The 912,679-nt window shown below is 60.9% G+C and carries 848 protein-coding genes, 10 tRNA genes, 7 pseudogenes and 1 riboswitch (2 of these 866 cut by a window edge); of the genes and pseudogenes, 381 read left to right on the forward strand and 484 right to left on the reverse strand.

The window, feature by feature from the left end; translation table 11 throughout:
* A protein-coding gene (locus ACQY1J_RS15040; protein WP_192076711.1) for a type II toxin-antitoxin system VapC family toxin crosses the window boundary here: on the forward strand, positions 1–243 show its 3' portion. Its footprint begins 147 nt before the window's first position; the window shows 243 of its 390 coding nt (coding positions 148–390); the start codon falls outside the window, past its left edge; its stop codon occupies positions 241–243.
* Here ACQY1J_RS15040 and ACQY1J_RS15045 read toward each other — a convergent pair whose 3' ends face one another.
* Together ACQY1J_RS15045 and ACQY1J_RS15050 are read right to left on the reverse strand one after the other, a co-directional pair.
* Positions 244–693, reverse strand: coding sequence for a DNA polymerase III subunit chi (locus tag ACQY1J_RS15045; RefSeq protein WP_184654871.1), 450 nt, complete (start codon positions 691–693; stop codon positions 244–246). It abuts the gene before it with no gap.
* On the reverse strand, positions 693–2,186 hold the full coding sequence (locus ACQY1J_RS15050) for a leucyl aminopeptidase (RefSeq protein ID WP_430250222.1): 1,494 nt from the start codon (positions 2,184–2,186) through the stop codon (positions 693–695). The genes ACQY1J_RS15045 and ACQY1J_RS15050 overlap by 1 nt, the downstream gene beginning before the upstream one ends.
* Before the next feature lie 277 nt (positions 2,187–2,463).
* On the opposite strand from ACQY1J_RS15050, the gene ACQY1J_RS15055 reads away from it, so the two are divergent.
* The 6 genes from ACQY1J_RS15055 to rsmA all read left to right on the forward strand — a co-directional run bounded on the left by ACQY1J_RS15055 (position 2,464) and on the right by rsmA (position 10,062).
* Entirely contained in the window at positions 2,464–3,645 is a 1,182-nt protein-coding gene (locus tag ACQY1J_RS15055) for an LptF/LptG family permease (RefSeq protein ID WP_062579873.1), read from the forward strand.
* The gene (gene lptG, locus ACQY1J_RS15060; RefSeq protein ID WP_062453330.1) at positions 3,642–4,730 is read left to right on the forward strand and encodes an LPS export ABC transporter permease LptG; all 1,089 of its coding nucleotides are present in this window, start codon (positions 3,642–3,644) and stop codon (positions 4,728–4,730) included. Before ACQY1J_RS15055 ends, lptG begins: the two co-directional genes overlap by 4 nt.
* Positions 4,730–7,063, forward strand: coding sequence for an LPS-assembly protein LptD (locus ACQY1J_RS15065; protein ID WP_430250223.1), 2,334 nt, complete (start codon positions 4,730–4,732; stop codon positions 7,061–7,063). The genes lptG and ACQY1J_RS15065 overlap by 1 nt, the downstream gene beginning before the upstream one ends.
* Before the next feature lie 132 nt (positions 7,064–7,195).
* A complete protein-coding gene (locus ACQY1J_RS15070; RefSeq protein WP_430250225.1) occupies positions 7,196–8,158 on the forward strand; it encodes a SurA N-terminal domain-containing protein in 963 nt (320 codons plus the stop codon).
* A gap of 27 nt (positions 8,159–8,185) precedes the next feature.
* Positions 8,186–9,217, forward strand: a complete 1,032-nt coding sequence (pdxA, locus tag ACQY1J_RS15075) for a 4-hydroxythreonine-4-phosphate dehydrogenase PdxA (RefSeq protein ID WP_430250226.1) — start codon at positions 8,186–8,188, stop codon at positions 9,215–9,217.
* Entirely contained in the window at positions 9,217–10,062 is an 846-nt protein-coding gene (rsmA, locus tag ACQY1J_RS15080) for a 16S rRNA (adenine(1518)-N(6)/adenine(1519)-N(6))-dimethyltransferase RsmA (RefSeq protein WP_325261200.1), read from the forward strand. The genes pdxA and rsmA overlap by 1 nt, the downstream gene beginning before the upstream one ends.
* A 79-nt stretch (positions 10,063–10,141) precedes the next feature.
* On the opposite strand, the gene gmk is transcribed toward rsmA, so the two are convergent.
* The 8 genes from gmk to ACQY1J_RS15120 all read right to left on the reverse strand — a co-directional run bounded on the left by gmk (position 10,142) and on the right by ACQY1J_RS15120 (position 18,182).
* Entirely contained in the window at positions 10,142–10,831 is a 690-nt protein-coding gene (gene gmk, locus ACQY1J_RS15085) for a guanylate kinase (RefSeq protein ID WP_062579867.1), read from the reverse strand.
* A 7-nt stretch (positions 10,832–10,838) separates the two neighbouring features.
* The gene (locus ACQY1J_RS15090; protein WP_062453335.1) at positions 10,839–11,747 is read right to left on the reverse strand and encodes a YicC/YloC family endoribonuclease; all 909 of its coding nucleotides are present in this window, start codon (positions 11,745–11,747) and stop codon (positions 10,839–10,841) included.
* A 36-nt stretch (positions 11,748–11,783) separates the two neighbouring features.
* Positions 11,784–13,022, reverse strand: a complete 1,239-nt coding sequence (gene mltG, locus ACQY1J_RS15095; protein WP_113111093.1) for an endolytic transglycosylase MltG — start codon at positions 13,020–13,022, stop codon at positions 11,784–11,786.
* Between the two features lie 135 nt (positions 13,023–13,157).
* Positions 13,158–14,420 carry a beta-ketoacyl-ACP synthase II gene (fabF, locus tag ACQY1J_RS15100; protein ID WP_174195930.1) on the reverse strand — a complete coding sequence of 421 codons (1,263 nt, stop codon included), beginning with the start codon at positions 14,418–14,420 and terminating at the stop codon, positions 13,158–13,160.
* Between the two features lie 118 nt (positions 14,421–14,538).
* A complete protein-coding gene (locus ACQY1J_RS15105) occupies positions 14,539–14,775 on the reverse strand; it encodes an acyl carrier protein (protein ID WP_006727438.1) in 237 nt (78 codons plus the stop codon).
* A gap of 283 nt (positions 14,776–15,058) precedes the next feature.
* Entirely contained in the window at positions 15,059–15,796 is a 738-nt protein-coding gene (gene fabG / locus ACQY1J_RS15110) for a 3-oxoacyl-[acyl-carrier-protein] reductase (RefSeq protein WP_062453338.1), read from the reverse strand.
* A gap of 16 nt (positions 15,797–15,812) precedes the next feature.
* Complete coding sequence (gene fabD / locus ACQY1J_RS15115; RefSeq protein WP_430250227.1) at positions 15,813–16,772, reverse strand: ACP S-malonyltransferase; 960 nt, start codon at positions 16,770–16,772, stop codon at positions 15,813–15,815.
* 108 nt (positions 16,773–16,880) lie between these two features.
* Positions 16,881–18,182: an Nramp family divalent metal transporter gene (locus ACQY1J_RS15120; protein WP_430250228.1), complete on the reverse strand. Its 1,302-nt coding sequence runs from the start codon at positions 18,180–18,182 to the stop codon at positions 16,881–16,883.
* Between the two features lie 212 nt (positions 18,183–18,394).
* Here ACQY1J_RS15120 and ACQY1J_RS15125 point away from each other — a divergent pair, with 212 nt between their 5' ends.
* Positions 18,395–19,438 (forward strand): aldo/keto reductase, encoded by a 1,044-nt coding sequence (locus ACQY1J_RS15125; RefSeq protein WP_430250229.1) that lies wholly within the window; start codon positions 18,395–18,397, stop codon positions 19,436–19,438.
* An 85-nt stretch (positions 19,439–19,523) separates the two neighbouring features.
* The gene (locus ACQY1J_RS15130) at positions 19,524–19,778 is read left to right on the forward strand and encodes a hypothetical protein (RefSeq protein ID WP_092661864.1); all 255 of its coding nucleotides are present in this window, start codon (positions 19,524–19,526) and stop codon (positions 19,776–19,778) included.
* A gap of 77 nt (positions 19,779–19,855) precedes the next feature.
* Here the strand turns inward: ACQY1J_RS15130 and ACQY1J_RS15135 are convergent, their stop codons facing one another.
* The gene (locus ACQY1J_RS15135) at positions 19,856–21,358 is read right to left on the reverse strand and encodes a Dyp-type peroxidase (RefSeq protein WP_174195927.1); all 1,503 of its coding nucleotides are present in this window, start codon (positions 21,356–21,358) and stop codon (positions 19,856–19,858) included.
* Positions 21,359–21,719: 361 nt separating this feature from the next.
* On the opposite strand from ACQY1J_RS15135, the gene rpsF reads away from it, so the two are divergent.
* The 5 genes from rpsF (at position 21,720) to ACQY1J_RS15160 (ending at position 25,968) form a co-directional block, all read left to right on the forward strand.
* Positions 21,720–22,187, forward strand: a complete 468-nt coding sequence (gene rpsF / locus ACQY1J_RS15140; RefSeq protein WP_062453344.1) for a 30S ribosomal protein S6 — start codon at positions 21,720–21,722, stop codon at positions 22,185–22,187.
* Between the two features lie 23 nt (positions 22,188–22,210).
* Complete coding sequence (gene rpsR / locus ACQY1J_RS15145) at positions 22,211–22,459, forward strand: 30S ribosomal protein S18 (protein WP_062453345.1); 249 nt, start codon at positions 22,211–22,213, stop codon at positions 22,457–22,459.
* A 163-nt stretch (positions 22,460–22,622) separates the two neighbouring features.
* Positions 22,623–23,600, forward strand: coding sequence for a DUF2232 domain-containing protein (locus ACQY1J_RS15150; protein ID WP_062579851.1), 978 nt, complete (start codon positions 22,623–22,625; stop codon positions 23,598–23,600).
* 20 nt (positions 23,601–23,620) lie between these two features.
* A complete protein-coding gene (gene rplI / locus ACQY1J_RS15155) occupies positions 23,621–24,199 on the forward strand; it encodes a 50S ribosomal protein L9 (RefSeq protein WP_062579849.1) in 579 nt (192 codons plus the stop codon).
* A gap of 266 nt (positions 24,200–24,465) precedes the next feature.
* Complete coding sequence (locus tag ACQY1J_RS15160) at positions 24,466–25,968, forward strand: replicative DNA helicase (RefSeq protein WP_062579847.1); 1,503 nt, start codon at positions 24,466–24,468, stop codon at positions 25,966–25,968.
* A 93-nt stretch (positions 25,969–26,061) separates the two neighbouring features.
* Here ACQY1J_RS15160 and ACQY1J_RS15165 read toward each other — a convergent pair whose 3' ends face one another.
* Entirely contained in the window at positions 26,062–26,436 is a 375-nt protein-coding gene (locus ACQY1J_RS15165; RefSeq protein ID WP_430250230.1) for a tudor domain-containing protein, read from the reverse strand.
* Positions 26,437–26,692: 256 nt separating this feature from the next.
* Between ACQY1J_RS15165 and alr the strand changes: the two genes are divergently transcribed.
* The 8 genes from alr to ACQY1J_RS15205 all read left to right on the forward strand — a co-directional run bounded on the left by alr (position 26,693) and on the right by ACQY1J_RS15205 (position 33,725).
* Positions 26,693–27,859, forward strand: coding sequence for an alanine racemase (gene alr / locus ACQY1J_RS15170; protein ID WP_430250231.1), 1,167 nt, complete (start codon positions 26,693–26,695; stop codon positions 27,857–27,859).
* Positions 27,860–27,936: 77 nt separating this feature from the next.
* On the forward strand, positions 27,937–28,194 hold the full coding sequence (locus ACQY1J_RS15175; RefSeq protein WP_430250232.1) for a ribbon-helix-helix domain-containing protein: 258 nt from the start codon (positions 27,937–27,939) through the stop codon (positions 28,192–28,194).
* 47 nt (positions 28,195–28,241) lie between these two features.
* Complete coding sequence (locus ACQY1J_RS15180; RefSeq protein ID WP_430251954.1) at positions 28,242–28,487, forward strand: type II toxin-antitoxin system RelE/ParE family toxin; 246 nt, start codon at positions 28,242–28,244, stop codon at positions 28,485–28,487.
* A gap of 4 nt (positions 28,488–28,491) precedes the next feature.
* Positions 28,492–29,895, forward strand: coding sequence for a DNA repair protein RadA (radA, locus tag ACQY1J_RS15185; protein WP_062453352.1), 1,404 nt, complete (start codon positions 28,492–28,494; stop codon positions 29,893–29,895).
* Positions 29,896–30,050: 155 nt separating this feature from the next.
* A complete protein-coding gene (locus ACQY1J_RS15190) occupies positions 30,051–30,638 on the forward strand; it encodes a CvpA family protein (RefSeq protein WP_062453353.1) in 588 nt (195 codons plus the stop codon).
* Positions 30,639–30,773: 135 nt separating this feature from the next.
* Positions 30,774–32,276: an amidophosphoribosyltransferase gene (gene purF / locus ACQY1J_RS15195; protein WP_062579838.1), complete on the forward strand. Its 1,503-nt coding sequence runs from the start codon at positions 30,774–30,776 to the stop codon at positions 32,274–32,276.
* Between the two features lie 84 nt (positions 32,277–32,360).
* A complete protein-coding gene (locus ACQY1J_RS15200) occupies positions 32,361–33,101 on the forward strand; it encodes an SDR family NAD(P)-dependent oxidoreductase (protein ID WP_430250233.1) in 741 nt (246 codons plus the stop codon).
* 42 nt (positions 33,102–33,143) lie between these two features.
* Positions 33,144–33,725, forward strand: coding sequence for a DedA family protein (locus tag ACQY1J_RS15205; RefSeq protein WP_062453356.1), 582 nt, complete (start codon positions 33,144–33,146; stop codon positions 33,723–33,725).
* 21 nt (positions 33,726–33,746) lie between these two features.
* Here the strand turns inward: ACQY1J_RS15205 and ACQY1J_RS15210 are convergent, their stop codons facing one another.
* Positions 33,747–33,974 (reverse strand): hypothetical protein, encoded by a 228-nt coding sequence (locus tag ACQY1J_RS15210; RefSeq protein ID WP_062453357.1) that lies wholly within the window; start codon positions 33,972–33,974, stop codon positions 33,747–33,749.
* A gap of 357 nt (positions 33,975–34,331) precedes the next feature.
* Between ACQY1J_RS15210 and cysS the strand changes: the two genes are divergently transcribed.
* The 7 genes from cysS to ACQY1J_RS15245 all read left to right on the forward strand — a co-directional run bounded on the left by cysS (position 34,332) and on the right by ACQY1J_RS15245 (position 40,499).
* The gene (gene cysS, locus ACQY1J_RS15215; RefSeq protein WP_430250234.1) at positions 34,332–35,729 is read left to right on the forward strand and encodes a cysteine--tRNA ligase; all 1,398 of its coding nucleotides are present in this window, start codon (positions 34,332–34,334) and stop codon (positions 35,727–35,729) included.
* Positions 35,730–35,868: 139 nt separating this feature from the next.
* Complete coding sequence (locus ACQY1J_RS15220; protein ID WP_092661846.1) at positions 35,869–36,378, forward strand: GFA family protein; 510 nt, start codon at positions 35,869–35,871, stop codon at positions 36,376–36,378.
* The gene (locus ACQY1J_RS15225) at positions 36,375–36,878 is read left to right on the forward strand and encodes a GFA family protein (protein ID WP_192086775.1); all 504 of its coding nucleotides are present in this window, start codon (positions 36,375–36,377) and stop codon (positions 36,876–36,878) included. The genes ACQY1J_RS15220 and ACQY1J_RS15225 overlap by 4 nt, the downstream gene beginning before the upstream one ends.
* A complete protein-coding gene (gene pip / locus ACQY1J_RS15230; RefSeq protein ID WP_092661842.1) occupies positions 36,875–37,834 on the forward strand; it encodes a prolyl aminopeptidase in 960 nt (319 codons plus the stop codon). The genes ACQY1J_RS15225 and pip overlap by 4 nt, the downstream gene beginning before the upstream one ends.
* Positions 37,835–37,992: 158 nt before the next feature.
* On the forward strand, positions 37,993–39,108 hold the full coding sequence (locus ACQY1J_RS15235) for a metallophosphoesterase (RefSeq protein WP_430250235.1): 1,116 nt from the start codon (positions 37,993–37,995) through the stop codon (positions 39,106–39,108).
* 111 nt (positions 39,109–39,219) lie between these two features.
* A complete protein-coding gene (gene rarD / locus ACQY1J_RS15240) occupies positions 39,220–40,146 on the forward strand; it encodes an EamA family transporter RarD (RefSeq protein ID WP_430250236.1) in 927 nt (308 codons plus the stop codon).
* Positions 40,147–40,169: 23 nt separating this feature from the next.
* Positions 40,170–40,499 (forward strand): DHCW motif cupin fold protein, encoded by a 330-nt coding sequence (locus tag ACQY1J_RS15245; RefSeq protein ID WP_430240759.1) that lies wholly within the window; start codon positions 40,170–40,172, stop codon positions 40,497–40,499.
* Between the two features lie 3 nt (positions 40,500–40,502).
* Here ACQY1J_RS15245 and ACQY1J_RS15250 read toward each other — a convergent pair whose 3' ends face one another.
* Together ACQY1J_RS15250 and ACQY1J_RS15255 are read right to left on the reverse strand one after the other, a co-directional pair.
* The gene (locus ACQY1J_RS15250) at positions 40,503–41,135 is read right to left on the reverse strand and encodes a LysE family translocator (RefSeq protein WP_430250237.1); all 633 of its coding nucleotides are present in this window, start codon (positions 41,133–41,135) and stop codon (positions 40,503–40,505) included.
* A gap of 41 nt (positions 41,136–41,176) precedes the next feature.
* The gene (locus ACQY1J_RS15255; RefSeq protein ID WP_430250238.1) at positions 41,177–41,794 is read right to left on the reverse strand and encodes a TIGR00730 family Rossman fold protein; all 618 of its coding nucleotides are present in this window, start codon (positions 41,792–41,794) and stop codon (positions 41,177–41,179) included.
* A 159-nt stretch (positions 41,795–41,953) separates the two neighbouring features.
* Here ACQY1J_RS15255 and ACQY1J_RS15260 point away from each other — a divergent pair, with 159 nt between their 5' ends.
* Complete coding sequence (locus ACQY1J_RS15260; RefSeq protein ID WP_430250239.1) at positions 41,954–43,855, forward strand: LysM peptidoglycan-binding domain-containing protein; 1,902 nt, start codon at positions 41,954–41,956, stop codon at positions 43,853–43,855.
* 159 nt (positions 43,856–44,014) lie between these two features.
* On the opposite strand, the gene ACQY1J_RS15265 is transcribed toward ACQY1J_RS15260, so the two are convergent.
* Positions 44,015–44,239 (reverse strand): hypothetical protein, encoded by a 225-nt coding sequence (locus tag ACQY1J_RS15265; protein WP_430250240.1) that lies wholly within the window; start codon positions 44,237–44,239, stop codon positions 44,015–44,017.
* A gap of 200 nt (positions 44,240–44,439) precedes the next feature.
* Here ACQY1J_RS15265 and ACQY1J_RS15270 point away from each other — a divergent pair, with 200 nt between their 5' ends.
* The 5 genes from ACQY1J_RS15270 to ACQY1J_RS15290 all read left to right on the forward strand — a co-directional run bounded on the left by ACQY1J_RS15270 (position 44,440) and on the right by ACQY1J_RS15290 (position 48,623).
* The gene (locus tag ACQY1J_RS15270; protein ID WP_430250241.1) at positions 44,440–46,341 is read left to right on the forward strand and encodes an ABCB family ABC transporter ATP-binding protein/permease; all 1,902 of its coding nucleotides are present in this window, start codon (positions 44,440–44,442) and stop codon (positions 46,339–46,341) included.
* A gap of 26 nt (positions 46,342–46,367) precedes the next feature.
* The gene (locus tag ACQY1J_RS15275; protein WP_156461813.1) at positions 46,368–46,508 is read left to right on the forward strand and encodes a hypothetical protein; all 141 of its coding nucleotides are present in this window, start codon (positions 46,368–46,370) and stop codon (positions 46,506–46,508) included.
* A gap of 245 nt (positions 46,509–46,753) precedes the next feature.
* Positions 46,754–47,455 (forward strand): phosphatidylserine decarboxylase, encoded by a 702-nt coding sequence (locus tag ACQY1J_RS15280; RefSeq protein WP_180215429.1) that lies wholly within the window; start codon positions 46,754–46,756, stop codon positions 47,453–47,455.
* 22 nt (positions 47,456–47,477) lie between these two features.
* Positions 47,478–48,296, forward strand: a complete 819-nt coding sequence (locus ACQY1J_RS15285) for a CDP-alcohol phosphatidyltransferase family protein (RefSeq protein WP_430250242.1) — start codon at positions 47,478–47,480, stop codon at positions 48,294–48,296.
* Positions 48,297–48,485: 189 nt separating this feature from the next.
* Positions 48,486–48,623 carry a hypothetical protein gene (locus ACQY1J_RS15290; RefSeq protein WP_165699869.1) on the forward strand — a complete coding sequence of 46 codons (138 nt, stop codon included), beginning with the start codon at positions 48,486–48,488 and terminating at the stop codon, positions 48,621–48,623.
* A 6-nt stretch (positions 48,624–48,629) separates the two neighbouring features.
* Here ACQY1J_RS15290 and ACQY1J_RS15295 read toward each other — a convergent pair whose 3' ends face one another.
* The 3 genes from ACQY1J_RS15295 to ACQY1J_RS15305 form a co-directional block, all read right to left on the reverse strand.
* Positions 48,630–49,247: a LysE/ArgO family amino acid transporter gene (locus tag ACQY1J_RS15295; protein WP_430251956.1), complete on the reverse strand. Its 618-nt coding sequence runs from the start codon at positions 49,245–49,247 to the stop codon at positions 48,630–48,632.
* 65 nt (positions 49,248–49,312) lie between these two features.
* Complete coding sequence (locus ACQY1J_RS15300) at positions 49,313–50,077, reverse strand: SOS response-associated peptidase (RefSeq protein WP_430250243.1); 765 nt, start codon at positions 50,075–50,077, stop codon at positions 49,313–49,315.
* 41 nt (positions 50,078–50,118) lie between these two features.
* Positions 50,119–50,445: a YnfA family protein gene (locus ACQY1J_RS15305; protein WP_325261256.1), complete on the reverse strand. Its 327-nt coding sequence runs from the start codon at positions 50,443–50,445 to the stop codon at positions 50,119–50,121.
* 148 nt (positions 50,446–50,593) lie between these two features.
* On the opposite strand from ACQY1J_RS15305, the gene ACQY1J_RS15310 reads away from it, so the two are divergent.
* From ACQY1J_RS15310 to ACQY1J_RS15360, 11 genes are all read left to right on the forward strand, one after another.
* The gene (locus ACQY1J_RS15310; protein WP_430250244.1) at positions 50,594–51,019 is read left to right on the forward strand and encodes an NUDIX hydrolase; all 426 of its coding nucleotides are present in this window, start codon (positions 50,594–50,596) and stop codon (positions 51,017–51,019) included.
* A gap of 8 nt (positions 51,020–51,027) precedes the next feature.
* Entirely contained in the window at positions 51,028–51,498 is a 471-nt protein-coding gene (locus ACQY1J_RS15315; RefSeq protein ID WP_430250245.1) for a TIGR02301 family protein, read from the forward strand.
* A gap of 103 nt (positions 51,499–51,601) precedes the next feature.
* Entirely contained in the window at positions 51,602–51,859 is a 258-nt protein-coding gene (locus ACQY1J_RS15320; RefSeq protein WP_062453374.1) for a hypothetical protein, read from the forward strand.
* 61 nt (positions 51,860–51,920) lie between these two features.
* A complete protein-coding gene (locus ACQY1J_RS15325) occupies positions 51,921–52,649 on the forward strand; it encodes a hypothetical protein (RefSeq protein ID WP_430250246.1) in 729 nt (242 codons plus the stop codon).
* 104 nt (positions 52,650–52,753) lie between these two features.
* Complete coding sequence (locus ACQY1J_RS15330) at positions 52,754–53,605, forward strand: YgfZ/GcvT domain-containing protein (RefSeq protein ID WP_430250247.1); 852 nt, start codon at positions 52,754–52,756, stop codon at positions 53,603–53,605.
* 14 nt (positions 53,606–53,619) lie between these two features.
* Positions 53,620–54,213, forward strand: coding sequence for a YfbR-like 5'-deoxynucleotidase (locus tag ACQY1J_RS15335; RefSeq protein ID WP_210311804.1), 594 nt, complete (start codon positions 53,620–53,622; stop codon positions 54,211–54,213).
* Complete coding sequence (locus ACQY1J_RS15340) at positions 54,210–54,755, forward strand: tyrosine phosphatase family protein (protein ID WP_062579805.1); 546 nt, start codon at positions 54,210–54,212, stop codon at positions 54,753–54,755. Before ACQY1J_RS15335 ends, ACQY1J_RS15340 begins: the two co-directional genes overlap by 4 nt.
* A 98-nt stretch (positions 54,756–54,853) precedes the next feature.
* The gene (locus tag ACQY1J_RS15345; protein ID WP_174195908.1) at positions 54,854–55,702 is read left to right on the forward strand and encodes a mechanosensitive ion channel family protein; all 849 of its coding nucleotides are present in this window, start codon (positions 54,854–54,856) and stop codon (positions 55,700–55,702) included.
* An 82-nt stretch (positions 55,703–55,784) separates the two neighbouring features.
* Positions 55,785–58,553 carry a DUF2339 domain-containing protein gene (locus ACQY1J_RS15350; RefSeq protein ID WP_430250248.1) on the forward strand — a complete coding sequence of 923 codons (2,769 nt, stop codon included), beginning with the start codon at positions 55,785–55,787 and terminating at the stop codon, positions 58,551–58,553.
* Positions 58,554–58,561: 8 nt separating this feature from the next.
* On the forward strand, positions 58,562–59,212 hold the full coding sequence (locus tag ACQY1J_RS15355; RefSeq protein WP_184654835.1) for an HD domain-containing protein: 651 nt from the start codon (positions 58,562–58,564) through the stop codon (positions 59,210–59,212).
* A 9-nt stretch (positions 59,213–59,221) separates the two neighbouring features.
* Positions 59,222–60,067: an MOSC domain-containing protein gene (locus tag ACQY1J_RS15360; RefSeq protein ID WP_430250249.1), complete on the forward strand. Its 846-nt coding sequence runs from the start codon at positions 59,222–59,224 to the stop codon at positions 60,065–60,067.
* Positions 60,068–60,130: 63 nt separating this feature from the next.
* On the opposite strand, the gene ACQY1J_RS15365 is transcribed toward ACQY1J_RS15360, so the two are convergent.
* Positions 60,131–60,382, reverse strand: a complete 252-nt coding sequence (locus ACQY1J_RS15365; protein WP_184654833.1) for a hypothetical protein — start codon at positions 60,380–60,382, stop codon at positions 60,131–60,133.
* Between the two features lie 278 nt (positions 60,383–60,660).
* Between ACQY1J_RS15365 and ACQY1J_RS15370 the strand changes: the two genes are divergently transcribed.
* Both ACQY1J_RS15370 and ACQY1J_RS15375 read left to right on the forward strand, forming a co-directional pair.
* Entirely contained in the window at positions 60,661–61,560 is a 900-nt protein-coding gene (locus ACQY1J_RS15370; protein ID WP_062579794.1) for a DMT family transporter, read from the forward strand.
* Positions 61,561–61,666: 106 nt separating this feature from the next.
* Positions 61,667–62,893 (forward strand): MFS transporter, encoded by a 1,227-nt coding sequence (locus ACQY1J_RS15375; protein WP_062579793.1) that lies wholly within the window; start codon positions 61,667–61,669, stop codon positions 62,891–62,893.
* A 4-nt stretch (positions 62,894–62,897) separates the two neighbouring features.
* Here ACQY1J_RS15375 and recO read toward each other — a convergent pair whose 3' ends face one another.
* Positions 62,898–63,656, reverse strand: a complete 759-nt coding sequence (recO, locus tag ACQY1J_RS15380) for a DNA repair protein RecO (RefSeq protein ID WP_430250250.1) — start codon at positions 63,654–63,656, stop codon at positions 62,898–62,900.
* 221 nt (positions 63,657–63,877) lie between these two features.
* Here recO and ACQY1J_RS15385 point away from each other — a divergent pair, with 221 nt between their 5' ends.
* Positions 63,878–64,270 (forward strand): hypothetical protein, encoded by a 393-nt coding sequence (locus tag ACQY1J_RS15385; RefSeq protein ID WP_062453386.1) that lies wholly within the window; start codon positions 63,878–63,880, stop codon positions 64,268–64,270.
* A gap of 10 nt (positions 64,271–64,280) precedes the next feature.
* On the opposite strand, the gene ACQY1J_RS15390 is transcribed toward ACQY1J_RS15385, so the two are convergent.
* The 10 genes from ACQY1J_RS15390 to rpoZ form a co-directional block, all read right to left on the reverse strand.
* Positions 64,281–64,796, reverse strand: coding sequence for a PAS domain-containing protein (locus ACQY1J_RS15390; protein WP_430250251.1), 516 nt, complete (start codon positions 64,794–64,796; stop codon positions 64,281–64,283).
* Between the two features lie 208 nt (positions 64,797–65,004).
* Complete coding sequence (locus ACQY1J_RS15395) at positions 65,005–65,520, reverse strand: hypothetical protein (RefSeq protein WP_062453388.1); 516 nt, start codon at positions 65,518–65,520, stop codon at positions 65,005–65,007.
* Between the two features lie 196 nt (positions 65,521–65,716).
* A complete protein-coding gene (era, locus tag ACQY1J_RS15400; RefSeq protein WP_430251958.1) occupies positions 65,717–66,712 on the reverse strand; it encodes a GTPase Era in 996 nt (331 codons plus the stop codon).
* 9 nt (positions 66,713–66,721) lie between these two features.
* Entirely contained in the window at positions 66,722–67,438 is a 717-nt protein-coding gene (rnc, locus tag ACQY1J_RS15405) for a ribonuclease III (protein ID WP_430250252.1), read from the reverse strand.
* Positions 67,438–68,193 (reverse strand): signal peptidase I, encoded by a 756-nt coding sequence (gene lepB / locus ACQY1J_RS15410; protein WP_062454754.1) that lies wholly within the window; start codon positions 68,191–68,193, stop codon positions 67,438–67,440. Before lepB ends, rnc begins: the two co-directional genes overlap by 1 nt.
* Before the next feature lie 200 nt (positions 68,194–68,393).
* Complete coding sequence (acpS, locus tag ACQY1J_RS15415) at positions 68,394–68,801, reverse strand: holo-ACP synthase (RefSeq protein ID WP_062453390.1); 408 nt, start codon at positions 68,799–68,801, stop codon at positions 68,394–68,396.
* A 15-nt stretch (positions 68,802–68,816) separates the two neighbouring features.
* Positions 68,817–69,446 carry a DUF2062 domain-containing protein gene (locus ACQY1J_RS15420; RefSeq protein ID WP_062453391.1) on the reverse strand — a complete coding sequence of 210 codons (630 nt, stop codon included), beginning with the start codon at positions 69,444–69,446 and terminating at the stop codon, positions 68,817–68,819.
* A 189-nt stretch (positions 69,447–69,635) separates the two neighbouring features.
* On the reverse strand, positions 69,636–69,788 hold the full coding sequence (locus ACQY1J_RS15425; protein WP_082471869.1) for a DUF3563 family protein: 153 nt from the start codon (positions 69,786–69,788) through the stop codon (positions 69,636–69,638).
* A gap of 158 nt (positions 69,789–69,946) precedes the next feature.
* Positions 69,947–72,208 carry a RelA/SpoT family protein gene (locus ACQY1J_RS15430; protein ID WP_430250253.1) on the reverse strand — a complete coding sequence of 754 codons (2,262 nt, stop codon included), beginning with the start codon at positions 72,206–72,208 and terminating at the stop codon, positions 69,947–69,949.
* A 136-nt stretch (positions 72,209–72,344) separates the two neighbouring features.
* Entirely contained in the window at positions 72,345–72,752 is a 408-nt protein-coding gene (rpoZ, locus tag ACQY1J_RS15435) for a DNA-directed RNA polymerase subunit omega (protein ID WP_062454756.1), read from the reverse strand.
* Positions 72,753–73,031: 279 nt separating this feature from the next.
* Here rpoZ and ACQY1J_RS15440 point away from each other — a divergent pair, with 279 nt between their 5' ends.
* On the forward strand, positions 73,032–73,610 hold the full coding sequence (locus ACQY1J_RS15440) for an NYN domain-containing protein (protein ID WP_062453393.1): 579 nt from the start codon (positions 73,032–73,034) through the stop codon (positions 73,608–73,610).
* Between the two features lie 61 nt (positions 73,611–73,671).
* On the opposite strand, the gene ACQY1J_RS15445 is transcribed toward ACQY1J_RS15440, so the two are convergent.
* From ACQY1J_RS15445 to dapA, 3 genes are all read right to left on the reverse strand, one after another.
* Positions 73,672–74,640, reverse strand: a complete 969-nt coding sequence (locus tag ACQY1J_RS15445) for a lysylphosphatidylglycerol synthase transmembrane domain-containing protein (RefSeq protein ID WP_092661804.1) — start codon at positions 74,638–74,640, stop codon at positions 73,672–73,674.
* Positions 74,641–74,755: 115 nt separating this feature from the next.
* The gene (smpB, locus tag ACQY1J_RS15450; protein WP_062453395.1) at positions 74,756–75,232 is read right to left on the reverse strand and encodes an SsrA-binding protein SmpB; all 477 of its coding nucleotides are present in this window, start codon (positions 75,230–75,232) and stop codon (positions 74,756–74,758) included.
* Positions 75,233–75,341: 109 nt separating this feature from the next.
* Entirely contained in the window at positions 75,342–76,226 is an 885-nt protein-coding gene (gene dapA / locus ACQY1J_RS15455) for a 4-hydroxy-tetrahydrodipicolinate synthase (protein ID WP_062453396.1), read from the reverse strand.
* 233 nt (positions 76,227–76,459) lie between these two features.
* Here dapA and ACQY1J_RS15460 point away from each other — a divergent pair, with 233 nt between their 5' ends.
* Positions 76,460–78,619, forward strand: coding sequence for a transglycosylase SLT domain-containing protein (locus ACQY1J_RS15460; RefSeq protein ID WP_430250254.1), 2,160 nt, complete (start codon positions 76,460–76,462; stop codon positions 78,617–78,619).
* A 90-nt stretch (positions 78,620–78,709) separates the two neighbouring features.
* Here the strand turns inward: ACQY1J_RS15460 and ACQY1J_RS15465 are convergent, their stop codons facing one another.
* The 6 genes from ACQY1J_RS15465 to ACQY1J_RS15490 all read right to left on the reverse strand — a co-directional run bounded on the left by ACQY1J_RS15465 (position 78,710) and on the right by ACQY1J_RS15490 (position 85,231).
* A complete protein-coding gene (locus ACQY1J_RS15465; RefSeq protein ID WP_184654826.1) occupies positions 78,710–79,768 on the reverse strand; it encodes a porin in 1,059 nt (352 codons plus the stop codon).
* A gap of 339 nt (positions 79,769–80,107) precedes the next feature.
* On the reverse strand, positions 80,108–81,160 hold the full coding sequence (locus ACQY1J_RS15470; RefSeq protein WP_092661800.1) for a porin: 1,053 nt from the start codon (positions 81,158–81,160) through the stop codon (positions 80,108–80,110).
* Positions 81,161–81,579: 419 nt separating this feature from the next.
* Positions 81,580–82,647 carry a porin gene (locus tag ACQY1J_RS15475; protein ID WP_184654824.1) on the reverse strand — a complete coding sequence of 356 codons (1,068 nt, stop codon included), beginning with the start codon at positions 82,645–82,647 and terminating at the stop codon, positions 81,580–81,582.
* Positions 82,648–83,006: 359 nt separating this feature from the next.
* Positions 83,007–83,097: transfer RNA gene (locus ACQY1J_RS15480), tRNA-Ser, on the reverse strand.
* Positions 83,098–83,182: 85 nt separating this feature from the next.
* Positions 83,183–83,980 (reverse strand): aldolase/citrate lyase family protein, encoded by a 798-nt coding sequence (locus tag ACQY1J_RS15485; RefSeq protein ID WP_430250255.1) that lies wholly within the window; start codon positions 83,978–83,980, stop codon positions 83,183–83,185.
* Positions 83,981–84,010: 30 nt separating this feature from the next.
* A complete protein-coding gene (locus ACQY1J_RS15490; RefSeq protein WP_062579772.1) occupies positions 84,011–85,231 on the reverse strand; it encodes an NAD(P)/FAD-dependent oxidoreductase in 1,221 nt (406 codons plus the stop codon).
* Between the two features lie 232 nt (positions 85,232–85,463).
* Here ACQY1J_RS15490 and ACQY1J_RS15495 point away from each other — a divergent pair, with 232 nt between their 5' ends.
* A complete protein-coding gene (locus tag ACQY1J_RS15495) occupies positions 85,464–85,811 on the forward strand; it encodes a hypothetical protein (protein WP_062453402.1) in 348 nt (115 codons plus the stop codon).
* Between the two features lie 121 nt (positions 85,812–85,932).
* Entirely contained in the window at positions 85,933–87,042 is a 1,110-nt protein-coding gene (locus ACQY1J_RS15500; protein WP_430250256.1) for a pyridoxal phosphate-dependent aminotransferase, read from the forward strand.
* Positions 87,043–87,232: 190 nt separating this feature from the next.
* Here the strand turns inward: ACQY1J_RS15500 and ACQY1J_RS15505 are convergent, their stop codons facing one another.
* A complete protein-coding gene (locus ACQY1J_RS15505; protein ID WP_062579770.1) occupies positions 87,233–87,499 on the reverse strand; it encodes an SEL1-like repeat protein in 267 nt (88 codons plus the stop codon).
* Between the two features lie 520 nt (positions 87,500–88,019).
* Here ACQY1J_RS15505 and ACQY1J_RS15510 point away from each other — a divergent pair.
* From ACQY1J_RS15510 to vapC, 4 genes are all read left to right on the forward strand, one after another.
* Positions 88,020–88,370, forward strand: a complete 351-nt coding sequence (locus ACQY1J_RS15510; protein ID WP_430250257.1) for a DUF2147 domain-containing protein — start codon at positions 88,020–88,022, stop codon at positions 88,368–88,370.
* A 168-nt stretch (positions 88,371–88,538) separates the two neighbouring features.
* A complete protein-coding gene (gene amn / locus ACQY1J_RS15515; protein WP_062579764.1) occupies positions 88,539–90,041 on the forward strand; it encodes an AMP nucleosidase in 1,503 nt (500 codons plus the stop codon).
* 59 nt (positions 90,042–90,100) lie between these two features.
* Complete coding sequence (locus tag ACQY1J_RS15520) at positions 90,101–90,331, forward strand: type II toxin-antitoxin system VapB family antitoxin (RefSeq protein ID WP_430250258.1); 231 nt, start codon at positions 90,101–90,103, stop codon at positions 90,329–90,331.
* Complete coding sequence (gene vapC, locus ACQY1J_RS15525) at positions 90,328–90,717, forward strand: type II toxin-antitoxin system VapC family toxin (protein WP_430250259.1); 390 nt, start codon at positions 90,328–90,330, stop codon at positions 90,715–90,717. The genes ACQY1J_RS15520 and vapC overlap by 4 nt, the downstream gene beginning before the upstream one ends.
* Here the strand turns inward: vapC and ACQY1J_RS15530 are convergent, their stop codons facing one another.
* Positions 90,718–91,692 (reverse strand): lysylphosphatidylglycerol synthase domain-containing protein, encoded by a 975-nt coding sequence (locus ACQY1J_RS15530; RefSeq protein ID WP_430250260.1) that lies wholly within the window; start codon positions 91,690–91,692, stop codon positions 90,718–90,720.
* A 155-nt stretch (positions 91,693–91,847) separates the two neighbouring features.
* Between ACQY1J_RS15530 and ACQY1J_RS15535 the strand changes: the two genes are divergently transcribed.
* On the forward strand, positions 91,848–92,873 hold the full coding sequence (locus ACQY1J_RS15535; RefSeq protein WP_062580229.1) for a glycosyltransferase family 2 protein: 1,026 nt from the start codon (positions 91,848–91,850) through the stop codon (positions 92,871–92,873).
* A gap of 150 nt (positions 92,874–93,023) precedes the next feature.
* A complete protein-coding gene (locus ACQY1J_RS15540; protein WP_430250261.1) occupies positions 93,024–94,577 on the forward strand; it encodes an ArnT family glycosyltransferase in 1,554 nt (517 codons plus the stop codon).
* Between the two features lie 2 nt (positions 94,578–94,579).
* On the opposite strand, the gene ACQY1J_RS15545 is transcribed toward ACQY1J_RS15540, so the two are convergent.
* Positions 94,580–95,947 carry an aspartate aminotransferase family protein gene (locus tag ACQY1J_RS15545; RefSeq protein WP_430250262.1) on the reverse strand — a complete coding sequence of 456 codons (1,368 nt, stop codon included), beginning with the start codon at positions 95,945–95,947 and terminating at the stop codon, positions 94,580–94,582.
* Between the two features lie 93 nt (positions 95,948–96,040).
* Between ACQY1J_RS15545 and ACQY1J_RS15550 the strand changes: the two genes are divergently transcribed.
* Positions 96,041–97,375, forward strand: a complete 1,335-nt coding sequence (locus ACQY1J_RS15550; RefSeq protein ID WP_430250263.1) for a glutamine synthetase family protein — start codon at positions 96,041–96,043, stop codon at positions 97,373–97,375.
* A 152-nt stretch (positions 97,376–97,527) separates the two neighbouring features.
* Complete coding sequence (locus ACQY1J_RS15555; protein WP_430250264.1) at positions 97,528–99,774, forward strand: mechanosensitive ion channel family protein; 2,247 nt, start codon at positions 97,528–97,530, stop codon at positions 99,772–99,774.
* A 29-nt stretch (positions 99,775–99,803) separates the two neighbouring features.
* On the opposite strand, the gene ACQY1J_RS15560 is transcribed toward ACQY1J_RS15555, so the two are convergent.
* A complete protein-coding gene (locus ACQY1J_RS15560; RefSeq protein ID WP_092661778.1) occupies positions 99,804–100,763 on the reverse strand; it encodes a diacylglycerol/lipid kinase family protein in 960 nt (319 codons plus the stop codon).
* 251 nt (positions 100,764–101,014) lie between these two features.
* On the opposite strand from ACQY1J_RS15560, the gene ACQY1J_RS15565 reads away from it, so the two are divergent.
* The 3 genes from ACQY1J_RS15565 to ACQY1J_RS15575 all read left to right on the forward strand — a co-directional run bounded on the left by ACQY1J_RS15565 (position 101,015) and on the right by ACQY1J_RS15575 (position 103,918).
* Positions 101,015–102,262, forward strand: a complete 1,248-nt coding sequence (locus ACQY1J_RS15565) for an MFS transporter (RefSeq protein ID WP_062453417.1) — start codon at positions 101,015–101,017, stop codon at positions 102,260–102,262.
* A gap of 115 nt (positions 102,263–102,377) precedes the next feature.
* Positions 102,378–103,394 carry a zinc-binding alcohol dehydrogenase family protein gene (locus ACQY1J_RS15570; RefSeq protein WP_430250265.1) on the forward strand — a complete coding sequence of 339 codons (1,017 nt, stop codon included), beginning with the start codon at positions 102,378–102,380 and terminating at the stop codon, positions 103,392–103,394.
* Between the two features lie 107 nt (positions 103,395–103,501).
* Positions 103,502–103,918, forward strand: a complete 417-nt coding sequence (locus tag ACQY1J_RS15575; RefSeq protein ID WP_062453419.1) for a DoxX family protein — start codon at positions 103,502–103,504, stop codon at positions 103,916–103,918.
* Between the two features lie 93 nt (positions 103,919–104,011).
* Here the strand turns inward: ACQY1J_RS15575 and ACQY1J_RS15580 are convergent, their stop codons facing one another.
* Entirely contained in the window at positions 104,012–104,629 is a 618-nt protein-coding gene (locus ACQY1J_RS15580) for a L,D-transpeptidase (RefSeq protein ID WP_062579746.1), read from the reverse strand.
* A 193-nt stretch (positions 104,630–104,822) separates the two neighbouring features.
* Between ACQY1J_RS15580 and ACQY1J_RS15585 the strand changes: the two genes are divergently transcribed.
* Together ACQY1J_RS15585 and ACQY1J_RS15590 are read left to right on the forward strand one after the other, a co-directional pair.
* Entirely contained in the window at positions 104,823–105,020 is a 198-nt protein-coding gene (locus ACQY1J_RS15585) for a type II toxin-antitoxin system VapB family antitoxin (RefSeq protein WP_062453421.1), read from the forward strand.
* The gene (locus tag ACQY1J_RS15590) at positions 105,017–105,385 is read left to right on the forward strand and encodes a VapC toxin family PIN domain ribonuclease (RefSeq protein WP_430250267.1); all 369 of its coding nucleotides are present in this window, start codon (positions 105,017–105,019) and stop codon (positions 105,383–105,385) included. The genes ACQY1J_RS15585 and ACQY1J_RS15590 overlap by 4 nt, the downstream gene beginning before the upstream one ends.
* A 123-nt stretch (positions 105,386–105,508) precedes the next feature.
* On the opposite strand, the gene ACQY1J_RS15595 is transcribed toward ACQY1J_RS15590, so the two are convergent.
* The gene (locus ACQY1J_RS15595; protein WP_430250268.1) at positions 105,509–107,185 is read right to left on the reverse strand and encodes a 4Fe-4S dicluster domain-containing protein; all 1,677 of its coding nucleotides are present in this window, start codon (positions 107,183–107,185) and stop codon (positions 105,509–105,511) included.
* 307 nt (positions 107,186–107,492) lie between these two features.
* On the opposite strand from ACQY1J_RS15595, the gene ACQY1J_RS15600 reads away from it, so the two are divergent.
* Positions 107,493–108,281: an SDR family oxidoreductase gene (locus tag ACQY1J_RS15600; protein ID WP_430250269.1), complete on the forward strand. Its 789-nt coding sequence runs from the start codon at positions 107,493–107,495 to the stop codon at positions 108,279–108,281.
* Between the two features lie 182 nt (positions 108,282–108,463).
* The gene (locus ACQY1J_RS15605; protein WP_430250270.1) at positions 108,464–109,177 is read left to right on the forward strand and encodes a DNA helicase; all 714 of its coding nucleotides are present in this window, start codon (positions 108,464–108,466) and stop codon (positions 109,175–109,177) included.
* A gap of 7 nt (positions 109,178–109,184) precedes the next feature.
* On the opposite strand, the gene blaOXA is transcribed toward ACQY1J_RS15605, so the two are convergent.
* On the reverse strand, positions 109,185–109,988 hold the full coding sequence (gene blaOXA / locus ACQY1J_RS15610) for a class D beta-lactamase (RefSeq protein WP_430251960.1): 804 nt from the start codon (positions 109,986–109,988) through the stop codon (positions 109,185–109,187).
* 153 nt (positions 109,989–110,141) lie between these two features.
* On the opposite strand from blaOXA, the gene ACQY1J_RS15615 reads away from it, so the two are divergent.
* From ACQY1J_RS15615 to ACQY1J_RS15635, 5 genes are all read left to right on the forward strand, one after another.
* Positions 110,142–111,143, forward strand: a complete 1,002-nt coding sequence (locus tag ACQY1J_RS15615; protein ID WP_430250271.1) for a hypothetical protein — start codon at positions 110,142–110,144, stop codon at positions 111,141–111,143.
* 165 nt (positions 111,144–111,308) lie between these two features.
* On the forward strand, positions 111,309–112,601 hold the full coding sequence (locus tag ACQY1J_RS15620; RefSeq protein WP_062453428.1) for an Hsp70 family protein: 1,293 nt from the start codon (positions 111,309–111,311) through the stop codon (positions 112,599–112,601).
* A gap of 76 nt (positions 112,602–112,677) precedes the next feature.
* Positions 112,678–113,574, forward strand: a complete 897-nt coding sequence (locus tag ACQY1J_RS15625; protein WP_430250272.1) for a uracil-DNA glycosylase — start codon at positions 112,678–112,680, stop codon at positions 113,572–113,574.
* Positions 113,575–113,745: 171 nt separating this feature from the next.
* Positions 113,746–113,937 (forward strand): hypothetical protein, encoded by a 192-nt coding sequence (locus ACQY1J_RS15630; RefSeq protein ID WP_062453430.1) that lies wholly within the window; start codon positions 113,746–113,748, stop codon positions 113,935–113,937.
* Between the two features lie 13 nt (positions 113,938–113,950).
* A complete protein-coding gene (locus ACQY1J_RS15635; RefSeq protein WP_256413693.1) occupies positions 113,951–114,085 on the forward strand; it encodes a hypothetical protein in 135 nt (44 codons plus the stop codon).
* A gap of 83 nt (positions 114,086–114,168) precedes the next feature.
* Here ACQY1J_RS15635 and ACQY1J_RS15640 read toward each other — a convergent pair whose 3' ends face one another.
* A complete protein-coding gene (locus tag ACQY1J_RS15640; protein ID WP_092662503.1) occupies positions 114,169–115,107 on the reverse strand; it encodes a DMT family transporter in 939 nt (312 codons plus the stop codon).
* Positions 115,108–115,433: 326 nt separating this feature from the next.
* On the opposite strand from ACQY1J_RS15640, the gene pepN reads away from it, so the two are divergent.
* Positions 115,434–118,082, forward strand: a complete 2,649-nt coding sequence (pepN, locus tag ACQY1J_RS15645) for an aminopeptidase N (protein ID WP_430250273.1) — start codon at positions 115,434–115,436, stop codon at positions 118,080–118,082.
* 283 nt (positions 118,083–118,365) lie between these two features.
* Positions 118,366–120,720, forward strand: a complete 2,355-nt coding sequence (locus ACQY1J_RS15650) for a PAS domain-containing sensor histidine kinase (RefSeq protein ID WP_430250274.1) — start codon at positions 118,366–118,368, stop codon at positions 120,718–120,720.
* An 18-nt stretch (positions 120,721–120,738) separates the two neighbouring features.
* Here the strand turns inward: ACQY1J_RS15650 and ACQY1J_RS15655 are convergent, their stop codons facing one another.
* The 19 genes and pseudogenes from ACQY1J_RS15655 to ACQY1J_RS15745 form a co-directional block, all read right to left on the reverse strand.
* Entirely contained in the window at positions 120,739–123,696 is a 2,958-nt protein-coding gene (locus tag ACQY1J_RS15655; protein ID WP_430250275.1) for a bifunctional [glutamine synthetase] adenylyltransferase/[glutamine synthetase]-adenylyl-L-tyrosine phosphorylase, read from the reverse strand.
* Positions 123,697–123,721: 25 nt separating this feature from the next.
* On the reverse strand, positions 123,722–125,113 hold the full coding sequence (locus ACQY1J_RS15660; protein WP_174196051.1) for a sensor histidine kinase: 1,392 nt from the start codon (positions 125,111–125,113) through the stop codon (positions 123,722–123,724).
* A 39-nt stretch (positions 125,114–125,152) separates the two neighbouring features.
* Positions 125,153–125,911, reverse strand: a complete 759-nt coding sequence (locus ACQY1J_RS15665; RefSeq protein ID WP_274604797.1) for a response regulator transcription factor — start codon at positions 125,909–125,911, stop codon at positions 125,153–125,155.
* A gap of 100 nt (positions 125,912–126,011) precedes the next feature.
* A complete protein-coding gene (locus ACQY1J_RS15670) occupies positions 126,012–127,607 on the reverse strand; it encodes a Do family serine endopeptidase (RefSeq protein WP_430250276.1) in 1,596 nt (531 codons plus the stop codon).
* Positions 127,608–127,765: 158 nt separating this feature from the next.
* Positions 127,766–128,245: a cytochrome c-type biogenesis protein gene (locus tag ACQY1J_RS15675; protein WP_192087144.1), complete on the reverse strand. Its 480-nt coding sequence runs from the start codon at positions 128,243–128,245 to the stop codon at positions 127,766–127,768.
* A gap of 137 nt (positions 128,246–128,382) precedes the next feature.
* Positions 128,383–130,377 (reverse strand): heme lyase CcmF/NrfE family subunit, encoded by a 1,995-nt coding sequence (locus ACQY1J_RS15680; RefSeq protein ID WP_430250277.1) that lies wholly within the window; start codon positions 130,375–130,377, stop codon positions 128,383–128,385.
* On the reverse strand, positions 130,374–130,925 hold the full coding sequence (ccmE, locus tag ACQY1J_RS15685; protein ID WP_062579716.1) for a cytochrome c maturation protein CcmE: 552 nt from the start codon (positions 130,923–130,925) through the stop codon (positions 130,374–130,376). Before ccmE ends, ACQY1J_RS15680 begins: the two co-directional genes overlap by 4 nt.
* Positions 130,922–132,118, reverse strand: coding sequence for a c-type cytochrome biogenesis protein CcmI (gene ccmI / locus ACQY1J_RS15690; protein WP_430250278.1), 1,197 nt, complete (start codon positions 132,116–132,118; stop codon positions 130,922–130,924). Before ccmI ends, ccmE begins: the two co-directional genes overlap by 4 nt.
* Before the next feature lie 178 nt (positions 132,119–132,296).
* A complete protein-coding gene (locus ACQY1J_RS15695) occupies positions 132,297–132,692 on the reverse strand; it encodes a hypothetical protein (protein WP_425503213.1) in 396 nt (131 codons plus the stop codon).
* A 317-nt stretch (positions 132,693–133,009) separates the two neighbouring features.
* Entirely contained in the window at positions 133,010–134,434 is a 1,425-nt protein-coding gene (locus tag ACQY1J_RS15700; protein WP_430250279.1) for a sensor histidine kinase, read from the reverse strand.
* Positions 134,424–135,095: a response regulator transcription factor gene (locus ACQY1J_RS15705; protein WP_062453438.1), complete on the reverse strand. Its 672-nt coding sequence runs from the start codon at positions 135,093–135,095 to the stop codon at positions 134,424–134,426. The genes ACQY1J_RS15700 and ACQY1J_RS15705 overlap by 11 nt, the downstream gene beginning before the upstream one ends.
* 72 nt (positions 135,096–135,167) lie before the next feature.
* Positions 135,168–135,431: a hypothetical protein gene (locus ACQY1J_RS15710; RefSeq protein ID WP_062579714.1), complete on the reverse strand. Its 264-nt coding sequence runs from the start codon at positions 135,429–135,431 to the stop codon at positions 135,168–135,170.
* Positions 135,432–135,591: 160 nt separating this feature from the next.
* Positions 135,592–135,813, reverse strand: coding sequence for a hypothetical protein (locus tag ACQY1J_RS15715; protein WP_430250280.1), 222 nt, complete (start codon positions 135,811–135,813; stop codon positions 135,592–135,594).
* Between the two features lie 64 nt (positions 135,814–135,877).
* Entirely contained in the window at positions 135,878–139,675 is a 3,798-nt protein-coding gene (locus tag ACQY1J_RS15720) for a baseplate multidomain protein megatron (RefSeq protein ID WP_430250281.1), read from the reverse strand.
* A 480-nt stretch (positions 139,676–140,155) separates the two neighbouring features.
* Positions 140,156–140,599: an NlpC/P60 family protein gene (locus ACQY1J_RS15725; RefSeq protein ID WP_092661745.1), complete on the reverse strand. Its 444-nt coding sequence runs from the start codon at positions 140,597–140,599 to the stop codon at positions 140,156–140,158.
* Entirely contained in the window at positions 140,596–141,471 is an 876-nt protein-coding gene (locus tag ACQY1J_RS15730) for a DUF2163 domain-containing protein (RefSeq protein WP_430251963.1), read from the reverse strand. The genes ACQY1J_RS15725 and ACQY1J_RS15730 overlap by 4 nt, the downstream gene beginning before the upstream one ends.
* Positions 141,468–141,716, reverse strand: a pseudogene (locus ACQY1J_RS15735) (DUF2460 domain-containing protein); the annotation flags it as partial. The pseudogene ACQY1J_RS15735 and the gene ACQY1J_RS15730, both read right to left, overlap by 4 nt.
* Before the next feature lie 49 nt (positions 141,717–141,765).
* Positions 141,766–141,927 (reverse strand): annotated as a pseudogene (locus tag ACQY1J_RS15740) (GTA-gp10 family protein); the annotation flags it as partial.
* A gap of 20 nt (positions 141,928–141,947) precedes the next feature.
* On the reverse strand, positions 141,948–142,355 hold the full coding sequence (locus tag ACQY1J_RS15745) for a phage major tail protein, TP901-1 family (protein ID WP_062453448.1): 408 nt from the start codon (positions 142,353–142,355) through the stop codon (positions 141,948–141,950).
* Between the two features lie 83 nt (positions 142,356–142,438).
* On the opposite strand from ACQY1J_RS15745, the gene ACQY1J_RS15750 reads away from it, so the two are divergent.
* Positions 142,439–143,692 (forward strand): MFS transporter, encoded by a 1,254-nt coding sequence (locus tag ACQY1J_RS15750; protein ID WP_430250282.1) that lies wholly within the window; start codon positions 142,439–142,441, stop codon positions 143,690–143,692.
* Here the strand turns inward: ACQY1J_RS15750 and ACQY1J_RS15755 are convergent.
* The 10 genes from ACQY1J_RS15755 to ACQY1J_RS15800 all read right to left on the reverse strand — a co-directional run bounded on the left by ACQY1J_RS15755 (position 143,671) and on the right by ACQY1J_RS15800 (position 150,073).
* Positions 143,671–144,072, reverse strand: a complete 402-nt coding sequence (locus tag ACQY1J_RS15755; protein WP_174195867.1) for a DUF3168 domain-containing protein — start codon at positions 144,070–144,072, stop codon at positions 143,671–143,673. The two genes, ACQY1J_RS15750 and ACQY1J_RS15755, sit on opposite strands and share 22 nt — an antisense overlap.
* Positions 144,069–144,401 carry a phage head closure protein gene (locus ACQY1J_RS15760; RefSeq protein ID WP_180215424.1) on the reverse strand — a complete coding sequence of 111 codons (333 nt, stop codon included), beginning with the start codon at positions 144,399–144,401 and terminating at the stop codon, positions 144,069–144,071. The genes ACQY1J_RS15755 and ACQY1J_RS15760 overlap by 4 nt, the downstream gene beginning before the upstream one ends.
* Complete coding sequence (locus tag ACQY1J_RS15765) at positions 144,401–144,970, reverse strand: head-tail connector protein (protein WP_113111202.1); 570 nt, start codon at positions 144,968–144,970, stop codon at positions 144,401–144,403. Before ACQY1J_RS15765 ends, ACQY1J_RS15760 begins: the two co-directional genes overlap by 1 nt.
* A gap of 119 nt (positions 144,971–145,089) precedes the next feature.
* A complete protein-coding gene (locus ACQY1J_RS15770; protein ID WP_430251965.1) occupies positions 145,090–146,376 on the reverse strand; it encodes a phage major capsid protein in 1,287 nt (428 codons plus the stop codon).
* Positions 146,377–146,395: 19 nt separating this feature from the next.
* Positions 146,396–146,989: an HK97 family phage prohead protease gene (locus tag ACQY1J_RS15775; protein WP_430250283.1), complete on the reverse strand. Its 594-nt coding sequence runs from the start codon at positions 146,987–146,989 to the stop codon at positions 146,396–146,398.
* Between the two features lie 76 nt (positions 146,990–147,065).
* Positions 147,066–147,392: a DUF6107 family protein gene (locus ACQY1J_RS15780; protein ID WP_062453454.1), complete on the reverse strand. Its 327-nt coding sequence runs from the start codon at positions 147,390–147,392 to the stop codon at positions 147,066–147,068.
* A 179-nt stretch (positions 147,393–147,571) separates the two neighbouring features.
* A complete protein-coding gene (locus ACQY1J_RS15785) occupies positions 147,572–147,880 on the reverse strand; it encodes a type II toxin-antitoxin system RelE/ParE family toxin (protein WP_113111204.1) in 309 nt (102 codons plus the stop codon).
* Positions 147,880–148,167, reverse strand: a complete 288-nt coding sequence (locus ACQY1J_RS15790; protein ID WP_184654789.1) for a CopG family ribbon-helix-helix protein — start codon at positions 148,165–148,167, stop codon at positions 147,880–147,882. The genes ACQY1J_RS15785 and ACQY1J_RS15790 overlap by 1 nt, the downstream gene beginning before the upstream one ends.
* Positions 148,168–148,227: 60 nt before the next feature.
* Positions 148,228–149,397, reverse strand: coding sequence for a phage portal protein (locus ACQY1J_RS15795; protein ID WP_430250284.1), 1,170 nt, complete (start codon positions 149,395–149,397; stop codon positions 148,228–148,230).
* Between the two features lie 46 nt (positions 149,398–149,443).
* The gene (locus ACQY1J_RS15800; protein WP_430250285.1) at positions 149,444–150,073 is read right to left on the reverse strand and encodes a hypothetical protein; all 630 of its coding nucleotides are present in this window, start codon (positions 150,071–150,073) and stop codon (positions 149,444–149,446) included.
* 97 nt (positions 150,074–150,170) lie between these two features.
* Between ACQY1J_RS15800 and ACQY1J_RS15805 the strand changes: the two genes are divergently transcribed.
* A complete protein-coding gene (locus ACQY1J_RS15805) occupies positions 150,171–150,371 on the forward strand; it encodes a hypothetical protein (protein WP_062453459.1) in 201 nt (66 codons plus the stop codon).
* Between the two features lie 109 nt (positions 150,372–150,480).
* Here the strand turns inward: ACQY1J_RS15805 and ACQY1J_RS15810 are convergent, their stop codons facing one another.
* From ACQY1J_RS15810 to ACQY1J_RS15825, 4 genes are all read right to left on the reverse strand, one after another.
* Positions 150,481–151,998, reverse strand: coding sequence for a DNA-packaging protein (locus ACQY1J_RS15810; protein ID WP_430250286.1), 1,518 nt, complete (start codon positions 151,996–151,998; stop codon positions 150,481–150,483).
* Entirely contained in the window at positions 151,907–152,545 is a 639-nt protein-coding gene (locus tag ACQY1J_RS15815) for a hypothetical protein (protein WP_430250287.1), read from the reverse strand. The genes ACQY1J_RS15810 and ACQY1J_RS15815 overlap by 92 nt, the downstream gene beginning before the upstream one ends.
* A 248-nt stretch (positions 152,546–152,793) precedes the next feature.
* Positions 152,794–154,254, reverse strand: a complete 1,461-nt coding sequence (locus tag ACQY1J_RS15820) for a protein adenylyltransferase SelO family protein (protein WP_325261373.1) — start codon at positions 154,252–154,254, stop codon at positions 152,794–152,796.
* A gap of 107 nt (positions 154,255–154,361) precedes the next feature.
* Positions 154,362–155,759 (reverse strand): MFS transporter, encoded by a 1,398-nt coding sequence (locus ACQY1J_RS15825; protein ID WP_430250288.1) that lies wholly within the window; start codon positions 155,757–155,759, stop codon positions 154,362–154,364.
* A 181-nt stretch (positions 155,760–155,940) separates the two neighbouring features.
* Here ACQY1J_RS15825 and ACQY1J_RS15830 point away from each other — a divergent pair, with 181 nt between their 5' ends.
* The gene (locus tag ACQY1J_RS15830) at positions 155,941–156,570 is read left to right on the forward strand and encodes an outer membrane protein (RefSeq protein WP_062453463.1); all 630 of its coding nucleotides are present in this window, start codon (positions 155,941–155,943) and stop codon (positions 156,568–156,570) included.
* Positions 156,571–156,838: 268 nt separating this feature from the next.
* The gene (locus ACQY1J_RS15835) at positions 156,839–158,758 is read left to right on the forward strand and encodes a diguanylate cyclase (protein ID WP_430250289.1); all 1,920 of its coding nucleotides are present in this window, start codon (positions 156,839–156,841) and stop codon (positions 158,756–158,758) included.
* 24 nt (positions 158,759–158,782) lie between these two features.
* Here the strand turns inward: ACQY1J_RS15835 and ACQY1J_RS15840 are convergent, their stop codons facing one another.
* The 9 genes from ACQY1J_RS15840 to ACQY1J_RS15880 form a co-directional block, all read right to left on the reverse strand.
* The gene (locus ACQY1J_RS15840; protein WP_430250290.1) at positions 158,783–160,009 is read right to left on the reverse strand and encodes a nickel/cobalt efflux transporter; all 1,227 of its coding nucleotides are present in this window, start codon (positions 160,007–160,009) and stop codon (positions 158,783–158,785) included.
* Positions 160,010–160,035: 26 nt separating this feature from the next.
* Positions 160,036–160,317: a metal-sensing transcriptional repressor gene (locus ACQY1J_RS15845; RefSeq protein ID WP_062453466.1), complete on the reverse strand. Its 282-nt coding sequence runs from the start codon at positions 160,315–160,317 to the stop codon at positions 160,036–160,038.
* A 113-nt stretch (positions 160,318–160,430) separates the two neighbouring features.
* Positions 160,431–160,631, reverse strand: a complete 201-nt coding sequence (locus tag ACQY1J_RS15850; RefSeq protein ID WP_062453467.1) for a hypothetical protein — start codon at positions 160,629–160,631, stop codon at positions 160,431–160,433.
* Positions 160,632–161,033: 402 nt separating this feature from the next.
* Positions 161,034–161,369 carry a hypothetical protein gene (locus ACQY1J_RS15855; RefSeq protein ID WP_062453468.1) on the reverse strand — a complete coding sequence of 112 codons (336 nt, stop codon included), beginning with the start codon at positions 161,367–161,369 and terminating at the stop codon, positions 161,034–161,036.
* 88 nt (positions 161,370–161,457) lie between these two features.
* A complete protein-coding gene (locus ACQY1J_RS15860; RefSeq protein WP_062453469.1) occupies positions 161,458–161,655 on the reverse strand; it encodes a hypothetical protein in 198 nt (65 codons plus the stop codon).
* A gap of 84 nt (positions 161,656–161,739) precedes the next feature.
* Positions 161,740–162,705: a magnesium and cobalt transport protein CorA gene (locus ACQY1J_RS15865; RefSeq protein ID WP_062453470.1), complete on the reverse strand. Its 966-nt coding sequence runs from the start codon at positions 162,703–162,705 to the stop codon at positions 161,740–161,742.
* Between the two features lie 44 nt (positions 162,706–162,749).
* On the reverse strand, positions 162,750–162,950 hold the full coding sequence (locus tag ACQY1J_RS15870) for a heavy-metal-associated domain-containing protein (RefSeq protein WP_062453471.1): 201 nt from the start codon (positions 162,948–162,950) through the stop codon (positions 162,750–162,752).
* Positions 162,951–162,965: 15 nt separating this feature from the next.
* Positions 162,966–163,376: a Cu(I)-responsive transcriptional regulator gene (gene cueR / locus ACQY1J_RS15875; RefSeq protein WP_113111210.1), complete on the reverse strand. Its 411-nt coding sequence runs from the start codon at positions 163,374–163,376 to the stop codon at positions 162,966–162,968.
* The gene (locus ACQY1J_RS15880; protein WP_430250291.1) at positions 163,373–165,847 is read right to left on the reverse strand and encodes a heavy metal translocating P-type ATPase; all 2,475 of its coding nucleotides are present in this window, start codon (positions 165,845–165,847) and stop codon (positions 163,373–163,375) included. The genes cueR and ACQY1J_RS15880 overlap by 4 nt, the downstream gene beginning before the upstream one ends.
* 135 nt (positions 165,848–165,982) lie before the next feature.
* Here ACQY1J_RS15880 and ACQY1J_RS15885 point away from each other — a divergent pair, with 135 nt between their 5' ends.
* Entirely contained in the window at positions 165,983–166,318 is a 336-nt protein-coding gene (locus ACQY1J_RS15885) for a hypothetical protein (protein ID WP_192076624.1), read from the forward strand.
* A 1-nt stretch (position 166,319) separates the two neighbouring features.
* Positions 166,320–167,126, forward strand: a complete 807-nt coding sequence (locus ACQY1J_RS15890; RefSeq protein ID WP_430250292.1) for a hypothetical protein — start codon at positions 166,320–166,322, stop codon at positions 167,124–167,126.
* 82 nt (positions 167,127–167,208) lie between these two features.
* Here ACQY1J_RS15890 and ACQY1J_RS15895 read toward each other — a convergent pair whose 3' ends face one another.
* Positions 167,209–167,676 (reverse strand): YcgN family cysteine cluster protein, encoded by a 468-nt coding sequence (locus ACQY1J_RS15895; RefSeq protein WP_092662467.1) that lies wholly within the window; start codon positions 167,674–167,676, stop codon positions 167,209–167,211.
* A 162-nt stretch (positions 167,677–167,838) separates the two neighbouring features.
* Here ACQY1J_RS15895 and ACQY1J_RS15900 point away from each other — a divergent pair.
* A pseudogene (locus tag ACQY1J_RS15900) lies at positions 167,839–170,046 on the forward strand (transglycosylase domain-containing protein); the annotation flags it as partial.
* 198 nt (positions 170,047–170,244) lie between these two features.
* Here the strand turns inward: ACQY1J_RS15900 and ACQY1J_RS15905 are convergent.
* Together ACQY1J_RS15905 and ACQY1J_RS15910 are read right to left on the reverse strand one after the other, a co-directional pair.
* Positions 170,245–170,565: a HigA family addiction module antitoxin gene (locus tag ACQY1J_RS15905; protein ID WP_184654777.1), complete on the reverse strand. Its 321-nt coding sequence runs from the start codon at positions 170,563–170,565 to the stop codon at positions 170,245–170,247.
* The gene (locus ACQY1J_RS15910) at positions 170,537–170,821 is read right to left on the reverse strand and encodes a type II toxin-antitoxin system RelE/ParE family toxin (RefSeq protein WP_113111216.1); all 285 of its coding nucleotides are present in this window, start codon (positions 170,819–170,821) and stop codon (positions 170,537–170,539) included. The genes ACQY1J_RS15905 and ACQY1J_RS15910 overlap by 29 nt, the downstream gene beginning before the upstream one ends.
* A gap of 117 nt (positions 170,822–170,938) precedes the next feature.
* On the opposite strand from ACQY1J_RS15910, the gene ACQY1J_RS15915 reads away from it, so the two are divergent.
* The gene (locus ACQY1J_RS15915; RefSeq protein WP_113111217.1) at positions 170,939–171,523 is read left to right on the forward strand and encodes a DUF1214 domain-containing protein; all 585 of its coding nucleotides are present in this window, start codon (positions 170,939–170,941) and stop codon (positions 171,521–171,523) included.
* Positions 171,520–172,101 (forward strand): DUF1254 domain-containing protein, encoded by a 582-nt coding sequence (locus tag ACQY1J_RS15920; protein ID WP_092662465.1) that lies wholly within the window; start codon positions 171,520–171,522, stop codon positions 172,099–172,101. Before ACQY1J_RS15915 ends, ACQY1J_RS15920 begins: the two co-directional genes overlap by 4 nt.
* 17 nt (positions 172,102–172,118) lie before the next feature.
* Here the strand turns inward: ACQY1J_RS15920 and ACQY1J_RS15925 are convergent, their stop codons facing one another.
* The gene (locus tag ACQY1J_RS15925; protein WP_156461810.1) at positions 172,119–172,292 is read right to left on the reverse strand and encodes a hypothetical protein; all 174 of its coding nucleotides are present in this window, start codon (positions 172,290–172,292) and stop codon (positions 172,119–172,121) included.
* Positions 172,293–172,947: 655 nt separating this feature from the next.
* On the opposite strand from ACQY1J_RS15925, the gene ACQY1J_RS15930 reads away from it, so the two are divergent.
* On the forward strand, positions 172,948–174,039 hold the full coding sequence (locus ACQY1J_RS15930) for a DUF2336 domain-containing protein (protein ID WP_200943537.1): 1,092 nt from the start codon (positions 172,948–172,950) through the stop codon (positions 174,037–174,039).
* 10 nt (positions 174,040–174,049) lie between these two features.
* Here ACQY1J_RS15930 and ACQY1J_RS15935 read toward each other — a convergent pair whose 3' ends face one another.
* Positions 174,050–174,400: a DUF1491 family protein gene (locus ACQY1J_RS15935; protein WP_430250293.1), complete on the reverse strand. Its 351-nt coding sequence runs from the start codon at positions 174,398–174,400 to the stop codon at positions 174,050–174,052.
* 146 nt (positions 174,401–174,546) lie between these two features.
* Here ACQY1J_RS15935 and ACQY1J_RS15940 point away from each other — a divergent pair, with 146 nt between their 5' ends.
* Positions 174,547–174,708: a Thivi_2564 family membrane protein gene (locus ACQY1J_RS15940; RefSeq protein ID WP_092662461.1), complete on the forward strand. Its 162-nt coding sequence runs from the start codon at positions 174,547–174,549 to the stop codon at positions 174,706–174,708.
* 31 nt (positions 174,709–174,739) lie between these two features.
* On the opposite strand, the gene ACQY1J_RS15945 is transcribed toward ACQY1J_RS15940, so the two are convergent.
* Both ACQY1J_RS15945 and ACQY1J_RS15950 read right to left on the reverse strand, forming a co-directional pair.
* Positions 174,740–175,933 (reverse strand): peptidoglycan-binding protein, encoded by a 1,194-nt coding sequence (locus ACQY1J_RS15945; protein WP_430250294.1) that lies wholly within the window; start codon positions 175,931–175,933, stop codon positions 174,740–174,742.
* Positions 175,905–177,512: a sensor histidine kinase gene (locus ACQY1J_RS15950; protein ID WP_430250295.1), complete on the reverse strand. Its 1,608-nt coding sequence runs from the start codon at positions 177,510–177,512 to the stop codon at positions 175,905–175,907. The genes ACQY1J_RS15945 and ACQY1J_RS15950 overlap by 29 nt, the downstream gene beginning before the upstream one ends.
* 456 nt (positions 177,513–177,968) lie before the next feature.
* On the opposite strand from ACQY1J_RS15950, the gene ACQY1J_RS15955 reads away from it, so the two are divergent.
* The 3 genes from ACQY1J_RS15955 to ACQY1J_RS15965 all read left to right on the forward strand — a co-directional run bounded on the left by ACQY1J_RS15955 (position 177,969) and on the right by ACQY1J_RS15965 (position 180,162).
* Positions 177,969–178,406: a DUF5330 domain-containing protein gene (locus ACQY1J_RS15955; protein WP_092661655.1), complete on the forward strand. Its 438-nt coding sequence runs from the start codon at positions 177,969–177,971 to the stop codon at positions 178,404–178,406.
* A 182-nt stretch (positions 178,407–178,588) separates the two neighbouring features.
* Positions 178,589–179,011, forward strand: coding sequence for a SufE family protein (locus ACQY1J_RS15960; RefSeq protein WP_062453480.1), 423 nt, complete (start codon positions 178,589–178,591; stop codon positions 179,009–179,011).
* 134 nt (positions 179,012–179,145) lie between these two features.
* Entirely contained in the window at positions 179,146–180,162 is a 1,017-nt protein-coding gene (locus tag ACQY1J_RS15965; protein WP_430250296.1) for an acyltransferase family protein, read from the forward strand.
* 5 nt (positions 180,163–180,167) lie between these two features.
* On the opposite strand, the gene ACQY1J_RS15970 is transcribed toward ACQY1J_RS15965, so the two are convergent.
* The 10 genes and pseudogenes from ACQY1J_RS15970 to ACQY1J_RS16015 all read right to left on the reverse strand — a co-directional run bounded on the left by ACQY1J_RS15970 (position 180,168) and on the right by ACQY1J_RS16015 (position 188,904).
* Positions 180,168–180,935: a DUF6456 domain-containing protein gene (locus tag ACQY1J_RS15970; protein ID WP_192076615.1), complete on the reverse strand. Its 768-nt coding sequence runs from the start codon at positions 180,933–180,935 to the stop codon at positions 180,168–180,170.
* A gap of 22 nt (positions 180,936–180,957) precedes the next feature.
* Positions 180,958–181,398, reverse strand: a complete 441-nt coding sequence (locus ACQY1J_RS15975) for a helix-turn-helix domain-containing protein (protein ID WP_082471862.1) — start codon at positions 181,396–181,398, stop codon at positions 180,958–180,960.
* Between the two features lie 210 nt (positions 181,399–181,608).
* Positions 181,609–182,040, reverse strand: coding sequence for a MucR family transcriptional regulator (locus ACQY1J_RS15980; protein ID WP_062453483.1), 432 nt, complete (start codon positions 182,038–182,040; stop codon positions 181,609–181,611).
* Between the two features lie 414 nt (positions 182,041–182,454).
* Entirely contained in the window at positions 182,455–182,799 is a 345-nt protein-coding gene (gene mnhG, locus ACQY1J_RS15985) for a monovalent cation/H(+) antiporter subunit G (RefSeq protein ID WP_244474029.1), read from the reverse strand.
* Positions 182,796–183,089, reverse strand: a complete 294-nt coding sequence (locus tag ACQY1J_RS15990) for a cation:proton antiporter (protein WP_425503217.1) — start codon at positions 183,087–183,089, stop codon at positions 182,796–182,798. The genes mnhG and ACQY1J_RS15990 overlap by 4 nt, the downstream gene beginning before the upstream one ends.
* Before the next feature lie 56 nt (positions 183,090–183,145).
* Positions 183,146–183,619 (reverse strand): Na+/H+ antiporter subunit E, encoded by a 474-nt coding sequence (locus tag ACQY1J_RS15995; protein WP_062453485.1) that lies wholly within the window; start codon positions 183,617–183,619, stop codon positions 183,146–183,148.
* A complete protein-coding gene (locus ACQY1J_RS16000) occupies positions 183,616–185,232 on the reverse strand; it encodes a Na+/H+ antiporter subunit D (RefSeq protein ID WP_430250297.1) in 1,617 nt (538 codons plus the stop codon). The genes ACQY1J_RS15995 and ACQY1J_RS16000 overlap by 4 nt, the downstream gene beginning before the upstream one ends.
* A 9-nt stretch (positions 185,233–185,241) precedes the next feature.
* Entirely contained in the window at positions 185,242–185,619 is a 378-nt protein-coding gene (locus ACQY1J_RS16005) for a Na+/H+ antiporter subunit C (protein WP_062453487.1), read from the reverse strand.
* Between the two features lie 134 nt (positions 185,620–185,753).
* Positions 185,754–186,161, reverse strand: a pseudogene (locus tag ACQY1J_RS16010) (Na+/H+ antiporter subunit B); the annotation flags it as partial.
* A 295-nt stretch (positions 186,162–186,456) separates the two neighbouring features.
* On the reverse strand, positions 186,457–188,904 hold the full coding sequence (locus ACQY1J_RS16015; protein ID WP_430250298.1) for a putative monovalent cation/H+ antiporter subunit A: 2,448 nt from the start codon (positions 188,902–188,904) through the stop codon (positions 186,457–186,459).
* Positions 188,905–189,077: 173 nt separating this feature from the next.
* Here ACQY1J_RS16015 and msrB point away from each other — a divergent pair, with 173 nt between their 5' ends.
* On the forward strand, positions 189,078–189,488 hold the full coding sequence (gene msrB / locus ACQY1J_RS16020; protein WP_430250299.1) for a peptide-methionine (R)-S-oxide reductase MsrB: 411 nt from the start codon (positions 189,078–189,080) through the stop codon (positions 189,486–189,488).
* A gap of 76 nt (positions 189,489–189,564) precedes the next feature.
* On the opposite strand, the gene ACQY1J_RS16025 is transcribed toward msrB, so the two are convergent.
* The 4 genes from ACQY1J_RS16025 to trhA form a co-directional block, all read right to left on the reverse strand.
* On the reverse strand, positions 189,565–190,449 hold the full coding sequence (locus ACQY1J_RS16025) for an aldose 1-epimerase family protein (RefSeq protein ID WP_430250300.1): 885 nt from the start codon (positions 190,447–190,449) through the stop codon (positions 189,565–189,567).
* Positions 190,450–190,518: 69 nt separating this feature from the next.
* The gene (locus tag ACQY1J_RS16030; protein ID WP_092661642.1) at positions 190,519–190,929 is read right to left on the reverse strand and encodes a (R)-mandelonitrile lyase; all 411 of its coding nucleotides are present in this window, start codon (positions 190,927–190,929) and stop codon (positions 190,519–190,521) included.
* A 95-nt stretch (positions 190,930–191,024) separates the two neighbouring features.
* Positions 191,025–191,525, reverse strand: a complete 501-nt coding sequence (locus ACQY1J_RS16035) for a GNAT family N-acetyltransferase (protein ID WP_062453490.1) — start codon at positions 191,523–191,525, stop codon at positions 191,025–191,027.
* Positions 191,526–191,614: 89 nt separating this feature from the next.
* Positions 191,615–192,280, reverse strand: a complete 666-nt coding sequence (trhA, locus tag ACQY1J_RS16040) for a PAQR family membrane homeostasis protein TrhA (RefSeq protein ID WP_062453491.1) — start codon at positions 192,278–192,280, stop codon at positions 191,615–191,617.
* Positions 192,281–192,600: 320 nt separating this feature from the next.
* On the opposite strand from trhA, the gene ACQY1J_RS16045 reads away from it, so the two are divergent.
* Positions 192,601–193,464 carry a VOC family protein gene (locus ACQY1J_RS16045; RefSeq protein ID WP_430250301.1) on the forward strand — a complete coding sequence of 288 codons (864 nt, stop codon included), beginning with the start codon at positions 192,601–192,603 and terminating at the stop codon, positions 193,462–193,464.
* Between the two features lie 104 nt (positions 193,465–193,568).
* Positions 193,569–194,741 carry an AI-2E family transporter gene (locus tag ACQY1J_RS16050; RefSeq protein WP_174195839.1) on the forward strand — a complete coding sequence of 391 codons (1,173 nt, stop codon included), beginning with the start codon at positions 193,569–193,571 and terminating at the stop codon, positions 194,739–194,741.
* Positions 194,742–194,764: 23 nt separating this feature from the next.
* Here ACQY1J_RS16050 and ACQY1J_RS16055 read toward each other — a convergent pair whose 3' ends face one another.
* Positions 194,765–195,172, reverse strand: a complete 408-nt coding sequence (locus ACQY1J_RS16055) for a DUF930 domain-containing protein (RefSeq protein WP_430250302.1) — start codon at positions 195,170–195,172, stop codon at positions 194,765–194,767.
* A 145-nt stretch (positions 195,173–195,317) separates the two neighbouring features.
* Between ACQY1J_RS16055 and ACQY1J_RS16060 the strand changes: the two genes are divergently transcribed.
* From ACQY1J_RS16060 to ACQY1J_RS16075, 4 genes are all read left to right on the forward strand, one after another.
* Positions 195,318–195,449, forward strand: coding sequence for a hypothetical protein (locus ACQY1J_RS16060; protein ID WP_430250303.1), 132 nt, complete (start codon positions 195,318–195,320; stop codon positions 195,447–195,449).
* A 98-nt stretch (positions 195,450–195,547) separates the two neighbouring features.
* The gene (locus tag ACQY1J_RS16065) at positions 195,548–197,638 is read left to right on the forward strand and encodes a S9 family peptidase (RefSeq protein WP_430251967.1); all 2,091 of its coding nucleotides are present in this window, start codon (positions 195,548–195,550) and stop codon (positions 197,636–197,638) included.
* A 298-nt stretch (positions 197,639–197,936) separates the two neighbouring features.
* Positions 197,937–198,212, forward strand: coding sequence for a hypothetical protein (locus tag ACQY1J_RS16070; RefSeq protein WP_062579631.1), 276 nt, complete (start codon positions 197,937–197,939; stop codon positions 198,210–198,212).
* 156 nt (positions 198,213–198,368) lie between these two features.
* Entirely contained in the window at positions 198,369–198,785 is a 417-nt protein-coding gene (locus ACQY1J_RS16075) for a MerR family transcriptional regulator (RefSeq protein ID WP_430250304.1), read from the forward strand.
* Between the two features lie 4 nt (positions 198,786–198,789).
* Here the strand turns inward: ACQY1J_RS16075 and ACQY1J_RS16080 are convergent, their stop codons facing one another.
* Together ACQY1J_RS16080 and ACQY1J_RS16085 are read right to left on the reverse strand one after the other, a co-directional pair.
* Positions 198,790–199,107, reverse strand: a complete 318-nt coding sequence (locus ACQY1J_RS16080) for a type II toxin-antitoxin system RelE/ParE family toxin (RefSeq protein ID WP_430250305.1) — start codon at positions 199,105–199,107, stop codon at positions 198,790–198,792.
* A gap of 5 nt (positions 199,108–199,112) precedes the next feature.
* Complete coding sequence (locus ACQY1J_RS16085; protein WP_184654763.1) at positions 199,113–199,400, reverse strand: type II toxin-antitoxin system ParD family antitoxin; 288 nt, start codon at positions 199,398–199,400, stop codon at positions 199,113–199,115.
* A 182-nt stretch (positions 199,401–199,582) separates the two neighbouring features.
* Here ACQY1J_RS16085 and ACQY1J_RS16090 point away from each other — a divergent pair, with 182 nt between their 5' ends.
* Positions 199,583–200,164 carry a GNAT family N-acetyltransferase gene (locus ACQY1J_RS16090; protein ID WP_082476155.1) on the forward strand — a complete coding sequence of 194 codons (582 nt, stop codon included), beginning with the start codon at positions 199,583–199,585 and terminating at the stop codon, positions 200,162–200,164.
* Positions 200,165–200,231: 67 nt separating this feature from the next.
* Here ACQY1J_RS16090 and ACQY1J_RS16095 read toward each other — a convergent pair whose 3' ends face one another.
* The 5 genes from ACQY1J_RS16095 to ACQY1J_RS16115 form a co-directional block, all read right to left on the reverse strand.
* A complete protein-coding gene (locus ACQY1J_RS16095; protein WP_113165201.1) occupies positions 200,232–200,600 on the reverse strand; it encodes a type II toxin-antitoxin system PemK/MazF family toxin in 369 nt (122 codons plus the stop codon).
* Positions 200,597–200,863, reverse strand: a complete 267-nt coding sequence (locus tag ACQY1J_RS16100) for an AbrB/MazE/SpoVT family DNA-binding domain-containing protein (protein ID WP_092661629.1) — start codon at positions 200,861–200,863, stop codon at positions 200,597–200,599. Before ACQY1J_RS16100 ends, ACQY1J_RS16095 begins: the two co-directional genes overlap by 4 nt.
* A gap of 61 nt (positions 200,864–200,924) precedes the next feature.
* Positions 200,925–201,839 carry a c-type cytochrome gene (locus ACQY1J_RS16105; RefSeq protein WP_430250306.1) on the reverse strand — a complete coding sequence of 305 codons (915 nt, stop codon included), beginning with the start codon at positions 201,837–201,839 and terminating at the stop codon, positions 200,925–200,927.
* Between the two features lie 77 nt (positions 201,840–201,916).
* On the reverse strand, positions 201,917–202,354 hold the full coding sequence (locus ACQY1J_RS16110; protein WP_062579617.1) for a c-type cytochrome: 438 nt from the start codon (positions 202,352–202,354) through the stop codon (positions 201,917–201,919).
* A 302-nt stretch (positions 202,355–202,656) separates the two neighbouring features.
* Positions 202,657–203,259, reverse strand: coding sequence for a superoxide dismutase (locus tag ACQY1J_RS16115; protein ID WP_113111233.1), 603 nt, complete (start codon positions 203,257–203,259; stop codon positions 202,657–202,659).
* A gap of 190 nt (positions 203,260–203,449) precedes the next feature.
* Here ACQY1J_RS16115 and ACQY1J_RS16120 point away from each other — a divergent pair, with 190 nt between their 5' ends.
* The 4 genes from ACQY1J_RS16120 (at position 203,450) to ACQY1J_RS16135 (ending at position 205,749) form a co-directional block, all read left to right on the forward strand.
* Positions 203,450–203,773 carry a hypothetical protein gene (locus tag ACQY1J_RS16120; RefSeq protein WP_192086857.1) on the forward strand — a complete coding sequence of 108 codons (324 nt, stop codon included), beginning with the start codon at positions 203,450–203,452 and terminating at the stop codon, positions 203,771–203,773.
* A gap of 115 nt (positions 203,774–203,888) precedes the next feature.
* Complete coding sequence (locus tag ACQY1J_RS16125) at positions 203,889–204,620, forward strand: sulfite exporter TauE/SafE family protein (RefSeq protein ID WP_430251969.1); 732 nt, start codon at positions 203,889–203,891, stop codon at positions 204,618–204,620.
* 65 nt (positions 204,621–204,685) lie between these two features.
* Positions 204,686–204,967 (forward strand): ribbon-helix-helix domain-containing protein, encoded by a 282-nt coding sequence (locus ACQY1J_RS16130; RefSeq protein ID WP_430250307.1) that lies wholly within the window; start codon positions 204,686–204,688, stop codon positions 204,965–204,967.
* Positions 204,968–205,119: 152 nt separating this feature from the next.
* Positions 205,120–205,749 (forward strand): alpha/beta hydrolase, encoded by a 630-nt coding sequence (locus tag ACQY1J_RS16135; RefSeq protein WP_348271842.1) that lies wholly within the window; start codon positions 205,120–205,122, stop codon positions 205,747–205,749.
* 55 nt (positions 205,750–205,804) lie between these two features.
* On the opposite strand, the gene ACQY1J_RS16140 is transcribed toward ACQY1J_RS16135, so the two are convergent.
* Positions 205,805–206,692, reverse strand: a complete 888-nt coding sequence (locus ACQY1J_RS16140; protein WP_062579607.1) for a branched-chain amino acid aminotransferase — start codon at positions 206,690–206,692, stop codon at positions 205,805–205,807.
* A gap of 146 nt (positions 206,693–206,838) precedes the next feature.
* Positions 206,839–207,021 (reverse strand): hypothetical protein, encoded by a 183-nt coding sequence (locus tag ACQY1J_RS16145; RefSeq protein ID WP_113111236.1) that lies wholly within the window; start codon positions 207,019–207,021, stop codon positions 206,839–206,841.
* Positions 207,022–207,232: 211 nt separating this feature from the next.
* On the opposite strand from ACQY1J_RS16145, the gene ACQY1J_RS16150 reads away from it, so the two are divergent.
* The 4 genes from ACQY1J_RS16150 (at position 207,233) to ACQY1J_RS16165 (ending at position 212,428) form a co-directional block, all read left to right on the forward strand.
* Positions 207,233–207,961: a gamma-glutamylcyclotransferase gene (locus ACQY1J_RS16150; RefSeq protein WP_430250308.1), complete on the forward strand. Its 729-nt coding sequence runs from the start codon at positions 207,233–207,235 to the stop codon at positions 207,959–207,961.
* Between the two features lie 452 nt (positions 207,962–208,413).
* Positions 208,414–209,928, forward strand: a complete 1,515-nt coding sequence (locus tag ACQY1J_RS16155) for a phospholipase D-like domain-containing protein (protein ID WP_430250309.1) — start codon at positions 208,414–208,416, stop codon at positions 209,926–209,928.
* Between the two features lie 168 nt (positions 209,929–210,096).
* Entirely contained in the window at positions 210,097–210,921 is an 825-nt protein-coding gene (locus ACQY1J_RS16160) for an aldo/keto reductase (protein ID WP_430250310.1), read from the forward strand.
* 193 nt (positions 210,922–211,114) lie between these two features.
* Positions 211,115–212,428, forward strand: a complete 1,314-nt coding sequence (locus ACQY1J_RS16165) for an alpha/beta hydrolase family protein (RefSeq protein ID WP_430250311.1) — start codon at positions 211,115–211,117, stop codon at positions 212,426–212,428.
* 68 nt (positions 212,429–212,496) lie between these two features.
* Here the strand turns inward: ACQY1J_RS16165 and ACQY1J_RS16170 are convergent, their stop codons facing one another.
* Complete coding sequence (locus ACQY1J_RS16170; RefSeq protein ID WP_430250312.1) at positions 212,497–213,513, reverse strand: magnesium transporter CorA family protein; 1,017 nt, start codon at positions 213,511–213,513, stop codon at positions 212,497–212,499.
* 272 nt (positions 213,514–213,785) lie between these two features.
* Between ACQY1J_RS16170 and ACQY1J_RS16175 the strand changes: the two genes are divergently transcribed.
* Positions 213,786–214,469, forward strand: a complete 684-nt coding sequence (locus ACQY1J_RS16175; protein WP_430250313.1) for a spermidine synthase — start codon at positions 213,786–213,788, stop codon at positions 214,467–214,469.
* 22 nt (positions 214,470–214,491) lie between these two features.
* On the opposite strand, the gene ACQY1J_RS16180 is transcribed toward ACQY1J_RS16175, so the two are convergent.
* The 3 genes from ACQY1J_RS16180 to ACQY1J_RS16190 form a co-directional block, all read right to left on the reverse strand.
* A complete protein-coding gene (locus ACQY1J_RS16180; protein WP_430250314.1) occupies positions 214,492–214,671 on the reverse strand; it encodes a hypothetical protein in 180 nt (59 codons plus the stop codon).
* Positions 214,672–214,749: 78 nt separating this feature from the next.
* Positions 214,750–215,142: a hypothetical protein gene (locus ACQY1J_RS16185; protein ID WP_062454796.1), complete on the reverse strand. Its 393-nt coding sequence runs from the start codon at positions 215,140–215,142 to the stop codon at positions 214,750–214,752.
* Between the two features lie 116 nt (positions 215,143–215,258).
* Positions 215,259–216,266 (reverse strand): YihY/virulence factor BrkB family protein, encoded by a 1,008-nt coding sequence (locus ACQY1J_RS16190; protein WP_113167473.1) that lies wholly within the window; start codon positions 216,264–216,266, stop codon positions 215,259–215,261.
* Between the two features lie 132 nt (positions 216,267–216,398).
* Here ACQY1J_RS16190 and ACQY1J_RS16195 point away from each other — a divergent pair, with 132 nt between their 5' ends.
* Positions 216,399–217,985, forward strand: a complete 1,587-nt coding sequence (locus tag ACQY1J_RS16195; protein ID WP_430250315.1) for a helicase HerA-like C-terminal domain-containing protein — start codon at positions 216,399–216,401, stop codon at positions 217,983–217,985.
* An 8-nt stretch (positions 217,986–217,993) separates the two neighbouring features.
* Positions 217,994–218,389, forward strand: coding sequence for a c-type cytochrome (locus ACQY1J_RS16200; protein ID WP_062579587.1), 396 nt, complete (start codon positions 217,994–217,996; stop codon positions 218,387–218,389).
* A 16-nt stretch (positions 218,390–218,405) separates the two neighbouring features.
* Here the strand turns inward: ACQY1J_RS16200 and ACQY1J_RS16205 are convergent, their stop codons facing one another.
* The 3 genes from ACQY1J_RS16205 to ACQY1J_RS16215 form a co-directional block, all read right to left on the reverse strand.
* On the reverse strand, positions 218,406–219,206 hold the full coding sequence (locus ACQY1J_RS16205) for a hypothetical protein (RefSeq protein ID WP_430250316.1): 801 nt from the start codon (positions 219,204–219,206) through the stop codon (positions 218,406–218,408).
* 71 nt (positions 219,207–219,277) lie between these two features.
* Positions 219,278–220,102 (reverse strand): VOC family protein, encoded by an 825-nt coding sequence (locus ACQY1J_RS16210; RefSeq protein WP_430250317.1) that lies wholly within the window; start codon positions 220,100–220,102, stop codon positions 219,278–219,280.
* 46 nt (positions 220,103–220,148) lie between these two features.
* Positions 220,149–220,901: a DUF899 domain-containing protein gene (locus tag ACQY1J_RS16215; protein ID WP_430250318.1), complete on the reverse strand. Its 753-nt coding sequence runs from the start codon at positions 220,899–220,901 to the stop codon at positions 220,149–220,151.
* A 54-nt stretch (positions 220,902–220,955) separates the two neighbouring features.
* Between ACQY1J_RS16215 and ACQY1J_RS16220 the strand changes: the two genes are divergently transcribed.
* A complete protein-coding gene (locus tag ACQY1J_RS16220; protein ID WP_430251971.1) occupies positions 220,956–221,402 on the forward strand; it encodes a MarR family winged helix-turn-helix transcriptional regulator in 447 nt (148 codons plus the stop codon).
* Between the two features lie 111 nt (positions 221,403–221,513).
* On the opposite strand, the gene ACQY1J_RS16225 is transcribed toward ACQY1J_RS16220, so the two are convergent.
* The 9 genes and pseudogenes from ACQY1J_RS16225 to ACQY1J_RS16265 all read right to left on the reverse strand — a co-directional run bounded on the left by ACQY1J_RS16225 (position 221,514) and on the right by ACQY1J_RS16265 (position 231,752).
* The gene (locus ACQY1J_RS16225) at positions 221,514–221,936 is read right to left on the reverse strand and encodes an organic hydroperoxide resistance protein (protein ID WP_062453520.1); all 423 of its coding nucleotides are present in this window, start codon (positions 221,934–221,936) and stop codon (positions 221,514–221,516) included.
* A 556-nt stretch (positions 221,937–222,492) separates the two neighbouring features.
* On the reverse strand, positions 222,493–223,302 hold the full coding sequence (locus ACQY1J_RS16230) for a hypothetical protein (RefSeq protein ID WP_192076589.1): 810 nt from the start codon (positions 223,300–223,302) through the stop codon (positions 222,493–222,495).
* A complete protein-coding gene (locus ACQY1J_RS16235) occupies positions 223,299–224,000 on the reverse strand; it encodes a hypothetical protein (RefSeq protein ID WP_430250319.1) in 702 nt (233 codons plus the stop codon). The genes ACQY1J_RS16230 and ACQY1J_RS16235 overlap by 4 nt, the downstream gene beginning before the upstream one ends.
* Positions 224,001–224,118: 118 nt before the next feature.
* Positions 224,119–224,844 (reverse strand): L,D-transpeptidase, encoded by a 726-nt coding sequence (locus ACQY1J_RS16240; protein WP_092661600.1) that lies wholly within the window; start codon positions 224,842–224,844, stop codon positions 224,119–224,121.
* 285 nt (positions 224,845–225,129) lie between these two features.
* Entirely contained in the window at positions 225,130–225,954 is an 825-nt protein-coding gene (locus ACQY1J_RS16245; protein WP_113111249.1) for a L,D-transpeptidase, read from the reverse strand.
* 82 nt (positions 225,955–226,036) lie between these two features.
* Positions 226,037–226,945 carry an alpha/beta hydrolase family protein gene (locus tag ACQY1J_RS16250; RefSeq protein WP_430250320.1) on the reverse strand — a complete coding sequence of 303 codons (909 nt, stop codon included), beginning with the start codon at positions 226,943–226,945 and terminating at the stop codon, positions 226,037–226,039.
* A gap of 87 nt (positions 226,946–227,032) precedes the next feature.
* Positions 227,033–228,670: a cisplatin damage response ATP-dependent DNA ligase gene (locus tag ACQY1J_RS16255; protein WP_430250321.1), complete on the reverse strand. Its 1,638-nt coding sequence runs from the start codon at positions 228,668–228,670 to the stop codon at positions 227,033–227,035.
* 491 nt (positions 228,671–229,161) lie between these two features.
* The gene (locus tag ACQY1J_RS16260) at positions 229,162–230,172 is read right to left on the reverse strand and encodes a ligase-associated DNA damage response exonuclease (RefSeq protein ID WP_430250322.1); all 1,011 of its coding nucleotides are present in this window, start codon (positions 230,170–230,172) and stop codon (positions 229,162–229,164) included.
* 40 nt (positions 230,173–230,212) lie between these two features.
* A pseudogene (locus ACQY1J_RS16265) lies at positions 230,213–231,752 on the reverse strand (MDR family MFS transporter).
* Positions 231,753–231,874: 122 nt separating this feature from the next.
* Here ACQY1J_RS16265 and ACQY1J_RS16270 point away from each other — a divergent pair.
* Positions 231,875–232,405 (forward strand): MarR family winged helix-turn-helix transcriptional regulator, encoded by a 531-nt coding sequence (locus tag ACQY1J_RS16270; protein ID WP_113167485.1) that lies wholly within the window; start codon positions 231,875–231,877, stop codon positions 232,403–232,405.
* 78 nt (positions 232,406–232,483) lie between these two features.
* On the forward strand, positions 232,484–233,863 hold the full coding sequence (locus ACQY1J_RS16275) for a TIGR03808 family TAT-translocated repetitive protein (RefSeq protein ID WP_430250323.1): 1,380 nt from the start codon (positions 232,484–232,486) through the stop codon (positions 233,861–233,863).
* Here the strand turns inward: ACQY1J_RS16275 and ACQY1J_RS16280 are convergent.
* The gene (locus ACQY1J_RS16280; RefSeq protein WP_430250324.1) at positions 233,860–234,183 is read right to left on the reverse strand and encodes a type II toxin-antitoxin system RelE/ParE family toxin; all 324 of its coding nucleotides are present in this window, start codon (positions 234,181–234,183) and stop codon (positions 233,860–233,862) included. The two genes, ACQY1J_RS16275 and ACQY1J_RS16280, sit on opposite strands and share 4 nt — an antisense overlap.
* Complete coding sequence (locus ACQY1J_RS16285) at positions 234,180–234,467, reverse strand: type II toxin-antitoxin system ParD family antitoxin (RefSeq protein WP_325261485.1); 288 nt, start codon at positions 234,465–234,467, stop codon at positions 234,180–234,182. Before ACQY1J_RS16285 ends, ACQY1J_RS16280 begins: the two co-directional genes overlap by 4 nt.
* 146 nt (positions 234,468–234,613) lie before the next feature.
* Between ACQY1J_RS16285 and ACQY1J_RS16290 the strand changes: the two genes are divergently transcribed.
* The gene (locus tag ACQY1J_RS16290) at positions 234,614–235,261 is read left to right on the forward strand and encodes a glutathione S-transferase family protein (protein WP_430250325.1); all 648 of its coding nucleotides are present in this window, start codon (positions 234,614–234,616) and stop codon (positions 235,259–235,261) included.
* A gap of 286 nt (positions 235,262–235,547) precedes the next feature.
* Here ACQY1J_RS16290 and ACQY1J_RS16295 read toward each other — a convergent pair whose 3' ends face one another.
* Together ACQY1J_RS16295 and ACQY1J_RS16300 are read right to left on the reverse strand one after the other, a co-directional pair.
* Positions 235,548–236,183, reverse strand: coding sequence for a glutathione S-transferase family protein (locus tag ACQY1J_RS16295; RefSeq protein WP_430250326.1), 636 nt, complete (start codon positions 236,181–236,183; stop codon positions 235,548–235,550).
* Positions 236,184–236,222: 39 nt separating this feature from the next.
* On the reverse strand, positions 236,223–237,230 hold the full coding sequence (locus ACQY1J_RS16300) for an asparaginase (protein ID WP_430250327.1): 1,008 nt from the start codon (positions 237,228–237,230) through the stop codon (positions 236,223–236,225).
* Positions 237,231–237,331: 101 nt separating this feature from the next.
* On the opposite strand from ACQY1J_RS16300, the gene ACQY1J_RS16305 reads away from it, so the two are divergent.
* Positions 237,332–238,069 carry a DUF3750 domain-containing protein gene (locus ACQY1J_RS16305; RefSeq protein ID WP_062453533.1) on the forward strand — a complete coding sequence of 246 codons (738 nt, stop codon included), beginning with the start codon at positions 237,332–237,334 and terminating at the stop codon, positions 238,067–238,069.
* A gap of 104 nt (positions 238,070–238,173) precedes the next feature.
* Here the strand turns inward: ACQY1J_RS16305 and ACQY1J_RS16310 are convergent, their stop codons facing one another.
* The 3 genes from ACQY1J_RS16310 to ACQY1J_RS16320 form a co-directional block, all read right to left on the reverse strand.
* The gene (locus tag ACQY1J_RS16310) at positions 238,174–238,320 is read right to left on the reverse strand and encodes a DUF1127 domain-containing protein (RefSeq protein WP_082471856.1); all 147 of its coding nucleotides are present in this window, start codon (positions 238,318–238,320) and stop codon (positions 238,174–238,176) included.
* A 584-nt stretch (positions 238,321–238,904) separates the two neighbouring features.
* The gene (locus tag ACQY1J_RS16315; protein WP_184654738.1) at positions 238,905–239,906 is read right to left on the reverse strand and encodes an NAD(P)H-quinone oxidoreductase; all 1,002 of its coding nucleotides are present in this window, start codon (positions 239,904–239,906) and stop codon (positions 238,905–238,907) included.
* Between the two features lie 103 nt (positions 239,907–240,009).
* Complete coding sequence (locus ACQY1J_RS16320) at positions 240,010–241,815, reverse strand: GGDEF domain-containing protein (protein ID WP_430250328.1); 1,806 nt, start codon at positions 241,813–241,815, stop codon at positions 240,010–240,012.
* Between the two features lie 358 nt (positions 241,816–242,173).
* Between ACQY1J_RS16320 and betC the strand changes: the two genes are divergently transcribed.
* Positions 242,174–243,691 carry a choline-sulfatase gene (gene betC / locus ACQY1J_RS16325; protein ID WP_430250329.1) on the forward strand — a complete coding sequence of 506 codons (1,518 nt, stop codon included), beginning with the start codon at positions 242,174–242,176 and terminating at the stop codon, positions 243,689–243,691.
* Between the two features lie 23 nt (positions 243,692–243,714).
* Entirely contained in the window at positions 243,715–245,178 is a 1,464-nt protein-coding gene (gene betB / locus ACQY1J_RS16330) for a betaine-aldehyde dehydrogenase (RefSeq protein ID WP_430250330.1), read from the forward strand.
* Positions 245,179–245,197: 19 nt separating this feature from the next.
* Here the strand turns inward: betB and ACQY1J_RS16335 are convergent, their stop codons facing one another.
* Genes ACQY1J_RS16335 through ACQY1J_RS16345 form a run of 3 tightly spaced genes read right to left on the reverse strand, consistent with a single transcriptional unit; the run spans position 245,198 to position 246,018 of the window.
* Positions 245,198–245,521 carry a hypothetical protein gene (locus tag ACQY1J_RS16335; protein ID WP_430250331.1) on the reverse strand — a complete coding sequence of 108 codons (324 nt, stop codon included), beginning with the start codon at positions 245,519–245,521 and terminating at the stop codon, positions 245,198–245,200.
* Positions 245,518–245,892, reverse strand: a complete 375-nt coding sequence (locus tag ACQY1J_RS16340; protein WP_430250332.1) for a helix-turn-helix domain-containing protein — start codon at positions 245,890–245,892, stop codon at positions 245,518–245,520. The genes ACQY1J_RS16335 and ACQY1J_RS16340 overlap by 4 nt, the downstream gene beginning before the upstream one ends.
* 6 nt (positions 245,893–245,898) lie before the next feature.
* The gene (locus ACQY1J_RS16345; RefSeq protein WP_430250333.1) at positions 245,899–246,018 is read right to left on the reverse strand and encodes a type II toxin-antitoxin system RelE family toxin; all 120 of its coding nucleotides are present in this window, start codon (positions 246,016–246,018) and stop codon (positions 245,899–245,901) included.
* A 216-nt stretch (positions 246,019–246,234) separates the two neighbouring features.
* Between ACQY1J_RS16345 and betA the strand changes: the two genes are divergently transcribed.
* Positions 246,235–247,884 (forward strand): choline dehydrogenase, encoded by a 1,650-nt coding sequence (betA, locus tag ACQY1J_RS16350; protein ID WP_430250334.1) that lies wholly within the window; start codon positions 246,235–246,237, stop codon positions 247,882–247,884.
* 12 nt (positions 247,885–247,896) lie between these two features.
* Here betA and ACQY1J_RS16355 read toward each other — a convergent pair whose 3' ends face one another.
* From ACQY1J_RS16355 to ACQY1J_RS16395, 9 genes are all read right to left on the reverse strand, one after another.
* Positions 247,897–248,196, reverse strand: a complete 300-nt coding sequence (locus tag ACQY1J_RS16355) for a type II toxin-antitoxin system RelE/ParE family toxin (protein WP_062579545.1) — start codon at positions 248,194–248,196, stop codon at positions 247,897–247,899.
* A complete protein-coding gene (locus ACQY1J_RS16360) occupies positions 248,193–248,474 on the reverse strand; it encodes a YlcI/YnfO family protein (protein ID WP_062453540.1) in 282 nt (93 codons plus the stop codon). The genes ACQY1J_RS16355 and ACQY1J_RS16360 overlap by 4 nt, the downstream gene beginning before the upstream one ends.
* Before the next feature lie 72 nt (positions 248,475–248,546).
* A complete protein-coding gene (locus tag ACQY1J_RS16365; RefSeq protein WP_430250335.1) occupies positions 248,547–249,917 on the reverse strand; it encodes a virulence factor family protein in 1,371 nt (456 codons plus the stop codon).
* Positions 249,914–251,233 (reverse strand): phosphatidylglycerol lysyltransferase domain-containing protein, encoded by a 1,320-nt coding sequence (locus ACQY1J_RS16370; RefSeq protein ID WP_430250336.1) that lies wholly within the window; start codon positions 251,231–251,233, stop codon positions 249,914–249,916. Before ACQY1J_RS16370 ends, ACQY1J_RS16365 begins: the two co-directional genes overlap by 4 nt.
* Positions 251,234–251,392: 159 nt before the next feature.
* Positions 251,393–252,442 carry a sulfate/molybdate ABC transporter ATP-binding protein gene (locus tag ACQY1J_RS16375; RefSeq protein ID WP_430250337.1) on the reverse strand — a complete coding sequence of 350 codons (1,050 nt, stop codon included), beginning with the start codon at positions 252,440–252,442 and terminating at the stop codon, positions 251,393–251,395.
* Between the two features lie 13 nt (positions 252,443–252,455).
* Complete coding sequence (gene cysW / locus ACQY1J_RS16380) at positions 252,456–253,319, reverse strand: sulfate ABC transporter permease subunit CysW (RefSeq protein ID WP_430250338.1); 864 nt, start codon at positions 253,317–253,319, stop codon at positions 252,456–252,458.
* A 197-nt stretch (positions 253,320–253,516) separates the two neighbouring features.
* Complete coding sequence (cysT, locus tag ACQY1J_RS16385; RefSeq protein ID WP_062453545.1) at positions 253,517–254,374, reverse strand: sulfate ABC transporter permease subunit CysT; 858 nt, start codon at positions 254,372–254,374, stop codon at positions 253,517–253,519.
* A 12-nt stretch (positions 254,375–254,386) separates the two neighbouring features.
* A complete protein-coding gene (locus tag ACQY1J_RS16390; protein WP_092661552.1) occupies positions 254,387–255,421 on the reverse strand; it encodes a sulfate ABC transporter substrate-binding protein in 1,035 nt (344 codons plus the stop codon).
* A gap of 300 nt (positions 255,422–255,721) precedes the next feature.
* The gene (locus ACQY1J_RS16395; protein ID WP_062579533.1) at positions 255,722–256,207 is read right to left on the reverse strand and encodes an RrF2 family transcriptional regulator; all 486 of its coding nucleotides are present in this window, start codon (positions 256,205–256,207) and stop codon (positions 255,722–255,724) included.
* Between the two features lie 358 nt (positions 256,208–256,565).
* Between ACQY1J_RS16395 and ACQY1J_RS16400 the strand changes: the two genes are divergently transcribed.
* The 5 genes from ACQY1J_RS16400 (at position 256,566) to ACQY1J_RS16420 (ending at position 263,350) form a co-directional block, all read left to right on the forward strand.
* Positions 256,566–257,372, forward strand: a complete 807-nt coding sequence (locus ACQY1J_RS16400) for a phosphoadenylyl-sulfate reductase (protein ID WP_430250339.1) — start codon at positions 256,566–256,568, stop codon at positions 257,370–257,372.
* A 69-nt stretch (positions 257,373–257,441) separates the two neighbouring features.
* Complete coding sequence (gene cysD / locus ACQY1J_RS16405; protein ID WP_113109652.1) at positions 257,442–258,395, forward strand: sulfate adenylyltransferase subunit CysD; 954 nt, start codon at positions 257,442–257,444, stop codon at positions 258,393–258,395.
* A gap of 1 nt (position 258,396) precedes the next feature.
* Positions 258,397–259,905 (forward strand): sulfate adenylyltransferase subunit CysN, encoded by a 1,509-nt coding sequence (gene cysN / locus ACQY1J_RS16410; RefSeq protein ID WP_430250340.1) that lies wholly within the window; start codon positions 258,397–258,399, stop codon positions 259,903–259,905.
* A 223-nt stretch (positions 259,906–260,128) separates the two neighbouring features.
* Positions 260,129–262,858, forward strand: coding sequence for an ABC transporter transmembrane domain-containing protein (locus tag ACQY1J_RS16415; protein WP_062453552.1), 2,730 nt, complete (start codon positions 260,129–260,131; stop codon positions 262,856–262,858).
* 39 nt (positions 262,859–262,897) lie between these two features.
* A complete protein-coding gene (locus tag ACQY1J_RS16420; RefSeq protein ID WP_062454806.1) occupies positions 262,898–263,350 on the forward strand; it encodes a cyclic nucleotide-binding domain-containing protein in 453 nt (150 codons plus the stop codon).
* 187 nt (positions 263,351–263,537) lie between these two features.
* On the opposite strand, the gene ACQY1J_RS16425 is transcribed toward ACQY1J_RS16420, so the two are convergent.
* Both ACQY1J_RS16425 and ACQY1J_RS16430 read right to left on the reverse strand, forming a co-directional pair.
* The gene (locus tag ACQY1J_RS16425; protein WP_113166765.1) at positions 263,538–264,020 is read right to left on the reverse strand and encodes a class I SAM-dependent methyltransferase; all 483 of its coding nucleotides are present in this window, start codon (positions 264,018–264,020) and stop codon (positions 263,538–263,540) included.
* A 43-nt stretch (positions 264,021–264,063) separates the two neighbouring features.
* Complete coding sequence (locus tag ACQY1J_RS16430; protein ID WP_113166778.1) at positions 264,064–265,341, reverse strand: nucleotide sugar dehydrogenase; 1,278 nt, start codon at positions 265,339–265,341, stop codon at positions 264,064–264,066.
* 171 nt (positions 265,342–265,512) lie between these two features.
* Between ACQY1J_RS16430 and ACQY1J_RS16435 the strand changes: the two genes are divergently transcribed.
* Together ACQY1J_RS16435 and ACQY1J_RS16440 are read left to right on the forward strand one after the other, a co-directional pair.
* Entirely contained in the window at positions 265,513–266,625 is a 1,113-nt protein-coding gene (locus tag ACQY1J_RS16435; RefSeq protein WP_430250341.1) for a glycosyltransferase family 4 protein, read from the forward strand.
* Positions 266,622–267,353, forward strand: a complete 732-nt coding sequence (locus ACQY1J_RS16440) for a polysaccharide deacetylase family protein (protein WP_430250342.1) — start codon at positions 266,622–266,624, stop codon at positions 267,351–267,353. Before ACQY1J_RS16435 ends, ACQY1J_RS16440 begins: the two co-directional genes overlap by 4 nt.
* 27 nt (positions 267,354–267,380) lie before the next feature.
* Here the strand turns inward: ACQY1J_RS16440 and ACQY1J_RS16445 are convergent, their stop codons facing one another.
* Entirely contained in the window at positions 267,381–268,364 is a 984-nt protein-coding gene (locus ACQY1J_RS16445; RefSeq protein ID WP_430250343.1) for a glycosyltransferase family 32 protein, read from the reverse strand.
* 247 nt (positions 268,365–268,611) lie between these two features.
* Between ACQY1J_RS16445 and ACQY1J_RS16450 the strand changes: the two genes are divergently transcribed.
* The 7 genes from ACQY1J_RS16450 (at position 268,612) to ACQY1J_RS16480 (ending at position 278,357) form a co-directional block, all read left to right on the forward strand.
* Positions 268,612–270,504 (forward strand): ABC transporter ATP-binding protein, encoded by a 1,893-nt coding sequence (locus ACQY1J_RS16450; RefSeq protein ID WP_092661536.1) that lies wholly within the window; start codon positions 268,612–268,614, stop codon positions 270,502–270,504.
* Complete coding sequence (locus tag ACQY1J_RS16455; protein WP_430250344.1) at positions 270,501–272,420, forward strand: ABC transporter substrate-binding protein; 1,920 nt, start codon at positions 270,501–270,503, stop codon at positions 272,418–272,420. The genes ACQY1J_RS16450 and ACQY1J_RS16455 overlap by 4 nt, the downstream gene beginning before the upstream one ends.
* A complete protein-coding gene (locus ACQY1J_RS16460) occupies positions 272,420–273,418 on the forward strand; it encodes an ABC transporter permease (RefSeq protein ID WP_430250345.1) in 999 nt (332 codons plus the stop codon). Before ACQY1J_RS16455 ends, ACQY1J_RS16460 begins: the two co-directional genes overlap by 1 nt.
* Positions 273,415–274,593 (forward strand): ABC transporter permease, encoded by a 1,179-nt coding sequence (locus ACQY1J_RS16465; RefSeq protein ID WP_113109646.1) that lies wholly within the window; start codon positions 273,415–273,417, stop codon positions 274,591–274,593. The genes ACQY1J_RS16460 and ACQY1J_RS16465 overlap by 4 nt, the downstream gene beginning before the upstream one ends.
* A gap of 57 nt (positions 274,594–274,650) precedes the next feature.
* A complete protein-coding gene (locus ACQY1J_RS16470) occupies positions 274,651–275,856 on the forward strand; it encodes a glycosyltransferase family protein (RefSeq protein WP_174195793.1) in 1,206 nt (401 codons plus the stop codon).
* 87 nt (positions 275,857–275,943) lie between these two features.
* Complete coding sequence (locus ACQY1J_RS16475; RefSeq protein ID WP_430250346.1) at positions 275,944–277,194, forward strand: glycosyltransferase; 1,251 nt, start codon at positions 275,944–275,946, stop codon at positions 277,192–277,194.
* Positions 277,191–278,357 carry a glycosyltransferase family protein gene (locus ACQY1J_RS16480; protein ID WP_430250347.1) on the forward strand — a complete coding sequence of 389 codons (1,167 nt, stop codon included), beginning with the start codon at positions 277,191–277,193 and terminating at the stop codon, positions 278,355–278,357. Before ACQY1J_RS16475 ends, ACQY1J_RS16480 begins: the two co-directional genes overlap by 4 nt.
* A 59-nt stretch (positions 278,358–278,416) precedes the next feature.
* Here ACQY1J_RS16480 and ACQY1J_RS16485 read toward each other — a convergent pair.
* A tRNA-Pro gene (locus ACQY1J_RS16485) sits at positions 278,417–278,493 on the reverse strand.
* A gap of 284 nt (positions 278,494–278,777) precedes the next feature.
* On the opposite strand from ACQY1J_RS16485, the gene ACQY1J_RS16490 reads away from it, so the two are divergent.
* The gene (locus ACQY1J_RS16490) at positions 278,778–279,137 is read left to right on the forward strand and encodes a hypothetical protein (RefSeq protein WP_062453565.1); all 360 of its coding nucleotides are present in this window, start codon (positions 278,778–278,780) and stop codon (positions 279,135–279,137) included.
* Between the two features lie 36 nt (positions 279,138–279,173).
* Here the strand turns inward: ACQY1J_RS16490 and ACQY1J_RS16495 are convergent, their stop codons facing one another.
* The gene (locus ACQY1J_RS16495) at positions 279,174–280,502 is read right to left on the reverse strand and encodes a capsular polysaccharide biosynthesis protein (RefSeq protein WP_430250348.1); all 1,329 of its coding nucleotides are present in this window, start codon (positions 280,500–280,502) and stop codon (positions 279,174–279,176) included.
* A 230-nt stretch (positions 280,503–280,732) separates the two neighbouring features.
* Here ACQY1J_RS16495 and ACQY1J_RS16500 point away from each other — a divergent pair, with 230 nt between their 5' ends.
* The 3 genes from ACQY1J_RS16500 to ACQY1J_RS16510 are packed head-to-tail and all read left to right on the forward strand — an operon-like array spanning position 280,733 to position 283,511.
* Positions 280,733–281,503: an ABC transporter permease gene (locus ACQY1J_RS16500; RefSeq protein ID WP_092661526.1), complete on the forward strand. Its 771-nt coding sequence runs from the start codon at positions 280,733–280,735 to the stop codon at positions 281,501–281,503.
* A complete protein-coding gene (locus ACQY1J_RS16505) occupies positions 281,500–282,159 on the forward strand; it encodes an ABC transporter ATP-binding protein (RefSeq protein WP_092661524.1) in 660 nt (219 codons plus the stop codon). The genes ACQY1J_RS16500 and ACQY1J_RS16505 overlap by 4 nt, the downstream gene beginning before the upstream one ends.
* 2 nt (positions 282,160–282,161) lie before the next feature.
* Entirely contained in the window at positions 282,162–283,511 is a 1,350-nt protein-coding gene (locus tag ACQY1J_RS16510; RefSeq protein ID WP_092661522.1) for an RkpR, polysaccharide export protein, read from the forward strand.
* A 345-nt stretch (positions 283,512–283,856) separates the two neighbouring features.
* On the opposite strand, the gene ACQY1J_RS16515 is transcribed toward ACQY1J_RS16510, so the two are convergent.
* On the reverse strand, positions 283,857–285,029 hold the full coding sequence (locus ACQY1J_RS16515) for a polysaccharide biosynthesis/export family protein (protein WP_162759496.1): 1,173 nt from the start codon (positions 285,027–285,029) through the stop codon (positions 283,857–283,859).
* Between the two features lie 696 nt (positions 285,030–285,725).
* On the opposite strand from ACQY1J_RS16515, the gene ACQY1J_RS16520 reads away from it, so the two are divergent.
* Positions 285,726–286,265: a DUF6656 family protein gene (locus ACQY1J_RS16520; RefSeq protein ID WP_062453579.1), complete on the forward strand. Its 540-nt coding sequence runs from the start codon at positions 285,726–285,728 to the stop codon at positions 286,263–286,265.
* Between the two features lie 264 nt (positions 286,266–286,529).
* On the opposite strand, the gene ACQY1J_RS16525 is transcribed toward ACQY1J_RS16520, so the two are convergent.
* Both ACQY1J_RS16525 and ACQY1J_RS16530 read right to left on the reverse strand, forming a co-directional pair.
* Positions 286,530–287,141 (reverse strand): helix-turn-helix domain-containing protein, encoded by a 612-nt coding sequence (locus ACQY1J_RS16525; RefSeq protein ID WP_162759497.1) that lies wholly within the window; start codon positions 287,139–287,141, stop codon positions 286,530–286,532.
* Positions 287,142–287,392: 251 nt separating this feature from the next.
* A tRNA-Gln gene (locus tag ACQY1J_RS16530) sits at positions 287,393–287,466 on the reverse strand.
* Positions 287,467–287,660: 194 nt separating this feature from the next.
* On the opposite strand from ACQY1J_RS16530, the gene ACQY1J_RS16535 reads away from it, so the two are divergent.
* Complete coding sequence (locus tag ACQY1J_RS16535; RefSeq protein ID WP_430250349.1) at positions 287,661–288,578, forward strand: MBL fold metallo-hydrolase; 918 nt, start codon at positions 287,661–287,663, stop codon at positions 288,576–288,578.
* Between the two features lie 6 nt (positions 288,579–288,584).
* Here ACQY1J_RS16535 and ACQY1J_RS16540 read toward each other — a convergent pair whose 3' ends face one another.
* Complete coding sequence (locus ACQY1J_RS16540; RefSeq protein ID WP_430250350.1) at positions 288,585–289,481, reverse strand: DUF1499 domain-containing protein; 897 nt, start codon at positions 289,479–289,481, stop codon at positions 288,585–288,587.
* A 77-nt stretch (positions 289,482–289,558) separates the two neighbouring features.
* Entirely contained in the window at positions 289,559–289,927 is a 369-nt protein-coding gene (locus ACQY1J_RS16545; RefSeq protein ID WP_430250351.1) for a hypothetical protein, read from the reverse strand.
* Between the two features lie 146 nt (positions 289,928–290,073).
* On the opposite strand from ACQY1J_RS16545, the gene ACQY1J_RS16550 reads away from it, so the two are divergent.
* Entirely contained in the window at positions 290,074–290,343 is a 270-nt protein-coding gene (locus ACQY1J_RS16550; protein ID WP_430250352.1) for a hypothetical protein, read from the forward strand.
* Between the two features lie 4 nt (positions 290,344–290,347).
* On the opposite strand, the gene ppdK is transcribed toward ACQY1J_RS16550, so the two are convergent.
* On the reverse strand, positions 290,348–293,020 hold the full coding sequence (ppdK, locus tag ACQY1J_RS16555) for a pyruvate, phosphate dikinase (RefSeq protein WP_430250353.1): 2,673 nt from the start codon (positions 293,018–293,020) through the stop codon (positions 290,348–290,350).
* 177 nt (positions 293,021–293,197) lie between these two features.
* Between ppdK and ACQY1J_RS16560 the strand changes: the two genes are divergently transcribed.
* On the forward strand, positions 293,198–294,178 hold the full coding sequence (locus ACQY1J_RS16560; protein WP_430250354.1) for a VOC family protein: 981 nt from the start codon (positions 293,198–293,200) through the stop codon (positions 294,176–294,178).
* A gap of 274 nt (positions 294,179–294,452) precedes the next feature.
* Here the strand turns inward: ACQY1J_RS16560 and smc are convergent, their stop codons facing one another.
* The 3 genes from smc to ACQY1J_RS16575 all read right to left on the reverse strand — a co-directional run bounded on the left by smc (position 294,453) and on the right by ACQY1J_RS16575 (position 299,472).
* Positions 294,453–297,914 (reverse strand): chromosome segregation protein SMC, encoded by a 3,462-nt coding sequence (gene smc / locus ACQY1J_RS16565; protein WP_430250355.1) that lies wholly within the window; start codon positions 297,912–297,914, stop codon positions 294,453–294,455.
* A gap of 51 nt (positions 297,915–297,965) precedes the next feature.
* Positions 297,966–298,670: a DsbA family protein gene (locus ACQY1J_RS16570; protein WP_113109616.1), complete on the reverse strand. Its 705-nt coding sequence runs from the start codon at positions 298,668–298,670 to the stop codon at positions 297,966–297,968.
* Between the two features lie 289 nt (positions 298,671–298,959).
* Positions 298,960–299,472, reverse strand: coding sequence for a DUF721 domain-containing protein (locus ACQY1J_RS16575; protein WP_174195767.1), 513 nt, complete (start codon positions 299,470–299,472; stop codon positions 298,960–298,962).
* A gap of 92 nt (positions 299,473–299,564) precedes the next feature.
* Here ACQY1J_RS16575 and mutY point away from each other — a divergent pair, with 92 nt between their 5' ends.
* The 3 genes from mutY to ACQY1J_RS16590 all read left to right on the forward strand — a co-directional run bounded on the left by mutY (position 299,565) and on the right by ACQY1J_RS16590 (position 301,838).
* Complete coding sequence (gene mutY, locus ACQY1J_RS16580) at positions 299,565–300,677, forward strand: A/G-specific adenine glycosylase (protein ID WP_430250356.1); 1,113 nt, start codon at positions 299,565–299,567, stop codon at positions 300,675–300,677.
* Positions 300,678–300,695: 18 nt separating this feature from the next.
* Positions 300,696–301,310 (forward strand): HAD family hydrolase, encoded by a 615-nt coding sequence (locus ACQY1J_RS16585; RefSeq protein ID WP_430250357.1) that lies wholly within the window; start codon positions 300,696–300,698, stop codon positions 301,308–301,310.
* Between the two features lie 93 nt (positions 301,311–301,403).
* Positions 301,404–301,838, forward strand: a complete 435-nt coding sequence (locus ACQY1J_RS16590; protein WP_062579460.1) for a VOC family protein — start codon at positions 301,404–301,406, stop codon at positions 301,836–301,838.
* Positions 301,839–302,070: 232 nt separating this feature from the next.
* Here ACQY1J_RS16590 and ACQY1J_RS16595 read toward each other — a convergent pair whose 3' ends face one another.
* Positions 302,071–303,201, reverse strand: coding sequence for a site-specific DNA-methyltransferase (locus tag ACQY1J_RS16595; protein ID WP_113166743.1), 1,131 nt, complete (start codon positions 303,199–303,201; stop codon positions 302,071–302,073).
* A 146-nt stretch (positions 303,202–303,347) separates the two neighbouring features.
* On the opposite strand from ACQY1J_RS16595, the gene ACQY1J_RS16600 reads away from it, so the two are divergent.
* The 3 genes from ACQY1J_RS16600 (at position 303,348) to ACQY1J_RS16610 (ending at position 306,257) form a co-directional block, all read left to right on the forward strand.
* On the forward strand, positions 303,348–303,644 hold the full coding sequence (locus tag ACQY1J_RS16600; RefSeq protein ID WP_062453607.1) for a nucleotidyltransferase family protein: 297 nt from the start codon (positions 303,348–303,350) through the stop codon (positions 303,642–303,644).
* 176 nt (positions 303,645–303,820) lie between these two features.
* On the forward strand, positions 303,821–305,458 hold the full coding sequence (locus ACQY1J_RS16605) for a Na+/H+ antiporter (RefSeq protein ID WP_430250358.1): 1,638 nt from the start codon (positions 303,821–303,823) through the stop codon (positions 305,456–305,458).
* Positions 305,459–305,570: 112 nt separating this feature from the next.
* Positions 305,571–306,257, forward strand: a complete 687-nt coding sequence (locus ACQY1J_RS16610) for an HAD family hydrolase (protein ID WP_430250359.1) — start codon at positions 305,571–305,573, stop codon at positions 306,255–306,257.
* On the opposite strand, the gene ACQY1J_RS16615 is transcribed toward ACQY1J_RS16610, so the two are convergent.
* Both ACQY1J_RS16615 and ACQY1J_RS16620 read right to left on the reverse strand, forming a co-directional pair.
* Positions 306,254–309,046 carry an autotransporter outer membrane beta-barrel domain-containing protein gene (locus ACQY1J_RS16615; RefSeq protein ID WP_430250360.1) on the reverse strand — a complete coding sequence of 931 codons (2,793 nt, stop codon included), beginning with the start codon at positions 309,044–309,046 and terminating at the stop codon, positions 306,254–306,256. The genes ACQY1J_RS16610 and ACQY1J_RS16615 overlap by 4 nt on opposite strands.
* A gap of 95 nt (positions 309,047–309,141) precedes the next feature.
* Positions 309,142–309,699: a PilZ domain-containing protein gene (locus ACQY1J_RS16620; protein WP_430251973.1), complete on the reverse strand. Its 558-nt coding sequence runs from the start codon at positions 309,697–309,699 to the stop codon at positions 309,142–309,144.
* Between the two features lie 149 nt (positions 309,700–309,848).
* Here ACQY1J_RS16620 and thrC point away from each other — a divergent pair, with 149 nt between their 5' ends.
* The 4 genes from thrC (at position 309,849) to ACQY1J_RS16640 (ending at position 316,140) form a co-directional block, all read left to right on the forward strand.
* Entirely contained in the window at positions 309,849–311,243 is a 1,395-nt protein-coding gene (thrC, locus tag ACQY1J_RS16625) for a threonine synthase (RefSeq protein WP_430250361.1), read from the forward strand.
* Between the two features lie 41 nt (positions 311,244–311,284).
* Positions 311,285–312,583, forward strand: coding sequence for a M16 family metallopeptidase (locus tag ACQY1J_RS16630; protein ID WP_430250362.1), 1,299 nt, complete (start codon positions 311,285–311,287; stop codon positions 312,581–312,583).
* 36 nt (positions 312,584–312,619) lie between these two features.
* The gene (locus ACQY1J_RS16635; RefSeq protein WP_062453614.1) at positions 312,620–313,231 is read left to right on the forward strand and encodes a GNAT family N-acetyltransferase; all 612 of its coding nucleotides are present in this window, start codon (positions 312,620–312,622) and stop codon (positions 313,229–313,231) included.
* A 71-nt stretch (positions 313,232–313,302) separates the two neighbouring features.
* Positions 313,303–316,140, forward strand: coding sequence for an EAL domain-containing protein (locus ACQY1J_RS16640; RefSeq protein WP_371816136.1), 2,838 nt, complete (start codon positions 313,303–313,305; stop codon positions 316,138–316,140).
* 134 nt (positions 316,141–316,274) lie between these two features.
* Here ACQY1J_RS16640 and ACQY1J_RS16645 read toward each other — a convergent pair whose 3' ends face one another.
* The 3 genes from ACQY1J_RS16645 to ACQY1J_RS16655 all read right to left on the reverse strand — a co-directional run bounded on the left by ACQY1J_RS16645 (position 316,275) and on the right by ACQY1J_RS16655 (position 318,462).
* A complete protein-coding gene (locus ACQY1J_RS16645) occupies positions 316,275–317,426 on the reverse strand; it encodes a zinc-binding metallopeptidase family protein (RefSeq protein ID WP_082471851.1) in 1,152 nt (383 codons plus the stop codon).
* A gap of 111 nt (positions 317,427–317,537) precedes the next feature.
* Positions 317,538–317,729 (reverse strand): CsbD family protein, encoded by a 192-nt coding sequence (locus ACQY1J_RS16650; RefSeq protein WP_062453615.1) that lies wholly within the window; start codon positions 317,727–317,729, stop codon positions 317,538–317,540.
* 103 nt (positions 317,730–317,832) lie between these two features.
* Positions 317,833–318,462, reverse strand: a complete 630-nt coding sequence (locus tag ACQY1J_RS16655) for a YqgE/AlgH family protein (RefSeq protein ID WP_062453616.1) — start codon at positions 318,460–318,462, stop codon at positions 317,833–317,835.
* 280 nt (positions 318,463–318,742) lie between these two features.
* On the opposite strand from ACQY1J_RS16655, the gene ACQY1J_RS16660 reads away from it, so the two are divergent.
* Positions 318,743–319,585 (forward strand): protein-disulfide reductase DsbD domain-containing protein, encoded by an 843-nt coding sequence (locus ACQY1J_RS16660; protein WP_430250363.1) that lies wholly within the window; start codon positions 318,743–318,745, stop codon positions 319,583–319,585.
* Positions 319,586–319,669: 84 nt separating this feature from the next.
* Positions 319,670–320,155: a peroxiredoxin gene (locus ACQY1J_RS16665; RefSeq protein WP_062453618.1), complete on the forward strand. Its 486-nt coding sequence runs from the start codon at positions 319,670–319,672 to the stop codon at positions 320,153–320,155.
* 96 nt (positions 320,156–320,251) lie between these two features.
* Here the strand turns inward: ACQY1J_RS16665 and ACQY1J_RS16670 are convergent, their stop codons facing one another.
* From ACQY1J_RS16670 to coxB, 13 genes are all read right to left on the reverse strand, one after another.
* Positions 320,252–320,560 carry a Dabb family protein gene (locus ACQY1J_RS16670; RefSeq protein WP_062453619.1) on the reverse strand — a complete coding sequence of 103 codons (309 nt, stop codon included), beginning with the start codon at positions 320,558–320,560 and terminating at the stop codon, positions 320,252–320,254.
* Positions 320,561–320,672: 112 nt separating this feature from the next.
* Positions 320,673–321,116, reverse strand: coding sequence for a ribonuclease HI (gene rnhA / locus ACQY1J_RS16675; protein WP_244508821.1), 444 nt, complete (start codon positions 321,114–321,116; stop codon positions 320,673–320,675).
* Positions 321,110–322,075, reverse strand: coding sequence for a homoserine kinase (locus tag ACQY1J_RS16680; protein WP_062579444.1), 966 nt, complete (start codon positions 322,073–322,075; stop codon positions 321,110–321,112). Before ACQY1J_RS16680 ends, rnhA begins: the two co-directional genes overlap by 7 nt.
* Before the next feature lie 79 nt (positions 322,076–322,154).
* Positions 322,155–323,180: a 4-hydroxy-3-methylbut-2-enyl diphosphate reductase gene (ispH, locus tag ACQY1J_RS16685; RefSeq protein ID WP_430250364.1), complete on the reverse strand. Its 1,026-nt coding sequence runs from the start codon at positions 323,178–323,180 to the stop codon at positions 322,155–322,157.
* 71 nt (positions 323,181–323,251) lie between these two features.
* The gene (locus tag ACQY1J_RS16690; protein ID WP_246453898.1) at positions 323,252–324,019 is read right to left on the reverse strand and encodes an SURF1 family protein; all 768 of its coding nucleotides are present in this window, start codon (positions 324,017–324,019) and stop codon (positions 323,252–323,254) included.
* A 10-nt stretch (positions 324,020–324,029) separates the two neighbouring features.
* Positions 324,030–324,323 carry a helix-turn-helix domain-containing protein gene (locus ACQY1J_RS16695; protein ID WP_113166733.1) on the reverse strand — a complete coding sequence of 98 codons (294 nt, stop codon included), beginning with the start codon at positions 324,321–324,323 and terminating at the stop codon, positions 324,030–324,032.
* A complete protein-coding gene (locus tag ACQY1J_RS16700) occupies positions 324,320–324,670 on the reverse strand; it encodes a type II toxin-antitoxin system RelE/ParE family toxin (protein ID WP_113166732.1) in 351 nt (116 codons plus the stop codon). Before ACQY1J_RS16700 ends, ACQY1J_RS16695 begins: the two co-directional genes overlap by 4 nt.
* Before the next feature lie 81 nt (positions 324,671–324,751).
* Positions 324,752–325,627, reverse strand: a complete 876-nt coding sequence (locus ACQY1J_RS16705) for a cytochrome c oxidase subunit 3 (protein ID WP_092661475.1) — start codon at positions 325,625–325,627, stop codon at positions 324,752–324,754.
* Positions 325,628–325,688: 61 nt separating this feature from the next.
* On the reverse strand, positions 325,689–326,333 hold the full coding sequence (locus ACQY1J_RS16710; RefSeq protein ID WP_430250365.1) for a cytochrome c oxidase assembly protein: 645 nt from the start codon (positions 326,331–326,333) through the stop codon (positions 325,689–325,691).
* Between the two features lie 25 nt (positions 326,334–326,358).
* A complete protein-coding gene (locus tag ACQY1J_RS16715; RefSeq protein ID WP_162734883.1) occupies positions 326,359–326,499 on the reverse strand; it encodes a hypothetical protein in 141 nt (46 codons plus the stop codon).
* The gene (gene cyoE / locus ACQY1J_RS16720; RefSeq protein ID WP_430250366.1) at positions 326,496–327,452 is read right to left on the reverse strand and encodes a heme o synthase; all 957 of its coding nucleotides are present in this window, start codon (positions 327,450–327,452) and stop codon (positions 326,496–326,498) included. Before cyoE ends, ACQY1J_RS16715 begins: the two co-directional genes overlap by 4 nt.
* A gap of 73 nt (positions 327,453–327,525) precedes the next feature.
* The gene (gene ctaD / locus ACQY1J_RS16725) at positions 327,526–329,262 is read right to left on the reverse strand and encodes a cytochrome c oxidase subunit I (protein WP_430250367.1); all 1,737 of its coding nucleotides are present in this window, start codon (positions 329,260–329,262) and stop codon (positions 327,526–327,528) included.
* Positions 329,263–329,279: 17 nt separating this feature from the next.
* Positions 329,280–330,164 (reverse strand): cytochrome c oxidase subunit II, encoded by an 885-nt coding sequence (gene coxB, locus ACQY1J_RS16730; RefSeq protein ID WP_062453631.1) that lies wholly within the window; start codon positions 330,162–330,164, stop codon positions 329,280–329,282.
* Between the two features lie 326 nt (positions 330,165–330,490).
* Between coxB and ACQY1J_RS16735 the strand changes: the two genes are divergently transcribed.
* From ACQY1J_RS16735 to ACQY1J_RS16755, 5 genes are all read left to right on the forward strand, one after another.
* Positions 330,491–331,162 (forward strand): invasion associated locus B family protein, encoded by a 672-nt coding sequence (locus ACQY1J_RS16735; protein WP_430250368.1) that lies wholly within the window; start codon positions 330,491–330,493, stop codon positions 331,160–331,162.
* Between the two features lie 122 nt (positions 331,163–331,284).
* Complete coding sequence (gene tldD, locus ACQY1J_RS16740; protein WP_430250369.1) at positions 331,285–332,700, forward strand: metalloprotease TldD; 1,416 nt, start codon at positions 331,285–331,287, stop codon at positions 332,698–332,700.
* The gene (locus ACQY1J_RS16745; protein WP_062453634.1) at positions 332,697–333,137 is read left to right on the forward strand and encodes a bleomycin resistance protein; all 441 of its coding nucleotides are present in this window, start codon (positions 332,697–332,699) and stop codon (positions 333,135–333,137) included. The genes tldD and ACQY1J_RS16745 overlap by 4 nt, the downstream gene beginning before the upstream one ends.
* 76 nt (positions 333,138–333,213) lie before the next feature.
* Positions 333,214–334,005 (forward strand): sulfite exporter TauE/SafE family protein, encoded by a 792-nt coding sequence (locus ACQY1J_RS16750; protein ID WP_430250370.1) that lies wholly within the window; start codon positions 333,214–333,216, stop codon positions 334,003–334,005.
* A gap of 92 nt (positions 334,006–334,097) precedes the next feature.
* Complete coding sequence (locus ACQY1J_RS16755; protein ID WP_430251975.1) at positions 334,098–335,138, forward strand: polysaccharide deacetylase family protein; 1,041 nt, start codon at positions 334,098–334,100, stop codon at positions 335,136–335,138.
* A 21-nt stretch (positions 335,139–335,159) separates the two neighbouring features.
* Here the strand turns inward: ACQY1J_RS16755 and pdxH are convergent, their stop codons facing one another.
* Positions 335,160–335,780, reverse strand: coding sequence for a pyridoxamine 5'-phosphate oxidase (gene pdxH, locus ACQY1J_RS16760; protein WP_113166725.1), 621 nt, complete (start codon positions 335,778–335,780; stop codon positions 335,160–335,162).
* A gap of 63 nt (positions 335,781–335,843) precedes the next feature.
* Here pdxH and ACQY1J_RS16765 point away from each other — a divergent pair, with 63 nt between their 5' ends.
* From ACQY1J_RS16765 to ACQY1J_RS16780, 4 genes are all read left to right on the forward strand, one after another.
* Positions 335,844–336,296 carry an RT0821/Lpp0805 family surface protein gene (locus tag ACQY1J_RS16765; protein WP_244474003.1) on the forward strand — a complete coding sequence of 151 codons (453 nt, stop codon included), beginning with the start codon at positions 335,844–335,846 and terminating at the stop codon, positions 336,294–336,296.
* A gap of 223 nt (positions 336,297–336,519) precedes the next feature.
* Positions 336,520–337,689 carry a DnaJ C-terminal domain-containing protein gene (locus tag ACQY1J_RS16770; protein ID WP_430250371.1) on the forward strand — a complete coding sequence of 390 codons (1,170 nt, stop codon included), beginning with the start codon at positions 336,520–336,522 and terminating at the stop codon, positions 337,687–337,689.
* A 150-nt stretch (positions 337,690–337,839) separates the two neighbouring features.
* Positions 337,840–338,658 carry an enoyl-ACP reductase FabI gene (fabI, locus tag ACQY1J_RS16775; RefSeq protein ID WP_062453638.1) on the forward strand — a complete coding sequence of 273 codons (819 nt, stop codon included), beginning with the start codon at positions 337,840–337,842 and terminating at the stop codon, positions 338,656–338,658.
* 7 nt (positions 338,659–338,665) lie between these two features.
* Positions 338,666–339,256, forward strand: a complete 591-nt coding sequence (locus tag ACQY1J_RS16780; RefSeq protein WP_430250372.1) for a histidine phosphatase family protein — start codon at positions 338,666–338,668, stop codon at positions 339,254–339,256.
* A gap of 24 nt (positions 339,257–339,280) precedes the next feature.
* Here ACQY1J_RS16780 and ACQY1J_RS16785 read toward each other — a convergent pair whose 3' ends face one another.
* A complete protein-coding gene (locus ACQY1J_RS16785; protein ID WP_062453640.1) occupies positions 339,281–339,541 on the reverse strand; it encodes a DUF1344 domain-containing protein in 261 nt (86 codons plus the stop codon).
* Positions 339,542–339,838: 297 nt separating this feature from the next.
* On the opposite strand from ACQY1J_RS16785, the gene ACQY1J_RS16790 reads away from it, so the two are divergent.
* From ACQY1J_RS16790 to glgB, 7 genes are all read left to right on the forward strand, one after another.
* Complete coding sequence (locus ACQY1J_RS16790; protein WP_162759498.1) at positions 339,839–342,982, forward strand: putative bifunctional diguanylate cyclase/phosphodiesterase; 3,144 nt, start codon at positions 339,839–339,841, stop codon at positions 342,980–342,982.
* Between the two features lie 159 nt (positions 342,983–343,141).
* Complete coding sequence (aroC, locus tag ACQY1J_RS16795) at positions 343,142–344,239, forward strand: chorismate synthase (RefSeq protein WP_184653959.1); 1,098 nt, start codon at positions 343,142–343,144, stop codon at positions 344,237–344,239.
* A gap of 10 nt (positions 344,240–344,249) precedes the next feature.
* Positions 344,250–345,350, forward strand: a complete 1,101-nt coding sequence (gene ribB / locus ACQY1J_RS16800) for a 3,4-dihydroxy-2-butanone-4-phosphate synthase (RefSeq protein WP_062453643.1) — start codon at positions 344,250–344,252, stop codon at positions 345,348–345,350.
* 225 nt (positions 345,351–345,575) lie between these two features.
* Positions 345,576–346,067 carry a cupin gene (locus ACQY1J_RS16805; protein WP_430251977.1) on the forward strand — a complete coding sequence of 164 codons (492 nt, stop codon included), beginning with the start codon at positions 345,576–345,578 and terminating at the stop codon, positions 346,065–346,067.
* Positions 346,068–346,200: 133 nt separating this feature from the next.
* The gene (locus ACQY1J_RS16810; protein ID WP_430250373.1) at positions 346,201–349,455 is read left to right on the forward strand and encodes a maltotransferase domain-containing protein; all 3,255 of its coding nucleotides are present in this window, start codon (positions 346,201–346,203) and stop codon (positions 349,453–349,455) included.
* A gap of 23 nt (positions 349,456–349,478) precedes the next feature.
* Positions 349,479–352,823 carry a maltose alpha-D-glucosyltransferase gene (treS, locus tag ACQY1J_RS16815; RefSeq protein WP_082476166.1) on the forward strand — a complete coding sequence of 1,115 codons (3,345 nt, stop codon included), beginning with the start codon at positions 349,479–349,481 and terminating at the stop codon, positions 352,821–352,823.
* Positions 352,823–355,030, forward strand: a complete 2,208-nt coding sequence (gene glgB / locus ACQY1J_RS16820; protein ID WP_430251979.1) for a 1,4-alpha-glucan branching protein GlgB — start codon at positions 352,823–352,825, stop codon at positions 355,028–355,030. The genes treS and glgB overlap by 1 nt, the downstream gene beginning before the upstream one ends.
* A gap of 55 nt (positions 355,031–355,085) precedes the next feature.
* On the opposite strand, the gene ACQY1J_RS16825 is transcribed toward glgB, so the two are convergent.
* Complete coding sequence (locus ACQY1J_RS16825) at positions 355,086–356,276, reverse strand: winged helix-turn-helix domain-containing protein (RefSeq protein ID WP_430250374.1); 1,191 nt, start codon at positions 356,274–356,276, stop codon at positions 355,086–355,088.
* Positions 356,277–356,386: 110 nt separating this feature from the next.
* Between ACQY1J_RS16825 and ACQY1J_RS16830 the strand changes: the two genes are divergently transcribed.
* Genes ACQY1J_RS16830 through ACQY1J_RS16840 form a run of 3 tightly spaced genes read left to right on the forward strand, consistent with a single transcriptional unit; the run spans position 356,387 to position 358,259 of the window.
* Positions 356,387–357,064, forward strand: a complete 678-nt coding sequence (locus tag ACQY1J_RS16830) for an energy-coupling factor ABC transporter ATP-binding protein (RefSeq protein WP_325261629.1) — start codon at positions 356,387–356,389, stop codon at positions 357,062–357,064.
* Complete coding sequence (locus tag ACQY1J_RS16835) at positions 357,061–357,666, forward strand: CbiQ family ECF transporter T component (protein WP_430250375.1); 606 nt, start codon at positions 357,061–357,063, stop codon at positions 357,664–357,666. Before ACQY1J_RS16830 ends, ACQY1J_RS16835 begins: the two co-directional genes overlap by 4 nt.
* Positions 357,667–357,695: 29 nt before the next feature.
* Complete coding sequence (locus tag ACQY1J_RS16840; protein WP_062453649.1) at positions 357,696–358,259, forward strand: biotin transporter BioY; 564 nt, start codon at positions 357,696–357,698, stop codon at positions 358,257–358,259.
* 4 nt (positions 358,260–358,263) lie between these two features.
* On the opposite strand, the gene ACQY1J_RS16845 is transcribed toward ACQY1J_RS16840, so the two are convergent.
* Complete coding sequence (locus tag ACQY1J_RS16845) at positions 358,264–358,662, reverse strand: acyl-CoA thioesterase (protein ID WP_062453650.1); 399 nt, start codon at positions 358,660–358,662, stop codon at positions 358,264–358,266.
* 133 nt (positions 358,663–358,795) lie between these two features.
* Between ACQY1J_RS16845 and ACQY1J_RS16850 the strand changes: the two genes are divergently transcribed.
* From ACQY1J_RS16850 to dxs, 5 genes are all read left to right on the forward strand, one after another.
* Positions 358,796–359,728, forward strand: coding sequence for a histone deacetylase family protein (locus tag ACQY1J_RS16850; protein WP_430250376.1), 933 nt, complete (start codon positions 358,796–358,798; stop codon positions 359,726–359,728).
* 5 nt (positions 359,729–359,733) lie between these two features.
* Positions 359,734–360,000: an exodeoxyribonuclease VII small subunit gene (locus ACQY1J_RS16855; RefSeq protein ID WP_062454826.1), complete on the forward strand. Its 267-nt coding sequence runs from the start codon at positions 359,734–359,736 to the stop codon at positions 359,998–360,000.
* A 68-nt stretch (positions 360,001–360,068) separates the two neighbouring features.
* Positions 360,069–360,380 carry a nucleotidyltransferase family protein gene (locus ACQY1J_RS16860; protein WP_062453652.1) on the forward strand — a complete coding sequence of 104 codons (312 nt, stop codon included), beginning with the start codon at positions 360,069–360,071 and terminating at the stop codon, positions 360,378–360,380.
* 67 nt (positions 360,381–360,447) lie between these two features.
* Positions 360,448–360,732 carry a HepT-like ribonuclease domain-containing protein gene (locus ACQY1J_RS16865; RefSeq protein WP_062453653.1) on the forward strand — a complete coding sequence of 95 codons (285 nt, stop codon included), beginning with the start codon at positions 360,448–360,450 and terminating at the stop codon, positions 360,730–360,732.
* 294 nt (positions 360,733–361,026) lie between these two features.
* Positions 361,027–362,946 (forward strand): 1-deoxy-D-xylulose-5-phosphate synthase, encoded by a 1,920-nt coding sequence (gene dxs / locus ACQY1J_RS16870; protein WP_062453654.1) that lies wholly within the window; start codon positions 361,027–361,029, stop codon positions 362,944–362,946.
* Positions 362,947–363,049: 103 nt separating this feature from the next.
* On the opposite strand, the gene ACQY1J_RS16875 is transcribed toward dxs, so the two are convergent.
* Positions 363,050–364,060 carry a DUF4424 domain-containing protein gene (locus ACQY1J_RS16875; protein WP_430250377.1) on the reverse strand — a complete coding sequence of 337 codons (1,011 nt, stop codon included), beginning with the start codon at positions 364,058–364,060 and terminating at the stop codon, positions 363,050–363,052.
* 132 nt (positions 364,061–364,192) lie between these two features.
* Between ACQY1J_RS16875 and ACQY1J_RS16880 the strand changes: the two genes are divergently transcribed.
* The 3 genes from ACQY1J_RS16880 to ACQY1J_RS16890 all read left to right on the forward strand — a co-directional run bounded on the left by ACQY1J_RS16880 (position 364,193) and on the right by ACQY1J_RS16890 (position 367,924).
* Positions 364,193–364,942 (forward strand): TlyA family RNA methyltransferase, encoded by a 750-nt coding sequence (locus ACQY1J_RS16880; protein WP_174195742.1) that lies wholly within the window; start codon positions 364,193–364,195, stop codon positions 364,940–364,942.
* On the forward strand, positions 364,939–366,186 hold the full coding sequence (locus ACQY1J_RS16885; RefSeq protein WP_092661441.1) for a class I SAM-dependent RNA methyltransferase: 1,248 nt from the start codon (positions 364,939–364,941) through the stop codon (positions 366,184–366,186). The genes ACQY1J_RS16880 and ACQY1J_RS16885 overlap by 4 nt, the downstream gene beginning before the upstream one ends.
* A 133-nt stretch (positions 366,187–366,319) precedes the next feature.
* Entirely contained in the window at positions 366,320–367,924 is a 1,605-nt protein-coding gene (locus ACQY1J_RS16890) for a peroxidase family protein (RefSeq protein WP_174195741.1), read from the forward strand.
* Between the two features lie 17 nt (positions 367,925–367,941).
* On the opposite strand, the gene ACQY1J_RS16895 is transcribed toward ACQY1J_RS16890, so the two are convergent.
* The 3 genes from ACQY1J_RS16895 to ACQY1J_RS16905 all read right to left on the reverse strand — a co-directional run bounded on the left by ACQY1J_RS16895 (position 367,942) and on the right by ACQY1J_RS16905 (position 370,921).
* Positions 367,942–368,259 (reverse strand): hypothetical protein, encoded by a 318-nt coding sequence (locus ACQY1J_RS16895; protein WP_430250378.1) that lies wholly within the window; start codon positions 368,257–368,259, stop codon positions 367,942–367,944.
* A 92-nt stretch (positions 368,260–368,351) separates the two neighbouring features.
* Positions 368,352–369,107 carry a crotonase/enoyl-CoA hydratase family protein gene (locus tag ACQY1J_RS16900; protein WP_430251981.1) on the reverse strand — a complete coding sequence of 252 codons (756 nt, stop codon included), beginning with the start codon at positions 369,105–369,107 and terminating at the stop codon, positions 368,352–368,354.
* 32 nt (positions 369,108–369,139) lie between these two features.
* The gene (locus ACQY1J_RS16905; RefSeq protein WP_430250379.1) at positions 369,140–370,921 is read right to left on the reverse strand and encodes an acyl-CoA dehydrogenase; all 1,782 of its coding nucleotides are present in this window, start codon (positions 370,919–370,921) and stop codon (positions 369,140–369,142) included.
* Between the two features lie 202 nt (positions 370,922–371,123).
* On the opposite strand from ACQY1J_RS16905, the gene ACQY1J_RS16910 reads away from it, so the two are divergent.
* The gene (locus ACQY1J_RS16910) at positions 371,124–372,134 is read left to right on the forward strand and encodes a transporter (protein ID WP_430250380.1); all 1,011 of its coding nucleotides are present in this window, start codon (positions 371,124–371,126) and stop codon (positions 372,132–372,134) included.
* A 73-nt stretch (positions 372,135–372,207) separates the two neighbouring features.
* Here ACQY1J_RS16910 and ACQY1J_RS16915 read toward each other — a convergent pair whose 3' ends face one another.
* The gene (locus ACQY1J_RS16915; RefSeq protein ID WP_062453661.1) at positions 372,208–373,452 is read right to left on the reverse strand and encodes an aromatic ring-hydroxylating oxygenase subunit alpha; all 1,245 of its coding nucleotides are present in this window, start codon (positions 373,450–373,452) and stop codon (positions 372,208–372,210) included.
* A 405-nt stretch (positions 373,453–373,857) separates the two neighbouring features.
* On the opposite strand from ACQY1J_RS16915, the gene ACQY1J_RS16920 reads away from it, so the two are divergent.
* The 4 genes from ACQY1J_RS16920 to ACQY1J_RS16935 are packed head-to-tail and all read left to right on the forward strand — an operon-like array spanning position 373,858 to position 377,346.
* On the forward strand, positions 373,858–374,478 hold the full coding sequence (locus ACQY1J_RS16920) for a DUF6656 family protein (RefSeq protein WP_062453662.1): 621 nt from the start codon (positions 373,858–373,860) through the stop codon (positions 374,476–374,478).
* A 33-nt stretch (positions 374,479–374,511) separates the two neighbouring features.
* The gene (locus ACQY1J_RS16925; RefSeq protein ID WP_062453663.1) at positions 374,512–375,489 is read left to right on the forward strand and encodes an L-threonylcarbamoyladenylate synthase; all 978 of its coding nucleotides are present in this window, start codon (positions 374,512–374,514) and stop codon (positions 375,487–375,489) included.
* Positions 375,490–375,511: 22 nt separating this feature from the next.
* Positions 375,512–376,957 carry an FAD-binding oxidoreductase gene (locus ACQY1J_RS16930; RefSeq protein WP_430250381.1) on the forward strand — a complete coding sequence of 482 codons (1,446 nt, stop codon included), beginning with the start codon at positions 375,512–375,514 and terminating at the stop codon, positions 376,955–376,957.
* Positions 376,954–377,346, forward strand: coding sequence for a winged helix-turn-helix domain-containing protein (locus tag ACQY1J_RS16935; RefSeq protein WP_244508786.1), 393 nt, complete (start codon positions 376,954–376,956; stop codon positions 377,344–377,346). The genes ACQY1J_RS16930 and ACQY1J_RS16935 overlap by 4 nt, the downstream gene beginning before the upstream one ends.
* On the opposite strand, the gene ACQY1J_RS16940 is transcribed toward ACQY1J_RS16935, so the two are convergent.
* The 4 genes from ACQY1J_RS16940 to ACQY1J_RS16955 form a co-directional block, all read right to left on the reverse strand.
* On the reverse strand, positions 377,347–379,182 hold the full coding sequence (locus ACQY1J_RS16940) for a methyl-accepting chemotaxis protein (protein WP_430250382.1): 1,836 nt from the start codon (positions 379,180–379,182) through the stop codon (positions 377,347–377,349). It lies immediately after the preceding gene.
* Between the two features lie 229 nt (positions 379,183–379,411).
* Positions 379,412–379,921 carry a plant virulence effector HPE1-like domain-containing protein gene (locus tag ACQY1J_RS16945; RefSeq protein ID WP_430250383.1) on the reverse strand — a complete coding sequence of 170 codons (510 nt, stop codon included), beginning with the start codon at positions 379,919–379,921 and terminating at the stop codon, positions 379,412–379,414.
* Between the two features lie 105 nt (positions 379,922–380,026).
* Positions 380,027–381,298, reverse strand: coding sequence for a phosphoribosylamine--glycine ligase (gene purD, locus ACQY1J_RS16950; RefSeq protein WP_430250384.1), 1,272 nt, complete (start codon positions 381,296–381,298; stop codon positions 380,027–380,029).
* A gap of 81 nt (positions 381,299–381,379) precedes the next feature.
* Positions 381,380–381,595: a hypothetical protein gene (locus ACQY1J_RS16955; protein WP_062453668.1), complete on the reverse strand. Its 216-nt coding sequence runs from the start codon at positions 381,593–381,595 to the stop codon at positions 381,380–381,382.
* A 223-nt stretch (positions 381,596–381,818) separates the two neighbouring features.
* Between ACQY1J_RS16955 and ACQY1J_RS16960 the strand changes: the two genes are divergently transcribed.
* The 3 genes from ACQY1J_RS16960 (at position 381,819) to ubiA (ending at position 386,619) form a co-directional block, all read left to right on the forward strand.
* On the forward strand, positions 381,819–384,119 hold the full coding sequence (locus ACQY1J_RS16960) for a Tex family protein (protein ID WP_430250385.1): 2,301 nt from the start codon (positions 381,819–381,821) through the stop codon (positions 384,117–384,119).
* Positions 384,120–384,273: 154 nt separating this feature from the next.
* A complete protein-coding gene (locus ACQY1J_RS16965; protein WP_174195731.1) occupies positions 384,274–385,530 on the forward strand; it encodes an SAM-dependent methyltransferase in 1,257 nt (418 codons plus the stop codon).
* A 129-nt stretch (positions 385,531–385,659) separates the two neighbouring features.
* Positions 385,660–386,619: a 4-hydroxybenzoate octaprenyltransferase gene (gene ubiA / locus ACQY1J_RS16970; protein WP_430250386.1), complete on the forward strand. Its 960-nt coding sequence runs from the start codon at positions 385,660–385,662 to the stop codon at positions 386,617–386,619.
* A gap of 70 nt (positions 386,620–386,689) precedes the next feature.
* On the opposite strand, the gene ACQY1J_RS16975 is transcribed toward ubiA, so the two are convergent.
* The 8 genes from ACQY1J_RS16975 to ACQY1J_RS17010 all read right to left on the reverse strand — a co-directional run bounded on the left by ACQY1J_RS16975 (position 386,690) and on the right by ACQY1J_RS17010 (position 394,536).
* Entirely contained in the window at positions 386,690–387,256 is a 567-nt protein-coding gene (locus ACQY1J_RS16975; protein ID WP_113166703.1) for a DUF6101 family protein, read from the reverse strand.
* Positions 387,257–387,483: 227 nt separating this feature from the next.
* A complete protein-coding gene (locus ACQY1J_RS16980) occupies positions 387,484–387,969 on the reverse strand; it encodes a DUF523 domain-containing protein (RefSeq protein WP_430250387.1) in 486 nt (161 codons plus the stop codon).
* Between the two features lie 161 nt (positions 387,970–388,130).
* A complete protein-coding gene (glyS, locus tag ACQY1J_RS16985; protein ID WP_430250388.1) occupies positions 388,131–390,287 on the reverse strand; it encodes a glycine--tRNA ligase subunit beta in 2,157 nt (718 codons plus the stop codon).
* Between the two features lie 96 nt (positions 390,288–390,383).
* The gene (locus ACQY1J_RS16990; protein WP_430250389.1) at positions 390,384–390,680 is read right to left on the reverse strand and encodes a HigA family addiction module antitoxin; all 297 of its coding nucleotides are present in this window, start codon (positions 390,678–390,680) and stop codon (positions 390,384–390,386) included.
* Positions 390,681–390,692: 12 nt separating this feature from the next.
* Positions 390,693–390,974: a type II toxin-antitoxin system RelE/ParE family toxin gene (locus tag ACQY1J_RS16995; protein WP_430250390.1), complete on the reverse strand. Its 282-nt coding sequence runs from the start codon at positions 390,972–390,974 to the stop codon at positions 390,693–390,695.
* 51 nt (positions 390,975–391,025) lie between these two features.
* Complete coding sequence (locus ACQY1J_RS17000; protein ID WP_430250391.1) at positions 391,026–392,939, reverse strand: DUF2207 domain-containing protein; 1,914 nt, start codon at positions 392,937–392,939, stop codon at positions 391,026–391,028.
* A gap of 15 nt (positions 392,940–392,954) precedes the next feature.
* A complete protein-coding gene (locus tag ACQY1J_RS17005; protein WP_062453675.1) occupies positions 392,955–393,506 on the reverse strand; it encodes a LemA family protein in 552 nt (183 codons plus the stop codon).
* A gap of 94 nt (positions 393,507–393,600) precedes the next feature.
* Positions 393,601–394,536, reverse strand: a complete 936-nt coding sequence (locus ACQY1J_RS17010) for a glycine--tRNA ligase subunit alpha (protein ID WP_062454837.1) — start codon at positions 394,534–394,536, stop codon at positions 393,601–393,603.
* 339 nt (positions 394,537–394,875) lie between these two features.
* On the opposite strand from ACQY1J_RS17010, the gene ACQY1J_RS17015 reads away from it, so the two are divergent.
* Positions 394,876–396,696: a methyl-accepting chemotaxis protein gene (locus tag ACQY1J_RS17015; protein ID WP_430250392.1), complete on the forward strand. Its 1,821-nt coding sequence runs from the start codon at positions 394,876–394,878 to the stop codon at positions 396,694–396,696.
* A 253-nt stretch (positions 396,697–396,949) separates the two neighbouring features.
* Here the strand turns inward: ACQY1J_RS17015 and ACQY1J_RS17020 are convergent, their stop codons facing one another.
* The 4 genes from ACQY1J_RS17020 to ACQY1J_RS17035 form a co-directional block, all read right to left on the reverse strand.
* Positions 396,950–397,144: a hypothetical protein gene (locus ACQY1J_RS17020; protein ID WP_184653991.1), complete on the reverse strand. Its 195-nt coding sequence runs from the start codon at positions 397,142–397,144 to the stop codon at positions 396,950–396,952.
* A 30-nt stretch (positions 397,145–397,174) separates the two neighbouring features.
* Positions 397,175–398,041, reverse strand: a complete 867-nt coding sequence (locus ACQY1J_RS17025) for a S49 family peptidase (RefSeq protein ID WP_430250393.1) — start codon at positions 398,039–398,041, stop codon at positions 397,175–397,177.
* An 83-nt stretch (positions 398,042–398,124) separates the two neighbouring features.
* Positions 398,125–398,931 carry a tRNA1(Val) (adenine(37)-N6)-methyltransferase gene (locus tag ACQY1J_RS17030; protein WP_430250394.1) on the reverse strand — a complete coding sequence of 269 codons (807 nt, stop codon included), beginning with the start codon at positions 398,929–398,931 and terminating at the stop codon, positions 398,125–398,127.
* Positions 398,928–399,149, reverse strand: a complete 222-nt coding sequence (locus ACQY1J_RS17035; RefSeq protein ID WP_062453679.1) for a DUF2007 domain-containing protein — start codon at positions 399,147–399,149, stop codon at positions 398,928–398,930. Before ACQY1J_RS17035 ends, ACQY1J_RS17030 begins: the two co-directional genes overlap by 4 nt.
* Positions 399,150–399,255: 106 nt before the next feature.
* Between ACQY1J_RS17035 and ACQY1J_RS17040 the strand changes: the two genes are divergently transcribed.
* The 4 genes from ACQY1J_RS17040 to moaB all read left to right on the forward strand — a co-directional run bounded on the left by ACQY1J_RS17040 (position 399,256) and on the right by moaB (position 403,784).
* Positions 399,256–400,272 carry a polyprenyl synthetase family protein gene (locus tag ACQY1J_RS17040; RefSeq protein ID WP_062453680.1) on the forward strand — a complete coding sequence of 339 codons (1,017 nt, stop codon included), beginning with the start codon at positions 399,256–399,258 and terminating at the stop codon, positions 400,270–400,272.
* Between the two features lie 192 nt (positions 400,273–400,464).
* Positions 400,465–402,300, forward strand: coding sequence for a tetratricopeptide repeat protein (locus ACQY1J_RS17045; protein WP_062453681.1), 1,836 nt, complete (start codon positions 400,465–400,467; stop codon positions 402,298–402,300).
* Between the two features lie 18 nt (positions 402,301–402,318).
* The gene (locus ACQY1J_RS17050; RefSeq protein WP_430250395.1) at positions 402,319–403,236 is read left to right on the forward strand and encodes a 4-(cytidine 5'-diphospho)-2-C-methyl-D-erythritol kinase; all 918 of its coding nucleotides are present in this window, start codon (positions 402,319–402,321) and stop codon (positions 403,234–403,236) included.
* A complete protein-coding gene (moaB, locus tag ACQY1J_RS17055; RefSeq protein WP_430250396.1) occupies positions 403,233–403,784 on the forward strand; it encodes a molybdenum cofactor biosynthesis protein B in 552 nt (183 codons plus the stop codon). Before ACQY1J_RS17050 ends, moaB begins: the two co-directional genes overlap by 4 nt.
* 9 nt (positions 403,785–403,793) lie before the next feature.
* On the opposite strand, the gene ACQY1J_RS17060 is transcribed toward moaB, so the two are convergent.
* Positions 403,794–404,324 (reverse strand): glycosyl transferase, encoded by a 531-nt coding sequence (locus ACQY1J_RS17060; protein ID WP_192076502.1) that lies wholly within the window; start codon positions 404,322–404,324, stop codon positions 403,794–403,796.
* 130 nt (positions 404,325–404,454) lie between these two features.
* Between ACQY1J_RS17060 and ACQY1J_RS17065 the strand changes: the two genes are divergently transcribed.
* Positions 404,455–405,612 carry a PA0069 family radical SAM protein gene (locus ACQY1J_RS17065; RefSeq protein WP_430250397.1) on the forward strand — a complete coding sequence of 386 codons (1,158 nt, stop codon included), beginning with the start codon at positions 404,455–404,457 and terminating at the stop codon, positions 405,610–405,612.
* A gap of 238 nt (positions 405,613–405,850) precedes the next feature.
* The gene (locus ACQY1J_RS17070) at positions 405,851–406,561 is read left to right on the forward strand and encodes a ribonuclease HII (RefSeq protein WP_184653996.1); all 711 of its coding nucleotides are present in this window, start codon (positions 405,851–405,853) and stop codon (positions 406,559–406,561) included.
* A gap of 52 nt (positions 406,562–406,613) precedes the next feature.
* Here the strand turns inward: ACQY1J_RS17070 and ACQY1J_RS17075 are convergent, their stop codons facing one another.
* From ACQY1J_RS17075 to ACQY1J_RS17115, 9 genes are all read right to left on the reverse strand, one after another.
* A complete protein-coding gene (locus ACQY1J_RS17075; protein WP_062453686.1) occupies positions 406,614–407,099 on the reverse strand; it encodes a F0F1 ATP synthase subunit B in 486 nt (161 codons plus the stop codon).
* Positions 407,100–407,103: 4 nt separating this feature from the next.
* The gene (locus ACQY1J_RS17080; RefSeq protein WP_371816117.1) at positions 407,104–407,748 is read right to left on the reverse strand and encodes a F0F1 ATP synthase subunit B; all 645 of its coding nucleotides are present in this window, start codon (positions 407,746–407,748) and stop codon (positions 407,104–407,106) included.
* 80 nt (positions 407,749–407,828) lie between these two features.
* The gene (locus tag ACQY1J_RS17085) at positions 407,829–408,056 is read right to left on the reverse strand and encodes a F0F1 ATP synthase subunit C (protein ID WP_037087706.1); all 228 of its coding nucleotides are present in this window, start codon (positions 408,054–408,056) and stop codon (positions 407,829–407,831) included.
* 67 nt (positions 408,057–408,123) lie between these two features.
* Positions 408,124–408,876: a F0F1 ATP synthase subunit A gene (locus tag ACQY1J_RS17090; RefSeq protein WP_062453688.1), complete on the reverse strand. Its 753-nt coding sequence runs from the start codon at positions 408,874–408,876 to the stop codon at positions 408,124–408,126.
* 63 nt (positions 408,877–408,939) lie between these two features.
* Positions 408,940–409,293, reverse strand: coding sequence for an AtpZ/AtpI family protein (locus tag ACQY1J_RS17095; RefSeq protein WP_062579350.1), 354 nt, complete (start codon positions 409,291–409,293; stop codon positions 408,940–408,942).
* A gap of 243 nt (positions 409,294–409,536) precedes the next feature.
* The gene (locus tag ACQY1J_RS17100) at positions 409,537–410,712 is read right to left on the reverse strand and encodes a cell wall hydrolase (protein ID WP_092661392.1); all 1,176 of its coding nucleotides are present in this window, start codon (positions 410,710–410,712) and stop codon (positions 409,537–409,539) included.
* 251 nt (positions 410,713–410,963) lie between these two features.
* Entirely contained in the window at positions 410,964–412,865 is a 1,902-nt protein-coding gene (locus tag ACQY1J_RS17105; protein ID WP_430250398.1) for a potassium transporter Kup, read from the reverse strand.
* Positions 412,866–413,137: 272 nt separating this feature from the next.
* Positions 413,138–414,304 carry an Mrp/NBP35 family ATP-binding protein gene (locus tag ACQY1J_RS17110; protein ID WP_113109564.1) on the reverse strand — a complete coding sequence of 389 codons (1,167 nt, stop codon included), beginning with the start codon at positions 414,302–414,304 and terminating at the stop codon, positions 413,138–413,140.
* 379 nt (positions 414,305–414,683) lie between these two features.
* Positions 414,684–415,418, reverse strand: coding sequence for a helix-turn-helix transcriptional regulator (locus ACQY1J_RS17115; protein WP_062453693.1), 735 nt, complete (start codon positions 415,416–415,418; stop codon positions 414,684–414,686).
* A gap of 189 nt (positions 415,419–415,607) precedes the next feature.
* Between ACQY1J_RS17115 and ACQY1J_RS17120 the strand changes: the two genes are divergently transcribed.
* Both ACQY1J_RS17120 and ACQY1J_RS17125 read left to right on the forward strand, forming a co-directional pair.
* Positions 415,608–416,501 (forward strand): SMP-30/gluconolactonase/LRE family protein, encoded by an 894-nt coding sequence (locus ACQY1J_RS17120; protein WP_430250399.1) that lies wholly within the window; start codon positions 415,608–415,610, stop codon positions 416,499–416,501.
* Positions 416,502–416,728: 227 nt separating this feature from the next.
* Positions 416,729–417,337 carry a PRC-barrel domain-containing protein gene (locus tag ACQY1J_RS17125; RefSeq protein ID WP_062453695.1) on the forward strand — a complete coding sequence of 203 codons (609 nt, stop codon included), beginning with the start codon at positions 416,729–416,731 and terminating at the stop codon, positions 417,335–417,337.
* 90 nt (positions 417,338–417,427) lie between these two features.
* Here the strand turns inward: ACQY1J_RS17125 and ACQY1J_RS17130 are convergent, their stop codons facing one another.
* The 3 genes from ACQY1J_RS17130 to ACQY1J_RS17140 form a co-directional block, all read right to left on the reverse strand.
* Positions 417,428–419,473, reverse strand: coding sequence for an FAD-dependent oxidoreductase (locus tag ACQY1J_RS17130; protein ID WP_430250400.1), 2,046 nt, complete (start codon positions 419,471–419,473; stop codon positions 417,428–417,430).
* Between the two features lie 124 nt (positions 419,474–419,597).
* Positions 419,598–420,953 carry a putative bifunctional diguanylate cyclase/phosphodiesterase gene (locus ACQY1J_RS17135; protein WP_062579341.1) on the reverse strand — a complete coding sequence of 452 codons (1,356 nt, stop codon included), beginning with the start codon at positions 420,951–420,953 and terminating at the stop codon, positions 419,598–419,600.
* A 111-nt stretch (positions 420,954–421,064) separates the two neighbouring features.
* Positions 421,065–422,747, reverse strand: a complete 1,683-nt coding sequence (locus ACQY1J_RS17140) for a response regulator (RefSeq protein ID WP_192076496.1) — start codon at positions 422,745–422,747, stop codon at positions 421,065–421,067.
* 326 nt (positions 422,748–423,073) lie between these two features.
* Here ACQY1J_RS17140 and mutL point away from each other — a divergent pair, with 326 nt between their 5' ends.
* Together mutL and ACQY1J_RS17150 are read left to right on the forward strand one after the other, a co-directional pair.
* On the forward strand, positions 423,074–424,885 hold the full coding sequence (gene mutL, locus ACQY1J_RS17145) for a DNA mismatch repair endonuclease MutL (protein WP_430250401.1): 1,812 nt from the start codon (positions 423,074–423,076) through the stop codon (positions 424,883–424,885).
* 79 nt (positions 424,886–424,964) lie between these two features.
* The gene (locus ACQY1J_RS17150) at positions 424,965–425,198 is read left to right on the forward strand and encodes a DUF2093 domain-containing protein (RefSeq protein ID WP_062579337.1); all 234 of its coding nucleotides are present in this window, start codon (positions 424,965–424,967) and stop codon (positions 425,196–425,198) included.
* Between the two features lie 32 nt (positions 425,199–425,230).
* Here ACQY1J_RS17150 and lpxK read toward each other — a convergent pair whose 3' ends face one another.
* The 6 genes from lpxK to ACQY1J_RS17180 form a co-directional block, all read right to left on the reverse strand.
* Positions 425,231–426,271 (reverse strand): tetraacyldisaccharide 4'-kinase, encoded by a 1,041-nt coding sequence (gene lpxK, locus ACQY1J_RS17155; RefSeq protein ID WP_430250402.1) that lies wholly within the window; start codon positions 426,269–426,271, stop codon positions 425,231–425,233.
* Positions 426,272–426,274: 3 nt separating this feature from the next.
* On the reverse strand, positions 426,275–427,033 hold the full coding sequence (locus ACQY1J_RS17160) for an HAD family hydrolase (protein ID WP_244508782.1): 759 nt from the start codon (positions 427,031–427,033) through the stop codon (positions 426,275–426,277).
* Positions 427,033–428,361 (reverse strand): lipid IV(A) 3-deoxy-D-manno-octulosonic acid transferase, encoded by a 1,329-nt coding sequence (gene waaA, locus ACQY1J_RS17165; RefSeq protein WP_430250403.1) that lies wholly within the window; start codon positions 428,359–428,361, stop codon positions 427,033–427,035. The genes ACQY1J_RS17160 and waaA overlap by 1 nt, the downstream gene beginning before the upstream one ends.
* A 167-nt stretch (positions 428,362–428,528) precedes the next feature.
* A complete protein-coding gene (locus tag ACQY1J_RS17170) occupies positions 428,529–428,765 on the reverse strand; it encodes a DUF4170 domain-containing protein (RefSeq protein WP_062454846.1) in 237 nt (78 codons plus the stop codon).
* A gap of 62 nt (positions 428,766–428,827) precedes the next feature.
* Positions 428,828–429,631, reverse strand: coding sequence for a 3'(2'),5'-bisphosphate nucleotidase CysQ (locus ACQY1J_RS17175; protein WP_430250404.1), 804 nt, complete (start codon positions 429,629–429,631; stop codon positions 428,828–428,830).
* Between the two features lie 3 nt (positions 429,632–429,634).
* On the reverse strand, positions 429,635–430,981 hold the full coding sequence (locus tag ACQY1J_RS17180) for a TldD/PmbA family protein (RefSeq protein WP_430250405.1): 1,347 nt from the start codon (positions 430,979–430,981) through the stop codon (positions 429,635–429,637).
* Between the two features lie 110 nt (positions 430,982–431,091).
* On the opposite strand from ACQY1J_RS17180, the gene ACQY1J_RS17185 reads away from it, so the two are divergent.
* Positions 431,092–432,900 carry a monovalent cation:proton antiporter-2 (CPA2) family protein gene (locus ACQY1J_RS17185; RefSeq protein ID WP_062453704.1) on the forward strand — a complete coding sequence of 603 codons (1,809 nt, stop codon included), beginning with the start codon at positions 431,092–431,094 and terminating at the stop codon, positions 432,898–432,900.
* Here the strand turns inward: ACQY1J_RS17185 and ACQY1J_RS17190 are convergent, their stop codons facing one another.
* Genes ACQY1J_RS17190 through ACQY1J_RS17200 form a run of 3 tightly spaced genes read right to left on the reverse strand, consistent with a single transcriptional unit; the run spans position 432,901 to position 436,601 of the window.
* Positions 432,901–433,785, reverse strand: a complete 885-nt coding sequence (locus ACQY1J_RS17190; protein ID WP_430250406.1) for a patatin-like phospholipase family protein — start codon at positions 433,783–433,785, stop codon at positions 432,901–432,903.
* Between the two features lie 20 nt (positions 433,786–433,805).
* A complete protein-coding gene (gene rsmD / locus ACQY1J_RS17195) occupies positions 433,806–434,366 on the reverse strand; it encodes a 16S rRNA (guanine(966)-N(2))-methyltransferase RsmD (protein ID WP_113109555.1) in 561 nt (186 codons plus the stop codon).
* 3 nt (positions 434,367–434,369) lie between these two features.
* Positions 434,370–436,601, reverse strand: coding sequence for a pseudouridine synthase (locus tag ACQY1J_RS17200; RefSeq protein ID WP_430250407.1), 2,232 nt, complete (start codon positions 436,599–436,601; stop codon positions 434,370–434,372).
* 144 nt (positions 436,602–436,745) lie between these two features.
* On the opposite strand from ACQY1J_RS17200, the gene ACQY1J_RS17205 reads away from it, so the two are divergent.
* Complete coding sequence (locus ACQY1J_RS17205) at positions 436,746–437,198, forward strand: nucleoside deaminase (RefSeq protein ID WP_113165577.1); 453 nt, start codon at positions 436,746–436,748, stop codon at positions 437,196–437,198.
* Between the two features lie 13 nt (positions 437,199–437,211).
* On the opposite strand, the gene ACQY1J_RS17210 is transcribed toward ACQY1J_RS17205, so the two are convergent.
* Positions 437,212–437,850 carry a hypothetical protein gene (locus ACQY1J_RS17210; protein ID WP_062454852.1) on the reverse strand — a complete coding sequence of 213 codons (639 nt, stop codon included), beginning with the start codon at positions 437,848–437,850 and terminating at the stop codon, positions 437,212–437,214.
* Positions 437,851–437,985: 135 nt separating this feature from the next.
* Entirely contained in the window at positions 437,986–440,961 is a 2,976-nt protein-coding gene (gene ileS / locus ACQY1J_RS17215) for an isoleucine--tRNA ligase (protein WP_430250408.1), read from the reverse strand.
* Between the two features lie 297 nt (positions 440,962–441,258).
* Here ileS and ACQY1J_RS17220 point away from each other — a divergent pair, with 297 nt between their 5' ends.
* Positions 441,259–441,483 carry a hypothetical protein gene (locus tag ACQY1J_RS17220; protein ID WP_430250409.1) on the forward strand — a complete coding sequence of 75 codons (225 nt, stop codon included), beginning with the start codon at positions 441,259–441,261 and terminating at the stop codon, positions 441,481–441,483.
* 5 nt (positions 441,484–441,488) lie between these two features.
* On the opposite strand, the gene ACQY1J_RS17225 is transcribed toward ACQY1J_RS17220, so the two are convergent.
* Positions 441,489–441,728 carry a BrnA antitoxin family protein gene (locus ACQY1J_RS17225; RefSeq protein ID WP_092661361.1) on the reverse strand — a complete coding sequence of 80 codons (240 nt, stop codon included), beginning with the start codon at positions 441,726–441,728 and terminating at the stop codon, positions 441,489–441,491.
* An 80-nt stretch (positions 441,729–441,808) separates the two neighbouring features.
* Here ACQY1J_RS17225 and ACQY1J_RS17230 point away from each other — a divergent pair, with 80 nt between their 5' ends.
* Positions 441,809–442,060, forward strand: a complete 252-nt coding sequence (locus ACQY1J_RS17230) for a DUF1902 domain-containing protein (protein ID WP_162728240.1) — start codon at positions 441,809–441,811, stop codon at positions 442,058–442,060.
* Between the two features lie 200 nt (positions 442,061–442,260).
* On the opposite strand, the gene ACQY1J_RS17235 is transcribed toward ACQY1J_RS17230, so the two are convergent.
* The 3 genes from ACQY1J_RS17235 to chrA form a co-directional block, all read right to left on the reverse strand.
* Positions 442,261–443,241 carry a bifunctional riboflavin kinase/FAD synthetase gene (locus ACQY1J_RS17235; RefSeq protein ID WP_430250410.1) on the reverse strand — a complete coding sequence of 327 codons (981 nt, stop codon included), beginning with the start codon at positions 443,239–443,241 and terminating at the stop codon, positions 442,261–442,263.
* A 13-nt stretch (positions 443,242–443,254) separates the two neighbouring features.
* On the reverse strand, positions 443,255–444,103 hold the full coding sequence (locus ACQY1J_RS17240; protein WP_430250411.1) for a TIGR01459 family HAD-type hydrolase: 849 nt from the start codon (positions 444,101–444,103) through the stop codon (positions 443,255–443,257).
* 145 nt (positions 444,104–444,248) lie between these two features.
* Complete coding sequence (gene chrA / locus ACQY1J_RS17245; protein ID WP_430250412.1) at positions 444,249–445,598, reverse strand: chromate efflux transporter; 1,350 nt, start codon at positions 445,596–445,598, stop codon at positions 444,249–444,251.
* A 158-nt stretch (positions 445,599–445,756) separates the two neighbouring features.
* Here chrA and groES point away from each other — a divergent pair, with 158 nt between their 5' ends.
* From groES to ACQY1J_RS17260, 3 genes and pseudogenes are all read left to right on the forward strand, one after another.
* Positions 445,757–446,053 carry a co-chaperone GroES gene (gene groES / locus ACQY1J_RS17250; RefSeq protein WP_062453716.1) on the forward strand — a complete coding sequence of 99 codons (297 nt, stop codon included), beginning with the start codon at positions 445,757–445,759 and terminating at the stop codon, positions 446,051–446,053.
* Positions 446,054–446,112: 59 nt separating this feature from the next.
* Entirely contained in the window at positions 446,113–447,759 is a 1,647-nt protein-coding gene (groL, locus tag ACQY1J_RS17255; protein WP_062453717.1) for a chaperonin GroEL, read from the forward strand.
* A 239-nt stretch (positions 447,760–447,998) separates the two neighbouring features.
* Positions 447,999–449,932: pseudogene (locus tag ACQY1J_RS17260) on the forward strand (methyl-accepting chemotaxis protein).
* A gap of 118 nt (positions 449,933–450,050) precedes the next feature.
* Here the strand turns inward: ACQY1J_RS17260 and ACQY1J_RS17265 are convergent.
* The gene (locus tag ACQY1J_RS17265; protein WP_113165583.1) at positions 450,051–450,371 is read right to left on the reverse strand and encodes a hypothetical protein; all 321 of its coding nucleotides are present in this window, start codon (positions 450,369–450,371) and stop codon (positions 450,051–450,053) included.
* A gap of 267 nt (positions 450,372–450,638) precedes the next feature.
* On the opposite strand from ACQY1J_RS17265, the gene ACQY1J_RS17270 reads away from it, so the two are divergent.
* Complete coding sequence (locus ACQY1J_RS17270) at positions 450,639–451,085, forward strand: DoxX family protein (RefSeq protein ID WP_062453720.1); 447 nt, start codon at positions 450,639–450,641, stop codon at positions 451,083–451,085.
* Between the two features lie 71 nt (positions 451,086–451,156).
* Here the strand turns inward: ACQY1J_RS17270 and ACQY1J_RS17275 are convergent, their stop codons facing one another.
* The 4 genes from ACQY1J_RS17275 to hisS form a co-directional block, all read right to left on the reverse strand.
* Complete coding sequence (locus ACQY1J_RS17275; protein ID WP_430250413.1) at positions 451,157–451,774, reverse strand: class I SAM-dependent DNA methyltransferase; 618 nt, start codon at positions 451,772–451,774, stop codon at positions 451,157–451,159.
* Complete coding sequence (hisG, locus tag ACQY1J_RS17280; RefSeq protein ID WP_192076480.1) at positions 451,774–452,469, reverse strand: ATP phosphoribosyltransferase; 696 nt, start codon at positions 452,467–452,469, stop codon at positions 451,774–451,776. Before hisG ends, ACQY1J_RS17275 begins: the two co-directional genes overlap by 1 nt.
* Positions 452,469–453,584 (reverse strand): ATP phosphoribosyltransferase regulatory subunit, encoded by a 1,116-nt coding sequence (locus ACQY1J_RS17285; protein ID WP_325261759.1) that lies wholly within the window; start codon positions 453,582–453,584, stop codon positions 452,469–452,471. Before ACQY1J_RS17285 ends, hisG begins: the two co-directional genes overlap by 1 nt.
* A gap of 171 nt (positions 453,585–453,755) precedes the next feature.
* Positions 453,756–455,321 (reverse strand): histidine--tRNA ligase, encoded by a 1,566-nt coding sequence (gene hisS, locus ACQY1J_RS17290; RefSeq protein ID WP_430250414.1) that lies wholly within the window; start codon positions 455,319–455,321, stop codon positions 453,756–453,758.
* 147 nt (positions 455,322–455,468) lie between these two features.
* On the opposite strand from hisS, the gene relB reads away from it, so the two are divergent.
* From relB to ACQY1J_RS17310, 4 genes are read left to right on the forward strand one after another with little or no spacing between them, the layout of a single operon-like run.
* On the forward strand, positions 455,469–455,702 hold the full coding sequence (gene relB, locus ACQY1J_RS17295) for a type II toxin-antitoxin system RelB family antitoxin (protein ID WP_184654024.1): 234 nt from the start codon (positions 455,469–455,471) through the stop codon (positions 455,700–455,702).
* Positions 455,703–455,735: 33 nt separating this feature from the next.
* Positions 455,736–456,488, forward strand: a complete 753-nt coding sequence (locus ACQY1J_RS17300; RefSeq protein WP_430250415.1) for a hypothetical protein — start codon at positions 455,736–455,738, stop codon at positions 456,486–456,488.
* 39 nt (positions 456,489–456,527) lie between these two features.
* Complete coding sequence (gene copM, locus ACQY1J_RS17305) at positions 456,528–456,902, forward strand: CopM family metallochaperone (protein WP_430251984.1); 375 nt, start codon at positions 456,528–456,530, stop codon at positions 456,900–456,902.
* Between the two features lie 60 nt (positions 456,903–456,962).
* Positions 456,963–457,667, forward strand: coding sequence for an HAD family hydrolase (locus ACQY1J_RS17310; RefSeq protein WP_062453728.1), 705 nt, complete (start codon positions 456,963–456,965; stop codon positions 457,665–457,667).
* Here the strand turns inward: ACQY1J_RS17310 and ACQY1J_RS17315 are convergent.
* Entirely contained in the window at positions 457,654–458,295 is a 642-nt protein-coding gene (locus ACQY1J_RS17315; protein WP_430250416.1) for a DNA-3-methyladenine glycosylase I, read from the reverse strand. The two genes, ACQY1J_RS17310 and ACQY1J_RS17315, sit on opposite strands and share 14 nt — an antisense overlap.
* A gap of 188 nt (positions 458,296–458,483) precedes the next feature.
* Here ACQY1J_RS17315 and ACQY1J_RS17320 point away from each other — a divergent pair, with 188 nt between their 5' ends.
* Both ACQY1J_RS17320 and ACQY1J_RS17325 read left to right on the forward strand, forming a co-directional pair.
* On the forward strand, positions 458,484–459,278 hold the full coding sequence (locus ACQY1J_RS17320; protein ID WP_430250417.1) for a L,D-transpeptidase: 795 nt from the start codon (positions 458,484–458,486) through the stop codon (positions 459,276–459,278).
* Between the two features lie 149 nt (positions 459,279–459,427).
* Entirely contained in the window at positions 459,428–460,129 is a 702-nt protein-coding gene (locus ACQY1J_RS17325; protein ID WP_430250418.1) for a L,D-transpeptidase, read from the forward strand.
* 205 nt (positions 460,130–460,334) lie between these two features.
* Here ACQY1J_RS17325 and glcF read toward each other — a convergent pair whose 3' ends face one another.
* The 3 genes from glcF to ACQY1J_RS17340 form a co-directional block, all read right to left on the reverse strand.
* Positions 460,335–461,651: a glycolate oxidase subunit GlcF gene (gene glcF, locus ACQY1J_RS17330; RefSeq protein ID WP_430250419.1), complete on the reverse strand. Its 1,317-nt coding sequence runs from the start codon at positions 461,649–461,651 to the stop codon at positions 460,335–460,337.
* A gap of 79 nt (positions 461,652–461,730) precedes the next feature.
* The gene (locus ACQY1J_RS17335) at positions 461,731–462,927 is read right to left on the reverse strand and encodes an FAD-binding protein (RefSeq protein ID WP_430250420.1); all 1,197 of its coding nucleotides are present in this window, start codon (positions 462,925–462,927) and stop codon (positions 461,731–461,733) included.
* A 40-nt stretch (positions 462,928–462,967) separates the two neighbouring features.
* Entirely contained in the window at positions 462,968–464,401 is a 1,434-nt protein-coding gene (locus ACQY1J_RS17340) for an FAD-linked oxidase C-terminal domain-containing protein (RefSeq protein ID WP_430250421.1), read from the reverse strand.
* Between the two features lie 292 nt (positions 464,402–464,693).
* Here ACQY1J_RS17340 and ACQY1J_RS17345 point away from each other — a divergent pair, with 292 nt between their 5' ends.
* The 5 genes from ACQY1J_RS17345 (at position 464,694) to ACQY1J_RS17365 (ending at position 469,910) form a co-directional block, all read left to right on the forward strand.
* Entirely contained in the window at positions 464,694–465,200 is a 507-nt protein-coding gene (locus ACQY1J_RS17345; RefSeq protein WP_174195683.1) for an NUDIX hydrolase, read from the forward strand.
* Positions 465,201–465,241: 41 nt separating this feature from the next.
* On the forward strand, positions 465,242–466,750 hold the full coding sequence (locus ACQY1J_RS17350; RefSeq protein WP_062579273.1) for an inorganic phosphate transporter: 1,509 nt from the start codon (positions 465,242–465,244) through the stop codon (positions 466,748–466,750).
* A gap of 17 nt (positions 466,751–466,767) precedes the next feature.
* Positions 466,768–467,505 (forward strand): 16S rRNA (uracil(1498)-N(3))-methyltransferase, encoded by a 738-nt coding sequence (locus ACQY1J_RS17355; RefSeq protein WP_113109536.1) that lies wholly within the window; start codon positions 466,768–466,770, stop codon positions 467,503–467,505.
* A gap of 152 nt (positions 467,506–467,657) precedes the next feature.
* Positions 467,658–469,031, forward strand: coding sequence for a glutamate--cysteine ligase (locus ACQY1J_RS17360; protein WP_430250422.1), 1,374 nt, complete (start codon positions 467,658–467,660; stop codon positions 469,029–469,031).
* 87 nt (positions 469,032–469,118) lie between these two features.
* On the forward strand, positions 469,119–469,910 hold the full coding sequence (locus tag ACQY1J_RS17365) for a DUF937 domain-containing protein (RefSeq protein ID WP_325261788.1): 792 nt from the start codon (positions 469,119–469,121) through the stop codon (positions 469,908–469,910).
* A gap of 98 nt (positions 469,911–470,008) precedes the next feature.
* On the opposite strand, the gene ACQY1J_RS17370 is transcribed toward ACQY1J_RS17365, so the two are convergent.
* Positions 470,009–470,296 (reverse strand): DUF1127 domain-containing protein, encoded by a 288-nt coding sequence (locus tag ACQY1J_RS17370; RefSeq protein WP_184654035.1) that lies wholly within the window; start codon positions 470,294–470,296, stop codon positions 470,009–470,011.
* 212 nt (positions 470,297–470,508) lie between these two features.
* Between ACQY1J_RS17370 and ACQY1J_RS17375 the strand changes: the two genes are divergently transcribed.
* Positions 470,509–471,456, forward strand: a complete 948-nt coding sequence (locus ACQY1J_RS17375; protein WP_062580164.1) for a LysR substrate-binding domain-containing protein — start codon at positions 470,509–470,511, stop codon at positions 471,454–471,456.
* A 24-nt stretch (positions 471,457–471,480) separates the two neighbouring features.
* Here ACQY1J_RS17375 and ACQY1J_RS17380 read toward each other — a convergent pair whose 3' ends face one another.
* From ACQY1J_RS17380 to ACQY1J_RS17395, 4 genes are all read right to left on the reverse strand, one after another.
* Positions 471,481–471,900, reverse strand: a complete 420-nt coding sequence (locus tag ACQY1J_RS17380; protein WP_430250423.1) for an MAPEG family protein — start codon at positions 471,898–471,900, stop codon at positions 471,481–471,483.
* 84 nt (positions 471,901–471,984) lie between these two features.
* Positions 471,985–472,356: a hypothetical protein gene (locus ACQY1J_RS17385; RefSeq protein ID WP_062453741.1), complete on the reverse strand. Its 372-nt coding sequence runs from the start codon at positions 472,354–472,356 to the stop codon at positions 471,985–471,987.
* 133 nt (positions 472,357–472,489) lie between these two features.
* The gene (gene guaB / locus ACQY1J_RS17390) at positions 472,490–473,974 is read right to left on the reverse strand and encodes an IMP dehydrogenase (protein WP_062453742.1); all 1,485 of its coding nucleotides are present in this window, start codon (positions 473,972–473,974) and stop codon (positions 472,490–472,492) included.
* Between the two features lie 187 nt (positions 473,975–474,161).
* The gene (locus ACQY1J_RS17395) at positions 474,162–475,178 is read right to left on the reverse strand and encodes an MBL fold metallo-hydrolase (RefSeq protein WP_425503192.1); all 1,017 of its coding nucleotides are present in this window, start codon (positions 475,176–475,178) and stop codon (positions 474,162–474,164) included.
* Positions 475,179–475,389: 211 nt separating this feature from the next.
* Here ACQY1J_RS17395 and ACQY1J_RS17400 point away from each other — a divergent pair, with 211 nt between their 5' ends.
* Positions 475,390–476,811 carry an MFS transporter gene (locus ACQY1J_RS17400; protein WP_430250424.1) on the forward strand — a complete coding sequence of 474 codons (1,422 nt, stop codon included), beginning with the start codon at positions 475,390–475,392 and terminating at the stop codon, positions 476,809–476,811.
* A 2-nt stretch (positions 476,812–476,813) separates the two neighbouring features.
* On the opposite strand, the gene ACQY1J_RS17405 is transcribed toward ACQY1J_RS17400, so the two are convergent.
* A complete protein-coding gene (locus ACQY1J_RS17405) occupies positions 476,814–477,617 on the reverse strand; it encodes an RlmE family RNA methyltransferase (RefSeq protein WP_062579257.1) in 804 nt (267 codons plus the stop codon).
* Entirely contained in the window at positions 477,614–479,314 is a 1,701-nt protein-coding gene (locus ACQY1J_RS17410; protein ID WP_430250425.1) for a Ppx/GppA phosphatase family protein, read from the reverse strand. Before ACQY1J_RS17410 ends, ACQY1J_RS17405 begins: the two co-directional genes overlap by 4 nt.
* A 223-nt stretch (positions 479,315–479,537) precedes the next feature.
* Between ACQY1J_RS17410 and ACQY1J_RS17415 the strand changes: the two genes are divergently transcribed.
* A tRNA-Gln gene (locus tag ACQY1J_RS17415) sits at positions 479,538–479,611 on the forward strand.
* 216 nt (positions 479,612–479,827) lie between these two features.
* On the forward strand, positions 479,828–480,331 hold the full coding sequence (locus tag ACQY1J_RS17420) for an ImmA/IrrE family metallo-endopeptidase (protein ID WP_430250426.1): 504 nt from the start codon (positions 479,828–479,830) through the stop codon (positions 480,329–480,331).
* A 362-nt stretch (positions 480,332–480,693) separates the two neighbouring features.
* Here the strand turns inward: ACQY1J_RS17420 and ACQY1J_RS17425 are convergent, their stop codons facing one another.
* From ACQY1J_RS17425 to ACQY1J_RS17435, 3 genes are all read right to left on the reverse strand, one after another.
* A complete protein-coding gene (locus ACQY1J_RS17425) occupies positions 480,694–481,086 on the reverse strand; it encodes a hypothetical protein (RefSeq protein ID WP_430250427.1) in 393 nt (130 codons plus the stop codon).
* 149 nt (positions 481,087–481,235) lie between these two features.
* Positions 481,236–483,056: a prohead protease/major capsid protein fusion protein gene (locus tag ACQY1J_RS17430; protein ID WP_430250428.1), complete on the reverse strand. Its 1,821-nt coding sequence runs from the start codon at positions 483,054–483,056 to the stop codon at positions 481,236–481,238.
* Complete coding sequence (locus ACQY1J_RS17435; RefSeq protein ID WP_430250429.1) at positions 483,046–483,429, reverse strand: DUF4145 domain-containing protein; 384 nt, start codon at positions 483,427–483,429, stop codon at positions 483,046–483,048. The genes ACQY1J_RS17430 and ACQY1J_RS17435 overlap by 11 nt, the downstream gene beginning before the upstream one ends.
* A 490-nt stretch (positions 483,430–483,919) precedes the next feature.
* On the opposite strand from ACQY1J_RS17435, the gene ACQY1J_RS17440 reads away from it, so the two are divergent.
* On the forward strand, positions 483,920–486,265 hold the full coding sequence (locus ACQY1J_RS17440) for a hypothetical protein (protein WP_430250430.1): 2,346 nt from the start codon (positions 483,920–483,922) through the stop codon (positions 486,263–486,265).
* A gap of 10 nt (positions 486,266–486,275) precedes the next feature.
* Positions 486,276–487,862, forward strand: a complete 1,587-nt coding sequence (locus ACQY1J_RS17445) for a hypothetical protein (RefSeq protein WP_430250431.1) — start codon at positions 486,276–486,278, stop codon at positions 487,860–487,862.
* Positions 487,863–488,051: 189 nt separating this feature from the next.
* On the opposite strand, the gene ACQY1J_RS17450 is transcribed toward ACQY1J_RS17445, so the two are convergent.
* Both ACQY1J_RS17450 and ACQY1J_RS17455 read right to left on the reverse strand, forming a co-directional pair.
* Positions 488,052–488,441 carry a type II toxin-antitoxin system VapC family toxin gene (locus ACQY1J_RS17450; RefSeq protein WP_430250432.1) on the reverse strand — a complete coding sequence of 130 codons (390 nt, stop codon included), beginning with the start codon at positions 488,439–488,441 and terminating at the stop codon, positions 488,052–488,054.
* Positions 488,438–488,686, reverse strand: a complete 249-nt coding sequence (locus tag ACQY1J_RS17455; RefSeq protein WP_430250433.1) for a type II toxin-antitoxin system VapB family antitoxin — start codon at positions 488,684–488,686, stop codon at positions 488,438–488,440. The genes ACQY1J_RS17450 and ACQY1J_RS17455 overlap by 4 nt, the downstream gene beginning before the upstream one ends.
* A gap of 410 nt (positions 488,687–489,096) precedes the next feature.
* Here ACQY1J_RS17455 and ACQY1J_RS17460 point away from each other — a divergent pair, with 410 nt between their 5' ends.
* The 6 genes from ACQY1J_RS17460 (at position 489,097) to ACQY1J_RS17485 (ending at position 493,334) form a co-directional block, all read left to right on the forward strand.
* The gene (locus ACQY1J_RS17460) at positions 489,097–489,579 is read left to right on the forward strand and encodes a toll/interleukin-1 receptor domain-containing protein (protein ID WP_430250434.1); all 483 of its coding nucleotides are present in this window, start codon (positions 489,097–489,099) and stop codon (positions 489,577–489,579) included.
* A 69-nt stretch (positions 489,580–489,648) separates the two neighbouring features.
* On the forward strand, positions 489,649–489,924 hold the full coding sequence (locus tag ACQY1J_RS17465; protein WP_430250435.1) for a hypothetical protein: 276 nt from the start codon (positions 489,649–489,651) through the stop codon (positions 489,922–489,924).
* A 165-nt stretch (positions 489,925–490,089) separates the two neighbouring features.
* Positions 490,090–490,479, forward strand: coding sequence for a TIR domain-containing protein (locus ACQY1J_RS17470; protein WP_430250436.1), 390 nt, complete (start codon positions 490,090–490,092; stop codon positions 490,477–490,479).
* A gap of 1 nt (position 490,480) precedes the next feature.
* A complete protein-coding gene (locus ACQY1J_RS17475; RefSeq protein ID WP_430250437.1) occupies positions 490,481–491,470 on the forward strand; it encodes a caspase family protein in 990 nt (329 codons plus the stop codon).
* A gap of 18 nt (positions 491,471–491,488) precedes the next feature.
* The gene (locus ACQY1J_RS17480; protein ID WP_430250438.1) at positions 491,489–492,649 is read left to right on the forward strand and encodes a S8 family peptidase; all 1,161 of its coding nucleotides are present in this window, start codon (positions 491,489–491,491) and stop codon (positions 492,647–492,649) included.
* Positions 492,650–492,785: 136 nt separating this feature from the next.
* Positions 492,786–493,334 (forward strand): hypothetical protein, encoded by a 549-nt coding sequence (locus ACQY1J_RS17485; RefSeq protein WP_430250439.1) that lies wholly within the window; start codon positions 492,786–492,788, stop codon positions 493,332–493,334.
* Between the two features lie 745 nt (positions 493,335–494,079).
* Here ACQY1J_RS17485 and ACQY1J_RS17490 read toward each other — a convergent pair.
* The 5 genes from ACQY1J_RS17490 to ACQY1J_RS17510 form a co-directional block, all read right to left on the reverse strand.
* Positions 494,080–494,385 (reverse strand): hypothetical protein, encoded by a 306-nt coding sequence (locus ACQY1J_RS17490; RefSeq protein WP_430250440.1) that lies wholly within the window; start codon positions 494,383–494,385, stop codon positions 494,080–494,082.
* 1 nt (position 494,386) lies between these two features.
* Positions 494,387–494,971, reverse strand: a complete 585-nt coding sequence (locus tag ACQY1J_RS17495; RefSeq protein ID WP_430250441.1) for a hypothetical protein — start codon at positions 494,969–494,971, stop codon at positions 494,387–494,389.
* Between the two features lie 610 nt (positions 494,972–495,581).
* Complete coding sequence (locus tag ACQY1J_RS17500) at positions 495,582–496,475, reverse strand: M12 family metallopeptidase (RefSeq protein WP_430250442.1); 894 nt, start codon at positions 496,473–496,475, stop codon at positions 495,582–495,584.
* A 42-nt stretch (positions 496,476–496,517) separates the two neighbouring features.
* A complete protein-coding gene (locus ACQY1J_RS17505) occupies positions 496,518–500,432 on the reverse strand; it encodes a hypothetical protein (protein ID WP_430250443.1) in 3,915 nt (1,304 codons plus the stop codon).
* Positions 500,416–503,751, reverse strand: coding sequence for a hypothetical protein (locus tag ACQY1J_RS17510; protein ID WP_430250444.1), 3,336 nt, complete (start codon positions 503,749–503,751; stop codon positions 500,416–500,418). The genes ACQY1J_RS17505 and ACQY1J_RS17510 overlap by 17 nt, the downstream gene beginning before the upstream one ends.
* 820 nt (positions 503,752–504,571) lie before the next feature.
* Here ACQY1J_RS17510 and ACQY1J_RS17515 point away from each other — a divergent pair.
* The 8 genes from ACQY1J_RS17515 (at position 504,572) to ACQY1J_RS17550 (ending at position 512,836) form a co-directional block, all read left to right on the forward strand.
* Entirely contained in the window at positions 504,572–505,150 is a 579-nt protein-coding gene (locus ACQY1J_RS17515) for a hypothetical protein (RefSeq protein WP_430250445.1), read from the forward strand.
* Between the two features lie 802 nt (positions 505,151–505,952).
* Positions 505,953–507,545 (forward strand): hypothetical protein, encoded by a 1,593-nt coding sequence (locus ACQY1J_RS17520; RefSeq protein WP_430250446.1) that lies wholly within the window; start codon positions 505,953–505,955, stop codon positions 507,543–507,545.
* 214 nt (positions 507,546–507,759) lie between these two features.
* Complete coding sequence (locus ACQY1J_RS17525; RefSeq protein WP_430250447.1) at positions 507,760–508,584, forward strand: hypothetical protein; 825 nt, start codon at positions 507,760–507,762, stop codon at positions 508,582–508,584.
* 176 nt (positions 508,585–508,760) lie between these two features.
* Positions 508,761–509,264: a hypothetical protein gene (locus tag ACQY1J_RS17530; protein ID WP_430250448.1), complete on the forward strand. Its 504-nt coding sequence runs from the start codon at positions 508,761–508,763 to the stop codon at positions 509,262–509,264.
* Between the two features lie 69 nt (positions 509,265–509,333).
* Positions 509,334–511,082, forward strand: coding sequence for a hypothetical protein (locus ACQY1J_RS17535; RefSeq protein ID WP_430250449.1), 1,749 nt, complete (start codon positions 509,334–509,336; stop codon positions 511,080–511,082).
* A gap of 59 nt (positions 511,083–511,141) precedes the next feature.
* Positions 511,142–511,504 carry a hypothetical protein gene (locus ACQY1J_RS17540; protein ID WP_430250450.1) on the forward strand — a complete coding sequence of 121 codons (363 nt, stop codon included), beginning with the start codon at positions 511,142–511,144 and terminating at the stop codon, positions 511,502–511,504.
* Positions 511,505–511,525: 21 nt separating this feature from the next.
* The gene (locus ACQY1J_RS17545) at positions 511,526–511,891 is read left to right on the forward strand and encodes a hypothetical protein (RefSeq protein WP_430250451.1); all 366 of its coding nucleotides are present in this window, start codon (positions 511,526–511,528) and stop codon (positions 511,889–511,891) included.
* Between the two features lie 21 nt (positions 511,892–511,912).
* Positions 511,913–512,836, forward strand: a complete 924-nt coding sequence (locus ACQY1J_RS17550) for a hypothetical protein (protein ID WP_430250452.1) — start codon at positions 511,913–511,915, stop codon at positions 512,834–512,836.
* Between the two features lie 607 nt (positions 512,837–513,443).
* Here the strand turns inward: ACQY1J_RS17550 and ACQY1J_RS17555 are convergent.
* Complete coding sequence (locus tag ACQY1J_RS17555) at positions 513,444–514,337, reverse strand: LysR family transcriptional regulator (protein WP_430250453.1); 894 nt, start codon at positions 514,335–514,337, stop codon at positions 513,444–513,446.
* A gap of 104 nt (positions 514,338–514,441) precedes the next feature.
* Here ACQY1J_RS17555 and ACQY1J_RS17560 point away from each other — a divergent pair, with 104 nt between their 5' ends.
* A complete protein-coding gene (locus ACQY1J_RS17560) occupies positions 514,442–515,110 on the forward strand; it encodes a peroxiredoxin-like family protein (RefSeq protein ID WP_192087023.1) in 669 nt (222 codons plus the stop codon).
* 168 nt (positions 515,111–515,278) lie between these two features.
* On the opposite strand, the gene ACQY1J_RS17565 is transcribed toward ACQY1J_RS17560, so the two are convergent.
* On the reverse strand, positions 515,279–516,364 hold the full coding sequence (locus tag ACQY1J_RS17565) for a hypothetical protein (RefSeq protein ID WP_430250454.1): 1,086 nt from the start codon (positions 516,362–516,364) through the stop codon (positions 515,279–515,281).
* Between the two features lie 148 nt (positions 516,365–516,512).
* Between ACQY1J_RS17565 and ACQY1J_RS17570 the strand changes: the two genes are divergently transcribed.
* The 3 genes from ACQY1J_RS17570 to ACQY1J_RS17580 all read left to right on the forward strand — a co-directional run bounded on the left by ACQY1J_RS17570 (position 516,513) and on the right by ACQY1J_RS17580 (position 521,083).
* Positions 516,513–517,409, forward strand: coding sequence for a LysR family transcriptional regulator (locus ACQY1J_RS17570; RefSeq protein WP_148165673.1), 897 nt, complete (start codon positions 516,513–516,515; stop codon positions 517,407–517,409).
* 1,151 nt (positions 517,410–518,560) lie between these two features.
* Positions 518,561–519,268: a GGDEF domain-containing protein gene (locus ACQY1J_RS17575; RefSeq protein ID WP_430250455.1), complete on the forward strand. Its 708-nt coding sequence runs from the start codon at positions 518,561–518,563 to the stop codon at positions 519,266–519,268.
* A gap of 48 nt (positions 519,269–519,316) precedes the next feature.
* Positions 519,317–521,083 carry a putative bifunctional diguanylate cyclase/phosphodiesterase gene (locus ACQY1J_RS17580; protein WP_430240973.1) on the forward strand — a complete coding sequence of 589 codons (1,767 nt, stop codon included), beginning with the start codon at positions 519,317–519,319 and terminating at the stop codon, positions 521,081–521,083.
* An 84-nt stretch (positions 521,084–521,167) separates the two neighbouring features.
* On the opposite strand, the gene ACQY1J_RS17585 is transcribed toward ACQY1J_RS17580, so the two are convergent.
* The 6 genes from ACQY1J_RS17585 to ACQY1J_RS17610 all read right to left on the reverse strand — a co-directional run bounded on the left by ACQY1J_RS17585 (position 521,168) and on the right by ACQY1J_RS17610 (position 529,639).
* Positions 521,168–521,473, reverse strand: coding sequence for a hypothetical protein (locus ACQY1J_RS17585; protein ID WP_062453746.1), 306 nt, complete (start codon positions 521,471–521,473; stop codon positions 521,168–521,170).
* A gap of 246 nt (positions 521,474–521,719) precedes the next feature.
* The gene (locus ACQY1J_RS17590; protein WP_430250456.1) at positions 521,720–524,980 is read right to left on the reverse strand and encodes an error-prone DNA polymerase; all 3,261 of its coding nucleotides are present in this window, start codon (positions 524,978–524,980) and stop codon (positions 521,720–521,722) included.
* Between the two features lie 10 nt (positions 524,981–524,990).
* Entirely contained in the window at positions 524,991–526,505 is a 1,515-nt protein-coding gene (locus ACQY1J_RS17595; protein WP_430250457.1) for a Y-family DNA polymerase, read from the reverse strand.
* On the reverse strand, positions 526,423–527,181 hold the full coding sequence (locus tag ACQY1J_RS17600) for an ImuA family protein (RefSeq protein WP_430250458.1): 759 nt from the start codon (positions 527,179–527,181) through the stop codon (positions 526,423–526,425). Before ACQY1J_RS17600 ends, ACQY1J_RS17595 begins: the two co-directional genes overlap by 83 nt.
* A 606-nt stretch (positions 527,182–527,787) precedes the next feature.
* Complete coding sequence (locus ACQY1J_RS17605) at positions 527,788–528,078, reverse strand: hypothetical protein (protein ID WP_430250459.1); 291 nt, start codon at positions 528,076–528,078, stop codon at positions 527,788–527,790.
* Between the two features lie 94 nt (positions 528,079–528,172).
* Positions 528,173–529,639, reverse strand: a complete 1,467-nt coding sequence (locus tag ACQY1J_RS17610; RefSeq protein WP_174195653.1) for an MDR family MFS transporter — start codon at positions 529,637–529,639, stop codon at positions 528,173–528,175.
* Between the two features lie 286 nt (positions 529,640–529,925).
* Here ACQY1J_RS17610 and ACQY1J_RS17615 point away from each other — a divergent pair, with 286 nt between their 5' ends.
* The 3 genes from ACQY1J_RS17615 to ACQY1J_RS17625 are packed head-to-tail and all read left to right on the forward strand — an operon-like array spanning position 529,926 to position 533,887.
* Positions 529,926–531,173, forward strand: a complete 1,248-nt coding sequence (locus ACQY1J_RS17615) for an NAD(P)/FAD-dependent oxidoreductase (RefSeq protein ID WP_430250461.1) — start codon at positions 529,926–529,928, stop codon at positions 531,171–531,173.
* A 55-nt stretch (positions 531,174–531,228) separates the two neighbouring features.
* Complete coding sequence (locus ACQY1J_RS17620; protein ID WP_430250462.1) at positions 531,229–532,587, forward strand: glutamine synthetase family protein; 1,359 nt, start codon at positions 531,229–531,231, stop codon at positions 532,585–532,587.
* A 1-nt stretch (position 532,588) separates the two neighbouring features.
* On the forward strand, positions 532,589–533,887 hold the full coding sequence (locus tag ACQY1J_RS17625; protein ID WP_430250463.1) for an NAD(P)/FAD-dependent oxidoreductase: 1,299 nt from the start codon (positions 532,589–532,591) through the stop codon (positions 533,885–533,887).
* 1 nt (position 533,888) lies between these two features.
* Here ACQY1J_RS17625 and ACQY1J_RS17630 read toward each other — a convergent pair whose 3' ends face one another.
* The 6 genes from ACQY1J_RS17630 to ACQY1J_RS17655 form a co-directional block, all read right to left on the reverse strand.
* Complete coding sequence (locus ACQY1J_RS17630; RefSeq protein WP_062453755.1) at positions 533,889–534,545, reverse strand: TetR/AcrR family transcriptional regulator; 657 nt, start codon at positions 534,543–534,545, stop codon at positions 533,889–533,891.
* Positions 534,546–534,729: 184 nt separating this feature from the next.
* Positions 534,730–535,251, reverse strand: coding sequence for a gluconokinase (locus tag ACQY1J_RS17635; RefSeq protein ID WP_113166239.1), 522 nt, complete (start codon positions 535,249–535,251; stop codon positions 534,730–534,732).
* A gap of 57 nt (positions 535,252–535,308) precedes the next feature.
* Positions 535,309–536,379 carry an AbrB family transcriptional regulator gene (locus tag ACQY1J_RS17640; protein WP_113109689.1) on the reverse strand — a complete coding sequence of 357 codons (1,071 nt, stop codon included), beginning with the start codon at positions 536,377–536,379 and terminating at the stop codon, positions 535,309–535,311.
* Between the two features lie 143 nt (positions 536,380–536,522).
* Complete coding sequence (gene rirA / locus ACQY1J_RS17645) at positions 536,523–536,999, reverse strand: iron-responsive transcriptional regulator RirA (RefSeq protein WP_062453758.1); 477 nt, start codon at positions 536,997–536,999, stop codon at positions 536,523–536,525.
* Between the two features lie 122 nt (positions 537,000–537,121).
* Positions 537,122–537,253 carry a hypothetical protein gene (locus ACQY1J_RS17650; RefSeq protein WP_256413688.1) on the reverse strand — a complete coding sequence of 44 codons (132 nt, stop codon included), beginning with the start codon at positions 537,251–537,253 and terminating at the stop codon, positions 537,122–537,124.
* A 108-nt stretch (positions 537,254–537,361) separates the two neighbouring features.
* Complete coding sequence (locus ACQY1J_RS17655) at positions 537,362–538,858, reverse strand: CoA-acylating methylmalonate-semialdehyde dehydrogenase (RefSeq protein ID WP_430250464.1); 1,497 nt, start codon at positions 538,856–538,858, stop codon at positions 537,362–537,364.
* Positions 538,859–538,980: 122 nt separating this feature from the next.
* Here ACQY1J_RS17655 and ACQY1J_RS17660 point away from each other — a divergent pair, with 122 nt between their 5' ends.
* Positions 538,981–539,886: a LysR family transcriptional regulator gene (locus ACQY1J_RS17660; protein WP_062453760.1), complete on the forward strand. Its 906-nt coding sequence runs from the start codon at positions 538,981–538,983 to the stop codon at positions 539,884–539,886.
* 63 nt (positions 539,887–539,949) lie between these two features.
* On the opposite strand, the gene ACQY1J_RS17665 is transcribed toward ACQY1J_RS17660, so the two are convergent.
* Complete coding sequence (locus ACQY1J_RS17665) at positions 539,950–540,195, reverse strand: helix-turn-helix domain-containing protein (protein WP_062579161.1); 246 nt, start codon at positions 540,193–540,195, stop codon at positions 539,950–539,952.
* Positions 540,196–540,439: 244 nt separating this feature from the next.
* Here ACQY1J_RS17665 and ACQY1J_RS17670 point away from each other — a divergent pair, with 244 nt between their 5' ends.
* Positions 540,440–540,904 carry a hypothetical protein gene (locus ACQY1J_RS17670; protein WP_430250465.1) on the forward strand — a complete coding sequence of 155 codons (465 nt, stop codon included), beginning with the start codon at positions 540,440–540,442 and terminating at the stop codon, positions 540,902–540,904.
* A gap of 22 nt (positions 540,905–540,926) precedes the next feature.
* Here ACQY1J_RS17670 and ACQY1J_RS17675 read toward each other — a convergent pair.
* Positions 540,927–541,003, reverse strand: a tRNA-His gene (locus tag ACQY1J_RS17675).
* A 141-nt stretch (positions 541,004–541,144) separates the two neighbouring features.
* The gene (locus ACQY1J_RS17680; protein WP_325261819.1) at positions 541,145–541,591 is read right to left on the reverse strand and encodes a phasin; all 447 of its coding nucleotides are present in this window, start codon (positions 541,589–541,591) and stop codon (positions 541,145–541,147) included.
* 238 nt (positions 541,592–541,829) lie between these two features.
* Here ACQY1J_RS17680 and ACQY1J_RS17685 point away from each other — a divergent pair, with 238 nt between their 5' ends.
* The gene (locus ACQY1J_RS17685; RefSeq protein WP_430250466.1) at positions 541,830–545,882 is read left to right on the forward strand and encodes a PAS domain S-box protein; all 4,053 of its coding nucleotides are present in this window, start codon (positions 541,830–541,832) and stop codon (positions 545,880–545,882) included.
* Between the two features lie 230 nt (positions 545,883–546,112).
* Here ACQY1J_RS17685 and ACQY1J_RS17690 read toward each other — a convergent pair whose 3' ends face one another.
* On the reverse strand, positions 546,113–548,089 hold the full coding sequence (locus ACQY1J_RS17690; RefSeq protein WP_430250467.1) for an acetoacetate--CoA ligase: 1,977 nt from the start codon (positions 548,087–548,089) through the stop codon (positions 546,113–546,115).
* Positions 548,090–548,223: 134 nt separating this feature from the next.
* On the opposite strand from ACQY1J_RS17690, the gene ACQY1J_RS17695 reads away from it, so the two are divergent.
* A complete protein-coding gene (locus ACQY1J_RS17695) occupies positions 548,224–550,107 on the forward strand; it encodes an AsmA family protein (protein ID WP_430250468.1) in 1,884 nt (627 codons plus the stop codon).
* A 16-nt stretch (positions 550,108–550,123) separates the two neighbouring features.
* On the opposite strand, the gene ACQY1J_RS17700 is transcribed toward ACQY1J_RS17695, so the two are convergent.
* The 7 genes from ACQY1J_RS17700 to ACQY1J_RS17730 all read right to left on the reverse strand — a co-directional run bounded on the left by ACQY1J_RS17700 (position 550,124) and on the right by ACQY1J_RS17730 (position 557,934).
* On the reverse strand, positions 550,124–550,942 hold the full coding sequence (locus ACQY1J_RS17700; RefSeq protein WP_430250469.1) for an ABC transporter permease: 819 nt from the start codon (positions 550,940–550,942) through the stop codon (positions 550,124–550,126).
* 1 nt (position 550,943) lies between these two features.
* Positions 550,944–551,855 carry an ABC transporter permease subunit gene (locus ACQY1J_RS17705; protein ID WP_113166233.1) on the reverse strand — a complete coding sequence of 304 codons (912 nt, stop codon included), beginning with the start codon at positions 551,853–551,855 and terminating at the stop codon, positions 550,944–550,946.
* A gap of 11 nt (positions 551,856–551,866) precedes the next feature.
* Positions 551,867–553,024, reverse strand: coding sequence for an ABC transporter ATP-binding protein (locus tag ACQY1J_RS17710; RefSeq protein ID WP_062579145.1), 1,158 nt, complete (start codon positions 553,022–553,024; stop codon positions 551,867–551,869).
* 76 nt (positions 553,025–553,100) lie between these two features.
* Entirely contained in the window at positions 553,101–554,198 is a 1,098-nt protein-coding gene (locus tag ACQY1J_RS17715) for a polyamine ABC transporter substrate-binding protein (RefSeq protein WP_082471837.1), read from the reverse strand.
* A 257-nt stretch (positions 554,199–554,455) separates the two neighbouring features.
* Entirely contained in the window at positions 554,456–556,177 is a 1,722-nt protein-coding gene (locus ACQY1J_RS17720; RefSeq protein ID WP_430250470.1) for a methyl-accepting chemotaxis protein, read from the reverse strand.
* A 296-nt stretch (positions 556,178–556,473) separates the two neighbouring features.
* Positions 556,474–556,608, reverse strand: a complete 135-nt coding sequence (locus tag ACQY1J_RS17725; RefSeq protein WP_256413687.1) for a hypothetical protein — start codon at positions 556,606–556,608, stop codon at positions 556,474–556,476.
* 144 nt (positions 556,609–556,752) lie between these two features.
* Positions 556,753–557,934 carry an NAD(P)/FAD-dependent oxidoreductase gene (locus ACQY1J_RS17730; protein ID WP_430250471.1) on the reverse strand — a complete coding sequence of 394 codons (1,182 nt, stop codon included), beginning with the start codon at positions 557,932–557,934 and terminating at the stop codon, positions 556,753–556,755.
* A gap of 184 nt (positions 557,935–558,118) precedes the next feature.
* Between ACQY1J_RS17730 and ACQY1J_RS17735 the strand changes: the two genes are divergently transcribed.
* The 5 genes from ACQY1J_RS17735 to edd all read left to right on the forward strand — a co-directional run bounded on the left by ACQY1J_RS17735 (position 558,119) and on the right by edd (position 565,053).
* Positions 558,119–559,558, forward strand: a complete 1,440-nt coding sequence (locus ACQY1J_RS17735; protein WP_062453771.1) for a glutamine synthetase family protein — start codon at positions 558,119–558,121, stop codon at positions 559,556–559,558.
* Between the two features lie 13 nt (positions 559,559–559,571).
* Entirely contained in the window at positions 559,572–560,861 is a 1,290-nt protein-coding gene (locus ACQY1J_RS17740; protein WP_430250472.1) for an NAD(P)/FAD-dependent oxidoreductase, read from the forward strand.
* Positions 560,862–560,957: 96 nt separating this feature from the next.
* Positions 560,958–562,430, forward strand: coding sequence for a glucose-6-phosphate dehydrogenase (zwf, locus tag ACQY1J_RS17745; RefSeq protein WP_062453773.1), 1,473 nt, complete (start codon positions 560,958–560,960; stop codon positions 562,428–562,430).
* Positions 562,431–562,437: 7 nt separating this feature from the next.
* Positions 562,438–563,136 (forward strand): 6-phosphogluconolactonase, encoded by a 699-nt coding sequence (gene pgl / locus ACQY1J_RS17750; RefSeq protein WP_430250473.1) that lies wholly within the window; start codon positions 562,438–562,440, stop codon positions 563,134–563,136.
* 99 nt (positions 563,137–563,235) lie between these two features.
* Positions 563,236–565,053: a phosphogluconate dehydratase gene (gene edd, locus ACQY1J_RS17755; RefSeq protein ID WP_184654055.1), complete on the forward strand. Its 1,818-nt coding sequence runs from the start codon at positions 563,236–563,238 to the stop codon at positions 565,051–565,053.
* A 71-nt stretch (positions 565,054–565,124) separates the two neighbouring features.
* Here the strand turns inward: edd and ACQY1J_RS17760 are convergent, their stop codons facing one another.
* The 29 genes from ACQY1J_RS17760 to ACQY1J_RS17900 all read right to left on the reverse strand — a co-directional run bounded on the left by ACQY1J_RS17760 (position 565,125) and on the right by ACQY1J_RS17900 (position 594,119).
* Positions 565,125–565,481 (reverse strand): hypothetical protein, encoded by a 357-nt coding sequence (locus ACQY1J_RS17760; RefSeq protein ID WP_062579133.1) that lies wholly within the window; start codon positions 565,479–565,481, stop codon positions 565,125–565,127.
* A gap of 183 nt (positions 565,482–565,664) precedes the next feature.
* Complete coding sequence (locus tag ACQY1J_RS17765) at positions 565,665–566,753, reverse strand: ABC transporter ATP-binding protein (RefSeq protein ID WP_062579131.1); 1,089 nt, start codon at positions 566,751–566,753, stop codon at positions 565,665–565,667.
* Between the two features lie 33 nt (positions 566,754–566,786).
* Positions 566,787–568,454: an alpha-glucosidase family protein gene (locus ACQY1J_RS17770; RefSeq protein ID WP_430250474.1), complete on the reverse strand. Its 1,668-nt coding sequence runs from the start codon at positions 568,452–568,454 to the stop codon at positions 566,787–566,789.
* A 26-nt stretch (positions 568,455–568,480) separates the two neighbouring features.
* Positions 568,481–569,647, reverse strand: a complete 1,167-nt coding sequence (locus ACQY1J_RS17775) for a carbohydrate ABC transporter permease (protein WP_113109507.1) — start codon at positions 569,645–569,647, stop codon at positions 568,481–568,483.
* A gap of 1 nt (position 569,648) precedes the next feature.
* Positions 569,649–570,662, reverse strand: a complete 1,014-nt coding sequence (locus ACQY1J_RS17780; protein ID WP_430250475.1) for a carbohydrate ABC transporter permease — start codon at positions 570,660–570,662, stop codon at positions 569,649–569,651.
* Between the two features lie 153 nt (positions 570,663–570,815).
* Positions 570,816–572,177, reverse strand: coding sequence for an ABC transporter substrate-binding protein (locus tag ACQY1J_RS17785; protein ID WP_113109506.1), 1,362 nt, complete (start codon positions 572,175–572,177; stop codon positions 570,816–570,818).
* A gap of 112 nt (positions 572,178–572,289) precedes the next feature.
* Complete coding sequence (gene folD / locus ACQY1J_RS17790) at positions 572,290–573,189, reverse strand: bifunctional methylenetetrahydrofolate dehydrogenase/methenyltetrahydrofolate cyclohydrolase FolD (protein ID WP_430250477.1); 900 nt, start codon at positions 573,187–573,189, stop codon at positions 572,290–572,292.
* Positions 573,190–573,318: 129 nt separating this feature from the next.
* Positions 573,319–575,151: a hypothetical protein gene (locus tag ACQY1J_RS17795; protein WP_430250478.1), complete on the reverse strand. Its 1,833-nt coding sequence runs from the start codon at positions 575,149–575,151 to the stop codon at positions 573,319–573,321.
* An 83-nt stretch (positions 575,152–575,234) separates the two neighbouring features.
* Positions 575,235–575,828: a hypothetical protein gene (locus ACQY1J_RS17800; protein WP_430250479.1), complete on the reverse strand. Its 594-nt coding sequence runs from the start codon at positions 575,826–575,828 to the stop codon at positions 575,235–575,237.
* Positions 575,829–575,973: 145 nt separating this feature from the next.
* The gene (locus ACQY1J_RS17805) at positions 575,974–576,510 is read right to left on the reverse strand and encodes a hypothetical protein (protein ID WP_092661205.1); all 537 of its coding nucleotides are present in this window, start codon (positions 576,508–576,510) and stop codon (positions 575,974–575,976) included.
* Complete coding sequence (locus ACQY1J_RS17810) at positions 576,510–576,875, reverse strand: hypothetical protein (protein ID WP_062453786.1); 366 nt, start codon at positions 576,873–576,875, stop codon at positions 576,510–576,512. Before ACQY1J_RS17810 ends, ACQY1J_RS17805 begins: the two co-directional genes overlap by 1 nt.
* 19 nt (positions 576,876–576,894) lie before the next feature.
* Positions 576,895–577,467: a rod-binding protein gene (locus ACQY1J_RS17815; protein ID WP_062579116.1), complete on the reverse strand. Its 573-nt coding sequence runs from the start codon at positions 577,465–577,467 to the stop codon at positions 576,895–576,897.
* A gap of 30 nt (positions 577,468–577,497) precedes the next feature.
* The gene (locus ACQY1J_RS17820) at positions 577,498–577,917 is read right to left on the reverse strand and encodes a hypothetical protein (RefSeq protein ID WP_062453788.1); all 420 of its coding nucleotides are present in this window, start codon (positions 577,915–577,917) and stop codon (positions 577,498–577,500) included.
* A gap of 24 nt (positions 577,918–577,941) precedes the next feature.
* Positions 577,942–578,694, reverse strand: a complete 753-nt coding sequence (gene fliR, locus ACQY1J_RS17825; RefSeq protein WP_062453789.1) for a flagellar biosynthetic protein FliR — start codon at positions 578,692–578,694, stop codon at positions 577,942–577,944.
* Complete coding sequence (gene flhA, locus ACQY1J_RS17830; protein WP_062454866.1) at positions 578,691–580,775, reverse strand: flagellar biosynthesis protein FlhA; 2,085 nt, start codon at positions 580,773–580,775, stop codon at positions 578,691–578,693. The genes fliR and flhA overlap by 4 nt, the downstream gene beginning before the upstream one ends.
* Positions 580,776–580,968: 193 nt before the next feature.
* On the reverse strand, positions 580,969–581,235 hold the full coding sequence (fliQ, locus tag ACQY1J_RS17835; protein ID WP_062454868.1) for a flagellar biosynthesis protein FliQ: 267 nt from the start codon (positions 581,233–581,235) through the stop codon (positions 580,969–580,971).
* A gap of 156 nt (positions 581,236–581,391) precedes the next feature.
* Complete coding sequence (gene flgD, locus ACQY1J_RS17840; protein WP_092661202.1) at positions 581,392–581,823, reverse strand: flagellar hook assembly protein FlgD; 432 nt, start codon at positions 581,821–581,823, stop codon at positions 581,392–581,394.
* The gene (gene flbT / locus ACQY1J_RS17845) at positions 581,814–582,263 is read right to left on the reverse strand and encodes a flagellar biosynthesis repressor FlbT (RefSeq protein ID WP_062453791.1); all 450 of its coding nucleotides are present in this window, start codon (positions 582,261–582,263) and stop codon (positions 581,814–581,816) included. Before flbT ends, flgD begins: the two co-directional genes overlap by 10 nt.
* Positions 582,260–582,607 (reverse strand): flagellar biosynthesis regulator FlaF, encoded by a 348-nt coding sequence (gene flaF / locus ACQY1J_RS17850; RefSeq protein ID WP_062453792.1) that lies wholly within the window; start codon positions 582,605–582,607, stop codon positions 582,260–582,262. Before flaF ends, flbT begins: the two co-directional genes overlap by 4 nt.
* 48 nt (positions 582,608–582,655) lie before the next feature.
* Positions 582,656–583,684 carry a flagellar hook-associated family protein gene (locus ACQY1J_RS17855; RefSeq protein ID WP_092661200.1) on the reverse strand — a complete coding sequence of 343 codons (1,029 nt, stop codon included), beginning with the start codon at positions 583,682–583,684 and terminating at the stop codon, positions 582,656–582,658.
* 3 nt (positions 583,685–583,687) lie between these two features.
* Entirely contained in the window at positions 583,688–585,127 is a 1,440-nt protein-coding gene (flgK, locus tag ACQY1J_RS17860) for a flagellar hook-associated protein FlgK (protein WP_062453794.1), read from the reverse strand.
* Positions 585,128–585,143: 16 nt separating this feature from the next.
* Positions 585,144–586,412 carry a flagellar hook protein FlgE gene (locus ACQY1J_RS17865; protein ID WP_062579112.1) on the reverse strand — a complete coding sequence of 423 codons (1,269 nt, stop codon included), beginning with the start codon at positions 586,410–586,412 and terminating at the stop codon, positions 585,144–585,146.
* Between the two features lie 179 nt (positions 586,413–586,591).
* Positions 586,592–587,263 carry a response regulator transcription factor gene (locus tag ACQY1J_RS17870; protein WP_062579110.1) on the reverse strand — a complete coding sequence of 224 codons (672 nt, stop codon included), beginning with the start codon at positions 587,261–587,263 and terminating at the stop codon, positions 586,592–586,594.
* A gap of 271 nt (positions 587,264–587,534) precedes the next feature.
* Positions 587,535–588,050: a transglycosylase SLT domain-containing protein gene (locus ACQY1J_RS17875; protein WP_062454870.1), complete on the reverse strand. Its 516-nt coding sequence runs from the start codon at positions 588,048–588,050 to the stop codon at positions 587,535–587,537.
* A gap of 169 nt (positions 588,051–588,219) precedes the next feature.
* The gene (locus ACQY1J_RS17880; RefSeq protein ID WP_430250480.1) at positions 588,220–589,794 is read right to left on the reverse strand and encodes a flagellar hook-length control protein FliK; all 1,575 of its coding nucleotides are present in this window, start codon (positions 589,792–589,794) and stop codon (positions 588,220–588,222) included.
* A complete protein-coding gene (locus tag ACQY1J_RS17885) occupies positions 589,791–591,071 on the reverse strand; it encodes a chemotaxis protein (RefSeq protein ID WP_430250481.1) in 1,281 nt (426 codons plus the stop codon). Before ACQY1J_RS17885 ends, ACQY1J_RS17880 begins: the two co-directional genes overlap by 4 nt.
* Positions 591,072–591,077: 6 nt before the next feature.
* Positions 591,078–592,286, reverse strand: a complete 1,209-nt coding sequence (locus tag ACQY1J_RS17890; RefSeq protein WP_430250482.1) for a MotB family protein — start codon at positions 592,284–592,286, stop codon at positions 591,078–591,080.
* Positions 592,283–592,930 (reverse strand): hypothetical protein, encoded by a 648-nt coding sequence (locus ACQY1J_RS17895; RefSeq protein ID WP_430250483.1) that lies wholly within the window; start codon positions 592,928–592,930, stop codon positions 592,283–592,285. Before ACQY1J_RS17895 ends, ACQY1J_RS17890 begins: the two co-directional genes overlap by 4 nt.
* A gap of 304 nt (positions 592,931–593,234) precedes the next feature.
* Positions 593,235–594,119, reverse strand: coding sequence for a flagellin (locus ACQY1J_RS17900; RefSeq protein WP_092661188.1), 885 nt, complete (start codon positions 594,117–594,119; stop codon positions 593,235–593,237).
* A gap of 586 nt (positions 594,120–594,705) precedes the next feature.
* Here ACQY1J_RS17900 and ACQY1J_RS17905 point away from each other — a divergent pair.
* Both ACQY1J_RS17905 and ACQY1J_RS17910 read left to right on the forward strand, forming a co-directional pair.
* Complete coding sequence (locus tag ACQY1J_RS17905) at positions 594,706–595,584, forward strand: flagellin (RefSeq protein WP_113109495.1); 879 nt, start codon at positions 594,706–594,708, stop codon at positions 595,582–595,584.
* Positions 595,585–595,863: 279 nt separating this feature from the next.
* Positions 595,864–596,742 (forward strand): flagellin, encoded by an 879-nt coding sequence (locus tag ACQY1J_RS17910; RefSeq protein ID WP_092661184.1) that lies wholly within the window; start codon positions 595,864–595,866, stop codon positions 596,740–596,742.
* Between the two features lie 105 nt (positions 596,743–596,847).
* Here ACQY1J_RS17910 and fliP read toward each other — a convergent pair whose 3' ends face one another.
* The 10 genes from fliP to flgB all read right to left on the reverse strand — a co-directional run bounded on the left by fliP (position 596,848) and on the right by flgB (position 603,015).
* Positions 596,848–597,585 carry a flagellar type III secretion system pore protein FliP gene (fliP, locus tag ACQY1J_RS17915; protein ID WP_062453804.1) on the reverse strand — a complete coding sequence of 246 codons (738 nt, stop codon included), beginning with the start codon at positions 597,583–597,585 and terminating at the stop codon, positions 596,848–596,850.
* Entirely contained in the window at positions 597,582–598,088 is a 507-nt protein-coding gene (locus ACQY1J_RS17920; protein ID WP_092661182.1) for a flagellar basal body-associated FliL family protein, read from the reverse strand. The genes fliP and ACQY1J_RS17920 overlap by 4 nt, the downstream gene beginning before the upstream one ends.
* A gap of 46 nt (positions 598,089–598,134) precedes the next feature.
* A complete protein-coding gene (gene flgH, locus ACQY1J_RS17925) occupies positions 598,135–598,857 on the reverse strand; it encodes a flagellar basal body L-ring protein FlgH (protein WP_062453806.1) in 723 nt (240 codons plus the stop codon).
* A complete protein-coding gene (locus tag ACQY1J_RS17930; RefSeq protein ID WP_062579097.1) occupies positions 598,854–599,411 on the reverse strand; it encodes a MotE family protein in 558 nt (185 codons plus the stop codon). Before ACQY1J_RS17930 ends, flgH begins: the two co-directional genes overlap by 4 nt.
* On the reverse strand, positions 599,408–600,505 hold the full coding sequence (locus tag ACQY1J_RS17935; RefSeq protein ID WP_371816134.1) for a flagellar basal body P-ring protein FlgI: 1,098 nt from the start codon (positions 600,503–600,505) through the stop codon (positions 599,408–599,410). The genes ACQY1J_RS17930 and ACQY1J_RS17935 overlap by 4 nt, the downstream gene beginning before the upstream one ends.
* Before the next feature lie 17 nt (positions 600,506–600,522).
* Positions 600,523–600,975: a flagellar basal body P-ring formation chaperone FlgA gene (flgA, locus tag ACQY1J_RS17940; protein ID WP_244473995.1), complete on the reverse strand. Its 453-nt coding sequence runs from the start codon at positions 600,973–600,975 to the stop codon at positions 600,523–600,525.
* A gap of 84 nt (positions 600,976–601,059) precedes the next feature.
* A complete protein-coding gene (gene flgG, locus ACQY1J_RS17945) occupies positions 601,060–601,848 on the reverse strand; it encodes a flagellar basal-body rod protein FlgG (protein ID WP_062453809.1) in 789 nt (262 codons plus the stop codon).
* A 17-nt stretch (positions 601,849–601,865) separates the two neighbouring features.
* Positions 601,866–602,204, reverse strand: a complete 339-nt coding sequence (locus ACQY1J_RS17950) for a flagellar hook-basal body complex protein FliE (protein WP_062453810.1) — start codon at positions 602,202–602,204, stop codon at positions 601,866–601,868.
* A 2-nt stretch (positions 602,205–602,206) separates the two neighbouring features.
* The gene (gene flgC, locus ACQY1J_RS17955; protein ID WP_062453811.1) at positions 602,207–602,620 is read right to left on the reverse strand and encodes a flagellar basal body rod protein FlgC; all 414 of its coding nucleotides are present in this window, start codon (positions 602,618–602,620) and stop codon (positions 602,207–602,209) included.
* 5 nt (positions 602,621–602,625) lie between these two features.
* The gene (gene flgB / locus ACQY1J_RS17960) at positions 602,626–603,015 is read right to left on the reverse strand and encodes a flagellar basal body rod protein FlgB (RefSeq protein ID WP_062453812.1); all 390 of its coding nucleotides are present in this window, start codon (positions 603,013–603,015) and stop codon (positions 602,626–602,628) included.
* Positions 603,016–603,312: 297 nt separating this feature from the next.
* On the opposite strand from flgB, the gene ACQY1J_RS17965 reads away from it, so the two are divergent.
* A complete protein-coding gene (locus tag ACQY1J_RS17965; protein ID WP_062453813.1) occupies positions 603,313–604,278 on the forward strand; it encodes a flagellin in 966 nt (321 codons plus the stop codon).
* A 142-nt stretch (positions 604,279–604,420) separates the two neighbouring features.
* Here the strand turns inward: ACQY1J_RS17965 and ACQY1J_RS17970 are convergent, their stop codons facing one another.
* Genes ACQY1J_RS17970 through flgF form a run of 3 tightly spaced genes read right to left on the reverse strand, consistent with a single transcriptional unit; the run spans position 604,421 to position 607,123 of the window.
* Entirely contained in the window at positions 604,421–604,966 is a 546-nt protein-coding gene (locus tag ACQY1J_RS17970; RefSeq protein WP_062579093.1) for a hypothetical protein, read from the reverse strand.
* Between the two features lie 12 nt (positions 604,967–604,978).
* Positions 604,979–606,370 (reverse strand): flagellar protein export ATPase FliI, encoded by a 1,392-nt coding sequence (fliI, locus tag ACQY1J_RS17975; protein WP_062453815.1) that lies wholly within the window; start codon positions 606,368–606,370, stop codon positions 604,979–604,981.
* An 18-nt stretch (positions 606,371–606,388) separates the two neighbouring features.
* Positions 606,389–607,123 carry a flagellar basal-body rod protein FlgF gene (gene flgF / locus ACQY1J_RS17980; protein WP_062453816.1) on the reverse strand — a complete coding sequence of 245 codons (735 nt, stop codon included), beginning with the start codon at positions 607,121–607,123 and terminating at the stop codon, positions 606,389–606,391.
* Positions 607,124–607,328: 205 nt separating this feature from the next.
* Here flgF and motA point away from each other — a divergent pair, with 205 nt between their 5' ends.
* From motA to glf, 5 genes are all read left to right on the forward strand, one after another.
* Entirely contained in the window at positions 607,329–608,201 is an 873-nt protein-coding gene (gene motA / locus ACQY1J_RS17985) for a flagellar motor stator protein MotA (RefSeq protein WP_062453817.1), read from the forward strand.
* A gap of 2 nt (positions 608,202–608,203) precedes the next feature.
* Positions 608,204–609,142 carry a FliM/FliN family flagellar motor switch protein gene (locus ACQY1J_RS17990; RefSeq protein ID WP_092661176.1) on the forward strand — a complete coding sequence of 313 codons (939 nt, stop codon included), beginning with the start codon at positions 608,204–608,206 and terminating at the stop codon, positions 609,140–609,142.
* A gap of 55 nt (positions 609,143–609,197) precedes the next feature.
* A complete protein-coding gene (fliN, locus tag ACQY1J_RS17995; RefSeq protein ID WP_062453819.1) occupies positions 609,198–609,794 on the forward strand; it encodes a flagellar motor switch protein FliN in 597 nt (198 codons plus the stop codon).
* A gap of 28 nt (positions 609,795–609,822) precedes the next feature.
* A complete protein-coding gene (gene fliG, locus ACQY1J_RS18000; RefSeq protein ID WP_062453820.1) occupies positions 609,823–610,860 on the forward strand; it encodes a flagellar motor switch protein FliG in 1,038 nt (345 codons plus the stop codon).
* 225 nt (positions 610,861–611,085) lie between these two features.
* On the forward strand, positions 611,086–612,237 hold the full coding sequence (glf, locus tag ACQY1J_RS18005) for a UDP-galactopyranose mutase (protein WP_113166201.1): 1,152 nt from the start codon (positions 611,086–611,088) through the stop codon (positions 612,235–612,237).
* Positions 612,238–612,357: 120 nt separating this feature from the next.
* Here the strand turns inward: glf and ACQY1J_RS18010 are convergent, their stop codons facing one another.
* Positions 612,358–615,087, reverse strand: coding sequence for a beta strand repeat-containing protein (locus tag ACQY1J_RS18010; protein ID WP_092661172.1), 2,730 nt, complete (start codon positions 615,085–615,087; stop codon positions 612,358–612,360).
* A gap of 830 nt (positions 615,088–615,917) precedes the next feature.
* On the opposite strand from ACQY1J_RS18010, the gene ACQY1J_RS18015 reads away from it, so the two are divergent.
* The 5 genes from ACQY1J_RS18015 to ACQY1J_RS18035 all read left to right on the forward strand — a co-directional run bounded on the left by ACQY1J_RS18015 (position 615,918) and on the right by ACQY1J_RS18035 (position 628,938).
* Positions 615,918–617,969: a glycosyl transferase gene (locus ACQY1J_RS18015; RefSeq protein ID WP_430250484.1), complete on the forward strand. Its 2,052-nt coding sequence runs from the start codon at positions 615,918–615,920 to the stop codon at positions 617,967–617,969.
* 106 nt (positions 617,970–618,075) lie between these two features.
* Positions 618,076–624,912 carry a beta strand repeat-containing protein gene (locus ACQY1J_RS18020; RefSeq protein ID WP_430250485.1) on the forward strand — a complete coding sequence of 2,279 codons (6,837 nt, stop codon included), beginning with the start codon at positions 618,076–618,078 and terminating at the stop codon, positions 624,910–624,912.
* A 154-nt stretch (positions 624,913–625,066) separates the two neighbouring features.
* Positions 625,067–626,149, forward strand: a complete 1,083-nt coding sequence (flhB, locus tag ACQY1J_RS18025; protein ID WP_430250486.1) for a flagellar biosynthesis protein FlhB — start codon at positions 625,067–625,069, stop codon at positions 626,147–626,149.
* 4 nt (positions 626,150–626,153) lie between these two features.
* Positions 626,154–626,609 carry a hypothetical protein gene (locus ACQY1J_RS18030; RefSeq protein ID WP_062453827.1) on the forward strand — a complete coding sequence of 152 codons (456 nt, stop codon included), beginning with the start codon at positions 626,154–626,156 and terminating at the stop codon, positions 626,607–626,609.
* Positions 626,610–626,739: 130 nt separating this feature from the next.
* Positions 626,740–628,938 carry a DUF1217 domain-containing protein gene (locus ACQY1J_RS18035; protein WP_430250487.1) on the forward strand — a complete coding sequence of 733 codons (2,199 nt, stop codon included), beginning with the start codon at positions 626,740–626,742 and terminating at the stop codon, positions 628,936–628,938.
* 5 nt (positions 628,939–628,943) lie between these two features.
* Here ACQY1J_RS18035 and visR read toward each other — a convergent pair whose 3' ends face one another.
* The 14 genes from visR to ACQY1J_RS18105 all read right to left on the reverse strand — a co-directional run bounded on the left by visR (position 628,944) and on the right by ACQY1J_RS18105 (position 643,773).
* On the reverse strand, positions 628,944–629,690 hold the full coding sequence (gene visR, locus ACQY1J_RS18040; protein WP_062453829.1) for a transcriptional regulator VisR: 747 nt from the start codon (positions 629,688–629,690) through the stop codon (positions 628,944–628,946).
* A gap of 17 nt (positions 629,691–629,707) precedes the next feature.
* The gene (gene visN / locus ACQY1J_RS18045; protein ID WP_082471832.1) at positions 629,708–630,424 is read right to left on the reverse strand and encodes a transcriptional regulator VisN; all 717 of its coding nucleotides are present in this window, start codon (positions 630,422–630,424) and stop codon (positions 629,708–629,710) included.
* Between the two features lie 370 nt (positions 630,425–630,794).
* Entirely contained in the window at positions 630,795–632,477 is a 1,683-nt protein-coding gene (fliF, locus tag ACQY1J_RS18050) for a flagellar basal-body MS-ring/collar protein FliF (protein ID WP_062579079.1), read from the reverse strand.
* Positions 632,478–632,628: 151 nt separating this feature from the next.
* Complete coding sequence (gene cheT / locus ACQY1J_RS18055; protein ID WP_062453832.1) at positions 632,629–633,018, reverse strand: chemotaxis protein CheT; 390 nt, start codon at positions 633,016–633,018, stop codon at positions 632,629–632,631.
* Between the two features lie 31 nt (positions 633,019–633,049).
* Positions 633,050–633,607 (reverse strand): chemoreceptor glutamine deamidase CheD, encoded by a 558-nt coding sequence (gene cheD / locus ACQY1J_RS18060; protein ID WP_062453833.1) that lies wholly within the window; start codon positions 633,605–633,607, stop codon positions 633,050–633,052.
* Positions 633,604–633,993, reverse strand: a complete 390-nt coding sequence (locus tag ACQY1J_RS18065) for a response regulator (protein ID WP_062453834.1) — start codon at positions 633,991–633,993, stop codon at positions 633,604–633,606. Before ACQY1J_RS18065 ends, cheD begins: the two co-directional genes overlap by 4 nt.
* On the reverse strand, positions 633,993–635,033 hold the full coding sequence (gene cheB / locus ACQY1J_RS18070; RefSeq protein ID WP_062453835.1) for a protein-glutamate O-methylesterase CheB: 1,041 nt from the start codon (positions 635,031–635,033) through the stop codon (positions 633,993–633,995). Before cheB ends, ACQY1J_RS18065 begins: the two co-directional genes overlap by 1 nt.
* Positions 635,030–635,938, reverse strand: coding sequence for a protein-glutamate O-methyltransferase CheR (cheR, locus tag ACQY1J_RS18075; RefSeq protein ID WP_062453836.1), 909 nt, complete (start codon positions 635,936–635,938; stop codon positions 635,030–635,032). Before cheR ends, cheB begins: the two co-directional genes overlap by 4 nt.
* Positions 635,935–636,414: a chemotaxis protein CheW gene (locus ACQY1J_RS18080; protein WP_062453837.1), complete on the reverse strand. Its 480-nt coding sequence runs from the start codon at positions 636,412–636,414 to the stop codon at positions 635,935–635,937. Before ACQY1J_RS18080 ends, cheR begins: the two co-directional genes overlap by 4 nt.
* 5 nt (positions 636,415–636,419) lie before the next feature.
* Positions 636,420–638,639 carry a chemotaxis protein CheA gene (locus ACQY1J_RS18085; protein WP_113166197.1) on the reverse strand — a complete coding sequence of 740 codons (2,220 nt, stop codon included), beginning with the start codon at positions 638,637–638,639 and terminating at the stop codon, positions 636,420–636,422.
* 16 nt (positions 638,640–638,655) lie between these two features.
* Positions 638,656–639,021, reverse strand: coding sequence for a chemotaxis response regulator CheY1 (gene cheY1, locus ACQY1J_RS18090; RefSeq protein ID WP_062453839.1), 366 nt, complete (start codon positions 639,019–639,021; stop codon positions 638,656–638,658).
* Positions 639,022–639,023: 2 nt separating this feature from the next.
* Positions 639,024–639,317, reverse strand: a complete 294-nt coding sequence (locus ACQY1J_RS18095) for an STAS domain-containing protein (RefSeq protein WP_062453840.1) — start codon at positions 639,315–639,317, stop codon at positions 639,024–639,026.
* Complete coding sequence (locus ACQY1J_RS18100; RefSeq protein WP_184654078.1) at positions 639,317–640,939, reverse strand: globin-coupled sensor protein; 1,623 nt, start codon at positions 640,937–640,939, stop codon at positions 639,317–639,319. Before ACQY1J_RS18100 ends, ACQY1J_RS18095 begins: the two co-directional genes overlap by 1 nt.
* A gap of 440 nt (positions 640,940–641,379) precedes the next feature.
* Positions 641,380–643,773 carry a cellulose synthase gene (locus tag ACQY1J_RS18105; RefSeq protein WP_430250488.1) on the reverse strand — a complete coding sequence of 798 codons (2,394 nt, stop codon included), beginning with the start codon at positions 643,771–643,773 and terminating at the stop codon, positions 641,380–641,382.
* 242 nt (positions 643,774–644,015) lie between these two features.
* Between ACQY1J_RS18105 and bcsN the strand changes: the two genes are divergently transcribed.
* The 3 genes from bcsN to ACQY1J_RS18120 all read left to right on the forward strand — a co-directional run bounded on the left by bcsN (position 644,016) and on the right by ACQY1J_RS18120 (position 649,788).
* On the forward strand, positions 644,016–645,062 hold the full coding sequence (gene bcsN, locus ACQY1J_RS18110) for a cellulose biosynthesis protein BcsN (protein ID WP_430250489.1): 1,047 nt from the start codon (positions 644,016–644,018) through the stop codon (positions 645,060–645,062).
* Positions 645,063–645,136: 74 nt separating this feature from the next.
* Positions 645,137–647,308 carry a UDP-forming cellulose synthase catalytic subunit gene (gene bcsA, locus ACQY1J_RS18115; protein ID WP_062453845.1) on the forward strand — a complete coding sequence of 724 codons (2,172 nt, stop codon included), beginning with the start codon at positions 645,137–645,139 and terminating at the stop codon, positions 647,306–647,308.
* A 5-nt stretch (positions 647,309–647,313) separates the two neighbouring features.
* Complete coding sequence (locus ACQY1J_RS18120; protein ID WP_430250490.1) at positions 647,314–649,788, forward strand: cellulose biosynthesis cyclic di-GMP-binding regulatory protein BcsB; 2,475 nt, start codon at positions 647,314–647,316, stop codon at positions 649,786–649,788.
* Between the two features lie 10 nt (positions 649,789–649,798).
* On the opposite strand, the gene ACQY1J_RS18125 is transcribed toward ACQY1J_RS18120, so the two are convergent.
* Entirely contained in the window at positions 649,799–650,392 is a 594-nt protein-coding gene (locus ACQY1J_RS18125; RefSeq protein ID WP_430250491.1) for a DNA-3-methyladenine glycosylase, read from the reverse strand.
* Positions 650,393–650,515: 123 nt separating this feature from the next.
* Between ACQY1J_RS18125 and ACQY1J_RS18130 the strand changes: the two genes are divergently transcribed.
* Both ACQY1J_RS18130 and ACQY1J_RS18135 read left to right on the forward strand, forming a co-directional pair.
* Positions 650,516–650,956 (forward strand): DUF2231 domain-containing protein, encoded by a 441-nt coding sequence (locus tag ACQY1J_RS18130; RefSeq protein ID WP_062453848.1) that lies wholly within the window; start codon positions 650,516–650,518, stop codon positions 650,954–650,956.
* Between the two features lie 3 nt (positions 650,957–650,959).
* Positions 650,960–652,546 carry a PQQ-dependent sugar dehydrogenase gene (locus ACQY1J_RS18135; protein ID WP_430250492.1) on the forward strand — a complete coding sequence of 529 codons (1,587 nt, stop codon included), beginning with the start codon at positions 650,960–650,962 and terminating at the stop codon, positions 652,544–652,546.
* 94 nt (positions 652,547–652,640) lie between these two features.
* On the opposite strand, the gene ACQY1J_RS18140 is transcribed toward ACQY1J_RS18135, so the two are convergent.
* Positions 652,641–653,975 carry an aspartate aminotransferase family protein gene (locus ACQY1J_RS18140; RefSeq protein WP_430250493.1) on the reverse strand — a complete coding sequence of 445 codons (1,335 nt, stop codon included), beginning with the start codon at positions 653,973–653,975 and terminating at the stop codon, positions 652,641–652,643.
* A 156-nt stretch (positions 653,976–654,131) separates the two neighbouring features.
* Here ACQY1J_RS18140 and ACQY1J_RS18145 point away from each other — a divergent pair, with 156 nt between their 5' ends.
* From ACQY1J_RS18145 to ACQY1J_RS18155, 3 genes are all read left to right on the forward strand, one after another.
* The gene (locus tag ACQY1J_RS18145) at positions 654,132–654,899 is read left to right on the forward strand and encodes an ABC transporter permease (RefSeq protein ID WP_430241016.1); all 768 of its coding nucleotides are present in this window, start codon (positions 654,132–654,134) and stop codon (positions 654,897–654,899) included.
* A gap of 167 nt (positions 654,900–655,066) precedes the next feature.
* Positions 655,067–655,231 (forward strand): hypothetical protein, encoded by a 165-nt coding sequence (locus ACQY1J_RS18150; protein WP_430250494.1) that lies wholly within the window; start codon positions 655,067–655,069, stop codon positions 655,229–655,231.
* Positions 655,232–655,397: 166 nt separating this feature from the next.
* On the forward strand, positions 655,398–656,399 hold the full coding sequence (locus tag ACQY1J_RS18155) for a capsular polysaccharide biosynthesis protein (protein WP_430243938.1): 1,002 nt from the start codon (positions 655,398–655,400) through the stop codon (positions 656,397–656,399).
* Positions 656,400–656,525: 126 nt separating this feature from the next.
* Here the strand turns inward: ACQY1J_RS18155 and ACQY1J_RS18160 are convergent, their stop codons facing one another.
* Positions 656,526–658,031 carry a Stealth CR1 domain-containing protein gene (locus ACQY1J_RS18160; RefSeq protein WP_430250495.1) on the reverse strand — a complete coding sequence of 502 codons (1,506 nt, stop codon included), beginning with the start codon at positions 658,029–658,031 and terminating at the stop codon, positions 656,526–656,528.
* A 22-nt stretch (positions 658,032–658,053) separates the two neighbouring features.
* Complete coding sequence (locus tag ACQY1J_RS18165; protein ID WP_430250496.1) at positions 658,054–659,007, reverse strand: glycosyltransferase family 2 protein; 954 nt, start codon at positions 659,005–659,007, stop codon at positions 658,054–658,056.
* Positions 659,008–659,489: 482 nt separating this feature from the next.
* On the opposite strand from ACQY1J_RS18165, the gene gmd reads away from it, so the two are divergent.
* Genes gmd through ACQY1J_RS18180 form a run of 3 tightly spaced genes read left to right on the forward strand, consistent with a single transcriptional unit; the run spans position 659,490 to position 662,707 of the window.
* Entirely contained in the window at positions 659,490–660,611 is a 1,122-nt protein-coding gene (gene gmd, locus ACQY1J_RS18170; protein ID WP_430250497.1) for a GDP-mannose 4,6-dehydratase, read from the forward strand.
* A 12-nt stretch (positions 660,612–660,623) separates the two neighbouring features.
* Complete coding sequence (locus ACQY1J_RS18175; protein WP_430250498.1) at positions 660,624–661,547, forward strand: GDP-L-fucose synthase family protein; 924 nt, start codon at positions 660,624–660,626, stop codon at positions 661,545–661,547.
* Entirely contained in the window at positions 661,544–662,707 is a 1,164-nt protein-coding gene (locus ACQY1J_RS18180; RefSeq protein WP_430241022.1) for a DegT/DnrJ/EryC1/StrS family aminotransferase, read from the forward strand. Before ACQY1J_RS18175 ends, ACQY1J_RS18180 begins: the two co-directional genes overlap by 4 nt.
* Before the next feature lie 312 nt (positions 662,708–663,019).
* On the opposite strand, the gene ACQY1J_RS18185 is transcribed toward ACQY1J_RS18180, so the two are convergent.
* From ACQY1J_RS18185 to ACQY1J_RS18195, 3 genes are all read right to left on the reverse strand, one after another.
* Complete coding sequence (locus tag ACQY1J_RS18185; RefSeq protein WP_430251986.1) at positions 663,020–664,093, reverse strand: capsular polysaccharide biosynthesis protein; 1,074 nt, start codon at positions 664,091–664,093, stop codon at positions 663,020–663,022.
* Positions 664,094–664,244: 151 nt separating this feature from the next.
* Positions 664,245–666,443 (reverse strand): glycosyltransferase, encoded by a 2,199-nt coding sequence (locus ACQY1J_RS18190; RefSeq protein ID WP_430250499.1) that lies wholly within the window; start codon positions 666,441–666,443, stop codon positions 664,245–664,247.
* Positions 666,444–666,550: 107 nt separating this feature from the next.
* Positions 666,551–667,279: a CatB-related O-acetyltransferase gene (locus ACQY1J_RS18195; protein WP_430241024.1), complete on the reverse strand. Its 729-nt coding sequence runs from the start codon at positions 667,277–667,279 to the stop codon at positions 666,551–666,553.
* Between the two features lie 1,384 nt (positions 667,280–668,663).
* On the opposite strand from ACQY1J_RS18195, the gene ACQY1J_RS18200 reads away from it, so the two are divergent.
* Together ACQY1J_RS18200 and pbpC are read left to right on the forward strand one after the other, a co-directional pair.
* A complete protein-coding gene (locus tag ACQY1J_RS18200) occupies positions 668,664–674,129 on the forward strand; it encodes an alpha-2-macroglobulin family protein (RefSeq protein WP_430250500.1) in 5,466 nt (1,821 codons plus the stop codon).
* Positions 674,130–674,223: 94 nt separating this feature from the next.
* Complete coding sequence (gene pbpC / locus ACQY1J_RS18205; protein ID WP_430250501.1) at positions 674,224–676,305, forward strand: penicillin-binding protein 1C; 2,082 nt, start codon at positions 674,224–674,226, stop codon at positions 676,303–676,305.
* Between the two features lie 52 nt (positions 676,306–676,357).
* Here pbpC and ACQY1J_RS18210 read toward each other — a convergent pair whose 3' ends face one another.
* The 12 genes from ACQY1J_RS18210 to ACQY1J_RS18265 all read right to left on the reverse strand — a co-directional run bounded on the left by ACQY1J_RS18210 (position 676,358) and on the right by ACQY1J_RS18265 (position 685,017).
* Positions 676,358–677,713, reverse strand: a complete 1,356-nt coding sequence (locus ACQY1J_RS18210) for a pilus assembly protein TadG-related protein (RefSeq protein WP_062453853.1) — start codon at positions 677,711–677,713, stop codon at positions 676,358–676,360.
* A gap of 320 nt (positions 677,714–678,033) precedes the next feature.
* Positions 678,034–678,109, reverse strand: a tRNA-Phe gene (locus ACQY1J_RS18215).
* 181 nt (positions 678,110–678,290) lie between these two features.
* Complete coding sequence (yacG, locus tag ACQY1J_RS18220; protein ID WP_430250502.1) at positions 678,291–678,509, reverse strand: DNA gyrase inhibitor YacG; 219 nt, start codon at positions 678,507–678,509, stop codon at positions 678,291–678,293.
* A 21-nt stretch (positions 678,510–678,530) separates the two neighbouring features.
* Entirely contained in the window at positions 678,531–679,151 is a 621-nt protein-coding gene (locus ACQY1J_RS18225) for a Maf-like protein (protein WP_430250503.1), read from the reverse strand.
* A 28-nt stretch (positions 679,152–679,179) separates the two neighbouring features.
* Positions 679,180–679,398, reverse strand: a complete 219-nt coding sequence (infA, locus tag ACQY1J_RS18230) for a translation initiation factor IF-1 (protein ID WP_062453856.1) — start codon at positions 679,396–679,398, stop codon at positions 679,180–679,182.
* Positions 679,399–679,527: 129 nt separating this feature from the next.
* On the reverse strand, positions 679,528–679,959 hold the full coding sequence (locus tag ACQY1J_RS18235) for a low molecular weight phosphatase family protein (RefSeq protein ID WP_209903656.1): 432 nt from the start codon (positions 679,957–679,959) through the stop codon (positions 679,528–679,530).
* A gap of 68 nt (positions 679,960–680,027) precedes the next feature.
* On the reverse strand, positions 680,028–680,501 hold the full coding sequence (locus ACQY1J_RS18240) for a UPF0262 family protein (RefSeq protein ID WP_062453857.1): 474 nt from the start codon (positions 680,499–680,501) through the stop codon (positions 680,028–680,030).
* Between the two features lie 2 nt (positions 680,502–680,503).
* Positions 680,504–681,817 (reverse strand): histidinol dehydrogenase, encoded by a 1,314-nt coding sequence (hisD, locus tag ACQY1J_RS18245; RefSeq protein WP_430250504.1) that lies wholly within the window; start codon positions 681,815–681,817, stop codon positions 680,504–680,506.
* Between the two features lie 42 nt (positions 681,818–681,859).
* The gene (locus tag ACQY1J_RS18250; protein WP_174195606.1) at positions 681,860–682,291 is read right to left on the reverse strand and encodes a DUF2948 family protein; all 432 of its coding nucleotides are present in this window, start codon (positions 682,289–682,291) and stop codon (positions 681,860–681,862) included.
* Positions 682,292–682,374: 83 nt separating this feature from the next.
* Positions 682,375–683,217 carry an oxidoreductase gene (locus ACQY1J_RS18255; protein WP_430250505.1) on the reverse strand — a complete coding sequence of 281 codons (843 nt, stop codon included), beginning with the start codon at positions 683,215–683,217 and terminating at the stop codon, positions 682,375–682,377.
* 153 nt (positions 683,218–683,370) lie between these two features.
* On the reverse strand, positions 683,371–684,663 hold the full coding sequence (murA, locus tag ACQY1J_RS18260) for a UDP-N-acetylglucosamine 1-carboxyvinyltransferase (RefSeq protein WP_430250506.1): 1,293 nt from the start codon (positions 684,661–684,663) through the stop codon (positions 683,371–683,373).
* A 129-nt stretch (positions 684,664–684,792) separates the two neighbouring features.
* Positions 684,793–685,017, reverse strand: a complete 225-nt coding sequence (locus ACQY1J_RS18265) for a hypothetical protein (protein ID WP_430250507.1) — start codon at positions 685,015–685,017, stop codon at positions 684,793–684,795.
* Positions 685,018–685,173: 156 nt separating this feature from the next.
* Here ACQY1J_RS18265 and ACQY1J_RS18270 point away from each other — a divergent pair.
* The 4 genes from ACQY1J_RS18270 to ACQY1J_RS18285 all read left to right on the forward strand — a co-directional run bounded on the left by ACQY1J_RS18270 (position 685,174) and on the right by ACQY1J_RS18285 (position 688,835).
* Positions 685,174–685,248, forward strand: a tRNA-Thr gene (locus ACQY1J_RS18270).
* Between the two features lie 197 nt (positions 685,249–685,445).
* The gene (locus ACQY1J_RS18275) at positions 685,446–686,243 is read left to right on the forward strand and encodes a S1/P1 nuclease (RefSeq protein ID WP_430241029.1); all 798 of its coding nucleotides are present in this window, start codon (positions 685,446–685,448) and stop codon (positions 686,241–686,243) included.
* Positions 686,244–686,721: 478 nt separating this feature from the next.
* Complete coding sequence (locus ACQY1J_RS18280; protein WP_430241030.1) at positions 686,722–687,078, forward strand: hypothetical protein; 357 nt, start codon at positions 686,722–686,724, stop codon at positions 687,076–687,078.
* Positions 687,079–687,095: 17 nt separating this feature from the next.
* Positions 687,096–688,835 (forward strand): tetratricopeptide repeat protein, encoded by a 1,740-nt coding sequence (locus ACQY1J_RS18285; RefSeq protein WP_430250508.1) that lies wholly within the window; start codon positions 687,096–687,098, stop codon positions 688,833–688,835.
* An 83-nt stretch (positions 688,836–688,918) separates the two neighbouring features.
* Here the strand turns inward: ACQY1J_RS18285 and ACQY1J_RS18290 are convergent, their stop codons facing one another.
* Positions 688,919–689,917, reverse strand: a complete 999-nt coding sequence (locus ACQY1J_RS18290) for a glycoside hydrolase family 5 protein (RefSeq protein WP_430250509.1) — start codon at positions 689,915–689,917, stop codon at positions 688,919–688,921.
* Between the two features lie 303 nt (positions 689,918–690,220).
* Here ACQY1J_RS18290 and ACQY1J_RS18295 point away from each other — a divergent pair, with 303 nt between their 5' ends.
* The 5 genes from ACQY1J_RS18295 to ACQY1J_RS18315 are packed head-to-tail and all read left to right on the forward strand — an operon-like array spanning position 690,221 to position 695,602.
* Positions 690,221–691,288 carry a glycosyltransferase gene (locus ACQY1J_RS18295; protein WP_430250510.1) on the forward strand — a complete coding sequence of 356 codons (1,068 nt, stop codon included), beginning with the start codon at positions 690,221–690,223 and terminating at the stop codon, positions 691,286–691,288.
* Positions 691,281–692,384, forward strand: coding sequence for a glycosyltransferase family 4 protein (locus ACQY1J_RS18300; RefSeq protein WP_430250511.1), 1,104 nt, complete (start codon positions 691,281–691,283; stop codon positions 692,382–692,384). The genes ACQY1J_RS18295 and ACQY1J_RS18300 overlap by 8 nt, the downstream gene beginning before the upstream one ends.
* A gap of 5 nt (positions 692,385–692,389) precedes the next feature.
* Entirely contained in the window at positions 692,390–693,169 is a 780-nt protein-coding gene (locus ACQY1J_RS18305; RefSeq protein WP_430250512.1) for a WecB/TagA/CpsF family glycosyltransferase, read from the forward strand.
* Between the two features lie 8 nt (positions 693,170–693,177).
* Positions 693,178–694,101, forward strand: a complete 924-nt coding sequence (locus ACQY1J_RS18310) for a glycosyltransferase (RefSeq protein WP_430250513.1) — start codon at positions 693,178–693,180, stop codon at positions 694,099–694,101.
* A gap of 43 nt (positions 694,102–694,144) precedes the next feature.
* Positions 694,145–695,602 carry an oligosaccharide flippase family protein gene (locus ACQY1J_RS18315; RefSeq protein WP_430250514.1) on the forward strand — a complete coding sequence of 486 codons (1,458 nt, stop codon included), beginning with the start codon at positions 694,145–694,147 and terminating at the stop codon, positions 695,600–695,602.
* Between the two features lie 147 nt (positions 695,603–695,749).
* On the opposite strand, the gene ACQY1J_RS18320 is transcribed toward ACQY1J_RS18315, so the two are convergent.
* Positions 695,750–696,370, reverse strand: a complete 621-nt coding sequence (locus ACQY1J_RS18320) for a transglutaminase-like cysteine peptidase (RefSeq protein ID WP_430250515.1) — start codon at positions 696,368–696,370, stop codon at positions 695,750–695,752.
* A gap of 369 nt (positions 696,371–696,739) precedes the next feature.
* The gene (locus ACQY1J_RS18325) at positions 696,740–697,174 is read right to left on the reverse strand and encodes a BA14K family protein (protein WP_062453869.1); all 435 of its coding nucleotides are present in this window, start codon (positions 697,172–697,174) and stop codon (positions 696,740–696,742) included.
* Positions 697,175–697,371: 197 nt separating this feature from the next.
* Between ACQY1J_RS18325 and ACQY1J_RS18330 the strand changes: the two genes are divergently transcribed.
* Positions 697,372–698,460 carry a hypothetical protein gene (locus ACQY1J_RS18330; protein ID WP_430250516.1) on the forward strand — a complete coding sequence of 363 codons (1,089 nt, stop codon included), beginning with the start codon at positions 697,372–697,374 and terminating at the stop codon, positions 698,458–698,460.
* Positions 698,461–698,482: 22 nt separating this feature from the next.
* On the opposite strand, the gene ACQY1J_RS18335 is transcribed toward ACQY1J_RS18330, so the two are convergent.
* The 6 genes from ACQY1J_RS18335 to ACQY1J_RS18360 form a co-directional block, all read right to left on the reverse strand.
* Entirely contained in the window at positions 698,483–700,288 is a 1,806-nt protein-coding gene (locus tag ACQY1J_RS18335; protein WP_430250517.1) for an ABC transporter ATP-binding protein, read from the reverse strand.
* A 2-nt stretch (positions 700,289–700,290) separates the two neighbouring features.
* The gene (locus tag ACQY1J_RS18340; protein WP_371816133.1) at positions 700,291–701,145 is read right to left on the reverse strand and encodes an ABC transporter permease; all 855 of its coding nucleotides are present in this window, start codon (positions 701,143–701,145) and stop codon (positions 700,291–700,293) included.
* 5 nt (positions 701,146–701,150) lie between these two features.
* Positions 701,151–702,092 (reverse strand): ABC transporter permease, encoded by a 942-nt coding sequence (locus ACQY1J_RS18345; protein ID WP_062454882.1) that lies wholly within the window; start codon positions 702,090–702,092, stop codon positions 701,151–701,153.
* A 31-nt stretch (positions 702,093–702,123) separates the two neighbouring features.
* Positions 702,124–703,653 carry an ABC transporter substrate-binding protein gene (locus tag ACQY1J_RS18350; RefSeq protein ID WP_430250518.1) on the reverse strand — a complete coding sequence of 510 codons (1,530 nt, stop codon included), beginning with the start codon at positions 703,651–703,653 and terminating at the stop codon, positions 702,124–702,126.
* A 62-nt stretch (positions 703,654–703,715) separates the two neighbouring features.
* The gene (locus ACQY1J_RS18355) at positions 703,716–705,197 is read right to left on the reverse strand and encodes a M81 family metallopeptidase (RefSeq protein WP_430250519.1); all 1,482 of its coding nucleotides are present in this window, start codon (positions 705,195–705,197) and stop codon (positions 703,716–703,718) included.
* Between the two features lie 365 nt (positions 705,198–705,562).
* Complete coding sequence (locus ACQY1J_RS18360; protein WP_430251988.1) at positions 705,563–706,651, reverse strand: D-TA family PLP-dependent enzyme; 1,089 nt, start codon at positions 706,649–706,651, stop codon at positions 705,563–705,565.
* Positions 706,652–706,787: 136 nt separating this feature from the next.
* Between ACQY1J_RS18360 and ACQY1J_RS18365 the strand changes: the two genes are divergently transcribed.
* The gene (locus ACQY1J_RS18365; RefSeq protein WP_430241046.1) at positions 706,788–707,651 is read left to right on the forward strand and encodes a MurR/RpiR family transcriptional regulator; all 864 of its coding nucleotides are present in this window, start codon (positions 706,788–706,790) and stop codon (positions 707,649–707,651) included.
* An 18-nt stretch (positions 707,652–707,669) separates the two neighbouring features.
* Here the strand turns inward: ACQY1J_RS18365 and ACQY1J_RS18370 are convergent, their stop codons facing one another.
* From ACQY1J_RS18370 to mscL, 7 genes are all read right to left on the reverse strand, one after another.
* On the reverse strand, positions 707,670–708,065 hold the full coding sequence (locus ACQY1J_RS18370) for a RidA family protein (protein ID WP_192087554.1): 396 nt from the start codon (positions 708,063–708,065) through the stop codon (positions 707,670–707,672).
* Between the two features lie 117 nt (positions 708,066–708,182).
* A complete protein-coding gene (locus ACQY1J_RS18375) occupies positions 708,183–709,943 on the reverse strand; it encodes a putative bifunctional diguanylate cyclase/phosphodiesterase (protein WP_162237961.1) in 1,761 nt (586 codons plus the stop codon).
* A 171-nt stretch (positions 709,944–710,114) separates the two neighbouring features.
* A complete protein-coding gene (locus ACQY1J_RS18380) occupies positions 710,115–710,318 on the reverse strand; it encodes a KTSC domain-containing protein (RefSeq protein WP_062453876.1) in 204 nt (67 codons plus the stop codon).
* A 170-nt stretch (positions 710,319–710,488) separates the two neighbouring features.
* Positions 710,489–711,256 carry a polysaccharide deacetylase family protein gene (locus ACQY1J_RS18385; RefSeq protein WP_062579000.1) on the reverse strand — a complete coding sequence of 256 codons (768 nt, stop codon included), beginning with the start codon at positions 711,254–711,256 and terminating at the stop codon, positions 710,489–710,491.
* Positions 711,257–711,376: 120 nt separating this feature from the next.
* Positions 711,377–712,411: a UDP-glucose 4-epimerase GalE gene (gene galE / locus ACQY1J_RS18390; RefSeq protein ID WP_062453878.1), complete on the reverse strand. Its 1,035-nt coding sequence runs from the start codon at positions 712,409–712,411 to the stop codon at positions 711,377–711,379.
* Positions 712,412–712,575: 164 nt separating this feature from the next.
* Complete coding sequence (locus tag ACQY1J_RS18395) at positions 712,576–713,751, reverse strand: pyridoxal phosphate-dependent aminotransferase (protein WP_062578998.1); 1,176 nt, start codon at positions 713,749–713,751, stop codon at positions 712,576–712,578.
* A 124-nt stretch (positions 713,752–713,875) separates the two neighbouring features.
* Positions 713,876–714,319: a large conductance mechanosensitive channel protein MscL gene (gene mscL / locus ACQY1J_RS18400; protein WP_062578996.1), complete on the reverse strand. Its 444-nt coding sequence runs from the start codon at positions 714,317–714,319 to the stop codon at positions 713,876–713,878.
* Positions 714,320–714,506: 187 nt separating this feature from the next.
* On the opposite strand from mscL, the gene ACQY1J_RS18405 reads away from it, so the two are divergent.
* Positions 714,507–718,028, forward strand: a complete 3,522-nt coding sequence (locus ACQY1J_RS18405) for a PAS domain-containing hybrid sensor histidine kinase/response regulator (RefSeq protein WP_430250520.1) — start codon at positions 714,507–714,509, stop codon at positions 718,026–718,028.
* A 206-nt stretch (positions 718,029–718,234) separates the two neighbouring features.
* Complete coding sequence (locus ACQY1J_RS18410) at positions 718,235–719,479, forward strand: OpgC family protein (protein WP_092663621.1); 1,245 nt, start codon at positions 718,235–718,237, stop codon at positions 719,477–719,479.
* 72 nt (positions 719,480–719,551) lie between these two features.
* On the opposite strand, the gene ACQY1J_RS18415 is transcribed toward ACQY1J_RS18410, so the two are convergent.
* The 4 genes from ACQY1J_RS18415 to ACQY1J_RS18430 all read right to left on the reverse strand — a co-directional run bounded on the left by ACQY1J_RS18415 (position 719,552) and on the right by ACQY1J_RS18430 (position 725,365).
* Positions 719,552–721,765 carry a 3-hydroxyacyl-CoA dehydrogenase NAD-binding domain-containing protein gene (locus ACQY1J_RS18415; protein WP_430250521.1) on the reverse strand — a complete coding sequence of 738 codons (2,214 nt, stop codon included), beginning with the start codon at positions 721,763–721,765 and terminating at the stop codon, positions 719,552–719,554.
* A 15-nt stretch (positions 721,766–721,780) separates the two neighbouring features.
* A complete protein-coding gene (locus tag ACQY1J_RS18420) occupies positions 721,781–722,164 on the reverse strand; it encodes a cupin domain-containing protein (protein ID WP_062453884.1) in 384 nt (127 codons plus the stop codon).
* A 2-nt stretch (positions 722,165–722,166) separates the two neighbouring features.
* On the reverse strand, positions 722,167–723,375 hold the full coding sequence (locus tag ACQY1J_RS18425; protein ID WP_062453885.1) for an acetyl-CoA C-acetyltransferase: 1,209 nt from the start codon (positions 723,373–723,375) through the stop codon (positions 722,167–722,169).
* A gap of 196 nt (positions 723,376–723,571) precedes the next feature.
* Entirely contained in the window at positions 723,572–725,365 is a 1,794-nt protein-coding gene (locus ACQY1J_RS18430; protein WP_184654110.1) for an acyl-CoA dehydrogenase C-terminal domain-containing protein, read from the reverse strand.
* A 485-nt stretch (positions 725,366–725,850) separates the two neighbouring features.
* On the opposite strand from ACQY1J_RS18430, the gene ACQY1J_RS18435 reads away from it, so the two are divergent.
* The 4 genes from ACQY1J_RS18435 to ACQY1J_RS18450 all read left to right on the forward strand — a co-directional run bounded on the left by ACQY1J_RS18435 (position 725,851) and on the right by ACQY1J_RS18450 (position 733,648).
* Complete coding sequence (locus ACQY1J_RS18435; RefSeq protein ID WP_430250522.1) at positions 725,851–729,765, forward strand: peptidoglycan-binding protein; 3,915 nt, start codon at positions 725,851–725,853, stop codon at positions 729,763–729,765.
* Between the two features lie 252 nt (positions 729,766–730,017).
* Positions 730,018–730,944, forward strand: a complete 927-nt coding sequence (locus ACQY1J_RS18440; protein ID WP_062453888.1) for a sulfite exporter TauE/SafE family protein — start codon at positions 730,018–730,020, stop codon at positions 730,942–730,944.
* Positions 730,944–731,756: a TIGR02186 family protein gene (locus tag ACQY1J_RS18445; protein ID WP_062453889.1), complete on the forward strand. Its 813-nt coding sequence runs from the start codon at positions 730,944–730,946 to the stop codon at positions 731,754–731,756. The genes ACQY1J_RS18440 and ACQY1J_RS18445 overlap by 1 nt, the downstream gene beginning before the upstream one ends.
* Positions 731,757–731,845: 89 nt before the next feature.
* Positions 731,846–733,648 (forward strand): chloride channel protein, encoded by a 1,803-nt coding sequence (locus ACQY1J_RS18450; protein ID WP_430251990.1) that lies wholly within the window; start codon positions 731,846–731,848, stop codon positions 733,646–733,648.
* Positions 733,649–733,708: 60 nt separating this feature from the next.
* Here ACQY1J_RS18450 and ACQY1J_RS18455 read toward each other — a convergent pair whose 3' ends face one another.
* Entirely contained in the window at positions 733,709–734,509 is an 801-nt protein-coding gene (locus ACQY1J_RS18455) for a DUF4394 domain-containing protein (RefSeq protein WP_062578984.1), read from the reverse strand.
* 310 nt (positions 734,510–734,819) lie between these two features.
* On the opposite strand from ACQY1J_RS18455, the gene ACQY1J_RS18460 reads away from it, so the two are divergent.
* The 3 genes from ACQY1J_RS18460 to ACQY1J_RS18470 all read left to right on the forward strand — a co-directional run bounded on the left by ACQY1J_RS18460 (position 734,820) and on the right by ACQY1J_RS18470 (position 737,069).
* Entirely contained in the window at positions 734,820–735,344 is a 525-nt protein-coding gene (locus ACQY1J_RS18460) for a sigma-70 family RNA polymerase sigma factor (RefSeq protein WP_113165352.1), read from the forward strand.
* Positions 735,341–736,066: an anti-sigma factor gene (locus tag ACQY1J_RS18465; protein WP_062453891.1), complete on the forward strand. Its 726-nt coding sequence runs from the start codon at positions 735,341–735,343 to the stop codon at positions 736,064–736,066. Before ACQY1J_RS18460 ends, ACQY1J_RS18465 begins: the two co-directional genes overlap by 4 nt.
* Positions 736,067–736,148: 82 nt before the next feature.
* Positions 736,149–737,069: an alpha/beta hydrolase family protein gene (locus ACQY1J_RS18470; RefSeq protein WP_430250523.1), complete on the forward strand. Its 921-nt coding sequence runs from the start codon at positions 736,149–736,151 to the stop codon at positions 737,067–737,069.
* On the opposite strand, the gene pdeM is transcribed toward ACQY1J_RS18470, so the two are convergent.
* The 5 genes from pdeM to ACQY1J_RS18495 form a co-directional block, all read right to left on the reverse strand.
* A complete protein-coding gene (pdeM, locus tag ACQY1J_RS18475) occupies positions 737,048–737,794 on the reverse strand; it encodes a ligase-associated DNA damage response endonuclease PdeM (RefSeq protein ID WP_430250524.1) in 747 nt (248 codons plus the stop codon). The genes ACQY1J_RS18470 and pdeM overlap by 22 nt on opposite strands.
* An 87-nt stretch (positions 737,795–737,881) precedes the next feature.
* A complete protein-coding gene (locus ACQY1J_RS18480; protein WP_430250525.1) occupies positions 737,882–740,404 on the reverse strand; it encodes a ligase-associated DNA damage response DEXH box helicase in 2,523 nt (840 codons plus the stop codon).
* 39 nt (positions 740,405–740,443) lie between these two features.
* A complete protein-coding gene (locus ACQY1J_RS18485) occupies positions 740,444–741,088 on the reverse strand; it encodes a YitT family protein (protein ID WP_430250527.1) in 645 nt (214 codons plus the stop codon).
* Positions 741,088–741,705, reverse strand: coding sequence for a YitT family protein (locus ACQY1J_RS18490; protein WP_062453896.1), 618 nt, complete (start codon positions 741,703–741,705; stop codon positions 741,088–741,090). Before ACQY1J_RS18490 ends, ACQY1J_RS18485 begins: the two co-directional genes overlap by 1 nt.
* Before the next feature lie 139 nt (positions 741,706–741,844).
* The gene (locus tag ACQY1J_RS18495) at positions 741,845–742,771 is read right to left on the reverse strand and encodes a methyltransferase (protein ID WP_430251992.1); all 927 of its coding nucleotides are present in this window, start codon (positions 742,769–742,771) and stop codon (positions 741,845–741,847) included.
* Positions 742,772–742,990: 219 nt separating this feature from the next.
* Between ACQY1J_RS18495 and ACQY1J_RS18500 the strand changes: the two genes are divergently transcribed.
* Positions 742,991–743,257 carry a DUF6460 domain-containing protein gene (locus tag ACQY1J_RS18500; RefSeq protein WP_062578966.1) on the forward strand — a complete coding sequence of 89 codons (267 nt, stop codon included), beginning with the start codon at positions 742,991–742,993 and terminating at the stop codon, positions 743,255–743,257.
* A complete protein-coding gene (locus ACQY1J_RS18505; RefSeq protein ID WP_062578965.1) occupies positions 743,258–743,743 on the forward strand; it encodes a CAP domain-containing protein in 486 nt (161 codons plus the stop codon).
* A gap of 13 nt (positions 743,744–743,756) precedes the next feature.
* On the opposite strand, the gene ACQY1J_RS18510 is transcribed toward ACQY1J_RS18505, so the two are convergent.
* Both ACQY1J_RS18510 and ACQY1J_RS18515 read right to left on the reverse strand, forming a co-directional pair.
* A complete protein-coding gene (locus ACQY1J_RS18510) occupies positions 743,757–744,848 on the reverse strand; it encodes a quinone-dependent dihydroorotate dehydrogenase (protein ID WP_430251994.1) in 1,092 nt (363 codons plus the stop codon).
* A gap of 8 nt (positions 744,849–744,856) precedes the next feature.
* Positions 744,857–745,204: a DUF952 domain-containing protein gene (locus ACQY1J_RS18515; RefSeq protein ID WP_062453901.1), complete on the reverse strand. Its 348-nt coding sequence runs from the start codon at positions 745,202–745,204 to the stop codon at positions 744,857–744,859.
* Between the two features lie 92 nt (positions 745,205–745,296).
* Here ACQY1J_RS18515 and ACQY1J_RS18520 point away from each other — a divergent pair, with 92 nt between their 5' ends.
* The 3 genes from ACQY1J_RS18520 to ACQY1J_RS18530 all read left to right on the forward strand — a co-directional run bounded on the left by ACQY1J_RS18520 (position 745,297) and on the right by ACQY1J_RS18530 (position 747,324).
* Entirely contained in the window at positions 745,297–745,701 is a 405-nt protein-coding gene (locus ACQY1J_RS18520) for a hypothetical protein (RefSeq protein WP_092663642.1), read from the forward strand.
* A 98-nt stretch (positions 745,702–745,799) separates the two neighbouring features.
* Entirely contained in the window at positions 745,800–746,447 is a 648-nt protein-coding gene (locus ACQY1J_RS18525; RefSeq protein ID WP_062453903.1) for a response regulator, read from the forward strand.
* 211 nt (positions 746,448–746,658) lie between these two features.
* Positions 746,659–747,324 (forward strand): S24 family peptidase, encoded by a 666-nt coding sequence (locus ACQY1J_RS18530; protein ID WP_062453904.1) that lies wholly within the window; start codon positions 746,659–746,661, stop codon positions 747,322–747,324.
* A gap of 43 nt (positions 747,325–747,367) precedes the next feature.
* On the opposite strand, the gene ACQY1J_RS18535 is transcribed toward ACQY1J_RS18530, so the two are convergent.
* Positions 747,368–748,222: a transporter substrate-binding domain-containing protein gene (locus ACQY1J_RS18535; RefSeq protein ID WP_430250528.1), complete on the reverse strand. Its 855-nt coding sequence runs from the start codon at positions 748,220–748,222 to the stop codon at positions 747,368–747,370.
* A gap of 103 nt (positions 748,223–748,325) precedes the next feature.
* On the opposite strand from ACQY1J_RS18535, the gene ACQY1J_RS18540 reads away from it, so the two are divergent.
* Positions 748,326–750,248 carry a glycosyltransferase family 2 protein gene (locus ACQY1J_RS18540; protein ID WP_430250529.1) on the forward strand — a complete coding sequence of 641 codons (1,923 nt, stop codon included), beginning with the start codon at positions 748,326–748,328 and terminating at the stop codon, positions 750,246–750,248.
* Between the two features lie 13 nt (positions 750,249–750,261).
* On the opposite strand, the gene ACQY1J_RS18545 is transcribed toward ACQY1J_RS18540, so the two are convergent.
* Both ACQY1J_RS18545 and ACQY1J_RS18550 read right to left on the reverse strand, forming a co-directional pair.
* A tRNA-Gly gene (locus ACQY1J_RS18545) sits at positions 750,262–750,335 on the reverse strand.
* A gap of 70 nt (positions 750,336–750,405) precedes the next feature.
* Entirely contained in the window at positions 750,406–751,500 is a 1,095-nt protein-coding gene (locus tag ACQY1J_RS18550; protein ID WP_430250530.1) for a 2'-deoxycytidine 5'-triphosphate deaminase, read from the reverse strand.
* 73 nt (positions 751,501–751,573) lie between these two features.
* Positions 751,574–751,652, forward strand: a riboswitch (SAM riboswitch).
* Between the two features lie 46 nt (positions 751,653–751,698).
* Here ACQY1J_RS18550 and ACQY1J_RS18555 point away from each other — a divergent pair.
* Together ACQY1J_RS18555 and apaG are read left to right on the forward strand one after the other, a co-directional pair.
* Entirely contained in the window at positions 751,699–752,889 is a 1,191-nt protein-coding gene (locus tag ACQY1J_RS18555) for an O-succinylhomoserine sulfhydrylase (RefSeq protein WP_430250531.1), read from the forward strand.
* Positions 752,890–753,055: 166 nt separating this feature from the next.
* On the forward strand, positions 753,056–753,448 hold the full coding sequence (gene apaG / locus ACQY1J_RS18560; RefSeq protein ID WP_430251996.1) for a Co2+/Mg2+ efflux protein ApaG: 393 nt from the start codon (positions 753,056–753,058) through the stop codon (positions 753,446–753,448).
* Between the two features lie 13 nt (positions 753,449–753,461).
* Here apaG and ACQY1J_RS18565 read toward each other — a convergent pair whose 3' ends face one another.
* From ACQY1J_RS18565 to ACQY1J_RS18575, 3 genes are all read right to left on the reverse strand, one after another.
* Positions 753,462–754,451 carry an Hsp33 family molecular chaperone gene (locus tag ACQY1J_RS18565; RefSeq protein WP_430250532.1) on the reverse strand — a complete coding sequence of 330 codons (990 nt, stop codon included), beginning with the start codon at positions 754,449–754,451 and terminating at the stop codon, positions 753,462–753,464.
* Between the two features lie 199 nt (positions 754,452–754,650).
* Positions 754,651–755,568, reverse strand: a complete 918-nt coding sequence (argF, locus tag ACQY1J_RS18570; protein WP_430250533.1) for an ornithine carbamoyltransferase — start codon at positions 755,566–755,568, stop codon at positions 754,651–754,653.
* Positions 755,569–755,617: 49 nt separating this feature from the next.
* A complete protein-coding gene (locus ACQY1J_RS18575) occupies positions 755,618–756,814 on the reverse strand; it encodes an aspartate aminotransferase family protein (RefSeq protein ID WP_092663652.1) in 1,197 nt (398 codons plus the stop codon).
* Positions 756,815–757,265: 451 nt separating this feature from the next.
* Here ACQY1J_RS18575 and ACQY1J_RS18580 point away from each other — a divergent pair, with 451 nt between their 5' ends.
* Together ACQY1J_RS18580 and ACQY1J_RS18585 are read left to right on the forward strand one after the other, a co-directional pair.
* Positions 757,266–757,805, forward strand: coding sequence for a GcrA family cell cycle regulator (locus ACQY1J_RS18580; RefSeq protein ID WP_062453927.1), 540 nt, complete (start codon positions 757,266–757,268; stop codon positions 757,803–757,805).
* A 196-nt stretch (positions 757,806–758,001) separates the two neighbouring features.
* A complete protein-coding gene (locus ACQY1J_RS18585; RefSeq protein WP_062453928.1) occupies positions 758,002–758,436 on the forward strand; it encodes a PACE efflux transporter in 435 nt (144 codons plus the stop codon).
* On the opposite strand, the gene ACQY1J_RS18590 is transcribed toward ACQY1J_RS18585, so the two are convergent.
* Positions 758,385–759,161 (reverse strand): ArsR/SmtB family transcription factor, encoded by a 777-nt coding sequence (locus ACQY1J_RS18590; RefSeq protein ID WP_430250534.1) that lies wholly within the window; start codon positions 759,159–759,161, stop codon positions 758,385–758,387. The two genes, ACQY1J_RS18585 and ACQY1J_RS18590, sit on opposite strands and share 52 nt — an antisense overlap.
* 124 nt (positions 759,162–759,285) lie before the next feature.
* Here ACQY1J_RS18590 and ACQY1J_RS18595 point away from each other — a divergent pair, with 124 nt between their 5' ends.
* Positions 759,286–760,200, forward strand: a complete 915-nt coding sequence (locus tag ACQY1J_RS18595) for a DMT family transporter (protein WP_430250535.1) — start codon at positions 759,286–759,288, stop codon at positions 760,198–760,200.
* On the opposite strand, the gene phoB is transcribed toward ACQY1J_RS18595, so the two are convergent.
* From phoB to phoR, 7 genes are all read right to left on the reverse strand, one after another.
* Positions 760,182–760,865: a phosphate regulon transcriptional regulator PhoB gene (gene phoB / locus ACQY1J_RS18600; RefSeq protein ID WP_062453930.1), complete on the reverse strand. Its 684-nt coding sequence runs from the start codon at positions 760,863–760,865 to the stop codon at positions 760,182–760,184. The genes ACQY1J_RS18595 and phoB overlap by 19 nt on opposite strands.
* A gap of 125 nt (positions 760,866–760,990) precedes the next feature.
* A complete protein-coding gene (gene phoU / locus ACQY1J_RS18605; RefSeq protein WP_430250536.1) occupies positions 760,991–761,704 on the reverse strand; it encodes a phosphate signaling complex protein PhoU in 714 nt (237 codons plus the stop codon).
* Between the two features lie 51 nt (positions 761,705–761,755).
* Positions 761,756–762,571 carry a phosphate ABC transporter ATP-binding protein PstB gene (pstB, locus tag ACQY1J_RS18610; protein WP_062453932.1) on the reverse strand — a complete coding sequence of 272 codons (816 nt, stop codon included), beginning with the start codon at positions 762,569–762,571 and terminating at the stop codon, positions 761,756–761,758.
* 15 nt (positions 762,572–762,586) lie between these two features.
* Entirely contained in the window at positions 762,587–763,903 is a 1,317-nt protein-coding gene (pstA, locus tag ACQY1J_RS18615; RefSeq protein WP_062453933.1) for a phosphate ABC transporter permease PstA, read from the reverse strand.
* The gene (pstC, locus tag ACQY1J_RS18620; protein WP_430250537.1) at positions 763,900–765,384 is read right to left on the reverse strand and encodes a phosphate ABC transporter permease subunit PstC; all 1,485 of its coding nucleotides are present in this window, start codon (positions 765,382–765,384) and stop codon (positions 763,900–763,902) included. Before pstC ends, pstA begins: the two co-directional genes overlap by 4 nt.
* Before the next feature lie 187 nt (positions 765,385–765,571).
* The gene (locus tag ACQY1J_RS18625) at positions 765,572–766,606 is read right to left on the reverse strand and encodes a substrate-binding domain-containing protein (RefSeq protein ID WP_062453935.1); all 1,035 of its coding nucleotides are present in this window, start codon (positions 766,604–766,606) and stop codon (positions 765,572–765,574) included.
* 195 nt (positions 766,607–766,801) lie between these two features.
* Positions 766,802–768,118 carry a phosphate regulon sensor histidine kinase PhoR gene (gene phoR / locus ACQY1J_RS18630; protein WP_092663660.1) on the reverse strand — a complete coding sequence of 439 codons (1,317 nt, stop codon included), beginning with the start codon at positions 768,116–768,118 and terminating at the stop codon, positions 766,802–766,804.
* A gap of 97 nt (positions 768,119–768,215) precedes the next feature.
* Between phoR and ppk2 the strand changes: the two genes are divergently transcribed.
* Entirely contained in the window at positions 768,216–769,094 is an 879-nt protein-coding gene (gene ppk2 / locus ACQY1J_RS18635) for a polyphosphate kinase 2 (protein ID WP_062453936.1), read from the forward strand.
* A gap of 50 nt (positions 769,095–769,144) precedes the next feature.
* Here ppk2 and ACQY1J_RS18640 read toward each other — a convergent pair whose 3' ends face one another.
* Positions 769,145–770,416 carry a hypothetical protein gene (locus ACQY1J_RS18640; protein WP_430250538.1) on the reverse strand — a complete coding sequence of 424 codons (1,272 nt, stop codon included), beginning with the start codon at positions 770,414–770,416 and terminating at the stop codon, positions 769,145–769,147.
* 295 nt (positions 770,417–770,711) lie between these two features.
* Between ACQY1J_RS18640 and ACQY1J_RS18645 the strand changes: the two genes are divergently transcribed.
* Both ACQY1J_RS18645 and ACQY1J_RS18650 read left to right on the forward strand, forming a co-directional pair.
* Positions 770,712–771,668, forward strand: a complete 957-nt coding sequence (locus ACQY1J_RS18645) for an NAD(P)H-dependent flavin oxidoreductase (RefSeq protein ID WP_209903032.1) — start codon at positions 770,712–770,714, stop codon at positions 771,666–771,668.
* Between the two features lie 116 nt (positions 771,669–771,784).
* Positions 771,785–771,860, forward strand: a tRNA-Thr gene (locus ACQY1J_RS18650).
* A gap of 32 nt (positions 771,861–771,892) precedes the next feature.
* On the opposite strand, the gene ACQY1J_RS18655 is transcribed toward ACQY1J_RS18650, so the two are convergent.
* The gene (locus tag ACQY1J_RS18655) at positions 771,893–772,618 is read right to left on the reverse strand and encodes a response regulator transcription factor (RefSeq protein ID WP_062580135.1); all 726 of its coding nucleotides are present in this window, start codon (positions 772,616–772,618) and stop codon (positions 771,893–771,895) included.
* A 2-nt stretch (positions 772,619–772,620) separates the two neighbouring features.
* Positions 772,621–773,853 carry a GAF domain-containing sensor histidine kinase gene (locus ACQY1J_RS18660; RefSeq protein WP_430250539.1) on the reverse strand — a complete coding sequence of 411 codons (1,233 nt, stop codon included), beginning with the start codon at positions 773,851–773,853 and terminating at the stop codon, positions 772,621–772,623.
* A 239-nt stretch (positions 773,854–774,092) separates the two neighbouring features.
* Between ACQY1J_RS18660 and ACQY1J_RS18665 the strand changes: the two genes are divergently transcribed.
* The 5 genes from ACQY1J_RS18665 to ACQY1J_RS18685 all read left to right on the forward strand — a co-directional run bounded on the left by ACQY1J_RS18665 (position 774,093) and on the right by ACQY1J_RS18685 (position 779,506).
* Positions 774,093–775,100, forward strand: coding sequence for a substrate-binding domain-containing protein (locus tag ACQY1J_RS18665; protein ID WP_430250540.1), 1,008 nt, complete (start codon positions 774,093–774,095; stop codon positions 775,098–775,100).
* 87 nt (positions 775,101–775,187) lie between these two features.
* Positions 775,188–776,666 carry a sugar ABC transporter ATP-binding protein gene (locus ACQY1J_RS18670; RefSeq protein WP_113167384.1) on the forward strand — a complete coding sequence of 493 codons (1,479 nt, stop codon included), beginning with the start codon at positions 775,188–775,190 and terminating at the stop codon, positions 776,664–776,666.
* Positions 776,663–777,604 carry an ABC transporter permease gene (locus ACQY1J_RS18675; RefSeq protein ID WP_062578936.1) on the forward strand — a complete coding sequence of 314 codons (942 nt, stop codon included), beginning with the start codon at positions 776,663–776,665 and terminating at the stop codon, positions 777,602–777,604. The genes ACQY1J_RS18670 and ACQY1J_RS18675 overlap by 4 nt, the downstream gene beginning before the upstream one ends.
* Complete coding sequence (locus ACQY1J_RS18680) at positions 777,601–778,548, forward strand: ABC transporter permease (protein WP_113109430.1); 948 nt, start codon at positions 777,601–777,603, stop codon at positions 778,546–778,548. The genes ACQY1J_RS18675 and ACQY1J_RS18680 overlap by 4 nt, the downstream gene beginning before the upstream one ends.
* Positions 778,549–778,588: 40 nt before the next feature.
* Entirely contained in the window at positions 778,589–779,506 is a 918-nt protein-coding gene (locus ACQY1J_RS18685; RefSeq protein WP_430250541.1) for an SMP-30/gluconolactonase/LRE family protein, read from the forward strand.
* Between the two features lie 172 nt (positions 779,507–779,678).
* On the opposite strand, the gene ACQY1J_RS18690 is transcribed toward ACQY1J_RS18685, so the two are convergent.
* Together ACQY1J_RS18690 and ACQY1J_RS18695 are read right to left on the reverse strand one after the other, a co-directional pair.
* Positions 779,679–779,933: a DUF6074 family protein gene (locus tag ACQY1J_RS18690; protein WP_062453958.1), complete on the reverse strand. Its 255-nt coding sequence runs from the start codon at positions 779,931–779,933 to the stop codon at positions 779,679–779,681.
* 115 nt (positions 779,934–780,048) lie between these two features.
* Positions 780,049–781,161 carry an NAD(P)/FAD-dependent oxidoreductase gene (locus ACQY1J_RS18695; protein ID WP_430250542.1) on the reverse strand — a complete coding sequence of 371 codons (1,113 nt, stop codon included), beginning with the start codon at positions 781,159–781,161 and terminating at the stop codon, positions 780,049–780,051.
* 85 nt (positions 781,162–781,246) lie between these two features.
* Here ACQY1J_RS18695 and ACQY1J_RS18700 point away from each other — a divergent pair, with 85 nt between their 5' ends.
* The gene (locus tag ACQY1J_RS18700; protein WP_430251998.1) at positions 781,247–782,197 is read left to right on the forward strand and encodes a D-2-hydroxyacid dehydrogenase; all 951 of its coding nucleotides are present in this window, start codon (positions 781,247–781,249) and stop codon (positions 782,195–782,197) included.
* A 29-nt stretch (positions 782,198–782,226) separates the two neighbouring features.
* Positions 782,227–783,072: a GNAT family N-acetyltransferase gene (locus ACQY1J_RS18705; protein ID WP_430250543.1), complete on the forward strand. Its 846-nt coding sequence runs from the start codon at positions 782,227–782,229 to the stop codon at positions 783,070–783,072.
* Between the two features lie 64 nt (positions 783,073–783,136).
* Here ACQY1J_RS18705 and ACQY1J_RS18710 read toward each other — a convergent pair whose 3' ends face one another.
* Entirely contained in the window at positions 783,137–783,529 is a 393-nt protein-coding gene (locus ACQY1J_RS18710; protein WP_062453961.1) for a PRC-barrel domain-containing protein, read from the reverse strand.
* Positions 783,530–783,791: 262 nt separating this feature from the next.
* On the opposite strand from ACQY1J_RS18710, the gene ACQY1J_RS18715 reads away from it, so the two are divergent.
* The 4 genes from ACQY1J_RS18715 (at position 783,792) to ACQY1J_RS18730 (ending at position 788,938) form a co-directional block, all read left to right on the forward strand.
* Positions 783,792–785,489 (forward strand): long-chain-fatty-acid--CoA ligase, encoded by a 1,698-nt coding sequence (locus tag ACQY1J_RS18715; RefSeq protein ID WP_174195541.1) that lies wholly within the window; start codon positions 783,792–783,794, stop codon positions 785,487–785,489.
* A 135-nt stretch (positions 785,490–785,624) separates the two neighbouring features.
* A complete protein-coding gene (locus ACQY1J_RS18720) occupies positions 785,625–786,878 on the forward strand; it encodes an alpha/beta hydrolase (RefSeq protein ID WP_430250544.1) in 1,254 nt (417 codons plus the stop codon).
* Between the two features lie 102 nt (positions 786,879–786,980).
* Positions 786,981–788,597 carry a glucose-6-phosphate isomerase gene (pgi, locus tag ACQY1J_RS18725; protein ID WP_430250545.1) on the forward strand — a complete coding sequence of 539 codons (1,617 nt, stop codon included), beginning with the start codon at positions 786,981–786,983 and terminating at the stop codon, positions 788,595–788,597.
* A 176-nt stretch (positions 788,598–788,773) separates the two neighbouring features.
* On the forward strand, positions 788,774–788,938 hold the full coding sequence (locus tag ACQY1J_RS18730; RefSeq protein WP_082471821.1) for a DUF3096 domain-containing protein: 165 nt from the start codon (positions 788,774–788,776) through the stop codon (positions 788,936–788,938).
* Between the two features lie 60 nt (positions 788,939–788,998).
* Here ACQY1J_RS18730 and ACQY1J_RS18735 read toward each other — a convergent pair whose 3' ends face one another.
* The 4 genes from ACQY1J_RS18735 to pyrC form a co-directional block, all read right to left on the reverse strand.
* Positions 788,999–789,925: a carbohydrate kinase family protein gene (locus ACQY1J_RS18735; RefSeq protein ID WP_430250546.1), complete on the reverse strand. Its 927-nt coding sequence runs from the start codon at positions 789,923–789,925 to the stop codon at positions 788,999–789,001.
* 91 nt (positions 789,926–790,016) lie between these two features.
* The gene (locus ACQY1J_RS18740; protein WP_062453965.1) at positions 790,017–790,712 is read right to left on the reverse strand and encodes an orotate phosphoribosyltransferase; all 696 of its coding nucleotides are present in this window, start codon (positions 790,710–790,712) and stop codon (positions 790,017–790,019) included.
* 160 nt (positions 790,713–790,872) lie between these two features.
* Complete coding sequence (locus ACQY1J_RS18745) at positions 790,873–792,048, reverse strand: diguanylate cyclase (protein ID WP_430250547.1); 1,176 nt, start codon at positions 792,046–792,048, stop codon at positions 790,873–790,875.
* Between the two features lie 113 nt (positions 792,049–792,161).
* Positions 792,162–793,205 carry a dihydroorotase gene (pyrC, locus tag ACQY1J_RS18750; RefSeq protein WP_062453967.1) on the reverse strand — a complete coding sequence of 348 codons (1,044 nt, stop codon included), beginning with the start codon at positions 793,203–793,205 and terminating at the stop codon, positions 792,162–792,164.
* A gap of 253 nt (positions 793,206–793,458) precedes the next feature.
* Here pyrC and ACQY1J_RS18755 point away from each other — a divergent pair, with 253 nt between their 5' ends.
* Positions 793,459–794,385 (forward strand): tetratricopeptide repeat protein, encoded by a 927-nt coding sequence (locus tag ACQY1J_RS18755; RefSeq protein ID WP_082471820.1) that lies wholly within the window; start codon positions 793,459–793,461, stop codon positions 794,383–794,385.
* A gap of 39 nt (positions 794,386–794,424) precedes the next feature.
* Here ACQY1J_RS18755 and ACQY1J_RS18760 read toward each other — a convergent pair whose 3' ends face one another.
* From ACQY1J_RS18760 to ACQY1J_RS18780, 5 genes are all read right to left on the reverse strand, one after another.
* Complete coding sequence (locus tag ACQY1J_RS18760) at positions 794,425–795,462, reverse strand: 4-hydroxyproline epimerase (protein ID WP_113167374.1); 1,038 nt, start codon at positions 795,460–795,462, stop codon at positions 794,425–794,427.
* Between the two features lie 66 nt (positions 795,463–795,528).
* Positions 795,529–797,058 carry a glycosyltransferase family 39 protein gene (locus ACQY1J_RS18765; protein WP_430250548.1) on the reverse strand — a complete coding sequence of 510 codons (1,530 nt, stop codon included), beginning with the start codon at positions 797,056–797,058 and terminating at the stop codon, positions 795,529–795,531.
* A 113-nt stretch (positions 797,059–797,171) separates the two neighbouring features.
* A tRNA-Arg gene (locus ACQY1J_RS18770) sits at positions 797,172–797,248 on the reverse strand.
* 136 nt (positions 797,249–797,384) lie between these two features.
* Positions 797,385–798,905, reverse strand: a complete 1,521-nt coding sequence (locus ACQY1J_RS18775; protein ID WP_430250549.1) for an ATP-binding protein — start codon at positions 798,903–798,905, stop codon at positions 797,385–797,387.
* 206 nt (positions 798,906–799,111) lie between these two features.
* The gene (locus ACQY1J_RS18780; RefSeq protein WP_062453970.1) at positions 799,112–801,148 is read right to left on the reverse strand and encodes a methyl-accepting chemotaxis protein; all 2,037 of its coding nucleotides are present in this window, start codon (positions 801,146–801,148) and stop codon (positions 799,112–799,114) included.
* Between the two features lie 484 nt (positions 801,149–801,632).
* Here ACQY1J_RS18780 and rpmH point away from each other — a divergent pair, with 484 nt between their 5' ends.
* From rpmH to yihA, 5 genes are all read left to right on the forward strand, one after another.
* Entirely contained in the window at positions 801,633–801,767 is a 135-nt protein-coding gene (rpmH, locus tag ACQY1J_RS18785) for a 50S ribosomal protein L34 (protein ID WP_062578914.1), read from the forward strand.
* A 25-nt stretch (positions 801,768–801,792) separates the two neighbouring features.
* A complete protein-coding gene (rnpA, locus tag ACQY1J_RS18790; RefSeq protein WP_062453971.1) occupies positions 801,793–802,185 on the forward strand; it encodes a ribonuclease P protein component in 393 nt (130 codons plus the stop codon).
* On the forward strand, positions 802,185–803,993 hold the full coding sequence (gene yidC / locus ACQY1J_RS18795; protein WP_062453972.1) for a membrane protein insertase YidC: 1,809 nt from the start codon (positions 802,185–802,187) through the stop codon (positions 803,991–803,993). Before rnpA ends, yidC begins: the two co-directional genes overlap by 1 nt.
* A gap of 193 nt (positions 803,994–804,186) precedes the next feature.
* A complete protein-coding gene (locus tag ACQY1J_RS18800) occupies positions 804,187–805,143 on the forward strand; it encodes a DMT family transporter (RefSeq protein WP_082476190.1) in 957 nt (318 codons plus the stop codon).
* Positions 805,144–805,201: 58 nt separating this feature from the next.
* Complete coding sequence (yihA, locus tag ACQY1J_RS18805; protein WP_062453973.1) at positions 805,202–805,855, forward strand: ribosome biogenesis GTP-binding protein YihA/YsxC; 654 nt, start codon at positions 805,202–805,204, stop codon at positions 805,853–805,855.
* Positions 805,856–805,937: 82 nt separating this feature from the next.
* Here the strand turns inward: yihA and ACQY1J_RS18810 are convergent, their stop codons facing one another.
* The 3 genes from ACQY1J_RS18810 to ACQY1J_RS18820 all read right to left on the reverse strand — a co-directional run bounded on the left by ACQY1J_RS18810 (position 805,938) and on the right by ACQY1J_RS18820 (position 807,942).
* Entirely contained in the window at positions 805,938–806,495 is a 558-nt protein-coding gene (locus ACQY1J_RS18810; RefSeq protein ID WP_062453974.1) for a fasciclin domain-containing protein, read from the reverse strand.
* A gap of 170 nt (positions 806,496–806,665) precedes the next feature.
* Positions 806,666–807,406 carry an anti-sigma factor gene (locus ACQY1J_RS18815; protein ID WP_430250550.1) on the reverse strand — a complete coding sequence of 247 codons (741 nt, stop codon included), beginning with the start codon at positions 807,404–807,406 and terminating at the stop codon, positions 806,666–806,668.
* On the reverse strand, positions 807,403–807,942 hold the full coding sequence (locus ACQY1J_RS18820; protein WP_062454914.1) for a sigma-70 family RNA polymerase sigma factor: 540 nt from the start codon (positions 807,940–807,942) through the stop codon (positions 807,403–807,405). Before ACQY1J_RS18820 ends, ACQY1J_RS18815 begins: the two co-directional genes overlap by 4 nt.
* A 142-nt stretch (positions 807,943–808,084) precedes the next feature.
* Between ACQY1J_RS18820 and argB the strand changes: the two genes are divergently transcribed.
* The gene (gene argB, locus ACQY1J_RS18825; RefSeq protein ID WP_062578904.1) at positions 808,085–808,972 is read left to right on the forward strand and encodes an acetylglutamate kinase; all 888 of its coding nucleotides are present in this window, start codon (positions 808,085–808,087) and stop codon (positions 808,970–808,972) included.
* A 21-nt stretch (positions 808,973–808,993) separates the two neighbouring features.
* Here the strand turns inward: argB and ACQY1J_RS18830 are convergent, their stop codons facing one another.
* The gene (locus ACQY1J_RS18830; protein WP_430250551.1) at positions 808,994–809,896 is read right to left on the reverse strand and encodes a DMT family transporter; all 903 of its coding nucleotides are present in this window, start codon (positions 809,894–809,896) and stop codon (positions 808,994–808,996) included.
* A 107-nt stretch (positions 809,897–810,003) separates the two neighbouring features.
* Here ACQY1J_RS18830 and ACQY1J_RS18835 point away from each other — a divergent pair, with 107 nt between their 5' ends.
* Both ACQY1J_RS18835 and ACQY1J_RS18840 read left to right on the forward strand, forming a co-directional pair.
* Positions 810,004–810,717: a pyrimidine 5'-nucleotidase gene (locus tag ACQY1J_RS18835; RefSeq protein WP_184654148.1), complete on the forward strand. Its 714-nt coding sequence runs from the start codon at positions 810,004–810,006 to the stop codon at positions 810,715–810,717.
* 105 nt (positions 810,718–810,822) lie between these two features.
* Positions 810,823–811,551, forward strand: a complete 729-nt coding sequence (locus ACQY1J_RS18840) for an EF-hand domain-containing protein (protein ID WP_062453979.1) — start codon at positions 810,823–810,825, stop codon at positions 811,549–811,551.
* A gap of 94 nt (positions 811,552–811,645) precedes the next feature.
* Here ACQY1J_RS18840 and ACQY1J_RS18845 read toward each other — a convergent pair whose 3' ends face one another.
* The gene (locus ACQY1J_RS18845) at positions 811,646–812,548 is read right to left on the reverse strand and encodes a ribokinase (protein WP_430250552.1); all 903 of its coding nucleotides are present in this window, start codon (positions 812,546–812,548) and stop codon (positions 811,646–811,648) included.
* 49 nt (positions 812,549–812,597) lie between these two features.
* Entirely contained in the window at positions 812,598–813,710 is a 1,113-nt protein-coding gene (locus tag ACQY1J_RS18850) for a DNA recombination protein RmuC (RefSeq protein ID WP_430252000.1), read from the reverse strand.
* Between the two features lie 205 nt (positions 813,711–813,915).
* Between ACQY1J_RS18850 and def the strand changes: the two genes are divergently transcribed.
* Genes def through truA form a run of 3 tightly spaced genes read left to right on the forward strand, consistent with a single transcriptional unit; the run spans position 813,916 to position 816,190 of the window.
* The gene (gene def / locus ACQY1J_RS18855) at positions 813,916–814,431 is read left to right on the forward strand and encodes a peptide deformylase (protein WP_062578892.1); all 516 of its coding nucleotides are present in this window, start codon (positions 813,916–813,918) and stop codon (positions 814,429–814,431) included.
* 59 nt (positions 814,432–814,490) lie between these two features.
* Complete coding sequence (gene fmt / locus ACQY1J_RS18860; RefSeq protein WP_430250553.1) at positions 814,491–815,426, forward strand: methionyl-tRNA formyltransferase; 936 nt, start codon at positions 814,491–814,493, stop codon at positions 815,424–815,426.
* Positions 815,426–816,190 carry a tRNA pseudouridine(38-40) synthase TruA gene (gene truA / locus ACQY1J_RS18865; RefSeq protein ID WP_430250554.1) on the forward strand — a complete coding sequence of 255 codons (765 nt, stop codon included), beginning with the start codon at positions 815,426–815,428 and terminating at the stop codon, positions 816,188–816,190. Before fmt ends, truA begins: the two co-directional genes overlap by 1 nt.
* Here the strand turns inward: truA and ACQY1J_RS18870 are convergent.
* From ACQY1J_RS18870 to dapD, 4 genes are read right to left on the reverse strand one after another with little or no spacing between them, the layout of a single operon-like run.
* Positions 816,178–816,774, reverse strand: coding sequence for a hypothetical protein (locus ACQY1J_RS18870; RefSeq protein ID WP_430250555.1), 597 nt, complete (start codon positions 816,772–816,774; stop codon positions 816,178–816,180). The two genes, truA and ACQY1J_RS18870, sit on opposite strands and share 13 nt — an antisense overlap.
* 48 nt (positions 816,775–816,822) lie before the next feature.
* Positions 816,823–817,443: a hypothetical protein gene (locus tag ACQY1J_RS18875; protein WP_430250556.1), complete on the reverse strand. Its 621-nt coding sequence runs from the start codon at positions 817,441–817,443 to the stop codon at positions 816,823–816,825.
* Positions 817,427–818,623, reverse strand: a complete 1,197-nt coding sequence (gene dapE, locus ACQY1J_RS18880) for a succinyl-diaminopimelate desuccinylase (protein ID WP_430250557.1) — start codon at positions 818,621–818,623, stop codon at positions 817,427–817,429. The genes ACQY1J_RS18875 and dapE overlap by 17 nt, the downstream gene beginning before the upstream one ends.
* 15 nt (positions 818,624–818,638) lie before the next feature.
* Positions 818,639–819,499: a 2,3,4,5-tetrahydropyridine-2,6-dicarboxylate N-succinyltransferase gene (gene dapD / locus ACQY1J_RS18885; RefSeq protein WP_113166991.1), complete on the reverse strand. Its 861-nt coding sequence runs from the start codon at positions 819,497–819,499 to the stop codon at positions 818,639–818,641.
* Positions 819,500–819,663: 164 nt separating this feature from the next.
* On the opposite strand from dapD, the gene ACQY1J_RS18890 reads away from it, so the two are divergent.
* Positions 819,664–820,524, forward strand: a complete 861-nt coding sequence (locus ACQY1J_RS18890; protein ID WP_062453988.1) for an LOG family protein — start codon at positions 819,664–819,666, stop codon at positions 820,522–820,524.
* A gap of 102 nt (positions 820,525–820,626) precedes the next feature.
* Here ACQY1J_RS18890 and ACQY1J_RS18895 read toward each other — a convergent pair whose 3' ends face one another.
* On the reverse strand, positions 820,627–821,568 hold the full coding sequence (locus ACQY1J_RS18895) for a nucleoside hydrolase (RefSeq protein WP_430250558.1): 942 nt from the start codon (positions 821,566–821,568) through the stop codon (positions 820,627–820,629).
* A gap of 160 nt (positions 821,569–821,728) precedes the next feature.
* Here ACQY1J_RS18895 and ACQY1J_RS18900 point away from each other — a divergent pair, with 160 nt between their 5' ends.
* Positions 821,729–822,172 (forward strand): Hsp20 family protein, encoded by a 444-nt coding sequence (locus tag ACQY1J_RS18900; RefSeq protein WP_062453990.1) that lies wholly within the window; start codon positions 821,729–821,731, stop codon positions 822,170–822,172.
* 43 nt (positions 822,173–822,215) lie between these two features.
* On the forward strand, positions 822,216–822,473 hold the full coding sequence (locus ACQY1J_RS18905; protein WP_062453991.1) for a DUF1150 family protein: 258 nt from the start codon (positions 822,216–822,218) through the stop codon (positions 822,471–822,473).
* A 12-nt stretch (positions 822,474–822,485) separates the two neighbouring features.
* On the opposite strand, the gene trmB is transcribed toward ACQY1J_RS18905, so the two are convergent.
* The 16 genes from trmB to ACQY1J_RS18985 all read right to left on the reverse strand — a co-directional run bounded on the left by trmB (position 822,486) and on the right by ACQY1J_RS18985 (position 836,660).
* On the reverse strand, positions 822,486–823,187 hold the full coding sequence (gene trmB, locus ACQY1J_RS18910; RefSeq protein ID WP_113109405.1) for a tRNA (guanine(46)-N(7))-methyltransferase TrmB: 702 nt from the start codon (positions 823,185–823,187) through the stop codon (positions 822,486–822,488).
* 86 nt (positions 823,188–823,273) lie between these two features.
* Positions 823,274–824,533: a methionine adenosyltransferase gene (gene metK / locus ACQY1J_RS18915; RefSeq protein WP_062453993.1), complete on the reverse strand. Its 1,260-nt coding sequence runs from the start codon at positions 824,531–824,533 to the stop codon at positions 823,274–823,276.
* 176 nt (positions 824,534–824,709) lie between these two features.
* Positions 824,710–825,129 carry a helix-turn-helix domain-containing protein gene (locus tag ACQY1J_RS18920; RefSeq protein WP_062453994.1) on the reverse strand — a complete coding sequence of 140 codons (420 nt, stop codon included), beginning with the start codon at positions 825,127–825,129 and terminating at the stop codon, positions 824,710–824,712.
* Between the two features lie 149 nt (positions 825,130–825,278).
* Positions 825,279–826,880, reverse strand: a complete 1,602-nt coding sequence (gene lnt, locus ACQY1J_RS18925) for an apolipoprotein N-acyltransferase (RefSeq protein ID WP_430250559.1) — start codon at positions 826,878–826,880, stop codon at positions 825,279–825,281.
* A 90-nt stretch (positions 826,881–826,970) separates the two neighbouring features.
* Positions 826,971–828,167 (reverse strand): transporter associated domain-containing protein, encoded by a 1,197-nt coding sequence (locus ACQY1J_RS18930; RefSeq protein ID WP_430250560.1) that lies wholly within the window; start codon positions 828,165–828,167, stop codon positions 826,971–826,973.
* 9 nt (positions 828,168–828,176) lie between these two features.
* Positions 828,177–828,686 (reverse strand): rRNA maturation RNase YbeY, encoded by a 510-nt coding sequence (ybeY, locus tag ACQY1J_RS18935; protein WP_430250561.1) that lies wholly within the window; start codon positions 828,684–828,686, stop codon positions 828,177–828,179.
* Positions 828,687–828,703: 17 nt separating this feature from the next.
* A complete protein-coding gene (locus ACQY1J_RS18940) occupies positions 828,704–829,759 on the reverse strand; it encodes a PhoH family protein (RefSeq protein WP_430250562.1) in 1,056 nt (351 codons plus the stop codon).
* A 24-nt stretch (positions 829,760–829,783) separates the two neighbouring features.
* Positions 829,784–831,193 (reverse strand): tRNA (N6-isopentenyl adenosine(37)-C2)-methylthiotransferase MiaB, encoded by a 1,410-nt coding sequence (gene miaB, locus ACQY1J_RS18945; protein ID WP_430250563.1) that lies wholly within the window; start codon positions 831,191–831,193, stop codon positions 829,784–829,786.
* A 42-nt stretch (positions 831,194–831,235) separates the two neighbouring features.
* The gene (locus ACQY1J_RS18950) at positions 831,236–832,039 is read right to left on the reverse strand and encodes a lysophospholipid acyltransferase family protein (protein ID WP_430250564.1); all 804 of its coding nucleotides are present in this window, start codon (positions 832,037–832,039) and stop codon (positions 831,236–831,238) included.
* A 39-nt stretch (positions 832,040–832,078) separates the two neighbouring features.
* Positions 832,079–832,504 (reverse strand): Fur family transcriptional regulator, encoded by a 426-nt coding sequence (locus tag ACQY1J_RS18955; protein WP_062454001.1) that lies wholly within the window; start codon positions 832,502–832,504, stop codon positions 832,079–832,081.
* 38 nt (positions 832,505–832,542) lie between these two features.
* On the reverse strand, positions 832,543–833,037 hold the full coding sequence (locus ACQY1J_RS18960; RefSeq protein ID WP_430250565.1) for a GNAT family N-acetyltransferase: 495 nt from the start codon (positions 833,035–833,037) through the stop codon (positions 832,543–832,545).
* Between the two features lie 39 nt (positions 833,038–833,076).
* The gene (gene tsaB / locus ACQY1J_RS18965; RefSeq protein ID WP_430250566.1) at positions 833,077–833,730 is read right to left on the reverse strand and encodes a tRNA (adenosine(37)-N6)-threonylcarbamoyltransferase complex dimerization subunit type 1 TsaB; all 654 of its coding nucleotides are present in this window, start codon (positions 833,728–833,730) and stop codon (positions 833,077–833,079) included.
* A 21-nt stretch (positions 833,731–833,751) separates the two neighbouring features.
* Positions 833,752–834,318 carry a NifU family protein gene (locus ACQY1J_RS18970; RefSeq protein WP_174195519.1) on the reverse strand — a complete coding sequence of 189 codons (567 nt, stop codon included), beginning with the start codon at positions 834,316–834,318 and terminating at the stop codon, positions 833,752–833,754.
* A gap of 123 nt (positions 834,319–834,441) precedes the next feature.
* A complete protein-coding gene (locus ACQY1J_RS18975) occupies positions 834,442–834,933 on the reverse strand; it encodes a universal stress protein (RefSeq protein WP_062454005.1) in 492 nt (163 codons plus the stop codon).
* 116 nt (positions 834,934–835,049) lie between these two features.
* Complete coding sequence (trpS, locus tag ACQY1J_RS18980; protein ID WP_092663740.1) at positions 835,050–836,114, reverse strand: tryptophan--tRNA ligase; 1,065 nt, start codon at positions 836,112–836,114, stop codon at positions 835,050–835,052.
* A gap of 138 nt (positions 836,115–836,252) precedes the next feature.
* A complete protein-coding gene (locus ACQY1J_RS18985) occupies positions 836,253–836,660 on the reverse strand; it encodes a VOC family protein (RefSeq protein ID WP_430250567.1) in 408 nt (135 codons plus the stop codon).
* 225 nt (positions 836,661–836,885) lie between these two features.
* Here ACQY1J_RS18985 and ACQY1J_RS18990 point away from each other — a divergent pair, with 225 nt between their 5' ends.
* Entirely contained in the window at positions 836,886–837,377 is a 492-nt protein-coding gene (locus ACQY1J_RS18990; protein WP_062454008.1) for a YcbK family protein, read from the forward strand.
* A 2-nt stretch (positions 837,378–837,379) separates the two neighbouring features.
* Here ACQY1J_RS18990 and murJ read toward each other — a convergent pair whose 3' ends face one another.
* From murJ to ACQY1J_RS19005, 3 genes are all read right to left on the reverse strand, one after another.
* Positions 837,380–838,972 (reverse strand): murein biosynthesis integral membrane protein MurJ, encoded by a 1,593-nt coding sequence (gene murJ, locus ACQY1J_RS18995; protein WP_430250568.1) that lies wholly within the window; start codon positions 838,970–838,972, stop codon positions 837,380–837,382.
* A 172-nt stretch (positions 838,973–839,144) separates the two neighbouring features.
* Positions 839,145–842,015, reverse strand: coding sequence for a [protein-PII] uridylyltransferase (locus ACQY1J_RS19000; protein WP_430250569.1), 2,871 nt, complete (start codon positions 842,013–842,015; stop codon positions 839,145–839,147).
* 175 nt (positions 842,016–842,190) lie between these two features.
* Positions 842,191–843,255 (reverse strand): helix-turn-helix domain-containing protein, encoded by a 1,065-nt coding sequence (locus tag ACQY1J_RS19005; RefSeq protein WP_430250570.1) that lies wholly within the window; start codon positions 843,253–843,255, stop codon positions 842,191–842,193.
* A 126-nt stretch (positions 843,256–843,381) separates the two neighbouring features.
* Here ACQY1J_RS19005 and ACQY1J_RS19010 point away from each other — a divergent pair, with 126 nt between their 5' ends.
* Positions 843,382–844,434, forward strand: a complete 1,053-nt coding sequence (locus ACQY1J_RS19010; protein ID WP_430250571.1) for an alpha/beta hydrolase family protein — start codon at positions 843,382–843,384, stop codon at positions 844,432–844,434.
* Positions 844,435–844,438: 4 nt separating this feature from the next.
* Here the strand turns inward: ACQY1J_RS19010 and ACQY1J_RS19015 are convergent, their stop codons facing one another.
* The 3 genes from ACQY1J_RS19015 to mutS all read right to left on the reverse strand — a co-directional run bounded on the left by ACQY1J_RS19015 (position 844,439) and on the right by mutS (position 848,637).
* On the reverse strand, positions 844,439–845,383 hold the full coding sequence (locus ACQY1J_RS19015; RefSeq protein ID WP_430250572.1) for an MYG1 family protein: 945 nt from the start codon (positions 845,381–845,383) through the stop codon (positions 844,439–844,441).
* 92 nt (positions 845,384–845,475) lie between these two features.
* On the reverse strand, positions 845,476–845,958 hold the full coding sequence (greA, locus tag ACQY1J_RS19020) for a transcription elongation factor GreA (RefSeq protein ID WP_092663754.1): 483 nt from the start codon (positions 845,956–845,958) through the stop codon (positions 845,476–845,478).
* A gap of 30 nt (positions 845,959–845,988) precedes the next feature.
* Entirely contained in the window at positions 845,989–848,637 is a 2,649-nt protein-coding gene (mutS, locus tag ACQY1J_RS19025; protein WP_430252002.1) for a DNA mismatch repair protein MutS, read from the reverse strand.
* Between the two features lie 213 nt (positions 848,638–848,850).
* Between mutS and ACQY1J_RS19030 the strand changes: the two genes are divergently transcribed.
* The 3 genes from ACQY1J_RS19030 (at position 848,851) to ACQY1J_RS19040 (ending at position 851,882) form a co-directional block, all read left to right on the forward strand.
* Positions 848,851–851,148, forward strand: a complete 2,298-nt coding sequence (locus tag ACQY1J_RS19030; protein WP_430250573.1) for an NADP-dependent malic enzyme — start codon at positions 848,851–848,853, stop codon at positions 851,146–851,148.
* Positions 851,149–851,232: 84 nt separating this feature from the next.
* Positions 851,233–851,496: a type II toxin-antitoxin system Phd/YefM family antitoxin gene (locus ACQY1J_RS19035; RefSeq protein ID WP_430250574.1), complete on the forward strand. Its 264-nt coding sequence runs from the start codon at positions 851,233–851,235 to the stop codon at positions 851,494–851,496.
* Complete coding sequence (locus ACQY1J_RS19040; RefSeq protein ID WP_430250575.1) at positions 851,493–851,882, forward strand: type II toxin-antitoxin system VapC family toxin; 390 nt, start codon at positions 851,493–851,495, stop codon at positions 851,880–851,882. The genes ACQY1J_RS19035 and ACQY1J_RS19040 overlap by 4 nt, the downstream gene beginning before the upstream one ends.
* Here ACQY1J_RS19040 and ACQY1J_RS19045 read toward each other — a convergent pair.
* The 5 genes from ACQY1J_RS19045 to ACQY1J_RS19065 form a co-directional block, all read right to left on the reverse strand.
* Positions 851,879–852,763 carry a GNAT family N-acetyltransferase gene (locus ACQY1J_RS19045; RefSeq protein ID WP_062454017.1) on the reverse strand — a complete coding sequence of 295 codons (885 nt, stop codon included), beginning with the start codon at positions 852,761–852,763 and terminating at the stop codon, positions 851,879–851,881. The genes ACQY1J_RS19040 and ACQY1J_RS19045 overlap by 4 nt on opposite strands.
* Before the next feature lie 112 nt (positions 852,764–852,875).
* Complete coding sequence (locus ACQY1J_RS19050) at positions 852,876–854,609, reverse strand: ATP-binding response regulator (protein WP_430250576.1); 1,734 nt, start codon at positions 854,607–854,609, stop codon at positions 852,876–852,878.
* Between the two features lie 95 nt (positions 854,610–854,704).
* A complete protein-coding gene (lspA, locus tag ACQY1J_RS19055) occupies positions 854,705–855,211 on the reverse strand; it encodes a signal peptidase II (protein WP_325263903.1) in 507 nt (168 codons plus the stop codon).
* Positions 855,211–856,068 (reverse strand): TrmH family RNA methyltransferase, encoded by an 858-nt coding sequence (locus ACQY1J_RS19060; RefSeq protein WP_430250577.1) that lies wholly within the window; start codon positions 856,066–856,068, stop codon positions 855,211–855,213. Before ACQY1J_RS19060 ends, lspA begins: the two co-directional genes overlap by 1 nt.
* Entirely contained in the window at positions 856,065–857,264 is a 1,200-nt protein-coding gene (locus ACQY1J_RS19065; RefSeq protein WP_430252004.1) for a class I SAM-dependent methyltransferase, read from the reverse strand. The genes ACQY1J_RS19060 and ACQY1J_RS19065 overlap by 4 nt, the downstream gene beginning before the upstream one ends.
* A gap of 133 nt (positions 857,265–857,397) precedes the next feature.
* Between ACQY1J_RS19065 and ACQY1J_RS19070 the strand changes: the two genes are divergently transcribed.
* The gene (locus ACQY1J_RS19070) at positions 857,398–857,868 is read left to right on the forward strand and encodes a CoxG family protein (protein WP_113166972.1); all 471 of its coding nucleotides are present in this window, start codon (positions 857,398–857,400) and stop codon (positions 857,866–857,868) included.
* Between the two features lie 10 nt (positions 857,869–857,878).
* Here ACQY1J_RS19070 and ACQY1J_RS19075 read toward each other — a convergent pair whose 3' ends face one another.
* From ACQY1J_RS19075 to sppA, 3 genes are all read right to left on the reverse strand, one after another.
* Entirely contained in the window at positions 857,879–858,256 is a 378-nt protein-coding gene (locus ACQY1J_RS19075) for a lipopolysaccharide assembly protein LapA domain-containing protein (RefSeq protein ID WP_062454022.1), read from the reverse strand.
* 118 nt (positions 858,257–858,374) lie between these two features.
* Positions 858,375–858,674 (reverse strand): integration host factor subunit beta, encoded by a 300-nt coding sequence (locus ACQY1J_RS19080; protein WP_062454023.1) that lies wholly within the window; start codon positions 858,672–858,674, stop codon positions 858,375–858,377.
* 47 nt (positions 858,675–858,721) lie between these two features.
* Complete coding sequence (gene sppA, locus ACQY1J_RS19085) at positions 858,722–859,678, reverse strand: signal peptide peptidase SppA (RefSeq protein WP_092663766.1); 957 nt, start codon at positions 859,676–859,678, stop codon at positions 858,722–858,724.
* 213 nt (positions 859,679–859,891) lie between these two features.
* On the opposite strand from sppA, the gene lptC reads away from it, so the two are divergent.
* From lptC to ACQY1J_RS19120, 7 genes are all read left to right on the forward strand, one after another.
* Positions 859,892–860,569, forward strand: coding sequence for an LPS export ABC transporter periplasmic protein LptC (gene lptC / locus ACQY1J_RS19090; RefSeq protein WP_062578831.1), 678 nt, complete (start codon positions 859,892–859,894; stop codon positions 860,567–860,569).
* Positions 860,570–860,581: 12 nt separating this feature from the next.
* Positions 860,582–861,130 carry an LptA/OstA family protein gene (locus ACQY1J_RS19095; RefSeq protein ID WP_113166971.1) on the forward strand — a complete coding sequence of 183 codons (549 nt, stop codon included), beginning with the start codon at positions 860,582–860,584 and terminating at the stop codon, positions 861,128–861,130.
* Positions 861,131–861,148: 18 nt separating this feature from the next.
* Positions 861,149–861,949, forward strand: coding sequence for an LPS export ABC transporter ATP-binding protein (gene lptB / locus ACQY1J_RS19100; protein WP_371816128.1), 801 nt, complete (start codon positions 861,149–861,151; stop codon positions 861,947–861,949).
* 167 nt (positions 861,950–862,116) lie between these two features.
* On the forward strand, positions 862,117–863,700 hold the full coding sequence (gene rpoN / locus ACQY1J_RS19105) for an RNA polymerase factor sigma-54 (RefSeq protein WP_062454027.1): 1,584 nt from the start codon (positions 862,117–862,119) through the stop codon (positions 863,698–863,700).
* Between the two features lie 228 nt (positions 863,701–863,928).
* Positions 863,929–864,501, forward strand: coding sequence for a ribosome hibernation-promoting factor, HPF/YfiA family (gene hpf / locus ACQY1J_RS19110; protein ID WP_062454028.1), 573 nt, complete (start codon positions 863,929–863,931; stop codon positions 864,499–864,501).
* Positions 864,502–864,562: 61 nt separating this feature from the next.
* Positions 864,563–865,027 (forward strand): PTS IIA-like nitrogen regulatory protein PtsN, encoded by a 465-nt coding sequence (ptsN, locus tag ACQY1J_RS19115; RefSeq protein WP_062454029.1) that lies wholly within the window; start codon positions 864,563–864,565, stop codon positions 865,025–865,027.
* 139 nt (positions 865,028–865,166) lie between these two features.
* On the forward strand, positions 865,167–865,403 hold the full coding sequence (locus ACQY1J_RS19120) for a hypothetical protein (protein WP_062454030.1): 237 nt from the start codon (positions 865,167–865,169) through the stop codon (positions 865,401–865,403).
* Between the two features lie 72 nt (positions 865,404–865,475).
* On the opposite strand, the gene grpE is transcribed toward ACQY1J_RS19120, so the two are convergent.
* Complete coding sequence (gene grpE / locus ACQY1J_RS19125; RefSeq protein ID WP_062454031.1) at positions 865,476–866,114, reverse strand: nucleotide exchange factor GrpE; 639 nt, start codon at positions 866,112–866,114, stop codon at positions 865,476–865,478.
* An 89-nt stretch (positions 866,115–866,203) separates the two neighbouring features.
* Positions 866,204–867,283, reverse strand: coding sequence for a heat-inducible transcriptional repressor HrcA (gene hrcA / locus ACQY1J_RS19130; RefSeq protein WP_062454032.1), 1,080 nt, complete (start codon positions 867,281–867,283; stop codon positions 866,204–866,206).
* Between the two features lie 133 nt (positions 867,284–867,416).
* On the opposite strand from hrcA, the gene rph reads away from it, so the two are divergent.
* From rph to hemW, 4 genes are all read left to right on the forward strand, one after another.
* Positions 867,417–868,136, forward strand: coding sequence for a ribonuclease PH (rph, locus tag ACQY1J_RS19135; protein ID WP_092663772.1), 720 nt, complete (start codon positions 867,417–867,419; stop codon positions 868,134–868,136).
* Positions 868,137–868,259: 123 nt separating this feature from the next.
* Positions 868,260–868,664 (forward strand): VOC family protein, encoded by a 405-nt coding sequence (locus tag ACQY1J_RS19140; RefSeq protein ID WP_430250578.1) that lies wholly within the window; start codon positions 868,260–868,262, stop codon positions 868,662–868,664.
* An 8-nt stretch (positions 868,665–868,672) separates the two neighbouring features.
* The gene (gene rdgB, locus ACQY1J_RS19145; protein WP_430250579.1) at positions 868,673–869,317 is read left to right on the forward strand and encodes an RdgB/HAM1 family non-canonical purine NTP pyrophosphatase; all 645 of its coding nucleotides are present in this window, start codon (positions 868,673–868,675) and stop codon (positions 869,315–869,317) included.
* Between the two features lie 36 nt (positions 869,318–869,353).
* Positions 869,354–870,517: a radical SAM family heme chaperone HemW gene (hemW, locus tag ACQY1J_RS19150; RefSeq protein WP_062454924.1), complete on the forward strand. Its 1,164-nt coding sequence runs from the start codon at positions 869,354–869,356 to the stop codon at positions 870,515–870,517.
* On the opposite strand, the gene ACQY1J_RS19155 is transcribed toward hemW, so the two are convergent.
* The 5 genes from ACQY1J_RS19155 to mutM form a co-directional block, all read right to left on the reverse strand.
* Positions 870,518–871,111, reverse strand: a complete 594-nt coding sequence (locus ACQY1J_RS19155) for a class I SAM-dependent methyltransferase (protein ID WP_430250580.1) — start codon at positions 871,109–871,111, stop codon at positions 870,518–870,520.
* A 5-nt stretch (positions 871,112–871,116) separates the two neighbouring features.
* The gene (locus ACQY1J_RS19160; protein WP_184654175.1) at positions 871,117–871,734 is read right to left on the reverse strand and encodes a LysE family translocator; all 618 of its coding nucleotides are present in this window, start codon (positions 871,732–871,734) and stop codon (positions 871,117–871,119) included.
* 125 nt (positions 871,735–871,859) lie between these two features.
* Positions 871,860–873,428: a chromosomal replication initiator protein DnaA gene (gene dnaA, locus ACQY1J_RS19165; protein ID WP_062454037.1), complete on the reverse strand. Its 1,569-nt coding sequence runs from the start codon at positions 873,426–873,428 to the stop codon at positions 871,860–871,862.
* An 847-nt stretch (positions 873,429–874,275) separates the two neighbouring features.
* Positions 874,276–874,542 carry a 30S ribosomal protein S20 gene (gene rpsT, locus ACQY1J_RS19170; protein ID WP_062454038.1) on the reverse strand — a complete coding sequence of 89 codons (267 nt, stop codon included), beginning with the start codon at positions 874,540–874,542 and terminating at the stop codon, positions 874,276–874,278.
* A 280-nt stretch (positions 874,543–874,822) separates the two neighbouring features.
* Positions 874,823–875,701, reverse strand: a complete 879-nt coding sequence (gene mutM / locus ACQY1J_RS19175; protein ID WP_430250581.1) for a bifunctional DNA-formamidopyrimidine glycosylase/DNA-(apurinic or apyrimidinic site) lyase — start codon at positions 875,699–875,701, stop codon at positions 874,823–874,825.
* A gap of 127 nt (positions 875,702–875,828) precedes the next feature.
* Here mutM and ubiE point away from each other — a divergent pair, with 127 nt between their 5' ends.
* The 5 genes from ubiE to ACQY1J_RS19200 all read left to right on the forward strand — a co-directional run bounded on the left by ubiE (position 875,829) and on the right by ACQY1J_RS19200 (position 882,079).
* Positions 875,829–876,605, forward strand: coding sequence for a bifunctional demethylmenaquinone methyltransferase/2-methoxy-6-polyprenyl-1,4-benzoquinol methylase UbiE (gene ubiE, locus ACQY1J_RS19180; RefSeq protein ID WP_062454932.1), 777 nt, complete (start codon positions 875,829–875,831; stop codon positions 876,603–876,605).
* 4 nt (positions 876,606–876,609) lie between these two features.
* Complete coding sequence (ubiB, locus tag ACQY1J_RS19185) at positions 876,610–878,172, forward strand: 2-polyprenylphenol 6-hydroxylase (RefSeq protein WP_062454040.1); 1,563 nt, start codon at positions 876,610–876,612, stop codon at positions 878,170–878,172.
* Positions 878,173–878,259: 87 nt separating this feature from the next.
* On the forward strand, positions 878,260–879,846 hold the full coding sequence (locus tag ACQY1J_RS19190) for an aromatic amino acid lyase (RefSeq protein WP_430250582.1): 1,587 nt from the start codon (positions 878,260–878,262) through the stop codon (positions 879,844–879,846).
* 93 nt (positions 879,847–879,939) lie between these two features.
* Positions 879,940–881,307, forward strand: coding sequence for a hypothetical protein (locus tag ACQY1J_RS19195; RefSeq protein ID WP_430250583.1), 1,368 nt, complete (start codon positions 879,940–879,942; stop codon positions 881,305–881,307).
* Positions 881,294–882,079: an ATP-dependent Clp protease proteolytic subunit gene (locus ACQY1J_RS19200; protein WP_430250584.1), complete on the forward strand. Its 786-nt coding sequence runs from the start codon at positions 881,294–881,296 to the stop codon at positions 882,077–882,079. Before ACQY1J_RS19195 ends, ACQY1J_RS19200 begins: the two co-directional genes overlap by 14 nt.
* Here ACQY1J_RS19200 and ACQY1J_RS19205 read toward each other — a convergent pair.
* Positions 882,076–883,344 carry an MFS transporter gene (locus ACQY1J_RS19205; RefSeq protein ID WP_430250585.1) on the reverse strand — a complete coding sequence of 423 codons (1,269 nt, stop codon included), beginning with the start codon at positions 883,342–883,344 and terminating at the stop codon, positions 882,076–882,078. The two genes, ACQY1J_RS19200 and ACQY1J_RS19205, sit on opposite strands and share 4 nt — an antisense overlap.
* A 97-nt stretch (positions 883,345–883,441) precedes the next feature.
* Here ACQY1J_RS19205 and ACQY1J_RS19210 point away from each other — a divergent pair, with 97 nt between their 5' ends.
* Positions 883,442–884,314 carry a LysR family transcriptional regulator gene (locus ACQY1J_RS19210; RefSeq protein ID WP_209902936.1) on the forward strand — a complete coding sequence of 291 codons (873 nt, stop codon included), beginning with the start codon at positions 883,442–883,444 and terminating at the stop codon, positions 884,312–884,314.
* A gap of 9 nt (positions 884,315–884,323) precedes the next feature.
* Here the strand turns inward: ACQY1J_RS19210 and ACQY1J_RS19215 are convergent.
* Positions 884,324–884,686, reverse strand: a pseudogene (locus ACQY1J_RS19215) (glyoxalase superfamily protein); the annotation flags it as partial.
* Between the two features lie 146 nt (positions 884,687–884,832).
* On the opposite strand from ACQY1J_RS19215, the gene coaBC reads away from it, so the two are divergent.
* Complete coding sequence (gene coaBC, locus ACQY1J_RS19220) at positions 884,833–886,038, forward strand: bifunctional phosphopantothenoylcysteine decarboxylase/phosphopantothenate--cysteine ligase CoaBC (RefSeq protein ID WP_430252006.1); 1,206 nt, start codon at positions 884,833–884,835, stop codon at positions 886,036–886,038.
* A gap of 3 nt (positions 886,039–886,041) precedes the next feature.
* Here coaBC and ACQY1J_RS19225 read toward each other — a convergent pair whose 3' ends face one another.
* Complete coding sequence (locus tag ACQY1J_RS19225) at positions 886,042–886,860, reverse strand: class II glutamine amidotransferase (protein ID WP_062454047.1); 819 nt, start codon at positions 886,858–886,860, stop codon at positions 886,042–886,044.
* Between the two features lie 192 nt (positions 886,861–887,052).
* Between ACQY1J_RS19225 and otsB the strand changes: the two genes are divergently transcribed.
* The 4 genes from otsB (at position 887,053) to ACQY1J_RS19245 (ending at position 890,991) form a co-directional block, all read left to right on the forward strand.
* Complete coding sequence (gene otsB, locus ACQY1J_RS19230; RefSeq protein ID WP_430250586.1) at positions 887,053–887,850, forward strand: trehalose-phosphatase; 798 nt, start codon at positions 887,053–887,055, stop codon at positions 887,848–887,850.
* A 35-nt stretch (positions 887,851–887,885) separates the two neighbouring features.
* Entirely contained in the window at positions 887,886–889,265 is a 1,380-nt protein-coding gene (gene otsA, locus ACQY1J_RS19235; RefSeq protein WP_062454049.1) for an alpha,alpha-trehalose-phosphate synthase (UDP-forming), read from the forward strand.
* 153 nt (positions 889,266–889,418) lie between these two features.
* A complete protein-coding gene (locus tag ACQY1J_RS19240; protein ID WP_430250587.1) occupies positions 889,419–890,357 on the forward strand; it encodes a threonine/serine dehydratase in 939 nt (312 codons plus the stop codon).
* A 49-nt stretch (positions 890,358–890,406) separates the two neighbouring features.
* The gene (locus ACQY1J_RS19245; RefSeq protein ID WP_430250588.1) at positions 890,407–890,991 is read left to right on the forward strand and encodes an IMPACT family protein; all 585 of its coding nucleotides are present in this window, start codon (positions 890,407–890,409) and stop codon (positions 890,989–890,991) included.
* A gap of 2 nt (positions 890,992–890,993) precedes the next feature.
* Here the strand turns inward: ACQY1J_RS19245 and ACQY1J_RS19250 are convergent, their stop codons facing one another.
* The gene (locus ACQY1J_RS19250) at positions 890,994–892,574 is read right to left on the reverse strand and encodes a peptide chain release factor 3 (protein WP_209902927.1); all 1,581 of its coding nucleotides are present in this window, start codon (positions 892,572–892,574) and stop codon (positions 890,994–890,996) included.
* A 90-nt stretch (positions 892,575–892,664) separates the two neighbouring features.
* On the opposite strand from ACQY1J_RS19250, the gene dut reads away from it, so the two are divergent.
* Positions 892,665–893,135, forward strand: a complete 471-nt coding sequence (dut, locus tag ACQY1J_RS19255) for a dUTP diphosphatase (protein ID WP_430250589.1) — start codon at positions 892,665–892,667, stop codon at positions 893,133–893,135.
* 33 nt (positions 893,136–893,168) lie between these two features.
* Here dut and ACQY1J_RS19260 read toward each other — a convergent pair whose 3' ends face one another.
* The 4 genes from ACQY1J_RS19260 to rsmI form a co-directional block, all read right to left on the reverse strand.
* Positions 893,169–894,701 (reverse strand): YifB family Mg chelatase-like AAA ATPase, encoded by a 1,533-nt coding sequence (locus ACQY1J_RS19260; RefSeq protein WP_430250590.1) that lies wholly within the window; start codon positions 894,699–894,701, stop codon positions 893,169–893,171.
* Between the two features lie 173 nt (positions 894,702–894,874).
* Positions 894,875–895,825 (reverse strand): glutathione synthase, encoded by a 951-nt coding sequence (gene gshB / locus ACQY1J_RS19265; RefSeq protein WP_062578789.1) that lies wholly within the window; start codon positions 895,823–895,825, stop codon positions 894,875–894,877.
* Between the two features lie 111 nt (positions 895,826–895,936).
* Complete coding sequence (locus ACQY1J_RS19270) at positions 895,937–896,308, reverse strand: YraN family protein (protein WP_062454055.1); 372 nt, start codon at positions 896,306–896,308, stop codon at positions 895,937–895,939.
* A gap of 9 nt (positions 896,309–896,317) precedes the next feature.
* On the reverse strand, positions 896,318–897,259 hold the full coding sequence (gene rsmI, locus ACQY1J_RS19275; protein WP_062578787.1) for a 16S rRNA (cytidine(1402)-2'-O)-methyltransferase: 942 nt from the start codon (positions 897,257–897,259) through the stop codon (positions 896,318–896,320).
* Positions 897,260–897,521: 262 nt separating this feature from the next.
* On the opposite strand from rsmI, the gene dnaN reads away from it, so the two are divergent.
* The 4 genes from dnaN (at position 897,522) to pyrF (ending at position 900,662) form a co-directional block, all read left to right on the forward strand.
* Positions 897,522–898,640 carry a DNA polymerase III subunit beta gene (gene dnaN / locus ACQY1J_RS19280; RefSeq protein WP_430250591.1) on the forward strand — a complete coding sequence of 373 codons (1,119 nt, stop codon included), beginning with the start codon at positions 897,522–897,524 and terminating at the stop codon, positions 898,638–898,640.
* A 123-nt stretch (positions 898,641–898,763) separates the two neighbouring features.
* Positions 898,764–899,357 carry a phospholipid N-methyltransferase PmtA gene (pmtA, locus tag ACQY1J_RS19285; protein ID WP_430250592.1) on the forward strand — a complete coding sequence of 198 codons (594 nt, stop codon included), beginning with the start codon at positions 898,764–898,766 and terminating at the stop codon, positions 899,355–899,357.
* A 19-nt stretch (positions 899,358–899,376) separates the two neighbouring features.
* Complete coding sequence (locus ACQY1J_RS19290) at positions 899,377–899,964, forward strand: histidine phosphatase family protein (protein ID WP_430250593.1); 588 nt, start codon at positions 899,377–899,379, stop codon at positions 899,962–899,964.
* Between the two features lie 5 nt (positions 899,965–899,969).
* A complete protein-coding gene (gene pyrF / locus ACQY1J_RS19295) occupies positions 899,970–900,662 on the forward strand; it encodes an orotidine-5'-phosphate decarboxylase (RefSeq protein WP_430250594.1) in 693 nt (230 codons plus the stop codon).
* 24 nt (positions 900,663–900,686) lie between these two features.
* On the opposite strand, the gene ACQY1J_RS19300 is transcribed toward pyrF, so the two are convergent.
* A complete protein-coding gene (locus tag ACQY1J_RS19300; RefSeq protein ID WP_430250595.1) occupies positions 900,687–901,757 on the reverse strand; it encodes a NosD domain-containing protein in 1,071 nt (356 codons plus the stop codon).
* Between the two features lie 57 nt (positions 901,758–901,814).
* Here ACQY1J_RS19300 and ACQY1J_RS19305 point away from each other — a divergent pair, with 57 nt between their 5' ends.
* From ACQY1J_RS19305 to ACQY1J_RS19315, 3 genes are all read left to right on the forward strand, one after another.
* Entirely contained in the window at positions 901,815–902,102 is a 288-nt protein-coding gene (locus ACQY1J_RS19305) for a DUF1330 domain-containing protein (RefSeq protein ID WP_062454062.1), read from the forward strand.
* A 113-nt stretch (positions 902,103–902,215) separates the two neighbouring features.
* Positions 902,216–903,196, forward strand: coding sequence for a complex I NDUFA9 subunit family protein (locus ACQY1J_RS19310; protein ID WP_192078126.1), 981 nt, complete (start codon positions 902,216–902,218; stop codon positions 903,194–903,196).
* A gap of 216 nt (positions 903,197–903,412) precedes the next feature.
* Positions 903,413–903,565: a hypothetical protein gene (locus ACQY1J_RS19315; RefSeq protein ID WP_092663810.1), complete on the forward strand. Its 153-nt coding sequence runs from the start codon at positions 903,413–903,415 to the stop codon at positions 903,563–903,565.
* 70 nt (positions 903,566–903,635) lie between these two features.
* Here the strand turns inward: ACQY1J_RS19315 and ACQY1J_RS19320 are convergent, their stop codons facing one another.
* On the reverse strand, positions 903,636–904,442 hold the full coding sequence (locus tag ACQY1J_RS19320) for an undecaprenyl-diphosphate phosphatase (protein ID WP_062578775.1): 807 nt from the start codon (positions 904,440–904,442) through the stop codon (positions 903,636–903,638).
* 162 nt (positions 904,443–904,604) lie between these two features.
* Here ACQY1J_RS19320 and ACQY1J_RS19325 point away from each other — a divergent pair, with 162 nt between their 5' ends.
* From ACQY1J_RS19325 to ACQY1J_RS19360, 8 genes are all read left to right on the forward strand, one after another.
* A complete protein-coding gene (locus tag ACQY1J_RS19325) occupies positions 904,605–905,297 on the forward strand; it encodes a glutathione S-transferase family protein (RefSeq protein WP_062454065.1) in 693 nt (230 codons plus the stop codon).
* Entirely contained in the window at positions 905,290–906,468 is a 1,179-nt protein-coding gene (queG, locus tag ACQY1J_RS19330; protein WP_430252008.1) for a tRNA epoxyqueuosine(34) reductase QueG, read from the forward strand. The genes ACQY1J_RS19325 and queG overlap by 8 nt, the downstream gene beginning before the upstream one ends.
* Positions 906,468–907,340 (forward strand): SDR family oxidoreductase, encoded by an 873-nt coding sequence (locus ACQY1J_RS19335; RefSeq protein WP_430250596.1) that lies wholly within the window; start codon positions 906,468–906,470, stop codon positions 907,338–907,340. Before queG ends, ACQY1J_RS19335 begins: the two co-directional genes overlap by 1 nt.
* A 382-nt stretch (positions 907,341–907,722) precedes the next feature.
* Entirely contained in the window at positions 907,723–908,139 is a 417-nt protein-coding gene (locus ACQY1J_RS19340; RefSeq protein ID WP_062454067.1) for a septal ring lytic transglycosylase RlpA family protein, read from the forward strand.
* A gap of 99 nt (positions 908,140–908,238) precedes the next feature.
* Entirely contained in the window at positions 908,239–909,528 is a 1,290-nt protein-coding gene (locus ACQY1J_RS19345) for an RsmB/NOP family class I SAM-dependent RNA methyltransferase (protein WP_430250597.1), read from the forward strand.
* A gap of 125 nt (positions 909,529–909,653) precedes the next feature.
* Positions 909,654–910,925, forward strand: coding sequence for an imelysin family protein (locus ACQY1J_RS19350; protein WP_430250598.1), 1,272 nt, complete (start codon positions 909,654–909,656; stop codon positions 910,923–910,925).
* A gap of 28 nt (positions 910,926–910,953) precedes the next feature.
* Positions 910,954–912,624, forward strand: a complete 1,671-nt coding sequence (locus ACQY1J_RS19355; protein WP_430250599.1) for a di-heme oxidoredictase family protein — start codon at positions 910,954–910,956, stop codon at positions 912,622–912,624.
* Positions 912,624–912,679, forward strand: the beginning of a protein-coding gene (locus ACQY1J_RS19360) for an imelysin family protein (protein ID WP_430250600.1). Its footprint extends 1,051 nt past the window's final position; only the first 56 of its 1,107 coding nucleotides appear in the window; it begins with the start codon at positions 912,624–912,626; its stop codon lies beyond the right edge, outside the window. Before ACQY1J_RS19355 ends, ACQY1J_RS19360 begins: the two co-directional genes overlap by 1 nt.

Raw genomic sequence — 912,679 nt, forward strand, 5'->3', positions numbered from 1 at the left:
GGGAGGCACCCCGACGAAACGAAGCTGCTGATACAGTGCTTCGTCGAACGTTTCGAGATTTCTGTCCTGCCAGCATCCTACGAAGTCGCGTCTGCCGCCATAGACGCCTTCGCCCGCTACGGCAAGGGCCGCCATCCGGCAAAGCTCAATTTCGGGGATTGCTTCTCCTATGCCGGTGCGCGCCAGTCCGGACTGCCGCTTCTCTACGTCGGCGGAGATTTTGCGCGGACCGACCTTGCCTGATCAGGCCTTTTTCACCCAGCGTCCCTCAGGCGATTGCTGCCAGTAGGTCAGCGCATGTCCATCGCCCTTCAGCTTCTTCCACTGGGCGCGCGCGCCTTCCAGCTGAAGCTGATCGTAGCCATCGAACATGAAGACGACGCGTTCGTAAGGGTCGAGCGGCGGCGGCTCGGCGCCGTCGACGACGAAACGTACGGTAGCGGAATTCTGGTTCTCAGGTGTCGCGGTCAGCAGAACCGGTTGCTCCTGCGGCATCGGCGCTGCATCGGTGCCGTGCGGCAGAAAGCTGTCATCGCGAAACGTCCACAAATGTGCGTCGAGAAAATCCCGACGCACGTCTTCGGCCGTCTGAACGACCACCTTCCAGCCGCGCTCGATGCTCTTTTCGAGAAGCGCCGGCAGCGCATCTTCGAGCTTCGATTCGGTCAGGTGATAGAACAGAACTTCGGTCATCAGTTCTCGTAGTTCTTACGGACGAGTTCGTCCAGCAGGCGCACGCCGTAGCCGGATGCCCAAGACTGGTTGATCTCGTTCTGCGGCGAGTTGAGCGCCGTTGCCGCGATGTCCAGATGCGCCCAGGGCGTATCGCCGACGAAACGCTTGAGGAACTGCGCCGCAGTGATCGAGCCGGCCTGCCTGCCGCCGCTGTTCTTCATGTCGGCAAAGCGGCTGTCGATCATCTTGTCATAGTCCTTGGAGAGCGGCATGCGCCAGAGCTTCTCGCCGCTTGTCTCGCCCGCCTGCGTCAGTTCGTCCGCCAGCGCGTCATCGTTGGAAAACAGTCCGGCATGAAGATTGCCAAGCGCTACGACGATTGCTCCGGTCAGCGTCGCGAGATCGATCATGAAGCGCGGCTTGAAGCGTTCCTTGCAGTACCAGAGCGCATCGCCAAGCACGAGCCGGCCTTCCGCATCGGTATTGACGATTTCGATCGTCTGGCCGGACATCGAGGTGACGATATCACCGGGCCTCTGGGCGTTGCCGTCAGGCATGTTCTCGACCAAGCCGATAATGCCGATGACGTTCGCCTTGGCCTTGCGGGCGGCCAGCGTGTGCATCAGGCCTGTCACGGCGGCGGCACCGCCCATGTCGCCCTTCATGTCTTCCATGCCGAGGCTCGGCTTGATCGAGATGCCGCCGGTATCGAAAACGACGCCCTTGCCGATAAAGGCGACCGGCTGATCTCCGGGCGTGCCGCCGTTCCAGGTCATGATCGCCAGCCGCGGCGGCCGGGAAGAGCCCTGGGCGACGCCGAGCAGTGCGCCCATGCCAAGTTCCGTCATCTCGGTTTCGGTCAGGATCTCCACGTCGACGCCGAGCGTTTCCAGATCTTTCGCCTTCTGCGCAAACTCGATCGGGCCAAGCACGTTCGGCGGCAGGTTGACGAGGTCGCGGGCGAGAATCACACCCTCGGCAATGGCCTTCGCCGAGACGAATTGCTGAGTCGCCGCATCGGCTTTTGCCGTGACGATGGTGACGGTCACCGTCTTCGGCGACTTGTCCTCGTCGTCGTCCTTCTTCTTGGTCTTGAAGGTATCGAACTTGTAGGCGCGCAGCAGCATGCCGGTCGCGAAATCAGCAGCTTCGGCCGCGCCGACGTCGGCACCGGGTGCATCGAGATACACCGTTACCTTCTCCATCGTCTTCACCGCAGCGGCTGCGACGCCACCCGCTTTCAGCCAATCGTAGGCTGTCAGCTTGTCGGCCTTGCCGAGACCCAGCACGACCAGCCGGTCGGCCTTCGATCCGGCCGGGGCCAGAATATCCAGCGTCGACAATGCCTTGCCCTTGAACTTGGCGATGCCCGCCGCCCTCACCGCGACAGCCTGCGGATCGACCTCGGCGACACCGGCGGCTGCGGCATCGCCTGAAAGCTTGAGCTGAATCGCAAGTCCTCCATCGATGACGGCGGAGGCGGAAAAGGCGATATCGAATTTCATGGACATTACAGCTCCAGGCATTGTGGTGCGGAAGAAAGGCCCGATCTTCACCCTTTCGGTCGCGAACGCAAGCGCGCAGGATCGAACTTCGTGCCTTCCTAAAGCCCGTATTGATGTCCAATCCACTGTTTCCAAATGTCACAACGCCGAAGAAAACCGGGGTTGCCAACATTTTGTGACAGGGGCCCTGTCGCAATGCCGTTCCCAATCGCTTAGATAGGCGCGGCCACCATCGATCGAATGCGGGACGAAAGCCCCTTAGGACCTGAGGCATAATGCGGGAATGAAGCTTCTCGAACTCTACATATTGCGCCGAATCCTGCAGATGTTCCTGGTGGCACTCGTTCCGGTGCTCACGATCATCTGGACGATTCAGGTGCTCGGCCGCATCAACCTGGTCACCGACACCGGCCAGTCGATGGGCTCGTTCATGCAGCTCGCAAGCTATATCCTGCCGACCATCATTCCGGTTGTCCTGCCCTTCGCCTTTGTCATCGGCATCACCCAGACGCTGACGGCGATGAACAACGATTCGGAACTGCCTGTGATCGACGCGGCCGGTGCGGCCCGCAGCATCATCTACAAGCCGGTGATCCTGCTCGCGGTCGCGCTCAGCCTCGTCTCCTTCACCATCACCAATTTCATCGAACCCAAATCACGGCTCGGCGCGCGCGAAATGGTCGCAGCTGCCTATGCTGACCTTCTATCTTCCGTGATCGAGGAAAAGACCTTTCGCAGCATCGAGGACGGGCTTTACGTCCAGATCTCCGAGCGCCATTCGGGCCGGGTGCTGAAAGGCCTGTTCATCGTCGATTACCGCGATCCGAATTTCGGCCTGATCTATTATGCCCGCGAAGGATCGGTCGATCCTGGCGGCACATCGCTTACCATGCGCGACGGCGAAGTGCATCGCAAAGGCCCGGACGGCCGGATCTCGATCGTCAAGTTCGCGTCCTATGCGTTCGATTTGTCAGCGATGACCCAATCAGATGAGGGCGGCCTGCCGCTTTATTCCGGTGACCGGCCGCTGAGCTTCCTGCTCAACCCCGACAAGACCGATCCTGCCTATCAGAAAAAGCCCGAGAGCTTCCGCAGCGAGCTGCATCGTCGCCTGTCCGACTGGCTGTTCCCGATCACCTTCGCGCTGGTGTCTCTGCTTGTGGCCGGCAACACGCGGTCGCACCGGTCGGCACGGCTGCATCCGATGATCTATGTGCTGCTTTTCGCCTTCCTGCTGCGCTGGCTGGGCTTCTCGGCCACCAATCTGACGGAACGCAACGCCGCCTACGTGCCGCTGGTTTACGCGATTCCGCTGGTGACCTGCTTGGTGACGGGCTTCATGCTGGCCACCAACCGGCAGATCCAGATGCCTCGCCTGTTCAGCCGCAGCATCACGAAAGCGACAACCGTCGTGCAGAAGCGCCTTTCGCCGACGGGACGCGGAACCACGGGAGAAGCGAAATGATCTTCTCCACTCTCGGCCGCTATTTCTTCAAGCGCTATATCAGCACCGCGTTCTGGTTCCTGCTCGGTGTCAGCGCCATTATCTTTCTCGCCGATTTCAGCGAGACGAGCCGTCGCCTCTCGGGCCTCAACGGCTACAGCCTCTACGGCGCGCTGGCGATGACGGCGTTGCGCGTGCCGCAGATCCTGCAGCAGGCCATCCCGACGCTGAGCCTGTTTATCGGCATGACGGTGCTGATCGCGCTCAACCGTCGCTACGAACTGGTCGTCACCCGTGCAGCCGGAATTTCCGTCTGGCAGTTCGTCGCACCTTTCATTGTCGGATCGTTTCTGCTCGGTCTCTTCACGCTGTTCGTCGTCAACCCGATCGGCGCCTGGGGCCAGCGCGAATCAATCTCGCTCGAGACCACGTGGCGGCAGGCCAGCAACAAGTCCAAGTCGTCCAAGTTCGTGCCGTGGATCCGCCAGCTGTCCGGCGACGAAGACGTGATCATCGGCGCCAAGACCTATCGCGAGAGCGGTACCGAGCTCCTCGACGTGGTGGTTTTCCACTTCGACAAGGACGACGTCATCACCATGCGGCAGGACGCCAAGACTGCTAAGTTGGAAGATGGTTACTGGCTTCTTAACGACGTTCTGGAGAATCGGCCGGGCGAAATTCCGACCCGTCTCGAGACGGCACAGGTCAAAACCAATTTGAGACGCGAGTATCTTCAGGAGAGCCTTGCTCAGCCGGAAACCGTTGCGTTTCTTGGTCTTTCCCGAAAGATCGAGATAGGCAAATCCTTTGGAATCTCGACAAAGGCGCTGGAAACCCAGTTTCACTCCCTGCTTTCACTGCCGCTGCTGCTCGTCGCCATGACGATGATTGCGGCAACAGTGTCGTTAAAATTCAGTCGCTTCGCACAGTCCAGGTCGATGATTCTGGGTGGAATAGTTTCGGGCTTCGTGCTTTATGTCGTCTCGGTGCTTGTGAAGGCATTCGGGAGCAGCGGGGCGATTCCTCCTTTCGTGGCGGTCTGGATTCCAGTCGTCGTCGCGACTGCCCTGGGCGCTACGATCTTGCTTCATCAGGAGGATGGCTAGTGGCGGTAAGTAACCGCGGAAATATCAGTCGGCTCGCCGCCGCCCTGCTGACCGGTGTGTCTGTATGTGTCTCTGGCGTCGCTGCATTGACGGGCGGCGCGTATGCGCAGGGCCTCGTGCCGGCTGCTGAAGACGGTGCGAAGATGCTTCTGCGCGCCAACGAACTGACCTACAATCAGGACAACAAGCGCGTCACCGCGACCGGTGGCGTCCAGATCTATTACAACCGTTACCGCATGGTCGCGCAGCGCGTTGAATATGATCAGAACACCGGCCGCGTCATGGCGACCGGCAATATCGAGTTCATTGAACCGTCGGGCAGCCGCGTCTACGCGGAAGAGCTCGACGTGACCGACGATTTCGGCCAGGGCTTCATCAATGCCCTGCGCGTGGAAACCACTGACAATACCCGCCTTGCGGCTGAAAGCGCCGAGCGCCAGACCGGCGATATCATGGTGCTCAACAACACCGTGTACACCGCCTGCCTTCCATGCGCCGCCACACCCGGCAAGGCGCCTCTTTGGCAAGTCAAGGCGCAGCGCGTCATTCGCAACGGACAGAAGCATACGATTCGCCTCGAGAATGCACAGTTCGAGTTGTTCGGCTTTTCGCTTGGAAAACTGCCCTTCCCGATCGAGGTTCCCGACGAGACTGTCGAGCGCAAGTCCGGCGTGCTGTTTCCGAAGTTCATCGTCAGCGACAACCTCGGGTTCGGCGTCACCGTCCCCTATTACCATGTCTTCTCGCCAAGCATGGATGCGACGATCAGCCCGACCTACTATTCGAGCCAGGGACTTCTGGTCGAAGGCGAAGTGCGCAACCGGTTCGACAACGGCGACCACACGTTCCGTTTTGCCGGCATCGATCAGCGCGATCCCGGCTCGTTCGACGCTGGCACAAGCGACCGCGAGCAGAACAGCCGCTTCATGGCCGCCTCCAAGGGCGAGTTCCAGATCAACCCGCGCTGGGCCTTCGGCTGGAACGTCATGGCCCAGACGGACGCGAACTTCTCGCGGACCTACAGCCTGACCGATGTCAGCCAGGATACGTTCACCAACGACGTCTACCTGACCGGCCTTGGCAAGCGTAACTATTTCGACCTGCACGCCTACTATTTCGACGTCCAGGACAATGGCACGTCGAACACGCTCGAGCGCCAGCAGGCGATCGCCTATCCGTCGTTGGACTACCAGTATATCGCGCCCGAATCGGTGTACGGCGGTGAGCTTTCGTTCAACGCCAACCTGACCAACCTGTCGCGTCGCGAAGAGGATTCCTACTTCGAGGGCACCACATACCGCTTCCCTGGTCTCGAAGGCGATTACGCCCGCGTGACGACCGAAGCCGAATGGAAGCGCACCTACACGACATCGGGCGGCCTGCTGCTGACGCCGCTGTTTGCAGCACGCGCCGATGGCATCCGCCACGATGTGTCCAATCCGAACTTTGCCTATGACGGCAATCTGGAGCCGAACGGTACGAACGGCCGATACATGCTGACGGCTGGCCTCGAGGCCCGCTATCCGTTCCTGATCACCAGCGAAAACAGCAGCCACATCATCGAGCCGATCGCGCAGATCTATGCGCGTCCGGACGAACAGATGTCCGGCGGCCTTCCCAACGAGGATGCGCAGAGCTTCGTGTTCGATGCCACTTCGCTGTTCGAACGGGACAAGTTCTCCGGCTACGACCGTGTCGAAGGCGGCACCCGTGCCAATGTTGGCTTCCGCTATACCGGCTCGTTCAACAACGGCATCGGCGTGCGCGGCATCTTCGGCCAGTCCTACCAGATTGCCGGCGAGAATTCCTTTGCCAGCGACGATCTTGTTCAGGCCGGGGCCAATTCGGGCCTCGAAACATCGCGATCCGATTACGTCGCCATGGCGGCGATCGACCTGCCGCAGGGCTTCTCGCTTTCCAACAACGTGCGGCTCGATGAAAAGTCGTTCGATATCCGTCGCACCGATACAGCGTTCAGCTATTCCACACCGCGGGTCAGCGGCAAGCTGATCTACACTAAGGTCGATGCGCAGGACGAGTACGGCGACAGCGACGCGACGGACGTGCTGAAGAACAGCATGTCGCTCCGGGTCAACGAAAACTGGTCGCTGGCCGGTTCCGCCACGTGGGACCTGACAGACAGTTCGCTCATCCGGCGCGGCGTCGGTATCAGCTACGCCGACGAGTGCACGATCTTCACGCTTGCCTATACCGACAAGCCTTCGGAAGCCGATGCGAACGACTGGACGATCAGTGCGCGCCTGAGTTTCCGCACGCTTGGCGACGTCAATATCGGCACGACCAAGGATTACGATCAAACCTTCCGTTACTGAGACCGGTAACGGAAGAATCGTCATGGTTTTGCCGCAACGATTGTGCAATCGGACGCCAATCGGCTAGTATGGCGGCCGAAAGCGCGCAAAGTCGCGCGACAAGTGCCCGGGCGGAAAAAAGGGATTGGTTTCATGTTTGCAATGACCGCGACACGCAAGATCGTGCTGGCAGTCTCCGTGCTCGCCGCGACCACGGTCGCCATGCCGGTGATGACACCAATCGTGGCAATGGCACAGTCGACGAGCGGCGTCGCAGCCGTCGTCAACCGGTCGGCGATCACCACCGCTGACGTTGCCCGCCGTTCGGCCTTCATGCGCCTTCAGCGCCAGAAGCCGAGCAACAAGGTAGCTCTCGATCAGCTGATCGACGAAACGCTGAAGCGCCAGGAAATCTCGCGCGTCAAGATGTCCGTCAGCACCGAGGACGTCGATCGTTCGTTTGCCCGCTTCGCGCAGGGCAACAAGATGACGCCCGAGCAGTTGAGCAGCGTGCTCAATCAGGCCGGCGTCACACCGGACCATTTCAAGGCCTATATCGCCGTGCAGATGAGCTGGCCGCGCCTGGTCAACGCCCGTTACGGCGGCGGTCGTCAGCGCATGTCGACCGACCAGCTTGTTACCCGCATGATGGAAAACAAGCAGAAGCCCGTCACCACCGAATATTTCCTGAAACAGGTGATCTTCGTTGTTCCCGCGGCAAAGCGGAACGCCATCCTCAACAAGCGCAAGGCGGAAGCCGACGCGTCGAGGTCGCGGTTCCCCGGCTGCGCCGAAGCTAAAACCTTTGCAGCCACGATGCTGGACGTTTCCATCCGTGATCTGGGCCGCGTGCTTGCGCCGGATTTGCCGGAAGACTGGAAGCCGCTGATCGAGAAGTCCTCCGGCAACACGACCGGCACGCGCGTTACCGAGCGTGGCGTCGAGTTCCTGGCGATCTGCGAGCAGCGTCAGGTTTCCGACGACGTGGCGGCCGAAGCCGTGTTCCGCGCCGAGGATCTCGGCAAGGCTGAAAAGTCCGGTGAAGACCCGAACAGCAAGAAGTACATGGACGATCTGCGCGCCAAGGCCCAGATCGATTACATCCAGAAGTCGTAAAGCCCAAAGGGCCTGAACGGAGACCGCATGCCTTTTGATCGTCCGCTCGCGCTGACCCAGGGCGATCCTGCCGGCATTGGTCCAGACATCACGCTCGCCGCATGGACGGCGAGACGGACACACGGCATTGCGCCGTTTCTCTTCCTCGGCGACCCGGCGGTGCTTGCATCGCGCGCGGCCCTGCTTGGCCTCGACGTTGCGATCCGTGAAACCGACGCGGATGGCGCCGTTTCGATCTTCGAAGACGCGATTCCCGTTCTGCCGATCCCGGCCGGAGCCGAAGTCGCCGCCGGCGAGCCGCATGTCGCCACCGCCCGTGGGACGATCGAGGCGATCGAGACCGCCGTGTCGCTGTCGTTTGCGGGCAAGACGCTCGGCGTCGTCACCAATCCGATTGCCAAGTCCGTTCTATACCAGGCAGGCTTCGGCTTTCCCGGCCATACGGAATTCCTGGCGGACCTTGCGCACAAGCATACGGGCACGCCCGTGCGCCCCGTCATGCTGCTGGCCGGACCGAAGCTGCGAGCCATCCCCGTCACGATCCACATTCCGCTCAAGGACATTCCAGCGGCGCTCACCGAAACGCTGATCCTTGAAACCTGCCGCGTGACCCATCACGACCTGAAAGTCCGGTTCGGCATCGACCAGCCGCGCATCGCGATTGCCGGTCTCAATCCGCATGCGGGCGAAGACGGCACGATGGGCACCGAAGAACGCGGCATCATACATCCGGCCATCGTCAAGCTGCGCGCAGAGGGCATCAACGCCTTCGGGCCGCTGCCGGCTGATACGATGTTTCATGACGAAGCCCGCGGCCGCTACGACGTGGCAATCTGCATGTATCACGATCAGGCGCTGATCCCGGCCAAGGCGCTGGGTTTTGACACATCCGTCAACGTCACGCTCGGCTTGCCCTTCATCCGGACGTCTCCCGACCACGGCACCGCCTTCGGCATCGCCGGCAAGGGTGTCGCCCGCGAGACGAGCCTGGTCGAGGCAATCCGGCTTGCAGGCGCCATGGCCGGAACAATGACACCGAGCCTTGCGGGGCGCATCTGATGGCGACGCTCGATGGGCTGCCGCCGCTGCGTGACGTCGTCCAGCGTCATGGACTGGACGCCAAGAAATCGCTTGGCCAGAATTTTCTGTTCGATCTCAACCTCACCCAGAAGATCGCCCGCGCGGCCGGACCGCTGGAGGACGTGACCGTATTCGAGGTTGGGCCGGGTCCCGGCGGCCTTACCCGTGCCATCCTGTCGCTCGGCGCCAAGAAGGTGATCGCCATCGAGCGCGACGCCCGCGCGCTTCCAGTGCTTGCAGAAATCGCCGACCACTATCCGGGACGGCTTGAGGTCATCGAAGGCGACGCGCTGCAGATCGATTTTGCCGCGCTCGCGGCCGAGAAGGCTGCCGGTGGACCGGTCAAGATCATCGCCAACCTGCCCTACAATATCGGCACGCAACTGCTGCTGAACTGGCTTCTGCCTGAGGACAAGACCTGGCCGCCATTCTGGCAGAGCCTGACGCTGATGTTCCAGAGGGAAGTGGGTCTGCGGATCGTTGCCGACCAGGAAGACGACCACTACGGCCGCCTCGGCGTCCTCGCGGGCTGGCGCACCGATCCCCACATGATGTTCGACGTGCCGCCTCAGGCCTTTTCGCCGCCACCCAAGGTGACCTCGACCGTCGTGCATATGATCCCGCGGGCCAAACCCCTGCCCTGCGACGTCTCCAAGCTGGAACGCATCACCCACGCCGCCTTCGGCCAACGCCGCAAGATGCTGCGCCAGAGCCTGAAACCGGTCGGTGGCGAAGCTCTGCTCGCCAAAGCCGGCATCGACCCGCAACGCCGCGCCGAAACGCTGTCGGTGGAAGAGTTCGTGAAACTGGCAAATCTGCTCTGAAGGGCGTCACCTATCGCTTGGCGCGATTGGGCCACCTCGACTTGTGGGCGCGACGAACGCGCGCCCTTCCAACCAAAACCTAAAGCGTTGGCTCTTCCGTCAGGAGGTTGCTCACGAACTCGAACAGGCCGTGCCTGCGGTCGCGGCGGACGCGTTCGGCGTTGACGATGCAGCTGACGTTGTGGAAGGCTTCGTCGAGATCGTCGTTGACGATGACGTAGTCGTATTCGCGCCAGCGCTCGATTTCCGAGCGGGAATTGGCAAGCCGGGTGCGGATCACCTCTTCGCTGTCTTCGGCGCGGCGGTGCAAGCGTGACTGCAGCTCGGTCATGGTTGGCGGCAGCACGAAGATCGAGACGACGTCCGCCTTCATCTTTTCCTGCAGCTGAAGTGCGCCTTGCCAGTCGATGTCGAACAGCATGTCGCGTCCCTCGGCCATCGCCTTTTCGACCGGCTCGCGCGGCGTGCCGTAGAAATTGCCATGCACCTCGGCCCATTCCAGGAGGTCGTCGGCATCGCGCATGCGTTCGAACTGCGGCACGGTGATAAAGTGGTAATGGGTGTCGGCGATCTCGCTCGGGCGCTTGGCGCGGGTGGTGACACTGACCGAGATCTCGAGGCTATGGTCGCCGCGCAAGAGATTGCCGGCGATGGTGGATTTGCCAGCGCCTGACGGCGACGACAGGACCAGCATCAATCCCCGGCGCGCGATCGTCGTCTTCATCTTCGAGGGCGACGAGGTTTTCGGTGTCGAGGGGGCCGGGCTCATGGTCGTGTCACTCCAGATTCTGAACCTGTTCGCGGAACTGGTCGATCACGACTTTCAGTTCCAGTCCTGCTGCCGTTACAGCAGCGGCGTTGGATTTGGAACAGATCGTATTCGATTCCCGGTTAAATTCCTGTGCAAGGAAGTCGAGACGGCGCCCGGCAGGCCCGCCCGTCTGCAGAAGCTCGCGGGCTGCGACGACATGGGCCTTCAGCCGGTCGATCTCTTCGCGCAGATCGGCGCGGGTCGCAAGCAGTGCTGCCTCGCCATAAAGCCTGTCGCGGTCGAGGGTCGGCGCCTCCGCCATCAAGGCGGCGAGCTGCGTGGAAAGCTTCTTGGCAATCTCTTCCGGCGAGCGGGACGGGTCCTTCTCCACCAGCGTCGTCAGTTCGGCGATGCGGTCCACATGGCGGGTGAGAATGTCCCGCAGTGCCGACCCTTCGTGCTCGCGCATCTCTTCAAGTTTGAAAAGCGCGTCGCCGAGACAGTTGAGGATGGCGGCGTCGCGCGCCGTCACCGCCTGTTCGTCATCCTCGGCCTCGCGGATCTCGACGAGACCACGGATGCCAAGCAACGTGTCGAGACGCAGCGGTGCCGAATCGACCAGATCGCCCAGTTCAGCACGGAGCGCCATCACGGCGGCCAGTGCATCGCGGTTCAGCACCGCTTCCACCTTTGCGTCGTCGGTCGAGAGCGACAGCGCCACCTGCAGATTGCCGCGCGAAAACCGTTCGGAAATCCGCTTGCGGACATCCTGCTCAAGACGATCAACGCCGGAGGGCAGCCGCAATCGCATGTCGAGCCCCTTGCCGTTGACCGAGCGCAGTTCCCAGGCAAAGCGATTGCGGCCGCTTGTTCCTTCGCTGCGGGCAAAGCCGGTCATCGACTGCAGGGATTTCGGGTTAGACGGCAGGCTCATACGCTTCTCCGGACTGCCTTCCCCAGAGGCAAGGCGTCAGTTGCTTTTCGGTGGCTTTTCGGCGTCGTCGCCATCCGGCTGGCCATCGACCACTTCTTCACCGCGGGCTGCCGCATTGCCGGTTGACCGTTCGGCCTCGATCCGGCGCCAGCGACGTACGTTGGCATTGTGCTCTTCCAGTGTGGCTGCAAACACGTGCCCGCCTGTGCCGTCTGCCACGAAATAGAGATCGTTGGTGCGCCACGGATTGGCAACAGCCTCGAGTGCGGCGCGGCCGGGGTTGGAGATCGGCGTCGGCGGCAGGCCCTTGATCTGATAGGTATTGTAGGGCGTCTGCTTGGTCAGATCGGACTTGTAGATCGGCCGATCGGACGGTTTGCCCTCACCGCCGAAGATGCCGTAGACAATGGTCGGGTCAGACTGCAGTCGCATGCCCTTGTTCAGCCGGTTGATGAAGACCGAGGCGACATGGGCGCGCTCGTCGTCCTTGCCGGTTTCCTTCTCGACGATCGAGGCCAGCACCACGAACTCTGCCTTGGTCTTGACCGGCAGGTCGGGGTCGCGCTTTTCCCAGATCTGGTCGATCGTCTTCTGCTGAGCGGCATGCATCTGCGAGAGGATTTCCGACCTCTTGGTGCCGCGCGAGAACTTGTAGGTATCGGGACGCAGGCTGCCTTCGGCGGGAAGCTCCGCCGGCATGTCGCCTTCCAGAACCGCATCCTCGTTGAGACGCAGCATCATCTGGCGCACGGTCAGGCCTTCCGGAAAGACGACGGAATAGAGGATGGACTTGCCGGAGATCAGCGTCTCCATCACGTCCTTCATCGAAGCCTTCGCCTTGATGTCGTATTCGCCGGCCTTCAGCGTCTCGCCGCCGCGCAGATAGGTCGCGGTCACGTAGCGGAACACGCGCGCGTCGGACACGACGCCGTTGCGCTCGAGATTGTTGGCAATCTCCGCCAGGCCGTTGCCGGGACGGACCATGAAGTGGGCGTTCGTTTCCAGCGGGCCCGGATCCTGAAACGTCCGGATCATGTAATACAGGCCGCCGATCACCACGATGCAGACGAGCACGACCATGGTCATGACGAAGTTCAGGAAGATCACCAGCTGGCTGCGCGCCTTCTTGGAGCGACGCGGCGGTTCCGGCACCCGTTCGGGCTTCAGGGCCTCGTTCGGCGATTTCGGAATGATCGGACCACGGGTCGTACCGTTGCCATTGCCGCCATGGCCGTTTCCACTGCCATAACCCGGCTGATCATTCGATGAATTCATGTCGCTCAACCGTTTCCCCTCGACTCTGGACTTTCAACCGGCTGTTTGGCCAAGCAATACGGCAAAAAGCAGGTTCGGAAAATGATATCGGCCGGACTGTCGAAGTCCAGCCGAGAAGCGAAGGCCGAATGCGCGTCAGGCTTCGTAGCGCTTGAGCACCAGAGACGCGTTGGTACCGCCGAAACCGAAAGAGTTCGACAGCGCCACGTTGATTTCGCGCTTGCGCGCGGTATGCGGAACAAGATCGATCACAGTGTCGACATCAGGGTTGTCGAGGTTGAGCGTCGGCGGCGCGATATTGTCACGGATCGCCAATGCGGAGAAGATGGCTTCGACAGCGCCGGCTGCACCGAGAAGGTGACCGATTGCCGACTTGGTCGACGACATGGAGACCTTGGAGGCCGCATTGCCAACCAGGCGTTCGACAGCACCGAGTTCGATCGTGTCGGCCATGGTCGATGTGCCATGCGCGTTGATGTAGTCGATGTCGGATGCGCCAAGACCAGCGCGCTTCAGGGCCGACGTCATGCAACGGAAAGCACCATCGCCGTCTTCGGAAGGAGCCGTGATGTGGAAGGCATCGCCGGACATGCCGTAACCGACGACTTCGGCGTAAATCTTGGCACCGCGCGCCTTGGCGTGTTCGAGCTCTTCCAGCACGACGATTCCGGCGCCCTCGCCCATCACGAAACCGTCACGGTCGCGGTCATAGGGGCGCGAGGCGCTTTGCGGGTCGTCGTTGCGAAGGGTCGACAGCGCCTTGCAGGCAGCAAAGCCGGCCAGCGCGATCCGGCAGATGGGTGATTCGGCACCACCGGCCACCATGACCTCCGCGTCGCCCAGCATGATCAACCGGGCGGCATCGCCAATCGCATGCGCACCGGTGGAACAGGCGGTGACGACCGAATGGTTCGGGCCGCGCAGCTTGTGCTTGATCGAGACCTGTCCGGAGACAAGGTTTATCAGGCGGCCGGGAATGAAGAACGGCGAGATGCGGCGCGGGCCTTTGTCTCGCAAAGTGTAGCCAGCCTCGACGATACCCTCGAGACCACCGATGCCGGAGCCGATCAGGACGCCGGTCTCGATCTGGTCCTGGTCGGTCTGCGGGTGCCAACCGGCGTCGGCCAGCGCCATGTCGGCGGCGGCAACACCATAAAGAATAAATGGATCGATCTTGCGCTGCTCTTTCGGCTCCATCCAGTTGTCGGCATTGAATGTGCCGTTGGAACCGTCGCCGACCGGAATGCGGCAGGCGATTTTGGCCGGAAGATCTTCGACTTCAAATTCGGTCACGACCCGGGCGGCGTTGTCGCCGGCCAGCAGACGTTGCCAGCTGACTTCCGTTCCGCATCCCAGAGGAGATACCATGCCGGTACCGGTGATAACGACACGCCTCATCGCCAGTGCCCCACCCTGTAGTAGTATTGTCAGTTAGTTGCTGAAACGGCCCGAACAAGCGGGCCGTCATGAGAGATCGCGGCCTCGCAACGAGGCGCGCGTCCCGAATATGGTTCGATCAGGCCTGAGCCTTTTCGATGAACTTTACAGCGTCGCCGACCGTCAGGATCGAGTCAGCTGCATCGTCCGGAATTTCCACGCCGAATTCTTCTTCGAACGCCATGACCAGTTCGACCGTATCGAGCGAGTCCGCGCCGAGGTCGTCGATGAAGCTAGCGCCTTCGACAACCTTTTCGGCGTCGACGCCGAGATGATCAACAACAATTTTCTTAACGCGTTCTGCGATATCGCTCATGTCGGTTTCCTCGACCTTTTGTCTTCTCGAATGCCTGAATGGCATCCGTATCCTGTTAATACCTGCCGCCGGCACTTCATGGTGCCGATGCGGGCAAACCCCTTCGCCCCTCTTCAGGTTCCAGTCACATGCTCACGCATTATGACGCCCTGATTTTCGGGGTGACTTCGTGTAGTCAAGGCCCGCTTAACACGGTTTCCGTGCTACGCAAAGCCAGAATCTGTTCCGCCGCACAGCCGCCAACAGCCGATTTTACTCGGATTTGCTGCGCCCGTGCCCCGGATTAGATCATCGCCATACCGCCATTGATATGCAAGGTCTGTCCAGTCACATATCCCGCTTCATTCGAAGCGAGGTAAAGAACAGCGGCGGCAATGTCGGATCCGGCGCCCATCCGCTTCATCGGAATGGCACCCATGATGGCGTCTTTCTGCTTGTCGTTGAGCTTGCCGGTCATGGCGCTCTCGATAAAGCCTGGCGCGACGCAGTTGACCGTCACGTTGCGCGTGGCGATTTCCTGCGCCAGCGACTTCGAGAAGCCGATCATGCCGGCCTTGGAGGCGCAATAGTTGGCCTGGCCCGGATTGCCGGTGACGCCGACGATCGAGGTGATGTTGATGATGCGGCCGAAGCGACGGCGCATCATCGGATGGGTCAGCTCGCGGGTCAGGCGGAACACGGAGGTCAGGTTGACTTCAAGGACTGCGTCCCAGTCCTCGTCGCTCATGCGCACGAACAGGCCGTCCTTGGTGATGCCCGCATTGTTGACGAGAATGTCAACGCCGCCGAGTTCCGCTTCCGCCTTTTCACCGAGCGCCTTGACCGCGGCGCGGTCGGAAAGATTGGCCGGAAAGATGTGGACGCGATCGCCGAGTTCGGCAGCGAGTGCTTCCAGCTTCTCGACGCGAGTGCCGTGCAGGCCGACGGTTGCGCCCTGCGCATGCAGCATGCGGGCGATTTCTTCGCCGAGGCCGCCGGTGGCGCCGGTGACGAGGGCCTTGCGGCCGGTCAGGTCAAACATGTTGAATTCCTTCTCTTCAGCCGAGGATGGCAGCCAGCGCCGCGTCAATATCGGCCGGGGTGTTGAGGGCTATGCCAGAGATATTCTTGTCGATGCGGCGGGCAAGACCCGTGAGCACCTTGCCGGAACCAATTTCGTAGAGCGTCGTCACGCCATTGGCGCCGAACCACTCGACGGTTTCGCGCCAGCGCACCTGTCCGGTCACCTGCGCCACCAGCAGTGTTGCGATTTCATTCGCATCGGTGACCGGCGCTGCGCGCACATTGGCGATGACAGGCACGACCGGATCAATTTTCTGCACCGCGTCCAGCGCGTGGCGCATGGCGTCAGCCGCCGGCGCCATCAGGTCGCTATGGAAGGGCGCAGAGACCGGCAGCATGATCGCGCGCTTGGCACCCTTTTCGGTTGCCAGAGCCGCTGCCTTTTCGACAGCAAGCTTGGAGCCGGAAATCACCAGCTGGCCGCCGCCATTGTCGTTGGCGATCTGACACACGCCTTCCGACTTCGCCTCCACGCAGATCGCTTCGACATCGGCGTGGTCGAGGCCGATGATCGCAGCCATCGCGCCCTGACCGACCGGAACGGCGGACTGCATCGCGTCACCGCGAATGCGCAACAGCCGTGCTGTGTCTGCGAGAGAGAACGTGCCGGCCGCACAAAGAGCCGAATATTCGCCGAGCGAATGGCCGGCGACGAAACCGACCATTTCGGCGAGAACGAGGCCACGGGCTTCGAGAACGCGCATAGTCGCGATGGAAACGGCCATGAGGGCCGGCTGCGCGTTGGCGGTCAGCGTCAACGTTTCTTCCGGCCCGTTCCACATTGTTTCGGACAGTTTCTGGCCGAGCGCCTCGTCGACTTCCTCGAACACGGCACGGGCTTCGGGAAAGGCGTCGGCCAGTTCCTTGCCCATGCCGACGGCCTGGCTTCCCTGACCCGGGAATGTGAATGCGATACTGCTCGCCGGACTACTCATAAGGTCGTTTCCTTTCCCTATTTTTGCCCTTTCCATTCACATTCCCGCCTTGCAAGTCAAGGGTTTCGGGCATTTACCCCGCTTTTGGCCGGTGCTTACCCCCTGTTATCAGCCCGAAATCAGGCTGATCACTTCGTTGACGCAAAGAACGACGAACAGCAGCGCTGCAGCGCCGAGCAGGCCGTTCGACAGCCAGCCATTGCGCCATTCCTTCGGGACGCGGGCTGAGTTCAGCAGCCAGATCAATGTGACCGCCAGGAAAGGCATGAAGAAGGCTCCGAGCGCGCCATAGATGATGACGAGCGTGAACGGGCGGCCGAACCACAACAGCGACATCGGCGGGATCGTCAGCCAGAAGAGGTAGAACTTGAAGGCCGGCGTCTTTTCCAGTCCCTGACGCGAACCGCTGGTTCCGCCGCGCACGGTGCGGACGAAATCGGCAAACAACAGCGACACGCCATGCCAGACGCCGAGGATCGAGGAGATCGTGGTGGCGAAGAAACCGACCAGAAAGGCCTTTGCGACAAACGGACCAAACCGTTCCTGGAGCACCGCATCGAGATCGAGCAGGCCGCGGTCGCCGGTCGAGAGCGCGATCTGCGCGGTGTAGAGAAGCTCGGCGCCGACGATCAGCATGGCGATCACGAAAATGCCGGTCATGATGTAGGCAACACGGTTGTCGAGGCGCATGACGCCCATCCAGGACGGGGTGCGCCATCCCTTGGCATTCACCCAGTAGCCGTAGGACGCCATGGTGATGGTTCCGCCGACGCCGCCGATCAGGCCGAGCGTGTAGATGGCCGAACCCTCGGGAATGGTCGGGATCAGACCGGTCAGCGCATTGCCGACATCAGGCACGACAAGGATGGCGATACCGACGACGATGGTGAACATGATGGCGATGAAGACCTTCATCACGGTCTCGAAGACTTCGTAGTTGTTGAAGGCAACGAAGGCCGCGCAGACGAGGCCTGAGATCATGGCCCAGGCCCAGAGCGGCAGGAACGGGAAGAGAGCCGCCAGCGGCAGCGCCGTCGCGCTCATCGCGGTAGCGCCGTACACGAAGCCCCAGATCATGATGTAGATGCCAAAGTACCAGCTCGTCCATTTGCCGAGCGACCGCCAGCCGTCGAGCATGGTCGAACCGGTCGCGAGGTGATAGCGGGCCGATCCCTCGGCAAGCGCGATCTTGACGATACAGCCAATGACCGCTGCCCAGAGTAGCGCATAGCCGAAACGCGAGCCGGCAATCAGCGTGGCGATCAGATCGCCTGCGCCAACGCCGGTAACGGCAACCACGATACCGGGACCGATCAGTTTCCATCGACCCGTCTTCGGCGGTTCGCCGGCGTCAGGAAACCCCTTGTCGTCGTATTGTGTCGTCTTATGTTGCGTCGCGTTATCGACCATTCAAAATGCCCTCCAAAAATTTGTTCTGCGCCAGACGCGAATCCGGCCGCAAAATTGCCGTATCGGGAACAAGTTGGAAAAAATTCTCTCCCGTCCAGCAAACTCTTGATAAATTTTACGCTACCGACGCGCGAAACCGGCACCGATCTGCTCTTGCACTGCGTCAAATCCGATCTAAAGTCCGGCCACTTTTTCAGACGGGATCGATCTTCATGAAATACAATAAACTGGGCCGCACCGACCTCTCCGTTTCGGAGATCTGCCTGGGCACGATGACCTGGGGAACGCAGAATTCCGAGGCCGAAGCTCATGAACAGATGGACTATGCTTTCGACAACGGCATCAACTTCTTTGATACGGCCGAACTCTACCCGACGACGCCTCCGGGTGCCGAAACCTACGGTGACACGGAAACGATCATCGGCACCTGGCTGCAAAAGAGCGGCAAGAGACAGGACCTGATCCTCGCCTCCAAGATCGCCGGCAGCGGTCGCTCCTACATTCGCGACGGCCGCCCGATTACCCGCGAGACGATTCGGGAAGCACTCGATGCCAGCCTCTTGCGCCTCAAGACGGATTACCTCGACCTCTACCAGATCCACTGGCCGAACCGCGGCACGTTCCACTTCCGCAATTCCTGGAAATTCGATGCGTCGAAACAGGATCGCGAACAGGCACGCACGAGTTTTCTGGAAAAACTCGAAACGCTCGGCGAACTGGTGAAGGAGGGCAAGATCCGCGCGATCGGGCTTTCCAACGAAAGCACCTGGGGCACGATGCGCTATATCGATGTGGCCGAGGAGAAGGGTCTGCCCCGCGTCGCGACGCTGCAGAACGAATACAATCTTCTCTATCGCCAGTTCGATCTGGATCTTGCAGAAATGTCCCATCACGAGGATGTCGGCCTGCTCGCCTACTCGCCGCTCGCAGCCGGTCTGCTTTCCGGCAAGTATCAGGGCGGCGCACGACCTGAAGGCTCGCGCGGCGCGATCAACCAGGATCTCGGCGGTCGCCTTCAGCCGCGGCAGGAGCCGGCGGTCAAGGCCTATCTCGACATAGCCAAGAAGCACGGCCTCGACCCGTCTCAGATGGCGCTCGCCTTCTGCCTGACGCGCCCCTTCATGGCCTCCGTCATCATCGGCGCAACGACGATGGACCAGTTGAAAACCAACATCGCCGCTGCCGACGTGACGCTGTCGGATGAGGTTCTGAGAGAGATCGCCGCGGTCTATCGCGACTATCCGATGCCGATCTGAGGTCGCGACGGATTGCGGATGACCGGCTGAAACACGCTGTCGTCATCCGCAAACTTGCGCTATTTCTTCCGGCGGAGGACAAGCCATGATCGACATTCCAAGGCCCGGAAGCCCGTTCCACGAGGCCTATCTGGTGGCCGCCGCGCAATGCGGTCAGCTGCCGATTACCGAGATATCCGACACGAACGAGAACTGCATCGTCAGCTCGATCGCCTGGATCGCCATGCGCGACCAGGTCAGGGCGGACCGGACCTTCGTGACGGAAGCTGGATTTCCGCTCGCCGCCCTCCTCATCGTGATTGCCGTGGTCAGATACCGGAAAAGCCGGGCGGCGCGGTAGGTCAGCATAAAGGTGGCCGGAACGATAAGTCCCGGCCGCCGGATATATCTCTGTCGCCGCTCAATCGCTCGGCTATTTTACGACAACTCAGCCGGCGGGTTTGCGATCAAGGATGGTGCCGACTGAAGGAAGCTGATCGATGGAGCGAAGAAGTACTCGCCGCCCATCAAGGTCACCGTCTGCACGAAATCCATCACGCCGACCTTTTGTGGCTGACTATGGCCATCGATCCATTCCTTTTCGGACGGATCGCCACTGTTTGCGACCTGGCTGATGATGAAATCGACACCTTTCTTCGCCGGAACCGCCGGCTGGAATGGAAACGACGTATTGTTCGCCCAGGCACTCTGGGTGAACTCGAACTGCTGATTGACGTCGGCCATGTAAGCCATGAAAATAAGACCGACTCCCTTGTCTGGCTCATCTGAAAAATCGGGTGCCCGATCGCCATAGGTTATGCCTCGGCGCGCCATGATATGCGAGCGCTCGAATTCGTCGCCCGGCGTGCGCGGATTGGTCTTCCTGACATGCGCTCGAACGGGACATTTCAGCCCGACCGGGTCGAGTGTGTAGTCGAAGTCATTGGTTGGCGCGCCCGCCACTGGACCGCTCTGCAGTGCCGGTGTTCCGTCCTCGAAGCGACCGACAACCATCGCACCCGCGCGGTCCTCATCGGGGTTCTGTGGATCCACCGACTGCGCAAGCAGACGTTCCCTCTGCTTGGACAGCTTCACGTTCTGCTCGAGCTTGCGGTAGACGAAATAGCTGCCGCATGAAAATGTCGTGGGATTGCCCGGATCCGATACGACAAACTGGGAGGCCTTGAACTCCTCGTCCCATTTGCCACGAGGTTTGGGCATTCCATTGTTGTCGAGGAAGTCTTCGGTCAGAAACAATGGCTGGCTGATGCCATCGACATAGCCGAAATGCTCGATGCCTTCGCCTCGAACATCGCCGCCCGCCTGCTTGCGCCTCTGCGCCAGGCCGATGTCCGAACCCAGAACCGTTGCGCCGTGCTTTGCGAAAACCTTCTGCAACGCGCTGTAGGAATTGCCCACAAGTGAGGCCTGTTCGTCTGCAATCAGAACCATGGCGTCGGGGTCGTCCTTGGCGCTGTCCCAAGCCTCACCCTTTTCCCAGTGCTCCTTTTCCGGATCATTGATCGGCGGACCGTTAAACGGAAGCGGTACCGCCGGCAGCCGGCCGCGGATCCGCATCCCGGCACGGAAGGCCTTATCGGCGGGAATCTTGGCGTCGGGCAAACCAAGCGCTCGGTAGCCGTTCGCGCTGAGAAAGACGCTGAGAACGGTTCCACCGCTCAGGCTTGTTGCCTTGAATGCTTCTGCCTCGCGCAGTTGCGTCAGCGCGGATGTCGTCACGAACGAAAGATCCCGCAGCAGGCCGGCGACCGCATCAGACTTCATGCCAGCGAAACTGAGAAAGACATTCTTGGTATGGTCTCTGCCGTGCCCCTTCAGGATATTGGCCTGCAGGTCCGACAAAAGCGAAAGAAGATCCGCATCCGACGTCCAATTTTTCCAGGTGATGGTAGTATTCAAAATAGTATCGAGCTTAGCCATGCCTCCTGCTCCTCTTGGCAAAGGGTCGAATTGACCCGAACCCAAATTACAACCCAAGGTGACATGAAGTCCATTTAACTATTTTTGCGAGCGTCGAACCCCTCCCCCTTGCCTTATCGTCAAAAATCCGTATAAGCCGCCTTGTTCGAAACACCCGGTCTTCTGGCTGGTGGCTGAACGGAGGGTAGGTCGCGTGAGCGGCCGTAGGAACGAAAAGCGTTCCGGCCTCCCGTGTCTCCGCTCTCGACCGTCTCGATACAACAGCTTTTCTTGCCTGGGCTCGTCCCATTCCAAGAGCAGTCGTTGAGGCTTAGCCGCCGAACCCGGGTGACAAAACAACCGCAAGAAAGGCAAAGCTTACATGGCTCTTTATGAACACGTATTCCTTGCTCGACAGGATATGTCCGCACAGCAGGTTGATGCCCTCGTAGAACAGTACAAGGGTGTCCTCGAAGCAAATGGCGGCAAAGTCGGGCGCGTAGAAAACTGGGGCCTCAAGTCCCTCACATACCGCATCAAGAAGAACCGCAAGGCGCATTACGCCCTTATGGACATCGACGCACCGGCAGCTGCCGTGCACGAGATGGAACGCCAGATGCGCATCAACGAAGACGTTCTTCGCTACATGACGCTTGCCGTCGAGAAGCACGAAGAAGGTGCGTCTGCAATGATGCAGAAGCGCGATCGTGACGACCGTCCGCGCCGTGATGGCGACGACCGTGGTCCTCGCCGCGACTTCGGCGATCGTGGCCCGCGCCGCGATTTCGGCGATCGTCCCCCGCGTGAAGGTGGTTTCGAGCGCGCACCGCGCCCGCCACGTGACGCTTAATCGGTTCGAAGGAGAAAACACCAATGGCTGACTCATCCTCCTCCGCGGCACGCCGTCCGTTCCACCGCCGTCGCAAGACCTGCCCGTTCTCGGGCGCGAATGCACCGCGGATCGACTACAAGGACGTTCGTCTTCTGCAGCGCTACATTTCCGAGCGCGGCAAGATCGTACCTTCGCGTATCACGGCTGTTTCCCAGAAGAAGCAGCGCGAACTGGCCCAGGCCATCAAGCGCGCCCGCTTCCTCGGCCTGCTGCCTTACGTTCTTTCGTAATCTGATATCGGACCTGCCGGCTTTAGCGCCGGCGGGTCCATCTTCCCTTCCGCGTTGGGCGCGGATCGGCAAAACCAAAACCCCATGTTGGGGATCAAGGCCATTGCGACATCCGTCCCGGCCTATCCCCTAACTGCTTGATGTGGCAGGACAGCGAGACAAAGTGACGAACAAGTTCCAGACAGTGCTGCCGACCGGTATCCTTGCCGGTGTTATCGCCACCGTGCTTGTCATGGGTGCGAGCGCACAGTCGTCGTTTGCCTCCATTCTCTATGCCGCTTCCGCTCTTCCCATCCTGATTGCCGGCCTTGGCTGGGGCAATCGCGCCGCCATCGTCGGTGTCGTCACCGCAGGCGTACTTGGTGCACTTCTCGTGTCGCCGATGTTTGCGCTTGCCATGGCGGTGTTCACGCTGATCCCCGCCGGCTGGTTGTCGCATCTTGCCAATCTTGCCCGTCCCGCCTCCGAACTCGGCGGCCCGGACAATCTGATGGCCTGGTACCCGATTTCCGACATTCTGCTGCATCTCTGCGGCCTCGTCACGATTGCCGTGATCGCGCTCGGCTTTGCGATCGGCTATGGCCCGGAACTGATCGACCAGATGGTCGATGCGATGACGACAGCGCTTCAGGCGCAAGAGCCGACGCTCGCCCCCGATGTCGCGAGCCTTTCCCAGACCAAGTCGCTGCTGGTGCTGATGCTGCCGATGTTTCAGGGCGGCATCTGGGTGACGCTGCTGTTTGCGGCCTTCTATATCGCGGTACGCGTCGTGTCGCGGTCCGGCCGGGCGGTTCGGCCGCGCGAGGACATGCCGTCGGCGCTGCGCATGAACCGCAATGCCATCTTTATCTTTCTCGCCGGCACCGTGATGACTTTCTTCGGCGGCGCTCCGGCGATGATCGGCGCGGTCGTCTGCGGCACGTTCGGCGCCGGCTTTCTCATGGCGGGCTATGCCTCGCTTCACTTTCGGACACGCGACAAGGACTGGCGCCTGCCGGTTCTCGTCCTCTGCTACCTGTCGTCGATGCTTATCCTGCCGGCGATCGCCATTGTCGTGCTGGGTCTTTCCGACACACGCCGCACCATTGCCCTGACGCCTGCAAAACCTGCAGACGGCAGTGACGAACCACCTACGAATTGAAACTTGAAAGGAACCACAACATGCAAGTCATTCTGCTTGAACGCGTGGCCAAGCTTGGCCAGATGGGCGAAACGGTAAAGGTCAAGGACGGCTTTGCCCGTAACTTCCTTCTGCCGCAGGGCAAGGCGCTGCGCGCCAACGAAGCCAACAAGAAGCGCTTCGAATCCGAGCGTGCAACGCTCGAAGCCCGTAACCTGGAGCGCAAGGGCGAAGCCCAGACCGTTGCCGACGCGCTTGACGGCAAGACCTTTGTGATCGTGCGCTCGGCTGGCGAAACCGGCCAGCTCTACGGTTCGGTTGCTGCCCGCGACATCCTCGAGGCACTGGCTGCCGAAGGCTTCAACGTCGGCCGCAACCAGGTCGATCTCAACACCCCGATCAAGGCAATCGGCCTGCACAAGGTCGTTCTGCACCTGCATTCGGAAGTCGAAACCGAAATCGCCGTCAACGTTGCCCGTTCCGCTGAAGAAGCCGAGCGCCAGGCCAAGGGCGAAAGCCTCACCTCGGCTGACGCCATCTACGGCGTCGACGAAGACGCGCTTCGTCCGGAAGACTTCTTCGATCCGGACGCAGACGGCAACGCTGAAGACGACGAATAAGCCGTCATCGTCTAACCAGTTCGAGAAACGCCCGGGTCATCAGCCCGGGCGTTTTTTTGTCTTCTTGGGCTATACTGATGCGACCAATGACTGAGTCGCAGCGAAACACAGTCAACCGGATTCATCGTTTCACTGCGTTCTTTCTGGCACCGGCAAAATGGCGCTGTGGATAGCTGTGGAAAAGCCGCTGGGGCAAAAGGCCGGTTTCAGCACGGCGCATTTACCAGTAGAACCGGCAACTTCGACGGACAGGACGGACAGAGATCATGAACGAAGTCGCGCGCAACATCGCATCGCTGAGCAACAAGGATGCAGCGCCGCACTACCGTGAGGCTCCCAACAACATCGAAGCCGAGCAGGCGCTGCTGGGTGCGATCCTCGTCAACAACGACGCCTATTACCGCGTTTCGGACTTTCTGAAGCCCACCCATCTCTACGAGCCGCTGCACCGCAAGATCTTCGAAGTGGCGGGCGACATCATCCGCATGGGCAAGACCGCCAACCCGGTCACCATCAAGAATTTCGTGCCCGCGGACGAGAAGGTCGGCGACATGACGGTGGCGCAGTATCTCGCCCGTCTCGCCGCCGAAGCCGTGTCGATCATCAATGCCGAGGACTATGGCCGGGCGATCTACGATCTGGCGCTGCGCCGGGCGCTGATCACCATCGGCGAGGACGTCGTCAACATCGCCTATGATGCGCCGCTCGACATGCCGCCGCAGAGCCAGATCGAAGATACCGAGCGTCGCCTGTTCGAGCTTGCCGAAAACGGCCGCTACGACGGTGGCTTCCAGTCGTTCAACGACGCGGTGGCCCTGGCTATCGACATGGCTGGCCAGGCTTTCGAGCGCGACGGCCATCTGTCCGGCATTTCCACCGGCATCATGTCGCTGGACGGCAAGATGGGCGGGTTGCAGCGGTCCGACTTGATCGTGCTTGCCGGTCGTCCCGGCATGGGCAAGACCTCTCTTGCCACCAACATCGCCTACAATATCGCAGCATCGTACGAGCCGGAGGTCCAGCCGGACGGATCGATGAAAGCCAAGAATGGCGGCGTCGTCGGTTTCTATTCGCTCGAAATGTCGTCCGAGCAGCTGGCGACCCGTATCATCTCCGAACAGACCGAAGTGTCCTCGTCAAAAATTCGCCGCGGCGATATCACCGAGGCCGATTTCGAAAAGCTCGTCGCCTGCTCACAGATGATGCAGAAAGTGCCGCTGTTCATCGACCAGACCGGTGGTATCTCGATTGCGCAGCTGTCTGCCCGCGCCCGCCGCCTCAAGCGCCAACGTGGCCTCGACTGCCTCGTGGTCGACTATATCCAGCTGATGACGGGTTCAGGGAAATCCGGCGAGAACCGCGTTCAGGAAATCACCCAGATCACCACGGGCCTGAAGGCGCTCGGCAAGGAGCTCAACGTACCCATCATCGCGCTGTCGCAGCTTTCGCGCCAGGTGGAAAGCCGCGAGGACAAGCGTCCGCAGCTTTCCGACCTTCGCGAATCAGGCTCGATCGAGCAGGACGCCGACGTGGTGCTGTTCGTGTTCCGCGAGGAATATTACGTCAAGAACTCAGAGCCGCGCGATATGGCCGATCCGAAATACCCGGAATGGGAACAGCTGATGGACAAGGTGAAGGGGACGGCCGACGTCATCATCGCCAAGCAGCGCCACGGACCAACCGGCACCGTCAAGCTCGCCTTCCAGGCGGAATTCACGCGGTTTGCAGATCTGGCCGAACCAAGCTTCACGCAATACGAAGAGCATTGATGAGCTCATTGCGGCACAAGTCTCTGTGATAAGATGGTCAATGCCCGCCGCCGCAAAGCGGCCGGCATCGACCAGTTTAGGGTCGCTGATCGACTACTGGGTCCGGCAGCGTCCGGTCCGGGTGCTTTCCTTGTCGCCGTCATCATAGGCGATCCCGATTTTCTCGCCTGCCAGCGCGGTGATCTTGCCCGGGTACCAGTCGCCGGCGCCCTTGTAGTTGCATTCGACCTTCATGCCGATCATCCAGTCGTACGGACGCACCGCGCTCGAAGCCACCGTTTCCCGGTCACCGTCATCGTAGCGGATGGTAACGCTGCCACCGCCGATCTTTTCGATAACACCCGGAAACCAGTAACCAGCGCCCTTATAGTTGCCGAGAACCCAGTCGCCCTTCGTCTGCGCCAAGGCTCCAGACGCGCCTGAAGCAAGAAAGCTTGCTGCCAATATGACTGAAAGTACATTTTTCACATTAGTCTCCCCAAATATAAATCCCACCGTTCCCCGACCTAATGGCGCAGGGAAATTCAATCGAATGAACAGTAAACCTGATACACAATACAAACTGAACACTGCATTAATACATCGTCGATGTGTCTGTTTTTACTGGAATGCTTGGGATGTTGGAAAAAAGCGTGCAGCGCGCAAAATCTCGCCCATATGTCTTTTTCCGGCCGTGGAAACGGGTAAGGATTGGCGACGATCCGATCCATTCTGCTGAGCGCTCATGACAGATTTCGACGACGACGCCCTGCCTTTCGACGAATTCGATATCGCCCCTGCCCGGCTGACCATCGATCTCGTAGCGCTTGCCGACAACTGGCGGGAGATGGCTGATCTCTCCGGCAATGCCTCGACTGCGGCCGTGGTCAAGGCGGATGCCTATGGGCTGGGTCTCGAGGATTGCGGTACGGCGCTTTACGAGGCCGGCGCGCGCGATTTCTTCGTGGCCGTGGTTAAGGAAGGTGTGACGCTTCGAACCTATGCGCCCGATGCCCGCATCTATGTCCTGTCAGGCGTCTGGCCCGGTCAGGAAGGGACGTTCTACGAACACGGGCTGGTTCCGGTCCTCGTCTCCGAAGAGCAGCTTAGCTTCTGGATGGCGGTGACCGCAGAACACGGCGATCACCCTTGCGCGCTGCATATCGATACCGGGTTCAACCGGCTCGGCATTCCGCTTGAGGACGCGCTCGCCTTTGCCGACGACGTGTCGCGGCCTGCGAGTTTTTCGCCCGTCCTCGTTCTGTCGCATCTGCACAGCGGCGATACGCCCTCCTCATCCTTCAACCGCCAGCAGCTTGAATCATTCCAGAAGGTTGCGGCGGCTTATGAAGGCATTCCGGCAAGTCTTGCCGCTTCTTCCGGCATCATGCTCGGAGCCGAGTACCATTTCGACCTCACCCGTCCAGGAATTGCCGTCTATGGCGGCGAGGCCGTCGGCGGCGTCAGCAATCCGATGCGGCCGGTGGCCAAGGCCGAGGCGCGCATCATCCAGATCCGCAGCGCCAAGACCGGCGAAACCGTCAGCTATGGCGGCACACACCGGCTGACCCGCGACAGCCGGCTGGCGATCGTCGCGGCGGGCTATGCGGATGGCTACAAGCGGTCGCTGTCTGGCTCCGGCGTTCCGCTTCGCGACAGCATTCACGAGGGCGGTTTCGGTTTTATCGCCGGTCACCGGGTGCCGGTTGTCGGCCGCGTCACCATGGACCTGACGATCTTCGACATTACCGATGTGCCGGAACGCGATGTTCGCACCGGCGATTATATCGAGCTGTTCGGTCCCAACATGCCGCTCGACGACGTCGCGCGCGCGGCCGGCACGATCGGCTACGAACTCCTCACGAGCCTCGGACTGCGTTATGAGCGACGGTATCTTTACGCCGACGAGTGAGAGCGGAAGCGCATGCCGAGATCCCCCTCTTTCGCGGGCGATATCTTCGTGCTAAATGAGAACAAAAGGAGATCGAAATGACCGAGATCCATCTCAATGACGAGGCTCTGGCGTTTATCCAAGAGCAGGTGAAGACGGGCGCTTATGAAAGCGCTGAGGATGTCGTCGCGGCGGGACTAAGCCGTCTTGGAAGCGAAGACGAGCTCTTGAGGACGATGATCGCCGAGGCGGATGCGCAGCTGGAGAGAGGCGAGTTCGTGCGTTTCGACAATGCCGACACACACGCGGATTCGATCATCGAACGGGGGATGCGCATATTGAACCGAAAGAGCTGATTTATTCCCCGCTGGCCGATCAGGATCTCCTCGACATATTCCTGTACATCGCCGTCGACGATCCGGTCGCGGCCGGCCACTTCGTCCGAGATCTCACACAAAAGGCTGCGTGGATTGCCTTCACCGGTTTTCCAGGTTCGCCGCGCGATAATCTCTCACCCGGTCTCAAAGCACTCCCATACCGCAAGCGCTGTATCTACTTCCGCCGAACGGAAACGGCAGTCCGCATCGTCCGGGTCCTGCACGGCCATCAAAACCTTCATCCCGACCTCTTCAAGACTGACGAAACCTGATCTCATGGCAAAACCTAAAACTCAATTCGTGTGCCAGAACTGCGGCACGGTGCACAGCCGCTGGGCGGGCAAGTGCGAAGGCTGCGGCGAGTGGAATACGATCGTCGAGGAAGATCCGATGGGCGGCATCGGGTCCGGTCCCGGCAAGGTGCCGAAAAAGGGCCGCGCCGTGACGCTGACCGCCCTTTCCGGTGAGACCGAGGAAGCACCGCGCATCCATACCGGCATTTCCGAACTCGACCGTGCCACCGGCGGCGGATTCGTGCGTGGGTCGGCGGTGCTGATCGGTGGCGATCCGGGCATCGGCAAGTCGACGCTTCTGATGCAGGCGGCGGCCGCCCTTTCGCGTCGTGGTCATCGCATCATCTATGTCTCAGGCGAAGAAGCCGTCGCGCAGGTGCGCCTTCGCGCCCAGCGGCTCGGAGCTGCCGATACGGAGGTGCTTCTCGCAGCCGAAACCAATGTCGAGGACATTCTTGCCACGGTGTCGGAAGGCAAGCGGCCGGATCTCGTCATCATCGATTCGATCCAGACGCTGTGGAGCGATACCGCCGATTCGGCGCCCGGAACCGTCACCCAGGTGCGCACCGGCGTGCAGGCGATGATCCGCTTTGCCAAGCAGACGGGTGCCGCCATGGTGCTGGTCGGCCATGTCACCAAGGAAGGCCAGATCGCCGGTCCGCGGGTGGTCGAGCACATGGTCGATGCGGTGCTTTATTTCGAGGGCGACCGCGGCCATCACTACCGCATCCTGCGCACGGTGAAAAACCGGTTCGGGCCGACCGACGAGATCGGCGTGTTCGAAATGTCCGACAAGGGTCTCCGCGAGGTCACCAACCCATCGGAACTGTTTCTCGGCGAACGCAATGCCAAGTCGCCGGGCGCCGCGGTCTTTGCCGGCATGGAAGGCACACGGCCAGTTCTGGTCGAGGTTCAGGCGTTGGTGGCGGCCACCTCGCTCGGCACGCCGCGCCGCGCGGTGGTCGGCTGGGACTCGTCGCGTCTCGCGATGATCCTTGCGGTTCTCGAAGCCCATTGCGGCGTGCGTCTCGGACAGCACGACGTCTATTTGAACGTTGCCGGCGGCTACCGCATTTCGGAGCCGGCAGCCGATATGGCGATTGCCTCCGCGCTCGTTTCTTCGCTTGCCGGCATCGCTCTTCCGGCCGACCATGTGTTCTTCGGAGAGATCAGTCTTTCCGGCGCGGTGCGTCCCGTCTCGCAGACGGCGCAGCGCCTGAAGGAAGCGGAAAAGCTCGGCTTTTCCGGTGCCATGCTGCCCGCCACATCCGCCGAGCTGCCGAAGGGTTCCAGCGCCCGCTGGACGATGATCGAGGACCTGCCGGATTTGGTGTCGCGCATCGCCGGTTCGGTCAAAAAACTGGGGAAGCAGGAGGAAGATGATTGATCTTCCGTTAACGCCACGGCTGATGTAAGACACGCGCTCGACGCTCTGGATCAGGCTGGAAACTCCGCCCTCATCTAAGGCACGAAAACGGCTGGCCCACATTGGCTTCACCAAGACGGCAGGCATGCAACGGCAGGTTCTGGAGTAGAGTTTACATGCCCATCACCATCTTCGACGGTATTGTCATCGGCGTCACCCTGTTTTCGGCCGTGCTTGCCATGGTTCGCGGCTTCTCCCGCGAAGTCCTGTCGATCGCAAGCTGGGCCGGCGCCATTGCCGCCGCCTACTATCTCTACCCGCTGCTTGTCCCTTACGCGGAAAAGTACACATCCGATCACCGCATCGCCATTGCCGGTTCGGCGGGCGTCATCTTCCTCGTGGCGCTGATCATCATCTCCTTCATCACATCCAGAATTGCCGACTTCATCATCGACAGCCGCATCGGTGCGCTCGACCGCACGCTCGGCTTCCTGTTCGGAGCTGCCCGCGGCATCCTGCTTCTCGTCGTGGCCGTTGCCTTCTGGAACTGGCTGGTCGCTGAAAGTGCCCAGCCGACCTGGGTCACCAACGCCAAGTCGAAGCCGTTCCTCGATACGCTGGTCGGTCGCCTCGAAGCCGTGCTGCCCGCCGATATCGAGCCGCAGATCCGCGCCCGTATCCTCGGCAAGGAAGAAGCGCCGGCCGATGGCGCTGTTGGTACCGACCAGACGCCGGCCGAAGACGCACCGGTTACAAATAATTGACGCTGTGTTGCGCTTGATGCAGCGCACACCATCACCATTTGTGGTAACATTCGAAATCTGATGATAGACGGGCTGGTCTCCGGGGGAAATCTCCCCCGGCCAGCCTTTCCATTTTTCCTGAAAGGGTACGGCCAGATGCAGCAGCCGGGATCGCAAACATTCGATGTCAACCGCTCCAACGTATGGGACGAAGACACCCTTCATGAAGAATGCGGCGTCTTTGGCGTCCTCGGCCACCCGGATGCGGCAACGCTGACGGCGCTCGGCCTGCATGCCCTGCAGCATCGCGGTCAGGAAGCCGCCGGTATCGTCTCGTTCGACGGTTTGCGCTTCCATTCGGAGCGCCGGATGGGCCTGGTCGGCGATCACTATACGGACCCGGTCACGCTCGCGAAGCTTCCCGGCAATATCTCGATCGGCCACAACCGCTATTCAACAACCGGCGAAGTCGCTCTTCGCAACGTCCAGCCGCTGTTTGCGGAACTGGAAGTCGGCGGTATCGCGATTGCCCACAACGGCAATTTCACCAACGGTCTCACGCTGCGCCGGCAATTGATCGCCGGCGGCGCTATCTGTCAGTCGACATCCGATACGGAAGTCGTCCTTCACCTCATCGCGCGCTCGCGCTACTCCTCCACCGCAGACCGCTTCATTGATGCCATCAGGCAGATGGAAGGCGGTTATTCGATGCTTGCCATCACCCGCACCAAGCTGATCGCGGCGCGTGATCCGACCGGTATCCGTCCCCTCGTGATGGGCGAACTCGACGGCAAGCCTGTGTTTGCCTCCGAAACCTGCGCACTCGACATTATCGGTGCCAAGTTCATCCGCGACGTCGAAAACGGCGAAGTAATCATCTGCGAGATCCAGTCAGACGGCTCGATCTCGATCGATGCCCGCAAGGCCGGCAATGGCCAGCCGGAACGGCTCTGCCTGTTCGAATACGTCTATTTCGCTCGTCCCGATTCCGTTGTCGGCGGCCGCTCGGTCTATGTGGCGCGCAAGAACATGGGCATCAACCTCGCCAAGGAAGCGCCTGTCGAAGCTGATGTCGTCGTGCCGGTTCCCGATGGCGGCACGCCGGCAGCTCTTGGGTACGCCCAGGAGAGCGGCATTCCGTTCGAATACGGCATCATCCGCAACCATTATGTCGGTCGCACCTTCATCGAGCCGACCCAGCAGATCCGCGCTTTCGGTGTGAAGCTGAAGCACTCCGCCAACCGAGCGATGATCGAGGGCAAGCGCGTCGTGCTGGTCGACGATTCGGTCGTGCGCGGCACCACGTCGCTGAAGATCGTCCAGATGATCCGCGATGCCGGCGCCAAGGAAGTTCACCTGCGCGTCGCAAGCCCGATGATCTACTATCCCGATTTCTACGGCATCGACACGCCGGACCGGGAAAAGCTGCTGGCCAACCAGTACGACAGCCTCGAAGCGATGTGCAAATATATCGGCGCGGACTCGCTCGAATTCCTGTCGATCAACGGGCTTTACCGCGCCGTCGGCGGCGAAGACCGCAACGATGCACGGCCGCAGTTCACCGACCATTATTTCACCGGCGACTACCCGACGCGTCTTCTCGACAAGGACGGCGAAGCCGTCGGCCGCAAGGTGTCGCTTCTGGCCAGCAACGGCTGAATGGTTTTCAATCGATCATGAACGTTTTAGAAGGCTGCGGGAACGCGGCCTTCTTTTTTGGTCGCGACTGGCAGGGATGGAACAATGACGATCGACTTGAAGGGTAGGATTGCGCTGGTGACCGGCGCCTCGCGCGGCATCGGTTACTTCACGGCACTGGAGCTGGCAAAGGCCGGCGCGCATGTGATCGCCACCGCACGCACCGTCGGCGGGCTGGAAGAGCTGGATGACGCGATCAAGGCCGTCGGTGGTTCGGCAACGCTCGTACCGTTTGATCTGACCGACATGGAGGCGATCGACCGCCTCGGTGCCTCGATCTTCGAACGGTGGGGCAAGCTCGACATCCTTGTCGCCAATGCCGGCATCCTTGGTACAATTTCGCCGCTCGGGCATATCGAGGCGAAAGTGTTCGAAAAGGTGATGCTGACCAATGTCACCTCGATGTGGCGGCTGATCCGATCGGTGGAGCCGCTGCTTGTGCGATCCGATGCCGGTCGTGCCCTGCTCTTCTCGTCGGGCGCTGCTGCCAAGGCGCCGGCCTTCTGGGGTGCCTACGCGATCTCGAAATCGGCTGTGGAAACCATGGGCCGCATCTGGGCTGCGGAAAACACCCACACGTCGCTGAAGGTCAACATGGTCAACCCGGGCGCCACGAGGACCGCGATGCGGGCGCAGGCCGTGCCTGGCGAAGATCCGGAAACGCTGCCGCACCCTTCAGAGGTGGCGCAGAAGATCCTCTTCCTCGCCTCGCCAGAGCTTACCGATAGCGGCCGCATGTTCGTGGTGCGCGAAAACCGGTTCGTCGATTTCAGAATGCCGGAATAACCGGATAGACCGACAGCCCGGACGTTTGGGGGGAATCTAGTCATGAGCCTGGAACAGTTGATCGGTGAGTATGGACCGGTGGCCGTGTTTCTGGGAGCGGCTGTCGAGGGCGAGACGGCAGCGTTTCTCGGCGGCGTGATTTCCCACCGCGGCCTCATGCCCTACTGGCAGGCCGCGGCGGGTGCGTTCTTGGGATCGCTGATCGCTGACCAGGCGCTGTTTTTTGCGGGCCGCCACGCCAACCGCTTGGCAATCGTCCAGCGGATGATGCGGGTAAAGGCTGCAGAACGCGTCCGCACCCTGCTTGCTGCGCATCCGACGGGCTTCATCCTCTCGTTCCGTTTCATCTACGGCATCCGCACCGTCAGTCCCTTGATGATCGGACTTTCCGGCATCTCGCCTCTTCGCTTCTTCTTTCTCAATCTCATCGCCGCATTCGTCTGGGGCGTCGGGATAACGGCGATCGGGTACCTGTTCGGCAACGCGGTCGAGGCGCTGTTTGGACATTTGAGACTGCATGTTCACATGCTCGCAGCCCTCGGCGTAATCCTTGTTGCGGTTGCCGTCACCGCATTCCTGGCGCGCAAGACGTTGTCACGCGTGTGGGCGGGAACCCGAAATTAGGTCGCACGCCGTTCGGACATCTCAGTTGCTCGTGAGAGCCGAATGGGTGCTGAGCACCTTTTCGAGAAGAACATCGTCGTCGCGCACGCCGAGCTGGTAGAAGCGGATTGCCATGGCCGCCAGCCTTGCGGCGGACGGATCGTGCCTGGAGCGACCGGTCATCCAGCGCGCGACGTTATATATTCGCGCCAGCCGTTCCAGCTCACCCGGATCAAGCGGCTTTCCCACGAAGGTCGTTCTTACGTCCATGACCCTGCCTCCCACTCTTCATCAGAGATTTCTAATATTAGGCAGAATGGACAAAACGCAAAACACAGGTTTTGGTTAAGATTAACCGGTAACTAAACGCGGGCGGTGAAAACCTCTTTTCAACAGCCTTTTCGATGGGATTTCGGACCGGGAACGCATCAGCAAATCTCTTGACCAAACAGTGGCCTCGCGCCATAAACGACGGATGAACACGGCGATTTCCATCTGCGGGATCATTATTCGCTCAGCGTAAAGCGCTGGCCTGGCCGTTTTCGTCTCTCGAAAAGCTTTGAAGACAAACGCTCTGGTCCGCTCGCCATAGATGCATGCGACGTCAGGATGTTGGGAGATTTTTCGATGAGCGTCACGCTCAAGCTATACAATACCTTGATCCGCGCGAAGACGGCGTTCGAGCCCATCGATGCCGACAACGTCCGCATGTATGTCTGCGGCCCGACGGTCTACGATTTCGCCCATATCGGTAACGCCCGGCCGGTGATCGTGTTCGATGTGCTGTTCCGGCTGCTGCGGCACGTGTATGGCGACGCCCACGTGACCTATGCGCGCAACATTACCGACGTGGATGACAAGATCAACGCCCGGGCGCTGCGCGATTTTCCGCATCTTGCGCTCAACGATGCGATCCATGCGGTGACCGAAAAGACGGCAAAGCAGTTCCACGACGACGTCGCGGCCCTTGGCTGCCTTGAGCCCAGCATCGAGCCGCGCGCCACGGACAATATCGCGCAGATGATCGCTATCATCGAAAAGCTGATCGGCAACGGCAACGCCTATGTCGCCGAGGGCGAAGTGCTGTTCGACACCAAGTCGATGGCCGATTACGGCCAGCTTTCCAAGCGTCCGCTGGATGAGCAGCAGGCGGGTGCGCGCGTCGCTGTTGATGCGCACAAGAAGAACCCGGGTGATTTCGTGCTGTGGAAGCTTTCATCCCACAACGAACCCGGCTGGGACAGCCCCTGGGGCCGCGGTCGTCCCGGCTGGCATATCGAATGCTCGGCAATGAGCGGCCGCTATCTCGGCGAAGTCTTCGACATCCATGGCGGCGGGCTGGACCTGATCTTTCCGCACCATGAGAATGAGATTGCCCAGTCGCGCTGCGCCCACGGCACCGACGTGATGGCAAATGTCTGGATGCATAACGGCTTCGTGCAGGTCGAAGGCCGCAAGATGTCGAAGTCCGACGGCAATTTCATTACCATCAACCAGTTGCTGGATACCGACACATTCGGCGGCCGCAAGTGGCCGGGCCAGGTGCTGCGCCTCGCCATGCTGATGACGCATTACCGCGAACCGATCGACTTTTCGATCAAGCGCATCGAGGAGGCCGAGCGGCTTATTGCCAAATGGCCGGCCGTCGACCTTGCCGAAATTCCTTCGGGCACGCAGCCCTGCCCGATCGTCCTCGACGCGCTCGCCGACGACCTCAACACGGTTGCCGCGATCCAGCGCATCCACGCACTGGCGCAGGAAGCCAATGCCGACAGCACGCTGCTGCCGATGTTTGCCGCCAGTGCCGCCCTTCTCGGCGTCGCGCCGGAAAAGACGGAAGTCGACGGAGCGCTTGCCGAAGCGGTGGATGCGCTCGTCGCGCTGCGGCTCGAAATGCTCAAAGCGAAGAACTTCGCCGAAGCCGACCGCATCCGTGACGAATTGTCAGCCAAGGGCATCCAGCTGAAGGATGGCAAGAACTCCGAGACCGGCGAACGGGTGACCACCTGGGAGGTAAAGCGCTAACGCTTGCCGCCTTGGTGCGGTGGTCCTATGCTTTGCGCACGGGACCACCCTGACGATGAGGGGAGGATGACATGAGTGCAGAGCGCCAACCAAATCCTGTGGGCAATAGCGGCGGGAAGACTTTCCTAAGGGGCAATGCATGACAGCTGACACTCATACCGGCGGCTGCCAGTGCGGGGCCGTGCGGTTTCGCCTCGAAGGCAAGCCGGACCATGTCTCGATCTGCCACTGCCGCATGTGCCAGAAGGCGTTCGGTGCCTATTATGCGCCCCTCGTCTCCACCCGCGGCACCGGCTTTTCGTGGACGCGCGGACAGCCGAAATATTTTCACTCTTCGAACCATGTGCGGCGCGGCTTCTGCGACAATTGCGGCACGCCGCTGACCTATGAGGCGGCGGACGGTATCGCGGTTTCGGCCGGTGCTTTCGACGATCCGTCGGCGCTACCGCCGTCGGTCCAGTACGGCACCGAAGGCAAGATACCCTTCGTGGATCATCTGCACACCCTGCCCGGGCACGATACAATGGATGATATCGACGAGGCGCCGTTCCTTTCCGATATCGTTTCCAACCAGCACCCGGATCACGATACACAGACGTGGCAACCAGTTCCCGCCGATCGCGGAATGACGAAGGAGGACGACGCATGAGTGAAACGGAAAAAGCCGGTCAGCCGAGAACCGGCGGGTGCCAGTGCGGCGCCGTGCGTTTCAGGATCAACGGACAGCTCGGTCGTGCCTCCATCTGCCATTGCCGGATGTGCCAGAAGGCGTTCGGCGGTTTCTTCGGGCCGCTTGTGGCAGCACCGCAGGAAGGTGCGGAGACCGGGGTCGAGTGGACCCGCGGCGAGCCGAAGTATTTCCAGTCGTCGATCAATATCGACCGCGGCTTTTGCGCGGAATGCGGCACGCCGCTGACCTATCGTACGCCGACCAGCCTCGATATCGCGATCGGTGCCTTCGACGAGCGCGACGACCTGATGCCGCAGGTGCAGGTCAACCACGCTTTCCGGCTGCCCTGGGTGGAGACGATCTTCGACGCTCCCGTTCATGGCGATACAGACTACTATTCGAAGCAGGAGCAGATCATCTCCTTCCAGCACCCCGATCACGATACGGAAAACTGGCCGGCGAAAGGGCTGCATCTATGACGGAAGTGCTGCGCACGCTCTACCCGGCAACGACTGCCTTTGAGACCGGTACGCTCGATGTCGGCGACGGTCACTCGATCTATTTCGAACGGCATGGCACGAAGGGGGCAAAACCCATCGTCTTCCTGCATGGCGGCCCGGGCGGTGGCATCACGCCGATCCAGTCGCGACTGTTTGATCCTGAACTCTACGACATCCTTCTGTTCGACCAGCGCGGCTGCGGCAAGTCGACGCCGCATGCAAGCCTTGAGGCCAATACGACCTGGCATCTGGTCGCCGATATCGAGCGGCTGCGCGAGATGGTCGGCGTCGACAAGTGGCAGGTGTTTGGTGGATCCTGGGGTTCGACGCTCGGCCTCGCCTATGCTGAAACCCATCCCGAGCGGGTGAGCGAGCTGCTGCTGCGCGGCATCTACACGCTCACCAAAGCCGAGCTCGACTGGTACTACCAGTTCGGCGTCTCGGAAATGTTTCCCGAAAAATACGAGGCGTTTCTCGCGCCGATCCCCGAGGACGAGCGCCACGAGATGATGGCCGCCTATCACCGCCGCCTGACCGGCACCGACACGGCGGCGCAGCTTGAGGCAGCCAAGGCCTGGAGCATCTGGGAGGGATCGACGATCACCCTTCTTCCCGATGCGGCACTGACCGCAGGATTCGGCGAGGAGCATTACGCCATCGCATTTGCCCGCATTGAAAACCACTTCTTCATGAATGCCGGCTGGCTTGAGGAAGGCCAGCTGCTGCGTGATGCGACAAAACTCAAGGGCATTCCGGGCATCATCGTGCATGGCCGTTACGACATGCCCTGCCCGCTCAAATACGCCTACCAGTTGTCGAAAGTCTGGACCGACGCAGATTTCCACATCATCGAAGGCGCTGGACATGCCGTATCGGAACCGGGGATTACGGATCAGTTGATCCGGGCGACGGATCGGTTTGCGGGGAAGGCATAAATGCGAAGCTTGCGGGGCGTCTCGCCCCGCATTCGGCTCCCGCCAATGCCTCACCCCTCCCGATCAACATCCCGTTATGCCGGTTGAGATTAACCGCCGGCCGGCACAGTTAGGGCTCCCTGCCTTATCGCATCCTCCTGAAGCCGAGCCCCATCGACGTGTTTCATCTCGCCAAAGCCCTTCTGTGCCTCTACGTCGTCCTCCGCTTCCTTCTGCCGCTGCCTTGGCCCCGCTGGGCGAAGGGAACGATCGCCGTCGTGCTGATGGTGGTGTTCCAGCACAGCCTGATCAGCCGGATTGTGTTTGGCACGATGTTTTCGCCTGAAGTGCCGCGGATGACGATGATCATCGTCAACTGGATGGCGGGCATGATCCTGTTGCTTGGCATATTTCAGCTGGTGCTCGATCTGGTCGCGCTTGTCACGGCAGCACTTCGCCGGCGCCGGATCCGGATACCGGTCGGGCTGCGCTACGGGATCGGCGCAGCTGCCATGTCGCTTGCAGCTTTTGCCGTCAACCAGGCGATCCGGGTGCCGCCGGTCAAGGAAGTGGAGATCCGCATCCCCAACCTGCCAGCGCAGTTTGATGGCTACCGGTTGATCCAGCTGACGGATCTTCACATCAGCCGCCTGTTTCAGGCGCCCTGGGTCGAAGAGACAGTAGCCAAGGCCAATGCCCAGAATGCCGACCTCATCGTCATCACCGGCGACCTGATCGATGGCGATCTGCAGGCCCGCAATCTGGATGTTGCCCCGCTTGCCAAACTGCGCGCTCCGGACGGCGTCTTCACCATTCCGGGCAATCACGAATATTACTTCGGCCATGACGACTGGATGCGGCAATACGAGACGCTTGGCCTTCGCACCATTTCCAACGGCCACGTGGTGCTGTCGCGCGGCGGTGCGCAGATGGTGCTGGCCGGCGTCAACGATCTCAACGCCACCCGGTTCGGCCTGGAAGGCCCTGACGTCGGCAAGGCGCTATCAGGTGCGCCAGCTGATGTTCCGGTCATCCTCCTCAACCACCAGCCACGCGATGCGAAGCTTTCGGCGGATGCCGGGGCCGATCTGCAGCTGTCCGGCCATACCCATGGCGGCATGATCTGGGGGTTCGATCGCCTTATCGCCCGCTTCAACAACGGCTTCGTGTCCGGCCTCTACGACGTCGATCAGATGTCGCTCTATGTCAATAACGGTACGGCCCTGTGGATCGGTTTTGCGCTGAGGCTCGGCGTGCCCTCCGAACTGACCGTGATCACGCTGAGGCCGAACTGAAGGCTGTATCGGTCGCGCCACTGATCCATGCTTCACAGAAATGAATTGGCCGGGGGCTCTGCCTTGGTGTATCCCGCCAGCCAACGATAACAAATTGCCGGAAACGCCCTGATGGCCACCGATACCGTTCCCGTCGCCGCACAACCCGCGGGAGCGAAGAACGAGGACACGCCGCGCGGCTTTGCCTTCGGCATCACCGCCTATCTCCTGTGGGGCGTCCTTCCCTTCTACCTGAAAGCGGTCGCGCATCTTCCGGCGCTGGAAGTGCTGGCGCACCGCGCCATCTGGTCGGTGCCGATCGCCGGCCTCGTGCTGATCATTCTCGGACGCACCGGGGATGTAAAGACCGCGATCCGGACGCCGCGCATGCTCGGCATGGCCTGCGTCACCGCCGCCTTCATCACCGCAAACTGGGGTATCTATGTCTGGGCGGTCTCGAACGGTCGCGCCATCGATGCTGCGCTCGGCTATTTCATCAATCCGCTGTTCAGCATTCTGATGGCAGCGCTGGTGCTGAAGGAAAAGCTTTTGCCGATGCAGAAGGCGGCGATCGGGCTTGCCGTGGTCGGTGTCGCAATCCTCACCTGGGGTTCGGGCGGTCTGCCGTGGGTGTCGCTGGCGCTGACATTTACCTGGGGCTTCTATGCCCTCTTCCGCAAGACGCTGCCGATCGGTCCGAACCAGGGGTTTTTCCTCGAAGTGCTTCTGATCAGCATTCCGATGCTGCCCTACCTCATCTGGCTGGAAGCGACGGGCCAGGGCCACTTCCTGAACGGTGTCGGCTATGATGCGGCCCTTCTTGCCTTTGCCGGTATAGCGACAGCCGTGCCGCTGATGATCTATGCCAATGCCACCAAGCTGCTGAAGCTTTCGACCATCGGCATCATGCAGTATATCGCACCGACGATGATCTTTCTGACCGCCGTGTTTATCTTCAAGGAGCCGTTGAGCGGCATCAAGCTCACAGCCTTCGTGTTTATCTGGTCGGCACTTGCGGTCTATACGCTGGCGATGCTGCGGGACCTTCGCAGCCGCTGACCGCCCATCAGGAGATTTCGTTCATGCAGATGTCAGATATCCCCTTCGGCACGACGGACTGGTCGCAGATCGAGCCGACCGTCCACAAGGGTGACACCGGACACTCGACCTGGCGCACCCGCCATTTCGGACCAATCCGGGTGCGGATGGTGGAGCATTCGCCGGGCTATCTCGCCGACCACTGGTGCGAGAAAGGCCATATCCTGCTGTGCCTCGAAGGCGAGATGACGACCGAACTTGCCGACGGACGCGTCTTTGTGCTGAAGGCCGGCATGAGCTATCAGGTGGCCGACAGCGCCGAACCGCACCGGTCCTCGACGACACTGGGCGCCAAGCTCTTCATCGTCGACTGAGGCCTAGCTTCTCTGCAGCGCGAGATGCGCGCCGAGACCAACCAGGATGGTCCCGCCTGCGCGTTGGGCAAGCTTCTGCGCCGTGCTCGATCGGTTGAGCCGTGCCATCACCAACCCGGCAAGAGCAACGGCGAAAACATCGGCGATCGTGAAGATCACGCTGACGGCCAGTCCCAGAACCACGAATTGAACCCAGACCGGAAAGCTGGCTGCGCTGTCGATGAACTGCGGCAGGAAGGCCAGGAAGAAGATCGCCGTCTTCGGGTTGAGAACCTCGACGACGATGCTTTCGGCAAATGCCTTTCGGGCGGATCTCGGCGTCTCCGCCTGCAGATCGCCTGAACCCGCAGCCTTCGCGCGAAACAGGGAAATGCCGAGCCAGACCAGGTAGATCGCGCCTGCAAGCTTCACCAGTGCATAAACCACCGGAACGGCATGAAAGAGAACCGAAAGGCCAGCTGCTGCAGCGATGATATGGGCGTAGGATCCGAGATGGACGCCAAGCACCGCCATCATGCCCGCCTTGCGGCCGGCAGCGATCGTGCGGGCCGCTACGTAAAGCATCGCGGGTCCCGGAATGAACGCGAAGATGGACGTCGTCACAAGGAAGGCGAACAGGATATTCCAGTCTGGCATGCGGTGCTCCTGTTCCCTACCCTCGGCGGGAGCCTGAAACCCTAGAGTTTCGAAATGACGGCGGCTTCGCCCTTTGACGCGGACTGCTGTTCGTCGCGGTCGAGAATGGCCGGCACGATGTCATCGACTTCAGCGATGACAAGCGGCTGCACCAGATGCGCCCGGTGGATAAAGCCTTCCTCGCGCATGTGGGTGACGAGCGACAGCATCGGATCCCAGAACCCGCCGATATTGGCAAACACCATCGGCTTCTCATGACGGCCGAGCTGGCCCCAGGTCATGATCTCGACGATCTCTTCCAGAGTGCCGATGCCGCCAGGCAGAGTGACGAAGGCATCGGAGCGTTCGAACATCTTGTGCTTGCGCTCATGCATGTCCTTGGTCACGATCAGTTCGTCGAGCTGGCCGAGCGAATGGCGGGTTGCCTCCATATCGACAAGAAAGTCCGGAATGATGCCCGTGACCTTGCCGCCATGCGCCAGAACGCCTGCGGCAACCGCACCCATGATGCCCTTGGTGCCGCCGCCATAGACCAGCCTGAGATCATGGGCTGCAATGGATTTTCCGAGCGCGCGGCCGGCCTGGATATAGGCGGGATCGCGCCCCGGCTGCGAGCCGCAGTAAACGCATATGGATCGTATTGGCACAGTTTTCTCCATCGGGCACTTCAAAGGGTTGGCACGCAAAGCACCAACCACGAGATTTGGCTGGAAATACTGCGCAGAGCAAGGCTGAAACACTGGAAAAGCTTGTTATGACTAGAGGAAACGGATAATCCGGAAAGACGATGGAGGGTCCATCGGGAAAAGGCTTTGCTCATGAAAAACCGCGCCGGTTGGCTCGCTCTGGTCGTACTCGCCATCGCATCGCTGCTGATGGTCTTTTTCGTGCTGCCGCGGATCAATCATGATGCCAAACCGCTCGGCGATGCGATCAACGCTGCCGGCGATGCGGTCAAGGACGCGGTCGAGAGCACGAAGCAGGCGGTGAAGCCGACAGACGCACCGAATTCTCCGGACGCGCCGAAGCCGCAGGAGCAGGCATCCGTGCCCGCGACGACGCCGGCCGCTCCCGTATCTCCCCCGGCAACCCCTTCCGCTCCGGCAGCGCCCTCCGCTCCGGCCGCACCCGCAGTAACAGCTGCACCGAGCGCGACAAGCCCGGTCACCGCCCAGCCGAACGCTGCCCAGACGCCAGCCAAGCCCGCCTTTGACGTGCTGCGCGTCGAGCCCGACGGTTCGGCCGTGATTGCCGGCCGCGCGCTGCCCAATTCGACACTCGAAATCTCCAGTGGCAACTCGGTCGTCGCCAAGATCGACGTCGGCCCGAGCGGCGATTTTGCAGCCGTTCTCGACAAACCTTTGCCGCCGGGCGATCACCAGCTGGTTCTCAAGGCCACCGGCAAGGACGGCAAGACGGTCGTCTCGGACGAGACCGCGACGGTCTCCGTACCCAGCGATCCGAAGACCGGCAAGCTGCTTGCCATGGTGACGACGCCGGGCAAAGCGAGCCGGGTCATCGCGACGCCGAACGCGTCTGCGCCTGCCGCACCGAATGCCGCGACATCACCGACACCCCCTGGCCCTGACGCTGCGCCGTCCACTGCAGGCCAGACGGCTGCGGGTCAGTCTCAGACGCCAGCCGTCACTCCGGCCTTGCCGCAGGCATCGTCGCAGATCGCATCCAGCGCGCCAAACGTCTCTGCTCCGTCCTCGACCGCGGCTCCCGACGCGACGCCTGCTCCGGCTGGAACACCGGATTTGCAGATCACCGCCGTCGAGCTTGAAGGCTCGAAAATCTTTATCGCCGGCATCGCCCGCTCGGGTGTCACGGTGCGCGGTCTTGTCGACGGCGAGCCCGTCGGCCAGTCGCGCGCAGGCGGCAACGGCCATTTCGTCATCGAGGGCAACACGCAGCTTTCGGTCGGTGATCACCGGATCAGCGTCGAGGCACTGAACGGTGCCGGCCAGCGCACCGTCATGGTCGAGGTTCCGTTCAACCGTCCGGCCGGCGAACAGGTGGCGGCAGTCGCAGCCCCCGCAGTTTCAAGCCCGATGTCGACGATCGATGGCGGCGCCTTCGAGAAGCTTCGCAACGAAGTGGTACGCGCCTTCAACCTGCTGCAGAACCTCTACGCCGACGGCAAGGTGCCGAGCGGCGAACAGATGGCGGCGGCACGTTCGTCCACATCGATTACGCTCAAGTCTTTGACCGAATACCGCCTGCCGGCCGACGCTTCCGTTTCCGCCCGCTCCGTTGCCGACAATGCCGCCAAGGATGCAGCGTCAGCACTTGCCGCACTCGACAAGGTTCCAAACGACGTTGCCGCCGTTGGCGCAGCCCTCAAGGACCTCGGTGCCATGATCGCCCGCGCCGTCGGGCCCGCCATGGCACGGCAGATGGATGGTGGCAACGAACAGGAAATGGCCGGCACGCCGGCTGCTCCCGCCACCGGCGTCGACGGCACAAAGACGTTCCAGCAGGCGCCACTGACGCAAAGCGAACGCAATTCGGTGATCATCCGACGTGGCGATACGCTGTGGCAGATTTCGCGCCGGATGTATGGCCAGGGCGTGCGCTACACGACGATCTACCTCGCCAACGAGGATCAGATCCGCAACCCCGACATCATCCAGCCCGGCCAGATCTTCGGCGTACCGGAGGAGTTCCGGCCGGATTCGGAAGAGCTGCACCGCGAACGGATCCAGCATCGCAAATGATGACGCAGCCCCAATTCTCCTGAAAACGACTTAAAACCGCAGGGCCAATGCTTCGGGTTCCCCAATCTCCACATTCCTGTGCTCATCACGGGAATGCGGGAGGTTGAGCTTCACGTCGCGGCGGCGGCTATCGGTGCAACACTCTGCAGAAAAACAGACTTACGACCGATCGCTGATCATCAGTTGCGACGGCGTGACTGCCAGTGAATGGGCGGCAACGTGCAGTGAAAGACTGTTGCGCTCGACAAGTGCTGTGACCGTTTCCAGTATATTCAGATGCGGTACATGCTTGACCACCGTATAGGCAGTGAAAGCCGCGCCGGCCGAGGCTCCCCACAGAAGAGTGCTCAGGGCAGTCGCAACGGCAATCGTCTTGAAGCGCATGATATTCCTCCCAATGCGAGCTTCCCTCGAATAGCCAGACCTCCTCCGCCTCGCAATTCGGACTTATACACTCCGTAGTCATACCTACTTTCGACCGATGAGGCCAGATGAGGTTTCATGCGAGTTTCATTTGCAACATGGCCCTGCGCAGCCTATTTGCCGGGAAGGCGTTTCTTCGCCCTCAGATTCAGGTAAAATCCATGGCAGCAAAAAAGAAGACCGTATCTGCGGATAGCGGCAATCCCTTCAGCACACTCGTCAACCTGTGGCCCTATATGTGGCCGGTCGGACGCGCGGATCTGAAAGCGCGCGTCATCTGGGCGACGGTGTTTCTGCTGCTGGCAAAGCTGGTGCTGATCTCTGTCCCCTATTTCTTCAAGTGGGCGACGGATGCGCTAAACGGCAAGCTCGACATGGCGGGCATCCTGCCGGTCTTTCTGCTGGGCGCCGTCGTGCTGGTCGTCGCCTACAACTTTACCCGCATTCTGCAGGTGGGTCTGAACCAGCTGCGTGACGCGCTGTTTGCCTCGGTCGGCCAGCACGCGGTGCGCCAGCTTGCCTACAAGACCTTCGTGCACATGCATCAGCTTTCGCTGCGCTTCCATCTCGAACGCAAGACCGGCGGCCTGTCGCGCATCATCGAACGCGGCACGAAGGGCATCGAAACGATCGTTCGTTTCACCATCCTCAATTCGGTGCCGACGGTGATCGAATTCCTGCTGACGGCGATCATATTCTGGGCCGCCTACGGGTTCGCCTACCTCGCCGTCACGGCTGTCACGGTTGCTGCCTATATCTGGTTCACGATCAAGGCCAGCGACTGGCGCATCTCCATCCGCCGGACGATGAACGACAACGATACCGAGGCGAACACAAAAGCCATCGATTCGCTTCTGAACTTCGAGACGGTGAAATATTTCGGCAACGAGGACATGGAAGCCAAGCGCTTCGATTCCTCCATGGAGCGCTACGAAAAGGCCGCGACCGACGTCTGGACCTCGCTCGGATGGCTGAACTTCGGCCAGGGCGTGATCTTCGGGCTGGGACAGGCCGTGATCATGATCATGTCGGCGCTTGCCGTGCAGCGCGGCGACCAGACGATTGGCGATTTCGTGTTCGTCAACGCGCTGCTGATGCAGCTCGCGGTTCCGCTTAATTTCATCGGCTTCGTCTACCGCGAAATCCGCCAGGGGCTGACCGATATCGAGCAGATGTTCGACCTTCTGGAAGTCGAAGCAGAAGTCGTGGACCGGCCGGACGCGAAGGATCTTGTCATCGGACAGGGACCTGAAAAAGGCGCCATCGCCTTTCGCGACGTGCAGTTCTCCTATGATCCGGCACGACCGATCCTTAAAGGCATCTCCTTCGACGTGCCAGCTGGCAAGACGGTTGCGATCGTTGGTCCATCGGGTGCCGGCAAATCCACCATTTCGCGCCTGCTCTATCGCTTCTACGATATCCAGGGCGGATCGATCACCATCGACGGCCAGGATGTGCGCAACGTGACGCAGAAGTCGCTGCGCTCCGCCATCGGCATGGTGCCGCAGGATACGGTGCTGTTCAACGACACGGTCGTCTACAACATCCGCTACGGCCGGCCGGGTGCCTCGGATACCGAAGTCCAGGCGGCGGCCGAGATCGCTCAGATCGACCGGTTCATCAAGGCTCTGCCGGATGGCTACGAGACAAAGGTCGGCGAACGCGGGCTGAAACTCTCGGGCGGCGAAAAGCAGCGCGTGGCGATTGCCCGCACGGTTTTGAAGAGCCCGCCGATCCTCATTCTCGACGAGGCGACCTCGGCGCTCGATACGACGACCGAGCACGAGATCCAGTCCGCACTCGATCTCGTTTCGAAGAACCGGACGACGCTTGTCATCGCCCACCGCCTCTCGACGGTTATCAATGCCGACGAGATCATCGTTCTGCGCGACGGCCAGATTGCCGAGCGCGGCACCCATTTGGGGCTGCTGCAGCGGGAAGGCCTCTACGCCTCGATGTGGAACCGTCAGCGCGAGGCGACGGAAGCGGAAGAGCAGTTGAAGAAGGTGCGCGAGAACGACGATCTCGGCATCGTCCGTCGCGGCGCACCTGCTGCTGAGTAACGGCAGCAGAATAACAGGAGAACAGCATGAGACGATATACGAACAGGCGGATGCTGGTACTCGGCGGTATCGCCATCATCTATATGCTGGTGCTGGTCTTCTACGGCTCGCCTCTGCTCGCCTTCTCGACCTGGATGGGCTGGGTAGACCCTGAGGCGGTTCGCTGAGGCGAAGACATCTGCGGCAATGCACCGCGTCGGCGAGTGTCAGAAGACGAGGCTCGGCCTTTGGGAAACTGACGCGTCAGGGATAAACCGCGTTCAAGCAGAGGTCGCTGGGCGCTTCAAACGGTGTATTCCGTCAATTATACCGGGAAGTTGTATGACGTCACGGGCGCATCGACGGAACCGGATTGCCGCAAATAGGGTTTTTCTATAGGCAGGCAGCACAGACCATTGAGGAGAACCAAGGGTTGATCAATCTTTTCGACACCATCCGCAACACGCTCGTGCCGATCCACAAGGAAGGCTACGTTTTCGTCGTCATCTTTTTCGTCGTCTCGCTGATCCTCGGCTACTTCGCCGAGCCGCTGTTCTGGATCGGCCTGGTGCTGACGCTCTGGTGCGCCTACTTCTTCCGCGATCCGGAACGGGTCGTACCGCAGGATGACGATCTCGTCATCAGCCCTGCCGACGGCCGCGTCAGCCATGTTGCTCTGGTCGTGCCGCCGGCCGAACTGGATCTCGGCATCGAGCCGATGCTGCGCATCTCGGTCTTCATGAACGTGTTCGACTGCCACATCAACCGCGCCCCTGTTCGGGGCCAGGTGACACGCATCGAGTATCGCGAAGGGCAGTTCGTCAACGCGGAACTCGACAAGGCGTCCAGCGACAACGAGCGCAACGGGCTTGTCATCGACACCCCGCACGGCCGCGTCGGCGTTGTACAGATCGCCGGTCTCGTGGCACGCCGCATCGTCTGCTGGGTCAAGCCCAACGAGCCGGTCAGCGCCGGTGAGCGCTTCGGCCTGATCCGCTTCGGTTCGCGCCTCGACGTCTTCGTTCCGGCCGGTGGCCAGGCGCGCGTCGTGGTTGGCCAGAGAGCGGTCGGCGGCGAAACCGTATTGGCCGAATTCGGCTCCGCCAAGGGACCGACCATCGGCCGTCGTGCCTAACTAAACGCAAGGAGATCATCTGATGGAGACGCCCGTCTCGCCGCCGGAACAGAACCATACGACCGACGAGGCCCGTGGTCCGCGCCTGCGCGAGATCCCGGTCCGCCTGATGATCCCCAACCTGATCACGGTGCTGGCGATCTGCGCCGGCCTCACCGGGATCAGACTTGCCTTCGAGGGACGGTTCGAGCTAGCTGTCGCGATGGTGCTGCTGGCAGCCTTCCTCGACGGGATCGATGGTCGGATCGCACGGCTTCTGAAGGCCACGTCGAAATTCGGCGTACAGATGGATTCGCTCGCCGACATCATCAATTTCGGCGTTGCGCCCGTCCTCGTCTCCTATGCGTTTCTGCTGGACGGAGCGAAATCCTTCGGCTGGATAGCTGCACTTCTCTATGCGATCGCGGCTGGCCTGCGGCTTGCTCGGTTCAACGTAATGGAAGACCGCGGCATCAAGGCTCCCTGGCAGTCGGAGTTTTTTGTGGGCGTTCCGGCGCCCATGGGTGCGCTTCTGGTGCTTCTGCCGGTCTATCTCGGTTTTCTCGGCGTCGAACAGACGAAGTTCTTCGTGTATGCCAGCGTTCTTTACACGCTGTTGATCGGCTTCTTGTTGGTCTCGCGTCTGCCGGTCTGGTCGGGCAAGTCGGGCCGCATCCGCCGTGACTTGATGCTGCCGATCATGCTTGTGGCCGTTCTCTATGTCGGCCTCTTGATGAGCTACACCTGGGAAATCCTGGCAGTCACCGCGATTGCCTATCTCTGTGTTCTGCCGTTTTCTGCCCGTGCGTGGAAAAAGCGTTATGGCACGATCACCATCGAGGACGAGCGCACGCACGTCTGATCGTCCTGCCCTTGCGACTGATGCTGCGGCGCACACGAATTGTTGCGTCGCAGCCCCAGCTTGCGGCAAGTTGGCGCGTCCATTGTTTCTCTATCGCATCGTAAAGCCGCAGCCATGATTCCGCCCGGATTGGCGGCGAAATGCGCCGGCCCGCCCTTGAGCGGAACAGAGATTCGTGAGGAGACAGACGTGAGCAGCGAAACCAACAAAACCAACATCGAGACCAAGCCGGACCTCTCCAGCCACTACCGTCCGCTCGGCCTCAAAGCCGTTGCTGCTGCGGCGATGATGCTGAAGCGCAAGCCAACGCTCAGCCCGGCTCGCTGATCCGTCTCAGGCGCTGCGCAGGAAGCTTATGAGAAGCCCGAGCGCGAGCAACCCCATGACAACGCCGATCAGGCCATCCAGCACCCGCCACGCGGCGGGTCTGGCAAATAGCGGCGCCAAATAGCGGGCGCCGTAGCCGAGGCCGAAGAACCAGGCGAAGGATGCGATCACCGCGCCCACGCCATAGGCTACCCTTTCCAGGCCTTGATAGGCCGCAGACAGGCTGCCGAGCAGCACGACCGTATCGAGATAGACATGCGGGTTTAGAAATGTGAAGGCGAGACAGGTCATCACCGCCGCCTTCAGTGCCATGCCCTCAGGCGCGCCGGCGACCATCGCACCGGGCTTTACCGCCCGCCGGAATGCCATGGCCGAATAGGTGGCAAGGAACAGCGCGCCGCCGAGCGTCACCACCGAGATCAGCAGAGGCGACTGCGACACGATCGTTCCCAGCCCGCCGACGCCAGCTGCAATCAGCAAGGCGTCGGATGCCGCACAGATCAGGCACAGCACGAAGACATGGCTGCGGATCAGCCCCTGGCGCAGGATAAACGCATTCTGAGCGCCGATCGCCACGATCAGCGAGCCGCCCAGCGCAAAGCCGGAAAAACCGGCGGATATCAGGTTCATGGGGAAATCCGTTCAGGACGTGATTCGATGGCTGGATGGTGTGACGCGGTCGGAACGGATCAAAACAGCGACATCTGGCCGCTGCTGCCGGATGCCTTTGGCGGCTTCTCCTGCGGCTGTGCCACCGCGACCGGTTTCTGCAGATCCTTGCCCATGTTGGACACCTTGTTGACCAGATCTGATACCGGAAACGCCTCGAAGAAATCGTCCTGTACCGGCCGCATCAGATCCGCCACGTGGCGTGGCTCACCGTTCTTGCAATCCAGCCAGCGATCGAAATCCTCCGGCGCGATGACGACGGGCATGCGGTCGTGGATCGGCCGCAGGGCGTGATTGGCAGCAGTCGTCAGGATCGCCGCGGTATCGACTTCCGAGCCATCGGCAGATGCGTAGGTTTCCATCAGTCCCGCAAAGGCGATGACGCCCCCATTCTTCGGGCGGATCCAGAAGGGCTGTGAAGGCAGTCCCGTTTCCTTTGGCGGCCGGCGCCATTCGTAGAAACCGGAGGCCGGAATGAGAACGCGGCGGTGACGCATGGCGGCCCGGAACGACGCCTTTTCGGCCGCCGTCTCGGAGCGGGCGTTGATCATCAGGGGAAAGTCCTTGATATCCTTGACCCAGCCCGGAATCAGGCCCCACCGGGCAAGTACGGCGCGACGTGGCGGAAGATTGCTGCCGGGCTTCACATGCTCGTTCTGCATGACGATCAGGATCGGCTGCGTCGGGGCAATATTGTAGCGGGCCGGGAAACCTTCCTCCCCCAGCGCCTGCATGACCTCCAGAATTTCCTCAGAAGTCGCCGTCAGGGCGTAGCGTCCGCACATGCAAGATTAGATGGCACTGGGGTAGGCAGACGTCAAGCGGATCAGGCGCTGCGGGGACCGAAGAGGATGATCGCGCCGCCGAGGAGGCACACGGTGGTGCCGATCAAGTCCCAGCGGTCGGGCATCCGGTTCTCGACGCCAGCGAGCCAGAGGATGGAAGCCAGGATGTAGATTGCACCATAGGCGGCGTAGGTCCGCCCGGCCGCATCGCTCGGCACGAAGGTGAGCACCCAGGCAAACAGCGCGAGCGATACCATACCCGGCACCAGCCACAGAGCCGGCTTTTCCAGCCGCCACCAGGCCCAGAAGGCAAAGCAGCCGGCGATCTCGAACAGGGCGGCGAGCGAGTAGAGGAGATAGGTTTTCATGCTGTCCCGCCGTTGAGGTTCACCGGCATGGTTCGGGCCGTGTCATGCCGTGAGAGGGTTTTTGCGCGCGACATGATATGTCCTTGATGGGCGGTTATTCCCGCCTACACTATCCTGACCGTATCGCTCTTCAAAGCTTCAGCAGTCCATGACAACAGTCACGCCCTCCCCGCAAGCCGCATCGTCAGCCATTCTCGAACGTGACGGCAAATTTCTGCTGATCCGGCGATTGAACCCGCCCTCGGCCAATCTGTTTGCCTTTCCAGGGGGTCGGGCCGAGCCCGGCGAGACGCCATCGGAAACGGCGGTGCGGGAATTCTTCGAAGAGACCGGCATCGCTGTGCGCAATCCGACCCTGTTTGCCACCTATGACCTTAAGAAGGACAAGGACGACAACCGCCATTTCTCGCTCTCGGTGTTCCGTGTCGAAGCGGACCCCGAAGGAGAAGCGATTGCCGCCGACGATGCGGCCGATCCGGGATGGTATTCGGTTGAGGAGATCCGCAATCTTCCCGTGCCTGCGAGCGTGCTGGAATGCGCCGAAAGGCTGGCGGCGGAACTGAAACGCGGTTAGGAGTTCGTATGCACCGCCTGATGTCTTTCCTCACGTCTTCCCACCGATTCGCGATCGTTGCTGCGATCGCGCTCAGTTGTGCCGCCGCGCCGGCTGGCGCCCAGTCGCAGAAAGCTCCCGCGAAACAGGCGCCTTCCGCGACCACGGCAGCGCCACAGGCGGAAACCGAATCAAAACCGGCTCCGTATGATTCGCAGATGATGCGGCTTGCGGAAGTGCTGGGATCGGTCACTTATTTGCGGTCGCTTTGCGGTGCAACCAGTGACGATTGGCGCGGATCCATGCAGAAACTGCTGGATTCTGACACCGCCAGCGAGCCTAAACGGCGGGAACGCTTGACCGCCGCCTACAACCGCGGCTACCGCTCGTTTGCCGCGGTTCACACATCCTGCAATGAACCCGCACGCATGGCTGAGGAACTCTACCGTGCCGAAGGCGCAACACTTGCCGCCGAAATAGCCAGTCGCTACGGAAATTAGCGGTTTATTTACCTCTTTTGACCTCAAGCCGTGTCGTTTTGATAAAAGGCTGATAAAGTTCTTAATGGGTCAGTAATTAATACGGGTACCGAGGATCAAGAGTATGCAGACAGGCCGCAACGAAATCGATGACATGATCGTCCACGAGAAGATGCAGGCTGCGTTGGAATATCAGAATGAAGCCTGGGCCGATGGCCGTGCCGATGGCATCGAGGCTGAAATCATTGCTGATGTCGCGATGGCCTGCGCCATTCGCGAGACGATCCGCCTGCTGGGCGAAACCGGCGCCGAAGCGCTGCTGGATTCGCTGAAGAACCGCATGCTGGCCGGAGAGTTTTCGCCGGAACGGATCGTTCAGTAATCTCGCACATCCTTATCAGGCACAAGAAAAGCCGAGAATTCCCCTTCGGAAGGCGGCCGGAATGCATATCATGACAAACTTCAACGGTCTGCGTCTGGCGCTTGCCGCAACATGTTTTTGCGGCTTGCAGGTTATGGCACCGGCTTCCGCGCTGGCGCTGAGCACCACAGCGCAGGGTGAAACAGGCGGCAGCAAGCCATCGGCCGGCGTCATGCAGGCTTTCGAGGGCCCGCAAGTGCCGGCGACCGGGTCAGCCCAGGCGCCCGTAGCAACGCCCGCTGCACCCGCCGCCGGCCAGCCAACGGCTGCGGCGACCGACACGATCCAGGCCGACATCATCCGCGACATGACCACGTTGCCTGAGCCTGTCAAGAAAATGCGCGCCGCCTTGATCGAGGCCGCTGCCTCCGGCGATATCGAACGGCTGAAGCCGCTGACCAATCCCGGCCCGAACCAGACCCAGGTTATGGACTATCAGGGCGACGATCCGGTCGGCGCGCTGAAGAACTTTTCCGGCGATCCAGACGGCCAGGAAATCCTGGCGATCGTCATGGACCTTCTCTCCGCCAGCGCCGTGAGGCTCGAGGCCGGGCAGCCGGAAGAGGTTTACGTCTGGCCGTATTTCGCCGGCAAGTCGATCTCTGCCCTCACCCCACCCGAGCGCGTCGAGCTGCTGCGGATCGTCACGGCCGGCGATATGATCGGCATGGAAGAAAACGACGCCTATAATTTCTACCGCATCGGCCTGTCGCCCGACGGCCAGTGGAAGTTCTTCACCGGCGGCGACTGACTCTTGCCGTTCCGCTTGCGGCACCGCGACTGCCCTTGTTCGCGCGGTCGGGAGGGCTTACCTGTCGGGTTCGACATTCCGGCTCAACAATCGGACCTTTCGCCATGCCCGCCGTCCATCTTCCTTCGCGCCAGCTGATCCGGGTTTCCGGTGTCGATGCACGCGATTTTCTCCACAGCCTGATCACGACAGATATCGAGTCCCTGCCTGAACGGACGGCCCGTCCCGGCGCGCTTTTGACGCCGCAGGGCAAGATCCTGTTCGACTTCATGATCTTCCGAGACGGCGACGATTTCCTGATGGAGACCGATGCCGCCCAGCGTGACGCGCTGATGCGCCGTCTCACCATGTACAAGCTGCGGGCGGCCGTGACGATTGCAGCCGACGATGCCGATGGCGTGACGGTAACCTGGGGCGACGGTTCGGTTACTGGTGCTGCGGATGCGGCGTTTGCCAAAGCCGGCGTGACTTTGTCGCGATATCCGGGAAAGCCCGAGGGCATTGCGATCGACGCGTCGGAAGCCGAGTACGAGACGCTGCGGGTCGCGTCCGGCATTCCGGCCTCCGGCTTCGACTATGCCCTGCAGGATGCCTTTCCGCACGACGTTCTCCTCGACAAGACCGACGGGCTGTCGTTCCGCAAGGGTTGCTATGTCGGGCAGGAAGTCGTCTCTCGCATGCAGCACCGTGGCACGGCACGGCGGCGTGTCGCGCTCGTCACAAGCGAGACTGCCCTGCCCGTCTCAGGCACGGACATCATGGCCGGTGGCAAGCCGGTCGGCACGCTCGGATCCGTCTTGGGTAACAAGGGGCTTGCAATCGTGCGGATCGACCGGGTCGGCGATGCGATCGCCAATGGTATTCCCCTGACGGCGGGCGATGTGACCGTCGTTCTCTCGCTGCCGGAATGGACCGACCTGTCGTTCCCGACAGCGACGCAAGAGGCCGAGCCGTGAGCGGATTGAAATCCATGCGCGCCTGGCAGCGGATGCTTTCCGGCCGTCGGCTCGACCTGCTGGACCCCTCTCCGCTCGATGTCGAGATTGCTGATATCGCCCACGGGCTTGCCCGCGTTGCGCGCTGGAACGGCCAGACCAAAGGCGACCACGCGTTTTCGGTGGCGCAGCACAGCCTGATCGTTGAGCAGATCTTTTGTCGCACCAATCCCGATGCCTCCAGCGAGGCGATGGCGCTGGCGCTGTTGCATGACGCACCCGAATACGTCATCGGCGACATGATCTCGCCCTTCAAGTCGGTAGTCGGCGGCGGTTACAAGGCGGTCGAATTGCGGCTCGAGGCTGCGATCCATATCCGCTTCGGTCTGCCGCCGCATCCGACCAAGGAGCTGAAGGTGATGATCAAGAAGGCCGACACCGTTGCCGCGTTTTTCGAAGCGACCGAGCTTGCCGGGTTTTCCGTCACCGAAGCCCAGAAATTCTTCGGCGTGCCGCGTGGAATAACCCGCGACATGCTGGAACTGAAGCCGATGCCGGCGCTCGATGCTCAGGCGCGCTTTCTCGAGCGCTTTCATGCGCTTGAAGCCGATCGCGGTGTGACGGCATGAGCCGGATCATCGTCTGTCCGCTCGACAAGATCGCTGAACTCTCGGTCCGCCACGGCGCCCGTGAGATGGTGAGCCTGATTGCCGAAAAGCAGGATTTCCACCGGCCTGCCGTGATTGCCGCCGCGCGCCACCTGAAGCTCAAGATGAACGATATTGGCTTTGCCGGCACCGGCACTCTGATTGCGCCGAGCGAGGCACATGTGGAGCAGCTGATCGCCTTCGTCAAAGACTGGGATCAGTCCGCACCGCTCGTCGTGCATTGCTGGATGGGCGTGTCCCGCTCTCCGGCAGCTGCCGTCATCGCGTCGCTGGCACTTTATCCTGAACAGGACGAGGTCGAGCTCGCGACAAGGCTGCGCAAGGTCGCGCCGCATGCGACGCCGAATACAAGGCTGATTGAGATCGGCGACCGTCTTTTGCAGCGTGACGGACGGCTTGTGCAGGCGATCAAGCGGATCGGGCGCGGCGCTGAAACGGATGGTCGGGCCTCGTTCGTGCTGCCTGTTACGGCACAGGCCGAAATCGAAAACCGCGCGTCCTGATCCCCTGCGGCGGGTGAGAAACGTCGCTCCGTTTGCCTTGACCTGACAGTCACACGCGCCAATTAGCCTCCTCTTTGCAGCAAAGGATCAGGCCCCGAATGGAACAGGCATCGGCTTTCGTCGTCGCAACTCGTACGGCACTCTCACAGCTCACAGCCCTCGGCATCCAGTATTCATTCTCGGTCATCGGCGCCATTCTTCTTCTGATCGTCGGATGGGCCGCCGCCCGCCTGCTCAGCCGCTGGGCGCATAACGGTCTGTCGCGGGTGAACGGCATCGACGCAACGCTGGCGCAGTTCTTCTCCAACATCATCCGTTACGCGGTGCTGATCATCGTCGTGGTGATGGTGCTCGGCCAGTTCGGCGTCCAGACGGCATCGGTCCTTGCGGCACTGGGCGCGATCGGCCTCGCGGTCGGTCTTGCCCTGCAGGGCACGCTGCAGAATATCGCAGCCGGCATCATGCTTCTGGTTCTGCGCCCGTTCCGCGTCGGCGAATCGATCGAGACTGGCAATGTCAGCGGCACGATCGTCGATGTCGGCCTGTTTGCAACCGAGCTTCGCACCGCCGAAGGCGTTTATCGCCTGGCGCCGAATTCGACGCTTTGGAACGTGCCGATCACCAACTATTCGCGCCTGCACACGCGCCGGCACGAGATCTCGGTGACGCTGTCGGCCGACCAGAGCCTCGACGAGGCCGAAGCCAAGCTCAAGTCGATCGCCAAGTCGGAAACGCGGGTGGAGAGCAACCCGGCACCGACCACCTATCTTGCGGATTTCGATGCCGGCAGCGCCAAACTGACACTGCGCTACTGGATCAAGAGCGCCCAGTGGTGGGCGGTCAGCCGCGACATGACCAAGGCCGTCAAGCTTGCCTTCGACAAGGTGGTCGAGGAAGAGGTGCCGGCCGATGCGCAGGACGACGGTCCGGCTTCATACACCCCATAACGGTATCGACGGGGAGATCGGCTTTTCTTTGCGGACCAATGGTATAACGTCCGCTGACCTTCTCAACCGAGCCCGCTAGCATATGATCCTCCAGCTTCTGCTGATCGTTCTCATTCTCTCCCTCGTCGTCTCGCAGCGAAAGCTGTCGGGCCGGGTCGCTTCGCTGGAGAAAGAACTTTCGGATGTCCGGGCGCGCCTGCTGACCGGCGTTCCCGTCACTTCCGAGGTGGTCGTGTCGCCCGAGACGGCACTTGCCGATATCCGCACCGAAGCCGCGGCTGACATGGTCGAAGACACGGACCTTGCAAAGGCTGCAGCAGAACCATCGAAGACCGAAGTTCTGGCAGAGATCATGGCGCCCGAGGTGAGGACGTCCGATCAGGCAGCCGAAACACCACCGCTCCCCGCGCCCGCTCCGCGCTTCCGCCGTGAAAATCTGGAAAGCTATCTCGGTGCTCGCTGGCCGGTCTGGGTGGGTGGCGTGGCACTCGCCTTTGGCGGCATCTTCCTTGTCCGCTATTCGATCGAAGCCGGTCTGCTCGGCCCCGGTGCCCGTCTGTCGCTGGCAGCGATGTTCGGCCTGGTGCTGATTGCCGCCGGCGAGCTGGTGCGCCGTCGGGCAATGCCCAAGATGTCGGAGCTCTACGCCAATGCGATGATCCCCGGTGCGCTGACGGCCGCCGGTAGCATCACGCTGCTGGGCGCGTCCTTCGCGGCCTACGCCTTTTACGATTTCATCGGCTCCGGCACCGCCTTCATGCTGATGGCCCTGATTTCGTTTGCAACAATAGGGCTGTCGCTGCTGCACGGGCAGACGCTGGCCGGGCTTGGCCTGCTCGGCTCGCTGATCACGCCGCTTCTGGTGACGACCGACGACCCGGACGTCAACGCGTTGTTCCTGTTTCTCGGCGTGAGCTGGCTGGCGTTGAACGCCGCCTCGCGCATCCGCCGCTGGACCGTGGTGCCGATGATCGCCAATTTCGGGATCGGCCTCTGGGTTCTCGCCTACACGTCACAATCGCTGCCGATCGACATGATGCCGCCTTCGCTGGTGCTGCTGATGATGATTGCCGGAACGATCCTCATCTGGCCCGGCCGCGTTTATACGCGCGGCTTGACAGGGAGCGGCGGCTGGCGGGCGCTGCTGAAGAGGCCACCGCTGCGGATCACCCTCTCGTTATCAGTCACGGTCGCGATTTCGGCGCTTGCCATGCTGGTCGCCACGCCTGGGGGCTCTCTTCATCCGCTGTTCGTCTTCGTCGCCCTGATCGGCGCGCTGGCCGCCGTCGGCAGCAGTCGCAGCTACGGGGTGTGGACGGTCGTGGTTGCAGCGCTCGCCGCGCTTGCCGGTATCGCGACCGTTGCGTCGACATTGCTCGCCTATGTGATGCCCGAACCGGTGACCGGCACAACCGCGCCTGTCGTTGCCGCTTTCGGCCACGAGATTGCAGGCTTCCTGCTCCTCGGCGGCATCTTCACGCTGCTCGGGGCCGGGTTCCTCAGGCGCTTCCGGCATGAGGAACCGACGTTTTCGGTACTCTGGTCCTTTATGATGGGGGCAATGCCGGTCACGATCGGGTTCATCTCGTTTCTGAACTTCGGCAATTTTTTCCGCGACTGGACGCACGGCCTCTACGGCATCGGCATCGGACTTGCGATGCTCGCGGTGGCGGAGTGGCTGTTTCGCGGACGTGATGAAAGCGATGGCGACGGCATCGATTGGCCGGCAAATATCGCCGTGCTCGGCTCCTTCGCGGGCTTCACGCTGGCACTGCACGCGCTCACCAACGGCATCGTCACGACGATCCTTCTCTCCGGTCTCGGCTTTGCCTATCTGATGGCGATGCGAGTGCGGACATGGGCTGCCCTGCCCTGGATGATGGCGGCGGCAATCGCGATCGTGTTCGGCCGCATCGCCTGGCAGCCGACGCTGGTTGGCGCGGACAGTCTCGGCACGACGCCGTTCTTCAATGCGCTGCTGCCGGGCTACGGTATTCCGACCCTGCTCGCGATTGTAGCAGCCTGGATGCTGCGCAATTCACCCGATGTCCGTGTCCGCAACGTTTTGCAGGGACTGGCATCGCTTGCAGCCCTGCTGACACTTGCCGTGCTGATACGCCACGCGATGAATGGCGGCGTGCTCGATGCCCGCACGCCGACGCTTGGCGAGCAGTCGATCTACACGCTCTTGACGATCGGCTTCTCCGGCATTCTGATGACGCTCGACCTGAAAAGCCCGAGCCCGGTCTTCCGCTACGGCTCGATGATCGCCGGCGCGATCGCGACGGTGAACGTGCTCTCGGCGCATGTGTTTGCGCTCAATCCGTTCTTTTCAGGCGAAAGCACGGGCTCCTGGCCCGTCCTCAACCTTCTGCTGCTCGGTTATCTTCTCCCGGCGCTCGCCTATGGACTGACCTCGTACTTGGCTCGCGGCCGGCGGCCAGCGCCCTACGTGGCAATGCTCGCCGTCTCGGGCGCCCTGCTCGGCTTTCTCTGGGCGACGCTTTCGGTTCGACGCTTTTTCCAGGGCCAGAATATTGCCCAGTGGAAGGGATTTCTCGCTTCCGAAACCTATGCCTATTCTGTGGTCTGGCTCCTGATCGGCATCGGCCTTCTGGTAGCGGGCTCGAAATGGAACGCCAAGAGCCTGCGGCTTGCTTCTGCAGTGCTGGTGCTGGTGTCCGTGGCGAAGGTCTTCCTGATCGACATGGCCAATCTCGAAGGCATTATGCGGGCCCTGTCCTTCATCGGGCTGGGGGCAGTTCTGATCGGAATCGGGCTTTTCTATCAACGGATTCTGGTCAACAAGAGCGAAACATCTAATACAGACGATTCTCACGAACCTTCGTAGAAACCAGCATGACCGCGTCACTCGCAGAATCCTTTTCGCCCCACCAGGATCTGGCCAGAAGCCTCATTCCGCATGCCAGTGCTGGCGACGATGGAAGCCACGATCTGGCTCACATCGCCCGCGTCTTCAAGAATGCGATGCGCATTCATCAACACGAAGGCGGCGACGGGCGGGTGCTGGCAGCCGCGGTGCTGCTGCATGACTGCGTTGCGGTGGAAAAGAACTCCCCGCTGCGCAACCAGGCGTCTCGTCTTGCCGCGGAGAAGGCGGCGGGCATTCTGGGCGAGATGGGCTGGAGCGATACAGAGATCGATGCGGTCTCCCATGCGATACTCACCCACAGTTTTTCGGCAAATCTCGAGCCGCAGACGATCGAGGCGAAGATCCTGCAGGATGCGGACCGGCTCGATGCAATCGGCATGATCGGTGCGGCACGCTGTTTCTACATTGCCGGGCGGATGGGTTCGGCGCTTTACGATCCGGCCGATCCGCTCGCCAAGCATCGACCGCTGGACGACAGGACGTTTGCAATTGATCATTTCGAGACGAAGCTGTTCAAGCTCGCCGACGGCTTCAAGACGCAGGCCGGCCGGCAGGCGGCAAACGAACGCCACCAGCGTCTGAAAAGTGTTCTCGACCTCTTTCTCGATGAAATTTGAGGAAAACCCATGCATGTCAGCGAGATCAACTACTACCCCTTGAAGAGCGGCCGCGGCATTTCGCTCACTGAGACGCAGATGACGTGCACAGGCATACCCGGCGATCGCAGCTTGATGCTGGTCGATACCAGGGGGCATTTCGTCAACCAGCGCGATCTTCCAGAAATGGCGCAGTTGCAGGTCCTGCCCGACACGGACGGGTTCCGGTTTTCGATGGAGAGCAAGGGCGAGATCACCGTCACCCGGCCGCCGGGCTACCGGCGTACCGATGTGGTCGTTTGGAATTCGATCGTCAGCGCCGCGCTGGCCGACAAGGATGTCAACTCGACTCTTTGCGACTGGCTGGGCTGCGACGTGCGGCTTGTTTTCTTCGATGAACGTTCGAAGCGGACCGCAAGCGACGACTGGGCAGGACCCGATACGCCGGTCACATTTGCCGACGGATACCAGGTCCTGGTCACGACCACCGGCTCGCTCGAGGCGATCAATGCCGACATGGAGAAGCATGGAGAAGGCGCCGTCGGGATGGACCGGTTCCGCGCCAACATCGTCATCGACGATGGGGACGCCTTTGGCGACGACCATTGGGAGGCGATCGAGATCGGCGGCCTTCGTCTCGATCTCGTCAAACCCTGCGCCCGCTGCATCATGATCACCCAGGATCAGGTGACCGGTTCACGGGATGTCGCCAACCCGATGCCGGCACTCGGTCGCCTGCGCATGTCGGCCGACCGGCGTGTTCCCGGCCCGCTGTTCGGATGGAACGCCGTGCCGCGCGGCAGCGGCATGATCGCAATTGGTGACGACGTGAAAGTGGTCTCGACACGCGGCGCGTGGGCCATCAAGCAGCGGTAAAGAACAGTGGCCATGTTGTTGTCTGGCCGCGTCCCCTTACCGGACTTGAGAACTGTCGTGAGCTTACCGAGCCAAGCGCATTGCCTGGCCCTGGCAATCCAGCACCTCGTCGATGGCGTAACCAATTTTTTCGATCAGTTCCTGCAGGTTCGGGTTTTCCGGATCGAGAAAATCGCCAACGAAGGCGACAACATTATCCGCCGTCAAAGGAAAACCGCTGATGCTACACTTCAGGATTGCCTGGTTTGCAATCGTGGTCGCGGTGATGCGCTCCAGAAATTCGTTTCGCTGGTCTTCCGTCATCCCAGTGAGCATCGTTTCTCCTGATTTGCTTGCCCAAGTCTAACTCAACCTTGAGAACATATGTTCCAGTCGCCAGTACGGGGAAGACCTCAAGTGCAGGTCTCCAGAACTATTTGCAGTTTCTCATATACCTTTTTCGGATCTGAAGGTTCCCTCTGACGGCACCGCATGGCAGACATGTCCAATCGGCGTTTGTTGACAAAGGTCAAAACCGGTCAAGAACACCGATCTCACAAACGTAGGGCGTCACGGCGGCGCTTGCGCGCTCCGCACTGGAATCGATCACCATCATGACATCTCGGTCTACGGGACTTCTCTTCGCGTTGACTGCTGTCATTATCTTCGCGGTTCAGGACGGCATCTCGAAACACCTGGGCGGCGCCTATCCTCCCATTTTCGTGGCGATGATCCGCTACTGGGCCTTCGCAGGTTTCGTGCTCATCGTGGCCGGTCGCTCGTCCGGCGGTGTCAAAGGTGCAGCGTCCGCGAACAGGTTGTGGCTGCAGATTGCCCGCGGCGTCATTCTGGTTTTCCAGATCGCGCTGTCGATCTTCTCATTTGCCGAGGTCGGTCTTGCGGCCACCCATACGATCTTTGCTGCGACGCCACTGCTCGTTGCCTGCCTGTCGGTGCCCTTGCTCGGCGAGAAGGTCGGCTGGCGGCGGTGGACCGCGATCGGCGTCGGCTTTGCCGGCATCCTGATGATCATCAATCCGCTGCATGCGACATTCGATTTCCGGATCGTCATCCCGCTGATCGGCACCACGATGTTTGCGCTCTACTCGGTGCTGACCCGGCTCGCGAGCCGCACCGACACGGCCGATACCGCGTTTTTCTACACAGGTATTGCCGGTGCTGCGGCGATCACGCTGGTCGGTCCGTTCTACTGGTCGCACATCACGCTCTCCGACTGGTTCTGGATGCTGACGCTTTGCATTACCGGCATGACCGGGCACTATCTGCTGATCCGCGCCTACTCGCTCGTCGACGCCGTCGCGGTACAGCCGATGTTCTACGTACAGTCGGTGCTCGTCTGCCTGATCGGTGTGATGCTGTTTGGCGAGATGATGACCATCAACATGGTGGCCGGGTGTGCGATCGTCATCAGCGCCGGCGCCTTCACGCTCTGGCGCGAATCGCGGCTTGGCAAAGTCCCACCGCCCCCGATCGAGCCGCCCGGCGCGCTGTAGAAAAGGCTTTGTCGCACCAGCTGTTGTGATGCATCGCGTCAGGAAAAGTCGTTTCCCATTTCACACCTGCGCGGCTATGGATAATGCCTGATTTCAGGAGGCAAGCATGTCCAACCCCGCGCGCGCATCGATGCCCTGGCTGATCATCACGGCCGGTGCCTTGGTTGCGATGCTGACCTTCGGCCCGCGTTCGGCAATGGGCTTCTTCCAACTGCCGATGTTGTCCGATCGTGGCTGGGATCGCACCACTTTCGGGCTCGCGATGGCGATCCAGAACCTCGCCTGGGGCCTTGGCCAGCCGATCTTCGGAGCGATAGCGGACAAATACGGTACCGGCCGCGTGCTCGCCCTGTCCGGTCTCCTCTATGCGGGCGGACTGTTCCTGATGTCGTCCGCGCAATCAATTCCCATGCTGCACCTGTCCGGCGGCCTGATGGTGGGGCTTGCCGTCGGCGCCGGTTCGTTCGGCACGATCCTGTCAGCCTTTGCCCGCAACGTGACGCCCGAACAGCGCTCCTTCGCGTTCGGGATCGGCACTGCCGCCGGCTCTGCCGGGATGTTTCTGTTTGCGCCGCTCAGCCAGGCGCTGATCACGGCCTACGGCTGGTCGGACAGTCTGATGATCATGTCGGCGATGATGCTTGCTGTTCCGCTGCTTGCCATCCCGCTCCGGGGCAATGCCAGCTCCGGCACGCAGAACCAGACGGAGTTCAAGCAGACCGCGGCGCAGGCACTGCGGGAAGCCTTCGGGCACAAATCGTACCTGTTGCTGACCTCGGGCTTTTTCGTCTGCGGTTTTCAGGTAGCTTTCATCACCGCGCATTTTCCGGCCTATCTTCGCGATATCGGCATCGAGGCTCGCTATGCGGTGATCGCCATGGCACTGATCGGTTTCTTCAACATCATCGGCTCGCTTGGCGCCGGCGTGATCGGGCAGCGCTACTCGAAACCCTATCTGCTCGCCTATATCTATATCGGTCGCTCGATCGCCGTCACGGCGTTTTTGCTGCTCCCGCAGTCTCCGACCTCGGTCATCATCTTTGCCGCCGTGATGGGTCTCTTGTGGCTGTCCACGGTGCCGCCGACCAACGGACTGGTGGCGATCATGTTCGGCACGCGGCATCTGGGCCTGCTTGGCGGTTTCGTGTTCCTGTCGCACCAAGTGGGGTCGTTCCTCGGCGTCTGGATGGGCGGCGCGCTTTACGACAGGCTCGGTTCCTATGACATGGTCTGGTGGTTCGGCGTTGTGTTCGGCCTGTTTGCCGCGGCCGTACACTGGCCCATTCGCGAAAAGACGGTGAACCGCCAACCGGTCATGCAGCCGGCGGAATGATACCTTATCCTTGCGGCGTCTGATCGTCAGGGGCTTTCGACAGCGCCTTCAGCGCCGCCTGAACGAACCCGTCGCGGGCGGTACTCTGGGTCATTCCGCGCGGTTCATAGACATGCCGGGATAGGAAATGGCCGGTCAGACGGAAGGCCGCGGCCATGCCGTCGCGGTCGGCAGTCCTGGATGCTCCCTCTCCCAGAAAATCCGGCAGGGCCAGCATGCGGTCCGCATAGGGAGCGCCGGCATCGCGGCTCACGGCGCGACCGGATTTCGGCGACACATAGACAAGATCGCTGCGTGTGCCGGTCGCCGCACATTCCGAAAGATCCAGTCCGAAACCAAGATCGTTCAGCACCGCGAGTTCGAACCGGACGAAGAGTTCGCCCGCATCGGACGGATCATCCATCGCATCGAGAATGATATCGAGAGCTTCGAACAGGTGCGGATGCGGATCACGCTCGGGAAGCAGCCGAAGCAGAGCCCCCATCGCCTGGACACCGTAGACCGCCGTTGCGGTTTCCATCAGCTTTGCTGCACGCAGTTGCAGCGGTTCGAGCTTGAATTCGCCGAGATGCTCGTCGAGACGCGCGCGCCAGACCACCTCCACGCGGTTTCCCGGCTGCAGCACCGGTTGCATCGCGCGCGAGCGGCCGGACCGGACGATGCCGAGATGGCGGCCGCGTTCGCGCGTCATCAGTTCGGCGATGACACTCGTCTCGCCGTGGCGTTTCACGCCGATGATGATTGCCTCGTCCTGCCACTGCATCGATAGGTGAACTTCCTGTCTGCGTTGATCAGTTCTACCGTATAACCTCTTGGGACTGAATCGGTTTCTGCGTCTTTCCGGCACGGTTTGCGGGCTCTGTCGGTATCTAGGTGTGGCTGTCGCGCCTCCCTCGATTTATCTCTCGACCGGGCTGGAACAAATTGCCTTCGCCGCGGATTTCTCCGCCGAACAGCCAAGAGCAATACGCTGCCGGAGATCACATGAAAAACGCCCTGCTCGCTACCGCTATCATTGCCGCGATGCCCTTTGGCCTCGCCTTGCCAACGCCTGCGGCCGCGCAGTCGCCGCAGCTTGAACAGGCCTGCGTCGCGGTTGCCAAGAACTTCCTGCTCATTCCAGACGTCAAGACCGGCATTGTGCAGTCCTTCCCGGAACTCGATCCGCCGGGCGCACGTCTCACCTATTCGACCCGCCAGGACGCCAAGCCGACGGATTTCACCAACGAGATCGATTGCGAGTTCGGCAAGGGTGGACCTCCCTTCACGCTGCTGCGCTTCTGCATCTCGAAGACATGCTACGGCCCGGGTGAGCAGGAACCCGAAAATCGTCGTCGCTTCGAAGAGGTCAAGGCGCTGATGGAGCGCAAGAAGTAAGATCTCCGTCTCAGCCGAGATCCGGCGTCAGCATGTTCAGTGCTGAAGACAGATATCGCGCGGCCAGAGCATGGCCGCGCGCTGAAGCGAGATCCAGCGCTGCCCGGCAGTGGCTCTCGAGCGGATCACTGATCTGGATCGGTTCTGCGAGCGCTGGCTGCACGATGACAGTGCCGCTGTAGATCGAAGGCAGCCCATCGACATCGCGTAGACAGCGCCCGTTCGCGCGAACGCTAACCTTACGGCCATCCGGATGGGTCAGGCTGTATTCGGCATTGTAGGCTGCACCATCGACGATCGCCATGTGGATAGCCTTGGCCACACGCTGCTTGTCGCCTTCGTCGATGTAGCGCACCAGGACGTCGATCGGCATTCCGATCGACAGGTCCTCGATCGAGAGACCAAACACATGGGCGATGACGTCGTCACCATAGACGCGGTTTTCTGCAACATTCCAGCTGTAGAACCCCACCGCGTTGATGAAATCCTGATCCGGTTCGTCAGAAGCGATCGTTCCGCGCGCCATGTCCGCTCCCTATGCCAATACGACGCGTAGTTGTACCATCACCATCGCGTTAGCAATCGCGTACATTGATAGATGACAAGTTGCTACGGGATTCTACGTAACGAATCACGAGCGACCTTTGGCTGACAGGAATGTCCAAGGGAGCGATTCTGCAGCCATCGTGCACGACCGGAGGATGCAGCCGCAATTTGCCCGAACCATGGATGCTTTACGCTTTTTTGCCGCCATCCAGCACGTTGAGTGCGGAGGACAGGTAGCGGGCCGCAAGCGCGTGGCGGCGGCTGTTGGCGATTTTCAAAGCCTCGAGACAATGGGTCTTGAGTGGATCGCCAGAATGAGCACCACTGCCCACTTCGACAGCGGTAACGGAACCTGTGTAGATCGACGGCAGGCCGAGCTTGTCGCGAAGGCATCGTCCCTGCCCTGTCACCGTGACGCGGCGACCGTCCACATGGGTGATTCCATAACTCTGATGGCACTTTTTGCCAGAAATGATGGACTCGTGCAGGGCTTTTGCGACGCGCTGCTTGTCGCCATCGTCGACGTTGACGATGACCTGTTCGATCGGCGCGCCGCTCTCGAGGTCCCTGTAGGGGACCCCGTAGATGAATGCGAAGACCTGATCGCCGTAGACCTTGTTCTCCTGAACGTTCCAGCTGAAGAACCCAACCGCATCGCTGAGATCCATACCACTGAAGGCATCAAAACGTCTTATATCGCTCATGCCTGGCACCACCTCCACGATTTGCCGAGATCGCCTCAGTCCTTCAATACAACCAGCGTAACCCGTCGGCGTATTTTAGGAAATAACAATTAAGCATTTCCGAATTTACTAACATTCGAAATTACACAGCAGTTCCTTCTCCCGATATCAAGCTAACGCATCGGAAGGAGTCGGCAAGCCAAAAACGGTCAAACATTCAGTTTTTCGGGAATTCCAGGCCCATTTCGCGGAAACGTTGTGGATCGTCTCCCCAATTTTCCCTGACCTTCACAAAAAGGAACAGGTGAACGGGCTGTTCAAGGATCTCGGTCAGTTCCTTGCGCGACGCTGTCGAAATTGCCTTGATGGCGTCGCCGTTCTTGCCGAGAGCGATCTTCTTCTGGCTTTCGCGCTCGACATAGATGACTTGTTCGATCCTGACGGAGCCATCCTTTCGCTCTTCCCACTTCTCCGTCTCGACATGCGAGGCGTAGGGAAGCTCCTGGTGGAGCCTTAGAAAGAGCTTCTCGCGGGTGATTTCGGCAGCAAGCTGCCGCATCGGCAGGTCGGAAATCTGGTCCTCCGGGTAGTACCAGGGACCTTCCGGCAGGGTCGTTGCGAAATAGTCCATCAGATCGTCGCAACCGGAACCGGTCGTCGCCGAGATCATGAACGTGCGCACGAAGTCGATCTTTTCGTTGGCCGCAGCAGCAAGCGCCAGAAGATCCTCGCGCTTGACCTGATCGATCTTGTTCAGAAGCAGCAGTTTCGGCTGATGCACATCCTTCAGACCCTCGAGGATCGCGTCGGCATCGCCGCGCAGGCCGCGTTCGCTGTCGATCAGGAGCGCGATCATGTCGGCATCCTTGGCGCCGCCCCAGGCGGTGGTCACCATGGCGCGGTCCAGCCTGCGGCGCGGCTTGAAGATGCCGGGCGTATCCATGAAGACGATCTGGGCGTTGTTGTGGATTGCGATGCCCCGAACGATGGCGCGGGTTGTCTGCACCTTGTGGCTGACGATCGACACCTTGGCGCCGACGAGACGGTTGACCAGCGTCGACTTGCCGGCATTGGTCGCGCCGATCAGCGCCACGAAACCGGAATGGGTCGGACCGGCTTCAGCCTGTTCCGCCGCCGCCTCGTCGACCGCGGTTTCCGGCTGAACGGCGTTTACGTCTTCGTCTTTGCCTTCGATGGTGTTGTCTTCGATCATGATGTCCAATCAGTCTTCAGCAGAGGTCTTCTGCCAGACGCCTTCGCGTTCGAGTATCCTGGTGGCAGCCACCTGTTCGGCTGCACGTTTCGACCGGTCGGCGCCCGTTTCGGGCGAAACACCGGGAATCTCGACCGTCACGGTAAAGCGCGGGTCGTGATCCGGGCCGGAGCGGTCGTCAATGCGATAGGAAGGCGTCACGCCGAATTTGGCATGTGCCCATTCCTGCAATTCCGTCTTGGCGTCGCGGCGGGCGCCATCGGCGCGGGTCGCACGCGCCTTCCAATGACGCAGAATGAAACCGCGGGCAGCTTCCAGTCCGCCATCCAGATAAAGGGCGGCAATCAAGCTCTCCACCACATCGGCGCGGACGTTCATCATCCGCTTGCCGGTGATCTTCTTGACGTCGGCACCGGTGCGGATGAAACGGTGCAATTCCATCTCGTCTGCAACAATGGCACAGCTTTCCGCGCTGACCAACTGATTAAGGCGCACGGAGAGCTCACCTTCCGGTGCGGACCGGAAGGTGGTGAACAGAAGTTCGGCAACGCAGAGGCCGAGCACACGGTCGCCCAGGAACTCCAGCCGCTCGTAATTGGCATCCTTGGCAAGACCGACGCTGGCATGGGTCAGCGCCCGGTCAAGCCACTGCTTCTCGGAAAAAGCGTAGCCGATCAGCGTTTCCAGCCGGCCGCGCTCTTCTGCCGAGAGTGAAAGCGGTTTCATCAATGAACGCCCTTGAAGAGACGGTCCCAGCGCATGTTGGACGGCCATTTCCAGATTTCGCGGAAGGACGTATCATTGCCGAGCGAGAAGAAGATGACGCTGGCGCGACCGACGAGGTTTTCGGCCGGAACCATGCCCGGACCTTCGTCAAAGCGGCTGTCGAGCGAGTTGTCGCGGTTGTCGCCCATGAAGAAGTAGTGTTCGGCCGGCACGACGAACTCGCGGGTGTTGTCGCCGCGCGAGCTTGGGGACTGGTCGAGCGTGTCAAAGGTCACGCCGTTGTCGAGCGTCTCGCGGAAGACTGGAACGTTGGTGCCGGGATCGGAGCGGTAGTCGGATGTGAAAGCGCCGTCGCCCTGCTTGGGTACAGCGGTTCCGTTGACGAAGAGCACGCCGTCGCGAACCTGGATGCGGTCACCGGGAAGGCCGATCAGGCGCTTGATGTAATCGATCTCGGGCTGCTGCGGCAGGCGGAACACGATCACGTCGCCGCGCTTCGGCTCGCTGAACTGAAGGACGCGGCCTTCAAACAGGTCCGGCGAAAACGGCATCGAATACTTCGAGAACCCGTAGGCGAACTTGTTGACGAAGATATAGTCGCCGACCAGGAGCGTCGGCATCATCGAGCCGGACGGAATCGTGAAGGGCTGGAACAGGACGGTGCGGATCACCATAGCCAGCAGCAAGGCCTGGATGATGACCTTGATGTTTTCCCAAAGGGCATTCTGCGGCTTCGTCTCGGCGTTATCGGACACGTATTTCAATCTCTCTCTTCACGGCGGATGGCTACCTGTGTGAAACGTGCCGCAATCTTCGAGAGATCACGCCCGCCGTTCAGGTCATTCCTGCGTGGCACCTTGTAGCTACAAAACCGCTGCGCGCTTTTGCGGGACATGCTTTAGCGTCTTCACAGAGCGGCGGCAATGGGCCACCGCTTCGCCAAATTCTGGTACGCTCACGGAGCGGCCACCGGTCGCGCCTCAATGATCACGAAGGCCTGCGCATAGGGATACTCGTCGGTGATCGTGACGTGAATGAAAGGCTCCTGACCGGCGGGCATCAGTTCCGCCAGCCGCTCGCCCGCGCCACCCGTCAACACCATGGTCGGCTTGCCGCCCGGCAGGTTGACAACGCCCATGTCTTTCCAGAACACGCCGTTTGCAAGGCCGGTGCCGAGAGCCTTGGAGCAGGCTTCCTTGGCGGCGAACCGCTTGGCATAGGATTCGGCGCGGTTCTTCCGACGATCGGACTTTGCGCGCTCGATATCGGTGAAACAACGATGGGTGAACCGTTCCCCGAAACGTTCGATGGATTTTTCAACTCGACGGATGTCGATGAGGTCACTGCCCATGCCGATAATCATCAAAGTCCCTCTTTCTCAAGCATCGACTGACTTGCGGTCTGCCGGCTGCGCCGTCAAGTTCCCCGGCTGATATTCCCGCTCATAGGCCTGCTGATATTCGCTGCGGCGGGCAAGGCGACGCTCCGTCTGGCTGTTGCGAAAACTACGGATTCCGAAATAGGTCGCGACATAGACAAGCAGTCCGCAGAACAGTCCGGGAGGCAGCGAGCCGATCAGCATCGGTTCCAGGATCGGGTCCCAGAGTTCCGATAGCTTGAGCTGGGAAAACAGCGCCGCTAGATCGACCGGCCGCGCTTCGCCGCCGCCAGCGCGGCCAAGGATGAACTGGCCGATTTCCCACGTAAGGGGCCAGATGATGGGACAAGTAACGGGATTGGCGAAGGCCGTGCCAAGCGCCGCAGCGACCATGCTGCCGCCCAGCACCCAGGCAAAAGGAATCGCAAAAAGGATGTGGAAGCCGAGAAAGGGTGTCCAGGCGCTGACCATGCCGATGGCAAGACCGGCAGCAACCGCATGCGGCGAACCGCCGATGCGCAAGATCTTGAGCCGGTAATATCCGAGCACACGGCGGAACCCCTTCGGGGGGAATATTGCGCGATGCAGCTTTTCTCGGAAGGTCGGGGCTTTGCGGCGCCGAAAGGGCATGAAGCAGCTTCTTTCTGGTTCGGTCCGGCGAAGGATCCGAGAACCATCATCTCAGTTCGGAAACGGTCTTCGTAGCGGAAGCCCAAGATGATGGCGAAAATTGGCCGCTGGCATCGGGCCGCTTCGCGCACGGCCCCCGGATAGATCTACTGCACGACAGACGACCGAGCCGCTGTCATGTCATTGAATTCAGATGGACTTGCGGAACATGCCACGGTCGATCTGGCGAACGCGGTGCTCGAGATCGAAGCGATCGCAGGCTTCATTGAGGTATGCCATTTCGCGTTCCTGGACGGAAGGGCCGCGCAGGACGCGGGCGAACTTGCGGACGGAGGTAAACATCTGACGTCTCTTTCGGTAAATGTTGCGGTGCAGCAGATATAGGCTGAACCAGCGGGCTTTACCAACGCAAGGGTTACCTCCCAGCCCTGCATTGAATGCATACCCTCTCAAAGCGAGCGCACTCAAAACAGGCAGTCCGCGTCGACGGTCGGCTGGTGTTAGTCGTAGACACGCTTCAGGTTGGAAACGCAGTCCAGTTCCTTCAGCTGCGTCAGGAGCTGGTTGAGCTGGCGCACGTCCCAGACTTCGACTTCCATGGCGATCTCGGAGAAATCGGCGGCGCGATTGCTGGCCATCGACAAGGATCGGATGTTGATGTCGAGACCGCCGATTGTCTTCGCGACCGTCGCAAGGGTGCCTGGCTCGTTGATCGTGTTGACGTCGATGCGGGCAAGAAAACGCGACTTGTTGGCCTCGTCGAGATCCCAGCGCACATCGATCCAGCGCTCCGGTTCCTCATCGAAGTGCTGCAGGATCGGCGCCTGGATTGGATAGATGGTGATCGCCTCGCCCTTGTCCATGATCCCGACGATACGGTCTCCGGGCACGGCGCCGCTCGGTGCGAAATGCACCTGCATATTGCCGGCAAGACCGCGGATCGGAACCGGTTCAGGGCTCAACGCAACGACATCGCCGGCATTGACGGCCGTCTGGGCATCCTCCGGCGGTGCCTTTGGCTGGTTCGGCAGCTTGAACATCATGCCGGACGCGCTGCGCATGTTGAACCAGCCGTCATCGGCCGATGGCTTCACCGTAACGCGTTCGTCCTTGAAATCAGGGAAGACGGCGCGCAGCACGTCGAGCGACGACAGCTCCCCTCGCCCGACGGCAGCGATCGCATCCTCGACATCCTTGTGAGCAAGCCGATGCAGAGCAGGCTTCAGCGCCTCGCGGGTAAAGGTCTTTGCGGCGCGATCGAAGGTGCGCTCCAGAATGCGATAGCCGAGGCCGGCATACTGTTTGCGGATCGCCATGCGGGTAGCGCGGCGGATGGCCGAGCGGGCCTTGCCGGTGACGACGATTTCTTCCCAGGCGGCCGGCGGAACCTGCACGCCCGAGCGGATGATTTCCACCTCGTCGCCGTTGTTCAGCCGGGTGACAAGCGGCATGATACGGCCGTTGATCTTGGCGCCAACCGTGGTGTCGCCGATATTGGTATGAACCGCATAGGCAAAGTCGATCGGCGTGGCACCGCGCGGCAGCGCGATCAGCTTGCCCTTGGGCGTGAAGCAGAAGACCTGATCCTGGAACAGTTCGAGCTTGGTATGCTCCAGAAATTCTTCCGGATTGTCGCCTTCGGCAAGCGACTCGATCGTATGGCGCAGCCAGGAATAGGCGCTCGATTCCTTGGGCAGAAGATCGTCGCCCTTGGCACCACCCGACTGGCCGTCCTTATAGAGCGCATGGGCGGCGATCCCGTATTCGGCAATCTCCTGCATCATCTCGGTACGGATCTGCAATTCGATACGCTGCCTGGACGGGCCGACGATCGTCGAGTGGATCGAGCGATAGTCGTTCTGCTTCGGGTTGGAGATGTAGTCCTTGAAGCGGCCCGGCACGACGCGCCAGCGGGTATGAACGATGCCGAGCGCCTTGTAGCAGCAGGCGACGTCGTCGACGACGATGCGGAAACCGTAGAGGTCGGAAAGCTGCTCGAAGGACAGCGACTTCGACTGCATCTTGCGGAAGATGGAATAGGGCTTCTTCTGGCGCCCCTTGACGGCGGCGTCCGGCAGGCCGTTGGCGACGAGAAGATCGCGCAACTCGTCCTCGATCTTCTTGATCAGCCCTTCGTTGCGGGCCGAAAGATCGGCCAGCCGCTGGGTGACCGTCGCATAGGCTTCCGGGTTGATGTAGCGGAAGGACAGGTCCTCGAGCTCGTCGCGCATGTCCTGCATGCCCATGCGGCCGGCAAGCGGCGCATAGATATCCATCGTCTCTTCGGAAATGCGGGCCTTCTGCTCGGCCTTCATATGGTCGAGCGTGCGCATGTTGTGCAGCCGGTCGGCAAGCTTGACCAGCAGGACGCGCACGTCGTCGGAGATCGCCAGCAGCAGCTTGCGCAGGTTCTCGGCCTGCTTGGCCTTTTTCGAGACGAGATCGAGACGCTTGAGCTTGGTCAGGCCTTCGACGAGACGACCGATATCCTCGCCGAACAGCTCGTCGATCTCGGCGCGGGTCGCCGTCGTGTCCTCGATCGTGTCGTGCAGCAACGCGACGGCGATCGTCGACTCGTCGAGATGCATGTCGGTGAGGATGGCAGCCACTTCGAGCGGATGCGAGATATAGGGATCGCCAGAGGCGCGTTTTTGCTGGCCATGCTTTTGCATGGCGTAGACATAGGCCTTGTTGAGAAGAGCTTCGTTGGCCTCGGGCTTGTACTTCTGTACCCGCTCAACAAGCTCGTACTGCCTCATCATCCCGTGAAATGCCCTCGATACCGGGTCCAACAAAATAAAAATGGCGCGCCAACCATCAGATCAGCGCGGCCATCATAGATATCAAGACAGATTAGGGCGAGAGAATGAACGGTCCCTTGCCCAAACAATGCATCAATCAGTAATCGTCGCTCTTTTCCGGCGGCACAAGGCCTTCGATACCGGCGAGAAGGTCTTCTTCCGACATCTGGTCGAAATTGACGGTTTCCGCGGCGCCGTCTTCCTCGTCGTTGCCAGAGGCTGTCGACGTGCTGCCGGCAGCAATCAGGGTTGCCGGATCGGGCTCGGGCTCGTCGATTTCGACATGCTTCTGCAGCGAATGGATCAGGTCTTCCTTCAGGTCGTCGGGAGAGAGCGTTTCGTCGGCGATTTCGCGCAGTGCGACGACCGGGTTCTTGTCATTGTCGCGATCGATGGTGATCGCTGCGCCCTGCGAGATCTGGCGGGCACGGTGGCTGGCGAGAAGCACCAGCTCAAAACGATTATCGACTTTGTCAATGCAATCTTCTACTGTGACACGGGCCATTGCCTGTCCTTTGCGGTCGTTATTTTCGGAATTGCTACGCCCGATACAGCCATTGCCGGCGAAATTCAAGTTTATTCATGCCGACTGCCGCATGCCGCCGACCGTGGTGGCGATGACTCTGGCCAGATTCAACGAAAGGTTGCTTGGATAAAAGCGAATCCTACCATAAATGACATTTATATGATTAGCTGGTAATTTAACCGATAAATACCTAAGCGATCGGCTCAACTTTTCATTTGACGGGTCCTTGGTCAAGCAGCTTGAAGGGGATGGAGACATATGTTTGACCCAAGAGAGAAGATAGCTCTCTTTATCGACGGTGCTAATCTTTACGCGGCCTCGAAAAGCCTTGGTTTCGATATTGATTACCGTAAGCTTCTGAAGGCTTTTCAGAAGCGCGGCTATCTGTTGCGTGCCTATTACTATACGGCGCTGATCGAGGATCAGGAATATTCGTCGATCAGGCCGCTGATCGACTGGCTGGATTACAACGGCTACAAGGTTGTGACAAAGCCCGCCAAGGAGTTCACGGATTCGCTTGGCCGCCGCAAAATCAAGGGCAACATGGATATCGAGCTCGCGATCGATGCGATGGAACAGGCCGAGACCGTTGATCATCTCGTGCTGTTTTCGGGCGATGGCGACTTCACCAATCTTGTCGAGGCGCTGCAGCGCCGCGGCCGCAAGGTCTCGGTCGTTTCGACGATGCAGACGCAGCCGCCGATGATCGCCGACGACCTGCGCCGGCAGGCCGATCATTTCATCGATCTGATGACACTGAAAGCCGAAGTGGGCCGCGATCCATCAGAACGCGCACCGCGGCCGACGGAACCTGCTCCCGAACCGGCCGAAGGCTGAGATCATCCCTGAAATGAAAAAAGGCGCTGTTCGACGGCGCCTTTTTTGTTGGGGAAAACGACTAGGCCGAATGCGGCTCCGGCGTCACCGAAGATGACGCCCCCTGCCCGGCGCTGCGCTTTCGTGCACGAAACACGCCCTCGACGATCAGGGCCAGGGGAAGCCCGATAAAGAACGGAATGAAGAAGTAGATCACTCGGAACGCGACAAGCGAACCGATCGACGCCTGGTCGCCCATTACATGACGAACCGTTGCCTCGAGGACTCCGAGGCCACCGGGCGCATGGGTAATGAGGATTGCAAGATTGGCGAGCACGAACGCGGTCGCGGCCTTCAGGTAGCTGACATCGGCGCTCGCTGCCATGACTTCGCGCAGGCAGGCGGATACGAGCGCGAAATTGATCGTGCCGATTACCACCTGTGCGATGGCGATCCTGAGCGTCGGCATTTCAAAGCTCCAGGAGCGGATCTTCAAAGGCGCGCGCACCGTTGCCGCGAGGATGAGATATACACCCGTCACGGCGAGGCAGGCAAAACCGATCCCCATGACCATCGCCTCCGACAGCCGCAGGACTGTTGCGGCATCCTTCGGATTGATAATCATCACGATGCCCGACAGAACGGCCATGCCGATGCCGACAGTGACACCGGAAAACAGAACGATCTTGGCAACGTCCTCGGTGCTCATGCCCCAGTGATGATAGTAGCGATAGCGCAGCGCGCCGCTGCTGAGACCCGACAGGCCGACACTCTGGCCGATCGACAGCGCAATGAAGGAGGCAAGGCCGATCTTGGGATAGGAGAGGTCGTTCTTCACGTAGCGCACGCCAGCCCAATCAAAGCCGGACAGGCAGACATAGGACCCGGCGGCAAACAGGCCCGCCATGACGAGATTGTAGGTCGGGATATCCCGGACGGACTGGACTATGTCGCTGAGCGAGTATTCGCGGAACGTGTGGTACAGAAGGTAGCCGGCGGCGCCGAAGCCGATGACAATCGTGATGTAGGTAAAGATCTGCTTTTTCGTCATCGCCCACTTGCCCCAAAATAACGAGCTGAAACGGGCGATGTATGGTTTTGTTCCGCAGTGAGGGTTCTCAAGCTCGCTCGAGCACGCGCTTAACGCGACGACCGACGGGTCAGCCTCAACCGGCCTTGAAAAGCCGCGACTTCTCGCGGTTCCAGTCGCGTTCCTTCTCGGTCTCGCGCTTGTCGTGCAGCTTCTTGCCCTTGGCGAGCGCCAGTTCGAGTTTCGCGCGACCCTTTTCATTGAAGTAGATCTTCAACGGCACCAGCGTCATGCCTTCGCGGTTGATTCCGACACGCAGGCGGGAGATCTCGCGCTTCGACAAAAGCAGCTTCCGGCGACGGCGCGGCTCGTGGTTGAAGCGGTTGGCCTGCAGATATTCCGGAAGATGGCTGTTGATCAGCCAGATTTCATTGCCTTCGTCTGAGGCGTAGGACTCGGCGATATTTGCCTTGCCGTCACGCAGCGACTTGACCTCGGTGCCGGTCAGCATGATGCCGGCTTCGTAGGTATCGAGGATCTCGTAATTGAAGCGGGCCTTGCGGTTTTCCGCGACAATCTTGTTCACCGTGCGCTGGCTGCCTTTGGGGGCCATTGAAATCTTCCGTCGCCCTTCATCTGAAACACAATCCCCGCCCATGGGCGATGAGCGGGGTTCGATTTCTATGTAATGCGCCAGGCAGCAAAAGTGAAGCGCTGCGGCTTCAGTTCAGGATGCCCGCATGACGCAGTGCTGCATCAATGGCAGCTTCCGTCGCCGGTTCCAGCGTCGACATCAGCGGAGAGCGGACAGCGCGGTTCAGGCCGCGGACCTTGTAAAGTCCGTATTTCGAACCGCAGACGCCGGGCTCCATGAAGATCGCCTTGTGGAGCGGCATCAGGCGATCCTGATACTCGAGTGCCTTGGCATAATCGCCGGCAAGCGTGGCGGCCTGGAACTCGGCACAAAGCCGCGGCGCGACATTGGCCGTCACCGAGATGCAGCCGACGCCACCATGGGCGTTGAAGCCAAGTGCCGTCGCATCCTCGCCGGACAGCTGCACAAATTCCGACCCGCAGGTGATGCGCTGTTCGGAGACGCGCTCGATCTTGCCGGTCGCATCCTTGACGCCGACGATGTTCTTGTAGGCCTTGGTAAGGAAACCCATCGTTTCCGGGGTCATGTCGATGACCGACCGGCCGGGAATGTTGTAGATGATGATCGGCAGATCCGTGGCTTCGGCGACCGCGGAAAAATGCGCGATCAGGCCCTTCTGGGTCGGCTTGTTGTAATAGGGTGTGACCACCAGAAGCGCATCGGCGCCCGCGGTCTGCGCATGCTGGGCAAGCTCGATCGCTTCGCGGGTGTTGTTGGACCCGGCGCCGGCGATGACAGGGACGCGGCCGCGGGCGGCCTCGACGCACAGTTCAACGACCCGCTTGTGTTCGTCGTGCGAGAGCGTCGGAGATTCGCCGGTCGTGCCGACCGGGACCAGACCGGAACTGCCTTCCGAGATCGTCCACTCCACATGCGCGGCGAAAGCATCCTCGTCCACCGCGCCGTCGGTGGTGAAGGGGGTGACGAGAGCGGGGATCGATCCCTTGAACATGCAAAACTCCCAAAGGCCGAAGGGCATGGTACAATCCATGCTTCGGCCGTAATCCGCGACTATAAGGCTGGGCACCATAAATCGGCGACCGGGCGGCGACAAGCGGAAGTACATGGGTTTTCAGCGTAAATCCCACTTAAGAATTCGCGCGATCGTGACCGCTGTGGTAAGGTTTTGTTAAGCTTGTCAGCAGCTAATAAGGGGTCTGAAACATCGTTGTCGCGAGTTGCCGGATGAGCAAACCCGTTGTAATCCTCAAGACGCTCGGGGCAGCGCTGGCAATCAGCGTCGCGGCCCTGCCGGCTTACGCTGCACCTCCAGGTTCCAATGCAGGCGTCGCACCGCTCCCATTCGTGAGGCCGGACGCTCCCGCTGCAATCCCGGGCTTCACCACCGTTCCGACGCCCGTCCCTGCCCCACCGACAACACCACCGGCCACTCCGGCGCTGGTTCCCGTGCCTGACATTACCGGCGCAATCCCCAGGATGAACCGGCCGCTTGCGACGCCCGCTCCCGCCCCGGCTCTCAAGGCCGGTCTCGATGCACTCTCCGACAACGATGCCGCACAGGCGATCGCCATGCGCGACAGCCTGCCGGAAGGCTCGCTCGACGAAAAGATCCTGACCTGGGCGATTGCCACCTCGGGCGCCCGCGGTATTCCTTCGAGCGAAATTGCCGCTGCGCAGCGCAGGCTCGTCGGATGGCCGGGGCTTTCCACCCTGCGGGCGCAGTCCGAACGCGCGCTCTACCGCGAAAACCCGACGCCGGCCCAGGTGCTTGCCGCTTTCGGCACGACGAAACCGGAAACGCCGGAAGGTGCCGTCATTCTATCGAGGGCGTTGGTGGCAAGCGGCAAACATGCCGATGCCGGGCGCATCCTGAAAAACATCTGGGCATCCGAGCCGCTGGACAAGCCGATGGAAGACCGGATCCTTGCCGAGTTTTCTGCGCTTCTTTCGCCTGCGGATCACCGGGCGCGGATGGATTACCTGATGTACCGCAGCCGCGGCGCGCAGGCGAAGCGCTTTGCCGAGCTCGGCGGTTCGCAATCGCTCTACAAGGCGTGGAACGCCGTCATCGTCAACGCAAAGACGGCAGGACCGGCGATCGAGGCAATTGACCGTTCGCTGGCAAGCGATCCGGCTACCCTTTTCGTGCGGATCGAATATCTGCGCCGGCAGGACAAGTACCAGGAGGCAGCAGCGCTTCTCGCAAAGGCTCCGCGCGAAGCGGGCCGCCTGATCAACACCGGCGAATGGTGGAACGAGCAACGAATCGTTGCCCGCGGGCTCGCCGATCTCGGCGATGTCAGGCTGGCCTACCGGACGGTGTCCGACCCGATGGCAGCACTCTCCACCGACAAGGTGGATGCGGAGTTTCATGCGGGCTGGTACGCGCTGCGGGCGCTGAACGATCCGGCCACAGCCGAAAAGCATTTCTCGAGGATTCTTGCTGCCTCGAGCCGTCCGCTCTCGGCATCGCGCGCGCTCTACTGGCTCGGACGCGCCGCGGAAGCTGGCGGACCGGGTTCCTCATCGGAATTCTACAGCCGCGCTGCCAGGTTCCCCGGCACATTCTATGGCCAGCTCGCCGCCGCAAGGCTGGGCACGCGGACGCTCGATGTCAGTTATCCGACGCCATCGGCAGCCGACCGGCAGATGTTCGAAAACCGCGAGGCCGTTCGGGCTATCGCAAGGCTGGACGCCGCCGGCCACGATCGCCGGTCGGCAGCGCTTTACAAGGCCCTCGGCGAAGAGCTGACGAGCCCCGGTGAACTCGCGCTGCTTTCGTCACGCGCCGAAGCGCAGGGCGACCATGCGCTGTCGCTCTCGATCGGCAAGAGTGCCTTTTCGCGGGGCGTCGACGTTGCAGCGCTTGCCTATCCACTGGGCGTCATTCCGACGGCTGCCAATATCGAGGGGTCCGGCAAGGCGCTTGCCTACGCGATCGCCCGTCAGGAAAGCGCGTTCAATCCGACAGCCGTGTCACCGGCCAACGCCCGCGGGCTGCTGCAAATCCTGCCGACGACCGCCCAGGGCGTGGCGAGGCGCCACGGGCTGGCGTTCAAGGCCGACCGATTGACCAGCGATGCCGGCTATAACGCGACGCTCGGTGCCCATTATCTGGGAGAGCAGATCGAGACGTTCGGCGGCTCCTACATCATGACCTTCATCGCCTACAATGCGGGGCCGAAACGGGTGAACGAGTGGATTGCCCGCTATGGCGATCCTCGCGGCAAGCCGATCGATGAAGTCGTCGACTGGATCGAGCGCATCCCCTTCCCCGAAACGCGCAACTATGTGCAGCGGGTAATGGAGAACTACCAGGTCTACAAGGTCAGGCTCGGACAGACGTCGGATATCGTGACAGACCTGCGGTTGGGGCGCCGATAATCTTATCTTGCAGCGCCTGGTTCATCTGATCACACCTCAGAATGCAAAAAGGCCCGGCAATGCCGGGCCTTTCGGGTTTGATCGCAGAAATTAGAATGTGCGCTGGAAGCGCAAGAGACCCGACCATGCTTCGTCGTCGAGCGTGGCGTTGTTCCACTTGGTGTAGGCAATTTCCGGCTGGATCAGGAAGCCCTGGATCGGCGTCCACTGCAGGTTGGCGACAGCCGAAAGGACGTCGCTATCAGAGTAGGAAACCTGCATGTTGGCAGCAAGGTCTTCGTTGAACTCGTAACCGGCACCACCCCAGACGGCCCAATCACCCCAGCCGAAGCCATCAATGATTTCAGGTGCATAGGAGTTGAAGCTGTCGCCGTCGCTGTTCCAGCCACCCATGAGGAAGGCGGTGAACGCGCCGAACTTGCCGCCGACACGTGCCTTGACGGCACCTTCTTCAACCGATTCGTCGTAACCACCGGTTACTCCAACCATGAAATTGCCTGTGTCGTATTTCAGACCAGCGGCAACATTCGGCCAGTCGCTGGCGCCACCGGCGGTGTCGTTGTCGTTCTGGCCGTCGTCTTCGAGAGCGGCGAATGCCGAGAAGCCGTTGCCACCCTTGTAGGTGTAGGCAACCATGTTGACTTCGCTCGGGCCGTAATTGATGACGTCGTCGCTGTCGACGTTACCGGCGTAATCGATGAAGGATTCATAGAGCGAATCCTGCAGGCCGACCGCAAAGCCGCCGAGTTCGATCGTCGCAACCATCAGGCGCGTACGGGTATTTTCTTCGTAGCCGTAAGACGGGTTATGCGGATCGTAGTCGAAGCGCGCCGTGAGGTTGGTCTTCAGCGTGCCCATTTCGGTGTCCGAAGCGGTGCTGAGATAGAGCTCTGCGCGGCTGTTGGTGTAGAGACCATCGGCATCCGGGCTGTAAGCGCTGCCATAAGCGGCATCAAAACGGACGCGACCGCCGACCTTGAGGCAGGTTTCGGTGCCTGGAATGTAGAAGTAGCCGGTGCCGAACGCGTCGCAGACGCGGACGTATTCCATGGGTTCCGGTTCGGCGGCGACGATGGCGTCGGCGGCCTGAGCGCCGGAGACTGCTGCGAGGGCAGCAGCGGAGCCAAGAAGAAGGCTCTTAATGTTCATTTTGTAATCTCCAAACAAACGCAGATGAAACAATGCATGTCGTAAAACAAGGTCGTCCATGGAAGCAGGAATCACCCCGAGTCGCGTGGTCGGCTGCCGAGACGCTAGTCGTCGATCAACTTTGCGGCAACGAAATCGGCACTGTTGTGTCCATTAGCGCCTCAATCGAACCGGTCGGTGTTGCAAGCATTCATCAGTTTGTTCGTGTGTTCTAAATCGCTGAAGAGCGGACGATGCTGCGTTGCAGCGAATCATCAAGCGGCCGGCCGAATCAAACGCCGAAACGCAAAAGGCCCGGCAGAAGCCGGGCCTTTCGTAAAACCAAATCCTTTTAAAGGATCAGAACGTGCGCTGAAGGCGAACCATACCAGCGAACTGGTCTTCGTCGATTGCATCCCAGCTCGTGTAGGAGATTTCTGGCTGGATCAGGAGGCCGGAAACCGGGGTCCACTGAACGTTACCAGTTGCTGCGAAGGTTTCGTTGTCCGTGTAGGAAAGCTGTACGTTTGCAGCAACCTTGTCGGTGAACTTGTAGCCTGCGCCACCCCAAACAGCCCAGTCACCCCAGCTCGTGCCGACGCTGTCACCAGGCGCGTACTTGTTGGTGGTGTCGCCGTCTGTGTTCCAGCCACCGAGAAGGAAGGCCGAGAATGCGCCGAAGGTGCCGGAGATGCGCGCCTTGATTGCGCCTTCTTCCTGCGACTCGTCGTAACCACCGACGAGCGAAGCAGCGAACGTGCCGCTGTCGTACTTGATACCGGCAACTGCATCCGGCCAATCGCTTGCGCCGCCTGGGATGTCGTTGTCGTTGGTGCCGTCGTCTTCGAGCGAGACTACAGCCTTGAAGCCGTTGCCACCGTCAAAGGTGTAGGTAACCTGGTTCAGTTCGAACGGGCCGTAGGAGATCACGTCATCGTTGATGACGTCGCCAGCGTAGCCAGAGAACGACGAATACTGCGAGTCAGCAAGACCAACCAGGAAGCCACCCCAGGTGATGTTGGCTTCGATCAGACGCGTGCGCGTGTTTTCTTCGAAACCAGCGGCCGAGTTGTGCGGGTTGTAGTCGAAACGAGCTACGATACGGGTCTTCAGTGCACCCCATTCGGTGTCGGAAGCTGTGTCGAGCGAGATGTGCGCGCGGCTGTTGGTGTACAGGCCATCGCTGTTTGGCGTGTAGGCATCAGCATAGCCTGCGTCGAAACGAACGTAGCCACCGATCTTGAGGCAGGTTTCCGTGCCTGGGATGTAGAAGTAACCCGTGCCGAAAGCGTCGCAAACGCGAACGTATTCCATTGGCTCCGGCTCAGCAGCGACGATAGCGTCAGCGGCCTGGGCACCGGAAACTGCTGCGAGAGCTGCAGCGGAGCCGAGAAGAAGGCTCTTGATGTTCATATTTGACCTCCAGTCAAAGTTTCAAAAGGGGTGAGTAGCTTGCTGGAGCCAGCACATCTGCCCCTCCCCGCGACTCAAGAAACGGCGACGAACCGACGCGCTTCATGTCCCGAAGCTACGAGACCTTCCCAATTGTGACAAGTAAATCACAAGCTTCGATGCGCGTTTTTGGTGTTTATTTGCAAAAGTGTTGCAACGTTTCATCGCATTGGTTTCGAGCGTTAACCAACACTTAATAAACGGGCCGGGAATCGGCGTTCCGCGACGCGTAGAGGAACTGGTGACCACCTCAGTCACGGGAGAGAATCACCAGACGGCCGTGACCGATGGCGACAGAAACAGCCGGCAGTTTCATTGCCCCAAACGACAAAAGGCCCGGCGTGAGCCGGGCCTTCCGTGAAACAATCCTTGGGTAAGGATTAGAACGTGCGCTGAAGGCGAACCATACCGGTCCACTGATCGTCGTCCATCTGCGCGTTGTCGACGCTCGTGTACGAAACTTCTGGCTGGATCAGGAGGCCCGAAACTGGGGTCCACTTGACGTTTGCCGTAGCAGCAAGAACTTCGGAGTCGGTGTAGCCAACCTGTACGTTAGCAGCAACCTTGTCGGTGAACTTGTAGCCAGCGCCACCCCAAACAGCCCAGTCACCCCAACCAACGACTGCGTCGCCGTAGTTCGTGCCTGGTGCGTACTTGTTGATGTCGTCGCCGTCCGAGTTCCAGCCGCCCATGAGGAAGGCCGAGAATGCGCCGAACTTGCCGGAGATACGGCCCTTTACAGCGCCTTCTTCCTGCGATTCGTCGTAACCGCCGACGAGCGAAGCAGCGAACGTGCCGTTGTCGTACTTAGCGCCGAGAACTGCATCCGGCCAGTCGCTTGCGCCGCCTGGGATGTCGTTGTCGTTGGTGCCGTCGTCTTCAAGCGAAGCAACAACCTTGAAGCCGTTGCCAGCGTCGAAGGTGTAGGAAACCTGGTTGAGTTCGAAAGGACCGTAGGAGATCACGTCATCGTTGATGACGTCGCCAGCGTAGCCCGAGAACTGCGAGTACTGCGAGTCAGCGAGACCGACCAGGAAGCCGCCCCAGGTGATGTAAGCCTGGTTCAGACGTGTACGAGTGTTTTCTTCGTAGCCGAACTGCGGATGATGCGGGTTGTAGTCGAAACGAGCTACGATCTTGGTCTTCAGAGCGCCCCATTCGGTGTCCGAAGCGGTGTCGAGCGAGATGTGAGCGCGAGTGTTGGTGTACGAACCTTCGCGGTCGAGGCGGTATGCGTCGTTGTACTTAGCGTCGAAACGAACGTAACCACCAACCTTGAGGCAGGTTTCCGTGCCCGGGATGTAGAAGTAACCTGTGCCGAAAGCGTCGCAAACGCGAACGTATTCCATTGGCTCCGGCTCAGCAGCGACGATCGCGTCAGCAGCCTGGGCGCCGGAAACTGCTGCGAGAGCTGCAGCGGAGCCGAGAAGAAGGCTCTTGATGTTCATATTTGACCTCCAGTCAAAGTTTCATATGGGGATGGGTCTTTTGCTAAAGGCCAGCGTTCCCTGCCCGTCCCCGGGACTTTGAAAACGGACGAACCACCGCCGCGCTTCCGTGGTTCAAATTACAAATGCAGGCCGCGCATGCAATCGCGAACTGGCCATCCGCACCTTCTACCCACCTGCTTCACAAACCCGTGTTGCCGAAAGAGCACAAAAGCACCTCGGGCGACCGTTAAAAGTTTACACATCGTTAAGAAACACATTGGAAAGCAGCCACTTAGGCTTCGCGCAAGGTTCAGCGAGCTGCGCGCGCAACAGCGATTCTAGGATCGCAAATCGATTGGGATTTTGAAGTTTGGGAATGGCGGAGAGGATGGGATTCGAACCCACGATACGGTTTTGCCGTATACTCCCTTAGCAGGGGAGCGCCTTCGACCACTCGGCCACCTCTCCGGTCCGGCCTGATTATTTCGGAACGTTGCCGATTGCAAGGTCTTTCGCAGGCCGATCCCGATTCGAGACCGGAATAGGCGTGGAATCAGTAGCTGGCAGGCCCTGCTCCGCCCGAACCGCGTCCATAGCGACCGGCGAGCGTCTTCAGGGCATAGGAATAGAGAGCGACATCGGCGCCGACGGCCACGAACGTAGCGCCGAGATCGAGATAGCGGCGGTTGAGATCTTCGTCGAAGGTCAAGATGCCGGCCGGTTTACCGGCAGCGACGATTCGGCGAATCGCGTTCCCGATCACGTCCTGCACTTGCGGTGCACCGATCTGGCCGCGAAACCCCATGTCGGCGGAGAGATCGGCCGGGCCGATGAAGATGCCGTCAACGCCTTCGACCGCCGCGATTCGCTCGATGTCATCGATCGCCGCCATGGTTTCGACCTGCACCAGAAGGCAGATCTCGTCTGCAGCCGTGTCTGTATAGTCTGCGATCGCGTTGAAGGCGGAGGCGCGGGCAACGGCTGCACCCACGCCGCGCTTTCCCTCCGGCGGATAGCGGACGGCATCAACCAGTGCTTTCGCCTGTTCGGCCGAATTGACCATCGGCACCAAAAGCGTGCGGGCGCCGATGTCGAGCAGTTGCTTGATCATCCAGGTTTCGCCCATCGGCGGGCGAACGACGGCTTCCGATGAGGAGGAGGACAGGGCCTGCAACTGCGCCATGATGCTGCGAAGATCGTTGGGCCCGTGTTCGCCGTCGATGACCAGCCAGTCGAAACCCGCATGGCCGGCAATCTCCGCCGGCAGCGGCTCGGCCATGTTGAGCCAGAGGCCGATCTGCGGCAGGCCGGCTTGCAAACGAGCCTTGAAGGCGTTTTTCGGTGCCGGCATGGTATCTCCTTTTAAAAAATGCTGTCTTTATTACGCGAGCAACTGCTTGAGGTCGGTCGCCGGATCGGCGATCAGCGCCTTGTCTGCCGTCAGGCCGTTGTCCAGCAGCTTCTTGCCGGTCACATAGGCCTTGGCGTCGTTGATCGCATCCACGGCGATCAGGCGACCCTCGCGGTAATACCAGATCGACACGCTGCCCTGTCGGGTACCGGGCCGCATCACCGTCTCGTCGTAGCCGAGGTTGAACCCGGCGATCTGCAGCTTCACGTCATACTGGTCGGACCAGAACCACGGCTTTGCCTCGTAGGGCTCGGCTGACCCGGTCAGGGTCGCGGCAACCGATTCGGCCTGGTCGACTGCGTTCTGCACCGACTCGAGACGGATATTGGTGCCCTTCCAGGGCAGCATGGCGCAATCGCCCATGGCAAAGATTGCCGGATCGGACGTGCGAGCATAGTCGTCGACGAGGATGCCATTGCCAACGTCGAGGCCGCATTGCTGCGCCAGCCGGTCGTTCGGCGTGACGCCGATACCGACGATGACGAAATCGATATCGATGACGGTGCCATCGGACAACTCGGCCCCGCGAACCCGGCCGTCCTCGCCGATCAGGCGGGTGAGGCCTGTCTTTTCCCGGATGACGACACCATGCTCGGCATGAATGGCCCGCATCACGTCGGCGGTTTCCTTCGACGCGACTCGCTGGAGAATGCGGTCAGCCATCTCGATGAGCGTCACTTCAAGCCCGAGATGGCGAGCGACAGCTGCGGCTTCGAGGCCGATATAGCCACCGCCGATGATCAGAAGCCGGCGACCTGCCTTCATCTCGTCGGCGAGGAGATCGGCGTTGCGCTTGTCACGGACGGTAAAGACACCCGTGAGATCACCGCCGATGCTGGCTGGAAGGGTGCGCGGCGTCGAGCCGGTAGTCAGCGCCAGATGTTCATATTCAAGGACAGACCCGTCCTGCATCCTCACCGTCTTCGCGTCCCGGTCGATCTCTTCGACAAAGGTGGAGAGACGAATCTCGACATCGTGTTCCGCAAACCAGGTTTCCGGGCGAAACGTCAGGCGGTCGAAACTCATCTCGCCCATCAGGTACTTCTTGGACAGTGGCGGCCGCTGATAGGGAATGACATCTTCGGAGCCAATCATCGTGATCGGCCGCTCATCCTTCAGCGCTCTCAGCTTGGCGGCGAGCGCGAACCCGGCCTGCCCTGCCCCGACGATCACCAATCTACCTGCTGCCACGCCCTGCTCCCATCGCGAAAAACTCGCGGCTGAAGGGGTAGCGCCGCCCCGGCGACCCGTCAACAGCCCGATTTCGGCACACTAACGGTGCAACTTGCGCAACGCGTGATCATGACGCGACGAAAACGCGCAGATCAGCGGCATTTTACCCATCTGTTTCAGAATGATTCATAAAAAGAGGAATAAAGTCATAGTCGAGGACGAGAACGAGGGAGGCGATCTGCCGGGTACGATGATGAAGGATACCGCACACGACCATGCTCATACGGGCGATCGGGCATTTGAAAAGTTTACGATAGACCGGCCTGGCCGGATCATCTTTGTCGGACACCATCTCTCGACCAATACCGCCTTCCGCTGCCTGATCCGGACAATCTCTCTTTATGGCGCCGAACTGGACGTCAGTCCCAGCCTGCCGGTACCGGCCAACTTCTTCCTGGAAATCCTCGGCATTCACGACGAAATCGGCTGCACCGTGATGCGCCGCGAAGAGGAGAAGGTCACGGTCGCCTTCAACATGCTGATCGATGCGGAATTCCTGCATCACGTCATCCGGCTTTCGTTCGAGACGAGCCACTAAGCCGGGTCGTCGTCAGGGGCATAGTTTTGCTTCATGCGCGCCATCAGCGGCCTTGTCCGCCCTTGCACGGCGTTCAAAGCCCCCTATTGTGTGCGGACTTTTTGAACCGGATCCTGATATCATGTCTTCATTCTCGCGCTTCACGCCTCTCGTCGGCGCTCTTCCCGCGACCGTTCCCTTTGTCGGCCCCGAGGCCATTGAGCGCGCCAGAGGGCGTGCCGTGCAAGCCCGAATTGGCGCCAACGAGAACGGGTTCGGCCCTGCCCCGTCAGTCATCGAAGCCATGAAGTCCGCCGCCGCAGACAGCTGGAAATATTCGGACCCGGAGAATTACCAGCTGAAGCAGGCGCTTGCCGCGCATCTTGGCTGCAACGCCGAAAACATCGCGATCGGAGAAGGCGTAGACGGTCTGCTCGGCCAGATCGTGCGAATGGTGATCGAGCCCGGAATGCCTGTCGTCTCCTCCTACGGCGCCTACCCGACCTTCAACTTTCATGTCGCCGGCCATGGCGGTAAGCTGGTAACAGTGCCCTACCGCGACGATCGTGAAGATCTCGACGCCCTGATGGACGCCGTCATCCGCGAAAACGCGCCGCTCGTCTATTTCGCCAATCCCGACAATCCGATGGGCAGTTGGAATGACGCGGAAAAGATCGTGTCCTTCGCGCGGGGCCTGCCGGAAAGCTGCCTGATGGTGCTGGACGAGGCCTATTGCGAAACGGCGCCCGATGGCGCAGCGCCAAAGCTTTCGGCATTGATCGACCTGCCGAACATCATCCGCACCCGGACCTTCTCCAAGACCTATGGTCTGGCGGGCGCGCGGGTCGGCTACACCATCTCGACGCCCGACAACGCCACCGCGTTCGACAAGATCCGCAACCATTTCGGCATGAACCGGGTCGGCGTGGCGGCGGCATTGGCGGCGCTGAAAGACCAGGAGTATCTGGCTGAGGTGATCGACAAGATCAAAGCGTCTCGCGACCGGATCTCGGCGATCGCCCGGGCCAACGGGCTCGAGCCGCTGCCATCGGCAACCAATTTCGTGGCGATCGACTGCGGCCGCGATGGTACCCATGCGCGGGCGATCGTCGACGGTCTGATGGAGCACGGCGTCTTCATTCGTATGCCGGGCGTGGCACCTCTCAACCGCTGCATCCGCATCAGCGCAGGACCGGAGCAGGATATGGCATTGCTGGAAGAGGCGTTGCCGAAAGTTCTGAAGGGTCTCTAGAACAGAAAAAGACCGCGCCGGCCTTGTTTCTGCCGGTCGCGGTCTTTTGATCTCCAGCGGCTGCGGTTTGTTGCCGGGAACAGCTCCGGTTCGCGCCGCGTCTCCATCCCGTTTTCTCTCTGGTAGGCCCGTGTTCTTGATCGCCGGCCTTCTTCTGGGCCGGTCGCATGATTGAATATGCGCTTGCGCGTTAGTGGATGGTCATCCATTCGCGGGCTGCGCGCAGCGCTTCTGCAAGCTGCATCTTGGTCATCGTCGCGGCGAGATCGGCGCGCAGTTCGGCGGCGCGGTCGCAGCCCTTGATCGCGGCAATGTTCAGCCACTTGTGGGCAGAGACCAGATCGACCGGGCAACCCCGGCCAGTCGCATACATCAGACCCATGTCGCAGAGAACGTCTGCGCGAGCCTCGCCACCCATGGTAGCCATTTCTGAAGCATTCATTTCAAAGCGTGCCATCGGTTCGTATCCCTGTTTCGAGAACGTTGTTCTTGTCGTCTGCCCTGTTTTCCGTCGGGACCGTCGCTGTCTTGTGCAGCTTGTTATCGGCCCTTCCGGGTGGCGGTTTGTGCCGCTCTTTGATGATTTGAGTATCGGCCAAAGCTTGCAAAAAGCGCCTAAAAAGCATGATTAATTTGCTGAAAACAAAGTACAAACGCTTGGTAAACTTGGTTTTTTGTTAAACATCAGGGGCCTTGGCTATTAAGGGTTTTGCGGACATTTTTACGAAAAATTCAGATCTGGATTTCAACCCTTTCTTCACCACGAATTCGGGTCGCGCTTTCATCGCGTCGAAATAAACGCGCGTCGCTCGGCGAAAACGGCGGGAGATTCGGCTGATATTCCGCCCCATGCGCAGGCTCAGGATATTTACCTTTACGTGTGCGTAAGCTAGATTTTCCGCTGTTCGCGCGAGGAGGTGCGAACGCTCAGACATATGACCGGTGCGGGAGCGCCGGCTCCGGGAGGGAAAACCATCATGAAGCGCATTTCGATACTCGCAGCTGCTTTCTCATTCTTCGCCTTCGGCATAGCCGGCACCGGCCATGCGGCAGAAGCGATCGAGGGCACCTGGAAGACCGCGAGCGGCGAGACGGCAGAGATCGGCAAATGCGGCGGCGCCTTCTGCGTGACGCTGAAAACCGGCAAGCATGCGGGACGGCAGATCGGCAAGCTTTCGCCCAAGGGCAGCGACTATACCGGCGAGATCACCGATCCCGAGGCGGACAAGACCTATAGCGGCTCCGGCTCGGTCAGCGGCAATTCGCTCAAGATGAAGGGCTGCGTGATGAAGATCCTGTGCAAGTCGCAGACCTGGACGCGCCTCTGACGCTATCGTCGCGATAGCAGGCGGCAGCGTTTGCGATCCCGGCAGTCACCTCTGTAACGGGTGGGCCGGGTTAGCAGTGCAGGTCTCGCCGGCGATTGGGGATGAGATCAGGCTATTATCCCCGTCAGCTGTCGTTTGATTGTCGAAAACTTCCCATTATAATAGCGCATGAACACACGAATCTCTTCACTCCCCGCCCTTGCTTTCATCAGCCCGAGCCCTGTCGCGGCGCAGGCTTTCGACAATGCGGAAGCAGCCGTCGACGCGCTGACAGCGCTTTACGAGCGCAACACGTCCTTCCTGATCGATGCCTTCGGCGCACTTGCGAAGGGTGCGGCCGTGACTGGTCGATACCGCGCCTGCTATCCGCAGGTGATGATCGAGACCACGTCGTTCGGCCATGCGGATTCGCGTCTCTCCTATGGCCACGTGACGTCCCCCGGCGTCTACACGACAACGGTGACCCGGCCGAAACTGTTTCGCCATTACCTGATCGAGCAGCTGGATCTGCTCATTCGCAACCACGGCGTTCCCGTGATCGTGTCGGAATCGACGACACCGATCCCGCTGCATTTTGCATTCGGCGAAGGCGCGCATATCGAGTCGTCCGTCAGCAACGCGATGGCCGACATCCCGATGCGCGACCTGTTCGACACGCCGGATCTCAACAATACCGACGACCTCATCGCCAATGGCGAATACGAGGCCCCGTTCGGCGAGCCTGCGCCGCTTGCGCCGTTTACTGCGCAGCGCATCGATTATTCGCTGGCAAGGCTCAGCCATTATACCGCGACCGGGGCAGAGCATTTCCAGAATTACGTGCTGTTCACGAACTACCAGTTCTACATCGACGAGTTCGCCGCTTGGGCGCGTAAGCTGATGGCGGAAGGTGGCGACGGGTATACGGAGTTCGTGGAGCCGGGCAACATCCTCACCACCGCCGGCAAAGACCGGCCGGAGAACCCGGGCACGATCCGGATGCCGCAAATGCCGGCCTATCACCTGAAGAAGGGCGATCATTCCGGCATTACCCTTGTCAATATCGGCGTCGGGCCTTCCAATGCGAAGACGATTACAGACCATGTCGCCGTGCTGCGTCCGCATGCTTGGCTGATGGTGGGCCACTGCGCGGGCCTGCGCAACAGCCAGCGGCTGGGTGATTACGTGCTTGCCCACGCCTATGTCCGCGAAGATCACGTGCTCGATGACGACCTGCCCGTCTGGATCCCGATCCCGGCGCTTGCCGAAGTGCAGCAAGCGCTCGAAAGCGCCGTCGAGGAAGTGACCGGTTACGAGGGTTTCGAGCTGAAGCGGATCATGCGCACCGGCACAGTGGCGACGATCGACAACCGCAACTGGGAACTGCGCGACCAGCGCGGGCCGGTAAAGCGGCTTTCGCAGTCGAGAGCGATCGCGCTCGACATGGAATCGGCAACGATTGCCGCAAACGGCTTCCGGTTCCGTGTGCCCTATGGAACGCTGCTCTGCGTCTCCGACCGGCCGCTGCATGGCGAACTGAAGCTGCCCGGCATGGCGACGGCGTTCTACCGGACCCAGGTCAGCCAGCATCTGCAGATCGGCATCCGCGCAGTGCAGAAACTGGCGGCGATGCCCACTGAGACGCTGCATTCGCGCAAGCTTCGAAGCTTTTACGAGACGGCTTTCCAGTGAATTTGCACACGCTATAGTTTTGGTGTATGATTTTCCCAAAATATACACACGAGGCCCATATGCGTACCAACATCGAATTAGACGACGAGTTGATCGCCGAGGCTATGGAGCTTGGCGGTCTTCCCACTAAGAAGGCAGCCGTCGACCAGGCTTTGCGGGATTTCGTACGCATTCGCCGTCAGCTGCGTGCTGTCGACAACCTCGAGGGTATCGGATGGGAAGGCGACCTCGATGCGATGCGGGATGGCTCATCCGGATTTTCTGACTGGGCGTTGAAAGCTCGCGAATGATTGTCGCGGACAGCTCAGTCTGGATTTCACTGTTCCGAAAAGATGACACTGAGAGCGCCGCCAAGCTTCGCGCATCCACCGCCCAAGGCAACGTTCTCATGGGCGATGTCATCATGCTGGAAGTGCTTCAAGGAGCACGTGACCCCCACCATGCTCGATTCATCGAGCGCAGCTTTCACGAGTTTCCGGTCACTCAGATGCTATCGCCTGAGCTCGCGGTGAAAGCGGCGGCGAACTATCGCACGCTTCGTGATCGTGGAATCACGGTTTGGAAAACCATCGACATGATCATCGGCACCTATTGCATCGTGCATGGTCATAGCCTGCTGCAAAGGGACAAGGACTATCTGCCGATGGCAGAGCATCTGGGCCTAAGGCTCGCCTGATCAATCCCCCCTCTTCGGCCGTGCCGCCAAAAGCGACAATGCGGTGCCGACGAGTGACGAGACGATGACGAGGATGTGGGTGTTGACCGCAGCCTTGCCGAGTTCCTCCAATGCCATCCCACCCGCATCCGCTCCGAAGGCAATGGCTCCCGCAGTGATGCCGGCCGGATAGGTGCCGACGCCGGCGGGTGCGTGGACGGGCAGTACCGAGGACAATTCACCACCGAGCGCGCCGCCGAAACCCGGGCCGACCGAGAGCCCGCCGAGCAGGCCGAGGACCCAGGCAAGAACCGCGATCTTGGTGAACCAGTTGACCAGTGTTGCGCCCCAGGCCCGAGCAAAGGCGTTTGCATCAAGCGGCAGTCCGGCCTTGATCTCGTCGAGCAGCGTCTTCCCCTTCGCCGGCAGCAGCTTTTCCGCGAGCTTGAAGGCATGGCCGCGTAAGGCAAAGGCTAGCGCCGGCAGGATGAGAAACGCGGCCCACAACGCCCACGCCCAGATTGCACCCGTCGTACCACCCGTCTGCAGCACGAGCCCGACGCCGGCAGCGGCCAACAGGGCGTGCAGATCGAACAGCCGCATGACGAGAAGCGCTGCCGTTGCGCGGGTGAGAGAAACGCCGAACTCGCGCCGCATCAGAAGCGGGAAGCTTGCTTCGCCCGAGCGGAATGGCAGCATGATGTTGAGAAGGTTGTGGACCTGCACGAGCCGCAGCAACGTGCCGAAGCGGCCGCCGGTTTCGTGCGGGAAATAATCATAGATCCGCCAGGTGCGCAGCACATAGGTCGCAAGCAATAGCGCGAGCGCTAAAGCAGCCGTTCCCCACCCGGCGGCGCTCCATAATGAAACGACCCTGCCCCAGCCCCAGACATAGTGGATGAAGGCGGCGTAGAGGGCCACGATCGCAACTGTGCCAAGCGTCATGGCGTGGCGAATTATCCACGGTCTGCGGCTGGAAACCGGAGAATTCTTCATATATCAGGGGGCCCAATACGAGGTTTCGGGTCAAGCATTAAGACCAAGGCGCAGAGACTGCGGCCGCCATGACGGCGGATCGTCACGCCCGAGGTTTCCCGAGTTTCTAGGAGAAACACAAGGTGCGTACAACAGCAAGTTCGGCGGCCGGTACGATCGATGGCACGCTTGATGGTACGATCGGCACCGTTTCACCGGTCGAACTCTCCCTCGTCGTGCCGCTCTTCAACGAAGAGGAAAGCGTAGGCCCGCTGATCGAGCGGATCTGCGCCGCCATGGCCACCTATCCCTCGGCATGGGAACTGATCCTGGTCGACGACGGAAGCACCGACGCGACGATCGCCAATGCGAAGCTTTCGCTGTCGCGTTCGGGTCTCATCCTGCGGATCATCGAGCTGCAGCGCAATTTCGGACAGACGGCAGCGATGCAGGCCGGTATTACCGAAGCGCGCGGCCGGCTGATCGCGACGCTCGACGGCGACCTGCAGAACGACCCCAAAGACATTCCTTCGATGGTCGCCGAACTCGAGCGACGCGAACTCGACCTGCTGGTCGGCTGGCGCAAGAACCGCCAGGACGGGCTGTTCCTGCGCAAGGTGCCTTCCTTTATCGCCAACCGGCTGATCGGCCGCATCACCGGCGTCCGCCTGCATGACTACGGCTGCTCGCTGAAAATCTATCGCTCGGCTGTCATCAAGCAGGTCCAGTTGATGGGCGAGATGCACCGCTTTATCCCGGCTTGGGTTGCGGGCGTCGTGCCGAGCTCGCGGATCGGCGAAATGCCTGTCACCCATCACGCCCGCCAGCACGGCGTTTCGAAATACGGGATCTCGCGCACCTTCCGCGTCATCCTCGATCTTCTGTCGGTGATGTTCTTCATGCGCTTCAAGGCGCGGCCGGGGCATTTCTTTGGATCGCTCGGCCTTGGCCTCGGTGCGCTTTCGGCGCTGATCCTGTTTTACCTGTTCATCGACAAGTTCATTCTGGGCAACGATATCGGTACACGTCCGCTCTTCATGATCGGTGTGATGCTGTTCCTGTCCTCGGTGCAGATGATCACCACCGGCATCCTCGCCGAAATGATCGCCCGCATCTATTACCGTGACGGCGCGTCGCTCTCCTATATCGTCAGGGCAGTCCACGAGGGTGTCGCCTCGAGTGACGCTACGCCGCAGCCGTGACACACTCAGCGATATTCTGAAAAAACACGTCGAAAGGGCCGCCGGCACGCTGGCTTGCCGCTTGATCTGCGGGCACGGCATGATACGCCAGACAGACAATCGCGCCTGAATTATTCAGTCTTCGTCACCGGCGGACCTGGAGAAAACCTTTTGCATAGCCTTGAGGGTTCACATTTCTCCACTGTCAGGGTCTCCGCGGACCGGCTTTCCCGCGGCCGCACGTTTTTCACGGTCCTGGCGCTCTATTTTCTGGTCAATATTGGGGTCCGTCTAATTCTGCCGCATGCGCTGGAACTAGACGAAGGCGAACAGGCCTATCTGTCGCAATGGCTGCTGGCCGGATACGGCACCCAGCCGCCGATCTACAACTGGCTGCAATACCTCGCGGTTCATCTCTTTGGCATGTCGATGCCGACCTTGTCGGGACTGAAGAACCTGCTTCTGTTCGGCGCTTACGGCTTCTATTTCCTCGCTGCCCGACAGGTCTTGAAGGACAAGCGCCTCGCAGTGGCGGCGGTGCTCGGTCTTTTGACCATCCCGCAGGTCTCGTTCGAGGCGCAACGGGACCTCAGCCATACCGTGGCGGCGATCTTCGGCAGTTCGCTCTTCCTGTTTGCGCTGTTCAGGCTCTTATCCGTTCCGACGCTTGCCTCGTTCCTTCTGTTCGGGCTCGCCACGGGAATCGGGGGAATGACCAAGTACAACTTTGTCCTTCTTCCGCTCTGCGCGATGCTTGCAGTGCTGATGGTAAGCCGGTTTCGAGACCGGGTGCTGGACTGGCGCATCCTTTTGAGCGGCCTGGTGGCGCTGCTTGTAGTTGCCCCGCATGCCGTCTGGCTGCTCGACAATTTCGAGGCGGCCAGCAGCCGGTCGGTGGACAAACTCATCAGCGCTGACGCCGGTACGCTCGCAGCGATCTCCCGCGGACTGCGATCTCTGCTCCTGTCATCGACCGGGTTCATGGCCCTCACCGCAGCGGTGTTCGCCATCTCGCTGCGTGAAAAGCTTTCGACGGTCATGAGGGCCGACGACGACTGGAGCCGGCTTGCCGGTCGCATCCTGGCATTCGTGATGGCCGTCCTTTTGGGCATGGTCCTGTTCGGCGGCGTGGATGACGTGCGCGACCGCTGGCTCACGCCGCTGCTGCTGATTCTGCCGCTTTACCTTACGCTGAAGATCGACGCAGCCGGGATCGACATATCGATGCCGCTCAAGCGCCTCTGGGTCACTGCTGCGGCGATCATGGTGATTGTTCCCCTGATCCTGTTTGGAAGAGTGGCGATCGACCCATTCACGGGCAACTACGGTTACGTCAACATTCCCTTCGACAAGTTGGCGAAGCAGATCGAGCCGGAACTCGCAAACGACGGTTCCGACCCGCGCCCGGTGCTGATCATTGCCGCCGATGGGCATCTGGCCGGAAATATGCGTTTCAACCTGCCCGATACGACCGTTGTCGTCTCGCACCAGCCGGCCGGCATGGTGATTACGGCAATCTCAGCCTATCGCAAGGCAGTCTTTGTCTGGCGCCGTTCGGATGGCACAATGCCGGACGGGTTTAAAACCGTCTTTGGCCGCTATTTGAAGACGCAGGGGCTCGAAGGACTCTCGGCAAACCCGGTCATCCTGCGCTTTCCCTATTCCTGGGGACACGAAGGCGACCAGTACCCATTCGCCATGGCAGTTGTCGATCTCCCGGACTGACCCTATTCCGCCACGGTTTCTGCGAGGTGATCCAGAGCCTTTGACAGCGTCTCGACCATTTCGTCGACTTCCCCGCGGGTGATTGTGAAGGCCGGCGATGCCAGCATGCGGTCTGCCGTGGCGCGCATGATCAGCCCGTTTTCGAGGCAGTGGTTGCGCACGAGCGAGCCGATATCGTCGGGTTTGGCATAGCGCCGCCGGGTCGCCTTGTCGGCTGCAAGCTGAAGGCCGCCGATCAAGCCTACGCAATCGGCCTGTCCGACGACCGGATGCGCCTCAAGGCTTTTCCAGCCTTTCGCAAAATAGGGTCCGATATCGTCGCGGATCCGCTCGACCAGACCTTCGTCTTCGATGATTCGCAGGTTTTCGAGCGCGGCTGCTGCGGCCACTGGGTGGCCCGAATAGGTATAGCCGTGGAAGAAGTCGCCGACCTCGTTGACCATCACATCCGCGACCCGGTCGGAGACCAGCACGCCGCCGATCGGTAGATAGCCGGAGGACAGGCCTTTCGCGATCGGCGCGAGATCGGGCTCAAAGCCGTAATGCTGGTAGCCGAACCAGGAGCCGAGCCGGCCGAAGCCGCAGATGACTTCATCGGACACGAGCAGAATGTTGCGCGCCTTGCAGATGCGCGAGATCTCCGGCCAGTAGGTATCCGGCGGAATGATCACGCCGCCGGCGCCCTGGATCGGCTCAGCGACGAAGGCGGCAACCTTGTCTTCGCCCAGTTCATCAATCTTGGCTTCAAGCTCGCGCGCTGCTTGCAGGCCGAATTCCTCCGGCGAAAGATCGCCACCCTCGGCATACCAGTAGGGCTGGCCGATATGGTGGATGCCGTCGATCGGCAGGTTGCCCTGTTCATGCATCAGCTTCATGCCACCCAGCGAGGCGCCGGCGACCGTCGAGCCGTGGTAGCCGTTTCGCCGCGCGATCACGAGCGTCTTTTCCGGCATGCCGAGCGCTTTCCAGTAGACGCGAGCCATGCGGAACCAGGTGTCGGTGGCCTCTGATCCGGAATTGGTGAAGAACACGCGGTTTATGTGCGGCCCCGCATGCGACGCGATCTTCTGGGCAAGCAGAATGGCGGGCGGCGTCGTGGTGCCGAAGAAGCTGTTGTAATAGGGCAATTCCTGCATCTGACGGTAGGCAGCGTCCGCGATGGACTTTCGGCCATAGCCGACATTGACGCACCAGAGGCCCGCAAAGCCGTCCAGATACTTCTTGCCGGTCGAATCCCAGATATGGCGCCCCTCGGCCCGTTCGATGATGCGGGTGCCCTTGGCGTTCAGCTCTTTCATGTCCGAAAACGGATGAATGTGGTGGGCGGCATCGATCGCGGCGAGATTGGAGATCGTCGGCTTCTCGTTCATGCGGTTTCCCTCAGGGCTTAGACGCGGCTCAGATTGTGCGACCAATTCTTATCGGCTACCAACGAGGCAGCGCAACCATCGAGATGATGCTTCATGACCGAGACCGCAGCCGAGCCCCATATCGAAATCATGCTGGTCGGCATGAACGGCGACCTGCGCGGCAAACGCATTCCGATGGCGGCCGAAAAGAAGATCTGGGACGGGACGGTGCGGCTGCCCTCCTCCACCCAGTCGCTCGATATCTGGGGCTGCGACAATGACGAGTTGACCGGGCTTTCGATCTCGATCGGCGATCCCGATGGGCTCTGCATTCCCGATCGCCGGACGCTCGCGCCGATGCCCTGGGGCCCGTCGGGCTCGAAGCAGGTGCTTGCGACCATGCACGAGATGGACGGGCAGCCGAGCTTCATGGATCCGCGCGCGATTCTGGCCGGCCTGCTGCAGCGCTTTTCGAAGCTTGGGCTGACGCCGGTCGTGGCGACGGAGCTCGAATTCTATGTGGTCGAAGATGACTGGCGCGACACCGGACGTCCGCGGCCGCCGGCAAAACTTGCCTATCGCGGCGAACCGAACGGTTTCCAGCTCTATGACATGACGGCAGTCGATGCGCTCGATGGCTATCTGCAGACAGTGCGCACATGGGCGCATACCCAGGACCTGCCGGCGGATGCGACGACGGCCGAATTCGGTCCCGGTCAGTTCGAGATCAACCTTCTGCACCGCGGGGATGCGCTGGCGGCGGCCGACGACTGCATCTGCCTCAAACGCATTGTCGAACAGGCGGCCAGAAAGCACGGGTTGAAATCCACCTGCATGGCGAAACCCTATTCGGATCATGCGGGGTCCGGCCTGCATGTGCATGCCAGCATCATCGATGCCGACGGCAACAACATTCTCGACGCCAAGGGCGGCGACCCTGCGAAACTGCGATCCGTCACCGCCGGCCTGCTCAACACAATGCGTGATGCGCAGCTCGTGTTTGCGCCCTTTGCGAACTCCTACAGGCGTTTTCAGCCCGATTCGTTTGCGCCCGTCGATATCGACTGGGGCTTCGGCCATCGCGGAACGGCCGTCCGCATTCCGGACGCGAACGGTCCTGCCGCGCGCATCGAGCACCGCGTTGCCGGTGCCGATGCCAATCCATACCTGCTGCTGACCGCCATTCTCGGCGGCATGCTCCTAGGGCTCGAAGCGGATCTCGATCCCGGTCCGGCAACGGAGCCCGGCCAAAAACCCCCAGCTGACGCGAAACGCCTCACCCATGATTTCCTCACCGCGGTCGAGGATTTTGCTGCCTCGCCTTTCATCCGGGACGTGTTCGGAAAGCGATACCAGACGCTCTTCGGCGACACGAAGCGCAAGGAGGCGATCACCTTCCTGCGGACCGTCAGCGACTTCGACTACCAGACCTATCTGCCTCGAATCTAGGATCAAGCATCCATCGGCGGGCGGCTGGCGGAACGACGATCTTCGCCATATGATGGGAACCTGCCTGCGAGCCTGCAGGGGTTGCAAAAGGACGTCATGCCGCCACGCGCGGCGCGGACGGGCAAGGGCCGCTTGGGCCGATGGAGACGCTGATGCCGTTCTGCCGAGCTGCCGCAGCAGCCTTTCTCGGCCTTCTCCTAACCGCATCTCCGATGTGGTCGCAGGACGCGCCGCTGACCGTCGTCCTCAAGCCCGGTCAGACCGCCGCCGACGTGCAGCAGGTGCTGGATCTTGCGGCCCGCACGGGCCGACCGCTGACGGTTCAGGTGGAGACCGCGACCACAACCACCGGCGCCGCTGCACACCCCGCGACCTCCGCATCGGACACGACCTCTGGCACTGCCACCGCAACCAGCGCTGATACGATGCAGATGACGCCGGAAATGGAAGCGGCCAACATGGGCATGGCCAGCTGGGAGCGGTTTTCGGACGCCTCGTCCCAAGGTTTCACGACGGCGATTGCGGGGCTGCAGGCCCTGTCCACCATGGTGGGCATGACGACCACGCATCTGGATGCCGAGGGCATTGCGAACGGCCGGATTGCGATGGTGGCGCTGCTTTCGCTTTTGGCGGGCGGCGCCGCGGCGCTCAGCGTGCGGCTTCTGTTTGCGCAGTTGCTGCGACACAGCCATTTGCGGGCCCGTCACATCGCCGGCAAGTTCCGTCGCTTCTTCAAGCGCCTGGTCGGCGATCTGCTGTCGATCGCGATTTTTCTCGGTGTCGCCCGGTGGGTCCTGCTGACGATGCTCGCGGATACGACGGCTGCCTTCCAGGTCTGCCAGGCCGCCATTGCCTTCACCCTGATCCTGCTTGTCTACATGGCGGTGGGACGGTTTCTGTTTCGGCCCGATGAGAGCGGCGAAACACTGTTCGCGATCAGCAATCCGCAATGGCATTTCCATATGCTCACCGCCTATGGCGTGATCACCGCCCTGTTTGGTGAGACCATGCGGCTGTGGAACTGGCTGGGCCTGGACCGGGCCTCGCTCGACGGGTGGTTCCTGATCGGCGGCACCCTGCTGACGCTGCTCAAGCTAACCTGGTTCTGGGGCGGCCGCGCCGGCATCCGCGCTGCGTTCAAAGGCTCAAGCCCGGGCCCCGTCCGGCGCGTCATCGGCAACCTGCTTCCGGATTTCTATGTCGTTTCGGCCATCTTCATCTGGTTCTTCGGGTCGGTCATCATCGGCTCGCCGGACAGTGCCCGCTGGAGTTTCGCGGCCGGCTCGACTCAGGTCATCCTGCTGCTCCTGCCGGTGTTCGCACTCGGTGCCCACCACGTGGTGGACGAGTTCGCGCGGCACTGGGAAACCACCCACGGGGCGGACCTATGGTCTTCCGTACTCGCCAGCCTTCGCGTGGTGTGCTCGGGCGCTGTGTGGATCGGCGGCCTGCACCTGATCACCGCGCTCTGGTGGCCGCTGATGACCAGCGGCGGCGACATCGCAACCGGTTGGATCCTCTGGCTGGAGCGGCTGAGCTTTGCCGTGGTCGCAAGCTGGGCCGTCTACACGCTGGTGTGGAAATACGCCGAGACGATCGCCCCACCGCAGACCGTGATGCTGCCCGGCCAGGAAGACGAGCAAGCGGACAAGAAGCAGACAAGCCGTCTGACGACGGCGCTGCCGGTGATCCGCAACCTGGTTCTCGGTGCGGTTCTCGCGGTCGGCTCGCTGATCGTCCTCAGTTCGCTTGGCATCAACGTGGCGCCGCTGCTGGCCGGGTTCGGAGTGCTCGGGCTTGCGCTTTCGTTCGGGTCTCAGGCGTTGGTGAAGGACGTCGTTTCCGGCATCTTCTTTATTGTCGACGATGCCTTCCGGATTGGCGAGTACATCGATACGGGCAAGCTGCAGGGGACCGTGGAGCAGATCACCGTGCGCTCCGTGCGGCTGCGCCATCACAACGGACCCATCCACACCATTCCCTTCGGGCAGATCAGCTCCGTCACCAATTTCAGCCGCGACTGGGGAACGATCAAGTTCCAGCTCCGCTTCGAGCGCGACAGCGATGCCGAGACCATCCGCCGTGCCGCCAAGAAGGTGGGGCTGGGCATGCTGGAGGATCCGGAATTTGGGCCGCAGTTCCTCATTCCGCTGAAGATGCAGGGTATCCAGGACATCACCGAAACGGCGATGATCGTGCGCTTCAAGTTTACCTGCCTGCCCGGCAATCCGGGCATCCTGAAGCGCGAAGCGATGACGCGGCTGCTGGCCGCCTGCAAGGCCGCCGGCGTGCAGCTCGCATCCAATGCGGTGACGGTGCGCTCGAACGGAGCCAATTCCGTCGATATCGAAGCCGCCGCCGCCGGCACGCCGCCACCGCTGACGTCGATCGCTGTCTGAGCGTTCGACATTGCCGCGTTCAGCGCCGATCAGACCGTAGACGGTTCCGGCGACATATTCGCAGCGGCATTTTCGCGTCCTGCAGCCGTATTCTGTCCGGGAACCAGAACCTTCAGTTCGCCGGCATGGATCTTCAGCGTCACGTCCCGCTTCATCGGCAGGAGTTCGCCATCGATGACACAGCTGACGTCGCGGCGGTGGCGAGGAAAGTGCAGTTCGAGTTCTGTTGCCGTCATCGCCGTGACCGCGGCGTTTTCCTTGAGCTTGCCGCGCAGGATGTCGAAGGTGAGTTTTGCGACCCCGGACGGCTTCATCGGTTCGGCGAGGTAGAACCCAAGATGGCCGCTGGTCAGGTCATCGGCAAACATCAGAGGATCGGTGCCAAACTCGTTGTTTGAGACCGAGATGGCCGACACCTTGCGCGAAGTGCGCTTGCCATCGACGACATATTCCATCTCGAATTCCGGCGGGTTGAACATGACGCCGATTGCAGCCCTTGCGCTTGCCCGCATCTTGCCGAGCCTCGAGGCAAAATTCATCGAGTTGCGGTAGCGCACCATCCGGGCATGCAGGCCTGCGGAAAACTGGTGCACGAAGCTTTTTCCGTTGGCGCTGGCGATATCGATCGCTTCGGGCGTGCCCTCTGCCAACGTGTCGAGGACTTCCCAGATGTCGAGCGGCAGTTTCAGCGAACGGGCAAACAGGTTCATCGTGCCGGCCGGCACCACGCCGAGAACGATACCGCTTTTCCAGGCAATGCCCGCCGCCGCGGAAATCGTGCCGTCGCCACCGCCGGCGATCAGTCCTTCGACGCCGGGCATCGAGGCTGCCTTTTCCATCGTCTCGACGACCTTGTCGCCGGCAACAACCTCGCACTCGATCTCGTGGCCGGCAGCCCGGAAGGTCTTCAGGGCGTGGTCGCAGTAAGCGTCCATATCCGTGGTTCGGAAAGTCCCGCCATCGCGGTTGAAAACGGCATGTAGTTTCATCGACAAGGGACCAGGTGCTCGAGGGCGGCGGATAACGACAGGGTGGAAAATGGTGAGGCCGCGGCAGATATCAACGGCACCGCATGGCGATTGCACGATTGTGGTACAGTTGGTTTTTGTCAAAAGCCTACCGCGCTGCACAATCACGTGCTAATCTGCTGTCAATTCAACTGCCTCAAAGCCCCATCATTTGCTCCCGGACGCGCTCGCTTCGAGCCGTACCCGTCCGCTTTTTCAACAGATGCGATACCATGACAGACACCGCAGTCCGACACGTGCCCGATGCCAAGGCCAACACCAGACCTGACGACAGCATCCCGAAAACCAGCCTTTCCCCCCTCGCCGTCCTTCTGATCGAATTCGCGCTTGCCGTCGGCGGCTTCGGGATCGGTACCGGCGAGTTCGTCATCATGGGCCTGCTGCCGAATGTGGCGGAGACGTATCAGGTCAGCATCCCAACGGCGGGCTATGTGATCAGCGCCTATGCGCTGGGTGTGGTGATCGGCGCGCCGATCATCGCAATTCTATCGGCCCGGCTGCCGCGCCGCACGCTGCTTCTGGCTTTGATGGGTGTCTTTGCGGTCGGCAACATCCTGTCGGCGATGGCGCCAAGTTTCTGGAGCTTTACCGCGCTGCGCTTCGTCACCGGCCTGCCGCACGGGGCCTATTTCGGGGTAGCCTCGCTGGTGGCCGCCTCCATGGTGCCGCCCAACAAGCGCGCCCGCGCCGTCGGCCGCGTCATGCTGGGTCTGACGATCGCGACGCTGCTCGGCACGCCGCTTGCCACCTTCATGGGCCAGATGCTGTCCTGGCGCTCGGCCTTCTACCTTGTCGGCTTCATCGGTCTCCTGACCGTGGCACTCGTCTGGTTTTTTCAGCCGAGGGACAAGGTGCAAGAAGGCGCCAGCATTCGCCGCGAACTCAGCGCATTCGGCAAGACACAGGTCTGGCTGACGCTCGGCATTGCCTCGGTCGGTTTCGGCGGCATGTTTTCGGTGTTCAGCTACATCGCCTCCACCACGACGCAAACGGCCGGGCTTCCGGTCACCATGGTGTCGATCGTCATCGCCCTGTTCGGCATCGGCATGAATGTCGGCAATATTGTCGGCTCGAGGCTTGCCGACATTTCGCTGAAGGGCACGATCGGCGGAACGATGGTGTTCTACGTGGCCGTGATGCTGGCCTTTGCGACCTTCGCGCATATCCCTGTTATGCTCTATATCACCGTCTTCCTGGTCGGCTGCGGATTTGCCTGCGGCCCGGCGCTGCAGACGCGGCTGATGGATGTGGCCGCCGACGCCCAGACGCTGGCGGCCGCTTCCAACCATTCGGCCTTCAACATCGCCAACGCACTCGGTGCCTGGCTCGGCGGGCTCGTCATCGCCTGGGGCTGGGGTTTTCAGGCAACCGGTTATGTCGGTGCGGTGCTTTCGCTGATCGGGCTCTGCGTCTTCGGCGTGTCGGTTGCTCTGGAACGTGAGGCAAAGCCCTCAGCCTGAGCCAGAAAGCGCCGTCTCGGTAAAGCGTACCGGCGCTCGCCTGCGCCGCCTTGCCGTTGCCGTCGTTACGCGCGATGTATCGTCCTCACTGCCCTGAGCTTGACGAGGAGATTCCATGCGCGCTGTCGGTTTTAGCGAAAACCTGCCGATCACATCCGAAAACGCCCTTCTCGACATCGAGCTGCCGGAGCCCGAGGCCAAGGGGCGCGACCTGCTGGTCGAGATCAAGGCCGTGTCGGTCAATCCTGTCGATACCAAGCAGCGCCGGTTGCAGCCTGTCGAAGCTGGCCAGTACCGGATCCTCGGCTTCGATGCGGCGGGCGTGGTCAGAGCGGTCGGGCCGGATGTGAAACTCTTCAAGCCGGGTGACGAGGTGTTTTACGCGGGCGCGGTCAACCGTCCCGGCACCAATGCGGAACTGCATCTGGTCGACGAGCGGATCGTCGGCAAGAAGCCTTCCAGCCTCTCCTTTGAGGAGGCCGCCGCCCTTCCGTTGACCGCCATCACTGCCTACGAGACGCTGTTTCACCGGATGAAGGTGCAGGACAAGGTGGCGAGCGCCTGGAATGCGGTTCTGGTCATCGGCGGCGCCGGTGGTGTCGGCTCGATTGCCATCCAGTTGCTGCGGGAGCTGACCGACGCGACCGTGATCGGCACCGGCTCGCGGCCGGAAACACAGGACTGGATCCGCACGCTCGGCGCTCACCATGTTCTCGACCATTCCAAGCCGCTGGCAAAACAGATCGCCGGGATGGCGATCGGCAACCCCGCATTCGTCTTCTCGACGACGGAAACCTCCGATCACATCAACGACATCCTCGAGATGATCGCGCCGCAGGGACGACTGGGGCTGATCGACGACCCGAAGGAGCCGATCGATATCCGCCAGTTCAAGCGCAAGGCTTTGTCGATCCATTGGGAGACGATGTTCGTTCGGCCGGTGTTCCAGACCGCCGACATGATTGAACAGTACAAGCTGCTCAATCATGTGTCCGAACTGGTTGATGCCGGCAAGATCCGCACGACGCTGTCCGACGTGATCGGCCCGATCAATGCTGCAAACCTCAAGAAGGCCCACGCCAGGATCGAAAGCGGCACGACGCGAGGCAAGCTGGTTCTGTCCTGCTTCTGACCACGCAGCAACACACACCCCATAAGGTGTATCGATAAAAACTTACACCTTATCACGTTTGCCGTTTGGAGCTATGGTCCAGGCGGGTACGCGCAAAGGGGGTTCTTATGGCGACATCGCAGTCCAATACATTCGGAAATCCGCTGGATATCGTGACCGGGTCCACATGGTTCGGGTATCTGGCCCGAGCCGTCCTGACGTTCATGTTCTGGGGAAGCGGGCTTTCCAAGCTCATCGATTTTCCGGCCGGCGTCGCGGAGATGACGCAGTTCGGGCTGGAACCGGCATTCGCCTTCAACGTGGCCGTCATCATCACCCAGCTGGTGGGTTCGGCGCTTATCATCCTCAACCGCTGGACCTGGCTCGGTGCCGGCGCGCTCGGCGTGTTCACGGCGCTGACGATTCCGATCGTCCACCATTTCTGGACGATGGAAGAGCCGTTCAAGACGCTCGAGTTCTACGTGGTGATGGAGCATATCACCGTGATCGGCGGCCTGATGGTCGTCGCCTGGAAATCACGCTGAAGGGTGTTCAGGTCCACCCATAACATCCAAATGCGAAAAGGCCCGCCGCCACGACAATGACGGCAGGCTTCTTACGGATGGCTGCGGCTTGTATCAGGCACTCGCCTGGATGACGACGACCTTTGCGCCGACCTGGACGCGCTGGAAAAGATCGATGACGTCGTGGTTCATCATGCGGATGCAACCGCTCGACATCGCGTGACCGATCGAATCCGGCTGGTTGGTGCCGTGGATGCGGAAATGCGTATCGTTGCCGCCGCGGTAAAGATACATCGCACGGGCGCCGAGCGGGTTGTTAGGGCCGCCCGGCATGCCGCCTGCGAGCGCCCGGTAGCGCGGTTCGCGGCGCTGCATGTTGGCCGTCGGCGTCCAGGTCGGCCATTCGGCCTTGCGGCCCACATAGGCGTTTCCGGAGAGTGCAAGACCGGCGCGGCCGACACCGACGCCGTAACGGATCGCCCGGCCATTGCCGAGGATGTAATAGGCCCGGCGCGCAGGCGTATCAACGACGACGGTACCTGCCTCGTAGGAGCTGACATAGTCGACTTCGGTCCGGCGCAGTTCAGGCCTGATCCGATCGATTGGCACCGGTGACAAGGGGAAAGCCTCGCCTGGGAGCGCTGCATAATTGCGCTGTTCTGGATACGTGGATGCGCAGCCGGCCAGCAGAAGCGGCAAACCGACCAGCAGGCCGCGACGGGAAATCGACATGAATGTGTCCTTGGCGAGTCGAGAAGATGACCAAGAATTACGGATATTATGGTTAATGAAGTGATAAGGCGGGTGCGGATCGAGCGAGTTCCATGGCGTATTTGCACCGACAACACCGTGCACGCCCACAGGCGCACGCGACGTTGTTAAGCGCATCATCTGATGTTATTTTTCATGCGAAGGGAGACTGACCATGCGAACGACGATCACCATCGATGATGAACTGCTTATCGATGCAAAGGAACTGACCGGTCTTCAGGAGACATCGGCGATCGTCAAGAAGGCGCTTACGCTTCTCGTTCAAAATGAAGCTGCACGGCGCCTTGCTCTGCTGGGCGGAACGGAACCAGACTTCAGATCAGCGCCCCGCTGGCGGCCGGACGAGCAGTGATTCTGGTCGATACAGTCATCTGGGCCGACCATCTCGGCAAACCAGACCCGAGGCTGATTGCTCTGCTGGAGAATGGACAAGTCTGCACTCATCCGCATGTGATCGGGGAACTGGCGCTGGGGAACATGCGCCAATACGATGTGATCATCGGCTATCTGCATCGGCTGCCGAAATCCGTAACAGCGTCAGATGCGGAGGTTCTGGCAATGATACGGACACAGAAACTGTCCGGCTCAGGCATCGGCTATTGTGACGCGCATCTCGTGGCGTCTCTGTTGTTGACGCCGGATCTGTTGCTTTGGACACGGGACAAGCGGCTGAACGCTGTCGCCCACCGGTTCGGCCGTGGCTGGACCTCAGTCTGAAGCGCTCCCAGCAAACCTGCGCAGCGATTTGCATTCGGGACTGTGCGGAGGCGCCTCTCTAGATCGCTGTGCGTCCAATTGAACGCACAGCGGTTGCTCTGGTCTCCCTCGGCACCTCAAGGATCACATATTCTGATAGACCGGCCCCTCGCCACCCTGCGGCGGCACCCACACGATGTTCTGGTTGGGGTCCTTGATGTCGCAGGTCTTGCAGTGGACGCAGTTCTGGGCGTTGATGACGAAGACTTCTTCGCCGTCCTTCTCCACCCATTCATAGACCCCGGCGGGACAGTAGCGGGTCGAGGGGCCCGCATAGACTTCGAGCTCTGAGCGCTTCTGCAGGTCCATATCCTTGACCTTGAGATGGACCGGCTGGTCTTCCTCGTGGTTGGTGTTCGACAGAAACACTGACGAAAGACGGTCGAAGGTCAGCACGCCATCAGGCTTCGGATAGTCGATCTTCTTGTGCTGTGCCGCCGGCTCCAGGCTTTGCGCATCGGTCTTGCCGTGCTTCAGCGTGCCGAAGAACGAGAAGCCGAACAGCTGGTTGGTCCACATGTCGAGACCGCCGAGCGCGACGCCGAGACCGGTTCCGAGCTTCGACCAGAGCGGCTTGACGTTGCGCACGCGCCTCAGATCGGTGCCGATCGCCGTCTGGCGCCATTCATTCTCGATCTCGACCGGCTCGTCATTGGCGCGGCCGGCAGCGATGGCGGCGGCCAGCTTGTCGGCGGCCAGCATGCCGGAGATGACCGCGTTGTGCGATCCCTTGATGCGCGGCACGTTGACGAAGCCGGCGGAACAGCCGATCAGCGCGCCACCCGGGAAGGACAGTTTCGGCACCGACTGGTAGCCACCCTCGGTAATCGCACGCGCGCCGTAGGACAGGCGCTTGCCGCCCTCGAACGTGCCGCGGATGGCCGGATGCGTCTTGAAGCGCTGGAATTCCTCGAACGGATAGAGATAGGGGTTCTTGTAGTTGAGGTGGACGACGAAGCCGACTGCGACCGTGTTATCCTCCAGGTGGTAGAGGAAGGAACCGCCGCCGGTCTTCATGCCGAGCGGCCAGCCGAACGAGTGCTGCACGAGGCCCTGTCTGTGGTTCTCCGGCTTGACCTGCCACAGTTCCTTGATGCCGATGCCGTATTTCTGCGGCTCGCGATCCTTGGCAAGATCGAATTTCGCGATCAGCTGCTTGGCAAGCGAGCCACGCACACCTTCGCCGATCAGCGTGTACTTGCCGAGCAGTTCCATGCCGCGGGTATAGGCAGGACCCGGTTCGCCGTTCTTCTCAATCCCCATGTCGCCGGTTGCGACACCGATTACGGCACCCTGGTCATTGTAGAGCACCTCGGCGGCGGCAAAGCCGGGATAGATCTCGACGCCCAGCGCTTCGGCCTTTTCGGCGAGCCAGCGACAGACGTTGCCGAGCGAGACGATGTAATTGCCGTGATTGTTCATGAGCGGCGGCATGGCGAAGTTCGGCAGGCGGATCGAGCCGGCGGGACCGAGCAGCAGGAACTGGTCGTCGGTCACTTCGGTCTTGAAGGGATGGCCCTCTTCCCCGCGCCAGCCGGGCAGAAGCGCATCGATGCCCGACGGATCGACCACGGCGCCCGAGAGGATATGCGCACCGACTTCGGCGCCTTTTTCCAGAACGACCACCGTCAGATCCGGGTTGACCTGCTTCAACCGGATCGCAGCCGACAGGCCGGCCGGGCCAGCGCCGACGATCACGACGTCGAACTCCATGCTTTCTCGTTCAGGAAGCGGGTTGGCGGAAAGGTCTTGGGCGTCCATTGCAAACTCCGATGCCGGCCCCTCGCCGGCGCAGTAGGTCTGTTTCTGTCTTGTCAAACGCGATCCCGCTTGTCGAGGCGCGAAAACGTCTTCCGGCTTGTCATTCGCGCAAAGCACGCTTCCGTTTTCTCAACTTACGTTGACGTACACGTAAATAACGGTTCTGGCGCCAAAGGCAAGTTCTGGCTTTCGCCATGGGTGGACCAAAGCTATAAAGCCCCGGCATTCAAATGACCGGTCCCCGCGTCGCAACCTGTCGTCGCGCCCGAAGGCCCGTCATGAACCTCGTGCAGAGAAGGAAAGCTTCATGGATCTCGGTATTGCCGGCAAACGCGCGCTCGTACTCGCCTCCTCCCGCGGCCTCGGGCTGGGGATAGCCAAGGCTCTGGCGGCGGAAGGCGCAAACGTCCTTCTCGTCGGTCGGTCGGGCGATCAGCTGGCCGAAAACTGCAAGGCGATCAATGCGCTCGGCAAAGGCAAGGCCGAGTGGGTCCGCGGCGATCTCGGCGAAGAGAATTTCGTCGCTTCGATGGTGACGGCCGTTGAGGAAAAGCTCGGCGGCATCGACATTCTCGTCAACAATACCGGCGGCCCGACGCCCGGCACGACTGAGGATATGAGCGCCGACAAGCTCGACACGTTCTTCCAGTCCATGGTGCTGCGCGTCATCACGCTCACCAACACGTTGCTGCCGCAGATGAAGGCGCAAGGCTGGGGCCGCGTTCTGACGGTCGCCTCCTCCGGCGTGGTTGAGCCGATCGCGAACCTCGCGCTGTCGAATACGCTGCGTGGCGCGCTGGTCGGCTGGAACAAGACACTTGCGACCGAAGTGGCGGGTTCCGGTATCACCGCAAACATGCTGCTGCCTGGCCGCATCCTCACCGACCGGATCGAGGAACTCGACACGGCCAATTCGAAAAAGCAGGGCAAGACGATGGACGAAGTCCGCGCCGCATCGGTCAAGACGATCCCCGCCGGCCGGCTCGGCACGGTCGAGGAATTCGGCGCTGCCGGTGCCTTCCTCTGCTCGGAAGCCGCAAGCTACATCACCGGATCGATGCTGCGCGTCGATGGCGGAGCGGCCCGCTCGTTCTAACCTGACAAGACCACTTTGAAGACAACACGGATCGCGCTAGGATCTGATTCTGGCGCGGTCCACGCCTCCCCCCTCCGACCGGGAAAGTAAACCTCATACCGGACCTCCGATCATCGAACCGACTGTTCGAGCATCCGCACAAGGAGGGATTGCGCAATACGCTCGCAATAGGAGGTTTGACCATGAAGACGACAGTTCCGATCTATCAGCTGAAACGCAAGGCGAAGCTTCTCGCCCGGCAGACATCCACTCCCCTCCACGCCGCGCTCGACCGGATCGCCATCGAGCAAGGGTACCGGAGCTGGAGCCTGCTATCGGCCAAACATGCCGAAACATCGCCCGCCGAAATCTTGTACCGAAGCCTGAAACAGGGCGACATGCTGCTGGTCGGTGCAAGGCCGCGACAGGGCAAGACGCTGATGGCGCTCAGTCTTGCCATCGAGGCCATGAAAGCCGGCAATAGCGCCTTTTTCTTCAGCCTCGATTATACGCCTGCCGACATTCTCGGGCGCTTTCGCGCGCTTGAGGTCGAGCCTCAGCGCTTCGGAGACCAGTTTTCGTTCGACTGCTCCGATGCGATCAATGCCGGTTACATGATCGAGGCGCTGGAAACCGCTGCAGCCGGTACGCTGGTCGTGGTGGACTATTTGCAGCTTCTCGACCAGAGGCGCGAAAACCCGCCGCTGGCCGACCAGGTTTCCACACTCGAGTCTTTCGCCCGTAAGCGCGGTCTGATCATCGTCTTCGTGTCACAGATCGACCGCGCTTACGACGAGGCGACGAAGCCCCTCCCCGACATCGCGGATGTCAGGCTTCCCAACCCGATCGACCTGTCCAAGTTCAGCCGGACCTGCTTCCTGCAGAGCGGCAGCGTGGCGTTCCAGCCGAACGGGTAAGCGACGGTCAGAGATCGGCGGCAAGCTTCGGCAGGTCGGCGATCAGGCTGTCACGCACAACATAGCTGATCGGCGTGTCGGGATAGCGCTTCACGTCGACCAGCAACCTTGCAAAGATCACGCGGCGGTCGTTCTGCTCGGCCCAGCCGACGAACCAGCCGATCGGGCGGGAATAGTCCGGCTTGCCGTCCTTGCCGCGCATCCAGCCGGCGCCGGTCTTGCCCTGCACGTCCCAGCCGTCAGCAGCTGCAAAATGCGGCAGGATGGCCTGTGTCATGTCGGAAGCCTTTTCCGAGATCGGCAGCTTGCCGGTGAGGAAGCGGCGGATGAACGCCACCTGCTGGTCCGGCGAGATCTTCAGCGACGACATCAGCCAGGCTTCCGTCAGACCGTCCGTGCCCGCGGGTCCGCCTGAGACATCGCGGTTGCCGTAACCGAAGGCCTTCACATAGGCCGCGAACCGTTCTTTGCCGAGCTTGCGCGTGATCTCCTGCGAATACCAGACGATCGAATCGCGTTCCCAGATAGTCGGGTCGACATCCTTTTGCTCACGCTGCGAGCGGTTGAACTTCGCCTGGTATTTCCAGAGCGGCGTCGTCTCGTCGGTGAGGATGCCGGCGTCATAGCCCATCATCGCGAGCGGCAGCTTGAAGGTGGATTGCGGATAGAAAGCCTGATCGCAGGCGCCTTCCCGGTGCACTTGTTCACCTGTCTTTTCCTCGATCACGACCGTACAGGCGATGGGCTCGGCAGCATGGGAGGCCACGCCGGAAAACAAGCACGCAACCGTGATCAACGACAGAAACTTCATTTTCTTCAACACTCTAGCAGTCCTCCTTGTGCGACGCCGGGAAGATCCTCCATGAATGTGTAAACATTGAGTTAACTTGTCATGCCGGTTTTGACCCCTCGTCAAGGCGACGCTGGTACAGGCCTCGCTTGATTAGAACCCAAGGGGCATACCGTGTTAATTGACAGCCTTTTCAAAGGCGGATCGAGTTCATCCTCGCCGAGCCAGACGTCCAGTTCCAGCCAACCATCCTCTACGAGCCAGACGTCCACCTCAAGCACACAGCCAGCAAGCACAACATCCGGCACTTCAGCCGCAACCACCCCGACCAGCACCGAGCAGGTCAAACCGGTCGCGAGCGCAGAACCCGAAACGCAGGTCGACAATAGCGATGACGGCATCTACTCCGCCACGCCTCCGGCGTCGGGTGACGAGACTGCAGAAGCCGAGCCAGTAGCGGCCGATAATGATGAAGCCAGCGAGAGCGTAGGCGACACAGACAAATCCGAGACGCCGGTTTCCACCGCGCCGGAAACTGCTGCGACCGGCGATGCAAAGCCTGAAAGCACCGAGACCAGCGGCGCCGAAACAGACCGCGACGCTTCGATGGTTGAAGACGACGACACCGCAGCGCCAACGTCCAGTGCGCCATCGGGAAGCACATCGACCGGAAGCGTGCCGGCAGAAAGCACGACGGAAGCGGAGCCATCCGCTGAACCTGAGGCGGGTGCCGTTCCTCCATCAAACAGCGCTCCATCAAACAGTGCGCCATCGAACAGCGTGAGTTCCGGCAGCGCGTCTGGCCCATCCTCGTCGGGTCCGGTACAGGCTGGCACGGCATCCACGGCACCGGCGACGGGCTCGAGCACGGGAACGACCGCTTCGTCGTCCAACGCTCCGACCACCGCGTCGACCTCCGTCTCCAAGACGGCTTCTGCCGATCGCGTCGCTGACTTCCTCGACCAGGTCGCTAGGATCCAGACGCGTTTCGGAACGACAGGTACCAGCGAGGAACAACAGGCTCGCGAACGGGCTTCGGAAGTCGTCCAGAGCCTGATGGTCAGCCAGTTGCTGGACAATATCGTCTCCAAGCAGAGCCAGACGATTGGCACCCTGTTCGGCTCCCGAGACGAGGCCGACACGCTGGAAACGGAGAAAATCTACAGCGCGGCATAAACGCTATCGGCATGGGGTTCAGTCCCTTTCCGCTCTTGCCTTCGCCCGCACCTTGTGCCATCACGCGCCCTCTTGAAAAACGGGGCGCGTTTTCGCGTTCTGTTGCCCTCGGAGGCGGCGCTTCCGGTTCATCATTTTCGACGTAGATTTTTAAGGAGCACGGCCATGGCACGGGCGCTCGGGCTTGATTTCGGCACGACCAATACGGTTCTGGCATTGGCGGACAGCGGCGCCACCACGCATTCGCTGGAGTTTTCCAGCAGCGCCGGCACCACGGATTCGATGCGCACGGCGCTGTCCTTCATGAAGGATGCGAAGCTTGGCGCGCAGGCGCTGAAGATCGAGGCCGGTCAGGCCGCCATCCGCCAGTTCATCGACAATCCCGGTGATGTTCGCTTCCTGCAGTCGATCAAGACCTTTGCTGCAAGCCCCCTGTTTCAGGGTACGCTGGTGTTTGCCCGCCGGCACATGTTCGAAGACCTGATGGAAATCTTTCTGAAGCGGCTGCAGGCCTACGCGGAAGGCAACTGGCCGGGCGAAGTCTCGCGTCTCGTCGCAGGACGTCCGGTGCATTTTGCCGGCGCCAGCCCGGATGAGAAACTCGCCACCGATCGCTACAACGAAGCGCTGACGCGGCTGGGCTTTCCGGAAATCCACTATGTCTACGAGCCTGTCGCAGCCGCCTATTACTTCGCGCAGAGCCTGAAGAGCGATGCCACCGTTCTGGTGGCCGACTTTGGCGGCGGCACGACGGACTACTCGCTCATCCGCTTCGAGCGTGTCGCCGGCAAGCTCGTCGCAACTCCGATCGGCCATTCCGGCGTCGGCATCGCCGGCGATCACTTCGACGCGCGGATGGTGGAGCATCTGGTGGCGCCAGAGATTGGCAAGGGCACGCATTTCAAGAGCTTCGACAAGCTTCTCGAAGTGCCCTCCAGCTATTATGCGAATTTCTCGCGCTGGAACCAGTTGTCTATCTTCAAGACGACCCGCGAGTTCACGGATCTGAAATCGCTGGTGCGCTCGGCAACCGATCCCGACAAGCTGGAACTGTTTATCGATCTCGTCGATCACGACGAAGGCTATCCGCTCTATCAGTCGATCTCGGCCACCAAGATGGCGCTTTCTGCGTCCGACGAGGCGGAGTTCAATTTCTCGCCGCTCGGCCGGGGTGGCAAGAAGATGGTGAAGCGGACCGATTTCGAAACCTGGATCGCCGACGACCTCGCCCGGATCGAAGGTGCGCTGGACGACGTGCTGACCAAGACAAACACGGCACCTGATGAGGTCGACAAGGTGTTCTTGACCGGTGGGACATCCTTCGTGCCGGCGGTGCGGCAGATCTTTAACCGGCGCTTCGATGCCGGCAAGATCGAGAGCGGCGGCGAACTGTTGTCGATCGCCCACGGTCTGGCCCTGATCGGCGAAAGCGGCGATGTGGAGCAGTGGGCGGCGTAAGCACTCCGCGAGGTTCTCCACAGCCGCGGACGGAATCCCATTCCAACCCGAGCCCGACATGCTATAGGGTGCGCATATGAGCCCCACCGCCTCCGAACTCGATCCTGCCGAACTTGCAGCGCTGCTGCATTTCTATGCGGATTCGGGTGTCGACTGGCTGGTCGAGGACGAACCGGTCGATCGCTTCGCGCAGTTTGCCGAGCAGAAGGCCGCGAAGGCGCAAGGGCGAGCGGCACCGAACGCGTCGTCACCGCCGCAAGGTGAGCGTGAGGCCTATGCTGGCGGCGGCGATGCCCCACAGCAGCAGCGTCCCGCACCCCCGGCTCCGCGTCTTACCCCCTCCTCCATGCAGCAGGTCGCCATTCCCGATGGCGGCGCGGTCAATGCCGCGCGTCTTGCGGCAGACGGTGCCGGCACGCTTTCCGAACTGAAGACGGCGCTGGAAACCTTCGGCGGCTGCAACCTGAAACACGGCGCCCGCTCAACGGTGTTCATGACCGGCGATCCGCAATCGCGCATCATGGTGATCGGCCCGATGCCGAATGCCGAAGATGATCGCGACGGCACACCGTTTTCCGGGCGGCAGGGCCAATTGCTCGATCGGATGCTGTCGGCGATCGGCCTGTCGCGCGAGACGGTGCTGCTCACCAACATCATCCCCTGGCGTCCGCCGGGAAGCCGGATGCCGTCCGACGCCGAACTTGAAATCTGCAGACCGTTCCTCGACCGTCAGATCGCGCTTGCCGAGCCACGCCATCTGCTGCTGCTCGGCAACTTTCCCGCGCGTCTGTTCCTCAGCGACACCGGCACGATCCATTCCATGCGCGGTGAATGGCGCGAGGTCACGGCAGCGGGACTTGCGGTTTCCGCGCTCGCGACGCTTCACCCGCAGGATCTGCTTGCGGCACCGGCCAACAAGGCTCTCGCCTGGCAGGATATGCTGCTGTTCAAAAGCCGCATTTCCGGCACTTGAATGCCCAGAATCTAGGCAGCGGACCGACGATTCGCGTTAATATTACCAATTTGTGAATATCGTTATGCGTGCGCTGCATGTCAGCGCCGCGTTTGCCGCCATTGATGAATCAATGCTGCGCTGCAATATATCATCCTGTCTTGGGAGGACACGGTTTAAGGAACCAAGGCAATGACCACACGCTTTCGTCCGATCCATTCGGGCTTTGAAACCCTCCGCGTTGCCGGCCTCGCGCCGCGCTCCTCGAACGGGTACCACCATTTCGGATCTGCCACGCACGAGCAGATCACGTCGCGCTCGATGAGCCGTCCGGTCGGGATAACCCGTCCGTCCGCCGTCTTCGCAGACTTTCGTGAACGCTGAGGGTATGACGACAATGAAAACCGTTCTGCACCCGATCCGTACGATCCGCGACAGCATTCTCCAGATCAGCTGCGCGGTATCTGCATCCGTCGAGTTTTCCCGTTCAGCGGTAAAGCGCTCCGACGCGGAAACTGCAATTCCGCTGTAAAGCGTCATCCACGTTGGATTGAACTGTCGAGGGCTGCGTCACGCGGCCCTTTTGCGTTTGGGGCATGTTCCTGCAGCACGGGTTCAGTTGGCGGTGCTTGACGCCCGGCGTGCCGCCTTGCGCTCGAGACCCAACCGATGCTCGCGGTAGATGATGAAGATACCGGCGGAAACCGTAATCGCGGTACCGATCAGCGTCGTTGCCGTCGGCACGTCCGCAAACAGCAGATATGACACGGCAATGCCCAGAATGATCGACGTATAGTCGAAGGGTGCGACTGTCGAGACATCGGCAAATCGATAGCTTTCGGTCAGGAAGATCTGCGCTACGCCACCGCATAGCCCGGCCGCGATCAGAAGCAGAAAACTGCTCCAGGGCAGCGACACCCAGCCGAACGGCAGGCTGGCCAGCGACAGAAGCGCGCCGGTCAGCGAAAAATACAGCACGATCGTCGCCGTCTTTTCGGTCTGCACCAGCTGGCGCACCTGCACCATGGCAAGACCGGCCAGCACGGCGGCACAGAGAACCGCGATCGCACCGAGCGCCTGTTCGGAGGCAAACCCGCCGTCGCGGAGCAGTGTCAGCTTTGGCCATGAGACGACGAGAACGCCAACGATTCCGATCAACACCGCCGTCCAGCGATAGACGCGCACTGTTTCCTTGAGGATGAGCGCTGCAAACACGACGGCCATCAGCGGTCCCGCGTAGCCGATGGCAATCGCTTCCGGCAGCGGCAGGTGGATCAGGCCGTAAAAGCCGAAGGCCATCGACATGATGCCCAGCACACCGCGCTTGAAATGTCCAAAAATGCTCGACGTGTGGAATGCCGGCCATAACTGTCCAAGAACCGACAGGTAGAGCACGATCGGCACGATCCCGAAAGCGGAGCGGTAAAAGGTGATCTGCCCTGCAGGGATCCCCGTTCCGGCGGACTTGATGCAGACCTGCATGGCCACGAAGATGACGACGGAGATGACCTTGAAAAGAATGCCCCGCAAGGGGTTCTGCGCGTCGGCCACCATCATGCACTCTGCAAAAATCACGGTGACGGGACCGTAATCGCAGCACCACCAAAGAAAAGGATTCGAATACAAATCACAATAACCACATTTCCCGGGGCCGCGACAGGAAATTGACAAAGCACAATCACGAAGCATGATGGCAAGTCAGCTTCCGCGAGGCTGCTCAAGACTGGAACAAAATCGCGTTATCTTAAAGGTGGCTTCAACAATCGTTTAGTATTGCGTGCAATGATCCGCGGCGGCGATGGGGATTGTCGAAAGCTCAATGCGCGCAACCGCGCAGATCCTCGACGCGTTCAATTTGAAGAGCCGGTTCAGGAAAAGTCATGCGAACAGATACGGGCCAGATCGTACATCTGGCAGATTACCGCCCCACTGATTTCGTTCTGGAACGTGTCGACCTCACCTTCGAGCTCGACCCGACGAACACGAAAGTGGATGCCCGGCTGATCTTCCATCGCCGCGAAGGCGTGGATCCGTCCGCTCCTCTGGTGCTCGATGGCGACGAGCTTGCTCTCTCCGGCCTGCTGTTTGACCAAAAAGACGTGCCGGCCAGTCAGTACGATGCCACGCCGGAAAGCCTCATCATCCGTGATCTGCCGGCCGAGGCGCCGTTCGAGATCACCATCACGACCCATATCAATCCGGAAGCCAATACGCAGTTGATGGGGCTTTACCGCACCAATGGCATCTATTGCACGCAGTGCGAGGCCGAAGGCTTCCGCCGGATCACATACTTCCCTGACCGTCCCGACGTTCTGGCGCCCTACACGATCACCATCATCGGTGACAAGGCCGCCAACCCGGTCATGCTGTCGAACGGCAATTTCCTGGGCGGTGCCGGATATGATGAAGGCCGCGCCTTTGCCGCCTGGTTCGATCCGCATCCGAAGCCATCCTACCTGTTTGCTCTCGTCGCCGGCGATCTTGCGGTCGTCGAAGACACGTTCGTGACGATGTCCGAGCGTGAAGTGACGCTGAAGATCTTTGTCGAGCACGGCAACGAGTCGCGCACCGCCTATGCCATGAACGCTCTGAAGCGTTCGATGAAGTGGGACGAGGAGCGGTTCGGCCGCGAATACGATCTCGATATCTTCATGATCGTCGCCGTCTCCGACTTCAACATGGGCGCCATGGAGAACAAGGGGCTCAACGTCTTCAACGACAAGTACGTGCTGGCCGATCCAGAGACTGCAACGGATCAGGACTACGCCAATATCGAGGCGATCATCGCCCACGAATACTTCCACAACTGGACCGGCAACCGCATCACCTGCCGCGACTGGTTCCAGCTGTGCCTGAAGGAAGGCCTCACGGTCTATCGCGACCACGAATTCTCGGCCGACCAGCGCTCGCGTCCGGTCAAGCGCATCGCCGAAGTGCGCCATCTGCGCTCGGACCAATTCCCCGAGGATGGCGGCCCGCTCGCCCACCCGGTCCGCCCGACGACCTATCGCGAGATCAACAATTTCTACACGACGACGGTCTACCAGAAGGGCTCCGAAGTCACCGGCATGATCGCCACGCTGCTCGGCAAGGACGATTTCAAGGCCGGCATGGATCTCTATTTCGAACGGCATGACGGCCAGGCCGTCACCGTCGAGGACTATGTGAAATGCTTCGAGGACGTGAGCGGCCGGGATCTCACCCAGTTCTCGCTCTGGTACTCGCAGGCTGGCACGCCGCTCGTCAACGTCTCGACCGAATACGACCAGGCATCCGCCACGTTCAAGCTATCGCTCGAACAGATGGTGCCGGCAACGCCCGGCCAGCCCGACAAGCAGCCGATGCACATTCCGCTGTCCTTCGCGCTGATCCTCGACAATGGCACCATTGCCAACGCGACATCCGTCAAGGGCGGCGAAGTCACCGGTGACGTGCTGCATCTCACCGATCGTCGCCAGACCTTCACCTTCACCGGCATCGCGTCGCGGCCGGTCCTGTCGCTCAACCGCTCGTTCTCGGCGCCGGTCAACATCGCCTTTACCCAGACGCCGGCCGATCTTGCGCATATCGCGCGTCACGACACGGATCTGTTTTCACGCTGGCAGTCCCTGGCGGATCTCGCCATCCCCAACCTCACCAAGGCTGCCCGCGATGCGCGGGAAGGTCATGAGGTCACCTGCGACCCGGCGCTGATTGCGGCACTTCTGGAAGCGGCCGGTGACGACACGCTGGAGCCGGCCTTCCGCGCGCAGGTTCTGGCACTTCCGAGCGAAGCCGACATCGGTCGCGAGCTTGGTGGCAACAACGATCCGGAAGCCATTCACACGGGCCGCAATGCGGTCTTGAAGCTCATCGCAGATGCTGGTGAAGACCTGTTCAAGCGTCTGTTCAGTGACATGAAGGCAGATAGTGCCTATTCGCCGGATGCCGAAAGCGCCGGCAAGCGGGCTCTCAAGGCTGCGGCACTGACCTACCTCGCCTATGCCGAGAACAGCCCGCAGCGCGCGGCCGAAGCCTTCGGTGCAGCCGACAACATGACGGAACTGTCGCAGGCGCTCACCCTGCTTGCCGATCGCTTCCCGGAAGCGTCGGAAACAACAGGTGCGCTCGCAAGCTTCCTGACACGGTTCGGCGAAAACCCGCTCGTCATCGACAAGTGGTTCTCGCTGCAGGCGACCATGCCCGGCGAAGATGCACTGGCGCGGGTCAAAGCGTTGATCGACCATCCGCGCTACAATGCCGGCAATCCGAACCGTGTTCGCGCACTGGTCGGCATGTATGCCTTCTCGAACCCGACCGGCTTCAACCGCCGCGACGGCGAAGGCTACCGGTTCCTCGCCGGACAGATCCTCGAGATCGATCCGAAGAACCCGCAACTTGCCGCCCGCATCCTCACCTCGATGCGCTCATGGCGCTCGCTGGAGCCGACCCGCGCCGACCAGGCCCGCGACGCTTTGATGACGATTGAACGTAGCCCGTCCCTTTCGACTGACGTGCGCGACATCGTTGAGCGTATGCTGAAGGGCTGAGACAATCTTCGTGCAAAATGACATCCGCGTCGGCTGCCTGCCGGCGCGGATATTTTTTGCGCCGATTTGGCACATTTTGGTACATCTTGCTTGACGGGGCTTGATAACTCGCATCCTGAAAAGCGTTACCCAGACACCTGATTTGCGGATCCTCTCAGGCGTAAATGCGTCGACTATCATATGGTTAACGAAATGTTACCAACCCTCTGGACACAGAGAATCACTCTGTGATTCATTAGGTCAGATTCGAGCGGCGGCGCAGCGAATCACGACGAGGGATCGGATGACGATGATATCGGGCGTGCAGCGGGAAACCGAGGCCGGGGGATGGTTGCGCTTCAAGTTTCCAGGCTTCAGCAGCCTTGGACGGACGGCTCCGGAGGAAGCTCAGCTTTCCGTCCGGCCGATCGCACAGCAGACGCCGCGCGTCGAGCTGGTGCTGAAGCGTTCCATTCCAATCCTGATCCTTATCTTTCTTGCCGTCGTTGCCGCATCGCGCATTATGGGGATCGTGGGCGAGCATGGCCGGATGGAAGATGCCGCGCGCCAGTCCGCGTCGCTGATGTCCGCGACCGCATCCGCCGCTTTCTCCGGACAGGAATCGCTGTTTGCTGCAGCCGACCGCCAGACTGCCCAAGCTCGTCTCGCGACATTCCTCGGCCAGGACAAGCTGGAGCGCGGCGCTGTCGTGCTCTTTACCGATACCACCGGCCGGATCTTCGGCGGCATCGGCGATACCGGCAGCTATCTCGGCAAGCGTCTTTCCTCGGTTCTTCCCGAAACCGCAGCCATGCGCCGCGTCGGCGGGTCGGGCACGGTCATCGAGACCTTTTTCGGTGATGTCCCCTACTATGCGTCGATCAAGCCAATCGGCAACGACGGTGCGCTGATCGTAGCGGCCCATTCGCTGGAGACGACGAACGAATTCGTACGTGGCGAAGTCTCGCTCAGCGTCACGATCTTTGCAGGCATTTCGGCCATCCTGCTCGTCATCCTCTATGCCTATTACGCTCAGGTGAAGCGCGCCCGCGACGCCGACGAGACGTTCGTGCAATCGAACCTGCGCATCGAGACGGCGCTGTCGCGCGGTCGATGCGGCCTGTGGGATTTCGACGTTACTAACCGGCGCCTGTTCTGGTCGGGCTCGATGTACGAGATGCTCGGCTTCCCCCCGGTTGGCAACGTCGTGTCCTTTACCGATGCGGCGCGGATGATGCACCCGACCGATGGCAATCTTTACGCTCTCGCCCGCGCCATCAGCCGCGGCAATGCCAAGCAGGTGGACCAGGTCTTCCGCATGCGCCACGCCGCCGGCCACTATGTGTGGATGCGCGCTCGTGCCCAGGTGGTGCGGATGGCAAACGGCCGCACGCACGTCATCGGTATCGCCATGGACGTAACCGAGCAGCACCGGCTTGCCGAACGCTATGCAGAAGCCGACCAGCGCCTTGCAGACGCAATCGAATGTACGTCGGAAGCCTTCGTTCTCTGGGACAAGAACGACCGCCTGGTGATGTGCAACACCCACTTCCAGCAGGCCCACGGTCTTCCGGACTCAGTCCTCGTTCCCGGCACCGAACGCAGCACCGTGCTTGGCGCCTCTGCCCGTCCGGTGATCGAACGCCGCGTCGCCGATCCCGATCGCAGCGGCCTGTCGCGCACCACCGAAGTGCAGCTTGCCGATGAACGCTGGCTGCAGATCAACGAACGCCGCACCCGCGATGGCGGCACGGTTTCCGTCGGCACCGACATCACCCTGCTCAAGCGTCACCAGGAACGTCTGCGCGACTCCGAGCGGCGCCTGATGGCAACGATCGGCGATCTCTCCGCCTCGCAGAAGAAGCTCGAGCGCCAGAAGGAAGAGCTTTCGACCGCCAATGCCAATTACCAGGCGGAAAAGGAACGCGCTGAGGCCGCCAACAAGGCGAAGTCGGAATTCCTCGCCAACATGTCCCACGAACTCAGAACGCCGCTCAACGCCATCCTCGGCTTTTCCGAAATCCTCGTGAACGGCATGTTCGGCCCGCTCGGATCCGCCAAATACAGCGAATACTCCCGCGATATCCACGACAGCGGCAAGCATCTCCTCAACGTCATCAACGATATCCTCGACATGTCGAAGATCGAGGCCGGCCACATGCTGATCCAGTCGGAGCCCGTCAACCTGACGCCGCTGATCGAGGAAAGCCTGAGGCTGACGGCGGTGGTCGCGCAGGAAAAGCAGATCGCCATCCGCCAATGCCTGTCGCCTTCCCTCGACATGATCGGCGATCGCCGGGCGCTGAAACAGGTGATGCTGAACCTCCTCTCCAACGCCGTGAAATTCACCGACGAAGGCGGCCGCATCGAACTGCGCGCAAAGCCGATCAGCGGCGGCATCGTGCTCACCATCGCCGACACCGGCATCGGCATCCCCAAGGCATCGCTGTCGAAGATCGGCCAGCCCTTCGAACAGGTGCAGAGCCAGTATGCCAAGAGCAAAGGCGGCTCCGGCCTCGGCCTCGCCATCTCCCGCTCGCTGATCACCCTGCACGGCGGCACGATGCGGATCCGGTCCGTCATGGGCAAGGGGACCGTGGTGTCGATCCACATCCCTCAAAGCGATGTGGTCCAGTTTACGGCAAAGAAGGTGGCTTGAGAGCTCTTGAGCCTTCGCTCAGGCTCTCACGACTTTCTCGAAAACCTTCCGCACCGCCTTCGATAGCCGCTTTACCTCACCCTCGAGCGTTGCCAGGTCCGGGCAGTCTCCGGCCCGGCAGATCCGCTCCACGAGGCCGGATGGCGCATCCTTCGGCTCGAACGGGCCGTCGACGCAGAGCCTGATGATCTGCGACAGCTCGCTGAACAACCTAAGTGCCTCAAGGCATGTATCGAGATCGCCTGGCGTCATAAGTTCGCCGAGGCGCTTCAGCAATTCTTCGGTGGTCGAGCCGTAAGTCGGGACGGTGATGCCCTTCACGGGTGCGACGAGGCGCAGGTACTGGGCGAGGAATTCGATGTCGATCAGCCCACCCGGAATCAGCTTGAAATCCCAGATATCACGCGGCGGCTTTTCCTTGCCGATCAGGACACGCATCTCGGAAACGTCCTTGGCGATCTGGCCGACATCACGCCCTGCCGACAGAACGTCGTCGATCACGTCCATCACCTCGCCCTGAAGGCTCGTGTCACCACAGACGAGGCGGGCGCGCGTCAGCGCCATGTGCTCCCAGGTCCAGGCCTCCTCGCGCTGATATTTGCCGAAGCCGCCGATGCGGGTGGCGACCGGTCCCTTGTTGCCGGAGGGGCGCAGCCGCAGATCCACCTCGAAGATCACGCCTTCCGCCATCGGCGCCGAAAGTGCAGCGACCAGCCGCTGGGTCAGGCGCGTGAAATAGCGTTGCGCATCGAGCGGCCGCGGGCCGTCGCTTTCAGCGACCGCGCTGTCATAGTCGTAGAGGAGGATGAGATCGACATCGGAGCCGGCGGTCAGCTCGAACGAACCGAGCTTGCCCATGCCGAGCACGGCCAGCCGACCGCCCGGATAGGCGCCATGCGCCGCCTCGATTTCGGCTGTCACGGCAATCAGAGCCGCCTCGATCAGGAGATCGGCGAGATGGGTAAATGCGCGACCCGCCTCCTCTCCGGAAATCGACCCGGTCAGCAACCGGATCCCGATCAGGAACCGGTGCTCGGCGGCAAAGATCCGCAGCCGGTCCAGCCGATCCTCGTAGTGCCGCGAGCTTGCCAGAAACGCCGTCAGCCGCGAGGCGAGAAAGTCGCGGGTGGGGATCTCCGCCATCAGCCCGGGATCCAGCATGCCGTCGAACACATGCGGTTTGGAGGCGACGATATCGGCCAGCCGCGGCGCAGAGGCCATGATCGTCACGATCAGCGAGAGAAGAAGCGGGTTGTTGCCGATCAGCGAGAACAGCTGGATGCCGGCCGGCAGACCTTTGAGGAAACTGTCGAACCGCAGCAGGGCCTCGTCGGCGCGGCGGCTTTCGCCGATCGCCTTCAAGAGCGCCGGCATCATCTCCGTCAGCCGCTCGCGGGCTTCCGATGACTGGGTCGCCCGGTAGCGTCCTGAATGCCAGGTCCGGATCACCCGGCTCATGTCGGCCGGACGCTCGAAACCGAGCCGGCCGAGCGTCTCCAACGTATCGGGATCATCCTTCTGGCCGGTGAAGACGAGATTGCCTTCGTAATTTCCGCCCTGCGAAGAAAGCTTTTCCTCTTGCTCGAACAACCGCGAATATCGCTTCTCGACCGTCCTCAGAATGGCTTCAAGCCTGGTCGAAAAGGCCGCAACGGTGTCGAAACCGAGCATGAAGGCAATGCGCTTCAGCTCCGCCTCGGTGGTCGGCAGCCGGTGCGTCTGCTCGTCATGCACCATCTGGATGCGGTGTTCCACATCGCGCAGGAACCAGTAGGCATCCGCCAACGCGGCCGCGATCTCGGGCCTGATCCATTTCGCCTCGGCCAGCGCCTTCAGCGCCGCTTCGGTCTCGCGCGTGCGCAAGGCCGGCATGCGGCCGCCGGCGATCAGCTGCTGGGTCTGCGCAAAGAACTCGATCTCGCGAATGCCGCCGCGGCCAAGCTTGATGTCGTGGCCTTTGACGGCAATCGCACCATGGCCCTTGTGCACATGGATCTGCCGCTTGATCGAGTGGATATCGGCAATCGCCGCATAGTCGAGATATTTGCGAAACACGAAGGGCGTCAGCAGCTTCAGAAAGCCCTCGCCCGCCACGATATCGCCCGCCACCGGTCGCGCCTTGATGAAGGCTGCCCGTTCCCAGTTCTGGCCCCTGCCCTCGTAATAGATCAGTGCCGCATCCATTGAGACGGCAAGCGGCGTCGAACCGGGATCGGGCCTCAGCCGCAGATCGGTGCGGAACACATAGCCGTCTGCAGTGCGCTCCTGCAGAATGCGGATCAGCCGCCTCATCATCCGCCCGTAGGTCTCCGATGCGTCGAGCGGGGCGGAGAGAATGCCGGCTTCCGGATCATAGAACACGACGATGTCGATATCGGAAGAGTAGTTCAGCTCGCGGCCACCGAGCTTGCCCATGCCGAGCACGATCAGGCCCGAACCGCGGCTGGGCTCCGCGGGGTCGACGAGCCGCAGCTTCCCGCTCTCATGCGCTGCCAGAAGCAGATGATCGATCGTCGCAGCCGTAGAGGCCTGCGCAAATTCACTCAGCCAGCGCGTCGTGTCCCTTGCCGAAAAGATCCGGGCGAGATCGGCGAGCGCCAGCAGAAAGCCGAACGCGCGCTTGGCATTGCGCAACGCCGTCATCACCTCGTTCTCGGACGGGATCCTTGCATCCACCGGTCGCCACGCCTCTCGGGCTGCGTCAACCAGCGCGGCCAGCGCATCCTCAACCGTCCCGTCGATCGCTTCGGCCAGAAGCTTCGGCCTGACCGAAGCCACATCGCGCAGAAACGGAGACAGCGAGAACGCTGCGACAAGAAAGGCCTTGAGCGGCCCATCGGCCTTGACGAGTTCAGCCACGGAAGGCTCGGTCTTGCCGATCTCCTTCAACAGGGAAAGCGCAAGCTTGGCCTCCGCCTGGTTCAGCGGCCGGATCACACCAGCCGCTACGTCGTCGAGCCGGTTTCCGGTCTCCATTCTTTTCCTCCCGCGCTCCGCCAGCCTAGCCCTTCACCACCGGAAACACCATGGTCACCGTCAAGCCGGGAGCCTCAGTGCTCGCCTCGTCGGTCGCGGAGAGCTCCAGCCTTCCGCCATGCAGCCCCATCACTGCCTCGACCAGAGACAGGCCGAGACCCGTTCCGGGCTTGGAACGACTGGCATCCAGCCGGAAGAACCGCTTCGTCACCTCTTCGCGCTTGTCCGCTGGCACGCCCGGACCGTTGTCGCACACGGACAGCCGGATCAGCCCGCCCACTGAGGACAGTTTCACCTTGATCTCGGGAACACCGCCGGCTTCAGCGGCGTATTTGATCGCATTGTCCAGCAGATTGAAGATCGCCTGGCCGATCAGTTCGCGGTTGCCGTTCACGGAAAGGCCGGGCTCGATCTCGGTCACCAGCGCCAGTCCAACCTCGTCGGCCACCGGTTCGTAAAGCTCGGCACAGTCCGCAGAGGCGGCAGAGAGATCGACATCAGACATTTCCGCCGCCATCGAACCCGCCTCGACCCGCGAGATCATCAACAGCGCGTTGAAGGTCCGGATCAGCTGGTCGCTTTCGCCGATGATCCCTTCCAGCGCGTGACGACGCACATCCTCGCGGTCTTCGGAAAGCGCATCGGCCGCCTTGTTGCGCAGCCGTGTCAGCGGCGTCTTCAGATCGTGGGCGATGTTATCGGAAACCTGCCGCAGTCCCTCGTTGAGTTTCTCGATGCGGCCGAGCATGGCGTTGAGCGATTCCGACAGCCTGTCGAACTCGTCGCCGGAGCGGCCAACCGGCAGCCGCTGCGACAGGTCGCCCGCCATGATCTTCTGGCTTGCGGCCGACATCCGGTCGATCCGTTTCAGCGCATTGCGGCCGATGCCGAACCAGATCACGAGAGCACCGAGCCCCATGATCGCCAGCGCCACCATCAGCGCCTGGCGCACGATATAGCGGAAACGGCTGGGATCTCCGAGATCGCGGCCGATCATGATCCGAAGACCGTTGTCGAAGCGCAGCACGTTGGCGATCGCAAGATGCCGCCGCGCGCCCTGGTTCTCGGAGTATGGGGTGTAGCCGAACGGCATGTCCGTCCAGCCTTCCTTGTCGAGAACGCCCGGCTGCACGGAGGCGACATTGCCGGCCAAGATATCGCCGCTCGGGCCCGCAATCACATAGAGATTGGCACCCGGCTGGCGGGCGCGCCGCTCCATGATGCGCAGCAGAAGGTTAATCCCGCCGCGATCATAGGCGCGCTGAATGTCCTGGATTTCCTCCTGGATCGTCTGGCGCGTCTGCTGCACCAGCGTCTTTTCGGAAAGTGCTGTCACGTAGAAAACCAGGAACGCGGCGCAGAGCGCAAACAGCAGGATGTAGAGTGCCGAAAGCCTGACCGCCGTGGAGCGGAACATCAGCCTTGCGCGGTTGACGATACGGGCAAACACGAAGGCTTACCCCTCGTCCTTGATCATATAACCAGCACCGCGGATGGTCTTCAGCAGCGGCTTGTCGAAATCCTTCTCGATCTTCGAGCGCAGCCGCGACACATGCACGTCGATCACATTGGTCTGCGGGTCGAAATGGTAGTCCCAGACGTTTTCGAGAAGCATCGTGCGGGTCACCACCTGGCCGGCATTCTTCATCAGATATTCGAGAAGACGGAACTCGCGCGGCTGCAGCAGGATCTCCTTGCCGGCGCGCTTCACCTCGTGGGACAGCCGGTCGAGTTCCAGATCGCCGACCCGGTAGGCCATATCCTGTTCCGGCGTGCCCTTGCGCCGGCCGAGAACCTCGACACGCGCCAGAAGCTCGGAGAATGCATAGGGTTTTGGCAGATAGTCGTCCCCGCCGGCGCGCAACCCGGTCACCCGGTCGTCCACCTGGCCAAGCGCCGAGAGGATCAGCACCGGCGCATTGACGCCGCGCTTGCGCAGTTCCGAAATCACCGAGAGACCATCGCGCCGCGGCAGCATGCGGTCGATCACCATCACGTCGTAGGAATTCTCGGTTCCCATGAACAGGCCGCTTTCGCCGTCGCTTGCATGGTCGGCAACAATCCCTGCCTCGCGAAAGGCCTTCGTCATGTAGGCCGCAGCCTCGAGATCGTCTTCAATCACCAGAATCTTCATGTGCGGGACAATAGCGTCGCTTGCGATTTTTGCACCAGCGGAATCATCGGCACTGCCGGAATGTGGGATTATCGTCTGCATCTTGAAACTCCATGAACGGTGAAGGGCGCCGACCGTTGCCGGTGGCGCCCTTCATGAGGTCGTCTGGGAGGACCAACCTATTGGGAACCAGTCGCTGACATCAGCTTTCGTCGATCGGCAGGGCCACGAAGCGGCTGGTGCCACCGGCTTCGACCTGGAACAGCGCACGGGTGCGGCCGTCCTTGCGGGCCTGCTCGATCACCTTGCCGATGTCATCGGCGGTAGCGACCTTGCGGTTGTTCACCGACAGGATCTTTTCGCCGTTCTTCAGGCCGCGGGCCGCGGCTTCGCTGTCCGGGTCCACTTCGGTCACGGCAAGGCCGGAACCGTCTTCTGCCGGCGCAACGGTGATGCCGAGCGAGGCGAGCGCCTTGCTGGTCGAGGGAACCGGCGCATCCGGCTGCTTCGGTTCGGCCGAAGCCGCCTCGTCGCTTGCCATGTTGCCGAGCGTCACGGTGACGTCTTGCATCTTGCCTTCGCGCCACAGATCGATCTTCACCTTGGCGTCAGGGCCAAAGCCTGCGATGCGGCGCGACAGTTCGCGGGCATCCTTGATTGCCTGGCCGTTGACGGCGGTGATGATGTCACCTTCCTTGATGCCTGCCTTCTGGCCTGGCGATCCCTCCTGCGGAGCAACGACAAGCGCGCCGGCCGCTTCCTTGAGGCCAAGCGAGTCCGCGATATCCTGCGTCACCGGCTGGATCTGCACGCCGAGCCAGCCGCGCGCAACCTTGCCGTCCTTCATCAGGTCGTTGATCACGTCCTTGGCGGTGGAGGCCGGGATCGCGAAGGCGATGCCGACATTGCCGCCCGACGGCGAGAAGATCGCGGTGTTGATGCCGACAACCTGGCCGGAAAGGTCAAAGGTCGGGCCGCCGGAATTGCCGCGGTTCACGGCCGCATCCACCTGGATGTAGTCGTCGTAAGGACCGGAGCCGATGTCGCGGCCACGGGCCGAAACGATGCCGGCAGTCACGGTGCCGCCAAGGCCGAACGGGTTGCCGACAGCCACGACCCAGTCGCCGACGCGGGTCTTGGTGTCGTCGGCAAAGGACACGTAGGTGAACTTGCGGCTGGTGGCATCGACCTTCAGCAGCGCGAGATCGGTGCGGCTGTCGCGGCCGACCAGCTTGGCTTCGAGCTCGGTGCCGTCGTTGAGGACGACCGTGTAGGCCTGACCGTCCGAAACGACGTGGTTGTTGGTGACGACATAGCCGTCTTCGGAGATGAAGAAGCCGGAGCCCTGTGCGGTCGGGCGCAGGTGATGCGGACGGTTCGCGCCCGGGCCACCACGCTCGGCACGGTCACGCGGACCGGCACCGGGTCCGCCATTCGGACCACCGGGAGCGCCTGGGCCGCCCTGGCCGCCGAATTCCTTGAAGAAGCGCTTCAAGGGATGGTCATCGGGCAGCTGGTCGAAACCGCGACCGCCGAAGTTGAAGTTGAAGTTGTTGCCACCTTCATCGGCGGTCTCCTGCGGCTCGTCCGACTGGACGCGAACGGAGACGACGGCGGGCGATACGGCGGAGACCACATCGGCAAAGCTCGGAGCCTGGGGCGCGGTCACGCTGACAGGCGCCGCAAAGGATGCGGTCACCTGCGCCGGAATGCCGGTCGAAAGCATGACGGCCGCAAGGCCTGCTACGGTGGAAGTCTTGAGAACCGTCTTCAGGGAGGGACGTTTAATGGTACGCATCTGAGCTACCTTCTTCTTCTCGTCAGTCTTGGTGTTGCCGGAGGTCCGGCGGCGGTGGTTGAGAAGAGATATAGGAGCCTGCACCTTAACTGCACGTGTCGGCGGCATGAATTGTTGGTAATGTTCGAAATTCTTGCAGCCTTGAGAAACGGCAGGCCTTACCGCTTCAACAGCTCGTCGATCCGCTTCTTTTCGGCATCTGTCAGAGCCGCGATGGAGCGTGTGTTTGGCCGGGTGCGGATAAAGACGAACAGCGCGACGATGCCGATCACCAGCGCCCCGATCGGCAGCGCCCAGAGAATGATTGTCCTTGCGCTCACACGCGGATTGAGCAGCACGAACTCGCCGTAGCGGGAGACGACATAGTCGATCACCTGCCCGTCCGTATCCCCATCCGTCAACCGCTCGCGCACCAGCACGCGAAGATCACGCGCCAACTCCGCATTGCTGTCATCAATCGACTGGTTCTGGCAGACCATGCAGCGCAACTGCGTGGAAATCTGCCGCGCCCGCTGTTCGAGGGCCGGATCCTTGAGGATCTCGTCCGGATTGACGGCGAATGCAGGAAGCGGCGCGAGTAGGAGGAACAGCGCAAGCAGAACTTGCCCTGATCTGCGCCAACCCCATCCGCCCCTCATCCGGCTGCCGCCACCTTCTCCCAGCAAGCGGGGCGAAGGACGCAAGCGGCGCTCTTCCAACCACAAGCGGGGCAAGTCCCCTCTTCCCGCCTGCGGGGAGAGGGCTAGGGTGAGGGGCACTCTCGACAGAAAACGCATCATTCCGCCGGCTCCAGCCCACCCTTCGGCGTCACCACCTTCGGCCGCTTGGCCGGCGCGCCGACCCGCAACCGGCGATCGGACAGCGACACGAACCCGCCCACCATCATGATCAGGCATCCGCCCCAGATGCACAGGATGAACGGCTTCCACCAGATCCGCACGACAATCCCGCCGCTATCCATGGGGTCGCCGAGCGACACATAGAGCTGGCTCAAACCGAAGGTGAGGATCCCTGCTTCCGTCGTCGGCATGCGCCGCGCCGTATAGAGCCGCTTCGAAGACCAGACGTCGGCAACAGCAGCGCCGCCCTTGCGCGCCGTGAAATGCCCGCGGCTTTCGGTGTAGTTCGGCCCGACGGCATCGCGGAACCCGTCGAAGGTCAGCGAATAGCCACCGGCCTCGGCCGTCTGGCCCTGCTTCATCTCAACCACCGTTTCGGTGCCGAATGTCGTTGCCGCAAAAATCCCGAGCACGGTGACGCCCATCCCGAAATGCGCGAGTGCCGTTCCGAACGCCGAACGCGGCAGGCCCCTCACGCGCCGAAGGCCTGTCGCGAAGCCGACCTTGCCGAAATTGCCGCGATACCAGAGATCGGCAATCGCGCCGAACATGCCCCAGAAACCGAGCGCCAGCCCGAAGATCGACAGAACCGGCCCTCCGCCCTGGAAATACGCGAAGGCGAGACCGGCCGCGAGCGACAGTCCGGCAAACACGTAGAGCCGCTGCAGAGCGCCCAGCAGATCGCCGCGCTTCCAGGCCAGCACCGGGCCGAACGGCACGGCGATCAGAAGCGGCAGCATCAGCAAGCCGAAGGTCATGTTGAAGAACGGTGCGCCGACAGAGATCTTTTCGCCGGTCAGCGTTTCCAGCACCAGCGGATAGAGCGTGCCGGTCAGAACCGTGGCCGTCGCCACCGTCAGGATCAGGTTGTTCAGCACCAGCGCGCCCTCGCGCGAGATCGGCGCAAACAGTCCGCCCGCCTTCAGGCTCGGCGCCCGCCAGGCAAACAGCGAAAACGCACCGCCGATGAAGACGGCGAGGATGCAGAGAATGAAGATGCCGCGGGTCGGGTCGGATGCAAACGAATGCACCGAGGTCAGCACGCCCGACCGCACCAGGAAGGTTCCAAGCAGCGACAGCGAGAAGGTCATGATCGCCAGAAGCACCGTCCAGATCTTCAATGCCTCGCGCTTTTCCATCACCAGTGCCGAATGGAGCATCGCGGTGCCCGCAAGCCACGGCATGAAGGAAGCGTTCTCGACCGGATCCCAGAACCACCAGCCGCCCCAGCCGAGTTCGTAATAGGCCCAGTAGGAGCCCATCGCGATGCCAGCGGTAAGGAATGTCCAGGCCGCCAGCGTCCACGGTCGCACCCAGCGCGCCCAGGCGGCATCGATACGCCCCTCGATCAGCGCCGCGACGGCAAACGAAAAGCAGACGGAAAAGCCGACATAGCCGAGGTAAAGCAGCGGCGGATGGATAGCGAGGCCGAGATCCTGCAGAACCGGGTTGAGGTCCTGCCCTTCCGCCGGCGCCGGGTCGAGCCGCAGGAACGGGTTGGACGAGAGCAGGATGAACAAAAGGAAAGCCGAGGAGATCCAGGCCTGCACGGCCAGAACATTGGCCTTCAACGTATCGGGCAGATTACCGCCGAACACTGCCACCAGCGCCGAAAACAAGGCGAGGATCAGCAGCCACAGCAGCATGGACCCTTCGTGATTTCCCCAGACGCCGGAGAATTTGTAGAGCATCGGCATCATCGAATGGGAGTTCTCCCAGACGTTTTTGACCGAGAAGTCGGACACCATATAGGCCCAGGTGAGTGCCGCAAACGAGATCACCACCAGAGCAAACAGCGTCAGCGACCCGGTCGTTGCCAGCGCCATCATCGCGGGATCGCGACGCCTGGCACCGATCATCGGCAGGGTGGACACGATCAGCGCGGTGGCAAGCGCCAGAACCAGCGCGTAATGGCCGATCTCGACGATCATTGTCTGGTCACTCCCTCGGCGGACGTCCCCGGCATCTGTAGCATCACCTGCGGCTTGCCGTCGGTCTTGTTTTCCGGCTGCGCCGCATCCTTTTTCGGCGCCATGCCCTTGCCGGTCCCGTCTTCCCAGACACCGTCCTTCTTCAGACGGTCGGCCACTTCCTTCGGCATGTAGTTCTCGTCATGCTTGGCCAGCACGCTGTCGGCGGTAAACCGGGTGCCGCCGTCAAACACGCCTTCGGTCACCACGCCCTGCCCCTCGCGAAACAGGTCGGGCAGAATGCCGGTGTAGCTGACATCGACCTTGCCGGTACCATCGGTCACGGTAAAGCTCACCGTCGATCCCTGGCCGCGCTTGACCGATCCCTCTTCCACCAGCCCGCCGAGCCTAATGCGCGTTCCCGGCTGGATATCGGTCTTGGCCAGATCGCCCGGCATGAAGAAATACGCGACCGACTGCGAGAAGGCGAACATGACCAGCAGCACCGCAATCGTGACGAAGCTCATGCCGCCCAGAATCACCGCCATGCGTTTCTGCTTGCGTGTCATGGTCTTGCTCCTCCCGGCGCCGGCGATGCGTCCGCATCGAGCCCGATATCCTTGCCAAGCGCCAGCAGACGCTTGCCATCATTGCCGTCAGGCGGAAACTGCGCCAGTCCGGTCGAAAGTGCGTCGCGGGCCTTTGCCTCGTCGCCCAGCACCGCATAGGAGCGCACCAGCCGCAGCCAGCCCTCGATATTGTCGGGCTCGTCCTTGAGCTTTGCGGCGAGACTGTCGACCATGCCGGCAATCATCGCCTTGCGATCACCCTGCGACAAGTCCTGCGCTGCCGCAACATCTTCCTGTGTCGGCCCTCCGAGCAAAGGGGCCGCAGGCTTTGCCGCCAAAGGCGTCCCCCCGTTCTTGACGATATGTTCGTCGAGCAGACCCTTCCACGGCGCATCGGCAGGCGTTGCGCTTGAAAGCTCCTCGAAGGCCGCGCGTGCCTCGTCCTTCCTCCCGCCCTGCTCCAAACCAAGTGCTGCATAAAAGCGCGAGCGCGGATCGGCCGGATCGAGTTTCACCGCCTGCTCGAACGCCTGGCGCGCCGCTTCCGTGACGATCCCGTCATTGGCGACAACAAGCGTTTCGCCGAGGCCCGAATAGCGGGCATTGCTCGGACCGATGAAACGGATCGCATTGCGATAGGCCAGTTCGGCATCGCCCGCACGGTTCAGCCGCAGATAGATCGGCGCCAGAATATCCCATCCCGAACCATCGGTCGGATTCTCCGCCAGATGCCGCTCCACCTTGGTGACGAGCAGCGCGATATTGTTGCCGGGGTTTTCAAGACGGGCCTGTAGCGGCTGGTCCGGGATGCCGGGATTTCCGAGGCTCAAGTAAAGACAGAGCCCCAATGCCGGCGGCACGACGGTGACAAGTGCCGTGGCGATCCGGTGCTTGCCCGCACCGGCCCCGCCGTTCTTGTCCTGATCGTTTTCGGCCGCAGCGGCAATCAGCCGGCGTCCAACCTCGGCACGGGCGTTCTCCGCCTCCTCAGTGCTGATCAACCCGCCTTCGCGGTCGCGGTCGATTTCCCGCAGCTGGTCGCGATAGACTTCGACCTCTCCGGCCCTCGTGGAATTGCCCCGACGAGCATTCGATACGCCGGAAGCAGCCGCCGAAGCGCTGCGCGCAAACGGCAGGAGAAGGGCCACTGCGACGGCGGCCGTCAGCAGCGCGAGAACGATCCACAAATACATATCGCCCAATACCGCAATCGGTGACGCTTTCCAATGGCCGGCCAGTGGTCTAGCGCGCGTTGACGCGAATTTGACGGGTATTGCCGCAGCCGGCAGGCGTTCCCCTAGCAGCAAAGATCGAGACCGCTCCCGACAGCATCGGCAACGGTTTTTTATTTTCCGCGTCTGATCGGGATTGTCAGGTCAACGGCGTCCATGTGCCGCTGGCGTTGCGGCAGGCTGCCCCCCGCGACATCAGTTCCTTGCCGGCGGCCGTGACGGTGTGGCGATACTGGCGGCAGTTCTGCGAGCCGACCTGGAACGGCGCGTTGGCGATCACTTCGCCGCTCGCATCGTCACCCTTCCACTTGATCGTCTGGCCGACGGCACTGCCTTCAAGCGCGCGGTATTCCGCCTCAAGCGCCCGCGTCCGATCGCTGCTGGAGAGCTCAGCGCCGGTCCGCCCGACGATCCCGCCCTGCAGCGCCGTGATATAGGCAGCCGAACTTGACGGCCGTTGCGACAGCAAGCCTTTCGGGGCACCCGCCGCGGTGGAACTGGTGTTGCACCCTGCCAGCAGGCCGGCAATCGTCATGAATGTTGCTGCAGTGAGGAGATGTGACAACCGCATCGTGTCGGGAACCGCGCTCGTTTCGTTTTCGGGATCGGAACCGGCATCATTCGGTTTCCGGCTTGGCGCCATTATGACGCTATTGGGTCGGAACTGAAATGCTGCGATTGTCGCCTCTCCTTTTTGTGCGCAGTTCTTGTTGTCGCCGTGTCGTCACGGCATGATGTTGCATTGGCTGTAGACAAGATATAGCAGGCGATCCGTCCGTCCAGAACCGTCGGAAGCAAGTGCGGCGTCGTTGCCCATCGGCCACAGTTTTCTTCCCTCAACCGGCCTTGTGCTCAGCCGGCGACTTCCTTGATCATGCCCGGCAGCAGCAACTGGGTCCGAAGGCCACCGCGCACCCCGCGCGTCATCTCCAGCTCGCCCTGATATTCGCTGACGATCTCGCTTACAATCGACAGTCCCAGCCCGGCGCCCGGCTTGCTCTCGTCCAGCCGCCTGCCGCGCTTGACCGCTTCGGTGATCTGGTCGGGATTGAGACCCGGCCCGTCGTCTTCGACGGCCATCTCGATCCAGGGACGCTTGGCCGCCTCTCCTTCTGCCTTTTCCGGTGGCGCTGTTGCAAGCGCTGCCGTCACCCAGACGCCGGTGCGACAGAACCGTGCGGAGTTTTCCAACAGGTTTCCGATCGTCTCCTCGACATCCTGTTGCTCCAGCGCAAGCGCTGCGCCCGGCGGATAGACGGAAAGGTGGAATTCCTTGTCGGGGTTGAGGCGGCGCATGACCCGCACCAGCCGTTCCAGCACCGGCTCGATATCCGTGCGCGCCAGAAGCGAGTTGCGCTGTGCCGCGATCCGGGCGCGATTCAGATAGGATTGCACCTGCGCCTGCATCGTCTCGGCCTGCGAGCGGACGAGATCGGACGAGACCTTGTCGAGCATGCGCGACTCGTTCAGCAGAACCGCGATCGGTGTCTTCAGCGAATGCGCGAGATTGCCGACCTGCATGCGGGCCCGCTCGACGATGCGGCGGTTGCTTTCGATCAAAGCATTGATGTCGTTTGCCAAAGGCATGATTTCACGCGGAAATTCTCCCTCCAGATGCTCCGCCTCACTGCGCCTCACCCGCTCCAGCGAGCGGCGCGCCGCATCAAGCGGCTGCAATCCGTAGAGGATGGCGAGGCCGTTGACGATCAGGCTGCCGATCCCGAACACGCCGAGCGCGATATAGAGGCTGCGCGAAAAGCTGCGGATATCGTCTTCCACGGCATCGAGATTGCCCGAGACGCGAAACCGCGCCGCGCGTCCCTCGCCGTCCAGAACCACCTCGGTTTCTGCCACCAGAACATGGTTCCCGAAAGCGTCGCGGGTCGGATAGAAACGCTCGTAGCGATTGTTGAACGGCGCCTGCAGGATCGACGGCACTGTGATGTTGGAGGTCCCGAGCGACGAGGACGAGATCGCCGTCGCGGCAAACGTGCCGAGCGGTTCGATGATCCAGTACCATCCGGTCTCCGGCTGCGAGAAACGCAGGTCGCCCAGTTGGGGGTTGCCGATCAGCTTGTTGTCCTCGCCGATCGTCACGGAATTGATGACGTTATAGAGCTGCGCCCGCAAAAGGTCGGTAAACGAGCGTTCGGCGGACTGGCGGTAGAGCTGCGAAATGACGATCGAGATCACCACCAGCGCCACCGCCGACCACGTGGTTGCCAGAAGCAGAACGCGAGCGGTGAGCGAGCGAGGCCCTATCCGCTTAATGCGCATCGTTGGGCGCTTGCATGCGGTAGCCGAGGCCCCGCACGGTTTCGATCAGGTCGACACCGATCTTCTTGCGCAGGCGCCCGACAAACACTTCGATCGTGTTGGAATCGCGGTCGAAATCCTGGTCGTACATGTGCTCCACAAGCTCGGTGCGCGACACGACCTGGCCCATGTGATGCATCAGGTAGGAGAGAAGCCGGAACTCGTGCGAGGTCAGCTTCAACTGTATCCCATCGACGCTTGCCTTCGATGCCTTGGTATCGAGACGAACCGGACCGCAGATGATCTCGGACGACGAATGCCCCGCAGCACGCCGGATAAGCGCACGCACGCGCGCAAGCACTTCTTCCACATGGAAGGGTTTTGCCACATAATCGTCGGCGCCGGCATCGATACCCGACACCTTGTCGCTCCACCGGTCACGCGCCGTCAGCATCAGCACCGGCATGCCCTTGCCCGCCTCACGCCACTTCTCGACAACGGTGATGCCGTCCATCTGCGGCAGTCCGATATCGAGGATAACAGCGTCGTAGGGCTCGGTCTCGCCGAGATAGTGCCCTTCTTCGCCGTCGAAGGCCTGATCGACCACATAGCCGGATTCCTTCAACGCGTCGGAAAGCTGGCGGTTGAGGTTGACGTCGTCTTCGACCACGAGAATACGCATGAAACTGTCCTGAAAATCACTGCGGGCCCCGCCGCGGTATGAAGCTTACAAGCCGGTTTACAGGCAACCGGCCTACATGGGAACCCGGACCGTCACCTTGCGCGGACGTTCGCCGTTGCCCTGCACCAGCACGGTGACAATGCAGGTCTGTCCGTCCGAGGATGGCTGGGCGGACAAAAGCTGACCTCCCGTGTCGCGCAATACCTTGTTTGCCGCCGTGCCGCAGTCGCCTGCAACCAGGATCAGATAGTCGCGCGCCGGCGCGTTTGCCGGCACAAAGGCCGCCAATCCCGCTATTGTCGCGGCGATGATCGCAATGATCGGCAGTCGCGCCATGGCTTTCGGTTTCCACTCATAAGACGACAGGTGTCACGCCCCGGGATCACGGTCTTGAATCACGTCCCCGAAATCATGTCCAAAGCATTCGATGGAGTATGTATCCAATACCAACTGAATGGCAAATGAATGGTCTGTAATGCTGACCCTCGTGGCGCCGTCATCCCTTGCCCGTCGGATGGATCGGCGCGCTCGCGACGATCCGCCCGTAGAGCGCCAGCAACCCGCCGAAAGCACCGGCAAAGGTGACCAGAATGTCGGCAAGCTCCCCTTGCGCATCAGCGTTAATCTCCACTCCCGCCCCATGCGCAAGCGGGGCGGCAACGGCAATCAGCGCGCCCCAGATCGTCTTCGATTGATACCAGGCTTTTGTCCCGTCCATAGCTGTCTCCCATCACGATATTGTCAGAAATCGGCACACAAAAATTGGCACTCAAACTCGGCTGTCAGAACGCGATCGTCGCAAGCGCCGCAATGCCGAGCGGCACGGCTTGCCCGATCTGGCGGATGCTCAGGGTGAGGCTCGGCTGCTGAGAGCCGAAATCGGCAAGCTCGTCGCTCGCCGGATAAAGGAACAGCGGAGCCTCGACCTCCACCCGCCGCACCACGACGCCACTGGTCCCGAGGATCTCGACGCGGTAGCCTTCGTCCGGCTCGTCTCGCGGAATATCGCGCCCGTCCAAGCCGTCGGCATCGACGCGCCCGCGCCGGATCCAGCGGAACTGGGCAGCGCCATCGGCCAACCGGACACCGCGGATATGCACCGGCGAAAGCGGCGTCTGCGCCCTTTCTCCACCGGCAAACACATGCGGTCCCGACCGGCCTCCGACGGCGCCCAGGCTTTCGGCCAGGAAATTCAGCCTCCGTCCCTGCTCGTCACCGGTCAGCCCGAGCGGCTTCACGGCATCGTCCAGCACCACGCAGGCCGCACCGACAGCGCTCCCGGCCGCCATCGCATCCTCGGTTCCCGCCAGTCCCCGCAGCAATCCAGACAGCCGCCATCGCCCCGCCGCGATCTCCTGCGCCTTGGCAAACCCGACGATTTCCCAGATGCCGTTTGACGCGCGGATGGCTAGCCGGTTGTCGCCGCTCAACACCGCCAGCGTCTGCGCCGACGAGAGACCGCCGAAATAAAGCTCGAGATCGAGCACCTTTGAGCGGTCGAACCGCGCCGTCACACCGGGGTCGAGCGCCGAAACCAGCAAGCCGAGCCTTGCTGGGCGATCGACCATCACCCGCCGGCGATATCCATCGGTCGTTGCCGAAGACGAAACCGCGATCCGCCGCCAGGGCCTGCAATAGGCCGCGACAGCCGCAAACCCTTCATCATCGGACGAGGTCAGCCGCGGCAGGTCGAGAAAATGGAGGACCGGCGCAAAGGCGTCGCTCGCCGAACGACCGCTCTCACGCCGCGTCGTCACTGCGTCATAGCGACCAGGCGGAAGCGGCGCATGGTTCTGTGCCTCGATCCGCCGCACCGTCCCGTCCTCGACCCGCTGGACGACGAAGATACCGTCGGGGCCATCGGTGAGGTGCACCGCATCGCCGGGTTCGAGCGCCAGATCCTGCGGCGGCAGTGTGAAGGAGATCGAGCGCCGTGCCACGCGTTGCGCTCGCAGCACCGATTCCACCGCCCCGAGCGCCGCTTCCTCGCACAGCGTCGCCGGAAGGTCGTAGCTCGCCACCCGCTCGCTTTCGGCCGTAGCGCGGCGCGACCGTGCGCTCGCCTGCTCATAGTCCAGAACCGGATTGTAGAAGCCAAGCACCGCTTGCGCCGGGAAGTCGCTGTCGTGCCCCCGGCTTTCCGACCAGAGCGGTTCGCTCTCCACCTCCGCCACAATCCCGACCTCGCGCGCGGCAAGGCTCGAACCCTGCCTCGAGCGGAACCGCAACAGCCCGGCATCCTCGCTGACGTCGATTTGGAACACGCTCAGCAAAGGCTCCAGCAGCGAGCGGGCGGAGGTAACATCAGCCTGCACATAGCCGGTCAGATCGCCGCTCACGCCGGACACGTCGAAATCGTCAAAACCGTGATCGGTGAGGATGGCCGCGATCGCGTCGGCAAGCGTCGTTCCGCCCAGCCTGCCGTTCAGCCAATGCCCCGTGCGCCAGTTCTCGCCGTCGCTCCAGATCGTCAGGTCGTCGGGAAAGGCCGGAGACGGCCGCGCATCCCATGTCCAGACGAACACATGATCCGGATCGACCATGCCCACGGGTGCCGCCTCGCCCTGCCACCAGCCATGATGCGCTTCAAGAAACCGTCGCTGCTGGCTGTCGGAGCGCCCGCCGGACGAGAAATACGGCAGGCTGCTTTCCACCGATTTCGGATCGACAAACACATTCGGCTGGTTGGCGCCCTTGTCGACAGCCGGGCAACCCAGTTCGGTAAACCAGATCGGCTTCATCCCGGGCAACCAGGCCGTCGCTTCCGCACTCTCCACGCCGCCCACCCGGTTATAGTGGCGGTTGTCCCACCACCCTTGGAGATCCTTGGCGCGAAACACCCAGGGCTTGCCCGCCAGCCCGTCGGTGATCGGCGAGCGCAGCCGGTTCGCCCGGTCGGCCTCGCTTGCGTAATACCAGTCGAACCCCTCGCCCGCCGCAATCTGCGCCGCCATCGCCGCCCGGTCGTCGCAGGACCGGAACCCATCCGGATTTGCCGCTGCCAGATCCTCGTCGCGCCAGTCGGCGAGCGGCATGTAATTGTCGATCCCGACCGCATCTATATGAGGCGACGCCCAGAGCGGATCGAGATGGAACAACACATCGCCGGAACCGTCCTGCGGATGGTAGCCGAAATATTCGCTCCAGTCGGCGCCGTAGGTCAGCGCCGTCGCCGGTCCGACAAGCGCCCGCACATCCGATGCCAGCGTCACCAGCGCCTCGACGAACGGAAACGCACCGGTCTGATCGCGGATCTGCGTCAGCCCCCGCAGTTCCGATCCGATCACCAGCCCCTCGACGCCACCGGCCGTACTGGCGAGCTCGGCATAATGCAGCACCATCCGCCGATAGCCGTCCGCCCCGTTGGCAAAAGCCTCGACCTGCGTCCTCGCAACCGACGTCCTGTCGGCACTTCCCGAAAGGCCCGGTGCAGGGTGACAGGTAATCCGCCCGCGCCACGGGTAGCTTGCCTGCTCCGCCTGGCCATAGGGATCGGCCAGACCATTACCCGGCGCGATGTCCATCATCACGAACGGATAGAGAAACACCTTCAGCCCGCGCGCCTTGAGATCGGCAATCGCCGCGAGCACGCTTGCATCCCCAGGCGTGCCGCCATAGGCCGGCCCGCCTCCCGACGAACTGACGCGGTGCGCCGCGCTCCTCACCACCCCGGCAACCGACCATACGGTGCTTTCGTCGCGCCGTGTCTCCACCTCGACACCCGGCAGAATGCGGCATTGCCCCGCGCGCAGATCCGTCCCGAACCAGGCGACGACCAGCGCCACGCTCTCAAGATCGGGGCAGAGCGCCTGCAGTTCGTCGAGCGATGCCTGCCAGTCGGTCGTTGCCACCATCGTGTTGCGGTTGAGAATGCGGGCGCTGCCTTCCGCCGTCTTCTCGGTCACCTGAACCGTGTGATAGCCATGCTCCGTCGCCCCGGGAATGATCGTCACCGCCCGGATCTGCCTCTCCAGCGTCCCGACCGGCCGCACCACCTCGAACTGCAGCAGCGGAATGCGGTTGCCAAACGCTTCGAGCGGCAACCGGTCGAACACGACATAGGCAAGCCCGCGATAGGCCGGCGCGTTACCTTCGCCCTGCTTCGCCTCGATCAGCGGATCCGGCAACTGCGTCTCGTCGCCGGCATGAACGCGCATCTCGATCGCCGTCAGGTCCATTTCCTGACCATCGGCCCAGACGCGCCGCACGCAGGCGATCGGCCCCTCGCAGAGCCCGACGGCGAAGTTGGCGAAATACTGAAACGTTTCCGTCTGAGACCCGCCCGTCGCCTTGGCGCCGGTCCGCTCCCGCGTCGCCTCCTCCTCGAACCGCGTCGCCCAGATCAGCGTGCCCCCGATCCTCGCGGTACCATACAGCCGGCTGACCGCCGCCCCTTCGTCCGCCCCCGGAATACGCGCCGTCGCAAGCCTAGCACCCGAGACGGTCGAGGAGCCGCCAAGCAATGCCCGATCAACGACGCTCCCCGCCAACGCCCCCGCCGCCCGTCCAAGGATCGCCCCGACAGGACCAAACACACCGCCAAGTGCCGCACCCGCCGCCTGAAACAGGATCGTCGCCATAAAAACCCCTCACGCCGACCCAGTCGTGAACTGGATGCGCGCTCATGTTGTGAAGTTATTGGATTGCGGGAGGGAGGTGGCTGCCTCCTCGGTGGCGGCCCCTCACCCTAACCCGCTCGCGGGGAGAAGGGACCGCAGGACGCAGCCGGATGAGAGGCACGTAAGCCCACACATCCACCACCTAGATACCCGCTAAAATTGTGATACCGTATCGGCGTTTGGAAACAGAATGCAGCACGCGCCGCGCCAGCCGGCGCACTGGCGGAGATGGGCTCCGCCAGCTTAGGCAGGGAGCCTTGTTTCCAACCATGGAGGTGATGTCATGAGGCTTTGGCCAATTGGCATGACGCTTATCGTGAGAGTGACCCGGACGGGCTGGTCAGTGTCCGTCCGGATCTCATTCGCAAGCTAAGCAATCCGATGGGTGGGGTTACAGCCCCATCCATCACTCCATCACTATACGCTGAGCCTTCCCAACTTTCAACCATCCCTTGCCGGCGGAAACCGGTGCACGGCAGCGATTTTGCAGCGCCAGGAGGGCACCAGAACCGAGCGTGTCACCGCCATCTGCTCGTAGGCATGAATGAAATGAGACGGCCCGGCAAGAATGCCCGCATGCTTCACCATCGTGTCCGGTCGCCAACGAAACAGCAGCAGATCACCGGGTTGCATCTGCCCGAGGTGATGTGCCGTGCCGAACAGCCGGATGCCAGCCTCCGCCATCCGATCTTCGCCGCCCCGTTCCGCCCAATCTGGCGCATAAGGCGCCACCAGTTCCGGCTCTTCGCCATAAAGCTCCCGCCAGATGCCGCGGATCAGGCCGATGCAATCGCAGCCGATGCCGCGCGTTGCCCCCTGATGCCGATAGGGCGTGCCGATCCAGGTCTCAGCCACCGCGACGATCCGCTCTCCGGCGGCGCTCATTCGAACAGCGCTCCGCCATCATGCAGCCGCTCGCCATCCACATAGGAATAGGCAAAATCGGAGCCCGGCACATGCGGAAAGCCGCGGAAATTGAGAAGGTTCGCGAACCGCCCGCCACACGTCGAAACCGTCTTGTCGCAACCGGCCGTCAGCGTCACCGCCTGCCCGGGAACGACCGCCTGCTCCAGCGGCAACCAGAATGTCAGCCCCGCCTTGCCGTCGGCGCGTCGTTCATGAACCTCGATATCCACCTGCGATCCGCCCGCAAATTCCGCGATGCCCCGGCCGAAAAATCCCTCGGCAAAACCGGACAGACCCGACACGACGATGCGGCTTTTATCAACGACCGCATCCACCACGCCATTCCCGCGCCAGGCCGAGAGGTCGACCCGGCAGCTGTTATCGCCAAGGCTAGCGTCGCAGCGCCTGCCATAGACACGGCCCTGCGGCTGGCCCAGCCGGTGCGCAAGGCTCCGCAGCTCTGCCTTGAACGCCCCGCCCGATCGCGAAACCTCGCCGATCTCGCGGATATTGAGCAGCATGTGCTGAGCCGGATCCGCCCAGTTGACCACGAACAGCTCGACCCGCGCACCGTCATAGCGCCCGCTTGCAAGATCCGCCTCGTCGATCGCAGCGCTGGAGAGCCCGCCTTCCACCTCTTCCACGCTGGCAGCCATGCCGAGCGCCTGTTCCGCCTCGCTCGCCGCAAAACCGCTCGCCGCCAGAAATGTCGTGCCGTCGAATACCAGATCGCGGTCATGCTCGGTAAACCCAAGCACCACCGCGTCGCGTCGCGTCACGCGCCAGCAATAGCAGATCGTCGTTGCCTCGCCGCTCAGATGGCCCGCCAGACCCGCCGGGATCGCCCTCATGCCAAAACCTCCGTCAATGGAATGGCCGGAATCCGCCCGGCGTCGAAATGCGCCAGATTGATCTCGATCCGGTCGGTATCGAAGCGCACGGCCACGTCGAATTCGAACCCGGCCCGCACGATCTGGCCGGCTGCCGGCACATGCCCGGCCGCAAACGTCACGATGCCGATCGCCGTATCGACAGTGAACGAGCTCGCTGCCTTCGCCACGCCGCCGACCGACAGGACCACCGTTCCCGCCACCGGCTTGGTGACCCGCCCCGATAATGCGGATCATGTCGGCTGCCTTCATCCGCCCGGAGGAAAACCGCCCTGCGAGCTCCGTCAGATCGCTCGCCGCAAAGGCCGTTTCCAGTTCTGCCAGCGCGCCCAGCGTCAGGCACAGGATCCGCCGTTCGCCGTCCATTTTTGCCTCCACCTCGCCGCGGCGGCGGTTGGCCCGTCCATGCATGCCCATGAAATCCCCCTTTCATGCTCCTACAATGCTGTGAAACTCACGACGCCAGCGGATTCGAGCGCAATCTCGAACCGGATTTCGCCATTGTGCTCGCCGGAATATTCGAGCGCCGTCACCTGGAACGCCCCCGCGAGCGTCGCGAAACTGGGGATGATGATCTGCCAGGAGAGGATCGTGCCGGCAAAGAACGTGCTGCGCACCAGCGCGTCGCTTGTGCCGTCCTTGAAGATCCCCGAACCGCTCAGCGATGCCCGCTGCACCCCCGCCCCGCCCAGCAGTTCGCGCCAGCGCCCGCTGCTTTCGGCATCGGTAATGTCGACCGTTTCCGCGTTGAAGGCGATCCGCCTGGAGCGCAGTCCCGCCACGGTCAGAAAAGTCCCGCTATTGTCCACCTTCAGGAGAAGGTCCTTGCCCTTCTGTGCCACCATGTCCCGATCCTTTTCCAACCGCTTTCAAGTATTGATGCTTTCGGCTTTCGCGCCGACCTGCTACAGCCGCGGGACACATCCCCTTGCCCGCTTCCCATCGCGATATCGCATTGACCAACTCCCCCCTCCGGTCCGCCCGGACCATTGGCGTTCTCGCCATCACGCAACTCATCGGCTGGGGCACCACGTTCGAAAGCCTCGGCGTTCTCGGTCGCTCGATCGCGCCCGATCTCGGCCTCGCCAACGAAATGGTGTTTGCCGGACTGTCGGTGATGATGCTCGCCAGCGCCTTTTGCGGCCCGCTTGTGGGCCGGCTGCTCGGCCGCCACGGGGCGGCCAAGGTTCTGGCTGCCGGTTCCGTATTCTTCTGCGTCGGGTTGCTCGTGCTGTCCTTCTCGAACGGCCTGCCGCTCTATGCGGTCGCGTGGATCCTGCTCGGTGCCGGTGGCGCCTTTTGCCTGTCGGCGCCGGCCTATGCCGCGGTGGTCGAGCGTGAAGGCACGAAGGGCCGTCGCAGCATCACCATCCTGATGCTGTTTACCGGCCTCTCCGCCACCATCTTCTGGCCGCTGCTCAGTCTCGGCAACGATCTCATCGGCTGGCGCACCACGCTGATGGTCTGCGCTTTCCTGCATCTGTTCGTCTGCGTGCCGCTCTATCTCTTTGCCCTGCCGAAGCCGATCGGCTGGGATACGGCAGATGCCGGCGTCGATGCGCCGCCGGTCGCCTTCACCAAGCGGCAAGGCAAGCTCGCCTTCCTTCTGGTCGCCACCGCCACCACCATTGCCTCCTTCGCATCCTACGGCGTGTCGCCGTCGCTTCTGGAACTGTTGCGGCAATCCGGTGCGACGCCGGAGTTTGCCCTGCAGCTTGCCGCAGCGCGTGGCGTCATCGGTATTTCGGCGCGTGCCTTCGATATGCTGCTCGGCAAGCGCGGCAATCCGTTCATTACGGCCGTGACCGGCAATAGCTTCATGATCCTCGGCTTTCTCAGCCTCATCGTCCTGCCGTCGTCGACCGCAACGCTGTGGATCTTCATCGGGCTTTACGGCATCGGCTCGGCAGTCCTGCAGGTCGCAAAGGCGCTTCTGCCGCTCGCCCTGTTTTCACCGCGCGACTACGGCCGCCAGGCCGCACGGCTGTCCATGCCGCAGAACCTTGCCAATGCGCTCGCGCCCGTCGTGTTCACAGCACTGCTCGATCGTTCGGGCGCGCTGACGGTGCTCGTCGTCACCGTTCTTCTGGCCGGCTCGGCGCTTACCGGCATCCTCTTTCTGATGCATCTCGTGAGGCAGAGTAACCTGCTCGCTGCCTCTCACTCGGTCACCGCACGATAGCGCAGCTCGACCTGAAGATACCGCGTGTTCGGCTCGCGCCTGGTGCGCGATCCCGTCCGCAACAGGCTCACCAGCACAAACCCTTCCAGCGTCAGCGCCGCATCGTGCAGCAGCGTGTCCACCCGGCTTGCGATCTCCTGCGCCTGCCGACGCCCCTCGGCCTGCGACCACACCGTGATGGTCAGGCTATGCGCCTCGCCCGGTTCCGTACCGGTCGAATAGTCACGCGTCTCCCACTCTCCGAACGCGATCGCCGGCAGCTTCGGCTTCGGCATCAGCCGGTCGTGGACACCGCCTTGACCGACCAGCGCCGTCAATGCGGCGTCGCCGGTCAGCCGCGCATGGACCGCCTTCATCAATGCATTGGAGGCTGAGGTCATAGTGCCTGCTCCTCGCATTGGCAGACCAGATAGCGACCGGTCTCGTCAGGGTCGCGCACCAGCTTCAGCAGGAAGATCCGCGCGCCCTTGGTCAGCCTCTGCCCGGCCGCGACATCGCTTCGAAACCGGATCCAGATCCGGTGGCTGACCGTGCCCACCTCGGCACTTGCCGCTTCGGTCACAACGAATGAGACCGGCTCGATCATTGCCCAAACGGCCGCCACCGATTGCCAGGTTACGGTCGCACCACCCTGACCGTCGGATACGGAAACCGCATCTTCCAGCTCCAGCCGGGCGGTCATCTGGCCGGGGTCGAGAAACACCACCATCACAGCCTCCGCATGCGAAAGGCCGCGATCAGGCGCTCATAGCCATCGGGAATTCCCGCCGGCTGCTGGTCGGGCGACAGTACCCCGCGGAAGGCGAACATGTGGCCGATATGGATCAGCATCGCCCGCTTCAGCGTATCCGGCACATCGGTCCCGGCCTCGCCATAGCCGGCGGAAAAGTCGATCTCGATCCCGTTCAACGCTTGGCCGGGATCGATCGTCGAGCGCAGCCAAAGCCGCGCCGGTCGCCCCTTGCCGTCGAGCAGATGGTCTTCAAGCGACACATGAACCGCAGTGCCTGCAGCATCGTAAATCGTAACGCTCTGAATCGCTTGCACGGGAGACTTGAGGATGCGGATCACGCCGTCGCAGGGCCATTGGTCGAGATAGAGCCGCCAGGACTGCGCCATCAGGCACAAGCCCGTCTCGCGCTCCAGATGCTCGCGTGCGGTCGCAATCAGCGATCCGATCAGCGCATCCTCATCGGCACCGTCAAGGCGCAGATGCGCCTTGACCTCGGCAAGCGTCAGCGGTTCCGCCATGGGCGGATTGGTTTGGGCATAGGTCATGGGGATCCTCGTCGAAGATGATATTCGGCCCCACCCCACCCTCTCCCCGCCGCTGCGGGAAGAAGGTGGCGATGGCCGGATGACGGGCAGTTCCGGCACGCGTCGGTACGCTTGGCCGATCAGCTCACGGCGAACCGCACCAGCTTGATCGCCTCGAAGTTCTGCACCCCGCCGCCGACCCGCTTGGTGGTGTAGAACAGCACATAGGGCTTGGCGGAATACGGATCGCGCAAGATGCGCACCCCGGCCCGGTCGACCACGAGATAGCCCGACCGGAAGTCACCGAAGGCAAGCGAGGTCGAGCTTGCGGCGATATCGGGCATCTCCTCGGCCTCGGCGATCGGAAAGCCCATCAGCGAGGCGGCCTGGCCTGCACTTGCCGGCGGCCGCCACAGGTAGTTGCCGTCGACATCCTTGAACTTCCGGATATCGGCCTGCACCTTGCGGTTCATCATGAACGTGCCGTTCTGGCGGTGACCGGCCTTGAGCGCGTAGATCACCTCAACCAGCGTATCGGAGGGATTGGTCGCCTTCCAGCCGCCGGCAACGCCGGTTGCGATATAGCCGAGACTGCCCCAGGCCCAGCTCGCATCGGCAACAGCCGTATAGGCAAGAAAGCCCTTCGGCTTGTTTACCCCGTCACCGCGCACGAAGGCATCGCCCTCCTGCTCGGCAAAGACGATATCCACCTCGCCGGCGATCCAGGCCTCCATGTCGACAGCCGCATCGTCCAGCAGCGCCTGGGTGGCGGCCGGCATGGCGTAGAGTTCCATGGTCGGGAAGGCGAGTTCGGCCAGAAGCGGCGTGTTGGTCTGCGGCCGCGCCGCCGTTTCCGCAACCCAGCCGGTGGTCAGCCCCGTCGTCGAGAACGGTTTCTTCAGGACAGAAGTCGAGACGGTGCGCAAGGTCGAAAGCGCCCGCATCGGCGACACGACGGACACGCGGCGGCCGATTTCCGTGTCGGTCTCCGGCGGCACGAGATAGCCGCCATCGGCGCCGACCCCAACGGAGAACGCCTTCGCCTCCAGCTCGCGCAGTCCATTGTCCTCGCCGCGACGGATATAGGCGTCGAACCCCGCCTTGTGCTCCATCGCCTCAGGCGAAAGATCGGCACCCTGACCGTAGCCACCTCGACCTCCCAGCGGCGGTCGCGCCTTCTTCAGCGCCAGCTGGTCCAGCACCCGCTTCTGGTCGTCCATGGCCCGGTTGATGCGGTCCACCTTGTCGCGGGTCACCACGTCGGCGGTCAGCTTCTGCTCGATCTCGCCCAGCCTTCGGTCGTTGACGTCCTTGAAGGCCTCGAACGCTTCCATGAATTCATCGAGCGCCGCCGTCACCGTCTCAGGCACGGCTTTCACTTCCGGCGCAACAGCGCCGCTTGCCTGTACATGTCCCTGTCCCGTCATCATGTCCTGTCCTTCTCCATTAAGCCTTGTTCTGCCTGAACGACGATCTCCACATCATCTTCGCCGCCCGCCGCATCTGGCGAACGAGCTCCGTCTCACGGTCTCGGAAGAACCGCTGATGCTTGACGTCGGAAACCCGTGCCGATGGCAGCATCGGAAAGGTCACGACGGAGATTTCCCAGAGATCCGCCTCGAGAATGCGCCGCACCCCCGTCTTTGCGTCGGTGCGCGCCCGCACCGTTCGAAAGCCGATCGAGAGCCCGTCCAGCGCACCGGATTTCATCAGCGCCAGCACTTCCCGCGATCGTGCGACGCCGGGCGAAAGCACGCCCTCGACGTAAAGCCCGCGACCATCCTCGCGGATCGTCTTCCAGGCGCCGATCGGCTCATTGGGGTCGTGCTGGTAGAGCATGCGCACACCGGTTGCGCCGCGTTCCACAAGCGAGGAGAGAAACGCCCCCCGTTCGATCCGGTCGCGACCGAGATCGACCTCGCCGAACACGCTGGCATAACCGGAAAACGTGCCGTCACCGGCAATGCTGGCCAGTTCCAGATTGGCGAATTTGCGCACATTCGGGCGCATGGGCGGGCATTGCCCGCGGTCAGCGTGCATCGGGATCTCCTGCAATGTCATTGAACCTGTCGAACCCATCCGCCCGCGGCGGAAGGAGGTCGCCGTCGGGAGTGCCTTACTCCCTGCGGCGCCCGTATCGCTCGGCTAAGCGCGACAGCGCGCCCAGCACCCACCAGGCTGAGAGACTGGCGGCAGCCGATCCCGCCAGCAAGGTCTCCGGCTCGGGAAGCTCACCGCTGATCCCCAGCCGTGCCATCAGCCACAGCCCGGCCGGCCCGCCGAAGATCAGTCCGCAGGCCACCCCGGTCAGAAACCTGCTCGCCGCCTCGTGCCCGCTTTTCGGCAGGAGATAGACCAGCGAAACGCCCGCACCCGCCACCGCACCTGCGGTCCGCGCAGCCCACACGCCGAGCGTTCCCGGATCATGCCCAAGGTCAGCCATCGTTAAACTTTCTGGGTTATGTTGAGAGTGTCAGCCGGTAAGCGGATCTTCATCCGCAACCGCCAAGGCCTCGCGCATCTTCACGCGCCACATGAAGCCGGCCGCTTTTTATCAACCCCCTGAATCGCTTGAGAGACAGCGTTGACGAGTTGAGTCAGGGGTTTGAGAAGTTGAGTCTCTCAGTTTCCGTCGTCTGCCGGTGCGTCCGCTAAAAGATCGGGCGGCAGCTGACGGCCGTGTCGAATGTGGGAAACGGAGACGATCCCCTTCTCCATCCTGTAGTCGATGACATACTCGCCGGACACGAAACGGCGCCGGCCTTCCAGCGCCTCAATCGGGCTCCCGGCTTGCGGATAGTCCAGCAAGAGCCGCATCGATCCCCGCAACTGCCGCAGCACCGCTTCGGCGGCGCGCGGATTGAAACGCTCCAGATACCGCTGCTCGCTTCTCAGAAAGAGCGCCGCATCCTTGGAGAGCCTGATCCGCATCAGGCGGCGTCGCTCTTCTTCTCGTCGAGCACCTCCGCGAAGAACTCCTCCGCATCGACGAATTCGCCGCGCGCAATTTGTTCCTCGCCCTTGCGGATCTGCAGGATGTCATTCCCCTCCGCCATCAGATAATATTTCAACGCCCGGACAATCACCCAGCTTCTGCTGCGATCGGATGTCTCGGCGATCTTCTCGATATCGTCGAGAATGTCCTGCGGCACGCGCAAGGTGATCGGGTCCGAGAGAACGGGCTTTTCGGCCTTCTTGTCAGAGTTGGCGTCTGCCATGACGATCTCCATCTGTAATACACCGTATTACAAATTACACCTTGCGCCGCGATCGGGCAATCACGCCGAATAACCCACCGCCTCGCGCTTCTCGTCCTCGGTCAGGAAGGCTGCAGCACCGATCCGCGCCCACAGCGCCTCACGCTCGGCCGACAGCCCGGCCACCCGGTCGAGATCCGGTTCCAGCCGAAGTCCCTCCCCGAGCGTATCCGAAAGCCAGGCGGAAAAGCTTGCGGCCGTTCGGGCAATCAACGGCAGCACCGTGAGCCGGTAAAGGGCGCGGTTGGCCTCCTGGTAGTTGGCATAGGTATTGTCACCGGGAATGCCGATCAGCATTGGCGGCACGCCGAGCGCCAGCGCAATGTCGCGGGCAGCACCGTTCTTCGCCTCGATGAAATCCATGTCCTTCGGCGAAAGCCCCATCGCCTTCCAGTCCAGCCCGCCTTCCAGAAGCAGCGGCCGGCCGGCATTTACCGCCCCCGAATAGCCCGCCTCCAGTTCGTCCTTCAGCCGCTGATACTGATCCGCGGAAAGATTGCCGCCGTCCTTCGGCTGGTAGACCAGCGCGCCGGACGGTCTTGCGGAATTGTCGAGCAGCGCCTTGTTCCAGCCCGCCGCCGCATTGGAAAGGTCGAGCGCTGCGCCAGCCGCCACCAGCGGCGACAGGCCACAATGGTCGTCGAGCGGGTGAAACAGCTTCAGGTGCAGCAGCCCCGGCCCGTCACGATCGACGGCAAGCCGCCGTGTCACCTGCCCGGCGCGATAATCATAGGCCGCAATCCAGCCGTCGCGCCCCTCGACGACGCTCACCCGGTCCGGCCGCAGCAAATGCAGTTCCCGCAGGTCGCCGCCAAGCGCCAGCGGCTCCACATAGGCATTGCCGGACAAAAGCAGATGCCCGTACAGCGCCTCGAAGAAATCCGGCCCGCTCTGGCGGCCGTTCGGACGTGCCAGAAGCGCCAGCGCCGGATGATCGGCTGCCTCGCTCGTCCCCCGATAGGCGAGCCACGGCACGGCGGCCGCAGCCTCCGCCACCATCCGCATGGCCCGGTAGGCGATCGGGTTCTTCATGAACCCGGTCTTTGAGAGCGCCGCATAGGACCGCCCGGACCAGTGCGCCGCCCCATCGCCCGACACGATCGCAAAGCCCGACGATAGCCCCGACGCCGCCTTGGTTTCCTGAGGCGGCTCGATGCGGGAAAGCCCACGAAGCCGGAATGGAAATCTCATCGTCTCATCCTTCACTCGATCCGGGATCAATTCGCTCTGAAAACGTTCAAGCCGCAATCGCCGCATCGTCCCGCAGCGCTGCCGCGAACGCTTTCGCGTACCCCGCCACCTGCGCCGCCCGGTCATTGCCATTGATGATTTTTCGCGCCCCGACCCAGTCCGATTTCCCAGGGCCGAAATAATCGCCGAGCTTGCGGCCGGTAAAACTGCCAGCCCGCATGCCCTCGATCAGAATCTTCACCGCCACATCCATCTCCATGGCGCGATGAGGTGCCGCGATGAGATCGATGCCGGTCAGCTCCGCCATCTTCTGGTAATTGCGCCTGTGCGTCAGCTGCACCAGCCCGCGCCCCAACCAGGTCCGGCCATCGGCATCGTACCGCCAGTACGGCGTCTTCACCGTCCGCAGCCGGCCGGCGCTGTAAGCGCTTTCCAGCCGCATTACCGCAAGCTGGTCGCTCTTGGCCAGCGTTTCGCGCACCGGCTGCATCGTCGCGGCCGTCTCGTGAAATGCGGTCGCCAGCACGTAGGCAAGCGCCGCGGCGCCTTCGATGGGGTTGCGCGCCTCCCATGCCTCCAAAACAGCAGCCAACCCGGCCACCTGACCACTTGCCAACCGCCCGCTGAACGGGTTCCGGCGCACGCGATCGAAGAAAATACTGCGCTCGTATCCCATGTTAATCCTACCCCTTTACCGCGTTCGAAGGTTTCAATCGGTTTAGAAAAAACTAAATCGTTTTAGTCTGTTAGTGACGATTTACTTCGGAGTAAGGATGTGGAACCAATCCAACCATGCGACGTTCATAGGGGCGCACCACCATGATGGTGCAGCGCACAATCCGGAGATCATGATGATGCAGCAGACCGCCCAGACAGCCGCCACGAAATCGGTGCCGCAGCACGTCCTCGAGCGCATGGAATCCGAATGGAAGCAGATGCGCGACAGCGCTCCGGCTGTGCCGGCCAAAAGCTGAATTGCAACTGTTGGCAGTAGCCGACTGTCAGATATAGAACGCTTGAGCGGCCCTATCCGGGCCGCTTTTCGTTGCGCGGTCCACCAGAAGCGCCACACCGGGCCTAGGCTCAAATCCCCCTCACCCGCGGCTCGCCCTGGCCGTCCAAAACAAGCGCCGTCAGCGCCCAGACCAGCGCATCCAGCCGGTCCGGCGAGCGTCCCGATGACAGTCCGTTGGGACCGAAATCGCACATCTGGTCCTCCAGCTCCGCAAACCGTCCCGCATGCACCACCCGTCCCTGCTCGTAGAGGGCGGCGACCGGTTCGGCGCGGGCAAACTTCCCGCGGGATGCATGCACCACCGTCACCGGCAGGTTGGCGTCGATGCTTTTCAGCATCGCCGGCACCATGTCGCCGCCCTGGTTGCCCTCGGCCACGACGCGGTCGGCCGAAAACCGCGAATACGCCTTCACCACGGCCTTTGCCCAGCCGCCCGGCGTCTGGCCGGTCACCGAACAATCGGCCAGCACCACGGCCCGGCCAGGCGAACCTTCGCTTGCCTCGACACCCGCCACGACAATGCCGCAGCAGGAGTTTTCACCGGATCCCGAGGGCGGATCGACCGCCACCACGATTCGCCGCAAGACCCCGGTAAACCGCGTCACGCAGGCTTCGAGATCGGCACGCTTCCACAGCGCGTCGTCAAGATCCTCGATCAGCTCGCCGCCGAGTTCCTGGCGCCCGAGCCGCGTGCCGCCGTATCGTCGCTCCAGCGCCGCGATAAAGCCCGGTGCCAGATTACCGGCATTACCGGTGGTGGAAATCTTGATCAGCCGTGTTGCGGGGTCGGCAATCAGCTGCTTCAGCACCGGCACCGGTCGCGGCGTCGTCGTCACCAGCTGGCGCGGATCGCGTCCCAGCCGCAGGCCGAACTGCAGCATGTCGAACGTTTCCTGCGCATGCTTCCATTTGCCGATCTCATCGCACCAGGCGTAGTGAAACTGCGGTCCGCGCAGCGCTTCCGGATCTTCGGAGGAAAAGATCTGCGCCACCGTGCCGTTCGGCCAGACCAGCCGCTTTCTTGAAATCTCGAATTCCGGCCAGTGCCGTGCCGCAATCCGGCAGATGCCGGACACACCATCCACCATAACCTCGCGGGCATCGCCCAGCGTTTCCGCAACGAGAGCGATGCGAAGATCGGAACGCTCTCCGGCGGAACACGCCAGCGCATGCACCCATTCGGCGCCGGCGCGCGTCTTGCCGGATCCGCGCCCGCCCATGATCAGCCATGTCCGCCAGTCGCCATCCGGAGGCCTCTGTCCGGGAAGCGCCGCAAAAGCCCAGTCCCGGTCGAGACCGGAGACGAACCCGTCAAACGCGTTCTCTCCCGGGCCAGGCGCGTCAAATCTCTCCGCCGGCACCGCGTCCGGAGCGCGGGGCAACCCCATCGCACCGGCCAAAACCATTCCGGCCTCCAGATCCCGTCCGGTCTTCTTCCTGGCATCACCGATGTCAGACATGCCTGCCCCGAACGACCCGGACGCCTTCACCGCCTCACCCGTGATCTTCTCTGCAGCCCGCCGCATCTTGCGCTGGCTGGGTTCCTCCGGCTGGAAGCCTTTGCGCCACCCATCCCGGTGGGCCATCGCGTTTCCAGGCTTCGAAATACCCAAAGGCTGTTTCATTGGCGCGATCCTCGATCATCCGGACGAAGCGGGCCTTCGCCTCTTCGTATCCGCCGGCATCGGCCAGCCTGTCGGCCTCCACCTGCCGGTCGCGGGACAGCTGACGCTGCAGCGCATCGACCTTTTCCAGCGTGCGCACGATCAGGCTCATCGCATCGGTCGCCGCCTTCACATCGGCCCGCGCCAGTTTCTGCGACGCCTCGATGCCGTCAGCTGACACCGCGTCGTCGGCCTCGCCGGACAACAGCCCGGACGCCGCTTCCCGCATCGTCCGGAACGTGGCGAACTGCTGGCGCATCTCAGCCGTCATCTCGTTCAAAAGCTGCCGCAGTTCATCTGCGGGCTTCAGCTCGGTTTCCGCAGACTTGAGCTCCAGCAGAACGTTCCGAACCGTCTCTTCGAGTTCGGCATCCTGAGTCACGTCGTCATCCGCGTCGTAAAGCGGTTCGTCCGTCCACAGGCCGAACAGGTCTGGATCAAAACCGGCGAGAGTATCGGAACGGTTCATGGCAGATCTCCACAGCCGAAAACCCGCCGCGCCGGCTTGCCGTCGCACGTTCGGTTTCGATATCGATGTCCTGGAAAAAAAGAGGGCCCGGAGGTCAATCCGAGCCCTGACTGGAAGCCTTGCGGCGGTCGGGGCGTGAAGCCTCTTCCGACGCAACTCTTCGACTATGCCTAAACACTACCCGACAACCGTCACGCCGTCAAGGATTAAATTCCTATCTCGAAAATTTTACCGGAACCGCTTCTCCCTCACGTCCCGCAGAAGGTGCGCGCAACCTTCTGTTCCGCCGTCGGCGCAATCGCGTAGTCGGCAAATTCCGGCCGCTCTTCGAACGGTTTTTCGAGCGCCTCCACCAGCTTTTCAAAGAAGCTGAAATCACCGTAATTGGCAGCCGCGATGGCTTCCTCGATTCGGTGGTTGCGGGCGATCAGCCACGGATTGACGCCGCGCATCTCTGTTGCCAGGTCCGCCGGGCTGCGACCTTCCTCGGCCAGCCGCTCGTTCCATTTCGGCAACCATTCCCGCAGCTTGGCCGTATCCGAGAAACAGGCGAGCAGGTCGTCGTCGTGTCCTTCCGCGGCGTTGCAGAGCGCTCGGAACGTCCGCGTGAAATCCGCTTCGTTTTCCTCCATTGCAGAAAGCAGTCCCTGCACGAGATCGCCATCACCGTCGCGCGCGGTGACCAGACCGAGCTTTGCGCGGAACACCTCGATCCAGTGCGCCTGGAACGTGTCGCCGAATGCCTTCAGGACAGAATTGGCGGCTTCCACCGCCTTTTCCTCGTCGGCATCGATCAGCGGCACCAGCGCCTCGGCAAGCCTTGCGATGTTCCACTGGCCGATGCCCGGCTGGTTGCGATAGGCGTAGCGTCCCTGCCGATCAATCGAGGAAAACACCTTCATCGGGTTGTATTCGTCGAGAAAGGCGCAAGGACCGAAATCGATCGTCTCGCCCGAAATCGTCATGTTGTCGGTGTTCATCACACCATGGATAAAGCCGACGCCGAGCCAGCGGGCAATCAGTTCCGCCTGCCGGTCGGCCACCGCCTTCAGCAGCGCCATATAAGGGTTCTGCGCGCCCATCAGGTCAGGGTAATGCCGCTCGATCACGTAGTTCGCCAGCGTCCGCACGCCCTCGGTATCGCCGCGGGCGGCAAAGAACTGGAACGTGCCCACTCGCACATGGCTTGCCGCGACCCGCACGAACACTGCGCCCTGCTGCTCCTGCTCGCGCTGAACGAGCTCACCGGTCGAAACCGCCGCCAGGGCCCGCGTCGCCGGTATGCCCAGCGCATGCATGGCCTCGGACACGACATATTCGCGGATGACCGGCCCAAGCGCTGCCCGCCCGTCACCACGGCGCGAAAACGGCGTCGGCCCCGCGCCCTTCCACTGGATGTCGCGGCGCTGTCCGGCACGGTCCATGACCTCGCCGATCAGGATCGCCCGCCCGTCGCCAAGCTGCGGCACGAAGTTGCCGAACTGGTGCCCAGCATAGGCCATGGCGAGAGGCGATGCCCCCTGCGGCACGACATTGCCGGAAAGCACCGCTGCCAGCCGGTCGGGATCCGAAAGATCCGCCTCGACGCCCAGTTCCGCTGCCAGCTTCTGGTTGAACCTCAAAAGCTTCGGCCCCTCCACCGGCTCCGGGTAGACGGAAGCGAAGAACCGATCCGGCAGGCGGGCATAGGAATTGTCGAACTGGAACACGGGATCTCTCCTTCGGCCCTTTCAGGGGCTTGGTCTCGGGTATGTGCTTGAGTCTGGTCTGTGGCGTATCCCCAATATGGGGTCTCGCGCCTGCGGAACAAGCAAGATCAGCCCTTATTGCCCGCCTCCAACCGCACCCCGAACCCGAGCAGAAACGTCACCAGCGCCGCGGCTGCGGACGTCCCGTAAAGCCAGTAGGCGACCTGCCCGGGATCGCCTTGCGACAACTGCCGTGTCAGCCCGGTCGCTGCCGCGATCATGCCGGCAAGCGCCGATCCGACGGCGTAGCCGGCCGTCGACATGGTCGGCAAAAGCGCGCTAGCCCGGTCACGCTCCTCGTCGCCGGCGGCCTCCATCGAGGCCTGGTTGATCGCCGCCCACGACAGACCGAAACCGGTGCCGATCGCCATCTGGCTCAGGACCACGAGCAGGATCTCCCGGACGTCGATCGATACCGCGATCATCAGGAAGCCCGCGAGCTGGAACAGCGGCCCGGCCCGCATCGCAAAGTGTCGTCCTTTTAGAGACTTGATCCGGCTGGAGGCCATCGCGACCGCGCTCCAGGTCAGCGCCATCGCCACCACGATATAGCCGACCGCCGCCGGTCCGATGCCCCACACGTCGCGGATGATCAGAGCCAGATAGGTGGCACCAGAGGCATGGCCCGCCGACATCAGGAACAGCATCCAGAACCCGTGGCCAAGCACCGATCCCAGCCTGAAAGCGCCAGCCGGAAACAACCGCGGCCCGAGCTTTCCATCCGTCGTCACGGTCAGCGCCAGCGCCAGTGATCCCAGCACCAGACAGGCGACCTGCCAGCCGATCACCCCCGTTGCGGACGACAGTGCGAAAATGAAGGACGCAGTCACGCAGAGCGCCACGGCCAGAGGCGCAAACGCGGCCTTTGCCGCGCTGCCGGTCTCGGGCGTCGTCAACAGCGTGAAAAGACCAAGCAGGATGAGAAACGGCGTCACCGCCAGAAACGCGGCATGCCACGAAAACGCCTCTGCGAGCAGCCCCCCGATCAGCGGCCCGAGCAGAGCCGCGACCGCCCAGACGGTTGCCTCCACCGCAAATACCTTCGCCGTCACCGCGGACGAGAAATTGGCCGGGATGAGGCTGTAGCAGATTGCCACGATCAGACCGTCGGCAATCCCCTGCAACAGTCTGCCCGCAACGATAAAGAAAAAGCTCGGCGCCAGAACCGCCATCAGACCGCCCAGCGAAAACAGCGCCATGGACCAGAACAAGCTGGATTTCACACCCAACCGATCGCGGAGATAGGCAGCACTGGTGCCGCCGGCGATCGAACCGATGAAATAGAGGCTGTAGACCCAGCTGAACCAGTCGCGCCCGCCAAGTTCGGCGGCGGCCAGCGGCATGGCGGCAACAATCGCGAACTGGTTGAAGGCATGCAACCCGATCCCGGCGGAAATCAGCCCCAGCATCAGGCCGTTCCGGCCGGACAAAAGCGTTTTCCATCCGGTGTCTGTTCTTGTCAGCACGGCATGCTCCTCGGTTCATTCGCAAGGCTTTCCCGACCGCAGCAGTGGCGGCGCAAAGTCCCCCGGTCAACGGTCAAGGATCGATTTTGGCGCGCGTGACATTTTAGCTACAGCTTTCCAAGCCGAACGCACTACATTGATCCTCATAACAAGCAGTCGTTGAAAACACGGAGAAATCATCATGAGGAACACACTCGTTCTCGCCGCAGCTCTTGCAGCCGGCCTCTCGTCCGCAGCTCTCGCCGCCGATGCGGTTGAGACCATTCCGAGCGCGCCAGTCGCCTACGAAACCGCTCCGGCATTTTCCTGGTCCGGTCCTTACCTCGGTATCCACGGCGGATACGGCTGGGGCGATGCTGATATCGAAGGCGCTGGTTCCCAGAACTTCGACGGCGCCCGCATGGGTGGCTTCGTCGGCTACAACTGGCAGTTCTCCAACGGTTTCGTTGCCGGTGTTGAAGGCGATGTCAACTACGACTGGAACAACGACGATGTCGCCGCTGGCGTCGATGCCGAAAGCGGCTTCTCCGGTTCGGCCCGTGCGCGTCTCGGTTACGCCATGGACCGCACTCTGATCTACGCAGCAGGCGGCTGGACAGCCACCAATGTCGAAGTCGACACGCCGGTTGGCGACGACGACGACACGCTGCACGGCTGGACCATCGGCGCTGGCGTCGATCACGCTTTCACCGACAACCTGTTCGGCCGCGTCGAGTATCGCTACAACGACTACGGCAACGGCAACCTCGCCGGCGCTGATGTCGACTTCAACCAGCACGTCGTGCAGGTTGGCCTCGGCGTGAAGTTCTGATCGCGTCAAGCATCTGATTGTATGAGGAGAAGGCTGCCGCTCGCGCGGTGGCCTTTTTCTTTGGAACTTGCTCTTCAGGGATTTCGGCCACTGTCCCGGCCATCATCACGGCAGGATCAGGCTCCCGTTGCGAGAGGTTCGCTTAACTTTCCTGTATTAGACGGGACTTGTCGGCTCTTTGCCCGTGGTCCTGCCGATGACGTCGCGCGCGACGTGAATCAGCCAGGTTGCAGTTTCGTGTTTTGACTATTTTCGGAAGTTTCTGCGCATGCCGTTTTCCCCATCGTCTCGCGGGGCAGACCCCGAGAACCGCAAAGGGCCAGGCCGCCGCACCAGACACGGCCTTGCCCCCGCTCTGGCGACGCCTGCGGCGGTATTGGGCTTCGGTGCGTTTCTGGCGCTTTTCGGCTGGGCGGAATATTCCAACTGGAAGACACAGGTCGCACGGGTCGAAGCGGCACTGGAACAGACGGCCGAAGCTATTACCCAGCATGCCGACGACGTGGTGGAAATGTCGCGGCTGCCGCTCGCAAGCCTGATCTCCAAGATCGAGGAGAAAGACGGCGAGGCCGATCTCGCCCAGGCGATCGACGCGCTGATGAAGCGCCAGCTCAGTGCGTCGCCCACACTCGATACGCTCTCCTATCTCAATGCCGATGGCCAGATGGTTGCGACCTCGTCGGCAACACGCCCCGCCGGGGTCTCATACCAGGACCGCGACTATTTCAAGTTCCACAAGGCCAGCCCCTTCCCGCTCCCGGTCCTTGGCAAGCCCATCCTCAGCCGGCTGACCCAGACCTGGGTCCTGCCGATCTCGCAGAAGGTGATTTTGCCGGACGGCACGTTCGGCGGGGTTGTGGTCTCCACCATCAAGGTCAACCATTTCGTCAATTTCTTCAGCCGCTACGATATCGGGTCCGATGCCTCCTTCCTGCTCGTTCGCGGAGATGGCGTGGTTCTCGCCCGCGCGCCGATGGCCGACAGCATTCTCGGCCAGGACATGTCCAAGAGCGACCTGTTTGCCCATGTCCGCCAGACCCGCGTCGGCGCCTTTCATTACCAGTCACCGATCGACCAGACGGCGCGGGCGGGTGGCTTTCACCAGAGCCAACTGACCGGCTTGGTGGCGCTCGCGGCCGCATCGGAATGGCAGGTGCTGATCTCCTGGGCGTCGACCGCGAGGACGCGCTGGATCTATGCGGCGATCCTTCTCATCGCGGCCGGGTTCGCCACGGTCTACTGGCGCCGCCAGATGCAATTGCGCCAGGAGCGCGAAGCGCTGGTCGCCGCGCGCGAAGCGGAGTTCCGCCTGCTCGCTGAATCCTCCAGCGACCTCATCACCCGGTTCGATGAACACGGCATCCGCGAATATGTCTCGCCCTCCTCGATCGGCATCCTGGGGCTCGAGCCAGAGGACCTGATCGGCCGCAGCATCTTTGCCGGCATGGCCGAAGATACCGAAGTCCTGGTGCGCCAGGCAACGGAGCGGCTCGGCAGTGGGCCTGGTCATGAGAAATTCCTGATCCGCCACGTCAAACCCGACGGCGAGGAAGTATGGCTGGAAACGGCGATGAGCCGTCTGCCGGCCTCGCATCCGGCCCAGGCGCCGCGGGTTGTGGCGATCACTCGCGATGTCAGCCGCCACAAGCGCGCACAGGACGAGCTCGATCTTCTCGCCAATACCGACGACCTGACAAGGCTTGCCAACCGGCGCTTCTTCAACGCGCGGTTCGAAGCGATGGTTACTGCGGCGAACCGTTCGATGATGCCGCTGTCGCTGCTGATGATCGACGCCGACCGTTTCAAGCTTTTCAATGACACCTATGGCCACGCGGCCGGTGACGAATGCCTGCGCGCGATCGCACAGGTGGTACGGTCAACCGTCATCCGTCCCGGCGATGTCTGCGCCCGCTATGGCGGCGAGGAAGTGGCGGTGCTGCTCGCCGCAACCGACGCGAAGGCCGCGCATGCCATCGCCGAAAGCATCCGCGTGGGCGTCGAAGAGATCGGTCTGGAACACGGCAGAAACCCACCCTCCAACCGCGCCACGATCAGCGTCGGCCTCGCCACGCTCACCCCCGGCCAGGACCTCGTGACGACCTCGCAAGCCCTCTTCAAGCGCGCCGACGAAGCCCTCTACAACGCCAAGGCCGCAGGCCGAAACCGGGTGGAGGTGGCGGGGAGCTAAGCCCCGCCCAATCCGCGACGCCCCTTACGCCGGCAGTCCCTGCCAGCCGTGGATGCCGACATAGAGGCCGACGGCGATGATGAGGAGGCTGGAGACGTAGGGAGCGCGACGGGCAACCGTCGAAAACCAGCTCCAGCGCGACGTGGCGTGACGCACGCTCAGCGCAGCAACGGCCCCGACGGTCACCAGCGTGATTGCAAGGCCGATGGAAAAGCACATGACCAGAACGAAGCCGAGCGTGAACTCCTTGAGCTGCAGGCAGAGAAGCAGAACCGTGATGGCGGCCGGGCACGGGATGAGACCTCCGGTCAGACCGAACAGAACGATCTGCCATGTGGTCACCTTGCGGTCGGTGAACCGGCGACGAATGTCGTTGGCATGCGCCATTTCATGGGCATCCTGATACCCGTCCGTCGCCACGTCTAGCCCCTGCATCTCGTCGTGGTCATGGTCGTGGCCTTCCGTGAAGGACAGGTCGTAGTCATGGGTATGGTTGCCGTGGCCAAGGCTCAGGCTTGCGACGAACGCATGCGGCTCGGGAATGTCCGTGGTCGACTGCAGATATCCGCCCTGATCGGCAAAGACGAAGGCCTGCCGCGATCCATCCGGGCGCTGTGTCGTGACGACGACATCGGACGCCGTCCAGCCGTGGCCGCGCTCGGAGCGAAAACGCCAGACAGGCGCAACGCCGTCTTCGAAGATTTCGAGCGTGACGATGCCGTGCCCGGTATCGACCCGCGTGATGTCACCGTGGCCTGCGGCATGCCCCTGCGCTGAACCCTGGTCATGTGCGCCGTGATGGGCGCCGTGATGGCCGTCGTGGCCATGGCCACCGTGGTGGCCGTGATGACCGTCATGCCCATGCGAGCCATCATGCCCGTGGGCGGCAGCGGCCTTTCCCATCTGCTGATCCTGCCATGTTCGCCACAGCATCCAGAGTGCGATCGCAATGATGACCGCCGCGGAAACAAGCTGGAAATAGGGTTCGGAAGCTTCGGCATCCATGCCCTGCCAGAGATACATGCCCGCAAAGGCGATGCCCCAGACGACGATCGTGTGCGAGATCGTCGCGGCAAGACCGAGCAGCACGGCCTGCGTGACTGTCCCCCTCACCGCAACGATAAAGGCTGCCATCATCGTCTTCGAATGGCCCGGCTCCAAGCCGTGCAAGGCCCCAAGCAGGATGGCGCTTGGAACAAACAGCCAGGCATGGGCAGATCCCTGCTGCAGGAGGTCGGCAAAATCAGGCATGGAAATATCTCACGGGTATTTAGGTCTCAAAGGTATTTGGTGATCGACTTGAACTCGTCGATGGAGTGGCGCTTCTCCCGATCGAGCGCGCCGATCGTGTCTTCGAGACAGTGGTCCAGATGGTCCTGGATCAGGGTGCGCTTGGCATTGGTGATCGCCTTTTCCACCGCATGCAGCTGCTGGGCGATGTCGAGACACGGCCTGCCGCCCTCGATCATGGCGATCACACTTTTGAGATGTCCCTCAGCCCGTTTCAGCCGCTTGACGATTTCGGGATGACTTTCGTGGACGTGATCGTGTTCTGTCATGCGATAATCCTATCCCCCTGGAGGGGATAAGGCAAGTATCTTCAGAACTGCTTTCATACGAGTTCCTCCAGCTCTCTGGGTGGAGGCTGCGAGCGTTGTGCCGTTAGCCTGGCTTACGACCGCCGGGCTTCCAGACGTCTTTTGTCACGCTGGATATATTCGAAACCCATCTCTGTCAGTCGGAACTGGCGTTTCTGGAACTCGCCGCGGATGGTGATGAAGCCCTGCTCTTCGGCTTCGCTCAGCGTCTTCAAGCTGGTGCCCTTGGGCGGAGACTGCCATTCGAGGCCGTTGGCGCTGTGAAGCAATACCATGATCTTGATGATTGTCGTGTCTCCCGGCCAATGCGTTCAGGCCAGACGAATAGCTTTTCGCACGATCCCCTGCAATGACCGATGTTCATGCAGGAATGTCGGGCCCGTGTTGCCAAATTCGCAATGGACTTGACGGCTGCGGTCTGCCAAAAGCGCGAAAGGACGCGACTGCCGTTATCTTTAGAACGGGGTCGGGTGGCCGATTGACGTCACGTCGCTGCCGCGAGATCACGCTGGCCGTCCTTTTGATTTCCCAGTTTTCCCAGCATTCAATCTACGACCTTGATTGTGACTGCGAACCTTTTGTCATGAAAAAAGGTCCTGCGGCTTTCACCGAGGACCTCTGATCAGGCTCGATCAGACGGGGGTAAGACCCGTCCAACCGCTACCGTCATTGTTTAATCAGCAACCGGTACCCTGGGCAGTTTCGCCCGTCAGGTTCGGCAGGTTGCCGGAGTTTGCAGCATCGCCTGGCTCACCGCCCGGTGCGCAGCCTGCGCGGCTACCGTAGGCGCCGGTCGAACCGACTGCCGAGCCCGGGGTAACGCTGCCTGTCGAATAGGGGTCTACAGTACCCGATGCGGCTGGCTTCGGCGGGATGTTGCCGCCGGCACCGCTCATGTTCTGCTGGACGTCCGCGCGGTTGGCCGAACCGTTCATATCATAGCTCGTCTGCGCAAATGCTGCAGAGGATAGGCCAAACGAAAGTGCGGCAACAACTGTCAATGTCTTGATCATTTTTGAATTCCTTTTCGTATCCCTACAGGGTGTTAACCGGCCGGGCACAAATTGGTTTCATCTCAAATTCCCGTGAGGAACCGCGCTTTTATGGAACCCGTTTGTCGATGAGCGACTGCGCATTGCGCGCTTCGCGTCGCAGCCAGCGTCGGTTGGCGACCTCGGGCAGATCGTGCGCTTTGGGAATGCGCTTGGTCTTCCAGCGGCGCAGGATCAAAAATCCGAGCGTGCCAATACCGGCAAGCAAGACAACGGCCAGCAGGATCATCGGGGTCTGGTCGACCATGGCGGGGTTCTCCGTAGCAAGGGTTTCATCTTTCTGACCGAACCAACTCGACGCCGGCTCGAGAGTTCCCTTGCTTGGTTGCAACTACAACCAGCCGGACTTCCGGAACCGGTAGAAAAGGATGCTGCAGAGAAGGACGATCGCAACCAGCACGGCGGGATAGCCGTATTCGGTCTTCAATTCCGGCATGTTCTCGAAATTCATGCCGTAGATGCCGGCGATGGCCGTCGGCACCGCAAGAATGGCGGCCCAGGCAGCCAGCTGCCTGGTGATGACGCCCTGGCGCTGCTGTTCCAGAAGGTTCGAGGCTTCAAAGACCGAGGTGATGACTTCGCGAAGTCCGCCCACCATGCCTTCGACCCTTCGGATATGATCGAGCACGTCACGGAAGAACGGCTTGGCGTCCCGGTCGAGGCAGGGAAGGTCGAGATTGACGAGCTTGCCCGCCACTTCCGACATCGGGCCCAGGATACGCCCGAACAGGATCAGCTGACGGCGCAGGCGGAAGAGACGGCGGATCTGTTCGCGTTCGAGAAAGTTCGCGAGCATTTTTTGCTCCATTTCCAGCACCTTGTCCTCGATCGTCTGCACCAGCGGCAGATAGCCGTCGGCGATGAAATCGATGATCCCGTGCAGGACGTAGTCAGGCCCCTTGGAGAGCAGCTGCGGCGAGGCTTCGAGCTGTGCCCGGATGGCGGCATGGTTGCGGGCCGAGCCGTGCCGGACGGTGATGATGTGGCGCCTTCCGACGAAGATCGCCGTCTCGCCATACTTGAATTTCTCGCCTTCCAGATGGGCGGTCTTTGCCACCACGAACAGCTGTTCGCCATAGGCTTCCACCTTGGGCACCTGATGGGCGTTGATGGCGTCTTCGACCGCAAGAGGGTGCAGCTCATAGGTTTCGGCCAGCGCATGCAGCTCGTCCGGTGACGGCTCGTGCAGGCCGATCCAGACGAAATCCTGACCGGACAGTCTCGGCGCCGGCCCATCGACAGGCACCGCCTCGGCACGTTTTCCGTTGCGGTACACATAGGAAGCGACAACTGTCATGGTATGCTCTGCGATGGAGTATGGTCTGCGATGCCGATAACGTACTAGGCCTTGGCCCGTTCCGGCGAATAACCCGCGTCACGGATCGCTTGCGCGGCCTTTGCCTCGTCGCCACCCACCATCACCGTATGCGTGACAAGATCGATCGACACGGGTGCATCCGGCAGCGCTTCGGCGAGAGCGTTTCGCAGGGTCTTTTCGCAGTGGCCGCAGGTCATGTCCGGCACGGTGAAGATCACGGTCATCTCAGGTCTCCTTCTTCAATCTGTATGCGCCGGTGACGCGGAACCGGCAAGGTCGTCGAGGATCGGGCAGTCGGGACGGTCGTTTCCACCGCAGCAATGGGCAAGGTGCTTCAATGTCTTGACCATGCCCTGCATCTCCGCGATGCGCCGCTCCAGATCGTCGATATGGGTGGTGGCGATGTCCTTGACGGCGGCGCTCTCGCGGCTGCGGTCCTGCCACAGTTTCAAGAGCGCCTGCGTTTCCTCCAGCGAAAAACCCAGCGAGCGGGCGCGCTTGATGAAGCGCAGCACATGCACCTGATCGCTGCCATAGGTCCGGTAATTGTTGCCGGTGCGGGCGGCCGGCGTAATCAGGCCGATCTCCTCGTAATAGCGGATCATCTTGGCCGAAACGCCGGATGCCTGTGCGGCCTCGCCGATATTCACGCTTTCTCTCCCAGTGCGACGGTTTTCAATCGCAGCGCATTGCCAAGCACGAACGTGCTCGACAGCGCCATGGCGGCAGCGCCCAGCATCGGCGAAAGCGTCAATCCGAGCAAGGGATAGAACAGACCGGCGGCGAGCGGGATCAGCGCCACGTTATAGCCGAACGCCCAGAACAGGTTCTGCCTGATATTGCGCATCGTTTCCCGGCTGATGGCAATCGCCGACACCACGCCGGTCAGATCGCCGCCGACCAGCACCACATCGGCGCTCTCGATCGCCACATCCGTACCGGTGCCGATGGCAATGCCGACATCCGCATGCGCCAGCGCCGGCGCATCGTTGATGCCGTCGCCGACAAAGGCGATCCGGCGTGCCCGGGGTGAAGTCGCCTGTGGCGAGGACACGGCGGCGGAACCGCTCCCCTTCCGCAGGTCATCCAGCGCCTTCACCTTGCCCTCGGGCAGAACCTCGGCAACGACCGTATCGATCCCCACCTGGGCTGCAATCGCTTGTGCGGTGCGACGGTTGTCGCCGGTCACCATGGCAACCTCGATGCCCATCGCCCGCAGCGCCTTGATGGCCTGAACGCTCGACGGCTTCAGCGGATCGGCAACGGCAATCACAGCCGCCAGACGACCGTCTATCGCCGTATAGAGCGGCGACTTGCCCTCGCCGGCCAACCGGGCGGCCGTCTGTTCCAGGGGCGTGACCGAAATGCCGAGCTTGTCCATGAACCTGTCGGCGCCGACCGAAACGTCCCGGCCATCGACGCGGGCACTGATGCCGTAGCCGGTGACGGAGCGGAAATCCTCGGTCTCGGCCAAGACCAGACCCTTCGCCTCCGCCGCCTTGACGATCGCATCCGCAATCGGGTGTTCGGAGCGACGCTCGACGGCGGCGGTGAGGCGCAGGACCTCGTCTTCCGATAACCCGTCCACGACATCCAGATCCGTCAGCTGCGGCCGTCCCATCGTCACCGTGCCGGTCTTGTCGAACACGACGAGATCCACATCCGACAGCGCCTGCAGCGCATCGCCCTTGCGGAAGAGCACGCCGATGCCCGCCGCCCTGCCCGCCCCGACGACGATCGAGACCGGGACGGCGAGACCCATGGCGCAGGGGCAGGCAATGATCAGCACCGCCACCGCCGCCACCAGCGCATGCGACAGCCGCGGCTCCGGTCCCACCAGGAACCAGACGACGAATGTAACGACCGCCAGAAGCATCACGGCCGGCACGAACCACGCAGTCACCTTGTCCACCAGCGTCTGGATCGGCAGTTTGGCGCCCTGCGCCTGTTCCACCAGCCGGATGATGCCGGCAAGCGCCGTATCGCGGCCGACCTTTTCGGCGCGGAAACGGAAGGAGCCGGTGCGGTTGACCGTTCCGGCGGTGACAAATGCACCCGCCATCTTCTCGACCGGCAGCGGCTCACCTGTGATCATCGATTCATCAACATTCGATTGCCCGTCGATCACGGTGCCATCGACCGGCAGACGTTCGCCGGGACGGATGACGACGATATCGCCGACCACGACCTCGGACGAGGGAAGATCGACGACCGCCCCGCTCCTTTCGACCCGCGCGGTTTTCGCCTGCAGACCGGCCAGTTTCTCGATTGCCTCGCCGGTGCGGCCTGTGGCACGCGCCTCCAGCAGGCGGCCGAACAGGATCAGCGTCACGATGACGGCGGCCGCTTCATAATAGACAAAACGCGCGCTTTCCGGCAGCAGTCCCGGCGCGAATGTCGCAAATACCGAATAGCCATAGGCGGCCAGAACGCCCACTGCGACCAGCGAATTCATCTCCGGATGGCCCCGCAACAGGGCCGGCAGACCAAGCTTCAGGAACCGCAGACCCGGCCCGAAAATCACCACCGTTGCCAGCACGAAGTAGAGGTAGTGGAGGTTCTGCGTGTCGATGACTCCCATCAGCCAGTGATGGAACGGCGCATAGACGTGGCCCGTCATCTCCAGCACGAACAGCGGCAATGTCAGCACTGCCGCAATGGCGAGATCACGCTTCAGGACACCCGCTTCACCGCCATGCATATGGGCATGGTCGTGAGCGGCGTTTTCATGCGTTGGATGCGGATGCTCGGCTTGGGAATGGGCGGCCCCGGTATGATCAGCATGGGTATGATCAGCCTGCGCGCTCGTCTCCGCAGGCTTCAACGCCGGGTGATGATCAGAGCCCGCGTCAAAACCCGCTTCCCGCAGCGCAAGATCCATCGCGCCGTCGGGGATCTCGTAGCCCATCTTGCGGACAGCCGCCTCCAGCGTCTCCGGATCAAACCCCGCGCCCGTTTCGACCGTGAGCTTCTTCGTTGCAAAGTTGACAGCGCTTTTCTCGACGCCCGCCACTTTGGCCGCTGCGGTTTCCACCCGGCGCACGCAGGAGGCGCAGGTCATGCCCTCGACGGGCACGGTGATCGGTTCGGAGCGATGGATGGGGCGAATAATCTGGTTCATGGGTCGCGATCCTCTTCGCATCACCATGTAGGGCTTCCCATCATGGGAAGGTCAAGGGCCAGCCGGGTATTTAGCTCTGGCGGATGCTTGTACCGTATCCGGGATACGCCTATTCTACGATGAAGGGAGTTCGCTATGCCGGTGCGCGACAGAATGAAGCGATATCGCGAAAGCGGAGGTGCAGCGCATCTTGTCCGGGTCGAAGTGCTGGTCCCAGCGTCGCAACGGCAGGATATACTCGCAAGCGCTGCAGCGATGCGTGATGCGCACCGAGATAAAAGAGGCAGGATACAGGCGCTCTGCGATCAGGCCGTCACGCTTTACCGGTTGCGCATCCTCGACAACATCGACCTCGACCGGCTGCACACCCTCACGGACCGAGCCCGTGTCATTGCCAACGCCTTGATGGAACGCGGCGACGCCCGCGCCTTTGCCCTCGGGCGAAAGCTAATTGCTGAACTGGACGAGTGACGTGGCTCCCACCGACCTGCAGAAAGCCATCCTCGCGGTCATTGCCGGCAATCGATCCGAAACCAGCTATCTGGCCGGTGGCCTGCTGCTTAACCGCGACTGGCCGCGTCAGTCGGACGACATCGACATCTTCCACGATACGGACGAGGAAATCGGCGAAATCGCCACGCGCGACATCGAGGCGCTGCGGTGCCATGGCTTCCATGTGGCAATCGACGTGTTCATCTATGGCTGCGTCGAGGCAACCGTCAGCTGTGCCGGCGAGGCAACCCTGATCCAGTGGATGAGCGAGACGCGACAGCGCTTTTTCCCCCTTGTGGACGACCCCGAATGGGGGATGCGACTGCATCAGGCCGATCTTGCCGTTAACAAGGTTCTAGCGGCCTCCACCCGACGCAAGGCCCGCGACTACGTGGATCTCATTCTGATCGCTGAACGCTTCTGCGCGCTCGGTCCGCTCGTCATGGCAGCAGCGGGAAAACCGCCACACTATTCGCCGGTTCGCATCACGGACGAGATCCGCCACAAGGGATTGTCGGTTGCTTCGACCGACTACCAGTCCGTCAAGGGAATCTCCGGCGCTCTTGGCGCTGACGTTATTCGCGAACTCCTGCAACAGGCCATTGATAGAGCCGAGATCTATGTCCGCAGCGCACCGGCCGATCTCGTCGGGCTGCTGGCGGTCGATGCGGCCGGGACTCCGGTGGAAGTGGGTGGGGATCGCCCCTACACGATCCGAAAGGCAACGACGGAACCCGAAATTCCGCTAGGTTTTCCGGGCGAGGACTTTCCCTGGCGAAAGACCTGATCAACGCATCTGCCGCCCGGTGCATTCTGTCCCGACCACAAAAGAACCAGTTGCGCTTGGGGAGATCCCGAGGCTCTCCTACCTAGCCCCGCTGTGCCTCGCCGACATGCAGTGGCCAGTCGATCAGATAGTCCTCGAAATCCTCGACATCGACCTCTTCTTCGCTGATCGTGCGGCCGCGGGCCGAGATGCCGGCCTGGTGAACCGTTTCCGGATCGCCTGAGATCAGCGGGTGCCACCAGTAAAGATCATGGCCGTCGCGCACCAGCCGGTAGCCGCAGGTCGGCGGCAGCCAGGGGATTTCGTCCACCTGGGCCGGCGTCAGCTGGATGCATTCCGGAACGGTCGCCTGGCGGTTGGGATAGTCCTTGCACTGGCAGCTCGTGCCGTCGAGAAGCCGGCAGGCAACCGAGGTGAAAGCCACCTCGCCCGTGTCGTAATCCTCGAGCTTGTTGAGACAGCAGAGCCCGCAGCCATCGCACAGGCTTTCCCACTCCTGCTGGGACAGATCCTCAAGCGTCTTGGTTTTCCAGAATGCGTCTTCCATCATCATATCTGTCGCGGATGGGGACCAATTTTCCCCTGCCGCCTTTACCCTGTTGCGGATTCTCTATCGCGCATAAACCTTTTGTCAGCTAATGCTGAATAACGGTGAGACGCTCATGCCTTTGATCCCTCCGGGGGGTCGGCGTCAAGCGTTTCTCATCGGGCGATGGGGGAAATGGGGCAGGAACTTCCAGTGCAGGACCATCCGAAATCACCGGTTAAGCAAGAGCGCTCCGGCTCCTCGCGCAAGAAGCGCCACATCCTACTGCGGATCGACAGCTGGATCGATTCCACTGTCTGGAACCTCGGTTTCCGGGCCGGCGAAGTCTGGGAAGAGATCACCATCTTCTTCCGGCGGTTCCGCGTTACAGGCTTGAAAAAGCTTGGTTTCGAGCTTGCCGGCGAGGCTATGACGCTCGGCACGGTCGGTTGCGTTGCGCTTCTGGCGCTTGCCCAGCCAGCCTTTGAAGAAACCAAGGAAGACTGGCGCAACCGGGGCGATTTCGCCGTCACCTTTCTCGACCGCTACGGCAACGTCATCGGCCATCGCGGCATCATCCATGAAGGCTCGGTTCCGATCGAGCAACTGCCCGACCACCTGATCAAGGCTGTTCTGGCGACCGAGGACCGTCGCTTCTTCGATCACTACGGGATCGACTTCATCGGCCTCGGCCGCGCGCTTTCCGAAAACGCCAAGGCCGGCGGTGTCGTCCAGGGCGGATCGACGCTGACCCAGCAGCTGGCGAAGAACCTGTTCCTCACCAACGAACGGTCGATCGAGCGCAAGATCAAGGAAGCGTTTCTGGCCATGTGGCTGGAGGCGAACCTTTCGAAGAAAGAGATCCTGTCGCTCTATCTAGACCGCGCCTATATGGGCGGCGGCACGTTCGGGGCAGCCGCGGCAAGCCAGTTCTATTTCGGCAAGAACATCACCGAAGTCAGCCTTGCGGAAAGCGCGATGCTGGCCGGCCTGTTCAAGGCACCGGCGAAATATGCGCCGCATGTGAACCTGCCGGCTGCGCGCGCCCGCGCCAATGACGTTCTGTCCAACCTTGTACAGTCAGGCCTGATGTCGGAGGGCCAGGTGATCGCGGCCCGCCGCACGCCGGCAACCGCGATCGACCGCGCCGAGGTCAAGTCGCCAGACTATTTCCTCGACTGGGCCTTCGACGAGGTGCAGCGGCTGGCCAAGGCCGGCAAGATCCGCGAGCATTCGATGGTGGTCAGGACCACGATCGACATGGGCCTGCAGCAGGCAGCCGATGCCGCGATGGAAACCAGCCTTCGCGAATACGGCGACAGCTTCAAGGTGAAGCAGGGCGCCATGGTGATGATCGAAAACGGCGGCGGCGTGCGCGCCATGGTCGGCGGCCGCGACTATGGCGAAAGCCAGTTCAACCGTGCCACCAAGGCGCTGAGACAACCGGGCTCGTCATTCAAGCTCTATACCTACTCCGCCGCGATGGAGCACGGCTACAAGCCGGAGTCGGTGATCTCCGACGCTCCGATCACCTGGCGGGGCTGGTCGCCGCAGAATTACGGTCGCTCCTACAAGGGCAAGGTGACCCTGATGAGCGCCATGCAGCAATCGCTCAATACGGTGCCTGTCCGGCTTGCCAAGGATGTGCTCGGCACCGACGTCATCGTCAACACCGCAAAGGCGTTCGGGGTCGAGACGCCGCTCAGAAGCGACAAGACGATCCCGCTCGGAACGTCCGAGGTAACGGTACTCGACCAGGCCACCGCCTATGCGGTGATGCCGGCCGGCGGCGTGCAATCGCATCGCCACGGGATCGAGCAGGTTCTCGGTTACGGCGGCAACATTCTCTACGATTTCGGCCGCGACGAGGCGCCGGCAAAGCGGGTTCTGTCCGAACAGGCGACCTCATCGATGAACCGCATCCTGACGACGATCCCCTATCAGGGCACGGCGCGGCGGGCGGCACTCGATGGCGGCATCGTCACCGGCGGCAAGACCGGCACGTCGCAGAGCTATCGCGACGCCTGGTTTATCGGCTTTACCGGCAATTACACGACGGCGGTGTGGTTCGGAAACGACGACTTCACCTCGATGAACAACATGACCGGCGGCTCGCTTCCGGCGATGACCTTCAAGGTGCTGATGGACTACGCCCATCAGGGGATCGAGCTGAAACCCATTCCCGGCATCGAAAACCCGCTGCCGAACGGCGACCACAAGAGCGACAAGAAGAGCCAGGAAATTGCGAAAGCGAAGGAAGGCGAGAATGCCCTGCCGCCGCTGCAAAGACCGCGCTCGCTTTCGGCTGAGGCCACCAGAACGCTGAAGCAGATCGGCAAGGCGCTGTCCGAGGCTCCACCGCTTGCAGCGGGCGGCCCCAAGGTCGCCGATGCCGGCAAGCCAGCTGTCGACGGGCAGGCAACGTCTGTTCAGGGTGACAAGGTCCAGGGCGCCGCTACCCAAAGCGACAAGGCGTCGGTGCCGGAAGCCGGTCCCGTGACGGGCTCGATATCGACCCGGCATCAGCCGAAACAGTCGACGGCAAAGGTGACGCCGATCAATCTGGAAGTGCGGCGCTAGGTGGGTTGAGCGTCAGGCAGCGCGCGGGGTGATCCGCTCGAGCTCATCTCCGAGTTCGCGGCGGCGGCGAAGAAGCTCGTAATCAGCCTGCAGGCCGAGAAAGACGCCTTCCGACATGCCGAAATAGCGTGCCAGACGGAGATCCGTATCGGCTGTGATCGAGCGCTTGCCAAGCACGATCTCGTTGATGCGCCGGGGTGGAACGCCGACGGCACGGGCAAGCCCGTTCTGGCTAAGCTGCATCGGCTTTAAGAAATCCTCCAGAAGAATCTCGCCGGGATGCGGGTTCGGCAGCCATTCAGCATCAGCTGTGGTAGTCGACGATTTCAACATGTTCGGGGCCTCCGTCAGTCCAAATGAAACATATGCGCCACTGATCGTTGATGCGTATCGAATGTTGCCCTGCTCGGTTCCCGCGCAGCGCCTCGAGACGATTTCCAGGCGGCACGTTCAGATCCAACAGCACACGCGCCTGATTGAGCAGACGCAGTTTCCGCAATGCGGGTGACTGAATATCTCCAGGTAGCCTGCGGCTTCGCAGGCCGTCCCAGATCCGTTCGGTCTCACGATCTGCAAAATCTTTGATCATGCGGAACCATAACGCATGCCGTCATAGCAATCAATATGCCGCGCGAGGCCCTTCCCCCTTCCCGCCAAACAATGCTAACCCTTCGCGAACGCTCCAAAAAGACACAAAGCCAATCCCGTGTTCCGTATCCCCTTCCTCATCGCCGTTGCACTTGCCATCGCATTCGGCGGCGGGATCTGGTCGACCCGGCTGGCGCTTGATGCGACGACCGGGTTCGGGGCGCTCCGGATCGGGCCTTGGGAGGCGTTTCCGCAGGCGCAGACGGCCGATGCAGACCCTTATGCCAAATCGCACCGGGCCAATGCCGGCAAGCTTCTCTACGCCAGTGCCGAAGGCCTGACCTTTACCGCGACGACCGACATGACAGGCGAGCGGCTTGTGGCAAGCTGCTCCTACAGGATCCGGGGTCACACGCCGCAGGCACGGTTCTGGACGCTGTTTGCGCAGGCGCCCGGGGCTGCTGCACCCTCGCTGTCGTCGGATTTGCCGCAGGCGCTCAATTCGCGCATCACGCTGCGCCAGCCGAATGGCGAGTTCGAGATCACCGCATCGCCGACGGCCAAGTCCGGCAACTGGCTGGCTCTCACACAAAGCGGGGACTTCAGGCTCGTCCTCACCCTGTTCGACACGCCGACCGCGGGCAGTTCCGGACTGATCGACCTTGCCATGCCGCTCATTGAAAAGATCGGATGCGGCCCATGATCCGGCGGTTTTTCACAGGTCTGGCATTTGCTGTCGCGGCGGGACTTGTCGGGGCAGCACTGCTGCATTTGATCATCGTGCTCGCACTGCCGCATTTTTCGGAAAACGATGCTTATACGCGGGTGCTGAAGGAAGGCGAAACGCAACGGTTCTACCGACTGACCGAAACGGCGGACCGGGCCGGTCTTTCCAAGGACGATCCCTTCGTGGAGACCGCTGTCTGCGGTTTTGACGTATCGGAAGGCCCGGTCAGGCTGACGGCTGAAAATACCGGCCTGCCGTTCTGGTCGCTCGGGATCTATGACGGGGCGTCCAACGAGGTGTTCAGCATCAACGACCGAACGTCGCCGGGCGGCATGCTGGATGTGGTGATCGCGACGCCGACGCAGATGACGATGCTGCGCAAAAGCCTGCCCACCGGGATCAGCCAGTCGATCCTTGTCGAGAGCCAGTCGGGCGAAGGCTATGCAGTGCTGCGGGCGCTGACGCCGCAGGCGAGTTTTTCTGAGGCAGCCACACAGTTTCTGAAGGACGCGGATTGTGGCGCGTTCCAGTGGCGCGGCAGAAGCCGCTTCTAGGTCCGTTTCGTACCGGCCTACTCGGCGCGGACGGCGTGGTTTTCGGCCTTGCGGTCCATCCGGTCGTCGAAACGCTCGTAGCGCACGCCGGTAAACAGCACCACTTCGCCGGGATCGGCTTCGCCGATGCGGATCTGCGGCTTGCGGCCATGCTGGTCACGCCATTTGTTCAGTATCACGATCTCTGCCATGCTCGTCTCCGTGACTTTACGAATTCGAGACGGATGAAGACGAAGATATCTCACCCTGCCCTTTCGGGGCTGACGCGACCTGCCTGATACGGCAGGAACATCCGCGTCCTTCTCGTCAGAGCGCCCAATCGCGGCGCAGCGACATTACCTTAGAAAAGCGACCTCACGGTCGTTATGCGAGCCTTCGGGCCATCTAGCCAGTTTTACGGGCTTTCAGGGTGCCCCGACGCTTATAAAACCGGATGCTACGGCCCGGTTACAGACCAATACAGCCAGACGTGGATTAACAGTGAGTTAATTCTAATATGGCAGTTGATATCGACGTATGCTGGTATCAGGCTGATGAACGCCAAAACGGCATCTTTGTTCACCGCGTCATTCAAACTTCACAGTCTTCGAACGGCACAATTTTGTCGTTTTCGAACGGTCATCGGTGCGCCAAAACGAGCCGCTTTCACTGACCGTTAACCCTCAAAGCGTTAGCATCTGGTAAACCAAGGCGAAACCGACGGGCGCGGCGCGAGAGACAGCTGCATCCGGCGGAATATGCTCCGGGGAGTTCCCCAGGCACAGGTAGATGAGATGCACCGGGGCGCGTGTTTACCCCGGCGGCATCACGCGTTTCGGACATGTATTGCGTAGATGAGAGTTGCCCGTGACCAACGAGTTTCGAGACCTTGAGAGGCCACAAGCCATGCGAAAAAAGGATGTGGTGTTGATGGCCACCGTCACGAGCTTCGAAAGCCTGTCGCGTCCTTCCCGCTCCGAACTGAGACAGTTCGCCGAGCTGTTCGCACCGCTGTTTGCCGCCTCTTCGGAAGAAGCCCGCCGCGATGCGGTGGCAGCCCTTTCGCAATCACCCGCCATTCCGCCGGCCGTCGCCTTTTTTATCGGAAGCCAGCCGATCGCGGTCGCCGCACCCTTCCTGATTGCCTCGCCCTGCCTTTCCAACGATGCGCTGATCACCATCGCCCGCAGCCAGGGCGTCAACCACGCCCGCGCGATCGCCAAGCGCGAAAGCCTGTCGCCGATCGTCATCGATGCGCTGGTCGGCATGCGCTATGATACGATCGCAAGGCCGATCACCGAACGGCGCGAGCTTCCCGCTGCCGCGATCGAGGCCATGTCGACCGTGGTCGAACCCCCGGCAGACACGCCGGTCGAGACCCCAAAGGCCGAAGACGACTTTCTGCTGCCCGAGGAAGCCCGGGCTGCGCGCGAAGAGGAGCTGCGCCGCCGCATCAAGCTTCTGGCCGGCCATATGGAACGCCAGAGCGACGACCGGCAGGGTCTGCGGCAGCTCAGCGAAACGCATGCCGCCCTTCTGGTCCGATTTGCCCGTGCCCGCGAGGCGACGCTGTTTGCCGGCGTTCTGGCAGACGCGCTGTCGGCCAGCCGCTGGCTCGCACAACGGATCATGCTCGATATCTCCGGCCAGCAGCTGGCGACGACGCTCAAGGGTCTGTTCATGGACGAAGCGGAAGCCGTCTTCGTGCTGGAAAGGTTCTACGGTCACCTCGCACACGAACAGCTTGACGGTGCAAGCCGGGCGACGGCCATGTGGCTGGTTCTCGATATCGACGAATGCGGACGAAGGCTGGAAGCCTGGCGCCGGGCCGACGGCTATACCTATGCGGAGCGACCGGTTGCGCAACCCGTCGAGGCCCCTGCCCCCCACGCGACCGAAGAGGCCGAGCGGCCATTCCGTACATCGGCCAGCATGAGACGCGCCGGCCGCGGCCGGTAAGGCCTATAGCTTATTGAGCATCGGCGCTGACGACCTCGATCAGGTAGCCGATCTCGTCAACCTCGATCTCGACCACCCAGAGATCCGGATCGAAGCGCTTTTCGCGATCGATCGTCTCGCGCACCGTATCGGGCTCTGCCCGCACCAGACGCCGTTCGAACTTGCGCCCGCCATCGTCCTCGTCGTCAAAGAAGTTTTGCGGTGCCGGCGCATAAAGCGTTTCGGTGCCATCGCGAAAGCGTTGGCGGATGAAGATGGCACCAGCCTCCTCGGCACCCTTTTTCTCAACCGCTGCGTAGTCGCCCATGGCAAAGACGCGGCGGGTCAGGGCGGAGACAAATATGTGGGTTTTAAGGCGCATTACAGCGTCATAGCGGCTGCGGACGGCATCGTTAAGCGAAAATAATCAAAAGAAAGTGAGGGTAAAGGCTTGGCAACCCTTTCCTTTTGGCACCGCTGTCATATTTCCCACCCCACTACCGCATTTTTGCCAAAAAGGAGTGGGCCTTGAGCGTTCTTATCAGCATTCTGATCACCTTCCTCGTGATCGTCCTCGTACTTTATCTTGTCGCGCGCCTGCCGCTCGAAGCACGGATCAAGCAGATCATCCAGGTTATCGTTCTGATCATCGGCATCATCGCGCTGCTGAAGTATCTGGCCGTATTCTAACAACCGACCCGGCGCGCTTGCGGCTTCAGGCTTAGAGCGCGCCGATCGCCTTCAGTTTCTTCAAAACCGCTTCGCTTGGTTCACCGGTCTCCGGCAAGCGGTAATGCTTTTCGAAACGGCGTATCGCCGCCTTCGTCTGTGCACCGGCAACCCCATCCACTTCGACATCCGAATAGGCAATGTTCTGCAGCCCACGCTGGATCTGCAGCACGAGCTTCGGCGCCGGGATATCCGCCGTCATGACGGCGTTCGACTTCGCGACCGCAGGCGACGGACGCAATCCGCCAGTCGGAATATCCGCGGGCGGGATGCGGATCTGGCCCGACCGCGAACCTCCGGTTTCGGACGAGCGGATCGCCGCCGCCACCGGGTCTTCACTCTTCAGACTGATATTTTCGGCCGGCCGGTTCGCAGGCACCGTCTTCGGCTGCGCCATCGGTTTTGGCTGCACGCGGGCCGTCTCGTCAGCCGCGGGTTTTGCAACGACCGATGGCTGGGGTACGGGGACATGCACGGCAGCGCTCGAGGGCGAGCCGGTCGAGGGCTTGCGTTCCGCCTTCAGCGCCGCCAGCAGATCGCTGCCGGCCTCTCCGGATTGCGGCAGCCCCATGCGCTGCTGATACAGCACGATGGCCGACTGGGTGCGCGGACCGGTAACGCCGTCATCGGCCCCGTCATAGAGACCGCGCTTCGTCAGCTCACGCTGGATTTCGGCAACCAGCTCACGATCCTCGTCGGAACCGGGGACCGGCGGTGCTGCGGTGATGAGCGTCGTGATCGGATCGACAGCGGGAGCCTGCATGGGTGCCGGCATTGGAGCCGGCATTGGAGCCGGTTGGACAGCGGTCTGCTCGGCAGGCTGTTCGACCGGTTCGATGACGGGCTTGGCATCGCCGGACCGTTCGATGCGGAACGTGGTGACGTCTTCTGCCGGCATGCGCTTGTAAGGCCGGTAGCCGGCGATGGCGTTCGGGTCTTTCGGATCGCGTGTGGCAAGGAAGGGCGACGGATGTCCGCCCGGCTGATACCAGAGCGCATTGGCGGCGACGAAACTGAACAGAACGACAAAGCCTGCCGCGCCCAACACAGGACGCGGATGGCGTGTCAGGACGCCGCCCACGACGCCACCAACAAGCCCCCCCGTCGCGGTCACCGCGCGAAGGGCAAGCGCCGGCCGTTTTGCCGGTTTGCGCCTCTCAGGCGATTTTCGCTTTCGCGGGGCCATCGGTAAAATCCTCTTCGTCCATCATGGTCGTAAGTATTTCGGGGGCGATGTGGGCTTGCTGCCTATTCGTGACTGGCTTGTTGGATATCATGAGGCGCGGCGGAAATTCCACCCTCTCCTCACCGTCATCCACGGCTGCGCCTTCGATGCCGGACCCATCGGCTGGCAGGGCGATCGTGACGACGGTCCCCTCGCCGAGACGGCTTTCGATCGTGAAGCGGCCGCCGTGCAGGGCGATCAGGCCCTTGACCAGCGACAGGCCGAGGCCCGTGCCTTCATACTGGCGGCTCAAATCGTTTTCGATTTGCGTAAACGGCTGGCCAATCGTCGCTAGCTTGTCTGCGGCAATGCCGATACCGGTATCGCTGACCGTGATCACCAGCTTGCCGGCCACAACGGTGGCATCGATCGAGACGACGCCGCCAGCCGGCGTGAACTTGATGGCGTTGCCGGCAAGGTTGATCAGGACCTGCTGCAGCGCGCGACGATCGGCCACCACTTCGGCAAGGTTGCGGTTGGTGCGCGCCGTCAGCGTGACGCCCTTTTCGCGAGCCGAGTGATCGAGCATCGCACGGCAGGCTTCGACCGCTTCGCTGATATGGAAGGGTTCGGCGAGCAGCTCGTAACGGCCGGCCTCGATCTTCGACATGTCGAGCATGGTGGTGACGACCGACAGGAGGTGGCCGCCCGACTGGCGGATGAGGCCGACATATTCACGCTGGCGGTCATTGGCGAGCTTGCCGAAATATTCGCCGGCCAGAACATCGGAAAAGCCGAGGATGGCATTGAGCGGGGTGCGCAGCTCGTGGCTGACGGCGGCGAGGAAGCGCGACTTCGCCTCATGGGCCGACTGCGCCTCGATCGTGCGATTTTCGGCTTCGACCCGCAGGCGCTCTTCGGCACTGCGATCGAGCGCCTGGACGAAGATCTGGACAAGTTCGCCTTCGCCGTCGCGGATGGCCGACATGTCGAACGACATATGCAGGAACTGCCGGCCGCCGACGGCGCTGAAGGGACGTTCGACACGGATGTCGACGATTGCGTTGCGGCCACCCTGGCGCAGCGTATCGACGGCCTGAAGAAGCGCCAGGCGATCGGACACATGGACGATTTCGGCCAGCATTTCGCCAAGGCCGGCTTTCAGCTTGTCCGGGAATGCGGCGTGGTCGCGACCGCCGAGCTTGACCACCCGTCCCTGCGGATCGACGACGAGGGCGAGGCCGGGGCAGGCATGAAAGGCGATATCATCGACGGCTGGCGCGTTGGCGACCGGCCGGACGACATTGCGGGGCCATGCAAAGGCAAGCGCTGCGAGAATCAGGAAGAGCGCCGAAACGACGGTTGCGCCAAGCGGCAGAGCCAGTGCCGGCTTCATAAAGACGGAGAGAAGAGCCGGCACGGCAACGAAGGCGACGCCACCGCAAAAGGCAAGCCGGCGCAGCGACGCGACGGCCGCGGCAGAGACGGTTTCGCCCTCGCCGATGCGTCGCAGCCAACGGGATGCAGCCCCGTCAACCAGCAGAACCGCCCTCTCGGCAATGTCACTCAATACGCGCACGCAAAACCTACTCAGTCTCATATTCGAGGCTTCACAATAGGGCTCGTGCGCTTAAGGAAACTATAAAGACAGGCTTCCGCAGCCCCGTCCAGGGCCCCGTTTTCCGGCTTTGGCACACATCCACGGCTTGTTTTCTGATTGTGGTTAACAGGGCGTAAGCGTCGGAATTGGTTTGATTTTTCCTGATACATTAACCATTGGGGCAGATCGGCGGACCGACAACCCTTGGCGCGTGGGCGGGCCGCCCCATTTATGCTTAATCCGGTTTGTTAAAATTGTCCGGAAGCATCCGTCCACCCCGCCGCCCGAGCAAGGAAAGGTCGCATTTTAATCGAATTTGCCGAAAACCCGAGCGAACCCGTCAAAGCGATGTTCGCTCCCCGCGGCTAGATTGACGCCAAGACCGGAACAGGCAAGCCAGACGACTGGAGCTTAGCCGGCACGCCCGAAAACGGGCAAAACAGGTGGACCAAGACGATGTGGTTTCTGATCAAGGGAAGTGTGTTCTTCGCAGCCGTGCTGGTGGTGCTGTCCTATTTCAGTGCCGAACCGGCCTCCGATGACGCCAACATTTCGCCGCTCCAGGTGGCCGATGCGGTGTCTGCCGCAAGCGGCGCCTATCAGTATATCAGTGCGATCTGCAGCGAACGTCCCGAAGTCTGCGAAAAGGGCGCCGACACGCTTGCCGTGCTTGGTGTCCGCGCCAAGGAAGGTGCCCGTGTCGCCTACGAGCTTCTCGACAAGCAGTTCGGCGACGGCCAGCCGAAGCTTGCCATGAAGGCCGACCCAGAAGCCACCCCGATGCCATCAGGTTCGCTTTCCGACATCAGCATCGAGACCCCCCGCGGCGAGCAGGTTGCGACCGGCACGATCCCCCGCAACATTCCGGTGCCGCTCAAGCGCCCGACGCTCTGAGCGCTTCTCCAACGAAATTCAAAGCTTGCACCGGGTCTCGTGCCACGGTTCCCGGTGCCGGACTGCCTTAACTCTCATCAGCCTGTTGCTGACGCCGTGAGGACCAACATCCTCACGGCGATTTTTTTGCTTTAATCGAGGCTGTGACCGCCTATATGAAGGCGCAAACGGGACCGCACGCCATGGCCAGCATCGAACAGATCATCGACGATTTTGCCTATCTCGAAGAGTGGGAGGACCGCTATCGCTATGTGATCGAACTCGGCAAGGCCATGCCCGACCTTTCCGACGACAAGAAGACTGCGGAAAACAAGGTACAGGGCTGCGCCAGCCAGGTCTGGGTCGTCAGCCACGGCAGCGATGACAGCGCCGACCCCGTGATGACGTTCGAGGGCGACAGCGATGCGCATATCGTGCGCGGGCTCGTCGCAATCGTGCTGTCGGTCTATTCCGGCAAGCATGCGTCTGAAATCGCCTCCACGGATGCGATCGAGGTGTTCGACAAGATTGGCCTTGTGGAGCATCTTTCGGCACAGCGCGCGAATGGCCTGCGCTCGATGGTCAAGCGCATCCGTCAGGAAGCGGTGATCATGCAGGCCGCCTGATCAAGACACGGATTTCCGGTATTAACCCTGTCGCACGATAGTAGTCCCGCTCACCCGGACGTGAAGGACTGCCGATCCTCGTTGTTATACTGATGCTCTACTCGCTTGTTCAAAAGCAACCACAGGGCAGCAGGATGCAGGACCAGGCAAACCGTATCGCATACCTGGACGGATGGCGCGGCATCGCGATCCTGTTCGTAATCGCCGACCATTTCTCAGGCGGGCTTCTGCCCTTCGGTTCACTCGGCGTCGAACTCTTCTTCGTCTTGAGCGGACGGCTGATGGCCGATATTCTGCTCGTCCGCAAGACCGACATTCCGACCTTCTTCCAGCGTCGGTTCTCCCGCATCTATCCGGCGCTCCTGGTGTTTGCCACGGCGATGCTCGCCGTCTCCGTCGTCGGCGGGCTTGCGGGCGCACCGCCGCATCTGCTGCTGGAGCCTTCCGCCTATCTTGCGGCGCTCACCTTCACCACGAACTATTACGAGGCCTGGACCCACACGTCGTCGGTGCTGGGGCATGTCTGGTCGCTGTCGGTCGAGGAACACAGTTATGTTCTGCTCGCCCTTCTCGTCGTCATCGTCATCCGCAATGCGAGGGCTGCGGCTTTCGTCAGCCTGGCAATTGCCATTGCCGCAATGACAAACGGTGCGATCCGAACCAGTCTTGCCGAACCGGGCGCCATGAGCGTGTACTGGCTGAGCGATGTGCGGATGGCCTCGATCTTTGCGTCGGTGGCGCTGTTCGTGCTCATCGACAAGGTTCGCGTCCCGGCTGCGGCTCCCATTGTCGCCGCCATCCTCGGCCTGTCGCTGTGGATCCTGCCGGCGCCGGATATGGCCCGCTATACGGTCGGGACGCTGCTTCTCGCCTTTGCCATCAACACGATCGATTTGGCGCCAAAGGCAGCGCTCGGCGCCCTGTCGTTCCAGCCGCTTGCCATGATCGGCATCTGGTCCTATTCGCTCTATCTGTGGAAGCAGCCCTTTTACAAGGTGGCAGAGATCGCTCCCTGGTGGGCGACGCCTATCCTTGTCGCCGCGATGTTTGTGGCAACGCTTGTGAGCTTCTACGGGGTGGAGCAGCCGGCCCGGAGATACATCAACGGCCTGAACCTGTTTCGCAGGCGCCAGGCCATAGCTGCGGTCTGACGTCGTCAGAGGATCGGCCGGTAATCATCTGCTCCCCAACTGTGGCTGCGGCGGCGGGGATCCGGCCGCGGCGGATCGTAGTGCCGGCCGAGAGCAAGAAGTGCGGTGCGCAGCATCAGCTTTGCCGAGCGTGCCGGCCATTGCCGCTCCCGTTCGACCAGTTCCAGCCCTTTCGAAAAGCAGCAGACGTCGACGGCGACGCCCGACAGTTCCGGTCCCATCGCCTCCACCGCCGCACCAAACCGGCGTCGTGCGTCAAGGGCGCTGCCGGCCACATCCGCCTGTCCGCCGCGCCCGCCATCAGCACGGCTGGACAGGCGCGGCTCCCACGAGGCGGTGATCTTCGGCTGCAGCTGGCCGCGGGTGAAATCGGCAAGCAGCCGCTCACCCGCCTCGACGGCGGCTGATGGCAGGAAGGCCGACCCGTCCCTGTCCTTCAGCCTTGCGACAGTGCCGAGCGGCGATTCGGCGAGATTGCGGCGGACCGTCTGGCGTGTGCCCTCCACCACCAGCCCGACCCGTTCGATCTCGCCATGCTGAGCGGCAAACCCCTCTTCCTCCCGTTCCACCATCGCCCGGCGCAGATAGGACATGGCCTCAGCCGACGCCGAAAGCCGGCCATCCTGCTGGACAGCAAGGCCGAGCGACACGGCCTGGTGCACGAGGTCGCGACCATGCGCCGTCTCGACATCCGAGATCGCGCCGTCGTTTTTCAAAAGCTGGCGCAGCAAGCGCACAAGACGCAGACGCTCTTTGCTCTTTTCATCCTTCATCGACCCGTCTCCTCTTTCAGCCTCAGCCCTCATCCGCTTCACCGAAGACGGAGGTGACCATCCGTTCGACGGCGGAAACGAAATCGTCAAAGGCCGGGTTGTCGCGACGGTCCTCGACCAGATGGCAGGCATGGGCGACGGTCGAGCGCTCCCGGCCGAAGCTTGCGGCGATGTCATCGACCGAGATCGACAGCGCCACGTGGCAGACATACATGGCGATCTGGCGGGAATGGGCGGCAAGCCTTCGGCGGTCGCGCCGGACCATGACCCGGTCTCCGAAGAGGAACACCATTTCCGAGACGAGCTGAAACACGATCAGGCATGTGGGTTTCGGCTTTCGACCGATTCGAAGCGTCACCCCGGAAGGCGCGGATGCGCCGGCGGCCATCCGTGCGGTGGAACGGCCGGAAACGCTGAGGCTGGGCGAAACGGGTATTGCCCCGGCGGACGGTTCGGCAGGCATGACAGCTCCTCCACTTCTAGGAATTAATTCACATACGGTAGCGGAGGAAGAGGCGGATGGAAATACGAAATGCACCCTAGCGGCCGCCATCCGAGCTAAGCATCAGGAATCTAACTATGATTTTTTTCCTATCATCAGACAACAAAAAACCGGGCATGCGCCCGGTTCTCTTGATTGGCAGTGTTACTGCTGACGTCTGTTAAAGGCTGATCAAGCCTTGGCGCGCTTGCGGCGCTGACCGAGGCCCATTTCCTTTGCAAGACGCGAGCGGGCTTCCGCATAGGCGGGAGCGACCATCGGATAGTCGGACGGCAGGCCCCACTTTTCGCGGTATTCTTCCGGCGTCATGTTGTAATGGGTCATGAGGTGTCGCTTCAGCGACTTGAACTTCATGCCGTCTTCCAGGCAGATCAGGTAATCGTCCTCGATGGACTTCTTGATCGGGACCGGCGGCTTCGGCTTTTCAACCACGGCCACGACGGGCGTTGGCGATGCCGTGCCACTCAGTGCCGTATGAACGTCGGCAATCAGTCCTGAAAGGTCGCCGACCGGAACGACGTGGTTGCTCACATAGGCAGCCACGATATCTGCTGTCAGTTCCACCAGCAGGTCCGGGCCTTTGCCCAATGCGATTTCTGTCATTTTCGTCTCCTGTTCGTAATTCGCGGACGGTTGCGAGAGCCGACCAACACCCGCATCCTGCAGAACCACGATGGCATTCCACTGCCCGCGCACTGTCCGAAGACTGAAACCTACCCCTAAGTTTCGCGCGCAAAGCCGATCATAAATACCACCGGACATTGTTTACTTCGGACAATTCCCGCATAGGCACACAATTCTGAGACGTATTGTGCGTTTTACACGAGAAATAATCCGCAAGAGAACAATTTCAGGGTTCTACTGCACCTGAATTAGCATCCGGACCCCCAAAATCCAACTGCGAAATCTAGTAATGCCGATCGAATTCTGATGGTAAAGCCGGGGGAAGACCTGATAACTGATAGTGTATCGAAAAAAGACGCCTTTATGACGGTCTTATAGCTCGAACTGCGGCCTCTATATTGATTCTTCGTGCGCTTTCATCTCATCGTGGAGCGAATGTTCGCTCATCGGATAGCCGGCGCGGCGGGCAGCGACGGCCAGAAGATGCGCCGAAACCGGGGCCGTCAGGACGAAGAACAGAAAGCCTGCAATTGCGCGGGCAAGGACCGGCAGATCCTCGGCATAGACCCCGACAGCGAGCAGCAGCAGACCCGAACCGACCGTGCCAGCCTTCGAGGCTGCGTGCATGCGGGTATAGAGATCCGGCAGCCGGTTGATGCCGATTGCGGCAATCAGCGAAAAGCAGGCGCCGGCAAGGACGAGGACGGAGACGACAAGCGAAACGACGAGATCCATCAGCGTTTCCTCCTTTGCACGCGTGTCTTGCCGGATGTCGCTGGATCTTTCGCGGCATCGGTGACGCGCGGCATGATGAAGCGGGCAAAGGCGACGGTCGACAGGAAGCCGACGAGGCCGAGCGCGATGGCGATATCGATATAGAGGTTGAAGCCGGTTCGGATGGCAATCAGCGCGATAAAGCCGATGACGATGCCGACCAGCATGTCGAGCGCAAGCACACGGTCCGGCAGCGTCGGCCCCGCCACCACCCGCCGGATCGTCAACAGGAACGCGACCGACAGGACCGCCATGGCAATCCAGGTGGAGACAGACAGGATCGTCGCGGCCAGGGACGGATCGGACACGGTCATTCGAATGCCTCCAGGATCTTGCGCTCGAAGCCATCCGCGATTTCCCGCTTGGTCGCGTCGATATCGGAGGCGTCAAGCGCGTGCACGAAGAGGAACTTGCGGTCGGCCGAGACATCCACCGACAGGGTGCCCGGCGTGAGCGTGATGAGGTTGGCAAGCAGCGTGATCTCGAAATCGCGGCTGACCGTCAATGGAAAGGCGAAAATTCCGGGTTTGACGTCGAGCCTCGGCCTCGTGACAAGGACCGCGACCTTCCAGGCCGACATCGCCAGTTCCCTGATAAACAGGACGAGGAGCGAGAGCATCCGGCCTATCCGCATCTTACGGCTGGCGCGGTCGATCTCGCCACGCACGACCCAGAGCGCGAGCGCTGCGACGGCAAAGCCGAACACAAGGTTGAGGATGGTGGCGCTGCCCGTGATCGCCACCCAGATGACGGCAAAGACGCAAGCGCGGATGAATGACGTCATCTTATGCCTCCCGACGGCAGGGCGTCCGGAAAGACCGAACGGATATAGGCGGACGGGCCGGCAAGTCCCTCGGCGGCCGATTGTGTCAGCGACAGGAGACGTTCCGGAAACAGACCGAAACCGGCGAGCAGCAGAACAAGCGCGCCAAGCGGCAGCGACAGCCGCCAGTCACCGCGAACTGCGGTCTGTCGCTCAAGGCCGGCCGCGGATTCAGGCCCCTGCCGCCAGTAGGCAAGAAGCACGATCCGGCCAAGCGTGAGGGTGACGAGAAAGGAAGAGACGAGAATGGCGGCGGCAAGCCACCATGCGTTGATGTCCATCGCGGCTTTCAGAAGCATGATCTTCGGCCACAGACCCGACAGCGGCGGCAGGCCGGCGACAGCGAGGAACACAAGAAGCGACACCGCCGTGAAACCCGGCGACGACCGGTAGAGCCCGCCGAGCGTATGCAGCGACCAGCGGTTTGCTTGGTTTTCGTCCCCGGAAAGCAGGCTTGCGCGGCGCGCCGCCTCGCCGACCACGAGATAGAGCGCCGTCATCGCCACCATCGAATGCAGCGCATAAAAGATGGCGCCGGAAATGGCGGCCGGAGACCCGATCGCCACGCCCGCCAGCATGTTGCCGATGCCGGCGATGACAAGGTAGCCGGCAAGTTTGCGGATATCGCTCTGCGCCAGCGCACCCAGGGCACCCGTTATCAGTGTCAGAATGGCGAGTGTGGCGATGGCGGGGCTCAGCACCTCTCGCTCCACCGGCAGAAGCATGACCGTGACGCGGATCAGCGCGTAGATGCCAACCTTGGTGAGGAGCGCGCCGAACAGCGCCGACACGACGATGCGCGGCGTGTGATAGGAGGCGGGCAGCCAGAAGTTGAGCGGAAAGGCTGCCGCCTTCATGGCAAAGGCAAAGGTAAACAGCGCCGTCAGCGTGACGAGCGGTGCCGTGCCCGAGAGGTCGCCGGCCTTCAGCGCAATATCGGCCATGTTGAGCGTGCCAAACAGCGAATAGAGATACCCGACCGAGATCAGGAACAGCGTCGTGGCGATCAGGTTCAGGACCGCGTATTTGAGCGCGCCATCGATCTGTTCGGGTCGTGATCCCAGGATCAGAAGGCCGAACGAGGAAATCAGCAGGACCTCGAACCAGACATAGAGGTTGAAGATGTCGCCGGTGAGGAAGGCACCCGAGACGCCCGCCATCAGCAGCATCAGGAAGGGATAAAAACCGTAGCGCCGTCCGGAGCCATCGATATCCCTGAGCGCGAAGATGCCGGCGGCGAGTGCCACGAGCGAGGCCGTCAGTGCCATCGTGGCACCAAACAGATCGGCCGTGAAGGCGATGCCGAAGGGCGGCAGCCAGCGGCCCATCACCATCGTCACCGGACCGTTTTCGATCACCCGCAAAAGCAGGCTTCCATTGACGAGGACGAGCAGAAGCAGCGCTGCAATGGCGATCGCGCCGTGGAGGCGGACGGACTTGCGCACCATCAGGAGAATTGCGCCGGCGCCGATCATCAGCACGACGGGCAGGATCACCAGCCAGTCGCCGAGCGGCGGCGGGGTGAGGACCAGGGCGGCTGCGAGATCAACGGGGGATGTTGCGGGGGATGCCATCAATCGTCCTCAATATCCCATCGGCGGCGATGGTTCGTCGCGGGGTTCCGCCAGTCGCATCTCGTCGGAATTGTCGCTGCCGAGATCCTGAAAAGCGCGGTAGGTGAGCACGAGGAGAAAAGCGAAGAACGAAAACGAAATCACGATAGCCGTCAGGATCAGCGCCTGCGGCAGCGGGTTGGCGGCGGTATGGGACAGCGTGTCTGCGCCCGCCGGAATGATCGCCGGGACCGAACGCGTCAGGCCGCCGGCGGTAAACAGCAGCAGGTTGACGCCATTGCCGAGCAGCACGACGCCAAGGAGAATACGGACGGTGAATTTCGACAGCATGAGATAGATCGCGGCCGAAAAGAACAGGCCGATCAGGATCGCGAGCGGCGTTTCCATCAGCGTTTTCCTCCCGATTTGCGGCGCTTCTTCTTTGTCACCGGATCTGGCGCGCCCTCTCTTGCGGACGCAGCCGTTTCGGCGCGCCGCGACGTCGTGCCGCGCAGTGCCGGAGCGGGAAACTCAGGACCGGGTTCCTGTTCCAGCGCCAGCACGATCGAGGTGATGGCGCCGAGCACGACGAGGTAAACGCCGAGATCGAAGGATATGACCGTCGACAGCGGAATGTCCGTGCCGAACAGGCTCGGCGTGATCCACAGCCCGGTCATGAAGGGCACGCCGGCAAAGATCGACACGAGGCCCGACAGCATGGCGATCAGAAGGCCCGCCCCGGCGATTGCCATCGGATGAAAGCGCAAGGCCCGGCGCACCGCACCGGTGCCGAACGCAATCCCGTAGATCGCCAGACCCGACACAGCGATCAGACCGCCGATAAATCCGCCGCCCGGCTCGTTATGGCCGCGCAAAAGAACAAAGACCGAAAAGAGCAGCGTCAGTGCAGTGACGACCGGGGCGACGGTGCGAAGAATGATGGTGTTCATGGCAGGGACACCTGTTCGAAGCTTTCTGTCACCCGCCGCTCGTTCCTGTGGTTCAGCCTTGCCGTATTCCTGTGGCCCAGCCGTCCAGCACGACTGCGCTCCACCCTGCCAGCGCGACGTTGCTCCACACTCCCCTCATTCCTGTGCTCGTCACAGGCATCCAGCGCACCCAAGTCCTTGGGTGCGGGAGAGGTGGTCGCGCGAGACGCGTCATTCACGGCGCGGACGCGCCGGGGCTGGGTTCCTGTGACAAGCACAGGAATGAGGGACGTTCGGGGAAGTGTCCGGGCTTTGATCATCGGTCTGGTCTCCCGGTCGATGGTTTGGCCTGCGGGGCTTTGGTGGTTGGGGCTTTGGCCGCTGTCTTTCCAATGGGGATAGCTGTCGCCGTCCGTTTCGCACCCCCTGCCCCAAGTTCGGTCTTCGTCCCCGCCCGGACCCGGACGAGCGCCAGAACCGAGAGCCCGGTGATCATGACGACGGCGATTTCGCCCAGCGTGTCAACGCCGCGGAAGTCGACGATGATGACGTTCACGACGTTGGCGCCGTGGGCGATGACCTTGGAATAGGCGTTGAAGAAATCCGTCAGCGCGTTGTCGAACGGCGTCTCCACGGATTTCAGCAGCAGCAGCGTAAAGCCGGTGCCGCAGGCGAGCGCTATCGTGCCGTCGAACAGGCGCTGGAGGAGCGGCCGGTGATCGGACGGCGTCAGACGGAGGCGCGTCATGACCAGCGCCAGAATGACGACCGAGAGCGTTTCGACCATGAACTGGGTGAACGACAGATCCGGCGCGCCAAACAGGAGGAAGAGAACGGCGATGGCAAAGCCCTGGATGCCGAGCGCGACGATTGCCGTCAGCCGGTCGGCCGCGCGCAGCACCGCCGCAACACCGATCACGGCAATGCCGAGAAACACCCATTCGTGCAGGGCAACGGTCTGCGGGAACGCCGGCATGGCCGGGAATTCGTTGAACAGGAAGGGCGGCACCAGCAGGGTAAGCGCCAAAAGGATGAAGGTGGCGGTGACATAGATTTCCAGCCGGCCGGGCTGGAGAATGCGGGTCAAGACGACTGACAGGCGGATCAGGCCTTGAACGGCATGGTCGAAACCGCGATCGGGCCCGGGACCGAGCGCATCGAACAGTCTTCGCATCAACCCGCGTGCCGTCTCCAACTGCCACAGGACCAGACCCGCAAGAATCAGGGTGAGGGCCGAGAGGAGAAGCGGCAGGCCGAGATGCGGCACGGTGGAGATGTCGATGACCGTGTTTTCATGCAGCACGGCGCTTGCCATGGGCGTCGAAAAATACTGGTGCGCGGTGCCTGAGAAAATGCCCGCGAAAAGTCCGAGCAGCGCGAGAACGACGGGGCCGAGCCACAGGCCCCATGGCCCTTCATGGACGGGCCCAAGATCCGGGCGGTTTGGACCGAGAAAAGGCTTGAAACCGATCGCCAGCGCCAGCGCTCCCATCAGCGCGTTGCCGATGACGGCGAGGCAGAGAAAGAAGATCGCTCGCGGATTGCCGTCGACGAGCGCCAGATAGATCTCTTCCTTGGCGAGAAATCCGAAGAACAGCGGCAGGCCGGCCATGGAGAGGGCCGCAAGCGCTGCCGCTGCAAAGGTGACGGGCATCGCCTTGCGCAGGCCGCCGAGTTTCGAGATCTCGCGCGTGCCCGTCTCGTGGTCGATGGCGCCGGCCACCATGAACAGCGCGCCTTTGAACAGCGAATGGGCGATGAGATAAAGCACCGCGGCCTCGATCGCATGGTCGGAGCCGAACCCGGTCAGCATCACCATGAGGCCGAGCGAGGCCATCGTCGTGTAGGCGAGCATCATCTTGAGGTCGGTCTGCCTCAACCCGAGAAGCGCGCCGGAGATCAGCGTGATGCCGCCGAAGAAGGGAAGCAGGATTTCCCAGGCGGGCGTATCGCCGAGAACCGGCTGAAGCCGCATCAGGAGATAGACGCCGGCCTTTACCATGGTTGCGGAATGCAGGTAGGCCGAGACGGGCGTCGGCGCCTGCATGGCGTTGGGCAGCCAGAAATGGAACGGAAACTGAGCCGACTTGGTAAAGCAGCCGGCGAGAACCAGAAGAAGGATGGCGAAATACTGGGGGCTGGCGCTGAGCGGTAGGCCCGAATGCAGAAGCAGCGACAGCTGGGTGATGCCGGTGACGTTCCAGAGGAGAACAAGGCCGGCAAGAAGCGCCAACCCGCCGCCGCCGGTGACGACCAGCGCCTGCAGCGCAGCCCTTCGTGCCTCTGCCCGGTCGTGATCGAAGCCGATCAGCAGGAAGGAGGCGATCGAGGTCAGTTCCCAATAGACGAACAGCATGAGAAAACTGTCGGAGACGACCAATCCCAGCATGGCACCCATAAAGAACAGGATGAAGGCGAGGAAGCGGCCCTGCTGTGGGTGGCCCTTCATGTAGGCGCCAGAATACAGCACGATCAGCGTGCCGATGCCGGTGATCAGCAGCGCGAAGGTGAGCGACAGGCCGTCGAGAAACCAGGAGAAGGACAGGTTGAAACTCGGCACCCAGACATAGCCGCCCGTGGCAGATTCTCCGGCGGCAATTTCCGGAAGGAAGCTCAGGAAATGCAGGCATGCCAAGGCGGGTGCGAGTGCGAGAACAAGCGCTGCGCGATGGCCCATCAGGCGCGAGAGCATGGGGGCAAGAAGTGCTGCAAGAAACGGCAGCATGAGTGCCGCGAAGGTCAATGCCGGCGTGGTGGCGGCCATGGTCCCCTCCCGTTGAGTATCCTCGCAAATCCCTGCCGAGCGGCAGCGCCCCACGGTTTCTAAGGGAAACCCGTCTGTCCCTCAAGCATTGACGGGCAAGAAACACGGCACCGTGACCTTTATCGACAGGCTGAACGCACCTATCTATGGCTTACAATGAAAGGATGGTTCAGATGTCCGACGTCATCACCAAGAAAGTCCAGAAGACAGATGCAGAATGGCGCGAAGAGCTGACGCCCGAGCAGTATCAGATCTTGCGCCAGGCGGGCACGGAGCGTCCCTTTACCGGGCCGTACTGGAACGCCAAGGATAAAGGCATCTACAGCTGCGCCGGTTGCGGCACGGATCTGTTCGTGTCGGATACCAAGTTCGACAGCGGCTGCGGCTGGCCGAGCTACTTCGAGGCCGTCAGCCCCGATGCGGTGACCGAAATGCGTGATACCACGCACGGCATGGTGCGCACCGAAGTCCGCTGCGCCACCTGCAACGGCCATCTCGGCCACGTCTTCCCAGACGGCCCGCCACCGACCGGCCTGCGCTACTGCATCAACGGCCACTCGATGAATTTCCGCCCGGCAGATTAGTCAGCGGGACGGATGTCACCAAAGTACCGACTTGAAATTGACAGCGGCCCCATCCGGGCCGCTGTTTTCGTTTGGCTTACCCCGGCAACTCGACCGTGAACGCAAATCGCGCGGTTTGCCCTGCGGGCAGCATGACGGTGTAGGGACGCGATTCGAGATCGGCACTGGTCCCGTTCTGGGCGGCCGTTCCGTGCCAGGGCTCGATGCAGAGGAAAGGGCCGTTGAGCTTTTGCCAGAGCGCGAGGTTTGGCAGGTTGTCGAAGGAAAATTTCAGCTCCGGGCCGCCTTCCGCCGCATAGGTCAGACCCGTTCCGGCACCTTCTGCAAAGATCATTGCGTCTTCATCGAACATGTCGTGCGACAGCGTCAGCTTGCCGGACGTGAACGGCGAGGCAAGTGGGGTCGGGTCGATCAGCCCGCCGGACAGGCGCGTCATCGCCGGTTCGCCACCGTTGTCGAGCACGATCGTATGGGCCTGGCCTTCTCCACCCGGCAGCGGCCAGAGGAAGGCGGTGTGGAAACCGAGGCCGAACGGCATGGGCCGGTCGCTGCGGTTTTCCACCTCCGCCGAAATCGTGAGTTTCGAACCATCGATCGAATGGGTGACGGCGAGGCGGAAATCGAACGGGTAGACGCTGCGGGTGGTATCGGATGATGCAAGCTCGAAGCGGCAGCTGGTCTCGTCGGAGGCGGCGAGCGCGAAGGTCGAGCGGCGGGCAAAACCGTGCTGCGCCATCGGATAGGGTTTGCCTTCGATTACCACGGTATCGGAGGGCGCCTTGCCGACGATCGGGAAGAGGATCGGCGAGCGGCCGGCCCAGAAGGCGGCGTCGCCGTTCCAGAGAAAGTTGCGGCCATCCGCCGTCTTCAGCGACTGCATTTCCGCACCGAGGGGTGAGATTTCAACGGAGATACGATCGTTGGCGATACGGGTCATAGTATCATCTGATGCAGCGGACATGCGGCTCTCCTGGCAAATTTCAGGCTTGAGGCGCAGGATTGCCTACCCTGCGCGTCGGTTAGATGACGATCAGACGGTTTCCGGGGGAATCGCATATTGATCGTCGCTGACCGCCTCCATCCAGTCGGCGGTCTTGCCGTCGAGCGCTTCCCCGATGGCAATATGGGTCATGGCCGTCTGCGACGATGCGCCGTGCCAGTGCTTTTCGCCCGGCGAAAACCAGACGACATCACCGGCGCGGATTACCCGGACCGGGCCACCCCAGGTCTGGGTGAGGCCGGAACCCGAGGTGACAACCAGCGTCTGGCCGAGCGGATGGGTGTGCCAGTTGGTGCGGGCGCCGGGTTCGAACGTGACCGATGCTGCAACGACGCGGGCCGGTGCCGGTGCGGAATTCAGTGGATCGAGGCGGACTGTGCCGGTGAAATACTCTGCCGGCTGCTTCTTGGAGGCCTGCGAGCCAACACGCTTGATATCCATGGAAAGATCCTTCGTCGTCATGCGATTGATGCGAATGCGATGTCAGCCAGCATATAGGCCGTTCGGACGGAAGTGCCATGAGAAAGCGAAGGACGTCAGCCCGCGACCCTGAGCTCCATGCAGGCAAGATCGAGCCAGCGGCCGAACTTGATGCCGACTTCGGAAAACGTGCCGGTCAGGCGGAACCCGAGCCTTTCATGCAGACGGATGGAGGCGGCGTTGCCCGCTTCGACGCAGGCGATCATCACATGAATGCCATTCGACGCGGCGCGGGTTATCAGCTCGCGCATCAGAAGACGGCCGATGCCCTCGCCGCGGGCCTCGCGGTGCACATAGACGGAATGTTCCACCGTATGCCTGAATCCCTCGAAGGCGCGCCAGTCGCCGTAGGATGCGTAGCCTTTGACGACCCCGTCCTCGTCGGCGACCAGAACAGGAAAGCCCCTTGCCCGGCGTGCAGCAAACCAGTCGCGACGGTTGGCGAGATCGACCAGCGTCTCGTTCCAGATCGCCGTCGTATTGGCGACGGCGTCGTTATAGATCTCGAGGATCGCCGGCAGGTCGGCTTCGGTGGCATCGCGGATCAAAGGGGGCACTGGCTATCGTCCATTATAGTGATTGCCCGTCCACTTTATCAGACGGCCGCAGTGTGTAAAGCGGGCTGGCGTCTTGTGGACACGATCGGTCAGGCGCTGGCCGACAGGCTGAAGCAGGTCATGACTGCACTGTAGTGGACGGCAGCCGCCGCGACGACGAAAGAGTGCCAGATGGCATTCTGGAAGCGCAGTCTTTCCCACACGTGGAAGATGACGCCGAGCGAATAGATCAGGCCGCCGATAACAATCAGCAATGCGGAGATCGGCGGCAGATAGGCCGAGACAGGTTCGGCAACCATCAACCCGCTCCAGCCCATGGCCAGATAGAGAAGGATGGTCAGCCGGTCGAACCGGCCGGGGAAAAAGCATTTGATCAGGATACCGAAAATCGCTGTGGCCCAGATCGCGATCAGCATCCCGAAGATCCACGGGTCGGAGGCGCCGCGCTGGAGGAATGGCGTATAGGTGGCGGCGATCAGGATGAAGATCGCCGAATGGTCAAACCGCCGCAGCAGCCACTTGGTCGGCGAGTGCGGCCATATATTGTAGGTAAACGAGATCGACAGGCAAAGGATCAGCCCGATCCCGTAAATCCAGGCGGCAACGATCTCGCCATGGCTCGACCACATGGTGGCGTAAAAGATCAGGGCCGTGGCGCCGATCAGGGCGAAGACCAGTCCGATGCCATGGACAATCCCATCCGCGACGATCTCGTGAAAATCGTAGTTTCTGCCAAATTTGAAGAGATCGCTCATTACCCACCTTCCATACCGGTGCCAAGAATGGGGCCGAGCGGAAAGCTTGGCAAGACTGCGCGATTCACAATAAATTTCCGATGGTTTCAACTCTTGGTCATGAGCCCAAAACTCTGGCTGCACGAGCCGGTTCCGGATGGTGCGGGAACGGCGGCAATCAAGCCTGTACGGCTAGAGGTGGCCGCCCCAGCGTCAATAAATCGAGAACAATCTATCGCCGAACTGCTCACTATCGTGAACGATCGATGGCGCGCATAACTGTGGAAAGATTGGCATGGCGCGTCGTCATTTCGATCCCGTTGAAAGCTGGAGGACAGATTATGACAGAACAGAAGCAGCCGTTTGCACTCAGCCGCCCGCTGCATGTCGGGCGGGCGCATCTCGTCGTCAACGATCTTGCTCGCGTCTCCGGTTTCTACCAGAAAATCATCGGGCTTTCGGTGCTTGAAAAGACGCCGAGCGGTGAGGTTCTGGGCGTCGCCGGCGTGCCGCTTCTGACGCTGACGACGGGCGGCAACGTGGCCCGCGCGCCGCGCAATGCGGCCGGCCTCTTTCACACGGCCTTTCTGGTGCCCGGTCGCCTTGAGCTTGCCCAATGGCTGGCCCATGCAGCGCATAACAATATCCAGCTCGAAGGCGCATCGGATCATCTGGTGAGCGAGGCGCTCTATCTTTCCGATCCCGAAGGCAACGGCATCGAGATCTACCGCGATCGCACGCCTACGGAATGGACCTACCATCAGGACGGCACCGTGGCGATGGCGACCGACCGGCTGAACCTTCAGGAGCTTTATAACAGTGCGCCCCAGGCGGCATTTGCCGGAATGGCTGAGGGTACTGCGCTCGGTCATATCCATCTTCAGGTCGGCGACATTCCGCAGGCGGACGCCTTTTACCGCGACGTGCTGGGCCTGAAGATCATGGCGCGGTATCCCGGTGCGAGCTTTTTCGCGACTGGCGACTATCATCACCATATCGCTGCCAACGTTTGGAACAGCCGCGGCGCCACGACCCGGCTTGAAAACATGACCGGGCTTTCCGATTACACCGTGAAGTTCAACGATCAGTCGGCCCTGGCGAATGCTCTTTCCGCACTGGAAAAGCACGAAATCGCGACAACCAAAACCGCCGAGGGCTGGGCTCTCAGAGACCCGTGGGGCATCGGCCTGACGCTTGCTGCGTAACGCGCGCTGAATTCCTGATCGTTGCGATCGTAAACCTGAGCAGTATTCCGGAACCGGAACACTGTTTTTGCGTTGATCGCGACAACGAGGACATCAGACAATTCATGGCCATGACGAGCACGCGCGCAGCCAATCCTAAAAAACGGCTGATCGACTTTGCCGCCAACCGGTCTGCGCATCGCAAGGATGCCGTCATTTCCGGCCTGGAGAGCGAAGACGCCGATGAGAGCCTCGTGCTGGGGCGCGAGGCGCTGGAAGTCGCCAAGGCCTGGGCCGTGATCGGCATCTTTGCGATCGTGTTCTTCGCCATCGTCCACATGATGTCGCTGGTGCTTATCCCTGTCACGCTTGCCGTCGTCGTCGGACTGATTCTCGGTCTGGTGGCGGACAAGCTTGGCCGCCTGGGCGTACCCAAATTCGGCATTGCAATCATCCTCTCCAGCGCTGTGTTCGCCGCGGTCTTTCTGGTCGTCAACGCGCTGGCCGAACCGTTTGCGATGATGATCCAGGAAGGTCCGAGCTTTCTGCAACGCATGATCGACCGGATGATGCCATTTCTGCAGCGCCAGGAATGGCTGAACATCTCGCCGGCCACGTTTGAAACCGGGCCGATGTCGATGCAGGCACTGTTGGAGAATTCCGGCAACATCCTCAGCGTCGTTACCGCCAATCTGACGCCGGCCGTCGTGCAGGGCATGATCTTCTTTGCGGCGCTGCTTCTGTTTCTCTACGGCAGGCTCAGACTTCGCCGTACCCTCATCCTCGCCTTCCCGCGGCGTCACCAGAGGCTGATTGCGATTCGTGTGCTGAACGCAATCGATCAGGTTCTCGGCTATTATTTTGCGACTGCGAGCGTGCTCTATCTCGGTCTTGGCGTCGTGATGATCGCAATCGCCTATTTCGGCGGCCTCAGCATGCCGCTTCTCTGGGGTCTGTTCGCATTCCTGTCGAGCTTCATCCCGTTTCTCGGGATCACGATCATGACCCTCGCGGTTGCAGCAGGTGGCATCATCACGCATGACACCCTTCTCCTTGGACTGCTGCCCGCGATCGTGTTCTTCTCGGTGCACTTGCTGATGGAAAACCTGATCTTCCCCGCGATCATGGGTCGGCAGTGGGAGATCAATCCCTTTGTCGTGTTCGTCGCCATCCTGTTCTGGACATGGATGTGGGGTGCCGTCGGCGCCATGCTGGCGCTGCCCCTGTCGCTGATCATGATGACCGTACTGTCGGAACTGTTTCCAGAAAAGAAGACCGTTCCGCATCTGCCGGGCTAAAGCCCGGCGATGTCGGCGACCCGTCAGTCGTAAAGGTAGTACTTGTCCCATTCCTCGCGCGGGATCTTCGACCCGACCTTGTAGTCGAAGGCGGTGACACTGAGCCCTTCAGCGTTGGTCTCGCACTTGAATCTCAGCTTGAACCAGTCACCGCCGCTGCGGAACGCTGCGCCGGTTGCCTTGAGGCCGTTGTCGTTCCCGACCGGGTCTGAAAACGTGTATGCAATCACCTTGTCGGGGCGGAAGTCGCCTTCCTTGCGCAGGCGATCCATCGCCTCGAGATCGCAGCGCTGTTCAACTCTTTCTTCCGGTGCAAGGGCGTTCAGCTGGCGAACAATGCGGCCGTCGAGCGCGTGGGCAGGCAGGGTGGAGGCGGCGCAAATCAAGAGAGCGCCTGTCATGGATGCCCGGGCGGGCAGCAGTATCGTCATGGAATCCTATCCAAAGTGACTCGGACGGGGCGGAAACTAAAAGACGGATTCGTCGTTGACCACCTACCAGAGCGGGAATTATCCTGGCGCATATTCTTTAGGTGGTCGGGACCGGAATCGGCATCATGCAAAGCGGACTGAACAGATGACAGCCGAACTGGCGATGGTATTCCTGATGAGTGGCAACGGGCTATCATTGGTCGTCGCCTTCATATTCTGGCAGCAGCACCGTGACCTCGCACCTCTCGCCAAGTCCCGCGAGCCTGAGAAGAAGTAGGCTCACGCGGCTTGCCCGCTTGCCTCATGGTCCGGCCGCCCCTATCTCTGGCACTCCTTTCATGACTTCGGAGTGCTTCCTTGGCCCCCTCCCCGAAAATGCCGTTCGAAAATCTGCCCACGCCTCCGGTCGCGGCGAAGAAGCCGGTGACGGATACCCGTCATGGCATCACCCGCAAAGACGACTATGCCTGGTTCCGGGCCGACAACTGGCAGCAGATGTTCAAGGATCCGTCGATCCTCGATCCTGAGATCCGCACCCATCTGGAGGGCGAGAACGCCTATATGGAAGCGGCGATGGGCGACACGGCTCCATTGCAGAAGACGCTGTTTGCCGAAATGCGCGGTCGCATCAAGGAAGACGATTCCTCCGTGCCGATGAAGGACGGACCGTTTGCCTACGGATCGCTGTTCGTCACCGGCGGCGAGCAGCCAAAGTATTTCCGCACCCCGCGCGACGGCGGCGATCAGACGATCCTGCTTGACGGCGACAAGGAAGCGACGGGCAAGGACTATTTCCGTCTGGCCGGCATCGACCATGCGACGGATCATTCCAAGGGCATCTGGGGTTACGACGACAAGGGTTCGGAATATTTTACCCTGCGGGTTCGCGATCTCTCGACCGGCGAGGACATGTCAGACCTCCTGGAAAACACCGCCGGTGGCGGCGTCTGGGCGCCTGATGGCAAGAGCTTCTTCTATACGCTGCAGGACGAGAACCACCGCCCCTCCAAGGTCTTCCACCACATTCTCGGCACGCCGCAGTCGGATGACCGGCTGGTGTTTGAGGAAAAGGATCCGGGCTTCTTCATGGGCGTCGGCGGATCACTGCTGGACGACGTGATCTATATCGACATCCACGACCACGAAACCTCGGAATACCGCCTCATCCCGACGTCCGACCTTAACGCCGAGCCGAAGCTGGTGGCGGCGCGCGAAGAGGGCATCGAGTATTCGATGACCGAAGGCGGCGATGTCTTCTACATCCTGACCAATGACGGCGATGCCAAGGACTTCAAGATCGTCGAGGCGCCGTTTGCGGCACCGGGCAAGGAAAACTGGAAAGAGATCGTACCGCACGAGCCCGGCCGGCTGATCATTTCGCACATGGCCTATGAGCAGCACCTGATCTGGCTGCAGCGCAACCAGGGTCTGCCGGAGATCATCATCCGCGACCGCCGGACCGGCGAGGAACATTCGATCGCCTTTGCCGAAGAAGCCTATTCGCTGGGGCTTTCCGGCGCTGCCGAATATGACAGCACCGTCATCCGCTTTTCCTATTCGTCGATGACGACGCCGACCCAGCTCTACGACTACGATATGGTGAGCCGGACGCGCACGCTTTTGAAGACGCAGGAGATCCCCTCCGGCCACAATGCCGCAGATTACGTGACCCGCCGCGTGATGGCCCCGTCCCATAACGGCGAGCTGGTGCCCGTGTCGCTGCTCTACCGCAAGGACACGCCGCTCGACGGCACCGCGCCCTGCCTGCTCTACGGCTACGGTGCCTATGGGATGACCATCCCCGCATCGTTCTCCACCAACAACCTGTCACTGGCGGATCGTGGCTTCATCTATGCCATCGCCCATATCCGCGGCGGCAAGGACAAGGGTTTTGCCTGGTACGAAGACGGCAAGATGGAAGCCAAGGAAAACACGTTCAAGGATTTCATCGCCGCTGCCGACCACCTCGTGGCCGAGGGCTTCACGTCCTATGAGAACATCATTGCCGAAGGAGGTTCGGCCGGCGGTATGCTGATGGGCGCGATCGCCAACATGGCGCCGGAAAAGTTCGCGGGCATTATCGCGGCCGTTCCGTTCGTCGATGTGCTCAACACCATGCTCGACGATACGCTGCCGCTGACGCCGCCGGAATGGCCGGAATGGGGCAACCCGATCGAGAGCCTGGAAGAGTACCAGTGGATCGCGGCATACAGCCCTTACGACAACGTGGGTGCAAAACCCTATCCGCCGATCCTTGCGATTTCCGGCCTCACCGATCCACGCGTGACCTACTGGGAACCGACCAAGTGGGTGGCGAAGCTTCGCGAATTCTCGACCGGCTCGGCACCGATCCTGCTCAAGACCAACATGGCTGCCGGCCATGGCGGAAAGTCGGGGCGTTTCCAGCGTCTGGAAGAGATCGCCTTCGAATATGCATTCGCGATCAAGGTGGCCGGGAAAGCCTGACCGGGCGGATCGCCGCAGAATCGGTCACCTCGAATGACAATCGCCGCAGCGCCTCGATCGGGTGCTGCGGCTTTTTTTGTGGGAAAAATCGTTTTGGATATGCGGAAACGCGCATATGCCCTGGCGGCGTTCGGTTTTCCCGTCAGATCGCTGATTTTTCGACAGAAATGGCGGCGGTGCGAATACGTCCCAGGAGCGCTGTCAAGCCCCAAAACCGGCCGGATATCTCCCGGCGCAAGCTTCGCGCAAGCTTCAGGCGTTAACTCTTGCTTAACCCAAGCGAGATCGAGGCGGTGCCATGAAGATCGATAGTGGCCTCAGCGGCTACAACTACCCCCAGCGGGCGGTCGACATCGATCGCAAGCAGGACGAAACCCAGCAGCGCGACACACCTGCGTCTACCCGTTCCAGCGGTTCGCTGACCGGCAGCAGCACACTGTTTGCAAGCTCGCTGGTGAGCGCCCTGTGGGCCCTCGATGCCGGCGACGACAGCGCTTCGACCTTTGCCACAAGCGGCGCGACCGCTCCCGTGCAGCAGGCCTGGGTTCAGGACATCTACCAGGAATTCTCCTGATCAACGTCTGATCGATCATGGCCCGTCACCGCGGTGACAATCCCCGTTCAGGGTTAACATTCCCTGAAGGCGCCCTTCAAGCCAACACGCTGATCCTTGTACCTGTGGCAAATGCGTCCTATCTCAACCTCCAGACATTAGAGGTTTGAGCCTGCCATGCTATCGATCGGCGATCTTTCCAAAAGAACCGGCGTCAAGGTGCCCACCATCCGCTATTACGAGCAGATGGGCCTGCTTGCCGCCGCCACGCGATCTGACGGGAACCAGCGGCGCTACGAGCGCAGCGATCTCGATCGGCTGGCCTTCATCCGTCACGCCCGCGATCTCGGCCTCGACATATCCGCGATCCGTGAGCTGATCGCGCTCGGTTCGCATCCGCAACAGCCCTGCGGCGATATCGATCGGATTGCCGCAGAGCACCTTTCCGGCGTGCGCGAAAAGATCGCCAAGCTGAAGAAGCTTGAGGAGGAACTCGAGCGCATCGTGTCCCACTGCGACGGCAACCACGCGATCAAGGACTGTTACGTGATCCGGTCACTCTCGGATCACGGGCTTTGCGAGGGGGAGCATTGAGGGGTTAGAGGCGGTTGCGCAGTATGTCATCGCTCACCAGAAGGCCACTGAAGAAGAGACCGAGGATGATCACCTCGGAAGAGCGGACGACAAAGGCTATGCTGACACTGCGCCGATAGCCGATGATACGGATGCCCGGGACCTCGCTCTCGCGCAATGTTCCTCGCTCCGGAAAATCAGCGAGACCATTGAGAAAAGCACGCAGTTTCGTCACATAGGTCCAGGCGACGGTCGGGCCGGCACGGTCAGCGACGTAATCGTAGAACTCTGCAACTTCACGCTCGGCTTCCGGATGCAAGATGATCGCATACCGGTTCCCCATGGACCTTATCGGCCTTCGTCGGCAGATTTCGCTTCGGCGGCAAGGCGGGCGCGGTGCCTGTCTTCCAGACGCGAGAAAGCATCGTCAATCGAAACGCCCTCTGCCCTGCCCTCGATCAGCTCGTCATACCGGCCCGGAATTTCATTCCGGAGCCATTCCTCCAAGGGCTGCTCGTTGCTTGCAAGCATCTGGAGACCGGCATCAATGACCTCATCGGCATTCTCGAAGCGGCCGGACTCGATCTGTTTTCTGATGAAACGCTCTGCGTCCTTGCTCAACGCGATGTTCTTCATCACGGCCCTCGCTTTCAAGACAGCACTGACTGTAGCACTCCTCTCGCCACCGAGACAGTCATCAACACCCGCTTGACAAGCATTTTATTCCGGCGCAGAAAGTTGTCATGATGATTACGTGCACCACCACCGCCGCAACGTATTTTTGGGCCTACCTGTAAAGGGCGGCTCGACAGTTCATCATGTCAACAAGCCGCCGTCAGGCGGCTTGGTTGTTTCTAAGGGCACCTGACGGCACGACGAGACCGAAAAGGAATGCCGGAATGCCCCCGATTTCGATCGAAGACAGCGAGATCTCACTGCCGCGCCCGGCCGTGGTGACGATCCGCGCCGCCAAACGCCACGATCTGCCGCAGTTGAAAGAGATGATCGCAGCCCTTGCCGCGCATCACAACGATCTGGCCGACATTACACCCGAAATGCTGGAACGCGACCTGTTCGGCGACCTGCCCTGGATCACCGCACTGGTTGCGGATGCGGGCGACGCCCTGATCGGCTACGCCATTCTCGTGCCGCTCTACCGCGCGCAGGAGGGAAGCCGCGGCATGGACCTGCACCACCTGTTCGTGCGCGACGGTCACCGTGGCCACGGCATCGGCCAGCATCTCGTCTCGCGCGCCCGCGACATGGCCCGCAATGCAGGCTGCGGCTATCTCTCGGTCAGCGCCGCCACCGGCAACTTTGCCGCCCACAAGTTCTACGAACAGATGGATTTCAAGCCACGCCCGGTGACGGGCATGCGGTATATGCAGACGTTGGTGTGAGGCTGGGACACGGCAATACCGTCCGAATGAGCGGGACAGACCATACTGTCAGTGCAGCGCAACCACGTTATTCCGACGCGGGATCGATCGCGCTGACCACACGAGCGACGATGTCATCCATCGTCGCCTCGTCCAATGTCTCGATGTATTTCGCGGTCTTGGCCAGTATTCTGGCCGGTATATCGAAGCTGCGAACCTGATTACAGACGGCGATCCCCGTCGTATCGTGGCCGGTGACAACGACGGCCAGACCGACGTCCCGGGTCAAGGCGCCACCGGTGGTGATCGGCACCGTCATGCTGACTCCCAATGCGTTGATCGCCCGCGGGGTGATCACGACGAACCGATGCCTGTTCTTCATCTCCCGGCCCGCGACAGGGTTGGGATCGATCCAGAAAACATCGCCGCGATTGGGGACGTTGCTGCGGACCATCATGAAATTTCGTGCCCGACGGGGTCTCCCTCCATCACCCAGGCCATGTCCGCATTCAGGCTGGAGACGACCTCGCCGCCTTCGAGCAACTCGCTAAGCTTATAGCGCCGCTGGGTCTTTCTGATCGGCTTTACGACGAGTTCACCGTCGTGCATTTCCAGCGACAGCTGATCGCCGACCTGCAGTTCCATCGTCTTGAGAATGGCAGGCGGAATTGTCACGACGGCTGCCCCGCCCTGCCGCCTGATCTTGGTAATGATGGTCATGTCTCACCTCGTATGTGCTATAAATATAGCACAACAACGTCGTGCGGCAAGCACGCCAGCCTCACCTAGCCGGCACCGCCTTCAGATAGGCGGCGATGGCCTGCAGGTCGCTTTTCGGCAGATGCGCGATGTTCTTCTGAACCTCCACCATGGATCCGCCGACGCTGTCGAAATCGGGGGTAAAGCCGGTCGAGAGGTATTCGGTGATCTCGTCCTCGCTCCAGCCGCCGATATCCTTGGAGCCGGGGGTAATGTTGGGAATGCTGCCCTGCCCTTCCGGGTTGGGGCCGCCGGCCAGCCACTGTCCTTTTTCGAAGCCACCGAGCGCGTTGCGGGGCGTATGGCACTCGCCGCAATGGCCGGGACCTTCGACCAGGAACTGGCCGCGTTTGACCTTATCATCGGCGGAAGCGAGTTCGACGCGTGGGCCGTCGTCGAAATAGAGGAGTTTCCAGACGCCGACCGCGAGCCGCTGGTTGAACGGAAAGCCCAATTCGTGCGGCGGCGCGACATTGCTGCTGGGCGGCAGGGTCTTCATGTAGCCGTAGAGGTCATTGACGTCGGCTGCCGACAGGCGCGCGTAGGAGCCGTAGGGAAAGGACGGGTAGAGATGCTCGCCACCCGGGCCGACGCCCCTCGTCATCGCATCGCCGAATTGCGCGAGCGTCCAGGAACCGACGCCGGCCTTGGGATCCGGCGAGATGTTGGGGACGTGGAAGGTGCCGAACGGGCTTCTGAGCGCCAGTCCGCCGGACAGGATCTTTGCGGCGTCGCCTTCTGCACCTTCTGCCGCGTGACAGCCAGCACAGCCGCCCGCCCAGAACAGTTGCTCGCCCTTGGCAAGATCGGGCTGACCGACGCTCGACCAATATCCGGCGTCATGCGGCTGGGGCTTTGTTAGCGCCCAGGCCGCAACGGCGCCGGCGGCGACAACGACCACTCCGATGCCCATGATTTTTGCCCATCTTGCGGCCATCGCCCGATCCTTCTCCGACATCAACGCGGAACGGAACGGCTGCCTTTGCGACAGCCGTTCAAGCATGTAGGCGTGCGCTACTTCTTCAGGCGGTAGGTCTCGTGGCAGGAGCCGCAATTGGCGCCGAGCGTCCCAACGGCCTTCTGGACGCCTGCGGCATCGGTCGGCATCGAAGCGAGGATCATGTCGGCATCGGAGGCAAGCTTGTTCGCTTTGGCGCGGAAATCGGCTTCGTTCTTCCAGATCGCCGGCGATGCTTCCGAATTGGCTTCGGATCCGACAGGGAACTGGTCCGGGAAGGCCTTCATATTGGTGCTGATCGTGGTCAGCGCGGTCTTGATGGCATCGGCGTCGTAGGGTTTGTCGCCTTTGGCGATGTTGCGCATGGCTGCCGTGGAGGCGGCCACCTGCTTCATCATCTGTTCGCGCTTCTCGACCACCGCATCCTGCGCAAGGACAGCGGTGAAGCCGAGACAGAGTGCCGCGGTCGTCATGGCGATAGTTCTGAATTTCATTTCCGGCTCCGATCCCTAAAACGATGTGATGTCTGCGTCTCACATCATCAACGCATTCGCGTAATGATGATGGCAAGCTTACATGACCGAAAGAAGTCACGATTTCGTAATTTAGCGCTCGATTCTAGAAGTCGTCAAACCCAAGGCAAAGTCATGTTTTTCAAGCGCTTCAGATCGGCCGCGCGTGGGCGGACAGCGGCGCCTGACGATAGCCAGGCTTGATCAGACTTCGGGTGAACAGAAACGAAAACACCCGGCGCCTTGCGGCACCGGGTGTCTGGGAAATCAGCAATGAACTGCGCTTACTTGGACGCGGCTTCGTAGCGTTCCAGCACGTAATCCCAGTTGATCAGGCTATCGACGAACGCCTCGAGATACTTCGGGCGGGCGTTGCGATAGTCGATGTAATAGGAATGTTCCCAGACGTCGACGCCGAGGATCGGCTCTGCGCCGTGAACCAGCGGGTTTTCGCCGTTCGGGGTCTTGGAGATGACGAGCTTGCCATCCTTGACCGAAAGCCAGGCCCAGCCGGAGCCAAACTGCGTGGTGCCGGCTGCGATGAAATCAGCCTTGAACTTGTCGTAGCCGCCGAGATCGGATGCGATCGCGGTTTCGAGCTTGCCCGGCAGCTTGTTTCCGCCGCCATCCTTCTTCATCCACTTCCAGAAATGGACGTGGTTGTAATGCTGGGCAGCATTGTTGAAGAGGCCCTGGTTGGTGCCGAAGGACTTCTTGACGACGTCTTCGACCGACAGCTCAGCCATGCCGGCTTCTGCCGCCAGCTTGTTGCCGTTGTCGACATAGGCCTTGTGGTGCTTGTCGTGGTGGTATTCCAGCGTTTCCTTCGACATGAAGGGCGCAAGGGCTTCGTAATCGTATGGAAGTTCGGGAAGTTCGAAAGCCATTGGTATACTCCTTTTGGCAAACACCGTGGGTGAAGGTCGTGCTGGAACATAGGAGCGCGATGGGGAAGAGGCAACGGTGAACCTTCCAAAAACAACCGCTCAATCGACAAGAAATTGCTGAATTTTCCAAGCATTAGCGAGAGGAATCAATCGCTTTCGCACCGAATGCAGAAACCGGAGAAAATTGACGATGAAAAACTTTGTGGCACCGATCCTCCTCGTTTGCGCAACCGGCGCCGTGACGGCCCAGGCCGCTTCCGACGATGCGTGGACGACGTTTCAGGCTGACGTCGGCAAGGCTTGCGTGGCGGCTTCGAAAGACCTGATCGAGAACGGAAGGGCCGTGGTCGATCCGTTCGGAAGCCAGTCCTATGGGCTTGCGGTCGTCACCGGCAAAGCCAAAGGCGCCAAGGTCAGGATCAGCACGATCTGCGCCTACGACAAGAAGACCAAAAAGGCCGAAGTGGGTGGCGAGATCTCCGCCGACATGCTGAGGGCAAAACCTGGCAAGTAACATCCGCGACCGCGCGGGCGGCAGCGTTTGGGAACTTTTCCACCACGGCAGACTTTTCCGGGCATGAAACACTGCCGGGAGGGCTGCCGTGTTTGATTTCTTGACCTTCGACTTTCTGACGTCCGATTTCGTGATCTTCGTGGCAATCGGCTTTTTCGCGCAGATCATCGATGGCGCGCTCGGCATGGCTTTCGGCGTTCTCACCACCACTAGTCTGCTTGCTTTCGGCGTGCCGCCGGCAGTCGCCAGCGCCATGACGCATGTGACCGAGTGTTTCACGACGGCTGCATCCGGCGCCTCGCATCTCTACCATCGCAACGTCGACTGGCGGCTGGTCAAACGGCTGGCGCCGGCCGGCATGGTCGGCGGCGCGATCGGCGCCTATCTTCTGTCCAGTATCGACGGCAAGGCGATCGAGCCGTTCGTCTCGGTCTATCTGATGCTGGTCGGATGTTACATTCTCTACAAGGCCTTCCGCCCGGCCTTCAGGCGCGACATGCATGACCGGATCGTGCCCTATGTGGGCGGCGCGGGCGGCGTGCTGGATGCCATGGGCGGCGGCGGATGGGGACCGATCGTCACCAGTTCGCTTCTCGGCCGCGGCCATGAACCAAAGAAGGTGATCGGCTCCACGAACCTCACCGAATTTGCGGTAACGACGGTGATCTCGGCGACCTTCATCGCCACGCTCGGCTGGTCCGAACTGTCGTCGGCGCTCGGCCTCATCCTCGGTGGCGTGCTGGCGGCCCCGTTTGGAGCGCTGATCGTCAAGCGACTGCCGACCAAACCGCTTATGGTCGCCGTCTCCCTGATCATCATCGGTACGGCTGCGGTGCGGATCATCTGAAGCGACTTGGTCTAAACCGGGACAGATGATACACTCCCACCGAGAAGGCCTCCCGGGAGAATCCCATGCGCCACAACCGTTCTTTTACAGTCATGCTTCCTGATGATCTGGCGGATCTCGTGGACAAGAAGGTCGCGTCCGGCGAGTTTTCTGACGAGAGCGCAGTGCTGACTGAAGGTCTTCGGCAGCTGGCCGATCGCGAAGGCGAGACCGAAGACTGGATCCGCCGCGAGGTTGTGCCGACGATCGAGGCCCATGATCCTTCGAGGGTCATTCCGATGCAGGACGTGCGCCGACGCATCGAGGCGCACATGGACTTGCGTGATCAAAGCGCTCACGATCTCTAACCTTCCAGCCCATCGCAACATCCCACATCCGCTGCCCTGTACCTGTCCCTTTGGCGGCTGGCGCGCTAGATAACGGGTATCGCGGTTTCCTCCGGGGGCCGTAGCGGAGTGTTCTCCGACGTCTGATCCTCATCTGCAAAGGTATGTCTTCCATGGCCGAAACGAACAGCCCGAACCTTCTCGTCATCCTCTTGCACGGTGTCGGCTCCAGTGGCGACAATCTGGCGCCGCTTGGGGAGGAATGGGCGGGGACGCTTGGCGATGCCGTCTTCGTTTCGCCCGATGCGCCGGAGCCTTCAAGCTTTGGTGCCGGGTACCAGTGGTTCAGTGTTGCGGGCGTCACGCCGGAAAATCGCGGCGCGCGGATTGCGGCGGCACGGCCGGGGTTCGATGCCTTGATCAACGGTATCATCGCGGACAACGGCTTTGCCGGCAGGCTTGATCGGGTCGCGCTGGTGGGGTTCTCGCAAGGAACGATCATGGCGCTCGACGCGATCGCAAACGGACGGTTTGGTGTGGGTGCGGTGGTCGGTTTTTCCGGCCGGCTGTCTTCGCCCGAGCCGCTGTCGCCCTCCACGAAGATGCCGGTGTTTCTGGTGCATGGCACTGCCGACGACGTCATCCCGTCATGGGAAAGCGAACAGGCGGCCGACACGTTGGCGAAGCATGGTTTCGACGTGGAGACATCGATCGAGCCCGGGCTCGGACACACGATTTCCGGCGCCGGTGCCGGCCGCGCCGTGGAATTTCTGGCGAAAGTGTTCGGATACGAAGCGCTTTAACGCTGCAAAGAATGGTTGAGGGACGGCGCCTGGATCGGGTGCCGTCCCTCGTCAATCAGACGTCTTCGCCCTTGGTCGAGCGTGCCCAGTCCATATAAAGTTCGAGCGCCTTGCGGGCGACAGGACCTTCCTGCAGGGAGCGGTCCTCGAAACGGTTCACCGGGGCGATCTTGGAATAGTTGCCGGACGTGAAGATCTCGTCGGCATTGGCGAAATCGGCAGCAGTCAGCGTGACTTCGCGCACGTCGAAGCCGGCGCCGCGCAACAGGGTCAGCACGCGCGACCGGGTGATGCCGGCCAGGAACGTGCCGTTGGCGATCGGCGTCATGACCACGCCGTCCTTGACCATGAAGATGTTCGAGGATGCGGTTTCGGCGACATTGCCGTTCATGTCGAGCGCGAGCGCATTGTCGAAGCCGCGGCTCTGCGCCTCGACAATCATGCGGCCGCTGTTGGGATAAAGGCTGCCGGTCTTGGCGGCGGTCATGGCCACTTCGGCGCTCGGGCGGCGGAACGGCGAGACGGTCAGCGACGAGGCCTTTGCCGTGTGCATCGGTGCTTCGAACAGGCAGAGCGCAAAGCGGGTCGATTCCGGATCGGCGGCGACGACGCTGGTGGGAAGACCGTGTTCGGCCCAGTACATCGGCTTGATGTAGATCGCCGTCTTGCCGTCGAACTTCTTGACGCCTTCCAGCGCCAGCCGCTCGATCTCTTCTGCGGCCATGACCGGCTTCATGCCCATATTGATGGCCGAGCGGTTGACGCGCTGGCAGTGCATGTTGAGATCCGGAGATATGCCGTCGAACCAGCGGGCGCCGTCGAACACAGTCGTGCCGAGCCACATGGCGTGCGAGGTGGGTCCGATCAGCTTCGGATTGCCTTCCACCCACTCACCATCCACGTAAGTCCAGGTGGTGGAGCGAGGGGATGTGTCGACGGCCATGATATTCTCCTTCGGGTCTTCAAAGCTTGGCGGGGGTCGCTAAAATTTGGCGTGAATGAAATCCCCGAAGCCCTCAAGGTCAAGCGACAATCCGAGATGATTCATCACAAATATTGATGGCACCCCGAATTGCTGCCGTCTCATGGTCAGGGCGCTCGCTGCGGTGCGGGTGCCGGAAGAAGCGGCGAGTCCGATGGCTGGCGCGGACTGCCCGGCGCTCCCTGCAACAGGTTATCGCTACCCAGCTGACGACTGTCGTCCTGCATCAGGGTGATTGACAAAATGACGGCCACCAGCAGGCCAAGGACAATGAGAAACAACCAGCGCATGTATCGAAAACTCCCTCTCACGCAGAATAACGCGAACATTTCCGTCTGAAACGTTGCGTGATCCCTTCGACCAGAACAGTGGGGCCACTCTGCGGCAACGCAGCAAATCCTTCACAAACGCGGCCCAAAAACGTTGACAGCAGCCTTTCAGGCTTGCAGTCTTGCGCCTCACCTCCCGTTTACGCACTCATTTTTTTACAACGCAGAGGCCATGTCCAGATCCGGCGCCCTCACCTCAACGGCTCTCAAGTCATCGTCCATGGCGTTGACGCAGGACCTCGTCGACCTGTGTTTTCGTGACGAGATGGATCCGGGCGCACCGCCAACCTGGGAACCGCTGACGGATGCCGACTATGCCGAGATTACCGAGAGGCTGGTGGGGGATATCGGCGATGAGCCTTTGTGGATCTTTGCCTACGGTTCGCTGATCTGGAAGCCGGGCTTCGATTCGATCGCCTGCCAGCGGGCGACGGCCTATGGCTGGCATCGGTCGTTTTCGCTGCATATCGAACGCGGCCGCGGTTCGCCGGACCAGCCGGGGCTGATGATGATGCTGTCGCGGGGCGGGCGTTGCGACGGCGTGATCTACCGGGTGTCCGATTCGGAAAAGCGCGAGCAGATCGACAAGGCGCTGCGCCGCGAGGTGAGCCACAAGGACAGCTTTTCGACCTTCCGTTTTCTCCCCGTGCGGACGCAAGGCGGCGAGACGATCCGGGCGCTGACTTTCTGGGCCGGCGGCAAGAGCCCGCGGATCATCCGGCCGCTTCCGCCGCTGCAGGATGTGGCGCCGGTTCTGGCACGCGCCTGTGGCCATCGCGGTTCCTGTGCCGAGTATCTCTATAATACCGTCGTGCATCTGGCCGAATTCGGCATCCGCGACCGCAATCTCTGGCGGCTGCAGGAGATGGTGGCACGCGAAATCGAAGCGATGCACGCTTAAAAGCGTGATGCCGCCCGTCGGGGCCGGCAGTGCGAAATCTGGCACTCTCTCATAAAAGTTGAGGACGGCGGGCTCGATCCGTGTTTGAACGCTTTCGGGGGCGCGTGCGACCCCCATCGCGATGACCGGTACCGTGCCAGCGAGACCCATGACGACTCTAGCCACCATAGTGTACCTGACGGTAGCGACCGCGTTCTTCGGGATGACGTTGGCCGAGGGTGTGACACGACGGCTTCCCTGGAGCTTCGACAGGATCATGGGACTTTTGCTGTCGTGCCTGTGGCCGCTGATTCTGATTGCGATCGCGGTCAGCAGTCATCGCGATCGCAGAAATGCAGGATGACGCGGCTGCGCATTACTCCACCGATCCTTGTATATTTCCCGTAGAAGCAGCGCGGCGCTGCCCTATATCCTCGATAACCGAAAAGACGAAGACTGGGGCGACTGGATCGATGCAAAGCATCCTCAACGAAGGCGACACGTGCTGGCGGATTGCCAAGGCGGACAGACTTTCCATCATCATCGATGCAGCCGATTTCTTTCGCTTCGCCAAGCGCACAATGACGAAGGCGAAAAAGTCGATCTATCTGATCGGCTGGGATTTCGACACACGCATCCAGCTGGAGCCGGGCAAGAAGGATGGCAAGGCTGACAAGGCCGCGAAGGAAGAATGGCCCGACGAGCTTGGCAAGTTTCTGAACGCGCTCGCCGAGCGAAACAACGGGCTCGATATTCGCATTCTCAAATGGGATATCGGGCTGATCAATTCGATCACTCGCGGTGAAACGCCGTTTTATATTCTCAAATGGATGTTCGACAAGCGCATCCATCTGAAGCTCGACGGCGCGCATCCGGCGCTGTCGGCGCATCACATGAAGCTTCTCGTCATCGACGACGAAGTGGCATTCTGCGGCGGGATCGACATGACCGTCGGGCGCTGGGACAGTCGCGACCATTCGGAAGACGAGCCGTTGCGCAAGTCGCCGATGGGGTTTGCGCAAGGTCCCTGGCACGATGCCACTACCTGCCTTTCCGGCGAGGCCGCACGGGCGCTCGGCGAGGTCGCACGGCGGCGCTGGAAACTGGCAACCGACGAGACGCTCGATCCGCCCGACGAGAATACCGCCACGGAGAACGATCCCTGGCCGGACGAGCTGGAGGTCGGGTTTCGCGACATCTCGATCGGCATCGCCCGAACCGCGCCTGAATACGAGGGGCGCAGCCAGATCGTCGAGATCGAGACGGCCAAGCTTGCGATCATCGGTTCGGTGAAAAAGACGCTTTATGTCGAGAGCCAGTATTTCGCCTCGCGCCGTATTGCAGAGGCCATGGCGGAACGGCTGAAGGAGCCCGACGGACCGGAAATCGTGCTGATCAATCCGGAGGGCTGCGAAGGCTGGCTGGAAGCCAAGGCGATGGACAGCGCCCGCATTCGGCTGATGAAGATGGTGAAGGACGCCGATGTTCATGATCGCTTCCGGATCTACTACCCTGTCAACGAAGCCCGCACGTCGATCTATGTTCATGCCAAGATGATGTTTGCCGACGACCGGATCGTGAAGATCGGCTCGGCCAATCTCAACAACCGCTCGATGGGCTACGATACGGAATGCGACCTCATCCTCGAGGCGCAGCCGGGTGAGGACACGCTGAGCGCCAAAATCGTCAGCACCCGCGACGATCTCATCGCCGAACATCTTGGGCGCGAACCGCAGGAAGTGCGTGACGCGGTCGCAGCGCATGACGGGTCAATCATCGCGGCCATCGAGGCGTTGAACCGACAGAGCGGCCGAGGTCTTCTGCCGGTCAAGATGCGGGAGCTGAGTGCCGACGAGGAATTGCTGGCTGAATCGGACATTGCCGATCCCGAGCGACCAAGCGGCGTGCGGTACCGGACATCAAACTTTCTGAAACAGCGGTTCGGTCGAGTCGCGAGACGGGCGAAACGGGCGCGCAAAGAGACCTGACGAGGCCGATTGCGCGGCCTCCAGCGCCTTCTTTCGAGCCGATTTGTCGCATCCGGTCGGGTGATCCTGGGCCGGTCTCTGCTTGATCGCCGGATTTCACGGCCCATCTAGAGTGTGCCTCTTCTTTGCCCGGCTCCCCGGCGGGCCCCCTTTTCCAAGGAGCACATGATGCAAACCGTCAACGCAAACGGCGCCCATATCCCAGCTCTCGGTTTCGGCACGTTCCGCATGCCCGATGCGGATGTTCATCGCATTCTGCCGCAAGCCCTTAAACTCGGCTTCCGCCATGTGGACACTGCGCAGATCTACAAGAACGAGCAGGCCGTCGGCGAGGTTATTCGCCAGTCGGGCATTCCGCGCGACGACATCTTTCTCACCACGAAAGTCTGGGTCGACCGCGTCGGTCACGATGCCTTTATCGCTTCGGTGGACGAAAGCCTTGCCAAGCTGAAGACGGATCACGTCGACCTTCTGCTTCTGCACTGGCCGCAGAGCGAAATGCCGCTGGCCGACCGGATGGGGGCACTGAACGAGCTGAAAACCGCGGGAAAGGTCAAGAATATCGGCGTTTCCAACTTCTCGACCGCGCTGATGGCCGAAGCGGTCAAGCTGTCCGATGCGCCAGTTGTCAACAACCAGGTGGAGTATCACCCCTATCTCGACCAGACCAAGGTGCTGATGGAAGCGCGCAAGACCGGCATGTCGGTGACCGCCTATTACCTGATGGCCGATGGCGCGGTGCCGAAGGACGAGGTGTTGAAGGATATCGGCGCCAAGTACAAAAAGTCCGCAGCCCAGGTCGTGCTGCGCTGGGCCGTGCAGCAGGAGGCCGTGATCGCGCTGTCGAAGACTGCGACGGAAAGCCGGCTGCCGGAGAATTACGACATCTTCGACTTCTCGCTCTCGCCGCAGGAAATGGAAGCGGTGTTTGCGCTGTCGCGGACAGACGGACGCATCGTATCGCCGGTGCATCTCGCGCCAGAGTGGGACTGATCCGGCTTTAAGGCCTCCGTCCTAAACACAGGTCTGTTGGGTCGCTTCCCACACACTCCCGCCGTGATTTGTGTGGGATCCCGCCCAATTGACCGGCGAGCCTCCCCCATGCGGCAGCCGAGGCCACGTCTTCTCTTGCCTCTCCCAGCCAGAACCATAGGTCTTGTCACGGGCTGGAAGAGGAGGAGTTTTCATGCATTTCAGAACGATATTGATGTCCGCGGCGGCGGTGGTTGTTACCGCCCTGCCCGCCAGCGCGCAGCAAAAGCCTGCGGACCCGGCGCCGAAGGACTGCCCGAGTTCGATGCCTGTAGGGACCGAGTGCTTTGCGGGTCAGGATCTGCACGGCGCCTATTACTGGATCGCCAAACCGAAGGACTGGAACGGCACGCTCGTTGTCCATGCCCATGGCGGGCCGCGCACCGCAAAGCCTACGCCGGACGATCCGGTCGAGGATCTCGAGCGTTTCGCGGTCACCGTTCAGGAGGGCTATGCCTGGGCCGGTTCCAACTATCGCCGCGAGGGTTATGGCGTGCGGATGGCGGCGTCCGATACCGACACTCTGCGCCAGATCGCGATCGCGCTTCTCGGTGAGCCGAAGCATGTCCTGCTGCACGGCCAGTCCTGGGGCGGCAATGTGGCGGCGAAGACGGCCGAACTCTACGCACTCGACTGGCGCGGCCAGAAGAATTACGACGGCGTGGTGCTGACCAGCGGCTTGCTCGCCGGCGGCGGCCATGGCTATGACTTCCGCGCCGATCTGCGGGCCGTCTACCAGTATTACTGCAAGAACCATCCGCGCGCCGACGAAGTGCAGTATCCGGTCTGGCAGGGCCTGCCCAAGGGCGCGAAGATGTCGCGCGACGAGCTGCAGCAGCGGGTCGACGAATGCACCGGCATCTCGCTTGCGAAGGACAAGCGGTCGCCAGAGCAAGCGAAGAACCTCGCCAATATCCTCGCCGTCACCAAGGTGCCGGAAAAGACGCTGGTGGCGCATTTGAGCTGGGCGACCGGGTTGTTTTCCGACATCGTCTGGCGGCGGATGGATGGCAAGAACCCGTTCGACAACGCTGACGTGCAGTACAAGGGATCGGACGATGACGCGGCGCTGAACAAGGGTGTCGAGCGGTTCAAGGCGGATCCGCAAGCGGCTCGGCTGATGGCCTATGATGCCGATCTCACCGGCCAGATCGTCGCGCCGACCATCACCCTGCACGCCAAGAACGATCCGACCGTGTTTGTCGATCACGAGGCGATCTATCGCCAGACGGTGGATAAGGCTGGCAATGGCGAGCTGCTGGTGCAGAATTTTTCCGACGAGGCGGAGCATTCCAAGCTCTCGACGCCGCAATATGCAGCGCTTTTTTCCGCCATGTTGAGCTGGATCGACAAGGGCGAGAAACCGACGCCGCAGACGGTGGCAGCCCTGTGTGCGGAGAAAGCCGAGACCTACAAAGAGCCTTGCAGGTTTCTGCCGGATTTCGTGCCGCAGATCCAGGAACGCTAGAGAGCGTCTTGCCGCGTAGATCAGGCTAGGACGGGCGGAGCACGTGCTCCGCCCGTCTTCGTTTGTGACTACAGCCAGCCCTTACGGCGGAAGTAGAGATAGGGCAGCGCCATCGAGACGATCATCAGGCAGAGCGCCAGCTGATAGCCGTAATGCCATTGCAGTTCCGGCTGGTTGGCGAAGTTCATGCCGTAGACCGATGCGACGAGCGTCGGTGGCAGGAACACGACGGACGCAACCGAGAAGATCTTGATGATCTGGTTCTGCTCCAGATTGATCAGGCCCAGCGTCGCGTCGAGCAGGAAGTTGATCTTGCCGGACATGAAGGCCGAGTGATCGCCAAGCGAGGTGGCATCGCGCTGCAGCAGTTTCAGGCGCTGGCGCATTTCCTTGGGCAACTTGCGATCGACACCATCGAGGGCGGCATAATAGGCGACGACGCGCGAGACGCTGACGAGGCTTTCGCGCACGACGGTGATGAACTCGCCCTTCTGGCCAATCGCCCGGATCAGTTCCTGCAGGTCGCGCGTCTTCTTGTTGACCTTGGAGGCCTTGGCCGCAAAGATATCGCGCGAGATCTGGTCGATATCGTTGCCGAGCCGCTCCAGCGTATCCGCCATGCGGTCGATGATCGCCTCCACCAGACCGGTCATGATCAGTTCGCCGGTTGCCGAATGGAGGCCGAGCCCATTGCCCTTGCGGGCACGCGCCATGAACGCATCGAAGGGACGCGGCTCGGAATAGCGCACGGTAACGAGAACCTGGCCCTTGACGATAAAGGTGACGGGAACCTTGTGCGGCGTACCGGCATCCGGGCGCGTCAGCACGGTCATGGTCATGAACTCGGCGCCGTCTTCCTGGTAGAGCCGGGAGGACAGTTCGATATCCTCCATCTCGTCCTGGGTGGGAATGGTAACCCCGAGGCGGGAGCCGACATCGCGCTCTTCCTTGGCCGTCGGGTTGATCAGGTCGTACCAGATCACAGGCGGCTGCGGAGCAACAGACGTCGTATCGGCGGCTGCACTGGCGATTACGGCGTCGGCCGCGACAAGGCGGTCGTGATCATAGGCATGGATACGCAGCATGACGGCTCCTATTCCGGACCATTGAGGTCCCCGGAGCGCATCACCGATATGAACGGTTCAGAGCCCCGAAGCGGCAGGTCTATCTGTTGACGTCGAACTTCGACTGTCGGGGTTCATCTCAGTTTGTCCTTTGAAAGAGCGGCACCCGAACGGGTAGCGCTTTGCGCGTGAAATGGCGCGGATATCGCGGAAAGTCAACTCCCCGCAGCGCAGCATTGACCCGTCCGTTGCGCTTCTGTAGCAAAGCCGCTCCGACCAAGAGGTATCCCCCTATGCTGCCCTGGATCCAGCTCGACCGCGCAACCATTCCCGGCGCCCTGCCCGGCGAGGAAGGCGAGCTGCGTCTGAAGCAGCGCGGCCAGGAATTCTCCATCATGCTCGGCACCAACGAGCTGATGAACAGCCGCCTCAGCGGTTCGGAAGAAGCGCTGGCGACACTCGCGCAGGAGAAGATCGGCAAGAGGGCGAAGCCGTCGATGCTGATCGGCGGGCTCGGCATGGGGTTCACGCTGAGGGCAGCGCTTGCAGTTCTGCCCGAGGATGCGCAGGTGACCGTGGCCGAGCTGGTGCCGACCGTGGTCGACTGGGCGCGCGGGCCGATGGCGCCGGTCTTCAAGGGCTGCCTCGACGATCCGCGCGTGACGATTTTTGAAGGCGATGTCAGCGAGCTGATCCGCTCCTCGACTGGCGCCTTCGATGCGATCCTGCTCGATGTCGACAACGGACCGGACGGATTGACGCGGGCCTCGAACGACCGGCTCTACACGATGAGTGGTCTCTACGCTGCACGTTCGGCGCTGCGGCCCGGCGGCGTTCTCGCCGTCTGGTCGTCAGGGCCCGACGCGGGCTTCACCCGGCGGCTGAAGGAAGTGGGATTTCAGGCTGACGTGGTGAACACGCGCGCCAATGGCAAGCGCGGGGCAAAACACGTGATCTGGCTGGCAGCCAAGGGCTGACGTTCGGCCGGCTTTGTTTTGTTCAGACGCCCGGAGGGGCGCTGCCGGCGAACTGGAAATAGAGGAATGCCAGGACCAGACCCGCGATAATGGCGACCCAGAACAGCATGCGCTTCGCACCGGGCGCCATGTTCTTGAACGGCGACTTGCGCGGTGGCTTGACCGGTTTCGGACGCTGGAACTTGATGATGTTGTCGCTCATCGCCGACCTATAGCATAGCTGATGATTTAGAAAAGCCGCCGGCAGTTGTGCCAGCGGCTTTCGGATTGCGTTTCGAAATCAGACGAACTGGCTGAGGCCAGGCACCGATGCGATGACCGTATCGACGGTTTCGTCGCCGGCGTGTTCGCGTGCGACAGCCATGGTTTCCTTGGCGAGTGCTGTGATCTCGCCCATGCCGAGGCCCTGCGACATCAGCTGCTGGCCGAGCGTCATGATGCCGCCGCCGCCGAAGCTCGACATCAGGCCGCCGAGCAGACCACCGCCACCGGCACCTTCGCCGTTGAATTTGCCGACCAGTTCCGGCGCGCCGGGAATGGCTTCGATCATCCGCGCCACGGCAGCGTCATCCGCCTCGCGCTGCAGGAAGCCCAGCATCATGCCGATCGCCTTTTCGGCGGCATCAGGTGCAAGACCGACGCGGTCGGCAACGCGGGTAACCATCTCGTTCATCAATATCTCCTCAGTTTTGACGTTCACGTCAAGGTCATACATAGACTCGTGCCGGATGCCAACAGGCGTGTTCCAACTGGTGCCACGCAGCCCGGGTTGGCGCAACCGGCGGCTTATCAATCCTCGGCGGCGACACCGACCGTATCGGCCATTTCAGCGCCGCGCGCCCCCATCGGCTTCGGATGGCCGGTGGTAGAATCGACCGCGGTCTGGTGCTCAAGCTCGGCGTTGATCTCGGCTCCGACAACCACGATGATGACGGATACCCATGTCCAGACCATGAAGCCGATCAGCGCGCCGAGCGTGCCATAGGTGGCATTGTAATCGGCGACGTTGGCCAGATAGTAGGACACGCCGAGCGAGGCGAGAAGCCAGAAAATGGTGGAAAAGGCAGCACCCCAGGTCAGCCACTGGATCTTCGCCGGCTCGCGGCTGGGGCCGAACCGGTAGAGCGCCATGATGCCGAGCGTGACGAAGACCATCATCAACGGCCAGCGGGCGATGCGGATGATCATTTCCGACCACTGGTCGAGCCAGAAATATTTGAGCAATGCCGGGACCACGCCCATGGCAAACAGGATGACGATGGCAATCAGCATCGCGCCGAGCGTGAAGAGCAGCGACATCAGGTTGAGCTTGACGATGCCGCGCTTTTCCTGCTCGCCGTAAGCGACATTCATGGCCTCGAACAGCGCCTTCATGCCGTTGTTGGCGCTCCAGAGCGCCAGCGCCAGACCCGCGATCAGGCCGATCGACAGCGTTGCGCCGCGTTCGCTTGAGAGGGCCCGGACCTGATCGAGGAAGATGTTCAGCCCTTCGGCGGGCATGATCGTGCTCAGAAACGCGATCCGATCGGCAATCGTCACTGGATCGGCGACGAAACCGTAGATCGACACGAGCGCGCTTGCGGCGGGAAACAGCGCCAGCAACAGATAATAGGTGACGCCGGCGGCGATCAGCGTGATGCGATCTTCGGTTACGCCGGCATAGACGCGCCAGAACACGTCTTTGAGGCCGCGGGCCGGAATGCCCATCGGGCCATCCGCATGGCGGCCCCTCTGTGCGTCGCGCACGCCTTGCGCATCGAGTGTCCGAGTTCCCGCCGGTCCGGCTGTGTCCGTCATCGTCACGTATTCACCCCTCTTCTGCCGCCTCTCGCGCCAGTTTTCACTTGGCCGATTTTCAGCCGTTGCCCGGCTCTTCAGCGCATCCTATAAAAGCCACAGATTGAACGCGTTTAGGGAGCGCATAGTTGCATGGCGAATATTGATGCGGACGATCAGGCGAAACTCTTTATCGGCGGCAGTCGCAACCCTGACGACACGTTGAACAAGGCCGAATTCCTCGACATGAAATTCGGCAACCGCCACGGGCTGGTGACCGGCGCGACCGGCACCGGCAAGACCGTGACGCTGCAGGTTCTGGCCGAGGGCTTTTCGCGGGCCGGCGTTCCCGTTTTTGCATCCGACATCAAGGGCGATCTTTCCGGCGTCGCGGCCAAGGGCGAGCCCAAGGATTTCCTCGCCAAGCGCGCCGAGCAGATCGGCTTTGTCGATTACGAGTTCGAGCAGTTCCCGGTGATCTTCTGGGATCTCTACGGCACCAAGGGCCATAGGGTTCGCACGACGATCGCCGAGATGGGGCCGCTTTTGCTGGCCCGTCTGATGGATGCATCCGAACCGCAGGAAGGTGTGCTCAACATCGCCTTCAAGCTGGCCGACAAGGCCGGGCTGCCGCTGCTCGATCTCAAGGACCTGACATCGCTCCTGAATTACATGGCCGAGAACGCGTCGGAACTATCCAAGGAATTCGGCCTCATTTCCAAGGCTTCGGTCGGCTCGATCCAGCGGGCGCTGCTGGTGCTGGAACAGCAGGGTGCCGAGCATTTCTTCGGCGAACCGGCGCTGAAGATCACCGACATCATGCGGGTAAACCCGAATTCCGGTTACGGCCAGATCTCGATCCTTGCCGCCGACAAGCTGATGATGAACCCGCGGCTCTACGCGACCTTCCTTCTATGGCTGCTGTCGGAACTGTTCGAGGAACTGCCCGAGGTGGGCGATCCGGACAAGCCGAAGCTGGTGTTCTTCTTCGACGAGGCGCATCTTTTGTTCGACGAAGCGCCGAAGGTTCTTCTCGACCGCGTCGAGCAGGTGGTGCGGCTGATCCGCTCCAAGGGCGTCGGCGTCTATTTTGTCACCCAGAACCCGCTCGACGTGCCGGAAAGCGTTCTCGCCCAGCTCGGCAACCGGGTGCAGCATGCGCTGCGCGCCTATACGCCGCGCGAGCAGAAGGCAGTAAAGACCGCCGCCGACACGTTCCGGCCGAACCCGGCCTTCGATTGCGCGACAGCGATCACCCAGCTCGGTACCGGCGAGGCGCTGGTTTCGACGCTCGAGGGCAAGGGTGCACCATCGATGGTGGAACGGACGCTGGTCCGCCCACCCTCGGGACGGATCGGTCCGCTGACCGATGCGGAGCGGCAATCGGTGATGGATCGCAGCCCGGTTCTCGGGATCTATGACGAGGATCTCGACCGCGAAAGCGCCTTCGAAATGCTGGGCGCCCGGGCAAAGCAGGCCGCCGATGCAGCCGCTGCCCGCAAGGCGCAGGATGAACTCGAGCCCGCACCGCCTGCCGGCTCCGGCGAAACCACCGGCTGGACCCTGCCCGGCTTCGGCAACAAGGACGAAGACGAGCCGAAGGGCCGCAGAACCGTCGGCCGCTCCGGCTACCAGCGCGAGACGATCATCGAGGCGGCCATGAAAAGCGTGACGCGCACCGTCGCCACCCAGGTGGGCCGGGCGATCGTGCGCGGCATTCTGGGCAGTCTGAAGCGGTGACCGGGCGGATGCACAAAGCGGCAAGGACAGGGCTCTGCGCCCTCGCCCTTGTTGCGCTCGCCTTTTCCTCGACCGCGCAGGCGGCAGATGCCGGCAACGGCAAGCGGGTGTACCAGAAATGCGTCGCCTGTCATGTGGCCGACCGGGAGACCAACCGGTTCGGCCCGCATCTCAAAGGCGTCGTCGGGCGACCGGCAGCGCAAGTTCCCGACTACAAGTATTCGCAGGCGATGAAGGATGCAGGCGCAGCCGGTCTCGTCTGGGACGACGCGGCACTGTCCGCCTTTCTCTCGAGCCCCAAGAAGAAAGTGCCGGGAACCAGCATGCGCTTCTTCGGACTGTGGACCCAGGCCGAGATCGACGACGTGATCGCTTACCTCAAGACGACCGCGCAAGAAGAGTGACGGCCGGGAACGGTCGTCAGCCGTTCGGGTAAGCAGCCGAGACGGGCACGAATTCGTCGTCGCGGACGGGTGCGGCAGGGGCTGCTTGCGAGCCCGCGAGTGCCTTTTCGCGCCAGGTTTCGAGGAGCCAGGCAAGCTGTGTATAATCGAGCCCGTAGGCATCGTGCAGGCCGGAATTGCGGCCGGTCGCATCGCGGCTCATGCGGATCAGCGCGGTTTCCGGAAGCGTGACATCGTCGAACACGACCATCTTCATCTCCAGCTTGGGCAGGAACCGCACGGAGATTGGCGTCATTGCGCCCGCCTTGAAGCCTTCGACATCCTGCCAGCGCCAGACTTTGCGACGTCCGAGCGTGACCATGGTGAAGCCGTCGCCATCCAGTTCCAGCCGCTGACCGACAAGGACGCCCGCCATCATGACGGAGGCGCAGAGCGACAGGAAACCGACGCCCAGCCAGAGAATGACCTGTCGCAACGCCGGCATTGGCGGATCGGTGGGGTCGGCATCCAAAAGCAGAAACAGAAGCAGGACGGCGAAGGCTGCGCAGCCGACGGCCAGCGAAAAATAGCGGACGCGGCTGGAATAGAGGGTGACCGGACCGGGAAAGCGCGAAATCAGCGTTGCGGCATCCACCCGCCTTCGGTGGAAGGTTTGCGGCCAGAGCATATGCGCAAAAACGAAGGCGCCTGCCCCGAACAAGGCGAGCACCGGCCAGCCGCCCCGGAAACCCGTCAGGATCATGACGATGCCGGAAAGGGCCAGGAACGTGCTGATGCTAAAGAAAACAAGGCTCAGCGGACGGGGCAATGGATGCATGAGTTGGTCCTCCGGCCTTATGCGTGAAGGTGCAATTAGGCCTGACGAGGACAGGTTCAAGGTTTCGGGGATCAGGAGCGCTTCGGAGCGACGAGGCAGAAGAAGGCGCCCTGCGGATCGGTGGCCTGGACGATCCAGCTTCCGCCGGGCACTTGCATCGGCCCGAACACGACACTACCGCCGCCGGCCGTGATGCGCTCGATGGCCGCGTCAATCGCCTCGACGTTGAAGTAATAGGACCAGCACGGCGCAGGCACCGTGTCCGGTTTCGTCATCATGCCACCGATCGCCTGGCCGGGATGGCCGTCATAGGCAAAGATGCGGTAGACGCCCATCTCGCCCATGTCCATGTCATGGTCCTTCGCCCAACCGAACACGCTTCCATAGAATTCGAAAGCCTCCTCGCCGTTGCCCGCCATCAGCTCGCACCAGCCGAGATTGCCGGGATCGGCGGGGCCGAGCTGGCGGGGCGGGTTTGCCGGCCGGATCGGCGTCATGATGCAGAGAACCGCCCCATGCGGATCGGCCACAACAGCAAACCGGCCGACGCCCGGGATATCCTCCGGGTCGCGCTGGATGCGTCCGCCAAGCGAAACGAAGTCCCTCGCCGTTTCATCGACATCGTCGACGGCGACATAGCCGGTCCAGTTCGGCGGCATCTTGCCTTCAAGCTCCGGCGGAAAGTGCATCATGCCGCCGATGCCGGGGCAATTCTCGCCCTCGCCCATTTCGAACAGGAAATAGGACGGCATATCGGGCATGGCGAGTTCGCGGACATTCCAGCCGACCACCGAGGCGTAGAACCTGCCCGCCGCTGAAGTATCTGACGTGATCAGTTCGCACCAGATGAACTTTCCATGCGTGTCCGAACGGGATTTCGAAACGATCTGCAGCATGCCCATCTCCCTCTTGTGTGTGTTGAACGGACCCGGCGACAAGCTCTCAATGGCAGCAGGATGACGCCTGTTGCTCGGGCTTTGCCGCATATTCGTCGTGGCGCTTGAGGAAGCTCATCGTCTTGTCCTCGTTGCGGCCGAGCGGCGCGCGGTCGAGCAGCATCAGCGTGCCGATCACCTCCTCCGGGCCGCGGGCATAGGTGGAATAGGTATGGAAGATCTCGCCGGCCTCATTCCTGTAGAAGGCGGACAGACCCGGAAGCTCCTCGAAACCTTCGCTCGCGGGCATGGCGCGGAAATTGTAGTTGATCGTCTCGCCCTGCATCTCTTCTTGCGTGAAGGAAACGCGATAGTCGTGGTTGAAATCCGTGGCGTAGGACGAGACCCAGGGAAACTGCCAGTTCATGCGGGCCTTGTACGCCTCGATTTGCCCCAACGTGCCGCGCGAGACGGCGACGAGCGTGACGTCGTGATGGTTGAGATGGACGAGCGTTCCGTCGAAATGGTCTGCCATGAAGGAGCAGCCGACACAGCCTTCGCTCCAGTCGGGTCCGAACATGAAGTGATAGATCAGCAGCTGGCTGCGTCCGGCAAAGAGATCGGACAAGGTCTTGCCGCCCTCCGGCGTGTCGAAGACATAGTCCTTGTCTACCCTCACCCAGGGCAAGGCACGGCGCGCGGCGCGGACCGTGTCACGCAACCGCGTTTCCTCCTTCTCGAGCGCCAGAAGCTCGAGCCGCGCCTTCAGCCACTCGTCTTTCGACAGGACGGCATTGGTCGGGAATGCGCTGACATCCATAAGAACCTCCCCTTTCTTGACAGAATAGGTTGATATCAACATAATATGCCCATGCTGTCAAATGTCGATTCGGTTCCGTTTTCCGCCACGCTTCATGTGCGCGACACCTGTCTTTGCCTGCATGTGCAACGGGCAGCGCGAGCCCTGGCGCGAACCTTCGATACGGCGCTGAAGCCGGTTGGATTGAACAATGGCCAGTTCTCACTGATGATGTCGCTCAACCGACCACAGCCGGCGACGATGAAATCCGTCTGCGACCTGCTTGCCATGGACCGCACGACGCTGACTGCGGCCCTCAAGGTGCTGCAGGCACGCGGCTGGATCGGCAGCGCCGTTGACCCGAAGGACAAGCGCGGACGGCTCCTGACACTGACGGAGGATGGCCGCGCGGTTCTGGCGAAAGCCCTGCCGATCTGGGAAGCTACGCATGCAGAGCTCGATGTCACGCTGCCCGGCGGCAATGCGGCCCAGCTGCGGGACTCGTTGAAGGCTGTGAGCTGAATCAAATCGGCTGGAATCTCGCGCAAACAAAAAGCGGCCGAAGCCGCTTTTCGCCGTCGCGCACGGGCAGTCCGAGAACCGAACAGCCCGCCGGACCATTGTTTTAAAGCTTTACTCGACGGTGACCTGAACTTCGGTCGAAGTCCGCATCGCGTGGCTGTAAGGGCAGACGATATGCGCCTTGGCGACCAGGTCTTCGAGCTGGGCGCGTTCGATGCCGGGGGCGTTGACCGAAAGCGAGACTTCGATGCCGAAGCCGCCGCCATCTTCGCGCGGGCCGATGCCGACCGTTGCGGTGACCTTGGCCTCGTCAGGGATCTTCACCTTTTCCTTGGCAGCGACGGCTTTCAGCGCGCCGAGGAAGCAGGCGGAATAACCAACTGCAAACAGCTGTTCCGGATTGGTGCCGGTGGCGCCATCGCCGCCGAGTTCCTTCGGAACCGTCAGCGTGACGTCGAGCACGCCGTTGTCGGAAGCACCGTGGCCGGAGCGGCCACCGGTTGCGGAACCCTTGGTCGTGTAGAGAATGGGCATGGAGTAACTCCCTTGGTGATAGGTATTGCCGGCTCATCGCGCGCACATTCGATGGCACGAAACTTGAACCGGCATCAGTCCAGCGACATGGTCGCTAGGCAGGAGATAGGGCATCAGGCCGTGACGTCACCATCAAGCCCCCCAGAAAAGATGGCGACGAAGGATGCGGATTCGATTCCGCGGCTGGATACGCAGCGTACTTTGCGGTTCATGGCATCGCACATGCCTCTGAAGGGACGTGAAAGTCTGATGTTGCAGCCGCTCGGCTTACCTATCCAGAATATCTGGTGATCATGAACCCCGGGGAAGGCGAAGCGTAGACGGTTAAGCCGCTCAGGGAGCGGCTGGCGCAATCCGACCCTGTTGCCTGGAAGCGAAACCGCGACGAGCGGCAGGTCAATGCACCGGAGGATTGTCTCGACATGAAGGCGCAGTCGGCGAAAGTGATGGCGGCCATTAGTCAGGCGCTCGGCTGCAGCTGTGACGGGGAAACCGCCCCGCGCGAAGATGTCGACGCGAAGGGACCGGCTGGACCTGTCAGGGGAATAGCGCTGCGTCAACCGCCTACAGCAGATCCTGGAACATACGCACGCAACTGGACAGCGTCACCACCCGGCATGCATGACATCGTCTTCCATCCGATACGGCCTTTGTCAGTCTCTGCGCCGCAGCTGGTTTGGAATTCAAGAAGCTTGCTTTTTGCGACCGGGGAAAGCTCCAGCCTGCCCTGCCATTTAATAAGACCTTGGCCCAGATCCTGGTCGTCAGGAGGCGCGGTATCCGGGCTCAACGAATACACAAAGTCACTTGTTGTCGCGATTGTCAGGTCGCGGAAGGCGGCGGCCTTAGCCGTATCTCCGGACGTCGCAAACGCCGTGCTTAGTTCCGACGAAAGCTTGACGACCTTGCCAACATCTCCTGAAGAATAGGCACTCTTAACTTCCGAAATCGCTGACTGAAGGGCTGGACTAACGTTAGGCACGTTCTCCTCGCCGGGATTCAAGTATAACATATAGTTAGTGCTTGTTACCCTCCGCATGGTAAACCTGAAGGAGATTTCGGCGCCGTCTTTGCATTGATGCATATCTGTGGGGTTGGACTGATACAGAGCTGCCAATGCCGGTCGCGCCGAGTAAATCGTCGATGGCGTACAGGTGCTTTCCGACACACTGACAAGCTCATCATTTCCAACCATCGTGACAAAGGTTTTTGGCTCGCCAGGGCCTCCCTTGTAGATGTAGGCTTTGAAGCTGGAAGGCGTGGCTCCCTCTGCGGAGACTTTGAACTTTACTTCAGCCGCGTCCGCAACTGGCAAGCTGATCACGTAGGCAATGACGCAAATAGACGCCTCAATCCAACGGGTCATGGCGCATTCCTCTCCTTTGGCTTGAGAAGTAATTCGAACGTCGCGGGCTTGCCGTCCGGCAGCACGACGCTAAGGCCGGGGCGCGGCTGGTCTTCTAACGGCCTCTTCTTACCGCCAAACACCATGCGCCCGATCCAGAGTAGGAGAGCAAGTGCAGCACTGATGAGTACGACCATTGTGACTGTTGCGTACCACTGCACCAAGAACGCATAGAGCCTGTTCTCATTCGCGAAGAGGACAGGAGTGTTCTGCGGCGAGTCATGCTTGTAGCCGAAACCAAACACAGGTCGATCCGCCCGGCTAGCGAGAGACATCTCAAGAGATGCAGACGCGTTTGGCGGCAGTGTCAGATCAAATGAGACTAGGCGGTCTGACGACGAGGGATCCAGCCTTATACTCCACGGTGAGCCCGGCCTGTCACGTGCTATCTCGTCTCCCGTCCGTGAGCTCTTAGCGAAGCAAACAGAAAGATTAGGGCAAATCATATCGACGGTGCCACCGTTTAGCGTCGTCTTGTTTGAAAGGTTGGTGAGCGTCAATACTTCAATGATGCCGCCGTCTTCTTCGAAGACCCGAGCTTCATAACTCAGGATGGCTATTTCAGACAGATCTTTACGGATCTCGAGAAACAGCCAGGAAAAGACCGAGACAAGAAGTGTCAATAGATAAGGTGCGGCAGCACCGCGCAGAATGTCCATTCCGGCCCCCCAGCCTTAAGTGACGCCTTCGACTATAGGAGGTGCTCCGCTAAAATGCAACCAAAACAAAAAAGGCCGCATCGCTGCGGCCTTTTTGATCGAACGTTGCGGTGGCTGCTTACTGCCAGACGACGACGCGGGCCTTGTTGGGGACGCGCTCATAGAGGTCGATGATGTCCTGGTTCATCAGGCGGACGCAGCCTGAGGAGACGGCTTTGCCGATCGAGTTCCATTCCGGCGAACCGTGCAGGCGGTAGAGCGTGTCCTGGCCGTTCTGGAAGATGTAGAGCGCGCGGGCGCCGAGCGGGTTTGTGAGGCCCGGAGGCATGCCGCCGTTTGCGATCGAATACTTGACCAGTTGCGGCTGGCGCGCGACCATTTCGTCCGGCGGGGTCCATTTCGGCCACTTCTGACGCCACTGGATGACGCCCTCGCCGCTCCAGGCAAAGCCATCGCGACCGATGCCGACGCCGTAGCGCATGGCCGAACCGCCGGGCTCGACCAGATAGAGGAAGCGCGACGGGGTGTCGACGACGATCGTGCCCGGGCGTTCGCCTGTCGGATCGACAACGCGCTGGCGATAGTAGCGCGGATTGATCCGCTCATAGGGAATTGCGGGGATGAGATAGCCACCATCTTCGACGGCGCCGTACATCATTGCGGCTTCGGGATCGCCGCCAACCGGCGGAAGGCCGTCGTTGCGGAGGGCGACGCCGTCACGGTAGGTGACGATGTTGCCGGAAGGGCCCGGCGCAGTGGAAGCGCAGCTCGCGAGCGTCGAGGCAGCGCCGACACCCAGCATGGACAGGAAGCCCCGTCGGGAGAAAGAAGAGTTGGAAATCATGTTCGGAAAGTCACCCTAGAGGAACGCGTCACTGCAAAAGCAAATTTTAACGGCAATCGAACCGATTGGTTCCCTGCCTGATGTTTTGCTCCACTATCACATAACGCGGCCAGCTTCATCGACCATTCACGAGGTTGACACACACCATCACAGGGATGCGACACAGCCTGTGTCCCCTGCGCAACAGCGTGATCACTTCACTGTGTGTGAGGGCAGATACGAGGCCCGGGGGATTGACGCGCGAGATGCAAACTTGCCGTGGGCAGTTTCACCACGCGCTAGCCGTCAGAGAACGAGGATCGGGGTGCCGTTGGGCACGCGGTCGAACAGGTCGATGACATCCTGGTTGAGCATGCGCACGCAGCCGGATGAGGTTGCCCTTCCGACGGACTGCCAGTCCGGCGTGCCGTGAACGCGGTAGAGCGTATCCTTGCCGTCCTTGTAGATATAGAGCGCGCGGGCACCGAGCGGGTTGTTGAGGCCGGGATCGGCGCCGCCGGCTGCTGCCGCGAACTGGCGCAGTTCCGGCTGGCGTGAGACCATTTCGCCCGAAGGCGTCCAGCGCGGCCATTTCGCCTTGCGCTGGATGACGCCGCGGCCGGACCAGGCAAAGCCCGCCTTGCCGAGACCGACGCCGTAGCGGATCGCCTTGCCGCCGGGCTGCACGAGATAGAGGAAGTTGGCACGGGTATCGACCACCAGCGTGCCGGGTGCTTCATTGGTCTGGTAGGACACATCCTGGCGTAGAAAACGGTTGTCGATGCGCGAATAGGGAATGGCCGGCAGCGTGTGGCCGTCGTCGCGGATCACCTCGTACATCACCCGGTGCACGGGGTTGGAGACCGGCATGCCGTAGGTCTGGTGGAACTGCGTCTGATAAAGCTGACGCTTTTGCGGAATAGCCTCCTTCTGGGGAAGAGGCTGCGGCTGGACCGGCTCGTTATAGGCCGGCTGATAGAAGACCGGCGTGGTTTCGCGGGCAAACACGGCCGGGTCCATGCGGGTCGTATCGGTGACGAACGGCACCTGGCAACCGCTGAGCGCCGTCGTCGCCACAAGAACGGCCGCAAGACCGGAGGTCCGGCTGAGCGATAAGGCTTTGTTTTGCATGGCAGTCCCGCTTCGGCATTGATGACGTCGGCGGCAATCTGTCAGTTAGCGCTTTCGCGAGGCTGGAGCGGTGGCGACTGGATCACGTGAACTGATTGAAGAAGCGGATGCTTTCGACCACGGCTCCCGGCACCACGCCGCTGTGATTGCCCGGCAGAAGCTTCTTGTCGATCGCAACGCCAGCAGACCGCGCACGATCGATCAGCAGCTGGTGGTCGGCATCAAAAGGGCGCTCTTCCGACCCGCGCAGAAGCAGCGTCGGGCATTTGAGGCTCGGCCCGAAACAGGCGGACGAGCGCATCACGAACTCTTTCGGATCGGCCGCATCGAAGGGCACTTCGTTTGAGTATCGGGTAAAGAAGCGCCAGGAATTGACGCCGGCGGAAATTGGAACTGCGGCCCTGAACCGGCGCGTCATGCCAGATAGAAGCGACAGCGTGCCGCCATTGCTGTGGCCGGCGATGAAGATCCGGCTGCGATCGATGCCGGGCAGGTTTTCCAGATAGGTGGCGGCTGCCAGCGCATCGGCGGTTTCGTCATAGAAGCCGGAGAAATTGCCGGCCTGGCCGTTTTCGCCGCGAAAGGATGGATGCAGGACCACGAAGCCCGCTTCCCAATAAGCTTTCATCAGTTCCCAGTGGCCGTCGCCGGTGGCATTGCCGCCGTGCAGGAAAAGCACGGCCGGTTTCGGCTTGCCCGAGGCTTCGTAATGGGAAAGCCAGGCGATCAGTTCGAGCGAGCCATCCGGACCGCCGCGATAGAGGACCTTTTGCGCACCCGGCGGGGTCCCAAGCGGTGGCGAGGCTTCGGGCGCCGGACCGTGCTTCAGAAGATGCGTGCGGAAGCGACGCCTGGCTTCGGCATAATTTTCCTTTTCCAGCGGCAGGGTTTCGGGGACGGGAAAGGGCGCGGCCAGGGCCTGGGGTGCAGCAAGGGAACCAAGTGCACCGAGTGCCAGACCGGTCATCAGCATGCGGCGGGTGATTGACATGGAACGACCGTCTATAAGGATATGAGTAGTCTCAGATATCGGGATTAAGCGTAACCCCGACGGTTCTAAACGCAAGCGGGCCGGCGGTCACATCTTCGCGTCCGCCGTTTTGGCATCGATCATCGCGGTCAGCGTTTCCAGCCGGTCGGCATCGCGCGGCAGCTTGTCCATCCGCAGCCGTGCAATGCGGGGAAAGCGCATGGCGACGCCGGATTTGTGCCGCGTCGAGCGGTTGATGCCCTCGAACGCGACTTCCAGCACGAAGCCGAAATCCTTGTCGGCGCGCACCGCCCTTACCGGACCGAAACGCTCGACCGTGTTGTCGCGCACGAACTTGTCGAGCACTTCCAGCTCCGCATCGGTAAAACCGAAATAGGCCTTTCCGACGGGCACGAGATGATCGCCATCGGGTCCTTCAGTCCACACACCGAAGGTGAAGTCGGAATAATAGCTGGAGCGTTTGCCGTGGCCGCGCTGGGCATAAAGCATGACCGCATCGACATTATAGGGGTCGCGTTTCCACTTGAACCACGGGCCTTTCAGCCGGCCGGCCTGGTAAACGCTGTCGCGGCGCTTGATCATGACGCCTTCGATGACCGGGTCCGGCGGATCGCGGCGCAGGGCTTCGAGCTCATCCCAGGTGGTGAAAGGCACGAGATCGGACAGGTCGAACCGGTCATGCGGGGCGTGGCCGATTACCTCGGACAGGCGCTCGCGGCGCTCGAGGAAGCCTTTTGCGCGCACATCCGCCTCTCCGTCGAACAGGATATCGTAGGCGCGCACGAAGGCGGGGTAATCCTCCAGCATCTTGGCGTTGACAGTCTTGCGGTTGAGGCGCTGCTGCAAGTCGGAAAAGGTGCGGGTGGGATTGTTGGAACGCATCGTGCCGCCGACCAAAAGCTCGCCATCGACGACGCCATCGAAATTGATCTGCTCGACGATATCGGGGAAGGCGCCGGTGATATCGTCGCCCGAGCGGGAATAAAGTTTCTTCGTGCCGCCATGGGCAGACATCTGGACGCGGATGCCATCCCATTTCCATTCGGCGGCATAATCGGCGGGATCGAGCTTTTCGAGATCGCCGCTCTCGACCGGATTGGCGAGCATGACCGAATGAAAGATCGCCGGCGTCGCCAGAACCGGCTTGTCGGCATGGCCTTCCAGCCAAGCAAACAGCGACACATAGGGCGGCTCCAGCCCGTGCCACAGCGTCTCGATCTCGGTGACGTCCTTGCCCGACATTTCGGACAGCGCCTGCTTTGCAAGCCGGGCGGAGACACCGATGCGAAGCGACCCGGTGACGAGCTTCAGGAAGGCGAAACGGCCGGAAGGATCGAGGTGATCGAGCAGGTCGCGGACGGCTGATCGCACCTCGGTGCGGCCGAGCGAATTCATCCGGGCGACGACTTCCGACAGAAGCGGCTGCTCGGCGTCGGTCGTGTCGTCCTTTTCGAGGCCGTCCCAGACCAAGGCAATGGTCTCGGCGAGATCGCCGACATAGTCGTAGGAATACTGGAACAGAACCGCATCCATGCGCTCCAGCACCAGCTCGCGCAGCATGGCGGGCTTGACGCTTTTGAGATCGAGCGCGCTTGCCAGCGCTGCCAGCCCGTAACCGCGATCGGGATCGGGCGTGGTGCGGAAGTAATCGACCAGCAGGGTGATCTTGCCGTTGCGCGAGGGGGTGAGAACGAGGCGATCGAGGAGTGTGGCGAAGGGTTTCATGGGCGCAGCACTCTTCGAAAAACCCCCTCTGGCCTGCCGGCCATCTCCCCCACAAGGGGGGAGAAGACTTGCGGCACGGCACTGCCTCGATTGTGCGACACGGGCACCACGGGCTCTAGCCCTCCCCCTTGTGGGGAGGGTTGGGAGGGGTCTTTCTTCAACAATCCACGCATCATCAATTCCCCTCTGGCCTGCCGGCCATCTCCCCCGCAAGGGGGGAGAAAACCAGCCGCACGGCACTGCCCCTGGTATGCGACAGGGGCGCGACGGGCTCTAGCCCTCCCCCTTGTGGGGAGGGTTGGGAGGGGTCTTTCTTCAACAATCCACGCATCATCGATCCCCCTCTGGCCTGCCGGCCATCTCCCCCGCAAGGGGGGAGAAAACCAGCGGCACGGCACCACCCAGATTGTGCGACAGCGGTGCGACCAGGTTAAGCCCTCCCCCTTGTGGGGAGGGTTGGAAGGGGCCTTTTTGCAACAATCCACGCATCATCAATCCCCCTCGTCCTCGTAGCCGACCAGATGCAGCGGCCGCGCTGGAATGCCATTCAGTTCGCACCAGCGTACCAGCGCTTCTTCGCGGCCGTGGGTGACCCAGACTTCTGAGGGAGCGACCTCGTTGATGGTTTCCAAGAGTTCGGGCCAGTCGCAGTGGTCGGAAATGACCAGCGGCAGCTCGACGCCGCTTTGTTTGGCGCGTTGGCGCACCATCATCCAGCCGGAGGCAAAGGCGATCAGGGGTTCGTTGAAGCGGCGGGCCCAGCGATCCTGAAAGGCCGAGGGCGGGCCGACGACGACGGCGCCCTTGAACAGGTCGGGGCTGCTCTTGTCGATCGTGGCGGGGCGGATTTCGCCGAGCGCGATGCCCTGGCTTTCGTAATAGTCGCAGAGTTTGGCGAGCGCGCCGTGGATATAGATCGGTTCGTCATAGCCGCTGTCGCGGATCAGGCGGATGACCCGCTGCGCCTTTCCAAGCGCGTAGGCGCCGACCATGTGGCTGCGGTCGGGAAACTGCTTGAGCGAGGTCAATAGCTTGCCGATTTCCTCGCGCGGGTGGGGATGGTGGAAGACCGGAAGGCCGAAGGTTGCCTCGGTGATGAAGACATCGCAGTTGACCGGCACGAAGGGTGCGCAGGTGGGATCGACGCCGCGCTTGTAATCGCCTGATACGACGATGCGCAGTTCCTTATGCTCAAGCGCGATCTGCGCCGAGCCGAGCACATGGCCGGCCGGATGGAAGCTGACATTGACGCCGCCGACATCGATCACCTCGCCCCATGCAGCCTCCTGTTCGGAGGTGCAGAAGTCGTCGCCGTAGCGGATCTTCATGATGTCGAGCGTCTGGCGGGTGGCCAGCACATGGGTGTGGCCGGCGCGGGCATGATCGGAATGGCCATGGGTGATCAGCGCCCGCTCGACGGGGCGCACCGGATCGACATGGAAGCCGCCGACGGGGCAGAACAGGCCGGCCGGTGTGGGATGAAGCAGTGCCTCGGGTTTCATAGGACGAGAGATAGGCGGGGAAAGCCCGCTTGGAAGAGCCTTACGGGGTGGGCAGCTTGTTTTGTTGTGCGGCGGCCTGGACTTGCGCAGTCGGCAGGCGTTTCGGCTTGAGGAAAAGGGCGGCGATCAGGCCGATTGGTGGCGATCACGGCGGCGGCGAAGAAGAGCGGCGTGAAGGCGGAGAAGTAGACGGAGGCTACCGCCTCGCGGGAGGCTTGCGGCAGCTGGTCGAGCACTTTCGGGGTGAGCGCGCCGATATCGGCAACGCCTGGAATGACAACCCCGCTGCCCTTGACGGAGGAGCCGATAATGGCGCCGTAGAGCGAGATGGCAATCGAGGCGCCGCCCATGCGCATCAGCGTCACGGCACCGGTGGCGGCCCCCATATCCTCGCGCGGGGCGGAATTCTGGACGCCGATGATCGGGGCCTGCTGGCCAAAGCCGACGGCAAGACCCTGAAGCATCAGCAGAATGGCGACGAGCCAGAGCGGCGTAGCCGACGTCACCTGCGACAGAAGCAGAAGAGCGCCGATGCTCATGACAAGTCCCAACACGGCGAACGGCTTGTAGCGGCCGGTGATGGAAATCAGCCTTCCCGCCGACATGGAGCCAACGACGATGCCGCCGGTGAGTCCGATGAAGAACAGGCCGGCCTGCGACGGCGACAGGCCCGTCGTCGTCTGCAGGAACAGCGCGTAATAGTTGACCATGCCGATGCCGACGGCGCCGGAGCAAAGCGTGATGATGAGAAACAGCGAGAAGGTGCTGTCCCTGAACAGTTTGAGCGGCACGATCGGTTCGGGCACCCGGCTTTCGACGAACACCCAGAGACCGGCGCAGGCGATGCCGAAGGCGAGAAGGACCAGCGATTGAACCGCGATCAGCGAGCCGAACAGCTGGTGGCTGTCGGCAAAGGTGACGAGGCTCGCGATCGTCAGCGCCAGCACGACGGCGCCGGCATAATCGATCTTCGGCTTGCGCTGCGGGCGGCGATAGGGAAGCAGCAGGGCAAGGCCTGTCACGACGATGACGCCGAGCGGCAGGTTGATCAGGAAGATCGAGCGCCAGCCGAACAGATCGCTGAGCGTGCCGCCGAGAACCGGGCCGATGCTGCCGGCGGCCATGATCATCAGGCTGGAATAGCTCTGGTATTTCGCCCGCTCGCGCGGCTCGAACAGATCGGCATTGATCGAGAAGATCGACACCATGATGCCGCCGCCGCCAAGCCCCTGGAAGACGCGGGCCGCAATCAGCGAATTCATCGACCAGGCAAAGCCGCACAGAACCGAGCCGAGCGTGAAGAGAACGATGGCGAACAGCATCACATATTTGCGGCCGAACAGATCCCCCAGCTTGCCGTAGATCGGCATGACCGCGCTCATGGCCAGAAGAAAGGCCGAGGACACCCAGCCGAAACTCTCCATCTGGCCGAACTCGCCGACGATGGTGGGAAGAGCTGTGGAGACGATGTGATTGTCGAGCGCCGCCATGAAAAGCGCCGCCATCAGGAACCAGAAAACGAATAGACGCTGTCGTTTGGCGGCAACAAGCGGGGTCTGGGCCGGGCGTGACATATCCATGGCATACTTCCTGAAGGGGTCGACGAATTTATGTGACTTCAGCATATAATTGTCAACAGCAGGCAGATGCAACCGGCACAATTTCGTTGAAACGACCCGGCACCTGCTGATAAGTTGCAGCGATGACGACCACGATTTCTGCATCAGACCCACAGCCTTCGACCGAAACCGCCGCATTTGCGGAGGGTCTTTCGCGTGTCAGCGACAACCTGACCCGGATGCGGCATCTGATGGGGCGGCGGATGATTGCGCGCACCGCGATCGCCAACACGGTTCCGGGGCTGGAAACGGCGCATCTCGACGTGCTTGACGTCATGGGCCGGATCGAGGGCGAAATCACAGTGGGCGCGATTGCCGAGACGATGCGGATCGACCCGTCGCGCGGCAGCCGTCTGGTGACCGATCTCGTGTCGCGCGGTGTTCTCAGGCGTGATGCTTCGCAGGAGGACGGGCGGCGCTCGCTGCTGGTCAGGACCGAACTCGGCGATGCGCTGCTGACCGAGCTACAGGCGGTCAAGCGTTCGCTGCTGGTGAATGTGCTGGGCGACTGGCCGGAGGAAGAGCTTTCGGCGTTTTCGCATCTGTTCGAGAAGTTCATCTCCGGCTTCGAAGCCGTCTATCCCGGTGGCGCGGGCCGTCCCTCTCCGACCTGACCGCTCCCCCGTCCCGAAACCGGACACTTCCGCTGGCACGTTAAATGCTTGGTCTAGGAGATGATGGAGACGGGCTGGATGATTTCGAGACGTAAACTGCTGGGCTGGGGCATGACGGGCGCTGCGGTTGCCGCATTGCCGCTGCCAGCGCTTGCAGCACCTACCAGCGTTTCGACCGTTGACCTGCGCGGCTCGATCGATGCGCGCGACCATGGCGTGTCGCCTGATGGCGGTGATGTTTCGACCCGCAAGCTGCTGGCGCTGATCGAACAGGCGGCGCGGCAGAACAAGCCGGTCTATCTGCCGCCCGGCGACTACCGCGTTTCCGGCCTCGATCTTCCCGACAATACAAGGCTGGTCGGCGTATCAGGCGCTTCCAGGCTCGTCTATTCCGGCGACGGATCTTTTATCCGTGCAACCGCGGCAAGGCGGATCGAGCTTTCCAATCTGGTGATCGACGGCGGCAATCGCTGGCTTGATGATCAGACCCCTGCCCTTATCCATTTCTCCGGCATTCCCGATATCTCCATCGACAATTGCGAAATCCTCGGCGCGCGCAAATCCGCGATCCAGCTGGAGCGATGCGGCGGACGCATCGAGCGCTCGAAAATATCGGGCGCTGCCGATTACGCGCTCTATGCGGTGGAAAGCACCGATCTTTCGGTGACCGGCAACAGCGTGTTCGATTGCGGCAATGGCGGCATTCTCATCCATCGCTGGGAAAAGGGCGTCGATGGCAGCATCGTCACGGCGAACCGCATCTTCCGGATCGGTGCCAGAAATGGTGGCACCGGGCAATATGGCAACGCGATCAACCTGTTTCGCGCCGCCAACGTGATGGTGAGCGGCAACCACATCACCGACGCCGCCTTTTCGGCGATCCGCGCCAACAGCTCCTCCAACGCGCAGATTTCCGGCAACCAGTGTTTCGGCTCCGGCGAGACGGCGATTTATGCGGAATTCTCGTTCGAGGGCGCGGTCATCTCGGGCAATACGGTGGACGGCGCGGCAAACGGCATTTCCGTCGTGAATTTCAACGAAGGCGGCAGGCTTTCGACCATTTCAGGCAATATCGTCCGCAACCTTTCGGCAACCGGTCCCTACAAACTCGACGGCGCCATCTTCGGCGTCGGCATCAGCGCCGAGGCCGACACGGCTGTGACAGGCAACGTGGTGGAAAACGCCGCCCTCTGGGGTCTGGCCCTCGGCTTCGGCCCCTATCTGCGCAACGTGGTCGCCAACAACAATATCGTGCGCGGCGCCAAGGTCGGCTGTGCCGTCAGCGTTGCCGAAGGTGCCGGATCGACTGTCATCAGCGGCAATGTGTTTCAGGACGTGAAGGATGGCGGCGTGATTGGCTTTCGGTGGACGGAGGCGGCGACGGAAGAGCTGGGCGGGTCGCGTGATGCGGCGGCGGCGTTTCCGCATCTGACGGTTATGGGGAACCGGGTGGGTTAGGTTTCGGGGTCGGCAGCTTCGGGGCTGGGGCCGAAATCGATGTTGCGGCCGTTGTGGAAGACGCGGGCAATCTGCACGACGTCGTCCCTGACGCGGAAGGCGATCGTTGCCTTGTACCGATAACCGACGAGCCGCAGCCCAGAGTGTACGTCATCGCGCCGCATGCCGCGGTGCGGAAATGTCGAAAAATCGAGGCAGTAGTTTTCGATGCGGCGAACATAGGCCAATGCCGGATCTACACCCATGCGGGGTGCCAGATATGTCAGGATATCGGCAAGATCATCTCTCGCCGCAGGATCGAAGACGACCCTGTATTTCATTCCTTCGTCATCTGCTCGCCAAGTTTTGCCGCCAGCTCGTCCAGATATCGATCCACCTCGTCGCCGGTTAATCCCCGTTCCGGGTGCGCATCCATTTCCTGAAGCGTCGGCACGACCTCGTCCCTCAGCCATCTCTCGATCGCGGCGTCGTGTGCTGCCATCGGGCGCAGGCCCTCGGCGATCACGTCGCTTTCCGAGGCGTATTCGCCGGAGGCGACCTTGGCTTCGACCATGTCGGCGATCTCGACCGGCAGGGTGATGCTGAGCGAACGGGTGGCGCGCATGGGGTTGGCCCTTGGAAAGATCAGAATGCTGATGACTATACCGAAAACTGAAGCGGACGTCCAACCGGTCGATTTGAGGGGGCTGCATCTTCCGTTCGGGGCCGAAGCACTCTAGCGTCGCCCGCGACACACAATGGGAGATACGCATGCTGAAAATCTATGGCGTCTATCGTTCGCGCGCGACGCGGCCGCTCTGGTTGATCGAGGAGCTGGGATTGCCGTTCGAGCATATTCCTGTCATCCAGGCCTATCGGCTGGATGACGCTTCGGTTGATGGCGCGCCTGTCAATACGCGGTCGCCGGAGTTTTTGAGCGTCAATCCGATGGGCTCGATCCCCTCGATGGACGATGACGGGTTTGTGCTGCACGAGTCGCTTGCGATCACGCTGTACCTTGCCCGCAAGCATGGCGGCGAGATTGCTCCGAAGACGATCGAGGAAGAGGCGCAGATGGTGCAGTGGTCGCTGTTTGCGGCAACCAGCGTCGAGACCGCGGCCCTGACGATCCAGTCGTCCAGCGCATCCACCGACGAGGGCAAGGCGGCGATCGAGGCTGCTGCACGCACGCTCGCTCGGCCGTTCGATGTGCTTGAAAAGCATCTTGCCGAAGATGGGTTCATGGTGGGCAAGCGGTTTACGGTTGCCGATATCAATGTGACGGAAATCGTGCGTTATGCGCGCAGCCATGCCGCCCTGTTCGACGGCCGCCCGGCGCTGAAAGCCTGGTATGACGCCTGCGTCGCCCGGCCCGCCTATCAGGCGATGTGGGGAAAGCGCAACGCCGAGCCGGCCTGACGATCAATTGGCGGGTTTCGCTGCTGCTTCAGATTGCCAACAGAGGTATTGCCGAACAAATCTTTGAGGTCACTCAAGACATTGAGCCGGTTGCCTCAAACTCCCCTAAATCCTCGCCCTCGTGGCGAGGATCCAGTCAGCTCAAGTCCTTGAGCTGAAGGAGTCTCTGACCCGGCAGACGTCGGGTCGCTGGATCCTCGCCACAAGGGCGAGGATGAGGGAGACTGGGTATCGCTCTCGCCAAATCAGCTTCTTCAGAGTTTGCCAGCAGTCTGCGGCCTGACGATCAGGCGGCGGGCTTTGCTGCCGCTTCTTCCGCCAGCACCCTTTGCACCGCCGGACGCATTTCGATGCGCCGGTAGTGGGCGGCGACCTTCGGGAATTCGGCCATTTCCACATGGTCGCTTTCCAGCCAGCCGCTCATGACGAAGAGATAGGCGTCGGCGACCGAAAACGTTTCGCCGAGCACGAATTTGCCTTCGACAAGATCGTTCTCGATCAGAGCGAAGCTGTCGCCCATGGTTTGCGGCACCTTGGCGATCATGTCCGCATGCGAGGCGGCATTATCGGCCCAGCGCGCGCCGCGGCGGCCATGGGCGTGGTTGATGTGGACGGTGGAGGAGAGATAGGCGTTGAAGGCCTGCATCTTGGCAAACAGGAACAAGTCATCCAGCGGTGCGAGGTTCTTTTCCGGCACGAGCTGGGCGATGTAGGAAAGCAGTGCGACGGTTTCGGTCAGCACGCCCTTGTCCGTCACCAATGCCGGCACCCGGCCCTTCGGGTTGACCTTCAGATAGGCTGGCGATCGCTGCTCGCCCTCGGCAAAGCGGATGAGCGAGACCTGATAATCGAGGCCCGACTCGGCCAGCGCGATATGGCTGGCGCGTGAGCAGGTGCCGGGCGTGATGTAGAGTGTCAGCATCGATCCGTATCCTTGCCTCTTGTGTCAGGCCCTTATGTATCAGGCAAACAGCGCGTCGGTGACGCGGACTTCGCCGACGGTGAGGCCGTTCCAGTTCTTCATCGTGCGGTTGGCCATGGCCATCAGCTTTTCCTGCGTTTCGCCGCCCTTTTCGAAATAGCGGGCAATGAGTGCAAAGATCATCGCTTCGGCGGCGCGGGTCGTACCGTCCTCGCATTTGACCGCCATGGCAATGCCCTGATCGGGGAGTGCGGCCACGAAGACGCCTTCGGCACCGGTCTTGGCAAAGATCTTGCCCGGCGCCAGTTCCATCAGCTTGGTGCAGGCGCGGCCGGTGCCGGCGACATAGAACGGTTCGGCCATGCAGGCGTCCATCAGCCGGCGCGAGGCTTTCGCCCGTTCATTGGACAGGCCGGAGCCGGTCAGCATTTTCGCAAAGCCGTGGGCGAGGCCCTTGAGCGGGACGGCGTAGGTCGGGATCGAGCAGCCGTCGATGCCGCAATTGTCTTCGGCGAGAACCGCGCCGGTGAGGCTGCCCATCACGTCGCGGATTTCCTTCTGCAGCGGATGATCGTAGTCGACATAGCCCTTCAGCTGGGTGCCGGAATGGACGCAGGTGCAGACGAAGCCGGAATGTTTTCCGGAGCAGTTGTTATGCAAAGCCGTCGGATATTCGATGGTGCGGGCCTGGTGGATGAGCGAGGCCTGTTCGGATGCCCAGTGGGCGCCGCATTCCATGTCTTCGACACTCTTGCCGGCCTTGGCCAGCATCGAGGCGGCCATGGCCACATGCGCGTCCTCGCCGGAATGGGAGGCGCAGGAAAATGCCAGTTCCTTGTTGCCGAACCCATAGGCATCGGCTGCACCGCTTTCGATCAGCGGCAGCGCCTGCATGGCCTTGCAGGAGGACCGCGGAAACACGCCGGCTTCCGCATCACCGAAGGAAAACAGCGTCTTGCCTTCGCCATCCACGACGACGCCGAGGCCGCGATGGCGGCTTTCGACGAGAGAGCCGCGGGTCACTTCAACGGTCACGGGATTTTGCATCGGTCAGTCCTGAATTTGCCGGCTTCTATTGCTCATTCGGCTTAAACGCCATTTCGGCGGCGTTGATAGCCGTTTCGGCGATTTGTTGCACGGGAATGTTTATGAAATCGGTAAAGCGGTTGCTGCTCCTTATCTTCGTCGTCTACCTTCTTCCCACCTTCGCTTCCGCCGGCCTTTGGGCGATGCGCGAACACCCGTCCGGCTGGAGCGCCGCGCGCTGGTCATCGGCCGGTATCCTGCCCAAGGCGAACGAAAGCAACGATGCGGCGATCTATATTTTCTCGGCGATGACGGGCGGATTGAAAGGTTCGGTGGCAAGCCATGCCTGGATCGTGACCAAGGCAAAGGGTGCGGCCACCTATACCCGCTATGACAAGGTGGGCTGGGGCAACCCGATCCGCCGCAACCACCGCGATCCGGATGCCTTCTGGTATTCGAACCCGCCGCAGCTGGTGACATCGATCACCGGATCGAAGGCGGAGCTGCTGATCCCCAAGATCGAAGGCGCGATTGCCGCCTACCCTTACGCCGAGCCCGGCGGCTACACGATCTGGCCGGGGCCGAATTCCAATACGTTCGTGGCCTATGTGCTGCGCACCGTGCCTGAGATCGGCGCGGTGCTTCCGCCGCATGCGGTGGGCCGCGACTATCTGCCGGATGGGGAATTCGTGCATCTGGACGAGGACAGCCGCGACCTGCATGTGACGCTGCGCGGACTGTTAGGCTTTTCGGTGGGTGTGCGGAGCGGCATCGAGGTCCATTTCCTCGGTCTCGTCGCGGGCCTCGATCTCGCCCGGCCGGGCATCAAGGTACCGGCGCTCGGACGGATCGGCATCTAGCCGAGAGAGCAGTGCCGCGATGCATGGGAGCCATGCATGAAACGCAAAACGCCCGCAGACTTGCGAGCGTTTGCAAACATTCGGATTATACGATCAGAAACCGATCAGAAGCCGACGGCAGTGCGTGCGACGCGACGGATATCGCTACGGTCGATACCGAGGTCGTGGAGTTCGCGCGAGGTCATACGGTCCAGTTCGGTGACCGTCTGACGATACTTGCGCCAGTTGTTGATGGTGCGTGCTACGTTCATGATGATCCCCTTTCCTGAGGCTTTCGAAGCTTCAGCTGCCAGATCCTGGCGCTTTCTCTTGCTTCGATGACCTCTTTATACGCTGCCCAAGGATGAAGCAGAAGCACTGAAGCGTCAGGCCACCCATGCGTGCCATGCATGTCTTTCCAGGGTCGATGTCAGGGAATTGGTCATCATTGCCAGGCAGGATGGAAGACCATCGAAATTTGCGATCGGCAGACATGGAAAAGGGCCGCTTGAGCGGCCCTTCCATGAGTTTGGTCCGGTTGAACGAACCCGGGCTGCAATCATGCAGTCCGAAGGAAGATGTCATTCAGGCCGAGGGCTGCCCCGTCAAGACCAACAACTTTCCATTGCCCGCTACACAGACCGAAATCTCATTAGACATTGGACCACCTTCCTTTCATTACGTTGATGATGATCAGAAGGTAGGTGCGATATGGGGCGCTTGCAAGGCAAGTTATGTAAACAATCGAAGATATTATTGAGTTGCGGATCGGCGGCGGTTCGACCACTATTCGCGCAGCCGGCGGCGGGGTGCCTTCCGGGCGATGCCCAAGGCCACCCCCTGCCCCCAGGTTTCATCACCCCAGCTTCATCACGATCTTGCCGATATGGCTGCTGGTTTCCATCAGCCGGTGCGCCTCGACCACGTCGTCAAACGGCACCACGGAATGGATGACGGGTGAGACCTTGCCGGCTTCAAGAAGCGGCCAGACCTCGCTCAGCAGTTCGTCGCGGATCGCCCGCTTTTCGTCAGCGGTGCGGGGCCGCATGGTCGATCCTGTCACCGTCAGGCGCTTGACCATGATCGGTGAGAGATTGACCTTTTCCGCCATGTTGCCGCCGAGAAACGCGATGATCGACAGGCAGCCGTCCTTGGCAAGGACCGACAGGTTCTTTTCGAAATAGGAAGCGCCGATCATGTCGAGCACCACATCGACGCCCTTGCCGTCGGTCTCGGCCTTGATCACCTCGGCAAAGTCCTCGGTCTTGTAATTGATCGCCTTGGTCGCACCGAGCTTTTCGCAGGCGTCGCATTTGTCCTTCGAGCCGGCGGTCGCATAGGCCGTCGCGCCGAATGCCTTGGCGAGCTGGATCGCGGTCGTGCCGATGCCGCTTGAGCCGCCATGGATCAGCACGCTCTCGCCTTCGGTCAGGCCCGCCATCTGGAACAGGTTGGCCCAGACGGTGAAGAAGGTTTCCGGCACGGCTGCGGCCTTCACCGCATCATAGCCCTTCGGCCATGGCAGCGCCTGGCCAGCCGGCACGACGCAGTATTCCGCATAGCCGCCGCCGTTCGACAGGCCGCAGACCTTGTCGCCGATTGCAAATTCGGTCACGCCCTCGCCGAGCGCCACCACTTCACCGGCGACTTCGAGGCCAAGGATCGGGCTTGCATCCTTCGGCGCCGGGTAGTTTCCCTGGCGCTGTGCGACGTCGGGCCGGTTGACGCCGGCGGCTTCCACCTTGATCAGAATTTCGCCTGCTCGCGCCGACGGGCACGGGCCGGTGGCATGGGTCATTACATCGGGGGCGCCGAAGGACGGCAGGTCGACGAAACGCATCTGGGACGGCATGGACATGGGTCTACTCCTGTCAGTATCTGACGACTGAATTAGGACAGTGCCCCCTGATTGGAAAGGCGGGGTTGGCAAGGGACGCGTCCGGTTGCGCCCGTCCGGCCTGCTATCTCACGTCACCGTAGCTTGCAAACACGAGGCCGCGGTCGCTTTCCTTGGCGGCCACCTTGACCGTTGCGATCTCCGTTCCGATCCGGGCGATATCGTCGAGGATCAGGCCCTGCGGCAGATGCACGACGCCGATCGAGCAGCGCAGCAAAGGGAAATCGCGCTCCACGCCGGTGCGGTCATGGCCACGGATCCGGCCTGCCGCCCGCTCCTCTTCCGAATAGAGCGCGACGGCGTCATCGTGGAAATCCGATAGAAGGCGCTCGAGGATTTCCTCCAACTCGTCGCGGGACCAGTCGCGAATGCCGATAAAGAAATCGTCGCCGCCGACATGGCCCAGAAAATGTTCGTCGGAGAAGAAGTAGCGCTTCATCAGCGCCGCAAACAGCGAGATTGCGTGGTCGCCCATCTGGAAGCCGTAATGATCGTTGAACGGCTTGAAATGGTCGAAGTCGCAATAGCAGAAGAAGCGCTGCTCGTCGTCATCGCGGCCGGCCTGGTACATGAAGTCGCGGATGGCCCGGTTGCCGGGAAGACCCGTCAGCGGGTTCTGGTCCTGGGCGATCTTGAGCTGCTTTTCGTTGACCACCTTGATCAGCGATGCCGCCGAGACGACGCCGGCATAACGCATGTTTTCGGTAAGGATGACGCAGGCGCTGTTTTCCATGTTGGCAAACAGGCTCATCAGCTCTTCCGCCTCGGCATCCAGACCGATGATCGGCGCGCGCTCGACGAAATGGGCGATGGTGCGCTCATAGACCTTGTTCTTTAGGAGATCGCGGCCGAAGGGCTGATAGATAAATTCCTTGAGGTGATATTCGTTGATGACGCCGCGCGGTTCGCCATTGGCGTTCAGCACCGGAAAGAAGGCCTGGCGCGGATTGCGGCGAAACAGTTCAAAGACGCTGTCGATGCTCTCGTTCTCGAACACGGTCGGCAGTTTTTCGATCTGCTTGCGGATGAGGATTTCGTCGAGAGACTGGCTGGAGCGGCGCGACAGACCGATTGCGGCCAGATGCGGATAGGCCGGCTGCAACTCCGTGACGAAGCTGGTGGGTCTTGCGATGAAATAGCCCTGTACCAGATCGACGCCGTATTCACGGCAGGCCAGAAATTCGGCCTCGGTCTCGATGCCTTCGGCAATCACGCGGATGCCGAGCACATGGGCGATGTTGACGATGTTCTTGACGAGGTGGCGCTTGCGCGGACTGGCATCGATATCCGAGACGAAGTGCCGGTCGATTTTCAGATAGTCGACCGGGTAGTCGCAGAGCAGCTTCATCTCGCCATGGCCGACACCGAAATCATCGATCGCCAGCTTGAAGCCCGCTTTGCGCATCTCGGTCATCAGCTCGGCAAATTCCGGTACCGACGTGTTGTCGAACCGCTCTGACAGTTCGAAGCAGACCGAGGACGGCGCAACGCCTGCCTGGCGCAGGTGCTGGACGATCTTTTCGAGGAAAATCTGGCCGTCGCGGATCAGCCGCACATCGAGATTGAGAAACAGGGTCTGGTTGGAGAAATCCGGAAGGCCGGAGAATTTGGCAAGCGCCCGGTGGGCGACCATCTGTTCCAGCGTCAAAAGCTGGCCGCCATCATAGGCCTGATCGATCAGTTCGAGCGGCGAGGCGAAGCCGAGACGGTCATGCCCGCGCAGCAGCGATTCGTAACCGAACACGGAGCCGGTGGCGACCTCCACGATCGGCTGGAAGGCGTTCTCGATGACGAGCTTGGCCAGCGGCAGAAGCTGATCGCTGGCATAGCGGCGGAAAACGCCCGGTTCCAGAACGGCCGCAGACGACATGCAATTTACCTCATTTACCGCGCAGACCGGATTGGCCAGACGCTCCCCTTACGGGCGCCACCTTTGCCTGCTTTGGTCAAAAATCCCTTTCCCGCAGATGACAGTTCGATGAAACTTTCACGACAGTCATTTATCATTCTAATACAATTAGTTGGGAATTTTACGCCGGATGGCTTCGGGAGCCGCAGTCTGGCGTCTACGCGACGGGCCAGATGATAGACTGGGCCGGAAATCCTCCTCGCGTCATCGGCTTGCGCTTTTGAGACAGCGCTGTTCGCAATCCCTGCTTGATTGCGCGGCCAATCGAAAATAACTCATTCTGGCGGTCTTCCTCATCTTCAAGAAAAGCAGCCCGGTCATGTCCCGTCCGAACATTCTCATCATCATGGTCGACCAGATGAACGGCACGCTGTTTCCGGATGGGCCGGCGGACTGGCTGCATGTGCCGCATCTGAAGGCGCTGGCCGCACGCTCGGCCCGCTTCCAGAACAACTACACCTCGTCTCCCCTTTGCGCGCCGGCCCGCGCCTCGTTCATGGCGGGGCAGCTGCCGAGCAGAACCGGGGTCTATGACAATGCCGCCGAATATGTCTCCTCAATCCCGACCTATGCGCATCACCTGCGCCGCGCCGGCTATTACACGGCGCTGTCGGGCAAGATGCATTTCGTCGGGCCGGACCAGATGCACGGGTTCGAGGAACGGCTGACCACCGACATCTACCCGGCCGATTTCGGCTGGACGCCGGACTACCGCAAGCCGGGCGAGCGGATCGACTGGTGGTATCACAACATGGGATCGGTCACTGGTGCCGGCGTTGCCGAGATTTCCAACCAGATGGAATATGACGACGAGGTTGCCTTCCTCGCCAACCAGAAGCTCTACCATCTCAGCCGAGACAACGACGATGCGGACCGCCGGCCCTGGGCTTTGACGGTGTCGTTCACGCATCCGCACGATCCTTACGTGGCGCGCCGAAAATTCTGGGATCTGTATAACGACTGCGAACACCTGATGCCCGAGATCGGCATGCTCGCAGAGCAGGATCCGCATTCGGCGCGTATTCTGAAGTCGTGCGACTATCCGGCCTTCGAGATCACCGACGAGCATGTGCGACGGGCGCGTCAGGGCTATTTCGCCAACATCTCCTATATCGACGAGAAAGTCGGCGAGCTGATCGACACGCTGACCCGGACGCGGATGCTGGATAACACGTTCATCCTGTTCTGTTCCGATCACGGCGACATGCTGGGCGAGCGGGGATTGTGGTTCAAGATGAACTTCTTCGAGGGGTCATCCAGGGTGCCGCTGATGATCGCCGGTCCTCAGATCACGCCGTCGCTAAACTCCGCGCCGGTTTCCAATCTCGACATCACGCCGACGCTTTGCGATCTTGCCGGCATCTCGATGGACGAGATCATGCCCTGGACCGATGGCGAGAGCCTGAAGCCGGTGATCGATGGCGGCACCCGCACCGCGCCGGTGCTGATGGAATATGCCGCCGAAGCCTCGCATGCGCCGCTGGTGGGCATTCGCGAGGGCAAGTGGAAATACGTGCATTGCGAGCTCGATCCCGAACAGCTCTACGACCTCGATGCCGACCCCCACGAGCTCAAGAACCTGGCGCATGACCCGGCGCATGCCGCTGTGATGGACGGGTTTCGCGCCAAGCGGGCGCAAAAGTGGGACATGGCGAAATTCGACGCGGCCGTGCGCGAAAGCCAGGCGCGGCGCTGGGTGGTCTATGAAGCGCTGCGCAACGGTGCCTATTACCCCTGGGACCACCAGCCCTTGCAGAAAGCCTCCGAGCGCTACATGCGCAACCATATGAACCTCGACAATCTGGAAGAGTCCAAGCGCTACCCCCGCGGGGAATAGTCGCCAAGGAACGGAGAAGACCCATGAAAGCACAACCAGTCGCCAGCCATTTCATCGACGGCGAATATGTCGAGGATACCGACGGTAGCGTCATCGAGAGCCTTTACCCGGCGACGGGTGAAGTGATCGCGCGGCTGCATGCGGCAACGCCTGCGATCGTCGAACAGGCGATTGCGGCCGCCAAGCGCGCCCAGCCGGAATGGGCGGCAATGAGCCCGACCGCGCGCGGCCGGATCCTGAAGCGGGCAGCCGAGATCATGCGGACCCGCAACCGCGAGCTTTCCGAGCTGGAGACGCTCGATACCGGCAAGCCGATCCAGGAGACGATCGTTGCCGACCCGACATCGGGCGCCGACAGTTTCGAATTCTTCGGCGGCGTGATCGCGGCCGGCATGAACGGCCAGTATATTCCGCTCGGCGGCGATTTTGCCTATACGAAACGGGTGCCGCTCGGCGTCTGCGTCGGCATCGGTGCCTGGAACTATCCGCAGCAGATCGCCTGCTGGAAGGGCGCACCGGCGCTTGCCGCCGGCAATGCCATGGTGTTCAAGCCGTCGGAAAACACCCCGCTCGGCGCGCTCAAGATCGCCGAGATCCTGATCGAGGCCGGCCTGCCGAGAGGGCTCTTCAACGTCATCCAGGGCGACCGCACGACCGGACCCCTTCTGGTCGAACATCCAGATGTGGCCAAGGTGTCGCTGACCGGCTCGGTGCCGACTGGCCGCAAGGTGGCGGCGAGCGCCGCCGGCAATCTCAAGCATGTGACGATGGAACTCGGCGGCAAGTCACCGCTGATCGTATTCGACGATGCCGATATCGATTCCGCCATTGGCGGGGCGATGCTGGGCAATTTCTATTCGACCGGACAGGTCTGCTCCAACGGCACCCGCGTGTTCGTGCAGAAGGCAATCCGGGACGAATTCCTGTCGCGGCTGAAGGCCCGCACTGAAAAGATGGTGATCGGCGATCCGATGGACGAGGCAACCCAGGTGGGGCCGATGGTCTCCTTCGATCAGCGCCAGAAGGTGATGTCCTATATCGAAAAGGGCATCTCGGAAGGGGCAACGCTCATCACAGGCGGCGGCATTCCCAACAACGTCTCGGGCGAAGGCTACTACATCCAGCCGACGGTGTTTGCCGACGTCACCGACGACATGACCATCGCGCGTGAAGAGATCTTCGGACCCGTCATGTGCGTGCTCGACTTCGACAACGAAGAAGAGGTGATCGCGCGCGCCAACGCCACCGAATTCGGCCTTTCCGCCGGGGTGTTCACCGCCGATCTGACACGCGGCCATCGCGTCGCGGATCTGCTGGAAGCCGGCACGCTGTGGATCAACACCTACAATCTCTGCCCGGTAGAAATCCCCTTCGGCGGCTCGAAACAATCCGGCTTCGGCCGCGAAAACTCGCTTGCGGCGCTGGAGCATTATTCGGAGCTGAAGACGGTGTATGTGGGAATGGGCAAGGTTGAGGCGCCGTATTGAACTTGCGATGGTGAAGGAATCAAATAGTTTGCGGGCGCTTCCCTCTCCGTGTGAGCAGTTCACCCAAAGCGAGATCCGGACTTTTTGTCTTTTCGGGCTTCAAAGCCTTCTGGTCGGCAATCAGCAACCGGCGCTCAGCGACAAGGGAATCGTCGTCGATCAGATCTTTGATGGCCACCTTCGCACCGTGCCTACCCCGTCGGTTAGACAGGGCTTTGAACAGGGGAATGTTCTTTCTCGATGACTTGCTGTTCTCCCCATAAGCGTTGCGGCAATCCTTTTCCAGGGACAACTGTTTGGCCTGAGGAGGAGACCGTTGCTCACGCGTCTTTTGGTCACTCATTCGGTTTCGCTTCGTATCTTATCGACGACCAGATCGTCGAGATCGACCTGAAGGGCTGCGGCGATGCGCTTGAGCACGTCGACGGTGCCGCTTTCATTATCGAGCTCGATTTGAGACAACTTTGCCTCCGAAATGCAGACAGCATTGGCCAATTCGGAAACGGTCATTTTGCGATACGTACGGTATGTGCGAACCCGGCTGTCGGTCTCGGACAATTCCTTAACCAGTGCATGAGGCCAGGTTTCCTCACCTGCGGCTACTCGGGCCATAATCGCGTCCGCGTGAATGCCGTCGACGAGATCTTCGTAATCGTCCTCGCTCAGCAGAACATAATTCTTACCGTCGATCGTCAGCTTCTGAAAATCGCCCATCTTGCGTCACTCCTGATAAATGCTGCCGCGTGGCCCGGCGCCGATCACCATGACGACTTGCCCGAGATCATTGACGATGACACGATCCTGGCCGACTCGGATCCGGAGGTAAGGTTTACCCGTCATTTTTTTGATGTCGACCGACCCGCCTTGCACATATTATTCAAGTTTGGAGAGGATGGCCGCCTTCCGTTTGGGCTGCATGCGGTCCAAACTCTTTCGGGCTTCCCGGGTATAAACGATCTCCCTCATCGGCAATTTATACCGTCAAGCGAAATTTTTGGCCAGTGGCCTCTTTGCCCTTCTCGACACTCCTTTCATTGACGCCAGCAGGATAACATCATGCAAGCAGATTTCGTCATCATCGGTTCGGGTTCGGCGGGTTCGGCCATGGCCTATCGGCTGTCCGAGGACGGGAAGAATTCTGTCATCGTGATCGAGGCCGGGGGCACGGATTACGGGCCGTTTATCCAGATGCCGGCAGCACTAGCCTGGCCGATGAGCATGAAGCGCTACAACTGGGGATATTATTCGGAGCCCGAACCGAACCTCGGCAACCGGCGGATCACCGCGCCGCGGGGCAAGGTGCTGGGCGGGTCTTCCTCGATCAATGGTCTCGTCTATGTGCGCGGGCACGCGGAAGACTACAACCGCTGGGAGAATCTCGGCGCGAGCGGCTGGTCCTATGCGGATGTGCTGCCCTATTTCAAGCGGATGGAAACGGCGCATGGCGGCGAAGAGGGATGGCGCGGCACCGACGGGCCGATGCATGTGCAGCGCGGGCCGATGACCAATCCGCTGTTCCACGCCTTTATCCGGGCAGGTGCGGAGGCCGGTTTCGAGACGACCGACGATTACAACGGTTCGAAGCAGGAAGGCTTCGGGCTGATGGAGCAGACAATCCATGACGGTCGGCGCTGGTCCGCCGCCAACGCCTATCTGCGGCCGGCGATGAAGCGGAAGAATGTCGAAGTCGTCTATGGGCTGGCGCAGAAGGTCGTCATCGAGAACGGCCGAGCGATCGGCGTCGAAGTGCTGCGGCGGGGCGTCCCGGAGGTGGTGAAGGCTAATCGCGAGGTGATCATCGCCGCCTCGTCGTTCAATTCGCCGAAACTCTTGATGCTGTCTGGCATCGGGCCGGCGGCGCACCTGAAGGAATTGGGGATCGAGGTCGTGGCCGACCGGCCGGGCGTCGGTGCCAACCTGCAGGATCACATGGAATTCTATTTCCAGCAGATCTCGACCAAGCCGGTCTCGCTATATTCCTGGCTGCCGTGGTTCTGGCAGGGGGTGGCTGGTGCCCAGTGGCTGATGACCAAGGGGGGCTTGGGCGCCTCCAACCAGTTCGAGGCCTGCGCCTTCCTGCGCTCGGAGCCCGGGCTGAAACAGCCGGATATCCAGTATCACTTTCTGCCCGTGGCGATCTCATATGACGGCAAGGCGGCGGCGAAGAGCCATGGTTTCCAGGTGCATGTGGGCTACAACCTGTCGAAGTCGCGCGGCGCGGTGACGCTGCGCTCGTCCGATCCGAAGGACGATCCTGTCATCCGCTTCAACTACATGAGCCACGAGGAAGACTGGATCAAGTTCCGCCACTGCGTGCGGTTGACGCGCGAGATCTTCAGCCAAAAGGCGTTCGACGATTATCGCGGGCCGGAGATCCAGCCGGGCGAACAGGTTGAGAGCGACGAGGAGATCGATGCCTTCCTGCGCGAGCATCTGGAAAGCGCCTATCACCCCTGCGGCACCTGCCGGATGGGCCGGGCCGACGATCTGATGGCGGTGGTCGATCCGGAATGCCGGGTGATCGGCGTCGAGGGGTTGCGGGTGGCCGACAGTTCGATCTTCCCGCATGTGACCTATGGCAATCTCAACGGCCCATCGATCATGACCGGCGAGAAGGCGGCGGATCATATTCTGGGCAAACAGCCCCTGCCCCGCAGCAATCAGGAGCCCTGGGTCAATCCGAGAGCGACGATGAGCGACCGCTAGGGTCGTGCGGTGTCAGTGGTAGTCGTCCTCGCGCTGGTGCCGGATGGCGAGGATGGTGACGGTTTGATCGTCAATGAGCTTGAAGAGAATGAGGTAGCCGGAAGAACCAAATGGCACGACCAACTCCCGGACGAGGGGATCTTCCCTGGAAGCACGCCTCGCCATCAGTGGAAAGTCAATCAGGATAGCAAGTGCTTTCTTTATAGCCGTAATCGCCCGGATCGCTTGATCAGGATCTCGCTCAATGAGGAAATCCGCCAGCCTGTCCATATCCTCAAAGAATGCTGCGGTGTATACCAGCCTGACGGTCATCGAGTTTCAACGGCTTTCCTCGCCCTCGCTTTTTCCAGCTTGCTTTCCAACATGTCGAGTACGTCTTGATGGCTGTAGTAAACACCGGTGCGCTCAGCTTCGGCCAGACCTGCCAGCCCCCTGGCGATGAACTCCGCCTGGGTCTTTCGGTAGTCGATCTGTCTCTTCAGCGAGTCCTCGACGAAGGCGGATAGCGTTTCGCCTTCCTTCAGCACGCTTTCGGCAGCCGCGCGGAGTTCCGGGTCGACGCGCAGCGACGGGATGGTTGCGGTTTTCATTAGCATCACCTCATGCGTTGCAAGTGCGATGCATGATGCGCCTGGAAGCTTATTCTGGCAAGTGGATCCGGATCACATCGCGGGGGAGGACAAAGCCTTGATGCGGTCCACGATCAGCCGGTTGAGGGCGCGGTAGTCGCCATCGAAATGGTGGCCGCCGGGGCGTGAATGGATGAGTGTGCCGGGGATGTCCTCGACAGCAGGACAGGCCGTGTCTTCCTCCTCCGTGCCGTAGATGCACTGGATCTTGTGCGGCTCGACCTTAGCGATGTCATCGACCGGATCGCCCTGCTTGGCGGCCCCTGCCCAGCCGAGCCAGCCGGTGACGGCGATCTCGAAATCGGCCTGGTGCGAGAGGGCCAGAAGCGAGAGCAACGATACGACCTGTCTGTCTGCTTCGGGCAGCAGTCGATAGGTGGCCGGCAGGATGTTGGCGCCGAAGGAATAGCCAATCAGGACGACGTTTTTGACGTTCCAGCGCTGGCGGTAGGTGGTGATGATGCGGGAGAGAGCGGTGGCCGTCTCCTGGGGTGATTTCTCTGTCCAGAAATAGCGCAGCGCATCGACGCCGACGACCGGAATGCCGTCTTCCACGAGATAGGCGGCGAGCTTCTGGTCGATATCGCGCCAGCCGCCATCGCCGGAATAGATGATCGCCAGCGTATCGTGCAGCGGCACGGCCGCGGTCGGAACGATCGGCAGGCCGAGCGGCGACGATGACTGGCGAAGGCGGGCAAGCGTTGTGGAAACGGTTTGCAGCAGCAGGTTTTCAGCGGTTTCGTCCCAGGCGGTGATCTCGATTGCCGGATGGGTCTGCTTCAGAGCATCCGCATGGGCTTCCCCTGCCGGATCTGCCTGCGGTGTCAAAAGGATGCGCACCGGTTCGGGAAGCGGACCCGTCGTGAGGCTGTAGATTACGCCGCCGTCGACTACCGTCTTGGGTGCCGGGGTGCAGAGGATCTTTTCGACGGGAATGGAGGCCTGAGGATCGATGGCGATGGTTTCTGCGATGGTCGAGGCCGGCGTCTGGGCGGCGATCGCGAGCGCCAGGGCGCCACCGCCGCCGATGCCGGCGATGACCGGCGGGAGGTAGGCGGCGATCTCCTGCTCGCGGTGGATCTGGCGGCTCAGTTCCTCGATATCGGAGACGAGATAGAGGCAGGTGCGGTCTTCTTCGCGGCCCAGCGCCTCATAATAGTCGGGAAGATCAACGCCGACGACCACGGCGCCGTCAGCAGCCAGCGCATCGGAGACCGTCTGTTCGCGGTCCGACCAGCCTTCGGTGCCGGACAGGAGGAGGACGATGCCGGATGCCTTTGTGTCGGGATAGGCAATGCGATCGGTCGGCAGGCTTCGACTGCCCGGGCCGGCCCACCACTGAAACGCATTCACCGCGGCGGCGACCACGGTGATGCCGGCAACAATTGCAGGCAAAAGCTTCATCGGCGAAGGATGCCCCTCAGGCCGCCGGCAATTAGCTTAGTCACGTCGAACAGGGCCACGAGCGGCATGCCACGGCCGGAGACGGCGAGATAGCGCGGCTGCCATTCCGGATCGAATTTCGACTTAAAAGCATGAACGCCGCGGAAATTGTAAAAGCGTTCGCCGTTTTCGAAAATGCGGTTGCCGATATGGTTCCAGAGCGGGGCGCGGCGGTGGGTGGCAAGGCCTGAAAGCGGCGCCATGCCGAGGTTGAGCGTGCGATACCCTTCCGCCTTGAAATGCTCCATGATGCGCACGAAGAGCAGATCCATCATGCCGCGATGGGTGTTGGGCACATGCCGCATGAGATCGATAAAGGCATCGCCGCTGGAACTCGTCGCATGGATATTGGCGAAAGCAACGATGCGGCCTTCGAGGCGGATGACGGCGACAGGTCCGGCGGCCACATAGGCCGGCTGGAACGTGCCGAGCGAAAAGCCCTTTTCGGCCGCGTTATGGGCGGCAAGCCAGGCGCGGGAAACGCCGATAAGCTCGTCCATCACGCCGGGCACCGCTTCGGCCGGCAGCAACGAGAATTCCAGCCCGTCGCGTTCGGCACGGTTGATCGAGCGGCGCAGTTTCAGCCAGGCGCCGCCCTTCAGATCGAAATCGATGAGATGAACCACCGCCTGTTCGCCGAGCTTGTAGGGTTTCAGACCCGCCTCGACTGCGCAGGGCAGAAACTCGGGCGAGACCTGGTAGAACACGGCGCGGCAGCCATCGCGGCGCGCGGCGTTCATGAACTTGACGATCAGTCCCGGCCACGCCTTGCGGCAGCCGACCGGATCAAACAGCGCCGCCCAGGTCCGGCCGGAGCGCGCATACATGATGAACGCAGTGCCGCAATCGGAAAACAACAGCTTCTTATCGCCCAGGCGCACGAGGCCGGCGCTGGCGTTGGGCTGGACCGCGAGGATATGGAGCGCTCTCTCCATATCCTCGCCGGACGGGATACGGGAGGCGGGACGCGGAACGCGACGGTGACGGCTGGCGGCCAGCGAGCCGACGAAAGCGACGGTGACGAAACCGGCCGAGACGCGTGTCGTGACGTCGCCGATGACGAGATGCCAGGCGACTGCGAGCAGGTTCTCTTCCAGAAATACGTAGAGCGACAGCGCCGCGGTGAAGGCGATCAGCGCGAAATAGAAGGCAAGGCCGCGATTGCCAAGGACGTCCAGCAGTCGCTCGGCAAGAAATTTGCCGAACTGACCCACAGCGGAGACCGCTTCGCCCTCCGCAACGGCGGGGGCCATCGTTTCATGCGCAATATCTGCCATAGGAGACCTGTCGGACTATCGAACTGCGAGCTTCATAGAGCACTTTGATTTACCGAAGCTTACGCGCGCAGGCTGCATATCAGCTTCCGATGCGCCCGGAATTGATAGGGATCAATTTAGAGTGTGAAAAGCTGGTACCCGACCCGTACCAGCACCCTGTCATCGGCCGAAGATCTTCCAGCGGGTCGGACGGAACCTTGCTTCGGAGCCGAGCTCGATCGGTGCGTGCAACGGCACTTCGATCTCCACATGGAAGGGCTCGTGGTCGTTACTTCCACCAGGGTTGGAGATATCGATCTCGGCGATACGGGTGCCGGCCAGACGCCGCGAGGCCGTGACCTTGCCGAACAGCGCGTCGCGCTCCTGCGTCAGTTCCACATCTTCGGGACGGAAGTAGAGGTCGCCAGAACTGTTGGCTTCCCCGGACACGCCGATCGGCTCGCCCTGGAACAGGACCGTGCCGTCCTTCACCTCGACCGGCAGGTGCGAGGATTCGCCGATGAAGGAGAACACGAAGGGCGATCCCGGCCGGTCATAGACGTCGTCGGCCGAGCCGACCTGTTCGATCTTGCCCTGGCTCATGACGACGACGCGGTCGGCGAGCTCCAGCGCTTCTTCCTGGTCGTGGGTGACGAAGACGGTGGTGTGGCCGGTGCGGTCGTGAAACTCGCGCAACCAGCGGCGCAGCTCCTTGCGGACCTTGGCATCGAGCGCGCCGAAGGGTTCGTCGAGCAGCAGGATGCGCGGCTCGATCGCCATGGCGCGGGCCAGTGCCACACGCTGGCGCTGGCCGCCGGAAAGCTGGTTCGGATAGCGGCTCTCAAGCCCCGACAGCTGGACCATATCGAGCAGGTCGGAAACGCGCTTGCGGATTTCGGTCTTCGACGGGCGGCTGGCGGAGGGGCGAACCTTCAGGCCGAAGCCGATGTTTTCGGCCACCGTCATATGCCGGAACAGGGCGTAATGCTGGAACACGAAGCCGACATTGCGATCCTGCACGGAATGATGCGAGGCATCTTCGGCACCGAAGAAGATCTGGCCGGCGGTGGGGAAATCCAGCCCGGCGATCAGCCGCAGCAGCGTCGTCTTGCCGGAACCGGACGGACCAAGCAGCGCGATCAGTTCGCCGGACGCGATTTTCAGCGACACGTCGTTCAGCGCGGCGAAGCGGTCGAATTCCTTGCGGATATTGTTGATGCTAACTTCCATGGAGCGGGAGCCTTTAATGTCTGCCGCCGGCTGAGCCGGCACCGAACCGAAGTTCGAGTAGGGTTTTGAGAGCGAGCGTGACGAGCGCCAGAAGTGCGAGCAGCGAGGCCACCGCGAAGGCTGCAACCATGTTGTACTCATTATAGAGTATCTCCACATGCAGCGGCATCGTGTTGGTGAGCCCGCGGATGCGGCCGGATACGACCGAGACGGCGCCGAATTCGCCCATGGCGCGGGCATTGCAGAGAAGCACGCCGTAAAGCAGGCCCCACTTGATATTGGGCAGCGTCACATACCAGAAGGTCTGCCAGCCGGTTGCCCCGAGAGACAGCGCCGCCTCCTCGTCGCCGGTACCCTGGTCCTGCATCAGCGGGATCAGTTCGCGGGCGATAAAGGGGAAGGTGACGAACACGGTGGCGAGCACGATGCCGGGGACGGCAAACAGGATCTCGATGCCATAGCTCTTCAGCCACGGTCCAAGCACGCTGGCGCTGCCGAACAGCAGCACATAGACGAGACCCGAGATGACCGGCGAGATCGAGAACGGCAGGTCGATCAGGGTGATCAGAAAAGCCTTGCCCTTGAATTCGAACTTGGCGATGGCCCATGCCGCCGCAAGCCCGAAGACGAGGTTGAGCGGCACGGCGATGCCGGCGACCGTGAGTGTCAACCCGATCGCGGCCCAGGCATCGGGTTCGACCAGCGCTTCCTCATAAGCACCCCAACCCTCGCGAAACGCCTCGACGAAGACCGAGACGAGCGGCAGGAACAGGAAGAATCCGAGGAAGATGAGGGATACGCCGACCAGGACAAGCTTGGTGGTGAGGCTTTCATCGGCGGGGCTGCGGAAACGTGTGATGCGGGCGGACTTAGACATGAGACAAGACCCTCTCTGCCCTGCCGGGCGACCGGGGTCGAGACACGGGTCTCGCCCCGTCCTTCGGACCGCCCACGGGGAGGGAGAACCGACGTGGCAAGCGCTGCGTTCCTGCATCAGAGGGTGAGGCTGGGTTAAGCCCTCCCCCTTGTGGGGAGGGTTGGGAGGGGTTCTTTTTCAAGGCAGCTCCGAAAACATCAAACATAACCATACCTCCTGCGGCTCCAGGCCTGGATGAGGTTGATCACCAGCAGCATGGCAAACGAGATCAGCAGCATGATCGTGGCGATTGCGGTGGCGCCGGCGTAGTTGAACTCTTCCAGCCGGATGACGATCAGAAGCGGCGCGATTTCCGAGACGTACGGAATGTTGCCGGCGATGAAGATGACCGAGCCGTATTCGCCAACACCGCGGGCGAAGGCGAGTGCGAAGCCGGTGAGGATGGCGGGTGCCAAGCCCGGCAGCAGAACCTGGAATATGGTCTGGAACCGGTTGGCGCCGAGCGTTGCTGCCGCCTCTTCCACTTCGCGATCGATCTCTTCCATGATCGGCTGCACGGTGCGCACGACGAAGGGAAGACCGATGAAGATCAGCGCGATGACGATGCCGTAGGGCGTAAAAGCGATGCGGAACGGCATGAACAGCGAACCGATCCAGCCATTCGGCGCATAGAGCGAGGCGAATGCGATGCCGGCGACGGCCGTCGGCAGGGCAAACGGCAGGTCCACCATCGCATCGATCAGCCGGCGACCGGGAAACCGGTAGCGGGTCAGCACCCAGGCAAGCAGCGTGCCGAACACGACGTTGATGAGCGCGGCCGCAAAGGCCGTGCCGAAGGAAACGGTGAGAGCCCGGATCGTTCTTTGATCCGAGAGGATGGCGAAGAAGCCTGACCAGCCGAGCTCGGCCGTGCGCCAGAGCAGGCCTGCGATCGGAATGAGGATGATAAGCGACAGGTAGGCGAGCGAAAAGCCGAGCGTCAACCCGAAACCCGGGATGATGCTCGGCTGTTTTACCCGCCACCGTGCCGACGTGGCAGCGGTGGATGAGGTCATGTCGGTTCCGACTTATTTGCCCGGCTTGTAGATCTGGTCGAAGATGCCGCCATCGCCGAAGTGTTCCGGCTGCGCCTTTTTCCAACCGCCGAAGATCGGGTCGTCGATGGTGACGAGCTTGATATCCGGCAGCTGTTTCAGCAATTCAGGCTTTACCACATCGCGCCTGGACGGACGATAGAAGTGCTTGGCCGCGATGTTCTGGCCTTCATCGGAATAGAGATACTGAAGATAGGCTTCGGCGACCTTGCGGGTGCCCTTCTCATCGACCGTCGCGTCGACCACCGCAACCGGCGGCTCTGCGAGGATCGAGATCGGTGGCACGACGATGTCGAAAGCGTCCTTGCCGAATTCTTCGCCGGCGAGATAGGCCTCGTTTTCCCAGGCAAGCAGCACGTCGCCGATCTGACGCTGCGCAAACGTCACCGTGGAGCCGCGGGCGCCGGTGTCGAGGACCGGAGCGCGCTTGTAGAGATCGGCGATATAGGCCTTGATCTTGTCCTGGTCGCCCTTGAATTCTTCATTGGCCCAGGCCCAGGCTGCCAGATAGTTCCAGCGGGCGCCGCCCGAGGTCTTCGGGTTCGGGGTGACGATCGAAACGTCGCCCTTGACCAGATCGCCCCAGTTCTTGATGCCCTTCGGATTGCCCTTGCGCACCAAGAAGACGATCGTCGATGTGTAGGGCGAGGAATTGTTCGGCAGGCGGGAACGCCAGTTTTCCTTGATCTTGCCGGCCTTCTGGATGGCGTTGATATCGCTTTCCAGCGCCAGCGTCACGACATCGGCGCCGAGACCATCGATGACGGAGCGAGCCTGCGCGCCGGAACCGCCATGCGACTGGCGAATGGCGACATCATCGCCACCTTCGGCCTTCCAGTGCTTGGCAAAGGCGGCGTTGAAATCCTTGTAGAGCTCGCGCGTCGGGTCATAGGAGACGTTGAGGAGCTGGGTGGCTGAAAAAGCCGGCGCCACGCTGCCGGCTGCAAGCGTCACGCCGAGCGCCAGTGCCAAAAGCCGCTTCGATATCCCATCGGTAAAATTCAGCATGAATGCCTCCCCTGTGATCTGCCCCAAACTCTACCGACCGGGTCGTCTTAGTCAATCGATGGCGAAACCAAGGCAAAACTGTTTCCCTTTGACGGGCTACGGCGACAAGGGCGCGTTCCCGCGAGGCCGAGAGGCGAAACGGCAGCGTTGGGAAAAGCGGAAGAAGGGGTAAGGCAATCCGGGAAGCGGGTCGGGTTTTGGACGAGAGAGGACGCCTCGAACAGGCCGTCAGAGGCCCGCATGTGCTCGATGGCCAATCAACGCGACACAGTAAATTCTTAGATGCGCGCTAGCCAGATACTAGGCCGACAGCAGTTCGCGCACCTGTCCGGCGTCCGCAGCGTCAGTGTCCGCTGCGGCCACTTCGACCCCTGCCCCTTCCACCGCATCGGCGATGGTGGTGCTGAACAGCACGTCGCGGGTGGCGTCAGCAACGCGGGCGAAGACGTGGCGGATTTCGCAGAGGTGTTCGCCGTCGCAATCATCGCATTTGCGGTAGGCGGTCTGGGAGAGGCAGGGCAGCGGCGCGATCGGTCCGTCGACCAGACGCAGCACTTCGCCGAAGGTGATGGCGTCGGCGGGCCGCAGGAGAAGATAGCCGCCCTGCTTGCCGCGCCGCGACACGACGATCCCCGAACGTTTGAGGTCGAGCAGGATCTGCTCCAGAAACTTCTTCGGAATGCTCTGCTGAACCGCGATCTCGGAGATCAGCATCGGTTCTTCAGGATCCGCCTGCGCCAGGGCCGTCAGGGCTCTCAACGCATATTTCGCCTTCTGGGATATCATACCGCGACCACTAACAGCAGCGCCGCCGCAAGGCCGAAATCGGTCTCACGTCGCCGCTAATTTTCCTCTGGGCATCCACGATGAAGCCGCAACCGGCATTCGCGAGGAGCAGGCCGGCACGCGGCGATGCCGCAATGCAAAACCTGGTCCTGGGATAGCGCAAATGGCAAGAAATTACAAACCAATGGCCGCATTGGCGGGCAAAAAAGGCTCACATTTAGTTAAGGCGTCGGGTTTTCTGTGTAGGCGGAGCTTTGGAGAGATATTTGCTCCCGCAGTCCGAAGGTTGAAACGGCTTTTCCTGTCTTTTCGCAACGGGTCCGACAATAATCTTGCCATTGCTTACGGAAGATGACCGATGACCTTTCAGGACGTGGCAAGGCTTGACCATCAGGCACTTGCAGCAAATCTCGATACTCGCCTTGCAGGCCTCGACCTTGCCGGCCGTCTGTCGCTTGTGGCAGGGCTCGGCCGCGCCGTGTTCACCACGTCGCTCGGGATCGAGGATCAGGTGATAACAGCTGCGATCGGCACGCATCGTCTGCCGATCGAGGTATCGACGCTGGAGACCGGCCGGCTGTTTCGCGAAACCGTCGATCTGATCGCCGAGACCGAAGCGCGCTACGACCTCGAGATCATCAGGTTCTACCCTGATAAGGATGATGTCGATGCGTTTGTCGACACATACGGCATCAATGGTTTCTATGACAGCGTCGAGGCCCGTCACGCCTGCTGTCGTGTGCGCAAGCTCGTGCCGCTCGCTCAGGCACTTGATGGCGCCGAGATCTGGATCACGGGCCTTCGCCGCGGCCAGTCCGGCAACCGGGCGACGACGCCGTTTGCCGAATTCGACGCCGAGCGCAACCTGATCAAGATCAATCCGCTGGCCGACTGGGATATCGACCGCATCAACGCGCATGTCGCGGCCGAGCATATCCCGATCAACCCCATGCACGCCCGCGGCTATCCGTCGATCGGCTGCGAGCCCTGTACCCGCGCCATCAAGCCCGGCGAGCCCGAACGGGCCGGCCGCTGGTGGTGGGAAAACGACGAAAAGCGCGAATGCGGCCTGCATGTTTCGGAAAGTCACGCGTCTGACGCGCAGGCCTCCGAAGACCCCGCGGCCCGCTCCTCGGTCATCCAAGGGGCAAGCGCCATCGGATGATCCGTCCGGATCGCAGCGCCTGCCGCCCTTGCCATCTATGTTGTGTCTTTAAGAATACCGGAGACTGAAATGCCCCTGTCAGTACAGGAAACGGAAATCAAGAACCCGCCCGTTTCCCGCCCGCCGCTCGATCCTCATCTCAAGGCCCTGGAAAACGAAGCGATCCACATCTTCCGAGAGGTGGCGGCCGAATTCGAAAACCCGGTCATGCTCTATTCGATCGGCAAGGATTCCTCCGTCCTGCTGCATCTCGCCCGCAAGGCCTTCTTCCCGGGTCGCGTGCCCTTCCCGCTTCTGCATGTGGATACGACGTGGAAGTTCAAGGAAATGATCGCGTTCCGCGACAAGGTCGCAGAGGACTACGATCTCGACCTCGTGGTGCACAGCAATGCCCGTGGCAGGGAAGAAAACATCACGCCGTTCACCCATGGTTCGTCCTTCTATACCGACGTGATGAAGACCGAAGCGCTGAGGCAGGCGCTGGATGCCGGCGGTTACGACGCGGCCTTCGGCGGCGCGCGACGCGACGAGGAAGCAAGCCGGGCCAAGGAGCGGATCTATTCGTTCCGCACGCCTGACCATAAGTGGGATCCGCGCAACCAGCGGCCGGAACTCTGGAACGTCTATAACGGCATGATCCGCAAGGGCGAAAGCGTGCGCGCCTTCCCGCTGTCGAACTGGACCGAAGTGGATATCTGGCGCTACATCCAGGCGGAAAACATTCCGCTGGTGCCGCTCTACTATGCCGCCGAGCGCCCCTATGTGGAGCGCGACGGAATGATGATCCTTGCCGAAGACGAGCGGCTGGAACTGCTTCCCGGCGAAGAGATCAAGCATGGCTCGATCCGGTTTCGCACGCTCGGCTGCTTCCCGCTGACAGGCGCGATCCGCTCGACGGCGTCGAACCTCGAAGAGGTCATCGCCGAACTGGAAATTGCCACCGTTTCCGAACGCCAGGGCCGCGCCATCGACCGCGATCAGTCGGGTTCGATGGAAAAGAAGAAGCGTGAAGGATATTTCTGAGATGAGCGTGACAGCAACATCCACCGCCGCTTCGGCCACCATTCTGCCTTTTGCCGAATCCGCTGCCAAGATCACCCGTGACGTGCGGCCGCTGCGGCTGATCACCTGCGGTTCCGTCGATGACGGCAAGTCGACCCTGATCGGCCGGCTTCTCTGGGATACCAAGGCCGTCAAGGAAGACCAGGCGGTGACGCTTGCCCGCGATAGCGGCGGCCAGAACGATCTCGGCCTGCCGGATTTCGCGCTGCTTCTCGATGGTCTCCAGGCCGAGCGCGAACAAGGCATCACGATCGACGTCGCCTATCGCTATTTCTCGACCGAGAAGCGTTCGTTCATAGTGGCCGACACGCCTGGCCATGAGCAGTATACCCGCAACATGGCAACCGGCGCCTCGACGGCCGATCTCGCCATTCTGCTTGCGGACGCCCGCGTCGGGCTTCTGGAACAGACCCGCCGGCATGCGACGATCGCATCCTTGATGGGCATCCGGCAGTTCGTTCTGGCGGTCAACAAGTTCGACCTCGTGAATTACGACCGCGAGATCTTCGACCGGATCAGCCATGAATTCCGCGAATTCGCGCTGTCGCTCGGCGTTCGCCAGATCATGGCGATCCCGATGTCGGCGCTGAAGGGCGAAAACGTCGTCTATCCCGCAACGTCCACGATGCCGTGGTATGAAGGCCCGACGCTGGTCGAGGCTTTGGAACTGGCAACGACACGCTCCACGCAGACCGGTGGCTTCCGCCTGCCCGTGCAGCGCGTCTCGCGTCCCGGCGAAAGCTTTCGCGGCTATCAGGGCACGGTCGCAGGCGGCTCGATCAAGCCGGGCGACAGCGTCGTCATCCTGCCATCGGGCACGATTGCCAACGTCAAGCAGATCGTCACCTTCGACCTCGTGCGAAACGCGGCCGTCGCTGGCGACGCGATCACGCTCGTGCTCGACCGACAGGTGGACGTCGCCCGCGGCGACGTGATCGCCTCGCTCGATGGCCAGCCGATGACCGGCCTCAACTTCGAGGCGCAGATGGTGGCGTTGCAGCCTGGCGGCATCGAGCCCGGAAAGCGCTACTGGCTGAAAAGCGGTTCGCGCCGCCAGCGCGTGGCGGTGGAGCCGATCTCGCAGCTCGACCTGCAGTCGGGCAGCTGGGCTCCGCATGCGTCCGGCCTCGACATGAACGCGATCGGCAAGGTGCGCCTGTCTTTCGAAGAGCAGGCGGTGTTCGACACCTATGAGCAGAACCGCTCGACCGGTGCCTTCATCCTGATCGACCCGGATACGCTGAATACGGTCGCCGGCGGCATGATCACGGCCAAGCGCGGCGAACTCGGCGGCATTCGCCGTGGCGAGCCAAGCCAGGGCGACCGCGTGATTCTCTCCCTGCCTGCCGATCTTGCCGAACTGCTGATGGCAACCGACGCGTTTGCCGCCCGCCGCGACGACGTGGAGATCCGCAGGGTGAGCGGCGCGGAAGCTGCCGAAATCCTGACATCGGGCGACAAAGACCGTTGATTTAAAACAGGAATTTTCAAACACCGATGGGCCGGGGTGCAGAACCCGGCCCTTCGCTATCCCGGCAGGTTTGCCACACTTGGCGGCGAACCAATCGCCTAATCAAGCAGCATCGTGCACGAGACGTTTGCACAAGCGGCGGATCCACCTATATCATGCCTCCCTTCACCCTTCCGGGAGGCGCGCTGTGCAATCCAGCCTCGGGAACTGAGATCCGTTGCCGATGGAAAAACATCTACTTCGTTATATCTGGAATCATACGCGACCGCAGCAGTTATGGGTTCTCGCGATCGTTCTGATTTCGATGATTCCGTACTTCCTTGCGTTCGACCTTCCCAAGCAGATCATCAACGGGCCGATCCAGGGTGAAGGGTTCGAGATGGCGGCCGCAACCCGGCCCTTCCTCGCATTCCAGTTCACCATTCCTTTGACGCAGTGGTCCTTCGGTTTCGAAGGCTTCGAGCTCAACCGGCTGGCGACGCTGATGGCGCTTTCGGGCGTGTTCCTGCTGCTCGTCATCGTCAACGGGTTGTTCAAGTTCTACATCAACACCTACAAGGGACGCCTGGGCGAACGGCTGCTGCGCCGTATCCGCTACGAGCTGGTGGACCGTCTTCTGCGGTTTCCGCCAAGCACGATGCGGCAGATCCGCGGTGCGGAAGTCTCCAGCATGGTCAAGGACGAGGTGGAGCCTTTCGGCGGCTTTACCGGTGACGCTTTCGTGCAGCCGGCCATGCTGGGTGGACAGGCGATCGCCGCCCTCACCTTCATTCTCTTGCAGAACCTGTGGCTGGGGCTGATCGCAGCCTTCATGGTGGCGATCCAGGTCGGCATCATTCCGAAGATGCGCCGTCGCCTGATCGATCTTGGCCGTCAGCGGCAGATCACCGCCCGGCATCTGGCGGGCAAGGTGGGCGAGATTGTCGAGGGCATGGATACGATCCACAGCTACGACACCAGCAATTACGAGCGTGCCGATATTTCCGACCGGCTGGGGCAGATCTTCCAGATCCGCTACGACCTCTATCGGTGGAAATTCATCGTCAAGTTCGTCAACAATTTCCTGTCGCAGCTGACGCCGTTTCTCTTCTATTCGATCGGCGGCTATTTTGCCTTGCGCGGCACGCTCGACGTCGGCCAGCTGGTGGCCGTCATCAACGCCTACAAGGACCTGCCGGGCCCGCTCAAGGAACTGATCGACTGGGACCAGGCACGCCAGGACGTTCAGGTGAAATACGAACAGGTGCGCGAACAGTTCGAGCCGGGCGTGCTGATCGCGCCGACGCTGCATGCGCTCGCCCACGATGTGCCGGACCATACGCCGTCTCCGCTTGCCGCTCTGAACCTCACCATCGTCGATGGCAGCGGCGCCCATATCGCCGAAAACGTGACGCTCAAGATCGAGCCCGGCGAGCTGGTGGCGATGATCGACAATGCCGGCATCGGCGCCGAAGCGACGGCGGAAGCGTTCGGCCGCATTACCTGGCCGGCATCGGGCCGCGTGATGCTGGGCGAGGTCGACCTTCTGGAGCTGCCGGAAGCGGTGACCGGGCGTCAGGTCTCCTATGCGTCGGCCGACAGCTACTTTTTCCACGGGACGCTCAAGGACAATCTTCTCTACGGGCTCAAGCACGCGCCGGCCGTGCAGGAGAAGTCCGCAGACGAGCCCAAACACAAGAAGCTGCGGCGGCGCTGGAAAATGAGCGAAGCCGAACGCGCCGGAAACACGACGCACGATCCGTCCGTCGACTGGATCGACCGTCGATCCACCTCCGTATCGGAAGGCGGCGAAGACGATGTCAAGCAGTCGGTCTTGAGGGCCCTCGATGCGGTGCAGCTGACAGCCGACGTGATGGAACTGGCCTTGCATTCCTATCTCGACCCGGCCGAACACGAGGAACTGACCGGTCGTGTCGTCGAGATGCGGTTTGCCCTGCGCGAGGAACTCGCCAGTCAGGGGCTTGGCAATCTTGTCTCCTATTTCGATTTCAGCGCCTACAACACCGAAGCGACGGTGCGGGAAAACCTGCTGTTTGCGGCGACGCGCCAGTCTGCGGAACTGGATATGGAACTGGCCGAGGGAGAGTACGTCTTCGAAGTGTTGAAGACGGCCAATCTGTTCGACCTGTTCTACGACATGGGACTTTCGATCGCCGAAAACCTGTCGGAAATCTTCCAGGGCCTGCCGCCGGAACATCCGCTGTTCCAGCAGCTCGAGCATATCACCACCGACGATATCGCGTTCTACGAGCAGCTTTTGAAGCGCAAGCGCAGCCGCCGGGACTTCAAGCCCAGCGAGGACGACCGGCGCGCGGTGGTCAAGCTCAGCCTCTACTATATCGAGCCACGCTACCGCTTCGGCGTCCTGACCGCCGAGATCATGAACCAGATCGTTGCCACGCGCGACATCTTCTATGCCAACCTGCCGGCATCGCTGCGCAGCCGGATCGAGCGCTACGATCCGCACAAATACATGGGCTCGGCGACGCTTCGCGAAAACATCCTGTTCGGCAAGCTGTCGCAACGCAACGCCGACGCGCCGACCAAGATCCGCAACGTGGCAGGCAAGCTGCTGCGCGAAATGGGTCTCTATGAAAGCTTTATCGGCATCGGGCTGGACTACGACATGGGCGCCAGCGGCCGGCGACTGACACTGGTCCAGCGCCACAAGCTGAGCCTTGCCCGTGCCCTGGTGCGGCGCTCCAATTATTACATCTTCAACAAGCCCCTTCCGGGCCTCGATCGGAGGGCTCAGGAAGAAATTGTTAAGAATGTGCTTCACTTCCTCGCTCAGCAGGACAATAATCCTTCTGTGGCGTGGGTTTTGTCGAATACTGCCCTGTCACGATTGTTTCATCGTGTTATCGTATTCGACAAGGGATCCGTGGCCGAAGACGACTCTTTTGAGGCTCTGGATACAAAGAGTGGTATTTTTAAATCGTTGGTGGCATAATATCGCAGCCGCCAACAAGATGACCAAATGGTGGAAACCATGTTGCTCAACGATGAAGTGCAGTTGCTGAAGAAAGTTCCTTATTTTTGCCGGGTCGATCCGTGCAAACTTAAGCTGCTTGCCTTTACCTCCGACCGCGTTCTCTACGAGCCGGGGCAGGATATTTTCTCACAGGGCGACAGCAGCGATGCTGCCTACGTGATCCTGTGCGGAAAGGTCGACATGATCAGCGGTTCGGCGAATTCCGAGACCAAGATCGGTGAGGCCGGGTGCAATTCCATTATCGGCGAGATGTGCCTTCTCTCCAATTGCTCGCAGGCCGTGACAGCACGTGCCGTGACTGAGGTCGATGTTCTGCGCATTACCAAGGATGCCTTCTTCAAGGTGATCTCCGACAATCCGCGCATGAGCATGGAAATCAGCCGGACGCTCGCCGAAACGATCCGTGGTGCCCGCATGGACGACATGCGCCGGGACCGTCAGCACGCCTGATTGCCCGTCATCGGCCGTTATCCACAGCCTTTCCCTCGGCTCATCCGCTGGTCTTTGAGCGCGCAAACGATGCCATTTGCGCGCGTTGGACACTCGGTCAGCGATGCTGACGATAGGTTTTCTCTGACCTGCATTTGTGGCGGAACACGGGCGTGGCGCTGGTCCTCACGCCCGTTTCACGGCCTGTTTATCGCTTGCGATAATAGAAGTAGCGGCCCTCTTCCACACTGGGCAGGCGCGGCAGCTCTTCAAGATCGGGGTGGTCGAGCGGCAGGCCGCTGACGGCATAGGCGCCCGACGCGAGCATGCCAGCCGCCATTTGCGGCAACCACTGCAAGGTTCTCGCATCCGCATCCGGATAGCCGGTGCCGATATCCGCATGCACGAGGGCAGCGTTCCTGCCGACATAAGCCTGGCCGGTATCCTTGATCTCTCCCAGCACGACGTCGTCTTCGGCCGGCGCTTCGGTGCGATGGGCGCCGTTGGAGCGGTCGAAGGCGAGGATGCGACGGTCGGCGAACAGCTCGCGCAGATGGCTATAGGTGCGGCCGTTGCCGATGCCGACCTCGTAGACATCGCCCGAAGCTGGCAGGCCGAGATCGTTGTTGATGTGATTGAGGATGTCGCGCTGCGCGGTCATCCGGTTGATGAAGCTGTCCAGTCTGCTCATTGCTTTCCCTTTTCCGGCGATCAAGCGTTGAGATAGGGCACGGTTACGCCTTGACGATGGTTTGCGACGTGATGCCGCGATTGGCCATCGCATTGCGGGTATCAACGACCAGCGGCGCACCATCGGCAATCGCCTGGTAGTCGAAACTGTCGTGGTCCGTGGCGATAACGACGGCATCGAAATCCGCGAGCTGATCGAGCGGGACCGACTTGCGACCCATCAGGTGACCGTATTCCCGGGTGCGTGGCACTTCGGAGACGTAAGGATCGTGATAGGCCACGTCGGCGCCGCGTTCCAGAAGCAGTTCCATCAGCCTAAGCGACGGGCTTTCGCGGATATCCGGCACGTTCTTCTTGTACGCCAGACCGAGGATGAGAACCCGCGAACGGCTAAGCGCCTTGCCGAGCATGCGGTCGAGCGCTTCGGCCAACCGGTCGACGACATAGCGCGGCATCGCCGTGTTGATCTCGCCGGCAAGTTCGATGAAGCGGGTCGGCTGGTCGTATTCGCGTGATTTCCAGGTGAGGTAGAACGGGTCGATCGGGATGCAGTGACCGCCGAGGCCCGGGCCCGGATAGAAGGGCATGTAGCCGAATGGCTTGGTCTTGGCGGCGGCAATCACTTCCCAGACGTCGATGCCCATCCGCTCGTAGACGATCTTCAACTCGTTCACGAGCGCGATATTGACGGCGCGGAAGACGTTTTCCGTGAGCTTGACCGCTTCCGCGGTGCGGGTGCCGGAGACCGGAACGATGGTTTCGACGACGGCGCCGTAAAAGGCTGACACCATGGCAGACGCCGCCTCGCCATCGCCGGCAACGACCTTCGGGATGGTCGAGGTCTGGAAATCGCGGTTGCCGGGGTCTTCGCGTTCCGGCGAATAGCCGAGGAAGAAATCCTCGCCCGCAACCAGCCCGGTCTTTTCGAGGATCGGCTTCATCACCTCTTCGGTCGTGCCGGGATAGGTGGTGGATTCGAGAACGACGAGCTGGCCCTTGCGCAGGGTGCCGGCGATCTGCTCGCAGGTTTTTGCGACATAGGACAGGTCAGGTTCGCGGTGACGGGTGAGCGGCGTCGGCACGCAGATGGCGATCACGTCGCATTCGGCAAGGCGTGCGAAATCGGTCGTCGCTGCAAACCGGCCGGCATCGCGCTCGGCGGAAAGTACGTCGTCGGGCACGGCCTCGATATAGCTTTTTCCCGCCTCGATCGCGGTCATCTTGGCGGGATCGATGTCGAAACCGGTGACCTTGAAGCCGGCGCGGGCGACCGTCATGGCGAGCGGCAGGCCGACATAGCCGAGGCCGATGACGCCGATCATTGCGCGCTTGTCTTCGATGGCGGACAAAAGATCCGTCGCCTGTGGCGATTGCTGGTTCAAGGATGGCACTCCGGAGGCATTCAAACTGGGAAGCCATCAGGTGAGCCCAACGACTGGCTCTGTCAAGAGATCGGGCTTTTCACGCTGGCGTGACGGATGCTATCCCACAGCATGGACATCGCTTTCTACGCGCCGCTGAAATCGCCGAACCACCCCGTTCCCTCAGGCGACCGGCTGATGGCGCGCCAGTTGATCGAGATCCTTGGGGTCAAAGGACACAAGGTCGATCTGGTTTCGGAGTTCCGCGCGTTTCTGCCCGAGCAGACCTCGTCGACTGGGGAACGCGATGCGCAGGCGGCGCACGAGGTCGAGCGGATTTCGACTGAGTGGGAAAGACGACTGGCACTCGGCGAGAGGCTGCCGGACCTGTGGTTTACCTACCACCTTTATTACAAGGCGCCGGACCTGATCGGCCCTGCCCTCTGTCGTCGTTTCGACATTCCCTATGTGACGGCGGAGGCCTCCTATTCGCATCGGCGCAATTTGGGGCAGTGGGTGGAGGCGCAGGAGATGGTGGTCGATGCGGTCGCACTGGCGGCGACCAATATCTGTTTCACCGGTCGCGACGGCCGCGGGCTTTCAGAGGTGGTGCCGGGTGCGAAGCTTTCGCGGCTGTTTCCGTTCATCGATCCAACGCCCTATCTGGCCCGCGCGCCATCGCCCGAACCGGGGCGGCTGGTGGCTGTCGGCATGATGCGGCCGGGCAACAAGTTTGCCTGTTATGCAGCGCTTGCCGAGGCGTTGAAGCAGATTGCCCATCGTGACGACTGGCACCTCACGGCGATCGGCGACGGGCCGATGCGGACTGAGGTGGAGGCTCTCTTTGAGGGGGCGCTTGCCGGGAGGGTGGAGTGGATGGGCTTGCAGAGCGCCGAGGAGGTTGCAGCGCTGCTTTCGACCGCATCGATGCTGACATGGCCGGGGGTTTCGGAAGCCTATGGGCTATCCTATCTGGAGGCGCAGGCATCCGGCGTGCCTGTCGTGGCGGAAAACGGCGCCGGTGTGCCCGAGGTGGTGACCGACGGGATCGGCGGCATCCTGACGCCACCGGGAGATGCGGCGGCCTATGCAGCGGCAATCGAGCGGCTGCTGGATGACGAGACGGAACGGTTGCGGCTTGGCCACGCTGCGCGCGATTTCGTCGCGTCGCAACGATCGATTACGGCTGCGGCTGATCGGCTCGACGAGATCATGACCACGATTGGCGCAAAGGATAGAGCATGACCGAAAACGACCTGAGGCTAGCGCTCGACAAGCTTGCAGACAACGGACGGCGGGTCGATTTCTGGCTGCGCGACGACGACGCTGTGGAGCCGACGGAACAGCTGGCAAAGCTTGCGACCATGACCGATGCGTTTTCGGTGCCGGCGACGCTTGCTGTCATCCCCGAGATGACGGGCGAGGATCTCGCCTCCTATCTGGAAACCCAACCGCATCTCGACGTCGCCGTGCATGGCTGGTCGCATCGCAGCTATGCGGGTGCGGGAGAAAAGAAGCAGGAACTGGGGAGCCATCGCCCCCTGCCCGATATCGTCTCCGAGCTGAAGGCCGGATTCGACAAGCTGGCAGAACTGCACGCTCCCCGCTTCGTGCCGATGCTGGTGCCGCCGTGGAACCGGATCTCACAGGAACTGATCGAAAAACTGCCAGAGCTTGGGTTTGCGGCGCTATCGACCTTCGGGCCGGAAAAGACGGCGCCGGTTGCGATGCTCAACAGCCATGTTGACATCATGGATTGGCACGGAACGCGCGGCGGAAGGCCGGCTGCCGATCTGATCGCGGAAACGATCGCGCTGATCGAGGCACCGGACCGGGCGCCTGTGATCGGCGTGCTCGGCCATCATCTCGTACATGACGACAGTGCCTGGCATTTCCTCGACCTGCTGTTCGGCGTGACGGCGGATCACCCCGCTTGCCGCTGGCGCTCGGCCCGGGTCTTGCTGGGGCTCTAACCCGACGCGTTACTGATCGCTTCGAGCCTACCAGCTCTTCCAGGCGACCAGCAGGCCCTCTCCGGACGCAACCGCGTCCGCGCAGGCTTTCTCGACTTCTGCAATCGGTGCGCCGCGCTTCAGCGAGGCGGCGACGAGGCCGAAGGGGGCGAGGAACACATTGGTCTGCCGAAACAACATGGTCATGATCAGCGGACCTGTGGACCACCAGGCGGGCGCCTGCGGCAGCGCCGCCATCACGTCCGGAAACACCTCGAGCATCTTTGCAAAGGCGGGATGGCCGGGCGGTGTGGCGATGAAGGAATTGGCAAGAAGAAGGCTCCCCGCTCCGACATCGCGCGCCACGTCCTCGGCAATGGCGCCGAGGCCGATCAACGGCAGAAGATCGCCAAAACCGATATCCTCGCGGGTCGGATACCAGTCGCAGTCGAGATAGATGCCGCCATGCTCCAGCAGAATGGCATAGCGGGCGACATCGACGGCACCGGGGTAATCGCCGTCTGCGAGCATCGCGAGATAGGCCGGATGGCTTGCAATACCAAGCTGTTCGAGATCCGCCTCGCGCCACAGCCGGTATTCGAAGCCGGTCGCCTTTGCATGGCTTTCCCAGCGCGCGACGGCTGGTGGCAGCGGCAGCGAGCCGATCCAGATCTGGTGAATGATGCGCGGCACCGGCTCTCGCCCAAGCTCTGCCATCAGCCGTTTCTCATCTGCATCGAAGGTGATGAACGGCGCCATCACGGCGGGATCGGGGACGAGGCCGTGCTGCAGACCGACGCGGCCGATTGCGTCGCCCTCCGCTTTGGCAAGCTTCAGCCATGCGGAGTGAAGCTTGCGCGGCATTCCGAGAGCCGTGCGCTCGCCCAGAACATCCGTCGTCATCACCGTTTCGTCGGCGGAAAGTGCTGTTAGAGCGGCCTGCGCCTCCTCCAGTCTTCCGGCCTCGATCAGGGCGCGGGCGTCGGTGATTTTGCGCTTATAGGTTTTCTGGTCAGACTTTTCGGCTGGCACGTGTAATTTCACCTCGCTGTCACGCAACGCTCCTAGGGGATATGCGTTTAACACTCGAATTTCTCGATCTCCGCCAAGAGGTCAGGCTTATTGGCGCAGATGTCAACCGACATGCAGGGGGGCGCATGATAGGGACGATCGGCAGCGGGGTTGCTGCAATGGACAGGTGCACGAGCGTGCGCTACCGTGTTTTGCAATCGATCAATCTTACCTCTCTGCTCCATTCTCCGGGAGCCGGACTTCATTGATGAACCCACCGAAGGAAGTTCTCCGCATCGAAGGATTGAACGTGTCGTTCCCGGTCTGGGGCGGCGCGATCCAGGCGGTCCGGAATCTCAGCATGCGGATACGCCCGGGCCAGGTCACGGCACTGGTGGGCGAAAGCGGTTCCGGCAAGTCGGCTCTCGGCCGCGCGATCATGGGGATCGAGACCGACGTCGCCAAGATTTCCGGGCGCGCGGTGTTCGACGATCCAGCGACCGGCCAGTCCGTCGATCTGATTGCGCTGCCCCGCGACGGGCGGCAGATCCGCGCGATCCGCGGCAGCCGCATCGGCATGATCTTTCAGGAACCGATGACCTCGTTCTCGCCGATCCACACGGTCGGCAACCAGATCGAGGAAAGCCTGAAAATCCATACGGCGATGTCGCCTGCGGAGCGGCGCGAGGCGAGTGAGGAGACGTTGTCTCTCGTCGGTTTCGACAATCCTGCCCGCGTGTTCGACATGTATCCGTTCGAGCTTTCCGGCGGCATGCGCCAGCGTGCGATGATCGCGATGGCTCTGGTCTGTCGCCCGGCGCTTCTGATCGCCGACGAGCCGACGACGGCGCTCGACGTGACGATCCAGGCGCAGATCCTCAAGCTGCTGCAGGAGCTGCAGGCCAAACTCGGCATGGCAATGCTTCTGATCACCCACGATCTCGGTGTCGTCGCCTCGATGGCCGATGAAGTGGTGGTGGTCTATCGCGGCGAGGTCATGGAGGCTGGCTCGGCCTCGGACATTTTCCGCAATCCGCAGCATCCCTATACGAAGGGGCTGATGGCAGCGGTGCCGGATTTCGACAGGCCACGCGAGGAGCGCCTGAAGCCGCTGCGCGAAATCAAGGTGGATACGGTTGGCCTGATGGGACGGCGCAAGAGCGAGAAGGTCCTCCCCGAGATACTGCTGTCGGTCAACCACGTCACCAAGAGCTTCGTCACCAAGAAGGGTGCAGGCTTCGGTTTCGGGGCAAAGCCCGAGCGGACGGTGGCAGTCAATGATGTGAGCTTCGAGATCCGCCGCGGCGAGACGCTCGGGCTCGTGGGCGAAAGCGGCTGCGGCAAGACCACGCTCAGCAAGATCCTGATGCGCGGGCTGTCGGTCGATCATGGCAGTGTCGTCTATAACGGTGAAAACGGTCCGGTCGACGTGCTCAACTGCGAAGGCGAAGTGCTGGACGATCTGCGCACTCGGCTGCAGATGGTGTTCCAGGATCCGGTCTCATCACTTTCGCCGCGCATGCCGGTTCGCAGCATCATTCGCGAACCGCTCGACATCCATGACCGCGGCCCGCTCGCCAAGCGGCAGGAAGCGGTGCGCCGGCTGATCCATGCGGTGGGCATGCCCGAAAGCGCGCTGATGCGCTATCCGCATTCGTTTTCCGGTGGCCAGCGCCAGCGCATTGGGATCGCGCGGGCGCTTGCTCTCGGGCCGGATCTGGTGATCTGCGACGAACCGGTTTCGGCGCTCGACGTGTCGATCCAGGCGCAGGTGCTGAACCTGATGAAGGACCTGAAGTCCGAACTCGGGCTGACCTATCTGTTCATCTCGCACAATCTGGCTGTCGTGAACTACATGGCAGACCGGGTGGCGGTGATGTATGCGGGGCGGATCGTGGAGATCGGCCCCTGCGAAACGATCATGCGGGCACCTGTTCATCCCTATACGAAGAAACTGCTGGCCGCCGTGCCTCTGCCGAGCCTCGACCACAAACTGGATTTCGAGACGATCGGCACGCCGACGGCATCGGCCATGAAGATCTGGGGCAAGCAGTTCCTCGACGAGAAGGATAGCGACCAGCTGACCCATGTGGATCTCGGCGGCGGGCATCTGGTTCTTGCCCGCACCAATGTCGATGCGCGGGAGCTTGTGGCAGGATGACGATTTCCAGACGGCATATGCTGGCCCTGTTGGGCTCGGTCGCGGGTGCAACCGCAATCCCGGCGCGGGTGTTTGCGGCCTTTAGCCAGTCCGACTATCTGGCGCAGATCCCGACCGAGACGCCGCTGCCTCCCATCGAGGAGCGTCTGCCGAAGACGCCGCGCGTCCTCAACCTTGCAGAGCGCGGGCTCAAGCCCGGACGTTACGGCGGTTCGATGCGGATGCTGATCGGCGGCCAGCGCGACATCCGCTTCATGCCGATCAACTGTTACGCCCGGCTGGTGGGATATAATTCCGACCTGAAGCTGGAAGCCGATATTCTGGAAGCCTACGAGGTCGAGAACGACCGCGTCTTCACCTTCCGCTTACGCGAAGGCCATAAATGGTCGGACGGGAGCCCGTTCACGGCCGATGATTTCCGCTATGTCTGGGATGACGTTTTTCACGAAAAGAAGCTCGCCAAAGGCGGACCGCCGGCTGGGTTGATGATCAACGGCAAGCCGCCCCGGTTCGAGGTGATCGATGCGCGCACCGTGCGCTACAGCTGGGACGATCCCAATCCGGATTTCCTCGCCGACCAGGCCTCGCCTTCGCCGATCCGGCTGATGTTCCCCGCTGCCTACATGAAGCAGTTCCATATGCGCTACCAGACGAAGGAGCTGCTGGCACAGCATATCGCCCGCGAACGCGTGGACGACTGGGCGGCGCTGCACCAGAAGATGTCGCGCGTGGTGCGGCCGGAAAACCCGAACCTGCCGACGCTGGATGCCTGGCGCAACCGCACGGCGCCGCCGGCCGAGCGCTTCGTGTTCGAGCGCAACCCCTATTACTACCGCGTCGACGAAAACGGCTTGCAGCTTCCCTATATCGACAAGGTGATGCTGGACGTGTCTTCCGCGGACCTGATCGCCGCCAAGACCGGCACCGGCGAGAGCGACCTGCAGGTGACCAACCTCGATTTTGCCGATTACACGTTCCTGAAGAATGCCGAGCAGCGCTACCCGTTGAAGGTGGATCTGTGGAAGCGGACGCAAGGATCGCGCATGGCGCTGTTTCCCAACCTCAACTGCAAGGATGAAGGCTGGCGCAACCTCTTCCGCGACGTGCGCTTCCGGCGTGCGATGTCTCTTGCGATCAATCGCGGCGAGATCAACAAGGCGGTGTTCTATGGTCTAGCGACCGAGAGCGCCAATTCGATCCTGCCAGACAGCCCGCTGTTCAAGCCGGAATACCAGAAGGCCTGGGCGGCTTTTGATCCTGATCAGGCGAACCGGCTGCTCGACGAGATCGGTCTTGCCATGGATGATAGTGAGGGCCTGCGCCGCCTGCCCGATGGCAGGCTGGCAAAGATCATCATCGAGATCACCGGCGAAAGCACGTTCGAGACCGATGCCTTGGAACTGATCGGCGATCAGCTGCTGCAGGTCGGCATCAAGATCTACCCGCATGTGGCCCAGCGTGAGCTTCTGCGCCGGCGGGTGAAGGGCGGCGATGCGATCATGTCGGTCGGCGGCGGCCTCGACAATGGCGTACCAACTGCCGACATGGCGCCGAAGGAACTGGCACCGACCAGCGATGACCAGTTGCAATGGTCGATCTGGGGACTGCATGCGCTTTCCGGCGGCAGCGACGGCAAGGCGCCTGATCTTCCCGAGGCAAAGGCGCTGCTGGACCTTTACAGTGAATGGCGCAAGGCGGAAGGCTTCGATCAGCGGACGGATGTCTGGCACAAGATGCTGGCGCTGTTTACCGACCAGGTCTTTACGATCGGCATTGTCAACGCCACGCTGCAGCCCGTCGTGCAATCGTCCAAGCTGCAAAACGTGCCGTCGAAGGCGCTCTACGGTTTCGACCCCACATCCTATCTCGGCGTCTATCTGCCGGATGCATTCTGGTATGACGAGGAAACTGCCTGATGTTCCGCTACATTATCTGGCGCATCCTCGTGATGATCCCGACGCTGGTGCTGATCTCGATGCTGATCTTCACGATCATCGAGCTGCCGCCGGGTGACTACTTCGAAAGCTATGTCGAACAGCTGAAGGCGATGGGCGAAAAGGCCGATCTTCAGGAGATCGAAGACCTGCGTGCCCGTTACGGTTTCGATCAGCCTGAGCCGATCCGCTACCTCAACTGGGTGGCCAGCATGATGACCGGCGATTTCGGTTATTCGTTCGAATACCGCATGCCTGTCACGGATGTGGTCGGTGACCGGGTGTGGCTGACGATCCTCGTTTCCACCCTGACCATCATCATCACCTGGGTTCTCGCCTTCCCGATCGGCGTCTATTCGGCCACCCACCAGTATAGCTGGGGTGATTACGGGCTGACGCTTCTTGGCCTGATCGGTCTTGCCGTTCCCAATTTCGTGCTGGCCCTCGTTCTCATGTATCTCGCCAACATCTATTTCGGCACGTCGATCGGCCATCTGATGGACGCGCAGTACATGTCGGAATCGATGAGCTGGGCGAAGTTCAAGTCGATCCTCGAGCATATCTGGATCCCGGTGCTGATCATCGGTACTGCCGGGACGGCCGGCATGGTGCGGCGGCTGCGGGCCAATCTTCTGGATGAACTGCACAAGCAGTATGTGATGACGGCGCGTGCCAAGGGCCTGCATCCGTTCAAGGTTCTGACCAAGTATCCGCTGCGGATGTCGCTCAACTTCTTCATCTCCGATATCGGCTCGATTCTCCCCTCGATCATTTCAGGGGCTGAAATCACCGCGGTGGTGCTTTCGCTCGAGACCACCGGCCCGATGCTGATCCGCGCCCTTCAGAGCCAGGACATGTATCTTGCCGGCTCGTTCCTGATGTTCCTCAGCTTCCTTACTGTTATCGGCGTGCTGATTTCAGACATTGCGCTTGCGATGTTCGACCCGCGCATCAGGCTTCGCGGCGGGAGAACCAAATGACGGTGATCGACAGCAGCGACGCGGGCAAGCTGCCGCATTACGTCCGCGAGGGGGCGTTCGACCCTTACGAGATCGAGCGCGATGCCGATGGCGGCGCGCTGAAGGTTCACGAGGCATCGCAGCTGCAGCTGATGTGGTGGCGCTTCAAGCGGCATCGGCTGGCGCTGATTTCCGGCATCCTTCTCCTCATCGCCTATCTGATGATCGTGGTCGTCGAGTTCCTGGCGCCCTACAAGGTGCATACCCGCAATATCGACTTCATCTACGCGCCGCCGCAATCGGTGCATCTGTTCCACGAGGGCAACTTCGTCGGTCCGTTCGTCTATGGCCAGAAGATGGATTTGGACATGACGACGCTGCGGCGGAACTATTCCGACGACACGGCCGATGTGCAGAAGCTGCGCTTCCTCTGCCAGGGCGATCCCTACCGGTTCTGGGGCGTGGTCGAGATGAGCACGCATCTGGTCTGCCCCGCAGAAGGCGGCCAGTTCCACCTGCTCGGCACCGACCGGCTCGGCCGCGACATGCTGTCGCGCATTCTCTACGGCGCACGGATTTCGCTGACGATCGGCCTGCTTGGCGTCGCCACAAGCTTTATCCTCGGTATCGTTATCGGCGGCATCGCCGGCTATTGGGGCGGCTGGTTCGACACGGTCACGCAGCGCATCATCGAGGTGCTGCAATCGATCCCCAGCATTCCGCTATGGCTTGCGCTTGCCGCCGTCATGCCGGCCGACTGGAGCCCGCTCGTCATCTATCTCGGCATCACCTTCATCCTCGGTCTGCTCGACTGGACAGGGCTTGCGCGCGCGGTGCGCTCGAAACTGCTGTCGTTGCGCGAAGAGGACTACGTGCTTGCCGCACAGCTGATGGGCGCTGGAAGTACCCGCATCATCGGGCGGCACCTCATCCCCGGTTTCATGTCTCACCTGATTGCCAGCGCGACGCTGACAATCCCGGGCATGATCCTTGGCGAGACGACGCTGAGCTTCCTCGGCCTCGGGCTTCGCCCGCCGATCACAAGCTGGGGCGTTCTTCTCACAGAAGCGCGAAGCGTCAGCGCTATCGCACTTTATCCTTGGCTGCTGCTGCCGGTCGTGCCAGTGATATTCGTCATACTTGCCTTCAATTTCCTCGGTGATGGTCTTAGAGATGCGGCAGATCCATATAAATAGTGACTGCTGCTTCAAGCCGCTTTGTCAGCCACTTCGTTGCCGGTAGGAGTTTCGGGCATGCCGCGACATTTGAATAATGCCCGCATTCTCATGTACAGCCATGACACGTTCGGGCTCGGTCACCTGCGGCGGTGCCGCACCATCGCTCATTCGCTGGTGGAGAATTACCGCGGCGTGCAGGTGCTGATCATTTCCGGCGCGACGATTGCCGGTGCCTTCGATTATCGCGCCCGGGTGGATTTCGTGAAGATCCCCAGCGTGATCAAGCTGCACAATGGCGATTACACGTCGATGGACCAGCATATCGATCTGGCCGAGACGCTGAAGATGCGCCATTCCAGCATTCGCCATACCGCCGAAAGCTTCGAGCCCGACATCTTCATCGTCGACAAGGAGCCGCTTGGCCTTCGCGGCGAAGTGGAGGACACGCTGGTCTATCTGAAGACCAAGGGCACACGTCTGGTGCTCGGCCTTCGCGACGTGATGGACGCGCCGCATCTGCTCAAGGCCGAATGGGAGCGTCACGATACGCTGCGCAAGATCGGCCAGCTCTATGACGACGTGTGGGTCTACGGCCCGCCGGAATTCCACGATCCGCTCGAAGGGCTGGATGCGCCGGCATCCGTGCGCAAGAAGATGCATTTCGTCGGCTTCCTGCAGCGTAAGGTAACGTCCGGTGCCGTGCCGGAAACCGATGCGGACGAAGATTACCTGCTGGTGACGACCGGTGGCGGCGGCGATGGCGCAGACCTGGTGCGCGACGTGATTGCAGCCTATCAGGCCGATCCGGCGCTGACCTACAAGACGGTGATCGTGCTTGGGCCCTACATGCCGGCCGAGCAGCGCGCCGTCTTTACCGAAGCCTGCAAGGACGATCCGCGCCTTGAGGTGATCGAGTTCGACAACCGCATGGAAGACCGGATCGCCGGCGCCAAGGCGGTAATCGCCATGGGCGGCTACAACACCTATTGCGAGATCCTGTCATTCGACAAGCCGGCGCTGATCGTGCCGCGCACGCAGCCGCGCGAGGAACAGCTGATCCGTGCAACACGCGGCGCGGAGCTCGGTCTCGTCGACATGCTGTCTGCCGACGACAGTGCCGATGCCACGAAATTTGCAGCCGCGATCAAGGCGCTGTGGAAGCGCGACCCGCCCTCGGTGACGGCGCCCGGCCTGCAGATGGAAGGCCTGCCGCATATCGGCGAGATTGTCGAAGGCTGGATGAAGAACAAGGGACGCCACCTTGCGATTGCGCAAGGCTAACACGCCCTCTCCTGACCGGACGCAGCCCCGGATGCAAGATCGCCCGGATGTAAAAGCGCTGCGCATTTCTGCTGGAACTGCTTTGACATGACCAACAAGACCATCGTCGTGCTGCTGAAAGGTTATCCGCGGCTCTCGGAAACGTTTATCGCCCAGGAACTGCTGGGGCTGGAACGGGCAGGCTTTATCCTGAAGCTGGTGGCCATGCGCCGCCCGACCGACAAGAAGCGGCATCCCGTGCATGACGAGATCAAGGCGCCGGTCAGCTACCTGCCGGAATACCTGCATGAGGAACCGGTGCGGGTGGCTAAGGCGCTCAGGAAGGTCGTGACGCTGCCCGGTTTCGGCTCGGCGCTCAAGGCGTTCCTGCGCGACCTGCCGCGGGATTTGTCGCGCAACCGTTTCCGGCGGTTCGGCCAGGCTGCTGTTCTGGTGGCGGAATGGCCTGATGATGCCGGCTGGCTGCATGTGCATTTCATTCACACGCCGGCAGCCGTTGCCCGCTACGCAAGCCGCATGAGCGGCATTCCCTTTACCGTTTCGGCACATGCCAAGGATATATGGACTTCAGAGCCCTGGGATCTCTCCGACAAGCTTGACGAGGCCGATTGGACGGTGACCTGCACCAAAGCGGGCCATGAGCGGCTGCAGAGCCTTTCCGCGCGCGACAACGTGCATCTGAGCTATCACGGCCTGGATCTCGACCGGTTCCCGCATTTCGCAGGTACCCGCCCTGCCCGCGACGGGCGCGACCCGGATGATCCGGTGAGGATCGTCAGCGTCGGCCGGGCGGTGAAGAAGAAGGGCTATGATACGCTTCTGAGGGCGCTGGCGCTGCTGCCCAAGGAGCTCGCCTGGCGCTTTACCCATATCGGCGGCGGCGATGAGCTTGTGCCCCTCAAGGCACTGGCCGAAGACCTTTCGATCGCATCCCGCATTACCTGGAAGGGTGCGCTGGACCAGCGCGAGGTGCTGGAGCATTACCGCGACAGCGACCTTTTCTCGCTCGCCTGCCGGATTACCGCCGATGGCGATCGCGACGGCCTGCCCAACGTGATGGTGGAAGCCGCAAGCCAGAACCTTGCCGTGGTGGCGACCAATATTTCAGGCATTACCGAACTTTTCGTCGATGGGGAAAACGGACTGCTGGTTGCGCCGGAAGATCCGGTGGCGCTGGCGGCAGCGCTCGAAAAAGCGATCCGCGAACCTGACCTTCGCCAGCGCCTGGGTCAGGCCGCCGAGGCGAAGGTGCGCCACGACTTCGACCACCATACCAGCATTGCCGACCTCAAGCGGCTGTTCACCAAGAGCTTTGCAAGCCTGGAGACCCACCGATGAACAACGGTACCTCGATCGGCAAGGGCCGGCGCGTCCTGTTCTATGTGCAGCACCTGCTGGGTATCGGCCATATCGTTCGGGCAAGCCGCGTTGCCACGGCACTGCAGAGCGCCGGGTTCGACGTGACGCTGGTGACGGGTGGCACGCCGGTGAAAGGCTTTCCGCCTGCAGGCATGGCGCATGTGCAGCTGCCGCCGGTGGTCGCCTCCAATAGCGGATTTTCATCGCTTAGCGATGCCACGACCGGCGAGCCAGTGGACGAGGCTTTCCAGGCCCATCGCACCGGCCTGCTGCTCGATCTCTTTCACGACCTGAAGCCTGATGTGGTTATCACCGAGGCCTTTCCCTTCGGTCGCCGGCAGATGCGGTTCGAACTTCTGCCGCTGCTGGACGCGATCAGGTCTGCCGAGCCAAAGCCGCTGCTTCTCGCCTCCGTGCGCGACATTCTGCAGGAGAACCGCAAATCCGGCCGCGACGACGAGACGATTGCCCTGATGCGCGATCATTTCGACGGCGTGCTGGTGCATGGCGATGCGGGCTTCGTGAAGCTTGAGGAGACGTTTCGCAGGGCGTCGGAATTTGCGGGCAAGATCCATTATACCGGCCTCGTCGCACCCAACACGCCCACCCCCTCGCCCGACCGGTTCGCCGTGCTGGTATCCGCCGGCGGCGGCGCCGTCGGTGCGGGGCTGATCGGCGCGGCCCTGGAAGCCGAGCGCATTCTCAACGACGGCCGCAGCTGGTGCGTCATCACCGGGCCCAATCTTCCCGCGGAGGATTTCGACCGTATTTCGGCAGAGGCCGGCTCCCGCGTGACGGTCATCCGTTTCCGCCCCGACTTCCCGTCGCTTCTGGCAAATGCCCAAATCTCTGTCTCGCAGGCCGGCTACAACACCGTCTGCGACCTGTTCCGCACCACCTGCCGGCCAGTCCTCATCCCGTTCGCGACCGGCGGCGAGACTGAGCAGACTGTGCGCGCCGAAAAGCTCAAAGCGCTCGGACTTGCGCAAGTGGTGGACGAGGCATCGCTGACCGGCCAACCACTGGCAGAGGCCATCCAAAAGGCGAGCGAGGTCACGGGCTTTCGGGAACTGCCGTTTTCTCTGGATGGTGCGGAGAGGTCGGCGGAGATTGTGGCGGGGATGCTGGATGGGCGTGGATGAAACGCGCTCTTGTGAAGTGAGATTTTTCGGGAAGGAGCCTCGCGGGACAAGGGTCAAACTGGTCGGAGTGAGAGGATTTGAACCTCCGACCCCGTCGTCCCGAACGACGTGCGCTACCAGGCTGCGCTACACTCCGTGACCAGTGGCGCCTCTATAAACCGGCATTTTCCGTTGCACAAGCGTGTGCTTTGAAAAAATATGAGGTCTCGTGCAGGCCTGATCACCGCTTCAAACACCTCGAGAACAAGGCGTTGCAAAAAAGCGGCTCGGATGAAAATTGAGAGCTGTTTGGAAAGATGATGTCGCGACAGGCAGCGGAAATCTGTTAGTGCGAGATCAAAGCTTTGCCCATCTCAAAAGGCCTGCCTGGCAGGCATTGTCTGGGGCGATCACCACATGCAAGAGGATTTGTTGAAGATTATGAGCCGCCGCCTGTTCCCCTTGACCGCCGTTCTCGCGGTAGCGCTTTCTGCATGCACCACTGTCAGCGTTGCCAGCAGCCCGATCAACACCTACTGGACCGGCCGTTCGGCTGGCGAGTTCTTCGCCAAGTTCAGCCCACCCTTGAGCGATGTCGATAGCGGCAGCTCGACGATCTACAACTGGCGCGGCGGCTATACCCGCATCAAGCTTGCAAACGGCAAATCGGTGAGCGTCAGCTGCTCGGCCAAGGTCACCGTTTCCGAAAGCTACACGATCCGTGACATCACCATCACCGCAGATCGTCCCGGCTCCACTGGCCCAAGCTATTGCGAAGAACTGCTGCTGCCGAAGAAGTAAATGGAACGGGCATCGCCGTCACTCGGCGATGCCCGCTCAACGGCTCTCCCCATCGAGGGGATAGAGGATCCGTCCGAGGCGTCTCAGCCACGGATTGGATAGCTCGTGGAAGAACAGGATCGGGTTCCGGCGGAAATCGCGCGCATCCTGCTCTGACCCCGCCTTAGCAATTAGCCAAGCAATCGGCACGGTCAGCAGATGCCGCCAGCCGAACAGGCCATAGGCCCCCCTCATCGCGAAGCCCGGCCGCGCCGGCATCGGTACTTCCCTGATTTGAGTTTCCGGCATGCCCTTTTCGCGCCACTGGAGCGCCAGCGCCAGACAGGTTTCGAAATCGATCTGGGTTCCATCGACCGGATTGAAATAGCGCGGATAGAGAAGATAGGCCGCGGCGAACAGCTGTTCGATAGTAAGCCTGCGGCCCCGCCGCGGGTTCGGCTGCCGATCGTCGGTCAGGCCCCACCCGGCATAGAACGGACATCCGGCCAGCGTCACGGGAAGGCCCCGCAGCAGCGCTTCGAAACCTGCGAGCGACGTGATGGCGTAGACATGATCGGCGCGCGCGAGAAGCTCCGGGAGCGACACCGGCGCGGAGACAATTGTTGCGAGATCGGTGACGTCGGACGGATCGGACCGCTGCGCCCGGACACCGTTCAGAACATCGGGATGCGGCTTGTAAAGGATTTCGGCATCCGGGTTTTCCTTGGCTGCCAACCGCACGAGGTCGTTGTTGGTAAACGGACGATCGCAACCGAAGCGGATCGACGCGTCGTCCTCCACCTGGCCGATAACAAGGATGCGACGTTGCGCCTGCACCACAGCATCGGCCGGTACAGCCCTTGCCGCCAGGAGATCTGCTCCTGCGCCTTGTCGGGCAGCGGCATTGTATTTGCTGAGGCCGGACCGGAGCAGAAGATCGATGCCGGCCCTTGCCCGCTCCATCAGATCAGGGTCGGCATCGAAATCATAGCTGTTCAGGATATCTTCGAGATCGGAGGGCTGGCGGCTGTCGAAATAGGGCGTGCGGCTATCAAGTGTGAGCGAGAACGGCAGGCTCTTGCTGGCATTGCCGACCAGCGAGCGGATAAACCCGTCTTCCAGAAACACGACCTGGATATGGTTGGAATGCGCGAATTCCAAGATGGCATCCGAGACATTCCGGCTCCAGACCAGCAGGGTCGCGCCGGGTGTTGCGAGGATTAAGTCCTGCCAGTCTCGAACAAACGTGAGATCGCTCAGGTAAAGCGGCAGATACTGAAAGCTCGAATGCGGAAAATAGGCCTCCAGCATCCCCCGCTTCCAGCGGCGGATATGCACCGCAAACACGTGTCGTCCGTCAAGACCCGGCACTCCAGCGGCAATCATCCTCGATTGGGTTCCTTCGTTGGGTGTGTTGGTGTTGGTGCGATGGGTAAGGTCTACGGGAATGGTTGGTGGAGGTCACTAGGTCAACAGGGATCGCTGGCACGCCTTTCAATCGGCATGATTCGAACCACTGGCGTATTCCCTTCAAATGACATATTTTAGGTGCAAGAACATGCCCTGCGGCGGCGTGGCAAGTCCAGTTTCAACCCGCGAGCAAATCACGAGGTCGTTTGTACTACTTTACGTCCCACTTGCGCGTCGTGACAGCTCTCGTCATCCGAGAGATGTCGACCCGGTTCGGAAAGAACCCGGGCGGATACCTGTGGGCGCTGCTTGAGCCTATCGCCTATATCGCGTTCATGTCGCTGATCTTCATGGCGATCGCGCACAAGCCTGCACTGGGAACCAGTTTTCCGCTTTTCTTTGCCAGCGGCTTTGTCTGTTTCCAGTTTTATTCGGCAATGGCTGGCTATCTGAACAGCGCCGTCAATGCCAACCGGCCGTTGCTGAGCTATCCAAATGTTGCTCCGATCGACACGATCGCGGCCCGCTTCTCGTTGCAGTTCTGCACGACCTGCGTCGTTGCAATTTGCATCATTGCACCGCTGATCATGCAGCTGAAAACGACGCCGACGATCCGGTTGTCACCGATCCTGACAGCGATTAGCCTCGGCAGCCTCATCGCGCTCGGGCTCGCGCTCGCCAACAATGTGCTGTTCCAGCGATTTCCACTGTACGACAAGATTTTCGGCATCGTCAGCCGGCCGCTGTTCCTGATCTCAGGGATTTTTTACCTACCGGATTCACTGCCACCCGTGGCGCGTGATGCCATTCTGATCAACCCGATTGCACATCTTGTCATGCTGTTTCGGACCGGACTCTATCCAGAATATCGGGCGATAGGCTTCGATCTGGACTATCTCCTCCGCGTCACGACCGTCTTGCTGTTCGCAGGCATGGCGATATTCACCATTTCGAGAGGCGTGTTGAGAGCACGATGATAAAGCTGGACAAGGCCACGAAACGTGTCCGGATGAAGGGCGTTTCGAAGACGATCATAGACAATGCGAGCATCGTGATCCCGCGTGGCAAGAGCGTGGGACTGCTCGGCCGCAACGGCGCCGGAAAATCGACCCTGCTGCAGATCATCGCCGGGACGCTGGATCTCGACTCTGGCAAGGTCACCCGGCAGGGGAAAATTTCGTGGCCGCTTGGGTTCGCGGGCAGCTTCCAGGGCAATCTTTCCGGCGAACAGAATGTCCGCTTCGTTGCGAGGATCTACGGGGTCGATACGGAAGAACTGGTGGCCTATGTCGCAGAATTCGCCGAGCTCGGCTCCTTTTTCCAGGCGCCGGTGCGCACGTATTCATCGGGCATGAAAGCCCGCCTCGCGTTCGGCGTCAGCATGGGCGTCAAATTCGATTATTATCTCGTCGACGAGATAACTGCGGTTGGAGATACGAATTTTAAACGGAAATCGAAGGAAACATTCAAGGAGCGTTTAAGCGCTTCGGATGTTATCATGGTTTCCCATAGTGCTGGCACGCTTCGTGATTACTGCGAGACTGGAATCGTGCTGGAAGACGGCAAGCTGACGTATTATGATAAACTTGAAGACGCCATCACGGTGCACGAAAACAATATGAAGAGGCATTGACGTTGGACAACGCGCAACAGAAGATCGCCGGTGCATCCGACAACAGGATCGAACCCGAGCTGCGCCAGCCGCGACCGGTGCCAAAGAACCTTGTTCTCCTTCAGGGACTGCTGGAACGCCCGTTCAAAGCTCCTGCTACCCCTGTCCCGCCACCGGAGCCGGAAGTCGTTGCACCCGAGCCGAGTTCAGATGTGGTCTCGACGAGTGCCGCTGTCGGCAAGACGCGCCTGCTGAAAACAAGACATTTCGTGATCGGCGCCAGCTTTGTTCTAGCGGTAGCTGTCCCTACGGCCTTGAGCTCGCTCTACATGGCGTTCGTCGCGGCAGACCAATATCACAGTTCATCGTCATTTTCTGTGCGCAGCATCGAGTCGGCCCAAGCTTCCGACCTGATGGGCATATTCGGACAGGCATCGAGCGGCAGCACCATCTCGGACTCCTACGTTCTGCTCGACTTCATCCTGAGCGAGCGCATGGTGCAGGCCATCGACGAGGCGTTCGGAATAGACAAGATCTTTGCGCCACGGGGATCTGACTTTTTCTACGGCATTTCGAAGGATGCGCCGATCGAGGACAAGCTCGACTACTGGCGCAATATGATCAGCGTCAATCTCGATCATACATCCGGTATCATGAACCTTCAGGTTAAGGCGTTCTCGGCCGAGGATTCGCAGCAGATTGCCAATTTCGTGATCACCCAGAGCGAGAAGCTCGTGAACGAGCTTTCCCTTTACGGCCGTACCGAAGTCCTGAAAGTGGCGCAGGAGGAAGTTAGCACGGCGGAAAACAGGCTTGCCGGCGCCAGAGAAGCCCTGCGCGACTATCGTGATTCGTCCCAGGAAGCTGATCCGGTCGAAGGTGCAAAGCTTGCTGCGCAGTTGATCGGCTCGCTTGAACAGCAACTCGTCCAGTTGCGCACGGACCTGTCCACAGCATTGACACAGTTGAGCGAAAACACGCCGCGCGTCCGAGTGCTGCGGTCGCAGATCACCAGCCTCGAATCCCAGCTTAACCGGGAACGGCAGCGTTTCGGTAGCGGTACCGCGGCCGGAAAGCAGGGCCGCAGTGCTACGGGCTCGGATGTTGCCGGTCGTATCCAGAAGTATGAGACACTGCAGACCAGTAGCGAATTTGCTGAACGTGCCTACACGTCATCGCTCGCCAGCCTCGAGAAGGCGCGGCTCGATGCAAACGCGAAGCAGCGCTACTTGGCCGTCTTCATTCGTCCAAGCCTCTCGGAAATGGCGCAGTATCCGTCCCGCGTACTGAACTCATTCCTGGTTCTGATCGGCAGCTTGCTTCTGTGGGGCGTGGTGGTGATGGGGTATTACAACATCCGCGACAGGAACTAGGCCTCGCCTATCTCCTAAATACGGCTGAAGCCGCGACGCCAATCATCGATGCCGTCTTCCCTTGGAAGGCGGCATTTTTCGTCATGGCACCGCGGAGAGCTCTCAATCGTAACCATCTGCCGACCGGCTTCTCTGCAGGCCGCAGATCGCACGGTCTGCGATCAGGCAGCGCACAACTTACGAGGCGTTTGGCAGAGGTAGTGATGGGGAATACGGGCTCGCAGCAGCCCTTTACGGGCCAGGCACTGCCCTAGGCGTAACTCTATGAAGCAACAGCGCTCCGCCGTCGCAGTGGCCCTTGAAGATACCGTCGAAATCCCTTGGGAGGGCTCCGGCGGCTGCGGGCTACAAGTCCTCCAGCAAGCGCTGGCCCTGATACGCCGTGCTGATCGGCGCGCCGATGATGCGCAGGAACTTCGTGAAGTCGACCGAGAAATGGCGTGCCGCGTAGATGACGTCGCGGTTCTTGACCGGGAACGTCTGGCCGACGATCAGGCTGTCGGGCTTGCTCATGTCGAACCTGTAGACGATCGGGTAACGTCCGTCTCTGTTGAGCTTCATTCCCTTGCGCAACATGGCATCGAGGCGTGCAGGACCGAGCAGGCTCTGAACGACTTCCTGTTCCTCGTAGCGGAACAGGAAGTAACCGCTGCCATTGACCGACGCGTCGTCGCCGCCGCCGCCCATCGCAACTGCTTCAAGAAGGTTCAGGTCGTTCGCGCCGAATTCCTTGCGACTGTTGCCCTTGATCGCGCCCAGAAGCGTGAAGGTGCGCGAATCATGCGACAGGAAGATTTGGTCGCCCGGCTGGACGAAAATGTTCTCGTTCGGATTGTCGATGATCGATTTAAGAAGCACCGTGCCAGTGCGCTTGCCGCGCACAAGCGTGACATATGTTTCATAGGGCTGTGCCGTTGCGCCGCCGGCCTTGGCGATGACATCGGTGATATGGTCGCCACTGAGGCCGATCGGGGTCTGCGACGACTTCGCCACCGCGCCTGATACCGTCACAGAGCGTGAAGGCGTGTCTGCGCTTGTCACGATGACATCCGGCTCGACTGCCTTGCTCTGGAGCGCCGTGAGAATGGACTGGCGAGCTTCCTCAAGCGTCTTGCCTGCGAACCGCACCTGGCCGACATAAGGGATCGCGGCCTTGCCATCCGGCTGGACGACCAGCTCGATAGGGGTCTGCTTCGACTCGCGTGTCGAGAACAGGCCATCTGCACCGGCCTCGAAGATCGTCACGCGCAACTGGTCGCCGATGCCGATCACGGCACGGCCGCCGCCGCCGCCAAATCCAAATCGACGCTTCAACGCGGTCGAGACATAATCGGAGATAAGGCGTGCGGAACGGCTGTCCACGTCGACAACGTCAAAGACCTCGGCATTCGGACGATTCAACTCGGCTGCGGACTGACCGCCCTCGGTCGTGATTGCCGACGCCAAAGGCCCCTGCCCCGGAACGGCCTGACATCCCGTCAAAGCCACGCAGAACACGACTGCAGTCATTCGCAACAAATCAACTACTCCAGATTCCGAAGTCGATGGCCGACACGACGCAAGGCCGGTGTCGCGCAAGGACGCCCCTTGAAAGCACACTGCGCCTTCAACAACAAGTGGACAGCCACCTACCCTCGCCAAATTTAGGATCGGTGCGGTTTTACGGTCTCAGTTAACCACCTCAACCGTTTCCAGACGCTAGGCTTCGGCGGTTAAAGCAAGGCTAAGGAATTTGGTTAAGACATCAAGGCCGCTGCGCCTATGTGCCAGTCGAGAACATCGCGGGGCGTGGGAGCGCTCCCGCTTCCAGCAGCCGCGCACCACGGTGTCACTGCACCCATTCTTATCCGCACACCGAATGCCATTGCCATTGCCATTGCCATTGCCATTGCCATTGCCATTGCCATTGCCGCGAAGAACCGCCTTTCCAAAATGCTGCAAGCGCTCCGAAGCGAAAGTTGACCTGCATCAATTGAGGGGGAAACTACGGAGCGTCTGGGAGCAACCTCTTAAGGCTGCACTCATATCTTCTTCATCAACGCAAGAAGAGAGGGCATCATGAGTGTAGCCGAGCTCCAGTACGGGGACCGTTTCGGTGACGACGTAAAGAAAATCTCGCGCACGGCGTTGTCCGCCTCAAGTTCTAGCGATGCTGCGCTCCCATCAGCGAAATACACACGCTGGTTTCATGGCGAAGCGGGCGAGCCGGAACCGATGGCAACCTCAGCCAAAAAGTTTCGACGGCTCGCCGCAGACATGGTTCTTTCAGAAGTCATCGCTGTCACGAAGGAGAACCTGTCGATCCTCGGCGACGATGCCAATCACCTCTTCGCCTCTTCGCTTCCGACAGGGCACCGGATGCGCAAGGCAATTCGTGCGTCGATTCTGCAGTCTGTCCCGCATCTTGGAGCCTGCAAGTTCGGGGAAGTCGTGACCGAGCACGGCCCCAACGCCATCGCCGTCACGCAGATGTTCATCGCGAATTTCGACGGCGAGATCAACACGTCCGCAGGCGGCACAGATCTTTACAAGCCGCGAAGCCAGGACTTCGACCAGATGTTCTTCGGCCTCCACGTACTCCTCGACCGCAATGGCAATTTTCTCGGCTTCAATCACCGGCTCGGCGAAAATGGTCTGGCCTTCCAGACCAAGAATATCTCCACTGCCCTCTACAATGTCGCATCGACAAGTACCGGATTGTCGCTTGAGGCTCTCCGGGAAAGAGCTGCCATCAATCGGGTTGTAAACCGGTAACCGAGAGCGTTTCCCAGCGAGAGTAAATCATCCTGCCGGCGCAGGATTTCGGACAGGCAAGGCGAAGGGCATATCTCTGGGTACGTCAAAGCCGATCGGCTTTGATCCTGGCGAAAGGCTGCCCGGCCCATCGGGTTGGCTGGATCGGGAGGCCTGAGCGCCCGGCCGACTTGACCGTCGGATGTGGCTACGACGGGCGCCGACCGGGCAACCATCTGCAATCGTTCGAGCCAACAGAATGCTTCAATCTTGCCAGGAAACGCTCTAGGGGTTCTCTCTTTCCCTATGACCAATCTGCGTGGCGACGAGCTTTGCCACCAAGTGCACAAGGTTCTTGGCTTCGAACCGACCCTTCAGCTTGTCGATGCGATGCTCGATCGTCCTTGGCGAGAGGTGAAGGTCTTCGGCGATTTCCTTGGTCGTCTGCCCCTCGATCAGCAGCTGGATGATGTTGTCATCCGTCATGTCGGTCTTTGCTTCTTTCGACGGCGGAATAAAGAACCGCCCTTCGACCAGACTGATACACCAGTTCGGCCTTCCCTCGCACTTTTGAGGAAGCAGCAGTCGCTCGTAGCCGATCCTGACCCCGAGAACCTTCGTTCTGACAAGCTCAAGCGTCGGGCGCCCGACCTGCAGACAGCGGGAATAGGTTGGGATGATGGCCTCATCGACGAAGCCTCGATCGAGATCCCGAAGGTTGGCATCGGGAAATTGCAGCCTCAATTGACCAAGCAAATGGCTCTTGAACCCGAAGTCCCTCACCCGCCGAAACCGCCAGTCATACGGGTCTTCGTCTCCCGTTGCGACAACGGACAGCGCCATCTTGATGGAGAGGCTGGAGACGAAGCTAGAATACACGCTTTCCGGGTCTGCCATCTCGCTCGACCGCAGCCAAACATCGATAAGGCTTTGAGAGATTGTATTGAATGAACTCATTAATGCGACACAAGAACCAATTTCTTCCTGTTCGCATATGCAACTCTCAAGGGTTTCAAAAGAATTACATTCGTCTAAAATAAACTACGTCGTCAGTTATGGAAAACACGGGAGACCACAGGATCTGAGGACCATACGGGCTCAGGCGCTTCTCGGTCTTTTGTTGGAGGGTTTGCACGAAACGTGATGCATGGCTGGGGCGCCAGGATTCGAACCTGGGATGCCGGTACCAAAAACCGGAGCCTTACCGCTTGGCGACGCCCCAACAGGTCGGGGGCAAATCATTGCTGGCCCGGACCGGAAGTGGCCTTGCTCTAGCAAAGCTTTGGCGCGCTCTCAACGGCAAAATTCGGGATTGTCACGAATAAACGCGGGGTTTCGGGTTTACGGGCGTTGATCGGGTGTTAAACCTCGCGGAGATGACAACAAGCGCCCTTGGCGGCAGGACAGTTTTTGAGCATGCCGGAAGACCTTGATTTCGATCTGACCTTTTCGCCCTCCTACGGCGTGCCCGTGACGATCGCGACGGGTGTGCAGCGGTTGACGGTGAACAATCCCTCGCCGTTTACCTTTCATGGCACCAACAGCTATATCGTCGGCACATCGTCGGTGGCCGTGATCGATCCGGGGCCGGAGGACGAGGCGCATTTTCAAGCGTTGATGGCGGCGCTTGAGGGGCGGCGTGTCAGCCATATCTTTGTCAGTCACACGCATCGCGACCACTCGCCGCTGGCACGGCGGCTGAAGGCGGCGACCGGCGCGTTGACGGTGGCGCAGGGGCCGCACCGGGCGTCCCGTTCCCTGCACGCGGGCGAGATCAATCCGCTCGCTGAAAGCGCTGATACCGATTTCGTGCCCGATATCGCGGCCGGTGATGGTGAGAGGATCGAGGGTGACGGGTGGGCGCTGACCGTCCTCCATACACCCGGCCATACCGCCAACCACTGCGCCTTCGCGCTGGAAAATTCCGGCATCCTGTTTTCTGCCGACCACGTGATGGCCTGGGCGACGACGATCGTTGCGCCGCCGGATGGATCCATGGCGGATTTCATGGCGTCGGTCGAAAAGCTTCTGGCGCGCGGGGACGAAGACCGGATCTTCTTTCCAGGGCACGGCGGACCGGTGACGGAGCCCGCCTCTTTTCTGCGCGGCCTGCGGACGCACCGGCGGATGCGCGAGCGTGCGGTGCTGGAGCGGATCCGCGCCGGCGACCGGTTGATCCCGGATATGGTGACGGCGATCTATGCGCGCACGGATCCGCGTCTGCATGGTGCGGCCGCCCTTTCGGTGCTGGCGCATCTGGAAGACCTGATCGGCAAGGGACAGGTGGAAACCGGCGGGCCGCCTTCCCTTTCCGGCGTCTATACGCTCGCCTGAAAACGCTCAGCCGCCGGTGATGCCGAGCAGTTCGGTATCGAGACGGTCGAGGAAATCCTGTGCGATTTGAGCTCCGAGGCCGAGATCATGCGGGCCGAAGCGCGAGACGACGCGCAGATCCACGGATGTCGTCTCGGCATCTTCACGCAACCGGATCACGATATCGAAGCGCAGGCCGAGCACCAGCGTGCGGGTCTCGCCCTGAAGCAGCACATCGCCGGCGGTGCCGGTCGTCGGCTCGAGCGTGAGTTCAGGCCGGCGCAGCGGCACCGGCGCCACATCCGGCACCGGCGCCTGCTCGTCGCGGGGCGCTGCACGGGTGAGGATGTCGGGCTCCACCAGCTCCAGCCCCTCTGTCTTGACGATGCCGATCCGGGCGGACCGCAGCGCCTTCTGGACGCCTTCGTAGACGCGGTCGACAGCCCCTTCGTAACGTCGTCCGGTGAGGCGCGGATAGGCGGCAAACTGCGCGCGGCGCTCAGTGGGCGTGACCATCGGCGGGCGCTGCGGCAGGAAGCGCTGGTCGGCTGTTGGTTCGAAGACGAAGGCAGGCGGATCGGCGATATCGGTGGAGATGTCGTAAAGCGGCGGCAGCGTGAGATAGGACACGGTTCCCATCACCACGACGGCAAGCGGGACGGCTGCAAACACCAGCCCGTGTGCAGCAGCAACGCCTCCTCTTGCACCGACACTCCAGAGCCGCGCGAGACCCAGCAGCGACAGCGGCACCGATGCCGCGGCAATGGTTGCGGAACACAGAACAAGTGCCACGAAATCCGGCTCGTTCAGCGGCCCGAACCGATGCGCGACGGCTGAAACCACGAATAGAAGAAAAGCGCCGAAGCCGAGCCTGCGCCCGAAATAGGCGGCGCGGGAAACGGGCCGGACAAAGCGGACGGTCATTGTGTGAAAGCGGCTCCATGCAAAGTCTCGTTCCATCTGTAGAACAGCGCGGCGGGGAATGGAATCCTTGCAGATTATTAGTCGCGGATCACCTGGCTTTCCGTCACGTTCCCAGATTGAGACAGGCGCATCACGAGCCATTCGGAGTCTATGGACAAGAAGCCGCGTTCATCGCCGAGGTGATAGACGAGATCATAGTCCGTGAACTTGGCTGTGGGTGGTGGCTGTCCGAGTTTCGCCAGGACCTCGCCACGGCTCAAGCCTTCCAATGCGCCTGTCACCACGAGCCAGTCGGCCATGCGGTGGCGTTTGGAGAAGAGGTCGTGCGGATCGTCATATGCAGCGTGCCACCAAGCCTGCACAAAAGGAAATTGAACGCTGGTTATCAGATAGAACGCAAACAGGGCGGCGATGATCGCCCATGCAACAATGCCTGCCTTCTTCATTCGGTCACACGAGTGCCGGGCCAATCCAACCTCCACTGGTGACAGGCTTTGACATGTCTGGAGCATTGCGTCGTTATAGGTTTGGTGCCGAGTTGGGATCCGCGAAAGCGACATCTGGGTGCCGCAGCCATCATCTGGAGCCCGTCATGCGTCTTGCCCTTCTCGCCACACTGGCCGTCATCGGAACGGCACTCACTTCCTGCCAGACCATCACACCGGAGGAGCGGCGGGCGGCGGATCAGCAGTCCTGCGCGCGCTTTGGGTTCCGTCCCGGGACCGATGCCATGGCGCGCTGCCTGCTCGATATCGAACTCGACCGCCGCGCCGAGCGACGCGCATGGCAGGCGGAAAGCGATGCGATGATGGGGCGCCAGCCGATCGTGGTGACGCGGCCGGTTTATATTCACCGCCACTGACCGGTCAGCTCTTCGTCCGCTCGATCGCCGCCTGGGCGGCAGCCAGCCTTGCGATGGGGACGCGAAACGGCGAGCAGGAGACGTAGTCGAGATCGGCGTTTTCGCAAAAGCGGATCGAGGCCGGGTCGCCGCCGTGTTCGCCGCAGATGCCGAGCTTCAGGTCTGCCCGCGTCTTGCGGCCGCGCTCTGCTGCAAGCTGGATCAGTTCGCCGACGCCATCGAAATCGAGCGAGATGAACGGGTCGTGCTCGATAATGCCCTTGCGCTGATAGGTGGGAATGAAGGCCGCCGCGTCGTCGCGCGACATGCCGAAGGTGGTCTGGGTGAGGTCGTTGGTGCCGAAGGAGAAGAACTCGGCGGTTTCCGCGATCACATGGGCGCGCAGGGCGGCGCGCGGCAATTCGATCATCGTGCCCGCCAGATAGGCGATCGGGACGCCGGTTTCGCGGGCGACGTCTTTCGCCACCGCATCGATGACGCCCTTCACGTAATCCAGTTCCTTGCGCAGGCTGACGAGCGGCACGAGGATTTCGAGTTCGACCGGCTCTCCGGTGGTCTTTCCGGCCTCTACAGCCGCCTCGAAGATTGCGCGTGCCTGCATTTCGGCGATTTCCGGATAGGAGATCGCAAGCCGGCAGCCGCGGTGGCCGAGCATCGGGTTGAACTCGTGCAGCGCATCGATGCGTCTGGCGAGGAAAGCGGGCGGCATGCCCATGGCGCGGGCGACGTCGTCGATCTCGGCCTCGGTCTTGGGCAGGAATTCATGCAGCGGCGGATCGAGCAGGCGGATCGTGACCGGCAGGCCGTGCATGATTTCGAACAGTTCGGTGAAATCCGACCGCTGCATCGGCAGAAGCTTGCCGAGCGCTGCGCGCCGCGCCTTCTCGGTTTCGGCCAGGATCATCTCGCGCATGATGTGGATGCGGTCGCCTTCGAAGAACATGTGCTCGGTGCGGCAGAGACCGATGCCCTCCGCCCCGAACGAGCGGGCGGCGCGGGCATCCTGCGGCGTATCGGCATTGGTGCGCACGGTCATGCGGCGGGTCTTGTCGGCCCAGGCCATCAGCTTGCCGAAATCGCCAGACAGCGCGGGCTGGGTCATCGGCACGGAACCCTTCAGCACCTGGCCGGAGGATCCGTCGATGGTGATGACTTCACCGCGCCTTAGGCTGACGCCGTTTGCGGCAAGAAGCACCTCGTTGCGCAGATCGACGCGCATGGAGCCGGCACCGACGACGCAAGGAATGCCCATGCCGCGGGCAACGACGGCCGCATGGCTGGTCATGCCGCCGCGGGTGGTGAGGATCGCTTCGGCGGCGTTCATGCCGTGGATGTCCTCCGGACTGGTCTCGATGCGCACGAGGATGACCTTGCGGCCTTCCTTGTCGGCCTCGACCGCCTCTTCGGCGGTGAACACGATCTCACCGGTCGCAGCACCCGGCGATGCGGGCAGGCCGAAGCCGATGACGTGCCGCTCGACGCGCGGATCAATGGTCGGGTGCAGCAGCTGGTCGAGCGATGGCGGATCGATGCGGCAGACGGCCTGGCTCTCGGTGATGACGCCTTCCTCGACCATGTCGACGGCGACCTTCATGGCAGCACGGGTGGTGCGTTTGGCGTTGCGTGTCTGCAGCATCCATAATTTGCCGCGTTCGATGGTGAATTCCACATCCTGCATGTCGCAGTAATGGGCTTCCAGCCGGTCGCAGATCGTGCGGAACTCGGCGAATGCCTGCGGCATCAGCTTTTCCATCGACGGCTTGTCGGAACCGGAGGCAAGCCTGCCCTCCTCGGTGATCGATTGCGGTGTGCGGATGCCGGCGACGACGTCTTCGCCCTGCGCATTGACGAGGAACTCGCCGTACAAGGCTTTCTCGCCGGTCGAGGGATTGCGGGTGAAGGCAACGCCTGTGGCCGATGTGGAGCCGAGATTGCCGAATACCATAGCCTGGACATTGACGGCGGTTCCCCATTCCTCGGGGATCCGGTGCAGCATGCGGAAGGTTTGCGCGCGCGGGTTCATCCAGCTTGCGAATACCGCGGCGATCGCCTTCCAGAGTTGCTCGTGCGGATCCTGCGGGAAGCCTGTTTCCAGTTCCTCGCTGATCAGCTGCTTGTAGAGCGAGACGATGTGCTGCCAGTCGGCGGCGCAAAGTTCTGTATCGTATTCGTGGCCGAGCCGCGCCTTCTCGTCTTCTAGGATTTCCTCGAAGATCTCGTGGTCGAGGCTCATCACCACATCGGCATACATCTGGATGAAGCGGCGGTAACTATCCCAGGCGAAGCGGGGATCGCCGGAATCTTCAGCCAGCGCCTGCACCGTCTGGTCGTTGAGGCCGAGATTGAGGACCGTGTCCATCATGCCGGGCATGGAGGCCCGCGCGCCTGAGCGGACGGACAGAAGCAGCGGCTGCACGCCGGCACCAAACCGGCGGCCGGTGATAGCTTCCATGGCGGCAATGCCATCGAGCACTTCGGCCTTCAGGCCGTCGGGCAGCATTCGCGCGTTTTCGAAATAATGGGTACAGGCATCGCAGACGATCGTCAGTCCCGGCGGCACCGGCAGGCCGAGGCTCGCCATTTCCGCGAGGTTTGCGCCCTTGCCTCCAAGACGGACGCTGTCACCAGCGCCTCCTTCCGCCTTGCCATCGCCGAAGCGATAGACCCATTTCGCCATTTCGCATCTCCACCCAGTCTTCTCAAGCATTTACAGCGTTTATGATCGTTTGGGAATTATGCGTCAGGATTATGTTGCACCGCAGCAAAATCGGTGAGTTGTCATGCCTGACAGGAAAGTGACGTGCGCATGTTCTAGCGCGTCTCTATAACGCCGCCGGAACCTGCAGGGCCTTCGATGACCATCACGAGACGGAATGCTTTGAAACTGACGGGTGTCGTGTCTGCGACGGCCGCCCTTAACGGCGCGCTGCTGGCGGAAGGAACGAGCGCGGCGATGGCTGCACCTGCCCTGCCCTTTGCCGTGACGACGCCTGTCCATGTGGATCAGGCGGCGCTTCGGGTGCGGGACCTCAAATCCATGACCGCGTACTACCAGGCCATGCTCGGGCTCGAGATTATCGAGCAGGATGATGTTTCCGGCGATCGCGTCGTGCTGGGTGCGGGGGGATCGCCGCTTCTGCATCTCGTCCGTTCGGCAGAGGCCGCCTTCGAGACGCCGGGGTCTGCCGGTCTGTTTCACATCGCCTACCTGATGCCGGACCGCGGCGATCTCGCCCGCTGGCTGGTGCATGTGGCGCAGCGGCAATTTCCGATCACAGGATTTGCCGATCACAGCGTCAGCGAGGCTGTCTATCTGACCGATCCCGAAGGAAACGGCGTCGAGGTCTACTGGGATAGGCCCCATGAAATGTGGACATGGAACGGCAATGTGGTGGCGATGGGCACCGAGGCGCTCGACGTGGACGATATCGTCGCCAATACCGACATCAACCGCGACACCTACACAAAAGCGCCCGCCAACCTCAGGATCGGTCATATCCATCTGCGGGTCGGCGAGATCGACAAGGCGCGGGCCTTCTATGGCGATCTGATCGGCCTGTCATCGACACGCGGCAACCGGGACGACTCGGGCTTCTTCTCGTCCGGCCATTACCATCACCACCTCGCCTTCAACACCTGGCAGAGCGCCGGTGCGGGAATGCGGGAAGAGACGCAAACCGGGCTCGACTGGTTCTCGCTGGAATTTGCGGAAAAGAGCGACCTGCTGGCGCTGAAGGACAAGCTGAAACAGGCGTCGGTCAGCTTCACGAGGGCTGTCGATCATATCGACATTCTCGACCCCTGGGGGACGAATGTGCGGCTGACGGGGCTGTAAGGACGCCTGCGCGCGGATGTCGGAAAGAGATGAAAACGCTTTGCGGGGCCGGATCACATCGGCCCCGCAAAGCCTTCCGCACAGGACAGGAAAACCCGTGCGGGGGGTCTCTATATCGGCGGTACTTCGATGCTGAACTTGCGGCATCGAGGCACCACACGTCAATATGATTTTAGTTAAATTACACTACGCCGAGACGATGATGTCCCATATGAGTAAATTGACGTAGGTAGAAATACGGAGGCCGCGACCGGTTGACCGGGAAAGCGCTGGCTTAGCTGGCTTCGCGCAGCAGTTCCGCCGTCTGCAGATCGACCGAGACCAGCTGCGATACACCCTGCTCCGCCATGGTCACACCGAACAGACGGTTCATGCGGGCCATGGTGATGGGGTTGTGGGTGATGATGATAAACCGCGTCTCGGTCGACGCGGCCATCTCGTCCATCAGGTTGCAGTAACGCTCCACATTGTGGTCGTCGAGCGGTGCATCCACTTCGTCCAGCACGCAAATCGGTGCGGGATTGGTGAGGAAGACGGCAAAGATCAGCGCCATCGCCGTCAGTGCCTGCTCGCCACCGGACAGAAGCGTCATCGTCTGCGGCTTCTTGCCCGGCGGGCGGGCGAGGATTTCGAGGCCGGCTTCGAGCGGATCGTCGCTCTCGATCAGCTGCAGCTCTGCCGTGCCGCCATTGAAGAGATGCGTGAACAGCCGCTGGAACTGCTTGTTGACCACATCGAAGGCGGCCAGCATGCGCTCGCGGCCCTCGCGGTTGAGGCTCTGGATCGCGCCGCGCAGTTTGCGGATGGCGTCGATGATGTCGTCGCGCTCGTGGATCAGCGCGGCGAGCTTGTCGGAAAGCTCCTTCTGCTCTTCCTCGGCGCGCAGGTTGACGGCACCGAGCCGCTCGCGCTCCATCTTGAGCCGGTCGACTTCCCGTTCGATCTCGCGGATGTCAGGCAGCGTGGCGCCGGGCGCGATGCCGGCAATGCGCATCACGTCATGCGGCTCCACATTGAGTGCCTCGCGGATGCGCAGCTCGCCCTCGTGGCGCTTTTCGGCGGCGGAGACCAGACGCTCTTCGGCACGGCCGCGCTTTTCGCGGGCTTCGGCGAGTTCCGACAAGGCCGTGGCGGCGATACGGTCGGTTTCGCGCTGGCGGGTTTCGGCCTCGACCAGCCGATCGGAGGCGGCCTTGCGGGCAGCTTCCGCCTTTTGCAATTCGTTGATCAGTGCCCGGCGGCGCTCGTCGAATTCTTCAGGTGCTGCTTCGAGATCGACGATCTCGTCGCGCGCCTCTTCCTCGCGCTGGCGCAGGCTGCCGATATGATCGGCGGCACTGGCGATGCGGGAGACCCAGGCGGCGCGTTCCTGGGCGATGGCGGCGATGCGGCGCTTGCGCGCCTCGATCTCGCGGCTCTGGCCCTCAAAGGCGGCGCGCGCTTCGGCGAGACGGCCCCGATCGGTGGCGACGACGCTCTGCTGGTTCAACAGCTTGGCATCGATGGCGGAGAGATCCGGTGCGTCCTCGAGCTCGATGCGGGCGTCTTCTTCCTGGACACCGAGATCCTCGATCTGGCCGGTCAGCTGGCTGACCGCTTCCGCAACCACATCGCGGCGACGGGTGAGATCGCCGGCTGCCCGTTCGGCAGCGGCAAGCGCATCGCGGGCATCGCTCAACTGGCGGGCGGCAAAACGGCTGCGGTCGCGCGCTTCGGCGAGCCGTTTTTCCTCAATCGATATGGCGGTGCCAGCTTCTGCCAGCGCATCCTCGGTTTCCGAGAGGATATCGCGCGCCTCGTCGATCTCGCCTTCCAGCTCCGACAGACGGTTTTTCTGGGACAGGCGAAGGGCAGCCGCACCCGGCGCTTCGGAGCCCGAGATATGGCCATCCCAGCGATAGACGGCACCCTCTCGGGTCACGAGGCGCTGGCCAGGGCGCAGCAGCGGCATCAGCCTCTCGGCGTCGTCTTGCGAGATCACGCCGATCTGCCCGAGCCGGCGCGCCAGTTCCGGCGGCGCCGTCACATAGGTCGACAAGGCTTGCGCACCCTCCGGCAGGCCGGGATCAGAGGCGCCGTCGCCATTGATCGACCAGTGGGCGGAGGCGGATGCATCGACAGGTGTTTCGAGATCATCGCCCAAGGCTGCACCGAGCGCTGCCTCATAGCCACGGTCGACACGGATCATTTCGGCGACGGGGACGAAGCCACCGGACAGGGCGCCTGCGGCGAGCATGCGGGAAATCGTGCGCTTTTCGGTTTCGAGCGCGTTCAGCGCCGAGCGGGCGGCTTCCACCGGGCCGCGGGCCATCAGTTCGTTAGAGCGCGCATGGGCGAGCGCCGACTCGACTTCTTCCGCCGCGATCGTCGCATCTTCGACGGCGATTTCGGCGGCTTCCACCGCGTCCTGCCGCTCTGCGGGATCATCAAGGCCGGAGAGCTTTTGTCCGATCGCGTCGAGTTCGCCAGTCGCATCGGCCATCTGCCGGTCGAGGCGCTGGCGTCGTTCGGCGAGATCGCGGATCAGCCGGTCCAGCGCATTGCGTCCGGCAGCCGCTTCGGCCCGTTCGGCGGTGACTGCGGCAAACAGCTTCTCGCTGTCGGCAAGCGTTGCGGCCGCGGCCTTGAAAGCCTCGCGCAGGTCGTCCGCTTCCGCACCAGAATCTGCCAGCGTCTCGGTCAGCTCGGCTTCTTCGCCATCCAGCTTTTCGAGGAAGGCGGTGTTATCGGCAGCAAGCTGTTCCTCGCGGCTTATATCTTCGGCAAGCTGCGACAGTCTTCGCGTCAGTTCGTCGCGACGGCGCAGCAGGCGGCCGGCTTCTTCTTCCAGCTGACCGCGGGCGATCTGCAGGCGCTGCAGGGCGGCACCGGCTTTTGCCTCGTCCTCACGCAATTCCGGCAGTCTGAGGCTGGCAATCGCCTGCGCCTTTGCCGCTTCCATCTGCCCTTGCGCCTTTTCGGCGACGATGTTGGTGGCCTGGTTGAGCGCGGTTTCGGCCTCCGCCTCCGCCTCGCGGGCCTGAACGAAGCGGATATGCAGAAGCATCGCCTCGCGGGCGCGGATATCGGCCGACAGCATGCGGAAACGGTTAGCCTGGCGTGCCTGGCGCTTCAGGCTTTCGATCTGGCTTTCCAGCTGGGCGACGACGTCTTCCAACCGCTCCAGATTGGTTTCCGCGGCGCGCAGGCGAAGTTCGGCCTCATGGCGGCGCGAATGCAGGCCGGAAATGCCGGCCGCTTCTTCCAGAAGCTGGCGACGGGCCTGGGGCTTGGCATTGATCAGCTCGCCGATCCGCCCCTGCCCAACCATGGAGGGCGAGCGCGCGCCGGTCGAGGCATCCGCGAACAGCAGCTGCACATCCTTGGCGCGGGCTTCCTTGCCGTTGATACGGTAGAGCGAGCCGTTCTCGCGCTCGATGCGGCGCGACACCTGGATCTCGTCGGCATCGTTGAAGGCTGCCGGTGCCGTATGATCGGAATTGTCGAGATAGAGGCCGACTTCGGCGCTGTTTCGGGCCGGACGGTTGCCCGAGCCCGAAAAGATCACGTCGTCCATGCCGGACGCGCGCATGTTCTTGTAGGAGTTTTCGCCCATCACCCAGCGCAGCGCTTCGACAAGGTTGGACTTGCCGCAGCCATTGGGGCCGACCACGCCGGTCAGCCCTCGCTCGATGATGAATTCCGTCGGCTCGACGAAGGACTTGAAGCCCACGACGCGCAGCTTGTTGAATTTCATGCTGCGCCCTTTCTCCCGCCGACGGGTCCCCTACCCGCCGGGGTGGCGATCTTACAGAAGGCTGTCGAAAAGCTTCGACATGGAGTCAACCGTCATATCTCCGGAGTATTTCTTGCCGTTGATCAGGAAGGTCGGCGTGGAATTGACGCCGAATTCCTCGTTGCCCCGCTTAACGACGGTATTAATGTCGTCGAGAAGCTTCTGGTTCGTCAAGCAGGCTTCGAAACTCTGCTGTGAGTAACCTGCAAGCTTGACCGACTGCAGGAGAGCGCCGCGCACATCCTTGTCGGCAGGGGCTGCCCAGGCGCGCTGCTGCTTGAACAGCATCGAGACCATCGGGTAATACTGCGCCGACGTTGCGAGTTCGGCCGGGTTCTGCGGGTTGCAGCGGGCCAGCATGAAGGCAGCGGTCGCGACCGGATCGAACGGGAATTCGCGGATGATGAAGCGAACCTTGCCAGTATCGATATAGTTCTTCTTGATCGTTTCGAACGTGGTGTTGTGGAAGTGTGCGCAATGCGGGCAGGTCATCGACATGTATTCGATGACGGTGACCTTGGCGTTTTCTTCGCCGAGCGCCATTTCCGGCAGGGTGCCAGGCTTCAGCGCCGCCGCCATATCCACATCGCCCTGCGATTCCGGAAGCGCCTGGGCAAAGGCGTCTGAGATGCCGAGCGGCAGCGACAGGCAAAGCGCCGTGACCGCCACTCCGCCGAGAAGCGCGCGTCTGGTGATGGTCTTATCGTTCAACTGCATGGAACACCCGTGTTCGAGATTTGAAAAAGTTCGATAGTCCGTATCGTGGCGCCTTGGCCCCGACAAGCGGTGGAGTGTTAAATCCCTTCAAAGAATTGTGACGAAATGGCGGTGCGAGGGATAGTTCGGTGTATTACGCGGCCTTTTCCGCTCTGTTGCGTCACGATGCGTATGCTAGTCGGAGGGAACCTGGCCCTGCGATGAAAAGAGTTATTTCAGCCCAAGGACTTGGGCTGGCTGGATTCCTGTGACGAGCACAGGAATGAGAGTGGCGGGGGCCCTGGAACTCTCATTTGCGCTTCTGCTGGAGAACGGCGGTGCCGAGCCTGGCGACGGCCTTCTTCAGCGCCTCGCTTTCGATCCCCTCCATCATGCCCTCCAGCCGTTTTGCCGCTTCGCCTTTGAGCGGCTGCAGTTTGCGCGGATGCTTGAACGTCTGCGATACCGGCTTCTGCACGATGCGGATCTGGCGCACGGCCGGAAAGCCGAAGAAGCCGTTGATGCGGGCGATCAGTTCGCCCTGGGCATGACCGAGGAACAGCGCGCGGGACCCTTCGCAGGCGATGGTGAGGACACCCGGCTGGTGGCCGCCCTCGCTATAGCCGTCGTTATAGCGCGACCAGGCGATTTTTTCGGGGCGGGTACAGTCGGCGAAATCCTCGCCGGCGATCTCATCCCAGGAGCCGAGCAGCGCGGTGGATATCCCGGCGCGGCGCGCCAGCACCGGATCGATGATGCCGTTCGCCACTTCGGAGATCTGCAGCGCGCCTTTGCGGCGGAACGGAGGTTTCGGAGCATTCATCGCTGGATAACTGGCCGCCTGAGGTTGTGCCGTCCTTGATGCCGGCGCATTGACGCATACCTATAGGCCATTCCAGCGGCAAACGGCAAACGATGCTCCAGACGCTTCCCAAGACGACGAATTCGGCCGATGGCCCGACCCATGCGGAAAGGCTTCTCGCCTGGTACGACCGGCACCACCGCGAGCTGCCCTGGCGGATCAGCCCGACGGCTGCCAAAGCCGGGATCCGGCCCGACCCCTATCGCATATGGCTGTCGGAAGTGATGCTGCAGCAGACGACGGTGCAGGCGGTCAAACCGTATTTCGCAAAATTTCTCGAACGCTGGCCGAAGGTGACCGATCTTGCCGCAGCCCCTTCCGACGACGTGATGGCGGCCTGGGCGGGGCTTGGCTACTATGCCCGCGCCCGCAACCTGAAGAAATGCGCAGAAGCGGTTGCAGCCGATCATGGCGGGGTGTTTCCCGATACGGAAGACGGCCTGCGCGCCCTGCCCGGCATCGGCGACTATACGTCGGCCGCCGTTGCCGCGATCGCGTTCAACCGGCAATCGGCTGTGATGGACGGCAATGTCGAGCGAGTGATCTCGCGTCTCTATGCGATCGATGCGCCGCTGCCGGGGTCCAAGCCCGCCATGAAGGCCAAGGTCGTCGAACTGACGCCATCAGACCGGCCGGGCGATTTTGCCCAGGCGATGATGGATCTCGGCGCGACAATCTGCACCCCGAAACGTCCTGCCTGCGCACTCTGTCCGTTCCGCGACGACTGTCTGGCCTTAGCCGGCGACGATCCCGAGCGGTTTCCGGTGAAGGCCGCAAAGAAGGAAAAGCCGGTGCGGCAAGGCGCTGCCTTCGTGGCGGTGACGCCTGATGGCGAGGTGCTGCTTCGAAAGCGCATCGAGACCGGACTTTTAGGCGGCATGACGGAAGTGCCGACGACGGCCTGGACCGCGCGGCTCGATGGCGGCACGACGATCGATCACGCACCCATCCCGTCTGCCGACTGGCAGACCTGTGGTACGGTCATTCACGTCTTCACCCATTTCGAACTGCGGCTTTCGATTTTTCGCGCGAAGGTGACCAAGGTGGCTGTGGACAATGGCTGGTGGGAACCGGTGGAAAACCTCGAAAACCAAGCCTTGCCGACCGTTATGAAAAAAGCAATCGTCCAGGCTATACCCCTCGCCTTCGCAAAAGCTCCAAACTGACAGCAGGAAACATCGTTTATGGCGGCCAAGATTGATCACATCGTTTTCGACATCGGCAAGGTTCTGATCCACTACGATCCCAACCTTCCCTTTAGCCGGATCATTCCCGACGAGACCGAACGCAAGTGGTTCTTCGACAACGTCTGCACCCACGAATGGAACCTGGAACAGGACCGCGGCCGCAGCTGGAGCGAGGCCGAAGCGCTGCTGCTGGAACAGCATCCGGAACACGAAGCCAATATCAGGGCCTTTCGCCAGCACTGGCACGAAATGGTGCCGCATGCCTACGACGGGACAGTCGCCATCTTCGAAAGCCTGATCGAGAACGGCCGCGACGTAACCATGCTCACCAACTTCGCCGCCGACACGTTCGTTGAAGCCCGCCGGAAATTCCCGTTTCTCGACAAGCCGCGCGGCGTCACGGTGTCGGGCGAGATCGGCCTGATCAAGCCGGATGTGGCCATCTACGAAAAGCACGCCCGCGATTTCGGCCTCACCCCCGAAGCCTCGATCTTCATCGACGACAGCTTTCCCAACGTCGAAGGCGCCCGCGCCGCCGGCTGGCACGCCGTGCATTTCACGGATCCGGAAACGCTGCGGAAGGATTTGAGGGATCACGGTATCGAGGTGTGAGGTTTGGGGGTGGTAGCCGGTATGCTGACGATATAAGTTCCCGGCTCATCCACCTCGTTTTGCAATCGACCTCACGTTAAGACGGCACCCCTCATGGCAATTCCATTCGCTCCCGTCGGCATTGATCACATCGTTCTTCTGATCGACGACATGAAACGTGCGCTTACGTTCTACACGGATGTCCTGGGGTGCCGGCCTGGCTATTCCTATCCGGCCCTGGGGATGGAGCAGGTCTGGTTCGGCTCCTCGTTGATCGTCTTGTGGGACGTAACTCACCCGGGCGGAACGAAAGCAGCGCCTCCGGTGACCGGTGGGCGCAATGTCGATCATGTCTGTCTTGCGACCAGCCCTTTCGACCATGACGAACTGCGGACGCATCTCGATAAGCACGGAGTCGAGATCGTCCAGGAAGCGTTTCATGGGGGTGCCCGGGGCATGGGGCACTCGTTCTACATCCATGACCCGTTTGGCAATAAGATCGAGATCAAGGGGCCTGCAGAATACCCGGATGGACGGCAGGCAACCTAGCCGGGTGATCGGCGGACGGGCCGAAACATTCGAATTCGGAGGTGTTCAGGGTTACTCTGGTCAGAGCCTGCGTCGTTGCTGCCCCGAAATCAGTGCATTTGCCCCATAAAAAAGATGACGCCCGGAGCCTTCACACTCCGGGCGTCACATGATCCTCTTCCGGGACTAGAGGTACAAAACCGGAAGAGGAAGCTCGCGAGCTGACATGGGATCTGGTCCCGGGACTGGTGGCTCAGTCCGCTTTTGGCAGGCCGTTGCGAATGATGGTGCGAAGGTCGTCGATCGGTTTCAAGACGCCGGCCTCCTCGTAGTGCCAGAATGTCCAGCCGTTGCAGGCATCAAAGCCCTGAACCTTGGCGCCGAGGCGATGGATCGATCCGGCGTCGCCGTTCGAGGTCAGCGTGCCGTCGGCGCGGATGATGGCGCTGTGGCGGCGGCGGGCGTCGGTGAGGATCTGGCCAGGCTTGACGAGACCGCTTTCGACGAGCGCATTGAAGGCGACGCGCGGTTCGGCGCGCTTGCCGGTCATGACCGTCAGTTCCGTCTTGCCGAGCGGTTCGACCGAGGCGATGCGGGCAGATGCGGCGTCGATATAATCCTGCTCGCGTTCGATGCCGACGAAGTTGCGGCCGAGACGCTTGGCGACCGCACCCGTGGTGCCGGAACCGAAGAACGGGTCGAGCACGACATCGCCGGGCTTGGTGCAGGACATGATGATGCGGGCGAGCAGCGCTTCAGGCTTCTGGGTCGGATGGACCTTCTTGCCGTCGTCACCCTTCAGGCGTTCGCCGCCCGAGCAGATCGGAAACAGCCAGTCGGAGCGCATCTGCACGTCGTCGTTGGAGGCCTTCAAGGCTTCGTAATTGAACGTGTAGCCCTTGGCCTTGGCATCGCGGCTGGCCCAGATCATCGTTTCGTGGGCGTTCTGGAACCGGCGGCCCTTGAAGTTCGGCATCGGGTTGGTCTTGCGCCAGACGATATCGTTGAGGAGCCAGAAGTTCAGGTCCTGCATGATCGCGCCGACGCGGAAGATGTTGTGGTAGGAACCGATCACCCAGATCGTGCCGTTCGGCTTCAGCACGCGGCGGCAGGCAAGCAGCCAGGCGCGGGTGAAGGCATCGTAGACCTGGAAGGACGCGAACTGGTCCCAGTCGTCATCGACGGCATCGACCAGGCTCTGGTCGGGGCGATGCAGGGCGCCGCCGAGCTGCAGGTTGTATGGCGGATCGGCAAAGATCGCATCCACCGATTTATCCGGCAGCGCCTCGAGGGCTGCCACGCAATCGCCCTTGATGATGGAGTTCATCCAGGCGTGAGGACGGGCCTGTTTCTGGAGGTCGATCAAAGGAAGGACTGCGGCCATGAGACACTCGCTACGCTGTACTGGATACGAATTTACTGACTGTTATGGTTACTCATTTTGGTTACCAAAGACTGAAGCCGGTGGCCTGTTTCTGGAAAAAAGCAAAATGATGGGAAGCGGCGCGAAGATGCGCTAGGCTACAACTCATGAAAAAAGCAGAGGCGATCGAGAAGCTGAGACGGCAGGCCGACGCGATCAGGGCGCTCGGCGCGACCTCGCTTTATCTGTTCGGCTCGGTTGCCCGCGACGAAGCCGGACCCGACAGCGATCTCGATCTGTTTATCGATTATGACGAGAGCAAGAAGTTCTCTCTGCTCGATCTTGTCGGGATCAAGCTGTTTCTCGAGGATGAACTTGTCGTGCCTGTAGACGTCACGACGCGGGACAGCCTTCATCCGATCCTGAAAGATCGGATAGAACTTTCTGCAACGCAGGTGTTCTGATGGACGAATTTATCTGGGACGTCATTGCGCATGACCTGCCGCCGCTCAAAGCCGCGATGCTGGGCCTACAAGAACGACTGAGCCGGTCTTAAAGGTCGCACCCCCCTTCCCGGCCCTTGCCTCATCCATTCCCATTTCTTATTCAGGCCGGAACCGGAACGGATAGGAGCGCCACCATGGAAAGCATCACCATTGCCCTGGTCCTGCTTCTCGCCGTGGTTCTGAGCGGCACGCTGGCAAGGCTTTCGCCTGTCGGCATTCCGCTGCCGCTGGTGCAGATCGCGCTCGGGGCCGCGATCGCCGGCGTGACGGGGTCTGCGGTGCAGCTCGATCCGGATTTCTTCTTTCTGCTGTTTCTGCCGCCGCTACTGTTTCTCGATGGATGGCGCATTCCGAAGGAAGGGCTGTTCCGCGACAAGGCGGTGATCCTGGAGCTGGCGCTCGGGCTTGTCATCTTCACGGTGATCCTGATCGGCTTTCTGGTCCACTGGATGATCCCGGCGATACCGCTTGCGGTCGCGTTCGCGCTCGCCGCCATCCTGTCGCCAACCGATCCGATCGCCGTCTCGGCGATTGCCGCGCGGGTGCCGATCCCTGGGCGCCTGATGCATATTCTGGAAGGCGAATCGCTGCTCAACGATGCGTCCGGCCTTGTCTGCATGCAGTTCGCGGTGGCCGCCGTGCTGACCGGCGTGTTCTCGCTGGCGGATGCGGTGGGCACCTTCCTCTGGGTGGCGATCGGCGGCATCCTGATCGGTTTTGGCACCACATTCGTGGTCATGAAGGCGAAGTATTACGTGTCGCGCAAGCTGGGCGAAGAGCCCGGCGCGCAGATCCTGATCAGCCTGCTCATTCCGTTCGGCGCCTATCTTCTGGCCGAACACCTGCATTGCTCCGGCATTCTGGCAGCCGTTGCGGCCGGTATCACCATGAGCTTTGCCGAACTGCGCGGCCAGACGATGGCTGCCACCCGCATGCGGCGCTACGCGGTGTGGGATACGGTGCAGTTTGCGCTGAACGGCATTATCTTCGTGCTGCTGGGCGAACAGATGCCGGGCATCGTCTCAGGCGCCGCCAGGATCGTCACGGAAACGGGCCACCTTCACCCGATCTGGCTGATCGCCTATGTGGGGGTGATTACCACCGCACTCGCGGCCCTGCGGTTCGCCTGGGTGTGGGTATCCTTGCGCTTCACCCTCTATCGCGCCGCGCGTCGCGGAGAGGCGATCCGCAAGCCGCATTGGAGGCTTCTGGCAGCCATGTCGCTTGCCGGCGTGCGCGGGGCGATCACGCTTGCGGGTATCCTTACCCTGCCGCTTGCCATGAACGACGGCACATCGTTTCCGGCGCGCGATCTGGTGATATTTCTGGCAGCCGGGGTGATCATCCTGTCGCTGACGGCGGCCAGTATTGGCCTTCCGTACCTCCTCCAGAACCTCGAACTGCCACCGGAGGATGATCACCTCCAGGAAGAGGATATTGCCCGGATTGCGGCGGCAGAGGCTGCGATCCGGATGATCGAGAAATTGCAGCATGCGATGAGCGAAGGCCGCACCGATGCCGATCTCTACGGCGAGGTCGGCACGCGGTTGATGGAACTCTACCGGCAGCGGATCGAGGGGCGTTCCAAGCTTGGGGACGAGGCAGAGCTGTTGCGCAAGATGGAGGAGGTCGACAAGCGGTTCAGGCTGGCCGCCCTGCGTGCCGAACGCGACGAGTTGTTCAGGCTCGGCCGCCGGCGCAAGATCTCCGAGGAGATCGCGCGAAAGCTTGTTCGCGAGATCGATCTTGCCGAGGCGCGCTACGGTTTCTGAGGCGCGCCGTGTTGTCGCCGCTTTGCCGGTAGAGGAAATCGGCCTCCGCATTGTTTCCGGCGCTTCCCTCGTGTAGATCGCCCTCACCTTCTTTCATCAAAGAGTATCCATCATGAGCGGCTTCGACCTCATCATCTTCGATTGCGACGGCGTGCTCGTCGATTCCGAAATCATCGCGGCGCAGGTCGAATCCCGGCTGCTGACGGAAGCGGGCTATCCGATCAGCGTCGAGGAAATGGGCGAGCGCTTTGCCGGCATGACCTGGAAGAACATTCTTCTGCAGGTGGAACAGGAAGCGGATATTCCGCTTTCGGCCTCGCTTCTCGACAAATCGGAAAAGCTGCTCGACCAGCGGCTGGAGCGCAGCGTCAAGATCATCGAGGGCGTCAAGTTCGCGCTGTCGCGGCTGACCACGCAGCGCTGCATCTGCTCGAATTCGTCCAGCCAGCGGCTGGACATGATGCTGACCAAGGTGGGGCTCAAGCCCTATTTCGAAAACCATATCTATTCCGCCAAGGACCTCGGTCCCGACCGCGTGAAGCCGAAGCCGGACATCTTCCTGCATGGCGCAAAGCAGTTCGGCGTTGAGCCGGACAGGTGCCTGGTGATCGAGGATTCCACCCATGGCGTCCACGGTGCACGCACGGCCGGCATGCGGGTGGTGGGCTTCACCGGCGCATCGCATACCTATCCCAGCCATGCCGACCGGCTGACCGACGCCGGTGCCGAAACGGTGATTTCGCGGATGAGCGACCTGCCGGCGGTGATTGCCGCACTCGGCGAATGGGGCGGGATCTAGAACTGCACCGCAAGGCTGGCCTTCGCGGTATGGCTCGTCAGCGAATGGGCAAATTCTCCGGAATAGCTGAGCTTCAGCCGTGCGGATTTTGAAACCTGCGCCGTGACGGAGGCCTCGACGACGGCCGTGTCGCGCGGCAGCGCCACGCCTTCCAGCATGAACGGACTGCCGCCGCTGGAAAAGGCGAGCCGCGATGCGGGCGTCAGGTCGCCCATTGCGTGGCGCCAGCCGAGCATGCCGGAGACGGTGAGCGGCAGGTCCTCGACAGGCATTTGCGCCGACCAGCGAAGGCCGAATGTGGAAAGGGCGATATTGTCGGTTTCACCATTGCCCGTCAGAGCGGCGGCCCCGCCCCTCTCGCGAAAACCATCGGTGTCGAGATTGATATAGGCAAGGCTCGCGAAGGGCTGCAGCGTCACGGGACCTGCCGTTGTCTTCCAGGACAGGTCGGTGAACAGCTGACGGGTGGCGCCTCTGTAATCGGCCTGGAGATCATCCGTGAACGTGCCGAAGTCGACGCTGCGCGACGTCGAGATCCGGTTTTCGGAGTAGACCGCGCCGGATGTGAGGGCAACGTCGCCCCAGTTTGCGGCGGCGTAGAGTCCGGCATGATAGCTTTCCCAGTCCGCCTCGCTGCCCGCAGAGGCATTGCTGTAGCCGAACAGGCCGCCGAGCCGCCAGTGATCGGATGCCTGCCCGTCGAAGCCTGCTATGAATCCCGCCGCATGGCTGTCGATGCCGGCCGCATTGCCGTCACTGCGCAATTGCCCTGATGCAGCGATGCCGGTTGCCCAGAAGCTGGTCGCACCATCGGCCGATGAGCGGATCGGGACGGCACCGTTGACGCGGTCGACGATGGCGTCCCGAATGAGCCGGCTGTCGCTTAGAAGCTGGGTTTTTAGCGAGGCGTGGATCTCGCCGCTGAGCTGTGAAAAGGAATCGCGTGCGCCATCGGCGTTTTGCTGGAGAACACCGAGGAAGACGTCGTTTTCGGTGCCGAGCGACTGGACTGCCGTAGCCGTTGCGCGCGTATTGGCGGTGTTCGCGACGTCGGCGAAATCGACATCGTTCCGGTAGAGGCTCAGCGTCACGTCGTCGGCGCCATAGGCAAGGATGGGCGACAGGAAGGCGAGATCGGTGGTGACGTCGTCGAAGGCACCGGTAACGCTTTCGCCTGTGATGATCGTGTAGGTCGTAGCAGGTGAATAGGTGCCTGCGCCCGCGAGAACCTGGACCGTGCCGCCTTCGATGCTGACCGAACCGGTGGCGGCAAGGCTGTCGGACGTGCCGTCTGCTTGCGTTTCCACCTGATAGGTCGAGCCGGCTTCGAAGGTGACGTCGCCGTTGACGGCAAGTGTTGCGATACCTGGGCCGGGCGACAGCGTGCCGCCTGACCCGACGGTGAGGCCACCGATCTCCCCTGTGCCTGACAGCATGCCATCGGTGCCGATATCGATCGCGCCGCCGATCGTGCCGTCATTGACGAGCACTCCTCCTGACACCGTCGCATCGCCGCTGATCTCGCCGGTGTTGGAAAAGCTGCCACCGGTATTGGTGAGCGAGGCGATGGTGCCGTCGTTGGATGAGGTTCCGGCGTTCGAGACATCACCGGCGACCGCGCCGGAATTGTTGACGAAGCTGCCGGAAGCCGCGACATCCACGTCGGTGACGACGAAATTGTTGGTGACCGTGCCGCCTGAAACGGTGGTGCTTCCGGTGATTTCGCCGCCGTCGTTGTTGGTGAAGGTGCCGCCGCTATTGGTCAGCGAGGCGATCGTTCCGGCGTTCGAGGCATTGCCTGAGTTGGTGACCTCGCCGGCCGTCGCACCTGAATTGTTGACGAAGATCGCAGCCGCTGCGACATCGACCTTCGTCACCACGAAATTGTTGGTGAGCGTTCCTCCCTCGACTGAGGTTGCGCCTGAAATGGTGCCGTTATTGGTAAAGCTGCCGCCGACATTCGCGAGCGATGCGACAGTGCCGGCATTGGACGCCGTGCCCGCGTTGGTGACGGATGCCGCCGTAGCACCGGAATTGTTGACGAAACTGGCTGTGGCAGCGACATCGACGTCGGTGACGACGAAGTTGTTGGTGACGGTGCCGCCTGAAACCACCGTATCGCCGGTGACCGTGCCGCCATCGTTGTTGGTGAAGGATCCGCCGGTATTGGTGAGCGAGGCGATCGTGCCGGCGTTGGAGGTTGTGCCCGCATTGGTGACGGCGCCGGCCGTGGCGCCGGAATTGTTGACGAACCGGGCCGTCGCTTCGACATCGACATCGGTGACGACGAAATTGTTGGTCATCTGCGCATCACCGGACAGCGTCGTTTTGCCGTCGATCGTGCCGTCGTTGACGACCTCGCCACCCGAAGATGCAAGGTCGCCGGAGAGCGTTCCCGAGTTACTGATGGAGCCGCCGGACATCGTGAGGTCTGAGGTCAGCGTGCCGCTTTGCGAGATCTCGATGCGGCCCATGTCGAACAGGGTCGTGCCGCTCGTCGCTGTCAGATCCGCATCCACATGAAGCGTGCCGCCGGACACCGCTAGCGTATCAACGGCCGTGTCTGCTGCGACCGTCGGCGCGCCGGAGCCGATCGACGCTGCGTCCGATACGCCGGGGGCATCCGGTGCCGTTGTCCAGTTTGCGCCGTTTATGAAATTGTTGTCGGAGGCTCCGGTCCAGACCGATTGCGCGCAAGCGCCACCGGGCGCAAGCGCTGCCAGCGTGACGATGGCGGTGCAAAGCCGCAGACGCCGCTTCGCGTCCGCCACGATAGCTGGAGCAGTCATCCCAATCCCTGTCTCGAACGGTCGCAGGCAGCGCGCCCGTGACGATCATCCCATACTGGGTAGGGAATTATGGTTAACCCTGGGTTAAAAGGGCCTTAGCTGCGGCGTGCGGGCTTCTTGCCGGGTGCGCCATTGTCGAAACCGACGCGGACGCGGGTGAAGCGCGATGCACCGCCCTGCGCGTTCGGGATCTGCACATCCGCCTTCTGGAAGAGGAACTGCGTGCCGCCGGCCGGAAGCTCGACCGGATAGGCGACCTTTTGCGAGTAGATCGTGTTGTCGCCATCGACGACCTCGACCAGGATCGGCAGGGTCACGCGGCCCGGCGCGCCGACAGGCCCATCGATGATGCGGCCCTGGACGACGACATTGATAGTCATCGTCGTCTCGTTTGCCGTGCACTGACGCGTCGCGTCGGCCAGCGATGCCTGGTAGACGAGCTTTTGCGGATCATCCTGACCGCCGCGGGCGTATTCCTGGCGTATCGCCGTCTGCTCGCGCAGGACGATCTGCGGGCAATAGGCCTGCACCACCGCCGGCGTTGCTGCCTGGGCGGCCGGCGCAAGGCTTTCCGTGGACGTGGAAGAGCTGCAGCCGGCGAGCGCCGTCAGGAGGGATACCGTTACGAGACCATGGGAAATCTTGCCAAACACAATACTCAACCTTGTTCCATCCCTTTTGACCGGCTTGTCGCGCCAAACATGCTCATGGCGTAACGCAGCGCCGTTTTCCAGTCTTTCACCGCCGATTTCAATCGTCTATACCAGCGGCGCAAACAAAAATCGATTGGGGATTATCGGTCGTGGACTACATTTCTACCCGGGGCGAAGCGCCCGCTCTCGGCTTTCGTGATGCACTGCTGGCCGGCCTTGCCCGCGACGGCGGTCTTTACCTGCCGCGCCACTGGCCTCAGTTGTCCAAGCGGGACATCCGCAATCTGCGTGGAAAGTCCTATGCGGAAGTGGCTTTCGAGATCCTCAAGCATTTTGTCGACGGGGAAATTCCAGACGACAAGCTGAAGGCCATGATCGACGAGGCCTATGCGACTTTCCGTCATCCGGCGGTGGTGCCGCTGGTGCAGACGGGTCCGAACGATTTCATCCTCGAGCTTTTCCACGGCACGACGCTTGCCTTCAAGGATGTGGCGATGCAGTTGCTCGCCCGCCTGATGGATCATGTTCTGGCCGAGCGCGGCGAACGCGCCACGATCGTCGGCGCGACGTCGGGGGATACGGGCGGTGCGGCGATCGATGCCTTTGCCGGACGCGACCGCACCGACATCTTCATCCTCTTTCCGGAAGGCAAGGTCTCGCCGGTGCAGCAGCGCCAGATGACCTCGTCGACCGCATCCAACGTGCATGCGGTGGCGCTCAAGGGCAATTTCGACGACTGCCAGAACATCGTGAAAGAGATGTTCAACGATGTCGCCTTTCGCGACCGGGTGAAGCTTTCGGGCGTCAACTCGATCAACTGGGCCCGCATCATGGCGCAGGTCGTGTATTTCTTCACCGCCGCCGTTTCGCTGGGCGGACCGGACCGCAAAGTGTCCTTCACGGTGCCAACAGGCAATTTCGGCGATATTTTCGCGGGCTATGTGGCCAAGAAGATGGGCCTGCCGATCGACCGGCTGGTGATTGCCACCAATGACAACGACATTCTTGCCCGCACACTGAAGACCGGGCGCTACGAGATGCAGGGCGTGATGGCGACCACGTCGCCGTCGATGGATATCCAGATCTCGTCGAATTTCGAGCGGCTTCTGTTTGAAGCCTATGGCCGCGACCCGAGCGCTGTTCGCGCCTCCATGGCGAGCCTGAAACAGTCCGGCGCGTTCGAAATCAAGCCGAAGGCGTTGAAGGCGATCAAGAGCGAATTCCGCGCCGGCCGCGCCACGCTGGAGCAGGTTGACGAGACAATTCGCGACACGCTTGCCGCCACCGGATACCTGCTCGACCCGCATACGGCGACCGGCGTTTTCGTTGCGCAGAAGCACGCGCGGCCCGGCAGCCCGATGGTGACATTGGCCACGGCGCACCCCGCCAAATTCCCGGCGGCGGTAAAATCCGCTTGCGGAATTGATCCGGCACTTCCATCATGGCTCGCTGATCTGATGCACAGGGAGGAGCGCTACGATACGCTGGACGCCGAGCTGAAGGCCGTTGAAACATTCATCGGCGAACACGCACGGGCAAACTGAGCCAGTTATCGGCAGTGCCGGAAAGACGCGAAGACGTGAATATGAATGTTGAAATCACCCGGCTCCCCTCCGGGCTCACAGTCGTGACCGAGACCATGCCACACCTGGAGAGCGTCGCGCTCGGTGTGTGGATCAAGTCCGGAGCCCGCAACGAGACCGAGAACGAGCACGGCATCGCGCATCTTCTCGAGCATATGGCGTTCAAGGGTACGGCGAGGCGGACCGCCCGCGATATCGCCGAGCAGATCGAGGATGTCGGCGGCGAGCTCAATGCCGCGACCTCGACCGAAACCACATCCTATTACGCACGGGTGCTCAAGGACCACGTGCCGCTGGCGGTCGATATCCTTGCCGATATCCTGACGGAGTCGGAATTCGACGAGGAAGAGCTGCGCCGCGAGAAACACGTCATCCTGCAGGAAATCGGCGCGGCCAACGACACGCCCGACGACGTGGTGTTCGACCGCTTCTCCGAAGTCGCCTATCGCGGCCAGACGATCGGCCGCGCCATTCTCGGCACGCCGGATACGGTGAAAGGGTTCACGCCGCCGCAGATCCGCGGCTATCTTTCGCGCAATTACACGACCGACCGGATGTTCATCGTCGCGGCCGGCGCTGTCGACCACCAGGTGTTCTGCAAGCAGGTCGAGGAGCGGTTCGCCAGCCTGCCGACCATGCCGAGTGCGACGCCCGTTCTCGAGCCCGCCCACTATATCGGCGGCGACACCCGCGAAGACCGCGATCTGATGGATGCCCAGCTGCTGATCGGCTTCGAGGGCAAGGCCTATCACCAGCGGGACTTCTACTGCTCGCAGATCCTTGCCAACATTCTCGGCGGCGGCATGTCCTCGCGGCTGTTCCAGGAAGTGCGCGAGCGCCGGGGCCTCTGTTACTCCGTCTACGCATTCCATTGGGGCTTTTCCGATACGGGCATTTTCGGCGTCCATGCCGCGACCAACGGCGACGAGTTGCCGAACCTCGTGCCTGTGGTCGTCGAAGAGCTGCGCAAGGCATCCGAGCAGATCCATCAGGCGGAAATCGACCGGGCGCGCGCGCAGATCCGTGCCCAGCTTCTGATGGGGCAGGAAAGCCCTGCCGCCCGCGCCGGCCAGATCGCCCGCCAGATGATGCTCTACGGCAAGCCGATCCCCAATGACGAGATGATGGAACGGCTGGAGGGGATCACCACCCAGCGGCTGACCGATCTTGCCGGACGTCTGTTCTTCGACACGGTGCCTACGCTTTCGGCGGTTGGGCCGATCGCACAACTGCCGTCGATGGAAGAGATCGCGGCGTCGCTTTCCTCACCAGGCGTGACAACCAAAAAGGCGGCCGGCTGATCAAGCCGCCTGCCCTGCCCGGAGCACACAAGCACCATGGCCAAGTCCGTGTTTCGGTTCCTATCGCGACATCCGGACACACCGGAGATCTCAGGCGAGCGCCACATCATGCGCCTGCCGCTTTATGCCGACTACAAGGCCTGGATGACGCTGCGGTCGCAAAGCCGGGCGTTCCTGCAGCCGTGGGAGCCGACCTGGCGCCCTGACGAGCTGACGGAATCGGCGTTTCGCGCTCGCGTGGTGCGCGCCACCCAGGAACATGCGTCAGGCGTCGCCATGCCGATGCTGCTTTTCCGCCGCGACACGATGGAGCTTTTGGGGGGCCTGACGATCGGCCATATCCGCCGCGGCGCATCGCAAAGCTGCATGGTCGGCTACTGGATGGGCGAGAAACATTCGGGCCAAGGCCATATGTTGGCCGCATTGGAGATGGCTATCCCCTACATCTACGGCGGACTTCAGTTGCACCGGATCGAGGCAGCCTGTATTCCGGACAATTGGAAAAGCATCCGGCTTCTCGAAAAGGCCGGATTCGAGCGGGAAGGTCTTTTGCGGAAATATCTCAAGATCAATGGTGAGTGGCGCGACCACGTGATTTTCTCCCGACTGCCAGAAGATGGTGAATTTGCGAAAATGCTGAACACATGATGCTGCGTCACATGAGTTTCTCGTCCATGCCGCGCCTGCCGTCGGTTCTTGAAATTGTTTCCGCTGTCTTGATGTTTCTTGCGGCGGCGACGTTTGCACAGGCGGCCGAGCCGGTGAAAATCTCGCGCGACGACACCGCGCTCGACCTGACCCGCACGACCGACATCTACGCCAACCAGGGCGAGGCCTTTCAGGTTTCCACGGCCGCTGCTGCCGACGGTATCCGTCGCCGCATCGAGGTGCGCGCATCTTCGCCGTCGCACCAGGGCGACTGGGCGGTGTTTGCGCTTTCCAACGTTTCCGAGGAGCAGCTGGAGCGGGTGATCGTCGCGCCGCATTTCCGGCTCGTAAATTCCAAGGTTTTCTGGCCGGATCTCGGCTCGCAGCGCATCATCTCGATCACGCCATCGGAAGGGTTTGCGCTCGACCGTATCGCCAGCCCCGATGCCGACGTGTTCCGCATCACGCTCAATCCGGGCGCCACGATCACATTCGTCGCCGAGCTTTCGACGCCGGCGCTGCCGCAGATCTATCTCTGGCAACCGGATGCCTACAAGGATTCGGTCAACTCGTTCACGCTCTACAAGGGCATCGTGCTCGGCATTGCCGGTCTGCTTGCGGTGTTCCTGACCATCCTGTTCGTGGTCAAGGGAACATCCATGCTGCCGGCGGCGGCAGCCCTTGCCTGGGCGGTGCTTGCCTATATCTGCGTCGACTTCGGGTTTCTCGACAAGCTCATCAGCGTGACATCGTCCGACGAGCGAATATGGCGTGCCGCAGCCGAAGTGGCGCTTGCCTCGTCGCTCGTCATCTTTTTGTTCACCTATCTCAACCTCAACCGCTGGCACGTGCACCTGGGTTATGCGACGCTTGCCTGGGTGGCCGGCCTCGTGCTCCTCGGCGGTGTGGCGATCTACGATCCGTCTGTCGCATCCGGTATCGCGCGGCTTTCGTTTGCGTTGACGGGTACTGTCGGCATCCTCCTGATCGTCTATCTCGGCTTCAACCGCTATGACCGCGCCATCCTTCTGGTGCCGACCTGGGCGCTGCTGCTGGTCTGGCTGTTCGGGGGATGGCTGACGGTGACCGGCCAGCTCGACAACGACATCGTGCAGCCGGCGCTTGGCGGCGGACTGGTTCTGATCGTGCTTCTGATCGGCTTTACCGTGATGCAGCACGCCTTTGCCGGCGGCGCCTACCAGCAGGGTCTGTTTTCCGATCTGGAGCGGCAGTCGCTGGCGCTGACCGGTTCGGGCGACACCGTGTGGGACTGGGATGTGGCGCGCGACCGCGTGGTGACTACGCCCGACATCTCGACGCGGCTTGGCCTCGAGCAAGGCTCCATGCACGGGCCGGTGCGCAACTGGCTGCCGCGGCTTCATCCCGATGACCGCGACCGGTTCCGCGCCACGCTTGACGTGCTTCTGGAACATCGCCGCGGCCGCCTGAACCACGAGTTCCGGATTCGCGCGGAAGACGGGCATTTCCACTGGCTGCAGATCCGCGCCCGGCCGGTACTCGGCTCCAATGGCGAAATCATCCGCTGCGTCGGCACCGTCATCGATGTGACCGAGCAGAAGAACTCGATCGAGCGTCTGCTGCAGGACGCGATGCATGACAACCTGACCGGGTTGCCGAACCGCCAAGTGTTCCTCGACCGTCTGCAATCGGTACTGACGCTGGCACCCGGCGACGGGCATCTGCGCCCAACCGTCATGGCGATCGACATCGACCGCTACAAGCAGGTCAACGACTCGCTCGGAATTGCCGCGGGCGACAACATTCTGATCGCGCTGACGCGGCGTCTGCGTCGTCTCTTGAAGCCTCAGGATACGCTGGCACGGCTTGCCGGCGACCAGTTCGGCCTCATCCTCGTCTCCGAGCGGGACCCGGGCAAGGTCGCGGATTTCGCCGATGCGGTGTCCAAGGCAATCATGGTGCCGATCAACTTTGCCAATCGCGAGATCGTCCTCACCGCCTCGATCGGCCTAGCCTCCTGGGTAGATCAGCAGGAAAGCGCCCCGGGACTTCTCGCCGATGCGGAACTGGCGATGTACCGCGCCAAGCGCGCCGGCGGCAATCGCGTCGAACCGTTCCGTCCGGCATTCCGCTCGACCGGTACAGATCGTCTGCAGATCGAAACCGACCTTCGCCGCGCCATCGAGCGACGCGAACTGACACTCGCATACCAGCCGATCATCCGGCTTGTGGATGGCGAGATTGCCGGCTTCGAAGCGCTGATGCGTTGGGAACATCCCAAACGCGGCAGCATTCCGCCCTCCGAATTCATTCCGATCGCCGAAATGTCGGACCTGATCGGCCCTCTCGGCCTCTTTGCGATGGAACGGGCGGCCTCAGACCTCACGTCCTGGCAGGCACAAACCGGTTCGCTGCCGATCTTCGTATCCGTCAACGTCTCGAGTGCGCAGCTCCTGAACGCCGATCTCTACAATGACGTCCGGGCATTGCTGCAGAGGACGCAGGTGGCACCGGGCCAGCTCAAGCTGGAGCTGACGGAGTCGCTGATGATGGAGAACCCGGAACAGGCGCGTCTTGTTCTGGCCAAGCTCAAAGAGACCGGCCTCAGCCTCGCGCTCGACGACTTCGGTACCGGCTACTCTTCGCTCGGCTATCTCACGCAGTTCCCGTTCGACACTATCAAGCTCGACCAGTCGTTGGTGCGCGATGCCACCGACAAGCGTGCTGTGCTTCTGCGCTCGGTCATCGCCATGGCGCGGGCGCTCGAGATGGACGTGGTGGCTGAGGGCATCCAGACCGACGAAGACGCGGCGGAACTTGCCAAGATGGGCTGCCATTTCGGCCAGAGCTACCTGTTCGGCCCGCCGGCGACGACGGATGCGATTGGCCGACTGCTGAAAGAACGGTTTCCGCTGACGAAACGGGCTTGAGTTCCGACTTCCTCATCTTGCCTTGTGGCGAGGATGAGGGAGACCGGCTATCGCTCTCGTCAACCAAGCCTCACCTGTGTTTCGAGCAGCCTGACAGGCCTGATGTCAGGCCCGTCCGCGTGAATAGAGCCTGATCATACAGCCGTTGCCATCGCGGCGCCGCTCATGGCTTCCCAAGTCGCGCCCGGATGCTGACGGCGGTTTTCCTGGATCATGTCGTGGATGAACTGCAGCTTGGTGGTGACCGCCGGGGCGAGGATGAACGGATAGAGATCCGGCACACCCATGGCTCTGTGGATGCTGTTCAACGCCATGCTGAACGGAATCCACGCCCGAACGAGCTGCTCGGCGCTCGCTGCCTCGTAGGGCTGGAACGCAACTTCTGCCGCCAGTTCGCCGTGGCGTCTCGGATCGATCGACAGGCCGTAGGCGCGTGCCATTTCCAGCGTATCGACGATATGGATGTAGTGGGCGAAGGTTTCGGCAAAATCCTCCCACGGATGCGAGCTCGCATAGGTGCTGATATAGGACTGTTGCCAGCCAACCGGCGGGCCTTCTTCGTAGTTGCGGCGCAACGCGTCGGCATAATCCATCGTCTCGTCGCCGAACACGGCGCGGAATGCATCGGTCCTGCCGCCGTCGCGGATAAGCTTGTCCCAGATGTAGTGGCCGGTCTCGTGGCGGAAGTGGCCGAGCATCGTGCGATAGGGCTCGTTCATGGATATGCGGATCTGCTCGCGCGTCGCGTCGTCGGCTTCGGCAGCGCGGATGGCGATCAGGCCGTCTTCGTGGCCGGTCATGGCGGGCTTCACCGTTCCATCCGGCTGGATCTCGTCGATCAGGAAATCGAACACGAGGCCGCCCTGCGGATCTTCTTCGCGGTTGGTGCGCGGCAGGTTCCATTTCATCAGCGAGTAGAACAGATGGCGCTGCGCCTGGCTGATGCGGCGCCACTGGTCCAGCCCCTCCTCGGTCGAGGCGTCCGGCACCAGGCGGTTGTGCCGGCAAGCCGGGCAAAACGGGTTCGGGTCCTCGGCAACGACCGTCCAGTTGCAGATATCCAGGCTGCTGTTGGCACAGAGCCTCACCTTGCTGTCGAGGTCACCGAACAGGTGCCAGGTCGGATCCGCCACGGGGGCGTCGGGACCCGCAACCATCTCGTCCTGCTCCAGAGCCATGATGGCGAGCTTTTCCGGAACGAAAGCCAGTTTGTAACCGCAGTGGACGCAGTTGCGATTGTCGAAATAAACCGGTTGGCCGCAGTGATCGCAGTCGAAGAGGCGCATGGACAGATCCGCTAGACGAAGTGGAAGTTGGGGTGAACTGAATTCTGGATGATAAAAAACCTGCCCCGGTAGGACCGGAACAGGTTTCTGGATTTGGCGGATTCGGATCGCTTAGGCGCGATCAACGATGTCCTTGCCGGCTTCCTTGATCTTGCCCTTGGCCTGCTGGGCTTCGCCCTTGGCTTCCTGGGCAGCGCCCTTGGCTTCCAGCTCGTGGTTGTCGGTCATGTCGCCGACAGCCTGCTTGACCTTACCGGAGACTTCATTGCCCATTCCGGAAATTTTATCGCTGGTGCTACCCATAGTGTTTCTCCTTGAGCTTAGCGGCATCGTTTTCGATGTCTTGCAATAGGAGAACTCCGAGCCTTGGCAGTTCGTTCCGGCATCGCTCAAGAATTTCAGAAACTCAGGCGTGGCCGGCGTCGGAGGACAGCATTGCGGGCGTCACGCCCATCGAGGCGAGCGCGCGCTCGTACTTGTCTTCCAGCGTCGTACCGAAGATCAGATCTTCGCTGGCCGGGCAGTTCAGCCAGCCGTTGCTGGAAATCTCCCGCTCCAACTGTCCTGCACCCCAGCCTGCGTAACCGAGCAGCATGGTAGCGCGTGATGGCCCCCTGCCGTCACAGATGGCGCGGATGATATCGAGCGTGGCGGTGAGCGAGATATCGTCGCTGACGGGAATGGAGGACTCGCTCGAGAAGTCGTCGGAATGCAGCACGAAGCCGCGACCGGTTTCCACCGGACCTCCAGACAGGATCGGGAACTCACGGCATTCGTGCGGGAGGGCAATGATCTCGTGCTCGTCCAAGAGCTTGAGGTGCCGCAACACTTCCGTGAAGGAAATTTCCTGGGAGCGGTTGATGATAAACCCCATGGCGCCGGCCGGAGAATGGGCGCAGACATAGATGACCGTGCGGGAGAAATTGGTATCCTGCATGCTCGGCATCGCAATCAGGAACTGTCCGTCAAGAAAGCCGCGTTCGCGACCGCCCTTGCCGCCGTCGTCCTGAGCACCCGAGAGAAGCGAAAAAGCCATCATGCCTCCACCTGCAGCGCTTTGAAACCTATTCTAGCAAAACTGCGGCCGTTTGAAATGTCTGTACTGACTGTCTTTGAAGGCCGGGCCCGCCTGGTTGTGAGAGCGTGCCGTGGCTGCTGCTTCACAGCAGCGTTCCTGAAACATGGGGCACGAACCGTGGCGATCAACGGAAAATGATCCTGTTTTTCGAAAGCGCTGCTGGTTCGTTCAACATTTAACGGTTAATCCCTGAGCGATGAGGAGCCTGACCCCAATTCGAACCACAACCGCAAACCTGTTGCTTGGTGCTGCCGTCTGCCTTGGATTGCAGACGCCGGCGGCCGATGCTCTGGCGGAAATGTCGCCCTGGGCCACCAACGAGGGCGGCCGCATGCGGATCGTCACCATGCCTCCAGAGCCCGATGGAACCGTGCGCGGGGCTCTGCAGATCGAGCCGAAGGATGGCTGGATCACCTATTGGAAAGAGCCGGGTGAAGCGGGCATTCCGCCGCAACTGACATTTTCGCGCGAAAGCGGGATCACCTCCCAGAAGATGTCCTATCCGGTTCCAAAGCTGATCACCAACGGTGACGTTACCGACATCGGCTATGATCGCGCCGTGGCATTTCCGTTTGCGCTGAAGCTCGACAAGCCGACCAAGGCGGGGCAAGCCTCACAGGTCTTGCCGTTGGGGGCGGCAAGCATCGACGTTTCCGCGTTTATCGGCATTTGCCGCAATATCTGCATACCCTTCCAGGCCGAATTCTCTCTGCCGATGAAAGCGGTCCGGGGCACGCCGGTGGAAGAGGCAATGATCCTCAACGCCGCCAGCGCCGCACTCCCCTCGCCTCCGGCCAACGATTTTGCCGTGACTGATTATGCGATGGTGAAGGGCGGGAAGGTTCTACGGCTGACGCTGCGGCTGCCGGACAGTGCGACCGCGCAGCCGCAGGTGGTGGTGACCGGTCCCGAGGGGCATGTGCTCTTCGAAAGCGTCGATGCGAAGCGGCAGGGTCATGCCTATACGCTGGATATGCCGGTGGGAAAATTGCCTGACAATTACGACATCAGCGGCAAACGGTGGGGCATTCTGGCGACCAGCGGCAGTCGGTCCATGGAGACGTCCATCGTTTTCGACTGAACCTCCTCCCGTCTTCGCTTGCCTCTTGCCGACCGCGACCTATAGTTCCGCCGAACGGCAAACTTCAAGCCAACAGGAGATCCCATGACCATTGCTATCGGTGAAAAACTACCCAGTGCCACCTTCAAGGAAAAGACTGCTGACGGCCCGGTCGAGATCTCGACGGACGCGCTGTTTGCCGGCAAGAAAGTCGTGCTGTTTGCGGTACCCGGCGCCTTCACGCCCACCTGCACGCTGAACCACCTGCCCGGCTATCTCGACAATCGCGACGCGCTGCTTGCCAAGGGCGTCGACGACATCGCCGTCGTTGCCGTCAACGACTGGCATGTAATGGGCGCCTGGGCGCAGCAGACCGGCGGCATGGACAAGATCCATTTTCTGGCCGACTGGGACGGTGCCTTTACCAAGGCGATGGGCCTTGATGCCGATCTTTCCGCCGGCGGGCTTGGCGTGCGCTCCAAGCGCTACGCGATGCTGGTCGAGGACGGTGTGGTGAAGTCACTCGACATCGAGGAAAGCCCTGGCCAGGCCACCGTCTCGGGTGCCGACGCGATGCTGGAACGCCTCTAAGTCAGTTAGTATTCCATGAGATCGTTTGAGGGGCTCATGCCCCTCATTCCCATTACGCATGAGACGCTGCGAGGGGCTAGAGCCCGCCTCGAACCATTACACTGCCATATCGAAAACCATCAGGCCCGACACGCCGCCATCGGATGCGGCGACAATTCGTTCGGCGACGGTAATATGATCGGGATGGACGAGATAGGCGTCACGGCTTTCCAGCGTGTCGAAGGTGACGATGAAGCCGTCGAGGAAGCCGCCGTTCAGGCCTTCCGATGAGGCGTTCGGGCCGGACTTCACATCGACAATGCCGGGAATGAGCGTTTTGAGGCCGTGAACGGCGTCGTAGATTTCCTGCTTCTCTGCCGGCTGCAATGCAGTCTTGAAGCGCATGAAGACGCAATGAAGGATCATCGGTGGGTCCACCCTATGGCTGTTCTGTATGGCGCGAAATCGTCGTGGAGCCTGCTTGCCCGACGGGAAACCGCTTCGCACCTTTGCTGTAAACCACCCTCAAGAGCAACCGCTACTTTCTCTTGAAAGGCGCCATGCCGGTGCGGGCCAGTTCGTCGGCGCGTTCGTTTTCCGGATGGCCTGCATGGCCCTTGACCCAGTGCCATTTGACCTTGTGGCGCTGGTTGGCGACATCGAGCTGCTGCCACAACTCACCGTTCTTGACGGGCTTCTTATCGGCCGTCTTCCAGCCGTTTTTCTTCCAGCCGAAGATCCACTTGGAAATGCCGTCCATCACGTATTTGCTGTCGGTGTGGAGATCGACCTCGCACGCGTCCTTGAGCGCATTGAGGGCGCTGATGGCAGCCATCAGTTCCATGCGGTTGTTGGTCGTCTCGGCCTCGCCGCCGGACAGTTCCTTGGTGGTTTCGCCATAGCGCAGGATGGCGCCCCAGCCGCCCGGGCCGGGATTGCCGGAACAGGCGCCGTCGGTGAAAATGTCGACCTGTTTCATGATGTCAGTCCATAATCTGCAGCAGAGGAAATGCCGCGGTGGAACCGCAGCTTGCGGAGGTATTCGAGCGGATCCTTCTTGACCACCAGCGCGCCCTCGGGCGTCGTCAGCCAATCATAGAGGCGGGTCAGAAAGAAGCGCAGGGCCGAGCCGCGGGCAAGCACCGGCAATGCGGCGATCTCCGCATCAGACAGTGGCCGGACGCTGCGATATCCTTCCAGCATCGCCATACCCTTCTCAACGTTATAGCTGCCGTCCGCTTCGAAGCACCAGGCATTGAGGCAGATGGATACGTCGTAGGCTAAGAGATCGTTGCAGGCGAAGTAGAAGTCGATGAGGCCGGAAAGTTCGTCGCCGAGGAAGAAGACGTTGTCCTGAAACAGATCCGCATGGATGACACCCGCCGGCAGATCCTTCGGCCAATGGGCGGCGAGAAATTCCAGTTCCGAGGTGATCTCGTCCTGCAGCCCCGTTTCGACCTCGTCGGCGCGGTCCGCGGATTTCTCCCACAGGACCTTCCAGCCATCGAGCGACAGCGCATTGGGGCGCTTGATCTTAAACCCTTCGCCGGCGAGATGCATCTGCGCCAGCGCCTTGCCGACCTCGCGGCAGTGCCTCGCCTCCGGCCGTCTCAGCCACATGCCCTCGAGAAACGAGATGAGGGCCGCCGGCCGGGTCGAGAGTTCGCCTAGCAACTGCCCGTCGCGGCGTGGCAACGGCAGCGGGCAGGACAGGCCGCGATCAGCCAGATGCTGCATCAGACCCAGAAAGAACGGCAGGTCGGATTTCTCGACGCGTTTTTCATACAGCGTCAAGATCAGCGGGTCGCGCGTGGTGTGGAGCAGGAAATTCGAGTTCTCGACGCCCTCGGCAATGCCCTTGTAAGACGTGAGCTCCCCGACATCATATTCGGCCAGGAACCGGTTCAGGTCGATTTCGGTGATATCGGTATAGACGGCCAAGATTTCGTCCCGCTGATGATCGTTGCGCTGGATCTCTTCCTAGCGGCTTGGCCGATGCTTCGCTAGAGCCGAAGGCGGTTCATCCAGCGGAGAGAGGGCGCTCGCCGTTGACCCAGGCCATGTCTTCGATGGTGAGGGGGACGGAGCGGAGTTCGCGGTTGACGAGGAAGTTTTCGGTTTCCTCGGCGGTGATCGCAAGCTCGATTTCGGCCGAAAACCTCTGCTTGAAGGCTTCGATGATTTCGTCGACGATGACTTCGGGCGCAGAGGCGCCGGCGGAGAGGCCGAGCGTCTCGATCTGGCCGATTTCGTCCCAGTTCAGCTCGGAGGCGCGCTGAACCAGGATCGAGCGCCGGGCGCCGGCCCGGAGCGCGACTTCGACGAGACGCTTGGAGTTGGACGAGTTCGGTGCACCGACGACGATGAAGAGATCGCAGCCGGGTGCTGCCTCTTTCACCGCTTCCTGGCGGTTGGTGGTGGCGTAGCAGATACTGTCGGCGGCCGGTGCCGTCAGGTTCGGAAAACGTTCCTGCAGCTTGGCGATGACGCCCGCGGTATCGTCCACCGACAGCGTCGTCTGGGTGACGTAACCGAGATTGTCAGGATCGGCGGGGATATAGGCTTCGGCATCGGCGATCGTGTCGACGAGCGAGACTGTGCCTTCCGGCAACTGGCCCATTGTGCCGATCACTTCCGGATGTCCAGCATGGCCGATCAGCACCACATGGCGGCCCAGCCGCTGGTGGCGCATCGCCTGCTTGTGGACTTTTGAGACGAGCGGGCATGTGGCATCGAGATAGAACAGGTTGCGGGCCTGCGCATCCTCGGGCACCGATTTCGGCACGCCATGGGCGGAAAACACGACCGGCTGTTGGCGATGCTCCGCCGGGATCTCATCCAGTTCCTCAACGAAGACGGCGCCCTTGGCTTCCAGTCCCTCGACGACATAGCGGTTGTGGACGATCTCGTGACGGACATAGACCGGCGCGCCATAGGCTTTCAGCGCCAGCACGACGATCTGGATTGCCCGATCGACGCCGGCGCAAAAGCCGCGCGGACCGCAGAGGCGGATCGTGAGAGCCGGTTTTGTGACCTGGATGTTCATGTCGCTTCCGTAAGCCGTTGCAGTCCCCATATAGGCGAGCCGGCTCCGCCACGCCAAGAAAAAAGTGACGGCTATGGCGTCGCAGGCTTGGCACGGCGCCACCATGCGCCGATGACGACCGCCACCAGTGCCGCTGCAAGCCCGTACCAGGTGAAGGCATATTGGAGGTGGCTGTTGGGGAGATCGAACTGGGTGACGCCGCCCTTCGGCCAGCCGCCGGGATTTTGAACCAGATCATCCACATCGACAAAGAACGGCAGGGTTTTGGCCGGATCGAGACCTGATGACGACGCCATGACGTCGAGATCCTTCCAGAAGAAGATGTTCTTGGCGATATCGTTGTCGGGCACGATGGAGGATGGCTTTTGCGCCAGACGGCTGCGGGCATAACCGGTCAGCCGCTGCTCGCGCGTGACTTCGCCGGCCGTGCGCGTCGAGACCTCTTTCATCTCGTAGGGAATGAAGCCGCGATTGACGAGAAGGGCGCGACCATCGGAAAGGATCAGCGGGGTGTAGACGTAAAAACCGGTCTGGCCCTGAAACGTGGCGAAGAAATGCCGTTCTTTCGTGTGGTCGAACGTGCCTGAAAGCGCGACGCGGCGGTATTCGATATCGCCGCCATCCGCCGCGATCCGCTCGATGTCTGCCAGCGGTACGGGATCTGCGCTGCGCCGCTCGGCGATATCGGCGAGCAGGCCTTCCTTCCAGTGCAGCCGTTCCATCTGCCAGGTGCCGAGAGCAAGGAGGATGGCGAGCGAGGCCAGGATGAGGGTGATTGTGGCGATGGTGCGCACAAGACTGCGGGAGCGCCTTGAAGAGGCCGGCTGTCGCTCGGTCAACTGATGCATGCTAGACCAGCTCGATACGGAGATTGCGGCCGACAGCTGTCGCAGCACGGCGCAACGTCAGAAGGGTAACCGAGGGATTGTTCGGGTCGAGCAATCGATCAAGCTGCTGACGGCTGGAATTCATCCGCTCGGCCATGGCAGTCTTCGTGAGGCCTTCCTTTTGCATGGCCGCCCGTAACTGGTCGGCAATCACCTGTTTCAGGGCAATCGTCTCGGTTTCCTCCAGCAGGCCATCGGCTTCAAGGAAATCGTCGAAAGTCTCTGTCCTGTCGATATAGCCCTTTTGCTCCGTCATAGTTCCACATCCCGTTTTCGTGCCAGCGCGAGGTCAAGATCCTGAGCCGGTGTCTTCTGGGTCTTCTTTTCAAAGCCGTGGAGAAGGATCATCTGACCCTCGTGAATGAAAAAGATCACCCGTGCGATGCGCCCGCCGGAGAGGTTGGTCCGAACTTCCCACAGTCCATTTCCGAGAGAGCGGCAATAGGGCATGCCCAACGGCCAGCCAAACTCGACCCTTTGGATATCGATACCGATCTGCCGCCTGTCTTCTCTCGTGAGATCCATCAGCCATTCGCGTACCGGCCTGCGCCCGTGTGCGGTCGCGTAGAACCTTCCGACGATCTTTTTCGGCAAATCCGTCATCACGGCGCATTGTACCAATTTTGGTACACTTTCGCAACAAAAAAGGGCGGCATCGGCCGCCCTTCGAAGTGTCGTTTGTTCTCAATGCGCCAGCGGTGCGCCCCAGCCGCCCCAGATGTAGATGGAGAAGAACAGGAAGAGCCAGACGACGTCGACGAAGTGCCAGTACCAGGCGGCTGCTTCGAAGCCGAAGTGTTTTTCGGAGGTGAAGCCGCCGTTCATGGCTCTGATGAGGCAGACCAGCAGGAAGATGGTGCCGACCAGAACGTGGAAACCGTGGAAGCCGGTGGCCATGAAGAACGTGGCGCCATAGATCGAATTGGCGAATTCGAACGGGGCGTGGGCATATTCGTAGGCCTGCACGAACGAGAACAGCACGCCGAGTGCGACTGTCAGTGACAGGCCGGTGACGAGGCCCTTCCGATCGTTGTGCAACAGCGCGTGGTGAGCCCAGGTGACGCAGGTGCCTGACAGCAGCAGGATGATCGTGTTATAGAGCGGCAAATGCCATGGATCGAGAACCTCGATGCCCTTTGGCGGCCATTGTCCGCCGAGAACCTGTGTTCTGGACGCCTGGATCGCCTCGTTGGCATAAAGGCTTGCGTCGAAGAAGGCCCAGAACCAGGCGACGAAGAACATCACTTCCGACGCGATGAACATGATCATGCCATAGCGCAGATGCAGCGACACGACGCGGGTATGGGCGCCCGCATTGCCTTCCTTGATCGTATCCGACCACCAACCGATCATCACATAGATGACGATCGCCAGACCGATATAGAAGACCCATGGCGTTGCCAGGTTCATGCCGAAAATGTGGAATTCCGAACCCTTCAGGTAGCGCATGTATCCGACGCCACCGAACGCCATGACGAAGGCGCCGATCGAGGCGAGAAGCGGCCAAGGGCTGGGGTCGATAATGTGATAATCGTGGTTCTTCTGGTGCGCTTCTGCCATGCCTGCCCCTCCCAAGGGTGCTTACCGCAAGTGTTCCACCCGCCAAAAACGGCGGGCCATTTTAAAGCTTACTGCCCCTATCCTGCACTTCATTCCGCAAGGCCGCAACCGGCTTCGGCGGCGGCTCTTTCCCCGGATAGAAGGTGTAGGACAGGGTAATGGTCTTGATGTTCTTCGTCTCGTTCGCCTTGACGATCTCCGGATCGACGAAGAAGACGACCGGCATATCGATCGTCTGGCCCGGCTGCAGCGTCTGCTCGGTGAAGCAGAAGCACTGGACCTTGTTGAAATAGACCGCCGCCTCCATGGGGGTGACGTTGAAGACCGCGGTTCCAGTCGTCGCCACCGGCGAACGGTTCTTCGCGGTAAACGACACCTGCCCGGTTTCGCCGATCTTAAGCTCCACAGGTTTCGAAGGCTTGAAATCCCAGTTCAGGCCGGGCGACACATTGGCGTCGAACGTGACCTTGATGGTCTTGTCGAGGATCGTATCGGAATATTGCTCGCTCCGCTGGGTGGTGCCGTTATAGCCGGTGACCTGACAGAAGAGGCGGTAGAGCGGTACGGACGCATAGGCGGCACCCACCATGCAGGTGACGAACACCGCGCAGCCGGCAAAGATCGCGGCATTGCTGACCCGCTTTGCCTGACCATGGCCCGGCCGCGGGGCGTTGCCCTGACCATTCCCGTGAACCTCTCCTCCCATGCGCCTCCTCCTCAAGCTTTCTGGGTCAGTTGCCGACGCCGCCGACTTTGACCAGCGTCATCACGTAGAAAAGGACGACCAGCCCGGCGAGGACCAGTCCCAGCGCCACATTTCTGTTGCGACGGGACTTTCTCTGGGCGTCGTTGAGCTTGACGGTGTCAATCATAGAAGGCTTCCGATCAGGGTCGCCACACCGGCTGCCGCGTGGTCGGCAAGCAGCGCGGAAAAGATGATGAAGAGATAGAAGATCGAGTAACCGAACATCTTGCGGGCCGGCACCATCCGCTCGTCGCCTTCAGCCATGCGCAGGACTGAGATGGAACAGGCAATGAAGATCAGTCCCAGCACGCCGGCAAAAATGCCGTAGCCGATGCTGGCAAGGCCGGTGAAGCTGGGTGCGACGCCGAGAACAGCCGTCAGAACCGCATAGGCGAACATCTGGATCTTGGTGGAACGCTCGCCGGCGACGTTCGGCATCATCGGCACGCCGACCGAGCCGTAATCGCGCATCTTGTAGAGCGCCAGCGCCCAGAAGTGGGCAGGCGTCCAGAGGAAGATGATGAGGAACAGGATGACGCTATCGAGCGAGATGCCGCCGGTGACGCAGGCCCAGCCGATCATGGGCGGGAAGGCGCCGGAGGCACCGCCGATGACGATGTTCTGCGGCGTCGAGCGCTTCAGCCACATCGTATAGACGACGGCGTAGAAGAAAATGGTGAAGGCGAGCAGGCCGGCGGCCAGCCAGTTGACGGCGAGACCGAGGATCGCCACCGAAAAGACCGAGAGCGTCAGGCCGAAGGCAAGCGCTTCGCTTGGCCGCACGCGACCGTCAGGAATGGGGCGCTTGGCGGTGCGGGTCATGACGGCATCGATATCGGCGTCGTACCACATGTTGAGCGCGCCGGACGCACCGGCGCCCACCGCGATACAGAGAACCGAGATTGCAGCGAGAACCGGATTGAGCGTGCCGGGCGCCAGAACGAGACCTGCGAACGCCGTGAAGACGACGAGCGACATGACCCGTGGCTTCAGAAGTTCGAAGAAATCGCGTGCGCCCGCTTCAGACAGGAACAGGCCTGCGTCATTGCCGAGAGCGTCGCGATCATCGATAACTGTCATGAGACCTAAAAACCTTGCATTTTCACGGGACAGCGCGCGTCACACGCGATGTCCCTTGTTCGGAACGCTGCCTTTAGCGGATGCGCGGCAGCTGTTCCCACTGGTGGTAAGGCGGCGGCGAAGACAGCTGCCACTCGAGCGTCGTTGCGCCTTCACCCCATGGATTGTCGCCGGCAACACGCTTCTTGGCGAAGGCTTCCCAGACGCCGAAGAGGAAGACCAGAACACCCGCGAAGGAGATGTAGGAACCGATCGAGGAGATGTAGTTCCAGCCCACGAAGGCATCCGGATAGTCGATATAGCGGCGCGGCATGCCGGCGAGGCCTAAGAAATGCTGCGGAAAGAACACCAGGTTCACGCCCACGAACATCACCCAGAAATGCAGGTGTGCCACCTTCTCGCTATACATGTAGCCGAACATTTTCGGGAACCAGTAATACCAGCCGGCAAAGATTGCAAATACGGCGCCGAGCGACAGCACGTAGTGGAAGTGAGCCACCACGTAATAGGTGTCGTGCAGCGACCGGTCGAGGCCGGCATTGGCGAGCTGGACGCCGGTGACGCCGCCCACAGTAAACAGGAAGATGAAGCCGATCGCCCAGACCATCGGCGCCTTGAAGGTGATCGAGCCACCCCACATCGTCGCGATCCAGGAGAAGATCTTGATGCCGGTCGGCACCGCGATCACCATCGTTGCGAACACGAAGTAGCGCTGCGCATCGAGCGACAGACCGACCGTGTACATGTGGTGGGCCCAGACGATGAAGCCGACTGCGCCGATCGCCACCATCGCATAGGCCATGCCGAGATAGCCGAAGACCGGCTTTTTCGAGAAGGTCGAGATGATGTGGCTGACGATGCCGAAGCCGGGCAGGATCAGGATGTAGACTTCCGGGTGACCGAAGAACCAGAACAGGTGCTGGTAGAGGATCGGATCGCCGCCGCCTTCAGGCGAGAAGAACGTGGTTCCGAAGTTGCGGTCGGTCAGCGCCATGGTGATGGCACCGGCGAGAACCGGCAGCGACAGAAGAAGCAGGAAGGCAGTGACCAGAACGGCCCAGGCAAACAACGGCATCTTGTGCAGCGTCATGCCCGGAGCGCGCATGTTGAGAATGGTGGTGATGAAGTTAATCGCGCCGAGGATCGACGAGGCACCTGCAACGTGGAGCGCAAGGATCGCCAGATCGACGGCCGGACCCGGATGACCCGAGGTCGACAGCGGCGGATACATGGTCCAACCGCCGCCCGCGCCATAGGCACCGGATGGTCCTTCGACGAACATCGACAGCATCAACAGCAGGAAGGCCGGGATGATCAGCCAGAAGGAGATGTTGTTCAGACGCGGGAAGGCCATGTCAGGCGCGCCGATCATGATCGGCACCATCCAGTTGGCAAAACCGCCGATCATTGCCGGCATGACCATGAAGAAGATCATGATCAGCGCATGCGCGGTGGTGAACACATTGTACATGTGCTTGCCGCCATCGATCGCGGCATCGCCCTCAAAACCGTAGACCATCGACGCCAGACCGTGGAAGATCTGGATGCCCGGTTCCTGCAGCTCCATGCGCATCGCAACCGACAGAAGGCCGCCGAGGACGCCCGCCATGATCGCGAAGATCAGATAGAGCGTACCGATATCCTTGTGGTTGGTCGAAAACAGCCAGCGGGCGGCAAAGCCCGGTGTGTGGGAATGATGATCGCCATGTGCATGCGCATCGTCGTGAGGCGCGCGAGCATGGGCATCATGAGCATGGTCGTCATGGGCGTGAGCGCCATGCGGATCCGTGTGAGTGGTATGTCCGGCCATTATCGTCAGCCTCCTGATTACTTCGCAGCGACGGCAAGGCCGTCAGCGGGCTTGGCCGTGCCGGCATCGGCGACCAGTGCTTTATAAGCACCGGGAAGGTCGCTGGCGGCCTGGGCAAGCCAGGTGTTGTACTTTTCCTCGGAGACGACGTGGATGGCGATCGGCATATAGGCATGGTCCTTGCCGCAAAGCTCGGAACATTGGCCGTAATACATCCCCTCGCGATCGGCCTTGAACCAGGTCTCGTTGAGACGGCCGGGAACGGCATCGATCTTGACGCCGAAGGCCGGCATGGCGAAGGCGTGGATCACGTCGGACGGCGCTGCCGTCACCAGCATGCGTACCGTCTTGCCGACCGGAATGATCATTTCGTTGTCGACGGCAAGAAGCCGCGGATAGCGATCGATATCGGTCTTGCCGGCGGCAGCGCGATCCGGATCCTTCAGCATGTAGCTGTCGAAGGCGACGGGCGTTTCGCCGGAACCCTCATATTCGTAGTTCCACTGCCACTGGGTGGCGGTGGCCTTGACCGTCATGTCCGCATCCGGAATTTCCAGCTGTGCGTTCAGAAGGTTGAAGGACGGGATGGCGAGGAAGAACAGGATCAGCACCGGCGCCACGGTCCAGACGATCTCGATGACCGTGTTGTGGCTGGTGCGCGAGGCAACCGGATTGCGGCTGGCGCGGAACTTGACCGCAACCATGATCAGCAGCACCAGAACGAGCAATGTCACCGGCACGATGAACCAGAGCGTATAGTGCTCGAACCAGCGAATTTGGTGCATGATCGGTGACGCGGGCGCCTGCAAATCCATCTGCCATGGCCTCGGCTGGTCCGCATGGGCCAGCGAAGCCGTGAAAAGACAGATAAGCGACGCCATTGCGGCGTAAGCTCTCAACATAACGATAAACCCTCTCTCCCATGCGCCCGAGTCCCGCGATCGAACGGCATGCGGAATTCAAGCGCCTGGTTTGGTTCAATCACAGTTTGCGGGCCGTCGCAATATCTGCAGACCATTGCTCATGCGGCATTTTGAACCGGTCCACACGCGTCAGAGGCCTGCAGTTGCAGGAATATGCGGTGTTGCTTGACTGGATGCGCACCACATGGCGCCAAACCCTGCGAGTCCCATTTTCGCCGTACTCGGCTGAAAAGAGAGCGAGGCCTTTCATTTCGGCGTAGGACCGCCAAGAATAGTCACACTGATTCGTCCGTTTAGAGGTCTACATGGGTCGTCCCTACCGCCTTCGCGCCTGCCTTGCCTTGATGCTTGCGGGGGCCGTCGCATTACCCGCACTCGCGCAGCAGCCGGGACCTCGGCCGACTCCCAATACCCCATCGGCACCGGCTCCTTCCGCGCCGGCTCCTGCCCCATCGGCTCCTGCCCCATCGACTGGTGCAGCACCGAAGACCGGGCAGAATGCACAGCAGGCGCCGCAAAACCCTGCTCCCGGTTCTCCGGCACAGCCCGGCAACGTGAAGGAAAACCACGGCGCCTGGTCGATCATCTGCGACAAGCCGGCCGGTGCCTCCGTCGAGCAGTGCGCGATGATGCAGAACGTGATCGCCGAAGATCGCCCGGAAGTCGGCCTGTCCGTCGTCGTCCTCAAGACCGCCGACCGCAAGGCGCGCATCCTGCGCATCCTTGCCCCGCTCGGCGTTCTCCTGAAGGACGGCATGGAGCTCTATGTCGACAGCAACAATATCGGCCGCGCCTATTTCACCCGCTGCTTCTCGGAAGGCTGCTATGTGGAAGTGGAAATCGACGACGAGCTGATGCGCATCCTTCGCGCCGGCAAGAACGCCGTGTTCGCGCTGCGCGAGTCCGCTGATCAGGACCGCGTCGGCATCCCGATCGAGCTCAACGGTTTTGGCCCCGGCTACGACGCGCTTCCGTAAAGACGCTTGTTTCGGCGGATTGCCGGAACTACATCGGGCTCCAGATATCTCGACTTGGGCGCGTATGCATTCGCGCCCCTCGGTCCCGAATGCACTGACGTGCGCAAGCGGAGCATAGAACAATGAACACCGACCTGATCTCCCTCTTCGATTGCGACGAGACGAAGCTGCGTTCGATCCTGAGCCAGGCGCTGTCAGGCGCTGACGATGGCGAGCTCTATCTCGAGCATGCCCAGGCGGAATCGCTTTCGTTCGACAATGGCCGCCTGAAGGGTGGTTCGTTCAACACCGATCAGGGTTTTGGCCTGCGTGCCGTTGCCGGCGAGGCTGTCGGGTATGCGCATGCAGGCGAGCTTTCGGCGTCAGCGCTTTCACGTGCGTCCGATGCCGTGCGCGCCGTGACCGCCAACCATTCCGGCTCCTATGCCGCAGCGCCGCAGCGCACAAATAAGAAATACTACGGCGACGAGAACCCGATCGGCTCTCCGAGCTTTGAGGCCAAGGCGAAGCTTCTGACCGAGATCGACGCCTATCTGCGCGCCAAGGATCCGAAGGTGCGCCAGGTTTCGGCAAGCCTTGCTGCCAGCTGGCAGGTGGTCGACATTCTGCGCGCCGATGGACACCGGGTGCAGGACATCCGGCCGATGACGCGCATCAACATCTCCGTCGTCGTGGGTGACGGGGATCGTCAGGAATTGGGTTCGTTCGGCACCGGTGGCCGGATCGGCTTTGGCGATTTCGTCGCGACCGGCAACTGGCAGGCAGGCGCCGACGAGGCGCTTCGCCAGGCACTGGTCAATCTCGAGGCGATCGATGCGCCTGCCGGCACCATGGACGTGGTGCTTGGCAATGGCTGGCCGGGCGTGATGCTGCACGAGGCCGTCGGCCACGGCCTGGAAGGCGATTTCAACCGCAAGAAGACGTCGGCCTTTGCCGGCCTGATGGGCGAGATGGTGGCAGCCCCCGGCGTCACCGTTGTCGACGACGGCACGATCGACAACCGCCGTGGATCGCTGACCGTCGACGACGAAGGCACGCCTTCTGCCTATAACGTCCTGATCGAGGACGGAAAGCTGGTTGGTTACATGCAGGACCGCCAGAATGCCCGATTGATGGGTGTGGCACCCACCGGCAACGGCCGCCGCCAGGGCTATGCGCACATACCCATGCCGCGCATGACCAACACATTCATGCTGGGCGGCGACAAGTCCCCGCAAGAGATCATCGCATCGGTCAAGAAGGGCATCTATGCCGTGTCCTTCGGTGGCGGACAGGTGGATATCACCTCCGGCAAGTTCGTGTTCGGCTGCACCGAGGCCTACATGATCGAGAACGGCAAGATCGGCGCGCCGGTCAAGGGTGCGATGCTGATCGGAAACGGTCCGGATGCGATGAAGCGCATTTCGATGGTCGGCAACGACCTGAAGCTCGACACCGGCATCGGCAATTGCGGCAAGGGCGGCCAGTGGGTGCCAGTTGGCGTCGGCCAGCCGCATCTGCGGATGGATCAGGTCACGGTGGGCGGCACTAAGGCGTGACGCGGCACCGGTCCAACGCGCTGGTTCCCGAGCTCTCCGTCAGCGATTGGCGCAAAAGCTGCGATTTCTACTGCGAGCTGATCGGTTTCGATATCGTCTATGACCGTCCGGACGAAGGGTTTGCATTCCTGGCGCTTGGCCAGGCGCAACTGATGATCGACCAGATCGGTATCGGCCGAGATTTTGCTCTGCCCGACGGGGCGTCCCCCGCCTATCCGTTCGGTCGCGGCTTGAACCTGCAGATCGAGGTTCCATCCTCGGGAGCGATCCTGACGCGGCTGCAGGCAGCGGGCGTGCCCCTTCAGCTCGAACCGGAAGACAAGTGGTATCGCCGCGGCGATCATGAGGTCGGCAATCGGCAGTTCATTGTTGCCGACCCTGATGGATATCTGCTGCGGCTGTTCGAACATCTGGGAGAGCGGCCCCTGCCGCTCTGAACCCGTCGGCGTGACGGCTTGACACCTTCGGCCAAATCCCTGCAGTTGCCGGCTTTGTAACAGTGCAAGCCGATCCATGCCCTCCTCCACCCCCATTGCCGACATGTTCAGCCTCTGGCTTCCCGGCCATTCGCCGGGTGAACTCGCCTTCGTGTTCTCAGCCGCCATGATCGCCGGCCTTGCCCGCGGGTTCTCGGGATTTGGCGGCGCCCTGATCTTCGTGCCGCTGGCAGGCACGGCGATCGGTCCGAAACTCGCGGCGGCGCTGCTGCTGGTCATCGATGGCGTGATGACGCTCGGGATGGTGCCGGACGGCTGGCGAAGGGCAAACCGGCGCGAGGTGTTCACGATGATGATGGGTGCCGTCGTCGGCGTGCCCGTCGGTGCGGCGGCGCTGGCATTGCTTCCCTCCGTCACCCTGCGCTGGATCATCTCGGTCGTGGTCTTATGTCTTCTCGTGTTCCTGATCTCCGGCTGGCGTTACCACGGCCGGCCTAAGGCGCCGTTGACCGTCGGCGTTGGGGCGCTTGCCGGCCTGTTCGGCGGTGCGGCGCAGATGTCGGGACCACCGATCGTTGCCTACTGGCTTGGCGGCGCGACGGCACCTCATGTCGTCAGGGCAAACCTCGTCCTCTATTTTGCGCTCGCCAGCGTCATCTCATCAGTGTCGTATCTGATCGGCGGCATCCTGACGTTCGAGGTGCTGCTGATCGCGCTGATCGCAGGGCCGGGCTACGGGATCGGGCTTTACGCGGGTTCACGGCTGTTCGGGCGTGCGAGCGAGGCGACGTTCCGGCATATCTGCTTTTGCCTGATCGCATCCGCCGCCCTGATCGGCCTGCCGCTGTTTGACGGCATGATTCGCTAAAACAGGTCTTCAGCAACGCTTAACGGCTGACACGGTAGGTTGCATCTCGGGGTTGAACGGGCGTGGCGACGATGGTGAATTTGAAAGCAAAGTTGCCGGCGGCATGGATCCGTGGCCTGAAACGTCAGGTCACGACGACAGGTCTAGAGGCGTCGGCAGCACTCGCGCGGGCCGGCATGCTGGCAGGTGCGCGCGGTCGTGGTTCTATCTTCACGCTTCATCACGTGCGCCCCAAACAATCGCTCGCGTTCCAGCCGAGCGGTCATCTGGAGGTTACCCCGGAATTCCTGGCCGATGCGATCGAACGGCTCTCGGCGGATGGATATGCGTTCGTGCCGCTGGACGAAGTGCCGGAGCGGGTTGCCAATCCAACCGGCCAGCCGTTTGCCGCCTTCACGCTTGACGATGGCTATCGCAACAACGCCGAACATGCGCTGCCGGTATTCGAGAAATACGGCGTGCCATTCACCGTTTTCGTCGCCCGCGGCTTTGCGGAGCGGACCCATTCGATGTGGTGGGAGACAATGGCGGACCTGATCGGTCGCGAGCGGGAGCTGAGTTTCGATTTCGGCAATGGACCCGAGCGGATCGAGCTCGGCTGTGAAGAGCAGAAGTTCGACGCCTTCGACCGGTTTGCCGATCTCGTGTTTCGCGATGACGAGGCAAGTGCCGTTTCCAGGATGGATGCGCTTGTGCGGTGCCACGGTATCGACCCGTTGCAGATGACCGCCGACCTGACGATGGATCGGGCCGAACTCCGCGAACTTTCGCGGCACAAGCTCGCAACACTTGGCGCCCACACAATCAGTCATCGCGCCGTCGGGCGGCTGTCGGAAGCGCAGGCGCGGGCCGAGATGTCGAGTTCTGCCGACTATGTGGAAGAACTGACCGGGATACGGCCGACCACGATCGCCTATCCCTACGGCACGCGGAAGGCGGTGGGCGAGCGCGACTACCGCATCGCCCGCGACCTCGGCTTTTCGGTCGCCGTCACGACCCAGCCGGGCACGATCTGCGAGAAATGGCTGACCCGGCTGACGGGTCTGCCGCGGATTTCGCTGAACGGCCATTACCAGCGGGCGCGCTATGTGTCGGCGCTCGCCTCGGGCATTCCCTTCAAGCTTGCGCGCTAGGCGCAAGCTCTCATCGGTCGCTCACGGATACATCCGCACCTTTCCCCAGGCACCGTCTGGCGTATCGCGGCGGAATTCGATCCGGTCATGCAGGCGGAACGGTCGATCGTGCCAGAACTCGATCGACACGGGACGGATGCGGAAACCGGACCAGTGCGGTGGCCGCGGTATCTCGCCGATCGCAAATTTCGCGGTGTATTCGGCCACGGATTTTTCCAGCGCGAAACGGCCTTCGAGCGGCCGTGACTGTTTCGAGGCCCAGGCGCCGATTCGGCTTCCGCGTGGCCGCGTCGCATAATAGGCATCCGCGTCGGCATCGCTGACGATCTCGACAGGGCCGCGCAGACGCACCTGACGTCTCTGCGACTTCCAGTGAAAGACCATCGCAGCCTTTTTCTGGCCGAGAATTTCCTCGCCCTTCTGGCTTTCGAAATTCGTATAGAATACAAACCCGTCCTCGTCGTAGCCCTTCAGCAGGACCATTCGCACATTGGGAAGCCCATGTTCATCGACGGTCGCAAGCGCGACGGCGTTCGGATCGTTGATCTCGCTGGATTCGGCATCCTTCAACCACGACCCAAATAAGGTGAAGGGTTCACTTTCCTGCGTGAAGTCACCGCTTGTTAACCCGTTTTCCGACATATTGACTAAAGTGCTCCCGATCTGATGAACATGCCCGAGACACTTGGCCGGACAGGATGCAAGGTGATTGTGATAGCAAATTCGATGTGCCGTACAAAGAGCCTGAATGGCGCCAGCCTGCGAATCATCGCGATCGTCGCACTGTGCGGTTCGCTTGGCAGCTGCACCAGCATGGATGTGTTCGGCGGCGCGGACAAGGTCGATCGTAGTATCTCGACGAGCAGCATTCCCAGCAAGCCAAAAGCGGGTGATCCGCAATCGGACGAAGCCACCGTGCGCAATGCCGTGACCTCGGCCGATCTCGCCAAGGTGGGTGCGAACCCCCTTCCCTGGGCAAATTCGGCGACCGGCAGTGCCGGTGTCGTCTCCTCGATCCACGAGGACCGGAGCGCCGGCCTACTCTGCCGCGCCTTCACCACCAGCCGCCATTCCTATGAAGGAATATCGCTGTTTTCCGGTCAGGCATGCAGGACCGAAACGGGCGACTGGTCGCTCACGGCATTTGACCGCCAGTAGTGTTGGGGACAGCACTGTGCGGTAAACGTTTTGTTTACCGTAACATGCATCGACCTTCTCTCCGTAACCTCTGATTCAGCAATTCCTCCATACGGTTACTGCCTGTGATCCGGCCAGCCTCGGGGCATGAGGAACCGAAGGCTGCCGCGAGAGTTGTTGAGTTACGGGGGGTCCGGAATTGGATACGCGACCCACCGCCCCAAGCTTTACGGGTGGTTTCAAAATGCGCGATCCCTACTCTATTCTCGGCGTCAATCGGAGCGCCAACGCTGACGAGATCAAATCGGCGTGGCGTTCGAAGGCAAAGACCATTCATCCCGATCAGAACCAGGACGACCCCGACGCCGGCGAGCGCTTCGCCGAAATGGGCCAGGCCTATGAGGTGCTGAAGGATCCCGAGCGGCGCAAGCGCTACGACCGCGCATCCGCTCTTCAACAGACATTCATGCAGCAGCGCCAGGCAGCCCGCGAAGCGGAAATGCGTGCCAAGGCTTCCCGCGAGCGCGCGGCAAAAGTGATGGAAGAGCTTGCCCGTGCCAGCGCCAAGCGGGCGCAGGCCGAAGTACTTCAATCCCAGGCGCAGCAGCAACAGCAGAACGGCAAGGCCCGTGGCGATGCTCCGCCGGAACCGGCCGAAGACATGGTCGAGCGTATCTTCGGCGTCTCGCCAGACGGCCAGACCGCCGACTCCGGACCGAAAAAAACCGCAGACGAGGCGTCGACCGCGCAGGCCGCTCGTCCATCGTCGAAAAGCGACGCGACAGGAGCCGATGCAGCGGATGAGGGACCCGGCAGCCGCCCGGCCCCGCCGACCACCGGCATGGGTTCCGGTCTTCTCAACACGCTGCTGCGGCGCATCCGCGGCGAAACCGTGACCGTTCTCGAAACGGCGCCGGATCTTCTGGCCGAAGCGGTCGTGACGATCGAAGACCTTCTCAACAGGGGTTCGGTCATCGTGCATTCCAGCGACGATCGTGACGTGCGCGTTTCGCTTTCCGCGGGCATGACCGAGGGTCATGTTGTGCGGCTGAAGGGCCAGGGGCTGAAGCTTCCCGGGATGAAGCAGGGCGATCTCGTGGTGACCCTGAAAGTGGCCAAGCATGCGGATTTCCGGGTGAGCGGTTTCGATATCCACACCATTTTGCCGATCTCTCTCGAAGACGCCGTTCTCGGCGCCGAGCCGATGCTGAAGACGCCTGAAGGCGAGCAGACGATCGCGGTTCCCGCATGGTCGGGGTCCGATCAGGCAATCCGGCTGGAAGGCATGGGGCTCTACAACGATGCAGGCGGCCGCGGCGATCTGGTGGCGGAACTGCGCATTGTGCTTCTCGAAAAGCCCGACCCGAAGGTGACCGATCTGATGCGCCACATGCGCCACGGGCTGTATCTGTAAGACATCGATCCCCAACCGGTTCCGGCGACAGCTGAAACGTTGGCCTCCCCGTTCGCCAAAGAGTGGGCGTATGAGTTGGTATCCGCAAGCTTGAACCGTTGCCCTGCCTATGTCATAGGCAAGGCCAAATCGAGTTTCCAGGGGATATTCATGGTTCAGGCTTCCGGCCTCATGTCAGGCAAACGCGGCGTCGTCATGGGTGTCGCCAACAATCGCTCCATCGCATGGGGCATTGCCAAGGCCATTCACGATCAGGGTGGCGAAGTTGCTCTGACCTACCAGGGCGACGCCCTGAAGAAGCGGGTCGAACCGCTCGCTGCCGAAATCAACGCTTTCATGGCCGGCCACTGCGATGTGAGCGACGAGTCGACCATCGATGAGGTGTTCGCCAATATCGAGAAGAAGTGGGGCAAGATCGACTTCTTCGTGCATGCGATCGGCTTCTCCGACAAGGATGAGCTGACCGGCCGTTATGTCGATACGACGCCTGACAACTTCGCCAAGACGATGCAGATCTCGGTCTACTCCTTCACGTCGGCCGCACGCCGCGCCGAAAAGCTGATGACGGACGGCGGCGCCATGCTGACGCTGACCTATTACGGTGCCGAGAAGGTGATGCCGAACTATAACGTCATGGGCGTTGCCAAGGCTGCACTTGAAGCCAGCGTCAAATACCTGGCGGTCGACCTCGGACCGAAGAATATCCGCGTCAACGCGATCTCGGCCGGCCCGATCAAGACGCTTGCCGCGTCCGGTATCGGCGACTTCCGCTATATCCTCAAATGGAACGAGTATAACGCGCCGCTTCGCCGCACGGTCACGATCGAGGAAGTGGGCGATGTCGGCCTTTATCTTCTGTCGAACCTGTCGCGCTCCGTCACCGGTGAAATCCACCATGCGGATAGCGGCTATCACGCCATCGGAATGAAGGCCGTCGACGCGCCTGACATTTCCGTCGTGAAGGACTGAGCGCCCCGTGCTTCTCTACGTCATCCGTCACGGCCAGACGGACTGGAACGCTGAAGGCCGGCTTCAGGGTCAGAAGGATATTCCTCTGAACGATACGGGCCGCCTTCAGGCTACCGGCAATGGTGAAGCGCTGAAAGAACTGCTCGGCGACGATGTCGCCGATTTTGACTTCGTGGCAAGCCCGCTCTCTCGCACCCGCGAGACGATGGAGCGGCTGCGCACAGCGATGGGGCTCGATCCCCTCGCCTACCGGACCGACGACCGGCTGGTGGAAGTTTCGTTCGGCGACTGGGAAGGCCAGACGCTGGCCGAAGTCAAAAAACTCGAGCCCGAGCTGCTGAAGGAAAGAAAGCGCCAGAAATGGAGCTTCATTCCGCCGGGCCAAACTGCCGAGAGCTACGAAATCCTGTCATGGCGCATCGGCGCCTGGATGCAGTCTCTGACCGGTCCGACCGTGGCGGTTGCCCATGGCGGCGTCATCAGGTCGATCTTTCGCCTGATCGGCTGCGTTGGAGAAGAAGAAGCATCGTCCATCGCCATCCATCAGGACCGTATCCTGAAAGTGGAGCCGCTCGCCGGCCGGATGGAATGGCTCTGAGCCGCTGAGGCCCGGTTCCGGCCCTTACTGTACGATTTCGAGATCGTCCACGACGCGGTTGCCATCGACGACCGTGTAGAACACCAGAACCTTGACGCCCGCCTTCAGGCCCTCGAAGTTGAACTCTTCCGGCACCTTGTAGGTCTTGCCGTCGTCCAGCGTCAGGCTGAGCGACTTGGCGTCGATCGTCTTGATCGTCGCCTCGACGTCCACGCTCTGCGCCCAAGTGCTCAGCGGCGAGAAAACACCGGCGGTCGCAAGCAAGGCAGCAATGAGGATACGCATGATGAAGATCCCTGGAACAAACGGTCTGTACTAATTCGGTGCAAGATAGCCTGCCGATTGTGGCGAAAATTGCTCGCCAGCATGACATTTTCGCTACAAACAACAGTTTGATTATTAACCATATTCTTCCAAATTCAAGACGTCTCAAGACCAAATCGAACGTTTAGTGACCGCGTTTACCAACTATTTGCAATAAAACGCAGCTTCACAGCTCTAAGTCGGATGTGGAATGGGAAATTAACTGCGCCACAATACAGTTATACCCGGTCACAAGAGTTAACGAGAAGGTGTTCAGTTTTGGCGCTCTGGCGTTCCTCCATTACCGAAAGGTTTCGCCCTTTCAGCAGTGCGTGCGCGCCTGCCGTCGCAGCCTTCCTCGTTTCGCTGACAGTTATCGTCACCGCGGTGGTCCTCGATCACCGATTCGTGCAGAAACATCGCGATGATATTCACGCCGCCACGACACGCGCGGCCGGCACGGCGGCCCGTCAGATCGCCTCGCGGCTGGAGCTTGATTTCGCGGTCGCCGATAGCCTGCGCAATGCGTTGATCGGTCAGGCAGGATACAAGCCCAACGATATGCAGACCTCTGCTCGTCAGGCACTCGCCGACCTGCCGCACCTTTCCGCAGTGATCGCGGCACCGGGTTTCACACCAACGACCTTCTTCCGCCGCGACAGCTTGGCCGGTGAGACCGGTATCGATCTTGCTGGTCTTAAGGCGGATCTCGACCGGGCCGGCAACAAGGCGCGCCCAAGCGTGCTGACCGGATCGCAGACGGGCAGGCTTACCCTCATCATGCCGGTGCCTTCCGCCAGCGGACAGGAAGCCGGGCTCTGGGGCGCTCTGGTTCTCGTCCTCGATGTCGCCGATCTGCTTGATCCCGCGACACGCCCTCAGGTTGGCGACGCGGCACAAACGTCCGAGACGGTCTTCGACTGGCTCGATCTCGCGCTCGTCGACAACAGTCGAGCCGACCAGGCCGTGTTTTACGGCAATGAAGCGGTAAAGGGCGGCGATCCGGTCCGGTGGTCGATCACCGTCAAGGGTACGGACTGGCAGATCCTTGCGGCGCCGCGCGTCGGCTGGAACGCTTCGCCCGCCGGTCAGATGCGGTTCCGGTTGATCCTGGCGCTGGCATCGCTTGCGATCGTCTTGCCGGTGCTCATTGCGACCTCGCTGATTTCGGAACGCAACCGGCATATCGAGACGCTGCGGCTGCGCGAAAACAAGCTGTTTGCACTGTCGCGACGGTTCGGGCTTGCCATGGAAGCGTCGATGATGGGCATCTGGGAAGTGACCGATGAGGGTGTGCAGCTCTCCTGGGACGATCGCTCCGCCGCTCTCCACGCCAATCCGTCAGCCACCACCGGCAACCGGTTCGATGACTGGATGGCATCGATCGCGCCTGAGGACAGGGCTGTCGCGGAAGCGCATCTCTTTACAGTTCTCTGCACCGACAGCCCATCGACCGAGACCTATCGCCTGATCCTGCCCGGCGGCGACATCCGGCATCTTCGCTCCGCCGGCGCGAGGGTCCAGAACGAGCGCGGCATCCAGGCGACCGGCATCGTCTGGGACGTCACCGCCGACGTGACGATGGCACAGACCCTGCGCGACGCGAAAGACAATAGCGAGGTCAAGAATGCCGAGCTCGAACTGGCGCTCGACGAATTGTCGGACCGGGAGCAGGAACTGGAAGGTCTGTCGCGCAAGCTCGACCTCGCACTCGGTTCCTACGGATGCGGCGTCTGGGAATATGATCCGGCAACCGGCAGCGAGATATGGGACGCTCGCATGTGCCAGCTTTATGGCGTTGCCCCGATTGCCGGCCCCCTTCCCCACGACTTCTGGCTGTCTCTGCTGGTTCCGGAGGATCGCCAGAGTGCTCTTGACGCGGCAATGCGTTACCTTTCCGGCGACGTCGAGGAGGCTCTGATCGTTCGCGTGCCGCAGTCTGACGGCAGCCTCCGCTATATCCGGTCCGTCGGTCAGCTGGTGATCGGTCGCGACGGTTCACGCAAGCTTATCGGCCTCGCCTTCGACGTGACCAAAGATGCGGTGATGACGACCGAGCTCAAGTCTGCGAAAGCGGAATCGGATGCTCGCAATGTCGAGCTTCAGATGGCCAAGACCCGCATCGAGCACAATGCGCTGCACGACCCGCTGACGATGCTTGGGAACCGCCGCAAACTGGACATGGAACTCGACCACCTCTCGCGTGCAAGCCAGGTGGAGCGGCAGAAGTTCTTCATCCTCCATCTCGACCTCGACCGGTTCAAGCAGATCAACGACACGATGGGCCATGCCGCCGGTGACGCGATGCTGGTGCATTCATCCCGGATCCTGTCGCGCAACGTGCGTGACGAGGATATCGTTGCGCGGATCGGCGGCGACGAGTTCGTCATCCTGATGAACAATTCCGCATCCATCGAGGACGTGGCCGAGCTTTCGCAGCGGATCATCGCCGAGTTTCGTCAGCCCTTCGACTTCGACGGCTTTTCCTGCCGGTGCGGCGTTTCGATCGGCATTGCGCAGGCAACCGGTCTCAATGTCGATGCACGACGCACGCTGGTCAACGCCGACATCGCGCTCTACCGGGCCAAGGGCCTCGGCCGCAACCGTTTCGAATTCTTCACGCTCGACCTGCAGGAAGAGATCGTCAGCCACAAGCGGACCGCCGACGAAGTGCTCTCGGCGATCGACAACGGCGAGTTCGTGACCTGGTACCAGCCGCAGTTTTGCGCCAGAACCGGTGAACTGACCGGGGCCGAGGCGCTGCTGCGCTGGAACCATCCGCATCACGGCATCCTGGCGCCGGCGCGGTTCCTGAGGATCGCCGAAGACCTCAACGTGTCGGCGGTGCTCGACCAGATCGTGCTTGAGACGGTGCTGAAGGACAAGATGCGCTGGACCGCGCTCGGCCTCAAGGTGCCGAAGGTCTCCGTCAACGTCTCGTCAAAGCGGCTGCATGACGAAAACCTGATCGCGAACCTCGAGTCGCTGTCCATCACACCCGGCGAGATCTGTTTCGAGCTGGTGGAGTCGATTTTCCTCGACGACGGCGACGTGTCGGTATCGGGCAATATCGAACGCATCAAGGGAATGGGCATCGACATCGAGATCGACGATTTCGGGACCGGTCATACCTCGATCGTCTCGCTGCTGAAGCTGAAACCGAAGCGGCTGAAGATCGACCGGCAGCTGGTGATGCCGATCCTCGAAGCGCCGCAGGAACGGACCATGGTCCGCTCGATCGTCGACATTGCCCGCTCGCTCGGCATCGACACAGTGGCGGAAGGTGTGGAGACGATGCAGCATGCGGAATTGCTGCGCGAACTCGGCTGCGACCTTCTGCAGGGCTATGCCTTTGCCAAGGCCCTGCCCTTTGACGAATTCGTTGAGGCGGCCAGAGCCGACTGGCTCAAACAGGCGGCATGAATGGCACCGAATGGCCGGCCGTGCATCCATGTCCGGCATCGACAGCCCGATATGGGGCAAGAAGGGCTTGTCGCCCGCCGACCTTTTCCATAAGACATCCGCGTCAAAGTTTGACGTCCAAGATTGACGGAGGCGGCCCCTCCGAAGCCGGTTAGTGAAATGTCGTACAATACTTTCGGTCATCTTTTCCGTGTCACGACCTGGGGCGAAAGCCACGGGCCGGCGCTCGGCTGCGTCGTGGACGGATGCCCTCCCGGCCTGCGCTTCACGCTTGCCGAAATCCAGGCCTGGATGGACAAGCGCAAGCCCGGACAGTCGCGTTTCGTGACCCAGAGGCGCGAGGACGATATCGTCAAGATCCTCTCCGGCGTGATGATGGATGCCGACGGCGAGACGATGATCTCGACCGGCACCCCGATCTCCATGCTGATCGAGAATACCGACCAGCGCTCCAAGGACTACGGCGAGATCGCCCGCAGCTATCGCCCCGGCCATGCGGATTTTGCCTACGACCTCAAATACGGCATCCGCGATTACCGCGGTGGCGGTCGTTCATCTGCCCGCGAAACTGCAGCGCGTGTGGCGGCGGGCGCGATCGCCCGCAAGGTCGTGCCAGGAATGACCGTGCGCGCGGCGCTGGTGCAGATCGGCAAGCACAAGATCAACCGTGACAACTGGGACTGGGGCCAGGTCAACGAGAACCCGTTCTTCTGCCCCGACCCTGAGATGGTGCCTGTCTGGGAAACCTATCTCGACGGCATCCGCAAGGCCGGATCGTCGATCGGCGCGATCGTCGAGGTGGTGGCGGAGGGCGTTCCCGCAGGGCTTGGCGCACCGATCTATGCCAAGCTCGACCAGGAAATTGCTTCCGGCCTAATGTCGATCAATGCCGTGAAGGCCGTCGAGATCGGCGATGGTTTTGCCGCCGCCGAGCTTTCCGGCGAGGACAATGCCGACCAGATGCGGATGGGCAACGATGGCCAGCCTATCTTCCTCTCCAATCATTCCGGCGGCATCCTCGGGGGCATTTCGACCGGCCAGCCGATCGTTGCCCGCTTCGCCATCAAGCCGACCTCGTCGATCCTGAGCGAGCGCCAGTCGATCGACGCTGATGGCAACAATGTGGATGTACGCACCAAGGGTCGCCACGATCCTTGCGTCGGCATCCGCGCCGTGCCGATCGGGGAGGCGATGATGGCCTGCACGATCGCCGACCATTTTCTCCGTGACCGGGGTCAGACCGGTAAAACCCGCTAGGAATCATCACATGCCCTACGATCAGAAGCGCGTCGTCGACGCCATCCGCGCCTTCGAAGCCGGCGAAATCGTCGTTGTTACCGATGACGACGGACGCGAAAACGAAGGCGATCTGATCGTCGCTGCGGTCCATTGCACGCCGGAAAAGATGGCCTTCATCGTGCGCCACACATCCGGTATCGTCTGCACGCCGATGCCGCGCAGCGAAGCCAAGCGCCTGAACCTCAACGCCATGGTGGCGGAAAACGACAGCGCGCATACGACGGCCTTCACGGTGACGGTCGATTTCAAGCACGGCACGACGACCGGGATCTCGGCCGACGACCGGACGCTGACGGTGCGCAACCTCGCCAACCCGAATGTCGGCCCGGCCGACTTCGTGCGTCCCGGCCACATCTTCCCGCTGATTGCCCGCGAAGGAGGCGTTCTGATGCGCTCCGGCCATACGGAAGCGGCCGTCGACCTGTGCAAGCTCGCCAACCTGCCGCCGATCGGCGTGATCTGCGAACTCGTCAACGACGACGGCACGGTGACGCGCGGTCCTCAGGTGACGGAGTTTGCGATCACCCATGGCCTGAAGCAGGTGTCCGTTGCCGATCTCATCGCCTATCGCCAGCGCAAGGAAACGTTGATCGAGCTGCACGGCACGTTCGACATCGAGACCCCGAAGGGCAAGGCCAAGGCACACGCCTACTCCCTGCCCTGGGAGACGATGCAGCACGTCGCCATCGTGTTTGGAGATATCAGGGACGGCGTCGACATTCCGGTCCGCCTTCATCTGGAAGACGTAGCGCGCGATGTGTTCGGCGCGGCGCGCTCCGTGGACCGTTACATGGCAAAGATCGCCGACGAGGGTCGCGGCGTCATCATCTATCTGCGCGAGGGTTCGGTTGGCGTCGGTGCCAGCACGACGTCGCGCAAGGTCCGCTTCGGCGAGGAATCGCACGCGGAGGCCAAGGTCCGCGACAGCGAGTGGCTGGAAATCGGCCTCGGCGCCCAGATCCTGCGCGATCTCGGCGTGTCTTCGATCAAGCTTCTGACCAGAAGCGAACGTCATTACGTCGGCCTCGAAGGGTTCGGCATCCAGATCGCCGAGACCGTGATCTGCTGAACGGCCACTGAGCGGAGCGTGTTTCCGTGCTGACCTTTTGAAATAGAGGTTGTCGCGGGAACATCGCATTTGCGCACGGGTTCAGTCTCAGGACGTTGCTGGAAAATGCCGGCGACGTCCGACAGACGCAACCGTGCAAGGATCAAGTCCGTGACCCGAAGCCTGAACATCGTTCCGCCAGCCCTCGATCCCGCCGTCTCCGCTGAAAGGACGACCGTCGAGAGCATGACGTTTCCGCCGAGCGGCTTCGTGCCCAACCACCCTCACCTTCCGGCTCTGATCTACCGCAACGCCCTTGCCATCGACCCTCTGGTCGGCGACCCCGCCAACCTGTTCGAAGACCTTTTTGCGAAAAACGGCTGGCAGGGCATCTGGCGCGATGGCGTATTCGATTACCAGCACTACCACACGGGCGCCCACGAGGTCCTCGGCATCGCAAATGGTCGCGGCCTGCTGCTGATCGGCGGTCCGGATGGCACCGAAATCTCAGTCCATGGCGGCGATTGCATCGTGTTGCCGGCCGGCACCGGGCACATGCGGCTGGAGGCCAGCCGCGACTTCGTGGTTGTCGGCGCCTATCCGCCAGGACAGCGTGCGGATCTCCAGACCGGACCCGCGGATTCTGAAGGTCTCAGCCGAATTTCGAGCCTTCCCGTGCCGCAGACCGATCCGCTCCGTGGCCGCGACGGCCCCCTCCTTCGGCACTGGGTCCGTTAGGGTTCATTCATGTACATCTAATGCGTGCGCAAAAATCCGATAGGCACAATTTTATCGGAACAAGCACAGCAGCCTTGCAGTTACCCCGCTGATCGCCACCCGCTCTACGGCTCGGCAACCCAAGGCTATAAAGATGAACACGCGTCCTCAATTCGCCTCGTCCACCCCGCTGTCAAAGCTCCCGCCGCAAATCTACTACGTGCATCCTCTCATGCTCAAAGGCTTGCAGGATTGGCGCCAGGTTTTTGCCCATGCGAAGGATCTCGGCTTCGATACGGTCCTCAGTGCGCCGCTGTTTGCACGCGGCGCGGACACGAGCATTTTCGTCAGCAGAGACCTGGACAGGCTTGATCCGGCGCTGGGACTTGGGGAAAGCATCGACGACGGCGTGAAGGCACTGACAGATGCCGCTAAAGAGCATGGCATCAAGCTGATGCTCGACATTGCCGTCGATCGTATCGCCGATGCCTCGAACCAAGGCAGCGCCGTCGTATTCGACCCGCGTCGTTCGCCGCAGGAAAGCGGCAGCCGCACGATCGATATCACTCATGAAACGCAGCTGCTTGATGACTGGCGCCGCCGACTGGCGCGGCTGGCCGGGCTTGGCATCGCCGGCTTCCGCTGCATCGGCATTGGCAAGGTCGCGCCCGACGTCTGGAAGGGCCTGATCGCTGCGGCCCGCAGTGCCGTCTCTGACACCGTCTTCCTTGCCTGGACGCCAGGCACCAGTTTTGAAGATCGCAAGGCGCTCAAGGGCGTCGGCTTTGACGGCAGCTTTTCGTCCTTTGCCTGGTGGAACATGGAGGAACGCTGGATCCTCGACGAATACGAGGTGCAGCGCGAACTCGGCTACCAGATCACCTTTCCGGAAGCCCCGTTCGGCAAGCGCATGGCGCATGGCATTGACGGAACCGAAGTGTCGGAGCGCCGAGCGGTCCGGGCCCTGAAGCTCGCGTCGACCTTCGCCAGCGGCCTCATGGTGCCGATGGGCTTCGAATACGGCTCATCCATCCCGCTCGACCCACTGACCGGCGACGGAATGGGTCTGCGTGGGCTCAAGGACCAGGGAGTGTTCGACCTGTCGAGCGACATCCGAGCCATCAATGCCGCGCCGAACAAGACATCGGCCGGGTTTGGCCGCCAGCCGCTGAGGTTGATTTCCACCAGCCAGACTCAGGCTGTGGCGCTCTTGCAGACCGACCATGAGGATATCCGTGCGTCGTCGAAGATCCGCGTCGTGATGCTGAACCGCGATTTGCGCAGGGTTACCAAGGCTCCGTTCAACGTGCTGCGTGAAGCAGCCTCCCCTTTCCTGCCGCTGACGGCGCCGGGGAATGACGCCGACATTTTTGCGCCCGATCTCATGCTGAAGCCGGGCGAACTTCGCGTTTTCGAAGGCCATGCCTCGCAGCCGATCATCGAAGCTGTTCCGGTTTCCACCGCAGCAGAGGCCGCGGCCACGCCGCGGCTGGCGATCGAGAAGATCACGCCGTCGGTGGACGACGGCCGTTTCGTGGTGAAGCGTGTGGTCGGCGAGACGGTCAAGGTCGAAGCCGACGTGTTCGGCGACGGGCACGATCCGCTGTCGGCGTCGGTGATGTGGCGTGCGGCCGACGAGGACCAGTGGACCGAAGTGCCGATGACGCTTGTCACCAACGATCGTTGGGCGGCAGAATTTCCGCTGAAGCGTATGGGCCGCCACGAGTTTGCAATCGAGGCCTGGAAGAACCCGTTCCAGATCTTCCGCTACGAATTCACCAAGAAGCACGAGGCGCGGCTCGATCTGCGGCTGGAGATCCAGGAAGGCATCAATCTGGTGCTGGATGCGCTGGATCATGCCACGGGTGACCTCAAGACCGAACTGAAGGTGCTGTTCGACAAGCTGACGGCGCAGGACGATCCGAAGCGGACCGAAACGCTACTGCTGGCCGACACAGCCGAGCTGATGGTGGAAGCCGACCGCCGCCCGCATCGGGTTCGCACGACCTCGATCCCGGTCGATGCCGAACGGACGGCTGCGGCATTTGCCAGCTGGTTCCAGGTGTTCCCTCGCTCCCAGAGCGGCGATGCGAACCGTCACGGCACGTTCGACGACGTGATCGCACGGCTGCCGGCGATCCGGGAGATGGGCTTTGATGTCCTCTACTTCCCGCCGGTGCATCCGATCGGTTCGACCAACCGCAAGGGCAAGAACAACACGCTGACGCCGGCCCCTGAGGATCCAGGTAGCCCGTATGCGATCGGCTCGGAAGATGGCGGCCATGACGCGATCCATCCGGAGCTCGGCACGTTCGAGGATTTCCGCCGGCTGGTGGATGCGGCCAAGGACCACGGGCTGGAGCTCGCTCTCGACCTCGCGATCCAGGCCTCGCCCGACCATCCGTGGCTCAAGTCCAATCCCGGCTGGTTCGATTGGCGGCCTGACGGCACGATCCGCTACGCCGAAAACCCGCCGAAGAAATACGAAGACATCGTCAACGTCGATTTCTACGCCAAGGACGCGGTGCCTTCGCTTTGGATCGAGCTGCGCGACGTCGTCCAGAAGTGGGTCGATAACGGCGTCAAGCTGTTCCGCGTCGACAATCCGCATACGAAGCCGTTTCCATTCTGGGGATGGATGATCGCCGACATCCGCTCGCGCCATCCAGACGTCGCCTTCCTGTCGGAAGCCTTTACCAAGCCGAAGGTGATGTACCGCCTCGCCAAGGTCGGGTTCTCGCAGTCCTATACCTACTTCACCTGGCGCAACGCAAAGTGGGAGCTCGAGCAGTATATGCGCGAGATCACCACTGAAGAGCCGAAGGAATTCTTCCGTCCGCACTTCTTCGTCAACACGCACGATATCAACCCGGATTTCCTGCAGAACGCACCGCGTCCGGCCTATCTGATCCGTGCAGCGCTGGCTGCAACGCTGTCGGGCCTCTGGGGCGTCTATAACGGCTTCGAGCTTTGCGAAGGACGCCCGGACGCCAAGCGCAAGGAATATGCGGACTCCGAGAAGTACGAGATCCGTGCCTGGGATTACGACCGTCCGGGTCACATCAAGGGCGAGATCGCGCTTCTCAACCGCATCCGCCGCGAGAACCCGGCGCTGCATTCGCATCTCGGTCTGCAGCTCCTGCCCGCCTGGAACGACAACATCATGTTCTTCGAAAAGGCCAGTGCCGGCCGCGAGAACGTGCTGCTGATCGCCGTCAACCTCGATCCGCACAATGCGCAGGAAGCGGATATCGAACTGCCGCTGTGGTCGTTCGGCCTGCCGGATCATGGAACCCTCGATCTTGAGGATGTCATCGGCGGCGATCGCTTTCCATTGACCGGCAAGGTGCAGCGCATCCGCCTCGACCCTCACTCCGGCCTGCCATTCTCCATCTGGCGCGTCCGTTAAAGACAAGAATGGGAGGAGACATCATGGACATCACGAGCGGCCGAAACCAGGGCCAGGACCAGAATCAAGCGATGAACGACGATCCACTATGGTACAAGGATGCAGTTATCTATCAGCTGCATATCAAGTCGTTCTACGACGCCAATGGCGACGGTATCGGCGACTTTCAGGGGCTGCATGAGAAGCTGGATCACGTCGCTTCGCTTGGCGCCAACACGATCTGGCTCTTACCGTTCTTTCCGTCGCCGCGTCGTGACGATGGATACGATATTGCCGATTATACCAGCGTCAGCCCGGACTATGGCACGGTGGACGAATTCAAGGCGTTCGTGGCTGCTGCCCATGCACGCAATCTGCGTGTGCTGATCGAGCTCGTCATCAACCACACGTCCGACCAGCATCCGTGGTTCCAGCGGGCACGTCATGCGCCTCCCGGTTCGCCGGAGCGCGATTTCTACGTGTGGTCGGATACGGACCAGAAATTCCCGGAAACGCGGATCATCTTTCTCGATACGGAAAAGTCCAACTGGACGTGGGATCCGGTTGCCGGCGCCTATTACTGGCACCGCTTCTATTCGCACCAGCCCGACCTTAACTTCGACAACCCAGCCGTTCTGGAAGAGCTGTTCGAAGTCATGCGGTTTTGGGCCGATACGGGCATCGACGGTTTCCGCCTCGACGCCATCCCGTACCTGATCGAGCGCGAAGGCACGATCAACGAGAACCTGCCGGAAACCCACGACATCCTGAAGAAGATCCGTGCGGCGCTCGACAGCACCCATCCCGGCAAGATGCTGCTGGCGGAAGCCAACCAGTGGCCGGAAGATACGCGCGAATATTTCGGCGATGGCGACGAGTGCAACATGGCGTTCCACTTTCCGCTGATGCCGCGCATGTATATGGCGATCGCCAAGGAAGACCGCTTCCCGATCACCGATATCATGCGCCAGACGCCTGAAATCCCGGACAATTGCCAGTGGGCGATCTTCCTGCGCAACCACGACGAGCTGACGCTCGAGATGGTGACCGACGAAGAGCGCGATTACCTCTGGAACATCTACGCCGCCGACCGGCGCGCCCGCATCAATCTCGGCATTCGTCGCCGTCTTGCGCCGCTGATGGAGCGCGACCGCCGCAGGATCGAGCTGATGAACGGCCTGCTGCTTTCCATGCCCGGAACTCCCGTCATCTACTACGGTGACGAGATCGGCATGGGCGACAACATCTATCTGGGCGACCGCGACGGCGTTCGCACGCCGATGCAGTGGTCTCCGGACCGCAATGGCGGTTTCTCCAAGGCCGATCCGGCGCGCCTCGTGCTGCCGCCGGTCATGGATCCTCAGTACGGCTATGAGGCGGTGAATGTCGAAGCGCAGGGCGCCGACGCACATTCGCTGCTGAACTGGATGCGCCGGATGCTTGCGCTACGCAACAAGCATGCCGCATTCGGCCGCGGCACGCAGCGTTTCCTGACGCCCGGGAACCGCAAGATCCTTGCCTATCTTCGCGAATACGAGGGTGAGACGATCCTGTGCGTCGCCAACCTTTCACGCCTGCCGCAGGCGGTGGAACTGGATTTGTCGCAGTTTGCCGGCTGGGTGCCGATCGAGATGTCCGGCATGTCGCCGTTCCCGCCGATCGGTCAGCTGACCTATCTGCTGACGCTGCCGCCCTACGGCTTCTTCTGGTTCCAGCTGGTGGAAACTTCCGACGGCCCCGTCTGGCGCAAGGAGCCACCGGAGCAGATGCAGGACATGGTGACCATGGTCGTTCGCCGTGACCTGCAGGAGCTCGGCGAAGACTCGCCGCTGTCGAAGATGTTTGCCAAGGATATCCTGCCGCCATACCTCTCGAAACGCCGCTGGTTCGGCTCCAAGGGCTCGATCCTCAATTCGGCGCGGCTTGCCAACGTGACGCCGATCGCATTTGCCAACAACATCCTGCTCGGCGAGCTAGAGGTCGATGTTGCCGGCAAGTTGGATACCTATCTCCTGCCGCTCGCCATCGCCTGGGATGAAGCCCAGCCTTCGGCGCTTGCCCAGCAGCTGGCGCTTGCGCGCATCCGTCAGGGTCGCCGTGTCGGCTTCCTGACCGACGGCTTTGCCATGGAAGGGCTGGCGCGCGGCGTGATCCGCGGACTGTCCGAACGGGCCGTGATCTCGGGCGTTTCAGGCGCCCTTGAATTCGTCGGCACCGACACTCTCGACCAGCTCAACTTCAACGACGACATGCCTGTGACCTGGCTTTCGGCCGAACAGTCGAACAGCTCGCTGATCATCGGTGATCTCGCCATGGTAAAGCTGATCCGTCACATCTTCCCGGGTATCCACCCGGAAGTGGAGATGACGCGTTATCTCACCAATGTCGGCTACCAGAATACGGGACAGCTGCTCGGCGAAGTCGCCCGCACCTCGCCGGAGGGCAACCGCTACACGATGATCATCGTGCAGCGCGCGATCCGCAATCAGGGCGATGCCTGGAACTGGATGCTCGGCAACCTGCGCCGCGCAATCGACGAGATTGTGGTGACCGGGCTCGAGGGCGAAGGGATCGACGAGCACTTCAAGCCGCTCGTCAATCTTTCGGCCACCATCGGAACACGGCTTGGTGAGCTGCATGTCGCACTGGCCCAGCCGACCGATGACGAGGCATTCAGCCCGATCTGGGCTGGCGACGCCGATATCTCGAGATGGCGCGCGGGCGTAACGGCTCAGATCGACCAGAGCCTGACCATGCTCGAACTGAACAGCGAGGGACTGGAAGGTCGCGCCGCAGAAGACGCACGCATGATCCTCAGCCGTCGCGAAGACCTGTTCGGCCTTGTCGAGACGCTGTCCGGCTTTGCCATTTCGACGCTGATGACCCGTACCCACGGGGACTTCCACCTGGGCCAGATCCTGGTGGCAGAGGGCGACGCCTATATCATCGACTTCGAGGGCGAACCCGCCCGCGATCTCGAGGAACGTCGTGCGAAGTCAAACCCGCTGCGCGACGTGGCTGGCCTCCTGCGGTCGCTCAGCTATCTCGCAGCCTCGGCCGATCTCGATCGGGAGGTCGTCAGCGAAGTGGACGACGCCCGTCATCCGGAGCTCGTCAGCCGCTTCATCGACAAGGCGGAACCGGCATTCCTGCAGGCCTATTTCGATGCTGTGGAAAAGTCCGACTCGCTCAACATCCCGCACGAGAAGCGGTCGAAAATACTCGACCTCTTCCTGCTGGAAAAAGCCGCCTACGAGATCGCCTACGAAGTGCGCAGCCGGCCGAAGTGGCTGCCCCTGCCGCTCGCAGGTTTTGCGACCATCGCGGCGCGACTTCTCGACACCGACAGCAATTCCACCCCTGATGCACCCAAGGGAGAGACAGAGTGATGCGATACGAGCGCACGGACCTCATCATCGGAACCGTTGAGGAGGGCCTCCAGGCCCTCGTCGACGGCCGTCATGGCGATCCCTTTTCCATTCTCGGCCGCCATCAGTACGGCGACCTCACCGTGGTGCGGGTGCTGCTTCCCGGGGCGCTTTCGGTTGAGGTCGTCGAGCGCGATACGGCCAAGGTCGTCGCGGAGCTGGACAGCATCCACCCCGGCGGTCTGTTTGCCGGCGTGACCAATTCGACTGCGCCCTATTTCCTGCGCATCGAATGGCCGGAAGCGATCCAGGAAACCGAGGATTCCTATTCCTTTGCGCCACTGCTGGGCGATCTCGATCTGCACCTGATCGGCCAGGGCACCCATTACGATCTCGGCCGGACGCTCGGCGCAATCCCGATGGAAGTGGATGGGGTTTCCGGCGTTCGTTTTGCCGTCTGGGCACCGAACGCCACCCGTCTCTCGGTCGTGGGCGACTTCAACGCCTGGGACGGTCGCCGGCACCCGATGCGGCTTCGGCCGCAGGCCGGCGTCTGGGAACTGTTTGTTCCTCGACTGACCCATGGCGAGCGATACAAGTTCGAAATTCTCGACGCTCACGGCAATATGCTGGCGCAGAAGGCCGACCCGATCGCACGTGCCTCGGAAGCAGCACCTTCGACGGCCTCCGTCATCGCTTCGTCCAAACCGTTCCGCTGGACCGATGGCGACTGGATGGCGGCGCAGGCCAAGGACCGCGCCCGCGAAGGCGCGATGTCCGTCTACGAGGTGCATCTCGGCTCCTGGGTGCGGATTGCCGAGGAAGGCAACCGTACGCTCGACTGGGTGGAGCTCAGCCAGCGCCTCGTGCCCTACGTCAAGAAGCTCGGCTTTACCCATATCGAGATGCTGCCGATCATGGAGCATCCGTTCGGCGGATCATGGGGCTACCAGCCGCTCGGTCTGTTTGCGCCGACCGGCCGTTACGGCACGCCCGAAGACTTCGCCTATTTCATCGATCGCTGCCACGCCGCCGGGATTGGCGTCATCCTCGACTGGGTGCCGGCGCACTTCCCGACCGACGTCTGGGGTCTGGCGCAGTTCGACGGAACGGCGCTCTACGAGCATGCCGATCCGCGCGAAGGGTTCCACAAGGACTGGAACACGCTGATCTACAATCTCGGCCGCAACGAGGTGAAGGGTTTTCTTATCGCGTCTGCGCTGGAGTGGCTTGACCATTTCCATATCGATGCGCTGCGTGTCGATGCCGTCGCCTCCATGCTCTACCGCGACTACAGCCGCGATCAGGGCGAGTGGATCCCCAACAAATTCGGCGGCCGCGAAAATCTCGAATCCGTGGAATTCTTTAAGCACCTGAACAGCATCATCCATGAGCGCTGCCCGCATGCCTTCACGGTGGCCGAGGAATCGACCGCCTGGCCGGGTGTGACCGAAAGCGTCGAGCAGGGTGGACTGGGCTTCGACTTCAAGTGGAACATGGGCTGGATGCACGACACGCTCCATTACATGGAGGAAGATCCGGTCTATCGCAAATACCAGCACGGAAGCCTGACCTTCGGCATGGTCTATGCCTATTCCGAACGCTTCATGCTGCCGCTGTCCCATGACGAAGTGGTGCACGGCAAGGGTTCGCTGTTTGGCAAGATGCCGGGCGACCACTGGCAGAAGATGGCCAATCTGCGTGCCTATTACGGCTTCATGTGGGGCCATCCCGGCAAGAAGCTGATGTTCATGGGCGGCGAAGTCGCTCAGGTGACCGAGTGGAACCACGACGCGTCCGTTGTCTGGGATCTGCTGGACAGCCCCGATCATGCGGGCATGCAGCGCTTGATCGCCGATCTCAATGCGCTCTATTCGGCCGAGCCGGCGCTTCAGTATGGCGATCTCCATCCTGAAGGCTTCGAATGGGCCGTGTCCGACGATGCGGAAAACTCCGTTACCGCGATGCTGCGCCTGTCGCAGGATCGGCAGTCGGCAATCATCGTCGCTTCCAACATGACGCCGGTGCCGCGGCACGGCTACCGGATCGGCGTGCCGTTCGAAGGGCGCTGGGAAGTGGTGCTGAATACCGATGCCGCGATCTACGGCGGAACGAATTTCGGCCAGACCGAAGCCTGGACCGAAAACCAGTCGGCGCATGGCAAGACAGCGTCCGTCGCTCTCGACATCCCGCCACTGGCGACGGTGTATCTGCGGTGGCGGGGTTAATCCCCCGGCATCGCCCGGATTAGGCGCTTCCAAGAGATGAAACGGCTGACGGGACCTAGTCCCGCCAGCCGTCTCGATAGACGACCTTGTCCACGCCGGCAAACCGCCCTACCCGCTGCAACTCGGCATCGAGCTTGGCCAGCCTGCCTGCGGATGCCCGAACACCCTTTTCCAGCCACAGCCGCTTGACATCAAGCACACCCGTTTTGCGCTCCGCCTTCATGTCGATGCGACCGATCATGCGGTCGCCTTCCAGAAGCGGAAAGACGTAATAGCCGTATTGCCGCTTCGGCTCGGGCACGAAGACCTCTATGCGGTAGAAGAAATCGAACAGCCGCACCGCCCGGTCGCGGTTGCGCAGGAGCGGATCGAAGGGGCTCAGCACCCTCACCCGTGCCGGTGGGTCTGGGATATCACCGAGGTTCTCGGGAAAGCCTGCAAAGGCAAAGCAGGCGCGCGGTCGGCTGCCGTCGGCGGCTTCGATCAGGACTTCGACGAGTTCGTCGCGATGGGATTTCACCCAGTCCCTCGCCTCTTCCGGCGTGACGATATCCCAGAAGGCGGCCAGTTCTCCCGATGTGGCAAAGCCAAGCTTTTCCATCGCGCTGCGGCAGGCCCAATCGATGAAGTCCTCGTGGCTGACATCCGGTTCGTGATGGTGGGCGGCAATAACGCGCTCGGTCAGATCGTAGATCTTCTGGAAATTCACCCGGCCTGCAATCGAAAGCTTGCCGGTGTGCCAGTAATATTCGAGCGCCGTCTTGTTCGGGTGCCAGTTCCACCAGCCGCCGGACTTGTGATCCTCCATCTTCATGTCGCGCGACATGATCGCGCCGTTTTCCGAAATGTGCCGGAACGTGTCCTCGAAGGCGGAATCGAAACTCTCGCCATGCCATTTGCGCCAGCGCTCGGCGAGGATCGGTTCGCGGCGGCGGAAGCGGTGCTTCCAGTAGCGGAACAGACGCGCCGGAATGATCGAGGCGTCGTGGGTCCAGTGTTCGAACAGCTCGCCGTCTTTTTCCAAGAGCGACGTCAGGTGTTCGCGCCGATAGGTCTGGTTGCGCGAAAACAGGATCATGTGATGGGCGCGCTCTACGGTGGCGATACTATCCACCTGGACGAAGCCCAGATCATCGATCAGTTGCAGAAGACCGGCCTTGTTGAGCGCACGGGTCGGCGGTGCAGAAAGCTGCTGCCGTTCGATGAAAATCCATCTTGCGCGGGCATTGTTGATCAGAATCGCCATGGCAACGAGACTAGGGCGACAGTGGACCGGATGCAATGTTCACTTTTCATTCCGCCTTCCCGCTCTGCTCCCGCCGCGATATAGACCGTTCCAGCAACCGAGGACCGGCATTGGACATCCATTTCGACAAGGCCGAAGCCCGTTTCGACGGGCGCGTCACGCTGCATCCGCTGACAGTGCGGCTGACCGAGCGGCGTATCGGCGTGATCGGCCTCAACGGCTCCGGCAAGACGACGTTTGCGCGGATGATCAACGGGCTCGTCTCTCCCGCAAACGGTAGCGTCGTCGTCAACGGCTTCGATACGAAGGCAGACACCGACCGCGCCCGCAGCCAAGTGGGTTTCATCTTCCAGAACCCGCAGAACCAGATCATCCTGCCGATCCTGAAGGAAGACATCGCGCTTGGCCTGACGCCGCGCAAGCTTTCGAAAGCCGAGATCGAGGCGCGCACGACGGCGATCCTCAAGCGCTTCGGCATCGGCCATCTTGCCGACCGGCGCTCGCACGAGCTTTCCGGCGGCGAGCTGCAACTCGCGGCCTTTGCCTCGGTTCTGGTGACGGAACCGGACATTTTGATCATGGACGAGCCGACCAACCAGCTGGACCTCAAGAACCGCAACCTGGTGGCTCGAACGATCAGCGAGCTCCCCGAAAACGTCATCGTGCTGACCCACGACCTCGATCTCATCGCGGGCTTCGAGCGGGTTCTGTTGTTTGACAACGGCCGGCTTGCCGGCGACGGAAACGCTGCCGAGATCATCGCCCGTTACCGCGAGCTTGCCGCATGAAGACGCTTTACGTGGACGGCAGCGGCTTTCTGCACCGGCTTTCGGCCCGCGCGAAGCTTGTGCTGCTGGCTGCCGCAAGCCTTGCTCTGTTCCTGATCCAGTCGCCGTTAGTGCTTGGCGTCGGTGCGGTCGCCAGCGGCCTGCTTTTCGGTTCGCTGCGAATCGAATGGCGGCAAACATGGCTGCGGCTGCGGGTTCTTTTCCTCACCATCGCAGCCGTTGCGCTGTTCACGCTGGTTTTCAACAGCCCTGTCGAGGCCGTCAGCGTGTTTTTCCGGCTCTCGGCGCTGGCGCTTCTTGCGTCCGCGGTGACGGCCACGACTACTACCGGCGATTTTATTACGGAAGTGACATTTGCGGCTTTGCCGCTTGAAAAGCTCGGGCTTGTAAAAGCTGCGGATATCGGCCTGTCGATCGGCCTTGTGCTGCGCTTCATTCCGGAAATCCTGCTGCGTCACCAGGCCATCCGCGATGCCCATATCGCGCGAGGGTTGCGCCCTCGAACCCTCTCCATCATCGTCCCGCTGATCATCCTCACATTGAAGAATGCCGACGAGATTGCCAGCGCAATTGACGCCCGGGCAATCCGTGCGCAGAAGTGATACAGATTCAGTCGTCAAGGAATAGCTATTTGCCTACTCGTGATCTCGTTCTGGCCGCCCTGTTTGCCGCTATCATCATCGTGCTGGGACTGGTGCCGCCGGTCATGCTCGGTTTCATTCCCGTCCCCATCACGGCGCAATCGCTCGGCGTGATGCTGGCCGGCGTCGTGCTCGGCGCCAAGCGCGGCACGATCGCGGTCCTCCTGGTCCTGGTGCTTGCAGCGATCGGTCTGCCGGTTCTGTCCGGCGGCCGCGGCGGCCTTGCCGTCTTCATGGCGCCGACGACCGGTTATCTGATCGGCTGGGTGTTTGCCGCGATGGTAACCGGATATCTGTCGCAGATCATGGTGGGTCGCGACCAGGCGGGGCTGGTGCAGGGCGTGAACTTCTTTATCGCAGCCCTGATGGGCGGCGTGATCGTGCTTTACGGGATCGGCATCACCTATCTGGCGCTGATCACCGGCATGGGCTTCGTCAAAGCGTTTCTCGGCTCGCTCGCTTTCATTCCGGGCGACGTCCTGAAGGCTGTGATTGCGGCGCTCGCCGGTCGGGCCGTGATGGCAGGCTATCCGCTGCTGCCGCAGCGCGCGTAAGCGGTCAGTCGAGGAACTGATACAGCCAGTCGCGCAGGTCTTCGGGCAGCGCGGCCGGCGTCCGGGTTTCCGGATCGCATGCGGACCAGACGATTTCGGCTTCGGCCACCTCATCGCTGCCGCGCGTGAAGCGGACGATAAAGCCTGCGGACTTGCCGCCGATCTTGCTCACTCCGACATGGGTATGGACGAGATCGCCGAGCTTCAGCGGCATGTGATAGGTGCAGGAGATCTTGCCGACCGCAAAGAACGGGTCATCCGTTGCCGGTTTGCGGCGATGCCAGAATTCCGTGACCGCCTGTTCCGCAAGGCCGATATAGGCGGCACGAAACATTTCGCCGTTGAGATCCACATCGCGATAGGCAACGCGAAAATCATGGGTCTTGCCGATATCCTTCGCCATTCCTGCCCGCACTCCAAAAAACGCCTAATGCGCCTACTTCACGGCAAATCCGGTGAAGAGCAAGGGGTATGCGCTTGAAAACATCGCCGTTCTGCGCCATGTCCGAGCTCAACACACCTCACGAGGCCGCCTAATGACCACGCGCCTTTACGAAAACTCCATTTTTCTCGAGCATGCGACGCCGGAAGGCCATCCTGAACGGGCAGACCGGCTGCGTTCGCTCAACATCGCGCTTGAACACCCCAACTTCGACAAGCTGGACCGCAAACAGGCACCGCAGGCCAACGAAGACACGGTGCTTCTGGCGCATCCGGAAGAACACCTGCGCTGGGTGATGCGCAAGATCCCCGAGGAAGACACGATCCTGCAGATCGAGGCCGATACGCATGTGGGGCCGAAAAGCCTGCAGGCGGCACTGACCGGCATCGGCGGCGCGATTGCAGCCGTCGACGACGTGATGACCGGCAAGGTGGACAACGCATTCGTTGCCTCGCGTCCGCCGGGACATCACGCGGAAAAGACCAAGGCGATGGGCTTTTGCCTGTTCAACAACATCGCCATCGCCGCCCGCCATGCACAGCAGGTCTATGGCGTCGAACGGGTCGCGATCGTTGACTGGGACGTGCATCACGGCAACGGCACGCAGGACATCTTCTGGGACGATCCGTCCGTTTTGTTTTGCTCCACGCACCAGATGCCGCTCTATCCCGGCACCGGCGCCAGGGACGAGACGGGCACGAAGAACACGATCGTCAACGCGCCGCTTTCCGCCAATGACGGCAGCGACCATTTTCGCGATGCCTTCAAGAGCCGCGTGTTGCCGGCGCTCGAAAACTTCCGGCCGGATCTGGTGCTGATCTCGGCAGGCTTCGATGCGCATCACCGCGATCCGCTGGCGCAGATCAATCTGGTCGGCGACGATTTCGACTGGGCGACCGGCCGGTTGATGGAAATTGCGGGGAAATACGCCGGCAACCGGGTCGTCAGCCTGCTCGAGGGTGGCTATGATCTGGAAGGGCTGGCGGAATCGGCCGGCCTGCATATCTGCAGACTGATGAGAGGATGAAGGACATGACCGAAGCCCCAGGCGAGCCGAACGCTCCGATCGACGTCACCGGTTATTCCTTCGAAAAGGCCGTCGCCGAGCTGGAAAGCATCGTCGCGCGGTTGGAACGCGGCGACGTGGCGCTTGACGAATCCATCGCCATCTACGAGCGCGGCGAAGCGCTGAAGAAGCATTGCGAAAAGCTGCTCAACGCTGCCGAAAGCCGGATCGAAAAGATCCGCCTCGACCGCAGCGGCAAGCCGCAGGGCGTGGAGCCGCTCGACGGCGAGTGAGGCCTTCACTCGCATGAAGCCCTGAGTTGCATCTCGACTGAAATCCCGACCTGCGCTATAGTCTCCCCATGGACAAGGACCAGGTCATCGCCAAGCTTCGGGAGCACGAGGCCGAACTGCGCGCCGCAGGCGCGGAGCAGATGTCGATATTTGGCTCGGTAGCGCGTGGCGAGGCGACGGACGAGTCAGATCTTGATGTTCTGGTGACGTTTTCAGAGCCGGTCATACAGTCTGGCTGGGGGTATTTTACGGCCGTCGAAGAGCTACGTGCCCTGATCGTTGGCATTACTGGTGTAAGGAGCGTTGACATAGTTCCCGAACCGTTGCGCCGGAAACGTTTCAGCCGGAGCGTGGAGAGGGATAGGGCGATTGCCTACTAAGCGTCCTCTGATCCGTTTCCGAGACATTGTCGAGAACGGTCAATCCATTCTCGAATATACACACGGTATGGATTTCGACGCGTACTCTGTCAGCAAGATTACACGGGATGCGTCTGAGCGATGTCTAGCACGAATTTCCGAAGCCTCTTTCAAGCTTGGCTCGACGGCAGAAGAAATCTTTCCAAGCCACAACTGGGGCGCCATCAGGGGTTTTGGAAACATGCTCCGGCATGAATACGATGATATTCTTGATGAAACCACTTGGGCAATTGTCACACGGCACCTCCCGCCCCTCCTTTTCGAACTCGAAACCTTCCTCGCGCGCTACCCTGAAGATCAGGAAACGCTGTAGGAAGGCCGACATCATTCTTCCCGGGCATCGATCCCATCCGGATGATGCATCTGCCTGCGATGCGGTTGAAACGCTGATCATGCCTTGGTCCTCCGACATCGTACCTGATGACGACCAGGAGTTCGTGCCGTTGGCGACAACCTCCCTTCCCCGAGTCCCTCCCCTTGCCCGTCAGCTGAAATCGATTAAAACCGCGGCAAGGTTGTCTCCGTGGACAACTTGAAAAAGCCGGTTTCATCCTCATGTTGGGGTGATAGTTGCTTTTGAGAACAAAAGAAGAGAAAGCCAGCCTCCGTGACACCCCTGCCCGAGACGCCGCTGCTCGACACCGTCAAGCTTCCCGCCGACCTTCGCAAGATCGATGACCGCGACCTGCCGAAGCTTGCCCGCGAATTGCGTGACGAGATGATCGACGCCGTCTCCAGGACCGGCGGACATCTGGGTGCCGGCCTCGGCGTCACGGAACTGACGATCGCCATCCACAAGGTGTTCAATACGCCTGACGATCGGCTGATCTTCGATGTGGGCCACCAGTGCTACCCGCACAAGATCCTCACCGGTCGCCGCGACCGCATCCGCACGCTGCGCCAGGAAGACGGTCTTTCGGGCTTCACGCGCCGGGCGGAAAGCGAATACGATCCGTTCGGTGCAGCCCATTCCTCGACCTCGATTTCGGCCGGCCTCGGCATGGCAGTGGGTTCGGATCTCGCCGGTTCGAAGCGCAATGTGATTGCCGTGATCGGTGATGGCGCGATGTCGGCCGGCATGGCCTATGAGGCGATGAACAATGCCGGTGCGCTCGACGCGCGGCTGATCGTCATCCTCAACGACAACGACATGTCGATCGCCCCGCCGACCGGCGCCATGAGCGCCTATCTCGCCCGCCTTGCTTCCGGCCGCACCTATATGGGCATGCGCGAAGTGGGCAAGAAGCTGACCGGCTATCTCGGCAAGAACATCGACCGGGCGATCACCCGTGCGGTCGAACACGCCCGCGGTTATGTGACCGGCGGCACTATGTTCGAGGAGATGGGTTTCTATCACATCGGCCCGATCGACGGTCATTCGTTCGAGCATCTTCTGCCGGTGCTGCGCAATGTGCGCGACAATGCCAAGGGCCCGGTTCTGATCCATGTCGTCACGCAAAAGGGCAAGGGTTATCCGCCCGCCGAAGCTGCGGCCGACAAGTATCACGGCGTCAACAAGTTCGACGTCATCACCGGCGCGCAGGCCAAGGCCAAGCCAAATGCGCCGTCCTATACCAGCGTGTTCGGCGACGCCCTCGTTCAGGAAGCCGGTTTTGACGACAAGATCGTCGGCGTGACTGCCGCGATGCCGAACGGCACGGGGCTGGACAAGCTGCAGCTTGCCTTTCCGAACCGCACATTCGATGTGGGCATTGCCGAACAGCATGCCGTTACCTTTGCGGCCGGACTTGCGACGGAAGGCTTCAAGCCGTTCTGCGCGCTCTATTCCACCTTCCTGCAGCGCGGTTACGACCAGGTTGTCCACGACGTGGCGATCCAGGGTCTGCCGGTGCGTTTTCCAATCGACCGCGCCGGTTTTGTCGGCGCTGATGGGCCGACCCATGCGGGTTCGTTCGACACGACCTTTCTTGCCACGCTGCCCGGCATGGTCGTGATGGCCGCCAGCGACGAGGCTGAACTGAAGCATATGGTGCGCACCGCCGCAGCCTATGACGAAGGCCCGATCTCGTTCCGCTATCCGCGCGGCGAAGGCGTCGGCATCGAGCTGCCGGAACGCGGCCAGATCCTCGAGATCGGCAAGGGCCGCGTCGTCAAGCAGGGTTCGAAAGTCGCGCTTCTGTCGTTCGGCACGCGCCTCAAGGACTGTCTGCTGGCGTCGGAAGATCTCGATGCCGCCGGTCTGTCGACAACGGTGGCCGATGCCAGGTTTGCCAAGCCTTTGGACCATGACCTGATCCGCCAGCTTGCCCGCCATCATGAAGTGCTTGTCACCATCGAGGAAGGCGCCGTCGGCGGCTTCGGCAGCCATGTGCTGCAGTTCCTCAGCACCGAAGGCCTGCTCGATCACGGTGTGAAGGTTCGCTCGCTTGTCCTGCCCGATGTGTGGATGGAACAGGCAAGCCCCGACGTGATGTACGCCAAAGCCGGCCTCGACCGCGCCGGCATCGTCAAGACGGTGTTCAATGCGCTGGGCAAGACCCAGGTTGGTGTTGGCGCTGCGGGGTAAAGGCCTAAGCCTCGCTCTCATTGCCCGTCCGTCTCGTGACTCAGATGTCGTGCTAGCACTCGGCAGGGCGAGATGAAGACGTTCGTCCGGGCGAGTTTGTTCGTTACTCCCCCGCCGTCAGAAACAGAACATGCAGGTCCTTCTCCGGCGTGAAATCCTCGGCGGTCATCTCGAAGGTGGTCGGGCCGGTTTTCTTGATGTTGTTGCCGCAGAAGCTGACGTAATCCTTGGGGTTGCCCTTGTCGATTGTCAGGCGGAACTTGCCGATGGGGCCGGACCAGTTGGCGCCGGTGGTGAGCACATAGGATAGCCATTGCTCGGTATAGTGCGGGCCGCCCTTGGTGGCTGCGGTTTCTAGCTTTGCGGCTGTCTTCATGAAGCTGTCGTCGATGCAGTAGCGTTCGACATAGCGCGCGTGCTCGTTGGCCGGCTTGACGTTTTCGATGAAGCTCATCGCCACCGTGCCGCCGACGCTGGGTTTGTAGCGGTGGCTAACCTTGACCGTCTTCTGCGCGGGGAACGTCGTCTTCCACCAATAGGCGGAGCGGAGCGTCCATGCCGGTGTGATGTCCTCCTGCCAGCCTTTTCCGGCATCGTAGCGATCGATCCGGACCAGGCCCTTGGCAAGGAAGTCGGCCTTGACGTCATCGGGCAGGGTCTTGAGGGCCTCGGTGGTTCTGTCGCTATAGGGCAGAAGCGGTACCTTGTGGGCGACGAGGTCTTCGGTGCGGTCAATGCCGGTGGCAATGATGCGTTGCTGGAGCTGCGGCTTGATCTCGCGGCCGTCCTGCAGGACCGTGAAGCCGAGGAAGTTGTCGGCTTCCGGGTCGCCATAGGCTATGTCGCTCTGGGCGCCGCCAGTTATGTCCGGCATCGGGAAGGCGATGACGCTTTCGACATCCTTGTCGGTGTCGTTCCTGAAGATGTAGTCGACCCGGACTTCCTCTCGTGAGAGGTGAAGATGCTCTTCGGCCATCGTGATATCGGCGGTCTGGACATAGACGAGGCCGCCGGTCGTCAGTTCCGCCGTCGTATCATTGGCGATAAGCGGCGGTGCAGCCAAAAGCAGGCCGGCCGTCAGCGTGGCCCCGAAAGCGATTGTCCAGCGTCTCATTCATTCCCCTCCCGGTTGGCGCGCCAACAATAGGCAGAAGACGCGAACTATAAAAGACCGGCTGAGGCTTGTCCGGCAGGTCGAAACGCGATTTTGTCTTGCGTGCGGGGCTCGCCCGCGTCATGGGAAGGCATGTCAGACATTCAACAAAGACTTGACCAGCTTCTGGTCACCCTCAACCTCGTCGACAGCCGCTCACGCGCGCGCGACGCGATTGCCCGCGGCACCGTCAAGGTCGACGGTCGCATCATTACCAAATCCGGACAGATCGTGTCCTCGACCGCGCAGATCGAGATGGACGATCCGGCGAGCGCCTATGTGTCGCGCGCGGCGCTGAAACTGGTTGCCGCACTCGATCACTTCAAGCTCGATCCGACCGGCTGCGAATGTCTTGACGTCGGCGCCTCGACCGGCGGGTTTACCGAAATCCTGCTCGCCCGCGGCGCAGCGCATGTGACCGCACTCGATGTCGGCCATGCGCAGATGCATCCGCGGATTGCCGATGATCCGCGCGTCAGCAATATCGAGGGGGTCAACGCCCGCTATCTCGAGGCCGACGATATCGACGACCGGCCGATCGATTTCGTCGTGTCGGACGTGTCCTTCATCTCCATCAAGCTGGCCCTGCCGCCGGCGCTGGAACTGGCGCTGCCGGGCAGCTATTGCGCGCTGCTGGTCAAGCCGCAGTTCGAGGCCGGCCGCGATGCGATCGGAAAGCGCGGCCTTTTGAAGGAGCCGGACACGGCGCCGGCGGTGGCAGCAGAACTGGAACGCTGGCTGGTGGAGGACATGGGCTGGGAAAGCCTTGGCCTGATCCCCTCGCCGATTGCCGGCGGTGATGGCAACGAAGAGTTTCTTCTGGCAGGACGGAAGCCGGAATGAGCACGGTTCACGTCACCATCAACCGTCTCGGCGCACAGGGCGACGGTGTCGCCAATGGCGAGGACGGGCCGGTCTATGTTCCCTATGCTCTTCCGGGCGAAACGCTGGCGATCGCCCGCAATGGCGACCACGGCACGGTCATGTCAACGGGCAACCTTTCGCCGGACCGGATCGAACCGGTCTGTCGCCACTTCGGACCCGATGGCGATGCCTGTGGCGGCTGTTCGCTGCAGCATCTCGCCAAGGCGCCGTATAATGACTTCAAGCGCCAGCTCGTCATCGACGCGCTGAAATCCAAGGGCCTGACGCCCGACGTCAAGGAGACGGTCGAGTGTCATCCGGGCGAGCGGCGGCGCACGGTGTTTTCCGCGCGCAAGACGGAGAAGGAGCTTCTGCTGGGCTACAACCGGGCAGAAACGAACCATATCATCTCCATCGTCGAATGTCCGATCGCCGCGCCCGGCATCGTGGCGCGGCTTGATGCGATCCGCGCGATCGGCATGGCGCTGGCAACCGGCTCGGAGACGTTCCGCATTTCGGTGCTCGAAAGCCTCTCCGGTCTCGATATCGCGGCCGAGGGGTTGAAGCCGCTTTCGGACAAGCAGCGCCGCAAGGTGACCGAGACGGTTCTGGCGCTGAAGGGCATCGCCCGTGTTTCGGCCAATGGCGAAATCGTGCTGGAGCCGCAAAAGCCGGTGATCGATTTCGGTGGCGTCAAAGTTTCTCCTCCGCCCGGTAGCTTCACGCAGGCGACGAAAGAGGCAGAGGAAGCCATGGCGACGCTGGTGCATGGCCATATGGGCAAGGCCAAGCGGGTGCTGGACCTGTTTGCCGGCTCGGGCACATTTGCGCTGCGACTGGCGAGAACGGCACGCGTGCACGCGGTGGAAAGCGACGACAAGGCACTGAAGGCGCTGGACCATGCGGCCCGCAACAGCCAGGGGCTGAAGCCCGTCAGCATCGAGAAGCGCGATCTCTTCCGCCGGCCGCTGATCCCGATGGACCTGAAGCACTTCGATGCCGTCGTCTTCGACCCGCCGCGGGCGGGTGCCGAAGTGCAGGTCAAGGAACTGGCGCGGTCGAACATCAAGACGATTGCTGCGGTCAGCTGCAATCCGCTGACACTGGCGCGGGATCTGAGGATCCTTGTCGATGCCGGGTACCGGATCGTCTCCGTGACCCCGGTTGACCAGTTTCTCTGGTCGCCGCATGTCGAGGCCGTCGCGCTGCTCAGCAAAGTTTGACGCTAGTCTTGACAGAACGCAATTCGGTTGTGCAACCTTGGTTTACAACCTAGCCATAGAGGCGTAGCTTTCCCGTGTCGCATCCAAGGCGGCAAATGACTTGCCGCCAGTGCGATCTCCAAGGGGGGAAAGCATGGCACAGATCGCAATGCATGGGCATGGCGTGCGCGGCATGAAGCCGGAAACGCTGCATTCTTTCGACGGCATCGGTGATCCCGGGAAATTCGGGATCATGTTTCCCAATCTCTTACCGTTTTCGGCAAGCGACGATGCGCTTGCCGCCCTGGCCAAGTCTATGGCGGATAAACTGCTCGACGACGGCAATCCGGAACCGGGCAAGGACAACCCGAATATCCCGGCCGGCTACACCTATCTTGGCCAGTTCATCGACCATGATATTACGCTCGACACGACGCCTCTCGACCAGCAGCATGCCGACCCGAAGGCGACCACCAACTTCCGGACACCGGCGCTCGATCTCGATTCGCTCTACGGCGATGGGCCGGGTATCCATCCCTATCTTTACCAACGCGACGTCGAAACGCTGCAAACTTCCGGCAAACTGTTGATCGGACGGGCAGCGGCGTCATCGGATCAGCAAGGCGCTGCGATCCCCGATCTTCCCAACGACCTTCCACGCAACCAGGAGGGCCACGCGCTCATCTTCGACGAACGCAACGATGAGAACCTGCTGGTGGCACAGACGCATCTGCTGATGCTAAAGTTTCACAACAAGGTGTTCGACAAGGTCGCATCGGAAAGGCCTGACCTCAAGGGCACCGCGCTCTTCAAAGAGGCTCGGCGGATCGTCACCTGGCACTACCAGTGGATTGTGCTGTTCGATTTCGTGGAACGTCTGACCGAGCCCGGCTTGATACAGAAGATCAAGAAGGAGGGTCGGCGGTTCTACCGGTTCAAGCAGCGGCCCTATATGCCCGCCGAATTCGGCGCCGCGTGCTACCGGCTCGGCCATTCGATGGTGCGGGAAAGCTATAGCCACAACCGGGTGTTCAACCCTACAGCCGATAGTCTTGCGAACGCGACGCTCGACCTTCTGTTCCTGTTCACCGGAAAGTCCGGGAACATTACCGGCGAGCTGGCCAACGACCCGGGCGTCGGGTTTGCCGCGCTCCCGTCGAACTGGGTGGTCGACTGGCGGCGGTTCTACGATCTGGATACGCCCGAAGGCGAGAAGGAGACCAATTTCGCCATCAACCACAGCCGGCGACTGGACCCGTTCATCACACCTGCCCTGCACACCCTGCCCGGCGGACCTGGTGATGGCTCGGTTGCATCGCGGGAATTCGACCTTGCCTTCCGCAACCTGCGTCGCGGCGTACAGATCGGACTTCCCTCCGGGCAAGCAATCTGTCGCGCCATGGGTCTTCAGCCACTGACGCCCGAGCAGATTGCCACGGGTCCCGACGGAAAGGCGGCCAAGCAGCACAAGATGCTCGAGGAAACACCTCTGTGGTATTACGTTCTCAAGGAAGCGGAGGTCTTCAACAAGGGAAGACGGCTCGGGCCGATGGCATCCACCATCATCGCCGAGACATTCCTCGGCATGGTGCATGGCGACCACGAGTCGTTCCTGTGGCTGCGCTCCGACTGGAAGCCGGAACTGCCGAGCGACACGCCTGGCCACTTTACGATGGCCGATCTCGTCAAGTTCGTCGGTGACGTCAATCCTCTCGGTGCGGCTGTGCCGCAACCCGCAGAAGAGAAGGTCGACGGCTGACGGCTGGAGGACATACTCTAGTCGTCGAGATCGAGCCTGCCGGTGCCTGTGACGCCGGAGCAGCGGCAGGTACCGCCCACCCGGCCCTCATCGGCCCGGCAGACATAGGGACGGTTGCGGTCGTCGCTCTGGCGCGGCTGCACCACGCATACATAGCGCTGACGGCGTCGGTCGCGCCGGTCCGTCTGCTCGGAAAGACTTTGCTGGCTCTGTATCAGGGTGATCGGCGCGTTCGCTGCATTGGCGGACGCGGCAAATGCCGGCCCAGCAGCGGCGGGCAGGCAGGAGAGGCCAAGAGTTGCAAGAGAAAGCAGGCCGGTCAGGGCTGTACGCATGATGTCCTCCTCGTTTGAGGAGTATCTAGCCACGCTTGCCTTGCGAATGAAGGCGCAGCGCGGCGTGGATGTAACTTTGATGCAACTCAGCGTTAACGTCGCATGAAGGCCTCGAAAGCGGCGCGAGCTTCGGCGCTTTTCAGCCGGGCGGAGAAATGCGTCAGTTCCTCGTCCATGCGGGCGAGCACGTCGTCGCGGGGGCCTCGCACCAGATCGCGGGCGATCTTCAGCGCCTGCGGTGGCTTCGCCGACAGTTTTGCAGCGAGCGCCAGCGTTTCCGGCTCGACGGCCTGCGGCTCGACCACTTTCCACACAAGGCCCGCCTCGCGCGCGGCATCGGCGGAAAAGCCCTCGCCGGCAACAAGCATCGCGAAGGCGCGCTGGTGGCCCATTACCCTTGGCGCCAGAAGGCTGGAGGCTGCTTCGGGCACGAGGGCGAGATCGACGAAGGGTGTCTTGAACAGGCTGCGGGACGAGGCGATCGTCAGGTCGCAGTGCAGGTTGAGCGTGGTGCCGATGCCGATCGCCAGGCCATCGACGCCTGATACCATCGGCTTTTCGGCGAGCGCCAGCGCCCGGATGAAGAGGGCCGCGGCCGGTGGTTCGTCCGTGCCTGAGACCGCGTGGGCCAGAAAATCCGCCATGTCATTGCCCGCGGAAAAGCAGCCTTCGGTGCCGAGAAAGGCGACCGTGCGGATCGTGTCGTCGGTATTGGCGCCTGCGAGCGCCGCCGTCATGCGGTGATACATGGACGAGGTGATCGCGTTCTTCTTTTCCGGCCGGTTGAAGCGGATCGTGAGCACGCCCTCGCAGTCTGCAGGGCGTTCGATCAGGACGTGGTTGTCGATTGATGGAGTGGCGTCGCTCACTGCATTCCTCCTTAGGCAAGCACGATGCGTGCGGCTTCCAGGCTCTCGGCTCCGGCGATGACGCGGTCCTTCAAGGCTGCGGTTTCCGACAGCATGTTTTCGGCCGCAAAGCGGCAGAGCGACACGCGCTTCTCGCCCGATCCGTCTTCCGATGCGACGAGCGCGCCCTTGGCGAGATAGGCCCCGGTCAGGACGAGGCCGAACAGACGCTGATAGGGCGTGGCACCCGCAAGGGCTTGCGCCACGCGGCCCGTGGCCTGCGCTTCCAGCAGCCAGTCGGTCGACGCCTGGAGATCGTCGATCGACGCGGTCAGCCGTTCCGCCGTGCTGCCAAAGCCTGATGCGTTGAGGCTTTCCACTCTCTGCGCAATGTCGCGCAGTTCACCGATGAAGGTCCGCACCTGCGCGCCCTTGGAAAGCGGCAGTTTGCGCAGCACGAGATCGATCGCCTGGATGCCGTTGGTGCCCTCATAGATCGGGGCGATGCGGGCATCGCGCAGATAGCGTGCGGCGCCGGTTTCCTCGATATAGCCCATGCCGCCATGCACCTGGATGCCGAGCGAGGCGACATCGACGCCGCAATCGGTGGCGAAGGATTTGGCGATCGGCGTCAGGAGTGCGGCGCGCTCGACCCAATGGGTGGCCTGATCGCCTTCGAGGTAATGCGACATGTCGATTGCGTGGGCGCAGGCAAAGCAGATGGCGCGCGACCCTTGCGTCAGCGCCTTCATGGTCAAAAGGGTGCGGATGATATCCGGGTGCTGAATGATCGGGCTCATCTGCGGACCAGTCGACCCGGGCGCCCTGCCCTGGGTTCGATCGGACGCGTAGGCGACCGCCTTCTGGGTCGCAGCTTCCGCGATCGCGACACCCTGCATGCCGACGGCGAGACGTGCGTTGTTCATCATCGTGAACATGCAGGCGAGGCCCTGGTTTTCTTCCCCGATGAGATAGCCGATCGCGCCGGTGCCATCGCCGAACTTGCCGTCGCCATAGATCATCGTGCAGGTGGGCGAACCGTGGATACCGAGCTTGTGCTCGATCGAATGACAGATCACGTCGTTGCGCTCACCGAGCGATCCGTCGTCAGCGACCAGGAATTTCGGCACCAGAAACAGCGAAATCCCGCGGGTGCCGGCCGGCGCATCCGGGAGACGGGCGAGAACCAGGTGGATGATATTGTCGGCGGCGTCGTGTTCGCCCCAGGTGATATAGATCTTCTGCCCGAAGACGCGGTAGCTGCCATCGGCGTGGCGTTCGGCGCGGCTCTTCAGCGCGCCGACATCGGAGCCCGCGTGCGGCTCCGTCAGGTTCATCGTGCCGGTCCATTCGCCCGAGACCATCTTTTCGAGATAGGTGGCTTTCAACGTGTCGCTGCCATGGGCAACGAGCGCCTCGATCGCCCCCATCGTGAGCGTCGGCGCGAGCGCGAAGGCCATCGAGGCGGAATTCCACATTTCCAGCGTCGCGACGTTGAGCATATGCGGCAGCGCCTGACCGCCGAACGCTTCCGGTGCCGTCAGGCCGTTCCAGCCGCCTTCGCGCCACTGGCGATAAAGTTGCGGCCAGCCATCCGGCGTCTTCACCACGCCGTCCTCAAGCCGCGCGCCCTGGCGATCGCCTATATCGCCCAGCGGCGCCATTTCGTCGCTGGCAAAGCGACCGGCTTCTGCCAGGATGGCATCGACGAGATCGGGGGAGAGGTCGCCGAACCGGCCGATCTCCAGCGCGTCGGCAAGACCCGCCACATGGTTCAAGGTGAAGGCAATCTCCTCCACGGGTGCCTTGTACATGTCGCTTCTCCCAAATTGACATTTCTTCCGGTCGATGACGCAGGTGCGATCACCGAACTCCCACTGGCTTTTTACGTAAACGTAAACGAGGTTGTCAATCGATCCATCGCGGTTCCGCGGCAGGATACGAGAAAATCCCCGTTGCAACAGGTGTCACACATAGCGCCTAATGAGGGGCGTCATGCTTGCAGGTCTTCAGTCCATGCCTCCGATAAACTCTCCGATTATTCCCGCCACGCCAGGGCTTGTCTGGGCCTATCATTTCCGTCCCGGCGAGGCTGGCACATGCTCAAGGCTTTCGCTGGAGGCGACACCGTCGGAGCTGGCGATCGACACCGGTTTCCTGTGGCTGCATCTCAACCTTGCAGACCTGCGGGTCGGCGCCTTTCTGGAGAATTTTCCAGGCCTTCCGGCGGCCGCAGCGGTCGCGCTCACCACCCATGAAACGCATGCGTCGATCACGCTGGACGAGCAGTCCGTCTATGGTACGCTGATCGATTTCCAGCGGGAGTTCGACAGCGACACCCGCGATATCGGCTGGCTGCATTTTTTCGCCTCCGACAAGGTGATCATCACGACCCGGCTGCAGCCGCTGCGTTCGGTCGACCGGGTGCGGGCCGCGATCGAGAAGAATGCCGGTCGCTACAAAAGGCCGCTCGACCTGTTCGAGACGCTGGTGGCCGAATTCCAGCGCACGATGATCTCGATGGTGATGGAATTTACCGAAGAGCTGAACCTGATCGAGGATTTCGTCTACGACAACGTGCCGCGCGACGAGCGCCGGCGGCTTGCTCCCGTGCGGCGCATGGTGGTGCGGTTGCACCGGCACCTGCGCACGACCCTGTCGCTGATGCGGCGTGCGGCGGCGGCCGACGACGACGATATGCCGCCCGGGTTCGACGATATCGCCTCACGGCTGATCGGCCGGCTCGAAGCCGTCGATCACGATGTCTATGCGCTGCAGGATCGGGCCCGGCTGCTGCACGAGGAAATCGATTCCAAACAGGTATCGGAAACCAACCGGCATCTCTACATACTCTCGATCATGACCGCCTTCCTGCTGCCGCCATCGCTGGTGACCGGCTTTTTCGGCATGAACACGTCGTCGCTGCCGTTTGCCGAGGGTCTGCACGGCACGGCCTTCGCGCTGGGTTTCATGGTGCTTTCGGCGGCAATCGCCTGGTGGCTTCTGAAGCGGACGGGAATTTTCTGAGAGAACGGCAAAACGAAATCAGCCCGCCCGGGCATGCCGGACGGGCTGTCTTGTCGTGCACGGTTTCGCCGGATCAGGCGACGGCGTGGAGCTTCGCCTGATCGCCCTGGAGGCGATTGGTCATGAAGTTCGCGTACCATTCCACGAACTGCATGACGCCGCCTTCATGCGCTTCCGAATAGGGACCCGGCTCATAGGCCGGCGACCGGATGCCGAAGGCATTTTCCTCGACGATCTGGCGGTCCTGGTCGTTGGTCATGTTCCAGACGTGGGTCAGTTCCTCGACCGTATAGTCGACGCCTTCAACCGCATCCTTGTTGACGAGCCATGTGGTGGTGACGGCCGTTTCTTCCGGCCCGATCGGAATGACGCGGAAGGAGATCGCGTGATCGACCAGCATGTGGTTCCAGGTGGTTGGATAGTGGAACATCAGCATGGTGCCGATATGGGAGATCGTCACGTCTTCCGACAGCGCCTTGGCGACCGCCGGCCGGCCGTTCATCGTGTAGCTTTCGGCGTCCTCGATGAGCGGCATGCGGGCGACGCGGTACTGGCCGTCCGTCGACATGTTGAACGTGCTTGGCAGGTTTGCCGCCTCGCAGCGCTGCCAGTGTTCGGAAATGAACGGATCGTCGCCGGCACCCTGCACGCCGGTCGCAGTCGGCGCTTCCGGATAGGTGCGGCAGAGTTCCGGATGATTGGCGGCGCAGTGGTAGCACTCGCGATTGTTTTCCCAGACGAGCTTCCAGTTGCCCTTTTCGATTATCGTGTTCTTGGCAGCGACCTTCGTTTCGGCCAGGCGATGCGGTGCCATGTAGGGCTGGATGGTAGCCCGGACGGGCGCGAAATCGGGTGCCTCGTTGGCAAGGCAGACGAAGATATAGCCGGCGACGGATTCGCAGTGGACAGGCTTCAGGCCGAACTGCTTCTTGTCGAAATCATCGCCCATATGGCGCGCCGACATCAGCGTGCCGTCATGCTGGTAGGTCCACTGGTGGTAGGGACAGACGAGACGGGTCGCAGAACCGCTATCCTTAGTGCAGACGCGGTGACCGCGGTGACGGCAGGTGTTGTGGAAGGCGCGGATTTCGCCTTCGCGGGTGCGCAACACGAGGACCGGATAATCGCCGATCTGCAGCGTCACGTAATTGCCGGCCTTCGGGATTTCGCAATCATGGCCGACGAAAAGCCAGTCGCGATACCAGATCATTTCCAGATCGAGCTTGTAATAGTCCGGATCGATGTAAAAGGGCTGTTCGAGGCTGAAGCCTTCGCGGCGATTGTTGAGCTGCCGCAGAACCTGGCTGTGAATGTCCATCGTGTCTTCCTCGTCAATTCCACTAGCGAAAGACTTGGGGGTTCATGCGGACAGACCTCCTGCCCCCAATCCTACCCCGAACGCCCACCGCGATCGGTCGTCAATCACGTACCCAGACTGGCACCGGATCGGCCGAGGGTTCTCGTCACGCCTGCCGGCTTCCCAATTTAACGCCGTCCCTAGCCGAGGCGACTCCATGAGTTTTGCCGATTTAAGCACTCGCGCTGCCTGTCGCACAGGCGACATTGCGACATCGGAAAACGCATTGACGACGATGGCTCACATGACGGCTCGGGTTTTCCGCTGGCAAGTGGCGGACAGGGTGCTTCTCGCGGTGCGTTGAGACGTAAACCGGCTGTTAAACCGCTCCGGCTAGACTTCTTCTTGCGCGAAGGGGCCAGCCGCATGCAGACGACCGGAAAGCTACGCTATTACGACGCGAACCGGCCGCCACCGCCGGTGTCGGCGCAGGCGCCGACGAGCGCGATCGGGCATTCCGAGTTCCTGCGCACAGGCCGTATCTCCAGGACACAACCGCTGTGGCTGCCCAAGGAGCGCCGTTATCTCACCTATGACGAAGTGGCAGAGCGGACCGGGTTCAAGCTGGAGTCCGCCGGCGAGCGCACGCATCAGCGGATCAACGGCTTCCATCACTCGATCCAGTTCCCGAAAATGGTGTTCCACCGCACGCTGGAGCAAACCCCGCATCTCGGCTATTGCCATGTCACCGCCGCAAGCACCCTGTTTTCGCCGAAGGCGAAGGTGAAATGGTCTTTCTACATCGCCAATTTCCTGGCCGAGATCGGCGATGAGGACGAGTTCTTCAAGCGGGTCAACACCCAGTATTCCCGCATGTATTTCGCGGTGGCGACCGAAAGTGATCCGGATCAGTCGATGAAGATCGACCGCAGCATCCGCAAGAACGGTCTTCTGTTTCGGACCACCGACCCGAAGGAAGCGCTGAAGAACGTGCTGATGCTGGGTGCGCCCGACCAGGCCGTGCGAGCGATCATCAAATCGCTTTAACGCGGTCTCAGTCCGCGCTATGCACAGCGGGACATGACGGCAGAGATCATCGACATCAGGACGGACAGGAACGGCGCGCTTGACCAAGCGTGCGCCGTGCTGTCGCAAGGCTTTCCGGTCGCCATTCCGACGGAGACCGTGTACGGGCTTGCCGCCGACGCCACGAACCCTTCGGCGATCACCCGCATCTATGAAACCAAGGGGCGGCCGCGCTTCAACCCGCTGATCTGCCATATGGCCGATGTCGCGATGGCGGAGCGGTATGCATCGTTCGATCCGATCTCGCGTCGGCTGGCGGAAGCCTTCTGGCCGGGGCCGCTGACGCTGATCCTGCCGCTCATTCCAAAAAGCGGTATCCATCCGCTCGCAACTGCAGGGCTCGATACGGTCGGCATCCGCCTGCCATTCGGCTTTGCCGCCGATCTCATCCGCTCCTTCGGCAAGCCGCTGGCAGCACCGAGCGCCAACACGTCCGGCAAGGTCAGCCCGACCAGTGCCGGCCATGTCGCTGGTGATCTCGGGAGCAAGCTGAAACTGATCCTCGATGGCGGCGCGTCGTCGGTCGGCGTCGAATCGACCATCATCCGCGTCGAGGGCGAAACAGTCCGGCTGCTGCGTCCCGGTGGCGTTGCCGCTGAAGAGATCGAGGCGCTGATTGGTCGTGCGGTCATTCGTCCGGAAGGACCGGCGGCGATCATCGAAGCGCCTGGCATGCTCGCCTCGCATTATGCGCCATCGGCAGCCGTGCGGTTGAATGCGACCCATGTGGCGCCGGGCGAGGCGTTGATCCGGCTGGGATCGGATCCGATCGAGGGCATCGAGCAGGCGAAGGCAGTGTTCGACCTCAGCCCCTCCGGCGATCTTGCCGAGGCAGCCGCCAATCTGTTCGATTATCTGAAGAAAGCCGATGCGGTGGGGGCGACGCGCATTGCAGTCACAGCCATTCCCGATACCGGGCTTGGAGAAGCCATCAACGACCGGCTGGTCCGAGCGGCCGCGCCGCGGGAATAAAACAAGCCCAGGAGAAAACGCCATGGACATGCCTCTCCCTTCCCCGGATCTACTTGCCCGGTTTACGGCGATCGTCGGCGCTGCGCATGCGGTCAGCGATCCGGTGGAGCTTGCGCCGCATCTCGTCGAAAACCGCGGGCTCTATAAGGGCGCGTCCCCTCTCCTTCTCAAGCCAGGCTCGACGCAGGAAGTTTCGGCGATCCTGAAGCTTGCCAGCGAAACCGGGACGGCCGTCGTGCCGCAGACCGGCAATACGGGTCTTGTCGGTGGCCAGACGCCACGCAGCGGCGGATCCGACATCATCATCTCGCTGGAAAGGATGAACCGCATCCGCGAGATCGACCAGATGGCAAACGTGATCGTTGTCGATGGCGGCGTCATTCTTGCCGAAGTGCAGAAGGCGGCGGAGGAGGTCAACCGGCTGTTTCCGCTGTCGCTCGGGTCGGAAGGCTCATGCCGGATCGGCGGCAACCTTTCCACCAATGCCGGCGGCACGGCGGTGCTTGCCTATGGCAACATGCGCCAGCTCTGCCTGGGGCTGGAAGTGGTGCTTCCGACCGGTGAGATCTGGGACGGCCTGCGCAAGCTGAAAAAGGACAATACCGGCTACGACCTGCGCGACCTGTTTATCGGCGCCGAAGGCACGCTCGGGATCATCACCGGCGCGGTGCTGAAACTCTATCCGCGGCCCGTCGGGCACCAGGTGGCGCTTGCCGGCCTCGCTTCGCCCGCGGATGCGCTCTTGCTGTTTCAAAAGGCATCGAACCTGTGCGGCACGGCGCTGACCGGGTTCGAGCTGATGCCGCGGATCGGCATCGAGTTCACGACGCGGCATATCGAGGGCGTGCGCGACCCGCTGTCTGAGCCCTACCCATGGTATGCGCTGATCGACATCTCGACTTCCGACGCCGCCGAAACCGCCGACACGATGGTGCAGGCGCTGCTGGAACAGGGGTTCGAGGCCGGACTGGTCATCGACGCGGTGATCGCCTCGTCGGTCGCGCAGCAAAAGGCGCTCTGGCACATGCGCGAAAGCATGTCGGATGCGCAGAAGCCTGAAGGCGGATCGATCAAGCACGATGTTTCGGTGCCGATCTCGAAGATCCCGCATTTCATGGAGGAAGCCGAGCAGGCGGTTCTCGCCGCCGTTCCCGGAGCCCGCATCTGCGCCTTCGGCCATCTCGGCGACGGCAATATCCACTACAACATCTCCCAGCCGCTCAGCAACGACATGGGAGGCAACAAGGCAGCCTTCATCGACCGCTGGCGGGAGGTGAATGCCATCGTCCACGGGATCGTGCTTGCCGCGGGCGGCTCGATTTCCGCTGAACACGGGATCGGCCAGCTGAAGCGCGACGAGCTTGCGCAGATCCGCCCGCCGATCGAAATGGAGCTGATGCGGCGCATCAAGCACGCCTTCGATCCGGCCGGTATCATGAACCCCGGCAAGGTCGTGGCATTGCCATGAGCAAGCCGGCACCGGACCGGCCGACCATGACGATCCGCGTCGATCTGGAAAACGGCGTCCGGCTGGGGCCCGGCAAGGCGCAGCTTCTGGAACTGATCGCCGAACATGGTTCGATCCGGGCCGGCGGCGCTGCGATCGGCATGTCCTACCGGCGTGCCTGGCTGCTGGCAGACGAGATCAACCGGATGTTTCTGGAGCCCTCGATCTCGACCCGGCATGGCGGCAAGTCGGGCGGCGGTGCGGGGCTGACCGAATTCGGCCAGCAGCTTCTTGGCCGCTACAGGGATATGGAAGCAAAAAGTCGGGCTGCAGTGCAACCCGACCTCGATTGGCTTGATAGTGTGACGGACCCGCAATTCCGGGCCGCCGGGAGCGACAAGGCTGAATGATCAGCCCGCCCGGCGCATCCGTTCACCCATGCCCTGCAGAGCGCCCGGCTGACGCCCGGTGCCGCTGACGCGGAAGCTGCGGATGAGGTTGAGCAGTTCTTCCGTATCGGCAGACAAAGCCTCGGCGGAGGCCGTGGTCTCTTCGGCCATCGCGGCATTGTGCTGGGTGGCCTGGTCGAGCATGTTGAGCGACGAGGAGATCGAGCGCAGCGTCGTATCCTGTTCGGCTGCGGAATGGGCGATGCGGCCGACGATGTCGCTGGCCGACTTCACCTGATCGGAAATCCGCTTCAGGGCCTGACCGGCCTCGCCGACGAGGCGGACGCCGTTTGCGACCTGGCCGGACGAGCGGGAGATCTGTTCCTTGATCTCCTTGGCGGCGGCGGCCGAACGCTGGGCCAGTTCGCGCACTTCCTGGGCGACGACGGCAAAACCCTTGCCGCTTTCGCCGGCGCGGGCCGCTTCGACACCGGCATTGAGGGCCAGAAGGTTGGTCTGGAAGGCGATCTCGTCGATGACGCCGATGATCTTGGTGATTTCTGCCGAGGACTGTTCGATGCCGCTCATGGCGCCGATTGCTTCCTCGACGACGGCGTCGCTGCGATTGGCTTCGGTGCTGACAGCCGTGACGCGCTGGGCGGCGTCGCGTGCACCGTCGGCGGTCTGGCGAACGGCGACGGTCAGTTCGTCGAGTGCGGCGGATGTTTCCTCGAGGTTGGCGGCCTGGCGTTCGGTCCGCTGAGACAGTTCGTTGGAAGCGCGGCGGATTTCTTCTTTCGAGCCGCCGATGTCGATGCCCTTGTCGTTAACCTTGGACATCGCCGCTTCGAGATGGCCGAGCGCTTCGTCGAAGTTGTCGCGCAGGCCGGCGTAACGGGTACCGAGATCGCCGCAGCGAACGGTCAGGTCACCCTTGGCGAGCTGTTCGAGAGCCGAGCCGATCGTCGAGACGACGCGGGCCTGAAGCGCTGCTTCGTCGCGCTGCATGTCGAGGTTCTGCTGGCGTTCGCCGTCGAGCTCCTCCTGCTGGCGCTGCTGGCTTTCCTGCATGGCATGGCGCTCGCGCACCTTTTGCTGCAGCGCCTGGGTGGCGCGTGCCATCAGGCCGACTTCGTTTTTCATGTCCGTATGCGGGATCTGCATCGTCACGTCTTCGTCGGCCACGGCGTTCAGCGCCTGACGGATCGCACCGAGCGGACCGGAGATGTTGCGGATCACGACGAAGGCCAGCAGCGAGCCAAGGACCAGGATGACGAAGCCGAAGGACAGCGCCTTGAAGACTTCGCTGCGGATCTGCGCCTGGAGATCGTCGACGTAGACGCCGGTGACGAGAACCAGCTGCCAGGGCTCGAAGGCAAGCGCGTAGGAGCTCTTCAGGAAGGTATCGCCTTCCTGACCAGGCTTGGGACCGAGAAAATCGACGGTGCCGCCACCGGCGCGGCCGATCTTGACCAGTTCGTCACGGTACATGAAGCCCTGGCTGTCCGGCTTGCCCTTGAAACTCTGGCCGAGCCGCTTGGGATCCGGATGGACACGCATGTTCACATCGTAGTCATAGGCAAAGAGGTAGCCGTCCGGGGTGAAGGTCATGGCCGACACGGCTTCGAACGCCCGCTTCTGCGCCTCTTCGCGACCCATCGCACCGGAGGCCTCGAGAGCCTGGAAACGCTTGAAGATACCGATGCCGGATTCCACCTGCGTGCGCAGCATGCCGTAACGTTCGGCGTAGATCGCCTGGGTGGACGTGCGCAGCTGCATGTATGTGGCAGCGGCAAAGCCGGCGATCAGCAAAAGCACGAGCAGCAGCAGCTGGTGGGAGATTTTGAGGTTCTTCATGGTCCGCTCACCTGTGACCGGCAGCGACCGCGCAGGCCGCACCTTGGGAAAAATGATGTTTGTGGGAGGCGGCACATTCTGCACCATGTCGTCTGCAATGATTGCAGTGCAACGACCATATGAGCGATGCATAAATAATTATTTAATCACACAATAACGCAGAAAAACGTATGGCCGCACAGTAACTGTGCGGCCTTTTCTTGACTGCCTGCAACGACTTGCTGACTGTTTATTCTGCCCGTTTCAGCCTGAGGCTGAAGTCTTCGAAAGTGATCGGTTTCGCCGAGATTTCCGCAACTTGAGGGGCTGGCGCAACAGCGCTCGTGGTGGCCTCCAGATCGATGCCATCGCGCGGCGGTGGCGCATTCTCGATCATCTCTTCGAACGAGGTGGAGGTCGGCGCTGGCACATTCGCAATGGTTTTTCCGGCATCCATCCAGGCCGGGACTTTTCCGACGAAGACGACGGGCGATCCACCGAACCATGCTTCGGTGCGGACAAGACGCTTTTCGCCGTTGATTTCGATGATCTCGGTCTTCTGTGTGCCGGGCTCGAGGACCGGAACCTTGTAGTTGGACAGATCGGGCTTTGCGGCCGGAGGCTCGCAGTCGCTGCAATGCCACGATACGATGCTCGAGGATTTCTGACTGCCATTGGTTGCGGTGACGGACGACGCCTGGGCGCCGCCGGCCAGCAGTGCTGCGGCTACCGTTGCTGCCGTGATCAGAACGCGATGCATCGCCGGACTCCCGAGTTTGGTCCGACAATCTATAGCAATGCTTCGTTTCCAACCCGTCAGGAGAATTGGTAAATTTTGAACGAAGCCGCGGCTGCTGAACCGTCTCTAGCGGGTTTCGCGCTCGATGGCGCGCCAGCCGATATCGCGGCGGCAGAAGCCGTTTTCCCAATCCACCGCGTCGACCAGCCGGTAGGCCTTTGCCTGGGCTTCCGCAACCGTTCTGCCTGTCGCGGTGACGTTGAGAACGCGGCCGCCGGTTGCAACCAGCGCGCCATCCTGCATCGCCGTGCCGGCATGGAAGATCTTCTCGCCCTCGCCTGCTGATGGCAGCGAGGCGATCGGCGTTCCCTTGTCATAGGCGGCCGGATAACCTTTCGAGGCCATGACGACGGTGAGCGCCACATCGTCGCTCCATTCCGCCTTCACCTCGTCGAGCGTGCCGGTGGCGGCGGCGTAAAGAATCTCCAGCAGATCGCTCTTCAGCCGCATCATCAGCACCTGGGTTTCCGGATCTCCGAAGCGGACATTGTATTCGATCAGTTCCGGCCCCTTGGCCGTGATCATCAGGCCTGCGAAGAACACGCCGGTGAACGGATAGCCGCTTTCCGCCATGCCGCGAATGGTCGGCTCGATGATCTCCTTCATCGTCCGCTCGACCATATCTTGCGTCATCACCGGGGCCGGCGAATAGGCACCCATGCCACCGGTGTTGGGGCCGGTATCGCCATCGCCGACTCGCTTGTGATCCTGCGCGGTTGCCAATGCCAGCGCCGTCTTGCCGTCGGAGAGGCAGAAGAAGCTTGCTTCCTCGCCATCGAGATAGGCTTCGACCACGACCTCGGCACCGGCGGCCCCGAAGGCGCCATCGAAACAGTCGTCAATCGCCGCCAGCGCTTCTTCCACGGTCATGGCGACGGTGACGCCCTTGCCGGCCGCCAGACCATCGGCCTTGACGACGATCGGAGCGCCCTGCGCCTCGACATAGGCTTTGGCAGCAGTGCCGTCCGTAAAGCGCTGGTAGGCGCCGGTCGGGATGTTGTAGCGGGCGCAGATATCCTTGGTGAAGCCCTTGGACCCCTCGAGCTGGGCAGCCGCTGCGGATGGCCCGAAGACGGCGATGCCCTCCTGCCGGATGCGATCGGCAATGCCGGCGACCAGCGGCGCTTCCGGGCCGACGACCACGAAATCGATCGCCTCGCTGCGGCAAAATGCAATGACCGCCTCATGGTCGTCGACATCGAGCGCGACCAGTTCGGCATTTTCGGCCATGCCGGGATTGCCGGGAGCGGCAAAGAGTTTCGTCAGTTTCGGTGATTGGGCAAGCTTCCATGCCAGCGCATGTTCGCGACCGCCCGTGCCGATAAGAAGAACCTTCATCTGCCGCCCTCGATTTATCATCTGTGCTGGCGGTTAAGGCGAGGGACGGAAAAGGTCAAGTCTCGCCGGCAAAAGCGGCATTCAAGACGGCCGGTCCGGTTGCTGACGAAAACTGTCGCTGCGCAATCTCAACGTTGCTTTGAATATCACTTTGTTACGAAAGGCCAGAAATGGGACAGGCTCGTTGCGCCGCGCCGCGTCCTGCAGTTTTTCGTCGAGATAGATGATCGCCGCCTCCAGTTCTTCGGAGCCAACGGCATCGTCGGACGCCAGTATATGGGCTATTTTGCTAGGCATTCATACCTCCTTACACGCCAAATCATGTGGCAGGAGCAACTATAGGATTCTGGCACAATGCGAGAAGGTGTCATCTCTTTTTCCACCGGTTCGCGGTTACCGACCGGTAAATGACGCCCCATTCCGAGACGACTGCCTGGGTAACCTGTGAACCGTTCCGATGGTCGGTTGTCTTGCCGCAAAGTTTGACTATGGTCTCGCCTCCTATCCAACGAGGACTTGCATGGCCGTCGAAAACCGCCTTCTCGCCGCCGTGATCGCCGCGGAAATCAACGCCCGCCCGGACCAGGCCATTGCCGCAATCGGGCTTCTGGACGAGGGCGCGACCGTGCCCTTCATCGCGCGCTACCGAAAGGAAGTGACCGGCGGACTGGATGACACCCAGTTGCGCAACCTTGCCGAACGGCTGATCTATCTTCGCGAACTGGAAGCACGCCGCGCATCGATCGTCGATTCGATCAAAGGCCAGGACAAACTCACCGGCGAGCTTGCGGCCAAGATCGGCAAGGCGGTGACCAAGGCCGAACTCGAAGACCTGTATCTTCCCTTCAAGCCCAAACGCCGCACCCGCGCCGAAATCGCCCGCGAGCGCGGTCTTGGTCCGCTGGCCGATGCGATCTGGGCCGACCGCACGCTCGATCCGGCCAAGCTGGCCGAGACATTCGTTAAGGGTGAAGTGACCGACGTGAAAATTGCGCTGGACGGCGCGCGCGATATCGTCGCCGAAGCATTCTCGGAAAATGCCGACCTGTTGAAGCGGCTGCGCCAGCACATGCGCGACGGGGCCGTGCTCAAAGCCCGCGTGGTCGCCGGCAAGCAGGAGGCCGGTGCCAAGTTCTCCGACTATTTCGAGCATACGGAGCGCTGGGCCACCACGCCGGGACACCGTGCGCTTGCCATGCTGCGCGGCTGGAACGAGGAATTCCTGACGCTGACGATCGAGGTGGATGCAGACGACACCTCGCCGATCAAGCCGGCGCAGCGGATTATCGCGCTTGCTTTCCATATCAGCGACAAGGGTGCCGCCGACCGCTGGCTGATGGAGGTCGCCGGCTGGACGTGGCGGGTGAAGCTTTCCGTCTCCCTCTCGCTCGACCTGATGCGGGAAATGCGTGAACGCGCAGAGCAGGAGGCGATCCATGTGTTTGCCCGCAATCTGAAAGACCTGCTGCTGGCCGCTCCCGCCGGTTCGCGCGCGACGATGGGCCTCGATCCGGGCATCCGCACCGGCGTCAAGGTGGCGATCGTCGATGCCACGGGCAAGCTTCTCGAAACCACCACCGTCTACCCCTTCCCGCCCCGCAACGATGTGCGCGGCACCCAGGCGGAACTCGCAAGCCTGATCGCCAAACACAAGATAGAGCTCATCTCGATCGGCAACGGCACCGGCAGCCGCGAGACGGAAAAGCTGGTGGCCGACATGCTGGCCAACCTGCCGGGAGCCAAACCGACCAAGGTGATCGTGTCGGAGGCCGGCGCTTCGATCTATTCGGCATCCCAGGCGGCAGCAGACGAGTTCCCCGGCCTCGACGTGTCGCTGCGCGGTGCCGTGTCGATTGCCCGTAGGCTGCAGGATCCGCTGGCCGAACTGGTCAAGATCGAGCCGAAATCGATCGGCGTTGGCCAGTACCAGCACGATGTCGATCAGAACAAGCTGTCGCGTTCGCTCGAAGCCGTTGTGGAAGATGCCGTGAATGCCGTCGGCGTCGATCTCAACATGGCATCGGCACCGCTTCTGTCGCGCGTGTCGGGCCTCAGCAAATCGATTGCCGAGGCGATCGTTGCGCATCGTGACCAGAACGGCGCCTTTACCACGCGCCGGGAGCTCCTGAAGGTCGCAAGGCTCGGCAACCGCACGTTCGAACAGGCGGCCGGGTTCCTGCGCATCGTCAACGGCAAGGAACCGCTCGACGCGTCTTCCGTGCATCCGGAAGCCTATGGTGTCGCGAAGAAGATCGTTGCCGCCTGCGGCCGAGACCTGCGTTCCCTGATGGGTGACAGCGCAGCACTCAAATCTGTCGATCCGCGCCAGTTCATCGACGACACGTTCGGTCTGCCGACGATCAAGGACATTATCGCGGAACTGGAAAAGCCCGGTCGCGATCCGCGTCCCAGCTTCAAGACCGCAACCTTTGCCGACGGGATCGACGAGATCACCGACCTCAAGCCCGGCATGCAGCTGGAAGGCACCGTCACCAACGTGGCGGCGTTCGGCGCCTTCGTCGATATCGGCGTGCATCAGGACGGGCTGGTTCATGTCTCGCAGCTGGCGGACAAGTTCGTGAAAGACCCGCACGAGGTAGTGAAGGCCGGCGACGTGGTGAAGGTGCGCGTCGTCGAGGTGGATGTGAAGCGCAAACGCATCGCGCTCAGCATGCGCAAGGACGGCGGCGAAGCCCCGCCTCCGGGCCCCCGCGGCGGTGATCGCGACAAGCCCGTCAACCCGAAGTTTGCAAAGACCGACAGCAAGCCATCTCAGGGCGCGTTCGGTGCAGCGCTTGCCGAAGCTATGAAGCGCCGCTGAGCCTGCGACGCCCTGGATAACCTCGAAAGCACTCCGTTGAGCACTGGCTCGACGGAGCTACTTCCAGTTGCGTTTTTTTGCGCTTGCAGTTGAATTGAAAGACGGTAGATTTTGATGATCAGCAAGGCATCCATCGTGTTCAGGAAGTGGGTCCATGACCTTGTCCCTTCACAGACTGCTTTCCAAGATCATCAGAAATGGCACTCTCATCGTCCGCGGCTCGGGCGGGGAAACCTATTACGGCAGCGGCGGCGGACGGACCGTTGCAATCCGCTTTACCGATGAAGCGGCTGAAAAGGCGCTGGTTTCCGACCCGCAACTGCAGCTCGGCGAACTCTATATGGACGGCCGGATCATCGTCGAACAGGGCGACATTTACGAGTTCCTGGCGCTCATCAAGGACAACACGCTGAAGGAAGGACTGACCTTCCAGATCCTCATGCGCAGCCTTGGCAGAATAATCGCATCGCAGTTTCGCAATCGTGTCCCGATCAACCACAACCGCCGCAACGTCGCCCACCATTACGACCTCGACGAACGGCTGTTCGCGTTGTTTCTGGACGAGGACTGGCAATATTCCTGCGCCTATTTCAACCCGCCCGGTATTTCGCTGGATGAGGCCCAGATCGCCAAGAAGCGTCATATCGTGGCAAAGCTTCTGGCAGAACCCGGGCACAAAGCCCTGGAGATCGGCTCCGGATGGGGCGGCATGGCGATGTATCTGGCGGAATCGTCCGGCGTCGACGTAACCGGCATCACGCTTTCCACCGAACAGCTGAAGATTTCCAAAGAGCGTGCGGCACGACGCGGGCTTGCGGGCAGTGTGCGCTTCGAGCTGCAGGACTATTATCACCTTCCCGCCGACCAGCGCTACGACCGGATCGTCTCGGTGGGCATGTTCGAGCATGTGGGACGGCTAAACTACCGAAAGTTCTTCAACAAGGTCACCGACGTGCTGTCCGACGACGGCGTGATGGTGCTGCACTCGATCGGCCAGCCCTACCCGGCGGTCTATAACAATCCCTGGATGGACAAATACATCTTTCCGGGTGGCTACATTCCCTCGCTTTCAGAAGTTCTGCCGGCGATCGAGAAAGCGGGACTTCTGGTTTCCGACATCGAGATCCTGCCGATGCACTACGCGCATACGCTGCGGCACTGGCGCGAGCGCTTCATGGCGAACCGGGACAAGGCAATCGCGCTCTATGACGAACGCTTCGCGAGAATGTGGGAGTTCTATCTGGCCGCGTCGGAAATGGCCTTCACGCATGAGGCCTTTCACATTTTCCAGATCCAGATCGTCAAGAAGCGGACGGCCGTACCGGACAATCGCGACTATATCTATGAGCGGGAGGCCGAGCTCTACGCATTCGAACAGGGCCGCATGCCGCTCGAGCAGATTGCAGGTTGAGGCTGGACGCGCTGAGCGGGGTCTATGGGGAAGATCATAGGCTGGAAGAGACGGCTCGCGGCGGGTCGCACCACCCTGTCCGGATCGTCCCGCTTGACGATTTCCACCACGGGGGGCATGACATCGGCTATGACCGAGAAACCAAATTCCGATGCTTTCGGCGGCCGCGTCTCAGACGCTCCATCCGACAATTTCGTCTATCAGGTGCTGCCGCGCGCCGCCTGGCCCTACGCGCAGCTGGCGCGCTGGGACCGGCCGATCGGCTGGCAGTTGCTGATGTGGCCGTGTTTCTGGTCGGCAGCCCTTGCCGCCAATGCCGCGGTGGACGAGGGGCTGTTCCAGCCCTGGCAGCTGATCTCGCATCTGGTGCTGTTCTTCATCGGTGCCGTGGCGATGCGCGGCGCCGGCTGCACCTATAACGACCTGATCGACCACGAAATTGACAATGAGGTGGCGCGCACCCGCTCGCGGCCACTTCCCTCCGGCCGGGTCTCCCGCTTCGAGGCGAAGGTGTTTCTGGCGGTTCAGGCGCTGGTCGGCCTGATCGTGCTGTTGCAGTTCAATACGTTTTCCATCCTTCTCGGCATTGCGTCGCTTCTGGTCGTCGCGATCTATCCGTTTGCCAAGCGGTTTACCGACTGGCCGCAGTTCTTTCTGGGACTGGCGTTTTCCTGGGGTGCGCTGATGGGCTGGGCCGGCGTGTTCGGGAGCCTTTCCTGGGCGCCGATATGGCTTTATGCGGCAGCCGTTGCCTGGACGATCGGTTACGACACGATCTATGCCCATCAGGACAAGGAGGACGACGCTCTGGTTGGCGTGCGCTCCACGGCAAGACTGTTCGGGGACAATACCAAGGCCTGGCTGATCGGGCTTTACGGTCTGACGCTGGTGTTTCTGCTGTTTTCCTACATTGCCGGCGATGCGGGTTTCTTCGCCTATGTCGGATTGATCGCCGCGACCGTCATGCTCGCCTGGCAGATCCTGATCATCGATATCGACAATCCCGACCAGTGTCTCAAACTGTTCAAGTTCAATACACACGTCGGCGCCGTCCTGTTCGGCGGACTGATTTTGGGCCTTATATTGTAAACATGGAAAAGCCCGGCTGTTCGGCCGGGCTTCGCACTTTCGCGGGCGGTGGTTCTTAAGAGTACGTCTCTTAACGCCGCGCGATGATTTCCTTGCCTTCGATCTTCATGATGACACCGAGGCTGCCGGTTGCGCGGCGGACCAGGAAACGCGGGCGGCGCTCTGCGAAATAGGAGTGGCGGCGGCGCGGCTTGGTCGTGGCGGTGCGAAGATCGCCGAGGTGGTTTTCCAGCGGACGGGCAATGCCATCGGCTTCGACCATCAGCATCGGGATGCGGAACGCATCCGACCAGGTGCGCCAGTCTGCTGCGATATCGCAGAGATCGTGGGCAACGAGAAGCGGGATGCAGAGATCCGGATCGTCGTGATGCAATTCAAGCGTGACAGTGACGTCGCCATCGCCATGATCGATGGCGCGGGCGGCCACACCTTTGAAGGCGCGGGCCGGGAGAGCGAAGGAAAGCGGCAGACCGCTTTCCGGAAGGATCTTGCGCAGAACAGCTCCGCGCTCGTCGATGGTGATTGTTACATCTCCTGACGTCTCGTTCATCGCATAGGTGACCTGCTGCGGAAAACGTGACGGATCGATCCTCAATGTCGACCCTGCCCAGACGGGCTTCAGAACGGTATTCGTCATCGGTTGTGCTACCCTTGTTTTACCTGAGAGCCGTTTCCGGTGTTTCCGGCTGCGTATCTCTGCGGGACTTATGTCCTCTGATAGGCTCACAATAAGCGGGCGCTGTTCGAGACTGCTTAAAAATCGCGGTTAAGGAAAACCTGCCGTTTTGAATGGTTAGCGAAACCGCATATGCTTTAAGTTTCCGAAGGATGAACGGGATCAAGTGTGTGCCCCATCGGGACGGATCAAACCCGCACAGTGAGACGGTCGATCTCGGTATGGGAAAACACCTCTATTCCCGCGGAGATAAGCAGCGCCGCGGTGACGCCGTTGCCGGCGTGCTTTCTCCCGGAAAACGACCCGTCATAGATCAGGCCCGAGCCGCAGGACGGGCTGCCGTCGATCAGCAGCGCATGGGTGCAACCGTTTTCCCTGGCAAAATCCAGCGCCCGGCGGGCACCGGCCACAAACTCCGCCGTCACGTCGCCGCCGGTGATTTCGAGCACGCGGGCGCGACCGGCGAGCACGTCATCTCCCGTCATGCCATTCTCGATTTCGGCCGGCGGACGCGGCACACTCATGCCGCCGGCAAGTTCGGGACAAATCGTCACCAGACGCCCCTCCTCCCGCCATCGCTCGATCGCCGGATTAACAAGTGGCTTGCCCGTGCCATCGTAGCGGACGGCATGGCCGAGAAGGCAGGCGCTGATGAGGATCTTTTGTCGTGTCATGCGGATGGATCGAGATGCCGGAGGGCGTCGGCCTTTTCGTGCAGCATTGGGACGAAGTCTGCGAAGGGTTCGCCAAGGGTGATCTGCACGGGCTTATTCATGGGCGTTGTCCTATCGGCTCCACGCTATGAAGATAGCACGGAGCCGATGGAGAACAAAGGTTAGGACACGATGCGGGAGAAGTCCGCAACGGTGGCTGTCGCCTCGCGGATCGCCTTCAGGAGAGCGAGGCGGTTGGCGCGGATCGCTGCATCCTCGTCATTGACGAGCACGTCCCCGAAGAACGTATCGACCGGAGCGCGCAGCTTCGACAGGGCTTCCATGGCCGAGCAGAAATCTTCCTTGGCAACCGCGTCCGACGCTTCCTTCGAGGCTTGCGAAATCGCTGCCCAGAGCGCCTTTTCGGCATCGAGCGTCAGGAGAGCTTCCGAAACGCCATTGGCAACGACGGTACCCTTCTTCTCCTCTGCGGCCAGCAGCTGGGTGGCGCGCTTGGTGCCGGCAAGCAGGTTCTTACCGTCCTCGGAGGTGATGAAGGCGGTCAGCGCTTCCGCACGACGGGCCACGAGCAGCAGATCGTCAGCGTCCGGCGTCAGCACCGCATCGATGATGTCATGACGGGCGCCGAGATCGCGCAGATAGACTTTGAGGCGGTCGTGGAAGAAGGAGAGGAGATCTGAATCCTTGGTGACCGCAAGCAACGGCAACCGCACCTTCCGCTCCAGCAAAATCCGCACGACACCCAGCGCTGCACGGCGCAGCGCATAGGGGTCCTTGGAGCCGGTCGGCTTTTCGTCGATGGCCCAGAAGCCGACGAGCGTATCCAGCTTGTCGGCGAGCGCCAGCGTCAGGCCGACCTTGTCTTCCGGCAGGCGGTCGGAGGGGCCGTTCGGCTTCCAGTGGTCCTCGATGGCGGCGGCGACCGATGCATCCTCGCCCTGCAGCACGGCGTAGCGGCGGCCCATCAGGCCCTGCAGTTCCGGGAATTCGCCGACGGCTTCGGTGCGCAGGTCCGCCTTGGCGAGCACGGCGGCACGATCGACCAGAACCGGATCGGCGCCGGTGATCGGTGCCAGTTCCTTTGCCAGTGCGCGGATGCGGGTGACGCGTTCACCCTGGCTGCCGAGCTTGGCGTGGAAGGTGACGTTAAGCGCATCGAGCTTTGCCATGCGCTGGTCGAGCGGCTTCTTGAGATCGAGGCCGAATTTTTGGGCCGAGGCTTCGAGTGTCGCGAGATCCGGCAGGTCGCCCTGGTCGCGGGTCCAGAAATGGCGGGCGTCGGAGAGGCGCGCGCGCACGACCTTGCCGTTGCCGTGAACGATTTCCTTGCCGCCATCCTTGGCCTCGATATTCGAGATGAGGATGAAGTGGTTGGACAGGCTGCCATCGTCAGCACCCTGACGACGGGTGACGAAGCATTTCTGGTTTGTCTTGATGGTGAGACGGATGATCTCGGCCGGGATTTCCAGATAGTCTTGCTCGAACGTGCCGAGCAGAACATGCGGCCATTCGACGAGGCCGGAGACTTCCTCCAGCAGGCCTTCGTCCTCGACGAGGTCGAGACCGTTGGCGAAGGCGATGTCGCGGGCATCGTGCAGGATCATGTCCTTGCGGCGATCCGCATCGAGCATGACCTTCGCCTTTTCGAGGTTCGACACATAGTCGTCGAAGCGGCGCACGGTTATGGCCTCAGGCGCATGGAAGCGGTGGCCATAGGTGACATTGCCTGCGGTGATGCCGTCGATCTGGAACGGAATGACCTTGGTTTCTTCATGCTCGGTGCCGAACATGCAGACGATCGATTGCAGCGGGCGCACCCAGCGCAGGCTTTCAGACCCCTTGCCCTCGATACCGCCGAAGCTTGCGCCCTTCGGCATGGAGGCGGCACCCCAGCGCATGGATTTCGGCCAGGGGAAGGAGCGGATGATGCCGGGCATGACCGCTTCGATGATCTCTTCCGCCGCACGGCCGGGCTTGGAGACGACGGCCACGTAGAAATCGCCCTTTTTCGGGTCGCTGGCGACCTGGGCTTGCGAGATATCGGCAAGGCCTGCCTTGCGCAGGAAGCCGGCGATCGCCTGTTCCGGCGCCTTGGTGGATGGGCCCTTGATCTCCTCGCGCTGATCGGCCGAGCGCGCGTTGAGACCGCGGATATCCAGGGTGAGGCGCCGCGGCGTCCAGTATTCGCGAACGCCCTCATAGGTCAGGCCCGCATCCACCAGCGCATCGGTAACGAGTTTCCTCAGATCGCCGGCAGCCTTGCGCTGCATGCGGGCCGGAATTTCCTCGGAGCGGAGTTCTAGGAGCAGATCGGGCATGGTTTCATGTCTTTGCGCTGGAAAATAACGTCGCGGCGGACTTAGCAAGCCCGCCGGCAAAAGTCATCACTTGGGTTGGTGAAAGTCTGTCGATGCTTAGGCAGCACTCATGACGGGGATCGCCGCGATCTCATCCTTCTTTGCCGCAATCTCGATCTTCAGGTCGTAGCTGATCTGCAGGTTCATCCAGAATTCGGGCGTCGTATTGAAGAAGCGCGCGAGCCTGAGGGCCGTATCTGGCGTCACTGCCGTCTGCTCTGCGGCCAGTCGCTCAATCCGTGTGCGGGGAACGTTGAGTTTCTTGGCCAGCGCGCTGGCGCTCATCCGCAAGGGAACAAGATATTCCTCGCGAAGGATTTCGCCCGGATGTACCGGTGGAAGCACACTTGCCATGACTGTTCTCCCTCAATGATAGTCGACGATCTCGACCTGTTCGGCACCGCCATCCGACCAGACGAAACATACCCGCCACTGATCGTTGATGCGGATTGAATGCTGGCCAGAACGATCTCCCCTCAAGGCTTCCAGGTGATTGCCCGGCGGCGAGCGAAGGTCGATGAGTTCCACGGCGTTCTCGATCATGGTCAGCTTTCGAACAGCGCGCCGCAAAATATCTGACGGAAATCCTTTCGGCAGTTTGCCGTTGGCGACCGCTTCGGTCATCGCATTGCCGAAGGATCGTATCACGTCGCAGACCTTTCTGTATCATGCCATGATACAATCCTCAACGGGTCGCGCTTACCAGCCGCCTCCCCCGCCTCCACCGCCGCCGCCACCCGAGGAGCCGCCGGTGGAGAAGCCTGAGGATGAGGAGGATGTGGGTTGTGGCAGGGTCGAGGATATGGTCGAGGCCATGGAGGAGGAGAAGCCGCCGATGCGGTCTCCGAAACTGTTGAAGCCGCCGCCGTGATACCAGGCGGCGGTGTAGGCGGCGCCGAGACCGGCTGCCGCAAGCCAGGTGTCGAATGCCTGGCTCCACGGCTTCTCGACGCCGAGCGCCACTGCATAGGGCAAAAGCTTTTCGAAATGCTGCGGCGACATTTCCGGTGCGCCGGCCATGTTCATGCGGTCCTTCTCGGCGACGGTCAGATAGAGGCGCAGGCCTTCGATCCCGTCCATCAGCTTGGCGCCGATCGGTGTCGGCGCGCCCATCAGGAAGAAGAACATGACGTTGGCGAGCACGATGCCGCCGACCGATACGAGCAGCGGCCAGTGATCGGTGCCGGTGAGTTCGGAGACGAGCGCCACCAGAACCGAGGAGACGATGGAGAGCGCGACGAGGCCGATAAAGCCGAGCACGACTACGGTCATGATGCGGCCAAACAGCGACGAGCCGCGCCGCAGCTTCTTGCCGAAGCCGACCGCGATGAAGCCGAAGAAGACAGCGACGAAGACCGGCACAATCAGCACGGCGACCATATCCGGTTCCAGATTGCCGAACACGAGCAAGGCTATGAGAAAGATGACGCTGAGGCCGATGCCGCCGAGAACATAGCCCCAGTTGGCGTTGTAATATTTGCCGCGATGCTCGCGTTCGATCGCCTGCCGGAAATTCTTGCCGACGGTCTGGACGGCGGTGCCGTTGTCCTTGTCGATGACGAAGCTTTCACCCTTGCCGCCGACGGCTGCGAGAATGACGGACTGACCGGCGGGCAGATCGCGACCGCTCCCCTTGTCGGTGCGCCTGATGACGATCTGCTTTGAGAGATCATCGAGCACGACATAGCCCTTGACGGCAAGATCGATGGCGCTCGCCGCAAAGGCGGTCCAGCCGCCACCGGAAAAGCCCTTGTTGTCGATATAGTTGACCAGCGCCGGGGACAGGCCATCGGGCGCATCCCAGCGCGGAACGACGATGCCGCGGGCCGGATCGCGGCCGACGCGTTTCCAGACGGCGAAGTAATAGGCCAGCACGATGACGAGACCGGCGCCGGCGATCAGCGTGCCCATATGGTCGCGTAGCCACCAGCTGCGTTCCTGATCCTTGGAGGGTACGGCCACGACGCCTTTCGGAAAGCCGGCAACAATCGTCAGCCCTTCCTGCGGGCCGAGCGGTCGCGTCGTCGAGAAGACAGCATTGTCACCGTTTGCCTGCATGCGGGCATTGCGGGCGGTCGAACCGAGCGGGCCGGTAAAGGCCGCCGTCTGCTGCACCTGCCCGCCACCCGGCAGCGTGACCCTGGCCGAGGCCTGGGCGATGCGGAAATCCCAGCCGTTGCCGGTGACGTTCCAGTAGAGTTCGTCGTGATCGTCAAAGTAGCGGATCTGCCGGTCTGTCCTGTAGGTGAGCACGAATGTATGCTCGCCATCACGCAGGAAAACGTCCTGGTCTCCGGAATAGATGCGGATGCCGCCGGCGATGGTCTCGGTCCGGTAGGGTTCATTGCGGCCATCGCGGGTGACGGAGACGATATCGAAGCCGACCCGAACCGTGCGTCCCTCGGCATCGACCATGGTCAGCGGAAAGTCGCGGAAGATGCCGCGGCGGATGCGGTTGCCTTCCGACTTGGCGACAATCGTCTCGGTCACCTTAAGCTCGCCATCCGGTGCGATTGCGATTTCGGAATGGTAGCTGCGGATATACTCCTCGGCAGCGGCCGGAAGACATGCCGCGCAGAACAGCACAACAGCAAGAACAAGGCGCCGAACCATCAGCGGGCTCCCCACTCAGAATTTAACGGTGGGTACAGCGCGATCGGCCTCGTTGGTGATCTCGAAATACTCGCGTTTGGAAAAGCCGAACTGTCCCGCCACCAAGTTGTTGGGGAAGGTTTCCACCTTGACGTTCAGTTCGCGCGCAGCACCGTTGTAATAGCGGCGCGACATCTGGATCTCGCTTTCGATGGTTTCGAGCGATGCCTGCAGTTCGGAGAAATTCTGGTTGGCCTTGAGATCCGGATAGGCTTCCGCCAGCGCAAACAGTTTTCCGAGCGCCTGAGAAAGCATGCCTTCGGCCTGGGCACGGCCCGCGACATCGCCGGCCGGCACCGCCTGCGCCTGGTTGCGCAACCGCACGACCTCTTCGAACGTGCCCTTTTCATGGGCCGCGTAGCCCTTGACGGTCTCGATAAGGTTGGGGATCAGATCGGCGCGGCGCTTCAGCTGCACGTCGATGCCGGACCAGGCTTCCTCGGCCATCTGTCGCGCCTTGACGAGGCCGTTATAGATGACGACGAGATAGACAGCCACGAGGGCAAGAATGCCGAGCGCGATATACATGACGAGAACTCCCCCGGATAATAATAGCCGGGCGGAGACTAAGTCGGGTTCAATGAATTGTCACTGGAAATCGGTGGGTTAGCCCGGAAACGCTCTAGGCAGCTTCCCGGCCGAGTTTGGCACCACCGGCATCCGTCAGCAGGAAGGCTTCGCCGCAGGCCTTGGCCAGTGTGCGCACCCGCAGGATATAGCTCTGGCGTTCGGTGACCGAAATCACGCCGCGGGCATCCAGCAGGTTGAACACGTGGGATGCCTTGATGCACTGGTCATAGGCCGGGAAGACGCATTTGTGCAGCATCTGGTTCGCCTGATCCCCCGGCGCGCCGAAAGCGAGCAGCGCCTGGCATTCCTTTTCGGCATCGATGAAGTGACGGTGCAGCATTTCGGTGTTGGCGAATTCGAAGTTGTGGCGGGAATATTCCTGCTCTGCCTGCAGGAAGACATCGCCGTAGGAGATCTTCTCTTCGCCTTCGCGGCCGTTGAAATTCAGGTCATAGACGTTGTCGACGCCCTGGACATACATGGCCAGCCGCTCGAGACCGTAGGTCAGTTCGCCGGCGACCGGCGAGCATTCGATGCCGCAGACCTGTTGGAAGTATGTGAACTGCGAGACTTCCATGCCGTCGCACCAGCATTCCCAGCCGAGACCCCAGGCGCCGAGCGTCGGGCTTTCCCAGTCGTCCTCGACAAAGCGCACGTCATGCAGAAGCGGATCGAGACCGATCGCGGCAAGCGACCCCAGATAGAGTTCCTGCAGGTTGGACGGGTTCGGCTTCAGGATGACCTGATACTGGTAATAGTGCTGCAACCGGTTGGGATTTTCGCCGTAGCGACCATCGGACGGGCGACGCGAGGGCTGCACATAGGCAGCTTTCCAAGGCTTCGGACCAAGCGCGCGCAGCGTTGTGGCCGGATGGAACGTGCCGGCACCGACTTCCATGTCGTATGGCTGCAGGACCGCACATCCCTTGTCAGCCCAATAGGCATGCAAGGTCAGGATCAGCGCCTGGAACGAGCGCTTCGGGTTCATGTGATCTGGCAGGGTCGTGGCGGTCATGGGACTGGTCGCTATTTGCTTATTTCCGGTGGCGTCAGGTGCCACGGGCGGGACTGGGGGTCAAGAGTTTTGCGGCATTCGCCCGGCTGCGGCCGCCGTTGCGAACCGCGACTCTGCCGGGCCAAACGTCACTTGATCAATCGCAATTCACGCAGGGGCAGGTCACCTATGGTTCAAAGCACCGTTCGGATAAATCTCTGATTTTGTTGCCAAGTATAGAACCAGCCAGACCGGACCGGGCGTCGGAACGTTTCATTTTTCTTAAGTAAACTATGCTAAATTTCAACAAATCCGCACAATAGGACGATTGAAATGGTAACAATTCGTACCAAGATGATCTTTACGAGCCTTGCGATGTTCGTGCTTGCGGGCGGTGCTGCCGGAGCCGGGATTTGGGGTTCGACGACGCTGACGAACAATGTCGATACCGTCGCGCGCACCGCCGAGATCTTGCGCAATCACATGCAGGCCGACATGATGCACGACGCCCTGCGCGCCGATGTTCTTTCGGCACTGATGGCACGCAATGCACAAGGCGAGATCTCCACCGCTGACGTCACCTCGGATCTGAAAGAGCATGTCGAGTCGTTCCGCAAGGCAATCGACGACAACAAGGCTCTGGTGACCGATCCCGAGATACAGGCTGTTCTTAAAAACCTGGATACGCCTCTGCGCGGTTACATCGACAATGCCAGCGCCATTGTCGCGCAGGCAGCGAGCAACCCGGATCAAGCACTGTTGTCGCTGCCTGCATTCCAGCAGCAATTCTCGATCCTCGAAACCGCCATGGAAAAAGCAGGCGATAGCATCTCGTCGCTGTCCGACGGCGTCAAGCTCAACAGCGACCGGCTGGCGGTTCTGATCGACACGATCCTCAAGACTGTGCTGGCCGCAACGGCCGTATCTGCGCTTGTCCTGCTGTTCGTATCGCGAAAGACCATCATTCAGCCGATCCGCTTTCTTGCAGGCGACATGCAGAAGCTGGTCGGAGGCAACACGGCGCTGTCCATCACGGGGATCAATCGCACCGACGAAATCGGCGAGATGGCGACGGCTGTCGAGGTGTTCCGGCAGGCAGCGATTACCAACAAGCGACTGGAAGCGGAGGCGATTGCCGCGCGGGAGCGCAACGAAGCCGATCGCATCCGGGTGACCAGGGAAGCAGAAGCGGCAGCCCGCGTGATGCTGCACGAGGCAACCTCCAGCCTGGCGGGCGGGCTGCGAAAGCTCGCGGCAGGCGATCTCAGCTTTCATCTCTCGGACGCTTTCGCACCTGATTTCGAAGCGCTGCGGCACGACCTGAACACAGCCGTACACCAGCTTGACCAGACGCTGACCACCGTCGCACAGGCGGCAGGCTCGATCGACACCGGCACCCGCGAAATCAGCATCAGTTCAGACGACCTGTCGAAACGCACGGAACAGCAGGCCGCCTCGCTCGAAGAAACTGCTGCGGCGCTCGACCAGATTACCATCAATGTCGCCAACGCCTCCAAGCGCGCCGACGAAGCCCGCGCGATCGCGATCCAGGCCAATGCCAGCGCCACCCAGTCCGGCATCGTCGTTGCCAGTGCGGTCGATGCGATGCAGCGGATTGAGGAGTCCTCGGGACAGATCTCCAGCATCATCGGCGTCATCGACGAGATCGCCTTCCAGACCAACCTTTTGGCCCTCAATGCGGGCGTCGAGGCCGCCCGCGCCGGCGAGGCCGGCAAGGGCTTTGCGGTGGTCGCACAGGAAGTCCGTGAGCTGGCGCAGCGCTCTGCTCGGGCCGCCAAGGAGATCAAGGAACTGATCCGGAATTCGACGACAGAGGTCGAGAGCGGTGTGAAACTGGTGCGGGAAACCGGCGGCTCCCTGAAGGTGATCGGCGACTACATTATTACCATAAACCAGCATATGGACGCGATCGCAACGTCGTCGCGCGAGCAGTCGGTCGGTCTTGCCGAGGTCAATACAGCCGTCAACCAGATGGACCAGGTGACGCAGCGCAATGCAGCGATGGTGGAGGAAACCAGTGCCGCCAGCGCCTCATTGGCCACCGAAAGCCACCGCCTGCACGAGCTGATCTCACAGTTCACACTCGGCCGGCCCGCTGCCAGCCAGCATGACAAGACACGCCGGGCCGCCTGATCATCGGAGCCAGGAACTACCAACGCAAAAGCAGCGCCCGGGAACGGACGCTGCTTTTTTTCTATGTGGAGCGCCAACCTCCCTCATTCCTGTGCTCGTCAGGGGATAGAGGGAGGCGTGGATGCCGGAATGAACGAAAGCGCGAGTAGAGGATGGAGCAACGTGGCAAGCGGGTGACGCGGCCATGAGCGCGATATCAAAGTCTATGTCTTCAAACCGTATCGACAGCGACTATCCGCCGGCAACAGCCTGATCAGACGTCGTCGTCGCGCTTGACCCGGTATTCGCCCGTCACCGGATCCTTTTCCAGCGTTCCCATGGCGCCGGTGCGTTGCTGCTCTTCCTCACGGCGCGTGCGGGCCGTCAGTTTTTCGGCGTCCTTGATGAAGCGCTTGTAGAGCATCCATCCGCCGCCGATCAGCAGGGCCAGAAGTATGAGCTGAGCCATTTCCCGTCGAAACCTTATAAGGCGGGCATATCAGAGCCCGAAGCGGCTCCACATTGCCCGTTCTTCCAGGCCTTCGGCAAGACCTGCCGTGGCGCCTGAGGCAATTTCCCCCAGATTGGCGGATCCTAGCGCAACGCCCGGCACCCGGCGACCGAACAGGGTCCGCGTGCCGCCGATCAGCTCCAGCTTGGCATCCTTGCCGAAACGGCGCTTGATCACATCGCGCATCTCGCCCAGCCCATCGATGAGGCCGAGTTCGAGGCCACGGGTGCCAGTCCAGAAGAGCCCGGAGAAAATCGTGCTATCTTCGCCAAGCCGTGACCCGCGGCGCGATTTCACCATGTCGATGAAGACCTGGTGGATCTCGAGCTGCAGTGTCTTCAGGTACTCGATGTCGCCTTCCTTTTCCGGCTGGAAAGGATCGAGAATCACCTTGTTCTCGCCGGCCGTATAGACGCGGCGTTCGACGCCGATCTTCTTCAGCATTTCCGGGAAGCCGAAACCACCAGACACGACGCCGATCGAGCCTACGATCGATGTCGGATCGGCAAAGATCTCGTCGCCGGCAAGAGCGATCATGTAGCCGCCAGACGCTGCCACATCTTCCACGAAGATCAGAACCTTCTTGTTCTTTTCCTCGGCGAGAGCCCGGATGCGCTGGTAGATCAACCTCGACTGGACAGGCGAGCCGCCCGGCGAATTGATGGAGATGGCAACGACCGGCGCATCCTTCTTTGCGAAGGCCTTTTCCAGCATCGGCGCCACGGTTGCGATGTTGAGCGTCTGCTTGAACTGGCTGCCGCCCGCCATGATCGTGCCATGCAGTCGGACCACCGGGATCGACAAACCGGTCTTGCGGAAACGTTTTGGCAGCAGGCGATTCAAGAAGCTCATCATCCATCCTGTTCAAGCATATATCGGAAGCCTGGATGTATGTTCTCGAAGGGCGAACACAATGGCTGAGCCTCTAAAAACGGGGTTTATCGCCGTCGTCGGTGATAGGCGGTGCGGCCGTTGTTCAAATCATCCGCCTGCGACATGAAGGAATTGCCATCCGCTCCATGCACGATCAGCGGCGCACGGAACACCAGTCGCGCTCTCGAGCCCTTGACCCCGGTCACCAGAATGCGGGTCGCATCCTCGCCCGGGCGGGGGTGGACCGGGGTTATTTCAAGCCCGCCGAAGCGCTTGCCGCAGGCCTCGATGATATCGACGATGGATTCCGGACGGGCGATCAGCGACAATTGCCCGCCGGGTTTCATGATGGCGGCGGCCGTGCGCAGCCAGTTTTCGAACAGGCCAGCGGTCATTGCATGCGCTTCGGCCTTCAAGGCATCCGGCGTTATGCGGTCGTCGGCGTGGTTGAAGGGCGGGTTCATGATCACATGGTCGTGCACGCCGTCGTGCAATCCCGCGTCGACCCGGGCCTTGCCCGTGAGCGTCACATCGGCGCCGAGAACCGTGATACGATCAGACAGGAAAGCATTTTCCGGCAAAGCCAGCGTTCGGCGCGCATACTCCGCCATCAACGGCAACTTCTCGACCAGAACGATGCGGGCGTTTTCGAGCCGGCTCGCGACCGCTAGTCCTGCGGCACCGGCGCCGGATCCGAGATCGGCAACCGAAACGGACCGTTCGTCCGCCACAAGCGAGGCGAGCAGCATCGCATCCACGCCGGACCTGTGGCCGCCGCCCTTCGGCTGCACCAGATGGAAGCGGCCGCGGTGAAACGCATCGATGGTGAAGTCCGACGAAAGATCCTGCGGGATGCCGGCGGACGTGGTCACGGGCGAAGCTCCGCCTCCAGGCCCGCATCGATCAGGATGCGGCGGGCTTCATCTCCCCTCTCCTCCTCGACCAGGAAGCGTTTCGACAGCATGCCGAGCGAGCCTTCGAGCACGCTCATGGACTGGTCCGCAACCATGAAATGAATGCCGGCATCCTTCATCAGGCTGCTCGCAACCGAGAGAAGCACCGGGTCGTTGGCGCGAATGAGTTCCCGCATGCGGCAAAAATCCCCCTCAAAAACGGCAGGTCAGCGAATTGTCACTTGCCGCATCCTGCCACGCTTTCTATTGTCCAAGCCGGAACTTAATTTAGGAGTCCGGTCGTTGGGCGTCGTAATACCGCTTGAAGAAGGCAAAAACAAATCTGCTTCCGTGAAGCCCCTGGTGGACCTCACGAGAGGAGACATGGAGCGGGTCAACCAGCTGATCCTGTCGAAGGCAGGCTCCGACGTGCAAATGATCCCGGAAGTTGCCAACCACCTGATCTCGTCGGGCGGAAAGCGGCTTCGGCCGATGCTGACGCTCGCGTCTGCGGTGCTGTTCGGCTACAAGGGCGAAGGCCATGTGAAGCTCGCGACCAGCGTCGAATTCATGCATACGGCAACGCTGCTGCATGACGATGTGGTGGACGAAAGCGATCTGCGCCGCGGCAAATCCACCGCACGGATGATCTGGGGCAACCAGGCCAGTGTTCTCGTCGGCGACTTTCTGCTCGGCCAGTCCTTCAAGATGATGGTCGAAGTCGGATCGCTCGAAGCGCTGGACGTTCTGGCAACCGCGGCTTCCGTGATTGCGGAAGGCGAAGTGCTTCAGCTTTCCGTCGCCAAGAACATGGAAACCACCGAGGACGACTATCTCTCCGTCATTCGCGCCAAGACGGCGGCGTTGTTTGCGGCGGCGGCGGAAGTCGGCCCGATCATCGCCAATGCCGACAAGGCCGGGCGTTCCGCAATGCGCTCCTACGGCATGAACCTTGGCTACGCCTTCCAGCTGGTCGACGACGCGCTCGATTACGGCGGCACCGCTGCCGATCTCGGCAAGAATGTCGGCGACGATTTCCGCGAGGGAAAGATCACGCTTCCAGTCATCCTTGCCTACCGGCGTGGCACCGAAACGGAGCGGGCATTCTGGAAGACGGCGATCGAACAGGGCGAAAGCAGCGAGGAAAATCTTGAAAAGGCGCTGGGCCTGATCAAGAAATACGACGCGCTGAACGACACGATCGGTCGGGCCCTGCATTACGGCACGATTGCCCGCGATGCGCTGGCGCCGCTGCCGGCATCGCCGCTCAAATCCGCGATGCTCGAGGTGATCGACTTCTCCATCCAGCGCGTGAACTGACGCTCCCTCGGTCGCGTTGACGAAGGTTTGACCGTTCCTGCCCGGCATCCGCTCTCTGCGATGCCGGAGAATTCCTTGCGGACATGCTTCAAAAAAGCCATTCTGTCATGACTCAATTGGCGCGGGATGGTGGCGATTTGCCACCGTCAAAGCGTCGCCTGCTCAAGGCCCACCACGAAAGGCATTCTTTTTATGCGGCAGAAATACAGCCTCCGTCTGCTTTCCAGCGCAGCGCTCGCAGCCGTTCTCATGCTCGCCGGTGCAGCGCAAGCGGCGACGCCAGAGGCGAAGCCGGCCGCCGCGGAGAGCGTGAAATTTGATGCCAGCGACGCGCAGTCGTTTTCCGGCGCGTTCCTCGCTGCCCGCACCGCCGATGTCGACCATGATTACGCGAACGCGATTGCGCTCTATCGCAAGGCGCTTTCCTTTGATGCGGCCAACCTTGAAATCCGCGAACGCCTGATGATTTCGCTGTTTCTGAGCGGCGATTTCGAAGGCGGCTTGAGCGAAGCGGAGAGGCTGAAGGACGATGCCGGGGTCGAGCGCATCACCCGCATCGTGCGGGGGCTGGACGCGATCCGCGACAAGCGCTTCGATGCCGCCAAGAAGACGCTTGCCTATACCGGCCCGAACGATCTTGACCGGCTGACCCACCAGATGATGATGGCGTGGGCGGATGTCGGCGCAGGCCGCGGCCGTCAGGCGATCTCGACTATTGCCGGCCTCAAGGGACCCGACTGGTTCAAGGTGTTTACGGACTATCATCTTGGCGCCATGGCGCTGGTTTCCGGCGACACGGCCAGTGCACGCAAATATCTGACCACCGCCATTACCAACCAGGAAGCGGTTGCGACAGCGCCCGATACGTTCATGCGCGCCATCATGGCGCTTGCGCGTCTTGAAGCCGCTGCCGGCAACAAGCAGAAGGCGCTCGACGCGATTTCGGTCGGCGACCAGATGATCAGCAACTATGCGCCACTGAAGGCGCTTCGCCAGAGCATTGAAAAGGGCGAGAAGCCCGAGCAGCAGATCACCAACGCTGCCGAAGGCGCGGCCGGCGTGCTGTTTTCGATCGGCGGCGCGCTGAACCGCCAGGGCGCCGAGGATATGGTCGGTCTCTACCTGCAGATCTCCCATGCGATGGACCCGAAGAGCGCCGATACGCTGATCCTGCTCGGCGGCATTGCCGAGAAGATGGAACAGCCGCAACGCGCCATCGAGCTTTATGCAAAGGTGCCGGCCGACAGCCCGATGCGCCGGATTTCCGAACTGCAGCTGGGCATCACCCTGTCCGATACCGGCAAGGTCGACGAAGCAAAGAGCCATCTGAAGGCGCTGATCGATTCGGATCCGGCCGATATCCGCAGCTATATCGCCTACGGCAGCGTGCTTTCCGAAGCCAAGGACTACAAGGCGATGGCCGCCAATTACGACAAGGCTGTCGAAATGATCGGCTCCGTGCCGAAGCCGGGCGACTGGACCGTGTTCTTCCAGCGCGGCATTTCCTATGAACGCCTGAAGCAGTTCGACAAGGCCGAGCCGAATTTCCGGCGGGCTCTGGAGCTCAACCCCGAGCAGCCGCAGGTTCTGAACTACCTCGGCTATTCGCTTGTCGACCTCAACCTCAACCTTGCCGAAGGCCTCGACATGATCCGCAAGGCAGTCGATGCGCGGCCGGACGATGGCTATATCGTCGATTCGCTGGGATGGGCCTATTTCCGCCTCGGCAAGTTCGATGAAGCCGTGACCGAACTGGAACGCGCGGTACAATTGCGGGCCGGCGATGCGACGATCAACGACCATCTGGGCGATGCCTACTGGCGTGTCGGCCGCAAGCTGGAAGCGGTCTACCAGTGGAACCGGACGCTGATTTCCGAAGGCGAGGACGTCAACAAGGAAATGGTCAAGGAAAAGATCGCCAACGGCCTGCCGCCGCTCGATCCGAACGCGACGACGGCCGATCGCGGCCAGGCAGCACCAGTGCCGCCTGCCCCGCCGGCACCTGCCACTCCCGACAAGAAATCCTGATAAAGCGGGCTTTCCAGCATGACCATATCCGATACGCAAGACGCCGCCAAAGAGGTGGCCCTGACGGAACTTGCGCCTGCGAAGATCAATCTTGGCCTGCATGTCGTGGGGCTTCGCTATGACGGGTTTCACCTGCTGGAAAGCGTCGTCACCTTCGCCGATCTGGGTGACGAGCTGACATTCACGCTCTCGGAAGCGGATGAGTTTTCCGTTTCCGGCCGCTTTGCGTCCGAGCTTTCAAATGACGAGGCGGGCCAGGCAGGCAATCTCGTGGTGAAGGCCCGTGATCTGTTTCGCCAGCAGCTGGTTGCAAACGGCTTTCCGGCGCCTCCCGTTTCGATCCACCTCGAGAAGAAACTACCGATCGCAGCCGGGATCGGAGGCGGATCGGCCGATGCGGCGGCCACGCTTCGCGGCCTGTTCCGGCTGTGGAATGCGGAAATACCGGAAGCAGCCCTTCTGGCGCTTGGCCTTTCGCTGAGTGCCGACGTGCCCATGTGCCTGACGGGGGCTGCCGTTCTGGCCGAGGGGATCGGCGAAAGGCTTGAACCGCTGCCGACCATGCCGTCCCTTTCCCTCGTGCTCGCCAACCCGCTGATCAGCGTCTCGACGCCTGAGATTTTCAAGCTACTGGTGGACAAGGAAAACGCGGCCCTGCCGCCGACGCCGACCGACGCAAGCGGCTGGCTGCCTTACCTGAAAACGCTTCGCAACGACCTGGAGCCGCCAGCTCGCGCGCTCATCCCCGAGATCGAGGAACTCTCCGCGATGATCGCAGCGCAAGGTGCCGAGCTGGTGCGCATGTCCGGATCCGGAGCGACCTGTTTCGGTGTGTTCCCTTCGAAGACAGACGCGGAAGCCGCCGCGCAGGCGCTGACCGCCCTGAAGCCGGACTGGTATTTCGAAGCGGTCGAAACCGTCGGAGCAAAGCCATGAGCAAGATCGTCGAAACGCGCGAGTTCATTCCTATTTCGATCGCGGTACTGACCGTGTCGGATACCCGGACTATGGTGGACGACAAATCTGGCGATACGCTGGTTGCCCGTATCGCGGAGGCCGGTCACAGGCTTGGGGCACGCGCCATCGTGCCCGACGACAAGGACCGTATTGCGGGCCAGGTGCGCGAATGGACGCTCGACCCTGAGATCGACGTGGTCATCACCACCGGAGGAACTGGCTTTACCGGCCGCGACGTGACGCCGGAAGCGCTGGAGCCGCTGTTCGACAAGAAGATGGACGGGTTTTCCGAGGTGTTTCACCGGATTTCCTACGACAAGATCGGCACCTCGACGATCCAGTCGCGGGCAACCGGCGGCGTTGCCAATGCAACCTTCATCTTCGTGCTGCCAGGCTCTCCCGGTGCCTGCAAGGATGCCTGGGACGGCATCCTGAAAGCGCAGCTGGACTACCGCCACATGCCCTGCAACTTCATCGAGATCATGCCGCGGCTGGACGAGCATCTGCGGCGCGGTTCGGGCAAGTAACGGTCTGATTTATCGCGCGGACGCGGCAACCCACGCCGGGATCATCTCGCTCACCAGTCTCGACGGCTTTGCAGCTGACGTCACAGCCTTGGCGACATCCACGAGACCCATGCCGGACTTTGCGAGCGCGACGGCTTCGCGCTTCGGCAGGATCAGCCCCTGCTCGAGCGGCGGGACTGAACGGACGATCCTTGTAAGGAACGGCTTGCGGTAGGTTCGCGAAGGCGAGAACCGCACAGGCTGACGGTTGAGCGCCAGATATTCCATCACCTCGTCGATCCAGCCGGCCTGGAGACGCGCTCCGGGCTCCAGCAGAAGCAGCCATTCGGCGCGCGCCTTGTGCAGGATATCGACGATATCCCAGGAGCTGTGGAAACGGCAGCCGGCTGCATCCGCCACACGGGAAGACCCGTCGCGCGAATTGTGATCGAGCACCACGACATCGCTGACCAACCCCTCCACCGCGGCGGAAACAAGGACGGACAACGTCTGCGCGAGCTCGGCTTCCTGATCCCGGCATTCCAACAAAACAGTCAGCATTTTCAATGTCTAGCGCATTGCACAACGGATTGCCACAAATCCTTTGCGAGTTTGTTCTTGCATTGTTCTCAATGTCGCGATAGGAATCTTGTCATTCGAGAACGGGAATTTTTCCCGTCAGGAGTGCCCCATGAACGAGCTGTCCCATTTGCGGCAGGACGCATTCGCGCCTGCTCATACGGCTGATATTGCCGATGCAATGGTGAAGACCTCCGGCCTCCGGATCGAGGGGGATCGCCGGCGCGGTCGTGGCGCCGGCTTGAACCCTTCCGGGCGCTTCGAGGGGGAGCGTCGCGAGGCTTTCGACGATGGCTGGCAGACGATCGAGGAGCTCGAACCGTTCAGGACCGAGGTGCAGGTGGAAAAGCCGCGCACGGCGATTACCCGCAACGATTCTCCCGATATTCCCTTCGACCGCTCGATCAACCCCTATCGCGGCTGCGAGCATGGCTGCATCTACTGCTTCGCGCGGCCGAGCCACAGTTTCATGGGGCTTTCGCCGGGGCTGGATTTCGAATCGAAACTGTTTGCCAAGCCTGACGTACCGAAGCTTCTGGAGCGCGAACTGAGCAGGGCCGATTACAAGGTCCGGGCGATTGCGATCGGCACCAATACCGATCCCTACCAGCCGATCGAACGGGAATGGCGCGTCATGCGCCAGATCCTGGAGGTACTGCAGAAGGCCAACCATCCCGTAACAATCGTCACCAAATCGTCGCTGGTCACCCGCGACATCGACATTCTTTCCGACATGGCGTCGAAGGGCCTTGCCAAGGTCGCGATATCGCTAACCACCCTCGACCGCAAGCTTGCTCGCAGCATGGAGCCGCGCGCGTCGACGCCCGCCAAACGGCTCGAGGCGATCAAAGCGCTCTCGGACGCTGGCATACCGACAGCTGTGTTTACCTCGCCGATCATTCCGGCGCTGAACGACCACGAGATCGAGCGGCTCCTGGAAGCGGGGCACGCTGCCGGCGCAACGGAGGCGAGTTACGTGCTCTTACGTCTGCCGCTGGAAGTGGCGCCGCTGTTTCGCGACTGGCTGCTGCAGCATTACCCGAACCGCTACCGGCATGTGATGTCGCTCGTTCGTTCGATGCGGGACGGCAAGGATTACGACGCGGAGTTCGGCAAGCGGATGAAGGGCACCGGCCCTTATGCCTGGCAGATCGGGCGGCGCTTCGAGCTGGCGACCAAACGGCTCGGCATGACGCGCCGGGGTATGCCGCTGCGCGACCACCTGTTCCTGCGCCCGGATGGGGCTGGCGTCCAGCTGTCGCTGCTTTGAATTCTATTCGCAGGAGCTCCGTCGCCCCTGCGAAACTGCCTGATGACGTCTCGCAGGGTACAGCGGATATCATTCAGGTCGATTAATTTCTAATTTCGGCACGGTCCCCGCATATCACCTGCCGAAAGACCCCCGGTCCCACCATCATCCCGAAAGGGCGCCCCCGATGGTGGGCAACGACGCCGCACTCGTTGTCCGGGGGTTGCCGGAGGTCGGGCGGGCGTGCGAAACTGCCGCCATGTTGCTTCGCACGCCGCCCGATTCTCCGACTTTGTTTGAAGAGACGCCATTCGTTCCAGATTTCAGCCTGGAGCTGATGGCGCGGGATGCCGGACATTGGCCGGTGGCTGGCACCGACGAGGCAGGCCGCGGTCCCTTGGCGGGTCCGGTTGTGGCAGCCGCCGTGATTCTCGATCCCGACAACATTCCACCCGGTCTCGACGATTCCAAGAAGCTCAGCCTGAAGCAGCGGGAAGCGCTGTTTGCGATGATCATGGCGACGGCGCATGTGTCGATTGCATCGTCTGGTCCGCGCCTCATCGACGAGCGCAACATCCTGCGCGCCAGTCTCGACGCCATGCGGCGTGCGGTGATCGGACTGAATATCAAGCCGGCCTATATCCTCACCGACGGCCGCGACATGCCGCCAGGCCTTTCATGCCCCGGCAAGGCGGTGATCAAGGGTGACAGCCGTTCGGTCTCCATCGCCGCGGCCTCGATCGTGGCGAAAGTCACCCGCGACCGGATGATGGGTCGCGCATGCACCGTTTTTCCGGCCTATGGCTTTGCCAAGCATGTCGGATACGCCACCAAGCAGCACCGCGACGGCATTACGAGCCACGGCCCCTGCCCGCTCCACCGGATGAGCTTTCGTCCGATGCGGAAAGATCCGCTGCCGGAAGACGATCTCGCCGATCTCCAGGCCTCGGACATTACCCTCACCCCATAACGCAAAAGGCCGAGCTTTCGCCCGGCCTTTTCTTAATTCATGTATCTGAAGCTTAGTTCAGGCGCGTTTGAACCGTACCGACGGCGTCTCTGAACAGGGCTTCCTGCGTTGCTGCATCGGCCTTGCGGGCGATGACGCTTTCGGCGGCAGCGATGGCGAGGTCGACGGCGGCGGCGCGAACGGCGCTCACGGCATCGGCTTCCGCCTGCTTGATCTTCTGCTCGGAGACCGCATTGCGGCGGGCGACGAATTCTTCCGTCTTCTGGCGGGCTTCTTCCGTCAGGGCAGCGGCTTCGCGCTCGGCGGAGGCGACGATGCTGGCAGCGTCGGCTTCGGCCTGCTTGCGCTTCTTCTGGTATTCAGCCAGCAGCGCCTGGGCTTCTTCGCGAAGCTTCTTGGCTTCGTCGAGTTCGCTGCGGATGTTGGCGGCGCGTTCGTCGAGCGACTTTGCCATCATGCCCGGCACCTTGATGTAGATCAGGATGCCGAGGAAAATGACGAGACCAACGAGTGCGAAAAATGTTGCGTCGAATGCCATGCGATCAGGCCCCCGTCTTGGCGGCCGCGACGGCAGCCTTGATGTCATCGCCGCTTGCCTTGCCGCCGATCATGAGATCGACGATGGCGGATGCGGTCTCTTCGGCGATCTGGCCGACTTCAGCAAAAGCCTTGTCCTTGATCTCGCCGATGCGGGTTTCTGCTGCACTGAGCTTTGCGGCCAGTTCGGCTTCGATGGCGCTACGGTCGGCAGCAGCCTTCGTCTTGGCGGCTTCGCGGGCCGCTTCGGCAATGCCGTGCGACTTGGCGCGGGCGGCGGCCAGTTCCTTTTCATAGGTCTCGACGGCAGCATCGGCTTCCGCCTTGGCGCGGCCGGCTTCCTCGAGATCCTTGGCGATACGATCGTGACGATCCTCGATGATTCCGCCAACGCGCGGAACGATCACCTTCTTCATGAGAAGGTAGAAGAGACCGAACGTGATGACGAGCCAGAGAAGCTGCGACGCGAAATGGGATGAGTCGAGCGGCGGAAACGCGCCACTGTGCTCAGTGTCGTGGGCGACACCGGTTTCGGTATGCACTTCGCCAGCCGGAGCAGCATGCGGTTCGGCCGCCGGTGCGGCGCCCGGTGCTGCAGGCGTTTCAGGAGCGGCCGGCGCGGTCTGCGCATATGCCGAAGTCACGAACATCATCACCTCCGGGTGAATTCCAAATGCGAAGGATCACGGTGCGCTTTGAAACGACCGTGATCCGAAGTCCAGGTCTGGTATTAGACCACGAACAGGAGAAGGAGAGCTACGAGCAGCGAAAAGATGCCCAGAGCTTCCGTAACGGCGAAACCGAATACCAGACGGCCGAACTGGCTGTCAGCGGCAGACGGGTTGCGCAGGGCGCCCGACAGGTAGCTGCCGAAGATGTTGCCGAGGCCGAGGGCCGTGCCGGCCATGCCAAAGCAAGCCAGACCTGCGCCGATGAACTTTGCTGCTTCCGCTTCCATGATGAACTCCTTGAATGGGTTTGCGGCTGATGACTGACGCCTCAGGACGCCAATTTGGTAGTTATTCTTAGTGCCCGCCGGGATGGACCGCGTCGTTCAGGTACATGCATGTGAGTACCGCGAAGACATAGGCCTGGAGGAAGGCAACGAGGAATTCGAGACCGGTCAGGGCGACCGTCATGGCGAGCGGCAGGATGGCGCCGCCGATGCCGAGTGCGCCGAGTGCTCCAAGCGAGCTGACAAAGCCCGCGAACACTTTCAGCGTGATGTGGCCGGCCAGCATGTTCGCGAAAAGACGAACGGAGAGCGAAATCGGCCGGGACAGGAAGGAGATGACTTCGATCACGACGACCAGCGGCAGAAGCGCGCCGGGAACACCGCTTGGCACGAACAGCTGAAGAAAGCCGAGGCCGTGCTTGTAGAAGCCGTAGACGATGACCGTGCCAACCACCAGAAGCGCGAGCGCAAAGGTAACGATGATCTGGCTGGTGACGGTGAAGAAGTAAGGGAACATGCCGAGCAGGTTTGCCGTAAGCACGAACATGAACAGCGAGAAGACCAGCGGGAAGAACTTCATGCCATGGCTGCCGGCGCCTTCGCGCAGCATGTTGGCAATGAACTGGTAGGACATTTCGGCGACCGACTGCGCGCGGCCCGGGATCAGGCTGCGGGCGGACGATGCGAAATACAGGAAGCCGGCTGCGCAGGCGACCGTAGCAGTCATGAACAGCGATGCATTGGTAAAGGATAGGTCGATACCGCCGATCTCGATCGGGACGATCTTGCTGATCTGGAACTGATGGATCGGATCGTTTGCCACCGCTTACCCTCTTTCATATGCCGCCATGCCGGCGGCTCAATTCGTGTTGCGAAACCGAGCATGTTAGTGCCCTGCCCCGTCCCCGCTGCCTTTTTTCCGCAAGGGCGGCGGCTCGGCCACCTTGCCCACGGATCGAAGCACGTTCAGAACACCGGCGCAGAAACCAAGAAGGAGAAGAATTATCATCCCCCACGGCGACGTGCCGGCATAGTAATCCAGTCCATAGCCCAGAATGGCGCCGACTGCGACAGCCGAGATGAATTCGGAGGAAATCTTGAAGCCGAGGGCCATGCCCTTTCGACTTTCTTCAGATTGCGCTTCCCGCTTCGCCTCTACCGCGTCACCAGCCTTCCGATCCGCCAATTGTGCGGACAGACGCTTTCGGCGTTCTTCCAGACCATCCTCGCGGTTGTCCATCCCTCACGTCCTCCCATCCGCCCTTGTTCGGAGCGGACCAACCGCAACAGCAGCCAGCGGGGTTTCGCGCCTTCCGGCCCGCTTCTAAGTCGCGCGCAACATAGTTTTGAGAGGACTTATAGTCAAGGCGGTGCCGGGCCTTGATTCAGGGGAAATTAACGGCTCGATTTCAAGCGGTTATCGCTGAATTCCCGGCAACATGGCAAAACCTTCGCGGGAATATTCACAGATCGGCCGGGTTTATCAGCTCCAACCACCACCATAGGTACGGTAAAACACGTGCAGACCGATGCGTCCGACCTTTTTCATGGTCTTTGCCCAGTTCGGACGCACGTAGACCGCGTGGTAGTGAGTGGCCGAGCCGACTTCCGGCAACCAGATCTTGCCGGCGGTCACCGCCATCGCTACTTCCTGGGCTGTTTCGAAATGATCCGGCGCGCGGATTCGATCCGGAATGTTGTCGCAGGCGAAGGAGAACTGGCAGCGGTTGCGCCAGTCTTCGTTCTGATAGACGACGTCGCAGATGCTTTTCGGATAGTGCGGATTGCGGACGCGGTTGAGAATAACCTGTGCGACCGCTGCCTGGCCACGCACTTCTTCTCCGCGCGCTTCAAAATAGATTCCGGCGGCCAGGCATTGCTGCTGCTTGGGCGAAAACGATTCTTCCGGCAGCGCTGTTGCTGCCCAGGCGTGGTCTTCCGGGCCGATCGGCGGAATGAAGCGGCCGGTTTCGGGCTTTGCACCGAGGATCGCATCGAAGGGTGACTTGCGTGAGAAGTCGGGCTTGGCCGGTGCATAGGCGGTTGCCAGCACATCGGCCTTTTCGTTGGTGATGAGATCGGCGAGCATCGAAGGAAGACCGGGCTCCTTTACCTCGTCCTTGCGGAAATAGAATTCGGCGAGCTCGACCGGCTGGTCGTCGGCTTCGGCTTTGACGAAGGCGGTCATTTCATCGCTGGCATCCACAGGCGTGGTCAACGAGCTGGAACGCTCGAGGATCGACCCGGCCGAAAAGGCCTTCGGCGGCTGCATCTGTTCCACGGCTACGATCCGGCTCTTCTTTTCCGCGCGGTTGACGCGGTCTTCGTCCGGCGTGTCCTCACCTGACTTCTCGCTGCCGGTGAATGCAACGCGGCGACCGTCGGGCAGCGTCATGCCGGCATCGCCGCCGAGCACGGAACCGCCACCCGGAAAGGCAAGCGATGCGTTATGAATCGAACCGGCCGGCGAGTTGGTCATGACCATGCGCCACTGGTCGCGGCCGCGATCGATGCCGGAGAGGAGATCGGTGAGATCGCCTTGTGCGGGAACGGCTGGAAACACCAGCCAGGCAGCAAGTCCGAGGACGCCAGGCGCCAGCCAGATATCGCGGCGCGACAGGGCGCGGTGCAAAAGAGACTTCGTCCGAGCCGCCGGCATGGCCACTTTAGAGGACTTTCGACGCTGTACGGTCTTCGAACGCAAAACCGGCTACTCCACAAGGCAGGTCAACCAGGGACCTCAATGACTGATCGATGGGTCAAACATCAATCATTAACCTTGATGAGCAGTTAACGCTTATAGACAGAATCCCTTGTAACGCTGGGATTTGGGCATTTTCACTTAAACGTCAGAGGCTCGTGTCCGAAATGCCACGCGGGTTTTGGGCGACCTCTCCGTCACCCTTCCCGTCAGATGATGACGTGCGAACCCAGTTCGACGACGCGGTTGGCCGGCAGGTGGAAATAGTCGGACGGGTCGGTTGCGGCGTTGGCGAGCGCGATAAACAGCCGGTCCTGCCACATGGGCATGCCGGAGGCTGCGTCCGGTACCAGCTTGCGTCGGCCGAGATAGAACGACGTCGACATGATATCGAACTTGAAGCCGGTCTTTCTCAAATAGGCAAGCGACTGCGAGACATTGTGGGATTGCATGAAGCCGAAGCGCAGTTCGATGACCGTGAACCGTTCCGACAGCTTCTCGACCCGGTAGCGGTCCTCGATCGAGACGCGCGGCTTGTTGACCGTGATGATGGTCAGGATGACGTTCTTCGCATGCAGCACGTGATTGTGCTTGATGTTGTGCAGCAAGGCCGCGGGTGCCGTCTGCGGATCACCGGTCAGGAAGATGGCGACGCCGGGCACGGACACCGGAGCATGATCGCTTTTCTTTTCCACCATGGGGATAAAGGTCTGCAGCGGTACATCGATGCGGCGGGTCTTTTCGAACAGGATCGCAGCACCCCGCTTCCAGGTCCACATGACGACGGTAAAGCCGATCGCCATCATGACCGGCACCCAGCCGCCATCATGAATCTTCAAAAGATTGGCGCCCAGGAAAACGAATTCGAGCAGCAGAAGCGGCGCGAGCACAAGGGTTGCCAGCACACGCGGCCAGCGCCATCTCAGCCGAACGAACTCGAACGCCATCAGCGTCGTCACCACCATGGCGCCGGTCACCGAGATTCCGTAGGCGGTGGCCAGAGCATCGGAGCTCTCGAAACCAAGAACCAGCGCGATGACGCCGACCAGAAGCAGCGTGTTGACGCCCGGCAGGAAGATCTGGCCGGTATTGGTTTCCGAGGTGAACAGGATCTGCATGCGCGGCAGATAGCCGAGATGGATCGCCTGGCGCACCAGCGAGAAGGCGCCGGTAATGACAGCCTGGCTTGCGATGATGGTGGCGCAGGTGGCGAGAATGATCACGGGAACGAGCGCCCATTGCGGGAACATCAGATAGAACGGATCGCTCATCGCTTCGGGGTGGCTCAGCACCATGGCGCCCTGACCGAGATAATTCAGCGTCAGTGCCGGAAATACCAAAACGAACCAAGCCCACTGGATGGGACGGCGACCGAAATGGCCGAGATCAGCATAAAGTGCTTCCGCGCCGGTCACCGTCAGAAAGACGGCGCCGAGAACGACGACGCCGGCAAAGCCTTCTTCGCTCATGAACTGGAAGGCATGCAATGGATTGAAAGCGGCCAGAATGCTGAGGTCGTCGAAAATATGCACCAGGCCGATGCCGCCCATCACGAGAAACCAGACGGCGGTGATCGGTCCGAAGAACTTCGCCACCATGCCGGTGCCCTTCGACTGGATGGCAAACAGCGCAACCAGGATGGCAATCGAAATCGGCAGAACGGCGCTTTCGAAATGCGGTGATACGTATTTCAGGCCTTCCACCGCAGACAGGACCGACAGCGCCGGCGTGATCATCGCATCGCCCAGAAACAGCGCGGCGCCGATCAGTCCGAGCAGCATCAGGACAGCCCGATTACCGCACGCGCCTTTGGTCATGAGCGCCAGAAGCGACAGCGTGCCGCCCTCGCCATCGTTATCGGCACGCAGGAGAAACAGAACGTATTTGAAGGTGACGATGATAGTCAGCGTCCAGATCATCAACGAGATGAGGCTGATGATTTCCATCTGCGTGACGCCGTCATGGGCGACGGGCTTCAACGCCTCGCGAAAGGCATAGAGCGGACTCGTGCCGATATCGCCATAGACGACACCGACCGAGCCGAGCGCAAGCGCGAACAGCCCATGTCCTTTGGTTTTCTCGGCGGCACTATGTTCTGCTGGGTGGCCCATTCGGCATCTGGCGTTCGAGCCAGCCTTTCAACGGAAAAATGCGGATACTTCGCTCCGCCCGCGAAGAGCAAGGAAGCGCCCTCCGGCGGGAGGCGCCTATAAAGACAGCAATTGCACAAGGCAAGGGCTGCAACTGCATGCTTTCACTATCGCCGCAGACGTCTAGCGGCGATGTTTAACAATTTCGAAACGAAAAGAGAGGCGATTTCAGAGTATTGACCGCCACTGACCGTGTATTCCTGCTCGGGAGACCGTCCAAACCCGAATAGGTTCTATTCGAAAACGATGGCAGGCGCCTTGCGCAGCGGCTTGCCCTTAATCTCTGCCCAGGCCTTGGATGCAATCTCCCGGTAAACGGCGGCGGATGCACTGTCCGGGTCGGAAACGACAACCGGCGTGCCCGCGTCGGAGCGTTCGCGGATGTCCATCGTCAAAGGGATTTCGCCGAGGAAGGGAACGCCGATGCGCTCGGCTTCCGACTTTGCGCCACCATGGCCGAAGATGTCGTAGCGGGTGCCCGTATCGGGAGCGAGGAAGTAGCTCATGTTCTCGATGATGCCGAGGATGGGTATCTCGACCTTGCCGAACATGGCGATGGCCTTGCGGGCGTCGATCAGGGCGAGATCCTGCGGGGTCGAGACGATCACGGCACCGGCGAGCGGCACCTGCTGGGCGAGCGTGAGTTGCACGTCGCCGGTTCCAGGCGGCATGTCGATCACGAGAATATCGAGCTCGCCCCAGCCGACTTCGCGCAGCATCTGCAGCAGTGCCGACTGGATCATCGGGCCGCGCCAGATCATCGCGGTGCCCTCCTCGACCAAGAAGCCGATCGACATCGCCTTCAGACCATAGTTCTGCATCGGGGCGATCTTCCGGTCTTCAAGCTGCTGCGGCTTGCCGGAGATGTTGAGGAGACGCGGGATGGACGGGCCGTAGATATCCGCATCGAGAATGCCGACCTTGAGACCGTTGGCTTGGAAACCCAGCGCCAGATTGACTGCTGTCGTCGATTTGCCAACGCCACCCTTGCCGGACGCCACCGCGATAATGGCACCCACGCCCGGAACGCCGGCTTTCGGTGCGGGCTGTCTCGGCCCGGGTGTGGCGGGGGGGTGCGGATGCGCGTGACCGGCGGCAGGTGCTTGCGGCTTTGGCGGAGGTGCCGTCTTCGCAGGTGCCGTTCCAGCTCTGCGATCGGCCGTCAGCGTAACCAGCGCGCCGTTGACGCCCTGCATCGCGGCGACCGTCCGTTCGGCGGCCATGCGCAGCGGCTCGAGTTCGGTTGCGCGATCGGCCGGCACCGTAATCGAGAAATAGACCTTCTTGTCGGAGATAAAGACGTCGGAGACCATTCCGCGAGAGACGATATCACCCTCGAGGTCGGGTCCGCGAACCTTCGCGAGAACCGCCAGAACCTGTTCCTTGGTGACGTCGGACATTGCCTGCTCCTGATAGCGATCTCGACACAAACTGCCCGCGCCGGATCCAAGGCTTATATAGGAAGTGTCACCGGTCTCGAGCAAGACGCTTCGTTGAAACGCCCCACTTCAGAAAAAAGAAAGCCGCTACCCGGATGGCAGCCAGACGGCGCCCCGGATAGCGGCTTGTTTTTATCGCGCCTCTTGGGACGCTTTCAGCCCCCTCTGGACCTGCCCGTAAACAAGCACGAACCATGCCAGACCGTAATGCGGATGTTTACGTAGTCGAAACAGGGTGTTAGGGACAGGCAACTCGAGAGCGTTGGGAATTTGCCCAGTGAACGATCAATTGACCGCGTAGAAAACAGAGGCGTTGATCAAATAATGATCGCCCGCATCGTTACTTGATGATGCCGGATCGCAACGCCTTGGCAACCGCCTGGGTGCGGTTGACGGTATCGAGCTTGCGGGCCGTGCGGTTGAGATAATGATTTACGGTGTGCTCGGAGAGTCCAAGGATTTCGGCAATTTCCGCGCTGGTCTTACCCGCAGCCGTCCAGTTCAGGCAATCGACTTCGCGTTCGGTCAGGACATCGTTGGTCTTGACGTCGAGGCTGCGGATCTGCGCCAGCTGTTCATAGACGTGAACCGAGAGATAATGCAGTTCCATCATCTGCTGCTGGTCAAATGTCTTGCCCGTACCGCCGAAGCAAACGGCGCCGCGATTGCCGAGCCGGTCATGGACGGGGAAACAGGCGCCGCGCTGGATGCCGAACCCGGAAAAGATCTGCGTGACCTCGTCGCTCGAATTGATCACGCCGCGATCGCTCGAGAGATCGAAGACGAAGGGCGTCGTGAACTTGCGCAGATGTGCAAGGCCGGAGCTGGTCTGCATCAGACCGCTTTTGTCGAACTGCGACATCAGCTCTGCCGGCCAATTGGTAACGACGGTATTTTCGGACAGTTCGCGCGACGTGATCGACGGAAGGTTGAGAACCATGAAGGTGCGACAGTTATAATACTGCGTCACTCGCTTCAGGAACCGGATGACATCGAACTGGGTCTGCAGGGTGGCGATTTCGGCGACACTGCCGTCGAGAAAGGACATCTCTTCGGCTTTTTCGGTCTTAGACATATACTGCTTCTTGCTCCGACCAGACCTTACGCACGCAAACGTCACCACGTGATGGTGATAGGTTCTCGCATTTGCGAATCTTGTCGCATGGTTTCAGGAATTTGTCAGGGAAAATCTGATGACGCGGCTAGCCATCGCGGCGGTTCGCGTTAATTCTGCAACGAACAGAAGCTTCTGCGGAGGATGCCCGTGACCACAGCCGATTTTGTCTCTCACCCGTTCCAGGGTAGCGTATTGTCCTCGACGCCTTGTGAACTTGGCGAAGGAGCCAGCTTCGATGCGGATACCGGGACGATCTGGTGGTTCAGCATTCTCGAAAAGCAGCTTCGCTCGCTCGACATCAACACCGGCAAAGAATCTGTGCAGATCCTCCCCATAATGGGAAGCGTTCTCGTGCCGGTCGACGCCGAGCGGCAGCTGATCGCCTCCGATCAAGGGCTCTTCATACGGGATCGCGCCACCGGCGAACTGACCCTGCACTGCGACCTCGAGAAGGACAAGCCGGACAACCGCTCCAACGACGGCCGGCTGCACCCTTCCGGCGCGCTGTGGATCGGCACGATGGGGCGCACCGCTGCGGAAGGCGCGGGTGCGATCTATCATGTCGTGGGCGGCAAGGTCACGACGCTGTTTGACAAGATGAGCATTCCGAATGCGATCTGCTTTTCGCCGGACGGAAGCATCGGCTATTATGTCGACACGCGCATCAACCACCTCATGCGTGTCGACATTGATCCATTGACCGGGCTCCCGACGTCAAAACCCACCCTCTTCATCGATGGCAGCGGCAGCCCCGGTGGAATGGATGGCGCGATCTGCGATCAGGACGGCACGATCTGGAACGCCCGCTGGGGTGAAGGTGCGGTCGACCATTATGGTCTGGACGGTGTCCTTCTCGCGCGTTTCGAAGTGCCCGCCAAGAGAACGACCTGCCCTGTCGTGATCGGAAATGGGCGCTTGGCTGTCACATCAGCCTGGGAGGGAATGGACCAGGACGCCCGTACCTCCGATCCGCTGGCGGGAGCGTTGTTCGAACTCGCCGTTCCAGTCACGCTTGGTCGGGAACCCCGATACTCGGCCTGACTTTAAGGATCTATATTCTCGCTGATAAAGCCCCAAACCCGCCAAGTGCTGAAACGTTCCGCAGTTTCTGCCTAATAAAACGGCACGGAAATGCGGAACCAAACCGGCGTTTCGGCCATTTCCCTACCGAAGCCAAGCAGAACGAATGCGTCCTTCTTGGTCGAGACGGCCCTTCAATCCGAGAAGCCGTCCTTCATGACGAATTAGATGGAAAAGGTAGGAACACGATGAAAAAGACTCTCAGCACGATCGCCGCAGCAGCCGTTCTCATGGCGTCCACCACACTTGCACCGGCTTTTGCCCAGACGGCACAGCCTGCTCCGGCGACACCGGCAGCACCTTCGGCACCGGCCGATACCACGACAACGACCCCGGCTGCACCAGCAGGTGGCATGGCTACCACTGCAGACGGCAATTACCTGACCGAACAGGCGACCACCCAGGTCAGCGCCAACGATTATATCGGCAAGTCGATCTACAATTCGGCTAACGAAAGCATCGGTGACGTCAACGACCTACTGTTTGAAGAAAACGGCGGACTCGTTGCAGCAGTTGTCGGCGTCGGCGGCTTCCTCGGCATCGGCGAAAAGGATGTAGCTCTTCCGATCAGCAAGCTGACGCTCACCCGCGACGCACAGAACAACAACGAAGTGCGTCTGTCGACCACCGAAACGGCCGAAGCGCTGAAGTCTGCTCCAGAGTTCAAGACACTGGACGACAAGCAGGCAGCATCCGACACGTCGACCACGTCGTCCACGATGAACCCGGCTCCGGGCACCCCGGCAGCACCGGCTGAAAATGGCGCCACAACTCCGTCGACGGCTCCTAAGAACTAATCTTAGGGACCTGGAACGGGCTACACGCCACGTGACAGACGATTGAATGGAAGAGGCGGCATTGATAATGCCGCCTTTTTCGTGCGCGGTTTACAAAAGCGAGCAGTATCGCAGCGCATCGTAGATTGCTGCATGGACATTGCGGCTTGCCACAGCGTCGCCGATCCTCACGAGATCGAAAGCGGCATTGGGGTTCTTCGGCAGCAGCGGTGCTTTTCTGTTAATCAGCATCGCGTAATCCACGGCGCCAAGATTGCGCGAGAGCGGCTTCAGCTCGAAATAGAGATCCGCGTTCGCGGCCGTGCCATGCTCGACCACGACCTGTGCGACACGCCTTTCCTCGACCACATCCCTTGCGTAATCGGATCCGAGGCTTGCCACCAATGCATTGCCGTCACGCCGCACCGACTTCAACCGCGTGTTGATCGTCACGCGGACACCCTTCTCGGCAAAAATCCGTGCGTAGGGGACATGGTTCATGCCCCCCATCTCAGGTGCGAAGAAGCGTTCGGGGGAGACAAGCTCGAGATCCGCGCCTGATGTGGCGATGACTTCGGCGGCACTCATACCCGGATGGCCGCCATTGTCATCGAACAGCAGAACCGGGCCTGCGGGTTTGGCAGATCCGGCGAGAATATCCCAGCTGGAGGTCAGAAGCTCTTCGCCCGCCTCAAGTTGCGGCGACTGCGGTATGCCGCCGGTTGCGACGACGACGAGGTCGGGCTCGAGTTCGAGGACATCGTCGGCGCCGGCAAACACGTCGTAGCGGATCTCGACACCCAACCGCTCAAGCTCCGCCAGCCGCCAGTCGATGATGCCGATCATTTCGCGGCGGCGCGGATTGCGAACCAGAAGATTGATCTGACCACCCGCCTCCCCCGTTGCCTCGAGCACGGTGACTGCGTGGCCGCGCTCTGCCAGCACGCGGGCCGCCTCGAGCCCGGCAGGACCGGCACCGATCACGACGGCCCTTCGGACAGCTGCCGCCTTTTCGATCACATGCGGCAGCAAGGCTTCGCGCCCCGTCGCCGCATTGTGGATACAAAGAGCCTCTCCTCCCTCGTAGATGCGATCCAGACAGTAGGTCGCACCGACGCAGGGGCGAATGGTCGCCTCCTTGCCACTTGCTACCTTGTTCGCGATATGCGGATCGGCAATGTGGGCACGGGTCATGCCGACCATGTCGAGCTTGCCTTCGGCGACCGCATGCCGGGCCGTTGCAACATCGGCGATACGGGCCGCATGAAAGACCGGGAATTTCGTCGCCTTCCTGACATCGCCGACAAAGTCGAGATGCGGCGAGGATCGCATGCCCTGGATCGGGATAACCTCGTTCAGATCCGCATCGTGATCGATATGGCCGCGGATGACGTTCAGGAAGTCGATGCCGCCCGACGCCACCAGCCGGCGGGAGATCTCGATCCCCTCTTCGCGGGAAAACCCCTTGTCCCAGTTCTCGTCGGCAACCAAGCGGATGCCGACGATGAAATCCGGACCGACGGATTTGCGCACCGCATCGATCACCATGGTCGAGAACCGCATGCGGTTTTCGAGCGATCCGCCGAACGCATCGTCGCGGTGGTTGGTGGCGGGCGACCAGAACTGGTCGATCAGGTGGCCATAGGCTTCGATCTCGATACCATCGAGACCGGCGGCCTGCATGCGGCAGGCGGCATCGGCGTAGTCTGCGACGATGCGCTCGATATCCCAGTCCTCGATTTCCTTCGGGAAGGCGCGGTGGGCGGGTTCGCGAATGGGAGATGGCGCCAGCACAGGAAGCCAGGCGCCTTTGTTCCATCCGGTCCGGCGCCCGAGATGGGTGAGCTGGATCATCACCGCCGTGCCGTATTCATGACAGTCATCGGTGAGCTTCTTCAGCCACGGCACGATGTCGTCGCGATAGGCGTGCAGGTTGCCGAATGCGGGTGGACTGTCCTGCGAGACGATCGCGGAACCTGCGGTCATGGTGAGCGCGATGCCGCCCTTTGCCTTTTCGAGATGGTAGAGCCTGTAACGATCCTTCGGCATGCCGTCTTCGGAATAGGCCGGTTCGTGAGCCGTCGACATGAAGCGGTTCTTGAGGGTGAGATGCTTCAGCTGAAACGGCTGCAGAAGGGGATCGTTTGAAACGGACATGGTGATCTCGCAATGCGGCTTGCAAAACCACATCATCGCGCAGCGGACAGCCCCGTGCGAGCATCAGACGCGGCGCGGACTGTCCACTCCGCGCCCTCTCCTCAACGGTGGTGGAGGCGGAAGATCAGTCCCGTTCGGGGGTCATGAAGTCGCGGTGATGGGTGCTCAGATACCGCAGCGTCGAGGCCGTATCGGCGGGTCTGCCGTGGTAATAGCCCTGCCCCATGGCACAGCCCAGCGATCGCAGCATTTCCGCTTCTTCCGGCTGCTCGATGCCCTCGGCGACCACTTCCAGTTCCAGACCGTCGCACATGGCGATGATCGCCCTGACGATGTGTCCAGAGGCACGGTCCGAGGTGATGCGGGAGACGAAGGCGCGATCGATCTTGACCTTGTCGAAGGTGAAGTCGCGCAGACGTCCGAGACTGGACTGACCGGTGCCGAAATCATCGAGCGAGATGCGCGCGCCTGCCTTGCGAAGATCCGTGATGATGCGCTCTGCCGTATCGGCCGAGGTCATCACGGCGGTTTCGGTGATCTCGAATTCCAGCCGATGCGGATCGAGCCCGACGCGGGCGAGCGTCGAAAGGATGCTTTCCGTGGTCGTCGGGTCCATCAGCTGGGCAGAGGACAGATTGAAGGACAGAAACAGATCCCGCGGCCAGGACAGCGCTGCCTCGGCTGCCTTGCGCAGCAGGGTTTCCGACAGCGCATCGATGAAACCGCGCTCTTCGGCAAGCGGCACGAAGACGGCGGGCGATACGAAACCGAGATCCTTGTCGTTCCATCTCGCGAGTGCCTCGAACCCGACGACCGATCCATCGTCCAGGCGCACGATAGGCTGGAAATGGACATCCACGGCATCGCTGATGATCGCATGGCGCAGCGCCTGTTCAAGCTGCGTCGCGCGCATCATCTCCTGCGCGATTTCCTGGGAATAGACCGTGATCTGGCCGCGACCGCGGCGTTTGGACCGGTAAAGCGCGGTTTCAGCGCTCTTCAGCAATTCCTCGAAATGCTCGCCGGCGAAGGGGTAGATGGCAAAGCCGAAGGACGCCGAGAGACGCACATTGCGATCCCCCAGATCATAGGGTGCGGAAAGAACATCCCGGATCATCTGGCCGATCCGTTCGGCACCGGTGCGCTCGAAGACGAGCGGCAGCACGAAGGCAAACTCGTCGCCGTCGTGACGAGTGACCGTTGCGCCATCCGGAATGCAGGCCTTGAGGCGATGCGCCACCTGGCAGAGGATCTCGTCGCCCGCTTCCATGCCGAACAGGTCGTTGATCGGCTTGAAACCATCGAGATTGGCAATGCAAACAGTAAACGGGGCGGGATCGGCTGCACGCTCTGCGGCGAGAAGGTGAACCTTGTCGCGCATACGGTGTCGGTTTCCAAGACCCGTAAGCGGGTCGCTATAAGCCTTGGCCTGCAGCTCATGCTGACGGAGCTGCGGCAACGGGTTTTCCGCCAACGTCATAAGTTTATCCGCTTGCACCACATTTGATAGGCGACGATGCGGGACAAAGCTTAACATTTCATAGCGGAACCGTAGCGTTTCGGGAAAGCCACCCGCGCTTCCGATCCATGCTCAAGACAGCATCTGCTGCGAACCGGCAACGACGAGAAACTTCGCGAACAGGGTTTCCAGCACATCGGGACTGATAGGCTTCAGGATCACGTCGTCCATTCCCGATGCAAAGCATTCCTCGCGGTCGCGGTCGAATGCCTGGGCGAGGACGCCGACGATCGGTGTCGACGCTTGCCCTTCTTCCTCGAGCGTGCGGATCGCCCGCGCTGCCTCGAAGCCGTTCAGGGTCGGCAGAGTGACATCCATCAGCACCAGCGAAGGACGAAGCTCGTGCCACATCCTGACCACCTCTTCTCCATCGACCGCAATCGCATAGCGGTACCCGAGGCTTTCGAGGATTTGCGAGAACACGATCTGGTTCACCTCGTTATCTTCAGCAACAAGGATATCGACGCAGGGCTGAGGGTCATCGGGCAGGATCTGCCAGTTGTCTTCTTCGTCCTGTTCGACAGGTCCACGCAACTTGGTCAGTTCGCGGCTGAGGGTCGGAACGAGATGCTCTTCGAGAGCCGCAGCATCGAAGGCCACGACCTGTTTGTCGTAATTTGAGCCGATGGCGCGGCAGGCGGACGCCAGATCGCGATCCGCGACGATGAGATCGACCCTGACCGCGGCGTTGGACACGAGTTCGAGGCAAAGCGCCAGTTCGTGTTCATCAACGACCGAGGATGCCTCGACCTGAAAATCCGCAAGGATCGCCTTCGCGGTTCCGGTGAAAAGCGGGTCGCTTGAAACGATCAGGATCTGGCTTCCGGCGATATCGGGATCGGCGCCCTGCAAAGCGTCCCGCATCTTGCTCTTGCGATGCAGCTTGGCGGAAAACAGATTGGGGTCGTCGAACAAGCGGATAAAGCCACGCCCGTCCTCTTCCACCTCTACCATCCGGGAAATGTCCTGCATGGCGGTGACGAGATAGTACCGGCCGGGTTTGCCGATCCGGTACTTGTTGGCGACGATCACCATCTGCGAGCCATCCGGACGCGTCAGACGCTCCGGCAGCTGGATCTCCTCGCCGTCTTCCACCACCCGGCGGTTGATACCGTCGAGCCGCTGGGCCAAGGCCGGAGCATGGATGTCGGTCCCCGTGCAGCCGAGCAGCGCTTCGGCCGGGAGATCATGAAACCGGCAGGCAGCCTTGTTGACGGCGACGAAGGCGAGATTGGTGTCCTTGACCATGACCGGGAACGGCAGGTTGTCGAGGATATCCTCGGTCAACTGCACACGCTCCATGTCGGCGCGCCACTGCTCTTCGCGCTTGCGCTGTTCGGAAACGTCCCGGAGGATGCAGACGCCGTAGCCTGACGGCAGGCGCCGTTTGGCAAGACTGATCCAGCGATCGGCACCACGGCGCATCAGCGCCTCGTGCCGCTCCTTCCAGAGCGCGGCAATATTGTCGGAAATCCAGTCGTCGCGGCTGAGCAATCGTTTTGTGCCGCCGGTCTCGGACATGAACCGTCCGCCGCCGTCATAGATGGCACCAAGGAGATCGCGCAGCCGTGTACCGGGTGCAAGGACGCTGTCAGGAATGCCGAGAAGGATGGTCAATTGTTGACCGGCAAAGATCAACAGGTCGTTCTTGTCGTAGACGACAAGGCCTCCTGAGTGCCCACCCGAGATCGCCTCGGAAATCACTTCCATCATCGCAGTCTGAATGTCCGCGTCCGCCGACGCCAAATCATTCATGTGACAAAACCCCCTGTGTGTTCACAGACTCGGCCAATCGCCGGCACCATGCGGTGCAATCCGTCTCAATTAATCAAGTCGGGTAAGACACATGCTGGCTTCAAGTCCTCGAACAAAGGGCCGATCCTCGTGTACGGGTGCCCAGCCGGCCCATACATCGGTTCCTCTGCGGAGAGCTGGCGCTCTCCCGGGTTCATCCTGTTCAACTCAGATTGAATATCGGTTTTCGGTTAAGGCCGAATTAAGATAGGCTTGCTGCAGGGCTTGCAGGGGACAAACCATCCGGCAGCCTTTCCTTCCCGCCGGAAATCCTTGAAAATAGCGCCATGTTCATCAAGCAGCTTTCCGAAACGCTCATCAACCAGATCGCTGCCGGCGAGGTCATCGAGCGACCCGCAAGCGCTGTCAAAGAACTGGTCGAAAACGCCATCGATGCGGGTGCGACGCGCATCGAGATCGCCACGGCGGGCGGCGGCAAGTCTCTTTTGCGCGTCACAGACAATGGATCGGGCATGGAGCCCGCCGATCTCGACCTCGCGATCCGCCGCCACTGCACCTCGAAGATCGCGACGACGCTCGACGATATCAGAACGCTCGGCTTTCGCGGCGAGGCATTGCCGTCGATCGGGTCGGTCGCGAAACTCACGATCACCAGCCGGCGCCAAGGTAGCGACAGCGGCTCGCAGGTGTCGGTCACCGGCGGCAAGACGACCGCGGCGCGGCCGGCACCGGCCAATCCCGGCACGGTGGTGGAAGTTCGCGACATCTTCTTTGCAACGCCGGCACGCCTGAAATTCCTCAAGACCGAACGGGCGGAAGCCGGCGCGATCACCGAGATCGTCAAGCGCATGGCGATCGCTTTTCCGCATGTGCGTTTCGTGCTGTCGGGCTCCGACCGCACCACGCTGGACCTGCCGGCGACCGGCGAGGACCATCTGGCGCGCATGGCGCAGGTTCTCGGGGCCGAGTTTCGCGACAATGCGATCGAGATCGACGCGATGCGCGAGGATGTGGGCCTCACAGGCTTTGTCGGGCTGCCGACATTCCACCGGGGCAATTCGGGACATCAATACGCCTTCGTCAACGGACGGCCGGTGCAGGACAAGCTCATCCTGTCGGCCATCCGCGGCGCCTATGCGGAGCGGATGCCGTCCGGTCGCTATCCGGTGGCGGTTCTGTCCATCACGCTCGATCCGGCGCTGGTGGATGTCAACGTTCACCCGGCCAAGGCCGATGTGAGGTTTCGCGATCCGGGGCTGGTACGCGGGCTGATTGTCGGCGCTATCCGCGAGGCGTTGCACCGCGAGGGCGACCGGGCGAACACGACCGGCGCATCCGGCATGATGCAGGCGTTCAGGCCGGGGTTTTCATCCGGCCCCGCCTATCGGCCACCGACGCCAGCGCCCTGGAGCCCGGCGGCATCGCCGTCGCGGCCGCTGCAGGCACCGTTCGGGTTCGGGGAACGGGCGCAGCAGGATTTCGACGGTCTAACCATGCCGGCGGCCCGCACGGACGATTCTATATCGGAAACGGTGCACGTCTCGGAAGACAGGCAGCGCCACCGGCTGGGTGCGGCGCGGGCGCAGGTGCACGAGAACTATATCGTCGCCCAGACGGAAAACGGCCTTGTCATCGTCGACCAGCATGCGGCCCATGAAAGGCTGGTCTACGAGGCACTGCGCCAGGCTTTGAACGACGAGCGGCTGGCGTCGCAGGTTCTGCTCATTCCGGAGATCGTCGATCTGCCGGAAGAGGAGTGCGACCGGCTGATGCTGCATGCGGAGGAACTCGACCGGCTGGGGCTGGCGGTCGAGCGGTTCGGTCCAGGCGCGGTTGCGGTGCGCGAGACGCCCGCCATGCTGGGCGAAGTTGATGCATCCTCGCTGATCCGCGATCTCGCCGACGAAGTGGCTGAATGGGGCACGGCCGGTGCCCTGCGCGGCAAGCTGGAATATGTCGCGGCCACCATGGCCTGCCATGGCTCGGTGCGCTCAGGGCGCCGGCTTCGGCCCGACGAGATGAATGCGCTTTTGCGCCAGATGGAAGCGACGCCGGGTTCCGGCACCTGCAACCATGGCCGGCCGACCTTTATCGAACTCAAGCTCTCCGACATCGAACGCCTGTTCGGGCGGACTTGAAGGCGCGCCACACGCGGTGTAGGGAATGACGGCCAAAGGCGCGAGCAATCCGATGTTTTTTCGCAGGAGACGCAGACAGATGAACCGGTTCGAAGGCGGCAGCTTCCGCGAAGCGAAAATCCGGTACCTGGATGGCGACTACCAGATCGTCAGCAGCGGTTCATACGTGATCTGCGCGATGACGGGTGCTCAAATCCCCGTCGACGAGCTGAAATACTGGAGCGTAGCGCGGCAGGAAGCCTATGCCGATTGCGCGTCCTCGCTGGAAGCCGACAAGCGTGCCGGCCTGCTGCCGAACCAGAGCCGGGCTTAAGCACAATCAACCGACGCGCGCTTGCGCCCTGATCAGGGTTTAACGCCGTTCTTCAATCGACGTTCGCGAAAACGGGCGAGTGCTGCGTCGATGATCTGGCCGGGCGCCTTCGGATTGTCGAAGATCATCTCCACGTCCACCACCTGTACCCGGTTGAGCAGTTTTTCGGCCGGACCGTGATGACCGACGAGACGCACCGCGTCCTTGGCCGTCGTCACGAGATGGAGACCGTTCCTGTCGGCATCCTCCAGCAGGCTTTCGATTTCATCCGCCGTGAAGAAATGATGGTCCGGGAACGACCGGCGCTCTGAAATCAACCCGCCGACGCTGTTGACCGTGCGGTAAAATTTTTCCGGATCGGCAATCCCGGTAAAGGCGAGAAGATTTGTGCCCGCCAGCGACTGGCCGGGGCTTGGATCGAGTGTCGCGACGTGGACCTGCTTGCCGGCGCGCGATGCCTGACGCACGATCCTGTCGGCCGCGTCGCCGGTGCCGACCTTGAGGATGGCTGAGGCCTGGCGCATCTGCTCGGCCAGCGGTGCCCGCACGGGACCGCCCGGCACGAGATGGCCATTGCCAATGCCGCGAACGGAATCGATCACGACAAGCGCGAAATCGATCGAGAGACGGGCGCTCTGGAACCCGTCATCCATGATGATGAGATCGGCGCCGTTTTGCGCCAGCATTCTCGCACCGTCCACGCGGCGGCGGGAAATGACGGTCATCGCTTCGCGCTCGAGAAGCAACGCTTCGTCACCGACGGCTTCGGCCCTGTGTTTGGAGCGATCGACCATTGTCGTGACGTCGAGCGATCCACCATAGCCGCGGGTGAGGAAACCGGGCGTGAGGCCTTTCTCCTTGGCAGCGCGGGCAAGCGTGATCGCCGTCGGTGTCTTGCCGGCACCGCCGACGGTGAAGTTTCCGACGCAGATGACCGGCAGCGGCGCCTGCGCCCGCTTCGACTTCGCCATGCGGCGGCCGGAGACGGCACCATAGACGAACGAAACCGGCGACAGCGCCCAGACGCGCCAGTCGGCCTTCGTCCACCAGAATGGCGGCGCTTCGGAAACCACCGCTCAGCCCGCCGCAGCCGGTGCCGAGACCGGCAGGAGGGCGGCAAAGGCGGAGATATCGTCGAGGCAGAGATCGGCGGCAGTCGACAGCGTCTGGCGCGAACCGGTCCCGGTCAAAACCGCGACCTTGATGCCGGCGCCTGCCGCCTCGCCCATGTGCATATCGTGATTGTTGTCGCCGACCATCGCCACCTGCGCGGGGTCGAGACCGACGACCTCGCAGAATTTCAGAAACATGCCGGGTTTGGGCTTCACACCAAAACCGCTGTCATAGCCGCAGATGAAATCGACATGATCGATAAAGCCGAAACGGATCGCCGTCTGGCGGATGGCTTCCTCATTGTCGCTGGAGGCGATGCCGAGCTTCAGGCCGCGTGCCTTCAGCGCGCCGAAGAAGGCGGCGAGATCGGTGACCGGAACGGAATATTCGGCCGAGCGCACGAAGAGTGCATCGAGCTGACGGGTGAGATCTGCCACATCCATGGGGGCGCCTGCGGACACGAAACCTGCGGCGATCTCGGCGGCATTGCCGGCCGCAAGCAGGCTGTCTGCACGGGTGTGGCCGGAGACGGGATCCATGCCGCCGGCTTGCAGGAGGCGCGTTTCGAGATCGGCGTCGCCGCCCGACGCAATGCGGGCCGCTTCGCGGTTCACCGGACCCCAGCTCGCATCATAGTGCAAAAGCGTGCCGTCCTTGTCGAACAGGATGCCGGCGATATGCGAGAAGTCCATATCCACCACGTCGCCTGTCTCCCCGGCCATCAGCGTGCAGCACCGGCGGCGGCTGTCTTCGGCTGAAGTCTGGCGCTGACGGTGAGCGGATTGACGTAAGGTTCGAGCGCCTTGACGGTCTTTGCCAGCGCGCCGCGCATCTCGTCCATCGCGTCATGGCCGGCTTCGACCATCTTGCGGCGGGCAGGGTCGTTGATCATCAGGTAATGCACGGCCTTTGCCAGCATCTCGACATCGCGGACCATCCGGGCGCCGCCCTTCTTGACCAGATGCTGGTAGGCATCGCGGAAATTGTCGATGTTCGGGCCGGACAGAACGGCAGATCCGAGCATGGCCGGCTCCAGCGGGTTCTGGCCGCCCTCGTTGGTCAACGACTTGCCGACAAAGGAGATTTCGGTCAGCCGCAGATAGAGGCCCATTTCGCCGATGGAATCGCCGAGGAAAACATCGGTTTCCGGCGTGATCGTGTCGTTGCGCGAGCGGCGGGCGACGGTGAGACCTTCCGCCTTCAGCATCTCCTCGATCGCATCGGCGCGATCCGGATGACGGGGCACGAGGATGGTCAACAGGTTGCTTTTCGGCTTCAGCGCCCGATGCACGGTGGCGGCGGCCTTTTCCTCGCCATCGAACGTGGAGATCGCAGCCCAGGTCTTGCGCTCGCCGATTTCGGCCTTGTACCGGGCCAGAAGCTCCTCGTCGCATGGCGGCGGGTCGGTGTCGGTCTTGAGGTTGCCCGACACGATGACCGGCCAAGCGCCGAGATCACGGAAACGCTCGGCATCGAGATCGGACTGGGCCACCACGAGCGCCAGCTTTTCGAACAGCGCTTCGGCGATGGTATTGTGATTGTGCCAGCGCGTGAACGAGCGATCCGACAGCCGGGCATTGACGCGGATCTGCGGGATCCGGCGGCGTGCCAGTTCGGCAACCGTCGTCGGCCAGATTTCGGACTCGGCCGTAATGCAGGCATCCGGCTTCCAGTAGGAGACAAAGCGCTTGATGGAGAATTTCAGATCGAACGGCACATACTGATGAATGACTTCATCGCCGAGCCTGGCATCGACCAGTGCTGCGGATGTAACGGTCCCTGTCGTCAGCAGGACATGGATCTCGCGACGACGAAGCTCGCGGATCAGCGGCATGATCGACATGGTTTCGCCGACGCTTGCGGCATGAACCCAGACCAGCGGTCCGCGCGGGCGCGGGAGGCTGGCATAGCCGAGCCTTTCGAGACGGCGCGAGGAATCTTCCTTGCCCTTCATCGATCGGTACGTGAGGTACGGCCCGGCAAAGGGATAAAGCGCGATGCCGGCCAGGCGGTATCCCGCCAGGGCCATGCGAGCCATACTGCCGCTCATCGCTTTTGCCCCCACTGCATGATGGCCGTCATCAATCCCGGTCGTCCTTCTGATATCGTATCAGTCGCCGAATTTCTGTCATGCACAAATGCGTCAAAAAGGGGTCCCGGACCCTATGTTCCAGACCTTGGCATTTCGAAACCTGGCAGATCAGGCTTGCTTCAGCGTTACTTGGGGCCCGGCTCGAGCAGGCGATGCATGTGAACGATGAAATAGCGCATCTGGGCGTTGTCGACCGTCTGCTGTGCCTTGCTGCGCCAGGCCGTCAGGGCCGTTGCATAATCGGGATAGATGCCGACGATATCCAGCGCCGCAAGATCCTTGAACTGAACCTCTTCGAGGCTCGAAAGTTCGCCACCGAAAACCAGATGCAGAAGCTGTTTCTTGTCAGTCGTCGCGGTCATGTCCATCCTGTCCCGTTTATCCTCTCCGCCCGATCCTCATCTGCGGCATTACGCCACAAAGGTCAAGCGGCCGGAAATCGCTGGATCTGCGGCAATAGCCGTTCCAGTGCATGCTCTGCGCCAGCCACCAGCATCTCGTGGCGGACCTGCCGCCGGTTGTAGGTGAGCGGGCTTCCCGCAAGGTCGGTCAACCGGCCGCCTGCGCATTCCAGGATAAGGTCGGCGGCGGCGAGATCCCAGTCATGCGAGTTGCGCTTGACGACGGTGCCATCGAGGCGTCCGTCCGCGACCATCGCCAGCCGGTAGGCGAGCGACGGGATATGCCGATGGCGTTCGACATGGCTGCGGAACGGCAGATCAAATTTCTTCACAAGGTTTTCATCGGCAGCGATCACAAGCTTATCATGATCATCCTTGGTAACAGAGATCGGCGCACCGTTGCGGATCGCGCGACCGCCCTTGACGGCAAAGAACTCCTCGCCGAGCGCCGGCGCGACCAGAACACCCGCCACGGGTCGGCCGTGATGGACGACGGCGACCGAGACGCACCAGGTCTTTTCGCCATTGATGAAGGCGCGTGTTCCATCGATCGGATCCACCACGAACAGCGTATCGAGCGAAAGCCTGGCGTCGTCGTCATCCGTTTCTTCCGAGAGCCAGCCGTAATTGGGACGGGCGGTCAGAAGCAGGCTCTGGAGAATGTCGTTTGCCGCAAAATCTGCGGCACTGACGGGAGACGAGCCCTCGTTTTTCCACCAGACTTCCGGCGACTGGCCGAAATAGCCATGCGCGATCTCGCCGGCCTGACGGGCGGCATCCCGGATCAGGTCCAGATCCTCAAGCCACTGACCCTCCGCACCATCCATCGGTCAGCGTCCTGCCAGGGTCATGCCTTCGATGGCGATCGTCGGTGAGGCTGTGCCGAACTTGCGGTCGATATCGTTTGCCGGCGTCATCCGCATGAACATGTCCTTCAGATTGGAGGCGATCGTGACTTCGGAGACCGGATAGGCAAGCTCGCCATTCTCGATCCAGAAGCCGGTCGCGCCGCGCGAATACTCGCCGGTGATCATGTTGACGCCCTGGCCGATCAGTTCGGTGATGTAGAAACCGGTGCCGATCTGGCGGATCAGGTCTTTGGGCGAAATGTTGCCCGGTTCCAGCGCGAGGTTCGTGGAGGCCGGGGTGACGGACGTGCCGCCGCGCACGCCGCGGCCATTGGTCGGGAACCCGATCTCGCGGCCGGTCGAGGTAGAGAGGAACCAATGGTTCAGCACGCCGTCCTCGATCATCACGAGACGCTCGCCCTTCACACCCTCGCCATCGAAGGGGCGCGAGGAAGACCCGCGCACGATCAAAGGATCGTCGGTGATGTTGAGACCTGACTTCAGCACCTGCTGGCCCATCTTGTCGCGCAGGAACGATGTCTTGCGGGCAACCGATCCGCCATTGATGGCGCCGGCGATGTGGCTGACAAAGCCGCGCGCAATGCGCGGATCGAAGACGACGGTGACATTGCTGCCGGTATCGACCTGGCGCGGATTGATGCGCTTGACCACCCGCTCGCCGGCCCGCCGGCCGATCAGCTTCGGATCGTCGAGATCGGCTGCAAACAGACGGCTGTCGAAATCGTAGTCGCGCTCCATCTTCGTGCCCTCGCCGGCGATGACGCTGACGGAGCGGCCGAAGCGGCTGGCCATATAGGCGCCGGAAAATCCGTGCGAAGTAACGAGAACCATTCCGCCCATGCCGGCAGAGGCGCCGGATCCCGACGAATTGGTGACGCCTGCGACATCGAGCGCTGCCTGTTCCATCTCGAGCGCCACGTCCCGCATCGTATCGGCGGAGACTTCGGTCGGGTCGAACAGGTCGAGATCCGGGTAATCCCTGGCCAGGTCCTTTTCATCCGCCAGGCAGGCGAAGGGATCCTCTGGCGAGACCTTGGCCATGGCGACGGCGCGTTCGGCCAGGACCTTCAGATCGAAACCCGGATTGGCGGAAACGCTCGCAACCTTGTTGCCGACGAAGACACGGAGCGAGAAATCGTCGCTTTCCGAGGATTCGGTTCCCTCCACCTTTCCGAGCCGGACGCTGACGGAACTGGAGCGGGAGCGGACGACCACCGCATCCGCCTTGTCGGCGCCCGCCGCCTTGGCCAGATCGATCAGTTCGCCGGCACGCGCCAGAAGGGAGGCGGAATCGATTTGCGAGGTCATGTTTGCAAGCCTTTCGTTTGCACACCATTTATTGTGCACCGACCAAAGCATCAAGGGCAGCGCTCCGATTCCCCGGTTGACCTTCCGCATTCCCGACCCGAAAGTGCCCCATGACTGCAAACGGCTCCCACTTTACCGAAATGTTGATGCTGCTTGCCGGTGCGGTGATCGCCGCCCCGCTGTTTCGCAGGCTCGGTCTTGGCACCGTGCTTGGATATCTCGCGGCCGGCATCCTGATCGGTCCGGTGCTGCAACAGGTGACCGATACGCAGGAGGTGCTGCATGTCGCGGAATTCGGCGTCGTGTTCCTGCTCTTCGTCATCGGGCTGGAGCTGAAACCCTCGCGTCTGTGGCAGATGCGGGCCGATGTGTTCGGGCTTGGGCCGGCGCAGGTGGCGATATCGGGTGGCATCCTGAGCGGGTTCGCCTACCTGTCGGAAATGGCGGACTGGCGCGGCAGCCTGATGATCGGCTTCGGGCTTGCCCTGTCGTCCACCGCCTTTGCGCTGCAGATCCTCAATGACACAGGTGAGATGAACAGCCGCTACGGCCAGCGCTCCTTCTCCGTTCTCTTGTTCCAGGATCTCGCAATTGTGCCGCTTCTGGCGTTGATCACAATCCTGGCACCCGGCACCAGCGAGGCTGCCGCCACCCCGATGCTGGACTTTGCAATCGCTGTCGCTGCCGTGGGCGCCATGGTGATTGCCGGCAAGTACCTGCTGACACCGATGTTCCAGATCATTGCCAGCAGCGGTGCCCGCGAGGTGATGATTGCCGCAGCCCTTCTCGTCGTACTTGGTTCGGCAGCTGCGATGCAGGCCGTCGGCTTGTCGATGGCTATGGGTGCTTTTCTCTCCGGCGTGATGCTGGCGGAATCCTCCTATCGGCACGAGCTGGAAGCGGATATCGAGCCCTTCCGCGGCCTGCTTCTGGCGCTGTTCTTCGTCGCTGTCGGGCTTTCGCTCGAAGTCCAGGTGATCTTCGAAAACCTCGCCTTCCTGATCCCGGCCGTTGCCGTGTTCATGGGTGTGAAGGCGGCCGTGGTCTACGCTCTCTCGCGCCTGTGGGGTTCGCCGCCCAATGACGCCCTGAAGATCGCGTTCCTGTTGCCGCAGGGTGGCGAATTCGGCTTCGTGCTGTTTACCACCGCGACCGCGGCCGGCCTCCTCTCTTCCGCCACCGCTTCGCTTCTGATTGCCGGCGTGACGCTGTCGATGGCGCTGACGCCGCTCGGCTCGGCGCTTGCTAGGCGCCTGCAGAAGAGCGAGACGCGCGAACATCTGGAGGAGGATTTCGAAGGCGCCGGAGCCGATGTGCTGATGATCGGCTTTTCCCGTTTCGGCCAGATCGCCGCGCAGATCCTGCTTGCCGGCGGCAGTTCCGTGACTGTCATCGATGACAGTCCGGAGCGTATCCGGCAGGCGGCCAATTTCGGCTTCCGGATCTATTTCGGCGATGGTGCGCGCAAGGACGTTCTGATCGCGTCCGGTATCGAGAAGACGAAGATCGTTGTGGTCGCGACGCAGAAACGGGAAACGACGGACCGGATCGTCGACCTGATTGCGTCGGAATTTCCCGATGTGCGCCTGTTCGTGCGGTCCTACGACCGGGTTCATTCGCTGGCGCTTCGCGAAAAGAACGTCGAATACGAGTTGCGCGAAACGCTGGAGTCCGGGCTGCTGTTCGGGCGACGGACGCTGGAAGCGCTCGGCATGAGCGAGGCTGCCGCCTCCGAGATCGGCGACGATATCCGCCGTCGCGACGAGGAACGGCTGCAGGTTCAGGCCGTGCAGGGTTTGGGCGCCGGCCGCGAGATGCTCTTCAACAGTCCCGTTCGCCCCGAGCCGCTGATCAAGCCGAAACGCACCGGCAAAAGCCCGGAGGAAAAGGCTTCCGGTGTTTCGATCGGCAAGTGGTGATCAGGCAGCCCTTTCCAGAGCCTCGATCGCCCGCTTCAGCTCTTCTCTTGTGCCTTCTGAGGCTTCGAGGATGTCGCGCGCCTTAAAGAAATCCATTACGCCGAAGCGATTGACGCTGGGACGCAGGAAGATGTGCGGCGGATTGAGTTTCAGCTTGAGGGCGATGCTGGCCTGCATGGTGAGCTGGCTTGCGCCGAACAGGCTGTCGAAGCGGTTGGGCGGATGCAGGCCATCGCCTTCCGGCGCGCCGACCACATCGATGCCGATCACCACGTCGGCGAGATCCATCAACTGCTCGTAAGGGACGGGATTGAAGACGCCGCCATCGATCATGATGCGGTTGTTGACCCTGACCGGCATGAACAGGCCGGGAATGGCGGCAGAGGCCGCGATCGCCTTGCGCAGATTGCCCGTCTCGAGGATCACCTCCGCCTGGCCATAATAATCGGTGGCGGAGATCTTCAAGGGTATGACGAGATCGGCGAAATCCTGGGGGATCTGGCTCGGCAGGAAGGCCTCGAGGATCGGCTCCAGATTGAAGTGACCGAAGCGAAATCCGCCGAGTGCATCCCGCATCGTCGACGGGCCGAGACCCCAGAGCCGGTTCACCAGCGAGCCGCGGTTGCCGACGGTCTCGACGGTATAGTCGCGGATCTCGCGGCCCGACATGCCCGATGCCATGGCGGCACCCATGATCGCGCCGATCGAAGAGCCGGAAATTGCTACCGGCCGGATGCCGAGTTCGTCCAGCGCTTCGATGACGTGGATATGGGAAATGCCGCGGGCGCCGCCGCCGCCGAAGGCGACCGCATAGCGCAGATCGCCCTTCTTGCCGCCAGGGCGATCCGCAGTCTCATGATCAGCAAGGGTCAGCCTCGTGTTCATGGATCGCCTCCCGCCTTTGCTCAGGCCGGCTCGTAGCGGAAGAAATCCATCCGCGTATCGCCGAATGTTCGGCTTTCGAGCAGCTTGTAGGCCGGATCGACTTCAACCGTCACATCGGCGCGTTCTTCGAGAATCGCGAGTGCGCCGGGCACCAGCCAGCCGCCGACATGGGCGGCAAACAGAGCCCCCTCACCCAGCTTCTGACCATAAGGCGGATCGGCGAAGAGGAAGTTGTAGGGTTCCAGCGTACCGACCGGGCCGAGCTTGGTGGCATCGCGGCGCAGGATGCGGGCGCGGCCATGCAGGCCGAAAGCGTCGATGTTCTCCCACAGGAGACCGCGACCTTCGACACCGTTTTCGACGAACAGCGCATGACGACAGCCGCGCGAGACGGCTTCCAGTCCGACGGCACCGGTGCCGGCGAAAAGATCGATCACCCGCGTGCCATCCAGCGCCTGCGGATAGACATGGCCGATGATGTTGAACAGGCTTTCGCGCGTCCGGTCGATGGTCGGCCGGATCGCGCTGGTTTTCGGCGTGGCGAGCGTGCGGCCGCGGAATTCACCCCCTACGATGCGCACGGATCAGCCTCTCGGGGTCCGCGGTTTTCCACCTGGGCCGCCTGATCGAGCGCCAGCCGGACGTCCGCCGGGCTTGCCACCCGAGGGGCGGCCACCCGAAGGCTTGCCACCGGACGGCTTACCGCCAAAGCTTGGCTTACCACCGCTCGGCTTGCCACCGAAGGATTTGCCGGCAGGCCGTGCACCTCTGGGCTTATCGCCGAACGCGGGCTTGTCACCGAACGGACGATCCGAGCGCGGACGATCGGGACGACCTTCTCCAGCACTGAACGAGCGTGCGGGACGATCACCATCCTCGCGCGGGCGACGGTCGCCCGTTGGCCGGTCACGTGTTGGGCGGTCACCCGTCGGGCGGTCACCACGCGCAGGCCTGTCACCATAAGGGCGATCCGAGCGCGGACGATCGGAGCGGCCTTCTCCGGCGTTGAACGCACGGGCGGGACGGTCACCATCCTGACGCGGGCGACGGTCGCCGCTTGGGCGGTCACCTGTCGGACGATCTCCACGGGAGGGACGATCACCGAACGAACGCTCGCCACGGGGCTTGTCGCCATAGGGACGATCGCCGCTTTCGCGTGGCTTGCGGTCGCCGAAGGAGCGCTCGCCTCTCGGGCTGTCACCGCGGGGGCTATCGCTGCGGGGTCTGTCGCTTCTCGGCTTGTCGCCACGGGGTTTGTCACCGCGGGGTTTGTCACCGAAGGAACGCTTGGCGCCGAATTCGCCCTTTTCCGGCTCCGGCGGAGAATCCGCACGGATCCAGTCGGCGTCGTCATCGGCGCGCTTCACGATCACGCGGCGGTCATTTTCCGGCACCTGTTTCCTGAACAGCTGCTCTGCCTGGGCACGAGCGGAAACCGCCCGGACGCTGCCGTCGGCGTTTGGACGCGCACCCGGCGCCATCCAGACATTGGCGGTGCGGCTGGTGCCCATCGGCGGACGCTTCTTCGGCTTTTCGTCGCCGAGATCACGGTCGTTGGACTTGAAGCCTGGCTTTGCGCCGAACTTGCCCTCGGGCTTTGCGCCGAATTTGCCGGCCGGCTTTTCGGAGAACTTGCGTTCGGTCGCCTTGGTATCGAGACGGCCGAGCGAGCGCTCGCGTCTGTCCTCGTCGCGAGGACGTGCCGGGCGATCCGCCGGGCTCGACCATTCGGAGCGGGAGGAGCGCGCCGGCTTCTCGTCTTCAGCAGCGGCAGGCGTTTCGTTGTAGATCGGCGCGTCGAAATTCGCCTTCGCTTCTTCGATCAGGCGCGGACCGAGCTGGTCGCGCAGCGTGCGGCCGCGCACTTCCATGACCTCGCCTTCCGGCAGGTCACCGAGCTGGAACGGGCCGTAGGAGATACGGATCAGGCGGTTGACTTCAAGCCCGAGCGCGCCGAGGACGTTCTTGATCTCGCGGTTCTTGCCTTCGCGAAGACCCATGGTGATCCAGACGTTGCGGCCCTGCGAACGGTCGAGCGTGGCTTCGATCGAGCCATAGAGAACGCCATCGACGGCAATGCCGTCCTTCAGCTTGTCGAGCAATTCCTGATCCACCTCGCCATGGGCGCGGACGCGATAGCGGCGCAGCCAGCCGGTGGTCGGAAGTTCCAGCACGCGCGACAGACCGCCATCGTTGGTGAGAAGCAGCAGGCCTTCGGTATTGATGTCGAGGCGACCGATGGAGAGCACCCGCGGCAGTTCGCCGGGCAGGTTTTCAAACACGGTCTGACGTCCTTCCGGATCGGAATTCGTCGTCACCAGGCCGCCGGGCTTATGGTAGAGCCACAGGCGCGTGCGCTCGACACCGCGGATCGGCACGCCATCCACCTCGATCGCATCGTCGAAGGTGACGTTGACGACAGGCGTATCGAGAACCTTGCCGTTGAGCGACACACGGCCATCCATGATCATCCGCTCGATATCGCGGCGGGACGCCACGCCGACGCGGGCGAGGATCTTGGAAATGCGCTCGGGCTTGCCATCCGACGCTGCCGTTTCGGCAGAGGCTGCCTGACGGCGCATCGGCTTTGCCGGCTTGTCGGCGGCAGCGTTTTCGCCACGGGGCTTTTCAGCGCGCGGCGCAACGGAGCGCGGACGTTCTGAGCGGGGCGCGTCGGAACCGGGCTTTGCGGGCGCCCGTTTCTTGAAGCCCGTCCCCGTCTTTGTCTTGCCGGCTGCAGCATCTGCAGATTTCGGCTTGATCTCGCGGATGAAGGTTTTGGCTTCGCCGCGCTTCGGCTTGTCTTTTGAAGTCATTTGTTGTTTGCCTGAAGCATGATGTCTACGGAAACGAACCGGACATTCGTGTTCGTGGATGGTGATGAAACACGCGCACAGCGCGCTTCGTGTTGAATGCTTCCTACCAGTTCATGCGAGCCGGGTTAAGAGGAAATCGCGGAAATGCCCAAGAGCGACGGTTTCATGGATGCCGCACTCACAGAAGCCAGGCTTGCAGCGGCACAGGGCGAAGTTCCCGTGGGTGCCGTGCTGGTCATGGACGGCGAGATTATCGCCAGATCCGGCAACCTGACCCGCACCAAGAACGACGTGACGGCGCATGCCGAGATTGCGGTTATGCGGGCTGCGGCCGGGGTTCTCGGCCAGGAACGGCTTAGTGGTGCCGATCTTTACGTGACGCTGGAACCATGCACCATGTGTGCGGCGGCGATTTCGTTCGCGCGAATTCGCCGGCTGTATTACGGCGCGGGAGATCCGAAGGGGGGCGCTGTGGAAAATGGCGTGCGTTTCTTTGCACAACCGAGCTGCCATCACGCGCCGGACGTCTATTCCGGGCTCGGAGAGCGGGAAGCCGCCGACATTCTGACAGGCTTCTTTCGCTCACGCCGGGATTAGGCAAGACAAGGTCTTACTGGAAGGGCTTCCACCAGCTGCTGTTCGACGCCTGGGTTGCGCTCTGCGCTTCCTTCTTGCGACGGCGCTCCTTCTCGTTCTCGGGTTCTCCGAGATCCTGAAGCGTTGCGGCATCGGCGGCACGGAATTCAGCCGGCGGCTCGGACAGGGAACGGCGGCGCGAGCCCATGTTGACCGTTTCGACATCCTGCTTGGCCTTGCGGAAGGCTTCCCATTTTTCCGTTTCGGTCATCTGACCGCCCTGGCCACGACCGGCCATCAGCGGCGAACGGTAATTGTTGTTGCCTTCGTTTTCCTTGGCTTCCAGACGCAGGCGCGCACGGGTCTCTTCCGGAGATTCAACCCAGTTCGGGTTGCTTTCGCGGTTGGCGAGCGACTGCTGGGGCGCCGGCAGGCTGGCCTGCCCCTTGCCGGCAACGACCAGCGTCGGGCGGGGATTGTAGCGCAGCTTTTCTTTTTCTTCATCGCGGGCGCTGCCGAGAGCCACGGCTGCTCCAAGATCGTCGCCGAGCTGGGCCATTGCCGTCTTGTCGGTGCCATAGGTCGGGCCGCCCATGCAGCCGGAAAGAGACACGGTTGCAGCCAGCATGCCAACCGCACCGATCGCGGCACGAAACGCATAAGTCGTTTTCATCAAACCCCTACCATCGGCGCCCGTCCTGACGCCTTCAAAACCGGAAGTCATCTCGTGCCGGAACATTCCGGCCAATTTCAGGCAGGAATACCGGATGACGCGGGCAAGCGCAATCATCCGGTAATCTGCAAGCCATCAAAGCCGGCCAAGCTTGGCCAGTTCAGTCAGTGCCGCCGCATCGCGGGCCGAAACATCCGGCCAGGCGGGATCGGACCCGACATCCGTCGTGACGCGCCACGAGCGGGCGCATTTGACGCCGTCCGCAGGCTTCGGCTCGACCGATACGCCCGACACTTCCGACAGACGGAACGCTGTCTGCGGGCCTTCGTCTGCCACGATCGTGATCGCGGACGTGATGCAGGTCTCTTCGAAATCCAGTCCTTCCAGCGCCTTCAAAAGCTCGGCATCGGCGACATGGACGACGGGAGCGGCTTCCAGCGACGAACCGATGCGCTTGTCCTTGCGCTCGATTTCCAGCGCGCCTGTGACGACCGAGCGAACCTTGCGGATCTTTGCCCATTTCTCGGCAACCGCATCGTTCTTCCATTCGGAGGGCACATCCGGGAACTGTTCTAGATGCACGGAGACGGCATCGGGCTTCAGGGACAGCCATGCCTCTTCCGTGGTGAAGGGCAGCATCGGTGCGAGCCAGGTGACCGTGCATTCGAAGATCTTGCGGATGACGGCAAGCGAGGCGCGACGGCGCAGCGACGACGGGGCGTCGCAATAGAGCGCGTCCTTGCGGATGTCGAAGTAGAAGGCCGAGAGTTCGATATTGCTGAAATCGATCAGCGCGCGGGCGATCTTCTTGAATTCGAACGCGTCATAGCCTTCACGCACCAGCTTATCCAGCTCGGACAGGCGGTGCAGCATGAGCTTTTCGAGTTCCGGCAGCTCGGCATAAGCGATCTCTTCGCCATCGTCGTGGGCCAGCGTGCCGAGCATCCAGCGGATGGTGTTGCGCAGCTTGCGATAGGCATCGACATTGGTCTGGATGATCGTCTTGCCAAGGCGCTGGTCTTCCCAATAGTCGGTGGTCATGACCCAGAGACGCAGGATATCGGCGCCGGCATCCTTCATGACATCCTGCGGCGCCACGACATTGCCGAGCGACTTCGACATTTTCTGGCCCTTCTCATCCATGGTGAAACCATGGGTGACGACCGTGTCATAGGGCGCGCGGCCGCGGGTGGCGGCCGACTCCAGAAGCGACGAATGGAACCAGCCGCGATGCTGGTCGGAGCCTTCGAGATAGACGTCGGCCGGCCATTTCAGGTCCGGACGGTCTTCGAGGGTAAACGTGTGCGTCGAGCCTGAATCGAACCAGACGTCGAGGATATCCATGACCTGCGTCCACTTGGCGCCGTCATGGGCATTGCCGAGGAAGCGTTCCTTGGCGCCTTCGGCAAACCAGGCATCGGCCCCTTCGGCGTCGAAGGCTTCCAGGATGCGGGCATTGACCTCTTCGTCCTGCAGGACATTGCCTTCCTCATCCGCAAACACGCAGATCGGGACGCCCCAGGCGCGCTGGCGGGAGAGAACCCAGTCCGGGCGCTGCTCGATCATGGCGCGCAGGCGGTTCTGGCCGGCGGCGGGCACGAAGCGGGTATCGTCGATGGCGGTCAGCGCACGGGTGCGAAGCGTCGTTCCGTCCGCGAGGTCCTTGTCCATATAGACGAACCACTGCGGCGTATTGCGGAAGATGATCGGCTTCTTGGAGCGCCACGAATGCGGATAGGAGTGCTTCAGGCGGCCACGGGCAAACAGCGCGTTGCGTTCGATCAGCGCCTTGATGACGCGATCGTTGGCATCGCCCTTCTTGCCGTTGTCATCCATGACGCGAGCACCCTCGAAACCGGGGGCGTCGGTGGTGTAGGTGCCGCTATCATCGACCGGGAACGGGATGCGCGGATCGATGCCGCGGGCTTCGAGTTCCTTGACGCTGGACATCCAGGCCTCAAAGTCCTCGCGGCCGTGGGACGGAGCGGTGTGGACGAAACCGGTACCGGCATCGTCGGTGACATGGTCGCCGGCGAGGAGTGGGACGGTGAAGTCGTAGCCAAGGTCCTTAAGGGGATGGGCAGTTGTCATCGAAGCAAGCTCGCGCGCAGAAACATCTGCCAAACGCTTGAAGGCAAGCTTCGCCTTTGCGGCAGATTCCGCTGAAAGGCTGTCCGCAAAGATCAGCTTTTCGCCCGGCTGCGGACCGAAGTCGTTAGCCGCTTCGGTAACTTCATAGAGCCCGTAAGCGACCTTCGGCGAATAGGCGATCGCGCGGTTGCCCGGGATGGTCCAAGGCGTGGTCGTCCAGATGACAACTGATGCCTGCGTAAGATCGTGCAGCTGGTCGCCGGCGCTTGCTTGGACATCTTCTTGCGTGCCTGCCCCATCAAGCCGGCTATGGCCGGTTGCTTTCATTACCGGGAACTTCACCCAGATCGTGTCGCTCTCGTAATCGTGGTATTCGACCTCGGCTTCGGCAAGCGCAGTGCGCTCGACAACCGACCACATGATCGGCTTCGACCCACGATACAGCTGGCCGCTCATCGCGATCTTCAGAAGTTCGCCGGCGATGCGGCTTTCCGAGTGGAAATCCATGGTCAGGTAGGGCTTGTCGAAATCGCCGACGATGCCGAGGCGCTTGAATTCTTCCGCCTGGATCGCGATCCACTTCTGCGCATAGGCGCGGCATTCCTTGCGGAACTCGATCATCGCATCCGGCTGCTTCAGGTCGGGCTTGGCCTTGCCCTTGGCGCGGTAGTTCTCTTCCTCGATCTTCCACTCGATCGGCAGACCGTGACAATCCCAGCCGGGAACGTAGTTGGCGTCATAGCCGCGCATCTGGAACGAGCGGGTGATGACGTCCTTGAGGATCTTGTTGAGCGCATGGCCGATGTGGATGTTGCCGTTGGCATAGGGAGGGCCATCGTGCAGGACGAACTTTTCGCGACCGGCGGCAGAGGCGCGCAGCTTCTTGTAGAGATCCATCTCGCGCCAGCGCGCAACCGTTTCCGGCTCTTTCTGCGGCAGGCCTGCGCGCATCGGAAACTCGGTCTCGGGCAGATAGAGGGTCTTCGAGTAATCGAGCTTTTCAGTCACTGTATCGGTCATATTGGCTATCGTCTCTGGCGCCGGGACAGGGGCGCATGCGGATGAAATCGGTGGCAGAAGCGCTCCTGGAAGCGCCGAAAACCCGGACCCTCCGGCCGACTGTTCAAGCCGCGCGGAAGGCCGGGCCGATAATTCGTATGATCATCGCGGCCATGATCCTGGCCCGCCGGAAATCTGTCATGGGGGCGGTTATTACGGTGTTTTTCGGGTGAAAGGAAGGGGCAAAACGGTAGCCCGTCCTGCGCGCTTGTTGGCAATTCGGACAGCGTGTATCTTCCAGCCTGAGAGGTAACGCCGATGACGAAAGACGCTTCGTTGACACTGCAGATCGATCGGTCGCTGCATGACGAGTTCATGGAAGCTGCCGAGGCTGCCAATCAATCGCCATCGAAAGTTCTGCTGGGCCTGATGCAGGACTATCTCCTGCAGCAGAAGATGGCTCCGGATTATCTCGCATTTCTGCAGAAGAAGGCAGACATTGCTCGCGGCGAACTGACCGCGGGCGAAAGTTTTTCGGGCTAGGACCGTTAATCCTTCGGGTTCGCCTTCATCACCGCCACCAAGGCATCGTTGATGCGATCCTGCCAGCCGGGGCCGTCGTCCTGGAAATATTCGATCACGGCGCTGTCGAGCTTCAGGGACACGAGTTCCTTTGCCTGAGGAGCGGCGCGTCGTTCCACTGCCGGAGCAGCGGGTTTCTTGACCGGCTTGAACAGCGCTTCGGCCGCTTCCATCGGGTTTACGGGCCTGCGGGGTGGAGTTGCCATGGGATATCATTCCTGCGTTGCGGACTACTGATGACAGATATATGGTTTTCGGGAAACCGCAGACCTTCAGAGTAGACACCGTGAAGAGAACATTCTTTATCAAAGCTGTCTGGGATGAAGAAGCCAGGGTCTTCTATTCGGAGAGCGACATCGAGGGCCTTCATATCGAGGCGCCCGACGTGGATTCTTTTGAAGACGTCATCTTCGATGCAGCCATCGATCTCATCGTTGCCAATCATATATCCGCAGAGGATCTGGCACAGACGCCGGTGAAGGACCTCATCCCGGCAATTCTCTGGCAACGGCCCGCCGAGATGACGGCGGCCGCCTGATGGTGGACGGTTTTTACAAGACCGTCCGCTCGATCATTTCAGAACTCGGCTATGTTTACCTGACGAATGCCAAGGGCTCTCACGAAAAGTGGCAATCGAAGGCGACGGGGAAGATAATTCTCGTACCCCGCACTCTTCTCAGCCGCCACACAGCGAATGCCATTCTGAAAGACGCCGGGTCGGACAGGCGCCTCTAAAGCCTAAAACGCGATCTTCATGTCCAGTTCGCCGAGCGGCTTTACGCCTGAAAGCAGTGCCCTCGCCTCTTCCTCGTCGTTTTTCATCTGCGCGACCAAGGGGTCGAGGCCGTCGAATTTGAGTTCGGGGCGCAGATAGCCGAAGAAGGAGACCGAGCTGATCTCGCCGTAGAGGTTTCCGGAGAAATCGAACAGATAGGTTTCGAGGAGCGGTGCACCGTCGTCCGTCACCGTCGGGCGGCGACCGTAGCTTGCAACGCCGTCATGCAGCGTGCCGTCGGCTCGTCTGAAGCGCACGGCGTAGATGCCGGGCTTGAGTTCCGTTTCAGGGGCAAGCTTCATGTTCGCTGTGGGATAGCCGAGCTGTCGGCCAAGCTGTTCGCCGCCGATCACTTCCGCTCCGACCGTGTAGCGATAGCCGAGCAGGCCTGCCGCAGCGACAACGTCTCCTTCGGCGATCAGATCGCGAATGCGGCTCGACGACACGACTTCCGCGTTTTCATCGCGAAACGCATCCACCAGCGACACGGTGAAGTCGTGACGATCGCCGGCGGTCATCAGGAAGGCCGGTCCGCCTTCGCGGCCCTTGCCGAAATGGAAGTCGAAGCCCGTGACGACGGCGCTTGCGCCCAGCCAGTCGGTCAGGATCGTCTTCACGAAATCTTCTGCCGAACGGGTCGCGAAGTCGCGGTCGAACGGGTACTCGATCACGGAGCGAAATCCCATCGCTTCCAAGAGCCGTGCCTTCAGCGGTGCCGGCGTCAGCCGGAAGACAGGCTGGTCAGGCTTGAAGACGGTGCGCGGATGCGGCTCGAACGTCAACACGAGTGCGGGCACGCCGCGTTCACTGGCGAGTTCCAGCGCCCGATCGAGCACACTGCGATGGCCGCGATGGACGCCATCGAAATTGCCGATCGCGACGACGCCGCCCTTGAGGCTTTCGGGCAGCGGCTCCTTCATTTCGTTGCGGTGAAATACGGTCATGACAGGTTCCGGATCAGGCGAGGCGCGGCATCCAGAATTTCGGCGCCGCGTTCTCGCTTTTCAGCCATTCCTGCATGATCGCCTCATCGGTTTCGCCATCGACAGAATATTCCGCGATGTGAATGCCGGCACTGATATAAAGCAGGTCGAGGCCTTGCGAAAGCGCGCCACGAACATCGGTCGGCATGCCGTCGCCGATTGCGAGAACCCTCGCCTTGTCGACATCGCCGCGCTCCTTGCGGGCAAGCGAGAGCGCTTCGTCGTAGATCGGCTTGTGCGGCTTGCCGGCAACCCGCACCTGGCCGCCGAGCTGTTCGTAGTAGGCAGCGACCGCACCGGCGCAGGGAATGATCCGGTGACCGCGCTCGACGACCAGGTCCGGGTTGGCGCAGATCATCGGCACGTCGCGCGCAATGAAGGTGGTCAGCATCTGGGTATAGTCTTCGGGCACTTCCTTCTCGTCGTCGAAGAAGCCGGTGCAGACGACGCAATCGGCGTCGGCTTCAGAAACGATCTCGATACCCAGTCCGTCGAAGAAATTGAGGTCGCGTTCAGGCCCCAGCAGAAACACCTTCTTCGGACCTTCGGCGACCAGATGGCGGGTGACATCGCCTGAGGTGACGATCCGGTCATAGGTTCCATCGGGAACACCGAGCTGCTTCATCTGTTCGATGACGCCGGGTGCGGGACGCGGCGAGTTGGTGATCAGGACGACAGTGGCGCCGGCTTCTCTGGCGGCGGCCAGGGCCGTGCAGGAATGCTGGAAGGCTTCGACGCCGTTATGGACCACGCCCCAGACGTCCGAAAGCACGACATCGTAGCCCTCGATCACGTCGTTCAAATTCTGGATGCGATTTGCCATGTCAAAAGTTCCTGCCGGTTTTGCCTGCTCGATTAGGAGGCTGACATCGCAAACCGTTGGCGAGATTACAAGGGAGAAGGCGGTGAAAGCGGGCCGCGCGACGTAGATCCCGGCAAAACTTCATATTTTTGCAATGATACGATCCTCACGACATCAGGAAGATCTGGGCGAGAAAACCCGCCGCCGCGCTGATGGCGAGCACCGGCACCATGCCGAGCTTCAGGACGAACAGCATGATGGCGGAGGCTGCGAAAAGCAAAAGAGCGACGGGATCGAGGCTGGACCAGACCGGGACGGAAAGGCCAAATGCTGCTGGCGCAAAGAGATCGACGTGGCGAACCTCTCTGAACAGAACATGCAGGCCGAACCAGATCGCGAGGTTGAGGATGACGCCGACGACCGCGGCGGTGATGGCAGACAGCGCGCCGGAGAAAAGGGCGTTGCCGCGCAGGCGCTCGATCAGGGGGGCGCCTGCAAAGATGAAGACGAAGCTCGGCACGAAGGTTGCCCAGGCGACAAGCAGGCCGCCGACAATCCCGCCCGTGACGGGGCCGAGACCGGACGCTTCCCGGAAGCCGACGAGAAAGCCGACGAAGGACAAAACCAGCACGAGCGGGCCCGGCGTGGTTTCGGCAAGTGCCAGGCCGTCCAGCATTTCGCCCGGTTTCAGCCAGCCGTAATCGGCGACTGCGACCTGCGCCACATAGGCCAGAACCGCATAGGCGCCGCCGAAGGTGACCAGCGCCATCTTGGAGAAGAAGGCGAACAGACTGGAAAGGCTGTCCGGGGCACCGAAGGCCCAGAGCACCAGGACAGGCGACTGCCAGACGAGGATCCAGAATGAAAGCGTCGCGATCGTGCGGGCGATACCAGGTGTTTTCGCGCAGGGAGGACTGTCCTCTTTGGCGACGCTGTCTTGCGGTTGCTGCCCCCCTGCCCGCGTCATCAGATAGCCTGCGAGACCGGCCGCAAACACGACGAGCGGAAACGGCAGGCTGAAGAAGAACAGGGCCACGAAGGCAGCGGCGGCGACGCAGCGCAGGAATGTGGTTTTGAGCGTCCGGCGTCCGAGGCGGATCACGGCCTCCACGACGATCGCAAGGACCGCCGCCTTCAGGCCGAAGAACAGGCCGGCAAGCCATGTCGCATCCTGATAGAGGACGTAGGCCGCCGAAAGCCCCAGAATGATGGCAAGGCCGGGAAGGACGAAAAGCAAACCGGAAACGATACCGCCGCGCACGCCGAACAGCAGCCAACCTATATAGGTCGCCAGCTGCTGCGCTTCGGGGCCTGGCAGCAGCATGCAGTAGTTGAGGGCGTGCAGAAACCGCTCTTCCGAGAGCCAGCGTCTTTCTTCCACCAAAGTCTTGTGCATCATGCCGATCTGTCCGGCAGGCCCTCCGAAACTGAGGGCACCGATCCGGGCAAACACCGCCACGAGCTCACGAAAGCTCGGCGCCGGGCCCGGGTTTTGGTCGTTAAGCGTATTCTGCATGGCCGCTCCTTGAGCCCTGAATTTTTCAAGCCCGTTCTTGACTCAGCTCGCAGCCATCCTTATCTCGGGTCTCGTTAGCACTCTCGATAGATGAGTGCTAAACGTCACTCCGCGGGTCCTTGAGACCCGTCCATGTCATTTGATCGAGGGATTAGACAATGACAAGCACCAATTTTCGCCCCCTGCACGACCGCGTTGTAGTCAAGCGCGTCGAGTCTGAAGAAAAGACCAAGGGCGGCATCATCATTCCCGATACCGCCAAGGAAAAGCCAGCTGAAGGCGAAATCATCGCCGTTGGTCCTGGCGCCCGCGACGAAAGCGGCAAGCAGGTTGCACTCGACGTCAAGGTCGGCGACCGCGTTCTGTTCGGCAAGTGGTCGGGCACCGAAGTCAAGCTCGATGGCGTCGACCTTCTGATCATGAAGGAAGCCGACATCATGGGCATCATCGGCTGATTTTAGCCGACTGCTCTTCTTCCAATATTTGCTGACACCCCTTTTCAGGAGTTCCCAACATGGCAGCTAAAGAAATCAAGTTTGGCCGCACCGCGCGCGAAAAGATGCTTCACGGCGTCGATATCCTCGCTGACGCAGTGAAGGTCACGCTCGGCCCCAAGGGTCGTAACGTCATCATCGACAAGTCCTTCGGCGCTCCGCGCATCACCAAGGACGGTGTTTCGGTCGCCAAGGAAATCGAACTTGAAGACAAGTTCGAAAACATGGGCGCCCAGATGGTCCGCGAAGTTGCTTCGAAGACCAACGACATCGCCGGCGACGGCACCACGACTGCTACCGTTCTTGCACAGGCCATCGTTCGCGAAGGCAACAAGGCAGTGGCCGCCGGCATGAACCCGATGGACCTGAAGCGCGGCATCGATCTCGCCGTTGCAGAAGTCGTCAAGGATCTCCAGGCCAACGCCAAGAAGATCTCGACTTCGGAAGAAGTTGCACAGGTCGGCACGATTTCGGCAAACGGCGACGCACAGGTCGGCCGTGACATTGCTGAAGCCATGCAGAAGGTCGGCAACGAAGGTGTTATCACCGTCGAAGAAGCCAAGACCGCTGAAACCGAACTCGAAGTCGTCGAAGGCATGCAGTTCGACCGCGGCTACCTGTCGCCTTACTTCGTGACCAACCCGGAAAAGATGGTCGCCGATCTCGACGACGCTTACATCCTTCTGCACGAAAAGAAGCTTTCGAACCTTCAGGCCATGCTGCCTGTTCTCGAAGCTGTCGTTCAGACCGGCAAGCCGCTCCTCATCATCGCTGAAGACGTCGAAGGCGAAGCTCTTGCAACGCTCGTCGTCAACAAGCTGCGTGGCGGCCTGAAGATTGCTGCTGTCAAGGCTCCTGGCTTCGGCGATCGCCGCAAGGCCATGCTGGAAGACATCGCCATCCTGACGGGCGGCACTGTCATCTCCGAAGACCTCGGCATCAAGCTCGAAACCGTAACGCTCGACATGCTCGGCCGTTCGAAGAAGGTTTCGATCACCAAGGAAAATACGACGATCGTCGACGGCGCCGGTCAGAAGACCGACATCGAAGGCCGCGTTGCACAGATCAAGGCACAGATCGAAGAAACTTCTTCGGACTATGACCGCGAAAAGCTGCAGGAACGTCTTGCCAAGCTCGCTGGCGGCGTTGCCGTCATCCGCGTCGGCGGCTCCACGGAGATCGAAGTCAAGGAACGCAAGGACCGCATCGACGACGCGCTCAACGCGACGCGCGCTGCCGTTCAGGAAGGCATCGTCCCAGGCGGCGGTACCGCACTCCTGCGCGCTTCGACCAAGATCACGTCCAAGGGCGCGAACGACGACCAGGAAGCCGGCATCAACATCGTCCGCAAGGCGCTGCAGTCGCTGGTTCGCCAGATCGCAACCAACGCTGGTGACGAAGCTTCGATCGTTGTCGGCAAGATCCTCGACGGCGACAGCGACAACTTCGGCTACAACGCCCAGACGTCGGAATATGGCGACATGATCGCCATGGGCATCGTCGACCCGGTCAAGGTCGTTCGTACGGCTCTGCAGAACGCAGCTTCGGTTGCTTCGCTGCTGATCACCACCGAAGCCATGATTGCCGAACTTCCTAAGAAGGAATCGGCTGGCGGCGGCATGGGCGGCGGCGGCATGGGCGGCATGGGCGGAATGGACATGATGTGATCAGGCCGTAAGGTCTGCACATCTGATCCTTCAGGTTCAGTGTTTCGGAAAGGGCGTCGGGCAACCGGCGCCCTTTCTGCTATTGAGGCATACAGCATGCATAGCATTTCCCCCTCTGAACTTACCGAACGACAAGGACTGATAATTTTTATTCGTATAAAATAGTAATTCGGCAGTGACGCTCTTCTAAGCAACTTCACATTAACTGCGCTTAATCAAACACCAACGCGCAGGTTGCCATGAAGCACGTATCTTTGATCGGTAAATTTCTGACGCTCATGTCGTTCTTCGGCATATTCGTCGTCGCAACTGCCTTCTACAGCAGCAACAGCATTCGAACGCTGGATAGCGAGTATGGCGGGCTTCTCCAGCAGGAAAGCCTGGCAACTTTGGCAATTGCACGCGCCAATCGCTACATGCAGACCGGGCACGCTGCCGCTGGCGACGTGCTTGTGTCGCGCACTGACGAAGAGAACGCGAGCAATCTTGCGGCGTTTGAAAAAGCCAAATCCTCTTTTGGTGGCTGGATGGACAAGGCGATGGCGGCCCTTCCCGCTAATGCCAAGCTGGCGCCGATCAAGGCGGAAGGTTTGAGCGTTCTCAATGACGCTTGCGGCCCTGTGGTTCAGGCCGCAGCTCAGGCCACGGACGAGGCTGCCGTGCTGGCGTCTCAGGAAGCCTTCATGAGGGACTGCAAGCCGAAGTTTGCGGCCGTTACCGAAAAACTCACGGTGGTGACCGACGAAGTGATGACAGCTGCAAATCAGGAAAGCGAAAATCTCAGCGCCAGTGCGAAGACAACCATCTACGCCACTTTCGGGGCCGTTATCGGAGGTCTCGCCCTCGTGCTCGTCGCAGGCTTCTTCTTGATCCGTGCCTGGCTTGCACGACCCATCCAGCACTTGCAGCGCACGATGCTGACCCTTGCAAACGGGGATCTGTCGGCGCTGGTGGCCGGCGCGGACCGCCGCGACGAGGTCGGCAGCATGGCCAAGGCCTTGCAGGTGTTTAAGGACAATGCTCTGCGCAGCAAGGAAATGGGCACGAAGCCGAGCTGAACCGTACGACCCAGGAAGCGGACCGTGTCCGCAACGCGGAGAGCGAACGCCAACGCAGCGAGGCGATGGCCGAGGCGACCAATGGTCTGGCGGAAGGCCTCAAGCGGCTCTCGGCCGGAGACCTGACCTTCCAGTTGGACCGGGCTTTCGCCGCAGACTTCGAAGGCTTGCGAGCGGATTTCAACGACTCGGTCGCCAAGCTGCGCGACACGCTCCACTCCGTCGCCAACGCCACCAACGCGATCGACGGCGGATCCCGCGAACTCAGCCAGAGCGCCGGCGACCTGTCGAAACGTACCGAACAGCAGGCCGCCTCGCTCGAAGAGACAGCTGCAGCGCTCGACCAGATCACGGCCAATGTCAGCACCTCCACCAGCCGCACGGAGGAAGCCCGGTCGATGGCGATCGAAGCCAATCAATCGGCTGCCCAGTCCGGCGCCGTCGTTGCAAAAGCGGTCGATGCGATGCAGCGGATCGAACAGTCGTCCTCGCAGATCTCCAACATCATCGGCGTGATCGACGAAATCGCCTTCCAGACCAACCTTCTCGCCCTCAATGCGGGCGTTGAGGCGGCGCGCGCCGGTGAAGCCGGCAAGGGCTTTGCGGTGGTTGCCCAGGAAGTGCGCGAGCTCGCGCAGCGCTCCGCGCAGGCCGCAAAGGAGATCAAGGACCTGATCCGGAACTCGGCGTCCGAAGTCAAGAATGGCGTCGAACTGGTGAGCGCCACAGGCACTGCGCTTCAGGTGATCCAGAATCATGTCGTGGCGATCAATTCGCAGCTCGATGCGATTGCCACGTCCGCAAAGGAACAGTCGGTCGGCCTGTCGGAAGTCAATGTCGCCGTCAACCAGATGGACCAGGTAACCCAGCAGAACGCCGCGATGGTGGAAGAAGCAACGGCGGCAAGCGCGGCGCTTGCCCAGGAAGCCCAGCGCCTGCGTGAGCTCGTCGGCCGGTTCAACACCGAAGGCGACCGCGGAATGTCCGCATCGGTGCGCGTTGCCGATCACGCAACCGCCCGCGCCACCCCCTCGCCGGCACGCACCCTCGCCAAGAAGGTTGCGTCGGCCTTCGGTTCGCTAGCGCCAGCCGCCTCTAACTGGGAAGAGTTCTGATCGACCACATTGACGAACCGAAAGGGCGGTCTCCGGGCCGCCTTTTTTCGTTTCGCGCCCATAAAAAAACCGCCCGGCAGAGCCGGACGGTCGAGGGTCGTTGCAAGTGCCGCGCGGCTTAGTACATCGTGCGGCGGTTGTTGTTCTTGCGGTAGATGTTGCGCGACGCGTTGTTCTGGCGGCGCTCGATCTCGCGGCGCTCGCGCGGGGTGATTACGCCATCGCGGGCTGCGCGGTTCTGGGCGCGATCGATGCGGTTCTGCTGGCGAGCGATGTTGCGAAGCTCCTGCGGCGTCAGTTTGCCGGTGACGGCACCGCGGTAGATCCGGTTTTCCTGCCGGTTTTCGCGGCTTTCGCTGCGGTATGTCTGCGCAAAGCTCGGCACTGCAAATGCAGACGCCATGACGAGTGCGAGCGTGGTGATGGCGATCTTCTTCATATCTTCCTCCTAGTTCGAGGTCGAACTCAATGTGAGAACGACCCGATGGTAGGTGCCAAACGGTGAACCCCGGCTGAAGGTTGCGTTCACCTTCACTTGCATATGCGGTTTTCTGCACATTCTAAAATGGCCTTGATCGTTCACTTTTATGAGACAAACAGTCTCCGATCGTTCATCTTTCGCGTTTGGCAGAAACGGGTAATGTCCGGTTCAAGAATTCACACGCGGCGGGGAGAAAGATCCAGCGCCGCAACCCGGAGACCTCCCATGTCCAGCACCAACAACATCATCATTCTCGTCGCACGCATTCTTCTGTCGTTCATGTTCATCTTTGCCGGCTTCGGCAAGCTGGCCGATCCTGCAGGCACTGCCGGCATGATCGCAGGCGCCGGCATGCCGGCTGCAACTGCCCTTGCCTATCTCGCCGGCCTGTTCGAATTCGTTGCCGGTCTTGCCGTTCTCGTCGGCTTCCAGACCAAGATCGCCGGCTGGGCCATCGCCCTGTTCTGCATCTTCACCGGCGTGATGTTCCATTCGGGCACCGTTGCCGTTCCCGGCTGGCCGGATGCCGCTCTCGGCTGGATCAACACGCTCAACGGCATCATGCTGATGAAGAACGTGACGCTGGCCGGCGCCTACATCCTGCTCGCCACCTACGGCCCAGGTCTCTACTCGGTCGACGCACGCCGCGGCAAGGTTGCAATCGCAGCCTAACCTCTAAAGCGTTCCCTGCCATGAAGGCCCGCCAGTCAGCTGACTGGTGGGCTTTTTTTATTCTGGAATTGCTATGATGTCCGGCGGCGGATGTTCTTTGCCAGCCAGACGGTTGCGCCCCCGCATTGCGGATCCTGGGCGACGCTCGCCACCACCTCGAAGCCGTTTTTCGTGAGAAGCGCTTCGTATTCCTCCGGTGACAGGCTGGCGTGGTAAAGCGGTTCACCGCCGAACTCGCCCATCGCCTCGCCTTGGAAATGGCCGGCGGTAAACATCAGCGCCGCACCGGGGCCTGAAAGTGCTGCAAAGCGCGGAAACATGGCGCGCTGGTCCTGCGGGTTGAGGTGGAAGAAGCTGTGCCAGGCGATGATGCCATCGAACTTGGTCGGCTGGTAGAACTTGCGCATGTCGGCAACGATCCAGGCGCGGCCCGGAAACCGTTCGCGGGCAAGCCCGATCAGCGTTTCCGACGTATCGACACCGGTGAGGCGAAGACTGCGGCGGATGAGATCTGCCGCGATCGGTTCCGCTGCACCACAGCCGAGATCGAGCACGTGGCCGCGCGGCGGCATTGTTGCCGCAAACCTGTCGAGCCATGGTCGCTCGAACAGGGTCTTGCCGCGCAGCTTGTCGAAGGCAGCTGCGTGGCGTTCGTAGAGCCCGATGATATTGGCGTCTTCGCCGGCCATCAGAGCGCGTTGCGCACGGCGTCGACGATATGCGCGATGCGCGGATCGCCTTCATGCGCGGATTTGCGCGCTCTCACCAGGCAGGCCTGCGACTTGAGGATGACGCCATCCGACAGGATCTTCAGGTGGTTGGCGCGCAGTGTCGATCCGGTCGAGGTGATATCGACGATGATATCCGCCTGGCCTGCCGCCGGGGCGCCTTCCGTGGCGCCGAGGCTTTCGACGATGCGGTAAAGCTGGATGCCGTGCTGCGACGAGAAATGCTGCTGGGTGAGCCGCCAGTATTTCGTGGCGATCTGCAACCGCCGACCGTGACGCGCGCGGAAATCGGCGGCGACATCGCCGAGATCGGCCATGGTATCGACGTCGAGCCAGATCTCCGGAACGGCGACGACCACATCCGCATGGCCGAAACCGAGGCGGGCGACGATCTCGACCTGCCTGTCTGCATCGACCAGGCCTTCGCGCACGAGATCCTCGCCGGTGACGCCGAAATCGACGGCGCCGGCGCCGAGTTCACGGGCGATCTCGGAGGCCGAGAGAAAGGCGATCTCGATATCCTCATGGCCTTCGACGCGACCGCGATAGGAGCGATCATTGCCGACGGCGACGATGGGAAGGCCGGCGCGCTCGAAGATCGCCGAGGCGTCGTCCTTCATGCGGCCCTTGGAGGGCAAAGCGATGGTAATGGTCATCAGCGCGCCCTCGCCTGTTCGATCCGGTCGAGCCACAGCGAGAAGCCGACAGCCGGAATGTCGTCGACGGCGCCGAGCAGCGTCAGCAGCCGATCGAAGCGACCGCCGCCGACCAGAACCGCGTCCGACCCCTTTTGCGTGACCTCGAAGACGAGGCCGGTGTAATAATCGAGCGGACGACCGAAGGCAGCGCGATAGGTGATGCGCGACGGGTCCATGCCGAGATCCTGAAGCGCTGCAACGCGGGCTTCGAATTCGGAAAGCGCGTGGCCGAACGACAGGCCTGCGGCATCTGCAAAACCGGCAAGGGCGGCGGCGGCTTCCGAAAGCGGCAGTTCCAGCGACAGGAACTCGCTGAGCAGAAGAAGTGCCGCGCCATCCAGCCGGGTTTCGGCCAGCGCCAGCTTCTCCGTCAGCCGTGCAGCGATCTCGCGCGGCGAGCGGCTGGCATTGGTGGAATAGCCGGTGTCCTGCATGGTCCGGTCGATATGGTCGATCAGCGCCGCCTCGTCCTTGCGCAGGAGATCGGCAAGCTCCGGCGACAGGCCCGCGACCGGCTGCGGGGTGGCGAGCGTCAGCAGCAGTTGCTTCAGAAGCACTGTGTTGCCGAAGGCCTGGATCAGCCGCTTCTGCCAGCCGAGTGGCAGGCCGAGCGAGCGCACCACCGCTTCGAACACGGTCTGATCGCCGAGCGTGATCGTGAGTGCGCGACCGGGCAACAGGCCCGCGATGATTTCGACCGCATCGGTCACGGCCCGGGCATCGGCGCTCGCGACATTCTTCTCACCGAGATCCTCGATGCCGGCCTGATAGAACTCGTTGTCGCCGTCACGGCGCTGGCGAAACACTTCGCCGAGATAGCAATAACGCCGCGGCGTGCCGGTGGCGGTTTCGATATGGCGCAGGCAGACGGGAATGGTGAATTCCGGCCTCAGACACAGGCTTTCGCCGCGCTCGCTTTCTGTGAGGAAGATGCGACGGCGCAGATCCTCGCCGGCCATGTCGAGAAACGGTGCTGCCGGCTGGATCACCGGCGTATCGATGCGGGCCGCACCGCGACCGGCAAATTCATCGAGCAGGCGGCCGGAGAATTCGGGCATGTTGATCAGCGGCATGGGACGGCTCCCGGGTTTGCCGTGGAGTTGCCCCTCATCCGGCTGCCGCCACCTTCTCCCCGTTCTGACGGGGAGAAGGGATATGCCGCGCTGGTTCGCCCGGATATCGAGGTCGCTTGGGGCACGTCCCCTCTCCCCGCTTGCGGGGAGAGGGCTAGGGTGAGGGGCAGCTTAAGCATTCTTCGCCCGCCTGCGATCTTCGGCCTGGGCTGCCAGAATTTCCTGCACCTTGGCGACGAGATCGGTTTCTGCGACCGTATCCTGAGCGACGCGGGCTTCGCGCCATTCGGCATTGTCAGTGATCTCGCCGGAGAGGCGCTTGCCCTCGAACAGGTCCTTCAGCTGCACGACACCCTCTGCGCGCTCGTCGCCACCCTGGATGATGGCGATCGGGCAGCCGCGGCGATCGGCATATTTCAGCTGGTTGCCGAATTTCTTCCAGTTGCCCTGGTACATTTCGGCGCGAATGCCGGCATTGCGCAAGTCTTGCGTGAATTTCTGGTATCGCCCCATGCTCTCGACATCGCCATCCATGACGGTGACGAGAACCGGTGCGACCACCTCATCCTGGCCGAGCTTGCCGAGGTTCTTCAGCGCCGTCAGCAGGCGCGAGACGCCGATGGAGAAACCGGTGGCCGGCACCGGCTGGCCCATGAAGCGCGACACGAGACCATCATAACGACCACCGCCGCCGACCGAGCCGAAGACAACCTTTTCGCCCTTTTCGTTAGTGACGTCGAAGGTGAGCTCGGCTTCGAAGACCGGGCCGGTGTAGTATTCGAGGCCGCGGACGACGGAGGGATCTATTATGACCCGCATCTGTTCGTCCGTGGCGTCTGAACGATATTGGCTCGTGGTCGTTGAGTAACCTGCGGCCGCCAGTAAGCTGGCCATCTGATCCAATTCGGCAACCCCGGCGTCCAGAGTGTCATTGTTCCCAAAGCTGTCGAAAATTATGCGGAACGTCTGATTGAGACTACCCATCTGGGCCATCAGCAGGTCGATCAGCTTATCGGCGTTTTCGGGCTCTAAGCCTGCACCCTTGGTAAAGTCGCCCGACTCGTCCCTCCGACCCGCTCCCAACAGCAACTTCACACCCTCTGGGCCGAACTTGTCGAACTTGTCCATTGCCCGCAGCACGTTCAGACGCCTACCGGCATTCTCCTCACCGCCGAGGCCGATCGCTTCCATGACGCCATCCAAAACCTTGCGGTTGTTCACCCGGATCACGTAATCGCCGCGCTTGATACCCAGCGCTTCCATCGTGTCGGCCATCATCATGCACATTTCGGCATCGGCCTGGACGCCGGGTGCGCCGACCGTATCGGCGTCGAACTGCATGAACTGGCGGAAACGGCCGGGGCCGGGCTTTTCGTTGCGGAACACGTAGCCGGCGCGGTAGGTGCGGAACGGCAGCTGGATCTCGTTGAAGTTTTCGGCAACGTGGCGGGCGAGCGGCGCGGTCAGATCGTAGCGCAGCGACATCCACTGTTCGTCGTCGTCCTGCAGCGAGAAGACGCCCTCGTTGGGGCGGTCGCTGTCGGGCAGGAACTTGCCGAGCGCATCGGTATATTCGAACAGCGGCGTCTCGAGCGGATCGAAACCGTAGCGCTCGTAGACTTCGCGGATTTTTCCGACCATTTCGTTGGTGGCGTGGATATCGGCGCTCGAACGATCGACAAAGCCGCGCGGCAGGCGGGCCTTCAGTTTCTGGGGCTTCTTTTGTTTGTCGCTCATGATCGATATTCCATTGCCTTCGGGCCTTCGGGAAAGGCCGGATTAGTGTGCGGTTTCTTAGAGGATGACAGCCGGAGCGGCAAGGGCGGCGGCTGGCGAACAGGGTGGAGCGGTGGTATATATTGCGCCACCATAAGGGTTACGGCCATGAACAAGCGCGTCACGATCGAAATCCCGGAACCGATGCATCGCCTCCTCAGCCGCTATACCGATCTGCATGGCTTCGATACCGACGCTTATATTGCTCAGGTTCTCCACAAGCATCTCGAAGATCTCCATGATATGGCAGTCGCTGACGCGTATCTTAAAGAAGTCCGAAATGGCAATTCACGCACGTATACGATGAAACACGTCGAACGCGAGCTTGGCCTGAATGGTTGACAGAACTGGCAGCCAGGCCTCTATCGCTCACCCATGATCCTCGAAGCGCTTCATTACACCGCGACCCTGCCGGTCACGTCATCCGAATTTCGGCCATTCATCCGATCCTCGGTCAATCTCTGGTCGCGTGCCAGACGTTGCGCCGACGCCTGGGCACCGCATGAGGAGAATTGCAAGACGTTCATTCGCGAGACTATTGCGGACATGAAGCAGCGGCGGACCGTCGTCGTGCTTGGCTCCGGTCTGTTGCGCGACGTGCCGATCAATGATCTTGCGAAGGGTTTCGATACGGTCGTGCTGGTCGATCTGGTGCATCTCGCCTCCGTGCGGCTGCGGATGCTTGCGGGCAGATACCGGAATGTGCGGCTGATTTCGCGCAATCTCTCCGATCTCGACAAGGCACTTGCCGGCGACGTGCCGGAGCCTTTGGCGTTTCTGCGGCAGGTGCCGTATCTCGATCTCGTCGTCTCGGCCAACATCCTGTCTCAGATCGGCGTCGGTGCGAGGCGGCAGCTTGAGGAGATGAGGCACCCGGAGCCGGATGCCATCGTTGCCAAGCTTGTCAGCGCGCATCTGGACGGGATCTCCGCCCTGCCCTGCCGCCAGATCCTGTTGACCGATACCGCCTATAGAATTGTCGATCGGCAGGGAGAGGTTCTGGAGACAACGGATCTTCTGGCCGGCCTTACGCCGCCGCAGGCGGTCCGAGCCTGGTGCTGGCCGGTCGCGCCCTATGGCGAACTTGGCCGTGAGTATCAGGCTGTCCATGATGTGATCGCGCGGTAGCTTGATTTGCGCGAACCCGCGTTTTAGCTTCGGTGCATGATGACACGCACGCTCCCCATCGCCGCCGCCGTTCTTGCCCTTTCCTTCAGCCTGGCCGTTGCGCAGGACATGAAGGGGCATGACCATTCCTCGACAAAGCCGCAGGGACAGACGGACACAAGCCCGTCTACGAAGGCTTACAAGGATGCGGCCGCAAAAATGCACAGCGACATGTCGCTGAACTATTCCGGCGATGCAGATGTCGATTTCGCGCGCGGCATGATCGCTCACCACCAGGGCGCGATCGACATGGCCAAGGTCGAGCTGGAACACGGCAAGGACCCTGACCTGCGCAAGCTGGCTGGAGAGATCATCAAGGCGCAGGAAAAGGAAATTGCCGAGATGCAGGCATGGCTGAAGGCGAAGGGACAGTAAGCTTCGAAGCTTGTCCAACGTCGCATCCTTCCGTATCTTGACGGTCTGGAGGCTGGTGACATGCGCCCGATTACCGCAATCGGTTTTGATGCCGACGACACGCTCTGGCAGAACGAACAATACTACCGCCTGACGGAACGGCACTTCCAGAAGCTGCTTGGTGATTTTGGCGATGGCGCCGATATTTCCGCGCGACTGCTGGAGGCCGAGAAGCGCAATCTCGGATATTATGGTTTCGGCATCAAGGGCTTTACCCTGTCGATGATCGAAACCGCGATCGAAGTGACGGACGGCAACGTACCATCCCGCACCATCGGCGAAATCCTCGATATCGGCCGGGAGCTGCTGCGCCACCCGGTCGAGGCGCTGCCGCATGTGGAAGAAACGCTGCGATCGCTGAACGGCCATTATCTGCTGGTGCTGATTACCAAGGGCGACCTGTTCGACCAGGAACGCAAGCTGGCGCAATCGGGCCTCGGTGATTTCTTCGACGCGGTGGAGATCGTTTCGGACAAGACGGCCACCACCTATCGGCGCATTTTCCAAAAATTGGCCGACGGGCCTGAACGGGCGATGATGGTGGGCAACTCGCTCAAGTCAGATATCGTGCCGGCCATCGCCGCGGGATCCTGGGGCGTTTACGTGCCGCATGCCCTGACCTGGGTCCTGGAACATGTGGACGCGCCGACCGAAGCGCCGCGTTTCCGCAAGATCGAGAACCTTGGCGAGTTGCAGCGGGTCCTTACCGAAGTCATGGCCGTTTGAAATTCAGCCGTGCCTGCGCGACCTCCGGCTGGCAGAAACAGCCCTCGAAATGATCGTTGACGAGGCCCATGGCCTGCATGAAGGCATAGACGGTTGTCGGGCCAACGAAGGTCCAGCCGCGCTTCTTGAGCACCTTGGACAGTGTGACGGAGACTGGCGTCGTGGGGTTGGCGCACAGCGTGGCGAGATCCATGATCGCGGGTCGGTCTTCCTCGCGAGGTTCGAAACTCCAGAAGAATTTGGCGAGGGTGCCAAACTCATCGCGCATCTCGACGGCGCGCTTGGCATTGTTGATGGTAGACACGATCTTGCCGCGATGGCGGATGATGCCCGCATCGAGCACCAGTCGTTCGACATCGTCTGGACCGAACTGCGCCACGGTGTCGAAATCGAAGCCTGCGAAGGCTGCGCGGAAATTCTCGCGCTTGCGCAGGATCGTCAGCCACGAGAGACCGGACTGGAAGCCTTCGAGGCAGATCTTTTCGAACAGCCTGATATCGTCGGCCATCGGCCGGCCCCATTCCCCGTCATGATAGCGGCGGTAGTCTTCGAGACCGCCGTGCCAGAAGCAGCGGCCCTTCCCATCTTCGCTCGTGATGATGCCGGCCACTTGCTTCTCCCAAACCATGACAATCCAATCCTTAACGTCAGTCTGACAGGTCTTCAGCTTGCGGCAACCATGTTTACACACGGGCCGGTAACCCTGCCAAAAGCTTTATGCGAATTCCAGCGCCGAACAGGCCACCCGTTTACCAAACGCTTTGACGTCCCATTCACCATGGCCGCCAGATCCGTAACTGAGTGGACGTGGAACCGATGACGACGAAGACCCTGCTTCTGGCCCTAGGCCTGACGACCGCGCTTTGCAACACAGCTTTGGCAAACGACCGTTACGGCGACCGTCCGCCCGTGATCGTCAGCCCGGATCTTGCCGCTCCGTGGGTGATGCAGCTTGCCGGACCGAATGGACGATCGGCAGCGACCGTCCGTCAATATCGCCAGCCGCAGAACGACCGGCAGCAGGCCGACCAGCCGCGGGTGATATACCGCGAGCAGGCCCAGCCGCGGCCGGTGCGCCGTGGCATATTCGATCGCGGCCAGCCGAGAACGCAACAGGTCGCCATGCGCCCCAACGCGCCGGCCCGCAGCCGCATCGATCCGCAGTTCCTGCCGCAGATGGTGGCATATGACACCAAGGAAAAGGCGGGCACGCTCGTCATCGATACGAACAACCGCTTTCTCTATCTGGTGATGGCGGATGGCCAGGCCCGGCGCTACGGCGTCGGCGTCGGCAAGCCGGGTTTCGAATGGGCCGGCGAACACAAGGTGACCCGCAAAGCCGAATGGCCGAGCTGGATCCCGCCCCAGGAAATGATCAGCCGCGAGGCCGCCAAGGGCCACTATCTTCCCGCCCGCATGGATGGCGGACCGGAAAACCCGCTCGGCGCCCGTGCCCTCTATCTCGGCTCGACGCTCTACCGCATCCACGGCACCAATGCGCCCTGGACGATCGGCAGCGCCGTCTCCTCCGGCTGCATCCGCATGCGCAACGAGGACGTGACAGACCTCTACGGTCGTGTTGATGTCGGCACCAAAGTCATCGTGATGTAAGCGCCACCGTGGCTGCTGTGGCCATCTGGCCACGGTAGCATCAGTGATCGCTAACGGTCGGCGTATATTAACCTCGCCTCATCTTGCAGCAGGAGATGGGTGGGGACATGTTTTCCTGCAGTTCAATACGACAATACCAGGGGGTAAGGATGAAATCGGGTAAAATGCTGTTTGCCGTTGCCGGCATGATGGTTTCGATGCTGGCCGTCGATGTTTCGACCCAGCAGGCCTTTGCGCAGAGCTCCAGCGGAGCGCGGCCGCAGACGACTGCCAGCGACGTGGCGCCTTCCGTGCGCAACCGCGCGGTGCCGGAGAAATTCCAGCGCCGGAAGGTGCGGTTTGCCACCAATGAGGCGCCGGGCACGATCATCGTCGATACGAACAACAAGTTTCTCTACTACGTCGAGGGCAACAACCGCGCTACCCGCTACGGGATCGGCGTCGGTCGCGAAGGCTTCGGCTGGTCGGGTGTGGTCTCGATCGGCCGCAAGTCGGAATGGCCGACCTGGACGCCGCCTGCCGAAATGCGCGCCCGTGAGGCCCGCCGCGGCATCAAGCTGCCCGTCGTCATGCAGGGCGGCCCGGAAAACCCGCTCGGCGCCCGCGCCATGTATCTCTACAAGGGCGGCCGCGACACGATCTTCCGCATCCACGGCACCAACCAGCCCTGGACGATCGGCCTCAACCTGTCGTCCGGCTGCATCCGCATGATGAACAAGGATGTCGAGCATCTTTACGCGCGCGCTGCTGTCGGCTCCAAGGTCGTCGTCATCGGCCCGGGCAGCAAGCCGGGCGACGTCGCCTTCGAAGACCGCGGCCTCGACATTTTCCGCACCATCTTCGGCGGCTGATTGTTAGGCATCTCTTCTCGCATTCCTGTGCGCGTCACAGGAATGCGGTCGGTCTAGGTTAACGGACCGAAGAGATTCTTCCGCATCGCGGACGCGACGCTGCTCACTCCCTGTGACAAGCACAGGGATGAGGGTGGAGAGTGGGCGGTGCCGGCGGCAATCAGACGACGATGTCGCCTTTCAGGGTAAGATCGGCCGGCCTCGCCTAGACGAGTGCCTTTGCCTTTCTCGCGAGCTTTGCCGGTTCGGGCCCGCCATAGGCCCAGTCCAGCAGTTCCACCGTGTGGACGATCGGGATGGCTGTTCCAGACGCGATCTGGGTGATGCAGCCGATATTGCCTGTTGCGATCACGTCCGGCTTCGTCGCCTCAATATTCCTGACCTTGCGCGCCTTCAACTGGCCTGAAATTTCCGGCTGCAGAATATTGTAGGTCCCGGCCGATCCGCAGCAGAGGTGGCCTTCTGCGGGATCGCGGACGGTAAAGCCTGCTGCCTTCAGAAGCTGCTTTGGTGCGGCGACGATCTTCTGGCCGTGCTGCATCGAACAGGCCGAATGATAGGTGACGGTGAGCTTTTTCGGCTCTAGCTTGGCAAGATCAAGCGTGAACAGGTATTCGGTAATGTCCTTTGCGAGCGCCGAGACTGTTGCTGCCTTGTACGCATAGGCCGGATCGAGCCGCAGCATGTGGCCGTAATCCTTGATCGTGGTGCCGCAGCCGGACGTGGTGATGATGATCGCATCAAGACCGCCCGTTTCGATTTCGCGGGTCCAGACGTCGACATTGCTGCGGGCGAAATCCAGCGCCTGTTCCTCGCGCCCCATGTGATGCACCAGAGCGCCACAGCAGCCTTCCCCTTGCGGGATGACGACCTCGACGCCGAGGCGCGACAGCAGCCTGTATGTTGCGGCATTGATGCCGGGATCGAGCACCGGCTGGGCGCAACCCGTGAGGATCGCGACCCGCCCGCGGCGTTCGGCGTTCGGAATCTGCGATATCGCCGGGGCTGATCCGGCTGGTGGAGCGGCTCTCGGTGCAAGCTCCAGCATGGCTGCGAGGGGCCGAAGCGGCTTGATGCGCTTCAACAGCGGGCCGAAGGGCCGGCCGAGCCTTGCCAGCGACAATGCCGTCCTGAACCGTGCCGGATAGGGAAGAACCGCGGCCAGCAGGCTGCGGATCAGCCGGTCGGCAAGCGGCCGGCGGTAGGTGTTTTCGATATGGATGCGGGCGTGATCGACCAGATGCATGTAGTCGACGCCGGAGGGACAGGTGGTGACGCAGGAGAGGCAGGACAGACAGCGATCGATATGGGTGACGACCTGCTCATCGGCTGCCCGATCGTTTTCCAGCATGTCCTTGATGAGATAGATGCGGCCGCGCGGACTGTCGAGCTCATCGCCCAGCGTCACATAGGTGGGACAGGTGGCGGTGCAGAAGCCGCAATGAACACAGCGGCGCAGGATCTTTTCGGATTCCGCCACATGCGGGTCGAGCAGTTGTTCGGGGGTGAAGGAGGTCTGCATCAGTGCGCTTCTTCCCTGTCAACTTGGCCCCGCCTGCCGCAGGCGGCGCAGGACCTCGATACCGATGATGGTCTCATGATCACCACCCCATCTTGCCCGGCGAGAAGATCCCGGCCGGGTCGAGTTTCTGTTTGACCCGGGCCGAGAGTGCGGCCACGGCATCCGGCACCGGCTCGAATGACGGGGTCGCGGCTCTTGCGGATTTCGAGGCGCGGATGAGCGTGGCATGGCCTCCGCCGAGTGCGCGAATATAGCCGCGCAGGAAGTCGGCTTCGGGATCTGCCTCCATCTGCATCCAGACCAGTCCGCCCTGCCAGTCGTAATAGGCATCGACGCCCGCCTCCATGCGAAGAGCGGCGACAAGCTGGCAGCCGGCCATCGGCGCCATCGAGACGCGCCAGAGGGGCCGACCGGCACCGTTGGCATAGGGATGAACGTCGCGGATCTCGCGCCAGAGCGACAGGCTGTCTTCCATGCCGAGTCGGATGACGGGACCAAAGGCCTGCATCACGGCGACCAGCTTTTCGGCACGCACCGCGACGGATGCGGCGAGACCTTCGAGACGCAGGACGGTTGCTTCGTTCTCGGGCAAGGCGCCATCGATAAACCGGGCTCGCACGGTCTGGGGCAGATGGGCGGCACCGGACACCTCCACCGGAAGCGCCATGGCGGCCGCCATTGCCTTGGCGGCGGTCTCGTCATCGAGGGCGGAGATGACGATGGTTTCCACCGTCTGCGGCACCGGAAGGACGCGAAAGGTCACTTCCGTCAGAAATCCCAGCGTGCCGTGCGAACCGGCGAGAAGTTTGACCAGATCGAGGCCGGTGACGTTCTTCATCACCCGCCCGCCGGCGCGCAGCAGTTCGCCGCTGCCGTTGACGAAACGGATGCCGAGAAGACTGTCCCTCGCCGCTCCCGCCACGAAGCGGCGCGGACCGGAGACATTGGCGGCAAACACGCCACCGATCGTCGGCTCGCCTGACGTGCCCATGATGCCGCGGTGATCCATGGGCTCGAAGGCCATCATCTGGCGGTTTGCGGCAAGGGCCGCTTCCACCTCGGCGACAGGTGTGCCGGCTTTGACGGTCATCACCATTTCGGCCGGATCATAGTCGACGATGCCGGTCAGGCCGCGCGACGACAGGGTCTCTGCGCCTTCAGTAGCATTGCCGAAGCCGGAGCGGGTGTTGCCGCCGCAGAGCGCGAACTTCCGGCCATCGGCCACGGCGCTGCGGATGACATAGGCGGCATCGGTTTCGGAATGGGGTATCAGCAAGGGACACGCACTTCAGGAATTGTGTTGGTGGGCATGAAATTCACCTGCGCCCCTCGAGCGGAAACACCTTGGACGGGTTCAATATCCATTGCTCATCGAAGGCTGAGCGGATTGCCATCTGCTGGTCGAGTTCGGGCTGGGTAAACTGATGCCGCATCAGGTCGCGCTTCTCGATACCAACGCCATGCTCGCCGGTGAGACAGCCGCCGGCATCGACGCAGAGCTTCAGGATCTCGTTGCCGGCTTCCTCCGCCTTCATGGCTTCTTCGGGATCGTTGGCATTGAACAGGATCAGCGGATGCATGTTGCCGTCGCCCGCGTGAAAGACGTTCGCCACGCGCAGGCCGAAGCGTTCGACGATTTCGGCGGTCTTTTCCAGCACGTAGGAGAGTTTGCCGAGCGGCACCGTGCCGTCCATGCAGATATAGTCGGCGATGCGGCCGGTGGCGCCGAAGGCCGATTTGCGGCCTTTCCAGATCAGCGCCGCCTCGGTGGCGGACTGGCATTCGCGCACGGTCTGGACCTGATGCCTTCGGGCGATCTCGACGATGTCTTTGAGCGTCGCGTCCATCTCCGCTTCCGATCCCTCGACCTCGACAATCAGGAGCGCTGCGACATCGAGCGGATAGCCGGCCTTGGCGAACGCTTCGCAGATCTCGATCGCCGGCTTGTCCATGAACTCGATCGCCACCGGAATGATGCCGGAGCCGATGATATCGGCGACGCAGGCCCCTGCCTCTTCCGAGCTATCGAACCCGAACAGGACCGGGCGCGCGCCCTCCGGTTTGGCAATCAGGCGCACCGTTGCCTCGGTGACGATGCCGAGCTGGCCTTCCGAGCCGCAGACGAGGCCAAGGAGATCGTATCCGGCGGCATCCAGATGCTTGCCGCCAAGCTCGATCACCGTGCCATCGACAAGCACCATCCTGACGCCGAGCAGGTTGTTGGTGGTGACGCCGTATTTCAGGCAGTGGGCGCCGCCGGAATTCATGCCGATATTGCCGCCGATCGTGCAGGCGAGCTGCGAACTCGGGTCCGGCGCATAGAAAAACCCGTCGATGCCAACCGTTTCCGAGATGCTGAGATTGGTGACGCCGGCCTGCACGGTGGCGGTGCGATTGCTGTAGTCGACTTCCAGAACCCGCGACATCTTGGAGAGGCCGAGCACGACCGCATCCTCCTGCGGAATGGCGCCACCCGACAGCGAGGTTCCCGCACCCCTTGCAACGACCGGAATGGCGTGCCGGTGGCAGTATTTCATCACAGCGGCAACCTGTGCGGTGGTGCGCGGCAGCACGACGGCAAGCGGGACGCGCCGATAGGAGATGAAGGCGTCGGTCTCGAACGGTGCGAGTTCGCGTTCTTCGTGGATGAGACAGTCCGCCGGTACGAGACGGGCAAGATCGGTCACGATGTTATCCCGCCGCGACAGGACGGACGCGCGTGGCGGCAGGAATGCGATTGCCTCGGCCATGGCCTCCTCCTCAGAACGCGTGGCTTTCTCTATCTCGTTACAGCGTATGCCATGACGGTGTCGCACATCAACTCGAATGCGGGTTGCCCACGCATAAACCACAGATCCGCTCTCGACATTATCAGCGTACAAAGCGCGGTCCGCGCAAAATAGACGTTGACGCAACAGTAGCCGGCTTCAGAATGGAGAATGCGCCTTTAGAGATGATTCTCCTAAAATAATCCTCTTTTGCTCGTTAAGCCCGGCGCAAGCATTATATTAGCAACATACATTTTTTGGAGGCGTTTCGAAATTGGGCTTGATGGACCGACTGACCGGCAATCTTCGTTTGATGCTGCAGCGCCCTGCGCGACAGCAGTATGCCGCGTTGTGCTATCGCCTGACGAAGAAGCGGACGCAGCTGGAAGTTCTGGTCGCCACAAGCCGCGATACGGGGCGTTGGGTCATTCCCAAGGGATGGCCGATGAAGGACAAGAAGGCGCATCAGGTAGCCGAACGCGAGGCTTACGAGGAAGTGGGCGTCAAGGGTAAGGTCGAGAAGGACGCGCTTGGCTTTTTCCACTACCGCAAGACCCTCGACAGCGGCCTGAAAGTGCTGGTGCGCGTGCAGGTTCACGCACTGGAAGTTGCCGATTGCCTGAAGAATTTTCCGGAAAAAGGATCCCGGAAGCTGGAATGGGTCTCCTGCGAGGAAGCGGCCAACCGCGTCAACGAGCCGGAACTGAAAATTCTCTTCCTGCGGTTTGCCGAAAAAATGGATCCGCTTCGTTCAACGGTGCCGATCAAGGCCGCAGGCTGACAGTCCGCTCGACCAACCAAAATCGTATACTGGAATAAATGATGGGCCAAACGCGGCCGCGTCTGGCCAAGCCGACGCTCGACAAGGATCTTGAAAAGCTCTCCTCGGTGGAAGACGCCGCGCGCCAGACGTCGCGCGGGCTTGCAGCACCCGGTGCAGCGCTGTTGTTCATCGTGCTGGTGGCAATCTTTGCCGCTTCCTATGTGACCGGACATCCGGGTGCTGTGGTGGTGATCGCGGCCTCCGCGCTTGCGGCCTACATGGCGATGAATATCGGCGCCAACGACGTTACCAACAATATCGGCGCGGCAGTCGGCGCGCGCGCGATGACGATGGCGTTCGGCCTGGCGCTGGCGGCAGTGTTCGAAATCGCCGGCGCGGTGATTGCCGGCGGCAGCGTTGCCGGTACGATCGCCAACAACATCATGCGTGCCGGCGTAATCACCGATCCGAACGTGATGATCTGGGCGATGATGGCGGCACTGCTTTCCGCAGCCGTGCTGATCAATGTCGCAACGTGGCTCGGCGCGCCGATCTCCACCACCCATTCTATCGTCGGCAGCGTGATGGGTGCAGGCATCGCGGCGGCCGGTTTTTCGGCCATCAACTGGGCGACCGTCGGCGGTATTACCGCAAGCTGGGTCCTGTCGCCGCTGCTTGGCGCCACGATTGCTGCCGGCCTGCTGTTCCTGATCAAGGAAACGATCATCTACCGCGAGGACAAGATCGCTTCTGCCCGGACATGGGTGCCGATCCTGATCGGCCTGATGGCGGGCGCCTTTGCGGGCTACCTCTCGCTTGTCGGTCTTGGGCAGTTGATAACGGTGTCAAAACTGACCGCGACCGCCATCACGCTGATCACGGGTCTTGCCGTCTGGCGACTGGTCATCCCTGTCATCGCCAGACAGTCGCGCGGACTGGAGAACCGCAACCAGTCGCTGCGCAAGCTGTTTCGCATTCCGCTGGTGTTTGCCGCGGCGCTGATGTCGTTTGCACATGGGGCGAATGACGTGTCGAACGCGATTGGTCCGCTGGCAGCGATCGTCGCGGCAGCGCAACGCGGCGGCGTGTCCGCACCTGTCGGCATACCGCTGTGGGAGCTGGTGATCGGCGGGCTTGGTATCTCGCTCGGACTTTTGCTGTACGGACCGAAACTGGTGCGGCTGGTGGGTGCCGAAATCACCAAGCTCAATCCGATGCGCGCCTATTGCGTCTCGTCTTCGACGGCGCTGACGGTGATCGTCGCGTCCTGGGTCGGTCTGCCGGTATCTTCCACGCATATTGCTGTTGGCGCCGTGTTCGGCGTCGGGTTTTTCCGCGAATGGTACACGCGCCATTCACGCCGCCGTTACGAGTATATGCGGGTCAGGGCCGGCAAGGATCCGGATGTCGGTCAGGAGCACGAGCACGACGAGAACGAGGTGAAACGCCGTTTTCTGGTGCGCCGCTCGCATTTCCTGTCGATCATCGCCGCCTGGATGATTACGCTGCCGGCATCGGCTGCGCTTGCAGCGCTGGTCGCGACGGTTATCTTCGCGCTGTTCGTCTGAGTTTCGAAAGTTTTCCCATGCGTGCCAATTTCCGGATACAGCGCCTGTTCATCGACGCCCCTCTTGCCAAGGCAGAGCACCAGGAGGTGGGAGCGGAGCATTTCAACTATCTCGCCAATGTGCTGCGCCTGACTGAGGGTGCCGAGATCCTGGCGTTCAATGGGCGCGACGGCGAATGGCTGGCGAAACTCATCTTTCCGAGCCGCAAGAAGATCGCGCTTGAACCGATCGAGCAGGTGCGCCCGCAGCCGCTAGCACCGGACCTGCATTACCTGTTTGCGCCGCTGAAGGTGGGACGGCTGGACTATCTGGTGCAGAAGGCGGTCGAAATGGGCGCCGGCACGCTTCAACCCGTCATGACGCAGCACGTGCAGGGCAAGATTACGAGCATGGAACGGCTGCAGGCGAACGTGATCGAAGCTGCCGAACAGTGCGGCATATTGTCAGTCCCGCAGGTCCTTTCGCCGAAGAAACTCGGCGATGTCCTCGACCACTGGCCGTCCGACCGGCGCATCATTTTCTGCGACGAGGGCGATGAGGGACAGAACCCGCTGACGATCCTCGCAAAGATCGAGGAGACCAAGCTGGCGCTGCTGGTTGGCCCGGAAGGCGGGTTTTCCGAAGAAGAACGGGCACGTCTGCGTTCGCTGCCATTTGTCAGTGCCATTCCGCTCGGACCGCGTATCCTGAGGGCCGATACCGCAGCGGTTGCAGCACTTGCCGTGGTCCAGGCTTCGATCGGCGACTGGCGTTGAACATGCTCCCAACCGGCGCGACAGATTTGACACACAGCTGCCTGTTTTTCTAAACCAGCGTTGAAAGAAATTCACTTGCACCGCACATCATTCCGGTCCAATCAGCCGGACGTTCGCTCTCTAAATACGGCACTCCGAACAAGGTAGTTTTCATGGCCCGCGACACCACCGACCAGACCCCGCTTTCTTCGGTGGCCGAGCTTTCCAGCTACATGGCCGAGGGACCGCGACCGAAGGAAAAATTCCGGATCGGGACCGAGCACGAAAAGTTCGTCTTCTTCAAAGCCGATCATTCGCCCGTGCCCTATGCCGGTGAAGCCAGCATTTCCGCGCTGCTGCATGGCATGCAGGAACGGCTTGGCTGGGAGCCGATCACCGATGGCGGCAATATCATCGGGCTTGGCGAACAATCCGGCATGGGTGCGATCTCGATCGAGCCCGGCGGCCAGTTCGAGCTTTCGGGCGCGCCTCTGGAAACGCTGCATGAGGTGGCAACCGAAGCCGAGGAGCATATCGCTCTCGTCAAGGAGATTGCCGAGCCGATGGGCATCGGCTTTCTCGGCATCGGCGGCAGCCCGAAATGGACGCGCGAAGAAACGCCGCGCATGCCGAAATCCCGTTACGACATCATGACCCGCTTCATGCCGAAGGTCGGCAGCAAGGGTCTCGACATGATGTACCGCACCTGCACGATCCAAGTGAACCTCGACTTCTCGTCAGAGGAAGACATGGCCGCGAAGATGCGGGTGTCGATGAAGCTGCAGTCGATCGCGACCGCGCTGTTTGCGGCATCGCCGTTTACCGAGGGAAAGCCGAACGGACTATCCTCCTGGCGCGGCGACATCTGGCGTGACACCGACAACAGCCGCTCCGGCGTGCTGCCTTTCGTGTTCAACTCCGATTTCGGCTATGCCGATTATGCAGAATGGGCGCTCGACGTGCCGATGTATTTCATCGTGCGCAACGGCAAGTATCACGACTGTACCAGCATCACCTTCCGGCAGTTCATGGATGGCGCGCTGAAGGGCACGGTCGACGACTGGCAGCCGACAATGGGCGACTGGATCAACCATCTGTCCACCCTCTTCCCGGACGTGCGGCTGAAGAAGTTCCTGGAAATGCGCGGTGCCGACGGCGGTCCGCTCGATCGCATCTCGGCGCTTCCCGCCTTCTGGGTGGGTCTGCTCTATGACGAGACGGCGCTTGCGGATGCGCAGGAGCTGACGAAGGACTGGACGTTCGAAGACGTCGCCCAGATGCGCGACACCGTTCCATCAAAGGGGCTTTCTGCAGAGATCCGTGGCGTGTCGGTTCTCGATATCGCCCGCGAGAGCGTGCTGATCTCCAAGGCCGGCCTCAAGGCCCGCGCGCGCAAGAATGCCGAGGGCGACGACGAGACGATTTTCCTTCGTCCGCTGGAAGAAATTCTGGTGAAGAAGGCAACGCTTGCCGACGAAATGCTGGCGCTGTTCAACGGGCGCTGGGAAGGCTCGGTCGAGCCGGCGTTCAAGGACTATGCCTACTGAGAGCTGCAAAAGCGGCTCCATAATCCGCTTTGAGGCTTTGCCTTTCCGGCTATAGTGGGTGTGTCACCCATGCCGGAAAGGATGCCCATGCTGCCATTGTTCGAGATGATGATGAAGGCCGGAGGGGGCCAGGGCGGCGGCGCATCCATGGAGGCCTTCGCCAAGCAGTTCGGCCTTGCCCAAGAGCAGGTTTCGGAGGCGATGGCGGCGCTGATGCCCGCCTTTTCCTCCGGCTTCAAGCGCAAGTCTGCAAACCCTTACGACCTTTCTGACCTGATGAGCACCGTGTTTTCCGGCGCCTATGGCAAATATTTCGAGGATATGGGCAAGGCTTTCACGCCGCAGGGCACAGCCGACGGCAATGCCGTTCTGGAGAAGGTGTTCGGCTCAAAAGAGGTGTCCCGTGCAGTCGCCGCGCAGGTGGAGAAGTTTACCGGCATCGGCCAGGACATCATCGAGAAGATGATGCCTGGCATGGCCAATACGCTGATGGGCGGCTTCTTTAAACAGTTTACAGGGCAGATGGGGGCGCCTTTCGCGACCCAGTTTCCGGCCGGCGGCGATACGTTCGGCCCGGCGCTGGAGACGATGCAGAAGCAGTGGATGACCGCGATGGGTTTTGACAAGGCGGCACCGAATCCGGACGCGACGAGCAATCCCTTGGACAATCCCTTTGCACAGGCGATGCGGGCGATGTGGGGCCTGGAAAAGCCAGAGCAGCCGCAGCCTTCCGCCACCGCTCCGGGCGCTGCCCAAACCTATGCGGATCTCGTCAACCGGATGTTCGACAGCGGAGTCGAGGCGAACAAAGGCTACCAGAAGAGCCTGGAGACGATGTTCGACGGTTACTTCGGCACTGGAAAAGCGGCCAAGCCCTGAACGAAAAAGTCACTTGAACGAAAAAGCCCGGCGCGGATAAACCGGCCGGGCAAAGGCAGGGCTATTGGCAATCGCCCTGCGGGGAAACTTGAGGCTCGCTAGAGCCGCTTGAAGCGTGTGCGCGCATGCTCGCGGGCGGCACGCGTCAGAAGCCGTGACGGGTCATCCAGAACGCCCGAACGATCGAGCGCCTTCACCACATCGTGGCGGGTAATGCCGATATCTTCGAGCTGGTAATCGTCGAGGTCGTGAAGGGAATTGGCCTCGAAGCGATTTCGAAGAGCGCGCCATACGGATTTCGTTCGAAGCATGATCTGCGCTGCAAAGCGGGTCTTCGCTGCTGCAGGGTAAAGCTTCAGTTCGGTTCCGTAGTTGGTCGTGCTCATCGGATCATCCTTTCGTAAGGCACGGAGAGGCTCACCCCTTCCACAACGGCTTTGCGGAAAGGTTGCCCTTTGTGAAGGCATCCGGGAGGAGGCCTTCGCTGGTTCTGATTTTGCATCGTGTTTATGCGGGAAAATCTATTGATCAGTCCAACGAATGTTTCTAATGATATGCATCAATCGCTCTTATGAATGACGTTCATCTGGAGGCCTGCATGTCCGCACCGCTCGACATCGATCAGCTACACACGTTCATCGCCATCATCGACACCGGCAGTTTCACCAAGGCGGCCGATCGGGTGTTCAAGACCCAGTCGGCGGTGTCCATGCAGATGCGCCGGCTGGAAGAACGGATCGGCAAGCAGCTGTTTGCCAAGGACGGGCGCGGCAACCGGGTGACGGCCGAGGGCGAAAAGCTGATGAATTACGCAAGGCGCATCATCAGGCTCAACAACGAGGCGATCGCCGCCTTCGACGACAACCGCCTGGAAGGTTCGATCCGGATCGGCACGCCGGACGATTACGCGGACCGCTACATGCCCGAGATCATCGGACGATTTGCGAAGACGCATCCCAATGTGGAGCTCTATATCGTCTGCGAACCCTCGGTCAGCCTTGCCGAGAAGATGGCGCGCGGAGAGCTGGATATCGCGCTGGTCACGCACAACCCGCGGCAGCGGATCTCCGACGTGGTTCGCACCGAGCCTTTGTGCTGGGTGGGTTCAGCCAACCACACGCTGAAGGACGACGCGCCGGTGCCGCTTGCGGTCGGTCGGCGTGACTGCCTCTGGCGCCAGCTTTCCTGTTCGGCGCTGGATGCGTCAGGCCGCGAATATCAGGTCCTGTTTACGAGCTGGTCGTCGACCGTCGTTGCGGCGGCCGTGCTTGCCGGCATGGCTGTTTCCGTGCTGCCGGAATCGGCGCTGCGGCCCGGCATGAAGGTTCTGACGGCTGCCGACGGTTTTCCGCCGCTGCCACCCGTGCAGATCGGCCTGATGAAGCGGCCGGGGGTCTCACCGTCGCTGATGAACGCCATCACCGACCATATCACCGCCTGCCTCGACAATATCTCGCCGGCCGTGGTGCCTGACGATCTCGATGCCGACACCAAGGCGTTTCCGCGCATGGTGCGGTCGCGCGGTTCGGTGATGCCCGGCTGGTAATGCAGACAAGAACGTCGCCTGCCTTCAGTTGAGGGCAAGCCACACGGCCTGCCAGACCCAGAGCGCGCCCAGCGTGAAAAAGCCCAGCATAAACAGCGGCCGGCGGTAGCGCAGGCGATTGCTGGTCACATGCACATAGGCATGGGCATAGCGGGAGGCGACGAAGAGCCAGGAGAGCGCCACCGTGCCCCAGTTGTCTGCGGTCGATGCATAAAGCACCAGGCAGACGACGTGAAACAGCACCGGCAGTTCAAACTGGTTCTTGATGTTGTTGTGGACCAGCAGGCTTTCCGCCGGTTCCTGCAGGTTCTCGCGAAACTGCGCCGCCTCGACGCGGCCGGACCTGACGGCGGCAACGCGTTTCTTCGACAGCATCCAGTAGAGACAGAAGACGAGCGCGACATGCGCGATCATCGGCCAGAGCGTTGCATTGGTGGAAAGCATTGATCCTCCTGTCGTCATAAGAATGCATAGACGAAGCAAAGGCCGCCGACAACGGGCCGACGGCCCTCCTTACACAGACTTGGACTACCGCGGCGTCAGGGTTTCGGTGCCGGATCCGTCCTGGCCGGAAATCGTCCAGGCACCTTCCAGCACGCCATCATCGCGCACCTCATAGACGACGAGGCCAACTTCGCCATCCAGCACGTAGCCTGCGGCAAAAGCGTTCTCATAGAGCATGCAGATGCCGTTCGACGTGGCCTTCTTGCCCGAACCCGTCTTCCAGACGATGGCACAGGTCGTCTCGCTGGTCAGCTTGATGGTGGCGGTGCCGTCATAGGCGGATCCGTCGAGATTGGTGCCCTCAACCGTGTACGCGCCGGCCTTGACGGTCTGCGCCTGGGCAGGCGCAATGAAAGCGGCGCCCAGAAGCACCGCAGCAAGAACTGTTCTCTTCACGAAAGTCTCCCCTTAAGTCGATCTCTATCGACGACGAGAAGATATCAAAATTTGTGCTGGCGGATACTGGGGGCACGAAATAAAAAGGGCCGGGCTACTATGCCCGGCCCTGTTGTTTTGGACGTCGCTACGTTCAGGCGCCGGAGCCCGGATAGTTCGGGCTTTCGCGGGTGATCGTCACGTCATGCGGATGGCTTTCGCGCAGGCCAGCACCGGAGATGCGAACGAAGGTCGCCTTCTCCTGGAAGTCCTTGATGTCCTTGCCGCCGACATAGCCCATGGCAGCTTTCAGGCCGCCTGCGAGCTGATGGATGACGCCGGAAACCGGACCCTTGTAGGGTACCTGGCCTTCGATGCCTTCCGGCACCAGCTTCAGCGTGTCGCGGACTTCCGCCTGGAAGTAACGGTCGGCGGAACCGCGGGCCATGGCACCGACGGAACCCATGCCGCGATAGGCTTTGAACGAGCGGCCCTGGTAGAGATAGACTTCGCCCGGGCTTTCATCGGTGCCGGCGAGCAGCGAGCCGATCATCACGGCCGACGCGCCGGATGCGATCGCCTTGGCGACGTCGCCGGAGAACTTGATGCCGCCATCGGCAATGACCGGAATGTCCTGCGCCTGTGCTGCTTCGACCGCCGACATGATGGCGGCAAGCTGGGGAACGCCGACGCCGGCGACGATACGGGTGGTGCAGATCGAGCCCGGGCCGATACCGACCTTGACGGCGTCTGCGCCCGCATCGATCAGCGCCTTGGTGCCGCTTGCGGTGGCAACGTTGCCGGCCATGACGCGGACATGGTTGGACAGCTTCTTGACGCGGGTAACGGCTTCGAGAACGCGGGCCGAATGGCCATGCGCGGTATCGACGACCAGAAGATCGACGCCGGCTTCGATCAGCCGCTCGGCACGCTCGAAACCATCGTCACCGACGCCGATCGCGGCAGCGGCGCGCAGGCGGCCCTGCATGTCCTTGGAGGCATGCGGGTTGAGCTGCGACTTTTCGATATCCTTGACGGTGATCAGACCAACGCAGCGGCCTTCGCCATCGATAACCAGCAGCTTTTCGATGCGGTTGGTATGCAGCAGGCGCTTGGCCTCCTGCTGATCGACGTTTTCCTTGACGGTGATGAGGCCCTGATGGGTCATCAGCTCGTGGATCTTCTGGGCCGGATCCGAGGCGAAGCGCACGTCGCGGTTGGTCAGGATGCCGACCAGACGGCCCGAGGCTTCGACGACCGGAATGCCGGAGATGTGGAAGGTCTTCATCAGGGCCAGCGCATCGGCAAGCGTCGCATCGGGGCCGATCGTGACCGGGTTGACGACCATGCCGCTTTCGAACTTCTTCACCTGGCGGACCTGTTCGGCCTGCTCGACCGGCGTCAGGTTCTTGTGGATGACGCCAAGACCACCGGCCTGCGCCATCGCGATGGCGAGACGGCTTTCGGTGACGGTGTCCATGGCCGACGAGATGATCGGAATGTTCAGCTCGAAATCAGTGGCAATGCGCGTGGCGACGCTGGTCTGGCCCGGCAGGACTTCGGAATGCCCCGGCTGCAGCAGGACGTCATCGAATGTGAGGGCGTCGAGACCGGTCGGCGTTTCTATAATACGAGCCATTGCCAATTCCTTCGATCTTAAAAATGCGGGACCGCTCAGGACCGTGAATACGTCCCGACGTTCCGGCAACAATTGCTTGGAAGTTGGCGAGGGCTGGTAACACGATAATGACAGGAAGGGAACATTTAAAACCCGGAGGCAGGCCCTCCGGGTTTGCATAGCTGTGAATTTCCCGCGTCAATATTCGTCAGATATCGAACTGGTAGCTCTTCGGCACGAAGCGGTAGCCGGTTTCCTGCTTTTCGGCGTAGCCGACGGCGGGGAACGGCATGTGGTAGCCGAGGAAGGCGACCTTGTCGGTGGCGATCATGTCGAACACGCGCTTGCGGGTTGCGGCCGCCTTTGCCTTGTCCATGTCGAACTTGACCTCCCAGTCCGGGCGCTGCAGCGACAGGACGAAGTGGTTGGCGGTATCGGCCGTGAGGATCAGGCGCTTGCCCTGCGATTCCACGTTGAAGATCATCATGCCGGGCGTATGGCCGGGCGCGAGCATGCCGGTGATGCCGGGTGCGACGTCGTCGCCCTCTCCGATGAAGGTCATCTTGTCTGCCAGAGGCTTCACATTGGCGAGCACGGACTTCTGATTGCCTTCAGCGGGCGTTCCGGCGCGGGCGCCGTCGACCCAGAAATCATATTCCGTCTGACCGGTGATATAGGTCGCCTTGGGGAAAGCCGGCTTGCCGTCTTCCATCAGGCCGCCGATATGGTCGCCGTGGAGATGGGTCAGGACCACTTTTGTGACATCGCCCGGCATATAGCCGGCAGACGCCATGCCTTCGACCAGACGGCCGGCACCCATGGCATGACCCGACTGGCCGAAGCCCGTATCGAACAGGATGACGTCGCTGCCGGTATCAATGAGCGTCGGGGAAAAGCCGTTGACGAACTGATCGGTCGGCAGAAAGTTGTCTGCGAGAAGCGCGCTGACGGTCTCGGCCGACTGGTTGGTTCCAAACGTCTCGTTCGGAGTGCCGGAGGCGCGGGAGCCATCCTTCACCACGAGAACATCGAAGCTACCGAGCTTGAATTTATGAATGTCGGGAGGGGTTACGCGATCGATTGCCAATTTCTTCTCCTGTGCCAGCGCTTTGCTGCTCATCAGCGCCTGGCCACTCCATATAGCCGGCGCCGCGAGGACGGCCAGTCCGGCACTTCCCAGCAGCGTGCGGCGTTCCATGCCCTTTGGTTCGTCCTTGAACGTCATGATCTCATCCCTCCGTTTGAAAGCTTTCGGGGGTGCACCGAAAATGCCCAAGCCCCGCACACGAATAGATAACAGGCGACAGGCAAAGGGAAACAAGCCTCACGCAGACGTGACATGGTCTCCCGGAAATTGACATTGTGCAATTGGCTTCATGCCGGAACAGGTCTAGAGCGGGGACGTTGAAGTGCGTCGCGTATCGCAGGCCCTCCCCATGAACCGCATCATCCCGCTTATTCTCGCCGTCGCTCTATTCATGGAGCAGATGGATTCGACCGTCATTGCCACCGCGCTTCCAGCCATTGCAGCGGAACTCGGTGTCAGCCCGATCACGCTGAAACTGGCGCTGACATCCTACATGGTGGCGCTTGCGATGTTCATTCCACTGAGCGGCTGGATGTCCGACAAATTCGGGGCAAAGAAGATCTTTCGCCTGGCGATCTGCGTCTTTATCGTGGGCTCGATCCTCTGCGCGATCTCGGATTCACTGCTGCAGTTCGTGATGTCGCGCTTCCTGCAGGGCATGGGCGGTGCAATGATGACGCCGGTCGGCCGTCTCGTGCTGCTGCGGACGACGAAGCGAAGCGAACTTGTTTCCGCCATGGCGCTTCTGACAATTCCGGCGCTGGTCGGGCCTTTGACCGGGCCGCCGATCGGCGGTTTCATCACCACCTATTTTTCCTGGCACTGGATCTTCATCATCAACGTGCCGATCGGCATCGCCGGCGTGATCCTGACCGGCATCTACCTGCCGCACGTGCCGCCGGTGGAGACGCCTCGAATGGACTGGTTCGGCTTTCTGCTGACCTCGGTCGCGGCCTCCGGCGTCGTCTTCGGCCTGTCGGTGATCGGCCTGCCGGCGCTGCCGCCGGTCGTCGGCATCACGGCCACGTTTGCCGGCTTTGCCGCCTGCATTCTCTATTATTTCCATGCCAAGCGGCACCCGTTTCCGGTGCTGAACCTCACGATCTTCAACGACCGGGCCTTCCGTGCCTCCACCACCGGCGGCACGATGTTTCGCATCGCGACCGGGGCGATCCCCTTCCTGATGCCGCTGATGCTGCAGCTGGGTTTCGGCCTCAATCCGTTTCAGTCCGGCCTCATCACCTTCGCCGGTGCGATCGGTGCGCTGACGGTCAAGTTCCTTGCAAGGCGGGTGTTTGCGATGACAGGCTTTCGAACCGCGCTGATCTTTGCCGGCATCCTTGGCGCAGCATCGACGGCGGTCAACGGGTTCTTCACGCCGGACACACCCCATATCGTGATCATCGGCGCGCTGCTCGCGGCAGGGCTATTCCGCTCCCTGTTTTTCACAGGTGCCAATGCTCTCGGCTATTCGGAGATTACGGACCAGCAGGCGAGCCAGGCGACGTCCATGGCCTCATTCCTGCAACAGGTGAGCCTGGCACTCGGCGTCGCGTTTGCAGCCTTCATTCTGGAGATGTCGTCGACGTTTTCCGGCAGCCAGCTGGCGCTCGCGGATTTCCATCTCGCGTTCTTTATCGTCGCCGCTGTTTCGGTATTTGCGGTGATCCCAATCCTCAAGCTCGACCCGATGACCGGCGCCGACGTATCGGGACACCGGCGCGGAGTGCGCGTCGGACAGGTAGAGCCGACACCGGGAGCCGGCGAGTAAACTCAGTCCCGGCCGAAGCCCTCGTCGCCCGCCTGTTCCCGCGGATCATCCTGTGCTTCGTCTGCTGCATCATCGCCGGGATGGTCGCCGGCCGCTTCGTTGGCGAGCCTGTGGGCCTGACCTTTGAAGTGTTTTGCAAGCAGGAACATTTCCACCGATTCCTGGCGCGACGAGCCGGGCTTGATATGGATGACCTGCTTGAAGTTCTTCTTGAGCATATCGAGAAGGTCCTTCTCGGTGCCGCCTTGGAAGGTCTTTGCCAAGAAATGGCCACCCTCGCCCAGAACCGAGACGGCAAAATGCGCGGCGACTTCACACAGATGCATGGTGCGCAGATGGTCTGTACGGTGGTGGCCGGTGGTCGGTGCCGCCATGTCGGACAGGACGACATCCGGCGTGCCGCCGATCGCTTCCATCAGCTGGCGCGGCGCGTCGTCATCGAGGAAGTCGAGCTGCAGGATCTTGACGCCGGCAAGCGGCGCCATTTCAAGAAAATCGATCGCCGCGACGCGCATATCGTCATCGCTGGATTCGGTGACCTTGGCGGCGATCTGCGACCAGCTGCCGGGGGCTGCACCCAGATCGATGATGCGGCGCGCGCCCTTGAGCAACTGGTGCTTCTCGTCGATCTCCAGAAGCTTGAACGCCGCCCGAGCGCGATAACCCTCGAGTTTGGCGCGCTGGACATAGGGATCGTTGATATGGCGCTCCAGCCAGCGGCGTGAAGACGCCTTCAGCTTGCCCTTCTTGACCTTCTGGCCAAGCTTGCGACCGGTGCGGTTGCCGCCAACGGATGGTTTCGTCATTGCTTGCGTCCCGTTTCCTGCGTCTGCCCGTGGCCTGAATTATTCGTCTGATGGTGGCCCTGGCCTGAACCGCTGCCTGACCCCTGGCCGAACCTTCGTCCCCTGCCGCGGCGCCAGACACCGTCATCAGCCATCATATCCGTCAAAAGACCTTCGCGCAGCCCGCGATCGGCAACCCGCATGCGCTGGCTCGGCCAGCGGCGGCGGATCGCTTCGAGGATGGCGCAGCCGGCAAGAACCAGATCGGCCCTGTCCGGCCCGATGCAGGCATTGGCGGAGCGGCCGGCGAAATCCCATGACAGGAGCTTTGCCTGCATGGCAGAAACCTCGGAATCCGACAGCCACAGACCATCGACCTTGCGGCGATCGTAACGCGGCAGATCGAGGTGGACGCCGGCAAGCGTGGTGACCGTGCCCGATGTGCCGATCAGATGAAAGTCCTCGGCGCCCTGCTGGTGCGGGGAACCGATCGGCGGGCAATCGAACTTCGACAGCATGCCTTCGACTTCATCGACCATGCCGGCAAAGACGGCCGGCGTGACATCGCGGCCGCCATGGCGTTCCGACAAAGTCACGACGCCGACCGGCAGCGAGGTCCAGTGGGTGATGTGGTTGGCGAGCCGCGACGAGCGACTGTCGCCGATGCGGATGACCGCGATTTCAGACGAGCCGCCGCCGATATCAAACAGCACGACGGAACGGGCCTCGCGGCCGACCAGCGACGAGCAGCCGGACACGGCAAGCCGCGCCTCGGTTTCGCGATCGATGATTTCGAGCTCGAGCCCGGTTTCCTCAGTGACCCGTGCCAGAAATGCCTCGCCGTTTTCGGCAGCGCGGCAGGCTTCGGTGGCAATCAGCCGCATGCGGCGGATCGGCCGGTGCGCAAGTTTCGACGCGCAGACGCGCAAGGCATCGACGGCGCGATCCATCGCTTCCGTCGACAGGCGACCGCTTGCAGCCAGCCCCTCGCCCAGACGGACGATGCGCGAAAACGCGTCGATGACCCGGAACTGGCCGGGCCGCGTCGGCTGGGCGATCAGGAGACGGCAATTGTTGGTGCCGAGATCAAGGGCTGCATAGAGTTCGTCGCGGAAGCCTGCGAACTTGTCGGCGCCGGGAGAACCATGGATTTCATGCCCGAGCGCCGCATAACCGGCGTGGCCTGCGGCCGAAACCGTCTTGGCGGTGACCAGCGGTCCCTGCTTGGCCTGCGTCAGCGGCCGACCCTGCGGGCCCCGACCGGCACGCTTCTTCTTGCGGCTCTGATTGCGATCCTGCTGCGGGCCCTGCTGGCGCGGCTGCTTTCCGGCCGGCTTGGCGTCACCGCGCAAGCCTTCGCCCGCCGGCGCATCGGCGCCAGATAGGCGATCGCCACCATCCACTGATGGATTTGGCGCATGTGCAGAATTCTCCGTGACCGCGGAGCGCGAACGGGAGCGACGGCGCTTTCGCTTGCGCGGATGCGGTGAGCCCGGCTCTGGCCGCCCTCCGTCGGACGTGCCACCATCCGGTTTCATGCCGTGCGAGCGTCCGGCCTGGCCGGCCTTTTCAGCCGGGCTTGCGTGCGCCATCGACGCCGCGTCACGGTCTTTGCCGTTTCGCTTCGCCTTGCGGCGCCGGGAGTTCTTGACATCCCTGCGCAGTTCCGCCGACGCCCCGCCTTCCGGCGGCTTTCCGCCGCTATCGGGGTTCATCACTTTATAAGTCCATCTCGCCGCGCAACACTTTGAAGCATGCAGCTGGCGTCTGATCGTTTCGTTGACCTGAAGATAACAGCCTCAGGCGCATTCGCCAACGGCTTTTTAGGGCGCGGCAAGCAGGACCAAAAATGATGTCGATTTTTTTCACAAAGGGTATTTGCAAGCGCCAAGTGTTTGGATATAAGCGCCGCACACCGATGAGCCACAAGGCTTTTCCTGCTGGGGAATAGTTCAACGGTAGAACGACGGACTCTGACTCCGTTAATCTTGGTTCGAATCCAGGTTCCCCAGCCAATCTACCCCATTGAAATCGCTGCATTTTCAAAATGCCGCGTCACACAGAGACGGCAACGTGTCACGTGCTGTGTCACAATTTTCGTGGGACTTGCTGCGGACAAAATGTCCGTTTGTACATTGCAGCTAAACGAATCTGTGCCATATATACGAAATGTATCACAGCTCGGTCGCGTGCCGAGCTTTATGTCGTTGTCAATGTGAAGGAGGCCAATCATGAGTTTTGCCATGACCGCTGATGCCATCCCGAACAGAACGGGCGCTCGCTCAGAAGCCAGAGAACTGGCGGAGATTTTTAGCTCTCCATCTGTGCCCGTCGTTGAGGTCGCGGAGCAGAACGGCGTGAACGTCGTTTTCTCGGACATGGGGCGGTTCGCGGAGAAAGTCGCAGGACTGCTGGATTTCAACGATCGACGAATTTACGTCAACAAAGCCGACTCCGGAAATCGACAGCGCTTCACGATCGCTCACGAACTGGGGCATTGGATACTCCATAGGAAGGCGTTTGAGGCAAACCCGGAGCAGTATCCGGTACTCCCGCGTTTTCAGCGGGTGGAAGCCAGCAACGCATTCGAACAGGAAGCAAATGCTTTCGCATCGGAATTGCTTGTGCCAAAGCACTTGCTAAAAGGCGTTCGCAATGCACCTGTATCTGTGCTCGCTCCTATCTTCGATGTCAGCCGCACAATGATGGAGTACCGGCTCTCCAATGCCGAGTGACGCGTCTCCATCAAAGCAAGACGTACTTGATGAAATATTGAGGCAGGATGGCACGCTTCCGACTGACAAGCCGGAACCACCTGCCTCGATAGAAGACGCCAACAAGGAAACAGCCCGAGAATTAGCTTACGCGAAGCTCCTGGCTTTCCAACAGCACCACAGCAGCAAAGGCCACTGGTCCATTTTCATGATGGCCTTGCTAGCTGGACTCGTAATATTTCAGATTATTCTTTTGGTTAAGGTCGGACAGGGTAAGTGGGATTTCACTCGATACGAGTGGTTGCTTCCCCTACTCCTTGTCCAGAACCTTGCCCAGATTATCGGGCTAGCGCACGTGGTCGTGAAGTCGTTATTCGACAGCTTCAAAGAATAGCAAGCTGATAGATGATGCGGCTCTGGCCGTCAGGTGACGCGCTGGCGATGTCGAAGCGCCTCGCGTCGTCTAATGTCAGCCGATCGCCCTGACGGGCGTTCTTAGCGGCGGGATAGCGTGCGGTGTCCACCGAGAACTGGAACCGTTGACCGGCAACCATGGTGCGGAAATCACTGCCGGTCCTGTCACGCGCTCCCGCCTCAATCGCTGCGAACTCGTCGGCGCTATCAAGAATGCCGCGAATGCGGATTTTACCGCGGGCAGCATCGGCCGCCGGTCTGCCGTTGGGCGAGCGCGTTATAGCGTCGATGACAGCCGAAACCGAATAGATCCGGTCAGCCTGTCGGCTCGTCATTCTGTCGAGTCTGTCGAATAGCGACATGCTTTCATCCTTTCAAAAATATGCCCGGAGGTTTTCCGGCCTCCGGGCTGGCCACCATTGGCCTGGGGTGATTGTTTCTAAACCGCCAAGATCACCGGCTCGGGAACATGCCCGGGGCGCTTAGCCGCAAGGCCTCCCGGGCAATTTCATCAGGCACCGATGTTGCAATACCAGCCGCGCCAATCCATGAAGCTTGCGCCGAAGTCCAGGCGGACCTTGATCTCCACACCATCGACGTTGAAGCCGAATTGCTCGAAGAACTGCGGGCCTTCTTCGCCTTCGAGATAAGCGTACTCCAGGCCGGGCACCTGCTCCGCGGGAGCGGCCAAAAACCACTCCGTCGCGTTTGTGAGGCGGGGCTCGACAACAAGCTCCAGCTTGCCGCCGAAGACATTCACGTCCTGCGTCTGGTTCGCTTGGATCGACGTCAGGATCTTTTCGGCCTGCGTTTCGAGATCGGCACCTACGACGAGGTAGCGTGGGCCAACACTGATCAGCTCGCCCGTGTCATCGGTCTGCTTACGGAAGCTCGTGCGCGCGATGCTGAGAGCGTCCACGCTCAGCGATGCCGGCGTTCCAAGGTTTTTGTGGGTGGCGTGAAACAAGGCCAAGCCGTCGCCCATTTTCGGATTCGACTTGAGGAGATCGACCAGGATCTTTGCCTCGAGGTCGCTTGCCTTCTTGCCCAATCGCTGTGCGATTCCCGAGAATGCACCAAGATCGTCATTGACCAGCATCTGGCGGGTCATGCCGAAGATCTTGCCGAACGTCTCCAGCTTCAGCGACTCCGCGCTTTCCGAGAACGTGCCGCGCCTGAACTCACCGTGTTCGTTGACCTTTTCGAGGTTGGAGAAGCCGCCCAGGCGCACAGCAGTCTTGGCTTTAAAGTCGCGCGCGGTGGTCCGCCTTGCCGCGGCCTTCAGCGCGCTCGGAACGGCACCGTAAGAGGCCTGCAGCGTGGTTTGGCCGACAGAGCTGATGACCTTGCCGAAATCGCTGGTGGTGTGCAGGGCGCGCTCGATTACCTGACCAGCCGCCATTCCATGCGTCGTGACACCATTCCCCTCCAATGAGCGGCGTGCCAGCTCGACACATGATAGTCCGACAAATTCACGAGAGGCGTCCTGCGGCTTGTGCGCGGCACTGACGCGGGTCATCAGCGCGTCCGCCATCGCTTGCGAACGCGTCATGCCGCCGTGGCGGTGCTCGTTATGATCGGCGTGCGGGAAGGTCGGAGTCTGCGCCTGGCGGGAAACCATGCCGTCAAGAGCGATCGCGCGGAAGGCGTCGACGGTCGTGCCGTCATCGATTGCGCGATCAAGCTGCTCGTCGTCCACGCCCGTCGTACGAGCCAAAGTCCGGAGCTCGGAGACGCGGCGACGCTCGTTGATGATGTTGGCAGGCGCCGGCCGCTGCTGTTGCTCCTGGCGCTCAGGTTCAGCTGTCGTAGGCATTTCGAATCCTCTTGTCTTTGCGTTGGAGTCGGCCGGAATGGGCACGACGCTAATTTCCATCGGTTGCCACAGGGTAGCGGTTACCGTTGGCACTTCTCCCTGCCCAGCCTCGGCACGCTCCTCCTTTAGAATGCGGTAGCCGACAGACACCGGCAGGCTCATGCCATCCTGAAGATCGAGGAAGAGATCTTCAGCTCGAGCTTTTCGGGACAGCTTCACTGTGGCGATTACCTGCCCGCGTTCAAAATGAACGGAACCAGGCACGACAGTGCCAAGCCGGTCATCAAGATTGTATGAGCCGTGCGTGTCGAGTAGGCTCATGTTCTCGGCACGGGAAAGGTCGACGTTAGCGGGAGCACAGAGCAACACTTCGTCGTAAGCACCCATATCCCACGAGCGGCGACGCACCGGTTGTTCAGACGCGAAAATAACGTCGATCGTGCGCGCCGCGACGTTCAGCGATCCGAACACGGAGGTGGCCCGGGTGAGCAGCGTGTCTTGAACCTTATGGGGCATCACACCAGGTTCGGCGATACCAGACACCAAGCGAACGGCAAAATTTGAGCGCGGCAAGCGCTTCTGCTGGTGAGCCGGCCAGGCTATGTGTCGCCTCGTTGCCGCTCTTGCGTACCGCATGAAAGATGTCGGCGACTTCTTTCGGTAGAACCTGCTGAGTGGCCAGGCGTCTGAGAAGATCATACGTCGTCTCGCGGGCGGCGGCATCATAGACCCCGGACAGCGCCGCGATCTCCTTGACCATGTATTCGCCGAACTGGCGACTTTTGATAAGCGAGGTATTGGCGTCATCGGCAAAGAAGCGCTCGGCCAAGACGCCCAGGCGATGGAGCTCAGGACTAAGTGCTTCCAGATGACCGAAATTTGCCGACAATGCCCCACCCAGATGCGTCTAGCCTTCAACTTGTTCAGGAACATGTCATAGCTTCATGCGGAAAGGCAAACTAGAGTTGCAATGTAAGTGGTTCGAAGGAAAATTCATACGGGAAATTATTTCCGCAAGTTGAGTTAAGCAAGCGCCTGTGCCCCTGCCGCGGCAAGCGCAGAACAAGCCGGTCGCTTGACGGTCAATGTCGGTTTGCTGGCTCCAAATATCTGCTCTTTCGCTTTGCGAGCAGAAACAACCGCAAACGGTTAGACCAAGCTCCGAAGTTGGACCAAAGGGGACATAGAACATGGAGTACGTGGCGTTGTCTCAGTGCCGTTGATTTTCGTAGCTCAGATTGCAAGACTGCTCTCATGCAGTCTATAAGCTGTGCCACGACTGCGGGGCTGGGAGGCATCCATTGGACGAACGAAATTTTACGCCACGCGATCTGCTTTCCGCCTCGGCCTGGTCGTCTCTTCTCTTCACCACCTATTCGTTGAGCCTGTCGTTCGTCGAAGCTGTTCCACTGGCGGCGGTGAGCCGCTCGGTCAGGAACTTTACGATTCTCGCAGATCTCGAAGGATACATGTCGTCGCTTTCGGACGTCGGAGCAATCGGAGTGGGTCGGGATTACGATCTCGTCCCGATCAAGGTGTCAGGCGGTGTATTCCATCCGAAGATCTCCCTTTTTGCGGACGAGGATGGTAATGTTCGCGCTACGGTGGGATCAGGCAATCTCTCCTTCGGTGGCTGGGGCTACAACAACGAAGTTCTCGAACTCCTGAGACCCGGAAGGGATTCGCGATGCTTCTCCGACATCGCCGCCATGTTCGAGGCTATATCCACCGGGGGCATGCAAGGCGGTCGTCTCGAATGTCTTAGACCGGCGGCTCTTGACAGGTTCATCGACCTTGCGACCAGGGCGGCTTCGACTCCCGGGGCAGGACGAAGCCGGATGCTCCATACGATGGGAGGATCGCTCGTCACACAGATCAAGGAGATGGCAGATGAACTCGGCGGGGCCCGACGGTTTACGGCCGTCTCCCCGTTCTTCTCAGGGCACTACGGCATCAAGGCGCTCGCCGAAGGGCTCGGATGCGACGACATCTCGGTCCTAGTGCCTCCGCTCGCACCGTCGATCTTCGACTTCAGTTCCGCAAGCGAGGCAGGGATGCGGTGCAAGCCCGTGAGTAGCTCGCATTTCAACGACAGCCGCTCGCTTCATTCCAAACTCTACGACATCGAATGCGAGCGCGGGCGGCTCATCGTTACAGGAAGCGCCAACGCAACGACTGCAGCCCTTCTCGGCCGGAACGTTGAGGCCGTCGTCATCCGTCCGTGCGACCTCTCTCTGTCCTTCGGGTGGGAAGCGACGACGAGAGGCGGCGGCACGGCGACCCATGAAAGAGAACCCCGTGAATCATCGGGCGCTGGTCTCATTGTTGACTACAATGGCGGCGTCATCGTCGGACGAGTGCTGGGGGTTGCCGCGGAAGGAGGATGGGAGGCGGTCATCTCATCGGGAACGACGCGCGGCTCGGCCGGAACTGTACGGGTCGGCGCGGATGGAAGGTTCAGGTTCGAACCGCCTCCGTCGCTGGAACCAATTGCTCTCGGGACCTCGGTGCAAGTCGTCCTCATCCGTGAAGATCAGGAAGTCAGGGGTTGGCTAGTACTGCGCGACCTGATCCGGGACATATCGCGGCGCGGACCGATCGCTCGGGCGATGGCCCGCATGGCGAGCGGCTTGGACACCGTCAGCGACGTGGCCGCTATCCTCGATTACTTCGCTCGAGATCCGAAGGCCCTGTTCGACTCAGCCGAGCGCTCGGGCGGCGGCCGGAGCGATCGGAGGGCCGCCATGCCTCATCTTACGGGCGAACTAAGCGCGCTCCAGGGTCAGAGCGCGCTGGACATGCAGTCGACCTGGGCGGGAGGCGAAGCCGAGCCGACAGGCGACGGACTAATCGATGCGCTTGTTCGCCGCCTTGCAGAGACAATGCCCGAACAGAACGATGACGCCGCCGATGATGATGACGACTCAGTCGTTCCCGGTGCCAGCTCCGGGAGCTCTGGCCGCCCCCCGAAGCGAGGCCGTAGGGTTCCACGGCCCATGGCGGAGAAGGCTTTCGACCACCTGTTCAAGAAGCTTGAGGAATACCCGGCGGGATCGGTTCGCGCTCCAGGTCTGTTCGCCCTTTTCGACATGATGATCCACATCGTGCCGCGTACCGAGACCCCCGATGAGCTCCTGCCAGTGCTGATGCAGCGTTGGATCCTTGCCGCCGTCCACGCCCGGCCGGCTGATTCCGATCCGATCTCTCTCGACCAGTGCATCTGCATCATCGCGGCCATGACCGTAATCGGTGATCCCGGGTCCGCTTCGAAGATGCACTCCGTACTCCAGTCGTGGTTCGGAGGAGAGCTCGACGAAGATACGAGGCTGCTTTTCGAACCCCTGGCGGAGGGCAGAGAAGAGCGAAGAATACATCCCCGCGGCATCAACGAGGAATGGAAGCAGTCGTGGGCGGAGATCGTCGACAGCCGGACGCAATGGAGCATCATGAACCAGCTTCGTCGGGAGATCGCCGCAGGTGAAAGCGTTCTTACGATCCCGGATGGAGCCACGCCAATCGAAAGCAGCATTATGCGCAAAGTCGCCGCTGGGGAATCTAGGCCCGACAAAATTGCCTATATCACTACAAGGCGATCGGGCAAGGCGGGTTGCCCCGGATGCTACACCGGCCTTCCCTCCGAACAGCGTCTTCGCCTGGGACGGCACCGCCTTGCCACCTGCGCCGGGATGAAATGCAGCCGGGTCATCATAGACGTATCCTTGTGAGGACAGCTACATGAAGCTTGAAGAACTAGACGGCATCTTCGACCGGACGCCCGGCTTTCGCGTCGTGGGCGAGTTGAAGCTCGACGAGAGCGGTGTAGATCCCATAGGCCTGCGGCAGATCAACCTCGACCTGATGGACGCGACGGTGCCCGGCATCAACAACGTCACCCAGCACATCCGGCCCTACGCGTTCATGGCCTGGGCTTGGTGGAGGGCATCCCAGTACGCCGGGCGGGCTGGCATGACGCCGGAGAAGATCGTTGATCTGGTGGAGCGCTACGAGGCGTTGTACGCGTGGTCGACCTCCATTGCGCGCACCCCTTTCCGTGGCGACGTGACCGTCCGGAAGTATCTGAACCCTGAGGAGGTGACGGGGCGGTTCACCTTTACTGGGCCCAACTGGGACAGCTACAAAAACGAGAAAACCGGGTTCATGGCCCCTACCGAGTACGGACCTTCCATCAAGGCACTGCATTTCCTGAAGCCCGAGGGCGGGTTGTTCGCTTGGGCGCTTGAAGCCATGCCCGCGATCGAGGTGATAGACGATCTCGTCTCATCTGTACTGCCGGAGCGCCTCTTGCGTCCGGAGCCGCCCACGGTAACCCTGGATGATGTTAGACCACTCGCGGGAGTGCTCCCGATCGACAAGCCTTCTGCTGAAGAGATGAACGTATTCCGCCACCTTTTCTATGATATCGGAGGCCTTGAGAAAGCTGGTAAGGACATGCGTCGCAGAAAAGCGACCGCCGACCTTCTGCGCGCGATTCTTGTCGATGAGGGTCCGCTCGACATCGACGGCATACGACGGAGGTTCGCCGGCTTCGATGAGGTAGTGGCCTACGAAGGCGACGACACGGAGATGCGAAATACGGCGCTTCTTCTTTGCCACCTCCAGGCCCGCCAGCTCCAGCGGCTAGCGACGGAATCCACGATGCTGTGGGTGGAGGTATTTCTTTCCAGCAGGAAGGGGATGTCTCTTTCGACGGACGAAATGGTGGCGGCAGCGCATAATTCGGCAGCCGCACAGGATCAGGACTACGCATCCTCCCGCACAGTGGGAGACTATCTTGCACTGATCGAAGGTGGCCGGAAGTGGCCTGCCGCCTCCATGGAACCCGGCACGGACGTGGTGGAACTCCTACGACTAATCCGGCACGCACAGCAGAAGGAACGTTCCCTGGTTCCGGGTGTTGCTCTGCGGTCGCTGGCGGTAGTCAGGGCCATCGCGAAATCCTTCGAGGGGACCGTTTACCCGGACGGTGTTATGAATTCGATGGAGAAGCGCCCGGACCGGATGCCCATGGGCATGATGGCCCGCAGGATGGACGCTCTCGCTGATCGTCCCCTCCCAATGCTCTGGAAGGAGATCATAGAGAGCTGGATCATCGGACAGCATGTGCACTGGTCGGCGGTTCGTGGCGGAGACGGCAAGAAGCGGTTGCGCATAGGGCTCGAGGGCGACGGGTGGATGCTTGTGCGACCGAAGCCCAGCAGAGGTTTCGGCGCGACACCCGACAGGCTCTGGACTTTTCTGTCACTCGGTTCCTCATGCGGTCTTTTCAAAATCAGGGAAGATGGTCTTTACGAGGCAGCATGACATCGGGCGCTGAATTGCTAAAACAGCACCTCTCACACGGCCAAGATTGTGCCCCGTAGAGAACCAGATTGCGGTCAGGGCGACACGCTGATTGACCTTTACACGAATGGCAAACGGTACATTGTCCTCTTCAAAAATTCGACCCAACCGCCATAGATGAACTCACGGTCGGCCTTGAGCGACTCAGTCTCATGCAGCCGAAGGGATGTCTGTCTCCGTGAAGTCGTTGCCCTTGAACAGCAACGGCTCGTCGAAATCCCTGGCGAGAGCGTAGGCGAAACAGTCGCCGAAATTCAGTCCAGCTTTGTGTCTGCCCTTTCCGAAATCTAGGAATGCCTGTCGGGCCAAATGGCCCTGCTCGACGGTCACTGGCTCGATGTCGATAGCTGCGCGGCGGAAGAAGGCATCAGCCTGCCTCATCCCTTCCGGCCCGAGCTGCTTTTCGATCACCATGGACAGTTCCAAATAGCTTGCCACGCTGATCCGGCTTGTTGCGGAAGCGTGGATCAGTCGCGTGAAGGCATCAGCCTCCGGCTCGCCATAGAGTATCGCCACCATGGCGGACGTGTCGATAATCATTTCGGCAGGCCGTTCTCGTCATAGAGAAGCTCGGCGTGATCGGTATAAGGTCGCTTCAGATGGGCTGATGCCCTGTCGGCGATCGCCAGCAGTTCTTCAACAGACGCCCTACCTCTCTGTTTCTCAATTTGCGCATACCGCTCACGCAGCGCATCGGTAACGACCCGGCTCATGCTCTGCCCGGTCGCATGAGCAATCGCCTGAGCAAGGCGATGCGCTTCCGGGTCCTTCACGTTGAGGCTCATGTGAGAAAGTCCATTCTACCTAGTCGGCAAATTTTCTATCATTCTACCCTATCGCGCCACAGTGTCCAAGTGAGCATTTCGCATCAAAACAGCCTTTCCATTAATTCGCCTGTTCGGACTTTCTTTTTGAACTACGCGATATCCGGGCCACGCAGCCGCTCCGGTTATTTCCAGGTTAAGGGGCAGTCAAGTCCAGTTTGGGGCCGCCTGCCGACTGTCGGCTCTTGGCTGATGCAGGGCCGATGGCGGACTGACAGCTAGCAGACTTGAGGATATGAGATTGGTCCTTCGTTGAACAAGGTACGTTGGCCGGGAAAACCCAATTTCCGCCGTCCATGCGTAGTGACCATACTTGAGATCTCTACTAAAAGTGGTTTTCCAATTATTCATGGAACAGGCAGGAGACGGCCTTGATCAGGGTATTCCTTTCGCACCAATCCGCAGATGCCACGACCGCTGCCTATGTCGCCCGACGACTGAAGAACCTACACGATATCGACTCGTATCTCGATGTAATTGATCCCTATATTGGGCGTCCGGGCGAAGATCTGGCCGCCCACATTCGCGCGCAGATGGGAAAATGCACCCAACTGTTAGCGGTGGTTTCTGAGGCTACAAAAGCATCGCAGTGGGTGCCGTGGGAGATCGGCGTTGCGACGGAGAAGGATTACCCGCTCGCCACTTACGCCGCAGGCAATGCTCTTCCTCCAGAGTTCCTTCGAAATTGGCCCTACATGCGCACCGATGCGCATCTCGACCAGTATGCGATGGCTTCTAAGATGGCTCGCGACACTTTTGTTCGGAAACGCTCGGCCAGCCTTAGCGAAAGCGTCGCGCGTGGTAGCTCGACCAGCGAATTCTACTCGACACTGCGCCGCGGACTTGGCCAATGACCCTTCGTGATTGTTGTCAGCGCCGGGCTTAATGCCAGGCGGCCTAGAATTTGCTGAAAGGCTGAACGGATGGATAGGCGTGAAGTGCAGGAACGACTGGAAGCTGCTCTCGATCAACTAGCTTCGATTGAGCACGAGCGCTGGGGGCATTGGCAGCGATACATGCACTCAAAAGCTGAGCGGCAACCGGACGGGTCTATGGTGATCCCCGCTGAATTGGTGGCGAAATGGTCGAGACAAATGGAGACGCCCTACGAGGCGCTTACGCCTGAGGAGCGCGAGAGCGATAAAGATCAGGTGCGGCGATACCTGCCAACAATCGTCGAATCACTAGCGACCCCCTGAGCATCGCTAGTGAGAGCGCTCAACTCCTTGAGCTGTTGCTCGTTGACCGATGCAAAACTCAACGTTACGTTGAATAATATGGTCGGGTGTATTCTTCGTGATATTCTGTTTCGCAGTCCTGGCCGGAACTTAGAGTATGAAAATTGACGTCGTTTGGAGCATAAGATGGCCAAGACACGCGTGTTTATCAGCTTCGACTACGATCACGACTCTTTTTTGAAAGAGGCGATGGTAGGGCAGTCCAAATTGGCGGACAGTCCGTTTGAATTGGCGGACTGGTCAATCAAGGAACACATTGACGGAAACTGGAAAGCGAAAGCGACCACCCGTATTCGGTCAGTCGACGTCGTCGCAGTGATCTGCGGAGCGCACACCAACACCGCAGTTGGCGTCAGTGCTGAATTGAAGATTGCCCAGTCGGAAGGCAAGCCCTACTTTCTCTTGGCGGGCTACAAAGAAAAAACAAACGTGAAGCCCACGGCTGCAGCCGCCAGCGACAAGATCTATAACTGGACCTGGCCGAACCTAAAGCTCCTGATTGGCGGGAGTCGCTAAAGTGAAGAGAGCGCTTGTCGTCGGGATTGACGACTACCCGAAGCACCCGCTTACCGGATGCGTCAATGACGCGATCGCTATGGCAACCGTGCTCGAGACGCTGGGCAACGGCGACCCAAACTTCTCGGTTGTTACACTCACAAGCCAGGATTACGAGGTCGGCTCCGAGGCGTTGCACGAGGCAGTCGCAAGGCTCTTTTCTGGCGATGCCGAGACTGTGCTGCTGTACTTTGCAGGGCACGGCATCATCAACCGCGAGACAAACACAGGCCACATCGTCGCGCAGGACGGACGTCCTGGCGGATGGGGCATGTCGCTCGCCGACATCCTTGCCCTTGCCAACAAGGCATACCCGAAGATTAAGTCGAGCGTGATCATACTCGACAGTTGCCACGGGGGCTACGCTGGAGAGGTCGCGGGACTTGGAAACGAGGACGTCTCACTGATTGGCACTGGCGTAACAATACTCACCGCCAGCCACCGCGAGGGTATCGCCGAGGAGGGCATCAAGCACGGCCTATTCACCGAGATTATCCTTGACGGTCTTCGCGGGGGTGCCGCCGACATACTCGGCAACGTCACGCCAGCCGCGCTCTACTCGTTGGTGGACCAGACCCTCGGCCCTTGGGGGCAGCGTCCGATCTACAAGGCCAACGTCCAGACCTTCGTCACGCTGCGCCAAGTCGCCCCAAAGATCCCGAAGGAGTTTCTAAGGGAGCTTCCGACGCTGTTCCCGGACGACGCCTCGGAGTTCAAACTAGATCCCTCTTTTGAGCCGGCGCGAGACAACGTGCCGTCTGATATCATGGAGATCCCGCCGAACCCGGAGAATGTGAGAGTTTTTAAAGGTTTGCAGGCGTGCAACCGCAATGGGCTTGTTGTCCCTGTCGGTTGCGAGCACATGTATTACGCAGCCATCGAATCCCGATCCTGTCGACTAACGGCAATCGGTGCGCATTATCGGAAGCTCGCAGAGTCTAAGCGGCTCTGACGAGCTCAGGAGGAAGCAATGCGCAAGTACGTCATTGTGAGGAAGCAGTCGCCCACCCGCGGCCCAGGGAAAGTCCGGGGCCTTGAAACCTCAGGCGGTGATCGCCGAGGGCCAATCGCTTATGAGCGCCTTACGGAAAGCGAAGCTGCTTCGATCGCTGCTGAGCCGGAGGTTGAGGCAGTCGCGCCGGCAATGCCCATCAGGTTGATTGAACCGCGCCAGGCAACAACCAATAGCCCAGGTGCGGCCTGGGGGCTTGACGCCGTTGGTGCCACGACATCGAGCTTCACTGGCCGCGGTGTCGTCGTCGCGGTCTTGGACACCGGCATCGATGCCTCGCATCCTGCATTCGCCGGGGTCGAGATCGAGCAGCGCGACTTTAGCGGTGACGGTAACGGCGACCGCCAAGGTCATGGCACCCATTGCGCCGGCACCATCTTCGGACGCGACGTGGGTGGCGTCCGAATTGGCGTTGCGCCCGGCATCCAGCGCGCACTCATCGGCAAGGTACTAGGAGACAACGGCGGGGGCAACTCAGAGATGATCGTCGACGGAATCAATTGGGCGCTCTCCCGGGGCGCCAACGTCATATCTATGTCGCTGGGGTTTGATTTCCCAGGAATGGTGGCAAGTTGGATCGAGGACAACTGGCCGCCTGAGCTCGCTACCTCGAACGCGCTCGAGGCGTATAGGGTGAACCTCCGCGCCTTCGACGCAGTGATGAACCTCACAAAGGCCCGAGGTGGGCTAGGTGGGGGAGCTCTGATCGTCGCGGCCTCTGGGAATGAGAGCCGTCGGGATGAGCATCCCGACTGGCGCATCTCTGCGTCCTTACCGGCAGCCGCCGATGATGTCATCTCGGTGGCGGCGGTCGGCCGCGATGGTGAGCGTTTCTCCGTGGCGAACTTTTCGAATAGCATGGCACTCATAAGCGCCCCCGGGGTGGATGTACTCTCTGCGCAGGTGGGTGGCGGACTGCGGCAACTTAGCGGTACAAGTATGGCATGTCCGCATGTCGCAGGGGTTGCGGCGCTCTGGTGGGAAGCGATCCGCAAGGGTGGCAGAATACCGACGCCCACAAATGTGCGCGCTGCACTAATCGACAAAGCCCGACGTGAAAGCTTCGGGCCTAGCTATGCGGAAATAGACTTCGGCCAGGGTCTTGTAGTTGCGCCCTAAACTTTGTGGCGGGTCTAGCAGTCGAATAAAGGGCATTGAACTAGCGATACTGTCGATTTTGTAGGATCAGTCTTATCAATGTAGAGGCACAGCGGATGATACGAAGCGCTTGATGCTTCGGAGTATTGGAGGGTGGATGAATATACCCGTGTTCGTAAGCCGGCCCACGCCGCATCTTGAAGCGCAGGTGCGATTTGTGGACGCATTTAAACTAGAGTTGCGCGCCCGGGGTTTCGAGCCGCTCACGTTAGGTCCCGGTAGCAGCTACGATTACGATGCTCCTCTGGTGGGAATACGACGTATTCTCACTCACTGCTGCGGGTTGGTATCCGTCGCGTTCCGCCGCACACACGTGGTTTCAGCCACAAGGCATTTTGGTGCAGACATTGCGGGGCGAGCAGAAGAGCCTGCGATGGACCTCTGGTTTACCAGTCCCTATTGCCAGATCGAGCCAGCAATGGCTTTTCAACTCGGCCTACCAATCCTAATTCTACGTGAAGAGGGCGTGATTGCCGAGGGGGTGCTCGAGAAAGGGGTCACTGGACTGTATCTACCAGAGTTTAGCCTCGATACCTCTTCTTCTTTCATCAACAGCGAGGAATGTCACCGGCTACTTGATCAATGGGGAGGATATGTGCGTATGACTTACAAGCGGCGGGGCGATCCACCAAAGTTATACGATTGATCGTTAGCGCTATGCTCCGAAAAGCACGCTTTGCTGCCAAGTTGCGACGCAACGACTACGGAGACGACTCCTCGCACTCCAAGATGGCCAACATACTTTTTTCAATCGTGGTGATTAGCTACGTAAACCAATTTCGGCTTCTAGTTCGTCTTCAGGATCGCTAAACGACCGGAATGAAGGCGCAGAGCGGCCATCCGCGCAGCGACCGCGGTAAGGGGAACTTCAGCCGAAAGCGGAAATTGTTTCCGCTTCACAGCCTTATTGACTGATGCCCAAAGCCAGGGCACAAAGGTGGCATCCACGGTCGCTCGCGATGGGAAAACAGAGGGAATTTCAAGGCGCTTCCAATAAGCCTTTGAAATCATGTGAGAATCCAGGCCTCCCAGGCAGGTCGTTTTTAACAGCTTCTTTGATCCAAATTGGCGACCATCTTTCGCAAGGAAAAGTGGCGTCTTCTCAATAAGTTGGGCGACCGCGGCCTCAGTTCCTTAGGCTATCCATAGTGTTCGAGGACGGCTGGGAATGTTGGCTGGGGACCCTGTTCTAGTGCTTCAAACAGTCTGTGACGAACGACGGCTTTGGGGCCGTGAGGGGAATGTCCGATTTCGGCAATTGGGATAGGCACAGCGGACATTCGAATCTTCAAGTAGGCATTCGCGCACTTTATATTCCGCTGGGGGCTATCTGCAAGACGAAATAGTAGGCTCTGCGTTGGTCCGACCGATCACTCAAAAGCGAAGCCGCGCTACATGTCGCCTTCGCGGTTAGAGACGGCGGTGAAGAGATAGGTGAAATGAACACCGGTGAACTTGCCCGCTTTGAGCGCATCTCGAAACAGCTCCATCTCATTCGAATACGGCTTTGGCCGATCGCGCGGATCGAGTTTCGGCAGTACCCACTCGGCCGCCGCCCGGGGATCGAGTGGTGGCGCGCCTAACTCGCATTCGGCGTGGATCTCTCTCGTTGAGTTGTCGACCGTGATCCACGGCCGATAGCCGGGCGGACAGGTCAAAGTGCCCCCCGGCGGTTGCGGCATGTTGGCCTTTGCCATCCTACTTCGCCTTTCCGATAATGATATTGTCCTTGGTCTGGACGATGTGCAACTCCTTCAGAAACGCATTCCCGCTCCTGCGCGCCAGCGCACGAAGCGCGCGGGCGCAGTCGATGCCTTGAAACGGTCCCTCGGGAACCTCGACCATGAGGTCGTTTCGCTCAACATTTTCGAAGTCGAGCGGAAGCCCGCTTTTCCTCGAAGCAAAATCGGCCAAAGTCAGAAACGTATCGCCCTTGTCGGCTGCGCTACCTACGAAGGGTTCCGCCCTGAGTGTCTCCCCCACGACGAAGCCGAACAGCACGCCGATGACAATGCCCGACACAATCAGCACGCCGCCATAGAATTCCGGACTGGTCAACAGCGAGAAGCCATCCGCTCGCATTCCGAACGCTTCGACTGTCAAGTCGAAAGCCGAGAGGACGAGCGGAACCCACCAGGAAGAGGAAAACAGCGAGATTCCCCCGAGGATGCAGATCGATGCGAGCTTGAACCATGCCGGCCGCCGCGGAAATACCCCCCGGAACAGGTAGAGCGCCGCGTCGATCAGCCGTTCGAGCCTGTCTATGAACTTGTTGAAGGTCAAACTTTGCCCCCCCTCGCCACTGGTTGCGATATGAGCAAGGAAATTCGTCGTTGGCAAGGTTGCGCGAAACGGCGAGACGCTCCGAGGTTCACCTTGAGAGCCTACTCGACAACGATCCCGGCTTCCTCCCTTCTTCGGCGAAGTGCGTCCGCGCAGAGAGCGTCATTAAAGCCGGAGCTTTTGGGGCCGCAAGGTGACTGTCCGCTTTCGGGCGGCACATGCGAAGAGCAGCCGTTTTGTCATCCCATGACGATTTTAGCGAGTTGCTGCAAATTTGCCCCTCTACGAGCTTTTCTTGCTAGGAATCGGCTTTAGTGCGTCTATTCCTTCGCTGTTAACGGGCGAGCAACCGGATCGCCACTGAAATGAAGGATTATGTGATCTTCTTCCTCGTCCAGATTCCGTGTCGCCAACTGCAACCCTGAGATTGTCAGGCCCTTGTTAAGCCAATCAGCGAGGAAATTTTTCCACCATTTCTTTCACCGAGGAAATAGCGAAATTTCGCCTCGGTGATGCGTCCCGCCATAAGATCCAAGAACATCCGTTAAGGAATTCTCACGCTTTCCTGTCGCACGCTATTTGGATCATTCCTATCTCGATAGTTCCATGCTTATGGCACGTCCTTGTAAAGCTCGTTTACAGTAGAGATATCGAGCGGTGAGAGACCAAACATTTTGGAGCCGATCTGGCCGGGTGGGATAGACAACTCCTCAGCGCGCTTCCGCCCCTTCTGGGTCAAGTCCATACATGCGAGCTCATAATCGGCCGGCTTGAGTTCGGTCTTAACGCAATCATCGAAATCTTCACGGAGGCGGTAGTGCATGATCGACTTAAGGTCATGCTCTCCGACGTCACGGCCATAGTTGTAATGACGGAAGAATAGTCCTGACTGAAACTCGCACTTTTCCTCTTGATTTTTGCCACAAATACGACCCGATTGACTGATTGCTTCGTTCGCGGTGCTGCCGGGGAACTTTACTTTAAGGAATTCATCGCGGTCGGTACGTTGCTGTTCATGATATAGTCCCACGGCGTGGCCTGTTTCGTGCAGAACGGTCATGCCAAGGCCGGATCCCTTGTCTTCCACACATACATCACCGATGACTATGGAGTGCGGGCTATTGGATCCGGTAAAGCCAGCCTCGGTAAAGCACCATCTTGGCCATTTACTTGTTTCCAGATTCGTGTCGTCCTCTTGCGCCAGATAGATCAGATATGGTTTTCTTCCGGACTTTTCTCTCGGCACCAGCTTGACCTTCATCCCCGATGCGTTCCAATCGGAGATTGCTTTCAGGACGACATCAGGCTTTGCAAGGCATTGCACCTTTGTGCAAACATCCGGGACAGCAGTCCGGCAATCGCACACCGCATAAGGTATCTCCTTGTTTGGCCATAACCTGTCCACCTCGAAGCCCGCGCCAGCACGCGCCTGCGAATTCAAAGTCGCAGTGACGAGCAAGAAGTTCAAAAACCAGATCGCAAATTCGCGTGCGACGATTCTCATATCAATGCCTCGAAATTCAACGGATCGTAACCAGGCCATTCCTCAACCCTTCAGCTCGACCGAATGGATGAAGGTCATTCTTCTCGTCGCGGGAAGGCCGTTATGCTTGAAGCCCTCGTCGGGTCGCACCTCGGTATTCTCTTCAAGCAAGTAGATCTCGTACTCGACGATGGTCAGTCGCCATTTTCCGTCCTGTTCCGGAATTTCACCGGACCAGGTCATGAATTCGGCTCCTTCACGCTTGGCGGTCAATTCGATGGTCTCTCCCACCGCTTTCCACAAGGCAGCCTCCCCGGAGGCTGCCGTCGTCGCAGGCGTTTCGGAAAAGGCTTGGATGACGCTCGTCACCTCTGATGCACCTTCCTCGACATAGCTGAAGCCAGATACAGTTACAGCTCTCATGCCATCCTTGATGCTGCCGAGGGAAACGGTGCGGGTCGGCGAAATCTGGACAAAATCAGATGTGACGATCTTCGAAAGCGCTGCACCTTCGATCGACTTTGGCTGATAACGCCCGACGGCATACCTCAAGAAGGGGAAATAGGCTCTTCCCGGATCTACCTGAACGTCACACCATACCACATTCCGCTCAGTATCGATCTCGACGTCATATGCAGCCAGAGATACATGTCCAATTGCTAGCGGGGAACTATCGGCGGCAGTACCTTCCGGGTAGACCGGAATGTGGATGAGCTTTTCGCCGGCATTGACGAAATCGTCCAGGGTGGGCCAACTCGATGTCGGGGCACCCCGCTTGCGCGGGTTGAACGCCCACGAGGATACGGCGCCTTTCAATTCCGCTGGCGTCAGCGCGAGTTCCGTCTCGCGGACAGAGAAAACAGCCATTTCCCCAGGCCCTGACGATAACCATGGGCGTTCAAACAGGAAGCGATGTCCTGTGACATGGATCTCTGATCGACCTTCCTCCGTCCTCTCCTTTTTGAAGATAGGGAGGATCGCCCTTATCTCCGGAGCATCTGGCGGCGCGCTATTGAGAACCTCGACGGTTGTGGATCCAAACCGGGATAAAGCGTCCGGGTCTTTCAGGATTTCTTCCGGCATGAAGGATCGATAGCGCGAAGTTGCGCGCGCGCGGTATGTGACAGACCGATACTTGGCGTCCGGAAAGGCATGGACCGTAGGTTCCTGACGGTTTGCCGTCTGGTTCTCCCGCTCCTTAGCAAGCGCTCCACCATTGCTCGCACTGTCCTGCCAAAAGCTTGCGGGGTGGCCCGCGACGCCAAGCAACGGTTGATCGAACTCCGTTAAGTCGAAGCCGAATGGTGGGAGTGTCGCCGGCACCTCCCGGTATGCCTGCGCCCACGGTTCATCAATCACGTCCGTCCAGGAGGCGGTGAATTCGACGCGCCCGGTACTGGGAATGTGAAGCGAGAATGTCTCGTCAACCAATTTCGCGGCGAACGATTTCAGGCCGGTCTTTTCTGCGCGAACCCGCTTTCCAAAACTCGGGTCTCTGGTTGGCCGTTGCGTGGCATGCACGAAGGTCACCTCTCTCGGTGGAGTAACTAGATACTCCGAACCCGCAACAACTTGACTCTTCATGGAAGCTGATAGTCCGGATTTAAGAGAGGCGGTCAGCGTTGAAATTGCTCCCGGTTTCTGGAAATTGAGAAGCGTTTCAAGTGAACTGGAAACCCAAAGGTTGCGATAATCATCATCGCCGAGTGCGGAAGACATCACGGCCCTGACAGTCTCGCCAAGTGGTACAGACACCACGATGCTGCCTGCAGCACTGTCAATCGAGGGTTTGCTGTCCGCGGCACCCGGCCTGACAGAGAGATTTACTGACCGCAGAAGAAGCCGCTTTTTCACCTCGTCGACATCCGGCCGCGATGGAAACGCAACCGGTCCCGAGTCGAGTTCCCCCGACGAGGATCTTATTACGACCCCACGGCACATCGGGTCGGGAAGAAACGGCACATTTATAGCGCCGGCTTGAGCCCCCGAATTGGCAAGGTCAACAAGATCTCCGTTGGCCTCAACGATGACGTCGTACGATTGCTGATCGTTCATCGCGTCAAACGATCCGTGCTCATCCACCAGCCACAGATCAGCGTCCGACGGCACGATCTGAACCACGCTGTCTGCGGTCGGGCGGCCTTCCATTGCACGGATTGCGACGGTTGTTCCTTTCTCACCCTGTTCGCGATGGCTTTCGAATACTGACGGTGACCGAATTGGCTGAAGCCTCTGGTTTGCGATCATCGCAGTGCGGACGTCGAGCGTTGCGTCAGCGATGATCACGGATGCTTCGTTCAGAGACCACGCATTCCCAGCAAGGTCGACGGGTACGACGCAGAACTCGTAGGTTTCGCCGAAGCGTTTCGTCTGTAGGCTGTCATCGACGACTTCACATTTGACAGCGAAGTTCTTGAAGGCCTCATCAACGATTTCCTGGGCTTTCCCGTCCTCGTCAACGGGATTATCGCTGCGCGGAGCTACAAGGCTCCAGCCATCCCAGTTGAACAAGAAGGGCGAGGTCGTACTCTGGCCACCCTGATCGGCAAGAACCTTCGTTATTTCTCCCTCATCGGGACCCGGTGCCCAGGTATTTGGTGATGCTAAAGGGCCGCCGTGAAAGGTGTAGGTGAGTGTTCTGGAGCAAAGGCTGCGCCAGACGCCCTCCGAAACGCTACGGATGTAAACGCGATAACCCCGGATAAGACCGTCATCGACAAAAACGACTTGATTGGGGTCAGGCTGCTGAGCGTCGATCTGGCTCTTCTGTTGAGTGTCCAGCGCAAGCAATCTCGTATTGCTGGACAGAATGTCGGCGATCAGAGGCAAGGGCTGCCCGGATCCCGGGCTTTCGTTCGGCAGGTCAATCAGTGAAATGCCACTCTGACGAAGGGCAGTGAGAGCTTTTGGAAAGGGTGGAGCGGACTGATAGTCCGCAGGGAGCACGCTAGCTGCCGCCGTCTGCCTGGCAGACTCAGCCAACTGTAACGACAGCCAGTCGATTTCAAGGTTTGTAAGCCTTCCCGTGCTGGCTTCGAGTGATCTGAATCCTGCCCAATCGGGCAGTTTGGATCCGTCCGACCGGCGCGGATGAAATACACCAAATTCCGTCTTGCCGATATGCTGCCGGACATCACACTCGGTCCAAGGTGCTGCTACGACCGTGTCGTTCAGAGACAATCGCACGTCAACCTTGACACGTGCGATTTCACCCAGCCCGTTGACAATGGTCTCTGGAATTGGAACTTCGAAATGAAGGACCAAGCCGAGCTTCCGGGCGAGGGCGTTATGATCCTGAAGTGCCGACGCGATTTCGTGGAATTCCATCTCCGGCTGAACTGTCAGCGCGGCCCTCGGCGCGATTGTCTGATTGACCGTATGAAATGCCGAAAACTCTTTGAATGTCTCGACGATCTGCGCGGCATTAGCGGTTGAATACGAAAGAATGTTTGCGTCAGGCTCGACACCCATCAGTGCTTGTATCATCGGATTTGCGCGCAAATCCGATGATACAAGCGCGAACGCTCTCTTGACTGGACCGAGTTCGGCAAAATACCCGAGAGACAGGATATTTGCGAGCGATTGGGCATCATATGATTTTATGTTCGAGCCTTGTTGCGCCGACGGACCGAACGGCCGCACAACCGTATTGGCCGGGAAAATCGTCTCCCAGAACTTGGTGTCTGGCTCCATCCCCGGCGTCGGAAGCAAGGTGAGATCAGGGGCGAACGAGGATTCGGTTCCCGCGCTGTCGGCAAGTTTCAGGGTGAATGCAGCGGTATTGAGGGTGTTCGTCCACTTGACGAAGTCATGATAACCCGCGTCAGACAGAAGGCTCTGATCGGTGCGATCAATCCCGAGTTTAATTGATGGTACCAGGCCGATGCGCAGGATTAGATTGCCATCAGCCCCTCTTAGCAAGCCAGATGGTAGCGTCGTCCAGGCCAGGTAATTTGCAACGTCAGTTTCTCCCAGCAAAAGCTCGACGATATTTTGTCCATTGCGGCTTTGTCAGCGTCTCCCGCCTTGTGCGACCGGATGGATCCGATGCGGCAAGAAGTGAAGCGTTGCCTCCGGAACCATTGAACTTACGTCGGAAGGTCAGTTTGAAAGATTTCTTGAAGAACGCGATTTTGACCGAGTAGGAGACCTCTACAATGCCTTCGCTATAGGAGGGCGTTCCGGTCTGTATCTGCAGCCCGAGATAGAAATCGACCCCGACCGTTATGAACCCAAGGGCGGTGACCGAGCCATAGGCACGAACGTAAAACAGATATCTGATATTGGTGGTGGGTACGCCGCCAATATCGGCCGTTTCCATCCAGTACGAAAGACCTCCCAGCACCGCCGCACTTCCTGACGCGATGCCGAGATCGAGCCTTGCAAAGGCGCCAAACCCAAAGGTCGCCGAAAATGAGCGAATTCCGCGAGTATCAATTGCGAGGGAAAAAGCCCCTGCACCACCATATATACCCACTGCGACCGTGAAGGGATTTTCAGGCGTTGAGAAGTTGAACTTGTACCGGGTCGGCTGGGACCGGAACGAGATCTCGACCGAACTGGCGATACTGAGGTTCTGGAGCAAGAATGCCCCAAAACTCAAACTGGGGAAGTTGAAGGACGGCAACTGAATTTCGACGCCGCTCGGTAACAGGTTGATGGAAATCCCGATGTCGCCGAGAATATCTTTCAACAATTCCTGAAGAGCCTGGATGAATGCCATGATGGCGCCCTTCAGCTCGACAGAAACTATATCCGGCTTGAAGCTGGTCGTTCCCGCAGTATCGATCGCGAACGCAAATGAGCGGAAGCGGATAAGGACGCCATCGTCTCCGAAAAGAAGCTGGAGAGAGAAATTGCTCAGCCGGGCAGAGACAGTGGCTTTCGGTCTGATACTCGTATCGATACTGACGCTTGTCTGTGCGGTCAGTGTGAAGCGTGTGGGACTACCACCGTCAACAACCAAGTCCGGCGAATTCTGCTGGACCGCAAAAATCGGCTTATTTGGATCCGGCCAACTTTGAAACTGTTCCGTCGTCCAATCGATGCTCTGACGCATTTCGGCCGGGATATCGGGATAGGCTCTTATGCGCTGGATGACCTTTGGCATCTGTGCTTCGGCCACCGAAAGCCCTGCCTGCAGCACGTCCTTGATTTTGATCCCACCGAACAAAACGGTGTCGTCGCCGAAGTAGTCGAGAGGATTGAAAGTTTGAGGTCCCGCAAGCGCGAGGGGGGCCGTTGAATTTTGCTGTCCAGTCGCTCCATAGAGGCGTGAAACGCCGCCTACGGTCATATCCAGCGAGAAAAAGCCCCCTGATTTTTCGCTTTGACCCGAGCAGCCCAGACGGATGCGCTTCTCGTCCCCGGCTTTGAGGCCCGGTGCGGCCTGAAGAAAGGTCTCCATTTCGTTTTTACTAGGGTCTTGGATCGAGAACCAGCCAAGATTTTCGCTCTCGCTCACCGTGGCCCGCAGCATAGGCAGCCGCGCCTGGATCTGAGGAACGGTCAGATCGAAAAGCGAATTGATCGCCGGGCAAACTGACCGGGGTTCAATCGCCGCATCAAACTGCACTTTCAACAGCTCGACGCTTGTATCAAGAGGTGTCCCCGGAACTGAGACCGCGACTGAAGCATCGTAGATGCCTGTGACACCCAACTCGCTCGTCCGGTAAACAGTCTCTACCTGTCTCAGACGCTGCAAATACTCATCGGTCTCTGCAACAGGGGTTGAATCAGTCGACGTGGCATCGAATTCTATGAAAATGACCGGGACAGATAGCTTGACAAGTTTCCCTGCCCAGTCCTCTGCCACGGCCGAGAACATGAAGGGTTTGCCGCCCGCGCTGGGCCAGAATGCCTTGTCGGCCCACAAAGTACCGTCAGGTTTCGCTATCGAAACTGACGCTGTTACCGGCTCATCCAGCGGCGGACTGAGATCGTCCTCGAAGCGTATCGACCGAAACGGAAGAGTAGCGCCGCCGACCATGTCCAAATAGGACCGCTCCTGCTGCTTGAATTGGATGAAAAGCCTGGTGCGGAGATAATCGCCTTCGACCGGAATAGAACCGACCATCGGAACGACCTGGACCGATTCTCTGGTCGTCGCCCAGACAGTTTCAACCTCATGCCCGAACGGATAGAGAAATCCACGGCGCGAGATGACGACATCGTTATCTTGACCGTAGGCCGACCGTTGCGAGACGTGCGTGAGCGAAATCGGACGGGTGCAATCATACGGGAAGTTCGCTCGAAGGTTAAGAAAAGCGCCTTGTCCGGTCAGCATCAACGTGTGGGCGGTGATAGGCGTCGGATTGCCATCGGCACCATGCGTCAGGTTGACAATCTCCCCGCGGGTTCTGCTGTCGATCGGTGACCGCCCTAGGGACGCCTCATCAGGGTCGCGCGACCATACAGCGACGACATTGGCGTTCTCGAATCCTGAGCGAAGCAGGCGAGTCGGTTTGCCGACAAGCGACGCATGCCAGGCCTCGTTAAAGCCACTCTTGCCAACCGATCTTTTCGCTTGGCGCCATGAGTGGTCATCATGAGGAGCAAGGTAGAGGCCGTAGGGGGCCTCGATCGCTGTCTCGGAGGTGGTTGGCTTTCGGAAGGAACCTGGAGGGACAGGAGACGTTGGAACCAGTGGCTTGAATCTTTGCCAGTCGAGAAGGGTGTCTACGGAAAATGGAAGCGGGCCATTTCCCCGATATTCGAAAACAAGCCGGGCTGGGTCCCCTAGTCGAACCTTAAGCGGGGGGAGCAATACGGGGTCACCGCCGCTCGCAGAGACGAAGAAGGTAGGTTCGAAAACATGCTGTCCCGGCAAGTGGACAGTTATACGTCCGGCATCATCCGCGACGATCCGCGTGAATTGCGCAACTGACCCGTCATGTGCATATTCAACGCGCAGGTTCTCTAGGTCGAACAGAAGATCAAGCTGATCATCTGCTCGCATGACGCGAATGCGCGGATTATCTATTCCAGAGATCCCACTCGCCTTTTGTCCCAGAGAACTCACAAACTGATTGGATGTTTCCGATAGTACAGTATCTTCTGACTGCGTAACCGTTAGAGACGATCCACCTCCAATAGGAGGAGCGGCGCGAATTCTATTAATAGACGCGCCAGTATCTGCGAGACTTAATTTCGGAAATGACAGACTAGATGTCGTCGAGACGGCTAATGCCGCGCTCGACAGAAGAAATGATCTTCTAGACAAGCGAAAGTCATCTTCGGCAATACGATGATATTGCCGATCTGCACCGGTTTCCCGGTCCGACATTTTAGTAGACATGCTCGTCCCCTAGCAATGAGGCAACTAAGCATTAGCAACTCTCCGTTGAATTGTCGATAATCTCAACCAGATAAAACAAGAAATATTTTACCATGAGTTGTATCCACTTTGTGCGTCACCGCTCGAGGCTCTTTGTGTGACAATTGCATCGTCTTTACTGAGCCATGAGTCTCCTGCGCGGGCCGCGCCGTCGTCCGAAGACGGAGGTGACCGCTTTGACAACCTCGACGGCTTGTATGCGGGGGTTCAGCTCCAGGTGACGTCCAAATTTCTCCTGTTTAGGAACTGCTAAGCAGACAGGCTGAAGCGGAGCAACGGCAGAACTGTCGGGAATGGCGAGAATGAAGGCGCGAAGCGGCCATCCTCGCGGCGACCGCGGGAACGTAAACTTCAGCCCGACAGCGGAAATTATTTCCGTTTCAGACCCGTATTGACTGATGCCCAAAGCCAGGGCACAAAGGTGGCATCCACGGTCGCTCGCGATGGGAAAATGCAGGGAATTTCAAAGGCTTTCCGCTAAGCTATTGAAATCATGTGAGAATCCAGGTCTCCCAGGCAGGCCAATTTGGTCGGATTTTCCAATCCAAATCTGCGGCCATCTCCCGCATAAAAAAGCGACGCCTTCTCAATAACTTGCGCGATAGCAGCCACTGTTATCTATGCGACCTGTCGTGTTCGCAAAAGGCTAGGAATATTGGCTGGGGACCCGTTCAGCCACTCCGGGTTCCAGGACCTATCAAGAATTTAATACACGGTCACTTCTCGTTGCAATAAAACGATATTATCTTCTAGCCCGAGCTATCCAACTCGGGAGGACGGCATGGCACTTCGTAAGCTGAGTGAGGATGGAGAGGAGCGATTTTCAACCATTCCGGAATTTGCGATGGGAATTCAGTACGGTGTGCTGAAAGGGGATCTGGTGGCCATCGTGGGCGGCCAGATTGTTGTCACCACTGCCGATATCTCCGGCTTGTTCGAGTTCGCCCTTGAACTGCCTTTTTATCAGCGGGGCCTGAATTTTCCAGATGCGCTTGAGCTGTTCACAAAGTGGAAGGAAGGGCTCGATGAGGTCGAAGACGTGGAGGGCGTGTACCCGGTCTTCGGAAATCCCAATCTCATAGGCTTTATCATGACGCCGACGGCGGTAACCCCTGCACACCCCGGCACGCCTCATCCTCCCTACGGACACCTGCCGTTTACTGGTAGTACACAGCCGGGCGACACCTATTACAGGTGCGAGCCGTATCCGACGAGCAGGCGATTAATTGCGCCCAACACCATCGCTGCCGATACGTATGCCATCCCGAAGTCCGAGGACGGCTTATACCCGACCGGGTTCAGTGCTGTTGGCAGGTATGCGCTACCCTGCTTCTTCCGGCTTGCTACAAATGGACCATAAGTCCAACGCCTGGACCGGTGAATTGCGGCACGGTCGTTCCCCAGTTCGGTCAGGCAGGCGGCGGTGTAGAGATAATGTTTCCGGCTGTGACGACGAACATCAGACCATTCCATCCACCTGTCGTGTTACCACCGCTTTAAAGTCGTTGACGCCCCTTTCGCTCTGACTGCGCGTGCAGGCACAACGAAAGGAGACCAACATGGTGATTGCATTCCCCATGCGGCTGATCGTCGGCGTCGTCGGTCCCGGAATGGGCCTCCAGACCTATCAAAAGCGCCTAGAAGACCGGAGTTTCTTCATCTCCGGCGAGACCTAGAGCGATGGTGTGATTAGGGATGGAATACGACCACCGCATTTGGATTGATCGGCCTCCAGCGAGCAATGAACGCTTTGCGCCGAGGATGACGAGCATACCGCGCGGCCTACCAAAACGGGCGCTTCCTATCCCTTCTTGCTGGCCTAGGTTGCCGGAAGCCTTGTGATTTAAGTTAATTGCCATGTCTCGCACATCCAAAATGCGGTGTAATAGCGTTCTTCTCCCTTTGCTGACGGAATATCTTGATGAACTCCAGAATACGTCGATTGTTGAAAAATTCCATCCATTGCAATGGAGCGATTACACGGGTTTAAAGGCGCTAATTCTGAGATGTCTCGATCCGCACTGTCTTTTATCTTAGCCCCGCTTGATACTTGGCAGAATTTCATCGATGATACTTCCAATGGTTGCATAACACCCCAAAATTTGAATTCCCTATCATCGTATTTCGATTGAGCCCGCTGACCTCAAGCCGACGAGTCCTTTATGCGATCATCGAAGCCATTTTCAGTTAAAGTTCTTGGCGCGTTCGATCTCACCGACCGCAACGGGCGTTCGATTCGCCCATCAGGTCGAAAGGACTGTGCACTCATCGCGATGCTTGCACTTACACGGCATCACCGTCAAACCCGCACTTGGCTTCAGGACAAACTATGGGGGGATCGTGGCCCGGCCCAGGCCGCCGCAAGCCTGCGGCAATCATTGACGACTCTGCGCGATCTTCTCAACAAGGATATCGAAGTGTTGTCCACCGACCGCACATGGGTCTGGCTGGAAGCAACGTTTGTCGATTTCGATCATGCCGTGTACGGCGCAAAGGGAGAAGTTCTGCGCGGCCTTGATCTGCGAGAAGAAGGGTTCAACGACTGGCTGCGCCAAAGCCGTCTGGAATTCTATGAGGGTAACTCACGTTGGGGCTTGATGCAGGTGCCGGACCAGCCAGACCGACGCTGGTATCTCGAGTTCCCGGTTCCCGCGCTCGGTGAGGTCGACATCACAGGCATATGTGAACTTGTGTGTGATGGAATTATGGAGGCGTTCTCAGTCATCGGCCTTCATGCGGTGATCAAAAGCCGGAGCGACGTGGATGGGAGACCGCCGCGGGCAACCGACATGGTTGTGCGCGCACGTACGTTTCACAACGGCCCGAGCGGAATCTTGTCGGTTTCTGTTACAGATGGCTTTGGCACGCTGAAATGGCAGGTTCGCCGCGAGTTCGCGACGAAACGATGGCATGATCTGCGTGCTGTTCAAGTCGAGATCGTACAAATGCTTCAGGACTTCGCCGCTCGGACAGAGGCGGAGAGCCTCAGCGGCGCGCGCTGGAGCGCGCACGCGAATGGATGCCAGGCGCTGATGGGGATATTGGTGCCCGGATCGGTCCCGATACCGGAGATTGTCAAATGCAGCGAGGCTGCAATCGCGGCGAATGAGAAGGGTGTCTACCACGCAATTCTCGGTTTTGCGCACTTGTTGCTCTACGGCGAACGCGAAAAGCTCACCGCGCCAGACCTTGACGAAGTCATGGAGAGCTTCCGGACCTCCCTTCGTCTGTCGCCTGAAAACGGTCTTGTTCATGCGCTGGGGGGACATTGTCATGGTTATCTTCTCCGTGACCTCACGCGAAACGCGTTGATGACAGGGGAGGCGGTAAGGCTGCTGCCCAGCAGCAGCGCATGCTGGAACTTCCATGCCATCTCGCTGGTGTACTGTGGACACTACGACGAAGCTTTGCGTGCAGCGTCGCGAGCCGTGTCTCTAAGTCGAGGAACGGCATTGCAGCCCCTAACCCAAAGCACCGAGTTGTTCGCGAGATTGATGGTTGGGGACACAGTTGGCGCCATCCGCGCCGGCGAGACTTCGCTCGACGGTATCATGTTCCGGCCAACAGTTGTGGACCTGATGACGGCGTATGCACGAGCAGGACGGATGAATGAGGGGCGCTCGAAGCTGGATTTGCTCGTCCGACGGGAGCCGAACCTGTCTCTGGAGCTTCTAAAATCGACAGACTACCCCATCGTCAACCCGGCGCACCGGGCGGCGGTTGTAGAGGCCGCCGGCCAACTCGGTCTCGCTTGAAAGAGGAGTACTTGCGTTGAACCTTGCACCATTCGGGGTCCTGAACCAGGACTATAGATCCCAGCTTGCCGGGCTGTACTGGCGAATGCCAGCATGGCCAAAGGACCAGGAGGCCGCCTATCGCCCCCTATTCGACCAATGGCTAAACGACGTCACGAAGAATATCTGGCCAGCACGGAAGGGTGGACAATGGGTCGGGGAATCTGCGTCGAATATGGCGGATGTCACAAGGACTGAACTCGAACACGCGGTGCGCCTCTACCATGGTGTCAGCGGCACGCGGGACATCCTGACAGAGATTCCCGACATTCCACCGTGTCCTGACGGGCGGCCAACAACGCACGAATGGCACTACAAGATTGAAGATGCCATCGTCCATGATCTGCTGTTTAAGTACGCGCTGCTTCGCGATGGGAATAAGCCAAGTTTCGGATTCCGAGCGAGTCGGACAATCGGTTCAAACTACCTCGCATACGATCCTGAATTCGATATCAAGAAATTTGAGGATCTGTTCTGGGGACGTATGGGGAGCATTCAGCCTCCCATCTGGGACATCAAGCAACATTTCCAAAGGCCTCGCCCTTGGACTGCCGCCACCACCCTTGGTGTTGACGGTTTTCGATGGATTGTGGCTGGAGGCGACTTTGTCACCCATACTGGGGTGCATCCATCGCTGCTGAGCGGGCATTGCCTCCAGGGTATTCTTGGCGGTTGCAGTGTCTATGATGCCTTGCTGGATAGTGGTGAAACGCTCGATGGCACCAGGAGCAGGGCAATCCAGAAATACATGGTGGATTGGGGCGACCGGCGTGTCTTCGCCGGGGTGCACTACATGACAGACAATATTGCATCCTGGACGCTGGCGCGACGACTAATTCCTCATCTGTTCCACAATGCAAAACAGGTCGAAGAATTCGCTGTACAAGCTATCACCCGTCACAGCCGCGTCTTCGCTGATATCATTGCGCATTTCGACAAGGCTAGTCCGGCTCTCCACATGCTTTTGGACGACTTTCCGGAGGAAAGAACCACGTCCTGACGCGCTTCAGGTGTCGCACTTAACTGCGTCGTAGCGCTTCTGCACTGCGATACAGTTTGTCAGACTGAATGGAAGCCCCAATGATTTATCGAGTTATTCACGTTGTTTTAACGATAACTTGATCCTGCGTTCACGGGCGAAGCACAGAGTGCCGGCAGCAACACAGGAGGCTGCCGATGCACCCAGAGAACTTTCGCACCGCGATGCTTAATGCGCTACGTATCGGGCCATACTATACCCCGCACCTGACCAACCCACCCGTGCAGGAATGGCTCATCGCGGCCAGAAGTGGTCCGGGCGGTGTCTATCTGATCATCTCGGATACGGCGCTTCCGGTCGAAGGCGCCGCGACGTCGGCGCCAGATGACCTGAGCGAGCAAAACTCGATCGTGGCAATCCTTGCCGAGGACCGCGCCGACGCGCTGCAATTTCTGATGGTACGTCATTTGCCGGCGACCGTCACAGTCCCCGGCCGCTTCTTTCCGGCAGACGGGATGGCCGAACTGCGCAAGGACGGCGCACGAATGCGCCTGACCGCCTTCGGCCGACACGCGCACAGCCGTGGCTCCATTGATGGCCAGGCCGTCCTCCACGACATCCCGCATCCTGCGCCCAACGCCGAAGGCGCGCTCAACTGGCATTTCGCGGCCGAAGAGCGGCCGTGGGTCGGAGCCGGCTGAGAAGGCGGGGTGCACCAGAATATTTCCTCGTCCACTTGCGCAACTGACCACCCACCCATGGAGAAACCAATGCTTGTTCTACCCGATATCGACGAGCCCACGGGGCTGAATGCCTTTCCGGTCCTGTACTGGAACCATGCCGGGCTGCAGATGAACCGGATCACCCATTCGCTGGGTGGCCCGCAGGGCGGCCCGACGATGAGTTCCCGCGCCTTGGGACTTCTGCATCTTGCCATGCACGACGCTTTCTTCGGCGTCCTGAACGACGCCGCGAACCCGTCGATGTGGCTGGCCGCCGCCAATCGCCCGACGCTCCCCCCAGGTCTCTCGGCAGATCTTGCGAACGCCAACGCGGCCCTGACCGGCGCGGCGATTGCGATGTTCGATCGGCTGTATTGCACTGCGGGCAAGGTCTCTGACGAGGCGACCAGGACGCTGAGAAGTGCACTGCGGGAGCTGAAGCACGGCTACAGGGAGCCCATCGACACCAACTTCAAGGCGTATCGGTACGGTGTGGACATCGCTGAGAAGATCCACTCCGCGCTTGCGGTGCTGCCGAACGATCCCGGAGCTGGTGAGGGGAGCTACAAGCCCAAGGGAGGCCGCCACCACTTCGACGACGAGCCGCTGAACCCCGTCCGCCTCATGGACATCGACCCCAACGATCCGAGCAAGGGGAAAAAGGCGCAGCGCGTCTATCACGGCCCCTTCTATGGCACGACGGTGGAATCCTTTGCGGTCACGGATCCGGACGGCCACCGGATCGCGGCATGGCCAGATCCGAAAAAAGCCGAATACAAGGCCTCCCTGAGGGAAGTGCACCGCGTCGGTGGCGCGGCATCGCTGAATAGCACTGTGCGGAGCGCGGACCAGACCGTCGCAGCCTATTACTGGGCATATGATGGTGCAAACCTGATCGGTACGCCGCCACGCCTTTACAACCAAATCCTGCGTCAGATCGCCTGGGCCAAAAGTGACCCGACGAACACCACCCTCGACAGGAGCAAGGAATTCGTTCGGCTCTTCGCGCTTTGCAACGTCGCGATGGCAGATGCGGGCAAATTCGCCTGGGCCGAGAAGTACAGCCACGATCTCTGGCGCCCGCTGTCCGGCATCCGCCAGCACGACGTCAGCGCCTTCGAGGCCGATGGTGGCAGCGCCCAAGTTGGGCCGCCGGCCGACCCGTTCTGGCTTGCTCTAGGCGCGCCCGAAACGAACTCCAACAAGCTTAGCTTCAAGCCGCCGTTCCCGGCCTATCCTTCAGGCCATGCGACCTTCGGTGCCGCCTGCTTCCAGATGGCACGGCTCTACTACGCCTCAATCGGCACCGCGACAGTGGACGAGAACGGCCCCGACGACATCGGTTTCAGTTTCGTGTCCGAAGAGATGAACGGCGTCAGCCGCGATCTGCATCAGCCCCACGATCCGTCATCGCCGATCGAAGACCAGCCGGGCCTCGTGCGGACCTATGTCAAGCGCAACTTCCCCTCGCTCTGGCATGCGATCTGGGAAAATGCCTTCAGCCGCATCTGGCTGGGCGTGCACTGGCGCTTCGATGCCTTCGACTACGCGGATGCCGGCAATGGCCCGGACGCCAACGGTCACGACACCTACAAGGACCCGGCGGCGGTGCGCTACTCACACGTCTGGACCGCAAAGCGTAACGCCGGCGATCAACTTCCTATCGGCGGCGTGCCGCTCGGGCTCGGGATCGCCAACGACATCTTCGGCAGCGACATGCGGCAGCAAGGCGGGGCGATGCCTGCCGCACGGTTGGTGCCACTGCAAAGCAAGATCACCAATACGACGTTCCGCTGAACCTCGCCGGCGCCCCGAACCAATCGGGGCGCTCCCCTCCCGCACAGGAGTGCACGTCCATGATCATTGCCCGCGGAACCTTCACCCCCGGCCCCCCGCATGTCCTGCGTGGCAGCTTCACCATCCGCGAAGACGGCGGAGCCCTGCTGTTCGAGACCAGCGCGGACTTCTATTTCGACGGCTCGCCCGCACCCGGTTTCGGCCTCCACATCGGGATCCCGACGAGTGCCGGCGACCTCGCCCTGCGCACCAACATGGAACGGACCCGGTTCCTGGACTTACCCGGCAACGTGGTCGAGGTCCGGGGCCAACACGCCGGGGCGATCCCGCCGGCCATCAATTTTCATGCCTACGACACGCTCGTGCTGTGGTGTTTCGCCGTTCCCTTCATTTTGGGTCACGGGAAACTCGAGCGCCTGTAACCCGGTGTGAAAGGAAACACCATGCCGATCATCGATGACGCAGCCACCTTCGAGCGCCTCGGCCGAGAGCAGGCGATCCGCGTGGCGACCGCCCTGGCACGCATCCTCAACAAATCCCAGTTGGTGGATTTCGACCTTGCCTCACCCGGAGAAGCGGAGCGGAAACTTCTATTCGACCTAGCCTTTTTTACAATCATCGTCTTCGAGACCGGGGCAAACGAAGTCGACGGCGAGCAACGATTTATTGCTCGCCCGACCTTCGAAGCGAAAGGTCCTGACCCAGTAGAACTGGCAAACGACTTAACCCTGATCATCGGCCACACCCAAATTCACGGGCTGCTCGAAGATCCCGAGTTGGAAGAGGCGCTGGTCCGCGCTCGTAGCTAAGTCCTGAACCGGAGAATCACCATGCTGTTTTCCTCTGCCGTCGATACGGCCATCGGTCTTATGATGGTCTACCTGACCCTCAGCCTGATCTGCACCAGCATCAACGAGGCCATCGCAGGTCTGTTGCGGCTGCGGGCTCGCAATCTGTTCAACGAGGTGTCGCGTGCTTTGGGCGACACGACAGTGCGCAACGGCTTTTGGGAAAGCAGCCTGATCCGAAGCCTTTCGCGGGGCCAAGGGTTGCTGAATTTCAAGACTCCGCCGACGCCTGTACCCGTGGTTACAAAAATGCAAGCGCCTAGCTACCTGGACCGCCGGGATTTCGCCCTCGCGCTGATCGATACGCTGCGACACATCGACAGATCGAAACTAGGTGAAAACCGATCGATAGACTTCGCAGGCCTTGAACAGAAGATCGACAAAAACTCTCCTCTGCCCCGCCTTCTGACGACCCTTGGGATCGACGCCACCTCCACCATCGAGGAAACCAAGAAGGCCCTCGGGGACTGGTTCGATCAGGTGATGGAACGAGCCTCGGGAGTCTATAAGCGATGGATGTCGCTGCTATCCTTTGGGGTCGCGCTGGCGTTAACTGTTGCCATTAACGCCGACACCTTGCAGATCGCCCGCACCTTCTGGCAGGATGACGGCCTCCGGGCGGCAGTAGTTGAGTCCGCCATGCGTCTGCCCAAGTCCTCTTCCGACGTGCCGCCCGCTTTGCCCGATCTTGCGCAGGTAAAGGGCTTGCTGCCTTTGCCACTCGGCTGGTCGATGTCCACGTCCTCCGGCGAGGACCTGAACGCGCTCTTGCCCAAAGGGTTAGGCCTTCTGCTCACCGCCTTCGCGGTGACCCTTGGCGCGCCGTTTTGGTTCGACCTGTTGTCGCGCTTTGTCGCCATTCGCAACAGTGGGCCGCCGGAGAGCAAGAAGAGCCCGGATGGGTAAGGGCGGCTATGAATAGTCGGCCGCCGGCTGGACCCTCGGTGGATGCTCCGCCTAACCAAGCACCGGAAATTATTGCCGATCAAGCGTCCTGTTGACTGATGCCCAAAGCCAGGGCACAAAGATGGCATCCATGGTCGCTCGCGACAGGAAATCAGAGGAAATTTCAACGGCTTTCCACTAAGCCATTGAAATCATGTGAGAATCCAGGTCTCCCAGGCGGGTCATTTTTGACCGATTTTTCGATCCAAGTTGGCGGTCATCTCCCGCACAGAAAAGTGGCGTCTTCTCAATAAGTTGGCCGATCTGGGACGCAGTTCCTCAGGCCATCGTCGTGTTCGAAGACGGCTACGAATATTGGCTGGGGACCCGCAAGCAACGACCCTAACGGATCCAGAGTCCGACTGTCGGATATTGCGTCGGAGAAAAAGATAACGCTGACATTGAAGCACATGGCGCTGTTGTCCCCTTCGGGGCCCAAAGCGGAATTTGGGCCGACTCCGGTCCTTAAATCAATGCCTTGCCAATCGAGGCGCCGCCATCGACTGCTTAGTGACCAGCATGACCGGGAAAGGGACGTCATCGTCATCAGCCATAGCAGCATGTGCGATTAGACGGCCGGCCGAAGTAGGCCTGCGATCAAATGGTCGATCAGCGCCCTGACCTTTCGAGATGGTTTTGGGCCGACAGTGTAGACCGCGTACACCGCTGCAGGCTCCAGCGCATATCCTTCCAGCACCCGGACAAGCCTGTTGTCGGCTCGTTCGTCTGCCGACATGACGTCGGAGACAACGGCCAAACCCAATCCCTGGACGCTGGCCGCCAAGATGCCTGGGGCCGAATTGATCGTGAGCCTGCCGCGAATGTCGACCGAGATCAGCGTGTCGTCTCGCTTGAAACGCCAGGCTCCCTGACCGAATGCACCATAACCGAGAATGCAGTCATGAGCGATGAGCTCATCAGGGGTGGCAGGTGTGCCCTTCCTGGCGAGGTAGGCGGGAGATGCCACGACCATTCGTTCGAGAGAAGCAATTCGTCTGGCGCCGAATGTCGAGTCGGGAAGTGTGCCGGTGCGGATTGCAAGATCAACACCGTTCACGACCAGGTTTTGCCGTTCATCCGCCATCAAGATCTCGACCTGAAGGTTGGGATAGGCATCCATGAAACTTAGCAGCAACGGCATGATGGCCCGCGAGCCGTAGGCAGTCGGCAAGGCCAGCCGAATGACGCCATCGAGCGAGTCGGTCCTCCGCGCTGCGTGTTCTGCCTCCTCGATCGTCGCAAGGACATCGCGCGCCTTGTCGAGAAATGTCGCGCCTGCCTCGGTCAAGGTAAGGTGGCGCGTCGTGCGGATCAGTAGTTTGACACCGATGCGTTCCTCGAGCTCCGTGACGATCCGCGAGACCGAGGGCTGGGATAGCCGCAGGTCTCTCGCGGTCTGGGAAAAGCTGCCGCTCTCAGCTACCCTGTTGAAGACGATGAGTTGCTGCCAGCGATCACTCATTTGCTGCCCGAATAACAGTTGTCCAAAGTCTCGCGATACCCGCTGTCGACCTGTCGACATAGCCTTCTTTCCGTTGCGGAGGTTCCGCTTTGAAAGGAAGAGCTATGAAATTGCAAGACAAGCTAGACACGCTACGTGACGACTTTGAAAACGGTCGTCTTCCTCTTGTCCCGACATCCGAGCAAATTGAAATCATGCATCGAGCCACCCAAACGCTCATAGACAGCGGACAGGTAGGCCGTGCATTGAAAGCGGGCGACAGGGCGCCGGACTTCAGTCTTTCGGATTCTGAGGGCGACATGTACATTTTGCCCGACCTCCTGGTCCGTGGCCCCGTTGTTGTCACCTTCTACCGCGGTGTTTGGTGCCCGTTTTGCAATCTGGACCTTGCCGCTCTTGAGGCCGAGCGCGGAGAGATCGAAGCACGTGGCGCCCAACTCATGGCCATTTCGCCGCAGACTCCTGCCAACAGCCGTAGATCCCAGCGCGACAACAAACTCAACTTTCCGATCCTCAGTGACCCCGACAGTGAAGTCGCGGAAACTTTCGGTCTTCGCTTTTCGCTACCGGACGAGCTTATAGAGGTTTACAAAAGCTTCGGGAGCAACCTTTCTCATTTCAACGCCGGTCAGGACTGGCGCCTACCAATGCCTGCCCGATATGTGATCGGTCGCGATGGTCTGATCGCCTATTCAGAGATCAATCCTGACTATACCCGCCGCCCGGATCCTTCTGAACTTCTGCCCGCCCTGGACAAGCTCAGGTCAAATTGAAGAGAGGCTTTTCCCCGCGAGATTCTTAGTCTTGCGGGGAAGACCCGGGGCCGCCGCGTCGAAAAGTCGCCGCCGCAGTATCTCTCACCCTCTCGAGCGACCGACTCACATTCACAGGCCTCCGTGGCTTGCGCAGTCGACCGCAGGACCAGGACGTAGGTTCAGTCCCTATCGATCGACGTGATTGTCGATCCAGTCGATCAAGACGTCCGCGACCTTGATGTTCTCTCTGCCCTGCATGAACATATGCGTGCTGCCCTTGATCCCGACATCGGGGAGCGAGAGGAAGGTGATGTCACCGCCGGCCGCCTTGATCTGCTCCATTTCCTTGGCGCAGGCCGCGGCTGGGTTGCTGCCCATGTAATCGCCAACCACCACGAGGATGGGCACCTCGGCCAGCGCCTTGACCTGCTCGTCCGATAGATTGGAGAAGCAGCCGGTCTCAAGCTGGATCAGGCCCTTGATACCACCTTTGCCCTTCAGGACTGCCTGGCTCGGAAATCCCGCCGACTGCGAGTGGCCGACGAGGATTGCGCCTCCGAGGTCTGCAGCCAGATCGGCAACGTTGGCGACGGTCGGGTTCTTCGTTTCAGGCTGGATCAGCTCGCCCGGCAGGCTCGGCACCTGGGTCTCGATCATGTCAGGGATCACCTGCTTGGCGAATTCATCGATTGCATCGATTGGGAACTGGACGTCTGGCCAGGCCTTGCCAAGTTCAGGACCGAACCTGAACACCTTCCAGGCCATGCTCGACGTGCCAAGAAAAACCTTTGGCTGCGCCTCAGGTGGCAGACTTTTGTTTTTCACCTGGTTGAAAATCGTACCGTTGAAGCCCGAGCGTGCCCGGCCCGTCTGTTCCGCAAGATAGGTGGGAAATCCTTGCCGCGTGAAATACTCGAACCAGCCCATGCGACCATCCGGCGTCGTCTCCCACTGCTTTGAAGAGAGCAGCCCGCCATGCATGAAAACGATCGGCAGGTGTGTCGGGTTCGGTGGGCTCTGGAACTGGACGTACATCTGATCGACGACGACATCACCCGCTTCGAAACTCTCTCCGAAGATGTCCTTGAGGTCGCCCCAGCCAGCACTCTCGGTTTTGACGGTCCGGCCGCCGACGAAGAAACTACCCTGGCTTTGAAGCAGAAGCGGCTCCGGAGAGGACTTGATGTCGGAGAGCGATTGCGCTGAGGCACCGGTGGTACTGAGAAGGAGCGCAAGCACGGTTGCCTGCATTTTGGAGAGCATCTGCATCATAAACCCTTGTGTGGAGCGATCGTTTGATGACGGGAAGACAGGTCATTTGGAGCGAATTCACACGCCATCTGTGTCTTCTGGGTGTACAGCGGCCGTTACCTGCGAATAAACTCCGAGATCAAACACATGGGATATGAAGAAACGCACCATGGATCATTGGGATGAGTTGCGGATGTTCCTTGCTGTGGCCAAAGGCGGAACGGTGCGCGCGGCGGCTGAAGCGCTCGACCTCAACCACGCAACGGTGCTTCGAGGCGTTGCGCGCCTGGAGCAGCGGCTGAAAACGAAACTCTTCGAAAAGCTTCCTTCCGGGTACAGGCTGACGTCTGCGGGTGCTGACATTGTGGATCTCGCCGCGCAGATGTCGGAGGCATCCACGAAGATCGAGGGAAGGATCTTCGCTCGCGACCAGAGCGTATCTGGCCCGTTGCGTCTTACCCTCCCCGTCTCGTTTGCGACCGATCTTTTGATGGAGACCCTGACGGAGTTCAGATCCGCCTATCCGGATATCGCGCTCGAAATCATCGGAACGGGAACGGTTGCCAACCTGAGCAACCGGGAGGCGGATGTGGCATTGCGCGTCGTTCTTGGAAACGGTTCGCCTCCGGAAAGCCTGTATGGAAGCAGGCTCTGCGGGTTCCACACGGCGTTTTACGGATGCCGTGACCGACACGGCGATGTTTCGTCCTGTTTGGCCTGGTTGCTCGGACCGGGCGAAGTCGCTCCCAGTGACTGGGTCCCAGAAGACATCGAAATGGCCGCCACGCCTGTTCGCTTTTCCGAGATGCGCTCGAGGCTCCAGGCCACGCGCGCGGGCATGGGCATCACATCGCTACCCTGCTTTGTTGGCGACGCAGACTTGTCGCTTTCTCGTGCCTCAGGCAGTCCGGTCATACACACCGGCGATGTATGGCTCCTAACCCACGTCGACACCCGGCAAACTCTGCGCGTCAGACTTCTGTGCGACCGTATACGCGACACCATGCGAACCGTCTCCGCCAGAGTTGAGGGGCGCGCGGACGCGGCCAGATCGGACCATCTGTAAGCTTGCCGAGAGCTCAGGTAAGATCGCCATCGGCAACCGTTCAGTTGTAGCAACGCCGCCAATCGCGAGCAGCACGGTATCCCGCAGATGCTGGCGGACGACGCACCCATCAGTATGTGGTCCACCCGGTTTGGGGATGACTGGGCTTTCCTTAAACATGGAAACATTTGTCTCGGTCGCCGTATCGAAACGACTTCTTTTGACGACCGCCGGGCGCATCCGCGCAGCTTTTTATAGGCCTCATAGCTTGGTCGCGACGTCTTAGGGAAGGTTCAAGCGAACGTCAGAACCGCTGATGGTACACTCCTTAGCGGACTTGAACTTCCCACAATCCGACCCATCGTCAGTTTTTCCGCCAGTATACTGTGAAGCGCCAAGGCTCGGGCGCTCGCGGATCTCGTGTAGACGATCGTCGGCTGAGGCCATGGCTCCTGACGAGTTGGTCAGGTGATGCTCTGCACGGCAATGTCCGCTTTCGGGCGCGGGCAATCACGATGTTGATGACCTTAGATGAAGGCGCGAAGCTGCCGCACGCTTTATGGCCACCTCACCGCAAACTTGGCCTCCGAAGGCGGAAATTATTGCCGCTCGACCGCCCTGTTGACTGATGCCCAAAGCCAGGGCACAAAGGTGGCATCCACGGTCGCTCGCGATGGGAAAACAGAGGGCATCTCAAGACTTTTCTTCTAAGTCATTGAATTAATGTGAGAATCCAGGTTCCACAGCCAATTCTCCCCGACAACAATCGCGGTCGTTGCAAAACTCTTAGCGCCAATGGTGTCGCGTTTGGTTGCGCGTCATTTCTCGGTATTACTTCGCAGCTTCAACTCGTCCACGCGACGACTGCCCGAGAGACCGTCCGGCAATTGGGAACAATGTCCTAGCGCAACTTCGAAAAGAGCCTATTGCCAGCAAACTCCGTGAGCAGTTCAACCGGTCATGACCCGAGCGGATCTCACTGTCGATAAGCCGAACTTGCCGCGCATGGAACAAGCCAAACATGTACGGGTATCTACGTACCAAATCGAGACGATTTGAGTGTTTGATATAGCGCTTTTCTTAATAGGCAGATGCTAATTCAGAAGGTCTGAATCTAGGGTACAGCATTGCCGTTCGTCCACCTTATCCGTCAAGAGACTTCGAGACTGCGTGTGTTTGCAGGAACACTGCTTGGCACAGCTCTTTGCGTTGTCGCCGCAGTATTCGCGGACTCGTTTAATTTCGCGGAGATGTCGCAGGATCATTTTCGTCGCGCACTCGCGACAGACATCCTGCTCCCGACCCTGATCGGCGGGCCTTTCTTTTACTTTCTGCTGGAGAAGATCCGGCAACTCGCCGTGGCCAAGGTGGAGCTGCAACGGCTTGCTTCGACAGACAGTCTTACCGCCGTGCTTAGCCGCGGTGCATTCGAAATGCTGGTCGAAGCCTATCTGGAAAGAGCGCGGGCGGGATCGCTTCCGCAAACGGGATCGTTTCTGATCGTCGATGCGGATCATTTCAAGGCAATCAATGACAGTCACGGACATCAGGCGGGTGACCAGGCCCTGAAGTTGATTGCTGGGGCGATCAAGGAAACTCTGTCGCCGGCAGATCTTGTCGGACGCGTCGGCGGCGAAGAATTCGCCGTCTTCCTGCCGTCTGTTGTCGATGACACGGCGTCGCGCACGGCCGAACTGATAAGACAGAGGATCCGCGCACTGCCCTTCCCCAGGGACGTTGGCGAAGGGCTGCTGTCGGTCAGCATCGGCGGGGCCACCTTCCGCGAAAACACCAGTTACGAAGAACTGTTCAAGACGGCAGATCGCCGTCTGTACGAGGCAAAGGCGTCAGGCCGCAACCTTGTGAGAATGTCAATTTAAACGCCGTCCCAACTTTATCCCGAAAAGACATTACGACTGAGATATTACATGAAAACCAATGAGGAAATCCGTCTCGCCGCTTTGCACTCCCTGAAATTGCTCGATACGCCAGCAAGTGAGAGCTTCGACCGTATCACGCGCATGGCGAGCCAGATATTCGACCTGCCGATCGCGGCCATATCGCTAACCGATTCCGACAGGCAGTGGTTCAAGGCGCGTGTCGGGGTGGAGCACCAGTCTATTCCACGAGACAAGGCGCCCTGTGCGGCAGTGGCCGAGAGTACCGAACTTCTCGTCGTTCCGGACCTGTCCAAGGATGCGCACTACCACGACAGTGTCCTTGCAAAGACAGGCGTGCGTTTTTACGCGGGAGCACCGCTCACGACGCGCGAGGGGCATTGTCTCGGCGCCTTGTGTGTCCTTGGAGCCGAGCCGCGTGAGACCACCGAAAACGAGATTGCCAGTCTCCAGGACCTTGCCGCAATGGTGATGGCCCAGATCGAACTGCAACATGCGTATGGCAGGATCGAACCGGTCAGCGGGCTTCCCAATCGTACCCAGTTTTCCGAGGACGTGAGCGACCTTCTCAGAGGACCGGCCTGGCGGACGGCCTATACCGGTGTCCTGATCGACCTTGCCGAGACGCGGCAGCTTGACGACCTTTCCCGCGTGATGGGAACAGCCGAAATCGATGCGAAAGTGCGCGATGCCGCACAGCGGCTCAGAGCCATCGTTGGCGGCAAAACCACACTTTATCACGTCTCCACGACGCAGTTTGCGTTCATAAGGGACAGAAATATCGCAGGCCTCGACTGCATGGTTTACCTCAGACAGCTGCTGGGTGACCTGGACGACGAGTCGGACCTCAGGTTTCTGATGACGCCGGCAATCGGCGTCGCGCCGCTCAAACCCGACACCACGCCGTCGGATTTCCTGCGTGCCATGAGCAGCGCAGCGCAGGACGCTCGTCTGACAGCGACACATGTCGCGGTCTTTTCACAGGCCAGCGACGATCGCTACCAGCGGAGTTTCCGTCTGCTGCAGGATTTCGACAACGCCCTTCAAGGCAGCGATCAGCTATCGATCGTGTTCCAGCCGCGTGTCAGTTTGCCGGATGGCCATTGCGTCGGAGCAGAAGTCCTCCTGCGCTGGCTCCATCCGGAACTGGGAGCCATCTCCCCCGGCGAATTCGCTCCCATCATCGAGCAGTCTCCACATATAGGCAAGATGACCGCGTGGGTTCTGGATGCCGCTCTGCGCGAAGCCGGCAACCTGAAATCCAGGGGGGTAATCGTTCCGGTATCGGTCAATATCTCGGCGGCAAACCTCGATGAACCGGACTTTGTTCAACGGGTGCAACTGTCCCTCTTGAGACATGGTATCCGGCCGGCGATGCTGGAGCTGGAGGTCACCGAAAGCGCGATCATGAAGGACGCGGCAAACGCGCTGGCGAAGTTGCAGGCGCTTTCCGATGGCGGGGTCCGACTATCGATCGACGACTTCGGCACGGGCTACAGCAGCCTGTCCTATCTCCAGACCTTGCCGACCACCGTGGTCAAGATCGATCAATCCTTTATCCGCAGCATGGATGATGGCTTTCGCGAAACCAATCTCGTCAGATCGATGATCCAGCTGTCGCACGACCTGGGCTACCAGGTCGTGGCGGAAGGGGTGGAGACGACCGAGGCGGCCGACGCTTTGAGCAAGATGGGTTGTGATGAAGCGCAGGGGTATCTTTTTGCAAAGCCGCTGTCGCCAGCCGCATTCGAAGAATGGTTCTTCGAGAGAAAAATGGAACACCAGATCGCATGCTGATCCGATAGGCTGCCGGCACGAGAAACAGACGATGTCGAATTTCCAACGCGCATCGTGTTTCAAGCGTGTCGGCTCTGCCGGAAGCTAGATCAAGGTCGATGATTTCAAGACGCTGAAACTGTTGTCATGGTGCAATGCTATGACGCCTTCATGTTCCAGGGCGTAGAGCGCGTTCAGAAGTTCGTTTCTTGAATATCCGGTAGTCGCGGGCGTGTTCGCGATCGTCCCGAACTTGACCTGCGATGGCGGCCTGACCCGCAACCGTCTTAAAACATCCGTCACGGCATTGACGACTTCGATACGTGATTTCACGATAGCGGGCCTCCGGAGAACGGTCATCCCATAATCCGTTCTGTCTTCAACAACACCGGAGGGCTGACTTTGATCCATCAAAAAGACATATCGTGAGCATGCGCCCTCTCCCGCATGCGCCTGGTCTACGCTGTCAAGCGGGCATAGCGCCGACGCTATCAACGTCCGCAGTCAGTCATGGAATGGATGACACGGACGAATTCGTGCGGATACGCAACCCGCCGCTCCAACCCTGTGAGGGAAGCCGTAACCGGCTGGAGCACAGGCAAAACGGGACGGACTTGAGAGCAATATCAACAACGCTGTCTTTGACATCCTTGCCGGTCAATGGAAGTTTCTCGACTTGACCTTGAGCGTGTCGATGTGGAGATCCGGGATATAGATGTCGCGCGTCGGGATGACAGGCTTCGGATTGTCGCGGGGATCAGGCCCGCTGCCATGTTTGGCTCCGTCGCCACGGCCGTACGGCAAGGGGAAGTCGCCGCCAAGCTCGCCGAGACTGGAGAGATCGCCGGAAAAGTCGAACAGGCGCTGGGCGACCAGATGCACGACCTCGCCTTCGCGCTGTATCCTGCCATGGATCGCCATCATCGAAGCCGACATGACGATCCGGCGCTGCTTCTCGAATAGCGAGGGCCAGACGACGGCATTGACGACGCCCGTCTCATCTTCGAGCGTCAGGAACATCACGCCTTTGGCGCTACCAGGCTTCTGACGCACGAGGACGAGGCCCGCCGTCCAGAGCCAGCGGCCGTCGCGCTCACCCATCGCTTCGGCGCAGGTGACGATCCGCTTTTTCTTCAGTTCCGGACGCAGGAAAGACACAGGATGCGACCTCAAGCTGAGGCCCGTATGGGAATAGTCCTCAACGACTTCCCTGCCCTCTTTCATCGACTTGAGCGACACGTCGGGTTCCTGCATCTCGGCAACGACCCTTGCTTCACGCTTTGCGGCTGCCGCCCATAGTTCCAGCGGCTCGTCGCGCAGCGCCTTGATGTCCCAGAGCGCTTGACGCCGTTCCAGCTTCAACGACGGTAGGAAGGCATCGGCCTCTGCCAGCTTGACCAGCGACGCTGTCGGCACGCCGGATCGCCGCCACATGTCGTCGGCACTCTCGAAAGGCTGGTCAACACGGGCAAGAACAATTCTGGCAGCATTATTCAGCGGCAGCCCCTTTACCATGCGCATACCGAGCCGAACCGCAAAGCGGCCGGGCCTTCCGGTCTCCTCCATCGTGCAGTCCCAGCGAGACCGATTGACACAGACGGGCCGGACCTCCACCCCGTGGTTGCGGGCATCGGTGACGATCTGGGCAACGCTATAGAACCCCATGGGCTGGGAGTTGAGGAGAGCGGCGCAGAAGATATCCGGATGATGGCACTTCATCCAGGAACTGGCATAGGCGATGAGGGCGAACGAAGCTGCATGGCTTTCCGGAAAGCCATAGGAGCCGAAGCCTTCCAGCTGGCTGAACGTCCGCTCCGCGAAGTCTTGAGAGTAGCCGTTCTTGACCATGCCGTTGACGAGCTTCTCCTTGAACCTCGACACGCCGCCCGTAAACTTGAAAGTCGCCATGGCCCGACGCAGCTGGTCCGCCTCGCCTGCACTGAAACCCGCACAGACCATGGCAACCTTCATGGCGCTCTCCTGGAAGAGCGGTACGCCGAGCGTCTTGCCAAGCACCGCCTCGAGCTCCGGCGTCGGATACTCCACCTTCTCCTTGCCCTCCCGCCGACGCAGATAGGGATGCACCATGTCGCCCTGGATCGGGCCAGGGCGGACGATGGCGACCTGAACCACGAGATCATAGAAGGTGCGTGGCTTGAGCCTTGGCAGCATCGCCATCTGGGCGCGGCTTTCGATCTGGAAGGTACCAAGCGTATCCGCCTTGCGGATCATCGCGTAGGTCTTCGGATCCTCCTGCGGAACGTCTGCCAGACCCATCGCTTCGTTCTTGTACTCCGCCAGCAGCTCAAAGGAGCGGGCCATGCAGGACAGCATGCCAAGCGCCAGCACATCCACCTTCATGAACTTCAACGCGTCGATATCGTCCTTGTCCCATTCCACCACTTGGCGGTCATCCATGGCAGCGGGCTCGATGGGGACAAGATCATCCAGCCTGTCCTGCGTCAGCACGAAGCCGCCTGGATGCTGTCCAAGATGGCGCGGCGCTCCCATGAGTTGCGAAGCAAGGTCGAGCGCCAGACGCAGCCGGTAGTCGGATGCGTTCATGTTGTTTTCTTTAAGCTGCTTTTCGCCGATGCCATCCTTCGACCAGCCCCAGACGCCGGAGGTCAGTTGACCGATCAGGTCTTCGGGCAGGCCGAGCGCCTTGCCCACATCGCGCAGCGCACCCTTGGTTCGGTAGCGGGTGACGGTGGAGCAGAGGGCGGAGCGCGAGCGGCCATAGGTCTCGTATATCCACTGGATGACCTCCTCGCGCCGGTTATGCTCGAAGTCGACGTCGATATCCGGCGGCTCGTTACGCTCCATCGAAACGAAGCGCTCGAACAGGAGGTCTCCTGTTTCCGGGTTGATGCTGGTGATCCCGAGGCAATAGCAGACGGCGGAGTTGGCGGCCGACCCTCTGCCCTGACAGAGGATGTTCCTGGAGCGGGCAAAGCGGACGATGGAAAAGACGGTGAGGAAGTACGCAGCGTAGTTCATCTTCCGGATGAGGTCGAGTTCGTGCAGGATCGCCTTGCGGACCTTGTCGGGAATGCCTTCCGGATACCGTGCCGCAGCACCTTCCCAGGCGAACTTGGCCAGCGACTGCTGGGCGTCGAGCCCTGGCACAATTGCCTCTTCAGGATACTGGTACTGCAGCTCGCTCATGTCGAAGCGGCAGCGCTCGACGATCTCGCGGCTTCTTGCGAGAGCCTCGGGATAATCGACAAACAGGCGGTGCATCTCCTCCGGCGCCTTGAGGAAGCGATCAGCATGCCGCTCCCGATCAAAGCCGACGCTGTCGATGGTGGTGCGGTTGCGGATGCAGGTGACGATGTCCTGAAGCTGTCGGCGGCCGGGCTCGTGGAAGAGCACATCGTTGGTCACCACCGTCTTCACCTTGTGACGCTGCGCCAAGTTCGACAGATCATGCAACCGCAGCCGGTCGTTCGGACGCCGCCGCAGGCAGAGCGAGACATAGGCGCGGTCACCAAAGACTGCGGCCACCTTGCGGAGCTGACCCGCATAGATATCGTCCGCCTCATCGGGAATGAGGATCGCAATCAGACCCTCGCTATAGGCCTCGACATCAGACAGGTCGAGAATGCACTTGGCCTTGCCGCCCCGACTTTTGCCAAGCGTCAGCAGCCGGGTGAGCTTGGAATAGGCGAGCCGGTCCGTCGGGTAGACGAGCAGCGACATGCCATCCGTGAGGTCGAGATGGCAGCCGACCACCAGGCGCACCCCGGTTGTCTTTGCCGCTTCCCAAGCCCGGACAATGCCGGCAAGCGAGTTGCGGTCGACGACACCAAGGGCGTCGATGCCCAGTGCGGCGGCCGTGGCAAACAGTTCTTCCGCGGAGCTTGCACCCCGCAGGAACGAGAAATGCGTGGTCACCTGGAGTTCGGCATAGCGCATAGTTCAAACCTTACCCGAAGATGCCGTGGAGGAACCATTTGTGTGACCCCGTGCCTGCATCGACGCCGTCGCCGGCGCGGAAGACCCACAGCCGATCGCCGTGCTCATCCTCGACCACGAAGTAATCGCGCACCGCCTGCATTTCGCGCGGCCGGAGCCACCATTCGCCGAAGATGCGCTCGGGCCCATCGGCACGAACGATGCGGCGGCGCTTGCCGCGCCAGGTGACGACGACTGGCGGCTGGTCGGGCAGGACAGCCATGGTTTCGATTTCTTCGGGATAAGCCAGCAGCCGTGACGGCCGCGGCCACCTGGCTGCCCACTCGGCACCCGTCTCGACGGCCGTCGGTCCGATCCGCCGGAGAGATCGTTCCGGAACGTCGGAGGCCACCGGCGTGATGCGGTAAAGGCGCTGGCCCCGGTTGCCGAGAATATCGACAAGCGGCGTCACATCCACCACCGCCTCTTCCACCAGCGCGTTTGCGACCTGCTTTATTTCCAGCGGCTCGGCCATGACCGCCACCAGCACCATCCGCTCGATGCCGAAGCCCGGGTCGATCTTTTCGATACGGTCACAGAGAAGCTTTGCCAGGCGGGCAGGATCACGCACGGGCTTGGCAAGTCCTGCTCGAAGACACTGGCGTGTGTTGTCGACGCGATGGATGATCAGATCGGAACGCCGGACGCCCAGCCCCCGCTCCTCTAGCTTTGCCGTCAGTTGCGCCACCAGCCGGCGGACGTATTTTGCAATCGTATCGGGCGCACCGATGGGCTCCTGGAAATTGCGCGCCACCTCGACCAGATCCGGCGTGCGCAACGGATCGATGGGTTCTGCGAGACGGCCGAAGAGCTGATCGAGACGGCGTCCGACCTCCGGACCAAATCGCAGTGTCAACGGCGCACGCGGCAGTGCCGACAGCTCTCCCACCGTCTCGATACCCAGGATGCGCAATGCCTGGATCGTATCTGCCGCAAGCCGCAGACAGTGGATTGGAAGTCCGATCACGGCCTTGGTGACATCACCGCGCGGCACCACCGTCGTTTCGTTCGTCGTCAGTCGCGCCAGTGCATGCGCCGCACCCCAGGTATCGGCGACAGCGGCACGTGCCGTCAGGCCCTTGCCGCGGAGACCGTTGACAACGCCGGAGATCAGCAGCTCTTCACCACCCTGAAGGTGATCGGCACCTTCGGTATCCATGACGATGCCATCCGTTCCATCCACGGCAACGACGGGGCTGTATTGACGAAGCGCCCATAGCGCCAGGCGCTCGACGGCTGCGGCGTCGGCAACGGGATCGGCGTCCACCATATGAAGGTTGCCAATCATCGCCTGTGCCTTGCTGGCAGCCATGCCGACTTTGAGGCCCAGCTTGCGGGCAGCCGTATCGGCTGCCGATATCCAGCGTTTCGAGCCGCTGCGCGAGACCACGACCAGCGGCTGGTCAACCGACACGGCTTCCTCGCCATGCCGACGTATCCGATCCGTTGCTAGATAGGGGAAGTAAACAGACACGACCCTCGGCATCGCAGGCTCCTAACTCAAACTCGGCACATTGCCCCGCCTTTACCCGCATCAATTCCGCCAGCCACCTCGCCCGTCCCACGCCGGCGACAGGAAGCGGCTCGGACGGCAGGGTGCTGATCCTCCAGCGTGTTGTGGACGCCGTCGGCTGACCGTAGTCGGAGGCCTCCGTCTGCCGTCGCCAGCGCCGGACGACCAGGCCGAGCGTCCCCGTCTTCTCGGCAGCCAGTTGAAGACGCCGCGACGCGGTCATCGGCAGCCTCACCAGTTCCCCGACGACGGCCGCCAATCCCCCGAAGGACAGCCCCTCTTCCATCGAGGCAAGCACGTCCTCCTCCTTATCGGCTTCGCAATAGATGACGCGATCGGGGTGAAGCCCGGCCTGCGACAGCGCCGGCGCAAAGAGATCCGGCCGGGTCAGGCACCAGAGAACCTTTCCCTTGGCCCGGGCCGCAATACCTGCCGCAAACAGGGCGGCCGCGGCACCATCGATTGTACCCGCCCCGCCACCTGCAATTTCATGCAATGCGCCATAGGCAAGCCCCCCGCCCGGCAATCGCTCGTCGACGTCAGGCACCCCGAAGGGCAGCACAAGCGCCTTGCGCGACACGCTGCCTTCCAGATGCGCAATCCGGTCTCTCAGTTCCTCGACAAGCCTTGAGGCAGGGGCATACGACATCGTTCACGGCCCTCCTCAAGGTTCGCGTTGCACAGGACTTCATGTCCCAAAGAATGCTGGCGTTCTGTTTCTGTTCCGCCACGACAGAAGAGTCAAGCGGGGTCAGAACGGGATAACTCTCGGCATTTTAGCGCCGGTGAAGATTCATCGTTCTGAATCAGCTTTGTAGGCGGCTTGAGAGGCTTGATGGAGTGCTTGAGATTTTTTGCATGTTCTTGATCTTAGCTAGGGCGACACGAAAACCGTGAGAACTTTCCGTTCTCAAATCGCCAATCTGCATATCAAGAATGTAACAGAGTGGCTCGGCGATGTGTGGCAGAGCCTAAGGGATGAACACTCGCGCTCATGCGGGACTATGGCCGTCTGCGGCCATCCGCCCACGAGCCGCCGCCCTTTGGCTCTTTCCCATTCCCGCAGACACCAAGGAGCACAACGCTACCATCTGTGCCATCGCCGAGGAACTCGACGTTGGATTTGCAGGCGTTCAATGTCAGACGTTTTGTATAGGAGACCAGTGAAGGCTTGCCGCATCAGGTGGCGTCTTCTCCGCTGCGATAGAATGCGGGAGGCAGGCAAGGTTACCCGTCGCCCGCCGTGCCGCCGTCCTCAGTGGATCGCGGTGCTGACGATCCGGTAGGGGTGTTCGGCCTCATATTCGACCATGATCTGGACGGCCTGTTCGAGAACCTGTTCGGCTTCCTCGACGTGATCGCGCGCGAGCTGATCGGCGTTGACGAAGATCGCTTCGGCCATGTTGCCGGAGATCGCGGCGAACTGGCGGTTTCCTTCGACGAGAGCTTCTCTGGCAGCGCCTTCAAGCGCGTGCGCCATGGTGATCAGCGCGTCTTCGCGCTCCTCGATCGTCAGGTCCCGGATTGTCTTTGTCATCTGCTGCATCGTGCCACCCACCTTAATAGTCGTTGTGACGATATCGGTCCCGATAGGGCCCCGTTCACAGCGAAATGGGCATGTTGGCGCCATATTTCAAGGTTCAGGCCCGCACGGGCTCGTCCTTGTGGACGGCATCGCGGGGCACGAACAGGCAAGCGGGCACGATCAGGACGGCAAACAGGAGCATGGTCAGGAAGGTCGCGTGCAGGCCGTCCTGCAGCGCAAGGCGAACCGCTTCGGCATCGCCACTCACGAGACCGGTTCCGTTCAGGAGAGCACGCAGCTGGTCGGTCGTGATCGCCTGTCCGCTGGTCGTATGGACCAGGCCCCAGCTCAGCACCGCCCCGAGAATCGCCGCGCCCAGCGTGCTGCCGAGGTTGCGGGAAAACACGTTCGACGCCGTGGCACTGCCGCGTTGCGAGGCCGCGACGCTTCCCTGGGTGAGGATCAGTGCGCCGATATTGAGAAGGCCCATGCCGAAGCCCATGACGAGCGAGCCGGCACCCGCAAGCACCGCCGAACTGGATGGCGTCAGCAGGGTCAGGAGGAAGGTTCCCACGGGGACGAACACGGCGCCCACCAGCATGATCGGCCGCAGCCCGAACCGGGTGAAGTTCCGCGAAGCGATCGTTGCGCCGCACGGCCATCCCAAGAGAAGCATGGTCAGCGCAAAGCCCGCCACCAGCGGCGACTGGTTGAGCACGGTCTGCACATACATGGGCAGGAACGTCGTGAGCCCCATGATCGCCATGGAGGCGAAGAAGACAGAGATGTTGGCGGCCGCAATCGGCCGGTAGAGCCAGAGATCCGGCGCGACCATCGGTTCTTCGACGCGGCGCTCCTGCCAGATGAACAGCGCAAGCGACACGGCGAACAGGACGAAGGAGACGATCGCGGACGTCGACAATCCGGTCTCGGAGACCGTGAGGCCAATCATCAGCGCCGAGATGGAGACGGCAAACAGCACGGCGCCCAGGATATCGATCGAGACCGTCCGGGTGTGCTTTTCCTCGTGGTAGAACAGGATGAACGCTGCGGCAGCGGCGAGACCTACCGGCACGTTGATCCAGAAGATCCAGGCCCAGGGCAGGTTATGGATGATGACGCTGCCGAGCAGCGGGCCAACCACGGCCGAGAGCGCCCAGACGCTGGCCAGATAGCCCTGAACCTTTCCACGCTGGCTGCCCGGAAAGAGATCGGCCACCACCGTCATAGCGACGGGCTGAATGGCGCCGGCGCCGATGCCCTGGAGCAGTCTGAAGGCAATCATCGACGGCATCGACCAGGCAAATCCGCAGAGGATGGAGGCGACCAGGAAGACGGCGATGCCAGCCAGCACGATCGGCTTTCGCCCGTAGATATCGGAAAGCTTGCCGAAGACGACGGTCAGCGCGGTCTGCGACAGGAGGAAAGCGGAAAACACCCAGCTGTAGAGATTGAGCTGCCCGAGCTGGGCTGCGATCTGCGGCATGGCGGTGGAGACGATGGTCGCTTCGATGGCGATCATCGCCATGCTTGCCATGATCGCGGCTACGACGAGCCCGCGATGTGAGACTTTTTCAGACATGAATGAATCCGAAGCCCTGACGGAGGGCGCGACAAGAGAGAAATTCGGCGGTCGCGGCAGGATATTGCGTCTGCAAAGCGTGCATCTGCAAGTTCTGGTGGCCGTCAGTGCGTCATCGACTTAGGAGCGCAAACTTGGTTGCGTCAAGCTATATTTGATTTAGATCAAGTTCCACAAGCGCTCCTCACCCCTTGGATATCCAGGCGGCCGCTGCAATTTTCATTTGCGCTGCGCCTGACCCGGCGTCATGGTGACCTGCTCAGTTATCTCATATGGATTCAATATCATGGCAGCGGATGTGATCGTTCTCGGCGCCGGCATCATCGGTGTTTCGACGGCTCTGCAATTGGCGCGGCGGGGAAAATCGGTCGCCCTGGTGGACCGCAGGGAGCCCGGGATGGAAACCTCCTACGGCAATGCCGGCCTGATCCAGCGCGAGGGCGTTGTCCCCTACAGCTTTCCCCAGCAGTTCGCCCAGATCCTGCGCTATGCCAGGAACAACCGCATCGACGCGCATTTTCACTGGAGCGCGATGCCGTCAGTCTCCTCGTTTCTGGCAAAATACTGGTGGCATTCCAACGTGCCGAGGCATGAGCTGATCGCCCGCGCCTATGCGCCGCTGATCGAGCATTCGATCGCCACCCATGACGAACTGATCCGCGAGGCGGGCGCCGAGGATCTGATTGCCAAGAACGGCTGGCAGGAAGTGTTCCGCTCGCAGGCCAAGCTCGACGAGACGGTGCGCGAGGCCGACCGACTGAAGCTTGAATACGACCTGTCCTTCAAAGTTCTGACCCCGGCAGAACTCTCGGTTGCGGAACCCAATCTCTCCGACGATTTCATCGGCGCGCTGAAATGGGAAGACCCGTGGGCGGTCAAGGATCCGCTCGCGCTGACGCGTGCCTATGTGGCGCTGTTCGAAAAGCTTGGCGGCAGGGTTCTGACGGGTGACGCAAAGAGCCTTTCGAAGACCGCGACCGGCTGGCGCATCATTGCCGGCGAAGGCGTGGTCGAGGCGAAGGATGTCGTGGTCGCGCTTGGTCCGTGGTCGGACACGGTGACCAAGCCGCTCGGCTACAATTTCCTCGTCGGCGTCAAGCGCGGCTACCACATGCATTATGCGCCAAAGGGCAATGCCAAGCTCAACGGCTGGACGATGGATGCGGAGCGCGGCTATTTCCTGGCCCCGATGAACCAGGGGATCCGGCTGACGACCGGTGCCGAATTTGCGCGCCGCGATGCGCCGAAGACGCCGGTTCAGCTTGCCCGCGCCGAAGCGGTCGCCCGTGAGATCTTTCCGCTTGGCGAGCGGCTGGACAAGGAGCCCTGGATGGGCGCCCGCCCCTGCACGCCGGATATGATGCCTGTCATCGGCAAGGCGCCGCGTCACGACGGATTGTGGTTCGCCTTCGGCCATGCGCATCACGGCCTGACGCTCGGTCCGGTCACGGGTCAGGTCATCGCGGAAGCGATGATGGGCGAAAAGACCCGGATCGACATATCCGCTTACAGGCCGGAGCGGTTTAACGTCTGACCCTCTTCTTCATTTGGTCTAGCGGCAGGAGAAAGTCTGGGCTACCGGTGTTTTCATGGATACGATCGATACAGCCCGGACCTTTCTCGATGACAATCCCGATATCGAGGTTCTCGAAGCCTTCGTGATCGACGTCAACGGCGTGCCGCGGGGTAAGTGGATCCCGCGCGAACGGGCGCTCGACGTGCTCTCAAAGGGCATGGCGATGCCGCGCTCGGTCTACGCGCTCGACGTCTGGGGACGCGACGTCAATGCCGCGGGCCTTGCGGAGGGCACGGGTGATCCGGATGGCATCTGCTTTCCCATCGCCGACACACTGTCGCGTGTGACATGGCTGAAGCGGCCAACGGCGCAGGTTCTACTGGGCATGAACGAGCAGGACGGGACCGGATTTTACGGCGATCCGCGCCAGGTGCTGGCGAATGTTATCAAAGGTTTCGAGCGGATCGGCCTGACGCCGGTCGTGGCGACGGAGCTGGAATTCTACCTGATCGACCCGATCCGTTCGGCGATCGACCCGGTGCGGCCACCGAATTCACGCGAGGGCCGCTGGCATACGGGCCAGACACAGGTGCTCTCGATTTCCGAGCTGCAGGATTTCGAGGATGTCTTCCACGGCATCGCCTCCGCAGCGAGGGCGCAAGGGATACCGGCCGATACGACACTGCGGGAAAACGGCCCGGGCCAGTATGAGATCAACCTCAACCACGTGCCAGACGCGCTGAAGGCTGCCGATTATGCGGTGCTCCTCAAGCGGATCGTCAAAGGCGTGGCGCGCGCCAACGATCTCGACGCGACGTTCATGGCAAAGCCCTATGGCACGCAGGCCGGAAGCGGCATGCATGTGCATTTCTCGCTGATCGATAGCGACGGCCGCAATGTCTATATGGGCGAGAACGGGCCGTCCGAGGCGCTGTTTCATTCGGTGGGCGGGCTTTTGGAAAACATGGGGGAAAGCATGGCGGTGTTTGCCCCGCATGCCAATTCCTACCGGCGCCTGCGCCCTTCCGAACATGCCCCGACCTATGCCTCCTGGGGCTTCGACAACCGCTCGGCCGCCGTGCGCGTCATCACCGCGTCGAAGCCGGCGACCCGCATCGAGCACCGCGTTGCAGGTTCCGACACCAATCCCTATCTTGTGCTGGCGATGATCCTCAGTGCAGCCCTTGCCGGCATCAAGGAAAAGCGCAATCCGGGCGGGGCGATTACCGGCGACGACCATGCGATCAGCCACGAACCGCTGCCGACCAACTGGGACTATGCGCTGCAGCAGTTTTCCCGCTCCACGTTCGCCTACGCGACGCTCGGGCCGAAATACCGGTCGCTCTACACGGCCTGCAAGCAGCAGGAGCTGTCGGAATTTTCTCTGCGGGTGACCGACGTCGAATACGACGCCTATATCAGGACGGTGTAAGATGGCTTTCAAACCCGCAGACAATCCCCGCCACGCCAATTCCTGGTATGCCGCCTCGGCCAATGACAAGCGTGTGCGCCCTGCCCTCGAGGGCGAGATCGAGGCCGATGTCTGCGTGATCGGCGCGGGCTTTTCCGGCATCTCGGCCGCTCTCGAACTGGCCGAGCGCGGCTATTCCGTCGTGGTGCTGGAGGCGGAGCGGATCGGCTTCGGCGCTTCGGGCCGCAATGGCGGGCAGATCGTCAACGGCTATAGCCGCGATCTGGAAACGATCGCCGGACGCTACGGGCGCGACAAGGCCGTGCAGCTTGGCGCGATGTCGCTCGAAGGCGGCGAGATCATCCGCGCCCGCGTAGCGCAATACGGGATCGACTGCGATCTCGTGCCCGGCGGTTTCTTCGCGGCCTTTACGGACAAGCAGGTGCGCGAGATGGAGCTGCACAAGGCCGTCTGGGAACAGCACGGCCATGACGGGCTGGAGATGGTCTCGAAGGCTGACGTCGGGCGCTATGTGAAAAGCGACCGCTATGCCGGCGGCATGATCGACAGGAAGGGTGGCCACATCCATCCGCTCAATCTGGTGCTCGGGGAAGCGGCAGCGGCCGAAAGCCTCGGCGCGCGGATTTTCGAGGGATCGCGGGTGGTCGGCATCGACCAGACGGCAAAGCCCGTGGTCAGAACCGACAAGGGCCGCGTCACCGCATCCTATGTGCTTGTGTGCGGCAATGCCTATCTATCGCCGCTGCTGCCGGAGATCCACGGACGGATGATGCCGGTTTCAAGCCAGGTGATGGCGACGGAGCCGCTGGAGGCAGGACTGATCGAGCGCCTTCTGCCTGCAAATTACTGCGTCGAGGATGCCAATTACATTCTCGACTACTATCGCCGCACCGCCGACAACCGGTTGCTCTACGGCGGCGGCATCGGCTATGGCGGCAGCGACCCGAAGGACCTGACGGGCGTGATCCGCCCGAACATGCTCAAGACCTTCCCGCAGCTGAAGAATGTCAGGATCGACTACGCGTGGAGCGGCAATTTCGCACTGACGCTGACCCGCATTCCGCATGTGGGAAAGCTGTCCGACACCGTGTTCTTCTCGCACGGCGACAGCGGCCACGGCGTGACCACCACGCATCTGCTCGGCAAGATCCTTGGTGAGGCGGTTGCCGGCCATGCGGAGAGGTTCGATACCTGGGCATCCCTGCCCAACCTACCCTTCCCGGGCGGGCGGGCGTTCCGCGTGCCGCTCACCGCGCTTGGGGCCTGGTGGTACGGCATGCGGGACAAACTCGGGCTGTAGCTTACAGCGATGCGGGAAAACTGCCTTTGAAGTAATAGGTCGACTGTGCCCGCACGATCGACTTGAACTGTGCAACGATTTTGGCTGCCTCGTCTTCCGTCACCATCAGCGCCAGACGCAATGTTGCCGCGGCCATGTGGAACATAAGAAACAGTGTGCGGGCGTAGTTCTCCCAAAGCTGTTCGCTGACGAACCGCTTGGTGATCTCGAAGAAGAGGTCGGCCTGGAAGCGGGTTTCGGTAATGTCACGGTCTGCCAGCGCCTTGTCGGCCTGGATGGCGTTCAACAGATCCTGCGTCGACGGCTTTTCGCGCATGCGGGTGTAATAGAGGTCGAAAAGAACGTCCGTTGCATCCAGCGCGTCTTCAGCCGTCGAGATCTGCGGAATATGTCCGACGATGATACCGCGGACTTCCTCGACATAGCGCTCATGGAGCATGGCGATGATCGCCGACTTGTTGGGGAAATACTGGTAGACGGAGGCGATCGGACCACCTGAAAGAGACGCAATCTCCTTCATCGTGACCGCATCGATACCCTTTTCACCGATCAGCTCCATCGAGACCTTCAGGATATCATCAATGCGTTCGCGGCTTCTTTCCTGTTTCGGTACCCGACGAAGTGAACTCCCGCCTGCACTCTGCATCGAATCTCGCATCCGCAACTCTCTCCGTACGCCCTGTCGCCTATACTGGACGAGGCGATAAGAGAGGCACCTGGCAGCATAGTTACATTATAAGTTTGCGTTGTACGGCAAGTCAGGCATGTCGGATCACCGAAAGCATTAGAATTTTGAAAATAATTCGACACTCAAACAGTCTATCTTGAATTAGGATCGCGTGTCATATCGTATCCTTCAACCCCGCTACGGCATCTGCCACGATGCGGTCGAGCGTGGCGTCAATGTCGACGGTCACGACGCCTGCTTCACCCTCGGGGCTTTCCAGCGTGGCGAGCTGGCTTTGCAACAGAGACGTCGGCATGAAATGGCCCTTGCGCTCGCCCATCCGGCGGCTCAACAGCTCCTGGCTTCCTTTGAGAAACACGAAGGTCAGTTTGCCACCCGCAGCGCTGCGCAGTCGTTCGCGGTAGACGACTTTCAGTGCAGAGCAGGTCACCACGAGGTCTTCTGAACGCGCGAGCGACTCGGCGATCTTCTCGCCGATCACATCGAGCCAGGGCCAGCGGTCTTCATCGGTAAGCGGTGTTCCCTGCGCCATCTTGTCGACATTGGACTGCGGATGCAGACTGTCGCCTTCCATGAAGCGGCAATTCAGGCTCTCTGCCAAACGCTCAGCGACGGAACTCTTTCCAGCGCCGCTTACGCCCATGACGATGATGGCTCTGCCAGCCTGTTTGCTCATTGGTTGCTCCTCTTTGATATCGACAGCCGGTCTCCTTCAACCGCATTGAGCGACAGATCACAAGTCCCGGCGATCTTCAACGCCAGTCGCGGACTTGCCCGGACCCGTTTCATCGCGCCCGAGCGCAAACGGCATCAGGATCGACAGAAAGATCAGGCGCAGGACGTGATGGGCGCCGACATAGGTCGGGTCGGCATGCAGCATGACCGCCATCGCCGCCATGGTCTCCAGCCCACCGGGCGAAAACGCGATCAGGGCCGCATCGAGCGGTATGTCCAGGACATACGAGACGGTGCCGGCCATGGCCGCCGCCATGACCGAGACGATCACCGTGACCACGAGGCCGGATACGAGCGCTGTGCGCACCTCGAGAAGCGAGATTCCGCAAAAGCGCGTTCCGATGTTGGCGCCGAGAAGGATATAGACGGGGACAATGAGCCAGGAGGGAACGCCACCGGTGGCGAACGATGTCACGTGGGTTGAGATCGAAACCAGTGTGCCGGCGAGCAGAAGGGCTGCGGGAAGCTTCCAGCGCAGGAAGAGCATGCCGATGACGGTCGAGATCGCAAGGATGCCCAACAGCATCGGCAGGTCCATCGCGATGACCTGAGCGACACTATCTCCGCCGCCAAGATCGAATGCTGTGACAATCAGGGGCACGCTGATGGTCAACAGAAGGACGCGCACGCTCTGGGAAATGCCGACCGTTCGCTGGTCGCAACGCATGTCAGCGGCAAGACTGAGCACGTAGCTCAGATGTCCCGGCGAAGCTGCGAGGAAAGCCGTGGTGCGGTCGTAATGGAAGAAACGCTGCATGACCCAGGCCGCGACGTAAAGCAGGGCCGTGACGGTAACCATGACCATCACGAAGCTTAGAGGCCAGCGCTTGATCGCCACCAGGATGTCGGGCGTGACGGTCGCCCCCATCGAGATGCCGATGACGATGAAGCAGCCGTTCCGGACGATTTTCGGGATCGAGAGGGTGAGGCCTGCGATACCCGCAAGCGACACGGCCAGCGCCGGACCGATCAGATAGGGAGCGGGGAAGCCGATCATCGCGGCGATCAGCGCACCGCCGGCACCGACCAGCGCGGTCAGGGCAAATTCAAGCAGTTGGGAAAAGGGCATAGCAACGAATATCTGGGTGACCACCCGGAGCCAGGCTCAAGGGGCCATCAATAAAGGAAACGTTGCCTACTCCTAAAGAAGACAGCCCGGAGGTCAACCTGCCGGGCCGCTAAACTGATGCTGCGATGAGATCTGTATTGAGATCAGGCGGCCGGTGCCGCGACCATCTTGGCGATTGCCGGCGGCGGATCGATCCCGAGCAGGAAGTTGATCTGCGGGCGCGCCTTGACCAGATCGTCGATCGTATAGTCTGCCAGCACGTCGAAGAAGGCATTCAGCGCCTTGCGAAGTGCCGAGTTGAGACCACAGCTATCGACCAGAGGACATTCGGCGACGCCCTCCTCGAAACATTCGGCCATCGCGAAACTGTCTTCCGTCACGCGGATCACATCAAACAGAGTGATACGGTCGGCAGCGCGACCGAGGCGAACACCGCCGTTTCGGCCGCGAACGGTCTCGACCAGGCCGGCCTTGGTCAAAGGCTGCAGGATCTTGAAGAGAAACAGTTCGGACACGCCATAGGCGCGCGCGATCTCCGGGATGCGGCTGAGCTTCCCCTCGTTCGCAGCACAGTACATGAGCATGCGAACGGCGTAGTTGGTCTGCTTTGTCAGGCGCATATTCGTCTCCCGAGACTCGTCACGGCCCCATACATAGTGGGTTTGCTAGTTTTGAACAATTCCAAAGTTTGCGAAATTGCCCTTGAACGCTGCGTTGCCGATGACGCGCTTTATTGCCGGCATTATCCGGCAAGGCCCATGTGTACCGCAAACCAGACTGGAACTGCAAACAGGAAGGTCGCCGCCAGAAACGTTATGCCGATTTTTGCCAGGCGGATGCGGCGCGCGCGCGAAACGTCCCACTCGTAATTCATGATGAACACTCCCCCTCACACGAATGTGTAAATTAGCAGCGCCTAGGAAGAGGTCAATGTCTCCGCCGCACGAGAATGCGGCGGAGCGTGTCTATTCGACAGCCGGGCTTATTTCATCACGGGCATGACGAATTCGGCGCCATCCTTGATGCCTGTGGGCCAGCGGCTGGTTACCGTCTTGGTGCGGGTCCAGAACTTGATCGAATCCGTGCCATGCTGGTTGAGGTCGCCGAAGGACGAGGACTTCCAGCCGCCGAAGGAGTGATAGGCGAGCGGCACCGGGATCGGAACGTTGACGCCGACCATCCCGATATTGATCCGCGAGGCGAAGTCGCGGGCGGCATCGCCGTCGCGGGTATAGATCGCGACACCATTGCCGTATTCATGGCGCATCGGCAGGTCGAGCGCTTCCTCATAAGTCTTGGCGCGCACCACTGACAGGACAGGGCCGAAGATTTCGGTCTTGTAGATGTCCATGTCGGGCGTGACGTTGTCGAACAGGCAGCCGCCGACGAAATTGCCGTTTTCATAGCCCTGCAGCTTGAAATCGCGGCCATCGACAACGAGGTTTGCGCCCTCTTCGACACCCTTGTTGATCAGGCCGAGAATACGCTCCTTGGCCTCCTTGGTGACGACCGGGCCCATGTCGGCCTTTTCGTCCGTGTAGGGGCCGATGCGCAGGGATTCGACCATCGGCGTCAGCTTCTCGATCAGGCGATTGGCGGTTTCATCGCCAACAGGGACAGCCACCGAGATCGCCATGCAGCGCTCGCCGGCCGAGCCGTAACCGGCGCCCATCAGGGCGTTGGCGGCCTGGTCGAGATCTGCATCCGGCATGATGATCATGTGGTTCTTGGCGCCGCCGAAGCACTGTGCGCGCTTGCCGTTCATGGCGGCGGTTCCGTAGACGTAGCGGGCGATCGGCGTCGAGCCGACAAAGGAGACGGCAGAGATATCCGGATGCGTCAGGATCGCATCGACCGCGGACTTGTCGCCGTTGACGACGTTCAAAATGCCGGCCGGAAGGCCTGCCTCGATCATCAGTTCGGCCAGACGCATTGGCACGGAGGGATCGCGCTCGGAAGGCTTCAGGATGAAGGCATTGCCGCAGGCAATCGCGGGTGCAAACATCCACATCGGGATCATCGCCGGGAAGTTGAACGGCGTGATGCCGGCACCGATGCCGACCGCTTGCCGAATGGAATACATGTCGATGTTCGGACCGGCACCTTCGGTGAACTCGCTCTTGGAAAGATGCGGGATGCCGATGACGAATTCACAGACTTCAAGACCGCGAACGATGTCGCCCTTGGCATCCTCGATCGTCTTGCCATGCTCGCGCGACAGCATCTCGGCAAGTTCATTCATGTTGTCATTCAACAACTGGACGAACTTCATGAAGACGCGGGCGCGGCGCTGCGGGTTGGTGGCGGCCCAGTTCGGCTGGGCAGCCTTGGCATTCTCGACGGCTGCATTCAGATCCGCATCGCTCGCAAGCGCCACGGTCGCCTGGACTTCGCCCGTTGCCGGATTGAAGACATTGGCCGTGCGCCCGCTCGTGCCGGCAAAATGCTTGCCGCCGATGAAATGACCGATCTCGTACATGGTGATCCTCCTTCTTGAAATTGTAAGCGGCGAGGATACGCGTCAATTTGCACAAGGCAACGCCATGGTTTACGCATCCGTTGTGCAAAATTCGACACAACGATACCCACCGTGAGGTGACGATGAACTGGGATGACCTGCGGCTTTTCCTGGCTGTGGCGCGCAGCGGACAGATCCTGGCGGCTTCCCGCCGGCTCGGCATCAACCATGCGACGGTCGGGCGACGGATATCAGCGCTGGAAGAGGATCTGCGCACGCGGCTGCTGATCCGCCGCACCAATGGCTGCGAGTTAACGCCGGAGGGAGAGGTGTTTCTGCGGGCCGCCGAGCGGATCGAGACGGAGATGCTGGACGCGCAGGCGAGTACCGGTCGGATCGACGCGGCAATTGCCGGTACCGTGCGGGTCGGCGCACCCGACGGGTTCGGCGTGCACTTCCTTGCCTCGCGCCTGGGTATGCTGACGAAGCGGCATCCTCAGCTGAAACTCCAACTGGTGCCGGTGCCACGCTCGTTTTCGCTGTCGCAACGGGAAGCGGATATCGCAATCACGATCGACCGGCCAGAACAGGGGCGCCTGGTCTCATCGCGGCTGACGGATTACACGCTCGGCCTCTACGCCTCGAAAGCCTATCTCCAGGACGCAGGCGTGCCCGACAGTATCGAGGCGCTCAAGGACCATGCGCGGATCGGTTATGTGGAAGACCTGATCTTTTCCCCGTCGCTGAACTTCACCGGCGAGGTGATGCGCAACTGGGATGCCGGGTTCGAGATTTCGAGCGCAATCGGCCAGATCGAAGCGGTGCGGTCCGGCGCCGGGATCGGCATTCTGCACGACTATGTCGCTTCGCAGGACATGAACCTGACCCGCATCCTTCCGGACATCTCCATTCGCCGGGCCTATTGGAGCAGTTATCACGAGACGGCCAGGAACCTGGTCCGGGTTCGAACCGTCGCGGATTTCCTGCGGGAAGTCATTCAGGAGGAAGCGCGGATCTTTGTGTGGAAACCGCCGTCCGGACAAAAATAAAGCCCGCGAGAAGCGGGCCTTAAGCATTCACAGCGTCCAGCCTGATAGGCCGGACGTCTGCGATTACGACGCCTTTAGAACCGACATCGGCATCTTGAGGGCATTTGCGATGCGCTTCAACTTGGCAGGATCGAAGTCCGTGCCGTTCTCCATACCCACGATCTCGTCCGTGACCAATCCGGTCGTAACGGCAAGATCGTCGATGCTGTAGCCGGCAGCCTGGCGCGCCTGGGCAATCAACCCAGCCACCTGATCCGGTGCGAGAACCTGTTCTGTCGAGGCACGAAAGTTATTAATGGAAACCGTCATGGTAATCTTCCTTCCGTCAAAATCTGCCGCTAGGCAGTGAAGGGGGCAAGCAGCCCGAAGTTCGACTGCACAATTTTGGTGCCGCCAGAGCCCAATAGATATGCATTGATGCCCCCACGGCAAGGGCATTCGCTGCACTGCAACAAAAAGTGTTGAGCGTCGTCGCAGATCCGAGCCCATTGTTTGCCGCTTTTTCGAACAAAAAAAGTCTTCGCGCGTTCTCTGCTCGAATAGGGACGTCAATATGCATCAGTCGAGTTCGAAACGTTTTGAAAATCTGGGTATACCCGGAAGCACCGATGCTGACATTCTCGAGGCGGCGCATCGCCTTGTGGAGCTTCACCTGACCTATTTGCGCGAACACGAGACGAAGAACGACCTCTTCGACGTGCGCGACCTGCCGGCCTCCAAGGACTCGCTGGTCAATGCTTTCCGGTTGACGCTTGCGACCGAAAACAGGACTCATATGCGCACGCTGTTGCTGAAGGCGGGCATGACATTGGCGCAGTTTCAGGAAAACATCGGTCGCCCGATGATTGTCAAATCGCAGGATGACCAGAAACCAAACCAGGTCCGGCGGAGCGATATCGATGCTGCCGTAGCGCGGCGGTTCAACAAGGCCCTGGTCCAACTGGGCGAAGAACGCGCCAGGCTCGGCCGTGTGTTTCAGGACGCCATGCGGATTGCCGGCGACAAGCCGCTTCACTGATCTGAAATTCCAGGAAAAGAAGTGGTACGGTTGAGTGGGGTCGAACCACTGACCTCAGGCGCCACAAGCCTGCGCTCTAACCAACTGAGCTACAACCGCACAAGACGCCTAAATCGCGTCGCCGGTGCAGATACTGCCATCGGCAGCGTTTGGCAAGCCCCTTTTGAGAGAACGAAGCCAAAAATGGAATGGCCGCCCAGTCGGCGGCCATGGAATATGGGCGTGATGCGCTGGTCGCTATCACGCGGTTCGGAAATTTGCCATTGCCTTTTTGGCAGCGTCCTTGCCCGGCCGCGACACGTCTTCTGCAAGCTGGCGGGCCATGTCCTGCATGGATTTTGCCTGCTCGACCGTCGCCTCTGCCTGACGGCGGATGAACGAGGTCTGCAATTCGAAGAATTCCGACGCTGATTTGACGCCGAGCAGCGCCTGCATGTGCGAGAGCGACAGATCCGCATTGGACCGGAACGCTTCCATTGCCTTAAGCCCGAGTTCAACGGAACCGGACTGGGCCGTGTGAACTGTGGATTCCACCGCCATGGTGGCTTCCTCTGTCGCGGCTTTCATCCTAGCATAGGCTTCACTGGACTGGCTTGCGCCCTGCCCGGCAAAGTCGCGAAGGCGTTCGCCAAGCTTCATGGGATCGAAAGCGGAAAACGAAAACATCTCTTCTGTGCCGTGTGCCATCGCGAAAGCTCCTCCAAGGCCCTACCCCGACTTTTAAATGGGCAAAAGCCGGAGTTGGATGCCTGAAATATAATCGCAAACGTTGTGCCGCGCAACGAATTTGTGCGGCGCACAAAAGCGCCGCTGTTAACCCTGACGGAGGTTTAACCGGTCGGCCTGTGGACCCCGGAAGGGGGGCAAGGTATTAACGAAGGATTAAGTCTCTCAGGAATGCCGGTAGTTAACCGACAGGTCGTTCATGTCCTCTGTACAGTACCCTTTCATCGACATCGCCGTCCACGAGCGCGTCAGGGAACGCTTTGCAGCGGGCGACGGAATCGTGCTGTTTTCCTCCGACATGCGCATGCCTCTGTGGGCGAACGGACGCGGTGCAGCGCTCTTCGGATTTGGCTCGATCTACGACCTGATCGATCAGGGGCCGAACCGCGCCGACGTGGCCTTTCGGCAGGTCGAGGCAACCGCCCGCCAGCTTGCCAAGGTCGGCGATACAAGAGGCCTCGCAGTCCGCGTTATTTCCGGTTTCCAACGGGTCGTGCTTCGCGGGGCCTGTGAACTTGTCGAAGTCCATGGCGAGCGGGCCATTCTCTTTTCGGCAGCACCCGAGCGGGAGCTTGCAACGATCGCCGAGCGTGCGGAGCGGATGATCGAGGGCTTCGAGGAAGCAGACACCCATATCGCTATCGTTGACGCGGCAGGCAAGGTTGCCGCTGCCTCCGAGCGTTTTGAAAGTCTCGACATATCGGAAGCGGCGATCACGACGCTTTCGGCGACGGCATCCGCCGATCCCAGCCGGCTTGCCAAACGCCCGATCACGACCGCCAAGGGCAACCTTCCGGCTGCCATCGGCAAGCTTTCGGACGCCCCTGCCCTCTACATTCTGTTCACTGTCGATATGGCGACCGATGACGCGGTTACCCCGCAAACCTTGGTTGATCCCGGCGTCGTTGCGATGGTGCCCGACGACGAGACTGCGGTCATCGACGCCCTTGCCGCGATCGAGGACGATGTTGAGGCTCAGGAAGAGTTCGACCTTCCTGAAACCGTGACGGCGGCAGAGGCAACCGAGATCAACACGGTCGCGATCGAAGAGACTGCGGCGGACGAAGAAAATTCCGAGCCCGCCGAGCAGCCGGAGCCGGTTGCGGAAATAGAGGCTGCGGTAAGCGCGGTTAATGACGCAGCTACGGTTGCTGACGCGCCGGTCGATGGCGACGTACCAGTTGAAGAAGCGGCGGCGGTAGAGCCGGAGAGTGAAGAAGTCGATCTGGAGCCCGCTCCGGAAGCAGTTGCCGAAGACATCGTGTCGGAGGATGTTGTCGAAGACATTCCGGCGCATGAGATCGCGGAAGCCTCGGACGAGATCGCGGAAGACCGCCTTCCGGCACCGGAGGCAGGGGATGCATCCGAGCCGGCCGAAACACGGAGCGAGCAGGCTCTGATATCGGTCGCCGCTCCAGAAACTACGGTTGCCGAGCCCGATGCATCCGGCGACGTGGAAGGCTTTGTGTTCAGCCGCGATTCACGCGCTGTGCGTTTCGTCTGGAAGATCGATGCCGATGGGCAGTTTACAGAGGTCTCGGGCGAATTCGCCAAGGCCGTGGGACCGCATGCGGCAGATGTTGTCGGCATGGCGTTTTCCGACCTCGCCGCTCTCTTCCATCTCGATCCGGAGGGCCGCATTACCGAACTGCTCGGCAAGCGCGACACCTGGTCGGGCAAAACCATCTGGTGGCCGGTAGAGGGCACGGCACTTGTCGTGCCGGTCGATCTGGCGGCACTGCCCACCTATACCCGCAGTCGCGAATTCGACGGCTTCCGCGGCTTCGGCATCGTGCGGATCGCCGACGCCAAGGATGATCCTGACGCCACCGGCCTGACGCTTTCGCCGACGACGGTCGAGGATGAAGCGGTCAAGGAGACTGAAGAACCGGGCATCGAGGACGCGGTAAACGACGCCGATCTGCCATCCGATGACGCGGAGCAGGTCTCCGACGTTCTGGAAGACCGCCCGGTGGAGACGGAAGCGCAACCGGCGGAGCCCGAAGCAACGTCCCCCTCCGATAGCGCTATCTACGGAACCACCTATTCCGATAGCGACCGTTCCGACGCTGCCCCGCTCGAGTGGCCAGCCGGTGAGCGTCCTGCGCTGCGACTGGTCGAGAACCCCGGCCGTCGCCAGTCCGACAAGGTCATCCAGCTCGAAGAACACCGCGCCCGCCTGACGCCGGTCGAACAGGCGGCCTTCCGCGAGATTGGGCGCCAGCTCGACCGCGCAACGGAAGAAACGCCAGCAAACGCCGAGACTGCGCCGGCTGAACCAGCGCCGAGCAAAGCTTCCGCCGCAAGCGAGATTTCCGCAGAGAATACTGACGTTTCAGAGCCAGTGGCAGATGAGACTGATGTGACCAATGCTTGGCAGGAGCAGCCTGCTTCGCACGTGGCATCAGAAGAAGAGGTGCTTTCCGCCGAAGAGGCACCGGCCGCAGAAGACCACGTGTCGGATGAGGCCGAGATTGTCGCTCAGGCGGAAGACGAAGGCCAGAGCATCGAGACATCCGAAACGGATCTCGACGGCAGCGCTGTTGACGACCACTTCGCCTCGGACTTCCCGCCTGTCGCTGCAAACGAGAACCAGAGCGACAGCGAGGACGACGCTGGCACGGAAATCCCGGCTGCGCCAATGCTTGAGCCCGCAGATGTTGCGCCGGAGCCAGAGCATGTCGAGCCATCCGACGTCCCTCTGCTGAGCATGATCCCGGTGCGCGAGCGCATCGGCCTCTCCGCCGAGATTGTCGACCAGATGCCGGTGGCACTGCTCGTTCACAACGGCGACACGCTAATCCATTGCAATCCGGAATTCCTCAAGCTGACCGGCTATGTATCACTTGAGGAACTGGAAGAGGTCGGCGGTCTGGATGCCCTCTTGCAGCGCCAGGACTTCGATGGCGATGGTGCGAGACCAAGCGGCATGGTGGTGGTGCGTGCCGACGACGAGATCCTGCCGGTGACCGCACGTCTGCAATCGGTTCGCTGGGACGACACGACGGCCCTCATGCTGGCGCTGATGCCGACGACATCCGACGCGTCGGAAGCAAACTCGCTGTCCGATCACCCGGGCGAGGAAATCCGCACGGTTGCCCGCACGGTCCGCCCTGCCGACCAGTTGGTCCGGCTGCAGGTGGAAGTCGAAGAGTTGCGTGCCATACTGGAAACTGCGACCGATGGCGTCGTGCTGATCGGTGCGGATGGCGAGATCCGTTCGGTGAACAGGGCGGCAAGCGCGCTGTTCAACTACGATCAGGAAGAAATCGACGGCAAACCGTTCGTGATGCTGTTTGCCCATGAAAGCCAGCGGGCGATCGTCGATTATCTTTCCGGACTTGCCGGGCATGGCGTTGCCAGCGTGCTGAACGATGGCCGCGAGGTGATCGGTCGCGAAGCGTCCGGCGGGTTCTTGCCGCTGTTTATGACGATCGGCAAGCTGACCTCGTCGAACGGTTATTGCGCCGTGATCCGCGATATTACCCAGTGGAAGCGCACCGAAGACGAGCTTCGCACGGCAAAGCGCGCCGCCGAGACAGCCAACGCGCACAAGAGCGATTTCCTGGCGCATGTCAGCCACGAGATCCGCACGCCGCTTAACGCCATCATCGGCTTTTCAGACATGATGGCCGGCGAGCGGTTTGGGCCGATCGGCCATCCGCGCTATATCGAATATGCCAACGACATCGGTCGGTCCGGTCGCCACGTACTCGACATCGTCAACGACCTTCTCGACATCTCGAAAATCGAAGCCGGCGAGATGGAACTGGATTTCGTCGCAGTCGGCCTCAACGAGACGATATCGGAAGCCGTGTCGCTGGTGCAGCCGCAGGCAAACGGCCAGCGGGTGATCATCCGCACCGCACTGTCTCAGGCCGTGCCGCAGGTCGTGGCCGATCTGCGCTCGGTCAAGCAGATCGCGCTGAACATCCTGTCGAATGCAATCCGGTTTACGCCATCCGGCGGGCAGATCGTCGTGTCGACTGCCTACGAGCCCAATGGCAGCGTGGCGCTGCGTATCCGCGATACAGGGATCGGCATGACCCGGGCGGAACTGGAACTTGCGATGAAGCCTTTCCGGCAGGTTGCCGGTGCTGCCCGCAAGCGTGGCGACGGAACAGGTCTGGGGCTGCCGCTTACCAAGGCGATGGTGGATGCAAACAAGGCAGCCTTCTCGATCAGCTCGGCGCCGAACGAGGGAACGCTGGTGGAAATCACCTTTCCGCCGCAGCGGGTGCTTGCCAACTGAACGCACGTAAAAAGAAGGCAGCCCTGAGGCTGCTTGGAATTGATGCTGTTCGAAAAGTGACGGAAGACTTCCTAATCAGCAAAGCCTGAGCCTTGCTCATCTTCCCTACACGAAAAGTATCATGCCGGATCAGTTTTGGCGGGCGAGGCTTAACACGCCGTTAAAAACCAATACCAGTTCCGGCAGTGCAGGAACGGCGAACCGCAATGGCACAGGGCACCTGATGGCTGTCAATTCCGCAACTCCGCGACATTGGCAAACAGCTCCAGCGCGTCCGGGTTGGCAAGCGCCTCCCGGTTTTTGACCGGCCGACTGTGAACGATATCGCGCACGGCAAGTTCGACGATCTTGCCGGATTTGGTGCGGGGAATATCGGCGACCTGGATGATCTTTGCCGGCACGTGCCGTGGCGAGGCGCCTGCGCGAATACGCGCCTTGATCTCCCTGGTCAGTCGGTCGTCCAGCGTCAGTCCGTCCGCCAGCCGGACGAACAGCACGACGCGCACATCCTCGTCCCAGTCCTGGCCGATGCAGATCGCTTCGGCGATCTCGTCCATCTGCTCCACCTGATTGTAGATCTCAGCCGTGCCGATCCGAACCCCGCCAGGATTAAGCGTCGCATCGGAACGGCCATGGATGACGATGCCGCCATGGGTCGTCCATTCGGCGAAATCGCCGTGGCACCAGATGTTGTCGAACCGCTCGAAATAGGCGGCTCGGTATTTCTGGCCGTCTGGATCGTTCCAGAACATCAGCGGCATGGAGGGGAATGCCTTGGTGCAGACGAGTTCGCCCTTTTCGCCACGCACCGGCTGGCCCTCGTCGTTCCAGACATCCACGGCAAGGCCGAGGCCCGGCCCCTGGATCTCGCCGCGCCAGACCGGCTTCAGCGGATTGCCCAGCACGAAGCAGGAGACGATGTCCGTGCCACCGGAGATTGATGCGAGATGGACGTCGTTCTTGATGCCCTGATAAACGAAGGAAAAGCCTTCCGGTGATAGCGGCGAGCCCGTCGAGGTCACGAGGCGAAGGGTGGACAGATCGTGGCTCTGCGCAGGCACGATGCCGCTTTTGCGCACGGCGTCGATATATTTCGCGGACGTGCCGAAAACGGCGAACCGCTCCTGTTCCGCATAGTCAAACAGGATGTTGCCATCCGGAGCAAAGGGCGAACCGTCATAGAGGCAGAGTGTGGCGCCAACTGCGAGACCGGAGACCAGCCAGTTCCACATCATCCAGCCGCATGTGGTGAAATAGAACAGGTTTTCACCCGGCTCGATGCCGCAATGCAGCCGATGTTCCTTCACATGCTGGAGAAGCGTGCCGCCGGCCGAGTGGACGATGCATTTCGGGATGCCGGTCGTGCCTGACGAAAACAGGATGTAGAGCGGATGCGAGAACGGCAGCGGCTCGAATTCGACGGTCCGTGCCGTAAATGGCGCCAGGAAATCGGCAAGCGCGCGGCCGTCGGATAGGGTCTTTGCGAGCGGCGCGGCATTCTTGTCCTGCGACCCTGCATAGGGCACGACCAGAACCGGTACGCCGAGCGTCTTTGAAACCGCGTCGACCTTTGCCGACACATCCTGCAGTTTGCCGTTGTACCAGTAGCCATCGCAGGTGATGAACAGCTTTGGGCCGATCTGTCCGAACCGGTCCAGCACGCCCTGTTCACCGAAATCCGGTGAGCAGGAAGACCAGATTGCCCCGATAGAGGCTGCTGCCAGCATGCAGGCGATCGTTTCAGGCATATTCGGCATCATCGCGGCGATGCGATCTCCCCTGCCGATGCCGAGTGCGCGGTATGCCTGCTGAAGCCTTGACACCTCGCCCTGCAACCTTTCCCAGGACCAACGGTCCTTGACCTTGTCCTCGCCCCAGAAGACCAGAGCGTCCGAGGTCTTCGCGTCGGCTCCGCTGCCGGCAAGCAGGTTTTCGGCGAAGTTCAGGCGTGCATGGGGAAAGAAGCGGGCGGCGAGCATCTCGCCATCGTCGTCCAGGTAGACGTCGCCCTTGTCGCCCTTGACGCCGCAGAAATCCCAGACGGCGGACCAGAAATCGCCGCGCTGTTCGATCGACCAGCTGTGGAATGCGTCGTAATCCTCAAAACCGATTGAATACCGCTCGCTGCACCAGACGATGAAGCGGGCAAGCGGTGCTGTCCGCAACGTCTCCTCCGATGGCGACCAAAGCGGCTGCTGCTCACTCATGCAATTCTCCTCCTATGCCGTTCACAGGCGCGTCCCTGACCGTCTGTATATCATGCGATCGAGGGGGATAAAGCACGGGAGCGCGCGCTTGCTGCATTTGCGCGACGCCGGCATTTCCTATATTCGCGTGAGCCATGCCCAACGAGACAGACGGAAAGCTGCGCAGGACCTTCGGACGCCCCTTAGGGACGCGGACGCGCATCGCCTTGATCGTTCTGGTCTCGCTGCTGAGCCTCTTCGTCGCCTTCCAGCTCGCGGCACCCTTCCTTGTTTCGACCGTGCTGGTACGGGAACGGATGGAGCGCGCCGTCGAGGAATGGATCGGCCACGACGTGTCGATCGGCGGACAGCCGTCGCTTGCCTTCTGGCCGGAGCCGCGCATCACATTCTCCGATGTAATGGTTCGCAACATCGATCATGGCAAGAAAGGCATGCTTGGCAGCGTCCGTGAACTGTCGGCGTCGTTCGATCTTCTGGGCGCGCTGGTGGGACAGCCGGAATTCAAGGATTTCCACCTCAAGGACCCGCAGCTTTTCGTGCTGCGCAAACCGGATGGGCGACTGGACTGGACCAATGACGGATTGCTCAGCCGCGCCGTTCGTGCTGTCAAAAGCGATGGCACCGGTCAGTTGCTGGACAATTCGAATGATGCGCCGATCGGCGATGTCCTGATCGAGAACGGCACGCTTCAGATTACCAACGAAGAGGATGGCCGCATCGTCCGGGTCGACCGGATCGACAGTGAGATCGACTGGTCCTATCTTTCACGCAGCGCGAGCTTCAAGGGCCAAGCAACGATTGCCGGCCGCAGGGTCACGGCCGATATCACCTCGCGCCAGCCTCTGCTTTTGTTTTCGGGCCGCAGCAGTAGCACATCAGGCTCAATCCAGTCGGACCTGTTCAACGCGAAATTCAGCGGCGTCGTCAACCTCGCGAGCCACGGCTTTTTGTCCGGAGATGCCGAATTTGCAACGGCGGACGGCGCCAAAGCCATGCAGTGGATGGGGTTCGATCTGCCAGGCACGGAAAAGCTGAAGCAGCTCTCCGTGAAGGCGCGGCTGATCACCAACGATACGGCGATGCGGTTCGAAAGCCTGTCGCTCGGTATCGACGACATCACGGCAAGCGGCATTCTGGACCTGACCATGCCGGCGGATGCGCCCCCGCGGCTGACGGGGACGCTCGCCCTCAACACCCGCGACGTGTTGCCGATGCTGGCCGAGATCGCGCCGCGACTTCTCGACAAAAGCGATCCCGCCGCAAGACTGCGCGACCGGCTCGAGCTGGATTTGAGGCTTTCCGCACAAAGCGTCGAGATCGGCCCCTTCCAGCTCAGCGAAGTTGCCGTCGGCATCATGAACATCGGTGACCAGTCACGGATCGATATTCTCGACAGCGATTTCGAAAACGGACGACTGACCGGCCGCATCGCGACGATCAAGGACGGGGAAACGGGCGGCGTTGCAATAAGGCTCTCCGTACAGGACGCCGACTTCGCCAGCGTGATCAGCCGGCTTGGCCTGACGGCCCCGCTACCCGGCGCCTCGGGCTCGCTCGAACTGGCGCTGGACGTGGCGCGACCGGTGACGGCGGAAACGCTGCGCAACGCCAAAGGATCTCTGCGCTTTCGTGCCGGCAGCGGAACTCTGCCCGGTGTGGACATGGCAGGCATAAGACGGCTGGCGACCCAAAAACCCTATTTCACGCTGAGCGAAGCAGGGACAGGAGCTTACGAATTCCAGAGTGTCGATATTAACGTCACCGTCGCTGATGGTTTAGCCGATATCCGCAACGGGCTGATCGTTGGAACCAACGAGCGTATTACGCTCAACGGCATCGTGCCCTATGCCAATAACAGCCTCGCGCTTTCTGCCGGTGTGCTCACAGATTCCAGCGGGACAACCAGCGGGGACGCTGCCGCTGGCCGCCCGGATGCCACCCACTTTTTTATTGGGGGATCCTGGCAGAACCCGGTAATCTGGCCGGTCGCAAAGCCCACGCCGAAGATCACCGAATAACACACGCCCTGACGGTTCAGCTCCCGGTCCGCAGCGCCATATGCTCGTCGCGGATACGCCGGACCTCGGCGCGCTTGGTGCCGATCGAGGTGGCGATGACGCCGAGTGTCACCAGCGCGATCAGGATCGTGCAGATTGCGTTGATTTCCGGCGTCACACCGAGCCTCACCTGCGAATAGATCTTGATTGGCAGCGTGGTGGCACCTGGCCCGGTGTTGAAGCTTGCGATCACAAGGTCGTCCAACGACAGGGTGAAGGCGAGCATCCAGCCGGAGATGACGGCGGGCAGGATCAGCGGCAGGGTGATCTGGAAGAACGTCTTGACCGGCGGGCAGCCGAGATCGAGCGCTGCCTCTTCCAGACTGCGATCGAAGGTGAGAAGCCGCGACTGAACGACGATCGCCACGTAACACATGGTGAAGGTCGTGTGGGCGATGATGACAGTCCATAACCCGCGATCGACGCCGATCGCCACGAAAAGAAGCAGCAGCGACAGGCCGGTGATGACCTCAGGCATTACCAGCGGCGCATAGATCATGCCTGAGAACAGCATCTTTCCCGGAAACTTCTGGTAGCGGACCAGCGTCAGCGCGGCCAGCGTGCCGAGGATGGTACCGAACGTGGCGCTCAACAGACCGACGCGGGCCGTGACCCAGGCGGCATCCATAAGACCCTGGTTCGACCACATCGAGACGTACCAGTTGAGCGAGAAGCCGCCCCAGACCGTGACGAGCCGCGAGGCGTTGAACGAGTAGACGACCAGAATGATGATGGGGATGTAGAGGAAGGCGAAGCCAAGCGTCAGGACGGTGGCATCAAGGCGGTTCTTTGTCATCTCACGCCACCTTCTTCTGCTGGTTCTGGAATATGGCGATCGGCACGACCAGCATCAGCAGCAAGACCACTGCTACGGCCGACGCAAGTGGCCAGTCGCGGTTGCTGAAGAACTCCGTCCACAGCGTCTTGCCGATCATCAGCGTATCGGCGCCGCCGAGCAGATCCGGGATGACGAATTCGCCTGTGATCGGGATGAAGCAGATCATCGAGCCTGCGATGACGCCCGGCAGCGACAGTGGAAAGGTAATCTTCCAGAACGCCTTCCACGGCGGGCAGCCGAGATCGTTGGCGGCTTCGAGCAGGGTATTGTCCATCTTTTCGAGCGCCGCATAGAGCGGCAGGACCATGAAGGGCAGATAGGAATAGACGATGCCGATAAAGACGGCCGTGTCGGTTCTGAAGATCTCCACCTGTTGATCCGGTCCCATCAGCCCGATCGTCTGCAAGGCGAGCGTCAGCAACCCGTCCGGCTTCAGGATGCCGATCCAGGCATAGACGCGGATGAGGAACGAGGTCCAGAACGGCAGGATGACCAGCATCAGAAGGATCGGCCGGATGGAATTGGGTGCGCGCGCCATGGCAAGCGCCATCGGATAGCCGATGAGGAGAAGCAAGAACGTCGAGATCGCGGCAATCCGCAGCGACGACATATAGGCCTGGAAGTAAAGCGGGTCCTCGGTCAGGAACAGGTAGTTCTCGATGTCGAGTTCGGAGACGAAATCGCTGATGGCGCCCCAGCCGCCGAACACCGGCGTATAGGGCGGCATGGCAATGGCCGTGTCCGACAGCGAGATCTTGAAGATGATCAGGAAGGGCGCGACGAAGAACAGCAGCAGCCAGAGATAGGGCACTGCGACGACCAGCCAGCGGGCCGGGTTGGCATGCGGATTGTCGGCTGTCGTATCGGCCATGATCGCGCTCCCTATCGTGTCAGCACAAGGCCGGCATCGCGTGACCAGGTCAGCCACACCATGTCGCCGAAGGTGATCGGCCGATCGACCAGGCGCGAGACGTTGGCCTGCGCGGCGCGGACGATACGGCCGTCCTCCATCTTCACGAGAAATACCGAGAAGTCGCCGAGATAGCCGATGTCCCAGACTTCGCCATAGGCCGCATTGAGGGACGTATCGGCGGGCTGTTCCTGCGAGATGCGCACCTTTTCCGGGCGGACCGCGTAGGCGACGTGATCTCCCTTGACGGCCTGGCATTCCTGTTCTGCGGCAACGCTCAGACCGTCGCTGTCGATCCGCACCAGGCCGGGGGCGCCGAGCGCGCTATCGGTTTGCGTCACCGTGCCTTCGAGGATGTTGATATCGCCGATGAAGTCCGCCACGTAGCGGCTGTTCGGGGCCTCGTAGATTTCGGCCGGCGTTGCCACCTGCATGATGATGCCCTTGTCCATGACCGCGATACGGTCGGACACGGTCATCGCCTCTTCCTGGTCGTGGGTGACGATGAGGAAGGTGAGTCCCAGCGTCTGCTGGATATCCATCAGTTCGAACTGGGTTTCCTCGCGCAGCTTCTTGTCCAGCGCGCCGAGCGGTTCGTCGAGCAGCAGGACCTTCGGGCGCTTTGCGAGCGACCTTGCCAGCGCCACGCGCTGGCGCTGGCCGCCGGAAAGCTGTGCCGGCTTGCGCTTGGCGAACTGCTCCAGCTTGACGAGCTTCAGCATTTCCTCGACGCGGGTATCGATCTCGCCCTTTGGCAGATTGTCCTGCTTGAGACCGAAGGCGATGTTCTTTTCAACCGACATATGCGGGAAGAGCGCGTAGGACTGAAACATCATGTTGGTCGGGCGCTTGTAGGGCGGAACACCGGAAATGTCCTTGCCCTGCAAAAGGATGCGGCCTTCCGTCGGCTCCTCGAAGCCTGCCAGCATCCGCATCAGCGTCGTCTTTCCGCAGCCGGACGGCCCGAGCAGCGAGAAGAATTCCCTCTCGTAGATATCGAGCGTCAGATTATCGACGGCGGTGAAATTGCCGAAGCGCTTGGTGATGTTTTCAAAGCGGATGAAGGGCACCGAAGCCGGATCGGTCCACGGAGAGAATTTTCGTTTTACCGGTCCGAGTGTCTTTGCCATCGCCTGCCCCGCCTGCCCTCAAGAAATATTGCCAGAAACAGATCGGGGCAGGTTTTGCCTGCCCCGAAGCCGATGGTTACTTGCCGGTCTTGATCTGGGTCCAGAGCCGGTTCAGCACGCGCTGTTCCTTGGGCCCGTAAGGCGAGATCGTGAAGAGCTTCTTGGTGACCTCTTCGGTCGGGTAGACCGCCGGGTTTTCCAGGACTTCCTTGTCGATGAACTTCTGCGAGGCCAGGTTGCCGTTGGCATACTGAACGTAGTTCGATGCCTTGGCGATCACTTCGGGCTTCATCAAGTAATTGATGAATTCATGCGCTTCGGCCACGTTCTTGGCATCGGCCGGGATCGCAAGGTTGTCGAACCACATATAGGTTCCTTCCTTGGGGATCGAGAACTCGATGTTGACGCCGTTCTTGGCTTCCTCGGCGCGGGTCTTTGCCTGCAGAATGTCGCCCGACCAGCCGATGGTGATGCAGATGTCGCCGTTGGCGAGATCATCGATATAGGACGAGGAGTTGAACGTCTTTGCCGAGGAGCGGATGTCGGAATAGACCTTTCCGCCCGCTTCGAGATCCTTCGTTTCCTTGCTGTCGGGATCCTTGCCGACATAGTTCATGCCGATCGCAAAGGTTTCGTCGGATGCGTCGAGGATGTTGACGCCGCAGGACTTGAGCTTTGCAGCATTTTCAGGCTTGAACAGCACGTCCCAGCTGTCGAGGGGCGTATCGCCGAGTGCCTTCTTGACCTTATCGACATTGTAGCCAATGCCGGTCGTGCCCCACATGTAGTTGACGGCGTATTCGTTGCCGGGATCGTATTTGGCAAGACGCGCCGAGATTTCCGGCCACAGGTTGGAAAGGTTGGGGATCTTGGACTTGTCGAGCTTCTGGAAGACGCCGGCCTGGATCTGGCGGGCGAGGAACGGGGCGGTCGGCACCACGACGTCGTAACCGGAGCCGCCGGCAAGCAGCTTGGTTTCCAGGATATCGTTGCTGTCAAAGACGTCGTAGACAACCTTGATGCCGGTTTCCTTGGTGAAGTCCTGCAGGATCGATTCATCGATGTAGTCGGACCAGTTGTAGACATGCACAGTGCGTTCCTGGGCGGAAACACCAGACACGCTGAAAGCGGTCGCAGCCAAAGCGGCGGCTATGCTGAGCAAATGGGCTTTCATCAATTCTCTCCTGTTGCAGCACCTGCAGCCACCGCCCCTGCGCGGCAGGACGGTTCGCGCGAATTTCCCTATAATTTTGAGGAGAGTAGAAAGGAATTCCCCAGGCCACAAGGGGGAATGTGCAATGCAGCAGCGGTTACCGGAAATCGACGCCGCCCGAACCCATGCCCTTGTGCCAAGCCGAAATCGCAACCGGCTCATCGTTCACAAAAAAGGGCGGCCCGAAAGCCGCCCCTTGTCATTTCATCTTCCCGCGCTCAGGCTGCCTGGCTATCCTGACGGGCCATTGATCTCTGGCTGTCGATCTTGAACTGCTGGACGAGGCCGAGCAGCATATCCGCCTCTTCAGCAAGACGACGGCTCGCCTCGCTGGTTTCGCCCACCATGGCACCGTTCTGCTGGGTCATCTGATCCATCTTGTTGACGGAGCTATTGATGTCCTGAAGCGCTGCGGCCTGGTCGCGGCTGGCAGTGGCGATCGTATCGACATGCTTGCTGATGATGGTGATGTCGCTGCTGATCGTGGCCAGCACTTCGCCCGCTTCCTGCACCAGCGTCGATCCGGAATGGACCTCGTGGCTGGACTGGTCGATCAGGCCCTTAATTTCCTTGGCCGCATCGGCGGAGCGCTGGGCCAGTTCACGGACTTCCTGGGCGACGACCGCAAAGCCCTTGCCGGCATCCCCTGCCCGCGCGGCTTCGATGCCGGCGTTCAAGGCGAGAAGGTTGGTCTGGAAGGCGATGTCGTCGATGACGTCGATGATCAGTTCGATCTTCTTGGACGCTTCCTCGATCTTGCCCATCGCTTCGACGGCATTGCGGACCACGGTGCCGGAACTGTCGGCGCTCTTCTTGGTCTGCGTCACGGCGTCATTGGCTTCGCGAGCGCGTTCGGCGGAGGAGCGTACGGTAACGGTGATCTCGTCCACGGCGGCTGCCGTCTCTTCGAGCGAAGCGGCCTGGCTTTCGGTGCGGCGTGACAGGTCCGTCGACGAGTGGCTGAGATCGGAGCTGCTCTTCTGGATCGAGAGCGTGCTGGCCCGGATATGCGTCATCGTTTCACGCAGCCGCAGGATCGAATTGTTGAAATCGGTCCGCAGGCCTTCAAGACGACCGGAGAACGGCGTGTCGATCGATGCGGACAGATCGCCCTGGGACAGACGCGACAAGGCCGATCCAAGCTGCGTGACGGCGTGCTCGATCTGGGCGTCGACATGCTGCTTTTCGGTATCGTTGCGATGGCGATCCGCTTCCGCTTCGGCACGCTCTGCGGCGCTGCGGCTTTCGATCAGCTGCTTTTCGCGGTCCTTATCGCGGAAAACCTCAAGGGCTCTGGCAATGTTGCCGAATTCGTTCGGCAGCTGGAGATAGGGGATCGCACTCTTGTTATCGCCCTGCGCAATGGCGCGGACGCTGCCGGTCAGCACGCCGAGCGGGCGCACGAGGGCCCGGATGGCGAAAAAGCTGAAGAAGCCGAGCACCAGAAGCGCGATCGCCGACGTGCCAATGAGGATATAAGCAGACGACGCGATATGGGCGAAATAGACTTCCATCGGAACACCGATGAAGAGGACGCCGGTGACTGCACCTGCGGCATTGGTGATCGGGTAATACCCGGTCATGTAGTCCTTGCCGAACAGAACCGCGTTTCCGAAATAGGATTCGCTCTTTCCGAGCTTCGGCTGCGCCGGATGTTCGGGAGCAAGCTTCGTGCCGATGGCGCGCTCACCCTTCTCCGTCTTCACGTTGGTGGAGATGCGGACGTAGTCTGCGCCCTGCTTCTCAAAGATCGTTGCAACGCCGCCGATGGCAGCAGCGGCACGGTCGACCACATCATGGCCTTTCAGAGCGCCTTCGCCCTGGAGAACCTTGTTGACGACTTCGTCGCGGATCTCGGTCTTCGCACCGGGCAGTTCCAGCTCATAAAGAAGCCCCAGCGTGCGCATCGCCTTATAGGCATCGGCACGTGCACTCGACATGACGTCGTTCCGAAGATTGACATAGGCAAGCCCGGAAAGAGTAGCCGCTGCCACGGAAACGAGAAAAAGGCAGAGGAGAACAATCCGGGATACAACGGATGAGGGGAGAAGCTTCTTGGTCAAAACAGGGCTCTTTCCAAAATGTGAGAGACACTGTTGTTTTTGACGGAGATATCTGAAGATTAGATAAATAGGAAATTGACGTAACTCAAGCGACCGACGTAGATCCAGAGCTACACCGACGCCGTTACTCGTTCACACATTCCTTGCCGCAGCAAGGCAGCGGGGAGACTACGTCAGAAGTAGAAAGGAACCGAAAGAAGAGCAACAGTTGCTCCAATCGCCATCGCCAGAAATCTTACGCGGATCAACTTTGCGTTATCCTGGGTCTTGGCAATAGCAATTGCACGGGCGCTGCGGGTCTTCTGCATAGGTATCCGACTCCACGATCTTGGTGATGGCCGCCGGAAGCCGGCGGGTACGCAGCCTATAGACCAAACAAATGGGCTGGCATTAAGGCAGCATCCTCCAGGCATATTAACAACACCTGAATCGAGCACAACTGGCATTTCTACCTAGAGGCTGTCTCCGCAAGCATAGCCGGAAGACCAGGCCCACTGGAAGTTATAGCCGCCAAGCCAGCCTGTAACGTCGACGCACTCGCCGATGAAATACAAGCCTGGCACGGCCTTGGCCTGCATCGTTTTGGAATTCAGTGCGGAAGTATCGATACCACCCAGCGTGACCTCGGCCGTGCGATACCCTTCCGAACCGGCGGGGCGGATCTTCCAGTCCTGGATCGATGCTGCAAGCCCTGTCAGCATCTTGTCGGAGAGATCCGCGAGATTGCCAGTGACGCCGCGGTTTTCCACGAAATACTGAGCAAGACGCTTGGGCAGTAATTCGCCAAGCGCCGTCTGCGCCGCCTGTCTGCCGTTCGTCTTGCGGGCCGCCTTCAGTGCATCGCTGATTGAGGCATCCGGTTCGATCGACAGCGTAATGTCGTCACCTTCCCGCCAATAGGAGGAAATCTGCAGGATGGACGGGCCACTGAGGCCGCGATGGGTAAACAGCATGGCCTCGCGAAATCCCGTCCGGCCGTGGCGCACTTCTGCAGGAACCGCGATCCCAGACAGCGGCGACAGTTTTTCGAGTGTGTTCTGATCGAAGGTCAGCGGCACGAGGCCGGGGCGCGTCTCGACCAGCTTGAGCCCGAACTGCGCCGCAATCTCGTAGGCAAAGCCCGTGGCGCCCATTTTCGGGATGGACTTGCCGCCCGTCGCCACCACCAGCGACCCGGCTTCGAACTGGCCGGCAGAGGTGGCCAGCCGATATCCGTCGGGCGATTTTTCGATGCCGTCGATCGCCGTCTGAAGCTTCAGGGACACTTTCGCGGCCGACATTTCCGCCAGCAGCATCGCGATGATGTCCTTGGCGCTGTTGTCGCAGAACAGTTGACCGAGCGTCTTTTCGTGCCAGGGAATTCGATGCCGTTCCACCAAGTCGAGGAAATCGCGGGCCGTGTAGCGGGCAAGTGCCGATTTGACGAAATGCGCGTTGCCGGAGAGGTAATGCTGGGGGGCCGCACCGATATTGGTAAAGTTGCAGCGGCCGCCTCCCGAGATGCGGATCTTTTCGCCGGGCGCCTTGGCGTGATCAAGCACCAGCACCGAGCGACCACGCTGGCCGGCGCGGATGGCGCACATCATGCCGGCGGCACCGGCGCCCAACACGATCACATCGAATTTCTGTGCCAATGGTCATCCTCTCGTCATCGACTTGCTGTTTTCGATTGGAGCCTCCAAGTCAAGATGGCGGGGACACAATAGCGGATTCAGCCTGCTCCTCGCCAAGAAGTCAGCGCGCTCTCAGCCAAAGAGTGTTCCCAAACATCATTCCATGGCTATGATGGGGCTCCGATCAACATGACCCCGGTGTGTTATGCCGCGCAAGAAATCATCCCCTGTCCTGGCAACCGGAACCGTGGCGAAAGCCGCGACAGCTCAGCCGACACTGACTTCGCTTCGCGGCGTTGCAGACTGGCGCGAGGCAGCCGCTTGGCTTCGGGCACGCGGGATCGAAGACATCGAATGCATCACGCCCGATCTAGCCGGCGTGCCGCGCGGCAAGATGATGCCCTCGTCGAAGTTTACGTCCAACACCTCGCTGGCGCTGCCTTCGGCGCTCTATCGCCATACCATCTCCGGCGAGTATCCCGACGAGACGGCAAACTTCCGCTACGAGCCGCGCGACAGCGACCTCAAGCTGATGCCGGACCTTTCGACGCTTGCCGTCGTGCCCTGGGAAAGCGACCCGACGGCGCAGGTGATCTGCGACATCGTCGACACAGATGGTCAGGCGGTGTCCTATACGCCGCGCAACGTTTTGAAGAACATCGTCAAGCTCTATAACGACCGCGGGTGGAAGCCCGTCGTGGCGCCGGAGATCGAGTTCTATCTGGTCGCCAAGAACGACGACCCGGATTATCCACTGCATCCGCCGAAGGGCCGCTCCGGTCGGTCGATCCTCGGTGGACAGAGCTATTCGATTGCCGGCATCAACGAGTTCGACGAACTGATCGACGACATCTACCATTTCTCCGAAAAGCAGGGCCTCGAGATCGATACGCTGATCCACGAGGAAGGCCCGGCGCAGCTGGAAATCAATCTTCGCCATGGCGATCCGGTGGAACTGGCCGACCAGGTCTTCATGTTCAAGCGCACCATTCGCGAGGCGGCGCTGAAACACGGCATCTATGCAACCTTCATGGCAAAGCCGATGCAGGGTCAGGCTGGATCCGCGATGCACATCCACCAGTCGGTGGTGGAGATCGAGACCGGCAAGAACGTCTTCTCCAATGCCGACGGTTCGGCATCGGAGGAATTCTTCCACTTCATCGGCGGCATGCAGGCCTTCATCCCGAAGGCGCTGGTGATGATGGCGCCTTATGTGAATTCCTACCGGCGCCTGACGCCGGATATGGCGGCGCCCGTCAACTCCGCCTGGGGTTACGACAACCGCACCACAGCGTTTCGCGTGCCGGTTTCGGATGCAAACTCGCGGCGCGTCGAAAACCGCTTGCCGAGTTCCGACGCAAATCCGTATCTGGCGCTTGCTGCCTCTCTCGGCTGCGGCCTGCTGGGCATCAAAAACAGGCTCGACCCGACACCGCCGACGGAAGATTCCGCCAATGAAGGCGAGATCGATCTGCCGCGCGACCTTCTGAAGGCCGTCTCGCTGCTCGAGGACGAGCCGGCGCTTGCGGAAGTGTTCAGCAAGGAATTCATCGGCCTTTATGCCGGCGTGAAGCGTGGGGAGTTCGAGACGTTCATGCAGGTGATCAGCCCTTGGGAACGGGAATTCCTGCTCCTCAACGTGTGAGGGAAAAGGTATCTTGGACAATTGGCAGAGCCCCATCGCCTCGGGCATTTCTTGGTATCAGGCAAGCGTTGGCGACCGGGCGACCTACCCTCCCCTCGACGGCTCGAAGAGCGTTGACGTTGCCATCATCGGCGGCGGCTATACCGGGCTCCAGGCCGCCTACACGCTGGCGAAAGCCGGCACGTCGGTGGTGCTGATCGAGGCCGCGCATTTTGGCGACGGCGGATCGGGACGCAATGGCGGGCAGTTGGGCACAGGCCAGCGCTCATGGCCGGAGGAGATCGAGGAGAAGCTGGGTTTCGAGCGCTCGAAAGCGCTGTTCGACATGGCCGAGGGCGCCAAGCGCTATCTGATGGATTTCGCGTCCGCCCACGGCATCGACATGGAATACGTGCCGGGACAGCTGAACGTTGCCCACAAGCGGGGATACGAACGCTACTACCAGGCCAATGCCGCAATCGCGGCCGAGCGCTACGGCTATCCGCATGTTACGTTCATGGGCGCGGAGGAAACCGCCGAGCGGGTCGGCACGACCGACTACCATTGCGGCGTGCGCGACATGGGAACCGGCCATATCCATCCGCTGAAACTTCTGATCGGATTGGCACGGGTGGCGCATGACGCAGGGGCTGCGATCCATGAGGGAACGCCGGCAACCAAGCTAACGCATTCGGGCGGCAAGACCCTGATCGAGACGCCGCGCGGCATGATTTCGGCCGCTCGGGTTCTGCTGGCCACCAACGCCTATATCGGCAATCTCGAGCCGGTGACCGGCGCGCATATCATGCCGATCGGATCCTTTATCGCGGCAACCGAACCGCTCGACGAGTTTCCGCAGGTCATTCCCGGCGGCGAGGCCGTCTGCGACAGCCGTTTCGTGGTGCGCTACTTCCGCAAGTCGCTGGACAACCGGCTGTTGTTCGGTGGCCGCGAGGTCTATACGTCGAGCAACCCGAAAGACACGGCAGAGGCCATCCGCCGCCAGATCGTCGATACCTATCCGGCGCTGAAGGATGTCCAGATCACCCATGCCTGGGGCGGCAATGTCGGGATTACCCTGCCGCGACATCCGTTCGTTCGCGAGGTGATGCCGGGCGTCACATCGATCGGCGGATACTCAGGTCATGGTGTGATGCTGTCGAATTATTGCGGCAAACTTTACGCCGATATGGTCCTGGGAAATCGCACCGAGCTCGATTATCTGCGGGACCTCGACATACCGTCCTTCCCCGGCGGGCGGCGCATGCGAAGCCCTCTTCTGTTCCTCGCGCTGACTTGGTTTGCGCTCAGAGACAGGATGTGAGACGCCTCCCCTACCGCCCAGTTGCGATTTCGGGCTAGCGTTTTTAAATCGATTAGAATATGTGTTCCACCAACTATGCGAGATGAAAGAATAGCGATGAGCAGCCAGATCATCCCAGTCGAGCCGTTTGATTGCGTCGTTTTCGGCGGCACCGGCGACCTTGCGGAGCGCAAGCTTCTGCCGGCCCTCTACCATCGTCAGATCGAAGGCCATTTCACCGAACCAACCCGAATCATCGGCGCATCGCGCAGCGCGCTTTCGCACGACGACTACCGCAAGTTCGCCCAGGACGCCCTCAAGGAGCACCTCAAGAAGGGTGAATACGACGAGGCGGAAGTCGAGAAGTTCTGCAAGCGTCTCTATTACGTGTCCGTCGATGCGAAATCGGAAGGCGGATGGGCCGAACTGAAGAAGCTGCTCGACGAGGGCAAGGACCGCGTCCGCGTGTTCTATCTCGCCGTCGCGCCTGGAATTTTCGGTGCCATTTCCGAAAAAATCCGCGATCACAAGATGATCACCAAGCAGACCCGTATCGTCGTCGAAAAGCCGATCGGCCGCGACCTTGCGTCAGCGCTGGCGCTCAACGACCAGATCGGCAAGGTCTTCCCGGAAGAACAGATCTTCCGCATCGACCACTACCTCGGCAAGGAAACCGTGCAGAACCTGATGGCGCTGCGGTTTGCCAACGCGCTCTATGAGCCGCTGTGGAATGCCAACCATATCGACCATGTACAGATCACCGTTGCCGAAGCGGTGGGCCTCGAAGGCCGCGCCGGTTACTACGATACGGCGGGTGCTCTGCGCGACATGGTGCAGAACCACATCATGCAGCTCGTGTGCCTTGTGGCGATGGAAGTCCCATCGTCGATGGACCAGGAAGCCGTTCGCGACGAAAAGCTGAAAGTGCTGCGTGCGCTGAAGCCGATCAACGAATCCAACGTTCAGCAGATGACGGTGCGGGGCCAGTACCGCGCCGGCGCTTCGGCAGGCGGCGCCGTCAAAGGCTATCTGGAAGAGCTGGAAGGCGGAGTTTCCAACACCGAGACCTTCGTTGCCATCAAGGCCGAAATCGGCAACTGGCGCTGGGCCGGCGTTCCCTTCTACATCCGCACCGGCAAGCGCCTTGCGAGCCGCATGTCGGAAATCGTCATCACCTTCAAGCCGATCCCGCACAATATCTTCGATGCGAGCGCTGGCCGGATTGCAGCCAACCAGCTGATCATCCGCCTGCAGCCGGACGAAGGCGTCAAGCAGTCTCTGATGATCAAGGACCCGGGTCCGGGCGGCATGCGCCTGCGCGAAGTGTCGCTGGACATGAGCTTTGCTGCTGCCTTCAACGTGCGCAACCCGGATGCCTACGAGCGTCTTCTGATGGACACGATCCGTTCCAACCAGACGCTGTTCATGCGTCGCGACGAAGTGGAAGCCGCATGGCGCTGGGTCGACCCGATCCTCAAGGGTTGGGAAGCCGCCGGCCAGCAGGTTCAGGGCTATACGGCCGGAACCTGGGGACCGAGCCAGGCGATTGCCCTGATCGAGCGCGACGGTCGCACGTGGCACGAGACCTGAGGTAGCCATGACCTATACGACCCACGACTATTCTGACGGCGCGGCTCTGGCAGCCGCGCTTGCCGACGAGGTGGCAAGCCGCCTCGCCGCAGCGATCTACGCACGCGATTCCGCCTGCATCGCGGTTTCGGGCGGCTCCACGCCGAAGAAATTCTTCGAGGAGCTTTCCACCCGTGAGCTTGCCTGGGACAAGGTGAAGGTGACGCTGGTCGATGAGCGCTTCGTGCCCGCCGACAGTGAGCGCTCCAACCATCTTCTGGTTGCCAAGCATCTGCTGACCAACAATGCGGCGGCGGCAACCTTTGTGCCGCTCTATTACGATGCGCCCTCGATCGAGGAGGCGGCCGTGATTGCCACGAAGGCGACGGCTGCGCTCGACAAGCCGTTCGACGTCGTGATCCTTGGCATGGGTGGAGACGGGCACACGGCCTCGTTCTTCCCGCATGGCGACAATCTTGAACAGGCGCTCGACCTTACCGGTCTTTGCCGCGTCATGACGATGAAAGCGGAAGGGGCCGGCGAAGAGCGGTTGACCTTCTCCTTCTCCAGCCTTTCGGATGCCCGCTTTCTGGCGCTGCATATCGAGGGACAGGGCAAGAAGGACGTGCTGGAAAAGGCGATCGCCGGATCCGACGAGACCGAAATGCCGGTCCGTGCGGTCTTGAACCGTGCCGCCTCGCCACTCGACATCTACTGGGCGCCGTAACACGCGTCTTACCTGGCGGCTCCTTTTGAGGGGTCGGAGCAGTAACACCAGCGATCCCGGCACTCTCCCAGACCGGGATCGACCCAAGGAGGATGAACCATGGGCGCCCATTCCGGCATCGAGGCGATCACCGCCCGCATCGTCGAACGATCGAAACCGCATCGTGAGGCCTATATCGACCGGGTGCGCCGCGCCGCATCGCGCGGGCCACATCGCACCACCCTGTCCTGCGGTAACCTTGCACACGGCTTCGCGGTCTGTTCCCCCGCCGAGAAGGACGCGCTCGCTGGCGACGTCGTTCCGAACCTCGGCATCATCACCTCCTATAACGACATGCTCTCGGCTCACCAGCCCTACGAGACCTTCCCCGCGATCATCCGCGAGGCGGCACGCGCAGCCGGCGGCATCGCCCAGGTGGCTGGTGGCGTTCCAGCCATGTGCGACGGCGTCACACAGGGGCAGCCCGGCATGGAGCTTTCGCTGTTTTCGCGCGATGCGATCGCCATGTCGGCCGGTATCGGCCTGTCGCACAACATGTTCGACGCGGCCGTCTATCTCGGCATCTGCGACAAGATCGTCCCGGGCCTGGTGATCGCGGCGCTGTCGTTCGGACATCTGCCGGCAGTGTTCATTCCGGCCGGACCGATGACGACGGGTCTGCCGAACGACGAGAAGTCGCGCATTCGCCAGCTCTATGCGGAAGGCAAGGTCGGCCGCGCCGAACTGCTTGAAGCGGAGTCCAAATCCTATCACGGCCCGGGCACCTGCACGTTCTATGGCACGGCCAATTCCAACCAAATGCTGATGGAAATCATGGGCTTCCATATGCCCGGCGCCTCCTTCGTCAATCCGGGCACGCCGCTTCGCGAAGCGCTGACGCGCGAGGCCGTCAAGCGGGCGCTGGCCATCACCGCACTCGGCAACGAGTTCACGCCAGCGGGCGAGATGATCGACGAACGCTCGATCGTCAACGGCGTCGTCGGCCTGCATGCGACCGGTGGCTCCACGAACCACACGATGCATATCGTGGCGATGGCGCGTGCCGCCGGCATCCATCTGACCTGGGAAGACATTTCGGAGCTTTCCGACATCGTTCCGCTGCTGGCTCGCGTCTATCCGAACGGACTGGCCGACGTGAACCATTTTCACGCAGCCGGCGGCATGGGTTTCCTCATCCGCGAGCTCTTGAAGACAGGCATGGTGCATGACGACGTGCGCACCGTGTTCGGCCATGGCCTCGAGGCCTACACGGTTGAAGCCAAGCTCGACGAGAAGGGCCTCGTGACCCGCCCGACGGTGCCGCAGACAAGTGGCGACCCGAAGGTTCTGGCGCAGATCGAAACGCCGTTCCAGCCGACCGGCGGCCTGAAGATGCTGACCGGCAATATCGGCAAGGGCGTCATCAAGATTTCGGCCGTGAAGCCGGAGCGCCATATCATCGAGGCGCCGGCCATCGTGTTCCACGACCAGCAGGAACTGCAGGACGCGTTCAAGCGCGGCGACCTGAACCGTGACTTCATCGCCGTCGTGCGCTTCCAGGGACCGCAGGCGAACGGCATGCCCGAGTTGCACCGTCTGACGCCGCCGCTCGGCGTGCTGCAGGACCGCGGCTTCAAGGTGGCGCTTCTCACCGACGGGCGCATGTCCGGCGCATCGGGCAAGGTACCGGCCGCCATTCACATGACGCCGGAAGCCTGCGATGGCGGGGCGATCGCCAAGATCCAAAACGGCGACATGATCCGTCTCGACGCTGTTGCCGGAACGCTTGAGGTTCTGGTGGACGCCGCCGAATTCGAGGCGCGCCTGCCTGCCAAGGCGGACCTTTCCGAAAACGAATTCGGCATGGGCCGCGAACTCTTCGCCGCCTTCCGCCGCAACGTTGGCCGCGCCGAGCACGGCGCCAGCGTGTTTTCCTGAAATAACAAAGGGCGGCCTTGAGCCGCCCCTTCAATAACTCCGACAGTGCCCACGGTCCTTGGACAGGTGGCTTACCAGGCCCGGAGATCGATCGTCATGTCGCGGTGGTTCGGATGCGTCGAGAAGACGAAGATGCGGTTCATCTCCTTCTTCGTCAGCATCTTCAGAAAGCGAACCTGAATGGTGTTGTTGGTGTTGACCCGCATCAAGAGGCAGCCGACCTTCGAGATGCGGGCGTCCGGGATGTCGAGATAGAATTGCTTGGGCAGGTGGTACTGGGTGATGATGCCGAGGAGTGCCTCGGTTTCCGAGATCTGCAGAACGTCGCAGCGGCGCTGCGCCATGTTCATCACGCCGTTCTCGGTATACTCGATCCGGGCTGCGTTCATCGTGTCATGCATCTTGAACCGCGCTTCGCGGTCGTACATGAACGACTCTTCCTTATTCAGAAAATGGCTTTTTCCAATGGGGGCCGCGGTCACGACAGTGTCTCCTATTCCAATGTCAAAAGAGTAGGGCCTGAAGTTTAACAGAGCGTTGGAATTTCATATGCGGCCCGAATCGGAGCATTAGTCACAAAATTCCGGTAAATGTAAAGTTATCCCGATCCGTCAGCGGCGATAGGTCTGGCCGTCCGCGTCGAAGAGATGCAGCTTCTGCGGATCGGCTGAAAAACGCATCGTGTCGCCTCTTTTTACGTCGATGATCCCAGGCAGTTTGGCGATGATCGGCTCCTTGGCCGACAAGCCTTCGATGTAGAGGAGCGTCACCTCCCCGAGCGCCTCGACGATGGACACCTTGCCTTCGAAGAGATAATCCTCGCCGGTCGCGATGGTCAGATCTTCCGGCCGGACGCCGAAGCTTGCGCTCTTGCCGTTCGCCCCGGTTTCGGTCGAGATCGGTACGATGACCGACTTTCCGTCGACAAGCGAAACGGTGGTCACAGCGCCGGTTTCCTTGACGGTGACGGGCATGATGTTCATCGCCGGCGAGCCGATGAAGCGCGCGACAAAGAGGTTTTTGGGGCGCTCATAGAGTTCGAGCGGTGGCCCCACCTGTTCGATGCGGCCGGCCGACAGCACGACGATCCGGTCAGCGAGCGTCATCGCCTCCACCTGATCGTGGGTGACGTAGATCATCGTCGTGTCCGGCATCTGCTCCTTGAGCCGGGCAATCTCGATGCGGGTCGCGACGCGGAGAGCTGCGTCGAGGTTCGACAAAGGCTCATCGAACAGAAAGACTTTCGGGTCACGGCAGATCGCCCGGCCAATCGCCACGCGCTGGCGCTGGCCGCCCGAGAGCGCTTTCGGCAGGCGGTCGAGATAGGGCGTGAGTTGAAGGATATCGGCGGCCGCGCGGACCCGTCGGTCGATCTCCTCCTTGCTTTCCTTGGCGATCCGCATGCCGAAGGCCATGTTGTCGTAGACGGTCATATGCGGATAGAGCGCATAGGACTGGAACACCATGGCGATGCCACGGCGCGATGGCGGAACGTCGTTGACCACCTGACCATCGATCAGCATCTCGCCGCCGGTGATCGTCTCGAGCCCGGAGATCATCCGCAGCAGCGTGGACTTGCCGCAGCCGGACGGGCCGACAAACACCACGAACTCGCCCTGCGCAATGTCCAGGTCGATGCCGTGCAGCACCTTCACCTGGCCATAGGACTTGCGGATATCCTTCAGTACGACACCGGTCATGACGTGATCCTCCCCGTTACCCTTTGTTGTCTCTTACGTGTGGCGAGCGAAATACGCCCCCCAAGGTGGCAGCTCGACACGATTGCCTTCGACACGGCTGTCAAAACCGTGGCCAACGAGCATGTCCCACTGACCGATCGGCAGGTCGGTCGCGACCTCGCCCGCACTCATGTTGAATAGGCAGAGCAGCGTCTCATTGCCGTATTGGCGTTTGTAGCCCAGCACCGTGTCATCGACCGGAAGAGACATGAACTGCCCCTTGCTCAGGGCCGGATGCAGTTTGCGGAAGGCGAGAAAGCGGCGATACTGCTCCAGCACCGAAGCCGGATCGCCATACTGGGCGCCGACGGCTTTCAGCTGGTGTTCGACCGGGATCGGCAACCATGTCTTTTCGGCCGTCGAAAAGCCGGCCTGAAGCGCCTGGGCATCCCAGACCATCGGCGTGCGGCAGCCGTCGCGGCCCTTGAATTCCGGCCAGAACTGAATGCCGTAGGGATCGCGCAGGTCGGCATAGGCGATATCGGCCTCGGTCAGGCCCAGTTCTTCCCCCTGATAGATGCAGACGGAGCCGCGCTGGGTCAAAAGAATGGCCGAGAGCATTTTTGCGTAGGCTTCACGGTCGAGCACGTCCATGCCCCAGCGGCTGACATGGCGCACCACGTCGTGGTTGGAAAACGCCCAGCAGGCCCAGCCCTCAGGCGCGGCCTCGGAAAAGGCGGTCTGCACTTCGGCCACGCGGGCGGGCGTCAGAGCGTCGGGCGCCAGGAATTCGAAGGCGTAGCACATCTGCATCTTGTCATCGCCGGACGTATATTCGCCGACGATCTCAAGGCCTCGCTGGCTGTCGCCCACTTCGCCGACGGCAGCGATTGACGGGAATTCGTCGAGAACGGCGCGGAAGCGCTTCAGGAACGCGATATTTTCCGGCCGGTTCTTGTCGTAGATGTGTTCCTGGAAATTGTAGGGGTTCACGGCGGGCGCCGTCGACGCGTTGCGGCGCGAGGGATCGAGCGCCGGATTGTCGCGCAATTGCTTGTCGTGGAAGTAGAAGTTGATCGTATCGAGGCGGAAACCATCGACGCCGCGGTTCAGCCAGAAGCGCGTCATGTCCAGCAACGCATCCTGAACCTCGGCATTGTGCAGGTTGAGATCCGGCTGCGAGGTGAGGAAGTTGTGCATGTAATATTGCATGCGGGTCGGATCCCAGTGCCAGGCCGAACCGCCAAAGATCGACAGCCAGTTGCAGGGCGGCGTGCCGTCAGGCTTCGCGTCTGCCCAGACATACCAGTCGGCCTTGGGATTGTAGCGCGAGGAACGGCTTTCGATGAACCACGAATGCTGATCCGACGAATGCGACATGACGAGATCGATCATCACCTTGAGGCCAAGGCGATGGGCTTCCGCGATCAGGCCATCGAAATCCGAAAGCGTGCCGAACATCGGATCGACATCGGAATAATTGGAGACGTCATAGCCGAAGTCCTTCATCGGCGACGGAAAGAACGGCGAGATCCAGATGGCGTCGGCGCCAAGCGCTGCGATATGCGGCAGGCGCGCGGAAATGCCCTTCAGGTCACCGATACCGTCGCCGTTGCTATCCTGGAACGAGCGGGGATAGATCTGGTAAATGACGGCGCCACGCCACCAGTCCCGATCCTTTGCTGCGTCCGTTGCTCCGGAGACTTCCGCCGAACTTGTCATCCACTATCCCTGTTGGTTCACAGACATCATCCGCCCTTGACCGACCCGGCGAGCAGGCCGCGGACGAGGTATCGCTGCAGTGCAAAAAAGACGATAATCGGGACGATGATGGTTATGAAGGCCGAAGCGGTGAGAATTTCCCATTTGCCGCCCATCGACCCCAACAGCGCGTTGAGAGAGCCGGTCAGGACCAGCTGATCCTTGCCGGTACCGAGAAATACCATGGCGACGAGAAGGTCGTTCCACGTCCACAGGAACTGGAAGATCGAGAAGGAGGCGAGTGCCGGAAACGACAGCGGAAGGACGATCTTGACGAATATCTCGAAATCGCTGGCGCCATCGACACGGGCGGATTCGATGATCTCCTTGGGCAGACCTGCAATGTAGTTTCGCAGGAGATAGATCGCGAGCGGCATGCCGAAGGCCGCATGCGCAAGCCATATCCCGACATAGGAGCGCGACGACACGCCGAACAGGTTGCCGATGTCGTTATAGAGCGTCAGCAACGGGATCAACGTCATCTGCAGCGGCACGACGATCAGCCCGACCACGAGCGCGATGATCAGCGACCGGCCGGGAAACTGCATCCAGGACAGGGCATAGGCTGCGAAGGCTGCGATCAGGATCGGGATGATGGTAGCGGGTATTGCGACCGTCAGCGAATTGATAAAGGATTGGCCGATGCCGGCGGACGTCAGTACCGTGCGGTAATTGTTGAGGGTGAAGTTCGGCGGCTGGGTGATCGAGAGATAGATGCGCTTGCCGCGCTTGTCGTCGAATGGGCCGCTCTTCACGTAGGAATAGCTGCCATCCGTGTTGACGGTGAGCTTCTCGCCGTCTCCCAGATCCGCTTCCTTGCCGGCCTCGAATTCTGTCGGTGCAGCGACCCTGGTGCCGAAGGCGACCACGCTACCGCTCTTGACGTCGCCGCCATCGAAGACGGAGCCTGATATGATGTAGTTGGGTCCGTCCTGCCGGGCGCTTGCGGGATCGCCGAGGCGTGCTGCGCTGGTTTCGGCGGCACCGGTCAGCGCCGTCCACCAGCCCGAGGAGGTGATCTGGCCGGCATCGCGGAACGAGGTGACGAGAATGCCGAGCGTCGGGATCAGCCAGATGATACAGATCACCAGAACCGAGGCATGCAGGATCAGTCTTGGAACGCCGATGCGGCGAAGGCTTGCGACAGCGCTCATCTCAATGGTCTCCCATGTCGCGGTTCGCCTGACGGATGTTCCAGATCATGATCGGCGTCACCGCCGCCATGATGACCAGCGCGATGACGGCACTTCGACCGCTGTCGCCGCCGCCGCGGAACATCCAGTCGAACATCAGGTTGGCAAGCACCATCGTGTTCCACTGGCCATTGGTCATGGTCAGAACGATGTCGAACACCTTGAGAACGAGAATAGTGATCGTGGTCCAGACCACAGCGATCGTGCCCCAGATCTGCGGCACCATGATTTTCCAGAAGATCTGCCAGCCATTGGCGCCATCGATGACGGCCGCTTCGACGGTTTCCTCAGGAATCCCGCGTAGCGCTGCCGACAGGATGACCATCGCAAAACCGGTCTGGATCCAGATCAGGATCGCCATCAGGAAGAAGTTGTTCCAGAAGGGCAGCGAGATCCACACCTGCGGATCGCCGCCGATTGCGCGGACGATCGCGTTCAGAAGGCCGATCTGCGTTTCGTTGCCGCCGCGGAATTCGTAGATGAATTTCCAGATCACCGAAGCGCCGACGAACGAGATCGCCATCGGCATGAAGATCAGGCTCTTGGCGAGATTTCCCCACCAGATACGGTCGGTGAGGACCGCGATGACCAGGCCGAGGAAGGTGCAGGCTGCCGGCACGACGGCGAGCCAGAGGATGTTGTTGAAGATCGACTGGCGGAACTGCGCGTCGAAGAAGGCCCAGCGGTAATTGGCAAAGCCGACGAAATTGCCGCCGGAACGATCGTAGAAGGACAGGATGAAGGTCGCGATGACGGGATAGACGAGATAGACGGCGAGCAGCAGGAGTGCGGGTCCGAGAAACAGCCAGGGGCGGATCGTGGCTCTACGGTTGAGATTGGCCGAAGCCTTGCGGGCATCGCCTTCCGGCACCGGAAGTGCCGCTGATAGCAGCTTGTCGGAAAGCCAGTAGTAGAGCGCGCAGGCAAAAACGCCGGCAACGACGACACCCATGGCAGATGCAATCTGAACTAACATAGGCCCTCCCCCTTTTCTGCAGTGCTAAGCAGGTCTTCCGTCGTCATATCCGGGAAATGCCAACCCTGGAAATGCCCCTCGCCCCCGCATCCACCCTTCTCCCTGTGGTCGAGGGAGAAGAGCAGTCGCGAGCACAGCCTTCGACGCGAATGACTATTTCAGGCCGTCCCAGGCCTTCTGGATATCGCCGCCCACAGCCTTTGCATCCTTGCCGCCGACATAGTCGATCATGCCGGTCCAGAAGGCGCCGGCACCGATCTTGCCGGGCATCATGTCGGATGCATCGAAGCGGAAGGTGGTGGCGGTGGTCAGCAGTTCGCCCTGCTTGCGCAGTGTGTCGTTGGCATAGGCTTCCGTCTTGGCGCCCTTGAACGGCGTGAGGAAGGAGGCCTGCGCCATCCAGACTTCATGGGCGATCGGCGTCTTCAGGAATTCGATGAAGGCCTTTGCCGCAGGCGAATCCTTGGTGATAGCAAACATCGTGCCGGCACCGAGGACCGGTGTGCCGAGTTCAGGCTTGGAGGCATAGGTCGGCAGGTAGAAGAAGTCCGCATCGACGCCCAGTTCCTTGTCCGCAGGGAAGAAGGACGGCACGAAGGAGGCCTGGTGATGCATGTAGCACTTCGGCGGGATGTCGAAGAGGCCCTTCGGGCTGTCGCGGAAGTCGGTCGAGGCAACCGCTGCAACGCCGCCCGCGACGTATTTGTCATTGCGGGCGAACTTGCCGAATTCCTCGATGGCGCCAACCACTGCCGGATCGTCGAACTTGATCTCGTTGGACACCCACTTGTCATAGGTTTCGGCCGACGACGTCCGCAGCATCATATCCTCGACCCAGTCGGTCGCAGGCCAGCCGGTGGCACCGCCCGATCCGAGACCGATGCACCACGGCACGCCGCCATCCTCGACGATCTGGTCGGAGAGCTTGATCAGGTCTTCCATCGTCTTTGGGACTTCGTAACCGGCTTCCTCGAAATTCTCCGGCACGAACCACACGAGCGATTTCAGGTCGGCCTTGAACGGGAAGCCGAAATAGGCCTCTTTGCCGTCCTTGCCCTTGTAGGTGCCGTAGCGGATCCAGTCCTCGCCGGAACCGTAATTGGTCTTGATCCAGTCGGCATTTTCCTGGCCGAGCGGCGTCAGAAAGCCCTTGGTCGCGAGATCGGCCAGAAGACCCGGCTGCGGGATGATGGCAATGTTGGGCGGCGAGCCTGCCTGGGTATCGATGACGATCTGCTGCTCGTAGTTCTCGGACGACGAGTATTTACCGTTCGCACCCGTCGCGGCATTGAAATAGGCGAGCACGCTGTTGAACAGCACCTCGTCCTCACCACGCCAAGGACCGAACAGGGTCAGGCTCTGGCCCTTCAGGTCACCATGCGCGGATTTGAAATCCTCGTAGCTTTTCCAGTTGAACTTGGCATCTTCGCCGGGCGCGAACTTCAGTTCCTGCGCACCTGCGGCACCAGCCAGCAGTGCGACGAAAGCCGTGCCGATCCAAAACGATTTCTTCATCAAAATATCCTCCCCTTTGAAGCGTAATCTACAGGGGGATTTAAGGCAGAGCCAGAGGTTTCAAGGGCGCCAGTGCAAGCAAAGCGCCTTGTATGTGATGAATGGTCCGAAATCAGAACTTTGGCGCAGGCAGCCCGGCGGCGCGATGGGCGGCGATTACGGTGTTGGCCATCAGCATGGCGATGGTCATCGGACCGACGCCGCCTGGAACCGGTGTGATGGCTGCGGCGACCTCTGAGGCCTCGTCAAAAGCAACGTCGCCGACGAGACGGGTCTTGCCCTCGCCCTTCTCCGGTGCCGGCACCCGGTTGATGCCGACATCGATCACGGTCGCGCCGGGCTTGACCCAGCTCGCCTTGACCATTTCGGGCCGACCGACGGCGGCAACCAGGATATCGGCGTTGCGGCAGACGGCGGCGAGATCCTTCGTCTTCGAATGCGCCATGGTGACGGTGGCGTTTGCGGCCAGAAGCAACAGGCCCATCGGCTTGCCGAACAGGTTGGACCGGCCGATGACCACGGCATTCAGGCCGGACAGGTCTTCGCCATGGATGCGCTTGACCAGCAGCATGGAGCCGGCCGGCGTGCAGGAGATCATGCCTGTCGTCAGGTCACCGGTGGCGATCTTGCCGGCATTGGCGATGTTGAGGCCGTCGACATCCTTTTCCGGCAGGATGGACTGGATCACCGGCTCCTGATCGAGATGTCTCGGAAGCGGCAGCTGGACGAGAATGCCATGGATCGCCGGATCGGCGTTGAGCGTATCGACGAGAGACTGAAGCGCCTCCTGCGTCGTCTCTTCCGGCAACGTGTGCTGGATCGAATTGAAGCCGCACTGCTTCGCCATCCGGCTTTTGGAGCTGACGTAAGCGTGGCTGGCCGGATCGTTGCCGACGATGACGACTGCGAGGCCGGGCTTTGCGCCGCCGGCCCGTTCGAGGCCTTGCGCTGCCTCCGTGACTGCCGAAATGACCGATGCTGCCGCCTGCTTGCCGTCGATTACCGTGACCACGTGCCATCTCCCGTTGACCGAACAGATCTAAGCCGGAGGCTACTGCCCGAACTGGCTCACCTGCGCCTAATGCTGTCGGGAGCAAACAAAAGCAAGGTCAAATCTTGATCCGGGTGACCCGTGCCGGCCCTATCGTCCCGACGCGGTGCGCAGTTCGGAGTAGGTCTGCACCCGGTCGCGCAGTTCTATCATTTCCTGTCGCAGGAGCTGCAATTCCTCGATCGCCCGGCGATCCTCATGCGAGAGTTCGGAATAGGCAAGCTCTTCCTCCCGCATCGCATGCCGGTGCGGATCCGAAATTGCGACCGCGAGAAGCGGTGGAACGGCGGCCTGATCGTAAGGCTGTCTGTGTGCCATCAGCAGTTCGCGAAGCTGAGCGGACAGCGTCAGGCCATTGGCGGCCTCGCGCTCCTCCATTTCGTGTCTGTAATCCTCGGACACGGCATCGGTCTCGACGTCCTGCGCCCAGGCGTCGGAGCCCGCACCGTGATCATATTCGTAGGCTGCTGCGATCTCTTCGGACTCATCGGTAAGATCCAGATCGGCGGCCCAACGCGCATCCATCGGCAGCGCGGCGATGTCCTCGACACCGTCCATTTCAATCGGCGCATGCTCTGCCTCGAGATGGTCGATCGCGGGCTCCGGCGACGAACGGCGTCCCATCAGCATTGCGCCGGCAGCGCCGAGAAGCAGGCCAGCCATGGCGCCGAGCCCGCTCAGCGCGTACCAGGGCAGGCCGAGCCAGACGGTCGCTGGTGCTTCGTTGGGGGTGACGGTCAGAGGCTTTGATATCTGCACCCGTGGGGCGGTGACCAGCTTGGAAGAACCGGGGCTGTTGAACCGGCCGCTCGAGTAATTGTCGCGCGCTTCCGCAACGGCCGTTTCCAGCCCTGAGAGCGCTGCGATCTCGTCAGACACCGTCTTGTCTGCGGAAAGCTGTTCCAGCTTGACGCTGAGTTCCGCGAGCTGCGCGGCGGCATGCACCTGCTGGCTGTTCAGCGACTTCACCAGTTGCTTCAACGCGTCCTGGATCGAGAGGCGCGCCTGCGCAAGCACTGCTTCGGCTGCCTGGAAACGCGGATGAAGCGGGCCGAGATCGCTGGAAAGCTGATCGACGGCAAGCTGTGCTTCCACATGCCGCTGGCGCTGATATTCGAGGCCGGTATAGTCCAGACTGTCCGGCAAAGGCTTGTTCAGAACGTCGGCGACCTTCATGGCAGAGGCCTGGCTCAGCCTGTCTTTCAGAGCGACGAGATCGCTCTCGGCCTGCTCGACATCGCGGCTCAGGTCGCGCATTTCGGAGGCCCGGCTTTTCAGTTCGGCAACCTTGTCCTTGCCGGTTCGGCTGACAAACCCTGAAAGCGCCGCTTCTGCGCGGCCAAGCGTGTCGCGAAGGGCTTCGACGGCCGGGTCGCGGCCATCGAACGCGCCGACAGACAACGCTGTCGGCACGGCATTGCCCAGCATGCCGACGATCTGGCGAGCCTCTTCAGGCTTTCCGGCCGTCGCCGCAATGCGCAGATCCGTGCTGCTTTGGTCGTATGAAATGGTGATTGCGCGGGTCAGGCGGTCGCGCAGACCCGCTTCGTCCTGCAGGGTCGTCGTCCCGGTGCCGGACAGGATTTCGTAGAGAAGGCCGGTCACGCTCTGGGGTTCGGTCGCAAAACTGCTGTCCTTGCCAAGGTTCAGGGCATGGATGAGATTGTCGATCGTGGTTCTGGCGAGAAGCTGCCCCGTCGCAGCAGATACGGTCTGCTCACTGACTGCCCCGACCTTCAGCTGCGTCTGGGCGGTAAACGTCGCCTCGCCGCTGCCAAGGAGGACGAGCGGCGCCACGCCTCCGAGGGCCGTCATCAGACCGATCCCGAGCAGCGCGGACGGGAGTGCACGCCGCGCCGGGAGGTTGTCCCGGGCGCTATCCTCGAGCAGGCTGTCGGGCTTTTCGATCTCAGAATTATCCATGGAAAGACCGTCTTGTTTCGCGGGCAGCACCGAAGCGCTCCGATTTTCTTAAGACAGTCTAAATTTCCATGGCAAAGAAAGCGTTAACGACGCGAAACCTGACCCGGCAGACGGAAGAGATCATCGTTTGCGGCAATCGTCAGAGCTGCGGAGGCAATGGCCGGCAGATGGACGAGGCGATCGAGATCCTGTGGACGGCGAAGATCGGCGATCACGAGATCAAAGCCGCCTTCGAGAGCCGACGACGGATCGACAGTCTCGAAACGGTGCCAGGGCGCATGGCGGGAGAACGCGGTGCGGAGGGGCTTGAGAACCGCCACGTCGTTGCCAACCAGGCCAATGCGGCGGTTCTTCTCGGAAAATGTCAGGAACGCCGGGACGAAGGCCGAGGCGGTGAAGCGGTCACGCAGGCCGGGGCCGAACAGGCGTGCCGATATGCCGGCCAGACGTACGCTGCCGCGAACGGGAAGCCGCGCGCGCGCAACGTTCTCACCCGTTTCTGAAAGGGTCCGATATTCGACGAGACCGCGTGAAAACGTTATGGTCGACGATGGATGTGGATCGTTGAGCATGGCCTCCGCACGCTCGAATGCGGCAGTCCAGCTCAGCTCTTCGATGCCGTTGCCCAGACCGTGCGGGACTGCCTTGAAGGCGTTGATGTGTACCGAGGCGTTCACGTGTGCTCTCCGCTCGAAAATCCAGTCGTCCTGGAGCCTAGCGGAAAGCGCTGAACCGGCTTTGAAGCCAACCGTTAAAATGCGAGTGATGTGTCGAAAAGACATGGCCGTTGAAGCGGGATGCCTGATCTGGAACGACGGATGCTCAGTGCGCCGGAGCTGCCGCCGGTGCCTCGACCTTGACGCCCTCGACGATTTTCTGGGCCGGAATGGGGTTGCTGCCGCGTCTTGCCGTGTTCGTGTCGATCGTCTCCTTCGACATATAGTCGAGCTGTTCGATCAACACGTTGGCGACGACCGTATCGCCGAGCTTGGCGTTGATGCCGTCCTTGATCTTCATGCGAAAGGCCTCCGGATCGAAAGTGCCGACGCTTTTCAGGTCGATCATCTTTTCGCCCATCAGAAGCGAGAACAGTTGGTCCGTCAGAACGACTTCCATCGGAAGCTGAACGTGCTTGGACTTCATGCTGTCGACCGAAAGCGAGATGCGGCCAAGGAAATAACCCTGCACCGCGCCATTGTTGATGACCGGCAGGCTGACCGGGTTGCCTCGCACGATCGTGGTCACGACCGCGGCTTCCGCCTCGGTCGCCACGGGCGCCTTCGACATCTGCGCAGAGACATACACGCCACCGATCGTGGCGATGCAGACCCAGAGCCCGATCAGCAGAACCTTGATCATCAGGACGTGCCGAACCGGAACTGATGTTCCGAATAGGTGCCGTCGGCGTCCATGTCCTTGACGGCGTTCTTGAGGATGTCGGCAACGGCGCGGACGGCTTCGAGATGCGCTTCGACGCGCTGGGCGTTGAGCTTCAGCTTCTTCTTCAGGCCCTGCAACTGACCAAGATAAGGTGCCGACGTTTCCTTGACGTCCGGTCCGCGGAACAGGGTCGTCAGTTCATAGAGGCAGCGGCTCTTGTGGGCGTTCGACACTTTAAGATCGAAGCCGGAGTCGCGGCCAATCCGATCATTCTCGTTATCGATGATCATCTCAAGACGGGAGAGCACGGTCTTGATGCGGTAGTCAGTGGAAACGACGTCCATATCAACCTTCTAATGTTAATTAATTTGATTTCTTGGCTGCGCCGGCGTTTTCCGACGGAGACAGGATCTGCCGCTGGAAATCAGTGATCATGCCCACCGCCATCTGGCGATCGCCTTCATCGGTCTTGGCATTCGGTGCCGTGCCACGTGCATGCTGAACCGACTGCGAGAATAGTTTTTCGGCAATACCGAAACCGCCCTGCTTGGAGACGGCATCAGCAATCTGTTCCGCCATCATGCCTTTCCAGAAATCGCCGGCGGAACCCTTGCCGAAGACTTCTTCGCTCTCAGATGGAAGCATGTTCTGGATAAACGTGGAGGCAACGCTTGCCTCGAACTTCCGGTAGGTCTCCGGAATATCCTTGTGGCGCGAAACACGGACGTTTTCGACCGTGGCGTCGGACCCGGCGGACTCTGCGGACTTGGCAGTCTGGCTTACGGCCTGGGCGAACCCCACACCGTTGGAGGCCAGCATGACGGATTGCGCCGTTGCTTCGTTTGCCTTCAGCTTTTCACGTGCGGCCTGAAGCAGGCCCGGATCTGCGGCCTGGACAACATCCAGGACAAGATCGCTCGGGGGGGAAATAGCCAATTCCAGTTCCTCATTATTTAGCGAACTGGATCATCCCTTATCAAGCTTGCTGGAAGCTGGTGTGGAGACCATCAGGCCGAGATCAACGAGATCGTACATGCGCTCGTCCTCGGCAAGCCGGCCTTCCAGCTCCTTTGCGTCGCCCATGCGCTCCTCCAGCCGGTCGCCCTTGGTCTTTTCGCGCAGGACCCGCTGTTCCTGCGCCTTCTGCTGGGCAACGATCTGCTGGCTTCGCGAAAACAGGCGTGTCAGCCGGTCGGCGTAATTCTTGGAGAACTGCTGGTGTACGGGATCGGTCGAGGACAGCGCATCGACAGTCGTGTCGATGGATTGATCGATTTCCGCCTTGCGCTGCACCGTGGTGCTGAGCTCGAACTCGGCGAGCTTTTCAAGCTGGCGCTGGACATCGACCAGGCGCCGCAGCTTGTCGGATTTCTTGTTGCCTGCCACGCGCGTCCTCCTTGGAAGCTTTGCCTACAGCCCGGTGAATACAAGCGGAAACCCGCGCACGAATTCCTCGATCATGGAGGCGATGCCGAGATAGAGAAGGAAGATACCGCCCATCAACGCATACGGCGTCGAGATGAAGTAGACCGGGATCTGCGGCGCCATCTTGTTGATCATTCCGACAGCGACGTTGAACATGATGCCGTAGACGAGGAAGGGGCTCATCAGCCTCAAGACGATCATGAACGTGGCCGACAACGTATCCGTCAGGGTGATCAGGATGCGCCGCGGATTGAGACCTTCGGCGAGCGGGATTGTCGTGTAGGAATCGACCAGCGACCTGATGACGATGTGATGGAAGTTCAGCATGAACAGGACAAGCAGGCCGGACAGGGTCAGAAGGCTGGTCAGCTGGCTTTCCGACGAATCTTCCAGCACGTCGGATCCGGGCGGACCACTGAACGAGATCGACATGGCGATGGCGGCGCCTGCAAACTGCAGGCCCGAGGCATAAAGGCGAGCGATCAGGCCGAACACGGCCCCTACGAGGGTTTCAGACGCAATCAGCAGGCCGAGACCCGCAGCGTCACCGGAAACCCTGGGGTAGATCGTATCCCAGACCATCGGCAGCACCGCCATGGACAGCGCCACCGATAGAAACAGCCGGACTTCCATGGGCAATCTGGCAGACGAGAACCCGGGCATGATCATGATGCAGCCGCCGATTCGGCAGAATGCAAGAAAGAGAGCGATGACCGTGCCCTGCGGGTCCGTTATCATGAGATCGATCCAAGTACCTTGATCTCGGTGCCCTTTGCCAGCTCGACATGCGACAGGACGGGAAGGGTTGCGAACAGCCGCTCGATGATCATGCGTACATAAGAGCGTGTCTCCGGCGACGTGACAAGTACGAAGGGCATGCCCTTGTCCATGTATTCACGGATGACTTTGCCCGCCTGTTCGCTGAATTCCTCGAGCGAGCGCGGATCGATGTCGAAATCGATGATGTCGCCCTTGGGATCGCGCTTGATTGCCTGGTGGAACAGAAGGTCCCATTTGGAGCCGAGACGCAGGACGCGAAGGATGCCGTTGTCGGCGAGATCGCCGCAGATCTGCTGGGCCATGCGGACGCGCACGTGCTCGACGAGCTGCTCGGTCTTGCGGACATGCGGCGCGAGTTCGGCGAGCGCTTCGAGGATGAGGTGCAGGTTGCGGATCGAGACGCGTTCGGCAAGCAGAAGCTTGAGAACCGCCTGAAGGCCGGAATAGGACATGTGCGACGAGCACATCTCGTCGGCAAGCTTCTTGTATTCCGGATCGAGACGCTCGATGAGGATCTTGACGTCCTTGTAGGACAAAAGCTGCGGCAGGTTGTTGCGGATGACTTCGCTGACATGGGTCAGAAGCACCGAGACGTTGTCGATCGGGTGGAAGCCTTCGCGCTTCAGATCCTCGACGAAATGCTCCAGCACCGAGACGGCCGGCATGCCGAACGTGGGTTCGCGAACCTCGTCGCCGGGAACCGACGGCTTGCGATCCTTGCCGACGATGACGAGGACTTCGCCCAGTCGCAGCGTGCTGCTGGCGACCGTCGTTCCGTGGATGCGGATCTGGTAGGACTTTTCCGGGATCTGGATATCGTCGACGACCTTGATTTCCGGCACGACGAACCCGTATTGCGTGGCAAACCGCTTGCGCATCTTGCCGACGCGGAACCCGAGTTCCTGGTGTGCGCCGAGAAGACGCGGCGAGACCTGCTTGCCGAGCGCCAGTTCGATTTCTGCCGTCTTGAGGACGTTCTTGACCGAATCCTTTTCCGATTCGCGGTTCTCGACGACCTTCTTTTCCTCGCTTTCGCGCACCCTCTGGTTCTCGGCTTCGATCTGCCTCGGAATGACCCAGCCGGCACCGGCGAGAAGGAATGCAAGCGTCATGAACGGCATGAACGGCAGGCCGGGCACCAGTGCCAAGGTCGCCATCATGCCGGCTGCGACCCACAGCGCGCGAGGATAGCCGCTCAGCTGGCCGATAACAGCTACGTCGGTGGAACCCTGGGTACCGCCGCGGGTGACGATCAGGCCGGCTGCGAGCGAAACGATCAGCGCCGGAACCTGTGACACGATACCATCGCCGACCGACAGCTTGACGAAGACGTCGGCGGCTTCGCCGATTTCCATGCCGTGACGGAAGTACCCGATGATGATGCCGCCGAACACGTTGATCGTGGTGATCAGCAGGCCGGCGACCGCGTCACCGCGTACGAATTTGGAGGCACCGTCCATGGCGCCGAAGAACGAGCTTTCTTCTTCCAGCTCGCGGCGGCGCAGCTGCGCCTCCTTCTCGTCGATGATGCCGGCGGACAGATCGGCATCGATCGACATCTGCTTGCCGGGAATGGCGTCGAGGGTGAAGCGCGCGCCGACTTCGGCGATACGCGTCGCGCCCTTGGTGATGACGATGAAGTTGACGACGATCAGGATCAGAAAGACGATCAGACCGATCACGAAATCGCCGGACATGACGAGGTTCGCAAAACCGGCGATCACGCCGCCGGCGGCGGTATGGCCCTCGTGGCCGTGCGAAAGAATGACGCGGGTGGTGGCAATATTGAGCGCCAGCCGGATCATCGTCGCGATCAGCAGGATCGTCGGGAAGGACGAGAAGTCCAGCGGCCGCTGGATCCACAGCGCCACCATCAGGATCAGAACGGAAAAGGCGATCGAAAACGCCAACCCAATATCGATCATGAAGACCGGCACCGGCAGGAACAGGATGCACAGGATGGCCATGATACCGACGGCAAAGCCGATATCGCGGCCATTCGGCGCGGCCTTCACGGGGGTAATGGACGTCTTCGTCATTGCCATATGCGGTATCTCTTCATGAGATTAGAAAGGCGCATGCTGCGCCCATGGATCGCGCAAAAAGCAAGACATGATAATGCCCGGACCTGTTGCGACAGATCCCTTCTAGGCAGCGAAGCTTGTGTGAGGGTGTCCGCCATCATCGCAGGCGAAGCGTGCGAGCAAGCCTCGCAGCCTTGGCAGCCGTGCGCTAGAAACCGGACTGGACGCGCGAAAAGACGAGATCGGTGAAAAGCGAGATCTGGCCGCCGATGAAGGGAGCAGCAATCCCGAGCGCCAGCATGACGGCGACGATCTTGGGCACGAATGTCAGTGTCATTTCCTGGATCTGCGTCAGCGCCTGAATGAGCGCCACGACCATGCCGACAATCATCGCGGTCAGCACTGCCGGGCTTGAGGCGATGAGAATCGTCCATATCGCCGAGTGCATCATGTCGAGAGCATCGGCTTCATTCATTGCAGGATCATCCGGGGCATTGGTGTCGTGGCCATCATCATCTGGCGCGAATCGCATGCGGATGATGACAGCCACCGACCGCCAATGCAATTGAGCGACCGGTACTGCCCCCGGCAAAACCGCAGGCTCGCCTGCAATTTCAGGAATTCAGTCGGATCAGGACTCCGAGGACTTCGTCGCAGATATCGTGATGCCGTCGCCGATCGTGATCTCCTTGCCAGCCTCGGTCGTTGCAACCAGACCGTCAGAGGTGACTTCGATCGATTCGACCACACCGCTGGTCTTGCCATCACTGCTGGTGATCGTCTTGCCGATATAGGACGAGGCGTTCGATAGCGACGACTGTGCGATCAGGCTTTCCAGGTTGGTGTTCGTCTGGATCGACTGTTCGACCTGCGAGAAGGTTGCAAGCTGCGAGATCTGTTCGCTGGCATCCAGCGGATCGGTCGGATCCTGGTTCTGCATCTGGGCGATCAGAAGCTGCAGGAAAGCGTCGTAATCGAGTGAAGCGCTTGCCGCAGCGGATGAAGCCTTCGACGAACTCGTTGCAGTCGTCGAGGTTGCGGACGATACCGTATCTACTGCCATAGCCCCATCTCCTTGCGCAGACCGGCGATAGCAGCCGGCGCGACTTCCTTGCTGTTCAGGATGCGCTCTTCGACAGGATAGAGCGCGCGGATTGCCTTCAGTGCTTCAAAAGCGCGATCGGAGGCGACAAGCGCATCGATCTGCTTGAGCTCGTCGATGATTTCCGGATTGCGGAAGCATGCGAGCAGCATCATGACCGACCGGCGGAACATGGTCACGGCCTGGTCCTTGCCTTCCGGATTGATCAGCATCATCTGTGCGATGAAGTACAGCTGACGAAGCGGGGTCGTCGTATCCTCGGGCTGGAGAACATGGTTTTCCAGCAGGAACGTAACGTTGTTGAGGAATTCGAGAGAAACCTTGCGATCAACACGCAGGACTGCGCCGTTGATGAAGATCTTTTCGCCGGACTTCAGCGAGATACGCAGTGTGCTTTTCATCTTAGGCCATCCCTGATGATGGTAGTCACGTCGATAATGCCCTGGTAATTGTCGGACTGCTTTTTACGAATGCGTTCGCATTCCTTCAGTATCCAAAGGGCGATGGAGATCAGCTTTGCGCGCAGCTCGATGCCGAGCTCGTTGTCGGGCTGGTTGAGGTCTTCGATAAACCGGGTCCAGACCCTGCGCGTATAATGGATGGCCTCGACGGCCTCGCGTCCATAATGCGATTTGTTCGGGACTGCAGAGAGGAGCTCAATGGAGCGGGCCAGAACCTGGCGTTCTCTCTCTCTAGCGCTTGCGAGGTCATCCTTGATTACCTCGGCATACGCAAACTGGAACATGCTTGCTTCCTTCATGTTGCAAACCAAATGCCGCGGGGCAACTACCCATTATAGATAGTTGACGAGGCTCAGTCCCTGGATCTTGGAGGTGATGGTGTATGAGGTCTCTACTTGCGTCAACAACGTGTTGAGACGCACCGAAGCATCATAAGTATCCACGCCGACGAGATCTGTCAGTTGGGTGTTGATGATATCCATTTGCGCCGACATGGCGGTATTGGCCTTTTCGACGCGCTCCTGGGAAAGACCCATGGAAGAGCGCTCAGCATCGATGCCGGACACCGATAGGCCGGCAAGATTGGTAACGGTCGCGTTGACCTTGTTCAGTGCATCGGCGGACAGGCCGGCCGTCGCCAACTGGGACGTGATCAGGCTGCCGAGAACGAGGTTCTTGAAGCCATCGGCATTCAGGCTCGTCGAAGTGGTGACGGTCTCAGACGTGCTGACACGACCGGTCATTTTGGTGTCGGACGCGTTTGTCCAGCCGGACCAGTCGAAGGACGACGTATAGTCGTCGAGGAAGGTCGCCATCTGGCTGGACGATATATCCGATGCGCTGGAGATACCGTTGGCCGACATGAAGCTCGAAAACTGCGTGTTGAAGTCGTCCGTCAGGTCGGTGATGAAGCTGTCGTCCAGAGGTGCGGCATCGGTGTTGATGCCGGAAAACAGATACTCGCCATTGACCGAGACGTTTGCGTAGCTGACGAAATTCTCGAGCACGGACGTCGCCGTATCGGCAGAAACCTGCAAGCTCGTCTTGTCGCTGCTGCCGGAGAGCGCGACCAGCGAATCCAGCAGCGTCTGGCCGGAGTCGGACATCTGCTCCATCGCAAGCTGCGAGGAATCCATTCGCTGATTGGTCAGCGAATTGGAATCGATGATTGCCTGCAGCCGTGATGACTCGCGGCCGTAATCGAGGCTTGCAGACGTCCGCGTACCGAGTTCCAGACCCGTATCCGCATAGGTACCGTTGACCGATTCCTTCTGCAGCTTGGCGATCTCGGTCTGCGAGTTCTGTACGGTCAGCTGCATTGTCTGGCTGACGGACAGGGTTGAGATGGATGTCGTCTTCATGACTTAGTTCGCAGCCTCCATCAGCGCCGCCAGCATCTCGTCGATGGTCGACAAGAGCTTTGAGGCCGCCTTGTAGGATTGTTCGACATCGAGGAGGAGGATCAGTTCCTCATCGAGATTGACGCCCGTTGCGTTGGAATAGGCCTCGGTTGAACGCGACAGCATGGCCGTCGTGGTTTCCGCAGCATTCGTGGCTCCGCTCCGGTATTCCTCGACCCAGCCGACTGAATCCGTTGAGTAATCCAGCAATGTGGCCTTGTCGCCGATCTTGGCGGCAGGATCAAATTCCATGGAAGTCTCGAAGCCCGAGACATATTCGCTGAGCAACGTGGAAAAGCCGCTCGCGCTTTCGGTGTTGACGCTGGCACCCGAAATCGAGCCGTCCCTGAGCTTGGTGGGGTCGGCGACCGCCTCGGCATTGACCGTGATGATCCCAGCGAGGCCGGTGATGATCTCAGCCGTTTCGAAATCGACTTCGTCGCCCGTGGTCGTCGTGAAAAGACCGGCGATCTGGCTTGCGCCATCTGTTTCGGAAAACAGGGAAATCAGGCCGCGGGCGATTTCGTCCAGCTGGTCCTGGTACGTTGGATAGACCTCGTCACGCAGCTGGACGAGTGCCTGAAGCGACCCTTGCGCCGTCGTGTCGCTGCTCTGGCCGGCCTTCAGCTCCACGCCGTCGATATAGACTGCGCCGCCGACTGTCGTTGCATCGTAACCCGCAGTCGAATCGAACGTTACAGGCCGTGCCGTGCTTTCGAACAGCGTGATGCCGCCATTTGTATAGATCGACATGTCGTTGTTGTCGCGCGTCGCGGTGCTGATGCCGACGATGCCGGAAATCTGCTTGAGCAGGCTTTCGCGGGTATCGAGAGCATTGTTGCCGTCGGTGCCGGCCGCAGCCGCCGTCACAACCGCCTTGTTGGCCTGCTCGAACTGCGCAAGCAGCTTATTGAGCTTGTCAACCTGGCCGGAAATCTGGGCGTCGGTGCCAGCGCGAAGCTGCTGCACTTCGGTGGTGCTGGTATTGAGAGCCGTCGCAACATCGACCGCCGAGTTGACCGCAGCCGAAGCGAGCGTCACGTCTCCGGGGGTCGCCGCGTAGGTCTGCAGCGCGTCCCGCAGTTCGGACAGTGCCGTGGACGGAGCAAGCGAATACCCGTCCCCGCCCATGATTGTGTAGACGGATTCCAGTCCGGCCAGCAATGTCTGCTGTCCCGCATCGTCGGCCGTAGACGAGAGTGTCTGCTTCAGCAGCGCGGCGTCTTCCGTCCGCGCTGTCTGAACGGTCGTGGCACCGGTATAGGCGTTCGTGACAGTCGCGGCGGAACGGCGGTTGTAATCGCTGTTCCCGACGTTTTGAACGTTTGTCGACAACACCCCCGTCTGCGTGGCGGTGTTGTTCAAGATATTCTTTGTCGTACTCAGTGCCGATGCGAGTGACATCGCTTAACTCCTGAAACTACCGGACCAGATTAATCAGTACGTCCATCAGATCGGAACCGGTCTGGAACACTTTGGAATTGGCGCTATAGCTGCGCTGCGCTTCGATCATCTCGGTCAGTTCGTTGGCCAGATCGACGTTGGAGGTTTCGAGCGCGCCCGAAACGATCTCGCCAAATCCACTGGAGCCGGCAAAGCCGAGGGTGACCACGCCGGAGCTACTCGTCGTGCGGTAGACGTTGCCGGAGGAGACTTCGAGGTTGTCGGGGCTTTCGACCGTCGCCATGGCGATCTGGTACAGCGACTTCGACGAACCGTCCGCATAGACCGCGTTGATCGTGCCGTCAGATTCGATCTTGACGCTGGAGATGGAGCTCGGCGCGCTGCCGTTGACGCTGCCGCTCGAGATGTTCGACTTGGCCGACAGCTGCGTCATGCCGGCGAGATCGAACTTGATCCCGTTGACCGTGACAGAAAGCTCCTCGGCACCGTCAACTGTTTCAAGCTTGCCGGACGAATTGAACGCGAGCGACAGGTTGGCGAGTTCGCCATCACCGCCATAGGGGAAGCTGCCGGTGCCGGTCGTGCTTGCGTCAGCTGCGTTATAGACGCTGAGCTGCCATTCGCCTGCAGCCGTCTTCGAGAAATAGAAGTCGTAGACAATCGGGTTGCCGAGGCTGTCGTAGCTGGTCAGCGACGTCTTCAACGTGCTGTCCATGTCGACGTCGACATCTTCGGTGTTGTCGGCCGGCAGGTCGGCGGCGACGACATCGGATGCGCTGTTGAGGTTGCCGGAGAGCGACCCGGAGGTCGACGCAACCGCACTCAGTTCCGAGCCGCCGACATTGATCGGGACCAGGCCGTCATAGCTGTTGACGACGGTCGTCGGGGTTCCGGAATCGTAGGAGTAACCGAGGAGCGTATAGCCTGCAGAGTTGACCAGGTTGCCCTGCTCGTTCGGCGTAAAATCGCCAGAACGGGTCAGAAAGGTCTCGCCCGCTGAATTCTGTACGACGAAAAATCCGTCGCCCTGGATGGCAAGATCGGATCCTGACGTGGTGTATTCGAGAGCACCCTGCTCAGAAATAGAATACTTCACGCTGGTTTCGACACCACCGGAATTGTATGAGCCGGCCGTCGATGGCAGCACTAGCGACGCAAACTGCGTGGACGACTTTTTGTAGGCAGTCGTCGACGAGTTAGCAATGTTATCGCCAACGGTGCCCAAACGGTTTGCCTGCGCATTCATGCCCGATACGGCGGTTTTCATAGTTCCGAAAAGGCTCATAGCAATCCTCGTTGCACTTAGGCTTATGACTTTAGGGGATGGGCCTTGCGTGAAGCTGTCTGCGTGCTGGCATCGAGCGCTGATCTGCGTCGAAGTCGAGGGCCCTATCTGTCTGACAAAAATGACAAATCGAGCACGCAAAAAAAATGGCACCTCATATTTGGGTGCCATTTTCAGTGTTAGTTCCAGTCGATGCAGTATCCTAGGAACCGCTTCGAATCGATGGGATCGAAGCCCAGTTTCTTGCGAAGCTTCTTGCGAAGCTTGCTGATGTGGCTTTCGACCACGTTCTCTTCGACGTCCTCGTCGAACACGCCGTAGATGGCGTTGAAGATCTGCGACTTGGAAACACGACGGCCGCGATTGGCAATCAAGTATTCCAGGATGCGGCGTTCGCGCCGTGGAAGTGCAAACGCTTCGCCTTCGACTTCGGGATCGCGGCCATCGGAGAAAACCCGGATCGCGCCGATGTCGGTGTGATTGGCAACCGCGTTCAGGCGGCGGCGGATAGCCGCTGCCCGTGCCAGAATTTCCCTCGGATGAACCGGCTTGCGCACAACATCGTCGACACCGCAGTCGAAAAGCGCAAGCGTGGATTCCAGGGACGGCTGATCGCTGACAGCGATTACCGGTGCACTGCTGCGTCCACGGATTGCCCGTGGCAAATCATGGATCAGGTCGCCCTGACCAATCAAAAACGCCTCGATTGCAGCAATATCGGCTTCCGCTGCCGAATTCACCCAATCTGTAAATTCTTCCGGATCAAACCCGGTAGAAGGAACGCCTTCGCGCCCAAACAAAGACGTGTAACCGTCTTTCACTATTTCTCGTTCATCAACCACTACGATCATTCGTCCGCCTCCGAATCAATATCGCATCTCTGTGAGAGAGTGATACGAATCGTCAGGAATCTGGGCAACTAGAGGAAGTAACAGGGGCTTGCTAATAATTGATTAACCATGTTGCGCCGATTTGGTACTAGATCTAGTGGAAAAAGGGTGGCCTCCCCATAATGCGCGGTGGAAAATTAATTTTTGAGAAAATGCTCACTTGAAAACGCAGTTTGAACGCATTCTCTCATCGGCAGCCGTAAACAGATATTAGATTTCACTAATTTCTATTTCAGGTTGCGCTCGGACCACAAAAATTCGTCGCGTTCCGCGTCCATTTTCCGAAGTCGGTGGCAACAAGATTGGCGATCACCCGGCACACATAGCGCTGCTGCGCCGGATTGTTGTTGGGACCGGCATGATATCTGGCGACTGCCATCGTCCATGTCTCGTGCTTGTCGTGCAGCCGTTTCAGAAATAGCGCCGCATATTCGACGTTCTTTCTCGGGTCGAGCATGTCCGGAACCGAGGCAAACTCCTCGCCATGGAAGTGGTGATTGATCTGCATGCAGCCGAGATCGATCAGCTTGGCGCCCGTGCTCTTCGCCTGGGTAAAGAGCTGCATCGCCTCCTGCACAGACGACGCAAAATAGGCCTTGCCTTCGATATTCAGCGCATAGGGACTGAGCGATCCCTTGCGGCCGGTCTCGGTCAGTCCCACCGAGTAAAGGATGCCTTCAGGGACGCCGTATTTTCGCGCTGCGGCTTGGATCTGGGCCTCGCAGATGCTGACCTGTTCCGAGGTGATCTTGCCGTTTCCAGTCTGGCCAGTCCCTGGCTGGGCGGTTCGGGCCTGATCGCGCCGCTGCGGCGCGCCGGCGCGCTTCTGCGTCCCGGGCTGCGCGGCGTTGGGCACGTCTGCCTGCTGAGGAGGCTGCTGGGTGGCGTAGAGCTGCCAGGCGCGGGCTTCGAGCGCGCTACAGGTAAATGTCGCCAGTGCCAGTGCTGCCGATGTCAGTTTCAACGACAGTCTCATTGCGCTTCTCCATGTCGTTGCGATTGCCGTCGTTGGAGCGGCCACCCTGAGCCTGTCCCTGCTGGCGAGCTGCCTCGCCGTCGCGGGCGAGCTGCTGCTGTGTCTGCGCGCCGCTGCCGCCCTGCTGCTGGTCTGCAGACGAGTTCGAGCTGTCGGTCGACGGTGCCATGCTGACGGTCACCTGGTCGACGTTGAAGCCTTGGGCCCGCAAGGCATCGAGCATCGGCTTGCTGTCATCGCTGAGCTCGCGATAAGCCATGCTGCTGTGGACGGTAAGATGGATGCTCAGCTGATCTCCCACCAGCCGCATATGCGCGGTCACGGTGCCGAGATTGTCGGGCGTCAGCTGGAGCTTGAGCGTATTGACCACGCTGCCCGTGCCGGATGTGCGGGTCGGATCGGTCAGCGCGGAAGACGGCTGCATGGCCGCGGTCCATTCCCTGTTGCTGGAGGCGGCACTCAAAAGATTGCTGGCATTTTCGCCGACGCCAAAGCCGAGATAGCGTCGCGAGTCGAGAACCGTGACGGTTTCGGTGTTGGCTGTGCCTGGAAGGCTGTCCTGCAGGTCGGATCCTCCGTCCGCGCCTGTGACGATCGACAGGCTGACAGCCGCAATCGCATCTCCGGCTTTCTGGAAGCGGTAGGATTTGACGTCTGTCTGGGGTTCTGCCCCGCTCGTATCGAGGAAATCGAAGGACGTGGCAGCATCCGTGTCGTCGGACGGCATGCTGGCGTCCGTCTTATCGTTCGGGATCCCCGTCTCGGTCACGGAGATCATGGCCGACAGTGCGGCTATATCCGCGGACTGGGCCGGGTTACCGGTCTCGACGCTGGCCGTCAGATTGAGCAGCGCCGCTGTTGAGAGTGCAGCCGTTGAATCTGGCACGGCGGCAGCAAGCTCCGCTCCCTCGCCTCGATCATCCGTCACGTCCCTCGACGTTGGGTCTGCGGCCTTCGCCTTGCCATTCTCGACAGTGGCCGTCGCGACGCGCTTGGTCGCAGCGGCGACAAGTTGCGTGACGTCTATCTGCCCACTAGCAGGGTCCTGGCTGCCAGTCTGGTCCTGACCGGATGGGACTTCGGGCGAGGTCTTTCCGCCAAGGTTGCCTTTGACAGCGACATCTGTGGTCGGTGCCGGAACGGGTTGGGCGGCCGGCTGCTGCAATTGCAGCTGCGGGTCCGCGATCGGCACCTCGGCTGTAGCCGGGGTCGGCGTTGCATTAGATGGTGGGGCGGTCTTCGCCGGGTCCGTCGCCTTGAAGTTTGCAGCGAGCGACGTCAGGTCGGTGAGCGACTTGAAGCGGGAGCTCCCGAGCGAGACCGTTCCGCTCTCGGATCCGTCCTCGGCGACGGGCTTGCCGTCCTCGGTCGTTTTTCCGGTATCGGCATCCGCATCGGTGAGCACCTGGGCGAACTGCCCGGCTTCACCGTTCTGCGACGATGCCTTTCCAAAGAGATTTCCGACCGGACCGTCTGATACTGTCTTGACCGAAGCATTCGCTACGTTCGTCATCATTGTGCCTCTTCGCTCAAAAGGTCGTCGATCTGCTTCAGCTTCATTCGGTTCTGGTCGACATAGGTCTGGAGGCTCGCCTCCATCTCCGGATTGGGAGTGGCTGCCGCGGGCTGTGCGGCCGACGCAGACGTGGTCGGCGCCGGCGCCGAAGGAATGGTGGCGGACGCCGTCGCAGCCTGACCCGCTTCGCCCGCGGGCATCACCACCGGCTCTGCCGATACGCTCGAGGTTTCGGGTGCCATCAGGATCTGTTCGACGACCTTTTGCGCCGCTGCACGCAGGTTCCTGTCGCGTTCGGAAAGCGCGCCATCGGGGATCTGCGACAGACTCTTTGCCGCTTCCACAACGTTACTGGACGAAATGCTGGCAAGATCGCCATACAGCTGCCCGATCGCATTGTTCTCCGAACCGGGACTGGGGGAGAGACGTTCCGCGCTCAATGCCGCAAAGCGAGCCAGATCCTTGTTGCCCGCGAGCAAGGCGCGCCTGGATACCCGGAGGTAGAACTCGTGCGCGCGCGGATCGTCCATCATTGAGACGACGTCGGTCCAGCGGCTCCGGTCACCCTTGCCGTCATCGTCAGTGGCAAGTTGCACGAACATGTCGATAAACTGGCTGGCATAGGGAGAATAGAGAAAACGACGGACGTACTTCGCCGCCAGATCGAAGCCCCTGCCCGGCTCCGTCGGTAGGATCACGGCGAGCGACCGTCTGAGCGCTGCCTCTTCCAGATTGGTCCCGGGTGCGAGCAGCCGAACCTGATCGAAATAGCCGATCGCCTTGGCGGGGTCGGCATTCGCCGTGATGTTGCCGGCGACGAGCGCCAGATAGGGGCCAACCGGGCTTGTGCCATACTCCTTGACCAACCCCTCGAATGCAGCGACCGCCGTCAGGCCCTGCCCCTGGAAATAGCGACGGAGAACGCGCGCCAACCGGCCATCGAATTCACCGTCGACATCCCGTGCCGCAAGAAAATCCAGCGTCTGCGGATTGCCGCCACTCATCGCGAATACGAAAACCGCATCGACGTTGCGGGGATCCTTGAACACAGCAGGTGATGCCGTGCGTAGCCGCTGGTCGAGTGTCTTGAGAAGGAAGCGCTGCATTTCGTTGGCGGAATGATCGCCCGCGACGATCGCGTCCTGCAGATATTGCAGGGAGCGGATCATCTTGTATGGCTCAAGATCCTCACTGGCCACGGCGTTGCCCGCAGCGGCGAGAAAAACCCCGGCGACCAGTGAGCGCAGCAAGTTATGGCGATCGCGCGAACGCATCATCTCGATTTATCCGTTGCCCAGCAGGATTTCGATACGGCGATTGGCGCCGCTCATCGGATCTTCGACGTTTTGAAGTCGCCGGTCGGCAAATCCAGAGACCTGCTTTACCCTTTCCTCGTTCAAGCCGCCCCGCACGAGCATGTAATAGGCCGCATGCGCGCGGGACATTGACAGGCTCCAATTGTCTCCGGTGCGTCCCTTGAAGGGCCGTCCGTCCGTGTGGCCACGAATGATCACCGACCCTGGACGCGCGGCCAGGAGTTTGCCGATCTTTTCCATGGCGAGCACGAGCTCCTTGCCTGGCAATGCGGATCCGACATTGAACATCGCGGTATTTGCTTCGTCCGAGATCGTGATCAGCGTGCCGCCTTCGGCCGGCTGCACCACGATGCCCTCGGCCAGCTTGCCGGCAATCCCGGCGACCTGCGCCTGAATTTCCTTCTGAAGCTCTTCGGCCTTGTCCTGTCCGGCGGCGTCGAGTTCAGCCTTTGCCTTCTTGACCGATGCATCGGAAGCATCGGGCGCTGAGACGGCATCGGGCTTAACCGATACTGGGACAGTTTCCACGGCGGGCGGCTGGGAAAAGGCGCTCGCCTGCTCGCCCGGCAGACTCGTGTCCGAAGCAAGCTTGGCTTGCGCCGGGGTGTCGAGCTGCTTGCTCCAGAAATCCGGATCGAAAGGATCGCGATAGGCTTCTCCGCCATCCGCACCGGTGGACGGACCGGAATCGCTCGCGCCGCCCTCGCCCTTCGTGCTGACATTGGCCTGTTGGCCTACTTCCTGAGCGATGCTGGCAAGCACGGAATAGGGATTCTGGAACAGAGCTGCTTCGGAAAAGGTCATGTCGTCGCCAGAGGCGGAAATGGACTCGCCATCCATGCCCGCCTTGCCGCCGCCCGTCTTGTCGTTCTCCACGGTCGACTTCTTGTCGGAATCTTCGCCCTTGGCCTTATCCGACGGCTTCTTGATGCCCTTGGATGCGGGCGTGTCGTCAGACAGCGGCACGGGATTGAAATAGCTCGCGAGCGATGCCTTCGTTTCCTCATTGGCAGCGTTGACCAGCCACATGACGAGAAAGAAGGCCATCATGGCGGTCATGAAGTCGGCGAACGCAATCTTCCACGCACCGCCGTGATGGCTGTCGTGATCGCCGCGGTGACGCTTGATGATGATGATTTCGTTTTTGCCGTGATGATGGTTCTCAGCTTCGCTCATGCCAGCACCCTCTCAAGGTCGGCGGTAAAGGCAGAAAGGCGCGTCACGAGAAGCGAATCACCGATCTCGACGCGGATGTCGGTGTCGTCTGTGTGGACGAACGACACCGCATCGCCTTTCTCCTCAAGCTGGGCTTTGAGAAGATCGCAGAGGTGCTCCGGTCCGAAGACCGTAATCTGCTCCAGAATTTCCTTGGCGAGCGTCGGTTTAAGCTCCTCGACAAGCTCGTTAATAGCGCCGCGCATCACCTGTTCTTTGAGCAAGGGAGACAGAACGCGGGCCGTCGCCTCGGACAGTTCGGCAGAGACCCGCGACGCGAGATCCGGAAGAGCCTTCGAGAGATAATCGGCCAACCCGTCCTCGAACTGGAGGCGCTGCTGTTCGATCTCCTGCGCATGCTGTTCCTTCAGCGCCTCGAGCTCTTCGGCATGCTGCGCCGTCAAGGATTGGGTCGCCGCAAGATGACCTTCATCATAGGCTTCGCGACGCTCGGCCTCGAGATCGACTTCTACCGTCTGCGCAAAGCTTTCCAGCGCCGGCATCTCGGCGGGCGACGCAAAGTGAGAGGGCGTTTCTATCGGGGCCGCAAGCAGCGCAGCCTCGGCGCCGAAATCTCTGAGATACCGCGCAAGTGGGGAATTCATCAACGCACTCCATCAACGTCGTTTGCGGAATAAGGCCGCAACGTCTCACGCATCGCCCGTTCTGTGATGCTCCACACCGGCCTCCGGCCCGCGCCCGATCGCCGGGGCGGCGGAGTTCGCCATGGGAATAGATCAGAAATTAGGAAGTTAAACTTGTGCGAGGATGATGCAGTCCTCGTGAACCTGAACGACAAGGTGCGACGACACCAAGATACCTGACACCTACGCCGCAAGAGCCGTACCGCAAATGCAATCGGCCGCGCTCGAAAGCGCGGCCGGCATAATTTCGCTGGTATGTTCAATGTTACTGCTGGAAGAGCGTAAGAATGTTTTCGGAGCTGGAGTTTGCAATCGACAGCGACTGGACGGCCAGCTGCTGCTGCGTCTGCAGAGCAGACAGTCTGGCAGACTCTTCTTCCATGTCGGCATCAACGAGGCGGCTGATGCCTTCTTCGATCGCATCCGTCAGAGTTCCGGCATAGCTGGTCTGAAGGTCGATACGGGTGGTCAGCGCGCCGAGGGCAGCACCTGCATCCGTAAGGCTGGAGAGAGCCAGTTCGACATTGTCGAGATATTCTGCGAGTTCTGTGTCCGTGGTGGCGGCCGTCAGGGTGATGTCCATGACATCGCCAAGGAGACCGCCCGAACCGACGCCGTCGGCATCGATGGAGCCGAACATGGCGTTGGTTGCAACGTCATAGGATGCCGTCGTGACTTCGACTGTACCGTCGTCGTTGCGGATGAAGCCGTCGACGACCGATTCCGGGTCGGCGCCGGTAGCGGCGACCATCCAGTTTTCACCGCTGAACGAAGCGCCCTGGGCGATCGAGGATAGCTGTTCCTGCAGCTTGGTGATTTCAAGCTGGATCTGTGCCTTGTCGGTCGAATTTTCGTTCGCGGTGACGATCTTCGACTTGATTTCGTTGACGACGTCGATAGCGCTTTCCATGGCGGCGTAGGCCGTATCGACCTTTGCAGCACCAACTCCCAGAGCGTCGGTCGCAGCCACCAAAGCGTCCTTGTCGGAACCCATCGTGGTCGAGATCGACCAGTAGGCAACGTTGTCGGAGGCCTCGGATACGCGATAGCCCGAGGATACACGGCTCTGCGCCTGCTCCAGGCTATCGTTGATACCCCTCAACGTCTGAAGTGCAGAGTTTGCGGCGTTGTTGGTCAAGATGCTGGTCATTAAAACTGCCCCTTATGGCATTGGATGGGAGGGCATCCCGGGTGTTCCGGTAACGACGATCAGCTTCATGCCTGCCGCGCCCTTGCATTCGGCTCGCCGTTGCGATGGATACAGAAAATCATCTTATGGTTAATGGAGGGTTAAAGCGGGAACAAAAGTTAACGCGTGCTGGAACATTTTCAGCTTTCGCGAACGAAGATTAATGGGCGGTAGGTTTTTGCGGGAGCGTGAACGAATGCCTCCGCGGTCTGCTAGCAGGATAGAGGTGGACAGGATCCCGTCGTTTCACCGGAGCTGAATCGCGGCACTGACGCCGCTGCGCGTTACACCTCCGGACAGCCTGGCGAACATACCTGCAACGGCGTGATTTTGCTGTTGTTTTGAAGTCATTAACCACGCTGGAAGCTGTTTTAGCAATGCCGCCAGATTTAAGACCTTGGCAAGGAATGGCTGCGAAATTGCAGCCTAGATGACGGGCTTGGATCCGGTAAGGAACAAGAGGCATGAAGCCGGACCGTCATTTGCCGGTGACACTACCGAACCCGGTATGTCCTCCTTTTTTGTATAGAGTCCAAGGGGACAATCCATGACTAGCATCAACTTCAATTCTTCTGCTTCGTCCGCTCTTCAGACACTGAGCACCATCAACAAGAGCCTGGAGCAGACGCAGAACAGCGTTTCGACCGGCTACAAGGTGAGCAAGGCTTCGGACAACGTTGCCTACTGGTCGATCTCGACCACGATGAATTCCGACAAGGGCGCCCTCAACGCTGCTTCCGACGCTCTGGGCGTTGGCGCTGCCAAGGTTGATACCGCCTATGCCGCCATGGAAAGCGCCATCGACGTCGTCAACGAAATCAAGGCGAAGCTTGTTACCGCTTCGGAAAGCTCGACCGACAAGGCTCAGATCCAGCTCGAAGTCGGCAAGCTGAAAGAACAGCTGTCCTCGATCGCCGAAGGCGCTTCGTTCAGCGGTGAAAACTGGATCGTCAAGGGCGACCAGGACTCTGCCAGCGTTGTCGACGGCTTCGTTCGCGACGCAGACGGCGCTGTCAAGGTCACGACGGCAACCTACGACATCGAAACCAACGCACTGTTTGACTCGGTCACAGCCGGCGTCGGCAGCGGCGGTATCCTCGGCGATCTGATGGCGACTGCCGATCTCACGGACTCGACGAGCGACACGGACATCGCAACCTACCTCTCAACTGTTGAAACGGCTCTTTCCAGCATGACGATCGCTGGCGGCGCACTTGGTGCTCTGACCACCCGTATCGACCTGCAGTCGGACTATTCCGGCCAGCTGTCTGACGCGATCGAAGAAGGCGTAAGCCGCTTGGTCGACGCCGACATGGAAGAAGAATCTGCCAAGCTGTCTGCCCTGCAGACCCAGCAGCAGCTCGCCATCCAGTCGCTGTCGATTGCCAACTCCTCTTCGCAGAACGTGCTCTCGCTGTTCCAGTAAGAAGACCAACCTTTACCTTCTGGTTTGTTCAAGAAAAGCCCCGGGTCATCCCCGGGGCTTTTTCCGTACCTTCGATCGGATCATGGTAAAGAAAGATATTTTTTCTCGTCAAAGATCGTCAGCCTTCGGACTTCATTAACGTTAATGCTGTTATCTAAGCTCATCTAAGCGGCGGGCCGGAATGAGTGAGTATTTTCCGACTGGCATGATGCACTCAGGCCGCTTTCCGGTGCTTCCGGAATGTCCCCTCCTTTTTGTTTTGCCTAGGGGTTTAGTAACATGACGAGTATCCTTACCAACACTGCAGCGAATTCTGCACTTCAGACGCTCAGCAACATCAACAAGGGCCTGGAAGACACTCAGGACCGCGTTTCTTCCGGCTACAAGGTCAGCAAAGCATCGGACAACGTTGCTTACTGGTCGATCTCCACCACAATGAATTCCGACCAGAAGGCCCTCAACTCCGCTACCGACGCGCTTGGCGTTGGCGCTGCGAAGGTCGACACGGCCTATGCCGCGATGGAAAGCGCCATCGACGTCGTCAACGAGATCAAGGCCAAGCTGGTTACGGCAACGGAAACCTCGACCGACAAGGAACAGATCCAGCTCGAAATCGACAAGCTGCAGGAACAGCTGTCGTCGATCGCGCAGGGCGCTTCCTTCAGCGGCGAGAACTGGATGGTCACTGGCGACCAGACAGACGGCGGTACGGTCGTAGACGGCTTCATCCGCAGCGATGACGGTACAGTCAAGGTCACGTCCGCCTCCTACGACATCCCGACCTATGCTCTGTTCGATGACGTGTCAGGCGGCGTCGGCACCGGCGGCGTCCTCAACGACACCATGGACATCGATCTCGCCACGATCACTGACGAAACCGACATCGCAGCGATGCTCGACACTGTGGAAACTGCTCTTGCGAGCATGACCATCGGCGGCGCCGCTCTCGGTGCTCTGACTACCCGTATCGATCTCCAGACGGACTATTCCAACCAGCTTTCGGACGCCATCGATGAGGGCATCAGCCGTCTCGTAGACGCTGACATGGAAGAAGAGTCTGCCAAGCTGTCTGCCCTGCAGACGCAGCAGCAGCTCGCTGTCCAGTCGCTGTCGATCGCGAATTCCAGCTCGGAAAACATCCTCACGCTCTTCCAGTAAGACGCGTTTGGTTCAACATACGAAAGAAAGGCCGCGCTCAATGCGCGGCCTTTTTTCGTCTCGTTGTCCGGGAATAAAACTTCGCCTTGGAGAAGGCGCCGTGCCTTACGAGAACGATCTCACCAGCGAGCCGACGAGAAGGTTCCAGCCGTCGATAAGGACGAAGAAAAGGATCTTGAACGGCAGCGAGATCGAGGTTGGCGGCAGCATCATCATGCCCATCGCCATCGTGATGCTGGCAACGATCATGTCGATGACGAGGAATGGCAGGACGATGAGAAAGCCGATTTCGAAGCCGCGGCGGATTTCCGACAGCATGAATGCCGGGATCAGCACGCGGTAATCCGTCTGCGCGCCGAGCGTGACCGTCTGGCCGCGTTCCCGGGCGATGTCGACGAACAGCGCCACATCCTTGTCGCGGACATTGGCGATCATGAATTCGCGAAACGGCTGGGCGATCCGCTGTATCGCTTCGGCCTCGTTGATCTGGTTCTGCAAAAGCGGCTGTGCGCCATCCTGCCAGGCACGGTCCATCGTCGGCGCCATGACGTAGAAGGTCATGAACAACGCCATGCTGGTCAGGATCATGTTGGACGGTGTGGTCGACAGGCCCATGCCGGACCGCAAGATCGAGAAGGCGATGATGAAGCGCGGGAAGCTCGTCACCATGATCAGGATGCCGGGCGCGATGGATAGAACCGTCAGCAGGCCGAAGGTGCGGATGATCCAGGCGGAAACCGAGCCGTCGACCGGCAGGTTCAGCATGTCCAGGGCAGACTGTTGCGCATTCGCCGCGTCGGGTAACGCAGCGAAGAGAGCAAGAACGGCTAAAAAACGAATCATTCGATGATGAAAGTCCTGAACACCAGATCAGCAACCTTGCCCTGAGACCTCAGCTTGGCGCGTTCCTTCAGGTCATCTCGGAGATAACCGAAGCCGCGTGGCCCCTGAATTTGCTGCAGCGACAAGGTCCGCATATAGGCGAGTATATCTTCCTGAATGGAAGCCGCCACCGCTTCATCGATGTTTTCACCGAATATTAACGAAACCTCGAGGCGGACCATGCTGTCCGAAGGATAGGCGAGGTTGGCAATGATCGGTTCCAGCGGCCGGACGTGGCTCGCACCGGCAGCGGCGCCGTGTTCCCCTCCCCCGGCAGGGGCCGCGGCTGCGCCATGACCGGCGGCAGGTGCCTCCTCCACGACCGGCGACGGGACGATCATCTTGCCGACAACCCAGCCTCCGCCCACGCCGACGACCGTCAGTCCCAGTACGGCCGCCGCAGTCATCACCAGGGAAGACTTTTTCTTCGCTGGTTGATCCGCCGTGAGGCTGGCGTCGGTCATGGTGGCTAAACTCCGCTAGTAGTGAGGGACATCGAATCGCGCCCGGTCAGATCGGCGAGAAGATGTCGCTGATCTGCTGGCCGACCGGCGGCTGCTGGACTTCCATCAGGCGACCGCGGCCGCCGTAGGAGATGCGTGCTTCGGCAATCTTCTCATAGGATATCGTGTTCTCGGCATTCACGTCCTGAGGGCGCACGATGCCGGCAACGTTGAGGATGCGGATCTCATGGTTGACGCGCACTTCCTGCGAGCCGCTGATGATGAGATTTCCGTTTTCGAGAACGCCGGTGACGACCGCGGCCACGAGAAGTGTGAGCTTCTCGGCGCGGCTGATGGAGCCCTTGCCGTTCGACTGGCTATCGGAATCAAAGCCCGCCGTCGAATCTGCCTCCGGCTTCCAGCCAAGAATTTCCGCGGCGGCCTGCCAGTTGGTGGTCTTGGAATTCTTGCGGCTGCGATCCGTCTCGTTGTCAAAGCTCGCCTTGTCGTTCATCGAGATATTGACCGTCAGGATGTCGCCAACGTTCAGCGCACGGGCATCCTTGAACAGGGCGCCCTGGCTGTCGCTCCACAGCGAGAAGCCGCTCGCCATGTGGCGCGGCTGCTTCGGATACATCGACATCTGCTGCGTCTGGCCATATTGCAGGCCGCTGCCGATCGGGCTCATGGCCGGCGCATTGCCGATTTCCTTGATGGTCGTCATCTGCCCGTTCTGACATCCGGCGATCAGCGATGTCATCGCAAGAAGAGCCGTGAGTTGCTTTTTCATGACGGGTCCTTGGAGGTATTGGGGTCTGCGGCGCTCGCCATGATCATTGCGACCATGGCAGCCTTCTGGGCGTCCATTTCGGCAAGGATCAGGCCCGATTGCCGCGGTGGCAGCTGCATGATGATGGCGGCTGCAATGTTGATGTTCATCTGGTCGAACTGCGGCGCGACTTCGTCAGCCTTTGCCGTCTTGTAGATTTCGACCAGACTGGCCTTGGCGCTGGCCAGGAACGCGTTGCGTTTCTTCAGCCAATCCTGATATTCGGCGCGCCGATTTTCGAGCTCGGTGATGCGCGTGTTGATGTCGCCCTGCAGCTTTTCCAGTTCCTGCTTCTGCAGGAGATAACGCTGGTCGCGGGCCGAATCGACAATGTTGCCGCAGAACTGCTGGACTTCCTGCTGGCTGCCTCCGGCTTCCTGTGCGGCGCCAAGAAGTTGCGGCTGCTGCTGCGCGCGGGCGCCCGGTAGGAGGCAGAGCGAGAGAGCGGCGGCGATCAGATAGACCGAGCTGCGAGTAGCGAGAACCGGGAACCTGCCTGAAACTGTGTTGGTCATTGCAGAACGAGCTCCGCTTGCAGGGCTCCGGCAGACTTAATCGCCTGGAGGATCGAGATGATGCCGTCCGGCTTGACGCCGATATTGTTCAGGCCGGCGACCAGCGTCTTCAGATCAGGTCCGTCGATGACGGCAATCGGTCCGCCGGTCTTTTCGGCCATGATGTCGGTCTGCGGCTGCACCGCCGTTTCTCCCCTAGAGAACGGTTCGGGCTGGATGACCTGCGGCGTCTCGGTGACCTGAACAGTCAACGTGCCGTAGCTGACTGCAACCCGGGCGACCCGGACATCGGCGCCGATGACGATCGTACCGGTGCGTTCGTTGATCACCACGCGTGCGGGGGCGTCGGTCTGGACCACGAGATTTTCGATGTCGCCCATCAGGCGGGTCAGGTCGGCTGAGCGCGGTTTCTGGACAACCACTTCCTGGCTGTCGCGCGCTTCGGCGATCGGATCGCCGAAGGTGCGGCGGGCATAGGCGTTGACGACATCGGCGATCCGAACCGATGTCGAGAAATCCGGGTTGCGAAGCTGCAGCACCAGATTGACCGAATCCTTGAACTTGGACGGAAGCTCGCGCTCGATGATCGCTCCCGACGGCACACGACCGGCTGTGGTGACGCCTTCGGTCAGTGTCGCAGCAGCACCCTGTGCGTTGAAGCCGGAGACGATCACCGATCCTTGTGCGACGGCGTAGATCTGTCCGTCGGCGCCGGTGAGCGATGTCATGATCAGCGTGCCGCCGCGCAACGAGGTGGCGTCGCCGAGCGAGCTGACATTGACGTCGATCCGGCTGCCCGGGCTCGCAAACGAGGGAAGATTGGCGGTGACCATGACCGCAGCAATGTTCTTGGCGCTGGACTGACCGCCCTGCGTCGAGATGCCGAGGTTCTGCAGCATGGCGCGCAGCGACTGATCGGTGAACGGAGACGAACGCAGGCTGTCGCCGGTTCCCTGCAGACCCACGACCAGGCCATAGCCGATCAACTGGTTCTCGCGACCGGACTGCAGCGAAGCGATATCCTTGATGCGGGACGACGTGGCCGTGGCATCGGTGACGGGCAGCATCGTGATGACCGCGATCGCCGCAATCATCAGTTTCCGGACCATACTCATTTCTGAACCACCTCGACGCTGCCGTCCGCCATCACCGTGCCGTTGACCATGACGCCCGTATCGAGGTTCCTGACCTTGATGACCTCGCCTGTCATCGCATCGTCCATGGGCGCGCCGCGGGCGGCGATGACCATGCGCTGCGACGAGAAGGTAAGCCTAACACTTGTGCCGCGCTTGACCGTGAAAGGATCGCGGAGAACGTTCAAAGGAATGGTGCGGCCGGCAAGCAGCGTCTTGCGCGTGACCTTGCCGACTACCTGATCCAGCGAACTGGCATAGCCCGGCGCGATATTCGGATTGGTGACGGCTACCTCGCTGACGAACGCTTCGCCGATCGTATCGCCCGGATAGATCGTGGTGCTGGGCACGACGGCATTGCGCGGCTCCGCGAATGCCGCCCCCGGCAGGATGAGCGCGCTCAAAAGCGCCCCGGCCAGCCAGGTCTTCATTCCGGTTTTCCAGCTGCTTGCCCGACCGGTTTTCCGGACGTTCTCTTGCCAAAGCATCATGCTCGGTCCGCCTTCTATGTTCCGCTACTTGAGGTTCTGGCTGACGATCTGCGCCATCTCGTCGGCGGTGGTGATCACCTTCGAGTTCATTTCATACGCACGCTGAGCGGAGATCAGATCGGTGATCTCCTTGACTGAATCGACGTTAGAGTTTTCGAGATAGCCCTGCTTGAGGTAGCCGAAGCCAGTCTCCTGCGGGTTGGCGACGACCGGCTGCCCGGATGCCGCCGTTTCAGAAAACAGGTTGTCGCCCAAAGGCTTCAGACCGGCATCGTTGACGAAGTTGGTCAGAGTGATCTGGCCGAGTTCCGTCGGGGTCGTCGATGTCCCGATCGTCGCATTGACGATCCCGTCTTCGCTGACGCTGACCGACGTCGCGTCAGTCGGAATGGTGATTTGCGGGATGACACCGTAACCGTCTGCAGTCACCAGTCTTCCGTTGGCATCCTTGTTGAAGGACCCGGCGCGGGTGTAGAGGGTCTCACCGTTGGTGCCTTCGACCATGAACCAACCACGCCCGACGATCGCCATGTCAAGATCGTTGCTCGTCTGGGTGATTTCGCCCTGGATGTGGAGCTTGCGGACGGACTGCGTCTGAACACCGAGACCGATATTGGCACCTTCCGGCACAGCGGACTGATCGGCGCGGTTGGCGACGCCCGAAGCGCGCTCGGTCTGATAGAGAAGGTCGGTAAACTCGGCACGCGACCGCTTGAAGCCGGTCGTGTTGATGTTGGCGATGTTGTTTGCGATGACTTCGAGATTGGTCTGCTGCGCATCCATGCCGGTGGCGGCAATTGCTAGTGCTCTCATGGTCTCTGCTCCAGTCTCTAGATCTGCATCTTGGTGATGTCGAGGTAGGCGGACACGATCTTGTCGCGGAACGCCGTCGCAGTCTTCAGCGCCTGTTCGGCCTGGAGAACGGCATCGACCACTTCACGCGTGTTCGCCTTGCCCTGGATGCCGGCAAACGATGCAGTTTCACCGCCCTTGACGGCGTTGATCGCGTCTGTTGCCATGCTGCCCAGGACATCACCGAAGCCCGGTCCTGCAACGGCCGTCGTTGCCGCGTTGACCGCGGTGCCGAGAACATTTGCTGCCGTATTGTCGCCGGAGACGCCGTCGGTCTGCTTTGTGAACAGGCCAAGGCCCTCAATAGGATTGATCATCTTTAACCTTTCAAGAGATCGATGGTCGCCGAGATCAGATCGCGGGACTGGCGAATGCTCTGGAGATTTGCCTCGTAGCTGCGGTTTGCTTCACGCAGGTCTGCCATTTCGATCAGCATGTTGACGTTCGGCATCTTGACGACGCCGTTTGCGTCCGCTGCCGGATTGCTGGGGTCGAGTTCTTCAACGAAGTCACCCTTGTCGACACCGATCTTCTGGACGCCGACGGTCCTGACCCCTGTTGCCCGGTCGAGTTCGGCGCCGAACGTCACCGTCTTGCGGCGATAGGGATCGGCACCCGGCGTATCGCCGGTGGTGCGGGCGTTGGCGATGTTTTCCGACACGATGCGGAGCCTGGTCGCTTCCGCTTCCATGCCGCTGCCAGAAATCTTGAGGGCTGCTGATAAAGGATCCATTGGGCTCACTTGCCGACTGCGGTCAACATCATGTTGTGGAACGCCTTCACCAGCTGCGTATTCAGCTCGTACTGGCGCTTGATCTCCCCGCTCTTGGAGAGTTCGCTGGCAACAGCAACCGTGTTGCCCGACTCCTGGTTGCCGATCTCGTTGTTGAGATCTTCGTCCCTGACGTCGACATTGTCCGAGCCAAGGCCGACGCTGGCGAAATGGGCCGAATTGGTGCGCGCCATCGGGATGTTCGAGGCGTCGAGTACCGATTGGAACGGCGTCACGTCCTGTGCCCGGTATTGTGGTGTATTCGCGTTGGCGATGTTGGTGCTGACGACTTGTTGCCGGATCGACAGCCACTCCGCCTGCCTGGAGGCAAGCTCAAACAATTGGATCTGTTGCATCACGTCTTCTCCGTCTTCTCGACAAAGGAGTAAGATTAGAAACTTGCGTGGGACTTGTGCTGATGCCCGCAGACCCGCGGCGAGCCCGGCAACAAAGATGAATGCTGCGTGGGTGCGGACCCGTTGCACGAGGTTTTGCGGGTCGACCGTTGAGGCCTAATTAACTTTCTGTTAAACATAAGCTTACAAATTGCTGCAAAAGCGATGGGCCTGCGTCTTCGACCAGGCGGGCATGAAGCCATTCGATCGCAGCCAGATGTTTTGGCAAAATCCCTTAGTTTTCAAGGATCATGCCTGATGTCCGACGCTATTTCCGTCAGCTATATCCAGAGTGCGTTGCAGACTCTGCTGTTCACCAGTGATTCGCTGGAAGAGGCACAGAAGCGTACCTCCAGCGGCTACAAGATCAATTCCCCGGCGGATAATGCGAGCTACTGGTCGGTCGCAAATTCGATGACGTCGGACACGAAAATTCTGAGCAGCGTGAACGATGCGCTCGGTCTTGGCGCCGCAAAGGTCGATGCCGCCTATTCCGCTGTCGAATCGTCGATCGATATTGCCGACCAGATCGTGGCCAACCTGACCACCGCCAAGGAAGACGGTGTCGACCAGAGCGCCGTCAACGCCACAATCAGCGATCTCAAGGCCAGCCTCTCATCACTGATCAAATCCGCATCGTTCGGGAGTGACAACTGGCTTTACAACTCGTCGGAGGCCGACGCTGGCGCGAAAACCGTTCCGGCCTATTTCCAGCGCAGTGTGTCGGGTTCAGTATCGCTGTCCTACGCGACATTCGATGCAAGCAATTCCACGCTGATCGATACCGGCGATGCAAACCGCGGGCTTCTTACGAGCTCGATCGATCCGAGTACTCTTGCCTCGAACGGAACCGGCTCGGGCAAACAGTATTATCTGCTGGACGCAGGGTCGGAGATCGCCACGGATGGTTCGCCGATCGAACTGACCGACGAGACGACGTCCGAAGACATCGACGACATGATCAACGTCATGAACTACATTCAGCAGAAGCTGACGACGCTCGGTTCAACGCTTGGGACGATGTCGAACCGGATCGATACCCAGTCGAGCTTCGTTTCGAGCCTGGCGGACGTGTTTGACAAGAGCATCTCGCACCTCATCGATGCGGACATGGAGGCGGAGTCGACCAAGGTCAGCGCCTATCAGGCCCAGCAGGAGCTTTCGTCCCAGATCCTCGGCATGGCCAATACCCATCTGCAGAGCCTCGCGACCCTCTTTAGGTAGGGCGGCCTTCTTCAGCGCCACGGCTCTGAAATTATCGCAATAAAAAGCCTCGGACGCCGGTGGACTGACCCCATCAAAGCTGGATCAGCTTTGATGGGCAGCGTACGGACGTGCCGAAGCTTTTTGCTGTGCTGCCAGTTGCTTACTGGGCGCTCTCGTACATTTCTCCGGTGGAGGTGACGATCACCCATTTGCCGTTCTTCTGGGTAAGCGCGGCCAGACGGCTGTTGTCCGGCAGGACCGAACCCGTCTGAACAATGTACATTCCCCGATCGTCCTCGATCATCGCGCGTCCGTTGGCGACGTGAAGAAGACGGAAGCTAGAGCGTCCAGGGAACGGCTGCTGAGTGCCCGTGTCCTCGCCCTTCGCATCGGCCGAGCCCGCCTTGGGAACTGTTGCCGTTACAAGCAGGTCGGTCGGGTCCTCGGGCGGTCTGCGGGCCACCGACATCGGCGGTACTTCGACCACGTCGCGCTGACGGAAGCTGCGCAGGTCGCGCAGTTGCTCCCAACCCGAAACGTTGACGCCGAACTTATCTTCGTTGAGGAAGACGTACCACGGGAACATGGCGGCGGCGACGGCGAGCAACAACGTGCCGCCCTTCAGCGTGATGTCTGCCGCCGTGGTCTTTTCGTCCGACTTCTTCTTGAAGCGTTTTGCCAGTTTCTGCCGTTGCGTGAATTTCATCCCCAATCCTCATCAACCCCTCTTGAGAGCCGGCATCTGGCCTTGGGCCGCGACATTGCGCAGCGCGATGGCCAGCTCCGCGTAGGCGTCGGCAACGCGCTTGTCGCCGGGCGTCTGCTTCAGCACTTCATAGATCGCGGGCACCTGCCTCACCGCCATGTCGAGATCGGCATCGGTCCCTTGCCGGTAGCCACCGATCAGGCGCAGATCGCGGGTTTCCTCGAAGCGATGCATCAGTGTTTTCAACCGCATGACCAGTTTCTCCTGGTCGGGCGTCCAGGCTTTTCGGGCGAGACGCGAGATCGACGACAGGGGATTGATCGGCGGGTAGCGACCTTCGTCGGCGAGACCGCGCTCCAGCACAATGTGCCCGTCGAGAATGCCGCGGGCGGAGTCGGAGACCGGATCGTTGTGGTTATCGCCGTCGACGAGGACGGAAATGATGGCGGTGATCGTGCCGCTGTCTTCGAGGCCCGGCCCTGCCCGTTCCAGCAGTTTGGGCAGTTCGGTAAACACCGAAGCCGGATAGCCGCGCGAAATCGGCAACTCGCCGCCGGCGATCGCGACTTCACGCACCGCATGCGCAAAGCGCGTCACGCTGTCTGCGATGAACAGCACGTTTTCGCCCTTGTCGCGAAAGTGTTCGGCAATAGTCATGGCGATCAGCGGCGCCATCTTGCGCAGCATTGGGCTTTCATCGCTCGTGGCCACCACGGCGATCGATTTCTTCATGTTCTCGCCCATCGTGTCTTCGATGAATTCGCGCACCTCGCGGCCGCGTTCCCCGACGAGGGCAATCACGACGCGGTCGAACGCATCGGCGCCGGCCATCATCGACAGGAGCGTCGACTTGCCGACGCCGGAGCCTGCGAAAATGCCGAGACGCTGGCCGAAGCAGAGCGGCGTGAAGATATCGATCGCCTTGACGCCGGTACGGAAACCTTCCTCGACGCGACGGCGGGACATGGATGGCGGCGCGGTACTCATGATCGACCGCGCCACGTCGCCCTGCACGAGCGGGCCGCGGTCGTCGATCGGCCGGCACAGCGCATCGATGGCGCGACCACACCAGCTGTCATGCGGGGATACCTTGAACTCACCGATGCGCAGAACACTGTCACGGATGCCGATCGGCTCGCCCGGTTCGATCGGGCAGATATGAACCTGGTCGGACTCGACCTTGATCACCTGGCCGAGATGCGTACCAACACTGCTGCAATGCTCGACGAAGTCGCCCAGCCTGACATGTTTCGAAAGGCCGCTGACGGTGTAATAGGTCGCGGAAATTGCGGTGACCACGCCGCCCGGTGCAAACGCAAAGGCCGGCCCGGTGTGGCGCCCAACAAGGGCTGCCAAGAGATCGAGCTTGTTTGCCGGGCCGTGAACTGTCTGACTTGCGGTCATGAGGGATCGTTTTCCGGCTTACTGGCTACCGCCCAAGGTCTTGATGGCCTCGGTGAAGCTGCTGTCTGTGGAGCTGAGAAGCGAGGAAATGCTTTCAAAATTGCGGCTGATCGAAATCAGCTCGGTCATCTGGCCGATGCCGTTGACGTTCGACTGCTCGATAAAGCCCTGCATGACGCCGACGTCGCTGTTGTCGACGACCGGCTGTGCCGGTGACGACGGCAGGACGCCGCTGTTTTCATAGCGCAGATAGCCCTTGGAAAGATCGGCCTGGAAGAGACCCAGCGAAGCGACAATCCTGCCGTCCTGCATGATGCGGCCATCGGTGCCGACCGAGGGCGGGCCGCCGTTGCGGTCGAGCTGGATGGCGCCACCTCCGGCATCGAGAACCGGATAGCCCCGGATCGACTGGAGTTCGCCCGTGTCTGCCATGGTGAAGCGTCCGTCACGGGTCAAGACCTGGCCCGCCGGCGTATCGATCGCCATCCATGCGTCACCCTTGACCGCAAAGTCGAGAGGGTTGCCGGTCTGCTGCAGTTCTCCCGATCTCGTGGAGAGGTAGTCGTTGCCCTGCGACACGAAGGAGACCGACGCGGAGATGTTGTTGTCGATCTTGGCGAGCATCTGGTCGAACTTTACTTCGGTCGCCCGGAAGCCGACGGTGTTCATGTTGGCCATGTTGTCCGCGACGGTCGTCAACCGCCGCTCAAGCGCCATTTGGGCCGACAGGCCAACATAAATACCAGATTGCATCGATGGATCTCCTGAGATGAAGCGGCTCCTACCATCGAGGAATCGCCGAGCGGCCTGAACCGGCCTTCGTGCGCATTCAAACAGGGGTTGCTTGTGTGAAGCTGATCGAAAGTGCGAAACGGCGGAGAGGCCGCGATAGCCAGCTTCACGCAAGGCTACCCGCCTAGATGTTCCGCTGCATTAATGACGGCGGATACACATCAAAATGATGATCATTGTGGGTTTCATAATCACTATTGGCTGCGTGCTTGGTGGCTTCATGGCCATGGGCGGCCATCTCAATGTTCTGTTCCAGCCTTTCGAGCTGGTGATCATCGGCGGCGCAGGCCTGGGCGGCTTTATCATGGCCAACCCGATCAAGGTCGTGAAAGACAGCGGCAAGGCACTGGGTGAAGCCTTCAAGTTCGCGGTTCCCAAGGAGCGCGAATATCTCGACATCCTCGGCGTTCTCTACGCACTGATGCGCGACCTCAGAACCAAGCCGCGCAACGAGATCGAAGCGCATATCGACAACCCGCAGGAATCGTCGATCTTCCAGACGGCTCCGACGGTTCTGAAAAACAAGCAGCTGACCGTGTTCATCTGCGACTATGTTCGCCTGATCATCATCGGCAACGCCCGCAGCCACGAGATCGAGGCGCTGATGGACGAAGAGCTGGAGACGATGCTGTCGGACAAGCTCAAGCCCTATCATGCGATTACCGCAATGGGAGACTCCTTCCCGGCCATCGGTATCGTCGCCGCCGTTCTCGGTGTCATCAAGGCCATGGGCAAGATCAACGAGTCGCCTGAGGTCCTGGGCGGACTGATCGGCGCCGCACTGGTCGGCACTATGCTCGGTATCATTCTCTCCTACTGCGTTTGCAATCCGCTGACCTCGCAGATCAAGGTCGTCCGCACAAAGCAGCATCGCCTCTACACGATCGTCAAGCAGACGCTCATCGCCTACATGAACGGCTCCGTACCGCAGGTCGCTCTCGAATACGGTCGCAAGACCATCGGCAACGGCGATCGTCCTTCGATCGACGCCGTCGAGCAGGAGATGATGAACCCCGGTGGTGAGAGCAAGGCGGCCTAACGATGAACAATCCGTCGAGCGAAGTCACTAAGCCGATTGACCCGATCGTCCTTGCGCGGCTGACAGGCAGCCTGGGTGACGTGAAGACGATTGCCCATTGCTGCAGCGATGTTGCGGCCCTGCAATGCCAGCTTCTCGGCGATGTCGTCCAAGAGGAAATGCAGCTCGACATCGGCGTCGAGTATGCCGGCCACGTCTCCGGTCTGCGCTCTCAGGTCATCGCGGGGCTTGGCTCGGGTTACACGCTTGTCAGCGCCAGTCAGCGCAACTGGTGTACCCATTTCGTGATCGCCACCCGGAACAGCCTGCCGATCGCCATGATCGCGCAGCTGCTCGGCGATACTGACCAGCCTTCTGATGACACGCGCACGTTGACGTCTATCGAGGGCGATATCGCATCGCTGCTCGTTTCGCGGATCGCGGGCGTGCTTCGCCTCGGCCTCGGCCCCAAGGGAGAGTTCGAGCCGGTGCTGTCGCCATGCTATCCGATCACCGACTACGCCCGGCAGTCGCTGGAGATCCCCGACTGTTTCGCAGCCGCGGTCCGGCTTCAGGTCAAGCTTGGATCGCTGACGGGTGAGGTCGTGATCGTCATTCCGCAAAGCGTGTTGCTGAAGACGACGATCACCCGTCCTTCCGGACAACTGGCAAACAGTCTTCCGGGGCCGGCCGAGGCCGTTGCCGATCACGTGCTGCGCTCGCAGATCGATCTTTGCGCGCGCATCAAGCTCACGCCGCTCAAGCTTGGCTCAATTGCCAGATTGAAGCCTGGTGATACCATACCGTTCGAAGACATCGGCGACATTGGGGTCGATATGGATGCGAACGGGAAACTGATCTACCGCTGCGAGTTCGGCCGGTCCGGCGACAGCTATTCCGTAAAGATAAAATCCAACGTCTCTCCAGACGGCAATATACTCAAAAAAATTCTCGATAATTGACGCGGCGCTTCCGCGCCCGGCAGCTTCAGACAAGTTTCGATGTGGATAATAGATCATGGCTAGAAAAACGACCGTCAAAAACGAACTGACCGAAGATCCGATCGCCTCGAGCAGCCTGGATCTGGAACACGCGATCGACGACCTGCGTGGCGCATTGAAGGCGGACGAGGACGGCACGCTGCTGTCGGCCGATCCGTTCGCGTCACCGGCCTCCGATTTCGGCAGCGACAGCTTCGGTTCGACGGATTTCGGAACGAGCGACTTTGGCTCGACCGATTTCGGCGGCAGCGACTTTGGTGGTGGCGACCTTGGCAAGTCCGACTTCGGAGCCAGCAGCTTTGGTGGCGGCGCAAGTGCGATGCCGAGCTTCGGATCCGACACGCACGGCGAAAGCCTCGAGGCCAATCATGACCTCATCTTGGACATTCCGATCGATGTCCAGATCGTGCTCGGTTCAAGCCGCATGCCGGTCAAGGGTCTGATGAGCCTCAAGGAAGGCACGACGATCACGCTCGACAAGAAAATCGGCGAGCCGGTCGATATCACCGTGAACGGTCGCCTGATCGCCCGCGGCGAAATCACGCTTCTCGAAGACGACGATACACGCTTCGGCGTAAAGCTCACTGAATTGTCAGGAGCTCCCAAGAGCTAAAATGAATTTAGCGTTTTAGGACAAGCCCATGATGGACTTCGATACCTTTAGTGACAACCTGCCCGGCCAGCCGCTTTCTCAGGCAGAGAAAGCGGCTGCGGTTCTGCTCGCAATGGGAACGGGCGTTGCAGGTAAGCTGCTGAAGTATTTTACCCAAGCCGAACTGCAGACAATCATTGCCTCCGCGCAGAGCCTGCGCGCCATTCCGCCAGACGAACTGACCACTCTCGTCAACGAGTTCGAAGACCTGTTCACCGAGGGAACAGGTTTGATGGACAACGCCATGGCGATGGAAAAGATTCTCGACGAAGGCCTAACGCCGGAAGAGGTCGACGGACTGCTCGGCAGACGCACCGCGTTCCAGACCTACGAGGACAGTCTCTGGGACCGTCTTCAGGACGCCGATCCGGTTTTCATCTGCAAGTATCTCGGCCGCGAACATCCGCAGACGATCGCCTACATCCTTTCGATGCTGCCTTCCGCCTTTGGTGCGAAGATCCTGGTCGAACTGCCGGAAAGCCTGCGTGCCGACATCATGAAGCGTGCGGTGAACCTGAAGAACGTCAATCCGCAGGCGGTGCAGATCATCGAAAAGCGGATCGCCGATCTCGTCAACGAAATCGATGCCGAGCGGAACTCGACCGGCCCGGTCAAGGTCGCAGACCTGATGAACCAGCTCGAAAAGCCGCAGGTCGATTCCCTGCTCGAATCACTGGAACAGGTCAGCCAGGAAGCAGCCCAGAAGGTTCGGCCGAAGATCTTCCTGTTCGAAGATCTCATGGTCATGCCGCAGCGCAGCCGTGTCATCCTGCTCAACGATATCGCGGGCGACATCCTGACGATGGCGCTGAAAGGTTCGTCGGCACCGATGCGCGAATCCGTGCTCGTCTGCCTCAGCCCACGCCAGCGCCGCATGGTCGAATCGGATCTTGCCGCCGGCGGTACGATCAACCCGCGCGAAGTGGCGCTTGCCCGCCGCGCGATCTCGCAGGAAGCGATCCGGCTTGCCAATTCCGGCCAGATCGAACTCAAGGAAAAAGAAGCACCGGCAAGCGAAGCGGCCTGATTGCCTCCGCTGCCGGACGCATCCAACACCGAAATGCCCGCCTCGTGCGGGCATTTTGTTATCCTTCGCCATCTCGGATGCGGTCAAGCATAGCCGGGACACGATGGAAACTATGCTCGCAGCGCCGCGAATCGGTTAAGGCTTTCGCGCTCGCCGAGCTGGACGAGTATGGGGAGATGTCGCGCTTTCGTGGGCCGACATGCTGAATGCCACTGGGAGAGATCGATGTCGAATAAGCGCATATTGCTGGTCGGAGCCGGATTGTCGGGCGCCGTCATCGCCAGGAAACTTGCGGAGGCCGGTCATTCCGCTGTCGTTCTCGACGAGCGCGCCCACATCGCCGGCAACTGTTTTACCGAGCGTGACAGCGATACGGGCGTGATGGTGCATGTCTACGGACCGCACATCTTTCATACCGACGATGAGCCGGTCTGGGATTATGTTAACCGGTTCCAGACCTTCATGCCCTATGTCAACCGCGTGAAGACGACCAGTGGCGGGCGCGTGTTCCTGCTGCCGATCAACCTGCACACGATCAACCAGTTCTTCGGCAAGACGCTGCGACCCGACGAGGCAAGAGAGTTCATCGCGTCGCTGGCCGATACGTCCATCGGTGAGCCGAAGACGTTCGAAGAGCAGGCTTTGAAATTCGTCGGCCGTGATCTCTATGAGGCGTTCCTGAAGGGCTACACGGTCAAGCAATGGGGCTGCGAGCCAAGCCAGCTGCCGGCCAGCATTTTGAAGCGTCTGCCCGTCCGTTTCAACTATGACGACAACTACTTTTTCCATCGTTTTCAGGGCATGCCTGAGAACGGCTATACGGAAATGGTTGAACGCATTCTCAATCACGAGCGCATCGAGGTCAGGCTCGGGACCCGTTTCACCCGGCCAGATGCCGCGTCATTCGACCATGTCTTCTATTCGGGACCGCTTGACGGTTACTTCGACTTCGAACTGGGTCGGCTAGGCTATCGGACGCTGGATTTCGACCGCTTCAGCTATAACGGCGACTACCAGGGCTGCGCCGTGATGAACTACGGCGATCTCGACATTCCCTATACCCGCATTACCGAGCACAAACATTTCTCGCCTTGGGAAACCCATGAGAAGAGCATCTGCTACCGGGAATATTCGCGCGCCTGCGGACCAAGCGACATCCCCTACTATCCGGTCCGCATGGCCGACGAAAAGGCCCTGCTCGAGCGCTATGTCGAGCTGGCCCGGACGCAGCAGAACGTGACATTCGTCGGCAGGCTCGGCACCTATCGTTACCTCGACATGGACGTGACGATCCGCGAGGCCCTGGACACGGGGGACGCCTATATCAACGCCCTGCAGGGGAAAGGCGCGCTCGGAGCGTTTTTCGTTAATCCGTAGAGAGATCGTCAGAGACAACCATGTGTCTAACAGTTGGGGCGCGGTTATAAACCGCGCCCCAACTTCGTTTAGAGAGTGCCGGGAAGACCAGAGAGTCTGTGGTCTCCCCGTTAGTCGCAATCAGTAGGTTTTGTACGCTGCAATAACGGCCTCAACCTGTGCAGTGTTCAGTGCCTGAAGCTGCGATGACGACAATGCAGCCATGTGGGTGCTGTCGAGACCGGCGAGTGCGTCCGTGGAGAAGCCGGCGACCGCCTTCAGGCCAATAGCAGAGATCTCGTCGGTGGAGAACAATCCGAGCTCTGTGGCGTCCAGCGTACCTACCTGGGCGGAGCTCAGACCAGCGATCTGCGTGCTGGTCAGCGCTGTCACCTGATCGGAAGACATAGCGCTGAACTGGGTGGATGTCAGTGCTGCAACCTGTGTCGAGCTCAGAGCCGCAATATTGTCCGTGCTCAGCTTGGTAACATCCAAGCCACCGATCGCCTTTTTGCTGATCGCAGCAATATCGGTGGTCGAGAAGGTCGCGAGCTGGCCCGAGGACAAGGCGGCAAGCTGGGTCGACGAAAGTCCCGCAACCTGTGTCGAGGTCAGAGCTTCCGCATTGGCTGTCGTGAGACCGGCGATTGCGTCAGAGGAAAGGCCGGCAAGAGCCTTGGCGCTGATGGCCGCAATTTCGTCGGTGGAGAACAGCGCAATTTCTGTCGAGTCCAGAGTTCCTACCTGGGCGGAGCTCAGACCAGCGATCTGCGTGCTGGTCAGCGCTGTCACCTGATCGGAAGACATAGCGCTGAACTGCGTGGCTGTCAGAGCTGCAACCTGCGTCGAGCTCAGAGCCGCGACATTTGCCGTGCTGAGCTTGGTAAGATCCAAGCCACCGATCGCCTTCTTGCTGATCGCAGCCATATCGTCGGACGAGAAGGTCGCGAGCTGGCTCGAGGACAAGGCGGCAAGCTGGGTCGACGAAAGTCCTGCGACCTGTGTCGTGGTGAGGGCTTCCGCGCCGCCTGTGCCAAGACCGGCGATTGCGTCAGCGGAGAGGCCAGCAAGAGCCTTGGCGCTGATGGCAGCAATTTCGTCAGTCGAGAACAGTGCAATCTCAGTCGAATCCAGAGTTCCAATCTGAGCGGAGCTCAGACCGGCGATCTGCGTGCTGGTCAGCGCTGTCACCTGATCGGAAGACATAGCGCCGAACTGGGTGGATGTCAGTGCTGCAATCTGCGTCGAGCTCAGAGCCGCAATATTGTCCGTGCTCAGCTTGGTAACATCCAAGCCACCGATCGCCTTTTTGCTGATCGCAGCCATATCGTCAGACGAGAAGGTCGCGAGCTGGCCCGAAGACAGGGCGGCAAGCTGGGTCGACGAAAGTCCTGCAACCTGCGTCGTGGTCAGGGCTTCCGCGCTGCCTGTGCCGAGACCGGCGACTGCGTCAGCGGCGAGGCCAGCAAGAGCCTTCGCGCTGATGGCAGCAATTTCGTCGGTGGAGAACAATGCAATTTCTGCAGAGTCCAAGGTCCCTACCTGAGCGGAGCTCAGACCGGCGATCTGCGTGCTGGTCAGCGCTGTCACCTGATCGGAAGACATAGTGCCGAACTGCGTTGCTGACAGAGCTGCAACCTGCGTCGAGCTCAGAGCCGCGACATTTGCCGTGCTGAGCTTGGTAAGATCCAAGCCACCGATCGCCTTCTTGCTGATCGCAGCCATATCGTCGGACGAGAAGGTCGCGAGCTGGCTCGAGGACAAGGCGGCAAGCTGGGTCGAAGAAAGTCCTGCAACCTGTGTCGTGGTCAGGGCTTCCGCACCGCCTGTGCCGAGACCGGCGATTGCGTCAGCGGAGAGGCCACCGAGAGCTTTGGCACTGATGGCAGCAATTTCGTCGGTCGAGAACAATGCAATTTCTGTGGAGTCCAAGGTCCCTACCTGGGCGGAGCTCAGACCGGCGATCTGCGTGGTGCTCAGCACCGTCAACTGATCGGAAGACAGACTGCCGAATTGCGTGGCCGACAGCGCAGCAATCTGAGTCGAGCTGAGAGCTGCGATATTGTCCGTGCTGAGCTTGGTAACATCCAGCCCGGCAAGAGCCTTTTTGCTGATCGCAGCCATATCGTCAGACGAGAAGGTCGCGAGCTGGCCCGAAGACAGGGCGGCAAGCTGGGTCGAAGAAAGTCCTGCGACCTGTGTCGTGGTCAGGGCTTCGGTGCTGCCGGTGGTGAGGCCGGCGATTGCGTCAGCGGAGAGGCCACCGAGAGCCTTGATACTGATGGCCGCAATTTCGTCGGTGGAGAACAATGCTATTTCTGCAGAGTCCAGGGTCCCTACCTGAGCGGAGCTCAGACCGGCGACTTGCGTGCTGGTCAGCGCCGTCACCTGATCGGAAGACAAACCGCCGAATTGCGTCGCTGAAAGCGCTGCAACCTGCGTGGAGCTAAGAACTGCGACATTGTCGGTGCTGAGCTTGGCAACATCCAGGCCAGCGATCGCACTCTTGCTGATTGCGACGATCTGCGTGCTATCAAGAGACCCGATTTGCGCAGTTGAGAGCTCAGCAACCTGGCTGCTGTACAGACCTGCCACCTGAGCGGTGGAGAATCCATCGAGCTGTGCAGAGCTGAGAATTTGGATCTGATCGAGGCTCAAGCCCGCAAGTGACTTTACCGAAATGGCGCTCATATCCGCTGAATCGAAGCGAGCTAGGCCGTCGGTCGTTAGGGCGGCAATCTGCGATGAGGTGAGGGATTTGATTTGAGCACTGCTCAAAGCATCGACATCTTCCGAGGTCAATCCCGCGATCGTGGTCGTCGATAGTTTGGAAATCTGCGTATTGGATAGGGAAGAGATGATCGTGGTCATGGACGTGTCCTTGATGTCGTTAACGAGAGGTCACGCCTATCTGCCGTCAGACACCCACACACCTGGCGGCAATCCGACCTTGCGCAAATACAGCGAAACAAAAGGGGACATGGCTCACGTGAACCTTGGCGTCGGAAAGGCATCATGCAATTCGAGCCAGAACATAGCTCGGATTTCCCACGCTCACTTGTGCGAAAACTTGAACGCTGTTTTCGCGCCCTAAAATATTTAGCCGAAAATTCTTAAATGAGGCTTAACAAGGGCACAGGCATAAAGTGTTGGCGCTCCGTCCCACACATTGTTGGGTTAATCCAGCGATGCCTGGAGCTTTCCGCTGCTGCGAACAAGAACAGTTGGTAGGCATGATAGATTCGAAATTCATGAATTACCAAAGTCACTTGGCCACAGCTTATTTTTATTAAAAATGCATCCACTACAAATACGGTTACCCATATGGACCGAGAGATCGCAGCTCTTAAGGTTGGAGAACAGATATCAGGCGCTGCTGCGAAAAAACTCAGGCGCTTTCTCCAATACTAACGGCTACTGCACCAACCACGTTTATTCTTCTGCTATTTCGTCGGAGAATTAAGCGATGTGACATACATGGACATGCTGCATAAGACGACCGTCCTCTGGAGCAAAGGTCCTGGATAATCTTATCACGTAGTACGCGACATCGTCGCGCGCGCCACTGCACGTCTGGATTGCCCTCACCCTGCTTCGCGACCGCAATAACAAGCCCGACGCAAGCTAACCCCGATAATTACAAGGATAAGACGCGTGGAGTGCGTCAATCGTCAGCACCGCTGCCTTGGAACGGGATGGTCATGAACGCCAATATCGCACCTGCAACTGCCCAGGCTTCGCCCTTCGCCAGTATTCTGGAGAAGGCGCAGAACCAGCAACTCTCGCTCGGCGATCTGTTCCAGGTTGCAGAAGCGCTCAATTCCAGCGGCCAGCAGGCGCGCGCCGTCGAGGTCTACAAGGTGTGGACCGCCTTCAACGAAACCCACCCGCTTTTGCATGTCGCCTATTTCAACTACTCCGTGACGCTGCGACAGCAGGGCGACAATGCCGGCGCCATTCTCGCCTTGCAGGCGGCCAACAGGCTCGATCCGCTTTTCGGCCCGGCCCATATCAATCTGGGACGTACGCTCGAAGATTCCGGCCTCATCAATCAGGCACTCCAGAAATGGCGCACCTATATCGATCTGACCGACGAAGTCATTCCTGACCGCATCAACAACCGCCTGATGGCCATGCAGCATACCGGCCGCGTGCTCGAAAACGCAGGTCGGCTGGATGATGCGGAATCCATCCTGTGGCAGGCGATCGAACTGCAGCCAAACAAGACGGAGGCCGGCCAGCACTGGAGTTCGATTCGCCAGCGCCAGTGCAAATGGCCGGTTCTGACTACGACATCGCCGCATGTGACGCCGCGCCAGCTTCTCGATGCGATGTCGCCGCTGACGCTGTCGTGCTATTCGGACGATCCGATGTTCCAGTTGGCCAAGGCCTATCGCTACAGCAAGCAGCTTATCGGCGGGCCGTTCGACCTCAGTGCCTTCCCGCGCAAGGCTCCTAAGAAGAAGACCGGAACCGGCCAGCGCGTGCGCATCGGTTACCTGTCATCAGACCTTCGCGACCATGCCGTCGGTTTCGCATTGCGCGAAGTGCTCGAGTTGCACGACAAGGATAGCGTCGAGATCTACGCCTACTATTGCGGCGAGGCCCGCACCAATGACGCGACGCAGGACCGCATCAAGGCGGTCGCCGACCAGTGGCGCGATATTGCGGCACTTGGCGATGCGGAAGCGGCGAAGACGATCCGCGCCGACGAGATCGATATCCTGATCGACGTCAACGGCTATACGAAAATGGCCCGTGCGAAAATCTTCGCCTACCGTCCGGCACCGGTCATCGTCAATTTCTGCGGCTATCCGGGATCGATCGGCAGCCCGTTCCACCAGTACATGATTGCCGACGGTCACATCGTGCCGCCGGAAAACGAGATCTTCTATACGGAGAAGGTGCTGCGGATCGCCTGCAACCAGCCGATCGACCGCAAGCGCGTAATCGCCCCGACGCCGAGCCGCATCGATGCCGGACTGCCGGACGGCGCCTTCGTCTATGCCTGCTTCAACGGCATGCAGAAGATCACATCGGACTGCTTCAATCGCTGGATGAAGATCCTGTCTGCAACGCCCGGCAGCGTCCTCTGGCTGCTCGCGGGGGACGAGGATGCCAATGTGCGGCTGCGTCAGTTGGCAGAAAAGCAGGGCATCGCGGCAGAACGGCTGATCTTCGCGCCGAAAGCGCCGAACGCCAATCACCTTGCCCGCATCGCCTGTGCCGATCTCTTCCTCGATACATTCCCCTACGGCGCGCATTCGACGGCATCGGACGCCATCACCATGGGTCTTCCGATCCTCACCGTGTCGGGCAACGGCTTTGCCTCGCGGTTCTGCGGCAGCATTGTTGCCGCCGCCGGCATTCCGGAGATGATCTGCGCCACACCGGAGGAGTATGTCGCGCGCGCCATCGGCTTTGCGCATGACCGCGAGAGCCTGCGCGCGATCAGAACGTCGCTCTGGGACAAGCGCGACACGAGCGCGCTTCGGGACATGCCCGGCCTGGCGCGTCGGCTGGAAGAACTCTACTGGCAGATGCAGGGCGAGGCCGAGCGTGGCGAAACGCCGTTGCCTGACCTTCGCAATCTCGACATCTATTACGAAGTCGGCGCGGAGCTCGTTCTCGAGGGGATCGAGTTCGAAACTGCCGATGCCTACCGGAAGCGCTACACATCGAAGCTGGCATATCAGAACGAATATGCGCCGATTCCCTACGACGACCGTTTCTGGAAACAAAACAAGGGCTGAACTGTCCTGACCCGGCTGTTCTCGATCGAGAGCGTCCGGGTTTTCGGCAGTCTCAATGCTCAAAATCCATTTTTAAAATCAAATGCCGCATCAAGGATCATAGCGTATGACCTCGACCATTTCCTCCCTGAGTGCCTCTCAGGTCAGGTCCCTCTCAACGGCAAGCGTCGCTGCGTGGACCACGGAAGATGTCGCATCGCTTTCGACCAAGCAGATCGCTGCGATGTCGTCCTCGCAGATTGCGGCCCTTGATGTCGAAGACGTCGACGTGATGAACACGGTGCAGCTCAATGCCATTTCGCAAAATGCGATCATCGGCCTGACGCTGGACCAGTTGTCCATTCTCAACGGGAACGAAATCGCCAGCCTGAGCACGAGACAGGTTTCCTCACTGTCGACCGCACAGATCAGCAGCCTTTCGGACGATCAGGCCGAGGCTCTGACCTCCGTCCAGGTCGGCGCCCTCACCTCGGAACAAATCGCGGCCCTTACACCCGACGAGATCGCAACATTTTCGACCGCCGACATGGCTGCGATCAGCCCGAAAGGTGTGCGCGGCCTGACATCGACGCTGATCGCCGCACTGTCGGAAGAACAGGTTGCAGCGCTCAACACAGCGGCGATTTCCAATCTGGCCACGAGCCAGATCGATGCCTTTTCCGCCGATCACCTTGCAGCGCTGAAGACAATCCAGATTGCCGCTCTCGGCGGGTCGCAAATGGGCGCATTGACCAGCAACGATATCGCGGCGCTGTCGACGGATCAGGTTGCGGCGCTCAACACAAGGGCGATCGTCGGTCTCAACACCGATCAGATTGCTGCTCTGTCCATCGACCAGGCCGAAGCGCTATCCTCGGTCCAGGTAAAAGCGCTGACCTCGATCCAGCTTGCGGTTCTGAGCGCAGAGGCGATCGAAACGTTTTCGACGGCGGACATCGCATCGATCAGCAGCAAGGCGGTCTCCGGTCTGACAACCGACGTGATCTCAGCCCTGTCCGAACAGCAGATCGCCGCCCTGACCGTGGGGACGGTTGCGAAGCTTTCGGCAACGCAGGTGGCAGCGCTCTCGGTCGATCAGTTCACTGCCATGGCGACAGCGCAGATCGCAGCGCTCAGCGCAACGCAGATCACCGCCATCAGCACGGGGACCATAGCCGAATTTTCCACGCAGCAGATTGCAGCACTCGGAACCGCGACCGTTGCCAAGCTTTCGACGGTTCAGATTGCAGCACTTTCCGAAGATCAAGCGGAAGCGCTCTCCTCGGTCCAGGTAAAGGCCCTGACCTCGTCGCAGATCGCAGCCTTCAGCGATTCGGCAATCGCCACCTTCTCGACCGACGATATCGCTGCCATCAGCAATCGTGGCATTGCGGGGCTGACCGTCGAGAACATTGCCGCGCTGACAACCGGACAGATCGCTTCGCTCAGCACGTCCGCCATTTCCAACCTCGGCACGGACCAGATTGCCGCCCTTTCGGTCGAACAGGCCGAGGCCTTGTCTTCGGTCCAGATCAAGGCGCTGAGCTCGAAGCAGCTTGCCGCACTGTCGCCGGAGGCAGTCGCAACCTTTACCACCGCCGAAATCGCCGCGATCAGCAGCAAGGGTATCGGCGGCCTCAGTTCGGATGCGATCGCAGGACTTTCCATCAGCCAGGTCGCGGCTCTCGGCACGGGTGCGATCGCCAAGCTTTCGACAACCCAGATCGCCAGCCTTTCGGCCGAGCAGGCGGATATCCTATCCACCCTGCAGATCGCGGCACTGACCTCGAAACAGCTTTCAGCGCTTTCCCCCGAGGCAATCGCGACGTTTACGGCCGCAGAAATCGCGACGCTCACCAACAAGAGCATCGGCGGCCTCAGCACCGATATCATTGCGGCACTCACGACAGCGCAGATCGCCGCTCTCGGGACGAGCGCGATTGCCAACCTCGGCACGCAGCAGATTGCGGCACTGTCGACGGATCAGGTGGCTACGCTTTCGGCGGCTCAGGTGAAGGTACTGTCTTCCAAGCAGGTTTCTGCGCTGACGGAAGACGGTATCGCGACACTGTCGACGAACCAGGTGGCAGCACTGTCAACAGGTGCCATCAAGGGCTTGGTCGCGGACCAGATCGGTGCAATGTCGACCCGGCAGGCCGAAAGCCTGACGTCGGCACAGGTCGGCGCCCTGTCGTCGAAACAGCTCTCGGCGTTCGACGATGATCACATCGCCACCTTCTCGACGCTCGATATTGCAGCAATCGGATCGAGCGCGGTTGGCGGGCTGTCGGAGGATGCGATCTCGTCGCTCTCCGCAAGCCAGATCGCAGCGCTTGGGACAGGTGCCCTGGCGGCACTTGGTACAGGCCAGATCGCAGCTTTTGCGACATCCCAGATCGGAGCATTGAGCACCCAGCAGATCGCCGCCCTGAAACCGACACAGATCGCAGCGCTCGGCGCGAGCGACATTGCGGTTCTCTCCACGGCGCAGGTCGCTGCACTGAGCGCCTCCGCAGTGGCAGCGCTTGGCGTCGATCAGGTCGAGGCTCTCACATCCGCACAGATCACGGTGCTTGGCTCCAAGCAGATGGCGGCCCTGACATCGACGCAGGTCGCAGCGCTTGATACCGCCGACATCGCACGGCTATCTTCCATGCAGGTCGCAGCCCTAAGCGCCTCCGGCGTTGGGGGTCTCAGCACCAGACAGCTCGCCGTTCTGTCGGTCGATCAGGCCGAAGCGCTGAATTCCAATCAGATCGGTGCACTCACATCGTCGCAGCTTGCTGCACTCGGGACCGACGACATCGCGACATTCTCGACCAAGGAGATTTCGGCGATCGGTTCGGGCGCAATTTCGGGTCTGTCCACGTCAACGATCGCCAGCCTGTCGAGCGAGAAGATCGTGGCGATCAGCACAGCCGGTATCTCCGGCATGACGACACGGCAGGTCGATGCCCTGAGCGCTGGTCAGATCGCGATCCTTTCCACCAAGCAGATGTCGGCGCTGACCTCGCTGCAGGTCTCTGTTCTTGAGACTACAGATATTGCCGCTCTTTCCTCGAGCCAGGTGAACGCACTCAGTTCCACCGGTGTTGTCGGCCTGACCACGAGCCAGATTGCCGCGCTCTCCTCGGATCAGATCGCAGCGCTATCCACCCGCCAGGCTGCGGTTCTGAGCTCGTCGCAGATCGTGGCGATCATCTCCAACAATATCGAGGCGTTTTCCGCCAAGAACCTCGGCGTGATCAGCTCCAGCGCGGTTGCCGGGCTTTCAACATCGGTCATCGCTGCTCTTTCGACCGCAGCCATCGCGGCGCTCAGCACGAACGGCATTTCCGGACTGACGACGAAACAGGTGGATGCGCTGACATCCGACCAGGTTTCGGTCCTCACCACGAAGCAGCTCGCGACACTGACCTCGGCGCAGGTCGGTGCTCTCGGCGCCAGCGACGTGACCGTGCTGACGACCTCCCAGATCGCGGCGCTTAGCGCGGCGGGTGTCGCCGGGCTTTCGACCGGCCAGCTGAGTGCGTTGAGCACGGCGCAGGTCGAAGCCATGACGGCCTCGCAGGTCGGCGCGCTCAGCTCCAAGCAGCTTGGAGCGCTCGGCACCGACGATATCGCCACATTCTCCACCGCAGATATCGCCGCGATCGGCTCGGACGCCATTGCCGGCCTCTCCACCGACATGATCGCGGCACTGTCGGTCGACCAGGTCGATTCGCTCAGCACAGCCGGCATAGCCGGTCTCAGCACCAGGCAGATCGACGCCATGGACTCGGCGCAGATCGAGGCGCTGACAAGCAAGCAGGTCGCGGCCCTCAATTCCCGGCAGGCGACGGCGCTCGACACTGCCGATATCGGCAAATTCTCGACGCAGGATATTGCAGCGATCGGCTCCGACCTCATCGTCGGGCTTTCGACCGCCGTGATAGCAGCACTGACCACCGATCAGGTCGCAGCGCTGAGTGCAGCCGGACTGTCCGGGCTGTCGACGAAGCAGATCCAGTCTCTGACAAGCGACCAGATCGGATCGCTCTCATCGTCCCAGATTGCGGTTCTCAACTCCAAGCAGATCGCAGCGCTGGATACGGAAGATGTCGCGGCCCTTTCGGCCGGCCAGATCGCCGCTCTGAGTTCGGGCGGCGTTACGGGGCTTTCGAGCGCGCAGATCAGCATCCTTAGCACCGCTCAGGTCGAGGCCTTCACTGCGACCCAGGTTGGCGCCTTCAGTTCATCGCAGATTGCAGCGCTTGGCGCCGACGATCTTTCGACCTTCTCGGAAGCCGATATCGCAGCGATCAGCTCGGCTGCGATGCAGGGTCTGTCGACCGCGACCATCGCGGGCTTTTCGGCAGACCAGATCGAAGCGCTAGGCACCGCCAATATCGCCGGCCTGACGACGGCTCAGGTCGGGGCGATGAGCACGGATCAGCTGTCTGCGCTGACCACGAGCCAGATCAAGAACCTGACCTCGCGGCAGATTTCGGCGCTCGGCACATCCGGGATCGCTGCCTTCTCCCACGATCAGATCGAATCGCTCAACACGGCCGCCATCGCGGGGCTGACAACGGCCCAGATGAGCAGCATGAGCAGCGATCAGGTCGAAGCTCTAACGTCCGTTCAGGTTGCCATGCTGAGTTCGACGCAGATCGCATCGCTTGGCACGGACGATCTGGCGACATTCAGCACCGGCGATCTTTCGGCGATCAGTTCGTCGGCCATGCAGGGGATCTCGACAGCGACGATTGCCAGCTTCTCCGCCGATCAGATCTCTGCACTCGGTACCGGCGGCATTGCCGGGCTGACAACGGCCCAGATAAATGTCCTCAGCACCGATCAAGTCGGCGCACTCACCACCGGCCAGCTTTCGGCCCTGACATCGAGGCAGGTGGCAGCGCTCGGCACCGACGACATTCTTGCCATCTCGGCCGATCACATTTCGGCGCTCAACCCGTCGGTGATCGCCGCTTTCTCGACGGTCCAGATCGCAGCGCTCAGCACGAGCCAGTCGGAGGCCCTGACATCCAGCCAGATCGCGACCTTGAGCTCAGGCCAGATCGCAGCCTTCGGCCTTGACGACATCGAGACATTCTCGACTGCAGACATCGCCGCCATCACGTCCAAAGCCGTGCCCGGCCTGTCGACGTCGATGATCGCGGCACTTTCGACCGACCGGATCGCGGCTCTCAGCGCCGACGGCATTGCAGGCCTGTCGACCGCCCAGATCAATGCCCTGAGCGTGCTGCAGGTTGAAGCCCTGACGACTGCACAGTTCTCGGTGATGACGTCCCGCCAGCTTGCGGTGCTCGGCACGGACGATCTGGCGATGCTGTCTCCGAACGATATCGCGGCGCTCAACACAGGCGCGATACCAGGCCTCTCGGCGACCCAGATTGCCGCCTTGACGGTCGATCAGGTGGAGGCATTCACCTCCGATCAGGTGGGCATGCTCACATCCACACAGCTTGCCGCGCTTGGCCAGGACGATATCGAAGCGTTCTCGACCAGTGACATTGCCGCGATCAGTTCGGAGGCGATGCCTGGCCTTTCCACAGCAATGCTGTCGGCGTTTTCGGTCGAGCAGATCTCCGTGCTCGGTACCGGCGGCATTGCAGGACTTTCGACGGCGCAGATCGCCGTCTTGAGTTCGATGCAGATCGAAGCTTTGACGACCACGCAGATCGCGGTTTTCACGTCCAAGCAGATTGCAGCGCTCGACACCGGCGATCTCGCCGTTCTCTCGAGCCAGCAGCTTGCGGCCATCAGCTCGGCCAGCGTTGGTGGACTTTCGACGGCAACGATCGGCGCCTTCACGACGGAGCAGATCGCGGCTTTGAGCCCGGCTGCGATCTCGGGTCTCTCCACCAGCCAGATCAACGCCATCAGCGTCGATCACCTGGAAGCGCTGACGACCGACCAGGTCGGCGCCCTGACCTCCAAGCAGATGGCCTCGCTCGGCACAGACTATATCGCAGCACTCTCGGTCGAACAGATCGCGGCGATCGGTGCCGGCGGCATTTCCGGTCTCGGCAGTGTTCAGATCGCAGCTCTCAATACCGAGCAGATCGACGCGTTCACGACGAGCCAGATCGCGGCGTTGAGTTCCGGCGCGCTGATGGGGCTCTCGTCGGAAGATTTCGAGACCTTCTCGACGGCGGATCTGGCAGCGATCAGCTCATCCGCAATCAAGGGCCTTTCGACCGGCTTTATTGCCGCGCTTTCTAACGATCAGATTGCTTCTCTGAGTGCCGGCAGCGTCGGCGGCCTGACAAGCCTGCAGATCGACGCCATGAGTTCGCAGCAGATCGACGCGCTTTCGACCGAACAGCTTGCGGGCCTCGGCGCCAACGGACTTGGGGGGATCTCGGCAGACGATTTCGGCACGTTCACACTCGAAGAGCTGGCCGTTCTCAACCCGACTTCGATCAAGGGACTGCCGGTCAGCATCATCGCAGGTCTTTCCACGATCCAGATCGGCGCGCTGACGACCAGCCAGGTAGCCGGCCTCGGGTACAACCAGATCGTCGCCATGAACACCGATCAGCTCGCCGCATTGTCGGTCGATCAGGTCGGGGCGCTGGGCGCGCTTCAGGCATCGGGCATCGGCGCCGACGATATTCTCGGCTTCACCACCGAGGAGATTGCCGCCTTCAGCACCGGTGCGATCTCAAGCTTGAGCACGCTGGTCATCGCGTCGCTCACCACGGCACAGGCAGAGGCCCTCACACCGCTGCAGGTCAACGCGATGACGTCGGCACAGATTTCCGCACTGACGGATGCGGGCCTTGCGACATTCTCGGCCGAAGACATCTCGCTCATCAGTGCCTCGGGGATCTCCGGCATATCGACGGCAGACATCTCGCATCTGACGAGCGACCAGCTTGCGGCGTTGATCGATACGCAGATGGGATCGTTGAGCCCGGACCAGATCTCCGCCGTGATCGCCCGCTATGTCGCGTAAGTAAGGTTCACCGCGTCGCGGTGAACCGCTCGACGGCCGTTGGGTTCAAAGCATCTGTGAGAAACCGGTAAACCTTGCGGCGCGGCACGGGCGGACAGATGCCACCGCGCCGTGCTTCTGCTAAGCTTGCTGCCGATGAAGCAGGAGTTGGCTCTTGTCCGACGATCAGGATAAAGACAGCAAAACCGAAGACCCGACTGGTAAAAAAATCCAGGACGCGATGGACAAGGGCAACATCGCGATCTCGTCCGAGGTGGCGATCTTCGCCTCGACGCTTGCCTTCTACATCTACCTGATCTTCTTCCTGCCGCAAAATACCGCTCATCTGGCTGAGGTTCTTAAAGATCTGGTCGAACGCCCCGAACAGTGGCGCATCGATTCGAGCGCGGACCTGGTGTCGCTTTGCGCCTATGTGCTGCTTCAGAGCGCTTATTTCATGCTTCCGGCAGCCGTCCTGTTCATGGGCTTCGGGTTGCTTGCGTCGGCAGGTCAGCACATGCCGTCGTTCATTCTCGAACGAATCAGGCCGCAGTGGAACCGGATCTCGCCGATGTCCGGGTTCAAGCGGCTTTTCTCGATGCAGGGCATGGTCCATTTCGGCAAATCGCTGATCAAGATCGTCGCCGCCGGCATCATCATGTACCTGTCGCTGCGCAACGAGTATTTCAAACTGCTCGATTCGATCTTTTCCGACCCGCAGACGCTTTTTCCGATTCTGGCGCGAATCATCAAGAAGATGATCATCGTCGTTCTGGCCTGCACGTTTCTGGTTGCTGCACTGGATATCGCCTGGACGCGGTTCCACTGGTTTACCGAGCTTCGGATGACCAAGCAGGAAATCAAGGACGAGATGAAGCAGTCGCAGGGCGACCCTTTCGTCAAGGCCCGGCAGCGTTCGATTGCCCGTGATCGCGCCCGGCGGCGCATGATCAACAGCGTTCCGCGCGCCACACTGATCATTACCAACCCGACCCATTATGCGATCGCATTGCGCTATGTCGCGCAGGAATCGGAAGCTCCGGTCGTGGTTGCCAAGGGCCAGGATCTGATTGCGATGCGAATCCGCGAAATTGCTCAGGAGCACGGAATACCGATTTTTGAAGACCCACCGCTCGCCCGTTCCATGTTTGCGCAAGTCTCGGTTGATAGCATCATCCCATCGGTTTTTTATAAGGCGGTCGCTGAACTGATCCATCGGATCTATGCGGGACGTCGTCAGAACAAACGGATGCGCTGACAGAATGAAAAAATGCTCCTATTCCGCCGTACGTGAAGAAATTCTCGCAAAGGCCATCGGCCCGCTTGCATCCGAATTACGGCTCATCGATGCGGCCGATCTCATTTCGCTTTTGCGGCTTGAGTATCATGCCAATATCTCGGACCTCGTCTCTTCGGCGGCCGAGCTGTATTTCCATCCCGGCACCGTGAATTTCGGCGTCGGTGGCGACTATCATCTCGACTGGGATACGCACCCATCGGTCACGCTGGACCTGGAGATCAAGCCGCGTGGCGTGACGATCCATGCTCAGCTGACGCTTCAGGCCGAAAAGGCGAGCGTCGAAATCAACTACATCAGCTTCCTTTCGCCCTCGGCCAATCCTGACGAGAACACCCGGTTTCTCGAGCGCAGTCTTCAGGACGCAGCCTTCGTACCGTCCATGCGCGGTTTGGCCGGCATGGCCGCCACGGCGAACTAAAAGGCGTCGTACCGCGGATCGTAAAGCTCCGCTTAACCGGGTCTCTGGTACATATGCTTGATTCGGCATTTGACTGCCGAATCAAGCGGCGATGCCCGGGAATGAAGCCCGATCTTTAAGGGTGAAGACCATGACTTCGACGACGCTGTCGACCTATACGAGCTATCTGATCGTCAACCGCGACATGAAGTCGTCGCTTGACCGCGTCGCCAACCAGGGCACGGTCGCTCGCGATACCGAATATTACGAAGCCAATATCGACAAGGTGACGACAGCCGACGAATTCGTCGATGACTATCGACTGTATTCCTATGCGATGAAGGCCTATGGCCTTGAGGAAATGACCTACGGAAAGGCCTTCATGAAGAAGGTCCTGGAGAGCGATCTCAGCGATACCGCAAGCTTTGCCAATTCGCTGACCGACAAGCGCTATGCGACCATGGCGGCGGCTTTCAACTTCGGCACAAAGACCGCCGAGGCGCAGACTTCGGTTCAGGAAGATAATCTCGTCAAGGCGTATCAGGATTCCTTCGATCAGGAAGAAAAGGATATCCAGTCCGAGGTCGACTATTACAGCAAGGCCATCGCTAATATCACCGATGTCGACGACCTCCTGTCGAACAGCCGGCTGAAGACATATGTGCTCGACTCATTCGGGCTCGATGCCAAGTACACGTCCACCAGCTATCTGAAGCAGGTGTTGACCAGCGATCTCGAAGACCCGAACAGCTTTGCCAACCAGACCGGCAGCGACAAGTTCGTGGCGCTAGCCGAAGCGTTCAACTTCCAGGCTGACGGCACGGTCGCAGACGGCGACAGCGCCCAGACGAGCGGCCAGATCGAATCGCTGAGACTCGATTACGTCTACAACAAATCGACGTTCCCATCCGATACGCTCGCGGCCGCCAACCAGACCTACTGGGAAACCAATATTGCCTCGATGACCAGTGTCGACGAGTTGGTCGACGACCCGCGGATGGTCGAGTATCTGACCACGGCCTTCAGCGTCAAAGTGCAGTTCACCTCCACAATCCGGTCGCTGCTGACCAGCGATTCGGCTGCAGCGACGCTTGGCTATACGGGCGTCAAGGCGATGTTCAATTTCCAGAGCGACGGTTCGATCGCCACTGGCGAGACCGCTCAGAACCAGACCCAGCTGGCGTCTACCAGCACCTCCTACCAGACGGCCTTCAAGGCCAACCAGGAAGATGCGGTCACCAATGCGGTCACCAACTATCAGACGCGCATCGCCGAGGTGAAAAGCGTCGATGACTTTCTAAGTTCGAATAAAGACGACGACGACGATACCAATGACGATGTTACGGAGATCTGGGACGTCGCGCTGCGCGCCTATGGGATCGATCCGGCCGATGTCAGCAAGAGCCGGCTCAAGGATATTCTTGCAAGTGATCCCAACGACCCGAAGAGCTATGTCAACCAGCTGAAAGACGACCGGTACGTCAATCTGGTCAAGGCGTTCAACTTCGACGCGGAAGGCGATATCGACACGCCGCTCCTCGTCCAGTCAGCCAGCGTCATCAGCAATTTCGCGACAGACTACAAGACGGAACAGCTCAAACTTCTCAAGGGCAGCGCTCGCGAGAAGGCGGAGGAAGCTGCCGACAAGGAGATCGACTACTACAATACCCAGATGCAGACGATCACCACGGCCGCCGAGCTTATTGCCGACGACCGCCTGGTGTCCTTCGTGCTCGAATCGAAGGGGATCGATCCCAAATCGGTCACCAAGGACGAGCTGAAGAACATGTTCTCGTCCGATCTCGACAATCCCAAAAGCTATGTGAACAGTCTTGCCAACGGCGTGTTTGCTGAGATCGTCGCATCGTTCAACTTCGATAGCGAAGGCAACCTTTCTGCGCAGCCCGTGGGCACGATCCAGCAGCGCGGCGACGTGCTGGCGACCGTCAATAACTACAAGCAACAGACGCTTGAAGAGCAGGAGGGGGAATCCAACGAGGGCGTGCGGCTGGCGCTGTATTTCGAGCGCAAGGCGGCGGACGTTACGAGCGCTTATACGATCCTTGGCGACACGGCGCTTTTCGAGTTCTTCAAGACGACGTTCAGCATGTCCGACTACATATCCAACATGGATACGGATCAGCAGGCGAGCATGATCGAGAAATACGTCGACATCTCGAAGCTTCAGGATCCGGACTACGTGACCAAGTTGATCAAGCAATACACGGCGCTCTACGATTCCGAGAACAGTTCGACGACATCGCCGGCGCTGACGCTGCTCACAACCACCGGCACGACACGCATCAGCTCCGATACGCTGCTTGCCGTCGCCCAGCTTTCATCGAAATAGAGACTTCAGTGGATGTAGCCGAGGCGGATCGCCTTGGCGATCGCCTGGATGCGGTTCACGGAATTGAGCTTGATCGTCGCGGAGCCGAGATAGGCGTTGACGGTGTGAACGGAGAGGCCAAGCTTCTCGGCGATCTCTTCGCTGATACGACCGTCGCCGGCCAGTTGAAGACACGCCACTTCCCGTTCGCTCAAGGATTCGGCCGGCACGCTTCGACGCTCATCGAGTGCCAGAAGGTCCATCATGACCTGACAACTTCTGACGTGCTGGTCGATGATCAGATTGCTGCCCAGCTCCAGCGAGCCCGACAAAAACGTGACGTAGCCATTCCCGAGAGCACCCAACCGCACCGGGAATGCAATTCCTGACGATGGCATGATCCGGTCGTCGATCTTGCGCACGAGCGAGGAAAAATCGCCGGCCTCGCTATAGGCCCCTTTTTCCGTGCCGGTCCACACGATCGGCAGGATCGACATTTCGATATGATCGAGAAACATATCGCCGTAGGAGCTCACGAGTACGCCCTGATGCTCCCCGCTTCCGGCGCCCCAGTTGTCCAGCTCGCAGACCAGCTTGCGCTTGTTGGGAAGCCCGGCGCCGGTAACACGAAACACAGCGAAGTGCCGCGCCTTGAGGTTCCTCTGCATGGCGACGAGTTTGGGAAATATGTCAGAACGACTGGAGGCACGCTGAAGACGCAGATACTGGATGCTGCCCGGTCCATCTGACGTTCCACCGCGGGAAAAGCCCATTGTTGCCCCAAGCCTTCCTAAACCAGATTGTTGCGTACGGCATAAGCGATCGCTTCCGACCGCGTTTTGGTTGCCGTCTTACGCATCACGCTGGTGATGTAGTTGTTGATCGTATTGCGGGAGATCCCGAGGATCACCGCTATCTCATCGCTGGTCTTGCCCTCGGCGATCCAGAACAGGCATTCCAGCTCGCGTTCCGTCAGTTCGAAGTCGCGTTCAGCCTTGGCATCGCGCGCCTCGGCAAAGCTTGCGCCATAGGATGCAAACAGTCCGACTTCGCGAAGTCTTTCCTGTGACAGGATGATGCCTTCCAGGAAAAGCAGCATCAGAGAGAAACGGGTTTTGCCGACGCAGAATGTCAGCGAACAGTATTGGCGGCTGATGTCGTCCGGCGGCGTGATGTCATCGGGCAGGAGCGCGAAGCTCGGGGTCAGCAGCGACAGACACTTTTCGAGTTCCGTCGAACGCGCATAACCACTCGCCAGATCCGCCCCGAGCCGTCGGACGAGATCGAATGGCCAGTTGGAGGTTACGATGAAATCGAGACCGTGTTCCTGGACGAGGTCGTAGCGGGCGAGAAGAAAATGCGAAGCGCCAACGTAGTCTGCGAGCAGCCGCATGATAGCCTGAACGTTGTTCGATCTCGACAAGATCGAAAGCCGTCTTACCAGTTGTTCACGGGAGATAATTTTCGACCCAGGTCCATCGTGATACGCGCGCTGGTCGATCGTCATCTCTGCTTCAGGCAACTCCACCGTTATCTGCTCCCCACCGGCTCCTCTCCCCGAAGGGCGACACCGGTATGTTCAAACGACGTATGGCATCCGCTTCCAGAATTAAGGCAGTTCCGGGTGCCGATACCCTGGCGTGACCGGTCCATTCCGAATCAGACTTCACATGTGCAAAGCCTAGACGTTGCCGTACGAATCAGGGCCATTGTAGGAATCGCTTTTGGAAATGCTATGCCGCGAGCGCCGATTTTGCCCACTTCCATCCATAAAGGCTTCATCAATGAGGCTAAAATGCGCCAACTGTATGGCAATGCCCACGCGACAAGGCCGGGACGAGCCCGGCCTGTTGTGATCATATGTTTGTGAAGGCAGTTTAGGCTGCTTTGTCGATCGCCCACTTGCGCAGGATTTTCGCGGCCCGCTCTTCGGAGATCTCGACCATGCGGGAGAGACGTTTTTCCGGACCTTCCTTGACCCGGCGGTTGAAGCCGCCGTCGTCGGCACCGCCCATAAGATCGTCCGAGCTGTCGAAACCGAAGTCGGCGCCGAAGCCATCCATGAGCGCCGGGCTTGCGCCACCCGGTGAGAAGTCGGGAAGTTCGAGGCCGGCCGCATCGGCGGTAAGCTCTCCGGCCGGGACGCTGGTGTTGCCACCGACGGTGCGCACCAGAGGACGAAGGCCAAGCCAGACCACGAGGAAGGCGACAAGAACGAACGCAAGCGAGTTGATGATGCCGCCGATATTACGGTTGAGCACTTCCATCATACCCGGACCAGACGAAGCGGCCTCGTCGAGAAGCTGGGTTTCGACGAAATCCATGGCCGTGAGTGTGACGACATCGCCGCGGTCGCTGCTGATGCCCGCAGCCGAAGACACGATCTTCTGCATCTCGGCAAGATAGGCGTCGACCTTTGCTTGATCCGCGGGCTCGCCCACCATCTTGGCAATACGGCCCTTGTTGACGACGACGGCGATCGAAATCTTTTCAATCTGATAGCCGTTGCGAACTGTCGCCGTGGTCTTCTGATTGATTTCGTAGTTGGTCTGCTCTTCCTTCTTGTCCGACTGGTCGGAGGATTTAGGAGCGCCGTCGCCGCCGGCCTGAGGAGCGGCCTGGGGAACGTTCTGCTCGACCGTGGTCGCGCTGTCGTTCTGGGCCTGCTGCGACTTGGAAGCTTCCTTGGTGGAGCGCACCGACCGTTCAACGCGGGAGTTCGGGTCGAAAACGGTTTCCTGGATCTGCTGGCTGTCGGTGTTGAGGGCGGCAGTCACGCTGGAGCGGAAGTTATCCATTCCGAGAAAGGGTGCCAACGCCTTGTCGATGTTGTTTTCGATTTCCTGCTGGACCGACTGGACCACACCGAGCGAACGGCTGATCTGGCTGTTGCTGCCATCGTCACCCGAGGCGAGAAGCTGGCCGGTTGAATCGAGGATCGTGACATCGTCGACTTCGAGGCCCGGGACGGCCGAGGCGACGAGATGGCGGATAGACGCAGCGGCTTTGCGACCGGCGGATGCGTTCGCACGGATCATCACGGACGCCGTCGGCTTCTGCTCGCCGCGACGGAAGTTGCCGGCATCAGGCATGACGATGTGGACGCGTGCGGCCGACACGCCGGAGATCTGCTGGATCGAACGGCCGATTTCGCCTTCGAGCGCCCTCACCCGCGTGACTTCCTGCATGAAGGAGGTCAGACCGAGCGAGCCGACATTGTCAAACAGCTCGTAGCCGGCATTCGCGCTGTTGGGCAGGCCGCGTTCGGCAAGCATCAGACGCGCCTTGCCGGTCATACCGACAGGCACCTGGATGCTTGCGCCATCAGAGCCAACCTCAAAGGGCATGTTGGCTTCCGCAAGGGCGATGCTGATCTGATTGAGATCGGCTGTTTCCAGACCGACATACAGTCCCTCATAGGAGGGCTTGTTCACATAAAGGGCAGCGGCCAGAACGATCGCTATCGAAACGACGCCGACGGCGCCCAGCGCGATCAATCGTGTCTGGCCAAGACTGGCCAGATTTTTGAATATTGTTGGAAATTGAGATAACAGATTCATTCTGTCCCACGCCGCCAGATAACATCTCGAGCCTATGCCCAGCATCACCCTAGGGAGCGAAGCTTGCGCGAGCGTTTCGAAACGTCGTGTCTGGTTGCCGCATGATGATTGCAACGCGGCCTGGCAGCAGGGTCAGAGACAGTCTGTGACGTCAGAAGAAATCGAAGTCTCCGGCGGCCTTGTTGAGCGGCTGGGAGTGGCCGTGGCGCATCCCGTTGGCCAGCGCCTTCTGCATGTCGGCAAGTTTGACGAGGCTGAGAGCCGTCGACAGATCCACCATCCAGTCGCTCGGAATGCTCGCGGTGACGGTATCGATGAACTCTGCGAGACCCCGCGTTTTCTGCACCGCGAGATCGATGCCCTGCAGCACTTTTACGCTGTCGGGCGAATGAAGCAGGCCCGGGCCGCCCAGTTCCAACACCTGCGGTTCGATACGCTCGATCAGATAGGCGACATCGTGCAGCTCCGAGACGAGGCGCATCAGTACCTCGGGCAGAGATTCCTCAAGGGAATCGCGTATCGGGGCGGTGATTTCAGTCATGAATTTCCTCGTCTTTACCCAGGCGTAAGAATTAAAAGAATTCGATCGAGCTTTCGACGGGCTTTGGTGGCGTACGGACAGGACGCTGCTCCAGCGCAACCGTCTTTTGCGTTTCGGCGCCTGTGAGAGGATATTGCCGGGCACGGCCGCTGACCGGCCAGAATTCCAGCTTGCGGCCGTGATCGCCTCCGGTCGAGGACCCCACCACCGGAATGCCTTCGTCACGCAGGAACTCCACGGCGAAGGCCGCATTCTGTTCGCCGACATTGGAGAAGCTGGCAATCGTCTTTGCGCCGCCGAAGATCTTTGCCTCGAGCCGGTCACGACGGGCACCCTTTTTCAGGAGACCGTTGATCAGCAACTCCATCAGGTGCACGCCGTAGCGGGTCGCGTCGCCCCCCGACGACGCTGCCCCGCCCGAGCCCGGAAGCAGGAAGTGGTTCATGCCGCCGACACCGGCGACAGGATCACGAAGGCAGGCAGCCACGCACGAGCCAAGAATCGTCGACAAAACCACATTGGGATCGCTTTCGACCTTGAATTCGCCCTGGATAATATGGACGCGTTTGGCACCTGCCGGGTCGTTCATTTAAGGGCTCCGAACACCGCCTCGATAGCAGCTTTCATCTTTTCGATTGTGAATGGCTTGGCGAGCACGTTGTTGGCGCCGAGCTGAGCAGCCTTCTGAACCAGAGCGCGATCGCCCTGCGCCGTCAGAATGATAAACGCTGCCTTCTTGGTATTCGGGTTGGTGCGCACGGCCTGCAGCAGGCCCAGACCGTCCATGTTCGGCATGTTGAAGTCCGAGATCACCAGGTGATGCGGCTGCTCGGCCATGATCTTCATGCCCTGCACACCATCGCCGGCGGCAGTGATCTGCTTGAAACCGAGCTGTGTCAGAGCGTCGCTGAGCAGCAGTCGGCTGGTGACCTGATCGTCGACGATCAGAACTTTGATTTTTTCAGCGAGGGACATTATTCGGTACCTTCTTTTCGGGCGGCAGTTAGTTTCAGTATTTCGTCTCCGATGGAGCCGAGCGGCAGCTGCTGCTCGACTGCACCAATTTCGTAGGCGACCCTCGGCATGCCGTAGACCACACATGTCTTTTCGTTCTGGCCGATCGTGCGAGCGCCTGCGCTGCGCATCCTCAACAGTCCCGAAGCCCCGTCGCGACCCATGCCCGTCAGGATAGCCCCGACCGCATTGCGACCCGCCAACTCCGCGACCGAATCAAACAGGACATCGACGGAGGGCCTGTGGCCGTTCACCGGATCGCGCTCGACCAGCCGGCAGCATGGCGCCGACGGATTGACCACCTGAAGGTGCCGGTCGCCACCAGGCGCGAGATAGATCTTGCCGATCTCGAGACGCGCACCATCGGTCGCTTCCTGCACTACAGGAGCGCAGATACGATTAAGCCGTTCAGCAAAACTTTTCGTAAACGTGGACGGCATATGTTGAGTGATTACAGTCGGTGGGCAGTTCAGCGGAAACTTTTGAAGCACTGCGATCAACGCTTCAACGCCACCGGTAGAAGATCCGATCGCCACAACCTTGCGACCATTGCGGTAATCTGATGCCGGCGTCGGGACCATTGAGACCGGAGCACTGACCTGTCGGCGTGCAGAGCGTGCCGCGGCCTTTACCTTTTCAGCCAGATCCATGAACGGGCGAACGTCTCCCGGCACCGGCTTTCCGACGCAGTCGAACGCACCGATTTCGAGCGCGGCAAGCGTTGCGTCGGCGCCGCGCTGGGTCATGGTCGAGACCATGATGACCGGCATCGGACGCAGACGCATGATCTTTTCGAGGAAGTCGAGGCCGTTCATGTTCGGCATCTCGATGTCCAGCGTCACGACATCAGGATTGAGCTGCTTGATGGCGCTACGCGCTTCCATCGCATCGCTGGCCTGCCCGACGACGCTGACATCGGGATCGGAATTGAGGACGGCCGTGATCAGGCCTCGCATGGTCGGGCTATCGTCGACGACGAGAACTCTGGCCGGTGCGATCATGCCTTCCTCCCGGCATTCTTGCCCATATATTTGTAGGTCGTGATGCCGATATTATCGAACGTGTTCTTCGCTTCGCCCGATACCCGCTCCGAATGGCCGATATAGAGATGGCCGCCTTCCGGCAGAAGCTGGGAGAAGCGCGACCAGATTTTCACCTGGGTCGGTTCGTCGAAATAGATCACGACGTTGCGGCAGAAGATGATGTCGAAACCGCCCTTGAAGGGCCATTGCGCCATCAGATTCAGTTCGTTGAAGGTGATGAGCTTCTTGACGCGATCATCGACCTGGAACTTGCGGCGGCCACCGACGTCGACCTCGCGGAACCACTGCTTGCGCATGGCCGGGGAGACGGTTTCGAGGGCACCTTCGTCATAGGCTCCTGCCCGCGCGGCAGCCAGGATCTTAGGGTCGATATCGGTTGCCAGGATGCGGAAATCATAGTCGGCAGCGTTGGGAAGAAGGCCCAGCACCGTCAGCGCGATCGAATAGGGCTCCTGCCCGTCGGAACAGGCCGCCGACCATATGCGCACACGTCCGCCATTGCGGGCACGCTGGATCAGCCCGGGCAGGACCTCGTCCCGAAGGTGCTCGAAGTGGTGGTTCTCTCGAAAGAAACGGGTGAAGTTCGTCGTCAGATGCGACAGCATCTCCCGGCGTGCCGGAGCGCCCTCAACGGAGGCGACCAGGGTACAGTATTCCCGAAAGCCCCGCAGTCCGAGGTTGCGGATATGCTTGGACAAGCGGGAATAGACGAGCGACGCCTTGGAATCGTTGAGGTAGATCCCGGCATCGGCGTAGATCATCGCCGCAATCTCCGACAGGTCGCGGCGCGTCAACGGGTATTCCCCGCTGGCGAGGACTTCGTCCGGCGACTGTCTGGCTTCTATGGCGCCCAGGGGCATCATGCGGCTTCGCTTTCCTTTTCGAGGTACGTCTCGGGGAAGAGATGATCCAGCTCGATCATGCAGATCATCCGCTTGTCGAACGCCAGAATGCCCTTCGCGTATTGTTTCGCCAGGTCGGAGGAAATCTCCGGCACAGGCTGGATATTCTCTTCTGTAATCGTAAGGATATCGGAAACGGCCTCGACCAGCAGGCCGACAATCCGTTTCCCGACCTGCGCAACGATGATGACGTGACGCGCCGTCGGTTCGGCATCCTTCATTCCAAGCCGCGCCGACAGATCGACGATCGGCAGCACGGCGCCGCGCAGATTGATCACGCCGCGCACATCGGCGGGCGCGTGCGGCAGCTGCATTGCCGGCGTCCATCCGCGGATTTCGCGGACAGACATGATGTTGACGCTGAATTCCTGATCGCCGATCCGGAAAGCGATCAGCTCCCGGCTTGCCTGCGTCAGATTTTTCACAGCGTAGGACATTGTGTTCAACCTGTCGCAGCGAGCGACATCTCCGGACTGAGCGACTGCCCGCGGGACGCGGCGACCACTGCGTCCACATCCAGGATGAGAGCGACGCGGCCATCACCAAGGATGGTGGCGGCGGCAATGCCCGGAACATGGGTGTAGTTGGCTTCCAGCGACTTGATGACGACCTGACGCTGACCCTGGATGGCATCGACCATCAGCGCGCGCTGACCGCCGCCTTCGGATTCGACCAGAAGTGCCACGCCCTCGACCGGATTTGCCTGTGTGGCGCGGAAGTTGAGGATGCGGCCGACATCGACCAGCGGGCAGAACGAGTTGCGGATCGAGATGAGCCGCTGCGTTGCGCCAAACGAGTGGATGGCAGACGCTTCCGGCTGCAATGTCTCCACGATCGCCGTCAACGGCACGACAAGCGTCTGGCCGGCAACCGTTACCACCATGCCGTCGAGGACGGCGAGCGTGAGCGGCAGGCTCATGGTGAAGGTCGAGCCCAGACCCGGGCGCGAGGAGATCGAGATACGGCCGCCAAGTGCCTGGATCGAACGTTTGACCACATCCATGCCGACGCCGCGGCCGGAAATGTCGGAGATCGTGTCTGCCGTCGAGAAGCCAGGCGCGAAGATGAGGTTGTCGATTTCCTCGTCCGACAGATTGGCATCCGGCGAAATCAGGTCGTTGTCGATTGCCTTCTGCTTGACGCGCTCACGGTTGATGCCGCCACCGTCGTCGATCAGTTCGATCAGGATGCGGCCCGAACGATGCTTGGCCGAAAGCTTGATCGTGCCTTCCGGATCCTTGCCGGCGGCTTCGCGCTTTTCAGGGCTTTCGATGCCGTGGTCGACAGCGTTTCGGATCATGTGGGTCAACGGCTCGGCGATCTTGTCGATAACCGTCTTGTCGACTTCGGTGTTCTCGCCTTCGGTGACCAGACGGATCTGCTTGCCGACCATGTCTGCGACTTCGCGGACGATACGCGACATGCGCTGGAAGACCGGCTTGACCGGCTGCGCGCGGATCGCCATGACCGAGTCCTGGATCTCGCGCGTCAGCTGCTGCAGCTCTTCGAGACCCATATTGACGGCGGAGGTGCCGCTGGCATCGTTTTCGATGACGCTCTGCGAGAGCATCGCCTGGTTGATGACAAGCTCGCCGACCAGGTTGATCAGGCGATCGACGCGATCGAGATCGACGCGGATCGTCTGGCCGGCGGCCGCTGTGGCAGCGGCCTGGGCCGGAGCCGGCGCGGGTGCTGCGGCTTCCTTCTTTTCGACGCGTGCCGCGGCGGCAGCCATCTTGCTGACGTTGGCGGCAGCTTCAGTCGCCACGACGGTGGCTGCCTCGTCGGCAGCCTTCGTGTCGGAGCCGAGCTCATCGTCTAGCGACGAGAGATCGAATGGTACCGGAACCATCGGCAGTTCTTCGTCGCTTGGCTTTGCTGCGGCCAGCTTGACGTCGAGATCACAGTCCCACTCGGCGAATTCGAACACCGAGCGAATATCGGCTTCGGTCTTTTCGGTCGTCAGGGAGATTTTCCAGCTGAAATAGGAGGCTTCCGGATCCAGCTTGTCGAGGGTCGGCAGCTGCTCCATGTCGCAGCCGACGCTCATCTCGCCGAGCTTGGACAGGTCGCGCAGCAGGAGGGCTGCTTCGTTGCCCTTGGCATAGAGATCGTGGCGCGGCTTGAAGCCGATCTCGTAGACCGACCCTTTTGCTGCCGGGACGTCGTCGTCGAAACCATCGAAGGTGAAAGGGATCGGCTGGAAACCGCTATCATCGCTCGGCTTCGGTGCCTCGGCCTTTGCAGGCTTTGCGATTTCGGCATGGGCCGAAGGCATTTCGCCGTGGGCAAGGGCTTCCAGTTCCTTGACGAGGCCGCGTGATCGCGCCTCGTCCACACCACCGCCGTCACGGGACGCGGTGACGAGATCGGCGAGCACGTCGGCCGATTTCAGCATCACCTTCAGAACGTCCTGGTTCGGCTCGAGCTTGTTGGACCGGACGCAGTCGAGCGTCGTCTCGAAGACGTGGGCAAAGCCCACGAGGTCATCGAGGCCGAAGGCGCCTGCTCCACCCTTGATGGAATGAACGGCGCGGAAGACGGCGTTGACCGTTTCGGGGTCGCGGTCCCCGTCGTTCAGCTTCAGCAGACCAGATTCCAGTTCAGCGAGCTGTTCTTCGCATTCCTGAAAGAAGATCTCTTTGATTTCGTTCATATCCATGGGAGGATTTCCTGGCTCAGGCGGTTACACGCTCGATGGCATCGATCAGTTTGGCGGGATCGAACGGCTTGACGATCCAACCCGTGGCACCGGCCTGGCGGGCGCGGTTCTTCTTCTCCGCGTCGCTTTCCGTGGTCAGGACCAGGATCGGGATGGCGCGGTACTTGTCGTTGCGGCGAACGCCTTCGATGAAACCGAAGCCGTCGAGGCGCGGCATGTTGATGTCGGTGACGATCACATCGGGGTTGCAGCCTTCGAGGACTTCGAGACCTTCGATGCCGTCTTCAGCCTGGATGGTTTCGAAACCGGCGTTGTTGAGAGTGACCAGAAGCATGTTCCGGATCGTCCGTGAATCGTCCACGGTCAGGACTTTTTTCTTCATCGCTAAATCTCCTTAGCAACCAAATTCTGTGTATCGAGGCCGATGAGCTGCATCGTCTTGACGAAGGCATCGGAAGGCTTTTGGACGGCAAAGGACTTCTTGTCGTCATCCCAGGCGTTTGCGCCGGCGACGAGGACCTGGACGCACTGGACGCCGAGACGCTCGACACCGGACGCATCGATGACGATGTCGCTACCGCGCATGGACAGCAGTTTGGCGTGCAGCGCGGACGCCTCGTTGAGGTCCAGCACGGAAGACAGTTTCAAACTTCCCGGACCGGCTTTCTTGGCCGCCATCAGCTTATTCCTTGTCGTTTGGAGTAAAATGTCTCTGAGGAACCGATGCGTTCCGCCGCGGCCCGCGGGGAGATGTCGGTGGCAATTTCCGGCCGGCGTGCAGCCGGTCTTGAGCGGTCGTCATCGTAACGGCCCTGTCGCGCAATCCGGAATTCGCGAACCGTGCGTCCAAGCTCCAGGATCACCGTCTGCAATTCGTCCGCGCCTTCGCCCGAGCGACGTGCCAGAACGGCATTGGATGCGACTTCCTGGCTGAGATCACTGACATGTGCCGTAACGACGTCGAGGCCTTCCGCCTGGACCCCGGTATCGCGAGCTATGCCCGCAATCGTGTCGTTGATGGCGGACACCTGCTGGACGATGCCATCGATGGCGCCCTGCGTGCGGTGAACCATTTCGACACCGGCATCGACCTGCGTCTTAGTGCCGTTGACGAGCGTCTTGATCTCGCGGGCGGCCTCGGCGGAACGCTGGGCGAGCGCCCTCACCTCCTGCGCAACGACAGCAAAGCCGCGGCCACTGTCGCCGGCGCGGGCGGCTTCGATGCCGGCATTGAGGGCGAGGAGATTGGTCTGGAATGCGATCTCGTCGATCGTGCCGATGATCTGGCCGATCTTTTCGGCTGACGCTTCGATATCCGCCATGGCGCTGATCGCCTGACCAACGACCTTGCCGCTGTCTTCCGCTGACCGGCGTGTGGCGGCCGTCGCCTTTTCGGCGGCAGCCGTGCCGACGGCACTCTGGCGGACACCGGCAGCGATCGACGAAAGCGTTTCGCCGGACTTTTGCAAGCGGGCGGACTGGTTCTCGGAAGTTCTGGCGAACGTGCGTGCGCTCTCGGAAAGAGCGTCGGTCAGCATGTCCGCCTGGATTCCGGTTTCGCCGACGGTCTCGAATGTCGTGCGGAGGTCGCCGATGGCGCTGTTGAGGATGTCGCCGAGTTCGCGATAGGCGTCCGGCATGTCGTCCGGAACCTTTGCGGTCAGATCGCGATCGGCCAGCGCTGAAACCACGGAGAGGAACGTCTCAACGGCCTGCGCCTGATCGGCCTGGCGCTGCTCGGTCAGGGCACGCTGGTGCTTGAGGCGCAATTCGTTGAAGCGCAACGACACCGCGATCTCCGCGTCGACCATGACGAGACGCACGATTGCGCTGACGAGATCGTTGAGTTCCTGTTCGCGCTTGCGACTTGCCGGAAGAATGGAGCGCGATGACATGCCGGCGACCGCACCGGTGATCAGATGCTCGAGCATCACCGAATGACCGGCAAGGTGCCAGCGCGGATCAAGACCCATGCGGCTTTCGGTATCGGAGAGGAGTTTGACCCGTTCGGCATACAGTGCATCGAAGCGCGCGTCGCTGAGCACGCTCCAGTGAGACGCCTGGAGGTCATGCAGGCGTTCGATCTGCTGTTCGCTTTCGAAGATACCGGCAGCCTCGGGAACGGACTGCAGCCGATGAAAATAGTCGCGCAATCCGGCTTTGAGATGAGGTTCGAGCTGCGGCCGGCACCGGCGCAGCAAGTCGCGCAGGTCCCCGTCGAGGCCAGCAAAGGCCAAGCGTTCGCTCAGGCTGCCCGCCTGGCTCCGTCGCCCCTGTTCTGTCGGCGTGTCCTGCACCAAAACCGTCCCCGCATGAAAGTCAGACCAACCCGACGAGTTGGTGTATTGCCGCCCAGCCAGGCAAATCCGAAACGGGCGGGAGCGTGCCGGGACAGGCCATGGCCTGTCTGCGGTGGCGACGCTTATACCGCGAAGCATTTCGTAATCTGTCGATGAGAAATACCGGATTCAGACCGGTACGGCTTGGCGGCTTCATGCCTGTTGGGAACCCTCGGGACATCCCATTCGCCGTCTATCTAATATGTATGGTTAATTCCTTGCCCGAAGGTTAACGCGGGCGGTGTGAAATGCTTTTTCAAGCAAAGTCAGAAACCGGCCATAGCTCGATCTGTCCGCAAAAGTGACAACAAACAGAGGCGCAGAACATCTCAACCAAAAGCTTTAAAACTTTCAGTAAAATCAAATGGATCTTATCTGGAAGTTCAGCTTGTGGCGGTGTTTCAATTGTCCGGCGGCCAGATCAGTTCGGCCAGCGCTCGTTGGCCGTCCTTGCTTCCGGTCGATGCAAGAGCCTGAAAAATTCTTCGCGCATCGGGCTTGCGACCGACATTGAGGTAGGCGTAGCCGCGAAGGATCATCAGATCGGTCTGTTCCGGCGTGATCTGGGCGCGCTGATCGAGCGCGATGAGCGCCTCCCGGTAGCGACCGAGGTTGAAGGAGCTTTGGGCGCGATTGGCAAGAATGGCGCTCTGAAGCTCCACGGCGCGGGAGTTGGTCTGCTTGGCGGCGGCGGCGGCAACAGACGCCTGATCCGTCAGGCCTGCCCGCAGATAGGCAAGGCTTCGACCATAGGACGCATCAGAGCGGACCACGTCGGAAGCACTGTTTTGCGCGACCTCGAAGGCCTTGACGGCTTCGAGCGGCCTGTTCAGATCCATCAGGCACCAGCCGCGCGATAGCGCCTGGTCCGGATTGGTCTGTCGGAGTTCCGTCAGAGCACAACCGCGAGACGGCGGCCCGGAGCTTGCCTGAGCGGATCTGGTTGCCTGGCGGACCGACGGCTGCACGGCAACAGGCTGCCGGGTTGCAGCGGCACGCTGCGGGTTGGGTTGCTGGACGCTGCGTTGCGACGGTTGCTGATAGGGTTGTCCGTCCTGCTGCGAATAGGCTTCTGCAGTGCGATCCTCGGGCCTGACGCTCGGCAGCGGCGGTTGGCGACGGTAACCTGTCCGGTCGTCGACGCCCGCTACCGATGGTCTGCCGAGATTTGCTATGCGCTCTGAACGATCGCCCCAGGCACGCTGGAGAGAAGCTACACCGGCCCGGTCGCCCAGGTCGTTGCGGGTCAGCGCCAGACCGTAGGCGGAGGGCTCGTCATCCGGCTTCCAGGCGAGTGCTGCCCCGAACCACTCGGCGGCTGTGCGAAGCTGCCGCATTGCTCTTGCATACCAGCCGAACTGTTGTGCCGCGTCGGCATCGCGGGCGGCGATCACGACAGGCGCCATACGGGCCAGAACCTCTTCCTGCAGCATGGGCGGAGGATCGAGTGCAAGAAGATTGGCGACGGCGGAAAGATAGGCCGCCTTGGTGCCTTCGGAACTTTCCCGGAAACGATAGAGAACGTTTTCCGCTTCGAGCGGCGACTTCTGGCGGACCAGGGTGAGCGCCAGCCCCTCAGCAGCGGAGGCCGTCTTTTCCTTGCCATAGGCGCGCCGGAACCAGCGCTCGGCACCGCCGAGATTGTCTCTGCGATAGGCATACCAGCCCAGCAGCAGCGCGTCCGAGGCGAGCCCCTCGCGTTCCGCGAGTTGTTCGAGACGCGTGACATACTGCTGGCCGACGACCAGTTTCGCATCGTCGCCGGCTTCGTTGACAAAGCGGCGCGCGAGATCGTTTCTCAGACCCTCGAATTCCGGCTGACCACCGGCGGGAGTTTTTTCCTTGGCGAGGAGATCTTCCAGCATGGTGGAGGAAAGAAGTTCACTCGCCTTCTGCACCGTGGCGACACGCGCGGCGGTGTCCTCGCAATTGTCCAGAACGTAGAGATAGGCATCCCGGGCGCGACCCTGTCGCTCGGTCTCGGCAAAGGCTTCCGCCACCCGCCACAAGACGTCGATTTCGCTGCAGGTGAGAAGGCTCGGGTTTTCGGCCGCCATGCGGATGACGACGTCGTAATCCTTGCTGTCGGAGGCGCCGGTCAGGCTGACACGTGCCTCGGCAAGCTTTAGCCGGTCGAGGAGATCGTCCGGTGCCTGCCAGCCGCTCTCGGCAGTCTGACGGTCGGCGATTGCCTTACGCACGTCGGCAAAGCGCGACTGTGCATAGAGTTGCCACATGTTTTCGAGCTGTGGATCACCGCTTGCGCGCACAGCCAGCGGATCAGCGGGCGGCGACCAGGTCGGATAGAGCGCGCGCAGGCGCGAGATCTCGGCCTGAAGCCGTGCCGTGTCGCCACGGGCAGCAAAATATCGCAAGGCGCTTTCATCCACGACGACCGGAGGCGGCGTGTTGCCGCGCTGCGCCGTCAAGTTTTCGGGACGCTGCAAGGGTGGTGGCGACGATGCGGCCGGGGACTGTGCGATCAAGGGCATGCCCGAACGCGCCGGGGAAGGCGTATCGGCCGGTTCGGTGGCGGATCCGTTCGGCAGCGTTTGCGTGATCACAAGCGCTGCTGCACCCGGAGACTGCGCGGAAGGTTCGTCTGAGGAGAGCAGTTGAGCCGTAAGCCGCTCGGTCTTGGGACGCGGCTGCATACCGTCTGCCCATGCGGGCGCGTCGGGACTGATGGCGCCGGTCAGCTGCGTCATGTCGACATTGGAGGATTGTCTATCGAGGCTCCAGAATCCAACAGCGGCGATACCTACCACCGTCAATGAGATCATCATAACCTTCATGGACTTCCGATCCCGATCCTAACCCCGACCTGTTGCCCCGCAACGAGGCGTATCAATGGCATGAACGCCATGATGTGTAAGAATGAGCTGATATGGTTAACGAACAATTTAGATTTGTTTAGCAAATTGTAAGCAAGACTCGCGATTCGCTTCGTTGCGTAGACTTTTGTGGAAGCGGAAATCGAGACGGAAGCGATCGGACGATGACTGTCCAGTAGATGCGCCATTATATGCGAGTGCCCATGACGAAAAGATCATTTGCCGAAGTTCGCCGGTTCGTACGCAGCGACCGCCGAAGCTTCGCAATTGCCATCGCAGGATTGCTGCCTCTCGTCCTGGCAAGTTGCGGCGGAGCTCCGATCCAGCCGGGCGCCCTGGTGAAGACCGTGCAGGCGGAAGAAGCCATGGTCATGCCCCCGCCATCCGGCCCCGGTATCGTCGGCGTCATCGAGCGGCGCTACGACAACGCCATCGAGCAGGAAATTCCGCTCTTCACATCCGCACTCACGCCCGGCCAGAACTTCATCAAGGCGCAGTTCTTCGGCACGAAGAGCGCGTTCAGCTATAGCTCGAACCGGCTGACGTCGAAAATGGTCTCGCAAAGCGGCACGGCCCGCGAAATGGCATCCGGGTTTCCCGGTGTACGGATGTTGCGGTCGCAATTTTACGTCCAGAACAGCTATGGCCCGTTCGGCTATGCGTTCGGACGCGGCAGGGGCAGCGATCTTTGCCTCTACGGATGGCAGCAGATCCGCTCGCAGGCGCAGAAGATGTCGCCGGTCGATAATTACGGCTCGATCCAGATCCGCGTGCGGATCTGCGAGGCCGGCGCGACGGAGCAGGCGCTTCTCGCCTTCATGTACAATTTCACTATCAACGCCTCCGTCGACTCGCTCGGCTGGAATCCCTATGGCGATGCGAGCCCGCTTTCGCCGGAAATCGGACGAACCGGCGCTCCCACCTACCCGCGTCCTGCCTCGACGGAAGCTATCGTTCCGGTCCTGCCGCAACGACAAGCTGCGCCGATGATCCGCCGCGCAGCCCCTGCCGCGCCGGTCCGGCCAGCCGTAGCACCGGTTGCCAGCAGCATGATGGAGCCTGTCATGCAGCCGGTGGGGCCAAGGATCCCCAGCGTTTCCGCCTTTTCTCCCGCAGGCCTCAGTCCGTCAGCACCCTCGGACGCTGCTGCGTCCCCGAGGTCACTGACACCCGCAGCCGCTCCGCGCGTCACTGTTCCTTCGCCTTCCTGCTCGACACAGGCGGAGGGTGCCAATGTCGTATGTCGCTGAGCGTCAGGCCGGCAATCCCGTCGTGATCCTGCCAACCGTAATCCGGTCGATCGAACCGCAAAGGTAATCCGGCGATGCGTACTTTTATTTCTGCCATCGTGTGGGTTCTCGCCACGATCATGATCGTGACCCTGGTCACCTTGCCGATCAACACGCGCACCCAGTTGATCGCGAGCGTCCTGATCGTCACGGTGATGATCATCATCAAGATGCTCAACGCCGACGGCAAATGGCGTCTCGTGGCTCTCGCCTTCGGCACCGCGATGGTGATGCGCTACGTCTACTGGCGCACGACGAGCACGCTGCCGCCGGTGAACCAGCTGGAGAACTTCATTCCCGGCATGCTCGTCTACCTGGCCGAGATGTACAGCGTGATGATGCTGGCGCTCAGCCTCTTCGTCGTTGCCATGCCGCTGCCGGCGCGAAAGCCGCATGGCCGCACGGAAGGACCGCTTCCGAGCGTCGACGTCTTCGTGCCGTCTTACAACGAGGACGAGACGCTGCTTGCCAACACGCTTGCAGCCTGCCGCAACATGGATTACCCGGCCGACAAGTTGACCGTCTGGCTGCTCGATGACGGCAGCACGCTGCAGAAGCGCCGCGCCGACAACGTGGCGGATGCACGGGCTGCGGATGCGCGCTACAAGGCCCTCAACCAGCTTTGCGAAGACCTCGGCGTCAAATACCTGACCCGCGAGCGCAACGAACACGCCAAGGCCGGCAATCTCAACAACGGGCTTGCCCATTCGAGCGGCGATCTGATTGCCGTGTTCGACGCCGATCACGCCCCGACGCGCGACTTCCTCTTGGAAACCGTCCACTATTTCGAGAAGGAACCGAAACTCTTCCTCGTGCAGACACCGCACTTCTTCCTCAATCCTGATCCCGTCGAGCGCAACCTGCGCACATTCGAGAAGATGCCGAGCGAGAACGAGATGTTCTACGGCATCATCCAGCGTGGTCTCGACAAGTGGAATGCCGCCTTTTTCTGCGGCTCCGCGGCCGTTCTCAACCGCAAGGCGCTCGAAGTCTCCAACGGTTTCAGCGGCGTCAGCATCACGGAAGACTGTGAAACCGCGCTCGACCTGCACGGTCTCGGCTGGCACAGCATCTATGTCGACCGCCCACTGATTGCCGGCCTGCAGCCGGCGACCTTCGCCAGCTTCATCGGCCAGCGCTCGCGCTGGGCGCAAGGGATGATGCAGATCCTGCGGTTCCGCTTCCCGCCGCTCAAGCGCGGGCTCTCCTTCCCGCAGCGCCTCTGCTACATGTCCTCGACGCTATTCTGGCTGTTTCCCTTCCCGCGGACGATCTTCCTGTTTGCACCGCTGTTTTATCTGTTCTTCGATCTGCAGATCTTCACCTCCTCCGGCGGCGAGTTCCTCGTCTATTCGCTGACCTACATGATCGTGAACATGCTGATGCAGAACTACCTCTACGGTTCGTTCCGCTGGCCGTGGATTTCGGAGCTTTACGAATACGTCCAGACCGTGCACCTGCTGCCGGCTGTCGTTTCGGTCATGCTCAATCCGCGCAAGCCGACCTTCAAGGTGACGGCGAAAGACGAGTCCGTGTCCGTCAGCCGACTTTCGGAGATCAGCCGGCCGTTCTTCGTGATCTTCTGCGTTCTCGTCATTGCGTTCTTCATCAGCATCTACCGGGTCTATACAGAACCGTTCAAGGCGGACGTGACGCTGGTGGTTGGGGGCTGGAATCTTCTCAACATCATCATTGCGGGCTGCGCGCTCGGCGTCGTTTCCGAACGTGGAGAGAAGCAGTCGTCCCGCCGTATCCGCGTCAGCCGGCGTTGCGAATTCGGGATCGGCGACCGCTGGTTCACGGCGACGATCGAGGATGTTTCGGTCAATGGTGCAGCACTGCAGATCTATACGGAAGGCGCCAGGGACATCGCGAACGGTGCCATGGGTGTGCTCCGGTTCCAGCCGTTCAGCGACCTGCCGATCAGCGACTTGCCGATCGAAATCCGCAATTTCGATACGGTCGGCGACGTGACAACGGCGGGGTGCCGCTACATGCCCCAGAAATCCACCGATCACCGTTTGATCGCCGATCTCATATTCGCCAATTCGAGCCAGTGGACACAATTCCAGACCTCGCGACGTTACAACCCGGGCCTCTTGCGCGGTACGATCTGGTTCCTGGGTCTTGCCGCCTATCAGACGACCCGCGGCCTCGGCTACCTGTTGAAGGATCTGGGCAAGAGCCAGACGACGAAGGAAGGTTGAGCGACATGATCATCAATACACGCTTCCCCCGCCTTCTCTTCGTCGCGGCCATGCTGGCATCGACCGGCGCCCTGTCGGTCTCGTCGCTTGCGCAGCAACCCGCTCAATCGCCGGCCCCCGCATCATCGCCATTCGACATGGGTCCGGAGCGATCCCGCCAAGGTGTAACCCCGACCGCGCCGCCTTCACCGCAGACCCCGGCTCCGGCACCTGTGCCACAGGTTCAACGGCCCATTCCAGCCGCTCCGAAAACGCCCGCGACACCGGCACCGGCGGCCACCGCTTCTCCCTCTCCGGTAACGGCACCTGCTCCTCAGGCGGCAGCCAAGGCTTCGACCGAAACGGCGCGGCGCTACCTCATCCCTGCCCCGTCGCTGCGCCTGAACGGCGAGGTCCAGCAGCGTTCCTGGTCCGTCTACCTGACCGAGGAGCAGGCGGCGACGGGTGCAAAGCTGCACCTCACGTACCAGAACTCGATCGTCGTTGCGCCGGAGGCCTCGCGCCTTTCCGTGACGATCAACGACGTCGAGATCTATGGCGACAAGATTGCATCGCCCGACCAGCCGTTCGAAAGGGTGCTCGACATACCGCCGGGCGTTCTGAAGGCGGGCGGCAATATGGTACGGTTCGCGGCCAATCAGCGTCACCGCACCGACTGCACGGTCGAATCCACGTTCGAACTCTGGACCGACATCGACCCGAAGCGGACGTTCCTGGCGTTCGACGACGAGCGTAGCGACCGGTTCAACCGACTGGACGATGTCAGGGCGGTCGGCGTCGACGGCAGCGGAAAGACGCGGTTCCGCTTGATCGTGCCGGCGCTCGACCAGCTGGGCGCGACGGATGTTCTGATGCGGCTTGCGCAGGGACTATCGCTGGTGGGCGGCATGCCAAACCAGTCGTTTTCCTTCCAGAAAACCATCACACCCGATCTGAGGCCCGGCGAACTTGCGGTCTTCGTGGGGACACCGGACGAACTTCGACCGATCCTTCCGAACCTGGCGGCCGCCGCTTCCAGTGCAGCCGTTGCAAGCTTTACCGATTACCCCGGGCACGGATCCTCCGCTCTGGTTCTGTCGGGACCCAGCTGGCCGGCGCTTCAGGGCCTTATCGACAGTTTCGTTGCCTCCACCGATGGCGGCAGCATCCAGCGCCGCGATACACTGGCGACCTCGAGCTGGCGCGGCATCGATACGCCATTCCTGTTTGCCGAGAAATCGATTGATTTCAATTCTCTTGGGGTCAGCAGCGAGGAGTTTTCCGGGCGGCTTTACCGTACCGAGTTCACAATCGGCGTTCCGGCGGATTTCTACGCGAACGCCTATGGCGAAGCGCGCATCCTGCTGGATGCCGCCTATGTGTCGGAGGTTCTGCCTGGCAGTCACATCGACGTCTTCGTCAATGGGAATATTGCCTCAACCGTTCCGATCACCTCGGACGGAGGCGCCATTCTGCGCCACCTGCCGATCAAGCTGACGCTGCGTCACTTCAAGCCTGGGGTCAACACGATCACGCTCGAAGCTGCGCTGCTGACGGCGTCGGACAAGGCCTGCGCGCCGGGCGCCACTGCGAATGAAGGCACGCGGTTTGCTCTCTTCGGTACTTCACAGTTCGAGATGCCGGATTTCGCCCGCATCGCCCGCGTCCCCAATCTCGGCGCTACGTCCGGCACCGGCTTTCCCTATTCGACCGGCACCGAGTCCGTTCCTTTGTTCCTCGGGCGGATCGATGAAAAGACCCTCGGATCTGCGGCGACTTTCCTTGGCAAGATCGCGACCGCGTCACATCGGGCAATACCGGTCTCGGTGACGATTTCAACGGCGCGTATAGCCGGGCGCAATGCGCTGTTTGTCGGCGCGATCTCCGAATTTCCAGCCAATATCCTGACGGATCTCGGCATCGAGCAGAAAAGCCGCGGTAGCTGGGGTGAGAACAGCGATCACGTCCCGGCCGACCGGGCTTCATTGACGCTCCAGGACTGGCAGGATCGCAACGGCAACAATTTCTTCGGCCGACAGCTTTCTTCCGTGGCGGATTGGGCCAAGCGGAATTTTGACCTCTCCGCACCGATGCTGCGGTTTGCGCCGGCTGGTGACGCGATCTATGTGCCGCCGAAAACCGCCGGAATGATCATCGCACAGGAAAACGATCCGACCCAGACCGGCACCTGGACGGCGGTGATCGGCGCGACGGGCGATGAGCTTTCTGCCGGGATGGAGGCCTTTTCGGCACGCGAGGCGTGGAACCAGCTCGACGGACGCGTGTCCGTGCACGATGTTTCCGAAGCAGATCCGGTGATTGTTCCGGTCAACTGGTTTCACTTCACGCCGACTGCAAACTTTTCACTCTCGAATGCACGGTTGATCGCAACGAACTGGCTGTCGGACAACATCATGTCCTACGGACTGCTTCTCGTCGCGAGTGCAATTCTCGTGGGGCTGGCAACCGGTGGACTGCTGACCCGGCTCGGTCGGAAATAGGCACCGCAGGTCAATCCCGTGCGGCTGTCGGGTCCTCCGGCAGCCCTCCCTTACCGGTAAAGCGTCGGCTGACATGCAGCGATCCCTGAAGGCCGAACCGCCAGGGCTGGTCGATACCACGCGAGATGCCGATCCGCCGTCCCGCGACCACCAAGGGCGGTGTTATCGGCGGAGCAAGCCGGAAAGGCGCTTCCATGAGCGACAGGCCGTCATGCTCGATACCAATTCCCAGCGCCTGGCAGACGCGTCCGGGGCCCGAGCATAACAGCAGGGGCTCCGCCCTGCACCGCCGGTGTTCCATCTCGGCAATGCCGTTCACGGGCTGCAAGGCCCGGATCAGCACCGCGCTGCCCGGCGTGCAAACGAAATTCACGCACCAGTGTATGCCGTAGGAACGGTAAACATAGGCATGACCGGCCGGCCCGAACATGGCAAGGTTGCGGGGCGTCGGCCCGCGAAAGCTGTGGGATGCCGGATCATCCGGCTGGTAGGCCTCGGTCTCGACGATGACGCCGCCGACGCCCGAAAGCTCGAATTCAGCGCCGATCAGGTCGCGCGCCACATCCACCGCGGACCGCGTGAAAAATCCGGCTGCCAGTGCCATGTCGTGCCTCACCATTTCTGCGGTTCATGATCCAACCTAACCACTCGAGAGCGCCAAGGGAACAAAGGGCCTCGTCACGGGTTGGCGTCCATTCCCTGGCTCTTTGCCTCCCGGAGCGTTTTCATGACTGTTTTTTCTTCCGATAACAGAGACTCTGCGGCCTATCCGCTGCAGTCCCTCTTCGTTCCCTTTCCTTTCGTCTGCTTCACCCTGACACTCGGGACCGACCTGGCCTTCTGGCTAAGCGATGGTCACCTGATGTGGCAGAACTTTTCCTCCTGGCTTCTGTTTGCCGGCCTTGTCTTCGGTGGCGTCGCAATCGTCGCTGGCCTGCTGGATATGCTTCGTCCAAGAACGCGGCCGCTGCGCCCGGCATTTCTCACCATCGTCATCTATATCGTCATTCTGGCGCTGGCCTTCCTCAACAGCCTTGTTCACGCCGGCGACGGCTGGACGGCCGTTGTGCCTTACGGACTGGCGATTTCTGTCGTCACATTCGTTCTCTCGGTTTTCGCCGCTGCAATTTCCGCCCGCAAGTATTCCCGCCTGGCCTGGAGGATCTGATCCATGAAGCCGTCCCGCATTCTCTTTGCCTCCGCGCTTTCGCTGTCGCTCGGCACCGCCTTGCCGGCCTTTTCGCAAAGCAATGACTTCGACGTCAACTCGCAGATTGGCCCCGATCCTGTCCTGCCGGAACCATCGCACCCGCTCATCCCCGACCTGAAAGTCGCGGAAGTGATCGGCTGGAAGGATGGCGAAACGCCGAAGGTTCCTGAAGGCCTGAAGGTTACCGTTTACGCCAAGGATCTTTCGAGCCCGCGCACCGTCCACACGCTTCCGAACGGCGATGTGCTTGTCGTGCAATCCAAGGCACCGGCAGGCGAGCCGACCTCGAGGCCGAAGGATTTCATCCGCGGCTGGATCATGTCGATCGCCCACGGCGATATTGGCGCTGAGAAGGAAACCAATATCATCACCCTGCTGCGCGATACCAATCGCGATGGCACGGTCGACGAACGACACGACCTTCTGACCAAGCTGGATTCGCCGTTTGGCCTGGCTTGGGTGGACAATACGCTCTACGTGGCCTCGGCCAGCGCCGTGATCGCCTACCCATACGAACTCGGCCAGAACGAGATTACCGCGCCGCCCAAGGTGCTGACCCCGCTTCCTGGTGGGCCAATCAACCACCACTGGACCAAGGATCTGGCGCTCAGCCCCGATGGCAAGATGCTCTACGTCTCGGTCGGCTCGAACTCCAATATCGTGGAGAACGGGCTCGAGGCTGAAAAGGGCCGCGCCGCGATCTGGCAGGTCGATCGTCAGACGGGGGCGGCACGCGTCTTTGCATCCGGCCTACGCAACCCGAATGGTCTTGCCTTCAACCCTGATACGGGCGTTCTCTACACCGTCGTCAACGAGCGCGACGAACTCGGTCCGAACCTGGTGCCGGACTACATGACGTCGGTGAAGGAAGATGGCTTCTACGGCTGGCCGTGGAGCTACTACGGCAACCATGTCGATGTTCGCGTTCACCCGCCACGGCCGGACATGGTCGAACGGGCGATCGCGCCGGACTACGCGCTGTCCAGCCATGTCGCAGCACTCGGCCTGACGTTTTCGGCCAATTCCGCCATGCCGTCCGCCTTCGCAAGCGGTGCCTTCATCGGCGAACATGGCAGCTGGAACCGGGATCACTTCAACGGCTACAAGGTCGTCTATGTGCCCTTCGAAAACGGCAAGCCTGTTGGCAAGGCACAGGACGTCGTGACAGGCTTTATCGAGAACGATCAGGCGCGCGGCAGACCTGTCGGTGTCGGGATCGATGGAACGGGGGCGCTTCTGGTTGCCGACGATTCCGGCAACACGGTCTGGCGGGTCGCCAATGCCGACGGCACGGTCATTCCGCAGCCGATCGGCACCGACCAGACCACGGCATCCGCACAGCAGGCCGCGACCACCGACAAGACGGATCGGGCACCGGTTGCAGCAGTGAGTCCTCCGGCCAACGGGACGACCGGCTCCACGGAACCGGCACTCGCCGCACCAACCGCCCCTGCAGAAGAGCGGCTGACCGGTCAGGCCCCAGTGTCCGGTAAAAGCGATACGCTGCAGCCGTCGCAAACCGACATTGCGCCAGCAGCAAGGCCCTGATCCGGAAACGGTCTCGCGCTTATTGACGTTAGACAGACGAACTCATGTGCAGCCGGTAACGCCTACTGGCTGCACTTTCTTTTTAAGGTCGCCGTCATGCCGCGCGCTTGAGCGCATCACCGAGCATCGAGACGATGGTGCCGATCTGCTCCTTTTCGATGATCAGCGGCGGCGACAGCGCGATCGTGTCGCCCGTAACTCGGACCAGCAGCCCCTTCTGGAAGCAATCGACGAAGACATCATAGGCACGTGCGCCCACAGCGCCTTCGCGCGATGCCAGCTCGACGGCGCCGACGAGGCCGAGGTTTCTGATGTCGCTGACGTGCGGCAGGCCCTTCAGCGAGTGCAGGGCCTCCTCCCATTCGCCGGCAAGACCGGCGGCGCGGGTCAACAGGCCCTCTTCCTCGTAGATTTCCATGGTCGCGAGACCGGCGGCGCAAGCGACCGGGTGGCCGGAATAGGTATAGCCGTGGAACAGCTCGATCGCGTTCTCAGGTCCTGCCATCAGTCCGTCATAGATCGTGCGGCTGGCAAACACCGCGCCCATCGGGATCGTCCCGTTGGTAATGCCCTTGGCGGTGGTGACGAGATCCGGCACGACACCGAAGTAATCCGTGCCAAACGGCATGCCGAGACGGCCAAAGCCGGTGATGACTTCGTCGAAAATCAGAAGAATGCCGTGTTTCGTGGCCGTTGCGCGCAGCTTTTCGAGATAGCCCTTGGGCGGCAGGATGACGCCGGCGGAGCCTGACATCGGCTCCACGATCACGGCTGCGATGGTTTCCGCCCCGTGCAGTCCGACGAGACGTTCGAGATCGTCGGCAAGCTCGATGCCATGCGCCGGCAATCCCTTCGAGAAGGCGTTGCGCTCGATATCGAGCGTGTGACGCATATGGTCTGCCGGGATCTGCGGAAAGACGCGGCGATTGTTGACGAGACCGCCGACCGAAATGCCGCCGAAGCCCACGCCGTGATAGCCCTTCTCGCGACCGATGAAGCGAGTTCGTGTCCCCTGCCCGATCGACCGCTGATAGGCGATGGCGATTTTGAGCGCGGTATCGACAGATTCGGAACCGGAACCGGTAAAGAAGACACGATCCAGCTTGGCGGCGGCACCACCCGGCGCATGCTCCGCCAGTTTCGTGGCGAAATCGAACGCGATGGGATGACCCATTTGGAAGGTCGGGGCAAAATCCATGGTGGTGAGCTGGCGTTCGACGGCCTGTGCGATCTTCTTGCGACCATGGCCGGCATTGCAGCACCACAGCCCCGCCGTGCCGTCGAGAACCTTGTTGCCGTCGACATCGGTGTAATACATGCCATCCGCCTGCGCGAGCAGACGCGGCGTCGCCTTGAACTGGCGGTTTGCCGTAAACGGCATCCAGAAATTGTCAAGATTGAGCGCGTTTGTCTTGCTCGCGTGATCCATGAAAGCCTCCTGTTCGATAGGGTAGATGTCACGGATTTTTTGGTGGCGAACAAGTCTTTTTGTGTTGGGGGCGGGAGAGGTGGCGGATATCGAGAAATCCATTTTGCCGCCACAAATTCCGCGCTATGACAATTGGGAAGCAGTGCCGGGGACGTAATGCAGTATTTCAAGACACATATAAGGGTATCGACGTCGTTTGCTTTGCGTGAGGTCGCGACGCGATATGGAAAGCATCCCGGCGGATATATTTGGGCGCTCCTTGAGCCGGTATCCTACGTGGTGCTGATGAGCTTCCTCTTCGGAGCCCTTGCGCGTCATCCTGCTTTAGGTACCAGCTTTCCGCTGTTCTTCGCGACCGGTTTCATCGCTTTCGCACTCTATTCCGATACATACCGGTATTTGACCTCCTCGATCAGCGCGAACAGAGCACTTCTTTCCTATCCCACAGTCGCTCCAATCGACGCTTTCGTAGGACGCTTCATTCTGCAATCCATAACGTCGCTTCTGGTGGCGCTGGTGATCCTGACTGGTGCTCGCATGACGGAACCTCACGCGTTAGCCTTGAACTGGAAAGCATTACTGGAAGCAGTTTTCTATGCGTGGGCGCTAGCGATGGGCATGGCCTTCTTCAATGCAGCGCTTTTTCAGAGGTACTCGTTGTATGAGAAGCTGTATTCGATCGTGACGAAGCCGCTTCTACTTCTTTCCGGCGTGTTCTACGTACCCAGCCTGCTGCCATCGCCGTTTCGCGAATATATGCTCCTTAATCCGCTCACGCATGTTGTGATCCTTTTCCGGGAAGGCTTTTACGGAGAGAGCCCGTTGGACGGAGTAGATCGCTTCTATCTGGCCGAATGGTCCGTGTGCATGTTGTTCGTTGGCATGCTTGCGTTCACTTTCATTCCGTTTGCGCGTGAACGATAAGATAGCGCGGACTGACCTTGCAAATCGTCTCACCAGAAGAATTGTGCTCGGTAATTAGATGCCGCACTTAGTTCGCATGCGGCGAACGCAGGCTGCCGCGGGATATCCGATCATTAGCCTGAAGTTCTGCTACACTCCACTCGCGATAGGCGAAGGGGTTAGCAAATATGGAGGATGAGTTTTCAGCGGCTGGTATCAGCATCGATGTGATCGACCGCATCACGGATACGATCGAGAATTACGATTCTCTGCCGTCCGACGACGTCATCGTGGTTTTAAACGAAGCACTCAATGTGATCCGAGAGCTTCTGCGGATGCTCGACGCCGAGTGAGATGGTTGAAGAAGCGGCTCGGCATGCTAAAGTACTGCGCTTTCAAGTCAGGATCATTCCTGGACAAACTATTGCGGTGACATGCGGGATGTACGACCAATATCTGCGTTGGGTAGTTTCATGTTTCGCTTGGGCCGGTTTAAAGCCGCGTGCCTATGTGTTCGGGATGATCCCTTGGAAAAATCAACTGGCGCATTGGCTTCACGGTGAAACCGTTTCCCGAAAGAGCAGGCATGTCGGCAAGGCGTGGTTTAGGGCCTTTATCGCTCCTGTAATTGCGGCTCGCAAAGGATCGAAGGTCTATGTCTGGGGCTACAAGGTCCAACCTTTCGTGGAACAGTTCTGTCGATCACGCAGCATTCCCATCATTCGTGTCGAAGACGGGTTCATCCGGTCCATATCTCTCGGCGCAACCAAGGCGCCGCCGCTATCTCTGTGCTTCGATCGGGGGGGGATGTATTTCGATTCGACCCAGCGTTCTGACCTAGAACAGCTGATTGATACGTACGACTTTGACGCCGACCCGGATCTGATGGCCCGGGCCCGGGCGGGGATCGACACGCTCATTGCCTCTCGGCTTTCCAAATACAATACGTCGACGGACACCGATATTGCCGCAGCCTATGGACCAAAGGCCAAGGGCAAGCGCATCCTTGTCGTCGGTCAGGTTGAGGACGATGCCTCGATCCGATTGGGCTGCGACCGGGTCATCGATAATAACGAGCTTGTGCGGATTGCCGCGGGTGAGAACCCGCAGGCACAGATCATTTACAAGCCTCACCCGGAAGTCCTTCACGGAACGCGCGCCAACCAGTCCGATCCGAATGATGTCAGCGATCTGGCGATGATCCTTAGACAGGACATCACCCTGGCAGATGCCTTTCAAACCATTGATCATGTCTACACGATCACCTCGCTGTCAGGCTTCGAGGCGCTTATTCGCGGCATCCCAGTCACATGCGTCGGGATGCCATTCTACGCAGGCTGGGGCGCAACAGACGATCGACAGAAATGCGAACGGCGGACAGCAAAACGATCATTTGAAGAGATATTCGCAGCGGCCTATATTCTCTACGCCAGGTACTTTCACCCAGCGCTGAACAAGCCGCTCAGCTTCGAAGAAGCGATCGACCTACTGGCGGAGATGAGGGAGCACACCTCGGCATAAGGGAAATACTTAGTTCCGCCAGGTCAGATATCGAACGCTATCTCATTGTATTGCATTAATGCAAATCGGAATTTGCGCTCCTTGCCCAATTTGCTTTTTCACCGCGGCGCCGCTTCGATTTCGCTCCTACTTCTCGCAGCCAGATTTGAAAGGGTAGAAGGAGGCAAGAAAGGTCGTCTTGAATTTGTTGAACGCAGCGTGTGTTGAACTGCCACCGCCATCGTTCATGCAGAAAAAGCGCAACGAGCGATACATTTTCTTATTCTGAAAAGCGCTGAAATTTGTATGGCGTACGATCAAAGACTGCTCATTGCTCTCGATGCAAAGTCCCTTAGAACGCGCGTAGTGGTGATAGAAGAACGATGCAAAAGAGATATCGTCTGCCGTACGAAAGCGCGCTGCACGCGTTGTCGCTGCTTCGTCACCGAATTCGTCTATCATCTCCTTGAACACTGTACGCGTAAACGCATAGGGAGCGTGCCTGTGCATCTGAATAGGCTTAATACCCGTTCTTTCGTCCAGTAATCTCGCTCCACTGACGGCAGCATTTTGCCATTCCTCAGCGCGCCCAGCGTCACTTAGTTGCTCAAGATAAGGCAACACACCGTACGGCTCAAGACGGGCAACAGTTTGCCCGTAAGCATTGAAGAAATCCTGTGGTCTTACAAACCCAGACAGAAAGAAATCATCATTGAAATAAATGAATTTCTCACTGAGGCCGGAAATCTCGTGAAGAAATGTTTCTATAACATGAGAATTGAATGTTGGCAGAATGTCCGCAGGCATCAACGCTTCGTGATAGACCCATTTAAACCGGTCGCTCTCCGTGAACCAATCCGGAGGAGCGCAATTCGAAACGATATATATAGTCCGGACCCACGGTGCGAACAGCTCAATTGAGCGAATCGAATGCTTCAACTCATCATTGTGCGAATATCGATCGGGGTCGATAGCAGCGGATCCTCTGTATGGCCTAATTAGTTCCTGCCAAGCAGGATCGCTACCGTTTACCCAGGTATATACTGCATCAATCTCTTCAATTTTATAAGGCGTAAGTGAAGCCTGTGGTGGATTCCAATTTTTCTCGACAAGTATGCGCTTGACGGGAGTAGTCTCACCGACTGCTACCGCCACGCCTTTCTGCTCCCGCCACAGCGTGATCGAATGCCTACTAAGCAACGCGCTACCGGAGTCGACAACCGCCAACTCTATCCTGCCACTGCTTCCCGGCTTGAGAATCGAAGCTTTAAACCTTGACGGGTTAAAATGAGTCCATCCAGATACGTTGGAATGAACGAAAATACGGACTCCCGCACCTTCGGCAATTTTGGCCATTGCGGACATCAAGAACGGCAACGAAAAGGCGCTGATATCGACGTCGGATTTCAACCCAGAGAAACTACGGGTTATTCCAAGATCGACTGAAGACAGCAGTTGCGACACGCTCTGCGGGGGGCGTCCTTCAACGGTATTACTGAGAACTCTCGACCATTTCCCCGCCTGTTTAGCCGGAAGCATCAAATGAGTGATTGGGTAACGCTGATTCAGTTCATCTCTAAGCAGCACAGCGTATCGTCTAGTTTTCGAAGAAAACCATCTAGTTATGCGTTGGAACATCACAAACTCGCTCATGCCGCGGAATTACCCGGCGGACCTACTTTAGTTGGCCTGCCATATTATATGGCGTGACTCGTCGTTGTTTCATTTGCTCGTGTTGCGACATAAGGCTGTCCCACTCGGCTACAACTGACTTTTTTCTCTCGAACTGAACCCTGCGACCGGTAATTTTCACATTTTCGCAACTGGAAAAAAATGATGAATCCTCTCGAAACTGCGCCTCGTACAAAGTACGAAATATATTCGTATCGCAACCTTCTCCGAAAAACACCTTTATCCTCTCAAAAAAATCCGAGTCTTCACTCACATTAGCTTCTCTAAAGAAACCGACATTATCCAAGACATCCTGGCGAGGAAACATCATTGAAATTATGCAGTTCATGACTCGCTTTTCGTTCACTTCCAGTCGTTCTCGTCTGGAGTTAACCCTGACGTAGTTGCAAGTCACAACTTTTTTCGCCGGATCCCGCAACAACTCAATGACCTGTCTCTCGATCCGGGTCGGGTCACTGACATCATCACCATCCTGAAATGTCAGGTATGCGCCTGTTGCCATCCGCATCCCAAGGTTCCGACTTGCGCCGGTACCGATCGACATCTCATTGGTAACGACACGTATGCGCGGGTCACGTTCGCATAGTTCCGCAATAATGCCAGGCGATGCGTCGGTGCTTCCGTCGTCTACGACGATAATCTGCAAGTTCCTAAACGACTGCGCCATGATAGAAGTCAACGAGGCACTAATCGTATCTTCATTATTGCGTGTCGCGACCACGACACTCACGTATTCGGCCTTGAAATTACCGAACTTACGTCGGAAAAAACGGTACGGCCACCATGCTTCGTACACCAGCTGAGGGTCTGCGATCACGTCTGACAACCGGCCTCTCTTATCGAAAGCTTTGAAGAAAATCTTCAGCAGACCACTGACGGTTGCCGGTCGAATGCGCTCGAGCTCAACGCGAGGATTCCGGCGAAACTTTCGCATCATGTTCGAATTCATCCTGTCTTGAATAGTAGACATGTGACAGGGATATGACACTTTTATGACCGTGAATCTAGGGGGAGGTTGCACAACTCCGAGCAAGATTGGTGCCTGGAGGCCGTTTAGCAGAAAATGCTCTCGTCGGTTGCTGTCTGAGGGCTATGTAGCTCGTATATCTCAGCTAAATGGCAGGCTTCGTCCGGAGTGAAACATCCTATAGCCCCGTGCTTTCTGGGACTGCCCCGAACAAGAGCTAGTGCATCACTGCTCCCTAGGCATCCCAGCGCGCTGCTGTATGCAGCCTTTGACCAACACGGAGCGGCTCCGAAATGCGACACGACATAGCTAAATTGTTGGCCGTCGAGCAGCTTGCATATTCATGTTAGCGCCGATATCTACAGGCGATAAAATTTTGACAAGATCGCACGATCCTGTCCTACAGTGAATGTCAAGTTGACGCTGCTCAGGAGGCCTAAGGCTTAACCACTATGGCAAAAAAAGCATTGATTACCGGGGTGACTGGCCAGGACGGCTCCTACCTTACCGAACTGCTAATCGAAAAAGGATACGAGGTCCATGGGATCAAGCGTCGCAGTTCGAGTTTCAATACACAGCGCATTGACCACCTTTACCAAGATCCTCACGAGACCGGCCTCAAACTTCACCTGCATTACGGCGATCTGAGCGACACGTCTAATCTTACACGTATCGTAAAGGAAGTTGAGCCGGACGAGGTCTACAATCTCGGTGCCCAGTCACATGTCGCAGTAAGCTTTGAATCCCCTGAATATACGGCTGACGTTGACGGATTAGGCACATTGCGACTTCTGGAAGCAATCCGATTCCTCGGCTTAGATAAGAAGACGCGTTTCTATCAGGCGTCCACGTCAGAGCTTTATGGCTTGGTTCAGGAGATCCCGCAGCGGGAAACAACTCCTTTCCACCCTCGCTCGCCGTATGCGGTTGCGAAACTTTATTCTTATTGGATTACGGTCAACTACCGGGAAGCGTACGGCATGTACGCGTGCAACGGAATCCTCTTCAACCACGAGTCGCCGCGACGTGGGGAGACCTTCGTCACCAGGAAAATCACCCGAGGTCTGGCCAACATTTCCCAAGGCCTCGAAACCTGCCTTTACATGGGTAACCTGGACTCGTTGCGTGACTGGGGTCATGCCAAAGACTACGTGCGCATGCAGTGGATGATGCTCCAGAAAGACGAGCCCACTGACTACGTGATCGCCACCGGAAAGCAGTACTCGGTCCGGGAGTTTATTCTTTGGTCCGCAACTAGGCTCGGTATCGAACTTGTCTTTGAGGGTAGCGGTATAGACGAGATTGGTGTTGTGCAAGCGTTGCATAGCGATGAGGTTCCAGGCGTTAAGCCGGGTGATGTCATTGTCAAGATCGACCCGCGATATTTCCGGCCTGCGGAGGTAGAGACCCTGCTTGGTGATCCATCCAAGGCCGAAAATGAACTTGGCTGGAAGCCAGAAATCACTCCACAGGAAATGTGCAAGGAGATGGTTGACCACGATCTTGGCGTAGCAAAACGTCATGCTTTCCTTAGAAAGCACGGCCATTCCGTGCCTTTTTCAATCGAAACGTAGTGGTCGAATGCAATGAAACTTTTTCTCAGCGGCGGCTCAGGAATGGTCGGAAGGAATATTCTCGAGCATGCGTATGCTAGCCAACACACTATCCTCGCACCACGCCGGTCGGAACTCGACTTGCTGGATGGGGATGCGGTTGATGAATATCTGCTGAGGCACAAGCCAGATGCCGTGATTCACGCGGCAGGTACGGTTGGCGGAATCCAAGCCAATATAGCCGCGCCGGTCAGCTTTCTTAGCGACAATCTTAATATGGGTATGAACGTCTTGTTGGGCGCAAGACGGGCGGAGATCCCCAGATTGCTCAATATTGGTAGCTCATGCATGTATCCACGGATGGCGACCAACCCGCTTCGGGAAGAGACAATCCTGTCCGGCGAGTTGGAACCAACCAACGAGGGCTACGCAATCGCCAAAATTACGTGTGCTCGCCTTTGTGAGTACATCAACAAGGAAGTCCCCTCGTTTCTCTACAAGACGATCATACCCTGCAATCTATACGGCCGACATGACAAGTTCGATCCGAACAAATCGCACATGATACCTGCGGTCGTGCGGAAAATCTCCGAGGCTGTCGAGTCGAAGTCAAATATTGTAGACGTGTGGGGTAACGGCAAAGCCCGCCGGGAATTTATGTATGCCGGAGATTTGGCAGACTTTGTATTTGCTGCGATTACTCGCTTCGCCGACTTGCCTCAAAACATGAATGTCGGTCTCGGGTACGATCACAGTATTATGGACTACTACCGAACGATCGCGACGGCCTTGGGCTTCAGTGGCGAATTCGTTCATGATCTGTCAAAGCCTCAAGGGATGAACCAGAAGCTCGTCGACATTACTAGACTCGAGGCATTTGGCTGGAAGGCAACGACATCGCTTGAGAGCGGCATCGAGAAAACCTACAATTTTTACAAGAATGGAACCGTGCAATGATCGATCTAGCCCTGGCGACAGATACGTGGGACAGCGAAGAATTTTCGGCGATTCAGCGCGTTATCGACTCGCGTATGTTTTCGATGGGGCCGGAAGTTGCGGCCTATGAACGTCAATTCGCAGAATTTTTTGGCTCCAAACATGCCGTAATGGTAAGTTCGGGGTCGACCGCAAACCTGCTGATGGTTGCCGCCCCCTTCTTTACGAAGACCCCGAAATTTGAGAGGGGCGACGAAATCATCGTTCCCGCAGTATCGTGGTCAACCACGTACTATCCTTTTCACCAGTACGGGCTGAAACTGGTATTTGTCGACGTTGATCCGCATACGCTCAACCTCGATCTAACAAAGCTGTCAGCGGCGATAACGGAGCGGACAAAGGCTATTTGCCTTGTCAATTTGCTCGGAAACCCAAACGATTTCGCTTCGGTGAAGGCGATCATTGGAGCCCGAGACATCCTCGTGCTTGAAGATAATTGTGAGTCAATGGGTGCGACTTTCGAAGGGCGCCAAGCGGGCACATTTGGACTTATGGGTACATTCAGCTCGTTCTATTCGCATCATATTGCGACTATGGAAGGCGGCTGCATTGTTACGGACGACGAAGAGATCTACCACATACTCCTCAGTTTACGCGCTCATGGCTGGACGCGGAACTTGCCGAAATTCAACCACGTTACCGGCGAAAAGAGTGATGACGCATTCGAGGAGTCGTTCAGGTTCGTGCTCCCCGGCTACAATGTCCGCCCGCTGGAAATGAGCGGGGCTATTGGCAGGGCGCAGCTGAAAAAGCTACCTAGTTTTATCGAAAATCGAAAGCTTAACGGCCGCCATTTTCAGGAGATTTTCAGTAACCACCCGTTCCTTCACATTCAAGAGGAGACCGGAGACAGCAGTTGGTTCGGCTTTGCCATGACTGTTCGTCAGGACGCCGACATTGCTCGTATGGAGATCCTTCAGAGGCTTCGGGACAACAATGTTGACGTCAGGCCTATTGTCGCTGGTAACTTTGTCAAGAATCCTGTGATCAAATATTTTGATTATTCGGTTGCAGGAACCCTTGAGGCTGCCGAGCGTATCGACACTCACGGTTTCTTTATCGGCAACCAACAAGTTGATATCAGGGAAAAGTTGGACGCCGTGAGGGCGTTGCTGAGCTAAGGTCCAGTACGCGGGAGACAGTGATTTAGGGACTGAGACGTGACTTAGTTCCTAGATCTCGATTCATCGCCAAGTACGACCTACGCGGAGACCCTGGGAGTTCTTCCAGGCATATGCTTCGATCTGTTCCCGATGGTTTGTGGAAATTCAATTGGTTCGAGAGACCGGAAAACGCGACCGATGTGTTTACAGCTCGTGCGCGTGTCGGGGGCAGTGGTAAAATAGACACTATTTGCTTTGACGAAATACAGTGCGTATAGCGCACACGGCCCTGCGATGGACAATTTGTGATTCAGAGAATTGGAAGCGGTTTCATTTGACGAATTGACACGTCTCTCGCTGAGCAGAAGAGCGCATTCTGAGGAGCAAACGAAGGGCATCCTCGATCTCGATATAGCTTTTTGTGCTCGGGTCGAAATATTTTGGATACAAAATATAGGCTGCGGCAAATATTTGTTCGACTGAGAGTTTCCGCGTCCGCCTCCCATTCGGTTGACGGTCATCCGTCAGGCCCCATCCAGCGTAGAAAGGACAGCCTACAGTCGTCACTTCAATGCCGCGCAGAAGTGCCTCAAAGCCTGACAACGAGGTAATGGTATAGACGTGGTCGATCGTGTGAAAACTATCGGACAAACTTACATCTTGCGTCAGAATATTGGCAAGGCCGCGTACTTCATTCAAGTTGGATCCGACCGGCGCAATCCCGTTGAGTACCTCGGGATGCGGCTTGTAGATTATGTCGGCGTCCGGATTTTCCAGTCTTGCCAACCTGACGAGATCGTTGTTTGTAAATGGCTTCGAGCAACCGTAAGCGATCGATGCATCACGCTCGACTTGGCCAACGACCAGAACACGTTTCGCTGTCTTTGGTCCGTAGATCGTTTCAACATTTACGGAAGCGCCTGAATTGTATTTGCTCAATCCTCCGTCCAGCATTTGAGAAATTGCCGAGCGCGCCCGCATCATGAGGTCGGGATCCGCATCGAAGTCATACGACGCGAGGATACCCTCAAGATCTGTTGGGGTGGCTGCGGCAAAATACATGTCCTGCCGGTCAAATGCCAGAGACAGAGGCGGGACGCGAAGCGCACCTAAGTTAAGGGATCGGATGAAGCCGTCCTCAACGTGCGAAAAAGAGATGCCGTATTTCAAGCAAAAGCCCTTGAGCGGTTTGGGGCCATTGTACTGCCAGGTAAGAACTTCGGCCCGGGAATGTCGAAGAATGAGCCAACGCCAGTACAAGAAAAATTCGAGCGAATTGATTTTTGTTGGTGCGAAAATAACATCGTTGTCGGGAAACCAATCACGTATGAACGTTTTCCAACGGCTGAACCCGAACACATATAACGGGGGCCGCGCTTGGCGTTTCAATACCCTCTCGTACATGCTTGAAGCGACGACAAATGGATAACGGAGGAGAAGCCGTAAAAGGCGTCTTGGCTGCAATTTTGGCTCAACAACAGTCGACACGGAAGCCTCGCAAATTTCTGGCGATATCATGGCCACTCCATGTGGTGCGGCGGGCCACTGCACGGCGCTATTCAGCCGCCGCCCGCGCAAAATCGGATTGCGTATCAACGCCAATTTCAGACCTCCGAAGAGACTGAACTAAATCAAAGGCATCTTCGATTTCAATCAATCTCTGAGACACGGGATCCACGTAGACAGACATATCGATGCATGCCGCGTGAAACAGCTCTTCGGCGGTTCTCGTCTGGGTACGCCGGGCAATCGCCTGGCGGTCATCGGTCAGGCCCCAGCCCGAGTAGAAGGGCATTCCAAATGTTACGACTTTCTTGCCGCGTAGGAGCGCCTCGAAGCCCACCTGAGATGCGACCACGTAGACGATTGCGCACTGGTCCAGCACCTGCGTGATGTCGGCATCATCTGGGAGGATTTTTACACGTGCAGTCGAGGGAAGAATATTGCGGTCGGTTTTTACGTTGTCGGGATGGCGCTTGAAATACACTGTTGCTCCAGGATTCTCTCGGACAGCGGCAGCAACCATGTCGGTAATCGTACGCTTCTCGGCGCCACCGAATCTGATCGAAGCGTCATGCGGGGTCTGATCGATTGCGACAACGCTTCCCGGCTCCAGAACGATTTCCCGCCCCTTGCCTGAGTTTCGGTTGTATTTGGTCAGACTCTCGGTTCTGATGCGCTTTATCAACCTTTTGGCGCGGTCGATTTCTGCATCGCTCAAACGATAGGCGTTATCGTTCAGTTTGAGTTCGAGTCGCGATGGCTGTCGGGCATCGTAGTAGTAGCAAAGATCATCAAGAATATAACCGAATGGTCGCCTGCCGACGGTCGGCGCTTCCTTGTCGAAATACCCAGCGTAAGCTCCAAAGAAAGCGGCTTCGCCGAAGACGATTTCCCGGTCGAAACTTCCGGTCAGCAAGGCATCCCAGAAACCAGATGTTCGGATCGCCATGTGCAGCACAAGTGAGAAGTCGGCCTCGTAGGGGAGGACTTTCATGCCTACATTCGGCGTCTGGAAAATGAGCTTTATATTCTCGTGAAAGCCGCCCTCCAGATCGTCGTTAGGGGCATTAGCATAGACTTTGGCATTTCGCGGGATACTGCGAACGAAATCGGCGGCAGAAAACTTTTTGTCCCGCCTCAGTAGCCCGCGCATCGTCAGGAAGGTGTGCATCTGGATGAGAGACTGCTTTTCTGAAAGAACACGCAGTTCGTCAAAGGGCTTCTGTTTCCACAGCTTTCCGCCCTTCACGTTTCTGTCTAACCAGGTACGTGTACCCTTGGCTCTATAACCCTCAGTCAAGGCCTGTGAAAGTTTGTCGAGCCAAAGCGTTCGGTAAATCTTGTTTGATATCGAGCGCGTCCTCCGGCTCTTTGTTTTGGAAATCGGCCAGCTCGGCTCGAAAAATATATCATTGTATGTTGAAAGTCTGGCAAACCGATACCAGTCACGCCGCCTCGGATGAGCCCCACCATTCCAGGGCTTCATGGCGCCGTTGTAGTGGATGATGCTGGGCGACTTACGGCCCTCAGCAGCGTCTTCGGGACTAATCAATGCGCGACCACTCAAGTTGGAAGCGACCCAGTCGGGCTCAAACAGCTGCCCATGCATGTTCCACCGAATGTGGATGTATTTCATTCTTCCAGCGAATAGGTAGTTCAGGATCTGCTGATCGCCATGGAATATCAGATACCGATTTTGCTCGATATACGCAGATACCTCTTCGAGAAAGTCCATCGCGCGGATGGCTTTGATATTGCAAACGAGAACGCCAGCGTTCAGATTTACAGACGTTGGCGGGGTCTTGTAGGATTTGCGATGTGCGACGCTATTATAGTCCTCCGCTCCTGCAAATAGCGTTCTGTCGTCTAGGACAGTATCAAAAACCTCAGCGATATTACCCAAAATGATCATGTCGGAGTCGAGATACACGACTTTCTCCAGATCACTCGGCAAGACGAGGTGCATTCCTAGCCGAAAATACGTGGCGGCTGAGATGCCGCGGCTCGTCCGGACTGCTGAGAAGTCCTCGGCCGAGACCAAAAGTGGATAGATCTCGATATCGAACCGCTCGGCAATGCAGCTAAAGCGATTTGCGTCGTCTTCCGGCATCGGCCTGTCGACTAGAACAAACACCCGAAGTCTGCGGGCGTCTTTATAGTTTGCAGCTAGGGACGTCATCGCAACCGCAGTAATCGGCAGATACTCCTCGTCTGTTGCAAATACAACGTTGACGTAGCTGTCGTTATTCATTTGTTGCACCGCCCCCTGAACCTAGATTGCATACCTCCTGACTTAATGCATGTTCGATGACTGTATTGTGACACTAGATCCAGCTTCAGCAGCACGGACGCGCATGATTATTGCGGTTCCGTCAGAGTGGCTCCGTTTGCTGCGATCAACAGTCGTCTGGGCTGGTAGATGGGCTCGTCAAGCATTCGCAGCTGTCTGACGAAACCTATTGCCGCAACAGGGTGATCGAAGGGGCAGCCATCGAGCTGCGCTGGCGAGTACTCCCACCACCGGGTCTCCAACATTTCATCTATCAACTCAGGTTCAAACCGCTTACGGACCAACCGGCCCGGATTGCCGGCGACGATGGAATACGGTGGAACGTCTTTGGTCACGACCGCGTGGGCACCGATGATCGATCCTGTACCCACGGTGACGCCTGTGCGAATGAACGCCCCAACACCAACCCATACGTCGTGCTGGATAACGGTTTCTTTGATTGTCGTATGTGCCATACGCTTCCAATCACCTACAACGGTTGCCCAATTTGGGCGAAGATATTGGACAGGCGACGTACTGAGCCAATTCGTGGGATGCTCCGGATAGCCAATCTCTACACCTTCGGCGATAGAGCAGTATCGACCAATTCGGACATTGGTGAACCGTCCTTTGCCATTGATGTACGAAAACGCCCCGACGGAGAGAACGTCCCTCATCGAGGTTTTGACCTGGCAAGGGACTTCATAGGAGTTTCCGAATTGAAATTGGCTTTTCGGACTGAACTCAAGGTCTAGGCCAAAGCTTTTTAGCTCGTCGGCGGTAAACCGAGCGCCAAATTCGACGCGCTTAATGCTCATTTCGTACGGCCTCCGAAGCAACCGTCATCAAGGCCGCAAGACAGATCGCCAAGGCCGGCGTCGCCGCGGTCACCCTCGGGCCTCCTTCTCCCACTTGCGCTGTCGCCGACTTGTCCTGCCACGAGAACCCGCTCACTGCAGATGACCGAACCTGCTGTACAAGCAGATAAGCAGCTTCGATGTTGGAAGTGTAAAGTGGTAACCGCCCGGGATCATTGGAGTTTGGTATAAGCCAAAGAGTTTTATCCCGAACCTCTCCAGTCCGCTCATCCCTTATCAGCCTGTCAATCTTCCGCCAACCGATTGCCTGCGCAACCATCGCATCAAGTGGCCTCGATCCGAGACTTGCTTCACGGAGGAGATCGACAACGCTTTCGACGCGCATATTCAAGCCTAAACCTATATCAGTCCTAGGAAGCGTCTATGATAGTTTTGATACAGAAATACGACAGCGAGATGTGACGTAGCGCCGATGGCTACGAAGTCTGAAATAGAAATTTCAGAGCAGCGCAACTTAGTGCCATGGCCGGTGTTCGAGCTTGGCTGTACGGGCCGGAGCCAATCCGGGCACTTGCTGCACCGTCTTCCCAACTACAGCCTCCCGTGCTTTCCGGGGCAACGAATTTCGCGAGGGAATGCGCTGCCTCAAGATCTCCAGTGTAGTTTGGTATAGTTCCAGCTTTTCCGGAAGTCGGCTCAAACCAGATACCGCGCTCAATGATCCGGCCTTGGGGATCGCGGTCTTCGCGTATCTCGCGCCGCCATCCAATCGCTTCCGCAATTTGGCGGTCCAAAAGGCGCGACCCTTCTCTCGCCGTTTCCAAACTTGCAACTATCATCGGGATATCCAAAAACCAGCTCCAAAATGTCTGTCACAATTTCAAATGAGTGATCTCTGACGAACTCGTTTGTTTTTTAATTGCTTGTCCATGTTTAAGGCAAGGGACGAACCGTGACTAGGTGGCTGCGACCGATGCAAGACGCCTGTTGCACTAGATGATTATACCATTTCAGAAACTTAGGTATCCCGATCTATATGACGCTTTCTAGACAGGCGCGAGCCGCGAGGGACACACTGCGGCGGGAAAGAAGCTTAGGAGTAGTCCGGCGCTGCAACCGGCGACGGTCTGCATATTTGGTAGTCTGAGAGTCAACTCACGTTCTCCGTACAAGAGATTATCTTTGCGATAGCCAATCCGATCACTCAGCTTCGTCATTATAGATCCGTGGCCTTGGGCAAAAGAACCCAATTCCAAATCGTGATGGTGAGAGACGCGTCATAACGTCGGCGAATGGCCACTGCTCGTTGCCTCCACCTCCGTTGACAACTGTCCGCTGCCATCCGACAACAGACCCCGAACGGCAGCCACCGGGGGGACTTTTGATGTCTAGGCGCGCGATCTTCGGACTTTCCGCATTGTTGTTTTCGTCTCTCGTTCTGGCGCTGCCTCTGACTGCGGCGGAGCGGCGGATAGAGACCACGGCGGATGGGGACTATTCGGGTTTTGATCTGCGGACCGTCAAGAATGTCAGCCAGGGTCAGTGCGAAACCGCCTGTATCGGCGACAACCAGTGCCGCGCCTTTACCTATAATGTCAAAGCCAAGTGGTGCTTCCTCAAAACCGACCACGCTCAGCTCAATCCGTTTATAGGCGCGGTTGCCGGCAAGATCGTCGAAGTGGCGGCAGAGCCGGATATCGGAGCGGCGCCACGGCTCTCCTTTCTGACGGAAGAACTGCTTCAGCAGGCCCGCGAGCAGAAGGATGGCCTGACGCTTGGTGACAACCAGCAGGGCCGGGATGTCGAAAGACTGAAGACCGACGCGCAGGCCGAACTTCTCGCAGGCCGGTTCGATAACGCGATCTATAATTACAAGGGTGCCCTCTCGCTCACACCTGAAGATGGCGCGCTCTGGATCGAATTTGCCCGCGCCGCCTCCACTGCCAACGGCAACAGCTCTGCAGACGGCGATGCAACGCTTGGCGCCATCAACGGCTATCTTCTGACCCGAACGACCCAGGCAAGAGCCGATGCGCTTGCCGTTCTTGGCGCAGCGCTTGCCAAGCAGCAGGCTTACCGCCAGGCGATTTCCGCCTACAAGCAGAGCCTCGCGCTCGTCAGCGCCCGCATGGTGCAGGCTTCCTATAACGACCTTCGCGAGCGTCACGGGTTTCGCGTGACCGGCAACACGGTCGATGCAGACAGCGCCACTCCGCGCGCCTGCGTTCAGTTTTCCGATCCTCTGGTGAAGGCCGGCGTCGACTATGCGCCCTTCGTCACGCTGGATGGCAAGGCGCCGAAGGCGATGGAGGCAAAGGACAGCCAGATCTGCGTCGAGGGTCTGACCCACGGCCAGCGTTACAAGCTGTCGCTGCGGCGCGGCCTTCCCTCCTCCGTCGATGAACCGCTTCCAGCGCAGGTCGATCTCGACCTCTACGTGAAGGATCGTTCGCCTACGGTGCGGTTTACCGGCGACAGTTTCGTGCTGCCATCCACGGCCCGGCGTGGCATTCCGATCGTCTCGGTGAATACCGAAAAGGCCGCTCTCAAGCTCTACCGGATCGGCGACCGCAATATCGCGCCGCTTTTGACGGATTCGGAATTTTTGACCCAGATGAGCGGTTACACCGCCGACCGCATCGAGCAGGAAAACGGCGAACTCGTCTGGCAGGGCACGATCGATCTTGGGCCCGAAACCAACCGCGAACTCAACAAGGATGTGGCAACCAGTTTCCCGGTCGACGAGGCGCTGCCGAACCGCAAGCCCGGCGTCTATGTGCTGACCGCATCGGCCGCCAACGCCATTTCGCAGGAGTGGGATAACAAGGCGACCCAATGGTTCGTCGTTTCCGATATCGGGCTGACCACATATGCCGGCACCGACGGCCTCAGTGTGTTTGCCCGCTCGCTCGGTTCGGCCAAGCCGATTGCCGGCGTCGATCTGCAGCTTCTTGCCAAGAATAACGAAGTGCTCGGTACCGCAAAGACCGATGGCGATGGCCGTGCCACGTTTACGGCCGGCCTGATGCGCGGGACGGCGGCCATGGTGCCGGCGGTGCTGACGGCGCAAAACAGCGGCCAGGACTACGTGTTTCTCGACATGACCCGCGCCGGTTTCGATCTCTCCGATCGCGGCGTGACCGGCCGGCCGGCACCCGGCGCGATCGATCTCTTGCCCTGGACGGAACGCGGCATATACCGGCCGGGCGAGACGGTGCATGCAAGCGCCCTTGCCCGCAATGTGGATGCGACCGCGATCGACAACCTGCCGCTCACCTTCGTCTTCCTGCGCCCTGACGGCGTTGAGGATCGCCGCGTGGTGAAAACAGGCGCGCTCGGTGGCTATACGCTCGATCTCGCGCTGCAGGACACGTCCATGCGCGGGACCTGGACAATGCAGGTCTTTACCGATCCCAAAGGCTCGGCGATCGGCGAAAAGACGTTTCTGGTCGATGATTTCGTGCCCGATCGCATCGAGTTCGACATGACCAGCGCGGCGAAGGAAATCGTGGTCGGCGAACCCGCTACGGTCGAGATTGACGGACGTTTCCTCTATGGCGCACCGGCGGCGGGACTTGGCCTGGAAGGCGAGATCGCCCTCAAGCCGACCCGCGAAAACGCTGCCTTCCCGGGCTACCAGTTCGGCCTTGCAGACGAGGAACAGGCGGAAACCGTCCGCATTCCGCTCGAGGCCCTCGACGATACCGATGAAGACGGCAAGGCATCGTTTGCGGCTGATGTCGCGGAGCTTCCCTCGACCACCAAGCTGATCAATGCCGATATCGTCGTGCGCATGCAGGAAACCGGTGGCCGTGCCATCGAGCGGACACTGTCGCTACCCGTCAAGGCGGATGGACCGCGGATCGGCATCAAGCCGGAGTTTTCAGGTGACCTGCCCGAGGGCGCGGTCGGCAGTTTCAACGTCATCCTCGTGGACGAGACCGGAGCAAAGCAGGCCGCGAAAGGCTTGGCCTGGAAGCTGGTCAAGGTCGAGCAGGACTATCAGTGGTATCGCGAGGGGAGTTCCTGGCGCTATGAGCCGATCACCCGCACCAAGCAGGTCGCCAATGGCAGCGTCGACGTAACTGCCGACGGCGGCCGGATTTCGGTTCCGGTCGCTTGGGGCCGTTACCGCCTGGAAGTCGAGACGGTCGATGCCGGCGGCCCTGCCTCAAGCACCGAGTTCGATGCCGGCTGGTTCGTGACCGCCACGTCGACCGAGACGCCGGACGCGCTGGAAATCGCCCTCGACAAGCCGAGCTACAAGGTCGGCGACACAGCCAAGCTCAAGATTTCCTCGCGTTATGCCGGCGAACTGATGATCTTCGCAGGCTCCGAGCAGCTGATTGCGGTGAAGACGGCGAGCCTTTCAGAGACCGGCGGAGAGATCGAGATCCCGGTCACGGCCGAATGGGGAGCCGGTTCCTACGTGACCGCGACGCTCTACCGCCCGGGTGCGGCGCGTGAAAACCGTATGCCGATGCGGGCGATCGGCGTGACCTGGCTGAAGGTCGATCCGGAAGCGCGCGATCTCGCGGTCGCGATCACGGCACCGGATAAAACCTTGCCGCGCCAGCCATTGGATATCTCCGTGGCCGTAAACGGTGCCGGCGCCAACGAAGATGCCTATGTGACGATTGCAGCCGTCGATGTCGGCATTCTCAATCTTACCCGCTACGCGCCACCGGCGCCGGACGACTGGTATTTCGGCCAGCGCCGTCTCGGGCTCGAAATCCGTGACATCTACGGCCGGCTGATCGATGGCTCGCTCGGTGCCACGGGACGGCTGCGCACCGGCGGCGATGGTGGCAGCATCGCGCTGCAGGCGAGCCCGCCGAAGGAAAAGCTGGTCGCTTTCTTCTCGGGGCCGGTGAAGCTGGATGCAGAAGGCAAGGCGAATGTCTCCTTCGACATTCCCCAGTTCAACGGTACTGCCCGCGTCATGGCCGTCGCCTGGTCGAAATCCGGGGTCGGTCATGGGGTGAAAGACGTCATCATCCGCGATCCGATCGTCGTGACCGCCAGCCTGCCGCGCTTTCTTGCGCCGGGAGACGACAGCAACCTCAGACTGGACATTGTCAACACCGACGGACCCGCCGGCACCTATGATCTCGGCATTACGACAAACGACCCGGTTGCGGTCGGCCAGAGCGCGATCAAGCCGGTCGAACTGGCGGCCGGCGGAAAAACGAGTGTGACGCTGCCGCTGGTGGGAATCGGTCCCGGCGACGGCACTGTTTCGATCCGGGTCTCGAATGCTTCCGGCCTGTCGGTCGATCAGGTTCTCAACATCCCGGTTCGCCCGGCGGCCATGCCGGTGACGGAGCGCCGGCTGGTGGATCTGAAGCCCGGCGCAAGCGTAACGGTGGATTCCAACCTTCTTGCCGACAGCGTGCTTCAGGGCGCCTCGGTCAGCGTCAATGTCAGCCGCTCCAACGCGTTCGATATTCCGGCGCTGCTGATGAGCCTCGACCGCTATCCCTACGGCTGCGCCGAGCAGACGACAAGCCGGGCACTTCCGCTTCTCTATCTGAGCCAGATGGCAGTTCAGAACGGGCTTGCCGATGATGCCGAGGTCAAGAAGCGCGTGCAGGATGCGATCTTCCGAGCGCTCTCCTTCCAGGCATCGGCTGGCAGTTTCGGGCTTTGGGGACCTGATGGTGCGGGCACCGATCTCTGGCTGGACGCCTATATCACCGACTTCCTGTCGCGGGCTCGCGAACAGGGTTTCGACGTGCCTGAAAAGCCCCTCGTCCAGGCGCTTGAAAACCTGCAGAACACTCTGGCCTACACGACCAACGTCGCCGACCAGGGCAATCAGATTGCCTATGCGCTCTATGTGCTGGCGCGCAACCGCAAGGCTGCGATCAGCGACCTGCGCTATTATGCCGATACGATGCTCGGCGACTTCCCGACACCGCTTGCCAAGGCGCATATCGCCGCAGCACTTTCGCTCTACGGCGATGCCCAGCGTTCGCGCTCCATCTTCAACGATGCGCTGCAGATGTCGGAACAGGCGCAGATCGCGAAAGTCAGCCTTAGCCGTTCGGACTATGGCTCCTCGCTGCGCGACGGGGCAGCGGTTCTGGCGCTCGCCGCCGAAAGCCGGCCGGTGCCGCCGATCGTGCCGGCACTTGCCAATGTCGTTGCCAAGGAATGGGCGGCGAAGAAGCATACCAGCACGCAGGAACAGGCCTGGATGCTGCTGGCGGCCCGGGCCCTGCAGAACGGCGATGAGGGCCTGCGTCTCAGTGTCAACGGTGCTGCCCACATCGGTACGCTGATGTCGCAGATCGCGGGCGACGTGCTGCTCGACCATCCGCTGACGGTGCGCAACGACAGCAAGGATAAGCTGTCTGCGGCCATCACCACGGTTGCGGCCCCGGCACAGCCACTTGCCGCCGGCGGCGATGGTTTCGAGATAACCCGCACCTACTACACGATGGACGGCGAGGAGGCGAATGTCAGCACGGCGCAGCAGAACACGCGTTATGTCGTCGTTCTCAACGTCACGGAGACAAACGACTGGCCGTCTCGCATCGTCGTGACCGATCTCCTGCCGGCAGGTTTCGAGATCGACAATCCGAGCATCGTCAACAGCGCCAACCTTGCCAATTTCGACTGGATCGAAGAGGTGCAGGCCGCCCATACGGAGTTCCGCAACGACCGTTTCGTTGCAGCCTTCAACCGCGCAGAAGGTGACAACCGCAAGATCACGCTCGCCTATGTGGTGCGCGCCGTGACACCCGGCACCTACGATCATCCGGCGGCACAGGTGGATGACATGTACCGCCCGCAGCTTTCCGCAAGGACGGCGATGGGCAAGATGGAGGTTGTGGCGGCACCGTGAGAGACGACAGGCAGGTGTCTGCCGCCCTCCTCAACGGGCGGCATTTTGCACGGAGCGAAGTCGAGGCAGTCAGCGTCAGGACGACAAGAAGACCATGAGACGCAGATGGACGTATTCGTTGGCTCTTGGTCTTTGCGTCGCTCTCGCAGGGGGGCTGGCGATCGGGCTTGACGCTGCAGACCGCGCCTATCCGCCGCCGCTCGACAAGGCGCAAACCGTATCGGCAGAGGTGCTGGACGCCGACGGGCTGCTGCTCCGTGCATTTGCCACATCCGAAAGCCGCTGGCGTCTGAAGACCTCGATCGCGGATGTCGATCCGCGGTTCCTGAAAATGCTTGTCGCCTATGAGGACCAGCGGTTTTACCAGCATGGCGGCATTGACCTGAAAGCGATGGGCCGCGCCGCGTTCCAGCTTCTCGTCAACGGGCGGATCGTTTCCGGCGCCTCGACGCTATCCATGCAGGTCGCGCGACTGATCGAGCCCAGGGAAGCCCGGTCATTTTCGGCAAAGCTCCTGCAGATCGCCCGCGCCATCCAGATCGAGCGCCGCCTCGACAAGCAGGAGATCCTTGAGCTCTACCTCACCTACGCGCCCTATGGCGGAAATCTGGAAGGCGTGAGGGCTGCAAGTCTTGCCTATTTCGGCAAGGAGCCGGGGAGACTGACGGTCGCGGAAGCCGCTCTGCTCGTCGCCCTGCCGCAATCGCCCGAAACGCGAAGGCCGGACCGGCATCCGCAATTGGCCATGCGGGCCCGTCAAGGCGTTCTCTCAAGGCCTGCCGTGGCGTCGCTGACGGGTGAAGGGGAAGCGGAACGGGCATCCCATGACGGCCTCCCCCGGCGCAGACTGCAATTGCCGGCGCTCGCCGCGCATATGGCGGAAGCCGCAATCCGTAAGCAGCCCGGGGTGCCGCGATACCAGAGCACGTTGAAACGCGGCATTCAGCAGAAGCTGGAAGAGGTCGCGAGGGAAGCTTCGGCGAAGCTCGAACCGAAAGCATCGCTCGCCATGGTGATGGCGGATGCAGTGACGGGCGAAATTGTCGCCCAGGTCGGTTCGGCCGACTATTTCGATGCCAGCCGCGCCGGCTGGATCGACATGACACGGGTGCTGCGGTCGCCGGGGTCGACCCTGAAGCCCTTCATCTACGGACTTGCCTTCGAACAGGGGTTGGTGGCGCAAGAAACGATGATCGAGGATCGGCCGGCGGATTTCTTCGGCTATCGGCCGAAGAATTTCGACATGAGCTATCAGGGCGATGTCACGGTGCGCCAGGCCTTGCAGCTGTCGCTCAACGTTCCGGCGATCCGACTGCTCGATGCCGTCGGCCCGTCGCGTCTGATGATCCGGTTCAGACGGGCCGCGGTACAACCGGTGCTTCCCCCGAACGAGGCGCCGGGCCTTGCGATCGGGCTTGGCGGGGTCGGCATCACGCTAAAGGATCTGGTTCAGGCCTATGCCGCTCTGGCCAACGGTGGCCAGCCCGTTCGGCTCGGCAACGGCATCGACACCATCGCGGCACGTCTGGACAGCGAGCCATTGCTGGAGCCTCAGGCGATCTGGAACGTCACCGACATCCTTTCGGATGTGCTGCCGCCAACCGGAAGCCGCCGCCTCGGCATCGCCTACAAGACCGGCACGAGTTACGGATACCGCGACGCCTGGTCGGTGGGTTATGACGGACGGCATGTCCTGGGTGTCTGGGTCGGGCGGCCGGACAATGGTGCGGTGCCGGGCATTGCCGGCTACCAGACAGCGGCGCCGATCCTGTTTGAGGCCTTCGCCCGCTCCGGCGTAGCGATCACGCCCCATCCCTCGCCCCCGCCCGCCACATCACGGCTGGCGCAATCCGACCTGCCGATCGGTCAGCGGCGCTTCTCGATGACGGCAAGCGGCCTGATCAGCGCCTCGACCCACGAGGCCGCTCCGCAGATCGTCTATCCTCCCGAGGGCGCTAAAGTGGATCTCGGCGCCCAAACCGGCGAGATCTCGCCGCTGGTGCTGAAGCTGCAGGGCGGGCGCCCGCCGTTCCGCTGGCTGGCCAACGGAAAACCCCTCACCGATCTTTCCCGCCGCCGCACCAACAACTGGTTACCCGAAGGCGCGGGCTTCTCGACACTGACGGTGATCGATTCCGCCGGCCGGGCTGCAACCGTGCGGGTGTTCGTGGAGTGAGGGCGGGTTAGGCCAGGAGTGAACCGGACCGAGATCGAAATGATCAGGCCCGTCAGCTTGTCAGCCGTACACGGCCCACGATCTTGCGAAACAAGACATCCATTGCCTCGCTTATGCCATCGGTCGGACTGACCTCGAAATAGTAGCCTTCCGTGGCGCAAGATTGCATCTGCGTCGGAATTTCCTTCTGAAAGGGTGCGATCCACTTCTTGTAGAAACCGTCTTTGGGCAGAGGCAAATAGGTCGTGTACAGGACTGCGACCTTTATTCCGCGCGCCTTCAGGGCGTTGCAATGACTGGCATTCAACGGCTCCATGCAGCGATCGCCGTTGGATGATGAGAGCTTCTTTGTACAATCGGAACGGTATGCGTCTCCAACGCCGTCCGCGACAAGGAAAACGATTGGCTGTCTATCCGCCGAACTGCTCCCGTCACCGACGGTTTTGATCTTTTGGCCGATCTTGGACAGTATTTCATTGTAGTCGGTCTGCCCGTTCGGCGACGAATGGCTCGGAACGCTCATCAGCTCAATCATCTTCGTGGCCTTTGCCACTGAGGTGAAATTGCTCGTCGGCTCGGAAACGGTGTATAACTGGGCATCGGCAGAGGTTTGTCCGAACGTATAGGCACCGATCTTGAATTGGCCTGAAACGGTCTGAGTCTCCTGCGCCGTTGTCATGAGCGCGGAGACCGCCTCCGCGACAACGTCGATGCGGATGGTCGCGCCAACTTCTTTGGCGAGATAGTAATAGCTGTTTTTGTCGGCGACACCGCTCGTCGAAACGATGTGGCATGCAAAAGCGCAGTTGGCGTCCTTGCCTTTCCCATCCGATCCATTCTTCGTTGCAGCTTCCAGTTTCGCCACGTCGTCGGCAGTCGCGCCGACCCCCATCGATGGCGTGTTGTCCAGCAGCATGTAGAAATCCAGAAAACTCGGTATCAGGTAGGCTGCGGTCGCTTGCCCCGAAATCGCCATCTCGTCATTGCCGAGGATCCGCGTAAAGGTCGTGGGTAGAGTGGCGGCGTATTTCAGTCTCGATGTGACGACGCCGTCGGACTTTACCAGCTCCAGCTTGACGTCGATCAGCAGGCTCGACAAACCTTCCATGTTGTCCCCATATCTGGCCGACAACTGAGATTTGAAGATTTTCTTGGCTTCGGTGTCCGCGATGGCGACAGTACCGTCCTCGGCCATTTTCATGGCTTTTGCGACCGCTGCGGACTTTTCGGAGACAGCAGCAAGTACCGCAGCATCCGCAGCGGCATCGAGATAGGATTTTGCCTCCAAGGCGCGTCCGAAATCGATTGCCAATCCGACACTACCGATCAAAGGAACCATGATAAGGCCGGTGAGCACGCCGAAATTGCCCCGGGTGCAGGAAAAAATAGACCTCAATTTTGCAAGCATAAACCGCAATCTGCCTTTTAGTTTTTTATAGCGGCATCATGCTGCAGTTCGATCAGAGCATTCGATCAGCTCCCACCGTTTCAAATGTTTGTTACTAAAGTAGCTAATTGAAATTGTTAACGAAACGTGTTTTTGCGGCGCCTGGTCTCGTGGCCAGTGGTGGGGAACGGGAGGCCGCTCACCAAAGAAGTCGGCCGACCCTTGTGGAGTAGCGTTTTTGACGAACAACAGGTGAGTGGTAGAGATGCCCGGATCTGCAAAGACGAGAAAAATCGCCTTCAACTGGACTCGATCAACAGAGGCATTTTCTTGATAAAAAATGGTGCCCGGAGGCGGATTTGAACCACCGACACGCGGATTTTCAATCCGCTGCTCTACCAACTGAGCTATCCGGGCATCCGGGCTTTATGCAAGCCGTTCCGGTCCTTGGTTGACCGGCCGGGGTTTGTATCCCCGGGAAGCGAGCGGGGTTATAACATCTTGTTCGGCCATGTCCAGCACCCCGGACGACTTTTTTGAAAGGTTTGTGAAAAACCTGATTTCATGAGCGAAATCAAAGGCCGAACCGGACGAGGATCTAGTCCTCGTAGTTGTCGGCTTTGCGTTCATCGTCGGCCACGGGGATGGTGTAGCTGCCCTGCAGCCAGCGGGAGAGATCCAGATTGCGGCAGCGGTCCGAGCAGAAGGGATAGTGTTCGCGCGCGGAAGGGCGGCTGCATTCGGGACAGGGCCTTGCCTTGCGCAAAGGCTCCACCTTGCCGCCTGTGGTGATGTCAGTTTTGGAAGTTTCCGCCATATCAGGCCTCCTGTTCAGCCTTCAGCCTTCTGGCCATGCACCGGCGACGTCAAAGCCTTCGCCAGCCAGCAGGCCCGTCACTTCATGAAGCGGCAGGCCGACGACATTGGTATAGGAGCCGACGAGTTTCTGCACGAAGGCGCCGGCGATGCCTTGGATCGCGTAGGCGCCGGCTTTTCCCCGCCACTGGCCCGATGCGATATAGTTCTCGATCTCGCGGGTCGACAGTCGCTTGAAGCGCACCTTGGTCTCAACCACCTTCTGGCGGAACTGGCCGCCGGGGGTAACGAGACAGATGCCGGTATAGACCCAGTGGCCGCGGCCCGACAGAAGATGCAGGGCAGCACTTGCGTCCTGCGTATAGTCAGTCTTTTCCAGGATGCGGCGTCCAACCGCCACGACCGTATCGGCAGACAAGATATAGCTGTGGCGCCAGGCGGGATCGTTGTTGACGGCGGCGAAGGCGGCTTCCGCCTTTTCCGTCGAAAGACGACGCGCAAGCGAACGCGGATGCTCCACCCGCTTAGGTGTCTCGTCAATATCCATCGGCATCAGCCGGGCCGGTTCGATGCCGACCTGATTGAGAAGATCGAGACGACGCGGCGAGCCTGAGGCCAGGATGAGCTTTTGTTCGATCGCCATGGGGACCCGTCTTTGCCGCGAGAAATTCTTACTTGAAGCGGTAGGTGATGCGACCCTTGGTCAGGTCGTAAGGGGTCATTTCGACAAGAACCTTGTCGCCTGCCAGAACGCGGATACGGTTCTTGCGCATGCGGCCCGCGGTGTGGGCGATGATTTCGTGTTCGTTCTCGAGCTTCACGCGAAAGGTCGCGTTCGGCAACAGTTCGACGACAATGCCCGGGAATTCAAGAACTTCTTCTTTAGCCATGTATTGGTTTTCTTTCTGTGTTGAAGGTCGGGCAGGCCGAAATCTGATCAGCCGCCTCGAAATTTGCGCGGAAACTACACAATCGCGTCCGGTTTGTGAACCTCGCTTGACAGCGATTCTTGAAGACCGTCAATCGCCTGCCGGAGGTGGCCTGCGAATGGGCCTCATCCGTCGGTCAATCAGCTTCCACAGATGCTCTCGCACCTCGCGATAAGCGTCGAGAACCTGCTCGCGCGTGCCGGTCGCAGCCGTCGGATCCATGGTCGGCCAATAGACCACATCGACGGCGTTCGAACGGGTGAGTTCCAGCGCCACGTGATGGGCCTCCGGCGTCAGCGTCACTATCAAATCGAAGAAATCATCCTCAAGGTCATCCATCGTCCGCGGCTTGTGCTGCCGGTTGCGGTTGAGCGAAAGGCCCACCTCTTCCAGAACGACATCGACGAAGGGATCGTGCTCGCCGGAACGGACACCCGCCGACTGGATGTAGATATCGGGCTGCAGCAGGCTTTTTGCAATGGCCTCCGCCATCGGCGAACGGATGGAGTTGAAACCGCACATGAAGAGGATCGCGGTCGGAATGCCGATCGTCTGCTTCCTTGTCGGTTCGTCATCGGCCGCCATGGTCTTCAGCCGCGCCAGTAGAGCACGCAGACGAGCGTGAACAGCCGTCTTGCGGTATCGAAGTCGATGCGGATCTTGCCGTCGAGACGATCCATCAGGGTTTGCGAGCCCTCGTTGTGAATGCCGCGGCGGCCCATGTCGATCGCCTCGATGCGCGATGGCGTGGAGGTCTTGATCGCCTCGTAATAGCTTTCGCAGATCATGAAGTAATCCTTGATGATCCGCCGGAACGGCGTCAGCGACAGGATGTGGACCGCAACCCCCTCGCCCGCTTCGCCCGTGATGGTGAGCATCAGCTTTGCCTCGACCAGCGAAAGCTTCAACGTGTAGGGGCCGCCTGCATGGCCGACCGGCTCGAAGGCGTTTTCCTCGACAAGGTCGAAGATGGCAACTGCCCGCTCATGTTCGACATCGGGCGTCGAGCGCCCGATCGAGTCGTCGAGGACGACATCCGAGAGCCGGAAGTGCCCTTGTCCCATCCCTAGCCCTCGTCTTGCGGAGGATGGGCGTTCATGCGGATGGCGACCGAACGGGCGTGTGCATCGAGCCCTTCCGAATGGGCGAGCGTGATGGCGGCCGGCGCCAGTTGCCGCAGCTGATCGGGTCCGAGCCTGAGGATCGAGGTGCGCTTGACGAAATCGAGCACACCGAGGCCGGACGAAAAGCGTGCCGAGCGCGCCGTCGGCAGAACGTGGTTGGAACCGCCGACATAGTCGCCGATGACTTCAGGCGTGTGGCGACCGATGAAGATGGCGCCGGCATTGCGGATGCCGGCCATGAGCGCATCCGGATCGGCAACGGCCAATTCCAAATGTTCGGCGGCAATGCGGTTTGCCAGCGGCAACGCGGCTTCGAAATTCTCGACCAGGATCACAGCGCCGAAATCGCGCCAGCTCGCGGCGGCCGTTTCTGCGCGCGACAGTGTCTTCAATTGTCGCTCGACGGCTGCCTCGACCGATTTTCCGAATTCGGCATCGTCGGTGATCAGGATCGACTGGGCACCGGCATCGTGTTCGGCCTGCGCCAGAAGGTCGGCGGCGATCCAGTCGGGGTCGTTGTCCTTGTCGGCCAGGATCAGCACTTCAGATGGGCCGGCGATCATGTCGATGCCGACGATGCCGAAGACCTGGCGCTTGGCGGCCGCCACATACGCGTTGCCGGGACCGACGATCTTGGCGACCGGCGCAATCGTATCGGTACCATAGGCAAGCGCTGCTACGGCCTGCGCACCGCCGACGCGGTAGATTTCCGTAACGCCCGAGATGCGCGCCGCGGCAAGGACGGCCGGGTTGATGCTGCCGCCACCGGCCGGCACGACCATGACGACGCGCGGCACGCCGGCAACCTTTGCCGGCACCGCATTCATCAGCACGGAGCTTGGATAGGATGCCGTGCCGCCCGGTACGTAGAGACCGACGGCTTCGATCGCTGTCCAGCGGGAGCCGAGGCCGACGCCGATCGCGTCTTCGTAGATATCGTCCTTCGGCATCTGGCGGGCATGATGCTTTTCGATCCGCTCGGCTGCGAACTTCAGCGCGTCGATCACCTTGCGGTCCGTTTCGGCGAAGGCCTTGTCGACCTCCTCATCGGTCACGCGGATGCCGGTCGCGGCAAGATCGATGCCGTCGAAGCGTTTTGAATAGTCGACAAGTGCCGCGTCGCCGCGGGCGCGCACGTCATCGATGATGGCGTTCACGACGGCGTTCACATCCTCGGAGACTTCCCGCTTGGTCGAAAGAAAAGCGGAAAAGCGTGTCTCGAAGTCCGGTGCTGTCTGCTCAAGCCAGAGTGCCAAGCGGATATTCCTTCCCGTTCCATGCCATGATCACAAGGCCGGTCAAGGATGGCGCGGCCTCGTTGCGGTTTCCCATGCGCCGCCGATATCTGCAAGAGCAACTTCGATGCATTCGACATCGAGAGCAATGGTGCCGCCGCCGGAAAGCATCAGTTCCACGGTGCCATCAGGCCCCTCGCCCTTGGCCATGAAGCGCACGGCGAGAAGCGACAGGACATCGTCCTTGCGGTTGCGGTCGATACCGGTCGAACGGACCGCTTCCACGCGCTTGAGGACGAGCGCTGCACGGTGCCGCTCGAACCCCTTTTTCTTCTCGCCGGCCTTTTCCCAATCAAACCTGTTGGCAGCCAGCGAGAATATCTTTTCCGACGCCGACCACTGCACGTCGGACAGCTTGAACACCGCATCCTGCATATGGGCAGACACGATCCCCAGATCGTCGGTATCGAGAGCCAGAAGCTTGAGCTCGGTCATGCGCGTCCATTCCGTTCCTGGGCCGCGATGTGCGGCCCGTTGTTTGATGGTCTGGAGATAGGATGGCGCATGGCAAGAAGCAACTATTTCGGGAAGTCGGCAGAGAGCGTCGTGTCCTTCCAGGCAACGATTTCGTCGCGGCGTTCCGATAGCTTGGCGGTGATGCCGGTATAAGCGATTTCGCCGAGCACGAGATGGCGCGGCGGGTTTGACGCTTCAACGACCTTGATCATGGCTTCGCCGGCACGCACGGGATCGCCCGGCTGCTGGCCGCTATAGCCTGCGGTCTGTGACAGGCGGGCGCCGGCGGTATCCTGATACGCCTCGATCTTCACCGGCGTCTGCTTCAGGGACCGGCCAGCCCAATCCGTCCGGAACGGACCCGGTGCGACGCAAGTGACCTTGATGCCAAGCGCTGCAACTTCGGCGGACAGCGCATCGGAAAAGCCTTCAACGGCGTGCTTGCTTGCCGCGTAATAACCGGAGCCCGGGAAGCCGATAAAGCCGGCCTGGGAGGTGATGTTGAGAATGTGGCCCTTGCGGCGGGCGCGCATGCCGGGCAGCACAGCCCGCGTCATGGCGAAAAGGCCGAAGACATTGGCATCGAACATGCCGCGGATCTCGTCTTCCTCGCCTTCCTCGATCGAGGCCTGGTAGCCGTAACCGGCATTGTTGACGAGGACGTCGATGCGCCCGAACTTTTCCTCGGCAGCGCTGACAGCAGCGGCGATCTGGCCTTCGTCGGTCACGTCGAGATCAACGGCGAGCGCATTGTCGTGGCCTGCAACGAGATCGGCAAGCCTTGCCTTGTCGCGGGTCGTGACGACGGTCGGAAAGCCCTTTGCAATTGTCAGCTTGGCGAGTTCCAGGCCGAAGCCGGAGGAGCAGCCGGTGATGAACCAGACGTTGGAAGATGCATCTGTCATAAAAATATCTCCGATGGAAAAGCCGGATCATGAAAATGAGGCGGGGCGTGTTGGATGACAATACCTGACATAGGCACGAAAAAAGGGACGGCAAGGTATCCCCCTGGCCGCCCCTCATCCCTCGAAACATGCGGCCTCTTCAGGCCTTATTGCTCAGTCACTGACGCGTTCGACGATGGCGCCGCAGCGTGTCAGCTTTTCTTCAAGACGCTCGAAACCACGATCGAGATGGTAGACGCGGCTGACGATCGTTTCGCCTTCGGCCGCAAGGCCGGCAATGACGAGCGACACCGATGCGCGAAGGTCTGTTGCCATCACTGGCGCACCCTTCAGCTGCGAAACGCCTTCGATACGCGCCATCTGCCCCGAAAGCGAAATGCGCGCACCGAGACGGGCGAGTTCCTGCACGTGCATGAAGCGGTTTTCGAAGATGGTTTCGGTGACGTGCGAAACGCCAGACGACATGGTCATCAGCGCCATGAACTGTGCCTGCAGGTCCGTCGGAAAGCCCGGGAAGGGTTCGGTGACGATATCGACCGGCTGGATCCGGTTGCCGTTCCTGACGACACGCAGACCGCTTTCGGTTTCGGTGATCTCGGCACCGGCAAGGCGCAGCGTATCGAGCGCATTTTCAAGCAGCGAGGCCTGCGTGCCTTCGAGCACCACATCGCCGCCGGTCATGGCAACCGCCATCGCATAGGTGCCGGTCTCGATCCGGTCCGGCAGGACGCGGTGACGGGCGCCAGACAGGGAGGCAACGCCTTCGATGGTGATGGTGCGCGTGCCGGCGCCGCTGATCTTGGCGCCCATGGCCGTCAGGCATTTTGCGAGATCGACGACTTCAGGTTCGCGGGCGGCGTTGTCGATGATGGTGGTGCCGCGGGCAAGGGTTGCCGCCATCAGCATGACATGCGTGGCGCCGACCGAAACCTTGGGAAAGGTGTAATGCGCGCCGATAAGGCCGCCCTTGGGGGCAGACGCGTTGATATAGCCGGCATCGACCTCAAGGATGGCGCCGAGCGCCTGCAGGCCGTCAAGGAACAGATCGACCGGACGCGTGCCGATGGCGCAACCGCCCGGCAGCGACACGCGGGCCTTGCCTTCACGCGCCAGCAGCGGGCCGATCACCCAGAACGAGGCTCGCATCTTGGAGACCAGCTCGTAAGGAGCGGTCGTATCGACGATGGTGCGGCAGGTGAAATTGATCGTGCGCGAATAGCTCTCGGCCTGGCTTTCGCGGCGGCCGTTGACGGAGACATCAACGCCATGATTGCCGAGGATGCGCAACAGCTGTTCGACATCGGCCAGATGCGGCACGTTTTCGAGCGTCAGCGTATCGCTGGTCAGAAGCGACGCAATCATCAGCGGCAGCGCGGCGTTCTTGGCGCCCGAGATCGGGATCGTGCCGTGAAGCTCGTTGCCGCCGGAAATTCTGATGCGATCCATGGTGTGGTAACTCTTTCTCTCAAGCGGCCGGGTTTGCGTCTCTAGACCAAACCTTGCCCCGCTTCAATCCGTGATGAAAACTGCGGATGAAAGCAAACCGTGCCACAACCCGTTTATGCACTGCAAAGACTATGATGATTCGTCCGTTTTTGCGGCAGAGGGCGAAGACGCCGGCAAACCTTGCGTCTCGTCCGCCTCGCCGGCGCGCCGCCCACGCGACTGACCTTTCCGCCGCATCAGGTTTTCCCGCAATTTCGCAGCCGCCCGCTGCTTGCGATCCAGCTCACGCCGCTCGGCTTCGCTCAAGGATGCGGCCGGCGCCTGGCTATCCAAGGTTTCTGGTTTTTTCGACATGGCTTCTCCTTAAAGAAAAAGCCCGACACACGAAAGGACCCCGGGCGTTTTCCCGGATGGTCCTCCAAGAAGTTCGATTTTGCTGCTTGCACTTGCCCCGAACCTATGGCAATAGCCCCCTCGCTGACGACACGCTCACCCAGCCCGTCCGCAGATGCTGCTATAGCTCAGGGGTAGAGCACTCCCTTGGTAAGGGAGAGGCCGAGAGTTCAAATCTCTCTAGCAGCACCATTTTTCTTTCCCCCTCCGTTACAGCAGAAATGAACCCACGTTATCCTTCGTTTTTCGGGGTTGATAAGCAGCAAATGACGGCGTCGGCTGCTACCTCTGCGGCGCTCAGGCGCACAGAAATCAACGTGGTTGCAGAGGTTAGAATATAAGCCGACGCTTAGGCTTGCCCCTCGGGGCGAATGATGTAGCCTGCGCCGATGAAAAAGATATTCATTACCCTTGCATCCGCCGCGGTTATGTGTGCCGCACTCCTGCCAGCATCCCAAGCATCCGCCTGGACAACTCGCGGCCACCAGATTGTGGCCCAGATAGCGGAGGACAATTTGAATCCATCCGCTAAACGTGAGGTTCAGCGGCTCCTTGCTGCCGAGGGGAAAAAACACCTCAGCGAAATATCATCTTGGGCGGACTCAATGAGGGGCGTAACATTTCCCCGCCAGCCGTCGCACGCGGTTAGAATTCCGCTTGATGCAACCTCGTACGATCCTGCCCGCGATTGCGCAGATAAGAATTGCGTCCTCGAAGCAATCAGCCACAACATTTCAGATCTATCGAACCGCGAATCGGATGACGAAAGCCGACTGGTCGCCTTGAAGTACCTTGTCCATTTTATTGGTGACCTCCACCAACCGCTTCATGCCAATAAAGATACTGGCGGACGAAAAGTGATATTCAATGGAAAGGTACGTAGCCTTCACGAAGTTTGGGACCAAGACATTGTGAGCTGTCCCGAAATGAAGTTTACCGAGATCGCGAAGCGTCTTAATGGTACCGATGCAAGGGTGGCCAGAGGTAACGACCCCGTTCAGTGGGCGATGGAAAGCCACGATGTCGCCCGTGACGTCATATTTCCTGAATTGGCGGATCTGCAGGGTGACCCTATTACTCTTCCCGGGAACTACTGCGAAGTGAATTGGCCAGTCGCCGCGGCTCAGTTAAAAGTAGCGGGGATTCGGTTGGCATTCCTACTCAACAGGACACTTGAGAACAGATAGCTGTTCGGATTGTCGATAGACCCTCTCATAAAACATTCACATTTGCGCGCGGTTATGTATTTTGCGTGCTATGAATGAGGTGCCGCATGGATGCAAAAACACTGGTCATGGCTCTGTTGAGAGCATCCGGCCCTAGTAAGGAACTAGATCGCGATATAGCGATCTTCTCCGGTTATACAGTGCGAACTGGCACTAAGCCTGGCGAGGAATTCTGGACCTCACCGTCCCAGGTCGACTTCCTTAATCTACCGAAATTTACTGCTTCAATCGACGCTGCGTTTGATCTCTTCAAACAAACCTCTCCGGCTTATCCGGGGGGGCTAAGCTGGGAACCGCAATCAGCTTCGGCCCGTCTCGCTGACGACAGGTTTATGCAAGCGGAATCTCCCGCTCTCGCACTATGCGCATCCGTAGTGCTGCGACTTGCACTGTCTCAATATGCTGATTCCACTGTACTACCACGTGCGGAGGAATTGTGATGTCGTTGCAGCCACTGATTCAAAAATTGTCTGATGCAGAAGAGCCGAGCCGAAAATTCGACACGGCAATTGCGATTGCCCTTGGCTTCGAGTCCTTTGAAGAAGAAGGAACCCGTAAAGTGCTGTGGCTTCATCCACACTCGAAAACCCCAACGCGAATTCCCTGGTACACACGGTCTTTGGATGAAGCCAAAGAGCTTCTCGATGTCATCCTCCCCAATTCTGCTGTAGCACTGAGCTGGACCGCAGAGGGTTTATTTTATGCGAAAATTGAGGGTGGAGACGCATGCCGAGGCGCGACAGGCCCGCTGGCGATCTGTATAGCGGCTCTTTCCTACCATAACTCCATTCGCTAGCAATAGAGGCAAGCCAAGTGAAATATGCTGTTGTTACCCGGTCCGATGGGCTCGGAACTCGCCTGTGTGCGATGGTAAATGCGATTGACGTCGCTCAACGCCTTGGCTTGGGTTTCAAGTTTAGCTGGCCTTCGTCTACTTACTCAGATGCCGATTCCCACGCGATCAAACACGCTTCGCTCCTATTTTCTGACCGGTTTATTCGTGATCATTTTGATCCAGACCTAGATCCGCGTCGCTACATAAAAGTTCTCGATACCCCAATTACGAAGAAGCTTATCGCCAAGGTAGAAGAAAGCAAAGATGGCTTCTTGATCGACCACTGGTCGAAGCAAGTGCAAATAGATTCAGCCCCTGGCGTGCCGCGCAGAGACTTGGCGGCAGCGTTTGAAAAGATAGAGTTCTCCAAGCGCCTTACGAGAGTCATCGAAGCTGCAAAGTCTAGCGTACCGAACGGTGCAGTAGCCATACATGCCCGCCGGGGCGATCTTGTTTATGGCAGCTACAGGACGCGACTCTATAACCAGAAATATGCGCCGACGGCGCTGGTTAAATCTGTCGTAAAGCGCCTAATCGAGGTCGGCAAAAAGCCTATTATTTTCAGCGACGACGAACGCATCAAAACGATATTGAAGCGCGACACAACTGCAATCATCTCGACCGAACTCAGTGGATCGACCCTAAAAACTTCTGATGAAGATGCGATGTTCGATATCGCTGCAATGATTGCATGCGATAGCGTCATTTCCACTCGAAGCGGCTTCTCCGTTGTCGCCAGCTTCGCCAATGGACGGCCGTTTTACAATATTTCCGATTTCTACCAGATGTGTGAGGGGCGAGCTTCCATCCTCACAGACATCGCAGAAAACCCGAACGATTACTCGGATCTGGATAAGGCGAAATCACTGCAGTTTGTCGCCAGTGTCTATACTCCTGTTCTCCGAGAAGGTGAGCGCGACGATCTATATGCTCAGGCGAGCATACTCGATCCTGATAATCAAGCTTACCCGCACATCCGAGCGACCGATGCCATGGCGAAAGGTGATCTCAGTAAAGCTGAAGAGATTCTGCGCTCTTATACAAGGCGATATTTTAAGTCGCACAATATGACATCGAGCGATCTGGCCGCAGGTTTCGACTACATCAGCATCCCCAACAAAGTAGCCAAAGACGCGTTGCATAGCTCCCGCAACCCGTACATCAAGGCTTACGCCAGCCATCTAGATCCCGATCCCATCAAACAGGAACGACTGGCTGGGTTAGCCTACGAAGCCGACCCATCGAGCCCTCTACTTGCAGTTCGCTGGGCTAGGGCTATGATAGCTACCGGCCGCCCTGAAACTGCCCGCCGTTTCATGATCAACGATCTGGATCGGATCAAGTGCTCTGCTGTCTATGAAGCACTTTGCGATATCGAAGACGACCCACACCAGCGCGTTGTCTGGGGCCGTTTGTCAGTCCAGTCTGCAGCCGAAAATAAGCAAGCAGCTGCCAAAGTCGCACTTGCGCTCCTATTGAATGGAGAATTAGAGGAGGCAAACGCCATATCAGACGCTCTAACTGCAGAAGATCAATCTAACCCTGCAGTGTACTATTACCTTTCTAAATTTTACGTTGAATGCGGAGTATTTAGTGAGGCGCTTGTAGTCATCGAAAAAGCTTTAGCGATGAGGCCGGGTCGTTTGCGATATCAAAATATGAAGCAGTCGATATTGGAGAGTATTGCAAATCAGGTAGTTAAGGATCCCGCCGACTAAAAAGATAGCCGCCCAATTGCGACCTGGAAACTGACGCTGTAAAGCGCGTCCCGCAAGGCCGCAATCGCTCTCCCCCTCCCCGACTAGCCCCGACACCCAACATACGGCAGCAGCAGCTCCAACTGCTCGCTCATGACGCCCGGTCTATGGCGTGGGGGATCGACGGTTTGCTGGTTGGTGTTGCCCCAGACGCCGCCGCCGGCCCAGTAGGTGGCGCCGAGGAAGATGTCGGGGCGGGCCATCATGACATCGAGCAGGTCGCGCAGTTCCCGTAGAGAGGCTTCGGTTCGGCCGGTGGCGAATTCGCCGATGAAGATGCGTTTTCGATGTTGGGTCGCCCAGTCCACGGCGCTCGACAGGATCCGTTTTCCGATGCCTTCGGTGGCGATCGGGTTGGAGCCTCCAAATCCCTTGTCGAGATACTGGTGCATGTCGAAGCCGTAATTGTCTGCAGGATCGAAAGCTTGCAACATCACGGTGCCGTTCGAGGTCTTCGTCCAGGAATGGGCGCCCGTCCAGGCGATGCCGGAAAATAAGACAGTCCCAGTGCCGCCACGCCGCCTGATTTCGGCGCATGCGGCGTTCTGGGTGTTGAGGTTGAGAATGGGATCTTGGTCATGCGGTTCGTTCATCAGCCCGTACCAGACAAGGCTGTTTTTCCCGTAACGCTGTGCCAGCTCGCCCCAGAAGGACGCATAGCTTTCGAGCGTTGCTGCGGACGTGCCGTCTCCGATGACGATCTTATCACGCCTTCCGTAGTCATGCATATCCAGAAGGACGACCGCACCCTCGCCGACTGCCCGGCCGACCAGACGATCCAGGCCCTCAAGTGCCGCCGGCTCAAGCGGTTTTGCAATATCGGGCTGCAGGCGGTTCCACTTGAAGGGGATCCGAAACACTTTCACGCCCAGCGAGAGGTAATAATTCAGGTTCTCCAGGTGAGGCCACTTCCAACGGCCGCCAATCATCTCAAACTCAGCACCAGCCAGGTTAACCCCGATCAGCGGGCACGTTGCCGTTCGGGCGCCTACGGAAGGACCTGACGACACAACCGTCGCCGCAAACGCGCCAGCGCCGAACAACAAAGATCTTCTTGAGCATTCATTCATGTAAGACGCCTGTAATAAAGATTTTATTATAATATTGATTCACTAAAAAATCAATAACTTACGGATTTTTGTGCAACACCTCAGCGAATTCACACTACAACACCCATATTGAATTCCATTATAAGATTAACCTAGCGATTAGTTTTGTTTATTGAGGAATCAGCAAGAGCATATCCATGCTGTAACCACGATTCGATGTCGTGCTACTCGACATTTCACTGATCAGCAGCGGTGATGGACGGCATGCGCGGGTGTCCGGCGACAGCAGGAGTGGGAATGCGAGTGATATTCGATCTGACGCTTGCCACGCGCAAGCCGGAGATTACCGGTGTCGAACGTTACGGGATCAATCTATTCGAGGCATTCCGGAAAATTTGCCCTGGCAGCACGGCCTATGTCATGTCGACATCGTTTTTTTCGAGCGACGACAACCTGGTCCTCTGCCGGCATCCTTTGATGGCTTGGCTCACTTTGCCGTTCAGGCTGGCATCTTCCAGTTACGATGCGGCCGTCTTTCCGAGCATGCCGGCAAGTCCGCTCTCTATATCATCCAAACTGCCCCTCTATCGCATCATTCACGACGACTTCCCCTGGACAAGGGGACAGGAGATGCCGATCAAGGGGCGCCTTCTGTTTCGGGATGTGGAGCGCGCCGTTTCATCCCGATACCGCGCCATCTTTGCGCCAACCGGCTACTCGGCGGCAAAGCTTCGTCCGATCTTTCCCTCCCATGATGTCAGCGAGATCGGCAACGCCCCCGCGCTGCCGTTCGACGGCGAACTGTCCGAGATCGCGGAACTGCGAGGCAAAGACTTCGTCCTGAGCGTGGGGACGGTGGAGCCCCGAAAGAACTACGAGAAGATCATCGACGTCGCGGCAGCGCTTCAACCGCACAATGTCCTGTCGGTCGTTGTCGGGCGCAGCGGTTGGGGAAATATCGCCACCGATCTCGACCGGGCGAGCAACGACCCAACGAGCAACATCCGATGGATGAAGGACATATCCGACAGCCAGTTGCGGTGGCTTTACGCAAACTGCCGGTCGTTCCTGTCCTTGTCGCATGACGAGGGGTTCAATATGCCGCTCGTCGAGGCAGGGTCGCTGGGCTGCAGCATTGTCGCGTCCGACATCGCCATCCACCGGACTGTTTCTCCGCCATGGGGACGGCTGGTCTCGCCGGGCACCCCCGCTGACGAGATCGCGACTGAGATCATGACGGCTCCGCGAGCGACTGAGAGCGCGTATCTTGCCTACAGGGCCCGGTATTCCTGGGATTTTATCGCGGCAAACCTGCTTTCGAAAATCCAGGCCCATAGACGCACCGGAGCACGGTCCCATGCCTGAGCACCAGTTGACCATGCTCTGGCATGAAGCCGGAAACTCGCACTACCATGACCGATTTGTCGAGCTTTCGAAGGTCGCCAATCTCACGGTCATGGGGCCAAAAACCTTTCAAGGCAAAACGTTCGACCCTGAGAAATTCCGCTTCCCAGTGAAGCTGTTTAATTCCGTCTTGTCGTCGCACTGGCTGACATTCATTCCGAGCACCATCGCTTTCTACCGGGAAGCGCGACGGGCGGACATTCTCTACGTTCATGAGGAACCGCACTCGCTTGTCGCGTTCCTAAGCGCCACCCTGCGTCTCGGGCGGCCGATGTACATCGAAAGCTCGGCCATCAATCTCAAGGGAAACCTCTCCGGATGGAATGTCCTCGAACGGTTCGTCTATAAAACAGCGACCAAGATCATTCCCAAGAACCATGAGGTCGCCGATGTCCTTCACAGACGGGGGGCTCCCCGGAGCAAGATCTCAACCCCCATCGGTAACGGCGTTTCAAAGTCGTCGTTTTCGATCGTCGATAAGTCGGCGGCACGTTCTGCGCTTGCGCAAAAGTATCCGCAGATCTCCGATGCATTCAAGAAGGGCGGTCTCGTTCTCGGCTATGCCGGGCGGATCTGGCAGCCGAAAGGGATAGAGATCCTGGCGCAGCTTGCACAGGAACTCCCGGTCACGATCCTCGCCTGCGGGCCGGTCGCAGATGATTATCTGGTCGATACACTCGTTGCGGCGGGGGTAACGGTTCTTCCCAGTCTTCAAAAGGATGATCTGCGGACATTTTACAGCGCGCTCGATCTCTTCATTCTGCCGAGCCTCTCGACGAAGAACTGGCGGGAACAGTTCGGCCGTGTCTGCATCGAGGCGATCTATTGCGGGACGCCGGCTGTCGGTTCGCATGTGGGCGGCATTCCGATGGTGATCGGCGCCAGCCAGACCTTCGGGGCAGGCAATATCGAGCAGGCCAAGGCACTGCTGACCAAACTGTCAGACGAGGCGGAGCGGGCGGAAATCCTGCGGTGGCAGACCGCCCATGTCGATCAGAATTTTTCCTGGAAAGCGATTGCAGAGCAAGTTTTAGCCGTCACACACTTAAAGAGATAAATGCAATGACCGAAGATCGACTTGGGTCCAGAGATAAAATATTCGGTTTATCCTTTTACGAATATTCCGACGACGCTCTAGTAGAACAGGCTGTTTCTCCCCTTTCCGAAACGGACGGGGTAAAACTGGTCGTCACTGCGAATACGGATCACGTCTCCAACCTGTACAAGAATCCTGAATTCAGACGTGCTTACGACAGTGCGTGGTCAGTCACGATCGATGGCATGCCCGTCTTTCTCTATGCGAAACTGTGCGGCGCGGCCGTCAAGCAGCGGATACCAGGCGCCGATCTCTTTCCGAAGCTGCTCGATGCCCTGACAGACACGAACCATCGGCCGTTTTTTGTCTGCTCGAGCCAGGCGACGGCGGACGGGCTGGCAATCCAGATGACGGCACGTGGCTTCACGGAGGCCGGCTTCGGCTACGCGATACCGCCTTTTGGTTTTGAAAAACAACCCTCTCATACGCGCGACCTGCTGAGCGCGATCCGCGACAACCGCACAACGCATCTGTTCATGGGTATCGGCGCGCCCAAATCCGAGATTTGGGTGAACCAGAACAGATCCGCACTTGGGCACCTTTACGCCTTCTGCTTCGGCGCGGCTCTCGAATTCACAGCCGGCACCAAGACTCGAGCGCCAAAGGTTTTCCGGTTGGTTGGAATGGAATGGTTCTGGCGAGTAGCCACCGAGCCCCGTCGCTTGTTCAAACGGTACTTCATCAGCTCCTGGGGTTTTTTCTCAGCCGTTGTCGCCGATCTGAACCAATCCAGAATAAGCTCGTAGGTGGCCCGATGTACGATGTGTCCGTGATCATTCCAGTCGTATCGAAAAGCAGTCGTCTGGCGCGCACGCGCGAAGTGGTGCGGCGATTGCAGGAGCAGAGGGCGATCGCGCTTGAAATCATCATCGTGATGCAGGGGTTCGACGAGACCGAAACGATCGGCATCGACGGTGTTAAAACCGTATTCTCGCGCGTGTTCAGCTCGTCGCATTCTCGAAATGTCGGCGCCTGTCACGCGACGGCCGATCTCATCTCGTTTCTGGATGACGACACATTTCCGGCCGCGAGCGATTTCTACCGCAGGGTGAAAACCATTCTCGATGTCGGCGCGGTCGATTTCGTCACCTGCAACATCGTCTCGAACGGCAAGCGGCTGGCTGCAAGCCGGATCGAAAGCGATGTCCAAATCAACAGGCAAACCATCATCGGCAACATGTGGGAACCGGGGCTGACGCTTCGCCGCAAGACGTTTTTAAAATTCCAGTTCGATGCCACGCTGGGTATCGGCGCCATTCATGGATCGGGAGAGGGCTTCGATCTCGGGGCACGTTTGGTCGATGCCGGCCTGAAGGGCAAGCGGTTGGCCGGCCTGGAAATCGACCATCCGCCTTTGCCGTTGAACTCCGAATTCGATGTCCAGCGCACGTTCTACTACTCGCTTGGTAACGGCAGCTCCCTGGTCGCCAGAGGGTTCCACAAGGCCTATGCAAAGCAACTCTTCAAGCAGGTCGCAAAGACGGTGCTCTATCCATGTCTCAACAGGTGGAGCGAGGCGAAGCTTGCCCTGCTGCGGCTTGCCTGCCTGCTGATCGGGCCGGCGATCCCGCGCGGCGTTCCGAAGATCGTTCCAAACCAGTTGGCAAAGGACCTGATCGACGGTGAAATCCACCCGTTCCCTGAGGTGGAACCTCGGATCGACCGGGCCACAGCCTAGACCATTCGCATGACGCGACCGAAATATCACCGATCGGGTTCACATGTCCTATTTGAAACTGGCAATCAAGGGTACGAGCTGGTCGCTTGCGCAGGTGCTCGTCGAGCGGCTGACGCAGACCGTGGTGTTTCTGATTGCGGCAGCCTTGCTCGGGCCGCATGAGTTTGGTGTCGCAGCGCTTTCAACCGCGCCGGCCGTGATCATCGCGTCCACCCTGCAGTCCGGAAGCCAGGTGGTGATACAGCGGCGATTGCTCGACGATGACTTCGTCAATTCGGTCTTCGGTCTCTTCCTTCTGCTTGGCCTTTGCGGCTCGGCGCTACTGTTGATAGCGAGCGCCCTTCTCCGCCACCTGGAAACCTTCTCCGGCCTCAGTGCCATGGTTGCCGTGACGTCGATCGCTCCCCTTGTCTCAGCGCTCGCGGTCGTGCCGGAAGGACTGCTCGCGCGAGATTTCGCCTACAAGGTACTGGCGGTCCGAAAGTCGGCCGGGTTGCTTGTGGGCGGGATTGTCTGCTGCGCGCTTGCGTTTTCGGGGTTCGGCGCCTGGAGCATCGTTGCAGTCGTCGTGATAACGCCGATCGTTGCGGCGATGGTCAGTGTTGTGGCGGCGCGCTGGAAGCCAACGGCCATGCCGACGCTGATCTCGATGCGGTCGACGCTGAATTTCTCGTTCGCCGTAATCGGAATGTCGGCAGTCACGCAGATCAACGTGCGCTCTGCCGATGTGGTGGTCGGTTTGGTCGCGACACCGACATCGACGGGTGTTTTTCGGCTATCACGCACGGTGCTTGATCTCGCATCAAGCCTGTTTCTCAATCCGATCAACAACATCCTGCTCCCAATCTTTTCGAGGATGGGTGAGGATCGTGACCGGATGATAAGCACGATGTGGAGGTCATGCGCGGTAACAGGCCTTGTTGCCGCGATACCTTTTGTCGCTTCCGCGTTTTCAGCGCCCTATGTCGCATTTATGTTTTTTGGAGACAGGTGGCCACAACTGCCCGAAACGATAACACTGATGCTGGTGGCGCTACCGTTCATTGCGGTTGTCGTGCCAGTGCAAACCTTCCTGGTTGCAACAGGACACCCAAGCTTGGCATTCCTGAACAATGTTTACCAGGCACTTGCTGATGTCGCGATGATTGCAGTCGGAGCATATTTCGGGATTTTTTGGGCAGCAGCGATGTTCAGCCTGAGATTCTCTCTGACAGCGTTGTTTATTCTCCTGGCCGTGCAGAAACGATTCAGTGAGATCAACGCGTTTGATGGGATCAAAACAACATTTCCGGCGCTTGTCGCGATTGCGATCGTATCAACCCTGACCGGGTTTCTATGGCTATGGCAGCTCGATCTCAAACACTTATCAGTCGCTGTATCATTTAGCGTTACGGCCTCTCTGGCATACGCATTGATATGCGCGTTCGTATTTCACGATCGTATCCGGCCAGTTCTTGAGATCTGGAAGGCGCGGCGCGTTCGTGCGCCGACTGCTGCCTGATCTAAAGCCCGGCTGTCTCGCAGGCTGGCCTCCGTCTCGAGGTCCTGGGGAAGGTTGGTGGTCTGATACGGTATCATCGTAACAATCGGGGCGTCCGACCTGATCGATCAGGACAGCGCGCCGGTGGCTGACGAGTGCGACCCTAGTTTACCATTGGTTGGCAACAAAGGTCGGGCGGTCGTCGGATGCCCCGATCTTGACCCAGATCCTCGGGCTGTTCTGCGACTGCATCATGATCCAGGTCAGGTCGGTCTTCTTCCACGGCTTGATTTCGGAGAACCGGTTGTCCAGCACCAGGTCGCCGGCGGATGTCTTTGCAACCAGCACCGCATGTCCCTCTCCGGACCGCGTTCTTGCCACAGCCATTCTCAGCGATCCGGAAGGCCAGCCTAAGGAGATGAGGTGTTTGCGCTTCGTGAGCGCGTAATCTTCGCAATCGCCTAACGCCACATCAATGCTCCAATCGTCGGAGCCGTCGGCATCATTGACGGGACGGACGGTGCGGTTGATGCCTGAATTCACCGAAAGCAGTTGCGCCTTGCGATCCTCGGTCAGTTCGACGATCCCGTCGCCGCCGGTATCGGCGCACTGTTCCTGATTGCTACGGCAGAATTTCGCAAAAGCGTAAGGTGCAAGCGCAAAACCACTTTCCTGGATGCGCTGCATTGAGCCTCTCACATCCCGCAGAATGCCGACAGGGCCAGCCGCCATCGTTACCGATGGAACTGCGAAAAACGCCAGAGTCATGACTATCGAATGCAGTTTCATGGCACGTCTCCATGTGGAATGGAGAGAAATTTACCTGCATTCGTTGTATATCACGTTTTGAGAACGTGTAAGATTTTAATCGTCGTGCAGATTAAATTTTTCTGTTTAAGAACTACTGCAAATATCGATTTGCTGATGGTTCAAGGAACTGCTCCCATCAGGGCAATAAAAAAGGCCGGAGCGAATACACGCACCGACCTCCATGCATTGCTCTCAGCCACTGCGCCAGTACATCCGTGGTCGCCGACGAAAACAATGTTGTAGCCAAGATATGGTAGCTCGATCCAGATATTCAACAGGGAACCGAGATCAAAATGGGGGCAGCAGCTCAATGCGCTGCCCCTCATCACCTCAAAAGGCTAGACGCCCTCAGTAAGGCGAGTTGCACTGTGCGCGAACGCCGGCACGTGGCACGTAGCTGTTATCCGATGCACGGTAGCTACGGTAGCGGTCGGCACACCACTGGACGTGAGCACGGGTACCTGCGCGGGCCGGGCGACTTGTCACGGCACCGCCGATGATTGCGCCAGCGCCGAATGCTGCGAGGGGATACCAGAAACCATCGGAATGGCGGCGATAGCCCGGACGGCGATCACGGTATCCACGGTGGCCCTGGTGCCACCCGCGACGATCACGCATTTCCCGGCGTTCGCGCATGTCACGACGATACTGGACATGTTCGACATCGGATACCTGAGGCGACTTCACCATCGGCAGGGGTGCCGCAGTCGCCGGGACAAGCGAGGTGAGGCCCAGTGCCACCGCAAGCGACGACGCGGTCAGAAACTTCGTAACAATATGCATATTAGTTCTCCGTGTTATGGAGAGACAACACATTGACGCAACAGGGAGTTCCCTCATCACGCGAGAGTGAGGCCGGCGTTACAGGTGTTTCCAACCTTGAGCGAGCGCGACAACGGAAACAGCGGCCAATACATCGCTTAAATCTTAAATAAGCATTCTCCGCTATTTCTGATTGTTCAGAGCGTGCGGAGCATCCCATGGGCTTTTACGGCAACCCCTTCGGCTACGAGTATCAGTTCCCAAACAGGCTTACGCCGTCCCTGGACAAGGACGTCGTCAGCGTGGTTGACACCACCGCGGTTGCCGCGCTTACCGTCAATACAAAGTCGCTGTTCCAGCTGAAACTGCAGGACAACTCGATCCGCTTCGAGTTTACCCAGTATGCCTTGTGGACCTCTGGCTACAAGCCGACCCCAAGCGATACCGCCAGCGCTGTGCACTTCAACGGGCCGGTGTTTACCGATATCAACAACAACCTGTCTCCGATCGTCGGCGTCTCGATCAAGAGCAATATTGCCGGCCTCGACAGCCGGGACGTTTCGTTCGACTACAACAAGATCGCGATCGACTTTACCGGCATCAAGGCGGGTCCGACGTCGTACATCACAGTCACCGTGACCTTCAATGAACCCAAGCTTGGGGGTGACGGCAACGACGTGCTGAACGGATCGCGTTACGAAGACATCATGTCCGGCGGCAAGGGCGACGACAAGCTGATGAGCAGCGCCGGCGCCGACAAGATGGACGGTGGCGCCGGAACCGATACCGTCTCCTACGCCAATGCCACAACCGCAGTGGTTGCCAGCCTCGCCGCGCCGCAGGGCAATACGAACAATGCCAAGGGCGACACCTATACCTCGATCGAGAACCTCATCGGGTCGCAATACCGCGACGTGCTGACGGGCGACCAGGGCGCGAACGTCCTTTCCGGCGGCCTTTCGAACGATCGCCTGACAGGCGGCGAAGGCGCGGACAGTTTCGTGTTCGACACGCGACTGAACAAGAAGGGCAATGTGGATACGATCACGGATTTCTCCGTCGCGGATGACACGATCTGGCTCGACACGGATATATTCACAAAGGCCGGCACGGTTGGGGATCTCGCATCGGATGCATTCCATAGCGGCACCGCGGCCAGCGACGCATCCGACCGGATCATCTATGACAAGGCGACCGGTCGTCTCTACTACGACGCCGATGGAACCGGCAAATACGGGCAGATGCTGTTTGCCATCGTCGACAAGGGCCTCAACATCACCGCAGCCGACTTCGACATCATCGCCTGATCGTAGTCGGCAGGCTTTTGCGCTACGCTGCCTGCTGGACGAAATGACCCGGCGAGACCTCGAGATAGGTGCGCTTCGGCGCCACGTAATCGAGCGGCCTAACGGGGCTTTTTATCTCTTCGGACAATGGTGGCGGCGTCTCACCGCGGCGTGACGGGTCGGGAACCGGCACGGCGGAAATCAGCCGGCGGGTATAGGCATGCTGCGGATTGTCGAAAATCGCCGACCGCGGCCCGATCTCCACGATTTCTCCAAGGAACATGACAGCGACCCGATGGCTCATGCGCTCCACGACGGCCATGTCGTGGGAGATGAACAGGTAGGCCAGACCGTGTTTTTCCTGAAGCTCGAGCAGCAGGTTTGAGACCTGCGCCTTGACCGTGACGTCGAGTGCCGAGACCGCTTCGTCGGCGACGATAAATTTCGGCTCCAGCGCGAGCGCGCGCGCAATCGAAATGCGCTGGCGCTGACCGCCGGAAAATTCATGCGGATGGCGATCGGCCATCGCGGCCGAGAGCCCCACCTGTTCCAGAAGTTCTGAAACACGTGCCTTGGCCTCGCGCTTGCCCATCATCTTATGCGCAAGGATGGGCTCGGCAATGGCCGACCCGACGGTGATGCGCGGATTGAGCGAGGCAAACGGATCCTGAAAGATCATCTGCGAATTGCGACGCATGGTTCGCAGATCGCGCGTGCCGGCCTTGGTCACATCCTGGCCGTCGATGACGATCGAGCCGGCGGACGGATTGAGCAGACGGATGATCGCACGTCCGGTCGTCGACTTGCCGCAACCGGATTCGCCGACCAGTGACAGTGTTTCACCGGGGCGCAGATCGAAGGATACATCTTCCACCGCGTGGACGCGGCCATTGGGCAGGTCGAAGCGGACGGCGAGGTTTTCGACCTTGAGGATCGGTTCGACGGTTTGGGAAACCGGTTTCATTTCGCGGCCGTCGGTCGCCACGCCCGTCGAAGGATCGACTTCGGGGAAGCGCTTCGGCGCAAGACAAGCGCCCATCGCGCCGAGACGCGGGATCGAGGCGAGCAGCGACTTCGTGTAGATCGCCTTCGGGCTTGCGAAGATCTCGGTGGTCGGACCGGTCTCGATCATGTCGCCGCGGAACATCACCACGGTGCGGTCGGCGATCTCGGCCACCACGCCCATGTCGTGGGTGATGAACAGCACGCCCATGTTTTCCTCACGCTGCAACTCGCGCAGCAGGTGAAGGATCTCGGCCTGGATGGTCACATCGAGTGCCGTCGTCGGTTCGTCGGCTATCAGCAGTTTCGGGCGGCAGGCAAGTGCCATGGCGATCATCACTCGCTGGCGCATGCCGCCGGAGAATTTGTGCGGATATTCGTGCAGCCGCGCTTTGGCGGCGGGGATGCGCACCCGCTCCATCAGCCGCACGGTTTCAGCTTCGGCTTGGCCCCACGACAGGCCGCGATGCAGAACCAGCGCTTCGGCAATCTGGTTGCCGATGGTGAAAACCGGGTTGAGCGAGGTCATCGGCTCCTGGAAGATCATGCCGATCGACCCGCCGCGGACCTTGCGCATATCGGATTCGCTTGCGGCAAGCAGGTCCTTGCCGTCGAGAAGGATTCTGCCCTCTGTGCGTGAGCGTCCGGGCGGCAGGAGCCGCATGGTGGAGAGCGCCGTGACGCTTTTGCCAGACCCGCTTTCGCCAACGATCGCCACCGTCTCGCCGGCATCGACGGACAGGCTGATGTTGCGGATGACGGCCTTCCAGCCTTCCGGCGTCTTGAAGGAGGTCGTCAGGTTTTCGACTGACAGAACCGGCCGGGTCGTTTTCACTGTGTCGGTCATGATTAGCTTTCTTTCGCCAGCCGTGGATCGACGAGATCGCGCAGGCCATCCCCCAACAATTGCAGGGAGAGAACCGAAAACACGATGGCGAGGCCCGGAAACACCATCAGCCACGGAGCGTTGTTCATGTATTCGCGCCCGGAAGCCAGCATCGTGCCCCAGGTCGGCATGTCAGTGGAAACACCGACGCCGAGGAAGGAGAGGCTTGCTTCCGCCAGCATGGCCGAAGCGAAAACGAAGGTTGCCTGCACGAGGATGGGCGATGCCAGATTGAGGAGAACATGGCGGAGCAGGATCTGCCATGTGGGCAGACCCATGGCCACAGCTGCCTCGATATAGGGCAGTTCGCGCAACACCAGCGTCGAGCCGCGGATGATGCGGGCAAGACGCGGCGCGTAGGTGATGCCGAGCGCCAGGATGACGGTCGTGAGCGACGGACCGAGTGCCGCGACGAGCGCGATCGCGAGCAGGATATCGGGAAACGACATCATCGCATCGAGGAGGCGCGAAATCGGCGCGTCGAGCTTGCGGAAGAAGCCGGCAGCGACACCCAGAATGACCCCGAGAACCGTGGAAATGGCGACCACGCCGAGGCTGACCATCAGCGAGATGCGGCCTGCGAAGATGGCGCGCGAAAAGATGTCGCGGCCGAATTCGTCCGTGCCGAAGAAATTCGCCATCGACGGCGGCTTCAGCTTGTTGACGATCGACAGCTTGTTTGGCGCGTAAGGGGCGACCCAGGGCGCAAGCAGTGCAGCTGCAACGACGACCACGAGAATGATGGCGCCTGCCAGCATCGCGCGGTTTCCGAACAGGCGGCGAAGGCTTGACGCGAAGGGCATGGAGACGGAGGCCATGGTGTTCATAGGCGCACCCGCGGATCAACGATGATGTAGAGCATGTCGACGATGAAGTTGATGAGAACGTAGATGGCGGCAACGACGAGCAACGCGCCCTGGATGACCGGATAATCACGCCGCAACACGGCCGAGACGACGAGGTTGCCGACGCCGGGAAGGCCGAACACGGTTTCCGTCACGACAGCACCCGCGACCAGCATGGCGACCGACAGGCCGATGACGGTGATGATGGGGATCAGCGCGTTCTTCAAGGCGTGCTTGAGGATAACGCGGCCCTCGCCCGCTCCCTTGGCGCGTGCCGTGCGGACGTAATCGTCGCCGAGAACGTCCAGCATTGCGGCGCGCGTGAAGCGTGTGATGAGCGCCGAGTTGACGACGCCGAGTGCCACGGCCGGCAGGACGAGGTGATGCAGCCGCTCGAAGAACGGCGTACCCGGACCGCCATAGCCGGAGGCCGGGAACCAGCCCTGCCCGACCGCGAAGATCTGGATCAGCATCAGCCCGAGCCAGAAGCTCGGCACGCTTGCGGCAACCATGGTCAGCGTCACGACGACCTGGTCGAAAATCGTGCCGCGCTTGACGGCGGAGAGAATGCCGACGGGAAGCGCGATGGCAACCGCGATCAGGATCGAGAACAGGGTGAGGAAGAAGGTCGGCTCCGCCCGCGCGGCAAGGGCAGTCGTGACCGGCTGGTTCAAGAAGATGGACTGACCGAGATCGCCTTTCAGAATGCCCAGCACGAACTGGCCGTACTGGACGAGCATGGGCGCATCGAGGCCCATGCGGGTGCGCAGCTGCGCGATGTCTTCCGGCGTCGCATCCGACCCCAGCATGACAGCGGCAGGATCGCCAGGCGTCACGCGAACGATGATGAAGACCACCGTCACGACCAGGGCGAGCACGATAGCCATGCCTCCCAGCCGTTTCAAAAGTGCCTGTGCGATCCTTGCCATAGCCAGTCCCTAGTTATCCAGCTTACTTCTTCGGGCTCACGTTCCAGAAATGCGGCCAGTAGGTTGGCTCGTAACCGGAAACGCCGTTGGCGAGACCCGAAACACCATTGAAGTTGCCGACCTTGTAGAGCGGCGCATCGTCGTAAATGACCGTCTGGATGGCGTCCCATGCGGTCTTCTTGGCATCGTCGGTCGTGGCGTCCATGTAGGTCGCAACGGCCTTGGTCTTCTGGTCGGAGACGTACCAGCCCGGATAGGTGTCGGTGATCGTGTTGATCGTCGTCGGATCGCCCGGGAAGTTGGAGTGGGTGATGAAGATGTCCCACTGCTTGGCATCGGCACGACGGGTCGTGAGCGTTGCCCAGTCGACCACCTGCAGATCGACCTTGAAGCCTGCGGCTTCCAGATAGGCCTTGGCGACTTCGCCGATCTTGTAGTGGAATTCATACTGGCGGCTGGTCATCAGGCGCAGCGGCTGGCCGTCGTAACCGGCAGCCTTCAAAAGCTTTGCAGCCGCTTCCGGATCGCCTTCGCCGTAACGGGCAACGCCCGCTTCGGTGTGCCAGAAGGAGCCTTCCGGGAAGATCGAGGCATCGACGCTGAAGAAGCGGTCATCGGAGAAAGCGGCGAGCATCATATCCGATGCGTTGAGCGCTGCCTGAACGGCCTGACGGAGTTCCTTCTTAACCAGAAGGCCTTCCTTCATGTTCATGTTCATCGATGCCCAGCCGGCATTCTTGAAGATGACGGGCTTGGCATTGCTGCTCTTTTCGACGCGCTCATAGGCGCTGACCGGCAGCGAGTCGGCGAAATCGAACTGGCCGGAGATGAGGCCTTCGACGCGGGTATTCGCGTCCGGAACCGGCACGAAGCGGATTTCCTTGGCGATCGCCTCGCGCTTGCCGGCATAGTTGCTCGGCTCACCCTCGGGCGACTTGTAGCCATCGAACCGGACGAGCTGGGTGTACTGGTCGGGCTTGCGTTCCTTCAGCGAATAAGGACCCGTGCCGACGAATTCGGTCAGCGTATCGGCGATCTTTTCGGATGGCAGGATGACAGACGCCTGCGACAGGGTTGCGAGCAGCGGCGCATAACGCGACTTCAGCTTGATGACGACGGCATGGTCGCCATCTTCCGCGATGCTTTCGACGACGCCGGCAACCTGCTTGCCCTTGGAATTGATCGTCATCCAGCGCTTCAGCGACGCCGTGACGTCCTTGGCATCGAAATCGCTACCGTCGTGGAATTTCACGCCTTCGCGCAGCGGGATCTTGTAGGTGAGGCCATCTTCCGACAGCGTCGGCATGGCAGCGGCCAGAAGCGGAACGGACTTCCACTCGGCGTCATAGGTGTAGAGCGTTTCGAAAATGTGCTGATCGATCGTCAGCACGATATCGGTCGGCGTCTGCATCACGTCGAGCGACGGCGGCTCGCCGATCGTCGCAACCGTCAGCACGCCGTCGCCTGCCTGGGCGTTCGCCTTTGTCAGCGCCAGGCTGCTGGTGCCGGCCAATGCCGCCAGCGTCATGAGAACAAGTGCACTCTTTTTCATTGTCATCCCCTTGTTGTCTTCAGTGGTCAAATCCCGGCCGGCTTTCCTGTCCGGTCGAAAATTCAGGCATCCAGTCCCAGCGGATCGGCAACGCGCGGCCATATTTCGAGGCTCGCTTTTCGGTACGGCGTCGTTGCGGGATTGGTTGGGTAACAGGTCGGCGCGGCGATATAGACGATCTCAGACGAGACCGGCTGGAAGCCCGCGTGAAAATGGTTGGTCGACTTGACGAGCAGATAGGATTTCGCCGCGAAATCGATGCCCTGATTGGCAAAGATGTCGGGCTGGTAGGTCTGGGTGCGGCTGGTGATCAGCACGATATCGATATGAGTGCCGACCGGGCGCACGACGGCGGTGCTGCCGAGCGTGACGCGGCTGTTGCGAAAGCTCTGCCAGCCCGCATCGAACACGCTTTGAACCGTGACACGCAGATCGAGCGGTTCACCGCCTTCCGGGCCGGATTTACCGCCGATCCGCAGGCTGAGTTCGGCGCCCTCTCCCGCCGCCTGGCAGAAGGTGACGGCAATCGGATCCCAGATCGTCGCAACGGCGAAATCGTCCATGCCGCGCTCCATCATCCGGCGCAGGATGAAGGTCGCATCACCAGCCACGCCGCCGCCGGGATTATCCCAGACGTCGGCAATCGTTACCGGCACGCCGGGATGCGACGCGCGGATCGACACGGCCTTGTCGAGGCCCGCTTCGGTATCAAGCATGGGCATCGCCGTCTGCCGGCGCAGGCTGTAGAGCTCGCGTCCCAGGGATGCGGCCAGCGCATCGCCCTTGGCCTTGTCGTTGTCAGTCACGACGACGATGCGGGTGCCCATGTCGGGCAGGTCGCCGGCCATGAAGCCATGGATGACCGAGGCCGACAGGATGCCGTCCTTGCCTTCCATTGCCTGCATGCGATCGACGAAGGAGCGCATCGGCTCGCGGCTGGTCGGGAAGATCGTGATCATCCGGCAGTCGAATGTGGAGATGACCGGCTTGATCTTGCCCTTCAAGGCCTGCAGCGCCAGCTCGACCACGTGTTCGCCGCGCTGTTCGAAATCCGTATGGGGGAATTCGAGGAAGGCAGCCATGATATCGAGATTGGCGACACGCAGCGCCGTCAGGTGACTATGCGGATCGAATTCGGCAGCAACCAGAACATCCGGGCCGACGATCTGCCGGACACGGGCCAGAAAATCACCTTCGGGATCGTCATAGCCCTGCGCGGCCATTGCTCCGTGGAGACCGAGCACGACGCCATCGACGGGAAGCGCTTCCGTCAGTTCGGCAAGGATCAGGTCGCGCAGCGCCTCATAGGTCTGGCGCTGGATCAGGCCGGCGGGCTCTGCCCAGCAGGACGTGCCCTCGATCACGGTAAAACCTTCCGCCCGGCCGCGGCGACGCAGGATCGGCACGACTGACGAGCACAGCGTCGGCGTATCCGGATGCTCGCCCGGACCGGCGAAGAACGCCGCCTTAAAGGCGTTCATATCCGTCGGGACGGGAGAGAATGTGTTGGTCTCGGTCGCCAGCGAGGCGGTGAAGATGCGCATATTTCTTATCCGGACAGGTCCGACGGCATCAGGCTCCCATCACGGTCACCGAGCGCCAGCACCCCTATTGCTTGAATTTTGTCGATCGCCGGAGCAGGCACGCCATGCTCCGGAAAACCTCAGTCCCGTTTCTCGTCCAGTTCGCCCGCTCACCATTTTGGTGTAATTTATTTTCTTCATAATGCGTCAAACCCGGCTGAAGTCAACGAATTTCAAGAATATGCACCAATTTGTGTAATTTATTTTCTATAAGTCTAAATTCGGGGAAATTTTCACCTCCACCGCATTTCGCGCTCCGAACATGAAAAAGGGCGCCCGAAACAGGCGCCCCATTTTCATTCCGCCAGTGACAATCGATCCGGCGGTTACCAGACGGTGCCGCGCGCATCGACGTTTTCGACCCTCGTCACGATGCCGTTCCGGTGAAACACCATCCGGTCGAACAGGTTGGTAACGACGCAGGTGTGGTTCGGCACGACCTTCACGATCTGGCCGATCTCCGCAAACGGCACTGCACAGCCCGAGAGATCGACCACCGCATGCTCCTCCGACAGCGACACGATCCGCGCGCCCTCGAAGCCGACGAGTGAGCCGTAATCCGAAAAGCCGAGCAGATCGGAGGTCAGCGCCTTCGAGCCGCAATCGAGCACCGCCCGGTCGGGCGCCGGTTTCGACACGACCGTTGCCAGGATATGCATGGCGAGATCATCGGGCGTGCAGTGACCGGCGCGAACCATGCTGCGGTCGTTATAGACATAGGTGCCGGCACGGTGTTCCGTGGCGGAGGGCACCAGATGCGCCGAAAAGAGATCCGGCGAACCGCCGCTGGACCGCACCGGGCATTCGATGCCCTTCTCCGACAGAAGCGACATGGTGGTTGCCATGAACTCCTCGACGGCCTCTGCGCCACCGATGGCCGGATAGGTCATGATGCCGCCGCAGCGCAGGCCGGGTGCCGCTGCGATCTTTTCGGCCAGAGCCACTGCCTGTTCCGGTGTCTGCACGCCGCAGCGTTTTGCGCCCGTATCGCATTCGATCAGGACGGTCAGCGGGCGATCGGCATCGAACGTTGAAGACAGGCCCGACACGGTCGTTTCACTATCTGCGACGACGGCAAGCTTTGACACGCGGGCATTCAGCGCCTTCAGCCGCGCAAGTTTCACGGGTCCGAGGATATTGTAGGTGATCAGGATGTCGTCGAAACCGGCATCGGCGAACACTTCGGCTTCGGTGACCTTCTGGCAGTTGAGGCCGACGGCACCGGCTTCGATCTGCTGGCGGGCGACGGCTGCGATCTTGTGGGTCTTGATATGCGGGCGGAACGCCTTGCCCTGCGCATCGCAGTACGCCTGCACCCGCGCAATATTGGCGGCGAGCTGATCCTCGTCGATCACAGGCATCGGCGTTGCAATCTGATCGAGTGGCGTGCCGGGTTCAGGCCAGGGATAGTTCATGATGTAAACCTCTGTGGGCATGGCTGGTTTCGTTGATGCTTGCCCGCTTTGTGCTATCAGGGCAAGAACTGGTGAAATTCATTTTCACGATCGTGACGTGCTTCGTGTCTGCGCCAATCTTCGAGGAAAGTACCTGATGGATCTGTTTCACGCGCTTTCCGACGAAGACGGCAGGCTCTCGAGCCTGGAGGCGAAACTGGCGCAGTTTGCGCTCGCCAATGTCGATTTCGTGGTCAATTCCTCGATCAGCGACCTGGCCGAACGCGCCGGAGTTTCGCCGCCGACCGTGACAAGGTTCTGCCGTCGGCTTGGCTGCCAGGGCTATTCCGATTTCAAGGTGCAGCTGGCCAAGATGGCCTATGTGGGCCTGCGCTATCTGAAACCGGAAGCACCGACCGCGACGGTGGAAGAGGTTGCCCAGGACATCATCTCGAAAGCCCAGAACGCTCTTTTCGACCTGCACCGGCAGCTCGATCTCGCCGCGATCGAGAAGGCGGCGCAGATGCTGCGCGGCGCCGACTTCATCCAGGCATTCGGTGCCAGCGGCAATTCCGCGATGGTCGTCAACGAGCTGCACAATCGCCTCTTTCGTCTCGGCTGCCGCATCAATGCATCGAACGACCACAACATGAACCTGATGATCTCGGCGGCGACCCAGCCTGGCACGGTCGTGTTCGGATCGTCCTATACCGGCCGCGACATGGGTCTCGTGCAATGCCTCAAGCTGCTGCGTCAACATGGCATTCCCACCATCGTGATGACGCAGCGGGGCTCGCCTGTCGCCGATGCGGCCGACCTGACGATCGCCATCGACATGCAGGAGGGCAAGAACATCTTCCGCCCCACCTCGACCCGCTTTGCCTATCTCGCTGCGATCGACATCCTCGCCAACATGGTCGCCTATGCCGATCGCAACATTGCGCTAAAGGCGCTGCGCAGCATCAAGGAAGAACTGGTGCGCAACCGCGACGGCGACGACCGCCAGCTTCTCGGAGACTGACGGTCAGCATATCGACAATCAGTCGATCGGCTTGTAGGCGATCACGTCCATCTCGACCTTGGCATCGACCATCAGCGGCGACTGTACCGTCGAGCGGGCCGGCGGATGATCGATGAAATGCTTCTGGAACACCGCATTGAAGCTGGAGAAGTCACGGGCATCGTCGAGCCAGACATTGACCTTCACGACATCGGCCAGCGTGCAGCCCGCAAGCGCAAGCACGTCCTTGATGTTCGCAACGACCTGTTCGGTCTGGGCCACGATGCCACCGGTCACCACTTCGCCATCCACCGTCGGCACCTGGCCGGACACATAGACGAAATCGCCGGCGCGCACGGCCTTGGCGAATGGACGTCGCTGGCCGCCCGCCTGTGCGTCGGCCGCAGCGAGACGTTCGATTTTCTTGTGACTCACGATGCTCTCCGTAATTTATTTTCACCGACCGCGAATCTAGCACTGCCTGGATGCGAATTTCCAGCACCTCGGGGGAATACGAGAAAATTATTTACGGTAGTTAAAACTGCTCGGATATCAGCGACGCCTTGCCGAAGACGCGCGCGAACCGGTCGGCGCCGTCGTATGGCGCTTCTCCAAGCGCTTCTCGACGACATGTGCCGGCTCCGGCCGGCCAAAGGCAAAACCTTGCAGCAGGTCAACGCCAAGACTTGCCAGCACGTCCGCATGGCCGAGCGTTTCGACTCCCTCGGCGACGACTTCCATGTCCAGCGTCCGGGCGATATCGACCAGTGCGGCGACCAGGCGCTGCTGGGGCAGGCCATCCAGCATGGGCAGGATGAGCTGCCGATCGATCTTGACGCGGTCCGGGCGAAGCTTGATCAACCCGAGCAGTGAGGCATGGCCCGAACCGAGATCGTCGATCTCGATTTCAATCCCAAGCGACCGGATGGCATCGATATTGGCTCTGATCTCCGGTGTGAGCTCATCGAGGAAGATCGTCTCGACCAGTTCGAAACTCACCTGGCCTGCCGGGATATCGAGACGCTTGAGCTTTTCCTCGAGATCAGGATCGGAGAGGCGGGAGGCCGACATGTTGACGGACACGCGCGGCAGAGCAAATCCCTCGGCTTGCCATCGCCTCAAGTCGGCAAGGACGAGGCGCAGCATGATTTCGTCGATTTCGTCGATCAACCCGTTCGTCACCGCAGTCGGCAAAAATGCGCCGGGCGGTTTCAGCTCTTCTCCATGTTTCCACCGCACAAGCGCTTCGAGGCCCTTGATAGCGCGGGTCCGGGCATCGACCTGTACCTGGTAGAACGGCACGAAATTGCCGTTGGTGATGGCGCTGCGCAGCTCGTAGAGGATGTGTTTTTCGGCGATCGATGCGGCTGCCATGGCGGGCGAGAACCATTCGGCGCGGTTGCGTCCGTTTCTCTTGGCCTCATAGAGCGCGAGATCGGAACAGGCGAGCAGTCCGGTGACATCCGACGCCGAGGTTTGCGCCACGCCCATCGAACAGGTGACAACGACATTCTTGCCGTTGAGAAGAACGGGTGACTGTAGCTCGGCGCGGATTTCGGCGACGATCTTCTCCATCGCGTTGAGGCCGCGGTCCATCGAAACGATGGCGAATTCGTCACCCCCCAGCCGCGCCACGATATCTCCCGGGCGGCTTGCCTGCTTCAGGATCGACGCGACATGGGCGATGACCACATCTCCACAGGCGTGGCCATATCGGTCGTTGATTTCCTTGAAGTTATCGACGTCGAGATGGCACAGCGACACGAAATCCAGCTCACCGCGTTTTGCAAGGCTGGCACATATCGCGTCGAAGCTGCGGCGGTTGAGAAGTCCGGTCAGGTGGTCGTGGTCAGCAGCATAGCGCGCTTCGGCCCGGCTCTGGTCTGCGGCTTCCCGCTCTTCCGCCAGTTGATGGCTTCGCATCACATCGTCGGTGACATCCCATTCCGCGCCGACGAAGCATGGCTCGCCATTCCCGTCGATGAAGAACTTTGCGCGTGAGCGAAGGTGGCGAATGGAACCATCCTGGCGGATGATCCTGAACTGCGACGCATAGTCTTCGCGGTTTTCGATTGCCTTTTCGAAATGCGCATTGGCGGCATCTCGGTCGTCTGGGTGGACGCATTCGAGCCACACCACATCCGTCGGACCCTTCGGGACACCGTAGAGTTCCTGTAGCTGCTCATCCCACCGGGTCTGGTTCTTGCGCAGATTGTGCTGCCAGATGCCGATACCGGAAGCCTCCAAAGCAACATTCAACTGGCGCAGGAGGTCGTCCAGTTCGTTGTTCGTCCAGATGCGTTTGTTTTCCATGGCTTGCTCTGCCGACATCAGTGGCGACGACAATAACAGCCATTACTTAGCGAATACTAAAACAATGTGCACGTGTTATTATGAGGGAGCTCTACCCTTTAAACACCGGCGATCCGCGTCAGCGAGATAGCTCAGGCCGTTCGCGACCGCCGAGCAACGCCGATTCGGCGATCAACCGAACATCGGGAACTTGGAACGTATGTTTTCGATGTAATACTGTCCTGGCGACCGGGACCCTGCCAATTGCTGGAACACCTGCACGGGTACCGTCTCGAATTCGCGAATTTGCCCGTTTTTCATGAACAGCCGGAGACGCTCTGCACTTTCATCATAAGCAGCAGCATCGAAGAGAGATGAGTTTAGCTCTGCTTGCATAATCGCACTCCTTGAACGGAGACAATAATGCAGTGCAGCATAAAAATTGCAAGAAAATTTAAGCTTAATTAAGTAATCGAGATGCTCACGCTCTCTTCGTTGCTTTCACATCGAATTCGGAGGAACTAGCAATTTCCGAGCCCTACTTTTGAGGCTGATCCCGATCCACCTCAAAATAATCCAGGCAGCTTGGCGGTCGTCTCATGGTCGCCTGAGGCCTCGAAATCAGAGAGGCGAACGAATTCTGCGCCTCTGTTTTTCAGATCAACCAGTGCACGAGCGACCCCCTCGCCGGCGGCATGAGTCGGCTGGTTGATGTGTGAAATCACCACATCGCCATCCTTGGCAGCAGCAATCCGCTTTTCGGCAGCCGCGGCGCCGAGGAGCGAGCCATCATCGCCGTTCAGCGAATAGCCGGCGATCTTGAAACCCATGGCCCGGATCTCCCGGATGGCCGAGAGATCATATTTTGCCGTCGCGCCGCGGAACCAGTGCGGTCTAGGAAGACCGGCTGCAAGCATGGCGTCGGCTCCTCTCCCCACCTCGCGGCCGACAGCTTCAGGCGAGCCTGCTGCCGGTATGCCATAGATCGCGACCGGAATATCGACTGCGGGAATGTGATTCTCGCCGTGATTTTCCAGCTCGAAGAGATCGCTGTTTTCACGCAGAACAGCGACGGTTTCCGGATTGTGCTTCAGCCACCGTGACGTGACGAAGATCGTTGCGGGAATTCTTTCACGAACCAGCGTGGTCAGAATACGCTCGTCGGCCTTGCCCATGCAGGCATCGAAGGTAAGGGCAACACGGATGTGTTTCGCATTTCCCGCAGGCGCCACCGTCAGACGCGGTTCGACCAGTTTCTGAACCGCCAGAGTGTCTGCCTTCGCCAAAGGCGCAAGACAGCAAAGCAGGATAGCGGCGGTGGACAAGAGGCGCATGGTCAGTTTCCGCAGGATCAGGTTGTTCCAGGATCCCGCTTTTAATCCCCTGCACGCCATTCGACCATGCGCATTCTCACGTATCAGCAATGCGGCCGCATCACTGCATCATGCTTGCGCTCAGAAGCTCGCCGACGCGAGCCGGGTGCGGATCGCACGGATGCTTTCCGGACGGCGATCGCCCAGTTCTCGTTCCCAGCGGATTGCGGTCTCGACGATCAGATCGAGATCGTCGTGGCGCGGGGTCCATTCAAGAAGGCGCCGGGCGAGCGTCGCATTGGCGACGACGCTTGCTGCATCGCCCGGGCGACGCGGGCCGTAGTTGATGTCGAACCCGCGGGCTCCGGCTTTCTTGACCGCTTCGAGCACTTCCAGCACCGAATAGCCGCGCCCATAACCGCAATTGGCGATCAGAGGTTCGCCGCCACGACGCAGATAGCTCAGTGCTTTCAAGTGCGCTTCGACCAGATCGGTCACATGGATGTAGTCGCGCACACCGGTACCATCAGCTGTCGGATAATCGGTGCCATAGACATCGACGCCGCGGCGCTTGCCGAGAGCCGCCTCGCAGGCAATCTTGATGAGATGCGTCGCACCTTCCGTGGAAAGACCGGTGCGCCCAAGCGGATCAGCACCGGCGACGTTGAAGTAGCGCAGCGCGACGAAGCGGAAATCATGGGCTGCAGCCGCATCGCGCAGCATCAGTTCGGACATCAGCTTGGACTGACCGTAGGGGTTTTTCGGCAGCGTCGGCGCGCTTTCCAGAACCGGCGTGTCATCCTTCTGATCGCCGTAGACGGCGGCGGTGGAAGAGAAGACAAAATGCTTGATGCCCGCTTCGACGGCGGCTGCCGCCAGGAAGCGGGTCTTGCCGGTATTGTTCTCGTAATAATCCAGCGGATGCGCGACCGATTGTGGCACGACGATCGAGCCTGCGAAATGCAGGATGGCGTCGATGTCATTTTCAGCAAAGATCTGCTTGAGGATGATGGAATCGCCGACATCACCCAGATAGAAGCGCGCCTCGTCCGGAACCGCCCAGCGAAAGCCTGTCGACAGCCGGTCGAGCACGACGACATCCTCGCCAGCGTCGAGCAGCGCCCAGACCATGTGACTTCCGATATACCCTGCACCACCCGTGACCAGAACAGCCATTTTCTCGCCCCTGCTTTTTCTTTCGCAGAGAGAAACACAGCCGTTCTTCAGCAAACCTTACCACCGGGCGGGGCCGCCGGGTTTAACGCGGAACACGGAAAACACGGCGTTCAGGCGATCGATAAAATTTTACAGACCGCCCTCTTTGCGGTGATGGAGCGGGGTTAGAGGCGCTTGATATAGTCCGCCAACCGACCGGCGGCTTCTTCGACATGGGCCGAATTGCGCAGAAAACAGGCCCGCAGAAACAGTTCGCCACCCTCTCCGAAGGCAGAACCGGGCGCCAGCGCCACGCCGATCTTGTCGACGATGTCCATCGCCGTCAGGCGGCTGTCGGTTACGCCATCCACCTTCAGGAAGGCGTAGATCGCGCCATCCGGTTTCAGCGTCTGCACGCGGTTGGTGGCGATCAGCGCATCGCAGAGGATATCGCGGCCGGCGACGGCGCGGGCCACGTTCTCGTTGACGAAGCCATCGCCTTCGTTCAGCGCCACGACCGCGCCGCGCTGCATGAACTGGGCAACGCCCGAATTGGAATACTGGATGAGGTTTTCGATCACCTGCCCCATTTCCGGCGGGGCCACCAGCCAGCCCATGCGCCAGCCGGTCATCGACCAATTCTTGGAGAAGGAGTTTGCGAAGATGATCCGATCGCCCTCTTCCATGATGTCGAGGAAGGACGGAGCCCTTGCCGCACCACCGTAGTAGTAACGGGCATAGATCTCGTCGGCGATGATCCAGATCCCATGTTTGCGGGCGAGCGTCAGAATGTCTCGGAGATCATCAAGCGTTGCCGTCCAGCCGGTCGGGTTGGCGGGCGTATTGATGAAAAGGCCACGTGTCTTTGGTGTGATCGCAGCGTCCAGCGTGTCGAGATCGAGAGACCAGCCGCCGCCGGTAAAGGCAAGCGGCAGGCCGATGGCGGAAGCGCCGGAAATCTCGATCGCGGAGATGATGTTCGGCCAGGTCGGCGAGAGGTAGATCAGTTCATCGCCCGGCGAGGCGATCGCCTGCACGGCCATCATGATCGCATGCATGCCGGAGCCGGTGACATAGAAATGCTCTGACGACAGCGTCTTTGAAAAATGACGCGTGTAATAGTCTGACAGTGCCTGTCGCAGTTCGGGAATCCCGCGCTGCCAGGTATAGAAGGTCTCACCGCCCAGAAGCGCGCTCGATGCCGCCTGATTGATGAAATCCGGGCTCGGCAGATCGCCCTCGCCTGCCCAGAGCGGGATCAGGTCGCGGCGGCCACCGGCGCGGGCGTGATTGATGATCTCGACAATACCGCTTTCGGGAGTGGAGACGGCGCGCGGGCTGAGACTTGCAATGATCGACATGGTTCCTGAACATTTCCCTATGCTTTAATTCTGTTTAGCGCAGAGAACTCGGAAAATCCCATGACAATCCGTGGATCGGCGATCGTTTTTCTTGATGGATCGCCGATCTGTTGACGCGGTTGGATTACCGGATCGGGTTACCCGTCTTCAGAAGATCGCGGATTTCCGAAAGCAACTGGATATCGGCCGGCGGCGGGGCCGGTGTGGCATCCGCAGGCTTCTTTTCTTCCATGGCGCGGAGCTTGTTCACGCCCTTGACCATGAGGAAGATGATGAAGGCGAGGATGAGAAAGTTGATCGCGACCGTGATGAAGCTGCCATAGGCGAAGACCGCGCCCTGCTTGCGGGCTTCTTCCAGCGAGGGCGCTGTGACCGCGCTCGACAGCGCCACGAAGTAGTTGGAAAAGTCGAAGCCACCGCCTGTCACGGCACCTACGACCGGCATGACGAGATCGTTGACCAGTGATGTGACGATGCCGGTAAAGGCGCCGCCGATGATGATGCCGACGGCGAGATCGACGACATTGCCCTTGGCGATAAAGGAACGGAATTCGGAAACAACGGACATAGCATTACCCCTGCTGCTCGGGTTGTTGATCCGCCCCAACATAGTGCATCACCACTTGCTGAAAAGGTGAAAAAGACAGAGACTTAAAGATGACCAGGCATTGGACTTTTTGCCAATGCCGCGGCGATTTGCAAACCCTTGCTTTTGACCTAATCTCATCCGCGTCGCGGCATTGCGGGGAGGAGACATGCTTTCGGGCTGGGTGATCATCGTCGCCGCTTTCGCCTATATTCTGCTGCTGTTTGCGGTCGCAAGTTATGGCGACCGGAGAAGCCGCGTCGTGGGCGTGCCGAAGATCGGCCGGCCCGTGGTCTATGCGCTCAGCCTGGCGATCTACTGCACCTCGTGGACCTATTTCGGTGGCGTGGGTCTGGCTTCCCGTCGCGGGATTGAATTCCTCGGCATCTATATCGGCCCGATCCTGATGCTGACATTGGGCATGCCGCTGATCCGACGCATCGTTGAACTCGCGAAAGCCGAGAAACTGACCTCCGTCGCCGACTTCGTCGCTGCCCGCTATGGCAAGAATTCGACTGTCGCGATGATTGTCGCGATCATCGCGCTGGTGGCCTCCGTGCCCTATATCGCGTTGCAACTCAAAGCCGTGTCGAGTTCGGTCGCCGTGATGGTCAATCCCTCCGACTACGGGATTGGCAGCGGCAACCTGCATTTCATCGATCTGGCCTTGATCGTGACACTGCTGATGGCCGGTTTCGCCGTCATGTTCGGCACACGCCATACGGATGCGACGGAGCATCAGGACGGTCTGATCCTGGCAGTGGCGATGGAATCCGTCGTCAAAGTCTTCGCCTTTGCAACCGTTGGGCTGACGGTGCTGTTCGTGCTGTTCGACGGTCCTGCAGACCTGATGGCCAAGGCTGCCGACAACCTCCTGATCACCTCGGCACTGTCCTACGAAACGCCCCTCAGCCGCTGGCTGATTTTGATACTGCTCTCGGCCTTCGCCATCCTGCTTCTGCCTCGGCAGTTCCATGTGACGGTCGTGGAAAACCGCACGGATCGGGAACGCAAGGTCGCTTCGTTTCTGCTGCCGATCTATCTCGTCGCGATCAACCTGTTCGTCCTACCGGTGGCGATTGCCGGACTGGTCACGTTCGGTGGAACCGGCAATGCCGACCTCTACATTCTCACGCTTCCGCTCCACGGCAATCTGCCGGTCGTGACGCTGATCACCTTCATCGGCGGCTTTTCCGCCGCCACCGCGATGGTGATCGTCGAATCCGTCGCATTGTCGATCATGGTGTCGAACGACATCATCATTCCCGTTTTCCTGCGCCGCAAGCTGATGGCGGCACGCTCGGCGCATGGGGGTCGTGCCGATTTCACCCGTGCACTTCTCAATATCCGACGGCTCGCGATCTTCGCCGTGCTGCTTCTCGGCTATGGCTATTACCGGATGGCGGACACCCAATCGGGTCTTGCCTCGATCGGCCTTCTGGCGTTTGCGGCGATCGCGCAGGTGGCGCCCGCGCTGTTCGGCGGGCTGATCTGGCGGAGGGCCAATGCCCGAGGCGCAATCCTTGGCATGTGCCTCGGGTTTGCGGCCTGGGCCTATCTGTTGTTCGTGCCGAGCCTCGGCGGACCGGACAATTCCCACATCGCCGCGGCCGTGCTGAATTTCCTGATCCCCGGCACCGGCATATTCTCCGGTCCCGAAACCGATCCGCTCGTCAACGCGACGATCTTCAGTCTGGCGCTCAACATGCTGGCCTTCGTGCTCGGCTCTCTGTCACGCAATCCGCGACCGGTGGAGCGTTTGCAGGCCGGGATTTTCGTCAAGCGGCATCTGCGCTCGGAGTTTGCGACCCGCGGCTGGAAGACCCGTGTCAGCGTGGGAGACCTCAAGGCGACGATAGCCCGCTATCTCGGCGAGGAGCGCATGCAGCGTTCGTTTTCCCATTATGAGCGCACCGCGGGACGCCGGTTCGAGGACGACCAGCCGGCCGATATGGCGCTGGTGCATTTCTCCGAACAGCTGCTGGGAAGCGCGATCGGTTCTTCTTCGGCACGGCTTGTCTTGTCGCTGATCCTGCAGAAGGCCGAGGATGCCAGCGCCGACACCGCCTTCCTGCTCGATCAGGCGAGCGAAGCCCTGCAGTATAACCAGGACATGCTGCAGACGGCGCTTTCGCAGATGGACCAGGGAATTGCCGTGTTCGACAGTGCCGACCGGCTGACGATCTGGAACCGACGTTTTCGCCATCTTCTCGACCTTCCCGACCAGGTCGGACAGGTCGGATTTCCGCTCTCAGAAATCGTGGCGATGCTTTCGGACCGGGGTGACATTCCTGCAGACGAACAGGCGGATGTGGTCAACCGGTTCAAGACGCTGGATGCGTCGTTCTCGCTTGTCGTTGCAAGCGGCGAGCGGATCATCGAAGTGCGCACCAACCCGATGCCGGATAGCGGCATCGTTGCAACCTTCACCGACATTTCCGACCGTGTTGCGGCGGCAAAGGCGCTGAAACAGGCGAATGAAACGCTCGAACAGCGGGTGACACAGCGCACCTCAGAGCTGACCCGCGTCAACCATGCACTGGGCCAGGCGCGTGCCGAGGCCGAGGAAGCCAATATCGGCAAGACACGTTTCTTTGCCGCTGCCGGCCACGATATCCTGCAACCGCTCAATGCCGCGCGGCTGTACTCATCCGCACTGGTCGAGCGCATGACGCCTGCCGACCGCAACGGTCCGCTGGTGCGCAACATCGATTCCGCGCTCGAATCGGTTGAGGCGATCCTTGGGGCGGTACTGGATATTTCGCGGCTCGACACCGGCGCAATGAAGCCGCAGCTTGAAACCATCGCCCTCGACGACCTGTTGCGCCGAATCGCGACCGACTATGAGCCGATGGCGCGCGAGAAGAACCTGACCTTCGTGGTGATGCCGACCTCACTCAGGGTTCGCTCCGACGCCAATCTCCTGCGCCGGCTGGTGCAGAACCTGGTGTCCAACGCGATCAAATACACAATCAGCGGCAAGGTTCTGGTCGGCGCGCGGCGGCATGGCGGGCAAGTATCGATCGAAGTGCACGACTCCGGCATCGGCATTCCGGCAGCGCAGTTCGAGACCGTGTTCAAGGAATTCGCAAGACTCGACGAAGGGGCGAAAACCGCAACCGGTCTCGGCCTTGGTCTTTCCATCGTCGACCGTATTTCGCGCGTGCTCGACCACCCCGTGCAGCTTGCATCGAGGCCCGGTCGCGGAACCATCTTCAGGGTGGATCTGCCGCTCGACGCATCGGTCGCGCGACCGGCGAAAGCCTCCGAGCGGCCTGAACGGCGCAAACGCTCGCAGCCGCTGACCGGGCTGAGGGTTCTGTGCATCGACAACGAGCCGAAGATTCTGGAGGGGATGGCGCTGTTGATTACGGGTTGGGGTTGCACGGTCAGGGAAGCGCAGTCCATCACGGCGCTGGACGAAATCACCCGTTCGGGTGAGCCGGCGCCGGATATCATTATCGCCGATTATCATCTCGATGACGGCGACGGGATCGCGGCGATCCAGTCGCTGCGTGCCGCTTACGAGGCCGATGTTCCGGCCCTGCTCATCACCGCCGATCGGTCCGCGGATGTGCGCAACGAGGCTGAGAAACACGGCATTTCACTGCAGCACAAGCCGGTGCGACCGGCGGCGCTGCGCGCTTACCTCACCCAGATCGCCGGTCTGCGGCGTCTCGCGGCGGAATGACGCAAACTGCTTAAAAAGCTGTTCATCGAATAGTCATCACAGACTGTTTACGGTTGAAATGTCTGAACGTCAGATACAAAGCGAGTGTCGCTCGGAACTCTCCGGCGCGTCGCGACGTTTAGGCGCGTGACTTCCCGGCCCGAAGAGGCCTTACGGACCGAAAGGCACGAGGCCATCGGAACCGGTAGAGACGGAGACCGCGACCGATGAAACGATTCGAGATCATTGACGGGATGCGGGGATATTTCCTTGTATTTATGGTTCTCAACCACCTGATATTTGCCGGTGGCTACTTCCTGGTCAAAATCAACCACAATCAGCTTGCTTTTGTCGAGGATGCGCAGGGCTTCGTGTTCCTGTCCGGCCTGATGATCGGCATGGTCTATGCCCGCAAGATGATGAAAGGCGGATATGCCGCCGGTCGCACTGCGATCTACAGCCGTGCCTTCGAGCTCTATCGCTATGCCATGGGCATCGTGATCGCCGTGCTGGTGGCGCAGATGCTGCTGCCGGGGGCCTATTCGGTCTGGTTCAACTGGCTTGGCTACACCAATTTCGACGATCCGCTGCGTCTCGCTGCGATCGCTACCTTCCTATACCAGCCGACCTTCATGGACATCCTGCCGCAGTATATCGTCTACATGCTGTTTGCACCGATGCTGATCAAGCTGGTGCTTGATGACAAGTGGCACTACGTGGTCGCCGCCTCGATCATGATGTGGATGGCCGGACAGCTGGGTCTGCATCAGATCGCAACGATCCCGATCAACGAGCTGATCATGGGTTCGGACGATCAGGGCATCCGCGTCTCGTTCAACCTGTTTGGCTGGCAGATCGTGTTCTTCTCGGGCCTCGTGCTCGGTGCGCTGACCTCGTCCGGCAAGATCAACTGGGGCAAGATCCTGTCGCCCGACAACACGTTCATCCCCAAGGTGGCGCTGGTGCTGGTGATGTTCTTCCTGCCGCTGCGCCTGATTACCGCCAACGAGCTGATGCCGGCCTACATGATCGGCAAGTTCGCCTCGATGGAAATCCGTGCCGATTTCGGTCCGGTCTATCTCCTGAACTTCGCCGCGATGGGTCTTCTCGTCACCTGGCTGCTCGTTGCCGGTCCGCAGCACAAGGCAAACTGGGTGCGCAACATCGCGTCTGCCGTGACCTGGGTGTTCACCCTGCGGTACCTGCGCCTGCTAGGCCGCCACTCGCTCTACGTCTATGTATGGCACGTCGCGATCGTCTACTTCGTATACTACTTCGATGGTCGTACGCCGGAACTCGGCGAGTGGACGAAGACTGCGATTGCACTGACCGCCGTCGGCCTTCTCTCGATCCCTGCCCTATGGCGCGAGCGCGACAAGTTGCTCGGCACGGCGGAGCCGGCACCTGCGAAGACCCTGAAGTCGCCGAAGCCGGCGGCCCAGAGCGTTCCCCAGCAGATGGTCATCCGGTAAAGACGACTATCGTTCGCATACAAAAAAGGGCGGCTCCAAGCCGCCCTTTTTCATGGTCGCTTGATGGCGACGTCAGGCCGCCTGGCCGATTTTCGCATAGGGGTCGAACCGACCGTAGAAGGTCTCTCCGTTCGCCGCCATGTCCTTGAGCAGCTGCGTCGGCTTGAAATGGCTGCCATATTGCGCGGCCAGCTTTTCGGCGAGTTCGACGAAGGTCTTCACGCCCATGCCGTCGATGTAGGACAGCGTGCCACCCGTATAGGGGGCAAAGCCGAAGCCGAGGATGGAGCCGACATCGGCTTCGCGCGGATCGGTGACGATGCCTTCCTCGACGGTGCGGGCGGCTTCCAGTGCGATCGTCACGAGGAAGCGCTGCTTCAGCACGGTAACGTCGACATCTCGGGCCGGCTTTTGCGGATAGAGATCCTTGAGGCCGGGCCAGAGCGATTTTTTCGCGGGCTTGGCGGGGTAGTCGTAGAAGCCCTTGCCGTTCTTGCGGCCGCGGCGATCGAGCACATCGACCATGTTGTCGATCAGCGCCATGTGTTCCGGCTTGACCGAGTTGGGGCCGAGATCGGCGATCGAGGCCTTCATGATCTTCTGGCTGAGATCGACGGCCACTTCGTCGTTGAGAGACAGCGGGCCGACCGGCATGCCGGCCATCTTGGCGGCATTCTCGATCATGGCTGCCGGCACGCCTTCGGCCAGCATGTCATAGGCTTCGTTGATATAGCGGAAGACGCAGCGGTTGACGAAGAAGCCTCTCGTGTCGTTGACGACGATGGGCGTCTTCTTGATCTTGCCGACGAAATCCAGCGCCACGGCAAGTGCCCTGTCGCCCGTCTTTTCGCCCAGGATGACTTCGGTCAGCATCATCTTTTCGACCGGCGAGAAGAAATGCACGCCGACGAACTGGTCCGGACGCTTGGAGTTTTCCGCGAGGCCCGAGATCGGAAGGGTGGAGGTGTTCGAAGCGAAGATCGTGGTTTCCGGAATGACGGCTTCGACCGCTTCGATCACGGCCTTCTTGACCTTGCGGTCTTCGAACACCGCCTCGATGACGAGATCGGCATCGGCAAGTGTCGAATAGTCCGGCGTGGCGGTGACGAGCGAGAGGAGCTTTTCGCCCTCCTCCTTCGTCAGGCGACCCTTAGAGACACTGTCGGCCACCAGCTTTTCGGAAACGGCCTTGCCCTTGTCGGCTGCTTCCTGGCTCTGGTCGATCAGCACGACGGGAATGCCGGCGGCAGCGGTCACATAAGCGATCGAGGCACCCATGAAGCCCGCGCCGACCACGCCGACCTTCTTGAACTCGCTTTTTGGAACGCCTGCCGGACGACGGGCGCCCTTGCCCAGTTCCTGCATCGAGATGAACAGCGAACGGATCATCGAGAAGGCTTCGGTGGTGCCGAGGATCTGCGTGAAATAGCGCTGCTCAACCTTGAGCGCCGTATCGAAGGGCAGCTGAAGCCCCTCATAGACGCATTTGAGGATGGCGAGCGCGCCCGGATAATTGCCTGCCGTCTCACGGCGCAGGATCGCGGGAGCCGCCGGGAAGAGCTGGGCAGCCTGTGGCGTCCAGACACCGCCACCGGGTGCCTTGAAGCCCTTTTCGTCCCAGGGAGCGACGGGCTTCAAGCCATCCTTGATCATCTGCTTTGCAGCGGTCACGAGCTGATCGGGTTCGACGATCTGATGCACGAGACCCATCGCCTTGGCGCGTTGCGGCGTCAGCGTCTGACCGGTCGTCATCATCTGCAGGGCGGACTGGGCATCTGTGAGGCGCGAGACGCGCTGCGTTCCCCCGGCGCCCGGAAAGATGCCGACCTTGACTTCAGGCAGCGCAAGCTTGACCGACTTGGAATTGGCGACGACGCGACCGTGGCAGGCCAGCGACAGCTCGAGAGCGCCGCCCATGCAGGTGCCGTTGATGGCCGATACCCAGGGCTTGCCATTGGTTTCGATGGCGCGGAACAGCCAGGTCATTTGCCCTGCAACCTCGAACAGCTTCTGCTTGGCGGTGGCAGGGTCCTGTGCGGTCGCTTCCTGCAGCATGGAGAACATGCCGCGGATCATGGTGAGGTCGGCACCGCCGGAAAACGAGGATTTGCCGCTGGTAAAGACAACGCCCTTGATGGCGGCATCCGCGACGGTTGCCTTCAGGATCGCGTCGAGTTCTTCCAACACTTCGGCGGTAAAGACATTCATCGACTTGCCCGGCATATCCCAGGTGACGACAGCAATCCCGTCCGCGTCGGTTTCGATGGTGAAGTTGGTGTAGGTCATTGGGTTCCTCCCCTATCAGGCCGACAAATGGCTGCGCTGGGTTTCCAACGTCCTGGTCTTTTCGACCACGACATCGCCGGTATGCTTCGTCTCGGACGGTTCGAACAAGAGTATCCAGCACTCATCGGCCGCGACCGGATTGTGCTCGACGCCCTTCGGAACGACATGGAAGTCGCCTGCCTTCATATGGACATGCGGCCGGTCCCGATATTCGATCGTGAGTTCGCCCTTCCAGATGAGGAACAGTTCGTCCTCGTCGCGATGCGAATGCCAGGTCAGATGATCCTTGACCTTGGCGACCTTCACGCTCTGTCCGTTGAGATCGGCAATGACGCGTGGAGACCAGTGGTCGTCAACATGCGCAAACTCATCTTCGATTGTACCCGTATTGAAGCTCACGATCAGACCCTCTCGATGACGGTCGCGGTGCCCATGCCGGCGCCGATGCAGAGCGTGACCAATGCGGTGTTGAGATCGCGGCGTTCCAGTTCGTCGAGGACGGTGCCGAGGATCATCGCGCCGGTGGCACCGAGCGGGTGACCCATGGCAATCGCGCCGCCATTGACGTTGATGATGTCGTGGGAAATGTCGAAGGCCTGCATGTAGCGCAGCACGACGGCGGCAAAGGCCTCGTTGAGTTCGAACAGGTCGATATCGGCAATCGTCATGCCGGTGCGGGCCAGCAGCTTTTCGGTGACGTCGACTGGGCCGGTCAGCATCAGGGCCGGATCGGAGCCGATATTGGCAAAGGCACGGATGCGGGCACGGGGTTTGATGCCCATGCTTTCGCCGCCGGCCTTCGAGCCGATCAGGACGGCGGCAGCGCCATCGACGATGCCAGACGAATTGCCGGCGTGATGGACGTAGTTGATCTTTTCGATTTCCGGATGCGCCTGAATGCCGACAGCTTCGAAACCGCCCATTTCGCCGGGCATCTGGAACGAGGCATTGAGCGAGGCCAAGGCCTGCATGTCGGTGGTGGGCCTCATATGCTCGTCGCGGTCGAGAATGGTGAGACCGTTCTGATCCTTGACCGGGATCACCGAGTTCTTGAAGTAGCCGGCATCCCAGGCTTTTCCGGCGCGCTTCTGGCTTTCGACGGCATAGGCATCGACGTCATCGCGGGAGAACCCGTATTTCGTGGCGATGAGATCGGCCGAGACGCCCTGCGGCATGAAGTAGGACGGGAAGTTGACCGAAGGGTCCATGTACCAGGCGCCGCCAGACATGCCCATGCCGACGCGCGACATCGACTCGACACCGCCGGCAATGACGATGTCGTCCGATCCGGCTGCGATCTTGCCGGCGCCGAAATTGACGGCATCAAGGCCCGATGCGCAGAAACGGGAGATCTGCATGCCGGGTGCCCGGGTCGAATATCCCGCTTCGAAGGCTGCGGCCTTGGGGATGACGGCGCCGCTATCCATGACCGGATCGACGCAACCCATGATGATGTCGTCGACGGTTTCCGTATCGAGCCCGTTGCGATCACGGATGGCTTCGAGGGTCTTTGCCGCGAGACGGACAGCCGGCACTTCGTGCAGTGAGCCGTCCTTCTTGCCGCGACCGCGCGGCGTGCGCACGTGATCGTAAATGAAGACTTCGGTCATGGTGTCATCTCCCTTGGTGGCAAATTACATTGCCTTTGTTTCACTGCGGGAGAGAAGACCCCTCCCAAACCCTCCCCACAAGAGGGAGGGTTTATCCCGCCGCACCGCCGATGTTCAATCGGGACGAGCAGTCGCCACACATTTTCTCCCCCTTGTGGGGGAGATGGCCGGCAGGCCAGAGGGGGTAATCAACGCCTCAGAACGCCTCGGCGGCCAGTTCCATCATGGTGTCGGCGCCGGCCTCGATGCGCACCTTGCGCAACGCGGTTTCCGGCATGATACGCTCCATATAGAACTTCGCCGTGACGAGCTTTGCTTTCAAGTAGTCTTCGCGCGGGTCCCCGGCGGCCAATGCGGTTTGAGCTGCCTTTGCCATCTTCGCCCACATGTAGCCGAGCGTGACGAGGCCGAACAGGTGCATGTAGTCGGTCGAGCCGGCACCGGCATTGTCGGGCTTGGCCATGGCGTTCTGCATGAACCACATGGTCGAGGCCTGCAGGTCGTTCAGACCCTTCTTGAGGCCCTTGGTGTAGAGAACCATCGCCTCGTCGCCACGGTTTTCCTCGCAGAAATCACCGATCTCCTTGAACATGGCCATGACGGCGCGGCCACCGTTGAGGGCCAGCTTGCGACCGACCAGATCGAGCGCCTGAATGCCGTTGGCGCCTTCGTAGATCATCGCGATGCGGGCATCGCGGACATACTGGCTCATGCCCCATTCTTCGATATAGCCGTGGCCGCCGAAGACCTGCTGGGCCATGACCGCGTGATCGAAACCCTTGTCGGTCAGCACGCCCTTGAGGATCGGCGTGGCAAGACCGAGGAGATCGTCCGCGTTCTGGCGTTCCGCTTCGTCCTGAGAGCGATGGGCGATATCGGATTTCAGTGCCGTCCACAAAACGAAGGCGCGGCCGGCCTCGTTGAAGGCCTTGATGGTCATCAGCGAGCGGCGGATATCCGGATGGACGATGATCGGGTCAGCCTTTTTGTCCGGCGCTTTCGCGCCCGAAAGCGAACGGCCCTGGATACGCTCGTTGGCATAGGCGACGGCATTCTGATAGGCGGTCTCGGCGATCGATAGGCCCTGGAGACCGACACCGAGGCGGGCCTCGTTCATCATCACGAACATGGCCGAGAGGCCCTTGTTCTCGGCCCCGATCAGATAGCCCGTGGCATCGTCGTAGTTCATCACGCAGGTGGAATTGCCGTGGATGCCCATCTTTTCTTCGAGCGCACCGCAGGAGACGCCGTTGCGGGCCCCGAGCGAACCGTCTTCGCCCACCATGAACTTCGGCACGATGAACAGCGAGATGCCCTTGGTGCCTTCAGGCGCGCCCTCGATCCGCGCGAGAACCAGATGCACGATATTGTCGGTCATCGAGTGTTCACCGGCGGAGATAAAGATCTTCTGACCGGAGATTTTGTAGGAGCCATCATCCTGCGGCACCGCCTTGGTGCGCAGCAGACCGAGATCCGTGCCGCAATGGGGCTCGGTGAGGTTCATGGTGCCCGACCAACTACCGCCGACCATGTTGGGCAGATAGGTGGCCTTCTGCTCGTCCGTGCCGTGGACGAGGATGGCGGCGATCGCCCCTTGCGTCAGGCCGGGATACATCATCAGCGACATGTTGGCCGACGACATGTATTCGCCGACGGCGGCATGCAGTGTGTAGGGCAGGCCCTGGCCGCCGAACTCTTCCGGTACGGCCAGGCCGATCCAGCCGCCCTGGACATACTGGTCATAGGCCTGCTTGAAGCCGTTGGGCACCAAAACAGTGCCGTCGTCGTTGCGGGTGCAGCCTTCCCGGTCGCCGGAAAGGTTGATCGGGAACAGGGCCTCTTCGGCTACTTTCGCCGCCTCGCCGATGATCGCCTCGATCATGTCGGGCGTCGCATCGGCAAAACCCTGCAGGTTGCCGTAACGCTCCAAGCCGAGCACATCATTCAGAACGAAAAGTGTATCGTTTACCGGTGCCTTATAGACGGGCATCGTTATCCATCCTCCAGATTAGCCTGACGCTTCCTCCCGGGCATCGCAGCCCGTCGTCTCCTGCACTTACTTAATTGACGTTCGCGTAAACGTCAAACAGTTGGAGTCTCATATCGCGAGCCGATTTTGACCCGGCGTTAGCATCACCTAATAGGTGCTTTCGCCTGCACTGCCGAGGAAGTCGCGCCCGCCGCACTGCATCACAGTGATAGCATCGTCGAAACCCGTGTCATCCGGGCAAACATGCGGAATCGTGGCAAAAAGGTTAAGATCTTAACGAACATTAACGATTTATTTACTACGTTTCCGGAAATAGTGGGGACTACGGGAGGTCAGTCAAATCCATCCAACGAATGAGTCGTTCTTTCATAAGGCAAGCCTTGCGTAAGAAATGTCTAATATGGATGTGATTCACCGGTGCCAATAGGCGGCGGATGAGGCTGAAACCGAGCGTCGGCAGGTAAAACGCGGAAGCGAGCGAGCACATGAACGGATCACGATCGAATCCCAACCGCCCGGGCGAACGCTCCTCTCTTGACGCCCTGAACCGTACGATCGAGGGCCTGGAGGCCCGAATCGAGGATCTGATGTCGGGCGCCGGGCGCGAACGCCGCCAGCCCGCTTCCGACCCGCGCCTCGAAAAACCGGCGTCCGTGCAGCCCCCGCAGATGCAGAGGCCAGCGGCGCCTCGCTTTGCCGACCCGCTGGCGGAAATCCGCGAGCGCCAGCGCATGCTGGGATCGGCCCGCGAGCGCATGGCAAGCGCACAGCAGTCGCATGCGGCCGAACCGGTCCGCCAACCCGTCCAATCACCACTCCGCGATAAGATCACGCCGCCGGAAGCCTATCGTCCCAGCCAGGAGCGCCGTCCGGCTGCACCGGTTGCGGCAACTGCCACCGAAGTTTCTGCGAGCCGCTTCGAGCGGGCCGTCGCCAGCCGCGATATGCAAATGCGGGAAACCCGCCAGCAGGCGACCGATGGCGCCTCCATGCGCGAAATCGCCGAAGCGCTGGTCGGCTTGCGTCATGAACTGAAGCAGGACATCGCCGAAGGCGTCGCCCGGGAGATGGGCGCACTGCAAACCGAAATCCGCTCGATCCGCTCGATTGCCGAAGATCATCGCGGCACCGAAGACCTGCGCGGCGATTTCTCCCGTCTTGCCGACAGCATTAGTCAGCTGGGCTACAGCAATTCTCCCGATGCGGAGGCCCTGCGCGCCGAGTTCGAGGAACTGCGCAATGTCATGGCCCAGGTCATGGATGGCGTGGCACGCGAAGATTCCGTGCAGCGCATGGAAAGCCGCTGGCAAGGGCTGGAAGAGCGAATCCACGGGCTTGAGCCAGAGCTTCTGCGCGACGAGGTTTCGCAGCTCGCCTACCGGATCGACGACATCAAGACCCAGCTTGGCGACATGAACGACAGCCCCGCGCTGCGCGCGCTGGAGCAGAAGCTGATTGCGATCGCGACCGCGATGGAGCAACTCGGCAGCCGCATGCAGCCATCGGACGAACTGCTTGCCGAGCAGTTCACCATTCTCGACGAGCGTCTCGACGAAATCACTCGCGCCGTTGCCGCCGGCAGCCGTGCTTCGGCTGCAGCCACGCTCGACCAGGCTTTCATGCAGAAGCTCGACGGCCGGATCGTCGCTATCGCAGAGCAGGTCGATCAGATCAGCCAGGCTGCTGCCGATCCGAGCGAGATGCTGTCCGGACGGATCGAAGCGCTGACCGCGCGGATCGAGGAACTCTCCGACGAACAGGCCGCCATGCGGCTGGAAGAGCGGCTCGACCAGCTTTCGGTCATGCTGACGCAGGCGCAGAAGCCCGCCTATCAGACCGAGCTTTCCGACCACCTCGCCGATATCTCGCGCAAGATCGATGGTCTTGATCACAACTCGATCAACGACATGCTGGGCGAGCGGCTGGATGATCTCGCCCGTCGTATCGACGAGATCGAATATCGCCCGGCGCCTGCCACCGACGAGCGGGCCTTCGACCGGTTGGAAACCCGGCTGACCGACATCGCCATGCGACTGGACGAAGCAGCCAGCGCACCGCGCGGAGACGAAAACGCCCTGCGTAGCCTGGAAGACCAGATCGCGCATCTTTCGAGCCTGATCAGCGAGCCGCAGACATCTTCGGCCAGTGCGCTACCTGATGGTTTCGAGCATCGGTTCTCGGCAATCGAAAGCTACATGTCGACCAACGACGAGTACATTCTGGAAGCCGCACGGCAGGCCGCAGAAGCCGTCGTCGAGGCCTATTCGCGCAATACCGGGGCCGGCGGCATGGCCGTCGCGTCCGGCGACATGGCAGCCCTTTCAGCCCTCGCCGACGATCTTCGCCATCTTGAAGAGCTGACCCGTGGCACGGAAACGCGCAGCCATCAGACGTTCGAGGCCTTGCACGGAACGCTGGTGCAGATCGCCAATCGTCTGGACACGCTGGAAGACAGCATTTCCACGGCCCGTTTCGAGCCCGCCTATCGCGATGCGCCGGCCAATCGCGAAGCCCAGACCGACCAGCCGCTTCGCCATCCCAAGATGCCGGCCACAGCGCAACTGTCCGTTCCAGCGATGGAATTTGCCGGCGCCGAGGACCGCAATGTTGCTTTGGCAGATGCGCCCGTCGAAACCGACGAGGTCGTCGTGCCCCCTGCAGCCGCGCGGGAAGAGCCGGCCAAGCCCGGTCTGCTGGCCGGCCTCTCGAAGCGTTTCAAGTCGGGCACCCGCGATACAGGCGAAAAGCCGGCCCGCACCGTCATAGAGCCAACGCCTTCGATCGATCCAGCCGACATTCTCCCAGCCGGCCGTGAAAACGACCTGCTGGAGCCGGGCTCGGGCGCTCCCGACGTCAAAAAGATCCTCGAGCGCGTGCGTGCCAGCCAGGCCGCCGGCGATTTCAGTGGCGAGAAACCCGGAACGGCCGACAAATCGGACCGCGCTGACTATATCGCCGCTGCCCGTCGTGCAGCCAAGGCCGCAGCACAGGAGACGGATCCTTCACAGGTCAACGCGGTCAAGAGCGTTCGCTCCGCCACCAAGTCGCAGACCACGTCGGTTGCCGGCACGCCGTCCGAAAAGACCGGCATGTTTGCCAAGTTTTCGCAGCATCGCCGCCCCATCCTGATGGCCGTCGGCGCCGTGCTGCTGGTGATGATGTCGATGCAGGTGGTCAAGAACGTGACCGGAAGCCGCGACAGCGCGCCCGAACAGGCTGCCCTCGAAGCCCCGGCTCCGGTCTCCGTGCCGGAAGAGACTGCGCAGGCTCCGAGCGCACCAGTCGAAGCTCCCGCTCCTGTCGACACCGCTCAAACCCCGGCCGAAAGCCCTGCAGCCAGCGATGGTGACGGACAGGATGTGGCAGCGACGCCGCCTCCGGTCGCGCCCGACGCCGCGACAAACCACCTGATCGATCCGGTTCCCGCAGCCGGAGACCTCGCTTCAATGCGTCCGGCCGCCGAAGCTGCTCCGGCACCTTCAGAAGACGCCGGCTTCACGGCACAAGCGCCGGCTGCCGCTGAAATCGAGGCACCGGCTCCGATCGTCGTGCCTGTCGGCCTGGAGCCGAAATCGCTTGCCGACGCCGCATCGTCGGGCGATGCCAACGCGCTGTTCGAGATTGCCACCCGCTTTACCGAGGGACGTGGCGTCAAGACCGATCTCGCAGAGGCGGCAACCTGGTACAAGCTTGCCGCCGACCGTGGTCTTGCGCCTGCCCAGTACCGCATGGCGAACATGTTCGAAAAGGGAACGGGCGTCGAGCGCAACCTCGGTGAAGCCGTTCGCTACTATCAGCTGGCCGCCGAAGCCGGCAATGCCAGCGCCATGCACAACCTCGCCGTTCTCTACGCGTCCGGTGCCACGGGCCAGCCTGACTACACCCAGGCCGTCAAGTGGTTCACCCAGGCCGCCGACCACGGTGTGGCCGACAGCCAGTTCAACCTTGCCATCCTGTTTGCCCGCGGCAACGGCGTGAAGCAGGATCTGGAAGAGAGCTACAAGTGGTTTGCCGTTGCGGCAAAGGCAGGCGACAACGACGCCGCCCAGAAGCGCGACGAAGTGGCCAACGCCATGCGCAAGGAACAGCTGGAAAGCGCCCGCGCCAAGGTCGACCTCTGGAAGGTGATGACACCCGAGCCGCGGGCAAATGCCGTTGTTGTTCCGGATGAATGGGCTGCCGGCAAGCGTCTTACCACCGCATCTGTTGACATGGAAAAGGCCGTCCGCAACATCCAGGCGATCCTCAACAAGAACGGCTTTGAAGCCGGACGGCCGGACGGCAAGCTTGGTGCCAAGACGGTAAGCGCAATCAAGTCCTTCCAGTCCTCTATCGGCCAGGAGCCTTCCGGCCGCATCAACGACGCACTGGTTCGGGAATTGCTGGCACGCAACAAGTAGCCAGCAACCCGTAAGACGACCAATCCGGTCGGGCTGGGGACTATCGGCCACGCCCATTGGAAAACGCTGAAGCTGCTGTTTTCCCCACGGATTCACGAATTGACACCCCGGCAGGCCAAGCGCATGACGGGGTGTCCTTCATGCGCGGTTCATCGCGTCTGTGAAAGGGTTCCCCAAAGCCAGAGCGACGGCCATCTTGAATGCGTGCCGCCTGCAACGGCGTTGTCTTTTTCGACGTGTCGAGGTTCAGCCGTGACTGTCTACCTGCCGATTGCAGAGCTTTCGGTGAACATCTTCATCATCCTTGGCATGGGTGCAGCTGTCGGGTTTCTGTCCGGCATGTTCGGCGTCGGCGGTGGCTTCCTGATCACGCCGCTTTTGATCTTCTATAACATCCCGCCCGTCGTTGCCGTGGCAACCGGCGCCAACCAGGTCGTTGCCTCCTCGATCTCGGGCGCGATCACCCATTTCCGGCGCGGGTCGCTGGATATGAAACTGGGCACGGTACTGCTTGCCGGGGGCCTTGTCGGCGCGACGGTCGGTGTGTGGATCTTCTCCTGGCTACGCCGCATCGGCCAGCTCGACCTGTTCATCTCGCTTCTCTATGTCGTGCTTTTGTCGACGATCGGCGCGCTGATGCTGCAGGAGAGCCTGAGAGCCATGCGGCGGGCAAAGAACAACCAGCAGCTTCCGCTGAAACGCCCGGGCCAGCACAACTGGGTGCACCGCCTGCCCTTCAAGATGCGGTTCAAGAAGTCGAAGATCTATCTCTCCGCCATTCCGATCCTGGTGCTCGGTTTCGTCATCGGCGTCCTCACCTCCATCATGGGCGTCGGCGGCGGCTTCATCATGGTGCCGGCGATGATCTATCTCCTGCGCATTCCGACCAATGTCGTGGTCGGCACCTCGCTGTTCCAGATCATCTTCACCACCGCCTATACGACGATGGTTCAGGCGGCGACGAACTACTCCGTCGATATCGTGCTTGCGACGATCCTGATGATTGCCGGCGTGATCGGCGCCCAGTACGGCGTGCGCGTCGGCCAGAAGCTACGCGGCGAACAGCTGCGCGCGCTTTTGGCGCTGCTGGTTCTCGCCGTCGGCATCCGTCTTGCGATCGGCCTGATCGCAACGCCGAGCGACGTCTATTCGGTGGCCGTCGGAGGACTGTCCTACTGATGCGCAGGCTGATCCTCTCCCTCCTTCTTCTTCTCTCATTCGGATTGTCGCTGGCAACGCAGGTCGCGGCCCAGACGCCGTTCGACACGGCCTCGCCGATCAAGGAAGGGCTGGAGATCGGAGCATCGTCGAGCGAGATTGCCATCACCTCGGATTTCCGCGGCGCCGACCTCACCATCTTCGGGGCCATTACCAATCCGGACGAGCTGCTGCTTGCGATCGGTCAGTACGATATCGTCGTGACGCTTGAAGGTCCGCGCGACTATGCCACCGTGCGGCGCAAGGAACGCGTGCTCGGGATCTGGATGAACACCCAGGCGATGACGTTCGAACAGGTGCCGGAGAGCTATTCGATCGCCAGCACGCGCCAGCTGAACGACCTCGATCACCAGGCGCCGTCCTTCAACAATATCGGGGTCGGCATCGAACACCTGCCTCTCAACCCCACCGGCTACATTCCGAATTCCGGTCTGATCAGCGATTTCCGCGAGGCCTATCGCCGGCAGAAGCTTAACAGCGGGCTTTACCAGCGCGACACGAGCGGCGTGCGCTTCGTCTCGTCCAGCCTGTTCCGCGCCTCGTTGCGGCTTCCAGCCAACGTGCCCGATGGCGTGCACATGGTCCACGCCTATCTGTTCAAGAGCGGCGACCTGATCTTTCAGCGGGAGATGCCGTTGCGCGTGGTCAAGACCGGCCTGGAGCAGGCGATCACCGATGCAGCGCACGAGCGTCCGATCGCCTACGGTCTGTTCTGCGTGCTGATCGCTGTCGTAACCGGATGGGGCGCCAGCATCATCTTCCGCAAGGACTGATCGTCTAACAAATTCGCCGGAACGGTTTCCAATCCTCTCCTCACGCCCTAGTTAGGGCGCAACATACAGTTCCAATGCAAAGCGTCAGCATGTTCCGCCGGATCGCCGCACGCCTTTTGGCTTCCCTGTCCCTCCTCCGTCCGCTGCTTCGGCCGTCCGAACTGCGCGCAGTCATCAGGCGCAGCGAATTCGGCCTGATCCTGATCGCAGGCGTCGTCGGGGTTCTCGCCGGCCTCGCGGTCGCCGCGATGAGTTTTATCTCGCACGCGCTGCATGTCCTGATCTTCAAGATAGGCAGCACCGAGCGCTTAAGCTCGGCAGCGTTTCTCGAGCCGACGACGGTGCTTTTGGCGCCGGTTGCCGGCGGTGTCGTGATGGGCCTGCTCTACCTGATCCTGCGCAAGTGGCGTAAAAAGCCGATGGTCGACCCGATTGAGGCCAATGCGCTGCATGGCGGTCGCCTGTCACTGACCGACAGCATCATCGTCGCGGTGCAGAACCTGATCTCCAACGGTTTCGGCACCTCGATCGGGCTTGAGGCCGGCTATACGCAGCTGTCCTCCGGCATTGCGTCGAAGATCGGGTCATTGGTGCAGTTGCGCCGAACGGATCTGCGCGTGCTGGTTGGCTGCGGCGCTGCCGGTGCCATCGCATCCGCCTTCAACGCGCCGCTGACCGGCGCCTTCTACGCGTTCGAGCTGATCATCGGCACCTACACGATCGTCAGTCTCGCACCGGTCGTCGTTGCGGCGCTTGCGGCAACCTTCGTCACCCGGCTTTTCGTCGGCGACGCGTTCATGATCGATATCGGCAAGATCGGCACCGTCGTGCCCGCCGATTACCTGCCGGCGGTGGTGCTGGGCATCGTCTGTGCGGGCGGCGGCATCCTGCTCATGCAGGGTGTGACCAAGGTCGAGGAACTGGCGCGCGCCAGTTCCATCTCGTCCGCCTTCCGGCCGGCGATCGGAGGACTTGCGGTGGGCCTGCTGGCGCTGATCGATACGCAGGTGCTTTCGGCCGGTCACGGCGCGCTGCATGCCAGCCTCAACCAGAATATGGCGATTGGCGCGGTGCTGGGGCTGCTGCTGCTCAAATCGCTCGCTTCAGCCATCACCATCGGCGCCGGTTTCCGTGGCGGCTTGTTCTTTGCCTCACTGTTTCTCGGTGCGCTGATCGGCAAGCTGTTTGCCTATTCGACACCCTACATCTTCGCCAATGCGACGCTGACGCCAGTCATCTATGCCGTGGTCGGAATGAGCGCGATGGCCGTTGCCGTGATCGGCGGACCGCTGACCATGACCTTCCTGGCGCTCGAAGTGACCGGTGACTTTCCGATCACGGCGCTGGCGCTTGCCGCGGTCATCACCTCGTCCGTCGTGGTGCGCACCACATTCGGCTACTCGTTTGCGACATGGCGTTTTCACCTGCGTGGTGAAAGCATCCGCAGCGCCCATGACGTCGGGTGGATCCGCAACCTTACCGTCGACAAGCTGATGCGCGCCGACGTGAAGACGGCACCGGCATCCATGACACTCGAGGACTTTCGCAAGGAGTTTCCGCTCGGATCAACCCAGCGCGTGATCATGGTCGGTGAGGACGAAAAATATATCGGCATGGTGCTGACGCCGGAAATCTATTCGGCGGCGACCGAAGGCGGCGAGGAAAAGCCGCAGCTAGCCGATTTCATCCGCTTCAAGAACGACGTTCTCCTGCGCAGCATGAATGCCAAGCAGGCAGCGGCGATGTTCGACAAGACGGAGACGGAAGCGCTGGCCGTGGTCAACAACCAGATCGAGCGCAAGGTGATCGGCCAGCTTTCGGAAAGTCATACGCTGCGGCGCTATACGGAAGAGCTGGACCGACGGCGTCGGGAGATCTCGGGCGAGATCTAGGCGGCACGCATCGTTTGAGTCGACGGGGCGGAACCGCTGTGGCCCGCCCCGCCGGTGGCATTACATAGCAGGTAGAACCGCGATGTCACGTACATCGGTCTCGACGCCGGAGATTGTACCGACTTCGGTCGCAGCGCCCGTTTCCAGGTTGACCGTGTAGAGCATCTTTCCGGCTGCGAGATAGGCGGTGTTCTTGCCGCCGTCCTCACCCTGGATATCGAAGGCGTAGGTCGCAGGCTTGTCCTTGAGACCGAGCTTGCCGATTGCCTTCAGGGTACCGTCGTTCGGCTTGGTCTGCTGGATCAGTGCGCCGATCGTGGCATCGATGTTGTACATCGCGGTCTTCTCGGGCTTGCCGATCGAATTGGTATAGGCCGCGGCGACGATGTTCGGGGCTTCGCCCTTGTGCATGTCGCCCTCTTCGAAGGCGAGCGTCCCATCGACCGTGACGGCGCCCGTATCCGGATGGACGCGGTGGTTGGTGGTGCCGGTCATGAAGCGCAGGCGGTCCGCCATCGGGTTGAAATCGACCACGACCGGAGCGTCCGACATGGTCAGCATCTTGTCCATCTTGGCGACTTCGGTGGCGGCACCGGTTTCGAGATTGATCGAGACGATCGCGTGTTCCGGCGTGACGCCGATCACGGTCTTGTTGCCCGGGCGGAAATCAATGCCAACCAGCTTGGTGACGCCGGTGACTTCCATCGTCTTGGTGACTTCAGGCTTTGCCGTGTCGAACATCACCAGCGTCTTGTCGCCGGTGAGACCGAGGACCGGGGCGGCGGAGGCGGCAACTGCGCCCGTGACGGCTGAAGCTGCGAGGATCGAGGATGCGATCAGAGCGTGGCGAAGGGTCTTCATGGTGTCTTTTCTCCCGTTGAAACCTTTGACGAGAGCATGTCGGCGCATGGCCTTTCCGATGCTCTCAGAAGGGAGACACACGGGCGGATGCGTTTGGATGCAGGAGACGAAAATATTTTTCGCTGCATCCAGTTTCCGGTTTGGCGTGTCCTTAAGTTCGAAGGCGACTTTGCAGCCGGTAAACCTTTCGAGACTGGACGAGCCCATGCCCGCCGTGGCAACAGCACAGAGACGATATTCGCGTTCCTGCGAACGCGCATGGGGAGAGAGCGGCTTGGCCCTGGTGACCGACCAAACACACGATCTCGAGATGGCCCTTGCCGCCTGCGCTGCGGGCGACCGTCAGGGCTTGCGCCGCATCTTCGACGACGAGGCCGGCCGGCTGGTGGCTGTTGCGCAGCGGATCGTGCGGCGGCGGGAACTGGCGGAAGAAGTGGTGCAGGAAGCCTTCATCCGCATCTGGACCCATGCGCATCAATATTCCCCCGAGCGCGGATCGGCTCGCGGCTGGATCTACGCGATCGTGCGCAACCGCGCACTCAATCTGTTGCGCGACGGCAAGCGTGAGGATCTGGTCGGCGAAGACCGGCTCGAGACGCTGCAGGACGGCGAGCAGCTGGACCAGATCATGGCTTCCTTCCACAGGCTCGACCGCAACAGCCGTCTGCACGAGTGCCTCGGTTCCCTCGACGAGATCAAGCGACGCGGCATTCTGATGGCCTATGTCGGCGGCTACACGCATGGCGAAATCGCCGGACGCCTCAAGCTTCCGCTTGGAACGGCAAAATCGTGGATCCGGCGCGGACTTTCCTCGCTGCGGGAGTGCATGGCATGAGGATCGAGGAACGAGACTTTCCGGCCATCGCCGACGACTATGTTCTGGGTCTTCTCGATGCGGCTGAGGCTGCCGAGGTCGAAGCCGCCATCGAGCGCGACGGCGGCCTTGCCGAAGCAGTCGCCAGGGCACGCGAGCGGTTCCTGCCGCTCGACACCAGCGTCGAGCCGGCTCCGGTATCCTCGGCGCTGTGGGACGCGATCTCTTCCCGTCTGCCGGAGCAACCGGGCGCCGCTGCCCCGTCTCTCGCTTCGGTTTCGCCGAGACTGCCTCTCGCGGGCAACGACAACAGCCGCTCCGGCTGGCGGGCAACCGCGATCTCCGCAATCGCGGCGTCGCTGATCCTTGCCGGTGGTCTGGTCTGGAGCGTCACCCGGGTGAACGAGCCGCTGGTGGTGGCCGTGCTCCTCAACGAGGCCGGCGAAATCCAGGCCGTGGTCGAGGATTTTGGCAACGACACGGCAAGTGTCAGACTGCTCAGCGACTTTACGGTGCCGCAAGACAAGACGATGCAGGTCTGGACGCTGCCCTCGCGTGACATGGGGCCGATGTCGCTCGGTCTTTTGGAAGGCGCGCATTCCGCAACGCTGCACGGCCCTGCGCTGCCGAGACCCCAGGATACCCAGCTCTACGAGATCACCCTCGAACAAGCCGGCGGCTCCCCGACCGGCCGCCCGACCGGCCCGATCCTCGCCAAGGGGTTCGCAAAACTGCCACGCTAGAGGCGCGCAACCGCCTTGGCCTTTCGGCCAATTGCGCACCAAAAACCGGGCTGTATTCTCCCTTCGCCGAAGGGAGAATGGGATGACGCTGACGCAGGACACACCACGTCCGATAGGTGAACCGGTGACGATCACCTGCCAGGACGGGGTGGTGCTCGGCGGTCACATCTGGCCGGCATCGGGGCCGCCGCTTGCCAGTGTCGTCATCAACCCGGCAACCGGCGTCCTTGCCCGCTACTATCACTATTATGCAGAGTTTTTAACGAGGCACGGCTTCGATGTGCTGACCTACGATTATCGCGGCATCGGACTGTCGCGACCGGCGAGCCTTAAGGGCTGCGGCTATCGCTGGCGGGACTGGGGCGAGCAGGATTTCGACGCAGCGCTTCGGTTCATGCACGACAGGCGGCCGGATCAACCGCTGCAGGTGGTTGGCCACAGTATCGGCGGCTATCTGCCCGGCCTATCTCCGAACGGGGCACGGATCGACCGGATGCTGACGGTGGGCGCGCAATACGCCTACTGGCGCGATTATGCGCCGGGGCACCGCGCCCGGCTGTTTTTCAAGTGGCATGTAGTGATGCCGGTGCTTACCGCCGCATTCGGCTATTTCCCGGGCAAGCGGCTCGGCTGGCTCGAAGACCTGCCGGCAGGCGTTGCCAACGAGTGGAGCTTTCGCGGGGCCCGGATGGAGATGACCCATCCGGTCGGCGAGCGCGACGAGGTTCTGCGCCGGTTTGCGGCGGTCACGGCACCCATCCTGGCCATTGCCGTTGCGGACGACGACATCGGCAGCGTGGCAGCTATTCGCCGCAGCCTTGCCTATTATACCGGCGCCGAACGGACGGAGGTTCTGCTGGAGCCCGCGGTCTACGGGCACTCACGGATCGGGCATTTCGGCCTGTTCCACGCGCGCCACAGTGAGGAGTTCTGGACCGACACACTGCGTTGGCTGAAGGAGGGGATTGATCCCTGGGGCGATCAGCCCAGCAAATTGCCGTAGCGGACGGAATAGATGCGGTCGCGGCCGAGGAGGTGGGCGACCAGGGTTTCGCGGTCGAATATGCCCTGCATCGCCTTGTGATTGAGATCGAGGCCGCCGGCGAGAACGCCGAAGGCGGGCATGAGGAGGCGGTGGCCGTCGCTGGCAAAGCACGGACGGCGGACGGATTTCTCGCGGCGGCGGACGGTGGCGGATGGGTGGAGATGGCCTGCGACCTCGCCCTTGACGCCGTTCGGGCCTGTTGCCAGGCTCGGTTCATGGCGGAAGACGAGGTCGCCATAGACGAGTTCGTCGGTGCAGGTACCCGGCAGGTCGATCGTACCATCAGGATCGTGGTTGCCGTTGATCCAGATCCAGTCGCGACCGCGCGCCATGTCTGCAATCATGGTGCGCAGGTTTGCCGGCAGGTATTCCGAGCCGCGGCGATCATGGAAATTGTCGCCGAGCGACACGACCACTTTCGGATCGTAGCGGGCAATGACGGCGGCGAGGATGTTGAGGGTGGCGATCGTATCGTAGGGCGGCAGCATCATGCCGCGACGCGCGAAGGCAGCGCCCTTTTCCAGATGCAGGTCGGACACGACGAGCATGCCGGTTGCCGGCAGATAGAGGCCGCCGAGCGGATCGCAGACGGCCGCGACGCCATGGACGACGATCTCTTCCGCACCGGTCGCGACCGGGGTCACCGTGCTGGATTGGGCGGCTAGGCGCAGGCGGTGCAGCAATGTCTTTCGGTCTTTCCTGTCTTGCGGCGCAAAGCTTTTTAGCCGCCCCGCCTGGCATTGTCCGGGCCATGCGTGGCGAATGAAGCCCTACCCCATCGCCTCGGCGATCAATTCGTCTGCGGCCTCTGCCAACACCACGTCTTGCGCTTCGCCCGGTACCGTTTCACGGCCGATTTCCAGCATGATCGGCACCGCCAGCGGCGAAACGCGATCCAGCGCACGGTGGGTGATATGCCCTTTGATTCGGGCCAGCATATCTCCTAGCCGGCCAATATCCAAAAGCCCCGTTGCCGCATCGCGGCGTGTCGCTTCCAAAAGAACGTGATCGGGCTCGTGGCTGCGCAGAACGTCGTAGATCAGATCGGTCGAGACCGTGACCTGCCGGCCGGTCTTTTCCTTGCCCGGATGACGCCGCTCGATCAATCCGGAAATCACGGCGCAATTGCGGAAAGTCCGCTTCAGCAGATAGCTTTCCGCAAGCCAGGTTTCGAGATCGTCGCCCAGCATGTCCTCGTCGAAAAGGTCGGAAAGGCTGAGGCTGCCGTCCGCGATCATGCCCCCCATGTCGTTGAGGCCGTAGACGGCGAGCGAATAATCCGTGGCGACAAAGCCGAGCGGCCTGCCGCCGGCGCGCTCCAGCCGGCGCGTGAGAAGCATGCCGAGCGTCTGGTGTGCGAGCCGACCTTCGAAGCAGTAGGCGATCATGAAGAAGCGTTTGCCGCGCGGAAACGTCTCGATCAGCAACTCGTCGCGGCGCGGCAGGATGGAGCGTTCCTTCTGGATCGCCAGCCAGTCGCGCACCTGATCCGGCAAAACCTTCCAGCGCTCCGGATCCGCCAGCATGGCGCGCACCTGATCGGCGAGATAGGTGGTGAGCGGAAACTTTGCGCCGGCATAGGTCGGGATCATCGGATCGGTGGAATAGGTGTTCGACACCAGACATTCGTTTTCGCGGATGGTTTCGAACCGCAGCACCTTACCGGCAAACAGGAATGTATCGCCCGGCACGAGCTGTTCCAGGAACTGCTCCTCCACCTTGCCGAGCGTCATGCCGCCGCGGCCGACTGCGCCCTTGGCATTGCGCTTGACGAGGCGGACACTGAGTTCGGTCGCCTCGACGATGGTGCCGAGGTTGAGGCGGTATTGCTGCGCCACCTGCGCATTCGAGACCCGCCAGCGGCCCTCCTCCGTCTTGCGGATCTTGGCGTAACGCTCATAGGCGCGCAGGGCATAACCGCCGGTCGCGACGAAATCGACGATCCGTTCGAACATTTCCCACGAAAGGCCGGCATAGGGCGAGGCCGAGATGATCTCGTCATAGAGCTCGAGCGGATCGAACGGCTCGGCGCAGGCCATGCCGAGGACGTGCTGGGCCAGAACATCGAGCGCACCTTCGCCGACCGGCGGCGTATCCTGGGCGCCGAGGTAATTGGCATCGAGCGCCGCCTGGCATTCCATCACCTCGAACCGGTTGCCGGGCACGAGGATCGCCTTCGAGGGTTCGTCCATGCGGTGATTGGCGCGGCCGATGCGCTGGGCGAGACGCGAGGCGCCCTTGGGCGCGCCGATATGGAGGACGAGATCGATATCGCCCCAGTCGATGCCCATGTCGAGCGTCGAGGTGGCAACGACGGCGCGCAGCTTGTTTTCGGCCATCGCCGCTTCCACCTTGCGGCGCTGGCCGGCGTCGAGAGAACCGTGGTGGAGCGCGATCGGAAGATTGTCGTCGTTGATGGTCCACAGCGCCTGGAACAGGAATTCCGCCTGGAAGCGGGTGTTGACGAAGATCAGCGTCGTCGCATGGCGCTTGATCTCGCGGTAGACATCCGGAATGGCATAGGCCGAGACATGGCCGCCCCAGGGAATGCGGTTTTCCGTGTCGAGAATGGTGATGTCGGGTGCCGCCCCGCCCGTCACATGAACAAGGCCGGCGGGTGGGGCCGGATGTTCGCCCTGCGGCACCAGCCAGCGCTGGAGATCCATCGGATCGGCCACGGTGGCCGACAGCCCGATCGTCTGCATGCCGGGTGCGAGACGGCGCAGGCGCCCGAGGGCGAGCGACAGGAGATGGCCGCGCTTGGAGGTGACCAGAGAATGCAGCTCATCAAGGACGACGTATTTCAGGTCCTTGAAGAACCGCTCCGCCTCCTTGTTGGCGAGCAGCAGCGACACCTGTTCGGGCGTGGTCAGCAGAATATCGGGCGGATTGAGCTTCTGGCGCTGTCGCTTCGACTGCGGCGTGTCGCCGGTGCGGTTCTCGACGGTGACGGCGAGCCCCATCTCGGTGACCGGCTTCATCAGGTTGCGTTCGATATCGACCGTCAGGGCCTTCAGCGGCGAGATGTAGAGTGTGTGGATGCCGGTAAAGGCAGAGCCCGGCGGGATCTTGCCGCGCATGACCAGATCGGTCAGCGACGGCATGAAGCCCGCAAGCGTCTTGCCGGCGCCGGTCGGCGCGATCAGCAGCATGTTTTCGCCGGCCTGGGCGCGGGCGAGAAGTTCCAGCTGGTGGGCGCGCGGAGACCAGCCCTTTTCCGCGAACCATTTGAGGAACGGGCGGGGCAGAGCGACAGCATCAGAGCCGGGCGTTGGGTTTTCGACGAGATCCACGTCGTTAAGGTAAGACGAACCGGGCGAAAATGAAGAGCATTACCGAACGATATATCTATCGGTGCGGTGGTTGATCGCAAGCGTCAGGTTCAGCGTCACCGCGGCGATGACCGAGCAGAGGATGACGAAGGGGCTGGCGACGAGGCAGGACAGGACCAGCACGACACAATCAAGCCCGAGCTGCACGAAGCCGGCCCGCCAGCCGAGACGGTCCTGCAGGTAGAGGGCGAGAATGCCGAAACCGCCGAGCGAGGCGCGATGGCGAAACAGGATCAGCATGCCGCATCCGATCAGGAGACCGCCGAACAGGGCGGCAATGACCGGATCGATGGCGCTGATGGTAATCACCTTCGGCAGGACGCCCGTGAGCACCGACGTGACCGCGACGGCGGAGAAGGTCTTGACCGTGAAGACCGGACCGAGCCGCTTGTAGGCAAGCCAGTAGAACGGAAGGTTGAGCAGGAAGAAAGCGGCACCGAAACTGATATCGACCGAGTAGCGCAGCAGGAAGCCGATACCTGCCGTGCCGCCGATCAGAAGGTTTGCGGCCTGCAGCAGCACGACGCCCAGCGCTGCCAGCATGGAACCGGCAAGGATCGCCTGCACATCTTCGATGAGCGAGTGTTTTTCCGAGCTGGACGCCCATAGGCCGACGGGGCTCTTTTTGTCGGTCACGTTTGCCATCAGCGCACCGCGATGTAACGATCGGAGCGATGGTTGACGGTCAAGAGCAGATTGAGCACGACAGCACTCAACAGCGACCAGACCACGGTCATCGGGCTGACGACGAAGAAGGCGGCGGCCATGACGCAGAGATCGAAGCCAAGCTGAACGAGGCCTGCCGGGATCTTGAACCGGTCCTGGATATAGATCGCGAGAATGCCGATGCCGCCGAGCGAGGCGCGATGCCGGTAAAGGCCCAGAAGGCCGAAGCCGATCAGGATGCCGCCGAGCAGCGCTGCCCAGAATGGATCGAGATACTGGATCACCAGAAAGCGCTTCTCCAGCTCGGCAATGACGGAAACGCCGGCAATGGCGATGAAGGTCTTGACCGAAAAGCCGAGGCCGAGGCGCTTGAAGGACAGGTAGTAGAACGGCAGATTGACGACGAAGAACAGGACGCCGAAGGGAATATCGAACGCATAATGCAGCAGGAAGGCAACGCCGGCCGTGCCGCTGGTGAGGAGCCCGACCTGGTTCAGGAGATAAAGACCTAGGGCTGCAACCATGGCACTGATGAAAAGGCCCTGCGCATCTTCCAGCATCGTATGGCGTGCCGGATCAAGGCTGTAGAAACCCATACGGCGCCTTGCTGCAACCTGTTCGTCGGCCACGCTATTCCCCTTGATTTTTGGCGGATTGTGCACCGCGATAGCAGCTTCATCAAGCGACATCGCTGCGCGCGCCGACGGCCTTTCGAAATAACAACAAAGTGAAGGCTTACCCGGTCTTTCGCGACAGAAACAGTATGCCGTGGATGGGTTTGCCGGCATCCATGCGAATGGTCGTCCGCTCGACGGCGATGAGAACGAAGCCGTAATGCGCGAGCAGGCCGCCGATATAGACTTCCGAATGGGCGTAACGGAGCGAATCCTTGAGCACAAACGTCTCGTCCTCGCCCGCATCTTCCACCGAGAAGGCGAACAGGCCGGCCGGTGCCAGGAGTTCGTTCACGAGTGGGAAGACGGTTTCCAGCGAGCCGAGATACATCAGCACATCGGCTGCCGAGACGAGGTCGGCGCGGTGCGGTGGAAGCGTGTCGAACAGGCCGGACTGTGCTGCCTCAAGGCTGAGATCCGATTGCCCTAAGTGATCGTAGAGGTGTTTTTCCGCAGCCTTGGCCAGCATGTTGGCGGACAGGTCGAACCCTTCGAGGCGCCCTGCCCGGTCGCGGATCTCGGCGCCGAACAGGCCGGTGCCGCAGCCGAGATCGACCACGGTCGCAAACGGCCCATGGGGCGCAACCAGCGTGCCAAGCTTTTGCGGGACCGAGTAGTTGAGCTTTTCCACCAGTGACGTATCGAACCTGTCGGCATAGTCGTCGAACAGGCCCTCCACATAGCGGCTGGGCGGCTGGTCCGGGACATCGCCGGCGCCGATCAGCGCGAGCCGCAGGCTGGCGCCGAAGATATCGTCCGGCTGCAGTTCGAGCGCGCGGCGATAGGCGTCGGCTGCATTCGCGAGTGCCGCCTTGTCGCGGTATTCGCCGAGCCTGAACCATCCGGCGGCCCAGGTGGGCACGAGTTCCAGTGCCTGCTCCATCAGTTCTGCGGCGGCGGGAAAATCCTGTCCCTCGGCCAGCATGCGGGCATAATCCGCGCGGCGGTCGGCAATGACGTCACCGGAAGAGAACTGGATCGCGCTCATGGCGTGACGGCTTTCACTGGAGTTACGGCGGGCATTACGGCGAAGGTGGAGTTGCGTCATCTCGCCATTCCCCTTGCCCCTCCTGTCACCCGGGCCACAAAAAAACTCAAGTTGTATTTGAGAGGCTAGTGAAGAGTGCCTATGTGACAGGCTGCGGGACTGTTCCCGCAAGGCTATGGCAATCCCAAACCAATTTTCCAACGGTGGAGACGATCGACGATGGCGGATGGCGTGAACAGGTTCCTCGGCGATTCGATCGGCCGCACGATCGTCAAGCTGATCGTCGTCTGCCTGATCGTCGGCTTCGTGCTGGCGTTTTTCGGCTTCACGCCGGACAATATCGTCGACACCATCCGCTACTATTTCCTCGACCTCTGGTACAACGGTTTCCAGGCACTGGGACGCGTCGGAGACTATCTCCTTCTCGGCGCGATCATCGTGGTGCCTGTCTTCATCGTGCTGCGGCTTCTGAGCATTCGCCGCTGAATGTCGATGGTGTCTCTCCCCTCCCGTCGCACCTTTCTGGCGCTCGCCGGCACCGGCCTTCTCCTTGCCGGCTGCTCCACCACAGCAGTCCTGACACCGACGCCGGGTTCTGTCGACGAGACGGAAGCGGCGCTTCCGCTCGTCAACAAGCTGCGCCAGGCAAAGGGCCTTTCGTCTCTTGGCCTCGACAAGCAGGCACGACTGGCAGCAGGGCGGCAGGCCGTCCGAATGGCGAAGGCCAAGGAAATGAAGCACCTGATCGGCTTCGGGGACGATTTCGGCGACCGGATGCGAAAGAGCGAGGTGGCGCTGCCAGCGGCGGAAAACATTGCGGCTGGCCAGCATGATGTCGGCGACGCGGTCCAGGCCTGGATCGACTCGCCGAAACACTTGCGCAACATGCTGGGCAGCTACAAGAGCCTCGGCGTTGCCGCCGCCCGCGCAAGCGACGGACGGCTGTACTGGGCGATGGTGCTTTCCAACTGATCGAAGCCGGCGGCTAGAGGCTTTTGGCCGCCCATTGGTCGAGATGCGTGTCGCGCAGATCGCGGATCGAGGTGACCTTTTCCTGGTCAAGCAGAGACGACAAGCCGCGGACGATTGCGGATGGCAGGCCCGGCCCTTCATAGACCATGCAGGAATAGACCTGAACGAGATCGGCTCCGGCGCGGATCTTTTCGAGCGCTTGCGCCGCATTTCCCACACCGCCAACGCCGATGATCGGCAGGTCCTTGCCCACCCGCTGGCGCATCTTGGCAAGCACGGTCGTGGAGCGTGAAAACAGCGGCGCGCCGGAAAGGCCGCCCGCTTCTTTCGCCTGGGTCTGGTTGCGCAGACCGTCACGCGCCAGTGTCGTGTTGGAGACGATCAGACCATCCAGAGCATGGGACGTAGCTTCTGCCGCGACGTCGTCCATTCCCTCTTCGGTCAGATCCGGCGCGATTTTCAGGAAGATCGGCACGGAACGGCCATGGCGGGTCGCCTCTTCGTCACGCACGGACAGGATTGCCTCGAGCAGTGCCTTCAGACTGTCGCGCGCCTGCAGGTCGCGCAGGCCGGGCGTGTTGGGCGACGAGATATTGGCTGTGAAATAGGTGGCAAGGCCGTAGAATTTGCGGATACCGGCGACGTAATCGGCGATACGGTCCTGCGCATCCTTGTTGGCACCGATATTGACGCCCACGATGCCGCTTGCGCCTCTACGGGCCGAAAGTCGCTGGAACGCCGCCTCGTGGCCCTCGTTGTTGAAGCCGAGCCGGTTGATGATGCCGCGATCCTCGACCAGCCGGAAAATGCGCGGCTTGTCGTTGCCGGCCTGCGGCTTCGGCGTGACGGTTCCGATTTCGGTGAAGCCGAAGCCGAGCTTCAGGACCGCATCCGGCACTTCGGCATTCTTGTCATAGCCGGCGGCAAGCCCGATCGGGTTTTCGAAGCGGATGCCGGCGATCGTCTGGGCGAGCCGCGGATCGGCCTTGAGGCTGCAGGCCGGCACGACACCGCTTTTCAGCGCCGCGACCGACAGGCCGTGAGCTTTTTCCGGATCGAAGACGAACAGACTGCGCGACGCCAGCGCCGAAAACGGCCGCATCACTGTTCCGATCATGGCATTTTCTCCGGAAAGGCATGCTGGCCGTCAACGCCGATCAAAAGCGGCATTTCCCAGAGCACGGCTGAAAACGGCAGGAAGCCATATAGGTGGGGGAAAAGATCGCCGCCGCGCGAGGGTTCGAATTTCAGGGCATCGCCCAGAACCAGCGTGTTGACGGCGACCAGCATCAGGCCCGTCAGGCCGGCGAAATGCCGCTTGGCCGTTTCGCGCGCCTGGGACCCGGTGGAGAAATGGATGTAGCCGTCGCGCAGGTCGATTTCCGCACCTTCGAAGCGACCAGTCTCCTTGGCCTTGCGCCAAAGTGAATCGGGTACGATCTTGTAGACGATATCGGGCATCACGAACTCCCATAGTCCGGCTCTGATCTATGATCGGCACCGTTTGCCGCAAAGGGCGTTGATTGTCCATGGTGCAATGAGGAGGAAGGATCATGAAAAGGATCACTGCGACACGAGTCTTTGTAACCGTTGCGCTCTCGACGCAGGTGCTTTCGCTGCCGGCTCAAGCGCAAGACGACCGGCGGTTCCAGCTGGAGCGGACCGAACAGGGGATCGTTCGGCTGGATACGCAAACCGGCGCGATGTCGCTGTGCAACGACACCGACGGAGAACTGGTCTGCCGCATGGCACCGGACGAGCGGGCCGCCTATGAAAAGGAACTGGATCTGCTCGAAAAACGCGTAACCGCGCTGGAACAGCGTCTTGCCGATCGCCCCAAGACCTTTCCTGATGACGATGCTGTCGACCGGTCGCTCTCGATCATCGAGCGGTTCATGCGCGGCGTCATGTCGATGGTACGGGAATTTGGCGGCGAGCCGCAACCGGACAGGACCTGAGTCATGCTATTTTGCAGACTTGTGTCGCGCCACACTCGGCGCTACACATTAGGTATTACAGGGAAAGCACGACTATGCCTTTGGGAGGGGGCGTGGACATGCAGACACTCAACATCATCATCGCCGACGACCATCCGCTTTTCCGCGGTGCGCTGAAACAGGCGATACAAGGCGTTGCCGACGAAATTGTCATCATCGAAGCGGGCGACTTCGATGCGGCGAGAACAGCGGCGCAAGACAATCCCGAAACCGATCTCATGCTGCTCGACCTTGCCATGCCGGGCGTGAGCGGATTTGCGGGCCTGACGTCGCTCAGGTCGGCCTTTCCGGCGCTACCGGTGATCATCGTTTCAGCCACGGACGATCGCAGCACGATCAGGCGGGCGCTCGATCTGGGCGCTTCCGGCTTCATTTCCAAATCCTGCGGGCTTGACGATATCAGGGCCGGAATACAGGCCGTGCTGGAAGGCGATATCTGGGTGCCGAAAGGCGAGACATCGCAGAGCGAGGAAGACGCCGCAAGATCAGACATTCTCGACCGTCTGCGGACGCTGACGCCCCAGCAGCACCGGGTTCTGTCGATGCTTGGCGAAGGCCTGCTCAACAAGCAGATCGCCTACGAGCTGGGCGTCTCTGAGGCGACCATCAAGGCGCATGTCTCGGCTATTCTTTTGAAGCTGAACGTCGATAGTCGCACCCAAGCCGTCATCAAGCTCGGCCGGCTCAACATGGCCATGGTGGCGTAGGATAGCAGCAAAGGATTTTATTCCTTTTCTGCTTTACGAAATCCCCCTGCTGGGCTAAATTCTGCGACGAGCAAGCGGAGATCGCCCATCTCCGGGCGGCGGCGCCTTGAGGGCCGGTATCCTTGACGCTTGCATCCAACGGGACTGATCGGCAATGGCAGGCGGAAGGCGGCAACGGCTGTTTCCTCTTGCGCCGGGGGCAGGGACGACGATGCTGTCACATGAGACGATATGGATCGCGATCGACACGCTGGCTGAGCGTCATCAGCTGTCGCCGTCCGGGCTTGCCCGACGCGCAGGACTGGATCCGACCTCGTTCAACAAGTCGAAACGGCTTGGCCCCGACGGACGACTGCGATGGCCCTCGACGGAATCGATTGCCAAAGTTCTGGAAGCGACCGGCGCAACGGTCGATCAGTTCATGAGCTATCTGCCGCATGCGATGGGCAGGTCGCAACTTCCCGACGGCAATTTTCCCTCCCAGAACGGCACGATCCCGCTGCTCGGCTTTGCCCAGGCCGGCTCCGGCGGCTTTTTCGACGATGGCGGTTTTCCTGCCGGACAGGGCTGGGATGTGGTGGAGTTTCCCGTCGATCCTGCTCGAAAAGCCGGTGTCTACGCGCTCGAGGTCCAGGGCGATTCCATGATGCCGCTCTATCGGGACGGCGACGTGCTGATCGTCGAGCCCGGCGCACAGGTTCGGCGTGGCGACCGCGTGGTGTTGAAAACCCGCGAGGGCGAAGTGATGGCGAAAGTTCTGGCGCGCCAGAGTGCGCGCCTGATCGAGCTTCTGTCGCTCAACCCCGAACACGCGAACCGTTCCTTCGACACGGCCGATGTGGAATGGATGGCACGGATCATCTGGGCGAGCCAGTAAGCCGCGTTGCATTCAACGTATCTTGAGAAAAAATTCCTTGGTCTCAATAGAGGCCGTTCGGGAAATAGCGCAGGTAGAGTTCCTGCAGGCGGCCGTTGCGCGACAATTCGGCCAGCGCCTGATCAAAGGCGGCGGCAAGGGTCGGATCGTTTCTGCGGACCATGATGGTCAGGCCCTCGCCTAGAAATTTCTGCGACAGGTAGGGGCCGTCGAACAGGCTGCAACAGGTCTCCGATGCCTCGCTTGCGACCCAGAACGGCAGGCGAAGGCCATCGGCAAAGACGGCATCCACTTGTCTCTCCTTCAGAGCTTCCAGCATGTCCTCGTAACTGTCGAACGACTTTTGCGTGAGCTTCGGGAAGAACGCTCTTAGCATCGCCTCATGCGCCGTTCCCGCGACGACACCGACCGGACGATCGCTGAGGTCCGATACCGTGGTCGCAGCCAGTGTCGCCGCGTTGTTGCGGGCAAACCTTGCCGGGATACCGAGATAGGGCCTGGAAAAAAGAAAGCGCTGCCGCAGCGACGGAGTTGCAGCGACCGCTGCCATCACGGCCTCCCCGCCCCCGTCTTCCAGGGTCTTTTCGAGATCCGCGAAGGGCATGGCCTGAATCTGGCACTTTGCCTCGATCTTCAGGACCGTGCAAATCTCGCGGGCGAGATCGATGTTGAAGCCTGACAGCCGGCCAGATTGATCTGCGAAATTGAAAGGGGGGAAATCGACAGTCGTCAGGATGCGCACGCGCAGGATTGTCGACAGATCCTGGCGCTCCACGCGTTCTCGTGCGTCAAACATCAGCGGAAGCTGGGTCGCCGGGGTAGAAGGCGGAGCGGTGGAGGCCGCAAGTGCCTGCGATGCGGACAGAAGTCCGTATATCACCACCACCAAGAGCTGCATAAACTTGAAAACACCACTGCTTTTTAGGGATGTAATCAGGTATCGCATCTTTATGATCCGTGTGGGGCAATAGGGGTTCGTCTGCGGACGGTGTAGCAGCAACATGCGCTCAGAGGAACATGCTTCGCAGCCGACCTATCACGACGAAACGGGGGCGCCGCCGACCGACGAGACCGAGTCCGGGCAATTGCTCGACTTTCGTCCCGGCATCCAGGTCGAGCTGACAGCGCTTGCGGCCCTCGGTTTCTCGAAACCGTTTATCGCCAAGCTGGCTGGCCTCTCCAGGCAAAACGGGACGACGGTCGAGGCCGAGCTTCTGGCATGCGGCGACGTGAGGGAAGACGCCTATTACGGTGCCATCGCCCGTCTGCTGCGACTTCCCTTCGTCTCGTCGCTCGATCCCGCGCTTGTCGTTATCCTGCCCTCGACCGACGCCCAGCTGACACGCCCGACCATGGTGAGGATCGCCCATCGCAACAAGGCGCAGGAAATCGCCATCGTGCCGGAGGCGGCGCGACTTTCGCAGATTGCGGCAACGCTTGCGACCCTGCCGCTTGTGGGCCGCGATCTCGTCATCACCACGCCGAGCGCCATTCGCGAATCCGTCTGGAAAGCCGATGCAGCGCGCCGCATCCGCGAGACCACGAATACCCTGTTCGAGCAGAGACCCCTGCTGTCGGCCCGCGTTGTGCTCGCAGGCCACCAGGGCTTTTACGGTGGGTCGTTTCTGACGACCCTTGCCTGTCTCCTGCTGATTGCACCGATCGATACGCTGCTTGCGATGCATATCGTCCTGTCGCTCACCTATTTCTCGACGCTCTGTCTTCGGCTTTCGGCGATGATCCGGCAAACGTTGGTGGCGCCTGAACGCGTGCCAGTCGCTCCACCGTTCGGGCTGCTGCCGCGTTACACTATTCTGGTCGCACTCTACCGCGAAGAGGACATGGCCGAGCAGTTGGTCGCAAGCCTCAAGCGGCTGGACTGGCCCGCATCTCTGCTCGACATCAAGTTCGTATGCGAAATCGACGACCGGCAGACGATCGAAGCCTTGAAGGCGCTTGAGCCTGGCCCCCAGTTCGAGATCGTCGAAGTGCCGGCCTATGGTCCGCGGACGAAGCCAAAGGCTCTCACCTATGCGCTGAAAGGTGCGCGCGGCGAATTCACGGCAATCTACGACGCCGAGGACAGGCCGCACCCGCTACAACTCCGCGAGGCGTACCGGCGGTTTCGCGCGGCACCATCTGAACTTGCCTGCCTGCAGGCACCACTGATCATCACCAACGCCCGGGAAAGCTGGTTGAGCGCGTTGTTTTCGCTCGAATATGCAGCGCTGTTTCGCGGCCTTTTGCCGATGCTCGGGAGAATGAACATGCCGCTTCCACTCGGCGGCACGTCCAACCATTTCCGCACCAGCGCGCTGATCGCAGCCGGCGGATGGGATCCGTACAACGTGACGGAAGACGCCGATCTTGGCATGCGGCTCTACCGGCTCGCCTTTACCGCTGACGTGATGCGGCACCAGACGCTGGAGGACGCGCCTTTATCGATCAAGGTGTGGACGTCGCAGAGAAGCCGCTGGTTCAAGGGCTGGCTGCAAACCTGGCTGGTGCTGATGCGCGACCCGGCGCGGCTGATCGGCGAAATCGGCATCAAGCCTTTCTGCGTGATCCAATTGCTGGTGGGCGGCATGCTTTTGTCATCGCTGCTGCATCCGCTGATCCTCGTCTTTCTCGGCGTCGGCTTCTCGGCAATGCTGCGGGCGCCGATCGACACGCTGCCGCTTGAGGTCGTCGGCCTGTTCGCGATCGACTTCACCAATATCCTCGGCAGCTATCTCATCTTCCTCGGCCTCGGCATCGGATCGATGACCAACCACGAAAAGCGCCTCGTCGGCCGTCGCTGGGTTGCGGTGCCGCTCTACTGGATGATGACATCCTTCGCCGCCTGGAAGGCGCTGTGGGAACTCAGGACAAAGCCGTTCCACTGGAGCAAGACACCCCACATGCCGCGACGGAAGGAGAGCTGATCGGGAGGGGGATTGGAGCGGGTGAAGGGAATCGAACCCTCGTATTCAGCTTGGGAAGCTGCTGCTCTACCATTGAGCTACACCCGCGTCGGGGGAAGGTTTCCAACAATGGGCCTTTTCTGTCAAGGTCGCCGGGGTGGAAGCGTCCGGGGATGTCCTAGCTGCGGAAATGCTTGGAGAGTTTGAGGCCCTGCGCCTGATAGTTCGAGCCGAGGCCGGAGCCGTAGAGGCCCTGGGGTTCTTCCAGCATGTGTTCGTAGACGAGGCGACCGACGATCTGGCCGTCTTCGAGGATGAACGGGACCTCGTGGCTGCGCACCTCTAGGACTGCGCGGCTGCCGCGGCCGCCGGCGGCCTCGTGGCCGAAGCCGGGGTCGAAGAAGCCGGCGTAATGGACGCGGAATTCGCCGACCAGCGGGTCGAACGGTGTCATTTCGGCCGCGTAGAGCGGTGGCACATGGACGGCCTCGCGGGAGACGAGAATGTAGAATTCATCCGGATCCAAAATCAGTTCGTTGCGGCCGCGGCTGTGGATCGGCTCCCAGAAATCGAACAGATCGTGCTGGGCCTTCTTGTCGACATCGACGACGGCCGTGTGGTGCTTGCCGCGATAGCCGATCAGGCCATCCTTGTCGCCGGCAAGATCGATGGACAGCGCGATGCCGCCGCCCGAAACGTTCGGTTGCGCGGCGGCAACCAGCGTTTCGGCTTCATGCAGCGCCAAAAGCTCCGGCTCATGAAGGAGCGCATTGCCGATCCGGAAACGGATCTGCGACAGGCGCGAGCCCTGGCGAACGACGATCGGGAAGGTGCGCGGCGAGATTTCGAGATAGAGCGGGCCGGAATAGCCTGAAGGGATCTTGTCGAATTCCTGGGCGCGGTCGGTGATGACGCGGGTGAAGATATCGAGGCGGCCGGTGGAGCTTTTCGGGTTGGCGGACGCCGACATCCCGGCCGGCAGATCGAGGCTTTCCATCAGCGGCACGATATAGACGCAGCCGGTTTCGAGCACCGCGCTTTCGGAGAGATCGATGACATGCAGGCTGAGGCGCTCGAGCTTGTCGGACACGAGGCTCGTGGGTCCAGGCATGAAGGAGGCACGCACGCGAAACGCCTTCTGCCCCAAGCGCAGATCAAGGCTCGCCGGCTGGATCTGGTCCTGATCAAGCGCCCTCTCGGACTTCAGCCGTCCTTGTTCGAAGAGCGCCGCAATTGCGCGGTCCGCCAGAATTCCCGTTTCGCGAGCCATCATGTCTCTTTCAGATTTTGGGGGCGACAAAACCAAATGCGGACCATTGACGCAAGCGGAAGCGAGGCGTAAGGCAGCTTTATCCCGTGGTGATTTGGCCGGTCGGCTTGCAGCCACGTTAAACAAGTGGCTAAAAAGACCGGGTTGAAAACCGGTCTGCGATTGCGGCCGGTTTTTTTGTATCACGAAGGTGATGAACGCATGAGCAAATCCCCGAACAAGAACTGGCGCCCAGCCACCACGCTCGTCCATGGCGGCACGCTGCGCTCGCAATATGGCGAGATGTCTGAAGCCATCTACCTGACGCAGGGCTTCGCCTACGACAGTTCAGAAGCAGCCGAAGCCCGTTTCAAGGGCGAGGCCGACGGTTATATCTATGCCCGCTACGGCAGCCCCACCAACGACATGTTCGAAAAGCGCATGTGTGCGCTGGAAGGTGCAGAAGAAGCCCGCGCCACCGCCTCCGGCATGGCCGCCATCACGGCAGCGCTCATGTGCCAGCTTCGCGCCGGCGACCATATCGTGGCCGCCCGGGCCCTGTTCGGTTCCTGCCGCTGGGTGGTCGAAACGCTCGCCCCGCGCTACGGCATCGAATGCACGCTGGTCGACGGTCGCGACCTTGCCAACTGGGAAGCGGCGATCAAGCCCAACACCAAGGTGTTCTTCCTGGAAAGCCCGACAAACCCGACGCTGGAAGTGATCGACATTGCCGGCGTTGCCAAGCTTGCCAATCAGGTCGGCGCCCGTCTGGTGGTCGACAACGTGTTCGCAACGCCGCTCTTCCAGCGGCCGCTGGAACTCGGCGCCCATGTGGTCGTCTATTCCGCCACCAAGCATATCGACGGCCAGGGCCGCAGCCTTGCCGGCGTCATCCTTTCGGACCGCGAATGGGTTCTGGAGCACCTGCAGGACTATTATCGCCATACCGGTCCGGCGATGTCGCCGTTCACCGCATGGACACTGATCAAGGGGCTGGAAACGCTGCCGATCCGTGTTGCCCAGCAGACGTCGAATGCGGCGAAGATCGCCGATTTCCTGGCCGAGCAGAGCAAGGTCGCGAAAGTGATCTATCCCGGTCGCAAAGACCATCCGCAGGCCGACATCATCGCCAAGCAGATGACGGGCGGATCGACGCTGGTCTGCTTCGAGCTGAAGGGCGGCAAGGATGCGGCCTTCAAGCTGCAGAATGCCATGGAGGTGGTCACCATCTCCAACAATCTCGGCGACACCCGCTCCATCATCACGCATCCGGCAACGACGACGCACAAAAACCTCAGCGACGAAGCCCGTACGGAACTGGGAATTTCGCCCGGCACCGTGCGCTTTTCGGCCGGCATCGAGGATGCGGACGATCTACTGGAAGATTTTGCGCAGGCGCTGAAGCAGATCTGATCGGCTTTACGCCGAACGATGGGTAGACCCGGAACGCTCCGGGTTTACCATATCAGTTATCCCTATCATCAAGAACGCGACATTGCCTCAGATGCAAGCCGCGAGAATTCTTGACCTTTCTCCCCCACTGTACGATATCGGCACGATGAGCAATCTTGAGGTGCCAATGTACCGCGCCCGCACCAGAGACATAGACGTCGCCGTCGAGCCCTATTATCTCGAGGAGCAGTCGAGCCCCGAGGACAGTCGTTATGTCTGGGGATACCGGATCGTGATCGAGAACAAGTCCTCGATCAGCGTCACGCTCGTGCATCGCTACTGGAACATCACGGACGAAAACGGGATCGTCGACGAGGTCGACGGACCAGGCGTCGTTGGCGACCAGCCGCGACTGAAGCCGGGCGACAGCTATGAATATTCGTCCGGGTGCCCGCTCGACACGCCATCCGGCGTCATGTTCGGCACCTACGATATGAAGACGGACGAAGGCGAGACTTTCAAAGTCGACATTCCCGCCTTCTCGCTGGATTCACCAGGCGTCGTGCGCGTTCTGAACTGACCCGCAAAGCGGATCAGGCGCTTTCGAATTCTTCCGTCACGAACTTGTAGGTGGTCGAGCAGAACTCGCAGGTTACCGCGATTTCTCCATCTTCCACACTCGCGTGGATTTCTTCCGCAGAGAACCCGTCTAGCACGCCCTTGATCTTGTCGCGCGAGCAGCTGCAGCGGTCGAGCACCGTCTGCGGATCATAGACCCGCACGCCGCGCTCGTGGAACAGCCGGAACAGCAGCCGTTCGATCGCCACCTGCGGATCGGTCAGCTCGTCCGTATCGATGGTGCCGACCAGCGTGCTCGCCTCTAACCAGGCATCGTCCTCGACTTCGACGGCATCGCGTTCGTCACCGTCGCCGCCATGCAGGTCGGGCTGGCGCATGCGCTCAGGCGCCTGCGGAAGGAACTGGGCGACAAGTCCGCCGGCGCGCCAGTTGTGGCGCGGGTTGCCGTCCTCGTCGCGGTCGATGAGTTCGGCGACGGCGAGGCGAACCCTGGTCGGGATCTGTTCGGACTGGCGGAAGTAGACGCCGGCCATTTCTTCAAGCGACGAGCCGTCCATCGGCACGATACCCTGATAGGGCTGCATGCCGCGGCCCTGATCGATGGTCAGCGCAAGAAAGCCATGGCCGAGAAGTTCGGCAGGCGAGATCTTGCCGTTCTCGACGGCTTCGGCCAGTGCATCCTCGTCGTAGCGGGCATAGGCGCGCAGTGCATCCGGCGTGGAGAAATCGGCAACAAGCAGGTCGACCGGGCCGTCACCCTTGGTCTGCATGGTGAACTTGCCTTCGAATTTCAGCGAAGTGCCCAGCAGTGCAGTGAGCACGACGGCTTCCGCCAGCAGCCGTGCGACAGGTGCCGGATAATCGTGCCGTCCGAGGATCGCGTTGAGGAGTGGCCCGAGCTGGACTGCACGGCCACGCACATCAAGACCATCCACCTGGAAGGGCACGACGCGGTCGTCGCCGGCAAAATCGAGTTCGTTCAGTTCAACAGTCGCTTCCGCCATGAGTTAACTCCTTCGCGCCGGCGCTCCCAGTTCCTCGAACGCTTTTACACAAGCGACAGCCGCAGCGGAACCGCCGGCCGGGGATTTGAGAACGTTGACGATATCGTGTTGAAGCGCCGCACTCGTTCGGCGGCGCGCTTTGAAAGCCGTCAGATGGTGGCGGCTCTCATCGAATTCAAGTCGGAAGCGCTTTCGATCCTCAGACGATGCCGAAGCACCAGGCCAGGATCGACTTCTGCGCATGAAGGCGGTTTTCCGCCTCGTCGAACACTACCGACTGCGGTCCGTCGATGACCTCGTCGGTGACTTCCTCGCCGCGATGGGCCGGCAGGCAGTGCATGAAGAGCGCGTCCTTGTTTGCCTGATCCATCAGCGCCTTGTTGACCTGATAGGGCTGGAAGATGTTGTGGCCGCGCGCCTTGTGCTCCTGGTTCATCGACACCCACGTATCGGTGACGACGACATCAGCGCCGGTGACCGCTCGTCCGGCGTCGTGGCAGAGCATGATCTCGCCGCCATTGTTGCGGGCCCAGTTGAGGAACTTGTCATGCGGCTCGGAGCCCATCGGCACGGCCATGTTCATCTTGTAGCCGAACCGCGCCGAGCCTTCGACGAGCGAGTGCAGCACGTTGTTGCCGTCACCCGTCCAGGCGATGGTCTTGCCTTTGACAGGACCGCGATGCTCCTCGAAGGTCATCAGGTCGGCCATGATCTGGCAGGGATGGGTATCGTCGGTCAGCGCGTTGATGACGGGCACGGTGGCGTGCTCGGCCATTTCACGCATGCGATTGTGGTCGGTGGTGCGGATCATGATCGCATCGACATAGCGCGACAGGACACGTGCCGTATCGCCGATCGTCTCGGCGCGGCCGAGCTGCATTTCCGTGCCGGACAGGAAGAGCGTCTCGCCGCCGAGCTGGCGCATGCCGACATCGAAGGAGACGCGGGTGCGGGTGGACGGCTTTTCGAAAATCATCGCCAACATCTTGCCGGCGAGCGGCTGGTCGCCCTTGCCGGCCTTGAAGGCCTGCTTGCGGCTCTTCGCGTCGTCGAGAATGGTGCGGAGATCCTCCGGCGAAACCGCCGAAAGATCCAGGAAATGCTTTGGTGATGCCATGCTATCGTCCCCTATCGAGGGGAACCGTCACCGGCACCCCTCATCGCGCTCAGGCTGTTTTCTTGAGTTCTGCCTCGGTCAGCTTTTCGGCTGCCCGTTCGATCCGTGCGAGCCCCTCGCGGGCTTCCTCGGCCGTGATCGTCAACGGCGGCAGAAGGCGCACGACGTTATCGCCAGCAGGTACTGACAGCATTTTCTCATCGCGCATTGCAACGACCAGATCGCCAGCTGGCACCCTTGCCTTGATGCCGAGCATCAGGCCTTCGCCTCTGATATCTTCGATCACATCCGGGAAGCGATCCTTCAGGCTTGCCAGTCCCTGGCGGAACACGAGCGCGACATCGCGGACGTTTTCAAGGAAGCCATCGGCGAGCACGACGTCGAGCACTGCGTTGCCGCAGGCCATGCCAAGCGGATTGCCGCCATAGGTCGTGCCGTGGATGCCGGGCTTCATGCCGGAAGCAGCCTCTGCGGTCGCAAGGCAGGCGCCGAACGGGAAGCCGCCGCCGATGCCCTTGGCAACAGCCATGATATCAGGCGTGATGCCTGTCAGTTCGTGGGCGAAGAACCGGCCGGTGCGGCCAACCCCGCTCTGCACTTCGTCGAGGATCAGCAGCAGACCCCGGTCATCGCAGATGCGACGCAGCTCGCGCAGGAATTCCTTGTCCACGACGCGCACGCCGCCCTCGCCCTGGATCGGCTCGATCAGCAGCGCGCCGGTGTTTTCGTTGATCGCAGCGTTGAGGGCATCGAGATCCCCGAACGGGACCTGATCGAACCCTGGCGCCTTCGGGCCGAAGCCTTCCATGTATTTTTCCTGACCACCGGCGGCGATCGTCGCGATGGTCCGGCCGTGGAAGGCACCTTCGAAGGTGATGATGTGGAATTTCTCCGGATGGCCCTTGGAGAAATGGTAGCGACGCGCCGTCTTGATGGCGGTCTCAAGCGCTTCGGCGCCGGAATTGGTAAAGAACACCTTGTCGGCGAACGTGGCATCTACCAGACGGCGGGCCAGACGCTCCTGCTCCGGGATCTCGTAGAGGTTGGAAAGGTGCCAGACCTTCTCGGCCTGCGACTTCAGCGCGTTTACCAGATGCGGATTGGAATGACCGCAGGAGGTGACGGCAACGCCTGCCCCGAAATCCAGATATCGCTCGCCACCTTCCGTCACAAGCCATACGCCCTCGCCTCGATCAAAGCGCAAAGGTGCCCGGGCAAACGTGTCGTAAAGTGCGGCTTCAGCCATGGCGACATCACTCCTCTGGGTAGGTTCCGACCCCCCTCTCCAGACCTCTCCGGAGACCGGGAATGCGGCCTGAAAAATCAAAAATGCCGCCCACCGGGCGGCGCGGGCACTATCATGGCTAAGTGCCTCCATGTCAACAAAACTTGGTGTTTTATAGGGCTTTCGGGGCATACGCCGCGATGCAACCTGATGCTGTGTTGCGGCATTTCGGTCTGTGACAAAAATGACTCTTGAGGGCAGCAAGTTGGGGAAAACCGCGAAATCGATTCGCGGCGATTCGAGCGACTCTTGCCACGGAGTCAGCTACACACTAGGTTAATCCTCAATTACTAGAACGCATGCGGCGGAACTAGTCACCTCGAAGCATAGATTGCGTGGGTGCGGCGGATTTATTTCGCCGCAGAGGTGAACGGATTCTGTCTGCCAGCAACGTTCAAAGGCGGAGAACGGCATGAACTGGACTGATGAGCGCGTCGAGCGACTTAAAAAACTATGGTCGGAAGGTCTCAGCGCCAGCCAGATTGCAGCCCAACTTGGAGGCGTAAGCCGCAATGCCGTGATCGGCAAAGTGCACCGTCTCAACCTTCCGGGTCGCGCCAAAGCAGGCGGTTCGGCGTCGGCCAATCGCCCGGCATCCAAGCGCCCAGCGCCCGCAGCTCCGCGCGCGCCGAGCTTTGCCGGACGCGACACAGCCCGTCCCGCAGCACGGACGGTGGGTGCAAACGCCCTCAAGGAAGATCAGGACGTCAACGTCGCGGAGCCGGTGAAATACACCGCTTCCGGCAGCGTCGTCGTGCCGATCTCGCGCCGTCTGTCGCTGACGGATCTCACCGAGCGCACATGCAAGTGGCCGGTCGGCGATCCGCTGACGGACGACTTCCATTTCTGCGGTTGCGATGCGCAGGATGCGTCGCCCTATTGCAAATATCACGCGAAGCTTGCCTACCAGCCAGTGCACGAGCGCCGTCGTCCGGCTGCCCGCGCGTCCTGAGTCAGGCGGCTGCGGAAACAAGATCGAAGGCGGGCTCTGGCCCGCCTTTTGCGTTTTCGGCATGGCTGACTTGCGCTGAAAAAACTTGCCTCGCACTCCCTGGGCTCCTATTTCGGCCTCGAGAGAGGACGACCTCCCCCTGAATGGGCATAACGCCGGGACGACCCGGCATGAACCTCACCTAAAGGGGAAGATCATGCGCTCGATAAGAGACCGTATTCGCCACGCCATCAGCTTTGAAATCATCGGGCTTCTGATGATGGTGCCGCTCGGCGCTTTCGTCTTCGACATGCCGGCCGAACATATGGGCATTGTCGGCGTCGTGTCTGCGACGGTCGCGACCGGCTGGAACTACCTCTACAATCTGGGTTTCGACCGCTTTCTGCAGGCGCGACGGGGTACGACGCTGAAGACGCCTGCCTTGCGCATTGCTCATGCGGTGCTGTTCGAAATCGGTCTGCTGGTCGTGCTGATGCCGTTTATCGCGTGGTATCTGCAGATTACCCTTCTCCATGCGCTGACAATGGATATCGCGATCGCGCTGTTCTACGTGGTCTATGCCTATCTCTTCAATCTTGGCTACGACAAGCTGTTCCCGCTGCCGGAATGGAAGACCCAGGAAGCCGCCTGACCATCAGAGTTTCGGACGGTGCAATACGCCAGTCCGATGGAAGCCTGAATGTCTCGGCAAACCCGATCTCTCCGGCGCGTGATCCGCAGAGCCCGGGTTTCCTCTCGGCGGCCGATCCAGCCGACGCCAAGAGCGCGGTCCAGCAGCGCCGCACCCATTTGTCCCGCCAGATGCGGCCGTCGCTCGCTCCAATCGAGGCATGTCCGGCAGAGCGGGCGTTTCGAACGGGTCAGCTGTTCGAGATCGATCCCGAAATCACAAAAGAACCGTCTGCCCTCGTCGGTGATCAGGCCGGCTCCATCGCCGAGCAGCATGTAGCCGCTTCCTGTTAGGGCATCGGCGAGCGCGATGGCGAGACGGCCGGCCATGTGATCGTAACAGGTGCGGGCAAGCCGTAACGCTTCGTCTTTCGGGCCGACAGGATGATGGCGCTTCGGCCCATCCGCGGCGACTGCCATCAACGCGTGGATCGCGTGCGCGACTTCCGGAGAGGCAAGTCGGTAATAGCGGTGCCTGCCCTGCTTCTCGACCTCGATCAGGCGAGCCTGCGCCAGTTTGCCGAGATGGCCGCTGGTGGTCTGCGCGGTGACGCCGGCGTGGCGTGCCAGTTCGCCCGCCGTCAGCGCCTGTCCGCCCATCAGCGCGGACAGCATGTTGGCGCGTGCAGCATCGCCGATCAGGCTTGCAACTTCCGCAATCGTATTTCCTGAAACCATATTGGGCATGATCCAGTTCTAGCACCGGAAAACTTTGCCGTCAGCGGTCAACGGTTCGGCCGTCGTCGAAGCATTTCTTTTCCTGGTTCCGCTAAGAGGGGCGGAGATTGCATTCATGGGGACAGGAACTGGAATGGCGGACACCAAAACAAGCATGGCAACGGATCTGTTGCTGCTCCTCACGCTCGCGACGCTTTGGGGCGCGTCCTACACGCTGATCAAAGTCGGTGTGGAGACGATTTCGCCTGTCACCTTTATTGCCGTCAGAACACTGGTCGCCGGGCTCATTCTCGCTGCGGCCCTGCGCCTTCGCGGATTGAAGCTGCCGACCGACGGGCAGACATGGAAGCTCTTCACGGTTCAGGCCTGCCTCAACAGCGCTGTCCCCTTCACCCTCATTGCCTGGGCCGAACAGACGACCGATGCGGGCCTTGCCACCATCTTGAGTTCAACGACGCCGATCTTCGCCTTTCTGCTGACGGCGCTGATCACGCGCCATGAAAGCGTCTCTGGGGCCAAGCTGTTCGGAGTTGCCGCAGGCATTGTCGGCATATGCCTGATCGTCGGCATGGAGGCGCTTGCCGGGTCGGGCGAGAACCTCTGGGCTCAACTCGCCATCGTGGCGGCGACGATCTGCTATGCGGCGGCTGCCATCTTCGGCAAGAATTTTAAGGGATTGGACCCGATGATGCCCGCCGCGGGATCGCTGATTGCAGGGGCGGCCATCCTCATTCCCGTGAGCCTCGTGGTCGATCGGCCCTGGACGCTGACGCCCAGCGCCGATTCCATGCTCGCCCTGTTGGCGCTGGCGGTATTTTCGACGGCGCTGGCCTTCGTCATCTATTTCCGGCTGGTCCAGACGCTCGGCTCCGTCGGCACGACGGCGCAGGCCTATCTGCGGGTGCCGATCGGCGTTGGCATCGGCGTCGTGTTTCTCGGCGAAACGCTTGCCTCGACAGCCTGGCTCGGTCTCGCCTGCGTCGTGACCGGCGTGATTGCCATGACGCTGCCGGCTAGGAGACGCGGTGATCAGGCTTCCATCGAGTAGCCGGCACCACGGACCGTGCGGATGACATCCTGCATGTTGGAAAAGTTGAGCGCCTTCCGGAGGCGCCCTACATGCACGTCGACGGTGCGTTCGTCGACATAGATGTCATGACCCCAGACGCCGTCGAGCAGCTGCGAGCGCGAAAAGACGCGGCTGGGTGAGGCCATCAGGAATTCCAGAAGTCTAAACTCTGTCGGCCCGAGGCGAACTTCGCGGCTCTTGCGGTGAACGCGGTGGGTTTCGCGGTCGAGTTCGATGTCGCCGCATTTGAGGACGCTCGACAGCACTTCGGGTCGGGCACGACGCAGCATCGCCTTGACGCGGGCCATCAGCTCCGGTGTCGAAAACGGCTTGACCACATAGTCGTCGGCGCCCGTGGCAAGCCCACGAACGCGCTCGCTTTCTTCGCCGCGCGCCGTCAGCATGATGATCGGCAGGCGTTCCGTCTCCGGCCGCATGCGCAGGCGACGGCACAGTTCGATGCCCGAAACGCCTGGCAGCATCCAGTCGAGAATGAGAAGATCCGGAACGCGCTCCTGAAGCCTGATTTCCGCTTCGTCACCGCGAAGCACGGTATCGACCTCGTAACCCTCGGCCTCCAGGTTATACCGAAGGAGGACGCTGAGGGCCTCTTCGTCTTCCACGACTGCGATCTTCGGCTGCATTCCGACTTGCTCCATCACTCGTCCCGAACCGCACTTAGATCCGCCAGATCCGCTCGCGCTGCTTCAGGTCATTGTTTTTGGCAGTTATCGTCCCGAAACCGGCAGGCGATTTCGGGAGAGCTGCATCATGTCCCGGCGGAGCCGAGCATGTTGGACGTATCGTCCTTCGGACGTTCGCCCTCCGGCTGTGCACCGGTCGCGATGTAGTAGATGGTCTCGGCGATATTCGTCGCGTGGTCGCCGATGCGCTCGATGTTCTTGGCGCAGAACAAAAGATGGGTGCAGGTGGTGATGTTGCGCGGATCCTCCATCATGTAGGTGAGGAGTTCGCGGAACAGCGAGGTGTACATCGCGTCAATCTCTTCATCGCGCTGGCGGATGATTTCGGCTTTTTCCGCGGAGCGGTTGGCGAAGACATCAAGAACGTCCTTGAGCTGCACCAGCGCCAGTTCGGAAAGATGCTCCAGACCACGGGCGAGCTTGCGCGGGACGCCTGTTCCCTGCACGGCGAGCACGCGCTTGGCGGTGTTCTTACCAAGGTCGCCGACGCGTTCCAGGTCAGCTGCAATGCGCAGCGTGCCGATGATCTCGCGAAGGTCGGCCGCCATCGGCTGACGCTTGGCGATGGTGACGATCACCTTGTCCTGGATATCGCGCTCGGCGTGGTCGAGAATGACGTCGTCCGAGATGACCTTCTGGGCCAGTGCGGAGTCGGAGTTGACGAGCGCACGCACGGCATCTCCGCACATCTGCTCCGCCAGGCCGCCCATTTCGGAAATCCGGCGGTTCAGGTATTTCAGTTCCTCGTCATAGGCCGAGAGAATATGGGTCGAAACCATGTGTCTGATCCTTGATGTCTGCAGTTGCGGCTGACGGGCTCTGCGCCCGCATCAGCCGAAGCGGCCCATGATGTAATCCTGGGTGCGCTGGTCATCCGGATTGGTGAACATCTTGTCGGTATCGTTTTCCTCGACCAGATGGCCGAGATGGAACATTGCCGTGCGCTGTGAAACGCGGGCTGCCTGCTGCATCGAGTGGGTGACGATCACGATCGTGTAGTTGGCGCGCAGTTCGTGGATCAGTTCCTCGACCTTGGCCGTGGCGATGGGGTCGAGTGCCGAGCACGGCTCGTCCATCAGAATGACTTCAGGCGAAACGGCGATCGCACGGGCGATGCAAAGGCGCTGCTGCTGACCGCCGGAAAGGCCGGTACCGCCTTCATGCAGGCGATCCTTGACTTCTGCCCAGAGGCCGGCGCGCTGCAGGCTTGCCTCGACAATCGCGTCCATTTCCGTCTTGCCGCGGGCAAGGCCGTGGATGCGGGGACCGTAGGCAATGTTCTCGTAGATCGACTTCGGGAACGGGTTCGGCTTCTGAAACACCATGCCGACCCGGGCGCGCAGCTCCACGACGTCGATTTCCTTGTCGTAGATATCGTCGCCGTCGAGCGTGATCTTGCCGGTGACGCGGCAACCCTCGATCGTGTCGTTCATGCGGTTCATCGTGCGCAGGAAGGTGGACTTGCCGCAGCCAGACGGACCGATCAAAGCAGTGACGGTATTTTGGCGGACATTCAGGTTCACGTCATAAAGAGCGCGCTTGTCACCGTAATAAACGGAGACATCCTTGCCGATCATCTTATATGCAACGTCGTTCATTTTCTTGTCCAGCGCCTTCTCAACTGCAGCTTCTGACATCATGTTCATTGCTTCCCCCTTCCTCTACCAACGCCGTTCGAAGCGGCGTCGCAAGAGAATTGCGCCAACATTCATCAAGATCAGGAACAGGAGCAGGATCATGATCGCTCCCGAGGTTCGTTCAACGAAGGCGCGTTCCGCCTCGTTAGCCCACATGTAGATCTGTACCGGCAGCGCTGTCGACGGATCCATCGGCGTGGTCGGATAGTTCGCCACGAAGGCGACCATGCCGATCAAGAGGAGCGGCGCGGTTTCGCCAAGGGCGTGCGCGAGGCCGATGATCGTACCGGTCAGGATACCGGGCATGGCAAGCGGCAGGACATGGTGGAAGATGGTCTGCATCTTCGAGGCACCGAGCCCGAGCGCTGCAGCACGGATCGACGGTGGCACTGCTTTCAGTGCCGCGCGGGTGGCGATGATAATGGTCGGAAGCGTCATCAGCGTCAGCACCAGGCCGCCGACCAGCGAGGCCGAGCGCGGCAGGCCCATGAAGTTGATGAAGACCGCGAGACCCAACAGACCGTAGACGATCGACGGGACCGCTGCGAGATTGTTGATGTTGACCTCGATCAGGTCGGTGAACCGGTTCTTCGGGGCAAACTCTTCAAGATAGATCGAGGCTGCGACGCCGATCGGCAGCGACAGGACGAGCACGATCAGCATCATGTAGAAGGAGCCGATCAGAGCGACGCCGACGCCGGCTGCTTCCGGACGGCTGGACGCGCCGTTGAAGAAAATGCCGGTGTTGAATTCCTTGGCGAGCGCACCGCTGTCGGTCAGCTGCTTCATCCATCCGACCTGCTGGTCGGACACCTTGCGGCTGGTTTCCGCCACGTCGAGATTGATCTGGCCTTTCACGGCGCTGTCGATATCGCCGGCCGCCAGAAGCGAAACCGTCTGAGTCGTGCCGATGATCTCAGGATCGGAAACGACCATATCGCGCAGCTGGCCACGAACGCCGTCCGAAATCATCTGGTTGACGGCACGCAGGCCCTGGCGATCGGTTTCGGCGACGCCCAGAACCTTCGCCAGCGCATTGCGGGCGACGATCGGGTAGTTGGCCGTCATCAGCTTGGCCGGATCCGTAGCCCGCACATTATCCTTGTCGATGATCTGCTGCGAGAACTCGACAGGGATCGTGATCATCGTCTGCTGAAAGGCGGTATAGCCCTTCGAGACGACCGACCACAGAAGGAGCATCAGGAACAGGATGCCGAACGAGAGAGCAGCGATGCCATAGGCACGGAAGCGGCGCTCGGCGGCGTAGCGGCGTTTGATACCGATATCGCGACGGGCAGGCTTGGCCAAGACGCCGGCGGTGGAGGAAACCACGTCGGTCATTCGTACTGCTCCCGGTATTTGCGCACGATGTAGAGCGCGTAGATGTTGAGGCAAAGCGTGATCGCAAAGAGCGTGATGCCGAGTGCGAAGGCGACAAGCGTCTGCGGCGAGGTGAATTCAAGGTCGCCCGTCAGCTGGCTGACGATCTTGACGGTCACCGTCGTCATCGGCTCGAACGGGTTGAGCTGCATGCGGGCGGCGACGCCGGCGGCGAGCACTACGATCATGGTTTCGCCGATGGCGCGCGAGGCGGTCATCAGAAGTGCGCCGACGATGCCCGGCAGTGCTGCCGGCAGGACGACCTTCTTGATGGTTTCGGACTGGGTGGCGCCGAGACCGAGCGAGCCGTCACGAAGCGTTCCCGGCACGGCGGTGATGATGTCGTCCGACAGCGACGAGACGTAAGGGATCAGCATGATGCCCATGACGAAGCCGGCAGTGAGAACGCTCTGTGCCTGGATGAAGTTGGCGTAATCGCCTGTGACAAGGCCGTTCAGCTGCGAAGACAGGTCGCGCAGGAATGGGCCGACCGTCGTCAGGGCAAAGAAGCCGTAGACGATGGTGGGAATGCCGGCGAGAACTTCGAGCAGAGGCTTTGCCACGGAGCGGACACCGCGGGAGGCGTATTCCGACATGTAGATCGCGGAAAACAGGCCGCTCGGGACGGCGACGAGCATGGCGACGAAGCCGATATAGAGTGTTCCGAGAAGCAGCGGGATAAGGCCGAACTGACCAGCCGAGTCCGTGGCGCCGGCGGCCGCAAAGCGCGGATCCCAGACGGTGCCGAAGAAGAACTCCCACGGCGGGATGCTGGTGAAGAAGTGGGTCGCTTCCGTCAGCATCGAGGCAACGATGCCGACCGTGGTCAGGATCGCGATCGAGGATGCGACGACGAGGCTGGCGAGGATCACCCTCTCGACACGGTTGCGGGCCCGAAACCGTGGCGCGATGCGCGTGTAGGAAAAGCCGGCGCCGATCAGGGCTGCCAGAAGGACTACCGCGGTCATAACCCAGTTGCTGATCTTGGTCATGACGTTGAGATCGCCAGCGGACTCGACCATGTATGGTTCGGGGTCGCCGGCAAGCGGGACGCCCTTAGCGCCAAGCGCTGCGCGCAGTTCGACGGGATTTCCGCCGATGCGCTCGATCTCGTCCAGGCTCAGTACGTTCATGCCGCGCGCAAGCGAGCTTACCATGCCGAAGGAGAGACCCTGTTCGGCCGGCGAACGCGCCTTTACGTCTTCAGGAAAGCCATCGAGGACAGTGGAGTTGATATAGAGGGGGCTGACGACCAGCCACGCGGCCAGGATGAGAACCGACGGCAGAACGGCGCAGAGTGCGACGAAGGTGCCGTAGTAGCCCGGACGTGAATGAAGCTTTGAGGAACGGCCGCCGGCGATTGCCAGGGCGTGCCTGGTTCCGACAACGTAACAAGCGATCGCAATTATCGCCAGAATCAATAAAATCAATGGTGTGCTCATTAAAATCCCCCGGCCTACCGCCATCGACGGCACCCATTACCGCACAAATCCCACCATCGGAATCAATATGTTTCGCCATCCAAAACGCAGCGACTGACGCCAAGCTTTGCTTCTGTCGCACGACGGACAAGTCGCCGCCTGGCACGAAAGAAGACCGGCGCCGCAAGAAGCGGCGCCGGAATTTTGATTACATGGTCTTGCCGGCTTCGAAGTCCTTGCGGACCTGTTCGCGCTGATCGTCCGGAGCAGCAACCAGGCCGTATTCGGCGAGCGGGCTGTCAGGGCCGATCATTTCGTCGGAGATGAAGAACTCAACATATTCCTTGAGGCCTGGGATAACGCCGAGGTGAGCCTTCTTGACGTAGAAGAACAGAGGGCGCGACACCGGGTACTTGCCCGAAGCAATGGTTTCGGTGGAAGCAACGACATCCGAAACGGTCGCGACCTTCAGCTTGTCCATGTTGTTTTCATAGAAGGCCAGGCCGAAAACGCCGAGGCCGGTCTTGTTGGCCGAGATGCGGGCCAGCGTTTCGGTGTAATCGCCGTCGATGTCGACAGCTGCGCCGTCCTTGCGAACTGCAACGCACTTGGCAGCAGCCTGCTTGGCATCGGTGATGGCAGCCTTGATGACGTCAGTCGCGCCGGCTTCCTTGCAGCCTTCAGCCATGATCTTCTCTTCGAAGACTTCGCGGGTGCCGTGCTTGGAGCCTGGGATGTAAGCTGCGATCGGGCCCTTCGGCAGGGTCGCATTGACTTCCGACCAGTTCTTGTAAGGGTTGGCAACGAGCTTGCCGTCAACGACGACTTCAGCAGCCAATGCCTTGTAGAGATCCTTCGGGGTGATCTTCATGTCGCCGTTCGACGAGTCGGCAGCGAATACGATGCCGTCGTAACCGATGCGGATTTCCTGAACGTCCGTGACGCCGGCAGCCTTGCAGGCTTCGGCTTCGCTCTTGTTGATCTTGCGCGAAGCATTGGCAACGTCGATCGTGCCTTCGCCGACGCCGGAGCAGAATGCCTTCAGACCGCCGCCCGTGCCGCCGGACTCAACAACCGGTGCCTTGAAGTTCGGGTTGGTCTCGGCAAAGGTCTCGGCAACGATCTTCGCATAGGGAAGAACGGTGGAGGAGCCGGCAACCTGAACCTGGTCGCGTGCGGATGCAACGCCGGCAAAGGCAACAGAGGCCACGAGGGCTGCTGCGGAAAGTTTGAACATGTTCATCGAAGTTCTCCCGGTATGGGTTTCCAGAAATCTTGTCATGCCGGCCTCTTAGACATTTGCCGGCTCTCGGCCCGCTGGTCATAGCCGCCCTTGGCCTTAGCTTTTATGTCACTTCGGTGAAACATTTGTGACAATTCAAGCTGTTGAAAATATTGACGTTCTGGAAGAGACCGGGAAAACTGGGTTGGTTTTATGTCAGAAACGGACGGTAAACTCCGTCCCCTTGCCGAGTTCCGACTTCACAAGCAGGCGGGCGCGGTGCCTGGTGAGGATATGCTTGACGATGGCAAGCCCCAATCCGGTGCCCTTCTTGGAGCGGCTGTCGGCGACGCTGACGCGATAGAAACGCTCGGTCAGGCGCGGAACGTGCTCCGCCGGTATGCCCGGCCCCTTGTCGATGACATTGACTTCGACCGGCAGCTTGCCGCCGCCTTTCAGGAAGACATCGACGAACTTGCCCTCCTGGCCATACTTGCAGGCATTCTCGATGAGGTTCTCGATCACTTCGATCAGTTCGTCTCGATCGCCCAGCACATCGACCCTGCCTTCGGGAAGATGCAGGCGGATTTCGACGCCCAGTTCCTCAGCCAAAGGCAAGAGCGCGTCGCTGACATGGATGATCAGCGGCTTCAGGTCCACGGTCTGGTCGGGAGCGATATGCGACTTCAGTTCCAGCCGCGACAGGGAGAGAAGGTCGTCCACCAGTCGGCTCATCCTGGTCGCCTGGTCGAGCATGATGCCGAGAAAGCGTTCCTGCGCCTTCGGATCGTCGCGAGCCGGGCCCTGGATTGTCTCGATGAAGCCTCTGAGCGAGGCAAGCGGCGTTCTCAGCTCATGGCTTGCATTGGCGACGAAATCGGATCGCATCCGGTCGATGCTGCGCAGTTCGGAGACATCGCGGAACGACAGGAGGTAATAGTTTCCCATGCCCGGCGCCAGGCCGCCGATATCGATCGGCGCCACGCGCAGGATGAAGACCCGTTCGGACGGAAGGCGCTCAGAATGTTCGATCTGGTTCGGCTGGCCGGTTGCGATAGTTTCGCGCAGCATGTCGAGAATGCCGGGCGACCGCAGCCGCGCCGTCAGATGGGTGCCGATCGGCAGATCGCCGAAGGCCCGCTCCGCTGCCTTGTTGCGGTAGAGAACGGTGATGTCTCCACCCAGCACCACGACCGGCATGTCCAGCGTGCCGAGAGTTGCCGAGATCAGCGGCAGCGGGTCGAAGACAGGTGGCTCCGGAACAGGCATTTCAACCGGTACGACAGGTATCTCCGGCAAGGGCCGGGACAGCACGGCGACGACGAGGGGAAGCCAGAGCGCGAAGACCAGAAGATCGTTCGCGCCGGCAACAAAAGCGATCACCGCGATCGTCGAGAGCAGCAGGAGCAGCAGCCACTCGCGCCGGAAGCGAAGTGCCAGCTCTTGCGCAAACCCGCGCTCTTCCTTCGGCAACGCTTCCACGCGCGAACCCCTTTTTGTTTGGTCGAACTTGCGGTCATATAACGCTTGCATGACAGATATGCATCGGTCCTGAGGGAAACCTCAAGCCCTGCAAACCGTTGAAGCAGTCGCAGCCGTTTCGGCCGCCGAAGGAAAAAGGACAGCAATCATGGCAGAGACAAGCAGCCGGTCAGCGGAACTGGAAATCGATGGCAAGCTGAGGCATTTCGACATTGACGATCCGAAACTGCCCGGCTGGGTGCATGATCACGCGCTGGAATCCGGCGGCTTTCCCTATGACCACAAGTTGGACAAGGAGAAATACGCCAAGCAGCTGGAGAAGCTGCAGATCGAGCTCGTGAAGGTGCAGTACTGGCTGCAGGATACCGGCAAGCGGATGATTGCGCTGTTCGAAGGCCGGGATGCTGCCGGCAAGGGCGGTACGATCATGTCCATCCGCTCCTATATCAATCCTCGATCTGCACGCGTGGTGGCGTTGAGCAAACCTTCGCCCACCGAAGCGGGCCAATGGTATTTTCAGCGTTACGTGTCGCATTTCCCGACGTCGGGCGAGATCGTGCTGTTCGACCGCTCCTGGTACAATCGCGCCGTGGTCGAGCCTGTCATGGGCTTTTGCAAGCCGGGCCAATACGAAGCCTTTATGAAGGACGTGCCGCAGTTCGAGGAGATGATCGTCGATGACGATATCCATCTGTTCAAGTTTTGGCTGGATATCGGCCAGGAAATGCAACTGAAGCGGTTTCACGACCGGCGCCACGATCCGTTGAAGATCTGGAAGCTTTCGCCGATGGACATCGCGGCACTCAACAAATGGCCTGACTACACCGCAAAGCGCGACCAGATGCTGGAGCGAACACACAGCAAGCTTGCGCCATGGACGGTGGTGCTGGCAAACGACAAGCGGCGTGCGCATTTGAACGTCATCCGCCACATTCTTGGGTCCCTCGATTACGAGGGGAAAGACAGGGATGCGATCGGCGAGATCGACGACAAGATCCTCGGCTTTGGCAGCAAGTTCCTGAAATAGAGACAGACAGGTGAGTGAGCCGGACGACGTTGTCGTCCGGCGTTCAGGGTTCAGCCTGCGGGCAAAATGCGGACGGAGTAGAGCAGGACCGGTCTGTCGGCACCGTCGAGGCCGGTATTGATCAGGATGCGACCCGGCGCGTTTGGCGCGATCGCCCGGTCGAAGCTGACCTTGAACAGGGCTTCCAGTCGCTCCTGGGTTGCCGTGAACCGATGTCTTGCGCAGCCCCCAAGGCTGCCGAAATCGCAGCGTATCGACATCTGGACACCTTGGTTGCCGCCAGCCTGGACGGTGACTGCGATGGTGGCCGGCCCGCCTGCCAGGCGCTGCAATACATCCGCCGGAACCGTGACGGCGATATCACCGCCGGTTTGCGGGGTGGTCGACAGGAGCCGAACGGCTGGACCTTCCGAACCGGTTGCCGCCTCTGCCGTTGCCTCGCGACCGACCTGCAGCGTTTCGATCTGCTTCGGTTCGAAGACCTGCACCCATTCATCGGAAAAGCCGCCGCGAGGATCGAAGCGCGCATTGGGACCCGCCTGCGATTGCGACGCCCGGTTGGCGGCCTGCAGGGCCTCGTCCATCACCGACTGGACCAGACCCGAATTATAAAAATACCAGCAGGCGACGCCGACGACTGCAAGCGAGATGATCCATTTCAGCAGCCAGGAGATCAGCCGCTGACGACGGCTCTTGCGCGGCTTGGCTGCAGGGTTCGTCTCGGCGTCGAGAGATCCGCGCCGCTTCCTGCCGCGCTCGGGCTTGGCAACAGGCGGTTGGCCACGTTGCACGCGGTCCGGCTCGACCGAGGTCAGTCCGTCCATCTGCGGCACTTCGGATGAGGCCGGACGGAAATCCGGTCGCGCGGCGCCGAGACTTCCGAGATCCCCGGCCGACTGGACATCGTTGGGCTGCCTCTGGTCATTTGCCGGGGATGGTGCGCGTGTTGCGCCGCCGAGACCGGTATCCGGATCGGGGGCGGCTACCCTTTCATCCGCAACGATCGGGGCTGCGACATCTGGAGCTGCGGCTCTGGCCGTGGCGGCAGGTGCGACAACCGGGTCGATGACAGGGTGAGTGATCTCGTCAGGCTCGATAGCGGGACCGGCCAGCCGGTCCACTTCCTCCGTCTCGATCTCGCGGATCTTTTCTTCCAGCCGCTTTTGCTGCTGCATGACAATCAGCTTGTCGGTCACGCCCTGGCGCTGCAGACCTGCTTCCAGCGCCTGTCGCGCCGACTGATAAATCCGTGCCCGCGTGTCGCCATCGGTCCGATCGGAACGATCAAGGGCATTCCTGATGGCTGTTTCCAAACCGCTCACTGCGGATCCTTCCGGTTGTGCATACCCGACTGCCGGCCTTGCTGAAAAGACGGCGTTAATTTTCGGTAACCTCTCCGTCGCCGAACTGCAAGCCGGTGGTCAATGGCCTTCCTTCGCCAAGATTGGGGAGAAGATATGGTTAGGCGTGAGAATGCCGCGGAAACGGACGCTTATCGAGCCGCCAGTGCGCATGGCACGCATACCTTCGCCAGACGGCGCCATCTTTCCCGAGCCGAATGCATCTGCTAAAACCCATCTTACGTGTGCGTAAAAGTAAATCAAAAGGAGATTGCCGATGCTTCCGGACGTGCTGAGACAAGGACTGCGAATTCCCGTCGTGGCGTCGCCGCTGTTCATCATCTCGCATCCGGCACTGACCTTGGCGCAGTGCAAGGCCGGCGTGATCGGCGCCTTCCCTGCCCTCAATGCTCGACCGGAAAGCCAGCTGGACGAATGGCTTGCCATGATGACCGAGGATCTTGCCACCTATAATGCAGCCAATCCCGACAGGCCGGCCGCACCGTTCGCCGTCAACCAGATCGTTCATACGTCCAACAGGCGGCTGGAACACGATCTGACGATGTGCGTGAAATACAAGGTGCCGATCGTCATCTCCTCGCTCGGCGCAGTGCCGGAAGTGAATGCAGCCGTCCATTCCTATGGCGGCATCGTGCTGCATGACGTCATCAACAACCGGCATGCGAAGTCCGCGATCCGCAAGGGTGCCGATGGGCTGATTGCTGTCGCAACCGGCGCCGGCGGGCATGCGGGGACGCTGTCGCCCTTCGCGCTTGTCCAGGAGATCCGCGAGTGGTTCGACGGGCCGCTCCTGCTGGCCGGCTCGATCGCCACCGGCGGCGGCATCTTGGCGGCGCAGGCGATGGGGGCCGACATGGCCTATATCGGCTCACCCTTCATCGCCACGCACGAGGCGCGCGCCGTCGACGGCTACAAGCAGATGATCGTCGATTCGTCGGCTGCCGATATCGTCTATTCGAACTATTTCACCGGCATCCACGGCAACTACCTGAAGGGCTCAGTGACGGCGATGGGGCTGGATCCGGATGCGCTTCCAAGCGCCGATCCGACCAAGATGGATTTCGACGCGGCGGTGAGCGGCCCGAAGGCCTGGAAGGACATCTGGGGCGCCGGCCAGGGCGTCGGCGCCGTCAAATCGGTGACCTCAGTCGCAGATCTGGTCGGCCGCCTGGAGCGCGAATATGGCGAGGCCCGCACAAGGCTGGCGCTTTGACAGCCCACGGACCGCAGCGATAAAATTTCACGCCAATCGAAAACCGGCTTGAAATCGCGCCCCATTGCCTGTATCAGCGCCTTCACTCGCAGCAGGCAACACCTTGCGCTGCGTAGGCCGCTTTAGCTCAGGTGGTAGAGCACATCATTCGTAATGATGGGGTCAGAGGTTCGAGTCCTCTAAGCGGCACCATTTTTCCCAATACCTCTCATCTCACCACCCCCTCACATCCGCCCCGATGCCTGCAAATCGCGTTCGGCGCGTTCGAGCGCGCTGGTGTTGAGGACCTTGCGTTGGAGTGCTACGGCGACGGCGCGCATGCGGAGGTTGAACCAGCCTTCGCTGCCTTCGTGGTTGCGGCCGCATGATTCGTAGACATCGAGTTTTTCGTAGAGCTGCTGCAGACGGTTCTGGACGCTGCGGAGCGACAGGTGCTTGCGGTGGGCGATCGCCTTGTCGGTGAGGCCGAGCGCGACGTCGATGAGGATTTCGTATTCGACGTCGCTGAGGCCGAGCGAATTACCGAGGCTTTTCTGCTGGATGCCGCGCACTTCGCGGTCGATCACGCATTGGGATTCCATGAAGACACTGCGGAGCGCCAGCTTCAAGCGGTCTTCGGATGCGGATTTGAGCACGTAGCCGTATGTCGCGCCCTCAGGCACGATGCGTGAGACGCCGCGCACATAGGCCTCGTCGGAATAGTTCGACCAGAACAGGATTTTCGTATCGGGCCGCTCGCGCCAGATAGTGCGCGCCGCTTCGATGCCGTTGCGCTCGCTCATCTGCAGGTCCATCACCACATGCTCGATGCGCGAGGAGCGCGCCTGCGCTTCGCCGATGAGGCCGTTTTCGGCCTCCACAACGCTGCGGCACTCGGGAAGGGCCGCGCGCACCGCCTCATGGAGATAGGAGCGGTGAAGCGCGTCGTCCTCGATGATCAGGACATCCATCATCATCCTATCTCTGCCCCGTTTTTCGGCTGTATCGGGAGGGTCAGCCGCACGAGCGTGCCGCGATCTTTCGCGCTGGTGATCTCGAACCTTGCGGAGATCAGCCGCGCGCGGGTTTTCATGTTGTCGATGCCGTGGCCGGCGCGGTTTTCAGGCGCGCCGATGCCGGAGCCGTCGTCCTTGACCTCGATCGAAAGAGCCCTGCCCGCCTGGGTCAGTGCCACCTCTATCCGGTCCGCCTGGCCGTGGCGGATGGCATTGTTGACCGCCTCCTGGACGATCCGGAACAGGGCGATCGCGACTGTCGGATCAAGATCGCGAAGCGTGCCGCAGGTCTCGTCGGTCATCTCCCAGGCGATCGTCTGGCCGCTTTCGCGCACCGACCGCTCCAGATGGTTCTCGATCGCTTCGGCGACGCCAAACAGTTGCAGCACGGTGGGCTTGGCTTCCTCGATGATCTCGCGAAGATCGTGCATGCATTGCTGCATGGCGCGGCAGAGCGGCTCCAGCGCATCGCCCGGCACGCTCGCAACCCCGGTCAGCTTCTCCATGCGGCGGGTCAGCCGGGTCAGGTCGGCAAGCGTCTGGTCGTGCAAATCCATGCCGATCCGCTGGCGCTCTGCCTCCAGGGCCTCGGTGAGCTTCAGGGCGCCCAGCCGCAAGCCCTCCTCGCGGGCGCTGGCTTCGGTCTGGATCACGGCCGAGCGCTTGGCCTGTTCGGCGGCCCGCAGCGCGAAGAAATAGGGGGCGAGCAGGTCGGCCACCGCGCGTGCGTTCTCGACATCTTCCATCGTGTAGCAGTCATACTGCCGGCTGGAACAGCTGAGCGCGCCGATCACGTCGCCCTGGGCTTTCAGCGGAACATGGAGACGGCTTTTGAGCGAAAGCTCGATGATGGGGCTCGCAAAGGCGCCGTCGAAATGAAAGCGCGGATCTGTCAGGGCATTGCCCGAGAGAAGATAGTCAACCTCGCCGGCCAGCAGCGTGCGGATCGGGCTGCCGGTCAGAAGTGCGGGCGGCTCCTTGCTCCAGGCGGTATCGAGGCCGCTCTCATAGGCGATATGGTATTTGCCATCCAGCATCTTGATGCAGACATCGAGATGGTCGTGCGGGATGATATGGCTGATCTCCTCGCCCACGGCCTTGATGATCGCATCGAAATCGAGATGGCCGGCGAGCAATCTCGAAATGCCGAGATAGCGGTCGAACAGCGAGTTGCGCGCCGGATTGAGCATGATCAGGCCTCCTCCCAGGCCCTGGCGACATTAAGCGCCAGCTTTTCAGTCACGTCCTGCGGGAACCCGCAGACTTTGCGCGAAAGCCCGCAGAAAGCGTGCTTGGATGCGCCTGTACAACATTAGAAAACTCCTCCATTCTCGATTTACTGAGCAAAAGGGGCTCAGGGCAATCATTATCTCCGGACACCCGTTGAGGAGCGGCCCGGGGATATAGAGGGAGCTTTTGGGAGGAAATCATGAATATCAGAACGATGCTTGCGGCATCCGTTGCCGTCGCGTGCCTGTGTGGTCCGGCGCTTGCCGATACCTCATCCAAGAAGATCGCGCTTTCCAACAATTATGCCGGCAATTCCTGGCGACAGGCGATGCTGACGAGCTGGGACAAAATCACCAAGGAAGCCGTTTCCAATGGCGTGGTCGCAGCTGCTGATCCGTTTACCACGGCCGAAAACCAGGCGACCGAACAGGCCGCCCAGATCCAGAACATGATCCTGCAGGGTTATGATGCGATCGTCATCAATGCCGCGTCTCCGACCGCACTCAACGGCGCCGTCAAGGAAGCCTGCGACGCCGGCATCACCGTCGTGTCCTTCGACGGTATCGTGACTGAACCCTGCGCATGGCGCATCGCGGTCGACTTCAAGAAGATGGGTGAGAGCCAGGTCGACTATCTCGCGAAGAAGCTGCCGAAGGGCGGCAATCTTCTCGAAATCCGCGGCCTTGCCGGCGTTTCCGTGGACGACCAGATCCATGCCGGCATCCAGGCAGGCGTTGCCAAGCACACCCAGTTCAAGGTGGTCGGCTCTGTCAACGGCGACTGGGCGCAGGACGTGGCCCAGCGTGCGGTTGCCGGCATCCTGCCGAGCCTGCCGGACGTAGTTGGCGTGGTGACACAGGGCGGCGACGGGTATGGTGCGGCACAGGCATTTGCCGCCGCCAAGCGCCCGACGCCGACGATCGTGATGGGTAACCGCGAAGACGAACTCGTTTGGTGGAAGCAGCAGAAGGACAAGGACGGTTACGAGACCATGTCGGTCTCGATCGCGCCTGGCGTCTCGACGCTTGCCTTCTGGGTGGCCCAGCAGATCCTCGACGGCAAGGAGGTCAAGAAAGACCTCGTCGTGCCGTTCCTCAGCATCGACCAGGCGGGCCTCGAAGAAAGCCTGAAGACCACCCAGAAGGGTGGCGTGGCGAATGTCGAATATTCGCTGGCAGACGCCCAAAAGGTGATCGACGCCAAGTAGCGTCGCCTCCCGCGTGCCGGGCCGCGAGGGCTTCGACCTCTCGCGACCCGGCATGATTTCCCATTCAAAAAACAGACTGCGATCTGCATGAGCGAAACCTTGAACCGACAAGAGGTTGTGGCCGCGCGCGGCGTCCGTGTGACTTTCGGAGCCGTGAAGGCGCTTGATGGCGCCGACCTCGTGATCCACGCGGGCGAATGCGTCGGGCTGGTCGGCCATAACGGTGCCGGCAAATCCACCATCGTCAATGTCATCAATGGCGGCTTATCTCCCCATGAAGGCTCGCTCCGCTACAGCGGCAACGATGTGCGGGGCATTTCGGCTGCGCGTGCCAACGGCGTGCGCTGCGTATTCCAGGAACTGTCGCTCTGCCCAAACCTGACGGTCGGTGAAAACGCCCGCATCATGCATGCGGAGCTGAAAGGATGGAACTGGCGCGGCCGGGCGCTTGCGCTGGTCGAAACCCAGCTGCAGGACATCTTTCCCGGCCATGCCATCGATTGCGACAGCACGGTCGACGACCTCTCGATCGCCGAACGGCAGATGGTGGAGATCGCCATCAGCTTTGCCGGCATCTCGGCGCCGCCGAAGCTGGTCATTCTGGATGAGCCGACGTCATCGCTCGATGCCGGACTTGCCGCACAGCTGATGGCCTATATCCGCAAGTTCGTTGCCGCCGGCGGGTCGGTGCTGCTGATCTCGCATATTCTCGGCGAAATCCTCACCACCTCCGACCGCATCGTCGTGATGAAGGATGGCCGCGTGGTGGCAGATCGCGCCGCTTCAAAATTCAATAACCGCAGCCTTGTCGAGGCGATGGGCAATGTGGTGCGCGAACAGGAGCTTTCCCGCCCCGCGGTTGCGAAGTCGGGCGCTCCGGTGCTTTCGATGCCGGCGCGGCGTGGGCGCGGGCATGGACAGGGAAATGCTTTGCCCTTCGAAGCCTATCGCGGCGAGATGATCGGGCTTGCCGGTCTCGGCGGCCATGGCCAGACGCAGGCGCTGCTCGATCTCTATCTGGCGCGCAACAGCAACTGGTTTCCGACGAAAAAGCGCGACATCGCCTTCGTCGCCGGTGACCGCAGCCTGAACGGCACGTTTCCGCTCTGGAGCATTCTCAAGAACCTGTCGATCGCTTCGCTCGACCAGCTGTCATCGAAGCGGATGATCGATGGCGACCGCGAGACTGCGCTCGGCGAAGGCTGGAAGAAGCGGATCGAGATTCGCACGCCCGACATGGGCAACCGCATCCTGTCGCTTTCCGGCGGCAACCAGCAGAAGGTTCTGTTTGCGCGGGCACTCGCGACCACCGCAGATATCGTGCTGATGGACGATCCGATGCGCGGCGTCGATATCGGCACCAAGCAGGAAGTTTATGAAATTCTGCGCTCGGAGGCCGCCAACGGCCGGACATTCATCTGGTACTCGACCGAGATGGACGAAATCCGGCTCTGCGACCGGGTCTATGTGTTTCGCGAGGGCGCGATCGTCGCCGAACTTGTCGGAGAGGAGATCAGCGAGAAGAGCGTGCTTTCTGCCTCGTTTTCGCAGGGAGAAGCGGCATGAAGATCTCGTCCGGCACCATTCGCCTGATCATTCCCGCCGCATCGCTGGTGCTGCTGCTGGCGGCCGTCTTCTATATGCAGCCGCGCGCCATGAGCTATAACGGCCTCAACCTGCTGTTCAATCTGGCGGTGCCGATCGCGCTTGCGACCATCGCCCAGATGCTGATCATGTCCGTCAACGACCTCGACCTGTCGATGGGCACGTTTGTGAGCTTCTGCGCCTGTGTCGCCGCAACGCTTTTGCAGACCTCGCCGGCACTCGGCATCCTGATCCTGCTCGGAGCGATCGCGACCTATGCCGTCATCGGCGTCGTCATCCATCTGCGCGAACTGCCGTCGATCGTCGTTACGCTCGGGATGAGTTTTGTCTGGGGCGGGCTTGCGGTGCTGATCCTCCCCTCGCCTGGCGGTACGGCACCGGGTTTTGCGCGATGGATCATGACCGCCAAGCCGCCGCTCGTGCCGATGGCGATCGTTGCCAGCATCCTCATCGCCGCCGTCACCCATTATATCGTGATGCGCTCGTCGTTCGGGGTTCTGATGCGCGGCGTCGGCGGCAACGACCGTTCGGTCGAACGGGCCGGCTGGTCCGTGATCGGCATCCGTGCCGGAACCTACGCGCTGGCCGGGCTGTTTGCCGTGCTTGCCGGCATCGCGCTGGTGGGGCTTACCACCTCTGCCGATGCCAATATCGCGCTGCGCTACACGCTGTTGTCGATCGCGGGCGTCATCCTTGGTGGCGGCGAGTTCGTCGGCGGCAAGGTGTCGCCGATCGGGGCCGTCATCGGGGCGCTGACGCTGACGCTTGCCGGGTCTTTCCTGTCCTTCATGCGGATTTCGCCGGACTGGCAGATCGGCGCGCAAGGGGCGATCCTGATCGTCGTGCTTGCCCTTCGCCTTGCCCTCAACCGTCTCGAAAAGCGGGAGAAGAGCCAATGACCATGCAACGTCTTCTCGTCGCCAAGCCGTGGATCTGGTCGTTTGCAGCGACTGCCGTCGTCTGGATCATCACCGTTCTCTTTACCGGCGGGGCAAGCTCGTTCGGCCTGTCGCAGGCAGCGCTGACCTTTGCCGCCTTTTCCGTCATCGTCGGCATCGGCCAGATGTTCGTGATTACGCTTGGGCCGGGCAATATCGATCTGTCCGTGCCGGCGACGATGACGCTATCAGGCACGCTTGCCCTGAAGCTGATGGACGTACAGGACGGCATGATCGTCGTTGGACTGCTCGCCTCTGTTGGCATCGGTCTCGTCGTCGGGCTGGGCAATTACATCCTGATCAAGCTCTTGCGCATTCCGCCGATCATCGCGACGCTGTCGATGAGTTTCATCGTCCAGTCGGTGGCGATCTGGAGCAATCGCGGCCTGCGCATCAAGCCGCCGGAAACGCTGGCGGAATTTGCCACATCCGGCCTGCTCGGCATTCCCAATGTGGCGCTGGTGGCATTGATCCTCTCTGCCGTCGCATGGGTGCTTCTGGAAAAGTCGATCTACGGGCGCTGGATCTCGGCGATCGGCCAGAGCACGTTTGCGGCCCGCATGACCGGTATTCCCGTCGATGGCACGCGGCTTGTCACCTATATGCTGTGCGCGGTTCTCGCTTCCGTCTGCGGTTATCTGCTGGCGAGCTTTTCCGGCGGTGCAGCACTCAACATGGGCTCGGAATACCTGCTGATGTCCATTGCTGTCGTTGTCATCGGCGGCACGGCGGTGGCGGGTGGAAATTCGAACATACCGGGCATCTGGGGCGCCTCGCTGTTCATGTTCCTGGTGGTGTCGATGCTCAACACCTATGGCTTCGGCGCCGGTGTGCGCCTCATCCTCACCGGCACGATCATCATCGCCGTCATTCTTCTCGCCGGCGGTCGGCAATCGAGCCGATAGATTTTAAATACTTCAGACACATTCAACCGGACGCAATGCCATGTCGCAGACATCTTCACCTTACGAAATCCACGACAACCGCTTCCGGCACCTGATCGTCCCGAGTTCAGGCCTGGAAGAACTCTATTCGGACTGCCGCTGGGCGGAGGGGCCTGTGTGGTTTTCCGATCTGCAATGCCTGATCTGGAGCGACATTCCCAACCAGCGGATGCTGCGCTGGGTCAAAGATGGCGGCGTTTCGGTGTTTCGCACGCCTTCCAATTTCACCAACGGCAATACCCGCGACCGGCAGGGGCGGCTTGTCTCGTGCGAGCACGGTGGCCGCCGCGTGACACGCACGGAGATCGACGGCTCGATCACCGTGCTTGCCGACAGCTACGAGGGCAAGCGGCTGAATTCGCCCAATGACGTGGTGGTGCGCTCGGATGGAAGCGTCTGGTTCACCGACCCCACCTATGGCATCAAATCCGATTACGAGGGTTTTCGGGCAGAGCCTGAACAGGCGACCCGCAACGTCTATCGGCTGGATCCGGAAACCGGCGAGATCGACGCGGTGGTGACTGATTTCGGCCAGCCCAACGGGCTCGCCTTCTCGCCGGACGAAAAGATCCTCTATGTGGCCGACTCATCGTCGAGCCATGACCCGTCCGCGCCGCGTCATATCCGCGCCTTCGATGTCGTGGACGGCAGGCAGCTCAAAAACAGCCGGGTATTTTGCGATATCGACAACGGTCTGGCGGACGGGTTCCGCGTCGATGTCGACGGAAATGTCTGGACGAGCGCCGGAGACGGGGTGCATTGCTTCGGTTCGGACGGCAAGCTTTTGGGAAAAATCCTGCTGCCGCAGACGGCGGCGAACCTCACCTTCGGCGGCCCGCGGCGCAACCAGTTGTTCATCACGGCAACGAAATCGCTCTATGCGATCTTCCTTGCAACAACGGGCGCCGGCGTTAGCTGAGCAAGTGTAAAATTAGCAAAACGCAATCCATGGTGAGGCAAGCTTCGGTTATTATTCAACAACCCGTCGCTCACCGCCAAGGAGCGTCATTCGGGAGGATTGGCTACCCGCCGTAGGCGGTCCTCCCGTCATTCACGCGTCACGCGATACCAGTCACGCGCTCCGCGAAAAATCAGCCAGCCGATACGTCCGCATCCTGTTCTGCAAACATCATCTGCAGTTCCATCTGGACGGCATGCATGAACAGTGCGGCCTGCCTTGAGATTTCCTGGTCGTCAGCGCCGCGCTGGCGCATGGACCGTGCAAATTCCGCCATTTCCGTTCTCCAGAACTGGTTGGCGGCGTGGCCATGAAGATCACTCAGGGTTTCAGCACATCGTCTGACATCACCAGTGCGTCGATCGGCCGGGAACTGTAAGAGCGTCATTTCAACTCCGTAAATACCGGGCGAATCGCCCGTACTGAGCGAAACAATGAGCTTTACTCCTTCACAAAAGCTGAACGAGGCTCGCAGAGGTGCGTTCCCAAACCTCGCGAAATCGTTAATATATTAGTTTTTCTAGATATTCGGCGATTGCCATCGACGATGTCAGCCCTGGCGACTCTATTCCGTAGAGCGCCGCATACCCCGGGTGACCCGTCTGCTTCGGTCCCTGAATGAAGAAATCTCCCCCGCCGCCTCCCTTGGGACCGACGACCTTGGGGCGGATGCCGGAATAGGCGGGAACAAGCGTGCCATCGGCAAGGCCCGGCCAGTAACGGCGGATGGCAGAATAGAACTTCTGCGATCGATCGGGATCGACGTCATAGTCGACCCTCTCCACCCATTCGACGTCAGGGCCGAACCGTGCCTGACCGGCCATATCCAGCGTCAGATGCACGCCGAGCCCGCCGGGTTCCGGCACCGGATAGATCAGCCGTTGCGCCGGCGCGCGTGCGGACAGTGAGAAATAGGATCCCTTGGCATAATGGCGTTCGGGGATGGTCGTGGGGTTGAGACCTTCGAGACCGGCGGAGATGCCCCACGCGCCGAGGCCTGCAGCATTGACGACCAGCTTTGCGTCGACATCGACAGGATCGGCTCCACCGACCGACAGGCGTACCGAATCGTCCCGCAAGGTGCCACCGAGAACCGGCGAGTTGAGGACGATGCTGCCGCCATGGCTCTCGATATCGGCGATATAGGCTTCCATCAGCCGGTGGCTGTCGATGATGCCGGTCGACGGCGAAAGCAGCGCCTTGAAGCCGCGGATATCAGGCTCCATGGCGGCCAGTTCCGCACCGTCGATCAGCCGGCAATCTTCGACGCCATTCGCCCACGCCTGCTTCAGCAGCTTGTCGAGATAGGCGACCTCTGTCTCGTTGGAAGCAACGACGAGCTTGCCGCAGCGACGGTGGAGAATGCCGCGCTCCTCGCAGTATTGGTAGAGACTGTGTTTGCCGGCGACTGAAAGTGATGCCTTGAGACTGCCTGTCGCGTAATAGAGTCCGGCATGGATGACTTCGCTGTTGCGGGCGGAGGTAATGCTGCCGGTCAGTGATTCGGCCTCGAGCACGATCACCTCGCGGCCGGAGAGCGCCAAGCGACGCGCGATCGCCAGCCCCACCACACCGCCGCCGATGACGACGCAATCGAGCTCCAGTATTTCCGCCATGCCCACTCTCGCAGTTTCCGCCTTCCACGCGGCATGGCGGATGTTATACGAGAAATCCGGTGAGGCCAGAGGAGGAAAGCCAGTGCTGAAGATCGTATTCCTGGATCGCGACACGATCGGCCCTTCGGTAACGATCACCCGGCCGGGGTTTGCGCATGAGTGGATCGAGTACGGCAAGACGCCGGAAGACGAGGTCGCAGCCAGGATTGCCGATGCCGATATCGTCATCACCAACAAGGCGCCGGTGCGTGGCGCCTCGATCGCGCAGGCATCGCGGCTGAAGATGATCGCGGTCGCAGCCACGGGCTATGACGTGATCGATCTGGCAGCGGCGAAGGAGCGCGGCGTCGTCGTGTCCAACGTGCGCGGTTATGCGGTCAACACGGTGCCCGAGCATACATTCGCGCTGATCTTTGCGCTGCGCCGCTCGATCATCGGCTTCCGGCAGGACGTGATCGATGGCGAATGGCAGAGGGCGAACCAGTTCTGTTTCTTCAACCATCCGATCAAGGATCTTGCCGGCTCGACGCTTGGCATTTTCGGCGGCGGGACGCTCGGCAAATCGGTGGCACGGATCGGCGAAGCGCTGGGCATGAGCCCGCTGTTTGCCGCTCGCAAGGGATCGACGGAGGTTGCGCCGAGCTATACGGCGTTCAACGAGGTGCTCGAGCGCGCCGATATCATCACGTTTCATATGCCGCTGACGCCCGAGACCCGCGACATGATCGGCATCGCGGAATTCCGGCAGATGAAGCGCAAGCCGCTGGTTATCAACACGGCGCGCGGCGGGCTGGTCAACGAGGCCGATCTGGTGACGGCATTGAATGAAGGGCTGATCGGCGGGGCAGGCTTCGACGTGCTGACGAAGGAGCCTCCGGCATCGGACAATCCACTGATTGCCGTTCTCGACCGGCCGAACGTAATCGTCACGCCGCATGTCGCCTGGGCAAGCGACGAGGCAATGCAATCGCTCTGGGCACAGGTCATCGACCACGTGGCGAATTTCGAGAAAGGGGCACCCTTGAACGTTCTGTAGACAGTGTCGGTGGGTGGAGGTCTTGATCAATGCAGCGAACGGAAGCCGTCACGCGTCGCAGCCTTGCGGAAACAACGATGGAGGATGGAGCCGCCGCCTTCACCGAAGGCTTTCGCGGCTACGTGGTGAAATTCACGATTTCGCCTGAGGCGTTCGCTTTGCGCATGGCGCGTGAAGATGTCGACCCTGAAGCAAGCGAAGTGTTTTTCGACGGTGACAAGCCCGCCGGGACCCTGCTGATTGCGCGACGGGGGAAACGGTCGCGCGTCAGTGCGCTCGGCATCGGCCCGACGATCCGCGGTCAGGGCCTCGGGACCCGCGTCATGACGGATGCGATTGCCGCTTTAAGGGCACGGGGCGATGACGTCCTTATCCTCGAAGTGATCGATTCCAATATCCGCGCTCGTGACCTTTATCTGTCACTCGGCTTCGAGATGTCCCGCAATCAGGTCGGCTTCAGCCGCAGCCGGACACGACCGGTGCCGGAGGTTCCGCCCGCGGCCGAATGCGAATATATGGAAGCGGCCGCGATGCTGTCCCGGTTTGCGGATGCAAACCCGACGTGGCAGACCGATCCGGACTGTTTTCGCCATCCCGGGTCACCGCTGAGAAGTTTTTCGATCGGGACGAAGGCTGTCGCTTTGCTTGATGATACGAAGGATGACGTGCGGATCTATGGTTTCGCGGTCGATCCGGCGGAAAGGCGCAAGGGTCTCGGCCGCGCCTTGGCCGACAGCCTCGCGGCGCGCTATCCCGGTCGCAGGCTATATACGGCGGAGAATATTGCAGCTGGGTTGCTTGATCCCTTCATGCGCCGCATCGGATGGCGACGCAGCCGGCTGACGCAGTCCGAGATGGTGCTGAGGCTGGATTGAGCGGAAACGCAAAAAGGCCTCGCACGCGGCGAGGCCTTTCGATCAAAAGTAGCTTATTGAGCGACTACATCCAGTATGGCGGGACGCCGTAGTAGTCGTAAACCGACTTGTCCTTCGCGCTATAGAAGCTGTCGTCGTCGATATCCTTGTAGCGCGGCGCTCCGGAAATCTGGTCCTTGGTAAGGTCGATCCGGTAACCGTCCAGCTCCTCGTCGTAGTGAAGCTTTTCCCACGGCAGCGGATAGTAATCGTCACCAATGCCAAGGAAGCCACCGAAGCTCAGGACGGCGTAGGCAACGCGGCCACCCTTTTTCTCCAGCAGAATTCGCGCAATCGAGCCGATCCGCTTGCCATCGGCGCCGTAAACTGCGGTGCCTTCGACCTTGTCGCTGGCAATCAGCGAAACGGTATCCTTGACATAGGGGTCCTGCCCCGCACGCGGTTCATGATGCATCATAACGCAACTCCTTTTTGTCGTGTCGTTATGGTTGAAAAACGGCTTGCGGCCGCGGAGGTTCCGCACTTTGCGGCCAAAAGCTTGTCGAGTATCAAGTCTCGGCACGTTGACGCTTACGTCAAAGTTAGATAGCAATTCACGATAGGTTGCGCTGGTCTGTTGGGGCTGACGCATGGCATAATCATCGACGATGGCCGGCGGAGGAGGAAGCCGCCAGCCAGCTGCGCCTGATGCGCGCAGATCGATATGGGAGGAGACGCAGATGAGCGAATTGTCCAAGCAGCCCGCCACAGCGAGGGAAAAGATCTGGCTTGCCAGCTACCCGCCCGGCGTTCCCCCCGAAATCCCACCCCTGGCACATGCTTCGCTCGGCGCTCTCTTCGAAAATAGCTGCGCCCGTTATGCCGATCGCCCGGCCTTTTCGAGCATGGGTAAGGCCATCACCTTTCGCGAGCTTGAAGCCGAGAGCCGCAAGATCGGCGCTTGGCTGCAATCGACGGGCTTGCAAAAGGGAGACCGGGTGGCGGTGATGCTGCCGAACATCCTGCAGAACCCTGTCGTTGTCTACGGCATCCTTCGGGCAGGCTATACGGTCGTCAACGTCAACCCGCTCTACACACCGCGCGAGCTGCAATACCAGCTGGAGGATTCGGGTGCCAAGGCGCTCTTCGTACTGGAAAACTTCGCCCATACGGTAGAACAGTCGCTTGCTGGCACCGATGTGAAGCATGTGGTCGTAGCAACGATGGGCGACATGCTGGGCCTCAAGGGCCATATCGTCAATCTCGTCGTGCGAAAGGTCAAGAAGCTCGTTCCAAACTGGTCGTTACCCTCGGCCACAAGCTTCAAGCAGGTGCTCTCCGAAGGATCGGGCCAAACCCTGACGCCGCAGGATGTGGGACCTCAGGACATCGCGTTTCTGCAATATACCGGCGGCACGACGGGTGTTTCCAAGGGCGCGATCCTGACTCACGCCAATCTTCTGTCCAACGCATCGCAGATGGGCTTGTGGCTGGACACCGCCTTCCTGACAAAGCCGCGTCCGCCGCAATTGCAGTTCCTGTGCGCGCTACCCCTCTACCACATTTTCGCGCTGACGGTGAATTCGCTGATGGGGGTTGCGACCGGCAGCCACAATATCCTGATTGCCAATCCGCGCGATATCCCGGCCTTCGTCAAGGATTTGCAGAAATACAAGATCCACGTCTTCCCCGGGCTCAACACGCTGTTTAATGCGCTGATGAACAATGCCGATTTCCAGAAGCTGGACTTTTCGGCGCTGCTTCTCGTCTTCGGCGGCGGAATGTCGGTGCAGCGGCCGGTCGCCGAGCGCTGGCTTGAGATGACCGGTTGCCCGATCACCGAAGGCTACGGCCTGTCCGAGACGTCGCCGGTCGCCACCGCCAACCGGATGGATGTCCAGGGATTCACCGGCATGATCGGCTTGCCGATCTCGTCTACCGACATCTCGATCCGCGACGATGACGGGCTGGAGGTCGAACTCGGCGGCGTCGGCGAAATCTGCATCCACGGCCCGCAGGTGATGGCCGGATACTGGAACCGGCCGGACGAGACGGAGAAGGCGATGACCCCGGACGGCTTTTTCCGAACCGGCGACATGGGCTACATGGACGCTGCCGGCTATATCAAGATCGTCGATCGCAAGAAGGATATGATCCTTGTCTCCGGCTTCAACGTCTATCCGAACGAGGTTGAGGAAGTCGTGGCGAGCCATCCGGGCGTGCTGGAATGCGCGGCAGTCGGTGTCAAGGACGAGCATTCCGGCGAGGCGGTCAAGGTGTTCGTCGTGCGCCGGGATCCGGAACTGACCGAGGCCAATATCAAGGCGCACTGCATTGCCAACCTGACAAACTACAAGCGCCCTCGCTTTATCGAGTTCCGCGACGCGCTGCCGAAAACGAATGTCGGAAAAATTCTGAGGCGCGAGCTTCGGCAATAGCCATTCGTTGCGCGGCTGCGACAAGCGCTGCCCAACTGCCCCCGTCCGACGAGAGATCACCCGTTTGAGGTGGACCTTGGACGCCTGCTCCGTTAGCCGTTAAGGATAATTAACTTTTTGGCATGTGGAGTTCGCTTGGATAGAAGCGCTGGACCCTTTCGTTGCATCGTCATTGCTGCGCTCTTGGCAGCCGCCCTTTCGGGCTGCGCCGGGCGGCCTGAAGGCGTACTCGTTCCAGCCGCGGCAGGGGCTGCGGAAACCAAGGGCATATCCAAGGTAGACGTTCTCGTCGCCACCACCCGCCGACCCTCCGAGACGCCGGGCGTGCTGTTTTCCGGCGAGCGAGACAAGACCCCGAGCGTGACCGAAATCAGCGTCTCGATACCCCCCGATTCCGTCCGCAAGATCGGCGAGGTCCAGTGGCCGAAAAAGATCGTGGCGGATCCGACCAAGGAATTTGCGACGCTTTCGGTCACGCCGCTCTCGCCGCAGCGTGCCAATGAGTGGCTGCGCGGCAACCTGCCGAAAAGCCGACGGGTAATGGTGTTCGTGCACGGGTTCAACAACCGCTACGACGACGCCGTCTACCGGTTCGCCCAGATCGTCCACGACAGCGGCACCGATGTGGCACCGGTCCTCTTCACATGGCCGTCGCGCGGCAGCATCTTTGCCTATAACTATGACAAGGAAAGCACCAACTATTCCCGCGACGCGCTGGAAGACATGCTGAGCCGGCTTTCCAAGGATTCCCAGGTCAGCGAAGTGACGATCATGGCGCATTCGATGGGCTCATGGCTGACAGTCGAGGCGCTGCGCCAGATGGCGATCCGCGACGGTCGCGTGGCACCGAAAATCACCAACGTCATCCTTGCGTCGCCGGATCTCGATGTCGACGTGTTCACCAACCAGTTCTCGGCGCTTGGTCCCAAGCATCCGAAATTCACGTTGTTCGTTTCGCGCGATGACCGCGCGCTCAATCTGTCGCGACGGATTTCGGGCAATATCGACCGGCTCGGGCAGGTGGATCCGACCGTCGAACCCTATCGTACCGAATTCGAGAAGGCCGGTATTACCGTGCTCGATCTGACGGCGCTGAAGGGGAACGATCCGCTCAACCACGGCAAGTTCGCCTCAAGCCCAGATGTCGTGAAGCTGATCGGCAACCGGCTGATCGCCGGCCAGGAAGTGACCGACAGCGATGTTGGCCTCGGCGAGCGGCTGGGTGCCGTGGCGCTCGGCACGGCGCAGACGGTCGGCAGTGCCGCAAGCGTTGCCGTCTCGACGCCGATCTCGATTTTCGATCCGCGCACGCGGCGCAACTACGCCGAACAGGTGGATCGCTTCGGTCGCGCCATCGGCAACACAGCCGAGAGTGCAGTGGTCCCGTAAGGCTCTCAACCCATGCGAAGCAGCGAACATCGCGCTCAAAGCTTGATTTGAACGCGAAAGCGAATAGGTTCCCACGCATCCATCCGAATGCGAGGAACGTCCATGCAGACCATCGTCAACGAGCTGAAATCCACTGCCGAAAAGACAAATGCCACGGATATCCGCGCGGCTTTTGCTGCTGATCCCGGCCGGTTCGGGAAATTCAGCGTCAGCTTCGATGACCTCATCATGGATTATTCCAAGACTGCGGTGAACGGAGAGATCCTTGCCCTGTTCGAGACGCTGGCGGAAGCTGCCGGTGTTGCGAAAAAGCGCGATGAGATGTTTTCGGGCGTTGCCATCAACTTCACGGAAGACCGGGCCGTTCTTCACACCGCCCTGCGCAACCGTTCCAACACGCCTGTTATGGTCGATGGCCGGGACGTGATGCCGGATGTCAACGCCGTGCTTGCGGCGATGGGCAAATTTTCAGACGGCATTCGCTCCGGCAGCCTGAAGGGCGCAACGGGCAAGGCGATCACCGACGTCGTCAATATCGGCATCGGCGGCTCCGATCTCGGCCCGGTCATGGCAACGCTGGCGCTTGCACCTTTCCATGATGGCCCGCGCGCGCATTTTGTTTCCAATGTCGATGGCGCCCATATTGCCGACACGCTGAAGCATCTCGAGGCCGAAACGACGCTGTTTATCGTCGCCTCGAAAACCTTCACGACGATCGAGACGATGACCAATGCCGCCACGGCCCGCAAGTTCATCGCCGACAAGCTGGGTGACGATGCGGTGAAGCATCATTTCTGCGCGGTCTCGACGGCGCTCGACAAGGTTGCCGCCTTCGGCATCGACCAGGACCGGGTGTTCGGCTTCTGGGACTGGGTCGGCGGTCGCTATTCGATCTGGTCGGCGATCGGCCTGCCGCTGATGCTTGCCGTCGGTCCTGAAAACTTCGGCAAGTTTCTCGATGGCGCGCATGCGATGGACACCCATTTCCGCACGGCGCCGACCGCGAAGAACCTGCCGATGCTGCTTGGCCTGATCGGCTTTTATCACCGCAACGTGCTGGATTACCCGACCCGCGCGATCCTTCCCTATGACCAGCGGCTGCTGCGCTTCCCGGCCTATCTGCAGCAGCTCGACATGGAGTCGAACGGCAAGGGCGTGACGATCGACGGCACGCCGGTTGAGGGCAATTCCGGCCCGGTCGTCTGGGGCGAACCCGGCACCAACGGCCAGCATGCCTTCTACCAGCTGATCCACCAGGGCACGAGCGTCATTCCGGCCGAATTTATGATTGCAAAGACTGGCTTCGAGTCGGAGCTTCGCCATCAGCACGATCTGCTGATCGCCAATTGCCTGGCGCAGTCGGCGGCCCTGATGAAAGGCCGGACACTGGATGAGGCCAAGGCGCAGCTGGCAAAGGCCGGCATGGACGACGCGAAGGCCAGCCACATCGCGCCGCATCGGGTCTTCACCGGCAACCGCCCGTCGATCACCTTCGTGTACGAGAAGCTGACGCCGTTTGCGCTCGGCCGGCTGATTGCGCTCTACGAGCACCGGGTCTTTGTCGAAGGCGTGCTGTTCCGCATCAATTCCTTCGACCAGTGGGGCGTGGAGCTTGGCAAGGAACTGGCGACCGGTCTTTTGCCCGTCGTGCAGGGCAAGGCCGCCGCTGACGACCAGGATGGCTCGACGCAAGGTCTGGTGAAGGCATTGATTGGCTGAGACGCCATAGGATGAGCCGGGTTCGCCCGGCTCATCCTTGATACCACGCAATCGCATGCCGGACTCGTCGTGATTGGCGATCCGAGCAACCAATAGCTGCTCACCGAGTTTGTGAAGGCGCGGACATTTTTGCCGTTGCAGGCGAAACGCCCAAAGTCTGACCAGGAGCCAAGACAATGCAATCGATCGTCTTCATCCAGCCGCTCGTCGCGCTCATCGCGGGGATTGTCATCCTTCTGATGCCGCGCATTCTGAATTACGTGGTGGCGCTCTATCTGATCTTCATCGGCGTTACTGGCCTTTGGCCCAACGTGATGCAAAACATCCCGATGCCAAATTAAGCCTGTCCTGCCGCTGCTTCGTTCATCAACGAAGACAGTCGGCAGGCGACACGGTCCTTCTCAGAGCCCGATCTCTTTCGCGAACGGCGGGTTTGCCCCTGCTCGCGAGACGGTGACTGCCGCAGCCTTGGCGCCGAATGCCAGAAGGGCCGCAATCTGATCTTCGGACAGGCTTGCGACCTGTGTCTTGGTGAGCAGGTTCTGCATTTTCAGCGAGGCCAGCACACCGGCGTCGAACGTATCACCGGCACCGACGGTATCAACCACCGTCACCTTCTCGCTCGGCACGGTCACCTTGTGATTGGCGGTGTAGCCGACAGCGCCATCGGCGCCGCGGGTCACGACGACGAGCTTTGCGCCGTGATGCAGCCAGTGGCGGGCAAGCGTGTCCTCATCGCCTTCAAGGCCGAACCAGGCAAGGTCTTCATCCGAAAACTTGACGATATCCGACATCGCCGCCATGCGGTTGATGCGGGCGAGATGCGAGGCCTTGTCCTTGATAAAGCCGGGACGGATGTTCGGATCGAGAGAGATGACGCGCTTGCCCTGCTCGCGGGCCATCAGCGCTTCGTAGGTCGAGCCACAGGGTTCTGGAATGAGGCTGATCGCGCCGAAATGCAGGGCTTCGCAATCGTCGCCGATCGCTGGCAGGTCGGCCTCGGTGATCATGCGGCCGGCCGTGCCCTCGTCATAGAAGGCGTAGGTGGCATGGCCATCCACCAGCTTCACGAAGGCGATGGTGGATGGGCGGGCGGTGATGGCGCAGTAGCTGAAATCGACATTGCTGCCGCGCAGCGTGTCGCGCAGCACATCCCCCATCATGTCATCGGCAAGGCCCGTGAAGAAGCCCGTGTCCACGCCGAGGCGTCCGAGCGCGATGGCCGTATTGAAAATCGCACCACCGGCATAGGGCGCAAAGCCCTTTTCGCCGAGCGTCGTTTCACGCGGAAGCATGTCGATAAGAGCTTCGCCGCAGCACAGGATCATGGTTTTCCTCCCAAGGAATTTGCCTGTTTTCGACAGGAATAAGCGAGCTTTTGTCCGTTGACCAGAGCAAAAGCTCGCGTTCCGCGAATGCTTAGCGCGGCAGTTCGCTGATGCCGCCGTTGCGGGCCGACCATGCCAGCGGGGCATCCAGAAATGCCTCGACTTCCGACAGCGTGTTCTCGTCGAACAGCTTCTGGTCGCGGGCGACCGAAAGCACGTTGCGCCATGTGGCGATGTGGTGGAACTGCACCTTGCCATCGGCAAACCGCAGCGCGCCCTCGTCAAAGATACCGTAGTAGAACAGGGCCATGCCATGATCGACGACGCCGCCGGCAGCGCGGATGGCATCGATGAACTTGAACATCGAACCGCCGGCCGTGGTCAGATCCTCGATCACGAGGACGCGTGAACCTTCGGGCAGGTTACCCTCGATCTGGGCGTTGCGGCCATGGCCCTTGGGCTGCTTGCGCACATAGATCATCGGCAGCGCCAGGCGATCTGCCAGGAGGGCTGCGAATGGAATACCGGCTGTCTCGCCGCCTGCGATGCAATCGAACTTTTCAAAGCCGGCGTCACGCAGAAGCGTCGACACGGCGAAATCCATGATGGTGGAGCGGATGCGCGGGTAGGACAGCAGCTTGCGGCAATCGATATAGACCGGGCTCATCATGCCTGAGGCAAACTTGTAGTGCTTTTCGGCATTGAAATGCACCGCACCGATTTCCCACAGCATCTTGGCCATGAGTTCGGCCATAACGCTACGGTCCGGAAATGTGGTCTGAATCATGCGCCCGCTCCTTTGCTCGATTCATCGTGTCGCAAGTCCCTGCGGAAAGGCCGCATGACATTCTCGTCGGAACTGCATCTAGAAACCACGCGCCGCAATATCAGCAAGCGGGAGACCGCGCCAGCGCAAGGCGGGTACGATTTACTGAATTCAGGCGTTTTCAGGCGCTTGTGCGATTTTCGCCCGACGACACTGACCGCAGGTAGCCTGAGACCTGGACGCGGTCACGCCCGGCCCGCTTTGCTTCGTAAAGTGCCGCATCGGCGAGACTGAGCACAGTTTCGAAAAGCACGCCCGATTGGGAACCCACCGCGATTCCGGCGCTGACCGTGCAGCGCACGCGGTCAACCCCGACCGTGATGTCACGGGCACCGAAACGATTGCGGATATCGTTGGCGATCCGCTCGGCGCGCCCCGGCAGAACATTGTCGAGAAGGACGGCGAATTCCTCGCCGCCCAGTCGCGCGGTGTTGGGGCCCGGCGTTTCCACCAGCAGATCCTCGGCAAAGATCTTCAGCACTTCATCGCCGACCGCATGACCGTACTGGTCGTTGATTGTCTTGAAACGGTCGATGTCGAACACGATGACTGCGCTGGAGGTGCCCAGCATCCGACCGCCGTTGCGCTCGAACATGGCGCGGCGGTTCATCAGTCCGGTCAGCGCATCGGTCATTGCCTCGCGCCGATGCATCGCTGCCATGCGCCACTGGTGAAGCGCCAGCGAGAGCGCGCCGATGCCTGTCATGCCGGCGATGCAGATGCCGATATTGAGCGTCTCGGCCCAGTTGTTCGGGGCGTGACCCAGCACCCACTGCTGGTTGGCAATGAGGACGGATGCACACAGAACGAAGGAAAATCCGCTCATCGCATAAAGGATGGCCATGCCGGTCAGCGGACCGGGCGCTTCGCTGCGCGCCAGCCAGTATTGCCATGCCGTACCGCCAAGAAGCAGCGCTGCTGCAATGTTCATCAGGATGAAGCCCAGCCCGTCGAGACCGCCGATCATCAGCGGCAGACCCGGGGCGATCGCCGCAAGCGCCAAAAGTGCAGCAAGCCGCCAGGGCCTTGCACCGGTGCGGAACTGCACGGAAGCACCGTATATCACGCTGAGGCCGGAGATCATGAACACGTATGCGACGGATGCGGTCAGGGTACCGGCTTCGGCCGTGTAGAAGCCATAGGCGAAGATGCCGGTTACCGTCATGCTCAATGCGATGACCAGCGTCAGCAGGAAAGAATCGGTCCGCCTTGAAAACCAGGTGCCGAACAAGGTCACCATCAGGCACGCGGCAGAAACGCCGAGCGCAAGCAGAAGAGATTTATAGTCTAGCGTCATGCCGGCAAACTCTTCGGTGATCGAAGTCAGGTAACGGGCGGAAAACTATCTCCCGTTTGTCTCCAAATTATTACCAAGCAACCGTCAAGCTTAAATTTCCTGCCAAATGCCGCTTAGGTTTCAACGACTTCCCAGTGCAGCGGAAACATTGGATCAAACACGGTGATGAGGCCAGCCCCCGTGTCCCGCTTGTCCGGGAAAGCAACCGGATCAGCCTGGCGAACCATCGAGATGCGTTCTTCGTTGGGCGCCAGACCATACCAAGCAGGGCCGTTCAGCGAGGTGAAGGCTTCGAGCTTGTCGAGCGCGTTATCCTGTTCGAACACATGGGCAAGGCAGCTCATGGTGTTGAGCGAGGTATAGATGCCGGCGCAACCGCAACCGCATTCCTTCAGCGGATCCACATGCGGCGCCGAATCGGTGCCGAGGAAGAAGCGGGCATCGCCGGAAGTCGCAGCGGCTCTCAGCGCCAGCCGATGGTTTTCGCGCTTGGCGACCGGCAGGCAGTAATAATGCGGGCGGATACCGCCCACCAGAAGCGCGTTGCGGTTGATGATCAGGTGATGCGTGGTGATCGTTCCAGCCAGATTGGAATCGGCCGACTTGATATAGTCGATGCCGTCGGCCGTGGTCACATGCTCCATCGTCACCTTCAGTTCCGGCAGGCGCTTGCGCAGCGGATCGAGAACGGTCTCGATGAAGACGGCTTCGCGGTCGAAGATATCGACGTCCGGCGTCGTGACTTCGCCGTGTACGCAAAGCGGCAGGCCGATCTTTGCCATGCGCTCCAGCGCCGGCATCGCCTTGTCGAAATCGCGCACGCCACCATGCGAGTTGGTGGTGGCACCGGCGGGGTAGAGTTTGACTGCGGTGATCAGGCCGCTGTTCTTGCCGTCTTCGAGATCATTGGGATCGGTCTGTTCCGTCAGGTACAGCGTCATCAGCGGTTCGAACCGGTCGCCAACAGGCAGCGCCGCCATGATCCGTTCGCGGTACGCTCTTGCGTCTGCGGTCGTGACCACCGGCGGGACCAGATTGGGCATGATGATCGCGCGCGCGAAATGCCGGCTGGTATCGCCGATCACCCCTTCGAGAACCGCGCCGTCGCGCAAATGCAGATGCCAGTCGTCGGGGCGGCGGATACTGATGGTATTCATGGGGCCTCTGGGCGGTTGTTGGCGCTGGAAGAGTTCATCCCCCTTAGCATCAACATTCCGCTCAAAACAATCACCGCGACAACAAACTGACGCGGACGATAGTGTGGAACCCCATCACTACACGCCCCGATTACACGCAAATGTGCACAGGCTGGATACCATTTATCAATGAAAGCTTAAGATCGGCAGGAACCAGTCCGCATTTCCGGCGTTCGTCCACCAATCGAACAGTTCTACCAGCCGGAGCAAGAAGATGAAATCCCTTAATTCGAAAGTCAACAGGGGATTGGCAATTGCAGCAGGCGCTGCCGCAGCTTTCTGTGCATTGACGGTTTCCCTGAGTGCCCAGGAGCGTTCCAACCTCCTCGTGACTGTAGCTCTTCAGACCGAGTGCGACCAGCTTGCCGGCAGCCCGTTCGACGAGCAGCGCAATGGTTCATTTGCTCCGGTCGATATCGCAAACATCGACGTGAAGGCCGTTGATGCGTGCCGCACCGCTTACGAGGCGACCGGCAACCCGCGTTTCGCCTATCAGCTGGGCCGCGCGCTCAACAATTCCGAACAGGCCGATCAGGCGATGACGGCTTATAATGTAGCTGCCGAAGCAAACTACCCTGCAGCCAAGGTCAACTTCGGCATGCTGATGGGCCGCTTGGGTGACGAGCAGCAGGAATTCCGTCTCTATACCGAAGCCGCAAACGGCGGTAACCGGCTCGCAGCCTACAATCTTGGCGTCGCCTATCGCGATGGCCTGGGAACTCAGGTCGACGTCACCAAGGCGCTCACTTGGTTTGAAAAGGCAGCTGCTGAAGGCGACGATACCGCTGCGTTCAACATCGGCGCGATTTATGACGAAGGCACGATGTTGCCGGCCGACGATCAGACGGCGATCGCTTGGTACGATCTGGCTGCACAGCGCGGCAATACCGATGCGATGATCAATCTCGGCCTGATGTACGAAAGCGGTGAAGGCATTACGGCCGACGCCCAGAAGGCGGTCGACCTCTATCGCAAGGCTGCCGAGAAGGGCGACCTGTTCGGCGCCCAGAAGGTCATGGAATTCCAGGAACTCGGCATGATCCCCGCTCAGCCGAAGCAGGACATGAACGAGGGTATGAACACGCTGGTTCTGAAGCAGGGCGACATTGAGACTCCTGCCAAGAACGGCAGAGATATCTAAGACCGTCGAGACGACGCAAGGCTCGCCAACGGCCTCCGCTTAGATCTCTCCGGCTGACGGACCCCAGACATCCGTCATCGCGAAACCATCGGCCAGTGGGTCGAACGGATCAAGCGCGATCTGGTGCAGACCAAATGTGAACCCGCGTCCCGCTATCGTCGGAATGATCGCAGGTTTACCGGCAACCGTCGTTTCGGCAGCCAATCCCACTTCGAACTGAGTGCCGATGATGGAGCGCGAGATGAAGCTGTCTCCGACCTTTGCCCTGCCGCGCGCGTGAAGCGTTGCGAGATTGGCCGAGTTGCCGGTGCCGCAGGGCGACCTATCTGCCCGGCCCGGCCACATGGTCGTGCAGGTTCTGACCGTGCCATCCGCCTCCGTATCGCGAAACATCACATAAGCAACCCCGGAAATTTCGGGAATTTCAGGGTGCACGACCTCGACCTGCCGGTTGACCAGATCCTTCAGGATCATGCCGGCCTTGACCAGTTCTGCGGCATTGCCCTTCTCGATCTTCAGGCCGATCTGGTCGACATCAACCAATGCATAGAAGATGCCGCCGTAGGACAGGTCGAGCGTGACATCTCCCCATTGCGGTGTGCTGATCGTCACATCAAGCTGATGGACGAAGGACGGCACCATGGTGAGCTTCACCTTCTCGCAACGTCCGTCGCGGCAGGTAGCAACGGCTCTGACGAGGCCCGCAGCCGTTTCAAGCGTCACAACCGTCTCGGGTTCCTTCATCTCAACGATACCGGCTTCCAGAAGCGCGGTGGTGGCGCAGATGGAGTTGGACCCGGAACTGGCATGCGCCTGATCCGGCTGGAGAATCACGAAGGCTGCATCCGCATCCGGATGCTTCGCCGGCAGCAGCAGGTTGACGGAACCGATCGGGGCGCCACGCGGTTCCAGGCAGAGGAAGCGGCGCAGTTCGTGGCCCTTGGGATCGGAATTCAACCAAGCAAGCTGGGCTGCAACCGTATCGCCCGGGATCTTCGGGACGCCACCGATTGCGACCCGTCCGATCTCACCTTCGGCATGGACATCCAGCAACTGGATCGTACGTTTCCATCTCATGTTTCGCCCCTGACGCGCTTGAACCTTTTGCCGGATCTCACCGGCCTGATCTCTTTGAAACCGGCCTCAGCGAAGCCAGAGGTACCGGAAGCCCATGTTTCGGTCCGGCGCGCGATGATACGGAACGAGCCTTGTCCGGAAATCGGTGGCGGAAAGACCAGTCGCGCTTTCCAGCATTGCCGCATCGAGTTTCGGCTCGACAACCGCACCGTCTCCATCCGCCTCGATCACCAGGACCGGCGGCGCGAGATCCCGCATCGCGCGCTTGCCCGATGCGCTGTCGATGTCGAACACCGGTACATCGGGAAACTGCATGCGGATATTGCCGGAAAGATGCATCCCGAGTGCCAGGATGGTTGCCGGGCGATCCTCGGTGCGGATCTGCTTTGCCAGGTCAGCAAACGGCATATTGATACGGCCCGGAGGTCCAAGCAGGCCTGCCGTCAGAACCTTTGCCGGCCCAGGTACCAGCACGACCACCATGATCACCAGAAACACGGGGACCAGCCGTTTGAAACCCAAACCAAGGTCGGCCCCGGCGCGATCGAATTTCAGCAGCAGATACAACGGCAATGCCAGCAGATAAGGGTCGAGCCAGCGCTCGGTGATCCGTGTCGTTCCAGCCACGAGGACGACCGCAACCACGCCGATCAGTGAGAACAGCATGATGCGGCCAAACAGCGTGGTCCAGCGATCCCCTGCCCTGACCGCCCGCTTGACCGAAGACTTGAATGCAAGTGCCAGCACGACGACAGCCAGTGCGCCGAAGGCGAGGCAGGCGACGAGGAGCGATCCGAGCGCCTTGGTGACGCGGAAAATACCCTGCGGCGCATCCGACTCAACCATTTTGCCAAGCGTGCCACGCGTTGCGAGATCGAGATTGCCGAGAAGCCAAACCGCGTGCGGCAGGACGATGGCAATGCAGATGACGGCGGCGAGCAGCATGCGCGGATCAAGAAGACGCGCGCGCCAGTCCCGATCGAGCGCAACCGCCACGATCGTCGCGGCAGGAAGGATGACGAAATTGTACTTCGAGATCGTACCGATCCCGATCGCAATGCCGATGATCGCATATCCCTGCCAGTCAGGACGCACCAGCGTGCGGCAAAGACCGTAGAAAAACAGGGAGGTCGCCATCAGGAGCGCGATCGTGTGGGTAAGATCCTGCTGCGGCATGAAGGAAACCTGCGGCAGCAGCGTCAGGCTGAGCATGGCAAGGCCGGCAAAGCTGCGGCTGACCTGCAGTTCCCGCGCGGCAAGGCCCATGAACAGATATACCAGGAACAGCATTCCGAACCGGGGCAGCGCCAGCGACAGCAGCGAGATGTCGAGCGCGCCAACGAACAGGTTCTGTACCCAGTTGTAGAAAGGCGGCTGCGGTCCGTAGCCGAGCAGCCAGAACTGCGAGTTGAGCGACTGCTCAGCCTCGTCGAGCGTCAACGAATTGGGAAGCGACACGCGAATGGCGATACTGAGTATGAAGTAGATGCCGAACAACACCGCGACCGGCTTCACACCGCCGGAAAGAAAGCCGGAGATGCCCCCACTAGCGCCGGAGCCACCGTCTCTCGATGACAGCATGTTTGCGTTCTGCATGGTTCTCGCTCCGAATTGACGGAACAGCAGGTCGCATATCCCCTATCGACAAATCAACAAAAATGATTGCCGGCGGACCGAGAGTTGAGAGAACATTTTTGGGAGGAAGAGAATGGCGCACCCGAAGAGATTCGAACTCCTGACCCCCAGATTCGTAGTCTGGTGCTCTATCCAGCTGAGCTACGGGTGCGTCTGCAAGCAGTGTGTTTTGCTTGCGTGGCGATCCTCTAAATGCTGCGGCAAAGGATTGCAAGCGATTTTCGGTCAGCGACTGTCATTTTCATGTCGAATAGTTCGCAAGCCCCTGAATTTGCGTGATTTTGCGATCAGGCGCGGGCGCGGTAGTCGTCCAGTGATACGGGACGGTCGGGAATTTCGATGCGGAACTGAGTACCCTCGGTCGGCTTTTCCACCAGCGCAATCGTGCCGCCATGGGCAAGGACAAGCTCGCGTGCGATCACCAGGCCAAGACCCGTGCCGCCGGACCGGGCCGAACCGCGGAAGGCCGAGAACAGGTTCTCGCGGGCCTTGCGGGGCATGCCGGGGCCGGTGTCGTCGATCATGATGCTGACGACGCTGCCGACCCTGTGGGCTGAGACCGTTATGCGGCGCGCAATCGACTTGTCGTCCGGCTCGAACGTCACCAGCGCCTGCAGCGCGTTGCGGCAGAGGTTGTGGATCACCCGGAAGATCTGTTCGCTGTCGCAATCGACCTCGAGATCGACGGCGATCTGATCGTGAAATTCGATGCCGGCATCAGGATCGATGGCCAGGATGTCGCGGACTTCCTGGAAAAGTTCGGCGAGCAGAATCCTGCGCCGCTTCGGCGCGGCTTCCGAGGCCTGCCCGTAAGCCAGCACTTCGGTCGTGTAGCCGACTGCGCGGTCGATCGTGCGCAACAGTTTTGGTGCGAAGCTGCGCACCATCGGATCTTCGACATCGGTCAGGCGGTCCGACATCAGCTGCGCTGACGCAAGGATGTTGCGCATGTCGTGGTTGATCTTGGAGACGGCGAGACCGAGATCGGCCAGGTTGCGCTGTTGTTTCAGCGTCCGCTGCAGCTCCGTCTGCATGGCCGACAAATGCCGGCCGGCAACGGCGAGCTCGCCACGAGACCGGTCGGCAGTAAACACACGCGCAGGATCTTCCGGCTGCTCAGAAAATTTCTGCATGCTTTTCGTCAGGCGCCGGATCGGCAGGATCATCATGCGGTTGATGGCGAGGAAGATGAGAACTGCCGTGATGATCGAAATCAGCAGCGACAGGAGAAACATCATCTTCGCGTATTTCAGCATATCCTTGCGCAGAGCGTCATCGGTCATCACGAGCTCGATGATCATGTCGCTTTCGCCGATCGGGCCGTAGATGCGCATCACGCGGCCGCCGCCGAGAAACAGCGTGTCCAGCGCATCGCGCATTGTCACCAAAAGCGGCGTATCGGTCAGATCATATTGCACGTCGATCTGCGGCGGCACGTCGACTGCGGCCAGCAGACGCGAGGTCCCGTCCTTGCGCAGCGCGATCACCTTGGTACCCGTGGCAAGCAGCGTATCGTCCTGCACGGCGCGGGGCAGTTCCGCCGGTTGAAGTCCGTCGATGACAATCCCGGCCGCAGCGGCAGTATCCAGCCGGTCACGCAGCCAGTTCATCCGCATGCCGGCAACCGACGGCATGAAGATCAGGATTTCTGCCAGCATCACGAAGACGATCGTCAGCCAGAGAAGACGACCGGAGAGCCCACGGAAAAGCTGCGGCATCTGCTCGGCAGACGCCCTGGAGGCTGTTCCGGTCTGCGCCGATTGCTCCTGCTTTGGAGTTTCGGCCGCATCATCCATGTGGCTCGTCATCGTTATCTCGCCTGTCCAGCCGTTCGGTGGTGGCTGCAATCATCTGCATATTCTAGCTTTCTGGCGCATTTTTTCCACCCCCCAACCGGAAGTCGGCCTTGGAGCGTTTCCTGGGCTAGATTGAAGCACGACAGAACCGACAAAAACAAAGGGCCCGGATGGACGATACCACCTGGGCCCCTGTTCGCTTGCACGGGTGGTTCGGCTCAGAATTCTTCCCAGTCCGCGCTTGCCGACGGCGCCGCTGCCGCAGCGGCGGATCCGCCGCCAAAGGCGCGGGCGATCGATTTGGTCATGGTCTTGACCGGGGACACGCGGGCCGCCGGTGTTCTTGCAGTGGCAGAACCGGAAGCGACCGCGACGGGCGCACGATGACCCGACGATTCGCCGTCGATCCGGAACTTGGATACGAGTGCGAAAAGATTGTCCGCTTCACCGGAAAGCCTCGAGGTCGCGGCGGATGTTTCTTCCACCATCGCGGCATTTTGCTGCGTCACCTGATCCATCTGGTTGATGGCGCTGTTGATCTCCGCCAAGCCGGTCGCCTGCTCGCGCGATGCAACGGCGATCGAGTTGATGTGATCGTTGATGCTGATGACGCGGGATTCAATGTCGGACAGGGCATGGCCGGTGTTCTGGACGAGCCGCACGCCGGCCGCCACTTCGTCACCGGACTTGCCGATCAGCGCCTTGATATCCTTGGCCGCACTGGCCGACCGCTGCGCCAGTTCGCGCACTTCCTGTGCGACGACGGCAAATCCCTTGCCGGCTTCACCCGCACGAGCTGCCTCGACACCGGCGTTGAGCGCCAGGAGGTTGGTCTGGAAGGCAATCTCGTCGATCACGTTGGTAATCTGGGCAATCTCGCGCGATGCCTGCTCGATACGGCCCATGGCGTCGACCGCGCTGCGCACCACCTCACCGGACTGCACGGCACTGGTCTTGGCTTCGCTCACCATCACGGTCGCCTCGGTGGCCCGCTCGGTCGAGGTCTTCACCACGGCCGTGATCTCGTCGAGTGCCGCCGAGGTTTCTTCCAGAGCCGCTGCCTGCTGCTCGGTGCGCTTGGAGAGATCGTTGACAGCCGAACTGAGTTCGGATGCCCCGTCGTTCATCGCGCCCGTTCCGGCACGGATGTTGCGCATGGTGCCACGCAGCGTGTCCATCGTCGCATTAACGTTCTGCTGAAGTTCGGCAAAGGCGCCCTTGAAATGGCCGGCCATGCTGTCGTCGAACTTGCCTTCCGCCAAGCTGCCGATGACACGGCGCGTTTCCGCCACGCCTGCATCGACACTTGAGACAAGCTGATCGACATTGCGTGCGAACCTGTCGAGGTTTTCATCGCCCCACTGCTTGTCGATGCGCCGCGAAAAATCACCTTCGACCGCTGCGCCGACGACGTTGGCCATGCGCGCCTGAAGATCATCGTTCTTCGATCGCATCTCAGCTTCGGCACCGCTCATCCGCGCCACCTCGAGGCCGTTCTTCTTGAACACGCCGACGGCCTCGGCCATGTCTCCGATCTCGTCGGCACGGCCGGCAAAGGGCACAGCTGCAGCGTAGTCGCCGGTGGCCAGTTGCTTCATCGAAGACGTAAGCTCGAGAATCGGCTGGCTTATCTGCTTGCGACCGAGCGAAATGCCGAATGCAAGACCACCCATCACACCCAGCAGGGTAGCACCGAGCACGCTGTAGAAGATCATGTCGCCAAAGCCGTCGATTTCGGCGCTGAGCTTGTCCATCGCCGCCTGGTCGATCTTGACGATTGCGTCGATCTGCTCCTGGTAAGCCTTGCGGTTGGCGCGATTGGCGTCGTTATTGCCCTGAACGTTGGCGGCCTGTGGCCCTTCGGCCTGGCCGAGACGCGCAGTCTCGGAGCGGAAGGCCTTAAATTCCTGGAAGCGCGCGACGAGTTTGTCGAAGATTTCCTTCTCCTCCGCCGGGACGGTCGGCCCCCAAGCGGCGATGAGCTTCTCGATTTCGGCAAGCGATTTCATGATACCATCGCCGAACGGCTTGGCGCTTGCTGCGTCCTTGGCTGCATAGACGCCCCGCGCATCCATAACAACGGCCGTCACCATGCGGTTAAGATGCTCACCCTGGTACACGCGCTGCGCAACAGCAGCATAGTCTCTAGTCTGTTGATTGTATTTCTGGACTGCGAAGAGCGATATGCCACCGATGACACAGGTTACAACGCTCATCACACCAACGAGCATGTTGATCTTGGCTCTTATCTTCACAATGCATTCCCCCGAAGCGACAAATTGAAAAATGCGGAGGGCCCTAAACCCCTACATCTTGATGGTGCGAGAAATAGCACTGAGAGATTAACATTTGTTGATGATCAAAAGCTCAATTAGTGAGCGCCTGCTTAGTCTAGCGCTGCCTCGCAACTGACTGAAGTCTCCCGAATCCACGAAAATACATGGGGTCTACTCCGGGAAAGCACGGTTTTCATCCGTCAGGCTTACAGGACATGGAAAGCCCGTGTGGACACAAGCGTTAACGCGACATCCAGAATCCAGCCAGTTTCATCAGACACTTGCCCGGAACCGAGCGCAATCGCGGTGCTGCGATTGACTTTTCGCGCCTCTTCCCCTTATAAGCCGCGCACGTTCACAAGGCTCACAGTCGCACTGCGGCCGGCGCCCGAACGTTTCCTAAACGCTCTTGCTTTTAACGAAGCAAACTTCAAGAAGGGCCGCACACCGCGGTATTAAAAAAATGAAGCGTACCTACCAGCCGTCCAAGCTTGTTCGCAAGCGTCGTCACGGCTTCCGCGCCCGTATGGCAACCAAGGGTGGCCAGAAGGTTCTTGCCGCTCGCCGCTCACGTGGCCGCGCTCGTCTCTCGGCTTAACGCCGGGATGCCCGGATAGCGGGCGATGACGACCGAACCTACGAACAAGAAGACTGCCGGGCGGCTGAAAAGCCGGCCGCAGTTCCTTGCTGTGCGAAAGGGTGAAACCCGACGCGGCCGGACTTTCCTTCTGGAAGTCCTTGATCGACATCAGCCGGACGAAGCGCCGCGGGTCGGATTTACTGTTACCAAGAAGCATGGCAACGCGGTTGAACGAAACCGCATGCGCCGCCGCCTGAAAGAGGCGGTTCGGCACTCAGCCGCATTTGCAATGAAGAACGGACACGACTATGTCATTGTCGCGCGGAGGGAGGTCCTCAAGACCCCGTTTGCAGACATGACGGCACAGCTCATCGAGCGCATCGAAAGCCTGCCGAAATCGAAGCGGTCCGAGGAGACCCTTTCCAGGAAAGCATGATGGAAAAAAACCGCAATTACTTCATCGCGATCGCACTTTCTGTGATGATCGTCCTTGCCTGGCAGTTCCTCTATATGAACCCGAGGATGGAAGCTCAGCAGCGCGCCGACGAAGCACGGCTTGCGCAGCAGCAGCAGACCACCGAGCAGGCCGGACAGAACTTCACGCCGGAAAGCCCGGGCGCTGCAACCTCGACCGGCAACCTTCCTGGCGCAAACCAGGCGCAGGCGACGGCTACCCGCGAAGAGGCGCTTGCAAAGTCTCCGCGCGTTGCGATCGAGACCGCGGCCGTTTCCGGCTCCATCAACCTGGTCGGCGCTCGCTTCGACGATCTGAAGCTTCGCGAATATCATGAGACGGTCGACGACAAGAGCCCGATCATCACGCTATTCTCCCCGGCCGATACCAGAGACGGCTATTTCACTGAGCTTGGCTACATCGGCAGCGACACCAGCGGCACCGTACCCGGTTCCGGCACGCGGTGGACGCTTGCTGGCGGCGACCGGCTGACGCGCGAAACGCCCGTGACGCTGTCGTTCACGAACGACAAGGGCATCGTCTTCAACCGCACCATCGCGATCGACGAACACTACATGATCACGGTCAACGACAAGATCGACAACCCGACCCAAGAGCCGGTTTCGATCTCCTCCTATGGCCGCGTGACCCGTTACAACAAGCCGGCAACGCCGTCCGTCTGGGTCATCCACGAAGGCTTCATCGGCGTTCTCGGTGCAGACGGCAGTCTCAGCGAACATACCTATCACAATATCGAGGAAGAGGCTGTCGCCAACACGAAGGCGACCGGCGGCTGGCTCGGCATTACCGACAAATACTGGGCCTCGACGATCGTGCCGCCACAGGCGATGCCGTTCGAATCCCGCTTCACGCATTTCACCGACGGCCAGCCGCGTTACCAGGCGGATTACAAGGGCGACGCGCTTTCGATCGCTCCCGGCCAGTCGACAGAGCTGAAGAGCCTCGTGTTTGCCGGCGCCAAGGAAGTTCCGCTGATCGACCAGTATGTCGAGCAGCTCAAGATCCCGCATTTCGATCTCGTCATCGACTGGGGCTGGTTCTACTTCATCACCAAGCCAATGTTCAAACTGATGGACTTCTTCTTCCGTCACGTGGGCAATTTCGGCGTGGCAATCCTTTTGACAACCGTCGTCGTCAAGCTGCTCTTCTTCCCGCTGGCGAGCAAGCAGTATGCCTCCATGGCCAACATGAAGCGCATGCAGCCGCGGATGGAAGAGCTGAAGGCCAAGCACGGTGATGACCGCATGGCCCTTCAGCAGGCGATGATGGCGCTCTACAAGGAGGAAAAGATCAACCCGATCGCCGGTTGCTGGCCGGTGGTGCTGCAGATCCCTGTCTTCTTTGCGCTCTACAAGGTGATCTACACCACCATCGAAATGCGACATGCGCCCTTCTTCGGCTGGATCCAGGACCTTTCCGCGCCGGACCCGACATCGCTGTTCAACCTGTTCGGTCTTCTGCCTTACGACGTCCCGCATTTCTTGATGATCGGCGTCTGGCCTATCATCATGGGCATCACGATGTTCATCCAGATGCGCATGAACCCGACGCCGCCGGATCCGACACAGGCGATGATCTTTACCTGGATGCCGCTGGTCTTCACCTACATGCTGGCGTCCTTCCCGGCCGGTCTCGTGATCTACTGGGCATGGAACAACACGCTTTCGGTGTCGCAGCAGGCCCTGATCATGAAGCGCCACGGCGCCAAGATCGAGCTGTTCGACAACATGAAGGGGCTGTTCAAACGAAAGCCCGCGGCGTCCAAATAGCTATTCTTCAGAAACCCCGGTTCGCCGGGGTTTTTCTTTGGCCGATTGAGAGCCTAGCGAGCGGAAAGCGACATTGGCTGACGTGGGTGGATCAGTCCCGCCTTTGGGCCGGCGCTAGGTTGCCCGAGGCAAGTTCCGCAAGCAGAGTAGAACATGCTGACGCTGGAATTGCTCCAGCAACCGGAACAGTCCCATGCCCGCGCCCTTCCCGCCGCCCACCCCACCGGGTCCACCCTTGGCCGGCACGATCCCCGCGAGCCTTCCCGGCTCGGAATACCGTATCGGCGCCCTGCTCGTCTTCGGCTCTGCTTTTGCCTGGAGTTTCGGCGGTGCGATCGCCCGCTTTCTCGATATCCCCGACAGCTGGACGATCGTGTTCTGGCGCAGCCTGTTCGGCACCCTGTTCCTGCTCGCCTTCATGCTGCTGCGCGACGGGCCGCGCGGCACGGTGGCGCTGTTTCGCAGCATGGGCTGGCCGGGCCTTTCGGTCGGCCTCTGCTTCATGGTGGCGTCCACCTGCTTTATCATATCGATCCAGTATACGACCGTCGCCAATGTGGTGCTGCTCGGTGCCGGTGTGCCGCTGTTTGCGGCACTGATGGTCTGGCTGTTTTACGGCGAGCGCATATCGGGCGTTACCTGGCTTGCGATCGGCACCGTGATCGTCGGTGTCGGCATCATGGTATCGTCCTCGTTTACCGGAAAGGTCTCGCCGCTCGGAGACGGTCTGGCGCTGATCATTCCGCTGGTGTTTGCGCTGGCGACCGTCATCACCCGCCGTTACCCGCATGTGCGGATGACACCCGCCACCTGCTTCGGATGCTTTGCAGCCGGCATGATCGCGCTGACGATGTCTTCGAACCTCGCGGTCACCCCGGGCGAACTCGGTATTCTCTTCATCTTCGGTGCGCTCAATCTCGGGCTCGGCATGGCACTGTTCGTCACCGGTGCGCGGCTTATCCCCTCAGCGCTGGCTGCCCTGCTCGGCACTGGTGAAACCGTTCTCGGGCCCGTCTGGGTCGCCGTGATCCACGGCGAGATCCCGGCACCGCGCACGATCGCGGGCGGGGTGCTGATCCTTGCCGCGCTCATCACCCATCTGACCTTCGAGTTTCGTCGCCAGAAGAGACAGAACCGGTCGAACGCTTGACATATGGGGCTAAAACCCGGAAGCGATGTCCTTGAATTGAAGACAGGACGACGAGACCATGGCCGCAGACCATAATTCCGAGGAAAAGACGCTGTTCGGCCGCGCGTGGATCTTTATCCGCGGCGTGCCCTCGATGGAGTTTCTGCCGCCGGAAGGACCGCTTGAGATCGCGTTTGCCGGACGCTCGAATGTCGGCAAGTCCTCGCTGATCAATGCGCTCGTGGGCTACAAGGGGCTGGCGCGCACATCCAACACGCCGGGCCGCACACAGGAACTGAACTATTTCGTGCCCGACGGCTATTCCGGCCAGGCAGGCGACCTGCCGCCGATGGCGCTGGTTGACATGCCCGGCTACGGCTATGCGCAGGCGCCGAAAGAAAACGTCGATGCCTGGACGAAGCTCGTGTTCGATTACCTGCGTGGCCGTGCCACGCTGCAGCGCGTCTATGTGCTGATCGACAGCCGCCATGGCATCAAGAAGAACGACGAGGACGTGCTCGACCTCCTCGACAAGGCCGCCGTCTCCTATCAGATCGTCTTGACCAAGACGGACAAGATCAAGGATCCTGCGGTTCCGAGGCTGATTGCCGAGACGCTCGAAAAGATCCGCAAGCGGCCCGCTGCCTATCCGGAAGTGCTGTCGACATCGTCTGAGAAAGGCCGCGGCCTGGACGAGCTGCGCGCCGAGATCATGAAGACCATCGGCCGGTAAATCTCCCGAAACGAAAAAATCCGGCCGCCTGTGACGGGCGACCGGATCTTTATGCGACGCTTCGACCTGCTTTGGTCAGCCGTTACATCTTCGGCAGCAGAACCTTGTCGATGACGTGAATGACGCCGTTCGACTGCTTGACGTCGGCGATCGTCACAGTGGCCACACCACCGGTTTCGTCGGTGAGCGTGATCTTGCCCATGCTTTCCTTGGCCTTCAGAACGCAGCCGCCGACGGTCTTGACGTCATGCGTGCCCTTGTCGTCCTTGATCATCTTTTCGATCGCGGTCGACATGGCGTTCGCGGCCACGACGTGGCAGGTAAGGATCTTGGTCAGCTGTGCCTTGTTTTCCGGCTTCAACAGGGTTTCGACGGTGCCCTTCGGCAGCGCGGCGAAGGCTTCGTTGGTGGGCGCGAACACGGTGAACGGACCTTTGCCCTGCAGGGTCTCGACGAGGCCCGCAGCCTTCACGGCGGCGACCAGCGTCGTGTGATCCTTGGAGTTCATGGCATTCTCGACGATGTTCTTGTCTTCATACATGGCAGCGCCACCGACCTTCGGGTTTGCGGCGTAGGCGCCGGCAACGGAGGCGGACAGGATTGCGGCGCATGCGGCAAGGCGGATTGCGGATTTAAACATTGTTCTCTTCCTCTCTACAGCCTGAACGACCCCGGCGCTGAAGGCGCCTCCCAGGTCCGGCTTTCCCTCTGTGGGGACATGGCTAGAGACGAGAGGAAAGCGGGAAGAGTTTCAAAGGCTGGCGACGCGAAGACAGAAATCCGCTATGCCTTTGATTTAGCATCCCTTAATTAGAGATCCCGGATCTTTCCGACGGCGAGAACCGGCCCGGTCCGGTGACCGGTCGGCGAGCCGCCCAATGGTTCAAGGCTGACGGCGAAGGACGCGCCGTTCTCGACACGCTTGCGATGCCCGGCCGGCACTTCGATCGTGTCGCTGCCGCTTTCCGGCAGGATACCGAGCGAGATTGCCTCTTCACCGCTGCCGGGGACAAGCCACAGTTCGAGCGAGCGGCGTTCCGCCGTCGTTGCTGCAACGGGCGTCAGCTGCAAGCGACCGCTGGCACCGTCATACCGCGCCCTCAGGCCGAACGCATTGCCCTCGCCGCTCATCTCGGCGACCAGTTGCTTGCCTGGCGCAGAGCCACCCACAGGAGCGCCGATCCAGCCCGTCGACAAGGACGCGTATGTCACCAAAAGGGCAATCGAGGCGAATGACAGGCCGCGCCACAAAAGCAGCGAGTTCCACCATCCACCGCGTGCCAGCTCGTTTCCGAAACCGTTCTGGGCGAAGACGCGCTTTTCGATCCTGGCGTAAACGCCTTTCGGCGGACGTTCCTCGCCGTATTCCGCATCGAGGTCGGAAGACAGGTTTTCCTGCCAGCGCATCACCATGGCCGCAAAGGCCGCATCACGGACGATGCGATCCTCGACGCGGCGGCGCTGGTCAAGCGGCAGGACCCCGAGTACATATTCGCCAGCCAGAAGCTGGTCGCGGGAGCGATCGTTTTCGCTTTGGTCTGGTGTCGTCATCGGTCCAGGCACTCCCTCAGCTTGAGAAGGCTGCGCCTCAGCCAGGTTCGCATCGTATTCAGCGGCACGCCATGGCGTTCCGCCAGTTCCTGATAGGTCAGGCCTTCGACATAGGCGCTTTTGACCGCCCCTGCGCGGTCAGGATCGAGCTCCTGCATGCAGCTGTCAATGCGCCTTCCTTCACCGCGCATCACCGACGCCTCCTCCGGATCAGGACCGAGGTCGGCGATATCCGTCCTGTCTTCCAGAGCGTCCGTCACGGGCCGGCGGGCGCGAAGGCGGTCGATCGAATGGTTTCGGGCGATTGCGACGAGCCAACCGGCTGCGCTTGTTCCCGAAGGGGCAAACCGATCGGCTCTCTGCCATATCCGCACGAAAATCTCCTGCAGGGCATCTTCTGATTCGGCCCTATCCTTCAGGATACGCAGGCAGACTGCGAATAGTTTCGGCGAAACGCCGGAATAAAGCTTTGTGAATGCCGTCCGGTCGCGCAGTCCTACGCGGCCGATCAATTCGGCAATCTCGCGATCACTCACCAAAACCAAAGCCTCCCCATGCGGCATAAGACGCAACGCATCGCCGCCACATACACGCCTGACCGTAATTTTGCTCATGAATTATTTGATCTGTCAAAAACATGCGTTAAAAGGCCCCACACATTTCCCCAGAGGTATTTCCATGACGGCTTCGGAAAGCGAACTTCAGGCACAACTTCTGGCACAGGCGCTGCCCTATATGCAGCGCTACGAGAACAAGACGATCGTGGTCAAATACGGCGGCCATGCAATGGGCGATATGGCTCTGGGCAAGGCTTTCGCGGCCGATATCGCGCTTCTCAAGCAGTCCGGCGTCAACCCGATCGTCGTTCATGGCGGCGGCCCGCAGATCGGTGCGATGCTGACCAAGATGGGCATCGAATCGAAATTTGAGGGCGGGCTTCGCGTCACCGACGCAAAGACGGTCGAGATCGTCGAGATGGTCCTGGCCGGATCGATCAACAAGGAAATCGTCGCGCTGATCAATCAGACCGGCGAATGGGCGATCGGTCTCTGCGGCAAGGACGGCAACATGGTGTTTGCCGAAAAGGCCAAGAAGACCATCATCGACCCTGATAGCCACATCGAGCGCGTCCTCGACCTCGGCTTCGTCGGCGAGGTGGTCGAAGTCGACCGGACGCTGCTCGACCTGCTCGCCAAGTCCGAGATGATCCCGGTCATCGCCCCCGTGGCACCCGGCCGCGACGGCGCGACCTACAACATCAATGCCGATACGTTCGCGGGCGCCATTGCCGGCGCGCTGCACGCCACCCGCCTCTTGTTCCTCACGGACGTTCCAGGCGTGCTCGACCGCGACAAGAACCTGATTAAGGAACTGACCGTCGCGCAGGCACAGGCGCTGATCAAGGACGGCACGATCTCCGGCGGTATGATCCCCAAGGTCGAAACCTGCATCGAGGCGATCCGCGCGGGCGTGCAGGGCGTCGTCATCCTCAATGGCAAGACCGCACATTCGGTTCTGCTCGAGATCTTCACCGAACACGGTGCGGGCACGCTGATCGTTCCCTGATGAGCAGCAAGAACTCGGCCTTCAGGACATCAGAAGGCCGAGGATGCCGCAGACGATCAGCAGGCAGCCCGACAGTTCCATGCGGTTCAGCCGTTCGTGGAACAGGAAATACGACGATGCGAAGGTGAAGATCAGTTCGATCTGGCCGAGCGCCTTCACATAGGCCACCTGCTGCAGCGTCATCGCCGTGAACCAGCAGGCGGAGCCGACAACGCCAGCGAGCCCCACAAGCGCCGAGGAGCGCCAGGTGCGCGCGACCTGGACGATCTCTCGCTTGTCCTTCCACAACATCCAGATCAGCATGAAAACGGTCTGGAATATCGTGACGCATGTCAGCGTGACGGCGGCCTGCATGATCGAATTGGGTCCGTTGAGCGACAGCGACGCGGATCGGAAGGAAATCGAGGCGATGGCGAAGAGGCCGCCCGAGGCCATGCCGATCAGCGCGATCCTGCCGACCATGGCGGTGCCGAGATTGCGCCACGAGAGCGGTAGATTGGCCATCGAGATCAGCATCACCCCGATCACCCCGACGATGATCGCCACTATGCCGCCGGTGGTCAGTTTGTCGCCCAGAATGATAAAGCCGAAAATCGCCGCCTGCACCGGCTCGGTCTTCGAATAGGCGGTGCCGACCGCGAAATTCCTTAGCGAAAACAGATAGACCAGAAGCATGGTCGCGAATATCTGCGCAAGCCCGCCGAGCACGACCCAGAAGACGAACTCAAGATCCGGGCTGGGCAATGCATAGCCCACACCGAAATGCAGAACGAGCACGTAGATGACGGCGAGCGGAAATCCGTAGCCGAAGCGCACGAAGCTTGCGCCGCGGGTTCCGAGCGAGCCTTGCAGATGCTTCTGAAGCGCTGACCGCAAATTCTGACAAAAAGCGGCAGCGATGGTGATGGGGATCCAAAGTTCCATCCCAAGGCGGTATCACGCAGGGTCACGACCGGCCAAGGTCGGCGCGGCGTGTAAATGTTCGTAGGGGCGGATTTTCTTCCCCGTTCAAACGCTGGCATAACACGGCTATGGACAAGACGCCGAAGACTGCCCCCGACGCCGCCGATTTCGCAAACATCCGTGACTGGGTTTTCGATCTCGACAACACGCTCTACCCGCATCACGTCAATCTGTTTTCGCAGATCGACAAGAACATGACGGCCTATGTGCAGGAATTGCTGCAACTGGAGCATGACGAGGCCAAGCGGCTGCAGAAGCAGTATTATCACGAGCATGGCACGACGCTGCAGGGCCTGATGCTGAACCACGGTATCGATCCGGACGGGTTTCTCGAACAGGCGCATGCGATCGACTACTCGGCGCTGTTGCCGCATCCGGAACTGGGCGCGGCAATCCGGGCGCTTCCCGGCCGCAAGTTCATCTTTACCAATGGCAGCGTGCCGCATGCGCAGGCGGCTGCCCGCGCTCTCGGCATTCTCGACGATTTCGACGACATCTTCGATATCGTCGCCGCCGGTTACCTGCCCAAGCCCGCCGGCGAGACCTACGATAAGTTTGCGGCCCTCCACACGGTCGATACGAAGAATGCCGTGATGTTCGAGGACTTGCCCCGCAACCTCGTCGCGCCGAAAGCGCTCGGCATGCGCACGGTGCTGCTGGTGCCGCGCAACCTCGATACTGTCGTCATTGAGCGCTGGGAAAAGTTTTCCGACGAGGACGATCACATCGATTACGTCACCGACGATCTCACCGCATTCCTGTCAGGCCTCAAATTCGCGTAGGCCGCGCCTTACCAAAAGTTCATCTACATTACAGATGTTTAAGTGGTTTTGACCAGTTGCCGATCCTATCTTCAGGCTATCGAAGCAACCGGAAAGGACCACTCGATGATCGCGAAGAAGATAGTTTTGGCAAGCCTGAGCGCTGCTCTTATCGCTGGCGCAGCCATCCCCGCCTTCGCTGCACCAGGCCCTGACGGACCACGCCACCATGAAGGTCGGCGCGGAGGCCCTGACGGCGGCCCGCATGGCGGTCCACGCGCTGCGATGATGCAGGATGTAATGTTCGTTCGCCTTCTCAAGCAGGCGGATACGAACAAGGACGGCAAGATTTCCAAGGAAGAGCTGACCGCTCGCCAGGAAGCGCTTTTCGCCGAGATCGACCTCAACAAGGACGGGTCCATAACCCGCGGTGAAATGGTTGATTTCCGTGACAACAAGATGGCCGAGTTCCGCAAGAACAACCCGCCGCCGACGCCTGAAGAGGCTGAGGACGAAGGCCCGGATGCAGACGGCCCGATGGCAGAAGGACCCGAGGGTGAAGGCCCTAAGGCTGAGGGCCCTAAGGCTGACGGACCACGTGCCGACCGCGAACAGGCCCGTGACCGCCACCACGACCGGCATGAGCGCCGGGAAGCTCGCCGCGATCGCGGTCCGAGGGGTGGACCTGGCGACGGTATGATGGGCCCCGGCATGTTCCGCATGATCGACGAGAACCGCGATCGCAAGATCAGCAAGGAAGAAGCCGCTGCTGCCACCGAAAAGCTGTTCGCCCGCATGGACACGAACAAGGACGGACAGATCACGATCGACGACCTGCCGGACCGCCCCCTCTAGTTCTACGCCCCCCTGAACTAGACCGGTAGTCGTCTGATGGACCCGCCTTCCCTTCCGGGAGGCGGGTCCAGTCGTATCAACTGTCAGAAACGTGTCAGAGCCGCGCCTCAACGGCCGATACCTCAGGGATAGACGGCTGAGCGCCTCTCTGAAGGCATGCGAGCGAGCCCGCAACGGCTGCGCGCCGCAAGGCATCTGCAAAGCCTATCCCCTGATCGAGACTTGCAGCCAGATAGCCGCAGAACGTATCGCCGGCGCCCACCGTGTCCACAGGCTCGATCTTCAGGCCCTTGGCCGACAGGATTTCACCATCAAGCATGGCAACGACACCTTCGCTACCGAGCGTGACCACGAACGTCTGGCCGGTCTCACTGTGAAGGCGGCGCAAAACTTCTTCGCGCGCTTGGGCGTCGCTGATCGTGCAACCTGCGAGAAGGTCGAATTCGGTCTCGTTGGCGACGACGATATCGGCGAGGCCGGATAGTCGAACCGCATCGGCCGTCAGCGGCGCAGTGTTGATCATCGTCCGGATGCCCTTCGCCTTTGCTGCACGGAGTGCGGCCTCGACGGCTGCCGGCGGGATCTCGAGCTGCAGCATCAACGTGTCGGATGGAGACATGGCCTCCACCGCGCCCTGCGCCTGCGCCTCGCCGATCGTGCCATTGGCACCGGGCACGACGGCGATCATGTTCTCGCCGCTGTCATCGCCCACCAGGATCAGCGCTGTGCCGGTCGAGGTACTCGTCGTCGTGACTGCTGAAAGATCGGTTCCGGATGCCTGGAGCAAAGCCAGCGCCGGGTCTGCAAAACCGTCGTTTCCGACAGCGCCGACCATGCGCACGTCGCTGCCTGAGCGGCGGGCGGCCAGTGCCTGGTTCGCACCCTTGCCGCCGGAGGCCGTCGCAAAGGTTGACCCCACAACCGTTTCGCCCGGCCCCGGCAACCGCTCCGTCGTTGCGATGAGATCCATGTTGATGGAGCCGAAGACGGTAATCATGCTGTGCCTGTCTGTTTTGTGAAATGCGGGCTGACACTGCCCGAGAGGATCAGTCCTCGTCAACTACCCTCAAGCGCAGCGAACCGGTGCGGCTCTCGACTGCGCCGGATGCCGGAACTGCGGGGGTTGGTCCAGCGTGGGGTATCGGGGCGGCCACTGGTGCTTCCAGTTCGAGCGCTTCGATCCGTGCGCCGCGCCGGCCGAGCTTCTCTGTTGACGTCACGATCTGTTCGACATCCTTCTGGGCTGCGAAAAAATGCGATTGCAGCTTGCGGGTCCGCTCGTCGAGGCGACCGAGATCCTCCATCAGCAAGGCCACCTCGCCCTGGATCAGATGCGCCTGTTCGCGCATGCGCTGGTCTTTCAGCACGGCCTGGATGACCTGGATCGACAGCATCAGCAGCGACGGCGAGACGATGACGATCCTCGCGCGCTGCGCCTTCTGGATCACGCTCTCGAAATGCTCGTGGATCTCGGCAAAGATCGATTCGGACGGCACGAACAGAAAAGCGGTGTCCTGCGTTTCTCCGGCGATCAGGTATTTCTCCGAGACATCACGGATGTGGACTTCCATGTCGCGACGGAATTGCTGGGATGCGGCCCGTCGCGCTTCGGGTGCAGCCGATTCGCGAAAGGCATTCCATGCCTCCAGCGGAAATTTCGCGTCGATGACCAAAGGTGGCAAGCCGTTCGGCATGCGGATCACGCAATCCGGTCTCGACCCGTTCGACAGGGTCTTCTGGAATTCGAAGGCACCCATCGGCAGGCCGTCGGAAACGATCGCTTCCATCCGACCCTGACCGAAGGCGCCGCGCGTCTGCTTGTTGGAGAGGATCGCCTGCAATCCGACGACATCCTTGGCAAGGCTCTGAATGTTGTTCTGCGCAGCATCGATGACGGCCAGGCGCTCCTGCAACTGGCGCAGGTTGTCATGGGTGGATCTGGTCTGCTCGGTGATGGTTGCGCCGATCCGGTGGGTCATGCCATCAAGCCGCTGGCCGACGACCTGGCTGAGTTCGACCTGACGTGCCGCGAGCGTTTCGCCCATCGCCGAAAGCCTGCCCTGCATTTCCCCCTGCATCCGCATCAGTTCGCCCATACGGGCCTCTGCGTCTTCCGCCTGACGGCTATTCCCTCCGGAAAGGCGCATGAGAAACAACATGAGAAGCATGCCGAAGATGCACGAAGCAGCCATCAGCACCAGTGGGTGCTGGCTCTCCAGAAAACGGGAAATCTCGGTGAACAGGTCATTCATGGCGGCAAGCTAGCAGAAAACCGCGGATTGGAAAGATCAAAACGGGAACATTGATCGAAAACGGCGATCCGGGGCTGTTCCATCGGCGAAAAAGATAGGTTATGGGATCGCCATGACGATCAAGCCGCTTATCATTCTCCCAGATCCGCTCCTGCGTCAGGTGTCCAAGCCTTTCGAACGGGTGGACGACGCACTTTTGAAGCTCGCGGACGACATGCTGGAAACCATGTACGACGCTCCGGGCATCGGCCTTGCCGGGATCCAGATCGGCGTTGCCCGCCGCATTCTCGTGGTCGACGTGTCGCGCGAGGAAGACGAGAAGAACCCGATCGTCGTGATCAATCCGGAGATTATCCGCTCATCGGACGAGCGATCGGTGTATGAGGAAGGCTGCCTTTCCATCCCGGAATACTATGCCGAGGTGGAGCGCCCGGCCTCCGTGACGGTCAAGCATATCGGTCGCGACGGCAAGGAACACGTGATCGAGGCCGATGGCCTGCTCGCCACCTGCCTTCAGCACGAGATCGACCATCTGGACGGCGTGCTGTTCATCGACCATATATCGCGGCTGAAGCGCGAAATGGTGGTCAAGAGGTTCACCAAGGCTGCCAAGGCAAAGGCGGTCTAGCGATCGCTTGCAGGCACTCTCGGTTTGAAGGCGCGTTCCTTGCGGGCGCGAAAAGGTCCATGTCTCTTCGCATCATCTTCATGGGCACACCGGAATTTTCCGTGCCGACACTGCAGAACTTGAAGCAGGCCGGTCACGAGATCGTCGCGGTCTATAGCCAGCCGCCGCGTCCCGGCGGGCGCCGCGGGCTCGATCTCGTCAAGTCGCCAGTGCATCAGGCGGCGGAACTGCTCGGCATTCCGGTGCTGACACCGCTCAATTTCAAAAGCGAGGAAGACCGCGAGACCTTCAGGTCCTTCAAGGCAGATGTCGCCGTCGTCGTCGCCTATGGCCTGCTTCTGCCTGAGGCGATCCTCACAGGCACGCGGCTCGGCTGCTACAACGGCCATGCTTCGCTGCTGCCGCGCTGGCGCGGAGCTGCCCCGATCCAGCGCGCCATCATGGCTGGCGATGCAAAGACCGGCATGATGGTGATGCAGATGGAAAAGGGCCTCGATACCGGCCCGGTCGCGCTTACCCGGGAAGTCGAGATCGGCGAGGCCATGACCGCAGGCGAGTTGCATGACCGGCTGATGCTGACGGGCGCCCGCGCCATGGTCGAGGCGATGGAGAAGCTCGAAGCCGGCGACCTGCCGCTGACACCGCAGTCTGCTGACGGCGTGCTCTACGCGTCGAAGATCGACAAGGTCGAAACTCGCATCGATTTCTCGAGACCGGCGCGCGACGTTCACAACCATATCCGCGGGCTCTCTCCGTTTCCGGGCGCCTGGTTCGAGGCCGAGATCAACGGAAAGCCGGAACGGATCAAGGTTCTCTCGTCCGCAATGGGCTCCGGGCAGGGAGACGCCGGCACGGTGCTGGACGACCACCTGACGATCGCCTGCGGTGATGGCACCGTTTGCCTGACGCGGCTGCAGAAGGCCGGCGGCAAGGCGCTGGATGCGGCCGATTTCCTGCGTGGCACGGCGATCACGGCCGGAATGCGGGTGGCCTGATGCCGCGTTACAAGATGATCGTCGAATATGACGGCACGTCCTATGTGGGCTGGCAGATGCAGGACAACGGTCATTCGGTGCAGGCCGCGCTGCAGAAAGCGATCCTGAAGCTGACCGGCGAGACCGTATCGGTCCGTGGCGCAGGGCGCACCGATTCAGGCGTACATGCCTGGGGCCAGACGGTTCATACGGATCTTTCCCGCGAGTGGGTGCCGTACAAGCTGCGCAACGCCGTCAACGCCTATCTGATGACGGCATCGGAAAAGGTTTCGGTCATCGATGTCAGCCTCGTCGACGAGACCTTCGATGCGCGGTTCTCGGCCACCAAGCGGCATTACCTCTACCGCATCCTCAACCGCCCTTCTCCCTTGGCGCTCGAGGCGAACCGGGCGTGGTGGGTGTCAAAACCTCTCGACCACGAGGCGATGCATGCCGCAGCCCAGATGCTGGTCGGGCATCACGATTTTACCACCTTCCGCTCCACCCACTGCCAGGCGAAAAGCCCGGTCCGGACGCTCGATCGGCTGGACGTGACGCGCTCAGGCGATCTGATCGAGATCCGCGCCTCGGCCCAGAGCTTTCTGCACAACCAGATCCGCTCGTTTGCGGGTACGCTGAAGATCGCCGGACAAGGCAATGTCACGCCTGAAGACGTTCGGGCAGCGCTCGAGGCGCGCGACCGCAAGCGCTGCGGTCCTGTGGCACCGCCGGATGGCCTCTATTTCATGAAGGTGGATTATCCCGACGACCGTCAGGAAGGGTAGACGCCGAGAAACCGCTGCAGCATCTCGGACAGAAGCATGTCCGGCACGATCAGCACCATCACCAGTGCCGTCACCAGCAGCGGCTGCGGGCCGCAAAGCATGCGCATCACCCGCGTCAGCGCGACGACGACTGCAACCAGCAGCGACAGATGCAGGAGCGCCAGAAACCCGGTCATGCCCACAGGCAGGATGAAGGCTGCCGCCAGAACCGCATAGGCGTAGGCAAACGGCACGGACAGCCAGTTGACCACGATCACCATCGTCGGGAATTTCTGGCCGAGCCCGAACAGCGCGCAGACGATGCCCACCAGAATGAGCGGCAGGATCCAGTCGATCGCCTCCAGCATGCCGAGCCGGAAGAAGAACAGGCCACCGGTCTTCGTGCCCGGCGGCATTGCCTGCAGAAACATCATCCGCCACCAGGCCCAGGTGACGAACATCGCCGGCAGGCACCAGACAAAGGCCCAGAAGGAGCGCAGCAGGCCGCGATCGGTAAGATCGAGCTGTTTGAACCCTTGCTCATCGCCCTTGATCAGCAGCCAGATGCCGGACACGTAAAACCGGACTTCAGCGTAGCTGGGCATCGGCACCTCTTGGATTGGGAATGCGGGAAGAATGTCCGCGGTGGGCAATCATGCGACCGTCACTCCAAGGCTTGTCTCCAGCCAGGACACGACGACCAGTTCGGTCAACACGGTGAACCCGAGCAGCGAAGCCCGCAACCATGGGGAACCGCCGACAACCGTCGTCAGGAGCCGCCAGTAGAGAAGAACTGCACCGACGAGAACGGCGAGCATGACGGCAAGCAATCCATATCGGTAAACGAGGCCCGCACCGAACAGGCTGCCCAGCGCAAGGCTGACCGGAAATGCCGTCACGTAAGACGCATAGACCAGTGGCACCGTGAACCAGTTGCGCGTCACGATCAGCGTGCGCAGCAGCGGTCGCAGTCCGAAGGCGACAGCGACGAGGCAGATGGCGAGAACCGGAACGATCCACTGCGCGATCTCCACCAGAAACATCTTTCCGGCGAATGCGAGGACACCGTCACCGCCGCGGGGATGCGCCTGCGCATATTCGGCACGCTTGAACATCCATCCCGCGACGATCGCGGGTAGGCACCACAGGATCGCAAGGAAGGACCGGGCAACGCCTTGGTCGGAAATGTCGAAGGCGCTGAGGCCGCGCGCATCGCCGCGGATCAGAAGCCAGAGGCCACTTAAGTGGTGCCTGACGTCATGAAACGGCAGCATCGCCGAACCAGCGGGAGAGGAAGGTTCCGTAGATCTGCGTCAGTGTTTCGAGGTCGGCGATCGCGACACGCTCATCCACCATGTGCATGGTCTGGCCGACGAGGCCGAACTCCACGACCGGGCAGTAATCCTTGATGAAACGCGCATCGGATGTGCCGCCGGTGGTCGACAGCGCCGGCACCCTGCCCGTCACGGCCTCGACGGCGCCGGAGAGCGAACTGATCAACGCGTTGTTGCGGGTCAAAAAGACGTGGCTCGGTCGCTCGGCCCAGACGATCTCGTAACGGACCTTGTCGCGACCGGGACGCAGCGTCTGGTCGCCTGCGGCCGCATCGAGACGGCGCAGGATCTCGGCCTGAACGGTTTCGGCCGTCCAGGTGTCGTTGAAGCGGATGTTGAAGGCAAAACTCGCCTTGGCAGGCACGACATTGGTGGCCGGGTTACCGATATCGACCGTGGTGACTTCGAGGTTGGAGGCCGGGAATTCCGGTGTGCCTTCGTCGAATCGCGGGTGCATCAGGGCATGCGCCAGGGGTAGCAGCCCGCGCACGGCGTTGTCCGCAAGATGCGGATAGGCAGCGTGGCCCTGAACGCCATGGACCGTAACCTTGCCGGAGACGGAGCCGCGGCGGCCGATCTTGATCATGTCGCCAAGCACATCCGGATTGGTCGGTTCGCCGACCAGGCAGGCATCCCAGCGCTCGCCCTTGTCGGCTGCCCATTTCAGCAGTTTCTCGGTACCGTTGACGGCCGGGCCTTCCTCGTCGCCGGTGATGAGGAAGGAGATCGAGCCCTGCGGTGCGCCGTGCTGTTCGATATGACGGGCAACGGCTGCGGCAAAGCAGGCAATGCCACCCTTCATATCGACGGCGCCGCGTCCGAACATCTCTCCATCTTCGATCTCGGCGGAAAACGGCGGATGGCTCCAAGATGCCTCGTCGCCGACCGGCACCACATCCGTGTGGCCGGCAAACATCAGATGCGGACCGGTCGTTCCAAGCCGCGCGTAGAGGTTCTCGATGTCGGGCATGCCGGGCTCGGTCGCCACCATCCGCTCGACGGTAAAGCCGAGCGGCGAAAGCATCGCCTCAAGCGCCGACAATGCGCCGCCTTCGGCGGGCGTGACGGACGGGCAGCGGATGAGGTCCCGCAGGTTTGCGATCGGATCGACAGCGGACATCGGGATTGCCTTCGGTTAGTCGCGCAGCAGTTCGTTGATACCGGTCTTGGAGCGGGTCTTCTCATCGACCGTCTTGACGATGACAGCGCAATAGAGATGCGGTGCGGCCAGGCCGTTCGGCATCGTGGCATTGCCTGACGGCATCGAGCCGGCAACGACGACCGAGTAAGGCGGTACTTCGCCGAACGAGACTTCGCCGGTGGCGCGATTGACGATCTTGGTCGACTTGCCGATGTAGACGCCCATTCCGAGGACCGAGCCTTCGCGAATGATGCAGCCTTCGACGACTTCCGAACGGGCGCCGATAAAGCAATTGTCTTCGATGATGGTCGGGCCGGCCTGCATCGGCTCCAGCACGCCGCCAATGCCGACGCCGCCGGACAGGTGCACGTTCTTGCCGATCTGTGCGCAGGAGCCGACGGTTGCCCAGGTATCGACCATCGTGCCTTCATCGACATAGGCGCCGAGATTGACGAAGGATGGCATCAGCACGACGTTCTTGCCGATATAGGCCGAGCGGCGCACGACAGCGTTCGGCACCGCGCGGAAACCGGCCGAGCGGAACTGGTTCTCGCCCCAGCCTTCGAACTTCGAGGGAACCTTGTCCCACCAGGTGGAGGCGCCGGGGCCACCCTTGACGACTTCCATGTCGTTGAGACGGAAGGACAGAAGAACCGCCTTCTTTAGCCACTGATTGACGGTCCAGCTGCCATCCTCGCCGCGCACGGCCACACGCGCCTCGCCGGCATCGAGCAGGTTCAGCGACTGCTCTACGGCATCGCGGATCTCTCCCTTGGTCGAGATCGTCACGCTGTCGCGGTTGTCGAACGCGGTTTCGATCGTCTTTTCGAGGGAGGAGAGGTCTGCGCTGCTCATGGAGAATCCTTCGTCGTCGTCGATATCGTGATGGCCGCAAAGGCCCGGGACACAGCCGTGTGGCTGGCCAAATGGTGCCAATTGCTCTAAGCGACCGGCACTCAAGCGTCAATGCGAATTGGCGTCAACGCATATAAGCGAACGGCTCCGGAAGGGTTATTGCGATGGCACGGGTGAAGAATGACGGACCACGGCGGAAGGACGGGGTCTGGGATCCGCTGAAGGACAACAAGGCCGACAAAAGTGCCGCCGCAGTTCAGCCGAAAACACCGCAGACGCTGTCGCCGACCTATCGCCTTGCCTTTGCCGATGAGGATTTCCTGAGCCGCGAAGAATTGCGGCCGGTGCGGCTGCAGCTGGAACTCATGAAGGCCGAGATGATGCTCGCCGAGGCCGGGATCAAATCCACGGTCGTGCTGTTCGGCGGTGCCCGCATTCCGGCACCGGGTCAGGCGCCTTGGGCGGCTCACAACGAGACCCAGCGCAATAACCTGATCGCAGCCTCGGTTTTCTACGAAGAGGCCCGCAAGTTCGCGACGCTTTGTGGTGTGCATTCGGCAGCCTACGACCATCAGGAATATGTGGTCGTGACGGGTGGCGGACCCGGCGTGATGGAGGCCGGCAACCTTGGCGCGTCGGAGGTTGGCGCACCGAGCATCGGGCTCAACATCATGCTGCCGCACGAACAGGCGCCCAATCCTTACGTGACGCCGGAGCTCTCATTCAACTTCCACTATTTCGCGATCCGCAAGATGCACTTCCTGATGCGCGCCAAGGCCGTTGCCGTCTTCCCGGGCGGCTTCGGCACGCTCGATGAGATGTTCGAGGCGCTGACGCTGATCCAGACCAAGCGCATGGAGCGAATCCCGCTCATCCTGTTCTCAGAAAAGTTCTGGCGCGGCATCGTCAACTTCGAAGCGCTTGCCGATTTCGGCACGATCTCGCCGAAGGATCTTGAGCTGATCAGCTTTGTGGAAACCGCAGATCAGGCGTGGAAGATCATCGCGGATTTCTACGGGCTTTGATGGTGGGACGGTGCAGGTTCCTTACCCTCTCCCCGTGCGCGGGGAGAGGAAACAGGCCCTGATCGGGCAATGACCATTCAGCTTGCCGGTTGAGCTTGAGCCCTAGAGACGGCCGACGCGCTCCGTCAGCAATTCGAAGAAACCATCCGCGTCGACATGGCGCATGAAGGTCGCATTGGCCGTGCGGCCGGTAACGCCCCACCAGTCGGCGACCGTCATGCCGACGGTGAGTTCCGATTCGGTCTCGATCTCGACATTGCAATGGCGGCCGGTAAAGAGCTCCGGCTTCAAGAGATAGGCGATGACCGACGGGTCATGCAGCGGGCCGCCGTCGGAGCCGTATTTCTCGATGTCGAAGCGCTCGAAGAAGGCAAGCCATTCGACGAGAACCTGCGACGGGCGGTTGCCGAGTGCGGCGATCTTTTCGACCCGTGCCTTGGTGGTCAGCAGCTGATGTGTGACATCGAGCGGCATCATGACCACAGGGATACCGGCGCCGAACACGATCTTGGCCGCCTCCGGATCGACATAGATGTTGAATTCGGCTGCTGGCGTGATGTTGCCGCCTTCGAACAGGCCGCCACCCATCATCACCAGTTCCTGGACGCGCGAAGCAATGTCCGGCGCCTTGGTAAGCGCCATGGCGATGTTGGTGAGCGGACCGAGCGTGCAAAGCGTCACGGTGCCCTCGGGCTCGCGGCGCAGCGTCTCGATGATGAAGTCGATGGCGTTCTGTTCCTGCGCCGCCATGGTCGGCTCAGGCAGTTCCGCTCCGTCGAGACCGGTCTTGCCGTGGACGTGTTCGGCGGTCACCTGCGGCCGGTTCAAAGGCTTCAATGCACCTTCATAGACCTTGGCATCAGGCCTGCCGCAGAGCTCGCAGACGATCCTCAGGTTGCGGCTGGTAAACGACAGCGGCACGTTGCCGGCAACGGCAGTCAAACCCAGCACATCCAGCTCGTCGGGGCTCGCAAAGGCCAGCATGATGGCCGCTGCGTCGTCCTGACCGGGATCGGTGTCGATGATGATCTTTCTGCGTTGCATGTCTCTTCCCCTTGAACTTTACGGGTTTTTGAGCCGGGTTGCGGATCGTGTCAAGCGCTCGCCGGCGTCTTGCGCTGACTGCCGCAAATTCCCATATATTGACCCGTCGGCGGGCCTTATGGACGCCGGCACAGTCGCTGGATAAAAGCTGGGACGACCGATGAGCCGTATGACACCTTTCGCAAGCCCTCTCCTCCTGGGCTTCGACGCGATGGAAAAGACACTCGAGCGATTGGGCAAGGGAAGCGACGGCTACCCGCCCTACAATATCGAGCGCATCAAGAAGACAGCGGGTGACGAACCACGCGAGGACGAATGCGACCTGCTGCGCATCACGCTTGCGGTGGCCGGTTTTTCGGAGGCCGAGCTCGAGGTCATGACCGAAGAAAATCAGCTTATCATTCGCGGCAGACAGGCCGAGCAGAACGAGCGCGACTACCTCTACCGCGGTATTGCGGCCCGCCAATTCCAGCGGATCTTCGTGCTGGCGGACGGTATGCAGGTGTCCGGCGCATCGTTGAAAAATGGTCTTCTTTCGATCGATCTGATCCGCCCCGAGCCGGAGCGTGTAGTGCGAAAAATTAACATTTCCGTCTCACAGTAGATCAATCAGCAATCGCTGATGCGTCCCCACTGTGGAGGCAGAAATGCTTATGAAAGAAGCGAATCCGAGCTTGACGGAGTCCGAACTCGCGCATCTCGGAAACGGCGAAGTCGGTTACATTCGCAAGATGAAGTCGGACGATGTGTCCCGCTGTTTTCCCGAGGCTCCGGACATCGATCCCAGCCTTGACCTTTGGGCCCTGTTCGGTGCGGACGGTACGCCGATCCTGCTCACCGACAACCGCTCCAGCACCTTTTTCAAGGCTGCCGAAGACGAGCTGAAGACCGTTACCCTGCACTGATCGGAATAACCGTCAGACCTTGATGAATGTCAGGTAGGCCGATGACCGCCCTTCCCGGCGGGCCTTGTTCTCGTATCGCGTACCCGGCCAGCCGGCGTAGGGCGTCAGCCAGTCCGAAGCCTGTTCCGCCTGCCAGGCGAAGCCGCCATGATCGCGGCAATGGAGCAGCGTCCAGTTCACATAGGTATCGATGTCGGAGGCGAAGCAGAATGTTGCGCCCGGCTTCAGCACGCGGTGGAACCGCTCCAGGTTGACCTGCGAAACGAAGCGGCGCTTCCAGTGCTTCCGCTTTGGCCAGGGATCGGCATAGAGAAGGTCGATCTGATCGATCGACGCATCCGGCAGCCAGTCCAGAACCTGGGTCGCATCGTCATCGTAAAGGCGGATGTTGCGCAGGCCCTGCTCTTCCACGCTGGTCAGAAGCTTTGCCATGGAATTGACGAAGGGTTCGACGCCGATAAAGCCGGTCGACGGATTTTCGGCGGCGCGGTGGATCAGGTGCTCGCCGCCACCGAAACCGATTTCCAGCCGCATCCGCTCGACAGAGAAGTCGTAGAGGCTCTCGATCGTCTCCGGTGCAGGGTTGGCCAGATCGAGCTTCAGCTGCGGCAAGAGCGTCGCCAGACCTTCCGCCTGCTTCTCGCGCAACGGCTTTCCCTTGCGGCGGCCGAAAAAGGCTTCCGTGGAACGGCTGGGATGCGGCTTGTCGGTCATGGATCGAATTCTCTCACGGTAAAAGCGGACGCCTTCGGCAGAAGGCACCCGCTTTACTGTTTTACAGGCGTGCTCGTAAAGGGCGATCAGGCCGCTTCGAGCTGATCACCCTTGAGGGCGTCCTTCAAAGGCTTCACGAGATCGGTCTTTTCCCAGGAGAAGGAACCGTCGCGACCGGCCTTGCGACCGAAATGGCCGTAAGCAGAGGTCTTTGCATAGATCGGCTTGTTGAGATCGAGGTGACGGCGGATGCCGGACGGGGAAAGGTCCATGGTCTTGCGGATTGCCGCTTCGATCTGGTCTTCCGTCACGTTCTTGCCGGTTCCATGCAGGTCGACATAGATCGACAGCGGCTGGGAAATGCCGATCGCATAGGAAATCTGCAATGTGCAGCGTTCGGCAAAGCCGGCGGCCACAACATTCTTGGCGAGGTAGCGGGCAGCGTAGGCTGCCGAGCGGTCGACCTTGGTCGTGTCCTTGCCGGAAAACGCGCCACCGCCGTGGGGCGCTGCACCACCGTAGGTATCGACGATGATCTTGCGGCCGGTGAGGCCTGCATCACCATCGGGACCGCCGATCACGAACTTGCCGGTGGGGTTGATGTACCACTTGCAATCGGCTGCGATCGGAAGTTCGCCGAGCGCTTCGCGGATATAGGGTTCGACGACGGAGCGAACCTTCTTCGAGTCCCAGCTGGGATCGATATGCTGTGTCGAGAGGACGATCGAGTCGACGGCGGCCGGCTTGCCGTTTTCGTAACGGACGGTCACCTGGCTTTTGGCATCGGGGCCGAGCTTGGCGGCTTCGCCCTCGCCCTTCTTGCGGGCCGTGGCAAGCAGCTGAAGGATCTTGTGCGAATAATAGATCGGCGCCGGCATCAGGTCCGGCGTTTCCTTGCAGGCGTAACCGAACATGATGCCCTGGTCGCCGGCACCTTCGTCGCCCTGACGGTCGCTTGCGTTATCGACGCCCTGCGCGATATCGGCGGACTGCGAATGGAGGAGGACGTCGATCTTGACCGTCTTCCAATTGAAGCCATCCTGTTCGTAGCCGATGTCGCGGATTGCCCGGCGCGCGGCCGACTTGAACTTCGACGGGTTGATCACGTCGTTGCCGTTCTTGTCCTTCTTCATCAGGCTCGGCGGCAGGCGGACTTCGCCCGCAATCACCACCCGGTTTGTCGTCGCCAGCGTTTCACAAGCGATGCGGACGCCCCAAGGATCAATCCCTGTCTTTGCGGCTTCGCGGTAGACGAGATCGACGATCTCATCGGAAATACGATCGCAGACCTTGTCCGGATGACCTTCTGCAACGGACTCACTCGTGAACAGATAACTGGCGCGCATAACGGGATTCCCCTCAAAGAACAGACATCGAATGTTTAGTAAGTTCGCCTGCCGAAAACAAGCGTACAACGACATAAATATATCTTTATGCGTCCAAGCGATTACCAATTCCTTGAGGTCACGGCATAAAAAAAGCGGCCCGGAGGCCGCCTTTCAAATAATGACCGGTCGACCGGTCATTCCGTCTCGGCATCGGCGGCAAGCGCCTTGACAAGATCCACCAAACGGCGGCGAACCTTGGGATCGGCGATCTTCACAAATGCGCGGTTCAACTGCAGCCCCTCAGAGGACGACAGGAAATCAACCACGTAGTTCGAGCTGGATGCTTCCGCCATACCGGACGCTCCACCCGCCTGATCGCCTGGCGCATCTTCGAAGAAGAAGGAGACCGGGACGTTCAAGATGGACGAAATGTTCTGCAGACGGCTGGCGCCAACGCGGTTCGTTCCCTTCTCGTATTTCTGAATCTGCTGGAATGTGATACCAAGGCTCTCCCCCAGCTTTTCCTGGCTCATGCCCAGCATTGTGCGGCGCAGACGAATCCGGCTCCCGACGTGAATATCAATCGGGTTCGGCTTCTTCTTGTTTTCAATCATAACGACGTCCTGACGAAGTTGCTGTCAATCTTCAACCCGGTCCGCGTGTGGGAGATACACTTTGGTGGCGCCGGTCACAACAAATCCGGCAAGCAAGGTGTATGGCGAGACGATAGGCCAAACCACTATGCAATTTTAGGGGTTTTGGGTCAATTCTTCCAGAATTTAAAACTTGTACGGGAAATAAGTGCAATCACAAACATGAGACATATCAGCAACCAGAAGTAAAAACGCCGTTCGGAAGCGTTCCAAAATGGGACTTCGACACTCGACATGGTTGAGTCAATCACACCCTTTTGATTGTAACCCAGGCCACGTACGACCCTGCCAAAAGGATCGACGAAAGCCGAAATACCGGTATTGGCACCGCGAATCAACGGCATGCCGTTTTCGACAGCCCGGACACGCGCCTGCTGGAAATGCTGGAAGGGTCCGGGAGTTTCACCGAACCATCCATCGTTGGTGACGTTCAAGAGCGCGCTCGAGCGTTCAATGCCGGCACCGATTTCATCCGGGAAGATCGCTTCGTAGCAGATCAGCGGATAGAAGGTTTGCCCGCTCGGGAGCGTCAGCATGGTGCGGCCCGGTGCTGCGGTAAAGCCGCCCGGCATGGCAATCGCATCGGGGATGCCGAGCGACCGCAGCATGTCCTCGTAAGGCACATACTCGCCGTAGGGGACCAGATGCACCTTGTCCGACGCCGACACGATCTGGCCGTTGCTGTCGATGACGTAGATCGAGTTGTAATAGCGGGTCGCAAAGCCCGGCCCGGCATTTTCAGCGCGGACGGCGCCGGTCACCAGAACCTGACCATCTTCCAGCACGTCAGCAATGCGCGACAGGGCATCGGGATTATCGGTCAAGATGAACGGAACCGAGGTTTCCGGCCAGACGATGATATCCGCACGCTTTGCACCATCCTTTGCGGGCAGCGCCGTCATCGCCAGATGTTCTTCAAAAATCGCACCGCGCTCGGAATCGTCGAGTTTGCGGGACTGGTCGATCATCGGCTGGACGAGGCGCACCTCGACCGGATCCTTGGCAGTGGCTGAAAGCACCGCGTCGGCACCCGCAAGCCGCCAAGCGCCGAAGCCTAGATGGGCGCAGAGGAGAAGACCTGCGAGCGCGAGGCCAAGCCCCATGCCGCGTCGGGTCCCGATCAGTGCCGGTGCGGAGAACACGAAAACAGCCAGCACCGTGACACCCGTCACGCCGAGTGGGGCAGCCGACTGCATCATCAGCGGCATCGGCATGGCGCCGTAGCCGATCGAGTTCCAGGGAAAGCCCGTCAGCATGAAGCCCCGCAGCCATTCCGCAAGACCAAAGCCAAACGCGGCAGCCGCAATCCTGCCCAAGCCATCGGACCAGAGAATGCGTGCCACCAGCGCCGCAAAGCCCCAGAATAGCGCCAGAAAAGCCGGCAGACCCAGAACTGCAAGCGGTATTGCCCAGGCAAACTCGTCCGCCTCGACGAGAAGCGCATTGCCGAGCCACCAGAGGGTGGCGACGAAGTAGCCGAAGCCGAACACCCAGCCAAGGAAAAAGGCCGAGCGCAGACGACTGAGGCGGCCACCATCCGGATTACCGGTCGTGCCGTCCATCAGCCAGATGAACAGCGTGAAAGACACGAACAGGGCAGCAAAGAAGCCGAAGGGTGGAAGGGCGAGTGCGCCGACAGCGCCGGCAAAAAACGCAAGGAAGATACGCGGCCAGCCCCATAGAAGCATGACCCTGCCAGCCAGTCGCCCCATCGATGTCCCCTTCGCCCGAATCAGAAGCCGCAGTCTTTCATGAAAAACTGCGGCTTGTCCTGTTCTCGGCTGTTCAAAACACCTGGAAACTCAGGCCGATGGATGATCGTTGCTACGGTCAGACGAGGGTGCCGGCAGAAGCACGGTCGGCGTCTTGTCAGTAATCGCCTTCTGCTGCGTGTCGGCCACGGGTTCGGCCTCACCCTTGAGCTGCCTGCGGCGAACGAGCGCCCGCTTGCGCATGATCCGGACACGCTTGATGCGGCGCGGATCGGCATCGAGGATCTGGAATTCGAAGCCCGGCACCGCCTGCACGACTTCACCGCGCACGGGGATGCGTCCGAGAGCCGAGAAGATCAATCCGCCCAGCGTGTCGACGTCGTCCAACCGATCCCGCACGTCGAAATCGGAGCCGATCGCCTTGGAGATCTCCATCAACTCGATGCGGGCATCGGCAATGAAAATATCGTCGCCGGCACGCGAGAACATCACTTCCTCGTCGTCATGCTCGTCCTCGACATCGCCGATCACCATCTCGACGATATCCTCATGCGACACGAGACCGTCGGTGCCGCCGTATTCGTCGATGACCAGAGCCATCTGGGTACGCGCTGCCTGCATGGTGCTCATCAGCTCGGATGCCAGCATCGATGGCGGTACGAACAGCAGTTTGCGAACCAGGCCTGCCTCGGCAACGGTCTGATCGAGATTGACGCGGCTGAGATCGAAGGCCGCCTTGGCGGTACGGGCCGGCTTCTCGACCGCTCCACCGGCAACGACGGCTGCTGCTGCCGTTGCACGGGTACCGGTCCGGCGCTTGTTGCGGGCCTGTTTTGCCAGATAGGACAGAAGGTCGCGGATATGCACGAAGCCGCGGGCATCGTCGAGATTGTCGCTGTAAACCGGCATGCGCGAGCGGCCGGTCTCCTCGAAATGGATCATCAGTTCGCCGATCGTCATGCTCATGTCGACGGCTTCGATATCGGCGCGCGGCACCATGATGTCCTCGACGCGAACCTCGCGGAAGCGGAGGATGTTGTGCAGCATGGCGCGCTCTTCCGGAGAAAAGGCGTTGCTGACATTGGTGTCGGTCATCAGCGCGTCGGCGAGATCCTCGCGGAGCTGTTCGCCCTGCGACGGCCGCAGCAGGCGGACCGCCCGAGACCAGAATGTATTATGGGATTTGGGGTGGTGCTCGGATCGTCCCGAACTACTTCCCTCGTCCGACGAGGGTGAGTCCGAACTGTCCTTGCCCTCGCGGGCGACATTGCTCGAATAATCGTTCATTGTTCCAAACTACATTATCGGGTCCTGCCCCGCATAGGGGTCAGATAGGCCGAGACCGGCTAAAATGCGAGTCTCGAGTGTCTCCATTTCCTCCGCCTCGTCCTTTTCCATGTGGTCGTAACCGAACAGATGGAGAAAGCCGTGGACCAGAAGATGGGTCAGATGATCGTCGAAACTCTTGTCGAGATCAACTGCCTCGCGTTCGACAGTCTGCCTTGCGATGACGATATCGCCCAGCATCGGGCCCGGCATACCGCCGGGTTCGAGCGGAAAAGCGGGGAAAGACAAGACGTTGGTCGGCTTGTCCATGCCGCGCCATTCGGCGTTGATTGCCCGGATGGAATCATCGTCGGTAAAGACGAGAGAGACTTCGGGCGGTATTTTCGGAAACGGTTGATCTTCTTCGCGGACGAGATAATCGGCGGCCGCGGCGAAAACCTTTTGCGTCAACGCCAAAAGCGCCGGCTCTTCCGGCCAGCCTTCGTCGTCGATGCTGATCTGTATGTCGAGTTCGGGCATAGGGACTGGAAACCGGACTAGCGTCCGGCCTCCTCGCTTTCCTCGTGGACGGCATATTGCGCGTCATAGGCCCTGACGATGCGGCCAACCAGCGGGTGGCGCACGACGTCGGTATCCTTGAAGCGGATGACCGAGATGCCTTCGACCCCGTTGAGGATCTGCAGCGCCTCGACCAAACCGGATTTCACGCCGCGCGGCAAATCCACCTGGCTCGGGTCGCCGGTGATGATCATGCGTGCGCTTTCACCAAGACGGGTGAGAAACATCTTCATCTGCATCGATGTCGTGTTCTGCGCCTCGTCGAGGATGATCGCGGCATTGGCAAGCGTGCGGCCGCGCATGAAGGCGAGCGGCGCGATTTCGATGACCCCGGCCGTGATTGCCCGTTCGACCTTGTCGGCTGGGATCATGTCGTAGAGCGCGTCATAGAGCGGCCGCAGATAGGGATCGACCTTTTCCTTCATGTCGCCAGGAAGGAAGCCCAGACGTTCGCCCGCCTCGACGGCCGGACGCGAAAGAATGATCTTGTCGACGGCACCGCGTTCCAGCAGCTGCGCGGCATGCGCCACGGCCAGATAGGTCTTGCCGGTACCGGCCGGACCGACGCCGAACACCATCTCTGCCCGATCGAGCGCCCGCATATAGGCGTCCTGCGTCGGGGTACGCGCGACAATCGTCTTTTTCTTGGTGGAGATCTGGCTCATCGAAAGCCTGGCCTTTTTCTCGAGCGTCGGCAGTTGCAGCTGGTCGTCCGCAGCCTGTGCCATGCGGATAGCTCCTTCGACATCGGATGTTTCGATGGTGCCGCCCTTCTGGATTCGCTCATAGAGGGTATCGAGAGCACGACGGGCCTGATTGGTGGCTGGGACATCGCCTGAAATGGCCACGGAATTACCGCGGGGCCGCGCATCAATATTGAGGCGCTGTTCGAGAAGTTTCAGATTCTGGTCGAATTGACCGAACAGCTCGCTCGCGAAGCGATTGTTCTCGAACGTCAGGACAAAGTGGTTGGCGTCGGTCGCTGCTGATTTGGGGTGGCGCGCTGTCGAAGAAACCGATTCTCGTCCGCTCAAGTAAACAAGCTCCTCACTTGCTGGTCAGGCACCCATTAAACTCTCTGCCGGCTCGGCAAACAAGCTGTTCGGGCCGGTACCAATGATTCGTACACGGATAATCTCACCGATTTGCGATGTTTTTGCATCAACATTCACAGACTGGAGCCAGGGCGAACGGCCGATCACCTGCCCGGGCATACGTCCCGGCTTTTCCAGAAGCAGATCGATCGTCTTTCCAACACAGGATGTGGCGAAATCGGCCTGCTGTTTCAAGAGCAAAGCCTGCAATCGTTCGAGACGCTCGGCTTTTACCTCTTCAGCGACCTGATCGGTGAGATCCGCGCCGGGTGTTCCCGGCCGGGTCGAATATTTGAACGAGAAGGCGGAGGCGTAGTTGACGTCCTCGACGATCTTCAACGTGTCTTCGAAATCCTGATCGGTCTCGCCCGGGAAACCGACGATGAAATCTCCCGACATGGCGATATCGGGACGGGCATTGCGGATGCGGTCGATCAGCGCCAGATATTCGGCGCCCGTATGGCGACGGTTCATCGCCTTCAGGATGCGGTCGGATCCCGACTGAACCGGCAGATGCAGATAGGGCATCAGGATGCGCAGGTCGCGATGCGCCTCGATCAGTCGGTCATCCATGTCGCGCGGATGGCTTGTCGTATAGCGCAGGCGGGCAAGGCCCGGGATTTCAGCAAGACGATAGAGAAGGTCGGAGAGACCCCAGTCGTTCCCGGTTGGACCTTCAGCGCTCCAGGCATTGACGTTCTGACCAAGCAGGGTGATTTCGCGCACGCCGCTTTCGACCAGCCGGATGGCTTCGTCGACAATCTGGCTGATGGGGCGCGACACTTCCGAACCGCGGGTATAGGGGACGACGCAGAAGGTGCAGAACTTGTCGCAGCCTTCCTGCACGGTGAGGAAAGCCGTGACGCCGCGGGCACGAATGAGCTTGCGGTCGGTGGCCGGCAGATGGTCGAACTTGTCCTCGACCGCGTATTCCGTATCGACCACCGGCTTGCCGCCGCGAGCCTTGCGCAGCGCATCCGGCAGGCGGTGATAGGTCTGCGGGCCGATCACCACGTCGACCGATGGCGCGCGGCGGATGATTTCCTCGCCTTCCGCCTGGGCGACGCAGCCGGCAACGCCGATCATCAGTTCGCGGCCTTCGGCAGCACGCGCCTTCTTCATGTCGCGCAGACGCCCCAGCGCCGAATAGACCTTCTCGGCGGCCTTCTCGCGGATATGACAGGTGTTGAGGAGGATCAGATCCGCCTCGCCCATCTCTTCGGTCGCGACATAGCCTTCGCTCGCCAACGCGTCGCCCATGCGGGTCGAATCGTAGACGTTCATCTGACAGCCGTAGGTCTTGATGAAGACCTTGCGGGTGTTGGGGATGGTGACGGGCTCTTCTGCCGGCGAAAGGGTGACGTGTTCGTTCATGGCCGTCTCCTTACTCCAAGAAGGACCGGATTTGAAGCGGTTCTAATCGGCGTCGTACTCTCTTTGGCGAAGATGCCTGATCAGCATGCGGCGAAGCCGGGCGGTAATGGTCTGGCTGAGATGCTTGCGGTTGTCGCCCGTGCGGAAATCGACCGTCTCGCCGAACGCCACATCCACGTCGATCGCGCCTTCCTTCAGCACGCCCATCAGGTGCGGCATGAGCTCGATATCCCCCGGCCAGGCCGCAAGCGGGCGGTGGAAACGACCCATCGCCATGCCGTGCACCCGCGTATAGGCGATCGATACAGGCTGGACATACACGACGCCGTGGGGCGTGTGCGGCACGGCGGCAGCGGCTGCCCCGAACAGCGAGGACTTTACCTCGAGCAGGCGGTTGCCATCCGACGTCGTGCCTTCCGGGAAGAGCACGACGATCTCGCCCGCCGTCATGCGTGCGGCAATCTCGTTGATCTGGTCGCCGGTGCGGCGTTTTTCCTCGCGGACGACGAAAATCGTCTTCTGCAATTTCGCGAGCGTGCCGAAGATCGGCCATTTGGCGACTTCCGACTTGGCGATGAAGACGACATCCGCGATAGCACCAAGCACGAGGATATCCTTCCACGAGACGTGGTTGGAGGCGAGCATCAGGGGGCGCCGATGCTGCAGGTGACCGTGGACGTGGATGCGGATGCCGAGCAGGAAGCAGGCGGTGCGGTGCCAGAGGCGCGGAATATAACGGCGCATCTTCAGATCGAAGGCGAGGCCGATCAGCTGAAACGGCAACAGCACAGCCGTGGCCACCAGCAGACAGACGACGATGAACCCGATGCGGATTGAGGTGATCACTGTCGATCCTTGGCTGTCGTCACGCCGTTCGTGTTCAGGCTATTCGTCTTTGTCGAGCGGGATGCCGTAGAGTTCCAGCCTGTGTCCGACCAGCCGGAAGCCGAGTTCGCGGGCAATGCGCTCCTGCAGCGCTTCGATCTCCGCAGATTGGAATTCGATCACCGTGCCGGCATTGAGATCGATCATGTGATCGTGATGTTCTTCCGGCACCGTCTCGTAGCGAGAGCGACCGTCACGGAAATCGTGGCGCTCGATAATGCCCTCGTCCTCGAACAGTTTCACGGTGCGATAGACGGTCGAGATCGAGATCCGTGGATCGACCTTGGAGGAGCGACGATACAGTTCCTCGACATCCGGATGGTCGTCGGAGTCCTGCAGGATACGCGCGATCACCCGGCGCTGATCCGTCATGCGCATGCCCTTCTCGGCACACAGTTCCTCCAGATTTTTGGAAAGATCCGTCATGACGTTTTGGCCTTCAAATGCTCTCGTTTCATCACGAACTAACGAAGAACGCGGCTCATGACAAGCGCCGAGGACCGTCGTCCATCGGCACCGGTATAATAGGCCGGGCGTTCGCCGACCTTTTTGAAACCCAGCCTGCCATAGAGCGTCACAGCGGCCTTGTTTTCGGCCTCGACCTCGAGGAACATTGTTTCGGCGCCGCGCGATGTCGCTTCGCGCAAGCCGGCCTGCATCAGCCTCCATCCGAGCCCAAGACGGCCAAACTTTTCGGGGACGGCGATCGTGAGAATTTCCGCATCACCGGCTGCTTCGCGCACCAGCACGAAGCCCCCGAAGGGTTTTGAAAAGAACGCGTTGGTCTGGCGTGCGACGAAGCCGAACACGCCTTTCTGAAGAAGAAGATTCTGGAATTCGCCATCGTTCCAGCCGCGCGGGAAGCGCGCACCATGAAGCTCGGAGACTTCGACGCAGTCGGAACTCTCCATCGGGACGACTTCGAAAAACGGCTTCCAGCTGAGATAATCGTCAAACATCGGGCATTCGGTCGCGTGAAAGAATTGAACGACGCGGAGTTATGAGATCTGCCGCGCCAACGCAAAGCCTGTCTGCGGTTTTGCATCCGGTCCACGAAGATAAAGCGGTTTCGGCTTTTGCGAACCTTTCGGCTTTGCAGCCGCAAGCTTTGCAATGACGGCGATATCGAAATGGTCAGGCAGGACCGGCGCCTCGTGCGGGCGCCATGACCCGGTCACGTCGGCCGACAGCTGGGCAATGAGTGCTGCGGCATCGTCCGGAGACAGTGCCGTGGGTTCGCTGAGCGGGGAGCCTTCGGCTGAAAAGGCCTGGGCATAGACCTCGTCCCGCTTGGCATCCATGACTGCCACGACGGGGCGTCCGGGATGCTTTGCAAGATGTGCGGCGGCCAGCGTTTCGAGCGTGGTGACGCCGACGCATTCCACATTGAGCGCCAGTGCCAGACCGCGGGCGGCCGCAACGCCAACTCGAATACCGGTAAACGAGCCCGGGCCGATGCCGACGGCGATACGCTGCACGGATGGAAGTTGAAGGCCAGCTTCATCAAGCGCCTCGTCGACGATCGCCATCAGCCGCTCTGCATGACCCTTGCCGATCGTCTCAGTGACGGACGAAAGAAGTCTGCCGGACGCGCCATCATAGAGCGCGGCGGAACAATCAACCCCGGTAGTATCGATGGCCAGAACGAGCATGTGCGGAACTGTTTTTCGAAATCAGATGGCTTCGACGGCCTGCACTTCAGGCACGAAGTGCTTGAGCAGGTTCTGAACGCCATGTTTCAGGGTCGCGGTCGAGGACGGGCAGCCGGCGCAGGCGCCCTTCATGTTGAGATAGACCGTGCCATCCCGGAAACCCTTGAAAGTGATATCACCGCCATCCTGGGCAACGGCCGGACGAACGCGGGTTTCCAGCAGTTCCTTGATGGTCGCGACGAGGGTCTCGTCGTCGGCCTCGTAGAACTCACCGTCTTCATCGGTATCTTCGGCAAGCGACGAGGCGCCGCCCATGACCGGCTGACCGGACATGAAATGCTCCATGATCGAGCCGAGGATGGCCGGCTTCAGGTGCTGCCATTCGGCGCTATCCTTGGAGACGGTGATGAAGTCGTAGCCGAAATAGACGCCGGTGACGCCGTCGATGCCGAACAGTCTGGCGGCCAGCGGAGACGCATCGGCCTCGCTCGCATTGCGGAAATCGGCCGTGCCCTTTTCCATGACGATCTTGCCGGGCAGGAACTTCAGGGTTGCCGGATTTGGTGTGGCTTCCGTCTGAATGAACATGATTTGTCTCCTTGACCCGTGCGCGCCAGCGGGCGCCGCAAACTTAGAACTCTTCCAAAGAAGATAGTCGCGATCAGCTTTTGGTTCAAGTGCGCCTTTCTGCCAATCCGGTCAAGAGAGAGGTCAGGCGAGCGCGTCGATTTCCTCGTCGGTCAGCGTATCAGGCAGAACGGTGACGGGAATGGGGAAAGCAGCACCCCTGCCCGCAACCGCCGAGACCAGCGGGCCCGGACCTTCCTTGGTCGAACCGGCCGCCAGAACCAGAACCGCAATGTCCCGGTCCTCTTCCACGAGCATGTTGATCTGCTCAGGCGCGCTTCCCTCGCGGATGACGATTTCCGGATCGATCCCGATCGTTTCGCGCACCCTCTGGGCGGCCTTGGCCATGATCGATTCCGCTTCTTCCATAGCTTCGGCGCGCATGATCTGCTCGACGCCGATCCATTGCTGGAAATCGCCATCGGGAATGACGAACAGCAGCACCAGGCCGCCATTGGAATTCTTCGCGCGGCGGCCGGCATAATGCACGGCAAGCTCGCATTCGGGGGTGCCATCGATGACCGCTATGAACTTGCGCCGATGTCCCTCAAGCCTGGAAAGCCGTTTCGAAACCATGCCGCCCCCTCAATTCCCGTCGGACGTTGTCGTTGTGGCGAAATTATACGAACCCGCGAAAATGAAAACCCGCCACGCGACCGTGACGGGTGCAAGATTTTCGGGCGCTCTCCCGCTTAGCGCAGGAAACCGACGATATCGAAGACTTCGCCCATGACCTTTTCGGCGCGGGCGCGGGCACGCTCGCCCCCATCACGCAGGATGGCATCGATATGGGTCGTGTCGTCCAGCAGACGGCGCATTTCGAGCGAGATCGGCGCCAGGACATGAACGGCGAGGTCGGCGAGAGCCGGCTTGAACACCGAGAACTGCTGGCCGCCGAATTCGGCAAGCACATCCGCCTTGGTGCGATCGGCGAGTGCCGCGTAGATACCCACGAGATTGGCGGCTTCCGGGCGACCTTCGAGGCCTTCGAGTTCGCTCGGCAGGCCTTCCGGATCGGTCTTCGCCTTGCGGATCTTCTTCAGGATCTCATCGGCATCGTCCATCAGGTTGATGCGCGACAGATCCGACGGATCGGATTTCGACATCTTCTTGGTGCCGTCACGCAAGCTCATGACGCGCGGGGCCGGACCATCGATCAGCGGCTCGACGAGCGGGAAATAGCCGTGGATCGGTTCTTCGCCGACAACCATGTCGACGCCGGTGCCGGTAGCCCGGATCTTGTCCTGGAAATCGATATTGAACTTCTGGGCGATATCGCGGGCAAGTTCCAGGTGCTGCTTCTGGTCGTCGCCGACAGGCACATGGGTGGCGCGATAGACGAGAATGTCAGCCGCCATCAGGCTCGGATAGGCGAGCAGTCCGAGCGAGGCGTTCTCGCGGTCCTTGCCGGCTTTGTCCTTGAACTGGGTCATCCGGTTCATCCAGCCGATGCGGGCGACGCAGTTGAAGATCCAGGCAAGCTCGGCATGCTGCGGCACGGCGGACTGGTTGAAGACGATATGCTTCTTCGGGTCGATGCCGGAGGCGATGAACGCTGCCGCGATGGAGCGGATCTGGCCGCGCAGATCGTCATGCACGAGCTGGGCCGTGATCGCGTGCAGATCGACGACGCAGTAGATGCAGTCGTTGTTTTCCTGCAGGGCGACGAACTTGCGGATAGCGCCGAGATAATTGCCGAGATGGAGATTGCCGGTGGGCTGGACACCGGAAAAGACGAGCGGCTTGAAGCTGTTCATTCTAGATCCTCGATAGGCTGATGGAAGGCCTCAGGCCGTTGGACTTGCGCAACCTGACAAGTGTGCGTGCTTGCCGCTGCGGCGCCCCGCGGGCCATGTAGCTGATGGCCGGGCTTATGCACGCCCCGCCACGAGGGATCAAGAGGCTGCATCATTCGCGTGCTGAATGAGATCCCAAAGGTTGCTGTAGCAATCGGCAAACACTGCGACCGTGCCATAGGGTTCGTGGCGCGGTTCTTCGATGAAGCGGACGCCTTTGGCTGACAACCGGGCGTGATCACCGGCAAAATCGTCGGTTTTCAGGAAAAAACTTACCCTGCCTGCCGTCTGGTTGCCGATCGCCGCCGTTTCGGCGACGCCGTCGGCGCGTGCCAGCAGGAGCGCGGCCCCATCTCCGCCCGGCGGGCGCACTACCACCCAGCGCTTGGTCGCCTCCAAAGGGGTATCGGAGACAAGGTCAAAGCCCATGATTCCGCAGTAAAAATCGAGCGCCCGATCGTAGTCGTCAACGACCAGCGTGACCAGAAATAGGGAACGGATCGACATCGAAACACACCTTGTTTTGTCGTGGCGGGTACAGGTCTTCGACGCTTACTGCCCGCCATGTCAAGGAACTCGAAGCAACCATAAGGTTAACGCAGCTTAACCCATGAGGCAGACAAATCCCACTTTGGGGCAAATTCCTCCATACTGAGGTCACTTTTCGGAAAGAAATACTCCCCCACCAAGTCGACCCCTGTCGGTCGTGAGTATTTTCCGAGGTTTACCCCAATGCGCATCTTTTACCGCGTCGCGCTGTCCTGCTTCATGACGCTCTGCCTAACGCTGTCCGCGACCGCACAAGCCGCCGAAAAAGGCGAGAAACGCCGCAGCAGTTCTTTCAAGCACGACTACTCTGCTTACTATACTGTCCAGCGCGTCAGCGTTCGGACCAACTGCTTTCCCGAGAAGCTGGGTGCCATCCTTGCCCATATCGCCAAGGAAACCGGCAAGAAGCCGATGGTGACCTCCGGCCACCGTCCGCGCTCTGGAACATCACAGCACAGCCATTGCTACGCCGCCGACATTCGCGTTCCCGGCGTTGCCGAAAAGAGGGTGCTTGCGGCAGCAGCAAGCGCCCCGGGCATCGGCGGCATCGGCCGTTACTGCAACGGCATCGTGCATGTGGATGTCGGCCCGCGACGCGCCTGGGCGCATTGCGGCAAGGGTGGAAAAGGTGGCAAGGGCAGCCTTGCAAGCCTGAAGCGCCGCGGAAAGTCCTGAGATCAGGACTCCGCCGGTGGTGGAACCGCAGACTTTGGCTTCCGCTTGATGTTTCGCCTGATCATGCCGAGATCGGCACCGCCGATCGCAAACGCGCAGGCGAAATAGACGACCATCGCAATCCCCAGAAGGCAGGCCAGAGCCAGCACCTGTGTCAACAGATGCGAGCCCGGTTGCAACCATGGGCTGGCATAGGGAAGCGCATAAAACAGCGCCGCCGCCATCACGCCCGTTGCGACCAGCAATAAAGCGGTGCGCCGGGCAAGCGCCCATTCCCAGACGAGATCGCCCCGCCAGACCAGCGTCGAGAATAGCAGGATCGTGTTGATCCATCCCGCCGCGGCTTCCGCCGTCGCGATGCCGCGTTCGGCGATCATCGGAAACAGCGTGATGGCGAGGCCGGAGTTGATGACGACCGACACCATGGTAAAGCGCATCGGCGTTTTGGTATCCTCGCGGGCATAAAAGCCCGGCTGCAGCGCCTTGATCAGAACGAAACCCGGAAGACCGATGCCATAGATGGCAAGGATCGAGGCGACGACGGTGGTGTTTTCCGCTGAAAACGCACCGCGCTCGTATAGAACGCGGATGATCGCATCCGACAGCATCCAGAGACCGGCAGCGGCAGGAAGCGTCAGGAACAGCACGAATTCGATCGAGCGGTTCTGGATGTTGCGGGCTTCCTTGACGTGGCCGCCCTTCAGCGCCCGTGACAATTCTGGAAGGAGCACGACACCGACGGCAACGCCGACGACACCGAGCGGCAGCTGGTAGATGCGGTCGGCATATTGCAGGGCAGCGATTGCGCCTTCCTTGCCCGACGCAATCGCCTGGCCGATGATCTGGTTGATCTGGGTAATGCCGCCGGTGATCGCGGCCGGAACCGCGAGCCAGAGCAGGCGCTTGACGTTGGGTGTCATCTTCGGCCGGCGAAAGCCGATATTGATGCCCGCGTGGCGCACGCCCACGTAGACGACGCCAAGCTGCAACACGCCCGCAACCAGCACGCTCCACGACAGATACCAGGCGATTTCGCGCGGATCGGCGCCAACCCAGAGGCCGTAGAGAAGCGCTGCGATCATCACCACGTTCAAGAACACCGGCGCGATGGCGGCGGCAAAGAAATGATGCAGCGAGTTGAGCATGCCGCTCATCATCGCCGTCAGCGACATGCACATGAGATAAGGGAACATGACGACAGCCATGCGCACCGTCAGCGCGGTCTTTTCCGCGTCATCGGCAAAGCCCGGGGCAATGACCCACCGCACCAGCCAGGGCATGGCCAGCTGCATTGCGATGGTGATGATCAGCAGCGCAGAAAACAGGACGCCGAAGACCTCTTCGGAAAACCGCTTGGCACCATCGACGCCGTTCGCCTCGATTTCCTTGGAAAACAACGGGACGAAAGCGGCGTTGAAGGCGCCTTCGGCAAACAGACGGCGAAACAGGTTGGGAAACCGGAAGGCGGCGTAAAACACGTCTGCCATCGGCCCGGTGCCAAGGGCTGCCGCCATGAAGGTTTCACGGGCGAAACCGAAGATGCGGCTGCCGAGCGTCGCGCCGCCGACGGTTGCGAATTTTCTGGCGAGGCTCATCGGGCTTGGCTCATCGTCTTGCGCTCATGCTTTTGGATCTGAGATTGTTCATGTTCTGCCTGTGCAATGGCGTGCGCCATTCGTCCGCTGCCCTGCCCCACAGTTTCTGTGGCGCGAAAAGAGCAGACCGAACGAAGCACCCGTTCAGCAGGGATAGCACCGGTGTCGTGTTTCAGACACTGGCTTTCGACTTCCGCGGCAAGACATTCGCTCCGTCGGCAGCCGCCGGCTGGGGCGCGACGATCCCATCCGGCATGGCTTCCTGAAGCTCGTCTTCCTGTTCGGCCATGACCGCCTTCAGCCGGGCGATGATATTGCCCTGGCGGTTTTCGTTGGTGACCTTATGGCCGACGAGATCGGTGACGTAGAACGTATCGATCACCTTTTCGCCAAACGTGGTGATCCGCGCCGACTGGATATCCAGCGAAAGATCGGCAAGTGCCGCAGTGATTTCCGCAAGCAAACCGGTGCGATCGAGGCATTCCACTTCGACCACGGTGAACTTGTTGGAAAGCCCGTTGGAGACGATCGCGGACGGCGGAATATCGAAGGCCTTGTTCTTGTTCTTCTTGGCTTTCGCCCGGCTGGCGATGACTTCCGGCAGGCGCTTCTTGCCTGCAAGCACGTCCTCGATCATCCGTCCGATCGTGCCGCCACGGCGCATCTCGTCGTCATCGACCGCAAATTCCCGGTTGATGTGGATCGTATCCAGCGCGCGGCCATCGGAGGTGGTGAAGATCTGCGCATCGGCGATGTTGGCACCGGCAGCCGCACAGGCGCCTGCGATAATCGACAAAAGACGCGGATGGTCGGGCGCCAGAACCGTGATCTCGGTGATCGCCCGGAAACTGTCGGTGCGCACCATGGTGGCGAGCGGCTTGCCGGCCTTGTCGGTTTCGCGGATGAAGCTCGCGTGGCGCACCTGGTCCTCGACGGGCACGGAGAGGAGATACGGCTGGTAATGCAGCTTGACCAGCGCCTCGCGGTCCTGCTCGCTCCAGTCGGAAAGGGCGTTGGCCAGATCTTCCTCCGCCACCTTGGCCCGCTCCTTGCCGGATGCTTCTGAGAAGCCGCCGGAGAGCCGCAGCTCCGTCTCGTAGTACAGGGTGCGCAGCAGCTGACCCTTCCAGCCGTTCCAGACACCCGGGCCGACGGCGCGGATATCGCAGATGGTCAAGACCAGCAGAAGCTTCAACCGATCCAGCGACCGGACTTTTTCGGCAAAGTCGGCGATGGTCTTGCGATCGTGCAGATCGCGGGTCTGCGCCGTCATCGACATGATCAGGTGCTGTTCCACCAGCCAGACGACGAGCTCGGTCTGCTTGGCGTTGAGGCCGAGGCGAGGGCAGAGTTTCTTAGCGATCCGGGCGCCGGCGATCGAATGATCCTCCTGGCGGCCCTTGGCGATATCGTGGATCAGAACTGCGACATAGAGCGCCGCGCGCTCCTCGATCGTCGGCATCAGCTTGTTGGCGAGCGGATGCATGTCCGCCGCTCGGCCGTGATCGATCTCCGACAGCGCATCGACCGAGCGGATGAGATGCTCGTCGACCGTATAGTGGTGATACATGTTGAACTGCATCATCGCCACGACCTTGCCGAATTCGGGAATGAAGCGGCCGAGCACGCCGGCCTCGTTCATTCGCCGCAGCATCAGGCCGGGATCGCGCCTGGAGGTGAGGATGGAGAGGAAAAGGCGGTTCGCCTCGTCGTCTTCCCGCACGGCACTGTCGATGAGGGAGAGCGAACGGGTAATGCTTTTCAGCGCATCGGGATGCAGTTCCAGCCCGGTCAGGTCAGCCACGTGGAAAAAGCGGATGATGCTGACCGGATCGCGCTTGAACACGCCCGGGTCGGCAAGCGTGATGCGACCGCGGTCTTCCACGAATTCGACGGTGCCGGCGATCTTGTGCAGCCGCTTGGTAAAGCGCGAGATGACCCGCTGGGTGAGGCCCGGTGCGGCCTTGGCCTGCTGATCCTCGAGAGCGGCGCAAAGAATGCGGGTGAGATCGCCGACATTCTTTGCGACCAGGAAGTAATGCTTCATGAAGCGTTCGACGGAGGACAGGCCCGGACGCGCATTGTAGCCGAGGCTTGCCGCGATATCGCGCTGGATATCGAACGATAGACGTTCCTCCGCCTTGCCGGTCAGGAAATGCATCTGACAGCGCACGGCCCAGAGAAAGTCATCGGCCTTTTCGAAGGACCGTGCCTCCTCGCGCGAGAGCACGCCGAGCTTGACGAGTTCGGTCGTTTCGCGGACGCGGTAGTAATATTTGGCGATCCAGAACAGCGTGTGCAGGTCGCGCAGGCCGCCCTTGCCCTCCTTGACGTTGGGCTCCACCAGATAGCGCGTATCGCCCGCCTTCTTGTGGCGCTGGTCGCGCTCGGCAAGTTTGGCGGCGACGAATTCCGGACCGGTGCCGGCGACGACTTCCAGATCGAAGCGCGACATCAGCTGATTGACCAGCGCGCCGCTGCCGCAGATCGGGCGGCATTCGAGAATGGCGGTGCGGATCGTCATGTCGGTTTTCGACAGGCGAATGCATTCCTCCACCGTGCGGGTGGCATGGCCAACCTTGAAGCCCATGTCCCACAGAAGATAGAGCAGGAATTCCACCGCCTTGCGCATGGCTTCGGAATTCTTTTCGGGCAGCAGGAAAAGAAGATCAATGTCGGACCCCGGCGCCAGCGTGCCGCGGCCATAACCGCCAGTGGCGGCAACCGCGATCTCGCGGCCTTCCGGATAGAGGCTCTCGGTGATTGTTTCATTGAGGACGCAGATCAGCTGGTCCTGGATCCAGGATATGCGGCGGGCGCAGCGAAGACCGCTGCCATCCTGGCTCAGCAGTTCGCGTGCCTTTTCGCGACCGTCGACACTTGCCTGCCGCAGGATCGGCAGGAGAGCTGCCCGCGATTCCAGCAGCGGCCGATCCTTGGTTCCGAGCGCCTCGCGGCATTTCGTCTGCAGGCCGGCGACGTCCATCAGTTCGGAAAAATCGATATCGTGACGATGATCTTGTCTTGTTGCTTGCTTGGCCATGTCTTCCTGCCGGTGCCCGCCCTCTCCCTTCCCGATGGAGACGACGACGGATTTCGGGCACCTCCCCTAAAGCGTTCCCAGGTCCCTGCGGCCCTGCCCCATACGCTTTAGCTCATTTTTGTTGCGCAGCCGTTACCGCAGAGCGCTCCGCATGTGAGCAGCGTGCTTACCACGGTTACGGCTTGACGGCGCCAAGTTGTTTGTTCGCGACCGGAACGTCAAGCCCGATATTGCCCGGGTCTGCGATAGACTTCGATCCGCTGCGCCACTGACGCGGGCTCATGCCGGTGATGCGGCGAAACTCGCGGTTGAAGTTCGACTTGGTCGAAAACCCGACATCGAACATGATGACCGTCGCCGGCCGGCTGGTTTCGCGAAGCAACAGGCACGCTTCCGCGATCCGGCGTCTGTTGACGAACTGCGAGATATTGAGGCCGGTTGCGCGGTTGATGGCAACCGACAGATCCCGCGCCGGCACGCCGGCCTTGCGGGCGAGTTTCGCTAGACTGGGGTTTTCGTCGCGGTAGAGACCGTCCCGATCCAAAGCCTCTGTCGCGCGTAAGACGAGACCCTCATCCTGTGGATTGGCCTCATTTGCCTTCCCGTTCGGCAGCGGGCCTTCTCCTGCTTCCGGCGCAAGATAGTAGATGCCGGTTACCACGAGAACGACGATGTTGATCGCCGTCAGGACAAGCGGAATGTCGTCCCTCCCATTGAACGTCGTGTAGATCGAGAGGGCAGCATCGCTGACTGCGAAAAACAGCATCAGCGCCGCCGTCATTCTTGCGGCCCGCAGGGCGGGACGCATTCGCTGAAGGCTGGCTTCGACCATGAGATCGGAACCGTCCGAACGGGTCAGCCGCCAGAGGGCGACGCCGTAAAAGAGAAAGATCACCAGCAGGAGCGGATCGACCAGGATCGGTGCGAAGACGACCGAAGTGCCGACGCAAAACGGTGCGGCGACGTGGCGCCAGGGTGCAGATCGCCCGCCGCCGGAAAGCGACTGGAAGGCGAGAAATGCGAGCGGCGGCATGACGGAGGCGGTGACCGGCTGAACCGGTGCGAGCGCCGTTATGCCGTAGCCGAAATGAAGGCCGACGACCAAGCCCTGGGCCGCATAGAGAACGACAAATGCGATGAAGTAGCGACGGCTTCCCGGCACGTCGACGCCTTTGAGGCTGTGATAGAGAGCAAGGGCAAAGACGATACCGACCAGAAACGGCAAAGGGATAGAGAGCACTGCAGTGACCCCGGCGGGAAATGGCCTGAAACATGTTTGAGGTCCGACCATATCACGATCGAGGTCGAAAGGCAGGCAGATACAGGCGCAAGGGTGGTGCCGTTCACAACCCCGATGGAGATTTCCATGGCCCTGCCCCTACCCCGCCTTCGCCTTGCAACCCTTGCCCTGATCGGTTTCGGGTATTCCGCAACCGCCTTGCCGGCCTTCGCCTTCGAGGCGGGAACCCAGTGGATCCAGATCAATCCGTCGCATCGAACCCAACCCGAGAGGGTGCTGATCACCTACCCGGCGAAGGCCGACGGCGAGCCGTATACGCTGGGCGCCGATGCTCTGTGGGTCGGCGTGCCTGCTCGCCGCAATGCCACGCCTGTGCAGGAAAAGTTTCCGCTGGTCATTCTGAGCCATGGCTCGGGCGGCAATGCAGCGGGGCTGGGCTGGCTTTCGACAGAACTCGCGCGCAACGGCTTCATCGTTGCGGCACCCAATCATATCCATTCGACATCAGGCGATTCCATTCCAGTGGAAAGCTTCAAGATCTGGGAGCGGGCACAGGATGTTTCAGCCCTGATCGATACACTGACGACGAGCGCCACCTGGAGCGCGCTTGTTGACATGGAGCGGATCGGCGGCATCGGCTTTTCACTTGGGGGCAACACGATGATGCTGACCGCCGGTGCCCACGCGTCGCTGCAGACCTTTGTTGCCCATTGCGCGGAGGCAGGCGGCAAGGATGCGGGCTGCAACTGGTTTCAGAAAGGCGGGGTGGATTTCTCCAAGGTCGACCGGGAGGCATTCGAAGGTGGTTATGGCGACAAACGCGTTTCGGCGGTAATTGCGATCGATCCGGGCTTTGCCGTGGCTTACCAGAACGAAAGTCTTGCCGGCATCGGCAGGCCGATGCTTTTCATCAACCTCGGCGAAGGCGACGGCATCATGTCCGGCACCAACGCCAAGTCGCTGGCGGTCGATATTCCGGAGGCCAACTACGCGCTGGTTCCCGGCGCAAACCATTTCTCGTTCCTGAGCATCTGCAATGCGAACGGAGCCGAATTGCTGAAGCAGTATGAGGATGATCCGGTTTGCGATGAGGTGAGCGACATCCCACGCGAAAAGCTGCATCAGCAGATCTTCTTCAATATCGCCGTCTTTCTGCGCAGAACGCTGCTGGAACGCTAAGCGCTCAGCCGACGGCAGGACGGAGGCCTTCCGACAGGGCCTCCTTCACCGCGAGTTCGGCCATGGCAAGCGTTGCTTCGCGGGTTCTGGCGGCGGCGATAAAGCGGCCGTTGTGGCAGAACGTGGCGCCTTCGACACCGGATGCGGCTTCCAGATCTGCATTGGTGAGCCCGGCCCATGCGGCGGGGAGATCGGCGCGCAGTTCGAAACCGTCATCGGCACGGCGGATGCCGGTGACGCACCAGTCCTTGTCGCGCGGGTGGACGACGAAGAGAAGCTGATCGGCGCCAGCCTTCAGGATGGCGGGGCGGAACGGCATGCCCATCGGCAATTCGAGGATGCGACCCTCGCCGGCCTTGGCAATGGCGTCCAGAACCAGCGTCTCTGCCCGCAGCTTTGCGGCGCGCTGGGAAATACCGGCTTCGACAAAGGCGCGGGCAATGACAAGCGCTGCATGGAAGGCGCGATCATCGGCGCCTTCGTCCTTTTCGTCAAAGGCGGGCTTCAGGGTTTCGAGAAGCGACGGCAGTGTCAGGCCGGCCATCGGACCTGCGGCCGAGGGGCTGAGCGCGCCATTGTCCATGAGGTCGATCGGCAGCACGAACTTGGTGTCGAAGGCTGCGTGCACCGCCTCGACATGGGCTTCCGGTACGCCGAAGGCGAGCAGGTAATCGCGGCCGTAGTGCTTCCAGATCAGGCCGAAGGAACTGAACGGCGCGCCGTCATCTCGCAAGGGCGCACCGCGCTGGTGATGATCGAAAATCTGCGCCTGCGCGTCGAAGGAGCCGCCGACGTCGTAGATGATGCGGTCGCCACCCGGCGTGATCCATTCGGGAGCCCGGCTGCGGACGATGCGTGCATCGGGGAACAGCCGCGTCAGGATGACACTGGACAGGAGTTCGTCGGCATGGAAGCCACCGGAATGGGTGACGAGATAATCTGGAGTCATGCCGCGATCAGCCTTTTCTTTCAATGGAAAGAATCAGATAGCCGGAGCGGAGGGCCTTCTCAAGCGCTGAGGTGTGGTTTCGGGAGAATGCGTCAGGAAATTGCAGTAATTTCGAGTTCATGACCGTTTACAGTCACGACATCGCCGACCGACTTGCCCAGAAGCGCACTTGCAACGGGAGAAACGTAGGAGATCGAACCTTCCTTCGGATCGGCCTCATCCTCGCCGACGATGCGATAAGCCTGCTCGCGGCCGTCGTCACGGCTGAAGCGCACCGTGTTGCCGAAGGCGACGACTTCAGTCGAAACCGGTGCAGGCACTAGCTGAGCGCTGTGCAGCCTCTCGGCGAAGTAGCGGAGGTCGCGCGCGGGACCTGCGGCCTGGCGGCGGCGCTCGTTGACGTCCTCAACCGTGTTGGCCGCGTCAAAAGCCTCCTTTGCGGTACGAAGCTGCGCTTCGAGCGCCTTCAGGCCGGCCTCGGTGACGAGGTTGGGATGCGACGAGACGGGCCTGTCCGGCAGCTGGGTTTCCGCTGCGGTTTCAGCACTTTCTTCCTTCACGAAGGCGACGCTCACGTGCGTGTTCCTTTCAACTGAGATGCGGCCTTACTTGGCCGCAAGTTGCTTCTTCAACGCATATAGGGCGTCGAGCGCATCGCGCGGGCTCATTTCGTCCGGATTGATGGCTTTCAGCGTTTCCTCGACCTTTGACGGACCGCGCTTCATCTCATCTTTTCTCACCGCCACCTGGAATAGCGGCAGATCGTCGATGAGCTGGCTTGCGGGGTTCTTGCGATCGCTGTCCTCAAGCTTGGTCAGCACATCTCGGGCACGGGCGACAACGCTGTCGGGCAGGCCGGCAAGCCGTGCGACCTGGATACCGTAGGAGCGATCGGCAGCACCGGGTCCGACTTCATGCAGGAAGATGACCTCGCCGTCCCATTCCTTGACCTTCATCGTGGCATTGGAAAGGCGGTTGAGCTTTTCCGAGAGCACGGTGAGTTCGTGGAAATGGGTGGCGAACAGCCCACGGCAGCGGTTGCCTTCGTGCAGGTGCTCGACTGCGGCCCAGGCAATCGACAGGCCGTCGAAGGTTGCCGTGCCGCGGCCGATCTCATCAAGGATGACCAGCGAACGGTCCGTCGCCTGGTTGAGGATCGCTGCCGTCTCGACCATTTCGACCATGAAGGTGGAACGGCCGCGGGCAAGATCGTCGGAGGCTCCGACGCGGGAAAACAGGCGGTCGACGATGCCGATATGGGCGGACGCGGCGGGCACGAAGGACCCCATCTGGGCAAGGATCGCGATCACCGCGTTCTGGCGCAGAAACGTCGATTTACCGCCCATGTTGGGGCCGGTGAGAAGCCACAGGGCACCGAACTCGTCGGTTCCGGCAGGCGAAAGATCGCATTCGTTGGCGATGAACGGGCCTGATGACTGACGGCGCAGCGCCTGCTCGACCACCGGGTGGCGACCGCCTTCGATCGCGAACATGCGCGACGCGTCGACTGCCGGGCGGCGGTAGTCCCACTCCTCGGCGAGCATCGCAAGGCCGACTGCAACGTCGACGATGGCAAGCGCGCGGGCGCCGGCCTTGATCGCTTCGGCTTCGGCGGTCACGGCCTCGACCATGAGACGAAAGGCTTCGAGCTCGATCGTCAGGGCCTGGTCGGCGGCGTTGGCGATGCGGCTTTCGAGATCGGCCAGTTCGGTCGTGGTGAAGCGCATCGCATTCGCCATGGTCTGGCGATGGATGAAGCGCGCCTTGCCCTCTGGCGTATCGGTCATCGGGCCGGCATTGCCAGCGGTCACCTCGATGAAATAGCCGAGCACGTTGTTGTGCTTGATCTTGAGCGACTTGATACCGGTCTCTTCGGCATATTGCAGCTGCAGCCCGGCGATGACCTTGCGCGACTGATCGCGCAGTGCGCGGACCTCGTCCAGTTCGGCACGTGCACCATCCGCAAGAAAGCCGCCATCGCGCTTGAGGAGCGGAAGGTCTTGCGCAAGCGTGGTGCCAAGCAGGGTTTCGAGTTCCGCCGGCAGCATCTTCAGATCATCGAGCGCCTCCGACAGTTCCTGCGGCAGCATGGCGCCACTGAGGAAGCTGGCAACGCCACGCGCCGCTTCGAGACCGGCGAGGATCGCACCGAGATCACGCGGGCCGCCGCGATCGAGCGCCAGACGTGACAGGGCGCGCGGCATATCGGGCACGTGTTTCAGCGAGGAGCGCAGATCCGAACACAGGCCAGGCTCGTCCCTGAGGAAGGAGACGGAATCGAGCCTTCGGTTGATGCGGTCGGGATCCGTCAGCGGCGACATCAGCCGTTCGGCCAGAAGCCTTGCACCGCCGCCGGTGACGGTTCGGTCGATCGCTTTCAGGAGCGTGCCTTCGCGCTCGCCTGACAAGGTTTTCGTCAGTTCCAGATTGCCGCGGGTGGCGGGATCGATGAACAGGGTGGAGGCACCGCTTTCGCGCTCCGGTCGGCCGAGCGGCGGGCGCTCCGCCATCTGGGTCTTTTCCACATAGGCGATGGCAGCTGCGGCCGCTGCCATTTCAGCGCGCGAAAACGTGCCGAAGCCATCCAGCGTGCCGACGCCGAAATAGCGCGCGATGCGGCCTTCCGACGTGGCGCTGTCGAACAGGACCGAAGGCTGCGGCACAGCGACGCGGCCAAGCACGTCGAAGACCGGCTTCAGCTCCGCATCGTGGAACATCGTATCCGGCATGATCAGTTCGCGCGGCTCGATCCGCAGGATGTCGGCGAGCAGGCGCGACGGCTCGGTTTCCGCCAACCGGAATACGCCGGTGGAGATATCGATCCAGGCAAGCGCCATCAGCGGTTCGGCAGCACCCTTGATGCGGGCAAGCGTCATCAGGTAGTTGGATTCCGAGGCGACGAGCAGTTTCTCTTCGGTGATCGTGCCGGGCGTGACGAGCCGCACGACATCGCGTTTGACGACCGATTTGGAGCCGCGTTTCTTCGCTTCCGCCGGGTCTTCCACCTGTTCGCAGACGGCAACGCGAAAGCCGAGCATGATCAGCCGCTGCAGATAGTCATCCGCTGCATGCACGGGCACGCCGCACATCGGAATGTCCTGTCCCATATGCTGGCCGCGCCTCGTCAGCGTGATGCCGAGAGCCCGCGAGGCATCGATCGCATCCTCGAAGAACAGCTCGTAGAAATCGCCCATGCGATAGAACAGCAGCGATCCGGGATTGTTGGCCTTGATCTCGATGAACTGTTCCATCATCGGCGTTGCCGACGCGCGGCTTTCCTCCGAAGCCAGCTGGTCGGTCGTCAGGGCATCGAGCGTAGGTCTTTGAAAATGGGTCACGGCACCAATGTTTGTTGCGCAGATTTATTGTTGCGTCTGGAAAGAGGCGACACTATCGGTGATGACCCTTGAATTACAACATCCCCCGCGACCTCGAGGGGCGCTGCCCACAAAAAGCTGGAGAGGCCAATGCCCGCAAACGACAAGACGCCGGAAAAGAACACGCGCAACAGAGCGTCGGTGACCGAGCAGGAAGCGCTTGATTTCCACTCGCAGGGCCGTCCCGGCAAGCTCGAGATCACCCCGACAAAGCCGATGGCGACGCAGCGCGACCTCTCGCTGGCCTATTCGCCGGGTGTCGCCGTGCCGGTTCTGGCGATCGCCGCCGACCCTTCCAAGGCCTATGACTACACGACGCGCGGCAACATGGTGGCCGTAATTTCCAACGGCACGGCAATCCTTGGTCTCGGCAATCTCGGTGCACTGGCATCCAAGCCGGTCATGGAAGGCAAGTCCGTCCTGTTCAAGCGGTTTGCCGATGTGGACAGTATCGATCTCGAGGTCGATACAGAAAACGTAGACGAATTCATCAATTGCGTGCGCTATCTCGGCCCGTCCTTCGGCGGCATCAATCTCGAGGACATCAAGGCGCCGGAATGCTTCATCATCGAGAGCCGCCTGCGCGAGCTGATGGACATCCCGGTTTTCCATGACGACCAGCACGGCACGGCGATCATCGCCGCCGCCGGTCTCATCAACGCGCTGGAACTGACCGGCCGCGACCTCAAGACGACGAAGCTGGTGTGCAATGGCGCGGGCGCTGCCGCGATCGCCTGTATCGAGCTGATCAAGGCGATGGGCTTCAACCCTGCCAACATCATCCTCTGCGACACCAAGGGCGTGATCTACCAGGGGCGCACCGAGGGTATGAACCAGTGGAAGAGCGCCCACGCCGTCAAGTCCGACAGCCGGACGCTGGAAGAGGCCATGAAGGGTGCCGACGTGGTGTTCGGTCTTTCCCAGAAGGGTGCGTTTACCGAAACGATGATCCGCTCGATGGCGGACAAGCCGATCATTTTCGCGATGGCCAATCCCGATCCGGAAATCACGCCGGAAGAAGTGGCGCGCATCCGCGACGACGCGATCATGGCGACCGGCCGCTCGGACTATCCGAACCAGGTCAACAACGTGCTGGGCTTTCCCTACATCTTCCGCGGGGCGCTCGATGTGCGAGCCCGGCAGATCAACGATGCGATGAAGATTGCCGCCGCGCAGGCGCTGGCCGATCTAGCCCGCGAGGACGTGCCTGATGACGTGGCTGCCGCCTACCAGGGCAACCGCCCGCGTTTCGGGCCGCAATACATCATTCCCGTGCCGTTCGATCCGCGGCTGATCTCGGCCATTCCCGTCGCTGTCGCCAGAGCCGCAATGGAAAGCGGAGCAGCGCGTCGCGACATCACCGACCTTGACGCCTATGGTCGCGAGCTTTCCGCCCGCCGCGACCCGATCGCTGCAACGACGCAAGGGATCTACGACCGGGTTCGCCGCTTCCCCAAGCGCGTGGTGTTTGCCGAAGCCGAAGAAGAGCAGGTCATGCGGGCCGCGATCTCGTTCTGCAGCCAGGGTCTCGGCACTGCGATCCTGCTCGGCCGCGACGATGTGATCCGCGAGACGGCCGAAAAGGCCGGTATCGACCTCGAACGTCCCGGCATCGAGATCATCAATGCGCGCATTTCCAATCGCGTCGATACCTATATCGACTTCCTCTACGCCCGCCTGCAGCGCCATGGACTGCTTCTGCGTGACGTGCAGCGGCTGATCCACCACGACCGCAACCATTTTGCCGCGACCATGGTGGCCGTGGGCGATGCGGATGCGATGGTAACCGGCACGACGCGCAATTATGCGACCGCTCTTTCCGACGTGCGCCGCTGCATCGACGACAAGCCCGGACACAGGGTGATCGGCGTGTCGATCGTGGTGGCCCGCGGCCGGACGATCTTCGTGGCGGATACCGCCGTCCACGACATGCCGACTGCCGAGCAGATTGCCGACATCGCCGTGGAAGCCGCGCGCGTCGCCAAGCGCATGGGCTACGAGCCCCGGGTGGCGCTGCTTGCCTATTCCACCTTCGGCCAGCCGATCGGCGAACGGTCGGAGCGGGTCCGCGAGGCGGTGAAGATCCTCGACGGACGTCGGGTGGATTTCGAGTATGACGGCGAGATGGGTGCCGACGTGGCGCTCAATGCCAGCCGCATGGAGCAGTATCCGTTCTGCCGTCTCTCCGGCACGGCCAACGTGCTTGTCATGCCGGCCATCCATTCGGCCTCGATCGCCACCCGCATGCTGCAGGAAATCGGTGCCTCGACGCTGATCGGGCCGCTTCTCGTCGGTTTGGATAAATCGGTGCAGATCACCCAGATGGGCGCCAAGGACACTGAAATCGTCAACATGGCAGCCATCGCCGCCTATAACGCGGGGTCCTGAGAGACCCCGCACCGACGCATTTGTTGAAAGCTTGAACCGATCGGATTAGGATGTCTCATCTGGTCCGATCGGAGTTTTCGTCTCATGAAGACCGTCAGCATTCAGGAAGCCGAAGAAAACCTGTCGCAGCTTGTCGATGAAGCCGCGAATGGGGAACCGTTCGTGATCGCCAAGGCGGGCAAGCCGCTGGTGACGGTGGTTGCTGTCGATGAGGCGGCGACACCCGAGGTTACCGAACCCAAGAAACGGCGGATCGGATTTTTGAAAGGACAAATCTCTGTCCCCGACGATTTCGACACCGTGTTCGCCAAGGAAATTGAAGACATGTTCCACGGCGACGGGAAGTGAGGGCGCTTCTCGACTCTCACCTTCTGGTCTGGATCTCGGAGGACTCGCCCAAACTGCCGAAATCGGTGCGGGAAATGATCGAAGACGATCGCAACAGTTTCTTTTTCAGTGCGGTCAGTCTCTGGGAGGTGGCGATCAAATGTGCGCTCGGCAAGACCAGCTTTCAAGTTGACGTCCGACAACTCCACTCAAGCCTCCTCGAAAACGGCTATGCGGAGTTGACCCTGAGCTCCCGACACGCCTTTGCGCTCGAAACGCTTCCGCCCATCCACAAGGACCCGTTCGACCGCATCCTCATCGCGCAGGCGATGATGGAGGATATGGTGCTGCTGACATCTGACGAGATGTTGGGGCGCTACGGGGGACGGATCAGGCTCGTTCTCTAGTTCGCGAAGCGGCCGGCGTCGGCGCCGAAGTAGTTGATGTAGCGGCCGGAGATCGAGGCGATCGGTAGCACGATCAGCACATCCGTGGTGTTGAAGGCCTGATCGACGACGGCTCCCATTCCGATCATGGCGCCGAGGCGAAGGTAGCCCTTGACCAGCGGTGGCATGGCGGAAAGCGCCTGGCGCGGATTGATCGCCTCGGCCGGCATCAGATCCATGTTGCGATTGAGATCAGGCAATGCGTGGACCATCCACTCGTCCTTCACCAGCGCATTGTGATGGAGGAAGGACAGCGCCAGCGCGTGTTCTTCCGGACGCACGCCGGGGAAAGAGGCGCAGCCGAACATGGCATTGACACCATGCTTCAGCGCATAGGCCCAGTTGCCCTGCCAGAGCAGTTCGACGGTGCGTTTGGTGCGGTATTCGGGCAGCACGCAGGAGCGGCCGAGTTCCATGAACTGCTTGTCGGGATGGCGGGCGAGAAGTGGCGCGATATCGAACTCGGACGTCGAATAAAACCCGCCATTCGCCTCAGCGACGCTCTGGCGCAAAAGCCGGTAGGTTCCGACGATCTGGTCTTCGATTTCACCGTCTATCGCGTTGTCGACGACAAGCAGATGGTCGCAGATCGCATCGTAGCTATCGATATCCCGTCGAAGCCGCATCGCCTCGGGCTCGATCGTGGCGCCCATCTCCTCGACGAAGACGCGGTAGCGCACGGCCTGGGCGGCATCGATTTCGCGCAGGTTGCGGGCAAGCCTTGTTTCGAGCGTGCCGATGCGACCGAAGACATCGCTACCAACGCGGCTATTTGCCGGGTCAGCAGCCGGGGCCTGCTTTGTCTCAGAGGTCAATGTGCGGTTCAGGAGTTCGATAGCCATGGTGATTCTTCCCGTACCGGTTGGATCACCCGCGTTTAAACATGCATCTGCAACAAGAGCGTGACAGATATCGTCACAATAGGAAGTGGTGCAAGGCCCGTCAACGCGACTGTCAGGATGTGCTGGAAGCCTGCGCAAAAAGGCGCAATTCCTCAATCAGAACAGCCGGATCTAGCGGCTTCTGAAGCACTTTGCAGGCGCCCTGATCGATGACTTTGCGCCGCGCCTCGCCGCGGCTTTCGGCTGTCAGCACCATGACGGGGACCGGCTGCAGCGCGGTTCTGGAGGCGGCGGAGATGAGATCCATGATGTTGCCGCCGGGCATATGCATGTCGCAGAGAACGACATCCGGGCGGTTTTCGCCAAGGGCTTCGATGAGACTTCCGAAATCCTCCACGGAACGAACCGTGTGCCCTGCCTTGCGCAGAACCGCGGCGACCAGAAGCGCACTGACGGGATCGTCTTCTCCGAGAAGAATATCGAGGGCCGGACCGGCTTCCCGCTTGCGATCGACCGAGTTTGAATTTTCAGGAGCCGGCACGTCCATTACCGGGCGGTCGCGGGCGCCAAAACCACGCATGCGGCCACTCAGGACATCGACCAGCGATTTTTCGCGCAGCGGCCGGATCAGCCAGGCATCGAAATATTCCTGGGGTTGCGACGCCCTTTCCTCCGGATTGACCAGTAGAATACGGTGCAGCGGCGCGTGCGACGGTTCCCACGCGTAGTCGGAGGCCAGTCGGTGATCGACGATGAGATCGGTATAGGGCGAGCCTGTCGCTTTGGCCCGATCGATCAATAGCTGCACCTGGGCGGGATCGGACACATGCCTCCCACGGCCGCCGAGTGTTTCGATGCTGGAAACGGTCGCAAAGGCGGCCGGACCATCTGGCGCAAGCAGAAGCACGCGAGAGCCAAACAGCGAGCGGTTGCGAACGGCAGCACCGGCCGGCGCATCCTCGGCAAGACGCATGGGATAGCGGATGGTGAAGACGCTGCCATTGCCCTTGCGGCTGGAGACCGACAGCGAGCCGCCGAATTCGGCCAGGATGCGCGAGGCGATGCCGAGGCCGAGACCTGTGCCGCCGCTGCGCGTTTCCGCTGATCCTGCCTGTTCGAACGCACCGAAGATCCGGGTCTGCTCTTCCTCGGTCATGCCCGGGCCGGTATCGGCAACAGAAATCGCCACGGTCTCGTTCTCGATGAAGGCTCGAACCAGCACGCCGCCTGTGGTCGTGAACTTGACGGCGTTGCCGATGACGTTGAACAGAACCTGGCGAATGCGGGCAGGATCGAAGTCGAGAAGCTCCGGCACGGCGGCGGATACGGTGGCGGCGATCTCGATCCGTTTGCCATGGGCGCGGGGCGCGAGCATTTCCACGACACCTTCGATCAGCTGGCGCAGATCCGCTGCACGGTTGTTGAGACGGAACCGGCCGGCCTCCATCGTGGAATGATCCAGCAGATCTTCGACCAGTTGAGCCAGGGCGTAGCCGGACTGGCGGATACCGCTCAAGTAATTCTGCTGCTCCGCCGTCAGCTTCGTCTGACCCAAGAGGTGGGTCATCCCAAGAATGCCGTTCAGTGGCGTTCGTAGCTCATGGACGACGTTGGCGATCTGCGGAGAGCCCGAGACGTCGGCAGCAATGGCCTGTGGGCGGCGCCATTTGAAGATTTTTGTGAAGAGTGCGCGAAGAGCGCCTGGATGTCTCTGGACGTTCGCCGCGACCGGCTGCTCCGGCGTGCGGGGCACTCCATTCCATGCTACGTCGTCAGACCCGTCCTTCGGCGCGAGCGACGTGAAGGCCTGTGAGATACGGTTCTGTATTTCGGCGATGTCGCGCATACGGAAAGATTACCCGAGGTTTCCTTCCGAAGTCTTAGATCAATCCGGTAAAATTATGCCAATCGCTCGATTTCGCAATTATCCGTCGAGCAAAATTACTTCTGCTCGTCTACGGATGCCGCCGCTTTGGGACCGAACAGCTCGTCGACAATGACGAGACCTGCACCGACGCTGATAAAACTGTCCGCGAGATTGAACACGGCAAACGACCAGGTGGCGGTGTGAAACAGGATGTAATCCACCACATGCCCGTAAACGATGCCATCGATCAGATTGCCGATCGCACCGGCGATGATCATCGCATAGCCGAGATGGGCAAAGGGCCGGTCCTTGGGCGTGCGGCGCCAGAGCCACAGCACGAAGGCAACGATGACGAGGCGCATGCCGATGATGAATTCGCGCTCCATGCCGGACAGAAGCGAGAAGGCTACGCCCATATTATAGGTGCGGTAGAGCGCCAGAAACGGCATGACCGGCACCATTTGCTCTAGCGGCAGCGAATTTTCGACCGCGATCTTGATCGCCTGGTCGAGTAGCACGGCGATGATGATGAAGATGACCGCACTGATGGGTCGCGACAGGAGACCAACGCGAGCGGTCATTATTTATCCTCCAGCGTCAGCAGATGGCGGCGGGCTTCAAACAGCATGACGGCCGTCGCGACCGCGAGATTGAGCGAGTCCGCCCTGCCCTGTTGCGGAATTTTGACCGTGCGATCGGCGGCGTGCGCAAGGCTGTCTGGCAGCCCGGACTGCTCGTTGCCCATCAGGAGAACGACCGGTTTGCGGGTATAGTCCGCAGTGCGATAATCCACGGCGCCGGCCAGATGGGTGGCGACGACGCTGACGCCCGCTCCCTTTTGCCAGTTCAGGAATTCTTCCGCCGAGCAGCGGATGACCGGCATCGCAAAAATCGAGCCCATCGTGGCGCGTACGGTTTCCAGCGAGAACGGGTCGGTGCTTTCGCCGACCAGAAGAACGGCGGAGGCGCCGGCGGCATCGGCCGTGCGGATGATCGTGCCGAGATTGCCCGGATCGCGGACGCGGTCGAGCGCGACGAATGTCTGCTCAGCCTGAGGCTTCAGATCGGCAAGCCGTGCCCAGCGCTGCTCGAAAATACCGACCACCATCTGCGGATTGTCGCGGCGCGTGATCGACGACAGGACCTTTTCGCTGACCTCGAGAACGAGGCCGCCATCAGCAACGGTCTTTGCCGCAACCTGTTCGACCAGCGGCTTGGCCTTGGCAGCCTTGGCATAGACGAGCGTGCGGATTGTCCAGCCGAGTTCCAGCGCATCGATGACCAGTTTCAGCCCCTCCGCCATGAAGGCACCGGATTCTTCCCGGTGCTTCTTGTCGGTGAGAAGCTTGATGTCCTTGATGATGGGGTTGGCGAGCGAGGTGACTTCCTTCACCTGCCCGACGCGCCGTGGCCCGTTTCTGTGAAAATTATCGCTCATGCGGGTACCCAACGGCTGAAAAGAGAGGTGGAAAGCGCGCGGCCACGGACTTTGCCGTCAAGGCCCGCTTCCCGGATGACGAGTTCGCCCGATTCCACAACGCCATCTGCGCCGCGCATGGTTTCGCGCATCAGTTCATGGATGGAATAGAAGCTGGCGCGGATCGAATAGGCCGTCAGCACCAACCCGACCGCCTTGGGCGACAGGAGTTGCCGGCAGACATCGAGCATCAGCGGCAAATGGTCGAACAGATGCCAGACCTCGCCATTCGGACCGCGGCCGAATTTCGGCGGATCGGTGAGAATGATGTCGTAGGTGTTGCCGCGGCGTTCCTCGCGCAGGATAAACTTCATCGCGTCTTCGCAGATCCAGCGGATCGGTGCCTTTTCGAGACGCGACAAGGACTGGTTCTCGCGACCCCAGCCGATCGCCTTTTTCGACGCATCGACATGGGTGACTTCGGCACCGGCGGCTGCCGCCACGAGCGAGGCGACGCCGGTATAGCCGAACAGGTTGAGGACTTTCAGGGTGCGCCCGGCCTTGGCGGCTTCCTCGACGCGTTCCTTCATCCACTCCCAGTGGACGATCTGTTCCGGAAACACGCCGACATGGCGAAATGCGGTAAAGCGGCCGTGGAAATCGATACCGAGAAGGGCGAGAGGCCAGGTTTCCCCGAGCACTTGTGATGGGAAGCGCCAACGGCCCATGCCGTCTTCATCCGTGTCGCCGGTGAAGATTGCGTCGGCATTTTCCCAGATGTCGTCGGCAAGCGTCGGCTGCCACAAGGCCTGGGCTTCCGGGCGCACGACCCGGTAATCGCCGTATTGCTCAAGCTTCAGGCCGCGGCCGGTGTCGATCAGGTGGAAATCGCCAGCGCCCGACGATTCCAGAATGATCGGCACGCGTTCGGCGGGCAGATTTCCGCTGCGGGCAAGAAGCGGACGCGTTTCGACCGGTACGTGCGGTTGTGCCTGTGGTCTGTCAGGACGGCGCGACTGGGTGGTTTGGGCTTCGGCCCGACCTTCCGAGCGCGCAGCCTGGGGGCCGGTCGACCTGGTGCGGGTTGCGGCAACGGCCGGACGGCTGCCAGCTTCGCTGCGGCGCTTGTCCGGGCTTTTTGCAGGCGACTTAGGCGCGCCCTTGGCTGCTGGCTTCTCCGGGCGCTTGCCGGTCGGCCGCCTTTCCTTGTTCTTCACTGCGATCATCCGCTCGGGTTCTTGTCTTTCGCAGCAGATAGCATCTGTGCCGCGTTCTTCAAAGCCGGCAATAGCGTCAGATCTGTTTTCGCGCGCTTCCATGCCTATCTTATCAGCGAAACGGGAGATCGAGATGGATATCGAAGGGCAGGAACGGATCGCGGCGCCGCGGGATATCGTGTGGCGCGCGCTGAACGATGCCGAAACCATCCGCCAGTGCATTCCCGGTTGCGAGCGTCTGGAGTGGATTTCGGACAACGAACTTGCCGCCAGCATCAAGGTTCGCTTCAGCCTGATCTCGCTTGGCCTTGCCGGCACGATCACGCTTTCGAACATCAGGGCGGGAGAAAGCTACACGATCTCCGCCGAGGGTCAGGGAAGCGTTGCGGGATTTGCCAAGGGCGCGGCCGATGTACGGCTTGAGGCCGACGGGACTGAGACCGTGCTGCATTATATCGCGCGGGCGCAAACCGGAGGGCGTATCTCGCAGCTTGGTTCCAAGCTCGTGCGGTCGACAACCGAGAAGCTGGCAGCAAAGTTCTTTGCGGACTTCAACGCAGCGGTCATCGCCAAGACGGCGGAGGCCAGAACCGAGGGGCTCTGACCGCGGGTCGTTATCTGGCTGGAAGCGCGGCGTTGCTGGCCGGGGCGGGAACAATGGCCTGGTTGGCCGGAACGACTGACGGCGACGGCTTGACCGCGGCAGTGTTCTCCTTTTGCAGACGGACGGCCTCGCGAGCTTCAATCCGGGCCTGTCTGCGATGCTTGCCCTGGCTCCACCAGGTCACGAACGAGCCAAGCGCCATGCCGAACAGGAGCGCCAGCAGTACCAGCAGGAACAGCGGTGCCGTCAGCGACAGGACGCTGTCTTCCGGACGGAAGGGATTGAGTGCGAGCGTGACGCTTTGACGGTTGGCGACGGCCAGAACGATCAAAACGATGCCGAGGGGCACAAAGATCACGAGGCTCACGATCCTCTTGAACTTGGTCATGGTTTTCTCCCGGCAAGTGACAATCAAACGATGGATCGCCGGTCATCGCTGCCGGCGTCTAGTGCAGAATAGAGGGCGGCGTCATGCTTTCAAGTGTGATGCCCGACCTTCGACGCGATCAATCGTCCTCGTCGGCCAAATCCGGGTTGAGGCGCTCGCGCAATTCCTTGCCCGTTTTGAAGAACGGCACCCATTTTTCCTCGACAAAGACGCTTTCGCCTGTGCGCGGATTGCGGCCGGAGCGCGACGGACGGTTCTTTACCGAAAACGCGCCGAAGCCACGCAGCTCGACCCGGTTACCTCCGGCGAGAGCATCAGTGATCTCGTCGAGGACCGCATTGACGATATTCTCGACGTCACGATGGTAGAGATGCGGATTGCGCGCTGCAACGATCTGCACCAGTTCAGATTTGATCACTTCTGCCCCCTGAAAAAAGTTAGGTGCCCCCTGAAAAAATTAGGCTTTCAGTCGCTTCCAACCTGCCAAACGGAAACCAGACCGTCAAGGAACAACTTGTCGGAGCCGAAGATCCGAAGCGCTGCCGGGGAAAGCTGGTCGCCCAGTCCGGTCATGCGGAAAAACTGCGACACGGCACTGGCGAACCAGAATGAGGACGAGGACTTGCCGTCCTTCCATTCCACTTCTGGCAGGCTTTTGGCCACACCGCGGGTCTCCAGATAGGCGCGGACCTCGTCTTCGCCGCCGAGTTCATCGACCAGCTTGACGGCAAGCGCCTGACGGCCTGTGAAGATCGTACCGTCAGCGAGTTTCAGAACCTCATCGCGCGGCATGTTGCGGCGATCGGCCACGAGATCGACGAACCAAGCGTAGCTGTCCATCACCATATTGCGGATCATCGTCTTGGCTTCTTCGCTGGCAGGATGGAAGGGCGATGGCTCGGCCTTCAGCGGCGCCGACTTGATCTCCTCCAGCGATACGCCGATCTTTTTCAGCGCTTCATCGACCTGAGGGTACTGAAAGATGACGCCGATCGAGCCGGTGATGGAGCTTTCGCCGGCGACGATATGATCGCCAGCAGATGCAATCATGTAGCCGGCGGATGCGGCAAGAGTGCGGACCTGCGAGACGACGGGCTTGGTTTGCGCGATATGGCGGATGGCCTTGAAGATGCGCTCGCCGCCATAGGTCGTTCCGCCCGGAGAATTGATCGAGACGATGAGCGCCTTTGCCTGGCTGCTTTCGGCGATCTTCTCCAATCGCTCCAGCAATTCCCTGTCGTCAAGGATCATGCCTGAGATATCGACGCGGGCGACGTGCGCGACCGCGGAGTTGCCACTGGCGCCGACCGTAACCCGATACAGCGCGAAACCGATGCCGACGAGAAACACAAGGGCCGCAACCCGCCAGAAACTCAGTTTCCGACGCAACTGGCGCCGTTCAGCAATCCCCATCTGATCCATTCTCAATCCTCATAGCGAGCCAGCCCAAATAGGGTCCGGCTTTTTGTTTCAAGCGGGCATATCACGTTTTTATGTTGTCCATTATTGTTTGTTGAACGATAAAAACCATATTGAGGCCGCAGGTGAACAACTAGCGCCACTTACGTCGATCTCAACGCAGGCGGCCCAGTCATCTTTACGACAAATCTTGCCGGAAAGGACCGGACGAGCAGAATGCTGCAGCATATCCGCAACCCAGCCCTGGCCGGCGCTTCCCGTGCGATCGGGCAGTCGCCCGACGATATCTATCAGTCGGCACTTGCCCATTCCGCAAGGGTGCGCAAGCTCAAGATATTCCTGCCGATCAGTGCAGCCATCATCTCCGCCGCCTTTATCGGGGTGGCGATCGTGCGCGCCTATCTGCCGGAAAACCTGTCGATCGAAAGCGCGCGCATCGAAAATGGCAAGATCGTCATGGAACGGCCCGCGATTTCCGGCCGCAACAGCGACGGCATCAGCTATTCGATGATTGCCAACCGCGCATTGCAGGATATCCAGAACCCGAACATGATCAGCCTCGAAAACGTCAAGGCGGCCGTGCCGATCAATGACGAGGTCGTTGCGCGTGTCACGGCCGCCGGAGCCGACTTCGATCGTGGCGCCGACAAGCTGGATCTTACCAAACCATTCGACGTTAATTTGTCCAACGGGATTACTGCGCGCTTCCAATCCGCCCGCCTCGATATACCGGGTGGATTGATGGATACGCCGGACCCGGTCAAAATCTCCATGGACGCGGGTTCCATTGTTGCGAACTCCCTGAAGATAACGGATAAGGGACACACAATCACCCTGATCGGCAAGGTTCAGGTCGACCTCGACCCTGCCCGCATCCGCAACCAAGGCAAATAGGGCACGGCCGCAATGACGAATCGACTCTTTCGTATCTCTTCCGCCGTAATGGCCACCGGACTGATGTTCGGCCTTGCCTTTAGCGCGACCGCCCAGACCACCAGCAGCAAGATGGAAGGCTTGAAGCTTTCCAACGATGCGCCGATCCAGATCCAGAGCGACCAGCTGGAAATCAAGGATCAGGAAAAACGTGCCTTCTTCACCGGCAATGTGCAGGTGGTGCAGGGTACGACCACGATGAAGGCCGGCAAGATGACCGTGCTTTACAAAGGTGAAGGCGCTTCGGTGACCTCCGGCAGCACCGACATCGACAAGATCTTTCTCGACGACACCGTTTTCCTCACCTCGGGCACTCAGCAGGCGACCGCCGAAAAGGGCGAGTTCGACATGACCTCGCAGACCTTCGTGCTTTCCGGCAAGCAAGTGGTGCTTTCCGAAGGCGCCAACGTGTTTCGCGGCTGCAAGCTGACCGTGCAGATGGCGACCGGACAGGCGAAGCTCGATTCCTGCGGTGGCCGCGTGGAAATCATGCTCGACCCGAAGTCGCGACCTAAGCAATAGAAATCCAAGCCCTTGAAAATACCTTTCCTCTCCAACCGGTCCGCCGACCGGTCGCCCGTGACCGAACCTTTCATTGCACGCGACAAGGCGCGCTATGAGGGTACGCTGGTGGCGCATGGTCTTTCCAAGACCTATGACACGCGGCGCGTGGTGAACGGCGTATCGCTGGTCGTTCGCAAGGGCGAGGCTGTCGGCCTGCTCGGACCGAACGGCGCCGGCAAGACGACGTGTTTCTACATGATCACCGGGCTTGTGCCTGTCGATGAGGGCATGATTGCCATCAATGGCAACGAGGTGACGCATATGCCGATGTATCGGCGCGCGCGTCTCGGCGTCGGCTACCTGCCGCAGGAAGCCTCGATCTTTCGCGGACTGTCCGTCGAAGACAATATCCGGGCGGTTCTCGAAGTGCACGAACCGAACCGCGACAAGCGCGAAGCGAAGCTCGACGAGTTGCTGGAAGAATTCCACATCAGCCAGTTGCGCAAGTCCGCGGCTGTCGCGTTGTCGGGTGGCGAACGGCGTCGCCTCGAGATCGCCCGCGCGCTGGCGACCGACCCTGCCTTCATGCTGCTGGACGAGCCGTTTGCCGGTGTCGACCCGATTTCCGTTTCCGACATCCAGAACCTGGTTCGCCACTTGACGGCGCGCGGTATCGGGGTACTGATAACGGATCACAACGTCCGCGAAACGCTGGGTCTCATCGATCGCGCCTACATTATTCACGCAGGCGAAGTCCTGACGCATGGCAGGGCCGACGATATCGTCAACAATCCGGATGTTCGTCGTCTTTACCTTGGCGACAAGTTCAGCCTCTGAGGCCAGAAAGAATCCACTTTCCCGCTTCGTGCCGCTTGACCAAATCTATCAAAAAAGCAATTCTTGTGCCAGTTGAAGGATGGCGCCGATAATCTCGGTGTCTTCCTCTCAACTATCGTGCGATGACCGCATGATTTTAAGGAGATCACGGGAGTTTCGCGTCCGCCATGGGGTTATCTGCCAGTCTTTTTCTGCGACAGAGCCAATCGCTGGTGATGACACCGCAGCTGATGCAGTCCATTCAGCTGCTGCAGATGACGCATTTTGAACTCAACCAGTTCATCGCGCAGGAAGTCGAGAAAAATCCGCTGCTCGAAATAGCGGCAGGCGACGGCGATGGTGATGCGGATTTAGGCGGGCTTGATCCCCGCGATCTGGAGTTTTCCGGTTCGCGCGAGGATGACGGACCGTTCGAAGGCCAATCGGCGGCGCAAGCCGATGTCGGCTCCCTCGACTGGTATGAGAGCGCAACCCGCGACGGCACGGCCAAGCTTGGCGATCACCTCGATGCCAGCCTTGAAAACGTGTTTCCCGACGACGCACCGGCACAGCGGCCGGACGCGCCCGAACTTCTCGGCCAGTGGAAATCGATGCCCGGCGGCGATGCCGGCGAGGACTACGACCTCGACGATTTCGTTGCGGGTCAGGTGACCCTGCGCGATCATCTCGGACAACAGCTGCCTTTCGTGGTGACCACCCCGGGCGACCGGTTGATCGCCCAGGACCTGCTCGACCAGTTGGACGATGCCGGCTATTTCCAGGGCGACATCGAAGAGGTCGCGGCCCGTCTCGGCAAGGCGCCGGAGGCGGTAGAGGCCGTTCTCATTCAGCTGCAAACCTTCGATCCACCCGGGGTATTTTGCCGTAGCCTGAGCGAATGCCTGGCGATCCAGCTGCGCCAGAACGACCGGCTGGACCCGGCCATGGCAGCGCTGATCGATCACCTCGATCTTCTCGCCAAGCGTGACTTTGCGTCTCTGCGCAAGATCTGCGGCGTGGACGACGAAGATCTGATCGACATGATGGCTGAAATCCGCAAGCTCAACCCGAAGCCGGGTGCAGGCTTCGAGGGCGGGTTCTCACAATCGATCTCACCTGATGTCGTGGTCCGGCCATCGCTTGATGGTGGATGGAACGTCGAACTCAATCCCGATACCCTGCCGCGCGTTCTGGTCAATCAGACCTATTTCAACACGGTCTCCAAACACTGCCCGAAGAACGGCGAAGATCACAATTTTCTGTCGGACTGCATGCAGACGGCGAACTGGCTCGCCCGCAGCCTCGACCAGCGCGCCAAGACGATCATGAAAGTGGCAAGCGAGATCGTACGCCAGCAGGATGCCTTCCTGCTGCATGGCGTCGATCACCTGCGACCGCTCAACCTGAAGACGGTGGCAGAGGCCATCAAGATGCACGAATCCACCGTCAGCCGCGTCACCTCCAACAAGTATGTGCTGACGCCACGCGGCCTGTTCGAACTGAAATACTTCTTCACAGTGTCGATCGGCTCGGCGGAAGAAGGTGGAGACACCCATTCGGCCGAATCGGTGCGGCATCGCATCCGGTTGTTGATTTCTCAGGAGCTGCCGAGTGCCGTCCTGTCGGATGACGACATTGTCATCAGCCTCAAACAGGGCGGTGTCGAACTTGCGCGCCGGACGGTGGCGAAATATCGCGAGGCGATGAACATTCCGTCATCGGTGCAACGCAGGCGGGAAAAGCGCGCCATCGCGAAACTGGCAGCGTTCTAGCCTCACATATCGAGTGCAGTCATAGGCGACCCGGTATTCGCCACACGTGCCGCACAGATTGACATTCCGTTAATGGCAGTTTAGAGACCCGCCGCAACCTGACCGGGCGACACGGGATCTAAACCAATTCCCAAACCAATTTGGCCCTGCCATTCGTGAACCGCTTGGATCAAGAGGCCGGTTGGCGTAGACTGGAACATGCAAGTCACGACAATAAGGAGTAACTCCATGAGTGTGCGTGTATCCGGTAAACATATGGAAATCGGCGACTCGTTTCGACAGAAGATCGAGGACCACATCGGCGGTGCAGTGACCAAATACTTCGACGGGGGGTATTCGGGTCAGGTGATCGTCGAGAAGTCCGGCTCGCGTTTTTCGGCAGATTGCAAGGTGCATCTCGATACCGGGATCGTCCTGCATGCGGCCGGAGAAGCGAATGATCCACAGGCAAGTTTCGATGCTGCAGCGGAGCGGATCGAAAAACGCCTTCGTCGCTACAAGCGTCGACTGAAGGACCATCACGCCGGCAATCACGCGAACGGTTTTTCCGAAGTGGCTTACACGGTCATGGACCGTGTACCGGATGAAGAAGACGACGTGCCAGACGATTTCGCACCGACCATCGTTGCGGAAAGCACGAAGCAGTTGATGACGATGTCCGTTGCGACCGCCGTGATGGCGCTCGACATGACGGACGAACCGGTCCTGTTGTTCCGCAGCCCTGGAAAGGAGCTGAACATCGTGTACCGGCGCAATGACGGAAATATCGGTTGGATCGATTCCACCGGTATGAAGAACTAAAAACTCTCGGGAGAGCGCCTTTGGCGCTCTCTTCGCCCTTCGCGGCAAAAGGATGATAAGAATGGCTTTGGCGGATTTGCTGCAGCAAGATGCGATTGTTCCTGCCCTTAAAGTGACCTCCAAGAAGCAGCTTCTTCAGGAACTTGCTGTGAAAGCGGCCAAGCTGACGGGTGTTCCCGAGCGGGAGATCTTCGACGTCATCCTGCAACGGGAGCGGCTGGGGTCGACGGGCGTTGGCCACGGCATTGCCATCCCACATGGCAAGCTCAGCAGCATATCGTCCATCAAGGGCGTGTTCGCCCGCCTGGAATCGCCGATCGACTTCGAAGCGCTTGATGACGAGCCGGTCGATCTTGTGTTCCTGCTGCTCGCCCCAGAGGGCGCCGGTGCCGACCACCTGAAGGCGCTTTCGCGTATTGCCCGCGTATTGCGCGATCAGGATCTCGTCGCCAAGCTTCGCAAGACCGATTCCGCGTCGGCAATCTACGCCTTTCTGAATGCAGAACAGGCAAACCACGCCGCCTGAGGCGGCTCTATACTCCTTTTCTATAGAGTAAAGCCGCCCGTTCGCCCTCGAATGGAGCGGCTAATCTTGTTTTCGAACCCTCTTTAGAATTGCCTTTTGTCAAATACGCCACATGTCTTTCCCGTTGAAGGAGATAGACATGAATGACGACATACGTGCCAGGATCGCTGCGAATGACAGACTGCTCAAGGCGGTTATCATCCTGCTGGCGATCAAGGATCCCCATCTTCTCGATGAGCTCGATGCAATCTTCAAAATTGCCGATGGTCAGGAGGGACTGATCGGCGATGCGGACAAGAAGACCCGAGCCCATCTCAATTCGGAACTGGCCCTGATCCGTTCCCTGGCGCATGTTTCGCTGGATACGACGCACTGATCCTTACCCGCGGTCGCCAAACGCAAATGGGCGCCCGAGGCGCCCATTTTTCTTGGAAAGGCTCTAAGGAGCTCAGTCCTTCTTGTCTTCAGCCGCCGCTGCTTCAACCTTCGGGCCGCCCTTGGCGACGCCGACCATGGCCGGGCGCAAGACGCGTTCGCCAATAATGAAGCCGGCCTGGACGACCTGCATGACAGTGTTGTTGGGTACATCCGCATTCGGGATCTCGAACATGGCCTGATGGAAGTTCGGATCGAACTTCTCGCCTTCGGCATCGATCTTCTTGACGCCGTGCCGCTCGAGTGTCGACAGCATGCCACGCTCGGTCATTTCGACGCCTTCAAGCAGGCTCGTCAGCGTCGCATCGGCTCCGGCACGCTTGTCTGCCGGAACAGTGTCGAGCGCGCGGCGCAGATTGTCCGAGACGGCCAGCATGTCGCGGGCAAAGCCCGAGACGGCGTAGGACTTGGCATCCTTTACTTCACGCTCGGTGCGGCGGCGAAGGTTGTCCATTTCTGCGGCAAGCCGCATGAAACGATCGCGCAGATCGGAATTTTCGGCCTTGAGCACATCGATCGGATCGGGCTCCTGCGCGAAGAAGGCTTCCCCTGCGCTCTGATCGGCGGCGTCTTCGAGAGCGGACGCCACGGCTTCCGCCGTGTTTTCGACAGCAGCTGCGTCAGGTCCGTTCTTCTTGGTTTCGTCGGTCATGACGGTCTCCGGTGCGTATTGGAATCTGGAAGGGTGGTTGCGCCCGATATCGAGGTTCGGGGCGAAAAAATCAAGGCCTTGGGAACATCCTAGCGGGATAGCCTTGCGAGCAGCTGCGCCGTGTAATCCACCATGGGCACGATGCGGGAGTAATTGAGCCGGGTTGGGCCGATCACGCCGACCGCGCCGACGATGCGTTCCTCGCCGTCACGATAGGGCGCAACGATGAGCGAGGAGCCGGACAGGGAGAACAGTTTGTTTTCCGAACCGATGAAGATCCGCACTCCCGGTCCCTTTTCGGCAAGGTCGAGGATCTCGATCAGGCTGTCCTTCTTTTCGAGATCATCAAACAGCAGACGCAGCCGATCGAGATCGCTGACATCGGCCAGACCTTCCAAGAGGTTTGCCCGGCCGCGGACGATAAGCTGGCCCGGCTTTCCGTCCTCCTGATCGCCCGACCAGAAGGCGAGGCCTCGCTCCACCAGATCATGCGACAGCGTGTGAAGCTCGCTTGCGACCTGTTCCTTCAGCATTTTCATCTGGCCGCGAAATTCCGGCAGCGTCTGGCCGGCGAGATGCGCGTTGAGGAAATTTGCGGCCTCGCCGAGCTGCGACGAGGTCACGCCTGCGGGCAGGTCGATAATCCGGTTCTCCACCTGATTATGATCGCCAACAAGGACGGCCAGCGCCTTGGTGGGCTCCAGGCGGATGAACTCGACATGTTTGAGGACGGGATCGTTCTTGGCGGTGATGACGATGCCGGCGCCGCGCGAGACGCCAGACAGCATCAGGCTTGCATCGGCCATCAGGTTTTCGAGCGTCTGATCGCGATCCGGCGGACGGATCTGCCGGTCGATGCTGGCGCGGTCTTCTTCCGAGAGATTGCCGACCTGCATGAAGGCATCGACAAAGAACCGCAGCCCTGTCTGGGTCGGCATGCGGCCTGCACTGATATGCGGCGAGTAGATGAGGCCGAGCTCTTCCAGATCGCTCATGACGTTGCGCACCGAGGCCGGTGACAGCGACATCGGCAGAAGTCGCGACAGATTGCGCGAACCGACCGGCTCGCCGGATTCCAGATAGCTTTCCACGATGCGGCGAAAGATTTCCCGCGAACGATCATCAAGCACGGAGCCGTTGTCGCGACCCGTCAGTCCCGGAAATACCATTGGCCCCTTTACCATGCTGCTGACCTCATCTCCCAGATATAGTCGCTCACTTGCGCATCCGCAAAAGGGAAATTCTTTGCAAATGCCGGCTCCGAGCCTTAGAAGGCGGAAACAATAATCCAGGGAGTGACGGATGCGGCCTTCAGGCAGACAGACAAATCAGATGCGCAAGATTTCGTTCGAGCGCAATTTCTCCAAGCATGCCGAGGGCTCCTGTCTCGTCAAGTTCGGCGATACCCATGTTCTGTGCACCGCAAGCCTTGAAGAAAAGACGCCGCCGTGGCTGCGCAATTCCGGCAAGGGCTGGGTCACCGCCGAATACGGAATGCTGCCGCGCGCCACCGGCGACCGGATGAAGCGCGAGGCTGCGACAGGCAAGCAGGGTGGCCGTACCCAGGAAATCCAGCGCCTGATTGGCCGTTCGCTGCGCGCCGTGGTCGACCTTTCCGCGCTTGGCGAAAAGCAGATCACCATCGACTGCGACGTGATCCAGGCCGATGGCGGCACCCGCACGGCGGCCATTACCGGTGGCTGGCTGGCGCTGTACGATTGCCTGAAATGGATGGACACCCGCTCGATGATCAAGCTCGACAAGGTTCTGAAAGACCATGTCGCGGCGATCTCGTGCGGCATCTTTGCAAGCCAGCCGGTCATCGATCTCGACTATCTCGAAGATTCGGCCGCCGAGACAGACGCGAATTTCGTCATGACGGGTAGCGGCGGCATCGTCGAGATTCAGGGCACGGCCGAGGGGGCTCCCTTCAGCCAGGAGGAATTCCTCAACCTGCTGTCGCTGGCACAGGACGGCACCCGGGAACTGGTAGCTCTGCAGAAGCAGGCGATCGGCGGCTGATTTCAACGCTGGCTGATCCAAGAGTTGCGAGGGGCAGTCTTCCTTTCCAGAGAGACTACCTCTCGATCGAACCTCCTCCCCCGCCTTCATGGCGGGGCAGCATCAGACAAGGGAGCCACTGTTTTGATCGACGGCATTCTCGAAACAGCGCTCTATGTCGATGATCTCGATGCGGCGGAAGCCTTTTACGGTGAACTGCTCGGGCTTGAGCGGGTGCTGCGGGCCGGCGATCGCCACGTGTTTTACCGATGCGGACCCGGCATCCTGTTGATCTTCAATCGCGCCGAGACGCTGAAGTCGCCGCCTGATGATGCGCTGCCGGTTCCGCCGCATGGCACGACAGGACCGGGGCATGTGTGCTTTCGTATGGACGGCCCGGCGATTGACAGAATGGTCGAAAAGCTCAACAAGGCGGGCATCGTGATTGAAAGCGATTTTCGCTGGCCGACCGGCGCCCGATCCATCTATTTCCGTGACCCGGCCGGCAACAGCCTGGAATGCGCAGAGCCGAGGCTCTTGAATCTATAGGAACCTTCATGCGCAAGCTTGAGACGAAAACGATCGTCGTTGCCAGCCACAATGCCGGCAAGATCCGTGAGATTGCCGAATTGATCGGTCCGTTCGGCTTTTCGGCAAAGTCCGCAGCCGAACTGAAGTTCGAGGAACCGGACGAGACCGGCACGACATTCGAGGAAAATGCGGCGATCAAGGCGCTTGCGTCTGCCAAGGCGTCCGGCCTGCCCGCCCTTTCCGACGATAGCGGCATCGTCATCGATGCGCTGGACGGTGCTCCCGGTGTCTATACCGCCAACTGGGCCGAGCGCGAGGATGGCAGCCGCGATTTCGCGATGGCGATGCAGAAGGTGGAAGACGCGCTGCAGAAAAAAGGTGCGACCACGCCCGACAAGCGCAGCTGCCGTTTTGTGAGCGTTCTCTGCCTTGCCTGGCCGGACGGCCACACCGAACTCTTCCGCGGCGATGTCGAAGGCGTTGTCGCCTGGCCGCCGCGTGGTGCTGCCGGGTTCGGTTACGACCCGATCTTCCAGCCGGAAGGCCACGAGACCACGTTTGGCGAAATGACCAGCGAGGAAAAGCACGGCTGGAAGCCTGGCGATGAGCACGCGCTTTCGCACCGGGCCCGCGCGTTCAAGCTGTTCGTCGAAACCTGCCTGGAGGCCTGATCCCCATTGAACGCCGTCGCTCCCCTTTTTCCCGGCATGCTGCTACCCGACACGGGTGAGCCGGGCTTCGGCGTTTACGTGCACTGGCCGTTTTGCGCGGCCAAATGCCCCTATTGCGATTTCAACAGCCATGTCCGCCACCAGCCCGTGGATCAGCTCCGCTACACCGCCGCGTTTCTGAAAGAGATGGAAACGATGCGCAAGATGAGCGGACCGAAGACGGTCACGAGCATCTTTCTGGGCGGCGGTACGCCTTCGCTGATGGATCCTTCAACCGTCGGGGCGATCCTCAACGGGATCGCGCAGCACTGGCATGTGCCTGACGGGATCGAGATCACGATGGAAGCCAACCCTTCCAGCGTCGAGGCGGAACGCTTTCGCGGCTACAGGGCTGCCGGCATCAACCGGGTCTCGATGGGCGTGCAGGCTCTCAACGATACGGATCTCAAATTCCTCGGCCGCCTGCATGACGTGGCCGACGCGCTGAAGGCGATCAAGCTGGCGCGCGAGATCTTTCCGCGCATGTCGTTCGACCTGATCTACGCCCGGCCGAAGCAGACGGTGGAGGCTTGGGAAGCGGAGCTGAAGCAGGCCATTTCCTATGCCGTCGATCACCTTTCCCTTTATCAGCTGACGATCGAGGAAGGCACGCCGTTCTACGGCCTGCACAAGGCTGGTAAGCTGATCGTTCCAGATGACGAGCAGTCGGCGCTTCTCTATGAGGCGACGCAGGAGATCACGGCCGCGCATGGCATGCCGGCCTACGAGGTCTCCAACCACGCCAAGCCGGGTGCCGAAAGCCGGCACAACCTGACCTACTGGCGCTATGGCGACTATGCCGGCATCGGTCCCGGCGCGCATGGCCGTCTGACGCGGGGACGCGACAAGATCGCCACTGCCACCGAGCGGCGTCCGGAGACCTGGCTGGATCAGGTCGAGACACAAGGCCACGGCATGGTCGACCAGGAACTGCTAGGCTTCGACGAGCAGGCGGACGAGTTGCTTCTGATGGGACTGCGCCTGACCGAAGGCGTCGACCTGGCGCGCTGGCAGGAGCTTTCCGGCCGCGATCCGGACCCGGTCCGCGAAGAGCGGCTTCTGGAACACGGCTTTATCGAGCGGCTGGGAAATTCCAGGCTGCGCTGCACGCCGTCCGGCATGCTGATCCTCGATGCTGTTGTTGCCGACCTCGCCTGCTGACTAGGCCTTTACCGCCGTCACATGCAGCCATTCGGTCGGCCGGTCATCATAGCCGCTGCCGTCGTTCGTGCTTATCTCGAGCGATGACCACGTGACGGTCCTGTAGGCCTGTTCGAGCCAGGGCCGCGACGGGTTGTTGTAATAGCGACCTATCGCATCCGTCATCTCTTCGCCGCCGGTCTTGTAGCTTGCGTAGAAAATGCCGCCAGGGCGCAGCGCCCGATGGATGCGGGCAAGGATATCGGCAAGATCGTTTATCGGCGTGTGGAGAAGGCAGGCATTGGCCCAGACGCCGTCATAGGCCGCCACGCTGGCGATATCCCCGAAGCGCAGTACCGCAACCGTGCGCCCCAGGCGGCGCGAGGCTTGCTCTGCCATTTCCGCAACGCCATCCGTCGGGGTGACGTCAAAGCCGCGTTCAATCATGAAACCGCTGTCGCGGCCATTGCCGCAGCCGAGTTCCAGAATTAGGGCACCCGGAGAGAGGCGGGAGAGAAATGCTTCCAGCCTGATCTCGTTCGCCTTTTCCCGATAACCGGCATAGGCCTTCGCATTGTCGGCGTAGAAGCGGAGGGTCTGATCGTGCTCCGCCATGGCTCTTACTTCTGTGACAGGAGAAGCTTGGTGCCGAAGCCGACGAAGACGGTGGCAACGCCGAGGTCGATCTTCTGCTTGGCCTTGAGATAAGCGCTCGCTACCCGCGGATGGGTGATCAGGCCGACCAGAAACGTATAGTAACAGGCCGAAACCGCGACCATGACAGCGATTGCCGCTAGCCCGTAGAGAAACGGCGTGCCCGCCGGCATGGTAGCGGCAAACAGCGAAGCAACGAAGAGAGCCGATTTCGGGTTGGCGAGGTTGGTCGCAAGCCCCAGTCGGTAAGCCTTCCTCAGCGGTATCTCGCGTTCTGTGGGGGCAAATTCGGGTGTTGTCCGGGCCTTCCGGACATCCATGAAGACGCGCAGGCCGAGCCATACGAGATAAAGACCGCCGACGATCTTCAGCGCGACATAGGCGAAAGGGGCTGCCTGAAACAGGGCATTGATCCCGAGCCAGCCCGCAAAGCCCCACAGGCATGTTCCGGTAATCGTTCCCATGGCTGCCGTAATGGCAACCCTGCGCGGTGCTGTGAGGCAATAGCGGATCACCAGCAGCGTATTTGGCCCGGGGGTAATGCAGGCGACAGCCCAGATGGTCGCCACGGATAAAAGAAACACGACACGCTCCTCGCACACCAGAAAAATTGGTGTGCGCCAGAAGCCAAATCCCGTCAACGCCCGGACAAACAAAAACCGGCTCTCATCCGATGGATAAGAGCCGGCTTGGGTCGGTTAGTCGATGATCACAGATTGTTTTCGTTGATCAGGCGCTTCAGAAGCTCGACCTCGTGGCTGAGCTTGCTGTCGCCCGAGATCAGGTCCTCGATCTTGCGAACCGCATGCAGCACGGTCGTATGGTCGCGGCCACCAAACCGACGGCCGATTTCCGGGAAGGAGCGCGGCGTCATGGTTTTCGAGAGGTACATAGCGACCTGGCGCGGCTTGACGATGACGCGGGTGCGGCGGTTGGAGACCAGTTCCTGCCGCGAGACGTTGTAATGGCGTGCCACGACGCGCTGGATATCCTCGATCCGGACGCGCCTTGCTTCCCCGGCGCCGACCAGATGGGCGAGAAGCTCGTCGACGCGCTCGATCGAGAGGTTCGGCTCAAACGAGCGACGGAACAGCAGCTGGTTGAACGCGCCTTCCAGTTCGCGACCGGTGCTGACGACGCTGCGTGCGACGTGATCGAGAATTTCGTGCGGGATATCGAGCGATGGATCATCCTGCTGGGCAGCCGCGAGACGACCTTTGAGCATTTCCATGCGCATATCGTAATCCGGCGTCTCGACCTCGATGGCCACGCCGCCCTGCAGACGCGAGCGAACCCGCGGATCGAGCGATTCCAGTTCCCAGGGCGCGCGGTCGGCAGCAACCACGACCTGCTTGGCGCTGTCGAGCAGCATGTTGAGCAGATGGCAGAATTCGTTCTGGATCATCTTGCCCTGCAGGAACTGCATGTCGTCGATGATCAACAGATCGATATGGCGCAGGCTGTCCTTGAGCGTCAGGGCATCATTGTCGCGGATCGCGGTTGCGAAACGCCACATGAAATATTCGGCGGTGAGATAGACCACGCGCGGCATGCGGGGGCTGCCGACGGCGGCGTTGGCGATGGCCTGCAGAAGGTGGGTCTTGCCGAGACCGACACCGGAATGAATAAACAGCGGGTTGAAACGCACGGCACCGGCACCGGCTTCCGCAATCGTCTTGGCAGCGGCAAGCGCCACGCGGTTCGAGGCGCCTTCAACGAACGTGTCGAACGTATAACGGCTGTCGAGTGGCGAACCGAACAACGGGCCGGGCTGCGAGGACTGGCGAACCGGGGTGGACGCGGCAGTCGGGAACGTGGCGATCTTGCCGATCTCACGCGGTGCAGACGGGCGTTGCGACGCGACAGGTGCCGGGGCATCCGAGCCAATGACGCCGTCCTGGACATCCGATACCGGCTTTGCAGCGCGGGTTGCCGTGCGGACCAGGATCTCCACCTTGAGGATCTCGGCATCTTCCGCCTGGAAGATCGACGTGATCAGATCAAGATAACGGTTGTTGATCCAAGACTTCAGAAACGTCGTGGGCACCGTGAGCCTGACGACACTCTTCGAGACGGTGTGAAGCTTAAGTCTTGCAAACCAGCTTGCGTAAACATCCTGGCCGACCTGTGCTTTAAGACGCACACTGAACCGCTCGAAAAGAGCATCATGCTTCATAACTGGTGTTTCCCCTGCCGCCTGTGCGCAAACGGAATCAAACGCCTGTCGTGCATTGCCCCCGTTGCCGGTTGCACGAGCCGATACGTTATTCATTTGCATTATTCGCCGCCTTTTCCATAGGAGCCCGGCGGTTCTGTTTCCCGCCAGGACATATTCTTTTTAACTACGTCCGACAGCCCGTCTCCGCGAGGAAACGATGACTGCCCTTCCCCATCGATTAAAGTTCCAGGCCAACCGCCCGGACCATCAAAGATCGATCCGGATCACCTCGTCTGATCCAGACCTGCGGGAGCCAACCCGCAACTCAGCGCACGCTCCATCCTCGTTATGAAGAGCCGCTGACTTCCCACTGCCTTCTTCCGACTCCCCAGTCGGCCCCGTCACGCATAAGTTCAGCTGTTGCCGGAAAAGCCAATTTCCGGCTTGCAACCATCGGTTAAATAAGGAAACGAGAAAAACATCTCGCCGCAAGCTGCTTAAAGTCCCCGGGCCGCTCGGTGTCGAGCGGTTGTCGGCAGGCTCTAGGAGTGATCTCCATGCCTCTCGCTAAAAGCCATTTAGGCAGGATCAAATGGCAAGATCAATGATGAATTTTACGCAAAATCCGAGCGCGACCGTTGACTCTCTGGGCGCGATTTGAATGGCCGGAGGGTTGCGGAGAAGAATCCCAGTTGAATCAATGGGATTCAAAATCCATCTATTTCTGATGGTACGATTCAGAGAAAAAATAAAAAAAACCTTGACTCAAAAAGCAGGCGGCGGGTTGGCGGAATTGCCGCCAGACTTGGGCAGACCTCTCATAAGCCTTTGTATTTCATCGGGAAAATCTGTCACGCACCTGACACGTAACCGTTACTGAGCCGGTTAACGAAGTACAAAGGACCTAGAATCACAAAAAGCCCGGTCGACCGACCAGGCTTTTGATGCATGCACGCTAAAGGTGATATTAGGCGGAGAGTGCCTTGACGCGAGCTGCCAGGCGCGAGACCTTGCGGGACGCCGTGTTGCTGTGAAGGACGCCCTTCGTTGCAGCGCGTGCGATTTCCGGCTGAGCTGCCTTCAGAGCAGCAGCAGCGACGGATACGTCACCCGTTGCGATCGCTTCTTCAACCTTGCGGATAAAGCCACGAACGCGCGAGCGGCGGGACTTGTTGACTGCGGTACGGCTAGCGATCTTGCGGGTCGCTTTTTTCGCCGAAGTTGTATTGGCCATATCATGCCTCTCTACGAATTCGAACCAAAACTCCGCCGTTGCCGCGTAGGTCCTGCGACCATCAATCCAGCAATTCGGGAGCAATAGAGGAAGCCGTCGATCAGGCTTTCCCAACTGTGGGCGGGCATATAACCGGTATAGCGCGCCTCGTCAACGCGGATTCGCATGAAGGGTGCCGCTGAATTTGCCGTTTGGCGAAGTCCCGCGTCCTTTTCGCGACCATAACCCCTCCCACTCTCCTTACAGGGATGCGTGTTCAAACATCGCCTGCAACGGCTGATCACTTCTGGCAGCGCGGGCAGTAGAAGGTGGAGCGGCCGGCTTGGGTGATACGAGAAACGGTGCCGCCGCAGCCCGGCGTGCGGCAGGGCTTATCCTCCTGGTCATAGACAGAGAAGGAATGCTGGAAATAGCCAAGCGAGCCGTCCGTCTGGATATGGTCGCGCAGAGACGAGCCGCCGGCTGCAATCGCATCGGCAATGACAGCGCGGATCGCTTCCGTCAGCAGCACCAGCTCCTTCTTCGGCCGGCCCTTGGGCGTGACGATGCTGCCCGCTGCCCTCTTCGGCGACAGGTGCGCGCGCCACAGCGCTTCGCAGACATAGATATTGCCGAGACCGGCGATCACGGTCTGATCGAGCAGCGTGCTCTTCAATGGCTGCGCCTTGCCGGAAAACCGCTTGCCGAGATACTCCGCATCGAGCGCGTTGCCGGTCGGCTCCGGACCGAGTTGCGCAAATGCCGGGTAGAGATCGAGCTCGCTGCGCTTTGCCAGATGCAGGAAGCCGAAACGGCGCGGATCATTATAGATGACCTTCAATGTCTCGTTGCCACGCTCCAGATGAAAGACGACGTGGTCATGCTTCTCGTCCTTGGAGCGCGGATGATGAAATGTGCCAAGCGCCTCTTCCTCGACCCTGAACGAGCCGGACATGCCGAGATGGGCAATGATGGTGAGATCGTCTTCGAGGTCGATCAGCAGGTATTTGGCGCGTCTTCCCAGCGCGATGATCTGCCGGCCTTCGACTGCGGCGACAAGATTTTCCGGGAACGGAAAGCGCAGATCGGTGCGGTTCAGCTGCAGCCTTGCAAGCTTTGCTCCCTCCATGGCCGGAGAAAGGCCGCGACGAACGGTTTCGACCTCTGGCAATTCGGGCATGGTCTACCTAACTTCCTGTTTCAACGATGCCGCCGGTGCTCTATAGACCGGGCGGTAATCCACCACATAGCGTCCGGAAACCGGTTTCGCTATGGTCCGCCTGGATAGAGACACCGAGGAGCTGCCCATGACCGAAGCCCGCACCCGCGCCGAAGGCGGAATGGAAACCTCCTATGGCTTCCGCCAGGTGGCCGATGGGGAAAAGCAGGGCCTCGTCAACGACGTATTCCACAAGGTCGCCAAGCGCTATGACGTGATGAACGACGTCATGTCGGCGGGCATGCACCGGGTGTGGAAGGACGCGATGATTACCGCGCTCAATCCGCGCAAGGATGCAAGCTACCGGACGCTGGATGTGGCGGGCGGCACCGGCGACGTCGCATTCCGCATCGTCGAGGCCTCGGGCCTCAAGGCCCATACGACGGTGCTCGATATCAATGGCTCGATGCTGGCCGTGGGTGCCGAGCGGGCGCAGAAGAAAAAGCTGTCCGGCAATCTCGATTTCATCGAGGCGAATGCAGAATCCCTGCCCTTCGAGGACAATTCCTTCGACGCCTATACGGTCGCCTTCGGGATCCGCAACGTTCCGCGCATCGACGTGGCGCTGTCTGAAGCCTTTCGCGTGCTGAAGCGTGGCGGACGGTTGCTGGTTCTGGAATTTTCGGAAGTCGAACTTCCGCTGCTCGACAAGTTTTACGACGAGTGGTCGTTCCGGGCGATCCCGCGCTTCGGCAAGATGATCACCGGTGATTCCGAGCCCTACCAGTATCTGGTGGAATCGATCCGCAAATTCCCCAACCAGGAAAATTTCGCAGCGATGATCCGCACCGCCGGTTTTTCGCGCGTGAGCTACACCAATTATACCGGCGGGATCGCGGCGCTGCATTCCGGCTGGAAGCTCTGAAGCGATGAGCACGATCGGCGCTTATTTCCGGCTCGCCCGTGTCGGCTGGGTTCTTGTCCGCGAAGGCGTGGTTTCGGCCCTGCCGACACAGGACCTGCCGCCGGCCGTCGGCATTCTCAAGTCCATGCTCGAGCCGCTCACCCGTTTCAGGGCGAAGAAGCAGCCCCGCAGCGAAAGGCTGACCCGCGCCGTGGGAAGGCTTGGTCCTTCCTATGTGAAGATCGGCCAATTTCTCGCCACCCGTCCGGATGTCGTCGGCGTCGACTGGGCCGTCGATCTTGCCATGCTGCAGGACCGGATGGCCTTCTTCCCCACGGATGCTGCGAAAACCGCCGTCGAGACCTCGCTTGGCCGCCCGATCAGTGATCTCTACACATCGTTCGAAGAGCCGATTGCGGCCGCCTCGATCGCGCAGGTGCACCCGGCCGAAGTGAACGGCAAAAAGATGGCCGTGAAAGTGGTGCGCCCCGGCGTGCGCCAGCGTTTCGCAAATGACATCGAAGGCATGTATGTGGTTGCCCGCATGCAGGAACGCCTGATGCCCTCCAGCCGCCGGCTTCGCCCGATTGAGGTGACGCGGACGCTGGAACAGACGACCAAGATGGAAATGGACCTGCGCCTGGAGGCTGCAGCCCTTTCCGAGATTGCCGAAAACACGGCGGACGACCCAGGTTTCCGCGTGCCTGAAGTGGACTGGGAACGGACCGGCCGCGACGTCATCACCATGGAGTGGATCGACGGCGCCAAGATGAACGACGTCCCGGCGCTGAGGGCTGCCGGCCACGATCTGGAAAAGCTCGCAGAAGTGCTGATCCAGTCCTTCCTGCGTCACACGCTTCGCGACGGCTTCTTCCATGCCGACATGCATCCCGGCAACCTCTTCGTCGAGCGGGACGGTACGATCGTCGCCGTCGACATGGGGATCACCGGACGGCTGGGCAAAAAGGAACGACGCTTCCTCGCCGAAATCCTCTACGGCTTTATTACCCGCGACTATATGCGTGTCGCCGAGGTGCATTTCGAAGCGGGCTATGTGCCTGCGCATCACGACGTTGCAGCCTTCGCGCAGGCGATCCGGGCGATCGGCGAGCCGATCCACGGTCAGCCCGCCGAAACCATCTCCATGGCCCGGCTGCTGGCGCTGCTGTTCGAAGTGACCGACCTGTTCGAGATGCAGACCCAGCCGCAGTTGATCCTCTTGCAGAAGACCATGGTCGTCGTCGAAGGCGTTTCGCGTATCCTCGACCCGCGTTTCAACATGTGGAAGGCCGCGGAACCGGTCGTCGGCCAGTGGATCCGCGACAATCTCGGCCCCAAGCGCATCGCATCCGACCTCAAGGACGGGATGAAGGCGGGCCTGAAGCTTGCCGAAGCATTGCCGGAGATCGCCGCCAAGACGGAAACCCTGCACCGGGAACTCGTTCACATGAGCGAACACGGCCTGCGTTTCGACCCCGAAACGGCCGACGCGATCGGCAAGGCGGAAGCTCGGCACAGCCGCTCCGGCCGCTGGGCACTGTGGATCATCGCGATCTCGCTCGTCGTCATCGCCTTCGCCGTCGTCTGAAAAGGCGCGTTGCGACATCAGATGTCCAGGTTCTGGGATATACCTTGGACGACAGGATGAATTAGTGTGCGGGCAAAAAGGAATGCCATGTCCGCCGCACCCGAAAACCCAGACCGCATCACAATCGAACTCACCGGCCAGCCGATCGGCTTTGCCGAGCTGATCAAGATCGGCCGTGGCGAAGTTACCGTGACAGCCAGTGCCGAAGGGCTTGCCCGTGTCGCTGCGGCGCGGTTGGTGCTGGAGAGCACGATTGCCGAGGGCACGCCCGTCTATGGCGCGACGACTGGCGTTGGTGCGATGAAGGACGTCGCGTGGTCGCCGGAAGAGCTCGACGCTTTCAATATCGGGCTCGTCCGGGCCCATCACTTCGGCACCGGCGAACCGTTTCCGATCTGCGTCGTGCGCAATGCGATGGCGTTGCGCGTCAACACGGCGCTGACGGGCTATGTGGGTTGCTCGACCGAACTGGTTCAGGCCTATCTCGATCTGCTGCAGGCCGACGTCATTCCGGTCGTGCGGCGCACCGGCTCGATCGGCTGCGCCGATATCGGTCTGATGGGGCAGATCGGTGCTGTCCTGACCGGCGTCGGCGAGGCAATGTTCGAGGGACGCCGCCTGCCCGCAGCGGAAGCCTTTGCGGCGGCAGGCATCGCGCCGATGAAAATGGCGCCGCGCGACAGCCTTGCCTCGCTCAGCGTCAATTCCGTCAGCTTTGCGGCCGCCGCAGACGCGACGCGCACGGCCGCCTGCGCCATCCGAACGCTGCTTGCCACAGGCATGGCCGCTTCCGGTGCGATGGGCGGATCCCGCGACCCGTGGATTGCCGTCACCCATGTGGGCACACCACGCGAGGCGATGATCGGCAAATGGCTGTGCAACGCATCCGAAGGCTGGGACTGGCCGAAGGCAACGCAAATCCAAGACCCGTTGAGCCTGCGCATGATCGCGCAGGTGTTCGGCACGGTGTTTGAAAGCGTGCTGACCGCCGGCCACAAGATACTGGCGGCGACGGGCCGCTCCGACGACAACCCCGTGATCGTCGACGGCCGGGTTCTGACGTCAGGCGGTTCGCTGCCGCTCGACGTTACGGTGCTCCTGGAATCGGCATCGCTGACGATGGCGCATGCCGCACGCAATGCCTTCAACCGCTGCGTTCTTCTTGGAAACGGCCAGCGCCGCGATCTGCCGGTCAATCTGGTTCCGCATGGTGTGATTGCGACGGGCTTCGGGCCGATCATCAAGCTGGCCGGCGAGATCTTTTCGCGCGTGCTGTCGATGACCAACCCGGTTTCGGCGCAGTCGCTGGTGGTGGCCGGCGGCATGGAGGACGAGGCAGCGTTTCTGCCGCTGGTGATCGAGCGGTTCGAGCGACAGGTGCAGGCCCTGCAGAGACTGGCGGCGCTTGAAGCGCTGCTTGCTGCCCAGGCGATGGATATCCACGGCGACGAGCCGGGTGGCGCGGTCAAGCTGATCTACGATGCCGTACGCCGCCATGCAGCCTTCTACACGGTCGATCGGCCGCTTTCGGCGGAGGTTGAGGCGATCGAGGCAGAACTCGCGTCCGAGGCCTTCCTGACAGAGCTGATCGCCATCTCGCCGATCCATGCGATCGACGGTTTCTTTGCGCTTGGTGGCTTCGGCATGCAGGGCGTTCAGCCCACGCAAGCGTGAGCACGGCACGCCTTTATTCCGCCGGGTTCTTCAGACTTTCTTAAAGGAATATAGTCCTTTCGCGTGCCCCAAGTGGCCATTTGGAGTTTGCCCATGGCGCTTGTCGCTTCCCGACGGCTGCAGGACGGCGTTGTTGCCGTCGAAACGATGACGCGCTTTGCGCTGGCAGTGCTGGCGCTGGCATCCGGCGTCTATACCTATCTCGGTGCCCGCACCATTCTCGACGGCTCGCCGACGGCAGTGTTCTTTGCAGCGATCATCTATTCGGTGTCGGTGTCGGTCGGCATCTACGCCTTCTGGTCCTACATGGCGCGGTTCTATCCGCACATCACCTCGCGAACCGGACGGACCGCGATGCTGGCGGTGATGGCCGCGGGTGCCGTGATGATCATGGCGATGTCGAGCTGGCTCAACGCCGCAGCACTTGCCGGGTCGTCCGCTGTCGAACAGCACCTTTCCGAAACCGTGGAAGCCTATACGGCCGATCTCGACCGTGCCCACCAGAACGCGATTGCGGCCCAGAGCCTGCTGCCGGATATCCAGCGCGCCGGTGAGCGGTTCTCGCAGCTTGCCGGTGTCGAGCGCCAGTCCGGTTCGCTGACCGGCACCACCGGCTCAGGCAGCGTGGTGCAGTTGCTCACCCAGATGTCGGCCCAGATGAAATCGCTGGAAGGCAATATCAACGGGTCGCGCGAACAGGTGGCCGATCTTTTCGAACAGGGCCAGAAGCGGCTTGAGGCGATGCGCGGGCTAGTTTCGGCACCGGGCGACATCGGACCCCGCGCCGACCAGTTCTCGACCGAGGCCGTGGCGCTGACGGGCGTCGTGTCCTCGCTTTCGCAGACCTCGATCGCGCCGTCGATCCGTCGTGCGGCAGACGATCTGGCGATCGGCTTTATTGCGCCGGTGCCGGATGGGGCAGCACCGGACCTCGTCAACCGCCAGAACCAGGTGATGGAGACGGTGAAGGCTTCGGTAAGCGCGCAATCCAAGGCGCTGGCCAAGGCTGCCGACGAGATCCTGTCGCGTCCCACTGTCGGAGAACGGCGCTTCGTGCCGCTTTCGCCGGCCGGCGCCGTTTTGGAATATGCCGGCGACTTCATTCCAGCCTGGGCCGGCGCGATCTCCATCGATCTTCTGCCGGGTGTGATGGTGTTCATCCTGGCCGTCGTGCATGGCGCGATCCGCCGACAGGAGGACCCGCTTCCGTTTGCCGAGCGCATTACCGCTGCCGAGCTTTTGCAGGCGCTCGAAGTCCAGCGCGCCGTCAGTGCCAGCGGTATGAGCGTGGAACAGGCGACCGCCGCCATGGTAGCGCCCGAGACATCGCAGGAGGATGAACGATTGGCCGAGCGGAAGGCGGACGGGGTGAAGGCGGAAGAGGCAAGGGCCGACGAGAATACCAATATCACCAGTCTCGATCCGAAAACGCGCCGGGACCGCAGCCATGAGGATCGGTGAGGCAATCCGCCGGCTCGACGACGGTGTCATCCTGCGCGGCGTCTTCTATCTGATGCTCGGCATTTCCGGCATTTTCCTCGTCACAGACATTCGCGAGATCGCCACCGCAAAGCCCGAGAGCCCGGGTTACGATCCGATGCGCGAGACGGATCCCGTTCTGCCACCGGCGCTGACCGAGGGGCGACCGGCAGCGCCGCCCGTCGAGCCTTCAAGCCCGGCAGACGTGCTGCGCAAGGCGATGACCTTCAACCTGACGACGGGTGGCATTCTGAAGGCTGAAGGGGCGATCGAGCCGGGTGCTGCAGAGCGCTTCGCGACCGAGATCGAGGCTCGCGGCGAATATGTGAAGACGGTGTCGCTCAACTCCCCCGGCGGCTCGGTGGGCGACGCGATCGCCATGTCGAAGCTGATCCGCGAGAAGAAGCTTGCCACGCTTGTGGTGACCAAGGGGCTCTGTGCTTCCTCCTGCCCCATCGTGTTTGCCGGCGGTGTCACGCGGGTAGCCGAAAAGGATGCGGTAATCGGTGTGCATCAGGTGTTCAACGGCGGCCGCAACCGGCCGAGCGCCGACGAGGCAATGTCCGGCGCCCAGGCGACGACGGCTCGGGTGACGCGACATCTCGAGGAAATGGGGATCGGCTCCGGCCTGTGGCTGCACGCGCTGGAGACCCCGCCGGACCGGCTGTACTATCTGACGCCGAAGGAAATGACGGATTTCAAACTGACGACCTCGCCGGCTCCCGCCATCAACGCATCCGCCAAGAAGAGCTAGCTTCGCCGCGTGATACTGCGCGACAGCAGTGCTGCCGCGAGGGCGAGCGCCAGCATCGTGCCGGTAAAGGCCGATACGGCCCACCAGCCATCGGCGCTCCAGAAGTGGCCGCCCACCGAGCCGGCGACGCTCGAGCCCAGATAATATCCCAGAAGATAGAGCGAGGAGGCGTGTCCCTTGGTGCCTTTTGCCATGCGGCCGACCAAAGCGCTTGCCACCGAATGGGCGATGAAGAAGCCGGAGGTGAGCAGCACGATGCCGAGAATGATCAGCGGCAGCGGTGTGGCGAGTGTGATGACGACGCCTGTAAAGGCCAGGACGATACCGGTGAGCATGACGGCGAAATGGCCGAAGCGATCTCCAAGAATACCGGCGGTCCAGGACGCGACGATGCCGAACAGATAGACCGTGAAGATCAGCCCGAGCTCCGTCTGATCGAGGCTGTAGGGTGCGTCCACAAGCCGGAAGCCGATGTAATTGTAGATGGTGACGAACGCGCCCATCAGCAGGAAACCGATGGCAAACAGAAGTGCCAGTGCCGGATGGTTCAGGTGACCGAGCCACGCATCGACATGATAGCGCAGGTTGGATTTGCGCGGCACGAAGTTGCGCGAAGGCGGCAGGAGAACGAGAAAGCCGATGGCGGCGACGATGCCGAGCGCGCCCATGCCTACAAGCGCCAGACGCCAGGAGAAATATTCCGCCAGAACCCCGGTGACGACACGCCCAGCCATGCCGCCAAAGGCGTTGCCCGCGATATAAAGGCCCATCGCGGCGCCGAGCCCTTTCGGATCGACTTCCTCCGACAGATAGGCCATGGCGACCGCCGGAACGCCGCCAAGCAACAGGCCTTCCAGCGCACGAATGATCAGAAGCAGGTTCCAGTTCGGCATAGCGGCACAGGCGATGGTGCATATCGAGGCGCCGAGCAGAGACACGAACATCAGGCTGCGACGGCCGAACCGCTCCGACACGGCGGCGGCGCAAAAGATGGCGACCGCCAGAAAGCCCGTCGACAGCGACAGGGACAACGAGCTTGCAGCCGGACTGACGCCGAAATCACGCGCGAAGATCGGCATCAGCGGCTGGACGCAGTAGAGCAGTGCAAAGGTCGAAAAGCCGGACATGAAGAAGGCCAGACTTGCCCTCCGGTAGGCCGGCGTGCCGCGGACGAGATAGAGCTTCTCCCCCTCCCCCTCTTCTGCAAGAGCTTGACCGTTCAAGGCCGCGGACAAATCGGCGTTCAGGGATGCGGAGGCGGGCATGAGGTATTCGACCTTTCAGGTCCATCAGAGGTAGCCAGTCGCCTTCCATTAATCCAATATATGGCGCAGGCATTCTCGATAGGTTTTACAGATACCGATGGAACTGAGGCATATCCGCTATTTCCTCGCCGTCGCCGAGGAGCAGAATTTCACGCGGGCTGCGGCACGGCTTGGTATCGGCCAGCCGCCGCTCAGCCAGCAGATCCGCGATCTCGAAACCGAGATCGGTGCAGCGCTTTTTCACCGGGTGCCGCATGGTGCGGAATTGACTGCGGCTGGCGAAGCATTTCTGCCCGAGGCGCGGGCCTCGCTTGCGGCAGCAGAGGCTGCGAAACTTTCTGCCCGGCGTGCCGCGCGCGGCGAGACAGGCAAGCTGGCGCTGGGCTTTACCGCGTCTGCCGCCTTCAACCCGGTCGTAACCGGCGCTATCCGCCGCTTCCGGAGCGAGTGGCCGGGCGCTGCGCTGTCGCTTGCGGAAATGAACAGCAACTGGCTGATCGAGAAACTGGAACGCGGTGAGATCGACGCTGCTTTCATCCGTCCAGGCTTGGAAGACCCGAAGGCGGTGCGGCTGAAACGTCTGGCGGACGAGCCGATGCTGATCGCACTGCCGGCGAACCATGAGCTTGCGACCTTACGGACCGTGCCGATCGCAGCGCTTGCAGGAGAGCCCTTCGTGCTGTTTCCGCGCACGGTGGGTCTCAGCCTGTTCGACGATATCCTCAGCGCCTGCCGCGATGCGGGGTTCGAGCTCAACGTCACCCAGGAAGCGCCGCAGATCCCGTCCGTGGTCAATCTGGTTGCCGCAGGGCTGGGCGTCTCGATCGTCCCGGGCTCCATCACGAAGATCGCCATCGAGGGCGTCGTGTACCGGCCGATCGAGGGGCCGGGACCGGTGGCGCGACTGGGGATCGCCGTCATGAAGGCACAGCGTTCCCCGATCGCGCTCAACCTGTTCGAACTGGTCTAGGCTGACCGGTTAGCCCTTGATCTCGCGTTCGCAGAAGGTGATGCGGTTGCTGAACGGATCCGTCACCGAAACCTCCAGACCCCAGGGCGCCTGGTGCAGCCCCGGCCGCATATGGGCGTAGTCCTTGGCATTGAGTTCCCTGTGGAGCGCTGCAGCACCGGTGATGGGGACAAACACGCGGGCACCCGGCGAGGCATCGCCCGCATGTTCGGACAGATGCATCAGCATGCCGCTGCGCGATATCTGGCAATAGAGCGGTGCGTCGGGAGCGAACCGATGCTCCCAGTCGACGGTGAAGCTTAAGAACCCGCAATAGAACTCCATCGCCTTGCCGACGTCGAAAATGCGGAAGATCGGGATGGCAGGCTGGATCAGGGTCTGGCTTGAGGCAGGTTCGACCGACTTGAAATCATTCATTGCGACCGCCGTTCATGGGAGTTTCACCACTCTTGCTGAAGGATGATTGCATGTTCAAGAACAAAACCCTAGCTTCCGGTCACTTCGAAAGCGGGCGGGCTATGGAACTCAAAGACAAGCGTATCCTTCTCATCATCTCCGGCGGCATCGCGGCCTACAAGAGCCTCGACCTGATCCGGCGGCTGCGCGAACGCGGGGCCTCGGTGCGGCCGGTCATGACCAGGGCCGCCCAGGAATTCGTGACGCCGCTTGCCGTCGGGGCACTGTCGGGCGGGCATGTCTACACGGAGATTTTTTCGCGCGAGGATGAGCAGGATGTCGGCCATATCCGGCTGGCGCGCGACGCGGACCTCGTGATCGTCGCACCCGCAAGTGCCGACCTGATGGCGAAGATGGCCCACGGAATGGCGGACGACCTGGCAAGCGCCGTGCTTCTTGCGACCGATCTGCCCGTGCTGGTGGCGCCTGCCATGAACCCGAAAATGTGGGCGGCTCCTCCGACGAAACGCAATGCCGAGACACTGAAGGCTGATGGCATCCATGTGATCGGGCCGATGGTTGGCGAGATGGCTGAGAGCAACGAGGCCGGCGCCGGCCGGATGGCAGAACCGTTGCAAATCGCTGCCGCGGCGATTGCGCTGCTTGATGCTTCGCCGAAACCGCTGGCCGGCAAGACCGCCATCGTGACCTCCGGCCCCACCCATGAGCCGATCGATCCGGTGCGCTACATCGCCAACCGCTCATCCGGCCGTCAGGGCCATGCGATTGCTGCGGCGCTGGCGAAACTCGGTGCCGATGTGACACTCGTTTCAGGCCCGGTGACAATCCCCGATCCCGATGGCGTCACGACGCTGCATGTGGAAACGGCGGCCGAGATGCTCGAGGCCGTGACAAGCCGTCTCCCCGCCGATATCGCCGTCATGGTGGCGGCCGTCGCCGACTGGCGGGTCGCTTCCTCCGCCGACCAGAAGATCAAGAAAATGCCGGGCGAAGCACCGGCTCCGCTGATGCTGACCGAAAACCCCGACATCCTTAAAACGGTCGGGCATCACGACAAGCGCCCCACGCTTGTCGTCGGTTTCGCTGCCGAGACGCAGAATGTGGAAGAGAACGGGCGATCGAAGCTTCAGCGAAAGGGTGCGGACCTGATCGTCGCAAACGACGTCTCTCCTCAGACCGGCGTCATGGGCGGCATGCGCAATCAGGTGAAGATTATCTCCGAGACCGCGATCGAGGCGTGGCCGGATCTTGGCAAGGACGAGGTTGCGATGCGGCTGGCCGAGCTGATAGCGGCCCGCCTCGGATAAGCATCATGCAGCCTTCGACAGCGCCTGCGGCTGGAAGAGCAGTGCCTGCATGCCATCCGGGCAGACCTTGACGGCGCTGCCATCTGGAATTTCCACCCAGGTATCGGCCTCGTCGTTCAAAGGTTCCGACACCAGGCAGTAACCGGTCTTTGATCCATCCGCATCCGACCCCTTGCCTGTCATCGGTGCGGCATAAAGTGTCGGTGGCTTGTGATCCGTGGCATATCGCACCGCATAAAGCTGGCGGCCGTTGGAAAAGCATGCGGTGAAGCGCACGAGTGCCGTGCCAAGCCGTTCCATCGAGATGTCTTCGACGGCGGCGATCGCCTTTTCCATCGCACCCAAGGGATCGGTATCCATGCCGAATTGCAGCGCCAGCAGGAAGAGAAGTTCGGAATCAGTCGATCCGGTCCGGGCCGAGAACAGTTCGTCCGATAACAGGCTTTCGAGCGGCCGGCGGATCGCTTCGAAGCTCGCGACCTGGCCATTGTGCATGAAGGACCAGTGGCCGTGGACGAAGGGGTGACAGTTGTCGCGCCGTGTTGCGCCCGTCGTTGCGGCGCGGACATGGGCAAGAAACAGTGGTGAGCGGATCTGCCGTGCGATACTGCGCAGATTGCAGTCGGACCAGGCCGGAAGGATGTCCCTGTAGCGGCCGGGCTCTGGCCTGTCGCCATACCAGGCGATGCCGAAACCATCGCCATTGGTGGCGGTCTTTGCGCGTGTGGCACAGTGGGATTGCTCGATCAGGGAATGGGCGGGCGAAGAGACCAGTTCTTCCAGATAAAGCGGTTCGCCCCGATAAGCTGCCCAACGACACATTTGTCTTTCTGCTCCACTCTGTCTGCTTGCAACGCACACAACCGCCGAAAATCAAGCGTCTCGAAATAGGGTTAATGAAACATGAATTACCGGCCGAGATGACAGTTTTGTGGCCCCTTCCCCATCACGTTTTGCAACGCAATGTTGCCTCAGCCTGTTGTCGCGGCGGCTTCAAAGCCTAAATGAAGCTGCATGGTTGATGATACAAAATCGAGCGCGGACGCGCATGCCGGCACATCTGACGGCACCGACATTCTGCACGAAGTGCTGAACCAGCCCGCCAAATGGGCGGTTTTCTTCGATATCGACGGCACGCTGATCGACATCGCGGATACGCCTGATGGTATCGTCGTGCCTGACGATCTGGCCGAGAATCTGACCCGGCTTTCCGCGAAACTGAGCGGTGCCATGGCGCTGGTGACGGGTCGGGCTCTGCCCTACGCCGATCAGCTGTTCAAGCCGCATATCTTTCCGATTGCCGGCCTGCACGGGGCGGAAAGACGATCGATGTCGGGAGCGATCGAGCGGGTAACGCCAGGTCCTGATTTCGAGGCGCTGAAAGCAAGCCTTGCCGAGGAAGCAACAGCCTGGCCGGGCGTTCTTGTCGAGGACAAGGGTCTCGCCGTGGCTGCCCACTACCGACAGGCGCCGACATTCAAGGGGCAAGTCGAGGCGGCGATGGAACGCTACCGCGAGCGGGCAGGATCCGACTTCACGCTGCAGCGGGGCAAGATGGTGGTGGAAATCCGCCCTGCCCGCGCCAGCAAGGGCGATGCGCTACGGGCTTTTCTCAGCGAAGAGCCATTTGCCGGCCGGTTGCCGATCGCGATCGGTGACGATGTAACCGATGAAGCGATGTTCAGGGTTGCCAACAAGCTGGGCGGCCACTCGATCCGTATTTCCGATATAGCGGCCGACACCGTCGCGTCGGCAACATTGGGATCGGCCGCCGAACTGCGCGCGCTGATCGCCAAGCTTGCCGCAGCCTGAACTGATTTGAGAATGCATTTTCGAAAGGAAATATCGTGAGCCGTCTAGTGGTCGTATCGAACCGCGTCACCGTTCCGGACAAGACCGGTGCGGCACCTGCCGGCGGCCTTGCCGTAGCCCTGCAGGCAGCCCTTGAGGAACGCGGCGGCATCTGGATGGGTTGGTCCGGCAATTCCAGCGGCAACGAGGAACCCGGCCCGCTTGAGATGCAGGAGCATGGCGCGATCACCTATGCGCTGACCGATCTCACCGACACCGACGTCGAGGAATATTACCACGGCTTTGCCAACCGGGTGCTCTGGCCGATCTGCCACTACCGGATGGACTTGGCCGAATACGGTCGCAAGGAAATGGCCGGCTATTTCCGGGTGAACCGCTTCTTTGCGCAGAAGCTTGCGCCGCTTCTGAAGGAAGACGACATCATCTGGGTGCATGACTACCACCTGATCCCGCTGGCAGCCGAACTTCGCCAGATGGGCTTCAAGAACAAGATCGGCTTCTTCCTGCATATCCCGTGGCCACCAGCCGACGTGCTGTTCACCATGCCGGTTCATGAGCAGATCATGCGCGGTCTTTCGCAGTATGACCTGGTCGGTTTCCAGACGGATTTCGATCTGGACAATTTTGGCGGCGGGCTGGTGCGCGAAGGGATCGGCGAGCGGATCGACGGCGGCAAGAAGTTCTCGACCTTCGGGCGCACCTTCAAGGGCGGCGCCTATTCGATCTCGATCGAGACCGAGATCTTTTCCAAATTCGCGATCAAGGCCGAAAAGAACGCGATGGTGCGCAAGGCGCGCCAGAGCGTAGAGGGCAAGGACCTCATCATCGGCGTCGACCGCCTGGATTATTCCAAGGGCATTACACAGCGTATCGACGCCTTCGAGCAGTTTGTCGCCACCAATCCGGATCACCACAACAAGGTGACCTATCTGCAGATCACGCCGAAATCCCGGTCCGAAGTGCCTGAGTACGAGCAGATGCAGCGCATGGTCGCCGAACAGGCTGGCCGCGTGAACGGGGCGATCGGCACAGTGGACTGGGTGCCAATCCGCTACATCAACAGATCGGTACCGCGCCCGGTTCTTGCCGGGCTCTACCGGCTGGCGAAGATCGGCCTCGTGACGCCGCTGCGCGACGGGATGAACCTTGTCGCCAAGGAATATGTGGCGGCGCAGGATCCGGAAGATCCGGGCGTGCTGGTGCTTTCACGCTTTGCCGGAGCGGCCCGCGAGCTGCGCGGCGCGCTTCTGGTCAACCCTTACGACATCGAGGGAACGGCGCATGCCATCGCGCGTGGGCTCAGCATGCCGCTCGACGAGCGCAAGCAGCGCTGGCAGATGATGATGGACCACCTGCTGACCTACGACATCAATCGCTGGTGCGACGACTTCCTCAAGGACCTTATCGAGGACTGAGTATCCGCTGGAGCCGCCCCGCAATGCCGGGCGGCTTCAACTTACCTCGAGCGAGGCGGATTGACCGGCCGCCGCCAATGCGCTGAATAGATCCCATTGCCTTTTCATCATTTCGCGACCTGCGGATTGATGCCAATTCATTTCGAGGTCTTCATGCCGGTCGCAGTCACAGCAGAACATATTGCCGAAGCCGAAACCCTGATCCGTCCGCATATCCGCCGCACCCCGACGATGCGGGTAGACATGCAGGATTTCGGGGCCGAACCATGCCAAGTCGATCTCAAGCTCGAGCAGTTGCAGCATTCCGGTTCGTTCAAGGTCCGCGGCGCTTTCACCAATCTTCTTGGCCGGGAGGTGCAGGCGGCAGGCGTGGTAGCAGCATCGGGCGGCAATCACGGTGCAGCCGTTGCCTACGCGGCCCGCAAACTCGGTGTTCCCGCGCATATCTTCGTGCCAAGCGTCGCCTCCAAGGCAAAGATAGATCTCATCCGCTCCTACGGCGCAGAGCTTGTAATCGGCGGCGACCGCTATGCGGATGCGCTGGCCGCAAGCGAGAAGTATGTCGTGCAGACCGGGGCGATGGCAGTGCATGCGTTCGACCAGCAGGAAACGCTGGCGGGACAAGGCACGCTCGGCAAGGAAATCGAAGAAGACCTGCCGCATATTACGACGTTGCTGGTCGCCGTCGGCGGCGGCGGGCTGATCGGCGGTATCGCATCCTGGATGCGTGGCCGGGTCAAGATCGTCGCCGTGGAATCCGACCGCGCGCCAACGCTTTACGACGCCTTCAAGGCAGGCCGCCCCGTGGATGCGCCGGCCGGCGGTATCGCGGCCGACTCGCTTGCGCCAAGGCAGGTGGGGCAGCTGATGTTCCCGGTGGCACAGGCATTCATCGAGCCGCCGGTCCTCGTGACCGACGAGGACATTCTGAACGCCCAGAAGGCGCTCTGGTCCGGCGCACGGCTGGTGACCGAGCCGGGTGGTGCGGCAGCGTTTGCGGCGATACTTTCGGGCAAATACCGTCCACAACCGGGTGAGCGCATCTGCGTGCTGGTCTGCGGATCGAACACGACGGCCGTCGATTTCGGTTGAGCGTGCGCCACACTTCCCTTCGGGATGCGGCAGCGATAATGCTGAGACCATGTTTCAGCTAGAACAGCCGGCCACATTCGAGCAGGTCATCAAGAAAAGCCGTTTTCTGGCGATCGCGCTGCCCGTCGCGAGCGAGGGGGAAGCGAAAGACGCCATTGCTGGGCATAGCGTTGCCGATGCCACTCACAACTGCTGGGCCTGGCGGATTGGATCAGCCTATCGCTTTTCCGATGACGGCGAGCCGAGCGGGACGGCGGGCAAGCCGATCCTTGCCGCCATGGACGGCCAGTCGCTGGACAAGGCTGTCGTCATCGTGACCCGCTGGTTTGGCGGCATTCTGCTCGGTAGCGGTGGTCTGGTGCGCGCCTATGGCGGCACGGCTGCCGCCTGCCTGAGAGCGGGCCCGCTCATCGAATTCAAGCCTTCGGTGCAGGGTGCCGTCAGCATCGAGTTTTCCGACCTCGCAAGAACGAAGGCCAGGCTGCAGTCGATCGAGGATGTGAAGATCACCGAGGAAGCGTTCACAGAGACAGGTGCCGAGCTGCGAATCCAGATACCGGAAGCCGAGCAGGACGTCATTTCAAGGCTGATCTCCGACCTCACCAGCGGCAGGTCGGAGCTATCGCTCGATTGAAATCACGCCGCCTTGGCGACGTGATATTCCTTGATGGCGACCATCTTGATCGCCGGGAAGCGTTCGGACTCGTAGCGCAGCGAAAACGAGTCCTGCGCCAGGAAAACCGGATCGCCGTCGAGATCGCGGGCGATATCGCCGCGCTTGACGGTGAGAAACTTCTCAAGCTCCGCCGGCTGATCCGACGAGATCCAGCGGCATACCGAGAAGCGGGACATTTCGAACGAGACCGGCAGCGTATATTCCCCCAACAGCCGCTCTTTGAGAACGTCGAGCTGCAGCGCGCCGACGACGCCGACGATGGCGGGCGAACCGTCTTCCGGCGAAAACAGCTGCACGACGCCCTCTTCCGCCATCTGCTGCAGGGCTTCCTTCAGCTTCTTCGCCTTCATCGCATCTTCCAGACGGACGCGGCGAAGGATTTCCGGCGAGAAGTTCGGGACGCCCTGGAAGACGAGATTTTCGCCTTCCGTCAGCGTGTCGCCGATACGAAGCGTGCCGTGGTTGGGGATGCCGACGACATCACCGGCAAAGGCGGTATCGGCGATGTGACGCTGAGAGGCGAAGAAGAACTGCGGCGCCGTGAGGCCCATCTGCTTGCCGGTGCGGGCAAGCCTTGCCTTCATGCCACGCTCCAGCTTGCCTGAGCAGATGCGCGCAAAGGCGATACGGTCGCGGTGGTTCGGATCCATGTTGGCCTGGATCTTGAAGACGAAGGCCGTCATCTTGTCTTCGCTTGCATGCACGGTGCGGATATCGGCGACCTGGTCACGCGGCGGCGGAGCAAAATCGGCCAGTGCCGTGATCAGATCCCGGACGCCGAGATTGCGCAGCGCCGAGCCGAAGAAGACCGGCGTCAGGTGACCCTCGAGAAAGGCCTTTCTGTCAAACGGGCGGCAGGCTTCCCGCGCCAGTTCGACTTCCTCGACGAAGGCCGCGCGTTCGTTTTCCGGCAGGCGGTCGGCGACGGCCTGCGGTCCGTTGACCGAGATCGCGTCCTCGCTGTCTGGACCACGCACCCGGTTATCGGCCAGGTGGTAGGTTCCGCAGAAGCTCTTGGAACGACCGATCGGCCAGGTGATGGGGGCCGTATCCAGCGCCAGCTTTTCCTCGACCTCGTCGAGAACCTCGAAAATGTCGCGGCTTTCGCGGTCCATCTTGTTGATGAAGGTGATGATCGGAATGTCGCGCATGCGGCAGACTTCAAACAGCTTCAGCGTCCGCGGCTCGATGCCCTTGGCGGCATCGATGACCATGATCGCCGCATCCACAGCCGTCAGCGTGCGATAGGTATCGTCCGCGAAGTCTTCGTGGCCGGGCGTATCGAGAATGTTGAAGACCTTGTCGGCATATTCGAACGTCATCACCGACGTCACGACCGAGATGCCGCGTTCGCGTTCGATCTTCATCCAGTCGGACCGCGTCTGGATGCGATCCTTCTTGGCCTTGACCTCACCGGCGAGCTGGATGGCGCCCCCGAACAGAAGCAGCTTTTCCGTCAGCGTTGTCTTGCCCGCGTCCGGATGCGCAATAATCGCGAATGTGCGGCGGCGGGAGACCGCCTCTGCAATGGTTTCGGCCATCTTTTATATCCTGTGAATTGCCGCGGTATCTAGCGACTAAAGCCCGCCATTGCAATTGACCTGCCGCGCTGCGGCGCAAAGTAATGAGCAATGACCATTCAAGCCCCCTCCTCACCCGCCCTCAATGTCCTGCGTCTGCCGCACGGGCAGAACCTGGATCTGCCCGCCTACGAGACATCAGGTGCTGCCGGCATGGACCTGCGCGCCGCCGTGACCGATGGCGAGCCGTTGACGATCGCACCCGGCAAGCGCGCCCTTGTGCCGACCGGCCTCGTGTTCGAGATCCCCTCCGGGTTCGAGGTCCAGATCCGCCCGCGTTCGGGGCTGGCGTTTAAGAACGGCATCACCTGCCTCAACACGCCCGGCACGATCGACAGCGATTACCGGGGCGAAGTGAAGGTTTTGCTGATCAATCTGGGCGACGAGGATTTCGTCATTACCCGCGGCATGCGGATTGCGCAGATGGTAGTCGCGCCCGTGACCCAGGCGCAGATCGTCGAAGTGACCGAGGCAAGTTCGACGGCACGCGGCGCCGGCGGGTTCGGATCCACCGGCGTCTGAAGTTCGTCAGAACCCCGTGACGTCTAAGGTCAATCATGCGGATACGGTGGGCCGCTCCCCGGCCATCCGATACGAGATCGCCTCGGCGAGGTGAATTCTGCCGATACCGTCCTTCTCGTCGAGATCGGCCAGCGTCCGCGCCACCCGCAAGACCCGATGATAGCCGCGGGCGGAGAATTTGAGCTTTTCTGCCGCGTCGCGCAACAATTGCAGCCCGCCCGGATCGAGCTCGGCGAATTTCTCGATCATGGCGGTGGAACACCGCGCGTTGGTGAGAACCGTGTACTGGCCCTCGCCTTCAAAACGCTCTCTCTGCCTGTCGCGAGCGGCCGCCACCCGCCTTGCCACACCGGCACTCTGCTCTGCTGGCGCCGGGCGGATTAGATCGCTTGCCGAGACAGCAGGCACATCGATACGGATATCGATGCGGTCCATGAGCGGGCCGGAGATACGCGCCTGATAATCCGAAGCGCAGCGCGGACCTCGGGCGCAGCTATGCCCCGGTTGGCCCGCCATACCGCAGCGGCACGGGTTCATCGCAGCGACAAGCTGGATGCTGGCCGGATAGGAGACCCGGTGGTTGGCCCGGGCGATGACGCATTCGCCAGTCTCCAGCGGCTGGCGAAGCGCATCGAGAACCTGGGGCGAGAATTCCGGAAACTCGTCGAGAAAGAGGATGCCGTGATGCGCGAGTGAGGCTTCTCCGGGCCTCGCGCGCAGACCGCCGCCGACCAGTGCCGCCATCGTGGCGGAATGGTGAGGCATGCGATAGGGCCGCCGATCCGACAGCTTTCCGCCCGAAAGCTGGCCGGCGATGGAGTGGATCATCGAGACTTCGAGCAGTTCGGTGGCCGATAGCGGCGGCAATATCGATGGAAGCCGGGCGGCGAGCATCGATTTTCCCGAACCGGGCGGACCGACCATCAAGAGGTTATGGCCGCCGGCAGCCGCGACTTCGAGCGCGCGTTTGGCGCTTTCCTGGCCCTTGATATCGACAAGGTCAGGCAGATTGGCGGGCGGTGCGCGCACGGCCGGTTGAGGGCGCGACATGACCTGCGTGCCGCGGAAATGGTTGGCAAGCGCGATCAGGCTGCGGGGGGCCAAGATATCGACGCCGGGGCCTGCCCAGGCCGCTTCCGCGCCACTCTCTGCCGGGCAGATCAGCCCCTTTCCGATTGCGTTGGCGCTGATGGCTGCCGGAAGCGCACCGGCGACGGCTGCAAGCGTTCCATCGAGATTCAATTCGCCGATCACGACATAATCGGCGAGCATATCGGCGGGCACGGCACCGAGCGCCGCCATCAGGCCCAATGCGATCGCGAGGTCGAAATGGCTGCCTTCCTTGGGCAGGTCCGCCGGGGCGAGATTGACCGTGACCTTCTTGGGCGGCATGGCGAGGCCGGAGGCGTGCAAGGCTGCCTGCACCCGCTCGCGGCTTTCGGCCACTGCCTTGTCCGGCAGCCCGACGATATGCATGCCGAGCTTGCCAGGGCCGATCATGACCTGCACATCGACCGGAATGCCTTCAATGCCCTGAAATGCTACCGTTCTGATACGCGCGACCATTCCGACCCGCCCACATGCGCAAGCTAAGGTGGGGATATTCCCGCCTACCGTGCTACAGGTTGAAAGCTTGCACGATTGCTGGCGAATTTCAAGAACAGGCAGTGAACAATTTCGCGCATGAGACGAAGACAGCGTGCATCAGGTTGCATAACGAGAACAGATGTGAACGGTTATCAGTTCTGCTTGGCGTCGATTGCATCCCACATGAGGCTCGCGACGTCAGCACCGCCGAACTTCTTCACTTCGCGGATGCCCGTCGGAGATGTGACGTTGATCTCGGTCATGTAATCGCCGATCACGTCGATGCCGACAAAGATGAAGCCGCGCTCGCGCAGAGCCGGCCCGATACGGGCGCAGATTTCCTTTTCGCGCGGCGTGATATCGGTCGCCTCGGCACGGCCGCCGACATGCATGTTGGAGCGGCTGTCGGTTTCCGAGGGCACGCGGTTGATCGCGCCGACCGGTTCGCCGTCAACGAGAAGAATGCGTTTGTCGCCCTTGCGCACTGCCGGAAGGTAGGCCTGCGCGATATAGGGTTCGCCGCGATACATCTGGCCGAACATTTCCAGAAGCGAGGTAAAGTTGCGATCATCGCGGGCGGAATGAAACACGCCGGCACCGCCATTGCCGTAAAGCGGCTTCAGGATGATGTCGCCGAGCTCATGGCGGAACTTGGCGATCTCCGCCGGGTCGCGGGAGATCAGTGTCGGCGGCATCAGGTCGGCGAACTCGGTAACGAAGATCTTTTCCGGCGAGTTGCGCACCCAGGCCGGGTCATTGACCACGAGCGTCTTCGGATGGATGCGCTCCAGAAGATGGGTGGATGTAATGTAGCCCATGTCGAAGGGCGGATCCTGGCGAAGCTGCACGACATCCATCGTCGACAGATCGGTCGGCTGCTTTTCCCCAAGGGTAAAGTGATCGCCCTTGATGTCGCGCACCTGCAGCGGCTCGAGAGCTGCAAAGATGCGTCCGTCGCGCATCGTCAGGCGGTCGGGCGTATAGTGGAACAGCTCGTAACCGCGCGATTGCGCTTCGAGCGCCATGGCGAATGTGGAATCGCCGGCAATGTTGATGCCGGAAATGTGGTCCATCTGAAATGCGACCTTGCGAATTTTCGCCATGACTTCAGCCCCCTAGGATTGGCCCGCCTGATGTAGGACGACGAACCCCGAAAGGCAACCTTGGCCCGGATAATCAGCAGGACCGACGATGGGGCCTGCGCTGCCAGAGGCCTAGAACGCATCCTGGAAATGGCGCGGAAACCTTCCCGGCAGGACGGCGATGATGTCGTATCGCTGCGATAACCCGGATACGTCCTTGCGTTTCTGCAGCCAGAGATCGCTCGCGGCCCGGATCCGTTTCTGAGATGCGAAGGAGACGGCGTCGAGCGCCTGCATCTCGGATCGTCTAGCCTTCACCTCGACAAAGACCACGAGATCGCGCTTGCGGGCGATGAGATCGATCTCGCCCAGTTTCGTGCGGTGGCGAAGGGCGAGGATGCGATAGCCTTTCAGCAGGAGATAGGCAGCAGCGACATATTCCGAGACATGGCCGCGGCGCTCTGCCTTGCGACGTCTGGCGCCGATCTCATCCCGTTGTGCCATCGCGATCCATCAGGTCCCGTTCTTCATGGCGATCAGGCGCTGATAGAGATCCTTGCGCGGCAGGCCGGTGATCCTTGCCGCTTCAGTCGCAGCCTTTGCGGTCGGATGCGTTTTGGAAAGGTCCTGCAGGATGGCATCGACCTCCACCTCGCCCGGCGCCTCTTCAGGTGCTGGAGGTTCGATCAGAAGGACGATCTCGCCCTTGACGTTGTGGCCGTCACCGTAATGGGCGGCAAGCTCGGCCAGCGTGCCCCGGCGAAACTCCTCGTAGGTCTTGGTGAGTTCCCGGCAGACGCAGGCAAGCCGGCTGCCGCCGAGCACATCGGCTGCAGAAACGAGCGTGTGGGCAATGCGATGGGGAGATTCAAACAGGATCAGCGTTGCCGGGATCTTTGAAAGTTCCGCAAGCCGGTCGCGGCGGGCTTTATCCTTGGAAGACAGAAAACCGACGAACAGGAAAGCATCCGACGGCATGCCGGAACCGACGAGGGCCGCAAGCGGGGCAGATGCGCCGGGGATGGGCACGACACGATAACCCGCATCGATCGCCATCTGGCCGAGCCGATAGCCGGGATCCGACACCAGCGGCGTGCCCGCATCGGAAACCAGCGCCACGGACTTGCCGGCTTCGAGTGCCGCAATCAGCTTCGGCCCGGCCTCGTTGGCATTGTGCTCATGATAGGAATAGGGGCGATTGACGATGCCGTAGCGATCGAGGAGCACGCGGGTGACCCTTGTGTCCTCGCAGGCGAGCACATCGGCGCCGGACAGGGTTTCGAGCGCGCGCAGCGTGATATCGCCGAGATTGCCGATCGGGGTTGCGACGAGATAGAGCGCCGGCTCGATGGGGCGGGAAGCGATAAACGTGTTGCCGACGCGATAGCCGCGCTGTCCCTTGACGGGTTCGGCGGCGATTTCGGTGGATTGCTCTGAAGATTGGTCGAGGGTCATCGCCTGTTATGGTCGAGGCCGCAGGCTTCGGCAAGCAGAGGCCGGCGATGTTTTGCGCGTCCGGTTTCGCCGCGTTGCGTTTTCTGTGTGCAAGTGCGGTATGAACAAGCAATTCAAATGGCGCAGGGTCCGTTCTGCTCTTGCTTTCGCATCCGAATGTCTGCCATTTTGCCCGTCCACATGTTCCGGCTGCGCAATGGCCGGCAGAGAATATCAGGTGGTCCGCCAAGCCGGATCGCCACGGTCGAAAGCGATAGTGTCCATGCGTATTACTCTTGAGCGCTCCAATCTCTTGAAGTCGCTGAATCACGTGCACCGCGTCGTGGAACGGCGCAACACGATTCCGATCCTGTCCAACATCCTGCTGCGCGCGTCCGACGCGAGCCTGGACATGAAGGCGACGGACCTTGATCTGGAAGTGACGGAATCGACACCGGCCATGGTGGAACAGGCCGGCGCCACGACCGTGCCGGCGCATCTGCTTTATGAAATCGTCCGCAAGCTGCCGGACGGATCTGAAGTGCTGCTTGCCACCAGCGCCGACGGCGCGACGATGACCGTGCAGTCCGGCCGTTCGAAATTCTCGCTGCAGTGCCTGCCGGAAACGGACTTCCCGGATCTCACAGCCGGCAGCTTCAGCCATACGTTCAAGATGAAGGCGACCGATCTCAAGATGCTGATCGATCGCACCCAGTTTGCGATCTCGAACGAAGAGACACGCTATTATCTGAACGGCATCTTCTTCCACACGATCGAGGCCGGTGGCGACCTGAAGCTGCGCGCCGTCGCAACCGACGGCCATCGTCTCGCCCGCGCAGACCTGAAGGCGCCTTCGGGCTCTGAAGGCATGCCCGGCATCATCGTGCCGCGCAAGACCGTGGGCGAGTTGCAGAAGCTGGTCGATGATCCGGAAGCATTCGTGACGGTGGAAGTCTCGGACGCCAAAATCCGCCTCTCGATCGGCGGCATCGTCATGACGTCGAAGCTGATCGACGGCACATTCCCCGATTACCAGCGCGTCATCCCGACCGGCAACGACAAGGAAATGCGCGTCGACTGCCAGAGCTTTACCAAGGCCGTGGACCGCGTCTCGACGATCTCTTCCGAGCGCGGACGTGCCGTGAAGCTGTCGCTGTCCGAAGGGCAGCTGATGCTGACGGTCAACAACCCGGATTCCGGCAGCGCCACGGAAGAAGTGGCTGTCGGCTACGAATACGACGCGATGGAAATCGGCTTCAACGCCAAATACCTGCTCGACATCACCGCCCAGCTTTCCGGCGACGACGCGATCTTCATGCTGGCGGATGCGGGGTCACCGACGCTGGTACGTGATACCGCAGGCGACGATGCGCTCTATGTGCTGATGCCGATGCGCGTATAGCATCTTACCAGGCGGCTCGGTTAACCCCAGCCGCCTTTTTTGTGCCGTATTCCGCCTGCGACATTTCATCTTGTTTTTGCGGCAAATCGGTTCACATTGGCTGAAACTGGAGGGGACGACCTGATGGAACTGCGTTTGAAGGAACGGCTTGGCCGGAAGTTTGACGAGGAGATCCGTTTCTTCAAGGGATGGATCGACGGTCCAAAACAGGTCGGAGCCATCATCCCCACATCCTCAGTCACTGCCAAGCGGATGGCGAGCATCATCGACACAACTTCCGGCCTGCCTGTTCTCGAGCTTGGGCCCGGCACCGGCGTCATCACAAAGGCGATCCTGAAAACCGGCATCGAGCCGCAGAACCTCGTTTCGATCGAGTATTCGACCGATTTCTACCAGCATCTGATGCGGACGTTCGAAGGCGTGCATTTCATCCATGGCGACGCGTTCGATCTGGATCGCACACTCGACACGCTGAAACATCAGAAATTCGACTGCGTGATCTGCGCCATTCCGATGCTGAGCTTTCCGATGGAACGCCGCATCGAACTTCTGGAAGATCTTCTCGACCGCGTCCCGCCGGGACGCCCGGTGATGCAGATCACCTACAGCCCAGTTTCGCCTATTATCGCCAAGCCAGAGCGCTACAAGATCAAGCACTATGACTTCGTGGTGCGCAACATACCGCCGGCGCAGCTATGGACATATACGCGCGCTTAGCGTCCGGACCTTCTCCGACATGACATTTGGGATTTACATCACGCATCCGCAGGTCCGGATCGACCCCAACGTGCCGGTGCCGCAATGGGGCCTGTCCGATACGGGTCGTCTGCGCGCCGAACAGGCGGCGACATCCGGCTGGGTATCCAAGCTCGGGCGCATCGTCTCGAGCGACGAGACAAAGGCAATCGAGACCGCCGACATCCTGGCCGCGGCCGTCGGTCTCAAGACGGAAATCATCGATAGCCTGCACGAGAACGATCGCACGGCGACAGGCTTTCTGGCGCCGCCGGATTTCGAGGCGGCAGCGGACTGGTTTTTCGCCAACCCGACCGAGAGCTTCAAAGGCTGGGAGCGCGCCGCGGATGCGCAGGCGCGGATCATGTCTGTGGTCGAATCCGTTCTGGCGGAGCACGATCCCGCGGTGCCGATCGCCTTTGTCGGTCATGGCGGCGTCGGCACGCTTCTGAAATGTCACCTGAAACGATCGGCCATATCCCGCACGGAAGATCAGCCGGGTGGCGGTGGCAATCTGTTTGCCTTCACCCTTGCGGATCGCGCCGTCACATGCGACTGGACCCCGATCGAAACATGGAAGGGAGACTGACAGACATGCAAGCGCGTGACAGGCTGATTGTGGGCCTTGATATCCCGACCGTGTCCGAAGCGGAAAAGATGGTGGCAACGCTTGGCGACACCGTCTCTTTCTACAAGATCGGCTACCAGCTGGCCTTTGCCGGTGGGTTGGAGTTTGCCCGCGAGCTTGCAGAGGATGGCAAGCAGATCTTTCTCGACATGAAACTGCTCGATATCGACAACACGGTCGCCAAAGCTGTCGAGAACATTGCCAAGATGGGCATGACCATGTTGACGCTGCATGCCTATCCGAAGGCAATGCGCGCCGCGGTCGAAGCAGCAAAGGGCTCCGATCTTTGCCTGCTCGGCGTTACCGTGCTGACCTCGATGGATGCGGCCGATATGATCGAAGCCGGCTATGCGCAGACACCGGGCGAGCTGGTGGCACGCCGCGCCGAACAGGCGCGTGCGGCCGGCATGGGCGGCATCGTCTGCTCGGCCGAGGAATCGGCCGCCGTCCGGGCGATCGTCGGAGCCGACATGGCGGTCGTTACCCCCGGCATCCGTCCGGCCGGCTCCGATGCCGGCGACCAGAAACGTGTCGTGACACCCTTCGATGCCCTGAAGTCAGGCTCCAGCCACCTAGTCGTTGCCCGCCCGATCGTCCAGGCAGCCGACCCGAAGGCGGCCGCGCAGGCTATCCTCGCGGAGATGCAGGCGGCGCTCTGACCTGCAGACGACGCTTGATCCGGATCAGCGGTTGTCCGAGACGACATTGTTCATGTCGCTGTTGAGGACGAAGGTGGCGACGCCGCCCGACAGGCGGTTGCCGGTGACCCGGTTGTTCTGCGCGTAATCGAGCGGGCTGGCTCCGCTGCCAAACGACGCCGTTGGCCGTGTCATGCAATATTTGCGCACGCCTTGCCGGCTGCCGAGCCAGACCGCCGGCATGGCAAGCCAGTCCTTGTAGCGGAAGCTGTTGTCGGAGATGACGTTGCGCTGCGGCGCCTGGTGGCGGATCGTGCCGCCCTCGCCGCAATTGCGGTACAGAAACACGCCGCCCTTGACCGGGTTCACGAACGTGTTTTTTTCGATGAGATTTTCCGCAGATCCGTCGATGGCGATGATCTCGCGCTGGCTGGCTGATGTTTCAAACGTATTGCCGATGACGCGGTTTCTGGCCGATTCCGCATCCAGGTAAATAACGGCCGAGACCGTCTTGCCGGTAAAGCGCGAGTTTTCGACAATGACGTTGGTGACGCCAGGCGCGAGATAGACCGGCGTGCCGACATTGGCGATGAAGCGGTTTTGTGACAGCACGATATCGCTTGGCGCAATCGACTGCGCTCGCTGTGTATGGCCCGGCGTGAGTGAGGATTCCCTGACCTTCTCGGCCTCTCCGCTGTGACCGAGGCCTTCGATGCGGATATCACCCTTGATTGTGCAGTTGCGGATATGGATGTCGCGGGGCGTATCCCAGCTGCCGTCCTTGCGTTGAACCGAACGGATCACGATCGTGCGGGCCTTGGGCTTGGTGCCATCAAGCGTCGCGCCGTTGCAGTCCATAGTCGTCCCAGACGCGCGACTGCCGGAAAACGCGATCGGCACGGTGATGACGGCATTCTTCTGAAGGGTGAGATCGCAATCGATTTCGATCGGGCGCGTGGCCGCTTCGGCGGGCGAGCGGAGCTGTTCCAGCGTATCGGCGCTGCAGGATGCCGCGCTTGCCGTAGGCGCGCCAAGAAGCATGAACGGCACGAGATAAGGGAGCGCCCAATAGGCGTTGCGCGCTGCAATCCGGCCGCGTTGTCCGGTCTTTATCATGTTGACTCCCCGCCAGATTTGCTCGAATCGAATATGCCCAATCGAGGAGAGGTTATTATGGCAAAAGGTTACTGGATTGCTCGGGTCGATGTTCGCGACGCCGAGCGATACAAGGACTACGTCGCTGCGGCAAAACCGGCGTTTGAGGAATACGGCGCCAATTTCCTTGCTCGTGGCGGCGCGATGACCGAACTGGAGGGCGCTGCCCGCGGTCGCAATGTGGTGATCGAGTTCCCGTCGATGCAGGCTGCAGTCGATTGCTACAACTCGCCGGCATACCAGATCGCTGCAAAAATCCGCCAGGAAGCGGCCGATGCCGAAATGGTTGTGGTCGAGGGCGTCTGATATCGCTCGCTGACAGCGACAACCGGTTGCGGAAACACTTCCACCGTCGCCCGGATTCGGCTAAACAGCATTCCATATTTCGTCGTCCCTTCTTCAGGCTCCCGGAGCTTATCATGACCATCAACAATCTACCGCCTCTCGTCACCGTCTTCGGGGGATCCGGCTTCGTCGGCAGACAGGTGGTTCGCACGCTTGCCAAGCGCGGCTACCGCGTTCGCGTCGCGGTGCGTCGCCCGGATCTTGCCGGCTTTCTTCTGCCCGCCGGCTATGTCGGCCAGATCTCGCTGGTGCAGGCGAACCTGCGCTACCGCGATTCCGTGCTGCGAGCCGTCGAAGGCTCCGCGCATGTGGTCAACTGCATCGGCATCCTGTTTGAAAGCGGCCGCAACACGTTCGACGGCGTGCAGGATATCGGCGTGAAGACGCTGGTCGAAGCCGTCAAGGCTGCCGGCGCGAAGCTGACCCATGTTTCGGCCATCGGTGCCGATGTCAATTCCGCTTCGAGCTATGCCCGCAGCAAGGGCCGCGCTGAGGCGACGATCCAAGCCGCACTGCCGGATGCGGTGATCCTGCGTCCTTCAGTGGTTTTCGGTGCTGACGACAGCTTCTTCAACCGGTTCGCCTCGATGGCACGGACGTTCCCGTTCCTACCGCTGATTGGTGGTGGCCATACGAAACTGCAGCCGGTCTTCGTGGAAGACGTGGCGGAAACCGTGGGACGCTCCGTCGACGGCTCCATTCCGTCCGGCAAGATCTACGAGCTGGGTGGCGGCGAAGTAATGACGATGCGCGACTGCATGGAAACGGTCATGCGTGTGACCGCCCGCAAGAAGCCGCTTCTCTCTCTGCCTTTCGGCGTGGCCTCCATGATCGGCAGCGTTGCCTCGATGGTGCCCCTGATCACCCCGCCGGTCACGGCGGACCAGGTGGAACTCCTGAAACGGGACAATGTGGTTTCGGACGCTGCGGAAAAAGACGGCCGCACGCTTGCGGGTATCGGCATCACTCCGACCCTGGCCACCTCCGTTCTTGCGTCCTATCTCGTGCGCTACCGGCCGCAGGGCCAGTACACGGGCTCCGGCAAGGCCGCCTGATTTCAATATCATAGATCCTTACCGGATCCTTGACGACGTGCTCTCCGGGGCGCGTCGTTTTTTTTGAGCGCAGGTGCCGAAAGCTCTGTGGCGCAAAGGTCGCAGTTATTGGCCGTCTTGCGTTAACGGGCAGTTTAGCAAAAACGTTTATTGAATATCAGCCACACGGCCCGTAGACCCACACACAGATATTTCCCTTCTGAAAGGCGCATTTGCATGGGCAAACCCATCGCCCTCTTTTTCGTATGTGCAGCACTTGTGATCCTTGCAGGATCGTTCATGGCTCCTGAAACCGGAGCCGCCGGCAAGCTCGATTGCGCGCCTGCTTATGGCGTCGATCCCTGCAGCACTGCATCCATCCGTTACTGAAGCAGTGATTGAACGACCCATATGACAAAGGCGGCCGGTGGCCGCCTTTGTCTTTTTCGGGTAGCGGCCTTCAGGCCCCGAGCAACAAGGCAACAAGGCCGATGGCGCCGACTGCGATACGCCAGTAGGCGAAAGGCGCGTAGCCGCGGCTCGATATGAAATTGAGCAGCGAGCGCACGACAAACACTGCCGTCACGAAGGCTGCCAGAAAGCCGACCACGATGACCGCGCTGTCGTCGAAGGAGAGCAGCGCACGGTTCTTGACGAGATCGAGCGTGAAGGCGCCGACCATTGTCGGCATCGCGAGGAAGAACGAGAACTCCGCGGCCGAACGCTTGTCCGCGCCAAGCAGAAGCGCGCCGACGATGGTGGCGCCGGAGCGCGACGTACCTGGGATCATCGCGAGGCACTGACAGAAGCCGATCTTGATCGCCAGCGACAGTGGATAGTCCATCACGTCATGGTATTTCGGCTCGAACTTCATGCGATCGACGGCAAGCAGGATAAAGCCACCGACGATCAGCATGACGCAGATCAACATCGGCGTTTCAAACAGGACCGTCTTGATGAAATCATGCGCGATCGCGCCGATCACGGCGGCCGGGAGAAAACCCGCCAGTATGGTCAGAACGAAACGGCGCGACTGGACACTGGTCGGCAGCGAGACGGCGATCGAGATCAGCCTTTGCGCATAGACCAGGAGAATGGCCAGTATGGCGCCGAGCTGGATCAGGACCGCAAACGTATTCCCCGGAGAATTGAAACCGAGAAAATGGCCGGCGAGCAGCACATGTGCGGTGGATGAAACGGGCAAAAATTCCGTGAGCCCCTCGATAATACCGAGTACGAGGGCGCTGATAATGGGCTGATCCACCATTCTTAGTCCTTTGCTATGCGATAGAGGTGGTTTTTAATCGTTTCTTAGCGGTTTGTGGCCCCTGCTTGTACTGGCCCTACCAAATCCATATAGCTGGCATATGTCAGGCGGGCGCCCGAAGCAGCCGCTTTCCTATACATTATAACTGAAGTTTTCTTATCGATGCCCACCCTGTATCATCATCAAATGTCGTCTTCCTCTCGCTTCGTCCGTCTGATCCTCGCCGAATACGGCTTCCAGACGGATCTTGTCGAGGAGCAGCCCTGGGAGAAGCGCCGCGAGTTTCTCACGCTCAACCCGGCGGCGACCCTGCCCGTCTATGTTGACGACAATATGCGCGTTCTGTGCGGTCCGTCGGTTCTGATGGAATTTCTCGACGAGACCCATGGCGTGCTGAAGCGCGACCGCCGACTGCTGGCCGAAGACCCGTGGCAGCGGGCCGAAATTCGTCGGCTTACGGAATGGTTCCTGATCAAGATGGAGCAGGATGTGACACGGCCGCTCACGCGCGAGCGCGTCTACAAGCTGCAGATGACCGCGGCACAGGGCGGTGGCGCACCCGATTCAAAGGTGCTGCGGACCTCCCGCGCCAATATTCGCCAGCATATGAAATATCTCGCCTGGCTTGCCGGCTCGCGCCAGTGGCTGGCCGGCGAGCGTCTGAGCTATGCCGACCTTGCGGCCGCCGCCTCGATTTCCGTGCTCGATTATCTGGGCGAAATCGACTGGTCGGAAATTCCGATCGCCAAGGATTGGTACCAGCGGATCAAATCCCGCCCCTCCTTCCGTCCGCTGCTGTCCGAGCGCATTCGCGGCCTCACTCCGGTATCGCATTATGCGGACCTTGATTTCTGAGCCGGACCACGACCTGAGCCAGGAGAAGGTCGACCTTCGGGCCGACCGGCGTCGGCAGAAGCTGACCGCCTTCATTCGCGAGGAAGCCGCAGCCCAGGGCTTTGATCTCTGTCGCATCACAAGGCCTGACAGCATTCCGAAAGCACCGGAACGGCTGACGACTTTTTTATCCGACGAGCATCACGGCACGATGGACTGGATGGCGGAGACGCGCGAGCGTCGCGGCGATCCCAGGGCGCTCTGGTCCGAGGTCCGGTCGATCGTGATGTTTGCGATGAATTACGGGCCGGACGAGGATCCGCGCGGCATTCTGGAGAAGCCCGACAAGGCCGCGATTTCCGTCTATGCCCGCAACCGCGACTATCACGACGTGATCAAGGGCCGGCTGAAGGAGATCGCCACGCGGTTTGCCGCCCGTGCCGGCGAGGATGTCAAAGTATTCGTCGATACGGCACCGGTGATGGAAAAGCCGCTTGGCGAAGCCGCCGGTATCGGATGGCAGGGCAAGCACACCAATCTGGTCAGCCGCACGCACGGGTCCTGGCTTTTTCTCGGCAGCCTGTTCACGACAGCGGATCTGGCCTTCGACGAGGCTGAGCGGGACTATTGCGGCTCTTGCCGCGCCTGTCTCGACGCTTGCCCGACGGCGGCGTTTCCGGCGCCCTACCGGCTGGATGCGCGGCGCTGCATCTCTTACCTGACGATAGAGCACAAGGGACCGATCGCGCCCGAATTCCGGCCGATGATCGGCAACCGTATCTATGGCTGCGACGATTGCCTGGCGGCATGCCCGTGGAACAAGTTCGCGGCCAGCGCGTCTGAAATGAAGCTGAAGGCGCGCGAGGACCTCAAGGAACCGTCGATCGCGTTTCTTCTGACGCTGGACGATCCGGCATTCCGGGCCTTTTTCAGCGGATCGCCGGTAAAGCGGATTGGCCGTGACCGTTTCGTGCGCAACGTGCTGATCGCCGCCGGCAATTCCGGTGACCGCGGCTTCATCGACCAGTGTCGCAGCCTGTCAGCGGATGCGTCCCCTGTCGTGCGCGGCATGGCGATCTGGGCGCTGAAGCGGCTGATGTCGCAAGGTGAGTTCGCTTTGTTTGCAGATGCGCGCGGGCCGGAGGATGACGCGGAGGTTAAAGACGAATGGACGATGGCAGGAGTGGTTTGATGCGGGTGATGATCTTCGGATGCGGCTATTCCGGCCAGGCGATTGCGGAGGCCTTCATGGCCGAAGGCGCTACGGTTTCCGGCACGGTTCGCAGCGAGGAGAAGGCCGTGGCTCTTCGCGCAAAGGGCATTCGGCCCTTCATCTTCGACGGCAGCGACTTCGATGGAGCGCTACCGGGTGAGATGGCCGAGGTGACGCATCTGGTTCAATCCATTCCGCCCGGCCAGGAGGGCGATCCGTTGCTGAAGCTCGTCGAGGGCAGGCTTGCGGCACTGTTTCCGAAGCTCGAATGGATCGGCTACCTTTCGACCGTCGGTGTCTATGGTGACCATGGCGGCGACTGGGTGACCGAGGAGACGCCGGGAAGCCCGATCCTTGGCCGCTCGATCGAACGGGTCGATACAGAGGATGCCTGGACGGAGCAGGCGACCAGTGTCGGCGTGCCATGCGCAGTGCTGCGTCTTGCCGGGATCTACGGACCCGGACGCAACGGGTTCATCAATCTTTCCCGCGGCAGCGCGCGGCGCATCATCAAGAAGGACCAGGTGTTCAACCGGATCCGCGTCGAGGATATCGGCGGTGCCTCGCTTTTTCTCGGGAACCTGCGGATGGGTGGCCTCTACAATGTCACCGACGACGAGCCATGCCCGCCCCAGGACGTGATCGTCGAGGCTGCCCGGATGATGGGCGTCGAGCCGCCGCCGGAACAGGATTTCGACACTGCAGACATGTCTCCGATGGCGCGGTCCTTCTATGGCGCCAACAAGCGCGTCTCGAATGAGAAGATCAGGGCCGCCGGCTTCCAATTCCGCTTTCCGAATTACCGCGTTTCGCTCTCGGAATTGTGGTCTTCCGACCGCTGGAGAGGATGAAATCTCCTCTACTCATTGGTGGGAATTTTCATCCTGAGCCATTATCCCGGTCATAAATTCTTAATGCCTGGGGCGCGGCGCCCCAAAACTGGTCCAAATAAGACAGCAGCCCGACTTTAAGAGAAAAAAATTTTGCCTGTTTTCGTGAACACGAGTTGTCCCGGGGATCCAGCGGAATGACGTTTCGCTTGGAGACTGATTCTAAAGCTTTTCTTCCGAAAAAGCTTAGCCGGGTGCATTAACAACATCGATCGCAATGTAATCACGAATGTTACAATGCGTAACACTCCGTGATACCGAATCCCACTTTTTCGCCATTTTTGGCCCCGCTTAAGCCGGCTGCACGCCACGTGCAGGGACAAAACGGACGGGGACGACCGACTTGACAACAATTCGACGCTCGACACTCGCGGTTGCCATTGCTGCTTTTGCACTACTCGGCACCGCGCAGGCCAATGCTGCGCCCGGCTGCGGCCACGCATCCTGGTACGCGCTTTCTTCGAAGACCGCTTCTGGCGAGCGGATGAACGCCGCCAAGCTGACCGCCGCACATCGCTCGCTGCCCTTCGGCACCAGGGTTCTCGTGACCAACAAGCGCAACGGCAAAAGCGTCGTCGTGCGCATCAACGATCGCGGCCCATTCATTCGCGGCCGGGTGATCGACGTTTCGAAAGCCGCAGCCAAGGATATCGGCATGGTCTCTTCGGGCACTGCGCAGGTCTGCTACCAGATCGTTGCCGACACCCGCGCTTCCAGCCAGAAGATCTCCGGCAAGGGCATCAAGGACGTCGACGGCTGAGGCACCAGAGCTTTGAACGCCTGACGTGCTGCACTTGCCCTTTCGACCGTTCGCGGTTACGACCCACCCCACACGGGTTCAACCGAGACGGAGAATGACATGCGACTGGGCGGACGAGTAGCCGGAGCAATCGACGTACTGGCGGATATCGAGGCACGCAGACGCCCCGTCGCCGACGCGCTGAAGGACTGGGGCCTCGCGCACCGCTTTGCCGGATCCGGCGACCGCGCCGCAATCGGAAACATCGTTTACGACGCATTGCGCATGCGGCTCAGCCACGCATTCATCATGGACGACGACAGTGCCGTCGCACTGGCTTATGCGGTTCTCCTTCGCCAGTGGGGATATTCTCCAGAAACGCTGGCTGCCGATTTTGCCGACGACCGTTTCGCGCCGCCGGTTTTGACCGAAGCGCATATCGCCGCCTTTTCCTCCCGCAAGCTGGAAGACGCGCCGCTTCACATCCAGGGCGATATCCCGGACTGGGTTCAGCCTTCATTCGAAGCAAATTTCGGCGACGACTGGCTGGCTGAGGCAAAGGCACTTGCCACCCGACCGACGCTTGATCTGCGCGCCAACACGCTGAAGGCGTCGCGCGACAAGGTGGTCAAGGCGCTGGACCGCGCCGGTGCCAAGCCTGCGCGCATTGCCCGCAACGGCATCCGGATCGCTGCCGGCGAAGGTGCTTCCCGGCTTCCCAATATCACCGCCGAGCTTTCCTTCCAGAAGGGCTGGTTCGAGGTGCAGGACGAGGGCTCGCAGATCGTGGCCGAGCTCGTACAGCCTGCCGAGAACCATCAGGTGCTGGACTATTGCGCCGGTGGCGGCGGCAAGACGCTGGCGATGTCGGCTGCGATGAACAACAAGGGCCAGGTTCACGCCTACGATACCGACCGCAAGCGGCTGGCGCCGATCATCGAGCGCCTGCGTCGGGCCGGCACCCGCAATGTTCAGGTTCACGACGATGCACGCCAGCTTGAAGGTCTCCGGAACAAGCTTGACGCAGTTCTGGTCGATGCGCCCTGCACCGGCACGGGAACGTGGCGCCGTCGCCCCGACACGAAATGGCGGCTGACGCAGAAGAACCTCGACGAGCGCATTGCGCAGCAGCAGGACGCACTTTCCGAAGCATCCGCTTTCGTGAAGCCGGGCGGCGCGCTTCTCTATGTGACCTGTTCGATCCTGCCGGAAGAAAACGACCAGCAGGTTGCGCGGTTCTGCGCGGAGAACCCCGAGTTCTCGATCGTGCCGGCAGCCGAACAGTGGGCGAAGATTTTCGGAAGCGACGCGGCCACGCCTCGCTTGAAGGATGCAGCGACTGTCACGCTGTCACCCGCAAGTACCGATACGGACGGATTCTTTTTCTGCCGCATGCAACGCAAGGTTTGAGCGGGACTTGCATTGCGGTTTTACCCTGAAAGAATTCTAAACTAGATCATTTGACACAAGTTTAGATTTGCGCGATGAGCCTTTGAGGCAGCCTCGTTTCAAACGACGCCGCAATGGAGAGGGACATGATCCGCAAAATCGCTTTCGGCGCCGCAGTGGCGCTTCTTGCCGCATCGACGACATTAACGGCAGCGCATGCCGAGACCAAGCCGGCCGCCGTGCTCAAGCATTATTCCGAGCTGGCGCATGCCAAGTTCGAGGACTCGCTGATATCTGCGCAGAGCCTCGAAAAGGCGGTCGACGGGCTGATTGCAAATCCGAGCGAGGAAACGCTGAAGGCGGCGAAAGCTGCCTGGATCGCGGCGCGTGTTCCCTACCAGCAGACCGAAGTCTATCGTTTCGGCAATTCTGCCGTTGACGACTGGGAAGGCAAGGTCAATGCCTGGCCGCTGGATGAAGGCCTTATCGATTATGTCGACCCCTCCTATGGCACGGAAAGCGACGAGAACGCTCTCTACACGGCCAACATCATTGCCAACCCCAAGATCAAAGTGAACGGCAAGACGCTCGACACGACCAAGATCACCACGAAGACCCTTCGCAGCCTGCATGAGGCCGGCGAGATCGAGGCGAATGTGGCGACCGGGTATCACGCAATCGAGTTTCTGCTGTGGGGCCAGGATACCAATGGCACCGGGCCTGGCGCCGGCACGCGGCCCTACACGGATTACAGCAAGACCGAATGCACCAACGGTAATTGCGACCGTCGCGCCGCCTACCTGAAAGCTGCGACCGCATTGCTGGTTGCCGATCTGAAGGACATGGTTACGGCGTGGGGGCCCAAGGGCAAAGCGGCCCGGACTGTCGAGGCCAGTGGCAAGAAGGGTCTGAGCGCCATCCTGACCGGCATGGGCTCGCTCTCCTACGGCGAGCTTGCCGGCGAGCGGATGAAGCTCGGACTGCTGCTGCATGATCCGGAAGAAGAGCATGACTGCTTCTCGGACAACACCTATGCCTCGCACCTCAACGACGCGGTCGGCATCAAATCGGCCTATACGGGAGAATATACCCGTATCGACGGCACCAAGATGACCGGAGCCTCTCTTTCAGACCTCGTCTTGGCCAAGGACGAGGCGCTGGACGACGAGATGAAGGGCAAGCTGGATGCGACGCTTGCGGCCATGAACGCGATGGCCGACCGCGCCCAGAAGGTCGAGGCTTACGACCAGATGATCGGCGAGAACAATGCCGACGGCAATGCCGTGGTCCAGAAGGCGATCGATGGGCTGATCGACCAGACCAAGACCATCGAGCGCGTCGTTGCGTCGCTCGATCTCGGCAAGGTTGAGCTCGAGGGTTCCGATAGCCTCGACAATCCCGATGCGGTGTTCCAGTAGCCGCTGAAGCGGTTGCCAAGCGATTGCGATGAAACACGTCACCTCCTCCACCCCTCCCCGAACTCGGGAGGGGCATAACCACTCCCCGACTTGTCCCCAGCACCCGCTGAACGACGAGGCCGCTTCCGGCTGCCTTCCTCCTCCCGGGAAAAGTGCCAGGAGAAGCCACGGGTATTTGTTTCGGCTAGTTTTGCCGCTCCTCTCGGGCGCTCTCTTCCTGATCCCGCTGATCGCCACCGGCGGCGACAGCATTTTTCCGACGTCGCGCACCGATCTCAACCCGAAGGACCAGAAGCGGGTGGCGAGCGTGACGCGTGCCACGACGGATTTCTCCAAGCCGGAGCAGTTCGAGCTGATGGCCGGCGGCGGCGCGACGACGAAGGCCAGCGTCAACGGCAATATCTTTTCGCATTTCTCCGCCAACATCACGTTCGAGGAAGAGCAGGAGTTCAAGCTCGGCAATGCGCTGTTCACCAAGCTCTGGGTGTCTTCTCCCTCGTCGACCCAAGCCTCCGACGGGTTGGGGCCGCTGTTCAATGCGCGGGCCTGCCAGAGCTGCCACCTGAAGGACGGCCGCGGGCATCCGCCAGAAGGTGCCGCAGACGCGACATCGATGTTCCTGCGGCTGGCCCGCCCGGCCCGGACCGACGACGAACGCGCGGCAATCGCCGATTATCGCAAGCTCAACTTTCCGGATGCGGTCTATGGCGAGCAGTTGCAGGATCTGGCAGTCCCCGGCCTTCAGGCCGAAGGCCGACTGCAGATTGCCTATCAGGACCTGCCGGTGACACTTGCTGATGGCGAGGTGGTCACTCTGCGCAAGCCCAGCTATTCGGTGAGCGACCTGGGGTTTGGCCCGATGGAGGGCGACGTCACACTTTCGCCGCGCGTGGCCCCGCCGATGATCGGCATGGGCCTCATCCAGGCAATCCACGAGGCCGACCTGCTAGATAACGCCGACCCCGACGATCGGGACGGTGACGGTATTTCCGGAAAGGCCGCGCTGGTGCGCGACCACAAGAGCGGCGAGCTGAAGATCGGCCGTTTCGGCTTCAAGGCGCAGAACGCGTCCATCCGCGACCAGAGTTCATCGGCCTTCGTCGGCGACATCGGTATCTCGACGCCGGACGATCCGTTCGATCACGGCGACTGCAGGAAGGCGCAGAGCGACTGTCTGGCCCTGCCGACCGGTGTGCAGCCGAGGCTCGGTCCGGTGGAAGCGCCTGATCCGGTGCTGCCGCTCGTCACGTTCTACTCGGAAAACTTGGCCGTGCCGGCCCGACGCGATATCGGGGATGCCGGCGTGCTGAAGGGCAAACAGCTGTTTTATCAGACGGGCTGTGCTTCCTGCCACATGCCGAAATTCGTGACCCGCCGCGATGCGGGAAACAAGGCGCATGCATTCCAGCTGATCTGGCCCTATTCCGACTTCCTGCTGCACGACATGGGCGAAGGCCTTGCCGATGGCCAGCAGGTGGGCGTGGCGAACGGGCAGGAATGGCGCACTCAACCGCTCTGGGGTATCGGCTTGACGCAGACCGTCAATGGGCACACGTTCTTCCTGCATGACGGGCGGGCGCGAAACCTGACCGAGGCAATTCTCTGGCATGGCGGCGAGGCAAAGACGGCACGCGATGCCTTTGCATCGCTTTCCAAGACTGATCGCGCTTCTCTTCTCACCTTCCTGGAGTCACTTTGATGCGCATGATTTTCGCGGCCGGCCTGGCTCTGCTGCTGTCCACAGCGGCGCAGGC

The organism is Neorhizobium sp. DAR64860/K0K1 (assembly GCF_050500205.1).
Taxonomy (GTDB): Bacteria; Pseudomonadota; Alphaproteobacteria; order Rhizobiales; family Rhizobiaceae; genus Neorhizobium; species Neorhizobium soli.

Excerpts from the sequence above, each read along its gene's own strand:
- ACQY1J_RS17695 (WP_430250468.1), top strand. The coding sequence starts at position 548,224 with ATGCCCAACGAGACAGACGGAAAGCTGCGCAGGACCTTCGGACGCCCC.
- ACQY1J_RS15120 (WP_430250228.1), bottom strand. The coding sequence starts at position 18,182 with ATGGTCGATAACGCGACGCAACATAAGACGACACAATACGACGACAAG.
- ACQY1J_RS18330 (WP_430250516.1), top strand. The coding sequence starts at position 697,372 with ATGGGCTTTTACGGCAACCCCTTCGGCTACGAGTATCAGTTCCCAAAC.
- ACQY1J_RS15475 (WP_184654824.1), bottom strand. The coding sequence starts at position 82,647 with ATGAACATCAAGAGCCTTCTTCTCGGCTCCGCTGCAGCTCTCGCAGCA.
- rsmA (WP_325261200.1), top strand. The coding sequence starts at position 9,217 with ATGGCGACGCTCGATGGGCTGCCGCCGCTGCGTGACGTCGTCCAGCGT.
- ACQY1J_RS16335 (WP_430250331.1), bottom strand. The coding sequence starts at position 245,521 with ATGAGTGACCAAAAGACGCGTGAGCAACGGTCTCCTCCTCAGGCCAAA.
- ACQY1J_RS17285 (WP_325261759.1), bottom strand. The coding sequence starts at position 453,584 with ATGCCGCTGATCAACATGCCCGAATTCTCCGGCCGCCTGCTCGATGAA.
- ACQY1J_RS16075 (WP_430250304.1), top strand. The coding sequence starts at position 198,369 with ATGCTATCGATCGGCGATCTTTCCAAAAGAACCGGCGTCAAGGTGCCC.
- ACQY1J_RS16315 (WP_184654738.1), bottom strand. The coding sequence starts at position 239,906 with ATGTCCATGCCGTCCCAGATGCGTTTCGTCGACCTGCCGTCCTTCGGC.
- ACQY1J_RS18155 (WP_430243938.1), top strand. The coding sequence starts at position 655,398 with ATGATCCCTTGGAAAAATCAACTGGCGCATTGGCTTCACGGTGAAACC.
- ACQY1J_RS16000 (WP_430250297.1), bottom strand. The coding sequence starts at position 185,232 with ATGGCATCCCCCGCAACATCCCCCGTTGATCTCGCAGCCGCCCTGGTC.
- ACQY1J_RS18715 (WP_174195541.1), top strand. The coding sequence starts at position 783,792 with ATGAGCGAATTGTCCAAGCAGCCCGCCACAGCGAGGGAAAAGATCTGG.
- pdxA (WP_430250226.1), top strand. The coding sequence starts at position 8,186 with ATGCCTTTTGATCGTCCGCTCGCGCTGACCCAGGGCGATCCTGCCGGC.
- ACQY1J_RS15995 (WP_062453485.1), bottom strand. The coding sequence starts at position 183,619 with ATGACGTCATTCATCCGCGCTTGCGTCTTTGCCGTCATCTGGGTGGCG.
- ACQY1J_RS16770 (WP_430250371.1), top strand. The coding sequence starts at position 336,520 with ATGCGCGATCCCTACTCTATTCTCGGCGTCAATCGGAGCGCCAACGCT.
- ACQY1J_RS15345 (WP_174195908.1), top strand. The coding sequence starts at position 54,854 with ATGGAACAGGCATCGGCTTTCGTCGTCGCAACTCGTACGGCACTCTCA.
- ACQY1J_RS18845 (WP_430250552.1), bottom strand. The coding sequence starts at position 812,548 with ATGATTACCGTCTTCGGCTCCATCAACATGGATCTCATCGCAACGACG.
- ACQY1J_RS16640 (WP_371816136.1), top strand. The coding sequence starts at position 313,303 with ATGTTTCTTGCGGCGGCGACGTTTGCACAGGCGGCCGAGCCGGTGAAA.
- flgF (WP_062453816.1), bottom strand. The coding sequence starts at position 607,123 with ATGCAATCTGGTATTTATGTTGGCCTGTCGGCCCAAATGGCGCTTGAG.
- flbT (WP_062453791.1), bottom strand. The coding sequence starts at position 582,263 with ATGAAAAGCACACTGCGTATCTCGCTGAAGTCCGGCGAAAAGATCTTC.
- otsB (WP_430250586.1), top strand. The coding sequence starts at position 887,053 with ATGGTTGATGATACAAAATCGAGCGCGGACGCGCATGCCGGCACATCT.
- ACQY1J_RS15500 (WP_430250256.1), top strand. The coding sequence starts at position 85,933 with ATGTCTTCATTCTCGCGCTTCACGCCTCTCGTCGGCGCTCTTCCCGCG.
- ACQY1J_RS15920 (WP_092662465.1), top strand. The coding sequence starts at position 171,520 with ATGATCCGGCGGTTTTTCACAGGTCTGGCATTTGCTGTCGCGGCGGGA.
- ACQY1J_RS18590 (WP_430250534.1), bottom strand. The coding sequence starts at position 759,161 with ATGCCCAATATGGTTTCAGGAAATACGATTGCGGAAGTTGCAAGCCTG.
- ACQY1J_RS16905 (WP_430250379.1), bottom strand. The coding sequence starts at position 370,921 with ATGTACAAGGCACCCGTGGAGGAGATTGCCTTCACCTTGAACCATGTG.
- ACQY1J_RS17220 (WP_430250409.1), top strand. The coding sequence starts at position 441,259 with ATGACGAAAGACGCTTCGTTGACACTGCAGATCGATCGGTCGCTGCAT.
- ACQY1J_RS19035 (WP_430250574.1), top strand. The coding sequence starts at position 851,233 with ATGAAGACCGTCAGCATTCAGGAAGCCGAAGAAAACCTGTCGCAGCTT.
- ACQY1J_RS15965 (WP_430250296.1), top strand. The coding sequence starts at position 179,146 with ATGCAGGACCAGGCAAACCGTATCGCATACCTGGACGGATGGCGCGGC.
- ACQY1J_RS17065 (WP_430250397.1), top strand. The coding sequence starts at position 404,455 with ATGAACGAGCTGTCCCATTTGCGGCAGGACGCATTCGCGCCTGCTCAT.
- ACQY1J_RS17650 (WP_256413688.1), bottom strand. The coding sequence starts at position 537,253 with ATGAATTACGAGTGGGACGTTTCGCGCGCGCGCCGCATCCGCCTGGCA.
- trhA (WP_062453491.1), bottom strand. The coding sequence starts at position 192,280 with ATGAGCGATCTCTTCAAATTTGGCAGAAACTACGATTTTCACGAGATC.
- ACQY1J_RS19355 (WP_430250599.1), top strand. The coding sequence starts at position 910,954 with ATGAAACACGTCACCTCCTCCACCCCTCCCCGAACTCGGGAGGGGCAT.
- cheY1 (WP_062453839.1), bottom strand. The coding sequence starts at position 639,021 with ATGAAGAAAAAAGTCCTGACCGTGGACGATTCACGGACGATCCGGAAC.
- ACQY1J_RS15520 (WP_430250258.1), top strand. The coding sequence starts at position 90,101 with ATGCGTACCAACATCGAATTAGACGACGAGTTGATCGCCGAGGCTATG.
- ACQY1J_RS16420 (WP_062454806.1), top strand. The coding sequence starts at position 262,898 with ATGTTGCTCAACGATGAAGTGCAGTTGCTGAAGAAAGTTCCTTATTTT.
- argB (WP_062578904.1), top strand. The coding sequence starts at position 808,085 with ATGACGGCTTCGGAAAGCGAACTTCAGGCACAACTTCTGGCACAGGCG.
- ACQY1J_RS18840 (WP_062453979.1), top strand. The coding sequence starts at position 810,823 with ATGATCGCGAAGAAGATAGTTTTGGCAAGCCTGAGCGCTGCTCTTATC.
- ACQY1J_RS18525 (WP_062453903.1), top strand. The coding sequence starts at position 745,800 with ATGCAGACACTCAACATCATCATCGCCGACGACCATCCGCTTTTCCGC.
- ACQY1J_RS17100 (WP_092661392.1), bottom strand. The coding sequence starts at position 410,712 with ATGCCGGCGGCTCGGACGAAGTCTCTTTTGCACCGCGCCCTGTCGCGC.
- ACQY1J_RS16910 (WP_430250380.1), top strand. The coding sequence starts at position 371,124 with ATGCCTCCGATAAACTCTCCGATTATTCCCGCCACGCCAGGGCTTGTC.
- pgi (WP_430250545.1), top strand. The coding sequence starts at position 786,981 with ATGCAGACCATCGTCAACGAGCTGAAATCCACTGCCGAAAAGACAAAT.
- ACQY1J_RS17610 (WP_174195653.1), bottom strand. The coding sequence starts at position 529,639 with ATGTCTGAAAAAGTCTCACATCGCGGGCTCGTCGTAGCCGCGATCATG.
- ACQY1J_RS15375 (WP_062579793.1), top strand. The coding sequence starts at position 61,667 with ATGTCCAACCCCGCGCGCGCATCGATGCCCTGGCTGATCATCACGGCC.
- rplI (WP_062579849.1), top strand. The coding sequence starts at position 23,621 with ATGCAAGTCATTCTGCTTGAACGCGTGGCCAAGCTTGGCCAGATGGGC.
- ACQY1J_RS15795 (WP_430250284.1), bottom strand. The coding sequence starts at position 149,397 with ATGAGATTTCCATTCCGGCTTCGTGGGCTTTCCCGCATCGAGCCGCCT.
- fliG (WP_062453820.1), top strand. The coding sequence starts at position 609,823 with ATGATGGACTTCGATACCTTTAGTGACAACCTGCCCGGCCAGCCGCTT.
- ACQY1J_RS19195 (WP_430250583.1), top strand. The coding sequence starts at position 879,940 with ATGGCGCTTGTCGCTTCCCGACGGCTGCAGGACGGCGTTGTTGCCGTC.
- ACQY1J_RS15935 (WP_430250293.1), bottom strand. The coding sequence starts at position 174,400 with ATGCGCCTTAAAACCCACATATTTGTCTCCGCCCTGACCCGCCGCGTC.
- ACQY1J_RS15670 (WP_430250276.1), bottom strand. The coding sequence starts at position 127,607 with ATGCGTACCATTAAACGTCCCTCCCTGAAGACGGTTCTCAAGACTTCC.
- ACQY1J_RS18565 (WP_430250532.1), bottom strand. The coding sequence starts at position 754,451 with ATGGCGGAAGCGACTGTTGAACTGAACGAACTCGATTTTGCCGGCGAC.
- ACQY1J_RS18975 (WP_062454005.1), bottom strand. The coding sequence starts at position 834,933 with ATGGTTTCGAAACGGCTTTCCAGGCTTGAGGGACATCGGCGCAAGTTC.
- ACQY1J_RS17180 (WP_430250405.1), bottom strand. The coding sequence starts at position 430,981 with ATGACCTCGCAAATCGATTCCGCCTCCCTTCTGGCGCGTGCCGGCGAA.
- era (WP_430251958.1), bottom strand. The coding sequence starts at position 66,712 with ATGATCGAAGACAACACCATCGAAGGCAAAGACGAAGACGTAAACGCC.
- phoB (WP_062453930.1), bottom strand. The coding sequence starts at position 760,865 with ATGCAGCCGAAGATCGCAGTCGTGGAAGACGAAGAGGCCCTCAGCGTC.
- tsaB (WP_430250566.1), bottom strand. The coding sequence starts at position 833,730 with ATGCTCGTTCTGGCCATCGATACTACCGGGGTTGATTGTTCCGCCGCG.
- ACQY1J_RS15595 (WP_430250268.1), bottom strand. The coding sequence starts at position 107,185 with ATGGACGCCCAAGACCTTTCCGCCAACCCGCTTCCTGAACGAGAAAGC.
- ACQY1J_RS16525 (WP_162759497.1), bottom strand. The coding sequence starts at position 287,141 with ATGGCAGACCCGGAAAGCGTGTATTCTAGCTTCGTCTCCAGCCTCTCC.
- ACQY1J_RS17805 (WP_092661205.1), bottom strand. The coding sequence starts at position 576,510 with ATGATCAAGGTTCTGCTGATCGGGCTCTGGGTCTGCATCGCCACGATC.
- ACQY1J_RS16865 (WP_062453653.1), top strand. The coding sequence starts at position 360,448 with ATGGATTTCGACGCGTACTCTGTCAGCAAGATTACACGGGATGCGTCT.
- ACQY1J_RS16470 (WP_174195793.1), top strand. The coding sequence starts at position 274,651 with ATGCCGCGACATTTGAATAATGCCCGCATTCTCATGTACAGCCATGAC.
- ACQY1J_RS16065 (WP_430251967.1), top strand. The coding sequence starts at position 195,548 with ATGCCGTTCGAAAATCTGCCCACGCCTCCGGTCGCGGCGAAGAAGCCG.
- hrcA (WP_062454032.1), bottom strand. The coding sequence starts at position 867,283 with ATGGTATTTCCGGGACTGACGGGTCGCGACAACGGCTCCGTGCTTGAT.
- ACQY1J_RS16320 (WP_430250328.1), bottom strand. The coding sequence starts at position 241,815 with ATGTCGTCTGCGGCCGTTCTGGAACCGGGCGTTTTCCGCCGCTATGCC.
- ACQY1J_RS19260 (WP_430250590.1), bottom strand. The coding sequence starts at position 894,701 with ATGGTCGCGCGTATCAGAACGGTAGCATTTCAGGGCATTGAAGGCATT.
- fliI (WP_062453815.1), bottom strand. The coding sequence starts at position 606,370 with ATGACCGCAAGTCAGACAGTTCACGGCCCGGCAAACAAGCTCGATCTC.
- dut (WP_430250589.1), top strand. The coding sequence starts at position 892,665 with ATGACCATTCAAGCCCCCTCCTCACCCGCCCTCAATGTCCTGCGTCTG.
- ACQY1J_RS16475 (WP_430250346.1), top strand. The coding sequence starts at position 275,944 with ATGACCAACAAGACCATCGTCGTGCTGCTGAAAGGTTATCCGCGGCTC.
- ACQY1J_RS19250 (WP_209902927.1), bottom strand. The coding sequence starts at position 892,574 with ATGGCCGAAACCATTGCAGAGGCGGTCTCCCGCCGCCGCACATTCGCG.
- ACQY1J_RS19010 (WP_430250571.1), top strand. The coding sequence starts at position 843,382 with ATGGCCCTGCCCCTACCCCGCCTTCGCCTTGCAACCCTTGCCCTGATC.
- bcsA (WP_062453845.1), top strand. The coding sequence starts at position 645,137 with ATGCGTACTTTTATTTCTGCCATCGTGTGGGTTCTCGCCACGATCATG.
- mutS (WP_430252002.1), bottom strand. The coding sequence starts at position 848,637 with ATGATGGAACAGTTCATCGAGATCAAGGCCAACAATCCCGGATCGCTG.
- ACQY1J_RS15925 (WP_156461810.1), bottom strand. The coding sequence starts at position 172,292 with ATGGCAGAGATCGTGATACTGAACAAATGGCGTGACCAGCATGGCCGC.
- ACQY1J_RS18835 (WP_184654148.1), top strand. The coding sequence starts at position 810,004 with ATGGACAAGACGCCGAAGACTGCCCCCGACGCCGCCGATTTCGCAAAC.
- moaB (WP_430250396.1), top strand. The coding sequence starts at position 403,233 with ATGAGCAAGATCGTCGAAACGCGCGAGTTCATTCCTATTTCGATCGCG.
- ACQY1J_RS16245 (WP_113111249.1), bottom strand. The coding sequence starts at position 225,954 with ATGCAAAACAAAGCCTTATCGCTCAGCCGGACCTCCGGTCTTGCGGCC.
- aroC (WP_184653959.1), top strand. The coding sequence starts at position 343,142 with ATGTCGTACAATACTTTCGGTCATCTTTTCCGTGTCACGACCTGGGGC.
- rirA (WP_062453758.1), bottom strand. The coding sequence starts at position 536,999 with ATGCGCCTGACAAAGCAGACCAACTACGCCGTTCGCATGCTCATGTAC.
- ACQY1J_RS15300 (WP_430250243.1), bottom strand. The coding sequence starts at position 50,077 with ATGTGCGGACGCTACGCCCTGACGGCGACTTCTGAGGAAATTCTGGAG.
- ACQY1J_RS15260 (WP_430250239.1), top strand. The coding sequence starts at position 41,954 with ATGAAAAACCGCGCCGGTTGGCTCGCTCTGGTCGTACTCGCCATCGCA.
- ACQY1J_RS16450 (WP_092661536.1), top strand. The coding sequence starts at position 268,612 with ATGAACCCACCGAAGGAAGTTCTCCGCATCGAAGGATTGAACGTGTCG.
- ACQY1J_RS16105 (WP_430250306.1), bottom strand. The coding sequence starts at position 201,839 with ATGGCCGCAAGATGGGCAAAAATCATGGGCATCGGAGTGGTCGTTGTC.
- ACQY1J_RS15545 (WP_430250262.1), bottom strand. The coding sequence starts at position 95,947 with ATGAACGAGAAGCCGACGATCTCCAATCTCGCCGCGATCGATGCCGCC.
- ACQY1J_RS16560 (WP_430250354.1), top strand. The coding sequence starts at position 293,198 with ATGACCATCACGAGACGGAATGCTTTGAAACTGACGGGTGTCGTGTCT.
- ACQY1J_RS18690 (WP_062453958.1), bottom strand. The coding sequence starts at position 779,933 with ATGACGCTCTTACAGTTCCCGGCCGATCGACGCACTGGTGATGTCAGA.
- ACQY1J_RS17405 (WP_062579257.1), bottom strand. The coding sequence starts at position 477,617 with ATGACGAAACCATCCGTTGGCGGCAACCGCACCGGTCGCAAGCTTGGC.
- ACQY1J_RS15605 (WP_430250270.1), top strand. The coding sequence starts at position 108,464 with ATGAAGACGACAGTTCCGATCTATCAGCTGAAACGCAAGGCGAAGCTT.
- ACQY1J_RS18385 (WP_062579000.1), bottom strand. The coding sequence starts at position 711,256 with ATGCGCCTCTTGTCCACCGCCGCTATCCTGCTTTGCTGTCTTGCGCCT.
- ACQY1J_RS17005 (WP_062453675.1), bottom strand. The coding sequence starts at position 393,506 with ATGTATATCGCGCTCGGCATTCTTGCCCTCGTGGCTGTCTATCTCGTC.
- ACQY1J_RS17590 (WP_430250456.1), bottom strand. The coding sequence starts at position 524,980 with ATGCGCTATGCCGAACTCCAGGTGACCACGCATTTCTCGTTCCTGCGG.
- ACQY1J_RS17630 (WP_062453755.1), bottom strand. The coding sequence starts at position 534,545 with ATGCGAGATTCGATGCAGAGTGCAGGCGGGAGTTCACTTCGTCGGGTA.
- ACQY1J_RS16880 (WP_174195742.1), top strand. The coding sequence starts at position 364,193 with ATGTCAGACATTCAACAAAGACTTGACCAGCTTCTGGTCACCCTCAAC.
- cheB (WP_062453835.1), bottom strand. The coding sequence starts at position 635,033 with ATGATCGCACCGGCCAGAGTTCTCGTCGTCGACGATAGCCCGACCATG.
- ACQY1J_RS15850 (WP_062453467.1), bottom strand. The coding sequence starts at position 160,631 with ATGGTATTGCTTCACAGCGCCAACGGCCTCGAATGGCAGTCTCCGCCC.
- ACQY1J_RS17115 (WP_062453693.1), bottom strand. The coding sequence starts at position 415,418 with ATGTCTAAGACCGAAAAAGCCGAAGAGATGTCCTTTCTCGACGGCAGT.
- ACQY1J_RS18020 (WP_430250485.1), top strand. The coding sequence starts at position 618,076 with ATGACCTCGACCATTTCCTCCCTGAGTGCCTCTCAGGTCAGGTCCCTC.
- ACQY1J_RS17870 (WP_062579110.1), bottom strand. The coding sequence starts at position 587,263 with ATGATCGTAGTGGTTGATGAACGAGAAATAGTGAAAGACGGTTACACG.
- ACQY1J_RS15570 (WP_430250265.1), top strand. The coding sequence starts at position 102,378 with ATGCGCGCTGTCGGTTTTAGCGAAAACCTGCCGATCACATCCGAAAAC.
- ACQY1J_RS15895 (WP_092662467.1), bottom strand. The coding sequence starts at position 167,676 with ATGATGGAAGACGCATTCTGGAAAACCAAGACGCTTGAGGATCTGTCC.
- ACQY1J_RS18105 (WP_430250488.1), bottom strand. The coding sequence starts at position 643,773 with ATGAAGGTTATGATGATCTCATTGACGGTGGTAGGTATCGCCGCTGTT.
- ACQY1J_RS19190 (WP_430250582.1), top strand. The coding sequence starts at position 878,260 with ATGTCCGCCGCACCCGAAAACCCAGACCGCATCACAATCGAACTCACC.
- ACQY1J_RS16345 (WP_430250333.1), bottom strand. The coding sequence starts at position 246,018 with ATGACGGGTAAACCTTACCTCCGGATCCGAGTCGGCCAGGATCGTGTC.
- ACQY1J_RS17265 (WP_113165583.1), bottom strand. The coding sequence starts at position 450,371 with ATGAAGAAGATCGCCATCACCACGCTCGCACTCGTCATGGCGTCTGCA.
- ACQY1J_RS18315 (WP_430250514.1), top strand. The coding sequence starts at position 694,145 with ATGTCCTATTTGAAACTGGCAATCAAGGGTACGAGCTGGTCGCTTGCG.
- ACQY1J_RS17400 (WP_430250424.1), top strand. The coding sequence starts at position 475,390 with ATGAACCGCATCATCCCGCTTATTCTCGCCGTCGCTCTATTCATGGAG.
- radA (WP_062453352.1), top strand. The coding sequence starts at position 28,492 with ATGGCAAAACCTAAAACTCAATTCGTGTGCCAGAACTGCGGCACGGTG.
- ACQY1J_RS15460 (WP_430250254.1), top strand. The coding sequence starts at position 76,460 with ATGAGCAAACCCGTTGTAATCCTCAAGACGCTCGGGGCAGCGCTGGCA.
- bcsN (WP_430250489.1), top strand. The coding sequence starts at position 644,016 with ATGACGAAAAGATCATTTGCCGAAGTTCGCCGGTTCGTACGCAGCGAC.
- fabI (WP_062453638.1), top strand. The coding sequence starts at position 337,840 with ATGGTTCAGGCTTCCGGCCTCATGTCAGGCAAACGCGGCGTCGTCATG.
- ACQY1J_RS18320 (WP_430250515.1), bottom strand. The coding sequence starts at position 696,370 with ATGAAACTGCATTCGATAGTCATGACTCTGGCGTTTTTCGCAGTTCCA.
- ACQY1J_RS17340 (WP_430250421.1), bottom strand. The coding sequence starts at position 464,401 with ATGGCCGAGGCAATCGCATTCCTGCCGCCACGCGCGTCCGTCCTGTCG.
- ACQY1J_RS17665 (WP_062579161.1), bottom strand. The coding sequence starts at position 540,195 with ATGACGGTTTCCATTAATAACTTTCGTGCCTCGACAGAACAGGTTCTC.
- ACQY1J_RS17210 (WP_062454852.1), bottom strand. The coding sequence starts at position 437,850 with ATGAAAACGACTTATGCGTTTCGTGCCGCGATCGGTGCGGTTGGCATG.
- rnpA (WP_062453971.1), top strand. The coding sequence starts at position 801,793 with ATGACGACCGAACCTACGAACAAGAAGACTGCCGGGCGGCTGAAAAGC.
- ACQY1J_RS19120 (WP_062454030.1), top strand. The coding sequence starts at position 865,167 with ATGAATGACGACATACGTGCCAGGATCGCTGCGAATGACAGACTGCTC.
- ACQY1J_RS17545 (WP_430250451.1), top strand. The coding sequence starts at position 511,526 with ATGCCGATCATCGATGACGCAGCCACCTTCGAGCGCCTCGGCCGAGAG.
- msrB (WP_430250299.1), top strand. The coding sequence starts at position 189,078 with ATGTCCGACGTCATCACCAAGAAAGTCCAGAAGACAGATGCAGAATGG.
- ACQY1J_RS18035 (WP_430250487.1), top strand. The coding sequence starts at position 626,740 with ATGACTTCGACGACGCTGTCGACCTATACGAGCTATCTGATCGTCAAC.
- ACQY1J_RS18435 (WP_430250522.1), top strand. The coding sequence starts at position 725,851 with ATGAACGGATCACGATCGAATCCCAACCGCCCGGGCGAACGCTCCTCT.
- ACQY1J_RS16665 (WP_062453618.1), top strand. The coding sequence starts at position 319,670 with ATGACCATTGCTATCGGTGAAAAACTACCCAGTGCCACCTTCAAGGAA.
- ACQY1J_RS18275 (WP_430241029.1), top strand. The coding sequence starts at position 685,446 with ATGAAAAAGATATTCATTACCCTTGCATCCGCCGCGGTTATGTGTGCC.
- ACQY1J_RS17885 (WP_430250481.1), bottom strand. The coding sequence starts at position 591,071 with ATGATGCGTTCGCGCGATCGCCATAACTTGCTGCGCTCACTGGTCGCC.
- ACQY1J_RS18905 (WP_062453991.1), top strand. The coding sequence starts at position 822,216 with ATGCTTATGAAAGAAGCGAATCCGAGCTTGACGGAGTCCGAACTCGCG.
- ACQY1J_RS19030 (WP_430250573.1), top strand. The coding sequence starts at position 848,851 with ATGCCCGCAAACGACAAGACGCCGGAAAAGAACACGCGCAACAGAGCG.
- ACQY1J_RS18850 (WP_430252000.1), bottom strand. The coding sequence starts at position 813,710 with ATGTTGTTTCTCATGCGCCTTTCCGGAGGGAATAGCCGTCAGGCGGAA.
- ACQY1J_RS17700 (WP_430250469.1), bottom strand. The coding sequence starts at position 550,942 with ATGACAAAGAACCGCCTTGATGCCACCGTCCTGACGCTTGGCTTCGCC.
- ACQY1J_RS16915 (WP_062453661.1), bottom strand. The coding sequence starts at position 373,452 with ATGGACATTCACAGCCAGGTTCTGCGGCAGCTCAACAATCGCCGCGAA.
- motA (WP_062453817.1), top strand. The coding sequence starts at position 607,329 with ATGATGATCATTGTGGGTTTCATAATCACTATTGGCTGCGTGCTTGGT.
- ubiA (WP_430250386.1), top strand. The coding sequence starts at position 385,660 with ATGACCGAGAAACCAAATTCCGATGCTTTCGGCGGCCGCGTCTCAGAC.
- waaA (WP_430250403.1), bottom strand. The coding sequence starts at position 428,361 with ATGAGCGGCAGTATGGCTCGCATGGCCCTGGCGGGATACCGCCTGGCC.
- ACQY1J_RS19225 (WP_062454047.1), bottom strand. The coding sequence starts at position 886,860 with ATGTGTCGTTGGGCAGCTTATCGGGGCGAACCGCTTTATCTGGAAGAA.
- ACQY1J_RS18810 (WP_062453974.1), bottom strand. The coding sequence starts at position 806,495 with ATGTTTAAATCCGCAATCCGCCTTGCCGCATGCGCCGCAATCCTGTCC.
- metK (WP_062453993.1), bottom strand. The coding sequence starts at position 824,533 with ATGCGCGCCAGTTATCTGTTCACGAGTGAGTCCGTTGCAGAAGGTCAT.
- ACQY1J_RS15725 (WP_092661745.1), bottom strand. The coding sequence starts at position 140,599 with ATGAGCGCCGCCGGAGAGCGGATCGTCGCGGTGGCTGAGACCTGGATC.
- ACQY1J_RS18405 (WP_430250520.1), top strand. The coding sequence starts at position 714,507 with ATGCTTTCGGGCTGGGTGATCATCGTCGCCGCTTTCGCCTATATTCTG.
- ACQY1J_RS17515 (WP_430250445.1), top strand. The coding sequence starts at position 504,572 with ATGGCACTTCGTAAGCTGAGTGAGGATGGAGAGGAGCGATTTTCAACC.
- ACQY1J_RS15055 (WP_062579873.1), top strand. The coding sequence starts at position 2,464 with ATGAAGCTTCTCGAACTCTACATATTGCGCCGAATCCTGCAGATGTTC.
- ACQY1J_RS17555 (WP_430250453.1), bottom strand. The coding sequence starts at position 514,337 with ATGAGTGATCGCTGGCAGCAACTCATCGTCTTCAACAGGGTAGCTGAG.
- ACQY1J_RS18960 (WP_430250565.1), bottom strand. The coding sequence starts at position 833,037 with ATGTTTGACGATTATCTCAGCTGGAAGCCGTTTTTCGAAGTCGTCCCG.
- ACQY1J_RS15945 (WP_430250294.1), bottom strand. The coding sequence starts at position 175,933 with ATGGCCCCGCGAAAGCGAAAATCGCCTGAGAGGCGCAAACCGGCAAAA.
- flgG (WP_062453809.1), bottom strand. The coding sequence starts at position 601,848 with ATGAGAGCACTAGCAATTGCCGCCACCGGCATGGATGCGCAGCAGACC.
- ACQY1J_RS19015 (WP_430250572.1), bottom strand. The coding sequence starts at position 845,383 with ATGACTCCAGATTATCTCGTCACCCATTCCGGTGGCTTCCATGCCGAC.
- ACQY1J_RS17465 (WP_430250435.1), top strand. The coding sequence starts at position 489,649 with ATGGATAGGCGTGAAGTGCAGGAACGACTGGAAGCTGCTCTCGATCAA.
- dnaN (WP_430250591.1), top strand. The coding sequence starts at position 897,522 with ATGCGTATTACTCTTGAGCGCTCCAATCTCTTGAAGTCGCTGAATCAC.
- ACQY1J_RS15050 (WP_430250222.1), bottom strand. The coding sequence starts at position 2,186 with ATGTCCATGAAATTCGATATCGCCTTTTCCGCCTCCGCCGTCATCGAT.
- ACQY1J_RS16825 (WP_430250374.1), bottom strand. The coding sequence starts at position 356,276 with ATGGCGATTCTGATCAACAATGCCCGCGCAAGATGGATTTTCATCGAA.
- ACQY1J_RS16715 (WP_162734883.1), bottom strand. The coding sequence starts at position 326,499 with ATGATTGACACCGTCAAGCTCAACGACGCCCAGAGAAAGTCCCGTCGC.
- ACQY1J_RS18130 (WP_062453848.1), top strand. The coding sequence starts at position 650,516 with ATGACTGTTTTTTCTTCCGATAACAGAGACTCTGCGGCCTATCCGCTG.
- ACQY1J_RS18735 (WP_430250546.1), bottom strand. The coding sequence starts at position 789,925 with ATGATCCTGTGCTGCGGCGAAGCTCTTATCGACATGCTTCCGCGTGAA.
- ACQY1J_RS16895 (WP_430250378.1), bottom strand. The coding sequence starts at position 368,259 with ATGCGTACAGCCCTGACCGGCCTGCTTTCTCTTGCAACTCTTGGCCTC.
- fmt (WP_430250553.1), top strand. The coding sequence starts at position 814,491 with ATGTCTCTTCGCATCATCTTCATGGGCACACCGGAATTTTCCGTGCCG.
- fliP (WP_062453804.1), bottom strand. The coding sequence starts at position 597,585 with ATGATTCGTTTTTTAGCCGTTCTTGCTCTCTTCGCTGCGTTACCCGAC.
- rpoZ (WP_062454756.1), bottom strand. The coding sequence starts at position 72,752 with ATGGCCCGTGTCACAGTAGAAGATTGCATTGACAAAGTCGATAATCGT.
- glcF (WP_430250419.1), bottom strand. The coding sequence starts at position 461,651 with ATGCAGACCTCCTTCACCCCCGAACAACTGCTCGACCCGCATGTGGCG.
- ACQY1J_RS17085 (WP_037087706.1), bottom strand. The coding sequence starts at position 408,056 with ATGGAAGCGGAAGCAGCAAAGTTCATCGGCGCAGGTCTGGCTTGCTTT.
- ACQY1J_RS18095 (WP_062453840.1), bottom strand. The coding sequence starts at position 639,317 with ATGGCGGCCAAGAAAGCCGGTCCGGGAAGTTTGAAACTGTCTTCCGTG.
- yacG (WP_430250502.1), bottom strand. The coding sequence starts at position 678,509 with ATGGCGGAAACTTCCAAAACTGACATCACCACAGGCGGCAAGGTGGAG.
- ACQY1J_RS15530 (WP_430250260.1), bottom strand. The coding sequence starts at position 91,692 with ATGAAGAATTCTCCGGTTTCCAGCCGCAGACCGTGGATAATTCGCCAC.
- ACQY1J_RS17900 (WP_092661188.1), bottom strand. The coding sequence starts at position 594,119 with ATGACCAGCATCTTGACCAACAACGCCGCAAACTCTGCACTTCAGACG.
- ACQY1J_RS18120 (WP_430250490.1), top strand. The coding sequence starts at position 647,314 with ATGATCATCAATACACGCTTCCCCCGCCTTCTCTTCGTCGCGGCCATG.
- ACQY1J_RS15880 (WP_430250291.1), bottom strand. The coding sequence starts at position 165,847 with ATGAACCAGATTATTCGCCCCATCCATCGCTCCGAACCGATCACCGTG.
- ACQY1J_RS15575 (WP_062453419.1), top strand. The coding sequence starts at position 103,502 with ATGGCGACATCGCAGTCCAATACATTCGGAAATCCGCTGGATATCGTG.
- ACQY1J_RS18015 (WP_430250484.1), top strand. The coding sequence starts at position 615,918 with ATGAACGCCAATATCGCACCTGCAACTGCCCAGGCTTCGCCCTTCGCC.
- ACQY1J_RS15830 (WP_062453463.1), top strand. The coding sequence starts at position 155,941 with ATGAGGAACACACTCGTTCTCGCCGCAGCTCTTGCAGCCGGCCTCTCG.
- ACQY1J_RS16670 (WP_062453619.1), bottom strand. The coding sequence starts at position 320,560 with ATGATCCTTCATTGCGTCTTCATGCGCTTCAAGACTGCATTGCAGCCG.
- ACQY1J_RS18895 (WP_430250558.1), bottom strand. The coding sequence starts at position 821,568 with ATGCAACGCAGAAAGATCATCATCGACACCGATCCCGGTCAGGACGAC.
- rph (WP_092663772.1), top strand. The coding sequence starts at position 867,417 with ATGCGGCCTTCAGGCAGACAGACAAATCAGATGCGCAAGATTTCGTTC.
- ACQY1J_RS16310 (WP_082471856.1), bottom strand. The coding sequence starts at position 238,320 with ATGAACGTAGCACGCACCATCAACAACTGGCGCAAGTATCGTCAGACG.
- ACQY1J_RS17445 (WP_430250431.1), top strand. The coding sequence starts at position 486,276 with ATGAAGCTTGAAGAACTAGACGGCATCTTCGACCGGACGCCCGGCTTT.
- ACQY1J_RS17025 (WP_430250393.1), bottom strand. The coding sequence starts at position 398,041 with ATGATGAGCTTCTTGAATCGCCTGCTGCCAAAACGTTTCCGCAAGACC.
- ACQY1J_RS15275 (WP_156461813.1), top strand. The coding sequence starts at position 46,368 with ATGAGACGATATACGAACAGGCGGATGCTGGTACTCGGCGGTATCGCC.
- ACQY1J_RS16190 (WP_113167473.1), bottom strand. The coding sequence starts at position 216,266 with ATGACGGACACAGCCGGACCGGCGGGAACTCGGACACTCGATGCGCAA.
- ACQY1J_RS16115 (WP_113111233.1), bottom strand. The coding sequence starts at position 203,259 with ATGGCTTTCGAACTTCCCGAACTTCCATACGATTACGAAGCCCTTGCG.
- ACQY1J_RS18890 (WP_062453988.1), top strand. The coding sequence starts at position 819,664 with ATGGCACGGGTGAAGAATGACGGACCACGGCGGAAGGACGGGGTCTGG.
- rnc (WP_430250252.1), bottom strand. The coding sequence starts at position 67,438 with ATGAAACCGCTTTCACTCTCGGCAGAAGAGCGCGGCCGGCTGGAAACG.
- lspA (WP_325263903.1), bottom strand. The coding sequence starts at position 855,211 with ATGACCGCTCGCGTTGGTCTCCTGTCGCGACCCATCAGTGCGGTCATC.
- ACQY1J_RS16455 (WP_430250344.1), top strand. The coding sequence starts at position 270,501 with ATGACGATTTCCAGACGGCATATGCTGGCCCTGTTGGGCTCGGTCGCG.
- hisS (WP_430250414.1), bottom strand. The coding sequence starts at position 455,321 with ATGAGCGACAAACAAAAGAAGCCCCAGAAACTGAAGGCCCGCCTGCCG.
- ACQY1J_RS18410 (WP_092663621.1), top strand. The coding sequence starts at position 718,235 with ATGAAACGATTCGAGATCATTGACGGGATGCGGGGATATTTCCTTGTA.
- ACQY1J_RS17565 (WP_430250454.1), bottom strand. The coding sequence starts at position 516,364 with ATGATGCAGATGCTCTCCAAAATGCAGGCAACCGTGCTTGCGCTCCTT.
- ACQY1J_RS18685 (WP_430250541.1), top strand. The coding sequence starts at position 778,589 with ATGTCGCAGACATCTTCACCTTACGAAATCCACGACAACCGCTTCCGG.
- ACQY1J_RS18180 (WP_430241022.1), top strand. The coding sequence starts at position 661,544 with ATGATCGATCTAGCCCTGGCGACAGATACGTGGGACAGCGAAGAATTT.
- ACQY1J_RS16540 (WP_430250350.1), bottom strand. The coding sequence starts at position 289,481 with ATGACCGTCCGCTTTGTCCGGCCCGTTTCCCGCGCCGCCTATTTCGGG.
- ACQY1J_RS19075 (WP_062454022.1), bottom strand. The coding sequence starts at position 858,256 with ATGACCAAGTTCAAGAGGATCGTGAGCCTCGTGATCTTTGTGCCCCTC.
- chrA (WP_430250412.1), bottom strand. The coding sequence starts at position 445,598 with ATGCAGAATACGCTTAACGACCAAAACCCGGGCCCGGCGCCGAGCTTT.
- ACQY1J_RS16160 (WP_430250310.1), top strand. The coding sequence starts at position 210,097 with ATGCAAACCGTCAACGCAAACGGCGCCCATATCCCAGCTCTCGGTTTC.
- ACQY1J_RS17350 (WP_062579273.1), top strand. The coding sequence starts at position 465,242 with ATGGGCCAAACGCGGCCGCGTCTGGCCAAGCCGACGCTCGACAAGGAT.
- ACQY1J_RS16655 (WP_062453616.1), bottom strand. The coding sequence starts at position 318,462 with ATGGCTTTTTCGCTTCTCTCGGGTGCTCAGGACGACGGCGGCAAGGGC.
- ACQY1J_RS17895 (WP_430250483.1), bottom strand. The coding sequence starts at position 592,930 with ATGAATTCCCCACTTGCGCGGTATCTCAGAGATTTCGGCGCCGAGGCT.
- ACQY1J_RS15365 (WP_184654833.1), bottom strand. The coding sequence starts at position 60,382 with ATGCTCACTGGGATGACGGAAGACCAGCGAAACGAATTTCTGGAGCGC.
- ptsN (WP_062454029.1), top strand. The coding sequence starts at position 864,563 with ATGGCTTTGGCGGATTTGCTGCAGCAAGATGCGATTGTTCCTGCCCTT.
- ACQY1J_RS16185 (WP_062454796.1), bottom strand. The coding sequence starts at position 215,142 with ATGAACGAGATGGTTACCCGCGTTGCCGACCGCGTCGGTCTTGCACCT.
- smc (WP_430250355.1), bottom strand. The coding sequence starts at position 297,914 with ATGAAATTCAACAAGCTGCGCGTCGTGGGCTTCAAGTCCTTCGTCGAG.
- ACQY1J_RS16180 (WP_430250314.1), bottom strand. The coding sequence starts at position 214,671 with ATGAGCGACAACATCATCAAGTTCCAGCGTCCGAAACCGGTCAAGCCA.
- ACQY1J_RS18350 (WP_430250518.1), bottom strand. The coding sequence starts at position 703,653 with ATGAAAAAGAGTGCACTTGTTCTCATGACGCTGGCGGCATTGGCCGGC.
- ACQY1J_RS15310 (WP_430250244.1), top strand. The coding sequence starts at position 50,594 with ATGACAACAGTCACGCCCTCCCCGCAAGCCGCATCGTCAGCCATTCTC.
- ACQY1J_RS18470 (WP_430250523.1), top strand. The coding sequence starts at position 736,149 with ATGACGCTGACGCAGGACACACCACGTCCGATAGGTGAACCGGTGACG.
- ACQY1J_RS18625 (WP_062453935.1), bottom strand. The coding sequence starts at position 766,606 with ATGAACATGTTCAAACTTTCCGCAGCAGCCCTCGTGGCCTCTGTTGCC.
- ACQY1J_RS16535 (WP_430250349.1), top strand. The coding sequence starts at position 287,661 with ATGCCGGAAGACCTTGATTTCGATCTGACCTTTTCGCCCTCCTACGGC.
- ACQY1J_RS16110 (WP_062579617.1), bottom strand. The coding sequence starts at position 202,354 with ATGAAATTCAGAACTATCGCCATGACGACCGCGGCACTCTGTCTCGGC.
- ACQY1J_RS15800 (WP_430250285.1), bottom strand. The coding sequence starts at position 150,073 with ATGGGATACGAGCGCAGTATTTTCTTCGATCGCGTGCGCCGGAACCCG.
- ACQY1J_RS18875 (WP_430250556.1), bottom strand. The coding sequence starts at position 817,443 with ATGCTGCCGTTTCATGACGTCAGGCACCACTTAAGTGGCCTCTGGCTT.
- ACQY1J_RS16340 (WP_430250332.1), bottom strand. The coding sequence starts at position 245,892 with ATGGGCGATTTTCAGAAGCTGACGATCGACGGTAAGAATTATGTTCTG.
- ACQY1J_RS18775 (WP_430250549.1), bottom strand. The coding sequence starts at position 798,905 with ATGACGAGCCACATGGATGATGCGGCCGAAACTCCAAAGCAGGAGCAA.
- mscL (WP_062578996.1), bottom strand. The coding sequence starts at position 714,319 with ATGTCCGTTGTTTCCGAATTCCGTTCCTTTATCGCCAAGGGCAATGTC.
- ACQY1J_RS19270 (WP_062454055.1), bottom strand. The coding sequence starts at position 896,308 with ATGGCACAACGGGATGAGATCGGCGCCAGACGTCGCAAGGCAGAGCGC.
- ACQY1J_RS16570 (WP_113109616.1), bottom strand. The coding sequence starts at position 298,670 with ATGCAGTTGAACGATAAGACCATCACCAGACGCGCGCTTCTCGGCGGA.
- ACQY1J_RS17890 (WP_430250482.1), bottom strand. The coding sequence starts at position 592,286 with ATGAGCGAAGCTGAGAACCATCATCACGGCAAAAACGAAATCATCATC.
- ACQY1J_RS15565 (WP_062453417.1), top strand. The coding sequence starts at position 101,015 with ATGACAGACACCGCAGTCCGACACGTGCCCGATGCCAAGGCCAACACC.
- pgl (WP_430250473.1), top strand. The coding sequence starts at position 562,438 with ATGACCTATACGACCCACGACTATTCTGACGGCGCGGCTCTGGCAGCC.
- ACQY1J_RS17320 (WP_430250417.1), top strand. The coding sequence starts at position 458,484 with ATGACGACGAAGACCCTGCTTCTGGCCCTAGGCCTGACGACCGCGCTT.
- ACQY1J_RS16630 (WP_430250362.1), top strand. The coding sequence starts at position 311,285 with ATGAATGTTGAAATCACCCGGCTCCCCTCCGGGCTCACAGTCGTGACC.
- ACQY1J_RS16750 (WP_430250370.1), top strand. The coding sequence starts at position 333,214 with ATGCCCTCCTCCACCCCCATTGCCGACATGTTCAGCCTCTGGCTTCCC.
- ACQY1J_RS17500 (WP_430250442.1), bottom strand. The coding sequence starts at position 496,475 with ATGAGAATCGTCGCACGCGAATTTGCGATCTGGTTTTTGAACTTCTTG.
- ACQY1J_RS15560 (WP_092661778.1), bottom strand. The coding sequence starts at position 100,763 with ATGAAACTACATGCCGTTTTCAACCGCGATGGCGGGACTTTCCGAACC.
- ACQY1J_RS16085 (WP_184654763.1), bottom strand. The coding sequence starts at position 199,400 with ATGAAGAACATCGCGTTGAGCAAGGACGCAGAGCGTTTCATCAGAAAA.
- ACQY1J_RS18210 (WP_062453853.1), bottom strand. The coding sequence starts at position 677,713 with ATGCTTGCAAAATTGAGGTCTATTTTTTCCTGCACCCGGGGCAATTTC.
- ACQY1J_RS18380 (WP_062453876.1), bottom strand. The coding sequence starts at position 710,318 with ATGCAAGCAGAGCTAAACTCATCTCTCTTCGATGCTGCTGCTTATGAT.
- dapA (WP_062453396.1), bottom strand. The coding sequence starts at position 76,226 with ATGTTCAAGGGATCGATCCCCGCTCTCGTCACCCCCTTCACCACCGAC.
- ACQY1J_RS16495 (WP_430250348.1), bottom strand. The coding sequence starts at position 280,502 with ATGATTGCCGCTGGAGTGCCGGGTCTTGACGGACGACACGTGTTTGCG.
- ACQY1J_RS17140 (WP_192076496.1), bottom strand. The coding sequence starts at position 422,747 with ATGAATGATTTGGCGTCGGCGGACGCGGACATTCAGACTGCGATGATG.
- glf (WP_113166201.1), top strand. The coding sequence starts at position 611,086 with ATGTCGAATAAGCGCATATTGCTGGTCGGAGCCGGATTGTCGGGCGCC.
- ACQY1J_RS17770 (WP_430250474.1), bottom strand. The coding sequence starts at position 568,454 with ATGACAAGTTCGGCGGAAGTCTCCGGAGCAACGGACGCAGCAAAGGAT.
- ACQY1J_RS17655 (WP_430250464.1), bottom strand. The coding sequence starts at position 538,858 with ATGTACGAGATCGGTCATTTCATCGGCGGCAAGCATTTTGCCGGCACG.
- ACQY1J_RS18505 (WP_062578965.1), top strand. The coding sequence starts at position 743,258 with ATGTCGATGGTGTCTCTCCCCTCCCGTCGCACCTTTCTGGCGCTCGCC.
- ACQY1J_RS17485 (WP_430250439.1), top strand. The coding sequence starts at position 492,786 with ATGAATATACCCGTGTTCGTAAGCCGGCCCACGCCGCATCTTGAAGCG.
- ACQY1J_RS16955 (WP_062453668.1), bottom strand. The coding sequence starts at position 381,595 with ATGCCTAGCAAAATAGCCCATATACTGGCGTCCGACGATGCCGTTGGC.
- ACQY1J_RS18010 (WP_092661172.1), bottom strand. The coding sequence starts at position 615,087 with ATGACCACGATCATCTCTTCCCTATCCAATACGCAGATTTCCAAACTA.
- ACQY1J_RS17130 (WP_430250400.1), bottom strand. The coding sequence starts at position 419,473 with ATGTCCGTTTCAAACGATCCCCTTCTGCAGCCGTTTCAGCTGAAGCAT.
- ACQY1J_RS16980 (WP_430250387.1), bottom strand. The coding sequence starts at position 387,969 with ATGACACGACAAAAGATCCTCATCAGCGCCTGCCTTCTCGGCCATGCC.
- ACQY1J_RS18450 (WP_430251990.1), top strand. The coding sequence starts at position 731,846 with ATGTTCCGCCGGATCGCCGCACGCCTTTTGGCTTCCCTGTCCCTCCTC.
- gmk (WP_062579867.1), bottom strand. The coding sequence starts at position 10,831 with ATGAGCCCGGCCCCCTCGACACCGAAAACCTCGTCGCCCTCGAAGATG.
- ACQY1J_RS17360 (WP_430250422.1), top strand. The coding sequence starts at position 467,658 with ATGGCCCGCGACACCACCGACCAGACCCCGCTTTCTTCGGTGGCCGAG.
- ACQY1J_RS17535 (WP_430250449.1), top strand. The coding sequence starts at position 509,334 with ATGCTTGTTCTACCCGATATCGACGAGCCCACGGGGCTGAATGCCTTT.
- ACQY1J_RS15885 (WP_192076624.1), top strand. The coding sequence starts at position 165,983 with ATGCCGGTGCGCGACAGAATGAAGCGATATCGCGAAAGCGGAGGTGCA.
- ACQY1J_RS18535 (WP_430250528.1), bottom strand. The coding sequence starts at position 748,222 with ATGCAGCTCTTGGTGGTGGTGATATACGGACTTCTGTCCGCATCGCAG.
- flaF (WP_062453792.1), bottom strand. The coding sequence starts at position 582,607 with ATGTTCCAGTTTGCGTATGCCGAGGTAATCAAGGATGACCTCGCAAGC.
- ACQY1J_RS17110 (WP_113109564.1), bottom strand. The coding sequence starts at position 414,304 with ATGTCCGACGTCACCAAGGAACAGGTTCTGGCGGTTCTCGCGAAGGTT.
- ACQY1J_RS15510 (WP_430250257.1), top strand. The coding sequence starts at position 88,020 with ATGAAGCGCATTTCGATACTCGCAGCTGCTTTCTCATTCTTCGCCTTC.
- ACQY1J_RS16155 (WP_430250309.1), top strand. The coding sequence starts at position 208,414 with ATGCAAAGCATCCTCAACGAAGGCGACACGTGCTGGCGGATTGCCAAG.
- ACQY1J_RS15665 (WP_274604797.1), bottom strand. The coding sequence starts at position 125,911 with ATGCAGACGATAATCCCACATTCCGGCAGTGCCGATGATTCCGCTGGT.
- flhA (WP_062454866.1), bottom strand. The coding sequence starts at position 580,775 with ATGACGAAGACGTCCATTACCCCCGTGAAGGCCGCGCCGAATGGCCGC.
- ACQY1J_RS17010 (WP_062454837.1), bottom strand. The coding sequence starts at position 394,536 with ATGAACCCGAAGCGCTCGTTCCAGGCGCTGATCCTGACCTTGCATGCC.
- ACQY1J_RS16890 (WP_174195741.1), top strand. The coding sequence starts at position 366,320 with ATGGCACAGATCGCAATGCATGGGCATGGCGTGCGCGGCATGAAGCCG.
- fliQ (WP_062454868.1), bottom strand. The coding sequence starts at position 581,235 with ATGAATGAAGCCGATGCTCTCGACATGATGCACTCGGCGATATGGACG.
- ACQY1J_RS17810 (WP_062453786.1), bottom strand. The coding sequence starts at position 576,875 with ATGGACGTCGTTTCCACTGACTACCGCATCAAGACCGTGCTCTCCCGT.
- ppk2 (WP_062453936.1), top strand. The coding sequence starts at position 768,216 with ATGGCAGAGACAAGCAGCCGGTCAGCGGAACTGGAAATCGATGGCAAG.
- ACQY1J_RS19205 (WP_430250585.1), bottom strand. The coding sequence starts at position 883,344 with ATGCCCGCCTCCGCATCCCTGAACGCCGATTTGTCCGCGGCCTTGAAC.
- ACQY1J_RS17620 (WP_430250462.1), top strand. The coding sequence starts at position 531,229 with ATGGATACGATCGATACAGCCCGGACCTTTCTCGATGACAATCCCGAT.
- ACQY1J_RS15660 (WP_174196051.1), bottom strand. The coding sequence starts at position 125,113 with ATGTTCCGCTCCACGGCGGTCAGGCTTTCGGCACTCTACATCCTGCTG.
- trpS (WP_092663740.1), bottom strand. The coding sequence starts at position 836,114 with ATGAACAGCTTCAAGCCGCTCGTCTTTTCCGGTGTCCAGCCCACCGGC.
- ACQY1J_RS16785 (WP_062453640.1), bottom strand. The coding sequence starts at position 339,541 with ATGCGTATCCTCATTGCTGCCTTGCTTGCGACCGCCGGTGTTTTCTCG.
- ACQY1J_RS18135 (WP_430250492.1), top strand. The coding sequence starts at position 650,960 with ATGAAGCCGTCCCGCATTCTCTTTGCCTCCGCGCTTTCGCTGTCGCTC.
- ACQY1J_RS18415 (WP_430250521.1), bottom strand. The coding sequence starts at position 721,765 with ATGACCTACACCAACTTCACCATCGAAACCGACGCGGACGGGATTGCT.
- ACQY1J_RS17300 (WP_430250415.1), top strand. The coding sequence starts at position 455,736 with ATGATCCTCGAAGCGCTTCATTACACCGCGACCCTGCCGGTCACGTCA.
- cheR (WP_062453836.1), bottom strand. The coding sequence starts at position 635,938 with ATGATGCCCCTGGGCGCCATAGAAGCCAGACAGTCGCCGGACGAAGTC.
- ACQY1J_RS17490 (WP_430250440.1), bottom strand. The coding sequence starts at position 494,385 with ATGGCAAAGGCCAACATGCCGCAACCGCCGGGGGGCACTTTGACCTGT.
- betC (WP_430250329.1), top strand. The coding sequence starts at position 242,174 with ATGTCCCGTCCGAACATTCTCATCATCATGGTCGACCAGATGAACGGC.
- ACQY1J_RS15395 (WP_062453388.1), bottom strand. The coding sequence starts at position 65,520 with ATGAGCGATATAAGACGTTTTGATGCCTTCAGTGGTATGGATCTCAGC.
- ACQY1J_RS16975 (WP_113166703.1), bottom strand. The coding sequence starts at position 387,256 with ATGACGAATACCGTTCTGAAGCCCGTCTGGGCAGGGTCGACATTGAGG.
- ACQY1J_RS16275 (WP_430250323.1), top strand. The coding sequence starts at position 232,484 with ATGATTTCGAGACGTAAACTGCTGGGCTGGGGCATGACGGGCGCTGCG.
- ACQY1J_RS16505 (WP_092661524.1), top strand. The coding sequence starts at position 281,500 with ATGATAAAGCTGGACAAGGCCACGAAACGTGTCCGGATGAAGGGCGTT.
- ACQY1J_RS15845 (WP_062453466.1), bottom strand. The coding sequence starts at position 160,317 with ATGACAGAACACGATCACGTCCACGAAAGTCATCCCGAAATCGTCAAG.
- ACQY1J_RS17355 (WP_113109536.1), top strand. The coding sequence starts at position 466,768 with ATGCGTGCCAATTTCCGGATACAGCGCCTGTTCATCGACGCCCCTCTT.
- ACQY1J_RS16025 (WP_430250300.1), bottom strand. The coding sequence starts at position 190,449 with ATGTCCGCTGCATCAGATGATACTATGACCCGTATCGCCAACGATCGT.
- ACQY1J_RS16460 (WP_430250345.1), top strand. The coding sequence starts at position 272,420 with ATGTTCCGCTACATTATCTGGCGCATCCTCGTGATGATCCCGACGCTG.
- ACQY1J_RS17185 (WP_062453704.1), top strand. The coding sequence starts at position 431,092 with ATGACTGCAAACGGCTCCCACTTTACCGAAATGTTGATGCTGCTTGCC.
- ACQY1J_RS19335 (WP_430250596.1), top strand. The coding sequence starts at position 906,468 with ATGCGGGTGATGATCTTCGGATGCGGCTATTCCGGCCAGGCGATTGCG.
- ACQY1J_RS19155 (WP_430250580.1), bottom strand. The coding sequence starts at position 871,111 with ATGGCGGAGCACGATCAGACCCTCCGCTTCTACGCCGACAATGCGAAG.
- fliN (WP_062453819.1), top strand. The coding sequence starts at position 609,198 with ATGGCTAGAAAAACGACCGTCAAAAACGAACTGACCGAAGATCCGATC.
- ppdK (WP_430250353.1), bottom strand. The coding sequence starts at position 293,020 with ATGGCGAAATGGGTCTATCGCTTCGGCGATGGCAAGGCGGAAGGAGGC.
- ACQY1J_RS16875 (WP_430250377.1), bottom strand. The coding sequence starts at position 364,060 with ATGAGACGCTGGACAATCGCTTTCGGGGCCACGCTGACGGCCGGCCTG.
- groL (WP_062453717.1), top strand. The coding sequence starts at position 446,113 with ATGGCAGCTAAAGAAATCAAGTTTGGCCGCACCGCGCGCGAAAAGATG.
- cysN (WP_430250340.1), top strand. The coding sequence starts at position 258,397 with ATGAGCGTGACAGCAACATCCACCGCCGCTTCGGCCACCATTCTGCCT.
- ACQY1J_RS15810 (WP_430250286.1), bottom strand. The coding sequence starts at position 151,998 with ATGGCCCACCGGGATGGGTGGCGCAAAGGCTTCCAGCCGGAGGAACCC.
- ACQY1J_RS17705 (WP_113166233.1), bottom strand. The coding sequence starts at position 551,855 with ATGGCCGATACGACAGCCGACAATCCGCATGCCAACCCGGCCCGCTGG.
- ACQY1J_RS17170 (WP_062454846.1), bottom strand. The coding sequence starts at position 428,765 with ATGACCGCGACGACTGACAAGAAACAGCTTCTGCATCTGGTTTTCGGT.
- ACQY1J_RS17670 (WP_430250465.1), top strand. The coding sequence starts at position 540,440 with ATGCATCAGTCGAGTTCGAAACGTTTTGAAAATCTGGGTATACCCGGA.
- ACQY1J_RS17135 (WP_062579341.1), bottom strand. The coding sequence starts at position 420,953 with ATGACGTTGGCGGAAAACCCGTTGCCGCAGCTCCGTCAGCATGAGCTG.
- ACQY1J_RS17605 (WP_430250459.1), bottom strand. The coding sequence starts at position 528,078 with ATGCAGCAGATGACAAAGACAATCCGGGACCTGACGATCGAGGAGCGC.
- ACQY1J_RS18455 (WP_062578984.1), bottom strand. The coding sequence starts at position 734,509 with ATGAAGACCCTTCGCCACGCTCTGATCGCATCCTCGATCCTCGCAGCT.
- ACQY1J_RS18765 (WP_430250548.1), bottom strand. The coding sequence starts at position 797,058 with ATGCAGAACGCAAACATGCTGTCATCGAGAGACGGTGGCTCCGGCGCT.
- ACQY1J_RS17765 (WP_062579131.1), bottom strand. The coding sequence starts at position 566,753 with ATGACCGGTGTCGTACTGAAGGATATCCGCAAGTCCTATGGCCAGGTG.
- ACQY1J_RS15655 (WP_430250275.1), bottom strand. The coding sequence starts at position 123,696 with ATGGAGACCGGAAACCGGCTCGACGACGTAGCGGCTGGTGTGATCCGG.
- ACQY1J_RS16440 (WP_430250342.1), top strand. The coding sequence starts at position 266,622 with ATGACCGAAAACGACCTGAGGCTAGCGCTCGACAAGCTTGCAGACAAC.
- ACQY1J_RS16590 (WP_062579460.1), top strand. The coding sequence starts at position 301,404 with ATGGCAATTCCATTCGCTCCCGTCGGCATTGATCACATCGTTCTTCTG.
- ACQY1J_RS18165 (WP_430250496.1), bottom strand. The coding sequence starts at position 659,007 with ATGATGCGAAAGTTTCGCCGGAATCCTCGCGTTGAGCTCGAGCGCATT.
- infA (WP_062453856.1), bottom strand. The coding sequence starts at position 679,398 with ATGGCTAAAGAAGAAGTTCTTGAATTCCCGGGCATTGTCGTCGAACTG.
- ACQY1J_RS15970 (WP_192076615.1), bottom strand. The coding sequence starts at position 180,935 with ATGAAGGATGAAAAGAGCAAAGAGCGTCTGCGTCTTGTGCGCTTGCTG.
- ACQY1J_RS16355 (WP_062579545.1), bottom strand. The coding sequence starts at position 248,196 with ATGACCGTCAGGCTGGTATACACCGCAGCATTCTTTGAGGATATGGAC.
- ACQY1J_RS18520 (WP_092663642.1), top strand. The coding sequence starts at position 745,297 with ATGAAAAGGATCACTGCGACACGAGTCTTTGTAACCGTTGCGCTCTCG.
- ACQY1J_RS16845 (WP_062453650.1), bottom strand. The coding sequence starts at position 358,662 with ATGGCGAAGGATATCGGCAAGACCCATGATTTTCGCGTTGCCTATCGC.
- ACQY1J_RS17520 (WP_430250446.1), top strand. The coding sequence starts at position 505,953 with ATGCGATCATCGAAGCCATTTTCAGTTAAAGTTCTTGGCGCGTTCGAT.
- ACQY1J_RS17910 (WP_092661184.1), top strand. The coding sequence starts at position 595,864 with ATGACGAGTATCCTTACCAACACTGCAGCGAATTCTGCACTTCAGACG.
- rpoN (WP_062454027.1), top strand. The coding sequence starts at position 862,117 with ATGGGGTTATCTGCCAGTCTTTTTCTGCGACAGAGCCAATCGCTGGTG.
- ACQY1J_RS16365 (WP_430250335.1), bottom strand. The coding sequence starts at position 249,917 with ATGAAGCTTTTGCCTGCAATTGTTGCCGGCATCACCGTGGTCGCCGCC.
- ACQY1J_RS15910 (WP_113111216.1), bottom strand. The coding sequence starts at position 170,821 with ATGATCAAAGATTTTGCAGATCGTGAGACCGAACGGATCTGGGACGGC.
- ccmE (WP_062579716.1), bottom strand. The coding sequence starts at position 130,925 with ATGACACGCAAGCAGAAACGCATGGCGGTGATTCTGGGCGGCATGAGC.
- ACQY1J_RS16645 (WP_082471851.1), bottom strand. The coding sequence starts at position 317,426 with ATGCGCCTCTTCGACTGCGATCACTGCGGCCAACCGGTTTATTTCGAC.
- ACQY1J_RS15675 (WP_192087144.1), bottom strand. The coding sequence starts at position 128,245 with ATGAGGGGCGGATGGGGTTGGCGCAGATCAGGGCAAGTTCTGCTTGCG.
- ACQY1J_RS18800 (WP_082476190.1), top strand. The coding sequence starts at position 804,187 with ATGCCCGCGCCCTTCCCGCCGCCCACCCCACCGGGTCCACCCTTGGCC.
- ACQY1J_RS17125 (WP_062453695.1), top strand. The coding sequence starts at position 416,729 with ATGAAAAAGACTCTCAGCACGATCGCCGCAGCAGCCGTTCTCATGGCG.
- ACQY1J_RS19050 (WP_430250576.1), bottom strand. The coding sequence starts at position 854,609 with ATGCGCGACATCGCCGAAATACAGAACCGTATCTCACAGGCCTTCACG.
- ctaD (WP_430250367.1), bottom strand. The coding sequence starts at position 329,262 with ATGGCCGGACATACCACTCACACGGATCCGCATGGCGCTCACGCCCAT.
- ACQY1J_RS15445 (WP_092661804.1), bottom strand. The coding sequence starts at position 74,640 with ATGACGAAAAAGCAGATCTTTACCTACATCACGATTGTCATCGGCTTC.
- ACQY1J_RS18970 (WP_174195519.1), bottom strand. The coding sequence starts at position 834,318 with ATGTTCATTCAGACGGAAGCCACACCAAATCCGGCAACCCTGAAGTTC.
- ACQY1J_RS16990 (WP_430250389.1), bottom strand. The coding sequence starts at position 390,680 with ATGGCAAGTGTGCTTCCACCGGTACATCCGGGCGAAATCCTTCGCGAG.
- argF (WP_430250533.1), bottom strand. The coding sequence starts at position 755,568 with ATGGCATCACCAAAGCATTTCCTGGATCTTTCGGCGGTTTCGCCGGAG.
- ACQY1J_RS18755 (WP_082471820.1), top strand. The coding sequence starts at position 793,459 with ATGAAATCCCTTAATTCGAAAGTCAACAGGGGATTGGCAATTGCAGCA.
- ACQY1J_RS17095 (WP_062579350.1), bottom strand. The coding sequence starts at position 409,293 with ATGGACAACCGCGAGGATGGTCTGGAAGAACGCCGAAAGCGTCTGTCC.
- ACQY1J_RS18340 (WP_371816133.1), bottom strand. The coding sequence starts at position 701,145 with ATGGCCTCCGTCTCCATGCCCTTCGCGTCAAGCCTTCGCCGCCTGTTC.
- ispH (WP_430250364.1), bottom strand. The coding sequence starts at position 323,180 with ATGAACATCCAGGTCACAAAACCGGCTCTCACGATCCGCCTCTGCGGT.
- ACQY1J_RS18150 (WP_430250494.1), top strand. The coding sequence starts at position 655,067 with ATGGAGGATGAGTTTTCAGCGGCTGGTATCAGCATCGATGTGATCGAC.
- ACQY1J_RS18665 (WP_430250540.1), top strand. The coding sequence starts at position 774,093 with ATGAATATCAGAACGATGCTTGCGGCATCCGTTGCCGTCGCGTGCCTG.
- ACQY1J_RS17725 (WP_256413687.1), bottom strand. The coding sequence starts at position 556,608 with ATGCAGAAGACCCGCAGCGCCCGTGCAATTGCTATTGCCAAGACCCAG.
- ACQY1J_RS15780 (WP_062453454.1), bottom strand. The coding sequence starts at position 147,392 with ATGGCTGACCTTGGGCATGATCCGGGAACGCTCGGCGTGTGGGCTGCG.
- ACQY1J_RS16360 (WP_062453540.1), bottom strand. The coding sequence starts at position 248,474 with ATGAAAACCGCAACCATCCCGTCGCTGCGCGTCGACCCGGAACTCCGC.
- ACQY1J_RS16240 (WP_092661600.1), bottom strand. The coding sequence starts at position 224,844 with ATGATTTCCAACTCTTCTTTCTCCCGACGGGGCTTCCTGTCCATGCTG.
- ACQY1J_RS16550 (WP_430250352.1), top strand. The coding sequence starts at position 290,074 with ATGCGTCTTGCCCTTCTCGCCACACTGGCCGTCATCGGAACGGCACTC.
- ACQY1J_RS18365 (WP_430241046.1), top strand. The coding sequence starts at position 706,788 with ATGGATCTGTTTCACGCGCTTTCCGACGAAGACGGCAGGCTCTCGAGC.
- ACQY1J_RS16965 (WP_174195731.1), top strand. The coding sequence starts at position 384,274 with ATGACCTTGTCCCTTCACAGACTGCTTTCCAAGATCATCAGAAATGGC.
- ACQY1J_RS15555 (WP_430250264.1), top strand. The coding sequence starts at position 97,528 with ATGCCGTTCTGCCGAGCTGCCGCAGCAGCCTTTCTCGGCCTTCTCCTA.
- ACQY1J_RS17795 (WP_430250478.1), bottom strand. The coding sequence starts at position 575,151 with ATGGATAATTCTGAGATCGAAAAGCCCGACAGCCTGCTCGAGGATAGC.
- yihA (WP_062453973.1), top strand. The coding sequence starts at position 805,202 with ATGGCCGCAGACCATAATTCCGAGGAAAAGACGCTGTTCGGCCGCGCG.
- ACQY1J_RS15130 (WP_092661864.1), top strand. The coding sequence starts at position 19,524 with ATGATCGACATTCCAAGGCCCGGAAGCCCGTTCCACGAGGCCTATCTG.
- glgB (WP_430251979.1), top strand. The coding sequence starts at position 352,823 with ATGCGATACGAGCGCACGGACCTCATCATCGGAACCGTTGAGGAGGGC.
- ACQY1J_RS15770 (WP_430251965.1), bottom strand. The coding sequence starts at position 146,376 with ATGACGGGACAGGGACATGTACAGGCAAGCGGCGCTGTTGCGCCGGAA.
- ACQY1J_RS18580 (WP_062453927.1), top strand. The coding sequence starts at position 757,266 with ATGAACTGGACTGATGAGCGCGTCGAGCGACTTAAAAAACTATGGTCG.
- ACQY1J_RS17480 (WP_430250438.1), top strand. The coding sequence starts at position 491,489 with ATGCGCAAGTACGTCATTGTGAGGAAGCAGTCGCCCACCCGCGGCCCA.
- ACQY1J_RS16095 (WP_113165201.1), bottom strand. The coding sequence starts at position 200,600 with ATGATGGTCCGCAGCAACGTCCCCAATCGCGGCGATGTTTTCTGGATC.
- ACQY1J_RS17190 (WP_430250406.1), bottom strand. The coding sequence starts at position 433,785 with ATGAACACGAGGCTGACCCTTGCTGATCATGAGACTGCGGATCGCCCT.
- groES (WP_062453716.1), top strand. The coding sequence starts at position 445,757 with ATGACAAGCACCAATTTTCGCCCCCTGCACGACCGCGTTGTAGTCAAG.
- ACQY1J_RS15505 (WP_062579770.1), bottom strand. The coding sequence starts at position 87,499 with ATGGCACGCTTTGAAATGAATGCTTCAGAAATGGCTACCATGGGTGGC.
- ACQY1J_RS15600 (WP_430250269.1), top strand. The coding sequence starts at position 107,493 with ATGGATCTCGGTATTGCCGGCAAACGCGCGCTCGTACTCGCCTCCTCC.
- flgB (WP_062453812.1), bottom strand. The coding sequence starts at position 603,015 with ATGCAACAGATCCAATTGTTTGAGCTTGCCTCCAGGCAGGCGGAGTGG.
- ACQY1J_RS15370 (WP_062579794.1), top strand. The coding sequence starts at position 60,661 with ATGACATCTCGGTCTACGGGACTTCTCTTCGCGTTGACTGCTGTCATT.
- ACQY1J_RS16520 (WP_062453579.1), top strand. The coding sequence starts at position 285,726 with ATGGCAACCTCAGCCAAAAAGTTTCGACGGCTCGCCGCAGACATGGTT.
- ACQY1J_RS15190 (WP_062453353.1), top strand. The coding sequence starts at position 30,051 with ATGCCCATCACCATCTTCGACGGTATTGTCATCGGCGTCACCCTGTTT.
- ACQY1J_RS15815 (WP_430250287.1), bottom strand. The coding sequence starts at position 152,545 with ATGAACCGTTCCGATACTCTCGCCGGTTTTGATCCAGACCTGTTCGGC.
- ACQY1J_RS16045 (WP_430250301.1), top strand. The coding sequence starts at position 192,601 with ATGACAGAACAGAAGCAGCCGTTTGCACTCAGCCGCCCGCTGCATGTC.
- ybeY (WP_430250561.1), bottom strand. The coding sequence starts at position 828,686 with ATGCCCGAACTCGACATACAGATCAGCATCGACGACGAAGGCTGGCCG.
- murJ (WP_430250568.1), bottom strand. The coding sequence starts at position 838,972 with ATGAGCCTCGCCAGAAAATTCGCAACCGTCGGCGGCGCGACGCTCGGC.
- ACQY1J_RS17680 (WP_325261819.1), bottom strand. The coding sequence starts at position 541,591 with ATGGCACACGGCACAGAAGAGATGTTTTCGTTTTCCGCTTTCGATCCC.
- ACQY1J_RS15950 (WP_430250295.1), bottom strand. The coding sequence starts at position 177,512 with ATGAGACTGAGTAGGTTTTGCGTGCGCGTATTGAGTGACATTGCCGAG.
- pstB (WP_062453932.1), bottom strand. The coding sequence starts at position 762,571 with ATGAACATGATGTCAGAAGCTGCAGTTGAGAAGGCGCTGGACAAGAAA.
- ACQY1J_RS17430 (WP_430250428.1), bottom strand. The coding sequence starts at position 483,056 with ATGCCCCATAAGGTTCAAGACACGCTGCTCACCCGGGCCACCTCCGTG.
- pepN (WP_430250273.1), top strand. The coding sequence starts at position 115,434 with ATGCGAACAGATACGGGCCAGATCGTACATCTGGCAGATTACCGCCCC.
- ACQY1J_RS15315 (WP_430250245.1), top strand. The coding sequence starts at position 51,028 with ATGCACCGCCTGATGTCTTTCCTCACGTCTTCCCACCGATTCGCGATC.
- ACQY1J_RS17015 (WP_430250392.1), top strand. The coding sequence starts at position 394,876 with ATGGTAACAATTCGTACCAAGATGATCTTTACGAGCCTTGCGATGTTC.
- ACQY1J_RS18140 (WP_430250493.1), bottom strand. The coding sequence starts at position 653,975 with ATGGATCACGCGAGCAAGACAAACGCGCTCAATCTTGACAATTTCTGG.
- ACQY1J_RS17595 (WP_430250457.1), bottom strand. The coding sequence starts at position 526,505 with ATGCCGAGGGTCGTGTCTGTTTACTTCCCCTATCTAGCAACGGATCGG.
- dapE (WP_430250557.1), bottom strand. The coding sequence starts at position 818,623 with ATGTCCGCTGTCGATCCGATCGCAAACCTGCGGGACCTCATCCGCTGC.
- ACQY1J_RS15835 (WP_430250289.1), top strand. The coding sequence starts at position 156,839 with ATGCCGTTTTCCCCATCGTCTCGCGGGGCAGACCCCGAGAACCGCAAA.
- ACQY1J_RS15210 (WP_062453357.1), bottom strand. The coding sequence starts at position 33,974 with ATGGACGTAAGAACGACCTTCGTGGGAAAGCCGCTTGATCCGGGTGAG.
- relB (WP_184654024.1), top strand. The coding sequence starts at position 455,469 with ATGAACAAGCGCGTCACGATCGAAATCCCGGAACCGATGCATCGCCTC.
- ACQY1J_RS16415 (WP_062453552.1), top strand. The coding sequence starts at position 260,129 with ATGGAAAAACATCTACTTCGTTATATCTGGAATCATACGCGACCGCAG.
- ACQY1J_RS18760 (WP_113167374.1), bottom strand. The coding sequence starts at position 795,462 with ATGAGATGGAAACGTACGATCCAGTTGCTGGATGTCCATGCCGAAGGT.
- ACQY1J_RS19200 (WP_430250584.1), top strand. The coding sequence starts at position 881,294 with ATGAGGATCGGTGAGGCAATCCGCCGGCTCGACGACGGTGTCATCCTG.
- ACQY1J_RS19070 (WP_113166972.1), top strand. The coding sequence starts at position 857,398 with ATGGATATCGAAGGGCAGGAACGGATCGCGGCGCCGCGGGATATCGTG.
- ACQY1J_RS17540 (WP_430250450.1), top strand. The coding sequence starts at position 511,142 with ATGATCATTGCCCGCGGAACCTTCACCCCCGGCCCCCCGCATGTCCTG.
- ACQY1J_RS17715 (WP_082471837.1), bottom strand. The coding sequence starts at position 554,198 with ATGAAAGCCCATTTGCTCAGCATAGCCGCCGCTTTGGCTGCGACCGCT.
- ACQY1J_RS16015 (WP_430250298.1), bottom strand. The coding sequence starts at position 188,904 with ATGGCCGCCACCACGCCGGCATTGACCTTCGCGGCACTCATGCTGCCG.
- ACQY1J_RS17000 (WP_430250391.1), bottom strand. The coding sequence starts at position 392,939 with ATGGTTCGGCGCCTTGTTCTTGCTGTTGTGCTGTTCTGCGCGGCATGT.
- ACQY1J_RS16545 (WP_430250351.1), bottom strand. The coding sequence starts at position 289,927 with ATGAAGAAGGCAGGCATTGTTGCATGGGCGATCATCGCCGCCCTGTTT.
- def (WP_062578892.1), top strand. The coding sequence starts at position 813,916 with ATGACGATCAAGCCGCTTATCATTCTCCCAGATCCGCTCCTGCGTCAG.
- ACQY1J_RS17075 (WP_062453686.1), bottom strand. The coding sequence starts at position 407,099 with ATGGCATTCGACGCAACATTTTTCGCACTCGTTGGTCTCGTCATTTTC.
- ACQY1J_RS15905 (WP_184654777.1), bottom strand. The coding sequence starts at position 170,565 with ATGTTGAAATCGTCGACTACCACAGCTGATGCTGAATGGCTGCCGAAC.
- ACQY1J_RS16480 (WP_430250347.1), top strand. The coding sequence starts at position 277,191 with ATGAACAACGGTACCTCGATCGGCAAGGGCCGGCGCGTCCTGTTCTAT.
- fliR (WP_062453789.1), bottom strand. The coding sequence starts at position 578,694 with ATGATAACGGACCCGCAGGGCACGGTCATCGCTCTCTTTCTTGCATTC.
- ACQY1J_RS16090 (WP_082476155.1), top strand. The coding sequence starts at position 199,583 with ATGTCAACAAGCCGCCGTCAGGCGGCTTGGTTGTTTCTAAGGGCACCT.
- ACQY1J_RS17550 (WP_430250452.1), top strand. The coding sequence starts at position 511,913 with ATGCTGTTTTCCTCTGCCGTCGATACGGCCATCGGTCTTATGATGGTC.
- ACQY1J_RS17240 (WP_430250411.1), bottom strand. The coding sequence starts at position 444,103 with ATGGCAAATCGCATCCAGAATTTGAACGACGTGATCGAGGGCTACGAT.
- flgA (WP_244473995.1), bottom strand. The coding sequence starts at position 600,975 with ATGAAGACCTGGCTGGCCGGGGCGCTTTTGAGCGCGCTCATCCTGCCG.
- ACQY1J_RS15245 (WP_430240759.1), top strand. The coding sequence starts at position 40,170 with ATGCAGATGTCAGATATCCCCTTCGGCACGACGGACTGGTCGCAGATC.
- flgH (WP_062453806.1), bottom strand. The coding sequence starts at position 598,857 with ATGAAAAAGCAACTCACGGCTCTTCTTGCGATGACATCGCTGATCGCC.
- ACQY1J_RS15305 (WP_325261256.1), bottom strand. The coding sequence starts at position 50,445 with ATGAAAACCTATCTCCTCTACTCGCTCGCCGCCCTGTTCGAGATCGCC.
- ACQY1J_RS18235 (WP_209903656.1), bottom strand. The coding sequence starts at position 679,959 with ATGTGCGGTTTCAACTCCATCCGTTCGCCGATGGCGGAGGCCATTGCA.
- ACQY1J_RS19060 (WP_430250577.1), bottom strand. The coding sequence starts at position 856,068 with ATGAGCGATAATTTTCACAGAAACGGGCCACGGCGCGTCGGGCAGGTG.
- ACQY1J_RS16100 (WP_092661629.1), bottom strand. The coding sequence starts at position 200,863 with ATGACCATCATTACCAAGATCAGGCGGCAGGGCGGGGCAGCCGTCGTG.
- ACQY1J_RS18080 (WP_062453837.1), bottom strand. The coding sequence starts at position 636,414 with ATGTCCTACGCTGTGAAAAATCTGACGCAGGCAAGCCGGGAGCTGATC.
- ACQY1J_RS18065 (WP_062453834.1), bottom strand. The coding sequence starts at position 633,993 with ATGTCCCTCGCTGAAAAAATCAAAGTTCTGATCGTCGACGATCAGGTC.
- ACQY1J_RS16395 (WP_062579533.1), bottom strand. The coding sequence starts at position 256,207 with ATGATATCCCAGAAGGCGAAATATGCGTTGAGAGCCCTGACGGCCCTG.
- ACQY1J_RS18125 (WP_430250491.1), bottom strand. The coding sequence starts at position 650,392 with ATGGCACTGGCAGCCGGATTTTTCACGCGGTCCGCGGTGGATGTGGCG.
- ACQY1J_RS16150 (WP_430250308.1), top strand. The coding sequence starts at position 207,233 with ATGTCCAGATCCGGCGCCCTCACCTCAACGGCTCTCAAGTCATCGTCC.
- ACQY1J_RS18280 (WP_430241030.1), top strand. The coding sequence starts at position 686,722 with ATGTCGTTGCAGCCACTGATTCAAAAATTGTCTGATGCAGAAGAGCCG.
- ACQY1J_RS16030 (WP_092661642.1), bottom strand. The coding sequence starts at position 190,929 with ATGGATATCAAGCGTGTTGGCTCGCAGGCCTCCAAGAAGCAGCCGGCA.
- ACQY1J_RS18085 (WP_113166197.1), bottom strand. The coding sequence starts at position 638,639 with ATGGATATGAACGAAATCAAAGAGATCTTCTTTCAGGAATGCGAAGAA.
- lptG (WP_062453330.1), top strand. The coding sequence starts at position 3,642 with ATGATCTTCTCCACTCTCGGCCGCTATTTCTTCAAGCGCTATATCAGC.
- ACQY1J_RS15440 (WP_062453393.1), top strand. The coding sequence starts at position 73,032 with ATGTTTGACCCAAGAGAGAAGATAGCTCTCTTTATCGACGGTGCTAAT.
- ACQY1J_RS17615 (WP_430250461.1), top strand. The coding sequence starts at position 529,926 with ATGGCAGCGGATGTGATCGTTCTCGGCGCCGGCATCATCGGTGTTTCG.
- ACQY1J_RS17950 (WP_062453810.1), bottom strand. The coding sequence starts at position 602,204 with ATGATCAATCCTATTGAGGGCCTTGGCCTGTTCACAAAGCAGACCGAC.
- ACQY1J_RS18190 (WP_430250499.1), bottom strand. The coding sequence starts at position 666,443 with ATGAATAACGACAGCTACGTCAACGTTGTATTTGCAACAGACGAGGAG.
- coxB (WP_062453631.1), bottom strand. The coding sequence starts at position 330,164 with ATGTTGAGAGCTTACGCCGCAATGGCGTCGCTTATCTGTCTTTTCACG.
- smpB (WP_062453395.1), bottom strand. The coding sequence starts at position 75,232 with ATGGCCCCCAAAGGCAGCCAGCGCACGGTGAACAAGATTGTCGCGGAA.
- ACQY1J_RS15860 (WP_062453469.1), bottom strand. The coding sequence starts at position 161,655 with ATGGTCGACCAGACCCCGATGATCCTGCTGGCCGTTGTCTTGCTTGCC.
- ACQY1J_RS18730 (WP_082471821.1), top strand. The coding sequence starts at position 788,774 with ATGCAATCGATCGTCTTCATCCAGCCGCTCGTCGCGCTCATCGCGGGG.
- ACQY1J_RS17685 (WP_430250466.1), top strand. The coding sequence starts at position 541,830 with ATGTCCTCTGTACAGTACCCTTTCATCGACATCGCCGTCCACGAGCGC.
- rarD (WP_430250236.1), top strand. The coding sequence starts at position 39,220 with ATGGCCACCGATACCGTTCCCGTCGCCGCACAACCCGCGGGAGCGAAG.
- ACQY1J_RS18240 (WP_062453857.1), bottom strand. The coding sequence starts at position 680,501 with ATGGGACAAGGGCACTTCCGGCTCTCGGATGTCGTCCTCGACGACTCG.
- pbpC (WP_430250501.1), top strand. The coding sequence starts at position 674,224 with ATGAGACGCAGATGGACGTATTCGTTGGCTCTTGGTCTTTGCGTCGCT.
- ACQY1J_RS18900 (WP_062453990.1), top strand. The coding sequence starts at position 821,729 with ATGAGCCGTATGACACCTTTCGCAAGCCCTCTCCTCCTGGGCTTCGAC.
- ACQY1J_RS18710 (WP_062453961.1), bottom strand. The coding sequence starts at position 783,529 with ATGATGCATCATGAACCGCGTGCGGGGCAGGACCCCTATGTCAAGGAT.
- ACQY1J_RS16130 (WP_430250307.1), top strand. The coding sequence starts at position 204,686 with ATGCGCCACAACCGTTCTTTTACAGTCATGCTTCCTGATGATCTGGCG.
- ACQY1J_RS17450 (WP_430250432.1), bottom strand. The coding sequence starts at position 488,441 with ATGATTATCGACACGTCCGCCATGGTGGCGATACTCTATGGCGAGCCG.
- ACQY1J_RS15330 (WP_430250247.1), top strand. The coding sequence starts at position 52,754 with ATGCCCGCCGTCCATCTTCCTTCGCGCCAGCTGATCCGGGTTTCCGGT.
- ACQY1J_RS17365 (WP_325261788.1), top strand. The coding sequence starts at position 469,119 with ATGCTGCCATTGTTCGAGATGATGATGAAGGCCGGAGGGGGCCAGGGC.
- rpsT (WP_062454038.1), bottom strand. The coding sequence starts at position 874,542 with ATGGCCAATACAACTTCGGCGAAAAAAGCGACCCGCAAGATCGCTAGC.
- zwf (WP_062453773.1), top strand. The coding sequence starts at position 560,958 with ATGAGCAGCCAGATCATCCCAGTCGAGCCGTTTGATTGCGTCGTTTTC.
- ACQY1J_RS18030 (WP_062453827.1), top strand. The coding sequence starts at position 626,154 with ATGAAAAAATGCTCCTATTCCGCCGTACGTGAAGAAATTCTCGCAAAG.
- ACQY1J_RS15975 (WP_082471862.1), bottom strand. The coding sequence starts at position 181,398 with ATGCCTGCCGAACCGTCCGCCGGGGCAATACCCGTTTCGCCCAGCCTC.
- ACQY1J_RS15160 (WP_062579847.1), top strand. The coding sequence starts at position 24,466 with ATGAACGAAGTCGCGCGCAACATCGCATCGCTGAGCAACAAGGATGCA.
- ACQY1J_RS16145 (WP_113111236.1), bottom strand. The coding sequence starts at position 207,021 with ATGCGCTGGTTGTTTCTCATTGTCCTTGGCCTGCTGGTGGCCGTCATT.
- fabG (WP_062453338.1), bottom strand. The coding sequence starts at position 15,796 with ATGTTTGACCTGACCGGCCGCAAGGCCCTCGTCACCGGCGCCACCGGC.
- ACQY1J_RS18745 (WP_430250547.1), bottom strand. The coding sequence starts at position 792,048 with ATGACGCTAGACTATAAATCTCTTCTGCTTGCGCTCGGCGTTTCTGCC.
- mutY (WP_430250356.1), top strand. The coding sequence starts at position 299,565 with ATGCTCCAGACGCTTCCCAAGACGACGAATTCGGCCGATGGCCCGACC.
- ACQY1J_RS17865 (WP_062579112.1), bottom strand. The coding sequence starts at position 586,412 with ATGAGCCTTTTCGGAACTATGAAAACCGCCGTATCGGGCATGAATGCG.
- ACQY1J_RS19310 (WP_192078126.1), top strand. The coding sequence starts at position 902,216 with ATGACCATCAACAATCTACCGCCTCTCGTCACCGTCTTCGGGGGATCC.
- ACQY1J_RS18265 (WP_430250507.1), bottom strand. The coding sequence starts at position 685,017 with ATGTCGAAAAAACCAGAAACCTTGGATAGCCAGGCGCCGGCCGCATCC.
- ACQY1J_RS16435 (WP_430250341.1), top strand. The coding sequence starts at position 265,513 with ATGGACATCGCTTTCTACGCGCCGCTGAAATCGCCGAACCACCCCGTT.
- rpsR (WP_062453345.1), top strand. The coding sequence starts at position 22,211 with ATGGCTGACTCATCCTCCTCCGCGGCACGCCGTCCGTTCCACCGCCGT.
- flgK (WP_062453794.1), bottom strand. The coding sequence starts at position 585,127 with ATGTCACTCGCATCGGCACTGAGTACGACAAAGAATATCTTGAACAAC.
- ACQY1J_RS15785 (WP_113111204.1), bottom strand. The coding sequence starts at position 147,880 with ATGCGGATCAGGCTCTCCAAGGATGCGGCGCTCTTTCTGAGAAGCGAG.
- ACQY1J_RS16735 (WP_430250368.1), top strand. The coding sequence starts at position 330,491 with ATGGGTCGTCCCTACCGCCTTCGCGCCTGCCTTGCCTTGATGCTTGCG.
- hemW (WP_062454924.1), top strand. The coding sequence starts at position 869,354 with ATGCTGCTACCCGACACGGGTGAGCCGGGCTTCGGCGTTTACGTGCAC.
- ACQY1J_RS18485 (WP_430250527.1), bottom strand. The coding sequence starts at position 741,088 with ATGGCAAACGTGACCGACAAAAAGAGCCCCGTCGGCCTATGGGCGTCC.
- ACQY1J_RS16585 (WP_430250357.1), top strand. The coding sequence starts at position 300,696 with ATGGCGGCCAAGATTGATCACATCGTTTTCGACATCGGCAAGGTTCTG.
- ACQY1J_RS16255 (WP_430250321.1), bottom strand. The coding sequence starts at position 228,670 with ATGAAACCCTTCGCCACACTCCTCGATCGCCTCGTTCTCACCCCCTCG.
- ACQY1J_RS18310 (WP_430250513.1), top strand. The coding sequence starts at position 693,178 with ATGTACGATGTGTCCGTGATCATTCCAGTCGTATCGAAAAGCAGTCGT.
- ACQY1J_RS15840 (WP_430250290.1), bottom strand. The coding sequence starts at position 160,009 with ATGCCTGATTTTGCCGACCTCCTGCAGCAGGGATCTGCCCATGCCTGG.
- ACQY1J_RS16635 (WP_062453614.1), top strand. The coding sequence starts at position 312,620 with ATGGCCAAGTCCGTGTTTCGGTTCCTATCGCGACATCCGGACACACCG.
- ACQY1J_RS15250 (WP_430250237.1), bottom strand. The coding sequence starts at position 41,135 with ATGCCAGACTGGAATATCCTGTTCGCCTTCCTTGTGACGACGTCCATC.
- ACQY1J_RS15385 (WP_062453386.1), top strand. The coding sequence starts at position 63,878 with ATGAAAAACGCCCTGCTCGCTACCGCTATCATTGCCGCGATGCCCTTT.
- ACQY1J_RS17020 (WP_184653991.1), bottom strand. The coding sequence starts at position 397,144 with ATGGCTCAGCTCATACTTCTGGCCCTGCTGATCGGCGGCGGATGGATG.
- ACQY1J_RS17150 (WP_062579337.1), top strand. The coding sequence starts at position 424,965 with ATGAACCGGTTCGAAGGCGGCAGCTTCCGCGAAGCGAAAATCCGGTAC.
- ACQY1J_RS18465 (WP_062453891.1), top strand. The coding sequence starts at position 735,341 with ATGAGGATCGAGGAACGAGACTTTCCGGCCATCGCCGACGACTATGTT.
- ACQY1J_RS18575 (WP_092663652.1), bottom strand. The coding sequence starts at position 756,814 with ATGGCTGAAGCCGCACTTTACGACACGTTTGCCCGGGCACCTTTGCGC.
- ACQY1J_RS18225 (WP_430250503.1), bottom strand. The coding sequence starts at position 679,151 with ATGGCGATCGAACAAAAGCTCATCCTGGCCTCAGGCTCGCCGCGTCGT.
- betB (WP_430250330.1), top strand. The coding sequence starts at position 243,715 with ATGAAAGCACAACCAGTCGCCAGCCATTTCATCGACGGCGAATATGTC.
- ACQY1J_RS15090 (WP_062453335.1), bottom strand. The coding sequence starts at position 11,747 with ATGAGCCTGCCGTCTAACCCGAAATCCCTGCAGTCGATGACCGGCTTT.
- pyrC (WP_062453967.1), bottom strand. The coding sequence starts at position 793,205 with ATGAATACCATCAGTATCCGCCGCCCCGACGACTGGCATCTGCATTTG.
- ACQY1J_RS16575 (WP_174195767.1), bottom strand. The coding sequence starts at position 299,472 with ATGAATGCTCCGAAACCTCCGTTCCGCCGCAAAGGCGCGCTGCAGATC.
- ACQY1J_RS15980 (WP_062453483.1), bottom strand. The coding sequence starts at position 182,040 with ATGACAGAAATCGCATTGGGCAAAGGCCCGGACCTGCTGGTGGAACTG.
- ACQY1J_RS16805 (WP_430251977.1), top strand. The coding sequence starts at position 345,576 with ATGACGTTTCCGCCGAGCGGCTTCGTGCCCAACCACCCTCACCTTCCG.
- ACQY1J_RS16080 (WP_430250305.1), bottom strand. The coding sequence starts at position 199,107 with ATGGGGAACCGGTATGCGATCATCTTGCATCCGGAAGCCGAGCGTGAA.
- ACQY1J_RS17580 (WP_430240973.1), top strand. The coding sequence starts at position 519,317 with ATGAAAACCAATGAGGAAATCCGTCTCGCCGCTTTGCACTCCCTGAAA.
- rpmH (WP_062578914.1), top strand. The coding sequence starts at position 801,633 with ATGAAGCGTACCTACCAGCCGTCCAAGCTTGTTCGCAAGCGTCGTCAC.
- ACQY1J_RS18695 (WP_430250542.1), bottom strand. The coding sequence starts at position 781,161 with ATGGCGGAAATACTGGAGCTCGATTGCGTCGTCATCGGCGGCGGTGTG.
- ACQY1J_RS15045 (WP_184654871.1), bottom strand. The coding sequence starts at position 693 with ATGACCGAAGTTCTGTTCTATCACCTGACCGAATCGAAGCTCGAAGAT.
- ACQY1J_RS18445 (WP_062453889.1), top strand. The coding sequence starts at position 730,944 with ATGCGCAGGCTGATCCTCTCCCTCCTTCTTCTTCTCTCATTCGGATTG.
- ACQY1J_RS16430 (WP_113166778.1), bottom strand. The coding sequence starts at position 265,341 with ATGATCGGCGTCATCGGCCTCGGCTATGTCGGCCTGCCGCTCGCCATG.
- ACQY1J_RS15765 (WP_113111202.1), bottom strand. The coding sequence starts at position 144,970 with ATGACCTATGCCCAAACCAATCCGCCCATGGCGGAACCGCTGACGCTT.
- cysS (WP_430250234.1), top strand. The coding sequence starts at position 34,332 with ATGAGCGTCACGCTCAAGCTATACAATACCTTGATCCGCGCGAAGACG.
- ACQY1J_RS19095 (WP_113166971.1), top strand. The coding sequence starts at position 860,582 with ATGACGAATCGACTCTTTCGTATCTCTTCCGCCGTAATGGCCACCGGA.
- ACQY1J_RS17600 (WP_430250458.1), bottom strand. The coding sequence starts at position 527,181 with ATGTCGTATGCCCCTGCCTCAAGGCTTGTCGAGGAACTGAGAGACCGG.
- ACQY1J_RS18430 (WP_184654110.1), bottom strand. The coding sequence starts at position 725,365 with ATGCCCGTCTATAAGGCACCGGTAAACGATACACTTTTCGTTCTGAAT.
- ACQY1J_RS19315 (WP_092663810.1), top strand. The coding sequence starts at position 903,413 with ATGGGCAAACCCATCGCCCTCTTTTTCGTATGTGCAGCACTTGTGATC.
- ACQY1J_RS15255 (WP_430250238.1), bottom strand. The coding sequence starts at position 41,794 with ATGGAGAAAACTGTGCCAATACGATCCATATGCGTTTACTGCGGCTCG.
- ACQY1J_RS19305 (WP_062454062.1), top strand. The coding sequence starts at position 901,815 with ATGGCAAAAGGTTACTGGATTGCTCGGGTCGATGTTCGCGACGCCGAG.
- ACQY1J_RS18360 (WP_430251988.1), bottom strand. The coding sequence starts at position 706,651 with ATGAACTATCCCTGGCCTGAACCCGGCACGCCACTCGATCAGATTGCA.
- ACQY1J_RS15495 (WP_062453402.1), top strand. The coding sequence starts at position 85,464 with ATGATGAAGGATACCGCACACGACCATGCTCATACGGGCGATCGGGCA.
- ribB (WP_062453643.1), top strand. The coding sequence starts at position 344,250 with ATGCCCTACGATCAGAAGCGCGTCGTCGACGCCATCCGCGCCTTCGAA.
- ACQY1J_RS18515 (WP_062453901.1), bottom strand. The coding sequence starts at position 745,204 with ATGCCCGATATCGTCTACAAGATCGTACCCGATTCACTTTGGCGCAAG.
- ACQY1J_RS18375 (WP_162237961.1), bottom strand. The coding sequence starts at position 709,943 with ATGGAAAACAAACGCATCTGGACGAACAACGAACTGGACGACCTCCTG.
- ACQY1J_RS15070 (WP_430250225.1), top strand. The coding sequence starts at position 7,196 with ATGTTTGCAATGACCGCGACACGCAAGATCGTGCTGGCAGTCTCCGTG.
- ACQY1J_RS16260 (WP_430250322.1), bottom strand. The coding sequence starts at position 230,172 with ATGAAACCCGAGGCACTGCTTCATCCCACACCGGCCGGCCTGTTCTGC.
- ACQY1J_RS16290 (WP_430250325.1), top strand. The coding sequence starts at position 234,614 with ATGCTGAAAATCTATGGCGTCTATCGTTCGCGCGCGACGCGGCCGCTC.
- ACQY1J_RS18555 (WP_430250531.1), top strand. The coding sequence starts at position 751,699 with ATGAGCAAATCCCCGAACAAGAACTGGCGCCCAGCCACCACGCTCGTC.
- ACQY1J_RS18670 (WP_113167384.1), top strand. The coding sequence starts at position 775,188 with ATGAGCGAAACCTTGAACCGACAAGAGGTTGTGGCCGCGCGCGGCGTC.
- gshB (WP_062578789.1), bottom strand. The coding sequence starts at position 895,825 with ATGGCGAAAATTCGCAAGGTCGCATTTCAGATGGACCACATTTCCGGC.
- glyS (WP_430250388.1), bottom strand. The coding sequence starts at position 390,287 with ATGCCCGATCTGCTCCTAGAACTCCGCTCCGAGGAAATTCCGGCCCGC.
- ACQY1J_RS16615 (WP_430250360.1), bottom strand. The coding sequence starts at position 309,046 with ATGACTGCTCCAGCTATCGTGGCGGACGCGAAGCGGCGTCTGCGGCTT.
- ACQY1J_RS18495 (WP_430251992.1), bottom strand. The coding sequence starts at position 742,771 with ATGAGCGCGATCCAGTTCTCTTCCGGTGACGTCATTGCCGACCGCCGC.
- ACQY1J_RS15955 (WP_092661655.1), top strand. The coding sequence starts at position 177,969 with ATGTGGTTTCTGATCAAGGGAAGTGTGTTCTTCGCAGCCGTGCTGGTG.
- ACQY1J_RS17510 (WP_430250444.1), bottom strand. The coding sequence starts at position 503,751 with ATGTCTACTAAAATGTCGGACCGGGAAACCGGTGCAGATCGGCAATAT.
- ACQY1J_RS19345 (WP_430250597.1), top strand. The coding sequence starts at position 908,239 with ATGCGACTGGGCGGACGAGTAGCCGGAGCAATCGACGTACTGGCGGAT.
- ACQY1J_RS18250 (WP_174195606.1), bottom strand. The coding sequence starts at position 682,291 with ATGACCGAGCTCAAGCTTCTGGCTCTCGATACCGACGATCTGGGGATC.
- ACQY1J_RS16935 (WP_244508786.1), top strand. The coding sequence starts at position 376,954 with ATGAGCAAGCCGGCACCGGACCGGCCGACCATGACGATCCGCGTCGAT.
- ACQY1J_RS15960 (WP_062453480.1), top strand. The coding sequence starts at position 178,589 with ATGGCCAGCATCGAACAGATCATCGACGATTTTGCCTATCTCGAAGAG.
- purF (WP_062579838.1), top strand. The coding sequence starts at position 30,774 with ATGCAGCAGCCGGGATCGCAAACATTCGATGTCAACCGCTCCAACGTA.
- ACQY1J_RS18815 (WP_430250550.1), bottom strand. The coding sequence starts at position 807,406 with ATGACGACACCAGACCAAAGCGAAAACGATCGCTCCCGCGACCAGCTT.
- betA (WP_430250334.1), top strand. The coding sequence starts at position 246,235 with ATGCAAGCAGATTTCGTCATCATCGGTTCGGGTTCGGCGGGTTCGGCC.
- edd (WP_184654055.1), top strand. The coding sequence starts at position 563,236 with ATGGGCGCCCATTCCGGCATCGAGGCGATCACCGCCCGCATCGTCGAA.
- ACQY1J_RS15270 (WP_430250241.1), top strand. The coding sequence starts at position 44,440 with ATGGCAGCAAAAAAGAAGACCGTATCTGCGGATAGCGGCAATCCCTTC.
- phoU (WP_430250536.1), bottom strand. The coding sequence starts at position 761,704 with ATGGTTTCGACCCATATTCTCTCGGCCTATGACGAGGAACTGAAATAC.
- ACQY1J_RS16250 (WP_430250320.1), bottom strand. The coding sequence starts at position 226,945 with ATGTCAATCACCCGCCGCATGCTGATGACCGGTCTGGCACTCGGTGCA.
- ACQY1J_RS18490 (WP_062453896.1), bottom strand. The coding sequence starts at position 741,705 with ATGGGTTTCTACAGCCTTGATCCGGCACGCCATACGATGCTGGAAGAT.
- ACQY1J_RS17395 (WP_425503192.1), bottom strand. The coding sequence starts at position 475,178 with ATGACGTTCAAGGACGAACCAAAGGGCATGGAACGCCGCACGCTGCTG.
- pmtA (WP_430250592.1), top strand. The coding sequence starts at position 898,764 with ATGGAACTGCGTTTGAAGGAACGGCTTGGCCGGAAGTTTGACGAGGAG.
- ACQY1J_RS16120 (WP_192086857.1), top strand. The coding sequence starts at position 203,450 with ATGAAAAACTTTGTGGCACCGATCCTCCTCGTTTGCGCAACCGGCGCC.
- ACQY1J_RS18255 (WP_430250505.1), bottom strand. The coding sequence starts at position 683,217 with ATGACAGATGCATCTTCCAACGTCTGGTTCATCACCGGCTGCTCCTCC.
- ACQY1J_RS16285 (WP_325261485.1), bottom strand. The coding sequence starts at position 234,467 with ATGCGCGCCACCCGTTCGCTCAGCATCACCCTGCCGGTCGAGATCGCC.
- fabD (WP_430250227.1), bottom strand. The coding sequence starts at position 16,772 with ATGAGTAGTCCGGCGAGCAGTATCGCATTCACATTCCCGGGTCAGGGA.
- ACQY1J_RS18740 (WP_062453965.1), bottom strand. The coding sequence starts at position 790,712 with ATGATTCAGACCACATTTCCGGACCGTAGCGTTATGGCCGAACTCATG.
- ACQY1J_RS17160 (WP_244508782.1), bottom strand. The coding sequence starts at position 427,033 with ATGGCCGGGGAGACAGGCGACGTGGTGGATATGGACTTCTCGCATATC.
- ACQY1J_RS17470 (WP_430250436.1), top strand. The coding sequence starts at position 490,090 with ATGGCCAAGACACGCGTGTTTATCAGCTTCGACTACGATCACGACTCT.
- ACQY1J_RS16280 (WP_430250324.1), bottom strand. The coding sequence starts at position 234,183 with ATGAAATACAGGGTCGTCTTCGATCCTGCGGCGAGAGATGATCTTGCC.
- ACQY1J_RS18335 (WP_430250517.1), bottom strand. The coding sequence starts at position 700,288 with ATGACCGACACAGTGAAAACGACCCGGCCGGTTCTGTCAGTCGAAAAC.
- tldD (WP_430250369.1), top strand. The coding sequence starts at position 331,285 with ATGAACACCGACCTGATCTCCCTCTTCGATTGCGACGAGACGAAGCTG.
- ACQY1J_RS17420 (WP_430250426.1), top strand. The coding sequence starts at position 479,828 with ATGAGTTTTGCCATGACCGCTGATGCCATCCCGAACAGAACGGGCGCT.
- ACQY1J_RS15700 (WP_430250279.1), bottom strand. The coding sequence starts at position 134,434 with ATGCGCATTAAGCGGATAGGGCCTCGCTCGCTCACCGCTCGCGTTCTG.
- pdxH (WP_113166725.1), bottom strand. The coding sequence starts at position 335,780 with ATGTCGGAAAACGGGTTAACAAGCGGTGACTTCACGCAGGAAAGTGAA.
- ACQY1J_RS16170 (WP_430250312.1), bottom strand. The coding sequence starts at position 213,513 with ATGCTGCGTATCCATGCCTATGATCACGACCGCCTTGTCGCGGCCGAC.
- ACQY1J_RS18930 (WP_430250560.1), bottom strand. The coding sequence starts at position 828,167 with ATGAACGATTATTCGAGCAATGTCGCCCGCGAGGGCAAGGACAGTTCG.
- ACQY1J_RS17070 (WP_184653996.1), top strand. The coding sequence starts at position 405,851 with ATGTTGCTTCGCACGCCGCCCGATTCTCCGACTTTGTTTGAAGAGACG.
- ACQY1J_RS17530 (WP_430250448.1), top strand. The coding sequence starts at position 508,761 with ATGCACCCAGAGAACTTTCGCACCGCGATGCTTAATGCGCTACGTATC.
- ACQY1J_RS16595 (WP_113166743.1), bottom strand. The coding sequence starts at position 303,201 with ATGGCCGCAGTCCTTCCTTTGATCGACCTCCAGAAACAGGCCCGTCCT.
- ACQY1J_RS15715 (WP_430250280.1), bottom strand. The coding sequence starts at position 135,813 with ATGGACGGGACAAAAGCCTGGTATCAATCGAAGACGATCTGGGGCGCG.
- alr (WP_430250231.1), top strand. The coding sequence starts at position 26,693 with ATGACAGATTTCGACGACGACGCCCTGCCTTTCGACGAATTCGATATC.
- ACQY1J_RS16810 (WP_430250373.1), top strand. The coding sequence starts at position 346,201 with ATGAACACGCGTCCTCAATTCGCCTCGTCCACCCCGCTGTCAAAGCTC.
- ACQY1J_RS15705 (WP_062453438.1), bottom strand. The coding sequence starts at position 135,095 with ATGCGTATTCTCGTGGTCGAAGACGACGTCAACCTCAACCGCCAGCTT.
- phoR (WP_092663660.1), bottom strand. The coding sequence starts at position 768,118 with ATGCAAGCGTTATATGACCGCAAGTTCGACCAAACAAAAAGGGGTTCG.
- fabF (WP_174195930.1), bottom strand. The coding sequence starts at position 14,420 with ATGAGGCGTGTCGTTATCACCGGTACCGGCATGGTATCTCCTCTGGGA.
- ACQY1J_RS18990 (WP_062454008.1), top strand. The coding sequence starts at position 836,886 with ATGCGCATCTTTTACCGCGTCGCGCTGTCCTGCTTCATGACGCTCTGC.
- visN (WP_082471832.1), bottom strand. The coding sequence starts at position 630,424 with ATGACGATCGACCAGCGCGCGTATCACGATGGACCTGGGTCGAAAATT.
- ACQY1J_RS19325 (WP_062454065.1), top strand. The coding sequence starts at position 904,605 with ATGCCCACCCTGTATCATCATCAAATGTCGTCTTCCTCTCGCTTCGTC.
- ACQY1J_RS18585 (WP_062453928.1), top strand. The coding sequence starts at position 758,002 with ATGCGCTCGATAAGAGACCGTATTCGCCACGCCATCAGCTTTGAAATC.
- ACQY1J_RS15775 (WP_430250283.1), bottom strand. The coding sequence starts at position 146,989 with ATGCACGCTGACCGCGGGCAATGCCCGCCCATGCGCCCGAATGTGCGC.
- ACQY1J_RS17560 (WP_192087023.1), top strand. The coding sequence starts at position 514,442 with ATGAAATTGCAAGACAAGCTAGACACGCTACGTGACGACTTTGAAAAC.
- hisG (WP_192076480.1), bottom strand. The coding sequence starts at position 452,469 with ATGACCATTACCATCGCTTTGCCCTCCAAGGGCCGCATGAAGGACGAC.
- ACQY1J_RS15650 (WP_430250274.1), top strand. The coding sequence starts at position 118,366 with ATGACGATGATATCGGGCGTGCAGCGGGAAACCGAGGCCGGGGGATGG.
- ACQY1J_RS15760 (WP_180215424.1), bottom strand. The coding sequence starts at position 144,401 with ATGGTGGTGTTTCTCGACCCCGGCCAGATGACCGCCCGGCTGGAGCTG.
- ACQY1J_RS17930 (WP_062579097.1), bottom strand. The coding sequence starts at position 599,411 with ATGACCAACACAGTTTCAGGCAGGTTCCCGGTTCTCGCTACTCGCAGC.
- ACQY1J_RS15125 (WP_430250229.1), top strand. The coding sequence starts at position 18,395 with ATGAAATACAATAAACTGGGCCGCACCGACCTCTCCGTTTCGGAGATC.
- ACQY1J_RS16705 (WP_092661475.1), bottom strand. The coding sequence starts at position 325,627 with ATGGCAGAAGCGCACCAGAAGAACCACGATTATCACATTATCGACCCC.
- ACQY1J_RS17905 (WP_113109495.1), top strand. The coding sequence starts at position 594,706 with ATGACTAGCATCAACTTCAATTCTTCTGCTTCGTCCGCTCTTCAGACA.
- ACQY1J_RS18680 (WP_113109430.1), top strand. The coding sequence starts at position 777,601 with ATGACCATGCAACGTCTTCTCGTCGCCAAGCCGTGGATCTGGTCGTTT.
- ACQY1J_RS16375 (WP_430250337.1), bottom strand. The coding sequence starts at position 252,442 with ATGGAAGTTAGCATCAACAATATCCGCAAGGAATTCGACCGCTTCGCC.
- ACQY1J_RS18185 (WP_430251986.1), bottom strand. The coding sequence starts at position 664,093 with ATGTACGAGAGGGTATTGAAACGCCAAGCGCGGCCCCCGTTATATGTG.
- ACQY1J_RS16195 (WP_430250315.1), top strand. The coding sequence starts at position 216,399 with ATGGCGAATATTGATGCGGACGATCAGGCGAAACTCTTTATCGGCGGC.
- ACQY1J_RS17275 (WP_430250413.1), bottom strand. The coding sequence starts at position 451,774 with ATGGCCGGCGAAGACGCCAATATCATCGGGCTCTACGAACGCCACGCA.
- lptC (WP_062578831.1), top strand. The coding sequence starts at position 859,892 with ATGCTGCAGCATATCCGCAACCCAGCCCTGGCCGGCGCTTCCCGTGCG.
- ACQY1J_RS19350 (WP_430250598.1), top strand. The coding sequence starts at position 909,654 with ATGATCCGCAAAATCGCTTTCGGCGCCGCAGTGGCGCTTCTTGCCGCA.
- ACQY1J_RS16465 (WP_113109646.1), top strand. The coding sequence starts at position 273,415 with ATGACGGTGATCGACAGCAGCGACGCGGGCAAGCTGCCGCATTACGTC.
- ACQY1J_RS18985 (WP_430250567.1), bottom strand. The coding sequence starts at position 836,660 with ATGTCGATCCGTTCCCTATTTCTGGTCACGCTGGTCGTTGACGACTAC.
- ACQY1J_RS19240 (WP_430250587.1), top strand. The coding sequence starts at position 889,419 with ATGCCGGTCGCAGTCACAGCAGAACATATTGCCGAAGCCGAAACCCTG.
- flgC (WP_062453811.1), bottom strand. The coding sequence starts at position 602,620 with ATGGATCCTTTATCAGCAGCCCTCAAGATTTCTGGCAGCGGCATGGAA.
- rsmI (WP_062578787.1), bottom strand. The coding sequence starts at position 897,259 with ATGACCCTCGACCAATCTTCAGAGCAATCCACCGAAATCGCCGCCGAA.
- ACQY1J_RS19300 (WP_430250595.1), bottom strand. The coding sequence starts at position 901,757 with ATGATAAAGACCGGACAACGCGGCCGGATTGCAGCGCGCAACGCCTAT.
- ACQY1J_RS18500 (WP_062578966.1), top strand. The coding sequence starts at position 742,991 with ATGGCGGATGGCGTGAACAGGTTCCTCGGCGATTCGATCGGCCGCACG.
- ACQY1J_RS16920 (WP_062453662.1), top strand. The coding sequence starts at position 373,858 with ATGCAGACGACCGGAAAGCTACGCTATTACGACGCGAACCGGCCGCCA.
- ACQY1J_RS18355 (WP_430250519.1), bottom strand. The coding sequence starts at position 705,197 with ATGCGCATCTTCACCGCCTCGCTGGCGACCGAGACCAACACATTCTCT.
- ACQY1J_RS17455 (WP_430250433.1), bottom strand. The coding sequence starts at position 488,686 with ATGAGCCTCAACGTGAAGGACCCGGAAGCGCATCGCCTTGCTCAGGCG.
- amn (WP_062579764.1), top strand. The coding sequence starts at position 88,539 with ATGAACACACGAATCTCTTCACTCCCCGCCCTTGCTTTCATCAGCCCG.
- yidC (WP_062453972.1), top strand. The coding sequence starts at position 802,185 with ATGGAAAAAAACCGCAATTACTTCATCGCGATCGCACTTTCTGTGATG.
- truA (WP_430250554.1), top strand. The coding sequence starts at position 815,426 with ATGCCGCGTTACAAGATGATCGTCGAATATGACGGCACGTCCTATGTG.
- ACQY1J_RS17585 (WP_062453746.1), bottom strand. The coding sequence starts at position 521,473 with ATGGATCAAAGTCAGCCCTCCGGTGTTGTTGAAGACAGAACGGATTAT.
- ACQY1J_RS15625 (WP_430250272.1), top strand. The coding sequence starts at position 112,678 with ATGAGCCCCACCGCCTCCGAACTCGATCCTGCCGAACTTGCAGCGCTG.
- pstA (WP_062453933.1), bottom strand. The coding sequence starts at position 763,903 with ATGACCGACGTGGTTTCCTCCACCGCCGGCGTCTTGGCCAAGCCTGCC.
- blaOXA (WP_430251960.1), bottom strand. The coding sequence starts at position 109,988 with ATGAAGTTTCTGTCGTTGATCACGGTTGCGTGCTTGTTTTCCGGCGTG.
- ACQY1J_RS15430 (WP_430250253.1), bottom strand. The coding sequence starts at position 72,208 with ATGATGAGGCAGTACGAGCTTGTTGAGCGGGTACAGAAGTACAAGCCC.
- ACQY1J_RS15640 (WP_092662503.1), bottom strand. The coding sequence starts at position 115,107 with ATGGTGGCCGACGCGCAGAACCCCTTGCGGGGCATTCTTTTCAAGGTC.
- ACQY1J_RS17880 (WP_430250480.1), bottom strand. The coding sequence starts at position 589,794 with ATGATGACGAACGTAGCGAATGCTTCGGTCAAGACAGTATCAGACGGT.
- ACQY1J_RS17970 (WP_062579093.1), bottom strand. The coding sequence starts at position 604,966 with ATGAAATTCACGCAACGGCAGAAACTGGCAAAACGCTTCAAGAAGAAG.
- ACQY1J_RS15175 (WP_430250232.1), top strand. The coding sequence starts at position 27,937 with ATGACCGAGATCCATCTCAATGACGAGGCTCTGGCGTTTATCCAAGAG.
- trmB (WP_113109405.1), bottom strand. The coding sequence starts at position 823,187 with ATGACCGACAAGCCGCATCCCAGCCGTTCCACGGAAGCCTTTTTCGGC.
- ACQY1J_RS16930 (WP_430250381.1), top strand. The coding sequence starts at position 375,512 with ATGGACATGCCTCTCCCTTCCCCGGATCTACTTGCCCGGTTTACGGCG.
- ileS (WP_430250408.1), bottom strand. The coding sequence starts at position 440,961 with ATGACCGATACAGTGACTGAAAAGCTCGATTACTCGAAGACCCTCTAT.
- treS (WP_082476166.1), top strand. The coding sequence starts at position 349,479 with ATGGACATCACGAGCGGCCGAAACCAGGGCCAGGACCAGAATCAAGCG.
- ACQY1J_RS15420 (WP_062453391.1), bottom strand. The coding sequence starts at position 69,446 with ATGCCCTTTCGGCGCCGCAAAGCCCCGACCTTCCGAGAAAAGCTGCAT.
- cheD (WP_062453833.1), bottom strand. The coding sequence starts at position 633,607 with ATGAACGACCCGGCAGGTGCCAAACGCGTCCATATTATCCAGGGCGAA.
- ACQY1J_RS15550 (WP_430250263.1), top strand. The coding sequence starts at position 96,041 with ATGACCGAGACCGCAGCCGAGCCCCATATCGAAATCATGCTGGTCGGC.
- ACQY1J_RS15105 (WP_006727438.1), bottom strand. The coding sequence starts at position 14,775 with ATGAGCGATATCGCAGAACGCGTTAAGAAAATTGTTGTTGATCATCTC.
- ACQY1J_RS17270 (WP_062453720.1), top strand. The coding sequence starts at position 450,639 with ATGTCCAGCACCAACAACATCATCATTCTCGTCGCACGCATTCTTCTG.
- ACQY1J_RS16200 (WP_062579587.1), top strand. The coding sequence starts at position 217,994 with ATGCACAAAGCGGCAAGGACAGGGCTCTGCGCCCTCGCCCTTGTTGCG.
- ACQY1J_RS17080 (WP_371816117.1), bottom strand. The coding sequence starts at position 407,748 with ATGTTCGTGACTTCGGCATATGCGCAGACCGCGCCGGCCGCTCCTGAA.
- ACQY1J_RS16425 (WP_113166765.1), bottom strand. The coding sequence starts at position 264,020 with ATGAGCAGACTGGACAGCTTCATCAACCGGATGACCGCGCAGCGCGAC.
- ACQY1J_RS18460 (WP_113165352.1), top strand. The coding sequence starts at position 734,820 with ATGGCCCTTGCCGCCTGCGCTGCGGGCGACCGTCAGGGCTTGCGCCGC.
- ACQY1J_RS17310 (WP_062453728.1), top strand. The coding sequence starts at position 456,963 with ATGCGCCCGATTACCGCAATCGGTTTTGATGCCGACGACACGCTCTGG.
- ACQY1J_RS15200 (WP_430250233.1), top strand. The coding sequence starts at position 32,361 with ATGACGATCGACTTGAAGGGTAGGATTGCGCTGGTGACCGGCGCCTCG.
- ACQY1J_RS16940 (WP_430250382.1), bottom strand. The coding sequence starts at position 379,182 with ATGAAGAACCTCAAAATCTCCCACCAGCTGCTGCTGCTCGTGCTTTTG.
- ACQY1J_RS17710 (WP_062579145.1), bottom strand. The coding sequence starts at position 553,024 with ATGGCAAAGACACTCGGACCGGTAAAACGAAAATTCTCTCCGTGGACC.
- ACQY1J_RS16610 (WP_430250359.1), top strand. The coding sequence starts at position 305,571 with ATGAGCGGCTTCGACCTCATCATCTTCGATTGCGACGGCGTGCTCGTC.
- ACQY1J_RS17050 (WP_430250395.1), top strand. The coding sequence starts at position 402,319 with ATGACCATATCCGATACGCAAGACGCCGCCAAAGAGGTGGCCCTGACG.
- ACQY1J_RS16300 (WP_430250327.1), bottom strand. The coding sequence starts at position 237,230 with ATGCAAAATCCCGTGACCGTTGAAGTGACCCGCGGCTCTCTCGTCGAA.
- coaBC (WP_430252006.1), top strand. The coding sequence starts at position 884,833 with ATGGAACTCAAAGACAAGCGTATCCTTCTCATCATCTCCGGCGGCATC.
- ubiE (WP_062454932.1), top strand. The coding sequence starts at position 875,829 with ATGACCGAAGCCCGCACCCGCGCCGAAGGCGGAATGGAAACCTCCTAT.
- ACQY1J_RS18530 (WP_062453904.1), top strand. The coding sequence starts at position 746,659 with ATGCTGTCACATGAGACGATATGGATCGCGATCGACACGCTGGCTGAG.
- ACQY1J_RS17635 (WP_113166239.1), bottom strand. The coding sequence starts at position 535,251 with ATGAGCAAACAGGCTGGCAGAGCCATCATCGTCATGGGCGTAAGCGGC.
- ACQY1J_RS16205 (WP_430250316.1), bottom strand. The coding sequence starts at position 219,206 with ATGCATCCATTGCCCCGTCCGCTGAGCCTTGTTTTCTTTAGCATCAGC.
- mltG (WP_113111093.1), bottom strand. The coding sequence starts at position 13,022 with ATGAATTCATCGAATGATCAGCCGGGTTATGGCAGTGGAAACGGCCAT.
- ACQY1J_RS18395 (WP_062578998.1), bottom strand. The coding sequence starts at position 713,751 with ATGTCGATCATTGCAAGTCTCAGCCCGCGCGCCGTCTCCACTCCCGAA.
- pstC (WP_430250537.1), bottom strand. The coding sequence starts at position 765,384 with ATGAGCACACCATTGATTTTATTGATTCTGGCGATAATTGCGATCGCT.
- gmd (WP_430250497.1), top strand. The coding sequence starts at position 659,490 with ATGGCAAAAAAAGCATTGATTACCGGGGTGACTGGCCAGGACGGCTCC.
- ACQY1J_RS17235 (WP_430250410.1), bottom strand. The coding sequence starts at position 443,241 with ATGACCGTATTTCACCGCAACGAAATGAAGGAGCCGCTGCCCGAAAGC.
- ACQY1J_RS16960 (WP_430250385.1), top strand. The coding sequence starts at position 381,819 with ATGGCCGTCGAAAACCGCCTTCTCGCCGCCGTGATCGCCGCGGAAATC.
- lnt (WP_430250559.1), bottom strand. The coding sequence starts at position 826,880 with ATGGGGCGACTGGCTGGCAGGGTCATGCTTCTATGGGGCTGGCCGCGT.
- ACQY1J_RS15730 (WP_430251963.1), bottom strand. The coding sequence starts at position 141,471 with ATGAGGGCGATCCCGGCGGGTCTGGCGGGCCATCTGAGCGGCGAGGCA.
- dapD (WP_113166991.1), bottom strand. The coding sequence starts at position 819,499 with ATGAGCAGCGCAGACCTCTCCTCCCTCGAAAAGACGATCGAAACCGCG.
- ACQY1J_RS16070 (WP_062579631.1), top strand. The coding sequence starts at position 197,937 with ATGAAGATCGATAGTGGCCTCAGCGGCTACAACTACCCCCAGCGGGCG.
- ACQY1J_RS16295 (WP_430250326.1), bottom strand. The coding sequence starts at position 236,183 with ATGCTGACACTCTACATCACGCCCGGCACCTGCTCACGCGCCAGCCAT.
- ACQY1J_RS15325 (WP_430250246.1), top strand. The coding sequence starts at position 51,921 with ATGCATATCATGACAAACTTCAACGGTCTGCGTCTGGCGCTTGCCGCA.
- acpS (WP_062453390.1), bottom strand. The coding sequence starts at position 68,801 with ATGATTATCGGCATGGGCAGTGACCTCATCGACATCCGTCGAGTTGAA.
- ACQY1J_RS15635 (WP_256413693.1), top strand. The coding sequence starts at position 113,951 with ATGAAAACCGTTCTGCACCCGATCCGTACGATCCGCGACAGCATTCTC.
- dnaA (WP_062454037.1), bottom strand. The coding sequence starts at position 873,428 with ATGCAAATGAATAACGTATCGGCTCGTGCAACCGGCAACGGGGGCAAT.
- ACQY1J_RS16005 (WP_062453487.1), bottom strand. The coding sequence starts at position 185,619 with ATGGAAACGCCGCTCGCGATCCTGATCGGCCTGTTCTTTTCGGCCGCG.
- ACQY1J_RS17775 (WP_113109507.1), bottom strand. The coding sequence starts at position 569,647 with ATGAGCGCTGTCGCAAGCCTTCGCCGCATCGGCGTTCCAAGACTGATC.
- ACQY1J_RS17935 (WP_371816134.1), bottom strand. The coding sequence starts at position 600,505 with ATGATTGCGGCGATCGCGGTCATCACGATGCTGCCCGTCACCGATGCC.
- ACQY1J_RS15745 (WP_062453448.1), bottom strand. The coding sequence starts at position 142,355 with ATGGTGGCACAGAAGGGCAAGGACCTTCTCCTGAAGGTGGACAATAGC.
- ACQY1J_RS16855 (WP_062454826.1), top strand. The coding sequence starts at position 359,734 with ATGACCGAAGCCCCAGGCGAGCCGAACGCTCCGATCGACGTCACCGGT.
- ACQY1J_RS19210 (WP_209902936.1), top strand. The coding sequence starts at position 883,442 with ATGGAACTGAGGCATATCCGCTATTTCCTCGCCGTCGCCGAGGAGCAG.
- cysD (WP_113109652.1), top strand. The coding sequence starts at position 257,442 with ATGCCCCTGTCAGTACAGGAAACGGAAATCAAGAACCCGCCCGTTTCC.
- cheT (WP_062453832.1), bottom strand. The coding sequence starts at position 633,018 with ATGACTGAAATCACCGCCCCGATACGCGATTCCCTTGAGGAATCTCTG.
- ACQY1J_RS18550 (WP_430250530.1), bottom strand. The coding sequence starts at position 751,500 with ATGATGGCTCGCGAAACGGGAATTCTGGCGGACCGCGCAATTGCGGCG.
- ACQY1J_RS15620 (WP_062453428.1), top strand. The coding sequence starts at position 111,309 with ATGGCACGGGCGCTCGGGCTTGATTTCGGCACGACCAATACGGTTCTG.
- ACQY1J_RS16215 (WP_430250318.1), bottom strand. The coding sequence starts at position 220,901 with ATGGATGTCAGCGCATTCCCGACCAATGCCGTCCTGTCGAAAGACGAG.
- ACQY1J_RS15580 (WP_062579746.1), bottom strand. The coding sequence starts at position 104,629 with ATGTCGATTTCCCGTCGCGGCCTGCTGGTCGGTTTGCCGCTTCTGCTG.
- ACQY1J_RS16175 (WP_430250313.1), top strand. The coding sequence starts at position 213,786 with ATGCTGCCCTGGATCCAGCTCGACCGCGCAACCATTCCCGGCGCCCTG.
- ACQY1J_RS17965 (WP_062453813.1), top strand. The coding sequence starts at position 603,313 with ATGTCCGACGCTATTTCCGTCAGCTATATCCAGAGTGCGTTGCAGACT.
- ACQY1J_RS15805 (WP_062453459.1), top strand. The coding sequence starts at position 150,171 with ATGTGGAACCAATCCAACCATGCGACGTTCATAGGGGCGCACCACCAT.
- ACQY1J_RS15710 (WP_062579714.1), bottom strand. The coding sequence starts at position 135,431 with ATGGCGCGACTGCCGATCATTGCGATCATCGCCGCGACAATAGCGGGA.
- ACQY1J_RS18425 (WP_062453885.1), bottom strand. The coding sequence starts at position 723,375 with ATGACCGAAGTCTTCATTTACGATCACGTGCGCACGCCGCGCGGTCGC.
- hpf (WP_062454028.1), top strand. The coding sequence starts at position 863,929 with ATGAGTGTGCGTGTATCCGGTAAACATATGGAAATCGGCGACTCGTTT.
- ACQY1J_RS18830 (WP_430250551.1), bottom strand. The coding sequence starts at position 809,896 with ATGGAACTTTGGATCCCCATCACCATCGCTGCCGCTTTTTGTCAGAAT.
- ACQY1J_RS15355 (WP_184654835.1), top strand. The coding sequence starts at position 58,562 with ATGACCGCGTCACTCGCAGAATCCTTTTCGCCCCACCAGGATCTGGCC.
- ACQY1J_RS15470 (WP_092661800.1), bottom strand. The coding sequence starts at position 81,160 with ATGAACATCAAGAGCCTTCTTCTCGGCTCCGCTGCAGCTCTCGCAGCA.
- ACQY1J_RS15755 (WP_174195867.1), bottom strand. The coding sequence starts at position 144,072 with ATGACCTCAGCCTCCAATGCATTGATGAAGGCGGTCCATGCGCGGCTG.
- ACQY1J_RS19320 (WP_062578775.1), bottom strand. The coding sequence starts at position 904,442 with ATGGTGGATCAGCCCATTATCAGCGCCCTCGTACTCGGTATTATCGAG.
- ACQY1J_RS16230 (WP_192076589.1), bottom strand. The coding sequence starts at position 223,302 with ATGACCCGTTGGATTGAGGCGTCTATTTGCGTCATTGCCTACGTGATC.
- ACQY1J_RS17205 (WP_113165577.1), top strand. The coding sequence starts at position 436,746 with ATGCCCAAGAGCGACGGTTTCATGGATGCCGCACTCACAGAAGCCAGG.
- ACQY1J_RS17920 (WP_092661182.1), bottom strand. The coding sequence starts at position 598,088 with ATGACCGACGCCAGCCTCACGGCGGATCAACCAGCGAAGAAAAAGTCT.
- ACQY1J_RS17200 (WP_430250407.1), bottom strand. The coding sequence starts at position 436,601 with ATGACTTCAAAAGACAAGCCGAAGCGCGGCGAAGCCAAAACCTTCATC.
- copM (WP_430251984.1), top strand. The coding sequence starts at position 456,528 with ATGACACGCACGCTCCCCATCGCCGCCGCCGTTCTTGCCCTTTCCTTC.
- murA (WP_430250506.1), bottom strand. The coding sequence starts at position 684,663 with ATGGATCGCATCAGAATTTCCGGCGGCAACGAGCTTCACGGCACGATC.
- ACQY1J_RS17045 (WP_062453681.1), top strand. The coding sequence starts at position 400,465 with ATGCGGCAGAAATACAGCCTCCGTCTGCTTTCCAGCGCAGCGCTCGCA.
- ACQY1J_RS18705 (WP_430250543.1), top strand. The coding sequence starts at position 782,227 with ATGCAGCGAACGGAAGCCGTCACGCGTCGCAGCCTTGCGGAAACAACG.
- ACQY1J_RS18305 (WP_430250512.1), top strand. The coding sequence starts at position 692,390 with ATGACCGAAGATCGACTTGGGTCCAGAGATAAAATATTCGGTTTATCC.
- ACQY1J_RS16050 (WP_174195839.1), top strand. The coding sequence starts at position 193,569 with ATGGCCATGACGAGCACGCGCGCAGCCAATCCTAAAAAACGGCTGATC.
- ACQY1J_RS16945 (WP_430250383.1), bottom strand. The coding sequence starts at position 379,921 with ATGCATCGCGTTCTGATCACGGCAGCAACGGTAGCCGCAGCACTGCTG.
- ACQY1J_RS16605 (WP_430250358.1), top strand. The coding sequence starts at position 303,821 with ATGGAAAGCATCACCATTGCCCTGGTCCTGCTTCTCGCCGTGGTTCTG.
- ACQY1J_RS16885 (WP_092661441.1), top strand. The coding sequence starts at position 364,939 with ATGAGCACGGTTCACGTCACCATCAACCGTCTCGGCGCACAGGGCGAC.
- rdgB (WP_430250579.1), top strand. The coding sequence starts at position 868,673 with ATGCGCAAGCTTGAGACGAAAACGATCGTCGTTGCCAGCCACAATGCC.
- ACQY1J_RS19000 (WP_430250569.1), bottom strand. The coding sequence starts at position 842,015 with ATGGCCAAGCAAGCAACAAGACAAGATCATCGTCACGATATCGATTTT.
- ACQY1J_RS15225 (WP_192086775.1), top strand. The coding sequence starts at position 36,375 with ATGAGTGAAACGGAAAAAGCCGGTCAGCCGAGAACCGGCGGGTGCCAG.
- ACQY1J_RS17720 (WP_430250470.1), bottom strand. The coding sequence starts at position 556,177 with ATGTCGAGTGCACGTGCCGATGCCTATAAGGCGATGCGCACGCTGGGG.
- ACQY1J_RS15390 (WP_430250251.1), bottom strand. The coding sequence starts at position 64,796 with ATGGCGCGCGGAACGATCGCTTCTGACGAACCGGATCAGGATTTCATC.
- ACQY1J_RS18955 (WP_062454001.1), bottom strand. The coding sequence starts at position 832,504 with ATGACGGATCTTTCCAAAAATCTGGAGGAACTGTGTGCCGAGAAGGGC.
- ACQY1J_RS16370 (WP_430250336.1), bottom strand. The coding sequence starts at position 251,233 with ATGGCAGATATTGCGCATGAAACGATGGCCCCCGCCGTTGCGGAGGGC.
- ACQY1J_RS18660 (WP_430250539.1), bottom strand. The coding sequence starts at position 773,853 with ATGCTCAATCCGGCGCGCAACTCGCTGTTCGACCGCTATCTCGGCATT.
- ACQY1J_RS18675 (WP_062578936.1), top strand. The coding sequence starts at position 776,663 with ATGAAGATCTCGTCCGGCACCATTCGCCTGATCATTCCCGCCGCATCG.
- ccmI (WP_430250278.1), bottom strand. The coding sequence starts at position 132,118 with ATGTATTTGTGGATCGTTCTCGCGCTGCTGACGGCCGCCGTCGCAGTG.
- pip (WP_092661842.1), top strand. The coding sequence starts at position 36,875 with ATGACGGAAGTGCTGCGCACGCTCTACCCGGCAACGACTGCCTTTGAG.
- ACQY1J_RS16305 (WP_062453533.1), top strand. The coding sequence starts at position 237,332 with ATGAAATCGGTAAAGCGGTTGCTGCTCCTTATCTTCGTCGTCTACCTT.
- ACQY1J_RS17105 (WP_430250398.1), bottom strand. The coding sequence starts at position 412,865 with ATGGGCCACCCAGCAGAACATAGTGCCGCCGAGAAAACCAAAGGACAT.
- ACQY1J_RS15790 (WP_184654789.1), bottom strand. The coding sequence starts at position 148,167 with ATGGCAGACGCCAACTCTGACAAGAAGGCCGAAAAGCCCGTTCTCTCG.
- ACQY1J_RS15720 (WP_430250281.1), bottom strand. The coding sequence starts at position 139,675 with ATGGCGACGATCCTGTTTCAGGCGGCGGGTGCGGCACTTGGCGGTGTG.
- ACQY1J_RS18295 (WP_430250510.1), top strand. The coding sequence starts at position 690,221 with ATGCGAGTGATATTCGATCTGACGCTTGCCACGCGCAAGCCGGAGATT.
- ACQY1J_RS15425 (WP_082471869.1), bottom strand. The coding sequence starts at position 69,788 with ATGTTTACCTCCGTCCGCAAGTTCGCCCGCGTCCTGCGCGGCCCTTCC.
- ACQY1J_RS15865 (WP_062453470.1), bottom strand. The coding sequence starts at position 162,705 with ATGACAGTTGTCGCTTCCTATGTGTACCGCAACGGAAAACGTGCCGAG.
- ACQY1J_RS15695 (WP_425503213.1), bottom strand. The coding sequence starts at position 132,692 with ATGACGATTGCCGGCCTGCTGGCAGGGTGCAACACCAGTTCCACCGCG.
- flgD (WP_092661202.1), bottom strand. The coding sequence starts at position 581,823 with ATGGCAGTAGATACGGTATCGTCCGCAACCTCGACGACTGCAACGAGT.
- ACQY1J_RS17760 (WP_062579133.1), bottom strand. The coding sequence starts at position 565,481 with ATGTACGACCGCGAAGCGCGGTTCAAGATGCATGACACGATGAACGCA.
- ACQY1J_RS16850 (WP_430250376.1), top strand. The coding sequence starts at position 358,796 with ATGACCACGCGCCTTTACGAAAACTCCATTTTTCTCGAGCATGCGACG.
- ACQY1J_RS16055 (WP_430250302.1), bottom strand. The coding sequence starts at position 195,172 with ATGACGATACTGCTGCCCGCCCGGGCATCCATGACAGGCGCTCTCTTG.
- ACQY1J_RS16210 (WP_430250317.1), bottom strand. The coding sequence starts at position 220,102 with ATGCTGCAGATCGTTTCGAAATCCCGTTCGGACACGCATGGAAAGTTC.
- ACQY1J_RS17780 (WP_430250475.1), bottom strand. The coding sequence starts at position 570,662 with ATGTTAGTTCAGATTGCATCTGCCATGGGTGTCGTCGTTGCCGGCGTT.
- galE (WP_062453878.1), bottom strand. The coding sequence starts at position 712,411 with ATGGCTGTTCTGGTCACGGGTGGTGCAGGGTATATCGGAAGTCACATG.
- ACQY1J_RS15855 (WP_062453468.1), bottom strand. The coding sequence starts at position 161,369 with ATGATCAAGACATTGACAGTTGTTGCCGCACTTTCGTTTGGCCTATCC.
- ACQY1J_RS17525 (WP_430250447.1), top strand. The coding sequence starts at position 507,760 with ATGGCGGATGTCACAAGGACTGAACTCGAACACGCGGTGCGCCTCTAC.
- rpsF (WP_062453344.1), top strand. The coding sequence starts at position 21,720 with ATGGCTCTTTATGAACACGTATTCCTTGCTCGACAGGATATGTCCGCA.
- ACQY1J_RS19045 (WP_062454017.1), bottom strand. The coding sequence starts at position 852,763 with ATGGCTATCGAACTCCTGAACCGCACATTGACCTCTGAGACAAAGCAG.
- ACQY1J_RS15680 (WP_430250277.1), bottom strand. The coding sequence starts at position 130,377 with ATGATCGTCGAGATCGGCCATTACGCGCTGGTTCTGGCGCTTGCCACC.
- ACQY1J_RS18595 (WP_430250535.1), top strand. The coding sequence starts at position 759,286 with ATGGCGGACACCAAAACAAGCATGGCAACGGATCTGTTGCTGCTCCTC.
- mutL (WP_430250401.1), top strand. The coding sequence starts at position 423,074 with ATGTTCATCAAGCAGCTTTCCGAAACGCTCATCAACCAGATCGCTGCC.
- ACQY1J_RS18200 (WP_430250500.1), top strand. The coding sequence starts at position 668,664 with ATGTCTAGGCGCGCGATCTTCGGACTTTCCGCATTGTTGTTTTCGTCT.
- ACQY1J_RS16390 (WP_092661552.1), bottom strand. The coding sequence starts at position 255,421 with ATGCTGAATTTTACCGATGGGATATCGAAGCGGCTTTTGGCACTGGCG.
- cyoE (WP_430250366.1), bottom strand. The coding sequence starts at position 327,452 with ATGACAGTTATCGATGATCGCGACGCTCTCGGCAATGACGCAGGCCTG.
- ACQY1J_RS16925 (WP_062453663.1), top strand. The coding sequence starts at position 374,512 with ATGACGGCAGAGATCATCGACATCAGGACGGACAGGAACGGCGCGCTT.
- ACQY1J_RS18325 (WP_062453869.1), bottom strand. The coding sequence starts at position 697,174 with ATGCATATTGTTACGAAGTTTCTGACCGCGTCGTCGCTTGCGGTGGCA.
- ACQY1J_RS17035 (WP_062453679.1), bottom strand. The coding sequence starts at position 399,149 with ATGCGGGAACTCATTCGCGCCAACGACCCGGTGCTTCTCTCGGTTGCG.
- ACQY1J_RS17625 (WP_430250463.1), top strand. The coding sequence starts at position 532,589 with ATGGCTTTCAAACCCGCAGACAATCCCCGCCACGCCAATTCCTGGTAT.
- ACQY1J_RS18195 (WP_430241024.1), bottom strand. The coding sequence starts at position 667,279 with ATGAGCATTAAGCGCGTCGAATTTGGCGCTCGGTTTACCGCCGACGAG.
- ACQY1J_RS15990 (WP_425503217.1), bottom strand. The coding sequence starts at position 183,089 with ATGGCGGTCCTGTCGGTCGCGTTCCTGTTGACGATCCGGCGGGTGGTG.
- fliF (WP_062579079.1), bottom strand. The coding sequence starts at position 632,477 with ATGAATCTGTTATCTCAATTTCCAACAATATTCAAAAATCTGGCCAGT.
- ACQY1J_RS17325 (WP_430250418.1), top strand. The coding sequence starts at position 459,428 with ATGAAATCGGGTAAAATGCTGTTTGCCGTTGCCGGCATGATGGTTTCG.
- ACQY1J_RS16400 (WP_430250339.1), top strand. The coding sequence starts at position 256,566 with ATGACCTTTCAGGACGTGGCAAGGCTTGACCATCAGGCACTTGCAGCA.
- ACQY1J_RS17660 (WP_062453760.1), top strand. The coding sequence starts at position 538,981 with ATGAACTGGGATGACCTGCGGCTTTTCCTGGCTGTGGCGCGCAGCGGA.
- ACQY1J_RS17990 (WP_092661176.1), top strand. The coding sequence starts at position 608,204 with ATGAACAATCCGTCGAGCGAAGTCACTAAGCCGATTGACCCGATCGTC.
- ACQY1J_RS16165 (WP_430250311.1), top strand. The coding sequence starts at position 211,115 with ATGCATTTCAGAACGATATTGATGTCCGCGGCGGCGGTGGTTGTTACC.
- ACQY1J_RS17370 (WP_184654035.1), bottom strand. The coding sequence starts at position 470,296 with ATGAGCACGACCAACTACGGAACCGAACTGAAGCTTTACCCTGCAGCA.
- ACQY1J_RS17315 (WP_430250416.1), bottom strand. The coding sequence starts at position 458,295 with ATGGTTTGGGAGAAGCAAGTGGCCGGCATCATCACGAGCGAAGATGGG.
- ACQY1J_RS16700 (WP_113166732.1), bottom strand. The coding sequence starts at position 324,670 with ATGACGGATTTGCCGAAAAAGATCGTCGGAAGGTTCTACGCGACCGCA.
- ACQY1J_RS16235 (WP_430250319.1), bottom strand. The coding sequence starts at position 224,000 with ATGGACATTCTGCGCGGTGCTGCCGCACCTTATCTATTGACACTTCTT.
- ACQY1J_RS16135 (WP_348271842.1), top strand. The coding sequence starts at position 205,120 with ATGGCCGAAACGAACAGCCCGAACCTTCTCGTCATCCTCTTGCACGGT.
- guaB (WP_062453742.1), bottom strand. The coding sequence starts at position 473,974 with ATGGCTCGTATTATAGAAACGCCGACCGGTCTCGACGCCCTCACATTC.
- ACQY1J_RS15335 (WP_210311804.1), top strand. The coding sequence starts at position 53,620 with ATGCGCGCCTGGCAGCGGATGCTTTCCGGCCGTCGGCTCGACCTGCTG.
- ACQY1J_RS15630 (WP_062453430.1), top strand. The coding sequence starts at position 113,746 with ATGACCACACGCTTTCGTCCGATCCATTCGGGCTTTGAAACCCTCCGC.
- purD (WP_430250384.1), bottom strand. The coding sequence starts at position 381,298 with ATGAAGGTTCTTCTTATCGGCACGGGCGGTCGCGAACATGCGCTGGCA.
- pyrF (WP_430250594.1), top strand. The coding sequence starts at position 899,970 with ATGCAAGCGCGTGACAGGCTGATTGTGGGCCTTGATATCCCGACCGTG.
- ACQY1J_RS16270 (WP_113167485.1), top strand. The coding sequence starts at position 231,875 with ATGACGACCACGATTTCTGCATCAGACCCACAGCCTTCGACCGAAACC.
- ACQY1J_RS18920 (WP_062453994.1), bottom strand. The coding sequence starts at position 825,129 with ATGATTGAAAACAAGAAGAAGCCGAACCCGATTGATATTCACGTCGGG.
- ACQY1J_RS15220 (WP_092661846.1), top strand. The coding sequence starts at position 35,869 with ATGACAGCTGACACTCATACCGGCGGCTGCCAGTGCGGGGCCGTGCGG.
- visR (WP_062453829.1), bottom strand. The coding sequence starts at position 629,690 with ATGGGCTTTTCCCGCGGTGGAACGTCAGATGGACCGGGCAGCATCCAG.
- ACQY1J_RS16140 (WP_062579607.1), bottom strand. The coding sequence starts at position 206,692 with ATGGCCGTCGACACATCCCCTCGCTCCACCACCTGGACTTACGTGGAT.
- ACQY1J_RS17375 (WP_062580164.1), top strand. The coding sequence starts at position 470,509 with ATGTCCGCACCGCTCGACATCGATCAGCTACACACGTTCATCGCCATC.
- ubiB (WP_062454040.1), top strand. The coding sequence starts at position 876,610 with ATGAGCACGATCGGCGCTTATTTCCGGCTCGCCCGTGTCGGCTGGGTT.
- vapC (WP_430250259.1), top strand. The coding sequence starts at position 90,328 with ATGATTGTCGCGGACAGCTCAGTCTGGATTTCACTGTTCCGAAAAGAT.
- ACQY1J_RS18870 (WP_430250555.1), bottom strand. The coding sequence starts at position 816,774 with ATGCCCAGCTACGCTGAAGTCCGGTTTTACGTGTCCGGCATCTGGCTG.
- grpE (WP_062454031.1), bottom strand. The coding sequence starts at position 866,114 with ATGACCGACGAAACCAAGAAGAACGGACCTGACGCAGCTGCTGTCGAA.
- cysT (WP_062453545.1), bottom strand. The coding sequence starts at position 254,374 with ATGACCTCATCCACCGCTGCCACGTCGGCACGGTGGCGGGTAAAACAG.
- ACQY1J_RS15135 (WP_174195927.1), bottom strand. The coding sequence starts at position 21,358 with ATGGCTAAGCTCGATACTATTTTGAATACTACCATCACCTGGAAAAAT.
- ACQY1J_RS15485 (WP_430250255.1), bottom strand. The coding sequence starts at position 83,980 with ATGCCGGCACCGAAAAACGCCTTCAAGGCTCGTTTGCAAGCCGGCCTG.
- ACQY1J_RS15585 (WP_062453421.1), top strand. The coding sequence starts at position 104,823 with ATGCGAACGACGATCACCATCGATGATGAACTGCTTATCGATGCAAAG.
- ACQY1J_RS15350 (WP_430250248.1), top strand. The coding sequence starts at position 55,785 with ATGATCCTCCAGCTTCTGCTGATCGTTCTCATTCTCTCCCTCGTCGTC.
- ACQY1J_RS17425 (WP_430250427.1), bottom strand. The coding sequence starts at position 481,086 with ATGTCGCTATTCGACAGACTCGACAGAATGACGAGCCGACAGGCTGAC.
- ACQY1J_RS16600 (WP_062453607.1), top strand. The coding sequence starts at position 303,348 with ATGAAAAAAGCAGAGGCGATCGAGAAGCTGAGACGGCAGGCCGACGCG.
- mutM (WP_430250581.1), bottom strand. The coding sequence starts at position 875,701 with ATGCCCGAATTGCCAGAGGTCGAAACCGTTCGTCGCGGCCTTTCTCCG.
- ACQY1J_RS19290 (WP_430250593.1), top strand. The coding sequence starts at position 899,377 with ATGACATTTGGGATTTACATCACGCATCCGCAGGTCCGGATCGACCCC.
- ACQY1J_RS16490 (WP_062453565.1), top strand. The coding sequence starts at position 278,778 with ATGAGCCGCCGCCTGTTCCCCTTGACCGCCGTTCTCGCGGTAGCGCTT.
- ACQY1J_RS15870 (WP_062453471.1), bottom strand. The coding sequence starts at position 162,950 with ATGACCGTGATCTTCACCGTGCCGGACATGACCTGCGGCCACTGCGAA.
- ACQY1J_RS18145 (WP_430241016.1), top strand. The coding sequence starts at position 654,132 with ATGCAGTATTTCAAGACACATATAAGGGTATCGACGTCGTTTGCTTTG.
- ACQY1J_RS16650 (WP_062453615.1), bottom strand. The coding sequence starts at position 317,729 with ATGGGTAGCACCAGCGATAAAATTTCCGGAATGGGCAATGAAGTCTCC.
- ACQY1J_RS16835 (WP_430250375.1), top strand. The coding sequence starts at position 357,061 with ATGAAGACGCTTTACGTGGACGGCAGCGGCTTTCTGCACCGGCTTTCG.
- ACQY1J_RS16060 (WP_430250303.1), top strand. The coding sequence starts at position 195,318 with ATGACAGCCGAACTGGCGATGGTATTCCTGATGAGTGGCAACGGGCTA.
- ACQY1J_RS15320 (WP_062453374.1), top strand. The coding sequence starts at position 51,602 with ATGCAGACAGGCCGCAACGAAATCGATGACATGATCGTCCACGAGAAG.
- ACQY1J_RS17735 (WP_062453771.1), top strand. The coding sequence starts at position 558,119 with ATGCCGCGCAAGAAATCATCCCCTGTCCTGGCAACCGGAACCGTGGCG.
- ACQY1J_RS17380 (WP_430250423.1), bottom strand. The coding sequence starts at position 471,900 with ATGCTTTCCACCAATGCAACGCTCTGGCCGATGATCGCGCATGTCGCG.
- ACQY1J_RS18540 (WP_430250529.1), top strand. The coding sequence starts at position 748,326 with ATGCGCTCAGAGGAACATGCTTCGCAGCCGACCTATCACGACGAAACG.
- ACQY1J_RS17225 (WP_092661361.1), bottom strand. The coding sequence starts at position 441,728 with ATGGCAACTCCACCCCGCAGGCCCGTAAACCCGATGGAAGCGGCCGAA.
- ACQY1J_RS15285 (WP_430250242.1), top strand. The coding sequence starts at position 47,478 with ATGGAGACGCCCGTCTCGCCGCCGGAACAGAACCATACGACCGACGAG.
- ACQY1J_RS18300 (WP_430250511.1), top strand. The coding sequence starts at position 691,281 with ATGCCTGAGCACCAGTTGACCATGCTCTGGCATGAAGCCGGAAACTCG.
- ACQY1J_RS18160 (WP_430250495.1), bottom strand. The coding sequence starts at position 658,031 with ATGAGCGAGTTTGTGATGTTCCAACGCATAACTAGATGGTTTTCTTCG.
- ACQY1J_RS16225 (WP_062453520.1), bottom strand. The coding sequence starts at position 221,936 with ATGCCCATTCTCTACACGACCAAGGGTTCCGCAACCGGTGGCCGCTCC.
- ACQY1J_RS15360 (WP_430250249.1), top strand. The coding sequence starts at position 59,222 with ATGCATGTCAGCGAGATCAACTACTACCCCTTGAAGAGCGGCCGCGGC.
- ACQY1J_RS16710 (WP_430250365.1), bottom strand. The coding sequence starts at position 326,333 with ATGGGAGGAGAGGTTCACGGGAATGGTCAGGGCAACGCCCCGCGGCCG.
- apaG (WP_430251996.1), top strand. The coding sequence starts at position 753,056 with ATGTACCGCGCCCGCACCAGAGACATAGACGTCGCCGTCGAGCCCTAT.
- ACQY1J_RS17570 (WP_148165673.1), top strand. The coding sequence starts at position 516,513 with ATGGATCATTGGGATGAGTTGCGGATGTTCCTTGCTGTGGCCAAAGGC.
- ACQY1J_RS17060 (WP_192076502.1), bottom strand. The coding sequence starts at position 404,324 with ATGCTGACTGTTTTGTTGGAATGCCGGGATCAGGAAGCCGAGCTCGCG.
- ACQY1J_RS17175 (WP_430250404.1), bottom strand. The coding sequence starts at position 429,631 with ATGGATGGTGCGGAGGGTCAGTGGCTTGAGGATCTGGACCTGATCCGG.
- ACQY1J_RS18645 (WP_209903032.1), top strand. The coding sequence starts at position 770,712 with ATGCTTCCGGACGTGCTGAGACAAGGACTGCGAATTCCCGTCGTGGCG.
- ACQY1J_RS18655 (WP_062580135.1), bottom strand. The coding sequence starts at position 772,618 with ATGGATGTCCTGATCATCGAGGACGACGCGCTTCACCGCTCCTATCTC.
- ACQY1J_RS19245 (WP_430250588.1), top strand. The coding sequence starts at position 890,407 with ATGTTTCAGCTAGAACAGCCGGCCACATTCGAGCAGGTCATCAAGAAA.
- ACQY1J_RS16860 (WP_062453652.1), top strand. The coding sequence starts at position 360,069 with ATGGACAAGGACCAGGTCATCGCCAAGCTTCGGGAGCACGAGGCCGAA.
- ACQY1J_RS15265 (WP_430250240.1), bottom strand. The coding sequence starts at position 44,239 with ATGCGCTTCAAGACGATTGCCGTTGCGACTGCCCTGAGCACTCTTCTG.
- ACQY1J_RS17785 (WP_113109506.1), bottom strand. The coding sequence starts at position 572,177 with ATGAAGAAATCGTTTTGGATCGGCACGGCTTTCGTCGCACTGCTGGCT.
- miaB (WP_430250563.1), bottom strand. The coding sequence starts at position 831,193 with ATGAACGAACACGTCACCCTTTCGCCGGCAGAAGAGCCCGTCACCATC.
- ACQY1J_RS15340 (WP_062579805.1), top strand. The coding sequence starts at position 54,210 with ATGAGCCGGATCATCGTCTGTCCGCTCGACAAGATCGCTGAACTCTCG.
- ACQY1J_RS15465 (WP_184654826.1), bottom strand. The coding sequence starts at position 79,768 with ATGAACATTAAGAGCCTTCTTCTTGGCTCCGCTGCTGCCCTCGCAGCA.
- ACQY1J_RS15205 (WP_062453356.1), top strand. The coding sequence starts at position 33,144 with ATGAGCCTGGAACAGTTGATCGGTGAGTATGGACCGGTGGCCGTGTTT.
- sppA (WP_092663766.1), bottom strand. The coding sequence starts at position 859,678 with ATGGATCAGATGGGGATTGCTGAACGGCGCCAGTTGCGTCGGAAACTG.
- cysW (WP_430250338.1), bottom strand. The coding sequence starts at position 253,319 with ATGTCTAAGTCCGCCCGCATCACACGTTTCCGCAGCCCCGCCGATGAA.
- ACQY1J_RS17855 (WP_092661200.1), bottom strand. The coding sequence starts at position 583,684 with ATGAAGACGACATCCATCTCAACCCTGTCCGTCAGCCAGACAATGCAG.
- ACQY1J_RS16695 (WP_113166733.1), bottom strand. The coding sequence starts at position 324,323 with ATGACGGAGCAAAAGGGCTATATCGACAGGACAGAGACTTTCGACGAT.
- ACQY1J_RS17690 (WP_430250467.1), bottom strand. The coding sequence starts at position 548,089 with ATGAGTGAGCAGCAGCCGCTTTGGTCGCCATCGGAGGAGACGTTGCGG.
- recO (WP_430250250.1), bottom strand. The coding sequence starts at position 63,656 with ATGCAGTGGCAGGACGAGGCAATCATCATCGGCGTGAAACGCCACGGC.
- ACQY1J_RS17640 (WP_113109689.1), bottom strand. The coding sequence starts at position 536,379 with ATGCCCTTTTCCCAACTGCTTGAATTTGCCCTGACCGCGCTGGTCGGT.
- ACQY1J_RS18175 (WP_430250498.1), top strand. The coding sequence starts at position 660,624 with ATGAAACTTTTTCTCAGCGGCGGCTCAGGAATGGTCGGAAGGAATATT.